Source organism: Cupriavidus sp. HE11 (assembly GCF_056097175.1).
The window spans coordinates 2,726,824-3,638,003 of record NZ_CP184464.1 but is presented as its reverse complement, the minus strand read 5'-3'; the positions used below and the strand labels follow the sequence as shown (position 1 = coordinate 3,638,003).

Below are 911,180 nucleotides of genomic sequence, written 5' to 3'. Positions count from 1 at the left end.
CACGGACTGCGCCGGGGCTGCCAACAGGCGGCCACCGGTTGGCCGGCCGATCTGCAGGACATAGACGGCCTGCCCCTCATAGCGAAACGGCGCCAGCCAGGCGCGTATCCAGTTCGGTGACACCACGCCGGCTTGCCCCTGCTTGCGCAGGACGGCATCGGGCACGCGCCCGAAAACGTACTGCGCATCGTCGAACGGCTCCTGGTTGCGCCGGTAGTTCCGGCGCACCATGGCCGCCCCGAAGTCTTCCAGCCCGCCGATGGCCACGCCATTGAGCGGATCGCCACTGCGTTGGCCGCTGGCGTCGGTGGCGCAGCATGGCAGGCGCTCCAGCGCGGCGCGCAGCGACGCCAGATCCTGGTAATCCACCGCCACCGGTTCGGGGTACGTAAACAACGAGCGCGAGAAATTCGGATCGCCGTCATCATCGGGCACCCTCAGGAACAGCGTAAAGACCACCAGGTGCTGGTTGCCAAGCAGATCCACATTCAGCAGCTTGGTACCGCGCGCGGGGTTGGTGAACACGATGCCCGAGCGCGATTCGCCGGGCGGGATGGGGTTCCTGAATCCCACATGGTTGAACCAGTCGTCGATCTCGGCATTCGTTCCGCCGGTGAACCATCCGTGCAGCGACCAGGCAACTTCGAGTGGCGAGAAGTAGTCGGGATCGGTGCCCGTACGCAGCAGTGCCAGCGACTGGGCCGTGCCGTTGTGGACCTCGATCCAGACCGGCTGCACGCCGGTGGCAGCGACATTGGCGCCCAGCAGGCGGTGGCTTTCCAGCTTGCTCGGTACGGCTGCGCTCAACGTGACGCCGTCCTTTGTCATGCTGACGGCCCGGGCGCGCAGCGGCTCGTCGCCGCCTTCGGCAGGCCGTTGCCAGGTCGAGCACCCCGCCAGCGACAGTAACAGCAACAGGCAGGCGGCCATTGCCAGCCCCTGTGCAGCCGGCCAGCGCCGGACACGCGGGACGGCGATCATCGCCCTACCCCGACACCGCTTCCGCGACGCCCGTCCAGCCCATGCTGCTCGTGCTCCTCATGCCAGCCGAACCGCCGGATCGCCGACAGCGATGCGGGGCGCTGGTAGAACAGCATCACCAGGCGGTCGCCATCCGTGTAATAGGGATCGGTAGTCAGGTTCTGGCGTGGGGCCTGCGGCGGGGCCTGGCCAACGCCGCCCACGTACCCGACCACGGCCAGGCTCTGGGAGTACGCCATGTCTTCGGCCAGCGCCGTGCGCGCCTCGTCGACATCGGGATCGATCTTGTGGGTGGTCAGCGTCGGCGAATGAATCGTCATGCGGCTGCCGATGTCGCGGCTGATCTGCCCCACCCATACCGGCTTGCCCTGATAACGCAAGGGGCTCAGCCAGAGCCTCAGGTGGTTGCGCTGGTGAACCGAATCGCGCGCCTTCTGCAGCGCCAGGTCCTGCGGGCGGCCGAACAGGTAGAGATCGCTGACGGGTGCATTCAGGTAGCGCTCGCCGGACAGCGCCGACGTCACCACGCGCATGATGGCGCCCGACCATTTCGTCTCGGTCGGACGCCAGCCGCGCCGTACCAGGGCCGGGAAGGCATCGTCCAGGCCACCAACGATGATCAGGTTCAGTGGATCGCCATTACGCGAGCCGTCGCCGTTGGTGGCGCAGCATGGCAGTGCCTCCAGGGCAGCCCGGAATGCCTCGTCGTCGTCAAAATGACGGATCGCCTCGGCAGGATAGATCTCGCGCTTGAATACCTCGCTGGTCTGGTAGTCGCCCCGGAACCCTGGCACGACCGTGAACACCGAGAACGTGCGCGTGCGGCCGTCGGCTGCCAGGTCGATCTGCACCAGCTTGACGCCTTCCTCGAGGCTGATCAGCACCATGCCCGACACGGTCTGGCCGGGTGGCACCGGATTGCGGAAGGCCAGTTCCGCAAAGCGCTCGCGAAGCTGGCGTTGTGCATTGGCGGGCGCGTCCGCGGCGAATGCCTCGGCAGCCTCGGAGCTTGGGACGAAATTCGGATCGAGCCCGGGAAACAGCAGGTAGTACGGCCTGTCGTCGTCGTTGTGGACCTGTACCCAGACCGGCTGCGTGGCCTTTTCGGCCAATGGCACGCCATAGAGTTCGGCACTCTCGCGCGCCGACAAGACCGAGACGGCCACGCTCACACCGCCATCGGCACGCGTGACGGCCCTTGACCGGAAGTCACCCACCGCGTCCTGGCGCTCGGGGGCTGCGCAGGCCACCAGCGCCATCAGCATGCAAACGGTAGCGGCAGATTTCATGGCTGACGCGGCGAACGCGAAACCGGCTGTCACGGGATCGAAGCAGCCCGGAAGCTGGCCGCTTCAGGGCCAGATTGCCGCACGGCTTTCCATCGTCTAGTCTGGGATACGTTCCCGCGTTTCACAAGAAAGAGGTGCCCGCCGGGCGCACGACAGTACGGTGAATCATGGGACCGAACGCGAACAACCAATGCGTTGCACACTGGCCGGCGCTGCAAAAAGCAAGGGGCCTGGCGCCCCGATACGAAGAAAGGGGGCAGCAATGAATCGAAGAATCGCCATCCTGACAATTCCCGCCCTGGTCGCGGTACCCGCGATTGCACTGTGCGCAAGCAAATCCGAAAAGCAGGCCGAGGTGCGCAAGGCCGCCCAAAAGGCGCTGGATGCGCTCTACAAGGCGCAGCCATCGGCACGCAGCGCCGTGTCATCGGCGGCCGGCTACGCGGCTTTCAGCAATTTCGGCATGAAGATCCTGCTGGCCGGCAGCGGCACCGGCGAAGGCATCGCCGTGAATAACAAGACCAAGGCCTCGACCTACATGAAGATGGTCGAACTCCAGGCGGGCCTGGGCATTGGCGTCAAGAAATTCCAGCTGGTCTGGGTGTTCGAGAAGGAAGCCGCGCTGAACGAGTTCATCCAGTCAGGCTGGACGTTTGGCGGCCAGTCGACGGCTGCGGCCAAGGCCGGCGACAGCGGCACCGCGTACCAGGGCGCACTGGCCGTGGGGCCCGGAATCTGGCTCTACCAAATCACGGACAAGGGCCTGGCGCTGGAACTGACCGCCAAGGGCACCAAGTACTACAAGGATGACGATCTGAACTAAGCCGCTACAGAAAAGCGGCTGGCTTCGGGCTGCCAGATCGGGCCGAGGGTGCGGCCCGGGGAACACGCTTGTCTTTTGATCGGCACCCGCAGCGCCAGGCTATTCACAACGGGCCCGACATCGCTGCGGGAAACAGCCAATACAGCAACCCAATGAAGGCCGCCGCCCCGACAACGGCGAGGATGCTCCACTTCCATTCCTTCCGGTTGCGCGGCAAGTCGCCGTTCGTCCCGTCCGATAGCCACGCCAGCCAGAAGAACAGCGCCCAGCCGACGCATCTGGCAACCAGCCACAGCACCGACACGGCCCGCCGGCGCCAGATCACGATACGACGTTCGCGGAAGAGATATCGGTCGGAAGAGCCCATCGGCTTGTCTGCGTGGCGTGGTGGTTGGTCCAGGCGATCAGCTGTGCGTGATGCGCCTGTGCGGGTTGCAGCGCGCACGATACCCATGAATCGCCAGAAATGACAGCCTGACGGGACGATTTCGACCGCCCCGATCGCCTGAGCAAGCCACGCCCATCCACGAGCCGCATCGGTGCATGCCTCTCGCCTGCGGTGCATGCCGGAGCCAACCGTGCCCCGTCGTGCCCCCTTCCGGCCCGCCCGGGCACGCGCCCCACCCGGCGCGCCCTGCCCCCAATCCACCGTCTGACGCCGTTTTCCGGCACGCCGCCTATCCGGGTTTCCACTGGCATGCTTCGTGCTGGATTATTTTCCAAAGATATCGCTAATATATTTACAAGATATTTTCGTACCGCGTCCCAAGGCGTTCGAAGGATCGCCGGGTGCACAGCCTCACCTTTCCAACCGAGGAGTTCTTCATGAGCAATCCGCGCTGGACCGGCATCTTCCCGGCCGTCACGACCAAGTTCCACGCCGACGAGCGCATCGACGCAGAAGGCACCATCCGCCATATCGATTTCCAGATCCGCAACGGCATCCATGGTCTGGTCACCTGCGGATCGCTGGGCGAGGCCAGCACGCTGTCGCTGGAAGAAAAGCTCGACGTGGCGCGCATTGCGCTGGAGGCCGCCGATGGCCGCATTCCGGTGCTGGCCAATGTGTCCGAGACCAGCACGCGCGACGCACTGCGCTATATCGACGGCGCCAACAAGCTTGGCGTGGCCGGCTTCATGGTCATGCCGTCGGTCATCTACGTGGCCGACGCCCGCGAGGCCATGCAGAACGTGCGCGCCATGGCCGAGGCGGCCCAGAAACCGGTGATGGTCTACAACAACCCGGTTGCCTATCGCGTGGACCTCAAGCCCGAGCACATGGCCGAACTGGCCGACTGCAAATGGATTGCCGCGGTCAAGGAAAGCACCGGCGACATCCGCCGCGTGACTGACCTGCGCAACACCGTGGGCGACCGCTACCAGATCTTCATGGGCGTGGACGACCTGGCCTACGAAGGGCTGGCGCTTGGCTGCGACGGCCTGCTGGCCGGCGTGGGCTGCGCGTTCCCGCGCGAGACCGTGGCGCTGTTCGACCTCATGCGCGCGGGCAATTTCGCCGAGGCGCTGAAGCTCTACCGCTGGATGACGCCGATGCTCCATCTCGATGTATCGAACAAGCTGGTGCAGAACCTGAAGCTGATCGACGCCATCGTGGGCGTGGGCACCGAGCACATGCGCCGCCCGCGCCTGCCGCTGATCGGCGAGGAACGTGCCTTCGTCGAACGCGTCGTGCGCCAGGCACTGGCGACGCGGCCCGCGCAATACCAGTCGGTGGCCTGACCCAATCGGTGAACTGACGCCTGCGATGCCAGCCCGGCGCCATGCGCGCCGACTGGCATCCAACTTGCTCGATCCGGCCCGGCCAATTCCCACGCACAGGAGCTTTACAGCAATGCCAGACCTCTCCTCGATCACGGCGGACGCAGCCTCCGCCAGCCCGCCCGTGGCGCGCCCCGTGCGCTGGGTGCTGCGCGCCTCGGACGCCGTGCTTGCCGTGGAGCGCCTGGCGCTTGGCGGGCTGATGACCCTGCTGGTGCTGCTGATCCTGCTGAACGTGGTGACTCGCTATGCCGGCCTGCCGCTCTACTGGGTGGACGAGGCCTCGGTCTACTCGGTGGTGTGGCTGACCTTCGTCGGCGCGTCGATCATGACGCGCCTGCGCCTCGATTTCGCGGTGGGGCTGCTGACCGAACAGTTGCCGGCAAAGCTGGCAAAGGCCGCCAAGGTCATCGCCACGGGCGGCGTGCTGGTGTTCGGCCTTGCCATGATCGCCATGTGCTGGCTGTGGATGGACCCGGTCGGCATCGCCAACTTCAAGTTCGACGCAAAGGAATACGCGGCCCAGTCGTTCAACTTCCTCTACACCGAGCGCACACAGACGCTGGAATGGCCGGTGTGGGTACTGCAGCTGATCATGCCGCTGTTCGCCTGCACCCTGAGCCTGCATGCGCTGGCGAACCTGCTCGAAGACCTGGACCTGGCGCCGCGCCGGGCGTATCCCGAGTTCCATGTCGGCAATGCCGAATCGGTGAACTGAGCCATGACGACCACTTTCTTCTTCTGCGCCGTGATGCTGGCCGGCGTGCCGATCGGCATCTGCCTGTGCCTGTCGGGCCTGGCCTTTATCTTCAGCACCGGCGATACCGTGCTGCTGCAGTCGTTTCCCACGCAGATGTTCGCCGGCGTGGACAGCTACGGCCTGATCGCCATCCCGCTGTTCATCCTGATCGGCGAGATCATGAACAGCGGCGGCATCACGCGCCGGCTGGTGGACCTGTCGATGGCCTTTGTCGGCTCGGTCAAGGGCGGGCTGGCCTACGTCAACATCCTGGCCAACATGCTGGTGTCGTCGATCATTGGCTCGGCCACCGCACAGGTAGCCATCATGGCGCAGGTCATGGTGCCCGAGATGGAAAAACAGGGCTATGACAAGACCTTCGCGGCGGGCCTTACCGTCTACGGCGGCATGCTCGGCCCCATCATCCCGCCCTCGGTGATGTTCGTGGTCTACAGCGTGCTGGCCCAGGTGGCCGTGGGCGACATGCTGATCGCCGGCATCGTGCCCGGCGTGCTGCTGACGGTGCTGTTCTTCGTGATCATCGCCATCATGGGGATGTTCTACAACTACCCGCGCAGCGCCCGCCAGACGCTGCGCGAGCGCGCGACAACCGTGCTGCAGGCCAGTCCGACGCTGCTGATCCCGATCGTGATCGTGGGCTCGATCCTGGCCGGCCTGGCAAATCCGACCGAGGCGGCCGCCGTGGGCGCGCTGGCCGCGGCGCTGGTGGGGCGCTACGTGACGAAGGAATTCGACATGCGCACGATGCCGGCCATCCTGCTGCGCTCGGCCATCTACTCGGCCATCGTGCTGTTCCTGGTGGCGGCGGCGGCCGTATTCTCGTGGCTGCTGATCTACGGGAAGATCCCGCAGATGGTGGCTACCTGGATCCAGACCGTGGCACACAGCCCGGTGGCATTCCTGCTGCTCGCCAACGTAATCCTGCTGATCATCGGCACCGTGATCGACGGCATTCCCGGCCTGATCATGACCGTACCGATCCTGCTGCCCGTAGCCACCGAGGTCTATCACATCGATCCGCGCCACTTTGGCGTGGTCATCGTGATCAACCTGGTGCTGGGGCTGATGTCGCCGCCGGTGGGGCTGAGCTTCTTCGTGGCGTCGGCCGTCACCGGGGCCAAGCCCGGCAAGATGTTCATCATCACCCTGCCCTTCTTCCTGATCAGTTGCGTAGGGCTGGTGCTGCTGTCGCTGTTCCCCAGCCTGTCCATCGGGCTGCTGAAGTAACCGAGTTCCCTCCCCCTCGACATCCCCTCGACATCACCGAACGTACAGGAGCCTGCCATGTCCCACTTCACCCGCCGCCGCTTTCTGAAGACCACCGCGCTTGCCACGGCCGCCGCGCCGCTGGTGATCACGTCCACCACGCGTGCCGCCACCACCAAGGAATTCCGCCTGGGGCTGATTACCCCGGCCGGCCACTCGTGGAACCGCGCGGCCGTGGCATTCGGCGAATCGTTGAAGAAGGAGACGAACGGCAGGCTCAGCGTCACGGTGTTCCACTCGGGCCAGCTTGGCAACGAGTCGGCGATGATGCAGCAGCTGCAGTCGGGCGCGCTCGACATGGGCTGGATCCAGGCCGCCGAACTGGGGTCGCGCGTGTCCAGCGTGGCCGCCATCAACGCCCCCTACCTGGTACGCTCCACGGCAAGCGTGGCAAAGCTCGTGCGCACGCCCGCCGCGCTGAAGCTGCTCGATGCCCTGCCGCGCGAAACCGGCACCATCGGCCTGGGCTGGGGCATCACGGGCATGCGCGTGGTGTTTGCCACCAGGGACATCGGCTCGCCCGACGACCTCAAGGGCATGAAGCTGCGGATCAACCCCACGCCGGTCTACCGCGATTTCTATTCGATGCTGGGCGCCGCACCCACGCCCATCCCCACCCCGGCCGTGTTCGATGCCATGACCAACGGGCAGGTGGACGGGCTGGAAGCCGATATCGAACTGTCCTGGAACCAGCGCTACGACAAGATCTCGAAGGCGCTGCTGCCGATGAACGCGCTGTTCATGCCGTTCGCGCCGCTGGTGTCGGGCCGGATCTGGGCCGGGCTCGACCCCAAGGACCGCGACCTGGTGCGGCAACTGGTCAGCCAGGCGCTGACGGCGCAGATCAACGATATCGTGACCACCGAAGCCGGCCTGGTCGACAAGCTCAAGCAGTCGTCGGTGGCATTCAAGAGCGCGTCCAGCTACGACCCGCAGCCGGTTATCAGGAAGTTCGACGAACTCTGGGTGGCCAAGGCCCCGGCCATCCCGGAACTGCGCAAGATCGGCGCCACGCTCTGAAGCCCTGCCCGCCTGCGGCATAATGTCGGCCACCGCCAGCCCTGCCGGCTGGCGGGCCCCGCTTACTTCTACGAGATGCCTAACGCTTCCAGTTCCCAGGGTACTGCCGCGCACGCGCCGGAAACCGGCAAGCGGCGCGCCGCCGATATCGCCTATGACCGGATCGAGACCATGATCTCGAAGCTGGAGATCGCGCCCGGCAGCCCCGTGGTGGAGGCCGAGCTGGCCGAAATGACCGGGCTGGGCCGCACGCCGGTGCGCGAGGCGCTGATGCGCATGGTGTCGATGGGCCTGATCGTGCAGCAGCCACGGCGCGGGCTGATGGTGTCGACCATCGACGTGATGGACCACCTGGACGTGATTGCCACCCGGCGCGTACTGGAACGGCTGATTTCCGCCAGCGCCGCGCGGCGCGCCACCGATGCCCAGCGCAAGGCGCTGCTGGCGAGCGCACAGAAAATGGTCAAGGCCGCCCAGCGCGGCAACCTGGACGAATACATGGCCGCCGACCAGGCACTGGACCACGTCAACCACGCCGCCTGCCGCAACCGGTCGGCCGTGAAGGCCGTGATCCCGCTGATCGTGCAGTGCCGCCGTTTCTGGTACGCCTACCAGCACGAAGGCGAGATTGCCGAGGGCGCGCAAGCGCACCACGCGATGGCCAGCGCCATCGCCAGCGGCAACGAGGCCGACGCCGCGCGCGGCGCCGACCTGCTGATGGACTACCTGGAACGGTTCGCACGGCGGGTCATCGACGCCTGATCGTCGGCCGGCCAGCAACCAGGGTCTTCCTTGCCGGAAGGAATGCGTTTTCGTCAGTCCAGCGTGGTGCCGGTGGATTTCACCAGCGCCGCCCACCAGGCGGTATCGGACTTGATCTGCTGCGCGAACTGCTCAGGTGAATTGCCCACCGGCTCGGCGCCCTGCTCCATCAATCGCTTGCGGATCTCGGGCCGCGCCAGCACCTTGACCATGGCCTGGTTCAGGCGGTCGACGATCGGGCGCGGCGTATGGGCCGGCGCCATCAGCCCCTTCCATGCGGGCACCACATAGCCCTTGAGCCCGGCTTCCTCGGCGGTGGGCACGTCAGGCGCACCCGATGCGCGCTTCTCGCTGGTTACCGCCAGCGCCCGCAGCTTGCCCGACTGCACGTGAGGCCAGATCGCCGGCATGTTGTCGATCATCAGCGTGATATGGCCGGCGATCAGGTCGGCCACGGCCGGGCCGCTGCCCTTGTAGGGCACGTGCTGCATCTTCAGGCCGGCGGTCTGGTTCAGCAGTTCGCCGGCCAGCTGCGCCGGGCTGCCGTTGCCGGGCGAGCCGAATGTGATCTGGTTCGGATGTGCGCGGGCGTAGGCCACGAACTCCTTGACGTTCCTGACCGGCAGCGACGCATTCACGGCCATCATGTTGTGGTCCCGGGCGATCATCGTCACGGCCGCCAGGTCGCGCGCAGGCTCGTAGCTCATCTTCGCGTACAGGCTCGGGTTGATGGCGATCTGCCCGGCGGCGGCCATCAGCAGCGTGTAGCCGTCCGGCGCGGCCTTGGCAACGATATCGCCGCCGATATTGCCGCCCGCGCCGGGCCGGTTATCGACGATCACGGTCTGGCCCAGTTCCTCGCGCAGCGGCTCGGAAATCAGCCGCGCCACGATATCGGTAGACCCGCCCGGCGCAAACGGCACCACCAGTCGAATCACCTTGCCGGGATACCTGGCGTCGGCGTCGGCCGCGTGGGCTGGCATCATCGGCGTCAGGGCCATGCCGCAGGCCAGGCCGGCGGCAATCAGGATGGGCTTGAACATGTTGTCTCCGTCGATATCTTGGTGGCCACTCTGTGGTGGCCGTCCCGTGGTGCGCCGCTCAGCGGCCGCCGGCCTGCGCGAAGGTGCGCCTGGCAATATTGAGCTGGTGAATCTGGCTTGTGCCTTCGTACAGCCGGAACAGGCGCACGTCGCGGTAGAAGCGTTCGATGCCGTAGTCGGCGATATAACCGTAGCCGCCGAACAGCTGCACGCAGCGGTCGGCCACGCGGCCGCACATCTCGGACGCGAAGAACTTGCAGATCGACGCCTCCATCGTCACGTCCTGCCCGTCGTCGCGCTTGCGCGCGGTTTCCAGGATCAGCGCGCGGGCTGCGTGGATCTCGGTCTGGCAGTCGGCAATCATGGCCTGCACCAGCTGGAAGTCGGCCAGCAACTGCCCGAACTGCTTGCGCTCGGTGACAAACCGCACCGCGTCGTCGAGCATGCGGATGGCCGGCCCGGTACACAGCGCCGCCAGATGGATGCGCTGCTTGTTCAGCACCTTCATCGCGGTCTTGAAGCCCTGGCCTTCCTCGCCGCCGATCAGGTTGGCGGCCGGCACGCGGCAATCGTTGAAATAGACTTCGGATACGGGCGAGCCGGCCTGGCCCATCTTCTGGTACGGCTGCCCCGTGCCCAGCCCCGGCGTGCCGCGCGGCACGATAAACGCCGAGATGCCGCCCGCGCCGGACTTCTCCGGGTCGGTGCGCGCCATGACCGTGAACACGCCGGCAATGGGCGCATTGGTGATGAAGCACTTGGTGCCGTTCAGGACGTAGTGATCGCCGTCGCGTACGGCCGTGGTCTTCAGTGCCGTGGCGTCCGAGCCCGCGTCGGGCTCTGTCAGCGCGAACGAGCCGGTCAGCTCGCCGCTGGCAAGCAGGGGCAGGTAGCGGGCCTTCTGCTCGGGCGTGCCATCGGCCACCAGGGCCTCGGAGCCGATGCCGGTGTTGGTGCCCACGCGGGCACGGAACGCCACCGAGCACTGCGACAGCTCCATCGCGGCCAGCACCAGTTCCTCGGTGGTCATGCCGGCGCCGCCGTATTCCTCGGGAATCGAATAGCCGAACATGCCCTGCGTGGCCATGGCGTCGACCAGATCCTCGGGAACGTGGTCCTGCGCGGCCACCTCGGCTTCGCGCGGCACCAGCCGCTCGCGCACAAAGCGGCGCAGCGAATGCAGGAACGGCTGGAATACGTCGGGGTCACGAATCATCGTCTCGCTCCATCGGTCTTGTGTTTTGTGATGAAGGCAAGCGTACGCGCGGCTTCGATATGCCGGCACAGTTGTTTCGCTATCTTGAACACCGGCCCGCCCGGCGCCATACTGGCTTCGGTAGGATGACAACCGATGACCGCGCCCAAATCTCCCCATCACCACCCCGACCCGGCCTTCGCCACCACGCTTGCGCATGGCCTGGCGCTGCTGCAGTGTTTCCGGGTGGGCGAAACGGTACTCAGCAACAAGGAACTGGCCGAGCGCACGGGGCTGTCCAAGGCCACCATCAGCCGGCTGACCTACACGCTGGCCGTGCGCGGGCTGCTGCTCTACGACGCGCGGCTGCGCCGCTACCGGCTGGGGTCGACGGCGCTGTCGCTCGGCTATCCGCTGCTGGCGAGCCTGCGCGTGCGCCAGGTGGCACGGCCGCTGATGAAGGCGCTGGCCGACCGCATGGGCGGTTCCGTGTCGCTGGGCCTGCGCGACCGCCTGCGCATGGTCTACGTGGAAACCAGCCGGGGACACGACGCCATTGCCTTCCGGCCCGATATCGGCGCGTCGCTGCCAATGCTGGCGTCGGCCATCGGCCGTGCCTGGCTGGCCCAGGCGCCCGCCGACCTGCGCGCCGCCGTGCTGGCCGGCCTGCGCGAAACGGAGCCCGACGAATGGCAGCGCCATGCCGATGCCATCCCGGCCGCCATCGAAGACCTGGCCACGCTCGGTTTTGCGCGTTCGGCCGGCGACTGGCTGCCCGACGTCCACGCAGTGGCCGTGCCGATGCAACGGCCCATCGATGGCGAAACGCTGGTGTTCAACTGCGGCGTGCCGGCGGCGCGCATGAAGGCGGGCAAGCTCGAACGCGAGATGGGGCCGCGCCTGCTGGAACTGGTGGCCGAAGTGGAGGCGCTGCTGGCATGACCCACGATATCCACGGCGACACCGGGACCCCGCCGCTGCCGGCCCCTGACGACGATCCGGCCGACCGCCAGTTCGCCCGGACGCTGGCAAACGGCATCGACATCCTGCTGGCCTACCGCCCCGGCGAGGCGTTGCTGGGCAATCGCGATTTCGTGCAGCGCACCGGGCTGTCGAAATCCACGGTGGCGCGGCTCACGCATACGCTGGCCGCGCTGGGCTATCTGCGGCATGAAACTGCACTGGGCAAGTACCGCCTGGGCGCACCGGTGCTGGCGCCGGGTTATCCGCTGCTCGCCAGCATGCAGATTCGCCAGGTGGCGCGGCCGCTGATGAAGGCGCTGGCCGACGAGATAGGCGGCGCCGTGTCGCTGGGCATCCGCGACCGCACCCAGATGATCTACGTGGAAACCGCGCGCTCGACCGACAACCTGGTGGTGCCGCCCGATATCGGCGCGGCGCTGCCGATGCTGACCACCGCCATCGGCAAGGCATGGCTGTGGCGCGTGCCAGCCGAATTGCGCGATCCGGTGCTGAACCGCCTGCGGCTGGCGTCGCCCGACGCCTGGCGCCGCGCCGAAGCGGCCCTGTCCCAGGCGCGGCATGACCTGGAAACGGTCGGCTACTGCTCGAACCGGGCCGAATGGCGGCATGACGTGTTCGGCTTCGCCGTTCCGCTATGCAGACCGGTGGACTCCCAATGGTTCATCGTCAACTGCGGCGTGCCGGCGCGCCCGGGCACGTTCGACACCGTGCAGAAGCGCGTGGGGCCGCGCGTGGTGGCGCTGGCCCGCACGCTGGAAGACCTGCTCGGACTGCGCTGAGCATCGGGTGGTCAGCGCCAGAGCGCGCCAGCGCGCCCCCGGCATCGGGACGGACGCCGTGTCTTGTCCGGATTGCATCCAATCTGCCACCTGTTGGAAATATGGCAAAGGCCGTGCCTGGTCCACGGCTTTTTCTTGACGGCTCAAGTGCTCACTGGGCATTATTCGCCCTTTGACACCGTAATGCGAGTTGTTCGCATTACGGTTTACGTTTTCATTTACGAGCCAAACCGCACCATGACGTCCTGCCCGTCGCCGGCATCCCGCCGGCAGCACGCCCCCTCGCGCATCCGCCCTCTCGCCGCCTTCGCCCGTGTGGCCGTCCTGGCCGGCTTTCCGCTATGCGGAACCGCCTTCGCCCAGACCGCGCCGGCCGACCAGGCCCTGCCGACGGTGACCGTGAGCGCCGCGCAGGACATCGAAGTAGGCCCGCAGCTCAAGAAAAAGGCCTCCGGCGGCGCACTGGGCAGCCGTTCGCAGCTCGACACGCCGTTTTCCACCACGGTGGTCAGCGGTGAAGACCTGGCCGACCGCCAGGTAACCAAGGTTGGCGACGTGTTCTTCAACGATGCCTCGGTCTCGGACAACAGCAACGGCAACAACGCGTGGGCGTCGTACACCACCGTGCGCGGGCTGCAGCTCGACTGGCGCAATGCGTACAAGATCAACGGCATGCCGTTCATCGCCTACGGCATCACGCTGCCGTACGAGCAACTGGACCAGGTCGAACTGCTCAAGGGCGCGTCCGGCTTCATGTACGGCTTCGGCAACCCGGGCGGCACCGTCAACTACGTGACGAAGAAACCGACCGACCAGTTCACGGCCAGCGTGGAACTGGGCTACCGGTCGTCGCACGTATGGACCGAGCACGTCGACGTGGGCGGCCGTGCAGGCCCCGACAACATGTTCGGCTACCGCCTGAACGTGACGCACGAGGAAGGCAAGCCGGCCAATGCCGTGGGTATCAACCGCAATTCGGTGTCGCTGGGCCTGGACGCCCGCATCACGCGCGACCTGACCTGGACGTTCGACAGCATCTATCAGGACCGCAATACCTGGGGCGCCACGCCGTCGTTCTACCTGGGCAGCCTGAGCGGCAACCAGTTGCCGGGCGTGATCAGCGGCCGTGGCGGTCTCTACGGCGGCCCGGACACGCACTTCTACTCGAATCTGCAGGTCTACCAGACCGGCCTGCGCTACAACCTGAACCAGGACTGGACGGTCAGCACGACCTACAGCTTCAGCAAGCAGGCCCGCAGCCGTAACGAAAGCACGTTCTTCCTGTCGGATGCCGCCGGCAACTACACCAGCTCGCGCTACGACGGCGCCGAGAACCAGCAATTCAGCAACTGGACGACGATGGTCGAGGGCAAGTTCCGCACCGGCCAGTTCCGCCACGAACTGGTGGCCGGCCTGAGCTGGCAGAAGCAGATCGACCGCTATTCCAGCAACTATTTCAACGACTCCTCGTTCGCGTCCGGCAACCTCTACGCTCCGTACACGGGCGTGCACTACAGCGACACGGCATTCCAGAAATACCGCGCCGGCGATACGGCCCAGAAGGCCGCGTTCGTCAGCGACACGATGCACCTGACCGACAAATGGTCGGTACTGGCCGGCCTGCGCGTGACCAACTACGAGCAGAACAGCTATACCGGCACGGGATCGGGTAACACCAGCTTCACCAAGAACGGCCTGCTGACGCCCACGGCGGCGATCATGTTCAAGCCGATGCCGAGCACGACGCTGTACGCCAGCTACGTGGAATCGTTCGACGGTGGCGGCGTGGTGGCAACCAACTACTCGAACGCCGGCCAGGGCCTGACACCGGCCAAGAGCCGCCAGTACGAAGTGGGTGCCAAGACCGACCAGGGCATCTGGACCGGTACCGCCGCGCTGTTCCGCATCGAGCGCCGCAGCGAATTCGCGCGCGACAACGGCCCGGGCACGCTGCCTACCTTCGTCCAGGACGGCCAGTCGGTCTACCAGGGCCTGGAACTGGCCGGCTCGTCGCGGATCGGCTCGCAGTGGGAAGTGGGCGGCAGCGCGATGTTCCTGCACACCGAATACACCGAGGGCAATGCCAACATCGGCAACCGCGTGGCGGGCGCCCCGAACTTCATGCTGACCGGCCGCGTGGCCTACCGCATCCCGTTCGTGCCGGGCCTGAAGGTTGGTGTGGACGGCAAGTACACCGGCCCGATGAAGGCCGACGCCGCCAACAACCTGAACCTGGGCGGCTACACGGTGTTCAATCTCGGTGCCACGTACAACACGCGTGTGGCGGGCAAGGAACTGACGCTGCGTGCGGCGCTGTCCAACCTGACCAACAAGCGCTACTGGGCCTTCCAGTACGAGAACTACGCCCAGCCGGCCGACCCGCGTGCCATCAGCCTGAGCGCGAAGATCGCGTACTGATCTGGCGCCATAGCCATGCCCCGGGGGATGCCCCGGATGGCCGCAAAGGCCCCGCCCCGGCGGGGCCTTCCTGTTTTTGGCGCGCCGCTGGCCCGTGAGCCTGCTGCCCGTATACAATCGCGGTTTTTCCTTCCCGCCGAGCCCCCGCCATGAGCACCCTTGGAACGCCCCTCTCCCCGTCCGCCACCAAAGTCATGCTGCTGGGCTCCGGCGAACTAGGCAAGGAAGTGCTGATCGCGCTGCAGCGCCTGGGCGTTGAGACCATCGCCGTGGACCGCTACGAGAACGCGCCGGGCCAGCAGGTGGCCCACCACGCGCGCACGATCACGATGAGCGACGGCGAGCAGCTCAAGGCACTGATCGAGGCCGAGCGTCCCGATCTGGTGGTGCCGGAAATCGAAGCCATTGCCACGCCGATGCTCGAAGCCCTGGAAGCCGCCGGCGTGGTCCGCGTGATCCCCACCGCCCGTGCCGCGCGCCTGACGATGGACCGCGAAGGCATCCGCCGCCTGGCAGCCGAAACGCTCGGCCTGCCCACCAGCCCGTACAAGTTCTGCGATTCGCTCGAAGAGCTGCAGGCCGCCATCGATGGCGGCATCGGCTATCCGTGCGTGGTCAAGCCGGTCATGAGCAGCTCGGGCAAGGGCCAGAGCAAGATCGACGGCCCCGAAGGCGTCAAGGCGGCGTGGGACTACGCCATGGCCGGCGGCCGTGTCAGCCACGGCCGCGTGATCGTGGAAGGCTTTATCGATTTCGACTACGAAATCACGCTGCTGACGGTGCGCGCAGTGGGCGTCAATGGTCAGGTGGAAACGCAATTCTGCGAGCCGATCGGCCACGTGCAGGTGGCGGGCGACTACGTGGAAAGCTGGCAGCCGCACCCCATGCATCCGAAGGCGCTGGAAACGGCCCAGCACATCGCGCGCGCCGTGACGGCCGACCTGGGCGGCCAGGGCCTGTTCGGCGTGGAACTGTTCGTCAAGGGCGAGCAGGTCTGGTTCAGCGAAGTCAGCCCGCGTCCGCACGACACCGGCATGGTGACGATGATCTCGCAGTGGCAGAACGAATTCGAACTGCACGCCCGCGCCATCCTGGGCCTGCCGGTCGACACCAGCCTGCGCGCCCCGGGCGCCAGCGCCGTGATCTACGGTGGCGTCGACGCCGAAGGCATCGTATTCGATGGCGTGGACGAAGCGCTGCGCGTCCCGCAGACCGAACTGCGCCTGTTCGGCAAGCCCGAGTCGTTCTCCAAGCGCCGCATGGGCGTGGCGCTGGCCTATGCCGCCGACGTCGATACCGCCCGCAATCGCGCCAAGGAATCCGCCAGCAAGGTCAAGCCGCGCAAGGCCTGATGTATTTCCCCCCTCTCCCGCACGGGACAGGGGAGACAACCATCGGCAAAACAGCCCCCCACGGTTTGCTCCCCTCTCCCGCCTGCGGGAGAGGGGCTGGGGGAGAGGGCATGGCGCTTCAAATCGAGGCCATCGCGTCTTGAGACGCTCGCCCTCTCCCCCGCCCCTCTCCCATAAATGGGAGAGGGGAGACAACCACAGGCAAAACAGCCTCTATCGGTTTGCCCCCCTCTCCCGCACGGGACAAGGGAGACAACCACAGGCAAAACAGCGCCCCACGGTTTGCTCTGTAGTGGTCCAATTTCCTCAGACAGGTCGATAGGTGGAAAATCACGATCGACGAGGAAAGACGACATGACAAAGCAACGCCGCAAGTTTGACGCTGCCTTCAAGCTGGAGGTAGTCCGGATGATCCGGGATCAGGGCCTATCGGTCGCCGAGGTTTGCCACACGATGGCGATTGGCGAGACCGCCTTACGGCGCTGGCTGGTCCAGTACGACCTTGAAGTGGCTGGCGGCAAGGGAGTGGGCAAGCCGCTGACGCCTGAGCAGCAGCGCATTCGCCAGCTCGAAGAGGAAAACCGCCGCCTGAAGGAGGACAACCTGATCCTAAAAAAGGCATCGGCCTTCTTCGCCCGCGAACTCAAGTGATCTATCGAGTGGTTAGCGGATTGCAGAAGGAGGCGATCGCCATCAGTCGGGCATGCCGGGTGCTGGGCGTGAGCCGGGCGGGGTATTACGCGGCCGGGCGAGAGCCTGCCACCAAGGAGAAGGCCTTGCGGCAGGCGGTGTATGTGCGGGCGGCGTTCGAGGCCAGCGGACGTACCTACGGCAGCCGGCGCGTGGCGCAGGATTTGGACAGGCAGGGGGTGAAGATCGGGCGCTATCGGGCCCGCACGCTGATGCGCCAGGAGAATCTGCACCCGGTGTGGAAGCGCAAGTTCGTGGCGACGACTGACAGCCGGCATGGCAGGCCGGTGGCGCCGAACGTGCTGAGCAGGCAGTTCAGGCCCGCACAGCCCAACCGGGCCTGGGTGTCGGACATCACGTATGTGCGCACGGGGGAAGGCTGGTTGTATCTGGCGGTGGTGTTGGACCTGTATTCGCGCAAGGTAGTGGGCTGGGCCAGCGCAGCGGCCATGCCCGCCGCGCTGGTGGCGTCGGCCTTGAAGATGGCCATCCTGCAGCGCAATCCGGCGCCCGGACTGATAGTGCATTCGGACCGGGGCAGCCAGTATGCAAGCGAGGAGTACCAGGGATTGCTGGCGCGCCACGGCCTGGTTTGCAGCATGAGCCGGGCCGGCGATTGCTGGGATAACGCTGTAGCAGAACGCTTCTTCCTGAACCTGAAGATGGAGCGCGTCTGGCAGAGGCGGTACGTCGACCGGGCCGAAGCCCGGCGCGACATCACGCAGTACATCGTGGGTTTCTACAACCCGGTGCGCTTGCATTCGACACTGGGCTACACGTCGCCAACAGACTACGAGGACAAGTTCCAACAGACCACCCTAATACCTGTCTGAAAAAACTTGACCACTACACTCCCCTCTCCCGCCTGCGGGAGAGGGGCTGGGGGAGAGGGCATGGCGCTTCAAATCGAGGCCATCGCGTCTTGAGACGCTCGCCCTCTCCCCCGCCCCTCTCCCATAAATGGGAGAGGGGAGACAACCACAGGCAAAACAGCCCCCCACGGTTTGCTCCCCTCTCCCGCCTGCGGGAGAGGGGCTGGGGGAGAGGGCATGGCGATTCAAATCGAGGCCATCGCGTCTTGAGAGGCCCTCTCCCCCGCCTCACACAACCCGATCCGCCCGATCGGTCTGCGCCGCCATCGGCTCGCGCGCGCCCGGGTCGGACGCCGCCACGGCCAGTGCGGCATGCGCGCCGCGCGGCGAATCGCGCAGCCCGCTCAAATCCGCCCCCGAAGGTGCCTGGTACAGGCGCAGACCCAGTTCCGGCAGGATCGCAAACAGGTGGTCGAAGATGTCGCCCTGAATGCGCTCGTAGTCCATCCAGCCCGTACGCGTGCTGAAGCAGTAGACCTCGATCGGAATGCCCTGCGAATCTGGCTCCATCATGCGCAGGTTCAGCAGCAGGTCGTGGTGGATATCGGGGTGCGCGCGCAGAAACGCGATGCCATAGGCGCGGAACGTGCCCAGGTTGGTCAGCCGGCGGCGGTTCACGGGATCGGTGTCCTGCCCCTGCAGCGCGCGATTGGTCTGTTCCACCTCCTGCTGCTTGACCTCCAGGTAGTCGTGCAGCAGCCGGAAGCGCATCAGCGCCTTCACTTCGGCATCGTCCAGGAACCGTACCGACGTGGCGTCGATGCGCAGCGTGCGCTTGATGCGACGCGCGCCGGACTCGAACATGTGCCGGTAGTTGCGGTAGCTCTCGGAGAACAGCTTGTAGGTCGGCACCGTGGTCACGGTGTTGTCCCAGTTCTTGACCTTGACCGTGTGCAGCGCGATATCCATCACGAAACCGTCGGCGTTGGACTGCGGCATCTCGATCCAGTCGCCGATGCGCAGCATGTCGTTCGACGTAAGCTGCGTGCTGGCCACCAGCGACAGCAGCGTGTCCTTGAACACCAGCAGCAGCACCGCCGACAGCGCACCGATACCGGACAGCATCCACAGCGGCGAGCGGTCGATCAGGATCGACAGCACCAGCACGCCGCACACCAGCCACAGCGCCAGCTGGGCAATCTGCACGTAGCCCTTGATCGACCGCGTCTGCGCGCGCCGGCTGTTGGCAAAGACGGTCTGCCAGGCACCGAGCACGCCTGACAGCATCAGGAACACGCTGACCCATGTGCCGGCATGCGCCAGCCGCTCGATCAGGATCGAGAACTTGCCCAGGTCCGGCACCTGGCTGATGCCGACCGTGATCACGGCCAGGAACACCGCGTAGCCAAGCCGCCGGTAAGTGCGATGGCGCATCAGCGCGGCTGCCCATTCGCGGTTGCCCGACAGGCTCAGCACACGATAGACCACACGGCCCGTCACGCGGGCCACCAGCCATTGCGCGACGGCGGCAATCAGCGCCAGCGCCAGCACATAAAGCGAGATCTGCGCCCACGGATGGGCGGGAATGCGTTGCTGGAACAGATCCAGCAGGGCGTCAAATGTCATCAAGGCAATGCAAGGAGATTCGGTTCGGAACAGCCGACAAGTCTACTAGCCATGCGCCCCGGCGCCACACTTTGTATGCCTGACCTTGCAAATTCGGATTTGTCTTACGCCGGCAGCAGCTTCAGCCCGCCAATGCCGACGAAGATCAGCGCGATCAGCAACAGCCGCGCCGGCGACGCACTTTCGCCCAGGAACACGATGCCCGCCAGCGTCACGCCAATGGCCCCGATGCCGGTCCAGACGGCATAGGCGGTGCCCACGGGCAGATGCCGCAGCGCCGCGCTGAGCAGGAAGATGCTGGCCAGCGCCGCGCCAATGCCCAGCAGCGTCGGCCCCGGACGCGTCCAGCCGTCGGTGTGCTTCAGCGCCAGCGCCATCACGATCTCGATCAGTCCCGCCACGACCAGCAGCGTCCACGCCATGTTGCTCTCCCCGCATCGGGCAACCCCGGTTGCCGTTCCTGGAGCCACACTGTAGGCTCTGCAGATTGGCATAACCATTCGCATAAATCGCGGAAAGGCAATGCAAAAATGCAGGATGCAGATTGGGACGACCTGCGCGTTTTCCTGGCCGTGAGCCGACGCGGGTCGCTGGCGGCGGCGGCGCGGGCGCTGCGGGTCAATCATTCCACCGTGTTGCGGCGGCTGAACAAGCTTGAGGAAGACCTTGGCACGCGGCTGTTTTCGCGCGATCTGGGCGGCTATGCGATGACGCCGGCCGGTGAAACGCTGGCCGGGCAACTCGATGGCGTGGGCGAGCAGATCGATGCCGCGCAACGCGTGCTGGCCGGGCGCGACACCGAACTGAGCGGGCCGCTGCGCGTGACCACCACCGATACCCTGGCCTATGGCCTGCTGATGCCGGTTCTGGCCGATTTCCGGGTCCGGCATCCCGGCATCGAATTACAGGTGGTGATCCACAACACCTTCCTGAACCTGACCCGCCGCGAGGCCGACGTGGCCGTGCGCCCGGCTGCGGCGCCGCCCGAGCACCTGCTGGGCCGGCACGTAGGCCGGCTGCAGACCGCGCCCTATGCGTCGCGCGATTATCTGGAGCGGATGGAAGCGCCTGCCCAGGCGCACTGGACCGGCCATTGGTGGGTGTTGCCGGACGACAGCCTCGCGCACCTGGCGCAGGCGCGCTGGGCGCTTGCCAACGTGGCCGCCGACCGCTGCGCGGTGCGCGCTGACAGCCTGGTCGCCATGGCGCAGGCCGTGCGGCTCGGCATGGGCGCGGGCATGCTGCTATGCATGCTGGGCGACGCCGATGCATCGCTGGTGCGCCTGGCCGAACCAGAGCCCGGGCTCGATACCCCGCTCTGGCTGCTGACCCATCCGGATCTGCGCCATAGCGCCCGCGTGCGCGCCTTCAACGACTTCTTGACCGACGCGCTGCGGCAGTCGCAGTGGGTGCTGCAGGACTGAAGCCCCCACCGTGCGTTGCCGCGCCTTACCTTGCGCGCCTTACCTTGCGTGCGGCGCGTACATCGCCATCAGTTGGTCGTCGCTGAAGCCCCATTGGCGGGCGTCCTCGAACGCGATCACGGTGTCGTCGGCCTGGGTCAGGTCCAGCACCTCGGGCGGCAACGGCTTGGCATCGGTCACCGAGTAGAACACCATCACGCGCGGCCGCAGCGGCTCGCCTTCGTTCTGGCCGCAGACCACGGCCAGCCGGCCCGAGCGCAGCCGCAGCACGGTGCCCAGCGGGTAGATGCCGATGGTGCGCGTAAACGCCTTGAACACGCGACGGTCGAACAGCGTATCGACGCGTACCGCGATGTATTCCATGGCGCGCGCCGGCGACCACGCCAGGTGGTTCGGGCGCGGCGAGGTCAGCGAATCGTAGGTATCGCAGATGGCCGCGATCTTGGCGTGAACGCTGATCTCGTGCTCCAGCAGCCCGAACGGATAGCCGCGCCCGTCCACCCGTTCATGGTGATGGACGCAGACATCGAGCGGAATGTTGGTATAGAGCCGCGCCTCGTTCAGGATCCGGTAGCCGGCCGACGGATGGCGGCGCATCTGCTCCGCTTCCGACGGCGACAGGTCGCCGCCCTTCATCAGCAGCGATTCTGGCAGCGTCAGCTTGCCGATATCGTGCACCAGCCCCGCCAGCCCGAGTTCGCGCAACTCACCGTCGGGCAGCTTGAGGTTGCGGCCCACGGCGATCATCAGCGCGCAGACCGAGAACGAATGCAGGTACGTGTAATCGTCCTTGACCTTGAGCCGGGCCATCGCCAGCAGCGCCTGGGAATGGCGCGACAGCGATGTCGACGCCGAATCCACCAGCAGCAGCGCGCCGTTGGTTTCCAGCGCCCGGCCCATGCGGATGTCGTTGAACAGGTTGCCGATCAGCGCACGGCCGGTCTTGATCAGCTCGCGCGCGCGTTCCAGCTCGTCCTCGAAGCTCGCCTCGGGATCGTCGGTGGCGTCGTCGGCCTCCATCATGTCGGGCGCCGCCGGTGTCGGCAGGTTCCGGCCCTTGAGGATGTCGATCCAGACGTCCTGCACGTTGGCGGACTGGATCTGCTCCACCTGCTCGTCGCTGGTGACCAGAAAACGCGATCGCCAGAACGGATGGTTGATCCACGGCCCGCCCAGCCTTGCCACGAACATGCCAATCTGCAGCTGTTCCGCCTTGATTCTTCTCAGCATGCACTCGCCCCTATCAAATGGCGCACGAAGCCCGTGCCTCGCGTACCCGTTCAAGCGGGGCTCTGGTCGGGCCGGCCCCTTGCTCTGATTCTTATCGTTGGCCGCCATTATCGGCAGGCTGCCGTATTTCTTTAGCGTTTTCCGTTCGGACGCCGATCCCGCGGCTTCTGCCCGGTCCACCGCCCCGCTGATCGCCCGGCAGGCAGATGACGCAAGGCCACATTTGCGCGCCGACGGACAGCATGCCAAAAGTCAGACCCATCCAGACCATGTTGCCCCAAAAAACAACACCAGCCACCAACGCGCGACGCGCACGACCATCGCGCCGTCGGGCCGGCGGCCTGGCTGCTTTGTTCGGCACCCCGCAGACCCCATCCCCCGGTTGCATGAAACTTGTCGGCGCCAGGCTTGGCCTGCGCGTTCAGGCTTGATATTCGCGGCGAATTGCCGTTATCTGTTGTCGACCACCGCCATTGCGTCTTTCTGCTTGATGCACACCCACTACGACAACCTCAAGGTTTCACGCGACGCCCCGACCGAAGTGATCCGGGCCGCCTACAAATCCTTGAGCCAGAAATATCATCCCGACCGGCACGCGGACAGCGAGGAAGCCAATCGCATCATGCGGCTGCTGAACGCGGCCTACGAGGTGCTGCGCGACCCGGAACGCCGGGCCGAGCACGACCAGTGGATCATTGCCGAAGAAAAGCGCGAGGCCGAGCGGACGCTGCGGCAGGCGCAGGCCCAGCGGGCGGCGGCAGCCCAGGCCCAACGCCAGGCCGCGCAACGCCAGCAGGCCGCGCGCCAGTCGGCCAGCCGCCCGGCGCAACAGGCCCGCCCCGCCGAGCCGGAGCCCACCGACGCGCCGCCGTTCCGTTCACGCAAGGCGCGTCCCGAACGGCAGGAGCGCCAGGAACGCACCCGCCGCGCCGCCCGCCAGCGTGCCGCCGACGGCCCCGCCGTGCCGCTGCCGAAATACGGTTCGATCGCGCTCTATGCCGCCATCGGCGCGATCATCGTCATCATGCTTGGAGACTGGTCGGGCCCCGGCGAAGCGACGGCCAGCAGTACCGACGCCCGCCCGGTGCCCGCCAGCGCAGCGCAGGCGTCGGCGCCCGCATTGGTCAGGACAGTATCACCGGGCGTACAGCTCGCCAGCCGCGAGCGCGGCTACACCCGGCCGTCGATGACGCCGCGCGGCATGCCATGGCCCGATCATTCGGGCTATCTGCCGGGGTATCCGGTACTGAACGGGAATGGGTTGTCGACGCTGACGGTGGACAATTCGGGAAGCGCGTCCGACGTGCTGCTGAAACTGGTAGCCGTCGACGGCAATGCGCCGCTGCCGGTGCGCACCAGCTTCGTGCGCGGCGGATCATCGTTCACGATGGAGAATATTTCGCCCGGCGCCTACGACCTGCGCTACCAGAGCCTCGATTCCGGCGAGATCTTCCGCTCGGAGCGCTTCGACCTCTCGGAAGTCCGCGAGGCCGCCGGCACCAGCGCCAATCGCAATGTCTTCAAGCTGTACGCGGTGCCAGGTGGCACGTCGCGCTCGGTGACGATTTCCGAGCGCGAATTTCCCTGAGGCGGAGCCGGGGCTGGACACCGGCTCGGGCGGCCCTGGCCGCGATGGCGGCAGGGCTCAACGGGCTCCAACAGGTCTTGGTGGGCCTTGACAGGCCTCAGTAGGCCTTGGGCTGCGGCTGGCCGTTCGGCGCCACATAAGGCTTCGGCTTTGGTGCCGGCGCAGGCACATTGCCGTAAAGCTTCTGCCAGCGCGACTTCAGGCCGTCCGCGATTTCCTTCTGGTTGTACTGCTCGGCAAAGTCGATCACCGTCATGCCCTGCTGGTTCTTCAGGCGCATGTCCGCGCCTTCGTCCAGCAGCAGCTTCACCGTCTCGATATGACCGCCGCGCGCCGCCATCATCAGCGGCGTGGTGCCATTGGGGCTCTCGGCGTCCAGATACGCGGCATGGTCGACCAGGTACTTGACCACGTCGTTGTGCCCGTTCGTCGCCGCGTAGTGCAGCGGCGCCCAGCCCTTCTTGTTGACCTCGGCCTCCTCGCCATCGACCATCAGCTTGATCATGTCGAGATCGCCATTGAGCGCCGCCATCATCAGCGCGTTCTCGCCGGCCGGGTTGGTCTTGTCGAAGTCGATGTTCTTGGCCTTGATCAGCGCCGTGGCCGCCTTCTTCGACTTTTCGCGCAGCGCCACCACCAGCATCGGGTTGCCGCGGTTATCCACCAGGTTGGGGTCCACGCCCTTGGCCAGCAGTTTCTGCACGGTATTGCCGTCGTCGAATTCGACGGCCTTGCGCATGTCGTCGGCCGGTGCGGCCTGCACCAGCGCGCAGCCGGACATCGCCGTCAGGCCTACCAGGGCCACTGCGGATGCCAGGCGTCGAATCTTGATATCAAGCATGAGAATTCCTGTCTATGTGCTTGAAAAGACGGAAGAAATTATCCGTGGTCTGCTCCGCTACCGCCTCCACGGGCACGTCGCGCAGCCTGGCGATGAACTCGCCCACATGGCGCACCCAGGCCGGCTCGTTGGTCTTGCCACGATACGGCACCGGCGCCAGGTACGGCGAATCGGTCTCGATCAGCATGCGGTCCAGCGGCACCTTCTTCGCGGTTTCCTGCAGGTCTGCCGCACTCTTGAACGTGACGATGCCCGAGAACGAGATGTAGAAGCCTTCGTCAAGCGCCTGCTTCGCAATGTCCCAGGTCTCGGTAAAGCAGTGCATGACACCGCCGGCCTCGCGCGCATTTTCCTCGCGCATCAGGCGGATCGTGTCGTCGGCCGACGATCGGGTATGGATGATCAGCGGCTTGCCGGTCTGGCGCGCGGCGCGGATATGGGTGCGGAAACGTTCCCGCTGCCATTCCATGTCATCGACACTGCGGCCATTGAGCCGGTAGTAGTCCAGGCCGGTCTCGCCGGTGCCCACCACACGCGGATGGGCGGACAGCGTCACCAGGCGCTCCAGCGTCGGCTCTTCGGCATCTTCCTCGTAGTCGGGATGCACACCCACCGACGCGTAGAGGTTGGGATGCTGCTCGGCCAGCGCCAGCACGCGCGGAAAATCCTCCAGCGTCACGGAAATGCACAGCGCATGCGTGACCTGGTTGGCCTTCATGTTTTCCAGCAGCTGGGGCAGACGCTGCGCCAGCTCCGGAAAATCGATATGGCAGTGGGAATCGACAAACATGGTGCGTACTCCGCGCTCAGCCCAGGCGGCGGCCCAGGATGACGAGGTCGCGCTCGACCCCATCCAGTACGGCCACGCGCGGCAGGTCGCCCCAGCGCGAGAAACCGTGGCGCTCGAACAGGGCCAGGCTCGGTGCGTTGTGGCCGAAGATAAAGCCCAGCAGCGTGTTGACGCCTACCCGGGGCGCATGCTCAATGGCCCGTTCCAGCAGGAACCGGCCCAGGCCCTGGCCACGAAACGCTTCGTGCAGGTAGATCGAGACTTCGGCGGTGGCGCCATACGCCGGGCGGCCGTAGAAATCCGAGAAACTGACCCAGCCGGCCATGCGGCCATCGGCGGCTTCGCACACCCAGAGCGGGCGGCGCTCGGGCAGGTGCTCCGCAAACCACGCCTCGCGCGAGGCCACGGACACCGGTTCCGTATCGGCCGTCACCATGCGCGACGGCACGGTGCTGTTGTAGATCTCGACGATGCCAGCCAGGTCGTCACGCGTCGCCAGACGCACCGAAAAACCGCTATTGCTCATAAAAACAGATACTTGCGAAGCAAGCTTCGCATCTCACATGAGGTTACAAGGTCTGCGTGGGCCGCCCCGATTCGATGGTCTTGCCCAGCAGTTCTTCCACCGCGCGCTTGAGCGCACGGCCATTGTCGTCGTCCGGCAGATGCACGCCCACACCAGGGGTCTTCATCGGCGTGCCAGCCGGCGTGATCCAGGCAACAGTGCCCTGGACCTGGTATTTCTGCGGCCGGTCCAGCAACGAAAGCACCAGGAAGACCTGCTCGCCCAGCCGGAACGGGCGGTTCGACGGCACAAAGATGCCGCCGCGCGCCAGGAAAGGCATGTAGGCACCGTAGAGCCCGGCCTGGTCCTTGATCGACAGCGACAGCACATTCGGCCGGTGCGGCGCGCCGCCTGTGGGCGGCCCCGCCGGATTGACGGACGCGGCTGGCGCCGTATGCGCCGGCATCGTGACTGGTGCATTCATGTTTGACCCCTGCTGTGCTTTGCCCGCTTGGGCGGGCTATGGAATATTGGAAACACGTGGCTCGACTTTTACCACGTGTGCCCATCGATGCCTATGTTTTTGGCTTCGCCCAGCCCCTTTTGTCGCTTTCAGCGGAACAATTGCCGGTAATCGAGAAAGACCGATTCCATGACCAGCCGCGCCGCCAATGGGTGGTTCTCGCTGCGCCGGTGGTTGACCAGCCGGGCCGCAAACCCCTGCAGCCGATGGGCGTCGGTGGCACCGGCGCAGCGTCCGAGCGCGGCCTGCTCCTTCGGGAAATAGCGCACGGCCCCCGTGCCCAGGCACAGGGCCAGCATGTCGTAGGTCCAGCGCTGCAGCACGCCCAGCACGGCCGGGACCGGCAACTTCTGTAGTTGCTCGGCCGCCGCCAGCGGATCGAACGCGGCGCCGGCACCCAGCTGGCCAACCAGCAAGCGCTGCAACGGCTGCTCTTCGGCCTCGGCGGCATGCAGCGCGGTCAGCGGCGCACCGCCCGACAGCGCCAGTTGCGCCTCGACATCGGCCACGCCCTGGCTGCGCAGCCATTCCAGCGCGGCGGCCTGGGTCGGGCGCGTGACCGAGAACTGGCGGCAGCGCGACAGGATCGTCGGCAGCACGCGGTCGATCCGGTCGGTGACCAGCAGGAACACGGTTGACGGCGGCGGCTCTTCCAGCGTCTTGAGCAGCGCGTTGGCGCCCTCGGTCTGCAACGCGTCGAGCGGGTAGACCACCACCACGCGCAGGCCCGCGCGATGGGTGCCCACGCCCACCGCCTCGATCAGCCCGCGCACCTGTTCCATGCGGATGATCTTGCTGGGCGCCTTCTTCTTGCTGCTACTGCTGCCGCCACCTTCGCCGTCGCCATCGGCATCGCCCGCGCCGGCTTCCAGCGCTTCGGGCCGCACCACGGTGAAATCGGGGTGATTGCCCTGGCTGAACCAGTGGCAGGCGCCGCAGGTGTTGCACGGCTGGCCATCGGCCACCGGGGATTCGCACAGCAGGCCCTGGGCGAAATGCAGCGCCAGGTCGCGCTTGCCGATGCCTTGCTGCCCATGCAGCAGCAGCGCGTGCGGCAGCCGGTCGCGCAGCGCGGCCAGCCGTTGCCAGTCTTCTCGTTGCCAGGGATAAAGCATGCCGGATCAGTCAGTTAGCGCGATCGTCTCATGTATTGTCCGAGTCTTGCCCGGCGACATCAGCGTGCGCATATATATTCAATAAATCAAAGACTTGAGATGATTTCCTCAAGCGTGACGCGAATTTCCTCGATCGAGCGCGTAGCGTCGATCACGCGGAAACGCCCCGGCGCCTCGGCGGCCCGGCGCAGGTATTCGGCACGTGTCCGTTCGAAGAACGCGCGCGATTCGGCCTCGAACTTGTCCGGCTCGCGGGCGCTGGCCAGGCGCTGTGCCGCCGTCTCCAGGGGCACGTCGAACAGCAGCGTCAGGTCCGGCTGCAGATCGCCCTGCACCCACTGCTCCAGCACTTCCAGCCGCTCGCGCGGCAGGCCGCGCCCGCCACCCTGGTAGGCAAAGGTGGCATCGGTGAAGCGATCGGAAATCACCCAGTCGCCGCGCGCCAGCGCAGGCTCGATAACGTCGGCAATATGTTCGCGGCGTGCCGCGAACATCAGCAGCGCCTCGGTTTCGAGGTCCATCTTCCGGTGCAGCAGCAGGCCGCGCAGGTCTTCGCCCAGCGGCGTGCCGCCCGGCTCGCGGGTCGTGACAACGGTGGCACGTTCGCGCAGGCGGCCGGCTACCCATTCGATATGGGTGCTCTTGCCGGCGCCGTCGATGCCTTCAAAGGTGATGAATCTGCCGCGCATGAATTCAGGGCTTTCCGCGCTGGTACTTGTCGACCGCGCGATTGTGTTCGGGGAGTGAGCTGGAAAAATGGCTGCTGCCGTCGCCACGGGCCACGAAGTACAGCGCATCGGAAGGCGCCGGCGTGGTGGCCGCCGCCAGCGAGGCCAGACCTGGCAGCGCGATCGGGGTCGGCGGCAGGCCGGTCCGGGTGTAGGTATTGTAAGGGGTGTCCGTCAGCAGATCCTTCTTGCGCAGGTTGCCGTCGAAGGTCGGGCCGATGCCATAGATCACGGTCGGATCGGTCTGCAGCATCATGTTCTTGCGCAGCCGGTTGACGAACACGGAGGCAATCAGCGGCCGCTCGGCGGCCTGGCCGGTTTCCTTCTCGACGATCGACGCCATGACCAGCGCCTCGTACGGCGTCTTGTACGGCAGGTCGGGCGAGCGCGCGTTCCAGGCGTCGTTCAGGCGCTTCTGCATGGCCCGGTAGGCATGCTTGTAGAGCTCGACGTCGCTGCTGCCGCGCGCGAACAGGTAGGTATCGGGAAAGAACATACCCTCCGGCGACGCCTCGGCAGCGCCGATGGCCTTCATCAGCTCGGCATCCGACATGTTCTGGGTGTCGTGCTTCAGGGCCGGATTGGCGTCCACCGCCGCCCGCATCTTGCGGAATTCCCAGCCTTCGATCACGGTGACCACATAGTGCGCGACCTCGCCCTTGGCGAGTTTTTCGATCACATCGAGCGGCGTCACGCCGGTTTCGAACTGGTAGCCGCCCGCCTTGAGTTCGGCGGCATGGCCCGTGACGCGCGCCAGCAGCTGGAACAGGCGCGGGTCCATGCCCACGCCGCCGCGCTGGATCTGGCGGCCAACGCTCGCCACGCCGGAATTCGGCTTGATGATGACTTCGACGGGGGATGCGGACAGGCTCAGCGGCTGGCGGGCCCACCAGGCGAAGCCGCCGGCGGCGGCCATGGCAAAGACCAGCAATACCCCGACCAGGCGCAGGAACAGACGTTTCATGGAGTAAGAATAAACACCGGCCGCCATGCCCCCGCCGGCGGGTCGGGATCATTGGAGCGGCCGGTCGGAATGGCGACAGGCCCATATAATACCGGGAGCCTTGTGCCCGATGTGTCACCGAGCGTTACGCAGCGGCCTGCAGTGTCGATTGCGTGCCGCGCCGGTATCGTGATCGCGCCTGCGCCGCCATACGTTGTGTTCTGCACTTGTGCCCCCAATTCATCCATCCATACGATTTCCAGGACCGTCCGCATGTCCGCCACTGAATTCCCGTCCCTCGCCGACAGCTTCGCCGCCCTGCCCGCCGCCGGTATCGTGACCGCGCCCGCCGGCCTGGGCCTGATCCGCGTGGCCGGCGACGATGCCGCCAGTTTCCTGCATACCCAGCTGACCAATGCCGTGGAAGACCTGACCGCCGATGCGGCGCGGCTGGCCGGCTACTGCTCGCCCAAGGGTCGCCTGATGGCCAGCTTCCTGGCGTGGCGCGATGCCGAAGGTATCGTGCTGCAACTGTCGGCCGACATCCAGCCGGCCATCCAGAAGCGCCTGACCATGTTCGTGCTGCGCGCCAAGGCCAGGCTGTCGGACCTGTCCGCCACGCACCGGGTGCTGGGCGTGGCCGGCGCCGGTGCCGAAACCGCGCTGCGCCAGGCTGGCCTGCCCGCGCCCCAGGGCCCGCTGGCCGTGGCCCATGCCGATGGCGTGACCGTGATCCGCCTGGCTGACGCCGAAGGTGAAGCGCGCTGGCAGATCGTGGCCGCCGCCGACCGCGCCGATGCACTGCAACAGGCGCTGGGCGCCACGCTTGCGGCGGCCGCCCCGGCATTCTGGGACTGGCTCGACATCGGCGCGGGCATCCCGCGCATCACGGCCCCCACGCAAGAGCAGTTCGTGCCGCAGATGATCAACTTCGAACTGGTGGGTGGCGTGAACTTCCGCAAGGGCTGCTATCCCGGCCAGGAAGTGGTGGCGCGCAGCCAGTATCGCGGCACGCTCAAGCGCCGCATGTGGCGCGTGCAGGGCGAAGGCCCGGTGCCCGCCGCCGCCGCCGAGATTTTCCGCCCCGAGGACCCGGAACAGCCGTGCGGCATGATCGTCAATGCCGCGGCGTCGCCGCTGGGCGGCTGGGACGGCCTGGCCGAACTGAAGATCGACGCCGCCGCCGGTGCGCTGCACCTGGGCGCCGCCACCGGGCCGACACTGGTCACGCGTACGCTGCCGTACGAAGTACCGCTGCCGAACGAGGCCGAAGCGGCCAGCTGAACGCCACGGGAACTCTGCCATGAGCGATCATCTCTACGTCTACTTCAAGGTACCCGATGCGCACGCGGCCGACGCGCTGCCGCACTGGCACCGCTGGATGGAAACGGTCGCCGAGGCGACCGGGATTGGTGGTACGCTGATGCGCAGGCCCGAGACCCGCGCGGGCCTGCAGACGTGGATGGAGTGTTACGCCGATGTGCCGCCCGCGTTCGACGCCACGCTCGATGGGCTGTGGCGCCAGAGCGGGCTGGCGCAGTGGATCAGCGGCGAGCGGATGGCCGAAAGGTTCATCGACCTGGACGTGCTCTGACCGTGCAGGTCGCATTCACAACGGCATCGCAAGACGGTAGCAAGCAGTAAGAGGAAGCCCCCCATGTGTCTGATACTGGTGGCCTGGCAATCGCACCCGGACTATGCCCTGGTGGTAGCTGGCAACCGCGACGAATTCTATGCCCGCCCGGCGGCGGCCGCGCACTGGTGGCACGATGCCCACGAAGTGCTGGGCGGTCGCGACCTGGCGGAGGTGATTGGCGATGCCGGCACGTGGATGGGCGTCTCCAACGCCGAATCGCCTGAATGGCCCGATGATTCGCGCGCCCGTTTCGCGGCGCTCACCAATTACCGCGCGCCTTCCGAAAAACGTACCGATGCGCGCTCGCGCGGCGAACTGGTGTCGCATTTCCTGCGCGGCAACCAGACGCCCGACGAATACCTGCACGACCTGGCCCGCGCACCCGGCGCGTACAACGGTTTCAACCTGCTCGCCAGCGATCTGCACGATCTCTGGTGGTACAGCAACCGGTCCAAATCGCGCCAGCCGCAGAAGCTCAAGCCGGGCTTGTATGGCCTGTCCAACGCGCTGCTCGATACGCCCTGGCCCAAGGTGCGCAGCCGTGTGGGCGCGCTGTGCGAGGTGCTGGCCGCCGACCGCGGACAGCTAGGATCGGACCCCGAGCCGTACCTGCAGTTGCTGGCCGATGAAAAGCAGGCGCCAGACTGGGAACTGCCGAGTACCGGCGTGGCACCCGAATGGGAAAAGCTGCTGTCGTCGGCGTTTATCCGATCGCCCAACTATGGCACGCGCGCCAGCACCATACTGCGCGTGCGGCACGATGGCCGCTTCGATTTTGTCGAGCGCAGCTTCGACGCCGACGGCCAGACCGGCGAGGTGTCATACCAGGGCCGCCTGAACGTGGCCCGCGATACCGGAACCGTGCCGGCGCCACGCTAATCGCCGCCGGGCCGCCCTGGCCTGGCTGGCGTGATGGTCTCCGGATTCATGCAGACGGCCGGGCCATCCTGCAAACCCCGTTCCGCCACCACCTGCCACGCTTCGGCCGCTATGCCGACGCGTCGGCCAGCAGCACCAGATCGGCCAGCGCCCTGCCCCCCGCAGAGATATGCGTCCGCATGGCCTCGGCCGCGGCGTCGGCCTGCCCGCTCAGAATGGCCTCTACCACGTGTCCGTGCTCGCGATACGAGGTGGCTATGCGGGCCTCGTTGATCAGGTCCTTGCGCTGCCAGTAGATCGCCAGGCGGCGCCGCAACTGCACGATCTGCTCCGACAGGAACGGGTTGGCCGCCGCCTGGTACAACACCTCGTGGAAGGCCCGATTGGCCTCGACGTAGGCCGCCGCATCGCGTGCGCGCGCCGGAATGCCGGCGGCCTCGTGCGAATCTGCCAGTGCCTTGCGCCCTTCAGCCGAAATGCGCCGGGTGGCAAGCCGTGCCACCACCCCCTCCATCTCCGCCAGCGTCTCGAACATGGCCACCAGCTCGGCAGCGCTCGGCTTGTGGACGAACATGCCGGCACGCGGCGCGATCGACACCAGCCCCTGAGCCGCCAGCATCAGCAGCGCCTCGCGCACCGGCGTGCGCGAACTGTCGAACTGTTCGGCCAGCATCTTCTCGTCGATCTGCGCCCCGGGCCGCAGCTCTCCCGCCTGAATGGCGGCGATCACGCTTTCGCGAATCCGATCTTGTAGCGATTGCACGGGTATACCCTCTATTTTCCTTAGAAAAATATCTGTAGCCTTTTTTGATATATCAATTCGGCTTTGAGATATAACGAGATGGATGATACCTCACCCTCCCTGGCCGTCGAAGGCCGCGTTGCCACGATAACGCTGCGCCGGCCCAAAGTGGCCAACCGGCTCAGCCCCGCCGACCTGATCGCGCTGCGCGACCACGTGGCCGCCGTCAATGCCATGTCCGAAGTGCTGGTGCTGTGCTTCATCGCCGAGGGCAAGTACTTCTGCAGCGGCTACGACATTGGCTCGCTAGGTGGCAAGCCCGAGGAAGGCGCTGCCAATTTCGGCGACGTGATCGATGCCATCGAGGCGGCGCGGCCCGTCACGATGGCCGCGATCCAGGGCGGCGTCTATGGCGGCGCCACCGACCTGTGCCTGGCGTGCGATTTCCGGATCGGGGTGCCGGGCTGCGACATGTTCATGCCCGCTGCCCGGCTGGGGCTGCATTTCTATCGCGGCGGCATGGAGCGCTATGTGTCGCGGCTGGGCCTGAACGCGGCCAAGCGGCTGTTCCTGACCGCCGACCGCATCGAGGCCGACGAGATGCTGCGCATCGGCTTCCTGACCGAAATGGTGCCCGCCGATGCGCTGGCCGCGCGCGTGGCGGCACTGAGCACCCAGCTGGCCGGCATGGCGCCGATCGCGCTGATCGGCATGAAACGCCACCTCAACGACATCGCCTGCGGCCGGCTTGATGCCGACGCGCTGCAACACGACATACACCGCTCCGAAACCTCGGAAGACCTGCGCGAGGGTGCGGCGGCATGGAAGGAGAAACGAACCCCTGCGTTCCGCGGCCGATAGCCACGCCAGGCCCAGCCGCGTCCATTCACTCAAGTGGCGAAACAGCTACGGAGGAGACATCATCATGACCATCACCCTGACCCATCGCGCCGCGCTCGCCATCTTCGGCACGCTGTTCGCGGCATTGCCCGTTGCCGCCTCGGCACAGGCGGCCTACCCCAACAAGCCGATCCGGCTCGTGATCGGCTTTCCGGCCGGCGGCGGCGCGGACAACACGGCCCGGCTCTACGGCGACGCGCTGAGCCGCGAGCTTGGACAACCGGTGGTGGTCGACAACCGGCCCGGCGCCGGCACCACGATTGCCGCCGAATACGTCGCCAAGTCGGCGCCCGACGGCTACACGCTCTACATCGCCACGGCCAGCCTGATGGGTGGTGACAAGGTGCTCTACAAGAACATCCGCTACGAGCCGTCCGACTTCGCGCCGATCACGAAGCTGTCGGCCGCGCCGCTGATCCTGGCCGTCAACAAGGACAGCGGCATCAAGAACGTGCAGGACCTGATCGCCCAGGCCAAGGCGCATCCGGGCGCCATCAATTACTCGTCGTCGGGCAATGGCGTGATCACGCACCTGGCAGGCGTCTACTTCACCAAGCTCACCGGCGTGCGCATGACGCACGTGCCATACAAGGGCGGCGCGCCGTCGGCCCAGGCCGTGGCCGCCGGCGACGTGCAGCTGACGTTCGGTACGGCGCCTTCGGTCAAGCCGATGATCGACACCCATAAGGTGGTGCCGATCGCCGTGACTTCGGCCCAGCGCTCCAACGCCAATCCGCAATTGCCGACCATCGCCGAAAGCGGGGTCAAGGGCTACGACCTGTCGGCCTGGTACGGGCTGTTCGCACCCGCGAAAACGCCCCCGGAGATCATCGACAAGCTGTTCGCGGCCACGGCCAAGGTCATGGCCGACCCCGAACTCCGCAAGCGCTTTCTGGCGCAGGGCGACGAGGTGTCGGTGTCGGCTTCGGTCGCCGACTTCCGCGACTTCGCGGCCCGCGAAGGCAAGATCGGCGTCGACCTGGCGCAGTCGAGCGGCGCAAAGATCGATTGATGCCCGCCCGCGCATCGAACCTCAAGGAGTAAAAGCATGACTACGCCTAACGGCCCCCTGCACGGCATCACGGTTGTCGACCTGACGCGCGTGCTGGCCGGCCCGTACTGCACGATGATGCTGGCCGATCTGGGCGCCCGCGTCATCAAGATCGAGAATCCCGACCGGGGCGACGATTCGCGCCAGGTGGGGCCGTTTGTCGATGGGGAGTCGGCCTACTTTGCGTCGGTGAACCGCAACAAGTCGTCCATCGCGCTCGATCTCAAGGACGCGTCGGACCGCGCGGTACTGGAGCGGATGCTGGAAGGCGCCGACGTGCTGGTGGAGAACTTCCGCGCCGGTGTGATGGACAAGCTTGGCTATACATGGGAAATGCTGCGCGCCCGCTATCCGAGGCTGGTGTACGCGTCGATTTCCGGCTTTGGCCAGACCGGCCCCTACCGCAACCGGCCCGCCTACGACATGGTGGTGCAGGCCATGGGCGGCCTGATGAGCGTGACGGGCGAGCCCGGCGGCAATCCGGCGCGTGTCGGGGTGTCGATTGGCGATATCGGCGCCGGACTGTATGCCACCATCGGCATCCAGGCCGCGCTGCTGCGCCGCACCGCCACCGGGCTGGGCGAACGGGTCGATATCTCGATGCTCGATTGCCAGGTGGCGCTACTGGAAAACCCCATCGCCCGCTTCTCGGCCACCGGCAACGTGCCCAGGCCGCTCGGCACCCGGCATCCGTCGATCACGCCGTTCGACATGTTTGCCACGCAGGACGGCTTTGTCGTGATCGCCGTTGGCAACGACGCCCTGTTCGAACGGCTCTGTGGCGCACTCGGGCAGCCGGAATGGGTCGACGATCCACGGTTTGCATCGGTCCCGGCCCGCAACGAGCATCACGCGGAACTGAAGCAATGCCTGGAGGCGCGCCTGTGCGAGGCGCCGACAGCCGAATGGGAAGCTGTGCTGGAGGCCGCCGGGGTGCCGCATGGCCCGCTGAACGGCGTGCCGCAGATCATGGACAACGCCCACGTGGCAGCCCGGCAGATGCTGCTGGACGTTGGCATCGGCGCCGACAAATCGCTGCGCGTGGCCGGCAATCCGATCAAGATCGGCGAGACGTGGCAGTCCGGCGCGGTACGGCCGGCGCCCCGGCTCGATCAGGATCGCGAGGCGCTGCTGGGAGAATTTGGCGCGTAGCCCCGGGGGCCGGCGGACCAGCCCGGCCTTAGCCGATGCGCTTGCGCATCTCGATGTGCGGAATGCCGGCTTCCTCGAATTCGGCCCCCACCTGCTCGAAACCCACGCGCGTGTAGAACGGCGCGGCGTGGGTCTGCGCGTTGAGGATCAGCTCCGGATAGCCCAGCTCGGCGGCCTTGGTCATCAGCGCATCGAGCACCTTCGCACCCATGCCGGTGCCGCGCGCCACCTTCAGCACCGCCATGCGGCCGATATGGCCATCCGGCAGCAGCCGGCCCGTCGCCACCGGCGTGCCGTCCTGGGCAAACGCCAGCGCGTGCCAGCTCGGGGCATCCATGTCATCCCATTCCAGTTCCACCGGCACACCCTGCTCTTCCACAAAGACGCTGTAGCGGATGGCGCGCGCGCGTTCGCGGGCTTCATCCCAGGCGCAGACCAGTACGGAATCGGGGCAGACGGACATGATTTTCTAGGGCGGGAAGTCTTGGAAAGGCGCAATGATACGCCGACGGCCAGGCGATGGCGGTCAAGGCGGCGCTGCAGACCCGTGCGATTATCGGCCATCCTTGCACCAGCCTAGGGATTACCCCCCTGCCATCCTTTGATGAAATTTGTATGATGACCTGACTACCCGATGACGTGATAACGATGTTCCAGAAGATTCCCGCCCGTGCGCTGACCGACAGCGTGGCCGAACAGTTACTCGAGAAGATCGAAGGCGGCGTGTTTCCGCGTGGCGCCAAGCTGCCCACCGAAGCCGTGCTGTCCGAGGAATTCGGCGTCAGCCGCACCGTGATCCGCGAGGCCATTGCGCGGCTCAAGTACGAAGGGCTGGTGGAATCGCGCCAGGGCAGCGGCGTATTCGTGACCGAACAGGCCGGCATCCGTCCGCTGCGCATCGACTACACCGACGTCGACACGCTGGAATCGGTGCTGCAAATCGTTGAACTGCGACGTTCCATTGAGGCCGAGGTGGCCGCGCAGGCCGCCCGCCGCCGTACGGACGCGGCCATGGCCGGCATCGACGCCGCGCTGGCCCGGCTGGATGCCGAGGTGGCCGCCGGCGGTGACGGCGTGGATGCCGACGTGGGCTTCCACCGCGCCATCGCCGAAGCCACCGGCAATCCCTACTTCCTCAAGACGCTGGCGTTCCTGAGCCAGTACCTGGAAACCGCCACGCGCGTCACGCGAACCAACGAGGCGCGCCGCGAGGACTTCTCGCGCCAGGTGCGCGAGGAACACCAGGCCATTGTCGCCGCCATCCGCGCGGGCGACCCCGACGCCGCGCGCAACGCCGCGCAGAACCATATGTACAACGCGGCGCGCCGCCTGTCGCAACTGGGCGACGACGACGCAGCCGCCAGCGACCTGCCGCAAGGCCCGTCGCATTAATCCCGCTTTCAGGAGATTTCCATGTCCAGGAATATTGGTGTCATCGGCTTGGGCGCGATGGGCTATGGCGTGGCGCAGTCGCTGCTGCGCGCCGGCTTCAAGGTCCATGCGTTCGATCTGCGCGATGAGGTGCTGCGCCGCTTTGCCGACGCCGGCGGCGTGCCGTGCGGCAGCCCGGCCGAACTGGGCGAGCGCTGCGACGTGGTGATCACGCTCGTGGTCAACGCCGCGCAGACCGAATCGGTGCTGTTCGGCGAACAGGGTGCGGTACCGGCCATGGCCGCCGGCAAGCTCGTGATTGCCAGCGCCACCGTGCCGCCTGGCTTTGCCGAAGCCCTGGGCAAGCGGCTGGCCGAAAAGGGCCTGCTGCTGCTCGACGCGCCGGTCTCGGGCGGCGCCGCCCGCGCTGCCACTGGCGAAATGACGATGATGACGTCGGGCCCTGCCGAAGCCTACGCGCTGGCCGAGGACGTGCTGGGCGCCATTGCCGGCAAGGTCTACCGCCTGGGCGACGCCCATGGCGCCGGCTCGAAGGTCAAGATCATCAACCAGTTGCTGGCCGGTGTGCATATCGCTGCAGCAGCCGAAGCCATGGCGCTGGGCCTGCGCGAAGGCGTGGACCCCGACGCGCTCTACGACGTCATCACGCACAGCGCCGGCAACTCGTGGATGTTCGAAAACCGCGTGCCGCATATCCTGGCGGGCGACTACACGCCGCTGTCGGCCGTCGACATCTTCGTCAAGGACCTGGGCATGGTGCTGGATACCGCGCGCACCAGCAAATTCCCGCTGCCGCTGTCGGCGGCGGCACACCAGATGTTCATGATGGCGTCCACCGCCGGCCATGGCGGCGAGGACGACTCCGCCGTCATCAAGATTTTCCCGGGTATCGAACTGCCCGCCGGCAAGGCCAAGGAGTAAGGCAATGACGATGGATCGTCCCCTGCTGGGCTGTATCGCCGACGATTTCACCGGCGCCACCGACCTGGCCAACACGCTCGTGCGCAATGGCATGCGCACCGTGCAGACCATTGGCGTGCCCACCTCGGCGGTGCAGGCCGACGCCATCGTCGTCGCGCTGAAGTCGCGCACGATTCCGGTGGCCGACGCGGTGGCCCAGTCGCTGGCCGCACTGGCCTGGTTGCGCGAGCAGGGCTGCCGCCAGTTCGTGTTCAAGTACTGCTCGACGTTCGATTCGACCGACGCCGGCAATATCGGCCCGGTGGCGGAAGCCCTGCTCGACGCCCTGGGCAGCGATTTCACGATCGCCTGCCCGGCCTTCCCCGAGAACGGCCGCACGATCTTCCGTGGGCACCTGTTCGTGGCCGATGCCCTGCTTAACGAATCGGGCATGGAGCACCATCCGCTCACGCCGATGACCGATGCCAGCCTGGTGCGCGTGCTGCAGCGCCAGAGCCAGTCCAAGGTGGGCCTGCTGCGTTATGACACCGTGGCGAAGGGCCCGCAGGCCGTGCGCGCCCGTATCGACGCGCTGCGCGCCGAAGGCGTAAAGCTGACGATTGCCGATGCAATTTCCGACGCCGACCTGTTCGCGCTGGGCGAAGGCTGCGCGGCGCTGCCGCTGATTACGGGCGGCTCGGGCATCGCGCTGGGCCTGCCGGAGAATTTCCGCCGGGCCGGGCTGCTGCCGACACGCACCGACGCGGCCGAAGTGCCGGCCGTCAACGGCCATGGCGTGGTGCTGGCGGGCAGCGCATCGCGCGCCACCAACGGCCAGGTCGCGCACTGGATCGCGCAGAAGCGCCCCGCCCTGCGGATCGATCCGCTGCGCCTGGCGCGCGGCGAGGCCGTGACCGACGAGGCGCTGGCCTTTGCCCGCGATCACGACGAACCGGTGCTGATCTATGCGACGGCGCAACCCGAGCAGGTCAAGGCCGTGCAGGCCGAGCTTGGCGTGGCACGCGCAGGCGAACTCGTGGAACACGCGCTGGCCTGCATTGCCGCCACGCTCAAGGCCCGCGGCACGCGCCGCTTTGTGGTGGCCGGCGGCGAGACGTCGGGCGCCGTGGTGCAGGCGCTGGGCGTGGAGTCGCTGCGCATCGGCCGCCAGATTGCCCCGGGCGTGCCGGCTACCGTCACGCTCGATGCCGAGCCGCTGGCGCTGGCCCTGAAATCGGGCAACTTCGGCGGCGAGAACTTCTTCGACGAAGCGCTGCAGGTGCTGGGAGCCGCGCGATGAGCCAGAACGAAAGCGCACTGCGCGAAGAGATCTGCCGCGTCGGCGCCAGCCTGTTCCAGCGCGGCTACACGGTCGGCACGGCCGGCAACATCAGCGCCCGCCTGGAAGACGGCTGGCTGATCACGCCCACCGACGCGTGCCTGGGCACGCTGGACCCCGCCAGGGTCGCCAAGGTGGCGACCGACGGCACCTGGGTATCGGGCGACAAGCCGTCGAAGACGCTGACGCTGCACCGCTGCGTCTACGACAACAACCCGAACGCCCATGGCGTGGTGCATACCCATTCCACCCACCTGGTGGCGCTGACGCTGGCCGGTGTGTGGCAACCCGACGACGTGCTGCCGCCGATCACGCCGTACTACGTGATGAAGGTGGGCCATATCCCGCTGATTCCGTACCACCGCCCGGGCGACCCGGCCGTGGCTGCCCGCGTGGCGCAGCTTGCAAACGAGGTACGCGGCGTGCTGCTGGCGCGGCTGGGTCCGGTGGTGTGGGAAGACAGCGTGTCGCGGGCAGCCTGGGCGCTGGAGGAGCTGGAAGAAACCGCCAGGCTCTGGATGATGCTCGGGGACAAACCCGCGCCACTCGATGAAACCGCGCTGGCGGAACTGCGCGACACGTTCAAGGCGAGGTGGTAGCGCCGCAGGAATCTACCCCATTGCTTTGCTCCCCTCTCCCGCTACGCGGGAGAGGGGTTGGGGGAGAGGGCAAGCGCCAGGCTCTGGCGACATCTCATAACAACGCCCCGCCCTCTCCCCGGCCCTCCCCCGCAACGCGGGAGAGGGCGACACCCTCAGCCGGTTCAAGACCAAGGAGACCTTCTAAATGACCGCATCCAACCCCGCGGTGGGGACCACTGCCGCCGACGCACGGCTGGACACCGACGCCGCCACCGAAAAGAGCGCCTACAACAAGGTGTTCTGGCGCATCATGCCGTTCCTGATGCTGTGCTACGTGATCGCCTATCTCGATCGCGTCAACGTGGGCTTCGCCAAGCTGCAGATGGCGCAGGACCTGCAATTCTCGGAGACCGTGTTCGGCCTGGGCGCCGGCCTGTTCTTCATCGGCTATTTCCTGTTCGAGGTGCCCAGCAACCTGCTGATGCACCGCATCGGCGCGCGCATCTGGATTGCGCGGATCATGATCACGTGGGGCATCATCTCGGCCGCTTTCGTGTTCGTGCAGACGCCCACGCAGTTCTACGTCATGCGCTTCCTGCTGGGCCTGGCCGAGGCGGGCTTCTATCCGGGCGTGATCCTGTACCTGACGTACTGGTACCCGTCGCACCGCCGCGCCAAGATGATCGCGCTGTTCATGTCGGGCATTCCCGTGGCCGGCATGTTCGGCAACCCGCTGTCGGGCTGGATCATGGACGCCTTCCACGACACCCACGGCTGGGCCGGCTGGCAGTGGATGTTCCTGATCGAGGCGCTGCCCGCGTTTGCCATCGGCATCGTGACGATCTTCGTGCTGCGCGACGGCATCGACAAGGCTCCGTGGCTCGACAACGACGAGAAAGCCCTGCTCAAGCGCAACATCGAGGAAGACGAGCGCGCCGCCTCTGCCGCAGCCGCCGCCAACGGCCAGCGCGACATGCATTCGCTGGGCGCCGTGTTCAGCGACCGCCGCGTCTGGTGGATGTGCCTGATCTATTTCTGCTTCGTGACCGGCCAGTACGCGCTGACGTTCTGGATGCCGACGCTGGTCAAGGCCAGCGGCGTGACCGGCAACCTCAATATCGGCCTGCTCTCCGCCATCCCGTTCATCTGCGCGATTGTCGTCATGAATATCCTGGGCCACAGCGCCGATGCCCGCCGCGAACGCCGCTGGCACCTGATCGTGCCGGCACTGATGGGCGCCACGGGCTTTGCCATTGCCGCGTCGTTCACCCACAATACCCCGGTGGCCATTGCGGCGCTGTCGCTGGCCGCCGCCGGTGTGCTGACCTGCGCGCCGCTGTTCTGGTCGCTGCCGACCGCGTTCCTGAGCGGCGTTGCCGCCGCGTCGGGCATCGCCGTAGTCAACTCGGTGGGCAACCTGGCAGGCTTTGTGTCGCCGTACATGGTCGGCGCGCTCAAGGACCTGACGCAGAGCACGCAATTGCCGATGTATGTGCTGTCGGCCATCCTGATCGTGGGCGCCCTGCTGGTGTGGCTGACCCCGGCCAGGCTGGTCAACCGCTGATCGAACCTGAAGTTCAAGGAGACCTGACATGCCGCGCTTTGCCGCGAACCTCTCGATGATGTACACGGAGCACGACTTCCTGGACCGCTTTGCCGCCGCGGCAAAGGACGGCTTCCAGGCCGTGGAGTACCTGTTCCCGTACGATCATCCGGCCGCCGAGATCCGCCAGCGGCTGGACGCGCACGGCCTGACCCAGGCCCTGTTCAACGCGCCGCCGGGCGACTGGGGCGCCGGCGAGCGCGGCATCGCCGCCCTGCCCGGACGCGAGACCGAGTTCCGCAACGCGTTTGCAAAGGCGCTGGAATATGCGGCCGTGCTCGGCAACGACCGCGTGCACGTGATGGCCGGCATCGTGCCGGCCGACGCCGACCGCGCGCGCTGCCGCGCCGTCTACCTGGAGAACCTGGCCTACGCCGCCGCGTCGGCCGCCGCGCATGGCATCACGGTGCTGATCGAGCCGATCAACACGCGCGACATGCCGGGCTACTTCCTGAACCGCCAGGACGACGGCCAGGCCATCTGCCAGCAGGTGGGCGCCGCCAACCTGAAGGTGCAGTTCGACTGCTACCACTGCCAGATCGTGGAAGGCGATATCGCCAAGAAGCTGGAACGCGATTTTGCCGGTATCGGCCATATCCAGATAGCCGGCGTGCCCGAACGGCACGAGCCGGACATTGGCGAACTGAACTACCCGTACCTGTTCGACGTGATCGACCGGCTTGGCTACACGGGCTGGATCGGCTGCGAGTACCGCCCGCGCGCCGGCACGTCCGAGGGCCTGGGCTGGCTCAAGCCATACCTGAAGCGTTGATCCCCTGCAAACCCACCGGAATGTTGCAACCATGAACGTACTGATTACCGGCGGCGCCGGTTTCCTGGGCCTGCAACTGGCCCGCCTGCTGCTCAGGCGTGGCGCACTGAGCCTGGACGGCAAGGCCGTCACGATCGACAGGCTCACGCTGCTCGACGTGGTGGCGCCGCAGATCGACGATGCGCGTGTCCGCGTGGTGACCGGCGACCTGTCCGATCCGGCCGTGCTCGCGCAGGCCATCGACCGCGACACCGGGGCCATCTTCCACCTGGCCGCCGTGGTCAGCGGCCAGGCCGAGGCTGATTTCGACCTGGGCATGCGCGTGAACCTGGACGCCTCGCGGGCGCTGCTGGAAACGTGCCGCCAGCTTGGCCATGCGCCGCGCGTGGTGTTCACGAGTTCGGTCGCCGTCTACGGCGGCAAGCTGCCGCCCGTGGTGCAGGACGATACCGCGCTGAATCCGCAGTCCTCGTATGGCGCGCAGAAGGCCATCGGCGAATTGCTGCTGTCCGACTACAGCCGCAAGGGCTTTGTCGATGGCCGCGTGCTGCGCCTGCCGACGATCAGCGTGCGGCCGGGCAAGCCCAATGCCGCCGCGTCGTCGTTCGCCAGCGGCATCATCCGCGAACCGTTGTCGGGCGTGGCCGCCAACTGCCCGGTGCACCCGGACACCGCGCTTTGGCTGCTGTCGCCGCGCGGCGCGATCCAGGCACTGGTCAATGGCATCGAACTGGACGGCGCCCGTTTCGGCAACCGCCGTGTGGTGAACCTGCCGGGGCTGTCGGTGACTGCCGCGCAGATGGTGGACGCGCTGCGCCGCGTGGCAGGCGATGCGGTGGCCGACCGCGTGACCTGGGAGCGCGAGGATCGCATCGAGAAGATCGTCGGCACCTGGCCGGCCGCCTGGGACCCGTCCCGCGCGCTGGAACTGGGTTTTGTCAGCGATGCCGACTTCGATTCGGTGATCCAGGCCTATGCGGAGGATGCGGGCCTGTCGCTCTGAGCGGCCAGCCCGTAGTGCCGGACGGCATCGGCGCCTGGCCGACGCCGTCCGGCAGCTACCATGGCGCCAGCCGGCATCTTGCGCGTGACCGGTTCGGGTCGTTGCGGGCCGGTACTTCGGCGCGATAGTTCGCCACCGCCACGGCCGAGCGGGCGGGTACTTCGGCAATCCAGGCCGATGGGATCGCAAAGTTGACGTTCTGCGCCTCGCGCAACGTCATGTACGGCACGCCGATCAGCCGGCCGTCCACCAGCAACACCATCCTTCCAGGTGCCACCGGGGAGTTGCTGCGGCACACCTTACACGGCGGGCTTCGCCACCTCCCAGGCGTCGATGGTCTCGCGTACCTGCGCGGGAATCGGCGCCGACTTCTGCGTCTTCGGGTCGGCGCACACGTACACGATCTCGCCGGTAATCAGGTGCTCGTCACCGCGATACATCTCCACGCGGAACAGCATGCTTGAACGCCCCAGGCGCGCCATGCGGCCGCGGATGTCCAGCAAGTCGTCGAAGCGCGCCGAGGCGTGATATTCGAGCGTGGACTTGACCACGAAAATGTCCACGCCATGCGCGTGCAGCACGTCTTCAGGGTAGCGGATGCCCACCGCGCGCCAGTATTCGGTCACGCAGATATCGCAGTACGTCAGGTAGTGCGCGTTGAAGACGATCGACTGGGGATCGACCTCGGCCCAGCGCACGCGCAGCGGCATGCTGTGGCGGAAATCCTCTTTGGCCATCTGGCACAAGCTCCAAATGAAAAACGGGGCGCTCCGTGGAACGCCCCGTCCGGTGACAGGCTTATTGCGGCTTGTTCAGCCCCAGCTTCTCGATGATGGCGCGCTCGCGCTTGACGGTGTCGGCCGCAAAGGCAGCGTACTGGCTGCTGCTCATGTAGTACGGCTCCATGTCGAACTTCGCCAGCGATTCGCGATAGTTCGGCATCTCCATGGCCTGCTTGAATGCGTCATGCAGCTTCTTGACGATGGCCGGATCGGTGCCCTTGGGCGCCACCAGGCCGAACGGCGAGGTCTGCACGATGCCCATGCCCAGTTCCTTCAGCGTTGGCACGTTCGGGAAGCGCGCCGAGCGCTTGTCGCCCCAGGTGGACAGCAGGCGCAGCTTGCCAGATTCCACGTACTGGGCCCAGGCTGGCGTGTCGGCCACCGACATCACGTGGCCGCCCAGCAGCGCCTGCATCGATTCCGAGTTGCCCTTGTACGGGATATGCGAGAACTGCACGCCCTGGCGCATCGCCAGGTCTTCCATGGTCAGGTGCAGCGTGGTCATCGAGCCCGGCGAACCGTAGGTCAGCTTGCCCGGATTGGCCTTGGCGTAGGCGATGTAGTCCTGCATCGTCTTGATCGGCGAATCGGCGGGCACCACCAGGCCAAACGAATAGCCGGCCAGGTTGATGACGTAGTTCAGGTCCTTGACCGGATCCCAGTTGATCTTGGTGGTATACGGCAGGCGGTACACGGGCATGGCCACCTGGGCCAGCGTGTAGCCGTCCGGCGCGGTCGACTGCATCATCTGGGCGGGCAGCACACCGCCGGCACCGGGCTTGTTCTCGACGATCACGGGCTGCCCCAGGATCTTCGAGGCGTTGTCTGCCAGCACGCGGAACGGAATGTCGGTGGAACCGCCGGCCGTGTAGCCGATGATCAGGCGAATCGGACGGTTCGGGAATTTGTCCGCCTGGGCGTGTGCCGGCATGGCGGCCAGTCCAACTGCGGCCGAAGCGGCGATCAGGCCCACCTGGGCCATAAAGTGGCGGCGTTGCATGAGTGTTGTCTCCTTCTGCTGCAAAAAATGCACTGTTGCGACTTCGATAAACCGTGAAACAGTTGCAGGCCCGCCCCGGTTGTTTTGGGAAGGGGTCAGGCCGAAATCGTTGATGTACTACGTCTGGAACGCCTCCCGCAGCGCGGCGATGGCGTCGGCATGGGCGCCGGCCACCGCATGGATAAAGCGTCCCATCTTGAAGAAATCGTGAATCATCGCCGGGTAGTCGGCCAGCGTGGCTGCCACGCCTGCCGCCTGCAGCTTGGCCGCGTAGGCCACGCCTTCGTCGTGCATCGGATCGTAGCCAGCCACGGCGATCCAGGCCGGGCACACGCCCCGCACGTCGGCCCCCTGCCCGCCGCCATCGAGCGGCGCGAAGCGCCAGTCGTCGCGGCTGGCATCCTGGTCCAGATACTGGCCAAAGAACCACTGGATCATATCGGACGTCAGCAGGTAGCCGTCGGCCAGCGCGCGGTGCGACGGGGTGTCCTGGCGCGCGCTGGTGCCGGGATAGATCAGCATCTGCAGCACCGGTGCCAGGCCGGTATTGCGCGCCTCGACGGCACAGGCCGCCGCCAGCGTGCCGCCCGCGCTGTCGCCGCCCACGGCGATCTTGGCCGGGTCGGCGCCAAGCCGGGCCGCTTCGTCGAACACCCAGTGCAACACGTCGAAGGCGTCGTTGGCTGCAGTCGGGAATTTCCACTCCGGGCCCAGCCGGTAGTCGACCGACAGCACCAGGCAGTCGGCGCCATTGCAGAACACGCGGCACAGCGAATCGTGCGAATTGATACTGCCAACCGTGAAGCCACCGCCGTGGAAGTAGACCAGCAACGGCAGCGGATCGGCCCAGCTGGCCTCGCGCGGCGCATAGAGCCGTACCGGGATGGCGTGACCGTCGCGGGCCTTGACCGCGAAATCCTCGACGCTGTGCACCGCTGCCGGCGACAGGTCCAGGATCGGCGCGCTTTTCTCGTAGCCGATCTTGGCGTCCGCCGGATCCATCGTATGGATCGCCGGCCGCTTGGCCCGCGCAATCAGTTCCAGCAGCTGCGCGACCTGAGGGTCGAGCGGCTGGGCGGGCAAGCCGGGAACGGACGGAGAAAGCTGAGCGGACATAGAGACAGTCAAAATCGGACAATCGGCCATGTTAGACCGTTACCGACCGGGGGCACACCAGGATCACAAGCTCACAAATATTCGAATTGTGAACGGTCGTTCGATTTCCGTATCATGCCAGCCTTTCCGGCATGCAGCATTACGAAATAACCCTCAAGACAACGCTTGAAGCACCTTTTGCGCGATCACCGGCCATGCTTGCGATGCTGCCGGGCGCACGTTCCACGCCTATGCTTGTAGGGCGTGCGACGCCAGCACGGCACCCCTACAAATCAGGAGACACCATGACAGGCGAACACTTGCAGGTTGTGCATGGGGATATCACCCGGATGGAGGTCGATGCCATCGTCAATGCAGCCAATAACGGGCTGCTGGGCGGGGGCGGCGTGGACGGCGCCATTCACGGCGCGGGCGGGCCTGCCATCGGGGCCGCGTGCCGGGCCATTCGCGACGCCCAGGGAGGATGCCCGACTGGCGAGGCGGTCATCACCACCGGCGGGCTGCTGCCGGCGCCCTATGTCATTCATGCCGTGGGCCCGGTCTGGCAAGGCGGCGCGCAAAACGAAGATACGTTGCTGGCCAGCGCCTATCGCAACAGCATCCGGCTGGCGGCGGACCACAACCTGCGCACCGTGGCGTTTCCGAATATCAGCACCGGCATCTATGGCTTCCCGCGCGATCGGGCCGTGGAAATCGCCATCGGGGCGGTACGCGAAGCGTTGGGCCGCGCCCCGTCGATCGAGCAGGTGACCTTTGTCTGCTTCGACGACGAGAACTTCAAGCTGTATCGCGAACGGCTCAAATAGGCGTTGGCGCGCTGGCGCCTGTTGTTCGAGCCGCCAGCGCCGCCCTTCCCCTGCTGGGTGCCATCACGGCAGCATGCTGCGGATCAGCAGGTTGATCCGCTCTGGCTGCTCGTGAATGACCCAGTGCGTGCCTTCGGGTATACGTTCGAGCCGCAGGTCGGGCACGAAATCTTCCAGCCCGTCGACCAGCGACTTGGGCAGGGCGCGGTCGTTTTCGCCCCAGATCACCAGCGTCGGCACCCGGATCACGAACATGGCCGGGTCCAGCCGCGAGATATCGGGCGCGGTCTCGCCCGGTGCTGGCGGGTGCATCGGCGTGGCCCGGTAGTAATTGACGCCACCGGTCAGCGGATGCGACCCGTCGTCGCCAGGCGCCGACCATGCCGCGTGATACTTCGCACGGGTCTCGCCCGTGAACCAGGCCGGCACGGTGCCAGCCTCGCCTGTCAGCATCTTCTCCACCAGGGAAAAGTCGTTGGCCGCCAGCGCCTGCTCCGACCCGGGCTTGCGCAGCCAGTTCATATAGGCCGACGCCTGCTGCTGCGCCGGATCTGCCGACAGCGCCCGGGCAAACAGGTACGGATGGGGCGAGTTGATGATGACAAAGCGCTCGACCAGCTCCGGAAACTGCGCCACCAGGTTCCAGCAGACCGCCCCGCCCCAGTCGTGCGCCACGATCGTGCAGCGCTCGTAGCCCAGCACCCGGATCAGCTGCACCAGGTCTTCGACCAGCAGCTTCGGCTTGTAGGCATCGGGCGACGCCGGCTTGCTCGACAGGTTGAAGCCGCGCAGGTCGGGCGCCACCGCGAAATGGGTCTGGCCGAATTCCGCCAGTTGCCGCTCCCACGCGTACCAGAACTCCGGAAAGCCGTGCACGAACAGGATCAGCGGCTTGCCCGGCTCGCCCGCACTGCCGTAATGCAGCCGCGTGCCGTTGGGCAGGTTGGCGAACTGCAAATGGTGAATCACGGCGGGTGCGGTCATCGTTGTCTCCCTGGCCATTTCTGCCATCACAGGTCTCCCGATCGACGATGCAAGAAAGTGGCCAGGTCAGCCACGCAGCGCGGCCACCAGGCCAGCGCGGACTTCGGGCTTGTCGCCGAACGCATCGCCAGGATTGGTCTGGCCAATGATGTGTTCCATGCGGTGCCGCACCGTATCCAGGGCCTGCGGGTGGGAATAAATATAGAAGCTTTCGTCGCGGACGGCGTCGAACGTCATCTGCGCGACGTCAGCCGCCGTGACCTTGCCCGAACTGACTGCCTTGTCGGACAGCGCCTGCGACACCATCTGCGAGCGCGTGGGCGGCGCGTCGTTGGTCAGGCCGGACGGCCGGTTTCGGTGCGACTGGCTGATGCCGGTCGGCACGAAGTATGGGCACAGTACCGAGCACCGCACCTGATCGGTGACCAGGCCAAGGTCGTGGTAAAGCGTCTCGGTCAGCGACACCACCGCGTGCTTGGACACGTTGTAGACGCCCATTGCCGGCGGGTTCAGCAGCCCGGCCATCGACGCGGTGTTGACGATGTGGCCCTGGAACGTCGGGTCCTTCTTTGCGGCCTCCAGCATCAGCGGCGTGAAGATCCGTACGCCGTGGATCACGCCGTACAGGTTGACGCCCAGCACCCACTCCCAGTCCTTCTCGGTGTTTTCCCAGACGAAGCCGCCCGCACCCACGCCGGCATTGTTGAAGACCAGGTTGACCTCGCCGAAGGCCGTCATGGCCGCATCGGCCAGCGCCTGAACCTGTTCGGCTTTCGATACATCTGTGCGCAACCCGATCACCTGGGCACCCTGCGCCTTGAGCTCCGCCACGGTAGTGTCGAGCGCGTCTTCCTGGACGTCGGCCAGTACAAGCTTCATGCCCAACTGGGCGCCAATCCGCGCGAATTCCTTGCCGAATCCCGATGCGCCACCGGTAATGACGGCGACCTTGCCTTCGAACTGCTTCATGGGTGTCTCCTCCGTTTTCGGATTCTTGTCGGTTTGCTCCCCTCTCCTGCAAGTGGGAGAGGGGAAAAAAACTGCACCACTCGATGCCTCAGCCTGCCGCCTGGACGTGGTAGCCCTGGCGCGGGAAATGCACGTTGACCGCGCCTGCGCGCGGGTCCTGCCGGCGAACCGTGACCACATGCTCGGTCAGCGTCAGCAACACGCCAGCCACCGGATCTTTCGCGTAGTCGGTAGGGGTGACGGTCACCGCATCGCCGGCCGAAAAACCGGCGCCGGGCAGGATGGTCGTGTCATGCGGCTGCGGGTCGTGATCGTAGGCATCGGCAATGGCTGACTCGGAAGGAATCACGCGCAGCTTGCCGTGGCCGTACGCCTGCATGCGCGCAAACCACGTCTTGACCAGCGGATACCCGTCGAGCAGCGCCGCCAGCGCCGGGGCCCGGCGGATAAACCAGATGCAGTGGAACAGCGAGAAATCGGCAATCGACAGTTCCGGCCCGGCCACATGCTGCAGGCCGGTGGACAACTGCTCCTGCAGCCGTGCAAAGGTCTCGTGCAGCATTGCCGCCGCTTCCGGCAACGGCATGCGCAGCGCGTTGGTGTCGCCGCGCATGGCCTTGCGGTCGGCCATGAAGGCCTGGATCTGCCCGGGCGTCAGGTGCGCCAGCATCGCCTGCACCCCGGCCGGCTGCATCGCGTAGGTGACCGTGGCCGTAAACAGCGCGCTGTCGATCCACGCGGCCATGATGCGCGACTGCGCCGCCTGGGCAGCCGGATACAGCGGCGGATTGGGCGTCATCCGGTCCAGTACCGCGCAGATCAGCGCCGTATCGCAATAGATATCGGCGCCAATCTGCATGACCGGCGTGCGGCGGTAGCCACCGGTCAGCGCCGTGACGTCCGGCTTGGGCATGATCGGCGGAATTTCCACCGCGCACCAGGACAAGCCCTTGGCGCCCAGTACCAGCCGAACTTTCTCGGAAAACGGCGATGTTGCGTATTGATGAAGGATGATGTCGGGCATCTTGGCCTTTCAGGAAGAGATCAGAGAGATCGATTCCTTCTTAATCGAGCAGATCCGGCTGTTCTTTAACGATACGTGCGTATAACGGCTGGAACTGGAACCAGCCGGCCTGCGCCGTGCCGACGATCGAATAGGCCTGGCGGGCCGCCGCATCGCCAATCAGCTTCGGTGCCTGGCCCGTCCGGGCGGCCGCCGATTCGGCCAGGATCTGCACCTGGCACGACCGCTCCATGGTGATAAACCACCAGGCGGCCTCGTCCACGGTCTTGCCCACCGTCAGCAGGCCATGGTTCTGCAGGATGGCCGCCTTGTTGGCGCCCAGCGCATTGGCGATGCGCTGGCCTTCGTCCAGCTCGACCACCACGCCGCCAAAATCGTCGTACAGCGCGTGGTCGTTGTAGAACGCGCAGACATCCTGCGTCAGCGGATCGAGCTTGCGGCCCAGCGTGGACCACGCGCGACCGTAGGTGCTGTGCGAATGCGCGGCGGCAACGGCGTCTTCCCGCGTCTGGTGCACGCGCGAGTGGATGGCAAAGGCTGCCGCATTCACCGGGTAGTCGCCCTCCACCACGTTGCCGTGGTGATCGCAGCGGATCAGGTTCGAGACCTTGACGTGGCTGAAATGCACGCCAAACGGGTTGACCCAGAACGTGTCGGTGAACTCGGGGTCGCGCGCCGTGATGTGGCCGGCCACGCCTTCGTCGAAGCCAAATTTGGAGAACAGCCGGAACGCCGCCGCCAGCCGCTGCTTGCGATGCAGCCGTTCCTGTGCCGGCGTGTCGAACTTGGGCGGGCGCGGCAGGTTGCGGTAGCGGGCCTTGACCTCTTCGGACAGGCCAGCGGCCATGTCGTCCTTGTCAGTGGCAGTTTGCGGGGCGTTCATGGCTGTCTCCTGTTCTTTTATGGGGTTGGTGTGCCGGTCAGGCCAGCTTTACCAGTTGCTTGCCGAAGTTCTTGCCCTTGAGCAGGCCAGTAAAGGCTTCCGGCGCGCTGGCGATCCCTTCGGCAATGCTCTCGCGGAACTTGATCTTGCGCTGCGCCACAAAGCCGCCCAGTTCCTTGAGCGCCTGCGGCCAGACGTCCATGTGCTCGGACACGATGAAGCCCTCGATCTTGCAGCGCGATACCAGGATGGCGCGCGGGTTGCGGATCGGCATGTCCTGGCCGTCGTAGCCGGCGATCAGGCCACACACGGCGATCCGCGCGAACGGGTTCAGGCGGGCCAGCACCACGTCGAGGATGTCGCCGCCCACGTTCTCGAAGTAGCCGTCGATACCCTTAGGCGTCACGGCCTTGACCATCGCGTAAAGCTCCTTGGCGTCCTTGGCCGCCTTGTAGTCCACGCAGGCATCGAAGCCCAGTTCATTGGTCACGTAGTCGCACTTGTCCTTGCCGCCGGCCACGCCCACCACGTAGCAGCCTGCCAGCTTGGCAAGCTGGCCAACCACGCTGCCCACCGCGCCAGAGGCCGCGCTGACGACGATGGTCTCGCCCGCTTTCGGGGCGATGATCTTGTTCAGGCCATACCAGGCCGTCACGCCGGGCATGCCCACGGAACCCAGGTAGGCCGACAGCGGAATATGCGTGGTATCCACCTTCTGCATGCCGCCGCCATCGGTCACGCCAATTTCCTGCCAGCCGAACATGCCGACGACCTTGTCGCCAACGTTCCATTTCGGGTTCTTGCTGGCGATAACCTCGCCCACGGTGCCGCCGATCATGACTTCGCCCAGCGGTTGCGGATCGGCATACGACTTGCTGTCGCTCATGCGGCCGCGCATATACGGGTCCAGCGACAGGAAATGGTTGCGCACCATGACCTGGCCGTCGGCCAGTTCCGGCACGGCCACTTCTTCCAGGCGGAAGTTCTCGGGCGTGACGGCTGCGGTGGGACGCGATGCCAGTACGATGCGCTTGTAGGTTTGCTTCGACATGTGGGTTCCTTCGCTCGGTTTGCGCCTGGCTTGTGCCTGGTTTGCGCGGTTTGCGTAATGAAAGGACAACTTCGGGTGCAACGGGATCAGCCGTCGGCGCCCGAATCCGCCGCCCCGGTTTCCCGCTTGGGCGGCATGCGCTTGATGTACTTGAACGTGCCCGAGGCCTTCGACACGATCTTGCCGTCGGCGTCGACGATCTCGCCTTCGCAGAACACCATGGTCGACGTACGATGCACGGTCTGGCCGCGCGCCGTCAGCTTGCCGCGCCCCGGCGACATGAAGCTGGTCTTCATCTCGATGGTGACCACGCCCCGCCCATCGGCGTCCGACGAGCGGCCGGCGATCGCCATCGCCACGTCGAGCAGGGTCATGATCACGCCGCCGTGCGCCATGTCCCAGCTGTTCTGGTGGCGCTTCTGCAGGTCCAGCTCGATCTCGCTGCGGCCGCCTTCCATGTAGTTGCACAGCACGCCGAGATCGGCCAGGAATGGGATGTTCAGTTGACGTTGGGTCATGGTTGGGGGCTAATAAAATACGTGGCGTGATTATGCGCCCGTCGCCGGCATTGCCGGCACCCGGCCGCGCTCACACCGTACTTACACCGCGCTGACCCCGCCATCCACCGCCAGGATCTGCCCCGTGATGTGCTTGCCGGCATCCGACGCAAACAGCAGCGCGGCGCCCTTCAGGTCTTCGTCATCGCCCAGGCGGTGCAGCGGCACGCCCTCGCACATCTTGTCCACGCCCAGGCGGTCCAGCGAGCCCTTGGTCATCTTCGACGGGAAGAAGCCCGGTGCCAGCGCGTTGACCGTAATGTTGTGCTCGCCCCATTCGCCGGCCAGCGTACGCGTGAAGTTGACCACGGCGCCCTTCGACGTGTTGTAGGCAATCGTCTCCATCGAGCCCGGCGGGTTGCCACCCAGGCCTGCAATCGACGCCACATTGATGATGCGGCCGTGGCGGCGCGGGATCATCGACAGCTTGCCGATCTTCTGCGACAGCAGGAACAGACCACGGATATTCAGGTTCATCACCTTGTCCCAGGCCTCGATCGGGTGATCCTCGGCCGGGGCACCCCACGTGGCACCCGCGTTATTGACGAGGATGTCGACGTGGCCGAGCTTTGCCAGGGCCTCGTCCGCCAGGCGCGCGATCTCGTCGTCGCGCGAGCCATCGGCGGCAATCCAGTCGGCCTCGATGCCGCGGGCCTTCAGGTGCGCCTGCGCCGACTGCAGTTCGTCAGCCTTGCGCGCCGACAGCACCACTCGTGCGCCCTGCTCGCCCAGCGCCTCGGCAATCTGCAGGCCAAGCCCGCGCGAGCCGCCGGTAATCAGCGCGGTACGGCCCTTGAGGTCGAACAGTTGCTGGATGGTTCTCATGGTTGTCTCCGTTTCTTTCTTGTGCATTTCCGCAAGGCGCCAGAAACGAAGCCAATCGTCCCTGGCGGCTTGCGATTCAGAACCAGGCGTCCTGCATGTCCAGCGTCGTCCGGTCCAGCGAGGCCAGCAGGTCGAGCTGCGGATACACCTTCGGCAGTTCGAACCGGAAGAAGTAAGCCGCGGCCGCGAGCTTGCCGCGATAGAAGTCGGCATCCTCGCCTGTCGCGCCAGTCAGCGCGGCTTGCGCCACCAGCGCCTGCTCAAGCCAGATCCACGACACCACGACATGGCCGAACGCCTCCAGATAGACCGACGCATTGGCAAGTGTCACGTTCGGATCGCCGGCCGACCACAGCGTACGCGTGACTTCGGCCAGCCGCGCGGCAGCGGCACCCAGCGCACGGGCCTGGTCGCCCAGCACCTTGTCGCCACTGGCTACGGCGCGTTCGCAGGTCGACTGCACGCGCTGGCCCAGCAGCTGGAAGGCCGCCCCGTCCTGCATGACCACCTTGCGGCCCAGCAGATCCAGGCCCTGGATGCCGTGCGTGCCTTCGTGGATCGGATTCAGGCGGTTGTCGCGATAGAACTGCTCGACGTTGTATTCCCGCGTATAGCCGTAGCCGCCATGCACCTGGATAGCCAGGCTGTTGGCTTCCAGGCACCACTGCGACGGCCAGCTCTTGGCAATCGGCGTCAGGATATCGAGCAGCAGCGACAGCTCGCGCTGCCTTGCCGTCTCGCCGGCGGCCCTGGCGGCGTGTTCATCGTCCACCAGCCTCGCGCAGTACAGGTTAAGCGCCAGGCCACCTTCGACATAGCTCTTCTGCGCCAGCAGCATGCGGCGCACATCGGCGTGCTCGACGAGCTTGACCTGCGGGCTGGCCGGGTCCTTGCCCTGCGGCCCGACCGGCCGGCCCTGCGGACGATTGCGCGCGTAGTCCAGCGCATGCAGGTAGCCCGTGTAGCCCAGCGCCACCGCGCCCAGCCCCACGCCGATACGCGCCTCGTTCATCATGTGGAACATGCAGGCCAGGCCCTTGTGCGGCTCGCCCACCAGGTAGCCGATGGCGCCGGCCTTGCCGTCCGGCTTGTACTTCATGCCCTCGCCGAAGTTCAGCAGGCAGTTGGTGGTGCCCCGGTAGCCCATCTTGTGGTTCAGCCCGGCCAGCACCACGTCGTTATGCTCGCCCAGCGAGCCGTCCGGGTTGACCAGGTACTTGGGGACGATAAACAGCGAGATGCCCTTCACGCCCGGGATCAGCTTGCCGTCAGGACCCGGAATCTTTGCCAGCACCAGATGCACGATGTTGTCGGACAGTTCGTGCTCGCCGGCCGAGATCCACATCTTGTTGCCGCGCAGCCGGTATTGCTGGCCCAGCGGCGATTCGCCTTCGTAGTCGGCACGCGTGGTGACATCCGACAGCGACGACCCGGCCTGGGGCTCCGACAGGCACATCGTGCCGAAGAAGCGGCCCTCCAGCTCGGGGCGCACGAAGGTGTCGATCTGCGCCGGCGTGCCGTGGGTAAGCAGCAGGTTGGAATTGCCGATGGTCAGGAACGGATACGAACTCGTCCCGACATTGGCAGCCTTGAAATATGCAAACGCCGCCTTTTCCAGCGTGACCGGCAGTTGCATGCCACCATACTCGTAGTCCTGCCCGGCGGCCATCAGGCCGGCCTCGCAGAACGCCTTCAGCGCTGTCTTGACTTCGGGGATGATCGTGACGGTGTCGCCGTCGAAGTGCGGCTCGTGGGCGTCGCTCTTCTTGTTATGCGGCGCAAACAGGTCCGTGGCGATCTTTTCGCAGGTATCGAGCGCGGCGTCGAAGGTTTCGCGCGAGTGGTCTGCAAAACGGGGAATCTGCGTCAGTGACTCGGCGTTGAGCCATTCGTACAGGACGAAATTGAGGTCACGACGGGAGAGAATCAGCGACATGGGAGGCAACACTCCTGGCTGAAAAAGCGCGGCAGACAGCCGTCGCAAGGGGGTAGGAAGCCACGCCCTCCCTGCGTGGCGGAGAGGGCGCGAAACATCGTCAGTCCGATGAGGCCAGCAGGCTTACAGGACTTCGAACAGGCCGGCGGCACCCTGGCCGCCGCCAATGCACATCGTCACCACGACGTACTTGACACCGCGGCGCTTGCCTTCGATCAGCGCATGGCCGACCAGGCGGGCACCGGACACACCGTACGGGTGACCCACGGCGATGGCGCCGCCGTTGACGTTCAGGCGGTCCATGGGGATGCCGAGCTTGTCGGCGCAGTACAGCACCTGCACCGCAAATGCCTCGTTCAGTTCCCACAGGCCGATATCCTCGACCTTCAGGCCCGTCTTCTTCAGCAGCTTCGGCACCGCGAACACCGGGCCGATACCCATTTCATCGGGCTCGCAGCCGGCCACGGCAAAACCGCGGAACACGCCCAGCGGCTGCAGGCCCTTGGCGGCCGCCACGCGGGCGTTCATCACCACGGCAGCCGAGGCGCCGTCCGAGAACTGCGACGCATTGCCGGCCGTGATAACGCCACCCGGCATGGCCGTGCGGATCTTCGACACGCCTTCCAGGGTAGTGTCGGCGCGGATGCCTTCGTCGGCGTCGATCGTCACTTCCCTGGTCATCAGCTGACCCGTAGCCTTGTCGGCCACGCCGGCGAGTACCGTCATCGGCACGATCTCGTCCTTGAACTTGCCGGCTTCCAGGGCCGCTGCGGCACGCAGCTGGCTCTGCACGCCATACTCGTCCTGGCGTTCCTTCGAGATGTTGTAGCGCTTGGCCACGTTCTCGGCGGTCTGCAGCATGCTCCAGTAGATTTCCGGCTTGTTCTTGTTCAGCCAGCTTTCCTGGATCATGTGGCGGTTCATCTCCTGCTGCACGCACGAGATCGACTCCACGCCGCCAGCCACGAAGATATCGCCTTCGTCGGCAATCACGCGCTGCGCGGCCATGGCGATGGTCTGCAGGCCGGACGAGCAGAAGCGGTTCACGGTGGCGCCGGGCACGGTCACCGGGCAGCCGGCGCGCAGGGCGATCTGGCGGGCGATGTTGGCACCGGTGGCGCCTTCGGGGTTGGCACAGCCCATCAGCACGTCTTCCACTTCACCGGCCTCGATCTTGGCGCGCGCGATGGCGTGCTGGACGGCGTGACCGCCCAGGGTGGCGCCGTGGGTCATGTTGAAAGCGCCCTTCCAGCTCTTGGCCAGCCCGGTACGGGCCGTGGATACGATGACTGCCTCGTTCATGTGTTGCTCCTCGGTATCTTGGTGTCTCTAGCTAACTAGCTAACTTGCGACAAATATTCGGTATGTCGACGTGAATCGTCAGGATTCGGGCAACCAGGGGTTGTGGTTCGGACTGCCGGCCAGCAACGCCGCGGACGTCGTGCGCTGGACGCCGGCCGCAGCCAGCGCCTGCCACGCGCGGGCCAGCGATCCGTCCAGATCGATCGCCCGGCAGGCGTCTTCCACGATCACTGCCTCGAAGCCCGCCGCGCGCGCATCGAGCGCGCTCCAGGCCACACAGTAATCGGTCGCCAGCCCCACGCAGATCACCCGACGGACGCCCTGCTCGCGCAGGTAGCCCCCCAGGCCGGTCTTCGTCGTGCGATCCGCTTCCAGGAACGCGCTGTAGCTGTCCACGCCGGCGTGGAGACCCTTGCGGATCACCAGCCGAGCATGCGGTACACACAGGTCCGCATGCAACGCGGCGCCTGGGGTGTCCTGCACACAGTGGTCGGGCCACAGCACCTGCTCGCCATACGGCAGCGTGGTGGTCTGGAACGGCGCGCGCCCGACATGGCTGGTGGCAAACGAAGCATGCCCGGCCGGATGCCAGTCCTGCGTCAGCACCACGTGGTCGAATACCGGCGCCAGCCGGTTGATCACGGGCACGACTTCGTCGCCCTGCGGCACGGCCAGCGCGCCACCGGGCATGAAGTCGTTCTGCACGTCGATCACCAGCAGGCAGTCCTGCGCGCCGTAGGCCATGATTCCGCGTTCCCCTGTTTTCCTTCGATTCAGGTCGTCGTGACTCAGCCGTTGAAGCCCTTGCCCTCGTCGGCCAGCTTCTGCAGCAGCGGGGCCACCTTCCAGGCTTCGCCGTGGTAACCCTTGGCGTAGCGCTTCATGGACTGGGCCACGTTGAACAGGCCAACCTGGTCTGCGTAGAGCATCGGGCCGCCACGGAACAGCGGGAAGCCGTAGCCGGTCAGGTAGACCATGTCGATGTCCGACGCCTTCGACGCAATGCCTTCTTCCAGGATCTTCGCGCCTTCGTTGACCAGCGCGAACACCAGGCGCTCGACGATTTCCTCATCGGAAATCTTGCGGCGCGTGATGCCGAGTTCCTTCGAGTGCTCGACGATCATCTCGTTGACCTGGGCGTTCGGGTACGGCTTGCGGTCGCCCGCCTTGTAGTCGTACCAGCCGGCACCGGTCTTCTGGCCGAAGCGGCCCAGCTCGCAGAGCTTGTCGGCGGTCTTCGAATACTGGATGTCCGGCTTGTCCACGGCGCGGCGCTTGCGGATGGCCCAGCCGATGTCGTTGCCGGCCAGGTCGCCCATGCGGAACGGGCCCATGGCGAAGCCGAACTTCTCGATGGCGCGGTCCACCTGTTCGGGCAGCGCGCCCTCGTCCAGCAGGTAGCCGGCCTGGCGGCTGTACTGCTCGATCATGCGGTTACCGATGAAGCCGTCGCAGACGCCCGATACCACGGCAGTCTTCTTGATCTTCTTGGCGATCTGCATGACCGTGGCCAGCACGTCCTTGCCGGTCTTCTCGCCGCGCACCACTTCCAGGAGCTTCATGACGTTGGCCGGGCTGAAGAAGTGCATGCCGACCACGTCCTGCGGACGCTTGGTGAACGAGGCAATCTTGTTCACGTCGAGGGTGGACGTGTTGGAGGCCAGGATCGCGCCCGCCTTCATCACTTCGTCCAGCTTCTTGAACACGATTTCCTTGACGCCCATTTCCTCGAACACGGCCTCGATGACCATGTCGGCGTCCTTGATGTCGTCATAGGACAGCGTAGTGGTCAGCAGGCCCATGCGCTGCTCGACCTTTTCCTGCGTGAGCTTGCCCTTCTTGGCGCTGTTTTCGTAGTTCTTGCGGATCGTGCCCACGCCGCGGTCCAGCGCTTCCTGCTTGGTTTCCAGCATCGTCACGGGGATGCCGGCGTTCAGGAAGTTCATCGTGATGCCGCCGCCCATCGTGCCGGCGCCAATCACGGCTACGCGCTCGATCTTGCGGATCGGGGTATCGCCAGGCACATCGGGGATCTTGCTGGCGGCACGCTCGCCGAAGAAGGCATGGCGCAGCGCGCGCGATTCCGGCGTGCCCACCAGGAACATGAAGCCTTCGCGCTCTTCCTTCAGGCCGGCTTCGAACGGCTTGAGCGAGGCGGCCACGGCCTCCACGCATTTCGACGGCGCCGGGAAGTTCTTGGCCACGGCCGCCACGGTGTTCTTGGCGAAGGCCAGGAAGCCCTCTGCGTTTTCGTGGCGTACCTTCAGGTCGCGCACCTTCGGGTACGGGCCGGGGGCCGCTGCCACGTTCTGGGCGAACTTGACGGCAGCAGGCAGCACGTCGCCATCGACCAGCTCGTCGAACAGCTTCGAACCAGCAAACTTTTCCGAGGGGATGGCCGTGCCGGACACGATCATGTTCAGCGCGTGCTCCAGGCCGATCAGGCGCGGCAGGCGCTGCGTACCGCCCGCGCCGGGCAGCAGGCCCAGCTTGACTTCGGGCAGCGCGATCTGCGCACCCTTGGCGGCCACACGGTAGTTACAGCCCAGGGCCAGCTCCAGGCCGCCGCCCATGGCAACGGAGTGGATGGCGGCCACGACCGGCTTGGTCGACGCTTCCAGCGCGCGGATCACCGAATGCAGGGTCGGTTCCTGCGTGGCCTTGGGGGTATTGAATTCACGGATATCGGCGCCGCCCGAGAACGCCTTGCCTGCACCGGTAATGACGACGGCCTTGACGGCGGCATCGTCCAGCGCACGGGTCAAGCCTTCGACGATGCCCAGGCGGGTGCTGTGACCGAGGCCGTTGACCGGGGGATTGTCGAGCGTGATAACGGCTACGCCGTCCTGTACCTGATACTGCGCTGTCATACGCGTTCCTTTGGTATTTGCGAGCCCTTCGTCTTTCTAGGGGCTCATGGGTTGTCTCGGGATTCGAATTCTCGAATGCAGTTCTTGCTCTGGTCGTGCCGGAACTTCGGGCTGCTTGTCCGACGGCCCGCAATCCCTTGTGCCACAAGCCATCCGGCCTGAAAGCGGAACAAGCATACACAAAATAGCACGGTCGTTCAATTTCAATTTTCGACCATGTCAGGGCCGTCATGCGCGGCCTTCATGGCAGCTTTATCCGCCGTTCATGTTGATCCTGCGACGGGGCTGAAACCCTCAGGGGGAACCCGTAGGGATCCGGCATCGAATTCGTAATTTATGCCGCAAACACCACTTTGAATTCGAGCACCCGAAGGCGAGCAAGTTTTTCGAGGCAGGCCTCCAAATCCCGGACCACGGCGTCATTCAGCTGGTGCGATGACGCTCACATCCCGCTGCTTGACGACCGCCAATGGAACACAGGCCGATATTCGATACCGTCCGGCAACCACTTTGACAAATGGAAGGAACGGATGAGCTTCCTGGTGAGTGATGTCGTACGGGACATCGAGAGAAGTCGGCACCTGCGGATGCTGCTAACGGAGGCCCATCGCACAAGGTTCGGCCTCACCGGACGCACCGACGACATCCGGACAATGGTCGCGAAGACTTCGTGGACACCTTCATCAAATATGGCAAGAACATCCAGCTACGCGTCTGCTACCGAGCGTTTTGCGAGAATGGCCGTTGCCGGGCTGGCAATCCTGGTGGCACAGGGAATGGTCCGGCATCTGATTGCGGGCATACACAACGAATACTTCTGGACGATGCTGGCCTACCTGGCCGCTGCACTGCCTGCACTTACGGCCGTGGCGTTGCCCAGGCGTTGCGATACGCGCTGGTGGCCATGGTGCGCCACATTCTTCGCCATCACCGCGATCGGCGTGGCCTACGCGTACTTGCCGTCTCGATGACCGGCGTCTTTACACCTCCAGCCACTCCTTCCGGATCTGCGCGTTTGCCTTGAGTTCGGTCGGCGTGCCTTCGAACACGATATGTCCGTGGCCCATCACGTAGACGCGCTGCGAGATATCCAGTGCGATGGCCAGTTTCTGTTCGATCAGCAGCACGGATACGCCGCGCTCCTTGAGCGTCTTGAGGAAGTCGCCCACCAGCGTGACGATCATCGGCGCCAGGCCCTCGGTGGGCTCGTCGATCAGGATCAGGTCGGGGTCGCCCATCAGCGTCCGACACAGCGTCAGCATCTGCTGCTCGCCGCCGGACAGCACGCCCGCCGACGTGTTCTCGCGTTCCTTGAGCCGGGGGAACATGCGGTACATATCCTCCACGCTCCAGCGTGGCTTCTGCTGGCGCGGATTGCGCTTCTCGCCCAGCAGCAGGTTCTGCCGCACGGTCAGCGTCGGGAAAATGTCGCGGTTCTCGGGCACATAGCCAATCCCGGCATGGGCAATCTCGAACGTGCGGCGCCCCAGGATCTCGTCGCCACGAAAGCGTACCGACCCTTCGGCCTTGACCATGCCGAGGATGGCCTTGGCCATGGTCGACCGGCCCACGCCGTTGCGACCCAGCAGCGCCACGATCTCGCCTTCGTCGACATGGGCATCGACGCCGTGCAGGATATGGCTCTTGCCGTAGTAGGCGTGCAGGCCGGTGACTTCCAGCATGGGCTTGCTCATTCGTGGGCTCCTGCCAGCGCGGGTTCGTCGAGCGTGGTGCCCAGGTAGGCCTCCTTGACGCGGCGGTTGTTGCGGATGGCCTCGGGCGTGTCGGTGGCGATCACCTCGCCATACACCAGCACCGAAATACGGTCGGCCAGGCCGAACACCACGCTCATGTCGTGCTCCACCATGACCAGCGTCTTGCCCACGGTCACCTTGCGGATCAGCTCCACGGCATGGTCCGATTCCGACCGGCTCATGCCGGCCGTGGGCTCGTCCAGCAAGATCACCTCGGCCCCGCCAGCGATGGTGATGCCGATCTCCAGCGCACGCTGCTCGGCATACGTCAGCAGCCCGGCCTGGGTATTGCGGCGGTGCTGCATGCCAATCAGTTCCAGCACCTCGTCGGCCCGCTCCTTTGCGTCGCGCAGCGCCGACAACCGGTGCCAGAACGAATATTTGTAGCCCAGCGACCATAGCACCGCACAGCGCAGGTTCTCGAACACCGACAGCCGGTGGAAGATATTCGTGATCTGGAAGCTGCGCGACAGGCCCATGCGGTTGATCTCGAACGGCCGTAGCCCGGCAATGCTCTGGCCGTTCAGTTTCACCGCCCCCGAGGTGGGCGCGAACCGGCCCGAGATCAGGTTGAACGTGGTCGATTTGCCGGCCCCGTTTGGACCGATCAGCGCATGCCGCTCGCCCTTGCCGATGGTCAGCGTCACGCCCCGGATGATCTCGGTCTGCCCGAACCGCTTGCGGACATCCGAAAGTTCGAGTGCGGCGTTCATGCCAGGCCTCCCGTTTCCGCCTGTATGGCGTCCAGTTCGGCGCGCACCTTTGCCGCCGCCCAGCGCCATGCCGCATAGCCCACCGCCCACAGCGCTGCCGCCACGATCCACGGCAGCAGCGTGCCGGCGTCGAATCCGATGCCGAGCAGCGACATGGCCGTGCCATTGGCACTATCGACCTGCACCTTGTAGACCATCTCCACTGTCAGGATCATGGCCGCCAGCAGCACCAGGCCCGCCACGCCAGCCCGTGCGTACGACGGCAGCATGCGGCCGAACTGCTTTTTGGCCACCAGCGGCAACTGCATCAGCAGCAGGCTGGCAATGCCGCCCGGCACGAACATCACCATGCCCACGAAGAACAGGCCCAGGTACAGCAGCCAGGCCTTGGTCAGGTCCGATAGCGCCACGGCGAACAGCGTGAAGACGATGGCGCCGATGACCGGGCCGAAGAACACGCCCGCGCCACCGATGAACGCGGCCAGCAGCACGCCGCCGGAACGGACGGCGCTGACGTTTTCGGCCGACACGATCTCGAAGTTGATGGCCGACAGCGCGCCGGCGATGCCGGCAAAGAACGCCGACAGGATCAGCACCAGGTAGCGCACGCGCTGGGTGTTGTAGCCGATGAATTCCACGCGCTCGGGATTGTCCCGTACCGCGTTGGCGATACGGCCCAGCGGCGTCTGGGTCCAGGCGTACATGGCCACCATCGACAGGAAGCACCAGATCGCAATCAGGTAGTAGACCTGCCGGCCCGGGCCGTACGTAATGCCCAGGATCGGATCGCCGACCACGCGGTTGGTGGAAATGCCCCCTTCGCCGCCGAAGAAATCAGGGAACATCAGCGAACTGGCAAACACCATCTCGCCGATACCCATCGTGATCATGGCAAAGGTGGTGCCGGATTTCTTCGTGGTTACGTAGCCGAACAGCACGCCGAAGAACGCGCCGGCCAGCCCGCCCACCAGCGGCAGCATCGACACCGGCAGCCAGACCTTGCCCGCGCCGATCATGTTCAGCACATGTACCGCGATAAACGCGCCCAGGCCCGAGTAGACGGCATGCCCGAACGACAGCATGCCGGTCTGCCCCAGCAGCATGTTGTACGACAGCGCGAAGATGATCATGATGCCCATCTGGGACATCAGCGTCACGGCAAACCCGCCACTGAAGCCCAGCGGCATCACCAGCATCAGCAAGGCCGTGGTGGTCCAGATGATCCAGCGCGCCAGGTTCAGCGGGCGGTAGCGCAGGGTGCGGCCGGTCACCACCGGCTGGGAGCTTTGTTGCATCGTCGTCGACTCCATCGCTCAGCTCTCCCGGGTGCCCATCAGCCCGCGTGGGCGGAATATCAGCATCACCACCAGCAGCAGGTACGGCAGCACGGGCGCCACCTGCGCCACGGTGAGCTTCCAGACCGAACTGAATGGCGTGGCATCGGTAACGGCCATGCCGAAGCTGCCGAACAGGCCTGCCAGCGACGCATCGATGGTCACCGCGAAGGTCTGCAGCACCCCGATCAGGATCGATGCGATGAACGCCCCGACCAGCGAGCCCATGCCGCCCACCACCGCCACGACGAAGACGATCGACCCGACGGCCGCCGCCATCGACGGCTCGGTGACAAAGGCGTTGCCGCCAATCACGCCCGCCAGGCCGGCCAGCGCCGCCCCGCCGCCGAACACCATCATGAATACGCGCGGCACGTTGTGGCCCAATGCCTCGACCATCTCGGGGTGGGTCAGCGCCGCCTGGATGACCAGGCCGATACGCGTACGCGTCAGCACCAGGTAGATCGCTACCAGCATGCCCAGCGATACCAGCATCATGAACGCCCGATACTTGGGGAACGACGAGGTAAAGACCGTGAACAGCGGCCCGTCGAGTTCGGCCGGGATGCGATACGGCACCGCAGCCAGGCCCCAGACCAGCTTGACGCCTTCCTCGATCAGGTAGGCCAGTCCGAACGTGAATAGCAGTTCGGCCACGTGGCCGTACTTGTGGACGGTGCGCAGCCCGAAGCGCTCCACCAGCGCCCCGGCTCCGGCCACCAGCAGCGGCGCCAGGATCAGCGCCGGCCAGAAGCCGAGCTTGGTGGCGATGGTGTAGGCAAAATAGGCACCCAGCATGTAGAAGCTGGCATGGGCGAAATTGAGCACGCCCATCATGCTGAAGATCAGCGTCAGCCCCGATGACAGCATGAACAGCAGCAAGCCGTAGCTGACGCCGTTCAGTAGCGAGATGATGAAGAATTCCACGGCAAGTCCTCAGGGCCTGTTCCCGGAGCCGGAGCCTGACCCGACAAAAGCCATATTGTCAGGGGTTCCCGCGTGGCGGGGAACCCCTTTCCACCTGCCGCGGTGTCAGCTTCCGCTGCCTGGCCGCTTCATCTGGCACGACGTGGGCTGCGCGGCCACGAACTGGTCAAGCGTCGCATTGGTCTTCCAGCCAAAGCCGGTGTTTTCCTGGTCGTACTTGATGTCCTTGCCGTTGACCTTGGTCCAGGTAGCCACCACCAGCGGCTGCTGGGCCTGGTGGTCGCTGGCACGCATTTCCACGGTGCCGTTCATGCTTTCCACCTTCAGGCCTTCCATGGCCTTGGCCACCTTGACCGGATCGGTGGAACCGCTGTCCTTGATGGCCTTGGCCAGCATGGCAACGCCCGTGTACGACGCCATCACGTAGAAGTCGTCGTTGTACTTCTTCTTGTACCCCTCGACGATGTCTCCACCGCGGAAGGTGGCGTTGTTCGGGTTGTAATAGCCCACGTACTTGACGTGCTCGGCGCCGGCCGCGCCCATGGCCGTGGGCACGCCGGTCGTGGCGGCGTAGTAGGTGTAGTAGTTGACCGGCAGGCCGGCGTCCTTGCCCGCCTTGATCAGCAGGGCAAGGTCGCTGCCCCAGTTGCCGGTGATTACCGTATCGGCGCCCGACGCCTTGATCTTGGCCGCGTACGGCGCAAAATCCTTGACCTGTGCCAGCGGGTGCAGATCTTCGCCAACGATCTGGATATCAGGCCGCTTGCGCTTCAGGTAGTCCTTGGCCGCCCGCGCCACCTGGTGGCCGAACGAGTAGTTCTGGTTGATCAGGTAGACCTTCTTGACGTTGGGGTCCTTGGCCAGGTACGTGGTCAGGGCCTCCATCTTCATGTCGGAGTTGGCGTCCAGCCGGAAATGCCAGTAGCTGCATTTGCTGTTGGTCATGTCCGGGTCCACCGCGGCATAGTTCAGGTAGACGATTTCCTTGCCCGGGTTGCGCTCGTTGTGCTTGGCGACCGCGTCTTCCAGCGCCAGGCCCACCGACGAGCCGTTGCCCTGCACGATGTAGCGGATATTCTGGTCGACCACCTGCTTGAGGATGGTCAGGCTTTCCTGCGGGCTCAGCTTGTTGTCGAAGCCCACCACCTCGAACTTGTGCGCCCCGCCCCAGCCTTTCTGGTTGGCCACGTCAGCCACGTACTGCCAGCTCTTGAGCTGGTTTTGCCCCACCGGGGCCATCAGCCCAGACAACGGATCGATGAAGGCGATCTTTACCGTATCGGCCGCCGCGGCGCCCGATGCCAGCACGGAACCCAGAGCAACAACTGCAGCCACACCTCGTACCAGCGGACGCAACCTTGTCATACCTGTCTCCTTCACTTGTTGTCATTGGCGATGGGCGGCGGCCCGTGCCCTCCTCGCGCCGGGCCGCCGCGTCTGCGTTGTGACCGCCATCGGACCACCCTGGCGGGACACCGCAAATGCCTGCTGCTGCCTTGTCAGTCCTGAGATTCCGGGGCGCGAACCTCAGGCGGCGCCGGGCAGCTTGTAGTCCTTGAACTGCTCGCGCAGCCTGAGCTTCTGCATCTTGCCGGTGGCCGTCAGCGGAATCTCCGTCACGAACGCCACGTCATCGGGAATCCACCATTTGGCGACCTTCCCCTCGAAGAAGCCCAGCAGTTCCTCGCGCGTAACGTCCATCCCGGGGCGCCTGACCACCACCAGCAGCGGCCGTTCGTCCCACTTGGGGTGGTACGCCGAGATACAGGCGGCCATATGCACGGCCGGGTGGGCCGCGGCCACGTTCTCGACGTCGATCGACGAAATCCACTCGCCGCCCGACTTGATCACGTCCTTGCTGCGGTCCGTGATCTGCATGAAGCCCTCTTCGTCGATCGTGGCCACGTCGCCGGTGGGAAACCAGCCATCCACCAGTGGGTTGTTGTCGTTGCGGTAGTAATGGTCGATGACCCACGGGCCGCGCACCAGCAGGTCGCCGAAAGCCTTGCCGTCCCACGGCAGCTCCTGGCCTTCGCCGTCCACGATCTTCATGTCCACGCCGTAGATCACCCGGCCCTGCTTCTCGAGGATCTTGTGGCGCTCATCCTCGGACAGGCCCTTGTGGCGCGCCAGCAGCTTGCACGATGTGCCCAACGGCGACATCTCGGTCATGCCCCAGGCGTGGATGACCTCCACATCGAACGCCTCCAGCGTGCGGATCATCGCAGGCGGCGCGGCCGAGCCGCCGATCACCGTGCGGCGGAAGGTGGAGAACTTGAGCTTGTTGGCCTGCACGTATTGCAGCAGGCCCAGCCAGACGGTGGGCACGCCGGCCGAGAAGGTCACGCCCTCCTGCTCGAACAGTTCGTAGAGCGACGCGCCGTCGAGCCTGGCGCCCGGAAACACCAGCTTGGCGCCGACCAGCGGCACCGAATACGGCAGGCCCCAGGCGTTGACGTGGAACATCGGCACCACGGGCAGGATCACGTCCTTGGCCGAGCAGCCAAGCGCATCGGGCAGCGCCGAGGCATACGAATGCAGCACGGTCGAGCGGTGCGAGTACAGCGCCCCCTTGGGATTGCCGGTGGTGCCCGACGTGTAGCACAGGCTCGATGCCTGGTTTTCGTCGAATTCCGGCCATTCGTACGCGCCATCGTGGGCGTCGATCAGGTCTTCGTAGCAAAGCAGGTCGATCTTCGATTCCGCCGGCATATGCGCGCGGTCGGTCATCATGACCCAGCCCTTCACGTTCGGACAGTGCGGCGCCACGCCTTCCACCAGCGGCAGGAACGTGGCATCGAAGAAGATGAACTGGTCTTCGGCGTGGTTGACGATATAGGCAATCTGCTCCGGGAACAGGCGCGGATTGATCGTATGGCAGACGGCGCCCATGCCCGACACGCCGTAGTAGATCTCCAGGTGCCGGTAGCCGTTCCAGGCCAGCGTGCCCACGCGGTCGCCCTGCGCCACGCCCAGTGCCTCGAGGGCCTGGGCCACCTTGCGGGCGCGCAGTTCACAGTCGCGATAGGTATATCGGTGCAGGTCGCCTTCGGTTCGCCGCGAGACGATTTCGGTGCTGCCGTAGTAGCGCGCAGCGTGCCTGATGATGGAGGAAATGAGCAGCGGCGCGCTCATCATTTGACCCATCAATGCCATGAAACGGTCTCCTTGGTTCGAGAAAAACGAACAACCGTTCTTATTTTTGGCCGACTATCCCACACCCTGCAAAAGCATCGACAAAAAATGAAGAAACTTGTTGGTGTTGTTGGTGGACTGACGCGTAGTGGGACGCCTTCTTCGAAACCCACTCGCTGACCCTGACATGCACGGGATTGATGTCCAACATTTGCGTCGTTTTTTGACTGGTCTACGAGCAGCGGACAACCCTTGGCCGGCAGGGGAAAACCGGTGCAAGTACAATACTGCGAGCCCTGATGCGTCTCAATATGTCGTTTTCCCCTAGCGTCATGCACGCCGTCTATGTACACGCGAACACCACGCGCCACGGCGCGGCACGCAGACTGGCCCGCATGGCCGACGGACAAGACTGAACCGAGCGCATTCACAGGCCACCCACCCGCCCCTAGCCAGTGCATCTGATGCCAACCGAATCCAACGACGCCCTGCCCCGCATGACATTCCCCGTACCGTTCGCCACGGAGCCGGGCATGGCGGCGCTGGGCGAACGCTTTTTCACGCGGCTGGCGCCGACCGAGCTGCCTTCGCCTTATGTAGTCAGCGTGGCGCCCGCAGCTGCGGCCTTGCTGGGCTGGGATGACGATGGCCTGCACGCCGCCACGCAGGACCCCAAGTTCATCGACACCTTTGCTGGCAATGCCGTGCCGGACTGGGCAGACCCGCTTGCCACGGTCTATTCGGGCCATCAGTTCGGCGTCTGGGCCGGGCAGCTCGGCGATGGCCGCGCCATCCGCCTGGCAGAGGCTGCGATGCCCGACGGCCCGTGGGAGATCCAGCTCAAGGGTGCCGGCCTGACGCCCTACTCGCGCATGGCCGATGGCCGCGCGGTGCTGCGCTCGTCGATCCGCGAATACCTGTGCTCGGAAGCCATGCACGCGCTGGGCGTGCCCACCACGCGGGCGCTGGCGATCATTGGGTCGGATGCCCCCGTGCGGCGCGAAACCATCGAGACATCGGCTGTGGTCACGCGGCTGGCGCCGAGCTTCATCCGCTTTGGCCATTTCGAGCATTTCGCCGCCCGCGAGGACCACACCTCATTGAAGCAGCTGGCCGATTTCGTGATCGACCGCTTTTACCCGGCCTGTCGCGACGCCGCCAGCCCGTACCAGGCACTGCTGCGCGAGGTGTCGCTGCGCACGGCTGACATGGTGGCGCACTGGCAGGCGGTGGGCTTCTGCCATGGCGTGATGAACACCGACAACATGTCGATCCTGGGCCTGACCATCGACTATGGTCCGTTCGGCTTCCTGGACGCGTTCGACGCCAACCATATCTGCAACCATTCCGACCAGCAGGGCCGCTACGCTTACAGCCAGCAACCGCAGATCGCCTTCTGGAACCTGCATTGCCTGGCCCAGGCCCTGCTGCCGCTGTGGCGCGACGCGGACGCCGCCGATGCCGAAGCCGCCAAGGACGCTGCCGTGGAGGCAGCCCGCGAAGCGCTGGACCCGTTCCGCGACCGCTATGCCGAGGCCTTCTTCCGCCACTATCGCGCCAAGCTTGGCCTGCGTACCGCCCACGAGCAGGACGAGACGCTGATGACGAACCTGTTCCGCGTGATGCATGCCAACCGCGTGGACTACACCTTGTTCTGGCGCAACCTGGCCCAGGTGGGCTCGCAGGACGGCTCGCGCGACGCACCGGTGCGCGACCTGTTCCTGGACCGCGCCGCCTGGGATGCCTGGGCAGCCGAATACCGCGCCCGGCTGCAGGCGGAACAGCCCGACCCGTCGCACGATGACGCACGCGGGGTTGCAATGCGCCAAGTCAACCCGAAATACGTGCTCCGGAATCATTTGGCCGAAACCGCGATCCGTGCCGCGCGCGACAAGGATTTCTCGGAAGTGGACCGCCTGCTGGGCGTGCTGTCGAAACCGTTCGACGAACAACCCGAGGCGGAACACTACGCCGCCCTGCCGCCCGACTGGGCGTCGGGACTCGAAGTCAGCTGTTCGTCGTAAGCCAGGCAGCCGGCCTGCCAGCCGGGAATCGCACCAAGGAAACGAGATGACCACCACCAAGACCGACGCCGAATGGCGTGACCAACTGTCCGACATCGAGTACCGCGTGACGCGCGAGGCTGCCACCGAGCGCCCGTTCACGGGTCGCTACTGGGACCACTGGAACCAGGGCATCTACCATTGCGTGGGCTGCGGCACCCCGCTGTTCGAGTCGGCCACCAAGTTCGATGCCGGCTGTGGCTGGCCCAGCTATTTCCGCCCGATCAACGGCGAGGTGATTGCCGAGCATGTGGACCACAGCCACGGCATGACGCGGGTGGAAGTTCGCTGCAAGGAATGCGGCAGCCACCTGGGCCATGTCTTCGAGGATGGCCCCGCCCCGACCGGCCTGCGCTATTGCATCAACTCGGCTGCGCTAAAATTCGACGATCGCGATCCGGCTGATCGCGGGTGACGCCACCCGCACACCGGACGCCACGTCCAATCCGCCCGGCGGATTGCCAGCAAGCCCGGCCACGTGCCGGGTTCGCCAACCTGATTTGGTCCGCATGAAATTCCTGTTCGACCTGTTCCCGGTCATCCTGTTTTTTGTCGCCTTCAAGCTGTTCGGCATCTATCCGGCCACCGCGGTGGCCATCGTGGCCACGGTGCTGCAGATTGCCTGGGTGCGCATCCGCCATGGCAAGGTGGAGCCGATGCAATGGGTCAGCCTGCTGATCATTGGCGTGTTCGGCGGCGCGACGATCGTGCTGCACAACGAAACGTTCATCAAGTGGAAGCCAACGGTGCTCTATTGGCTGTTCGCGGTCACGCTGATCGGCTCGGTCATCGGCTGGCGCAAGAACCTGATCCGCGCCATGATGGAAAAGCAGGTCACGATGCCGGACGCCATGTGGGGCCGCCTGAACGTCGCCTGGGCCGCGTTCTTCGCCGCGATGGGCGTACTGAACCTGTATGTGGCCTACCAGTTTTCCACCGACACCTGGGTCAATTTCAAGCTGTTCGGCAGCATGGGCCTGATGGTCGTCTTCATCGTGGCGCAGAGCATCTGGCTGTCGCGCCATATCGAGGAAACCCCCTCGCAGGAAGGCCGCTCCGAATAGACGGAACCGCCCGCCCCGATCACATTCCCGAAGGACTACCGATGGCAGCCGATCCCGCCACCATCGACGCGCTGCTGCGTGCGGCGCTCGACCCCTCCCATCTGCACGTTCACGATGACAGCGCGGCCCATGCGGGCCACGCCGGCGCGGCGTCGGGTGGGGGCCATTACAACGTTCTGATCGTCAGTGACCGGTTCGCCGGCCATTCGCGCGTGACGCGTCACCGTATGGTGTATGATGCGCTGCGCGAACTATTCCCCTCGCAAATCCATGCGCTGGCCGTCAGCGCGTACACCGACCAAGAATATCAATCCCGCGAAGCATGACGCGACGCGCTCTCGCTACTCTCAGACCTGACTCCATGAAGACCACCGTCCTCTCGTTCAGCCTGGCGGCTGTGCTCGCTGCTGGCAGCCTGCCCGTGTTCGCCCAGAACGCCGCCGTTGTGAATGGCAAGCCCATCCCGTCGGCCAAGGTGGACAAGCTGATCGCCGGCACCGGCCAGCCCGCCTCGCCCGAACTGCGCGACCGTGCCCGCACCATGCTGATCGACCGGGAACTGCTGACACAGGAAGCCTCCAAGCGCGGCATCCTGCAACGTGACGACATTCAGGACCAGCTGGAACAGGCCCGCCTGAACGTGCTGGCTGGCGCCGTATTCGAGGACTACGTCCGCACCCATGGTGCCAGCGACGACGAACTGCGCAAGCAATACGAGAAGATCAAGGGCCAGTTCGGCAACGGCAAGGAATACCACGCCCGCCATATCCTGGTGGAAAAGGAAGCGGACGCCAAGGCACTGATCGCCAAGATCAAGGCCGGCGCCAAGTTCGAGGACGTGGCCAAGGCATCGTCGAAGGACACCGGCTCGGCAGCCAATGGCGGCGACCTGGACTGGGCCAACAGCGGCAGCTACGTACCCGAGTTCTCCGCAGCCATGGCCGGCCTGAAGAAGGGCCAGATGACCGATACGCCGGTCAAGACCCAGTTTGGCTGGCACATCATCGAACTCGTGGACGTGCGCGACCAGAAGATCCCGACGTTCGAGGAAGTGAAGCCCCAGCTCCAGCAAATGCTGATGGGCGACCAGGCATGGCAGCGCGAGCAGTTCCAGGCGATGATGAAGTCGCTCAAGGACAAGGCAAAGATCCAGTAATCGCGTTGCCTTGACATAAAAAACCGGCGCCTGTGCGCCGGTTTTTCTTTTGGACGTGCGCTTTGGCGCGCTCGGTAACACTCTGGTGCAGTTTGTGGGTTCCATCGCCCTTCCGCCCTCAGTAATATCTGAAAGCTCGACGAGGCCGGACACCCGTCCGGGCAAGGTATCGAGCGCGAGGATCGAAGGCATATGGCAATGGGCGTGACGAGCGGCTACTGGTACATGTGGCATCTCTATTCCAGCGGAGTGGTCTACTGCGCTTTGGGAATGCCCCATATCGAATGCACCGGCGGCCGCTGGCGTGAACTGCATCCACACCTTCCCGCTCGTGACAGGTACGCCCAGTCCAAGCTGCTTCAGGCGACCATCGCTTTCATGGAGGTACGTGGCGAGATTCCCGTGCCGCCTGGCGCAGACCGCATGCGCCTGCTCTATTCCCGCTACCTGCCGTGGAGCGACCGGCTGCGCACCCAGGCTCCGCAAACTGGCGAAAATCCCTCTGATCTCCCCACCCCTGTTGCAGTCTGAGACGTTTCTCATGACCTGACACAAGCGCCCGGTTTTTGGACACACAAGTTCACAAAACCCCTCTTGGCGCACCCTGCCTCGAAGCTTAGGATCGCTGCGTTGTGAACGTAAAGGCTGCGTTGCCCTCACGCGCAGCCTTGTCCAATCGCTTCAGGGAGCGGTAAGGCGAGCGCATCCGAACTGCTCGGCTGGATTGTTTTCAACGTGGCGATCCTGACAAGGCTCTCGCTTTACCCTCCAGGGGAAAGACATGAGCAAGGTTCTGGCCCGTTTTTCGAAGATGACGAGTTTCAGATCAAGGTCATGAGGCGCGCCGAGTGGGGCATCATTGCCTACGCGGCATTCACCTTCATCTTCTTTTTCGTATGGCTCTATATGGTCAGACGATGACCCCGCACCATTACGCAAACAAAAACGCCCGCTTGCGCGGGCGTTTCGTTCGAAGCAGCGGGCTCGATCAACCGACCCACTTGCGCGCATTGCGGAACATGCGCATCCACGGGCTGCCGCCGTCGGCGATGTCCTTCCAGGCGTCAGGTGCCCAGCTCATGGTTGCGGCACGGAACACGCGCTCCGGGTGCGGCATCAGCGCGGTAAAGCGGCCATCGACCGTCGTCACCGAGGTGATGCCCTGCGGCGAGCCGTTCGGGTTCAGCGGATAGTTCTGCGTCACGGCACCGCGGTTGTCGACGAAGCGCAGCGCCACGTCCACCTTCGCGATATCACCCTGTTGCGAGAAATCGGCAAAGCCTTCGCCGTGCGCCACGGCGATGGGGATGCGGCTGCCTTCCATGCCGGCAAAGAAGATCGACGGCGACTGCTGAACTTCCACGGTGACGAAGCGTGCCTCGTACTGTTCCGACTGGTTGCGCGTGAACTTCGGCCATGCGCCGGCACCCGGGATGATCGGGGCCAGGTTGCTCAGCATCTGGCAACCGTTACACACGCCGAGCGCGAACGTATCCTGGCGATTGAAAAACGCCGCGAACTGCTCGGCCATCTGACCGTTGAACAGGATCGTCTTTGCCCAGCCCTCGCCAGCGCCGAGCACGTCGCCATAGCTGAAGCCGCCGCAAGCAACGAAACCCTTGAAATCAGCCAGGTTGGCGCGGCCGGCGATCAGGTCGCTCATATGCACGTCGACCGTATCGAACCCGGCCATGTCCATGCTGTAGGCCATTTCGATCTGCGAATTGACGCCCTGCTCGCGCAGGATCGCCACACGCGGACGATTGCCCGTGGCAATGAACGGCGCGGCGATGTCCTGCGCCGGATCGAAGGTCAGCACGGGGCTGATGCCAGGATCGGCGGCGTCCAGCACGCTGTCGTATTCGCTATCGGCGCAGGCCGGGTTGTCGCGCAGGCGCGCGATGCGCCAGCTTACCTCGGTCCAGGTGCGCTGCAGGTCGGCGCGGGCAGCACCGAAGACCTTCTTTGCGTCGCGATAGATTTCGATCTGGTCGTTCGTGTTCGGCTTGCCGATCACGTGGCTGCACGCCGACAGGCCAGCCTCGCGCAGCACCGCGAATACGGCGTCGCGCTCCTCCGCACGCACCTGGATCACGGCGCCCAGCTCTTCCGAGAACAGTGCGCGCAGCGTCTGGTCGTTGCGACGTTCGGCAACCTGCTGCGCCCAGTTCTTGGCGTCGCCGTAATCCTGCTCCTGATTCGGGTCCAGCGTCAGCATGTCGACGTTGAGCGACACGCCGGTATGGCCCGCGAACGCCATTTCCGCCACGGTCGCCATAAAGCCACCGTCGGAACGGTCGTGATAGGCCAGCAGCTTGCCTTCGCGGTTCAGGCGCTGGATCACGTTGAAGAAGTTCTTCAGGTCTTCCGGGCTGTCCACGTCTGGTGCGCAATCGCCCACCTGCTGCGTCACCTGCGCCAGGATGCTGCCGCCCATCCGGTTCTTCGCACGGCCGAGATCGATGGCGATCAGCGTGGAGTCGCCAAGGTCGGTACGCAGTTGCGGGGTCAGCGTCTTGTTGGTGTCATCCACCGCGGCAAACGCCGAGATGATCAGCGAGACCGGGGCGACCACTTCCTTGTCGCCATCGGCATCCGACCACTTTGTGCGCATCGACAGCGAATCCTTGCCCACCGGGATGCTGATGCCCAGTGCCGGGCACAGCTCCATGCCGACGGCATGCACGGTGTCGTACAGCTTGGCATCTTCGCCGGCCACGCCGCAGGCGGCCATCCAGTTGGCCGACAGCTTGACCTTGTTCAGGTCCTTGACCGGGGCGGCCGCCAGGTTGGTCAGCGCCTCGCCAATGGCCATGCGGCCAGAGGCCGGGGCGTCGATCACGGCCAGCGGCGTGCGCTCGCCCATCGTCATTGCCTCGCCCGCACGACCCTTGTAGTCGAGCGTGGTCACGGCAACGTCCGCCACCGGCACCTGCCACGGACCAACCATCTGGTCACGTGCATTCATGCCGCCCACCGTACGGTCACCGATGGTGATCAGGAACGACTTGCTGGCCACGGTCGGGTGACGCAGCACGTCGCCCACGGCCTGCTCCAGCGAGATGCCGGTCACGTCCACCGGCGGCAGCTCGCGCTCCACGCGCTGTACATCGCGGTGCATGCGCGGCGGCTTGCCCAGCAGCACGTCCATCGGCATGTCGACCGTGAAGTGCTCCTTCAGCGCGGCGTCCACATCGGCGTCCACCAGCTGCAGCTGCTTTTCCTCGGTGGCGATACCCACCACGGCAAACGGCGAGCGCTCGCGTTCGCACATGGCCTGGAAGCGCGGCAGGTCGTTCGGGGCGATTGCCAGAACATAGCGTTCCTGCGACTCGTTGCACCAGATTTCCGCGGGCGACAGGCCCGATTCTTCCAGGTGCACCTGGCGCAGTTCGAAGCGCGCACCACGGTCGGCACCGTCAACCAGTTCCGGGAACGCATTCGAGATGCCGCCCGCGCCGACGTCATGGATCGACAGGATCGGGTTGTCCTCGCCCAGCTGCCAGCAGGCATTGATCACTTCCTGGGCACGGCGCTCCATTTCGGGGTTGCCACGCTGCACCGAGTCGAAGTCGAGGTCGGCCGTATTGGTGCCGGTAGCCATCGAGCTGGCGGCACCGCCGCCCATGCCGATGCGCATGCCCGGGCCGCCCAGCTGGATCAGCAGCGTGCCGGCCGGCAGCGGGTTCTTGTGCGTGTGGCCGGCGTCGATATTGCCGATGCCGCCGGCAATCATGATCGGCTTGTGGTAGCCACGCACCGTGCCGCCCACGTTCTGCTCGTAGACGCGGAAGTAACCGCCCAGGTTGGCGCGTCCGAATTCGTTGTTGAACGCGGCGCCACCAAGCGGGCCATCGATCATGATCTGCAGCGGCGACGCGATGCGGTCGGGCTTGCCGGTCACGCCGGGCTTGTCGTCGGGGTTGCGATGCGCCACCGGCTGGGCGGCGTCGCGGGCATTCTCCCAGCCTTCGATGGCATCCGGCAGCATCAGGTTCGACACCGTGAAGCCGGTCAGGCCTGCCTTGGGCTTGGCACCACGGCCCGTAGCGCCTTCGTCGCGGATTTCACCGCCGGCGCCGGTCGAGGCACCCGGGAACGGCGAGATCGCGGTCGGGTGGTTGTGCGTTTCGACCTTCATCAGCGTATGGGTCAGCGCCTCGTGGCGGCCATACTTCTGGTCCGCGCCACGCGGGAACCAGCGCTCGGCCACATCGCCCTCCATCACGGCCGAGTTGTCCGAATAGGCGACGATCGAGCCCTGCGGGTTCAGCTGGTGCGTGTTGCGGATCATCGCGAACAGCGACTTGTCCTGCGCCACGCCATCGATGGTCCAGGTGGCGTTGAAGATCTTGTGACGGCAATGTTCGCTGTTGGCCTGGGCGAACATCATCAGCTCGACATCGGTCGGATTGCGGCCGAGCTTGCCGTAGTTTTCCAGCAGATAGTCGATTTCGTCGTCCGACAGCGCCAGGCCCATGGCCGTGTTGGCATCCACCAGGGCGCTGCGGCCTGCCGAAATGTCGATGAACTGCAGCGGCTTGGCCGGCAGTTCCTGGAACAGGCCGGCCGCTTCCTCGCGCGAGGCGATCACGGTCTCGGTCATGCGGTCGAACAGGTGCGCGGCCACGGCGGCACGAGTGCCGGCGTCCAGCGTCTTGCGGCCGCGCAGCAGCCCCTTCTTGCAGACCACGGTGATCTCGATGCCACGCTCTACGCGATGCACGTGGGTCAGGCCGCAGTTATGGGCGATATCGGTGGCCTTGCTGGCCCATGGCGAAATGGTGCCGAAACGCGGAATCACCACGAAGCGGTCGCCCTCGGGCTGGGCCGTGAACGGTGCGCCATAGGTCAGCATCGCGCCGATGCGCGTCTGGTCCTCGGCGGACAGCGGCGTGTCCGAGTCGACGAAATGCACGAACTGGCCATGCACGGATTCAATATCGGCGTCGACTTGTTGCAGAGCGGCAAGCAGGCGTTGCTGACGGAAAGCGGAAAGCGCCAAAGCGCCGGGGAAGCACGAGAAATGCGCCATGATCGGTACGGTCAGGAGGCGAGGAAGGTGAGGCTAAACGGCGGCTGGCACTGCTGAATGGAATGCCGGCTGGCGGGAAACCGCTATTGTACCTTGTTGGCGGCCGCTTTTTGCATTGCGCAATGCGGCGCCGGCGGACAGCACCCGGAAAATCGGACGCCGGGCGGCGAATCGTCCCGCCTGGTGGCGCATCCGGCGCCTTGATTCCTGCCCGAATCCGCGGTCAACTTGCCCCGATCTCCCCCAACTCGCCCGACCTCCGACCCGCCTGACGGGCCAGACATCGCCCGGCATGCTCCGGATGATGATCCGGAATCCGCCCAAAAGTGGCGTCAGAGCGAGGTTGCCGAGCGTGCAGCCTGCTCGTAGAGGCCCGTCAGCACCCGCAGCAACCGGGCCAGTTCGCCGATCTCCACATTTTCGTCACTGCCTTCCGTGAAATTGCTGGTCAGGCACTGCTCGCGGATTTCGCGATACCTGGCGCAGGCCTCGGTGCCTGCCTGCGTGGTGGCGTAGGTTGCCTCCTTGCCCACCCGCTCGCCGGCCACCAGCCCCAGTCCGACAAGCTTCTTCAGCGCATAGGTGACCAGGTGGGTGTCTTCGACATTGAGCACGAAGCAGATGTCGGCCAGGCGCTTGGCCCGCCCCCGGTGGTTCACATGGTGCAGCACCAGCACATCGAGGAAGGTCAGGTCGCGCACCCCCGCGGCGCCCATGCAGCGCACCACCCACCGGCTATAGGCGTTGTAGGCCGTGTTCAGGCCAAACTCGAACTCGGACAACTCAGGGCTGCGCACCGACACCAGGTGCGCCGACGACACGATATTGACGCCAGCGGCACGGGCCAGCGGCGCGGTCCGCGCGGCTGCGTCCGGGTCAGCGCCCCCGGCGGCATCGGCGTGGCGTTCCGGGGCGGGCTTGCGTGCCATGGATGGGTCTCCCAGTAAGGTCGGCGCGGCGCGGCGGGGTGATGGCCAAGGTGGCCACGGTGGCGATAGGTGAAAGCCCGAAGCGGGTTCGGGCAATTTCGGCTTGACAGTTTATCGGCGAATTCTCAGCATGAATACCTTAATTCACAGAGGCAATGCGTGAATGGGGTCTGGTTCCGCGAAGCCTTTCATCGTCACGTTGCCGCATGCTGCCTCATTCCGACCCGCTCGAATCGCTTGAATCCCTCCACGCCAGCCTGCGTGCCGGCCAGACGTCCCGCGCCGACCTGATCGCCGAAGCGGCCGCCCGCGCGGCCAGCCCCGCTGGCGAGGCCGTCTACCTCCACACCACTTTCGATGCCGCCAGCCAGGTGGCGCGTGCCGCCGACGCCGCGGCGCAGGCCGGCAAGCCGCTGCATCCGCTGGCAGGCCTGCCCGTATCGGTCAAGGACCTGTACGACATGGCCGGCCAGGTCACACGCGCCGCGTCGGCGGCCCGTGAAGATGCGGCGCCAGCCGCTGCCGACGCCGCCGTCGTGGCCAGGCTGCGCGCGGCCGGGGCCGCGGTGGTTGGCCGCACCAACATGACCGAGTTCGCGTTTTCGGGCGTCGGCATCAATCCCCATTTCGGCACGCCGGTCAATCCTTGCGATGGCACCACACCACGTATTCCGGGCGGGTCGTCGTCGGGCGCCGCGGTTTCCGTCGCGCTGGGCACGGCGGTAGCGGCGCTGGGCAGCGACACGGGCGGATCGATCCGGATTCCGGCCGCGCTGTGCGGCATCACTGGCTACAAGCCCACGGCGCGCCGCGTGCCGCTGACCGGCGCCTTTCCCCTTTCCTACACGCTCGACACGGCCTGCGCCATGGCGCGCACGCTGTCCGACTGCATTGCCGTGGACAGTGTCATCGCCGACGCACCGGTCATTCCGGTCATCGCCGCCCCCACGGCGCTTCGGATCGCCATCCCGCGCCAGCTGGTACTCGATGACATGGACGAAGTGGTGGCGCGCGCTTTCGACCGCGCCATTGGCCGGCTCTCGGCGGCCGGGGTGCGCGTGGAACACCTGGATATGCCGGAACTGTCGGAACTCGCCAGCCTGAACGCCGCAGGTGGCTTCTCGGCGCCCGAGGCCTTCTCCCATCATCGCGCCTTGCTGACCACCCATCGCGACCGCTACGACCCGCGCGTGCTGAGCCGCATCGAGCGTGGTGCGGCGATGAGCGCGGCCGACTACATCGCGCTGCACCGTGCCCGGCTGGACTGGATCGCCCGCATGGAAGCGCGCCTGGCGCCGTTCGATGCCGTGGCCTGCCCGACCGTGCCGATGGTGGCCCCGGCAATCGCCCCGCTGGTGGCCGATGACGCCCTGTTCTTCCGCACCAACGCCCTGCTGCTGCGCAATACGTCGGCCTTCAACTTCCTTGACGGCTGCTCGGTGTCGCTGCCGTGCCAGGCGCCGGACGAAATGCCGGTGGGGCTGATGCTGTCGCACGGTCCGATGCGCGACGCGCAGCTGCTGGGCACGGCCCTTGCATTGGAATCGATCGTTCGACCGTCACAGCTCGCAGGCTGAGCCAGGCCCGCGCCGTGACCGCAGTACCGCGCCATGTCTCAGACATTGAGAACGGCGCGGCGGCAGTTCCAGGTAGTTCCAAACCCGCGCAGTCGGGCAGGCCCCCGCGCGCAACACCAGGAGAGATCGAGATGCGAGTCAAGGCAATGGCAGTCGCGGCGGCAGCACTGCTGCTGGCCGCCACGGCGGCACGGGCGGATACCAAGTGGGACCTGCCAACCGGATATCCGGCCACCAACCTGCACACCGAAAACCTGCAGCAGATGGCCAACGATGTGGAAAAAGCCACCGGCGGCAAGCTCAAGATCGTGATCCACCCGAACGGCTCGCTGCTCAAGGCCAACGAGATCAAGCGTGGCGTGCAGACCGGGCAGGTGCAGATGGGCGAAATCCTGATGTCGCTGCTGGCGAACGAAAACCCCGTGTTCGGCGTCGACGCCGTGCCGTTCCTGGCAACCAGCTACGCCGATTCGTACCGGCTCTGGCAGGCTTCGAAGCCGGTCACCGACAAGGTGCTCGACCGCCAGGGCATGAAGCTGCTGTATGCGGTGGCCTGGCCCCCGCAGGGCATCTACGCGAACAAGCCGATCAACAACGCCGCCGACATGAAGGGCCTGAAATGGCGCGCCTACAACCCGGCCACATCGAAGATCGCCGAACTGGTCAGTGCCCAGCCGGTGACGATCCAGGCCGCCGATCTGGCCCAGGCCCTGGCGACGGGCACCGTCAACTCGTTCATGTCGTCAGGCGCCACCGGTGTCGACACCAAGGTCTGGGAATCGGTGAAGTATTTCTACACCGTCGACGCCTGGCTGCCCAAGAACATGCTGGTGGTCAGCAAGAAGGCCTTCAACGCGCTGGACAAGCCCACCCAGGACGCCCTGCTCAAGGCCGTGGCCGATGCCGAGAAGCGCGGTTGGCAGGTATCGGAACAGAAGACCAGGGAATACCTGGGCACGTTGTCGAAGAACGGCATGACCGTGGCCCCGCCGTCGCCCCAGCTCAAGGGTGACATGCAGAAAGTGGGCGAGATCATGGTGGGCGAATGGGCCAGGAGCGCCGGCGACGACGGCAAGGCCATCCTCGACGCCTATCGCAAATAAGGCAAGCAAGGCATCAGAACCGCCTCGCGTTTTGCTCCACCGGCACGGCGTGCATGCCCCAGGGCATGGCGCCGGGCTTGTTCCATGCTGTCTGCAGTACTACCGGTAGCCTGTCATCTCCATGGAAGCCCCCCTCATCAAGAAGCGATGGCTCGACCATCTGCTTGACGCGTTCGCCGCGCTCGGCGCGCTCTGCATCCTGGCGGTCTGCATCGTCATGATCGCGATGTCGATCTCGCGCGAGACCCTGTTCGTGCTCAAGGGCGGCGACGACATCGTCGCCTGGCTGTGCGCGGCGTCTGCCTTTCTGATCCTCGGTCAGACCTTCCAGCACGGCGGCATCGTGCGCGTGGAAATGCTGCTCGATGCAGTCGGCCCCCGGCGCCGCTGGCCGCTGGAAGCGGTGTCGCTAACGATTTGCCTGGTGTTCGCCGGCTATGCCGCATGGGCGCTCGGCACATTTGCCTGGCAAAGCTGGGACATCAACGATGTCTCGCAAGGCCAGATCGTGATTCCGCTCTGGATTCCGCAGAGCTTTGCCGTGCTCGGCGCCATCGGATTCCTGCTGGCCGTGGCCGACGAATGGCTGCGTGTGGTGCGCCGGCAGAAGCCGCGCTACCAGCTGGCGCAGGAGGCCAAGCTGGCCGCCGGCGATTTCGGGGAGACCGTCTGATGAGCACCGTACTCGTTGCACTGGTCCTGCTGCTGGTGATGATCGTCTTCCTGGCGATCGGCGCCTGGATTCCGGTCGCCATCGCCGTCACGTCGTGGGTGGGCCTGGTGATCTTCTCCGACCACGACGCACTGGTAAACCTGGCGAACGCCTGGTGGTCGTCCAGCGCGTCATATACGCTGGCGTCGCTGCCACTGTTCGTGTGGATGGGCGAAATCCTGTTCCGCACCAAGCTTTCCGAGCAGATGTTCAACGGCCTGTCGCCGTGGCTGAACTGGCTGCCGGGACGCCTCATGCACGTCAACATCCTGGGCTGCGGCATCTTCGGATCGGTCTCGGGATCGTCGGCGGCCACCTGCGCCACGATTGCCAAGTCCGCCCTGCCCGAACTGACCCGGCGCGGCTACGACGAGCGCGTCACGCTGGGGTCGCTGTCGTGCGCGGGCACGCTGGGTATCCTGATCCCGCCATCGATCACGATGGTGGTGTACGCGGTGTCGGCCGACGTGTCGATCATCCGCGTGTTCCTGGCCGGGTTCCTGCCGGGGCTGCTGCTGATGCTGCTGTTCTCGGGCTATATCGTGGTCTGGGCGCTGATGAACCCGAGCCGGACCCCGCCGGCCGAAACCTTCGGCTGGGGCGCGCGCCTGGCATCGATCCGGCAGCTGATGCCCTGCATCATCCTGATCGCGTTCATTACCTGGATCATGATGGCCGGCTATTCCACCGCCACCGAGGCGGCCGCCTATGGCGTGGTGGCGTCGCTGGGCCTGGCCTGGGCCGGCGGATCGCTGACGCGCAAGGCGTTCTGGGAAAGCCTGATGTCGGCCACCCGGCTGACCGCGATGATCATGTTCGTGCTGGGCGCCACATCGTTCCTGTCGGTCACCATGAGCTTCACGGGCATTCCGCGCGCGCTGGCCGAGTGGGTGGCCGCGCTGCACCTGTCGCCGTGGGCGCTGATCGCGGTGCTGACCGTGATCTACATCCTGCTGGGCACGGCGCTCGACGGCATTTCGATGATCGCGCTGACCACGGCCACGGTGCTGCCCATGGTGCAGGCGGCCGGGTTCGATCTGGTATGGTTTGGCATCTTCATCGTGCTTCTGGTGGAAATCGCCGAGGTGACCCCGCCGGTGGGCTTCAACCTCTTCGTGCTCCAGAGCATGACAGGCAAGGACAGCAACTATATTGCGCGTGTGTCACTGCCGTTCTTCATGATGATGGTCGTTGCCATCGGCATCATCACGGTCTGGCCGACCGTGGTCACCTGGCTGCCCGACGTGGTGATGGCGAAGGAGCTCAAGTAGGCCCGCAAACCCGCAGTCATCCACAGGAAACCCGCCCGGATGCACGTTATCGTCATCGGCGCCGGCGCCATCGGCGTCTGTTCGGCCTGGTATCTGCGCCAGGCCGGTTTCAACGTTACCGTGCTGGACCGGCGCAGCGCGCCCGCGCAGGAGGCCAGCTTCGGCAACGCCGGCGTGATCGCGCCGGGCTACGTCACCCCGTGGGCAGCGCCCGGCATGCCGGGCAAGGTGCTGCGCGCGCTGTTCCAGCGCGAATCGCCGGTGCTGTTCCGGCCCGGCATCGACCCGGCGATGTGGCGCTGGATTGGCCGATGGCTGCGCGAATGCGATGGCGAGCGCTATCGCATCAACAAGCTGCGCATGCAGCGCGTGGCGTTTTACAGCCGTCAATGCCTGCACCAGCTGCGCGACACGCTTGAGATCGACTACGAGCAGTCGCGCGGGTATCTCCAGCTGTTCCGCACCCAGAAGGACCTTGAGCTGGCCGCGCCGGCCCTGGCGCTGCTGCGCGAGAACAACGTGCCGCACCGGCTCGTGGATGCGGCGGGCTGCCGACAGATCGAACCGGGCCTCACCGACGACACCCCGCTGGCGGGCGGCCTGCACCTGCCCGAGGACGAATCGGGCAACTGCCCCATGTTCGTGCGCCGGTTGCACCAACACGCCGACGCCGCAGGTGTGCAGTTCCGCTTTCAGACGAACGTGGCGCGGCTGCGCGCCGACCCCGCCGGCACGCTGTCCGTTGAACTGGCCCCTGCCCAACGCGGCGCCACGCCCGAGATCCTGCGTGCCGATCGCGTGCTGGTGGCTGCCGGCGTGGGCAGCGTCGGCCTGCTGCGCCCGCTTGGGCTGCGCGTGCCGATCTATCCGGTCAAGGGCTATTCGGCCACCGTCATGGTGCGCGATGAACTGCAGGCGCCGCTCGGTGCGCTGATGGACGAATCGTTCAAGGTTGCCATCACACGCATGGGCAACCGGCTGCGCGTGGCGGGCACCGCCGAACTGGGCTCGCGGCGGCTGGATCTGCGCCCCGCCGCGCTGAACACGCTGATCAAGGTGGCGCGCGACTGGTTTCCCGTAGCCGGCCACTATCAGGAAGCCACGCTATGGGCTGGTGCCCGCCCGATGCTGCCCGATGGACCGCCGCTGATCGGCGCCACGCGTGTGCCGGGGCTGTTCCTGAACCTGGGACACGGCTCCACGGGCTGGGCGATGTGCTGCGGATCGGGCAAAATTGCCGCAGACCAGATTGCCGCCAGCGCCGGCCAGGGCACGGGACCCGCCATCGACATGGAAGGGCTGACCCCGGCGCGCTACCGGCTGGCGCCCGCGTGAGCACGACATGAATACCGACGTCCACTCTTCTACATCGCCTGCCAACCCGCCACCCGGCCCGGCGGAGACCAGCGCCGCAGCCGCCTGGATCACGCTCGATGCCGCTGGCCACGATCCAACCCCGCTCTATGACGTGGCCGCGATCCGCCGCGTGGAACAGGCAGGCCTGGATGCCACGCCGCCCTTCACGCTGATGTCGCGTGCCGGTGCCGCCGCCGCTGACTGGATCCACCAGCATGTACCCAATGGCCGCGTCCTGTTCCTGGCCGGCCGTGGCAACAATGGCGGCGATGCCCTGGTGGCCGCCACGCGCCTGCACCAGGCGGGACGCCTGGTGGAAGCGTGGCTGATCGCCGAAGCAGACCAGTTGCCGGCCGATGCCGCGCGGGCCTGGTTCGAGGCCCGCAGCGCCGGCGTGCCGCTGCTGGCAATGCATCCGGACCCCGATGCAGCCCTGCCGCCCTGGCCCACGGGCTGCGTCGCGGTCGTCGACGGCCTGCTTGGCATCGGCCTGAACCGTGCCGCCGATGGCGACGTGGCGCGCTGGATCGCGCATCTCAACGGATCGCATCTGCCCGTCTACGCGCTCGATATCCCGAGCGGCCTGTTTGCCGATACGGGCGCGGGCCAGCCGGCCGTCCGGGCACGCCGCACGCTGACGTTCCTGGGCGCCAAGCCGGGGCTGCTGACACTGGACGGCCGCGACTGCGCGGGCGCCATCGACATTGCCCCGCTGGGCCTGGACTATCCTCCCGCGGAGCGGCCGGTAGCCGTCGTCAACCAGCCTGGCGCATTCCTGCATGCCCTGCCGCGCCGCGAGCATTCGGCCAACAAGGGCCGCTTCGGCAGCCTGGCCGTGATCGGCGGCAACCATGGCATGACCGGCGCCCCGCTGCTCGGCGCCCGTGCCGCACTGCATCTCGGGGCGGGTCGTGTGCATGTGGGCTTTCTGGCCCAGCCGGCACCGGCCATCGATCCGGTCCACCCGGAACTGATGCTGCATCCGGTGGCGGAACTGTCGCTCGATGCCATGTCGGCATTCGTGGCCGGGCCCGGCATGGGCAGCGGCACGGCGGCACGCAAGCAACTGGCCCAGCTGATCGACTTCTGCGCCAACGCCGAGCCCCCGCTGCCGCTGGTGCTCGATGCCGATGCCCTGAACCTGCTGGCCGCGGACAAAACGCTCAATCAGTTGCTGATCGACAGTGGCCTGGATTACGTGATGACCCCGCATCCGCTGGAAGCCGCGCGCCTGCTTGGCAGCAACGTGGCCGATGTGCAGCGCGACCGCCTGGCCGCAGCCCACGCACTGGCTACGCGCTGGCAGGCCACCGTCGTGCTGAAGGGATCGGGCACGGTGATCGCCTCGGCCGAGAATGCGCCGGCCACCATCAATCCCACCGGCAATGCCGGACTCTCCACGGCCGGCACCGGCGATGTCCTGGCCGGAATGATCGGCGCCCTACTGGCACAAGGCATGCCGATGCTGGCTGCGGCGCGTGCCGGGGTGTGGATTCACGGACGCGCCGCCGATCGGCTGGTGGACGCTGGCACGGGGCCCGCGGGCTTGACCGCGAGCGAACTCTACCTGCCCGCACGGGCTATCTTCAACGCGTTGCTGCAAGGCGGCGCGGCATGACACAGGCGGCAACACTGACTGGCGGCGAAAATGGCGATGGCGCGCGGCGCCGTCTGCTGACCGGCATCGCCCTGCTGGTCATCGGCCAGTGGATCCTGAGCCTGCTCGACGCCACGGGCAAGACACTGACCCAACAGGGCCTGCCCGTGGTGGCCGTGGCCTGGGTCCGGTATCTGGGCCATGTGGTGGCGATCTTCCTGCTGATTGGCCCGACGCGCTGGCAACGCCAGTCGCGCCCGACCGTGCCGCGCCTGCAATGGCTGCGCGGAGCGCTGATGCTGGCCTCGACACTGGTGTTCTTCAGCGTGCTCAAGCTGATGCCACTGGCGACGGCCACCGCGCTGAATTTCTGTGCACCGCTGATCGTCGTGGCGCTGTCGCCCTGGCTGCTGGGCGAGCGCCCCGGCCTGCATGCGCGCTGGACGCGCTGGATCGGGGTCGGCATCGGCTTTGCCGGCATGCTGGTCGTGGTCCGACCCGGCGGCGAACTCGACGCGCTGGGCGTGGGGCTGGGCCTGCTGTCGGCACTGCTGTTTGCGCTGCTGCAGATGCTGACGCGCCGCATTGCCGCACATGACGCGCCCATGACAACGCTGATCCAGAGCGGCGTGACCGGTGCCGCGCTGACCACGCTGCTGGTGCCGTTCTTCTGGTTCGAGTCCGTGCCAACGCTTGCGCAGGCGGCACTGCTGCTGTCGGCCGGGCTGACCGGGTCGGTCGGACACTACTTTGTGATTCGCGCGTTCCAGTACGCCGATGCATCGTTCCTGAGCCCATTCCTGTACCTGCAGATCTTCTCTGCCACCGTAGTCGGGTATTTCGCGTTCGGCCACTTGCCGGACTGGACCACCGCACTGGGCATCGCCGTGATCTGCGCGGGTGGCCTGTGCGTGGCAGGCGGCGAACCCCTGCTGCGCCGGGTGGCCGCACGACTGCGCCGCTAACGCGCGCTGGCGCACAGACCGGCGCATGGCCGGCAGCGCACAACCACAGGGCACCCCCGCGCACAATGCCGGCCCCACGTCGGACAACGCCCGATACGGGGCGGGCGGATCGGCTGTTAAGGTTTTGCCGATGCCGCAAGTGCCGTTACGTTTTGCTGCTACTTTCGGCTTTTGACATCACATCGGAGCGATATACTTGCGCTCAGGCCCGTCACGGCGGGCCATGCCCCGAGAATTTCAGAACACCCCATGCCGACTGAACTCCACGCCTGGACCGCCCTGCGCCACCACTACGATGCCATCCGCCATACGCCGATGCAGCAGTGGTTTGCCGAGGCCGAAGCCGCCCGCCGCGTCGAGGACTTCTCGCTGGAAGCCGCCGGCCTGTACCTCGACTTTTCGAAGAACCGCATCACGTTCGAGACCTTTGCCCTGCTCATGAAGCTGGCCGAGGAAGCTGGCGTGGCCCAGCGCCGCGACGCCATGTTCGCGGGCGAGCATATCAATACGACCGAAGACCGCGCCGCCCTGCACGTGGCGTTGCGCGCCATGCCCGACGCCCCGTTCAAGGTGGATGGGTCATCGGTCATGCCCGGCATCAACGACGTACTGCGCCGCATGCGCGATTTCGCCGCACGCGTGCGCACCGGCAACTGGACCGGCTTCAACGGCCAGACCATCACCGACATTGTCAACATCGGCATCGGCGGATCGGACCTGGGCCCGCGCATGGTGTGCCGGTCCCTGGCTCACCTGGCGGACCCTCAAGGGCCCCGCATGCATTTCGTGTCCAATGTCGACGGCACCGAACTGGCCGAAACGCTAGTGCGGCTGGACCCGGCGCGCACGCTCGTCATCGTGTGCTCGAAGACGTTCACGACGCTGGAAACCATGGCCAACGCGTGCAGCATGCGCGACTGGTTCCTGCGCCACGGCGTGGCCGAGAACCAGTTGGCGCGCCATTTCGTTGCCGTGTCGACCAACCGAGAAGCCGTGGTCAAGTTCGGTATCGACCCGGCCAACATGTTCGAATTCTGGGACTGGATCGGCGGCCGCTTCTCGCTCTGGTCGTCGGTTGGCCTGTCGATTGCATTGGCCGTAGGCTTCGACGCGTTTGAAGACCTGTTGCTGGGCGGCCGGGCCATGGACGATCACTTCCGCACGGCGCCCCTGGCGCGCAACATGCCAGTGGTAATGGGCATGCTCGGTATCTGGTATCGAAATTTCTTTGGCATGCCGACCAGTTGCATGGCGCCCTATTCGACGTCGCTCGAACTGTTTCCGGCCTTCCTGCAGCAACTGGAGATGGAGAGCAACGGCAAGTCGGTGCAACTGAACGGCGACCCGGCGCACGTGGAAACCTCGCCGGTGGTCTGGGGCACGGCGGGCACCAACGGGCAACACGCCTATTTCCAGATGATCCATCAGGGATCGCAGATCGTACCCGTGGATTTCGTGGCACCCCTGGTGCCGCCCCGCGACCTGCCCGGCCATCACGCCAAGTTGCTGGCGAACTGCTTCGCCCAGGCCGAGGCGCTGATGCGGGGCCGTGGCGCCGATGAACTGCGCGCCGCCGGGGTCACCGACGAGGCGCGCATCCCGCATATGGTGTTCGAGGGCAACCGTCCCAGCAATACGCTGCTGATGGAGGATCTGACCCCGCACGTGCTGGGCGCGCTGATCGCGCTCTATGAGCACCGCACCTTCGTGCAGGGCGTGGTGTGGAACATCAATTCGTTCGACCAGTGGGGCGTGGAACTTGGCAAGATCCTGGCGCGACCCATCGAACAGGAACTCACGGGCCAGGGCACGTCCACGCATGATGCGTCGACGGCAGCGCTGATCGCACGTGCTCGCGGTGTGCTGGGGCGCGGCTGAGGCAGGCGGCAGGATTTGCCGCCGTCACAGTCTTTGCGGCCTGTGCAGCCAATTCCGCCGTTGCGGTCTTGATCTGCCGGCCGCCGGCTAGATTTCGGTACCCATCAGCTCGTCGCTCGCCACGCGTCCGGCATCGATGGTCAGAATGCGGCCACAACGCGCAGCGACCGAGCGGTCGTGGGTCACCAGCACCAGCGTGGAGCCGGCGTCGCGATTGAGTTCGAACATCAGCGCGATCACCGCTTCGCCGGTGGCGGTGTCCAGGCTGCCGGTCGGCTCGTCGGCAAACAGGATGTCCGGCCGCGCCACGAATGCGCGGGCCAGTGCCACACGCTGCTGCTCGCCCCCCGACAGGGTGCGCGGATAGTGCGTCAGACGCTTGCCCAGGCCCACACGCTCAAGCATTTCCGTGGCACGCTCGCGTACACGCACGGTTTCGCCACGCAGCTCCAGCGGCAGCATCACGTTCTCCAGCGCGGTCAAGTGCCCCACCAGCTGGAACGACTGGAACACAAAGCCAACATGGCGCCCGCGCAGCGCGGCGCGCTGGTCTTCATCGAGCTGGAAGATATCCTGCCCGTGCAGGCTGACGGCGCCGGTGCTGGGCAAGTCGAGCCCAGCCAGCAGGCCCAGCAGCGTGGATTTGCCCGACCCCGACGCCCCGACGATCGCCAGCGTTTCGCCGGCCGTGACGGAAAACGTGACGTCGTGCAGAATCGTCAGCGAACCCGTCGTGTCGGCTACGGTCTTTCCGAGTGACTCGACAGCAAGAATGGAAGAGGACATGCGCGAGAGGATTGCAAACGTTGGTCGCCGGCGGATGCTGGCAGCTTGTGGTGCGACAGCGGTCGCCCTGTTCGGTTCACTACTGTTGCCGCCCGCCATGGCGCAGAGCGCGGCCACTACGTCGGCCGGACCTGCGCTGCTGGTGCTCGGAGACAGCCTGTCGGCCGAATATGGCATTGCACGCGGGACAGGCTGGGCGAGCCTGCTTCAGGAACGCCTGCGCCACGAGCGGTTCGATTATAGCGTCGTGAATGCCAGCATCAGCGGCGAAACCACCGTCGGCGGCAAGACCCGGCTTCCGGACCTGCTCAAGCGGCACAAGCCAGCCATCGTCATCGTGGAACTGGGCGCCAACGACGCGCTGCGTGGCCTGTCATTACCTTCGACCGAGGCCAACCTGCGCAGCATCATAGGCGACGCGCAGAAGGCCGGCGCACAGGTAGTGCTGGTCGGCATGCGCATCCCCCCGAACTACGGCGCGGACTACACCGAACGGTTCTTCGCGTTGTTCCCGAAACTCGCAGGGGAATACCGCACGCAACTGGTGCCGTTCCTGCTGGACAAGGTCGTGACACGGCCCGAATGGTTCCAGGACGACCGGATCCATCCCACTTCGGCTGCCCAGGCAACGCTGCTCGACACTGTCTGGCCGGCGCTGAAACCGTTGCTCAAGGCCCCCGCCCGACGCCGCTGACCATGACCGCCGCCGCTGCCCCGACTCAGGGACACAAGCGGACAGGACGCGAAGGAAAAGAAAAAGCCCCTGCGGTATGCACCTGCAGGGGCTTCTTGCCGTCTGGCGTTACGACGCAGCGTCAGTGCGCTGCGGCTTCGCTGGCCGGGGCCAGATCCTCCGGCTTCGCCGGGTGCAGGATCTTGACCTTTGCCTGGGCCTTCAGCGTTTCATAATAGGCCGCCAGTTCGGTCTGGCCAGCCAGCTGGCTCAGTTGCTGGGCATCAGCCTGGCGCTGTCCGGCATTCGCTTCGGTCGGCGTGCTGACCTTGCTGATGCGATAGATCGCGTAGCCGTCCGCACCCAGGTCCACACCCACCACCGACGGCAGCTTGGTGGCATCGGCGCGCATGATTGCGTCGACGGCCTTCGGCGACAGGTTGTCGGCCTTGGCGCGCGACACCATCATCGTCGAGCCGAACCCGCTGGCGCTGTCGGCCTTCTTCAGTGCTTCCAGCCTGGCCTCGCCATCCTTGCGGGCCAGCTCGGCAGCCTGCTGCGCGACATATGCCTGGCGCACCTGGGCTTCCACGTCCTCGAACTTGCGCGCGGTCGACGGGCGGTAGTCGACGATACGCGCTGCCACCAGCGTCGTGGGGCCAACCTGGATGGCCTCGGTATTGCGCTTGTTCTTGATCGCGTCGTCGCTGAACAAGGCCTTCAGCACCTTCTCGTTATTCAGCGGATTATCCTTGCCCAGGGACGGGTTCGGCTGGCGCGTGACGTTGTCAGCCGTCTGGATCGTCAGCTTGAACTTGTCGGCAGCCGGCTTCAGGCTGTCGGACTGCTCATAGACCGTATTGCCGAAGGCGTCGGCCTGCTCCGCATACTTCTTGGCAGCCAGTTGCTTCTTCAGTTCGGCTTCCAGTTCCGGACGCACTTCATCCAGCGGCTGAGTCGCAGCGGGCTTGATGCCGGTCAGCTTGATGATGTGGTAGCCATAGTCGGTTTCCACGAGATCGCTGATCTGGCCGTCCTTGAGCGCGTACATGGCGTCTTCGAACGGCTTGACCAGCGCGCCGCGACCCATGAACCCGAGGTCGCCGCCCTTCTCGGCGGAACCCGGATCCTGCGAGTTCTTCTTCGCCACGTCGGCGAAAGTATCCGGATGCTTGCGCACGTCTTCGAGCAGCTTCTCGGCCTTGTCCTTGGCAGCCTTGCGATCGGCGTCCTTGGCGTCCTTCGGGACGGTAATCAGGATATGGCTGGCACGACGCTGCTCTTCCGTGCGGAAGCGCTGGGCGTTGCTGTCGTAGTAGGACTTGAGCTCTTCCGGCGTCACGGCCTGGCTGGCCGCCATGGCATCGCCCGACAGCACCACATACTCCACCTTGGCCTGCTCGGGCGTGGTGTACGCCGACTGGTGGGCCTCGTAGTAGGCCTTCAGCGCCGCCGCATCGGGCGTAACCTTCGCCGTGAAATCGGCCGGCTTGATGACCAGCGCCTGCACATCGCGCTGCTGGTCGCGGATGGCGATCAGGCGATCGAGCAGCGACTTCGGCACGAAGGCGGTGGTGCCCACAGCGCCACCCAGTTGCTGCGTGGCCAGTTCGAAGCGCATACGCGCATCAAGCTGCTCGGGCGTCATGCCCTGCTGGGCCAGCAGCTGGATATAGGCCTTCTCGTCGAACTTACCGTCCGGACCACGCAACTGGGCGATTGCCGGGATGGCTTCGATGGCCTGGCGCAGTTGCTCGTTGGAAACGGTCAGGTTCTTCTTGGCCGTGGCATCGGCCACTACGCGCTGCAGGATCAGCTGGTCCAGCACGGACTGGCGCGCTGCGGCGCTCTCGAACATGCGCGGGTCGTAGTTGCTGCCAAGCATCTGGCGCATGCGCTCGGTCTGGTCACGCACCACGTTGTCGACTTCCTGCACGGTGATGGTACGGCCATCGACCTTGGCGGCGTCGTGCGAGCTGTCCATGAAGCGCGAGTAGCTCTCGACACCGAAGAACACGAACGACGGGAAGACAAGCACCAGCAGCAGCAAAAGCATCAGGCGCCGGTTGTTGCGTACGAAATCAAGCATGCTTTTCGGGTGAAAGGGTTGAGGCCTTGGGCCGACAGTCAAACTTTGCGATTCTATCAGGAGCGGGACGCCAGACCTGCGGAATATGTGGCGTGGCGTGAGTTTGCGTCAGGAATTCGCGCTGTCGAACGGGCACGTCCGCTACGCAGATCATTCGGACGATAGAAATAAAAAAACCCGCTGGCGCGGGCATTTTTATTTGGCGGAGTGGACGGGACTCGAACCCGCGACCCCCGGCGTGACAGGCCGGTATTCTAACCGACTGAACTACCACTCCTTGTGTCGGTGCCCCTGCAATCCTGTGCGTTGCGATCCAGTGTGGTGGGTGCTGAGGGGTTCGAACCCCCGACCTACGCCTTGTAAGGGCGCCGCTCTACCAGCTGAGCTAAGCACCCACATGGACCACGCAAGCCAGTTGCCTGCAAGGTAATTCTCGCTGCGCACGATTCGGCGGTTACTGCTTGCTTGCCGCTGTTTGCGTTGCGAGGCCGCGATTGTAATACGAGACTTTTCGATTTGCCAAGCGTTGATTGCACGATTCTTTTGAATCACGCCGCGCACGCAAACAAAAAGGCCACGGGGGTGAGCCCGCGGCCTTTTGGCGTTTCAGCGATGGCGTCGATCAGTGATGAATGCGCTCGACCTTGGATTCGCCCTTGTCTGCCACTTCGGCAGGCTTGGCCTCTTCGTCAGGCAGAGCCTCGGGCTTGCGCTCGAGTGCCAGCTCCAGCACCTTGTCGATCCAGCGCACCGGCACGATCTCGATGGCGTTCTTGACGTTGTCGGGGATGTCCGCCAGGTCCTTCACGTTTTCCTCGGGGATCAGCGCCAGCTTGATACCGCCACGGTGGGCAGCCAGCAGCTTTTCCTTGAGGCCACCGATCGGCAACACTTCGCCACGCAGCGTGATCTCGCCTGTCATTGCCACATCGGCACGCACGGGGATCCCCGTCAGCACCGACACCAGCACCGTGGTCATCGCGATACCTGCCGACGGGCCATCCTTGGGCGTGGCGCCTTCGGGCACGTGGATGTGAATGTCGCGCTTCTCGAACATCTCATCCGTAATGCCCAGACGACGCGCCCGCGAACGCACCACCGACCGCGCTGCCTCGACCGACTCCTTCATCACGTCGCCCAGCGAACCGGTACGCGAGATGTTGCCCTTGCCCGGCATGATCGCGGCTTCGATGGTCAGCAGATCGCCACCCACTTCCGTCCACGCCAGACCGGTCACCTGGCCCACCTGGTTTTCCTTGTTTGCCAGGCCGAAGTCGTACTTGCGCACGCCGAGGAATTTGTCGAGGTTCTCGGAATCCACCTTCACCGCGTTCGACTCTTTCTTCAGCAGCAGCAGCTTGACCACCTTGCGGGCGATCTTCGACACCTCGCGTTCCAGCGAACGTACGCCCGCTTCACGCGTGTAGTAGCGAATGATGTCGCGGATGGCCGCTTCGGTGACCTCGATCTCGCCCTGCTTCAGACCATTGTTGCGGATCTGTTTCGGCAGCAGGTAGCGCGTGGCGATGTTCACCTTCTCGTCCTCGGTGTAACCCGAGAGGCGGATCACTTCCATCCGGTCCAGCAGCGGCGGCGGAATGTTCAGCGAGTTCGACGTCGCCACGAACATCACATCCGACAGGTCGAAGTCCACTTCGATGTAGTGGTCCTGGAACGTGTGATTCTGCTCCGGGTCCAGCACTTCGAGCAGGGCCGACGACGGGTCGCCACGGAAGTCCATGCCCATCTTGTCGATCTCGTCGAGCAGGAAGAGCGGATTGCGTACGCCAACCTTCGACAGGCTCTGCAGGATCTTGCCCGGCATCGACCCGATGTAGGTACGGCGGTGACCGCGAATCTCGGCCTCGTCACGCACGCCACCCAGTGCCATGCGCACGAACTTGCGATTCGTGGCGCGTGCCACCGACTGGCCCAGCGACGTCTTGCCGACGCCGGGGGGGCCGACCAGGCACAGGATCGGCGCCTTCACCTTGTCCACGCGCTGTTGAACGGCAAGATACTCAAGGATGCGTTCCTTGACCTTCTCCAGACCGTAGTGGTCTTCGTCCAGCACGCGTTCGGCGTTCGCCAGGTCGTTGTTGACCTTGCTCTTCTTGCGCCACGGCAGGTTGACCAGCGTGTCGATGTAGTTACGCACGACAGTCGCCTCTGCCGACATCGGCGACATCAGCTTGAGCTTCTTGAACTCGGCGTCGGCCTTCTTCTTGGCCTCCTTGGGCATGCGCGCGGCCTTGATGCGCTTGTCCAGCTCTTCAAGGTCGGCTCCTTCCTCGCCCTCGCCCAGTTCCTTCTGGATGGCCTTGACCTGCTCGTTCAGGTAGTACTCGCGCTGGGACTTCTCCATCTGGCGCTTGACGCGGCCACGGATGCGCTTTTCCACCTGCAGGATGTCGATCTCGCCCTCGAGCTGCGACAGCAGGCTCTCCAGGCGCTCGGCCACCTTCACCATTTCCAGAATCTTCTGCTTCTGCTCGAGCTTGATCGGCAGATGCGCGGCAATGGTGTCGGCCAGGCGGCCGGCCTCGTCGATACCCGACAACGACGTCAGGATCTCCGGCGGGATCTTCTTGTTGAGCTTTACGTACTGGTCGAACTGCGAAACGATCGCGCGGCGCAGGGCCTCGGTCTCGGCCGACTCAGCGGTTGCCGGGGGCACGGGCACGGCTTCGCACATGAAGTGCGAATCGTCCTCGCTCACCTCGGTAATGTTTGCACGTTGCGTACCCTCCACCAGCACCTTTACGGTGCCGTCGGGCAGCTTCAGCATTTGCAGGATATTGGCGATGCAGCCAACCTCGTAGAGGTCTTCGGCTGTCGGTTCGTCTTTAGCGGCCGTCTTCTGTGCCACGAGCATGATGCTCTTGCCCGACTCCATCGCAGTCTCGAGCGCCTTGATGGACTTCGGGCGTCCCACGAACAGTGGGATCACCATGTGCGGAAACACCACCACGTCGCGCAGAGGCAACAGTGGCAGGCGAATCGGCTCAGCCGGGAGGAGTTGTGTTCCGGACATCATTTTCCCCAGTCAGTCATTTAAGGCGTAAATAGGGTCTCGGGATTCGATTGCAAGATACCCGTCATCAATTCCCGGCACTAAAAAAACGTGCGCCAAACTGCACCCGAGACCCACTCTGAAACAGCATACCCGCGTTTGCTCCCGTTAGTTTGTGGAATTGAAGAAAAAAAGCCGTTCGCTTTCCAGCGAACGGCAGCTTGAAAGTGTCGCCAGTATGGTTGGGACCACGTGGGTCCGGCACGTTCGGCGTCAGTTGGACCTCGCTCAGTTCGATCCTGCCACCTTGGGCTGCTGCTCCTCGTACATCAGCAGCGGCGGCGCATCGCCGGTGATCGTGCTTTCGTCGATCACCACCTTCTGCACGCCCTTGTAGTTGGGCAGGTCGTACATGACGTCCATCAGCGATTGTTCGAGGATCGAACGCAGGCCACGGGCACCCGTCTTGCGGCGGATGGCCTTGCGCGCAATCGCGGTCAGCGCGGCCGGACGAATCTCCAGCTCGACACCTTCCATCGCCAGCAGCTTCTGATACTGCTTGACCAGCGCATTCTTGGGCTCGACCAGGATCTGCATCAGCGCGGCCTCGTCGAGCTTCGCCAGCGTTGCCACCACCGGCAGACGCCCGATGAGTTCCGGAATCAGGCCGAACTTGATCAGATCCTCCGGCTCGGTCTGCGGGAGTACCTCGCTGACCTCACGCTCTTCCTTGCTCTGCACCTGCGCGTCAAAACCGATGCCGGTCTTGTCCGAACGCTGCATGATGACCTTTTCCAGGCCATCGAATGCACCACCGCAAATGAACAGGATGTTGGTCGTGTCCACCTGCAGGAAGTCCTGGTTCGGATGCTTGCGGCCGCCTTGCGGCGGCACCGACGCCATCGTGCCTTCGATCAGCTTCAGCAGTGCCTGCTGGACACCCTCGCCCGACACGTCGCGCGTGATGGAAGGGTTGTCCGACTTGCGCGAGATCTTGTCGATTTCGTCGATATAGACGATGCCGCGCTGGGCCTTCTCGACCTCGTAGTTGCAGTTCTGCAGCAGCTTCTGGATGATGTTCTCGACATCCTCGCCCACGTAGCCGGCTTCCGTCAGCGTAGTGGCGTCGGCGATCACGAACGGCACGTTCAGCAGGCGCGCCAGCGTCTGGGCGAGCAGCGTCTTGCCCGAGCCCGTGGGCCCGATCAGCAGGATGTTGCTCTTCGACAGCTCGACGTCGTCCTTCTTGCCGAGGTGCTTCAGACGCTTGTAGTGGTTGTAGACCGCCACGGCCAGGATCTTCTTGGCCTGCTCCTGACCAATCACATACTGGTCAAGGCTTTCGCGGATTTCGTGGGGCGTGGGCAGATCCGAGCGCGTGACTGCGGCGGCGTCCTTGTCGGTCGCGGCGGCCTCGTCACGGATAATCTCGTTGCACAGGTCGATGCATTCGTCGCAAATGAACACCGACGGGCCCGCGATGAGTTTCTTTACCTCGTGCTGGCTCTTGCCGCAGAACGAGCAGTAGAGAAGTTTCTCGCTGGATGAACCTTTTTTGTCCGCCATAGGAATCAGTCACATTAGCAGTGTGGATCCCGCCAGAAACGTCCCGGCGGGAAACGCATTAAACGCATCATACGCCAAAACAATTGGCACAGTCGGCGGCATCCCCTGCGTGTGGGGCAAAACGCAAAAACGAGGCGCACAGCCTCGTTCCGGTGTAGCCTTCGTCATTTGGCACGACGCAGGCCAATGCGGCAGGTGCCCGGCATTGCCGGTCACCGCCCGGACGCTTCCGATGGGATGCCTCCGGACCAATGTGCCGACACACCGGCCAAATTTCAACTGCGGCGGGTGATCACCTTGTCGATCAGACCGTAGTCCACCGCCTGGTCGCCGCTCATGAAGTTGTCGCGATCGGTATCGCGGGCAATCTTCTCGACCGGCTGACCGGTGACTTCCGACAGGATGCTGTTCAGGCGCTCGCGCAGGTACAGGATCTCGCGTGCCTGGATCTCGATATCCGAGGCCTGGCCACGTGCACCACCCAGCGGCTGGTGAATCATGATGCGCGAGTTCGGCAGCGCACTGCGCTTGCCCTTGGCACCCGCAGCCAACAGGAACGCACCCATGCTCGCCGCCATGCCCATGCACAGGGTCTGCACGTCGGGCTTGATGAACTGCATGGTGTCATAGATCGCCAGACCGGCCGAAACCGAACCGCCGGGCGAGTTGATGTACAGCGACACGTCCTTGTCCGGGTTTTCGCTTTCCAGGAACAGCAACTGGGCCACCACCAGGTTGGCGGTCTGGTCGTTGACCTCGCCCACCATGAAGACGACACGTTCCTTGAGCAGGCGCGAGTAGATGTCGTACGCGCGCTCGCCCCGGCCGGACTGCTCGACAACCATCGGCACCAGTCCGAGACCCTGGGTCTCCAGGGCAGAAGCCTGCGTGGTGGCCAGACGATCAAGCAAATCATTGCGGGTCATGCAGGTTCTCCAGATATTCAGGAATGGTGTCAACCGGCCAGCGCGCGAGGCCGATTGACACGGACCGGCGCCACGTCAAAGCGTGGCATCCGGCCTTGCCCGACCTCAGGCTTGTGCGGGCGCGGCGGTGAGTTCCTCGAACGACACCGATTTATCCGCAACCTTGGCCTTGTCGCACACGAAATTTACCACGTTGTTTTCGAGCACGTAGGCTTCCATCTCGGCCAGGCGCTGCTGGTCGCCGTAGTACCAGCGCATGACTTCCTTCGGGTCTTCGTAGCTCTTGGCGAAGTCCTCGATTTCAGCCTTGACCTGGTCCGGCTTGGCTTCCAGGCCGTTGGCCTTGACGATTTCGGCCAGGATCAGGCCCAGCTTCACGCGGCGCTCGGCCTGTTGGGCGAACATCTCGGCCGGGATCGGCATGTCCTTGGCATTCGGCATGCCACGTTGCTCGAGGTCACGGCGAGCCATTTCCACCAGGCGTTCCTGATCCTGTTCGATCAGGGACTTCGGCACGTCCAGCTCGCTCACCTTCAGCAGCGCTTCCATGACTTCGTCCTTCAGCATGGAATGCGTGCGGCGCTTGACTTCGCGCTCCAGGTTTTCGCGGATGTCGGCGCGCATCTTGTCCACGCTGCCGTCGGCGATGCCGAGCGACTTGGCAAATGCATCGTCCACTTCCGGCAGGTGGGCCCACTCGACCTTCTTCAGCGTGATCGTGAACTCGGCAGTCTTGCCGGCCACTTCCTTGCCGTGGTAGTCCTCGGGGAAGGTCAGCGGGAACGTCTTGCTCTCGCCTTCCTTCAGGCCCAGCGTGGCCTGCTCGAACTCGGGCAGCATGCGGCCTTCGCCCAGCACGTACACGAAGTCTTCGGCCTTGCCGCCGGCGAATTCGACGCCGTCGATCTTGCCGACGAAGTCGATCGTCACGCGGTCGCCGTTCTGGGCGGCCACTTCGGCACCGCCGTCGCCATGGGCGCCGGCTTCACCGCGGTGGTGGTAGTGCACGCGCTGCTTGCGCAGGATGTCGACGGTCTTGTCGATCTCGGCGTCGCCGATTTCGGTCTTGGTGCGAGTCACTTCGGCCGAGGCCAGCTCGCCGATCTTGACTTCCGGGTACACCTCGAAGGTGGCTTCGAAAGCCAGTTCGTCGTCGGCAACACCGTCGGTCTTGATATCGAACTTCGGCTGACCGGCCACCTTCACGTCCTGGGCCTGGGTGATGTCGAAGAACTTGCGGGCGGCCTTGTCGAAGCGCACTTCGAATTCCACCTGCTGGCCGTACTGCTTCTCGACCATCTTCATCGGCACCTTGCCCGGGCGGAAGCCGGACATTTTCACGGTCTTCGACAGACGTGCCAGACGCTCCTGCGTTTCCTTCTGCACTTCGGCCTTGGGAATAGCCAGGGTCACCTTGCGGTCCAGCTTGCCGAGGTTTTCAATGACGTTCGACATGGTCGTTAATCCAATCCAGAAATAGTTGTTGTCAGCGCACCCATCTGCGCATCCCCCGCCTGGCCGCGGCCAGTGCTCGCGAGCGGAGGTCTCCGCGCAAACGGAAAACGCGGATTATCGCACGGTTTTCATTCGCTTCCGGCAGTTTTTACCCTAGTCAGTCCCGATCCGGCCCAGGATCCTGCCTTGCCGGGTCTGACACCTGCCCGTGACGCAGTGCGCGCAGCAGCAGACGGGCCGGATCGACGGCGTCAGCAAGATCGGCTTCCAGCGGCAGCGGTTCGCCCTCCAGCTGGCAGGCGATCAGTTCGGCGCCCAGTGCGGCCCATGTGAGGCCGCGCGACCCATATGCAAGGGCCGCGAACAACCCCGGCATGCGTGGCAAATCGCGCAAGTGCGCACCCCGCAGCGGGCCGGCATGGGACACCGCGTGGGGTTCGTCGGCCAGGGGCCCGATCAGCGGCAGGCGGTTGTGCGTGACGGTGCGCACGCCCACGTAGCCGGTCAGCGTCCGGGAATCGATCCGGTCCAGCGCAGCGGACCGGTCGGGCAGCAGCGCTGCCAGGCGACCCAGGTTGGCGGCATGCACCACGGCGCTTTCGGCCAGCGGGCCTTCGTCGGGCTCGTAGCTGGAGCCGATCCGGGCCCCGCCCTGCTCGCCGCGCGGCAGCAGGTAGCCGCCGCCGGTGACCACACAATCGGGCCAGCCACCCAGCGCATCCACCTGGGCCGCATCCAGGTCGGTCAGTTGCCCGCGCACGCGGCGCAGTGCGAGGAAGCGCCCGGACACCAGCCGCCCTGCCTCGTGCGCATTGGCAAGCACCAGCACCGGCGCACTGGCCAGCACCGCGCCGGATGCATCGCGGGCCAGCCACTGCCCATCGACATGCTCGATGCCGGCTACCGTGCACCCGAAACGGGCGTCCAGCCTGTCGCTAGCGGCGGCCAGCTGGGCCTGGCAGATATCGGGTGGCGCCACCCATCCACCCTGCGGGAACCAGAGCCCGCCTCGGCCTACCGTGGCGCCGTGGGACGCCGCAGCTTCCTCGGGCGACATCCAGCGCACGAACGACTCGGGAAAGGCCAGTGCGTCCAGCGCCGCCCGTTGCGCCGCGTTATCGGCCTCATCCTCGCCGGTTTGCAGCACGCCACAGCCATGCCAATCCACCGGGTAACCGGCCTCGGACAGCGCACGCCAGGCCCGCAACGCGTGCAGGTTGCCGGCACGTGACAACCGCGACAGCAGGCTGTCATCGGCCGAAACGTGTGCATGCATGGCCGCCGCGCGATGCCCCGACGTCTGGCGCGCCGGCCCGTCGTGGGCATCGAGCAGCGTGACGCGCCAGCCGCGCGCCGCCAGCCTTTCGGTGACCGCGCAGCCAGCCAGGCCAGCACCGATGACGATGGCATGGCGCTCGGCCCAGCGGGCGGCGTCGGGCGGCGAATGGCGACGATTCTTCCAGACCGGCGCGAAGCGCGCGACCGTCATGTCGCGCTTGCCGCCAAACCCAGGGGCCTTGCTGACCTCGAACCCGGTGGCCTGCAGCCCGCGCCGCACGAATCCGGCCGCCGTATAGGTGGCGAGCGTGGCCCCTGTCCGGGCCAACCGGGCCAGCCCGCGAAACACGGTGTCCGACCACATGTCGGCATTGCGCGACGGCGAGAAACCGTCCAGGTAGAACGCATCGGCGCCGGCCACGATCTTCGGCAGCATCGCTTCCACGTCGCCGAAAGCCAGCGTCAGCGTGACCGCCCCGCCCTCGAACGCCAGGCGATGCAGGCCCGGCAGGGCGTCGGGCCACTGGTGCTGGAGTTGTGCGGCCAGCGGCAACAAATCGCCCAGCCCGGCATGCAACTGCGCCAGCCCCTCCCGTGTGAACGGGTGTTTTTCGATCGAAACGAAGTGCAGGCGGGCGCAGCGCTGCGGGGCATCGCGCCATGCCTGCCAGGTGGCGAGGAAGTTCAGGCCCTGCCCGAAGCCGGTCTCGACGATGACAAACTGATCGCGCCCGGCCCAGGCGCCCGGCAATCCATTGCCACCCAGGAAGACGTGGCGGGCCTGCTCCAGGCCGCCGGCGGTGCTGTGATAGACATCGTCGTAACGCGGCGAATACGGGATGCCGTCGTCGGACAGGATGGGCTCGGCGGACTCAAGGGCACGCGGCATGACAGGCAGGAAAAGGCAGGAAACGGAAGGAAAACAATTGGAAAACGGCCGGAAATGGCGGCGGATGGTAGCATAGCGCCCTTCGCGCAAGCCGCCCGCCGGGCCTTGTCTGATCTAAGTTTGCGCGCCGTCATCCCGCCTTGCCATGCTCAGTTATCGTCACGCCTTTCACGCCGGCAACCATGCCGATGTCCTCAAGCACGCCGTCGTCGTCCAGTTGCTGGACTACCTGACGCAGAAGGACAAGCCGTTCTGGTATGTCGACACGCATGCCGGTGCCGGCCTTTATGCGCTGGACCACGCCTACGCGCAGAAAAAATCCGAATTCGAAACCGGGATCGGGCCGCTCTGGCGCGCCGCCGCGGCGGGCCAGGCCCTGCCCGAACTGCTGGAAGCCTATCTCGACCAGGTGCGGGAACTGAACCAGGACGGCAACCTCAAGCACTATCCTGGGTCGCCCTGGCTGGCCTGGCAGATGCTGCGCGATGCCGACCGTTTGCGCCTGTTCGAACTGCACACCACCGAGATCCAGGTCCTGCGCGACAACTTTCGCGGCGCAGGCCGCAAGGTGATGCTCTACGACGGCGACGGCTTCAACGGCATCAAGGCCATCCTTCCGCCGCCGCCGCGCCGAGCACTGGTGTTGATCGATCCGTCATACGAAGACAAGCAGGATTACGCGCGCACGGTCGACACGCTGAAGGCCGGCCTGGAACGGTTCGCCAATGGCGTTTATGCGATCTGGTATCCCGAAGTCCAGCGCCGCGAGTCTACCCAGTTGCCGGCGCAGCTGAAGCGCTTGCCGCTCAAGAGCTGGCTGCATGTGACGCTGACCGTCAAGCATCCGGTGGAAGGCGGCCTGGGCCTGCATGGCAGCGGCATGTTCGTTGTCAATCCGCCATGGACGCTCAAGGCCGCGCTGCAGGAAGCGATGCCGAAACTCGTGGAATTGCTAGGTCAGGACGGTGGCGCCAGCTTCACCATCGAATCGCTCGACAACTAGAGCCCAGGCGGGGCTGTCCATGCGCTTTTGTGCTGCAGCCCACAGACTGGGGCGATTGAGGACGCGATGGTAACGGGAATTCCGCAGACGCCGAGAACACCGTGATTCGCCTGACATCCCCCCACTACCGCGTTCTTTTCGCCATTTGCGCGGTGGCAGTGCTGGTACTGTCCCTGCTGCCGCCCGATGTTCCCGAACCGACCACCGGCTGGGACAAGACCAATCATCTGCTGGCGTTCGGCACGCTGTCCGTACTGGGCGTCCGCGCCTGGCCGGCGCGCGTCTGGCATGTGGCCCTGGCGTTGACGGCTTACGGCGCGGCAATCGAGGCACTTCAGTCGCTGACGTCGTATCGCACTGCGTCCTGGGTCGACTTGCTGGCCGATATCCTCGGCATTGCCATCGGGCTGGCCCTCAGCTTTCGCACGATCCGCGCCTGACGGCCCGACATCACGCTACGCCGCCCGATGCACGGCCGGCGCCATGGCAACCTGCCAGTACGGCGGCGAACCGATGCTGTGCGCAAGATGGGCGCTGAAGGCCTTGAGCTTGGCGCTGGCGCGGGGAGCGGCCCGTAGCAGATAGATGCCGCTCTGCGGCTGCGGCAGCGTGCCTTCGAGCAGCACTTCCACCAGCCGGCCAGCGCCGATATCTTCACCGACGGACCAGTCCGGCATCAGCGCGATACCCAACCCCTGCAGCACCGACAGCCGCCGCGCATCGCAGTCGTCGCACTCCACGGCAAACGTGGCGCTGGCCGCGTGGGCGGGCGAAAGCAGTTCTCGCCAGCCGCGCATGCTGGTGCTGTGCGCGCGGTCGATCAGCCGATGGCGCGCCAGTTCGTCGGCGTGGGCGGGGTGACCGTTGGCCTTGAGATAGGCCGGCGTGGCGCAGGGAATGTAGCGCTGGCTGGCGATGCTGCGTGCGATCAGGTTGCTGTCGGCCTGCTGCCCGACGCGTATGACCAGGTCAAAGCGCTCCAGCACCGGATCGACGATCCGGTCGGTCAGCTCCAGCTCCACCGTCAGCCCCGGATATTGCGCATAGAGACTGCCCAGGTGTGGCACCACATGGCGGCGCGCAAAGGCAGGAAGGCACGCCACCCGCAGCCGCCCGCTCACGCCGTTTTCCACGGCCGCCACGGCGTCGCGTGTCTCGCTCAGGTCTTGCAGGATGCGTGCCGCGCGCTCGAAGAGCAGGTCGCCGGCATCGGTGCGCACCAGCGCGCGGGTCGAACGGGTGAACAGGGCCACCCCCATTTCCCGCTCCAGCGCGTCAATCTGACGCGCCACGGACGATGCCACCTGCCCTCGCCGGCGGGCCACAGCCGAGAAGCTTCCGGTACGCGCCACATCCACGAACGTGGCCAGGTTTTCGGCAAAGCGGACGAATTCCATTTGTGCATCCTCTGCAAAGGCGTTGCGCGATCGTGGCGACTTGCCGCCTGCGCGCCGCTCACATAGTATCGGCGTGACCAAGGCGGGGGCAAGTCTTTGCAGCCGGTGCAAAGAAAGCCGCCCCGCCGGCGGGCCTGCCCCGCCGCCATCCTGCGAGCGCCGCAATGCATCCTTTTGCCTATCAATCGTCTCCCCAGCGCATCGTCTTCGGATCGGGCAGCCTCGCAAGGCTCGCCAGCGAAGTGGACGCCCTGGGTGCCAGCCGCGTGCTCGTGCTTTGTACGCCTGGGCAGCGCAAGCTTGCCGAACAAGTGGCCGAAGCGCTCGGCACGCGCTGCGCCGGCATTTTCGATGGCGCCGTCATGCACGTGCCAACCGAACAGGCACGGCGCGCGCGGGAGATGGCCGCCCAATGTGGTGCCGACTGCTCGCTGGCGATCGGTGGCGGTTCGACCATCGGCCTGGGCAAAGCCATTGCGCTGGAATCGAACCTGCCGGTGATTGCCGTGCCGACCACCTACTCGGGGTCGGAGATGACGCCGATCTACGGGCTGACCGACGCCGGCCTCAAGCGCACCGGGCGCGATCCGCGCGTGCTGCCGCGCACGGTCATCTACGATCCCGATCTCTCGCTTGGCCTGCCTGCCGCGATCAGCGTGACCAGCGGCATCAACGCCATCGCCCATGCCGCCGAGGGCCTCTACGCGTCTGATCGCAACCCGATCAGCCAGTGGATGGCACGCGACGGTATCGCCGCACTGGGCCGGGCGTTGCCCGTGATCGCCGACCCCGCGCCGGGCGCCAGCGCATTGCGCGAAGCGCGCAGCGACGCCCTGTACGGCGCGTGGCTGTGCGGCGCGGTGCTGGGCAGCGTGACCGTAGGGCTGCATCACAAGCTTTGCCACACGCTGGGCGGCACCCTGAACCTGCCCCATGCCGAAGTCCACACCGTGGTGTTGCCCCACGCGCTGGCGTACAACGCCCCGGCCGCACCGGATGCGATGGACGACATCGCCACGGCGCTGGAGGCGGCACACGGCCAGGGACCGCGTGCCGTGTTCGACCTGGCGGCCCGTCTTGGCGCCCCAACCTCGCTGCGCGAACTCGGCATGTCGGCGGCCGATATCGACACCATTACGGCACTGGCCCTGCGCGACCAGTATCCGAACCCGCGCCCCCTTGAACGCGAAGGCATCCGCCAACTGCTGGAGGATGCCTTCGAAGGCAGACCGCCCCGCGCATGATCCGGGCGGGGCGGCAGGCACGGGGCACGAAGCAAGGCGTTGGGCCTTGTCTGGTCTAACGCCCGAAGTGCGGCGGAATCACCGCGTCGACATTGACCCAGACCGACCGCGCCTCGGTGTAGTCGTGCATGGCCTCGAAGCCCATCTCGCGGCCGTAGCCTGACTGGCCGACACCACCGAACGGACTGCCCGGGCTGACACGCTTGTAGCAGTTGATCCAGCACATGCCCGCGCGGATGGCACTGGCAAACCGGTGCGCGCGCGACAGGTCTTTGGTCCACAGCCCGCTGCCCAGCCCATAGTCGGTGGCGTTGGCAATGGCGAGCGCCTCATCGTCCGTCCGGAAGCGCAGTACCGTGACGAACGGCCCGAACACTTCCTCTTGCGCCACGCGGTCGTGCGGCCGTGCTTCCACGATGGTCGGCATCACGTAATAGCCTCGCGCCAGCGCATCGTCCGCCGGCGCCGTGCCGCCGCAGACCAGTCGGGCGCCCTGCTCCTGCGCGATGCCGACATACGACAGCACGCGGTCGCGATGCTGCGCCGACGTCAGCGGGCCCATTTCGGTCTGCGGATCGAGCGGATTGCCGATCCGGATCGATTCGGCCAGCGCACGGAACCGCGTCAGGAATTCGTCGGCAATGCGCTCATGCAGGATCAGCCGCGACCCCGCAATGCACGCCTGGCCCTGGTTGTGGAAGATGGCCCAGGCTGCGCCATTGACCGCGGCATCGATATCGGCATCATCGAACACGATGTTGGCGCCCTTGCCGCCCAGTTCCAGCTGCACACGCTTGAGATTGCCCTGCGAGGCCTCGACGATCCTGCGCCCGGTACCCGTGGAACCCGTGAAGGCGATCTTGCCCACCTGCGGATGCTCGGCCAGGCGCTGGCCGGCGGTATGGCCGTAGCCCGGCACGACATTGACCACGCCATCGGGAAAGCCGACTTCCGCCATCAGTTCTGCAATACGCAGCGACGACAGCGGCGTCAGTTCCGACGGCTTGATGACGACCGTATTGCCCGCCGCCAGCGCGGGGCCCATCTTCCAGCTTGTGAACATCAGCGGGAAGTTCCACGGCACGATCTGGCCGACCACGCCGATCGGCGCGCGCTGCACGTAGTTGAGAAAGCCGGGCTCCACTGGCACCACCGAGCCTTCGAGCTTGTCGGCCATGCCACCGAAATAGCGGAAGCAGGCAGCCGTGCGCGGTACATCAAGTGCGCGCGAATCGCGGATCGGATGGCCCGTATCCAGCGATTCCAGTTGCGCCAGTGCCTCGGCATGGTCCTCGATGGCATCGGCCAGCCGCAGCAGCAACCGGCCGCGTGCGGCCGCGGCCATGCGCGACCACGCCGGGAAGGCACGGCCGGCGGCCGCCACCGCGGCATCGACATCTGCAGCGTCCGCCGCCGCGATGCGGGTGACGACACTGTCGTCGTGCGGGTTGCGTACGTCGATGGTGGCGCCGTCCATGGCATCGACAAAGCGCCCGTTGATAAAGAGTTGGTTCTGCATAGGTGGGGTCGGGTCCGATGTACGCCGCCACGGGTGCGCCCGGGCGGGTGAATGCATTGCGCGCCGGGCTAGTCGGCGACGATATTGCGCGCCTTGATCAACCGCCCCCAGCGCGCCGATTCGTCCTGCACCAGCTTGTTGGCACGCGCGCCGTCGCCAGCCACGATTTCGAAGCCGCTATCGGTCAGTTGTTTCGCCACGGCGGGATCGCGCAGCGTCGCGGTCATCGCGCCATGGAGCCTGGCGACGACATCCGGCGGCGTTTTGGCCGGGGCGATCATCGCCACCCACGAATACGCCTCGAAGCCCTTGTAGGATTCCGCCAGCGTCGGCACGCCCGGCACGTGTTCGTCGCGCCGCGCCGACGTAATCGCCAGCGCCCGCAGCTTGCCCGCCTGGATATAGGGCAGGCACAGCGGCAGGCTTGCCATCATCGAATCGACATGGCCGCCGAGCAGGTCGTTCATGGCCGGGCCGCCACCCTTGTATGGCGTGTGAATGCCGCTGGTACCCGCCGCCTCGTGAAAGGCCTCGGCCACCAGCTGGTTCGAACTGCCGGAGCCCACCGACGCAAACGACACCTTGCCCGGCGTGCGCGCGGCGGCCACGTAGTCCTGGAGCGTCTTGTAGGGCGACGATGCGGGCACCACCAGCACCATCGGCGAGCGCACCATATAGGACACGCCGGTCAGGTCCTTCTGGCCGTCATACGGTAATTTCGGATAGAAATGGCGCTCCGTGGCGTAGCTGTCGAACACCATGCCGATGGTGTAGCCGTCCGGGTGGCTGCGCGCCACCTGCCCCGTGCCGATGGTGCCGCCGGCCCCCGGGCGGTTGTCGACCACCACCGGCTGCTCCAGCCGCTTGCGCAGGCCGTCCTGCGTCTGGCGGGCTACCTTGTCGACCACGCCGCCGGCCGGGAAAGGCACGATCAGCGTCACCGGTTTCGCGGGCCAGGTCTCGGCCCTGGCCCCTGCCACCGGCAACGCCGTCAGCATCGTCACCAGCGCCGTAATGGCCGCGCGGCGCATGGGCCGGCGATGGCCCTGGGCAGGCCGTTCGGCACGCTGGGTGCGTGCGTGTTGGATTTCCATTCTGCTGTCTCCCGGGTCGTGGACGGAATGTGGCGGCTTGCAGCCGGCCTTAATGCGGTCTTCTGGCCGTCTTCTTGCGTTTTCCGCAAAGACCGGATGCCGCCTTGTTGTCCCACCCATCATATGAGGCGGCACGGCCGGTGATAAGCACCAGCCTCTGCCTAACGCCTTTGCGGGAGAAGCAAATATCGGGGAATTGGTACGACGTTGCGCTATCCGCGTGCCAGGGGTGCCGACGTGGACCCGCGCACCACCAGTTCGGGGCGCAGTTCGATGACGACGCTGGCCGTCAGAGGCTTGGCGATCCGGCGCAACAGCAGTTCGGCCGCCTGTTCGCCCATGTCGTGCACCGGAATGCGGATCGTGGTGAGCGGCGGCGTCAGGGCATCGACAAATGGCATGTCGTTGTGGCCGACGATGGACACATCTTCCGGGCAGCGAATGCCATGCTCGCGCAGATAGTCATAGCAGCCCATGGCGACAAGGTCGTTGCCGGCGGCGATGGCGGTCAGGCCGGGCAGCGATTCGAACAGCTGCGCGCAGGCCTTGCGCCCCGCGTCGCGCGCATAGCTGTCGGCCTCGACCACGGCATATTCGCCGCGCCGCAGCCGGTGGCGCTTGACCGCATGCAGAAAACCCTCGCGGCGCGACTCGCCCGTGGAGGTACTGGCCGGGCCCGCAATATGCCCGATGCAGCGATGGCCGAGCGACACCAGATGATCCACCGTCAGTCCCATCGCCAGGGCGCTGTCGCTCACCACGCACGACGCCCGGCCCGTATGCTCGCCACGATTCACCATCACCACGGGGATGCCCACCTTCACGCAGTAATCCAGCAGTGGATCGTCACGCTCGGCAGTCGCCAGGATCAGCCCCTCCACCTGGCGGGCCAGCATCTGGTCGACCACAAAGCGCTGCCGGGTGCGCTCGCCGCCTGCATTCACGACGATCGGCACATAGCCCATCCGGGCCAGCACCGACTCGATGCCCGCCAGGATCGGCGGAAACACCGGATTGGCGATATCGGGCAGGATCACGCCAACCAGCCCCGAGCGCTGCGTACGCAGCCCCGCCGCAATGCGGTTGGGCCGGAAGCCGCGTGCCTCGGCCAGCTTGAGGATACGGGTGGCCACCTCTTCGGCCACAAGGTGGCGAGTCGCCGGGTTCATGACGCGCGACACCGTGGAGTAATGCACGTCGACCTCGGCGGCGAGGTCTTTGATGGTCACGCGTTTGCGCTCGGACATGGGACGGCGGACGCCAGGCTGGATCATTGGGATGCGCCATTCTAGCGTCTGCCGCCTGGCGCCCGTCACTCTCCGCCGCGCACGCCGGATTGCCTGACCACCGGGGCCAGCCTGGTGATCTCGGCCTGGATATAGCTGGCAAATTCCTGTGGCGTGCTGGATCGGGGCTCAGCCCCCTGCGCGGCCAGGCGCTCGCGCACGTCGGGCGCGGCCAGCGCCTTGCCGATCTCGGCGTTCAGCGCGCCGACGATCTCCCTGGGGGTCGACGCCGGCGCCAGCACCCCGAACCAGGAATCGAACGCATAGTCGGGCAGCCCCGATTCCGCCACGGTCGGGATATCGGGCAGCGCCCCAGCCCGCCGGGGCGTGGTCACCGCCAGCGCACGGAGCTTGCCCTGCCTGACAAACGGCATCGCCGACACGCTGGGCGCGAACATCATGTCGCCGCGCCCCGCCATCACATCGGTCAGCGCCTCGCCAGTGCCCTTGTAAGGAATATGCACGATATCGATCCTGGCCTGCATCTTGAACATCTCGCCGCTCAGGTGCGTGGAGCTGCCCGAACCGGCGGAGTCGAAATTCATGGCACCCGGCCTGGCCTTTGCCGCCGCGACGACATCGCGGACCGACTTGTACGGGCTGGCGGCATTGACCACCAGCACGTTCGGGACCGATGCCACCAGCGATACAGGGGCAAAGTCCTTCAGCGTGTCGTAGCCCAGCTTCGGATACAGCGTGGCATTGATGGCAAGCCCCACCGAGACCAGGATCAGTGTGTAGCCATCGGGCGCGGACTTGGCCACCGTGGCAGCGCCCAGCGTGCCGCCGGCGCCGGGCCGGTTGTCGACCACCACCTGCCATTGGCCGGACTCGCCCATCTTGGCACCGATGATGCGCGCCAGGATGTCGGTGGCGCTGCCTGCGGAAAAGGGCACGACCAGCCGGATCGGCCTGGCTGGATACAGGGGCTGCGCGCCCGCCTGCATCGGCACCGCGGCCGCTGCGGCCAGCGCCAGTGCCGCAGCGGAACGGCAAGTCATGGGCCAAAACGCCCCGGGGCGGAAAAACTGTCGAATCATGATGGTCTCCTCGCAACAAATTCCGGTCTGGACGTCAGAAGAAATGCCGCATGCCCAGCGCAAAGGTCTGCGGATCGGCACCGGCACTGACGCCCAGTTCGTTGATGGCAAAGTCGTAGATCGCGTTTTTCTTGTTGTTGATGCGGCTGTAGTACGCAAAGAGCGCCGTGCGCTTTGACAGCGGGTAGTCATAGCCAACGGTGAACTGCGTGGCGCCGGTTTCCGGGCCGCTCCGGAAGAAGCCGATGGTGTCGGTGGACGATCCCGTGCCGTTGGGCGCGAAGGCAAAACCCACGCGCACGCTGCCGGGGCCCAGCTTCTGCACCAGCGACGCGTAGTAGCCGTTGCGCTGCAGGTCGCCCGTGTCGGTGCGGTAGTGCAGGTGCTCGTACAACGCCGCCAGCCGGGTGCCGGGCAGCAACTGGTACGCCAGCGCCACCTTCAGCGCGTTGTCGTTGCGCCCGGCGGCCTGGTAGTGCTGGTGGATTTCGTAGGCGAACGTTGCGCTGAGCGGCCCCCGGTCGTAGACCAGCGCCGCCGAATAAAGCGCGGGATTTCGAGGAACGGCGTTCTTTTCCTCCGGCAGCCCCCAGCCCAGCCACAGGCTGGCACCCCATAGCTGCGGCGACCGGTACTGCACGATGTTCTTCTGGCGGCGGTCGAAGGAACTGGTGTCCTGGACGTTGTCGGAGCTGGACGTCGATCCGTTCCCGATCAGCGCCATGTAGCCCGCCGTGGTCGGGTAGTACGGGTCGTAGCTCGCGGTCGATTCCGTATAGGGCGTCTGCCAGTGCCCCATGAACAGCAGCCCGTAGTCCCCCTGCAGGCCGACGCGCGAATTACGGCCGGCGATCTGCCCCTGGCCGGTATCGAGCGACACATTGCTTTCGATCTGCCAGACGGCCTTGAGCGAGCCGCCGAGCCCCTCTTCCCCCCGGAAACCGAACACCGACCGGTTATTGGTCAGCCGCGCCGTGCCGCCCAGTTTGGTGCCGTCCGTGGCCGTGCTGGCCCGCGAATACTCGATGGCCGTGTTGAGCCGGCCATAAATCGTCACGCCATCTTCCGCCATGGCCTGGCCCGCCACGCCGGCAGACAAGCCAGCCGACGCCAGCGCCAGCGGGACCATGCGGTGCCGCCTGAATGTCTTTCGCATCTTGGGGGTCTCCTCCTCGTTGTTATGGATGCGTTGCAAACGTTTGCAAAACCGGAACAAAAAAATTACGATGCCGCGCGCGGCGGGTACGGCATCGCCAGCAGCAGCATGGCTGGCAGGTTGGATCGATTGGTGACCTGCCGGGCCTCTCCCGGCGCCAGCCTGACGGAGTCGAACCGGCCCAGCGTGACGCTCTCGGTCGGCGTGTGGATGCAGACCTCGCCTTCGAGGACGACGTAGTGCTTTTCAACGGGCGACGCATCCAGCGACGTATGGCCGCCCGGCAGGATCACGGATACGCCCATCCACAGCGCTTCGGATGGGCCGGCCTCGTGTCCCTGCAGGCGCAGGCAATGCATGCCTTCGTGGTTTGCCGGGTAGTAGGCCGGCGCTTCGGCGAATCGGGTCGTGTTCATGGCGTCAGCACCACGCGCTCGGTGGCGCCTTGCAGCACGGCGCGGTAGGCGTCCTTGGCATCGGCCAGTGCATACGTGTAGTCCGGCAGCACCGGAAACGGCTTGAGCTTGCGGGCGGCAAACATTGGCGCCAGCGCGTCGAGGATGGTGGCGCAAGCCTGGCTGTCCATCGCCAGGGTATCGACGCCCACGTAGGTGTGCTGCCCACGGTAGAACGCAAAGATATCGAACGGCACCGGCTTCTCGATGGTCGAGATGAAGATCTGCGTGGCGCCAATGGCCATGGCAAGGTTGGCCTGCTCGAAGTACGGGCTGCCGACCGTGTTGTAGACAATGTCGGCGCCGTGGCCGCCCGTTTCGTTGCGCACCACTTCGGAGATGGTTTCGCGGCTGGCATCGATCATGCGCACCGGGCCGCTGGCGTGGCCGCGATACGGCTCGGCCCCGCGCTCCACGGCAAACACCCGTGCGCCCAGCGCCGTGGCGATCTGGATCGTCGCCTGCCCTACCTTGCCGTTGCCGCCGCCCACCAGCACCACGTCGCCCGCCTTGGGCATGCCGGCACGCCGCAGGCCTTCGTACGCCGTGATAAAGGGCACGCCGACCGCGCCGGCTTCGATCAGCGACACCGCTTCGGGCTTCGCGCGAATGGCCTCCACGCCAATGCGCAGATACCTGGCATGCGTGCCGTCCCGGCGGATGCCGAGTTCGCCGCCGCTGCCCCATACCTGCTGGCCCACCCACTGGCTGGGCCCGTCGATCACCACGCCCGCATAGTCGCGCCCCGGGGTGCGGGGCCAGACCGCATGCGGCATCAGGCCAAGCGTGGCCTTGACATCGCTGGGATTCACTCCCGCACTGGCGACTTCGACGATGCACTGGCCGGTACCCGCCTCCGGGCGTGGCATGCCAACCAGGGACAGTTCGAGCGCGTCGATGGTCGGAGCTTTCTGGTGAACCTGAATCGTGTTCATGATGAATGGATCAAGAAATGGATCAAGAAAAAGTAACCCGGAATGGATCAGGCTTCGCGCAGGCCCAGCTGTGCACGTGCCTCGGAAGCCGATGCGATCTCGCCACCTAAAGATTTGACGATGTCCCGTGCCTTGGCCACCAGCGCGGCGTTGCTGGGCGCCAGCACGCCCTTTTCCAGATAGATGTTGTCTTCGAGACCGACGCGCACGTGCCCCCCCGCCAGCCAGGCCTGCGCGACGATCGGGAACTCGGCCCGGCCAATGCCAAACGCGGACCACTGTGCGCCGGCCGGCAGCATGTTGCGGGCATAGAAGATCGTCTCCGGCGTGGCGGCAAAGCCGTACTTCACGCCCAGCACGAAGGTCCACAGGCCGGTGCCGTTCAGCACGCCGTCGCGCATGAAATCGAGCGCCATGTTCAGGTCGCCGGAATCGAAGATTTCCAGCTCGGGCATGACGCCTGCACTGCGGATGACGTCGGCCATCTTGCGCACGTTCGCGGGCGTGTTGATCACCACATCGGCACCCGAATTCATGGTGTTCAGGTCCAGCGAGCAGACGTCAGGGCGCAAGGCGGCAATATGTGCCACGCGCTTGAGCGGATGCAGCAGCGTGGTGCCCGGCGCGGCCACGCGCGGCTCGTTCTCGTCGGGCACGAAGCGCCCGCCGGGCCCCGTCGTGAGGTTGATGATCAGCCGGCGGTTGCGAGCCCGGATCCGGTCGATCACATCGGCGTAGTAGTCGAGTTCCATCGACGGCCGCCCGGTTTCCGGGTCACGCACGTGGATGTGCGCAGCCGCGGCACCGGCTTCGGCGGCTTCGAGCGCGGCCTCGGCGATCTGCGCCGGGGTCACCGGCAGCCCGGGGTGCTGCGCAGGCGTGACGATATTGCCCGTCACCGCGCAGGTAATGATGGTCTTTCTGGCGTGCATGATGATTCGAAAGGAAAGGCGTGTGAGGAAAGGATCAGCCGAGTTGGCGTCCGCCATCGACCACGATGGTGGTGCCCGTAGCGAACCGCAGCGACGTGGCGCAGGCGACGATGGCGTCGGCCACATCCTCGGCCTGGCCGATACGGCGCAGCGGCGTGGTTTTTGCGGCCCGTTCGTTGAACGTGCTGTCGCGGCCCGGCACGAAGGCCGTGTCGACGACGCCCGGCGATACGTTGAGGACGCGGATTTCAGGCGCCAGCGCCCGGCCCAGCGACATCGCCATCACGTCGAGACCGGCCTTGGCGGCGCAGTAGGCAACGTTGCTGCCCTGCCCCGTGCGCCCGGCGATCGAGCCGACATTGACAACCAGCCCTTGGCCGCCGGCCCGCAACGCCGGCGCGAAGGCCCGGATGGCCGCGAACTGGCCGCGCCAGTTGACGGCGAACAATTCGTCGATCAACGCGTCGTCCAGGGCATCGAGATCGGCGTGCGGAATGGCGCGCGTAAAGCCCGACGTATTGACGAGGATGTCCACGCGGCCGTAGTGGTGCAGTACATCGGCCGCCAGCCCCTGCAGCGATGCGCTATCGGCAACTTCGGCCCGCGCGGCCATATGGTTGCCGGCAGGCAGGTCTTCGACCGTCCTTGCGGTGCGCCCGGCATCGCGTCCGGTCAGCACGACGCTGGCGCCCAGGTTGGCCAGCGCGCGTCCGGCGGCAAAACCGATGCCGCCGGTTCCTCCAATGATGACGGCAACCTTGCCGGAGAGATTCGTAATGGTCATGGTGTGGCGCAGTGAATGCGTAGATGGCCTTGTTGGTCAGAAGATGGGAGTTGTCAGTCGATGGGAGGCGTGGGAAACGTCTGTTCGCCCGGTTCGAGCGTGAAGTCGAACTGCAGCGTGTAGTACGGGGCCGGCAGTTCTCCCCATGGGCTCCGTCCCGTCTCTACAAGCTGGAAGGCGCCAACGAGCTGCCGGTGCACGCCGAACGTGACATCGGTTTCCAGAATGTCGGAGTCGTCGGCAAAGACCTGCGTCACGAGCGTGCGATACCCCGGCGCCGCCACGATGAAATGGATGTGCGCGGGCCGGTACGGGTGCCGCTGCTGGGCAGCCAGCAACGCGCCGACCGGCCCATCGGTCGGCACCGGATAGCCGGCGGGACGCACCGTGCGAAAGTGATAGTGGCCGTCCGCGTCGGTATGGAACATCCCGCGCAGGTTCCGGTCGGGCTGGCGCGGGTCCTGGTTGTCGTACAGGCCCACCGGCGATGCCTGCCAGACCTCCACCATGGCGTTGGACAACACCGAACCGTCCGTAGCCCGCACCGTGCCGCTCACGAACAGCGGCAACCCGGGCGAATCGTCCTGCACTACGCAATCGCCGCACTGGTAGCGTGGTGCGTTGGCACGATAAAACGGCCCCAGCAGCGCTCCGGGCGTGCGGCCGCCTTGCGTGCTGTTGTTCATCGTCGTCACCAGCGTCGACAGCCCGAGCACATCGGCGGCCAGCACCACCTCGTTGTTGGTGGCGTGCGTCGCGTGCCCGAGCGCGGCGACAAATGCCAATGCCCGCTCGAATTCCTCGTCGGTGGGCCTGACCTCGCGCAGGAACGCATGCAGATGCGATACCAGTGCGGCCATCACAGTGCGCAGCCGGGCATCTTCGGTCCTTGCCATGGCTTGCAGGACCACCCCGGTCACCGACGCCTCATCTTCGATCAGGGATAGCGCACTGACCGGCTTTGGCGCCGGCTTGTCGTGTTGCGTCTCCATATCCACTCCTTTCTTTGCAAACGTTTGCATTATGGTCGGTTAGACGCGAATGGCAAGGACGCAAGGCAGGACATAAAGTGGCGAAATACAGACTTCCGCGAAGAAATCGCCGCGAAATCAAGGCGCGAAAGACGGCATCGGGTCAAACCCTAGCGGCGTCCGAAACACGGCAGGCCACACGCTAATCGGCGCTCAAGCCCGCGCTTAATATGTCGTTAATACTCCACATCGCGTAAAGCTTCGTGGATCATATGGTCGCCATCACTTCCGTAGGCACGCAAGGTCTCGTCGGCACGACCGGCGCCAATTCCTCATCGCCAGCTGCCGCCGCGCCGTCGCAAGCGCCGGCAAGCTCCGCGTCGACCGTCACGCTGGGGCGATCCGCGCCCCAGCCGGCCAACTGGCCCACCTATTCGGCAAAGAGCGTGGGCCCGACCCCGGTGTGGGAGCACGCGATTGGTGATCCGATCTCGATGAGGATGGCCGGGAACATGTCCGCCTCCAGGCTCTCCGCGCGATTCGCGGGGCTTGGCGAGGCCCTGCTGAACCAGGTTGCCGGTGGCGGCGCCAGCTTCTCGCAATCCGTTATCCAGATGCCGGCCGACGAACCGATCGACGCCGTGGCGTCGTCGAGCTTCCAGGCGCACTCGACCAGCGAGATCCAGCTGACCATCACCACGCGCAGCGGTGCAACGGTGGGCATCACGCTGGGCAGCGACGGGGACAGGCTGCGCGTGCAGGCTTCGGTCACGGATGGCCAGCTCACCGACAGCGAGCGCGACGCCCTCGGGAAACTCTCGGCATCGTTCCAGAAATCGATCGACGCCCTGAACGAAGTGCCACCGCGGATCGACATTGGCGGCCTGATGCAGTACGACGCCAGCCAGCTTTCGTCCGTGCATCTGCAGGCCAGCCTGTCGCTCGGCAACAATCAGACGCAGACCCTTGATTTCCAGGCCGACGACAAGGTGCGTTCGCTGACGTCGACCGGCCCCACTGGCACGGTAAAGCTGAGCGTCGACACCACCAGCCCGGCAATCTTCGGCTCCCCGGCACAGCAGGCCAAGGCCGTCAGCCAGTACCTGAAGCAGTTCGACGACGCAAAGGCCCGCGGCCAGGGCGACGCAGCGCTGGTCGCCATGTTCAAGGACGCCTTCAGCGCCCTGCACAGTCAGTACCACACCGCCACCACCCAGCAGCCGCGCTTTACCTTCAGCGCCGGTGACCATGGCATGCTGACCGGCCTGGCCGACTTCTCCGCCTCGATCTCGCAGACGCCCGCCGCCATCAATCCCCTGCGCTCTGATGAAGTGGACAGCTTTGACTACCAGGTCTCGCAAACCACGCAATTGCTGGGCCGAGGCCAGGCTGACCGCGGCGCCCGCCAGCAACAGCAGTCGAGCCTGGATGCCAGCTATCACAGTGCGCTGTCCGCAGACACGTCGCTGTCCCTGGACGAGAGCCCGTATTCGCAGAACTACTACTACGAGCAGATCCACGACAAGGCCAGCAGCGAATCAGAATTCGCCTATCGCAAGGGCAACCTGATGAAGGCCTCGATCACGCAATCGGTCGAGCAGTCGCGCCATACGCAGAAGTACGTGATGGGCCATCTCGAGGAAGACACGACGTCGCCGGCATCCAAGTCCCGCACGATCGACGTGCTGGCCCTGGTCAAGGCCGCCGAAAAGCAAAGCAATCTCGGCCTGCGCCGCAACGACGAGGTCCGCGAGAAGGTGCTGTCGGGCATGCAGGAGAAGGTGTTGCTGGTGGCGAATGTGGCGGGGCTGATGGGGTCGATCGGCGTTGGCGCGTAGTGCCTGGTACCGGTTCACCGGTGCAGCGTCCTTATCGGACAGATGCTTTTTCGTCCGCTGCCTGCCGGGAACCGCCACCCCTACGCGTCGATGATGCGGTCGACGGGGGATACCCGATGTGGGTGGCCAATCAGATGGGGCGCCGAGTGGACGATAATCGGCCGCGCGCCATTAGACAGGCAGCAGTTAAACTATTGATTTAAAAGAAAAATTGGTGCGAGGGAGGGGACTCGAACAGCGGCGTAAATATTGCCTGTTACGCACAACAGCGTAATGCGGGCGTAACCGCTCGGAAGAGTTCAGGAATCACGGCAGCGATATACTGTATGTCCATACAGTATTCACTTCGTCATGCCGCGCCTTGCTCCCAAGTCTCGCCCACCCGTTCCGCCGGGCGGCCTGCCGGTCAACCCGATCCGCCCGGACTACGACCGCTACTACACCCTGGACGACGCCGGCCGGCCGGTCCGGTGCTACGACTACACCGAGCATTCCATGTGGCAGTGCTGCGAGGGCAAGGCCTGGCAGATCAAAGACATCCTGCCGGCTTACGCTGTCGACGTCTGGACCTACTTCTCTGGCTGGGCCAGCCTGAAGGATGACAAGCCGCCGATGTTCCGGACGACGATCAGCGGCTGCCTGAGCAAGTCCTTTGAATCGGAGACATGGGAAGAGGCGGAGGACAAGCACCGGCGGGTGCTGGAAAAGGTCCGGGCCACCCTGCCGCGCAAGGATTGACCCGTTCGGGCGATGGCGCCGCCAGCTGCAGCGTGCCATTCTCTGCCCTGCCGGGAAACCGGCACTACTTCTTTCATTCACTTCGCGCCACGACCACCCGGCCGTGGCTTTTTTTTGCGGGCGTGGCAGACGCCTCTGCCTCCCTCCTCGGGGTGACTGTCCGAGCATCGGCGCCGTGGATACAATCCCCCTTGGCCACCTGGCCGACTCCCGGAGGATCACCGTGAAGCTGACCCGCGCCTCTCTGTGCGCCGTTGCATTGATCGCCGCCGCCCTGTCCGGCTGCGCCGCTACCCAGAACATCACCGCAACGGATCTGCGCACGCCGGAGCATGCCTACGGCGCGACGGTGTTGCCGATGACCATCGCCCAGGTCCGTACTGCGCTGTTCGACTATCACCGAAACTGCCGCCCCCATGCCAGCGTGGACTACGATCCAGCCGGATTGGGACGGCTGACAATAATTGGCGCCGGCATGGGCCGGTCGACCACAAGCGTGATGTACGCGATCGACTTCGACGGTCTTCCCGATGGCAAGACCAAAGTGAGCGGATACGCATACTACACGGCCGACCGCGTAATGATCGATAAAAAGCTCGCGACCATCAAAGACCCGAAAAACTGCCTCATATGACCCGGTACTCTCTGTGCGCCGTTGCATTGATCGCCGCCGCCCTGTCCGGCTGCGCCACCCCGGCTGGACAATTGGCAGAATCCGATTTCGCCTGGTCGCAGTTCACCCTCCCGATACCGCCCCACCAAGCGTATCGCCAGGTCATGGAGCGCCAGCGACAATGCGGCGGAGACACCGTGCCGGAAGGGCAGTTTTATTCCGATGTAGCACTCAATCACATCGACTTCTATCTGGTCACTGGCTTTACGCGCACCCGCGGAAACTTCGTGTTTGGCACGATTGAACTTCAATCGGCACCCAATGCCTCCACGCGAGTTCGCATCGGTGTACAGCGCGTTTACGACAACCCCGTGTTTGGCGCGCGCGGCCTAAAGCGGCAAGCCATGGTCGATACGATGCGGAACCCGGGCTTGCCATGCGACTACGAGGCTGAGAAGCTCTCCGATCGACCGGAGGCGTAGCACCGTCACGCTACCGGCGGCGCGAGCGTACTTCCTGCTCGATGTCCGCCAGCCGCTTCCCCTGCTCCGCGGCGCGTTCATCGCGCCAGGCAAAGTCCCTCCTTGCATCCGCTGCCGTGTAACGGTCCGACTCCATCCGCTCGATGGTCTTTTTCATGGCCACCATCTCGGTCTTGATCTCGATCAGCGCCGAGTTCGTGGCCTCCCGTTGGCCGAAGTAGGCGGCCATGGTGGCCACCAGCGCCACCAGCAACCCCCAGAACGGAATCGTCGGTCGCTCCATTCGCACTGGCAGATGCTCATTCCCCTGCATAGCAGCCCTCCCTGGCTGTGATCGCGGAGTCCAGTGCAACCCAGTCGCGACGGAAGTTGTGATAGATCTCGGCCGCCACGACATACGCGCGCACCACCGCCCCCATACTGTCATCGGCGGGCGCCGGGAGCTTTTCCGGCGGCGGCCTCCGCAGGCTGGCCGGAATCGGTTGGCACTCTGCCCTCGGCGGCGGCGACGAGGCTGCGCAGGACGCTAGAACCAACGCGGCAATCACGAAACACGGGCTTTTCAACAATTTGGGGCTCCACTTGTTCCCGGATGGTCCGGTAGATGGTGACGATCTTCTCGCGGTCCTCCTCTTTGGCCGCAATGACGTCCTGGTCTTTGTCCACGAGTTGCTTGTTCAGTCGAGCCACTTCCTTGTTGCGCGCGTCGATGCTGGCCTTCAATTCCGCCTGCCCGGCGGTGAAGCCAGTCTGATAGACATCCTTGCGCCAGGCGACCACTCCGGCCACCAGCAGCGCCACCGCGAGCGCTGCGACCACGGCGCCAATTCCAATCCGCAGGAATGGATTCATGTCACACCCTCCAGCCTGCCCTCGCCAAGGGCACGCCGCTGCCCCTTCACGATCTGACAAACGGTGGAAGCCGCAAGACCGTACTCGGCAGCCAGATCACACTGGCGTGCACCTGCGTCGTACGCTGCTTTCAGGCACTCCACATCAGCGTCGGAAATCTTAGCCATCGGATGCTTCTGACCACGCCGATCGGCACAACGGCCCTTCTTTGCTTTATCAGCCATGTTCTCGGCCTGCGTTCCAAGGAATAGGTGATCGGGGTTCACGCAACAGGGCACGTCGCAGCGGTGCAGAACAAACCGATCACCAATCTCCCCTTTGAACATCTCGTAGGCGACTCGATGTGCCCCTTCGCGCGCCATACTCGGCAGTCCCAGCCAGAATCGCACGTGCCCGTGCTGGTTTGTGTCGGCCGCCGTGGCTATCCAGCAGCCGGAAAATGGAAGTCGTTCGACCTGCTGCATGAACCTGTCGACGACGGTCTGTGGATACCTCATTCCAGTTCCCCCCGACACATTTGCCGCTCAATCTCCCGTCGCTTTACCAGGCCGGGCAACTTCTTTCCGCCTGCATATACCCAGCGCAGCAGCTCGTCGCAAGCTCCTGGGAAGTCCCCGGCATTTGCTCGCTTGGCCAGCGTGCTGGCACAGAAGCGCGCGGTACCAGTGTTGAACGCCATACTGATAAGGGCCGCCTTCTGGTAGTAGGTAAGCGGTGCGTGGACGCAGGACAACACGCCGTCAGCGTGCTCGACCAGGTCGCTATCGAGCAGCGACGAACATTCCCCTGGCGTGTATGGGCGGCCCAGCACGGCGGTCTTAGTGTGGCCGGCGCACGCCGTCACGATGCCAATCGGGTCCTTGTAGCCGCGCAATACCACGCCCTCGAACTTGGGGACGTACGACAGCAAAAGCGCCGCGGCACTGGCGCCAACCGACGCCTGCAGAGTTCGCTTGGCCGCTGGCTTCATTCGTCAGCCTTCCGCGCATCCTGAATCTCCTGCAGGATGGCCTGCAGGTCCGGCTGCGAAACGACGCGCGCGAACGCCGCGCCGAACGACACCAGCGCAGCGGCGAGCGATACCAGGGCAGGCCTCCCGGTGAAGTACAGCTCCAGACCAGCTTCTGCGCTAGACATCACGCCGGCCAGCAGCGAGAGACGCACGCTCCAGAGCTTGGGAAATTGCTTCTTCCAATCTTCGATGAGTTGCATGGGACCTGCTCCAATAAAAAAGCCACCCGAAGGTGGCTGAGGTCAGCGCGTTGCAACGCGCAACTGTGCGGTTCGTCTATCCGTTCGGCCGCTGGATGTGGTGATCTGGCAGGACACGTCATAGAACGTTTCCGCCACGCCACTACCCAGCCAGAAGATGACCTTCCCGTCCTCCACGGAGGTCTGCTTGCCTTCAGGATTGACAATCAGGCCCGCCGCTGCGATCACCACCGGCGTACCGGTGATCGTCTCGCCATCGGCTAGCCAAGCTGACCAGTCAAACCCGTAATCAAGCACGGCAGCCGGGTCTTTTGGCGGGAATGCAGTGGTCATGCTGGGATCTCCAAGACTCGTGTTTCGCGATCGATACGCGTGGCGCGCTGTTCGGCGGATATGGCGATGACGGTCCGTTCGGCCTGCATGGCGCACAACCGCCGCTCCGCTGGCACCTTGACCATCCGTGATTCGGCAGGCACCAAAACCATGGCCGGCTCAGATGGCCCGGCTGGCTCACCTGTGACCAGTCCGGCAGTCTGAATCGAGGCCGGACCCAGCACGCCGGCAAGCGCCCCACTGATGGTCTGCCGACCGACGATATTGGCCACCGTCACGCCCAGCGTTGCCGACATGACACCGGCCACGCCGTTCACGGTCTGCCCGCTGAAGCTGGCGGTTGACGGAGATAGCGTGGCAGCCGCCGCGCCCGAGAATGTCAGGCGCCCAGTGATTCCAGGCGCGACACCACCCAGGATGGGCGCGAGCGTGCCGCCTACCGCCTGCTGGGCGCTGAGCGACGCCGACACCGGTCCTAGCGTCGCCACAATGACACCGCCGGATGCATCGATGACTGTGCCCGCGAGCGCCGCCGATAACGAGGCAAGGCTTGGGGCAATCGAGCCGCTAAACGTCTGCGCCCCCGTCATCGCGGAAGCGGTACCAACCAGCGAGCCCGACACGGTACCCGACAGCGTCTGGCCCCCAAACAACGCCGCGCCAGCGCCGGCCAGCGCCCGCGCTACGCTTCCGCTGAAGGCCTGCACCGCGGCGGCGGATGCCGTAACGCTGCCCACTGTTACCGCAGCAGAACCGGCAAACGACTGCACTGCAGCTGCCGAAACCGTGACAGATCCTAGCGCGCGCGAAACAGAGCCGCTGAACTGCTGGCTTCCGACCAGTGCCGCCGTGACTCCACCGATCGCCGCAGCGACCGTGCCCGTTGTGCCGCTGGACGCCGTATAGGTGATGACGATTTGACCGTCTCCACCCGTTCCGCCCTGATTGTTGCCGGATGCACCGCCTGCGCCACCACCCCCGCCGCCTGGCGCGCCGCCCGCCCCTCCCGCTTCCGGGGTGCCAGCTCCACCTCCAGCGCCCCCGCCGCCGCCGTTGGTATTGGCGGCGCCCGCTGCCCCGGCATTGGCGCTGGCCGCGCCACCAGCGCCGCCACTGCCATTGTTCCCGGCGCCGCCCGTTCCGCCGTTGGTGCTGCTGATTCCACCACCGGCCCCGCCGGCGCCATTCGGACCGCCAGCGCCACCGCCACCTGCGCCAGCCCCTGACGGGCTCGTAACCCCCGAGCCGCCCGCCCCGCCCGCAAACTTGGTCGTTCCGACCCCGGCCGTTGTCCCGCCCGCCCCGGCCGTGCCCGCAGCACCCCCAGCTCCGCCGGATCCGCCCTTCGCGCTACAGGACGCGCCCGCGAGCGTGGTGCCGTTGAACCAGGTATCACCGCCGGCGACGCCATTGCCATCGGCTGCAGCCCCGCCCGCACCGCCAACTCCGATCTGGTAGGTGACGACCTGACCCGGCGTCAGGACCAGGTTAGCGATCTGCGAGAAGGCGCCCCCACCGCCACCGCCTCCGGCATGCCCACTGGCGCTATTCGCCCCACCCCCACCACCGCCCGCCCCGTGCGACCGAACGGTGTTGACGTTGGTCCAATCCGCCGGAACTGTCCAGGATGTGCCCGTTGTGAGGGTAATTGTTGGCACAGCCGCCCTCCGTTATGCGATTACGGGTTGCCCTCGGTCAGAGTCGCCGAGGTGATGCTGACAGCCGCGCCCGCCGAGATTGCAGTGGCGTTCAGGTTCAGGTCCGAGCCACTGGTACCCACGTCCATGTCCATTACGTGCGTGGTGCCGTCCGCCTTCACCAGCCGCGCCCATGTCGCCGTGCCGGTGGCGTCTGCCGAAGAGTCGGCGGTAATCGCGCTCAGTGTCAGCACGCCGCCTGACGCCGCCGGCGCGAGCGTAGCGCCGCACGTCAGTTCCGCGAGCAGCGTGGTCGCCGCCCCACCTGTTGCCGGTCGGCTACCCGAATACAGGCGTAACTTGGCGTTTGCGCCAGCCTGTGCGGTGATTGCGTCGAGGCGCGCATTTCGCAGCGCGGTGGACATGCCGATGGTCATGATCTAGCCCCTGAAAATGAAAAAGCCCGCACTAGGCGGGCAGTGAACATGGTAGAGCGCCGATCAGTCCAGAGCGGTTTTCGTCGGGTCATGCGCATCGACCACAGCGATAACAGCGCTGATCTGTGCCATCGTCATCGCCGGGTAGGTGAAATAGACATTTCCATTGACGTCCCATGAAAACGGCAAGCCCTGCAAGCCTGCAGCCTCGATTTCAGCCGGGAAAGTCGGACCAATTGCTTTTTGTGTCATGGTGGATCTCTCGTTTATTTACGCGAAGGAATGTTGACCGAAACCCCAGTCCCGCTCGAAACGCCGGCGGCGCCGTACCACGTACCGGTAACAGCGCCAGATACGAACCCAAACATATTTACCGTATGCCGGCCCTCTGAAAGACCTGATACCGGCTGCGAGACGGAGGAACTGACGGGCTGCCCAGCGAGGGTTGGTGCGACCGAGGCCAATGGCCCCGTTACTACCGCACCATCCACGGCGATATTGCTTCCAACCGTGTAATTTGCTGTACTTACAGCCGCGAGCGCCGTCAAGGAAAACTGGGGAATTTCCTTTGCCCATAGCAAGAATGGCGTACTCAGGTTCGAATTGACGTTCGTGGGCGTCAAAGAGTTTGATCCTGAGTTCGACTGCAGGTTCGTCACCGCCGAATAGCCTGGGTCGTTGACCCAAGACCGCGCCGTTGGCTCAAACGTCGTCGCAGTCAATGCATAGACCATACCCACCAGCACGAGCGAGTTGTTTCCGCTCTGCACCTCGACACCCGTCGGGTCGGTCACGTGCCCCGTGGTCGAGGCGACCAGCGACGGAACGCCGGAATTCGGGTTCAGGTAGATGTAGTGCAGCGTGCCGGCGGTCAGGCCTGACGCTGCCAAAGTCACTCCGCCGCTCGGCACGGTGACGATGCCATACCCCGGGCTATACACCAGGCCTGCGCGGACGCGCGAAAGCGTGAGCGTACTGGTGTTCGTATAGGAAAGCGCGCATTGCGGGCCCGAACCAGCAATCACTTGCGCAAGTTGCGCAGCATGCTGGGCCTGCGTCGCCAACTGTACCGACAGCGCAGACCACCCCGTGCCGGCCGCGTTGCGCTGTCGAATAACGGGCGGCGTGGCGGAGACGTCCATCCACAGCGAGTATGGAAGCACGCCGCCAGGCAACCCGGCCGGATCGGTTGGCCCCGATGCCAGGCTCGCCAGATTCGCGAGCGCGGCATTGATGTCCAGCACGAGCTGCAGCCCGGACAGGGTGCCGGTAGTCGGGATACTGATACTGTCCTGCGACATGGTTTCCCCAAAAAGAAAAAGGCCACCGAAAGGTGGCCATGAGTGGACGATTGCGTGGGTCAGTAACCCTGCGCGGACCAGTTGATGTTTCGGGCAACTGCTGTCGCGCCGTTCATGACTTGCACGTCGAAGCCGGTCAGCCCGATTCCCGTAATGACGACGCGGTCTCCAGCCTGCGCATTCAACAGCGTCACCTGGACGTGCGGCTGGCTCTCACCGTTCGGCCCAGCATTGAAAGGATCAGCGAAACCAATATGCAGACCGCTCGTGCCGACTGCGATGTTCGTACCCGTGTCGATCCGATCCGGCATGTCCACAGTGAAACTGAACTGATCCACCTCCGGATGAATCTCGGGATCGCTCGACGTGAGCAACACACGCGCCGTGAAGTACTGTCCGCTGTAGACGCCCGGCACGAAGTCGCGCCACGCCCCGAATACCCCATCGGCCTGCGCAATCGCAATCTGGGCTCTTGCTGTGACCGCTGCACCCAGAGCTTCTCCTAGCACGTCGAGGTTGTCGAAGATGTTCGCCAACGTCAGAACGTTGTCGGTCGAGCGCACACCATGGACCGACATCTTGAGGATCAACTGACATGGCGCCACTCGGCCAACGTTCACCTCGTGGCTTGCTGGCAGCGTATAGCTCCCTGACGATGCGATTCCGCCGTACTGGAGGACATTCACCACCGGAAGCACATCGGCGGCTGCCAGGATGTTGCCGGAGCCGGCCAAAACAAGATTGCCCTTGTTGACGGCGGCACCTCCAGTCAATGCCCCAGGCCAAGTCGGCGCCTCGTCCCTCGTCACCAGGACATTGCGCACTAGCGTGGCACCTTCGATGACGATGGATGACGCTGGAGAGTAAAGCGTGGAACCGTTGGGGGTTACATACCTTGACGCAACCCAGTACGTGCCATCGCCAACTGCCACAACATCGGGAACTGGAGTTGTGGTCACCACCGCCGCGCTTTGCCACGATGAACCAATGCGAACTTCGTACCCTGGCGCCCGGATGTCCACGACCGGAGTCCAGGTGATGTGCGTCAGTTGATCCCGAAATACCGTCGTCACATTCTCGGGCTGCGGCAGCGGCGCGATCAGACCCTGCACGACATAGCGATCGCCCTTTCCAACCGGCGGGCTACGCAGCTGCACGAGCGGAGTTGGGTTGACAGTCACCGCCACGATGTCGTTCGTATATGCCTCGATCTCCAGACTGTTGTTCGTCGCACTGTACTTCTGCGGCGAACCCCCATTGATCGTTACTGTCACGTCCGCCGAACTCTGCATTCCAGTGACCCAGGAAGCAGTTACACGAGTCCGCCCGGTGATGCCGTCCAGCAGTTGCTCCCTGAAGCCGATCGACAGAACGTTGCCATCTAGATGGCTGTACACCCTCGGCGGCACATAGTCATACCCGCCAGCTGCCGATGCGTAGTAAAGGGGCTCCTCGTCAGTCGCGATGATCTGGACTTCGTTGCCGCCCGCCTGGGGAATCACAGCGATGATCTTGACGAGTTTCCCGGGCGTCGCCAGCGGATCGAAAAAGAACGCCCAGTCGTATGGGAGCATGTCCGGGTTCTCCGATGGCACCGGGAACCCTGCCGGGATTGGCGAGGCGAGCGTGATCGTGGTCACGTTCCCACTGCCACCCTGCACTCCAAAGACCTGGTACGTCCCATCGGGAAAGCGGATACCGACATAGCCAGGCGACGCGCTGAGTGGAACTGCTCGATCCAACTGAAGCGTAGTGCGATCGCCGCCTGCAAGCCGTCCAGCGTAGCCCCACGCCGTCATGTCGTGCGACAGCACCACCACATCGCCTCGCTGCGCGACAAAGCCCTCAAGGTCGGACACCCAAGTAACCTTGCGGCGCCGGTAGTACTGCGCCGCCGCCATCAAATTGGCCTTCCGGCCGGCCAACGCCGCGCTGGTGCAACCCGTGAAATCCAGCGTCACCGGGTTCGATGGTGCCGTCACGTTCGGCGCCTTCGCCCGCACTTGGTCCGTCGCCCAGTCCTTATCTGGGTTGGTGAAATTGACGACAATCTCGTCGGCGAGCTTCTGAGTGTTGTATTCGACCTGGAAGCTGTCTCGCTTAATATTGAATGGACCGAACTGCATCACCGGCTGCTGGCCCGGTGCGTCCCATACCACCCCCAACTTGCCAGTCATCCACGTGGCTGAGCCATCACCGCAAAGCGCGATCTGGTCGAGCATCGTGGCAATACTGGTGGCGGCACCTTGGACGAAGTTGCACGTCAATCCCTTCGCTTCGCAATAAGCACCAAACTCCTTGATGCCCTCGATGTCGATACGGCTATCGGGCAGCCCAGCGCCATACACGCGCTTGCCGTTGATGAACTTACCGCGTGCCCACCACAAGAACCACCATGCAGGATTGCTCGTCGCCTGAGTGACCCAGCCCACGCCGGTCCACACTGGGCATACGGCCTGCGCCTTCGCCGACAGCGTGTCCACTGTGCCATTCAGCTGCGCCGAAGCGCGGATCTTCAGGCCCACGCGCACCTGTCCGGTGTAGTCAGCGGTATCCGCCTGGAAACTGCGCATTTGCGACCAACTGACGGAGTTTGATTCCCGCGTGCTGGACACATCCGGCGTGAGCTTCCGCACTCGCACGTCGTACTGCCCTTTCGGCACGTCGATCTGGAACGTGAATCGGTCCGGCGTCTGTGACGCGCCAGTGATCGTGTACGACCCATTGGCGAATGGCACCCAAGCGCCCGATCCTGTCGGAGCGTATTGCATCTCGAAAGTCGCGGAGCGCGGATCCATCCCCCCCTTGTCGTTGACGAAATACAGCGTCGTCACAATATCGAGTGCGATCGCCACGGTATCGACCGAGGTCGACCGTTGGGCCCAACTGGCTACGGAACTCAACTCCTGGACTGCCAAACTGTCCACGTTCCCGTGAATCATCGACAGCTTGCCATCCGGCCCACTGGTCTGAATGCTGACGCCCGCATAGCTACTGAGCGGCGTGTCGCCGATCTTGAAGTCGCTCAGCGTCACGTCAGACAAGCCGAAGTTGAATGCCTGATACAGGTACTGGTCGTTGCCTTCGAATACCGCGTAAGGCGTGCTAGCCATATCCGGCACGACCTTGTTGTATCCCACGCATAGGAGCAACGGCTCGTACAAGCGCGAGGAATTTCGGCCGCCGTTTAGCGCATAGGTAGGCGTTTGGCTGTTTGACTGTGCCGCAGACGATGACAGCGAAGCCTTCGGCGGCGGCAGCAGCGCATTGATCAGCAGAGAGCCGCCGATCATGACGCCAGCACTCAGCAGGGCACCGGTCGCACTCACCGTCGTTACGCCGCCGACAGACGTCAGCGTACCCCACGCTTCTGGCGCCAGATATGGCGCGTAAATGGCCGCCGCAACCACAGCGATCATCGCTACGGTACGCAGCACCTTGCCGGCGCCCCCACCGCCCTCGACCGCTGCACGGATGACCAAACGGTCGCCCTGACGCGGCATCAGCAGTTCCCAGTTTTCCGACGGTACCGGGATGTCGTTGCACCACAGAGAAACCGCCCCATGGGGCAACTCAGCGCCTTGTCGCTTCAGATACTCACCAACGGTCTCCCCCTCGAGGAAACCGGCTACGTGGACGCGGCGCCCCTCCGATGTCATCGGGTGCGGAAGGTGCACCAGCGACGGCGCGCGATGTTCGATCACTTCCATTTGTAGAACCCGTCAAGAATAAGGCCGGTGCCGGGTAGTTCCCGGATGCGGTGGCGAACTACCTGCCGAGCCTCGCGCGAGTTATGCAGCACCCACGCCACCCCGTTGATTTCGTAGTAGACGCCGACATGTGCGAGCCGGCCGCGCGCAATCATCACAACTGCGTCACCATCGGCCGGTTTGGCAGTCCGCTCGCCAATCTCGTCGCAGCACTGCGTCACCAGCGCGGAATCGGCAAATGGGCCCGTGCCTCGGGCGGACGGGATGGCGACATGACGTCCGAATACTTCCGCCAGCACTAGGCGAGCCAGATCTCCGCAGTCGAACTTCCCCACCACATAGGGGCGGAACATGTAGGCATCACTCCAATGCATCAGAACAGTCCCGGTGCGGTGTCCGGGCGGTATTGGACCGCCACGGCCTGCTGGTTAAGCATGTCGAGATAGCTCAGCGCGGCCGACACCTTTTGTGGTGTCGCGCTGATGCCCGTCATATCCAACGTCATGCTCCACTCGACCAAGTTTGGATTACTGCGCAGGATCTCCGATAGCGTGGCTGTGGCGCCAAGCCCCCCTTGGCTAACCTCTAGCCACTGGACCAGGTCGCGCCCCACGTTATCCACTTCGAGCCGCCCCTGAGGCAACTGCCCCTGCTGGTCGTCCGGCACAGTGCAAGCGAATGCCAGCGCCTGGTAAAGATTCCCATTGCTTGTGACGTCCTGCGTGTCGTTGACAACCCTGATCGGTGCCCCGAGCGCTGGGTGATCAATCTGCAGCAACAGTAGTGGCGACTCCGGCGCGGACAGGGCATTGATCGTCTCCCTGTATTGCGGTGAGTAGATGCGCGCCATTAGCCGTATGTCTCCAGCGTAAACTTGATGATCCAGCTCTGCCGGGAATCAGCGGTTGCATACTCGACCTTTCCGCCGACGATGCGCGCCAGCTTCGTCGTCGCACTGAGGGGGTCCGGCCAGTTGAACCACAGGGACCCGCCAGACAAGTCGTCCCGAACCCAGCTTTCGAAGCTGTTGCGAAACGATAGGCTTCCCACGATGAACTGCACCGTCCGCTGGATGATCGCTCGGGAGTTTCGAGGGCGCTGCTTGTCCGGACCGGAATCCATTTGCGTCACCAACATGCCGAAGTCCGGGCTCTGCTGGAACCCGGACACCATCGGCGCCGGCATATAGCTTGGGAACGTCGGTGTCGTCATGATCGAGGCAAGTTTTGAATGGCAGAGCGAACCGGCCCGCCCTTCTGCAGGTCGTCCAGCACAATCTTCAGCACCATGCCCTGGGCATCAAACTGCGGCGTGGCGCTCTTCACTTGAGATTGCTGTGAACCCTGATTCACGATCTCAACCCTGACGTTCCCGCCGCCCGCCCCTACCGCGCTCATGGCACTGTTGGAAACGACCGATCCGGACGACGACGGCACGAACAATTCAGGACCCCGCTCGCCAACCAGGTAAGTGCCGCCAGCACCAACGGGACCACCAGCAGCCCGCGCACCATCGATTGAGACACCAACCGGGCTGCTCATGTCGACGGGCGTTCCGGCCATGTCCGTGCTGCCCTGTGCGCCGCCGAACAGCGCGCCGCCGGCAATATTCCCAATCATCCCGGCCAACTGCCCGAAGATCCCGGACAGTGCGGCTCGCGTTTGGATCCTCACCAGATCGGCGATCACAGATTGTGCGAAGTCGCCGAAGTTCAACTTCCCGGTCGTCACGAAGCTGGTGATTCCATCTTCCATGCGCTTGAATGCGTTCGTAGCAGAACTGCTGGCCTGCGCCATCACGTTTCGCGTCGAATCCGCATAGTTGGCCAGTGCCTCGGCTGCGCCGTTCACCCAGTTCGACTGCTTATCCCGGAGCGCCGAGTAATAGTCGCCGTAGGCTTGCAGCGACTGATTCAGACCGTCCCGAATGTCTTCCTGCGCCTTTCGGTAAGCGTCCGACTGCCTGGCCGCCGCGGGGGTGGCCTTCTCCAACTGAAGCTGAAGGTTTTCGTACTCCTTGTAGATCGACTTGACCGCCTCGGCTTGCTTCTGCGCCTCACTGCCGCGCCCCATGGCGTCCAGTTGCCGCTGGTACTGTTCCCCCTGCGACTTCTGGATGCTGCCGATCTGCGCATTGACGGCCGCCGATCGCTCTTCCAGCTTGGAAATGTCCTCCTTCAGCTTCAGTTGGCGCTCGTGCTCCACGTTTTGCGAGAGAAGCGCCTTGATCTGGTCCTCCGCAACCAGATAGCTCTTCTGCTCCGCCGTCAGAACCTTCTTCTCTTTCAGGTCGGCGAATTTCTGTACCCACTCGGCCTGCAGCTTCTCGGCGCCGGTCAGCTTCTCTGTCGACTCCAGCGCTGCGCGCGTCGCCGCGTCCTGGTCGCGGAGTTGCTGGATGAACTTCGTTGCTGCATCGTCCTGGACCGCCTTGGGCTTGGCTGTCTTCGGGTCCTTGTACTTGTCGTTGATCCCGCTCACCAGCTTGGCGTAGTCCTCTTCCGAGAACTTTCCGCCACCAGCCAAGATTGCTTCGCGGTCCTTTTGCAGCTTCTCCAGTTCCTTCTGGCGGCGCTGGGCGTTCGACATGACCGTGTCGGCCATCTTGTCGACACGTTGCTGGGCAGCGATAGCTGCTTCCTGGCGTTTGGCGTTCGCCGCCTGCGTCTCCGCTGCACGCTGTTCGATTCGCTGCTGCTCCTGGAGCAGTGCGACCTGCTGGTCGATTTGCTTTACGCGGCCAGACGCCAAGGGATTGGCCTGGATGCCACTGCGCTCGCCCATCAGTGTGTCGATGCGGTCCTGCAGCGTCGGGCCGGTGGACAACCCCTTCTTGGTCTCTTCCCAGAAACGGGAGACCGCCGCGGTGGCGCTGCGCCACGCCTGCTCTGCCTTGGACAGATTGGCAACGGAAGAGCTTGCAACCTGAGCTGTGGTGGCGTCGATCACCGCCTTCAGCGCCGCGTGCTTATCTCCCGACTCCTGCAGCGCGACGATGTGCTGGTAGGTGGCCACGTCCATGAAATGCATGGACTGGTTGTGCTCAGCCGCCCACTTCGCGGGATCCTCGGCCAGCTTGGCGTAGTCCTTGCTGACGTTCTCCAGTGATTCGCCGGTTGCCCGGGACGTCCGCAGAATCACCGCCGCGAGCGACTCCATCTCGCTGGCCGTGTAGCGACCGCTCTTGGTCAGGTCCAGCAGCACGTCGCGCGCGTCGCCGAACGACGAATTCGCGTCCGATGCCACTTGGCGTGCCAGCCCCTGAAACGACGACGCGGTCTGCGCGGCGTAGTTTCCCGTCAGCGCCAGGGTGTTGTTGAACTCCTTGGCTTCCTTGTTGCCTGCGTAGAACGCGTAGCCCAGCGCGGCGGCAGCTGCAGCGGTGATCGTCAGTGGGTTGATCAGGCTGATAACGTAGGTACCCACAGCGCGCACCGCGGGCCCAATGCCACCGAACATATCCTTCAGCTGTCCGCCCTGCTGCGTCAGGATCAGCAGTGGGCTCTGACCGCCGGCGAGCTGCGTCACGATGTCGGTCATCTGGGCAGGCACCATCCGCATGGCGGCGGCCGTTTGCTTTGCCGATACGCCTACGCCGTCGAGCGCGTCCTGCACCTTCTTGCCGCCGCCGGAGTTGCGCTCTACCTCTTTCAGCTTGTTCAGGTAATCGGCGACGGCCTCGGTCACACCGAGTTGGGCCGCCTTTTGCTCGAGCAGCTGCACCCGCGTCTTTCCTGCCGACTCCGACAGGCGCGCGACCTGCTGCACGTACGCGTTGATCGCGCGGGCGCTGGCGTCCGAGCCGTTCTTGGCCGCCTCGGCCACCGCGTCCTGCGCTGCCTTGGTGCGGCGCGCGGCCTCTTCCTGCTTCGCAATGAAGGCGTCGGCGCTGGCCCGGGCCTTGTCCAGCTCGGCCTTGTATCCGCTGGCGTCTGCTGTGACGCGAACTACGGTTTCATTTGCCACCGGAGAACTCCTTCGCCTTTTCCTGAATAACCTCGTCGACTGCGGCGGCGGCGGCTTTCCGCTTTGCCTCGAAGCCTGGTCGGAGAAATGGCTGCGCCGCCATCTTCGACGTGCCGTACTCCAGGAACCGACCGTAGAACGCTTCCTTGGACCACGTCACGATGTACGACGCGAGCCGGCCAGGGATGGATACCTCGTCGTCGTACGCGATGATGATGTGCTCACGCAGGAACCCAAACGGACGCTTGCTTTGCCTACCCTCATAGATGCCCTTGTCGACCGGCGCGCGCAGCTTCACTTCAGCATGAATCTCACGCGCGCCGGCGACGGCGGCCTGGCGTAGTACCGACTCGCTGGCGATCTCGTCCAGGTCGTTGAGCGCGGCCTTCAGCGCGTCCTCGTTCTCGACCGTGACGGATCTTGGCTTCGCCATTACTGCCTCCTCGGGAACATCATCTGGTCAATCAGGCTCGATTGGGCTTCCGCGTCGTCCAGCAAGATTGGCTCTGCCGCACGCCCGGCGCGCGAATGCTCATTCCACGGAATGAAGTCCAGATCGCCAAACGGCGCGGCTTGCTTCTGCCGGTCCCTATGCACGTTGCCGATCATCGACGCCACCACCCCAGCCCGAAGATCGTCGTAATGGCTGCCCCACGGCTCCAGCCTATAGAACGCCATCCACTCATTGAACTCCGCGCCGGAGACCGTCGCCTGCGCTTCTGCTACTGACTTTCCGAGGGCGATGGCGAGGCGGAACCAGAATCGCCGCTCTGGGCGGCGCCGGAGTTTTTTTCCGCTTCCTCGGTCGCGTTGGCACCGATGCCGTTGAGCTTGAGGGACACTGCCAGGACGCGCTCCATGGCCGCCTGGCTCTTTGCCCGCAGCGCCTCAATGTCGGCCTCCTCGAAGAGCGGCGCGCCGTCCTCGCCAACCACAGTCGCCACCAACACACTGGCGGAAAATTGACTGTATGGCACCTTGCCCTCGCCCTGCCGGGCGAAGAACTCGTCACGGGCCTTTCCTGACATCATGGCAACACGAACGGTACCGCCCCACTCGGGGACCTCGACGTCTTTCGTTTCGAGGTCCGCTGCCGCCAGAATTGCTGCTTTCGTAAGCATGCCCATGTTATGCGTCCACCACGTCGCCAGTAATACGGAGCGTCACGCCCGAGGTCTTCAGCACCTGGTCAACACCGCCTTCCAGCGGGCTGTTCTTGCAGTAGGCGTTGAAGGTCTTGGTCTTGCCGTTCGGCAGCGTGAGCTTGTAGGCCTTCTGCGTGCCCGCGCGCTTCGATGCGTCGACCGCCTGCTGGCCGGGGTCCGTCATGTCGCGGTTTACGTCGAAGCTGAAGGTGCCCCAATCCTGCAGGCCCAGCATGAATTCCTTGGCCGTCGAGTCCAGATCGGTGACGTCCAGTTCGCTGGCCTGGCCGTCGAAGCCCTTGAATGACACCAGGTTCTCGACCTTTGTCCAGCCCAGCGGCGTAATCGTGCCGGCAGCCGTGATGGTCTTGCCCGTCGTGTCGATGTCGACTGCGATCGTATTGGTGGTCTTGTTCTTCACCACCACGGTCTGGCCGTTCAGCAGTGCAGCATCGGCGCCAGTCAGCCCGGCCAGCGTCGTCACGTCGCCGTTGCCCAGGCCGTGGGCTGCCGACGTCAGGATGGTCGGGAAGCCCAGGGCGATGGCCGTGATCGTCTTTGCCGCGCCTGCGGTGCTGGAGATTTCCAGCTTCGATCCCTGCGCGGAGATTGCGGTAGATGGCATTTTGACCTCGTCAAAAGTAAAAAAGCCCGCGCAGAGCGGGCAAGGAAGAAGCCGTTTTCGCTACGGCTTGAACCACAGGCTGAAGTCCAGCCGGGATCCGTATAACTTGGTGTCCGATTCGTATGTGCTTACCGGCGCTCCGATTGGGAGGCCACCGACCGCCACCAGCGCGGTTCGCGCGCTACGCAAGGCGGCTATTGCGCCCGCGCGGGTCACCGCCCACGCGTTGATCTGCATCCGGGCGTTCTCCAGATCAGCAGGGCCCGACATGTCGTTGACGTCCTGACCTCCGACCGCCTGATAGGTGAGATATGGACCCGCCGTGCCTGTCGGTGCGACATCGGGAAAGAACTTGATCCCAGTGCCGCCCAAGGCCGCCGCGACAGTTGATTCTGCGGATTCAGCCATCCGATGCTCCAATCTCGCACGCCAAGTCCAGCCGGTCACGGTCCTCTTCATCCGGAAGGACCGCCTGAATGTCATAGACGGCGGCACCGTACACGACCCGCATCGACGCGTCGATGTCAGCCCGGTATCGAACTCGAATGCTGGCCTTCACCACAGACTTCGGCTGGTCAGCCTTCAGTGTCTCAAGGCCATTCAGGTTCCGAATGTCCGCCCAGACCTCTGCAACAAGCGACCATTCCGGAATCGGCTGACCCAAGGCATCTGGCACAATGCCAGGCCGCTCGATCCTGATGCGCCGATTGAGTTTCCCAGCCTTCATGGTCAGCCCCAGATCTTGTAGGGGTCGAGCAGCCGGTCGTTGAAGTTCTCCGGCAGCTCTTCGCGGTTTTCGTACATCTCGCCGATCGCCAGCAGAATCCACTGTTTGATCGGCCGCGGAATGTCAGCCGCACTCTGGTACCCAGCCGTGTAGACGACGGTCACGGCTGCCATCTTTGTGGCAGTGGAAGGCCAACTCGACGCTGGCCGGATGCGTGCCGGCTCACTGGCAAAATCGACGTCGTACGCCGCCGGGTCCAGCGTCTGCGATGCCGACGCCGAGTCCAGATAGCTGATACTGCCTACGCCGACCACCGGTGGATTCTGGAGGCACTGCAACTCCGCGAAGCTGTCCAGCGTAAGAGTCCAGCCGCTTGTCATTAGCGTGCGGCGCAGACGCTTCTCGCAGGTCTCCCGAGCGGCAGTGATGAGCTCGTCGATCAGCTCATCCTCATCGTCATGGTCGACGCGGAGGTGCAGCTTGGCCTCTGCGAGCAGAACCGGCTCAGCGGTCGGTTGTGTTGTGCGTCGCAGAGCCATGGCTTACTTATTTTCCGGTGCGGCCTTGCGCGCCTTATTGTCGGCAGGCTTGCTGGCCTTTTCTTCGGCGTCCTTGGCGGCGGCTTCCGCCTCGGCCTTGGCTTTCTCAGCGGCCTCGGCCTCTGCTTTGGCCTTTTCCGCGGCTTCAGCTTCTGCCTTCGCCTTTTCGGCAGCTTCCGCCTCTGCTGCTGCCTTGGCCCGTGCCTCCACCTCGGCGGCTTCGCGAGCTGCGGCTTCCGCCTTTGCCTTCGCCTCGGCATCAGCAGCCGCACGAGCGGCGGCGGCAGCCTCATCCCGCAAACGGTCGGCGGCGTCGCCATCCTCAGTCCAACCCTCGCGCCGAGATACATCGATCAGGTCCTGGTCATCCGTATGGATTTCCTGACCCTTCTCGAATTCCTCTACGATGCAGCCTCGATGGGCCCACTTGAAGTCCTGCAATGCAATGAGTTTCATGGAGTTCTCCGTGCGCGACGGCCTACTGCAAGGCCGACGCGCGGTTCAGGTCATTGGATCGGAGGTCGATCAGGAGGCTGCGACCTTCAGCAGCTTGATGGCCTGGGTATTGCGGAGCTTGCCGCCCACGCGCTTGCGCACGTAGAACTTCACGAAGCCGGGCGTGGTGATCTCGTCGCGGGTGATGCGCATGCCCACGCGGTCGACGATCAGGTAGCCCTCCTTGAAGTCGCCGAACGCGACCGGGAACGCGTTGGCCGCCACGGCAGGCATGTCTTCGGCCTCAGTCACGCCGTAGCCCATGAACATCGACGGCTGGCCGGCGGCCACCGACGGCTGCCACAGGTATTGGCCGGTCGAGTCCTTGTACTTGCGCATCGCGGCCAGCACCAGCTTACTGGTCAGCCAGTTTGCGTTGTTGCGGTAGCGAGCGCGCAGCGAGTACACCAGGTCGTAGAACAGATCCGCCGAGGTCGGCATGGCCGCCGCCTGGCCCGACGCCACATACTGCAACGTGCCGAACGCACGTGTGGAGTCAGCCGTTGCAACCGGAGCCGGGCCGGCCAGGATGCCGGTGGGCTTCTTGGTGCCGTTGCCATTCACGAAGGCTGCGCCCTCGCCTTGGCCGATGGCTTCGGATGCCGATTCGATCAGCCAGTTCTCCACGTCGAAGAACAGATCGTCGAGCGACTCTTCGGACGCCTGCGGCTTGGCCGATGCCATACCGAAGGTCGGGGCCACTTCCGCCAGGTCCGGCGTATTCGTCTGGTTGCGGGTGTCTCCCTCACCAAGCCACTCGAAGGCGGCGCCGCCGATGTCGATCAGTTCCTTGTAGTCGGAACTCCCCACCGTGCGGACCGTCGCCAGCTGGCGGATAGGCGAAATATCCACGGTCAGGCGGGAAATCTGACGCTCGATGATCTCGGGCAGCGCGTAGCCACCGGCCGAACCGGTCGATGTGATCACCTGGGCGGCACGCCGCTCCAGTTGGCTGCCGTTGGACTTGGCTGTGATCGCGCCAATCGTCTCCTTCAGCCGCGCCTCACGATCGATGTCGTTCGACTTGCGGATCCAGTTGCCGAGCGCCTCGCGATACTCAGCGACTTCGGGCGTCTCGTCGTCCTGGCGTCCGCCGCTCGGCAGCGCGCCCGGGCGGGCCAGCTTCGCCTCCAGCTTTTCCAGGCGGCCCTTTTGCTCCGACAAACCATTCATGTGCTCGTCCATCTTGGCGAGCTTGGCGTCCAGCGCTTCAGTCGACTGGCCCTTCTTGATGGCCTCGATGCGTTGATCGTTGGTCTTCTTGTACTCGTCGAAGGACTTGCCGATTGCATCGATCGCATCGGCAACCGACTTGATGGTCGGGTCGTCACGCAGTTGTAGCGTGGCCATCATCCCAATGGCAGTCAGAGCCATCATCTTGGCGCGGAACGCGCCGAAATCGCGGTGCATTTGGTTCATGGTGTACCCATTTCAGGAGTTAAGGGAGGACAACAGCCGCTGGGCGGCCTTCATTGCCTGCACGGTCGAATCCGCGGAATCCCTCCGCTCTTCTCCCATCTGCATGACGCGCGACACGAATGCCGTCGCGTCCGCCTTGCTGAATCCGGCATCACGCAGGATTCGCTCAGCATCTTTCGGGGCCGCAAGGTCTTCCGACGCGGCCTTGACGTTGGTGATCCGGGCCTTCTCATTGGCCGGGAAGGTAACCATCGAGACTTCCCACAGGTCAATCTCGGTAAGGGTCCGGACGTCTGTTTCGCGGTCGTACGTCCACTGCTTGGACATAAAGCCAATCGACAGGCCGGAGATGGCACCGAGCTTCAACAGCGCGTAGGCCTCCTTTCCGCGAGTCGTCTCAAGGGCCAGCTTGCCCTTGACGAGTAGGCCGCGATCATCCTCTGACATTTCCGACCACACACCGATCGGCTCGTTCGGATCGTGCTGCCAGAGCATGGCCGGCATCGTGCCTTCCGACTTATGCAGAGTCAGACTGCCAGCGAACGCGCCCTTTGCGATGACATCGTCGTAGTTGTCACGTACGCCGAACACCGACCCGTAGCCCTCGATCGTTCCATCGTCGGAGATCGCTTTGATCTGAAGCGCGACGTTGCGCACTTCGCGACCACTTGGTGCGTTGCGACACTCAAGCATTGCCCGTTTCATCGTTGGTTCCTTGCGGGTTGCCGCGCGTCATGTTTAGCGGCGTCAGGGGCTCATCGAGGCCCGGCAGGGGTTCCTTGCCGTCCTCATCTCGAATCTCGTTCCGGGTGTAGATACCCATCTCGGCCATAGTCCGAGCCCAAACTGCTCGGTCCTTCATGGACCCCGCCATCAGGTACCGGACGTCAAATTCCGCATAGAGCGGGCCGGATCCATCGAGGAGCATTTCGTCCATGCGTTGGCACCAGGTGCGGTGCCACGGCGCCAACGTATGCTTGACGTGCGCAGCGAAGAAGGCTTCGGAGCTGGCAAAGGTCGCCGTCTTGTCCGAATGGCCGACCATGATGGGGAAGACGCCGTAGCTGCGGCAAATCTCCTCTACCTGCAAGCGCCGCGTCTCCACGCTTTGGGCATCGACGCCAGATAGCCCAGTGTTGAACCATTTGGCATCACGATCGAGCACCAACGGCGTCCCTGCGTTCTCCGGCCCCGCCTTGCGCTTGATCCACGCGGTGAGGCGCTCGTGCTGCTCCGGATCCAAGGTGCCGGTTACCGAATAGGTACCACTCGGACGCAACCCATTGGCGTGCATCGAGGCCTGGCTCTTCTCGGTGGCAATTGCCAGCCCGATTGCAGAGCGAGCCAGCATCACCGCGTTCATGCTCTTGAGCCAATCCCATTGGAGCCCGTTGATCACAAAGACATCGTCAGGCTCGAACTCGCCGATCATGCCCCACTGATCCCAGCATCGGTACCGCACCTCGTAGCGCGAGACGCGACGGACATCCCACTGGCCTGGCTCAATCGGGATCAACTCACGCACGCGTCGGTTGTCGCCGCGCACCTTGATGGACAGGCCGGTGCCAGTCAGCGCCGCATGCACTGTCATCTGACGTCGCCACTCGAACGATGTCTGCCACTCGTTCGGGCGCCGCGACAGGAGTCGATACTCAGGAATGTTCGTGGCCTTCTCACGGCCGCCGTCCTTCGTCTCACGGTAGACGTGCAGGTTTGGCGTGGCGCAGCCGTCCGCAATCGCCTTGACGCAGGCCAGGACGGTGGCCACCTGCAGGGCCGTCTTGTCAGTGACGACAACGCCAGCAATCTTGCCGCCTCCAACACCGTCAATCAGGCCTGCGATCTGGTCATAGGTCAGTTCGGTCGCCTTGCGCTCGCTGACCGCCTTAGCAAGGAATCCCATTATTTCGCGCTCCTCGCCAACAACACGCCACCTGTGAGCGCCAGTGCACCGCCAACGATCGAACCCGCCGGCTCGTAGATCTGCCAGGCTCCGTAGGAAATTGCACTGGCGCCAGCCACCATCACCGCATCCGGAACCCAGGAAATGGCCAACGATCCGGCGCGCGTCAGGATCTCTTTCAGTCGCTTCATGCTGTGTCCCAGAAGGACCGACCCTTGGGGCCGGGGTTCAGGCTCATGAGGTGCGCCGCGTTCAGCAGCGCCATCAGTGGGTCGATCTTGGCCGTCCCGCTCGCCTGCTTCGTGATCAGGATGCCGTTGGCACGCTGCTCGACTTTCGCGTTACCTACGCACCAAGCCATCATCGGCCGTCCGGCATGCCAGAACGTACCTTCGGCAAGCTTCCGCTCGACCGTCTTGATCGTTCCGCCGAGCTTCCAGCCCTGCGAAATGCCTATCAGCATCTCTACCGGGATGCCCGCAGTGACCAGCTCGTCGTCGAAATTGACACCACTCGGATCGACGCCTATCTTGTCCAGAAGGCCGCTGGCATAGACTTGGGTCACGATCGAGCACAGGTCGTCGATGTCGTCACCCATCTCCTTGACGATTACCAGGTCACCGTCGCGCTCGAAGTCCAGAAACCGAGAAGCCTCTGCCTTGCGGCGCTCTAGAACTGAGGGATGAGCCCAGGCCTTGCCCCAGTGCAGCCAGTTCCCGGTTCCCCGCTCACGCCCGACGACGCCTGCGCCCAACAAGTCGTCCAAGCCACCGCCGTCTATTCCGATGTCGACTACTTCGGAGCGGGACAGCAGCTCTTCCAGAGTCAGGGTTTTCTCCCGCTGCTCCCAGAAGTCCGCGCCGGCCCAGCGGTCAGAGCGCAGAGAAAGCCCAATCTCGACATTGCCGTGCTTAGCGAGGAAGCCACGAAGGGATGCTTCACCCTCTTCACTGGCCTTGCGGTGCTCCCGCTCTAGAAAGGCCTGATCTACGGAGTGGCCAAGGTTCGGGTTGACCATCCCGAGGTTTTGGACGAGCAGGTGCTCCTTCGATTTGACAAGCTCGGGCGGATGCTCGTAGATGATCGGCAGAAACTGAGGATCGTGGATCTTGCCGTCGCGAACGTCCCGCGCGTACTGCAGCTTCTCCTTGAACACCCCCGCCGGCGGATCGTCGCTCTGCGTCGTGATCCAGATCACGAAACCTTCCGGTCGCGACGCGAGTCCGCCCAATGCCTCGCGCAGCATCTCCTTGGCGTTGGCTTGCTTACCGAAGAGCCACAATTCCTCGATCAGCGTCCCGACGCTCTTCTTGCCGGCCGCTGTGTTCGGGTCGGCGGCGATCACCTTCAGCGTCGCGTTCTTTTCGCGATGCGTCAGCGTCTTGATGTGCGTCTGCACCTGGATGAGGTCAGCCAGTTGGTCGTCCTCACCCGGCTCCTCGAAGGACACCATGTCCTTGGCCGGACCGAAGCTGTTATTCGCAACTTCGAGCGTCGGCGCGAGGATGGTGAACTCAGCCGACTGGCGCCAATTGCGGATCAGGCTCGTGAGCATGATCGACGCTGCCAGACCCGACTTGAAGTTCTTCTTTGGCAGCATCACGAACCATTCCGTGATGAGCCTGCGACCGCTGTCGGCGTCGTAGGCGCCGAACACCGTCGCCGCCAGATCGAAGATCCATTGGCCCGACGCCTCACCGATGGTTGGGCTGCCAGGGGCGTCGACAATGCGCAGCGAGCGCATCACTTCAAGCCCACGCTCAGCCTCCTCCGGAAAAATCGGCGGCGGAATGATCGATTCCCCGCGGCGCAGCCGTTCCGCCCAATCCGGGCATGCGGTTGTCCAAGTTGGCATCAGACACTCTTCCCACCGGATGCGACCAGCTTAGGAGGTGCTGCCGACGAATAGCGACCGCCACCAGCCTTCTTGGCCGCATCCTTCTGCGCGTCCTTCTTGCCACCCTCGCCCAACTTCTGGTGCATGAACGGCATGAGCGTCTTCGCCGCCTCGATGCGCTGGCGAGGCTCTAGCTCGATGTCATTCATCGCTGCCAGGAGAAACGCCTTCGGATCGTTGTGCGACAGAGCGGCAGCCAAGTCGAACTTTGGCTTGGGCGCGTCCGGCTCCGGGGCGGCCCGTGATTTAGCAGGGGCCGCCTCTTTCGCCGGCGGCGCCTTCTTCGCGGCCTTGACCTTTGCCTTGCGCTCCAGGTGCGCAAGCACGTCCGGGTCCTTCGCGAGGCGCGAGCCAGCCGCCGCGGCCGACGCTGCGCTGTAGCCAGCTTGGATCGCGGCATCCTTATTGGACATGCCCCTGCCCTTAGCCTCGGCAAACTTCTGCTTCCTGCCGGTAAGAGCCATGTGAAACCCCGCTCAGTGCGGGCCAAAAGTTAAACATTGCGCGGGACGTTTACTGTTTGCGCTCAATGATTTGCGCTCATTTCTTAACGCCGTCGCAGTGTTAAGCCCATTAACAAATTCCATGGGAGGGGAAATTTTCTGCGCGTGAGAGAACGTGTGGTTTCCGGCCACAAAGCCCGGGAGGATTCGACCGCCCCCTCCCCCATCCAATTTGTGCGCCTTGATGCCCTTTCTAGCTCGGCGCCGTGCCGCTTGAACCACATCTAGCGAGGCTGTCGCCCCTTGTGGCCGAGGTCGCGAGCCGTCTTGCGGGCATGGCAACCATCAGGCCCTGAGCACAGCACCTGGCAGTTCGCTTCGGTGTCAGCACCACCCTGATGTAGCGGCACCTTGTGGTCCAGCTCGAAGCCCGACGGATAGTCAGTCACGCGGCCACACTCAGCACATGCTGGGTCGTTGGTCCATACGCGCTCGCGTCGCGCCTGCAGCCGACGTCCAGTCATGCGCTGCTCGCTCTGGGTCGGAGCAATGGATGTGGTCCTAGGCTGCGCCATGGCCAACCTGGTGCCGAGCATGGCCAGCTTGCCGCGCTTCTTGCCTTCCATGATTGATCAGCCCTTGACGCTCACCTTCACCGCGCGTCGCGCGAGCCAAGGCATTAGCGACATCAACGGTCGCACCCACCAACGCACCTTCACAGCCAGCTTGACGGACAAGGGGCCCGCGCTGGCAACCTCATCAGCAAACGCCTCAGCAGGATCGCCCTGCGTGGTGGCGCTAACCGGCACCAGCCTGTAGTCAGCCAGCAGCGGCCTGGCATTGAAGCCCTCAGCACTATCGGCATGAGGCAGATATGCACAGCGAACCGTCACAGCCTCATCGCGTGCGCAGCGCAACTCGAACCATTGCGTCGCCGGCGGCAGGCCCAGCGCATCCATCAGCGCCAGCACGAAAGGATTGCCGTTGGCCATCATCACTTTCGAGACCATGTGAGCTCCGACGACAGGAAGAAGAAACGGGTACGGCAGCCAGAGGCCGGCATACCCAAACCCGAGGCAACTACCGGGAGGAGACAGACGTTACAGAAATCAGCGGGTGATCGCGAGCCAGCACGCGCGAATGCGGGACCGATAGAGGAAGTGGTAGAAGCCAGCTTCCTTGGAGAGCTGCGCCTGGGTCTTGCCGCTATACGCCATGCAAGCCTTTACGAACCAGCGGATGAACAGCTTCTTCATGGCGATCTCCAAAGCAAAAAGCCCGCTGGCTTTCGCTCGGCGGGCTTTAGAGGCAATTCTGCGGTGTATCAGAATGAGGCCTATTTTCGACACAAAATGTCGAAAGGTCAAGGAGAAGTTGCTTTCACTTCAAAAACGACAACTTCCTCAATAGCGAATTAAACGACTCAAATCGGGGCGCAGCAAACCCAGCGCCTCCTTATCGAACATGAATGCCACTGACTCATACCCGAAAAACTTGGCCATCCAGGCGTTCTGCTCGGCTACCCAATCTGGCGGCATCTGTGCGGCAAACTCCGGACTGAGTTGCATCTTGGGCCGCCGGGTCAACAGGTCGTTGCAAATCACCTCGAAGCCGTACAGGGTCCGCGCGGCGGCAGGGTCAGGCCGCGTGGCAGCGTCCATGCCGACCCACGCATCACGCCCTACAACGACAGCGCCAAATTGCCTCAAGAGGTTTCGGGTGTGGCGGGCAAATGTGTCCTCCATCTCCCGGAGGATCTTGTCTAGCCCGTTCATGTCGACTCCAATACGGATGCTCATGCCTTCTGCTCCCCGCTGCGCTTCATGGCGTCGTCGATAATCTCGTCCAGGCCCTCGCCGTAGGGGCAATGGCCGCCAAGCTTCACCGCCTTCTTCGGGTCGCAGACCACAGCTATGCTGGATTCGTTCCAGTGCTGTCCTCGTAGCCACCGGTACCGGGCAGCATAGGCCGCAACCTGCTGGCCGTTCTGCGCAGCATTGAGCGTGTCGCATACCCATGTCAGCAACTGCTCTTTGAATTCCTGGGCGGGATCGGTATCGAAGTCCTCTCCAAAGACGCGCAACGTGCCACAGACCACAACGCCGTTACCGTGGTGCCAGCGCCCACCCAGCGGCGGCTCAGTCGCCTCGCGGTCATCCTGCTGCGTCGCCAGCCCGAACGGGTCATAGCGCATCATGGCTTCGTCGAACAATTGGCATCCGCGCGTATGGCCGCCAGCCGGCCCGCTGCCGCACGTGCATTGGCGCTCGCCCTGCTCTGCCGATGCTGCTTGAACACCGGCGAGGCGCGTCCTATCGTGAAACTCCGCTCCTTCCGACTGGGGATCGCCATGTGGATCTGCATCCGCTGCCGCGCTGAGATTGCCTTCAGCGCCGTCGAGCCCGGAATTGACGACTTCGGCATCTACTTCATCTGCCCGCACTGCGGCAGGCGCAACAAGCTCATCAACGTCACCCAGCGAGACCGCACCGGAAGACGCCGGGGTAGCCTCATGCTTCAACAGACCGGAGACTGAGGCGCGTCGAGCCGCGAGCCAGCCCTCCCAGCGGCTGCAATGCGTGTGCGCATCCCAGGCGTTGTACCCGGTGGCCGCATACCCGCGACCCGTCCACATGCACTGGGACGGCATCGGATACACGGCCTCGAAGGCCTCCCGCTCCGCTTGCAGGTTGTCTTGGCTCATGCTGCCTCCTCGATCCCCACAAAGCCACGGTCGCGCAGCTGTTCGTCCGCCCGTTGCAGGGCCACCGCCTGGGCGCCCACCGCCCCATTCACGCCCTTCGTGCCCCGGAAGTAGGCCATCAGCTTCTGGTGGTGCGTCGAGACGGTCTGGCGGTGGATGTCGCACTCCTGCGCCAGCCGTTCGATCGTCTTCTTCTTCCCGTGGATGTCCCGGTGGGCACCGAAATGCCGCTCCACCAGCGTCCGTCTCAGTCTGTAGCTGGACAGGTGCCCGGCGAACAGATAGGTGGTGTGTTCCGTCAGGTAGCTCACGGCGTCCGCCCACTCCACGTTTGGTCGGTTGCCCGAGCAGCATGCCCTGGTGCAGGCGCAGGGCAACTCCACCGGCGCGAACTGGGCAATCAGCAGCGACCGGTCCAGCTCGCTGATCGCCTTCAGCTCCGCCCGGATCATCCCCGCCTGGGCCGCCCCGTCCACTCCCACCAGCCCCTTGCCCGTACCAACGTTACCGCCACGCATCGCCCGCGCCATCGGCGTCGGGCTGTACTGCTGCGTCGAGTACGAGAACGCAAAGCGCAAGGCGCTGTCCACGCTGTCGAATAGGATCTCGGTCTCGTTCATCTGTCTGCTCCCCGGGTTATCTGCCGTACTGATTCTGTTGTCTTGCGCCCTGTTGCCACCGCATCCACGGCAGGCGGAATGATGCATGGAACTCCGCCTCTGCCTTGGCCACGTGATCGATGTCCGCCCGGGAGGTAACGCCGCACCGCTCCAGGATGCGCGCCCGGGCGTCCTCTGGCGTCTCGCACGGCCGTCCGGTGCGCACTGCCACCATCCGGCGGAATTCGGGGTTCTCGCAGAGCCTTGCCGCCAGGATGGACAGCGGGCCGCCCTTCCGCTTTTCCGTCATGCCGGCGTCTCCAGTCCGTAAAAGGCGACCATCAGCGGGTGCTGCGTCGCAGCGATGGCGCGCGGAGCCGCCTGCACCTTCACCCGCCGTTTCCACTCGGCCGTGTTGTCTGGATCTTCTGTCTTGCGCATGGCGCGACGCACCTTTTGCTCGACGGCAGCAGCTGACGGAGTTCCCCGCGGCACGTCCACGCCGGGGACCGGCAGCCACAGCGGGCGCGACGTACCGCGCGCTACGGGCTCGTAGCCGACGATGTGCGCCTGGTGCATGTCCCGGCGGACATAGAACAGCCGCTCAATGTTCGCGTGCTTCTCGCCGGTAGCATCCGCCAGTTCATGGACCGTCCGCGCAATGCCATCCGCACAGATCTCCTTGATGGCGATCCAGACGGGGTTCTGGTCGCCGCGCTGCGCCTTCTTCGTCAGCCCCAGCTTCACGGCCCGGCAGTTCACCGACCCGCGCGGCCGCCCAAGCTTGGCGGCGATGTCGGGCGACTTCATACCGTCGCGGTAGCATTGGGCCAGCGCAGCGTCGTCCGCCTCGGTCCACGGTCTCCTGATCATCGCGCCATCCCCCACAGGATCGAAATCGCCACCCCGGCCATGAACAGGCATGCGTACGCCATGCAGATGTCAGCGGTGCTCACGATGGCTCCTTGGGTCTGAATTGGGCGGTGATGGCCATGCTCGTGACGCCCTGCATGAACTCGATTGCCTGAATCGTGTGGTTGCAGCCGTCCTTGAAGACGTCCTTGGCCTCTTCCTCGGCGCGCGCCACCTGGGCCAGCAGCGTGTCGAGGTCCACGGGGCCAGGAAACTCGGGGTTCGGCTCGATCTCAGCCAGGATGGCGCGGGCACGCGTGACGACGGCGATGTCACGGACGCGGCGGCGGTCGTTCTCTGGGTAGCCGCTATATCGCGACGCCAGTTCGTTGGACAGATCCTCCACCGCGTCCCGCAGATCGCTGATCTCTTCGGCGGTCAAGCCACGGCCTCGAATGTGCTGCGCTGTCATTTGGTCTCCTTGATCTGCAAACCCATAGCTGCCATCAGGTGGCGTTTGATCCGGTACCCCTCGGTCACCACCCCTTTCACGTCCTCCACCGTCCGCACCGTGGCGCCCTTCTCCACGTAGGTGAAATCCGCCACGTACTTCAGCGGGGGCCGCTTCCGGCCGCCGATCACCACCGCCGGCGCCAGGATGAATTCGACCTGGCGCTGCAGCTGCTGGATCAAACCCGCCCGCTGCATGATCAGGAGGTGGTGGTACCGCTCCATCTCTCGCTGGCTGTCGAACGTCTCTTCGCCCACCGTCACCCGCTTGTTGCGGTACTTGCTGGGCTTGCGCGCCGACGCGGCGTGACCACCCCACATGCTGGTCATGCCTGCCCCTCGATCGGCGGATGGCCGTAGAAGAACTCGTGCACCGCGGCGTGCGACGTACTTTTCGTGCGCAGCAGGTCGGCAAGTAGTGCATGACGCCACGGCCCCTCCCCTGCGACCTTGAAGACCCCAACCTTGTAGCGCTGGAACTCCTCGCCAGCCTTCCGGGCGCGCCAGCAGTTCGCACCCTTCGCCTCGATGCCGGTCGCGCTCTGCCACCAGTCCGGCGCATCCTCGGCAGCAGGCTCCGTCACGGTCACGCCTTCGTCGAGCCAGCGCTGGCCGTTCAGCCAGGTCGAGCAGTGCGGGACGAACTTGCCGCCGTCCTCCCGCCACTGCGGGCTGGCCTTCTGCCGCTCGATGGCGGCCAGGATGTCGGCGAGCAGCGCAGCGTCCGGGGCCAGCTTGCGGAACGCCTTCTCGGCGTCAGCCTTGCCTTCCTTCCGGGGGTAGATCGCCCAGACGGCGTCAAACCCGGCGACCGGCTTTTCGGTTTTCGCCTTCCGAGCGGGCGCGCCTTGACGGTTCCCTGACGGTTCAGCTGTAGGTTCTTTACGGTTAGGGTGAACGGCGTTCGGGGGTTGGTGAACGCCGTTCGGGGGTGGGGGTGAACCCGCTTCGGGGGTGGGGTGAACGCCGTTCGGGGGTGAGCCGCCTTCGGGGGTGAACGCGCTTCGGGGGTGAACGGCGTTCGGGGGTTGCTTCTTCGGAGCCTTCTCCGGTGCCTGGTAGTTGCCCGGCGTCACGGTGTAGACAGTGCTGCGGCCGGTCTTGCGCTGGCGCGAGATCAGGCCATGCGCCTCCAGCCAGTCCATGGCCTTCTGCACCGCTCTGTCGCTCAGGCAGCAACGCATGGCGATGGTGTCCACCGCGGGCCAGCAAACCCCTTGGTCGTTCGCGTTGTCCGCCAGCGAGATAAGGACGGACTTCTCCGTCCGGCCCATCTGGAGCGGCCAGCATTGGGACATGATGATGGTGCTCATGCAGCCGCCTCCACCTGCGCCGCCGGCACGCCGTACATGCGCAGGCGGTATGCCGCCCACCTGTCGTATGCCTCATCCCACGCCAGGCGCTTCTGTTCCTTGGTGTAGCGCTTCCCCTGGTCGAGTTCAGCGTGGCACCAGAAGCAGCCGGGCACCGACATGCGATCGTCAGCCTTGATGCCCTTCCCCTTGCCGTGCTTCAGCTGGTTGCTGTGCGCGGGCACCACGGTGGAGGGATCGTTCCGGCAGACACCCGGGAATCGGAGATAGCACTGCTGGCCGTGACACAGGAGGTCCGGGTGCAGCAGCGGGTTGACGCGGACGGCCTTGCCGTTCGCAATGATGACGACGACCATCAGAACAGCGCCCCCTGCGGATGCGGGCGGCGGACCGGCTTGATGGTGCGTCCGGTGATGCGGCATTCGCGCGCCGGGCCGTGTTCCAGCTCGCCCAGCTTGGCGCGCAGCTCATTCACGCGGCCGCTGACGGTGTTGATGGGCAGATTGGTCAACTCGCACAGTTCCTGCAGCGAGTAGTCGGCCGGGTATGGCTGGATAACCAGCATGATCTGGCGCTGTCTGGCCGAGACCGTGCCGTCCTTCCCGATCTCCCGGTATGTCTGGATGCTGGTGTGCGCGACTTGTGTGTGCATGCCCTCTCTCCCCTGCTACAGGCGCTTGGCCCGCTTGTGCTTCTCGGCCATGTAGCCAGACGTCCACTCAAGGTGGGCGTCGGTACCCGGGATGTACGGGTTCTGCTCCGCCTTTCGGCCCTGCCGGAACGCCTCCGCGCCCTGGTCGCGCACCGCCTGGCGGCTCATGACTTCGTACATCCCGACTCCCCGTTAGTGCTTCACCGACTGCTCGGACTCCAAGTCCAGATAGCCCGTGGTGGTGAATGCCTCACTCAATTGCGGATCCTTCTTGGCCATCTCCTGCAGCTCTCGGATCGCGCGTTGCTTGTCGTCTCCGTACTTCTTCATTGCTGCCCGGACCGCACCCCTTGCGATCCTCAGCGCCACCCCTTCATCCATGAGTCCTCGCTGCGATCACTTCTTCCATCAGAGTCAGCATCGCTCGACGAGCCAGGTACTGGCTGATTGCCCGGTTGCCAAGGACGCGTTCCACATCCGCGATCTTTTCCGCCGGCAGGTCGCGACGCGGTTTCCCGTTCGCGTTGGTCTTCTCCCGGTGGAAGTAGTCGCTCGAGTGCGATGGGTACAGGTCAGCCATGGCCGCAAGAATCTGCTTCGTCAGCCCCTGGTTCGCCCGGTGTTCCCAGGCGAGCGCGCACGCATCACGGAACGTCTTGCACTCCGCGATCAGATGGGGCGAGAGAAACGGGCCTTGCGCGCCCGATTGCTGCTCGCTGACTGGCTGCAAGCCAGTACTGGGGCCGCATTCAAGCAAATTCGCTGTCCGCATCGTTCTTGTCCTTATAGAAAGATTTCATCGGTTCCACGGTTGAATCCACAGTTGCCCGGGACCGAAAATTTTTTTGCCAGGCGGTCACTGCTTCGCCCGGCCCGGCAAAAGCTTCTGCCGGCAAAACACAGACACATCTGCACAGAGGCAATGACAAACTCGACCGCATGTACACCTACGCCGAACGCCTTCTCTGGGCCATGCAACAGACAGATCCGCCGACCTCTCGGCGCGCTCTGGCTCTGCGTGTGGGCGTCGAGTACCAATCCATCCAGTACCTGGCTGACCCGAACCGCAACGCGACCGGCAGCCGCCACACTGAAGCCATCGCGCGCGCCCTTGGCGTATCTGCCCAATGGCTCGCGACTGGAAAAGGCAAACCCCACAAGGGGCGGCGCCAGCCAGTCGACCAGCGCCCTCAACTACAGGAATGCATTCGCGCGACGCGCGAACTCCTTGCGCGACTGGAACGCATCGCACAAGCACTGGAAGACGGCCAGACCGGGAATTGAGCGCATCACTGCTTCGCAGTTGCGCCTTCCAGCTCCGGCCAGTACTCCTGCCAGTCGTCCGGGCGCTGCTCTTGACGAGTCAGGCCCAGAGACGTTTCAAGAGCACGCCAGTACTTCGTTGGAATCGGGCCGCCCTTTTCGAGGTAGTAGGAGACCGTCTGCTGGGTAACACCCAGGAGCGCACCCAGCTTTTCTTGCGAGTGCGCCATGCGAACGGCCTTTTGCCACGGACTGTCTTGCATTCGATTGCCCTGTCGTGTCTACAAATACATTTGTAGCACGCTACAAGCCGTTTTGCAAGCCGGCATAACAAAATGCTTTGTATGTCTACCTACGCAGAACGCCTCGCGGAGGCAATGTCCAGCCGCGGCATGAATCCCCACACCGACCAGAGCGAGCTGGCGCGGCGCGTGGGCATGGGCTGCAAGCCCCAGAACATTCAGCACCTCCTTGATCCGAACAAAAATGCGAAGTCGAGCAAGTACTCGGCCCGCATAGCTGAGGTGCTTCAGATCGACCCCCAATGGCTGTCGTACGGCGGAGGCTATCGCCCCGACGTCATGCTCTACGATGCCAATGGCGGAACGCTTACGGTGATAGAGACGAAGCACCGTTCGCCCTCTGCGCCAGCGGACGCACTGGAATCCGCCCAGCGCTCGTATGCTGCAGCGATCCTGGCAGGCCTCGATGGCGCCAAGCTGACGAAGGCCCTTGCCTTCCTCCAGGAGCTGGAGGCGGGGCGTCATTCCGAACAGCCGCTCGATACGGACCAAGGCCGTCAGGGCACCACCCGAGTCATCGAGGGTGGTGTACCGGATCCTCAGATCGCACGAACTGCAAATCTGCGGGTCGAAAAATAACCCCCTCCTCACGATGCCATTTGAAGCCCGCCTTGCGCGGGCTTTCGTCTTTTGAGGTTGGCATATCCGTTTGCCGGGTACCCTGCAGACGCGGCTGCATCCCGCTTTTGCGGGGTTAATTCCTCATCCCGTTGCCGCTATCTGTGTGACTCGTAAGACCGCCGGACAATTGCATCCGGTGGCATCGGGGTCACAGCAATGGCAAAAGTAGTGAACTTGGGGGCCTACAGGCAGACTAGGCTCTCGAGTCTGCGTCCGCCCGTCCCTCCGGGGGGTGACGCGGACATGATCGTCATTCGTCGCCGCGCGGACGGTACCTACACTGCGCACATCTCCGGGGCCTACGCCTCATCCCCCCTGCTGGCAATAGAACACGCAAGCGACCTGGCCTCCAGCTTGGCTCGAAAGGAGCGCGTCCCCTAGCACTACAATTTATTTTGTAGCCACTTCTTGCGTTTCTACAAATGTGTTTGTAGACTTCCCTCCATCGACGCGCCACGGCGCTCACTGGGAGATAGAGGGATGGAACTGCTCGTACCTATCGGAATCATGGTCTGGTGGCTGTTTGTGCTGTTCGCCCTCCAGTCCGTTCGCGTTGGCGGCGAGGGCTGAAGCCATGGCCAAGGCTCTCACCCACCAACAGATCCTGGCACTGCCGCTGCATCAGCAGGCACTGGCTTGGGAAGACCAACGTAACCGCGGTCGCCTGGACGAGATCAAGCAGATGTCCGCCGCATTGGCACTGCTTCAGCCCATGCAGGCCGAAATCAAGGCCGCCGGCCACACCCTCTATGCGGGAAATCTGTCGCCCGCATACGGCAAGCGGAACACCATCCGCATCTCCGTCATCACGACGTCGTCGGAAATCTCGCTGATCAAAGCCCTCCTGACCGTCGGCTTCTTGATCATCGACCGCGACGAGAGCGGCAGCATTCTCCGGACGGTCGTGTTCAAGAAGGGCCGCCTGAATCTGCAGGTCTTCACAACGGTGGAGAACCTGGCGCGCGCCGAGCATGATTTCACGGCCTCGCAGCAGCTAAAGGAGGCAGCATGACGCCCGCCCAAGCCGCCCACCACCAGGCAGATCTGGCCAACGCCTACGCCGAGTTGCTGCTCGAGTTGCAGATGGCCCACACGATCATCAGCAACGCAGCCGGACTTATGTCCACGCTGCAGCGCCAGGTCTGGGCCGAGCGCAATGCCCGCTCCGAGATCAAGGGCCAGATCCCCGCCCGCAACGCCGAGCGTGCCGCCGTCATTTCCAAGTGCAAGGGGTGCGCAGCATGAGCGCCATCTGCAAACACGCCTCCGGCGGCTGCGACTACCCGGCCGGCGAGTGCTCGGGCGCCTGCATGGCGCGTCCGACCGCCGTGACTGCCGAGTACCTGATGGGCATTAAGGAGGGTCGCGCGATCCTCAACAGCCACGGTGCCGCCGACATCTCAGTGGCGGATCGACTGGACAACCTGCGCGCCACGATCAAGGGCTTCGCCGCCAACACGCCGGTCGGCCAGATGCTGCGTGGCGAGCGGGACTTCTGGCTGCATCAACAAAAGCTGGCTGGGATGCAGTCGCTTGCAACCGGAACGGCCCGATGAAGCTTCTCCGCGCCATCGCCTTCTGGGTTGGTACCGCCGTCGGCGTGATCGCCCTCTCCGGCCTCTATGCCGCTTTCAATCCTGAAGCGCCCACCGCCACCCCTATCTGGAGGCAGTCATGAACAACGACGTCTTCATGCTCGACCACGTACGCGAGATGCGCGCCAAGGGTTGGAAGCTGAGCGGCCGCCTGCTGCCGAACGGCGACCTCGAATACGTCCGCCTCCACTGACCAACCACCACGGATACACAGATGTTCTCCATTTCTGGAAAAGCACTGGGCGACGCTTTCAAGGCCGCCAACCAGGCGGTGCTGCCGAAGTCGCCGCTGCCCGCCTTCACTCATGTCCGCGTCGCCGGCAGAGCTGACACTGGCGGCATCCGCTTGATCGGCTCTTCGGGCTACCTGACGGTCAGCGCGAGCGCCGAAGCGAGCGTCGACGAGGATGTCGACCTGTGCCTGCCGGCCGACAAGCTGAATGCCATCTGTAGCCTTGGCGCAGCCTCCATCACCTTCACCAGCGACAAGGGCAAGATCGTCGCCCGCGCAGGCCGCACTCGCATGAGCTTGCCCACCCTGCCCGGCGACATTTTCCCGATGCCGAAGCTGGAAGGCGAGCCGGAAGCCGTCTTCGATGCGCCAGACCTTACCGGCAAGATCGGCACCGTGTCGTTTGCCATCGCCGCGCAAGGTCGCATTGATAAGCCGATCCTGCGCAATCTCTGGATCGAGTGCGATGGCGAGTCTGCTCATCTGGTCGGCTGCGATGGCCTCACGATGGCCACCAACGTGGTCCCCGTAACGCCGGCCGCTTTCGGTGCGAGCGTGCCAAAGTTTGGCATCGCCCTGCCAGACACGTCTGCATCGATCCTCGCCAGCATCGGCGCGGACCATTTCGAGGTCTACAAGGGGCACCTACTGGCCAGCAACGCAGACGTCCAGGTGATTTGCACCTTGGCGCCAGGCAAATACATCGACTGGAAGCGTCTCATCCCCAACCCGAACCAGTTCGTCACCTTCAGCCGCGACGACTTGGTAAAGGTGTGCCCGCTGCACCGGACCTTCGATAGCGTCGACGGAATTATCCGGATGGAACAGGACGGGAATTACTGCTCCCTGACGATCTCCAGCGAGGCGCACTCCGTCGAGGCGGATCTGGAGCTCAAGGAAGTGGCGATGGAATCCCACCTCGACGCATCGTTCATCGGGTCCCAATTGATGCGACTCCTTGGGCAAGTGAAGACCGAGGACGTGTCCCTCTCGTGGGTGCAGCCAGAAAACGGCCCGCCGCCCTCCTACCTCCTGCAGGACGGCTCGTGGCGCGGCCTGCTCCAACCGATGCGCATGTAATCGGAGTTCACCATGACTATTGACGAAATCAAGCGCAAGGCCGCCAGAGCGGCACGCAAGGGCGATGTCCAGACGATGGACAACCTCGAACTGGAGTACATCAAGCGCGCCGTGCGGCTGACGGTCGAGAGCCAGGAAGCCCCCGGCGAGCGCGACAGGATCATTGCCAGCCCCACCCACCTGTTCCGCGGCGCCGGCCCGAATGGCGAGACCCGCGTGCGATGGGTTCGCATCGATGGCGTCATTGTCCACTCGGACATCAACGGCCACCAGGTGGATCAGCTCGACGACACACCCACCCTCTTCCCTCTCGAAGAGGCGGCCTGACCAACCGGGGAAAGCGGCACGACCGGTCCCCGGCCTAACGCAGTACCCACGCTACTCACAGGAAACAGCATGCAACAACTGCAAATCCCGCCGCTGTCCGAAGGCGAAACCTACGTCGGCGCCCTCGGTGACAAAAACGGCGACTTCCATCACGTGATCCTTTTGCCGGGTGATAACGGCGACGCCACGTGGCAAGCCCAGATGGAATGGGCGAAGTCGATCGGCGGCGACCTCCCGAGCCGCGTCGAGCAGGCCATGTTGTGGGCCAACTTCCGCGACCAGTTTCAGAAGGATTGGTACTGGAGCAACGAGGTCCACCACAACAATGACGGCTGGGCCTGGTATCAGTACTTCAACGACGGCTACCAGGACCGCAACCACCAGGGCATCGAGCTTCGCGCTCGCGCCGTCCGCAGATTGCCGATTTAACCCTTCATCCATTTCCTCTGGAGCGCACCACATGATCACGCTTGAACAGATCGAGTCCGCACACTCGCGCGTAGCCGCAATGATCGAGGCTTTCCGCAAACAGCCGCTGCCCACGGAATACACCGTCGCCGGCGTGAAGATCCCACTCGCACCAGGTGAACGCTACGCGGGCCTCGTCCTCGGCGATGAAGGACAGCCGGACTACCACCTGATTCTGCTGCCCGGCGAGGTCGAGAGCGTCAACTGGAAAGATGCCTGCATCTGGGCCGGTGACCGCGACGCTTCGCTGCCTACACGCCGCGAGCAGTCCCTCCTGTTTGCCAACCTGAAGGGCGAGTTTGAGTCAGCTTGGTACTGGTCCGGTGAGGAGCACGAGGAAAACGACGGCTGGGCCTGGTTTCAGACCTTCTACAACGGCACCCAGTGCTACTACCGCCAGTACCACGAGCTTCGCGCTCGCGCCGTCCGCAGATTCATTCCTTCAGTAATTTAACCATTTGAACCACCGTGGCTCTGCACACCCAACTTCCGATCTACAAGGCGGCATACGGTCTTCTGGACGTTGTCACCGACTTGGTCAAGAACATGGCCCGCGATTTCAAGCGCAGCATCGGCGAGAAGATCAACGCCGAGTGCATTGAGATCATGGTGCTCGTGTTCCGCGCCAACGTGGCCGCCGACAAGTCGCCGCACCTGGTGGAACTTCTGGAGCGCCTGCAGGTGATCGAGCTGCTCCTGCGCCTCGGCATGGACAAGCGGCTGATCTCCCGGCCCGGATACGCCAAGGCCATCGAGATCACGACCGGGATTGGCAAGCAGGCCAACGGCTGGAAAAAGTTCGCAAATCGCCCGCTTCACGGAGGTCAAGGCCGCCATGACTGAGCGATCTTTCAATCTGGTCATGCCGCTGGCTCACGAGGCCACCGACAGGCGCATCACGGATACCTCCGGTAGCTTCCGGGCAGCGTCCGGCGCAGTTCCCCGGCTGAGCAATCGGCCGGGCGACGTGGATAGCATGATGGATACGGCTGGGCCTGGTATCAGAACTTCAACAACGGCAACCAGAACAACAACCACCAGAACAACGAGCTTCGCGCTCGCGCCGTCCGCAGATTGGAACGAAAGCGCCCCCTTCTCGTTTTACGAACTCCTGGAAGCCTACATCGACTGCCGCCGCACGAAGCGAAACAGCGTGAGCGCGCTGGCGTTCGAGGTCGACCTGGAGCGAAACCTTCGCGGCCTGTACGACGAACTGGTCGAGGGTATCTACACACCTGGACGGTCGAAGTGCTTCGTCATCACGCGACCGAAGCCACGTGAGGTATGGGCTGCAGAGTTCCGAGATCGCATCGTACATCACCTGCTTTACCGGAAGATCGGACCGCGATTCGAGCGGTCGTTCATCGCTGACTCCTGCGCCTGCATCAAGGGGCGTGGAACCCTGTATGCCGCGCGTCGTCTGGAAGCGAAGGTGCGCAGCATCACGCAGAACTGGTCGCGGCCTGTGTTCTACCTGAAGTGTGATCTAGCCAACTTCTTCGTCAGCATCGACAAGAGCATCCTGCTGCAGCTGCTGCGAGTGAAGATCACTGAGCCGTTCTGGCAATGGCTAGCAGAGCTCGTGCTGATGCACGACCCACGGGCTGATTTCGCCTACCTCGGCGATCGCTCGATGATGGGGCTCGTGCCGACGCACAAGCGGCTTATGGAGCAGCCAGCCCACCTAGGGCTACCAATCGGCAACCTCAGCAGCCAGTTCTTCGCGAATGTGTACCTCAACGAGCTGGATCAGTTCGTGAAGCACCAGATCGGCGCGCGGCATTACATCCGCTATGTCGATGATTTTCTGATCCTGCATCAGTCGCCGCAGTGGCTGAATGCCGCGCTATCGCGCATCGAAGCCTTCCTACCGCGCCAGCTGCACGCACGCCTGAATCCAACGAAGACGATCCTGCAAACGGCCGCACGCGGCATCGATTTCGTTGGGCAGGTAATACGTCCATGGGCACGTCATACCCGCGCCCGCTCGGTGAATGTCGCGGTGCAACGCCTTGCGCAGATGCCGGCCGCCGATGTCTTCGATGCGGCCAACAGCTACTTGGGACTCACCCGCCAGGCTACGGCCAGCCACGTAGACCGCGCTCGCCTGGCAAAGGTGATTCGGGGCCGTGGCCACGCCGTGGATTTCGCCCTCACAAAAGCCTATCGCAAGGCTGATCGGGGGCAGGCATGACCCAGCTTGCGTTCGCAATCGCCATGCTCGCTGCGCTCATTGCCGCCATGGCTTGGGGCGCCCACCAAACCCTCCGTTGGATGCAACGGATTGCAGAAGGAGACCGCCAATGAGAATCGTCAGCACGGCGACGATGATCGACCGCCTGGTTGGCTTGGTCGACGAGCGCCGCCTCCGCATGGATGAACTCGGCTTCGTCCGTGGACTAAAGGAGAAGGTGAAGACCTGCCGCATCGTCGATCTGACCGCCGACGAAGTGGACAGGCTCGACGAGATCCACGGGAGGTTGTTCCGATAATGGATACCAAACCCCTGAAGGCCTACGAGGTCTATGACGGCGGCGATAACTGGGCAATCGTGTTCGCCACCAACTCGGCCACCGCGCGCCGGGAGGGCGCTGGCGAGTGCAACTGCGATTGGGAGGATGTTGACCATTGCCGCCGACGCCCCGCGCTCGACAAGTTCGCACCGGGCCCCGTTCCGCCACTCGCACTTATCGAGCAAGGTTGGCACTTCGAGTGCTTCCATTGCGGCTGCCGGGTTGACGAGGACATGTACGACGTCGAGCCCGATCCGCACTTCGACACGTGCTCCGAATCCGCTCCCGTCGAACGCGGACGGTTCGTTTATTGCAGCAGGTCTTGCGCAGCAATCGACGCGGCTCGCCGGCGCGGACGAAAAGCCGCCGAAGTGGCGCTGATAGAACTGGTCGAGACGAAATATCCCGGTTCCGTGGCGACGCATGTCCATGTCTACGGCGATCGCATCGAACAGCACGACGGCCACTGCTCCGCAAGCTTCACCTTTCCAGGCGGGAAGTACGCCGCTACGTGGAGGGTAGGCGACGGCATTTGGGTGTCTCAGTGCGATCAGGACGCGTGGGCCGCGTATCGCGGCGACGCTGCGGATTGACGACCATGAACATTCCTGACGACCTCACCCTCTACTCGACCGCCCACGGCCACGGTGCCCACGGCCTGGCGTTCTACCGCTATGCCGATCAGGATGGCTTTGGCGTCCACATGGTGGCGCGCCGCGAATCGAATGGCAAACCCTTCGTCGAGTCGTATTGGCTCGATGCCCTGCCCGACCAGCACTTCCCCACCCTGCTCGCGCTGCAGCTGGCCGCCGAGGCGCTGACAGACGACCAGGTGGCCGCCGAGCGCGCGAAGTACCCGCAGATCCGTAACTCGCGCCCGGTCGGCGAGCGGCGGTACCAGAACAGGTGCCGCCTCTGCCCACCCGACGATGCCCGCCCCGGCGCCGTGATCGTATATCTGGCGCGCAGTTGGAACCCGGTGACGGACCACCGCGCCGAGCTGTGTGAGGGCCACAGGATCCTAGCCGAGAACCCCGCCGTACTGGATGCGGCACTTGAAGCCGAATTGGCTGAACGGAAGGCTCGCGCTGCAGCGCAGGGCCTGCCGTGGATGATGTAACGCAGGAATGGAGTGAGAAATGAGCGAACAAGAACTACTCGACCGCATCATCGAAGAGCTGGACAAGAGAATCCGCCCGATGGCGAACATCCCGATTGAGGCGCAGCTGTGGTCGACGAAGGAGATCGGCGAATACCTGCAGCGGCCCGCCAAGGTGGTCCGCGAGCGCGTGGTGAACGTGCCCGGCTTCCCGGTACCGATCCGTCTTCCGAATCCGGGCAGCCTCGGCAAGGCTCAGCCGCGCTGGAAGGCGATCGAGGTCATCAAGTGGGTGGAGTCGTATCAGGGCGGCAAGATGGGCCGCCCTCGCAAGCCGGATTAACCCAGCCGCAGCGCCAGCTCGGCCGCCGACTCGTTGTAGTAGGTCCGCAGCTCGCTGAGGTTGGTGTGCCCGGTCATCCGGGCCAGCGCGAGCACGTCGAGTTTCGTCGAAAGCCGGGTGATGGCTTCGTGGCGGGTGTCGTGGAATGTCAGGTCGGCGATGCCGGCCTTTTTCTTTGCCTTCCTGAAGAGAGCATCGCGGCTGGCCGCCGGTAGCGCAAACAGCGGCTCGCCGTCCTTCACCTTCGGCAGCATCTTCAGTAGCTCAATCGCGCGCGTGGACAGCGGCACGTCCCGGGCACCGCCATTTTTGGTCATCGGAAGGTGAGCGACCCGGCGCTCCAGATCGACTGTGTGCGAGGTCAGGCCCAGTAACTCGCCAGAGCGCATAGCCGTTTCGATTGCCAATAGAAACGACACCGCCACACGTTGGGACGACAACGAAACGGGATGACCCTCGTAGTAGCCCAAGGCCAGGGTCATGTCCTCGATTTCCTTGTCGGAGATGCGCCGGTCGCGCGGCGGCGAGTCGGGCGGCCGCCGGACGTTCTTCATGGGGTTGTGCGTCAGCCAGCCCCACTCCTCATGCGCCACCTTGAAGGCGTGAGACATTAGGGACATTTCGCGGGATACCGAAGCGCCAGCGATTCCCGGCTGCTCGTCCGTCCCACGCTGCCTGACGTCGCGCCAGGCGGCAATGTGGGCGGGCTGGAGGTCCACCAGCTTGATGTCTCCGAACTTCCGCCCCAGCACGACAATGTCGCCAATGAGGTCTAGCCGGATCACCTCCCACCGCTCGCCCTTCTTGGCTGGGCTCACCTTCTCGGCGTAGGTTTTCAGCACGTCGCCAACGGTGTGTGTCTTGCTCCCCATTCCGCCGCTGATCGAGCGCAGCTCGGTCTCCCGTTGCGACGCCCATGCTTGGGCCTCGGCCTTGGTGTCCAGGTTCTTGGAGTCGCGCGTGCCCTGCACATAGACCTCGGCGCGCCAGCCGTTCTTGACCTTCCGGAAGGAAGCCATGCGTAACCTCAGCGTAAATTCGGCGTAATGACGCGTAGTTTAGTGAGGTTTCGTGCGGAATTTCAAGAGGGCTGGAGAGCCACACGGCTAGCCGCAAACCCTTGTACTACCGTGGTTTGCGGCGTTTCTCGGCGCCGTGTGGCTTTGGTATTTGGTGCGAGGGAGGGGACTCGAACCCCTACACCATTGCTGGCGTCAGGACCTAAACCTGGTGCGTCTACCAATTTCGCCACCCTCGCAGTCCTGGAACCGGGCATTCACAAAGCAAAAAAGGCGGCTGGACTGCCCGCCTTTTCCTGCTTGTGGCTTGCTGTTGGCGCGTTGCGCGCCGGGATCCGGTTCGTGCCGCCGGCGTAACTTCTGCCTGCGGCGCAATAAGGAAGCGGATTGTATCGCAAGGCGTCGGGGGAATCCAGCCCCCTGCCCGCCCCTCTGACAAAGCCGCTGAAAATTACTGGCGGGCGCGGATGAACGCGATCACCAGTACCGTGGCGCAGGCTTCCAGTGCCGCCACGAAATACAGGCCCGAGGCCAGCTGGCCCGTAGTGGTCTTGAACCAGCCGATCATGTACGGCGCCACAAAGCCGGCCAGGTTGCCGATCGAGTTGATCAGCGCGATGCCGCCGGCTGCGGCCGTGCCGGCCAGGAAGGCCGAGGGCAGCGACCAGAAGACCGGGAATGCGGCCAGGATGCCGACCGACGCGACGGTCAGTGCGATCAGGGCCAGCACGGCGCTATGCAGCCAGAACCCCGTCAGCGTCAGGCCCACGGCGGCCAGCAGCGTGGCCAGCGCGCAGTGCATGCGGCGTTCGCCGGTGCGGTCAGAGTGGATGCCGTTTAGCACCATGGCAATCGTGCCGGCCACGAACGGGATGGCCGAGACCAGGCCGATCTGCAGGTTGCCCTGCACCCCCAGTTCCTTGATGATCGACGGCGACCAGAACGCGATCGTGGCGTTGCCGCTGACCACGCAGAAGTAGATGGCCGCGCAGATCCAGACGCGGGCGTTGGCAAAGGCGCCCTTCAGTGACGAATGCTTGGCCGGGTCGCGTGCCTCCTGTTCGATATCACGCGTGACGATGACCTGTTCCTGCTGCGACAGCCACTTCGCGTTGACAGGCTTTTCCGGCAGGTACAGCAGCACGGCGATACCGGCCAGCACCGACGGAATGCCTTCGATCACGAACAGCCATTGCCAGTTGGCCAGGCCGTCCACGCCGTCCATCGCGCTCATGATGAAGCCCGCCAGCGGGCCGCCGACCACGCCGGCGATGGCGAACGACGTCATGAACAGGCCGTTGATGCGTGCGCGGCGTTCGGCCGGGAACCAGTAGGTCAGGTACAGCACCACGCCCGGAAAGAAGCCGGCCTCGAAGATGCCCAGCATGAAGCGCAGCGTGTAGAACTGCATCGGGGTCTTCACGAAGATCATCGCCATCGAGGCGAAGCCCCACAGGATGGTGATGCGCGCCAGCGTCTTGCGCGCGCCAATCTTTTCCAGAAGCAGGTTGCTCGGCACTTCGAACAGGAAGTAGCCGATGAAGAAAATCCCCGCGCCCAGCCCGTACACGGCTTCGCTGAACTGCAGGTCCTGCAGCATCTGCAGCTTGGCAAAGCCCACGTTGACGCGGTCGATCCACGCCAGGATGAACAGGAATACGAGGAACGGGATCAGGCGTACGGTGATCTTGCGGTACGCCTCGCTGCGTTGCTGCGCCAGCTGTGCGGGCGGCAGGCTCTCCAGGGCGCCGGGGGCGCCGCTCATCACGGAAGACATCGGTGACTACTCCTTGGGTGTGGTTGGCGGGGCGCCGCTACGTTGGCGGCGCCCTCTCGCATTGCGCTGTGCTGGCGCTGGCTGCGGCGGCCGTGGGAATCCGGCCGGTGTTACGGGTGGTGCACGGGTAAGGCGTCAGGCCAGGGCCTGTTCGATGGCGGCAGCCACCTGCAGCACACGGGCATCGCTGCCATGCAGGCCGCAGACGCCCAGACCCATGCCCTCGCCCATCGGCAGCGACGCCGCGCAGCCATCGAGGAAATTGATCACGCTCGCGTTGCGCAGCACCAGGCCATTGATCGCGAAAAAGTCCTCGTCGCGCTCCAGTGCGTCCAGACGCGGCGGGCGCACCGCCACGCTCGGCATCAGCCAGGCATCGGCCTCGCGCAGCAGTTCGGCGGCGCGTTGCTGCATGGCGCGGCGTTCGGCCAGCAGGACGATGTAGTCGGTGGCGGTCAGCTTCTCGCCACGGCGGATGCGCTGGGCCACGCGCTGGTCGTACCGGTCGCCCTTCGTTTGCAGCAGCTCGCGGTGCCAGGTCCACGCCTCGGCCGCGGTCAGGCCGCCGGCGGCGTTGATCTCCGGCAGGCGGCGCAGTTCGGGGAAGCCGAACTCCACGATCTGCGCGCCCTGGGCCGACAGCCTTGCCAACATGGCCTCGAACGCCTGGGCTACCTCGGCATCGAGACCGTCGGCCACGAAGTCGCGCGTCACGTAGAAACGCAGGCCGCGCAGGTCAGCCGCACGCGTGTCCAGCGTTTCGCCGCTCAGCACGGCATCCATCGCCACGCAGCAGGCCACCGAGCGGGCCAGCGGGCCGGCCGAATCAAGCGACGTGGACAATGGCACGGCGCCGTCCAGCGGCACACGGCGCGCGGTGGGCTTGAACCCGGTCAGGCCGCAGAACGCCGACGGAATGCGGATCGAGCCGCCGGTATCGGTGCCCAGCGCGGCCACGGCCATCTGCTCCGCCACGCTCACTGCGCCGCCCGACGTCGAGCCGCCGCTGATGCGATCGGGATCGAACGGCGTGCGCGGCGTGCCATAGTGCGGATTCAGTCCCAGCCCGGAGAACGCGAACTCGCTCATATTGGTGCGGCCGATCAGCACAGCACCAGCGGCGCGCAGCCGCGCCACGGCCGGGGCGTCGGCCTGGGCCGGCGCGCTGCCGTCCAGCGCCTTCGAGCCGGCGCGCGTCACCTGGCCGCGCACATCGAACAGGTCCTTGATCGACACCGGCAGCCCGGCCAGCGGCGATGCCACATAGCCGGCCGCACGCGCCTGGTCGGCGGCATGGGCCTGCGCCAGTGCCCCTTTGGCGTCGACGCTCATGAACGCAGCGCCGCCCGCCTGCATATGGCGGTCGATGCGGGCCAATGCGTCTTCGGTCAGCGCGACGCTGGTGGTGTGTCCGGCCGCCAGCGCGGCGGCCAGTTCGGCAATGGTGGGGGCAGCGATGGTCGGTGCAGTCATGGCAAGGCTCACTCGGCTACGGCCAGCGTTTCCACGCGATAGGCGTGATGCAGGCTGCGGTTGCGCACGGGGTCGTGCAGTTCCACTTCGAACGATTCGCCGTGGCCCATCTCGCCGATCACGGCCTGGGTGCCGCAGAACATCGCGGTGCCCGGCGGCAGTTGCGATTCGCCGGTCAGGCGCTCGATCAGGTCGCGCGGGTCCAGCAGGCGCGTGACCTTGCCTTCCTGATAGAGCGCGCGCTGGCCGTCGCGTACACGCCAGCAACGCATTTCCAGCGAGTCCCAGTGATCGGCCACCTCGTCGAAGCGCCACACGTCGCGGCCCATCGGCTTGGCGCACATCTGCTTGGACACGGTGACGTCATAGGCCTCGACCTTGCGGTCGGTGTGGTCCGAGCCAATGCCGATGTAGAGCGCGTCGGCGCCCTGCAGCAGCACGAACTCGGTCTCGCCCGACGAATCGTCGCGCGGCACTTCCAGCACGTCGTCGGTGGTCAGCAGCTGGGCGGCCAGCGGATAGAACGTGGGCACGGTGGCAGGCGGCTTCACGCCGATGGCCTTCAGTTCGTCGATATGGTGCTGAACGGCTTCCATGTCGCGGCCGGTCCAGCCGGCGATGATCAGTCGTTCGATGTCGAGGGCGAGCGCGCCCCCGCCGGCTACCTGGAGATGCAGTGTCGGCATTGCGTACTACCTTTGTTACGAGGGGAAAGTTCGGGTCAGAGTGTCCGGATGATGTTTTTCCGGAATTCGTCGATGTGTTCGCGGATGGCCTCGCGCACCGCCGGCACGTCGCGCCGCTCCAGGGCATCGACGATTTCCAGGTGCTCCTGGTAGACGTTCTCCAGGTGCTGCGGATCGGACAGCGAGAGGAACCAGAAACGCGCCTGCTTCTCGTGCAGGCCGCGCAGCAGTTCGGCCAGCACGCGGTTGCGCGATGCGGCCGACATGGCGGTATGGAACTTCAGGTCCAGCGATGCCAGCGCCGGGATGTCGCGCCGGGCGATCAACTCTGGCGAGCGGTCGACAATCTCGCGCATTGCCTTGAAATCGCTGTCGTGACCGCGCTCGCAGGCCAGCGTGGCGCACAGCACCTCGTTGGTGGCGCGCACTTCGATCATGTCGAGCACTTCGTTCAGGGACAGCGGCGACACCAGCACGCCCTTGCGCGGCAGGATTGACACCAGCCCTTCCACTTCCAGCCGATGCAGCGCCTGGTGGACCGGAGTGCGACCCAGGCCCAGCAGCGTGGCCACCTGTGCCTCGTTCAGCGGTTCGCCCGGACGGAACTCGCACGCGATGATGCGTCGCTTGATTTCGGTATAGGCCTGCTCGCGCATTGCCGCGCCGCTCTGGGCGGGGGTGGGCGCTGCGGGCGCCGGGTCGGCGGCACCGACCAGTCGAATGGGATTCACCACGGCGGAATCAGAGTCTGTTCGTTTGAAGTTGTTGTGATACTAGTGTGATATTTCACTGCGCACAACCCGGAATTTTATAGGGGTAAACACTACACAGCGCCCGCCAGCTCGCCATGTGACGGCGGTTGCGCCTATCATGAGCCGTCCGTGTGGAATCGATAATCGATACATAAATATCTTGGTGCAATATGCAGCCATCGTGGTGCAGCGGATCACGACGATGGTGCCGAATCCGGATTCACACCTGTTATGGCCATCACTGACGGCGACCGCCCCGACCCACTCTTCAACCAGTCACTGGAAAAAGGGCTCGAAGTCCTGCGCGCATTCAGCGCCGTGCATCGCACTCTGACCCTGGTGGAACTTGCCGGGCTGACCGGCATGACGAAGAGTTCGGCCCAGCGCACCGTTCATACGCTGGAGCGGCTTGGTTACGTCGACAAGCACCCGCAGACGCGCCGTTTCCGGCTGACGCCAAAGGTGATGGAGATCGGCTACAACTACCTGGCGGCCGACGCATTGATCCCGATTGCCAGCCCCTATCTGTCGCAACTGGCCAATGCCAGCGGCGAAACGGCCAATCTCACGGAGCCCGTGGGGCTCGACATGGTCTATGTGGCGCAGCTCATGACCGCCAAGCACATGCCCGTGCTGACGCCGGTTGGCATGCGGATTCCGATGTACTGCACGAGTTCGGGCCGCGCCTACCTGAGCAAGCTGCCCGACGACCAGGTGCGTGCGATGCTCGAAGCCTCCACGCGGCAGGCGCGTACGCCGGCCACGCTGACCGATATCGACGCCATCGTCGAGCAGGTGGCGGCGTGCCGCAGCCTGGGTTATGCGTGCAACGAGGAAGAGCTGTTCCTGGGCGACATGGGCATTGGCGCGCCCATCGTGAACAGCCGTGGCGAGGCCGTGGGCGCGGTGCATGTGTCACCGCCGGCCAGCCGCTGGACCATGGCCGAGGCGCAGAAGAAGCTCGGGCCGCTGGTCATTGAATGCGCGTGGGCGATCTCGCGGTCGATCGCCCACTGATCCCACCGTTGCGCCCGGGGCAGCCCTTAGCGCGCGTGCTCCAGCATCGCCTGCAGAAGCACGTTGGCGCCGGCCTCGATATGTTCGGGCAGTGCGTCTTCCAGTTCGTTATGGCTGATGCCGTCCTTGCAGGGAACGAAGATCATGCCGGTGGGCGCGCGCTGGGCCACGTACACGGCATCGTGCCCCGCCCCGCTCACCACATCCATATGCGGCAGGCCCAGTGACGCCGCCGCGCGCCGCACGCTGTCCACGCACGCGGGCGCAAAGATACAGGGTTCGAACTTGACCACCTGACGCACGTCCACCTTGACGGCGGCGGCGTCGGCAATGCCCGCGAACGCGGCGCGCATCGCCGCATCCATGCGGTCGAGCCCGGCCTGCGACAGGTTGCGGAAGTCCACCGAAAAGTCCACGCGCCCCGGAATCACGTTGCGCGAATTGGGCTTGACCTCGACAAAGCCCACGGTGCCGCGGCCATGCGGCGCCTCGTCGCGCGCAATGCGGTTGACGGCCTCGATCATCCGTGCCGACGCCAGCAACGCGTCGTGGCGTAGCGCCAGCGGCGTGGGGCCGGCATGCGCGTCCTGGCCGGTCACGGTCACGTCGTACCACTGCTGGCCCAGCGCGCCGCTGACTACGCCAATCGGCAGGCCGGCCGCTTCCAGCACCGGCCCCTGCTCGATATGCGCCTCGAAGTATGCCGCATACATGCCGCCGGGCACCTGGCCGGCGGGCTGCGCTCCAAGGTAGCCGATGGCTTCGAGCGCATCGCCCACGCTGACCCCGTCGCGGTCCTGCTGCGCACGGGCGAATGCCCCGTCGAAGACCCCGGCGAATACGCCCGATCCCATCATCACCGGCGTAAAGCGGGTGCCTTCCTCGTTGGTCCAGAACGCCACCTCCAGCGGTGCGCGCGTGGTGACGCCCAGGTCATTGAGCGTGCGCACGACCTCCAGCCCGGCCAGCACGCCGAAGTTGCCGTCAAATTTGCCGCCCGATGGCTGGGTGTCGATATGGCTGCCCGTGGCGACGGCCGGGGCGTCGGGGTCGGTGCCGGCGCGGCGCGCAAAGACGTTGCCGATCTCGTCCACGCGCACGTCGAGCCCGGCCTCGCGGCACCACTGCACCACCAGGTCGCGGCCCTTGCGGTCCTCGTCGGTCAGGGCGATGCGGCACACGCCGCCCAGCGGGGTGGCGCCGATCGCGCCCAGGTCCATCAGCGATTGCCACAGGCGGGCGCCATTGATGCGGGGAGTGAATTGCGAATCCATGTCTGTGTTGTCTGCGGTGAGTGATATCGAAGCAACGATCCAGCAAGAAGCAGACCACCGGCACCGACGATCCATCGATGGTGCATGCGCACTGGCACATCAATTGCTAGTTCGAAACCGAACACAGCGTTCAACCCATCCCCCAAACCAGGAGCCCTGCCTGTGACCCCCTCCACGAATCCCCGCGCGAAAGGTTTCTCCGCTGTCATCCGTTCGGCCTCGGCTGCCGTCGCCCTGTCGCTGCTGGCCCTGCCCGGCGCCGCCATGGCCGACAAGGTGCTGCGCATCGGCATGACCGCCGCCGATATCCCCCGCACGCTGGGCCAGCCCGACCAGGGTTTCGAAGGCAACCGCTTCACCGGCATTCCGATGTATGACGCGCTGACCGCCTGGGATCTGTCAAAGAGCAACGGCCCAAGCCTGCTGGTGCCCGGCCTGGCTACCGAGTGGAAGGTCGACGACAAGGACAAGACCAAATGGACGTTCAAGCTGCGGCCCGGCGTGAAGTTCCACGACGGCTCGCCGTTCAATGCCGATGCCGTGGTCTGGAACGTCAACAAGGTGCTCGACAAGACCGCCAAGCAGTTCGATCCGAGCCAGGTGGGCGTTACCGCATCGCGCATGCCCACGCTGCGCAGTGCGAAGAAGATCGATGACCTGACCGTGGAGCTGGTGACGTCCGAGCCCGATTCGTTCCTGCCCTACAACGTGTCGAACCTGTTCATGGCGTCGCCCACGCAGTGGGACAAGAAGCTGGCCGCCGTGCCGGCGTCGGTGACCGACCCGGCCGAACGCAGCAAGCAGGCATGGGTGGCATTCGCCGCCGACGCGTCGGGCACGGGGCCCTTCAAGATGACGCGTTTCGTGCCGCGCGAGCGCCTGGAACTGGCAAAGAACGCCAGCTACTGGGATCCGAAGCGCACCCCGAAGATCGACAAGGTGGTGATGGTGCCGATGCCCGAGGCCAACGCGCGCACGGCGGCGCTGCTGTCCGGCCAGGTGGACTGGATCGAGGCCCCCGCGCCTGACGCCATCGCGCAGATCAAGAGCCGTGGCTTCGATGTCTACGCCAACGCCCAGCCGCATATGTGGCCGTGGCAGCTGTCGTTCGCGCCGAATTCGCCGTGGCTGGACAAGCGCGTGCGCCAGGCCGCCAACCTCTGCGTGAACCGCGCGGGCCTGAAGACGCTGCTGGGTGGCTACATGGCCGAGGCCAAGGGAATTGTCGAAGCCGGCAACCCGTGGTGGGGCAATCCCAAGTTCGACATCAAGTACGACCCGAACGCCGCACGCAAGCTGATGAGCGAGGCCGGCTACTCTGCCGCCAAGCCGGTCAAGGTCAAGGTGCAGGTGTCGGCGTCCGGATCGGGCCAGATGCAGCCGCTGCCGATGAACGAGTACGTGCAGCAGAACCTCAAGGAGTGCTTCTTCGACGTTGACTTCGACGTGGTGGAGTGGAACACGCTGTTCACCAACTGGCGGATCGGCGCCAAGGACCCGAGCGCCCACGGCACCAACGCCATCAACGTGAGTTTTGCGGCGATGGACCCGTTCTTCGCCATGGTCCGCTTCGTCAGCACGAAGACCCAGCCGCCGGTCTCGAACAACTGGGGCTACTTCGGCAATGCCGAGTTCGACAAGCTGATCGAAAACGCGCGCACGTCGTTTGGCGAGAAGGATCGTGATGCCGCGCTGGCCAAGCTGCACGCGCGCATCGTCGAGGAATCGCCGTTCGTGCTGATCGCCCACGACGTGGGCCCGCGCGCGATCTCGAAGAAGGTCAAGGGCGTGGTGCAACCGCAGAGCTGGTTCATCGACATCGCGACGATGTCGATGGACTGAGGCTCTGTTGGCTCCCCTCTCCCGTGCCACGGGAGAGGGAGCCTGCTTCACAGACGGTTAAGACGATTCAAACGGTTCAGCAATCCCCACAAGCCGGCCACAGACCATGACTTACCTGCTCCGCCGCATCGTGTATGCGCTGCCGATCCTGCTTGGGGTCGCCCTGCTCTGCTTCTCGCTGGTCCATATCGCGCCCGGCGATCCGCTCGTGTCGGTGTTGCCGCCCGACGCCTCGGAAGACCTCCGGCGCCAGCTGACCGCGCTGTACGGCTTCGACAAGCCGTTCCTGGAGCAATTCCTGCATTGGCTCGTGCGCGCGCTGCATGGCGACCTGGGGACGTCCATCGCCACGAACCGGCCCGTGATGGCCGAAGTGTCGAACGCGGTCATCAACTCGATCCGTCTGGCGGCGGTGGCAACGCTGATCGGCTTCACGTTCGGCAGCCTGTTCGGCTTCGTGGCCGGCTACCTGCGCGATTCGGTGCCCGACCGCGTAGCGTCGTTCCTGTCGGTATTGGGCGTCAGCATTCCGCACTACTGGCTGGGCATGGTGCTGGTCATCGCGTTCTCGGTGCTGCTGGGCTGGTTGCCGGCCACCGGCGCCGGCCCCGATGGCTCGGGCTCCTGGCGATGGGACTGGGAACACGTCCAGTACATGCTGCTGCCGGCCGTGACGATGTCGGTGATCCCGATGGGTATCGTCGCGCGCACCATCCGGGCGCTGGTGGCCGAAATCCTGTCCAACGAGTTCATTGTCGGGCTGCGTGCGCGGGGCTTGTCCGAGTTCGCCGTGTTCCGGCACGTGGTCAAGAACGTGGCGCCTACCGCGCTGTCCGTCATGGGCCTGCAGCTCGGCTACCTGCTGGGCGGATCGATCCTGATCGAGACGGTCTTCTCGTGGCCCGGCACGGGCTTCCTGCTGAACTCGGCCATCTTCCAGCGCGACTTTCCGTTGCTGCAAGGCACGATCCTGGTGCTGGCCGTGTTCTTCGTGCTGCTCAACCTGCTGGTCGACGCGCTGCAGACGCTGTTCGACCCGCGCATCCAACGGAACTGAGGAGCCTGCCATGGAAATGACGCTGAACAAGGCCGTGGCGCCGCTACCGGTGGAACGCTCGCCCGGCTACTGGACCACCGTGGGCCGCCGCCTGCTGCGCAACAAGCTGGCAATGCTGGCCGCGCTGATCCTGCTGGCGCTGATCGGGATGGCGATCTTTGCGCCCGCGCTGATGCCGGCCGACCCGTATGCCGCGTCGATCCTCAAGCGCCTGAAGCCGATCGGCTTCGAGGGCTATCCGCTCGGTACCGACGAACTGGGCCGCGACATGCTGTCGCGCCTGATGCTCGGCGCGCGGCTATCGCTGTTCATGGGCATTACCCCCGTGTTGCTGGCGTTCGTGATCGGCAGCGCCATCGGCATCGTGGCCGGCTATGCCGGCGGCTGGACCAACACGGTCATCATGCGCCTGACCGACATCCTGTACGCGTTCCCGTCTGTGCTGCTGGCGATCGCGCTGTCGGGCACGCTGGGCGCCGGCGTGGGCAATGCGCTGCTGTCGCTGACCATCGTCTTCGTGCCGCAGATCGTGCGCGTGGCCGAGAGCGTGACCACCCAGGTGCGCAACCGCGAATTCGTCGATGCGGCGCGGGCATCGGGTGCCTCGTCGCTGACCATCGTGCGGGCGCACGTGCTCAACAACGTGCTGGGGCCGATCTTCGTCTACGCCACCAGCCTGATCTCGGTGTCGATGATCCTGGCATCGGGCCTGTCGTTCCTGGGCCTTGGCGTCAAGCCGCCCGAGCCCGAATGGGGCCTGATGCTCAATACGCTGCGCACGGCCATCTACACGCAGCCGTGGGTGGCCGCGCTGCCCGGCGCGATGATCTTCCTGACCTCGATCTCGTTCAACCTGCTGGCCGACGGCATCCGCTCGGCCATGGAAATCAAGGAGTGAGCATGGCCGAGACGCTGGCAATTCCCAATCCCGCAGCACCCGGCGCTGCCGCCGTGGATGTGGGCGGCCCGGCCCAGCCGCTGGTCATCGCACGCGACCTGGTCAAGCATTTCCCGCTGAAGTCGGCGGTGCCGTTCCGCCCCGGTGGCGTGGTGCGGGCCGTCGACGGCGTCAGTTTCGACGTGCTCAAGGGCGAGACGCTGGGTGTGGTGGGCGAATCGGGCTGCGGCAAGTCCACCACGGCGCGGCTGCTGATGCAGCTGACACCGCACGACAGCGGCGAACTGATCTTCGACGCACAGGGCGTGGGCTCTCCGCAGTTGCCGATGAAGGCCTTCCGCAGCCAAGTGCAGATGGTGTTCCAGGACAGCTATTCGTCGCTGAACCCGCGCCTGACCATCGAGGAATCGGTGGCATTCACGCCGCGCGTGCATGGCGTGCCGGCCCGGGAAGCCACCGAGCGGGCGCGCTACCTGCTGGAGCGCGTGGGCCTGGAACCGAAGCGCTTTGCCGGCCGCTATCCGCACGAACTGTCGGGCGGCCAGCGCCAGCGCGTCAATATCGCCCGCGCCCTGGCCCTGCGGCCGCGCCTGGTGATCCTGGACGAAGCGGTGTCCGCCCTGGACAAGTCCGTGGAAGCCCAGGTGCTGAACCTGCTGCTGGACCTCAAGGCCGAGTTCGACCTGACCTATGTGTTTATCAGCCATGACCTCAACGTGATCCGCTATCTGTGCGACCGCGTGATGGTCATGTACCTGGGCAAGGTGGTGGAGATTGGCGACACTGAATCCGTCTACGCCAATCCCGCGCACCCGTACACGCGCGCGCTGCTGGCGTCGATGCCGTCGATGGACCCCGACCACCGCACGCTGGCCGCGCCGCTGGCCGGCGACCCGCCCAATCCGATCAATCCGCCGCCGGGCTGCAGCTTCCATCCGCGCTGCGCCCGTGCCGAGCCGGTCTGCGAACGCCGCGCGCCGGTGCTGTCCGACGCGCTGGCCGGTCATCCGGTGTCGTGCCTGATGGCAATGCCCGACGGCGGCCACTCGCTGCCGCTGCGCCGCATGACGCCCGGCCTGCACGCCGCCACGCCCTGATTTGCGGGAGATTTCGATGTCCAAAGACTCCACCACCTCCACCGCCCCGACCACGCCGGCCGTCTCGGTTCGCGACCTGCGGGTGACGTTCTCGGGCGGCGGCAAGACCATCCAGGCCGTGAACGGCGTGTCGCTCGACGTCGCACCGGGCGAAGCGGTCGCCCTGATCGGCGAATCGGGCTCTGGCAAGAGCGTGACGCTGCGTGCGCTGATGCGCCTTCATCCGCCACGTCGCACGACGATGCAAGGCGACATCCGCGTTGATGGGCAGGACGTGCTCAAGCTCGACAAGCGCGCGCTGGCCCGCCTGCGCGGCGGCACCGTGGCCATGGTGTTCCAGGAACCGCTGCTGGCGCTCGACCCCGTGTACACGGTGGGCCAGCAGATCGTCGAATGCATCCGCACCCATCGCAAGGTATCGAAGACCGAGGCCCGGGCACTGGCGCTCAAGGCGCTGGAATCTGTGCGGATTCCCAGCCCGGAGCGCCGCCTGGCCGCCTATCCGCACGAGATGTCGGGCGGCATGCGGCAGCGCGCCATGATCGCCCTGGCGCTGTCCGCCCAGCCAAAGATCCTGCTGGCCGATGAGCCGACCACGGCGCTTGACGCCACGGTGCAGATCCAGGTGCTGATCCTGCTGCGCGAACTGCAGCGTGAACTGGGGCTGTCGATCGTTTTCGTCACCCACGACATCGGCGCGGCGGTGGAGATCGCCGACCGCGTGGCGGTGATGTACGGCGGCCGCATCGTCGAGGAAGGTCCGATCCGAACGCTGATGCGTGAGGCGCGCCATCCGTACACCATCGCGTTGCTGCAAAGCCGCCAGCACGGCATGGATCGCGGGCAGCGCCTGCAGACCATTGGCGGCGCGCCGCCCGACCTGGCGAACCTGCCGCCTGGCTGCACGTTCGCGCCGCGCTGTGCGCAGGCCAGGCCCGAGTGCCTGTCCGCGGTGCCGCCGGCGGTATCGCTGGGCGGCGGCCATCGCGTGAGCTGCGTGCTGGTATCCGAACCCGCGCCCAGCGAATGCGCGGCATGACCTCTTACCGTCCCGAACAAGGAAACCCGAACACCATGAGCCTGGCCACCCATCCCGCCCGTGCGTTCCTGCCCTACCCCGATGCTGCCGTGCCAAACGCGGCCAGCGGCCCCCTGCGTGGCCTGACCTTCGCGGTCAAGGACCTGTTCGACGTGGCCGGCTATCCCACCGGCGGCGGCAATCCACATGTGCTGGCGCGTTCGGGCATCAAGACCGCGACGGCGCCCACTGTGCAGAAGCTGCTCGACGCAGGCGCCACGTTCGTGGGCAAGGTACACACCGACGAGCTGGCGTTCTCGATGAACGGGCAGAACTACCACTACGGCGGCCCGTACAACGGTGCGGCACCAGACCGCATCACCGGCGGCTCGTCGTCGGGCTCGGCGTCGGCCGTCTCGCACCAGCTCTGCGATTTTGCGCTGGGCACCGACACGGGTGGATCGGTGCGCGCGCCGGCCAGCCATTGCGGGCTGTTCGGCATCCGGCCGTCGCATGGCCGCATTTCGCTGCAGAACTGCATGCCGCTGTGCGAATCGCTCGATACCTGCGGCTTTTTCGCCCGCGATATCGCCACGTTCGCCCGGGTGGCCGACGTGCTGTTCGGCGCCGACGGCGACCCGCTGCCCAGCCGCCCCCGGCTGCTGCTGGCGTCCGACCTGTTCGAGCTGCCCACCCCGGCCGCCCGTGCGGTCCTGGCGCCAACCGTGGCGCGGATCGAAGCCATCCTGGGCAAGGCCATGCCGGTGGACGTGGCAGACCGGCCGCTGTCCGACCTGTACTGGGCTTTCCGCTACATACAAGGCTGGGAAGCCTGGCAGGCCGACGGCGCGCTGATCGAGAACTACGGGCTGCAGCTCGGGCCCGATGTAGCCGGCCGCTTTGCCTTCAGCAAGGGCGTGACGCAGGCCCAGTTCGAGCAGTCGGACGCCGTGCGCCGCGAGTTCACCGCGCACCTGGAGCGCCTGCTGGGCCATGACGGCATCCTGGTGCTACCGACCATGCCCGACATCGCCCCGCTGCGCGCCACGCCGATGGAAGCGCTGGAGGATTACCGCACGGCGGCGGCACACACGCTGTGCCTGACGCCGCTGTCGGGCTTTCCGCAGCTGAGCCTACCGCTGTCGGGCCGCGACGGTGCGCCGCTGGGCATCTCGCTGCTGGGGCCGAAAGGCAGCGACCGCAGCCTGATCGCCTTGGCCGAGACGCTGATGACGGCACTGGTCTGACCGGCCCGCATAGGCTAGGCTCAACTGGACCCCGCCGCCCCGTGCCGGCGGGGATACACAACAACAGGACAACTCCATGACCCGACTCCGCATCACCGCCGCCGGCCACACGTTTATCGCCGAGACGAACCCCGACGCCCCCGACACCGTGGCCGCCTTCATGAAGCTGCTGCCGTACCGGCAGAAGCTGATCCACGTGCGCTGGAGCGGCGAAGGGTGCTGGATTCCGCTGGGCGAGTTCAAGCTCGGCGTGGGCTTCGAGAACCACACGAGCCACCCTTCGGTGGGCGATATCCTGTTCTATCCGGGCGGCTACAGCGAGACCGAGATCATCCTGGCCTACGGCAGCTGCAGCTTTGCCAGCAAGATGGGCCAGCTGGCCGGCAACCACTTCCTGACCATCGTCGAAGGCAAGGAAAACCTGCGCGCACTGGGCACCAAGGTGCTGTGGGAAGGCGCGCAGGACGTGGTATTCGAACTGGCCGAGTAGCGGCCTGCGGCGCCCGGCCCTTCTGGCCGGCTTCAGCCGCCACGGGCGGTCAGCCCTTCCAGTACCGCCCGCAGTGGCAGGCTGCCCTTGCGCGCCTGCCCTTCGAACCGGATCCAGCCCGCGTTGAAACCGTCCAGCATCTGCGCACGCGGCGCAGGATTGCGCATGCCCTGCGCCCGGAACAGGTCTTCCCAGCTTTGGCGCGGTACCTCGCGCGCCCGCACCGGCTTGCCCAGCAAGGCCGACAGCGTCGCCGCGATATCGAGCGGGCTGACACGCACTGGGCCCTCCAGCTCTACCACCCTCACGCCCTGCCACTCTTCCTGCAGCAGCGCGGCGGCAGTACGCCCGACATCGGCGGTAGCCACCATCGGCACGGGCTTGTCCAGCGGCTGGAGATAGCTGTCGATCACCCCGGTGACCTGCGCCGGTTCGATATCCCAGAGCGTGTTTTCCATGAACCAGCCGGCGCGCAGAAAGGCCACCGGCATCGGCAGCGCGCCCAGTTCGGCCTCCAGCATCGACAGCTGGCGCAGCAGGTTGGGCTGCTCGGCCTGGGCGCCGATGGTCGACAGGCAAACCACCCGGCGCGGTCGGGCGGCCAGCAGCGCCTGGCGGATCGCCGCGATCATGGCGCGCGACTCGGGAAACCCTTCCGACGGATCGAAGTTCGGCGGCAGCAGGATAAAGACGCCTTCCACGCCTGAAAACGCCTGCGTCAATGCCTGAGCGTCATGCATCTCGGCCAACGCCACGTCGCAACCCTCGGCAGACCAGGTCTGTGCCTTCTGTTTGCTACGCACCACGGCGCGCACATCAAGGCCGGCCGCCAGCAAGGCCAACGCCACCACACCACCCACCTGCCCAGTAATTCCGGTTACCGCATACATTGCACTCTCCTGTCTGGCGCGGCACGAGCGGTGCCGCGGTGACCGAATTCTGGTCAATGCATGGCATTTCCGCGATAACATGCCAGTCACTTGATTGATGACTGCGAGGCATCAACGATGCAATTCGATGCACGGCTGCTGGACGGAATCGGGGTGGTGATGGCGATCGTGGACAACGGCAGCTTCGTGCGCGCCGCCGAAACGCTCGACATGACGCAATCGGGCGTCAGCCGCGCCGTGGCCCGGCTGGAGACACGGCTTGGCGTGCGGCTGTTCGACCGCACCACCCGCTCCGTCACGCTGACCGACGAAGGACGCCGCTTCTGCGAGGAAGTGACACCGCTGCTGGCGCAACTGGAGGAAGTCACCAGCGCCGCATCGCGCGGCGTCAGCGCCGTGCGCGGCAGGCTACGCGTCAATATCGACCCGTACTTCTCCCGGCTGGTACTGGGCCCGCGCCTGGGCCAGTTTGTGGAGGATCACCCGAACCTGACGCTCGACCTGGTCACCCGCGACACGCTGGGCGACATGGTGGCCGACGGCTTCGACGTTGCCTTCCGCTTCGGGCATCCGCGCAATTCCACGCTGGTGGCCCGCAAGCTGATGGATGTGCGCGTGGTCACGCTGGCCGCGCCGTCCTACCTGAAGCGCCACGGGCGGCCGCAGGTGCCGGCAGACCTGGAGTCGCCGGACCACACCTGCATCCATTTCCGCGACCCGGAAACCGGACGGCCATTTCCATGGGAATTCTGGCGAAACGACGAGCACCTCATCGTTCAGGCCCATGGCCGGCTGGTGGTCAACGAGGGCGGCACCATGCACAGTGTCTGCATGGCCGGGCACGGGATATGCCAGACGTTCGAATATGGCGCCGAGACGCTGATTGCCGAGGGCCGGCTTGTGAAGATCCTGACGGACTGGGGCGACGAGACATTTCCGCTCTACGCGCTCTACCCATCGCGCCAGCATCTGCCGGCCAAGGTGCGCGCCTTCGTCGATTTCGTGGTCGGCATCTGCGACGCGCGCGCAGCCTGAACGCACCGAACGCACCGAACGCAAGACCGCACTGGAGACGTCATCACATGTACATGATCTATTGGACCGAGGCCACCGCCGACGGCATGGCACCGCACGCTCAATCGTTCCCGGGCGATGCGCTCCGGGATGCGCTGCAGTTCGCCGAAGCGCTGCGCCGCCGGCAGTTTGCCGGCGAGCCGGTCAGCTTTGTGACGCTGTGCTCGGAAAACCCGAACTCTGTGGGCAAGCCCGGCGCGGCAGACCCGCCGCCGGACTACGAATGGAAAAAGCGCCGGCCCTGATGTGGCGGGAGCCTGGACACACGCCGGATCAGCTCGCCCTCACCCCGCCATCACCCCGCGCTCGTCCTCGGGCGGCTTCACGCGGAACCAGGTGGCGTAGAGCGCCGGCAGGAACAGCAGCGTCAGCACGGTAGCCACCACCAGCCCACCCATGATCGCCACGGCCATCGGCCCCCAGAACGTGGAACGGGACAGCGGGATCATGGCCAGCACCGCCGCCGCCGCGGTCAGGATGATGGGCCGGAAACGGCGCACTGCCGATTCCACGATAGCGGTCCACGGCGGCAGCCCGGACCGGATGTCCTGCTCGATCTGGTCCACCAGGATCACCGAATTGCGGATGATCATGCCCAGCAACGCCGTGATGCCAAGCTGCGCGACAAACCCCATCGGCGAGTGCAGCAGCAACAGCGTGGCGGCGGCCCCGATCAGCCCGAGCGGCCCGGTCAGGAACACCATCACCGCGCGCGAGAAGCTGTGCAATTGCAGCATCAGCAGCGTGAAGATCAGGAAGATGCACAGCGGCAGTTGCGCCGCAATCGATGCGCCGGCCTTGCCGCTTTCCTCCTGGGCACCGGCGATCGTGATCCGGTAGCCCGCCGGCAGCGAGGCACGGATCGGGTCCAGCTTCGGGTTGATCTGCGCGGTGACGGTGGGCCCCTGGATGCCATCGACGATATCGGACTGCACGGTAATGCCGAAGTCGCGATTCTCCCGCCAGATCACGCCGGGCTCCGACTTCAGCGTGACGCGGGCGATCTGCGTCAGCGGCACGGCGCGGCCGGTGCTGGTAGGCACCAGCACGTTGTTCAGGTCAGACATCGTGTCGCGCTCGCTGCGCGGCGTGCGCATGATGATGTCGATCAATTTGTCGGCATCGCGATACTGCCCCACCGGCACGCCCGTCAGCACGGCCTGGGTGGCCCGCGCGATAGCGTTGGTCGTCACGCCCAGCGCCCGCGCCTTGTCCTGGTCCAGCTCCAGGCGCAGCATCTTGACGTTCTCGTTCCAGTTGTCGTTGACACCCACCGTATTGGGGTTGGCGGTCATGATTGCGCGCACCTGGTCGGCCACCTTGCGCACGCCGCCGGCATCGGGCCCGATCACGCGGAACTGCACCGGATACTGCACAGGCGGCCCGTTCGGCAGCAGCTTCACGCGGCCTCGCAACTGCGGGAATTCCGTCACCAGCACGCGCTCGATGCGCTTGCGCAGGGCATCGCGCCCTTCCACCGTCACCGGCATCACGATGGCCTGGGCCACGTTCGACTGCGGGAAAATCTGGTCCAGCGGCAGGTAGAAGCGCGGCGCACCGGTGCCGACGAACGAGGTCACGCTTTCCACGCCCGTGTCGCGGCGCATGGCAGCCTCGAAGCGCTTGGTCATGGCCTCGGTCTCGGCGATGGCGGTGCCCTCCGGCATCCAAAGTTCCACCATCAGTTCCGGCCGGCTCGAATCCGGGAAAAACTGCTTTTCGACGTACTTGAACGCCAGCAGGCCCAGCGCGAATGCCACCAGCGTGATGGCGATCACGGTCTTGCGCCACGTGACGCACCAGTTCACCAGTTGCCGGAAGCGGGCGTAGAACGGCGTGTCGAACACCTCGTGGTGACCGCCATCATGCGCGCGGGTCTTGAGGATCAGGTAGCCCAGGTACGGCGTGAAATAGACCGCCGCCAGCCAGGACAGCACCAGCGCCAGCGACGTGACCGCAAAGATCGCGAACGTGTACTCGCCCACGGTGGAGCGCGCCAGTCCCACGGGCAGGAAGCCCGCCGCCGTGATCAGCGTGCCGGTCAGCATCGGCATGGCCGTGGACGTGTAGGCGAAGGTGGCCGCCTCCATCTTCGAGAAGCCTTCCTCCAGCTTGCGGACCATCATCTCCACGGCAATGATGGCGTCGTCCACCAGCAGCCCGAGGGCGATGATCAGCGCCCCCAGCGATATCTTGTGCAGGCCGATGCCGAAGATGTTCATGAACAGGAACGTCACCGCCAGCACCAGCGGAATGGTCAGCGCCACGACCAGGCCGGGACGCACGTCCAGGCGCAGCGGCCGGGTATGCAGGCCCAGCGCCACGAAACTCACGCCCAGCACGATCACCACGGCCTCGATCAGCACATGCACGAATTCGCCCACGCTGCGCTTGACGGCCTGGGGCTGGTCCTGCACCTGGTCCATCTCGATGCCCACCGGCAGTTGGCCGCGCAGGCCATCGGTCACGCGGCGCAGTTCCTTGCCCAGCGCGATGATGTCGCCGCCCTTTTCCATCGAGATGCCCAGCCCGATCACGTCCTTGCCGTTAAAGCGCATCTTGCTGACGGGCGGGTCCACATAGCCGCGGTACACGTGCGCGATGTCGCCCAGGCGGATATTGGCGATGCCGTTGGGCCCGCGCAGCACCAGGTTCTGCAGGTCTTCCACATCGCCCAGCTGGCCGGTGACGCGCACCTGCAGGTTGTCGGTGGGCGTCACCAGCACGCCGCTGCCGGTGGGATTGTTTTGCTCCGAGATCTGGTTGGCGATGGCGTTGATGTCCAGCCCCAGCTGGGCAAAGCGCGCCTGGTTGAACTCGATGAAGATCTTTTCGTCCTGCAGGCCCAGCAGCGTGACCTTGGCCACAGCCGGAATGCGCAGCAGTTCCTGCCGTACCAGGTCGGCGTATTCGCGCAGTTCCTTGTAGTTGAAGCCGTCGGCCGACAGCGCGTAGATGGAGCCGTAGACGTCGCCGAACTCATCGTTGAAGAACGGCCCGCGCACGCCCTGCGGCAACGTCTGCTGGATATCGCCAATCTTCTTGCGCACCGTGTACCAGATCTGCGCGGTGTCCTTGGCCGGCGAGTTGTCGGCCAGCTGGAAGATCACCGTGGTCTCGCCCGGCTTGGAGAAACTACGAATCTTGTCGGCGTACGGCACTTCCTGCAGCTGCCGTTCGATCTTGTCGGTCACCTGCACGGCGATCTGCTCGGCCGTGGCGCCGGGCCAGAACGCCTGCACCACCATCACGCGGAACGTGAACGGCGGATCTTCGTCCTGACCAAGCTGGAAGAACGCCAGCAGGCCGCCCAGCAGCAGCACGACCAGCAGATAACGCGTGAGCGGCTGGTGTTCGAGCGCCCAGCGCGACAGGTTGAAGCGGGAATGTTCCATGCGCCGCCCTCAGCCCAGGCGGCGGTCAAGGGCGCCCAGCTGCGCGCCAGGGTTCGAAGCCGGCTGGGCCGGTGCCACGCTCTGCATCGGCTTGACCTTCTGGCCCGGCTTGAGCAGATGCACGCCGGCCGTGACGATCGTCTGACCCGGCGTCAGACCCTGGCGCACTTCGATCAGATTGCCCTGCGCCTCGCCCAGCGTGACGGGCACCGGCTTGACCGTACCGCTGCCGCCCTGACCAGGCTGGTAGATCCACACCTGGTTGGCGCCCTTGTTCTGCAGCAGCGCGGTCAGCGGCACGCGAATGGCGGCCGCGTCGCCGGTTCGTGTGAACGACACCACGGCCGTCATGCCGATGCGCAGGTCGGCCGGCGGATTGGGAATGCTGACGCGCGTGGGATAGGTACGCGTGACCGGATCGGCCGCTGCCGAAATCTCGCGCACGCGGCCCGGCAAAATCCGGCCGGGGTCCGACCAGGTATGGATCGCCACATCGGTGATGCCACGCAACATGTCGACCTGATCCTCGGGCAGCCCGATGGCAACTTCCTTTTCAGCGGTCTGCGCCACGCGGATCACCGGCTGGCCCGGCGTGACCACCTGGCCCACTTCGGTGTCGATGGCGGTCACCACGCCGTCGGCATCGGCCGTCAGTACGGCATAGCCCGTCTGGTTCGACTGGTTGCGCAGGCTGGCCTGCGCCTGGTCAAGCCGCGATGCCGCCGAATCGAAGGTGGCCTGGCGGCGGTTCAGCTCCGCCGCGCTGATGAAGTTCTTGGCGGCCAGTTCCTTGTAGCGCTTCAGGTCGGCGGCGGCCAGGTCGCGGTCGGTTTTGGCCGCGTCGTACTGGGCCCGCGCGCCCGATTCGGCCAGCGCCAGGTCGGTGGGATCGAGCCGTGCCAGCGGCTGCCCCTTGCGCACACTGGCCCCGACATCGACGAGACGGGCCGCGATCTTGCCGCCGACCCGGAAACCCAGGCGCGATTCGATACGCGGGCGCACCTCGCCCGAAAACTCGTATTCGGTCTTGCCGGCTGCCGGGCTGAGCTGCATCAGGCGCACTGGCCGCACGTCTTCCACGGGCTCGGCCTGCTTGCCACATCCGCCCAGCACCAACAGCCCCGCCACGGCCAGCAGCCCAATGGACACCCGGGCCGTACGGGCCATCGGCACACAGCGGCGCCCTGCGCGCACGGCCTGGCGCAACTTGCGGAGGTCATCAACTTCAGCGGCCGCAACTTCCGGCCTGGCAAAGGGCACTGGCATGGACAAGCGTCTTTGAGTCGGTGGAAAAGAATGAAGCTGGGTAAAGATGAACTGTGGGCGAAGCTGAACCTGGCGGCGGCGTCGGTACTGCGCGGCCAGGTGGCCGGATGGTGTCTCGCTGGCGCCTCGGGTCGGGCGCCTTGCTGCCGTTCCGGTCGATTCCGGACATTTCAGAAATCGACCACAGGAAGTTAATAACTTTGCGGTCAGTAATATAGCGACCGCCCTTGAGTGCGTCAAACGCCGGATGACGAACGGCAGTATTCCGCGACAAAACGTCACGATGCCGGCGCGGCGGGCGATTTAAGCTTCAAACATCACATGATGGTGGCCGCCCCGGCCGGGTGGCCGATGTTACAATTCGCCCCTTTGGCGCCGCCCCCGCCGCCCTACCAGAAAGAGATTGGCGTGACGCCCGATCAGTATTGCCAGGACAAGGCCGCAAAAAGCGGCTCCAGCTTCTATTACAGCAGCCTCCTCCTTTCCCCCGACCGACGCCGCGCGTTGACAGCCCTGCAGGCCTGGCGCCTGGAACTCGATGCCATCGTTCACGAGAACCATGACGCCGGCGTAGCCCTGCAACGGCTTGACTGGTGGCGCGCCGAACTGCGCCGCCTGTACGAAGGCAGCCCGAATCACCCGGCCAGCCTTGCACTGCTGCCGTTTCTGGCGACCCTGCCCCAGGCCGAAATGAGCCAGGTGCTCGATGGCACCGAAATGGACCTCGCCCAGTCGCGCTATTTCGACGAGGGCGCGCTGGGCCGGTACTGCCGGCTGGTAGGCGGCACCCTCGGCAAGCTGACGGCGCGGCTGCTGGGCTTTACCGATGAACGTACGCTGGAATCGGCCGAAAAGCTCGGCCTGTCGCAGATGCGCATCCGCATCGTGCGCGAGGTGGGCCACGACGCCCGCCAGGGCCGCGTCTATATTCCCGTGGATACCTTGCAGCGCTTCGAGGTGCCGGTGGCCGACATCATGCAGTCGCGCCATTCGCCGCAGTTTGTCACCATGATGCGAGACCAGGCCTTGCTGGCCCGCACGCTGTACCAGGAAGCGCTGGCGCTGCTGCCCCGCGCCGACCGCCGGGCCCAGCGCGCGGCGCTGGCGCTGGCGGCCATCCACCACGCCCTGCTCGACGAGATCGAAGCCAGTGACTTCCAGGTGCTGACCCAGCGCATTGCGCTGACGCCGATGCGCAAGCTGTGGCTGGCCTGGAAGACCTGGCTGCGCAATGGCTGAACGCTGGCGCCCCGGCCGGACTGCCCGCCGTTCTGCCACCCCTCTCCACCAGCTGTCAGTCGTTAGTCGTTCGTTGTTCGTTGTTCCCATGTGTTGATGCCATGACTACTGCCACGCCCTCTCTTGGTCAGCTGATCCTCGATCGCGCCGACGCCCTTGCCCGGCACTCCGATATGGAAGGCGGCCTGACCTGTGCCTTCCTGACGCCCGCCCATACCCGGGCGCAGGCGCAGCTGGCGCGCTGGATGGAAGACGCCGGCATGACCGTGCGGGTCGATGCCATCGGTAACGTGATTGGCCGCTATGCCGCCGATCCGGCCGAGCCGAACCCCAAGGTGCTGATGACCGGGTCGCATTTCGACACGGTCCGCAATGGCGGGCGCTACGACGGGCGGCTTGGCATCCTGCTGCCCATCGCCGTGGTGGGGGCGCTACGCGATGCGGGCATCCGCCTGCCCTACCACTTCGATGTCGTGGCCTTTGCCGAAGAAGAAGGGCTGCGCTTCAAGACCAGCTTCCTTGCCAGCAGCGTGCTGGCGGGCCGCTTCGATCCGGCCTTGCTGGACCGCGTGGACACCGAAGGCGTATCGATGCGCGACGCCCTGGCGCAGTCTGGCTTCCCGGGCGCCGGCGCGCTGGATGCGCTGCGCGCCGCCGCAGTCGATCCCGCAACGCTGGCCGGCTTTGTCGAAGTCCATATCGAACAAGGCCCGGTGCTGCTGAACCGCGGCCTGCCGCTGGGCATCGTGACCCAGATCGCCGGCAGCAGCCGCTTCCAGGTGCGCGTGGAGGGTCTGGCGAGCCATGCCGGCACCACGCCGATGGATATGCGCCGCGACGCCGCCACCGGCGCCGCCGAGATGATCCTGCTGGTGGAACAGCGCTGCGCCCAGGTGCCGGCGCTGGTTGGCACCGTGGGCCAGCTGCAGGTGCCCAACGGGTCGAGCAATGTGATTCCTGCTGCATGTTTGTTCTCGATGGACATCCGCGCGGGCGAAGACGGCATCCGCGAAGCGGCCATCGCCGATATCGTGGCGGGCATCGAGGCCATTGCGGCCAGGCGTTCGCTTCAGGTCAGCGTCGAACGGGTGACGCCGGTCAACAACGCGCCGTGCGCGCGCTGGCTGATGGACCAGTTCGCGGCGGTATTGAGAAAGCGTGGGCTGGAGGCGTTCGAACTGCCCTCCGGGGCGGGGCATGACGCGATGATGATGCAGCGGATCACCGATGTGGCAATGCTGTTCGTGCGCTGCGGCAATGGCGGCATCAGCCACAATCCGGCAGAAACCATCACGGTGGACGACGCCCAGCAGGCAGCCGAGGTGTTCGTGGATTTCCTGCGGCACTTCAGGGACGCTGGCTGATCAGCCGCCCTGGTACATTTCCTTGCCGATATCGTAGAGATTCTTGCGCAGCGTCTTGCGCTCGTCGGGCGACAGGCGCTGGCTGCCGCCCCGCTGGCCTTGGCGGGTAGCCCGCTCGGCCATGTCGCGCTCGGTCTCGGCACGATCATTGCGGCGTGGTTGCTGACGGTTGCGTTCGGGCGCCGACGGATTGCTGCCGGGGCCCGGCGGCTGAACCTTGGGGTGAAGCAGATGCGCCATGCCTGCCGATTGGGCGAATGCCGGGGCGGGTGCCGCGGCCATCAGCAGGGTCATGCCGGCCAGCCAGACCACTCGCGCGCAAATTGTGCGACGCAGGGTTTGCCCGTGCCGGTTATGCTTCACTTTCATTGGATAATGGCGGTTTCGACTGTGGCCCCCGGATCGATCTTCAGGATCCCCGGTGGCGGCACCGGCATCGCCCCCGACGACAGCAAGGCGAATGCCAGTGTCGCGGCTGGGAACAGTACGATGCCCGTGGTGACCGTTTGAATTCCGCTGGCCATGATGGCCTTGGGAAACGGTTTGCGGAGTGTAAATGCACAAAAGGTGCATGCCGCCATACCACGGGGTAAAGTATGTAACGTTTTGTTAAGCCATTTTGAGCGAAAGCGATAGTCGCTAAGATACCGCCATGGAAAATACCAGCCACAAGATTCTCGTCGTGGATGACGACCCGCGCTTGCGCGACCTGCTGCGCCGCTACCTGGGCGAGCAGGGCTTCACGGTTCTCGTGGCGGAAAACGCCACGGCCATGAACAAGCTCTGGCTGCGCGAGCGATTCGATCTGCTGGTGCTGGACCTGATGATGCCCGGCGAAGACGGGCTTTCGATCTGCCGCCGCCTGCGCGGTGCCAACGACCAGACCCCGATCATCATGCTCACCGCCAAGGGCGAGGACGTCGATCGTATCGTCGGCCTGGAAATGGGTGCCGACGATTATCTGCCCAAGCCTTTCAATCCGCGCGAGCTGATTGCGCGCATTCACGCCGTGCTGCGCCGCAAGGGTCCCGCCGAAGTGCCGGGCGCCCCGTCCGAAACGCCCGAAACGTTTGCGTTTGGCGATTTCGTGCTGAACCTGGCCACGCGTACGCTGACCAAGAACGACGAGGAAATCACGCTCACCACGGGCGAATTCTCGGTGCTTAAGGTCTTTGCCCGCCATCCGCGCCAGCCGCTGTCGCGCGAAAAGCTGATGGAAATGGCGCGCGGCCGCGAATACGAAGTCTTCGACCGCAGCCTGGACGTGCAGATCTCGCGCCTGCGCAAGCTCATCGAGCCCGACCCGAGCAACCCGCGCTTCATCCAGACGGTCTGGGGCCTGGGTTACGTCTTCATCCCCGATGGCGTGAAGTAAGTCCGGTCGACCGCAGCCTCATCGTGGCGACTGCCCTCGGCCGTACCGCAACGCGGTTCTTCGGTTCGCTTTTCTGGCGAACCTTCATGCTGATCGCCCTTCTGCTGGCGATCTCGCTGGGTATCTGGTTCCAGAGCTACCGGCTCTTCGAACGCGCGCCGCGCGCCCAGCAGATCGCCATGCAGGTGGTCAGCGTGGTCAAGCTCACCCGTGCAGCATTGCTCTATTCGGATCCGGCCCGGCGCCGGTTCCTGCTGCTCGACCTCGTCCAGAACGAGGGCATCAAGGTCTATCCGCGCGAAAAGGACGACGACTTTGCCGCGCCCAAGGCCAATCCATTCCTGACCCAGCTCGTCCAGCAGGAAATCCGCAGCCGCCTGGGCGAAGACACGGTGCTTGCCACCACGGTCAACGACATCCCCGGCGTGTGGGTCAGCTTCGAGATCGAAGGCGACGACTACTGGGTTGCCATCAGCCCCGAACGCTTCGAGCGCGTGCCCGGCATCCAGTGGCTCTGGTGGAGTATTGCGGCGCTGCTGCTGTCGATCATCGGCGCGGCCTTCATCACGGCCCGCGTGAACTACCCGCTCAAGCGCCTTGCCAATGCCGCACGACTGATCGGCACCGGAGGCGAGGCGCCGCCGCTGCGCGAACAGGGTGCCAGCGAGGTGGCCCAGGCCAACCGCAGCTTCAACCAGATGGTGCGCGACCTGCGCCAGCTTGACGACGATCGCGTGGTCATGCTGGCCGGTATCTCGCACGACCTGCGCACCCCGCTCACCCGCCTGCGCCTGGAAACCGAGATGTCGCCCGTGGACACTACCACGCGCGACGCGATGATTGCCGACATCGAGCAGATGGATGCCATCATCGGCCAGTTCCTGAACTACGCCCGGCCTGGCCAGGAGGTAGTGGAGCCGGTGGACCTGTCCACGCTGGTCCAGGAATCGGTCGGCGTCTATGCCGCGCACGACGACGTGCGCGTACACGTGCGGTCGAACGGCCCGGTCATGGCCGTTGCCAACCGCATGGAGATCCAGCGCATTCTCGACAACCTCGTGGAAAACGCGCGCCGCTATGCCAAGGACGAGGAAACCGGCATGGCCGAGGTGGAAATTTCCACGCGCGTGGAAGACAAGGAAGCTGTGCTGATGGTGGCCGACAGCGGGCCCGGCGTGCCCAACGAGCAACTGTCCCTGCTGACGCGGCCGTTCTACCGGCTCGACAGCGCGCGCAGCGAGGCCAAGGGCGCCGGCCTGGGCATGTCGATCGTCAACCGTATCCTGCAGCGCAATGGCGGCCGCCTGATCCTTGCCAATCGCCCCGCCCCCAAGACGGGGCTCGTGGTCAGCGCCCGTTTCCGGCGCGCCTGACCGGGCGCCAATCCCCATCCGGCACCACCGCTGTGCCCGCATGTCCCGCATGCGGCGCATTGACAGGTTTTCTTCAGCATTTGATATGCATTTGAAAGGTCGCTGACAGGCGAATGACAGCGTCATTGCGCACACTTCACGCCATCGACAGGCCGATGCATACAACGGCATCCGCAGTCATGGCGCGCCTGCCGCAGTAGCCCTTTTCCGCCATGGCTGACAACGATAGACAACATGCCGCACGACCCCACTTGCGGCGACCGAGAGACAGCCATGTCAAGCTCCAGCTCCACACCCCAGCACGGTTTTCGTACCGTGTTCCGCGTCGTCAGCGGAAACTTCCTCGAAATGTACGACTTCATGGTGTACGGCTTCTATGCCGCCGCCATCGCGCGTACGTTCTTTCCCGCCGGCGATGAATTCGCGTCGCTGATGCTGTCGCTGGCAACGTTCGGTGCCGGCTTCCTGATGCGGCCGCTTGGCGCGATCGTGCTCGGTGCCTATATCGACCATCACGGCCGCCGCAAGGGCCTGATCGTCACGCTGGTGCTGATGGCGCTGGGCACGCTGCTGATCGCGCTGGTGCCGGGCTATGCATCGATCGGCATGGCCGCTCCGCTGCTGGTGCTGTTCGGGCGCCTGCTGCAGGGCTTCTCGGCCGGCGTGGAACTGGGCGGCGTCTCGGTGTACCTGTCCGAGATCGCCAAGCCGGGCAAGAAAGGCTTCTATGTGGCCTGGCAATCGGCCAGCCAGCAAGTGGCCGTGATCTTCGCCGGCCTGCTCGGCGTGATCCTGCACGCCACGCTGGCGCCCGCGCAGATGGATAGCTGGGGCTGGCGCGTGCCATTCCTGATCGGCTGCCTGATCGTGCCGTTCCTGTTCCTGATCCGCCGCTCGCTGGAGGAAACCGAGGAATTCCTCACGCGCAAGCATCGCCCGTCGATCAACGAGATCTACCGCTCGATGCTCGATAACTGGCGCATCATCATCGCCGGCTGCCTGATGGTGGTGATGACCACGGTGTCGTTCTACATGATCACCGCGTACACGCCGACCTTCGGCAAGACCGTGCTCAAGCTCGACGACGTGGACAACCTGATCGTCACGATGTGCGTGGGCCTGTCGAACTTCATCTGGCTGCCGCTGATGGGCGCCGTGTCCGACCGTATCGGCCGCAAGCCGCTGCTGGTGTTCTTCACGATCGCCACGCTGGTCACCGCCTACCCGGCAGTGTCGTGGCTGGTGGCTGCGCCGTCGTTCGAGCGCCTGCTGATGGTGGAGCTGTGGCTGTCGTTCCTGTACGGCAGCTATAACGGTGCCATGGTCGTCACGCTGACCGAAGTCATGCCGCCCGCCGTGCGTACCGCCGGCTTCTCGCTGGCCTACAGCCTCGCCACGGCCCTGTTTGGCGGCTTCACGCCGGCCATCTCGACGTACCTGATCCACAGCACCGGCAACAAGGCCGCACCTGGCCTCTGGCTGATGTTCGCCGCAGCCTGCGGCCTGGCAGCCACGCTGGTCATCTTCCGCACCCATCGCGATCAGGCGGTACTGCGCCCCGCCTGATCCCGGCCCGCGGGCCTGGACGCCGCATCCGTGCGGCCCCGCGCCGCCTTCATGTGCCTGACACGTTCGCGTGGCATGTATGTGATGGCGGCGCGATTGCTTTTCGGCCATCCGTCCCCATGTAGTACGCATGGCATACTGGCGGCTCGCTTTTGCGCCGACCCAGACGCTACCTATCGGCCCGGTTAAGAAAACCAATTGGCCTTGGTGCGTGCAAATGCGCATACTCAGAGCTTTCGTGCAAATACGATTGACATCCCCGGCTGCCGCGGGAACCGAATCGTAGATTGCAAGCCTCAATCTGTTCAACCGTATCAGGAGAAGTCAATGAAGACCGTTGGTGACAAGCTCGAAGCCTTCAGCATCGTTGGTGTCAAGCCGGGTTTCAACAACCACGAAGAGAATGGCCAGTCGGCTTTCGAAGACATCACCGAAAAGTCGTTCGAAGGCAAGTGGAAGATCATTTACTTCTACCCGAAGGACTTCACGTTCGTGTGCCCGACCGAAATCGTGGCATTCGCCAAGCTGAACAACGACTTCGCCGATCGCGACGCGATCGTGCTGGGCGGCTCGACCGACAACGAATTCGTGAAGCTGGCATGGCGCCGCGAACACAAGGACCTGAACAAGCTGAACCAGTGGCAATTCGCCGATGTGACCGGCTCGCTGGTCGACCAGCTGGGCGTGCGTGACCAGGCCGCTGGCGTGGCCCTGCGCGCGACGTTCATCGTCGATCCGGACAATGTGATCCAGCACGTTTCGGTGAACAACCTGAACGTCGGCCGCAACCCGGAAGAAGTCCTGCGTATTCTGGACGGTCTGCAAACGGACGAACTGTGCCCGTGCAACCGTGCTGTCGGCGGCGCCACGCTGTAATTGGCCCTGCCTGCCAGTCACCTTTGGTGATCCGGCACGTCACATGGAAGGGCCTGGCGCCCTTTCATGTCGAAACCCGCTCCGTGCGGGTTTTTTGAGCCCTCGTCGATAGGAGAAATAAATGGAATTCCTCAGCACGATTAAGAATGCAATCCCCGACTACGCCAAGGACATCCGCCTGAATGTGGATGGCACCATCGCGCGTTCGTCGCTGGAAGGCAACGATGCGGTCGGCGTGGCGCTGGCTGCCGCCTTCGCTGCCAAGAGCAAGCTGATTGTCGACGCGATTCGCAACGCGAACGTGCTGTCGCCCGAGGAAGTCAACGCTGCGCAGACCGCTGCCGCGCTGATGGGCATGAACAACATCTGGTATCCGTATGTCGAGATGGCCGAAGACCCGGACCTGGCCAGCCAGCCGGCGGGGCTGCGCATGAACGCGTACGCTACCCATGGTGGTGTGGACAAGCGCCGCTTCGAGATGTACGCCCTGGCGGCCTCGATTGTCGGCAAGTGCCATTTCTGCGTGAAGTCGCACTACCAGCTGCTGAAAAACGAACAGGGCATGAGCGCCCAGCAGTTGCGTGACGTTGGCCGCATCGCCGCCGTGATTGGCGCCGCCGCCAATGTGATCGTCGCGGAATAAGGTTCGGAACAGCGGCCAAACTGCGCCAGAACGGGCGATATCGCGGGCGAAGCCGTCCGCGCCGCGTCGCCGGGCGCCAAACGCGGGCGGGCACCGAAAGGGGTCCGCCCGCCTGCATTTCTGCTCTTGCGCAATCGGTCAATCGGTATTGTCCGATACCCGTACCGCCAATCGACCCGGTGCATTTGTGCATGGCGCGGCCTACAATCGACGAAAGGTCACGAACTTCGCCGTTGCCATGAGCACCTTGCCCTCACCCAATTCACCGCGCTTCCGGTTCCGGCTTGCCGCGGTACACGACTGGGGCGATATCGCCGCGGTCACACAGCAGGCCTACGGGCAGTATGAGCTGGAGATCATGGAAGACTGCCGCGCATCGTTCCAGCGCGGCATGCAGTCCGTGCTGGCCGCCAAGGACAACCCCGACATGGAATGGTGGGTCGCGGAAACCGACCACGGCATCAGCGGTGCCGTGCTGTTCTGTCACCCGGGCGCCACGCTGCCGGCGCTGGACGATTCCACGATTACGCTGACGCAGCCCGAGGCTCGGCTGCTTTCGGTCAACCCGCAGGCACGCGGGCTGGGGCTGGGCAAACGGCTGATGCAGATCTGCATCCAGCGCGCCCGCGACATTGGCGCCCACGCGCTGATCTGCCGCACCATGCCCGAAATGGACTCCGCCATCAAACTCTGCGAGCAGATGGGATTCCAGAAACGTACCGAAGCCGGATCGCGCCACGGCGCCATGGCGCGCCTGATCGACTACGTCTATCCGATCACGGCCGAGGAGCCGGCGGCACCGTCGCCGCCAACACCCTGACCGGGGCGCGCCGTCAGTCCTGCACGTCGGCGGTGCGGCGGTAGATCAGCACCGCCGCCTGCGCGACGATGCCCTCTTCCTTGCCTTCGAACCCGAGCTTCTCGTTGGTCTTGGCCTTCACGTTGCAGTGCGTGACGGGCAGGCCCAGGTCTTCGGCCAGGTTGGCCACCATGCCGCCAATGTGTGGCGCCAGCTTCGGCTTCTGCGCTATCACCGTCGCGTCGACATTGCCGATCTCGAAGCCGGCGGCGCGGACCCGCCGCGCGGCCTCGCGCAGCAGCACGCGGCTGTCGGCGCCCTTGAAATCGGGGTCGGTATCGGGGAAATGGCGGCCGATGTCGCCCAGTGCGGCGGCGCCGAACAGCGCGTCGGTCACGGCGTGCAGCAGCGCATCGGCATCCGAATGGCCCAGCAGGCCGCGGTCGTGCGGGATATCGACGCCACCGAGAATCAGCTTGCGGCCCGGCACCAGGGCATGCACGTCATAGCCCTGTCCTACGCGAAAATCGAACGGATTCAAAACGACTCCTTGCAAAAATGGTTCACGACGCCGGCTGGCCCGTGCGCAACAGCACGTCGGCCAGCGCGAAATCCTCGGGATAGGTCACCTTGAAATTGCGCAGCGATCCGTTGACCAGCCGCGGATGCAGGCCCAGGCGCTCGATGGCGCTGGCCTCGTCGGTGACCACGGCACCCGCGGCCATGGCATCTTCCAGGGCATGACGCAGTACGCCGATGCGGAACATTTGTGGTGTTTGCGCCTGCCACAGGCCCTCGCGCGGCACGGTGCCGCCAATGCGCGCACCCGCATCGGCACGCTTGAGGGTGTCGGGCACTGGCACGGCCAGGATGCCGCCGATCGGTTCGCTGGCCGAATCGTCGGATTCCACCGCCCGCACCAGCGTGTCGATCATCGCACTGGTCAGACCCGGCCTTGCGGCGTCGTGGACCAGCACCCAGTCGGTATCCGACGCCCCCAGCGTAGCCAGGTGATGCAGGCCCGCCAGCACCGAGGCATGGCGCGAATCACCGCCCACGAACGCCGTATCGAAGCGCAGGCCCGCAAAGGCCGCGGCGCCGAATCGTGACTCCAGCGGCATGTCGTCGGGCGCCAGCACCAGCGCCGTGGCGCTGATGGCGTCGCTGGCGGAAAACGCCGCCAGGGCATACCAGAGCATCGGCCGGCCGGCCACGGTCTGGTACTGCTTCTGCACGGCACCGCCGGCTCGGCTGCCGGTACCGGCACAGGGGATCAGGGCGAATCGACGATCGGACACAGGTTTCTGAGGGCCTTTGAATATTTGGCACGGCCAGCGGGCCGGCCGGAGCGCATTCTATAATACGGCCCTCGCCCGCCGCCATGAATCCTGGCATGGCTGGCATGACAGACCTCCCTGCCCGTGGCATGCCTTTCGCATGTGCCGGCGGGGTGGTGCCGTTTTTGCGCTCACTGCTGCCAATGCCTGACAACGCTACCGCATTTCCTTTCGCCACCCTGCCGCTGGTCAAGCCTGGCATGCGCCATGCCGTGACCGGCCTGACCGGGTCCGCCGACGCCCTCGCCGTTGCCGCCTATGCACGCCAGCATCGCAACAGCGTGCCGATGGTGGCCGTGATCTGCGCCAACGCCATGGACGCGCAGCGGCTGGCCGAGGAGATCCCGTGGTTTGCGCCCGAACTGCGCGTACGCCTGCTGCCCGACTGGGAAACGCTGCCCTACGACAGCTTCTCGCCGCACCAGGACCTGGTATCGGAACGGCTGGCGACGCTGCACGACATCCAGGGCGGCCAGTGCGACGTGATGATCGTGCCGGCGTCGACCGCGCTCTATCGCCTGGCGCCGCCTTCGTTCCTGGCCGCCTACACGTTCTTCTTCAAGCAGGGCGAAAAGCTCGACGAGGCTGCGCTCAAGGCGCAGTTCACGCTGGCCGGCTACGAGCACGTGAGCGCGGTCATGCGGCCGGGCGAATACAGCGTGCGTGGCGGCCTGATCGACCTGTACCCGATGGGCTCGGCGCTGCCGTACCGGATCGACCTGTTCGGCGACGAGATCGAGACCATCCGCGCGTTCGATCCCGATTCGCAGCGCAGCGTGTATCCGGTCAAGGAAGTACGCCTGCTGCCAGGCCGCGAGTTTCCGCTGGACGAGCCCGCCCGCACCGCCTTCCGTGGCCGCTGGCGCGAGATCTTCGAAGGCGATCCGACCAAGTCGCCGATCTACAAGGACATCGGCAATGGGGTGCCCTCGGCCGGCATCGAGTACTACCTGCCGCTGTTCTTCGAGCAAAGCGCCACGCTGTTCGACTACCTGCCCGCCGGCACGCAACTGGCGTTCGCGGGCCAGGTCGACGAGGCCATCCGCCGTTTCTGGGCCGACACCACGCAGCGCTACACGTTCATGCGGCACGACCGGGAACGGCCGCTGCTGCCGCCCGTGGACCTGTTCCTGTCCGAGGAACAGTTCTTCATCGGCGCCAAGCCGCTGGCCCGGCTGGTGCTGCACCGCGAAGCCGTTGCGGCGGAAGTGCCGGCGTTTGCCGCCAGCCTGCCCGATGTCTCGGTCAACCGCCGCGCCGAAGACCCGCTGGTCAACCTGGAATCGCTGCTGCTGAACAAGGCCACGCGCGTGCTCATGTGCGCCGACTCGGCGGGCCGCCGCGAAACGCTGATGCAGCTGTTTGCGGAAAGCGGCCTGCGGCCGATGGTGGTCGAGGACTTCGCCGCGTTCCTGGCCGGCGACTCGCATTTCTCGATCGCCGTGGCGCCGCTGCAGAGCGGCTTTGCCATGCCCGCCGGGCAGTTCGCATTCGTCACCGAGAACGAGCTCTACGCCGGCACCACCCGCCGCACGGGGCGCCGCAAGCAGGAGCAGGCCAGCACCGTCGATTCGATGGTGCGCGACCTGGCCGAACTGAAGATCGGCGACCCCGTGGTGCATAGCGAGCACGGCATCGGCCGTTACCAGGGCCTGGTCACGCTGGACATGGGCCAGGGCGACGAGGAATTCCTGCATCTGGATTACGACAAGGGCAGCAAGCTCTACGTGCCCGTGCATCAGCTGCACGTGATCTCGCGCTACTCGGGCGCCGATCCGGATACCGCGCCGCTGCATTCGCTGGGCACGGGCCAGTGGGACAAGGCCAAGCGCCGCGCCGCGCAGCAGATCCGCGACACGGCTGCCGAGCTGCTGAACCTGTACGCGCGCCGCGCGCTGCGCCAGGGCTTCGCCTTCCCGCTGCAGCCCAAGGACTACGAGACCTTTGCCGAGAGCTTCGGTTTCGAGGAAACGCCGGACCAGGCCGCCGCCATCTCCGCCGTGATCGCCGACATGACGTCGGGCAAGCCGATGGACCGCCTGGTCTGCGGCGACGTGGGCTTTGGCAAGACCGAGGTCGCGCTGCGCGCCGCGTTCGTGGCCGTGCTGGGCGGCAAGCAGGTGGCGATGCTGGCCCCCACCACGCTGCTGGCCGAGCAGCATTTCCAGACCCTGTCCGACCGCTTTGCCGAGTGGCCGGTGCGCATCGTGGAGCTGTCGCGCTTCAAGACGAAAAAAGAAGTGGATGCCGCGATCAAGCAGATCAACGAAGGCACGGTCGATATCGTCATCGGCACCCACAAGCTGCTGTCCGACGAAGTGAAGTTCCAGCGCCTGGGCCTGGTCATCATCGACGAGGAACACCGCTTCGGCGTACGCCAGAAGGAAGCGCTGAAGACGCTGCGCGCCGAGGTGGACGTGCTCACGCTGACCGCCACCCCGATCCCGCGTACCCTGGGCATGGCGCTTGAGGGCCTGCGCGACTTCTCGGTCATCGCCACGGCGCCGCAGAAGCGGCTGGCCATCAAGACCTTCGTGCGGCGCGAGGAAGACGGCGTGATCCGCGAGGCCATCCTGCGCGAGCTGAAGCGCGGCGGCCAGGTCTACTTCCTGCACAACGAAGTGGAGACGATCGAGAACAAGCGCGCCAGGCTGGCCGAACTGGTGCCCGAGGCGCGCATCGCCGTGGCGCACGGACAGATGCACGAGCGCGAGCTGGAGCGCGTGATGCGCGACTTCGTGGCCCGCCGCGACAACATCCTGCTCTGCACGACGATCATCGAGACCGGCATCGACGTGCCCACGGCCAACACGATCCTGATCCATCGCGCCGACCGTTTCGGCCTGGCGCAGCTGCACCAGTTGCGCGGCCGCGTGGGCCGCAGTCACCACCAGGCCTATGCCTATCTGCTGGTGCATGACGTGGACGGCCTGACCAAGCAGGCGCAGCGCAGGCTGGAGGCCATCCAGCAGATGGAGGAACTGGGCGCGGGCTTCTACCTGGCGATGCACGACCTGGAAATCCGCGGCGCCGGCGAGGTGCTGGGCGACAAGCAGTCGGGCGAAATCCACGAGATCGGCTTCCAGCTCTACACGGACATGCTCAACGCGGCCGTGAAATCGCTGAAGGCCGGCAAGGAACCGGACCTGATGGCGCCCCTGGCGGCCACCACCGAAATCAACCTCGGCACGCCGGCCCTGCTGCCGAACGATTATTGCGCCGATGTGCACGAGCGCCTGTCGCTCTACAAGCGCCTGGCAAACTGCGAGACCGGCGAACGCGTGGACGATATCCAGGAAGAATTGATCGACCGTTTCGGCCGGCTGCCCGCGCAGGCCCAGGCGCTGATCGAGACACACCGGCTGCGTATTGCCGCCGCACCGCTGGGCGTGCGCAAGATCGACGCCGGCGAGGCCACCGTGAGCATGCAGTTCGTGCCAAACCCGCCGATCGACGCCATCCGGATCATCGACCTCGTGCAAAAGAACAAGCACATCAAGCTGGCCGGCCAGGACAAGCTGCGCATCGAGGCCAAGATGCCCGATGTGGGCGCGCGTGCGCAGACCATCAAGCACACGCTGCGCCAACTGGCCTGACCGCGCCGACAGGTGTACGATCACATCCTTGACGAATCAACTGTTTCACCATCCCATGCAAGCTGCCGCCGACACCCGAAACGCCAACACCGAAGCCCCGCAACGCGGCAGCGCGCTGGACTGGACCCAGCGCCTGGTGTCGTTCGACACCACGTCGCGTCATTCGAACCTGGGCCTGATCGAATCCGTGCGCGACCACTTCCTGGCCAAGGGCCTGCGTCCGCATCTGAGCTACAACCCGCAGGGCGACAAGGCCAACCTGTTCGTGACGATTCCGGCCGCGAACGGTGCCACCGACGGCGGCATCGTGCTGTCCGGCCACACCGACGTGGTGCCGGTGGACGGCCAGAGCTGGACCACCGACCCGTTCAAGCCGGTGATTCGCGACGGCAAGCTCTATGGCCGCGGCACCTGCGACATGAAGGGCTTCATCGGCACCAGCCTGGCGCTGCTGCCCACCATCCTGGACGCGAAGCTGCGCGAACCGGTGCACTACGCACTGTCTTTCGACGAGGAAATCGGCTGCATGGGCGCGCCGTACCTGCTGGCCGAACTGCGTGACCGCGGCGTGAAGCCGGCGGGCTGCATCGTGGGCGAGCCCACCAGCATGCGCGTGATCGTGGCGCACAAGGGCATCAACGCCTATCGCTGCTGCGTGAAGGGCCAGGCCGCGCACTCGTCGCTGACGCCCAAGGGTGTGAACGCCATCGAATATGCGGCGCGCCTGATCTGCTATATCCGCGACATCGCCGACGAATTCAAGGCCAACGGCCCGTACGACCAGGCGTTCGACGTGCCGTTCACCACGGCGTCCACCGGCACCATCCACGGCGGCATCGCACTGAACACGATCCCGGCCGAGTGCGAGTTCGTGTTCGAGTTCCGCAACCTGCCCGGCGTGGACCCGGAAGCCATCCTGGCCCGCATCCAGCAATACGTGCACGACGTGCTGGTGCCGAAGATGCGCGCAGAACACGTGGATGCCGGCATGGCCATCAGCAAGATTGCAGCAGCACCGTCGCTCGATGCCGCCGAATCCGACGCCATCACCCAGCTGGTGCGCGCGCTGACCGCCGACCGCGAAACGAACAAGGTGGCCTACGGCACCGAGGCCGGCCTGTTCCAGCGCGCCGGCATTCCGGCCGTGGTGTGCGGCCCTGGCGATATCCAGCAGGCCCACAAGCCCGACGAATTCGTGGCGCTGGACCAGTTGGCCGCCTGCGAGGCCTTCCTGCACAAGGTGGTGGACAGCCTGCGCGTGGCCTGACCGCCCGCGGCAAGCCGCTGCCAGGGGGCAAGGGCACAGTACAATACGGCCCTTGCCCTGTCGCGTCTGCAGCGCCCGCGGCGCTGCCGGCGCCCTTCCGCCCTCTTTCGCACCCTTTCGCACCGTTTCCCGCTTCGCCCGGATTCCTGCCGTCATGCCCCTGATTCTCCAAAGCCTGTCCCCGCTGCCTGCCGCCGACCTCGACGCCGTGCGTGCGGTGGCCAATGCCTCCGATTTCGTGCTGCGCGCCGACAACGTGGCGGCCGCCGAACACTGCAATCCGCTGACCCCGGCGCTGCGCGATGCCCTGGACGATGTGTGCGGTGAACGTGGCATCGACTGGGCCGTGGTGCCGGCGGACCGCAAGCTGTCGGACTTCCGCCTGGTGGCGATGGACATGGACTCCACGCTGATCACGATCGAGTGCATCGACGAGATCGCCGACTTCTGCGGACTCAAGGCCGAAGTTTCGGCCATTACCGAAGCCGCCATGCGTGGCGAGATCACGGACTTCAACGAAAGCCTGCGCCGTCGCGTGGCCCTGCTGAAGGGGCTGGACGCCAGCGTGCTCGACCGTGTCTACGCCGAACGGCTAAAGCTGTCGCCGGGGGCGGAACGCATGCTGCTGACGATCCAGGCGCTGGGCATGAAGACGTTGCTGGTATCGGGTGGCTTCGTGCATTTCACCGACCAGCTCAAGCCGCGCCTGAAGCTGGATTTCACGCGCGCCAATACGCTGGAAATCGTCGACGGCAAGCTGACCGGCAATGTGGTGGGCGAAATCGTCAATGCGGACGTCAAGGCCCGCACGGTGCGGGAAGTCTGCGAGCAGATCGGCGCGGATCCGTCGCAGGCCATCGTGATGGGTGACGGGTCCAACGACCTCAAGATGATGGCCGTGGCAGGCCTCTCGGTAGCCTTCCGGGCCAAACCCGTGGTCCGTGCGCAAGCCAGCGTCGCGTTCAACCACGTGGGGCTGGACGGCTTGCTCAACCTGTTCCCGCACTAGGCTTAGTCGCACCAATCGATCGCAGCGCGGCGATCCTTCCCCTGCCAGGCACCCGCTCGCGGTGCCTGCTGCTGCCCTCAGCGCTGCCAAGGTAGCTTTCGCGCACATCTTGCTGCGCCTGTCACATTACATTTGCGTCATTCGCATTTCGGTCACAGCGATACCACATCGCGGTATAACGCTTTGATTTTCTTGTGAAATCAAATGCGAATCATTATTATTATTCCTTTCCCGCAATTCCCTCCCCTGGGTCGCACGACGCATGCAAGCGTTAGCCGTTTTCCTATCCCTGGCCGCCGCCGCGTGCCTTTACCTTTCCGCGCCTAACCAGGTGCTGTGCGTGGACGCCAACAACAACGGCCGCGCACCGCTGCCGCCCCGGCTGCTGTTCTGGCTGGGCATCGTGCTGGCGATCGCCGGCACCTGGGTCATGAGCATCCCCGAAGGCTGGCCTGTGGCGATTGCCGCAACGCTGGTCACGCTGACCTGCTGCCTGTCCGCCTGGCCGTTCATTGGCACCTGGATCCACCACAAGCGCTACGACGACATGCCCGGCGAAGGAAGCACATCATGATCGGAACCAAGTGGCTCGCCGGAGCCTTGCTGGGCCTGCCGCTGGCCATCGCCCTGTGCACCCTGGGCGTCTTGTGGCTGCCTGGCGGCTGGGAAAGCGGCATCGTACTGGCGGTGATGCTGAGCTTCGTGCTGTGGGTCACCATCATCAGCCTGAGCCTGCTTTTCCAGACCAGCCGCGCCGCGTGGCTGTGGCTGATCGGGGGCAACCTGGTCTGCTACGGCATCCTGTGGGCTGTGCGCCTGATGCACGCGATGCCGCCGGCATCGACACTGCCGGCCCTGTCTGGGCACTGATCCGGCCACCGAGGCATACGCATGAAACCCAATACCCTGCGCGTATTCAATACGCTCCATACCTGGGTCGGCCTGATGGCCGGCTGGGCACTGTTCATCGCCTTCTTCGCGGGCGCGATCACTGTCTTCCACCATGAGCTGCACGTCTGGCAGAACCCGGCGCGCCTTGAAGGCCATCATGGCGCCGAAGTCCAGGTGGATGGCCCCGCCATCGACGCCTTCGTGCAAAAGCTGGTCGCAGTGCATCCGGACGCGGCCAACAGCGTCTACGTCGGCCTGCCCAGCAAGGAAGAACCGGACTTCAACGCCTACTGGCAGGACAAGGCCGGTGAATGGCACACGATGAACGGCGAGCGCCTGAACGGCGACAAGGCGGCCCAGAACAACACGTCGCTCGACCACGTGACTGGCGAACTGTCGGCGTTCCTGAACTCTCTGCACTATTCGCTGGGACTGGGCATCAACGGCATGTACTTCATGGGGATCATCTCCGTGCTTTACGGTCTGGCGCTGGTATCGGGCGTGATCCTGCACCTGCCCCGCCTGAAGAAAGATCTGTTCGCGGTGCGGCCCGGACGCAACCTGAAGCGCTTCTGGATGGATACGCACAATGTGCTGGGCCTGTTCAGCCTGCCCTTCCACCTGATCTTCGCCATCACGGGCGCGTTCTTCTGCCTGTCGCTGATCATGGTGATGGTTTTCAACACGCTGACGTTCGACGGCAAGCTGTTCGAAGCGGTCCCGCGCGTCACGGGCGCCGCGCCAGAAGTCACTGCCGCGGGTCGCGCATCGCCGACCATGACGTCAGCCCAGTTGCTCGCCATTGCGCGCGAGCACGGCGGAGAGCGGTTCACACCCAGCGCCATCCGCTTCCAGCGCTATGGTGATGCCAATGCCGTGGCCGAAGTGCGAGGTGACAGCACGCGCGCGCTGGGCAATGGCGGCGCGGTGGGCATCCACGCCGCCGCCAACGAGCCGAATGCCGGCCAGTTGATTGCCAACCAGACGGCTGGCGCACGCGATACGAACCATACGGTCTACAGCGCCATGTTCGCGCTGCACTACGGCACCTATGGCGACCTGGCCGTGCGGTTTGTCTACCTTGTGGCCGGGCTTGCCGGTGCGTTCCTGTTCTATTCCGGCAACCTGCTGTGGATCGAGACGCGCCGGAAGTCGCGCCAGGCCGAACAACCCCGTGTGCACAGGCTGCTGGCCCAGGCCACGGTTGGCGTCTGCATCGGAACCTGCATCGGCGTGGCGCTGTGCTTCCCGGCCGCCTTGCTGTGGCCCGACCGTGCCGTGAGCTATGTGTTCTGGCCGGTGTTCGTACTGGCCGCAGCCTGGGCCCTGGCCCGGCCACCGATTCGCGCCGCCGTGGAACTGCTCTACGTGGCCGCACTGGCGACCTTGGCCGTGCCGTTCTCGAACTGGGTCCTGACGGGTGACCACCTGTTTGCCGCCGCGCTCCACGGCCGCTGGGTCATCGCCGGTTTCGACATCGGCGCCATCTCCATGGCAGTCGGCTACATTGCGCTGGCCCGGGTCACCCAGCGCCGCGCGCAGAATGGTCCCGCCGAATCGGTTTGGGCACCACGTGGTGCCACGGCCCAGGCCGCGCCGCAGGCAACGATGCGCAAGGCAGACGTATCCTGACCCGCATGCAAGGGCCGCATCGGCCCGGCTGCCAACAAAAAGCCCCGCTCATTTCTGGCGGGGCTTTTTGCTGCTGGACGCCGACGGTTAGCGCAGGTGTATCTCCATTGCCTGCTTCAGATCGCCGATCAGGTCCCGCGAATCTTCCAGTCCAATGTACAGGCGCACCAGTTCCCCGGCGTTGGTCCAGCCTTCCGGCGGCCACGTGCCCGCTGGACGCATCGTATCGACGTGATATGGCACGGCCAGGCTATGCGCCCCACCCCAGGACCAGCCGATTGCAAACAGCTTCAGGGCCTCGACAAATGCATCGACCTGTTCGCGCGAAAAGCGACTATGCAGGATGATCGAAAACAGCCCGCTGGCACCGGAAAAATCGCGCGACCATTCCGCGTGCCCGGGGCAGTCGGGCAGTGCCGGATGCAGGGCGCGAGTCACCTCCGGGCGCTGCTTGAGCCATTCGGCAACCTCACGCGCCGCACGGTCGTGCGCGGCCAGGCGCACCGGCATGCTGGCCAGTCCGCGTAGCACCAGGAAGCAATCGTCTGCCGAAACGCCCCATCCCATGATCATGCGGGTACGCTTGAGACGGTCATGCACCTTGTCGTCCTGCGTGATGACTGCGCCCATCAGCACGTCGCTGCCCCCGGACTGGTACTTCGTCAGCGCCTGCACCGAGATATCGATGCCCTTCTCGAAAGGCTTGAAATAGACCCCGGCCGACCAGGTGTTGTCGATGGCTGTCAGCACGCCATGCGCCCGCGCGGCCGAGACGATGGCGTCGCTGTCCGGCACCTCCATTGTCACCGAGCCCGGCGCCTCCATCCAGATCAGTCGCGTATTGGGTTGGATCAGAGATGCGATACCGGCGCCAATCGACGGATGGTAGTACCGAACCGTCACGCCGAATTCGCGCGCCAGCCATTCGCCGTGGTCGCGGTTCGGGCCATAGACATTGTCGGGCACGAGCACATCGTCGCCGGTTCGCAGCAAGGCAAAGTACACCAGCGAGATGGCGCCCATGCCCGAGGGCAGAAGCAATGTGTGCCGGCCACCTTCGATCTGCGCCAGTTGCTGGCACAGCGCCTCGCTGGTGGGCGTGGCGTGCAGGCCGTAGCGCCAGTAAGTCTTGCTGCGATCACCGTAGGCGCGCAGTTCGGCAAGGTTGCGGAAGACGATTGTCGAGCCGCGGTAGGTGGGCGTCGAAAAGGAGTCGAAACCCGGCGCGATATCCAGTTCGGGCTGGACCGCGGTGGTCTTGATATAGCGAGGCGGGTTGCGGGACGAGTCGGAAGCAGACACGGCGGATTCCCTGGAAAATTCGGATCAGGCGTCCGAGCTTACCAGCAAATGCCGCGCTCGCCACGCGAAGTGGCGCCGGCGCGCTAGCGGGACTTGCCCGTCGAGATGGAGGACTTCGGCGCTGGCGGTGCGTAGGTAATGCCGCTGCCGGCGTTCATGTCGAACGGCGGAATCACCAGGTATCCGCCAAACGGTCGAATGAAAAACGGCAGGACGATGGACGGATTGTAGGCATCGGTCCAGGTGCCGCGCACCGCGCCGTCCCGGTCAATCTGGCCTTCCCAGTTACCGGACACACGCGTGCCATCGTCGGACTCTTCCATCAGGAACGCACCGTTTTCCCATTCCCCGGAAAGCAGCCGCACACCCTTGCCATCCCCGATCTGGTATTCGCCTTGCAGGCTGTCCCGCGTATCGGTTTTCGGCGCAATGCGCATGCGCACCTGCTGGTCGCCCACCGTGCCGACATACGTCGGATAGTGCGCGTACTCCTGGCGCGGCGACAGCGTGCGCGCCGGCCCTGTCGATAGCGACGCCCCACGCCTGGCTTCCCCCGCGCGGATGGCGTCGTTGATACCGAAGCTGCCGCCCTGTCCGCTTCCTGTCGACAAATCGTCCCCGGCCGCCATGGCTGGCGCCGGCAATGCCACCGAGGTGGCGACGATCATCGAATACAGAAGACAGGACAGGACAGGACGGGACAAGACAGCTTTCTCGGCAATAGCGCGCAGGTGACGTTAAATCCGCTCGAAGATCGCAGCAATGCCCTGGCCGCCGCCAATGCACATCGTCACCAGCGCATAGCGACCCTGCACGCGCTGCAGCTCATGCACCGCCTTCACGGTGATCAGTGCGCCCGTGGCGCCAATCGGATGGCCCAGCGAGATGCCCGAACCGTTCGGATTCACCTTGGCGGGGTCCAGGCCCAGGGCCTTGGTCACGGCACACGCCTGCGCAGCGAACGCTTCATTGGCTTCGATCACGTCCAGATCCTTGACCGACAGACCGGCACGCTCGAGCGCAATCCTGGTGGCGGGTACGGGACCGATGCCCATCGTCTTCGGGTCCACGCCGGCGTGGCCATAGGACACCAGACGCGCCAGCGGCTTCAACCCGCGACGCTCGGCTTCCGCCCGTTCCATCAGCACCACCGCCGCGGCAGCGTCATTGAGGCCCGATGCGTTGCCAGCCGTGACCGTGCCGTTTTCCTTGACGAAAACAGGCTTCAGCTTGGTCATGTCATCCATGGTCGCTTCATGGCGCACGTGTTCGTCGGTATCGAAGACCACGTCACCCTTGCGCGACTTCAGCGTGACCGGAACGATCTGGTCCTTGAAGTGACCCGCCTTGATCGCGGCCGATGCCCGGCGGTGCGATTCCAGCGCGGCTTCGTCCTGCTGCTGGCGCGAAATATCGTATTCCTTCGCGACATTCTCGGCGGTCACACCCATGTGAATCGTGTGGAACGGGTCGTGCAGCGCGCCCAGCATCATGTCGACCAGCTTGGCATCGCCCATGCGCGCGCCCCAACGGGCCATCGGCGCCAGATACGGCGCGCGGCTCATGCTTTCGGCACCGCCGCCAATGGCGACGTCGGCATCGCCCAGCAGGATCGTCTGCGCAGCGCTGACAATCGCCTGCAGACCCGAGCCGCACAGGCGGTTCACGGTAAGCGCGGGCGCATTGATCGACACACCGCCGTTCACGGCCGCCACGCGGCCCAGGTACATGTCTTTCGGCTCGGTCTGGATGACATTGCCGAACACGACGTGACCGACGTCATCGCCGGATACGTTGGCACGGGCCAGTGCCTCGCGCACCACCAGCGCTCCCAGTTCGGTCGGGGCCAGGTCCTTCAGGCTTCCGCCAAAGGTACCGATTGCGGTGCGCACACCGCTGACAACCACCACTTCACGCGTCATGTTTCGTCTCCATGCGTTATGTTGCGGCGCACAGTATAGTCGTCGCCAAGCAAAAGCGAACGACCGTACTTTTACCTAATTGTCTGGACAGGCACACTTGCAACCCGCCCTTCCGGCCCCCGAAGCCGACACACTGGATCAGGCGATTTCACCCCAGAGGTCGTGGCCGTCGGCGCCCGTAATCTTCACATTGACGAAGTCGCCAGTCTTGAAACGCTGCGACGGCTTGGCGGCCGGATCGATATAAACCAGCCCGTCAATTTCCGGGGCATCGGCGGAAGAGCGACCGATGCCGCCGTCCTGGTTGACCTCGTCGACGAGCACCCGCAGCGTCTGTCCCACCTTGCGCTGGAGCCTGCGTGCCGACACCGCCTCCGCCACTTCCATGAAACGCGCACGGCGCTCCTCACGGACTTCGTCGGGCAGCGCGCCGGGCAGGTCATTGGCCGTTGCACCCTCTACCGGCGAATAGGCGAAGCAGCCCACGCGGTCGAGTTCGGCTTCCGCAATGAAATCCAGCAGCGTCTGGAATTCCGCTTCCGTTTCGCCCGGGAAGCCGGCGATGAACGTGCTGCGGATGGTCAGCTCGGGGCAGATTTCGCGCCAGGCGCGGATGCGGTCGAGGGTCTTTTCGGCGTTGGCCGGACGCTTCATGCGCTTGAGCACATCCGGGTGCGCGTGCTGGAGCGGCACATCCAGATACGGCAACACGTTGCCCTGGTTCATCAGCGGAATGATTTCGTCGACGTGCGGGTACGGATACACATAGTGCAGGCGCACCCAGGCACCGTACTGGCTGGCCAGTTCGCCCAGCGCCGCCACCAGCTCGGTCATGCGGGTCTTGAGCGGCCGGCCAGCCCAGAAGCCGGTGCGGTACTTGACGTCCACCCCGTAGGCGCTGGTGTCCTGCGAGATCACCAGCAATTCCTTCACGCCGGCCTTGAACAGGTTTTCGGCTTCCAGCATCACTTCGGCCACCGGACGGGACACCAGATCGCCGCGCATCGACGGAATGATGCAGAACGAGCAGCGGTGATTGCAGCCTTCCGAGATTTTCAGGTAGGCATAGTGCTTGGGCGTGAGCTTGATGCCGGCGGCCGGCACCAGATCGGTAAACGGATCGTGCGGCTTCGGCAGGTGCGTGTGCACAGCCTGCATGACTTCACCAAGGGCGTGCGGGCCGGTAACGGCCAGCACCTTGGGATGCACCGACGACACGATATCGTGCCCCGCCGCGTCCTTCTTGGCGCCCAGGCAGCCGGTCACGATGACCTTGCCGTTCTCCGTCAATGCCTCGCCGATGGCATCCAGGCTCTCTTGCACGGCCTCGTCGATAAAGCCGCAGGTGTTGACCACCACAAGATCGGCACCGTCGTAGGTGCCGCTGATGGCATAGCCTTCGGCACGCAGCTGCGTGATGATCTGCTCGGAATCGACCAGGGCCTTGGGGCAGCCAAGTGACACAAAGCCGACTTTCGGCGCAGGATTGGACAGATTGGTTTCAGACGACATGGGGCACCGCGAATGTGGGGATCTGGGCGCGCCCTACCGTCCCCGGTGGTGCGCCGCGCTGGTCTAGAGGCAACCGGCGAGCCTGCCGGGCGCCGTCATTTGCCATGAAAGGCGGAGATTTTACCCCGAGCGGCCGTTGTTGGCGCATGGCCCGGCCAAATGGGCCGGAAACCGCACCGTCACAGCCCAGCCAGACCGCCCACCCGCTCGATGATCGGCTTCCAGCCCACGGCCAGACCGAGGACGATGCCCCCGCCCGAGGCCACCCAGAAGACCTTGTTGAGTCGGTCTTTCAAGGCGGAAATCCGTTCGTTACTGGAATGGATGCGGTCTCCAAGGCTCTCTTCCAGCTTGTCCACCCTCGCGTCGGATTTGTCGAACCGGTCGTCCACCTTGTCCATTCTGGCGTCTATCTGCTCGAACCGCGCGTCCATCTGGTCGAATCTGGCGTCGATGGCATCGAACTTCGCGCCCACGACCTCGAATCTTGCGTCGATCGCGTCGAATCGGGCTTCCATCCGGCTAAAGCGCGCCTCGGAACGGGCATCGATCTCTTGCAGCACACGGGTGATGGTCGACTCCCATTTGGTCTCCGACGCCTCCAGCGCCCGGGTCATTCGGGCCTCGGATTCGCGAATGCGGTCGCTCAACCGGGCCTCGGTTTCGACGATCCCCTCACCAAGGCGCCCTTCGGCGGCCCCGATCTGCGCCCGCGTGGCATCGATCCGCTCCTCGATGCCCTGCTGGGCCGCCGACAACGTGCCGACGTCGCGCTGGACCTGCGCGACATGCCCGTACACCCCGAGCGCGAACTCGAAGACATTCGTGAATTTCGGCGATTCGGCATGGTCGGGCGAAAGGCCCCACCTAGCGGCTTGGCTGGACATGGATGTGCCTCCAGTTCGGGCCCGATGGCAGCGCGCATTACCCGCGCTCGCGCTTGCGATGCCATCGTGCAGCGAAAAATAAGGATCAGCGAGTGCCCGGTGCTCAGGGCTTGGCCGATTGGACCACACAAGACGTGCCGTGGTCATCGCCTTACTGGGAGTGCATCACCAATGTGGCAATTCGCCAGACATTCACAACATCTCGTCGCCGCCGCACAACGAAAAAGGCCCTGCAGTCGTGCAGGGCCTTTGGTCGGCGCGCGAGGGGCTGGCCGCTTATTTCTTGTCCGGCTGGTTGAACGGGAACGTGCCGAACATGCTCTTGGCCTGGTTCTGCATCTGTTCCTGCATCTGCACGAACAGGTTCTTGCTCTGCTCGATGTAGTTGCTCATCATCCCTTGCATCATCGGGCCTTGCAGGTTCATGAACTGCGACCACATGTCCGGGCTGAACGCCTCGCCCGAGTACAGACCCTTCGAGTTCTCGGCGAGCTTGTTCTGGATATCGATGAACGCCTGGATGTTCTTTTCCAGGTAGGTACCCATCATGCCCTGCATGGCATGGCCGTAGAAACGGATGATCTGCGACAGCATGGCGCTCGAAAACATCGGCACGCCGCCCGTTTCCTCTTCCAGGATGATCTGCAGGAGGATGCTGCGCGTGAGTTCCTCGCCCGTCTTTGCGTCGACGACCTTGAAGTCCTCGGTATCCATGACCAGCTGCTTGACGTCCGCGAGCGTGATGTAGGTGCTCGTCTGCGTATCGTAGAGCCGGCGATTGGGATATTTCTTGATCAGTCGCTCTGCGCCTTTCTTGGTCGTGGCCATCGGTGCTCTATCCTTTTGTCGTCGCTGATGCCGGCGGTTGGCATCCGCTGCTGCGCCTGGTCGCAACGCTGCTGCACCGCATGCGGTGCAGTGCGCAATGGACGCGTCGTCCCGGGCGGGATCGACGCCGCAGGCGCGCAAGATACAACCGGACCAGACCCGTGAGGAGCGCTCCTCCTTGGTGCCGGTTGCGCCATTGCCCTGATTCTATGCTCAAGAAAGCACTATGGAAAGACGGCAGTGTTTAAGGAAAACCCGCAGCAAACTGTCGCGTATACAAAAGAAAGGCCGCCCGCGTGCCAGATAAACACGCGGGCGGCCCGTTTCCGCGAGCCGATTTCCGGCCCCGGATATCCGCTTGTGCACTGCGCTGGATGCGCCGCATCAATGCGGCACCCCAGCGCGTGCTGCCGGCGTCAGCCCATGTGCAGGCCGCCGTTCAGCGAGAAGTCGGCACCGGTCGAAAAGCCCGACTCTTCCGACGCCAGCCAGGCGCAGATCGAGGCAATTTCATCCGGCTCGCCAAGGCGCTTGACCGGAATCGTGCCGACGATCTTGTCCAGCACGTCCTGGCGGATCGACTTGACCATATCCGTGGCGATATAGCCCGGCGACACGGTGTTCACCGTCACGCCCTTGGTCGCCATTTCCTGCGCCAGCGCCATCGTGAAACCGTGCAGGCCGGCCTTGGCCGTCGAATAGTTGGTCTGGCCGAACTGACCCTTCTGGCCGTTCACCGAGGAAATATTGACGATCCGGCCCCAGCCACGGTCGGCCATGCCGTCGATCACCTGCTTGGTCACGTTGAACAGCGACGTCAGGTTGGTGTCGATCACGGCGTCCCAGTCGGCCCGCGTCATCTTGCGGAACACCACGTCGCGCGTGATGCCGGCGTTGTTGACCAGTACGTCAACCTCGCCCACTTCGGACTTGACCTTGTCGAAAGCCGTCTTGGTCGAGTCCCAGTCGGCCACATTGCCCTCGGACGCCACGAACTCGTAGCCGAGCGCGCGTTGCTGTTCGAGCCATTTCTCGCGACGCGGCGAGTTCGGGCCGCAGCCGGCCACCACCTTGAATCCGTCCTTGGCCAGGCGCTGGCAAATCGCGGTTCCAATGCCACCCATGCCGCCGGTCACATATGCAATGCGCTGAGTCATATCCACTCCTAGTTGGCTCGCTCGATCGTTGTTATCGATGCTCAGGTCTGTACCGATACCGGCGGGCAGGCGTTCCTCGGCACGCGCCGCCGGCATACCCCTCCTGCAATCAGCGCTCGACTGCCAGCGCTACGCCCATGCCGCCGCCGATACACAGCGAGGCCAGGCCCTTCTTCGCGTTACGACGCTTCATTTCGTGCAGCAGGGTCACCAAAATGCGGCAGCCCGACGCACCGATCGGATGGCCGATGGCGATAGCGCCACCATTCACGTTGATCTTCGACTGGTCCCAGCCCATCTGCTGGTGAACGGCCAGCGCCTGCGCGGCGAAGGCTTCGTTAATTTCCATCAGGTCCAGGTCCTTGACTTCCCAGCCGGCGCGCGACAGGCAGCGCTTGCTGGCCGGCACCGGGCCCATGCCCATCACGGCCGGATCCACACCCGCATTGGCGTAGGCCTTGATCGTCGCCAGCGGCGTCAGGCCCAGTTCCTTGGCCTTGGCGGCCGACATCACCACCACGGCAGCAGCGCCGTCGTTCAGGCCCGACGCATTGGCGGCCGTGACCGTGCCGGCCTTGTCGAAGGCGGGCTTCAGGCCGGCCATGCTGTCCAGCGTGGCCCCTTGGCGCACGAACTCGTCGGTCTTGAAGGCCACCGGATCGCCCTTGCGCTGCGGAATCAGCACCGGGACGATTTCCTCGTCGAACTTGCCGGCTTTCTGGGCGGCCTCGGCCTTGTTCTGCGAACCCACCGCGAATTCATCCTGGGCTTCGCGGGTGATGCCGTATTCCTTGGCGACGTTTTCCGCGGTGATGCCCATGTGGTACTGGTTGTAGACGTCCCACAGGCCGTCCACGATCATCGAGTCCACCAGCTTGGTGTCGCCCATGCGGAAGCCGTCGCGCGAACCCGGCAGCACGTGCGGGGCGGCGCTCATGTTTTCCATGCCGCCGGCCACCACGATCTCGGCCTCGCCGGCGATGATGGCGTTGGCTGCCAGCATCACGGCCTTCAGCCCCGAGCCGCACACCTTGTTGATGGTCATGGCGGGCACCATGTCAGGCAGGCCGGCCTTGCGCGATGCCTGGCGTGCCGGGTTCTGGCCCGAGGCAGCCGTCAGCACCTGGCCCATGATCACTTCGCTCACCTGGTCCGGCTTCACGCCGGCGCGCTCGAGCGCGGCCTTGATCACGATGGCGCCCAGCTCTGGCGCCGGGATCTTCGCCAGGGAGCCACCGAACTTGCCAACTGCGGTACGGGCTGCGGAAACAATGACGATATCGGTCATTTGAGGTCCTTTCGAGAAAGCGAATCGCGGATCGGTTCGAAACCGGGCCGGCCGGAACGGCCAGCCCGCATGAAAATCAGGCGCGCTGTCGCACGTAGCGGCCGGGTGCCGGCTCTACCGGCTGGTAATGGGCGTTGCCCAGCGTGTCGGACGCCGCGCGCTTCTGGCCTGCCTGCTTGCCCAGCCAGGCCATCCAGTCGGGCCACCAGCTGCCCTGGTGCTCCTGGGCACCGGCCAGCCATTCGTGGGCCGATCCGGGCAGCGCGTCGTTGGTCCAGTGGCTGCGCTTCTTCTTGGCCGGGGGATTGATGACACCGGCGATATGGCCGGAGGCACCCAGCACGAAGCGAAGCTTGTTGTTCAGCAGCGCGGTCGATGCATAGGCGGCCGTCCACGGCACGATGTGGTCTTCGCGCGACCCATAGATATAGGTCGGCACGTCGATCGCGCCCAGGTCCACCTGGGCGTTGCAGACGGTCAGCTTGCCCGGCACCTTGAGTTCGTCCTGCAGGTAGGTGTGGCGCAGGTACCAGCAGTACCACGGGCCCGGCAGGTTGGTGGCATCGCCGTTCCAGAACAGCAGATCGAACGGCACCGGCGTATTGCCCTTGAGATAGTTGTCGACCACGTAGTTCCAGACCAGGTCGTTCGGTCGCAGGAACGAGAACGTGTTCGCCAGTTCGACGCCGCGCAGCAGTCCGCACGGCGCACCAGCTGCGCCGCCCAGCGTGGCCTCGCGCAGCTGTACGTGCGATTCGTCGACGAATACGTCGAGGATGCCGGTATCGGCGAAGTCAAGCAGCGTGGTCAGCAGCGTCAGGCTGGCCACCGGCCGTTCGCCACGGGCGGCCAGCACCGACAGCGCCGTCGAGACGATGGTGCCGCCCACGCAGAAGCCCAGCACGTTGATCTGGTCCTGCCCGCCGATATCGCGCGCCACCTCGATCGCGCGAATGGCCGCGTGCTCGATGTAGTCGTCCCACGTGCGCTCGGCCATCGAGGCATCGGGATTGCGCCACGACACCAGGAAGACCGTGTGGCCGTTTTCCACGGCGTGTCGCACCAGCGAGCTTTCGGGCTGCAGGTCCAGGATGTAGTACTTGTTGATGCACGGCGGCACCAGCAACAGCGGGCGCGCGTAGACCTTGTCGGTCAGCGGCTTGTACTGCAGCAGCTGGAAGTATTCGTTCTCGTAGACCACGGCGCCTTCGGTCACGGCCACATTGCGGCCCACTTCGAAGGCCTTGTCGTCCGTCTGCGAGATCTTGCCGCGCTGCAGGTCTTCCAGCATGTTGCGCACGCCGTTGCGCAGCGATTCGCCGCCCGACTCGATCAGGCGCTGCTGGGCATCGGGATTGGTAGCCAGGAAGTTGGCCGGCGACATCGCATCGACCCATTGCGACACCGCGAAGCGAATGCGCTGGCGCACCTTCGGATCGGCGTCCACGGCATCGGCCAGTTCGGTCATGGCGCGCGCCGTCAGCAGGTAGAACGCGGCGGTATAGCGGTACGGCGCGTTGTTGCGCCAGGCAGGACTGGCGAAGCGGCGATCGGAAAGCCGTTCGCTGGCGCCACCGTTGCCGTTGGCAGCCGGATTGCCGTTGGCAGTCATGGCGCCCTCGCCCATTTCGCGCCAGAGCTCGGCAAAGTCCTTCAGGTAGCGTTGCTGGATGCCGGCGAGCTGGTCCGGCGCGATCTTCAGGGGCGCGCCGTTCGCACCGCCATTCGGAAACGCCTGCTGGAACGCCTTGGCGAAGGCATCGCCCGAGGGAAAACCGCCAGGAAATGCACCGGCCAGACCTGCCGGGAAACCGGCCGGCATCTCGCCATTGGTTTCAGGTGCCCACTGACGGGACCATTCCAGCCATGCAGCTGGATCGAATGGCCCCGGCGCAAATTGAAACGGTTGGGACTTGTCTTCCTTGCCGGAAGCTGCCGCACCTTTGCCGGTCGCCATGATGTAATCGTCTCTCTGCCTGTCGTAGTGGATGACGGGCTCGGGGTAACTGTCTCCCGACCCGCCCCGTATCCGGGTTGCGTCCGCAAGCTGCCCAGGGCTGCTTGGCTCTTACGCTATGCTTGCCGGCGAAACCCTGGAATCGTTCCTCGGTTCCGATACATTTCGAGGCATTGTTGCCTTGCAATGTAGAGGCTGTCAATGCGGAAATCGGCATTGCCATGCGGGCGCCGAATAAGTGAAGCCCGACCTACCGGACGGTAATCCTGGCGCGGCTTGCCGGCCTGGTCCACCCCATATTCGAGAAAGATGAAAGCCTGATGTATATCGTGGCAATTGGCTGGCTTTACGTCGCCCTGATGATGGCTATTACCGAAACCAGCATCGTCGCGGCCGTTGCCACGTTCCTGCTGTACGGACTGGCCCCGGTGTCGATCGTGATGTACATCATGGGGACGCCGGGACGGCGGCGCCGACGCAAGGCGCAGGAGTCCCGGGAAGCCCGGGAAACGCAGGACGTCAGACAACCCGGAGGATCGTCGGAAGCCGCGACAGCACAGGCGGCGCGGCTTCCTGATGATGGCGGCGCGGGGGCCTAGTCAGCCAGCCAGACCAGCGTGGCCATGCGGCCCGTGGTGCGGTCACGGCGATAGGAGTAGAACCGGTCGGCATCGCTGACCGTGCAGGTATTGCCGCCGAACACCTGCGTGCAGCCGGCGCGCGCCAGACGGATGCGTGCCAGTGCATACAGGTCAGCCAGGTATTTGCCTGGCGCGCCTGCCACGAATGCCGCCGCCACCGACGCGTGCTCATCGGGCAACGCCTGCTGCAGGAACGCTTCGCGTACCTCGGCGCCCACCTCGAAGGCATCGGGCCCGATCGCCGGGCCGAGCCACGCCAGCCACTGCGCCGGCGCACCGGCACGCGTGGCCATACGCCCCAGCGTGGCCTCGATCACGCCATCGCACAGCCCGCGCCAGCCGGCGTGGGCGGCACCCACCACCGTACCGGCCGTATTGCACAGCAGCACAGGCAGGCAGTCGGCCGTCATGATCGCGCACACATGCCCCGGCGTGGAACTGACGCTGGCGTCGGCGCGCGGCACGTGGTCGCCCTCGCCCTCGTCATCGGCCGTGGCAACGCCGCAGCCATGCACCTGCTCCAGCCAATGCGGCATGGCCGGCAGATGGCTGGCCAGCCGGGCGCGATTGGCGGTCACCGCAGCCGGGTCGTCGCCGACATGCGTCCCCAGGTTGAGTCCGCCTGCACTGCCGTCCGCCAGCCCGTACGGGCCCGCGCTGACGCCGCCCATGCGCGTGGTGGACAGCGCGCGCACCCGCGCCGGCGCCGGCCAGTCGGGGACGATCCAGGCCGAAGCATCGGCCACGGGATCAGCGGTCGTCCGGTCAGTCGTCATCGTCGTCGGCCTCCCCTTCGTACCATTCGGGCTCGCCCTCGTCCTCGTCGTCCTCTTCCGCATACCGGTCGAAGTCGAGCGCATCGATCAGCGCCTGCAGGTCTTCGGGCGGCTCGGCCTCCCACGACTTCTTGCGGCCTGTCACCGGATGCATCAGCCCCAGCCGGTACGCGTGCAGCGCCTGGCGCGTGAACGGCGCCGGCAGCGGTACGCGCACGGCCGGCCGCTGGCCGCGTTGCGTGGCCTTGTGGTAGACCGGATCCCCCACCAGCGGGTGGCCGATCGACTCGAAATGCACGCGGATCTGGTGCGTGCGACCGGTTTCGAGCTGGCACATCACCATCGACACCTTCGAGCGGCCAAGCGGCACGGTGCCGAGCGTTTCGAAATGGGTGCGCGACGGCTTGCCGCTGTTGGTATGCACGATCGCCATGCGCGTGCGCTCGCGCGGATCGCGGCCGATCGGCGCATCGATGGTGCCGTCGTCGGGCGTTTCGCCCCAGACCAGCGCGATGTACGAACGCTTGACCGTGCGGGCCTGCAGTTGCCGCACCAGGTCGGTCTGCGCGGTCAGCGTGCGTGCCACCACCATCAGGCCCGACGTTTCCTTGTCGAGCCGATGCACGATGCCGGCGCGCGGCAGGCGCGCAGCGTGGGGGTCGCGATGCAGCAGGCCATTGAGAACCGTGCCGCTCCAGTTGCCCGCCGCCGGATGCACCACCAGGCCGGCCGGCTTGTTGATGACCAGCAGCGCGTCGTCTTCGTACACGACTTCCAGCGGCACGTCCTCTGCCGTAAAGGCCATCGACTCAGGGGCGGCCTGGGGGTGGACCTCGATCTGCTGCCCCATCTGCACCGATGCCTTGGCGCGGCTGGGCTCGCCGTCCACACGCACGGCGCCGTCCTCGATCCACTGCTGGATGCGGCTGCGCGAAAATTCGCTGAAGTGGCGCGCTAGCAATTTGTCGAGCCGCTCGCCATGGGCTGCGCTATTGACTTCAAGGTACAGTGGCACCAGGTCAGGGGCGGCGGGCGCCGCCGCAGGCACCTCGTCATTGAATTCGCCCGCTGACGCACCTTCGTCGCCATCGTCAAAATGGTCGTCGAAGTCTTCGGATTCCTCATCCGTCACGTCGGCTTTTTGGGTGTGGCGTTCCAGACCGGTTTCGGTCTTGGGGCTTCGGCTATAATGCTTGGCGCTATTTTTTTTCATCCGGAACAGGTTGCCCATGCAATTGCAGAGCATCAAACGCGCGAACTGGCGCGCGAAAATTGGAGCGGTTTTGCTCGCAGGCGGATGCGTCATGCTATCGGCATGCGGCCTGCTGGGAGACCAGCCTGACGAAACGGCTGGCTGGTCGGCCAACAAATTATATTCGGAAGCCAAGGATGCCCTGGATGGCGGCGACTATACGCGTGCCGTCAAGCTGTACGAAAAGCTCGAGGGCCGCTATCCGTTTGGCCGCTACGCACAGCAGGCGCAGATCGATACCGCCTACGCCAGCTACAAGGATGGCGAGACCGCTGCCGCGCTGGCTGCCGTGGACCGCTTCATCCAGCTCCACCCGAGCCACCCGAACATCGATTACGCCTACTACCTCAAGGGCCTGATCAACTTCAACGACAACCTCGGCTGGCTGGGCCGCTTCTCGGGGCAGGATCTCAGCGAACGCGACCCCAAGGCTGCCCGTGCGGCCTATGACGCGTTCCAGACACTGATCACGCGCTACCCGGAAAGCAAGTACACCCCGGATGCCACGCTGCGCATGCAGTACATCGTCAATGCACTGGCCCAGCACGAAGTGCATGCCGCGCGCTACTACTACCGCCGTGGTGCCTACCTTGCTGCCGTGAACCGCGCGCAGCAGGCGCTCAAGGACTACGATGGCGCACCAGCCAACGAGGAAGCGCTGTACATCATGGTTCGGTCGTACGATTCACTGGGCATGAAGGACCTGCGCGACGACGCGGCCCGCGTGATGGAACGCAACTACCCGAACAGCGACTTCATCAAATACGGCCAGCGCCGCAAGGACAAGTCCTGGTGGGAAGTGTTCTGAAGACACCCGGTCTTACCGCAACATGAAAAAGCCCGACACAAGGTCGGGCTTTTTTTCGCCTTCTTTTTCGCCTTCAATCCGCGCTGCTCAGGCGCTTCCTGGCACTTTCGGGCGTTTTTCCCGTTTTTCCTATTCGCCGTCGCCCTGTTCCGCGCCCACCGCACCTTCCTCGCCGGCCGGCTTGCGCAGGCTTTCCAGGAACCGCACCACGGTGTCTGCCTCGCGCGTGCGCGTGAACGGCGGCAGGCTCTGCCAGATCTGCCGGCCATAGGGCTTTTCCACGAGCCGCGTATCGCAGATCGCCAGCACGCCGCGGTCCGATTCCGAGCGGATCAGGCGGCCGGCGCCCTGCTTCAGCGTGATGACCGCGTGCGGCAATTGGTGGACGGCAAACGGGCTCAGGCCCTTCTTCTGCAGCACCTCCATGCGGGCGGCCAGCACCGGATCGTCGGGCGGCGCAAACGGCAGCTTGTCGATGATGACCAGAGAAAGTGCCTCTCCACGCACATCCACACCTTCCCAGAAACTCTGGCTGCCGACCAGCACCGCGTTGCCCAGCTGGCGGAAGCGGTCGAGCAATTCGGTACGGCTGGCCTGCCCCTGCACCAGCAGCGGCAGGTTGATGCCCCGTGCGGCAAACAGGTCGTACAGCATGTCCGACGCTTTCTGCACCGCGCGCAGCGTGGTGCAGAGCAGGAACGTGCGGCCGCCAGCCGCTTCGATCAGAGGCAGCGCCTTTTCCACCACGGCTTCGGTGAACTGGGGTGAATTGGGCGGCGGCATATCGCGCGGCACGTACAGCAGGCCCTGCTTCGCGTAGTCGAACGGGCTGGGCAGCGTCAGCGACTGATCCTTGTTCAGCCCGAGCTGGGCCGCGTAGTGGGCGAAATTGCCTTTCACCGACAGCGTGGCCGAAGTAAAGACCCATGCGCGTGGCTGGCCCTCGCGCTGCCGCGTGAAGATCGGTGCAATCGACAACGGCGTGCGATGCAGCTGCACGGTGTGCGAGAACACCTCCACCCAGCGCACGGTGTCCGGGCCCAACTGGGCCGGCGCGGGCGGTGGCGGCGTTTCCGTGCCGCCTTCGGCGGCCAATGCATCGGAAGGGGCCGGGGCCTCGGCCGGCGGCGCTGCGGCGGCGCGGTCGTCGCGCCATACCTCCAGCTTGTTCGCCAGCTCCACGGCCCGGCGGTGGCATTGCTCCAGCGTTTCAGCACGCTCGGCCTGCGATTCCAGCGCCTCGACAAACCCCGACAGCGCTTCTTCCAGCGCATCGAGCGTTTCGTAGAACGGCTCGGCGGTACGCGGATCGGCATCGATCTGCCCCATCGCCATGCGCACGTTGTCGCGGCCGAACGCCAGGCGCAGGTCGCGCGCGGCGCGCTCCAGCGGCGCGCCCAGCGCCACCCAGTCCACGGCATCGCGGGCGTGTGACAGCCCTTCGGCCACGGTATCGCGCGCCAGCTCCAGCAACTGGCTGGTGGACAGCGTATCGCCGAAGAACAGCGTCGCGGTTTCGGGCAGCTGGTGGGCTTCGTCGAAGATCACGGTGTTGGCGGCGGGCAGCAGCTCGGCCATGCCGGTATCGCGCAGCACCACATCGGCAAAGAACAGGTGATGGTTCACCACCACCACGTCGGCCTGCTGCGCCTCCTTGCGGGCGCGCATGACGAAGCATTCCTTGTAGTTCGGGCATTCGCTGCCCAGACAGTTGTCCCGCGTGGACGTCACCAGTTGCCAGACCGGCGCATTCTCGGGCACGGCCGCCAGTTCGGCCTTGTCGCCGGTGGCCGTCGTCTTGGCAAACTTGCCGATATCGCGCAACCACGCCGCATCCTGCTTCGAAGCCAGCCGCCCGTTGGCCTGCGCACGTTCCAGGTGGTAGTGGCACAGGTAGTTGGCGCGGCCCTTGAGCAGCGACACCGATACCGGCACGTTCAGCGCATGGCGCACCGTGGGAATGTCGCGCAGGAACAGCTGGTCCTGCAGGTTCTTGGTGCCGGTGGACAGGATGACCTTGCCACCCCAGAGCATGGCCGGCACCAGGTAGGCAAAGGTCTTGCCGGTACCGGTGCCCGCTTCGACGATGACCGTGTCGTTCTGCGCGATGGCATTCGCCACGGCCTCGGCCATCTTCTGCTGCGACGCACGCGGACGATAGCCGGGAATCGCCGTGGCCAGTGTGCCGGTCTCGGCAAACATCTGCGACAGTTGGGCAGCTTGCGAGGCCGCCTGGCTGGCCGATGCCGCAGCCACGGCGTCGCCCAGCGATTCGGCGGGTTCGTGTGCGTCTGGCGCCGCGGCGGCGTCGGACAGAAGGTCGTCGGTGGGATCTGGCAAGGTGGGGCTTTCTTCGATACCCGCGGCCGGCTGGCCTGCCACGGGCAATGTCTGGTGCTTGGAGCGCGCTTCAGTGGGCCGGGTCGCCAGGCCAGCGCGCCATCGGGGCGACCGTCAGGGCACGACCGGGCAAGGCACGGTCACGCAGGGACATCGGGTTCCAGGTGCAGCTGCAACAAGGTAATCGCATCCTTGAGCTTGAGCCGGCGCTTCTTGAGCCGGCGCAGCTGCAATTCGTCGTGGGCGGGATCGGCGGATAACCTGTCGATCATGAAATCGAGGTCGCGGTGTTCGATCTGCAACTCGATGATCTGCCGCGCCAGCGTGTTGAGATTTTCATCCATGGTGCGCCTTCGTACTCCATGGCGGCAGCCAGCGGCCCCGCCCGACCCTGCCAACGAATCAGAAACCGAACGGGCTCGGCGCAGAATTCTGGCCGCCCTGCTTCTGCTTCTCCTCGGCACGTGCGCGCCGCTCGTCCAGGTCTTTCTGGCGCTGCGCGGCGTCTGCCTGCTTCTGCTCGTAAGTCTTGACGTTTTCCTGTCGCTGACGCGCGTCTTCGGCGCCCTTCTGCTGGGCTTCCTTCATGCGCGCGTTGTAGTCGTCCTGCTTCTTCTGGTACGTCTCGGCGTTGGCCGCGCGCTGGGGCGCCTGCCCCGTGGCCTGCGCATCGCGCAGCGCCTGTTCCTGCTGCTTGCGCTCGAATGCCTCGCGGCTGGCCTGCTCGTTGGCCGCGCGGCCCGGCTGGCCGGCCTCGTATTCGGCGCGGCGCAGCGCCTGGTCGCGATCGCGCGTGGCCGCCTTGTAGGCGCGCTCGGCATCGCCAACTTCCAGGTCCCTGGCGCGCAGCACGTGCAGTTCCTCGCGCTGCACGTCCTGGGCCTTCTCGATGCAGCTGGTGACCAGGAACTTGCTGTAGCACGCCCGCTCGGCCACCGCGAACCGGTAGTTGGTCCAGGCGCGCGAATCGCCGATGGCCTTGCGCTCGGCCTCGAAATCGCGCGGCTTGCCAGGGTCCGGCGGGATGGGTACCGACGCGGACGCCGACTTGGGAGCAGCGGCGGGTGCCGACGCCTGCGCGTGCGCGGCGTCCAGCGGCGCCGCCAGCAGCAGCGCGGCCAGCGCGAGCGTGGCAATCGGGAGAGCGGAAATGGAAACCGGGCGAGCCATGACGGCCGGAAGGGGCTTGACGATCATGCCGCGATTCTAGCATCCGGGGGGCCCTCGGACCGCGGCACGAACCGGCCGCCGGGTGCCGTGCAGGCGCCACCCGCGCAAGCCGTCGAAAAGACGATGTAAAAGGTGTCTTCCCGTCACCGGAAGCGCGCCGCGCTTATGGCACAATGCCCCGCTTTCGACTGACTCGTTTTCTCGATGTCCAATCTGCCTGCTTCCGTCCTGCAAAAGATTGTGTCGCTGATCGCGGCCGAACTGTCCGTGCAACCGCGCCAGGTGGCGGCTGCCGTCGACCTGTTGGATGAAGGTGCCACGGTGCCGTTTATCGCCCGCTACCGCAAGGAAGTGACGGGCAACCTGGACGATACGCAACTGCGTACGCTGGAAGAACGCCTGCTCTACCTGCGCGACATGGAAGACCGCCGCGCCACGATCCTGGCGTCGATCGAGGAACAGGGCAAGCTGACCGACGAGCTGCGCGCCGCCATCGAGGGCGCCGAGACCAAGCAGACGCTGGAAGACCTGTACCTGCCCTACAAGCCGAAGCGTCGCACGCGCGCCCAGATCGCCCGCGAATGCGGCCTGGAGCCGCTGGCCCAGGCACTGCTGGCCGACCCCACGCTTGACCCCCAGGCCGAGGCTGCCAAGTACGTCAACGGCAACCCCACCGCCGACGGCGGCGTGCCCGATGTGAAGGCCGCGCTGGACGGCGCGCGCGACATCCTGTCCGAGCAATTTGGCGAAACGGCCGAACTGCTGGGCAAGCTGCGCGACCACCTGTGGAACAACGGCGTGGTGTCGTCCTCGGTCATGGAAGGCAAGGAAACGGCCGAGGAAGAGAAATTCCGCGACTACTACCAGTACAGCGAGACCATCCGCACCGTGCCGTCGCACCGGGCGCTGGCGCTGTTCCGCGGCCGCAATGCCGGCGTGCTGCTGGTCAAGCTGGGCCTGGGCGAGGAACAGGACGCCATGGTGCCGCACCCGTGCGAAGGCATGATCGCGCGCCATGTCGGCATCGAGAACCGCAACCGTCCGGCCGACAAATGGCTGTCCGACGTGTGCCGCTGGTGCTGGCGCGTCAAGGTGCAGCCGCATCTGGAAACCGAACTGCTGACCCAGTTGCGCGAAACCGCCGAGGGCGAAGCCATCAAGGTATTTGGCCGCAACCTGCACGAACTGCTGCTGGCCGCACCGGCCGGCCCGAAGTCCGTGATGGGTATCGACCCCGGCATCCGCACCGGCTGCAAGATCGCCGTGGTGGACAGCACCGGCAAGCTGCTCGATACGGCCACCATCTATCCGCATGAACCGCGCCGCGACTGGACCGGTTCGCTGGCTACGCTGGCCCGCCTGGCGAAGCAGCACAACGTGGCGCTCTGCTCCATCGGCAACGGCACGGCCAGCCGCGAGACCGACAAGCTCGTGCAGGACCTGATGAAGGGCGCCCCGGAGTTGAAGCTGACCAAGATCGTGGTCAGCGAAGCCGGCGCGTCGGTGTACTCGGCATCGGAACTGGCCGCCAAGGAATTCCCGGAACTGGACGTTTCGCTACGTGGCGCGGTGTCGATTGCCCGCCGTCTGCAGGATCCGCTGGCCGAACTGGTCAAGATCGATCCCAAGTCGATCGGCGTGGGCCAGTACCAGCACGACGTGAACCAGCGCGAGCTGGCCCGCGCGCTGGACGCCGTGGTGGAAGACTGCGTGAACGCCGTGGGCGTGGACGTGAACACGGCGTCCGCCCCGCTGCTGGCACGCGTTTCGGGCCTGAACTCGGTGCTGGCGCGCAATATCGTCGATTTCCGGGATGCCAACGGCGCATTCAACAATCGCGAATCGCTGAAGAAGGTGCCGCGCCTGGGCGACAAGACGTTCGAGCAGGCCGCCGGCTTCCTGCGCATCAACACCGGCGACAACCCGCTGGACCGCTCGTCGGTGCACCCGGAAGCCTACCCGGTAGTGCAGAAGATCCTGGACCACATCAAGAAGGGCCTGCCCGACGTGATGGGCAACCGCGAAAGCCTGCGCGGCCTGTCGCCGCAGCAGTTTGCCGACGACAAGTTCGGCCTGCCCACCGTGCGCGACATCCTGACCGAACTGGAAAAGCCGGGCCGCGACCCGCGTCCCGAGTTCAAGACCGCCACCTTCCAGGAAGGCGTGGAAGACGTGAAGGACCTGCAGCCGGGCATGATCCTGGAAGGCGTGGTCACCAACGTGGCCGCCTTCGGTGCGTTTGTCGACATCGGCGTGCATCAGGACGGCCTGGTCCACATTTCGGCGCTGTCGTCGAAGTTCGTCAAGGACGCGCACGAAGTGGTCAAGGCGGGCCAGATCGTCAAGGTCAAGGTCATGGAAGTGGACGTCAAGCGCAACCGTATCGGCCTGACGATGCGCCTGGACGACGAGCCCGGCCAGCAGGCGGCGCGTACCGGCGGTGGCGACCGTCCTGCCGATCGCGGCCAGCGCAACGGCAGTGGCAATCGTGGCGCGGGCGGCAACAACCGCCGCGAGTCGGAACAGCAAGGCGCCATGGCCGCGGCCTTTGCCAAGCTGAAGCGCTGAGCCAGCGCCCACCTGGTACCGCACGGCAGAATGTGAAACGCCCCGCTTGATGCGGGGCGTTTTTCATGGCGGCTCAGTCAGCGAACCGGGTCAGATTTCCACCTTCGTGCCCAGTTCCACCACGCGGTTGGCCGGGATCGAGAAGAAGTCAGACGGCTTGGCGCCGTTCTGATGCATCCAGGCAAAGAGCCTTTCGCGCCACATCGACATGCCCGGCAGCTTCGACGGGATAACCGTCTCGCGCGCGATGAAGAAGGACGTTTCCATCAGTTCGAAATGCATGTCGAGCTTGCGCTGCGCCAGATCGAGCACGCGCTGTACGTCCGGCGTTTCCTTGAAGCCGTACTCGGACGCCAGGATGAATACACCGCCGCCCAGGTCCTTGCAGGTCAGGCGGTGATCGTCGTCCACGTACGGAATATCGCGCGTCACGAAGCTCAGGAACACCACGCGCTCATGCAGCACCCGGTTGTGCTTGAGATTGTGCAGCAGCGACACCGGCACCGATTCGGTACTGCCGGTCAGGAACACGGCCGTACCTTCCACGCGATGCGGCGGATGGGCCAGCAGGCCGGCGATAAACGGCTCCAGCGGAATGCCGTCTTCGAGGCTGCGCGCCCGCAGGAGCTTGCGGCCGCTGTGCCAGGTCATCAGCAGGAAGAACGCGGTGCTGCCCATCAGCAGCGGGAACCAGCCGCCCTCGGCCACCTTGAGCAGGTTGGCCGCAAAGAACGACAGGTCGACGATCAGGAACGACGCGCCAAGCAGCGTCACCAGCACCCGGTTCCACTTCCAGAACCGGCGCATGACGATGACCGCCAGGAACGTCGTGATCAGCATCGTCGTGGTCACCGCAATGCCGTAGGCGGCAGCCAGGTTCTCGGATTTGCGGAACGACAGCACCACGGCGATCACCAGCACCAGCAGCGCCCAGTTGATCACGGGCAAGTAGATCTGGCCGATTTCCGCCGCCGACGTGTACAGGATGCGCATGCGCGGCAGGAATCCCAGCTGGATCGCCTGGCTGGTCAGCGAGAACGCCCCCGAGATCACGGCCTGTGACGCGATCACCGTGGCGGCGGTGGCCAGCAGCACCATCGGCAGCTGCAGCATGTCCGGCACCATCAGGAAGAACGGGTTTTCGATGGCATGCGGGTTGACCAGCAGCAGCGCGCCCTGGCCGAAGTAGTTCAGCATCAGGCAGGGCATCACCAGCGCGAACCAGCCGTAGCGGATCGGCCTGGCCCCGAAGTGGCCCATGTCGATGTACAGCGCTTCGGCGCCGGTCAGCACCAGGAACACGCTGCCCAGCACGATAAACGCCAGCAGCGAGTGTTCAATCAGGAACGAGATGCCATACCAGGGGTTGATGGCCTTGAGGATGTCCGGCGCCTGCACCAGGTTGAAGATACCCAGCCCGCCCAGCGCCAGGAACCACACCACCATGATCGGCCCGAACAGCTTGCCCACGGCGCTGGTGCCATGACGCTGGATAAAGAACAGCACGCACAGGATCGACAGCGTGATCGGGATCACAAAATGCGACAGCGCCGGCGCGGCAATCTCCAGGCCTTCCACGGCCGACAGCACCGAGATGGCCGGCGTGATCACCGCATCGCCATAGAACATGCAGGCCCCGAAAATGGCCGACATCATGATCAGCCGGGCCATGCGCGATCGCGGCGCGGCCGTACGCAGCGCCAGCGCCATCAGCGCCAGCACCCCGCCTTCGCCGTTGTTGTCGGCGCGCATCACGAAGAGCACATACTTGATGGAAACGACGACGATCATCGCCCAGAACAGCAGCGAAATGATGCCCAGCACCGCTTCGGGGCTGAACGGGATGCCGTGGTCCTTGCTGAAACACTCCTTCAGCGAATACAGGGGGCTGGTACCGATGTCGCCAAAGACGACGCCGATCGCGCCGATCACGAGCGCACGGGTGCTCGGACTTTCGACGAAATAATGGCTGGTGGTTGCGGATTGGGTCATGGAATTGGGTCAGGTGAACCGGCTCGCGCCTCCCGCGCCTGTCTTTGGCTGCCCTGGCGTAGCGCCAAGGGACAGTCCCTCCAAAGTGCTTTATCAGGCACGATTTCTCTCACGCTTGCGGCTCCGGTCCCCGATGGGGCGTGTTGGCCTTCTCAGTTTCTATTGCGTTGCACAAACGCGCGCATTCTAGATGAAGTGTCGTGCGGCGACCACTGTGGAAATGCCGACGTCGTCGGGCATGACGGATCAAGCATGGGAAAGAAGCCGGGCATGGTCAAGCCCCGCCAATGCCGCAACGGTGGGATCACCCACCGTCGGGCCGTTGCGAGGGCACGACATCGAATGTCTGATACGTTACTTTTTCAAACAGGCGTCAGACGCCGAGATAGCGATCCAGCGCCGCCGGCGTGGCCGCCAGCTTGGTGGCTGGCCCGGCCATCACCACCTGGCCTTTTTCGAGCACGACCACGCGGTCTGCATGCGCCAGTACGGCGCGGTAGTTGCGATCGACCACGATCGACGCAATGCCGGTGCCACGCACGGTGGCAATCACGTTCCAGATCTCATGCACGATGCGGGGCGCCAGCCCCTCGGTGGCCTCGTCAAGGATCAGACAGTCCGGGTTGGTCATCAGCGCCCGGCCAATCGACAGCATCTGCTGCTCGCCACCCGACAATTGCTGCCCACCGTGCGACAGGCGTTCCTTGAGCCGCGGAAACAAATCCAGCACGCGGGCCTCGTCCCAGTCCTTGCGGCCATCGCAGCCCGGCCGCGCGGCCATCACCAGGTTTTCGCGCACGCTCAGATTCGGAAAAATGCCACGTCCTTCTGGCACATAGGCGACGCCAAGCCGGGCCACCTCGTGCGGCCGGGCGCGCGACATCTCGCGGCCCGCCACGCGGATCGTGCCGGCGCGTTCCCGGACATGACCCAGCAGCGTCCGCAGCAGCGTGCTCTTGCCCATGCCGTTGCGCCCCAGCAGCCCGACGGTTTCGCCCGCATTGACGTGGAAGTCGATGCCGCGCAGCACATGGCTCGATCCGTACCAGGCGTTGATGCCGTTGGCATCGATGATGGCATTGGTGCTCATGCGCCGGCCTCCTGCCTTTGCCCCGCCGCATCCTCCTCGCCCAGGTAGGCCAGTTGCACCTCGCGGTTCGCGCGGATGCTGGCCGGATCGCCCGAGGCGATGACCGTGCCGTTGACCATTACCGTAATGCGGTCGGCCACGGCGAACACGGCCTCCATATCGTGTTCGACCAGCAGGATCGCATGGCCTTCGCGCAGCCCGCGCAGCAGGTCGAGCATGCGTGCCGATTCCTCGGCGCCCATGCCGGCCAGCGGTTCGTCCAGCAGCAGCGCCACCGGCTCGGTAGCCAGGCACATCGCCACTTCAAGCTGGCGCTTCTGGCCGTGGGCCAGTTCGCTGGCAACGCGGCCCGCATGCTGCTCCAGTCCGGCGCGCTCCAGCGCTTCATCGGCCAGCGCCCGGCTGGTGCGGCAGCCCTGCGCGGGTTCCCACAGCCGCCACGCGCGCTGGGCGCGCGATTGCGCCGCCAGCCGGCAGTTCTCGCGCACGGTCAGCGGCAGGAAGATATTGTTGCGCTGGTAGCTGCGACCCACCCCGTGGCGCGCCAGTTTCGGCTGCGCCCAGCCGGTAACCTCGTGTCCCTGCAGATAAAGCTGACCTTCCGACGGCGGCAGCTCGCCGGACAACAGGTTGATCAGCGTCGACTTGCCGGCGCCGTTGGTGCCGATCACGGCATGGATTTCATTGAGGTGCAGCGACAGGTCTACCTGATTGACCGCGGTCAGGCCGCCAAAGCGGCGCGACAGCATTTCGGCCTGCATCACCGGTGCCGATGTGGGCTGGGTCATACGGCCTCCCGGCTTTGCGCATTCGGGTCCGCGGCCCCGACATGACGGCGTGCCCAGCGCGGCGAACGTTGCCGCAGCACCGCCGGCATGCTCACCAGCCCGCGCGGCAACAGCGCCACCGCGACGATGATGAAGCCGCCCATCAGCAGCTGCCAGTGCCTGGTCAGCGTGCCGAACCACTCGGCCAGCAGCACGAACGAGAACGCACCCAGCACCGCGCCGGCCAGGCTGCCCACGCCGCCCAGGATCACCATCAGCATGGCATTGCCCGACTGGTGCCACGAGGCGATCTCGGGATTCACAAAGCCGAACTGGATCGCATAGAGAAAGCCCGCCAGCCCGGCCAGCATGCCACCGGCCACAAAGGCGCCCAACTGGTAGCGATACGTGCCAAAGCCGGCGGCGCGCATGCGTTGCTCGTTATGACGGATACCGACCAGCGCGTGACCAAAGCGCGAGCGCAGCAGCAGCCCCAGCAGGGCCACCGTCAGCACCAGCGCCGCCAGCACGAGCCAGTAGAACTGCACCGGCTCGTTCACCGTGAGCGGCAGTTCCGAGAACAGGCCGAATTCGGGCCGGAAGTAGATATAGGTGCCATCGCTGCCACCGGCGATCTTTGTATCGTGGAACACGAAATACACCATCTGCGCAAAGGCCAGCGTGACCATGATGAAGTAGATGCCGCGCGTACGCAGCACCATCGCGCCCACCACCAGCGCCAGCAGGCCCGCGGCGCCCACCGCGCCCAGCATCAGCAGCCAGCCGTTGCCCGCGCCGCTCTCGGGCGCCAGCATGGCCGTGGCATACGCCGCCATGGCAAAGTACGCCGCGTGCCCCAGGCTGACCAGCCCCGTGTAGCCAATCAGCAGCTGCAGCGACAGCGCGAAGATCGCCATGATCATCACCTTGCTGAGCAGCTCGATGTAGTACTTGTGGCTGTCGGCGGTCAGCAGCAGCGGCACGGCGCACAGCACGGCCAGCGCGATGATCCAGCCCGTGGCCGCCAGCCACGCGGGGCGCCGCACGTCCTGGGGCCCGGTTGTCGAGATATCGGTTTGCATGTCCCTTTCCTGCTCAACCCGCGCGGAACAGCCCTTGCGGCTTCCACAGCAGGATCACGGCCATCAGCAGGTACACCAGCACGCCGGCTGCATCCTGCCAGAACACCTTGCCGAACGTATCGACGAAACCGATCAGCAGCGACGCCACCAGCGCGCCCTTGACCGACCCGATCCCGCCAATCACGACCACCACGAAGCAGATGATCAGCACCTGGCCGCCCATGCCCGGATAGACCGACGACACCGGCGAGGCAATCATCCCCGCCAGCACCGCCAGCGCCACGCCCAGCGCGAACACGAAGCGGTACAGCACGGTGACGTTGATGCCGAGCGATTGCACCATCTCGCGATTGGTGGCGCCCGCGCGGATCATCATGCCCACCCGCGTACGGCGGATCACGTAGTACATCGCACCGGCCACCAGCAGGCACACCGCCGAGATGAACAGCCGGTAGACCGGATAGGTCATGTCGTTGCCGATCGGCAGCGCACCGTCCAGCAGCGCCGGCACGGGCACGCCGTGGACGTCATCGCCCACCAGGATGCTGCGCAGTTCCTCGAAGACCAGGATCAGCCCGTAGGTCATCAGCACCTGCTGCAGGTGGTCGCGCTGGTACAGGTAGCTGAAGAACGCCCATTCAAGCAGGTAGCCGAACAGCACGGCCAGCACGATGCCCAGCGGCAGCGCGATAAACAGGTTGCCCGTCAGGCTGGCCAGCGTGAACGCCAGGTAGGCCCCCAGCATGTAGAAGCTGCCATGGGCCAGGTTGATCACGCCCATGATGCCGAAGATCAGCGTCAGCCCGCTGGCCACCAGGAACAGCAGCAGGCCGTACTGCACGCTGTTCAGGCACTGGATAAGGAAGGAAACAATGTCCATCGTGAAGCCGGCGCTGCCGTCTGGTGGGTCCTGGGGGCCTCGGAGGTTCCGCGGGTCCTGTGGATGGGCCGGCTCAGAGGCGGCAGCCGCGCGCCGGGTCGGCCAGTGCCTTCACCGCCACGGTGCTGACCTTGTTCTCGCGGCCGTCCACCTTGCGCAGATAGAAGTCCTGCACCGGGTTGTGTGCCTTCGACAACGTGAACGCACCGCGCGGGCTGTCCACCTTGGCCGCCTCCATGGCCTTGATGATGTCCGGCTTGCGGGTCATGTCGCCCTTGACCGCGTTGGCACCGGCAGCCAGCAGCTGCGCGGCGTCGTAGCCCTGCACGGCATAGACGTCCGGCTGCAGCTTGTAGGTCTTGGCGTAGTCCAGGCGGAAGGACTTGTCACGCGCGTTGCTCAGGCCATCGGCATAGTGCAGCGTGGTCTCCAGCCCCTGGGCGGCCGTGCCCTGCGCCTCCAGCGTGCCGTCGGTCAGGAAGCCCGAGCCGTACAGCGGGATCTTGTCCTTCAGGCCGGCGGCCTGCCAGTCCTTCACGAACTTGACCGCGCCGCCGCCGGCAAAGAACACGAACACCGCGTCCGGCTTCAGCGACGCCACCTCGGTAATCAGCGCCTGGAACTCGACGTTCGGGAACGGCAGGCTCAATTCCTTGACCACCTTGCCGCCCTTGGCCTCGAAGGCCTCCTTGAAGCCCTTCACCGACTGCTCGCCGGCCGCGTATTTCCAGGTCAGCGTGACCACCTTCTTCATGCCGCGTTCGGCCAGCACGTGGCCCATGGCATAGCCCGGCTGCCAGTTCGAGAACGACGAACGGAAGATATTCGGGCCGCACAACGGGCCGGTGGCTTCGTCCACGCCCGCATTCGGGATGATCAGCAGCGTGTTGTTTTCCTTCGCCACCTTGACGATGCCCATCTGCACGCCGGAGTGCACGGTGCCGACCACCACGTCCACCTGGTCGCGCCGGATCAGCTTGGTGGCGTTTTCCGGTGCCTTGGCCGGGTCCGATTCATCGTCCACCTTGAAGTACTCCACATCGCGCCCACCCAGCTTGCCACCCTGCTGCTGCACATACATGCGGAAGCCGTTCTCGATGGCCGTGCCCAGCGCCGCATAGGTGCCCGTGTACGGCAGCATGAAGCCGACCTTGACCTTGCCACCGGCCGCCGGGGCGGCCGGCGCGGTCTGGGCCACGGCGGCGCTGCCGGCGGCCAGCAGCGCGCTGGCGGCCAGCGTGACGACAGACAGACGACGAGCGTGCAGCAGCCTGCGCAATGCATTGCGATGCATGGATTCTCCTCCTGGTGGTCTGAAGCCGGTGGCGCCGCGCGCACCGGACCGGTGCCGGCCCGGCTGTCGCCGCCAATTATTTTAGGATTGAAGTATTCGCCGTTATAAACGCCGCGGTCGCAGCCGTCAATGCGCCCGCCTGGTCGCGGTGCGGCGAATGCCCACAGCGCGCGAGTTTAAGCAGTACGGTTTGCGGGGCATATCGCTGGATACCCTCGATCTGGGCCATGGTGCCGTACTCGTCGTCCTCGCCCTGCACGGCCAGCACCGGGCAGTGGATGCCGTCCAGCAGCGCGCGCAGGTCGAAATGGCGAAAGTCCGGGTTGAGCCAGATATCGTTCCAGCCCCAGAACGCTGAATCCACGTCGCCGTGGTGGCGCGCCAGGCGCGCGCGCAGGTCGGTATTCAGGTAGGTCTCGCGCGTGGTGGCAATGCTGCGCACCGACAGGTCTTCGACGAAGATATGCGGCGCCAGCACCGTCAGGCCATCCACGGCATCGGGAACACTTGCCGCGTAGATCAGCGCGATCGATCCGCCATCGCTGTGGCCCAGCAGCCAGGGCTTGCCATGCTGGCGGCCGGGGCCGACGCCAAGCGCCTCGAACAACGCTGGCAGCGCCTCGCGGGCCTGGCGATGCATGAAATCGACACCCCATTTCTCGTCACGCGGCCGCGGCGTGGAGCGCCCGTAGCCGTAGCGCGAGAACACCAGGCCCCGGAAGTCGCTTGCTTCGCAGAACTGGCGCGGAAAATCGCGCCACATGCTGATCGAGCCCAGGCCTTCGTGCAGGAACACCACCAGCGGACGCCGTTCGCGCCCGGGTCTCAGCCATTGATACTCGATGTCGATCTGCCGCCCATCGAACGGAATCCGAACCAGTTCGCTGCCCATGTCGCTACCCCTGTCACCACGCATATCACGGCCCTGCCCTACGGTATGCCGTCACCATACCTCACGACAGCCGCGCCGCCTCCTCGCGCTGGCGCAGCCGGAAACGCTGGATCTTGCCGGTCGCCGTCTTCGGCAGTTCGTCCACGCACTCGATCTGCCGCGGATACTTGTACGGCGCCAGTTTCGACTTGACGAAGGCCTGCAGTTCGGCGGCCATGCCGTCGTGCCATTGCTGGCCCGGGCGCAGCACCACGAAGGCCTTGGGCTTGATCAGGTCGTCGGCATCGGCCACGCCGATCACCGCGGCCTCCAGCACGGCCGGATGCTGGGCCAGCGCGGCCTCCACCTCGAACGGCGACACGTAGATGCCGCCGACCTTGAGCATGTCGTCGCTGCGGCCCGCATAGGTGTAGTAGCCGTCGGTGTCGCAGACGTACTTGTCGCCGCTGCGGGTCCACGCGCCCACGAACGTGTCGCGGCTCTTGTCGCGGTTGCTCCAGTACATCAGCGCGGCCGATGGCCCCTTGATATAGAGATCGCCGATCTCGCCGGCCGCGCACGACTCGCCCTGCTCGTCGAGCAGCTTCAGTTCATAGCCCGGCACCGGGCGGCCGGTGGTGCCGTAGCGCACTTCGCCGGGGCGGTTCGACAGGAAGATATGCAGCATCTCCGTGGAACCGATGCCATCCAGGATGTCGCAGCCGAAATGCGCCAGGAAGCGGTCGCCGATATCGCGCGGCAGCGCTTCGCCGGCCGACGTGCAGACCCGCATCGCCACATTGGCGCGCGGCGGCAGGTCGGCGGCGGCCAGCATGCCGGCGAACAGCGTCGGCACGCCGCAGAAGACGGTCGGGCGATGCGTGACCAGGCGCTGGAATACCGCCTGGGGCGTCGGCCGCTCGGCCATCAGCACGGTGGTGGCGCCCACCGACAGCGGAAACGTCAGCGCATTGCCCAGCCCGTAGGCAAAGAACAGCTTGGCCGCCGAAAACACCACGTCGTCTTCGCGGATGCCCAGCACGCGGCGCGCGTACAGATCGGCCGTATGGAACAGGTTGCCGTGGGTATGGACGGTGCCCTTGGGACGGCCCGTCGAGCCCGACGAATATAGCCAGAACGCCATGTCGTCGGGGCCCGTGGCCGCTGCGTCCGGTGCCGGTTCGGCATCGGCCACCATGCTGGCGACGGTTGGTCCCGGCCAGCCGGCATCTGGCGCCGGCCCGGGCGCGGCCACGATCACGTCTGGCGCAAGCCCGGACTTGTCGATCGCGGCCTGCATGGTGCCCAGCAGCGGCGCCGATACCACCACGGCCCGCGCGCCGCTGTGCGCCAGCATGTATGCGTAGTCTTCAACCGTCAGCAGCGTGTTGACGGCAACCGGCACCACACCAGCCAGCAGGCAACCCAGGAACACCGTGGGGAAATCGATCGTATCGAGCGCGCACAGCAAGACGCGCTCCTCGCGCCGGAACCCGGCCCGGTGCAGCGCGCCGGCAAAGCGGCGGCAGCGGTCATCCAGTTCCGCAAAGGTGAGCGTCGTGGTGTCGTCGATATAGGCAGGCTTGCCACCCCGCCCGGCCTGCAGGTGACGCGCCAGCAGGTCCTCTGCGGCGTTGTAGCGGGCGGGAAGCACGGTCACGCCAGCGGCGGCCGGGGCAATCGCCTGGCCTGGCGCGTCGGCGGCCGGCACGGGAGACGATGCAATGGATACAGCCGGGGACACCGCCTGCCCTGCCGTACCGGCAGCCGCGGTGCTTGTGATCGGGGGCGTCATGTCTCCACTCCTCTGGCCACCCGGATCGTCGCCAGCCGCAATGCGCGATCCAGTATGGCTTCCAGCAGTTTGTCTTCTTGTACCGACAGCCATGACCAGCACTGCCGCGATGTCGATGCATTTTATTTCATATCGACTATTATGCAAGCAAGGGTATGCACTATATAACCGCACACCACATGCACTGCCACGCATGCCGTGTACGTATAATGCGACGCCCACCCGACGGACCCAATTTTTCGATACCCGCATGCGTCGCGACCCCGACCCGCTCCTGACCGCCGACAGCCGCGCCGACCAGCGCGCGGAACCCCGCGCCGCAGGCGAGCGCGACCCCTATCTGACGCAGCTTGGCGAGCGCATTCGTTCGCTGCGCGCGGCACGCGGCATGTCGCGCAAGGACCTGGCACGCGGCGCCGATGTATCGGAGCGCTACCTCGCCAACCTGGAAACCGGCACCGGCAATGCATCGGTCCTGCTGCTGCGCCAGGTGGCTGGCGCACTGGATGTGCCGCTGCCCGTGGTGCTGGCCGAGGTGGACAGCCACGCTGCCGGACACGGCAGTTCCCGGGCCGCCGAATTCTCGCAACTGGTGCAGTGGCTGGCACAACTGCCTGCCAGCGATCTGGCGCGCGTGCGCGAGGCGGCGCAGCACGCGCTGTCACCCGCCGAATCGCGCGACGCGCGGCATCGCCGCATCGCACTGATCGGCCTGCGCGGCGCCGGCAAATCCACGCTGGGCCGGTCACTGGCAGTTGCCGAGGGTATGCCGTTCGTCGAACTGAATGCCGCGATAGAGCAGGAAGCTGGCGCGAGCCTGTCGGAAATCCATTCGCTTTATGGTCAGGCCGCCTATCGGCGCTACGAAATGCGCGCCCTCGAACGCGTACTGCGCGAGCACGAGACGATGGTGCTGGCCACCCCGGGCAGCCTGGTGTCGGAGCCCGCCACCTTCAACCTGCTGCTGTCGCGCTGCCTGACCATCTGGGTCCGGACCTCGCCCGAGGAACACATGGCCCGCGTGGTCGCCCAGGGCGACATGCGACCGATGGAAGGCAACCGCGAGGCCATGACCGACCTGCGCCGCATCCTGCAGGCACGCACCCCGCTCTATTCGCGCGCGGACGTGTCGATCGACACCAGCGGCCAGGACGCCGCATCGTCGCTTCAGGCACTCCAGACGCAACTGCGCCAGATCGCGCACTAGGCGCATAGGGTCACGCAGACCACCCCGCCACACAAGGCCGCCAAGGCCTGCCGCCGACCACTTTCCGCCCCGATTCACCCGCTGCGCACCAAGCCCTCGAGCGGGGGCTTGCATCGCCCGCTTTGATGCACTATATTTCATCGCAAACGATACGGCACTATAGTGCATCAAGGAGACGCCCCCATGTCGACGGATACCGCCACGCCCACCGCTGCCGCCCCGGTGACGTTCGAGCGCCACCCCGACCAGTACCGCCACTGGAAGCTCACATTCGACGGCCCCGTCGCCACGCTGGCGATGGATGTCGACGAGGAAGGCGGCCTGCGTCCCGGTTACACGCTGAAGCTCAATTCCTACGACCTGGGCGTCGACATCGAACTGCACGACGCGCTGCAACGCATCCGCTTCGAGCACCCCGAAGTCCGCACCGTGATCCTTACCAGCGCCAAGGATCGCATCTTCTGCTCCGGCGCCAATATCTTCATGCTGGGCAAGTCCAGCCATGCCTGGAAAGTGAACTTCTGCAAGTTCACCAATGAAACGCGCAATGGCATCGAGGATGCCAGCCGCCACTCCGGCATCAAGTTCATTGCGGCCTGCAACGGCACCACTGCCGGCGGTGGCTACGAACTGGCCCTGGCCTGCGACGAGATCGTGCTGATCGATGACCGCTCGTCGGCGGTAAGCCTGCCCGAGGTGCCGCTGCTGGGCGTGCTGCCAGGCACCGGCGGCCTGACGCGTGTCACTGACAAGCGCCGCGTGCGCCGCGACCACGCCGACATCTTCTGCCTGACCACCGAAGGCGTGCGCGGCCAGCGGGCCAGGGACTGGCGCCTGGTGGACGATGTGGTCAAACCCGCCCGCTTTACCGAACACGTACGCGAACGCGCCCAGGCGCTGGCCGCGCAAAGCGACCGCCCGGCCGGCGAGGCCGGCGTGGTGCTGACGCCGCTGGCACGTCAGGCCAGCGACAGCGGCTATGTCTATGACACGGTACGCGTCGATATCGACCGCGACGCGCGCCACGCCACGATCACCGTTGCCGCCCCCACCGGCGCGCAGCCGAAGGATGTGGCCGGTATCGTTGCCGCCGGCGCGCAGTGGTGGCCCCTGAAAATGGCCCGCGAACTCGACGACGCCATCCTGACCCTGCGTGCCAACCACCTGGACGTCGGCATGTGGGTCCTGAAAACCCGGGGCGACGCCACGCAGGTACTGGCCGCCGACGCGCTGATGGATGCCCACGCCGGCCACTGGTTCGTCCGGGAGACCATCGGCATGTTGCGCCGCACGCTGGCCCGGCTCGATGTGTCGTCGCGCAGCCTGTTCGCACTGGTGGAACCGGGCTCGTGCTTTGCCGGCACGCTGCTGGAGCTGGCGCTGGCCGCCGATCGCACCTACATGCTGCACATGCCCGATGCGCCCGGCGAAGCCCCGCACCTGCATGCCGACGCCGCCAATTTTGGCCGCTATCCGATGCCGAACAGCCTGACCCGCATTGCCGCACGGTTCTACGAAGAAACCGATGCGCTCGCCGCCGTGCGCGAGCAGGCGGGCAAGCCGCTCGATGGTCCGGCCGCCGAGGCACTTGGGCTGGTCACCGCCGCGCTGGACGACATCGACTGGGAAGACGAGATCCGCATTGCCATCGAGGAACGTGCCAGCCTGTCGCCCGACGCGCTGACCGGCCTGGAGGCCAATCTGCGCTTTGGCGGCCACGAGACCATGGAAACGCGCATCTTCGGCCGGCTGACGGCCTGGCAGAACTGGATCTTCAACCGCCCCAACGCCGTGGGCGAGCACGGAGCGCTGAAGGTCTTCGGCACCGGCAACAAGGCACGCTTCGACTGGGACCGGGTCTGACCGCCGCCCGACAGCCCTGACAACGACAAAAGGAGACCCGCGATGAGCATCGACTACAGCCAGAAGATTCCCAACAACGTCAACCTGTCCGAAGACCGCACGCTGCAGCGCGCCCTGGAACACTGGCAACCGGCATTCCTGGACTGGTGGCGCGACATGGGACCGGACGGCTCGCACAATTTCGATGTCTACCTGCGCACGGCGGTGTCGGTGGACCCGTCGGGCTGGGCGCATTTCGAGCACGTGAAGATGCCGGACTACCGCTGGGGCATCTTCCTGCAGCCCGCCGATGCCGAGCGCAAGATCCACTTTGGCGAGCACAAGGGCGAGGCGGCCTGGCAGGAAGTGCCGGGCGAGCATCGCGCCAACCTGCGCCGCATCATCGTCACCCAGGGCGACACCGAACCGGCATCGGTGGAGCAGCAGCGCCACCTGGGCTTGACCGCGCCATCGCTCTACGACCTGCGCAACCTGTTTCAGGTCAATGTGGAGGAAGGCCGGCACCTGTGGGCCATGGTGTACCTGCTGCACCGCCACTTCGGCCGCGATGGCCGCGAGGAAGCCGAGGCGCTGCTGGGCCGCCGGTCCGGGGATGAAGACAACCCCCGCATCCTGGGCGCCTTCAACGAGCGCACGCCCGACTGGCTGTCGTTTTTCATGTTCACGTACTTCACCGACCGCGACGGCAAGTTCCAGCTCTGCGCACTGGCCGAATCGGGCTTCGATCCGCTGGCCCGCACCACGCGCTTCATGCTGACCGAGGAAGCACATCACATGTTCGTGGGCGAATCGGGCGTGTCGCGCGTAATCCAGCGCACCTGCGAGGTCATGCGCGAGCGCGACATCCAGGACCCGGCCGACGTGCGCGCCGCCGGCGTGATCGACCTGGAGACCATCCAGCGCTACCTGAACTTCCACTACAGCGTGACGATCGACCTGTTTGGCGCAGATCAGTCGTCGAATGCGGCCACGTTCTACAGCGCCGGCCTGAAGGGCCGCTTCGAGGAAGGCAAGCGCGCCGACGATCACCTGCTCAAGGGCGATGTGTACCGCATCCTGGAAGTGCGCGACGGCAAGCTGGCCGAGCGCGAGGTGCCGATGCTCAACGCGCTGAACGAGGTACTGCGCGACGACTACATCAAGGATTCCGTGGGTGGGGTGGCACGCTGGAACAAGGTCATCGAGAAGGCCGGCATTCCGTTCCGGCTGACGGTGCCGCACAAGGCCTTCAACCGCAAGATCGGCACGTTCGCCAACCTGCACGTGTCGCCCACCGGCGACGTGATCGGCGAAGCCGAATGGAACGCCAACAAGGACAAATGGCTGGCCACCGACGCGGACCGCAAATATGTGGCGTCGCTGATGGGCCGGGTGGTGGAGCCGGGCAAGTTCGCCAACTGGATCGCGCCGCCCGCCATCGGCATCAACCGCCAGCCGGTGGACTTCGAGTACGTCCGCTTCAACTGAATTTTCGGAGGAACCGACGATCATGGGCGCCGCCGACATCATCAAGCAACACCTGATCGATCCGGAAATCTGCATTCGCTGCAACACCTGCGAAGACACCTGCCCGATCGATGCCATTACCCACGACGACCGCAATTACGTGGTCAAGGCCGACGTCTGCAACGGTTGCGGCGCGTGCCTGTCGCCCTGCCCCACGGGCGCCATCGACAACTGGCGCACGATGTTCAAGGGCCAGGCCTACACCATCGAGGCCCAGCTGGGCTGGGACGAGTTGCCTGCCGAGGTGCCGTTGACCGAAGCAGTCATCGACGCCGCCATCGATGCCGCAGCCGCGGCCGAGCAGGCGATTGGCGACGCGGCGATATCGAGCAAGCCCGTGACGGTGACGGTGCAAGAGGTTGAGACCAGCCGCCATACCTCGCCCAAGGCGCCGTGGTCGGCCGCCCATCCGTACGTGAACCTGCATGGCATCCGCGAACCGCTGACCGCCACGGTGGCCGGCAACTACCGGCTGACCGAGACCGATGCGTCGAGCGATATCCACCATATCGTGCTGGACTTCGGCAATCAGTTTTTTCCGGTGCTGGAAGGCCAGGCCATCGGCATCGTGCCGCCCGGCACCGATGCGTCGGGCAAGCCGCACTACATTCGCATGTATTCGGTAGCCAGCCCGCGCGATGGCGAGCGCCCCGGCTACAACAACCTGGCGTTGACCGTGAAGCGCGTGGATACCGACCACGACGGCAATCCGGTGCGCGGCGTGGCGTCGAACTTCCTGTGCGACCTGAACAAGGGCGACGCCGTGCAGGTGGTGGGCCCGTTCGGCAATACGTTCCTGATGCCGAACCACCGCGAAGCCAGCGTGATGATGATCTGCACCGGCACGGGGTCGGCACCAATGCGCGCCATGACCGAGCGGATGCGTCGCAACATGGCCCACTTCGGCGGCCGCCGCCTGCTGTTCTTCGGCGCCCGCAACCGGCGCGAACTGCCCTACTTCGGCCCGTTGCTCAAGTTGCCCAAGGATTTCCTGGACATCCATTTCGCGTTCTCGCGCGATCCCGAGGTGCCGCGGCGTTATGTGCAGGATGCGATACGCGAGGCCTCCGCCAACGTCGCCGCATTGCTGGGCGACCCACATGGCTACATCTACATCTGCGGGCTCAAGGGCATGGAGGAAGGTGTGCTTGAGGCATTTTCGGAGGTCTGTGCCGCGGTCGGATTGTCGTGGTCCGACATCGAGTCGCGACTACGCGCGGAAGGCCGCCTCCACATCGAAACGTACTAATTGGCGAGTATCCGGAATTGTCTCGATTTGCAACTTCCCAACTGAAACCTGCCGCCTATAATGTTTCTCAAGAAACAGGAGACAACAGGCGATGCAATCGAGGCAGATTCCGGAGACTGCGCCCGCCGGCAGCCCTGATCCCGGTGTGACGCTGACCAAGGCAGTAATGCGCGCGGCCGGCTTCCTGGGTATCAGCCAGGCCATCGTAGCCAGCGTGCTGGGTATCAGCACCGCGTCGGTATCCCGCATGGCATCGGGCGGCTATGTGCTCGACACGCATCGCAAGGAATGGGAATTCGCCGTCCTGTTTGTCCGCCTGTTCCGGTCGCTGGATGCCATCCTTGGCCATGACGAGCAGGCGCGACTCTGGCTGACCCACGACAACATCTCGCTTGGCGGCAAGCCGCTGGAACTGATCCGTACCACCGAGGGCCTCGTTCGTGTCGTTCACTACCTGGACGCCACCCGCGGTCGCATCTGAGCGCAAGCCGTTCGCGCTCACGCTCTGGCGGGCCGTGGAGGCCCAGCACGTTGTCTCGACCATGCCCCTGGTCGACTCCCTCGAAGAGCAGGCTGTCCTGGAAGCCGTGATCGACGCCGGCAAACCCGTCGTGCCCCCCGACGCCCGCCCGCTGCACTACCTGATGTTCACACCATTCCGCTATCCCGCCACAGAATGGGGTTCGCGCTTTCGCGGCGGCCAGGATCCCGGAGTGTTCTATGGCGCGGAATCGATCCGGACCGCCTGCGCCGAACTCGGGTACTGGCGCTGGCGCTTTCTGATGGACTGTCCGTCCCTGCCCCGCATCGACGCTCGCGCCCAGACACTGTTCCAGGTGGGTGTCCGCACCGAGGGCCTGGCACTGGACGCGCCCCCGTTCGTGGAGGACGCCGCGCAGTGGACCACCCCCGACGACTATGGCGCCTGCCAGGCATTCGCACGCATTGCCCGGGAAGCCGGCGTCGGCCTGATCCGCTACCCATCGGTGCGCGACCCCGAGCCGGGCATCTGCGTGGCCGTGCTGACGCCGCGCGCGTTCGAACCGCCCCTGCCGCTGGCAACGACAACCTGGATGCTCACCGTGCGCCATGACCGCGTGATCTGGCAACGCGATGACTTGCGGCAGCGCGACAGCTTCGAGTTCGAAAGTGCCGGGTGGCAGCCGCTGCCGCGCCGCACAAGCGAAATACCGGCGTCGGCCTGAACGACCTGCCACGAAAGCGCTCCAACAGTTCAGGCACGGCCCGCAGGCGCGTTATTGCATGCCATCGCAGAAGTTTTAAGTTTCTGTTGCAATGCGCCAACGGGTCACCTATAATCACAGCTTCGACGGACGCGGGGTGGAGCAGTCTGGCAGCTCGTCGGGCTCATAACCCGAAGGTCGCAGGTTCAAATCCTGCCCCCGCAACCAACCGATCGACATGGATCGGAACCGTCAGGCAGTCACACAGCAAACCCGCCCAATCGGCGGGTTTTTTGTTTTGCGCTGTATTGCGCTTCAGGCCGGCGCTCCGGGCCGCGTGCATGTCGCAAGTCCGGCGCGGCACACCATCACCACGCTTCGCGCGCCACATCACCCAAGCGCCAAATCGAGTCTCCGGCGCGGTGATACACTTGCCCCCATTCTTCCCGGACGCCTCCCATGAAATTCTGCTCGAACTGTGGTCATGCGGTTGTGTTGCGCGTGCCCGAAGGCGACAACCGCCCGCGCAGCATGTGCGATAACTGCGGCACCATCCACTACGTCAATCCGCGCAATGTCGTGGGCACGATTCCTGTCTGGGAAGACAAGATCCTGATCTGCAAGCGCGCTATTGAGCCGCGCTACGGATTCTGGACGCTGCCGGCTGGCTTTATGGAAATTGGCGAAACCACGGCCCAGGCTGCGGCGCGCGAGACCCTCGAAGAAGCCGGCGCACGCGTGGAGGTTGGCGAGCTGTTTTCGATGCTCAACGTACCGCACGTGCATCAGGTGCATCTGTTCTACCTGGCGCAGTTGAACGACCTGGACATCGCACCCGGCGAAGAAAGCCTTGAGGTCAAGCTCGTCGACGAAGCCGACGTCCCCTGGGACGACCTGGCCTTTCCGACCGTGATCCACACGCTGCGCTGCTTCTTTGCCGACCGCGCCGCTGGCCGGATCGCCGCAGGCGATTTCCGCCTGCACACGCTCGACATCGACAAGCCGATGCGGCCGCTCACCAGCCGCGCGACAGTCACACCGTAACCGCGACCCTGGCGGCACCGCCCACCTTCCCGGCATGATCACCTGGCTCGACCCGCAGGATCCGTTTCCGCCGGTCGAGCGCGCGCTCGGCCCTGCCAGCGACGCGCCCGGACTGCTCGCGGCCAGCCGCGACCTGACACCGCAGCGCCTGCTGCTGGCGTATCGCCAGGGCATCTTCCCGTGGTACTCCGAAGGCCAGCCCGTGCTGTGGTGGAGCACAGACCCGCGCATGGTGCTGGTGCCTGCGGCCCTCAAGGTATCGCCCTCCTTCCGCAAGACATTGCGACGCGTGCTGCGCGATCCCGACTGGGAAATCCGCGTCGACGACAATTTCTCGGCGGTCATGCGCGCCTGCGCCATGACACCGCGCGACGGCCAACTCGGCACGTGGATCACCCACGAGATCATTGCCGCGTACGTTGCCCTGCACCGGCTGGACCTGGCGCATTCCGTCGAAGCCTGGTACCAGGGCGAGCGCGTCGGGGGCCTGTACGGGGTGGCGCTGGGACGCATGTTCTACGGGGAATCGATGTTCGCCCATCGGACCGATGCTTCGAAGATTGCGCTGGCGGCCCTCTGCGCGTTCCTGGAACGCCACGGCGTCACCATGATCGACTGCCAGCAGGAGACCGACCACCTGGCATCACTGGGCGCGGCACCGATCGCGCGTACGGACTTCATCGCGCATGTCCGCGCCGCAGCGGCCTCGCCGGCCATCGAGCCATGGCGTTTTGACAAAGGCGAACTGCGCCGCTGGGCCGGCACGAGCAGCGCCGACGGCGCCGCCTGAACCTTCATTTGCCGACCTTTCCTTCGAGCCGGCCCAGGCGGACATTGATGCCGCCGACTTCCTTTTCCAGTCCGGAAAGACGCTGATTGGTTTCGTCGATGCGCCGGTTCGTGTCGTCGATCTTGTCGCCGAGGCGCGCTTCCAGCCCCTTCATTTCGCCGCTGAGCTTCTTGTCCAGCGCCACGATTTCACCACTGAGCCGCTTGTCCATTTCCGACATCGTGGATACCACGGCCCCAATCTCGGTTTTCAACATGTCGCCGTAGACCTTGCGCTGGTAATCGAGGATGCCAAACAGTGCGGCGAGCAGCCCGAGACCGACGCCTGCCACCGCCGCCATATCCGCATAGCGTGTCCACCGCCCCACCGGGTAGCCCGCAACCAGCGTCGCACCAGACTGCGTCTTTCCCAACCCCTCCTCAAACGGCAGTGATGCCATGATGTGCTCCTGAAGTATCAGAAAGCCCATCGTAAAAAGCCTCTGCCCTGAAAACAATGCGAGGAATCTCAAAATGCGAGCCGGCGCGCCAATGCGGCTTGCAGACGTGCCCCAATGGGCTCTGCTAGACTGCCACTCAGACCCGCAATGCCGGCGTCCGACGCGCCGCCCCCTCATTCGACGTCATGAGCAAGCTGAAGGAACTACCGCTCTCCGCGCTGCAGTTTTATGCGACGGCGCCCTACGCTTGCAGCTATCTGGAAGGCCGCATGGCCCGCTCGCAGGTGGCTACGCCTGCCCACCTGATCAACGCCGATGTCTACTCCAGGCTGGTACGGGCGGGGTTTCGCCGCAGCGGCATCTTCACTTACCGGCCCTATTGCGACGAATGCCGCGCCTGCACGCCGTGCCGGGTGCTGGTGGACCAGTTCGAGCCCGACCGCAGCCAGCGTCGCGCGTGGAAGCAGCACCAGGACCTGCAGGCGCTGGTGGCGCCACTGACATACGTGGAAGAGCACTACGCGCTTTACCTGCTCTACCAGTCGATGCGCCACGCGGGTGGTGGCATGGACCAGGACAGCCGCGACCAGTACGAGCAGTTCCTACTGCAAAGCCGCGTGAATTCCCGGCTGGTGGAATTCCGCGAGCCCCCCGGGTCGCCCGAGGCCGGCAAGCTGCGCATGGTCAGCATGATCGATGTGCTCGACGACGGGCTGTCGTCGGTCTATACGTTCTACGACCCGCTGGTGACCGGCACGAGCTACGGCACCTACAACATCCTCTGGCAGATCAATCAGACCCGCGAACTGGGCCTGCCGCACCTGTACCTTGGCTACTGGATTGCCGACAGCCGCAAGATGGCCTACAAGGCGCGCTTCCAGCCGCTGCAGGTGCTGACCGGCAACCAGTGGCACGCGTTCGAGGGCGCACCCGGCACGCCGGACCCGCAGCCCCACGCCACCCCCGGGCCGGCGCAGGAATAGACCCGGACGCAAACGGCCCGGCCAAGGCAATCAAGGCGACCGGGGCGGGGCGAATCCGAACGATACGCGCCAGAACCGCGCGGAATTGGCGGCAAACGTGGCCTGAACGGCTACAATGCCGCCCTGGTTCCGACTTCTCGCCGGCTCCGGCCGCGCCCCACTCCGTGCTCAACGCGCTCTATCCCCTGTTTCGCCCCGCCCTGTTCTCCATGGACGCGGAGGACGCCCACCATTTCACGCTGAACAACCTGATGCGCGCCCAGCGCATGGGCCTGGCCGGCTGCCTCGGCAACAGCATTGCCGACGATCCGCGCACCGTGATGGGCATCCGCTTCCCGAATCCCGTGGGTCTGGCCGCCGGCCTGGACAAGGACGGCGCTTACGTCGACGGACTGGCCGCATTCGGCTTTGGCTTTATCGAAGTGGGCACCGTCACGCCGCGTGCGCAGCCCGGCAACCCGCGTCCGCGCATGTTCCGGCTGCCTCAGGCCGACGCGCTGATCAACCGCATGGGCTTCAACAACGGCGGCGTCGACGCCTTCATCCGCAACGTGCAGGCTTCGCGCTGGAAGGCCGAGGGCGGCGTCCTGGGCCTGAATATCGGCAAGAACGCCGATACGCCGATCGAGCGCGCGGCCGACGACTACCTGTACTGCCTGGAGCGCGTCTATCCGCACGCCAGCTACGTGACGGTGAACATCTCGTCGCCCAACACCAAGAACCTGCGCCAGTTGCAGGGCGCCAGCGAACTGGACAGCCTGCTCTCCACGCTCAAGGCCGCACAGCAGCGGCTGGCCGACCAGCACAAGCGCTACGTGCCGGTGGCGCTGAAGATCGCCCCCGATCTCGACGACGACCAGATCCGTAATATCGGCGATGCGCTGGTGCGTCATGGCATCGACGGCGTGATTGCCACCAACACCACCATCTCGCGCGACGCGGTCAAGGGCCTGCCCCATGCCGACGAAGCCGGCGGCCTGTCCGGCCGCCCCGTCTTCGAGGCCTCTACGCGCGTGGTGCGCGAACTGCGCCGTGTCGTCGGCAATGATCTGCCAATTATTGGCGTGGGCGGCATCTTCGATGGTGCGGGCGCCAAGGCCAAAATCGATGCCGGCGCGCAACTGGTACAGGTCTACAGTGGCTTGATTTACCGCGGCCCGACGCTGGTGCGCGACTGCGCCGCCGCCCTGCGCAAGTAGCCTTCCGGCAGCGTCGCGGGGAGCGCCATCCCGTGTGGGCCATCGGGCGCATTTCCGCGAAAAATGACAATCTTGCGCAATATCTTGCGGTACACCCTCCCTTGGGAGGTGTTTTACAGCAGGATATGGCGCGATGCAGCACCAAAAGCGATCCCAGCAGGGGCCGGAAATGGTATGCTCGCAGGCTTCGCGCCGTCGTATCCGATGTGACCATGCGCGCGCCCGCACCAGCCGCCGGGCGCGCCGCGTCCGCATCCGGACCGCCGGGCCGCCCCGCAGAACGCCAATCGTCCTGCCGGCGCCCGTCAGGACGGCTGACGTACCGTTTGCGGCTGACTGACTGAAAAGCACCGAACCCTCGGGGGAGAACAATTACATGCTGCGTCTCAAGGCATCCACCACCCAGTCCATCCTCGGCAGCGCGGTAGCGCTGGCCCTGCTCTACGGCGGCGCCGTGCAGGCCCAGACGGCAACCGTGAAGGTCCTGTCGATCGTGGACCACCCGGCTCTCGACGCCATCCGCGATGGCGTGCGCGACGAGCTGAAGACCGCCGGCTACGACGCCGACAAGAACCTGAAGTGGGAATACCAGAGCGCCCAGGGCAACCCGGGCACCGCCGCCCAGATCGCCCGCAAGTTCGTGGGTGACCAGCCGAGCGCGATCGTGGCCATCGCCACGCCGTCGGCCCAGGCCGTGGTCGCCGCGACCAAGACCGTGCCCGTGGTGTACTCGGGCGTGACCGATCCGGTGGCCGCGCAGCTGGTGAAGAGCTGGGGCGCAACGGGCACCAACGTGACCGGCGTGTCGGACAAGCTGCCGCTGGACAAGCAGGTGTCGCTGATCAAGCGCGTGGTGCCCAAGGCCAAGACCGTCGGCATGGTCTACAACCCCGGCGAAGCCAACTCGGTGGTGGTGGTCAAGGAACTGAAGGACCTGCTGGCCAAGCAGGGCATGTCGCTGAAGGAAGCCGCCGCACCGCGTACCGTGGACATCGGCCCGGCTGCCAAGAGCCTGATCGGCAAGGTCGACGTGATCTACACGAACACCGACAACAACGTGGTGTCGGCCTATGAATCGCTGGTGAAGGTCGCCAACGAATCGAAGATCCCGCTGGTGGCTGCCGACACCGACAGCGTCAAGCGTGGCGCCATCGCCGCGCTGGGCATCAACTACGGCGACCTCGGCCACCAGACCGGCAAGGTCGTGGTGCGCATCCTGAAGGGCGAGAAGCCGGGCGCGATTGCCTCGCAGACGTCGGACAACCTTGAACTGTTCGTGAACACGGGCGCCGCCGAGAAGCAAGGCGTGACCCTGTCGCCGGACCTGATCAAGGAAGCCAAGACCGTCATCAAGTAATACCGCCGGATGCCGCGCGCCCTACCCTGTGGCGCGCGGCCCGAAGCGCCCCCAATGGCCCTATCCGGGCCGGCCGGACGGCCTGCAAAGGATTTCCCCCATGTCCCTCTTTTCCCTGCTGGGCGCCCTGGAGATCGGCCTGATCTTCAGCCTCGTGGCGCTCGGGGTGCTGATCTCGTTCCGCATCCTCAACTTCCCCGACCTGACCGTCGACGGCAGTTTTCCGCTGGGTGGCGCTGTCGCCGCCACGCTGATCTCCGCCGGACAGGATCCGTTCATCGCCACGGTGGCCGCCATCGTGGCCGGCGCCATGGCCGGATGGATTACCGGCTGGCTCAACGTTCGCCTGAAGATCATGGATCTGCTTGCCAGTATCCTGATGATGATCGCGCTGTACTCGGTCAACCTGCGCATCATGGGTCGCCCCAACGTGCCGCTGATCACCGAGCCGACGATTTTCACGATCCTGCAGCCCGAATGGATGCCCGACTACGTGCTGCGCCCGCTGGTGCTGTTCGTGGTGGTGGTCATCGCCAAGCTCGCGCTGGACTGGTTCTTCTCGTCGCAGCTTGGCCTGGCCATGCGCGCAACCGGCGCAAATCCGCGCATGGCGCGTTCCCAGGGCGTGCCCACCGGGCGCGCCACGCTGGCCGGCATGGCGCTGTCCAACGCGCTGGTGGCCCTGGCGGGTGCCCTGTTCGCCCAGACGCAAGGCGGCTCGGACATCTCGATGGGTATCGGCACGATCGTGATCGGCCTGGCTGCCGTGATCATTGGCGAAACCATCATCCCGGCGCGACGCCTGGTGTATGTGACGCTGGCCGTGGTGATCGGCGCCATCCTCTACCGGTTCTTCATCGCGCTGGCGCTGAATTCCGAGTTCATCGGCCTCAAGGCACAGGATCTGAACCTGGTGACCGCCGCGCTGGTGACGCTGGCGCTGGTGCTGCCGGCCACGCGCAAGAAGCTGTTCGCCCGCAAGAACGGAGGTGCCTGAGATGCTGCGCGCTGAGAACCTGAAGCTCACCTTCAATCCGGGCACGCCGATCGAAAACCGCGCCCTGCGCGGCCTGAGCCTGGAGATCCCGGCCGGCCAGTTCGTGGCCGTGATTGGCTCCAACGGTGCCGGCAAGTCGACCTTCCTGAACGCCGTCAGCGGCGACACGATGGTCGATAGCGGACGCATCATGATCGACGACACCGATGTCACGCGCCAGCCCGCCTGGGATCGCGCGCACCTGGTGGCCCGCGTATTCCAGGACCCGATGGCCGGCACCTGCGAGGCGCTGACGATCGAGGAAAACATGGCGCTGGCCATGGCACGTGGCTCGCGCCGCGGTTTCCGTCCGGCGCTGAACAAGCAGTCGCGCGAGCTGTTCCGCGACAAGCTGCGCCTGCTGAACCTGGGCCTGGAAAACCGCCTGACCGACCGCATCGGCCTGCTCTCGGGTGGCCAGCGCCAGGCGGTAAGCCTGCTGATGGCATCGCTGCAACCGTCGCGCATCCTGCTGCTCGACGAGCACACGGCGGCGCTGGATCCGAAGACGGCCGCGTTCGTGCTGGAACTGACTGCGCGCATCGTCGAGGAAAGCAAGCTGACGACGATGATGGTCACGCACTCGATGCGCCAGGCGCTGGACTACGGCCAGCGCACCGTGATGCTGCACCAGGGTCAGGTGGTGCTCGACGTGTCGGGCGACCAGCGCAAGGGCCTCGACGTACCCGACCTGCTCAAGATGTTCGAGCAGACTCGGCATGAGCAACTTGATGACGATGCACTGTTGCTGAGCTAAGGCGCCCAGCAGCCCATGATGTGCGCTCTCTCCCGCATGGCGGGAGAGAGGAGCACAGTCACTCAGCGGTTCAAGCCGCCCCGGCCTTGTCCAGCCACTTCCCGAGCTGTTCCGTCACCGCCGTGCTCGAAAACGAGCAGCTATCCTGCGCGAACACCGCCGCCATCTCCATCCGACGCAGCAATTCCTCCATTGCCTGACCGAACACGGGCGGCAGCGTCAGCGACGGCGCCGCGGCACGCCACCTGGCGATCAGTTCGCCGGGTGGCAACGTGCCCGCCAGATGGGCATCCAAAGCCTGGCGCATGACGGCCAGCGTTTCCTGATTGGCGCTCATGAACGCGCCCTCCTTTCCTTGTAAAGCTCGCGGAATGTGCGGCCGCTCGGGGCCGGCATGTCGCGTGTTTCGGTCCAGCCCTTGCCCGCCATTGGCAGACTGGCAATCAGCTTGCTGCGGCCGCCCATGCGTGACAGCATACGCGCCCCCATCCGCGTGACAAAGGCATACAGATCCGGGCGCCGGGCCACGTAGCCCCAGACCTGCAGCGCCACGCGCTCCTGCCATGGGCGCAGGTGGCGCTCCATCTGCTTCTCGCGCAACTTGCGCAGCAGGTCGGACAGCGGAATCGACGCCGGACACACCCGGTTGCACTCGCCGCACAGGGTGGCGGCCTGCGGCAGGTCTACCGCATTGGCCAGGCCGACGTAGCTTGGCGTCAGCACGCTGCCCATCGGGCCGGGATAGACCCAGCCGTAGGCGTGGCCGCCGATCTTCTGGTACACGGGACAGTGGTTCATGCACGCGCCACAGCGGATACAGCGCAGCATCTCCTGGAATTCGCCACCGATCAGCCCGCTGCGGCCGCCATCGACCAGCACGAAGTACATGTGCTCCGGGCCGTCGCGTTCGCCTTCGGCACGCGGCCCGGTCAGCAGCGAAAAATAGTTGGAGATGGCCTGGCCGGTGGCCGAGCGCGGCAGCAGCCGCATGACCGTAGCCAGGTCTTCCAGCGTCGGCAGCACTTTCTCGATGCCGGTCACGGCCACATGCACGCGCGGCATGATCGTGCACATGCCCTCGTTGCCTTCGTTCGTGACCACGGCCACGGAGCCGGTCTCGGCAATGATGAAGTTGCCACCCGTCACGCCCATGTCCGCCGACAGGAACTCGGGACGCAGCACTTCGCGCGCCTCGCGCGTCATCTCGGGAATGTCGGTCAGGCGCGGCTTGTTGTGGACCTTGGCAAAGAGGTCGGCAATTTCGTCCTTGTCCTTGTGGATCACCGGCGCAATGATGTGCGACGGCGGCTCGGCATCGTTGATCTGCAGGATGTACTCGCCCAGGTCGGTCTCGATGCTCTGCACGCCCATCTCGCCCAGCACCTGGTTCAGGCGCATTTCCTCGGTCACCATCGACTTGCTCTTGATGACCTTCTTCACGCCGTGCTTCTGGGCGATCTCGGCCACCAGCCGGGCGGCATCGGCCGTGGTCTCGGCGAACAGCACCGTGGCGCCACGCCTGGTCGCGTTTTCTTCAAACGTGGCGAGCCAGACGTCGAGGTTTTCCAGCGCGCGGTTGCGGCGTTCCTTCAGCGCGGCACGGGTGGCATCGAAATCGATGTCGCGGATGGCGTCGGCGCGGGCCGTCACGAACTTCGTCGACAGCTTCTTGAGGTTCTGCTGCAGGCGCTGATCGGCCAGCTTCTGCCCGGCGCGCGCCTTGAATTCCATGCTATGCACTTGCATCGTGGGGGCTCTCTTGTGGTTCGCGCGTCAGGCGTCGCCGGCCAGCACCTGCGCGATATGAAGCACGCGCGTCTGCGAATCGCCGGAGCGACGCAGCCGGCCTTCGATATTGAGCATGCAGCCCAGGTCGCCCAGCACCACGGCGTCGGCGCCGCTGGCCTTGATGTTGGCGCACTTCTCGTCGACGATCGCCGTGGAAATATTGCCGTACTTGACCGAAAACGTGCCGCCAAACCCGCAGCAGGCCTCGCAGTCCTTCATCTCGGTCAGCTGCACATTGGGCAGCTTGCCCAGCAACGCGCGCGGCTGCTGCTTGACGCCCAGTTCGCGCAGGCCCGAGCACGAATCGTGATAGGTGATGTGGCCCGCAAAGCCGGAGTCGAGCTTGTCGAGCTTCGCCACGTTGACCAGGAAATCGGTCAGTTCGAACACGCGTTCGCGCAGCCGCTCGTAGCGGCCATGCAGTTCGGGATCGTCGCGCAGCAGGTCGTGGTAGTGGTGGCGGATCATGCCGCCACAGGAGCCGGACGGCACCACCACGTAGTCGAACATCTCGAATTCACGCAGGAATTTCTCGGCCAGGTCGCGCGACACAGCGCGCTCGCCCGAGTTGTATGCCGGCTGTCCGCAGCACGTCTGCGCCTCGGGCACCATCACCTCGTAACCGGCCGATTCCAGCAGCTTCAGCACCGAAAACCCGATTTCGGGGCGCATGAGGTCCACCAGACAGGTGGCGAACAGTCCGATTCGCATGACTTCCTTTTCCAGACCCTGAAACCCCGCAATTATGCCCCTTTGCCCCGCCGCTGCGGGCATCTGGCGCCGCAATCCTGTTCATCTGGCAATGCAAAGTGGCTCATGGGCAGCTGCCCGCCACCCATCATCTATGGAGGGAAATCTCGAAAATCACGTTTCATCTGTTGAAATTTTCACGATGCGAGATAGAATCAGGCAAACGCTTAATTTGCCGCACGGCAACATTTTTCCACATGGCAGAAGCAGACAAGTCACCCGGCAAGACCTCGATCCAGGTGATCGAGCGCATGATGACGCTGCTGGACGCGCTGGCCCAGCACGCGGATCCCGTCAGCCTGAAAGAGCTGTCGCTGGCCACCGGCCTGCACCCGTCCACCGCGCACCGCATCCTGAACGACATGGTGGCCTGCCGCTTTGTCGATCGCTCCGACCCCGGCAGCTACCGCCTGGGCATGCGCCTGCTGGAACTGGGCAACCTGGTCAAGGCACGCCTTTCGGTCCGGGATGCGGCACTGGCGCCGATGCGCGCCCTGCACCGCGTGACGGGGCAGACCGTGAACCTGTCGGTGCGTCAGGGCGACGAGATCGTCTACATCGAGCGCGCCTACAGCGAACGCTCGGGCATGCAGGTCGTGCGCGCCATTGGCGGCCGCGCCCCGCTGCACCTGACGTCGGTCGGCAAGCTGTTCCTGGCCGCGGACGAAGCCACTCGCGTGCGTACCTACGCCACGCGCACGGGGCTGGCGGGCCATACGCGCACGTCGATTACCGACCTGGCCAAGCTCGAACGCGAACTGAGCTGGGTGCGCTCGAACGGCTATGCGCGCGACAACGAGGAACTGGAACTGGGCGTGCGCTGTATCGCCGCGGGCATCTACGACGATTCCCGCCGGCTCGTGGCTGGCCTGTCGCTGTCGGCCCCGGCCGACCGCCTGCAGGACAGCTGGCTGCAGAACCTCAAGGAAACCGCGCTGCAGATTTCGCGTGGCATGGGCTACGTGCCCGAGCCGACGGCCTGATCCTGGCCGTCGCCGCAGGCCGGCGACATCAGCGGACTGGCAAAAAAGAACGCGCCGGGGGTCTGAAACCCCACGGCGCGTTTTCCATGGCGCAATGGCTACAGCTCAGGTGCCATGCGACTGCTGCGATACCAGGACCGCTGCAGGGGATCTAGGGCCCTGCGTAAGATTTGGCGTCGAAGGAAAAGGGCGCGGTTGGCCCCCTGCCGACGATGGTTGATGCTCAAGCCAGTTGCGCACACGCGTGGCATCGGCAAAGCGCGACAGCTTGCCCACCGAGTCCAGGAACACCATCACCACGTTGCGATCGTTCACGCGGGTCTGCATGACCAGGCACTGGCCGGCCTCCGAGATATAACCGGTCTTCTGCAGGCCGATATCCCAGCTGCCGCCACGCACCAGGCGATTGGTGCTGACGTAGTGCATCGTGCGGCCCGACACGCTGACCTCGTGTTCCGGCTGCGTCGAGAATTCACGGATAGTCGGGTTGCGGTAAGCAGCGTTGACCAGGCGAGCCAGGTCCATGGCGCTTGACACATTGCTGCTCGACAAGCCGCTCGAATCGACGAAGTGGCTGTCGTTCATGCCCAGTTCGCGCGCCTTCTTGTTCATCGCGCCGACAAACGCCGGCAGGCCACCCGGGTAGCTGCGGCCCAGCACCGACGCGGCGCGGTTTTCCGAAGACATCAGCGCCAGCAGCAGCATTTCATGGCGCGTCAGCGTGGTGCCGAAGCGCAGGCGGGAGCTGCTGTGCTTCTCGGTGTCGCGATCGTCCTCGCTCACCGTCAGCATTTCATCCATTGGCAGGTGCGAATCCATCACCACCAGCGCGGTCATCAGCTTGGTGATCGACGCAATCGGCAGCACCGCTGTCGGATTCTTCTGGAACAGCACCTCATTGGTGTTCTGGTCCATGACCAGCGCCACCGACGAACGCAGCGACAACGCGTCTTCGGTATCGCGCAGGCCCATGGCCTCGCCCAGCGACGGCTTGGCCGGCACGAACGCGGCTCGCACCGGCGCGGCGCGGCTGGCCACCACGGTGCGTTTGCCGTTCTTGACGACAATCACCTTGCGCGGAGACGCCTCCGCTTTCGCGGAAGTCACCTTTTTGGTGGATTTAGAGGCTTTTTCGGTCTTTTTGGCCGAAGTTTTCGTCGCAGTCGACTTCGTCGCTGCGTACGCTGCCGGCGGTGCCAGCAGGGCAACGGACACCAGCGCCGAAGTGGCGATGGCGGTCAGTTGGGGAAGGCCAAAGAGTCGGGACATGAAGGAATCGGTCCGGAACATGATCTGTTCAGCGCGGATACGGAATGGCGCTAGTGTAGGAAATTAAGAAATTCTTAGCAAGATTAATGACTTACAGCGGCTCTTTAAAGTTTGATTCGCAAACATTTCCGCATTACGGAAAAAGAGCCATTTAAATCACATTATTGCTAACGCAAATACAACAGTTTTTGCCCTGCAGGCCTCAGGCGTCACGCCAGCATCGTCGTCGGTGACGGATCACGTCAACGCGCTTTGTGTCGTACCGGTCCCTGTCGATAACGGTCTGCATGGCGGAATCCTGATATCGATCGGGCAATCAGGAGAGGAAACGCACGAACCCACTTACCGGTTCACGCTCGGTCGTCAATTGATTGGCTGTGGCGCTCGGGTCTGCATAGCCCAGCGACATGCCGCACACCACCATTTCCTCCTCCGTCAGCAGCAGGTGCTGCTTGATGATCGCGTGGAACTGCGTGAACGCCGCCTGCGGGCAGGTATCCAGCCCGCGTGCCCGCGCCGCCACCATGATGCTTTGCAGGAACATGCCGTAATCGAGCCAGCTACCCTGCTCCATGATCCGGTCGATCGTGAAGATCAGGCCGACCGGCGCATCGAAGAACCGGAAGTTGCGGGCGTGCTGCTCGTGCATGCGCGCCTTGTCCTCGCGCTTGATCTCCAGCAGGCTGTACAGGTCCCAGCCAACCTTGCGGCGGCGGGCCAGGTACGGATCGACCCACTCGCGCGGATAGTACGGATATTCCTCGCGATACTTGGCATCGCGCTCCGGATCGTCGTAGGCGGTGAGCACATCGGCGCAGAAGCGCGCCTTGGCATCGCCTGCCAGCACATAGACCTTCCAGGGCTGCGTGTTCGTGCCCGACGGCGCCCGGCTGGCGACGGCAAGAATTTCCGCGATGGTCTCGCGCGGCACCGGTGTATCCAGGAACGCGCGAACCGAACGGCGTGTCGTGATGGCGCGATCGACAATCGCGGCGTCATCTGCGTGCGACATGCTCAGTGGTCTCCTCAAATCTTGTTCATTCTGGCTGGCCAACGACCAGCGCCTGCAATGCCTGACGCAACGCCGGCGGCAATGCCACAGGCCTGCGCGTTTCGCGATCCACGTACACGTGCACGAAGTGCCCCTGCGCCGCCGCCACATCCTCGTCGTTGCGGAACAGCCCCACTTCGTAACGCACGCTGGAATTCCCCAGCTTCGCCACGCGCAGGCCCGCCACGACCGTGTCGGGAAAGCTCAGCGACGAGAAGTAGTTGCACTGCGTCTCGATGACCAGGCCGATCGTGGCACCGGCCTCGATGTCGAGCACACCCTCCCGTATCAGGTACGCATTCACGACGGTATCAAAGTAACTGTAGTAGACAACGTTGTTCACGTGGCCATACACATCGTTATCCATCCAACGCGTCGTGATAGGTTGAAAGTGCGCGTACGCACTACGGCGATCGGGTTCGGGCTTCATCGGTATCGGTTCAGGACAACTTCGGGTGAAGACGGGATCAGCGCCGCTGCAGCCACACGGGAGGTCCGTATGAGCGCACGGTGTGCCACAAGGTTCCAAGTTTTTTGCGATGCGTCGAAGGCCATCATGCGGCCGCTGCCGGCAGCGGCGACGAAAGCCCCGCATCCAATGCGCCAAAGCGTGCGTGACAGGCCGCTGCAAGCGCAACGGTTTGCGTGTGTACCGCCACGGTGTTCTCGATGTGATTGCCATAGCCGCCAGCCATGGCTACGGCAATGGGCAGCCGTAGCGACAAGGCAAAGTCAAACACCATCGTGTCGCGCCGGGCCAGGCCTGCCATCGTCAGGCGCAGGCGTCCCAGCCGGTCGTCTTCGTGCGGGTCGGCGCCGGCCAGATAGATCAGCAGATCGGGAGCAAAGCGCGCCTTCAGCGATTCCAGCGCGCCAGCCAGCGCGGCGGCATAGCCATCGTCGTCGCAGCCATCGGGGAGTCCGACGTCGAGATCGCTGGCTTCCTTGCGGAACGGATAGTTCTTCTCGCCATGGAGCGACAGCGTGAACACCGTGGGGTCGTCGCGCAGGATCGATGCCGTGCCGTTCCCCTGGTGGACATCGAGATCGATCACGGCCACGCGTCGCACGTGACCATCACGCTGCAACTGACGCGCAGCGATGGCGGCGTCGTTGAACACACAGAAGCCGCCGCCCTTGTCGGCGTAGGCATGGTGGGTACCGCCCGCCAGATTGACCGCAATGCCCTGCGTCAGCGCGGTACGGCAGGCCGCAATCGTGGCGCCGGCCGACCGGCGCGAGCGTTCCACCATCTCATGCGACCACGGAAAGCCGATCTCGCGCTGGCGGGCCGGGTCCAGCCGCCCTGCCGAGACGTTGGCGATATAGTCGGCGGAATGGGCCAGTGCCAGCGCGTCGTCACCGGCACGCGGCGCCTCGTGCAATTCGAGCCCCGGCACCTCGCGCACCACGGCGTCGCGCAGCATGCTGTACTTGCGCATGGGAAAGCGATGTCCAGGCGGCAGTGGCAGGACGAAGTGGTCGGCGTAGAAGGCTAGCATCAGCGGCGCTGGGGGTCGGGGCGCGGGGATCTTGGCCGACAAGTGACGTGTTGATGTCATTTACCGACCGGACAGTCAGCGATGGTAGCACCGAGTTCGACGGCGGGCCCGTGGCGATGCCGCAAAGCGTGTGAAACACCCGTTTTTCTCGCGTCGCACCACCTTTGCGACGACTACCCAGATCGGGACAAACCCTTACCCATGGCGGGATAGTGGCCTGCAATGCCCTTCTGAACGGCATTCCCCCGGTATTTTTGGTGCGCCGCACAAAAACCGCTTGACACCCAATTCGCCTTGCTTAGAATTGGAATTGTTGCGGCGCATCAAAGACCGAGGCGATCTCGGAAAACGCCGATGAACATACGAAGGTACGCTCGGGCTGGCCAGACACTTGAAGTCATGGCGCTGACATCTGGGCGGCTTAATTTTACTTTTGCTTGACCTTGAAGTTCACCACTGGAGACCAGCAATGATCCTGACCCCGGAACAAGTTGCAGCTGCACAAAAAGCCAACCTCGAGACCCTGTTCGGTCTGACCTCGAAGGCCTTCGAAGGCGTCGAGAAGCTCGTTGAGCTGAACCTGCAAGTGGTCAAGGCTACGTTCGCCGAGAACGTCGACAACGCCAAGAAGGCCCTTGGCGCCAAGGATGCCCAGGAACTGCTGGCCATCCAGGCCGCCCTGGTGCAGCCGGTTGCCGAAAAGACCCTGGCCTACACGCGTCACCTGTACGAAATCGCTTCGGAAACCCAAAGCGAGTTCACGAAGGTTGCCGAAGCCCAGCTGGCCGAAGGCACGAAGAACGTGCAAGCCCTGGTCGACAACTTCGCCAAGAACGCCCCAGCCGGTTCGGAATCGACCGTCGCCATCGTGAAGTCGGCCATCTCGGCTGCCAACAACGCCTACGAGTCGGTCCAGAAGGCCACCAAGCAGGCTGTTGAAATGGCCGAAAGCAACTTCCAGGCTGCCGCCACGGCCGCCACGAAGGCTGCCCAGCAAGCCAGCGCCACGGCCCGCACCGCCGCCAAGAAGTCGGCTGCTGCCGCCTAAGGCACCGTAGTTCTCCAGCGTACCGGCTTCGGCCGGTCCGTTGGCAAAGCATCCTCCCCCGCCGTGCGGACATGGGTGTTTTGCCAACGGAAGCGAAGACCGGAGCGACGTTATCGCCCTGTCCACTGCCCTGTACCGATGTCTCCTCGGTACCGATTCCAAAAGGTATCGTTCAGGCCCGGCCCTGCAAGCAGGTTGCCGGGCTTTTTTTCGCCCGTTCGATGTTGCCGGAAATGCTTGGCGGTTAATTGAATAATCGACCTCAAAAAGAAACCCGCCGGATGGCGGGCTTCTTCATTGCGACGGCACCGATCAGCGCTTGCGCGGCGGCGGCACGTCGGTGCAGACGCCTTCGTAGATCTCGGCAGCCATGCCGATCGACTCGCCCAGCGTCGGGTGCGGGTGGATCGTCTTGCCGATATCCACGGCGTCGGCACCCATCTCGATGGCCAGGCAGACTTCGCTGATCAGGTCGCCCGCATGGGTGCCGACGATGCCGCCACCGATGATGCGGTGCGTTTCCTCGTCGAAGATCAGCTTGGTGAAGCCTTCGTCGCGGCCATTGGCGATGGCGCGGCCCGAAGCGGCCCACGGGAACACGCCCTTGCCGTACTTAATGCCCTGCGCCTTGCACTGGTCTTCGGTCAGGCCGGCCCAGGCCACTTCCGGATCGGTGTAGGCCACCGACGGAATCTGCTTGACGTCGAAGTACGCCTTCTCGCCATGGGCGGCCTCGGCGGCCACGTGTGCCTCGTGCACGGCCTTGTGCGCCAGCATCGGCTGACCAACGATGTCGCCGATCGCGAAGATGTGCGGCACGTTGGTACGCAGTTGCTTGTCGACGTCGATGAAACCACGGTCGGTCACGGCCACGCCGGCCTTCTCGGCGCCAATCTTCTTGCCGTTCGGCGTGCGGCCCACCGACACCAGCACGGCGTCGTAGCGAACCGGTTCGGCCGGGGCACCCTCGCCTTCGAACTTGACGTAGATGCCGTCCGGCCTGGCTTCCACGCCAACGGTCTTGGTCTTCAGCATCACGTTGTCGAAGCGATGCTTGTTCATCTTGTCCCACACCTTGACCAGGTCGCGGTCGGCGCCCTGCATCAGGCCGTCGAGCATTTCGACCACGTCGATGCGTGCGCCCAGGGTGCTGTAGACGGTGGCCATTTCCAGGCCGATGATGCCGCCGCCGATCACGAGCATCTTGTTCGGGATGTCGCGCAGTTCCAGCGCGCCGGTCGAATCAAAGATACGCGGGTCTTCGGGGATGAACGGCAGCTTCACGGCCTGGCTACCGGCCGCGATGATCGCCTTTTCGAAGCGGATCACGGTTTTCTTGCCCGTAGTGGCCTTTGCGTCACCTTCGGTTTCCTGCACTTCGAGGTGATTCGGGTCCAGGAACGTGCCGATGCCGCGCACCACCTGCACCTTGCGAGCCTTGGCCATGCCGGCCAGGCCGCCGGTCAGCTTGCTGACGACCGATTCCTTGTAGTGGCGCAGGCCGTCCAGGTCGATCTTGGCTTCGCCGAACAGGATGCCGTGTGCGGCCAGGGCCTTGGCCTCGTCGATGACGGCCGCGTTGTGCAGCAGGGCCTTCGACGGGATGCAGCCCACGTTCAGGCAGACGCCACCCAGCGAGCCGTAGCGTTCCACCAGCACCGTGTTCATGCCCAGGTCCGCCGAACGGAAGGCGGCCGAGTAGCCGCCGGGGCCGGCGCCCAGCACCAGCATGTCGCACTGGATGTCGGCGCTGCCGCTGTGCTTGCCAGCTACAGGGGCCGCGGCCGGCGCGGCGGCCGGAGCCGGAGCTGCCGCCGGCGCGGGGGCCGCAGCAGGTGCCGGCGCCGGGGCAGCGGCCGCGCCGCCTTCCACCGTGCAGATCACCGTGCCCTTGGCTACCTTGTCGCCCACCTTGACCTTGACGTCCACCACCTTGCCGGCGGACGACGACGGCACTTCCATGCTGGCCTTGTCGCTTTCCAGCACGATCAGCGACTGCTCTTCCTCGACCGTGTCGCCGGCCTTGACCAGCACCTCGATCACTTCCACCGCGTCGAAATCGCCGATATCCGGCACCTTGACTTCGATCACACTCATGCTTTTCCTCCTGGGATGCGCGCCCTGCCCGCTCCGGGCTCAGGCCGCGCCGTCTTTGTTGGTTGCCGCGCCGCCGGGCTGCTGGGGCGTCTCATGGGGTGCCGCAAGAATCTTCACCGTATGCACGTCGATCGGGCCCGCCGAGCTCTTGTCAAACTCGATCCCCGCGTCGACCCCGATCCGCGCAATGTCGCCGGCGTCCATTTCGGGCCGGTCGTACACCGCGTGCATGGCCCCGAGCGCATAGTTGCGGCCCGAGCCGATGCCCCAGAAACGGTCGAACGAAAACACCTCGCGGTAGGAGTAGACGCCAAAAATGCCGCCCGGATTGGCGATCAGGCAAACGATCTGCGATGACTCGTAAGGGTCGTCCTCGTCTTCCTTGGTGTTGATGAAATACTCGTTCTTGAGCTTTTCATGCACCTTGAGGAAGGTCCGGAACACGTCGTCGCGGGTCATCAGGCGGCATTCGTCGCCCATGCCCGTCAACAGTGCGCGCATGACCGGGAAATGCGCCGTGGTACCCGCCAGCGCGACAAAGCTCTCGCCTACGGGAATCACTTTCTGGTTGCGCTCGTAGGCACGCGACAGCCGCGTATCGCCGAACGTCACCAGCGCATCGGCCGCGATCGCCACCTCGTCACCCTTGCGTACAACAACGCAGGTAGTCATGGCACGCCCCCTTACTCGGCATTTCGCACGCCGGCACAGCCGGCGTGCGTTGCAGTTGCTTCAAGATGAAGCGAAGCGGTTCTGGCGAGGCGCGCGGCCGCAGACAGTACAAGTGGTACAGCCAGGCCGCGCAACGACGCCAGAATCATCTTCAAGCGACCGCTTACAGCAGGATGCGGCGGAAGTCCGCCAGCAGTGCAGCAAAGTACGTATTGAAGCGTGCGGCCTCGGCGCCGTCGATCACGCGGTGATCCCACGACAGCGACAGCGGCAGCGTCAGGCGCGGCGCAAACTGCTTGCCGTCCCAGACCGGCTTCATGTACGACTTGCAGACGCCCATGATGGCGACTTCCGGCGCGTTGATGATCGGCGTGAAGTATGTGCCGCCAATGCCACCCAGCGACGAGATCGAGAAGCAGCCGCCCTGCATCTGGTCCGGCTTGAGCTTGCCGTCGCGTGCCAGCTTGGCCAGCTCGCCCATTTCCTGGCTGATCTCGATCACGCCCTTCTTGTCGGCGTCCTTGATCACCGGCACGACCAGGCCGTTCGGCGTGTTGGCGGCGAAGCCGATGTTGAAGTACTTCTTCAGCACCAGGTTGTCGCCGTCCAGCGACGCGTTGAAGTTCGGGAACTTCTTCAGCGCCGCCACGGTGGCCTTGATCATGAACGCGAGCATCGTGACCTTGATGCCGGCCTTCTCGTTTTCCTTGTTCAGCTGCACGCGGAACGCTTCCAGGTCCGTGATATCCGCCTCGTCGCAGTTCGTGACGTGCGGGATCATCACCCAGTTGCGGTGCAGGTTGGCGCCCGAGATCTTCTTGATGCGCGACAGCGGCTTCGATTCCACCTCGCCAAAGCGCGTGAAATCGACCTTCGGCCACGGCAGCAGGTCCAGGCCGACGCCCGAGCCACCGCCGGCGGCGGCAGCCGGCGCAGCGGTCTGGCCCGACATCACGCCCTTGACGAAGTTCTGCACGTCCTGCTGGGTGATACGGCCCTTCGGACCGGAGCCCGGCACACGCGTCACGTCCACACCCAGTTCACGCGCGAACTTGCGCACGGACGGGCTGGCGTGGGCGGCCTTGCCGGTAACACCCTGGGCGGGCGCTGCGGCGGGAGCGGGAGCGGGAGCCGGCGCGGCAGCAGCAGCCGGCGCGGGCGCCGGAGCGGCGGCCGGTGCCGGGGCGGCAGCGGGTGCTGCGGCCGGAGCCGTGGCGGCGCCACCGGCAGCCTCCAGGATCAGGATCAGCGTGCCTTCGGCCACGTTGTCCCCGACCTTGACCTTCACTTCCTTGACGATGCCGCCCTGCGGGGCCGGCACGTCCATCGTGGCCTTGTCGGATTCCAGCGTCACCAGCGCGTCTTCGGCGTTGATCTGGTCGCCCGGCTTCACGTGGACTTCGATGACGGGAACGGCGTCGTAGTCGCCGATGTCCGGCACCTTGACTTCCACCGTGCCACCGCCTGCCGGCGCGGCTGCGGGGGCCGGAGCCGGAGCCGGAGCAGCGGGAGCCGGGGCCGGCGCAGCGGCGGCGGGCGCCGGGGCTGCGGCCGGAGCCGGGGCTGCCGCGGCGGCGCCGGCAGGCTCCAGCATGACCAGGACCGTGCCTTCGGCCACGTTGTCGCCCACCTTGATCTTGACTTCCTTGACCGTGCCGGCCTGCGGCGACGGCACGTCCATCGTGGCCTTGTCCGATTCCAGCGTGACCAGCGCGTCTTCCGCGTTGATCTGGTCGCCCGGCTTCACATGCACTTCGATGACGGGAACGGCGTCGTAGTCGCCGATGTCCGGCACCTTGATTTCAATCGCTTGACTCATTCAGTGTCTCTCCTGGGCAGCCGGCACCCTGGTTCGTTACGCTCAACACGACAAACGCAATCGGCGAGGTTACTCTCGCCGCACGCATCTGTCACGCTGCCGCGCATCACCTGCGCCGCGGGGCGCCGCCGGGCCAGCCGGGGGCGCCCGCGGCGCGGCGGGTTGCCGCGCTGCGGTGGTTCAGTCGTGCAAGTCCGGGGAATCAGACCGACATCGGGTTCGGCTTGCTCGGGTCGAGGTTGTACTTCTTGATGGCTTCCGCCACCTTCTCGCGACCGATCGCACCTTCGTCAGCCAGCGCCTTCAGCGCGGCCACCGTCACCCAGTTGCGGTCCACTTCGAAGAAGTGACGCAGCTTCTCGCGGGTATCCGAGCGGCCGAAGCCGTCGGTGCCCAGCACCACGTAGCGACGCGGCACGAACGGACGAATCTGCTCGGCAAACGCGCGGATGTAGTCGGTCGACGCGATGACCGGGCCACGCACGCCCTTGAGCTTCTGGGCCACGAACGACTCGCGCGGCGCTTCCGTCGGGTGCAGCAGGTTGTGGCGTTCCGTGGCCTGGCCTTCGCGGGCCAGTTCGGTGAAGCTCGGGCAGCTCCAGATGTCCGATTCCACGCCCCAGTCCTTCTTGAGCATGTCGGCGGCGGCGATCACCTCGCGGAAGATCGTGCCCGAACCCAGCAGCTGCACGCGCGGCGCATTGCTGTTTTCCACGCCCTTGCGGAACTGGTACATGCCCTTGACGATGTCCTTCTCCACGCCAGCCGGCATTTCCGGATGTTCGTAGTTCTCGTTCATCACCGTCAGGTAGTAGTACACGTCTTCCTGTTCGGCGTACATGCGGCGCAGGCCGTCCTGCATGATCACGGCCAGCTCGTACTGGAACGTCGGGTCGTACGAGATGCAGTTCGGGATCACGGCGTGGAACACGTGCGAGTGGCCGTCCTCGTGCTGCAGGCCTTCGCCGTTCAGCGTGGTGCGGCCCGACGTGCCGCCCAGCAGGAAGCCGCGCGAGCGCATGTCGGCAGCGGCCCAGCACAGGTCGCCGATACGCTGGATACCGAACATCGAGTAGTAGATGTAGAACGGGATCATCTGCACGCCGTGCGTCGAGTACGACGTGGCGGCGGCGATCCAGTCGCACATGGCGCCGGCTTCGTTGATGCCTTCCTGCAGCACCTGACCCGTCTGCGATTCCTTGTAGAACATCAGCTGGTCATGGTCTTCCGGCACGTACTTCTGGCCTTCCTGGTTCCAGATACCTACCTGGCGGAACAGGCCTTCCATGCCGAACGTGCGCGATTCGTCCGGCACGATGGGTACCACGTGCTTGCCGATCTGCTTGTCCTTGAGCAGCGTGTTCAGGATACGCACGAAGGCCATCGTGGTGGACACTTCGCGGCCTTCGCCGGTGGCCTTGAGCAGCGCGTCGAACGCCGACAGCTCGGGCACCTTCAGCGCGTCGGCCTTCTGGCGGCGGGCCGGCAGGTAGCCGCCCAGGTTCATGCGCGCCTGGCGCATGTATTCCAGTTCCTTCGAGCCTTCCTCGAAGGTCAGGTACGGCACTTCTTCCAGCTTGTCGTCCGGCACCGGGATGTTGAACTGGTCGCGGAACGCGCGGATCGCGTCCACCGGCATTTTCTTCTGCTGGTGGGCAACGTTCATGGCCTGGCCGGCATCGCCCATGCCATAGCCCTTGATGGTCTTGGCCAGGATCAGCGTCGGCTGGCCCTTGTGCTCGCTGGCCGCCTTGTAGGCCGCGTAGACCTTGTGCGGGTCATGGCCGCCACGGTTCAGGCGCCAGATGTCGTCGTCGGACCAGTCGGCCACCATGGCCTTCAGTTCCGGCGTGTTGAAGAAGAACTCGCGCACGTAGGCGCCGTCCTTGGCCTTGAAGGTCTGGTATTCGCCGTCCACGCATTCCATCATGCGCTTCATCAGCAGGCCCTTGGTGTCGCGCTGCAGCAGCTGGTCCCAGCGGCTGCCCCACACCACCTTGATCACGTTCCAGCCCGAACCGCGGAATTCCGATTCCAGTTCCTGGATGATCTTGCCGTTGCCGCGCACCGGGCCATCCAGGCGCTGCAGGTTGCAGTTGATCACGAAGACCAGGTTGTCCAGCTTCTCGCGGCCAGCCATGCCGATCGCGCCCAGCGATTCCGGCTCGTCGGTCTCGCCGTCGCCCAGGAAAGCCCAGACCTTGCGGCCTTCGGCGTTCACCAGGCCGCGGCTGCCCAGGTACTTCATGAAGCGGGCCTGGTAGATGGCCATGATCGGGCCCAGGCCCATCGACACGGTCGGGAACTGCCAGAAATCCGGCATCAGCCACGGGTGCGGGTACGACGAAATGCCCTTGCCGTCCACTTCCTGACGGAAGTTGTCGAGCTGCTCGACCGTCAGGCGGCCCAGCAGGAAGGCGCGCGAGTACACGCCCGGGGCCGAGTGGCCCTGCACGAAGACCAGGTCGCCACCGCTCTGTTCCGACGGGGCGCGCCAGAAGTGGTTGTAGCCCACGTCATAGAGCGTGGCTGCCGAGGCGAACGACGAGATATGGCCGCCGACGTTGGTGTTCTTGTTGGCGCGCAGCACCATGGCCATCGCGTTCCAGCGCGTGTACGAGCGGATGCGGTGCTCGATATCCTGGTCGCCCGGAATGCGTGCCTGCTGCTCCACCGGAATGGTGTTGATGTACGGCGTCTCGGCGTGGAACGGCTGCGTCACGCCGTTCACGCGGGCGTACTGGATCTGCTTGTCGATCAGGAAGGCCGCGCGTTCGGCGCCTTCCGCATTCAGGACGCCCTGCAGGGCATCCAGCCATTCGTGCGTTTCCTGGGGATCTGCGTCGTTGGCGCTGCTGGCGCCGAGGATCTGCTCTGGTACAGCGGACATGACTGTCTCCTGGGTAAATTCCTGCCCCGGCGCCCGCCCGGTATGGCGGATCTCGGTTGGCCGGTCTGACGGTTTTGACGTCGCGGCGGAAGCCTTGCCTCTGTACCTCTGGCATCGGTTCAATGGCCAGGGCCGGGATCTTTCGCATCGGGTCGCAGCGCCCGGATCCTCGACGGCAAGCACATGGCTCCGCCCGCATTGTTCGGTCGAAGCGATTCTATGGAAGCACAGCAACGGCTGACAAGCTAAATTTTCAGATTACGAAGTCATTTCTTATAATGTGAAATATTGTCGCAGTGCACCAGAAACGGCGCGGCGGCGCCGGAAACCGGCCCGCCGGATTTGCGGGATTCCCTGTGCCGGATAGGCGCTTTCCCCAAGCGACGCACCGCAATAAAGCCGATACACTGGCCGGTCGACCGTCAATACCCTATGCAGTTCTTCGAACGAATCCTCTCCGGCCTGCGAACGGCCATCCTGCCACCGAATTCCGCCGGTACCGTCAGCGATTCCAGCCAGGGCGTGGCGCCCGGCGCGGCGCGCGCTGGCCATGGCGACCCGCATGGCGGGCACGACGAGCACCCCGAACACGGCGATCACGTCGACGTCATGGAGCCGCTGGCCGCTCCGCCACGCCGCCTGTGGATCATGCGCTGGCGCAACCTGGTTGCAACCAGCTGGTTCATGTTCATTCCGCTGGTGGCCATCGTGCTGTTTACCGTGGCGATGGGCGTCATCCTGTGGTCGCTGCACGAAACCGAACGCCAGCAGCAGCGCGATTCGCTGTACCGCGATGCCGCCTGGGCGCAGCAGCGGGTGCGGCTGTCCCTGCTGAGCAACCAGGACCAGATGGCCTCGCTGGCACGCGACATCGCCGCCGCGCAGCTGGACCAGGGCGCCTACCGCACCGCCGCGCAGGAAATCCTGCGCGAGAACCCCGAGATCGTCTTCATCAACTGGCTCGACGCCACCAAGCGTGGCCGCTGGTCGCTGCCGTCTACCTCCGAATTCGCCAGCCGGCTGCGCGAAACCGTGGACCAGCCGCTGGAACCGGAGGTCCTGGACACCTTCGACGCCGCTCGCGAGACCCAGCGCGTGGTCTATTCCCGACCGCTGACCAACGATCGCGGCGACAGCTTCATGCTGATGGAAGTGCCGATCGTGCGCGACAACGAGTTCCTGGGCACCCTGGGCGCGCTCTATTCGATCAACGGCATCCTGACCCACCTGCTGCCACCCGAGCTGACCGAGCGCTACCGCTTCTCGCTGATCGACAAGAACAACCAGACCCGGGCCAGCACGTCGGTACGGCCGGTGCCGGGCAATGCGCTGTCCTACGAGGTGCTGCTCGACCCGCCGGGCCATTCGCTGTCGCTGCGCGCCGACGCCTATCCGCCGCCATCGAACCTGCCCAACAACATGCTGCTGTGGCTGGTGGTGGGGCTGTCGTGTTTCCTGCTCTGGAGCCTCTGGAGCATGTGGCGGCACACCAGCCGCCGCTCCGAGGCGCAGCGCGCGCTGCTGGCCGAGACATCGTTCCGGCGCGCGATGGAAAACTCGATGCTGATCGGCCTGCGGGCGCTGGACCTGAACGGCCGCATCACCTACGTGAACCCGGCGTTCTGCCGCATGACGGGGTGGTCCGAGCCCGAACTGGTGGGCCGCATCCCGCCCTTCCCCTACTGGCCACCCAACGACCAGCAGGAAATGCAGAAGCAGATCGACCTGACGCTGCAGGGCAAGTCGCCGGCCACCGGCTATGAAATGCGCGTGATGCGCCGCGACGGCAGCAGCTTCTTTGCGCGGATGTACGTGTCGCCGCTGGTGGACAGCCGCGGCCGCCATACGGGTTGGATGAGTTCGATGACGGACATCACCGAGCCCAAGCGCGCCCGCGAGGAACTGGCCGCCGCCCACGACCGCTTCACCACGGTGCTGGAAAGCCTGGACGCCGCGGTGTCGGTGCTGGCCACCGACAAGGCCGAACTGCTGTTCGCCAACCGCTACTACCGCCAGTTGTTCGGCTGGGAGGCCGAGGGGCACCTGAAGCTGGCCGGCGACGACTTCGACAAGGAGCAGATGTCGAGTGACAACACCGACTTTGTGGATGCCTATGCCGGCCTGCCCGCCTCGGAGCTGATGCCGTACGCATCGGACGCCCGCGAGGTGTTCGTGCCGGACATGCAGAAATGGTTCGAAGTGCGCCGCCGCTATATCCAGTGGGTGGACGGCCACCTGGCGCAGATGCAGATCGCCACCGACATCACGGTGCGCAAGGCCGCCGAGGAAATGGCGCGCCAGCACGAGGAACGCCTGCAGTTCACCAGCCGCCTGACCACCATGGGCGAGATGGCGTCGTCGCTGGCGCACGAGCTGAACCAGCCGCTGGCCGCCATCAATAACTACTGCATGGGTGCCGTGGCGCGCCTGCATTCTGGCCGCAGCACGCCGGAAGACCTGATTCCGGTGCTGGAAAAAACGTCGGCGCAAGCCGTGCGGGCCGGCACCATCATCAGCCGCATCCGCGGTTTCGTGAAGCGCAGCCAGCCGCAGCGGCGCGAGGCCGCCCTGCACGACATCGTGGCCGACGCCGTGGGCCTGGCCGACCTGGAAGCCACGCGCCGCCGCGTGACCATCCTGACGCGCCTGCCCGCCCCGCCGCTGATGGTCTATGTCGATCCGGTGCTGATCGAGCAGGTGCTGGTCAACCTGCTCAAGAACGCCGTGGAAGCCATGGCCGGCCTGCCGGCAATGCGCGCGGCCGGCGTGGTCCGGCTTCATGCGCGGGTCGAGAACGTTGAGTTTGGTCAATCGGTGTGCATCGACGTGATCGACCAGGGCCCGGGCGTGGACGAAGCCACCAAGGAACGCCTGTTCGAGCCATTCTTCAGCACCAAATCGGACGGCATGGGCATGGGCCTGAACATCTGCCGGTCGATCATTGAATCCCATCAGGGCCGTCTGTGGGTGGAAAACAATGTGGACGGCATAGGTTGTACGTTTAAAATCACCCTGCCGCTGCAGCCCGCGCTACCCGAGCAATAACCTCGGGAGCGCCCCCGGGCATGCCGGACGACCCTCTGCCGCGGGGCATCGGGAGGCCGTCCGGACGATTTGCCTGGGGGTGTTGCGCGCCGCCGCATGCAGTTACACTTCGTTGCAAACGACTTTGCCCCAGGAGACTTCATGACCGCAACGCCCAGCCCAACGCCGCATCGTGGCGAGACCGTCTTCATCGTCGACGACGATGAAGCGATGCGCGACTCGCTGACCTGGCTGCTAGAGGGCAACGGCTACCAGGTGCGCAGCTTCAACAGCGCCGAGCAGTTCCTGTCCGCCTACGACACCAGTTCGGTGGCCTGCCTGATCCTTGACGTGCGCATGCCGGGCATGAGCGGCCCGGAACTGCAGGAGCGCATGATCGCCGAGAACATCGATATCCCGATCGTGTTCATCACCGGCCATGGCGACGTGCCGATGGCGGTGTCGACGATGAAGCGCGGCGCCATCGATTTCATCGAAAAGCCGTTCGACGAGTCGGAACTGCGCGCGCTGGTGGAACGGATGCTGCAGAAGGCCCGTACCGACCATTCCGCCGCCCGCGAGCAGCGTGCCGCCAAGGACCTGCTGTCCAAGCTGACCACGCGCGAGCAGCAGGTGCTGGAGCGCATCGTGGCCGGCCGCCTGAACAAGCAGATCGCCGACGACCTGGGCATTTCCATCAAGACCGTGGAGGCGCACCGCGCCAACATCATGGAAAAGCTCAACGTCAACACGGTAGCCGACCTGCTGCGCCTGGCGCTGTCGCGCAACAGCTGATCCGCGCAGGACATCGACGCGCCGGCCGCCCGTGCATCGCCATGGGGTAGCCGGCGCGGACCTTGCGGATCGCCCCCCTGCCCCCGCCTCGCCTTGCCGTTCGGCCCAGGCCGGGCCCGGCTCCTACTTTCCCTCCAGATATTCCGCGTCGGCGAACGTCACCACCCATTGCGGGCGGTAGATGACGAAGATGGCCACCAGCATGCCGGTCAGGAATGCCTCGCCAAAGGCGATGATCACCACGCCGGTCAGCCAGTCGCCCACGGTCAGCCCGGCATCGCCCGCGTGTCCCGCCAGCATCAACCAGGCCAGCCGCAGCACCCCCGACACAATGGCCGCCACCAGCGCGGCAAAATAGCCGTGGCCCAGGATAAAGATGAACAGGTGCTTTGGCAGCCAGTGCCGCAGGGTGGCCTGCAGGCCGGCCGTGACCAGCCCTGGCACGGCCGCCATCCAGATAAAGCGCGGCGCCAGCGATACCCAGTGGATGTCCTGCCACGCCTGCCCGGCCAGGTAGGCCAGCCCGACCAGCGAGATCACGTTGGCGATGGCCAGCGTCACCAGCGCCATCGGCAGGCCGAACATCGTCACGGCCAGCGTAGCCCCCATCAGCTGGATGACCACCCCGCCGCCCAGCGTGGCGCGCGCCGTCCAGAGCAGCGCCAGGAAAACCAGCGTCCCTAGCCAGGCATGCTGGATCGGCTCGCGCCGCAGCACCCGCCACGGCCGTTGCGAGAGCGCCCAGGCCAGCACGGCCACCGCCAGTGTCGGCAGCGGCCAGGTCGCCAGCAATTCCGGAATTGAAGAATCGTCGATGTCCATCGGCGGATGCTAGCAGCCGCCGGACGATCTCCGCTTGCATCCGGTCAAGCCGGCTCCGAATCGCGCCAAGCCTTTATAATCCGGGTTTTGCACGCGCCCGCCCCCGCGCGGCGCGCGCCCCCATCCTTCCAGCCTTTCCAGTCACGTACGCCCATGTCCGCCCATCTGATCGACGGTAACGCCCTTGCCAAACAAATCCGTGCCGAAGCTGCCCAGCGCGCCGCCCGCCTGACCGCCGCCGGTCACCAACCGGGGCTCGCCGTGGTGCTGGTGGGCGAGGACCCCGCCAGCCAGGTCTATGTGCGCAACAAGGTCAAGGCCTGCGAGGACAACGGCTTCTACTCGTCGCTGGACCGCTACCCGGCCGACCTGTCCGAAGCCGACCTGCTGGCCCGCATCGACGCCCTGAACAACGATCCGAAGATCCACGGCATCCTGGTGCAGCTGCCGCTGCCCAAGCATATCGACAGCCACAAGGTGCTGGAAGCCATCGCCCCCGAGAAGGACGTCGACGGCTTCCACGTGGCCAATGCCGGCGCGCTGATGACCGGTGCCCCGCTGTTCCGCCCCTGCACCCCGTACGGCTGCATGAAGATGCTGGAATCGATCCAGTACCCGCTGCGCGGCGCCCGCGCCGTGGTGGTGGGCGCCTCGAACATCGTGGGCAAGCCGATGGCGATGCTGCTGCTGCAGGCTGGCGCAACCGTCACCATCTGCAACAGCAAGACGCGCGACCTGACTGCCCATACCCGTGACGCCGACGTCATCGTGGCCGCCGTGGGCCGCCGCAACATCATCACCGCCAACATGGTCAAGCCCGGCGCCGTGGTCATCGACGTGGGCATGAACCGTGACGACGCCGGCAAGCTGTGCGGCGACGTGGACTTTGCCGGCGTGCGCGAGGTAGCCGGCCACATCACGCCGGTTCCGGGCGGCGTGGGCCCGATGACGATCACGATGCTGCTGATCAATACGCTGGAAGCCGCCGAGCGCCGCGCAGGTCTGGCCTGAAACATTGTCTCGATGGGTCTCCATGGCGCGCACGCCGCGCCTCGATCACCCTGATAGCAAAGTCGTACTGGATATTTGGCCGCAAAGGCCTCATCTTGCACAGGTAACCGTGCCGCCCCGCGCGCAGGCGCTTCTTGTCGGCGGCACGCCAACCGGGAATTGTCATGACTGATACCACCGACCGCGCCAACAACCCGCTGCTGGACTTCGCGGACCTGCCGCGTTTTGCCGAGATTCGCCCCGAGCACATCGGACCCGCGCTGGACGTGCTGCTGGCGCAGGCCCAGGCCGCCGTCACGCGCGCCGAAGCCCCGGAAACGCCGGCTTCCTGGAACACCGCTGTCGAAGCACTCGAAACCGCCACCGAGCCGCTGGGCCGCGCCTGGGGCGTGGTGGGCCATCTGAGCGCCGTGGCCGATACGCCCGAGTTGCGCAAGGCTCACTCCGACAACCTGCCGCGCATGACCGAATTCTGGTCGTCGCTGGGCCAGAGCCTGGCGCTGTACGAGAAATACAAGGCCGTGGCCGCCGGCCCCGAGTTTGCCGGACTGTCGCCGGCCCGCAAGCAACTGCTCGAAAACGAGTTGCGCGGCTTCCGCCTGGGCGGCGCCGAACTGCCCGAAGACAGGAAGCCTCGTTTTGCCGAGATCCAGGAGCAGCAGGCCCAGTTGTCGAAGGCCTTCTCCGACCACGTGCTCGATGCGACGAACGCCTACGCGCTCTACATCGACGACGAAAAGCGCCTGACCGGCATTCCGGCCGATGCACTGGAAGCCGCGAAGCTGGGCGCCGAAAAGGATGGCAAGGCCGGCTGGAAGTTCACGCTGCACTTCCCGTCGTACTTCCCGGTACTGCAGTACGCCGATGATCGCGCCCTGCGCCAGACCATGTACGAGGCCAGCGTCACGCGCGCCTCGGAACTGGGCCCGCGCTACAACAACGGCCAGACCGACTGGGACAACACGTCGAACATGCGCGAGCAGCTGACGCTGCGCCGGGAAGAGGCGCAGATGCTCGGCTACAACAACTACGGCGAAGTCTCGCTGGTGCCGAAGATGGCCGAATCGCCGGCCGACGTCCTGAAGTTCCTGGACGAACTGGCCATCCGCGCCCGCCGCTTCGCCGAAGCCGACTGGAAGGAACTGCGCGAATTCGCGGCCGCCGAACTGGGCCTGGACAAGATCGAGCCATGGGACGTGGCCTACGCCTCGGAAAAGCTGCGCCAGAAGCGCTACGCGTTCTCCGACGACGAGGTGAAGCAGTACTTCCAGGAGCCGCAGGTGCTGAAGGGCCTGTTCGGCGTGGTCGAGAAGCTGTTCTCGGTGAAGATCGAGCCGGACAACGCCCAGACCTGGCACAAGGACGTGCGCTTTTTCCGCGTGGTGTCGCCGCAGGGCGCGCTGCTGGCCCAGTTCTACATCGACCTCTACGCACGCGAAGGCAAGCGCGGCGGCGCGTGGATGGACGACGCCCGTGGCCGCAAGGAGCGCGACAACGGCACCGTGCAGACGCCGGTGGCCTATCTGACCTGCAACTTCACCGCGCCCGTGGGCGGCAAGCCGGCGCTGTTCACGCACGATGAAGTGATCACGCTGTTCCACGAGTTCGGCCACGGCCTGCACCACATGCTGACGCAGGTGGGCGACCTGGGCGTCTCGGGTATCAATGGCGTGGAATGGGATGCCGTGGAATTGCCCTCGCAATTCATGGAGAACTTCTGCTGGGAATACGAGGTGCTGTCGACCATGACGGCCCATGTGGAGACTGGCGCCCCGCTGCCGCGCGCGCTGTTCGACCGCATGCTGGCAGCGAAGAACTTCCAGAACGGCATGGTGACGCTGCGCCAGATCGTGTTCTCGTCGTTCGACATGCACCTGCATACCGACTACGACCCGCAAGGCGCAGTGTCGGTACTGGAACTGTCGCGCCAGATCAACGACGCCAAGCACGTGGTGCCGCAGTCGCCGCTGTCGCGCTGGCCGAACACGTTCAGCCATATCTTCGCAGGCGGCTACGCAGCCGGCTACTACAGCTACAAGTGGGCCGAAGTACTGTCGGCCGACGTGTACGCGGCCTTCGAGGAAGCCGCCAAGCTGTCGGGCAGCGTGCTCGACGCGGCAACCGGCGAGCGCTATCGGCAGGAAATCCTGTCGGTGGGCGGCAGCCGGCCGGCCATGGAGTCGTTCGTGGCCTTCCGCGGCCGCACCCCGCAGATCGACGCGCTGCTGCGGCACGGCGGCATGGCCGAAACGGCGGCGGCAGCCTGATCGCATCGCCCCGACCAGGCGCCCCGGCTCATGGACATTCCTGTTCCGATCCGCAAGGAATGTCCGCCGGGCGCCTGCGTCTGCAACCGCGAGGCGCTGCTCGACAATCCGCACGCCGACCGGCGCATCCTGCAACTCACGCAGCAGGAAGAAAAGAAACTCGTAGAACGACTAGAAAACATCGCCACGCTGGCCGAGCTGAACCGCATGCAGGAACGGATGCACGCGCTGCTGGGCATCACGATCACGATCACACCCAGTGACAACGTGGTGCGCACCACGCGCGGCTTCCGCATCGAACTGGCCGACCAGCCCGGCCTGTGCCGCAAGACCCGGCAGGCGATTCCCGCCGCCATTCGGCGCAGCATGGAAACCCATCCCGAAATCGCGTTCGAGATCCTCGACCAGCGCGATCTGCTGGGCGGCAGCCGCAACCTTTTTGGCGAAAGTGCCAACCCCGAAGAATAACGACCCATGAGAATCGCGAGCTGGAACGTCAACTCCCTGAAGGTCCGCCTGCCCCAGGTGCTGCAATGGCTGGCCGCGCAGGACGCCGCGGGCACCCCCATCGACGCGCTGTGCCTGCAGGAACTGAAGCTGCCCGACGACAAATACCCGCTGGCCGAGCTGGAAGCCGCCGGCTTCCACAGCATCTTCACGGGCCAGAAGACCTACAACGGCGTGGCGATCGTGGCGCGCGACGGCGCCATGCCGGCACCGACCGACGTGGTGCGCAACATTCCGGGCTATGAAGACGCGCAGCAGCGCGTAGTGGCCGGCACCTATGGCGATGTGCGCCTGATCAGCGCGTACTTCCCGAACGGCCAGGCGCTTGATTCGGACAAGTTCGTCTACAAGCTCGACTGGCTCCGCGCCATGACCGACTGGCTGCGCGCCGAGATGATCAAGTATCCGAAGCTGGCGCTGCTGGGCGATTTCAATATCGCGCCGGAAGACCGCGACGTGCACGACCCGGCCAAGTGGGAAGGCCAGAACCTGGTGTCGCCGCAGGAGCGCGATGCGTTCAAGGCACTGGTGGCGATGGGCCTGGTCGATTCGTTCCGCATGTTCGAGCAGCCCGAGAAGATGTTCTCGTGGTGGGACTACCGCATGATGGGGTTCCGACGCAACGCGGGCCTGCGCATCGACCACATTCTCCTGTCGCCCGACCTGGCCCAGCGCTGTACTACCTGCGTGATCGACAAGGAACCGCGCCGCTGGGACCAGCCGTCGGACCACACGCCGGTGGTCGCCTCGCTCCAGCTCGACTGAGCCGATGAGCGCCGCCGCCCGCGCCAATCCCCCCGCCCTGCAACGCTGGTTCCCATGGCTGCGTCGCGTCACCCCGCTGACGCTGCGCGCGGACGTGATCGCCGGCCTGCTCGGCGCGGTGCTGGTCTTGCCCCAGGGCGTGGCCTTTGCCACGCTGGCCGGGCTGCCGCCGCAATACGGCATCTACACGGCGGTCATCCCCTGCATCGTGGCGGCGCTGTTCGGGTCGAGCTGGCATGTGATGTCCGGGCCGACCAATGCCAATTCGCTTGCGCTGTTCGCCATGCTGAGCCCCGTGGCCTTCGCGGGCAGTCCGGCCTATATCGCGCTGGCGCTGGCCGTGACGATGCTGGTGGGCCTGCTGCAGCTTGCGGTCGGGGCGCTGCGGCTGGGCTCGCTGGCGAACTTCATCTCGCCATCGGTGTTGCTCGGCTTCACATGTGGCGCGGCCACGCTGATCGGGCTCTACGCGCTCAAGGACCTGTTCGGCCTGGCGGTGCCCACCGGCACCAGCGCGTTCGGCGTGGTGCGTTTCCTGTTCGAGAACCTCGACACCGTCAATGGCAGTGCGCTGATCGTCGGTGCCGTTACGCTGGTGGTCACCATCGCCATCAAGCGTGTATCGCGGCGGCTGCCGTTCATGCTGCTGGGCCTGCTGGCCGGCTACTGCGTGGCGATGCTGCTGAACCATAGCGGTTGGGGCGGCGCCCAGCATGTGAACGTGGTGGGGCCGATCCCGTCGGCCATTCCGCCCTTCCATGTGCCCGACATCAACTGGCGCACGGTGCCCGACCTGCTCGGCATTGCGGCCGCGCTGACCATCGTGGCGCTGGGCCAGTCGATCTCGATCGCCAAGGCCGTGGCGCTGCGATCCGGACACATTGTGAACGCCAACCGCGAGTTCATCGGCCAGGGGCTGTCGAATATCGCGGGCGGGCTGTTTTCGGGCTATATCTCGTGCGGCTCGCTGAACCGCTCGATGCCGAATTTCGAGGCCGGTGCACAGACGCCGCTGGCCAGCGTGTTCTCTGCCCTGCTGCTGGTGGTACTGGTCACGGTCAGCGCCCCGCTGCTGGCCCAGATTCCGCTGGCGGCCATCTCGGCCATGCTGATGCTGGTGGCCTGGGGCCTGTTCGATTTCCAGCGGCTGCGCCGCATTGCGCAGCTGTCGCGCACCGAATTCGCCATCGCGGTGGGCACATTCGCCGCTACATTGGTGATCCGCCTGGAAATGGCCGTATTGCTAGGCACGATCCTGTCGCTGGTGGCCTATCTCTATCGCACGTCACGCCCCGCCGTGCGCAGCCTGGTGCCCGACGCCGACGACCCGGGCCGCCGCTTTACTCCGCTGGACGAACTGCGACGTCCGCAGCCCGAATGCCCGCAGCTGAAGCTGCTGCGCATGGAAGGCGCCATCTACTTCGGCGCGGTGCAGTACGTGACCGATCGCCTGCACTGGCTGCGCACCGTCGATGCCGACCAGAAGCATCTGTTGGCGATGACCAAGAGCATGAACTTCATCGACCTGGCAGGCGCCGAGATGTGGGAATCAGAACTGACCGAGCGGCGCGCCGCGGACGGCGACCTGTACTTCCATCGCCCGCGTACGCAGGTGCTGGAAACATGGGAGCAAACCGGATTTACCGCCAAGCTGGGCAGCGACCATATCTTCCCGACCAAGCGGCAGGCACTTCACACGATCATTGACAGGCTGTCGCCCGAAATCTGCGCGCAGTGCCAGGCGCGCATTTTCGAGGAATGCGCCCAGCGGCCAGGCGGCCCCGCAAGCCAGCAGGAACAGGACAGCACCGTTCAGTCCGCGCCACGGCATGACGCGAGACTGGACACGACGCATCCTGCCTGAATGGCAATGCAGACAACCAGACTTTGAAAAAACTGCTGAGAACTACTCGAAAGGCGCCCTGAACCTTCTGGCGTCTGGCGCGCCGGCCGGCCTGCTGTGAAGCAGGGCCGAAGCCGGCGGGCGGAGGGTTGCTACCGTCGGTCGGCCTTCAGACCGGCGCCACGTGCGCCCGCTTGACCACGACCGGCTGGGGCACGCCCTGCTCGATCAGCACCACGGCCGCGCGTTCGATCGTGTCACGACCGGCGCGGAACGCCTCTTCCAGCGACAGCACCTGATCGGCGCTGAAGCCTTCCCAGAGTGCTTCGCGTGTTACCACGCATGTCACTTGCTCACCATCGACAAGCGCGTGGAACAGCAAACCCTCGTTGTTGATGTCGTAGCGGTCTTGCTCCTGGAATTTGATTTCCATCATCACAGCCCTCCATATGCAAGTGGAAAAGAATCCTAACATGGCTTTGCGGAAATCGTCTTCGATCCCCTGCATGCCATCAGCAGAATAAGATTCGTCCCAATGACCGGTGGCGGGTGCAGCAAGTTCCGTCATTTGTCGTCTGTGCTGCATGGTGACGCCACCGCAACCGCGCAGCATGCCATGCGTGTGTGTCAGCGCGATGTGCCGATTGTTCTGCCGAATTGGCCGATCGATCCGGTCACGCTGCAGCTTGCCGCGCGCATGCGGCCGGCCTTCCGGCCGATTTATTCGCGCTACGCATTTAGCGTTTGACAAAGTCAAAAATGCTGCTAGAATCTCGGTCTTCGTCGGGGCGTTAGCTCAGTTGGTAGAGCAGCGGACTCTTAATCCGTAGGTCGAGTGTTCGAGTCACTCACGCCCCACCAGACACAGAAAGGCCGGAAGCAGCGATGCTTCCGGCCTTTTGCTTTTTTCCGGCCAATTCCTTTCCCGGCCGCTTCCATTTTCTGCCTGCCTGGAGCCGGATCGCTCATGCGATCCGCTCATCAAAGCACCCAGGCCCGGCGTATCAAACCGTGGCGCTGTCGAACAGCACGCGCGCCAGCCGGCGATGATCGGCCAGCACGTTCGGCAGATCGACCGTGCGCAGCTGGCCATCCCGCACCACCACGCGGCCGTTGATGATGCTGGTCGACACATTGGCGGGCGTGCAGAACACCAGTGCCGCCACCGGGTCGTGACCACCGCCGGCAAAGCCCACGGCCGACATGTCGAACGACACGATGTCGGCCGACATGCCCGGCACCAGCGCCCCGATATCGTCGCGGTTCAGCACGCGCGCACCGCCCAGCGTGGCAATCTCCAGCGCCTCGCGCGCACTCATGGCCGCCGGGCCAAATCCCACGCGCTGCAGCAGCATCGCCTGGCGCGCCTCGCCCAGCATGTGCGCACCGTCGTTCGAAGCGCTGCCGTCGACGCCCAGCCCCACCGGCACGCCCGCATCGCGCATGCGGCGAATCGGCGCGATCCCCGATGCCAGCCGCATGTTCGAGCACGGGCAATGCGCCACACCCGTGCCGGTACGCGCGAACAGCGCCACACCCTCGTCGTCGAGCTTCACGCAGTGCGCGTGCCAGACATCGTGCCCGACCCAACCCAGATCCTCGGCATATTGCGCCGGCGTCATGCCGAATTTTTCGCGCGAGTAAGCGATGTCGTTGTCGTTCTCGGCCAGGTGGGTGTGCAGCGACACGCCATAGTGCCGCGCCATCGTTGCCGACTCGCGCATCAGGTCGCGCGACACCGAAAACGGCGAGCACGGTGCCAGCACCACGCGCAGCATCGCGTGGCGCGAGGCATCGTGGTACTGCTCTACCAGCCGCTGGCTGTCGCGCAGGATATCGGCCTCGCGCTCGACCACCACATCGGGCGGCAGACCACCCTGGCTGCGGCCCACGCTCATCGAGCCGCGCGCCGCGTGGAAGCGCATGCCGATCTGCCGTGCCGCATCGATCGAATCGTCGAGCTTCGAGCCATTCGGGTACAGGTAAAGGTGGTCGCTCGTGGTCGTGCAGCCGGACAGCATCAGCTCGGCCATCGCGGTCTGCGTCGAGACGCGGATCATCTCGGGTGTCAGGTGCGACCAGATCATGTACAGGTTGGTCAGCCAGCCGAACAGCTCGGCGTCCTGCGCGGCCGGCACGGCACGCGTCAGGCTCTGGTACATGTGATGGTGCGTGTTGACCAGGCCGGGCATGACCACATGGCCGCGCATGCTCACCACTTCTGCGCTGCCGTCGTCGATCATGCGGCGATAGGTCTCGGGCAGCTCGGCGGTAGCGCCCACCCACTCGATGGCCGGGCCGTTGGCGACCAGGGCGCCGTCGGCGATCTCGCGGCGCTGGGCGTCCATGGTGACGAGTACGTCGGCGTGCTGGAGGATCAGGGTCATGGCAGTCGGGTGTCCGGTTAGTGATGCCCGGAGTCTACGCATCGCCGGCACGTGACCCCAAGCACAGAATTTCGCGCGGGGTGTCCACAATTTGTGGACAGACAGCTATCGGAACAGGCCGGCCAGCGCCTCTGACATGGCATCCGCCATCAACCCGGCGGCCGGCGACAACTGGCTGCGGCCACGTGCCACGAGCCGCAGCGTCTGGCGCTGCAGGCCGGTATCGCGCAGCGGCACGAATACCACCGCCCCGCGCGCCCGCTCTTCCATCACATCGAGCGGGTTCAGCAGCGCCACCCCGGCACCCGTCGCCACCAGGCGCTGGATCAGCACCACCGAGGTGGACTCCACGACTGGCATCAGCTCGATCGACTGGCGGGCGAAGGCGTCGTCGACCAGCGCACGGATCGACAGCGATGGCGCGGGCAGGATCAGCGGATACCCGGCACATTCGGCCAGCGTGGCCGATGTCTGGGCCGCCAGCGGGTGCCCGGGCGCCACCACGGCGCCAATCGACCAGTCGCGGCTGGCTACCACGCGAAAGGCCGCCACTTCCGGCAGGTCGTAGCCTAGCCCCAGGTCGGCGTCGCCCTGCTCCACTGCCGTGACGATGCCACTGACCGGCAGGTCGGCCACGCGCACGACGATGCCCGGCTGATGCTGGCGGAAATCATGCACCAGCGACGGCATCAGCGCGCCTGCCAGCCCCGATGTCGTGGCAACGGTCACCATGCCACGCCGCGCCCCCTTGATCTCGGCCACACGCGCCTGCAGCGCCTCGTGTTCGCGCAGCGTCTGCCGGACATGCGCCAGCACGGCTTCGCCCAGCGGCGTCAGGTGCAGGCGCTTGTGGATCCGGTCGAACAGCGGCGCGCCAAGCTCGGCTTCCAGTTCAAGGATCTGGCGATTGATTGCCGTGGGCGCCACGTGCAGCGACTCCGCCGCGCGCCGGATCGAACCACGGCGGACAACCTCGTCGAGATAGCGCAGAACACGTGCATGCATGGTCGTAGATAGAAAGGAATGGGCAGAAACCGGCGAGTCAGGGGCCGACCCGGGAACCCGCGCATTGTACGGGGCAGCAAAATCCCCAAAAAAATCGGCGAAGGGGCTTGCGCGATACAAATCCCCTTGCTACAATCTTTTTCTTCGTTGGGGCGTTAGCTCAGTTGGTAGAGCAGCGGACTCTTAATCCGTAGGTCGAGTGTTCGAGTCACTCACGCCCCACCAGCGAATTCCAGAAAAGCCCGAAGCGCACCGCTTCGGGCTTTTTGCTTTTCCGCCGGCCATTTCTGCTTTCTCCCCGCCTGCCGCTTTCCCGGCCCTCCCCCGGCCGCATTACGCCCGCGCACCCGCCCTTTCCGCCCGCCAGCCCGGGCCAGTGATCTGATCTCCACGGGTTCCCCCCTATATCCCACCCTTGCCTTTCGCGGTTGAATGCTCTCCGACGCATATCACGGAACGAAGTTCCGTATTGCGGAACCCGGATCTGTAGCCGGGCAATACAAGCAATATGTTGGGAGGCATCTCTTGAAAGCTGTTCTGAAAGTGGGCGCTGCGGGCGCCCTCGCCGCATTGGGTCTGGTCGCAACCGCCGCGCAAGCGCAGTCGTATCCGAACAAGCCGATTCGCCTGATCGTCCCGTTCGCCGCGGGCGGCACCACCGATATCGTTGGCCGTGCCGTATCCGATGCGCTCGGCCGCGAACTGGGTCAGCCGGTGGTGGTGGAGAACCGTGGCGGCGGCGGCGGCGCGATTGGCGCCGACGCGCTGGCAAAGTCCGCGCCGGACGGCTACACGCTGGGTATCGCCACCGTCAGCACGATGGCCACCAACCCGGCCACGAACGCGAAGAACCCGTACGATCCGATCAAGGACTTCGCGCCGATCACCAACCTGGTGAACGTGCCGAACGTGCTGACGGTGAACCCGAAGGTACCGGCGAAGAACCTCAAGGAATTCATCGCGCTGGTCAAATCGAACCCGGGCAAGTACAGCTATGCGTCGGCCGGCAAGGGCAGCATCTCGCATCTGGACGGCGAGCTGTTCAAGTACATCACCAAGACCGACATGGTCCACATCCCCTACCGTGGATCGGGCCCGGCCCTGAACGACACGCTGGCCGGCCAGGTGAACGCGCAGTTCGACAACCTGCCGTCGTCGATGCCGTTCATCCAGACCGACAAGCTGCGTGCGCTGGCCGTGGCAGCGCCCAAGCGCGTGGAAGGCTTGCCCAATGTGCCGACCTTCGCCGAGGAAGGCATGAAGGACATGAACAACATGGCCTGGTACGGCCTGGTGGCACCGGCGGGCACGCCGGCCGCGATCGTCACCAAGGTGCACGATGCCGCGGTCAAGGCACTGCAGGATCCGAACGTGAAGAAGCGCCTGCACGACGCCGGCGCCTACCCGGACGGCAATACGCCGCAGCAATATGCCGCGCAGATCAAGCGCGAACTGGAACTGCGCAAGAAGATTGCGACCGACCAGAACATCACGCTCGAATGACAGCCTGATGATGGCGCAGCAGTAACGTGACGTGCCCGTCGCCCGAGTATTGTTACTACAACTCCTGGCGGCAGGCCGTCACAAATCCCGGTACAGTGTCATTATCGATGCAGGCATTTTCTACAAATTTCTGCTTTTGGCCGGATCCACTGTCCGGCCCTCACTTGAGAGGATGATGATGCTGAAGAAGACCGTACCGACGCTGATCGTTGCTGCCTTGACTGCCCTGGGCGCCGTGCAACTGGCCCACGCGCAGAAGAACTACACGGACGGCGGCGATCTCTACAGCGGCAGCCATACGAAGAACAAGGCGAATCCGAACCAGAACCCGGCCAAGTCGGGCAAGTTCGATCCGTACACTGACGGCGCCAAGAAATCTACGCGCGCCGACCTGGCCCCGAACAAGAAGGCCGACCCGTACACCGACGGCGCCAAATCCGGCAAGCCCGACCCGTACCTGGACGGTGCGAAGAGCGGCAAGCCCGATCCGTACCTGGATGGCGCAAAGTCCGGCAAGGCCGATCCGTACACCGACGGCGCCAAGAAGCAGTAAGTCAGCGCAGCCCGCTGCCAACGACTCCAGGCCCCTGCCATACGGCAGGGGCTTTTTCATTTGCGCACGACACCGCGCACCCCACACACATCGGACATCAGACACCCGGCCCGCCCTGCAGCACCAGGCGACAGCCACGCCGCCTCAGCCGAAAGATTGACTAGGACATACCCGACCTGTCATGCAAATGTCCCAACATTACTGCTAGTGTTCGCCCTACCGATTTTCAATGAAGTGCGACCGGCCCGAAAGAGAGGCAGGCGCCAAAGCCGTCCGGGCCGGCCAAAGCACCGGCCCAAGAAGTGTCCAGGCGGCAAGAAACCCTGTTATGGGAGACCTGAGCAAATGCAGCCCAAAGCACTCGAAATTCACGAGCCTGTCGTGCTCTCGCTTGTCGACGCAGTCACCGCGTGGCAAAGCGCCCTGGAACAGACGTTGAGCGTTTCGGGGCTGTCCTATCCAAAATGGTTGCTGTTGCGCGCCATCCGGTCCGGCCAATTTACGCGCGGCCAGCCATGCCAGGGCGCGATCTTCCTTGACGTGCCCCAGACCGAACGGCTGTTGCGCGAACTCCATGCCGATGGCTGGCTGGAGTTTCCGAGCGACGGCACGCCGCAGATCCCCCTCGAAGCCTGTTCGCGCCTGGAGCGCGCCGCGCTGGCCGTGCGCGCGCTGCATTCGGTCTCGATCTCGCATCTGGCGCCGGCGGAACGCACTGCGCTGACCAGCCTGCTGCACCGCATGACCGTTACGCTGGACGATCACGCCGAACGCCACAGCCGCCAGGCCGCGCGCAACACCGCGGAGCTGTCTCTGGTGGTGGCCGATCACGCCGCCGCCCGCACCGCACAACACGCGCTGGCCGCCTGACCGCTCCCCGGGCTTCGGCCCGTGCGCACCCCCTTGCTGCCCTGACGCCCCGCCCTGCGGGGCGTCGTCGTTTTGTCACCCCGGCCTCGTAAATCTTTCCTACAGTGTGAGCATGCACCGGCACACCACCGAGAACACCGAGGAGAGGCCATGCCCCCCGAGAACGAAGAAAAGGTTGCGCAACTGCTCGAGGACCTGGTTGCATTCGCGCGCGAACGCCTGCCCGCCGCGACGTTTGCCATCGTAGAACCGCTGTTCCGGCATTACTACGACCTGACCGATGCCGAAGACCTGCTGGCGCGCGACGTGGCGGACCTGTACGGCGCCGTGATGGCGCACTGGCAGACGGCACAGAAGTTCGTTTCGGGCGCCGCGCGGCTGCGCGTGTACAACCCGAACCTGGAAGAACATGGCTGGCATTCCGACCACACGATCGTCGAGATCGTGAACGACGACATGCCGTTCCTGGTGGACTCCGTCACGATGGAGATCAACCGTCACGGCCTGACCCTGCATTCGGCCATCCATCCGGTGTTCCGTGTCTGCCGCGACGCGCGCGGCGCGATCGAGAGCATCGGCCTGGGTGGCACCGAGGCCAGCACCGAAAGCTGCCGGCTCGAATCGTTCATCCATTTCGAAGTGGACCGTACCGGCGAGGCCACCCGGCTCGACGCGCTGCGCGTGGGTATTGGCGCCGCGCTCGGGGACGTGCGGGCCGCCGTGGAAGACTGGCCGCGCATGCGCCAGATTGCCCAGGAAACCGTGGCCGGCATGGCCCACGCGGCCGATGCCGCCACGCCGGAGTCTGCCGAGGCGCGTGCATTCCTGGAATGGATGCTCGACGACCATTTCACGTTCCTGGGCCAGCGCGACTACGAACTGGTATCGCGCGACGGCCATTATTTCCTGCGCGGCGTGGCGGGCTCGGGCGCGGGCATCCTGCGCGAGGCCCTGCGCGATCCGGGTACCGACGATGTCACGCCGCTGCCGCCTGCCGCACGCGCCATCATCGAAGGCGCGTCGCCGATCTTCATCACCAAGGCCAACTCGCGATCCACCGTGCATCGGCCCGGCTATCTCGATTACGTTGGAGTGAAGCTGCTGGACGCCAACGGCAAGCTGTTCGGCGAACGCCGCTACGTGGGCCTGTACACGTCCACGGCCTACATGGTGAGCACCAGCGAGATTCCGCTGGTGCGCCGCAAGTGCGCCAATATCCTGCAACGGGCCGGCTTCCTGACCAAGGGCCACCTGTACAAGTCGCTGGTAACCATCCTGGAGCAGTATCCGCGCGACGAGCTGTTCCAGGCCGACGAGGACGAGCTGTTCGACATCACGCTGGGCATCCTGCGCCTGCAGGAACACCAGCGTACGCGGCTGTTCGTGCGGCGTGACCGATTCGACCGCTTTATCTCGTGCCTGGTCTTCGTGCCGCGCGACAAGTACAACACCGACCTGCGCCAGCGCATCCAGAAGCTGCTGGTGCAGTCGTTCAACGGCACCAGTTGCGAATTCACGCCGCAGTTGTCGGAATCGCCGCTCGCACGCATCCAGCTGACGGTGCGCGGCCAGCCCGGCACGATGCCCGAGGTGGACACGCGCGAACTGGAAGAGAAGATCGTGCAGGCCACGCGCCGCTGGCAGGACGATCTGGCACAGGCGCTGCATGACAGCCGGGGCGAGGAACACGGCAACCGCCTGCTGCGCCGCTATGGCGACTCGTTCCCGGCCGGCTATCGCGAGGACTATGCGGCGCGCACCGCCGTGCGCGATATCGAGCTGATGGAACACGCGCGCCAGCATCCGAGCAAGCTGGCGATGAACCTGTACCGGCCCATCGAGGCCGCCTCGGGCGCCTTCCGCTTCAAGGTCTACCGAGCCGGCGAGCCCATTGCGCTGTCGCTGAGTCTGCCGATGCTGGAGCACCTGGGCGTACGCGTGGACGAGGAACGCCCCTACCTGATCGAGCCCGACGGATGCGAGCCCGTGTGGATCCACGACTTCGGCCTGGAGATCGCCGCCGACCCCGATGGCAAGCCGCTGGACATCGACATCGAGAAGATCAAGCCGCTGTTCGAGGATGCCTTCGGCCGTGCCTGGAACGGCGAGATCGAGAACGACGACTTCAACCGGCTGGTGCTGCGCGCGGGCCTGGCGGCGCGCGACGTGACCATCCTTCGTGCCTATGCCAAATACCTGCGGCAGGTGGGATCGACGTTCAGCAACGCGTACATTGAACGGGCGCTGACGGCCAATCCCGGTATCGCGGCAATGCTGGTGTCGCTGTTTCTGGCGCGCTTCGACCCGGCCACGGCCTCCCCGCCCGCTCCGGCCATCGCCCCCGATCGCGCGGAAAAGACCGACGACCCGCACACCCGCAAATGGCTGGCCGATATCGATGCCGCGCTCGACCAGGTGCCCAACCTGGACGAGGACCGCATCCTGCGGCTGTTCCTGAACGTGATCAACGCCACGGTGCGCACCAACTATTTCCATCGCGGCGCGGACGGCCAGTCGCGCCCGTATGTATCGTTCAAGTTCAATCCGGCGCTGGTGCAGGGCCTGCCCGAACCGCGCCCGATGTTCGAAATCTGGGTCTATTCGCCGCGCGTGGAAGGCGTACACCTGCGCGGCGGCCGGGTGGCGCGCGGCGGCCTGCGCTGGTCGGACCGGCGCGAGGACTTCCGTACCGAGGTGCTGGGCCTGATGAAGGCCCAGATGGTCAAGAACACGGTGATCGTGCCAGTGGGTTCCAAGGGCGGCTTCGTGGTCAAGCGCCCGCCACCGGCCACCGATCGCGATGCCTTCCTGGCCGAAGGCGTGGCCTGCTACCAGACCTTCCTGCGCGGCCTGCTGGACCTGACCGACAACCTGGTCTCGGGCCAGCTGGTGCCGCCGCCCGACGTGGTGCGCCACGACGAGAACGACCCCTACCTGGTGGTGGCGGCCGACAAGGGCACGGCCACGTTCTCCGACTACGCCAACGCGATCTCGGCCGAATACGGCTTCTGGCTCGACGATGCCTTCGCATCCGGCGGCTCGGTGGGCTACGACCACAAGAAGATGGGCATCACGGCTCGCGGCGCGTGGGAAAGCGTCAAACGGCACTTCCGCGAGATGGGCGTCGACATCCAGAGCACCCCGTTCACGGTGGTGGGCGTTGGCGACATGTCGGGCGACGTGTTCGGCAACGGCATGCTGCTGTCGCCCCATATCAAGCTGCTGGCGGCGTTCGACCATCGGCATATCTTCCTCGACCCCGATCCCGACTGTGCCAGGACCCTGGCCGAACGCCAGCGCCTGTTCGACCTGCCCCGCTCCAGCTGGGCCGACTATGACACCGCGCTGATCTCGGCCGGCGGCGGCGTGTTCCCGCGCACGGCCAAGACGATCCCGCTGTCGCCACAGGTACAGGCGGCGCTGGGCATCCAGGCCACGGCGCTGTCGCCGAACGAACTGATGCACGCGATCCTGACCGCCCCGGTGGACCTGCTCTACAACGGCGGCATCGGCACCTACGTAAAGGCCAGCACCGAGACGCACCTGCAGGCCGGCGACCGCTCCAACGACGCCATCCGCGTGAACGGCAACGAACTGCGCTGCAAGGTGGTGGGCGAAGGCGGCAACCTGGGCTTCACGCAACTGGGCCGCATCGAATTCGCGCGCAATGGCGGCCGGATCAATACCGATGCCATCGACAACTCGGCCGGCGTCGACTGTTCGGACCACGAGGTCAACATCAAGATCCTGCTTGGCCTGGTGGTGGCCGATGGCGAGATGACCGAGAAGCAGCGCAACAAGCTGCTGGCAGAGATGACCGACGAGGTGGGCCTGCTGGTGCTGGAAGACAACTACTACCAGACCCAGGCCCTGTCGGTGGCCGGGCGCGAGGCGCCGACGCTGGTGGATGCCGAGGGCCGGCTGATCCGCTGGCTGGAACGCGCGGGCCGCCTCAACCGTCCGCTCGAATTCCTGCCGTCGGACACCGACATCGCCGAGCGCAAGTCACTGGGCCAGGGCCTGACATCGCCCGAACGCGCGGTGCTGCTGGCCTATAGCAAGATGTGGCTCTACGACGAACTGCTGGTATCTGACCTGCCCGAAGACGCCCTGGTAGCCGGCCTGCTGGTCGACTATTTCCCCAAGCCGCTGCAACACCAGCATGCCGCGGCCATGCAGCGGCATCCGCTGCGGCGTGAAATTCTGGCGACGCACCTGACCAACATGCTGGTCAATCGCATCGGCGACACGTTCGTCCACCGGCTGATGGAAGAGACCGATGCCCGGCCCGCCGACATTGTGCGCGCGTGCCTGCTGGCGCGCGACGTTTTCGGGCTGACCGCGCTGTGGGAACGCATCGACGCGCTCGACAATCGCGTGGACGATGCCGTCCAGGCGCGCATGTTCGGCGCGCTGGGCCGGCTGCTGGAACGCGCCACGCTCTGGTTCGTGCGCTACCTGCGTGGCGGCGGCACCGTGGAACCGGGTGCAACCCGTTTCATTGAAGCCGCGCAGTGGCTGACACCGCAACTGGCAACGCTGCTGCCGCCCGAGACCTCGCAGACCATGGCCGATACCGCGCTGTCGCTGACCGAGGCCGGTGTCGACGATGATCTGGCGCTGCGCGTGGCGGCCAGCGATACCGCCGCGGCCGCTCTCGACATCGCCGAGGTGGCGGCATCGTGTCATCGCAGCCTGGCCGCGGTGGCAGCGGTCTACTTCGCGCTCGATACCGAGCTGAATTTTGGATGGCTGCGCGAACGCGCGCTGTCGTTGCCGGCCGATACGCACTGGGACCTGCTCGCGCGCACCACCACGCTGGAAGACCTGGGCCGGCTCAAGCGCGCACTGACCACCAGCGTGCTGGCGCAGGCGCAGGACAGCGACGACGCCGCCGCGATGATCAACAGCTGGCGCGGCAGCCGGCAGGTAGCGCTGGACCGCTACGCGCAGATGCTGACCGACCAGCGCGCGTCGGGCGTGTCCGGCGTGGCGGCGCTGTCGATGCTGTCGGTGGCGGTCAGGGAAATCGGCCTGCTCGACCGCGCCTGACACGCTGCGTGCGCATGCCAGCCCGCTGCAAATAGAAACGGCCCGCACTTGGCGGGCCGGAAGGTGGTAGTCAAACAGTCGTATGAAGCCGCGTATTGCGACGGCCTGGGATACGTCGGCTTCAGTCGTCGTCGATGACGTCGTCGTCATCGATATCGCGCAGCGGCGGTGGGTCGTCGCCGTCGTCCGTCAGATCATCGTCGGCCCCGTCGCCACGCGCGCGGAATTCCAGTCCGAGACGCAGGAAGAGGTCAAACGCATCGGCCAGCAGGTGCTTTTGGCGCGGCAGCAGGCTTGCATATGGCATGTCGTAGATCGACTGATGCGTGCCGCGTGCCCCCTTGAGCCCGCGGTCTCGTGCGATGTCAGACAGCAGCGCGGCAAAGCCCGAGAGATCCTGCGCCGCCAGCGCGGTGTTCAGCACCCTGGCAATGACCTGTGGGGATGCACCCGACCATCCAATGACTTCGGCATTGGAGGCGGCATCGTGAGAGATATCGCTAATGTCCATAATTGTCTTAACGGTACAAGAGCGCGCCGTCTTGAGGTGACATCGCTATCGCAATCAACGTCGCCCCTTTTGCTCGGCGAAGTCAGTGCCGTTTTCCACGGTGAGGCGCCGGCCTGGACGGACGCTCCGGCGCCGCAGCGACAGGAGCGTGAGGAACCTGGCGATATTTTGGCGCGCCGTCCGGCCCTTGACGGGCCTCCAGGTGATTGCGCGCGCCACACAGCGGGCAGCGAAACAACGGGCCCTGCCCTTCGTTCCGGATTTCCACCTCGTCGGGCGCCCATTGCGCACCGCAAGGCTGGTTCTGGCAGACAAACATCATGAACTCCAAATGAAGCGAGTCATCGTATCACGCAGGCATCACCGGTCGCACCGCGCGATGTCGTGATTTACGCCCCACGTCGGCGGGATGGCGTGACCGCCCTAGCCATTGTTCTGCACCCAGTGGCGAGCCCATGCACCAGCAGCCAGTCGCGCCTCGGCCGCGCTCAGAAACGTGGCCGGCGGGCCACCCGCTTCCTGCACCACGGCACCGGCTTCCCAGATATCGCACCACGCACGGTAGCGCTCCGGCGCCAGGGCCTGCCAGAACAGATGCACGACAAACCCACGGTACTCGAACATGTCCGACCCGCCGTCGGTCTCGTGCGACGCGGCCACCAGACGCACCGGCCTGGCAGGGGCTTGCCCTGCTTCATCGGCATGTTCGGCATCCGGCGCGGCGGGCGTCCCGGCCGGCACCTTGCCGTATCGCGCCCGTTGGCCGCCCAGCCATGCACATAAGCCAGCCGTGATGGCACCCGTCAGCAATCCCGCAGCAAACCAGCAGGTCCTGCTTTCCCGTTCCAACATGCATAGCCTCCGCTTCGAGACGTCTCTCCGATGTCGAGATGCGCCGGAAGATCGGAGGTTCCTGCACTTCAGGTTATACCAATCTGGGGATGGGTCAGCCTCGGAGTCGGCGATGGAGCGGCGACGGAGCGGCGATGGGTGGGATGGTGGCGCGATGCGATGTCGTCAATGGGAGACTTTTCTGAATCGGCGACCGGCAGGGAAAATTGAGAATCGGGCACGTGCATGGGCACGGCAAGGCCGCTATACTACTGTACGTTTATACAGTATTCGACTGACCGCCGTTTACCCGCACGCATTCGCCACCCGACCATCATGCCCGCCTACCAAGCCGCCTCGATCCTGCTGGAAGCCCATTACTTCGGCGACGATGCCGAGTTGCTGCGCCTGCCCTGTGACAGCGTCACGGTGCAGGGCGGCGCCATCGTAGTCGATGGCCTGGAAACGCGATTCCTGCGCGGCCTGCGATGGACGCCCGACTACCTGTCGTTCGAGGCCGGCGGCGACCATCATCGATATCCGGTCAGCCGCCCGGCAGTGGTGGGGCCGCAGGCCGCGCGCTTCGCGCTGCTCTAGATTCAACGGCCGCAGGGTTTCAGGGGCCTGCGGCGCCCCGCCCGCGCCGCCGCATCATCGCCGCAACGCTGCCCCGCCCGCATAGCGCGCCCGGTTGCCGAGCATGCGCTCGATGCGCAGCAACTGGTTGTACTTGGCCGTGCGATCGGCGCGCGACATCGACCCGGTCTTGATCTGCCCACAGCGTGTAGCCACGGCCAGATCGGCAATCGTGACATCCTCGGTCTCGCCCGAGCGATGCGACATCACTGCGGCATAGCCGTGACCATGGGCCACGCGTACCGTCTCCAGCATTTCGCTGAGCGTGCCAATCTGGTTGGGCTTGACCAGGATGGCGTTGGCGATGTGCCGGTCCACGCCTTCGCGCAGCAGCGTGGGATGGGTGCAGAACACATCGTCACCCACCAGCTGGCAACGCTTGCCCAGCCGCTGCGTCAGCAATTGCCAGCCTTCCGCGTCGTCTTCGGCCATGCCGTCCTCGATCGACACAATCGGGTAGCGCGCCACCAGGCCGGCCAGGTAGTCCACCTGTTCGGCCCGCGAACGCGTGACGCCTTCGCCCGCGTAGCGATACTGCCCATCGGCATACAGCTCGCTCGCGGCGGGGTCCATGGCCAGTGCGATGTCTTCGCCCGGCCGGTATCCGGCCCGGCCAATCGCTTCGACCAGGAAGTCCAATGCCGATTCGGCGGTGCGCAACTCCGGGGCAAAGCCGCCCTCGTCACCCACGTTCGTGTTGTGACCCGCCGACTTGAGCAGGCCACGCAGCGTATGGAATACCTCGGCGCTGGCGCGCACCGCATCGGCAAACGTGGCCGCGCCCACCGGGGCAATCATGAATTCCTGAGAATCGAGCGCGTTGTCGGCGTGGGCGCCGCCATTGATCACGTTGATCAGCGGCAGCGGCAACAGCGTGGCGCGCTCGCCGCCAAGGCTGGCGAACAGCGGCTGGCGCTTCGAGGCTGCCGCGGCCCGTGCCACGGCCAGCGACGCGCCGAGCATGGCGTTGGCGCCCAGCCGGCTTTTGTCCGGCGTGCCATCGACGTCGATCATGATGGTGTCGGCCTGCGCCTGATCGCGCGCATCGAGCCCCAGCAGCGCGTCGCGCAGGGTGGTGTCGACCGCCCGGACAGCCCGCGACACGCCGCGTCCCAGAAAGCGCCGCGGGTCACCGTCGCGTAGCTCCAGCGCTTCGCGCGCCCCGGTCGACGCGCCCGAGGGCACGATGGCGCGGCCGCTCGCGCCATCGGCCAGCACCACTTCCACCTCCACCGTCGGGTTGCCCCGGCTGTCCAGCACCTCCAGTCCCGTCACCGCCACGATCCGCGCCATGCCAACTCCCCGTCAAAGAATTTGAGAACTTCGTGAGAAAAATGTCGATGGGTGGATCGTAAAGAGCTTCCTGGACGGCGAATATCGAGTTATTTTCCTGAATTCGTCAGTTTTTCTCACCAAGTCATCATGCGCACCCTGCCCCCGATGTCCACGCTGCGCGCGTTCGAGGCCACGGCCCGAACCGGCTCCGTCACGCGCGCGGCCGAGGAGCTGTGCCGCACCCACGGCGCGGTCAGCCGGCAGCTGCGCCAATTGCAGGAGCACGCAGGCGTGGAACTGTTCGAGCGCGACGGCACCGGCGTGCGGCTCAACGACCACGGTCATGCGTTCCACGACGTGGTGCGCGCAGTGTTCGACCAGCTTGAACAAGGCTATGGCCGCGTTCTCGATCAGGCGCGAGGACCCACCTTGCATGTGGCCTGCAGCGCCACGTTCGCAATGCGCTGGCTGGTGCCGGAACTGGCGGATTTCTATCGTGTGCGGCCCGATATCCGGATTCGGCTATCGATGACGTCGGCCCGCGAGATGCGCACCGAGGGCGCCGATGTAGTGATTGCGTGGGATCTTTCGTCGTACCCCGCCGCCGACCGGCAGCGCGCGATGCCGCTGGCGCCGGTCCTGTTTGGCCCGGTCTGCACACCGGCTCATGCAAAACGGATCGCCACCGGCCAGCGCATCACGCACGACTTCACATCGAGTGCGTGGGATCAATGGGAAGCAAAGACCGGCAAGCGCATCGCGCCCCATGGCGGGCTGACGTTTCCGCATACCCACTTGTGCATCCAGGCAGCGCTGGCGGGGTTGGGGGTGGCGCTGGTGGAGCAGCGGCTGATACGTGCCGAACTGGATTCGGGCGCGCTGGTGGCGCCCTATGGCTTTACGGCGTTCGACAGCGGCCTGATGGCGGTACCGGCCGAACGTCCGGCCCGCGCCGACGTTCGCGCTGCCGACACTCACACCGATATCGCGGCATTCGTCGGCTGGCTACGCGAGCGTTTGCGCTAGCACGGGCATGCCCCTCGCCCGCGCGCGGCGCGGGCGAGGGGCAGAGCCGGCAATCAGGCGTCGATGCCGACGATGACGCTCGATGCCTTGAACATCGCCGCAGCGGCCTTGCCCACGGCCAGGCCCAGGCGATCGACGCTGTTGTTGGTAATGATGGCGGACACGGCCAGGCCGCTGGCATCGGTGATCGTCAAATCGGCGTTGACGGCACCCTTGGTCAGTTCGGTGACCTTGCCCTGCACCACATTGCGGGCCGACACCTTGCTGGCGTCGGCGTCGACCATCACGATGACCGACGTGGCCTTGACCAGCGCCACGGCCTTCTTGCCCTGCGTCAGGCCCAGACGCGCTGCGCTGTCGTGGGTCACGGTGGCGACGATCTGCTGGCCGCCAGCCAGCTTGATCACGATCTCGTCATTGACGGCGCCGGCCGTGGCTTGCACGACTTCGCCCGAAAACTGGTTACGCGCGCTGGTTTGCATGGTTTTTCTCCGTGTATGGCGTTATTGCGATGTCTCAATGCTGAGAGGCCACAGTCTGCCCCGCTTTCATGATGAAGGAAAGGCCCACCGACGGATGCCGTACATCACACGCGAGCCATGACCATCATGCCGCCTGGCGCCCCGCCGCCCGCAGCGCAAAGGTCAGCGTCGTGCCACCCTGCCGGTCCACCAGCCTGACCTGACTGCCATTCAGCTGCAGCATGCGCTGCACTATCAGCAGGCCCAGACCGCCGCCCCGATGCGCGCCGCCCGACGGAAACGGCCGCTGGAAGATCGACTCGCGCAGCGCCGGCGGAATGCCCGGCCCCGTATCGCTGACCGTAACCGCCACCTTGCCGTCCTGGCTGGCAAGGTCGATCTCGACCGTGCCGCCGGCCGGCGTATGCCGGATCGCGTTGTCCAGCAGATTGGTCAGCACGCGTTCGATCATGCCCAGGTCAGCCGACACGGCCGGCAGCGCTGGGGGTACCCCGGCGCGCAGTTGCAGGTGCTTGGCCTCGGCGGGCAGGGCGAATTTTTCGAGCACGTCCTGCGTCAGGTCAACCATCGAGAAATCCTCGGGCACGGCCTGCACCATGCCGTGTTCCAGACGCGCCAGTTCGAACAGCGCCTGCGCCAGGCCTCCCACCTTGGCGCTTTGCGCCAGCGCAATCGCCAGGTAGCGCTGGCGTTCCTCCGCGCTCAGGCTGTCGGCCTTGACCGACAACGTCTCCAGATAGCCGTGCAGCGATGTCAGCGGCGTACGCAGATCGTGCGAGATATTGGCTACCATCTCGCGCCGTTCCTGGTCCTGCTGCTTGAGCGCGCGCCACTGGCTGTCGATGCGATCCGACATCTGGCGAAACGCCGATTCCAGCGCGGCCATCTCGTCGCGCGGCACAGGCTCGGATGGCATGGCCTGCGGGTCGCCGCCGGTGTACGCATCGCCGGAGTCGAACTGCCGGATCTCGTTGGTCAGCCGCCGCAGCGGCCGTGTGATCAGCGCAAAAGCCACCAGACCGGCGATCAGGCCCAGCGAGGCCACCAGCGCCATCGACCACAGCGTGGTGCGCATGACCGAATCCTGCGACGCCCGTGCGGCCAGCCGGTCGTGCGTCTCGCCCATCAGCACCACGTAGATATAGCCGCCCTGCCGCAATGGCGCGGCGCTGAACACCTTGCGCCCGGACGCACTGCGCGGGTCGTCGCCAAGGATTGGCAGCGGGCCGCCTTCGATCAGCTTCTTCACCGGCGCCAGGTCCACCCGGTCACGGATCAGGTGGCCGCTCGGCGCGTCGTGCCCACGGATGTTGCCCTGGTCGTCCAGCAGGTAGACCTCGACGCTGGGGTTCACCACCATCAACTGGCCGAACAGCTGGCGCAGCGCCTGTGGCGCGATGGCGCTCTGGTCCTCCAGCAAGGCATTGCGCGCGATGTAGGCCGCCAGGCCGCGCGACAGGCTCTGGATCACCTCCTTCTCGTGCATGGCGTTGGCGCGCACCTGCAGCCAGGCCGACGCGCCGCAACAGGCCAGCAGCAGCGCCGCGAACACGGCGGACAGGCGCTGGGTCAGCGACAGCTTCACGATGCCTCCCCCTTGTCGGCCTTGCCCGGCTTGTCGCCCTCGTCGCCCAGCGGCGCCGCAGCCGGGTCGGCCACGAACCGGTAACCCCGGCGCCAGACGGTCAGGATGCGCATCGGCCGCGCCGGATCGGCCTCGATCTTGGTGCGCAGCCGGTTGATATGCGTGTTCACGGTGTGTTCATAGCCTTCGTGCTGATAGCCCCATACCGCGTTGAGCAGGTCCATGCGCGAGAAGACCTTGTCCGGATGGCGGGCAAAGAAGTACAGCAGGTCGAACTCGCGGGGCGTGAGATCGAGCCGCCGGCCATCGACCGAGGCCTGCCGTGCCAGCGGGTCGATGACCAGGCCCGCCAGTTCCAGGCTGCCCGCATCGGCGCGTACATCGCGGGCCATGGCCTCCACGCGCCGCAGCAGCGCCTTGACGCGCGCCACCAGCTCCAGCACCGAGAACGGCTTTGCCAGGTAGTCGTCGGCACCCAGTTCCAGGCCCAGGATGCGGTGGACTTCGCTGGACCGCGCGCTGGTGATGATGATCGGCGTGTAGCGGGTCATGGCGCGCGCGCGCCGGCAGATCTCCAGCCCGTCCACGCCCGGCAGCATCAGGTCCAGCACCAGCGCATCCCAGCCGCCCTGCTCCAGCAGGCGCAGCCCTTCGGCGCCGTCGGCGCTGTGCACGACCTCGTAGCGCTCGTCGCGCAAGTGCATCGCCAGCACATTGGCAATGCCGGCATCGTCTTCAACCAGCAGGATCCTTTTCGGGTGTTCCATGTTGTACCGGGTGGGCAGAAACTGACGGAAAGATTGGGCAATCGGGAAGCGGGAATGTGTCGCTATTGTGCAGAAATCCGCGCCGGCAGTTATCACGAATTGTTTAAGGTTCGGCGAGGACTCCGATACGCCCCGTTGCCTACCATCCGATCACCCCTTCCTGAGCACGGAGTCCACCATGCGCATCACCCGACGCTTTTTGCTGTCCGGCGGCACCCTGACCGCTGCAGTGGCCGCCGTGGGCGGCTGGCGCCTGCTGGCCGGCCCGGCCACCGCCGGTACTGCGCCCCAGGCGCCCGAGAAATTCGAAGTGACCATGAGCGAGACCGAATGGCGCAAGAAGCTGACGGCCGCCCAGTACGACGTGCTGCGCCAGGAGGGTACGGAACGGCCGTTCAGCAGCCCGCTGAACGACGAGCACCGCAAGGGCGTGTTTGCCTGCGCGGGCTGCCAGCTCGACCTGTTCTCGTCGACGACCAAGTTTGACAGCGGCACCGGCTGGCCCAGCTTCTGGGCGCCGCTGACCAATGCGGTGGGCACCACCCAGGACGTGTCGTTCGGGATGATCCGCACGGCCGTCCATTGCCGGCGCTGCGGCGGCCACCTGGGCCATGTATTCGACGATGGTCCCAAGCCCACCGGCCTGCGCTACTGCATGAACGGCGTGGCCATGACCTTCAGGCCGGCTGCGGCCTGACGCACCGCGATCCGTCGACCCATCGACCAATTTGCCTCCCGGCCTCCCGACCACCTGACCACGAGCACCACGCCATGTTGCTGCTGATACTTGCCTACCTGGGCGGGGTCCTGACGATCCTGAGCCCCTGCATCCTGCCCGTCCTGCCGTTCGTCTTCGCGCGGGCCGACCAGCCGTTCGTACGCAGCGGCCTGCCCCTGCTGGCCGGCATGGGCATCACGTTCGCCGGCGTGGCCACGCTGGCCGCGGTAGGCGGCGGCTGGGTGGCGCAGGCCAATGAACTGGGGCGCTGGCTTGCCATCGCGCTGCTGGCCGTGTTCGGCCTGACGCTGCTGCTGCCAGGCCTGGCCGAACGGCTGACCCAGCCGCTGGTACACGCGGGCAGCCGACTGACCAGCTTCGCCCAGGCGGACGGCCGTCCGGCCAGCCCCGCGTCGTCGTTCCTGCTTGGCATCGCCACCGGACTGCTCTGGGCGCCCTGCGCGGGCCCGATCCTGGGCCTGGTGCTGACCGGCGCCGCGCTGCAGGGCGCCAGCATCGGCACCACCCTGCTGCTGGTTGCCTATGCCGCCGGGGCGGCTACCTCGCTGGCCGTGGCGCTACTGGTGGGCGGCCGCGTGTTTGCCGCCATGAAGCGATCGCTGGGCGCGGGCGAATGGATCCGCCGCGGTATCGGCGCCGCCATGCTGCTGGGCGTGGCTGCCATCGCGCTCGGGCTCGATACGGGCATCCTCACACGCATTTCCACGGTAGCCACCGGTGGCCTGGAACAGCGGCTGGTCGACACGTTCGCGGGCCGCAAGGACGGCAGCGACGGTGCCGGCGGCGCGATGATGATGCAGGCGAAGCCACAGGCCATGGCACAGAACACCATGGCGATGTCGGCCACGCCCGAGGCTTCCGGCGGTTCGATGATGATGCGCGCGGCGGCCAGTCATGCGTCGAGCCTGCCAGTCGAGGGCCGGTTCCCCGGTGTCGATGGTGCCGTGGCCTGGCTGAATTCGCCCCCGCTGACGGCCGAAGCACTGCGTGGCAAGGTGGTGCTGGTCGACTTCTGGACATACTCGTGCATCAACTGCCTGCGCTCGCTGCCGTACGTGAAGGCGTGGGCCGAGAAATATCGCGACCAGGGGCTGGTGGTGATCGGCGTGCATGCGCCCGAGTTCGCCTTCGAGCGCAATGTCGACAACGTCCGCAAGGCCACGAAGGACCTGGGCGTGACCTATCCGGTCGCCATCGACAACAACTATGCCATCTGGCGCGCCTTCAATAACAACTACTGGCCGGCGCACTACTTCATCGACGCCCAGGGGCGCGTGCGCTTCCACCATTTTGGCGAAGGCGAGTACGACAAGTCCGAGCAGGTCATTCGCGAACTGCTGGCCGAGGCCGGTCACGGCGACATGGGCAAGCTGGGCAAGATGACCGTTGTCAGCACAGGGGCCCCGCAAGGCATGGCACAGGGTGCGGTACAGGGCAAAGCACAAGGCGTGGAGATGGCAGCCGATGCAAAGGCCGTGCAGTCACCCGAAACCTATGTCGGCTACGCGCGGGCCGAGAACTTCGCCTCGCCCGGCGGCGCCCGGGAGGACGCTACCAAGGACTACGCCGCGCCCAACGGACCCGCGCTGAACCAGTGGGGCCTGGCCGGCCAGTGGAATGTCGGCGAGGAACATGCATCGCTGGTGAAGCCCGATGGCCGCATCGTCTACCGCTTCCACGCCCGCGACCTGCACCTGGTGCTGGGCCCCGGCAGCGACGGCAAGCCGGTGCGATTCCGCGTAACGATCGACGGCCAGTCACCAGGTGCCTCGCACGGTACCGACGTGGCCGCCGACGGCACCGGCACGGTCACGGACCAGCGGCTCTACCAGCTGGTGCGCCAGGACGGCGCTATCCGCGACCGCACATTTGCCATCGAGTTTCTCGACCCCGGCGTGCAGGCCTACGCGTTCACGTTCGGCTGACCGACCCGATCCGCGAGATTCAAGCAACCCAAGCGATCCACACTGATTTCGACAGCGAAAGGAACATCACCATGACTGCCATCGCCAAGCTGCAACGCTGGACCCGCCCTACCACGCTGAAGATGATGGGACTGGCCTTCGTCGCGGCCATTGCCACCACGTATCGCGTGCCCGCCCTGTCGGCCGAGGATGCCGTGAAGATCCCTGCCCCCACCGTCGACGAAAAGCCGGGTGCCAGCCATTCCGCCACCGCTGTCTTTGCAGGCGGCTGCTTCTGGGGGGTGCAGGGAGTGTTCCAGCATGTACGTGGCGTTACTCTGGTCACATCCGGTTACGCGGGAGGCGCGGCCAATACGGCGCAATACGAGAAGGTGGGCACCGGCAATACCGGTCACGCCGAATCCGTGGAAATCCGTTACGACCCCACGCAGATTACCTACGGCAAGCTGCTGCAGGTGTTTTTCTCGGTCGCCCATAATCCGACGCAACTGAACTATCAGGGGCCGGATCACGGCACCCAATATCGCTCCGCCATTTTCCCGCTTACACCCGAGCAGAAATCGATTGCCGAAAGCTATATTGCGCAGCTGGGCAGCACCAGGGCCTGGCCGTCACCCATCGTGACGCGCGTGGAGCCCAACAAGCCGTTCTATGCCGCCGAGAGCTATCACCAGGACTATCTGGCCCGGAATCCGCGAGACATGTACATCGTCTTCAACGACTTGCCGAAAATCGGCAATCTGAAGAAGACGTTCCCGGACCTCTACCGGAACGATCCGGTGCTGGTATCGAAAGCGCAGTGAGGATGGGTGCGTTCAGCCGAGCACCTTGACCGCTGCGGTCACGATCCAGCCCACGGCCACACAGGCACCTACCCATCCACAACCAATCAGTAAGACGTCACGCCAGGTCATCAGTAAAAATGCAGCCGCACGATAAAGCCCATCGGGCGGCTTTTCATGAGATTGATGAATGGGGTTAAGGCTAGACCATCACAGACTCAGAACAATGTCTGAGATGTAAGGAAAAATTGCGGCTTGTTGGTCGCCGTGCCCTGTCGAACTGGCAAATCCGGCAATGCATTCGCCGAGAATCGGAAAAGACAAAGCCCGCGTAACCAATCGATTACGCGGGCTTTTATTTTCTGGTCGGGGCGAGAGGATTTGAACCTCCGACCACCTGCACCCCATGCAGGTACGCTACCAGGCTGCGCTACGCCCCGAAGAAGAACGAGATTATATCAGAGCCAACAGTAATGGCTAGTGGTTTGCAGTTAATTTATTCGTGCTTCGCGATCTGCTGCAGTTGCGCCAGCAGATGCTGGACTTCCACCAGCTCGCCGCGCAGCGTGTTCAGGTCGACCGACAGCACCGGCGGTTGCGCCGCGCCGGCCGGTTGCGATTCGATGGCCTGTGCCGGCATGGTCTCGGCAACGCCGTGATGGCGTCCCTCGTCGAGCCGATTGCGCGCCCCGTTGATCGTGAAGCCCTGCTCGTAGAGCAGTTCGCGAATCCGACGGATCAGCAGCACTTCATGATGCTGATAGTAACGGCGGTTGCCGCGGCGCTTCACGGGCTTAAGCTGGGTGAACTCCTGCTCCCAGTAGCGCAGCACGTGCGGCTTGACGGCGCAAAGCTCGCTGACTTCACCGATCGTGAAATAGCGTTTTGCGGGAATCGGCGGCAGCGCGACGCGCTCGCTGGATTTTTCCGTCATCGATGGGGAAGCTGATGTCAGCCCCGCCAGGGGCGAGACTCGGTTGGCGCGACCTACGCGCGGCATTGCAGGATACAGATAGCCACCGCCTCGGGCAATCCAACCGATGTGGCAATTTGATACAGATGTCTGCGCGCCGCGACGGTCGTCGTTCAACAGGTCACTGACGCGCACGCAATGCGCGCAGCGTCAGATCCTGCCGTGTCGTCAGCCCGGAAGCGCCACGTCGGCGCGTTCCTCGACCAGGCTCTTGAGCTTCTGGCTGGCGTGGAACGTCACCACACGGCGCGCGGTGATCGGAATGATCTCGCCCGTCTTGGGGTTGCGGCCGGGACGTTGCGCCTTGTCGCGCAACTGGAAGTTGCCGAAGCCGGACAGCTTCACGCTATCGCCCTTTTCCAGGGCTTCGCGAATCACGTCGAAGAAAGCTTCGACCATGTCCTTCGATTCGCGTTTGTTCAGGCCAACCTGGTCGAACAGCATTTCTGCGAGTTCGGCCTTGGTCAGGGTAGGCACCTCGGTAGCGCGGGCTTCCGGCGATGCATCGTCGAAGGAGGCAGCGTGCCGGTCGCTCGCCTCGCCCAGGTCTGCAGCATTCATGGAAATCGCGTCTCGATCGTTCATCCTTGATCGCTCTCTTGAATCTGTCTGGCGATCCGCCCGGGAGCTGTGCCCGGGCGCTCCAACTGCGATGGTGGCTTAACCGCGCAGACGGGCTTCGAAGCCCGTGGTCAGCGCGTCGACCATGCAACGCACCGCGCTGTCGACTGTCTCGTCCTGGAGGGTCGCCCCAGTATCTTGCAAGGTTACCCGGAAGGCAAGACTTTTCTCATCGGCGCCAATTGACGCCGATGCCGCCTTCGGACGGAACTCGTCGAACAGCACCAGGCTCTGGACAAAGTGGCCCGAGCCGGCCTTGTCCAGCGCCGCGCGCATGGCATCGATCATGTCCTGCACGCGCACCTGCTGCTTGACCACCACAGCCAGGTCACGCACGGCCGCCGGGAACTTTGAAATCTCCGTGTAGACCGGCAGCCCCACGTCGCGCAGCGCATCAAGTTCCAGCTCGAACACCACGGGCGCGTTGGTCAGTTCGTACTCCTGCAGCCAGCGCGGGTGAATTTCACCCACCACGCCGACGGGCTTGCCGTCGACGATCACGCGGGCGGCGCGGCCCGGGTGCAGCGCGGGATGCGCCACCGGCTCGAAGCGCGGCGTGCGCGGATGGAACAGCGCCTCCACGTCGCCCTTGATGTCGAAGAAGTCCACCGGGCGCGTTGCCACGCCCCACTGCTCTTCGAACGCCGGGCCGTAGGCGATGCCAGCCGCCATCATCGGCTGGCGGTAGCCAGCCACGGTCAGGCCGCCATCGGCCACGCTGGCGTCGCGATGGAACACGCGACCCACCTCGAACAGACGCACGCGCGCAGCCTTGCGGTTGAGGTTGTAGCGAACCTTGTCCACCAGGCCGCCGATCAGCGTGGAACGCATCACGGCCAGCTGGCTCGCGATCGGGTTCAGCAGGCGGATCGGGTTGCCATTGGCGGCAAAGTCGCGCTCCCACTGCTCTTCCACAAAGGCGAAGTTGATCACCTCGTTGAAGTCCCGGGCAGCCAGCGCGTGGCGCACCACGTGCTGCGAGCGGCGACCTTCGTTGGTCGGGCGCATTTCGCTCTCGGCGATCGGCGGACGCGCCACGATGCGCTCGAAACCGTAGATTCGCGCCACTTCCTCGATCAGGTCTTCCTCGATCTCGATGTCGAAGCGGTAGCTCGGCGGCGTCACCTCGAACACCTCGCCGTCAGCGCCCTGCGAACGCGTGAACGGCAGGTTCAGGCGCTGGAACACATCGGCGATTTCCGCCGACGACAGTTCGATACCGAGCACGCGCTCGGCACGTGCCACGCGCAGGGCCACGGGCTTGCGCTGCGGCAGGTTGACGATCTGGTCGTCGACCGGGCCGGCCTGGCCGCCGCAGATTTCAAGAATCAGCGCGCTGATGCGTTCGATATGTTCGACCGTGGTGGCGTAGTCCACGCCACGCTCGAAGCGATGCGCGGCATCGGTCGAGAAGTTGTAGCGGCGCGCACGGCCCTGGATGGCGTTTGGCCACCAGAATGCGGCTTCCAGATAGATATTCGTGGTGTCCAGCGACACGGCGGTGCTGTCGCCGCCCATGATACCGGCCAGGCTTTCGATCTCCTTGTCGTCGGAGATCACGCCAACCTGCTCGTCCACCTCTACGGTGTTGCCGTTCAGCAGCTTGAGCTGTTCGCCCTTGCGGCCCCAACGCACGTCGAGCCCGCCGTGGATCTTGTCCAGGTCGAACACGTGCGACGGACGGCCCAGTTCCAGCATCACGAAGTTCGAGATGTCGACCAGCGCCGAGATGCTGCGCTGCCCCGAGCGCTCCAGGCGCTGGACCATCCAGGCCGGCGTGGCCGCACGGGCGTTCACGCCGCGGATGATACGGCCCGAGAAACGGCCGCACAGGTCGGGCGCCGAGATCTTGACCGGCAGCTTGTCCTGCAGCGTCACGGCCACCGGCGACATGTCCGGCAGCGTCAGCGCGGCACCGGTCAGTGCCGATACTTCACGCGCCACGCCGTGGATCGACAGGCAGTCCGCCTTGTTCGGCGTCAGCTTGATCGTGAATACCTGGTCGTCCAGGTCCAGGTACTGGCGGATGTCCTGGCCTACCGGCGCATCGTCCGGCAGCACCAGCAGGCCGCCATGGTCTTCCGACAGCTTCAGTTCGCGGGCCGAGCAAAGCATGCCGAAGCTGTCCACGCCGCGGAGCTTGCCCACCTTGATTTCGAACGGCTTGCCGCCCTCTTCGGCCGGCGGCAGCACGGCACCCACCAGCGCGCAAGGCACCTTGATGCCCGGCTTCACATTGGGCGCGCCGCACACGATTTGCAGCGTCTCACCGGTGCCGGCGTCGACCTGGCAAACATTCAGGCGGTCGGCGTTGGGATGGCGTTCGGTCGCCAGCACGCTGGCCACCACGATCTTGTTGAACGGCGGCGCAACCGGGCCAACCTCTTCCACTTCCAGACCGGCCATGGTCAGGCTGTGCGACAGCGCGTCGGTCGAGATCTTTTCAGGATTGGCGAATGTGCGAAGCCAGGATTCCGAGAATTGCATGGCGCTTCTGATCCGGTAGGTATTCTGTGATGTCTTTGACGATATGCAGGCAGCGGGCTGCGGCGATCAGGCGAACTGGCGCAGGAAGCGCACGTCGCCCTCGAAGAACAGGCGCAGGTCGTTGATGCCATAGCGCAGCATCGTCAGGCGCTCCAGGCCGGAGCCGAACGCGAAGCCGATGTAGCGCTCGGGGTCCAGGCCCATGTTGCGCAGCACGTTCGGGTGCACCTGGCCCGAGCCGGAAATCTCCAGCCACTTGCCGTTGCCGAACGCCATGTCGATTTCGGCCGACGGTTCGGTGAACGGGAAGTACGACGGACGGAAGCGCACCTGGATATCGTCGCGCTCGAAGAACTTGCGCAGGAAATCGGTGTAGACGCCCTTCAGGTCGGCAAAGCTCACATCTTCGCCAATCCACAGGCCTTCCACCTGGTTGAACATCGGCGAGTGCGTGGCGTCGCTGTCCACGCGATAGGTGCGGCCCGGGCAAATCACCTTGATCGGCGGCATCGCCTTGCCGGCGTACTTCTGCACGTGCATGCGGGCATAGCGCACCTGCATCGGGCTGGTGTGGGTACGCAGCAGCAGGAGCTTGTCGTCGGTGTCGCGGCCGTCCACGTAGAACGTATCCTGCATCGAACGCGCCGGATGGTTGTCCGGGTTGTTCAGCGCGGTGAAGTTCATCCAGTCGGTTTCGATCTCGGGGCCATCGGCCACGTCGAAACCGATCGAGCCGAAGATCTGCTCGACGCGTTCCCACGTCCGCATCACCGGGTGTACGCTGCCGCGCGCCACGGCGCGGCCAGGCAGCGTCACGTCGATGGCCTCGGCGGCCAGGCGCGCGTTCATCAGCGCATCGGCCAGCGCCTGGCGGCGCGCCTGCAGCGCACCCTCCACCTGCTGCTTGACCTGGTTGATGCGGGCGCCCTCGGCCTTGCGGGCCTCCGGGTCCAGCTTGCCGAGACCCTTCAGCAGTTCAGTCAGCGCGCCGGTCTTGCCCAGGAAGCGGGCCTTTTCGTTTTCCAGCGTGGCGTTGTCGTTGGCCGCAGCGAAGGCGGCCTGTGCGTCGGCGACGATTTGATCCAGATCCAGGGACATGACGGCTATACGTGGACGGTACGTGGATGGTGCATAGGGAGGATTGGCACTGCCGCCGGGCGCGATACGCGATATGCAGTAGGTCGCACGCGGCGATGCATTGTCATTTCGGATGCGGTGCCGGCCTCGGGAGGCCCGCGTTCGGCACGGCATTCGAAATGAAAACGGGGCTCGGTGAGGAGCCCCGTTTCAGCAGACCTTGCGGTCGGTGCTTGCCCGGAAGCGCGTTACGCGCTTCCCGAACGGCCATCAGGCAACGGTGGCTTTCACCTGGTTGACGATGGCGGCAAAGGCAGGCTTGTCATGGATGGCCATGTCCGACAGCACCTTGCGGTCCAGTTCAATCGAAGCCTTCTTCAGGCCGTTCATGAACACGCTGTAGGTCATGCCATGCTCACGCGTCGCGGCATTGATACGTGCAATCCACAGAGCGCGGAACACGCGCTTCTTGTTGCGACGATCGCGGTACGCGTACTGGCCAGCACGCATGACCGCCTGCTTGGCGATACGGTAGACATTATTGCGACGGCCGCGGTAACCCTTGGCAGCGTCGATAACCTTCTTGTGACGGGCCCGTGCAGTGACCCCACGCTTGACTCGAGGCATGTAATACTCCTTTCGTTATCGTTTGGGGTTATGCGTAAGGCATCATTGCGCGAACCGACTTCAGGTTCGTCTCATGGACGTCCTGGGTGCCGCGCAGTTGACGCTTGTTCTTGGTGGTCTTCTTCGTCAGGATGTGACGCTTGAAGGCCTGGCCGCGCTTGAACGAACCGTTCGGGCGCGCCGTAAAGCGCTTGGAGGCGCTTTTCTTGGTCTTCATCTTAGGCATGAAAAACTCCAGCTCTATGACATGCATGCAGGTGGATGACTGTCGCCATCGCTTGCAAGACCCGCATTCACTTGTTTTTGTACGTGGCACCGGGGCGCAAACCCCGTACACCTCGCACGATTTCCGCACAGGACAACGCCGGGATACCCCCGGCATCCCGGCCGTCGCCCCGCACAGGAATTACTTCTTCTTCTTGGGAGCCAGCACCATCACCATCTGGCGACCTTCCATCTTCGGCATCTGCTCGACCTGACCCAGTTCTTCCAGATCAGACTTCAGACGCTCGAGCATGCGCGCGCCAATTTCCTGGTGGGCCATCTCACGACCGCGGAAACGCAGCGTGATCTTGGTCTTATCCCCTTCCTCCAGGAAGCGTCGCAGATTGCGCAGCTTGACGTTGTAGTCGCCATCATCCGTGCCAGGACGGAATTTCACTTCCTTGACCTGGATGATCTTCTGCTTGAGCTTGGCCTCATGGGCGCGCTTGGCTTCCTCGTACTTGAACTTGCCGTAGTCCATGATGCGGGCCACGGGAGGAGCCGCGTTAGGCGCGATCTCCACCAGATCCAAGTCCTTCTCCTCGGCCATGCGCAGTGCGTCCATGAACTTGACGATGCCGAGCTGCTCGTTATCAACCCCTACCAGGCGCAGCTCAGGCGCGCTGATTTCCCGGTTGATACGGTGACCTTTGTCTGTAGCGATGTTCCGTTACCTCAAGAAGACAAAAAAACAAGCCGTGCTTCACACCCTCAGGCTTTGCTGGCAACGTCGTTCTGAAGACGTTCCACAAATGCGGAAACGGGCATGACACCCAGATCCACATTGCCTCGGGCACGCACGGCCACTTGATTGGCGTCCCGCTCCTTGTCGCCCACCACTAGCAGGTAGGGAATCTTCTGGAGCGAGTGCTCGCGGATTTTATACGTAATTTTCTCGTTACGCAAATCCGCCTTGGCCCTAAACCCTTGTTTTTGCAAGAGTTGCACGACGCTTTCGGCATATTCCGACTGCGATTCGGCGATATTCATGACCACGACCTGCTCCGGAGCCAGCCAGGCGGGCAGCGCACCTGCGTGATTTTCCAGCAAGATGCCCAGGAAGCGCTCAAACGAACCGAGGATTGCGCGGTGCAGCATGACCGGACGCTTCCGGCCATTGTCGTCCGCAACGTATTCCGCACCCAGGCGCTCCGGCAGCACCAGGTCGAGTTGCAGCGTACCGCACTGCCACGAACGGCCAATCGCATCCTTGATGTGGTACTCGACCTTCGGACCATAGAAGGCGCCCTCGCCCGGCAGTTCTTCCCACTCCACACCACAGGCACGGAGCGCCAGGCGCAGACCGTCTTCGGCGTGATCCCAGACGGCATCCGAGCCGGCGCGCTTTTCCGGGCGCAGCGACAACTTGACCTTGACGTCCTTGAAGCCAAAGTCGTCATACACCGAGAACGCGAGTTCGTTAAACGCCTTCGCTTCCTCGACGATCTGCTCTTCCGTGCAGAAGATATGTGCATCATCCTGCACAAAACCACGCACGCGCATCAGGCCATGCAGCGCGCCCGACGGCTCGTTGCGGTGGCACGACCCGAACTCGGCAAAGCGCAGCGGCAGGTCGCGATACGAACGCAGGCCATGATTGAAGATCTGGACATGTCCCGGGCAGTTCATCGGCTTGATCGCGTAGTCGCGCTTTTCCGATTCCGTGACGAACATGTTTTCCTTGTAGTTCTCCCAATGGCCAGACTTTTCCCAGAGAGAACGATCCATCACCTGCGGCGTACGCACTTCCTGATAACCGGCTTCCGTCAGACGGCCGCGCATATATTGCTCGACGGACTGCCAGACGCTCCAGCCCTTCGGGTGCCAGAACACCATGCCGGGCGCCTCTTCCTGCAGATGGAACAGGTCCAGCGTTTTGCCCAGGCGGCGGTGGTCGCGCTTCTCGGCCTCCTCCAGCATCGTCAGGTACGCTTCCTGGTCTTCCTTTTTAGCCCAGGCCGTGCCGTAGATGCGCTGGAGCATCTCGTTGTTCGAGTCGCCGCGCCAGTAGGCGCCGGCCACCTTCATCAGCTTGAAGACCTTCAGCTTGCCCGTCGACGGCACGTGCGGGCCACGACACAGATCGACAAAGCTGCCTTCGCGATACAGGCCGATTTCCTGGTCGGCCGGAATCGACGCGATGATCTCGGCCTTGTACTTCTCGCCCATCGACTCGAACAGTGCCACCGCCTCGTCGCGGTTCCACACTTCGCGCGTGACCTTCTCGTCCTTGCGGGCCAGTTCCGTCATCTTCTTCTCGATGGCGGCGAGATCCTCGGGCGTGAAAGGACGCTTGTAGGAAAAGTCGTAGTAGAAGCCGTTCTCGATGACCGGGCCGATCGTAACCTGCGCATCCGGGAACAGTTCCTTGACCGCGTAGGCCAGCAAGTGGGCCGTCGAGTGACGGATCACGTCGACGCCATCGGCGTCCTTGTCCGTGACGATAGCCAGCGAAGCATCCTGGTCGATCGTGTAGCTCGTATCGACCATGCGACCGTCGACCTTGCCGGCGAGCGCCGCCTTGGCCAGGCCCGAGCCGATGCTCTGCGCCACTTCGGCCACCGTGACGGGACCGGGGTATTCGCGACGGGAACCGTCCGGCAGCGTGATTGCGATCATCATTGCACCTCTTGTGGATTCCACCGCGCCGGCGTCTCGGTGCCTGGCGGGAGGACAAAGCAACTTTTGTGGCGCCGGGCCACCAGATGCGGCGAACGCGCGCATCGAACAACACCGGCAACGGAAATCTCTCGGGCTGACCCGCACCCGAAACCGGGCGACGCGGCAGCTTAGCAGCACGCTGGCAAACGACAGACGAAAAAAAACGCGGCCAAGGCCGCGTTTTTCTGTGTTTCCCCGCATCCTGCACGGGTCGAAGGCGCACCTCGACTACTGTCGCTAACCAGCGGTAGTAGTTCGAGTTGTCATGTTCATGGTGCGCTTCCGGCGTTGTACTGCATGTTCGTTGGTAGGCTCGATTGGACTCGAACCAACGACCCCCACCATGTCAAGGTGGTGCTCTAACCAGCTGAGCTACGAGCCTAGCGAAGCGCAGAGTATAACCTTATTTCCGCCGGGCGTGCAACACCCCCTGCACTTCCTCGATCAGCGACAGTGCGCGCTGCAGCTGCGTGGCCTCGGAAACCTCCGCCGTAAACTGCATGCGTGCCACGCCCTTGCTCGACAGCGTCTTCACGCCCGTCACGTTGATTTTCTCCCGCGACAGCACTTCGGAGATATCGCGCAACAGGCCCTGGCGATCCACCGCTTCCACCTGGATATCGACCGGATACACCGCGTCGCTGCGCTTGCCCCACTCTGTCTGGATCACGCGCTCGGGCGCCCGTGCCGACAACTGAAGGAACGTGCTGCAGTTACGGCGATGGATCGACACCCCGCGCCCGCGCGTGACAAAACCAACGATCTCGTCGGGCGGGGCCGGCTTGCAGCAACGCGACATCTGCGTCATCAGCGAATCCACACCCACCACCAGCACGCCGCTCTTGGCGCCCCGGGCCACGCTGGTCGCGCGGCTCTTCTTGGTGACGGCCTCTTCCTCGCTGAACTGTGGCTGCGCCTCGCCTTCCGGGTGACGCAACGCATGCTCCACATGGCGCAGGCTGAACTCCTCCTTGGCCACGGCCGCGTAGAGATCGTCGGTCGACTTGAAGTTGAGGCGCGTGGCCAGGTCGTCCAGGTTGACCGCCGTCTTGCCCTCGCGCTGCAGCGTCTTTTCGATCAGCGCGCGGCCCTGCGCCAGCGTTTCCTGGGAATCAAGCGCATTGAACCAGGCCCGCACCTTGGCTCGCGCGCGATTGCTCGCCAGATAGCCAAGCTCGGGATTCAGCCAGTCGCGCGAAGGCCCGCCCTGCTTGACCGCCACGATCTCCACGGTCTGCCCGTTCTTGAGCGGCGTGTTCAGCGGCACCATCGACCCATCCACACGCGCGCCACGGCACCGGTGGCCCAGGTCGCTGTGCAGGTAGTACGCAAAGTCCACCGGGGTGGCGCCGTGCGGCAGCGCCACCACACGCGCCTGCGGCGTCAGCACGTAGATATGGTCGTCGATGGCCGCATGCTTGAGCTGCTCCCACGGCGAATCTTCGTGCGCCACGGTGTGGTCGGCCTCGTCCTTCCAGGCCAGCAGCTGCCGCAGCCAGGCGATCTTCTCGTCGTAGGTATTGTCGGCGGCAAACTGGCCGCTATAGCCCTTGCCGCCCGCCTCCTTGTAGCGCCAGTGCGCGGCCACGCCGTACTCGGCAAAGTGGTGCATCTCCTGCGTGCGGATCTGCACTTCGAAGGCGCGCCCATCGTCGCCGATCACCACGGTATGCAGCGACTTGTAGCCGTTCGCTTTCGGCCGCGAGATATAGTCGTCGAACTCGCGCGGAATCGGCTGCCAGATATGGTGGACGATCCCCAGGACCGTGTAGCAGTCCTTGATGTCGTCGACGATCACGCGGAACGCGCGCACGTCGTACAGGTCGGCAAAGTCGAGTTCCTTGCCGCGCATCTTCTTCCAGATGCTGTAGATGTGCTTGGGCCGGCCCGTTACCTCGGCGCGGATGCCGGCCGAGGCCAGTTCCGACTGCAGGCGACCGATGGCCTGCGCGATATAGCCTTCGCGCTCGATACGTTTTTCGTCCAGCAGCTTGGCGATGCGCTTGTAGGTATCGGGCTGCTCGAAGCGGAACGCCAGGTCTTCCAGCTCCCACTTCACCTGCCAGATTCCCAGCCGGTTGGCCAGCGGCGCATAGATGTCCAGCGTCTCGCGGGCCACGCCGGACAACGGCGGGGTCTTGGTCTGCGCCAGCCAGCGCAGCGTTTGCAGGCGCGACGCCAGCCGCACCAGCACCACGCGGATATCCTGCGCAAACGCCAGCAGCATCTTGCGCAAGGCCTCGACCTGCTCGTGACGCGCGGCCACCTGCGATTTCGACGACTCCGACACATCGGCCTGCGTTACCGCAATGGCGCCGATGCGCAGCAGCTGGCGCACGCCCTTCACCAGGCGCACCACCTCCTCGCCAAACCTGGGTTCGATCTGGGCCTCGGCGTCGGGCACGAAGGCCGCCGCCGCGAACAGGCAGGCCGCGGCCCGCGCGGCATCGTCCACCCGCAGGCCGTCCAGGATGCGCAGCATCCCTTCGGCGTGCGACAGTACGCTTTCCCCGGTAGGCAACAGCACAGGGTTTTCGCCGTCGGCCACGTCGCGCACAAAGGCCAGTGCGCGCTCGACAAGCCCGGCATCCGGAATGCCCGCGGTCTGACCCGTCAGCTCCGTTGACGTCACCATGTCACAACGCCTGCATCAGTTGAGGGCGGCCGTCACCACCACTTCGATCAGGTAGTCGGGATTGGCCAGCTTTGCTTCCACCGTGGCGCGCGGGGGCGTGTTGCCCTGGGGCACCCATTCGTCCCACACCTCGTTCATCTCGCCAATGCGGGTGACGTCGGTCAGGAAAATCTGGCACATCAGGATGCGCGTCTTGTCGCTGCCGGCCTCGGCCAGCAGGCGGTCGATATGACCGAGCACCTCGCGGGTCTGGCCGCGCAGGTCGGCCTTGGGGTCGACCTCGGGCACCTGGCCGGCCAGGTAGACCACGCCGTTGTAGACCGCGTATTCGGACAGACGCTTGCCCACATGGGCGCGCTTGAGGGTGTTGGTGCTCATATCAGATTCTTCTCAGCAAAAATTCGTTACGTACCCAGGAAAAAGGCCCGGGCAATGGCAATCTGCGCCGGCTCGACAAACGTGGGCGCATGCCCCACATCCGGGATTTCCACGGTCGACACTTGCTTGCCCCGCGCCACCATCTCGGCCACCGTCTCGCGCAGCAACAGGTCGGACTGGGCGCCGCGCACGATCAGCGTCGGCCCCGTGGCTGCCTCGAACATGTGCCACAGCGACAGCTCGCCGGCCTGCACCGCCTCGGGCGGCGTTTCCCTGAACGGCACGGCCAGCGCGGGATCATAGTGCAGCCCCCACTCCAGCCCCTCGGTGCCCTGCACCGGCTTGAGGATGGCACCGTTAAGCTCGCGCCATTGCTCGGGCGTATGGCGACCGAACGATGCACTGATCGTCTGCAGGTATGCCAGACCTTCTTCGAAAGTCTTGAACCGGACAGGCAGGCCCAGGTACGCGCCGATGCGCTCCAGCGCCTGCGCCGTGATGCGGGGCCCCACATCGTTGAGCAGCAGCTTGCGCACCGGCGACTTCGGCAGGCCGGCCAGGCCCATGCCGATCAACCCGCCCATCGACGTGCCGAACCAGTCCACCTGCTCCACGTTGAGCCGCGCGATCAGCGTCACCATGTCCGACACATACTGCGGCACGACATAGTGATGCGGATCGGCCAGCCATTCCGAGCGTCCGCGGCCGACCACATCGGGACACACCACGCGATACTCGTCGGACATCGCCTGCGCCAGCGCATCGAAGTCGCGCCCCGTACGCGTCAGGCCATGCACGCACATCAGCACGCGCGGATTCAGGGGATCGCCCCATTCGTGATAGGCCATGCGATGCAGGCCCGACGGGCTGATGCACTGGACGAATCCGAGGCGCGGACTGGAAGACATCTGTTGACTCCCCTGCTGGTGCCACCGCATCCCGTGCGGCGTGCGAGTTTTTCCGGAATTTCTTGCCCGCGATGAAACACCGGGCAGAACGCGCCGAAATACGGCGCCAGGCCAAAGCCGGATTGTACGCCCTGCGAGTACAATGCCACAGCACATCCTGACACTCCCGACGGAGGCTTACATGCTCAAAGGCAAGACGGCACTGGTCACGGGCTCGACCAGCGGTATCGGACTCGGCATCGCGCAGGCTCTGGCTGCGCAGGGCGCGAACATCATTGTCAACGGATTCGGTGATGCCGACGGCGCAAAGGCGGAAATCGCCCGCGCCGGCAGCGGCATCCAGGTGGGCTACCACGGCGCCGACATGAGCAAGGCTGGCGAGATCGAGGACATGATGCGCTATGCCGAGAAGGACTTCGGCGGCGTGGACATCCTGGTCAACAACGCCGGCATCCAGTTCGTGGCAAAGATCGAGGAATTCCCGGTGGACAAGTGGGATGCCATCATCGCCATCAACCTGACCTCCGCCTTTCATACCACCCGCCTTGCCCTGCCGTCGATGAAGACGAAGAACTGGGGCCGCATCATCAACGTGGCCTCCACCCACGGCCTGGTCGCCTCGGCCGAGAAGTCGGCCTACGTGGCGGCCAAGCACGGCATTGTGGGCTTCACCAAGGTCACCGCGCTGGAAACCGCGCAGACCGGCGTCACCGCCAATGCGATCTGTCCGGGGTGGGTGTTGACCCCGCTGGTGCAGAAACAGGTGGAAGCCCGCGCGCAGAAGGAAGGTATTCCCGTCGAACAGGCCAAGCGCGAGCTGGTGCTGGAAAAGCAGCCGTCGGGCCAGTTTGTCACGCCCGAGGAACTGGGCGCGCTGGCCGTGTTCCTGTCGAGCGAAGCGGCCAGGCAGGTGCGCGGCGCGATCTGGAACATGGACGGCGGCTGGGTGGCGCAATAAGGAGGCATCGATGCAGCGTAGTCAATCGGGACGCCAGTCGCGACGCAATGCCCTGCGCACCCTCGGTGCCAGTGCCCTGCTGCTGTCCCCGCTGATGGCTCTGGCCCAATCGCCAAAAGCCCTGAAGATCGACGTCTACAAGAGCCCGACCTGCGGCTGTTGCGAAGACTGGGTCAAGCATCTGCGCGACAACGGCTTTACCGTCGCCACGCACGATGTCGAAGATACCGGGGTGTATCGAAAGAAGTACGGCATTCCCGAGCGCTTCGGCTCCTGCCATACCGGCGTCATCGACGGCTATGGCATCGAGGGCCACGTGCCGGCCAGCGATATCAGGAAACTGGTGGCCGCGAAGCCCAAGGCAGCCGGCCTGGCCGTGCCGGGCATGCCGGTAGGCTCGCCGGGCATGGAGTACGGCCCGCGCAAGGACCCGTTCGACGTGCTGCTGGTGAAGTCCGATGGCGCGGCGTCGGTCTTTTCGAGCTACAACAAGCCCAAGGCCTGAGCCCGGGCGCCCTCGCCGGCCAACCCGGCCAACGCCCTGCTCCCGTCAGAAGATAAAACCCCCGCCGGCGCAAACCGGCGGGGGTTTTATCTTGATGCCGCGAAATTCCGCTCGGAAACCGCTCGGAAACCGCTCGGATCAGCCGCTCAGATCAGTTCGGCTTCCGTCTTCGACTGGACTTCCTCGCGCGACACGCCCGGCGCCGTTTCCACCAGCTTCAGGCCTTGCGGCGTCACGTCGATCACGGCCAGGTCGGTGATGATGCGGTTCACCACGCCCAGGCCTGTCAGCGGCAGGTTGCATTCCTTGAGGATCTTGACGTCCTCGGTGCCGTCCTTCTTCTTGGCCGTGTGTTCCATCAGCACCACCACGCGGCCTACACCGGCCACCAGGTCCATGGCGCCGCCCATACCCTTGACCATCTTGCCCGGGATCATCCAGTTGGCAAGGTCGCCGCGCTGGCTGACCTGCATGGCGCCCAGGATAGCCAGGTTGATCTTGCCGCCGCGAATCATCGCGAACGAATCAGCCGACGAGAAGATCGACGAGCCCGGCAGCGTCGTCACGGTCTGCTTGCCGGCGTTGATCATGTCGGCGTCCACTTCTTCCTCGGTCGGGAACGGGCCGATGCCGAGCAGGCCATTTTCCGACTGGAGCCACACCTCCATGCCTTGCGGCACGTGGTTGGCTACCAGCGTCGGCAGGCCGATACCCAGGTTCACATAGAAGCCGTCCTGCAGCTCCGCGGCCGCGCGTGCGGCCATTTCATCACGTGTCCATGCCATGATCTGTCTCCTTACTTGGCACGCACGGTGCGCTGTTCGATGCGTTTTTCGGGGTTCGTGTTCAGCACGACGCGGTGCACGAAGATGCCGGGCAGGTGAACGTCGTCCGGGTCGATCTCGCCGGTTTCGACGATCTCTTCGACTTCGGCGATCGTGATCTTGCCGGACATGGCGCACACCGGGTTGAAGTTGCGCGCGGTGCGGCGGAACACCAGGTTGCCGGCCTTGTCGGCTTTCTGGGCCTTGACGATGGCTACGTCGGACACCAGCGATTTCTCCATCACGTAGGTCTCGCCGTTGAATTCGCGCGTTTCCTTGCCGTCGGCGACGATCGTGCCCACGCCGGTCTTGGTGAAGAAGGCCGGGATGCCCGAGCCGCCGGCGCGCAGCTTTTCGGCCAGCGTGCCCTGCGGCGTGAATTCGAGCTCGAGTTCGCCGGCCAGGTACTGGCGCTCGAACTCCTTGTTCTCGCCGACATACGACGAGATCATCTTCTTGATCTGGCGGGTGGCCAGCAGTTGGCCCAGACCGAAGCCGTCCACGCCGGCGTTATTGGAGATGCACGTAAGCTGCTTGACGCCGCTGTCGCGCAGTGCAGCGATCAGCGCTTCGGGGATGCCGCACAGACCGAAACCGCCCACGGCGATCGTCTGGCCGTCGCGTACGACGCCCGCGAGCGCCTCGGCGGCGCTGGCGTAGACCTTGTTCATGTTCGCTCCTTCCTCGGTAGTCCCGCTCTTGCGCGGCCGGTTGGCCACACGCGGAAATTGTAACGGTACAATCGGCGGTCAGGCGCCGCCGTTGACGCCCCAAAGGATACGTCAATGGATGCCGCGAACGCCATTACGTAAAAGTACATAAGGGATAATGCCGTCCATCGACTACCAGACCGCATTCCAGCTGGCTCCGGTCGGCCTGGTGCTCTCGCGCGCCCGGAGGATCGAGGATTGCAACGACGAGGTCTGCCGGATCTTCGGCACCACGCGCGATGCCCTGATGGGCCAGTCGTTCCAGGTGCTCTACCCCACTGCCGACGAGTTCGAGCGCACCGGCGCGCGCATCGTGCCGGTCATGAACACCCGGGGGCTGTATTCCGACGAACGGATCATGAAGCGCGCCAGCGGCGAGCTGTTCTGGTGCCATGTCACGGGCCGCGCGCTGGACCGCACCGATCCGCTGGGCGCCGGCATCTGGACGTTCGAGGATCTGTCGCAGAAGCGGCCGGTCACGGCCGAGCTGACCGCCCGGGAACGTGACATCGCGGCGCAGCTGGTGGAAGGCAAGACCAGCAAGCAGATCGGCAAGCTGCTGGCGATCAGCCCGCGCACGGTGGACATCTACCGGGCGCGGCTGATGAAAAAATACGGGGCGCACACGGCCGTGGACCTGGTCCAGCGCCTGGTGAACCACTGAGGGAAACCCTGCCCCCTCTCCCCATGAAGGAAAAGGGAGCCAGAACCCTGCCTTCTGTTTGCACCTGGGCGTGGCGCGCGGCAGCGGCCGTCGAACAGCCGACTGCCGCGCCTGACGCCATCCGCTACCCCTCGATCAGCCGCCGGATCTCGTCCGGCACCGGCACGCTCTTCTCCACCGCGTAGTCGCACCACACTACCTTGGCCCCGCCCTCGGCCCAGACCACATCGGGCAGGTCGGTACGGCGGATCTCGATCTTCGTCTCGAAGCTCGACCTGCCGAGCTGGCCCGCGTACACCCGGCATTCGATATCGCCGGGGTAGCGCAGCTGCTTCAGGAACGTCATGTGGGCGTTGATCAGCACGGGCCCGTGGCCGTTGCCGTCCCGGCCATTGCGGCCGATCGACTCGAACCACTCGATCCGCGCCTGCTCCAGGTAACGGAAGTACACGGTGTTGTTGACATGGCCCATTGCGTCCATGTCACCCCACCGGATCGGCATGACGCAGGTGAAGACGTGCTTCATCAGCGCTTGGCGATCGACGCTTCGGCCTTGGTCACCAGGTCGGCGCCGATCTGCTTCTTCCACTTGTCGTAGACCTTGGCCGTGGCCTTCTTGAACGCGTCGTGCTCGGCCGGCGACAGCGAGACCACCTTCACGCCGTGCTGCTCCATGTCCTTCCAGGCCGGCGCACCCGGCTCCACCAGGCCCTTGCGGGCCAGCCCGATTTCCTGTTTGCCGGCGTCGATGGCGGCCTGCTTGACGATCTCGCGGTCAGCCGGCGTCCAGCTTTCCCAGATCTGCTTGTTCACCACGAAGATCAGCGGATCGGCGACATAGCCCCAGGTCGTCACGTACTTCTGGCCGACCGTGTACAGCTTGGCGGCGGCGAACACGCTCTGGGGATTTTCCTGGCCGTCCACCGCGCCCGACGCCATGGCCGGCTGTGCATCGGCCCAGCTCATCTGGGTCGGGTTGGCACCCAGCGCGTTGAAGGTCTCGATGTACAGCGGCGAGCCCACCACGCGCAGCTTCAGGCCCTTGAGGTCTTCGGGCTTGCGGATCTCACGTTTCGAATTCGACACTTCGCGGAAGCCGTTCTCGCCCCAGGCCAGCGGCACCACGCCCGACTTTTCCAGCGTGGCGAAGATCGACTTGCCGACTTCGCCCTGCGTCAGCGCATCCAGCGCCTTGTAGTCGGGCATCAGGAACGGCAGCGAGAACAGGTTCAGTTCCTTGACCTGCGGCGACCAGTTGATGGTCGAGCCCACGGCCATGTCGATCACGCCCTGGCGGATGGCCGAAAACTCGCGCGTCTGGTCGCCAGCCACCAGCGACGTGCCCGGATACAGCTTGATGTTGATGCGGCCGTTGGTACGCTGGCGCACCAGGTCTGCCCAGATTTCGCCGCCCTTGCCCCACGGGAACGCGGGGCCAAGCACCAGCGACATCTTGTATTCGGACTTGTAGGTCTGGGCCATTGCGGCCGGCGCGGCGAAGGCAGCGGCGGCAATCGAGGCGGCAACGGACAGCATCAGGGCACGGCGTTTCATTCGGGAATCTCCTCGTTTCATTTTCGTCTTGTCGTTCAAATCAGTAGCCCAGGTAATCGGGCAGCCAGGTAGCCAGCGGCGGATAGGCCAGCACCATCAGCATGGCGATGAACATCGCCAGCAGCATCCAGATCACCCAGGGCACGGTTTCTTCCATGCGTACGCGGGCAATTCGGCACGACACCATCAGGTTCACGGCCAGCGGCGGCGTGAACTGGCCCAGCGCCACCTTCAGCGTCAGTACCACGCCAAACCAGACCGGGTTCCAGTGGAATGCGTTGGCAATGGGCAGCAGCAGCGGCACGAAGATCAGGAAGATCGAGATGCCGTCCAGGAACATGCCCACCGTCATCAGCAGCAGCACGATCAGCGCCAGCACGCCGTACTCGCCCAGGCCCGAATGCGCGATGGCATTCGCCAGCGGGTCGATCACGCCAAGCGTGGACAGCGCGTAGGCAAAGATGCCGGCCAGCGCCACCACCAGCAGGATCACCGCCGACGTTTCCGCGGCCTCCTGGAAGATCGTGAACAGATCGCGCATGCCGATGCTGCGATAGATCACCATGCCGACGAAAAGGCCGTAGACCACGGCCACCACGGCAGCCTCGGTCGGCGTGAACCAGCCCGCGCGCATGCCCCCCAGGATCAGGAACGGCGCCACCAGGCCCCACGCAGCCTCGCGCAGGCTCTTCCAGAACGGCGGGCGCGGCAACGCGGCCTCGATATGCCCCATGTTGTGCTTGCGCGCCAGCCACACGGCCGGCACGATCAGCGCCACGCCGGCCAGGATGCCCGGGATCATGCCGGCCGCGAACAGCGCCGGCACCGATGCACCCGGCACCAGCACGCTATAGATGATGAAGGCCACCGACGGCGGGATCAGGATGTCCGTGGCCGCTGCGGCGCCCACTACCGCGGCGCTGTACGACCCCGGGTAGCCGGCACGCGACATCGCCGCGATCATCACGCCGCCCACGGCCGCCGCATTGGCGGGGCCGGAGCCCGAGATGCCGCCCAGGAACATCGCCACCAGGATGGCTACCAGCGGCAGCATGCCCGGGCCGCGACCCACGATGGCAATGGCAAACGTCACCAGCCGCTGCGCCACGCCGGAGCGGTCGAAAATCGACCCGACCAGCACGAACATCGGAATCGCCAGCAGCGGGTATTTGGCAAGCCCGGCATAGAAGTTCTGCGGCACGGCCAGCAGGCCAAACATCTGCGTGTCCAGGTTCGACAGGCCGATAGCCACCAGACCGCCCAGCCCCAGCGACACGCCGATCGGCACGCCCAGCAGCATCAGGCCGATGAACACCACGAAAAGGATAATGGCGACCAGTGTCATTGCGGCTGGCCTCCGTCCCGGTTCGCGGCATGGAGCGCCTTCAGCGCGCGGACATTGCGCAGCGCCAGGGCCAGCGCCCGCAGCGCGATGGCCGCCGACAGCACCGGCAGCCAGATCGAATACCACCAGCTGGGTACGCCGATGCCCGGCGAGGTCTCGCCGAACGCGTACTCATCCCAGGCAACCCGCGCGCCAAGCACCGCCAGCGCCAGGAACATCACCGCCACGGCCACGGCCGACAGGATCGCCAGCCGCTTCTGCCGCGCCGCGCTGCCCCGGTCGAAGAAATACTCGATGCGGATATTGCGGTCGCGCGCCACGGCGGCGCTGCCGGCCACCAGGGCCAGCACGATCATCAGGAAGACCGAGAATTCCTCGGTCCAGGCGAACGATTCGTCGGTGAAATAGCGGACCACCACATTGGCAAACGTGATGGACACCAGCAGCACCATCACAATCACGCCAATCCAGTCCTCGATACGCGGTGAAATGCGGAATTCGCTTTCGCGTGCCTCGTCGGCGGCTTCGGGAACGATCACCGAATCGACGATATGCTGCGGCCCGGCGTCGCGCCGTGCCTGTTCTTCTTGAGCCATCAAAACCCGGCCTCCGGTTCCGGGCCGCCCCTGGCCGTCTGGCCGTCCGGGGCGTTTCTCCTGTTGCTTATTCTTTTATCGGCCCGTCCCCTCCCCGAAGGGTCAGCGGTCAGACCATGCCATCGTCGGCAGTGACCACCGCGCCGTTGATAAAGCGCGATGCATCGGACGCCAGCAGCAGCAAGAGGCCATCGAGGTCTTCGGGTTGGCCCAGGCGCTTGCGCGGCAGCATCTGGATCAGCTTCTGCCCCGCATCGGTATCCCAGTGGTGGTGGTTGATCTCGGTGTCGATATAGCCGGGGCAGATCGCGTTCACGTTGATACCGTGGCGCGCCCACTCCAGGGCCATGGCCTTGGTCATGTGGACCACGGCGGCCTTGCTCATGCAGTAGACACCAATCTGCGACAGTACCTTGAGACCGGCCACCGACGCAATATTGACAATACGCGCCTGGGGCAGCGGATTGCCCAGTTTCTCGGCGCCCTTGGCCCGCGCGATCATGCGCTTTGCCACTTCCTGGGCCACGAAGAACGCGCCGCGGGTATTGGTATCGAAAACGAAATCGAAGTCGTCGGCCGTGACGTCGGTGAGCTTCTGCGTGGTGGACACGCCCGAGTTGTTCACCAGGATATCGATGGAGCCGGCCTCGGTCTCGGCATGCGCAACGGCGGCGCGGATGCTGTCCGGGTCGGTCACGTCCAGCCGCACCACGTGGGCGCTGCCGCCATCGGCCTCGATTGCAGCCCGCAACTCCTTGAGCCGCTCCACGCGGCGCGAGGCCAGGATGACTTTGGCGCCGGCGGCCGCCAGAACGTGGGAAAACCGCGTGCCCAGTCCGCTCGACGCCCCGGTCACCAACGCGACCTTGCCTTCCAGATTGATCGACAAACCCATAGTTACCTCGGTGTGGGAGCAACCGCGCCGGCCGGCATGGCCGGCTGTTCCGCATGGCGGGAGCCTGGGAAGGCACCTGCAGATGCGCGGCCGCAGCTTATCAAAAAAAAGAACGGTCGTTCAAAAAAATGTCTTGCCTGAGGGTGTCGAGTCCCGGACAATGCCGAAGATTCTAAGAACTTGGCCCCCAAAGGGAAAGAGGAAAAACGCCTAGATCCGGCCCGGTAACCCGCCGATAGCCGGTCAGCGCGCATGCCGCGCCGCGCCCGCACCGGGCACGCGCGTGCCGCCACACGTCGAACCCGCCTCGCACCCCGCACGGTCCCCGGTTCCGCAGAGCCACGATTACCGCATCCCACAATCCGCACGCCTGGAGAGGGCTGCAACATGCGGCAGTATTGCCGCCCAGAAGAAACTGAGGGTTAGAGACAATGGATCAGCAACAGCTCGTCGAGCAGTTCGGCCCGCGCGAAGCCATGGAATATGACGTGGTCATCGTCGGCGGCGGTCCCGCCGGCCTGGCCACCGCCATCCGCCTGAAGCAGCTTGCCACGGAAAAAGGCGGCGACGTCAATGTGTGCGTGCTGGAAAAGGGCTCCGAGCCCGGCGCGCATATCCTGTCGGGCGCCATCATGGACCCGATCGCGCTGAACGAGCTGATCCCTAACTGGAAGGAACTGGGCGCCCCGCTGAACCAGCCCGTCACCGAAGACAAGTTCCTGTTCCTCGACGAAGCCGGCTCCAAGGGTGCCCCGCTGCTGCCCGAGTGCTTCCATAACGAAGGCAACTACATCGTCAGCCTGTCGAACTTCGTGCGCTGGCTGGGCCAGCAGGCCGAGGCGCTGGGCGTGGAGATCTTCCCGGGATTCCCGGCCGCCGAGGTGCTTTACAACGACGACGGCTCCGTGAAGGGCGTTGCCACCGGCAACATGGGCATCAACAAGGAAGGCGAGCCCACCGAGAACTTCCAGCTCGGCATGGAACTGCATGCCAAGTACACGATCTTCGCCGAAGGTGCGCGCGGCCATCTGGGCAAGCAGATCATCGCCCAGTACAAGCTCGACGCAGGCAAGGATCCGCAAAGCTACGGCATCGGCCTGAAGGAACTGTGGGAAATCGACCCGGCCAAGCACAAGCCCGGCCTGGTGGTGCACACGGCCGGCTGGCCGCTGGACCCGGCCACCTACGGCGGTTCGTTCCTCTATCACATGGAAGACGGCAAGGTCGCCGTCGGCTTCGTGGTGGGCCTGGACTACACCAACCCGTGGCTGTCGCCGTTCGAGGAATTCCAGCGCTTCAAGACCCACCCGGAAATCCGCCAGTATTTCGAAGGCGGCAAGCGCATTGGCTATGGCGCCCGCGCCATCACGGCTGGCGGCCTGCTGTCGCTGCCGAAGACCGTATTCCCGGGCGGCGCGCTGGTCGGCTGCGATGCCGGTTACCTGAATGCCTCGCGCATCAAGGGCAGCCACGCCGCGATCAAGACCGGCATGATGGCCGCCGAAGCCGCCTATGACGCGCTGCAGGCTGGCCGCCAGCACGACGAACTGACCGCCTACCCGGCCGCGTTCGAACAAAGCTGGCTGCACAAGGAACTGCTGCAGGCCAAGAACTTCAAGCAATGGTTCAAGAAGGGCCGCACCACGGCCACGCTGATGACCGGCATCGAGCAGTGGCTGCTGCCGAAGCTGGGCATCCGCAACCCGCCCTGGACCATCCACCGCACCAAGCCGGACCACGTGTACCTGAAGCCGGCCGCCGAGTGCCAGAAGATCGAGTACCCGAAGCCGGACGGCAAGCTCACCTTCGACCGCCTGTCGTCGGTGTTCATCAGCAACACCAACCACGAAGAGAACCAGCCCGCGCACCTGACGCTCAAGGACGCCAGCGTGCCGGTCAACGTCAACTGGGAAAAGTTCGCCGGCCCCGAGTCGCGCTACTGCCCGGCCGGCGTGTACGAATTCGTGCAGAACGACGATGGCAAGGAGCGCCTGCAGATCAACGCGCAGAACTGCGTGCACTGCAAGACCTGCGACATCAAGGACCCGACGCAGAACATCGTGTGGGTCACGCCGGAAGGCGGCGGCGGCCCGAACTACGTGGGCATGTAAGCCGCGCCTGACGTAGCATCCGGAACGCCGGCCAGTGGCCGGCGTTTTTCTTTGGCGTCTACGCAGACCGCGCAAGATGCGCAATGGCGTCACGCATCCGCGCCGCGCGGTGCGTGGAACACGATGACAACCATGGCACCGGGAATGCCATGGTCTGTACGCGCATCGCCGCGATGAGCCGGCTATCGAGGCAGAAGCAGCAACAGAGACAGAAGCAGATGCCGGCGTCAGACCGGCATGCAGGTGGTCGCCAGCAGTTGCTCGTAGATAAAGCACTGCAGCAGCGTCAGTTCGCGCTCGCCCAGCGCGTCGAACGCCACGCCAAAGGCGGGGAATTCCTCATCGTCCTGCCCCGGCGCGCTGCGCACCGTGGCGTCGATCATGACTTCGGCATCGAGCGCCCCAGTGCGCAACTGGAAACGAAGCCGCACCTTCTGCCCCACCGCGGGCGCGGGCGATGACGTCTGCACCAGCGCGCCGCCAGTACTGAGGTCGGACAGCAGCCCCAGCCGCGCCAGTCCCTCGCCCACGCGCTGGTCGACGGTCAGATCGGTGACGGTCTGGCTGGCGTCGTTGCCGCCGCTGCCGTCGATTCCGCCATTGCTGTCATTGCCGCCCTCGTCGGCCTCGGCGCCCGCATCGAACAGATAGGCTGCCAGTCGCGTCGGCACACGCGCGGCACGGCGCACCGGCATCTGCTCGGTCTGCGCCGGCGCCGACAGCACCAGGTAGCGGAACGGGCTGCGGCACACGGCCGTTACGGTCGACGTGAAGCTGTGGATGGCGTGGCCCGAGAACCCGCGCAGCAGCAGGGTTTCGCCGGCATGCACGGCCAGTTCGCGCCCGCCCAGGGTGGGCCAGGTGACAAACAGCCCCTGTTCGATAAAGCCGATCAGGCGGCTTGCCGCGGCGCGCGACTGCTCGCCCGGGGTCTTCACGTGCAGCAACGTGCCCACCTGCAGGCCCAGCGGCCCGGCGCTGAGGCGCGAGCCGGCCAGGGCATCGGGCTCGTTGCCGGGCTCCGGCATGTCGTCAGGCCGGCAGACGGTGCCGTGCCGGAACATCAGCGCCAGATCGCGCGCATCGGGAATGATGCTGCCACTGCCAAGCATCAGGTTGCCCTGTCCGTCCAGCAAGGACCAGGGAAGCGGCTGCCCGACGGGCAGGTCTTGCGGCGTAAGCGGAATCATGGCGTCGAGGACTCCCCGCGCGCCGACGCATGCCGCGCCAGCGCAAGAAATCGTGATGGATGGCTGCCTGCCATGACCGATGACGGACACACCAACCCTGATGCGTCTGCTATCGACCAATGTGACAGAACCTTGACCCCACCTTGGTAGCGTGCGCATTCGGGACAAACCCTTGTGGCGTCGCCGCCATTCCGCCATCTCGGTATCAATAGATGCTTGACGTCCATCAATCGACCTTGCAGAATCAGCGTTCAACGAAAAGCTGTCAGACAGCCTGACAGCATGCCGGATCACAATGGATCGCCTGTCCCGCCCCGCTTCCCTTGCCAGCCGCATTGCCCAGACCTTGCGCGACGATATCGCCGCCGGACGCTTTGCCGCGGGCGCGCGCCTGCCGGCCGAGGCCGCGCTGGCTGAAACGTTCGACGTCAGCCGCCCCATCGTGCGCGAGGCCATTGCCCTGCTGAAGGCGGACGGCGTGCTGGTTACGCGCAAGGGTTCCGGCGCCTATGTGTCCGAGACGCCGGGCGGCCAGGTCTGGCGCGTAGCCAGCACGCCCGACGGCGGCCCGACCCTGGCCCAGCTTTTCGAACTGCGGCGCGTGGTGGAAACCGCCTGCGCCGAAATGGCGGCGCTGCGTCGCACCGAAGCCGATCTGCAACGGATTCGCGACGCCCTCGCCAGCATGCAGCGCCATGCTGCGGATTTCCCCAGCGCCGCGGCTGCGGACATCGCGTTCCATCACGCCATCGCCCAGGCCGCGCACAACCCGTGTTTCACTGGACTGACCGATTTCGTCAGCCAGCAACTGCTGGTGGCCCGCCAGCATGCGTGGGAAAACAGCGCCCGGCTGCACGCCGCCCAGGGCGTACCGCGCGCCGCCGATACCGAACATGACGCGCTGGTCGACGCCATCGCAGCCGGCAATCCCGAAGCGGCGCGCGCCGCCGCATCGGCCCACCTGAGCGCCGCCGCGCAACGGATGGGGCTCGACTGAACACCCGACAACAGAACAGACCGGAACAAGACAGGAGCAGACAGATGGAAAACGTGGATTGCGTCGTGATCGGCGCTGGCGTGGTGGGCCTGGCCGTGGCACGCGCGCTGGCGCAGCAGGGCCGCGAGGTCATCATCCTGGAAGCCGAAAACGCGTTCGGCACGATCACCAGCGCGCGCAACAGCGAAGTCATCCACGCCGGCATCTACTATCCCGCCGGATCGCTCAAGGCCGACCTGTGCGTGCGCGGCAAGGCCATGCTCTACGACTACTGCGCCAGCCACCACGTGACGCACCAGCGCTGCGGCAAGCTGATCGTGGCCACCAGCGAAGCCCAGGTCGCCACGCTGGCCGGCATTCGCGCCAAGGCCGAGGCCAACGGCGTGCACGACCTGCGTCTGCTGACGCGCGACGAGGCACGCGCCCTGGAGCCCCAGCTCGAATGCCACGCGGCCCTGCTGTCGCCATCGACCGGCATCATCGACAGCCATGGCCTGATGACCGCCCTGCTGGGCGATGCCGAACAGGCCGGCGCGATGCTGGCCGTGCAGTCGCCGGTGGTATCCGGCGCCGTTACGCCCGATGGCATTCGCCTGGAAGTGGCTGGAGAAGATGGCGAAACGACGCTGCTGGCCCGCACGGTGGTCAACTCCGCAGGCCTGACCGCCCCCGAGCTGGCGCGCCGAATCGACGGCATCCCGCCCGAGCACATTCCCGGCCAGTACTACGCCAAGGGCTGCTATTTCACGCTGGCTGGCCGCGCGCCGTTCTCACGGCTGATCTACCCGGTGCCCGAGGCGGCCGGGCTTGGCGTTCACCTGACGCTGGACCTGGGCGGCCAGGCGCGCTTCGGCCCCAATGTGCGCTGGATCGACGAGATCGAATACAGCGTGCCGCCGCACGACGCCGACAGCTTCTATGACGAGGTGCGCCGCTACTGGCCGGGCCTGGCCGATGACGCCCTGCAGCCGGGCTACGCCGGTATCCGCCCGAAGATCAGCGGCCCAGGCGAGACAGCCGCCGACTTCCGCATCGACGGCCCTCAGGTGCACGGCGTACCGGGGCTGGTGAACCTGTTCGGGATCGAATCGCCGGGGCTGACGTCGTCGCTGGCGATTGCGGAGAAGGTGGCGGGGTTGCTGGCAAATTGATGATTTGCTCCCCTCCCCCAATGGTATGGGCGAGGGGGAGCGCATATTGACCTGTGTCGCGCGGACACGGACAACCTCAGGCCCGCTCGGCCTCCCCGCGAAAACTCATCACCGCACAGCCGGCGCCCAGCGCCGCTGCCAGCGCCGCCAGCCCGAACGTGTGCATCGGCGCCAGCGTCTTCCACGTCCATCCCATGACCAGGCCGCCGAGCGTGCCGCCGAGGCCGTAGGAAATGCCCGTATAGAGCGCCTGCCCGCGCCCCTGCAGCGGCCCGGCAAACCAGCGCTGCAGCCGCTTGAGGCTGGCGCTGTGGTGCGCGGCGAACGTGGCCGCATGCAGGACCTGCACGGCTGCCATCAGCCAGGCGTACTGGGCGAAGTACCCGGTCACGCCAAAGCGCAGCGCGGCCAGCACAAAGGTGCCCGCCAGGATCGTGCGCAGCGCCAGCGCGCCGAACAGCCGCCCCTGATAGAAGAAGAACACGATCTCGGCCACCACGCCAATGGTCCACATCACGCCAATGGCGATCTTGCTATAGCCCAGTTGCTCCAGGTACAGCGAATAGAACACGTAGAGCGCCGCGTGGGCGAACATCATCAGGAAGGCCGACGCCAGGAACCATGCCACATCGGGCCGGCGCAGCAGCGGCAGTGCCGGTGGCGGCTTGACGCGCGGCCCCTCGTCTTCGGCATCGCGCAGCCCGAATACCACCACGGCGAACAGCGCCAGCATTGCGCTGGCCAGCCACGGGAAGGCCGGCATGCCGAAGTGCTCGAACAGCGCGCCGCCCAGCAGCACGGCCGCGATAAAGCCGACCGAGCCGAACATGCGCACGCGGCCATAGCGATGGTCGAACGCGCCATGGCGGCGGAGCGTGGAAATCGTCAGCGCATCGCCCAGTGGCGACATCGCGCTGGTAATCAGGTTGAGCCCGATCATCATCGCCATCATGCCGCCATAGCTGTGGACGCCGGGCACGGCCAGGAACGCCAGCAGCGACGCCACGGCCGCCAGCCGCAGCAGTTTCACGCGCGTATGGGTAACGTCCGACAGCCAGCCCCAGAGGTAGGGCCCGACGATGCGGCTTAGCTGGAAACAGGCCATCAGCACGCCGATCTGTACCGGCGAGAAGCCGCGATCGGCGAAGAACAGGCTCACATATGGCGAGATGACGCCAACGTAGCCGTAGTAGCCGAGGTAGAAAAGTCCGAAACGGAAATAGGTGGCCGGGTCGATCGACCCTGGCCGGTATGAGGCGGTACTCAGGATTTGACCTGCGCCGGGATGCGCGGCGTGTCCACGCGCACATCGCCGCACTGGGCGCGGTGGCGCAGCGCATGGTCCATCAGCACCAGCGCCAGCATTGCTTCGGCAATCGGCGTGGCCCGGATGCCCACGCACGGGTCATGGCGGCCGAACGTCTCGACGCTGGCCGACTGGCCCGCCTTGTCGATCGATTCACGCGCGGTGCGGATGCTCGACGTCGGCTTGATCGCCAGCGACACCGTCACGTCCTGCCCGGTGGAGATACCCCCAAGCACGCCGCCGGCGTTGTTGGTGCGGAAGCCTTCCGGCGTCAGTTCGTCGCCATGCACGGTGCCGCGCTGGGCCACGCTGTCGAAGCCGGCGCCAATCTCCACGCCCTTGACCGCGTTGATGCCCATCATCGCGTGCGCGATATCGGCGTCAAGCTTGTCGAACAGCGGCTCGCCCAGGCCCACCGGCACGCCACTGGCCACCACCTCGATGCGCGCGCCGACGGAATCGCCATCGCGGCGCAGTGCATCCATATAGGTTTCCAGCTCGGGCACGATATCGGCGTTCGGCGCGAAGAACGGGTTCTCCGGCACATGCTTCCAGTCCGTGAACGGCACTTCGATCTCGCCGAGTTGCGACATGTAGCCACGGATCTCGGTGCCGTACTGCTCGCGCAGCCACTTCCTGGCGATGGCAGCCGCGGCCACCACCGGCGCAGTCAGGCGCGCCGACGAACGGCCACCGCCGCGATAGTCGCGGATACCGTACTTGTGCCAGTAGGTGTAGTCGGCATGGCCGGGACGGAAGGTCTCGACGATATTGCCGTAGTCCTTGCTGCGCTGGTCGGTGTTGCGGATCAGCAGGCAGATCGGCGTACCCGTGGTCTTGCCTTCGAACACCCCCGACAGGATTTCAACCTGGTCCGGCTCCTGGCGTTGTGTGACATGGCGCGACGTGCCGGGCTTGCGGCGATCCAGGTCGATCTGGATATCGGCTTCGGTCAGCGACATGCCCGGCGGGCAGCCATCCACAACCGCGCCAATGGCGGGGCCGTGCGATTCGCCGAACGTGGTGACTGTGAAAAGCAGGCCGAGGGTATTGCCAGACATGGTTGAAATGCGCAGGAATTGGGGGACGGGCTACATTGTAAGGCCATTAGCGCCCGGACAGACGCGTCGGCGCCGCAAGCTGGCCCCGACGCCAGGTCAGGCGCCAGCCGTCTCGGGTGTACCAATACCGGCCGCCGGCTTGCCGAAATCGGGCGCGAACACGCCGCTGCCCACGAAATCGGGATAAAACTGCGCCCGCATGCGCGCCAGGTAGGCCTGCAGGTTGGCGTGCGATTGCGCCGCCGCCCGGATCGGCGTCTCGAACACGGGCGACTGCAGGCTGGCCGCGAACGCGAACAGGGTGGCGTCGGCGCCGCATGGCCGATCACCCATCAGGTACGGCTTGTTGCCCAGGATGTCGGCCACGGCCTGCACGCCCTGCACCGCGATGGCGGTCATGTCGTCCAGGCTATGGCGCCCCAGGCCTTGCGACCACAGCATCTGGCGCACACGGCGCTTGACCAGCGCCTTGACCATGCCGCGCAGCGGTCCAGGCACCACGTTGAAGAACTGCGCCGGCCCACGCTCGAAATTGTCGCCCTCCAGCCAGCGCACGCGTGCCACGGCCCAGTAGAGATTGTCCTCGAGCAGTTTTTCCACCGCCCAGGCCGCGCCGCGCTCGGCCGGCGTCAGGCCTTCATCGAAATCCACGTGGTAGGTCTTCTCGAGATGCCAGCGGATCAGCGTCGAATCGGCAACCTGCCGGCCCATGTCGTCCAGGTACGGCAGCTTGCCCTTGGGCGCCCGGCGCACGTTGCCGCGCCGGGTCTGGTATGGCAGCCCGGCCAGCTTCAGCAGCATCTCGGCCTTGATGACGAACGGGCTGGCGTCGGGCAGGCCGAACGCGGGACCAAACGTGAACAGCGTGATCATCGTTATTTCCAGTCGCCGCGCAGGGCAAGCACCATCTGTTGCAGACTTTCGGGCGTGGCCGCCTCCGGCGGCACCGGCTCGCCCACCACCAGTTCCAGCTTGCTCAGCAGGCCGCGCCGGAACGGCCGGGTCATGGCCGGCGCGCCCTTGCGCGAGAAGAAGCTGCCCCACAGACCGCGCAGCGCCATCGGCACCACCGGCACCGGCGTGCGCTGGATGATCTGCGAAACACCGGTCTTGAACGAGTTGATCTCGCCGGTGGCGGTGATCTTGCCCTCCGGGAAGATGCAGACCAGTTCGCCGTCTTCCAGCGCGGCCGCCACGGCGTCGTAGGCACGCGACAGCAGTTCGGGATTCTCGCGCGCCGGTGCAATCGGAATGGCCTTGGCCTGGCGGAAGAACCACGACAGCCCCGGCACCTTGAAGATATTGTGATCCATCACAAAGCGCACCGGGCGCGGGCTGGCGGCCATCAGCACCACGGCATCGGCAAAGCTCACGTGGTTGCAGACCAGCACGGCGGCGCCCTCTTCCGGAATCCGCTCGGCATTCACGCGGCGCAGCCGGTAGATGGTATGCACGAGCAGCCAGGCGATAAAGCGCAGCAGGAACTCGGGCACCAGCGTATAGATATAGACGGCCACCACGGCATTGAGCAGCCCGACCACCAGGAACAGCTGCGGGATCGAATAGCCGGCCTGGGTCATGAACACGCCCAGCAGCGACGCGCCGATCATGAAGAAGCTGTTCAGGATGTTGTTGGCGGCGATGATGCGCGCGCGGTGCGTGGGCGCCGAACGGCTCTGGATCAGCGCATAGAGCGGCACACTGTAGAAGCCGCCGAACATCGCCACGCAGAACAGGTCGACCAGCACGCGCCAGTGGCCCGACTGGGCCAGGAAGCCGCCCACGCCGCTGAGCGTGCCGCCCGTAGCTTGACCATGCGTGGCGAAAAAGAGATCCACCGCGAACACCGTCATGCCGATCGACCCGAACGGCACCAGCCCGATTTCCACATGGCGCCCCGACAGCCGCTCGCACAGCAGCGACCCGATGCCGATCCCGACCGAGAACACGGCCAGCAGTAGCGTGACCACGTTCTGGTCGCCGCCCAGCACATCCTTGGCAAAGCTGAAGAACGACGTCAGGAAGGTGGCGCCCAGGAACCACAGCCACGAAATGCCCAGCAGGCTCAGGAACACCACGCGGCTCTGGCGCGCCAGGATCAGGTTGCGCCAGGTCTCGGTAAACGGGTTCCAGTTGATGCGCAGGTCCGGCTGGGGTGCCGGAGACAGCGGAACGCCCTGCGAGACCGTGCGCCCGGCCAGCGCGATGACCACGCAGACGATGCCCACGTAGAGCGGCCCCACCACCTTGCCATCGGCGCCCGTCAGGCCGGCCAGCTCGCCACCCAGCAGCGTGCCCAGCAGGATGGCGACGAAGGTGCCCATTTCCACCAGCCCGTTGCCGCCCACCAGTTCGGTCTGGTCCAGATGCTGGGGCAGATAGGCGAACTTGACCGGCCCGAACAGCGTGGAGTGCAGCCCCATCAGGAATGTGCCCGCGTAGAGCAGCGTGGCGCTGTGCAGGTAGAAACCGGCCAGCCCCAGCACCATGATGCCGATCTCCAGCGACTTCACCAGCCGGATCAGCCGCGACTTCTCGATCTTGTCGGCAATCTGCCCGCTGGTGGCCGAAAACAGCACGAACGGCGCGATGAAGATGGCGGAAATCAGGAAGGCCGCGCTATGCGGATCGACGCCGTCGAACAGCGCAGCGTGATAGGTGACCAGCGAGGTAAACGCTACCTTGAAGACGTTGTCGTTCATGGCCCCCAGGAACTGCGTCCAGAAAAACGGGGCGAAACGGCGCACGCCAAGCAGGCGAAACTGGCTTTGTTGGCTCATCGATGGCAAACAGGATGTGGACCCCGGTGACCCGCCGGGGCATCAGTTCGCCGCCATCATGCCAGCAGCGGGCAGGATCGGCTACAGGGAGCGGCCCAAATCGGAATAGTCTGATAGCGGGAAAGTCCGATGCCGTGGCGGCACCGGACGGCAGCGGGCTAGCGCGCCGGCTGTTCCTTTTCTTCCGGCCAGTCGCGGATGTACGCCTTGAGCATCTTGTTCTCGAAGCTCTGCTCCTCGACAACGGCCTTGGCGACGTCGTAGAACGAGATCACGCCCATCAGCGTGCGTTTTTCGAGTACCGGCAGGTAGCGGGTGTGGCGCTCGAGCATCATGCGGCGCACCTCGTTGACGTCGGTTTCGGGCGTGCAGGTCAGCGGCGCGTCGTCCATGACCTTGCGGATGCTGTGGGTGCCCAGCGTGCCGTTGTTGGCCGCCAGGACCTCGATGATTTCGCGGAAGGTCAGCATGCCGACGAGGTCGCCGTACTCCATGACCACCAGCGAGCCGATATCGTGCTCGGCCATGGTCTGGATGGCCTGCTGCAGCGGCGTATCCGGCTTGACGGTAAAGAGCGTGTTGCCCTTGATCTGCAGGATGTCGCTGACTTTCATGATGGTGTCTCCGGGGCTGCCTTGTATTGCAGGGTCTGTGGCTCAGGTTTGATGGTCGATGCTAGCCCAAACCGCCGCCTCAAGTAAAGCGAGCGCGGCCTCCAGAGGCCTGCCAGGCGGGCCCGGGGGCCCGATCCGGCGGGAAAAACCCGGGCTGTCCCGTGTGGCGCATGATGCTAGGATGCCGGTCGGAGACAACCACACGCGGCCCGGCCGACCGGGCCCTTTCCCGCCATGTCCACATCGTCTGGCAGCCGTTTCGACACGCTGGCCCTGCACGCCGGCGCTGCGCCCGACCCCACCACCGGGGCCCGCGCCACACCGATCCACCTGACCACGTCGTTCGTGTTCCGCGACAGCGAGCATGCGGCGTCGCTGTTCAACATGGAACGCGCCGGTCACGTTTACTCGCGCATCAGCAATCCCACGGTGGCCGTGTTCGAGGAGCGCGTAGCCGCGCTGGAAAACGGCGCCGGCGCCATCGGCACGGCCTCGGGCCAGGCCGCGCTGCATCTGGCCGTGGCAACGCTGATGGGAGCCGGCTCGCATATCGTGGCGTCCACCGCGCTGTACGGCGGCTCGCACAATCTGTTGCATTACACGCTGCGCCGCTTCGGCATCGAGACCACCTTCGTCAATCCGCGCGATATCGACGCCTGGCGCGCCGCCATCCGTCCGGAGACGAAGCTGCTGTTCGGCGAGACGCTGGGCAACCCCGGCCTGGACGTGCTCGATATCGAGACGGTCGCCCAGCTCGGCCAGGAACACCGCATTCCGCTGCTGGTGGACTCCACGTTCACCACGCCCTACCTGCTGCGGCCGTTCGACCATGGCGCCGGCCTGCTCTACCACTCGGCCACCAAGTTCCTGGGCGGCCACGGCACCACCATCGGCGGCGTGCTGGCCGAAGGCGGCACGTTCGACTTCGAGGCCTCGGGCCGTTTCCCGGAACTGTCCGAGCCCTACGAGGGCTTCCACAACATGGTGTTCACCGAGGAAAGCACAGTGGCGCCGTTCCTGCTGCGCGCGCGCCGCGAAGGGCTGCGCGACTTTGGCGCCTGCATGAATCCGATGGCGGCCTGGCAGCTGCTGCAGGGCATCGAGACGCTGCCGCTGCGCATGAGCCGTCACGTCGACAACACGCGCCGCGTGGTGCAGTTCCTGGCCGCCCACCCAATGGTGGAATCGGTGGCCTACCCCGAACTGGAATCGCATCCGGACTACGAACTGGCGAAACGGCTACTGCCGCGCGGCTGCGGCGCCGTGTTCAGCTTCAACCTGAAGGCCGATCGCAAGGCCGGCCAGCGCTTTATCGAGAGCCTGTCGCTGTTCTCGCACCTGGCGAACGTCGGCGATGCCCGCTCGCTGGTGATCCATCCGGCCTCGACCACGCATTTCCGCATGGACGCCGCCGCGCTGAAGGCGGCCGGCATTGGCGAAGGGACGATCCGGCTGTCGATCGGCCTGGAAGACCCGGACGACCTGATCGACGACCTGAAACGCGGTCTCAAGGCCACCGAGAAGGCCATGGGAGGCAAGGCGTGATGAAACTGACCGTTGCCGGCCAACCGGCCTATGCCTATACGGGCGGGAAGCCGTTCGACGCCACCCTGCCCTGCGCGATCTTCGTCCACGGCGCCCAGAACGATCACAGCGTCTGGGGGCTGCAGACGCGCTGGTTCGCCAATCACGGATTTTCGGTGCTGGCCGTGGACCTGCCTGGCCACAACCGCAGCACAGGCGCGCCGCTGACCACCGTCGAGGACATGGCCGACTGGGTCATGGCGCTGGCCCGCGCGGCCGGCGTCACGACCCCGGCGCTGGTGTTCGGCCACAGCATGGGGTCGCTGATCGCGCTCGAATGCGCGGCCCGGCATCCGCAGGCCGTGCGCGGCATCGGGCTGCTGGCTACCGCGTATCCGATGAAGGTGTCCGACGCCCTGCTCGACGCCGCGCTGCACCGCGAAGGCGATGCCATCGCGATGGTCAGCCAGTGGTCCATTTCCAGTCTCGCCAGCAAGCCGTCGTCGCCGGGGCCCGGTGCATGGATGCATGGCGGCAGCCAGCGGCTGATGGAGCGCGTCAGCGCCCGCAACCCTGGCGCCCACGTCTTCCACACCGATTTCTCCGCCTGCAACGCCTACGCCCATGGCGACGAAGCGGCCGCTGCGGTGGCCTGTCCGGCCCTGTTCATCGTGGGCAGCAAGGACATGATGACGTCGCCAAAAGCAGCCCAGGCGCTGGCGGGCAAGATGCCGAAGGCCCAGGTCGTGACCGTGCCGAGCGGCCACGCGATGATGGGCGAAAAGCCCGACGACGTGCTCGACGCGCTGGCCGTATTCGCAAGGTCTACACTTCAGCAATAGGAAGACTTCGAAAACAACAACAAAATCAGGAGACTGCGATGGCCCAGGCCCATGCCAAGGAATTCGCCAGCTTTGCCGATTTCTATCCGTACTACCTGAGCGAACACCGCGACCGCACCTGCCGGCGGCTGCATTTCGCCGGCTCCACGCTGGCGCTGGCCTGCCTGGTGACCCTGGTGGTCACCGGCAACGCGTGGTGGCTGCTGGCGGCGCTGGTATCGGGCTACGCCTTCGCCTGGGTCGGTCACTTCGGCTTCGAGAAAAACCGCCCGGCCACGTTCCGGCATCCGTTCTACAGCCTGATGGGCGACTGGGTGATGTACGCCGACATCCTGCGCGGCAAGATCCCGTTCTGAAGGCGCGCCGCGCAGGCGGCGTGCCCCGGCCGTGCTCAGCCCTGCCCGTGGCGGCCCGGCGGCACCGCCTGGACCACGGCGCTACCCGCTCTATTCGCTTCGTTGGCCGCCGCATCGGCAGTCTGCTGCCGAAACACGGCTTCCAGCGGCTGGTCCAGCTGCGGGTTGTCCAGGATGCCACGCAGCACCTCCACCCCCTGCATCTGCTGCGCCAGCGCCGTGCGCGGCAGGCGCGCCATGTTCAGCACGAGCCGGTCATGCAGCGTGCGCAGCGTGACCTGGGACGGATCGCACAGCAGCGCCCAATGCGCCTGACCATGGTCCTGCTGCAGCTTGCCCACCAGGTGCAGCGCCTTGAGCTTGGCAAGCAGCCCGGCCAGGTAGTCGGCCTCCACCCGCAGCTTGCGCCCCATGTCCAGTTCGCCCACGCTGCGCGGCACCTCCTCGCGCGCGCGGTACAGCACGTAGAGCACGCCCAGCGCGTCGAAGAACTCGCTGCCCGCGAACGTGCGGCGGCGCCAGTGGCCCTCGCGGATCACCGGCAGGTTCGCGGCGATGGTGGCACCCAGCAGCGTCACCAGCCAGCTCACGTACATCCACAGCAGGAACAGCGGCAGCACGGCAAACGCGCCGTAGACGGCCGTGTAGGTCGGAATATGGGTAATGAAGTAGCCGAAGGCGCGCTTGGCAACCTCGAAGGCCACGGCAGCCACGATGCCGGCGAAGATCGCGTCGCGCCAGTCCACGTAGGCGTACGGCACGGCCATGTACAGGAAGGCAAACGCCAGCGCGGTCAGTCCGATGGGAATCAGGCTGACCACCAGGCCCATGCCGAACGGCAGGTTGCCGACATAGCCCATCGAGATCGAGATCAGGTACGAACTGACCGACAGGCTGCCGCCGATCAGCACCGGCCCGAGCGTCAGCACGGCCCAGAACACGAGCACCCGCTGAGCCAGCGGGCGGCGCCGCTTGACGCGCCAGATTGCGTTGAGCGCATCTTCCACGGTCAGCATGGTCAGCACCGACGTCACCATCAGGCCGCCCAGGCCCAGGGCTGTCAGCCCCCGTGCGCTCTTGGAAAACTGCCCAAGGTAGCGCGACACCGAATCGCTGATATTGCCGCCCGGGATCAGGTTCTGGAACAGGAAACCCTCGATTTCGCCGCGAAATTCGCGGAACACCGGAAACGCGGCCAGCAGCGCGAACGCCACGGTCAGCACGGGCACCACGGACAGGAACGTCGTGAACGTCAGGCTGGCGGCCACCTGCGGCAGGCGGTTCTCGCCGGCACGGCGCAGCGCGTAGCGGGCCAGTGCGCGCACCTTCTGCAGGTTCCATTCCCTGCGCAGGCGGGCAATGCGGACGGCGGACATGCGGGGGCTTTCTCCTTCGGATTCGATGAAACCAGCCGCGAGGCCGGCGGCGCGGCACTTCGGGCAGCGCCGCAACTATAATACGCGGATCGTTTTGCGGCGCTTGTCCCGGCACCATCCGCCGCCCGCGCCTGCCCATCCATGACCGACATCCTCGTCCTTTACTACAGCCGCCACGGCGCCACCCGCAGACTCGCCGAACTGATCGCCACCGGCATCGAAAGCGTCCCCGGCGCCCAGGCCCGCCTGCGTACCGTGCCGCCGGTCTCCACGGTCTGCGAGGCCACCGCGCCGGACATCCCGCCCGAGGGCGCGCCCTATGCGGAACTGGGCGACCTGGAGGAATGCGCCGGGCTGGCGCTGGGCAGCCCCACCCGGTTCGGCAACATGGCCGCCCCGATGAAGTATTTCCTCGATGGCACGGTTGCCCAGTGGCTGTCCGGCGCGCTCGCCGGCAAGCCGGGCTGCGTGTTCACGTCGACCGGCAGCCTGCATGGCGGCCAGGAAACCACGCTGCTGTCGATGATGCTGCCGCTGCTGCACCACGGCATGGTGATCGTCGGCCTGCCCTATTCCGAGGCCGGCCTGATGACCACCACGGCCGGCGGCACGCCCTACGGCCCCAGCCACCACGCGCACGTGGACAACCACGGCCCGGTCACCGACCAGGAATCCGCGCTGGCAACGGCCATGGGCCGCCGGCTGGCACAAACGGCCCTGAAGCTCGCCGCACGATGAAGACCCCCGACGATTTTTCGCTGCACAGCCCGGCGCTCTGGCGCCTGAGCCTGACCAGCCTGATCGCGCTGATCGCGCTGTGCATCGCCTGGGAATGGTTCCTGGCGCCGCTGCGCCCAGGCGGCTCGTGGCTGATCCTGAAGTGCGTGCTGCTGCTGCCGGTGCTGCGCGGCATCTGGACGCGCAACCGTTACACCATGCAGTGGTCGTCGATGCTGATCCTGCTGTATTTCACCGAGGGCATCGTGCGCGCCACCAGCGACCGTGCCCCGTCGTCGTGGCTGGCCTGGGCCGAGGTCGCCCTGACGCTGCTGTTCTTCGTCAGCACGATCCTGTACCTGCGCCCTTACAAGCGCCGCGCCAAAACCATCGCCAAGACGTCTCAACCCTCCTGATTGCCATGACCGCCGTGCATTCCGACTCGTTCCTCGATCTCTGCCGGGCCGCCATCGGCCCGCAAAACGTGCTGACCGACGCGGCCGACAAGGCGCCGTACCTGACCGACTGGCGCCGCCGCTATACCGGCGACGCGCTGGCCGTACTGCGCCCCGGCACCACCGAGGAAGTGGCCGCCGTGATGCATGCCTGCCATGCGCACAAGCTGGCCGTGGTGCCGCAGGGCGGCAATACGGGCCTGTGCGGCGGCGCCACGCCCGGGGCCGGCGAGTCCGCCGCGCGGGGCGTGGTGGTGCTGTCGCTGCAACGCATGAACCGCGTGCGCCAGGTGGACCCGCTCAACAATACGATCACGGTGGAAGCCGGCGTGATCCTGCAGCAGCTGCAGGACGTGGCGCGCGAGCACGGGCGCCTGTTTCCGCTGTCGCTGGCGGCCGAAGGCAGTTGCACGATCGGTGGCAACCTGTCCACCAACGCCGGCGGCACGGCCGTGCTGCGCTATGGCAATACGCGCGAGCTGTGCCTGGGGCTGGAGGTGGTCAACGTCCGCGGCGAGGTCTGGGACGGCCTGCGCGGCCTGCGCAAGGACAATACCGGCTACGACCTGCGCGACCTGTTTATCGGCGCGGAAGGCACGCTCGGCGTCATCACCGCCGCCGTGATGAAACTGTTCCCGGCGCCGCGCGCCCGCGTGACGGCACTGGCGGCGGTCAAGAGCCCGCGCGCCGCGCTGGCCCTGCTGGCTATCGCCCAGTCGCACGCCAGCGCCATGCTCACCGGCTTCGAACTGATGTCGGCGATGTGCATCGACCTGGTGACCAGGCACTTTCCGCAGCTGCGCTATCCGTTCAGCGAGCACCATCCGCAACTGGTGCTGCTGGAGCTGTCCGACAGCGAGAGCGAAGACCACGCCCGCGGCATCTTCGAGACCATGATGGAAGCGGCCTTCGACGCCGGCGTGGTGACCGATGCCGTCGTGGCGGAATCGGTGCAGCAGTCGCGCGATTTCTGGAACCTGCGCGAGCATATTCCGCTGGCCCAGGTGGAGGAAGGCAAGAACGTCAAGCACGACATCGCCGTGCCGATCTCGCGCGTGGCCGACTTCATCGAGACCACCGATGCGCTGCTGCAGGACGCCTTCCCCGGATCGCGCATGGTCACGTTTGGCCACCTGGGCGACGGCAACCTGCACTACAACGTGTCGCCGCCGGTCGGTGTCGACAACGACCAGTTCCTGAAGCACCAGGACGCCATCAACCTGATCGTCCACAACAGCGTCCACGCCCACAACGGCTCGATCTCGGCCGAACACGGCCTGGGGCAGCTCAAGCTGGAGGAAAACCGCCGCTACAAGAGCGACGTGGAACTGGCGATGATGCGCGCGATCAAGCAGGCGCTGGATCCGCAGGGGCTGATGAATCCCGGCAAGGTGGTCTGAGCCGTCAAGCCTGCCCCCTCTCCCATTCATGGGAGAGGGGGCAATCACCGTCTTCAATGCAGCACCGGCGTCTCGTCGCCCCCCTCGGGCTCGCCAAACAGCTGCCCGCACACCGCCTGACCCTCTTCGGTCAGCCGGGCCGAGCCGCGCCCGTCCTCTTCCATGACCGTCTCGACCAGGTCGGCGGCGCCCAGCTGGGTCAAAATGCGCCGCAGCACGCTCATCTGCACCGCGGCGCGCTTGCTCAGCCGGGCCAGGGTCAGGTCCTTGTCCGATTCGCCCTGGCCGTGGTCCCACAGCGTCTTCAGGATGGCGCCCACCACGGGGTCCAGGTCCTCGCCCTCGTCCTCGCCCTCGCCTTCCGGCATGTCGTCTGTCGCGTCGTTCGTCATGTCGTCTCCCTTTCTTGTAATGTCGCCACGAGCTTGCCCAGCGTGATCACGGCGGCTTCCATGTCTTCCGACCAGGCGCCGCTGTAGTTCAGGCGGATGCAGTTCGTGTAGGTCGGCACCGGCGAGAAGATATGTCCCGGCGCCACGGTGATGCGCCGCTCCAGCGCGGCGTGGTACAGCGCCATGGCATCCACCTGTTCGGGCAGTTCCACCCACAGCACGTAGCCGCCCGTCGGACGCGAGACGCGCGTGCCGGCCGGGAAGAAGCGCCGCACGGCGGCGGCCATGATATTGGCCTGCTGGGCGTAGGCCTTGCGCACGCGGCGCAGGTGGTAGTCGTAGCCGTCGCGGCGCAGGAACTCGGCAATCGCCAGTTGCGGAATCGTCGAAGTGGTCAGCGTGTTCAGGAACTTGAGCCGCTCCACCTTTTCCTTGTACCGCCCCGGCAGCGCCCAGCCGATGCGGTAGGCATTCGTCAGCGTCTTCGAGAACGACGAGCAGTGCAGCACGATGCCGGCCGTGTCATAGGATTTCAGCGAAGTTGGATGGACATCGCCGTAGTACAGCTCGCCGTAGACATCGTTCTCGATGACGGGGATATCGCGCTCGGTCAGCAACGCCACCAGCGCCTGCTTGCGCGCGTCGGACATCTGGAAACCCAGCGGATTCTGGAAGTTCGGCATGACCATGCAGGCGGCCACGGGCCGCTCGTCGATCAGCCGGGCCAGCGCCTGTACGTCGATGCCTTCGACGGGATCGGTAGCCACCTCCACGGCGCGCATGCCCAGCCGCTCGATGGCGTGCAGCATCGCGTAGTAGGTGGGCGACTCCACGGCAATCGTGTCGCCTGGCTTGGCCACGGCCTGCAGGCACAGGTTGATGGCCTCGGTGGCGCCAATCGTGACGATCACCTCGTTCGGGTCCACCGTATAGCCGTTTTCCAGGTAGCGGCGCGTGATCTGCCGGATCAGCTCGGGCGACCCGGGCGGCAGGTCGTCGAGCACACTCCAGGTGTCATAGCGCTTGCCGATGGTGTTGGCGTACTGGATGATGCGCTGCCACGGATACAGCTTGGGATCGGGGTATGGCGAACCGAGTGGCACGGCGTCGTCGGCGCGGATCGAGCGCAGCGTGGACAGCACCAGCGCGCTGACATCCACCGCCGACGGCCGCGCCGCCGGGCGCGTGGGCTGCAGGTCGATGGCCGGCTCGCCGGGCCGGGCGCGCACGAAATAGCCGGACTGGGGGCGGCTTTCCAGGATGCCGCGCGATTCCAGCAGCAGATAGGCGCGAATCACCGTGGTAATGCTCAACCGGTGGTGCTGGGCCGCCTGCCGCACCGACGGAATCTTTTCGCCGGGCAGCAGCACGCCCTGCTGCACCAGCGCCTCGATATCGGCCGCGAGCTTTTCGTACAGGGTTGCCAACGGGTCTTCGCCTTTTTCTGGATGGTCCGGGGGGCGCCGGACTACCCAGGCGTCAGCCTGCGGCCTCCAGCGAATCGGATGCTAATACGGATACAGGCGAAGTGTATTCGACGAAGCCATCCTGGCGGCAAAAGCTCAGCAGCCGCACGCCTGCCTGTTCCGCGATGCGGATGGCGAGCGAGGTCGGCGCCGAGATCGTCGCCAGCATCGGAATCTGCATGCGGGCGGCCTTGCGCACCAGCTCGTAGCTGGCGCGGCTGGACAGGAACACGAATCCGTCGCCGAAGCTCTCGCGGGCCCGCGCCAGGTGGCCGATCAGCTTGTCCAGCGCATTGTGCCGCCCCACGTCCTCGAACACGGCGCGCAGCTGGCCGTCCGGCCCGCACCATGCGGCGGCATGGACGCCGCCGGTGGCCGCCATCAGGTGCTGGCGGGCGCGCAAGGCGTCGGCCGCCAGCCGGATCATGGCCGCCGAGGGCGCAATGGTGCGCGCCGCCGCCAGCGGCTCGGGCACCAGGTCGAGCAAGGCCAGGCTCTCGATGCCACAGACGCCGCAGCCGGTACGGCCAGCCAGCGTGCGGCGGCGTTCCTTCATGGCCATGAACGCGCGCTGGCTGACGTTCAGGCGCACCTCGATGCCGTCGCAGCCCGGCTCGATCTCGACGTCGTAGATCTCGCGCACGCTGTCGACAATGCCTTCGGTCAGCGAAAAGCCGACCGCGAACGCCTCCAGGTCCAGCGGCGTCGCCATCATCACCGCGTGCGAGATATCGTTGTAGACCAGCGCAACCGGCACTTCCTCGGCCACGTTGTCGATCTCCAGCGCGACGGCGTCGCCCTGGTGGCGGCGAATCTCGCGCGTGATGTAACCGCGTTCGGCCATGTACTACCCCCTGCGGTGGACTTCAGCCTTACCCGGCGCGTTGCAGCAGCACCGGAATCGACTTCGACGTGGGCGTACCCGACCGGTCGCCGATGCTTTCCAGCGGCACCAGCGGGTTGGTCTCCGGATAATAGGCGCCCAGGCAGCCAGCCGGAATATCGTAATCGACGAGCAGGAAGTCTTGCACATGGCGCGTCACGTCGTCTTCCCAGACGCTGGTGATATTTACGCGTTCGCCCTCTGCAAACCCCAGCCGTTCGCGGTCGGCCCGGTTGATGAACACCACGCGGCGCAGGCCGAACACCCCGCGATAGCGGTCGTCCAGGCCATAGATCGTGGTGTTGTACTGGTCGTGCGAGCGCGTGGTCATCATCACCAGCAGGTCGTCGCCGTACTTGTCGCGGGCGCGCTTGATCGGCGTGTCGCGGTCGATCGGATGCACCAGAAATTCGGCCTTGCCCGATGCCGTGCGCCATACGCGGTTGCGCGAGGCCGGCGTCAGGTGGAAGCCGCCCGGTTGCGCCACGCGCTCGTTGTAGCGCTCGAAGCCCGGAATTACCTTCTCGATGGCATCGCGGATGCGCGCGTAGTCCTGCGCGAACCACAGCCAGTCCACCTTGTTCGATCCCAGCGTGGCGTCGGCCATCTTTGCCACGATCATCGTCTCGGACAGCAGGTGCGGCGACGCCGGCTTGTTCATGCCGTACGAGATATGCACCATGCAGACCGAATCTTCCACGGTCACGCCCTGCGCCACGCCGTTCTGCTCGTCCACCTCGGTACGGCCCAGCGTTGGCAGCAGCAGCGAATCCTTGCCAATCACCAGGTGGCTGCGGTTCAGCTTGGTGGCGATATTGACGGTCAGGTCGCACTGGCGCAGCGCTTCCCAGGTGCGCGGCGTGTCGGGCGTGGCGATCGAGAAATTGCCGCCCAGGCCTACGAACACCTTGACCTTGCCTTCCAGCATCGCATTGATGGCGGCCACCACGTCCTGGCCGTGGTGGCGCGGCGGCTCGAAGCCGAAGGTGGCGCCCAGGCGGTCCAGAAAGGCGTCGTCGGGCTGTTCCTCGATGCCCATCGTGCGGTCGCCCTGCACGTTCGAATGGCCGCGCACCGGCATCAGGCCCGCACCGGGCCGGCCGATATTGCCGCGCAGCATCATCACGTTGGACAGCAGCTGGATCGTGCGCACGCTCTGCTTGTGCTGCGTCAGGCCCATGCCCCAGCACATGATGGTGCGCTCGCTGTTGATGTAGACGTCGGCCAGCGCGTCGATATCCTCGCGCGTCACGCCCGATTCGGCCACGATGTCGGGCCAGCTCTCGGCACGCAGGTCGGCCGCGAATTCCTCGTAGCCGGCCGTGTGGTCGCTGACGAAAGCGATATCCACCACGCGCTTGCCGCCGGTGGCCACGGCCTGGTCATCCAGTTCGATGACGCGCTTGCCGATGCCCTTGAGCAGCGCAAAGTCGCCGCCCAGCGTGGGCCGCACGAACATCGACGCAATCTGGGTGCCGCTGCCGCCGAGCATTTCCGTCACGTGCTGCGGGCTGACAAAGCGCTCCAGGCCGCGCTCCTTGAGCGGGTTGATCGAGACGATTCTGGCGCCGCGCTTCGAGGCATCGCGCAGTTCGTTGAGCATGCGCGGATGGTTGGTAGCCGGATTCTGGCCCCAGACCATGATGGTGTCGGCCAGCTGGAAGTCGTCGAGCAGCACCGTGGCCTTGCCCACGCCCACCGTCACCGGCAGGCCGCGGCTGGTGGCCTCGTGGCACATGTTCGAGCAGTCCGGGAAGTTGTTGGTGCCATACATGCGCACGAACAGCTGGAACAGGAACGCCGCCTCGTTGCTGGCCCGGCCCGAGGTATAGAACGTGGCCGCGTCGGGGTTGTCCAGGCGGCGCAGGTGATCGGCGATCAGGCGGCACGCATCGTCCCATTCCACCGGCACGTACTTGTCGGTGGCGGCGTCGTACCGGACCGGATAGGTCAGGCGACCGTGCTGCTCCAGTTCGTAATCCGACTGCTGCATCAGCTCGGTGACCGTGTACTTCGCAAAGAACTCGTTGGTCACGCGCTTGCTGGTGGCTTCGGCCGCCACGGCCTTGACGCCGTTTTCGCAAAACTCGAACGTGGACGCGTGCTGGCGGTCGGGCCAGGCGCAGCCCGGGCAATCGAAACCGTCAGGCTGGTTCTGCCTGAACAGCGTCTTGTACTTGCCGCCGGCAACCCTTTCCTTGACCAGGTTGATGGCGACCTGCTTGAGCGCACCCCAGCCGGCGGCCGGGTGCGTATAGGGGGCGATATGCCCCTTTTCGGGCGTGGGAGTACTCATGGGGGCGACTTCCAGAACAAATGCCCGAGTGCCCGGCCCGGTTTTCCGTGTGATGTCCGGGCGCTCGCTGCGATGGTTGCAGACTAGGCCCGGAATGTGACCCGAGGGACGTACAGAACAGGTACAGCCGAAAGAGTACAGTTTGCACCATCGCAATGCACAAATCCTGAACTGTGCTTATCGGTTTTGCATGACTGCACCAGCTTGAGTCATATTTCTCATGATTTATGTCGCAAATTGCCGATTCCGGAGGTCTCGGGCCACCTGATCGTCGCGCTGGCTGCTGTCTGGGGCCGCTACTCCGGCTGCTGCGGCGTGGCGTCGATGATGTCCTCCAGCTGCGCGCTCATCGGAATGCCGAGCCGCTCGCCGGTGGGAAGCCGGTTCAGGAACCACTGCTTGTAGAGTCGCCCCAGTTCGCCGGACGTGATCAGGTCGCGTACGGCCTTGTCGACCACGGCCGCGAATTGCGGATCGCCCCGGCGCAGCATGATGCCGTACGGGTCGTAGGACAGGAATTCGCTGGTCACGATGAACTGCTTGCCCGCGTTGTAGTGCGCCAGGAAGCCGTACAGCAGCACGTCGTCGCCGGCGTAGGCATCGGCGCCGCCGTGGCGCAGCACCTCGAAGGCATCTGCATGATCGCGGGCGTGGATCAGCTTGATGCCCAGGTTGAACCGCGTGGACAGGTCCTCGATGGCGCTGGCGTTGGTGGTGCCAGCCGTCGCCACCACGGTCTTGCCCTTGAGGTCGCGGAAGGTCTTGACCGGCGAATTGCGCGGTACCATCAGCTTGGTCCCCGCCACGAAGATCACCGGCGAGAACGCCACCGTGCGCATGCGCTCGGCATTGCGCGTGGTCGACCCGCATTCCAGGTCGGCCTTGCCCGACGTAATGGCGTCGAAGCGGTTCTCGGACGTCACCGGCACCCATTGCACGGTCAGGTCGCGGCTGATTTCGGCGGCTGCGGCGTCGACGATGGCCTGGCAGATATCGATCGAATAGCCGATGGGCCGCTTTGCCTGGTTCAGGTACGAAAACGGCAGCGAAGACTCCCGGTAGCCGATGGTCAGCACGCCGGTGTCCTTGGCCTTCTTCAGCGTGCCGGACAGCGCCACGGCGTCCTGCGCATGGGCCAGCATCGGGGCACCGCCCGCCGACATCAGCAGCATCAGCGCGGCCAGGCCCCTTGCGGCCAGTTTCCAGACGGATGCGCGCATGGCATCAGGCCTCCGCGGTGCCGGGCGTGCGGGGCTCCTCGCCCGGTATGTCCTTCTCGGTCTCGGGCACCGGCCCGGAAGCGAGCTGCCCTTCCCACTTGGCTACCACGGCCGCGGCAATCGAATTGCCCACGGCGTTGGTGGCCGAGCGGCCCATGTCCAGGAACTGGTCCACACCCATGATCAGCAGCAGCCCCGCCTCGGGAATGCCGAACTGGTTCAGCGTTGCGGCGATCACCACCAGCGACGCGCGGGGCACGCCCGCCATGCCCTTCGAGGTCAGCATCAGCAACAGCAGCATCGTGATCTGCGTACCCATCGGCAGGTGGATGTCATAGGCCTGGGCGATAAACAGCACCGCGAACGTGCAGTACATCATCGAGCCATCCAGGTTGAACGAGTAACCCAGCGGCAGCACGAAACTGGAGATTTTGCGATTCACGCCGAAGCGGTCGAGCGAGTCGAGCAGCTTCGGATAGGCGGCCTCGGAACTGGCCGTGGAGAACGACAGCAGGAACGGTTCGCGAATCAGCCGGACCAGTTCGAAAACGCGCCGGCCCAGGAACACGAAGCCGGCGAGGGTCAGCAGGCTCCAGAGCACGAACAGCGCCAAGTAGAAACTGCCCATGAACTTGGCAAACGTGATCAGGATGCCCAGCCCCTGCGTGGTCACGGTCGACGCAATGGCCGCGAACACCGCGATCGGCGCCAGCCACATCACCGCGCCGGTGATCTTCAGCATGATCTGCGCCAGATCCTCGATCACCGCGGCCATGCGCGCGCCGCGCTCGCCCAGCGTGGCAATGGCCGTGCCGAAGAAGATCGAGAACACCACGATCTGCAGGATTTCGTTGTTGGCCATGGCCTCGGCCACCGATTTGGGCACCAGGTGCGCCACGAAGTCCTTGAGCGTGAACGCATTGGTTTTCAGGTTGGTGGCCGCGCCCACGTCGGGTAGCGGCAGGCCGATGTTCACGCCCGGATGCAGCAGCGTCGCCATGATCAGCCCCAGCGTCAGCGACACCAGCGACGCCGTGATGAACCAGGCCAGCGCCTTGACCCCGACGCGCCCCACCGTGCTGGCATCGCCCATGTGCGCGATACCGATCACCAGCGTGGAGAACACCAATGGCGCAATGATCATCTTGATCAGCCGCAGGAAGACGTCGGTGATGATCGAGATATACCCGGCGATATCCTTTGCCACCTTCGGATCGGGGAACGCCGTGTTGCACGCATAGCCGACCACGGCACCCAGGATCATCGCGATCAGGATCCAGGTCGTGATATTTGACTTCTTGCTCATGACGTCTCCTTGGGGGGCGGCCGTATGGAAGTCCTGCGCCGAGGTCTGCACCTGTAACGATAGGATGCGGGGGTGCCATGGGCAAACCCGGAAACGCGGATCTGCCCAGTGCCGGCGCATCGCATTTCCTTTGATTGCACCAACAAGGGGCGATGTTTATAATTCGCCACACTCGCCACCGGCCCGATGCGGCCGGAGCGTCATACCCAAAAGCGCGCGCTGCGCCACCCGACCGAGCCATCGGGCCGCGCTGACCGTGCCACCGGGCCTCACCGGCCCACCGACCGCCCGGCATCCCATCCGCCCGGCGGCGGCCGACTTTGCGATACCCACTCAACCCACGCCGGGCTTCGGCGCGCCGCCGCATGGCCGGGCGCGATTCACGGTGCTAGCAGTCGTTCGTCCTCTATGGCGCATTTTTTCCTTCGCCGCCCCGCGTTTGCGTGGGTGCTTGCCATCCTGACCATGGTCGCGGGCCTGGTCGCGCTGAACCGCATCCCGGTGGCGCAATACCCGGCGGTGGCCCCGCCGATGGTGATCCTTTACGCCGACTACCCCGGCGCCACCGCGCGCACCGTGGAAGACCGCGTGACGGCCGTGCTGGAGCAGCAGATGCACGGCATTCCCGGCCTGCTCTATATCGACTCGAACAGCGAGGCCGGCACCGCCACGGTGACCATCGGCTTCAAACAGGGCACCGATCCGCAACTGGCCCAGGTCAACGTGCGCAACCGGGTGGCCCAGGCCGAGCCGCTGCTGCCCGAGGTGGTACGCCGGGGTGGCGTCTACGTCGACCAGGCCAGCGCCAGCCCGTTCATGTACGTGTCGCTGATCTCGAAGACCGGCACGATGTCCGAGACCGCGCTGGCCGACTACGCGGCGGGCACGGTGCTGCCCATGCTGCGGCGCCTGCCCGGCATCGGCAAGGTGGAGCCGTACAGCGCCGAATACGCGCTGCGCGTCTGGTTCAACCCAGACCAGCTGCACGCCTACGGCCTGACCACGGCCGATGTGGAAGCCGCCATCCGCGCGCGCAACGGCAGCGTCACGCCGGGCCAGCTTGGCGGGGCGCCGGCCGCGCCGGGGCAATCGTTCCAGGCCATCGTGCGGCCGCCCGCGCCGCTGTCCAATGCGGAATCGTTCGAGCGCATCGTGCTGCGCCCAGGCAAGGACGGCTCGGCGGTACTGCTGCGTGACGTTGCACGTGTGGAAATGGCCGCCGCCGACTTCCGGTACAGCTCGTCGCTCAATGGCCGCGAAGCCGCATCGATGGGCCTGAAACTGGCCGATGGCGCCAACGTGCTTGCCACCTCCCGCGTCGTGCGCGCGGCGCTGGACGAGGCCGCCCGCGGCTTTCCGGCCGGCGTGACCTACGACATCTCGTACGACACCGCGCACTTCGTGCAGAACTCGATCACGCGCGTGCTCGTGACGCTGGGCGAGGCCACGGTGCTGGTGTTCCTGATCCTGTGGCTGTTCCTGGGCAACCTGCGCGCCACGCTGATCCCGTGCATCGTGGTGCCGGTATCGCTGCTGGGCACGGTGGCCTGCCTGCAGGCGTTCGGGTTGTCGCTGAACGTGATCACGCTGTTTGGCGTGGTGCTGGCGATCGGCATCCTGGTGGACGATGCCATCGTCGTGGTGGAGAACGTCGAGCGCATCATGCGCGAGGACGGCGTCGACGCGTTCACGGCCGCATCGCGGTCGATGCGCGAGGTGTCGGGCGCGCTGCTGGCCGTTACCCTGGTGCTGTGCGCGGTGTTCGTGCCGATGACGTTCATGGACAGCGCGGTGGGCGTGATCTACCGCCACTTCGCCATGACGCTGGCGATCTCGATCGCGTTCTCGCTGTTCTTTGCGCTGACGCTGGCGCCGGCCATGTGCGCCACGCTGCTGCGCCACGGCGCCGCCCCGGCACGTGGCCCGCTGGCGTGGTTCGAAGCCCGCTTTGCCGCCTTCACCGCGCGCTATGCCGGCTGGATCCACCGGCTGCAGCAACGGCGCCTGCGCTGGCTGGCCGTCTACCTGGCAATGACGGCCGCCTGCGCGCTGACGCTCTGGCAACTGCCGGGCGGCTTCCTGCCCGAAGAGGACACCGGCGAACTGGTGATCGACGTGGAACTGCCGCCGGGCAGCACCCAGGCCCAGACGCGCGAGACCATCGCCCGGCTGGAGCAGTGGATGACTGCCGAGAAATTCCCGATCAAGACCACGTTCTCGCTGCTGGGCTGGAACAACGGCGGCTCGGGCGAGCAGCGCGCCAGCGTGTTCCTGTCGCTCGACGACTGGCAGCAGCGTGGCCGCGCCAATGCGGCCGATGCGGTGCTGGCGCGGCTGGGCAAGGGCCTGGAAGCGTGGCCCGGCAAGGGGGAGGCCCAGCTCTACCCGTACAACGGCACCGCCCTGCCCGAACTCGGCAGCACCGGCGGCCTGGACATGCGCCTGGTGACGCGCCGCGAAGGCGGCCGGCAAGACCTGTACGCCGCCCGCGACAAGCTGATCGCGCGCGCCAAGGCCGATCCGCTGTTTGCCGAGGTGCGCGCCACGGCCGGCCAGCCCACGCCGGCACTGGACCTGGCGATCGACTATCGCAAGGCCGAGAGCTTCGGTGTGGACGCCGAGGCCATCCATCATGCGCTGTCGGCCACCATCGGCTCGCGCTATATCGACGAGCTGGCCCGCGAAGGCCGCGTGCGCCGCGTGATCCTGCAGGCCGATGCACCGTTCCGCATGCAGGCCGCCCACCTGGCGCGCGTGCACGTGCGCAACGCCAGCGGCCAGATGGTGTCGCTGGGCGCGTTCGCCTCGCTGGAATGGGGCAACAGCGAATCGACACTGGAGCGCTACAACGGCCTGACCTCGGTGCGCATCAATGCCGATACGGCACCCGGCGTCAGCACTGGCGCGGCGATGGCGAGGCTCGACGCCATGGTCCGGGAACTGGGCCCCGACTACGAGGTGCGCTGGAATGGCCGCGCGTTCGAACAGCAGCAAAGCGGCACGCAGGCCCCGTGGCTGTTTGCGCTGTCGCTGCTGTTCATCTTCCTGTGCCTGGTCGCGCTCTATGAAAGCTGGACGCTGCCGCTGGCCGTGCTCGCCATCGTGCCTGCCGGGCTGATGGGCGCGGCAGCGGCGGTATGGCTGCGCGGGCTGCCCAACGACGTCTACTTCAAGGTGGGCGTGGTCGTCATCATGGGGCTGGCCGCCAAGAACGCGATCCTGGTGGTCGAATACGCCGAGCAACTGCGGCGCGGCGGCATGGAACGCGTGCAGGCCGCCACGCAGGCGGCGCGCCAGCGGCTGCGGCCCGTGGTGATGACGTCGCTGGCGTTCATCCTGGGCGTGGTGCCGCTGGCGATCAGTACCGGGCCCGGCGCCGGCGCGCAGCGCGCGGTGGGCACCGGCGTGCTGGGCGGCATGCTGGGCGCCACGCTGCTGGGTACGCTGGTGATTCCGCTGCTGTATGCGTGGATTGCGCGCTGGTCGGCGGCAAGAAAAGCCTTGCCCGACCCGGCAACCGGCGCCGCCGACGCCTGAGGCCCCTGGCAGCGCCCTGCGGGCTGGCTAGCGCTTCTGCCAGACCCGCAGGCCAAACACCGGCAGCACGCCGTACACGTGATCGAACAGGTCCGACTGGATCTGCTCGTAGGTCTCCCAGCGCGTGTCGCTGAGGTACAGGAAGACTTCCAGCGGCAGGCCCTGGCTTTCCGATTGCACGTGGCGCACCACCAGCGGCAAGTCCTGCCGCACGGCCGGATGCTGGCGGAAATAGCCCAGCATGTAGCGGCGCAGCATGCCCAGGTTGGTCAGCGGCTGACCGTCGGCTTGCGGCGCCACGGGCAGCTTCAGCGCGCGGCAGGCATTCAGCCCGCCCAGCAGCGCGTCGTCGCAGAAACGCACGCTGTCCGCATCCACGGGGATGCTGTGCTTCACGCGCCGGCCGCCAGATTCCACCATGCCGCGCCAGTTCCGGACGCCATTGGTCAGCAGCACGTAGCTGGGCAGCGTCACGATCGTGTTGTCGAAATTGCGCACCTTGATGGTGTTGAGCGCGATATCCGTGACCACGCCGTCCGCCACATAGCCAGGCACCTCGATCCAGTCGCCGATGCGCAGCATGTCGTAGGCCGCCAGCTGGATGCTCGCCACGAAGCCCAGCAGCGAGTCGCGGAACACGATGATCAGCAGCGCCGTCATGGCACTGACGCCGGTCAGGAAGTACGTGGGAGGCCGGCCCAGCAACAGCGAGACGATGGCAATGAACGCCAGCAGGTACAGCACGAGCGTAGCCACCTGGAGAAAGCTCTTGATCGGGCGTTCGCTGGCGTGAGGCAGATGGCTGTAGCGGTCCTCGATGCTGCCCAGGAACGCAAAGCCCGCGCGCAGCCCGGTGTAGACCATGAAGCAGGCGGCGGCCACCCCCAGCGGTGCGCCCAGCATCGCGATCACCGGAAACGTCAGGCTGCTGATCAGCGGCGCGGCCAGGTAGATAATCAGCGCCGGCACGATTGGCGCCAGCCGGTGGAAGACCTTGCGCCGTTCCGCCGCGCGCAGCCATTTGCGGTGCTCGCCGCGCACCAGCCGGCCTACCGCCCACAGCATCAGCGTGCGGGTCAGGTAGTAGCAGGCCACACTCGCCAGCACGATGGCCGCCAGCAGCAGCGCCACCAGGACGATTGCCACGGGCAGGCTGTCGGTATGGACGAAGAACTGGTGTCCGTCTGGTCCCGTCTCGATGCGAATCAGGTTGCCGAACATGCATCCTCCCCGCCGGGCCGCCCCGTGCGCCATCCAGCCAGTGTAGTCGCTGGCCGCGCAGCGGGTGCGGCGAACTACATACGAATACAAAATCCCCCCTGCCCGCACACAAACCGGATACGCGGCCGTCGCAATATCGTCCCGAGATCAAACCAGTCAGGACGAGGAACGACATGGACCTTTCAACGACAAAGGCGGCCAGGGCCGCCCTGGTATTCGGCGGCTCGCGCGGCATTGGCGCGGCCATTGCCACGCGGCTGGCGCAGGACGGCTTTCACGTCGCGCTGACCTACGCCACGCGGCCCGACAAGGCCGCCGACGTGGTAGCGCGGATCGAGGCGGCCGGCGGCCAGGCGCTGGCCATTGCCGCGGACAGTGCCGACCCGGCCGCCATCCGCGCTGCCGTGCGGCAGGCGGTAGCGCGCTTCGGCCCGCTCGATGCCGCGGTGGTCAATGCCGGCGTGCTGCGGCTGGGCACCATCGACACCGTGGCCGATGCCGATCTCGGGCTGATGCTCGATGTCAATATCCGCGGCGTGTTCGTCGCCATCCAGGCTGCCGCGGCGCAGCTGCGCGAGGGCGGGCGGCTGATCACCATCGGCAGCAACACGGCCATCCGTACCGGCGCGCCAGGTGGCGCGGTCTACGCCATGACCAAGGCGGCCGTGGCGGCGCTGGTCAAGAACGTGGCACTGGAGCTGGCGCCGCGCGGCATCACGATCAACAACATCCAGCCTGGCCCGACCGTGACCGACATGACGGCCGACATGGTCGAGCACCTGATCCCGAAGATTCCGCTGGGCCGTGTGGGCCGGCCCGAGGAGATCGCCGGGCTGGCAAGCTGGCTCGCCAGTCCGGCGTCGGCCTACATGACCGGCGCCAGCCTGACCATCGACGGCGGCTACGTGCTCTGAGGCCCCGGTGCGTCTCCCCTCAGCCCCCGTCGGCAAAGATACCCATGCGATGCTGGATAAAGGCCAGCACCTCCAGCGCCGCCGCCGGCAGCGGACGCCCGGCCTTGACCAGCAGCCGCGCCTGCGTGCCCCGGAACAGCGGATGGTCGATCGGTACCGTGGCCAGGCTTCCGGCGGCCACCTCGCGGTAGGCGGCGAACTGGCCGATCAGCGTCACGAAGTCGTCGTAGGCCACGAACTGCTTGAGCGCCGACAGCGAATTGGTGACCAGCGTGGGTCGGATGCGGATGTTCTCGGCGAATTCCAGCATCTTGGCCGCATGCCCGATGCCATAGGACTCTGGCATCAGCGCCAGTGGGTAGGCCATCACGTCATGGATGGTGGCCGCGCCCCCGCGCAGCGCCAGCGGATGATCGTGGCGCGTCAGCAGCACGATGGGCTGCGCCGAACTGGCGCGGTACTCGATGCGCGGGTGCAGCGGCGGGTTGTAGGCCAGGCCGATATGGGCGCGGCTTTCGGCCACCTCGTTGAGCACGTCGTCCACGGGCAGGATCTCCATGCGGATATCGACCATCGGGTACTGCGCGCAGAACGGCGCCACCACCTCGTTGACCAGCGCATCGACATAGCCCTCGCTCAGCACGATCTGCACCAGGCCCTGCTGCAGCCCCATCAGCGCGTGCAACTGGTCTTCGAGCTTTTCCTGGTGCGAACGGTAGCCGCGCCAGAACTCCAGCAGGTGGGCCGCCGCCTCGGTGGGCCGCACGCCGCGCGCCTGCCGCTCGAACAGCGTGGTGCCCAATTCCTCTTCCAGCAGCCGGATCTGGCGCGTGATGACCGACGGCGACGTATTGAGGCTTTCGGCCGCGCCACGGATCGTGCCGTGCGCCAGCACTTCCCGGAAATAACGCAGCCGCTGCTGATTGATTTCGCGCATCGCTTGCCTTTTTGTTATCCAAAAGCCGCTTTTTGTGCGCAAAGCGCCGCTGCGTTGCTTTCAGAAGAACGAAGTGTGAACTTTGTTGCTGTTGGTATCAGTCTACGCGGCTGCCACTATCGAAGGCAATCCCACAACCATCACAACGCTCTGGAGACTGGCAAATGTTAGTGATGTCGAACCCCGCCGCCGTAGACGGCACTGCCGCGCTGTACCAGAAGATCAACCTGCGGCTGCTGCCGTTTCTGCTGGTCTGCTACCTGTTTGCGTACCTGGACCGCGTCAACGTTGGCTTTGCCAAGCTCCAGATGCAGGGCGACCTGGGCTTTTCCGATGCGGCCTACGGCGTGGGCGCCGGCATCTTCTTCATCGGCTACGTGCTGTTCGAAATCCCGAGCAACCTGATGCTGCCGCGTATTGGCGCGCGCAAGACATTCAGCCGCATCCTGGTGCTCTGGGGCATCACGTCGGCCTGCATGCTGTTCGTGCGCGACGTACCCACGTTCTACGCCATGCGCTTCCTGCTGGGCGTTTTCGAGGCCGGCTTTGCGCCGGGCATGATCTATTACCTGTCGTGCTGGTACGGCCCGCAGCGCATGGCGCGGGCCATCGCCATCGTGTTCCTGGCTGGCCCGATCGGCGGCATCGTCGGCGGCCCGCTGTCGGCCTGGCTGATGACCACGCTGGCGGGTCATGCCGGGCTGGCCGGCTGGCAATGGATGTTCCTGATCGAGGGCCTGCCCTGCCTGGTGCTGGGCGTGCTGGCCTGGAAGCTCGTGCCCGACCGTCCCGCCGATGCGAACTGGCTCAGCGCCGACGAAAAGCGCCTGCTCGAACAGGAACTGGCCGTGCCGGCCGCGCACAAGCACTCGTTCGGCGCCGTGGCGCGCGACCCCAAAGTCTACGTGCTGGCGTTCGCCTACTTCTGCGTGATCGCCGCCATCTACGCGCTGAGCTTCTGGCTGCCGACGCTGATCAAGGCCCAGGGTGTCAACGACACCGTGCAGCTGGGCTGGTACACGGCCCTGCCCTACCTGGGCGGCGCCATCGGCATGATCTACATGGGCCGCCGCTCGGACCGCAAGCGCGAACGCCGCTACCACGCCGCGGTGCCGGCACTGGCGGGCGCCGCGCTGCTGGCCGGCTCGACCCTGGCCGACGGCCACCTGGCGGGCACCATCGCGCTGCTGACGCTGGGCACCACCACCCTGTGGATGACCTACACGGTGTTCTGGGCCATGCCGTCCGAATACATCAAGGGGCCGGCGGCCGCCGGCGGCATCGCGCTGATCAACACCATCGGCCTGTCCGGCGGCTTCTGGGGCCCCGCCATCATCGGCTGGGCCAAGGCGGCCAGCGGCAGCCTGCATCCGGGCGTGCTGATCATCGCCGCCATGCCGCTGACGGCGGCGCTGATCATCCTTGCCGTGCGACTGCCGTCGCGGCACTGAACCACTGAACCGCATCCATCCCGTAGCTCTCCCCGCAACACCCCCACGTAAAACAAGGAGTCAATCATGCTGCTGTACCTGTCCACCTGGTCTGAAATCGAGCAGTACCTGAAGCGCAGCCAGACCATCGTCATCCCGATCGGCTCCAACGAGCAGCATGGCCCCACCGGCCTGCTGGGCACCGACTGGATGTGTCCGGAGATCATCTGCCGCGCGGCAGAGCAGCAGGCCGATATCCTGGTGGCGCCCACCTTCAATATCGGCATGGCCCAGCACCACCTGGGCTTTGCCGGCACCATCTCGCTGCGCCCGACCACGTTTATCGCGGCCATCGTGGACTGGACGCGTTCGCTGGCCCGCCACGGTTTCGAGAAAATCCTGTTCCTGAACGGCCACGGCGGCAATATCGCGTCGGTCGAGGCGGCGTTTTCCGAGATCTATGCCGAATCGAGCTTCGCCGGGCGCCGCGCCGGCTTTGCGATGAAGCTCACCAACTGGTGGGACCTGGAAGGCGTGAACGAGCTGGCGAAGGAGATGTTCCCCACTGGCCATGGCGCGCATGCCACGCCGTCGGAGATTGCCGTCACGCAATATGCGTACGAGCATGCGATCAAGCATGCCGACTACGCGCCGCGCATCGCGCCATCGGGCCCCATCCGCGAGGCGCTGGACTTCAGAGCACGCTTCCCCGATGGCCGCATGGGATCGGACCCGAACCAGGCCACGCCGGAAAAGGGCCGCGCGCTGGTCGAGCTGGCGGCCCGCAGCCTGGTCAAGGAACTGGCGGCGTTCGGGGACGAGGCCGTCCCGGGCTGATCGATCCCCGGCGGTTTGCGCCCCTCTCCCGCGTGCGGGAGAAGGCGCGGCGTCTCAAATCGAGACCTGTCGCGGATTGCACCGCTCGCCCTCTCCCCCACCCCTCTCCCACTACATGGGAGAGGGGAGCGCATAGCAAAGCGCACCGGCAAATCCGGCCAACGTTTTGCTCCCCTCGCTCGCGCTGCGGACCGGCAAACCCAGCCAACGTTTTGCTCCCCTCTCCCGCGCAACGGGAGAGGGGCCGGGGGAGAGGGCACGGCGCCTCAAGCCGAGACCTGTCGCGGATTGCACCGCTCGCCCTCTCCCCACCCCTCTCCCACTACATGGGAGAGGGGAGCGCATAGCAAAGCGCACCGGCAAATCCGGCCAACGTTTTGCTCTCCTCTCCCGCGCTGCGGACCGGCAAACCCAGCCAACGTTTTGCTCCCCTCTCCCGCGCAACGGGAGAGGGGCCGGGGGAGAGGGCACGGCGGTTCAAGCCGAGACCTGTCGCGGATCGAACCGCTCGCCCTCTCCCACTACATGGGGAGCGCACAAAGCGCCCGGCCAACGTTTTGCAGCGCTCTCCCACCCGTCGGAGAGGGCACGCATGGCAAGCGGCGCTCTTACTGCCGTGAACGCCCCGGCGCCATTGCCTGGAACACCCCGTCGCGCAGCACCAGCGCATGCAGCAGCGCGGCGGCCAGGTGCAGCAGCACCGCCGCGAACAGCGTCAGCCCCAGCCACGTGTGCAACGTCCGCAGCAACGCGAACAGGCTCACGTTGGCGGGCAGGAGCGGCGGCAGATGTACGCCACCTGCCATCGTCACCGGATAGCCACCGGCCGACAGCATGCCCCAGCCGATCAGCGGCATCGCCAGCATCAGCGCGTACAGCACGTAATGCGAGGCCTTGGCGATGGCGCGCTGCGCGGGCGGCATGCTGTCCGGCAGCGGTGGCGCGCCGCGCCGCAGGCGCACGGCCAGGCGGACGATCACCAGCAGCAGCAAGGCGATGCCCAGCGGCCGGTGCAGCGCCACCAGCGTGTCATGCGCACGCGAAACGGTAAAGACCATCCCGACCCCGACAAACAGCATCGACAGGATCAGCACGGCCATCAGCCAGTGCAGCAGCTTCTGAAAGCCGCTGAATTGTGTATGCGTAGCCTTCATGCCTGGTTCCTTTTATCGGGATGCCTGCTGTCCGTGCGCGTCGAGGGCTTCCTCGCGCGTGCGTCGCTGGTACGACAGCGCATAGGCCGCCGAACGGGCAGCCAGCAGCGGGTCGTTCGACGTGGCGATGCCCGATGGCAGCACGGTCGGATCAAAGTTGACATCGCGGCAGACGCCGCCATCGGCCTGCGAACTCGCGCGCTCGATCACGAGCGTGCCGGCGTCCACCTGCTGGCGGTCAGCGGGCCAGGCCTGCGTGGCATCGTCGGTGGCGTCGCCGGGCGCACCCAGCGTCAGCATCAGGCGCCAGCGCAGCGGGCCGGCGGCCAGCTTCTGCGTCAGGTCGGCGGCCAGGAACGAGGCCTCGCCCTTCTCGGCGTCGGTGACCGGGGCATAGGGCAGTTCGGGCTGCACGGACCAGCGCACGGCCTGCCGCTTGCCGCCCGCGTCGACCAGATAGAACGCGTTGACGCTGTAATAGGCGCTGTTGGCGAAGCTCGACGACGGGGGATGGCTCTTGACCCAGCCCTGGAACGCCCCGAGCGTGGGATTGGCCTCGGCGAACGCCTTGAGCCTGGCGGGATCGGGCTTGTGCGTGGCGGGGTCGGGCTGGCTGGCCTGCAACAGCCCATAGAACTGCTCCGGCGTATGCACCGGGAACAGCGGCACCGAATTCATGCCGGTACGCCACTGCTGGCCGTCCGCCTGCTTGAACATCAGGGCAAAACTGCGAATCGGCACGCTGCCATCCGGCGCCTGCGGATTGCCGCCTGGAATAGCCAGGCGCCCGATCACCGGCGTGCGGCCCGTGGCGAACACGCCGGCCTTCGACAGTTGCGCGGCCCCTCCGGTACTTTCGAAATAGCCTTCGACGCAGACGCCCTTGGCGTGATTGCGCCGGTATCCTTCGTGCAACCCGTCGTTGCGCTGGAACTGGTTGACGATGGTCTGGGTGGACAGCCGGTGCGGCGCGATCCACCCGCCCGTATAGGCAAAGCCGCCGGCCAGCACGAGCACGACGGCGCCGATGGCGCCCAGGCGGCACGGCACGCAGATGCGCGTGCCCGATTGTGATGTGGGGGTGTTGTCGGTCAATGCGTACTCCCGATGAGTGAGGACTCATCCGGTATACGCACAACTCCGGGGGCTATTCCATCCCACCCGAAAAATTCGCCCGGTATCCGCGCGAACACCGCACGAACATCGGGCGAATCCGAAACCGCTTACGGTTTCTCGCGGGTAATCGACAGCGCGCTGAACGACTGTGTCACCGGCATCACTTCCAGGTAGTTGATATTGACGCGCGCGGGCAGCGTGGCGGCCCAGAACACGGTCTCGGCGATATCGTCGGGCGTCAGTGCATCGGCGCCTTCGTAGACCTTGTCCACACGCGACTGGTCGCCGCTGAAGCGGACATTGGAGAATTCCGTGCCGCCCACCAGCCCCGGCGCCACATCGGTCACACGCACGCGGGTGCCGGTCAGGTCGGCACGCAGGTTAAGCGAGAACTGGTGCACGAACGCCTTGGTGGCACCGTAGACGTTGCCACCCGGGTAGGAATAGGCACCGGCCACCGATCCGATATTGACCACGTGGCCGCGATTGCGCGCGACCATGCCCGGCAGCACCGCACGCGTCATCGTCACCAGGCCCGTGACGTTGGTATCGATCATCGTTTCCCACTGGTCCAGGTCGGCGCGGTGCGCCGGCTCCAGGCCCAGTGCCAGGCCAGCGTTGTTCACCAGCAGATCGATCTCGGCATAGTCGGCCGGCAAGTTGGCGACGGCGGCGAACACGGCGTCGCGGTCGCGCACGTCCAGCACCAGCGGCAGCACATTGTCGCTGCCCAGTTCATCGACCAGGGCCTGCAGCCGGTCTTCACGGCGGCCGGCGGCGACGACGCGGTGGCCGGCATTGACGAAGCGACGGGCGATGGCGGCGCCGAATCCGGCAGTGGCACCGGTGACGAAAACGATCATGTTGGCTCTCCAGCTTGAAACAGGTTTGGCCCCGGATACTACACCGTTGCCCGCAAAGCCGTGTGTCACTGGATGCAGATCGATATTACGCGGCGCGCGGCAGGATCACCCGGCAGCGCGGGAAGTTCGTGCAGCCCCAGAATGGGCCCGCCTTGCCCTGGCGCGCCACCAGCTTGACGCCACAGGCCGCGCAGCTGGGCGTGCGGAAATCGCCGGCAAAGGCCGACTGCATCAGCATGGCCTGCGTCTCGGCCGGCAACGCACGGATGCGGGCCACGATGGCCTCGCCATCGAGCAGCTGGATGCCGGCGCGCTCGGCCGATTCCCGTACGGGCTGGCCCACGTAGCCCGACAGCGACCAGAACACGCCGCGCCGCACCTGGCGCTCCAGCATCACGCCGCCCAGCGCCCGCACCTGCTCCACCTTGACGGGCCGGTTCCACGCCTTGCATTGCACGACCGCCAGCGGCGCGCGCTGGCCGCGCTTGTACAGCGTGGCATCTACGCCGCCGTCCGGGCCATTGGGCACGGTCTTCACCTTGAAGCCCATGGCCTCGTAGTAGGTCACGCACAACAGCTCGAAGCGCTTCCATTCCAGTTGCTTGAGCGCGTCGAGCGACCATTCGCGGATCGGTGCCGGTGCCGCCTGGGGCATTGCCGGCGGAAGCGGCGCTGCGGCATCCGCTACGGCAATCCTGGTGCTGGCCTGGGGCACGGTCCTGATCGTGTCGGCATACGGAGGCGGCCCGGGCGGCGACGCCACGGGCCGGCGCCCCGGTGCCAAGCGCTGGCGCTGCTGCGCTTCCTGCTGGCGGCGCTCCCCGGCGTGCCGGTGCGACATCCAGGCCACGATGGCGGCAAGTGCCGCCATCACGGACGCCAACAGGCGGAGAACCCCGGCCAGGCCTGACGCGGCCGGGGGCAGCGCATGCGAATGGACCAGAAAACCGATCACGCCCGGCATGACCACGTGGAGCGTGACATAGCAGGCGATGCCCAGCAGCACCGTCATCCACCATGGCGCCTCGAACAGCGTGCCGATGACCGAATGCCGGTCCCATTGCCGCTGCGGCTGCGTGCGCGGCTGTGCGCCCATCCCTCGAACCATTGACCCACCTCTTTTTTGTTCTTGAAGGTGTCCGAGGCGTCCGACCGGTCCCGTCCAGTCATATGTGTACGCCCGGAAAATGCCAAATGTATCGAAGATGTCTTGCGGCCGGGTTGTATCGTGCCCACACCCGCCTTTCGCGGGGTGCGGCAGCGCACCATCCGGCCGCCACCGCATTCGATGTCACATTCGTTTTGCGACTGTATTTCGTGAATTCAAGTCATTTTGGGAATTGCAAGCGGAGGCGTAGCCTTTCCGTACGGCTCGAACGGAGCCGATCACAACAACACACCATCATGACCTCGAAGACTCTCCTGATCCCTGCCCTGCTTCTCGCCCCCATGCTGGCCTGGAGCGCCCCCGCCCCTACCCCCGTCAGCCACGAAGCCGCCCTGTTCGGCAGCCCGGCGCCCGTGCAGACCGTCGGCCGCACCATCACGATCGAGCCGGACACGCGCTACGTCACCGTGGCATCGGGGGAATCGGTCGCCATCCGTGCCGGTGGCCAGACCGTCAACTGGACGTTCCTTGAAGCGCTGAACGGCGCCACGATGCCGCTGCGCGTGCTGATGCCCGGTACGCAACAGGCCAGCGGCGTCTACATCCACGTGGCCCCGAGCGAGGTGTACAGCGCGGGCTGAGCGGCCCGCGCGGACTGAAGGCTGGTCGATAACCTGGTCGATAACTGGTCGATAACCGGGCCGGACCAGCCCTAGAGCGGCTGCCAGCCGCCGCCGGTGGCCACCATCGCCTGCTTCAGCTCCAGCTTGCCACTGCCCCTGACCACCCGCGCCAGCACCGGAAACGCGCCCTGCACCGACGCATCGCTGGCCCACGCCGCCGGTTCCAGCGTGTAGGTATAGCGGACGGTGGTGGTCAGGCGGACAGGCGTTTCGTCGGTCTTTTGCGGCTTGTCCCAGCCCGTGACCTTCGCCAGCCGCACGCGACCATAGCAAAGGTCCGGCTGGCTGGCGCTGGCGCCATGCGCAGCCGTGTGCGGGCTGTCGTTGACGTACTGGCGCCCCTTGTCGGTCAGGTCATAGCGCAACGCCTTGACCTTCTCGTCCTCCCCGTTCTGATGATGCAGCGTCATCTCGGCGCTGACATGCGAGACCAGCCCCGCATGTTCGAGGGCCGGCATCTGGATGCCATCGCGCATCTGCGCGGCAACAGGCAGGTCGGGTACGTCCACCGGCCACTGGTGGCGGCCAATGCAGAGATCGCCATGCGCGGTCAGGTGCTTGTCCAGCGCGGCGCTGAAGTTGGCTTCGGTGGCGGCGTCTGGCGTGTTGCAGCCCGCCAGCAGCAGGCTCGTGGCCGCTGTCAGCGCGGCGGTCAGCAGAATCGGTTTCATCGTATGACTCGGGGTATCAGTGGGTCGAGGCGGCCTTCTGCGCGTTGGCATCGGCAAAAGCATTCGCCACCGTGTGGCCATGCGCATCGCTGTCGGCAGCATTGATCGGCGCGACGTAGCCGTCGGTGAGCGTGTTCAGGAAGGCGATCAGGTCATGCATCTCCTGATCCGTCATCGGCGGCTGGCTGCCGGCGCGGCGCTGGTCCAGCGGCATCTGGTCGTCCAGGTTGGCGCGATATTTCGCAGGCAGGTCGTTGAATTTGGCAACCTTGCCGCGTGCATCGCGCGGATACCATTTGTCCGGCGACGTATCGCGCGTGTTGTAGAAGCGGACCACCTCTTCCAGCGACCGGAACACGCCGTTGTGCATGAACGCGTGGCGCGTGGCGGCATTGCGCAGCACCGGCGTCTTGAACATGCCGCAGGTGGCTGCCGCTCCGCGGTCCTTGCCGGGGCGATGGTCGGTGCGCAGCGGCCCGCACAAGCCCAGGTCGAAGTACTTCGGATCGGCGTTGGCCGGAATGTCCATATTGCGCGGCACGCCGATGGCGGCGAACGAGTAGTCGCTGGTCATGTCCTGGCTGCCGTCGTTGCCGCCGCCCAGCAGGTGGCAGGCCATGCAGTTGCCCTTGGTGGGGTCCATGAACACGCGCAGGCCGCGGATCTCGGCATCGTTCAGCGCGCCGCCCACCTTGTTGGTGCGGTAGCGGTCGAACTTGCTGCTGTACGGGTGGAAGCTGCGATCTTCGATCTGGAACGCCTGCAGCGCCGCGCCCACCAGCGCAAACGCCTTGTCGGTATCGTCGAACACGTTCTGGCCATAGGCCTGGCGGAACGCATCTGCGTGGGCACCGTTGCGCACGGCACCGACCACGGCCGCCTTGCTGGCTGCCGCCATCTCGTTGGGCGCCAGCAGCGGAATCGCGGCCTGCTCGGCGATGGTGTTGGCGCGGCCGTCCCAGGTCAGGCCGCCGCCGGGTCCGGGCGGGCTGATCATGTCGGGGTTCTCGAACGTGTCGGAATAGGCGTTGGTGTACTCCTTGTACATCAGCGTCGGCACGGCGCGCGTGCCGGGCTGCTTGCCATCGGTGCCGCCCAGCTGCACCGACAGGTCATTGGCCGGCCCATAGGCGTGGTTGGGGTCGTGGCAGGTGGCACAGGACATCTTGCCCGAGCCCGAGAGCGATGGATCGAAGAACAGCCTGGCGCCGGCCTGCGCGGCGGGCGACAGCGGCGATGCCGGCGCGGCGGCCACGGTAGCCGACACGGGCTGCACGGCGCCAGGCTGCGCCGGGGCCTTGTGGCCGGACGCGCCCGTCTGGGCCGTCCGGGCCGGCTTGCCGGAATCGGTGGCAGGCTGGCAGGCAGCCAGCGCCACGGCAAGCAATACCGCGCAGCAGCGCGCGGCAAGTGGAAGAACACGCATGATGAGGGTGGGCGGTGGCAGCCGCCATCCATTGTCGGTTTGAACACGGCAAGCCACCCGGCCGTGGCCGGTGGCTTGCCCAGGGCTCTGACGCTTTACGACTTGATCGCCCAGATATTGGTCTGGGTAGCATCCGGGCCCGTGGCCGTGTTGTTGCCGGAGCCCACCGAACCGCTGCCGCTGCCGCCGGCCACGCTACCGCCCGACTGCAGGTCGCCGGCCTTGACCACATACTTGTGGTTCATCGGGCGAACCGAGTCGAAGTGCGTATTGGCGCTGCCCGAGTACTCTGCCAGGTTCGCCAGGTTGTCGGCGATGTACTGCTCGGTGTACTTCGAGCGGTTCATGTACGACGTCGGCACTGCGGGGTCTGCCAGGCCGAACATGTCCTGCATCGTGCGCACGAACGAGAAGTGGCTGTAGGCGTCGGAATCGACGATCTGCTTCGGCGCGCCGGGCTGGTTGGTCAGCAGCGCGAAGATGGTCGGGCCGTCGCCCTTGTTGCCGCCGTTGTAGCGCGGAACGGCCGTGGTGATTCCCTCGCCCAGTGGCGCACCGCTGGTGGAGGCACCACCCACATTCCAGCCGCAGCACGACGAACTGCCGAAGAAGCTGCTGCCTTCGTCGAACAGCATCACGATGGCCGAACGGCGGCTGGTGTTCTTCCAGACCGGCGATGCCTGGATCTGGTCCACCAGGTACTTGGCGTACGCATCGCCACGCGCGATATTGGTCGACGAGCAGGTGCCCACACCGTGGATGTCGTCGCACTGGTCCGGCACGATGTAGTTCAGCGCGCCGATATCGCCGCTCTTGAGGTCATCCTCGAACTGGTGCGTGTTCCACGTGATGCTGTTGGCCGCCGCGTAGCTGACGATCGACGCATCCCACTGGCCGCCGCTCACCGTGCGGTTCAGGTTCTTGAAAAAGTCCGGGCGGTTGCGCACGTCGTCGAAGTTGACTGCCGGGTGGTGCTTGGTCTTGTACAAGCCGGCAGGCATCGTCTCCGAGGCGCCCGAGGTGGGGTTCGGCCCCGTGATCGATGCATTGGCCACACCGTCCTTGCGCGGATCCTGGCCCGGGTTCATCGACTCGCTGTACACGCGCGCCGCCATGCCGGCCTTGTAGAGCGCCGTGAACATGTTGCGGCGGCCCTTCAGGTTGTGGACCTTGGTATCGGCATTGCTCGCCGTGACCGGCACGTAGACGTCGGTCGGCTGGTTGGCCGTGTCGCCGGCAGGCAGGCAGTTCCATGCGTTGTCGTCGGCCACGCCCCAGTCATCGGCGCTGGCCAGCGAGATGTAGTTCGGCTCGCTGGGATTGCCGGTCGAGAAGTAGTTGGCCGCCTTGTTGCCTTCCGTGTGCAGGTACTTGTAGAAGTTCGGGTAGGCCGCGTTGTCGATGGTCTGGTTGCTGTGGTTCTCGAAGATCACCACGAACAGGTGGTCGTAGCGCGGAATGCCTTCGGGGTTGAACGCGGCGTCCTGTGCAGCCTTCTGCGAGGTCACCGGGTCTGCAGCGCTGTCGCTGGCGTAGCCGCGATCCAGGATCGTGGTGGCCTGCGTGTAGCGGGCGGCCAGCGTGTTGTCCTCGACCAGCAGCGCCTTGGTGGCGGCCGCGCTGGCCAGCGAACCCGGCAACGCCACCACATCGTCGGCGTTGATGGCGACATCGGCCGTGCCGCCGGTGAAGCTCAGGCGCCCGGCGATAGCGGCCTTGGCATCGGCGAACTTCATCGATTCCGATTCCGTCAGGCGCACCGCCTCGGTGGAAAGCGGGCTGATGACCACGTCCGTACCGGCCGCAGCCTGTTCGGCGGCACTGCGCAGGATCATCTTGCTGGCCACCTTGGTATTGCCAGCCACGGGGTCGACAAACGACGCATCGGTGCCCACCACGGCCACCAGGCTTGCGGCCGGCGTGGCCAGTGTGAAGCGGCCGTTGGCGTCGGTACGCGTGGCAGCCTCGCCGGTATCGCACACGCCATTGCTGTTGGTATCGGCGCAGACCGTGGCGTTGGCATAGGTCACGGGCACGAACGTCTGGTCAACGTTGTCGCCGGTGGTGCTCTTGGCGTAGTCGACGCCGGTGGCCGACGAATTGGCCACGCCGGTCGGGTTCTTGACGGCCGCGCCGCCCACGACGCCGCTCACGGTCTGCGTGGTACCGCCGTTGCCGGTGGTGCCCGTCGACGTGGTGGCGGTGTCATCGCCGCCGCAGGCGGTCAGCAGCGCAGCAGCCGCCAGCGCGGTAAGCAAGGGGACGTAGGTAGTTTTGTTTGGGTGCATGGTTCTGGCTCGCCGGTAATCGCGCGATGGTTATAAGTGGGTCTCGAGGAGAGTCTCTTGAGCGCCGCACCAGAGGTTGCCCCGTCGCGATGGTGCTGGCGGGCGCGCCGCCTGCGCAGGAAGGCTCCGGGCCGGCGACAGCGCGAAAGCCGTCCCCAACCATGTGCAGCGGGCCAGATGCTAGAAATTGAATGTGACGATTTCGTGGAATGCTTGATGTATCAAGTTACAGAAGATTTCGACGCGACGAATCCCGATACAAAGCGGACACACGGTTGCCAGGGCAGCTGCCACGGCGCAATACTTGCGGCCGCCCCGTTTTCATCCGTCCTTGCGACTCGTGGAGGAATCCCGCTCATGCACCCCGCCCCGCACTCCGACAACGCACCCCGCCAGATGGCGACGCTCCATTTCTCGCCTGAACTGCGCGACTGGATCGTGGGGGCGCTGAAGCGTGGCGGTAAGGCACCGGAGATCGCCGAAGCGCTGGTGTCACGGCAGTTCGATCCGGCCGTGGCCCGCGCGCTGGTGGATGCCTTTGCGCGCGTGTTGCACGACGGCGGGCCGTTGCCCGAAGGCCAGATCACCGTCGAACGGATGCCGATGGCGCCGGCCGTGCCCAGGCTGCCGTATGCTTCTGTGCTTCGCGGCGGCGATCGTGAAGTGCACGTCCTGTCGCGCACGGAAAAACCTGTGGTGGCCGTGCTCGAAGGCGTGCTCAGTCATGCGGAATGCGATGCGCTAATGGCGGCGGCATGCCCACGCCTGGCGCCATCGACCATCGTCGACCCGCGTACCGGCGCGCATGTGGTCAGCGCCGACCGCAGCAGCCAGGGCATGTTCTTCCAGCTGGCCGAGTCCGCGCTGCTGGCAGCCATCGACACGCGTGTATCGGCGCTGATGCAGTTGCCCATGGAACACGGCGAGGGCCTGCAGGTGCTGCAATACCGGCCCGGTGCCGAGAGCCGGCCCCATTTTGACTTCCTGATGCCAAACAACGCGGCCAACCAGGCATCGATCGCGCGCAGCGGCCAGCGCGTGAGCACCATGGTGATCTACCTGAACGATGTGGAAGAAGGCGGCGAAACGGTGTTTCCGGAAATTGGCCTGATGGTGGTGCCGCGCAAGGGCAATGCGGTGTACTTCGAGTATTGCGACAGCAACGGGCAGCTCGACGGCAAGACGCTTCACGCCGCGGCCCCGGTTGCGCGAGGCGAAAAATGGGTGGCTACCAAGTGGATGCGACAGCGGCGCTTTGTGTCCGCGGCCGAAGAGGCGCAGATCGCATCGATGTAGGACGCGGGCCAGCCAGCCGCCGGCCCTGCGCGCTATGCGCGACGGCGCGGCGCCATCACCGGTTCGGCCAGATGGGCGAACACAATGCCCAGCGCCGCCCACAGCACCGCCTGGATGCCGAACGCCGCCACGCGGTATTGCCACAGCAGCGTGGCCGGAAAATGCTCGGGCACCTCGTTGATCTCGGGCAGCAGCGCATGTGCCAGCGCACCCAGCACCACGAAGATCGCGCCGGCGGCCAGGCCCACGGTCCAGCCGTCCCGGCGCGCGGCCAGCCGGCGAGCCACCACCACCGCCACCACCATGGCCGCCAGCGACACGGCGATCATCGAAAAGAACAGCGCCGTGCGCAGGCCGATGGTCGACGGATCGCCGATGGCCGGCGGATTCGGCGGGTACTTGAAGAACGGCACCAGCACGATCGCGATATAGCCAAGCAGCGCCAGCAGCGCCGAGGTTGCCCGTGGACCCAGCGCCCCCAAGGCGCCCATGCGGCCGTGGACGAACGCGAAGACCAGCGCGAACAATCCGCCCAGCGCGGCGCCGAACACGCCCAGCCCGACAAACAGGCCGACGCCCGACTGCGTGTCGCGGCTGACCAGTTCGGGCATCTCGTGCGCATGGCTGCCGCCCATCGCATGGGTGGCCTGTTCCTCGAAGGCGATGGCCGCCTCCACCTGCGGTTCACCCACCACGCGAGCGAACGCAAAGGCCAGCAGGCTGGCCACAAAGCCCGCGATCATGCCGCGGACCAGCAGACTTCTCACCATGAAGGGGCCTTCTCAGTGGCAGGGAAAGCCAAGCAGATGGCGGCCGTCGTGCACGAACTCGTGCACGTACATGGTATTGAAGATGGCGGCGGCGCCCTCTTCCACACCCACGAAGTAGATCGCCAGAAGCAGCAGCATGCCGCCGAAGATGGCCCAGGGCAGCAGTTCGCGAACGGGAATCGTGACCGGCGCGAGGTTCGGCGCAATGGCCGGCGCAAGGGTGGCGCTTGCAGTAGCGCTTGCGTGCATGAGGATTCTCCTTGAGGATGACGCGTCCCGTGATGGATCGATGTGCCCGAGGAGAAGGTCTGACTTGCCAGCGCTGCCCGCGATATCACGCAGGCAGGCCGGAATACAGTGGCGCGACCGTGCCGGAATCTCACCGGCTTCCTCTCGTCGGAGTGCGTGCATTCTAGTCGAGGGACTGCCGATCCACCTAATCGCCATCATCCAGTTACCACCCAGCCCGCTGCCAGACGTCATGCCCCGCCGCCTCACCCTGCTCTGTGTACCCGCCACGGCCGCCCTGCGTGCCGGGTACTTTCCCGCCGACGACGGGCTCGATGCAGACAATCTCGTCCAGCTGGCCGGGTGGGCCGGCAAACCCGGCCGGCCAGACCGCGTGCTGTGCAGCCCGATGGCGTGCGCGCGCGACACGGCGCGGGCCCTGGGCCTGACTGCCACGGTGGAAGATGCCTTGCGGGAAGTGGACTACGGACGCTGGCGCGGGCGGTCGCTCAAGGAAATCGGCGCCGCCGAACCCGACGCGCTGGCCGCATGGCTGTCCGATCCGGAGATGAATGCGCACGGTGGCGAGTCGCTGGCAGCAGTCATCGACCGTGCCGGCCTGTGGCTGTCGCGCCACGAACCCGGCCATACGCTGGCCGTGACCCATGCCAGCGTGATCCGCGCCGTTGTCGTGCAGGCGATGGGGGCACCGGCGCGAGCCGCCATGCAACTCGATGTCGCTCCGCTGACGCTCACCACGCTGTCAGGCCATGGCGCCGCGTGGCGCGTGATGTCGGTCGCCGTGCCGGTCGTCGCGCAGTCTTCCGCCCCGCCTTACTGAGTGGGACAGTTGGTCGCCCCGCCCTGGTCGGTATTGCGGAAGGTCACCATCAGCCGGCTGTCCTTTGCCATCATCAGCGTGTTGCCGTAGGTCACGGTTGGCATGAACGCGATATCGGGGGCCACGGCCACCGGCGGCTGCCGTTCGGCATCGACGGTCAGCACCAGTTCGACGGTATAGCTGTCGACGGCGGCGCCCTGTGGCGACTGCGCAAACTTCTGGCGGAACGCGCACATGTCGCGCGTAATGGTGTCGAGCGCCGCCTGCACGGATACCGACTTGCCGGGCGGGATGGGCGCGGTATTGCACCCCGCCAGCAGCACGGAAGCCAGACTCGCCAGGACAGTGAAGCGCAAGGGCCGGATCATCGATATCTCCCGCACGGTGGGCGCCGTTGATGCGATGCACTCTACTGCCCACCCGAGCGGCGCTCCATTGGCCCGAAGGCCAACCCTGATTGCCTTTTCATGCGCGGACAGCCGATGCAAGGCGTGGGACGCGCGACATGCTTCCTTCTCGACGGCCCTAATTGAGCCTCTTGAATCACTTTATATCAGGTCGATCAGCGCGTCATGCCGGGTACGCCGCAGACGCGGCTGCGCCTGGTCGTGCGACTGCTGCTGGAAAACATGGCGCGAAACATGGAGGATGCTGAATGTAACAACCAAGGAACGACATGACTGCTGACAAGGCCATTCTCGATGCCTTCGCCCCGACCGGCGTGCTGCGCGCATCGATCAACCTGGGTAACCCGGTGCTGGCGCATCGCAAGGACGGCGGCAGTGCCGGCGGCGTCTCCGTGGAACTGGCGACGGCGCTGGCCGCACGGCTTGGCGTGAAGCTGGAACTGGTGGTGGTGGAGACGGCCGGCAAGTCGGTGGATGTGGTCTCGAACGAGGAGGCCGATATCGGTTTCTTCGCCATCGACCCCAAGCGCGGCGCCACCATTGCGTTCACGGCGCCGTATGTGCTCATCGAGGGCTACTACATGGTGCGCGACGATTCGCCGGTGCGCGCCAATGCCGATGTCGACCGTGCTGGTACGCGGGTGGTGGTTGGCAAGGGTAGCGCCTATGACCTCTACCTGACGCGCGAACTGCAGCACGCCGAGATTGTGCGCGCGCCGTCGTCGCAGACCGTGGTAAAGACCTTTCTGGAAGAACAACTCGACGTGGCCGCCGGCGTGAAGCAGCAATTGGAGGCCGACACTGCCGGCATGAGCGGGCTGCGCCTGCTGGGCGAGCGCTTCATGGTGATCCGCCAGGCGATGGGCGTGCATAAGTCGCGCGGCGAGGCTGCGGCGGCTTATCTGGCGAAATTCGTCGAGGAGATGAAGGCATCGGGCCAGGTGGCCGCTGCCTTGCAGAAGCACAACATCCAGGGCGCCAACGTGGCACCGGCCGAAGGCTGAAACGGCTGCGGGGGGGGCGGGGAGAAACGGAAGGAACGGGATGCCAGGGCCTGGCCCTGGCAGATCCCCCCGCGCTCGGGTCCCCGTGTTGCTGCAAACGGGACCCGGCGCGGGAGATTGTCCGGCAGGATTACGAGCCGACCTTCAGCTGGCCGCCGCGACCCAGACCGCCCTTGACTTCCTGCGCCTTGTAGTTGCGCAGCGACACCACCATGTTGTTGTAGGCGTCCATGAATGCCGCCACGGTGGCCTTGCCTTCAGGCGTACGCGAGAAGCCACCCAGGCCGCCGGCTGCACCACCGCCGAACGCGCCCAGTGCCGCGCCGAAGTTCGTCGCCGTGGCATTGCCTTCCGAGATCGACAGTTGCACGCCCGAGCGGATGTCGAACATGGTCAGCGTCACGACCGAAGCCTTGCTCGCCATGGCACCGCCAACCAGCGCGCCAACGCTGCCGAACAGGCTGCCCACGCCGGCGGCGAGTTGGCCCGTGGGGTCGTTGTCGATGATGATGGCCGGTTCCATGTAGTAGTCGGCGGCCACGCGCTGGCCCTTCTGCTGCTTCGAACCGGCGCGGAATTCGCCCGAGTTGCGCTGCTTGTCGGTGATGTTCGACAGCTTGCTTTCCGTGCGGTTGTTGCCCACGGAGGTGATCACGAAGCAGTTCGACTGCTGCACGGCCAGGCGGATCAGCGGCTCGATGGTCGTGATCTTCGTGGTGGCGCCAAAGCTTGCATACCATTCCTTGCCACGACCATCGTCAACGGCCAGCGTGCCCAGCGGCGTATCGCAACGCTCCAGCGTCGGGTTGGCGTTCACGCTGGTTGCGCCGCCTGCTGCGCCGGTGGCAGCCGTAGGCGCCGTGCCGGTGCTGATCGAGCCACCACCCATGTTGGCACAGCCGGCCAGCACCAGTGACGCGGCGAGTGCAGCCGCGCGCAGAGAGATCTTCTTGGACATGAATTCGCGTTCCTGTTGACGGAAGTGAAAGGAAAAGTCAGGGAGGGAAGAAATGGCGCCCGGCGCTTAGCGCTGGTACCAGCCGGAGGGGCCCCAGACCCAGTAATACGGATAGCCGCTGTACCACGCGTACCACGACGTGCGGTAGGCCTCGCGCACGCGGTACAGGGCCTGCTCATCCTTCTTGGCGGCCTGGGCCTGCGGAATCAGCGCCGCGGCTTCCTTGTTGCCCTTGGAGGCGGCACGGGTCAGCCATGCCTCGGCTTCGGCCGGGTCGGAGCCCATTTCCTCGAAGCCCATCAGATAGAGGCGGCCCAGCGCCAACTGCGCCTGCACATGGCCGTTGTCACCGGCCTTGCGCATCCATTCCAGCGCCTGGTAGGTGTTGCGCTCGACGCCGTCGCCGCGCAGCAGGCGCAGGCCCAGGTCATAGGCCGCATTCGGATTGCCCTCTGCCTTTTCCGCCAGCGCCTGCATGCGGCGATCGGATTCGGTGGGGCCTGCCGGGGTAAAGGTGGCGACGCGCCGGTCCTGCTCCGAGCAGGCATTGCCATTGCACAGGCGCACCGTCGGCGACCGCGACAGCTGCGATTCCGGCGCCTGGGCGCAGGCGGCCAGACCTAGAACTGCCGTAAATACCAAATGAACCAAAACACGCATTAAACAACCACCCCGTAGTTTTGTTTAGTTTTTATTCGATTTGCTACAACAGCACATTGTAAGCAAACGTTTAGATTGTAACCATAGTACATGTAGCGATTGCAATACTTTGTACCAATCGCGACCCTGCCGGCCGCCTGGGCGTTCCCAATACGCAACAGCAATCATTCGCTTTTGTATTGACCCTGACGGCTCTGAAATAGGGAAACTCCCACTTTCAGGCGGCTTTGCGCGACGACTACGATGGCCTTGAACGTCCATATCGTAGTCAAAATGTCCATATAATGGACATCAAACCAATGCCCCCTCGAAACATGGCGCGGCATCGCGGCGCCGGCCAACACCCCGCCCGAAGTCGTCAAGGTGCTGCGCGCGGCGGCGGCAGCCACGGCCAGGGAGCCCGCGCTGCGTGAAACGCTCGACAAGCAGAACCTGGGCTACGCCTATGCCGACCAGGACGAGTTCAAGGCGGCCATCGCCCAAGACGACGCGTATTTCAAATCGCTGATCGCCAAGTTCGGAATGCGCCAATGACTTTTGACTCCCGACTCTTCGAAGGCCGGCGCGCGCTGGTCACGGGCGCGACGCAGGGGATTGGCGCGGGCGTGGCCAACCGGCTGGCCGAACTGGGCGCGCGGGTCACCGCCAGCGGCATCGATCGTGGCGACGGCTCGCTGGCCGCCGGCATCGACGTGAAAATCGCCGACGTCAGCAAGGAAGGCGACGTAGCCGACCTGGTGGGCAGCTTCGATGCGCTCGATATCGTCGTGAACTGCGCCGGCATTATCCGGCGCGGGGCTGAGCACGACCCGGACGTCTTTGCGCAGGTACTGGCCGTGAACCTGACCGGCACCATGCGCATCTGCAGCGCCGCACGGCCGCTGCTGGCGCAACGGCGCGGCACCATCGTCAATACGGCATCGATGCTGAGCTTTTTCGGTGGATCGCTGGTGCCGGGCTACGCGGCCAGCAAGGGTGGCGTGGCACAGCTGACCAAGTCGCTGGCGCTGGCCTACGCGCAGGAGGGTATCCGCGTCAATGCCGTAGCGCCAGGCTGGATTGCCACCCCGCTGACCCAGGCACTGCAGAACGACCCGGCGCGCACCGAACCGATCCTCTCGCGCACGCCGCTGGGCCGCTGGGGCACACCGCGCGATGTCGCCGACGTGGTGGCCTTCCTGTGCTCGCCCGCCGCGGCATTCATGACCGGGGTGATCCTGCCGGTGGATGGAGGATACCTGGTGGCTTGAAGCCGCGATGGGCTTCTTCGTCCTTCCATGCAATGCAACAGGGGCGGGAAGAAGGCAGTGCCTTTGAATTTGCAATCGTCGCGGGTTGAGCCGCCTGCCCTCTCCCCCTGGCCCCTCTCCCGCATGCGTGAGAGGGGAGCCATCCGTCCTCTCACATATTCCGCGCAGCGGCCAGTGCCGGCGCCTCGGCCACGCGGCGCGAGATTTCGCGGCAGGCTTCGATCAGCGGCTTCACATAGGCCGCGTCGGGATCGGGCTTCTGGCGGAAGCGCAGCGTGCTGACACTGACCGCCGCCACCGGCTGCCCCTGCGGATCGACCACGGGCGCGCCGAAGCAATAGATGCCCGCCTCGTTCTCCTCGGCATCGACCGACCATCCCTGCAGCCGGAACTGCTCCACCTGCGCCCTCAGCGCATCGGGCGTCATGATCGTATCGGGCATATAGCGTGTAAAGGTCAGCCGGGCGATCAGCGCATCGCGTGCGGCGGGCTGCAGCGCGCTCAGGTAGGCCTTGCCGACCGCCGTCGAGTGCATCGATACCGACGTGCCGATGCGCGATGCCATGCGTACCGCGCTGGTGCTCTCCAGCTTCTCGATATAGATCATCGTGGTGTCGTTCGGCACGGCCAGATGCACGGTCTCGCCGGTCAGGTCGCGGAGCGCCTTGAGCGCGTCCATCGCGGCCAGGCGCAGGTCCGAGCGCGACCAGCTGCGGCTCGCGAGCTGCATGAGCCGCGTGCCCAACGCCAGCACGCCGGTTGCCGGATGTTCCTGCAGCATCCCCTCCGCCACCAATGCCGCCACGATGCGGTAGACCGTGGGACGCGGATAGCCCGACACGCGCGCCAGCCCGGCCACCGTCATCGGTTCGTCGGCGTCGGCCACGAGCTGCAGGACTTCCATGAACTTCGAGAAGGCGGCGGTGCCGGCCACCTTGGCAGAGGTCGCGGACGGTGTCGATGCAGGCATGTTCGGATCAAAGAGGCACTCTGTCACGCATTATCGCCCACACGTTCCCCGGTTGCGCGAAAAGTGCCAGCGAATCTGCGTTTTGTGTAGAGGCACGCGCGCGCACCTTCCCTACCATGCGATGGCACGCAGGCATCGCGCCGTGTGTGCCGGCCAGTACAAGAGTCGATCACGACCCTGGCCGTCGATACCCATACCAGTCCAACGGACGGAGACATGACACCCAACATCAGAACGGCGCAAAGCGCCGCGCTTGGCCTTGCCCTGGCCTGCTGCCTTGCGACTCCCGGCCATGCCGAGGATATTCCCGCACCCGCCCCGAACGCACCGCCGTCCGGATACGTCCAGCCGGTCAACTGGAACGATACCTACCTTGGCTACCGCTGGGCGCCAAATTCGTACTTTCCGGGCAGCGACCACAAGGTCGTGCAGAACATCGGCTTCCTGAACACCGTGGGTGGCTTCAAGTACGGCAGCTACTTCTTCAACGTCGAATACCTGGTCTCTGACAAGAACAACCCCGAGGCCAACGGCACCGGCGGCGCGCAGGAAATCTACAGCGTCGGCCGTGTCGAGTGGAGCGCCAGCAAGATCCTGGGCCGCCCGCTGGACTACGGCGTGATCCACGATGCCGGCCTGGTCACCGGTTTCGACTTCAGCGCCAAGAACGATGCATTCGGCAACCGGGCGCGGATGTTCATCCTGGGCCCGTCCATCGACTTCGCCGTGCCGCGCGGCTTCTGGAACGTGATGCTGGGCCTGCGCACCGAATCGAACCACAACGGCATCTCGCACACCGACGTCACCTACTCCACGGCCTTCCACGCCGAAAGCACCTGGAACGTGCCATTCCACGTGGCATCGGCGCCGCTGGTCTTCAAGGGCTTCGTCAGCCTGACCGGCCCCAAGGGCAAGGACGGCTTCCATACCGAGACCAAGACCGAACTGCTGATGCGCACATCGCTGCTGCTCGACGTCGGCGCCCTGGCCGGCCATCCGCGCGTGGTCTACATGGGACCCGGCTACGAGTACTGGCACAACATGTTCGGCACGCCGTCGAGCGAGGCGCCGGGCACCATGCGGTCGCAGGTGATGCTGGTGACGGAGGTGCATTTCTGAGGGCCTTCCGTTCCCCTACGGCAGCGCCCGCTTCGGCGGGCGTTTTTTTTGGGCGATGCGCGCCGCAATAAAAAAAAACGCCGTGCAAGCACGGCGCCCAAAGCACTATCGCTACATCGACAGGATTCAATGGCTGGGGACGAACAACGGCATGGCCTCTTCCCAGACCGTATCGGTCAACGGCTTCTTGTCCGATCCGTCGGCGTTCATCAGCCAGTTCTGGCCGTCCGGCTGGAACGTGAAGTCGTAGAGCGCCACTTCGTCGCGGTAGCCGTAGATGCCCGAGTTGTAGAGGATGCGGCCGTCCCACGTCCAGACCGCGTGGCCATCGTTGGCGCCGTGCGTGGTCAGGCGGGTCAGCTGGGTGCCGTCGGGGCGGATCGTGAACACGTCATAGTTGTACCGGTTGGGGTTCGACGGATCCACCAGCTTGCGCGTGAAGACGATCCGGCTGCCGTCCGGCGACCAGCCCGGCGTGTTGTCTGGCTCGGTAGTCAGCGTGGTGATGGCGCGCGTGTTCACGTCGATGATGCGCAAGCCCACTTCGGTCGGGCTCCACACGCGGTAGACCAGCTTCGAGCCGTCCGGCGAATAGCTCGGGAAGCCCGAATTGATGGTGCCGTCGGTCAGGAATTCCGGCACGCCGTTCATGCTGCCGTCGGTCTTGATGCGGGCGATGCGGCCCGGGCCTGCGGCGCGCGTCAGGAACCACTGGCCCACCCCGAACGCCACCCACTTGCGGTCGGGCGACCAGGTGGGCTGGAAGGCCCCCGCCAGCCCCTTGGCGATCAGCGCCGGATCCACACCGCTGGTGACGGGGTCATAGATGCGGGTATAGCCCGTGAAATCGGGGTTGATCGTGGCGATGGAGCCATTGATCGCCTTTTCCGTGTAGACCAGCTTCTGGCGGTCGCGCGACAGTTGAGGGAACACGTCGGTGTACTTGTATTCCCAGTTGCGGTCGAAGCTGTACAGCGTCGTGCCGTTGGTCCGCGCCGGCTGGAATGCCACCTTCTCGTAGACCATGCGCAGGCCATCGGCCGAATAGTGCGGCGAACGCAGGCCACTGCCGGCTGTAGAACGGAATGCCCCCGCCGTGGTGTAGATGCCTTCCGTCGCCCCGCCCTTCACGTGCCAGGCAATCGTGCCGCCGTCCAGGTACTGCGGGAACACCTTGTAACCCGGCCCCGAGGTCAGCGTCGTCTTCTCCAGCGTCAGGACGTTCACCGACACCACCTGCGAACTGACCGCGTTGATCAGCTCCGGACGGTGCGCGCCCCAGGTGGCTTCCTGCGTCGACTCGTAGAACACCAGGCTCGCGCCATCGGGCGACCAGGTGGGGGATCCATCCGCATAGCCAGGGTTGCTGGCAACTTTCCTGAAACCGGAGCCATCGGGCCGAATCACGTAGATCGCGCTTTCCTGCGTACGCTCCCAGCCGTTGGGCAGGTCGTGGCCGCGCCAGTCGGTACCCACGTCGGACGAGAATGCCAGCCATTGCCCGTCCGGGGACCACGACGGCCGGAAGTAACCATGCGGCTTGCTGGGGTCGAACGGCAGCGATCCGGTGACGTTCTTCAACGCGCCGGTGGCGATATTCAGCGTCCAGATATTTGCCGTGGCCCAGCCGTCGGCGCCCTTGCGCGAAGACACGAAGGCAATCACATTCGCGTCGGTGGGCGAGAACACCGCCTGGTCGTCCACGGCGATATGGTCGGTCAGCCGCTGCAGGTGCGTGCCGTCGATCTTGACGCGGAACAGGTTTGACTGGCCCAGGCCGTCACGTTCCGACGTGAAGACCACCCACTGCCCGTCCTTCGAAAACGAGGCGTGATAGTCGAAGCCCGTGGTGCCCAGCAGCTTGTGCTCGCCCGTGCCATCGGCGTTCGATACATAGAGTTCGGAACTGACCGGACCGATGCGGTTCAGCAGCAGCTCGCCCCTGGTTGCGGAGCCGGCCTGCGCCGGCGTGGCCGACAGCGCGGTCATTGCCGCCGCCACCGCGATGGCGGTCAGGATGTTATGTGTTGTTTTCATCGTGTTGTCTCCCGCGTTGCATTAGAACACGTGCCGGATGCCGGCCATGACGGATTGTTCGGAGCCGCCCGGCAGCGGCGGCGTGCCCGGCGGATTCGAGCTGACCGGGGCCGCCAGCGTGCCGCTGTTCTTGATCATCGACGCCGACAGGTACACCAGCGTGCGCTTCGAGAACGTGTAGCTGCCGCGCAGCGTGACAAGCACGGCCTTGTTGGGCGATTCCTCGAACTTGTTCATCGCCACCATGCCGTCGATCGTGAACGCCTTGGCGACCGGCTGCGACGCGACGATCCAGTACAGGTTGCTCCTGGGTGTGGTGCTGCCTTCGTTGATGCGCTTGAGCCAGCCGGCGCCAAGTTGCGTTTCGCCGAGTTGCAGGTAGCCGTTGACGGTCAGGCGGCTGTCGGTCAGGTCCGAGTTGACCAGGCCGCCGTACGTGGCTGCCGTGCCGCCATAGATGCGCTCCCAGGCGCTGACAATGCCCCAGTTGCCACCGTTGTACTTCAGGTAGGCCGAATACTCGCGGCACTGCCTGGCGTCGCCCGGCACTTCGCCCGCGCAGTTGGTGGCGGCCGGGTTGTTGCCCGATGCCGCGTCGCGCCCGAAGCTGTAGTTCAGGCCGCCGCTGATCGGCCCGTAGGCGCCCCGGTACGAGATGGAGTTGTCGGCGCGGGCGTTCGGAATGCCGGCATCGAGCACACCCAGGCCCTGCGACGCCGCCGCAAAGATATCGGCATCGAGCATGCCGTAGTAGCGCATCGTGTACTGGCGGCCGAAACTGATGGTGCCCCAGTCGTTCTGCAGCCCCACCCAGGCCTGGCGGCCAAACATGCGCGACTGGCTCTGCCCGCCCGTATCGACCATGATGCCGCCCTCCAGCGTGAACAGCGCCTTGAGTCCGCCACCCAGGTCCTCCACACCCTTGACGCCCCAGCGCGATGGTGCCCCGCCGTACCCCATGCGCATCTGGCTGCCCGTGGTATTGGGTCCGGTCTGCGCGCCGTGGATGTACTCGACGCCAACGTCCACCAGTCCGTACAGCGTGATGGACGTCGGCTGCGGCACGTTCTGCGGTTGCTGCCCGACCTGCGCCCATGCGGGCGTGGTCACCAGCGCCGCGCCGCATACGCATGCGGCGATCCCTTGCTTCATTCTCTGTCTCCTCTGTTTTTATTTATGGATGGTTGCCGGGCGCGCCGCCATGCCTGCCGGCGCGCCGTCCCTTCTTTTTCTGGTGTGGCTTTCCCCCTCCCCGTGCGCTTGCGGTGCGCTGCCGGCGTCAGCCCAGGCTGCCCGTCACGTCGTCGAACAGCTCATCCACCGACAGGCGGCGCGGAATGATGCGCTGGTCCAGCGCCCAGTCGATGGCAAGCTGGATGCCCTTGCGATTGGCTTCGAGCCCGATGGGCGGAAAGACGGCAGGCACTCCGCCCTCGGCCTGTGCCCGGCTCTCGACGATCATCCGGTACAGCTCGCGCACGATGTCCGGCCGCTGTTTCGAGATGTCCTGATGCACCACGAACATGTGGTTGATCGGCACCACGCCTTCGCGCGCAAACCAGTCGCGGGCGGCATCCTGCGCGTTCGGAACCAGCGTGCGCACACGGGCGTCCCGGGGCATGTCCTCGCCCAGCAGCGCGGCCGCCAGCTCGCCGCCGAGCATCATGTCGGGGATCGACGAACCCTTCGGCAGGCGCTGGCAGTTGGCCGGATCGGTGTACTCGGCCAGGTGGCCATCGTTGAGCGTCATCCAGGTGACCTTGTCCAGGTCCACGCCGTATTCGTGGCGCAGGATGCCGCGAATCCACAGCGCGGTGGTCTGGGTGTAGGTGCGCACCCCTACCCGCTTCCCCTCGATGTCCTTCGGGTCGAGATGGCCGAAATCGATATTGAAGCCGGCGCAGTGATGCTGGAAGCGGCCCGAGATCGGCGTAGGCAGCAGCACGTACGGCTTGCCGTAGGCCTTCGCCTGCAAGAACGTGACGATGGCCAGTTCGCCCGCATCGAACGCGTTCTCGCGCACCATCGCCTTGAAGCCGTTATGCGCGGGCGTGGGGCCGCAGAAGTCCAGCCTGACCCGATCGGACGACACGCGGCCGTCGCGCAGCGCCTGCGTGACCTTGTACTCGGCCAGGTTGGTGCGCAGCGTGGGCACGCCATCGAGCGCGGCAATCACGGCGGAGCTGGAAGCCGAAGTCATGGCGGCCCCCATCAGTAGCCTGCCATCTCGCGCGCCGCACCGGCCACGCCGTAGCTCTTGAGCGGCGCCGACATCAGCATGCGGTAGCCCTCCTCCAGCAGCCGCTTGTGGTTCTTGGCATTGACGTGCGGATTGCCCACCACCACGTTGTGCTTGCGGCAGGTCTCCACGATCTGGCGCATCGCGTCGGCCACCTCGGGGTGGTCATACTGGCGCGGAAAGCCCAGTTGCTGGCTCAGGTCGCCTTCGCCGATCAGGATGAAACCGATGCCGGGCACGTTCGCCAGCATGTCGTCGAGGTTCTCGATGGCCTCGGTGCTCTCGCACATCAGTCCCACCAGGATCTCGCCCTCGGGTGCCAGCGGCCAGACGTCGGCGCGGCGGTAGTACTCGGGCATCGACAGGCCCCAGTAGCGCGCGGCGTTGGCCGGGCCGTCGCCACGAATGCCCTTGGGTTCGTACAGCGGCGCGTGCTTCGGCCGTGCATAGCGGCAGGCGGCCACCGCATTGTAGGCCTGCTCCACCGTCGACACGTGCGGCCAGATCACGCCATAGCAGCCACGGTCCAGCACCTGCTTGGCGAACGACTGGTTCATCTCGGCGCCGTTGGCCGGGATGCGCGCAATCGGGGTCACGCCCGGCGCCATCGAGCCGCGTTCGGCGATGGCCTTGCGGTTCAGCATGTACTGCAGCGCATCGCCCAGCGCCGATACGTCGTACGGGTTGTGTTCCATCTCGAACACGACGCCGTCATAGGGCGCATCGCTCATCTCGATGGCGGTCTGCTTGTCCAGCTTGGAAAATGCCGCGTAGGCGGGCTTGCCCGATTCGAAGGCGCGGATGATGCCGTTCAGGCGGTTGTCGCTCATGGTGTCTGTTCCTTGACGAATGTGTGAACCAGGCCGGTCAGGCCTTCCAGTACATGAAGCCCATGCCCTCGCCGGTGCCGGCCGGCGTGCGCCAGCACGGCACGTAGTCCACCAGCGTCATGGCGGCGCCGGTTTCCTGCAGCGCCTTCATCACGCTGACGTAGAGCTTGATCTCGGAGGTGCCCGACTGGTACGAGCGGTTGTCCACGGCGGCCAGGCCGTCGTAGTCGTAATCGGCCAGCATCTTCATGATGCGGTGGTCGAATTCCTCGTCGTTGACGAAGTGCGACAGCCCGCCCGATGCGAAGATGCCCACCCGCACGTCTTCGGGCCACGCCGCGATGGCGTCGCGCAGCACGCGGCCGAACTCGATGCAACGCGACATCGACGGCTGCGTCGGCGGGTAGAAGCAGTTCATGATCACCGGCACATGCGGCGGCGGGTTGTCGCCCATGATCTGGTGGTAGACAAAGCTGTACGCATGCGGCACCACCGGGTACTCGGGCAGCGGCTTCATCCACACGTTGTCGGGCCAGGCGAACAGATCGGTCAGGTCGAAGTTCTCGCGCTGGAAGTATTCGATCAGGTAGGTCGCCAGCTGCGGATGGCACGGGTGCACCACATGGTGATCGGGCGCGTAGACGGCGCGCTGCGGCGGCCCGTTGTGGACTTCCTTGCCGCTGTAGATCGCAATCGACGGCGAGAAGTCCGTGAAGATCTCCTTCTGGTCCTTGCCCAGGATGATCGCCACGTCGATATCGGCCTCGCGGTACGCGGCAGCCATGGTGTCCAGCGCCACGCGGCAGCGCGCGGCCCGCGCGGTGCGCTCTTCCAGCGTCAGGTATTTCTCGAAGGCAGCCTCGCGATGCGCCTCCAGTTCAGGGTACGTCCAGGTACGGTTGCGGAACCACAGCTCGGGGTTGGCGCGGTCGCGCTCGCCGTTCTTGAGCCAGTCCTCGGGCGCCTGACCGAGCATGCCGCTATGCGGCACGGCCATCCCGAATACGATTTTCGCCATAACGATTCTTCAGAAGTTTGATGGGTTCAGGGGTGTTCAGGCCTCGGCCGCATGCGGGCGCTCCTGCGCCTCGGTCAGCCGTGGCGCCCATTCCGGGCGAAACAGGATGGCGGTAGCCAGTGCGCCGATGACCAGGAAGACGAGGATCACGAGCATCGGCAGGTCGTAGCTGCCGCTCACATGCAGCAGCCAGCCCGACAGGCTCGCCGCCACGCCGCCGGCCAGGCTGGTAGCCACCTGCTGCACGCCGGTCACCAGACCGATGGCGGGTTTCGGGATCAGGGTCAGGCGCGACAGCGCCAGGTTGTTGGCCGTGGTCAGGCCCAGCAGCGACAGCGACAGCACGTTCCAGAACAGCGCCATCTCCAGCGACCTGGCCTGGGCGCCCAGCAGCACCGTGCAGCCGCCGATAAAGCCGCCGATGATGAAGATCTTGCGCACCCGCACCGCGTCGTGGCCCCGGGCGATGATCCGGTCCGCCGCCCAGCCCGCCACGGCGGCCACGATGGCAATGCCCGCGAAGCTGACAAACGTGTAGACGCCCGACTCCTTGAGCGACAAACCGCGTTGCTCCACCAGGTAGGCCGGCATCCAGCTCATGCAGTAGAACGTGAAGTAGCCGTAGCAGAAGTTCGTGATCAGGCCGCCCCACACCACCGGGCTTGCCAGGATGCTGCCCAGCGACACCGCGCTGGCCCTGCGATGCGCCACCGCCAGCTCCGCCTTGGACGGAAAGTCGTTGCGCACCAGCAGCAGCCACGGCGCCAGCCAGATCAGGCCCACCACGCCGGTCGCCACGAACATGAACTGCCACGAGTAGTTGACGATCAGCCAGGCTCCGACCGGTGCGCCAATGGCCGGGCCGAACTTGTTGCCCATGGCAAGGATGCCCACGGCCAGGCCGTTCTGGCTTTCGTCGAAGTTGTTGCGGATCCAGCGGTAGCTGGCCGGAATGACGATGGCTTCGGCCATGCCGATGATCAGCCGCATTGCCACCAGCCCCGCCAACGCGGTGACCGCGCCCATCAGCGCCGTTGCCACGCACCAGGCGGCAAAGCACAGCGCGTACGGCCATTTCACGCCATAGCGGTCGGCCACCCAGCCCATCGGCACCTGGAACAGGCCGTACGACCAGAAGAAGGCCGAGTTGATCCAGCCGCGATCCACGCTGGACAGCCCGAACTCCCTGACGAACGCCGTATCGGCCAGCGCCGACGCGATACTGGTGCGGTCGACAAAGGAAATCAGTACGCCGGTGGCGAGCAGCGCCAGGATCGTCCACCGGCTCAGCGCCTGCTGTGGCGGCTGGATCGATGGCGATGCCGATGGCGACCGCGTTGATTGGGTTGTCTCCATGTCTTCTATTTGGAATGTACTGCGATGCTTCATGCAGGCCGCCATCGGCGGCGGCCTGCCCCCTGCTGCGCTGCCGCCCCGCAAGGGCGGGCAGATCAGGCCAGGCCCGGATAGAGCTTTTGCGCGGTCTTGCCGAAGATCCACGCGCGCTCGGTCTCGTTCAGGCAGGCCAGCCCTTCGCGCGCCGTTGCCAGGATCTCGGCCAGCGTGCCCGGCGAGGTCGGGAAGTTCGACCCCCAGGCAAGACGTCCCGCGCCAAAGGCCTCCACCACGCGCGGGAAGAACGTCCCGGCGCTGGCGCGCTCTTTCTTCACATCGCCGAAGATGCGGGGCGTGAGCTTCAGGTAGATGTTCTCCAGCGCCGCCAGGTCGAACAGGCTTTGCGCGTTCGCATACGGTGGGCCGTCGGCCACTTCGGGGCGGCCCAGGTGATCGAGCAGGATGCGCACCGTGGGAAAGCGCTTCGCCAGCGCCGTCACCTGCGGTAGCCCCACCGGACCGGTCTGGATGCACATCGTCAGCCCCAATTCGCCACACAGCTCCCAGGCCGGAAATGCGCGCGGATCGTCCAGTTCGCTCGGATCGAAGTCTTTTGTGCTGCCGCCCGTGAACAGGCGCAAGCCGGCCAGGCCGCGCTCCACCCACTCGCGGATGCGCTGCGGCGCGTCGGGCTGCAGTACGTCGACCGAGCCCACCGCGACCAGCCGGCCGGCATACTGGTTGCAGCCGTCCACCACGTAGCTGTTGTCGAAACCGTACGTGGTGGACGAATGCACCACCGCGGCCCTGGCAACGCCGGCCGCATCCATTGCAGCGATCAGCGTCTGGACCGTGGTCGGCCGCTCCTTCGACCATTCCGAGCGCTTGCCGAACAGCGGTGCCGGCGGATAGCGTTTCTCGTCGTCGGAAATGATGTGCGGGTGGATATCGATGATCTGTGGCGATGTCATGCCAGGGCTCCCTGCGTGGCGCGTGCCTTCAGGCGGGCATCCAGGCGCGGGTACACGCGGCGCGCATTGCCTTCGAAGATGTTGTGGCGGTCGGCATCGCTGAGCGCCGCGCAGGCGTCCAGGTAGCGCTTGGTGTCGTCGAAGTTGAAGCCGGTGTCGGGATCCTTGCCGCGTACGGCGCCGATCATCTCCGAGCCGAACAGCACGTTGCTGGACGGAATCACCTTGGTCAGCAGTTCCACGCCGGGGTGGTGGTAGACGCACGAATCGAAGAACACGTTGTCGAGCAGCCCCTCCAGCGGACGCTCGCGCATTTCCAGCGACATGCCGCGATATCGGCCCCAGTGGTAAGGCACCGCACCGCCCCCGTGCGGAATCACGAGGCGCAGCGTGGGAAAGTCCTTGAACAGGTCGCCTTGCAGCAGCTGCATGAAGGCCGACGTATCGGCATTCAGGTAGTGCGCGCCCGTGCCATGGGCGCACGGGTTGCACGACGCCGCCACGTGGATCATGGCCGGCACGTCCAGGTCGACCAGCGCCTCGTAGAGCGGATACCACGAGCGGTCGGTCATCGGCTTGCCGGTCCAGTAGCCGCCCGATGGGTCGGGATTCAGGTTGCAGCCGACAAAGCCCAGCTGCTCCACGCAGCGGCGCAGTTCGGGGACGCAGTTGGCCGGATCTGCGCCGGGCGACTGCGGCAACTGGCAGACCGGCGCGAAGTTGTCGGGGTACATCTCGGTGACGCGGTAGACCAGGTCGTTCGAAATCTCGGCCCACTCCAGGCTGGTGCGCTCGTTGCCCAGGTGGTGGCTCATCAGGCCCGCAATCGGCGAGAACAGCGTCAGGTCGCTGCCGCGCTCCTTCTGCAGTCGAAGCTGGCCGTTGCCAACACCTTCGCGGATCTCGTCGTCGGACACATGCGCGCCCGACAGCGGCGGCGCGTTGGCGATGTCGTCGGCGCTATCCACCTGTTTGGCGCGCCAGGCGCGGAACGATGCGGGGACGGTCGTGAAATGACCGTGGCAGTCGATGATCATGATGCGTTTCCGTATGGGTTCAGCGGGCCAGTGGGTCCACGAACAGTTCGTGGACAGCCATGCGGCGCGGGGTCAGGCCCTGCTTGAAAGCCGTGGCTTCGAGCGTTTCGATGGTCTTGATGTTCTCCGCCAGGCCGTACGGCAGCGGGTCGTGGCCGACGATCTTGCGAAGCTCCAAGTACTTCCTGTCGCTGGCGCTGGTGGCCTCGCCGGCATCGAGCCGGGCCAGCCATTCCTGCTTGGCCTGCGCAAAGGCGTCGTAGATCGACCTGGCAATCCACGGGTGCTCGGCCAGCACCGAATCCTTGACCACGATGGTCCCGTGCATCGGATAGACGCCGGTACGCGCGTAGTACTCCGATTCCAGCTCTGCCGCGTTGGGCAGCAGGTCCGGGTAATCGGCCTCGACTTCCTTCCAGCCGCCGGTCGGCGCGCCAATGCGGCCGATACCGGCCGCTGCCGCAAAGCCGGCCACCAGTTCGCCGCTGGCCATCATGTCGGCCAGCGAGGTGCCAGCCGGAGCGTGGATCACGTTCGACGGCAGCTTCAGCTGCGTCACGTGCTCTTCGTCATCGACCACCCAGGTCACCTTCGAGGCATCGAGCCCGAATTCGTCGATCAGCACCTGGCGCGTCCATACGCCGGTGGTCACCGAGTAGGCGCGCACGCCCACCTGCTTGCCTTCGAGGTCTTTCGGATGCCGGATGCCGGCGTCGGGCCGTACGAGCAGCCCGCCGTGGTGGAAACGGCGCACCACGAAGATCGGCAGCGCCACGAACGGCGCGCCGTAGGCCCGGGCGATGATGTAGGTGGTGGGCGCCAGTTCGCAGACATCGAACTCGACATCGCGCACCATGCGGCGGAAGGCGCCGATCTGCGGCTGCACCGTGATGAATTCGGCATCCACGCCTTCGATGGGAATGGTGCCGTTGCGGATGGCCGAGGTATGCGGGTGCTCGGCAATCGCGATCTTGAGCGGGACTTTCTTTGCCAACTGCTTCTCCTTTGGGTATCTCGCGTCCGCCGCGCCAGATCACGGGGCTGGCACCGGACGCGTCGTCTCGATGGAGAGCAAGAATATTGAGCACGCAGCGCCGCGTCCCTACACAAAACAGAGATTCACTGGGACTTTTGTGAACGGGCGCGAAGTCGGGGCACAATGACCGCCACAGACCCGCGCGCGCGGCTAGGGGTCATCCCTGAGCCGGGCGGGAAGTGCCAGCAAAGCTGCGTTTTGTGCAAGGACGCACGGCCAGGCGTGGCCTACGCTTCTCGCGCTGAAATCACCCTGACACCACACGAAAAGAACAATGACGCTGATCTCCCGGAGGCAGACACTGAAGCGGTGCGGCGCGCTGGCGGCGCTGGCCGTATCGGGCATATCCGCGGCACCGCTGCTGGCCGCCTCTCCGGCAGCAGCCCTGCCCGGCGCGGCGCAAGGCGAGCTGGTCTACGTCGGCATGCAGGAGCGCCAGATCCGCGCGCTGCGCTTCGATGCCGCCACCGGCACGCTGGGCCCGCTCGGCACGGTGGCCGAAGGACTGCGCTCCACCTGGACGCTCGCGCATCCGAAGCTGCCGGTGCTCTATGCGGTGGATGACGACAACACGCGCGAAGGCAGCGTCACCGCATTTGCCGTGCACCGGCAAACCGGTGCGCTGACGCGCATCAACGAGATAGCCAGCGGCGGCAGCGGCACCACCTACCTGTCGCTCGATGTGTCGTCGATGACGCTGCTCGCGGCCAATTTCGGGGGCGGATCGTCGTCGAGCATCGCCGTGCAGCCCGATGGCAGCCTGGGCGCGCGTGTCTCGACCATCAAGGAAACGGGCTCGGGGCCGCATCGGCGCCAGACCAGCGCGCACGCGCACGGCATCGTCATCGACCCCTCGGGCCGCTATGCGCTGGTGTCCGACCTGGGCGCCGATCGTGTGTTCGTGTACGGCTTCGATCGGGCCACGCGCGAGCTGTCGCGCGACGACGCGGCCAACCCGGCGCCGTTCATCGCCACGCCCGGCAGCGGCCCGCGACATATGGCGTTCGGGGCCGACGGCCGCATTGTCTACCTGCTCAGCGAACTGACCGCCGAAATCGTCACGCTACGCTGGGACGCCGCACGCGGCACGCTGACGCCGGTGCAGACGCAAGCGGTCAGCAGCACCGCGTTCGAAGGCGTCAGGAGTGGTGCGGAACTGGCGGTCAGCCGCGATGGCCGCCATGTCTACGTGGCGGATCGGGGCGAAAACACAATGGTGGTCTATCGCGTCGCCGCCGGCTCGGGAGAGCTGTCGCTGGTGCAGCGCGTGCCATCGGGCGGCGAACGGCCCTGGCACTTCGCCGTCCATGAATCGGGCAAGTGGATGCTGGTCGCCAACCAGCGCAGCGGCAGGGTCAACGTGTTTGCCATCGACCCCGCATCCGGCAAGCTGACCGATACCGGCCATGCCGCCGAAGTGCCCTCGCCGGTCAGCCTGACTTTTGTGAGGTAGGCTGCTGGCGAGCGGCAATGCGGAACTGGCTCGGCGCCTGGCCCACTTCCTTGCGGAAAAAGCGCGTGAAGTAGGCGGCATCGGCAAAACCGAGCCAGAACGCGATCTGCTCCACGGACATGTCACCGAAGATCAGGCTGCGCTTGGCTTCGGTGACGATGCGCGCATGGATCAGCTTGGTCGGGCTCTGCCCCGTGGCCGACGCGCACGCGGCGCGCAACTGCACCGGCGACACGGCCAGCTTCGACGCATAGTCCTGCAGCGACAGGTTGTCCCGGTAGTGCTGGTCGATCAGTTCGCGGAAGCGCTCGGCCAGACGGATATCGTGCCGCGCCGTGCCGTCGCCCCCCGCCACGTCCAGCGTGGTGCCGCGCAACAGCATCAGCAGCAGCGTGGTCAGCAATGCCTCGGTGCCCACCACATGGCCCACCGACTGCGACTGGATTTCCTGCTCCAGGCTGCGGATCAGCCGGTGGAACTCGATCTCTGCATCGGCAGAATACGCCAGTGAAATCATGCGCGGCGACGACCAGAGCTGCACGAACGCCTGCAGCTTGGCATTGAGCTGGGCCAGATAGGTGACCTCGATGGTCACCACCCAGCGGTCGACGTCGATCTCGTAGTCCAGCCCGTGTACGCACTCGGTAGGTAGCAGCAGCGCGCACGGGCCTTCGAACGGCACGCTGCTGCCTTCCAGGTTCATCACGCCCTTGCCGCTGCGCACGAAAATCACCTGACCATAGGCCGGATGCGCGTGCGGCTCTGTCTTCCAGCGCCCGCGCTCGGTCACGTGGCCGACATTGACGAACCAGTCTTCCTTCTTCTCTTCGGGACGCTCCACATAGAGCCGCACCTTGGGCACCGTGGTCGGTGTCGCATTGGGATTCGCGGTGCGCGATGGCCGGGCGGCCGCAGCGTGTTCCATACACAGTCTCCTGGCTGCGGGATCGTCGTGGTCATGCCGCGCCCGAAGGCTGGCGCGCGTCCCGCTTGTACCTTTGGTGTGCCACCGGGCAGTGGAATGCAACCGCATGTGATGCATCCGCCCGGCAGGCGATCGCGACATTCTAGACCCGCAGCGCAAGCGGCTCAATGCACGGGATCTTACGAATGGTTAGGCAAAAACCCGCATGCGCGTTGCCGCCCGTCAGGCCGGCATGGTCCCGGCCAGCGACAGCAGCCAGTCCCGGAACGACCGGATCGTCGCCGCCCTGCCGTGCTGCCGCGCATGCACGACGTGGAATCCATATCCGGGCAACGCATGAGAATGTGCCTTGCGAAGCGCGCCACGATCCAGCAGGTCGGCCACCACGATGTCACTGCACAACGCGATGCCCTGCCCCGCCACGACCGCATCGATGGCGTGCAGTTCCTCGCGAAACACCAGTTCTCCGGGCACGCCGGATGGCAGCGCGCCGGCAACGGTCACGCCGGCAGCGGCAAACCATCGAGGCCAAGATGGCGCCAGCGGATCGCCGCTGGTCCAGGCGTAATGAATCAACGGAAACCGAAGCAGGTCCCGTGGCGTCAGGCGGTCTGGCGTGGCATCGCCAAGCAAGGCGGCACTGCCCACCGGGTAGAAGGCATCGCGGGCGATCTCCACGGCGGCCAGGCCACGGGGCGCGCCTCGGGCGTAGCGTATGGCGACATCGGCTTCTCCGGCCGCCAGATCGAGCACGCGATCGGTGCCGATGATTTCGAGCGGACACTCAGGGTGCGCTGCCTGCCATTGCGGTAGCCGTGGCACCAGCCAGCGGCTGGCAAACGCGTTCGGACAGGTGATGCGCAACGGCTGGACCGCGACACCTGTTCCGCTGGCACCCAGCGTGCCGGTTCCCGTCGTGCCGATTGCCGCGATGGCGCAGACGAACTGCTCGAATCCGCTATGCAGCGCCGGATACAGTTGCTCGCCGGCCGGCGTCAGCCGCAGCGGACGCGGCCGCCGTTGCAACAACGGGCGGCCGCAGGCGTCTTCCAACGCCCGCACCTGGTGGCTGATGGCCGTGGGCGTCACGTTAAGCTCCGCCGCCGCGGCCTTGAAGCTGCCGTGGCGCGCAACAGCCTCGAATGCCTGCAAGGCGCGGAGGGGCGGCAACTTTCGCATGGGTCCAGTGTAGGTGAGCTTTTCTCATCCACCGGCTGAGTTCTTTGCCTTTGCGCGAAGGGCCATGCCCACCCACTATCCGGTAGTGGCCGGTGCACGTCACGTGGTATCCCCGGGAGCCAGCATGAACAATGAAGCACTTCGCGAACCGCACGGCGCAGGCGCCGTGGGCCACCCTTCGCAGTGGCAGGCAGCGCTGCGCCAGGCCTGTCGCGGCCAGATCGTCGGGCCGGCGGACGCCGACTACGACGCCGCCCGGCGCGTCTGGAATGGCGCCATCGACCGGCACCCGGCCCTGGTTGTCTACTGCGCCGATGCTGCCGACGTGGCCGCCGCCGTGCGTTTTGCACGCGGGACAGCAGTGAGCGTGGCGGTCCGCAGCGGCGGCCACAATGTCGCGGGACTGTCGACATGCGATGGTGGCCTGGTCATCGATCTGTCGCGCATGAAACAGGTCGACGTGGACCCGGCCCGCCGCGAAGTGCGCGCCGAAGCCGGCCTCACCCTCGGTGAATTCGACCGCGCCACGCTTGGCCACGGCCTGGCCACAACCATGGGGGTGAACGGTGACACGGGCATCGCCGGGCTCACGCTGGGCGGTGGCTTCGGCAAGCTCGCGCGCAAGTTCGGCCTGAGTTGCGACAACCTGATCGCCGCCGAAATCGTCACTGCCGATGGCCGCCTCCTGACCGCCAGCGAACATGCCCACCCGGAACTGTTCTGGGGCATTCGAGGCGGCGGCGGCAACTTCGGCATCGTCACCGCCTTCCACTACCGGGTGCATCCGGTGCCGGCCAGCCTGCCGGTGTGTGCGCTGCGCTATCCCCGCGCACAGGCCGCCCAGGCCATGCGCCACTACGACGCGTTCGCGCGCCAGGCGCCCGACGAGGTGTGCGCCGACGCGGCATGGATTACCGATGCGGGCGGGGAACAGTACTTCAGCATCTCGGCCTGCCATGTCGGCGAGCCCGCTGCCGGCCGCGCCGCGCTGCAGCCGCTGCTGGACTTTGGCAATCCTGTCGACGCGAGCATGTCGCTGGTGCCCTACCTGCAGATACAGTCGGCCAGCGACAGCATCTTTCCGCGCCACCGCCGCTATTACTGGAAGGCGCAGTTCCTGGACCGCATTGACGCCCCCGCCATCGAGGCCATTGCGTCGGCTTATGGGCGCGCGCCGTCGCTGTCATCGCTGCTGGTATTCCAGCATGTCGGCGGCGCCATCGCCCGCGTGCCACGAACCGCGACACCATACGTGAATCGCGATGCGAACTTCGATTGCTTCCCGATTGCCATCTGGGACGATCCGGCCCATGACGCCGAACAGATCGCCTGGGTGCGTGCGGCATGGCAGGCGGTGCGCCCGTTCTCGACCGGCGGCGTCTATGCCAACAACCTCGGCGAGGAAGGCACCGACAGAATCCGCGAAGCCTATGGCGAGAACTATCCACGCCTGCTGGCCCTGAAGCGCCAGTACGACCCCGACAACCTGTTTCGGCGGAACCAGAATATCGATCCGGCGGCAGACTAGCGTCGCACCAAAGAAAACGGGCGCTGCTTGCGCAGCGCCCGGCACCGTCTTGAGACCCCTGTCTTCTTATTCGTTCACGGCCAGCCCGGAATCGGGCACCTCGATCGCCGGCTTGTTCTTTCCGCCACGGCCGCGCCATGCCGACCACGTCACCGCCGTCACCAGCAGCGCCGAGATCACCACGAACGTGCAGCTGATCGGACGCTGGATAAAGACCGACATGTCACCACGCGACAGCAGCAGCGCGCGGCGGAAGTTCTCCTCGACCATCGGTCCCAGCACGAAGCCCAGCAGGATCGGGGCCACCGAGAACTCCAGGTACATCAGCAATGCACCGATCAGGCCGAAAGCCAGTACTTCCCAGATCTGGAACAGGCTGCTCTGCGTGCTGAACACGCCCACGGCGATAAAGAACATGGCCGACGGGAACAGGTAGCGATATGGCACCTGCAGCAGCTTGACCCACACGCCGATCATCGGCACGTTCAGGATCATCAGGATCACGTTGCCGATCCAGAAGCTGGCGATCAGGCCCCAGAAAATGTCCGGGTGGTCGCTGATCAGCTGCGGGCCCGGGGCGATGCCCTGGATCATCAGCGCGCCCAGGATCAGCGCCATCACCGCGTCGCCGGGAATGCCCAGGCTCATTGTCGGGATGAAGTCGACCTGCGTCTTCGAGTGCGACGATGCCTCGGGCGCCGCCACGCCGGCGATCATGCCCGTGCCGAACTTCTCGGGCGTCTTCGAGATCTTGCGCTCCAGCGCATAGGCCACGAACGTGGTGATCGTCGGGCCGGTGCCCGGCATGGCGCCGAACAGCGTGCCCACGCCAGTGCCGCGCACCATCGGCCAGAACGCCTGCTTCAGTTCGGCCATGCTCGGACGCATGTCGCGAATGCGCAGCTTGGCATTGCTGGTCACGGCGGTCATGCGGTTGACGTTCAGGATGAAGTCGGCCACGCCGAACAGGCCCATGGCGATCGCCACCAGTTCCAGGCCGTCGCTAAGCTCGGGAATCCCCAGCGCAAAGCGGAACGTACCGGTATTCACGTCGGTACCCACCACGCCGCACAGCAGGCCGAACAGCGTCATCGCCACGCCCTTGAGCGGCGATCCGCGCGACATGGTCGATCCGGCCAGCAGCCCCAGCAGCATGATCGAGAAGATCTCGGCCGGACCGAACTTGAACGCGATGGCGGTCAGCAGCGGCGACGCGAAGATCATCACCAGGATGCCCACCGATGCCGCAAAGAACGAGCAGATCATCGTGATGCCCAGCGCGGTACCGCCCTTGCCTGCGCGCGTCATCGGATAGCCGTCCAGGCAAGTCACCGCGTGCGGCGGGTGCGAAGGCAGGTTGAGCAGGATGGCGCCGATGGCGCCGCCGTACTGCGATCCGTAGAAGATGCCGGCCAGCATCAGGATCGCAGGCACCGGATGCATTACGTACGTCAGCGGCAGCAGGATCGAGATGGCCGACAACGCACCCATGCCGGGCAGCACGCCGATCAGGTTGCCGACCAGCACGCCGAAGAACGACCACATCAGGTTGCTACCCTGGAACGCTACGCCGAAGCCGAACCAGAGATCATGCAAGGCATTGGAAACCATGGCTCAGCCTCCCCAAGTAAACAACGGCAACTGGATCTGCAGCAGCCAGGAAAACACCACGGCCGCAATCACGCACATCGCCACGGCCAGGCCGGCGGCCTGCTTGACGGTGTTGGTGCGATCGCCGAGCGCGGAAATAAAGACGATGGCAAACGTGGCCGGAACCATGCCGCCATACACGCCAAACAGCAGGAACGCCAGCGTGCCCAGCACGATGCAGACCGTGCCGCGCAGGTCGGGCGCCGCGTGGCTGTGGCCGTGCCCCGCGGGCTGTTCCGCCTGCGGTGCCGACTGCCCCCGTGCGGAACTGGCGATCAGCACGCCGACAAACGCCAGCAGCGCGCCCACGGCAACGGGGAAGAATCCGGGGCCCATGCGGCTGAGCGTGCCGGTGTGGTACTGCAGGCCGGCGGCCACGGCGGCCAGACCGACGAGCACCATCAGCGCACCACCGTAGTAGTCCTTCTTGAAGCGATGTGGCTGGCTCATTGGTCGGCCCTCCTGCAGTCATGCTGCGAGGGTTGGGTACGGCGATCGAACATCGTTTGTCTCCTTCATTACCCGCGCATGCGGGTCAAGCGGAAATCTACAAACGATGTCTTCCAAGGGCCTTTCATGAAGCTTCCATCAACCTTACATTTAGTATCACGTTGTGATGTATCTGCCTTCGCACGGCGTTTTCTCGGTGTTATCCCTGCATTGGGATACAGGCGGCTCCAGGGGAAGTTGTATGAGACACGCAGACACAAAGTGACTTGCGCTTGCGGCGCGTCGATTGGTCTCCAATACGACGCGGCGCAACGATTTCGTCACATATTCATCAACGTCATGTCATGTGGATTCCAGACACTTGCGGCTTTTCGAGAACGCAAGACCGAGGAACACCATCATGACCAGCAAGAAGCCGAACACCCCTGCACTGCCGCTCGACATCCGCGCGCTCGAAGGGATTCCAGACCGCCAGCGCCGCCTGCTGCTGCGCGCTGGCCTGGGCATGTCCCTGGGCGGTTCGGCAGCCTTGCTGGCCGCCTGCGGTGGCGGCGACGATGCGCCGGCAGGATCGGCCACGCCCGGCGCCACCACCCCCGGCGGCACAACGCCTGCGGGCAAGGTTTCAAGCTTTGCGCTGGCCGTGCTGCCCGATACGCAGTTCTACTCGCGCTACGCCACCACCGACGAGAACCTGCAGTTCCAGCGCAAGTACGGTTCCACGCCATTCCTGGCGCAGACCAAGTGGATCACGCAGAACGCCGCCAGCTTCCGCATTCCGTTCACGATCCATCTGGGCGACGTGGTGGACCAGCAGGGCAAGCCGCTGCAGTGGCAGATCGCGGACGAGGCCATGAACGTGCTGGAGCGCGCCAACGCGCCCTACTCCATCCTGGCCGGCAACCACGATGTGATCTCTGATGTGGACTACGTGGACGCCAGCAGCCAGGCATCGAACACCGATGCCCAGCGTAACCTTGCCAACGAGCCTTACCTGAAGACGTTCCCCACCACGCGCGCGCAGCGCCAGACCACCTTCGGTGGCCGCGATCCGTCCGGTTTCCATGAGTACCACCTGTTCGATGTCGACGGCAATCAGTTCATGGTGCTGTCGATGTCGTGGCGCGCCTCTGACGCGGCCATCACGTGGGCGCGCCAGGTACTGGCCGATCACCCGAAGGTGCCGGTCATCCTGTCCACGCACCAGCTGCTCAATATTGGCCCGGACGGCGTGACGCCGCTCGAAGTGCCGTACGGCCTGATGCTCTGGGAAAAGCTGATCAAGGACAACGACCAGATCTTCATGACGCTGAACGGCCACTACCACGGCGCCGCACACCTGACCAAGGTGAACAACTTCGGCAATCCGGTCGAGGAAATGGTGGTCGACTACCAGATGGCCTATATGGGCGGCAACGGCCTGATGCGTCTGTACGAGTTCGACCTGACCAACAACAAGATCAAGATCCTGTCGTTCTCGCCGTGGGTGCCGCAGAAGCCCAGCAGCACGCTGAACGAATTCGACGTGGCGGTGCTGACCGAAGGCAACCAGCAGTTCGAGATCGATTTCGATTTCCGCAAGCGCTTTGCCCGCTTCAACCCCGGCTTCGTGATCCCGGCCGCCGGCAACGACCCGATCAACGTCCGCGCCAAGGCGGCCATCCTGGCCAACTACAACGAGCCGACCATCACCGACAAGAAGCCCGCGGCCGATGTGAACGACTATCCGCTGGTGGCATCCACCGTGGCGCACTGGCGCTTCTTCGGCGGCACCGATGGCGCCGCCGTGCCGGTGGGCCAGGTCATCGACGACGTGACGGGTGCCAACCCGGTGGCCCGCGAAGCACTGGCCAATGGCGGCGTCGCCCAGCTCGGCGACATGACGTGGTCGAACGACCACCACTACCTGTCGGCCGCACCGGGCAGCGTCATGTACTCGAACTCGACCAATTCGCCCACGCGCATGAGCTACTTCGCCACGCAGACCACGGCGGCGATCAACGCGCTGACCTTCGACACCGGCTATACGGTCGAGGCGTTCATCAAGCTGCCTGCCACGTGGACGGCCGCGAACAACGCGTGGATGAACATCATGGAGCGCGAAGGCCGGCGCGGTAACGTCACTGGCTTTGGCAGCGGCGACGCCAGCGAAAGCCCGCTGATCTTTGCGATCTCCAGCCTGCGCGAAGTGCAATGGGAAGTTACGCCCAGCACCACCGGCACAAAGAATCCCGCCGCCAACTGGTCGGGCGAGATCATTGCAGGCAAATGGGTGCATGTGGCCGTGGTGAACGATCCCGCGACCAACGAGACGGTGATGTACGTGGAAGGCGCTCCGGTGCTGCGCAACGCGTCGAATACGCGCGGCATCGCCTTCGTCACGGCCGCCAGCCGCATGTTCATCGGTGGCGGCGTCTACAACAACGCGCCGTCCAACGGCTTCCTGGGCCAGATCGGCGAGGTACGCATCTGCACCGAACCGCTGACCACCGACAAGTGGCTGACCGCCCGGCGCGCCTGATCGGCGTCAATAGCGGCGGTTACGAATGATTGAACTGAAGCCGCCGCTTCTCGTTTGCACTACGCTGCTGCGCGGCAACAAGGAAACGGCCGGTCAGAGGACCGGCCGTCGTGGCCGCTGGCCGCGGCAAGGATCAGCAGTTGCCCTCCTGGCCTGGCCCGGCGGGCAGAATCCGTTGCCGGCCACACCAGGCACGATCTCGCAGGCAGCATTCGCGAGCGACCGGGTGTGGCTGGAGTATTGCGACCACGAAGGGCTCGGGGTGTTTTCGCGCTAATGCGAAACACCGCGAGCCATGGATATCACCCCACCAGTTGCCCCGCCCGGGGATCGAAGCGTGCGAGCCGTGCCAGCAGATGGTCGACTTCCGTCCTGGCCTTGGCGCTCATCGGCGCGGACGGCTTGCGCTGCGCCGCGGATGCCAGGATGCCCCGGCGCATCAGCACATACTTGCGGACTGCCAGCCCGGCGCCCGGTTGCTGCTCGTACCGCAGCAGCGGCAGGTGCGCGTCGAAGAGATCATGCGCGGCCTCGCGCTGGCCTTCCTGGCTCAGGCGCACCACGTCGCAGAGCATGTCGGGAAACGCGTAGCCCGTATTGGCGCCATCGGCGCCGCGCTCCATCTCGTAGTCCAGGAACAGCCCGTTATTGCCGCACAGGATCGAGACATGCCGCATGGAGCCGTCGGCCTCGAAGGCGCGCAGCGTGGAGATCTTCTCCAGGCCAGGCCAGTCCTCGTGCTTCAGCATCACGCACGACGGCAGTTCCTGCACGATGCGGCGGATCACGCCGGGCGTCATCTGCACCGAGAAAGTCAGCGGGTAGTCCTGCAGCACAAACGGCACGTCGGCACCAATGGCCTCCACGGCCTGGCGGTAGTAGCCCACGATCTGGTCGTCAGTACGCAGGGTGTTGGGCGGCGCGATCATGACGCCGGCCGCGCCACGGTCCATGACGTCGCGGGTCAGCGCGCGCATGGCGGCAAAGCCCGGGGCCGACACACCCACCACCACGGGCAGCTTGCCGGCGCGGGCGATCACGCGCGACGCCACGTCGAGCGATTCGGCGTGCTCCAGCTTGGACGCTTCGCCAAGCTGACCAAGCACCGTGACGCCAGTCGAGCCACAGCCGGCGTAGAAGTCCATCATGCGGTCGATGGAAGCCGTATCGATGGCGCCATCGTCAAAGAACGGGGTGGGCGCGATCGGAAACACGCCCTTGGCATCGGAGGTCAGCAGCATCAGTCGTTCACCTGTTAGAAGCGGATGGGAAGCCGGCAAGTGCCTGCCGTGGCACATCTGACACCACAAGTGCCGCCGCAGTCAATCGATCGATCCGACAATCAGTCAATCGGTATGCGCGCTGGCGGCGGGCCCGGTCTTGCTGCTGATCCACATCAGCATGGCACTGCCCAGCAGCGCCAGCATGACCAGCGGCAACAACGCCAGGCCATAGCTGCCCGTCGACGCCTTGATCAGCCCGACCAGCGATACCATGCCGCCCCCCACCAGGTTCGACGCGGCATTGATGCCTGCCAGCCCCGCCGCGGCCGACTCCGAATCGAGCCAGCCCGACGACAACGTCCAGAACGGCCCCTTGAACGAGTACGCACCGCACAGCGCCAGGCACAAGCCCAGCAGCGTGGTCGCCAGGGCCGGCGCAACCAGGGTCGCCAGCAGGCCCAGCGAGATGCCGAGCAGCGGGATGGCCGTATGCCAGCGGCGTTCGCCGGTCTTGTCCGAATGGCGGCCCCAGAGCACCATCACCACGCAAGCCAGCCCATAGGGCACGGCGTTCAGCAATCCGGTTTCGAAGGTGGTCAGTCCGAACGACTTCAACAACTGCGGCTGCCACAGCGACAGGGTCGTGCCGGCGGCCGACGCGCCCGAGCACACCAGCGCCATCACCAGGAAATGGCGGTTCGACAGCAGCTGCCAGATCGATGCCTTGCCCACCAGCTTCTTGCCGCTGCGCTCGCTCTCCAGCCGGTTCGAGAGCCATGCCTTCTGGTCGTCGTCGAGCCAGTTGGCTACCTGCGGGCGATCCGTCAGCACGAACAGGCAGGCGATGCCAAGCAGCACCGTGGGCAACGCTTCGAGCAGGAACAGCCATTGCCAGCCATTCATGCCCAGAAAGCCATGCACATGCAGCAGCGCGGCCGACAGCGGCGAGCCCAGGAAGCTGGCCAGCGGAATCGACACCATGAACGTCGCCACGATCCGCGCCCGGTAGGCCGACGGAAACCAGTAGGTCAGGTACAGGATGACGCCCGGAAAGAACCCTGCCTCGGCCGCGCCCAGCAGGAAACGCACCGTATAGAACGACGTCTCGCCCGACACGAACGCCATGGCGCCCGAGACCAGCCCCCACGAGATCATGATCCGCGCGATCCAGCGGCGCGCGCCCACCTTCTGCAGCGCCAGGTTGCTCGGCACCTCGCACAGGAAGTACGAGACGAAGAAGATGCTGCCACCGAGGCCATAGACGGCGGCATTGAATCCCAGGTCCTTGTTCATCTCCAGCGCCGCGAAACCGAGGTTGACCCGGTCCAGCAGGTTGAAGAAGTAGCAGACCATCAGGAACGGAACGATGCGCCAGGCAATCTTCCTGATCGTATCGGCTTCCAGGTTGGGCTCTTGGCGTTCGGCAACTGCGGTGTACAACGTCTTCTCCGGTGATTATGCAAACTGGTACAGGCGGGTCGGGGTGTCGACCAGGATCTGGCGACGCACGCGTTCGTCCGGCGCCCACTGCTTCAGCAGGTCGAAGAGCACGGCGTCATCGGGCTTGTGCTTTTCGGTCAGGTGCGGCCAGTCGCTGCCCCACACCACCTGCGACGGGGCGGCCTCCACGAACGTCATTTACTCCAGCGTGATGTTGGCCGCCTTGCCCACGCGGCTCCACTTGGCGATATCTGCCTTCTGGATCTCGGCCAGCCGCTCGGGTGCCCCGCCCACCACCTTGATGCCCAGCTTCGCCAGTTGCGCCTTGACCTCGGGGTCCTGCAGCGCACGGTTGATTTCGGCGTTGAGCCGCTGGACGATGGCGGGCGGCGTGCCGGCCGGCGCGAATACGCCCTGCCATTGCTCGGCCTCGAAGTTCGCCACGCCGGCTTCGGCCATCGTCGGCACGTTCGGCAGGCTTGGCACCCGCGCTGCGGTCGCCACGGCCAGCGCACGCAGCTTGCCGGCCTGCACATGCGGCAGGATTGGCGCCGTAGGCGCGAACATGAAGTCGACATGGCCAGCCATCACGTCCTGGATTGCCGGGACGTCGCCCTTGTATGGCACGTGGTTCATGCGCACGTTTTCCTGCTGCTGCAGCAACTCTGCCGACATCTGCAGAATGGTGCCGTTGCCGCCCGATGCATAGCTCACGGTGCCCGGCCGGACCTTGGCCGCAGCCACCAGGTCCTTGACGCTCTTGTACGGACTGCTTGGCCCGACGATCAGCACGCTGGGGATGGTGCCCAGCAGCGCCACCGGCGCGAACGACTTCACCGCGTCATACGGCAGCTTCGGATTGAGCGCCGGGTTGATGGCGTGGGACGCAGTCGATGCGCCAAGCAACGTATAGCCGTCGGGCGCGGCGCGGGCCACGAACGCCGACCCGATGGCGCCGGTGGCACCGGGCCGGTTCTCGACCACGATCGTGGTATGCAGCGCCTGGCCCACCTTCTGTGCAATCAGGCGCGCCAGGATATCGGTCGTGCCGCCGGCCGGGTACGGCACGATGTAGTTGATGACCTTGTTGCCGGGCCATTCCGTCTGTGCGTGGGCCGTGCCCATGGCAAACGAAGCGGCGGCCAGACAGGCCGACATGCCCAGCTTGCGCGCGCGGGCCGACAGGTGAAGCGATTCGAACATCATGTCTCCAGTTCTTCTTTGCGGTACGACTCAGGCCTGGACAACGTCCCCAAACCCGTAAAGCGACTGCGGATTGCGGACCAGCACCTGGTGTGCCGTATCGGCCGATCCGCACCAGCCCAGGAATGTGCGCAGCACGGCGGCATCGTCCACCGGCTGTCCTCCCCGGGCCTGCGCCGTGGGGTGCGGCCAGTCCGATCCCCATAGCATGCGCTCCGGCGCCAGATCCAGGTAGCGCGCCGCCAGCGGCTGCACGTCGCCATAGTGCGGCGCCCCTTCGAGCGATTCGATATAGGGCCCCGACAGCTTTACCCACGCCTTGCCGGCGGAGACCAGATCGGCGATCACGCGGAAGGCCGGCTCCGCCTGCGGCTTGCCGAGCGGCAGATGGCCGTAGTGATCGAAGACCATCGGCGCCGGCAGCCGGGCCAGCATGCCGGCCGCATCGGGCAGCCACTCGGTCGGCAGGTTCAGCTGGACATGCCATCCGAATGCGGCAATCCGCGCGGCCAGCGTGGGCAGGTCGTCAAGCAATACCGGCGCAGGCAGCGTCAGGTTCAACCGGATGCCGCGAATGCCCGCCCGGTGCAGCCGCGCCAGTTCGTCGTCAGTGACAGCGGCAGCCACCACGGCCACGCCGCGTGCGCACGCGCCCAGCGCCGCGATGGCGTCGGTGGTGCTGGCATTGTCGGTGCCGTAGGTCGAAGGCGTCACCACGATCGTGCGCTGCGTGCCCAGCGTGGGCTGGACCCGGCGGTAGTCGTCGACCGAGGCATCGGCCGGGCGCAGTTTCGCGCCGGGCGCCACCGGATAGCGGCTGTCGTAGATATGCATATGGCAGTCGCAGGCGCCCGCGAACGCCATGACGGCGGTGGGAGCGGCGTTCATGCGACGCGTCCGCCATGCACCGGCGCGCCGCCTTCCGGCATCTCCGCGCACAGGATGGAGCCGGTCGTGGACTCGGTCATCAGCAGCGTCCTGCCGTCGGCACCGCCGAAGCACAGGTTGGTCAGCGATGCCCCCACGGGGGTGCGAATCACTTCAACCGGCTCGGCACGATGGTTGAGCACCCAGACATGGCCCAGCCCCGGATTGGCCACGAGCAGGAAGCCATCGGCACGCATGGCAAGCCCGTCGGGGCCGCTTGGTCCGTACGATGTGAAAAACTGGCCAACCTTGCTGACCGAGCCATCGGCCTGCAGTGGCACGCGCCACACGCAGTTGCCGCGTGTCATCGCCACGTACAGCACCTTCTCGTCGGGCGACAGCACCAGGCCGTTCGGGCTGGGCGCATTGGCCAGCAGCACATCGAGCTTGCCGTCAGGCGCCAGCCGATACACGCGGCCCGTGGGATCGTGCATGCCGGTCTGGCCCTGGTCCGTGAAATACAGGTTGCCGGCCGAGTCGAAGGTCAGGTCGTTCACGCCACGGAAGCGCTCCGAATTCCGCCGCTCCAGGAACGGCGTCACGGTGCCGGTGCGGGCGTCGAGCCGCATCAGGCCGTTACGGTAGTCGGTAATCAGGAAATCGCCGCCGGCCAGGCGCTTCATGCCGTTGGGCTCGCCATCGTACTCGGCCACCTGCTCCCAGTCGCCGTGCAGCGACACCCGGAAGATCCGGCCGTACGGAATGTCGGTCACCCAGAGATGGCCGTCCGCCCAGACCGGGCCTTCCAGGAACGAATCGGTAACCGCGCCGCCGCGATTTGCCAGCGACCAGGCGTTGTCACGGTCCTGCCGGCGAAACGCTTCCGGCAGGCGGGTAAGCACGGTGGCGTCGCGCACGCCGGGGGGCTGAAACAGCATCATGACGTCTATTGCTTTTCGATATTGGCTTTCTGTGCAACGGTGGCCCATTGCGCAGTTTCCCGCTGGATCAACTGCGCAAACGCGGGGCTGTCCAGGTTGCCCGGCTGCGAACCCATCTGTGCCAGGAATTCCTTCATGTCGGGCGCCTGCAGCGCCCTCTGGATTTCCGCCTGCAGGCGGGCGATGACTTCCCTGGGCGTGCCCTTCGGCGCAGCCAGGCCCGACCAGTTGAACAGGCTGAAGGCCGGCACGCCGGCTTCGGCAAACGTGGGCACGTTCGCGAACACATCGACCCGGCTCTTGCCGCTGATACCGAGCAGGCGCATCTGGTTGCCCTTGACCGGCGCCAGCGCGGTCGGCGTGGACACCACCAGCAAATCGACGCTGCCGCCCAGCAGGCCTACCATCGCCTCGCCAGCCCCCTTGTACGGCACGTGCATCAGCTTGATGCCGGCGGCCTGCTGGAACGCCTCGGCGGCAAAGTGCGGCGAGCTGCCGGGGCCGCCGGTGCCGAACGTGACTTCGCCCGGATGCGCCTTGGCGTAGCTGACCAGCGACTGCAAGTCCTTGAATCGCGAATCGGCCTTCACGCCCACCACCACCGGCGAGAACGCAAACGGTGCGATCGGGACCAGCGCGGTCTGGTGGTCCCAGTTCAGCTTTTTGAATACGTAAGGCAGCGTCGTGTACGAATTGTCGTTCGCCAGCAGCGTGTAGCCATCGGCCGGCGCATTCACGACCTGCGTGGTACCGATCGTGCCCGATGCTCCAGGCTTGTTCTCCACCACAAAGCTCTGGCCCGTCTGCTGGGTCAGTTTCTGCGCCACCTTGCGGGTCACCACATCGACGGCGCCGCCCGGCGGGTTGGGCACGACGATCCGGACGGGCTTGTCGGGATAAGCCGCCTGCGCGGGTGCGCCCAGGCCGGCCAGTACTGCGGCGGCGGCCAGCGGCGCCGCCATGCGGAAAAATGCGCGATGCAACATCGTTGTCTCCTGGCGCCTGCGGCGGGCCTGGCCTGGGGCCAGACCCACCGCGACGCCTGTTTCTGTCCCGGGTTGCCTGAGGCTCCCCTCACACCGCCGTGGCGGCGTCCTGCAGCACGGCCAGCACGTTCTTCGCCGCGCCAACGCCCATGTTCACGTAGGCCGCATCGCTGACACCGCCGATGTGCGGCGACAGGATCAGGTTCGGAATCTGCTGGAACGGGTGCGGCACCGTCATCGGCTCGACCGCGAAGCTGTCCAGGCCAGCCGCATAGAGCTTGCCGCTGGACAGCGCCTCGGCCAGTGCCGGTTCGTCGATCAGGCCGCCGCGCGCCGTGTTGACCAGGATCGCGCCGTCCCTGAACTGGGCCAGCGTCTCGCGGTTCAGCATGCCGCGGTTGTCGTCGGTCAGCGGGCAATGCAGCGACACCACGTCGGCTTCGCGATAGATCTGCGGCAGGTTTTCTACCAGCGTCACGCCCTGGGGCACGGTCTTCGCATAGGGGTCGAACGCGATCACGCGCATGCCCAGTGCCACGCCGGTCACCGCGGCGCGGCGGCCGATCTCGCCCAGACCCACGATGCCCAGCGTGCGGCCATTCAACTCGATGGTCTTGTGGGTCGACTTGTCCCAATGACCGGCGCGCATGCGCTCGTTCAGATGCGGCACGGCCTTGGCGCAGGCCAGGATCAGCGCCCACGCGTGCTCGGCCACGGCTGCGGCATTGGCGCCCACCGCCGCCTTCACCGCGATGCCTCGCTGCGCGGCGGCGGGCTGGTCGATCACGTCGATGCCGCTGCCGTGCTTGGAGATCACCTTCAACGAAGGCGCGGCATCCATGATCGTCGCCCCCACCTTGCCGTAGCGCACGATGATTGCCACCGGGTCCTTTTCCTTCGCCAGCGCCCGCACGGTTTCCTCGCTGCATTGCTTGCCGGCGAAGCACACGTCGAAGTCCTTGAGCAGTTCCAGCGCCTGCGGCGCCAGGTCATTGCCCATGACCAGCAAAACAGGTTTCTGCGTGATGCTCACAGCGATTCACCTTCGGCCAGCACGCCGGCGGCGCGCAGTTCCTTGTCAAGCCAGCCCGGACGCAGGTCGCCGGCCTTGATGGCGGCAATGCGCTTCGCTTCGGCATCCACCTTCTTCTGGGCCAGTTCCAGGATGGCCGGCACGTCTTCACGCGGGATGACCACCACGCCATCGGCATCGCCAACGATCAGGTCGCCCGGATTGACGGCCACGCCGGCCACCGAAGCGGGCCAGTTGACCAGGCCGCCGATGGCCTTGGTGGGGCCGCACGGGTTGGTGCCGGCGGAGAACACCGGGAACGGGCCATGGGCCAGTTCGTGAGAATCGCGCACGGCGGCATCGATCACGAAGCCGGCCAGGCCCGAGGCCTGCGCCTGCGTCGCCATGATTTCGCCGCACAGGGCAGCAGTCTGGTCGCCCTTGCCGTCGACCACGATCACGTCGCCGGGCTTGGCCAGCGCCAGGCCCACGTGGAACATCAGGTTGTCGCCGGGACGCACTTCGACGGTCAGCGCCGGACCGCACACCTTCATGGCGGGCGACAGGCCCTGCACGCGGGCGTTCAGCGTGCCGCGACGGCCCACCACGTCGGCCAGGATGGCGGCCTGGAACTTCGACGCGCGCGCCACCAGTTCGGGCGAAACGCGCTCGAAATCACGACGGATGGCAGGGGATGCTTTGGCTTGGGTGCTCATGTACGACTCCAGATATGACGGAAAAACAAGGGGGTCCAACCAAGGGGCTTACTTCGTGGAAGCGATCTTCCACAGGCTTTCGAACTTGCCGCGCTGCGTGGTCATGTGCTGCGTCCACGCGGTGCCGGACAGATAAGAGATGCCGCGCGCCTCGTTGACGGCGCGGGCCAGGAATTCGGGGTCTTTCGTCGTGGCCTCGATGGCGTCCTGCAGACGCTTCGCGATGTCAATCGGCAGGCCACGCGGTGCCGCGAAGCCTCGCTCGGACGAAATCGTGATGTCGAGCTTCTGCTCGCGGGCGGTCGGCACGTCCGCCACCAGGCCCGGGCGGCGCTCGTCGCCCAGTTGCGCCAGCACCTTCACATCCTTCGAAGCGCGGTCGGCTTCCGTGTACTCGGTGGTGCTCATCGCCATCACGTCGATGTGATGACCCAGCAGGCTGGTCTTGGTCTGGGACGTTCCGGCAAACGGGATATGGTTGACCCTGGCGCCAGCCGCCTGCTGAAGCGCCAGCGCGGCCATGTGGCCATTCGTGCCAATGCCATTGCTGCCCATCGACAGGCCTTCCGGGTTGGCCTTCAGTTGCTTGACCAGATCCGCCATCGACGCCAGCTTGCTATCGCCTGCGACGACGAACATGGTCGGGTCATCAATGACGCGCGCCAGCGGCACGATGCTGCCTGGCTCGTACTTCGGCTTGCGCTGGATCGGAATGGTCAGCAGCGAAGGCGTCGACACGATGCCGATGGTGTAGCCATCGGCCGCCGCCCGCGACAGCGCCGAGTACGCGATCTCGCCCGATGCGCCCGGCTTGTTCACCACCACGATGCGGGCCTTGCCGCCAAGGTGTTTCTGCAGGAACGGCGTCATGGCGCGCGCCAACAGGTCCGTGCCTCCCCCGGCGGCAAAGCCGACGTAGACCTCGATGGGCCTGTCATCGGGCCAGGCCGCGTGCGCGGACATGGCCGCCATCGCAAATGCCGCGACGAGAAGGGATCGGACTTGACGCATTGGTTGTCTCCGTTTCTTGTTGCGTTGTACTCTGTACAACATCGTTTCATAAATTTGAGACAACTATAGTCCGTTAAAGTCGCAGCTCCACTTGGCGTTTACCCTTGTACATTACACAATGGCGTTGTACACAGTACAATGCACGGAATCACGTACCGGAATAAAAGATGAGTAACCACGGGGTAGCCGCCGTCGAAAAGGCGCTTGGCTTGCTGGACTGCTTCCGCCTTGGCGCAGAGATCCAGTCGCTTGCGCAGCTTTCCAGCACCTCCGGCATGCACAAGACGACGGTGTTCCGTCTGCTGAATTCGCTGGAGCGGATGAGCTATGTGGTGCGCACGGCCGATGGGCGCTATGCGCTGGGGCCGCGCGTGCTGTATCTGGGCAAGCTGTACGAGCAGTCGTTCCAGCTGGGCTCGGTCATCGAGCCCGTGCTGCAGGAGCTGGCACTGGCGACCCGGGAAAGCGCGTCGTACTACGTGCTGCACGGCGACGAGCAGCGCATGTGCCTGTATCGCGCCGAGCCCAGCGAAGGCCTGCGCGAGACGCGCCTGCCCGGCACCATCCTGCCGCTCGACGACACCGCAATCGGGTCGGTGCTCAAGTACTGGGGGAAGGAAGATGAATCGGCCCGCCGTGACGAGCCGCTGCCATGGTTCACCGCCGGCGTGCGCGATATCTATACCGCGGCCTTCGCCACGCCGTTGTTCGGGGCTGGCGACAAGTTCATGGCGTCGCTCACGCTCTCCGGCCCGGCCACACGCCTGCAGGCGGCGGATCGCACCGAGATCGCCCGGGTGCAGCTGGTGGCTGCCACCAAGCTGTCAAGGCTGCTCGGCGCAAGTCCGGCCTGGTGCGAAAAGGTCTACGGCACGGGCAACTTCGTTCACGACTGAAACCGCGCCGTCGACCTTCGCCTTCCGGCCGGTTCGGCACCAATCCGGCGATCAGAAGATGTGCTTGATGCCGGCCACCACGCCGGTCTGGTTCACGCCTGGCGCCACCGTGCCTCCATTCACCACACCCAGCGTGGACGCGCCCTTGTTGTCCATGAATGATGCGTTGAGATACAGGTCGGTGCGTTTGGACAGCGTGTAGGCCATCGCCAGCGCGTAGCTCATGGCATCGCTGGAGGAATCGCGCCGGTCGGTACGATAGACGCCGGCGCGCACTACGAAGGCCGGCGTGAAGTTGTACGAGCCGCCGATCCAGTACAAGTGGGCGCGCAGCGACGGCGTGGCAATGGTGCCCTGCAGGAACCGATACCCTGCCGTGGCCGTGAACGGCCCGTCGGTCCACAGCAGGCCGGTGGCGTAGCGTCGTTCGATCGTCCCGGCCGAGGCCGCCGACGTGCCCCGACGCTGGTCGTAGGCCAGCACCATGCCAAGCTTGCCGATCGTGTACGACGTGCCCACGCCAATCTCCTGGCCGATGCGCGGATTGCCAGGCACTTCGCTGCCGTTGGCGATCGTGGCGTCGTAGCCGGCGCTGTACATGCCGGTGAGGGTCAGGTTGCCAAAATTGCCGGTGTACTTGATGGCATTGTCCGCGCGGTTGGCGAACTGCGCGTCCTGCGCCAGCAGGCCGTAGCTGGTGTACCGCACGGGATCAAGCGGCACGAACAGGTCGTAGAGCGTGTTGATCTGGCGCCCCAGCGAAATCAGCCCCCATTCGTTCTGCAGCCCGACATAGGCCTGCCGCCCGAACAGACGGCCGCCCTGCCCCGACGTGCCGGTGTCGCTGTTGAAGCCGCTTTCCAGCACGAACACCGCACCCAGGCCGCCGCCCAGGTCTTCCTTGCCGCGCAGGCCCCAGCGCGACCCGGTCACGTTGCCCGGCGACATCCGATACACGGAGCCGGACCCATTCGTTCCGGCATGGTTCAGGAATTCGATCCCCGTATCGACCAGTCCGTACAGCGTTACCGATGCCGATGACTGGGCGCAGGCATGGCCCGTGCAAATCGCAAAGGCGAGCGCCGCCGCACCGGCTGACGCCAGTTTCTTGTAATGCATGTCTCCTCCGTCTGGATGGGAAATAACCCGCGCCGGTCTGGTTGCCGGCTGCGGGACAACCGGGATCGCCGCTCAGGCGATACGCTTCAACGCCGTCCTGTAGTGCGCCGCGCGCCGGGCATAGTCGTCGGCATTGGCACGCAGGTTGTCCACCTCATCCTGTGTCAGCTGCCGCACGGCCTTGGCCGGAGCACCCAGGATCAGCGAGCGCGGCGGAAAGGCCTTGCCCTCCGTCACCAGTGCGCCTGCGGCAACCAGCGACCCGGCGCCGATGCTCGCGTTGTTCAGCACGATGGCCTGGTGACCGACGCTGACATGCTCGCCAATCCGCAGCGGGCAGCCCGGATCGGTATGCAGCACGGCGCCCTCCTGCACGTTGCTGCCCGCGCCGATCCGGATCGGCTCGTTGTCGGCACGGATGACCGCACCGGGCCACACGCTGACGTCGTCGGCCAGTTCGGCACGGCCGATGAGGGTGGCCTCGGCGGCCACGAAGGCGCTTTCGGCAATGGATGGCTTGAGTTCGCCAAGCTGGTAGACGGGCATGTTCTCGATGGGATCAATCATTCGACTTTGACGTTGGCCTTCTTCACCAGGCCAGCGTAACGATCGGCCTCGGCCCGGAAGTACTGGGCGGCCGCCTCGGGTGAGCCGGGCTTGATGACGGTGGCCTGCTTCTTGAGCGCCTCCACCACCTCGGGGCTGGAAAACGCCGTGGCAAACGCGTCATGTATGCGCTTCACATCGGCAGGCTTCATGTTGGCCGGACCGACGACGGCAAACCAGCCCTCGACGTGGTAGCCGGGCAGGCCCTGCTCGGCGATGGTGGGCACATCGGGCGCCACCGGCGAGCGCGCATCGCCACACAGGCCGATGGCCCGCAGCGTGCCGGCCTTCAGGTAAGGCAGCGCGGCATTGAGCGCGACCACGCCCATGTCCACCTGTCCGCCCAGCAGGTCGGTCACCATCGGGCCGGTGCCCTTGTAGGGGATGTGATTGGCCTTGACGCCGGCTTCGCTCAGGAACATCTCGCCGGCCAGATGGATGATCGTGCCGTTGCCGGACGACGCGTAGTTGTAGACGTCGGGCTTCGCCTTGAGCAGCGCCACCAGTTCCTTGACGTTCTTCGCCGGGATTTTCGGATTGACCACGAGCACAAGCTGCGTGGCGCCAAGCACGCTGATCGGCGTCACGTCCTTGATCGGGTCGAACGGCATGGACTTGAAAACGCTCGGGTTGATCACGTGATTGTTCGAGACCAGCCCCAGCGTCGTGCCGTCGGGCTGCGCCTTGACCACGGCAGCCGCGCCAGTGATCCCGCCCGCTCCGGGCAGGTTCTCGATCACCACGGGCTGGCCCATGGCCTTGCCCAGCGCCGGCCCGGCGGTGCGGGCAATGGCATCGACGCCGGAGCCTGCGCTGATCGGCAGGATCAGCCGTACCGGCTTGCTGCCCTGGGCCAGCGCGGGCAGCGCGGTGCAGAGCAGGAAGGCAGTGGCCGCAGCCACGAACCTCCTGTGGGGGCGTGAAATCATGGTTGTCTCCGTCATGCTTTGTTATAGGAACTACGGTAAAGCGGGCCCGGCCGGATGCAGTCAGTCGGGCCTTGCCATGCGCCCGAACACCTCGTCGTTGTGTTCGCCGGGCTTCGGCAACGGATGCCTGACGCCGGGACGCCTGCCACCCATCAGCAGCGGCAGCAGCACCGTGGGGGCGATGGAACCATCGTCCACCTGCATTGGCACCAGCCCGCCGCTTTGCTTCAGGTGTGGGTCGTCGAGCAACTGATCGGGACGGACAATCGGCGCGTAGGGAATGCCGGCCGCTTCGAACTGCGGCATCAGGGTGCTGGCGCGATGGTGCTGAAGGATGGCGCCCAGTTCTTCCAGCAATTGCGGCCGCACGGCAACGCGCGACGCGTTGTCGCGGTACTCGGGCCGCGCGGTCAGCTGCGGATGGCCCAGCACCTGGCACAGCGTCACGAACTGCTTGTCGCTGACCGCGCCGATAAAGAGTTGCTCGCCGTCGGCGAGCGTGAACACGTCGTACACGCTCCAGGCCGATACGCGCGACGGCATCGGCGGCGGCGCCTCGCCCGTCATTGCGAACTGCTGCATGTGCTGCGACGCCAGGAACACGCAATTTTCGAACAGCGCGCTCTGGATTTCCTGTCCGCGGCCCGTCCGGTCGCGTTCGCGCAGGGCGGCCAGGACGCCGATGGCACCGAACATGCCGCCCATGATGTCGTTGACCGAGGTTCCCGCGCGCAGCGGCCGTCCCTTCGGGCCGGTCATGTACGACAGGCCGCCCATCATCTGCACCACTTCGTCCAGCGCCAGGCGTTTTTCGTAAGGCCCGGGCAGGAAGCCCTTGTGCGAGACATAGATCAGGTGCGGGTATTTCGCCGACAGCGTTGCGTAGTCGAGGCCTAGCTTCTCCATCAGGCCGGGCCGGAAGTTTTCCAGCAGCACATCGCTCTGCCCGGCCAGTTCGGCGGCCGCCGCGCGCCCTTCCCCGGTGGTGATGTCCAGCACCACACTCTTCTTGTTGCGGTTGAACGCGCGGAAGAAACCGATGCCGAGGCCGGGCAGATTGCGTGTCTTGTCGCCGCCCGGCGGCTCCACCTTGATGACTTCGGCGCCCAGGTCGGCCAGGATCATGCCGCAGGTGGGCCCCATCACCATATGGGTAAATTCGACGACGCGGACGCCGGCCAGCGGCAGCGATGTGTTCTCTTGTTGCATGGTATGGCTCATGGTGTCGGTCAGGCGGCTGCGTGGCGGGCGCCGGCAAAGGTTCTGGGCAACCCGGCGCGCCACAGCGTGCCGTGCAGCGTTTCTCCGGCCAGCCAGCCCTGCACCTGCTGGCGCAGCGCCAGCAGTGCGCCGATATCGAGGCCGGTCTCGATACCCATGCTGCCCAGCATGTAGGCAAGATCCTCGGTCGTGACGTTGCCGCTGGCGCCGGGCGCATGCGGGCAGCCGCCGATACCGGCCAGGCAGGCATCGAATCGCGTGACGCCGGCCTGCATGGCTGCCAGTACGTTGGCGAGGCCCAGTCCGCGCGTATCGTGGAAGTGGCCGCACCAGAAACGGTCCCCGGCAAGCGCCTGGGCCCGCTCGAACAGCTGGCGGACCATGCGCGGATCGGCATACCCGACCGTATCGGCCAGGCTTACCCGATCGGCGCCCGCATCGAGCAGCGCCTGCATCAACCGCAGTACTTCATCGGGCGCCACGCGGCCTTGCAGTGTGCAGCCGAAGGCCGTGCCCACCCCGCCTTCGATCAGCGTACTGGCGCCGGCGGCATCGCGCGCCGCACGGATGCGTGCCACCTCGGCCACTACGTCGTCGGGCGTCTTGCGCAGGTTTGCCAGGCTGTGCGCATGGCTGGCGGACAACGGCACGATCATCAGGTCTGCCCCGCTGTCGATGGCGGCCTCCGCACCGCGCAGGTTGGGCACCAGCACCGAGACAAACAGCCCCGGCAGCGTCCGCGCAAACGCCACCAGTTCGGCCGTATCGGCCAGTTGCGGGAGCAGCTTCGCCGGCACGAACGAGCCGACCTCGATCTCGCGCTGGCCGGCGGCATGGGCTGCGCGGATCCACGCCTTCTTCTGTCCGGTCGGGACGATGGTCCGGATACTCTGCAGCCCGTCGCGCAATCCAACTTCGCGGATCACGGACTGGGCGGGCCAGGGAATCGGTTGAAACAGGTGGGGCACGGCGGTCATGGCTTTCGATGCCGGAAAAGGCATCCGTGTTCGAACGATATGGACGACTTTATGCCGTTCCGAAAACACCATGAAGCGATCTTTTGCGATCTTTGTCGTTCCATATCGGAATGTCTGGTTCTACAATCCGGGCATGAGAGACCTCGACCTGACTACCCTGCGGCTCTTCGTCGCCGTGTGCGAGACCCAGAACATCGCCCGGGCCGGCGAGCAGCAGCACATCGTGGCCTCGGCCATCAGCAAGCGGCTGGCGCAACTGGAAGAAACGGTGGGCGCCAGCCTGCTGGACCGCCGCCGGCGTGGCGTCGTGCCCACCCCCGCCGGCGAAATCGTCCTGACGCACGCGCGTGCCATGCTGGCCGCCGCCGATCGCGTGGCGCGCGACATGGCCGACTTTGGCGCCGGCATTCGTGGCCAGGTCCGGCTGCTGGCCACCGTTTCGTCGATGGCCGAATCGTTGCCTGACGATATCGCGGCATTCCTGCAGATTCCGGGTCACCAGGACGTAGGCATCACGATCGAGGAAAGCCTGAGCATCGACGTGGTGCGATCGCTGCGCGAGGGCTCGGCGCCGCTGGCGATCTGCTGGGACGCCGCGGACCTGGAGGGATTTCAGACGCGCCCGTACCGGGCAGACCATCTGGCCGCGATTGTCCACGGCTCGCATGCACTGGCACGCGCCGACGATTGCACGTTCGCCCAGACGCTGGAACACCGGCATATCGGCATGCCCGCGCAAACGGCCGTGCAGACGATGCTGAACCGGCACGCCGCCATCCTTGGCCGCCGCATCGACTATCGCGCCGTCGTATCGACGTTCGACGCGGCGCTGCGCTGCGTGCGTGCCGACCTGGGGCTGGCCATCATCCCGCTGGAGATCGCAGCGCCGGTGGCCCAGGCGCTGGGCATCCGCGCCATCCCGCTTCGGGACGACTGGGCGCGCCGCCGGTTCGCCATCTGCTCGCGCGACTTCGACGCCCTCTCCCCGGTTGGCAAACTGCTGGTCGACTTTCTCCAGGACCGCGCCCGCAGTGGCGAGACCGCCAGATAGCCGGCGATCTTCATCGTCTTCCCTGATTTGACGGCTCTACCCGCCCCGACCGTGTAAACTCCCCGTTTTTTCATCCTGGCGACATGATGCAAGTGCCACAGCGCACGGGTCTCAGCGGCCCGAAACTGCTACGCCTGCTGGCTCGCCTGACGGACGCGAATGCCTCGGGCGCCGCACAGTCGCTGTCTGCCGTGATGAGCCGGTGGCTTGGCTGGACCGACGCCATCGCATTGTCGGCCGCGCTCAACGGCAATCCGCCCGAAGTGGCGTCCGGCGCACCGGCGCGTGCTGGCAACGGCAGGCCAGCGGCCATCGGCGACGCCGCCGGCGCGCATGTGCGCGCGATGCTGACCGCTGCGATCACCGGGCAGGCCGCTTCTTCGGCCGACAACCGGCGCCGCATGCCGGCACGGCCCGCCGCACAGGACCCGGCCGAGGCCGATTTTGCCGTCCATCGCCAGCGCTACGTAGCGCTGCAACAGCAGATGGAGAACGAGATTGCGGGCCTGCGGGCGCGGTTGCGCACGGCCCTGGCGTCACGCACGGCGCCGGCGGGCCGGCTCGCCATGCTGGATACCGTCATGGAGCAGGTGCTCGGCCCGCGCGAACAGGCCGTGCTGGCGGCCGTGCCGGGCATGCTGGAACCGCATTTCACACGGCTGCGCGGCGCTGAGGGCGCGTGGCTCAACGAATTTCGCAGGGACATGCAGAGTGTGCTGCTGGCCGAGCTGGAGATCCGCTTCCAGCCCGTGGATGCGCTGCTCGCAGCCCTGCGCGAAAGCTGAATCGACATGAAGAGACCTCTCACATCCAACGCCGCACCCCTGATCGTCTTCCTCGCGGGCCTGGCCGTTGTCGGCTGGGTTGGCGCCGGCTACGCGGGCACGAATGCGCTGGCGCTGGCCGTCACGCTGATCATCGGCGGCTTCTACGTGGGCGGCGCACTCGAACTGCACCGCTACCGCGAGGCCACGCCCACGCTGACCGCCGCGCTGGCCGACCTTGCCACCCCGCCGGCCAGCCTCGGCGCCTGGCTCGACCGTCTTCACCCAAGCCTGCGCAATGCCGTGCGCCTGCGCGTGGAAGGCGAGCGCGTGGCCCTGCCCGGCCCGGCCATGACACCGTATCTGGTGGGCCTGCTGGTGCTGCTGGGCATGCTCGGCACCTTCCTCGGCATGGTCGGCACGCTGCGCACGACCGGCGTGGCACTGGAAAGCGCCGCCGACCTGCAGGCCATCCGCGCCTCGCTGGCGGCACCGGTCAAGGGCCTGGGCTTCGCGTTCGGCACGTCGGTGGCCGGCGTCGCCACTTCCGCCATGCTCGGGCTGCTCTCGACGCTGGCCCGCCGCGAGCGGGTACAGGCAGCGCAGATGCTCGATGAACGCATCGCCACCACGCTGCGCGTGCATTCGCGCCATCACCAGAATGAGGCCGTCTTCGCATTGCTGCAGCGGCAGGCCGAGCTGATGCCCGCGCTTGTGGATCGCCTGGAAACCATGACCACGGCGATGGCCCGCCAGAACGAAGCGCTCGGCGAGCGCCTGTCGGCCAGCCAGGACGCCTTCCACACCCGCACCGACGCCGCCTATGCGCGATTGGCCGAAACCGTGGGGCAGTCGCTGAAGGACGGGATTGCCGACAGCGCGCGCGCCGCCAGCGCCGCGATCCAGCCCGCCGTGGACACCACGATGGCCGGTCTGGCCCACGAAGCGGCCACCGTGCGCGAGTCGGTCACGCAGACCGTGCAGCAGCATCTGGACGGTCTGTCCGCGCGCTTCGATGCCACCACCACCGCCGTGACCGATACCTGGCGCCAGGCTCTGGCGCAGCACCAGCAGGCAAACACCGCGCTGACGACTGACCTGCGCGCATCGCTCGACGGCTTTGGCGAGACCTTCGCGCAACGCTCGGCCACCCTGGTGAACGATATCGGCACCCGCCTCGATGCGGCAACGGCCGACGCCACCCGCACGTGGGATGCCGCGCTGTCGCGCCTGGCGCAAACGGGCGCAGCGCTCACCGAAGGCAACCGACAGGCCATGGCCGACGCTTCGGCCGCCTTTGCGCAGCACGCCGCCGGTATTGCCGGCACGGTCAGCCAGTCGCACGCCGACCTTCAATCGCAACTGGCCACGCAGGAGACGGCGCGCCAGTCGGCAAGCGCCGACCGCGACGAGGCCCGTCTGACCGCCTGGCGCGACACGCTGGCCGCCATGGCCGCGACCCTGCGCGATGAGTGGCAACAGGTGGGCGCGGCTTCGGCGGCACGCCACCAGGAAGTGCATGACGCCCTGTCGCAGAGCGCCCGCGATATCGCCACGCATGCGCAAACCCACGCCACCGGCACCGTTGCCGAGATCGACCGCCTGCTGCACGCCGCGTCTTCGCTGCAGGCCGAACTGGCCGCGCGCGACGAGCAGCGCCTGACGGCATGGCGCGACACGCTGGCCGCCATGGCCGCCACGATGCGCGACGAGTGGCAGCAGGCGAGCGCAACTTCGGCCGCCCGCCAGCAGGAGGTTCACGACACCCTGTCCCAGAGCGCCCGCGATATCGCCACGCACGCGCAAACCCACGCCACCGGCACCGTTGCCGAGATCGATCGCCTGCTCCACGCCGCGTCTTCGCTGCAGGCCGAACTGGCCGCGCGCGACGAGCAGCGCCTGACGGCATGGCGCGACACGCTGGCCGCCATGGCCGCCACGATGCGCGACGAGTGGCAGCAGGCGAGCGCAACTTCGGCCGCCCGCCAGCAGGAGGTTCACGACACCCTGTCGCAGAGCGCCCGCGATATCGCCACGCACGCGCAAACCCACGCCACCGGCACCGTTGCCGAGATCGATCGCCTGCTCCACGCCGCGTCTTCGCTGCAGGCCGAACTGGCCGCGCGCGACGAGCAGCGCCTGACGGCATGGCGCGACACGCTGGCCGCCATGGCCGCCACGATGCGCGACGAGTGGCAGCAGGCTAGCGCGCAATCCGCCGATCACCAGCAGCAGATCCGCGACGCGCTCTCCCAGACGGCCCGCGACATCGCCACGCACACGCAGCAGCAGGCCAGCGAGACCATCGCCGAGGTGGCCCATCTGGCGCAGGTTGCGACCGAGGCGCCCAAGGCCGCCGCAGACGTCATCGCCGAACTGCGCCAGAAGCTGACTGACGGCATGGCGCGCGACAACGCGATGCTGGAGGAACGTGGCCGCCTGCTGGAAACCCTGGGCACGCTGCTCGACGCCGTGAATCACGCCTCCACCGAGCAGCGCACGGCCGTGGATGGCCTGGTCACGACCACGGCCGACCTGCTGGAGCGCGTTGGCACGCGATTCACCGAGCAGGTGGCGCAGGAGACCGGCAAGCTGGACGGCATTGCCGCGCAAATGACCGGCAGCGCCGTCGAGGTAGCGAGCCTGGGCGAAGCATTCGGTGCGGCGGTACAGCTGTTCGGCGCATCAAACGACAAGCTGGCCGAGCACCTGGCCCGCATCGAAGCCGCGCTCGACAAGTCGATGACGCGCAGCGACGAGCAACTGGCCTACTACGTGGCCCAGGCGCGCGAGGTGGTCGATCTCAGCATGCTGTCCCAGAAGCAGATCCTGGAGAACCTGCTGCAGTTCTCCGCCCAACAGCCTGGCGCCGAGGCGGCATGACGGACGATATCGACGCCGGCGTGGAGCCGACCGTCCCGGCGTGGGCGGTGTTCGGTGACCTGATGTCGGTCATGCTGGGCGCCTTCGTGCTGGTGCTGCTGGGCGTGATCGGGGTGCAGATGGAGTTGTCGGCCCGGCTGGAGAACGAGGTCAAGCAGCGGCAGGAGGAACTGAAGCGGCGCCAGACGCTGGAACAGGCGCTGGCCGGGCCGCTGGCGGCTGGCCGGGTCACGCTCAAGGACGGCCGCATCGGCATCAGCGGCAACGTGCTGTTTGCGCTGAACTCCGACCAATTGCAGCCCGAAGGCCGGGCGCTGCTCAAGAGCCTGGCCGCGCCGCTGTCGGCCTACCTGGGCGCACGCGACGAGATCTTGATGGTGAGCGGCTTTACTGACGACCAGCAGGTCAGGGAAGGCAACCGGCGGTTTGCCGACAACCTGGAACTGTCGGCCCAGCGCGCGCTGACCGTGACGCGTGCCTTGATCGAGGCCGGCGTACCCCCTGCGTCGGTCTTTTCGGCGGCGTTCGGCGCGCAGCAACCCGTTGCGCCGAATGCCACGGAAGAAAGCCGGGCGAAAAACCGGCGTGTGGAAATCGCGCCGGTGCCGCGTATTTCGGCAGGGGCCGGCGCCACGGCAGGCAAGCCCAAACCCGATGCATAGCGACGAGCGCGCCGGATTGCGCAACGATCTGCGCAACGAACTGCGCGACGAACCCCGCCAGGACCCCGCTCGGGAACCCTGCGGCGCTCGCGCCCTGCTCGACGGCTGGCGCGACAGCGGCGCCGACCGCGCGGACCCGGTTCGCTTTCGCTTTATCGAGGCGCTGGCCCGACGCGCGTCCGGCTACGACGGCCAGGCGCGGCGGTTGCTGGAGCAACGGCTGGCGGGCCTCATCGCCGACTATGACGATGGACTGGCACGTGCGCCAGGCGGAACCCCCGCCGACACGCTGCGGCCACAGCCCGGCATCCGCTCCGATCTTGCCGCCCTGACGGAACGCCTTGGCCGAGGCACGCAGCCTGCCGCCGCAACGCCCCAGGCACCTCAAACTCCTCACGCACCTCACACCCCTCACGCAGCGCATGCGCTGGCCGCCAACGAACAGCGTGTCCGCCATGCCGCCGAGCCGGCCCTGGCCGACTACTTCCGCGAGACATGGGCGCGCGTCAGCGTGGACCGCCAGCTTCGCGCATCGCAGGCGGGCGTGCCGGAGAACGCCGGGCCGCTCAACACGAACCACCTGGTGCATCGCTCGCTGTCGCTGATGCGCGAGGTGTCGCCAGGCTACCTGGAGCAGTTCCTGTCGTATGTCGATGCGCTGTCGTGGCTCGAAGGCATGCATGCCATCTCGCTGGTGCCCGACCGCGAGGCGCCGCGTGCGCCAGCGCCGCGCAAGGCGCGGGCGAAGTCAGCCAGGCCGGGTAGCAGCACAACGTAAAACGGGCCGCCAGCCGGCGGCCTTCGGGCGGCCTTCTGGCTGACTTCAGGTGGACATCAGGCAGGCTGATGGCAGACGGCCTCGATATTGTGGCCGTCCGGGTCCAGCACAAAGGCGCCGTAGTAGTCGGGGTGATAATGTGCGCGGATTCCCGGGCCGCCGTTGTCTCGCCCGCCCGCGGCAATGGCCGCCCGGTAGAAGGCATCCACGGCCTCGCGGCTATCGACCCGAAACGCGACGTGGACCGGCGGCCGGTTCGGCGTGCCCCGGCTGATCCAGAACTTCGGCTTGCCCGGCGGCCCGAAGCCTGCCACATCGGTATGTCCGGTGATGCTCGCGGGGATCTCCATCAGCTTGGCCATGCCGATGGCGCCGAGTGCCGCCGCATAGAACGCCAGACTGTTCGAATAATCGCTCACTGTCACACCGGTATGATCAATCATCTGTGTCTCCGCGAATAAGGGGGATCGGCACGGGGCCAACGCCGGCCGATTATAGACGCGGCATCTTTCCGGGCATCTTGCGCGGCATGTTCAGGCGGGCTTGCGGCTGTCCGGCGACGCGGGCGCCGGATCTTCGGCGACGGATTCGCCATCGGTCGTGGCGACCAATGCCTTGGGCGCCAGCGGAATCAGGGTCAGGATCAGCGCGTAAACGGCCGTGGTGGCGATGACGCAGTACACGAATCCGTGCGACGGCGCGCTGTTGTAGATCCACGATCCCAGCAGGTCTCCGGCGCGTCCGGACAGCGCGAGCACGCCATCCACCAGCATCATCAGCGTGCCTTGCAGGCCTGGCGGACAGGACCGCATCGCAAGATCGAGGTACGCAGCCGTGGCAATGCCGCCCATCAGCCCGGTGGGTGCCGCCAGCACCAGGGCAAGGTCGGCGGAGTGGATGAACGCCAGCGGAATCATCTGCGGCACGGCAATGATCGTGCCCCACCACAGCAGCTTGCCGAGCGCGACCCGCTTGCACAGGAAACCGTAGAGCAGGAATGTCGGGACGAACGCGGCCGCAAAGATGCCGTTGTAGTACGAATACACGGAATCCGATGCGTGCAGTTCGTTGGTCAGGTAGAACTGCAACGGCGTGGCCGAACCCGGGGCAAAATTCCAGAGAAAGCAGATCAGCACCGCAGGATAGACGGCCTTGTGCCTGACCAGCCGTCTGATATTCCCGACAAAGTCCGTGGCGCGGGCCTGCTTCCGGTCATAGATCTGCCCGAAGACCGACGGCGGCTTCCAGAGCGCCAGGGCAACGATCAGCAGATTGAAGATGGCGACCAGATAGATGGCCTGCCGGGCCGCCAGATGGTCGGAGACGTAGCCCGAAGCGAAAGCGCCCGCCACCACCGGGACGGAGCTGATCACATTCCACAGCGCGCTCAGCCGGCCTGACATGAGCTTTTCCTGGCCGACCAGGGCGATCAGCCCCTGACAGGCCGCCGCCACGAACCGGAATGCCAGCATGGCCATCAGCGTGCCCACCAGCAGGCCCATATACGTGAAGCCCGCATACGCCATCCAGACGCAAGCCAGCGCCGTTACCGGTGCGAAGACCAGGAAATAGCCGCGATCGCGCATGCCGAACGGGCTCCACTGGTCGCGGGCCAGACCGAACACGAACGCGACATAGACGGGGATGCCCGTGACCAGCCTGAATGTGGAAATCTGCGTGGCCGTCGCATGCAGCTCGTTCTTGAGCATGTACGACGTCTGGATGTCGACCAGCGCGCCGGCGGGCGTCGCCAGATAGACGAACAAGGTCAGCCATCCGAAATACACCAGGGTTCGGTCGCTGCCCTCGCCGTCCTGACGACCAGAATCGGTCCGCATCGCCGTACCCACCTGAGCCTGCCCGGACTAAGTGTAGGCAAAAAATGGGGGCGCGGATCCAGCGCTCCGGGCGACCCGAACGATGCGGACAACAGCGCCTTAGCTCGTGGCGGTGCGCCGGCGGCGGGGTTTTGCTGCCGGCCCTTCCTCGCGCACGCGGCCCAGTACCCACTGCACCCGGTCGGAGCAATCCAGGTCCTGGGGTCGGTTCTCGACGTTCCGGATCACGGCGAGCAGGTGATCCTTGTTCTGCTGCAGGCGCTGCTGCATGTCCTCGATTTCGGCGACCTTGCGCCGCAGGACGTCCAACAACTCGTCATGCTGCCAGTTGCCCGAACCGATCGGCAGCAGGTGGCGGATCTGATCGAGCGAGAATCCTGCCCCCTGCGCGGTGGCGATGATTTCCAGAATCCACACCGCGTCGGGCGAGTAGTCGCGATACCCGTTTGCCGAGCGCTCGACGGCGCTGATCAGCCCGGCCGACTCGTAGAAGCGGATGCGGGAGGCCGTCAGACCGCTGAGCCGTGCCAGTTCCCCAATTCTCATAACCTGAAAAAGATTGACCTTGAAGTGAGCTTCAATCCTACAGTGGTTTCTGGCCCGGAAGCAGTACCCGGAAGAACCGGTACCACGGGCCCAGACCAGCTGCGGCGTGCCCGCGCCGTCCGCCGGATTCGCGAATCGATGGTTCATGGCTGCACCAAACAGGAGAAGCGAGCATGGGATACGTCACAACCAAGGACGGCGTTGATATCTTCTACAAGGACTGGGGGCCGCGCGATGCGCAAGTGATCTTTTTCCATCACGGCTGGCCGCTCAGCGCCGACGACTGGGACGCACAAATGCTGTTCTTCCTGGCGCAGGGCTATCGGGTCGTGGCCCACGACCGGCGCGGCCACGGGCGGTCAAGCCAGGTCTGGGACGGCCACGACATGGATCACTACGCCGACGATGTGGCAGCGGTGGTGAAACACCTCGGCGTGCAAAAGGCCGTCCATGTCGGACACTCCACGGGCGGGGGCGAGGTCATTCACTACGTTGCGCGCCATGGCGAGGATCGCGTCGCCAAAGCCGTGCTTGTCAGTGCCGTGCCGCCGCTAATGGTCAAGACGGAAAGCAATCCGGGCGGCCTTCCCAAGGACGTCTTCGACGGTTTCCAGGCGCAGCTTGCCGCCAATCGCGCGCAGTTCTACCTCGACATTCCCACCGGGCCCTTCTACGGCTACAACCGCCCTTACGCGAAGCCGTCCGAAGGGGTCATCCGGAACTGGTGGCGCCAGGGCATGATGGGCAGCGCCAAGGCGCACTACGACGGCATCGTGGCGTTCTCGCAGACCGATTTCACCGAGGACCTGAAACGCGCCACCATTCCCGTCCTGGTCATGCATGGCGACGACGACCAGATCGTTCCCTATGCAGACTCGGCGCCGTTGTCCGCCAAGCTGCTGAAGAACGGCACGCTGAAGACCTACCCCGGGTTTCCGCACGGCATGCCCACGACCAACGCCGATACGATCAATGCCGATCTGCTGGCCTTTGTGCGCAGCTAGGCGCCTTTGACGGATATCGGTCCTGCAGGCCCGTCCCGCTTCCGGGGCGGGCCTGCCTGCTTCCTGCGCCCGGATCCGGGCGCGCAAGAAAATCCTTGACCTTAAAGTTAGCTTTAAGCTTAAAGTCGGCACACGCTCCCACGAGGTGACCTCATGAACGTGTTCGACAAGCTGGTGCTTGGCAACGGTGCCTGCATCCCCAACCGCATTGCCAAGGCCGCGATGGAAGAAAACATGGCCGACGCCGACCATGCGCCGTCCGATGCGCTGATCCGCCTGTACAAGGCATGGGCAGATGGCGGTGCCGGCCTGCTGCTGACCGGCAATGTGATGGTGGACGGGCGCGCCATGACGGGGCCCGGCGGCGTCGTGCTCGAAGACGCCACGCATCTGGACCGGTTCAGCCGCTGGGCCAGCGCCGGCCGCGCCAACGGGGCGCAGTTCTGGCTCCAGATCAATCATCCGGGACGTCAGATGCCCGCCAGCCTGAAGCAGCCCACCTGGGCTCCGTCCGCCGTGCCGATGGACCTGGGCAATATGTCGAAGCACTTCGGCACGCCCAGGGCCATGACGCAGGACGTGATCGAAGACGTCATCCGGCGCTTTGCCCGCACCGCGCAACTGGGCCAGCAGGCCGGCTTCACGGGTGTCCAGATTCACGCGGCGCACGGCTACCTGCTGAGCCAGTTCCTGTCGCCGCTGACCAATCGCCGAAGCGATGCATGGGGCGGCCGGCTGGAGAACCGTGCCCGGCTGCTGATCGAGATCGTCAAGGCGGTACGGGCCGCGGTATCGCCGGGCTTCGCGGTCGCGGTGAAGCTCAACTCAGCCGACTTCCAGCGCGGCGGCTTCAGCGTCGAGGACGCTCGCGAAGTCGTGAAAATGCTCAACGATCTGGGCGTCGACCTGGTCGAACTGTCGGGCGGCAGCTACGAGGCGCCCGCCATGCAGGGCCAGGCGCGCGACGGCCGGACGCTGGCCCGGGAGGCCTACTTCGTCGAGTTCGCGCGCGACATCCGCACCGTGGCGCAGATGCCGGTGATGGTCACCGGCGGCATCCGCCGCCAGCCCGTGGCCGAGCAGGTGGTGCGCAGCGGCGTGGACATGGTTGGCATCGGCACCGCCCTGGCCATCAACCCCAACCTGCCGCGCGACTGGCTCGCCGGCAAGGACAGTGAACCGGCGTTGCTGCCCGTCACCTGGAAAAACAAGGTGCTGGCTCGCTGGCCAATATGGCTGCGGTCAAGTTCCAGTTGCGCAACCTGAGCCGCGGCAAGGCCACCAATCCCGAGGTGTCGCCGCTGCGCGCGCTGATCCTGCAACAGGTGTCCGATGCCTGCCGCGTGCGCCGGTATCGGCGATGGGCAGCGCAGCGCGTCCGGGCCTGAAGGGTGCGGACCCGGCCAACCGCTGCCCCGCAGACTGCATTGCCGGGGCGCGACTGCAGCTGCGTACGTGTTACCCCAAAGTGCCATTGCGCCCCGTCCGCCCACCCATAAAATGAAGTAGCGGGCGGTCCGGAGGGTCCGCCGGGATTGCCACCGCCCGTTCCAGCCGATGCCCCGGCACCCTGTGCCGGGTAGACCTCATGCGAGATCGGATCGGCGACGCGCGCAGCGGCAACCGCCCCGCGCCAACCGGATCGCGCAGACCAAGGCCGTCATGGAAACGCTCGGACGATCATGGCAGTGCCGGCCCCTTGTCGGGCTTTCGCTCCTGGCACTGATGCTGGGCGGCGGCGAGGCGCTCGCGGCCACCGCCAATATCGTTCCGGTAACGTTCGCCAGCGCACCCCTTACCACGTTTGACCGGTCGTTCAGTGCCGCCGTGCGTGCATTTCGCGATGAAGGCCTGGCCGACATCAGCGCAGACCGGCGCGCCGGTTCCATCACCGGCCGCGCGGGGGCGACGATCATCAGTGCCGCGTTCCGCACGCAGGCCGACGGCACGCTCAACGTCCAGTTCGCCTCGCCGGACCCGAGAGCCAGGGATCTGGTGCAGCGCATCTACAACGCCTACAACCGGCGCATGGGACGATGATGTCCGCGCGCCCAGGGAACCCTGTCATGACGATACGGCCAGGTCCGTTCCGATTGCGCCTTGCCTCGCTGCGATCATGGGGCCTGGCGATCGTCTTCGCCCTGCTCGCGCAGGCCGCGCTTGCACAGCAGCATTTCGACACGGCCCAGGACGGCATGCGCGCGTTTGGCGAGGCGGTACTGGCCGACGATCAGCCCGCGCTCACCCAGATGCTTGGCGACGACTTCCGGGCGATTGTCCCGCCCCCCGGCGACGCGGCCCGCGAGACTTTCATTCGCGCGTGGAATGTGTCCCACTCCGTTCGAACGGCCAATGGACACGCGTTCATCGTGGTGGGCGACAGCGGATGGACCCTGCCCGTCCCGCTGGTGAAGCGCTCCGCCGGCTGGCAGTTCGACACCCGGACCGGCCTGCAGGAAATGCGCGTACGCCGGATCGGGCGCAACGAGCTGGCTGCGATACAAACCCTGCTTGCCATACGCGACGCCCAGGACGACTACGCCGAGACCGCGCATGACGGCGAAAAGCTTCTGGTCTATGCCAGCAAGCTCGCCAGCAGCCCCGGCAAGCACGACGGCCTGTACTGGCCCACCGCGCCAAACGAACCGCCGAGCCCCCTTGGCGAGGCCTTCAGCGATGCCAGCCGGCCTAACCAGAGCGCGGACGGCTACAACGGCTACCGCTTCAAGCTGCTCACCGCCCAGGGCAAGCACGCGCAGTCCGGCGCAATGAACTACGTGGTGGACGGCAAGCTCTTCGGCGGATTCGCCGTGATCGCGTGGCCGGTGCGCTACGGCGACACAGGGGTGATGACCTTCATGGTGAACCACCTGGGGATCGTCTATGAACGCAACCTCGGCCCGCAGACCGAGATGAAGGCGTCCGGCACCCAGACATTCGATCCAGCCCCGGGCTGGAGGCGGGTAGCACCATGAACCGCCGGGCAATCGTGACGGGATGCATCGCGCTGATGCTGGCCGGGTGCCAGACCAATCCGCCATCGACCGGCGCGGCCGACGCCACGGCGCAGGCGCCGGGCGCCGCACCGGCGCAATCGCTGGACCAGGCCCACCTGGCCGCCGTGCAGAAGCCGGCCGGCGCCGCGTACAAGCCCGAGGAAATCGAGGCGCTGGTGGCCCCGATCGCCTTGTACCCGGACGGCCTGCTTTCCCAGGTGCTGATGGCTTCCACCTATCCGATGGAAATCGTCCTGGCCGCCCGCTGGCTGAAGGCGCATCCCGACCTGAAGGGCGATGCCGCCATCCAGGCCGCGCAGAAAGAGACGTGGGACGCCAGCGTGAAGTCGCTACTCGCCTTTCCGCAGGTGCTTGAGCCGATGAACGACAAGATCGACTGGACGCAGAATCTCGGCGACGCCTTCCTGGCACAGCAAAAGGATGTCTTCGATGCCATCCAGCGGCTGCGCGCGAAAGCGCAGCAGACCGGCAACCTGAAGTCCAATGCCCAGCAGACGGTCACCACGCAGACGACGGCCGCCGGCCAGAGCGTTGTGATCATCGAGCCGGCCAATCCGCAGACGATCTACGTGCCGGCGTACGACCCGGGCGTGGTCTATGGTGCCTGGGCCTACCCCGCCTACCCGTACTACTACTGGCCGCCCTATCCCGCCTACTATCCCGGCTACGGTTCGGGGATCGCCTTTGGCGTGGGGCTGATCACGGCGGCGGCAATCTTCGGCAATTGCGACTGGAACAACAACAACGTCCATATCGAGCATCACAAGGCACGCAATATCGACCGCAACTTCGATTCGAGCAAACTGTCTGGAGACCGCTGGCAGCATGACGCCCGCCATCGCCAGGGGGTGGCCTACCGCGACAACGCGTCGCGCGAGAAATTTGGCCGTAGTTCGCCCGGCGCGGAGACACGCAACGGATTCCGTGGCCGCGACGGTGCGTCGGGCCGTGACAGCGGATTCAACGGTGTCGGCAACGGCCGCGGCGAGATGCAACGCGACCTGAACCGCGGCAACTCGAGCCTTGGTTCAGGCTCGCGCGGCAACGCCGCCGGTAGCGGAGGCGGCTTCCGCGGCAGTGGCGGCGGTGGCGGACGCGGGTTCGGTGGCGGCGGCCGGGGTGGCCGGCGCTAGGCAGGCGCCTGGAACGAACAACGCGCGGCCTGCGCCACGCCCGGCATCAATCGTCGCCGGCTCGCGGCGGCGAACCATCTGGCGAACGGGCACGCCCCTTCGGTAATTTCGCCCGGGCCGGCCCTTCGCATTCGTGCGCCAGCATCGCAAGCGTGACCTTCCCGAACTTTGCCAGCATGACGGCTTCCGCTTCCAGCACGGTTGCCGACAGGTGCGCGTTCACGGCCTGCTCCACCATGCATTCGGGATGGTCCCGGGACACCAGGTCCGAAAACAGCGGTGGCTCGCCAACCGCGCGATAGACATCCAGCAGCGTGATGTCCTCCAGCGGCCTGGCCAGCACCCAGCCACCGCCGTGCCCCTTTTCCGACACCACGTACCCCATGTCGCGCAGCCCGCCGAACAGGCGCCTGACAACGACCGCGTTCGTGCAAAGCATCTCGCCAAGCGCTTCGGAAGTCAGCGGGCCATCCGCGTGCTTCATGTGAATCAACGCGTGCAAGACGCGAGATATACGGCTATCGGTTCTCATCGTGGACGGCCATCTCAAGAAACTTTTCAGGTTGCATGAAAGTTTAACATGACGCTATCATGCAACTTCTTATGTTGCGTGAAGCGCGCGGGGGAAAATCATGGATACGCACTACGACGTCATCGTGGTCGGCGGCAGCTTCGCCGGCCTTTCAGCCGCCATGCAGCTGGCGCGAGCCCGGCGCCGCGTACTCGTGCTGGATGGCGCGAAGCCTCGCAACCGGTTTGCACCGCATTCGCACGGATTCCTGGGGCAGGATGGCAAGGCACCGGCAGCCATCGTCGGCGAAGCCCGGACCCAGCTTGCGGCTTACCCGACGGCACGCATCGTGGCGGGCGAGGCAAGCGCGGCACGGCGCGTCGATGATCGGTTCGTCGTCACGCATGGCGACGGACAGGCGGCCAGCGCCGATCGACTGATCCTGGCGACGGGCGTTCGCGACGAACTCCCGCCGTTGCCCGGCCTGGCGGAATGCTGGGGCGTATCGGTGCTGCATTGTCCGTATTGCCACGGCTACGAGGTTGCCGACAAGCGGCTCGGCGTCCTGGCGACGCACGCGCTGTCGATCCATCAGGCCATGCTCGTTCCTGACTGGGGACCGACGACATGGTTCACGCAGGGCATCGTGGTGCCGACCTCCGACGAAGCCGCGCTGCTGGCCCGCCGCAATGTGCGGGTCGAGCCGGCGCCCGTCGTCGAAGTCCTGGGCAATGCACCCAACCTGACCGGATTGCGCCTCGCCGATGACCGCGTGATCCGCATCGATGCGCTCTTCGTGGGGCCGCGCACGCACATGGCAAGCCCCCTGGCGGAACAGCTCGGATGCACGTTCGACGAAGGTCCGATGGGCCCCGTCATTCGCGTCGACGACTTGAAGCAGACCAGCGTGCCGGGCGTGTTCGCCGCCGGCGATGCATCGACCATGTGGAGCAATGCGACGTTCGCGTCCGCTGCCGGCGTGGCGGCGGGCGTCGCGGCCCATCGCTCGCTGATCTTCGGCCTGTAGGCGGCAACCGCACACCGCTGCTGCCCGGCAACCACAGCGTCACTTCAGGTTCCCGTGCCCGAGACCGGGCGTTCGATTGTTGTCGCCGGGACAACATACTGGGCGCTTCCGCGACGCTACTGGCGTTCGACCATCCTGCCTACAATCCGCTCCAACGATGGTTGCACAAGCCGTGCGACGGTCGAGGAAAAGGTCCGCGTCACGAAGCGGACTCGCACGCCGCCGCCCCGGTGCGGCTTACCCACCAAATTGACAGGATTACTGAAATGAGCGAAACAGCCCGCAATGTGCAGCCGGTTACCGCCAGCCTTGGCAGGCAAGGGTCCGGCGAGCTCGTGCCTTCCCGCTACGCCGTGCGCGTGGGTGACGTCGATGTCGTGCTGATCAGCGATGGCATTCTGCCGCTGCCAACGTCGACGATGTCTACCAACGTGAGCCCGTCGGACCGCAACGAATGGTTCGACGGCCGCTTCCTGCAACGCGACATGTTCGACTGGGCGCTGAATGTCGCGCTCGTGCGCAGCGGCGACCGCCTGATCCTCGTCGACTCTGGCGTGGGCGACGGCTTCGAATATTTCACGCGGGCGGGCCGTTCGGTGATGCGCCTGGAATCGGCCGGCATCGACCTGGCCGCGATCACGGATATCGTCATCACGCATATGCACATGGACCATGTGGGCGGGCTCAACGTGGACGGCGTCAAGGCAAAACTGAACCCGAACGTGCGCATTCACGTGGCCGCTGCCGAAGTGGAGTTCTGGAAGAACCCGGACTTCAGCAAGACGGTGATGCCCGAGACCGTGCCTCCGGCGCTGCGCAAGGCCGCTGCGAAGTTCGTGGAGCTCTACAGCGAGAACATCGTGCAGTTCGACCGGACCGTGGAAGTCGCGGCCGGGGTGTCGGCACGCGTGACGGGTGGACACACGCCAGGACATTGCGTTGTGGACGTGGCGTCCAAGGGCGAAAAGCTGACCTTCGTCGGCGATGCGATCTTCGAAGTTGGCTTCGACAACCCCGAATGGCAAAACGGCTTTGAACACGAGCCGGAAGTGGCTGTAGACGTGCGTATCGCACTGCTCAATGAAGCCGCCGAGACCGGCTCCCTGCTGGCGGCGGCGCACATCGCATTCCCGTCCATCGGCCATATCGCAAAGAACGGGGCGGGCTTCCGCTTCGTGCCGGTACAGTGGGATTACTGATTCCGCTATCCGGCCGCGCATGAGCTGCGCACCGTCATGCCGCCGACACCTTGCTGTCGGCGGCTTGCGCGTCCCATGACGCGGCGACCGGACATCGCGTGGCCCATCTGGAAATCGAAGCGGCTTCCGGCGGTGCTAGCGGCTTGCGCCACCCGCCTGCCAGCCGCCCCGGAGATTGAATCGGTCGACCACGGCATTGAGGCGCACAGCCTGACTCTTGAGGCTCTCGGCCGCCGCCGCGCTCTCTTCCACCAGCGCGGCGTTCTGCCGGGTCGTATTGTCGATCTGGGCCACCGCCTCGCCCACGTGCCCCACGCCCTGCGCCTGTTGATCGGTGGAACTCGATATCCGGCGGATCAGTTCGCTGACGCGCCGCGCTTTGGTCACGATATGCGTCATCCCGCCATGCGCGGCGGCAACCTGCTGCCTGCCTTGCTCCACGCGGGCGCTGCTTTCGCCAATCAGTTCGCGAATCTGGCGCGCCGCCGTCGAGGTGCGATGGGCCAACTGCTGGACTTCGGTCGCCACCACCGAGAAGCCCCGACCGGCCTCGCCAGACCTGGCCGCCTCCACCGCCGCATTCAGCGACAGGATATGGGTCTGCAGCGCGATGCTGTCGATCAGGCTCGTGATCTCCGTGATACGGTCGGCCGACGCCGAAATGCCGTCCATCGTCTGCACGACGCGCCCGACCGCGTCGCCACCTTCGGTGACTGCATCCGAAGTCTCGCCAGCCAGCGCGTTCGCCTCGCCAGCCGTTTGCGCAGCATTCTGCACGGCAGCATGGATCTGCTGCATCGATGTAGCGGTCTGTTGCACGTCCCAGGCCTGGCGCTCGGTTCGCTCGCTGAGATCGATGCTGCCGCTGGCGATCTCCGACGCCGCATCTTCAACCGCCATGGCCGCCGTGCGCACCTCGGACATCGCTCCAGCCATACGCGTGATGGCCGCCTGCAATGCCACGGCAGTGGGCACACTGACGGCGACGTGCGTGACATCCAGGCAGATCCGGTCGCCACTATCCACTTGCGCGACCAGCGCCGACAGTTCGGCGCCTTCCACGGCGGCACGCCTCAACTGCAGCGCCAGCACGATCTCGATGCCGGTCTGCACGACAACGTACACGGCATGCAGCAGCACGCGTGCAAAATCGGCCGACGACGTGCAGTAGAACGGAAAATTCAGCGCCTGCAAGCGATCGAACAGGATGTGGTGGACCGCGAACAGGGTCGCGGCGAGGACCAGCGGACGCCAGTCGCGATACACGAGCAAGAGCCCCAGCAGCACGAACACGCCAAAGTGGAATTCGGTTGTGCCGTGCGACAACTGGATATGCAACACGACCATGCCCACGTTTGCCGTGGTCAGTACCACGCCACTTGCCCGTGTGCCGCGTGCCACCGCGAATACCCCGGCACCCGTTGCCACCAGCACCGCAGCTGCCGTCAGCGCCAGCGTCAGCGCGTAATAGTGCAGGCCAATGGCGACGGCCGCCGCCGCCGAGCACAGCAGGGTCAGTAACATCACCCAGTCGGCCCAGCGGGCAATACCGCTCAATGCGGCCTGTCTGGATGTCAGCGGTTCGCCCTTGACTCCGGCTTCAGCGGGCTGTGCACGATTCAGCAACATGTTTCATTCCTCAACGTTCAGGCTCGCGCACGGCACGCAGGGCGCCGGTACGCACTGAACACTTAACGGGAACGAAACTGCAATGCTTGAGGGGTCAACTGGAAAATACAGGCAGCTGACCAGGAAGTTTGACACGCGGTCGCAAGCGATCGCCCCCCCCCCGAGCCCGCCAGCCGCCTAGTCGAAAATCGCCGGCTTCCCCGGGGTCCGGTGAAACGCGAATGCCCTCGCCATGTCTTCGGGCACGACGCGATCGGTACAGAGTGTGGGGAGTTCATCAAGACCAAAGAACGCCACGTCTGTCACTTCCGGGCCGGCCTTGGGAAGGGCCTCGCTGACGCGCTCGCAAAGGAAGTAGAACTTGTAGAAATCCCGCGCGTCCGGGTTGAACGGGCCCTTGGCCTTGTGGCGGATGCTGAAGAGCTGCCTCACCTCCACGTCAATGCAAGCCTCTTCCTTGATTTCCTTGACGACATTCTCGGCCGCGGAAAATCCGACTTCCGCGAACCCGCCCGGCAGGGTCCATCGGCCAGTGAGCCCCTCGCGCACGAGCATGATGCGATCATCCTCGATAACCGCACCGCGAACGTCGACCAGCGGCGTCACGTGAGCCCTGGCGCTGGGCGCCAGTTCCCCGATACGCTCCAGCGGAACGGAAAACAGCTTCGCCAGCATGTCCTGGGCAATGCCGGCAATCTCCTGATAGCGCTCGATGTCGTACGGGTCCTTGCAGTAGACCAGGCCAGTCGACGCCAGTGCCTGCAACCGCTTGGCATAGGTGAGCCAGTCATTCTCCACGCTGCTCACCCTTTCTCAGATCGAAAACCCGGCCAATCGCAGATCGGCGCGCAGCTTGTCAGGTCCCTGGAAATGGAGGCCGATCAGACCCAGACGGGTGGCGGCTTCGATATTGCCAATGCTGTCATCGATAAACAGCGTCGAACCGGCCGTGAGCTTGTAGCGTTCGATCAGCAGGTTGAAGATGGCGGGCTCGGGCTTCATCATGCGCTCGCGGCCCGAAACGAGAATGCCTTCAAAGTCGCTGAGGAATGGAAACCGCTCTATCGCAACGGGAAACGTCTCGCTCGACCAGTTTGTCAGCGCAAGCAGGCGTACACCGCTGGCTTTCAGGTCTTTCAGGATGTCGACCGTTCCCTGGATCGAACCGGCGAGCATTTCAGGCCAGCGCTCATGGTAGGCCCGGATGTTCGACTCCTGCGACGGATGCCGGGCAACGGCTTCGGCGATGGCATCCGCCCAGCTGCGCCCCCTGTCCTGCTGCTCGTTCCAGGCGGTATTGCAGACATCCTTCAGAAAGGCTTCCATTGCCCTTTCGTCTGCGCCAAAGATCTTCCTGTACAGGTGCCGCGGATTCCAGTCGACCAGGACGTTGCCCAAATCGAAAACAACTGCGTCGATGGATTTTGCCGGGGGGGTGATGCGGTCCATTTCCTTGTAGCCTTTGCAACAAAGGGCTAACCATATCATGACGTCGCGACGTGACCGTCACGCCCGCGACCTTGCGCGAGCGCGGGCTCTTCCTTGTGCCGCCGGCCACGAGCCCCGGTGCATGTGCTCCTAGAAGAAGTGCCGCAGCCCCAGCCTGAACACCACCTGGTTCTGGCCAGACGCCACCCCCGCGGCGCTGACCACGTAGGCAGCATCCAGCACGCTACCGGTCTTGTCGCCGCCCACGTGCTGGTACACCGTCTGCACATAGACGTCCGTGCGCTTCGAGAACAGGTAGTCCGCCATCAGGCCGACCGAGTGATAGACCGGGTGCTTCTTGCCCGATGTCGCATCGAAGGTGGCGCGGGTGTAGGCATACATCGCGCCAAACCAGTACTGCGGGGCAGGCTGGTATTTGATATTCGCCTCGATGTTGTCGAACCGCAGCGCGCCAAGCGCTCCCGACGGGGGCGTGATATCCCCGACATAGGCCGAGCTGCGCGGGTCCGCCACATCGGTTCTGGCATAGGACAGGCCGAACTGGAACTTGCCAGCTTCGTAGGTGCCGCCCGCGCCCCAGATCCTCAGTTTGCTGCCCGGCAGGTTCTGGTCTCCGCCATTGTTGATCGCGCCAAAGGATGTCGCCGACGGGTTGTCCGCCTGCAGGTATGCCGCCGCCAGTGTCAGCCCGCCGTGCGCGTACTGCGCGCCGCCGCTGAACACGCGGTTGTTCGAGAACTTCGCGTCGTTGCTGAAGCCATACATGCCGCCGAACTTCACGCCGCCCAGCACAGGGCTGGTGTACTTGACCGTATTGTTGACCCGGAACGTGTTGATCAGGTTGTCGTTGTCGTAGGGATGGGCAAACATGTAGCCGCCCCATGTGCCACCTGCCGAAGTCTGCGCCAGGTAGTCCACGACGGAATCGTACTGACGGCCAAGCGTAATGGCTCCCCAGCGCTGGTCAGTCAATCCCATGTACGCCTGCCGGCCGAACAACGCACCGCCCTGGAAGGCACGGCCGTTGTCCACGTCGAAGCCGTTCTCCAACTGGAAAATCGCCTTGGTCCCGCCGCCCAGGTCCTCGTTGCCCTTGAGACCCCAGCGGCTACCATGCGGAAATCCGCTGGCCATGGCCACCTGACTATGGCCGCCGACGTTGCTGGTGTAGTTGATGCCTTCGTCGAGCACGCCGTACAACGTCACCGAACCCTGCGCCGAGGCCGACGCGGAACCCGCGCACAGGGCTGCCATGCAAAGCCACTGGGCACGCTTGTCTCTCTCCGATTTCATTTGATATGTCCTTGGGGTACTTTGCCCCGGGGGTGGATCTGCTAGGTCGTCTGACCTGAGCCTGTTGACGGTGCGGCCCGCTCGCCCTTGCCACGCGTCGCCAGCCAGCAAAGGATCGAGCCCGCGACAACCATCGCCGCGCCCTTCCAGAATGCAAGGGACAACGGTGCATGCAACAGCGCTGCGGCCAGGGCGGCCGAGAGCACGGGAATGAAGTACGACGCACCGGCCAGCACCGTGACGTTGCCATGCAGGATGCCGACGTTCCACGCGGCATAACCGAAGCCCATCGCGCAGGCCGCCAGCGCCAGGTAGACCATGCCGCCGACGCTGAAGCCCGTCATCTCGCCACCTGTGAAGATGAACTTCGCCCATAACGTCAGCGCCGTCAGGATGAAGAACAGCGTGACACCGTTCTTGCCCTGCGCAATGCGCGCCGTCACCGTGCAGTAGCCCGCCCAGATCACGGCACCGGCAAACGCCAGGCCATAGCTCAGCGGGTTGTCGCGCACGTTGGCCGCCATGCTGGCAAGATCCAGCCCCTGGTCGCCCCCGAGCACCGACGTGATGCCCAGAATCGCCACCAGAAAGCCGGGCACGATCAGCCAGTTTGCCCGCTGCCGGTTGAACAGGATCGCAGCCAGCATCGTGAAGGTGGGCCACAGGTAATTGACCATGCCCACCTCGATGGCCTGCCGGCCGGTGTTGGCGTAGCCAATCGACAACGACAGGCACAGCTCGTACGACACGAACAGCAGGCTGCCCCAGATGCGGTAGGACCGGGGCAGCGCCTTGAGCCGCACCGGCCCGACCGATACCCAGAGCAGCACCGAGGCGACCGAGTACATCAGCGCCGCCCCGCCGGTGGCGCCAAAACTCTCGCTGACGCCCCGGATCAGGCCGACAATCGAACTCCAGAGAAGCACCGCGACGAGTCCGATCAGGGTTGCCTGTTTGCTTTGCATGACTGCCATGTGGATAAGACCATCGATAGGAACAGGAGGAACTACTGGCTATCGGGCCGCGACGGGTACATCGATCCAGATCGTCTTGATCTCGGTGTACTGGTCATGCGCCCAGATCGACTTGTCGCGGCCGCCAAACCCGGATTCCTTGTAGCCGCCGAACGGCGTGGTGATATCCCCCTCGCCAAAGCAGTTCACGGTCACCACGCCCGCGCGTATTTCGCGCGACAGCCGGATCGCGTGGTTCAGGTTGCTGGTGTAGACGGAAGCGGCCAGTCCATAGACGGAGTCGTTGGCGAGTGCAATGGCTTCGTCGGTATCGGTGAACGTCGTCACAGACAGGATCGGGCCAAAGATTTCCTCGCGGAACAAACGGCTTTCGGCGGGTACGCCATCGACCACGGTGGGCTCGACAAACGATTCACCTTTCGTACCGCCGCCAAATGCCACGCGCAGGTTCTCGGCATCGGCCTGCTCGATGTACGAACGCACCTTCTTGAAATGCGCCTCGCTGACCAGCGAACCGATGCGGTACTCCGGGTCCAGCGGGTCGCCCATCTTCCAGTCGCGCATATGCACGCCAATGCGTGCCAGCAGCGCGTCCTTGATATCGGCATGTACGATCAGCCGCGACGATGCGGAGCAGTTCTCGCCCATGTTCCAGAACGCGCCATTCACCACATGCTGGGCTACGGCATCGATGTCGTCGACGTCCTTCATGACGACGGCTGGATTCTTGCCGCCGCATTCGAGCACGATCCGCTTCAGGTTCGATTCCGCCGCGTACTTCAGGAACAACCTGCCGGTGGCGGTGGAACCCGTGAAACTGACCATCGACACATCCATGTGCATCCCCAGCGGCTCCCCCACCTCCTTGCCGCCACCGGGCAGTACATTGAACACGCCAGCCGGCACGCCTGCCTGATGGGCCAGCTCCGCCACGCGCAGCGCGGTCAGCGTGGTTTCCTCGGCAGGCTTGACGACGATCGAGCACCCCGCCGCCAGCGACGGGCCGATCTTCCAGGCCAGCATCAGCAGCGGGAAATTCCACGGCAGCACCAGTCCGACCACACCAATCGGCTCGCGCACCACCAGCGACAATGCCGCAGAACCCACCGGTGCCGTGCTGTCGTAGACCTTGTCGGTCAGTTCGGCGTGCCAGCGGATCGTATGGATGGTCTCGGGCACGTCGGTGTTCTGGCATTCACGAACCGGCTTGCCGCTGTCCAGGCTTTCCATCACGGCCAGTTCGTGCGCATGCTCTTCCAGCAGATCGGCAAACTTCAGCAGCACAGCCTTGCGCTGGCCCGGCGACTGGCGATGCCAGCGGCCATCCTCGAAGGCGGTCTTCGCCCTGGCGACAGCGATGTCCACGTCACGCACATCGCAGGCGGCAATCTCGGTCAGCACCTGGCCCGTTGCCGGATTGGTGGTCTGGAACGTCTTGCCTGACACCGCGCGGACAAAGCCGCCGTCGATGAAAGCCTGCGTCGGCAGCGTGATCCTGTCCGCGATGGCGGCGTATTCGGCGGCGGTCAGAAGCTGGGCCATTACGCCTTCTCCCCGACGATGGTTGCCACCACGCGCTTGAGTTCGGCGATGATCGCCTGCAGGCGGCGCTTGTCGGCATCTTCAAGGTCCTGCAGCGGAGCGCGCACGCCCCCGGCCTTGAGGCCGGCAACCGTGCAGCCATGCTTGATCGACTGCACGAACTTTCCGCCTTCGAGGAAATCCATCAGCGGCATCATGGCCGACATGATCCGGCGGCCCTTGTCGAAGTTCTTCTCGATCACGCAGGCTTCGTACAGCGCAATGTGCTCGCGCGGGATGAAGTTCGAGCCAGCGCACACCCAGCTACGGGCGCCCCAGGCAAAGAACTCCAGCGCCTGGTCGTCCCAGCCGCACGAGATGTCGATGTCGTGGAATTCGGTTGCCAGCATATGCAGTTGCGACGTCTGGCCCGAGCTTTCCTTGATGGCGACGAAGTTCTTCGAGGCCGACGTGACCGTGCGGAAGAACTCGCGGCCCATCGACACGCTCATCCGGCCCGGGTAGTTGTAGAGCATGATCGGCAGGCCGGCGGCCTTGTCCACGGTCAGGGCGTGGATGGCGTTCTCGGCCTCGGTCGGCAGCGCATAGGGCGGCGAGCCAACCAGGATGGCGTCTGCCTTGATCGCCCTGGCACCCTTGGCATACTCCACCGAATCCTCGGTGCGCACGGCGCCGGTGCCGACAATCAGCGGCACGCGGGTGCCGATCACTTCCTTGGCAAACGCGGCCAGCGCCAGGCGCTCTTCCGTGGTGTGCGCATAGTATTCGCCGGTGGACCCGCCGATGATGATGCCGTGCACGCCCGCTTCGATTAGCGACTCAAGTACGTCGCCGAACGCAGCGTTGTCGATCTTGCCTTCGGGGGTCAACGGCGTGATGGCCGGCGTATAGATGCCTTGGAACTTCATGATGCTCTCCGTTACTTCAGGAATTCGGAAATGGGGAATGAGGGGCGGTTAGCGGCTTAGCGATGCCGCTTCCTGCAGGCTGAGCGAACGCGTCTCCGGCGCCAGCAGCAGCGAAACGAGCAGGCCCACCAGCGTGACGCCGGCCGCGGCGTACATCGTGTGGCCGATGCCGATGGTTTGCAGCGAGATGGGGACAAGCCAGGTACCGATTGCGGCGCCCACTCGCGACAGCGACGCACCAAGGCCCACCGCCGCCGAACGGATCTCCGTCGGGAACAGCTCGTTGGGGTACACAAGCTGGAGTACCTGCGCGCCTCCAATGAACAGCGCATAGGCACCGAACAGCATCAGCACCAGCATCTGGTTGCCGTCCGAGCAGGCGCCCAGACCCAGCAGGGCCAGGCCCGACCACAGGAAGCTGTGGATCAGCATGCTGCGGCGGCCGATGATATTGATCAGTCGCGTGGCGATGACGCAGCCGACCACGAACAGCATGGTGATGGCCACGGACCCGAGCGACGCCCATTCGCCCTTCAGGTTCAGCGCCTGCAACACTGTCGGAGCGAAGGCGTAGACCGCGAACACCGGGATGACCGAGCAACTCCAGAACACAGAGACGAACAACATGCGCTTGCCATAGCCGGAGTGCAGCAGCGACAGCAGCGACACCTTTTTCTCGGTCGCCTGCTCGGGCAGGTTGCGCAGCGAGAACATCGGACCATAGACCTTGCGGATGATGCGCTCGGCCTCCGACGCCCGGCCCTTGCTGAGCAGCCAGCGCGGCGACTCCGGCGTTCCCATGCGGATCACCAGCAGCACCATGCCGATGATTGCCGGGCTGGCCAGCACCAGGCGCCAGGCATCGGCGCGGCCGGAACCCAGCAGTGCGTTGCCTACGATATAGGCCAGTGCGGCACCGGCGAACCACAGGATGGTCAGCATCGCCAGCCGGGGGCCGCGGTACTTCTTCGGCAGGAACTCGACCAGCAATGCGCCTGCCACCGGGTACTCGAACCCGACGCCGATGCCGATCAGGAAGCGCATGAAGAACAGTTCCGCACCCGACGTCGCCCAGTACTGCAGCACCGAGCACAGCACGAAGATCGTCGGCCCTACGAAATAGAGCTTCTTGCGCCCGAGCCGGCAGGTCAGCAAGCCGCCGAGAAAGCCGCCGCAGAAAATGCCGATCAGCGCCGACGCCGCCACCATGCCCTGCCAGAAGCTGCTCAGGCCCAGCGCCGCAGCCAGCGGCACCATGGCCACGCCGATAATACTCAGCACGTAGCCATCCAGCAGCCAGCCGCCACCCGAGCGGATGCATAGCAGTTGATGAAAGTTGTTCAGAGGAACGTCCTCGATTGACACATTGTTTGCCACCGTTTGTCTCCTGGTTGACCGTGTATCGCCCGGGCCTGCGTTGGGCCCGGCTTTCATAAGATTCGATGCGGCGTTGCCGCCCCGCTGCCGGGTCAGACCTCCCTGCCCGCCCGGCGCTGGCCAAGCCACAGGTTGGCGTTGACACCCATCGACAGGATCGGCTCGGGCAGATTGCGGTTCGGGCCCGGCGACGACAGCAGGAAATCGATCAGTTCGTTGCGTTCGCCGGCCAGGTGTTCGGCCAGCAGATGGCCCGTGACCGTGCCGCGCGTGATGCCCAGCCCGTTGCAGCACAAGGCGCCGTAGACGTTCGGGGCCAACTTGCCGAAGTGGCCCATGTGGTTGCGCGATAGCGCCAGTGATCCGCCCCAGGTGTATTCGAATTCCACACCGGGCAGCATCGGGAAGCGCCGTTCGAACGACTCGCGGTGGGTGTGAACAAATCGCTCCAGATACCTGGGATTGCTGCGGCCGTCCGGGTTGTAGCTGAAGCTGTTACGCACCAGGATGCGGTTATCGTGCGTGCGGCGCAGCGTGGTGCCGTAGGGGTCCGCCGGGATCAGGCCCCAGAATTCCTTGCCGCCCAGTTGCCCCTGCTCGGCCAGCGTCAGCGGACGGGACAGGCTGGCATAGGTAAAGACCGGCAGCATCGTGCCGCGCAGGAATCCGAAGCGCTGGCCGAAGGCATTGTTGGTCAGGATCAGCGTATCGGCCGAGATGCTGCCGTCACCATGTGTCAGCACGATCTTGTCGCCGTATTCCACATCGGTGATCGCCGTGTGCTCGTACAACTCCACATTCGGCGGCAAGCTGTCAGCCAGCCCCTTCACCAGCGCCGCCGGCTGGATCAATGCGGTGCCCGGCGTGAACAGTGCGCGCCGGTAGAACGACGTGCCGATGTGATCCGGCAGGTCTGCCCCTTCGATCATGTCGTACGGCTGGCCCAGCTTGTCCAGACCGCGGCGGTAGGCGTCGAGTACGGCAATACCCCGATCCTCGATGGCCGCCTGGTACTTGCCAGACGCCCGGAACTGGCAATCGATCCGGTACTGGTCGACCAGCGCCTTCAATATCCGCTGGCCGGTCAGGTTCAGGTTCATGCAGTGCCGCGCCGTGGTGATGTCGCCGATGTAGTCGTCGGCGCCAATGTCGTGCGGCAGGTCGATCGCAAAGCCAGCATTCCGGCCGGACGAGCCAAAGCCGACTTCCTGGGCTTCCACCAGCACCACGGTGTCATCCGGAAAGCGGTAAGCCAGTTGGCGGGCCGCCGCCAGGCCGGTGAAGCCCGCGCCGATGATTACCCAGCGCGCCGTTGTCTTGCCGGAATGAGCAGGCATCGGCTTGCGCGCCCTGCTCAGGTGGAACCAGCCACAGGTGGAATCGTCAGCCGGTGTCGAAGTTACTTTGGTCATGTCGCCCTCACTACCGCGGCAGCCTTGCCATCGTTTCCGGCTGCCCCGTTTTTGTGTCTATCATTTGTAGACAAAGAATATTTCGACGATAGACAAACGGCTATGAGGGTTTACGCGCGCCCCGCGGGTTTTTACAAGAAGAGGCTTTCAGGCACTTGAAGGGGCGAACGGGCGACCAATCGGCTGCGATGCCATAGAATGTCTACGATTGATAGACAGGGGTCTCAAATGGCAAGAACCAAGGCTGGCGCGGACGACGCGCCGACGTCTGACGCTTCGGTGGATCGCAAGGCGCTGCTGACTGAGGCATTGCGACGCCGGATCGTCAGCATGGAAATGGCGCCAGGTGCCGTCGTGGACGAATTGGCGTTGAGCGAGGAATTTGGCCTGTCACGCCCACCTGTGCGCGAGCTGATGCGGCAGATGGCAGCCGAGGGCTATATCGAGCTGGAAGCGAACCGGGCGGCCCGCGTGTCGTCGATGAATCACCAGTCGCTGCGCAACTTCTTCCTGGCGGCGCCGATGATCTACATTGCGACCACGCAGTTGGCCGCCACGAATGCGACGGCGCGGGAAATCGAGGAACTGAAGGAGATCCAGAGGCGGTTCCGCGAGGCCATCGAAAGCAACGACGTGGAAAACCGCGTGCTCAACAACGACCAGTTTCATCTGCAGATCGGCAAGATGGCGCACAACCCGTACCTGATGCCGAGCCTGCGCCGCATCCTGATCGACCATGCGCGGCTGGGGAAGATCTTCTACAGGCACCCCGCCCCGGTCGACATGGAGTTGGATCTGGGCAAGGCTGCCGACCAGCACGACGAGATCATCGATGCCATCGCGCGGCACGATGCGGAAGCCGCCGGCGATATCGTGCGCGCCCACATGGATCTGTCGCGCCGGCGCATGACGGAGTACGTCGCGCCCGTGGGCGTGGATGTCCCGCTCGTCCTCTAGCCGTCTGGTGGCGGCGCCCTGAAATCAGGGGTGAAGGGTTTCACCCCGGCTCAGCATATCGATGAACTCGTCGATCTTGCGCGCCCTTGTTGCCGCCTTCCTCGCAGTCTGTATCCGGAACAGGATGGCGTAGCGGTTACGGCCGTTCAGCGTGGCAAAGAACGCACTGGCTTTGGGATTGGCATCCAGTGCGGCCTGGAGGTCGTCCGGCACAACCGAGTTGCTGGCGGACGTATAGGCAGCCTGCCAGCGGCCGTCTTTCCGGGCTTTCTCGATTTCCCGCATGCCGGCTGGATGCATCTTGCCGGCGGCGACAAGCGCTTCGGCCCTTTCCCTGTTCAGCCTGGACCAGATGCTTTTTGCGGTGCGCCGAGTGAAGCGTTGCAGCCAGTACTCTTCACTTTCGGCCTGCTTCTGACCATCAATCCAGCCGTGGCACAGGGCACTGGCCAGCGCCTGTTGGTAAGTCAGGGTCGACTGCCTGGCGCCTTTCCTTGCAAGACGCAGCCACACTCCGGCCGAGGTGCCGCCGTTTTTGGCCAACCAGTCTTCCCACTCGTCCTGGTTCAGAAATGTCAGATGAAGACATTCGGCGCTAACCATTCGGGCCCTCGCGGTCGACACGGCATGCACGGCTCAGCGATATGCATTCCGCCTCCTTGTGGATCTCGGGCCCGATCACGGCGCCTGCCAGGGATGCTCAAAAATTCCCGAAGAATGCGCGCGCTGCCGCCATGCAGAACGGTGCCACCAGTTCGCCATGGTAAGCCTCGATAACCGCTGAGACACCGCCATCCGTGGCGCCTTCGGCAACCGCCTGCGCGGCCAGCGCGGCCTTTGCGCTGGCAAAGCCTTGCTTGATCGCGGCATAAGGATCATTGGCCCCGCTGATGGAGGCATCGACATCCAGCACCGAAATCAGCTTTGCCGGCACTTTGGCGTTTTTCCAGTACGCCTGCTGAATGGTGGCGTTGAAGAAGAAGACAGTCGGATCCGCATAGCCGCCGCAGAGCTGCACCGGGGAACTGGGCGTCCAGTTGCGCAAGTCGTTTCGCTTGAATGCCTGACGCAGCGGAGTGCCGGGATTGCTCGCCGGCGCCATTGCAGCCGTGGTATGCGGGAATGCACCGTCTGGATTCACGAGTTCGTCTTGCAGCAGGCCCAGACGATACTCGTTGCGCACCAGGTTCGCATCGCCGAACCCAAGCGCAAAGACGGGCGTCAGCACCGCCGGCACAAGCGGCGGAGAGGTCGGCGGCGTCAGCGACGCAAACTGCAGGGCGGGAGGGGTAAGGCTGAACAGCGCGGTAGCGGGGAGTCTTCCCTTGCCGATCAATACATCGATCGGTGTCGTACTCGGCAACAGCTGTTCGATGCCAGGCGCGTACGCCGGCTCATAGAAATCGCCTGGACGCCTGTAGAGATTTCCGTATGCCTGCTGGTAGCTCGTCGCCACCAGCGTCGTGAACACGGTCGAGCCGATATTTACTTCGCCCGCAACCAGTGCATCGCCCATGGCACCCAGGGCATAGGGGCCAGATCCCATCGAACCAGCTGTCACCTTGACGCCCGCCGCTTGCAGCGCGCGTTGCGTGGCCATGGCAACGTAGCCTCCCTGCGAATAACCCGTCACAAAAAGCTTGCCATTCTCCCAGGTGCGCCTTTGTGAATCGGCTCTCCCCAGGGCAGCCCGCCCTGCCGCAAGCGAGTCGATCATGTCGGCCGACTGCTGCGCGGCATTCAGGTACGGGTGATATGTCAGACCGGAGCCGGAATACCCCGCGTAGTTGCTCGCCACCACGATATAGCCTTGCGCTGCGTAGATGGCGGCAACGGCCAGGCCCTCCGTGGCGCCGTCGCCGTTATGCCTGTCGCGTTGCGTCAGATCGGCGATATTGAAGTTGCGATACGTGGTTGTCCCGTGCGCGTACAGCATGGTCGGACGTGGCCCGCTACAGGCCGGCCCGCCAGCAGGAATCATCAAGGCCCCGCTGGCGTTGGTGCGCTCGTTGGCGCCGCCGATCGTGCCATAGCGGAAATACACGACTTCCAGGTCACAAGCCGGCGTGCCGGCCACCTGCATGAGTTGCCGGCCGGCATCGGTCGAAGCCAGCAGTTTCGCCAGCGCGCTGGCGCTGACGCGTAGCGTGGTCGTCTGATCCAGTAAGCGGCCCCGAGCGACTGATGCGGATTGGGCGAAGGCGCCAGTCGTCAGCGCGAAAAATGCCAAAACCGCCACTAACCTTTTTTGCCTGTTCAAATGCATCGTGCCTCTCCCTTTTCTTTTTCGATCAAATCGGCTTGCACTCGGCGACATGCCCAAAAATCGTCAGGAACGCTACAAAGGCGCACAGTACCCGGGTTTTCCTGTTCCAGCTAGTCGACAACGCTGTCCACACGCCCGCCTCGGGCCTTGCTTTTGTTTGATTCGCCACACAGGAAAAGGCCGGGCGCCCTGGAGAGCAATGCTGCCCGCCAGCGCGACCATGACTTCGAGCGTTGATTGAATGCCCAGCTACGCCCTCCGTTGGCGCAAACCTCTTAATGCGCTTCAGGGCGAACCGGTGGCGTGGAACGATGCAACAGGCTCAGAAGATCGGACTGCCTGGTCGTCCCGGTCTTCGAGAAGATGCGCTGAAGATGGGTGCGAACCGTTGGCTCGCTGATGCCGAGCATCTCTGCCGACTCCAATCCTCCGAGCCCTTGCGAGAGCGCCAGCAGCACCCGAAGTTCGCCGCCGGTCAACCCGTGCAGCCGGGCAAAGGCTTCGCCAGGCATGAGCGGCACCTGGATGGGGTCTTGCATGAACACGGCGACCGATGCGGCGAAGGGCGCAAGAATTCCGCTGCGCTCCCCACTCTCGATCGGCAACAGGGTAGCGACATAACCGCTACCGGCGCCGGTGCCATCTGGAATCGCTACGGAATACTCTCGCCAGGATGAGACGGCGTCCGCGCGCGTCGCGGCATCGATACTCTTCTCGAGTGCCGCACGGGCCGCGAGATGGACGGCAGACAGCCGGTTGCGGGCCAGGCAGATCGTATGACCAGCCTTCACCTGCCGCTCGGCCGCGGCATTCATATGGACGACGTGACCATCGCGCGCCGTAAGGAAGACCCCGGCCGAAAGCCCGTCGAGCGTCTTTTCGAGCATCTCCGATCGAAGCGCCCGGATGTCGAGTGCATCCGAAATCGCGAGCGCCCTGCAGACATGTGGAGACAGCAGCTTGAACAGTTGCACATCGGGCCGCTGGTAGTAGGGCCTGTTGTCGCTTCGGGACGCATGCAGCGACGCCATTCGACCGCCAGTGCGCAGCGCCGGAAACCAGATGATGTCCCGTAGCCCGTAGGGCTCCAGGACTTCGCGATAGAAGCGGCTTTCCAGTAGTTGCCCCGGTTCCCTGGCCAGCGAATTGACATCGCCGACATTCGAGACGATGTCCGTAGCGGCCATCGGGCTTTCGGCGAACTGGCTGCCCAGTTTCTCCAGGAATTCGGGTTGGTAGCCGAACACGAACAACTGATCGTTGCGCACCTGCTTCAGGTCGTGCACGCAGATACCACCGCCCGTGCTTGCGCACAGGTCCGCAACGGTCCGGCAGGTGGATGGCCACCGCTCGGGTTCGAGGGCGCAGTCGTAGATGGCGCCGATTACATCCGAGAGTTGCTGCGCGGATACCCCATCAAGTCCATTCATGCCGAACTCCCTTCTTGTTATTCGTCGTGTCCGTCATTGCTTCCGATGATGCGGCGCTGCGATCGAGTTTATACGCTTACGAGCGATACGACGGCATGGATGAAAGAAAGGAGGGGTCATGATGAACACGACCGAACGGGCATGTTATCCAGGGCAGGTTCTTGCCGTGACGCTGAAGCGCGGCAACGCACTCGTAGCGAAGGACGGGGCGCTACGCCTGGAATATCGAGACCAGTCGCTGGACTGGTTGCTGGACGTCACGCCTGACTGTCAGGTCACGCTTGAGGACGGCGCCCAATATGTCCTGCCCTGTCACGCCTTTGTCAGGATTCAGACCGAAGGGGATCAGGCAGTGACTTGCATGATCATGCGCCCCTGGTCGCTGGCGTCGCGCGTTCGGGCATGGCTGAGCGCTACCAGGTCTCCGGCCCGCCGGATGGTCTCGAAGGCCGAGTGGTAAAGCCTGCGCACACGAGTCGACCTTGAGCTTCCATTATTGGCTGCTGTTCGCCATGACGTGGCTTACCACGACGCTGTCGCCGGGTCCAAGCGTGGTGCTGGTCGTGCGCAATGCGCTGCGGCATGGTCGCTACGCCATTGCAATCACGGTCGCAGGTAACCTCTGCGCACAATTCATCACAACGGAAATTGTTGCGCTGGGCATCGGGAAGCTGATGGCCGCGCAATCGGCGCTCTTCCCTGTCATCAGAATTGCCGGTGCAGCCTGCCTGATCCTGGTCGGCATGCGGCAGGCATTCAGCCGCGCCAACCGCAGCTTTGCGCCCGATGCCGAACGCGTGCCCTCCAACGCCGCTGCACAGATCTTCAGAGAAGCGTTCGTTGTCTCCGGCACGAATCCAAACGCGTTGATCTTCCTGACCGCCGTGATGCCGCAGTTCATCCAGCACGACGAACCCATCGTTCGTCAGGTTGCAGTGATGTACCTGACCGTCGCGGTAACCACCTCGGTGGTCCATACCGTATACGCCCTCGCGGCCTGCGGCGTGCGAAAGTACGTCGTCGCACACGGGAACGTCGCCTGGATCAAGCGCGGATCTGGTGCACTGCTGATCGGGTTCGGCATCCGGATGCTCGTTAGCCGGTGAGTAGCGGAACCGCCCCGACGATCCAGCGCGGATAGTGGCGCCTCTATTACCGCCCTTCCTCCACCACTCTTCCGTTCAGCAACTGCGTGGGGCGAGCATTCATCGGGTACACCTTTTGAAATGCCTTCAGTTGCTGATTCGATATCGTCATGGGCGTTTTCATCACGAACCAGCGAACGTCTTCGCTGCATGGCGGAGTCGTCAGGGATCCCACAAAGCGGAAGTTGGCATGGTCTGCTGGCAGCAGTTCCATCACGTCGATCGCGCCAGCCAATGGATGCTTTTCACCTGGCGCCCCAGGCAGATTCGCAAAGATTGGCTGCAGCGTCTGGTTCTCTTTCCCCAATTTGAAAAGTACAGCGATGACCGCGAGCTTTCCCTCTGCATTCTTGTGTACGAGATGCGCCACCATGTCATAGTGCTTGCCATTGATTTTCTCTTCGCTGGGTGTGTGGAAATGAAACTGCACGAGTTTGTAGTCCACACCATCAATAGTGATGGATCCCGCGTTTTCGGGCGCTACCTCGATGGTATGCCCATTGTTCTCGACCTCCGCATTGGTGCTGGCATATGAGAGCTTGATGGGCTCGGCCTTTGCCGTCTTCACCTTGCGCGTCTCGATATCGATGGGTGACTGGCGATGCCCAGTCCCGCACATGGCGTAGTCTTCTTCCAGGCTACCCCAATGCTGCGCGCCGGTCTTCCCCTGATAGGTCCAGTGTTGCGCTTCCGACGCCGGGGAGGCAGAAGCCAGGAAGAGCAATCCGATACCGGCGACCAACAGGCTATTTTTCACGATTCCCCTCCTTTGGCATCTCTCTTCCGAGAAAACAGCCGCACCTACAGCTTCCACAAGATTAGCCACTGTCGACATCGGCTCCATGGGACTTTGGACCTAGACGCGTGCCGCCCGAAACCGAATATTTCAGAGCACGATGATCGCCATCCACCTGGTCCCGGGGTCCACGGCATCAGACCGGGATGTTCGCCCCGTACCAACAGGCATGGCTGCAGGTGAATGCGCCGAACCATCAGAATGCTTCGCATCAGCCTCGAATGTGCTGCCTGCGGTATTGGCATGTTTGCTGCTCAGACATATCGCGCCCCAATCAAGGAAGCCGCACCACTCAACCAGGAGACAGCCATGTCCGCCATTCGCATCCATGATCTTTCCAAGCTCGACATCCTCGGATCCGCCGACCTGAGCGCCATCTACGGCGGCATCTTCAGAAAGGGCCTGATGGTGCCCGACTACAAGGAGCCGACTGTCATCTACGACGACGGCATCAACATCCAGACCACCGATCCGTCCAAGAGCAACGTTGGCTACGATTCGCCTTTCACCCCGATCCCGGCCTGATCTGCCAGCTCTTTCGCCAGGCGAGATCCAGCGCTCGTGGACCATGACCACGGGCGCAACATCGCTGCCGCGGCTTCGCACCGGGAAACTGTGGCAGTAGCGGCCCTATCGAAAAAAGTTATCGACACTGGCAAAAACTTTCAATGACGTGATACCCCGCGTGGCTGAATCTGATGGATTGGCCTTGCTATATTCGCGTGAGACTTGAAGTCCTCACGTAATACAGCCCTTGGGGAAAATCTTGAAAGCAGAAATCCTGGCATTGACACTGGCTGTAGCGGCCATTGCATCAGCCCAGGCGCAAACCGCGCCCAAGTATGCAGCAAGCGTGCCGGCATCGATCACGACGCCAGACAAGGTGGAAACACGAATCGGAACGCTCAGGTTCATCGACGGCCTGCCTGACGCCGACACTGTCCGCAAAGCTTACGATCAGGTTGATTTCGCGCGCGGTATCGAGGCCTTTCTTTCAGGAATTCCCGCTGCCTCCGTGCATGCGCTCTGCACCGGACTCGATCAGGCCGGTGTCAAGAAAAACCGGAGCATTGGCATTACCGAGGACCTGATGGATGCGCGCTCGCTGTTCCTCACCGCCAACTCCACCACGGTCTACAACCTCTCGTGCGTGGATGTGAAAGACGGCCCCATCGTCGTCGAGATTCCTTCAGGTGTGCTGGGGCCGGTCGATGATGCCTACTTCCGGTTTGTGACAGACGTCGGCCTGACCGGCCCGGACAAGGGAAAAGGGGGAAAGTATCTTTTCGTGCCGCCAGGCTACAAGGGCAAGCTGCCCGAGAGCGGATACTTCGTCATCCCGACACCCACTTACACCAACCTGCTGATCTTCCGCGCGTTTGTTCAGAACAATGACATTCCAGCGACGGTACGACACGTCAAGCAGTCCGCCCGCATCTACCCGCTTTCCGCCGCCACGAATCCGCCAGCCACGGCGTTCGTGAACATCTCGGGCAAGCAATTCAATACCATCCACTCCAACGACTTCAGGTTCTATCAGGAGATGAACGAGGTCATCCAGTACGAGCCCGGGGATGCGTTCGACCCGGAGATCGTGGGCCTGTTCAGCGCGATCGGCATCAAGAAGGGCAGACCCTTTGCGCCGGATGCGCGAATGAAGGCGATCCTGACCGATGCGGTCGCGGTCGGCAATGCCACCGCACGCGCCATCCAGTTCGGATCGCGTGACCCACGCGTCAAGTTCTATCCCGACCGGCAATGGGACAACGGCTTCATCGGAAACAGCTATCAGTTCCTGGACAATGGCGAACGGATGCTGGACGCCCGTACCCTGTTCCACTTTGGGGCAACTGGCATCACCCCGGCAATGGCCGCGGCAAAGCCCGGCTCCGGCTCGGCCTATGCGCTGGCCGCCCGCGATGCAAAGGGCGAGTTTCTGGACGGCACCAGGACCTACAAGGTGACGCTGCCGGGTCCGGTTCCAGCCGGCCAGTTCTGGTCGTTCACCGTGTACGACACCCAGACGCGCTCGATGCTGGAAACAGATCAGAAGCTCGCGGGCATAGACAGCAACCAGAAACGCATGACGGCCAATGCTGACGGGTCATACACGGTCTGGTTCGGGCCCAAAGCGCCTGCCGGTCAGGAAGGCAACTGGGTACAGACCATCCCAGGCAAGCACTGGATGGTGATTCTGCGTCTCTACGCGCCACTGCAAGCCTGGTTCGATCAAAGCTGGAAGCCTGGCGACTTCGAGGAAGTGAGGTAGGAACGGCAACACCCTGTCGGCCTTCGATGGAAGCCACAGACACACTGCCGTTCATCTGGCTCGTCATGCGCCGTGCGGCCTTGATGTTCGATCATGGCCGCACGGCATATGCATGAACACTGGCAGGCGGATGACGTGGCCAGCGGAAAACTCCAGCGCATCATGCCGGCATGGCGCGGCGCCCCGATGCCCGTATATGCCATTACCGGGACGCGGTTGCTGCCAGCGAAGACGCAACGCTTTATTGAATTCCTGCGGGACAGATTGGGACGATAGCCGCGTTGCCCGGCCTGAGCGCCCCATCAAGCTGGTGATCGCCGCGGCCAGCGGCAGTTTCTACCATCCGGCCGCGCCGTGGCGAGGAATCACTGCCTAAGGCCCGGCAACTCCCCTCGAATCCACACTGCCACCCTGCCCCCATCACCTTGCAATCATGGCGATGCCCGAAAGCGCGAGCAAGGCAGCAACAAGTGGCCGCATCACGGTCGGGCGCACTGGCGGGGGCATCTTCATTGTCAGCCGCGTGGTGATGTGCACGATGGGGAACGACAGTACGCAGAGCAGCAGCGCGTGGGAAGACAGCCCCATGGAGAAGGCCACCAGCACCAGGCGCACGCTGGCGTTGCTGGCAAACATCACCAGCAGCGCGCGGCGGACGACGTCGGTGGTGAGCGGCTGCCGGTACAGATAGAAGACGATGGGTGGCCCGGAGGTACCAAACAAGCCCCCCATCAATCCGGACAGTGCGCCTGCCAGGGCAAAGCCGCCTGGCGGCCCCACGGAAGTCGCTTGCTGCCGGCGAATTACGAGGCTGGCGGCACACAGGACAATGACCACGCCGAGCGCGGTTTCCAGCCACGAGGCCGCATTGTTGTTCATCCACCCCAGCACCAGCACCCCGAGCAGCACCGTCACCAGGCTCGTGAGCAGTGCAGGACGCATCAACGCCCAGGGTGGCGCCTGCCGATCAGCACGGAAGAACACGATCGCGTTGATCAATGTCAGCACGCTGGCCGTATTGGCCGCATCGGCCACCGAAGCCAGCTTGAACGTGGCCACCAGGCTCAGCAGTACCAGGCCGAAGGCGAAGCCGGTCAGCGTCTGCACATAGGTCGCCACCGCGACACAGAGAAGGAAGCAGACCGTGGTCGCGGGGTCCCGGAGGACCTCCGCGAATGGTCCGGTTGCCAGAAGATCCACGGATAGGCGCCCGGTCTATTTGTCCGCCAGTTCCAGGTCGGCGATCAGCTTGCTGTAGATCTCCGACTGGCGCTGCGCAAAAGCGGCAAAGGCCTTGGCATCCTTGTACTCGGGCGGCGTGTCCAGCCGTTCCGCATCGGCGCGGTATGCCTTGCTCGCAAGCACTTGCTGGCAGGCGCTCTCCAGCTTGCTCAACACCGGCGCAGCCAGCCCCTTGGGCGCAATCAGGCCACCCCAGATCGTGGCTTGCACGGGCCAGCCCGATTCTGCTGCGGTGGGCACGTCGGGGTAATTTGGCAGGCGGCGCTCGGCGAAGACGGCCAGCGGGCGCAGGCCATATTGCTTCGAGACGGTCGGGGTCTCGTTGAAGACCATGATCTGCTTGCCAAGCAAGCCGGTCACCATTTCCCCCGAACTCTTGTACGGCACGTGCAGCCCCTTTGCACCGGCCTTGCCGAGCAGCATCTCCATCGACAGGTGCAGCAGCGTACCGGGCCCCGAAGACCCATAGGTAAGTTTCTCCGGGTGACGTCGAGCGTATTCCACCACGTCCGACACGCTCTTGAACGGCGAGTCCTTGGGCACCATCATCATGAGCGGTACGGCGTAGGTGCCGCAGATGTGATCGAAGTCCTTGTAGCTATAGCCCGTCTTGCGGATGGCCGGCTGCAGGACTTCGGGTCCGATGACAGACAGGCCGATCGTGTAGCCATCGGGGCGGGCCCGCATAAGCTGCGACATGCCGATTGCCCCGCCCGCACCCGCCTTGTTGTCGACGACGATGGCGCCCCCCATGCTCTCCGTCATCCGGCGCTCCAGGATGCGCGCCATGATGTCGGATGTGCCGCCAGGTCCGAATGGCACCACCAGCGTTATCGGCTTCGCCGGATAGCCGTCCTGCGCGGCGGCCGGGTGGGAAGTCAGGGTTGCCGCCGCTGCCATGCAGCCGAGAACGGCCCAGGGCAGCCAGCGCAGCGGGCGTGACGCATTACGTTGCATCGAGAGTCTCCTTCCAGTTTGTCGTTGACGGGGCTCTGCCGGCCCCATCCGGGTCGGCGCCGCGTCAGTAGACGCCGCCGTCGTAGCCCTTGGCGATGGCGGGCCGGATCGCCTGGATGAATGCGTTCGCCTGCCGCATCATCATGCCCATGTCCGAAGCCACTGCAACGAAGGCATAGCCCTGCGCCACGAATTGCGACACCATCTCCGGCGTCGGCCCGACAATGCCGCACGGCTTGCCGATGGCCTTGCAGCGGCGCGCCACGTCGGCGATGACAGCCTGCACTTCCGGATGCGCGATATTGCCGATATAGCCCAGGTTGGCCGCAAGATCGCCCGGCCCCAGGAACAGCGCGTCGACGCCCGGCACGGCGGCAATCTCTTCGAGCGCGGCCACGGCCTGCGGCGTTTCGAGCTGGATGATCGTGTAGACCGAATCGTTGGCACGCTTGCCATAGTCGGGCGCGGTACCGTAGCCGCTGGCGCGATGCACGGCCGCGAAGCCGCGGATGCCTTCAGGCGGGTACTTGGCATAGGAAACCGCACGGCGCGCAGCGTCCGCACTGTCGACGAACGGCACCATCACCGTCTGTGCGCCCAGATCCAGCGCACGCTTGAACAGCACGGGATCATTGGCGGCCAGGCGCGTGATCGGCGTGGCGTCCGTGCCGGCGATGGCCTGCAGCACGTTCAGGATTTCGCGCTCGTCCAGGGGCACGTGTTCCAGGTCGACGACCAGCCATTCGAAGCCGGCACGGCCCATCGCTTCGGCCGTGCTGGACGTGCCGGACATCAGCCACGTTCCAAGGGGTACGCCGGTTTGGGCCAGGCGGTCACGGAAGGCGTTGGCAAGCAGATCTTTGGGTGCGGGCATGTTGGTTCTCGTGAGAAAGGTTGCGGATCAGTAGATGGCGGGTTCAGGTGTCGGCGCATTGCCGGCCAGCACGGCGAAGTCGCAGCCCAGGTGCGCCTGCGTGACTTCGCTTTGGTAGATGCGGGTGTAGCCGCGCTCGTAGACCTTTGGCGGCGGGGTCCACTGCGCGCGCCGGGCATCGATTTCTTCCTGGGATACCAGCAGGTCGAGGCGTCGCTCGACAATATCGAGACGAATTTCGTCGCCGGTGCGCACCAGCGCCAGCGGGCCGCCGACGGCCGATTCGGGCGAGATATGCAGCACGCAGGTGCCATAGTGGGTGCCGCTCATCCGCGAGTCTGACAAGCGGACCAGATCACGCACTCCCCGCTGCAGCAGCTTTTTCGGAATCGGCAGGTTGCCCCACTCCGGCATGCCAGGGCCGCCGACCGGGCCGCCATTGCGCAGCACCAGCACGGTGTTCTCATCGACATCGAGATCTGGATCGTTGATGGCGGCGAGCATCTCTGCGTTGGAATCGAACACCAGCGCGCGGCCCGTGTGGCACAGCAGCGCGGGCGTGGCGGCCGACGGCTTGATGACCGCGCCGTCCGGACACAGGTTGCCGCGCAGCACGGCCAGCGCGCACCCGGCATCCGGGTTTCCGTCGGGCGCTTGCACCACCGGCCGGTCGAGCGGCCGGATCACCTCGTCGTCCTGGCAGGTGTGCCCTTCGATGTTCTGCCCCAGCGTGGCGCCAGTGCAGGTCATCGCGCCCAGATCGAGGTGCGCTGCGATGCGGTTGAGCAGCGCCGGCAGGCCGCCTGCGAAATAGAAGTCCTCCATCAGCCGGTTGCCGGCCGGAAACAGGTTTGCCAGCACAGGCACGCGCCGCGCCATGGCGTCGAAGTCGTCCAGGCCCAGTTCGATGCCGGCCCGGCCTGCCATGGCCGGCAGATGCACCGCCGCGTTGGTGGAGCCACCCAGCGCCATCCACGCCGCCACGCCATTGAGGAACGATTGGCGCGTCAGGATGCGCGATGGCCGCAGGTCTTCCCAGACCATGTCGACAATCCGCTGGCCGCAGGCCCATGCCATGCGCGAATGGCCGGCGTCCATCGCCGGGATGCTCGTCGAGCCAGGCAGCGCCAGCCCCATCGCCTCGACAATCGCGGTCATGGTGCTGGCCGTGCCCATCGTGTTGCAGGTACCGGGCGCGCGCGTCATGCGCGCTTCCAGCGACACCCATTCGGCATCGCCGATGGCACCTACCGTGTACTGCTCCCAGTATTTCTTGGTATGGGTGCCCGCCCCCACGCTCTGGCCCTTGTAGCGGTCATTGAGCATCGGGCCGGCGGCGCAGAAGATCGCGGGCACGTCCATCGACATCGCGCCCATCACCAGGCCCGGCGTGGTCTTGTCGCAGCCGCCGAGCAGCACCACGCCGTCGAGCGGGAGGCTCCGTATCAGTTCTTCCGCTTCCATGGCCAGGAAGTTGCGATAGAGCATGGTGGTCGGCTTGACCATGACCTCGCCCAGGCTCATGGCGGGCAGTTCCAGCGGATAGCCCCCTGCCTGCAGCACACCGCGCTTGATCGACTCGGCCCGGTCGCGCAGATGTGCGTGGCAAGGCGACAGGTCGCTCCACGTATTGAGGATGCCGATGATCGGCCGCCCCATGAACGCTTCACGTGCCAGCCCCTGCTGCTGCATGCGCTGCCGATGCGCGAAGCCCCGGATATCGTTGCTGGCAAACCAGCGCTGGCTGCGTAGTTGATCGATTGTTTTCTTCACACCGCTATCTCCGTCCATCCCGCTCAGTCCAGCTTGACGCCGGCTTCCTTGACCAGCTTTCCCATCGCCGCGGAATCCTTGGTGAGCAGCGCTTCGAACTGCGCCGGCGTCGACGAAAGCACTTCGTAGCCCTGCTGCTCCAGCGGCTCGCGGAACTTGGGCGACTGCAGGATGCCGACCATTTCCTTGTTGAGCCGTTCGACGATGGCGGGCGGCGTGCCGCGCCGTACCAGGATGCCGTTCCAGACGACGGAGATCACATCGGGCACGCCGGCCTCGGCAAACGTCGGCACATCGGGCAGCACCGGCGACCGCTTGGTATCGGCCACGGCCAGCACACGAAGCTTGTTGGCCTTCTTGTACGTGACCACGGCGGGCAGGTTGTTGAACATCATCGGGATCTGGCCGGACAGCACGTCCATCAACGCGGGCGGCCCGCCCTTGTAGGGCACATGCACAAGGTGGGTGCCGCTGCGTTTTTCGAACAGCACGCCAGCCAGATGCATGGTGTTGCCGTTGCCAGCAGAGCCGTAGTCGATGCGCCCTGGCTGCGCCTTGGCCGCGCTGATGACATCGGCTACGGTCTTGTACGGTGTCTGCGCCCCCACAACCAGCACGTTCGGCATCTGGTGCGTCAGCGTGACAGGCTGCAGGTCCTTGACCGGGTCATAGCCCATGCTGGCGTAGAGATGCGGATTGATGGCCAGCGTGCTCGTGGAGCCGAGCAGCAGCGTGTAGCCATCGGCAGGCTGCTGGCGCGCGACAAAAGCCGAGCCGATATTGCCATTGGCGCCAGCGCGGTTGTCGATCACCACCGGCTGGCCCAGCCGTTCGCCGAGTGCATTGGCAAACGCCCGGGCAAACTGGTCGGCCACGCCGCCGGCCGGGTATGGCACCACGAACGTCACGGGCCGGTTCGGATAGGCGCCATCGGCGGCCAGTCCGGTCGATGGCAATACCGCCATGGCACATGCGGCCGCGCCTGCCAGGGTGCCTGCCATCGTGCGGCCGAGCCATTTCCTGCGATTCATAGCAATGTCTCCTCTCGTTATTCCGGGATGTGCCGCCAGGCGTGGCGACGATCAACACATCGGCCTGGTCGTGCTCCCGCAGGAATGCACTGGCATCGTCCAGGCACGCCAATCCACCACCTCGAAATGTTCGTGCAGCGTCCCAGGCGGTTCGGGTGCAAACGGCGTCACAACAAGCAGAATCGGTCGGGTCATGCCTGAAACATCCTAGGTGAAATCACTGATGTTACCGGTGACTGTTACCGGTAGCATTGGCGAATGATAGAGTTCGGCACCGTGCTCTAGCCATCCGTAAAAACCATGAACGACGCTCCACCGCCGCGCGCATCGCGCCGCAAGGCCGCCACCCATACGATCCACGACGTCGCCGCATTGGCCGGCGTGTCGGCCATCACCGTATCGCGCTACTTCAACAACCCGGAGAAGGTGTCGGTCGCGGTACGCGAACGGCTGCGGGAGATCGTCGAGCGGATCGGCTACGTTCCCAGTCAGGTGGCCGGCGGACTGGCCTCGGGCCGGGGGCGCGTGGTCTGCGCCGTCATGCAGAACATTGCCAGCGCCACCTTTGCCGACCTTGTCAAAGGCATGACCGACGAGCTGCAGGCGTCGGGCCTGCAATTGCTGCTGGCAAACGCGCAGTATTCGCAAACCCTCGAGGAAAACGCCATCCGCACCTTCGTGGGCTGGCACCCGCGTGCACTGATCCTGACGCGCGACGATCACACGCCAGCGGCAGAGGCCATGCTGTCAGCACTCGATATTCCGGTCGTCGAGGCCTGGGGCTTCGTGGATGACCGCCCCTTCCACCAGGTTGGCTTTCCCCACGCGGAAACCGGCGCCCAATTGGCCCACCACTTCCTGGAGCAAGGTGCCACGCGGGTGCGCTTTGTGCTGCCGCATGTCGGGGAGGACTTCCGGGCCGCCCAGCGCGCCCAGGGCTATGCCGGGGCGATGACTGCCGCCGGACTGGCCGCGGACGTGCAGATCGCGGATGTCGAAGACGACTTCGAGGCCGGTGCGCACGCCATGACAGCCCTGGCCGCCACCGCGCGCACGGACCGGCCAGAGGCCATCATCTTTGCCAACGACAACATGGCAGCCGGCGCGATCCTGCATGCCGCCGATTGCGGCCTGACGTTGCCGAAAGACTGCGCACTGGCCGGATTCGGCGATGCCCCCATCTCGGTGCGCCTGAAGCCGGCGCTGACCACGCTGCGCCCGGCGCGCTACCAGATCGGCCAGATGGCGGCCCGCACGGTGCTGCGCATGCTCAATGCCCCGCAAGACCCCGAACCGGCGCTGGGCCGCACCCTGCTTCCCTGTGAACTGATCGTGCGGGAAAGCAGCCGCCTGGTGCGCGCCTGAGGCGCGGCGGCATTGCGCCGCCGATTTCACGCACCGCCCCGCATCGGCATGTCACGTTCTGCTCAGACCCAACAGCCTATCCAATGGAGACAACCATGCAGTTGAACGATACGTCCTTGCTACGCACGCAATGCCTGATTGGCGGGGAATGGACCGCCGCCCGCGACGGCCGCACCATCGACGTGCAGGACCCCGCCGATGGCCGCCACCTTGCGACGGTACCGCGGCTGGGCATGGACGAAGTCAGGCAGGCCATCGACGCCGCGCATCGTGCCCTGCCCGCATGGCGGGCCCGCACTGCAAAGGATCGCGCGGCCATCCTGCGTCGCTGGTACGAACTGGTGATCGAGCATGCGGACGACCTGGCGCAGATCCTGACCGCCGAACAGGGCAAGCCGCTTGCCGAGGCAAAGGGCGAGATCCTGGCTAACGCCGCCTACCTCGAATGGTTCGCCGAAGAAGCGAAGCGCGTCTATGGCGACCTGATGCCGCCGGCCAACGCCGGCAGCCGTGTGATCGTGATGAAGCAGCCGGTGGGCGTTTGCGCGGCGATCACGCCGTGGAACTTTCCCAACGGCATGATCACCCGCAAGGCAGGCCCGGCCCTGGCCGCAGGCTGCACGATGGTGCTCAAGCCGGCGTCGAAGACCCCGCTGTCGGCGCTCGCGCTCGCCGAACTGGCACTACGCGCGGGCGTGCCTGCCGGCGTGTTCTCGGTGGTCACCGGTGACGCCCGGGGCATCGGAGAAGAATTCAGCCGCAATCCGCTGATTGCCAAGATCACATTCACCGGCTCGACCGAAGTGGGCCGCTGGCTGCTGCGCGAGGCCGCCGATGGCGTCAAGAAGACGTCGATGGAACTGGGCGGCAATGCACCGTTTATCGTTTTCGACGACGCCGACATCGATGCCGCCGTCGAAGGCGCGATGATCTCGAAGTTTCGCAACGCAGGCCAGACCTGCGTCTGCGCCAATCGCATCTACGTGCAGGCGGGCGTCTACGACGCCTTTGCGCGCAAGCTGACCGAGCGGGTCAACGCCCTGCGCGTGGGCCGCGGCACCGAACCCGGCATTACCCAGGGCCCGCTGATCGACATGGCAGCGGTGGAAAAGGTCGAGGAACATATCCGCGATGCGCTGGACCAGGGCGCGCAGGTCCTGACCGGCGGCCGCCGCCATGCGCTGGGCGGCCAGTATTTCGAACCGACGGTGGTGACCAACGCCACCCAGTCGATGAAAGTGGCGACCGAGGAAACGTTCGGACCGCTGGCTCCGCTGTTCCGTTTCGAGACGGAAGAAGAAGTAATCGCCATGGCAAACGACAGCGAATTTGGCCTGGCCGCCTACTTCTATGCGCGCGACATGGGGCGCGTCTGGCGCGTATCGGAGGCCATTGAAGCCGGCATCGTAGGGGTCAACAGCGGCCTGATCGCCAACGAAATGGCGCCGTTCGGCGGCGTCAAGCAATCGGGCATGGGCCGCGAAGGCTCGAAGTACGGCATCGAGGACTATCTCGAAATCAAGTACGTCTGCATGGCGGGCATTGCATGACGGCGCTTTCCTCCAATTCCTCCGACACCCCCGGGATCCCCGACACCATGACGCTCGCCCAGAAGCCGCTGCAGATCGAAAGCCTCGAGGCATTCGTGTTCCGCGCGCCGGCGCATCCGCCGGTGCAGACCTCGTTCGGCATCATGCATGACCGCCCCGCTGTGCTGCTGCGCGTGCGGGACAAGGACGGCGCCGAGGGATGGGGCGAGGTCTGGTGCAATTTCCCGACCGTGGGTGCCGAGCACCGCGCCCGTCTGGCGCTGGCCTATGGCCGCCCTGTCATCACAAGCCAGGCCTGGGCCAATCCGCGCCAGGCATGGCAGGCCATGCTCGACCGCTTTGCCGTGCTGATGCTGCAGACCGGCGAGCCTGGCCCCCTGCACCAGATCGCGGCCGGCATCGACATGGCCATGTGGGACCTGTATTCGCGTCGCGCCGGCGTGCCGGCATGGCGCGCGCTCGGGGGCGAGTCGGCCTGGGACGTGCCGGTCTACGCATCGGGCATCAATCCGACCGAGCCGGAAAAGCTGGCGCTTGCCAAGCGCGATGAAGGCTATCGCGCGTTCAAGCTCAAGGTGGGCTTTGGCGCCGAACGCGATGTCACGAACCTGCGCAACATGCGCGACGCGCTGGGCAGCGACGCCGTGATGATGGTCGACGCCAACCAGGCGTGGGATGCCACCGAGGCCGTTGCGGCGGGCCATCGCATGGAGCCGTTCAACCTGCTCTGGCTGGAAGAACCGATCCGCGCCGACGCGCCGCCGCAAACCTGGGCGGCCCTGGCGAAAGACCAGCCGCTGCGGCTGGCCGGCGGCGAGAACCTGAGCAGCCTGGCGCAATACGATGACTTTATCGCCCAGCACGGCATGTCGGTCATCCAGCCCGACGCCGGCAAATGGGGCGGACTGAGCGGCTGTATCGATGTCGCCCGTCGTGCCAATGCCGCCGGCAAATGGTATTGCCCCCATTGGCTTGGGGCGGGTCTCGGCCTGGTGGCGTCGGTGCACCTGAAGACCGCCGCCGGCGGCCAAGGCTTCGTGGAAGTCGACGCGAACCCCAACCCGTTGCGCGACATGATGGCAGCACCGGTCATGCGCCTCGACAACGGCTGCGTACGACTGGACGACGCCCCAGGGCTTGGCGTGGTGCCTGACCTTGTGGCGCTGAAGCCGTACGCCGTGACGCTCGACCAGAGCGGGCTCTGACACCGCCGCCGGTTGCCCGCAGGCGCCGCCGGCGGCACCGTCACCCTGCCGCATCGGGCGCGCCAGGCGGCCGCCCGATCGTTTTGCGATAGCATGGCGCTGGTCACCAGGACCTGAACCGCAAGGAACCCGCGCTTGCCCGAAGCCCTCTCCTCCAGCCCCGCCGGCCAGTTTCCCACCTTCGAGACTTCGGATTTCGCGAGCGAGGGGTCGTTCTACTTCGACCTCGTACGCCTGCAGGACCGCGACGACATTCCGCGCGGCTTCCTGCACCGGCACAACTACTACCACCTGCTGTGGATGACCCGGGCGCACGGCACGCACATGCTCGACTTCGCGCATTTCGATGTGCGCGACCACTCGGTGTTCTTCCTCTCGCCTGGCCAGGTGCATGCCTGGACGTCATCGATCAAGCCGCATGGCTACGTGCTGAACTTCAGCACCGACTTCTTCGCCCGGATGTTTCCGCGCGCCGAGGATGTCGCCAGGCTGCCGTTCTTCCACCCCTCGCGCGGCAACAGCGCGCTCTATCTGACGCAGGCCCAGCATGACGACATGCTGCCGCTGCTGCGCGAGATGGAGCACGAGGCGCGCGACCGGCAGCCGGGCTACCCCGACGTGGTGCAGGCCTGCCTGCTGATCCTGCTTACCCGCCTGCGGCGCCTGTGCCCCGACAACGAGCCGGCCAGCGGCGTGGGTCCGCAGCAGGCCCTGATGCGGCGCTTCACGATGCTGGTGGAAACGCACTACCTGCGCTTCGAGACGATCGGGCAGTACGCCGAAGCGCTCTGCGTCAGCGAACGTCAGCTCAACGACGCGGTCAAGCGCACCGTGGCACGTACGGCCAGCCAGGTGGTACAGGAGCGCGTGATCCTGGAAGCCAAGCGCTGGCTCAGCAATACCGGGACCGGCATCGCCGAGATCGCGTTCCGTCTCAATATCGAGGACCCGGCGTACTTTGCGCGCTTCTTCAAGAAGCAGACCGGGCTGACGCCGGGCGACTTCCGCCGCAAGCACTGCCGTCCGCTGGAATAACGCGCGAAAAAGTCCAATACAACGTCTGATCCGTCCTAACGCCACGCCCCGGCGGTTGCGTAGAGTGCTCCTGATGGTGTTGCCTGGCCCGGCCCAGCCGGAATGCCGCTGCACACCCATAAATCAGAAAAAAGTACAGGAGACAGACATGCACAAAGCAATCGCCCGGTTGCGGGGCCTTGCCGTGGCCACCGCCCTGGCCGTCACAACCTTCCATGCCATGGCCGACTACCCGGATCGACCCTTGCGGGTCATCGTCCCGTTTGCCGCCGGCGGCGCCACCGACGTGATCGCGCGCACCGTGGCACAGACCATGTCGGCCCGGCTTGGCCAGTCGGTCGTGGTGGAGAACAAGGCCGGTGCCAACGGCAACATCGGTGCCGTCACGGCCGCACGCTCGGACCCTGACGGCTACACGCTGCTGATGGCCACCTCCAGCCACGCAATCAATGCGTCGCTCTACCAGAAGCTCAACTACAGCCTTACGCGCGACTTCGTCGGGCTGTCGAACCTGGCGTCGGTGCCGTTGCTGCTGGTGGTGAATCCGTCGGTACCGGTCAATTCGGCCAGCGAACTCGCGGCCTACGCCAAGGCCCATGCCGGGCGCGTCAACTATGCGTCGGGCGGCACCGGCACCGCATCCCACCTGGCTGGCGAGCAGTTCAGCACGCTGGCCGGCACGAAAATGACGCACGTGGCCTACAAGGGTGGGTCGCAGGCGCTCAACGATGTGATGGGCGGCCAGGTGCAGGTCATGTTCGCCAACCTGCCCGAAGTCCTCTCGCAGGTTCAGGCCGGCAAGCTCAAGGCGCTGGCGGTAACCGGCAACAAGCGCCATGCCGCCCTGCCGGACGTGCCCGCCTTCTCGGAAACGCCGTTTCCGGGCATGACCGCGCGCTCGTGGTTCGGCTTGTTCGTGCCGGCCGGCACGCCGCCGGCTGTGGTCCAGAAGCTCTCGCAGGCGATCGTCGAGAGCGTGGCCGACCCCGCCGTCAAGGAACGGCTGAAGGGGCTTGGCGCCGATCCCGTGGGCGACGACCAGGCCGCCTTCCAGAAATACGTCAATCAGGAAGTGGCGCGCTGGGCCGTGCTGGTCAGGCAGTCCGGCGCCACCGTCGATTGATTCCCCTTTGCTTCGTACAAGGAAACTCCATGCTGTATGACGTCCGCACCTACACCTGCCGTCCCGGCACGATCAAGAAACACCTGGCGCTGTATGCCGAGCACGGCTTTGCGATCCAGAGCCGGCATCTGGGCAAGCCGCTGGCCTACATGCAAACCGAGACTGGCAATGTGAACAGCTACATGCACATCTGGGTCTACGACAGTGCGGCCGATCGCGAAGCCCGGCGCCAGGCGCTGCAGAAAGACCCTGCCTGGGCAGACTATCTCAGGATGAGCGCCGAGGCCGGCTACCTCGTCAGCCAGGAGAACCGGCTGATGTCGCCGGTGTCGTTCTTCCAGCCGTAACGCTGCGGCTGGGCGTGGCCCCGGCGGGCATTCGCCGGCACGGGGCCATGCTTCGCGCGATCAGTAGATCGGCGGCTCGGGCAGCGGCGCGCAGCCTTCGAGGCTGGCAAAGTCACACCCGCGGTTGGCCTGCGTGACCTCGTGCTGGAAGATGCGACCGTAACCGCGCGCATAGGGCGCGGGCGGCGGCTGCCAGGCGGCGCGGCGCGCGGCGAGTTCCTCGTCGGATACCAGCATATCCAGCCGGCGCGTGCCAATATCGAGCCGCACCGTATCGCCGGTGCGCAGCAACGCCAGCGGACCACCCACCGCCGATTCCGGCGCCACGTGCAGCACGCAGGTTCCGTAGTGCGTACCGCTCATGCGTCCGTCCGAGATGCGCAGCATGTCGCGCACACCTTCGCGCAGCAGCTTCTTGGGGATCGGCAGGTTGCCCCACTCCGGCATGCCGGGCCCGCCGATCGGGCCGGCGTTGCGCAGGACCAGCACGGTCGACGAATCGACATCGAGATCGGGGTCGTCCATCGCGGCGAACATCTCGGCATTCGAATCGAACACCAGCGCCCGCCCTTCGTGCCGCAACAACTGCGGGCTGGACGCCGACGGCTTGATCACCGCACCGTCCGGGCACAGGTTGCCGCGCAGCACCGCCAGCGCCAGGCCCGCTTCGGGGCAGTCCTGCGTGCCGGCCTTGAGGGGCTGGTCCAGGTCCAGCACCGTGCCATCGTCCTCGCAATCCCAGGCTGCAATGTTCTGCCCCAGCGTCTGGCCGGTGACCGTCAGCGCATCGAGGTCCAGGTGGCTGGCAATCTTCTTCAGCACCGCCGGCAGCCCGCCCGCATAGTGGAAGTCTTCCATCAGGCGTTCGCCAGACGGATACAGGTTGGCAATCACGGGGACCTTGCGCGCCACGGCATCGATTTCGTCGAGGTCGAGTTGCACGCCTGCCCGACCGGCCATGGCGGGCAGGTGCACGGCGGCATTCGTCGAGCCGCCCAGCGCCGCATAGACGGCCACCGCGTTGAGAAAGGCCGCCTTGGTGGCGATGCGCGACGGACGCAGGTCTTCCCAGACCATGTCGACAATGCGCATGCCGCATTGCCACGCCATGCGGCTGTGCCCGGCGTCCACGGCCGGAATGCTCATCGCGCCCGGCAGAGAGAAGCCCAGCGCCTCGACGATGGCCGTCATCGTGCTGGCCGTGCCCATGGTGTTGCAGGTGCCCACCGAGCGCGTCATGCGCGCTTCCATGCCCACCCACTCCTGCTGCGTCAGGTTGCCGATCGAGTATTCGGCGAAGTACTTCTTGGTATGCGTGCCGGCGCCGACGGCGGCCCCCTTGTAGCGGTCGTTGAGCATGGGGCCCGCCGGCATGAAGATCACGGGGATGTCCATCGAGAACGCCCCCATCATCAGCCCCGGCGGCGTCTTGTCGCAGCCGCCCATCAGCACGGCGCCGTCCAGCGGCAGGCTGCGCAGCAGCTCCTCGGCCTCCATCGACAACAGGTTGCGATAGAGCATGGTGGTCGGCTTGACCATCACTTCGCCCAGGCTCAGCGCGGGCAGTTCCAGCGGATATCCGCCGGCCTGCAGCACGCCGCGCTTGACCGATTCGGCACGCTCGCGCAGATGCGCGTGGCACGGCGACAGCTCGCTCCAGGTGTTGATGATGCCAATCACGGGGCGGCCCATGAAGGCCTCGCGCGCCAGGCCCTGCTGCTGCATGCGTTGCCGATGGGCAAACCCGCGGATATCGTCGCTGGCAAACCAGCGCTGGCTGCGCAGGTCTTCGACGCCGAGACGCGCGTCGTTGCGCTTGGGATTCTCTTGCTGGGACATACGTTGTGTCTTCCGATGATTCAGTTTGCCGAGCTCGGTTTGCGGCTCGATCTGCGGCTCGGTTTGCGGCTCAATTGGCAGCTCAGTAAGCGGCCCGCGCCACGCCGGGGCCGCGCTGGAAGCGTTCGGCCAGCGCGTCGGCATGCTTGCGCAGGATCACCTGATCGGTACCCACGGCCACAAACAGCGCGCCAAGATCCAGGCATTCCTGCGCGCGCTTTTCGTCGAGCATCAGCAGGCCCGGCGCCTTGCCGCACGCCAGGATGCGCCGGATGGCGGCGTCGATGGCCGCGCGCACACGCGGATGATTGACTTCGCCCGGCACGCCCATGCTGGCCGACAGGTCCGCCGGGCCGATGAAGATGCCGTCGATGCCGTCGATCGCGGCGATGTCTTCGAGGCGGTCGAGCGCCTCTTCCGTTTCAAGCTGCACCAGCACGCACAGTTCGCGCTCGGCTTCGGCCACATAGCGCACATCGCGGCCAAAGCGCGACGCGCGCATCGTGCCGCCCATGCCGCGCACCCCGTGCGGCGGATAGCGCGTGGCCGCCACTGCGGCAGCCGCTTCCTCGGGCGTCTGTACAAACGGGAACAGGAGCGACTGGGCGCCGATGTCCAGATAGCGCTTGGTCAGCACCGTGTCGTTCCACGCCGGCCGTACCACTGCCGACGTCACGCCCATGCAGCCGGCATCCACGGCCTGCAACTGCTGCTGCATGATGACCGGATCGCTGGCCGTGTGCTCGGTATCGAGCAGCAGCCAGTCAAAGCCCGAACCCGCGATGAGTTCGGACACAAACGGAAATGGCAGCGTGGACCACAGGCCGACCTGTGCGCGCTTTTCCTTGAGCGCCTGCTTGAATTGATTGCGTGCGGGCATGTCTTTCCCTTTATCGTTGCGGAGAATCGGCAGCGGTGCTCAGTCGAGCGACACGTTGCCTGCCTTGATCAGCGCGCCCATGGCGTTGTAGTCGGATTTCAGGCGCGTTTCGAATTCCGCTGGCGTGGACGACAGCACCTCGGTGCCCTGCTCTTCCTGCTTCACCCGGAAATCCGGGCTCTTGAGGATGGCCGCCATTTCCCGCGCGAGCCGGTCCACCACCGGTTGCGGCGTGCCGGCGCGCACCAGCATGCCGCTCCAGGGCACCTGCACCACACCCGGCGCGCCCGCTTCCTTCATCGTGGGCACGTTGGGCAGCAAGGCGGCGCGCTTGTCGTCGGCCACTGCCAGGATGCGCACCTTGTGCGCACGCTCGTAGGCCAGCACCGCGTTCAGGTTGTGGAACATCATCGGGATCTGGCCGGCGAGCACGTCGTTCAGGGCCGCCGGGCCGCCCTTGTACGGCACGTGGGTCAGCGACGTTCCGGTCCTGGCCTGGAACAGTACGCCGGTCAGGTGCATGGTGTTGCCATTGCCCGCCGAGCCGAAATTGATGGTGCCCGGCTTCGCCTTGGCTGCGACCACCACGTCGGCCACGGTCTTGTACGGCGCGGCGGCATTGACCACCAGCACGTTGGGGGTCTGGTTGGTCAGCGTCAGCGGCTGGAAATCCTTGAACGGGTCAAAGCCCGGGCTCTTGTAGAGGTGCGGATTGACCGCCAGTGTGCTGACCGAGCCGAAGAAGATCGTGTAGCCATCCGCGGGTTGCTGCCGCGCCACGTAGGCCGCGGCGATATTGCCATTGGCGCCGGCACGGTTCTCCACCACGACCGGCTGGCCCAGGCGCTGCCCCAGCATCTGCGCGAACGGCCGCGCAAAGGCGTCGGCGGCGCCACCCGGTGGCTGCGGCACGACCATGACAATCGGATGATCCGGCCATGCGGCAAAAGCGGAAGCCGTGGCAAGAGTCGCGGCAACAGCGGCCACCGCTCGACGGAAAGCGAACATGAAATGTCTCCAGGCACAGCGATTCGATCGATCGCGTTTTGAATCGTCGGAATGTTAGCGCTAGCATTTTCAGGTGCAGCTTTGCAATGAAAGCGGTAACATAGCGGGCAGTGTACGGGCGCCGCAATGACGTCGTCAACCCGCAAGCGCAGTGCCAAACGAACAGAGCCAGATGCCCGCCGCCCAGGAAAAGCCCTTGCCGGAATCCACCAAACTGTCCGAATCCCCGAAGCGTCGGGCACCGCGCCCACGCTCGGGCACCTGCACCGTGCACGATGTGGCGGCCCTGGCAGGCGTCTCGCCGGTAACGGTCTCGCGGTACTTCAACGAGCCCCAGAAGGTGTCGGAGGCATTGCGCACCAGACTCGCGGAAGTCATCGCGGCCACCGGCTACGTGCCGAACCAGGTTGCGCGAATGCTGGCTACCAATCAAGGCGGCGTGGTCGGCGCGGTCATGCAGAACGTGACCAGCCCGACCTTCGCCGACATGGTGCGCGGCATGATGGATGTCGCCGAGCGCCACGCGCTGCAACTGCTGCTGGCGAACAGCCATTTTTCGCTGGAGTCGGAGACGCGCGCCCTTCGCACATTTGCAGGATGGCACCCACGCGCGATGATCCTTACCCGTAACGATCACGCTCCGGAAACCGAAATGCTGCTGGCCAAGCTACGCATCCCGGTGGTGGAAGCGTGGGAGATCATGACGCCGCGCCCATTTCACCAAGTGGGCTTCTCGCAGATGTCAGTCGGTGTCACGCTGGCCCGGCACTTCCTTGAGCAAGGCGCCCGGCGTATCCGCTTCGCACTCGGCGGCGCAGTGGAAGATGGACGCGCCGCGCGCCGCGCCGAGGGCTACGCGAGCGCGATGCGCGACGCCGGCTTCAAGCCCGACATCTGGCGCGCCCAGGCAAAGGACGACGTCGGCGCGGCGCGCGAAGCAATGGCGAACCTGGCGGCGCTGCCCCCGGCAAAACGACCCCAAGCGGTAATTTTCGGCAATGACACGATGGCAATGACCGCCATCCTGAGCGCGCACGCGTATGGCCTGTCTGTACCCGATACGCTGGCGGTGGCCGGATTTGGCGATGCGCCCCTGGGACAGGTGGTCTGCCCCGCGCTCACGACCGTACGCCCGGACCCCTACGCCATCGGCAGCCAAACCATGGAGATCGTCGTGGCCGCCCTCCTGGCGTCGGCGCCCGCAACGGGCGCGCCCCAATGGCGAGAGATACCCTGCGAACTGGTTGTGCGAGACAGCAGCCGACGCGCGTGGTAAAGCGGGAAGGTTGTGACGGAAATAGCAGCAGGTGCTTTCGCGTCAGATGAGGTGACGGGATTCGCCGTGATCGGGCGTCGCCCGGGAGGATCGGTGTAGCCACCCCCGGAAGCCGCCAACAGCGCGCACCTCCGAAATCCGCCCCAGAAAAAACAAAACCCCGGAAGACCGCGATCTTCCGGGGTTCGCCGCCATTACTGGCGGAGACGGAGGGATTCTGCGCAGATTGTGCGATTCTCCCTCGATTCTCCAAACGTCCACAAAATCAAGCCCTTAGCCCTACCCCGCACCGCGCACTGGTACGGTCAACGGCGCACGCGTGGTACGGTCGGCCGAGCCCTCGGCCGACCCCCTAAGCATAGCGCGGCGTGCGCCGCCACGCTCGCCCACCGGTGCGCCGGCTGCCTGCGCCCCGCAAGTCCGCCCGTGTTCTATGATTCAGACGCTAGCCAGGCGGCCGCCCCCCCCCGGAGGCCACCATGCCCCCTCGCGCGCCACCTCCTGCCAGCCCCTGCGAGGCCATCCGCGCGCCCCTGCAAGAGCTCTGGGCCCGTTACCGCGACCCGCCCACGCCGCCCCGTGCCCCACGCGCCTTGCCCGCCGCCCCGCGCCCGCTTGCGGGCCCACCCGCGCCGCTGCCCACTGTGGCCCCCCCGCTGCGGCCGGCCATTGTCGCCGCCCTGCACGCGGGCCTGGACGCCTTGCTGAGCGAGTCCCGCGACCCGACCATCCCGGACGCGCGCCTGGCGCTGCTGCGCACGCTGCTGGGGCCCGACGTCGATCGCCTGACCACGCGCGCCGACGGTGTCAATGGAGGGGGTGACCCCCCGGCCGCTAGCGGCGACACCTGACGCGCAGCGACCACGTCGGCCGCAGGCTGCCCATGCCGTGTGCCTGACGACGCCCGACGCCATGCCCGCCCGCCGGCCGGCCTGCACGGCCCACGCCTCCTGCTGGCGGCCACCGACCGGACCCGCGCCAGGGGCGCCATGCCACTTACTTGTCGGATTCGGCCGCCCTCCCGGGCTAGCGTGCGGCGTGCGCACCGGCGGCGCGCTGACGCGGCGTGACGATCCGCGGGGTGCCGACCGCCAGCCCCGCAGGCAACGCCACGCCGGCCAGTGCCAGCCAGTCGTCGCGCTGCAGGGCCCCGAGGACCAGCACCAGGGTGCGCAGGGTGGCAACCCCGCGCTCCAGGTTCTTCAAGCTGTGCACTGAGACGCCCGCATGGGCCGCCAGCGCGGCCTGCGTGACGTTGCGGGCCAACCGCAGGGCGCGCAGGTCATGGCCCAGGCGCCTGGCGCAGGCGGGAATCGGGTCTGAGCGTCCCATGCGGGTCTCCTGACAAACGAACGGGGACGACGCACCGAATGATTGGCGCGCCGGCACTCCTTAAAATATACGAAAACATATAATTTTTTGAGGAGCCAGACGCGCGGCAAACCACGCACTTTCTTTGTTCAAGTTTGTTCAAGTGACGTAGCGTATTTCGATTGTCCTGCGCGCGTGCCGACCCATACTGCCCTTGCTGCCGCGCCGGCGCGTCCCGCGGGGGATCGGACGATCTCCCCGGCTGCCCTGGCTAGCCCCCGCGCACGCCGCGCGGTCAGCACCACGCCACCGTCCATGGATGGCGGGGCCATGCTCGCCGCGCGGGTCGGACACCGCCGACGCGGTCGGGGGAGACGCGATGCGCAAGATAACCTGGATCCTGTTGCATTACCTGTCGGCCGAGCCGACGCTGGAGACCAGCCTGCCACAGCGTGACACGCTGCATCGCTGGTTGGCCGCGCAGCCGTGGACGCAGGTGAGGAGTCCGTTGGCCATCCGTCAGATGCTGGAGTGGACCCGGCTGCTGATGCGCCGTGGCGTGCGCCTCGACGGGGAATTGCTGGCCGCGTGGCGCCAGCGGCTGCGCGTCGTGCTGGACGGGCAGGCGTGGGAAACCGCCTTCCCCCTGCCCTGGACGTATCCGGTGCGTTCGCGTCGCCTGATGCCAGTCTCCGCCGCCATCGTGGGGGATCCGGACGCCGAGTGTCAGGCACGGTTCCAATATCCCGATTGGGTGATCTTCCCGTCGGGACTGGTGCTCGCGCCGCCCGCCGACTGTGTCGCGCAGGCGCTCATGTACTTCTGCGCCTTGCCCGGCGAGGCGCCGGCGTTGCCCGCGTGGCTGTATGGCGGGCTGCTGGCGCGCCTGGAATGCGTCCTCGCCGGCCGCGACTGGGAAGCCGCCTTTCCGCTGCCCGGCCGCGCCGCCGCGCCACGCGGCGGACTGCGGGCCATGGTGCCTACCCTCCTGCTCGGCCTCGAACGCGAGGCGCTCCAGCAGGGGACCCGGCATTCGCCCGCACTGCCGCCTGCCGAGGCGCTCGCGCGGCTGGCGACCTATCGCTCGATCTCTCGCCACACCGTAGCCGCCGCCACCACGTGCGTGCAGCACTTGGCGACCGGGCAGGACCTGGCGGGGCCGCCAGACCCGAGCGCCGGGTGGCCGCTCCTGCACGCCACCCTGTATCCGATTGCCCGCGTGACCGCCGTCGCGATTGCGCGGGGCGCCACGCAGGGCCTGTCCCATCCTCGGCGGCGCCAACGCATGCTGGCCGGCCAGCCACGGCGCGCATGGCGCGATCCCGGCGCGGCACCGGCTGGCCCCCGGCAACTTTCCGGAGACCCCTCATGACACAGTCCTCCCTCAGCCTGACCGACCTCGCCGCGCGCTGGGCGGCGACATACCACCCCGACGCCATGACGGCGCGACAAATGCGTCATGTCACGCAGGACCTGAGCGCGCTCAGTGACGTCAGCGATCCGCGCGAGCTGACCCCTGTCCACCTGGGCGCCTTTCAGGCCGATCTGCTGCGCCACTATCCGCGGCCCACCGCGCGCAGGATGCTCGGCCTCGCCCATGCCCTCCTGCAATGCGGTGTCAGCGAAGCCCTGCTAGCCACCAATCCCGCCCGGGGCCTGACGCTCTGCCCGTCCCCCGCCCCGGCGCAAGCGCGCCCCTTCTTCACGCCGGACGACCTGACCCGCATCTTCAGTCATCGGCGCTTCACGGCGCACGGCCTCCCGTCGGCACGCGACGCGCGCGGGATCGCCGCCTACTGGCTGCCGCTGATCTTGTTGTGTACGGGTGCGCGAATCGAGGAGGCCGCGGCCCTGCGCACCGACGACCTCTGCTACCGCGCCGACACGCCGCCCATTCCCTATTGGCGCTTCGCCGATCGGGGCGCCAAGACTGCCGCCGCCCAATCCCCCCGACCGGTCCATCCGATCCTGTGTCGGCTGGGCCTGCTCGACTATGTCGCAAGCCTTCCCCCCGGCAGCGACCTGTTTCCGTTGCTGATTCCAGGCCATACAGGGGGCCGGGCGGAGCGCTTCTGCCGCGACTTCCACCGCTTCCTGCGCCAGGAGGTGGGCCTCGTCGAGCCGAACAAGACGGCGCACAGCTTTCGCCATACCTTTGCCCACGCCTGCCGCCAGGCGGCGCTTCCGACGAACGTCATAGGTGCGCTGATGGGCCGCATCTTTGTGTACGAGAGCCCCGAGCACGGGGACAGGGAGATCCCGCTGGCCGCGCTGCAGCAGGCGATGGCGCGAGTCACCTTTCCGGGGTTCCCGCTATGACCACGGCCTATTTCGCGCGGCCCGACCGCGGCACTCCGATTGCCACAAATGATGCAGCCATGTCGCAGCACTGCCTCACCCTGACCGACCTCGCCGCCTCGTGGGAGACGCACCGCCAGCCGGCCGCCGAGACGGCGCGACAGATGCGCGTGATCGCGCATGACCTTGGTGCGCTCAGTCACGTTGGCGATCCGAGCGCGCTGACGCGCGGTCACTTGCGCGCCTTTCATGACGACCTGCTCGCCCATCACTCGCGGCCCACCGCGCGCAAGATGTTCGGCCTGGCCCATGCCCTGCTGCAGTTCGGGTTCTGCGTAGGGCTGCTCGACAGCAATCCCGCGCAGGGCATGACGGTCAGCGCGTCCACCGCCGCCGCGCAGCCGCATGTGCCGTTCACGCCGAGTGACTTGACCCGCATCTTCAGTCATCCTGTGTTCACGACGCAGCGGCCCCCGTCGCAACGCAATGGCGCGGGAAGTGCCGCCTACTGGTTGCCGCTGATCCTGCTATGCTCCGGGGCCCGATTGCGCACGGCGGCATCGTTGCGCACTGACCACCTGCTGGTCAGTGCCGACGCGTCCGCCATTCCCTATTGGCAATTTGCGCCCCCTCCCGGCAGCGTCAAAAAGTCCGAAGGTTATCGGCAACCGGTCCATCCGATCCTGTGCCGGCTGGGCCTGCTCGACTACGCCGCGACCCTCCCCTCTGGCAGCGACCTGTTTCCGCTACTGCTACCCGACCGTGTCGGGCGCCGGACCGCAGGCTTCTCCACCTACTTCAGCCGCTTCCTGCGCCGGGAGGTGAGTATTGTGGAGCCGGGCAAGGGGACGGACAGCTTCCGCTATACGTTTGCGTTGGCCTGCCGCCGTGCAGAGGTTCCCTTTGCCCACGAATGCGCGCTACGTGGATCCGCCCTCCCGGACCGCTGGAATGGGGACTTGGAGTGGGAAATACCGCTGGCGGTGCTGCGGAAGCAAATGGCGCGCCTCACCTTCCCGGGCTTCCCGTTGTGAAGTCTACCGCCAAGGCGCGACCGACCGCTCCGGTCGCCCGCTATGGGCCACCCAGCCGCAACTAGGGCTTACCCCGTCGTGAACCATGCGGGATCTGGCATGGTTTGCGGTGCGGCAAACGTGTCAGGATTTTTCGCCCCAAGATATGACCCATTATTTTGTGGTTCCGGCCCGCAAAAATGCCGACGCCTTTCGCTGGCCCTGAACTTCGGCGGTCGTCCAGCAGGGCTCGTGGTAAGCCAGAAGGGCATCAAATTTCACTCGCTGCGACGCAAGATAAGGGCACTTATCTAACCCCTCCCCCCACCAAAAGTTCTGACGCGTCATCCGCCTTTGGGCGCCGACGGCGGTCGGCCCGGTCAGACCGCTACCCTGCAAGGGAGGGCCGTGACGGGACGGCACGCCGGAGGGAGGGTGGGCAAGTAAACGGCAACCACCGGCAGCGACGGCCATGTTGTGTTTCCAAGTAAACTTGGCAAATGCCTGATTTACTTGGAAACGCCTACAAAAGGCACGCGTCAAAGCGTCTGAAGTCCAGCGCGGGATGGTGTGCAAATCGTCCAAGACAAGGAACACTTGGTCCGGACGGGGCGCTGACACGTCGCCCGAAATTCTCTGCAATCGCAGCTATCTGCCCCACCAACCATGACTCATTTCAGTAGGATGGTCTCTGCCATAACAGACGGGATGAAAAATGCATGCGCAGACATGCACAGCTTTTGCAACAGCCCTTCCCAACAATTCAACGCAGAATATCTCTTCACGGTCGCAACCGCCCGTGCCATCGATCGCTTCAATGGACCGCCGGCCGATCCCTATGAGATTCGGATCGAGCACAGCACAAGAGAATTTGCGAGAGACTGCCTTCCGGTCTGGAAGCGCGTAGGTAGCCCGCTGCGGCCAAACTCGACGATTCTTCGCGCGAAGCAGCCGCGGCCGAACATCAAACGCTCCGGCAGAATCGACATCGCTATTTATCACGATTCAAATTCATCGACGCATCTCTTCGGATCGCAGCCCCTTTGTGCCATCGAGCTCAAGGGCTTCAATCCGCCACGGCACCTGGTGCTGGAAGACCTCCGCCGAAACCTGGATTTTCATCGACTGGACGGCGCCACCGGACCTAGCGTTCTGGATCTCTCTTTCTTCGGTGCGCTGCATTCACGCAGCGCGAAGCGCGCGACCAATAACGAGCAGTCCGTCAAGGAACGCTATAGAAAATGGATCACCGAATTAGGCCCCATTCGCGATCTCGTGACGCATATTCTTACCTTCACCGTCAGTATCGACGCGACAGGCGAGGTTGTGGAAGAGGTGAATGAATGGGTCCTGGACACAACAACGATCCATCACTTCATCGGCGCCATCGTCGTTTTCGAACGACCGAAGAGCGTAGGCGGCGTCGGCACCGCGTCCCAACGGACGCGATGCGCCCTTGAATGACAACGTGATCGCTGCAAGCCACGGATGAACGACGCGCGCGTGGGAGTCTTACGCGACCGACGGCCGCCGCCATAAGAGCCTTCGACGGGCACCCGAAAAGGCTCACATCTTCTGACTACGCGCGTAGAGCTCCGCCACCCAGGCAGAGTGATGTCCGTCCCGATAGACCAGACACAACTCTTTGCGAGGCCGCGTCACACCCACATAGAAGAGCCGTCTGGCTTCGCGAAGCGCCCTGGGATTTTCCATGTCCCGCCGACCCGGAAGATCACCGTCATTGACGCCGAACATGACGACCGCGTCGAATTCCCGCCCCTTGGCACTATGAAACGTGCTTAGTGTGGCGCGGCCCGTCCCCTCGATACGTCCGGCAAAGATGGATAGCGGCATATCGCTTCCCGTTGCCGGATTCGTCCGCTGCACCATGTCAGCACAGACTTCCCATTCCTGGTAGGGATTGCGCGCAACAGCGCGCCACGGAACGACAAGTTCTTGCGTAAAGCGCATGAGCCACGCGTGGGTGGATTCCCCCGCCTCGATCCCCTTACGCAAGTACGCCATGAGTTGTGCAGACAGCCCCAACGCCTCAGCTTCTGTCGCGCGCGGCCCGAACACCAGGCTCAGCGCCTCGTCAAACAACCGTTCATAGGGCGGCGTCGCATCCCGCCACCCACCGCTGACCCAGCCCGCGCAAGCTTCGATAAAGCGTGCAAGGCGGGAGTTTCGTTTCACCAGCGCATTCGCGTCCGTGCGCACATAGGGAATATCACGCTCGTCAAGCGCCTGCGCGATCTTGTCACCCAGCCAGGCCGCGCGATAAAGGATCGCGATCTTGTCTGGCGTGAAGCCGCGCTCCCTTAGTTGTGACAACACCGTCGTTGCAATATATCTGGCCTGCGTGTCATGGCCGCCATTCACCGGATAGAACGTCAGCGTCCCTTCCGGCGCACCGTCCGCCCCGCGATAGTCCCGGTCCTCGCCGAGCGCGCCGAGCGACGCGCGAATGATCTTCGCCCCCGACCGATAGTTGAATCGCAGACGGATGGTACGGACGTGGTCGCGTGCCGTAAGCTGTTGCAGGAGCTCAGGATTCGCGCCGGTAAAGCTATAAATGGATTGATCCACATCCCCGACCGCGAACAGCCGGATGCCGCCATCGAAGCAGAGCATCAGCACCAACTCGTGCAGTGCGTGACCGAGATCCTGATACTCGTCGACAAACAGTACCGGAAAGCGCGCCCGCAAGGCATCCCGAATCCACGCATGCGCCTTAATCATACGAAAGGCGATCAGCGGCATATCGTCGAAGTCGATCAACCCTTGCAGGCGGAGTTCGGCTTCGTAGGCCTCGATGAACCGGGCAAGCTCAGGATTTACCGCGTCCCAGACCGGCGCATTGCGATCGACATCGCGGCGACGCTTCGCTTCCGCAAAGCGCCAACGGTTATGCGGATCGCCCGCGTCAGCGAAGACGGCTGCGTACGCTCGCTCGATGGCCGCACGCACCTCTGCCCGGTTCGCCACCCGAAATCCCACCGGTAGCAACCCTGGCATGCACCGGGCGTAGGGCGCAATCACCTGCGTGAGCGCAAAGCTGTGAACGGTACCGATAAAGCACCGGTCGCTTCCGGCGATGCCCAGCCCGGCCAGCCGGCTTTCCAGTTCGAGCGCGCACTCATTATTGTAGGTGATGCAGGCCACGCCGCGCGGCTCGGTCACGTCCTCCAGCAACGCACGTGCCATGGCGGCTGTGAGCGTCTTGGTTTTCCCACTGCCGGGGCCGGCCAGCACGACACAGTTGCCACGTTCGTGCGCCGCTGCATACTGTTCGGGATTGCGCCGCAGATCCGCCAGCGCGCGCGCAAGCAAGGTGTGGCTAGACACGGGACGCCACAAACTCAATCGCCGAGGCAATGTAGGGGGGCGGCTTCAGCCCTGGCGCACGCTTGGCCAGCTTCGCCGCCATCCGTCCCTTCCCGATGTCGGCGACCATGCTCAGCAACTGGGTTGAATCAATCGGCCCACCTGCACGCCAGGCCGCCAGCCGTGCCTTGCGCCGCGGACCGAAGCCCTGTGCATCGAGAATGTCGAGCATCGCCGGGAGGAGGCCCGGGGTGCTGCTGAGCGACACTTCGAAGGTCTCATCATTGAGGAAGATGCCTCCCTCCGCCGCGCCGGCAGCAAAGGGCGCAAAGTCTTTCGCTTCCCAATCGGCCCGCTGAACCGGAGAAAAACCAGCCATGCCTCGCACCTCGCAGTAAGCATCTTGAATACCAAGCGCGCGTGCCTTGCCAAGCGGCGGCTTCGTGCCGTCGAGCGGATCCCAGTCCGTCACGACTGCATAGGGCAGACCAAGACTGGCAGCCAGCTTCACATACGGGACGAAATTGACGCCCGCCACGTTGCAGACCGTCACGCCGAGCTGGTCCAGGTCCCGCCCGAGCGCCTCAGCGAAGCCAGGCAGCAGCGCCTCCTCCGCATCGCCTTCCACGAAAATGACGCCGCGCGCGAAGAGCATCTCCGATCGTGTCGCGATCAGGTAGCGCTCGATATCCTCGAGTTCCTCCGGCGATACCGGCAACTTGGCAAGCGAGTACGCCTGCGATGCACCGTTAGTCGACCTGACAACGACGATCGAGTGTAACGGCGCGACGGCCGCCAGCGTCGGTGAATGACTAGTCACCAGAAGGGCCTGAGCCGGCTCCCCATTGTGAAACAGCTTGTCAAAGACAGCCCGTTGCAATTGCGGATGAAGGTGCGCCTCGGGTTCCTCGATGCACAGCAACGAAAAATTGCGCTCGTTCTTCTGGCGCCGCCAGGCGAACTCAGCGAGCTTAAGCGTGATCAGCGCGATGTTGGCCGATCCCAGGCTGGCCTCGCCAATGCCCCGCTTGCCGTTGTCGATAAACATCGCGATCGATCGAAATAGCCGCAAGGGATCCGCCGCGGCAAACCGCAGACGCGCGTCGATATCCTGCGAGCTACCGGCCAGGTCGAGGAGCCCGCTCCGCAGCATCTCCTCCAGAGCCTTGACGGGCGGCAGTGCTTCCAGCTTCGTTGTCGCCGCCTCGAGATCTGCCGCAACGTTCTGAAGCTCGACGCGGGGCACCGACGCAATCGCGTCCTCCAGCAATGGCCTCAGTGGCGAGCTGCGCCATGAGGCAAGCTGCCCTTCGGCATCGCGCAGTGCGTCGAGCATGTCGAGCGCGATGCGACGTCGCACGCGACTTGGTATGGAACGCGTTTCATCACCGCCGCCGTAGACAATGAATTCAAAATCCTCGCCAGATTGGGGCGCCCCCGCAACATCTGCGCGCTTGCGAAAGACGAAGCTCAGCCGCGCCACAGAGGGGTCGCTGGCAGTACGGAAGTCGGTAAGCAGTGCCACCAATGCGACGTCGCTCTCAAAGTCCGCAAAGTCGACATGGACTTCAATTTGCGGACTTTCTGCCCAATCACAGCCGTCCCAAAAGTCCGAGAGTTTCAACTGCCGCGCGGCGTCCGGCAATGTGGGATCGAGTACAAGACGTATGGCAAACAGCAAGTTACTCTTGCCAACCCGGTTCTCACCTAACAGCACGATGTTCCCGGCAAGCGGGATATCGATCGCTGAGAAGTTACGGAAATTGCGAATGCTCAGATTAGCCAGGTACACGCCACCGCTCTCTATGTCGAAGTTCCTCGCGCGAGATGGCCAGAATTCCCGGAAACGCGCGACCTCGTGCAGTGTAGCGGCAGGCCACTCGACGATGAATACCCCGAGTGGGGGAATCGACCATCCTGAGATAGGCCGATCCCCACGCAGGATGCCGCTGGATTTGCCCGCCCGAGGACGACCTCATGATGCTCCGTCACGCACCGGTGCACCCAAATACATGGCCTGCTCGGGACCAACATAGGTCGGACGCCACTCCTTGTCGGGACTACCGAGAGTATGACGGTACTCTGTGGACGAGATGACGATTTGTCCCTGATGCTCGTCACAGATCGACTGCAGTTCCCCCAAATATCGCGCCAGATCAGCACTAGCGAGTTCGTGCTGCTTAGGCGTGTCGAGGATAAGGAAGCGGAATGGCCGGTCCGGGACCTGAAGATAGTGCTCAAACAGCGCGGCATGTATGGCGAGAATGAGCCGGCTACGCGTACTGCCGCTGAAAACGTCAACGGACTGCCCGCCAAATCGAAACTTGAAGTCCAGATCAATCTCCACCGGGCCCGAAACATTGGGCGTGCCAATCGCCTTCATCCACTTCACGGTGAGGTCCTGGATGGTGCGACGAAGCTGATTGAACTCCATATCCGAACGACCGCGACTCGATAGCGTGGCAATGCGATCCTGGACTCGGAAGCGTTCTTCGTCGAGACGAATATAGACCCCCTTCGCCTCATCCAGCTTCTCCAAGGCAGCGCGCCGCTGCTCGGTCTCGAGAAGCTCCCGAGTCAGCGACTGCACGGCAGCCACGAGGTCCGCAGTGGGCCCTTGGTCCTCACGTCGCTGAATCTTGCCAGCAAGGATATCCCGCTCTTGCCCTTCGTCGATCAGGCGCGCCTGCAGTAGCTCCAACTGCATTCCTGCCCGACCAGCGTTTGCTTCCAGATCCTTGATCTGATCCTTAAGGTACATCAGGTTCTTGGCATACGATACCGCACTGGATTCGAACAACCCACAGTCCTTGCGACCGCAGATATCAAAGAACGATTCGAACAGCCGCTGGGATTCCGCATTCAGCGACAGCGTTCGGATCTCCCCTTCGATCTCCGCCCGTATCGAGTCGATCCCATACATCCGTGCCTGCAGGCTCGCTTGTTCGCGGCGCAGACCACGGATACGTTCCTCCTTCGCATGTAGCAACTCCTGCAACGCATCGTTGGCAGCGCCGGCAACATCGACGGATTCGCGCATGGAGTCAAGTTGCTCGCTGAGCGTTGCGGCACGCTGCGCCAACTGCTTGCGCATCAGCGGCGTGTCATCTCCGCTGGCGGACAGATCCGCCACAACTTTCTGCTGGAACACGATCTTGCGTTGCATCGCCTCCAGCTCATCGCGCGCTGCAAGCAAATCGCGTTGCGCAGTGTACGAGCGCTTCGGACCGAGTCCAAAGACGAATCGCACCATTTCGACGAACTGATCGGAAATGAAGCTTGCAGGCGGCTTGTATGGATCGTCATAGCCGCCCACTTGTCGTACATAGAAAATGGGCAGCACCGTCGACACATAGGGACGTGTCGCTTGACGATTCGTTCCAACCAACACCGGACTCGAAAGGCGGAATTCCTGGAAAAGCGCGACAGAAAGATCCCCTTCATTGAAGAACTCGCGCTCTTTCACGCCGCTGCGCACTTTCACGTAAAAGTCACCGAACTCCCGCTGCAGCTCATAGGTCTGGTCGCCATGCTCGATCGTCAGCACCGCAGCCTTGCACATCTCGCGGATGTCGTGCTGAAACCTGACATCGAAGCCAAGGCAAAAGGCGATGGCCTGGACGACCGGTGTCTTGCCGCTGCCGTTTGGCGCATACAAGGACGTCGTGCGGTGACCAAACGTCAGCGTCGGGCTTTCCCATCCGTTCGCGCTGCGGGCCACAAGCTTCAAAGCGACGAGTTTCATTACACCTCCGCGCGGACGAGACGCTCTGCTCGAATATTGTTGTAGCTGCGCTCCACAATCAGCAAGGCATCGGCAAGCATGGTGTCCTGCTCTAGCACCTTGACGATGAATGGCCGTCCCTTGGGCGTGATCGCGACCTGCTGCGCATCCACTATCACCAGGTTCGCGCGCTCGAGAAACGTGAGTGCTTTGACTGTCCGAATTCGCAGGTTTGCTGACCAGCCAATGTCTTGCGAAGAACCCTTGAAACCGGACACGGTGCGTTCGAGACATTCGCCCACAAGTTGCCCCAACTCTGACAGCGCTGGTTTGCTGCTACCTTTGGACAGGGTCAGGATCACCATGGCCAGAAGGGGCAGTTGAAACAGTGCCTCGTTATCGAGCGACGATCGATAGTCTGCAGTGCGAGACAGCCCCAAGGCAGACGGGCTGAGTTGTGCCGCCTCTCGGAAAAAATCATCGTAGTTCATCTGGAAGCCTTCCTCACGACAACCGCGCTTACCGCTCCAAATAGCAACTCTCGGTCCAATCCATGGAAAGACTGCACCGATTCTTCCTTCGCAAGCGATTCAAGCAGCGTATTGAGGTACGAGAAGCCCTCCCCGCTCTGCGCCCATCGCGCATGGACCTTATCGATCAGATCGAGCAGCACCGCAAGGTCCATTGGGGAGTACGTGTGACGTGCGCTGCGTAGCCAAATGTCCCAGTCTACCTTCTGCTGGGAAGCGAACTCGATCATGTCATCGCGTGCGCCAGCTTGCTTAAGCCACCGCTGAATGACTGATGCGTGCTTGAGCGCCTTGTCTTCACCCCCCGTGCGCAGCGTTTCATAGGCGCCTCTGGATATGCTGAGAATTTCCAGCAAATCGTCGAGTGTCACGCCTACGCGACTGGCGATGGTCTCTGGCGCAACGTCATGCAATGGCGTGCGTGATCTTCGGAACACGAGATCCACCAGGCCATCTGCAATTCTGTTGGTCTCGTAATAATCGAGGTCGATTTCGCTGTACTTGTGGATCGCCGCACGCGCTGCGCCGGCGAACGCCTCTCGCTCGTCCCCGATGTAGCTCACCGCCGGCCGCAACGAAAGTTTGCGCATGAAAGTAGCCACCTTCTCGCTCTCGTCAACAGCGAGTGTGAAGATCATCGAGAAATGTTCAGACAGAAATTTCGATGCCGTGCAAGCGGGAAGCCCGCAGCGCATTTCATCGACGGCCGTGATCACATCGTCATCGAAATGCACGTTGGAAAGCAGGGTGGCCTCGCTGCAAGCCTCGTCAAACACGATCGCATGCCACAAAAGCTTGCCCGCGAAGCTGCCTCGGATGCGCTTAAGACTGTCTGGGTCGTTCTTTTGACCCCGTTTCTTGACCGAGAAGATCTCGTTGAGACCCCATTGATGGTTCAATTTCTTCTTGGTCTTGACCTGAAAGAAATGATAGGTCGCGATTCCATCGATGGTTCTACGCACCACGAAGTCGTCGTGGTAGTCGCAATACACGCAATCTACGCCGTTACCTTCCAGGATCTGCAGCGCGGCATAGGCAGCCGCTTGGAATTGCATATCGAATCGGGCAACAGTATCTCTTCCGACATCCTCCGCGGGCACCTCGATTTCGATGCTTTTCACAGTACGCAACACTTACGTGCCGTTTTTTTGATTTGCAGCTTATAGCATGTTTTGCCACGCCAAGGCATCACCCATCAGAGGTACAAAGGGCGCATGGAGAACGCGTGCGGTTTGCCAGTCGCGAGCGTCGCTCACGCGCTCATCGACGACAGATGGGTCCGCTGACTGGCGATGCCTGCAGATTCATCCGTTCGCCGTGAAATCAAATCATCTAGCGACGGAGGCCTTGCCGCAACATCGGTCGATATTTTAAGAAAGATGAGTTGCATATGGACCAAAGGCTCACCAGATCAAGACAGCCCATCAAGCGCCTCCTAGTGTTTCTGCCGCCTATTCACACGCAGCGCTATCGAGATAAGGCCGGGAATATCACAACGGCCAACAGACCGGGCGCCATGCCCTGCCGGGCGACGAAGCGTTTGCCATCGCCGGGGTATGGCACGTGGCCAGATGGCGCGGTTTCCTTCACGATGCCGACGCTCAACGCCGAGCAACACCCCCTTGATGCAGCGGTTCCATAAGCCCGGGACGAGAAACGTGGCGTGGTGCTGCTGCCCCAGTCCCACGGGGACGACTGGCTGGGCTGCAAAGATCCAGAGAGCGCCCGCACCTGTCTGCGTCTCTACCCGGCGGAATCGCTGGTGGCCGAACCTGCGCCGATGCCTCCGCGTACCCGCCAGCCGGCATCGAGCATCACGCAGATGTAGCGGGCGCGGGACGGAGCCAGCCTAACGGGCGCGTCCGGCCAGGCACGGACATTCGCCGAGGATCGGTTTCGGGTAGTCTTCAGGGTGTGCCTGACCCATATCGCACATTGTCTGCCTATGCAATCCGCGTATCTTGCCCGCCTCAGTCAGCCCGTCCAGCAACTCGTCCTTGACGTGGAGGCAGGCGCGGGGGTGGCCATCCACGTCGTGCTCGACCCGAAACAGAATGCCGGCGGCACGACGGGTCAGGGCAAGCTTGCGGTCGACATCCAGGCCCACCGCATTCAACTCTTTGCCCCGACCAATGGCTACTTTCCCGATGGAGCGGTTCGGCATGAAGTGCTGCATGCGCGCCGGTTTCATGTTGACGGCGTGCCGAAGCTGGCGTTAGCCGAGAGCGTACCCTGGGACCCAGGTTTTGCGGAGGCGCTGGCCGCGCTGGATAATGCCGTCGAACACGTCCTGATCGTGCCTGAGGAACTGCGCTGTCATCCCGATCGCCGCCAACATTGGGAGGCGGTGATGCAGGAGGTCTGTCTGGGCCTACCCGGTGTGCCGGCAGGCGAGCGGCGCCTCGCGCTCTGTCTGCACTGGACCTTCCTGTGTCATGTCCTGCCTGACGCGCCGGCCGTGGCGATCGCCAAACGCTTTGCGGAACAGCATGCGTTGGTAGAACTGGCCGACCACTTTGCCGACCGGTTCCAGGCGGTAGCGGCCAGCAAGGAGGCGCTGGTGCGCCTCCTTTTCGACACCTTCCCCGAAATCCCGAAGCACCGTGCGGCGTTGGAATACATCAGCAGCAGGACTGGTACTTGCCAGAAACCAATTCCATAGATCGACGCCGGCAAGAAAACTCGCTCCCCTGGGAATCAACGGGTCCAGCAATTGCTTTTGGGACTCGTAAGGGCCGGCTTGCGTAGACTTGGGGCAGACCGCTCACCGAATCCTGATCGATGCCGGCGTCTGGGGGCCACGCAATCAGCGGCTGCCGAAGATCCATCAGCCGCTCAACTGCAGGGCCTGTCTCCTATCGATCTCGCCGCGGCACTTCCACTTGTGGCGCCTGCACGTACACCACTTGCTTGTCTCGGCCTACTAGGAGTCCGATTATCAGGAACACTATTCCCAGGAAAAACCCTGCGAAGCCGAGCATGCCGCTGATGAATGTTCCGCCGATTACCGCTCCAGCCGTCGCTGCGCCCGATTGGTCCCCCATGGCGGCGACGTGCGATCCCGTAAAGACAAGACCTGCAAGCGGCAAACAAAAGGCGGCGATGGCCGATGAAAGCAGGAGCCGGCGCCAGGCTTTAGGTGCGGACGGTGCCTTGATCGCAATGACCAAGCCGATCAACCAGGGCACAAAAAACGAAAGAAGATGGGCCGTCGGCGCCGTATTGGGCGAGATCGACGCGATTCCGACGACGAAATACACCAATAGCGCCAAGATCAGACCACCAAAAATACCCGCGACGATTTTCATCTTCAGTCTCCCCCCTCGGACTTGCCCTACCACGCGTGCTTGACGCCCACCCGCACCGCATACTGATAAGACCTTTGTGCGCCTCAGGCCCCTGTCACGTTGGCCCAGCCCATCCAACGCTTGCCCAGGTCAGCATTGAGGCTGAACTTGACCGCGTAGCGGATGCATGCTGCCCAATGGCAGATTGTTAAACGATATGCTGCTGGTCACACTGGTATGCCACCAGTTCAGCGTGAGATATGACTGCCGCTTGCGGGACTCTGAGCGCAGGAAGGTGCAATGTAGGCGGACGTCGAATCGTGTGATTCAGCCATGCGAGTCGCCGCCGGTCACGCGTGTGCGGCTAGGCTCGGTGATGTTCGATTCGCTGTAGCCGACGTAGACCACTTACCCCTGCGACTCACCGCGAATGTATGCGGCCTAGTCGAGAATATAAACGTTGATTATTTAAGTGAAGTAAATAATTTTTACAGGGCAGATAAGAAAAAATTCCTGCACTCTTGACGCCTGTGACATCACCATGACAACAGCCCGCTAACGGGCTGCAGGTTTGCACCTACGAGCGCGCTGGCCAGGGCGGGCCAAGGGCAGACATCGGCCAGCCGCAGTCATTGCCCTTCGATCGGTGAGCGGCTGCTATGCAGTCATGAACTGACGTTGATTCGATCTGCGGTCTTCATCTCGCGCGCCGTTCGCGAAAGTGACACTCAACGCCAGCGCCGGCGGCTGATCAATACACTGGACCTGGTGCGCGCCATTGCGGGCGATTCGTTTCACGACGAAACGCCCAAGGATAGGATCGGCGGAAAGGCGGTGCGGATTCAGCCTAAGCCTTTGCAGGACGATGCTTGCCTCGCCCGGCTGTACTAGCCGGACGGTCCCGCGGCCTCAAATGCCTTATGTGCGATGGGCAACGTTCAAGCTGCAGCCGCCGACGCAGGCCGGCTTGTCGGCTACGAGCGATATTGATAGGCTGCCGTAGTCCCACCTGCCCGATAGCATGCAGCGATCCAGAAGTCCGGCATGCGGCGGGCGCCAAGGATGAGGAGGCGGAGATGGCAAATGACAAGGAATCGGGGTCCACGCTGACTCGCCGGGGGTTCCTGCGTACTGCAGGACTTGGCGTCGTGGCGTTGAGCGCGGGTGCAGGCGAAAGCACGCAAGCCGCAGCGCCCGATACCGGCAAGCCAGCACCCGCAAGGGGTAACGGCCCGGCAGGCCTGTTTAACATTCTCCTCATCCTGGTCGATCAAGAGCGACATTTTCGACCTGGAGAGCTTCCAGCGGACTATCGTTTGCCTGCACACGAGCGACTGGTGAAGAGCGGTACAACGTTCGCCAACCATCAGATCAACTCGTGCGTGTGTACGCCATCACGTTCCGTGATTTACACGGGGCAACACATTCAGCAGACGCGGATGTTCGATAACACGAACTTCCCATGGATCAGCAGCATGTCGACCGAGACTCGTACGCTCGGTGACATGCTTCGCGAGGCAGGCTACTACACCGCATACAAGGGCAAGTGGCATCTCACCAAGGAATTCGAGACGATCAACAAACTGGGCACGCCGACCAAGATTTTTACCGCCGAAATGGAAGCCTACGGCTTTTCCGATTACATCGGCATTGGCGACATCATTGCCCACACGAGAGGCGGTTACCTGCACGACGGGGTGATCACCGCAATGGGCGTGAGCTGGCTGCGTGGAAAAGGCCGCGAGCTTGCGGCACAGGGGAAGCCATGGTTCCTCGCGGTCAACCTGGTCAACCCGCATGACGTGATGTTCTACGACACCGACGCTCCCGGAACGGAGGTCCAGGAGCGGCGCGGACTCGCGCATGTCGCCCGTGACCCGGTTGATCCGCTGTATGCCAGGCAGTGGGACTTCACGCTTCCAGCAAGCAGGAAGCAAGCGCTCGATGCGCCGGGGCGCCCGCCAGCGCATCGCGATTTCCTTCGCTCGCATGATGCTCTGGTCGGAACGATTGCAAACGAGGACGCCCGTTGGCGTCGGCGGCACAACTACTACCTGAACTGCATGCGCGATGTCGATCGCAATATTGCAGCCATTCTGGCCGAACTCGATGCTGGAGGCCTCACCGACAAGACTATCGTGATTCTGACGTCCGATCATGGTGACATGGATGGTGCCCACCAACTCCACGCCAAGGGTGCCGTCTCGTATCGGGAGCAGAACAACGTCCCGCTGATCATCGCGCACCCCGCCTTTCAAGGTGGCAAGCAATGCCGCGCAGTAACGTCGCACCTGGACATCGCGCCGACGCTGGTGGCGATGACCGGCATTGGCGCCGACAAGCGCAATGCGATAGTCAAAGGGCTTGCAGGGAAGGATTTCTCGGGGCTACTCGACGCACCCGACAAGGCAGGTTCTGAAGCCATCCGCAATGGCGCGCTATTCTGCTACAACATGCTCGCCTATATCGATGGCGACTTTCTTTTCAAGGCGGTTGACTATCTGCAGAAAGGCGGTAAGCCAGACCAGCTCAAGAACGCCGGCATCCGGCCCGACCTGATGAAGCGAGGTGCGGTACGTTCGATCTACGACGGACGCTACACTTTCGCACGGTACTTCTCGCCCAAGCAGCACAACCGGCCGACGACACTCGAAGAACTCTACCGGTTCAATGATGTAGAGCTTTACGATCTCCAGACCGACCCGTTTGAGATGCACAATCTGGCGGCAGACAGCAGCCACCGCGACCTTCTTCTCGCTATGAACGAAAAATTGAATCGGTTGATAGATGCTGAAGTCGGTGAAGACCGTGGGCAGATGCTCCCCGGTGGCATCGATGCAGGGTGGGATGTAACGGCGGAAACCATGGCCGGCGCATGATACCTCCGAGGTGACTCGTGGGGAGCAAATCCGCGGTGCCTGGTCTCCAACTCAACCGCGACCGATTGAATCCGCAGTCGCGAACCGCCGTCTGGTGTGCGATTAACGGGGATCCACGCCAGCCAGGAATCGCCGGTAGCCGTTGCATCTCCCTTGAGCGAGGTCAGGCGTAGACTAAATGGTCACAAGACAGGCCGATGGCAAAGATCGGCCCACTAGCAGTCTCTCAGAATAACGAGTCGAACGGCAGTTACACGTTTCATTGCCGCCGCTCCACGGCGTCTTGAGCGGCGGCTCACCTGAGGAGCAGGGTCCCTCCAGCCTTCAAAAAACTTAGCATTTCGCCTTCTTGGCCTGCCCCGGTGGGCAACCGCCATTCCCCTTGCCGCGACCGGTGTAGTACTTCTCGCCTTTGGGCCCATTGTGCTTGCGCCAGTAATCCGGATCGCGATACTCCCCGCCATCCCAGTAGTAGCCCCTGTTATCTCGGCTGCCAAAGGTGATGCTGACACCAGGCGCTTGGATGCCCGTATTTCCAACGACGACATTGACATCAGCCGCGCTCGCGGCCCAACCGCTGCATGCGAGTATGATCGCAACGACAGATTTCTTCACAGAAGCTCCTTGTTGTGTAGTGTCTAGGGGCCGGTCTCCGGGTACCCGCATCCTCCGACGACCATCGGCGGACTTCAAGATCGTTACCACTAATGGCAATACCAAACCGGAAGTCGCCATTGTGGGCGTGGGCGACTCCATGTCCGCGAGAATGCCTCGCAATCGCGAGAGCGTCAAAGATTAGCAATTCTCTCTGCCCCGGCAGGGCACAACTTGCCAAAAGGGCAGCATTCCGGACAGTCCATTTATCTCAGTTCTCGCCGCGATATGCCGTTACAAGAGTTTCGCTGCGAACCCGCTCCAGCGTCTTTTTATGGGTGAGCGGAGCGTCCCTGCGCCGCTCACTCCTTTTCCGGCCGTACACACACCCATTCTTGAGTGGGGCGGACACGCCAGCCACAACGCACGAAAATGTGACAGTCGTGATTGACCCCATGACACCGTCCCAGCCCGCGAGCAATCTGCCGCGGGCTTTTTTTTTTGGGATGGTCACCCCCACTCTACGCACGAGTTACGCTGTAGCGGTGTTTTTCTCTCTGGAGAGGCCATCATGCAAGACGCGACGCTGGTTGGGATCGATCTGGGCAAGCATTCATTCCACCTTCACGGCCAAGACCGACACGGCAAAGCCGTGTTTCGCAAGAAGATGGGGCGCACACAGTTGATCGAGTTCTTCGCTACGTTCCACGCTTGCACGGTGGTCATGGAAGCTTGCGCCGGGGCGCACCACATGGCCCGCAAGCTCGCCAGCTTTGGCCACCAGGTCAAGTTAATCTCGCCGCGGTTCGTACGGCCCTTCGTCAAGGGCAACAAGAACGACTTCGTGGACGCCGAGGCGATCTGCGAGGCGGCATCGCGCCCTGCCATGCGGTTCGTGACGCCAAAGACTGAATCGCAGCAAACGATGTCGGCCCTGCACAGGGTACGCGATTCGCTAGTGCGTGATCGGGTGAAAGCCGTCAACCAGATGCATGGCTTTCTGCTCGAATTCGGCATCAGTCTCCCGATCGGCAAGGCCGTTATCGCACGCCTACCGGTCGTTCTCGCCGAGCATCCACTGCCACCGCCTCTAGTCGCCATCCTCGAACGCCTTCATGCTCACTTCAAGTACCTGAGCGAACAGATTGGCGAGATCGACAAAGAGATTAGCCGGCAACTGGCCGACGACGCGCTAGGCCAGCGTCTGCTGACGATTCCCGGCGTCGGCCCGATAACTGCAAGTGTGCTGGCCGCCGAGATGGGCGACGGCAAGCAGTACGGATGCAGCCGAGACTTTGCAGCATCCGTCGGCCTTGTGCCACGTCAGTACAGCACAGGCGGCAAGGCCAAATTACTGGGAATCAGTAAGAGGGGCGACAAAAACATCCGACGCCTGCTGGTTCAGTGTGCTCGGGCGTACATGCAGCGGATTGAGCGGCAGAGCGGCCCACTCGCCGATTGGGTCCGTGCAATGCTGGCGCGACGGCACTCAAACGTCGTGGCCTGTGCCCTCGCGAACAAACTGGCTCGCACGGCTTGGGCGTTGGCAACCCGCAATACTCTCTTCGATGCGGGAGCGGCTGTTATGCCGGTCTGATCAGCCTGATCCCGCTTACTGCTTTACCGAAGTCAACCCATCTAGTTTTGCAACCGCTGAAATTTGATGACGTGAACGGCACACCGGCCTGACGGAGAACCTCGCAAAAAAATCGGCTTTCGAAGCCGAGAACCTTTTCAGGACCGTCAGGCGCGACTCTCATCGTGGCGCGGGGAGCGATCCCCACAAACGACGCCGGATAGATTTAGGCAAGCCAACCACTTCGTCAGAGCTCAAGGTTGCCAAAACGGGGGTGACCATAGATTTTTTTGCCGGGTAGGACATGCTCCGAACAAATGTTTGACAGCTTTGTACTTCCAAGCCGCCACCCTCATTAGGCTGGCTATGCGTTGACCACAAATAGAAAAGCCCGCCGGCGAGCGGCGGGCAATATGGAGGAAGACGGGTCTTAGAAGGCCTACAGCAACTCCTCCGGGGAGTCGGATATATCCCTAGTCGATCTCGCTCGCGCTTTCAGCATGCGTCCGAAAGCGTAAATAGTTACGAACTGTTGCACTGCCGCCTGCAATTCGCATTTGCATTACGGCCGGAAGTCTCTTGCGATACATCGCCGGCCTTCCTCACCCGGCTCAGCAGTTGCCTTTCTTTGCCTGTCCTGGCGGACAATAGTTGTTGCCTGGCCCTCCCTGTGGTTTGCCGGAGGGGCCGTAGTCTGGCACGTAGTAGGCGCAGCCGCCAAGCAGCATGGCGCCAAAGGTGAGCATGACGACAATGGTTTTCATAGTTGAGAGGGGCTGACGCCCCTTTTCCTCGCTGGGTTAGAAGTTGAAGTTCACGCCGCTCTGGCTGGCGCCCGATACGTTCGCAGCACTGGTCTGCGTCGCGCCGGCTGCGCTGGTGGCCTGAACCGAATACTGCCCGGCAACCGGTGCGGCGGACAGGGCAATCGGCAGCGTCGGGCTGTATGTACCGATCAGCGGCGCCGCGGCGGGTAACGCCAGGGAATACGCGCCAGTATCGAGATTGGCGTTCGTCGAGGCAATCTCGTACGACACCGAGCTGATGGTCTGCAGCGCGCGTACCGACGCCTGCGCCGATGCAGTGGCGGCGCCGGAAACGGTGTTGGTCGCCGAAGTGGGCAGCGTGATGGGCGCGGCCGCGGTCGAGAGCGCGGTCGTGGCACTGGCCGTCACCGGCACAGTGCGGATAATGCCAGTGGCATGGCCCGATGGCAGTTTGTTGTCGACCACCACCACGTCATAAGTGCCGTTGGTGCTGCTCTGGATGAGCGGTGTCAGGACGAACTGGCCATTGGCATCCGCCACCGTTCCGCGAATGATCTGCCCGTTCTGTTCCGCGTAGACCGTAGCACCGGCCTGTGCGGCAGGCACATAGCCGGCAATGGTCCCACTCACCGTCAGCGGCGTAGCGGTGATCACCGGCTTGAGGCTGTACGAGCCGTTGCCCTGCTGGACAATCGACTTACAGGCATTGAAGTCCAGAATCAGGTCGACCAACGTGTTGGCTGGCACCGTAAAGGGCCGGATGATCTTGTAGCCGCTCTGCGTAGCGCTCGGCGTGGCGAGCGGCACCTCGTTCGTCGTGCCAGACACCACCACGGAGTTCGCCAACGAACCACCCTGGTTCGCGTTCAGCACCAGACGTACCTGCTGGTACTGCCCGGCGGGCAGAGGCGCGCGACCAATATCGAACAACACGCCGTTCGTAAGCGACAGCAGGTCGACCTTTTGCGGGGTGGGCAGCGAGATGTCCGTCCAGCCGCCGTCGTTGTCCCCGGCATTGCTGCTGCTGTTCACCCGCACCTTGTTGACCGTGACGTAGACATGATCAAAGCCGCAGGACGGGGCGTCAGTCATCGCCACATGCAACGTGCCATTGGTCGGCGTGTTGTCGCTGCTGCCTCCGTCCCCGCCACCGCAGGCAACGACGATGAATGGAACCGGCAACATCGCAAAGATTTTCTTTAAATTAAGTCCGCTTCTTGTTTTCATAATCGCGTCTCCTCGGCGCTGAATCGGAGCGCCAGCATAAGCGTTGTCCACGCGACCCCGCGCAGCGCCATTGCAACGATTCGTAACAAGAATGAAACAGATGAAGAGCTGGTTGCAACCGTGTAACAGCGGCCGTCGGAACCACGTGAGCGCGTTGCCACGGCGATTTGCCGCCCAAACATTCCGACCCCCGGATGCCCGTCGCTCGCGCCACCTGGTGGCGGTGGAGGCCGGGTGCGTGACGTGCACCCGGCAATACCTAGTTCACGGTATTTGAAAACCGGCGAGTAATCTGCAATATTGATGGCGCAGCGCGCCAAGTTGCCTTGCCCCCGAGGCTGGCCGGCTGCCAACACCGCATAGACAGGTGACATGAGGCATGACTTTGTCCGTGGATCAACGACGCATCCTTGCCGCACTGGCGCAGGGTCACAAACTGCTCACGCTGCGCTCTCCCCTGCATGGCCGCATTGTCGGCGCGAATTTATGGGATCCGATCGCCAACACGGTGGTCAGCCTGGGCCAGTTGCAGGTCAACCCAGCGACGGCCGAAGCCCCCGCCGAATGGATCGCGCCGATCGGCAAACCACACAAGCCCAATGGCCGGCCCGTTACGTTGCGCTCCTCACTTGACTGCGTAGCGTAGTGACCCGTCTGCCCGTCAAAGATTGCCCTTGATCCGCACCAGATCCGAAAAGCTTCGGCGCAGATCTTCGGCTACGTGCCGAAGCGCGCCGGGAAGACTGCCCTCGCATGGGCTGCGAACTTTTTACTGCAATGGGGCTATTACTTCACCGGCCCCACTACCTCTGAATCATGGACATTCTTTTGTTGCGCTGCGGGAACCGCGCGTTGATCCTGCCCCACAACCAAGATCCGGCTGACTGCCCCCTCCTGGTACGACTGTGGCTCGGCACGCCCTACACGGCAGACCGCACCGAAATCACGGCCAACATGCCACTGCCGGGGATCAAACCGCGGGCCGTCGTGACGGAACTGCTGGAGACAGGTTACTGCGCGCTGGACGTCAAGACGGGCGTTCTGACGTTCGCAGGGCTCGCGGCAGAGACAGGCGATACCGCGGAAGACGAGGCCGGCAGTGCTAGGGACTTGCTGCGAGATGAAGGGAGACTGCCTGGGAACCCGCATGATTAAGCCAGTGTGAGGCCTACTTCGAACCAGTCTGGGCGGGAGCCTTCCCGTACAACAGGGGACCGATTCCCGCCAGGCGCCGGCCGGACACTGCGACTAGCGATCGCTGACCAAAAAGACGTCGCTCACAATCCGGTGCGTGGTTGAACTCACGCCGCGCTGCCCGAGAGCATGCCGTGACACCCAATCACAGTACGCGATCTCGTTAAGGGGGCGCGGGGCGGCAGCCTTGGCGAGGCTGGCCACAAACACATGGTGGACCGTGGTGGCGCCCACCACCCCTGGAACACGAAGGACAGACTGCGCGCTCGCAGGTCGGTCTCTTCCCGGAGCTCACGCAGCGCCGCCTCGTACAATGTCTCGCCCTTGCCCGGCCTGCCACCCGGAAGCGCCCATCGCTAGCCATCCTTCGAAACCAGCAAGACCCGTTCGCCCCGGATGCAGACGACGGAAGCTCGGATCTTTGCTTTCATGGCTCTCTCGATAGGTGAGGGCTGAAACGCCATCGTCAACCCTATGGTCATCCGGCTAGATCAGATCCTTCCTGCCTGGATGGCCGCATTGGAATGCACTCCTTTCATCCTCCGTCCGACCAACGTGCCACTTGCTCGGGGGCCGCCGTGGAACGACGGGATATCCCAAACGAATTCTGCGCCGCGGGCCAATGTTTGCCAGCGGCGGTCCATACCTCCGTCGCAAATCCAACGCTTATGCCGTGGCACTCGGACGGGCGGTAACGACCTCATGCCACTGCTTCACCCGCACATGTGTCTCGGGTATCGCCATCGCAAGCGCCTTCGTCGCGAAGTCAACGGTAGCGAGCGCGGTGATATCCGCTGCAGAGAATTGATTCCCTGCGACGTACGTCGCGCGCCCCAACTGCGCTTCCAGGTCGTCATAGAAATTCGCAACCCGTTGCTTGCTGCGCTCGACCAGAGCCGGAACCTGTTCGTACCCGTGCGGGCCCGAAATGGCTCGTCCCTTGAGTCCGGCAGCCGCGTTTCGAACGCCCTCCATGACGGCAGCGAATCCCTCAATCTCCATGCGGCGCTCCCACATCGCGACGACGGCCTTCTCGGCGGGCGTCGTGCCATACAGCGATGACGGCGCGAAGGCATCGTCGAGATAGCGCATGATGGTTGACGCTTCGCCGATGACAGTACCGTCGTCGAGCACAAGGGTTGGAACGACGCCGCGTGGATTGATTGCGCGATACGCGTCCGAGAGCTGTTCCCGCGCACCGAGATCGACCGGTACGAGCTCGACGTCAAGCCCCTTTTCCGCAATCAGCATCCTGACGCGACGCGAGTTTGGCGAGCCATTGGAGTGATGGAGTTTCATGGTTTCTTCCAGTTAGAGTTTCGAGCCGCCGTCGACGCGCAGCGTCTCGCCGGTGATCCATCGAGCCCGGTCTGATGCCAGGAACTCGACAGCCGCACCGATATCCTCGGGATCGGCGATGCGCTTGAGTGCCTGCATGCCCAGCGTGAACGCCTTGCCCTCTTCGCTTCTGGCGAAGCTGGACATCTCGGTCGGTACTACGCCTGGCGCCACCGCATTGACGCGGATGCCGCGCTCGCCGAGGGCCGAGGCGAAGTGTTTGACAAGCGTGTCGATGGCACCCTTGGTCGCCGAGTACGCAGGCAGCGTCCCGACGACGGAATGTGCCGCGAGCGACGACAGCAAAAGGACGCTGCTGCCCTTGCACATCACCGGCAGCAATTGCTGGACGAGGAAGAACGGCGCCCGCACGTTCACCGCGAACAGGTCGTCGAAGTCTTCCACCGTGGTCTCCTCGATGGTCGCCGCACGCGAGATTCCGGCATTGGCGACGAGAACGTCGAGCCGGCCGCCGATGATGGCGCGCGTCCTCTCGGCGAGCGCATGGGGGCCATCGTGGGCACGCAGGTCGGCGGCGATCTTCTCCGCCTTTCCGCCGAATGCCCGGATCTCGGCAACCACTGCGTCCGCATCGCGAGCGCCATTGCCGTAGTGAACCAGCACCTGAGCGCCGGCCCTGGCCAGTGCCAGCGCACTCGCCCGGCCAATGCCCCGCGACGCGCCCGTCACGAGCGCGGTCTTACCCGTCAGCGTGTTCATGGTCGATAGCTCCTTTGTTCAGGCGGCTTGCCAGACGGGGTAATCAGTGTAGCCCCGGGCATCGCCGCCGTAGAACGTGGCGCGGTCGTAGGGATTCAGCGGCAGTCCAGCGCGCAGGCGCGAAGGCAGATCCGGGTTGGCAATGAAGTGGCGTCCAAAGGCCACCCCATCGACATGGCCACGTGCGATCTCGGCCTGTGCCTCGGTGCCGTCGAACCCGCCCGCGGCAATGACCGGCCCACCGAAATGCTCACGCAGATCACGCGCCGCCACGGCATGCAGGTCCTCCGCAACCTCTTCCGAACCCACGACGCGAGGCTCCACGACGTGCAGATAGGCGAGCTGTCGCCTGGACAGTGCCTGCGCCACGTAGCGGGAATCCGAATCGGAATCGCGATTGGACATGCCATTGAACTGGCTGCTCGGCGACAGACGCACACCCACTCGCCCGGGGCCCCAGACATTCCGGACGGCGTCCACAACGTCGAGCAGCAGGCGCGCGCGGTTCTCGATCGGACCGCCGTAGCGATCCGTCCGAACGTTACTGCCATCCTGCAGGAACTGGTCGATGAGATAGCCGTTGGCGGCATGGATCTCCACGCCATCGAACCCAGCCTGAAGGGCACGTTTGGCGGCGCTGACGTAGTCCTCGATGAGCGCGGGAATCTCGGTGCTTTCAAGTGCCCGAGCCGGCGAGGCCGGGGTCCACCCATCCGCCGTGAAGGCGACGCCTTCATACGGGACGACCGACGCCGTGACAGGTGCGGCCCCGCCGGTCAGGCTTGCATGCGAGGTGCGTCCCACGTGCCAGAGCTGCGCGGCGATACGGGCGCCGCGCGCATGCACGGCGGCCACGACCGACTTCCAGGCTTCCATCTGGGCATCGGTGTATAGCCCCGGCGCCCCCAGGTACCCACGTCCCGTCGCGGAAACCGTGGTCGCTTCGCCAATGATCAGGCCGCCTGCCGACGCGCGCTGCGCGTAGTAGTCGCGCATCAATGCATTGGGCACGTCACCATCGGTGTCCGCACGCAGACGGGTCAGCGGAGCCATGATGACGCGGTGTCCGAGCTGGATCTGGCCGAGAGCCAGCGGGCTAAACAATGTATTGGACATGACAGTTTTTCCGAGATACGTGGTCGAGGGGATCAGCCGGCGGTCTTGCCGCCATCGACGGTGAGGATCTGCCCCGTCACAAACGACGCGCCGCCGGATGCCAGATAGACCACGGCAGCGGCAATGTCCTCCGGCTTGCCGAGGCGGGCCAGCGGCACGCCGCTCGCCAACGCCGCCTTGTTCTCCGGTGTTCCTGTGAAGCGATCAAGCATGCCTGTCTGGGTGGGACCAGGCGCTACGGCATTGACGCGCACCCCGGTACTGGCAACTTCGAGTGCAGCCGACTTCGTGATGCCTTCCACGGCATGCTTGCTGCCGGCATAGACAGCGGCGTACGCCGCGCCTTCATGGCCATAGGTCGACGAGATATTGATCACCACGCCCGAACGCTGCGCCGTCATGACGCGGAGCTCGTGCTTCAGGCTCAGCAGCGTGCCCAGTACATTCGTGTCGAACCCGGCCGCGTAGGTCTCGGGGGTCTGCTCGGTCACCGGGCCGGGCTGGCCTTCCGTGCCGGCGTTGTTGACGGCGACATCCAGCCGGCCGAAGTGCGATACGGCCTGGTCGACGAGTTGGCGGACATCCTCGTCATGACGTACATCGGCCTGCACAAACAGGGCTTCGGCGCCGAGTTCGCGCAATTCGGCTTCGAGTGCGGCACCCTCCACAGGGCGACGACCGGAGACGACAAGCTTCGCGCCGGTACGGGCGAAAGCGACTGCGGTGGCGCGACCGATGCCGGTCAGTGCGCCAGTGATGAGAACTACTATGCTGCTCATGGAAAACTCCTGTAGGGTATCGCTGTCACGTATGGGTAGCACTGCGTGTACAGCGGAACATGGTTGCTACAGGACCCAATCTAGGGGCTCCGAGCGCCCGGAAAAAAGACTTTGTAGGCTGGTGGGCATGCCTGCCAGGCATGGCTAACATGGAACTCAGACATCTTCGGTACTTCATCGCCGTCGCGGAAGCGGGCAGCCTGACGGAAGCTGCGGCCAATCGGCTGCATACGTCGCAACCCTCGCTCAGTCGGCAGATCCGCGACCTCGAGGACCAAGTTGGCGTGGAACTGCTGCGTCGTAGCGCGCAAGGCGTGGTCCTCACGGAAGCCGGACAGGCGTTTCTTGATCACGCGCGGCTGGCCATGGCACAGGTCGATGCCGCCGTCGAAGCGGCCCGCCGTGCGGCGCAGCCGGCCAAGCCGCGCTTTGCACTCGGGTTCCTGACGGGCCAGGAGATGACATGGCTCACGGACGCCATGCATTTGCTGCGTGCGGAGCTACCGAATATTGAGGTGAGCGTGTCGAGCGACTACTCGACGGAACTGGCCGCCGCCGTGGCACATGGCAAGCTGGACGTCGCCTTCATGCGCGCCGAGCCTGGATATGGGCTCGAATACCAAGTGGTTGCCCAGGAGCCGCTGGTCGTGCTGATGCCTAGCGACCACGCACTGACCGCGCGCGATGCACTGCGTGTCGAGGATCTTCGGAACGAGCCGTTTATCGCCATGGGAGACAAGGCGAAGGTGCTCCGGCAGGTGGTGGACGCCTACCTGGCCAGTTCGGGGGTCGAGGTGGAGATCGCGCAAAGCGTCGACAACCCGGCGATGGTGATGTCGTTGATCGCATCGACCCGAGGCATGACGCTGATTCCCGCCTATGTGGAGAACCTGATGCCGTGGTCCGTGGTCAGCCGGCCGCTGAGCGGCCGAATCCCGACCATCGATCTCGTGATCGGGTATAGCCCCAGCAATGCCACACCGACGCTTCAGCTATTTCTGTCAAGGCTCGATAAACTGAGATCGAGGATCGCTGGCCGCCCAACGTCGTGAGCGTCGCCGATTCGGTAATTGTGGCAGTGACAATTGAATCCCTGCTGGGTTAGCGCTCGCGGAACGGCTGAATGGAGTTCGCCTTCCCCAAAGAGAGTTGTCCTCTCTACTCATATAGCCGTTCTTGCGCTGAGCGTCCCGGAGCGGCAACGTTCAGAGTCAGTTGCAGTCCCGCGGTAGACAGTTGGCCGAGTCCGGCCACAAGCGGTCGCTCAACCTCGCTGTCCAATTCGAATAGCGGAGATCTCTTCCGCCGTCGCTCAACGACCGTTTTCAGGCGGGCGAATTGTCGGTGGCGCCGCCTCAACCCGGCCAGCCGCAGTCATTGCCCCTTCGGTCGGTGAGCGGCTGCTATGCAGTCATGAACTCACGTTGATTCGATCTGCGGTCTTCATCTCGCGTGCCGTTCGCGAAAGTGACACTCGACGCCAGCGCTGGCGGCTGATCGCTGCACTGGACCTCGTGACCAGATCAAATCCATCAACGGTTTGTTTCAGGCTGCCAAGCGCAAGGCTCGCGGCGATACGCGCTTCGAAGCCATGCGAACCGTGCTGTTTCTTGTCGCTGGCAAACTCGACTGTTCGGCCTTGAACGCGCACGCCCGCTGAAGGCCATTACTCACTCCATGCTCAAAAGAGCCTCAAAATCTCAAAAGCCGGACAGCACGATCTTGCCTCGCGCCTTGCCGCTCTCGAGCAAGGCATGGGCGCGGCGCAGATTGGCCGCGTTGATGGTGCCGAAATGGTCCGCCAGCGTCGTGCGCAGCACGCCGGCGTCGACCAACTTGGCGACCTGGACCAAAATATTGTGCTGCTCGATCATGTCCGGGGTCTGGTACATCGAGCGGGTGTACATCAATTCCCAGTGCAGCGAGATGCTTTTGGGCTTGAGGATCGGCACGTCGAGCGACTCTGGGTCGTCGATGAGCCCCAGCTTGCCCTGCGGCGCCAGCATCTCGGCGATTTCGACCAGGTGCTTGTCAGTGTGGGTCAGGCTCGCCACGTAATCGACCTCGTCCATGCCAAGGCCGCGCAACTGCTCCGGCATCGGCTTCGTGTGGTCGATCACATGGTGCGCACCAAGCTCGCGCACCCACTCCTGTGTTTCCGGCCGCGATGCGGTGGCGATCACGGTCAGGCCGGTCAGTTGGCGCGCCAGCTGGACCAGTATCGAGCCGACGCCGCCAGCGCCGCCAATGACTAGCAGCATCCCGATCGGGTTCTTGCCTTCGCGCACTTGCAAACGGTCGAACAACAACTCCCACGCCGTCATCGACGTCAGCGGCAGCGCGGCCGCTTCCTCGAAGCTGAGGCTCTTCGGCATCGGACCGACGATGCGCTCGTCGACCAGGTGCCGCTCGCTGTTGGTGCCCGCCCGTAATAGCGAACCGGCGTACATGATGCGATCGCCGGGCTTGAACAGGGTTGCTTTGTCGCCCACGGCGCGCACCACGCCAGACGCATCCCAGCCCAGCACCTTAGGTACCACTGGTGGCGGCAGCACGCCGCCACGGATCTTGGTATCGACCGGGTTCACCGAGACCGAATGCACTTCCACCAACAGGTCGTACCCGGTTGGCTCAGTCTCGGGCAACGTGGTGTCGGTCAGGGCATCGGGCGAACCGTGCGGAACCGACTCGTTATAGACAACTGCTTTCATAGCCACTCCCAGAATTAGAGAAACGGCCGCGTGAGACATGCACGCGAAAGCCGCAGCGAGTCATTCGCGGCTGCGAGCCGGCTGATGGAGCAGGAAGTTGTCAAGGTCTGTTAGACCCCGTGATCGAGCTTGCGCCCGAGCGGGGTCCCGAAGGGTCTCGACAGCGACTTTCTCAGAACATCGATAGACTACGCCGAGATTGCTTGCCACGACTTCCCGCTCCATGTTCCAGCGTGATGTTACGGATCTATCTCGGGCGCCCTCGCGAGTCGATGACCCGTCCGGCTATCTCACCCCCCCATGCGACGGATCGGGGCGCCGGAAGGTGAGGAGCAGTCGAGCGCCCCGTATCACCTGCCGGCTCTATGCGGCTTTCTTCACGCTGCCGTGCGGATCGATGACGAATTTCTTCGGCGAGCCTTCGCCAAACGTTTTGTACGCCTCAGGCGCCTGTTCCAGCGTGATGATCTCAGTGTTCAGCATGGCCTGCCGATCATCGCGATCCCGGCCACGTATGCAGGCTAAGAGATGACGCTGATCTCGTCGACGTGACCAATGACCCGATAGCGATGACATCGAGACTAGGCTCTTGCCGCTCGCACTTCTTCCTCATTCCTGCAAGAACGTGTCGGATCTCTGCGCTCCTGCTGCGCGGCCTTCAGATGCGGACGTACGGCAGCATTCCGCAAAAATCTGCGCATGTCATGACACCAACGGATATCCAGCTGCAAGCCTGTCCCTGCACCGATTACTCGTGAACGCTGCTGGCGATATGACGGAGGGGTTGAATTTGACATCAAGGCAGCCTTTGATTAGATCGATCACGGACTGCTGATGAAAGCGGTGCGCATCCACATCAGGGAAGACTGGATACTGCTATATATCGAACCGTGGCTGGTTGCGCCGTTTGAGACAGCGGACGGGGTACGTGTGCCCCGCACGCTCGGGACACCCCCGGGGCGGTGTCGTCAGTCCGATCCTGATGAACCTGTTCATGCATGACACATTCGGTCGATGGATGCACCGTACCAGCCCCAACTGGCCGTTCGCCCGCTACGCGGACGATGCGGTGGTCTACTGCCATCGCCCCAGGCAGGCGGAATACGTGATGCGACGCCGGCCGTGCTCCATGCAACTTCACTAGCGTTCGCCCGCAGGGCCATGCTGATTCGCCACTCATCGATATGGACGCCATCCGCAAGAAAGCTCGCTCGACGCCGCCGCAGTCCGAGGAACCCGCCTTCACCGGCTTCGTGCGGGTGCGCGGCGCTCGCGAACACAATCTGAAAAACATCGATGTGCAGATTCCACGCGATGCGCTGGTCGTCTTCACCGGCGTGTCGGGATCGGGGAAATCGTCGCTGGCATTCGGCACGTTGTACGCCGAAGCGCAGCGGCGCTATTTCGAATCGGTCGCGCCGTATGCCCGGCGCTTGATCGAGCAGGTCGGCGTGCCCGAAGTGGACGCCATCGAAGGCCTGCCTCCCGCGGTCGCGTTGCAGCAGCAGCGCGGCACGCCGAGCGCGCGTTCGTCGGTTGGCAGCGTGACCACACTGTCGAGCCTCGTGCGCATGCTCTATTCTCGTACCGGCGACTATCCTCCAAAGCAACCCATGCTGTTCGCCGAGGACTTCTCGCCGAACACGGTGCAAGGCGCCTGCCCGACTTGCCATGGAATCGGCCGCGTGTACGAGGTCACGGAAAAATCCATGGTGCCGGACGACTCGCTGACCATTCGCCAACGCGCGATTGCCGCATGGCCCCCCGCGTGGCACGGACAGAATCTGCGCGACATTCTGGTGACGCTCGGCTACGACGTCGATAAACCGTGGCGCGACTTGCCGAAGAAAGACCGCGACTGGATTCTCTTCACAGACGAACAGCCGACCGCGCCCGTTTACGCCGGCTTCACGCCGAAAGAAACCCGCGCCGCGCTCAAGCGCAAGGACGAACCGAGCTATCAAGGGACATTCACCGGTGCCCGCCGCTATGTGCTGCACACGTTCGCGAACACGCAAAGCGCGCTGATGAAAAAACGCGTGTCGCAATTCATGATTGGCAGCGTCTGTCCGACCTGTCACGGCAAGCGGCTCAAAAAGGAAGCGCTGTCGGTGAAGTTCGCCGGGCTCGATATCGGCGAGTTTTCCCAGTTGCCGCTAGCCAGACTTGCCGAGATGCTCGAACCGATCGCACGTGGCGAGTGGCCCGAGTCGGATGTCGCACACCCGGGAAAAGACGCCAGCAAAGCCAGCGTCCTCAGCAAGAACGCCATGCGCGATGCCGTCGATAAGCGGGTCGCCGCAGGCGGTTCCGCGCACAAATCCTCGCCGGATGTTCGGCGCACACCCAACCTGTCTGAAGAAAAACGGGTCGCCGCGCAACGCATTGCGGCCGAGTTGCTCGAACGCCTGACGACTGTGGTCGATCTGGGTCTCGGTTATCTCGCACTGGAGCGCGGCACGCCCACGCTGTCGTCCGGCGAACTGCAGCGCTTGCGACTCGCCACGCAGCTGTCGTCGCAGTTGTTCGGCGTTGTGTATGTGCTCGACGAGCCATCGGCCGGCCTGCATCCCGCGGATGGCGAAGCGCTGTTCGGCGCGTTGCAGAGCCTGAAGGCCGCGGGCAATTCGCTGTTCGTCGTCGAGCACGATTTGCAGATGATGCGGCGCGCCGATTGGCTCGTCGATGTCGGTCCCGCGGCCGGCGAAGCAGGCGGCCATGTGGTTTTTAGCGGGCCGCCCGCAGGACTCGCGAAGGTGGACGCGTCGCAAACGCGCCGGCATCTGTTCGCGCCGCCAGCGCCGCTCGAACGTATGCCGCGCAAACCTGCCGACTGGCTGCGGCTCGCCGGCATCACGCGCAACAATCTGCACGGGCTCGATGCCGCGTTTCCGCTCGGCTGTCTGACTGCCGTCACAGGCGTGTCGGGCTCGGGCAAATCGAGCCTCGTGAGCCAAGCACTGCCCGAGCTGGTCGCAAGCCACCTTGGTCGCGCCTTCGAAAACCCGGACAACGAAGAGCAGGACCCGTTGCTCGCCGCCACCGCCGTGCCGACCGGCGGCCGCATCACCGAAGGGATGGACGCCGTGCGGCGACTCGTGCGCGTCGACCAGAAACCAATCGGCCGCACGCCGCGCTCCAACCTTGCCACTTACACGGGCCTGTTCGACCACGTGCGCAAGCTGTTCGCCGACACGGCGCTCGCCCGCAAGCGCCGCTACAGCGCGGGCCGCTTTTCGTTCAATGTGGCGCAAGGCCGTTGCCCGACATGTGAAGGCGAAGGCTTTGTCAGCGTCGAACTGCTGTTTCTGCCGAGCGTCTACGCGCCCTGCTCGACATGTCACGGCACGCGCTACAACACGCAGACGCTGGAAGTCACGTGGCGCGATAAAAACGTCGCCGAGGTGCTCGGCCTGACCGTCGACGCCGCCTGCGACTTCTTCGCCGACGAAGCCAGCGTGATGCGCGCGTTGAAAGTGCTTCGCGACATCGGCCTCGGCTATCTGCGGCTCGGCCAGCCGGCCACCGAACTGTCCGGCGGCGAAGCCCAGCGCATCAAACTCGCCACCGAACTGCAACGCGCGCAGCGCGGGGACACGCTGTATATCCTCGACGAGCCGACCACCGGCCTGCATCCCGCCGACGTGGACCGTCTCATGGTGCAACTCCAGGGACTCGCGGATGCCGGCAATACCGTCGTGGTAGTCGAACATGACATGCGGGTGGCCGCGCAAAGCGACTGGGTCATCGACGTCGGCCCGGGCGCCGGCGACGCCGGCGGCAAGATCGTGGCGAGCGGCACACCAGTGGAGATCGTGCGCGCGAAGGAAAGCCGCACCGCCGAGTATCTGCGGCAGTACCTCGCAGCATGACAGAAGGAAGCGTGTACGCTAGAGAGCGGTGCTCCCAGACTGACACGGTCCGCGCGAAGCGGCCCATGAAGGTCCACAAGCCAAATGCTTTCTCACGACGCAACAACCACTGACGATTGGTGCGTCAGCATTACTTGTTAGGCCCGAAATGCACAACACGAAATATTTCGAACTCAATCGCCGTGCCACCTGGCTCGAGTTGTTCTTCGACCTGATTCTTGTGGTAGCGATCGGTGACCTAACGCATATCCTGAACCACACGGGCGAGGGTCATCTTGACCCACTCCAGTTCTGGCAATACGTCCTCGCTTTCATACCCTTGTGGTGGATTTGGGTCAGCCACACGATATATGCCAACCGGTTCGACGCGGACGACCGGAAGCATCGGCTGGCAACCCTGTTCATCATGTTCCTGCTGATTATCATCTCAGGCCTGATCGACCAACGATTCCTGGCTAGCTTTGAGGCCATCATCATCTGCTACGCCGGTTCGAAATACATCATCGCCATGATGTATTTCGTGTCGAAACACCGGCACAAGGAAAGCGTGTATCTCACAACGGCAGTTGGGTGGGTGACCCTCGCTGGTGCCACCATCAGCCTCGCTTCGATCCTGTTCCCGGCGCCACAGCGATATGTCGTGTTTTACCTTGGAATACTGTTCGATCTGGTTGCGTTCCTCATTTTTTTACCGCGTCATCTCCGGGGCATCCCAGTGCATACCGAACACCTGATCGAGCGTGTGGGCCTGCTCACGCTCATCTTACTGGGAGAGTCCGTGATTAGCCTGTCGGCGGGACTGGCCAATATCAACTGGACTGTGGAGAGGCTGGTGACCACCGCCACCGGCTTCGTGACGATATCCAGCATCTGGTGGGTCTACTTCGACAGTTTTCACCTGCTGTCCAAACAGAAGCTCACGACCGGTCATTCGATCGCGTACTCGCATTTCTTCGTTTTCATCGGCCTGTCGATCCTGGCCAGCCTGATCCGGCACGCGATCCTGGACGACATGCGGGTATCTGATTTCCGGGTACTGTTGGTCATCGGCACCGTCTGCTTTTTCATTGGTAAGCAGTACGCCTATTTCATGGAGCGTCCCGAGCTGCGGCGCCAGTTGGTCATCAACACCCTGGTCGTGTTCGTGTTGACCGGGCTTGCCCTGCTATTGCCCAGAACCAACTACATCCTGCTTGGTCTGACCGCCACGGTGATTTGTTATGCTTTCCTCAGTCTCAAATACCTGACCGTCCCCCGTGGGCGTCAACACCATCCACGCAACAGCGCTATCACGGGAGACCAGCCATGAGCGACACCGCAAGTTCTACAGGCGCGATGCCGCTGGCGTCCCAGGTTGTTCTGCGCCGAAGGAAAAGGAGTCGAAACGGCGGCCTTCGGGCGATTGTCGACGGCGAATATATCGGGACGCGAGTAATGTCCCGCCGCGTCGAAATCGAACTTTCCGCGCGCCGCTGGCACTTCGCCTTCAATGCCTTGCCAGGTGCGCCTGAATTTCGCGCGCATCGAGGGCCGAGAGATCTTCGTTGATGTCTTCGAAAATCATCTGCCGCGTCTCCTCGCTGAGACGCTTGCGAAGCATGCCGAGAAATTTCGGCTCCGCGGCAAATCGCAATCGTTGATACCGGTGATGAAGCCGTCCCTGTTCGACACGGTCGGCGACGATCTTCGCGAATTTTTCGCGTTCCTTCTCGCTCAGCGCCGGCCCACTAGGGGCGACATTGACGAGGTCTTCGATTTCCCGCAGGTCTAGTTTAAGTCCCGGGGTCTCGAAGATTCGAGCACGGCTGCCGTCGGCGACGACAACCCAGGTAGTGTCAGCCATGGTGCACCTCTCAACGCGATCGGTCGCCGGCTCGGCGGCCATCGCAAATCGTCGCGTGACGCCAGCGAACTTGCCGTCAGCGACCGTCTATCTCCAGCGCCCATCGGGGACGGACCGTGGGGCTTCCCCGCGCTCCTGCGCGAGCGACGGATAGTCGGTATATCCACGCTCGCCGCCCCCGTAGAACGTGGATGGATCCGGCGAATTGAGCGGGGCATGCAACCGGAAGCGTTCCGGCAGGTCGGGATTGGCGATGAACAAACGTCCGAACGCGATCAGGTCCGCGTTGCCGTCCTCGAGCCATCTTTCCGCACTGCCGCCGTCGAACCCGCCGGCGACCATTAGCACACCTTGATAAGTGCGACGTATCATCTGGCTCATGCGTTTCGCGCGCTCGATGAAGGCCACATCCTCACCGGCCGCCGCCAACGCAGGATTGACGATGTGCAAATAAGCCAGCCCGTATCGATTGAGCTTTTCGATGACGTAAGAAAAGGTGGCCTCGGGATCGTCGTCGTACATGTCGTTGAAGGTGCCAAGAGGAGAAAGCCTTACGCCGACCCTCTCTGGCCCCCACACTTCGCAAACCGTCTCGATCACCTCGAATAGCAGCTTGGCCCGACGCTCGCTTGATCCGCCGTATTCGTCCGTGCGGCAGTTCGTTCCGGACAACAGGAACTGGTCGAGCAGATATCCGTTCGCGCCATGTACTTCGATGCCGTCCATACCAGCAGCCTTTGCGTTGCGCGCACCCCTGGAGTATTGGCGCACGAGATATGGCATCTCTTCGACCTGCAGCGCGCGAGGCTTGACGCAGGGCGCGACGACACCTTCGCCCCGCTCGTTCTCAATGAACGCCTCTGCTTTCGGCTGGACCGCAGAAGGTGCAACTGGCGGCATTTCATCGGGCTGCAATGAGGGGTGTGATATGCGTCCTACGTGCCACAGCTGCATAAACATCAACCCTCCCGCCTCGTGCACAGCGTCCGCCACGAGCCGCCAGCCTTCGACCTGCGCCGGGGTATGTATCCCAGGCGTCCATGCGTAGCCCTGTCCTTGCATCGACACCTGGCTTGCCTCGCTGATGATGAGCGCGGCCGCTGCTCGCTGCGCGTAATAGCAGGCGTTGAGCTGCGACGGAATGTTGCCTGGTTGGTTCGCGCGCGAACGCGTCAGCGGCGCCATTACGACACGATGACGAAGGTTGTACGGACCCACCTTTACGGGTTCGAACAGCTTGTGTAGGGAAGCTTGCTCGTCGTGCTGCCGGGCTTCTCCGGGGGCGATTTTCTTATCAGGCATATTCGCTCCTAGTATTTTTGAGTCGGCCCGAAAAGCGTTGCTATAGACGCATTTAAGCGTCGGCGTCAAAGCACATCGGCAAGATCCCGCTCTACGCGCAGTCTAGCCATGAGGCCGCGCGCGCTTCTTTTCGGTTTCTGCTCAGATATTTCACGATCCTGCAGTCGTCCTGTCCATCGCACCATTGGGGGCGATGCGGCCCTGCCGTGCCTCAGCGACTCTGCCGTTCTCGAAGAATTCACGCCACAGAGCGTTGGCCTCGAGCCTCGGCACGGGATTGGAACATCCGGCCCGCAAAGGGGAGCGCCCTAGTGGATGCAGCGAGGGCGTCGTCGGGCGGGAGCAGGGCTTTGCGTCTGCCGGCCGCAAGCCGGAAGAGTCGCACGACCGATGTTATGGAAGCGTCGGCAGAACGCCAACAAAATCCGGCAGAATCGCGAAAGACACTCCCCTGCGATGCGTCTACCGTGTGGGGACAGGTGAACCGCTGTTATCGAGCGCGGGCTGCTGGCAAGTGAAAGGAAAGGCGCGAAACGAAAGAAACTCCTGGACGTCCTCAAACTCGCGCGCGTGCAGCGTCTTTCCGACTCCGTGGCTAATGTTGACGATACGCGCGTCACCCATAGCTTTGGCACAACGAGTTGCCTTGAACCGGGGTATGTAGATGTACCAACCTAGTACTGTTCCTTACCAGCGGCATAGGGGATTTGGACATACCTTCTCGCCTGGTTCTCTTAGCTTGGGATTGTTCTTTCCCATTGAGGCTTTCGAGGGAGACCGGCCGACGATGCACAACCAGGTTGCACTTGCAAAGCGCGCCGAGGAGTTAGGTTTTTCAGCGTTATGGTTCCGTGATGTTCCGCTGAGAGACCCAAGCTTTGGCGATGTGGGCCAGGTTTTCGATCCGTGGGTCTACATGGGGTTTATGGCCGCCCACACATCAAACATCGCCCTCGGCACGGCTTCGATCGTACTACCGTTGCGCAACCCCTTGCATACTGCCAAAGCGGCGGCGAGCGTCGATCAACTGAGTAATGGCCGCCTACTATTGGGAGTCGCTTCCGGTGACCGTCCGGTTGAGTTTCCAGCGTTCAACATCGACCCGGAAAAGCGAGGCGAGATTTTCCGCGAAAGGTTGGAAGTGATCCGACGGGTTCAGCACACGAGCTTTGAGCGCGTCAGTTGGAGTGACGGAGAGCTAATCGGTGCCGACCTGATTCCAAAGCCCACTACAAACGAGATTCCGCTCTTCGTGACTGGACACAGTCGCCAATCGCTGGATTGGATTGCCAAACATGCCTGCGGGTGGATCACCTACCCCCGTCCTCCTCACCTCCAACGATTGATCGTAGATAAATGGCGGCAGGAAGTTATCGGGCAATCCGGGAGCGTGTACAAGCCGTTCATGCAGTCGCTCTACATTGACCTCGATGCATCGCCGTCGACAGCACCCTCGCCGATTCACTTGGGGTTCAAGCTTGGCAGGCGCCATCTGATTGACTTGCTCGATGTCCTGCAGGAGATTGGAGTTGACCACGTCATTTTGAATCTGAAGTACGGCCACCGAAGCGCTGCCGAAGTCGTCGAAGAGCTTGGCACTCATGTGGTCCCTCGCTTCGGCGCGGGGGACTCCAGCGCCAAGCTTGCGGGAACGGATTACAGGCTCGATACGCAAGCCGTTAGTGTCTGGTAAGAATCATTCGTGCCGGAGAGACCGGCTGAAGCTCGCAGCCGAGGTCGGCAAGGCGCTTGAGCAGGCGGTGGATGGTTTTGCTGGCATGGATGTCCCTACGCCGGAGATGTGCTAACGACGATGCCCTGACTAACTCTACGAGGCAACTATGGACGCGATCACAGATCCTGTGCACCTAAGCGACCCCCGACTACTTGACTGGGTCTGCCAACCGCGCAGGAACGGCGACACCTTTAACTTGGCACCGGATCCATCACGGCTGTCAGCGCGTGGATTCACTACAAGCTCACGGCATCCTCTGCCGGGATCACTCGGCGAGGTCCAAATTGTCTCGGCGATTCGCCGGCACTACCGTATTGACCGCTTCAAGCAGCCTCTCGCTGATTGCTTCATCCTGATTCCAATGCGGACCACCTTGGGTGCCCACGCAAACGCGATCCTCGGACTGCAGGGCTCGCTTGATGCCGGCGTGCGCCAGACTATTGTTGACACCTTTCAAGCCTACTCTCCTACTCATCACGGCGCGGCGCTGCCTTATATGGCGGCACGGCTTAGCGAATTCAACCATGATCATCCGCCGGGACTGAACGGCGAGGAATTCGGTCTCTTTCTGGATACCACTTTCACTTGGCGCGGAGTACAGAAAAAGTTCGACGAGGTTGAATGGCTTCATGCCGTCTATGAAGGCAATGGCCACTCAATGATCCCTGAGTTGTGTCCGGAACGTGATCGAAATCTTGGCCATGATGGCTACCGGCTCGTTTATATCGGGGAGGAGTACTTACAATCTATTCCCCCATTACGAGAGTCGAAAAATGTCGTGAAGGTTCAGCAAGACGAGCCCGAGGATCGGGCCGTGATTAAACTAGCGAATGAGCTAGCTTGCGCGAAAAATAGAGATTGTCAATTCATGGAGCCACACAAAATCCGTATAACATCAATTAATCTTATCGATGAAATAAAATTGACACTTGAATTGGCGTATTTAAGAGATAAAAGCTGTGGCTTCCATATGTTAATGCCGGCGCTACACACGCGGTCGACTCACAACGCTCTCTATGCGACTGTCACGTGGTCGCACCCGCATGATGTCATGAAGAGAATCTTTACGGAGAACGCCCAAGAAGCGGCCATCCTAGCTGCGCCCGTTGCGTTGATTAATTTTGAGGAGGGGCTTGCAATCTTCAAAGCCGAGTTTTGGAGACTCATCAAGGAACGGGCTCTCCATAGTTTCGAATGCTTGATTCCAGAACTAATCATAGTCAAGGAAGTAGGTGGATGGTGGCCTGCGAGTTGGCCCGAACCCATAGAGTCCGAAGAGGAGGTTGAAATCCACTGAGAGTCATCTGGACCGCCGTCACTGGATGCGCGAGCTTTTCCGCAAGTCCGCCCATCAATATGCAAATGAGGCATTCCCTTGAACCTTGACAAGCTTCGGCTGCAATGGCGCGTGCTGACCATCTATGAGTGCTTCGAGCAGATCATCGCGCATATCCTGAGCATCGTGATCTCGGCGGTCGTCCTCGTATCGCTGTGGCAGTTGATTCGGGCGGTCATCGCGCTGTTGCTGTCAGGGGCATTCGATCCTCTGGATCATGCGGTGTTCCAGGCGATCTTTGGGATGGTGATGACGCTCTTGATCGCGATGGAGTTCAAGCATTCGATCATTCGCGTCATGTTAAGGAGAGATCATATCGTGCAAGTCAAAACCGTGATCCTCGTGGCGTTGCTCGCGATAGCGCGCAAGTTCATCATCCTCGATCCAGCCACGGACCCGGCTCACATCGCCGCACTCGCGGCCGGACTGGTTGCGCTTGGCAGCGTCTACTGGCTGATGCGGCAGCGCGACGATCCCGTTGATGCCGCAACCGCCGAGCGCATCGCGCAAGATCGCAAGGAACGCATCTGACAATGCGGCGCGTCCCTATGGATGCAAAAAAACACCCAACGTAGACGGACATGGAATACTAGACTTGAATGCACCACGATCGATCCGCCGTCTTGGAGAACGCGCACCATGGAGCAAATGTGTCGTTCTTCAGAATTGCGTTGTCTTTACTACCACTCGATCGGCGTCTCCTGCACGGAGAGCTCCGTAAAGTCTGTGCAATGGATCTCGTGTGTCATCCCGGCGGACCGGACCACGGCGCATGCTAGTGCCGTCGGAAGCAGCGCGCGCTCCTCTCACCGTATTAGCGTGAGTGCGCCGTTCATCGCTATCGTGCCGGCGGAGGCTAGCATCGAAGTCGACAATGAAGACGATCCGCGCGGCATTGTCCTCGCACTCAATTCGGCCAGGCTGAGCGAAACCGCTCGAAATGGACTCGGTACCGGGGCCGCCTGCGATATCCCGTGCTGGTTCACGGCGTGGGACCCTTTCCTGCGCGAAGCGGCCGACATGCTTACCGCGTTGCATTCCGGCATAAGCCCGGACCCCGTGTGCCTCGCTGCGTTCGCCGACGTAATCTCACTTCATCTCGCGGGCCGGTACGGCCGCCACGCCGATGCGCTCGAGGTAGGTACGAGTCTCTCTCAGCTAAAACTGAGCGTCGTGGATCACTTCATACACGAACACATCGCGGAGAACATCCCGATCGAGCGCCTTGCCGCGCTCGTGCACATGAGCGCGTCGCATTTTGCGCATGCTTTCAAGAGCGCGACAGGGCTTACGCCCCACTTCTACCTGACTATCAAGCGGTTGAAATTCGCGGAGTTGATGCTTTTCGAAGGAAGTCTCCCGCTGATCGATGTCGCGGCACGCGCAGGCTTCCAGACGCAGCAGCACTTCACCGCGGTGTTTCATCAATACGCAGGCTGCACGCCCCGGGCTTTCCGCCTCGCTCATATCCGCCCGACGATCCGGTGAAGCGCTCGCGACGCGATCCATGAGTGACCGACGCGTGCAGGAATCCGACACCTCTGGGCAGGAACTCGAAAGAACCGCGCGCCTCCCGGACGTATACTTGTGGACAGTCGCGGCATAACAATTGCGCACGCCGTGTTAGCCGCATACTGTCGACTCGACCGAGGTACCCACAATGGAAGAACTGCTCGGACGCGCATGGTGGATGCTCGCGCTGCGCGGCGCCGCAGGGATACTTTTCGGCCTCCTCGCGCTCTTCTGGCCTGGTCTCACGCTGCTGCTTCTGGTCGCGATGTTCGCGGCGTATGCACTCATCGGAGGCGTCGCGGCGGTCAGCGGGGCGATACGACATCGTGCGATCCGCTCGGATTGGTGGATCCCGTTGCTGCTAGGCCTGTGCAGCATCGCGGCGGGGCTGATCGCCGTCGCAGCGCCAGATGTGACGGCGCTCGTGCTGATCGCCGTAATGGGCGGGAACGCCATCGTCACCGGAGTACTTGATCTTATCGCCGGGGTGCGGCTGAAGAGACGTGGTCGCAACGACTGGCTGCTGTTTTTCATCGGGATCCTGTCGGTGCTGTTCGGCGTCTTCGTGTTGCTCGTTCCCAGTGCCGGCGCACTGGCTCTCGTCTGGATGATCAGTACCTACGCGATTGTCTCAGGCGTGATGCTGCTCGTCCTCGGCCTTGGCGCACGGAACTGGCGGCCCGTCCTTCGCGACAGGCAGAACGTACCGCTGCACTCGTGAGCGCATCCTGCGCCTGGCGTCCATCTATCCCGCTGCGCATTCCGGAGAACATCATGAAGACTCACCTCATCTCGGCCGCAAGATTGTCGACGCTCGTGCTTGCGCTATCCGCTGGTGGCCTGGTGGCAAGCGCCGCGACAGCGCAGGATGTGCCTATCGCGGGCAAGGCGACACTGGGCGTAACCGTCACCGAAGCGCAAATGGTTGCAACGGGCTGGCGCGCATCGAAGATGATCCACACCGACGTCTACAACGATAAGAACGAAAAGATCGGCCGGGTCGACGACCTGATTGTGGCACCCGATGGCTCACTCTCGGCCGCAATTATCGATGTGGGTGGCTTTCTCGGGATGGCGACGCATCGTGTCGCTGTCCCCGTTCAGCATTTCAAGCAGATGGCACCGAAGGCAATCCTCCCCGGCGCAAGCAAGGAGGCGCTGAAAAAGCTGCCGGAGTTCGAATATGCGAAGGGCTGACATCGGGCGGCGACACCGCAGCACGAGTTACTGACGATGCGGGCCGCTCTGGCGGCTCGCTGGAACAAAGGAGCACAGCGATGTCATTGGATCTCGATAGGTGGAACCCTTTCCGTTTCCTGCGTAAGAGCCCCGAGGAAAAAAGCGCAGACGCGAAGATGAACGCCGCGCCTGCTACCTCGCAGCAGGCACCCGCGCCGTCGACTCCGAATGTGGCTGCGTCCGCATGGCCGGCATCATTCGATACGGCGCGCTCGCCGCTACCCGATCCTCTGCATCTTTTCACGGACCTGATACGCGATCCGTTCGGGGCGATGGGCCCGCTCGGAAACTGGTTCGGCGACTTCAGTCCTAGCGGCTTTCAGCCGCGCCTCGACGTGATCGACGATGGCGACGCGCTGCGCATCGTGGCCGAGTTGCCAGGACTGTCGCGCGAGGACGTGGAGCTCGAAATCGTTGAGGACATGTTGGTGCTGACCGGCGAGAAGCGCATCGAATCGAAGAGCGACGAAAAAGGCTGTTACCGGGTGGAGCGGGCGTTCGGACAGTTCCAGCGCGCGATTCCGCTTCCTTCCGGCGTCGATCTTGAACGCGCCAAGGCGAATTTCGAGAACGGCGTTCTCACCGTGCGGGTGCCCAAAGCGGCCAAAGAAACCGCGGCAACGCGGCGCATCGAGATCAAGTAAGGCGATTCGGAGGGCGACAAGGCTCCATGCTGCGCGCTCGCGTCGATGATCAGCCGATGCGCTCCTGCGCGCGCGGGGCATCTTCTCACCCATTGCGCTCGGCGCCTCGCCCCCAATCCTCCACTGCCCATCCAACGGAGATCATCATGGCTACTTGCAGCGTCTGCGGAAAACCGGCGACCTCGCAGATCACGATCACCGAGAACGGCCAGCGTCGTCAGTTGACGCTGTGCGACCAGCACTACATGCAGTTCATGGCACGCAACCAGCGCAGCCTCTCGCCGCTTGAGTCGCTCTTTCACGGCGGCCTCTTTGAAAGTCTCTTCGAAGATATGTGGTCACCGCTTGAAGGTAGGCGGGGTGGCTTGCATTCCCTCGGCCAAGCGGACGAGTCGCGCGCGAGCGCCGGAGACGGCGGCAACGGCGGCGCCGGCGCGGGTACTCGTGCCGGCTTGCCCGGCGGCCGGCCGCGTCGGCATCGCCGTGCGCGCGAAGCAGTTGACCTGCAGACGTTCCTGAGCGAGAGCGGCCTGGACCGCTTGCAGGCGGCCGCGCAAAAGGCGGTCGAGTTCGGCAAGTCCGAAGTCGATACAGAACACCTGCTGCTCGCTCTTGCCGACAATAACGTGGTGCAGGAGATCCTGCGCGAATTCAAGCTGGATCCCGAAGAGATCAAGAAGGACGTCGATCAGAATGCCCCGCGTGGCACTCGCGCGGAGAGGACGGACGAGGAACGCATCGGCGTATCGCCGCGCGCAAAGAGCGCACTGGAGAACGCGCTCACCGCGTCGCGGGAACTCGGTCACAGCTATGTTGGGCCGGAGCATATCCTGGTCGGGCTCGTCGAAGAGGAAGATGGCTTCGCGGGCGAGTTGCTGCGGAAGTACGGGCTATCGTCGCATGCGCTCCGGCAGAAGACCGTCAAGGTGGTCGGCAAGGGCGCCGAGGAAGGCACCGTCGAGGGGCGCTCCACCACGCCAACGCTCGACAAGTACGCGCGCGATCTCAGCGATCTCGCGCGGCGCGGCAAGCTCGATCCGGTGATCGGCCGCGACAAGGAAATCGAAACGACTATCGAGGTTCTTGCCCGACGGCGCAAGAACAACCCGGTGCTGATCGGCGAACCGGGTGTCGGCAAGACGGCGATCGTGGAAGGACTCGCGCAGCGTATCGCGCAGGACCAGGTCCCGGAAGTGCTGCGCGGCAAGCGCGTCGTCGAGTTGAACATTAACAGCGTGGTGGCGGGGGCAAAATACCGTGGCGAGTTCGAAGAGCGTGTGAAGCAAGTGCTCGATGAGATCGTCGAGAACCAGGACCGGCTGATCGTCTTCATCGATGAACTGCATACGATCGTGGGTGCCGGCCAGGGCGGCGGTGAAGGTGGGCTGGACATCGGCAACGTGTTCAAGCCGGCGCTCGCGCGCGGCGAACTGCATCTGGTGGGCGCCACGACGCTCAACGAGTACCAAAAGTACATCGAGAAGGACTCGGCCCTCGAGCGCCGCTTCCAGCCGGTGAACGTACCCGAGCCGAGCGTCGCAGAAACCATTGAAATCCTGCGCGGGCTACGCGACCGCCTTGAAGCACATCATAAAGTAAAGATCACCGAGGAAGCCATCGCGGCTGCGGCGAAGCTGTCGGACCGCTATATCGCCGCGCGATTCCTGCCTGACAAGGCCATCGACCTGCTCGACCAGGCAGCCGCTCGCGTGCGCATCGCATCGAATTCCAGGCCGACGCAACTGCACGACATCGAGGCAAGCATCCGCCGCACACGCCAGGAGCAAGATGCGGCAAGCGCCGCCAAGCAGTTTGACAAGGCGAAGGAACTGGAAGGGAAGCTCATCTCAGAGCAGGAGCGCCTCAACGATGCGACAGAAGCGTGGAAGAAGGAACGCGGCACCAGTTCGCAAAAGGTGACGGCGGAGGACATCGCTCAGGTCGTGGCATCGCTCACCGGCGTACCAGTGTCCGAACTCACCGCTGAGGATCGAGAGAAGCTGCTTCGCCTCGAAGAACGCCTGAGGGAGCGTGTGGTCGGCCAGGACGAGGCGGTCAGCGCCGTCGCGAAGGCCGTCCGCCTCTCACGTGCCGGTCTCTCCGAAGGCGGCAAGCCGACTGCGAGCTTCCTGTTTCTCGGACCGACTGGCGTGGGCAAGACCGAACTCGCCAAAGCCCTCGCTGCCTCCGTGTTCGGCGACGAGAACGAGTTGGTGCGTATCGACATGAGCGAGTACTCCGAGCGGCATACCGTGGCGCGGTTGGTCGGCTCGCCTCCGGGCTATGTCGGTTATGAGGAAGGCGGTCAGTTGACTGAGCGAGTGCGGCGCCGCCCATATAGCGTGGTGCTGCTCGACGAGATCGAGAAGGCGCATTCGGAAGTCCACAACATCCTGCTGCAGCTCTTCGACGAGGGCCGTCTCACAGACGGAAAAGGACGTCTCGTGGATTTCACGAACACGATCATCATCGCGACAAGCAATATTGGATCGCAGATGATCCAGGACAACATGCGTGCCGACAAGAAGCAGCTCGACTACCCCGAGCTGCGCGACCGTCTGATGGAGGTGCTGCGACATCATTTCAGGCCCGAGTTCCTGAACCGCGTCGATGAAGTAGTGGTGTTCCATGCACTCGGCAAGGCGCAGATCCGCAGCATCGTTGATCTGCAACTCGCGCGCGTGCAGCGCACAGCGGCCGGACAAAATATCGAGTTGTCGTTCGACGATTCGCTGCGCAATCATCTCGCGGATATCGGCTATGACCCCGAGTTCGGCGCACGGATGCTCAAGCGCAAGATTCGGGCGGAGGTGGAATCGCAACTCGCCGATGCGCTGCTGCGGGGCGACGTGCGCGACGGCGACAAGGTGACGATCACCTACGACTCGGGCGCGAATGCGGTGCGCGTGCAGAAACGATCCGTCGAAGCGGAGCCGGCGCGCCAGGTGGAGGAGCAGAAACCGGCGCACGTGTGATAGAAGGCCCGTGGGCGATGCCGCTTGTGCGGCGTCGCCTTGCGACGCCTTGCGAGCCTCACGCATGCTTGGCAACAACCGTACGCGGCCGTTCAGCCGCCGTTCAGATAGCGATGCACCAGCGCCACGCACATCGCGCCTTCACCTACCGCCGATGCCACGCGCTTGATCGACGCATGGCGCACGTCTCCCGCGGCGAACACGCCCGGCATGCTGGTCTCCAGGTACAGCGGTGCGCGCTCGAGTGGCCATCGCTGGTCGTGCTCGAACTCGCGCAGGTCTGGACCGGTGACGAGATAGCCGGCCTCGTCCCGCACGATGCCCACCTGCGCTGCCCATTCGGTTTGCGGCACGCCACCAATGCAGACGAAGAGCCAGTGCGTCTTCACGCTGCGGTGCTGGCCGGTGCGCACATCGGTCAGCGTGACTTCACGCAGCGTCTCGTCCCCGCCAAGCGCCATGACTTGGGTGCACGTCTTAACTTCGATATTCGGTGCCGAGTTCACGCGGTCCACCAGATACTGCGAGAGCGTGTGCTTCAGCGACGTGTCGCGCACTACCATGCAGACGCGATTGGCCGACTGCGCGAAGTACATGGCCGCCTGCCCGGCCGAGTTTCCCCCGCCGACGATATAGACGTCCTCGCCATGCATCAGTGCTGCTTCACTTGCACCCGCGCCATAATAAAGGCCGGAGCCGAAGAAGCGATCCTCGTCGGCCAGGCCGAGCTTGCGATACGCCACGCCCGTCGCGCAGATCGACGTTCGTGCTGTAATGCGGGTGCCGTCTTCCAGATAGACGACGCCCTTGCCTGGCGGAAATTCCGCGCGCATGCCGGCGCGCGCAAGAAGTATCTCGGAACCGAACTTCATTGCCTGGGCGCGAGCCCGCTCGGCGAGTTCCCAGCCGCCGATGCCATCCGGAAAGCCGAGGTAGTTCTCGATCTTCGAGCTGCTGCCGGCCTGACCCCCGATGGCCCACCGCTCCACCAGCACCGTGCGCAGCCCTTCCGATGCACCGTACACCGCGGCGCTCAGTCCCGCGGGACCGGCGCCGTAAATGGCGAGGTCGTACTCCGAGCGTGAAGGGTTGGCGAACCAGCCGAGCTTTTCGGTGATCTGCCGGATGGTCGGGCATTCGAGCCGTGTGCCGTCATGGAAGACGCACACGGGCAAGCGAGAATCGGACAGATGCTGCACGCCTGCAAGCGCCGCGGCGTCCTCATCGCGTGTGAGCTCGATCCATTCGAAAGGGATGTCGCTGCGATGAAGGAAGTCGCGAATCGCATAGCCGTTGGCCGTGCGCTTTCTTCCATAGATCTTGACCATGAAGGTGGCTCCCGGTGCGTCGTCCGTGCCCGTCTGGCAGCGCGACAGGAACTACCTTAGGCGCGCGGTCGATCGCGCGTCTTTTTTGATTCTGTCTCCCTTTGTCTGATTCCTGCGGCCCCGAACAGCGCGACGCCTTGGCGTATTACGCTAGTGAGCGAAGGGGAGTCGCGCATTACACAGACTGCCTCTCTCGCGCGGATTCCACAGTCACCCGGCTATCGTTCACAAATCTGCCTGAACGACATCTCGCACGAGCCTTGCGAGATCCACTCGATGAAACGTCATCTCGGATGCTGCGGCGTGAGAAACGGGGATGGCGAAACATCGGTCTTGGCAAGGATGCTAAGGCGTACCGTAGCTGGCGGGTTCCGAGGCCTTGGGGCACGGCTGTTACAGGCACTGCGCAACGGTTCTGCGCCGGATGTGCGCCGGAGCCCGCGAAATGGCGAGTTCATTCCGTACTGTCAGCCGGTGATCGACCTTGAATCGGGGGCGTGCCTCGGCGTCGAAGTACGGGCCCGCCGGCAGCATCCGCGTCGCGGTCTGCTAGAGCCGGGCGCCCCGATTAGTCGCGCGCCGCGCCAAAGCGGCGCCGGTACGGCCCCTGGTCGCTGTCCATACGCTGACGAAGCCGCTGGCCCACTCATTTTGTTTATTCTCATCGCACAGGCAACGTGCGAGCGTTCATTTCCGTTTGGCGCCTTCACAAACCTTGCATAAATTCAACAAAGGCTTCTGGGTTAAGCGGGCGGCTGATTAGATAACCCTGGACAGCGTCGCATCCGGCGTCCTTCAACTCTTCGAGCTGACTCCGGTACTCGACGCCTTCTGCGATAGTTTTCATGCCCAGCGAACGAGCAAGACCGACGATGCCTCGAATGATCGCCGATGCCTTCTCTGAATCCACCAACGCGCGAACAAACGATTTGTCGATCTTGAGCGTGTCGATAGGCAGTCGGACCAGATAGCTGAGGCTGGAGTATCCAGCGCCGAAGTCGTCCAGCGATGTGGATATTCCCGCTTGCTTCAGCGCGGCAAGAACCGACGATGCCTTCTTGATATCGCTCACTAAAGAGTCTTCCGTGACTTCAATATCGAGCATGGTGGGGGAGATGTCGTTCGCCCTCGCGATCTGGAGAATCCTATCTGCGAGCCCTACACCGAGCAGTTGCCGAGCCGACAGATTGAGGCTGATCCGCGGCACGATTACGCCCATCCGCCGCCATGTGCCAATTTGCTGGCAAACTTCATTGAGCAGCCATTCGACGAGAGCGCCTTCATATGGGGAGTCAAGCAACAGATCCAGGAATGCGTAAGGCGTGAGCAAGCCTCGTTCAGGATGACGCCAGCGAAGGAGCGCCTCGGCACCGATCAGGGAGGTGTCGGAGAGTGCCATTTGAGGCTGGAAGTGGAGCTCGAACTGGTTTCCCGCAAATGCCCTGCGGAGATCGATACGCAAGGCAGCGCGGTCGCGCACGCCCCGGTCGAGTGCCGCGTCGTACGTGCGCACTTGAAACCCGCCAGATGACTTCGCTGCGTACATGGCTGTATCGGCATGACTCAGCAACACTGCGGCTGATTCCCGTTCATCTCTCAGTAGCGCGATACCAACGCTGGCCGACAGGGAGATGGATCTGCCGCATGTATCGAATGGCACTGCGAGCACATTGAGCACCGAGTGCGCAAGCGCTTCTGCTGCACTTTCAGTGGTATTGCGTAACAACAGAACAAACTCGTCGCCCCCTACGCGCGCGGCGAAGACAGCAGGTTCGAGAATTGCGAGTAGCCTTTTGGCAAAGCCGCGCAGCAACTCATCGCCGACAGCATGACTGAACGCGTCGTTGACTTCCTTGAGATGGTCCAAGTCAATAAACAGCAGTGCCAGGGAAGCGCTGTCCGTAAGGCCCAATGAAGCAGCCTCGGCGACCGCGTGTGACATCACTTCCATGCACTTGCGGCGGTTCGCCAAGCCAGTCAGGTAGTCGTGACTAGCTTCGAATTCCAACTGTGCCGCGTCCTCGTGTTCTCGTGTGACGTCGCGGAAGAGTACCGTGATGCCATCGTCGTGCTGAAATGAGCGAGCCTCAAACCAGGTGCCGAGCGGTGCGTAATAGTCAGTGTGACAGCCGGGAATTCCCGTTGCCGCCGTCTGCTGATAGATGCGAAAGTAGCCGGAGTCCACCAAGTCCGGGTAACACTGCCATATGTCGCGTCCGAGCAGGTTCTTCCGCTCCTGCCGCAAGTATCGTTCAGCCGTATTATTGAGATAGGTGAAGCGCCACGACTTGTCTATCGACATGAATCCGTCGCTCAGACTATCAAGCATGTCACTAAGGTGAGCCGGTGCAGGCTGTCGGGAGCCGACATCTGTCGGGGGGGGACGAGAGTCAGTCTGTCGTTCCATGTCTTGGCCTTCTGTTCGAGTCTGCCCCAAAAACATCGCTCGTGCGCAAACCGTGGGCCATCGGATTTTACCGCCTTTACTTGGGCGTCGAACATTGGAACCCGATGCCTCTGACGGGGAGGATGATGCTGCCCTGATTCGGGTCGGTCATCCATTGTGCGCGGGGGGCCACTAATCAATTGGATGAACAAAGCGCCAGCGCCTTCCCGCCTTCGGGTGAGTCCGTGAACTTCCGCGGTTTGCGGCTCATGACGACCCGGTTCAGGCCACGAGTGACCGTTCGACCGTCTCAGAACTTAACGCGTGGTCGCGATTGACGGCAGCCGGTGTTGCACAGGCGGCTCAGTCGACGAGTTGCAGTTACACCTATCATCAAAAGGCGGGTCCCCTCGTGAGCGGACATTCGCGAACGGATCGCAAGGGACCGCACATGGCAGCTTTCTGCCTTTGGTCGGGCCTGGCCCGCCGGCTCGAGCTTCCTGGTGGCAGATTCAGTTCACAACCCGCAAACGCTTATCCAGCAAGGGATGGCGCAAAACGGACGGTGATCGCCGGGTGAGTTGACACATTTACTGTCGCAACGTTTCCGAAAAAAGGCCGGCGGGAGCCGGCCGTTTGATCCGCCTAAGTGCTTCGCTCTTGCGCGTCGAGGAATGGCCGCGCATCTTTTAAGATCTCCTCGGCGAAGCTTCTAGTCTCATCGGTTAGGCCGGACGCCAAAACCGTGCTCAATGCCGCATACAGCGCGTGGATTTGATCGATTGCTTGATCAAGTTGCGATTTTTCGAGCATGTCTTCCTTCTCTAAAAATTGCCTCGGACGCCTTAAATCGGAAAGAATTTTAGTAAATCGGCTCCCAACGCCGATTCACTTGCTTTCGGCCCGGGACATGGCCCCCTGACGAAGCACCAATTCCCGGGTCGAAAGAATTAGATTTTCCGCCTTCAATCATCACACCCGATTGGATCAGCGGCGTCGTGGCGCACCGTAACACATGGCAAATCAATGTATCGGCGCGATGATGCCCAGCTTCTCCGCCAACATCCGCTCGTAGACGCCGAAATGCAAGTCCACGTCAGCCTGACTGACCACCGTGATTTCCATGCTGATCCGATCAGGCTTCAAGCCAAATACCGTGGCCAGTGCCACCTCAAGAGGCAGGGCAGCGTCTTTGTCCTTCGGGAAGGTCGTGCCAATACTGATCGTATAGGCACTTTCCCCGACCGCCGCGACCTGCAGCAGGCGTGCCGCGGCGCTCAGGTTGTGCTCAATTGCAAGACGCGACACCTCCGCCACGTAGCGCGTCTTTTCAGTTGGGAAACCGCGTGCGCACAAAAGGCGCACGCGATGCTTGCCCAATGTCATCCAGTCGGTATCGAATTCCATGAGAGGCCTCCGCTATGTAATAGGTCTCGGTGGTTCATTGGATGTTGATCTTGCGCGCGGAGGACGATGACGTGTCGCTCTTAGGCAAGCGCAGCGTCAGAACCCCTTGGTTAAATCGGGCTTCGACGTTGTCCAGGTCAAGCCCGTCCGGCAAGGGGATGCTACGCATGAACGCGCCGTACGCGCGCTCAAGGCGATAGCATCCGCTTTCCTCGGTCCGGACATCCTGCTTCTTCTCGCCCCTCAGCACTAGCGCACCATCCTCAATGCTGATCTGCACCTCCTCGCGTTCCATGCCGGGCAATTCGGCAGTGATCCGAAGTGCCGCGCCGTCGTCGACGACGTCGATCCGAGGCTGGAAACGCGACGAACTGAAGTCGCCAAACCAGCGGTCCAGGCCACTGAAGTTGGCGAGAGGTTCATGCAGGAAGTCGCTCATGGCACGCCAGGGATCGCCAGAGAAAAGTCGCGATACGTCCGTCCATTCCGGAACTCGGTGCCGTGGTGGGGCGGTGCCCGACGCTTCATTGGCGGTCGTTTTGTCGACAGTCTTCCGCAGGAATTTGAAAGGGTTCCACTTGTGTTCCGTTTTCATGTCGCGGCTCCCGATTGAGTATCATCGATTGTCGAAAGGCGTCATGCGCCCTGCGTTGGCATCGCAATAGCGCATGACGCGTTCGCATCCTTGTGGACGCGTTCGCATCCTTGTGGACGCGTCATGAAGGCGCTACGTGACGTTGACGGTTATGCGTCGTGGACGCGCTTCATCGCGGCGGGGAATAGTCAACTTCAGCACGCCATCCTGCAACTGAGCGCCGATCTGGGTTGAATCCAAGTCCGGACTCAGCGCGAAGGCCCGAGCAAAGTGGGGCTGACGCATTTCCGCATGCTGCACCCGTAACCCGGCCGGTGTCGGCACGACAGCTTCGGCCTCGATGTGGAGGCTGCCGTCGTGGACGCTGACTTGCAGCTTGTCGCGGGTCACGCCCGGCAGGTCTGCCCAAAGCGTAACGCCGCTGCTGTCCTCGACGATGTCCACCGCCGGCAGTAGCGTGACGGGCCGCGTGGCCTGCGTAGCCTTGTCGTCCCGAGGTTGCGCCACAGCGCTCGGTTCGTGTTCGACGACTTGCGAAGAATCGTTCATGGCAGTCTCCTTCCGGCTATTGGACGGTGATCGCTCGCGGCTTCGATGCCTCGCGCTTGCCCACCCTGACCGACAGACAGCCGTTGGCATAGTGTGCTTGCACCTTGTCGGGATCTACGTCGGTAGGGAGCTCGATTACCCGGCGGAAGCTGCCGACAAAACGCTCCTGAGCGTAGCGTCGGGCCTCCGACGTGTCGTCGGGACAGACGGATTGGCGTTCGCCGCTGATTGTCAGCAAGCCTCTGTCGATCGAGACTTCGAGATCTGCTTGCTTCACTCCGGGCGCAAATGCAACGATCTCGATGGAGTCGTCCGTCGCGCCGATGTTGATTGCAGGAAATGCGCCGAAGCGTCCAGCGCGGATGCTGGAAGGAAAGCCGCCGAACAGCGACGTCATTTGCCTTTGCAGGCGATCGAGTTCACTGAAGAGGTCGGTTTCGAAGAATGCTTCACTCATGGTCGTAGCCTCCTTTAATGCAGCAAGGAGGGATGGGCATCACGCGCTCCCATTCACCTGCCTGGCTGCCGGCAAACAAACAGAAACACGCAGCGCGACTTCGCGACTGCCTGAGCAGAAAATAAAATAGTAAAAGCCAGCGCAATTTCAAGTGTCGCAAGAAGCACCCGAATGCGCTGACCCCGCCGGACAAGACTAGGCATGACGAGGCGGATTCTGTGCGGCGCGAGAGCCGCGCCGGCCGCAAGTGGGCCGGCTTCTATCCACCAGCACGAGCGAAATCCGTTCTCGGAGACCGGAGTGGCCGAACTTTGCTTCACCCAGGTCAATGACCGCTTTCAGCCTGCGATTGGTCGTCCGATATTGCGTTTATGCCCGTCTATTTTTGGTCGGTCAGAGAACGTCACCCACAGACCGTTGGCACCGAAAGAAAGCCCATCGGACATCCATCGGGCCCCGGATCAAGGAGCTATTGATTTCCGGGTGAAATAGTCATACCAACTGGACAATCAAATACCCGTCACTTCCAATGTGATTGTTTCATATAACGCCTCCGCGGCAGGCCGCAATGGCCTGTCTCGGCGGCGTATCAGCGCCAGGACGCGGTCCACGTTAGGTTCGATCAAAGGGATTGCGCAAAGCCGAGAATGATCGCGCGGCACCGCCATGCCTGGGAGCACGGCCATGCCAAGACCAGCGTCAACCAGTGCTAACACCCCAACGACGTGGTTGGCTTCGTAATGAATGGTAGGTCGTCGCTCGAGGTGGGCGATGGCAGATTCGATCAAGGCGCGATTACCGCTTTGCTTCGACACGCTGACCGTCCGTTCCGGCGTCTTCGCCCCGCGCGGTACCCCTGACGCGATCCTAGAGAAGATGAACAAGGCCATCGACACCGCTATCAAGTCACCGGAACTGCGCGCCAGATTGATCCCGCAAGGCTCTGATGAGGTAGTTAGAGCAGTGGCTCAAAATCGCGTCTCGAAAAATCAGGGATGCCATGTCGTAGGGCGGACACTCTGATCCCGGGAGCCGGAAATTGCATAGGACACTTCCTTTCCCGCTGCCAGCATCAGATCCACATACTCCGCCAACTTATCTCGCGTCAGCCGACTAATGGGCCCTGAGATGCAAAGAGCCCCAGCCAAAGTCCAATTGATTCCGAACACCGGGACAGCCAGGCTCGAAACTTCAGGCTCCCGTTCGCCCATTGAAATGAAATAACCATCTTTGCGAATGGCCTCGTAAGGCTCGCCGCTTTCGCCTGCGAATGCCCGCAACACTCTGCCCGGCGCTCCGGTGAGAGAAAGCCTCTCTCCGACGCGCACGTGGTGCCGCACCGCGCCCGGCCCTTCCACTCGCACCAGGCAGGCCCGAGTGTCTCCCTCCCGGACATAAAAGGCCGCGCTTTCGCGTGTTTCGTAGCTAATTCGCCTGAGCACGGGCTCTACCGTTTCATTCACGCGAAATGCAGCCTGATAACGCGCGCCCAGCCATCCTGCGGCCGCGCCGAGGCGCCATTGGCCATCTTCGCGTTGGACCAGGTACTCGCTTTGCGCCAGTGTCCTCGCTGTACGCAGCACGGTCGATTTGCCCATCCCGACCCGTCGGCTCAACTCCGACAAGCTTAACGAAGCGTCATCGGCAGAGAAGGCTTCGAGAATTTGCAGAGCACGGGTGACCGCAATGATTGTGTCTTTATCCGCACCTTCGGGCGCATTTTCAGGCTGAGCATTCCGTTTCATGGTACATGTTCCGCTATGGACAACGCGATTGTATAGCACGGAACAACTATCTATAGTCAAGGCACAAATACAAGGTTCAATTGGAGACACCCTTGAAGATCATCCTTCGCGTTCTGGCCGCCTGCACCATTGCTGCAGTGCCTGGCCTTCCTGCATATGCCACAGACGCCTATCCGTCCAAGCCCATTCGCCTGATCGTTCCCTTCCCCCCGGGCGGCGCGCCGGATACCTTCTCGCGCGAAATTGGCCAACAACTGAGCCGGGATCTGAAGTGGACCATCATCGTCGACAACAAGCCAGGTGCTGGCGGCAACCTCGGCGTCGAGGCTGCGGCAAAAGCATCGCCTGACGGCTACACGCTGGTATTCGGCCAGACCAGCAATCTTGCCATCAACCCGTCGTTGTACAAGAAGCTGCCGTATGAACCAGCGAAAGATCTCACGCCCATCGGCTTGATTGCCTCCGCACCTCTCGCGATAGTTGCCAACAACAGTTCACCATACAAGAACCTGGCGGACGTGCTTGCCGCCGCGAAGGCCAAGCCAGGCACGGTAACGTTCGGCACGCCAGGCAATGGTACGGTCGCACACCTCGCCATGGAACTCCTGCAGAAGCAGGCTGGCGTGAAGATGCAGCACATTCCATACAAGGGTGCATCGCAGGCTCTCACCGACGTTTTGAGTGGTCAGGTAGAAATCTATATTGGCTCCGTCCCTACGGTGATGGGCCAAATCAAGACCGGCAAGTTGCGCGGAATCGCTGTGACCTCTGCGAAGCGTTCGCCGCAATTGCCTAACACGCCCACAGTGGCGGAAGCCGGCGTGAAGCAATTTGACGCGGACACATGGTTCGGCCTGCTTGCACCCGCCGGCACCCCGGCACCCGTCGTCGCAAGACTCAATGCCGAATTGAATCGAGTACTCCAGGTCCCCGCCGTTCGTTCCAAGATCGAGGCCGAAGGAGGACAGGTCTTGGGCGGTAGTACCGCAGCATTTGCAGACCTATTGCAAAAGGATCTTGCTCGCTGGCGAGTCGTGGTCAGAGACTCGGGCGCGACCATCGATTAATGCCTCGGCGCGCGACCGCGCGCCGGAATTCCACTTTCGCAGTTTCACAATCCGTCAGTTGGCTTGCCAACTGCGCGGCTGAATTCATTCGCAGATTTTAGGAGCGACCATGTCGGCAACCCAACAACTCCCTGATGTCATCCGTGATTTCGAACGCGTTTCATCCGACATCGTCAAGCAGGCGTCCGAGTACGCGTCTTCGATCTTCGCCGATGTAGCGGGTCGCCGCGGCGGACTGCACGGGCGGATCGCACCTCTCAGTCAGAAGAGCAAGTTCTGTGGTCCGGCTGTCACCGTGGAAGTTCGCCCCGGCGATAACCTGATGATTCACGCCGCGATGGCACTGGCTCAACCTGGCGACGTCATTATCGTTGACGGCAAAGGCGACCAAAACAGCGCGCTGATGGGCGCAATCATGGTCAATCAGTGCATTGCTCTCGGTGTGGCTGCCGTCGTCCTGGACGCCGCTGCGCGTGATGCCGAAGAGATCATCGAGACTGGCTTCCCGATGTACTCTGTAGGACTGAATCCCAACGGCCCTACCAAGTTCGTACCCGGCCGCGTGAATCATCCGATTCAATGTGGCGGCGTTACAGTGCGCCCGGGCGATCTGGTCATCGGCGATGCAGACGGCGTGGTCGTCATCGAACGCGAAAAAGCGCCGACTCTGATCGAGGAGGCTGCAAGGAAGGTAGCGGCGGAGCGTAAACGCATCGAAGGCATCAAATCCGGCGAAGCACTGCGACCATCCTGGCTGAATGATGCCTTGCGTGCCGCCGGTGTCCTGAAGGCAGGGGAAACGCTGTGAGTACGCCAGACAAGCCCGCAATCGTTGTGACCGCGGCGAGCATTGCGCCACAGGCGGTCGCGCTGCTGTCCGACTTCGAACTGGTCTATGCAGGTAAAGCGGCAACCGAAGAAGAGACCGCAGAACTTTGCCGGCGTTACGCGCCTGTGGCGATCATCGTCCGCACAAGCAAGGTCGGCGCCATGGCGCTCGACGCGGCGCCGTCGATTCGCGTCCTGTCAAAGCACGGAAGTGGCATCGACAACATCGACCAGGAAGCTGCGAAGGCTCGTGGCGTCAAAGTCGTGGCCGCAGCAGGCGCAAATGCGGCAGCAGTGGCCGAACAAGCGCTGGCGCTAATGCTGGCCTGCGCAAAATCGGTGGTAAGCCTAGACCAACGCACACGCAACGGCCATTGGGACAAATCAACGCATCAAAGCCTCGAGCTGAGGGGGCGCACGCTCGGTCTTGTCGGCCTGGGGGCGATCGGCCGACGTTTCGCGCGGATGGCGAATGCCATGGACATGAAGGTCATTGGATTTGACCCTTATGCCACCGATCTGCCGGCGAACATCGAGAACGTCAGCCTCGACACGATCTGGCGAAATTCGGACGTCATATCGTTCCATTGCCCACTGACCACCGAGAATCGCGGACTGCTCAACGCGGAGAACCTGGCTAAATGTAAGGATGGCGTTATCGTCGTCAACACCGCGCGCGGTGGGCTCGTTGAAGAAAGCGCGCTTCTGGCAGCAGTTGAGCGCGGCAAAGTGGCCGCAGCAGGCCTGGATTCGTTGCAGGAAGAGCCGCCACCCGCCGATCATCCCTTCTTCAGAAACAGCAAGTTCATCATCAGTCCGCACATCGGAGGCGTAACGAGCGATGCCTTCGTCAACATGGGTGTTGCCGCCGCGACGAACGTGCTGGCCGAACTTGCGAAGCTGCGGTAAGGAGCCGACATGAGTGAAGCACCAAGGCGGTGGCAGCGTAAGCCGGACGGCAGCAATTGGGGCGAATTTGGACCGAACGATCAGCGTGGGCGCATGAACCTGGTGGATCGCGCCAAGGTACTTCAAGGCGTCGCAGAGGTACGCGAAGGCATTACGTTCTGCCTTTCGCTTCCCCTCGATTACCCCGGCGGCCAAACCATGAACGTGCGTCGGCAGCCACCGCGGCGCTTCGCCGTCCTTCGGGATGGAAAGAGCGCCGGGCAGCAGGGTTTCTGCTGGTCGTACCGTTCGGAGGATCCCGATCTGACGGACGTGGTCAATGACGATGTCGTGCTCATGAGCCTGCAGTATTCAACGCAGTGGGACAGCCTTGCACACGTAGGCAGTCATTTCGATGCCGACGGTGACGGCAGCGACGAAGCCGTCTTCTACAACGGCTTTCGGGCCGGCGAGGACATCAGAGCCGGTGTCGAGACTCAAGCGCCCGAGGCGTGGGCAAGATACGAGAACCCGGAAGCTGGCGCGTTGAGTATCGCCGTCCTTGCTGAGCACGGTGCTCAAGGCCGCGGCGTCATGATCGACATCGAGCGCCACATTGGGCGTAAACGACAGGCTGTCGGCTACGACCAGCTCATGCGCATTCTGGAAGCAGATAACGTAACCGTCGAGTCGGGTGATATGGTCTGCCTCCATACCGGGTTCGCCGACACATTGTTATCGATGAACAAGTCGCCCGATCTCAAGGTACTCCACGAATCCGGCACCGGACTGGATGGCTACGACGCGAAGCTGCTCAATTGGATCACCGACTCGCGCCTGGCATGCCTGCTGGCAGACAACCCCGCCGTGGAGCTGGTTGTGCCGAAACCGCTGACGCCTTCCCCCATACGCGGGCCACGACTGCCGCTGCATGAACATTGCCTGTTCAAGAATGGCATTCACCTCGGCGAGCTGTGGCAATTGACACCATTGGCATGCTGGCTGCGCGAGCACAATCGTAGCCGCTTCCTGCTGACCGCCCCACCCCTGCGCCTTCCCGGCGCAGTAGGTTCGCCAGCGACTCCGATCGCGACGGTCTAATACACAACTATAACTTTCTGGAGACGAAACAATGTTCAAGTCCGTTACGGGCGCCATTGCCGGCCTCATACTGCTGTGCGTCACCACGTTTGCCAGCGCCGCTTATCCGGATCATCCAATCCGTCTCGTCGTTCCATATCCCGCAGGCGGCGCGGCCGACACGGTCGCCCGCATCGTAGCTGCCCCTCTGGGTACTAAGCTGGGTCAGACCATTGTCGTAGACAACCGCCCCGGTGCGAGCGGCGTGATCGGTGCCGGCGCGGTCGCCAAGGCTGCGCCGGACGGCTACACCCTGCTACTGGATGCTACGGCTCACTCGGTCAATCCTAGTCTGCAACCGAAGCTTCCTTACGACACCGCGAAGGACTTTGCCCCTATCTCCCTGGTGGTGCTAGTGCCAAACCTTCTAGTGGTTCCTCCAAACTCTCCGTTCAACTCGCCCAAGGACATCGTGGCGCGCGCCAAGGCTACGCCTGGAAAGCTGACCTATGCGTCCGCGGGCTCCGGCACCGCACAGCATCTGGCAGCAGAGCTGTTCCGCCAACAGTCCGGACTGAATATGCTTCACGTACCCTATAAGGGGGGCGCACCAGCCTTGAGTGACTTGATGGGTGGCCAGGTGGACATGATGTTCAGCAACATGGCAGCGTCTTACCCACTGGTCTCTGGCAAAAAGTTGAAGGTGCTGGCGACAACTGGCGCGAAGCGGTCTGCCGCGCTGCCAGATGTCCCCACCATCGCCGAATCCGGGCTGCCGGGCTACCAGGTGTATGAGTGGAACGGCTTGTTCGCGCCTGCTGGCACCTCTGCGGAAATCATAGACAAGATCAACAAGGCAACAATCGAGGTCTTGGCACAACCCGCCATCAAGGAACGTCTCGCCGCAATCGGCGCAGAGGCTTCTGGTGATAAGCCCCAAGAATTTCGAAAGTTTATTGATGCGGAGCGCGCAAAATGGGCGACAGTCATTAAACAGGGCAACATTCGCCCGGAATGATGTTGGGTCTGGAGAACGTACTGCGCGGACAGTCGATGGCCGCTACGTCCGTCGCTATGGCCATTCGCATCCCCCTGATGACGACTCGTCGGGGCGAAAAGCAGCTGAATTAAGTGCCCGGTCGAGACCTACGTAGCCCAGCTGCCTGCGTGTGGCCTCCGAATCATGCATGATCGCGGCAGTCGGTCTGGGCGAAATTCGTCCCCGCCTTGAATTGTCGGCACGGGCGTGCGATTTGTGCGGACTTGTTGGTCTAGCAAGGGACTCTGCAATGGGGTGGTGAGGCTCGCCACACTGGTTGTCAACAGGTGACAATTGGAAGTAGCGAGCGCCGTGGGTCCGCCACGACAACTGAAGCCCATGGCGAAGGCCGCTATCCGACCCATCTGAGCCGTTCAAAGCGGCAATACGAGCGACCGTTCATGACCGATGGGGTGAAGTCGCCAACGGCCGCTTATTGGCGCTCCAGTTCGCAGAACCCGAATTTGGCTGACTGACCGGTTTGGAGAGCGTTATCTGACCGGAGTGGGTCGGTAGCCGCCTTCTGCGCCAGGAAGCCATTGCCAGGATAAGCGGAGGTCCGAGACCGACCAATCTCTGCCATTGCTAGTTGGTCGGCAAGCGTCCGTTGTCCAGCCGAAGACAGCCTTTGGCTTGGAAACGGTGCGCCGGGCAACCTTGCAGCGGGCTCGCTTGCCCGCCGCATTATACGCATCGCCTTACGCTGCTCATTTTGACCTGTCGATTATGCTGGTCTTAGGGTCCACAGCGGTCCTCGGGCATAAGATCCATTCTGTCAAATCGGTGGCGAGGAACTAACCGGTGCCCCTGCGAAACGCGCAGTGCCACAGGATAGGGATATCTGTGGACGATTTTTGAGCTAGAAGCAGTAAGCGTATGCATTGGCTCGCGCATCGTGCAGCGCATGGTGCTCGCCGCCATACCTAACGAAATATGCCGCCCGGAGTGTCGCGTCGATTCGGCCGCTGATATTCTCGAACTGCCAATCGATTGGCAACTGACCGTTCAGCAGAGACCGCAGCATGCCCATGTCCAGGACGTGGTCGTAGCAGAGGACAGGCTTGGATGTCGCAGGAACGTCGGCGATCCAGCCACGCAGCTCCTCGCTCAGTTGCTCCAGAATCATCGCCCTCCCCTCGAGTCGACCAAACTGCGGTATCACCACCGCTCTGACGAAATCGCTACACCGCGTTTCGCTATAGTCTGTACGTTCGCCGTAGAACTCGAGACCATTCTCTCCAACGATTGCGACGCTCAGAACCTCAGGGGCCTGGAAGTTGCTGAACTCCGTGTCAATGAAGTAGCGGTTGCCCCAACCGCTGGAGCGATTCGGCGAACACGACCAATTCATCGCGTCATGAAAGCGCGTATCTGTCATCGCGTACCCGTTTCTTCGGGAGCGTGCCAGACGCGCCGCCCGCGCTGATAGCGTGTTGCGAAACCATGGGGCACTGAGAACTTACGACCTGCGGTGGTGGTGAACTGCGTCACGGTGAGCAGGCGCTGGTGGCTCTCGCTATATTCGCTCGCGCCAATTCGGATCTCGCTCAACGGATCCAGATGCCAGTCGTCAACGCGTTGCATGCCACCCGTGCTCACCACTGCCGCGCCGCGCAGCACGCTCGGCCCACCAAGAAACTGATCAAGGGAAGCAGCACCACGGGTGAGACCCATCCAGACGACGCGTGGTACCGCACGTGATCGCTTCTGCCCTACGCGAAGTACCAGCAAGTCGCCGGGCATCCACTGCTCCATCACCGCCCACACACCCGCGCCGCCGCCAACAATCGCCGACTGAAGCGGCAATCGATTTTCGTCCTGAATCAGAAACATATGCCTTAAAGCGAAAAGGCCACCCCGTTCAAAAATGGGTCGTAAATGCCGTGGCCAAATAACCATCATACCGTTGACCATCACGGGATGCAAAGAGTCTCGGGCAAACAGGACGATGTAGGACATCTGGCCGCCATTGGCGCAGTGGTCCGCGCTCGCCGGTTAGCGCTTGGCGTGTCCCAGGAGGCGCTTGCCCATGCGACCGGCATCGATCGCAGCCACATGGGCCGGATCGAACGGGGCGAACGCAATCTGTCCGTGCTCAATCTCATCAGAATTGCCACCGCGCTGGAGGTCGCCCCCTCCTCCCTTCTCATGGCATCCGGTCTATAGGCGCCGATCCGCCATGGCGAGCCAGATCATGACGATCGAGCAGGCTTTCGGGCGAGCTGTGCGGATCCGGCGCAAGGCAATCGGATGGAATCAAAGCGATCTGGCCAATCACGCAGGCCTGCAAACGGCCGCCGTCAGTCGCGTCGAACGCGGCGATGGCGCGCCCACCCTGCGGACCATGGAACGCATCGCCGCGGCACTGAACGTGCGGCTCTCCCTGCTGCTGCGGCTGGCAGAAAGACTTCGGGTGACGAAAGACACGCCCGCCTCCCCCGCGTCGAAATGAACCCGCCAGCTCAGGTGGGGTGCGCAGGCATCGCCGTCGCAGTGCGAAACTGATCGCTGGGCGATGCCATCGCGTGCGTGTCCCCACGAGAATGCGCCTTCTATCGCAGCCCCCAGCTCCGCTACAGAGGGAAGCCCTCAATCACCAGCTTGTTCATGCAACTTGACATCAACGACAAGGGCGTCTCGCCATATGTCGCACCGACTGATCCCATTGCATGTCCATCGATCACAAAGCGAATGTGCTCAGGCAATTCACACGCCCTCCAGTTGGTCGCAAAACCGTGACGAAACGAATGGAAGGTTTTGCGCTTGTCTGTAATGCCCACATCTTTACGCAAAAACTCACCAAACCACTTAGAAAAATTTGCGGTCAAGCTTCCATACTTGTTCCGCATCAGATCGGGAAACAGTGGGGCATCAGGACCGGGCAGCGATGCCACATAGTCAAGCAGACCTAAGCGGATCAGCACGGGATGCAGGGGCACATCGCGGTTCGAGGTGACCGTCTTGGTAGCATTTCCATCCGCGTTGTCGATCACGAAATAGTCGAGGTGTCGAAGGCCCAGGCCTTTCTTGAAATCGCGTTGCTTGAGTTGACCGATTTCCTCCAATCGCGCCCCAGAAAAACAAGCGATCAACGGCAGCCAGAAGGCGGCGACGCCTCCCGCGCTGCCGCAGTACACGGCAGCGCGGGAGGCAAAGATCGGATGACTGAAAATACGCTGAACATCGTCGGCATCGAAGGAGACGCGCGGCTTGGGTTGATTCCTTGGCAGCGATACCGAAACCCCATCGAAGGGTGAATGCTCGATCCGGCCATTGGCCACTGCAAGCTTGAAGATGGCGGCAAGCAAACCAAATTTTTTCTGCGCCGTTTGGGCCGAGCCATGCTCCAGCAGGTAAATCTTGAACGCGACCGCCTTGGCCTTGGCTAGTTCGCTGGCATGCGTAATCTGGGCAAAGGTCGCGAACTCCGCTATCGCGGCACGCATGGCCAGCACTGTGCGCGGATTGCGCCCGCGCTCGCGTACCCAATCATTCGTGAGGTCGTCAACGGTCAGCCCGGTCTTTTCCGTCGTAAGCCGGGCATTCGCGACGGGCTCGACGTTGAACGATGGCGGCTGTACGGTCATTGGCAACGGCAGCGACGCCATGACCGGCGCAACGCTGGCGCCCGACATCAACCTTTCGGTATTGCGGAGCTGGATCTTGCGGTGCGCCTGCAGCAAGGCCTGCATGGCGCTCAGACGAAGGCTCTGATACTCGATCTGCTCGCGATCGACTTTGATATGCAAGTGCGGCAGCAAGGCGTCGAGAAACGGATCTGCCGGACTATAGTCATGTTGCGCGGCCTGGCGCCCCAGATCGGCCACCACGCGATCCATGCAGAGCTGGTGCGCGCTCAGCGCATCCGGCGGCAGCAGCCCTTCGGGCTGCGCGTTGCGCGCCAACAATGGCCCCTCTAGGGCACCCTGCGCGGATCCCTGCCGCCGCGCATGGGCTTCGCAGTCCAACAACGCCTGCTCGAGTGTGCCACTCACCTCAGCGCTAAACTTGCCCGCATTGCCGGCATCCAGCCGCCGCCAGGGACGCAGGTGCACCGCGCGCAGCTGCTGGAAATACGCGTCGTAATGGCTGACGTAGTCGGCCACCAACTGCCGATAGCGTGCCGGATCTGCCGAGCGCAAGCTTCTGCAAATGATCTTGGGGCCAGTCCAGAACGGCCGTATGTCCTGCGGGACCGTGTAACGGAACGCCGGAAATTGACTATCGGGGCGCCAATGAAGATATTTAGGAAAACGATGGGATTTCATGAGATCCACCTCTCCATGCATGGTACGCCGTCTGGTACGTTGCGTGGTACGGTGGTGAGAGCGTAAGAGCCCTTTGTGAAACCAGAACCCGGCCCCCGCGGGGGCCGGGTAGTCTTCTGGCGGAGACGGAGGGATTCGAACCCTCGATCCAGGTTTTGGCCCGGATGCTCCCTTAGCAGGGGAGTGCCTTCGACCTCTCGGCCACGTCTCCCAAACTTTTGTTGTGCAAGGGAGGCTGCACAACAGAGCGCGTATTCTAGCGAGGCAGTTTCGACTGGTCAATGAATTTCTCGTGACCCGTGACAAAAATCACGCCAATCCTGCCCGCCGGAATTTTCAGCAGCGGATCACGCCTGATCCAGCTCGAACACCTTGTGCAGCGCGCGCACGGCGAGCTCCATGTACTTCTCGTCGATCAGCACCGAGATCTTGATTTCCGAGGTGGAGATCATCTGGATGTTGATACCCTCTTCCGACAGCGTGCGGAACATCTTGCTGGCGATGCCCACGTGCGAACGCATGCCCACGCCCACCACCGACACCTTCGACACCTTCGGGTCGCCCGACACGCTGGCGGCACCGATATGGGCCTTCACGCTGTCGTTCAGGATGGTCAGCGCGCGCTGGTAGTCTCCGCGCGGCACGGTGAACGTGAAGTCGGTCTTGCCGTCCACCGACTGGTTCTGGATGATCATGTCGACGTCGATGTTGGCGTCGGCGATCGGGCCCAGGATCTGGTAGGCGATGCCCGGCTTGTCCGGCACGCCCAGCACGGTGATCTTGGCCTCGTCACGGGCAAAGGCAATGCCGGAGATGACGGCTGCTTCCATTTCAGACTCTTCCTCAAAAGTAATCAGCGTGCCCGAATGCATTTCCTGTTCGAGCGGCATCAGGGGGTCGGTCAGCGACGACAGCACGCGGGTCTTCACGCGGTACTTGCCGGCGAATTCCACCGAGCGGATCTGCAGCACCTTCGAACCCAGGCTGGCCATTTCCAGCATTTCCTCGAAGGTGATCTGGTCCAGCCGGCGGGCGTCCTCGACCACGCGCGGATCGGTCGTGTACACGCCGTCCACGTCGGTATAGATCAGGCACTCGTCGGCCTCGATGGCGGCGGCGATAGCCACGGCCGAGGTATCCGAACCACCGCGACCCAGCGTGGTGATGTTGCCTTCGTCGTCGATGCCCTGGAAGCCGGTGACCACGACCACCTTGCCGGAATCGAGGTCGCCCAGGATGCGCTCGTCATCGATCGACTCGATACGGGCCTTGGTGAAAGCCGAATCGGTCTTCACCGGCACTTGCCAGCCGGTATAGCTGACCGCGTCGATGCCTTCGCCGTGCAGCGCGATTGCCAGCAGCGCCACGCTGGCCTGCTCGCCAGTAGAGGCCAGCATGTCCAGTTCACGCGGGTCCGGCTGTGCGGAGATTTCCTTGGCAAGGCCCAGCAGGCGATTGGTCTCGCCCGACATGGCCGAAGGCACCACGACAACGCGGTGACCTGCGCGGTGCCACTTGGCCACGCGCTTGGCGACATTCTTGATGCGTTCCGTGGAACCCATCGAAGTGCCGCCGTATTTGTGAACGATGAGAGCCATCTTCTTGTCGACGCCAGCGGTTGTGCAAAGCCGATGAAATTACACCAAGAGTGGCTACCCGTAAAGGCCAAAGGGCGAAAAACCCGCAAAAACGCCACACATTCGGCGTCATTTTTATGTGAATAATATTCACATAAAGGATTATATCTGTCCCCATTTATCCGTCAGCGACACGTCTAATCGCCCCGTTCCAGCCCTGACAACCACGCCACGCGCCAGCGCGGCGCATGTGGCGCATCGGCCGGCCAGCGGCGGTGCATGCCCAGTCCGGCGGCCAGCACGAGCGTGTCGCCGCTCCACAGCAGCGGCAGATGGGCGCGCCGCCAGGCCGGGATATCCGCCTCCTGGTACGCCTGCTTCAACGCCCTTGCCGGCCCGCCAGGGCGCAGCACGATGCGTTCGCCCCCTGCCCTGGCCGCCAGGCGCAGCGGCGCCCGCAGGATGGCCTCAGGCACGCCAAACGTGTCATCCCGGTCGAAGCGCAATTCCCCCCGCCAGGCCGGCACCACGATGCGCGCCTCGCCGCGCCATTCGAACGCGAACGGCGCCGGCACCCCGGCCGGCACGGCACGGCAAGCCAGCACGCGATCGCGAAAACGCCGCAGCATCAGGCCGTCATGCGCCACGGCGGGCTCGCCGCCGTCATGCTCGATCAGTTGGGTACGCATTGCGGCCAGGCGGGCCGTGGATGGCGGCAACGCGCCGAGATCGCGCAGCCAGTGCCGCAGCACCGCATCGGCATGCTCCGCGGACAAGGCACGTAGACCCGCGAGGTTCAGCTCGGAAAGGGTATCGGCGTCGCGCCCGCTGCAGACCAGCCTGGCAAGAGACTGGGCGGCAAGCGCGTCGAGCATGCCGGCCGCCTGCGCAAAATGCGCGGCGGCCTGGGTAACGTTGTCGTATAGCGCGGGAAAGGCCTGCAGCAGCACAGGCAACTGGGCGCGCAGGGCGTTGCGCGCAAAGCGCGTGTCAGTATTCGAGGGATCGTCGATCCAGCGCAGGCCATGCGCTGCGCAGTAGGCATCGATGTCGGCGCGCGGCACGTCCAGCCAGGGGCGCAGCAGCCGGACCTCGCCATGGGCATCGCCCAGGGCATCGAGTGGGCGGCTGGTGGGCATGCCAGCCATGCCGGCGACGCCGGTGCCGCGAAATAGCCGCAGCAGCACGGTTTCCACCTGGTCGTCGCGATGATGGGCAAACAGCAGCAGCCGGGCACCCTGCTCGCGGCACATCCGTCCCAGCGCCGCATGCCGGGCACGCCGCGCCGCGGCTTCGACGCCCTCGCCGGCCGTGAGCTGCACGGTCACGCGCGTGCTAGCCAGCGGCACCCGCAGGTCCGTACACAGTGCCGCACAGAAGCGGTCCCAGTCATCGGCCTGGGCCTGCAGCCCGTGATGCACGTGCAACGCCACCACGCGCGCCAGCGGGCACGCCGCGGCAAGTGCATCGCGTGTCGCATGCAGCAGCGCTACCGAATCGCGGCCACCGGACAGCGCCACCGCGACGGTCACGGGCCGGCCGCCCTCAGAAACAACAAAGGCCGCACTGGCCTGGACAGCCTGTGCGACCTTGTCGGTCAGACGCGCGGTAAGGTGCGTCGAGTCTTCAGCGCTCACATCACTCCTGGGCGCCGGTTTCCTTGAATTTGCCATAGGCCATCAGGCGCTCGTGGCGGCGGGCCTGCAGTTCCTTGACGCTCATGCCCTGGAACTGGCGCAGCGATTCGGCCAGCGTGCGCTTTAGCATCGTTGCCATGCCCTTCGGATCGCGATGCGCGCCGCCCAGCGGCTCGTTCACGATCTTGTCGATCAGGCCCAGCGCCTTCAGGCGGTGCGCGGTCAGGCCAAGGGCCTCGGCCGCCTCGGGTGCCTTCTCTGCGGTCTTCCACAGGATCGACGCGCAGCCTTCCGGCGAGATCACGGCGTACGTGGCGAACTGCAGCATCTGCACGACGTCGCCCACGGCAATCGCCAGCGCGCCGCCCGAACCGCCTTCGCCAATGATCGTGGCGATCAGGGGCACCTTCAGGCCAGCCATCACATAGAGGTTATGGCCGATGGCTTCCGACTGGCCGCGCTCCTCGGCATCGATGCCCGGGAATGCGCCCGGGGTGTCGACGAACGTGAAGATCGGCACGCCGAACTTGTCGGCCAGTTCCATCAGGCGCTTGGCCTTGCGATAGCCCTCGGGCTTGGACATACCGAAGTTGCGCAGCGCGCGTTCCTTCGTGTCGCGGCCCTTCTGGTGGCCGATGACCATGCAGGCCTGGCCGTTGAAACGCGCCAGGCCACCAACGATCGACAGATCGTCGGCAAAGGCACGGTCACCATGCAGTTCATGGAAGTCGGTGAAGATCTCGCGCACGTAATCCAGCGTGTACGGACGCTGGGGGTGACGCGCGATCTGCGCAACCTGCCATGGGGTCAGGTTGGCATAGATATCCTTGGTCAGCTGCTGGCTCTTGCCGGCCAGCCGCGAAATCTCTTCGGAAATATCGACAGCCGAATCGTCCTGCACAAAACGCAGTTCTTCGATCTTTGCCTCGAGCTCGGCAATCGGCTGCTCGAAATCCAGGAAGGTGGTTTTCATAAAAACGCGGACCTGTCTGTGAAGGGGCGCATTCTACCGGAAAAAATCCAGAAAACCGCCGCACAATATGTTGATTCTTATGCATATTTGGCAAGAATCAACGCCATCATCACTGCAATCCATCCGATCCAGTTACTAATACGTCACTGGCAGCGGGTCCAGACTGCGCCACATATACCAGGTAGCCACCGTGCGCCACGGCTCCCAGTTGGCCGCCACCTCGCGCGCCTCGCTGCGAGTGACGGGTTCGCCACTGAAATAATTGGCCGAGATGGCGTTGATCAGCCCTACGTCATCGAGCGGCAACACGTTGGGACGCATCAGATTGAACATCAGGAACATCTCCGCCGTCCAGCGGCCGATGCCGCGGATCTGGGTCAGTTCGGCGATCACGGCCTCGTCATCCATGCCGGCCCACTCCTTGACATGGACAGTACCGGCCTTGAAATGCTCTGCCAGATCGGTGATGTATTCCGCCTTGCGCTTCGACAGGCCACATCCGGCCAGCTGTTCCGTACCGGCCTTCAGGAACTGGGCCGGCGTAACGCGCGGGCACAGCGTCACCAGGCGCTCCCACACGGACTGCGCGGCCTTGACCGAGATCTGCTGGCCGACGATCGAGCGGGCCAGCGTAATGAACGGATCGCCGCGCGACACCAGGTGCGCGGGCCCGTACGTAGGAATCATCTTGCGCAGGATGCGGTCGCGCTTCATCAGGTCCGCGCAGGCCTCGTCCCAGTAGGCCGGACGCACGGCGTCGACCACCGTCTCCACCGGCAGCGGAACGGCCTGCGCCTCCGGCAGGTCAGGCTTGCGCGCCTTGCCGGATGCCCTGGCCGTGGCGGGTGCCTTGGCGACGTCCCGCGCCGGCGCCTTGGCCGTTACCTTGGGCGCCTGCCTGGCCGCAGTCCTGCCGGCAGGCTTCGGCGCCACGGCAACGGACTTCGGCTTGCGCACGGCAGCGTTCAAGCACGCCTCCACTCGGTGGCGCCACCCGGCTTGTCTTCCAGCACCACGCCCGCCGCCAGCAGATCTGCGCGGATGCGGTCCGCCTCGGCGAAATTGCGCTCGGCCTTGGCCGTACGGCGCGCGGCGATCTGGGCTTCGATCTGGTCGGCACTCAGGCCATCGGCCGCCGTGCCACCCTGCAGGAAGGTATGCGGGTCGCGCTCCAGCAGACCCAGCGTGCCGGCCAGCGCCTTGAGCTGGTGGGCGGCCTGGACCGATCCGGTGCGATTGACCTCGCTTGCCAGGTCGAACAGCACCGACATGGCGATCGGCGTGTTGAAGTCGTCATTCATTGCGTCGGCAAAGCGCTGCGCGTGCGGCTCGGCCCAGTCCACCGCGCAACCGCCGGGCTGCGTTTCCTTGAGCGCCGTGTACAGGCGCGTCAGCGCATGGCGGGCATCGTCCAGGTGGGCATCGCTGTAGTTCAGCGGGCTGCGGTAGTGCGCGCGCAGGATGAAGAAGCGAACGACTTCGGGGTCGTACTGCTTCAGGACTTCGCGGATCGTGAAGAAATTGCCAAGCGATTTCGACATCTTCTCGTCATTGATACGCACGAAGCCGTTGTGCATCCACATATTGACGAACGGCTTGCCGCTGGCACCTTCCGACTGGGCAATCTCGTTCTCGTGGTGCGGGAACTGCAGATCGGCGCCACCACCGTGGATGTCGAAATGCTCGCCCAGCAGCGTGCAGCTCATGGCAGAGCATTCAATATGCCAGCCCGGGCGACCGCTGCCCCACTTCGAATCCCACTTGCTCTCGGGCGGCTCGCTTTCCTTGGCCGACTTCCACAGCACGAAGTCCAGCGGGTCCTGCTTGGCGTCGTTGGCGCTGACGCGTTCGCCGGCGCGCAGGTCTTCCAGCGACTTGCCGGACAGCTTGCCGTAGCCCGGGAACTTGCGCACCGAATAGTTCACGTCGCCGTCGGCGGCGTGGTAGGCCAGACCCCTGGCCTCGAGCTTCTCGATGATGTTGAGCATCTGCGGCACGAACTCCGTGGCGCGCGGCTCGTAGTCCGGCCGGATCACGCCCAGCGCGGCAGCGTCCTCATGCATGTACTGGATGAAGCGCGTGGTCAGCTGGCCGATGGTCTCGCCGTTCTCGGCGGCGCGACGGATGATCTTGTCGTCGATATCGGTGATGTTCTGCACGTACGTCACGTCGTAGCCCGCGGCACGCAGCCAGCGGTGCACCATATCGAACACCACCATCACGCGCGCGTGGCCCACGTGGCAGTAGTCGTACACGGTCATGCCGCACACGTACATGCGGACCTTGCCGGGTTCGATAGGCACGAAAGGCTGCTTTTCACGCGCAAGCGTGTTGTAGATGTTCAGTTGCTGCATGGAGCGATGTGATTGGGTGACGATGCGGCGCGCGCGATGGCGCACGGGCCCCATATCTTACCGGAAGCTTGTCGGGCCGGCCCGAGGCGGGTCTCGGCATTGCGCCCTGTCCTGCACGCCCTGCCGCTTTGCTAGAATGCCGCGGAGTATAACGGACCGCCCTTACATGAGCCTGCTTCTGCCCACCACCATCCTTGCAACGGCCCGCCGCAGCGCCAGCCTGTCCGCCCTCACCGCCCAGGCCGCCCTTCGCGCCGCCGGCGGCGTGCTGGCGATGACGGCGGCCCTGGCAGCCGCGCCGGCCCTGGCGCAGAACGGGCCCGTATCCATGCCAGCCCCGCCGGCACCGACCAGCGGCGTGGTGTCCACCGACCCCGGCATGGTGCCGGCGCAGAAGGCCGTCAACGACAAGCGTTACGAGGACGCCATCAAGGGCTTCGACAAGGTGCTGGCAACCAACCCGCGCAACGCCCAGGCCCGCTTCCAGCGCGCATGGGCCATGGCGCAGGCCGGCCACGAAGACGACGCCATCCAGGCCTTCGCCGAAATGGCGCAGGACTTCCCCGAGCTGCCCGAACCGCACAACAACCTGGCCCTGCTCTACGCCAAGCGCGGCGACCTGAAGCGCGCCGAGGCCGAACTGCTGCTCGCCATCGACGCCAAGCCCGACTACGCCATCGCCTACAGCAACCTGGGCGATGTCTATCGCCGGCTGGCCGAAAAGGCATATGGCGACGCGGTACGCCGCAACCCGGGCGACACGCGCGCCGCCGCAGGCCTGCGCCAGTTGGGCGTGGCACCGGTGGCAGCCCCGGCTCCGGCTTCGGCCCCGGCTGCCGTCCCCAAATCGCGCAAGGCGCCGGCCAGCGCGCCGGCAGCCCGCTAGACACCCAGGCAATGCCGGCGTCATCGGCGCCGGCCGCCTGCCCGACCTGCTCACCTGCATTGCAAGACGGAGTCCCAGAGATGACCCTTTCCCGCCGCATCGTCCTGGCTGGCCTGGTGGCCGCCACCACTGCACTGTCCCCGCTGGCAGCCCTGGCCCAAGGCGCCAGCCCGGCCGCCGCCGCACCGAAGACCGAGCGTGTGCAGTTCGTCACCAGCGCCGGCAAGTTCACGGTCGAGGTGTATCCCGACGCCGCCCCCAAGACCGTCGCCAACTTCATGGAATATGTGAAGAGCGGGTTCTACGGCGGCACGATCTTCCACCGCGTAATCAACGGCTTCATGGTGCAGGGCGGCGGCTTCGACCGCGACATGAAGGAAAAGCCCACGCGCGCGCCGATTCCGCTGGAAGCGCAGAATGGCCTGAAAAACAAGGCCGGCACGGTAGCCATGGCGCGCACGTCGAATCCGAATTCCGCCACTGCGCAGTTCTTCGTCAATGTGGTGGATAATCCGAACCTCGACTACCCGCAGCCGGATGGCAACGGATATGCCGTATTCGGCAAGGTGGTGGAAGGCATGGACACGATCGACAAGATCAAGACCACCCCGACCACGGCTTACGGCGCCATGCGCAACGTGCCGGCCGCGCCGATCGTGATCGAGTCCGCCACCGTCGTCACCAAGTAAGGCCGCGCGCACCGCGCGTGGTCATAACCGTCACCGAACAGAGGTAACCCATGAGCAAGGTACAACTCCAAACGACGCAAGGCGTCATCACGATCGAACTGGACGCCGAGAAGGCCCCGAAATCGGTCGAGAACTTCCTGTCGTACGTGCGCAAGGGCCACTATGACAACACGGTCTTTCATCGCGTGATCAAGAACTTCATGATCCAGGGCGGCGGTTTCGAGCCGGGCATGAAGCAGAAGGACACCGATGCCCCGATCGAGAACGAGGCCGGCAACGGCCTGAAGAACGACCGCTACACGGTTGCCATGGCCCGCACCAACGCGCCGCACTCGGCCACGGCCCAGTTCTTCATCAACGTGGTGGACAACGACTTCCTGAACTTCAGCTCGCCCACGCCGCAAGGCTTCGGCTATGCCGTGTTCGGCAAGGTCGTGGAAGGCACCGACGTCGTGGACGCCATCAAGGGCGTGCGCACGGGCAGCTCGGGCTTCCACCAGGACGTGCCGATGGACGACGTGGTGATCCAGAAGGCCACCATCGTCGAGTAATCCGGCGACAACGTTCCTTTCGATGGCGGCATGCCGCTCGTGGTGAACACACCTCTCCGACACGCATGACCGCATCCGACCGCACGCCGGCGGCCGCACCGATCGAGGTGCAGGCGCCGGCGTGGTTCATTTCCGACCTGCACCTGACACCCGGCATGCCGCGCACGCTGGCCGCCTTCCAGCGCGTGCTGGACCAGGCCGCACGGCACGCACGCACGCTGTTCATCCTGGGTGACTTCTTCGAATTCTGGGTGGGCGACGAGGAAACCGAAACGCCGTTCGCGGCAGAGGTGGCCGCCGCCTTGCGCCGGCTGGCCAATGCCGGGACACCGGTCTACCTGATGCACGGCAATCGCGACTTCCTGATTGGCCGGCGTTTTGCCGATGCGGCCGGTGCCACGTTGCTGCCGGACCCTTCGATCATCCATTGCGCCGGGCAGCGTGTGGTACTGAGCCACGGCGACATGCTCTGCACCGACGATCCACGCTACAACCGTTTCCGCCACTGGACCCGCAAGGGCTGGGTGCAGCGGCTGTTCCTGGCGCTGCCGCTTGCCACGCGGCTGAAGATCGCGCGCCGCCTGAGGTCCGACAGCGAGGCCGGACGGGCGCGCCAGGCAGAAGGCGCAGCGCCGCCAGACTATGGCGATGCGGCACCGGCTGCCGTCGATGCCCTGCTGGCATCGAGCGGCGCCCCTACCCTGATACACGGTCACACGCACCGCCCGGCCCGCCATGCGCATGCGCGCGGCGACCGCTGGGTGCTGACCGACTGGGACCTCGATGGCCGCCATCCTCGCGCGGCCGTGCTGCAACTGGACACCGGCGGCTTCACGCTGCTGTCGCAGGTGGATTGACGATGCCGTCCGCCCCGCGAACCACGCCGCGCCGCTCGGCCTGCCAGTCAGTCGCCCGTACCCCTATTTCATCAGCTTGCGCAATTCGCTCGCGTCAAAGCGGTCGTTCGGGGTGTTCTCGAGATGCTCGCCGAGCCGGTCGAGCGCGGCCAGTACGGCCTCGATGCGGTCATGTTGCTTGGCCGCGTTGTCGATCAGGCTCTTGAGCGCCAGCGATACCGGATCGTCGGCGTTCGGCGTGATACCGTAGGCCGAGAATTCCTGTTTCGCGCCCTGCTGCTGCGGCGGCGCGTCGGGCATGATGATGCGGGCCGGAATGCCCACTGCGGTAGCGCCCGGCGGCACCGGCTTGAGCACCACGGCATTGGAACCCACGCGGGCGCCATCGCCCACCTCGAATCCGCCCAGCACCTTGGCGCCGGCACTGACCACCACGCCGACACCCAGTGTGGGATGGCGCTTCTGGCCCTTGTAGAGCGACGTACCGCCCAGCGTCACGCCCTGGTAGATCGTGCAGTCGTCGCCAATTTCGGCTGTTTCCCCAATCACCACACCCATGCCGTGATCGATGAATACGCGGCGGCCAAGCCTGACCGCCGGATGGATCTCGATCCCGGTCAGCCAGCGCGACCAGTGCGAGATCCAGCGTCCGAGCCAGTGGAATCCACCGCCCCAGCACGCGTGGGCCACGCGATGGAAAATCACGGCGTGCAGCCCCGGATAGCAGGTCAGCACCTCCAGGCGGCTGCGTGCGGCGGGGTCGCGCCGCATGATGGCATCGATATCTTCCTTCAGGCGAGTGAACATCTTCGTCGTGTCGTGTTGCCGCGCCGATACGCCGTTCGCCCAACGTGCGAACGGTCGCCGGCGCGGTCAGGAGCCGGTCTTGTGCTTCTGGATTGCGTTGGGGGACGGCCTTGGCGCGTGCGAGCAGGGAGTGTAAGAGATTTGTGCGCCTGCCGCCGGGCCCTGAGGCCATCAGGGCTTTTCGGGTCGCGACGGCTTCAACATCGCGGCGGCTGACCAACGCACGCGCGAACACCGGTCTGCCCGGGGGTCGGGCCAGTGGAATCGTTGCGCATGTCGTATGCCGGGATGGAAATCACGGTTCAGCTTTCCTTGTTGCCGTCTGTCTGCCTGCCCTGCCTGCCGGCCCTGTCGTCGCCGTCGCTCGCCAGCAGCATGCGCTTGGCGATGCCACGCAGGATGTTGACCTCTTCGCGTTCGAGTCCGGCCCGGGCGAACATTCGCCGCAGACGCGGCATCAGCTTGCGCGGGTTGTCCGGATCGAGAAATCCGATGGCCACCAGCCCGGCCTGGAGATGGCCGAACATCGATTCGACCTGTTCCGCCGTGGCAGGCTCACCAGCATAGCCGATATTCGGCGCCCCGTCCGATGCCTCACCCGCCACCTGCTGCCCTTCCAGCAATGCCAGTCGCATCTCGTAGGCGATCAGCTGCACCGCCTGCGCCAGGTTCAGCGACGCGTAGGCAGGGTTGGCCGGAATATGGGTCACCGCCGAACAGCGCAGCACGGCGTCGTTGGGCAATCCGTAGCGCTCGTTACCGAACAGGAAGGCAATGACGCCCCCGCCATCGGCTGCCAGCACGGCCTGGCCCCGTGCGGCAGCGGCGCGTGGCAGCAGGCGCGGCGGACCGAACTCGCGCTGGCGCGCGGTCATCGCCACGGTGAACGCCGTGCCAGCCAGCGCGCTTTCCACATCGTCGACGATGCGGGCGCCGGCCAGCACGTCATCGGCGCCGCTGGCCATCGCCACGGCATCCGGGTGCGTCAGCACGCCGGGCTCGCGTGGCGACACCAGCACCAGGCTGCCGGGCTGACCGCCGAAGCCCATGGTCTTCATTGCCCGCGCCACCGAACCGACGTTGCCCGGGTGGCTGGTTTCCACCAGCACCACACGCACGCGCGAAAAAATGTCTGTTGCGCCACTTTCTGTGGCCGCTACGGGAATGGGTTCAGCCTGCGAATTCAATGCTTCAGTCATGTGGGATGCCCCTGCCGCGGGGTTTGCCGCCATCGGCTCGTACAGCGGGCCGGGTTCCTATACAATGGCGCCTTCAAATTGCGGTGCGGCGCCCAACAGGGCGATGCCCCTCGTTCTTCTACAATCTGTTGTGCTGTTCGGCCAATGCCGGGCGGTTCGCGCGCCTTTCACCCGTTGCCGGTGGATGCCGCCGTCGCGAATCATGTCCCGCGCGGCCCCTGGAGAGATTCATGCATCCGATGCTTAATATCGCCGTCAAGGCGGCCCGCAAGGCGGGATCCATCATCAACCGCGCGTCGATCGACGTCGACCTGGTCCGCGTTTCGCGCAAACAGCACAACGATTTTGTGACCGAGGTCGATCGCGCAGCCGAAGCCGCCATCATCGAGATCATCCGCACCGCCTACCCCGAGCACGCCATTCTAGCGGAAGAGTCCGGCCAGTCCTGGGCCGAGGGCGACGACCAGCACGAATTCACCTGGGTGATCGATCCGCTGGACGGCACCACCAACTTCATTCATGGCTTTCCGCAATACGCAGTGTCGATTGGCCTGCTGCACAAGGGCGTGCCCTCGCAGGCCGTGGTCTACGATCCCACGCGCGACGAACTGTTCACGGCCAGCAAGGGTGCCGGCGCGTTCCTGAACAACCGCCGCATCCGCGTGACCCGCCGCGACAAGCTCGCCGACTGCCTGATCGGCACGGGCTTCCCGTTCCGCGACCTGGAAGGGATGGACGAATACCTGGAAATCTTTGCGCTGATGACGCGCAGCTGCGCCGGCCTGCGTCGCCCGGGCGCCGCCGCGCTGGACCTGGCCTACGTGGCATGCGGCCGCCTGGACGGCTTCTTCGAGCGCGGCCTGAAGCCATGGGACATGGCCGCCGGCATGCTGCTGATTACCGAGGCCGGTGGCCTGGTGGGCAACTACAACGGCGAATCGCGCCAGATGGAACAGGGCGAAGTGATGGCCGGCAACCCGAAGGCGTTCGCGCAGATGGTACGTCTGCTGTCGCCGTTTTCGCTGGACAACGTCAAGCCGTCGCTGAAGCCGATCGGCGAGTAAGCGACACGGCCACTAGCCGGCCGAATCGATGAGGCACGCGGTGGGCAGTTGCTGCGACGTCACGGCGTCGCTGCCAACCCGCACCGCGCAGTTCCACGTGCCGTCGGCCATGCGGCCCACGGTCAGGCGCGTACCCCGGACCGCCGGATGCACGTCACCATCGAGCGTGACGACAATACTGCCCGAGCCGTCCGCATTGAATTCGAACCGGTTTGGCGTGGCGGTCAGCTGTGACCGGATATAGCCGAGCGACACGACCGGATCCGGAAACAAGTTCTGGCCGTTCTGCAGCCGCTCTTCCACCGGAATCTTGTACGCCGATGCCTCCCAGTAGGCGCGGCCGATCTCCGCCTTCACCACAAAGCCCTGGTACGTGGGAATGGCGATCGCGGCAAGAATGCCCACGATCGCCACCACGATCATCAGCTCGATCAGCGTGAATCCGCGTTGAGGCGATGGCGGCCAGGCCGTCCACCCCACCCGGATCCCTGCCACGAGCCTCCCCGGCCATCTTCCCGTCCGTGCTTTTTTCATTTTTGCGACCCGTCATGTTGCCGGCCTCTGCGTGCCGGTACGTCCTGACTTATCCAAGGACCGTGCCAGGCCGATATGGCGTCGCGAGTGACAGTTTTTGTCGGAAACATCTGGTTACATATGGCAATGACTGACAGGTTTGCAGCGCGCCGTGCCGTCGGGTGACAAATCTCGTCGCCCGCACCTCATTTTGAGAATCCGGCCCGAGACTTCTTGATCCACGCCACATAGAGTCTCCCGTGATCCACAAACGACTTGCGCCCCCTCTACTATCGTGTGTATTTTTACACACAGACCGCCAGAAGGAGGCGCTTTTGCACTCAACGGCATTGATCCGACTGCTGGAACGCGAGGGATGGCACCTGGTGCGCTGCAAGGGCAGTCATCTCACCTACAAGCATCCGTCGCGCGCACAGATCGTCACCGCGCCGCATCCGAACAAGGACCTGCCGACCGGCACGGTGCGCGGCATCATGCTGACGGCAAGGTTGGTATGACGGGCGCGCAACGCATGGAGAGCAACAACATGGAATTTCCGATTGCCATTCACAAGGATCCCGAGAGCATCTACGGCGTGACGGTGCCCGACGTGCCGGGCTGCTACTCATCGGGCGACACCATCGAGGACGCCATCCGCAATGCGCGCGAGGCAATCACCAGCCACTTCGAGGTGCTGTTGTCACTGGGCGAGGACATCACGCCGGCGGCCACGCCGATCGCCGAACTGGCGGAGCGGCCCGAATTTGCGGAAGCGGTCTGGGCACTGGCAGACGTCGACATGACCAGGCTCGACAACCGGCCCGAGCGCATCAACATCAGCCTGCCCCGCTTTGTGCTGCACAGGATCGACACTTACGTCGGCGCCCGCCACGAGACGCGCAGCGGCTTTCTGGCCCGCGCGGCTCTGGAAGCCATGGCCAGTGACGCATGAGCCGGCGCAAAAGCGCCCGAACTTCCGAGCAAAAATGAGAATCCGGGACGAAGTTCCGGGTTGGGCTGGCAGTAAAATGCCGCTTTGCGCCGCGGTCCGGAACAGGCCGGTGACGCCGGGACAACTCCCGGGCGTCTGACCGAAGAACTGCCTGCCGCGCGGCAACCGATATACCGGCGGCCCCGATGTGGTGCCGCCCGAGAGGAATGCATGTCCGCTGAAGCCGTTTCCAACCCGTCCACGACCTCGCCCGACGACTCGCCGCGCGAGGATGACATCCGCGAAGCCGGCAACGGTGCCCTGTCTGCCGATGCCCTGGCTGCCGCCGAAGGCACTGCCCCGCGCAGCGGAAAGTCGGGCAGGTCGGACAAGGCCGATAAAGCCGACAAGGCTGACAAGGCCGAAAAACACACGCCCATGATGCTGCAGTATCTGCGGATCAAGGCAGATCATCCGGACACGCTGCTCTTCTACCGGATGGGCGATTTCTATGAGCTGTTCCATGACGATGCCGAAAAGGCCGCCCGCCTGCTCGACATCACCCTGACGTCGCGCGGCCAGTCTGGCGGCGTGCCGATCCGCATGGCCGGCATTCCGTTCCACTCGGTCGACCAGTACCTGGCACGCCTGGTCAAACTTGGCGAATCGGTGGCGATCTGCGAGCAGATTGGCGATCCGGCCACCAGCAAGGGCCCGGTAGAGCGCAAGGTGGTACGCATCGTCACGCCGGGCACGCTGACCGACGCGGCGCTGCTGCCCGAGAAGACCGACAGCTATCTGATGGCCGTGCACCAGCAAACCACGCGCCGCGGCATCAGCAAGACGGGCCTGGCGTGGCTGAACCTGGCAAGCGGCGAACTGCGCCTGATGGAATGCGATGCAGCCCAGCTCTCGCGCGAACTGGAACGCATCCGTCCGGCGGAACTGCTTTACGCGGACGGGATCGACCTGCCCGTACTGCCGTGCGCCCGCACCCGCCTGCCCGAATGGCACTTCGACCAGGACGCGGGCACCCGCCGGCTGCGCGAGCAGATTGGCGTGGCCAGCCTGGAACCGTTCGGTTGCGCCGGACTGGGTGCCGCCCTGGGCGCGGCGGGCGCACTGCTTAACTATGCCGCCACCACGCAGGGTCAATCGCTGCGCCACGTGCAGGGCGTGACCGTCGAGCGGGAGTCCGAGTTCGTCGGGCTGGACACGGCCACCCGGCGCAATCTCGAATTGACCGAAACGCTGCGCGGCGGCGAGTCGCCGACGCTGTTCTCGCTGCTTGACACCTGTTCGACGACAATGGGCAGCCGCGCGCTGCGCCACTGGCTGCATCACCCGCTGCGCGACCCGGCGCTGCCACGCGCGCGGCAGCAGGCCATCGGCGTACTGATCGCCCAGGATCCGGAAAGCGTGCGCACCACCCTGCGCCGGCTGTGCGATGTCGAACGCGTCACGGCGCGCCTGGCGCTGCTGTCCGCACGCCCCCGCGACCTGTCGTCGCTGCGCGACACGCTGAAGGCACTGCCCGCCGTGCAGGCCAGTGTTGTCGCCGCGCACGAATCGCCGTTGCTCGCGCAGACGATCGACGAACTCGAAATCCCGGCTGACTGCCTGACGCTGTTGACACGTGCAGTGGCCGAGGAGCCGTCGACGGTGATCCGCGATGGTGGCGTGATCGCACGCGGCTACGATGCCGAGCTTGATGAACTGCGCGACATTTCGGAAAACTGCGGCCAGTTCCTGATCGAACTGGAGACGCGGGAACGCCAACGCACCGGCATCTCGAACCTGCGCGTCGAGTACAACCGCGTGCATGGCTTCTATATCGAGGTGACGAACGGCCAGGCCGACAAGGTTCCCGACGACTATCGCCGCCGCCAGACGCTGAAGAACGCCGAGCGCTACATCACGCCGGAACTCAAGGCCTTCGAGGACAAGGCATTGTCCGCGCAGGACCGGGCGCTGGCACGCGAGAAGCAGCTCTACGAAGCATTGCTGCAGGCGCTGCTGCCTCATATCGGCGGCCTGCAACGCGTGGCGGGCGCCCTGGCCCGGCTCGACGTGCTGACCACGCTGGCCGAGCGCGCCCGCACGCTCGACTGGACCCAGCCCGAGCGGGTCAGCGAAAACGTGGTCGACATCGCACAGGGCCGGCACCCGGTGGTGGAAGGCCAGCTGGCGGCGGAATCAGTGGCCTTCATCGCCAACGACTGCCAGCTCAACGAGGCGCGCAAGCTGCTGCTGATTACCGGCCCGAACATGGGCGGTAAGTCGACCTTCATGCGTCAGACTGCACTGATCGTACTGCTGGCCTGCGTAGGCGCCTGGGTGCCGGCGCGGCAAGCCAGAATCGGGCCGATCGATCGCATCTTCACGCGGATCGGCGCCGCTGACGACCTGGCCGGTGGGAGGTCGACCTTCATGGTGGAAATGACCGAGGCGGCCGGCATCCTCCATAACGCCACGCCATCGAGCCTGGTGCTGATGGACGAAATCGGCCGAGGCACGTCGACATTTGACGGCCTGGCGCTGGCGTGGGCGATTGCCCGCCACCTGCTGTCGCACAACCGCAGCCACACGCTGTTCGCCACGCACTACTTCGAGCTCACGCAACTGCCACAGGAATTTTCCCAGGCGGCAAACGTCCATCTTTCCGCCGTGGAGCACGGCGACGGCATCGTCTTCCTGCATGCCGTGCAGGATGGCCCGGCCAGCCAGAGCTACGGCCTGCAGGTGGCGCAACTGGCGGGCGTGCCGCAACCGGTGATTCGCGCCGCGCGCAAGCACCTGGCCTGGCTGGAACAGCAGTCGGCCGATGCCACGCCCACGCCGCAGATGGACCTGTTCGCGGCACCGGCCACGCCGCTGGACGACGACGATGCGGCACCAGCCATGGCAACCGCGTCGGCCGAGCAGGCAGCCGCGCTTGATGCGCTGGCCGATATCGATCCGGACAGCCTTTCGCCGCGCGACGCGCTGGAGGCACTGTATCGGCTAAAGGCCATTGCGGAATCCGCCGGCAAAGCATGAGTGCCACGCACGGCTCCGGACGCATGACCCTGGCAGTGGCCGTCATGGCGGGCTTTGTCTGCCTGATGTCGCCAGTCGCTGCCGAGGCTGCACGTACCAGCAAGGTGACGCCGCCACCGGCGCCGGCCGTACAGCTCACGCGCATGGCACTGATTGCCGACGTGCCGCAATGGCCGGCGGCGGAAGCCGATATGGCTGCCCTGTTCGACCAGATGAACGCGCGGCAGGTGGCGCTGATCATTCATGCCGGCGGCATCAAGGGCGACACGGAGTCCTGCGGCGATGCCGTGCTGGGCGCGCGACTGCGGGCCCTCGACGATTCTCCCGCACCCGTGCTTTACGTCCCGGGAGAAACGGACTGGGCGGAATGCCAGAAACCGGTCAATGGCAGATTCGATGCGGTCGAGCGGCTTAACCGATTGCGCGAACTGTTCTTCCCGGTCGATGCCACGCTCGGCCGGCGCACGATTCCGGTGGTGCGCCAGTCGGATCAGGCCATGTTCCGCAGCTTTCGCGAGAACGTGCGACTGGTGGAAGGCAACGTGATGGTGGTCGGGCTGAACCTGCCCGGCGACAACAATCACTATCGCAGCGAAGGTGGCCGCAATGGCGAGTTCGAGGACCGCCGCGAAGCCAACCGGCAATGGCTGGGCCGGGCATTCTCGGTGGCTACCCAGCGCGACCTGCCAGGCATCCTCGTGGTGGTCCATGCCGACCCGATGTTCGGCAACGGGTGGGAAAAACGCGGCAAGCCGTCGCTGCTCGACGGATTCCTGCGCCGCGGCACACGCGACGGCTATCTGGAATTCAAGCGGCAACTGCGCGACCTGACGGCCAAGTTTCCTGGCCAGGTGTTGCTCGTGCATGCCAGCGACAGTGGCTTCAGTGTCGACAAGCCGTTGCGAGACGCTGCCGGCAAGGTGATTGGCAACTTTACGCGTGTGGCATTGCCCATCGGCAATCCGTCACGCTGGGTCGAATTGACCGTTACCCCCGGCACGCGGTCGGTGTTCCAGGTGGAAGTCCAGGACGGACCCAAACCGAACTAGAACGGCTGGAACGGTTCGGTTGGTGGCCGGTTCGGTTGATGACCGGGATTGACGCGCGTCACGCATCCGGCTCACGCCTCCCCCGGCGCCCAGGCCAATCCAAATAGAAAAAGCCGGCAGATGCCGGCTTTTTTTCATGTTCGCGATGACCTGTCGCGTATCGCTCGACTGGCGGAAATCCAGTATCGGATCAGTGCAGCGTGCGCGGGCTGTCGCCTTCGCCGCCTTCATCCTCGTCTTCGTCGACGACTTCGATGCCCGAAGCGCCGTGCGCGTGACCGTGTTCCACTTCCTCGGCGGTGGCTTCACGCACCTCGGACACCTTCAGCCAGAAACGCAGTGCCATGCCGGCCAGCGGGTGGTTGCCGTCCAGCACGACCTTGTCTTCGGCAACGTCGGTCACCGTGTAGATGATCGAATCTTCGTCGTCGCCGTCCTCGGGCACGCCTTCGAACTGCATGCCAACTTCCAGCGGCTCAGGGAAGCGATCGCGCGGCTCGACCTTCACCAGTTCGGCATCGTAGTCGCCGAATGCGTCTTCGGGTTCCAACTGCAATTCGGTCTCGAAGCCGGCATCGTGGCCGTCCAGCGCTTCCTCGATCTTGGGGAACGTGCCATCATACCCGCCGTGCAAATAGACCATGGGCTCATCGGATTCCTCGATGAGATTGCCCTGCGCGTCCGACAGCTTGTACACAACGGACACCACCGTGTTCTTAGCGATTTTCAATTCTTGACTCCATGAGCGATTCCGCATTATACGCGCAGGCCCTGCCTGCGGGCCCGATTGATCCCGACGCACCGCTCACGCTGCTCGGGGGCATGACGCCCGCGGCATTCATGCGTGACGTCTGGCACCGCAAACCGCTGCTGATTCGACAGGCCGTGCCCGGAATCGTGCCTCCTGTGTCGCGCGAAGCGCTTTTTGAACTGGCCGATCGGGACGATGTGGAGTCGCGCCTGGTGTCGTACTTTCGCAACCGCTGGAAGCTCGAACACGGTCCTTTCGCCGAGGACAACCTGCCGTCACGCAAGTCTGGCAAGTGGACGCTGCTGGTGCAGGGTGTGAACCTGCACAACCGGGCTGCCGCCGATCTGATGAGCCAGTTCCGCTTCGTGCCCGACGCGCGGCTCGACGACGTCATGATCAGCTACGCCACCGACGGCGGCGGCGTCGGCCCCCACTTCGATTCGTACGACGTTTTCCTGCTGCAAGTATCGGGCCGACGTCGCTGGCGCATTTCGTCACAGACCAAGCTCGATCTGATTCCCGACGTGCCGCTCAAGATCCTGTCGGACTTCAGTACCGAACAGGAATGGGTACTCGAGCCCGGCGACATGCTGTACCTGCCGCCACAGTACGCCCACGATGGCATCGCCGAGGGCGAGTGCATGACCGCGTCGATCGGCTTCCGCGCGCCGGCCTACCGCGAACTGGCGGGCCACTTCCTGGCCTGGCTGTCTGAAACGGTCGAGGGCAACGAAGACCTGGACGGCCGCTACGCCGATGCCGGCGAGGCTGCTACGGCCACCCCGGCCCAGCTTCCCGCCAGCCTGTCCCGCGCCGTTGCCGACCGCCTGCAGGCACTGAAATGGGACAAGGGCATGGTGTCCGAATTCCTGGGCTCGTACCTGTCGGAGCCCAAGCAATCGGTCCAGTTCGAAGAGGTTGCGGAAATCAGCCTGAAGCAGTACACGAAGCTTGCCAAGGCTCATGGCGTGGTCCTTGCTCCAGCCTCCGTTGCGCTCTACGACCGCACGCACTTCTTCCTGAACGGCGAGGCGTACGAACCGCCGCCCGCACTGGCGAAATGGCTGCGACGCCTGGCAGACCTGCGCCAGCTCACCGCAGAGGAAGTCTCCGCGTGCGCGGCACTTCCGGATCTCATGGACACGTTTCACGACTGGGCCATGGAGGGCTGGCTGCAGATCGCGCCGGCAGGTGTGTAATTTTACGTAACAGAATGAACCGGCATATTTCGCCTATACACAAGGCGGGAAAACGCGGATATAATCGCCCGCTGGCTAGTACTGTGGACCACTGCACTGTCGGCACCCGGGAGAGCCTCATATTTGCAGTACAAGAGCGATAATTACCGGTAATTATTCATCGCCTGTTTTCGTTTTATTAAAAGTTAAAGGACGAACAATGAAGAAGTCTCTCCTGATCGCATCCCTGCTGGCTGCTGTTGCTCTGGCCGCTTGCGGCAAGAAGGAAGAAGCCGCTGCCCCCGCTGCTGATACCGCTGCTTCGGCTCCGGCCGCTGCTGACGCTTCGGCTCCCGCAGCTGCTGCTCCGGCTGCTGACGCTTCGGCTCCGGCTGCCGACGCTTCGGCTCCGGCTGCTGACGCTTCGGCTCCGGCTGCCAAGCAGTAATCGGATCTTTCCGAAAACAAAAAGCCGACCTTCGGGTCGGCTTTTTGTTTTGGCGATTATCTGACGCCCCTCCATTAGCGGCACCGGCGCTCGCCGATTATGCCCGCACAGGCTGCCAGTCCAGCCCTTCTTCCTGGTCAGCGATCAGAATTTCATCAGGCAGTACACCCAGCACCGTAGCCAGCGCGCCGGCCGCCAGTTCGCGGGTATTGTTCTGCTTGCTCAAGTGCGCCGCCACCACGCGCGACAGACCCGGATGGGTCACCTGCGACAGGATACTGGCCGCAATATCGTTTGCCAGATGGCCAAAATCACCACCTATCCGCCGCTTCAGCGACCACGGATAGACCGAGTTGGCCAGCATGTCACGATCATGGTTGCATTCGAGGACCAGCGCATCTACGCCAGCCAGACGCGCCGTGACGTAGGGCGTTTCCATGCCCGCATCGGTCAGCACGCCAAGCCGTGCATCGCCATCGGTCAGCACGAACTGCAACGGCTCACGCGCATCGTGCGGCACGGTATAGGGATGGATCTGCAGACCGCCCACCGCGAATACGTGATCGGCGCAACATACCCGCACATCGGCCTGGTCGGCGCCACGCATGTGCGAAGTGGCCAGCCAGGTGCCGTGGCTAGTGTGAACCGGAAGCTTGTGCCGCGCGGCAAACGCATAGGCAGAGCCGACGTGATCGCCGTGCTCATGGGTGACCAGCACGGCGTCGAGTTGTCCGGGCAAGACGCCCAGCCGCTCCAGGCGACGCGCCGTTTCCTTGATACCGAAGCCGCAGTCGAGCAGCACACGCGTCACGGACGTGCCCTCGCCGGCCTCGATCAGCAGCGAGTTGCCTTCGCTGCCACTTCCCAAAAAAGCAAAGCGCATCATCGATGCGCTCGCTTGGGAAGATGCCCGACGGCGGGCGCCGTCGGCATCGATGGACTACAGACGAACATCAGTGCAGCTGTTCGTCCAGCAGCGACAGGATACGCTTGCTGATCTCGGTGTTTTCCGGCTGGCCGGCATCGTTCTGCACGGTGACCGTGGTGCCGGTGCCATTGCCCTTCAGCGACACGCGATACTTCTTCGCGGTCTTGCCGTCGTTGGCCTTCGTGAAGATCTTGGAGAAGAAGCCGCGATCATCCACAGCCTGCTTCGGATCCACGTAGCGCACGTAGTACAGGCCTTGCGCGCGGTCGCGGTCTTCCACCGTGAAGTTCACGCGATCCAGCGACAGGCCGACCGAACGCCATGCGCGGTCGAACGGCTCCGGCAACTGCAGCGCCGGCGCGCCATTGACCTGCGCCAGGAACGACTTGCTGTCGACGGCGCTGGCCGAGGCTGCACCGGTTGCCGCGGCGGCACCGATACCGGTGGCGTCGCCCGAAGTCGCCGGGGCTACGGCGGCCGCAGCATTGCCCACCGGAGTCGGGTTCTTGGCCATCTGGTTGGCCTGCTCCTTCTGCACGCCCAGGCGCTGGGCCAGGCGCGACAGGAATTCGGCTTCCAGTTCCGGATCAGCCGGACGCGGCGTCCAGACCGTGGTCGACTTGTCCACGCCGGTCAGTTGCTCCTGCGCGCCACGGTGGCTGATGAACACTTCGAGCTGACCGTTCTGGGCGCGCTCCACACGCGTACGGAACTTGTCGCGCTCGGAGGTCGAGTACAGGCCGTCGAACACCTTGCCGATCGTGTTGCGGATGATGTCCTGCGGAATCTTGGCGCGGTTTTCGGCCCAGTCCGTTTCCATGATCCCGGTCTGCGGCGAGTCCTGGGTCAGCAGGAAGCCATTTTCCTGCCAGAAGCCGCGCAGCGACTCCCACAGCTGGTCGGCGCGCATGCCGTTGCTGATCACCAGCCAGCGCTGGTTGCCATCGCGCTCCATGCGGATGCCCTGCGAGGAGGGCAGCACGTTGGTGGCGGGCTCGGCCTCGCGCGTCTTGGTAGCCTGCTGGTAGTTCGACAGCGTCGACGTGCCTGCCGCATCGGGCACGGTATAACGGCGATCGCCTTCGAGCTTGGTCAGGTCCGGCGGAATGTCCAGCGACGCGGTCTTCTTGCCCTGGGACTTGTAGTCGATCTTGTCGGGCTGCATGGCTTCGTTGATGCTGCTGCAGCCGGCAATCAGCGTCAGCGCCAGCACGGGCGCAACCACGGCGACACGGCGGATCTGCGTCGCGCCGCGACGGTTAAGCTTCTGTTTCATTGACACGTAATCCTGGTTTCAAGAATCGGCGAATAGCCGAACGTTCAGCCGGCGAATCTCAGCCCAGCAGGCCGGCCGCTGCCAGCGCGCGGCGCACGGTTTCGTGCTGGCCTTCCGCCAGCGGGGTCAACGGCAGACGGATACCGCCTGCCATCTTGCCCATCTGCTGGAGCGCCCACTTGACCGGAATCGGATTGGCCTCGACGAACATCGCGCGGTTGAGGTCGATCAGTTCCATGTGCAGGCGGCGGGCCGTCACCACATCGCCCTTCAGAGCCGCGACACACATTTCGTGCATCTTGCGCGGCGCCACGTTGGCGGTGACCGAGATATTGCCCTTGCCACCCAGCAGGATCAGCGCCACCGCGGTGGGATCGTCGCCACTGTAGATGGCAAACGTATCGGGTGCGTCCTTGATCAGTTGCGCGGCACGGTCGATATTGCCGGTAGCTTCCTTCACGCCCACGATGCCCGGCACCTGCGCCAGGCGCAGGATCGTCTCGTTGTTCATGTCCGCCACGGTCCGGCCGGGGACATTGTAGAGCAGCACCGGCAGGTCAACGGCTTCCGCGATCGTGCGGAAATGGCGATACATGCCTTCCTGCGTCGGCTTGTTGTAGTACGGCACGACCTGCAGCGACGCATCGGCGCCCACCTTCTTCGCGAAGGCGGTCAACTCGATGGCCTCGTTCGTGGAATTGCCGCCGGTCCCGGCGATGATGGGCACGCGGCCAGCCGACTGCTCGACAGCCACGCGGATCAGTTCGCAATGCTCCTCGACGTTGACCGTCGGCGACTCGCCCGTGGTGCCCACGATCACGATGCCATCGGTGCCTTCCGCCGCATGCCAGTCGATGAGGGCGCGCAGGGCCGGGTAATCCAGGCTGCCATCCTCATGCATCGGGGTGACGATGGCCACGATGCTGCCGGTAATCTGTGTCATATCTCAGGGAATTCGGGAAATTCGAACAAACGGGATTGTACCGGAACCGTCAGGGGCTCCGCCCCCCCTATCAATGAGGGAAAACGTTAGCGGGCGTAACGTGTGGCGCGCCGGTCTCGCTGACGGCCGCCGCTGCGCCCCCGGCGCCTCACGGCCGGGGCCATCCGGGCAGCGGATATCGCGGCGGCGGGGCCTCAGGCGCGCTCCCATGCACCTCGCGCACGGCACAAATCCGCTGCACGAAGGCCTCGCGCGGCGCCGCCAGCGTGCCGTCCTCGTAACCTGCCACCCGCAACTTGCCGCGCGTCACGTCGAGCAATTCACCAGGTTGCAGCAGGAAATCGGGGCGCGACGGCTTGCCGACGGTTTCATTGCCGGCCGCGAAGGTCTCGTAGACCAGCACCCCACCCGGCGCCAGCGCGTCCAGCAGATGCGGCCACAGCGGCCGGTGCAGGTAGTTGGTGACCACCACCGCGTCAAACCGGCCGGCATCCGCCAGGGGCCAGGCGCCCTGCTCCAGATCGGCCACGCGGCCCTCGATGCCTGCCGGCAACCCGGCAACCGCCTCGGCATCGCGGTCCACGGCCAGCACCGCAAACCCCTGCCCCGCCAGCCAGGCGGCGTGGCGCCCGCTGCCACAGGCCAGGTCGAGCACCCGGCCACCGGGCCGGATCAGGTGGGCCCATCGGGTCAGCCAGGTGGAAGGCGCGGCAAGCTGGGAATGCATCGGCAGGAACAGGGAAAAGGAAGGAAACCGGGAAGCCGGAACAGGGGAGACAGGCCGGGCCGGTGCTACTGCAGCACCATCAGCACCGGGCGCAGCATGAGTTCGACGATCGACAGCAGCACCGTCATCACCGGCTGCATCCAGATCCGCGTGATGACACCAGCAGCCACCAGCGCCAGCACGATGAAGATGCCGTACGGCTCGACCCGGCCCACCGCCTCGGCCATGCGACGCGGCAGGAAGGCCGTCAGCACGCGGCCGCCATCGAGCGGCGGGATCGGGAACAGGTTGAACGCGGCCACCACCGTATTGACCAGCACACCGGCGCGGGCCATCTGGCTCCAGAACGGCTCCTGGATCTGCGCCAGGGCCAGGCCGACGGCGATCAGCGCCCACAGGAACGCCTGCACGACGTTGCTGGCGGGACCGGCCAGCGCCACCCACATGCCATGCCAGCGCGGGTTGCGCAGGTGGTCGAACACCACTGGCACCGGCTTGGCAAACCCGAACACGAATTGGCCAGCCGTCAGGAAATACAGCAGCAGCGGCACGGCCACGGTGCCGATCGGATCGATATGGCGAATCGGGTTCAGGCTGACCCGCCCGAGCAGCCAGGCGGTGTTGTCGCCAAAATACTTGGCCACAAAACCGTGCGCGGCCTCGTGCAGCGTGATGGCAAACAGCACGGGCAGTGCATATACGGCGAAGGTCTGGACGATCGAGGAATCCATGCGAACTATTCTATCGGGCCGCCGGCGCCCAAGGCTGTCCGGCATGTCCGTGGATGTGCGGTATGTATCAGAAACGACAGGTCAAATGAAACAAGGCTGGCCTGATCAGGCGGCGGCGACCAGCCCGAAGCGTTCGACATCGCCACGCCCGGCACGCACCAGTTCCGGCTCGCCGCTGGTCAGGTCGATCACAGTCGTCGGCTGGGCCGGCGCGGGGCCGCCGCAGATCACAAGGTCGAGTTGCTTCTCCAGCCGCGTACGGATCTCGGCCGGCTCGTTCATCGGCGCCTCGTCGTCCGGCATTTGCAGCGTGGCCGAAATCAGCGGCTGCCCCAGTTCGGCCAGCAGCGCCAGCGGAATCGCATGATCCGGTACGCGCACACCGATGGTCTTGCGCGCCGGGTGCGACAGCCGCCTGGGCACTTCCTTGGTCGCTTCCAGGATAAACACGTACGGGCCCGGCGTGGCGCCCTTGATCCAGCGGTACTGGCGGTTATCGACCCGGGCGAAGTTGCCGAGTTCCGACAGGTCGCTGCACATCAGCGTCAGATGGTGTTTTTCGTCGATGTCGCGCAGCCGGCGCAGGCGTTCCACGGCAGACTTGTCGTCAAGCCGGCAGGCCAGGGCGTAGCTGGAATCGGTGGGCAGCGCGATCAGGCCGCCCTTCTGCACGATCTGCGCGGCCTGCTTGACCAGCCGCGCCTGCGGGTTTTCGGGATGAATCTCGAAGTACTGGGACATGAGGGGCGCGGGTTTCCGGGGCGGGCAGGTTACCAGTCGTACCAGACCGGCGTGACGTCCGACGGCAGCGGCGGCAGCGTGCCGATTTCCACACGGCCCTCGCCGGGACCGTGAAAATCCGATCCGCGCGATGCCAGCAGGCCATAGTGGCGCGCCACGTCGGCGTAGCGGCGGAACTGGTCGGGCGTATGGCTGCCGGTCACGACCTCGACCGCACGGCCGCCCAGTTGCGTGAATTCGTCGAACAGCGCGTCGTGTTGCAAATCGGTGTAGTTGTATCGGCCCGGATGTGCCATCACCGCAATGCCGCCGGCGCCGCGAATCCAGCCCACCGCTTCCTTCAATGCGGACCAACGGTGCGGCACGAAGCCCGGACGGCCTTCCGACAGGTATTCGCTGAACACGTCGCCAATGGTCTTGCAACGGCCCTCGTCCACCAGCCAGCGCGCAAAGTGCGTGCGAGAGATCAGGTCGGGGTTGCCGACGTAGCGCAGCGCGCCCTCGTAGGCGCCGGTAATGCCGATTTTCGCCAGCGCCTCGCCAATATCCTGCGCGCGGCGCGCACGGCCGTCGCGGGTCCGGGCCAGTCCATCGATCAGGTCCGCGTTGAACGGATCGATCTGCAGACCGACGATATGCACGGTCTGCCCGGCCCAGGTCACCGAAATCTCCACGCCCGGCACATAGCGCATGCCCAGCGCTTCGGCAGCGGTGCGGGCTTCGGTCTGGCCTCCCACCTCATCGTGGTCGGTCAGGGCCCAGAACGCCACGCCGCCGGCGTGCGCACGTGCGGCCACCTCGGACGGCGACAACATCCCGTCGGACACGGTGGAATGGCAGTGCAGGTCGGCGTTGATGGCATTGGCGTTTTGCATTGTCATATTCTACTCCCGGCAGGGTTTTTTAGCCCTGCCGCCAAAGGTGGCGTGCCCGGATTGCCGCGGCACGCAAGGTATGATGGGGCCTGTCCAGACCGCTTTTTTCCGCTTCCAGCCATGTCCACCAAGCCCGCCTCCCCGACCCCGGAAACCATCCAGACCGACGTGCTGATCGTCGGCGCCGGCCCGGTGGGCCTGTTCGCCGCGTTCCAGGCAGGCGTGCTGGGCCTCAAATGCGAACTGATCGACGTGCTGGACCGCGCCGGCGGCCAATGCACCGAGCTTTATCCCGAAAAGCCGATCTACGACATTCCGGCCGTGCCAGGCTGCCTGGCGCAGGAACTGGTGGATCGACTGCTCGAACAGTGCGCACCGTTCGCGTTTCCGATGCACTTCAGCCAGCGCGCGCAGTCGGTCAGCGACACCGACGGCGCCGACGGCCACCCGCGTCTGCTGATCACCACGGATGGCGGCAAGCGTTTCGATGTGGCGGCCGTGCTGATCTGCGCCGGTGCCGGGGCCTTCGCCCCGCAGCGCGTGTCGCTGCCCGAGGCTGCGCCGCTGGAAGACCGGCACGTCCACTATGCCGTACGCGACGTGTCGCGCTTTGCCGGCAAGCGCGTGATCGTCGCTGGCGGCGGCGATTCGGCGCTGGACTGGGCGCTGGCCCTGCGCAAGGTGGCGGCACGCGTGACGCTGCTGCACCGGCGCGAAGGCTTTCGCGCCGCCGATCACTCGGTGGCCGCCATGCGCGCGGCCGTCGAGGCAGGCGAGATGGATTTCGTGGTCGGCATGCTCGGCAGCCTACAAACCGATGACACCGGCGCCCTCACCCACGCCGGCATCAAGACGCGCGACGGCGACCGCACCGTGGAAGCCGACGAACTTGTCGCGCTGTACGGCCTGGTGTCCGAACCGGGGCCGATCGCCCAGTGGGACCTCGACATGCACGCGGGCCGCATCCATATCGAGAACACCACCACCTACGAAACGTCGCGCCGCGGCATCTTTGCGGCTGGCGACATCGCCGTTTATCCAAACAAGCAGAAGCTGATCCTGTCGGGCTTCCACGAGGCCGCACTGGCCCTGCGCAAGGCATATCACTATGCCTTCCCCGACAAGGCGCTGGTGCATATGCACACCAGCAACAACCCCGCGCTGAAGGAAAAGCTCACGCACGCGTAGCCGGTATACGCTTCGCTCAGACCAGGAAATCCTCGATCAGCCTGGCCACCACCTGCGGCTGGTCGTGGTGGAGCATGTGCCCGGCGTCGTCGACGAATACCTCGCGGAAATCGGGAAACGCACGGAAGCGCTCCTTGAATTCCTCGACGGTCTGCTTGTGCGCGAGGTGCTTCAGCGTGGCCGAATCGCGCGCTTCCACGTGCAGCACCGGCGCCGCCACCTTTTCCCAGATCGCCATGATCTCGTCGATGCGGTACAGCGTCGGGTTGGTCATCTTGTGCGCGGCATCCCCAAGGATTTCCCAACGACCGGCCTCGTTGCGGCGCGACCAGTGCGCGGCCAGGAACGCGGCGCGATCGTCGGGCAGGCGCGGATTGGTCTTCTGCAGCCGCGCGGCCACGGCGGCCTCGCTGTCGTAGGTCTTCAGCTCGGGCGGCGTGCGCAGTTCGTCAAGCCAGCGCGCCAGCCGGGATGGCGCCTGGTCCGGCCGCGTGCGCGTCAGGCCGAATCCCTCCAGGTCCACCACGCGCCGTACGCGCTCCGGCCGCACACCCGCGTAGATGCACACCGCGTTGGCGCCCATGCTGTGGCCCACCAGGTCCACCTGCCCGTCGGGCTGGTAGTGGTCGAGCAGCGCTTCCAGGTCGGCCACATAGTCGGGAAACCAGTACGAGCGCGTGCCCGGGTATTGCGTCGGGTAATCGGTCTCGCCAAAGCCGCGCCAGTCCATGGCGATCACATGCCAGTCGCGCTGAAACGCATCGACCAGGAACTGGAACGACGCCGCCACATCCATCCAGCCATGCAGCATGAACAGCTTGGGCGCGCCGGGTTGTCCCCAGTGGCGTACGTGCGTGCGCAGGCCACGCAGCGTGATAAATTCGGAACGCGAAGTTTCCGTGATGGTCATGGTGTCACCCTCTGTGCCCGGGTCTTCTGATGCGCGCGCAGCCCATGGCCGCGCGGCAGCCCGGATAAAAATAGAACGATCGTTCGCTTGTCGGATTATAGCCAAACGGCTAGTCGAAGCGAGCAAGAACATTGGAGACATTGGCATGACCGCCTTGCCGGCCACGCGCCGTGACGACTATCACGCGCTACATGAATCGTTCCACTGGAACGTCCCGGAGTTCTTCAACCTGGCCGAGGTCTGCTGCGGCCGCTGGGCCCGCGACCCGGCCACGGCAAGCCGCATCGCCGTGCACACCGAGCATGAGGATGGCCGGCGCGCGTCGTACACCTATGCGCATATCCAGGCCGAAGCCAACCGGCTGTCGCGTGCGCTGCGCGAGCTGGGCGTACAGCGCGGCGACCGCGTAGCCATCGTGATGCCCCAGCGTATCGAGACGGTGATCGCCGGCATGGCCGTCTACCAGCTTGGCGCGATTGCCATGCCGCTGTCGATGTTGTTCGGCCCCGAGGCGCTTTCCTACCGGATCGACCACAGCGAAACCCACGTGGCGATTGCCGACGAAACCTCGATCGACAACCTGCTGGCCGCCCGCCCGGAATGCCCGACGCTGAAGACCATCATCGGCGCCGGTCAGGCCACTGGCCGCGGCGACCTGGACTGGGACGCCCTGCTGGCCGCGCAACTGCCCGATTTCACCGCAGAACAGACCAAGGCCGACGAGGCCGCGGTGCTGATCTACACCAGCGGCACCACCGGGCCGCCCAAGGGCGCGCTGATTCCGCACCGTGCGCTGATCGGCAACCTGACCGGCTTTGTCTGCTCGCAGAACTGGTATCCGCAGGACGACGACGTGTTCTGGAGCCCCGCCGACTGGGCCTGGACCGGCGGCCTGTGGGACGCGCTGATGCCGGCGCTGTATTTCGGCCGTCCGATCGTCGGCTACCAGGGCCGCTTTTCGGCCGAACGCGCCTTCGAACTGCTGGAACGCTACGGCGTGACCAATACGTTCCTGTTCCCGACCGCGCTCAAGCAGATGATGAAGGCCTGCCCGGAGCCATCGGAAAAGTACGATCTGAAACTGCGCGCCATCATGAGCGCGGGCGAGGCCGTGGGCGAGACGGTGTTCACGTGGTGTCGCGACGCACTGGGCGTGATCGTCAACGAGATGTTCGGCCAGACCGAGATCAACTACATCGTCGGCAACTGCACGGCGCAGTACGACGACGATCACCTGGGCTGGCCGGCGCGTCCGGGATCGATGGGCCGCCCCTACCCCGGCCACCGCGTGGCCGTGATCGACGATGACGGCCGCCCGTGCGCGCCCGGGGAGGATGGCGAGGTCGCCGTCTGCGCCACCGATATCCACGGCCACCCCGATCCGGTGTTCTTCCTGGGCTACTGGAAGAACGAGGCCGCCACGGCTGGCAAGTATTCGGAATCCGACGGCCTGCGCTGGTGCCGCACCGGCGACCTGGCCCGCGTCGATGCCGATGGCTATCTCTGGTATCAGGGCCGGGCCGACGACGTGTTCAAGTCGTCGGGCTATCGCATCGGGCCGAGCGAGATCGAGAACTGCCTGCTCAAGCATCCGGCGGTGTCCAACTGCGCCGTCGTGCCATCGCCGGACCCCGAGCGCGGGGCCATCGTCAAGGCGTTTATCGTGCTGACGCCTGCCGTGGCGCGTTCGTTCGACAACGATGCGGCGCTGGTGGCCGAGCTGCAGCAGCATGTGCGCGGCCAGCTGGCGCCGTACGAATACCCGAAGGCCATCGAGTTCATCGACCAGTTGCCGATGACGACCACGGGCAAGATCCAGCGCCGGGTGCTGCGGCTGATGGAGCAGGAACGGGCGCAGCCACAGCAGCAGGCCGGAAATCCGACCAACTAGCCCGCCGAGGCCTCCAGCCAGGCCAGTTCATCCTCGTCGAATCCGGCCGCGCGCCGGGCGTCGAGGTTGAACGGGCCGCGCAGCTTCGGCGCCTTGTACTGCTCGGCCAGTTGCGCATAGGTGGCCACGGGTTCCAGTCCGCGCTGCGTGCAGAGCCAGCGGTACCAGTGGTTGCCGATGGCGACATGGCCCACTTCGTCACGCAGGATGATGTCGATAATCGCGGCGGCCGCTTCGTCGCCGGCATCGGCCAGCTTGGCGCGCACCGGCGGCGAGGCATCCAGCCCGCGCGCTTCCAGCGTGCGCGGCACCAGCGCCATGCGCGCCAGCACGTCGACCGCCGTCTTGTCGGTCATCTCCCACAGGCTGTTGTGCGCCGGAAAATCGCCATAGGCGGCGCCCAGCGTCTGCAGGTGATCGGCCAGCAACGTGAAGTGATAGGCCTCTTCGTCGGCCACGCGCAGCCAGTCGCGGTAATAGTCGGCGGGCATGCCGGAAAAGCGCCAGACGGCGTCGAGCGCGAGGTTGATCGCGTTGAATTCGATATGGCACAGCGCGTGGATCATGTTGGCGCGGCCGGCCGTGGTGTGAATCGACCGGCGCCGCTCCACGCGCATCGGCGGCACCAGTTCGGGGCGCGCAGGCCGGCCCGGCACCGCGTCGGGCGCCGCCACAAGGCTTTCATCGGGATCGACTACGGTATCGACACCTGCCAGCAGCGCGGCATACAGGGCCCGGGCTGCCGCAGCCTTGGCCCGGGCATCGGTCATGCATAGCACGTCCAGCGCACGCCGGCGGGCGGAGGCGGAGCCGGCAGTTGCCCCGGGCGTGGGCGCGACAAGTGGCGTGGGCGCGATGTCGGCGGGTGCGATCACTGGCATAGGCGTAAAATTCGGGAAGCCGCTATTGTAGAGCCCCCGCCCGCCCGAGGCTTGTCCTGGGCGGCCGCGTTCAGCGGGCCCTTTTAATCCGCGCGGCCATCCCCAATTACGCACATTCAGCAGGAGACCCCATGGCGCTTTACCAGCTCGGCGATACCGCCCCGAAAATTCACGAAGATGCCTACGTGGCGGCGGAAGCCACCATTATTGGCAACGTGACGCTCAAGGCGCGTGCCAGTGCCTGGCCGGGGGTGGTGATTCGCGGCGACAACGAGCCGATCGTGGTAGGCGAAGACACCAACATCCAGGAGGGCTCGGTGCTGCACACCGATCCGGGCCGTCCGCTGACACTGGGCGACAAGGTGTCCGTGGGCCACCAGGCCATGCTGCATGGCTGCACCGTCGGCGAAGGCTCGCTGATCGGCATCCAGGCCGTGGTGCTCAATGGTGCCGTGATCGGCAAGGAATGCCTGGTCGGCGCCGGCGCCGTGATCACCGAGAACAAGGTGTTCCCGGACCGGTCGCTGATCCTGGGTGCGCCCGCCAAGGTGGTGCGCGAGCTGACCGACGCCGACGTGGCCAACCTCTATCGCAACGCCGAGACGTATGCGAAGCGGCAGGCCGTATACAAGACCGAACTCAAGCGCATCGGCTGACAGCGTCCTGACGCCGCCGATTCGCCGACTTAACCGCCAGACAGAACCGTGACCGCTTCCTCGAATCCCGATACGCTTCAGAAATTCCTGTTCGATGCTGCCCCCGTGCGTGGCGAACTGGTCCGCATCGAATCCACCTGGCAAGAGGTGCTGAACCGCCATGCCTACCCGGAGCCTGTGCGGCGCGTGCTGGGCGAGATGGTCGCGGCCGCGGCGCTGCTGTCGGCCAACCTCAAGTTCAACGGCGCGCTGGTCATGCAGGTACACGGCGACGGGCCCGTGCGCATGCTGGTGGTGGAATGCCTGTCCGACCTGTCGATGCGCGCCACGGCCAAGATCGCCGAAGGCGCCGAGATTGCCGACGACGCCACGCTGAAGCAGCTCGTGAACGTGCATGGCAAGGGCCGCTTCGCCATCACGCTCGACCCGCAGGACAAGCTGCCGGGCCAGCAGGCCTACCAGGGCATCGTGCCGCTGGCCGACGAACACGGCCCGCTGGCTACCATGACCGAGGTCCTCGAACACTACATGCAGGCTTCCGAGCAGCTCGACACCCGCCTGTGGCTGGCGTCGAACGACCAGGTAGCAGCCGGCATGCTGCTGCAGAAGCTGCCGTCGTACGGCGGCACGGCCGGCGCGCAGGTTGGCGAAACCGGCGCCGCGCTGACCGAGGAAGGCCAGGGCCAGGACCTGGACACCTGGGATCGCGCCTGCCAGCTTGGCGCCACGCTGAAGGAAGACGAACTGCTGGCCGAATCGCCGGAAACGCTGCTGCGCCGACTGTTCTGGGAAGAACTGGAGAATGCCGGCCTGCGCGTGTTCGAGCCGATGACGCCGCACTTCCAGTGCTCGTGCTCGCGCGAAAAAGTGGCGAATATGTTGCATACGCTAGGCCGGGACGAAATCGAAGGCATCATCGCCGAGCGTGGCGAGGTGGAAATCCACTGCGATTTCTGCGGCCAGCGCTATGCATTCGACCCTGTGGATGCGGCCCAGCTATTCACCGCACCGGTCGCCACCGGTGCCGGCGAGGGCGCAAATCAGCAGCATTGAGGTACCGCCTGCCCCTTTTTGGAAGATCAGGGGCAGGAACGATGCCAGTCCGCCAACCGTGCGGAACCACACACACGGGTGGTCGGGTCCAATGGCATGCTTGTTTTTCAGCCGTCCGAACGGAGTCCGATATGACAGCGACCATTCGTTCCAGATCGACCCCTGCCCTGGCTTGCACACTGGCCAGCGTTCTGGCAATCGGCGGCCTGATCGCCGGCTGCGCAGCGCCGGTGCCGCGCAGCCCCGAGGGTGTACCGGCCACGGCACGGCTGCCGGACAACGCCATTCCTCCCGCCCCGCTTAGCGACGCCGAACGCCAGAAGCTGGGCGCACTGAACCAGCAGATCCTCCACGAACAGGCCACGGTGATGGCCAACCAGCAGTCGGCGGCGGCATGGAGCCGCGCGTCGTACTACCCGAACACGAGCGTCAACATGTTCTACAACGGCTGGGGTGGCGGTGGTGGCGGCTGGGGAGCCGGCGTAGGCTTCGGGTTCCCGGGCTACGGCTACGGTGGCTATCCTTACGGCGGCTGGTGGTAACGGACCGCCCGGAAACGATACCGGCCGCGTTGCGCGGCCGGACCTGATACCTCTTGATGACGCCTGCTGGACGACGGCTAGTGACCGCCTCGTCCGGCAACGGAATTGGCTGGCGGCGGCAGTGGCGGCGTGGCGCTGACCTTCGGGGCCGGGGCCACGAACTGGACGAACACCTCGTCGTCCTTGACCATGCCCAGCTCGTAGCGGGCGCGTTCCTCGATGGCACCGGTGCCATCCTGCAGATCCTTCACTTCGCCTTCCAGCTTGGCGTTGCGCAGCTTCAGCGCCTGGTTGTGCGTCACCTGCTCTCCCACCTGGCGGTTCAGATCCCAGACACGCAGCCAGCCGCCCTTGCCCAGCCAAAGCGGGTACTGAACGGCCAGCAACAGCACGAACAACAGCAGGGAAATCAGGCGCATCGGGGCAAAAGGCGCAATGGAATAAAGACAGGGTCGGAGGTTTCCGATGGGCACCAATGATCCATCATGCGGCCGCAGATTGCAAAACAAAAGACGCTACAAAGCGCAACAACGGTGCGTCTGGCACCAGGTATCGGCACAATCGCCACACCAGACAGCAAAAAACGCCGCCCCGGCGAGCCGGACGCGGCGTTTTTTTCGGCTTGCCGGCGGCACGGGCCGCCCGCAGGCTCAGGGCATCAGCGCAGGTTGTAGAACGCGCTCTTGCCCGGGTACGTGGCGATATCGCCCAGATCTTCCTCGATGCGGATCAGCTGGTTGTACTTGGCGATACGATCCGAACGCGACAGCGAGCCGGTCTTGATCTGACCAGCGTTGGTGCCCACGGCGATGTCGGCGATCGTGCTGTCCTCGGTCTCACCCGAACGGTGCGAGATCACGGCGGTGTAGCCGGCGCGCTTGGCCATCTCGATGGCGGCGAACGTCTCGGTCAGCGTACCAATCTGGTTGATCTTGATCAGGATCGAGTTGCCGATGCCGCGCTCGATGCCTTCCTTCAGGATCTTGGTGTTGGTCACGAACAGGTCGTCACCCACCAGCTGCACGCGCTTGCCGAGCTTCTCGGTCAGCGTCTTCCAGCCTTCCCAGTCGCCTTCGGCCATGCCGTCCTCGATCGACACGATCGGGAACTTGTCGCACAGGTTGGCCAGGTAGTCGGCGAATTGCGTCGACGTCAGCTTCAGGCCTTCGCCTTCGAGCGCGTAGACGTCCTCTGCCTCGTGGTAGAACTCGCTGGCGGCGCAGTCCAGCGCCAGCAGCACGTCCTCGCCCATCTTGTAGCCGGCCTTCTCGACCGCCTGCACGATGGTGTTCAGGCATTCCTCGTTCGACGAGAAGTTCGGGGCGAAACCGCCCTCGTCGCCCACGGCCGTCGACATGCCCTTGTCGGCCAGGATCTTCTTCAGTGCGTGGAACACTTCGGCGCCGCAACGCAGGGCTTCACGGAAGCTGGTCTGCGACACGGGCATGATCATGAATTCCTGGATGTCCAGGCTGTTGTTGGCGTGCGCGCCACCGTTGACGATGTTCATCATCGGCACCGGCATCTGCATCGCACCCGAACCGCCGAAATAGCGGTACAGCGGCAGGCCAGCCTCTTCGGCAGCGGCCTTGGCCACGGCCATCGACACGGCCAGCATGGCGTTGGCGCCCAGGCGGCCCTTGTTCTCGGTGCCGTCCAGTTCGATCAGCGTGCGGTCCAGGAACGCCTGCTCGGAAGCGTCCAGGCCCATGATGGCTTCGGAGATTTCGGTGTTGATGTGCTCGACGGCCTTCAGCACGCCCTTGCCCAGGTAGCGCGACTTGTCGCCGTCACGCAGTTCGATGGCTTCGCGCGAGCCGGTCGATGCACCCGACGGCACGGCGGCACGGCCCATCACGCCGGATTCCAGCAGCACGTCGCACTCGACCGTGGGATTGCCGCGCGAGTCCAGCACCTCGCGACCGATGATATCTACGATTGCACTCATATTTCCTCTCAGGACTGTTGAATCTTCGTGAATCTTCTACGTGCCAGATGACGGGTGGAAGTCTCAGACACCTTCCACGACGATCATGTTCATCTTTGCGGCATGCTCGCGGGATTGGCGGGCCGCCAGGTATTCCTCGCTGGCGTAAAAGGCCTTCGCGGCCTCGTAGCTCGGGAATTTAAGCACCACCACGCGCGTCGGCGCCCATTGCCCCTCGAGCGGCTCGGTCTTGCCGCCCCGCACCAGCACTTCCGCGCCGTGGGCCTGCATGGCCCGCGAGGAAAGCACCTTGTACTGCTCGTACTGCTGGGGATCCGTCACGTCGACGTACGCGATGATAAGGCCGGCGGCCATACGCTATCTCCGAATCTTTTGTATTGTCTTTCGATACCAGTGCGTCAAGGTTGATTTAGCCTCACCGGAATTGACACAGCTGGAAGCGACACCGCCCGCGACAGGCGCGGGCGGCGGGTACTGCGGGCTGGATCAGGCGCAGGCCGGCCAGCCGAAGTTGTCTTCGAGGAAGCCGGCGCGCTTGACCAGGGTATCCAGGTCTTTCAGCACGGCCAGCAGTTCCTTCATTCGCGACAGCGGCACCGCGTTCGGGCCGTCGGACATGGCCTTGCTCGGGTCTGGATGGGTTTCCATGAACAGGCCCGCCACGCCGGTCGCCACCGCGGCACGCGACAGCACCGGCACGAACTCGCGCTGGCCGCCCGAGCTGGTGCCCTGGCCGCCCGGCAACTGCACCGAGTGGGTGGCATCGAACACCACCGGGGCACCGGTCTCGCGCATGATCGCCAGCGAGCGCATGTCCGACACCAGGTTGTTGTAGCCGAAGGAGACGCCACGTTCGCAGGCCATGAACACGTCATCGGGCAGACCGGCCTCGCGGGCCGCATCACGCGCCTTGTCGATCACGTTTTTCATGTCGTGCGGCGCCAGGAACTGGCCCTTCTTGATGTTCACCGGGCGTCCGCTCTGGGCGCACGCACGGATGAAATCGGTCTGGCGGCACAGGAAAGCCGGCGTCTGCAGCACGTCCACCACGGCGGCGACGGGCTTGATCTCGTCGATTTCGTGGATGTCCGTCAGCACGGGCACGCCGATTTCGCGCTTCACGGTGGCCAGGATCTCCAGACCCTTTTCCATGCCGAGACCACGGAACGACTTGCCCGACGACCGGTTGGCCTTGTCGAACGACGACTTGTAGATGAACGGAATGCCCAGTTCGCCGGTGATCTGCTTGAGCTCGCCGGCGGTGTCCAGCGCCATCTGTTCGGACTCGATGACACATGGGCCGGCGATCAGGAAGAACGGCTTGTCGAGGCCGACGTCGAATCCACACAGTTTCATGGCTTGTCTCCTTCGTCGCGGCGCGTCAGGCGCCCTTGCGCTGCTGCGAAGCCAGCGCGGCTTCCACGTAGGCCTTGAACAGCGGGTGGCCGTCACGCGGGGTCGACGTGAATTCCGGGTGGAACTGCACGCCCACGAACCACGGGTGCATCGACTCGGGCAGCTCCATCATTTCCGGCAGGTTTTCGGTCGGCGTACGGGCCGAGATCACCATGCCGGCCTTTTCGAGCTGGGGCACGTAGTGATTGTTGACCTCGTAGCGATGGCGGTGACGCTCGTTGACTTCGGCGCCATAGATCTGCGCAGCCTTGGTGCCAGCCTGGATGGGCACGCGTTGCGCGCCCAGGCGCATCGTGCCGCCCAGGTCGGATTCGGCCGAACGCTGTTCCACCTTGCCCTCGCGATCGAGCCATTCGGTGATCAGTGCCACCACCGGGTGCTCGGTCTCGAGGTTGAATTCGGTCGAGTTGGCGTCTTTCATGCCTGCCACGTCGCGGGCGAACTCGATCACGGCCAGCTGCATGCCCAGGCAGATGCCCAGGTACGGCACCTTGTTCTCGCGGGCGTACTGGATCGCGCGGATCTTGCCTTCCGTACCGCGCTTGCCGAAACCGCCCGGCACCAGGATGGCGTCCAGCGGCTGCAGCACTTCGAGGTGACCCGATTCCAGTTCCTCGGAATCGATGTACTCGATATTGACGCGCGTGGCGGTGTGCATGCCGGCGTGGCGCAGTGCCTCGATCAGCGACTTGTACGACTCGGTCAGGTCGACATACTTGCCGACCATGCCGATCGTGATCTCGTGCTGCGGGTTTTCCTGCGCGTTGACCAGCTTCTGCCACATCGACAGGTCGGCCGGCTTCGGATCCAGGCGCAGTTCCTCGCAGATCAGGCGGTCCAGGCCCTGCTCGTTGAGCATCTGCGGGATCTTGTAGATGCTGTCGGCATCCCACACCGAAATCACGGCGTCCTGCGGAATATTGGCGAACAGCGAAATCTTGGCGCGCTCGTCGTCCGGGATCGGACGGTCGGCGCGGCACAGCAGCGCGGTCGGCGAAATACCGATCTCACGCAGCTTCTGCACCGAGTGCTGGGTCGGCTTGGTCTTCAGCTCGCCGGCGCTGGCGATGAACGGCACCAGCGTGAGGTGAACGAATGCACAGTGGTTGCGGCCCATGCGCAGGCTCATCTGGCGGGCGGCTTCCAGGAACGGCAGCGATTCGATATCGCCCACCGTACCGCCGATTTCCACCAGTGCCACGTCGGCCTTGCCGTCGTGCGAGGCGGCCGCGCCACGTTCCACGAATGCCTGGATCTCGTTGGTGATATGCGGAATCACCTGCACGGTCTTGCCGAGGTACTCGCCGCGGCGCTCCTTGCGGATCACCGACTCATAGATCTGGCCAGTCGTGAAGTTGTTCGACTTGCGCATCTTGGCCGACACGAAGCGCTCGTAGTGACCCAGATCAAGGTCAGTTTCGGCGCCATCCTCGGTCACGAACACCTCGCCATGCTGGAAAGGGCTCATCGTGCCGGGGTCGACATTGATGTAGGGATCGAGCTTGAGGAGGGTGACTTTGAGGCCGCGCGACTCGAGAATAGCCGCGAGCGAAGCAGCAGCGATGCCCTTGCCGAGAGAAGAGACGACGCCACCGGTGACGAAGACGAATTTGGTCATAAACCGAGCTTGCCGGGGAAATCGGGATTATACATGAGAGCCCGTCCGCCGCCGACCCGGATTTTGTGACATCACTGTGTTCGCGCGCCCTGCCCCGCCCCTGCGGCGCATGCGCCGCTCCACGGCGAACCAGTTGTCAGTGACCGCTCTCGCGCATCTGGCCGATCAGCTCGCGCACGGTGCCGGCGGTCTCCAGCGGGCGCTCCATCGGATAAAGGTGCCCGCCTTCCATGAAGCGCAGGCGGTCGCCCACGAGCTTGCGCGTGGCGCCCAGCCCCACCTGCCTGACCTCGCGCGACTTCGTGCCGGCGATAAACCCCACCGGCACCGGCGCGCCATGCGCCACGCGCCGGCCCAGGCTGGTGGGCAGCGTGCGATAGATGCGGTATTCCACGTCGCGATCGAAACGCAGGCGCCGCTCGGCGGCGCGACCGGTCGGCTCGGTGCCGTGCTCGGCGTAGTCGCGCAGCACATCGGGGTCCCACACCTGGAAATTGCGCTTGGCCTGGAAATGGGTCCAGACCGATTCGGTGTCGGGCCAGTGCGTGCGGCGGTTCTTGGTCACGGCGGCCGGGCTGGGTTTCTCGTCCAGGCCCAGCACCTGCGAGGCGCGCAGCAGCGACGCCCGCCACCCGGCGATGATCGGCGAATCGAGCATCACCACGCCGCGCACGCGCTGCGGCTCGCGCAGCGCGGCCATCAGCGACAGGAAGCCCCCCAGCGAGTGGCCGACCAGCCAGACCTTGCGGTCATCCGCACCCTCGCGGCGGGCCCGTTCAATTTCGCGTAGTAGTTCGTCCACCAGATTGGGCCATTCGCGCGTGACCGGATACCTGGGATCGTGGCCGTAGCGTTCGACGGCGCGGATCTCGAACGCATCGTCCAGCGCACCGAACAGCTTGCGGTACGTGGAGACGGGAAATCCGTTGGCGTGGGAGAACAGCAGGATGTCGCGCATGAGACAAATGCAATGGGAATGTGGCAGTCGCCGCAAAGTGTACTGCGGCACCCCGCCGTTCGACGCCCACCCCGGCGCGAATGGGGTAGACGTTTCCCTCTACCGCTCGCGGCGTGCCCGCACGGGCTGGCCCCAGCGGTCTGCCTCGTCGCGTGCCAGCGGAAACTCCGCCGGCTGGCCAGCATCCCATTCGGGATTGCATATCTCGCCGAACACCTGGCGCAGACGCTGGCCCCAGGTGTCCCGGATCATGCGGAAGTAGGCGTTCTTCTCGTCGATGTTGACGAAGCGCGTCACGCGCAGCGAATCGGCTTCGTACACCAGCAGGTCCAGCGGCAGGCCTACCGAGATATTCGACTTGAGCGTCGAATCCATCGAGATCAGTGCGCACTTGGCAGCCTCGCCCAGCGGCAGCGACGGCGACACCACGCGGTCGACGATCGGCTTGCCGTACTTGGCCTCGCCAATCTGGAAGTAGCAGTTCTCGGGCGACGCCTCGACGAAATTGCCAGCCGCATAGATATTGAACAGCCGCGTGCGCTCGCCGCGGATCTGGCCGCCGAAGATCATGCTGACATTGAAGTCGATGCCGGCCTCGCGCAGCGCGTGGGCATCGCGCTTGTGCACGGCGCGCACGGCGTCGCCGACGATCGTGGCGGCTTCGAACATGTCGCGGGCCGTCCACAGCGACCGCTTCTCGTCGCGCGCCTCGGCCAGCAGTTGCCGCACCGACTGGCTGATCGCCAGGTTGCCGGCCGTCATCAGCACCAGCACGCGATCGCCCGGCTCTTCGAAGACCGTCATCTTGCGCGCGGTGGAAATCGCATCCACCCCGGCATTGGTTCGGGAATCGGACAGGAATACCAGACCGGCATCCAGTCGCATCGCTACGCAGTACGTCATGAACAGGTGTCTTTTTTGGGGGGCGCCGCTGGAGAGGCGGCAAATTTGCATTCTAGCCGCTCGGCAAAACGCTACGCCGTTTGAATGGCCGGACCGGCCGCTCAGGCAGCGGCCGTAATCGCAATATCGACGTCGAGCGTTTCGCCGGCACCGCCCTCCAGGATGCCCCGGATTGGTGCGGCGGAGGCGTAGTCACGCCCCACGGCGAGCCGCACATGGCGTGCGTCTGTCACACAGCGGTGCGTCACGTCGATACTGCACCAGAGGCCTCGGCCGGCGTCCAGGCAGACATCGGCCCAGGCATGGCTGGCGAGCGCCGTGGCGGCCGGATCATAGAAGTAGCCACTGACATAGCGAGCCGGGATGCCCAGCGCGCGGCAGGCGGCCACCATCACCTGCGCCTGGTCCTGGCATACGCCGCTGCCCAGCTGGAAAGCCTGCGCGGCCGACGTGCCGACATTGGTCGTATTGGCCTTGTAGCGCACACGGTCGGCAATGCCACCCGCCAGGGCCAGCAATGCCGACAGGTCGTGGCCGGCCGCCACATAGGGCGCCGCAAACGCCTGCATGCCGTGCGGGGCCTGCGTAAGCGGCGTAGTCGACACAAAATACAGCGGCGACACGCGTGACTCGCCCGAATCTGGCTGATCGACGAAAGCGTGGTGGCCGCCATGTTGGCCCGCACCGCCCTGCACTTCCACCTCGCCGGTAGCGGTAATGGCGATGGTGCGGGCCGGGCCGGCCATGGTGAAGTTGTGGACGATATTGCCGAAGCCGTCGCGCGCCTCGGTCAGGTTGCCCGGCGCCGAAAGTTGCCAGTCCTGCACCGACTGCAGCGGCCCCGAGCGCGGGGCCAGCCGCAGTTCATGCACGCTGCGGCGCACCGGTTCGGTGTATTGGTAGACGGTCTTGTGGTGGATCCTGTATTTCACGATGCGTATCGCGCGCCCGGCACGGCACCTGCCGGTGCTTCACTGGCCCGATGCATGACGCATCGGGCACATGCAAGACGATTCAGGCGGCCTGCAACGGCACGAGGAAATCCCGGCTGATGCCATTGCCGAGATCGCCGATGCGCTCCAGGAAGCTGGTCAGGTACGCGTGCAGCCCGACGGCAAAGATATCGTCGATGCGCGCGTATTTGAGGTCGGCGTGGAGTTTACCAGCCTGGCGCTCGGTCTCCGACGATTGCTGGTTGGAAACCAGCGCCAGGATCGCCACCACTTCGTCCATGCTCGACACCAGCGAGCGCGGCATGTCCGGCCGCAGGACCAACAGCTCGGCCACGCGCTGCGGCGTGATCACGGCGCGGTAGATCTTGCGGTAAACCTCGAAGCCCGACACCGACCGCAGCACGGCTGCCCAGTGGTAGAAGTCGTTCTGCTCGCGGTTCGGATCGCTGTCGTCGCGGCCCGACGCCTGGAACTTGACGTCCAGGATCCGCGCCGTGTTGTCGGCGCGCTCCAGGAACGTGCCCAGGCGCATGAAGTGGAACGCGTCGTCCTTGAGCATCGTGCCGAACTGCACGCCGCGCGCCAGGTGCGAACGGAACTTGACCCATTCGAAGAAGCGCGACGGGTCATCGCGCAGTTCGCCATCGGCGATCATGCGCTGCACGTCCAGCCACGTGGTGTTGATTGTCTCCCAGACCTCGGTCGTCAGCGACCCCCGCACCGCCCTCGCATTCTCGCGCGCCGCACGCAGGCAGCTCATGATCGACGACGGGTTGGTCATGTCGCGCACCATGAAATCGATCACGTCGTCACGGTGCAGCAGGCCGTACTTGTGGTCGTAGGCCTGAGTCAGTTCGGAGATATCGAGCATCGCCCACCAGCCCTGCTCGGCCACTTCGGCCGACTGCGGCAGCAGCGAGGTCTGGTAGTTGACGTCGAGCATGCGCGCGGTGTTTTCCGCACGCTCGGTGTAGCGGGCCATCCAGAACAGGTGGTCGGCGGTACGGCTCAGCATGATGGGGTCTCCCGGCGATCAGTGTGTTCGGCTTCAGCGTTCCAGCACCCAGGTGTCCTTGGTGCCGCCGCCCTGCGAGGAATTCACCACCAGCGACCCCTCGCGCAGCGCCACGCGGGTCAGGCCGCCCGGCACCATGCGCACTTCCTTGCCCGACAGCACGAACGGCCGCAGGTCGATATGGCGCGGCGCGATGCCCGATTCCACATAGGTCGGGCACGTGGACAGCGCCAGCGTAGGCTGGGCGATGTACTGCTCGGGCCGGGCCTTGACCACCTCGCGGAACTGGTCGATTTCGGCCTTCGTCGCCGCCGGGCCCACCAGCATGCCGTAGCCGCCGGCGCCGTGGGTTTCCTTGACCACCAGGTCGGCCATATGGTCGAGCACGTATTGCAGGTCGTCCGGCCGCCGGCACATGTAGGTGGGCACGTTCGACAGGATGGCCTCTTCGCCCAGGTAGAAGCGGATCATGTCCGGCACATACGGATAGATCGACTTGTCGTCGGCCACGCCGGTGCCGATGGCATTGGAGATCGTCACGTTGCCGGCGCGATAGACCGACAGCAGCCCGGCCGCGCCCAGCGTCGAATCTGGCCGGAACACAAGCGGATCGAGAAAGTCGTCGTCCACGCGGCGGTAGATCACGTCGATGCGCTGCGGCCCCTGCGTGGTACGCATGTAGAGGTGGTCGTCTTCCACGAACAGGTCGCTGCCTTCCACCAGTTCCACGCCCATCTGCTGGGCCAGGAACGCATGCTCGAAGTAGGCCGAGTTGTACATGCCCGGCGTGAGCACCACCACGGTGGGATCGGCAATGTTCTGCGGCGACACGCTGCGCAGCATGTCGAGCAGCAGGTCGGGATAGTGCGCCACCGGCGCCACGCGGTTGCGCGCGAACAGGTCGGGGAACAACCGCATCATCATCTTGCGGTTTTCCAGCATGTACGACACGCCCGACGGCACACGCAGATTGTCTTCCAGCACGTAGAACTCGCCCTGGCCGGCGCGCACCACATCGATGCCGGCCACATGCGCGTAGATGTCGCGCGGCACGTCGATGCCGAGCATCTCGGGCCGGTACTGGGCGTTGTTGTAGATCTGGTCAGGCGGGATCACACCGGCGCGGATAATGTCCTGCCCGTGATAGATGTCGTGGATGAAGCGGTTCAGCGCCGCCACCCGCTGCCGCAGGCCGCGCTCCAGCGTGGCCCATTCACTGGCCGGGAACACGCGCGGGATCACGTCGAACGGGATGGTCCGCTCGGTGCCGCTGTTGGACTCGTCCTTGTCGCCGTAGACGGCGAAGGTGATGCCCACGCGCCGGAAGATCAGGTCCGCCTCCGCGCGCTTGTTGTCCATCGTCGCCGCGGACTGCCGCCCCAGCCAGTCCGCAAAACTCCGGTAGTGGGACCGGACCGCCCCTGGCGGCAACACCTGTCCGGCCTCGACGGCCGTTACCGTGCCGTCCTCTCGCCCTTCCAGCATCTCGTCGAAAAACCGCGCCGCCATGATGGCCGCTCCTTCGTGGAAATGGGCGCCTGCCGCGGTCCGTGCCGCGTGACTGCTCTTCGGCCTTGCTGCACGGCACTTCCGCCGGCCGCCCGTTTATCGATGCCTCGTCGAGTCGACTCTTCCAGCATATCCGCACCGGCAAATCCCGCAAGGGGTTGCATGTACAAGACATGCGCCGGTACGCAACACGGTTTAGCAAGATGCTTGCCAGCCACGCCAGGCCGGCCATGGTGCAAGGTCAGTGCGCGGTCTTTGCCTGGCCCGCGCAGGAGGCGGATTCCGGCGGACACTTGGCCAGGATGTCCTGGACCAGGACTTCGGGCGCGCGGCGGATATCCAGCACCAGCGCGTCCTGCGGCTCTTCCAGCGTCTCGAACTGGCTCTGCAGCAGCGCCGGATTGAAGAAGTGGTCCGAACGGGCCGACAGCCGGCCGCCGATCGTGGCGGCGTCGCCCTTCATGAACACGAACGTCACGCCGCCATCGGGCGGGGTCAGGCGGTCGCGATAGGTCTGGCGCAGCGCCGAACAGGTGAATACGTGGGTGCGACCCTCGGCGCGGGCGGCATCGATCGCCGCGCGCATGGCCGCCAGCCAGGGCCAGCGGTCTTCGTCGGTCAGCGGCACGCCGGCGTGCATCTTGGCCTTGTTGGCCTCGCTGTGAAAGGTGTCGGCATCATGAAAGCCGCAGTGCAGTTGCTGTGCCAGCAACTGACCCACGGTGGTCTTGCCGCTGCCGGAAACGCCCATCAGGATATAGATCATGTCTGCTCCATCGAACATGGTGTCGGGTGGTATTGCCACCCTTGTCGGTAGCCGCCGACCACGCACTGGCGTGGCCCGGCGGTGCCCCGGCGCGCCAGCGCCACGGGGAATACGGAATGTCTGAAAGATTGGCCGGAGCGGGTCGGTGCCTGCCCGGACGTCCGGCTATTGTGCGACGGCGGACGCGGTTTTGACAGCCGCGCCAGGCGTGCCCGACGGCGCGGCATCGGCCTCGGACAGGTCGAGCGCGCTGCCGCCCTCCTCGGCAATGCGGGCATGGCGCCGGAACAGCCCGAACAGGCCACGGCCCATGCTGAAGTTCGCGAAATCGTCTGCCGGTGCCGGTGCCGGCGTGCGCGCGGCGAAATCGGCCTGCACGCCAGCGTCGCCGACCAGCTCGAGCCAACCGGCCAGTGCATCGACGCGAATGACGTCGCCGTCCCGCACACGGGCCAGCGCGCCGCCCACAAGTGCCTCGGGACCCACATGGATTACGGCCGGCACCTTGCCCGACGCGCCCGACATGCGGCCATCGGTAACCAGCGCCACCTTGTGGCCGGCGTCTTGCAGCGCGCCCAGCGCCGGGGTCAGCCGATGCAGTTCGGGCATGCCGTTGGCATTCGGGCCCTGGAAGCGCACCACTGCCACCACGTCGCGATTGAGTTCGTCGGCCTCGAATGCGGCCTGCAGCGCCTCCTGCGAATCGAACACGCGCGCCGGGGCTTCCACGACGCGGTGCTCGCCGGCCACGGCGGACACCTTGATCACGCCACGCCCCAGGTTGCCCGCCATCAGCCGCAAGCCGCCCTCTGCCGAGAAAGGTGCCGATGCTGGCGCCAGCACGGCCGTATCGCCGCTGGCGGTCGGGCCATCGCGCCAGCGCAGCGCGCCATCGGTCATCACCGGCTCTTCGGTATAGCGCGCCAGCCCACGGCCCACCACGGTATTCACATCCTCATGCAGCAGGCCGGCTTCCAGCAGCTGGCCGATCACATAGGCCACCCCGCCCGCCGCGTGAAAATGGTTCACGTCGGCCGAGCCGTTCGGATAGACACGCGCCAGCAGCGGCGTCACGGCCGACAGGCGGTCGAAGTCGTTCCAGTCGATCAGGATGCCGGCGGCACGCGCCATCGCCACCAGGTGGATCGTGTGATTGGTCGAACCGCCCGTAGCCAGCAGGCCAACCATGGCATTGACGACGGCCCGCTCGTCGACGATCTGCGCCAGCGGCGTGTATTCGCGGCCGCGCGCGATCAGCGCCAGCGCGCGCTGCGCCGCCGCCGTGGTCAGCGCATCGCGCAGGCCGCTGTCCGGATGCACGAACGCCGCGCCCGGCATGTGCAGGCCCATGATTTCCATCAGGAACTGGTTGCTGTTGGCCGTGCCGTAGAACGTGCAGGTGCCGGCGCCATGGTAGGCCGCGCATTCGGCTTCGAGCAGTGCGTCGCGCCCGACCTGCCCCGTGGCGTAAAGCTGGCGCACGCGCGCCTTTTCCTTGTTCGACAGCCCCGTGGCCATCGGGCCGGCCGGCACGAACACTACCGGCAGGTGGCCGAACTGCAGCGCGCCCATCAGCAGGCCCGGCACGATCTTGTCGCAGACGCCCAGCATCAGCGCGGCGTCGAACGTGTTGTGCGACAGCGCCACGGCGGTGCTCATGGCGATGGCATCGCGCGAGAACAGCGACAGTTCCATGCCCGCATTGCCCTGCGTGATGCCATCACACATCGCCGGCACGCCGCCCGCCACTTGCGCCACGGCCCCGACGGCACGCGCGGCTTCGCGGATCACGGCCGGATAACGCTCGTACGGCTGGTGCGCCGACAGCATGTCGTTGTACGCGGTGACAATGCCCAGGTTCGGCGCATGTTCCACGCGCAGCTTGAGCTTGTCGTCGGCGGGCAGCGCCGCGTAGCCGTGGGCCAGGTTGGCGCACGACATGCCGCGCAGCGGGCCCAGGTCCTGCTGGGCACGCTCGCAGCGCGCCAGGTAGGCGGCGCGGCTGGCGCGGCTGCGTTCGACGATGCGGTCAGTGACGGCCGATACTTCGGCACGGACGTGGCCCTTGGCGGCTTGGGTCATGGCGGAATGGATCCTCGTGGGGCGATCCGGACAACCGCGCGACAGGTCAGAACACGTCGCAATAGGCCACCGAATCTGTAGATTTTCTACATTATAGCCACGGCGAATGCACCGTCGGAAGCCTTGCCATTGCACGGAAATGGCGTTATGCGCGCAAATCCGGGTAAATCCCGAGATGAAAACCGGGTTTCAGGGGCTGCGAATCCGCCCACCGAGTGTGTAGAATCTCTACAAATTCCAAGGCGATGCCAGTAGCGCTACGCCCTCACGACTCCCACGCACCGTTTCCCGCACGACCTTCACCATGCGCGACAGAATCCTTGCCGTCTATGACACGCTACGCCCGTCCGAGCGCCGGCTGGCCGACTATGTGGCCCGCCACGGCGCCAGCGTCATCCGGCTGACCATGCCGGAACTGGCCGAACGCGCCGGGGTCTCGCAGCCGACGATCGCGCGCTTCTGTGCCGCGCTTGGCTACGACGGCTTCAAGGAATTCAAGCTCCAGTTCGCCCAGAACGTGGGCGGCGGCACGCCGTTCGTGCACCAGGACGTGGAGGTCAACGACCGCCCCGCCGACATCGCCGGCAAGGTCTTCGACCGCACCATCGCCACGCTGATGTCCGTGCGCAACGCGCTGTCAGCCGACCAGATCGAGCACGCCATCCGCCTGCTCGCCAGTGCGCGGCGCATCGAGTTCTACGGCTGCGGCAACTCGGGCATCGTCGCGCTTGATATCCAGCACAAGTTCTTCCGCCTGGGCATTCCCACCACGGCATATTCCGACTCGCACGTCTTCAGTATGTCGGCCGCTCTGCTGCGCCCTGGCGACGTGGCCGTACTGGTCTCGAACAGTGGCCGCACCTGGGACATGCTGGCCGCCGCCACGCTGGCCCGCGGCAGCGGCGCGGGTGTCCTGGCGCTGACTCACAGCGGATCGCCACTGGCCAGGCTGGCCGACGTCTGCGTGTTCTCCGACGTCGAGGAGGACAGCGAGGTCTATACGCCGATGACGTCGCGCATCTGCCATCTGGTGCTGGGCGACGTGCTGGCAGCCGGCGTGGCACTGGAGCGCGCCGAGTCGGTGGCGGGCGGACTGCAGCGCGCCAAGGCCCATCTGCGCGAGCGCCGCATTGCCGGTGCGGAACCGGCCGCTCTGGCCGATCAAATCGATGCGGGGGTCGACGATCAGGCGGGCAACCTCGACGAAGCAGCAAGGGACGACGCCATCCGGCCAGCGGCCAAAAAACCGGCCAGGGCCCGGAAGGCCGCCGCAAAAGCCGCCGCCCCAGCCAAACCAGCCGCCCCAGTCAAACCAGCCAAACCAGCCAAGGCCCCTGCGCGCGCCAGTTGACGTGCATCACCGCGGCGCCGGCGGCCCATCGCGCCAGTAGCGGCGATATCGCTGCCGGTACGGCACCACCTCAAGCACTTCGTCCGACGTCATGATCGATACGGCGCCGGTTTCGTCCGTCCGATATCGCGCGATCCCCGCTCGCTCGTAGCGTCGCCAGACGTCTTCGCGCGGGTGGCGGTAGCGGTTGGCAAACCCGAGCTGGAAGATCGCCACCTCTGGCCGCACCGCCCGCAGGAACGCCACATGCGATGACGTGCCACTGCCGTGATGCGGCACCAGCAGGACATCGGCACGCAGCAGTTCCGGCGGCTGGCGCCCGATCAGCGCCAGTTCCTCGCGCACGCCGATATCGCCGGTCAGCAACAGGCTGCGGTGCGCGGTTGCCACCCGCAATACGCAACTCCGTGCATTGCTCTGGAGCCTGCCGGCGACCAACTCCTCCGCCTGGGGATGCAGGACGTCGAACCGCACCCCATCCCACTGCCAGTTCGCGCCGCTCACACAGGGGTCCCAGCCTGGGCCGCCCGGCTCCGACATCAGCCGGTGCGCAGACGGCCCGGCGGTCAGTCGCGAGTCAACCGGCACCCCGTGCATGACATCACGCACGCCGCCGGCATGATCGGCATCTTCGTGGCTGACCATCAGCATATCGAGCCTCCGAATGCCCGAGGCGCGCAGGAACGGCACGACAACCTGCCCTCCGGCGCTGGTCCCGGACACGTACGCCGGCCCCGCATCGTAGAGCAGCGCATGGCGCCGCGTTTCCACCAGCACCGCCGTACCCTGCCCGACATCGAGCGCCGTGACGCGCATCTCGCCTTCGTCCACGGCAGCGCGCCCCGCCACCAGCATCGGCACCATCAGGCCTGCGCCCGCCCAGCGCGGCATCGGCCGCCCCGTTCGCGGCCACATCGGCCGCTGCGGCACAAGCAGCAGCCAGACCCCGCCGATGGCAAGCGCCGTGCGCCACCAGCCCGGATACGCGGCTTCCCACACGGCCCAGGCCGGGGCGGCCAGCCACGCCAGACCGCCCACCAGCCAGCCCAGCACGACGTGCGCCACGGCCAGCAATGGCGCGGCCAGTTGCACCGGCAGCGCGGCGCCGGCCAGCGCGAGCGGCGTCACGAGCAGGCTTACGACCGGAATCGCCACCGCATTCGCCACGCAGGACACCAGCGATACCTGACCAAACAGCAGCAGCGTCAGCGGCACAAGCCCGATGGTCACGGCCCACTGCGTACGCGCGGCACCGGCAATACTGGCGCAGAGCCGCGCCATGCGTCCACGCGCCCCATGCGCGCCCGCCTCCGGCTGCCTGTCCTCCGTACGGTCACGCGCATGAAGAAAGATCACCGCTACAGCGCCGAAAGACAGCCAGAAGCCCGGCGACATGACCGCCCAGGGATCGATTGCCACCGCAATGCCGGCGGCCCACGCCAGCACCACCGACACGGGTGTCGCCCGCCCGCTCCACAGCGCCAGCGCAGCCACGACCAGCATCGCGACGGTGCGCAACGCGGGTATCTGCATGCCGGCGATCCAGCCATAACCGAGGGCGGCCAGCACGGTCACCACCAGCGCTGCCTTCTGGGCCGGCCACAGCAGCGGGAGCGGCCGGCGCAGCCGCCGCCCAAGCCCGAACGAGCGCCGCCACAGCGTGCGCGCAAGCGCCCCCGCCGCGCCCGCGATCATCGTGATATGCAGGCCCGAGATACTGACCAGATGCGAGATGCCAGTGCGCCGGAAGATGTCCCAGTCCGCCTGCGCGATACCCCGCTGATCGCCAATCACCAGCGCGATCAGTACGGGCCCGTAGCGCGCGTCGGCAGGCAATGCGGCACGCAGGTGATCACGAAGGCCGGCACGCCACATCGCGATACGCACCGGCCACGGCACCGGGCCGCCAGCGGCCAGCGCGGTACCGTGGCGCACATGGCCCGTGGCATGCACGCCGTCGGCCAGCAGCCAGTACGCGTAGTCGAAGCCGTGTGGGTTGGCCAACCCGCGCGGACGACGCAGGCGCACGGTCAGGCGGTAGCGCTGCCCCGGCCGCAGCGCCCCGGCGGTGTCGGGCCCGCCTTGCTCGCCGGGCACGGCGGCGTCACCGGGCGGCACGTCGCGCCATGTCAGCAGCAGCCGTTCCGGCAGTGGTTGCCACGCCGCGTCGTCGTCCGGCCATTGTTCGACACGGAACAGGAAACGGCTGCCGTGCGGTGCGGCGTCGGGCAAGCCCGCCACGATGCCCTCCACCACCAGATAGCGCCCCGCCATTTCCGGCGCCAGCCAGCGATCGATGCGGCCGTCCGCACGCCACGCCGCCCAGCCCAGGCCGACCAGCAGCACCAACGCGCCGCCAACGGCCAGGCGCATGTGCCGAGTCCATCGACCACCCAGGCGTGCCGATGCCGATGCCAATGTCGTGCCAGCCAACCCGGCAAACGCGATCCCGGCAAGAGCGATCCCGGCGAGCCATTCAGCCCGGCCCGGCAGCGCGCCCTGCTGCTGCAGCAGCCAGCACCCCGCCACGAACGCCAGCAACAGCAAGCGCATGAAACCCCCGGATCGATATCACGAAAGGGGCTTTGTACCGTGCAAAAGAGGGGGAAAACGTGTCCGGGTGATACGCCGGTGTGTCAATACGTTAAATCTGCATTGACCCGGTATATCAGGCGCAGAAACGGCGCCTGATCGGCGCCAGAAATGGCAAGGAAACGATGGCTATCGTGGCGCCATGATGTCCGCGAACGTGCCCAGGCGTGGCAGTGCCGCCACCGAATTGCGCCACATGGTCTCTGCCAGTTCGCGCTCCGGCACGCCTCGTAGTTCGGCCATCACGCGCGCCACGCCGGCCACCTCGGCGGGCGTGTTGCGCGCCTTGTGCTGTTCGCCGAACTGATCGTCGGACAGCCATGCCGGGGCGATATCGGGGGCATCGGTCTCCAGCACGATGGCCTCGATGGGCAATTCCGCCGCCAGGCGCCGGATCTGCTTCGCGCGCGAGAACGTCACGTTGCCGCCGAAGCCAAGCTTCATGCCGTGCTCCACATAGCGGCGTGCCTGTTCGTGACTGCCATTGAAGGCATGCGCAATGCCCTGCCGCACGCCCACGCGCCGCAGGCCGGCATACACCTGATCCTGCGACTTGCGTACATGCAGCAGCACCGGCAGATCGAATTCGCGGGCAATCTTGAGCTGCTCGGTGTAGAGCCAGGTCTGGTGCTGGGCGTCCAGGCCAGGGACAAAGAAATCGAGGCCGATCTCGCCGATGGCTACCAGGCGCGGGTCATCGATCGACGCCGCCACCTGTTGCCGCAAGGCGTCAAGGTCGGCCTGCCCGGCGCCCGGCGTGCACAGCGGATGGATGCCCAGCGCGTAGACGCAGCGTGATCCCTCGCCGGCCAGCGCGCGCACGGCGTCGAAGTTCGATACCGCCACGGCCGGCAGCACGATGCCCGAGATGCCGGCCGACACGGCGGCATCGATCACGCCCTGGCGGTCGGCATCGAACTCGCGGGCGTCCAGATGACAATGGGTATCGATCCACATTGGCGGCGTCGCTGGTCAGCGTTCCTGGTGCAGATGCCCGTCGCGCAGCCGGAAAACGTGGTCGCAACGGCCAGCCAGTTCCATGTCGTGCGTCACGATCACGAAGCTCGTGCCCAGCGTGCGCGACAGGTCGAGCATCAGGTCGTAGACGCCGCCGGCGGTGTGGTCGTCCAGGTTGCCGGTCGGCTCGTCGGCCAGCACGCAGGCCGGCTGCCCCACCAGCGCCCGCGCAATGGCTACGCGCTGGCGCTCGCCGCCCGACAGCTCGCCCGGGCGGTGCTTCGAACGTCCACCCAGGCCCACGCGCTCCAGCACCACCTGGGCCGCGTCGCGCGCCTGGCGCTCGTTCTGGCCGCGAATGCGCATCGGCATCGCCACGTTGTCGAGCGCCGTGAACTCGGGCAACAGATGGTGGAACTGATAGACAAAGCCCAGCGAGCGGTTGCGCACGATGTTGCGCTCCTTTTCGCGCAGCGCCGTGAACGGCTTGCCCAGCAGCGCCACGCGGCCGGCGTCGGGATTGTCCAGGCCGCCCAGCACATGCAGCAGCGTCGACTTGCCTGAGCCCGACGCACCCACGATCGCCACCTTCTCGCCCGCATTGACGCGCACGTCCACGCCGCGCAGCACCTCCACATCGAGCCCGCCCTGTTTGAAGCGCTTGGTCAGGCCTTCTGCCACCAGCACCGGCGAGCCGCCGGTCTGGATCGATGCGGCGGGCACGGCCGCTGCATCCGGAATCAGCGTCGTGTCACTCATAGCGCAGGGCCTCCGCCGGATTCACGCGGGCGGCACGCCAGCTGGGGTAGAGCGTAGCCAGCGTGGCCAGCACGAAGGAGATGATGCCGATGGTGGCGATGTCGTTCACGCGGGGATCCGAAGGCAATTCGCTGATGAAATAGATGTCCTTGGGCAGGAACTGCACGTGCAGCACGCGCTCGATGAACGGCACGATCACGTCGATATTGGTGGCGATCAGCGTGCCGCCCAGCACGCCCAGCAACGTGCCGATGAAGCCGATGGCCACGCCCTGCACGATGAAGATCTTCATGATCGAGCGCGGCTGGGCACCCATCGTGCGCAGGATGGCGATATCGGCCTGCTTGTCGGTCACGGTCATGACCAGCGTCGACACCAGGTTGAACGCCGCCACGGCGATGATCAGCGTCAGGATGATGAACATCATGCGCTTTTCGGTCTGCACGGCGGCAAACCAGTTACGGTTCTGGCGTGACCAGTCGCGCAGGTACAGGTCGCCGGACATCGTGGTGGACAGCGCCTGCGCCACCTGCGGGGCCCGCTGCATGTCCTGCAGCTTGAGCCGCACGCCGGTCGGGCCGTTCTGGCGGAACAGCAGTTCCGCGTCTTCCATGTTGATTAGCGCCAGCGCGCTGTCGAACTCGTAGTGCCCCGACGAAAAGACGCCCACCACGGTGAACTGCTTCAGGCGCGGCAGGATGCCGGCCGGCGTGATGGTGCCCTGCGGCGCCACCAGCGTGACCTTGTCGCCCACGCGCACACCCAGGGCGTTGGCCAGTTCGCTGCCCAGCGCGATATCGAAGCCGCCCGGGACCAGCGCGTTCATGCTGCCGGCGCGGAACTGGCTGCCGATGTCGGACACCTTGGGCTCCTGGCTCGGGTCCACGCCACGCAGCAGCACGCCGCGCACGGCGTCGTCGCGCGTGAGCATGGCCTGCGCCGCCACATAGGGCGCGGCGCCGATCACTTCCTTGTTGCGCTCGGCCTCGGCGGCGGTCTTCTGCCAGTCCTGCAGCGGCCCTGCCCCGATCACTTCGATGTGCGACAGCACCGACAGCATGCGGTCGCGCACCTCCTTCTGGAAACCGTTCATGACCGACAGCACGACGATCAGCGCGGCCACGCCCAGCGCGATGCCAAGCATCGAGATCATCGAAATGAACGAAATGAACGTGTTGCGGCTGGCGCGCTTGCTTGCGCGGGTATATCGCCAGCCGATCTGCCACTCGTAAGGAAAGTTCAAGAGGAGTCCTGTTGTTCTGGAAACGCGTCGGCGCCAATTTTGCCACCCGGGGGTGACGGAAAACTGGCGCCGGCCAGCCGGAAGTTTACAATCTCGGCAACCATGATGACGCACCTGACCCTGATTGTGCCTTTTTCCGTCCCGCCTGGCGCCGGCGACGACGCCACGGACGATGTCGTCCCTGGCGCGCTGCTGCGCCAGTTGGAGTTGCCCGCGCTCGGAAAGTTGCTGACGCGCGCCACGCCGGGACCCCGCGAAACGCACGACGACCCCTACCTGCGCACGCTGCCGCAGGAACGCTGGCTGGCCGGCCGCGCCGGCCTGGATACCGTCCAGGTGCCGACTGCGCCCTTTATGCGACTGGCCGACCGTGCCGCCGCGGGGCTGCCCGCCGGATTGGGAGAATCTGCCGAAGCGCCAGGCCCGGGCACCGGCTGGGCCTGCCTGCAGCCGGTGCATATCCACGCCGCACGCGACCATCTGGTGCTGATGCACCCCGATCAGCTCGACATCCGCGCCGACGAGGCCGACACGCTGCGTGCGGCCATCGCCGAACTGCTTGCTGAATCCGGCATCCCGCTTGAAGCGCCCCACCCGGCGCGCTGGTATGTGCCCGAAGGCACCTTCGGCGAGCTGACGGCCACCACGCCGGTTCGTGCCACCGGCCGCAATATCGATATCTGGATGCAGGCCGGGGCGCGCGCCCGCGACTGGCGCCGGCTGCAGAACGAGATCCAGATGACCTGGCACGGCCACCCGGTCAACGACGCCCGCGAAGCCGAAGGCCGCCTGCCGGTCAATTCGGTCTGGCTGCATGGCGGCGGCAAGGCCGCCACCACACGCAAGCTGGCCGACACGGTACTGACCGGCGACCCGTTCATGGCCGGCCTGGCCCTGGCCGCAGGCAGCCGCATCGGCCCGCAGCCAGCCCGCTTTGCCGACGTGGCGAACACGGACGGCAGCGTCATGTGCATGCTGGACAGCGCCACCGAAGCCCATATCGCGTCCGACTGGGGCCTGTGGCTCGAACGCATGCATGCGCTGGACGCCGAATGGTTCCAGCCCGTGCTCGACGCGCTGACCGCCGGCCAGATCCAGGCCGTCACGCTGGTACTTGGCGGCGAGAACCACTTTGCCGAATTCACGGTCACCCGGGCCGACCTGCGCAAGTTCTGGCGCGGCCTGGGTGCACGCGGCGACTGGCGCGCACTGCTGTCGAACCTGGCCATGGCCGCCTAGCCGTCACCGGAACGAAGATCATGACCCGGATTGCCATCCGCTCCTATTCCGACGACCACGCCAGCGTGCTGGCCGCCGCCGGCCTGCACCCCACGCTGGCCCGTATCCTGTCCGCGCGCGGCGTGCTCGATCCGGCCGAACTGGCTACCGAACTGCCCGGACTGGTGCCCCCTTCCGCCATGAAGGGCATCGACCAGGCTGCCACATATCTGGCCGACGCCATCGCCGCCCAGCGCAAGCTGCTGATCGTGGCCGACTACGACTGCGACGGCGCCACCGCCTGTGCCGTGGGCGTGCGGGGGCTGCGCATGCTGGGCGCCCGGGTGGACTACATCGTGCCGAACCGTTTCGAGTACGGCTATGGCCTGACGCCCGAGATCGTCGAACTGGCCGCGCAGCAGCGGCCCGACGTGATCGTGACCGTGGACAACGGCATTGCCAGCGTCGACGGCGTGGCAGCTGCCAATGCACGGGGTATCGACGTGGTGGTGACCGATCACCACCTGCCGGGCGCCGTGCTGCCCGACGCCGCCGTCATCGTGAATCCGAACCAGCCCGGGTGCGAATTCCCGAGCAAGAACCTGGCTGGCGTGGGCGTGATGTTCTACGTGCTGCTGGCGCTGCGTGCCGAACTGCGCCTGCGCGGGGTCTATACCAAGGAAACCCAGCCGCCGCTGCAGACGCTGCTGGACCTGGTAGCGCTTGGCACCGTGGCAGACGTGGTCAAGCTGGACGCCAACAACCGCATTCTGGTGGCGCAAGGCCTGAAGCGCATGCGCATGGGCCGCATGCACGCCGGCGTGGCCGCGTTGTTCCGGGCCGCCGGCCGCGAAGCGCCGCGCGCCAATACGTTCGACCTGGGCTTCGGGCTGGGGCCGCGCCTCAATGCGGCGGGCCGCCTGGCCGACATGTCGCTGGGCATCGAGTGCCTGCTGACCGACGACGCCAACCGCGCCTGGGAAATCGCCCAGGAACTGGACGGCATGAACCGGGAGCGCCGCGATATCGAGGCCGGGATGCAGCAGGAAGCGCTGCAGATCCTGGAGCAGCCGCTGGCCGGGCTCGACCCGGCGTCGCGCTACACGCTGAGCGTGTTCCACGAAACCTGGCACCAGGGCGTGATCGGCATCGTAGCCTCGCGGCTCAAGGAGAAATTCCACCGTCCGACGATCACCTTCGCGCCGGGAGACGACGAGCACATCAAGGGGTCCGGCCGGTCGATCCCGGGCTTTCACCTGCGCGATGCGCTGGATCTGGTGTCCAAGCGCCATCCGGGCCTGCTGGTGAAATTTGGCGGACACGCCATGGCGGCCGGCCTGACCGTGCGCGCGAAGGATTTCGACACCTTCGTGGCGGCCTTCGAGGCCGTGGGCCACGAGTGGCTCAACGAAGAGCAGCTGGCCCGGGTGATCGAAACCGACGGCGATATCGACGATGGCTGCTTCAGCCCCGAATTCGTGACCCTGCTGGAAGGCCAGGTCTGGGGCCAGGGCTTTCCGCCGCCCACTTTCTCGGGCGAATTCGAGGTGCTGCGCCAGACCGTGCTGAAGGGCAAGCACCTGAAACTGCAGCTGGGGCGCGGCAGCCAGCGTTTCGACGCGATCTGGTTCAACCACGCCGACGCGCTCGACGGCGCCAGCGCGCTGGTGGCCTACCGGCTCGACAACAACACGTTCAACGGCGTGACGCGCGTGCAGCTGGTGGTGGAGCACGCACAGTAATCCGGCCTCCCGGGCTGGTGCCCGGGCCCTTCCTCGTGATCCCGTTACGATCCCGTTATCCGCGCGGCGGCAGGTAGCTGGCCGGATTCACCGGCTTGCCGTTGCCGCGCACTTCAAAGTGCAGCTCGTTGGTGCGGGTCATGCTGCCGATGTCCTGCCCGGCCGAGATCCGGTCGTTTTCCTTGACCAGCGGGCGGTCCAGGTTGCCGTACACGGTCAGCCAGTCGTCGTTGTGCTTGATGATGACCAACTGGCCATAGCCGCGCAACGTGCCCACGTGGATCGCCCAGCCGGGCGCCGCGGCGCGCACCTTTCCGCCAGCCGGCACCTCGATCCGCAACCCTTTTTCCGAAGGCGGCGCAAAGCTGCCGGTGACGCGTCCGTCGGCCGGCCATTGCAGGCGGATGGCACTGGCGGGCGGCTTCGACGGCGTGGTGTCGGGGGCGGCGGCGCGCGGGGTGGAGGTTGCGGCAGGCTTTTCGGTAGCCTTGGCGGCCGAGATTCCGGCGCCAGCGGGCGGCTTGACGCGAATCAGCTGGCCAACCTCGATCTGGCTCGAATCGGAAATATTGCTCCAGCGCGCCAGATCGGCCACCGAGCGGTTGTGGCGCCGGGCGATCGAATACAGCGTGTCGCCGCGCTCGACGCGGTAATAGCCCTCGGGCGCGGGCTCGCTGGGCGTGGTGCCGCAGGCGGCCAGCATGGCGGCCAGCGAGATCGCGGCCAGGCGCCCCAGCGTGCGCCGGCGCGCACCCTGCGGGCGCGTCACGTCGTGATGGACTGCGTGGATTCCTGTCATGCGTACGGGGAAACTCCTGATCGTGGCCGCTATTGTCGCCGAAGTTGGAACGAAACCTTGCAGCGAAAAGAGGGGAAAGTCACGCAATAGACCGTTCGACATGCGAACAGTTCAGCCAATCCCTCGGCCAGCGCCATATCCCGACTGCAATCCGGGTGGCACGGAGGCCGGATTCGCGGCGCCAATCCGCTATAATTCCACGTTTTGCAAGCGCAGGATTTCTAGGAATATCAATGGAAGCAGAACGCCTCAACGCCATCTCCGGTGCCATCTCCGATCTCCGTTCGCGAACGGAAGATCTACGGGGGTATCTTTGACTACGATGTCAAAGAAAACCGCCTAGACGAAGTCAACGGACTCCTGGAAGACCCGGACGTCTGGAACAACCCCAAGCGTGCCCAGGACTTGGGCAAGGAAAAGAAGGCGCTCGAAGCCGTCGTGCAGACGCTGGGCAAGCTCACCGAAGACCTGGCTGGCGCGGACGAGCTGTTCGAACTCGCACGCGAGGAAGGTGACGACGAGACGCTGGAATCGATCAATGCCGACGTGCAGGGTTTCGAGGCGATCGTCGCCGACATGGAATTCCGCCGCATGTTCTCGGGCGAGATGGACCAGGCCAACGCGTTCATCGATATCCAGGCCGGCGCCGGCGGTACCGAGGCGTGCGACTGGGCATCGATGCTGCTGCGCCAGTACCTGAAGTACTGCGAGCGCAAGGGCTTCAAGGCCGAGGTGCTCGAAGAGTCCGAGGGCGACGTGGCCGGCATCAAGAGCGCCACGATCAAGATCGAAGGTGAATACGCATTCGGCTACCTGCGCACCGAAACCGGCGTGCACCGCCTGGTGCGCAAGTCGCCGTTCGATTCGTCGGGCGGTCGCCATACGTCGTTCTCGTCGGTGTTCGTCTACCCCGAGGTGGATGATTCGTTCGAAGTTGAAGTCAACCCGGCCGACCTGCGCGTGGATACCTACCGCGCATCGGGCGCCGGCGGCCAGCACATCAACAAGACCGATTCGGCCGTGCGGATCACGCACATCCCGACCGGCATCGTCGTGCAGTGCCAGAACGACCGTTCGCAGCACCGCAACCGCGCCGAAGCCATGTCGATGCTGAAGTCGCGCCTGTACGAGCACGAGATGCGCAAGCGTCAGGCCGAGGCCGACAAGCTCGAAGCCGGCAAGACCGATGTGGGCTGGGGCCACCAGATCCGCTCGTACGTGCTGGACCAGAGCCGCATCAAGGACCTGCGCACCAACGTGGAAATGTCCAACACGCAGAAGGTGCTCGACGGCGACCTCGACCCGTTCATCGAGGCCAGCCTGAAACAGGGCCTGTAACACCGGCACGGCCTGCAGCCGCAGCCGCGCCGCCATGCCTGCCCCGTGCCGGCATGGCGGCGCGACAAGAACCCAGAGTCTCCATCCCGAAGTCGCCGTTTCATCGAACAAGGTCCACGTCATGACCACCGGAACGCCCCGCTCCACTCATCTCTACATCGTCACCGGCGCCTCGCGCGGCCTGGGTGCGTCGCTCGTGCGTGCGCTGCTCAAGCCGGGCAATCGCATCATCGGCGTGGCGCGCAGCCGCAATACCGACCTCGAACGCGAGGCTTCGGCCAGCGGCGTGCCCGTGGCCTGGCACCTGCAGGACCTGTCGCAGCCCGGCCCGTCGGCCGGCTGGCTGTCCAGCGTGCTGGAAGCCGTGGACAATGCCCCGGCCAGCGTGACGCTGATCCTGAACGCGGGTGTGGTGGAGCCCATCGGCCCGATCACCGAGCTGCACGAAAACACGCTGGTGCCGCATCTGCAGACCAACCTGGTCACGCCGATGACGATGACCGGCGCATTCATCGACGCCACCGCTCGCTTCGACTGCCCGCGCAAGGTGCTGGCCATCTCGTCGGGCGCGGCGCGCAACCCGGTGCCGGGCTGGAGCGCCTACTGCGCCGGCAAGGCGGGCCTGGACATGTTCATCCGCTCGGTCAACGCCGAGTACGCCAGCCTGGCCGACGAGCGCGCGGTGCGCGCCGTGGCGCTGGCGCCAGGCGTGGTGGACACGGGCATGCAGGAGACCATCCGCGGCGCCGATTTTGCCCAGGTGCAGCGCTTCCGCGACCTGAAGGCGAACGACCAGCTGGCGTCGCCGGACGACGTCGCGCAACGCATCGCCACCTATCTGGAGCGCGCCGACTTCGGCAAGACCGAACTCGACGACATCCGCAACTATTGAACTGAACCATCGCGCAGGCCCCGCGCCTTGTGCGACCGAAGCTGACACCATGACCGAACCGACCCGCACGCCTGCCGCCGCACCCGCCGACGCGCCTGCCGTAGACGAGAACAAGATCATTGCCGAACGGCGCGAGAAGCTGCAGGCCCTGCGCGAGCAAGGCGTGGCCTTCCCGAACGATTTCCGCCCGACGCACCAGGCCGGCGCGCTGCATGCGCAGTATGGCGAGACCGACCAGGCCGCGCTCGAAGCCGGCCCGGTGGAAGTGTCGACCGCCGGCCGCATGATGCTCAAGCGCGTGATGGGCAAGGCCAGCTTTGCCACCGTGCAGGACGGCAGCGGCCAGATCCAGTTCTACATCACGCGCGACAAGGTGGGCGAGGACGTCTACGCCGCCTTCAAGCACTGGGACCTGGGCGACATCATCAGCGCGCGCGGCGAGCTGTTCCGCACCAACAAGGGCGAGCTGTCGGTGCAGGTGCGCGAACTGCGCCTGCTGTCGAAGAGCCTGCGCCCGCTGCCGGACAAGTTCCACGGCCTGGCCGACCAGGAAATGAAGTACCGCCAGCGCTATGTGGACCTGATCGTCTCGCCCGAAACGCGCGACACGTTCCGTGCCCGTACCAAGGCGATGTCGTCGCTGCGCCGCCATATGTCCGACGCCGGCTTCATGGAAGTGGAAACGCCGATGCTGCACCCGATTCCGGGCGGCGCGGCGGCCAAGCCGTTCATCACGCACCACAATGCGCTGGACATGCAGATGTTCATGCGTATCGCTCCCGAGCTGTACCTGAAGCGCCTGATCGTCGGCGGCTTCGAGCGCGTGTTCGAGATCAACCGCAACTTCCGTAACGAAGGGGTGAGCCCGCGCCACAACCCCGAGTTCACGATGATGGAGTTCTACGCGGCCTACACGGACTACCGCTGGCTGATGGACTTCACCGAGAACCTGATCCGCCAGGCGGCCATCGACGCCAGCGGCAGCGCCGTGCTGACCTACCAGGGCCGCGAGCTGGACCTGTCCAAGCCCTTCCATCGCCTGACGATCTGCCAGGCCATCCAGAAGTACGCGCCGGAATATACCGATGCGCAGCTGGCCGACGCAGATTTCCTGCGTGCCGAGCTGAAGGGCAAGTTCAAGATCAACACCAGCGCGCCGCAGTTCCTGAACGCCGGCGTGGGCACGCTGCAACTGGTGCTGTTCGAGGAAACAGCAGAGTCGCAGCTGTGGGAGCCGACCTATATCGTCGACTACCCGGTGGAAGTGTCGCCGCTGGCGCGCGCCTCGGACACGCAGGCAGGCATCACCGAGCGTTTCGAACTGTTCATCACGGGCCGCGAGATCGCCAACGGCTTCTCGGAGCTGAACGATCCGGAAGACCAGGCCGACCGCTTCCGCAAACAGGTAGAGCAGAAGGACGCCGGCGACGAGGAAGCCATGTACTTCGACGCCGACTACATCCGCGCGCTCGAATACGGCATGCCCCCGACCGGCGGCTGCGGCATCGGCATCGACCGCCTGGTCATGCTGCTGACCGACAGCCCGAACATCCGTGACGTGATCCTGTTCCCGCACCTGCGCCGCGAAGACTGATCGGCTGATCGAAGTTCTTGTAGTTTCCCCTCTCCCCAGCGCCCCCGAGCGCAGGAGAGGGGCGCTTCCGCCCCTTCCGGTGTTACAGACGCCGCGCCACATCGCTCCAGATCCCACCGTAACCCTTTGATTTTCCGGCCGATTCCTGGCTACAGATCCTTACAAAATCAAACGGAAACCGGATCGTAATTCGGCCAGACTCTAGGTATCCACCGCTTGCCGGTGACTTGGAGAACAAGAAATGTCTGGTCCGGAAACCCTCCCCGCCCTGCCGTCGCAACGCCGCCTGAATCCGCTGGTGGGCGCAGCCGCCATTGCACTCGTGGTGGCGAGCCTGACGGTGGTCGCAGCCGTGACGGGCGTGTTGCCGATTACCAAGGCCACCCAGGGGCCGACGACCGAGGCTTCGTACAGCAACAGCAATGCATACGGCAATGCTGGCAGCAACACCGGCGCGCAGCCGGTAGCGCCCGAGCCGCCAGCGCTGAGGAGCCAGGCGGCACCGGGTTCGACCACCCGCCCGCCCGCCTATGACGCCCGCCAGGCCCAGAACACCATGGCCCCGCCGCCGGCCCAGCCGATGCAGCAGGCCCAGGCCGAAGAAAAGCCTGCGGCCCGCCCGAGCCATACGGCCGGCCATGTGACCGGCGTGCAGGTGGTGGAAGCTGAAAAGCCGACCAGCGGCCTGGGCGCCGTGGGCGGTGCCGTCGTGGGCGGCCTGCTGGGCAACCAGATCGGCTCCGGCAACGGCCGGATCCTGGGCACCGTGGCCGGTGCCGCTGCGGGCGGTTTCGGAGGCAACTACGCCGAAAAGAAACTCAATACGAACAAGTCGTACCGCGTCAGCGTGAAGATGGATGACGGCTCGCGCCGCACGTTCACGTACCAGAACCCGCCGGGGGTCGAAGTCGGCCAGCGCGTCCATCTGGAGCGCGGTGTGCTGGTGACCGGCTGACGCCGTTCGGATGCCAGCCCGGTCGCGCGAGTCTGGTCCGACCGTCCAATAAAAAAGCACGGCTGCTACGCCGTGCTTTTTTGCTTTGTTCGCCTGGGATCAGCTGGGCTTACTCCGCTTCCTCGATCCACGCCTGCTGGATCGCTTCCAGGATCTTCTCGCCCGAGCGCTCCGGCAGGTCGCTGAAACCGTCCAGTTCCAGCACCCATTGACGCAGTTGCGTAAACCGCACCGTCACCGGGTCGACGTCAGGAAACTTGTCGTACAGCGCGGCGGCGATGTCGTAGGTATCTGTCCATTTCATTGGAAAACTCCTCGCGCGGGCCTTAGTGGCCTTCCTTGGCGTGGTTGATCGTGTACTTCGGGATTTCGACGGTCAGGTCCGTGTCCGCGACGAGTGCCTGGCACGACAGGCGCGAATTGGGCTCCAGGCCCCACGCCTTGTCCAGCAGGTCTTCCTCTTTTTCCTCGGCATCTTCCAGCGACTTGAAGCCCTCCCGCACCACCACGTGGCACGTGGTGCAGGCGCACGACTTCTCGCAGGCGTGCTCGATGTTGATACCGTTGTTCAGCAGCGCGTCGCAGATGCTGGTACCGGTGCCGGCCTCGAAGACAGCGCCCTCCGGACACAACTCGACGTGGGGCAAAACGATGATCTGTGGCATGTGATTCCTGTTTTCTCTTTCCTGGCAGGCAGCTGCTGCGACTCAGCCCAGCTCCTGCACCTTCTTTCCGGCCAGCGCGCTCTTGATCGAGCGATCCATGCGGCGTGCGGCAAATTCGTCAGTGCCATGCGACAGCTGCTCGACGGCCGTCTTGATCGCGTGGTGGTCGTCGCCGCGAGCGATCTCGGTCACCCGGGCCATCAGCGCATCCACGGCCGCGCGTTCGTCGGCCGACAGCAAATCGCCGTCAACTTCCAGCGCCCGTCCCGTGGCCTCCACCAGACGCGCCGCCTCGACGCGTTCCTCGGCCAGCGCGCGGCTCTTCATGTCGTGCTCGGCCTCACGGAAGCTTTCCTGAAGCATGCGCGCGATATCGTCGTCGGCCAGCCCGTACGACGGCTTGACCGACACCGACGCTTCCACGCCGGAGTTGGTCTCGCGCGCCGACACCGACAGCAGCCCGTCCGCGTCCACCTGGTAGGTCACGCGAATGCGCGCCGCCCCCGCCACCATCGGCGGGATGCCGCGCAGCTCGAAGCGCGCCAGCGACCGGCAGTCGCTGGCAAGCTCGCGCTCGCCTTGCAGCACGTGAATGGCCATGGCGGTCTGACCATCCTTGAAGGTGGTGAATTCCTGCGCACGCGCGACCGGAATCGTGCTGTTGCGCGGGATGATCTTCTCGACCAGGCCGCCCATCGTTTCCACGCCCAGCGACAGCGGGATCACGTCGAGCAGCAGCCAGTCTTCGCCCGGCGCATGGTTGCCGGCCAGCAGGTTGGCCTGCATGGCGGCACCCAGCGCCACTACCTTGTCCGGGTCCAGGTTGGTCAGCGGCTGCTGGCCGAAATACTCGCCCACCGCCTTGCGGATGGCCGGCATGCGCGTGGCGCCGCCCACCAGCACTACGCCCTTGACTTCATCAGGCGCGACGCCTGCATCGCGCAGCGCCTTGCGCACCGGCGTCAAGGTCTTCTGCACCAGATTGGCGGTGATGGTGATGAACGTCTGCGCGTCCAGCGGCAGATGCACGATCTCGCCGGTGGTCAGCACCGCGTCGATCACGGTGCTGTCGCTGGCGGACAGCGCTTCCTTGGCGGCACGGGCACGCATCATCAGCAGGCGCGTATCCTCGGCCGACAGCGGCTGCAGGCTGGCCTGCTCCACCACCCAGCACAGCAGGCGCTGGTCGAAGTCGTCGCCGCCCAGCGCCGAATCGCCGCCGGTGGACATCACCTCGAACACGCCCTTGGTCAGCTTGAGCACCGAGATATCGAACGTGCCGCCGCCCAGGTCGTACACGGCGTAGATGCCTTCGGCCGCATTGTCGAGGCCGTAGGCAATGGCCGCGGCGGTCGGCTCGTTGAGCAGACGCATCACGTCCAGGCCCGCCAGTTGCGCGGCGTCCTTGGTGGCCTGGCGCTGCGCGTCGTCGAAGTACGCGGGCACCGTGATCACGGCCCCCACCAGTTCGTCGCCCAGCGAATCCTCGGCACGCTGGCGCAGCGTGGCGAGGATCTCGGCCGACACCTCCACCGGGCTCTTGATGCCGGCGGCGGTCTTCAGCTGCACCATGCCCGGCGCATCGACAAAGTCGTACGGGCTGTGCTCGATGTTTGCCACGTCGCGCAGTCCGCGGCCCATGAACCGCTTGACGGAAACGATCGTGTTCTTGGGGTCGCGCACCGCCTCGTCCTGGGCCTTGTAGCCGATATGCGCGTTGCCGTTGGGCAGGTAGCGCACCACCGACGGCAGCAGCGAGCGGCCATTGTCGTCGGGCAGGACTTCGGGAATGCTGTTGCGCACGGCCGCCACCAGCGAGTTGGTGGTGCCAAGGTCGATGCCAACGGCAAGCCGGCGCTGATGAGGCGCGGGCGACATGCCGGGTTCGGAAATCTGGAGCAGTGCCATGAGAATCTTCTAATCTTCGAGCCGATCGATCGCCTCGCTGGCGTCGTGTTCGATCTTCTCGATAAACATCAGCTGGCGCGCGGCGGCGCCGGCGGCTTCGTTGTCACCGGCATCGAGCAATGCGCCCAGCGCCGCGTGGCGCTCGCGCTTTTCCTGGCGCAGGTCGCGCAGCAGGCTGTCGAGCTGGCCGACGTCGCGCGCCTGCGTCGCGTCCTGCAGCGCCTCGCGCCATTCCATTTGCTGCATCAGGAACGCCGGTGCCATCGCCGTATTGCTTTCGGCCTGGATGTCCACGCCCCGCAGGTGCAGCAGGTAGATCGCCCGCTTCAGTGGCTGGCGCAGCGTGCGGTACCCCTCGTTGGCGTGCGCGGCCCACTGCATGGCTACGCGGCGCTCGGCATCGCCGGCATTGGCGAAGCGGTCAGGGTGCGCCTGCGACTGGACGGTGCGATAGGCCGCGTCCAGCGCGGCTTCGTCCACTTCGTATTGGGCAGGTAGTCCGAACAGCGAGAAAAAATCGTCTTTCAAAGCGCGTCTTTCCAAAACATCACAACAAAAAGGAGCGGTCATGCCGCCCCTTGTCGTGTCGCCGCCCTCGCATCGGTTGCCGATCCGGGCGCGGCACAGGCCATCAGACCCGGAACGACTCGCCGCAGCCGCACTCGTCCTTGACGTTCGGGTTGTTGAACTTGAAGCCTTCGTTCAACCCCTCGCGCGCGAAGTCCAGTTCGGTACCGTCGATATACGGCAGGCTCTTCGGATCCACGATCACCTTGATGCCGCGCGTCTCGAATACCTGATCTTCCGGCTGCAACTCGTCTACGTACTCAAGCTTGTACGCCAGGCCCGAGCAGCCGGTGGTCTTCACGCCCACGCGCAGGCCCAGGCCCTTGCCGCGGCGTTCCAGGTAGCGGGAAACGTGTTTCGCCGCCTTTTCGGTCATCGTGATCATCTTTGCCTTGCTGTCGAACGCCGCGCGCGATATCGCACCGCGCGCGGCCATACCAAACCGTCTGAAGCGGACCAGCCCGCTCAGGCAGCCTTCTGCTCGGCGCCGCCGTGCTTCTTCTTGTAATCCTCGACGGCCGCCTTGATGGCGTCTTCCGCAAGGATCGAGCAGTGGATCTTCACCGGCGGCAGCGCCAGTTCTTCGGCGATCTGGGTGTTCTTGATCTCCAGCGCCTGATCCACGGTCTTGCCCTTGACCCATTCGGTCACCAGCGACGACGAGGCGATAGCCGAGCCGCAGCCGTAGGTCTTGAACTTGGCGTCTTCGATCACGCCCGCCTCGTTCACCTTGATCTGCAGCTTCATCACGTCGCCGCAGGCCGGGGCGCCGACCATGCCGGTACCCACCGCGTCGTCGTTCTTGTCGAACGAACCGACATTGCGCGGATTTTCATAGTGGTCGAGAACCTGGTTGCTGTAAGACATTTTGGTTACCTCTGACGAATCTTTATGGGGTTCTTGTTTTTGCCGTGGGTCGCAATCAGTGCGCGGCCCACTGGATCGAATTCAGATCGACGCCGTCCTTGAACATCTCCCACAGCGGCGACAGGTCGCGCAGCTTGCCGATCTTGTTCTTGAGCAGCTCGATGGTGTAGTCGATCTCGGCTTCCGTCGTAAAACGGCCAACAGTGAAGCGGATCGAGCTATGTGCCAGCTCGTCGTTGCGGCCCAGGGCGCGCAGTACATACGACGGCTCCAGCGACGCCGACGTGCAGGCCGAGCCCGACGACACGGCCACGTCCTTGATGGCCATGATCAGCGACTCGCCTTCGACGAAGTTGAAGCTGATGTTCAGGTTGTGCGGCACGCGGTGTTCCATCGAGCCGTTCAGGTACACCTCTTCCATCGACGACAGGCCGTTCCACAGGCGGTCACGCAGCATGCGGATACGCTCGTTCTCGGTCGCCATTTCCTCGCGGGCCAGGCGGAATGCCTCGCCCATGCCGACGATCTGGTGCGTCGCCAGCGTGCCCGAACGCATGCCGCGCTCATGACCGCCGCCGTGCATCTGGGCCTCGATACGCACGCGCGGCTTGCGGCGCACGTACAACGCGCCGATGCCCTTCGGGCCGTACGTCTTGTGGGCCGAGAACGACATCAGGTCGCACTTCAGCGTGGCCAGGTCGATGGCAACCTTGCCGGTGGCCTGCGCGGCATCGCAGTGGAAAATGATGCCCTTCTCGCGGCAGATCTCGCCGATCTGCTCGACGTCCTGGATCACGCCGATCTCGTTGTTCACGAGCATCACCGACACCAGGATCGTGTCCGGGCGGATCGCCTGCTTGAACACGTCCATGTCGATCAGGCCGTCGTCCTTGACGTCGAGGTACGTCACCTCGAAGCCCTGGCGCTCCAGTTCACGCGTGGTATCCAGCACGGCCTTGTGCTCGGTCTTCACGGTGATGATGTGCTTGCCCTTGCCCGAGTAGAAATTGGCCGCGCCCTTGATGGCGAGGTTGTCCGACTCGGTCGCACCCGACGTCCACACGATCTCGCGCGGATCGGCACCCACCAGCGCCGCCACCTGCTCGCGCGCCTCTTCCACGGCGCGCTCGGCATCCCAGCCGTACGCGTGGCTGCGCGACGCCGGATTGCCAAACTGCTCGCGCAGGTACGGAATCATCTTGTCCGCCACGCGCGGGTCCACCGGCGTGGTGGCCGAGTAATCCATGTAGATCGGGAAATGTGGGGTGGTGCTCATCTTATGACTGCCTTATAGGGATCGCTAATCGCGTACTGCCTACCGATAGTTTAATGCAGGTGCTGCAACCTTGCTTACGACTGCGCGAGGCTGAACACCGAGTTGACCACGCGGGCGCGCGCCGGCTTCTCCTGCTTCTCGGCCTTGCCGCGCGAAACAGTCACCGGCTGCTGCGCGGCGTCTTCGCGCATGTCGTGCAGAACGGCTGGCTGGCGGGCGCGTTGCTGGTCAACGAGATTCTTCAGCGACACGGAGTCCAGGTATTCGACCATCTTCTGGTTCAGCGTGGCCCACAGCTCGTGGGTCATGCAGCGCCCGGATCCGTCATCTCCGTTACAATTGCCCTTTCCACCGCACTGGGTGGCATCGAGCGGCTCGTCCACGGCAATGATGATGTCTGCCACCGTGACGTCCTCGGCCTTGCGCGCGAGGCTGTAGCCACCGCCCGGACCGCGAACGCTCTCGACGATCTCGTGCCGGCGCAGCTTGCCAAACAGCTGCTCCAGGTACGACAGCGAGATCTTCTGACGCTGACTGATGCCTGCCAGTGTGACAGGCCCCTGATCCTGGCGCATGGCCAGGTCAATCATGGCGGTTACCGCAAAGCGGCCTTTGGTGGTCAGTCTCATGATGCTCGGGGAGAGGGAATACTTGAGAATTTCGCTCGAGTTTAAGATATCCCGACTAAATCAGTCAAGTACCCCATCCCGCAACGCACTATTCCACGGCCCATAACGATCGCGCCGACGCTGCTTCGGAAAACGGCTATGCAAAGCACGCCGGTTTGATTTCCGGCATGGCATATCGGGCGATCTTCAATCTTGATAGTCCCGGTCAGGCGAGATCAGGCAAGTTCGCGCCGCAGCATCTCGATCACGCCGTCGCAGGCATCCTCGATATAGTCCAGCACACGCTCGAAGCCATCGCCCTCGCCGTAGTACGGATCCGGCACTTCCTCGACCCGATGGCGGGCGGCAAAGCTCATCAGCAGGCGCAGCTTGTCGGGGCTGACCCGTGGATGCAACCGGCGCAGCGCGGCCATATTGGCGAGATCCATCGCCAGCACGAGATCGAAGCGATCGAAGTCCGCCACGCCAACCTGCCGGGCCCGCAGCGCGGAGAGGTCGTAGCCGCGCTGCAGCGCGTGGCGCTGGCTGCGGGCATCGGGGGCGCGGCCGACGTGATAGTCGTGGGTGCCGGCGGAGTCGAGTTCGACCCGATCGGCCAGGCCGGCGGCCTGAAGCTTGGCGCGCAGCACCCCCTCCGCCGTCGGGGAACGGCAGATGTTGCCCATGCAGCACATCAGAATGGCGTATTTTTTCATCGGCGCGATTTTACCGCCCTGCACACCGTCGAAGACCCACGCCAGGCGATAGCGGCGCTAGAGCCGCTCGGCCAGCTGTTTGCCGCGCGCAAATCCGGCGGCTTCAGCGTCGGCGGGCGACTTGTAGTGCTCTGACGGGGGCGAGGTTTCGACCAGTGTGTCGGCCGCGCGGATGTTCGTGCCCTTGCGGCACACGCGAACCGTGTAGTCCCATTCGATGGGCGACCGGGGTTTCACCAGCACCTGGATCTCGTGCGTTTCGAAAACCCTCTTTTTCCATTCACTGCTATAGGACATCAGTGTCTCCTGGCGTGCCGGACTTCTTCGGGCGCAACTTGGGGTGGCTGATTCGGGTTTCAGCTCACCTCGCCGGCATCTATTGTCCGCATGGCTTCGGCTTCCGCCAGCGCAAGCGCTGCCTCTGGTGTATCGGCCGAGCCGGTTTCCGTTTCAAATGTCGGTCCGCCGGGCTCGCCAAACGCATCGGAAATGGTCAGCACCCCGGCGAAACCGCCGCCCGCGTGCGCAATGGCACGGGCAACCACCGTATAACCACCATATTCGAACTGTGTCACCATGGCACACTCCCTGGTTCGTGATCCGGCGTCCCGCGCTGGGCGGATTGCCTAATCACTATAGGATGCCGTGGCGCACCATGCCCATAGGGCACCGATCAGGTCTTCCCTCAGCTTGACGGCGGCAGCAGATGGTCGCCTTCGGCGCCAGCCCCGAAAACCTGGGCGCGCAGCTTGGCCAGCTGGTCGCGCACCTGGGCCGCCTTTTCGAACTCCAGGTTCTTGGCGTGATCGAGCATCTGCTTTTCCAGGCGCTTGATTTCCTTGGCCACCTGCTTCTCGCTCATGTCCTCGTACCTGGCGCGCTCCGCGGCGGCGGTCAGCTCGGCCTTGACCTCGTCGGCATCGTAGACGCCATCGATAATGTCCTTGATCCGCTTGACCACGCCGCGCGGCGTGATGCCGTGGGCCTCGTTGTGCGCCATCTGCTTGGCGCGGCGGCGCTCGGTTTCCTGGATCGCCACCTTCATCGAATCGGTCATGCGGTCGCCGTAGAGAATCGCCGTGCCGTTGACGTTCCGCGCGGCCCGCCCGATGGTCTGGATCAGCGACCGCTCCGCGCGCAGGAAACCTTCCTTGTCGGCATCGAGGATGGCCACCAGCGACACCTCGGGAATATCCAGACCCTCGCGCAGCAGGTTGATGCCAACCAGCACGTCGAACGTGCCCAGGCGCAGGTCGCGGATGATTTCCACGCGCTCGACCGTGTCGATGTCCGAATGCAGGTAGCGCACCTTGATGCCGTTTTCGGACAGGAATTCGGTCAGCTGCTCGGCCATGCGCTTGGTCAGCGTGGTCACCAGCACGCGCTCGCCGGCCTGCACTCGCAAGTGGATCTCGCTGAGCAGGTCGTCCACCTGCGTGGTGGCGGGCCGCACATGGATGATCGGGTCGACCAGACCGGTCGGCCGTACCACCTGCTCCACCACCTGCCCCGCGTGCTCCTTCTCGTAGTTCGCCGGCGTGGCGGTCACGAACACGGCCTGACGCATCTTGCGTTCGTATTCCTCGAATTTCAGCGGACGGTTGTCCAGTGCCGACGGCAGCCGGAAGCCGTACTCCACCAGCGTGGTCTTGCGTGCCCGGTCGCCGTTGTACATGCCGTTCAGCTGGCCGATCAGCACGTGCGACTCATCCAGGAACATCAGCGCATCGGGCGGCAGGTAGTCGACCAGCGTAGGTGGCGGCTCGCCGGGTTTCGCGCCCGACAAATGCCGCGAGTAATTTTCGATGCCCTTGCAGAAGCCCAGCTCGGAGAGCATTTCCAGGTCGAAACGCGTACGCTGCTCCAGCCGCTGCGCCTCGACCAGCCGGTTTTCCTTGTAGAAGAAGTCGAGCCGTTCGCGCAGCTCCACCTTGATGTCCTCGATCGCACGCAGCACGGTTTCGCGCGGCGTCACATAGTGGCTCGACGGGTAGACCGTGAAGCGCGGAATCTTCTGCCGCACGCGGCCGGTCAGCGGATCGAAGAACTGCAGCGAATCCACCTCGTCGTCGAACAGCTCCACGCGCACCGCCATCTCGGCATGCTCGGCCGGGAAGATATCGAGCGTGTCGCCCCGTACGCGGAACGTGCCGCGCTGGAAATCGGTCTCGTTGCGCGTGTACTGCATGGCGATCAGCCGCGCGATCACGTCGCGCTGGCTCAGCTTGTCGCCGGTGCGCAACGTCAGGATCATCTGGTGGTATTCGCTCGGATTGCCGATACCGTAGATCGCCGACACCGTCGCCACGATGATCGTGTCGCGCCGCTCCAGCAGGCTCTTGGTGGCCGACAGCCGCATCTGCTCGATATGCTCGTTGATCGACGAGTCCTTCTCGATAAACAGGTCGCGCTGCGGCACGTACGCCTCAGGCTGGTAGTAGTCGTAGTAGCTGACGAAGTATTCCACCGCATTGCGCGGGAAAAATTCGCGGAATTCCGAGTACAACTGCGCCGCCAGCGTCTTGTTTGGCGCAAATACGATGGCCGGCCGCCCCATCCGGGCGATCACATTCGCCATCGTGAAGGTCTTGCCCGAGCCGGTCACGCCCAGCAGCGTCTGGAACGACAGGCCGTCATCCACACCCTCCACCAGTTGCCGGATGGCCTCGGGCTGGTCGCCTGCGGGCGGATACGGCTGGTACAACTGGAACGGGGACCCCGGGAACGCGACGAATTTGTCTTCGTCCAGGGGCGGGGCGACTTCGGCGAGATTCGTCATAAACGTAGGGAAAAACCTGAGGAATACTGGCGGGATACGCTAGAATCTGGGGGTTGCGCGGATCGGTTCAAGCCCGGTTTGCCTGTAGTTTGCCGAAGGGATACTGTCAGGTTCTGTCAGTAGTGACAGGAAGTCCGTCAGGAATCCGGTGCCGCCGCAGCCACAGCGCAGTTCGAAGCATTCTACGCCCTCCGTTTTGTTCCACAGCTGACCACGAGATTCCAAATGAGTTTGTTTTCTGCCGTCGAGATGGCCCCGCGCGACCCGATCCTGGGCCTGAATGAAGCATTCAATGCCGATACCCGCGCCACCAAGGTGAATCTGGGCGTTGGCGTGTACTTCACCGACGAAGGGAAAATTCCGCTGCTGCGCGCGGTCCAGGAAGCCGAAAAGGCCCGCCTGACCACGGCCACGCCGCGCGGCTACCTGCCTATCGAAGGCATCGCCGCCTATGACCAGGCCGTGCAGACCCTGCTGTTCGGCAAGGATTCGGCCCTGATCACCGAAGGCCGCGTCGTGACGGCTCAGGCACTTGGCGGCACTGGCGCCCTGAAGATCGGCGCCGACTTCCTGAAGCGCCTGTACCCGAACGCATCGGTCGCCATCAGCGACCCGAGCTGGGAAAACCACCGCGCGCTGTTCGAAGCCGCCGGTTTCCCGGTGGTCAACTACGCCTACTACGATGCCCCGTCGCACGGCCTGAACTTCGCCGGCATGGTGGAATCGCTGAAGTCGTACCCGGCCAACACGATCGTCGTGCTGCACGCGTGCTGCCACAACCCGACCGGCGTGGACCTGAACGACGCCCAGTGGAAGCAGGTGGTGGAACTGGTCAAGGAACGCAACCTGATCCCGTTCCTGGACATGGCCTACCAGGGCTTTGCCGAAGGCATCGAGCCGGACGGCGCCGCCGTGCGCCTGTTCGCCGAATCGGGCCTGCCCTTCTTCGTGTCGAGCTCGTTCTCGAAGAGCTTCTCGCTGTACGGCGAGCGCGTGGGCGCGCTGTCGATCGTCACCACGGGCAAGGACGAAGCCCAGCGCGTGATGTCGCAGATCAAGCGTGTGATCCGCACGAACTATTCGAACCCGCCGACCCATGGCGGCACCGTGGTGGCAACCGTGCTGAACAGCCCGGAACTGCGCGCCATGTGGGAGCAGGAACTGGCCGAAATGCGCGACCGCATCAAGCTGATGCGCAACGCACTGGTCGACAAGCTGGCCGCCAAGGGCGTGCCGGGCGACTTCTCGTTCGTGAAGGCCCAGCGCGGCATGTTCTCGTACTCGGGCCTGACGTCGGCCCAGGTGGATCGCCTGCGCACCGAGCATGGCATCTACGCCGTGGGCACCGGCCGCATCTGCGTGGCAGCATTGAACAGCCGCAACATCGACGCCGTGGTCAACGCCATCGCCGCCGTGTACTAAAAAGCAACACCTGACCCTGTGTCAGCAACAAAAGGCGACCTGGAGGCCACTCCGGTCGCCTTTTTTGTCATTGTCGGCCGGTGTCATCCGGATTTAGCGCCAATGTCCTATTGTCTTCCCCGCTTGCCGACGTAATTTGAAAGCGTATGCTGCAAAGCACGATCGTTCGATTGCGGGCATAATCAGTTGCGCGACAAAGCACTCGCGACAAGAAAGGCTAGACAGGTACCGGCATGCTTTACCAACTGCATGAATTCCAGCGCTCGATGCTGAACCCGCTGACCGCGTGGGCCCAGGCGACCGCCAAGACATTTACGAATCCCCTCAGCCCGCTCTCGCTGATTCCGGGCGCGCCCCGCATGGCAGCCGGTTACGAGCTGCTATACCGGCTCGGCAAGGAATACGAGAAGCCGGAGTTCGGCATCAAGAGCGTGCGCTCGAACGGCCGCGAGATCCCGATCGTCGAGCAGACCGTGCTGGAAAAGCCGTTCTGCAAGCTGGTGCGCTTCAAGCGCTACGCCGACGATCCCGAGACCATCAAGCTGCTCAAGGACGAGCCCGTGGTGCTGGTCTGCGCGCCGTTGTCGGGCCACCATGCCACGCTGCTGCGCGACACCGTGCGCACGCTGCTGCAGGACCACAAGGTCTATGTGACCGACTGGGTCGATGCCCGCATGGTGCCGGCCGAGGATGGCGCCTTCCATCTGGCCGACTACATCTACTACATCCAGGAATTCATCCGCCATATCGGCGCCGACAAGCTGCACGTGATTTCGGTCTGCCAGCCCACCGTCCCGGTGCTGGCCGCGATCTCGCTGATGGCGTCGGCCGGCGAAAAGACGCCGCGCACGATGACGATGATGGGTGGCCCGATCGATGCCCGCAAGAGCCCGACGTCGGTCAACTCGCTGGCGACGAACAAGTCGTTCGAATGGTTCGAGAACAACGTCATCTACACGGTGCCGGCGAACTATCCCGGCCACGGCCGCAAGGTGTATCCGGGCTTCCTGCAGCACGCCGGCTTCGTGGCGATGAATCCGGATCGCCATCTGTCGTCGCACTATGACTATTACCTGAGCCTGATCGAGGGCGACGCGGACGACGCCGAAGCCCACGTGCGCTTCTACGACGAATACAACGCGGTGCTCGACATGGCCGCCGAGTATTACCTCGACACGATCCGCGAAGTGTTCCAGGAATTCCGCCTGGCCAACGGCACGTGGGAAATCGATGGCGACCCGGTACGTCCGCAGGACATCAAGGGCACGGCGCTGCTGACGATCGAAGGCGAACTCGACGACATCTCGGGCGCGGGCCAGACCGCCGCCGCGCACGACCTGTGCGCCGGCATTCCGAAAACGCGCAAGCAACACATCACCGCGCCGAAGTGCGGCCACTACGGGATCTTCTCGGGCCGCCGCTGGCGCGAGAACATCTACCCGGAACTGCGCGACTTCATTCGCAAGTACTGAGCCTGACCTGGCTCCGCCAGGCACCGGCATGGCAAAACGCCCGCGAGGATATCGCGGGCGTTTTTATTTGTGCCGGAGCATTCTGGACGAACGGCCATGCCGCTCGGCGACGGCTCACCGATTGGTCAGGTACGACAGCAGCATGTCGGTATGCAGGTCGGCAAAGCGCGCGTGCTCTTCCTCGGTTGCCACGTCGCGGCCGATGACGGCGCTGATCGTGTACCGGTTCGACAGCACGTAATAGCCCAGCGCCGAGATCGTCAGGTAGAACTGCGGCACGTCGATGGCGTCGCGGAACACGCCCTGCTGCTGGCCGCGCCGGATGATGTCGGCCAGCACGTCCACCACCGGATTGATCAGCTGATGAAGCTGGGCCGACTTCTTCAGATGGCGCGCCTCGTGCAGGTTCTCGCTGTTCACCAGCCGGATGAATTCGGGGTGCGCGTAGTACCAGTCCCAGACGAAGCGGGCCAGCGTGCGTACCGCCGCCTCGGGGTCCTCGTCGGTAATATGCAGCTGCTCCTCGGCCGCGCGAAACTCGGCGTACTGTTTTTCGAGCACGGCCAGGAACAGGCCTTCCTTGCTGCCGTAGTAGTAATAGAGCATGCGCTCGTTGGTCTCGGCACGGCGTGCGATCTGATCGACGCGCGCGCCCGCCAGGCCGCCCTTGGCAAACTCCTCGGTGGCGGCGGCCATGATGCGGCGGCGCGTGCCCTCGGGGTCCCGCTTGGTTTTTGGCTCGTTCGACATGAATATCTGATCTGTCAGTTGCGCGGATTATGGCACAGCCCGTCACCTCGTCAGGGCTCCTCTCCCTGATCGGGTGATGGCAGATCATCGCCTTTTCTGCACTGCGGCGAAATCGGGGATAATCCTTGCCGCACACACGCTCACAGAGGCGTGCAAGATTCCAGCCGTCCCCCAGATTCCGTACCCCAGTCGTGATCCGTTCTCCCTCGTCCGTTGCCGGCACTGCCAGCCTGGCAGACCGCCTAGAAGCCCTGCTGCCGCAAACCCAGTGCACCAAGTGCGGGTTCGACGGCTGCCGCCCCTACGCCGAAGCCATGGCGGCGGGCGAGGCGGCCAGCAACCGCTGCCCGCCCGGCGGCGCCGAGGGCATCGTGCGGCTGTCGGCCATGCTGGGCGTCGCGCCCCAGCCGCTGGACCCCGAGCGCGGCGTCGAGCAGGCGCGTGCCGTGGCCCGTATCGACGAATCGCTCTGTATCGGCTGCACGCTCTGCATCCAGGCCTGCCCGGTCGATGCCATCGTGGGCGCCGCCAAGCAGATGCATACCGTGCTGCCCGACTGGTGTACCGGCTGCGATCTCTGCGTGGCCCCCTGCCCGGTCGACTGCATCGCGATGATTCCGGTCACCGGCGCCAATACGGGCTGGGCTGCGTGGTCGCAGGAACAGGCCGATGCCGCGCACGCGCGCTACCAGTCGCGCAAGATCCGCCTGGTGCGCGAGCGCGAGGAAAACGACGCCCGCCTGGCCGCCAAGGCCGCTGCCAAGCTCGAGGCGCTGCAGGCAGAAGCCGCCGCCAGCGAAGCCGAGCAGGCCGCGCAGGCGCGCAAGAAGGCGATCATCCAGGCTGCCATCGAACGCGCGCGCCAGAAAGCGGCCGCCGTACAGCCGCGCAACACCGACAATGTCTCGCCCGGCGTGCAGGCGCAGATCGATGCCGCCGAAGCGCGCCGCGCAAAACTGGGCCTGACGGATCAACCCGATCAGCAAAGCCAGAACAGCCAGAACAACCCGGACGGCAGCACCGGCCCCGGCGAAAACAGCAAAAACGACGATTCCCGCTCATGAATCCCGCCAAGCGCCTTGCCATTTTCGAGACCCTGCGTGAGGTCAATCCGAATCCGGAAACGGAGCTCGAATACAGCTCGCCGTTCGAACTGCTGATCGCGGTGCTGCTGTCCGCCCAGGCTACCGACGTGGGCGTGAACAAGGCTACCCGCAAGCTGTTCCCGGTGGCCCACACCCCGCAGCAGATCCTGGATCTGGGCGAGGCCGGACTGATCGAATACATCAAGACGATTGGCCTCTACAAGACCAAGGCCAAGCACGTGATGGAGACCTGCCGCATCCTGGTGGAGCAGCATGGCGGCAAGGTGCCGCCCGTGCGCGAAGCGCTGGAGGCGCTGCCGGGGGTGGGTCGTAAAACCGCCAATGTGGTGCTGAATGTGGCGTTCGGCCAGCCGACGATTGCCGTCGACACACATATCTTCCGCGTCGCCAATCGCACTGGCCTGGCCCAGGGCAAGAACCCCGATGCCGTGGAACAGAAGCTGTTGAAGGTGACGCCCACCGAGTTCCTGCACGATGCGCATCACTGGCTGATCCTGCACGGCCGCTACGTCTGCAAGGCGCGCAAGCCCGAATGCTGGCATTGCGCCATCGAGCCGCTCTGCGAGTTCAAGCCCAAGACGCCGGCGCCGAACGTCTAGGCGCCGTCCGGACCTCGCAGGACCAGCGCCAGCTGCAGGGCCGTGCGCGCCACGGTATCCACGTCTGGCGTGTAACCGTTGCGGATCCAGTACAGCGCCACATGCACGATGCCGCCTGCCACGCCGGCGGCCAGCATCGGATCCACCGCCGTCCCGGGCGGCATCAGCGTACGGGCCATCAGCGCGCCGAAGTCGCATAGCGATACCGCCAGCGCCTCGTCCACGAGCTTGCTGACCCCGCGAATTTCCACCAGGAACACCCGCGCCGAACGCGGCTCGCATTGCAGCGCCCCGAAATAGGCCCGCAGCATCGCCAGTACGCGATGTTGGCCACTGCCGCCGGCCTCGTCCCCTGCCCGCTCCAGCGTTTGAAGCAGCCGATGGGTGACCGTTTCATACGACGCCAGCAGCAATGCCTCGCTATTGGCAAACGACTCGTAGAAGTACCGTTCCGTCAGGCCGGCCGCCTCGCAGACTGCCTTGACGGTGGCGTTCTGGTAGCCGCGCTCGCCGTAGACCTGCACGGCGGCGGCAATCAGCTGCTCGCGCCGCTGGGCGCGGCGCTCTTCGGCTTCGGCGCCGCGGTAGCGGCGGGCGGGAGATAGCTCGGTGGTCATGGCGGCCATTATGACATTCCCTATTGTCAGATGGCTTCTGACAACCTATGTTGTCAGAATACCCACTCGCCCCGGTAGCCGTCATGCGCCCTCAAAGTAACGGTGACGATGTTCTGGATGTCCTGATCGTTGGCGCCGGCCTGTCCGGCATCGGCGCCGCCCGGCAATTGCAGCAGCGGTGCCCGGACAAGCGTTTTGCCATCCTGGAAGCCCGCGACGCCATTGGCGGCACCTGGGACCTGTTCCGCTACCCCGGCATCCGCTCTGATTCGGACATGTACACGTTGGGCTACCGCTTCAAGCCCTGGCGCGGGGCCAAGGCCATTGCGGACGGCCCGTCGATCCTGGCGTATATCCGCGAGACAGCCGATGAAGCGGGCATCAACCGTCATATCCGGTTCGGCCACAAGGTCGTGGGCGCCGCCTGGCGCAGCGACGAAGCCTGCTGGACCATCGAGGCCGAACGCAGCGCGGACGGCAGCCGCCAGCGCCTGCGTGCCCGCCTGCTCTATGTCTGCGCCGGCTACTACAGCTATGCCGAAGGGCATCGGCCCGAGTTTCCGGGCGAGCAGGAATTCCGCGGCCAGATGGTCCATCCCCAGTTCTGGGACCCTTCCATCGACTACGCCGGCAAGCGCGTGGTGGTGATCGGCAGCGGCGCCACGGCCGTCACGCTGGTGCCGGCCATGGCCGAGACCGCTGCGCATGTGACGATGCTGCAACGTTCGCCCACGTACATCGTGACCCGTCCGGGTGAGGACCCCATCGCGCACAAGCTGCGGCGCATGCTGCCCGAACGCCTGGCCTATCGCGCCACGCGCTGGAAAAACGTGCTGCTGGGCATGTTCTTCTTCCAGCTGGCGCGTCGGCGTCCGGCAAAGGTCAAGGAGCGCATCGTCGGCATGGCGGCGGCCCAGCTGGCGCCGGGCTTCGACGTCGGCACCCATTTCACGCCGCGCTACAACCCGTGGGACCAGCGCGTCTGCCTGGTGCCCGACGGCGACCTGTTCCGCGAAATCCGCAACGGCCGCGCCTCGGTGGTCACCGACCAGATCGAACGCTTTACCGCCGACGGCATCGTGCTGAAGTCCGGACACACATTGCCGGCAGATGTGGTGGTCGTGGCTACCGGCCTGAAGCTGAACATGCTTGGCGATATCGCACTGACCGTCGACGGCCAGCCGCGCCGCCCGTCTGAATCGCTGGCCTACAAGGGCATGATGCTCGGCAACGTGCCGAACCTGGCGCTGGCGTTCGGCTACACCAATGCGTCGTGGACGCTCAAGGCCGATCTCACCGCCGAGTACGTCTGTCGCCTGCTGCAGTTCATGGACCGGCGCGGCTACCGGATCGCGATGCCCGAGGTCGATCCCACGGTGCAGACCGTCCCGTTCCTGGACTTTTCGTCGGGCTACGTACAGCGCGCCGCGTCCGTGCTGCCGCGCCAGGGGCACCGCAAACCGTGGCGCGTGTATCAGAATTACCTGATGGACATGCTGACGATCCGGCATGGCCGCATCGACGATGGCGTGCTGCGCTTTGACCGCGTGGCCGCCACGCTGCCGAACAACGATCCGATTGCCGAGGCCCAATCTTGAACGTCTTTCTTGCGCTGATTGCCGTGGTGGTGGCCCTGGCGGCCGCCCTGCTCGTCCTGCTGTTCCTGTTCACCCGGCACACGGTGCGCAAGATCGAGGCCGGGCTGCCGCCCACCGGACGCTTTGTCGACGTACCCGGCGCCCGCCTGCACGTGATCGAACAGGGCCAGGGCCAGCCGGTGCTGCTGGTTCACGGGCTGTCCGGGCAGCTTGCCAACTTCGCATACGGGATGGTCGAACCGCTGGCGCGAGACTTCCACGTGGTGGCCGTCGATCGCCCCGCGGCCGGCTGGTCCACGCGCGAGCCGGGTGCGCCGGCCGACCTGCGCGCGCAGGCCGATACGCTGGCCGCACTGATCGACCGGCTGGGGCTGGAAAAACCGCTGGTGGTAGGCCATTCGCTTGGCGGCGCGATTGCACTGGCGCTGGCTACCTACCACCCCGAGCGCGTGGGCGGCCTGGCACTGATCGCCCCGCTGACCCATCCGCCCGAGGAAATCTCGCCGGTGTTCAAGGCCATGACGATCCCGAGCGCGGCCATGCGCAAGCTGATCGCCTGGACGCTGCTGATCCCGATGTCGATCCGCAATCGCGAGCAGGTCATGGATATCGTGTTCGGCCCCGATGCCGTGCCGGCTGACTTCCCCGTGCGCGGCGGCGGGCTGCTGGCGCTGCGGCCCGGACATTTCCTGGGCGCGTCCGAAGACCTGATCGGTGCCGCACACAGCCTGCCGCCGCTGGTGGCGCATTATGGCGATCTGCGCGTGCCGGTGAACATCCTCTACGGGCGCGAGGACCGCATCCTCGATTACCGCAAGAACGGCGAAGCGTTTGTCGCCAGGGTGCCCGCCGCCCGGCTGACCCTGGTGACCGGCGGGCACATGCTGCCGGTGACCGCCATCGATGCCAGCGTCGATTTCGTGCGTACCGCGGCCGCCCGCCTGCGCGAGCCGGCAACCGTCTGACCCGCAGCCATCAAAGAAAGGACCGACCATGGCTTCTTCCACCGGCTACAACCCCTACAGGCGCGACCTCGGCACCGCGTTCCAGGCCATCCGCAAGCTGCTGGCCGACGGCAACGACACGGAACAGGTGTTCAAGATCATGCGCGCGCTGAATGGCCCATCGATGCCGCACAACTACGGCCGCCTGCTTTCCACCGCCGATGGCCGGCGCATGGCCTATCAGCGCGTCGAACTGGCGGAAAAACTATCCGATCCGGACTATGTGGCGCGCTTCGCGCCGGGCACGGTGGGCGCCGCGTATCGCGCTTTCCTGGAAAAGACCGGCTACAGCGCCGATGGCCTCGCAAAGGTATCGAACCTGAACCAGGAGCCCATCGTCGAGGACGCCTATATGTGGTTTGGCCGCCGGACCCGCGACGTCCACGACATCTGGCACGTGCTGACCGGCTATCGCGCCGACGAGAGTCTGGGCGAAGCGGCGCTGGTGGCGTTCAGCTATGCGCAGACCGGCGGCAAGGGCTGGGCCTTTATCGCCATCGCCGCATCGCTGAAAAGCTGGCGCGTGACGCGCAGCCTGGCCTTTGCCCGGGCCGTGCTCGAAGGCTACCGGCTGGGCCGCCGCGCCAGCTGGCTGCTGGGCGAGGACTACGAAAAGCTGCTGGCCGAGCCATTTGACGCCGCGCGCACGCGGTTGGGCATTGCCGAGGCGGTGCGTTACCAGGCCTGCAATCCGATGCAGGAGTGGTCGGCCTGAGCCGGGTCATCGACGCGGACCCAAACCCGCAACAAAAAAGGCGACCCCCGAGGGTCGCCTTTTTCATTTGCAGGCAGTTTGCCGAAGCCGGAATCAGACGATGCGGCAGGCTTCGTCGAACGACAGGCGCGGCAGGCGCGGATGGACCTTGTCGGCCTCGCCGTAGCCCAGGTTGATCAGGAAGTTGACCGACCACTTGCCGTCGGGGAAGAACGCGGCGTTGACCTTGCCGGCATCGAAACCGCCCATCGGGCCGCAGTCGAGGCCCAGCGCACGTGCGGCCAGGATGAAGTAGCCACCCTGCAGCGAACTGTTCATCAGGGCGTCGCGGGCAATCTTTTCGTCGTTGCCGGCGTACCAGGAACGCGCATCGGCGTGCGGGAACAGCTTCGGCAGCTGGTCGTGGAACGCGTTGTCGAAGGCGATGATCGCGGTGACCGGCGCCGAACGGGTCTTCTCCACGTTGCCGGCGGACACGCACTCCACCAGGCGGGCTTTCTGCTCGGCCGACTTCACGAAAACGATGCGGGCCGGCGAGCTGTTGGCAGCCGTGGGACCGAACTTCATCGCTTCGTAAACCTGCTTCAGCAGCGCATCGTCCACGTGCTTGTCTTGCCACACGTTATGGGTGCGGGCTTCGGTGAACAGTTGTGCGATGGCAGCCTGATCGACGGATTTCATTGCGCGTTTTCCGGGTTTTGTGAAGGAAGAAGGCGCGATTGTACCCAAGCAACCGCCACCAACCCACAAGCGGTTTGATGAAACCGTTCAATTCCGTTCGTCGGCGATATCCAGCGGCGGCGTGCCGCTGGCGCGGCGGGTGAGCCAGAGGACACCCAGCAGGATCAGCCCGCCGCCAACGGCCTGCGTGGCGCCGATATGTTCGCCCAGCAGTGCGGCCGCCAGCACCACGGTTACCACCGGCTCCAGCGTCGACAGCATCGACGCCTTCGAGGCCCCCAGCCGCTGCAGGCCGGCAAAGAACGTCAGGATGGCCAATACCGTCGACACCAGCGCAATGGCCACCAGCGCCAGCCAGCCGCCGGCCGTGGACGGAAACTGGGGCGGCACGCCCGCGCTGGTGCGCAGGATGCCGACCGTCACATAGACCAGTGCGGCGGCCGAACAGATCACCGTGGTGGTGGCAATGGCATTGACGCCCGCCGTCACCCTGGCCCCCACCACGATATAGACCGAATAGATCACGGCGGCCGCCACGCCCAGCGCGATGCCCAGTGGCTCGCCCTCGCCGCCGCCGACGGTCAGGCCCGCACCGACCGAACAGAGCACCAGCGCGATCACGGCCGGCGTGGTCAGCCGTTCCTTGAGGAAGACGGCGGCCAGGATCGTCACGAACAGCGGATACAGATAGAGCAGCAACGCCACGAGGCTGGCCTGCGCGTGGTTCAGCGCAGTGAAGAAGCAGTACGACTGGCCGACATAGCCGATGCCGCCCATCGCCGCCAGCGCCAGCACGCGCCGCAGCGGCGGCAGTGCGATGCCGCGCGTACGCATGACGAACGCCATGGCGATGGCCGCCACCACGAAGCGCACGGCCAGCAGGCCATAGACATCGGCCCCCGCCGCATAGGCAAACCGCGCAAAGATTGCCATGGCGCCAAAGGCACTGGCCGACAGCGCGATCAGCAGCACGCCTGCGAGCTTGTCGCGGGCGTGGCCCAGGGTGCCGGTGGCAGAGGCGGTCATGGGGGACGAAAGGGATCCGAAAGCTCGCATTCTACTCACGCGGGCGGCCGCCCCGGCAGCATTCGGACCGCTGCACTACAATAGCGGCCATCATGTTCAATCCCTCAAGAGAAGAAGTCCGCCGTTTCTTCTGCGAAGCCTGGCAGAAGCGCGTCGCGGGCAATGTCCTCACGCCGCTCGAGGCGATCGCGGTCGACTGGATCGACCAGCATCCCGAATATCACGACCAGCTGGACGATACCGAAGGTGCCGTCGCACGCGACTACACGCCCGAAGGCGGCCAGACCAATCCGTTCCTGCACCTGGCCATGCACCTGTCGATTTCCGAACAGGTGTCGATCGACCAGCCGCCCGGCATCCGTGCCGCATACGAGGCACTGAGCCGCCGGCTCGACTCGCCGCACGCCGCCCAGCACGAGATCATGGAAGCACTTGGCCAGATGCTCTGGAATGCCCAGCGCAACGGCATGCCGCCTGACGGACAGGCCTACGTGGACGACATCAAGCGCCGCGCGGCGGGCTGAGCGCGTCCGACAGACACCGACAAGAGCATCGCGCGCCGCATGCTAATCTCATGCGGTCGCAACTCTTGTCATGCCCGCACCACCTGACCCTTGTCGGTTGCGCCTTCCGGTGCGGCGTGCCGTTGTCCCATGCCTTTCAACCTCCCCGTGCGGGCCGCTCGACGGCCCGCCGTTGCCTGGCCTGTGTCTGCGCGCGTGTCGACGCTGGTTTGCGCGCTCACCATGGCGGGCGCCGTGCTGATGCCGATGGCGGCGCACGGCGCCGTGGCGCTGCTGCAGCCGCCGCGCCAGGTCGATGGCACCCGGCCGCTCACGCTGACGTTGCTGGTCAGTGCCGATGCGGCGACACGCCGCTACGCCGTGCCCGAATCGCTGCAGGTGACCGCGTCGGGCGACCTGGCCGCACCGATCCGCATCGACCTGAAGCGCGTGGGCAGCGGGCCGGCCGTGCTGAACCTGCATCCCGGCGAAAACCGCACCATCACCTATAGCGCCGAATGGCCGGCCGACCTGCGCGGCCAGGTGCGCCTGGACGTCACCGGCATCGACGCCGCGCCGGTGCTGGTCACGCTCAATCGTGCGCCTGTGCCGGGCGAAATCGCACCGGCATCGCCCACATCGCCCGCAGTGGCCGCCACGCCTGCCGCTTCGCCCCCCGAGGCAAAACCGCCGGTCACGCCCATCGTCACGGCAGACAACAACGCTCCGGCGCCCGCCCCGGCGGACCTTCGCGACGCCCAGCGCCTGTCGTTCAACGAGCCGATGTACATCATGTTCGGTGCGCACGATGGCGCCAACGCCAAGTTCCAGATCAGCTTCAAGTACCGGATCTTCGAAGGCAAGGATCCGAATTCGAAGTCGGTGCTGGACAACCTCTACTTCGCCTACACACAGTTCTCGCTGTGGGACCTGGCCGGCGACTCGCGCCCATTCAAGGACACCAACTACCGGCCCAGCCTGTACTACTACCTGTCGGACACGGGCGTGAAGAACAGCGTGCTCAGCCGCCTGTCGGTAGCCACCGGTTTCGAACACGAATCGAACGGCAAGTCCGGCGACGAATCGCGCGGGGTCAACACGCTGTTCGTGAAACCGACGATGTACTTTGGCGACCAGACCGATTGGCACTGGCGCGTGGCGCCCAAGCTCTACGCCTACCTGGGCAAGAGCGACAACGAGGACATCGCGCACTATCGCGGCTACATGGACCTGAACATCGCCTACGGCAAGGCCGATTCCTGGGAACTGGCCGCCACCCTGCGCAAGGGCACGCGCAAGGGCTATGGCAGCGTCGACACGCAACTGACCTACCCGCTGGCGCGGTTGCTGCCCGGCACGGCCGGCTTCCTGATGGCAGGCTTCTTCTACGGCTACGGCGAGAGCCTGCTCTACTACAACCAGAAGACGCCGTGGCAGTTCCGCATCGGCTACGCGCTGTCCCGCTGATGGCGCGGGCCCCGGGCCAGCCCATCGGCCGCCCCATCGGCCAGCCAGTCAGGCAGCCCATCAGCCAATCAGCCGGCCCAATCAGCCAGCCAGCGGCTTGCCTTCGGCCTTGAGCCGCGCATTGCCGACCGCCGCCGCGAACTGGCCGTAGCCATGCCAGCCGGTGGCGCGCCCGAGCTTCTTGCCCTTGTGGAAGAACATGAACACGGGAATGCCGTGCAGGCCGAAGCGGCGGCCCAGTTCCGGATGCGCGTAGACGTTGGTGTGCAACCAGCGCAGGTTCAGCACACGCAGCTTGTCGGGATCGGCCAGGATGGCCTTCTTCGCCATCTCGCAATTGAAGCAGTCCACGCCCCAGAAGAAGACGCAGACCAGGTCGTCGCCAGCGGCCGCGATGGCGGCATCGATGGTGTCGGGGCCCACCGGCTGCATGGCGAGCGCCTCGAAGGCGCGGTGATCGAGGTGGGGTTCTTGCGCGTCGGACATCGACGGAGCCTCCGGAAACAGCAACGCCCGGAGACCTTGCGGCCACCGGGCGTCTTTCAATCCGTTACATCGAAACGGGTCAGCGCGGCGCCGAGACGGTCACCAGCGCCGGACGCAGCACGCGGTCGGCAATCGTGTAGCCACGTTGCAGTACCGAAACCACCGTGTTCGGTTCCTGCTCGGACGGCACCATCGAGATAGCCTGGTGGCGATGCGGATCGAACTTCTCGCCGACCGGGTTGACCTCGACGATCTTGCCGCGCTCGAAGGCAGCACCCAGCTGACGTGCCGTAAGCTCCACACCTTCGCGCAGCTTGGCCAGGTCGCCGGTGTTGTCGGCCAATGCAGCCTGCAGGCTGTCCATCACCGGCACGAGGTTGTCGGCAAAGTTTTCAATGGCGAACTTGTGGGCCTTGGCGACTTCGTCCTGCGAGCGGCGGCGGATGTTCTCGCCTTCGGCCGTGGCGCGCATGAACAGGTCATAGGTTTCCTTGACCTTGGCTTCCAGCTCGGCCACCTGCTGGGTCAGGCGAGCAACATCGTCGGCACCGGCGGCGGCAGCCTCGGGCGCCGGCGCTGCGGCGGCGTTGGCCACCTGCTGCGTGTTCGTATCTGGCGTCTGATTCTGTTCTTCCATGTCGATTCGTATCAAAAATGCAAAACCGCAGCCCGCGCTGACTGCGGACCGAGGGGTGGATCGGATGCCAATCGGCAAGTCTAGCCGCACATGGCGCCGCGCTTCCAGTTTTTCAAGTGTGCGGGTTCAGAGACCCCGAAATACGCCGTTACAAAGGCCTGTTTCATGCAATCTGGTGTTCATTGATTTGCTGCAACGCAAACACTAAGATTCAATACAGGAAAAAATGACAAAAATAACGGGAGCAAAAAGGTGGATCAATTTGGTGCATCTTTAGGACGCTTCACCATGCACAAGCTACCAGTCGTGACGTTCTGCCTGGTCGCCGTCCTGTCGGCGATGACGGCCTTTATCTGTCTGTCCGAAGCGGTGGCGCCGCGCGACACCGAGTATGGCAGCGGCAAGGCCGTGTTCAAGCATTACCTCGTGCAGTACGTCCGCTGACTTCCCCTTCCGCGCGATCCGGCTGCGGCAGCCATGCCGTGGCGGGATTCCTGCCATTTCCGATTCCCTATCCTCTGAAATTGTCGATCCGGCGCCGGTCGCGCTTGGTCGGACGCCCCTGCAGTTCGGCGGTCGGCTCGGGCTGCATGCGCCGCCGGTCTGACTCCGCCTGGCGCCGGGACTGGCTTTCCGGCGTTTCCTCGTAGGTACTCTGGGCAATGGGGGCCGCGCCGCGCGACGCCGGCACGCCCTTGACCATCACTTCCCAGCGCTGCTGGTGGGCTTCCAGCACCACCGTATCGCCAGGCTTCACTTCCCGCGAATTCTTGACCGGCTGGCCATTCACCGTCACCCGGCCGCGCTCCACCGCATCGGCCGCCAGCGAGCGCGTCTTGAAGAACCGCGCGCACCACAGCCACTTGTCGATGCGCATCCGCGCACCTGCCTCAAAATCCACTTGCATCGTCAAATCCTTCCCGACTCCCTTGCTGCCCGCCCTGCCATCGCTCAGGCCGCCGCGCCGCGCGTCTGGGCACGGCTGCGGCGCGCCTCCAGTTCGTGCGGATGTGGCACGCCCAGCGGCCAGCCTTGCAGATGTTGCAGGGCAATGTCGGCCAAACCGGCGATCCAGGGCTCGGAATCATTCATGCATGGAATGAAATGGAAATCCTGGCCGCCCGCCACCCGGAACTCGCTTTGCCCTTCCATCGCAATTTCCTCAAGCGTTTCGATGCAATCGGCCGGAAAGCCAGGACAGAACACATCCACGCGCTGCGTCCCGACCTTGCCGAGTTCCGTCAGCGTCGGCGCCGTATAGGGCTGCAGCCATTCGGCCTTGCCAAAGCGCGACTGGAACGTCACCTGATATTGGCCCGGTTGCAGGCCCAGCGCCTCGCCGAGCAGCCGGCCCGTCTTCAGGCATTCGCAATGATAGGGATCGCCCAGGTCCAGCAACCGGCGCGGCAGGCCGTGGAACGACAGGATCAGCTTGTCGCCACGCGCGAAGTCCGGCACCCCGTGGTGCGTCCAGTACGCCCGAACTTGGGCGTCCAGTGCCGCGATATAGGCCGGATGATCATGAAAGTGCTTGATCAACCGCAATTCCGGCTGGTTGCGCCAGCCGCCCAGTACCCGGAACAGCTCGTCGAAGGCGGTGGCCGTGGTGGTGCCCGAGAACTGCGGATAGAGCGGCAGCACCAGGATCTGCTCGGTGCCCTGCCGGCGCAGCGCTTCCATGACCGAGCCGATCGACGGATTGCCGTAGCGCATGGCGCAGGCCACGGTCACGTCATGCCCCAGCTTCTGCATCAGCAGTTGCAGCGCATGCGCCTGGCGCTCGGTGTGGACCAGTAGCGGCGATCCGGTCATATGCGCCTCGCGCAGCCAGATCGACTCGTATTTCATGGCCGACGCCCGCGAACGGAACGGCAGGATTAGCCCATGCAGGATAGGCAGCCAGGCCAGGCGCGGGATTTCCACCACGCGCGGATCGGACAGGAACGCCTTCAGGTAGCGGCCCACCGCCTTGGGCGTGGGGGCATCGGGGGTGCCGAGGTTGATCAGCAGGATCGCGGTGCGCGGCGGCTGGCCGTGCTGGTATGCCGGTTCAGGCGAAAACGTCATGGGGTTTCGGTTTCTGATGCCGGGGCGCTGGCAATCGGGAATTCGGTCTGGAAAGTGGAATGGTAGCCGGCCGGCGGTGTCCGGCCCGTAGAGGACAGACACCGGCACCGCATCAGGAGTTCTGGCTCAGCGCGCTGGACAGCAGCCTGGCCGTGATGTCGACGATCGGGATCACCCGCTCGTAGGCCATGCGGGTCGGGCCGATCACGCCCAGCGTGCCAACGATCTGGCCATCCACCTCGTAGGGCGCCGTGATGACGGCCATGTCTTCCAGCGGCACGAGCTGGCTCTCGCCGCCAATGAAGATCTGCACGCCCTGGGCGTGGCTGGACACGTCCAGCAGCTGCAGCAGACTGGTCTTGTGCTCGAACACGTCGAAGAGCCGGCGCAGCTTGTCCATGCTCGACGACAGGTCTTCCACTTCCAGCAGGCGGCGTTCGCCCGAGATGAACACCTGCTCGACGTTGTCCTCGGCCATGGCGTTGCTGCCGGCCTCCACCGCCGCCTGCATCAGCGACGACATGTCGCGCCGAAGCGCCTGCAGTTCACCACGCAGGTGGTCGCGCACGGCGTTGAAGCTCATGCCTGCATAGTGGGTGTTGAAGAAGTTGGCGGCCTCGATCAGCTGGGCCGGCGTATAGGACAGCTCGGTCTGGATGATGCGGTTCTGCACGTCGCCTTCGGGGCTGACGATGATCAGCAGGATGCGCTTGTCCGACAGCCGCATGAATTCCACCTGCCGGAACGCCTGGGCGCGCCGTGGCGTCATCACCACGCCGGCAAAGCGCGACAGGTTCGACAGCGTATGGGCGGCCGCCGTGATCATGCGCTGCGGGCCCAGCTGCTGGCTTGCCATCTGGCCCTGGATCTGGTCCTTCAGGTCGGCCAGCTCGGCGCTCAGGCCCGGCGGGCCTTCCAGCGGGCGCGCGGTCAGCATGGTGTCGACGAACAGCCGGTAGCCACGGGGCGTGGGAATGCGGCCTGCCGACGTATGCGGGCTGGCAATGAATCCCATTTCCTCGAGGTCCGACATCACATTGCGGATGGTGGCCGGCGACAGGTCCAGACCCGAGTACTTCGACAGGGTCCGCGAGCCCACGGGCTGCCCTTCGGCGATGTAGCGCTCGATCAGGGTCTTGAGCAGCGTTTTAGAACGTTCGTCCATGATGCTGGGGATTTTAATCAAAACTGGCCCGTTCGGGCGCCGCCGCACGTGTTTGACCCGACGATTGGTGCGGGCGACGGGTGCGCCGGGCGCCTTTCCGGCGGCGCCGGGCCGAAGCTGGCAATGGTCATGCCGGTATGTTCTAATCCCGCCATGTCTGCCCCCTCAAAGCCCAGCGCCGCGCGCGCTCCGTTCAAGACTGTCGCCCTGGTGGGCAGGCACTCGACCGCCGGTATCGAAGGCCCGCTGGAGGAACTTGCGTCCTGCATATCCCGCAACGGCCAGGATGTGGTGTTCGAGCGCGAGACGGCCATGGCGACGGGGCTGACCGGCTACCCGGTGCTGAGCCCCGAGGAAATCGGCCGCGAGGCCGACGTGGCCGTGGTGCTGGGGGGCGATGGCACGCTGCTGGGCCTGGCCCGCCAGCTGGCCGGCCACAACGTGCCGGTGATCGGCGTCAATCACGGCCGGCTGGGCTTCATGACCGACATCCCGCTCGAGGACGTCACCCGGACACTGCCCGAAATGCTGGCCGGCCGCTACGAGGCCGAATCGCGCATGCTGCTGGAATCGCGCGTGATCCGCGACGATGCCGTCATTTTCTCGGCGCTGGCGTTCAATGACGTGGTGGTGAACCGGTCGGGCATCTCGGGCATGGTCGAACTGGCCGTCTCGGTCGACGGCTATTTCATGTACAACCAGCGTTCGGACGGCCTGATCGTGTCCACGCCCACCGGCTCCACCGCCTATGCGCTGGCCGCGGGCGGCCCGATCCTGCATCCCACGCTGTCGGGGCTGGTGCTGGTGCCGATTGCCCCGCATGCGCTGTCGAACCGGCCGATCGTGCTGCCGCACGATGCCGAGGTCACGATCGAGGTGGCCAGTGCGCGCGATGTCAGCGTCAACTTCGACATGCAGTCGCTGGCGTCGCTGCTGCCGGGCGACCGGATCGTCGTGCGGCGCTCGGCCAAGACCGTCAACCTGCTGCACCCGCTGGGCTACAACTACTACGCCACGCTGCGCAAGAAGCTGCACTGGCACGAGTACCCGACCGAAGACAACCGGCTCTGAGCCTGCCCTTCCCCGTTTCCGCCTGACGCCACCTACCGCTCAAGATGCTGCGCAGCCTGTCCATCCGCGATTTCGTCATCGTCGATACGCTCGACCTCGACTTCTCGGCCGGCTTCACCGTGTTCACCGGCGAAACCGGCGCCGGCAAGTCGATCCTGATCGATGCGCTGGCGCTGGTGCTGGGCGAGCGCGCCGATGCCGGCGTGGTCCGTGAAGGCGCGGCCCGCGCCAGCATCAGCGCCACTTTCCTGACGCATCCCGCGCTGGACGCCTGGCTGGCGGAGCGCGAACTCGCCGGCGACGACGATACCGTGCTGCTGCGCCGCACCGTCGACGCTTCGGGCCGCGGCAAGGCATTCATCAATGGCGCCGCCGCCACGCTGGCCCAGCTGCGCGAAGTGGGCGACCAGCTTGTCGACATCCATGGCCAGCACGCACACCAGCAACTGCTGCGCCCGGACGCCCAGCGCCACCTGTTCGACGCCCATGCCGGGCTGACCGAGCAGGCCGGCGCCGTGGCGGAGTCCTGGCGCGCCTGGCGTGCCGCACGCACGCAGCGCGAGGCGGTGGAACACCAGTCGCGCGAAATGCAGCTCGAACGCGAACGGCTCGAATGGCAGGTAGGCGAGCTTGAAAAGCTGGCGCCGCAGGCCGGCGAGTGGGACGAAATCCAGTCCGAATACAACCGCCTGTCGCATGCGGCCAGCCTGATCGACGGCAGCCGCGCGGCGCTGGACGCGCTGTCCGAATCCGATGGCGCCGTGGCATCGGTGCTCAACGGCGTGGTTCATCGCCTGCAGCAACTGGCCGACGTCGACCCGGGCCTGCGCGACGTGCTGGCCGCGCTGGAACCGGCGCTGGTGCAGGTTGACGAGGCCGCCCATTCGCTGACCCGTTACGTCGACCGGCTCGAACTGGACCCCGAGCGGCTACAGGCCGTGGAAGAACGGATGCAGGCGCTGCACACCACGGCACGCAAATACCGGCTGCCGCCGGAGCAATTGCCCGATGAACTGCTGGCCCGCAGGCAGCAGCTCGACGACCTGCAGGCCGCCCAGGACATCAACAAGGTGCTGGCCCGTGAAGCCGCGGCGCGTGCCGCCTACCTGACGCTGGCCCAGCATCTGTCGGCTGCCCGCAAGGTGGCCGCCACCGCACTGTCAGCCGCCGTCACCGATGCCATGCAGGGGTTGTCGATGGCCGGCGGCACATTTGCGGTGGCCCTGAATCCGCTGGACGAAGGTCAGAGCCATGGGCTGGAACAGGTGGAATTCCTGGTCGCCGGCCATGCGGGCGTCAGTGCACGGCCGCTGGCGCGCGTGGCATCGGGCGGCGAACTGGCCCGTATCAGCCTGGCGATCTCGGTGATCACCAGCGAGGCCGCGCCCACCCCGACACTGATCTTCGACGAAGTCGATACCGGCATCGGCGGCGCGGTGGCCGAGGTGGTAGGCCGCCGTCTGCAGGAACTGGGCCGTTCGCGCCAGGTGCTGTGCGTCACGCATTTGCCGCAGGTGGCCGCGCAGGCTGGCGCCCATCTGCTGGTCAGCAAGGAAAGCAAGACCGACAAGGCCGGCGCGGTCACGCGTTCGCGCATCCGCCTGCTGGATACCGAGGGCCGCGTCAACGAGACCGCGCGCATGCTTGGCGGTGCCACGGTGACTGCCACGACGGTGCAACACGCCGAAGAGATGCTGGCCCAGGGTGCCCGCGCCACCGCGCAGGCGGCCAATGCGCCGCGCGAAGGCGGGGGCAGGAAGCCTCGCCGCGCTGCGGGCTGAGCCCTGCGCTCCCGGCCGGCACCCATGCAAACAAGGACAGGAGTTTCAAACCGATGACCCATGGCAAGCTGCCATCGACCCGCCGCACGATTGCCGGACCGGTTGCCGATCCGATCGCCCGACCGCCTGTCGGCCGATTCACCCGCCACCTGGCCGCCTCCGCGCTGGTGGCGCTGGGCCTGACCGCGCTGACCGCCTTGTCGGGCTGCGCTTCGGAATCGAAATCGTTCGCCCCGCCGCGCGGCAGCATTACCGACGACCGGGCCATCGGCGACATCCTGGTGAAATTCACGCCACCGGAGGTGACCATGTCCGAGGATGCCGGCAAGCTGCTGGCCGAGGTGCAGGGTCCGGTGCGCTATATCGTCAAGCGGCCGATGTCGGGCGGTGCCTGGCTCGTGACGGCGATCACGGCGTCGGCCGACGTCACGCTGGCGCAGGCCGTGGCTACGTTGCAGGCGGCACCGCGCGTGGAATCCGCCACGGCCGACCGCATGCTGCGGCCGCATCGCACCAAGCCGGTCGGCCGCGACATGCCGAACCCGTAAGCCCAAAGCCCAAGGCATCCGGCGCGAAAAGCAACCCATACTGATCTATCAGCAGTTCGCATCAAACGTTCTCCACAGGAGTCCAGATGTCGCACGCAACGCTGAAGTCCCGCAAAGGCTCAATCGCGCCGGTATTGCTGGCGATGGCGGCCAGCGCCCTGCTTGGCCTGCCCGGCATCTCCCACGCCGATGCCGCCATGTCGCAGGCATCGTCGCCGGTGTCTTCGTCGGCGTCTTCGTCGACTTCGGCGCCCGCCTCGGCCATCTCCTCCACGGTACGGCCGGCACCACGCTACACCGGCAACTACATCGTGCGGTGGCGCGACGGCAGCCAGAGCACCGACACCAGCGCCGACACCGCGCGCATGCGCCGCGTGGAATCCACGACCGGGCTGGCGCTGTCGGTCAGGCGCCCGATGGCCAACGCCATGCAGTTGCTGACGGTCAAGGACAGGCGTGGCGACGATCCGGAAACCGTCGCCAGGCGGCTGCGGCAGGACCCGCGCGTGGCTGACGCCGTACCCGACCGCTGGCTGCAACTGCACGATACCGTGCCGAACGACACCGATTTCGTGAACCAGGTGGCCTACATGGGTTCGCCGACGACCACGACCGGCGCGGCCAACCTGTCGCGCGCCTGGGACCGTTCGCGCGGCAGCGCCAATGTGGTGATTGCCGTGGTGGACACCGGCTATCTCGATCACCCCGACCTGGTGGGCCGGCTGGTGGCCGGCTACGACTTCATCAGTACCACGTCGGTATCGGTCGATGGCGACGGACGCGACAGCGACGCGCACGACCCGGGCGACTACGTCCCGTCCGGCACCACCTGCCCCGACGGCTCCGGCGCCAGCGACAGCAGCTGGCACGGCACGCGCGTCGCCAGCGTGCTGGGTGCGGTCACCAACAATGCAAGCGGTATTGCCGGGGTGGACTGGAATGCGCGCATCCAGCCCGTGCGCGTATCGGGCCGCTGCGGCGCGCTGCTGTCCGATACGGTCGATGGCATGCGCTGGGCCGGTGGCCTGTCGGTGCCCGGCGTGCCGAACAACCCGACGCCGGCCAAGGTGGTCAACGTCAGCCTGGGCGGCGGCAGCTGCTCCAGCATCGAGCAGCAGGCCGTGAACGACCTCAATGCCGCGGGCGTGGTCGTGGTGGCTGCCGCCGGCAACTCGGCCGGCGCGGTCGAGGCTCCGGCCGACTGCTCGGGTGTGATCGCCGTGACGGCCAACGCCAACGATGGCGAGAACGCCAGCTTTGCCAACGTGGGGCCGGAGGTGACGCTCAGTGCGCCCGGCGGCGGCTGCGGCAACTCGAAGGTCATCGTTACCAACGGTACGGTGACGGGCTGCACCACCGCCCAGTCGTTTATCCGCACGTTGTCGAACGCCGGTACGGCCGGGCCCACCACCTACAACATCGTCAGTTCGCAGGGCACCAGTTTCTCGGCGCCGATGGTGTCGGGCGTGGTGGGCCTGATGTTTGCGGTCAACCCGGCGCTGACGCCTGCACAGGTCACCGCGGTACTGAAGAACACGGCACGTGCCCATCCGGCCAACACGTTCTGCACAAGCAGCGCCAATGTCGGCAAATGTGGCGCAGGCCTGCTCGACGCCGACGCCGCGCTGGCGGCGGCGCCGAATCCGCCATCAAGCGGCTCCACATCGACCAGCACGACGGCGGATAGTGGCGGTGGCGGAGGCGGTGGCGGCGGCGCGTTCTCGCCGTGGAGCGCGGCGGTATTGCTCGTCATCGGCCTGATCGGCTTCGGCACACGGCGCCGGGCACAGCGATAGGCGGTTTTAGGCGGTAGGCGCCAGCGGCAAGTCACGCGCCTGCCCTCCCCCAGCTTCTCTCCCGCAGGCGGGAGAGGGCAGCGAATCTTCGGCACTCGCCAATCGTTGGGGGTTCTCCCTCTCCCGCGTGCGGGAGAGGATTGGGGAGAGGAGAGCAAGCCTGTCAGTCAGCGCCGCCGCTGGCCCCACCACTCCTGCAACAGCCAGCAGGCCAGGCCGGCCACCGCGCCGGCCGCATGGGCGCCGCGCACCACGCCAAAGCCCCACGACGGGTCGAACACGATGGCGGCCAGCCAGGACTGCTCGATCCAGACCTTGCCCAGCACGATCACGCACGTCACCACGCCGATCACGCGCGACCACCCCGGCGCCTGCAGCAGCCGCAGCGCCGTCCATAGCGCCAGGCCATGAGCGGCGCCGGACAATCCGCCGTACCAGCCAACGGCGGGCATGCGCAGCAGCGCAACCTGCACGGCCAGGCCGCAGATCAACAGCACCGGCAGCATCTCGCGGATACGGGCCACGCGGCCGGCCAGCAACAGCAGGCCGGCCGTGGCCGCCACATCGGACAGGTAGTGACGCCAGTCCAGGTGCACCCACATCGCCGTCAGCACGCGCCACCACTGCCCGTCCAGCCGCACGGCGTCACGCACATAGAGCCCGTGCGCGTGCCACCACGGCACAAAGGTGAACAGCGCGGACAGGGCCGCCACGCCAGCCACCGTCACCAGCATGGCCAGCCATCCAGGCTGCCCCGATGGCGGGGGCGCGGCCGTCAACGGCTGATCGACGCTCACCCGCCGCTCAGCGTTCGCCGAACACCGACTGCCAGAGCGCGCGCACCGGCGCGGTCTGCTCGGCCACGCTGTCGGGTGCCACACGTGCCTGGTCCTGGCCATCGAGCCGCAGCTTGTGCTGGCGCGCGCGGAACAGCCGGTAGGCATCGCCCACAGCCAGCGCCAGCCCGGCGTCGATCAGGTTCAGCACGCCGGCCATGCGCAGCAGCGCGATATTGCCCGCATTGCGCGTCAGTTCCGGATGCGCGCCGCTGTGCAGCAGCACCAGGTACTGCACCGTGAACTCGATATCGACCATGCCGCCGCGATCGTGCTTGAGATCGAACAACGCGGTCGGGTTCGGATGGCCCTCGGCCACCTTCGCGCGCATCTGCACGATTTCCTCGCGCAGCGCCACGGCATCGCGCGGCTGGCGCAAGATCTCGTCGCGCAGATCCTCGAACCGGTTGCCGATCTCGCGGTCGCCGGCACCAAAGCGCGCGCGCGTCAGCGCCTGGTGCTCCCACACCCACGCGGTGTTGTCGCCCTCGCGCAGCTGGTAGCGCCGGAAAGCGTCGAAGCTCGTCACCAGCAGCCCCGCTGCCCCGTTCGGCCGCAGCCGCGTATCCACGTCGAACAGCATTCCCGCCGCCGTATGGCTGGTCAGCCAGGTAATCAGCCGGCGCGCGTATGCGGCGTAGACATCGGGCGCGCGTTCATGGTCGTCGTCGTACAGGAAGATCAGGTCCAGGTCGGACGCGTAGCCCAGTTCCTTGCCGCCCAGCCGGCCGTAGGCGATCACCGCGAAGCGCGGCGTCTCGCAATGGCGCGTAGCCAGCTGGCGCCACACGGCCTGCATCGTGACCTCCAGCATGGCATCGGCCAGGTCCGACAGGCGGTCGGCCACCTGCTCCACGGTCAGCAGCCCCTGCAGGTCCTGCAGCAGGATGCGGAATGTCTCGGCATGGTGCTCGCGGCGCAGGATGTCCATCTGCGTTTCGACCTGGCCGTCGGACGCATGCAGCCGCTCCGACAGGCGCTGCCGGAAACCGGCCCAGTCCGGCGCGCTCGCCAGCGCATCGCTGTCCAGCAGTTCGTCCAGCAGCTGCGGATGCCGGGTCAGGTAGGTAGCCGCCCAGCGCGAGGCGTGCAGGGTCTGCGCCACGCGATCCATTGCCTGCGGATACTCGGACAGCAGCGACAGGTACGACGCCCGGCGGCTGATCGCATCCAGGAAGTCCAGGAAACGCGCGATCGTGGCATCGGCATCGTCCTGCTTGACCGCCAGGTCCAGCGCGCGGTTCACCAGCAGGTCGAAGCGCCCCCGGCTGGTTTCCGACAGCGCACGATAGCGCATCGACGTGCCGATGGCCCGCAGGCGGTCGTAGAGGCCCGTGCAGTCGCTGAAACCCGCCGCCTGCAGCGCCTGGCACGGCGAAGACTGCGGATCGGTCTCGTCGTCCTCGTCGCCGGGGTTCGACTGCGTGGCGCGCGAGGCCATTTCCTCGCGCACCAGCGCCGGCCAGAGCGGTTCGCTCTGCGCCGTCTCGCCGTCGGCGAACGGATCGGCGAAGGTGGCCTCGAACTGCTGCGCCACCGGGTCCATCAACGTGTTCATCTGCGCGACCAGCGTTTCCCAGTCGGGGCAGCCCATCATCAGCGCCACGGCCTGCCGTTCATCGTCCGAAGTGGGCAGGTGATGCGTCTGGGCGTCGTCGCGATACTGGAGCCGGTGCTCCAGCTGGCGCAGGAAACGGTAGGCGTCGGCCAGCTGCTCGGCCTGGCCGGCCGGCAGCAGGTTGCGCGCCACGGCCACGTCCAGCACCTCCAGCGTGGGCCGCACGCGCAGCGCCGGGTCCTGTCCGCCGCGAATCAGCTGGAAGACCTGGGCCATGAACTCGATCTCCCGGATGCCGCCCCGGCCCAGCTTGATATTGAACGAGCGCTGGTTCACGCCATGGCCTGCCAGGCCGCCGCTGCGCTTGGCCGCTTCCGAGCGGATCTGGGCGTGCAGCGAGCGGATGGCAGCGATCACGCCGTAGTCCAGGTAGCGGCGGAACACGAACGGCGTGGTCATGCGGCCCAGCAGCGCGGCGGCCCGCCCCGCGTGCGGGGTATCGACAGCCGACACCACGCGGCCCTTGATCCAGGCGTAGCGTTCCCACTCGCGGCCCTGCACCACCAGGTATTCCTCGAGCATGCCGAAGCTGCAGACCAGCGGCCCGGCGTCGCCGTTCGGACGCAGGCGCATGTCCACGCGGAACACGTAGCCGTCGCCGGTGACTTCGGACAGCAGCGTGATCAGCCGCCGCCCCAGCCGGATGAAATACTCGTGGTTCGACAGGCTGCGCGACCCACCGCGCGTGTCGCCGTCCTCGTCGTAGAGAAAGATCAGGTCGATGTCGGACGACACGTTCAGCTCGCGCCCGCCCAGCTTGCCCATGCCGACCACCACCAGTTCCTGCACCTCGCCGCTCTGCTCGCCGGTGGGCTGGCCGAAGGTGGCCGCCAGGTCGTCGCCCAGCACGCGCAGGCCATGCTGGATCGACAGTTCGGCCAGGTCGGTCATGGCACCGGTGATCTCGGCCAGCGTGGCCAGCCCGCGCAGGTCGCGCTCGATCACCACGCACATGACTTCGGCACGCAAGCGCCGCAGCGCCTGGCCCGCGGCGGCCTCGGCATCGGCCGATGGCGCGTGCAGGGCCTGCAGGCGCGCTTCCATCCAGTTGCGCGTGATGGGCCCGACCGCCGCATCCGCCACCACGGCTGGCAGCCCGGCGCGAGCGGCCAGCACGCGGCGCGCGTAATGGGAGTACGCCGCCGAGTACAATACGTGGCCCTCGCAATCGGCGGGGGTCAGTCCCTGCGCCGTCATCGTGGCAAAGGCCCCCTGGGCCATGTTGCCGATCGGTCCGGCGGCGCCCGGCGACGCCAGAATCGAAGTGGTTCCGGCGCCATCCAGCGGGTGCTGCGGGCCGGTCGATGCCGGGGCGGTGCCCGCGGCGGAACTCGTCGGATCAGGGACAGTCATTCCAGTTACTTTGCTTTATCGGGCAGGCGCCGTAAGACCGCGGTGGCGCTTGTGCGCACCACTTTGGAGAGCGGCTAGTATTGTCGGATAATCTGCGCATGTCCAGCCGCCCTACCGCCTCTGACGACGGCGCCGCATCCCCACACGCGGGCGGTGACGGCACCACTGCGGTCGCCGCCTCCCCTGTTTCGCATGGTTCCGTGCCCGGCCGTGGCCGGCGCGTGCTGGCGCTCGTCCGGCAAGGGCTGGGCATGACCTGGCGCGGGCTGCGCGCGCTGGTGCGCCACCCGGCCTGGGGCCGGCTCTGGCGCATGCTGGTGCGCATCGTGGCCGTGCTGGCCGCGCTGGCAGTGGTTGCCGTCCTGCTGATCCGCTTCGTGCTCTGGCCCCAGGCCCATGCCGCGCGCCAGTGGCTGGAGCAGCAGGGCTCGGCCGCGCTTACCGCCAATCTCACCATCGGCCAGCTCGATACCTACTGGGACGGCTGGCACCCGGCGTTCCGCGCCAACAACGTGCAGGCGGTGGATCGCGATCACCGCATGCTGCTGTCGGCGGCCACGCTCGAAGGCAAGCTGTCCTGGCAATCGGTGCCGGCACTGACCCTGCAGTTCGCCAGCCTGACGGCCGACCGTACCGACGTGCTGATCCGCCGTACGGAAAAGGGCGCGCTGCTGGTGGCCGGGGTGCCGATCGAGGCCACCAAGTCGTCCAGCGAGGACGACCCGTTCCTGAACTGGCTGCTGTCGCAGGGCCATATCGAGCTGAAGAGCGGCAACCTGCGCTGGCTCGACGAAAAGGCGAAGCTGCCGCAACTGGATGTCGCGGACATCCACTTCACGGCCGAGCGCCACGGCGTGCAGCACACTGTGCGGCTGGAGGCACGCAGCGCATCGCTGGCGCCCCAGCCGCTGGTGTTGCAGGCCAACCTGCGGCACGACTACCTGTACGGCGCCGGCAACTGGCGCCACTGGGCCGGCCAGGCCAGCTGGGCCTTCAACCAGCTGCAGCTGCCGGTGGTACAGCGCTACCTGGCGATCTTCGACAACGTCAACAGCGGCGTCTTCAGCACCGACGGCACCATCGATATCCGGGGCGGCCATGTGCTGCGCAGCCAGCTCCGGCTGCGCGCGACCCAGGTGGACCTGCTGCTGACGGGCGCAACGGAGCCGCTCAAGCTGGCAAACGCGCAGGCGCTGCTGCTGCACAAGGGCGACCGCAACGGCAACAACTCGCTGACCGTCGACACGCTGCTCTGGCAGGGCGAACCGCAGGCCGGGCCGCCTTCCGCCGCTGATGCAGCGTGGCGCGACGGCATGCGCAAGGTCACCATCGACTGGGCGCGCGACAACGCCGGCCAGTTGCGCAAGTTCGCGCTGCGGGCGCCGACGTTCGACCTGAACACGGTGCGCGCCCTCGCCACGTCGATGCCGATCGATACCGCCGTGCTGCGCCAGTTGCGCGCGCTGCAGCCGGCCGGTCATATCGACAACCTCGACGTTTCCTGGTCGCGCGAGCGGGCCGGGCTGCTGTCGCGCAGCCCCGGCGCCCCGCACTACACGGTGCAGGGCACGCTGCGCAGCGTATCGGTCAATAGCCAGCCCGCGGTGCCGGCTGTGGGCGCCGACGGCAAGCCCCACACCGGCACGCCCGGCTTCAGCCGCCTGTCCGGCAACTTCAGCTTCGACGACCGCCAGGGCACCGCACGCGTGGACAGCACCGGCGCCACGCTGAGCTTCCCCGGCGTCTTTGACGATCCGCTCGTGCCGTTCGACGAACTGCGCGGCGAAGTGCGCTGGCGCCACGACACCGACAACAAGCTCGTGGTGAGCACCGAGGGCATCCGCTTTGCCAACACCGACACGGCAGGCACCGTGCGCGGCAGCTGGCGCGCGGGCGGCGACGGCCCTGCCGGCATCGCCGACCTGTCCGGCGAACTGGAGCGCGCACTGGCAAACCGTGTGCCGCGCTACCTGCCGTCGACCATGCCGGCCACGCGACACTACCTGGAAGGCGCGCTGGTCGGCGGCGAAGCCCATGACGTGAAGTTCCTGGTCAAGGGCGACCTGTACCACTTCCCGTTCCACCCGCCGTTTGCCAAGGCCGGCGACTTCCGCGTGGAGGTGCCGGTACGCAACGTGAGCTACCAGATCGCCCCGCACGAAACGGGCCCGAACACCGGCGGGGCCGCCAGCAGCAATGGTGGCACGCCGGCCAATGGCAACAGCGCCAGCGCCGGCATGGCCTGGCCCGATTTCACGGACATCTCCGGCGACCTGCTGTTCGACCGCAGCACGATGTCGTTCCAGGTCAAACAGGCCCGTGTGCGCGGCATTCCGGGCATCGTGCTGCGCGATGTCAGCGGCAGGATCGACGACCTGAGCGACCACGGCCACCTGGCGATCGACGGCGGCGCCACCGGCCCGGTGCAGGGTTTCCTGCGCTACGTAGCCACCACGCCGGTCAAGGGCTGGACCGCCAGCGTCACCGAGAACGCGCGTGCGCCGGGCCATGGCGAACTGAAGCTGAAGCTCGACCTGCCGCTGAGCCACGCGGCCGGATCGAAGGTCAACGGCGAATTCCGCTTCCCCGGCAACGACGTGACGCTGTTCCCGGAGCTACCCACGCTGTACGGCGCCACCGGGGCAGTCGCCTTCGACGAGCACGGCTTCCAGCTGAACAACGTGCGCGCCCGCTTCCTGGGCGGCGAAACCCGCATTACCGGCGGTACCCAGCCGGACGGCACCACCCATGTCGCCATCGGCGGCACCGCCACGGCCCAGGGGCTGCGCGATGTGCTGGGGCCCGGTGCCGCCGCGCTGGGCAAGCGCATCGAGGGCAGCACGCCGTACAGCGCCGTGGTTGGCGTGCGCGAGAAGCGCCTGCAGGTGCAGGTGGCATCCGATCTCAACGGGCTGGCACTCGACCTGCCGCCGCCGCTGGCGAAGCTGGCCGGCCAGGATCTGCCGCTGCGCTTCGACCTGCGCCCGTCGGCCACCCGTGCCGGGCTGGACGACATGACGATCCAGCTGGGCAACAACAATGCCGCCGCGCGCTATGTGCTGCGCCGGGGCGACACGACCGAAGTGATTGCCGGCGGCGTCGGTGTGGGCCAGCCCGCCCCGCAGCCGGCCAGCGGCGTGACCGTGGCGATAACCGCAGACCGGCTCGATGTGGACGCCTGGCGCTCCGTGCTCGATCCAGCGTCGAACGACCGCCAGCCCGCCGGCGACGTCGACCGTTCGTCACCGTTCCTGCCCGAGCGCGTCAATGTGCGGACCAAATCGCTCGACGCCTTCGGCCGCGTGCTGAACGACGTGACGATCGACGCCAATCGCGAAAGCGGCGGCTGGAACCTGCAGATGGCATCGCGCCAGATCACGGGCAATGGTCAGTGGCGGCGTGACAGCGCCACGCCGGCCGGCGCGCTGACGGTGCGGCTGTCGCACCTGGACATTCCCGACGCCACCGACGACGGCCACATGACCGAGGCCATCACGCGCAGCGTCGAGGAAATGCCGGCACTGGACCTGTCCGTCGAGAAGTTCGTCCTGCACGGCCGCGATTTCGGCAAGCTCGAGGTCAAGGCCCATACCAGCCACACCGACAACCAGCCTGTCTGGACGCTGGACAGCCTCAGCATCGAGCAGCCGGGCGCCACGCTGACCGGCAACGGCAGCTGGCGCCTGCCGCGCCGTCTGCGCGAGGCAGCGGCGCAGGGCAACGTCTCGCCTGCAGAAAGCCGCCGCACGCTGCTCAACTTCAAGCTCGACATCCGCAATGCCGGTGACGTGCTGGACCGCTTTGGCCTGGCGCACACGGTGCGCGACGGCAAGGGATCGCTCGAAGGCCGCATCGCATGGCGCGGATCGCCAATGTCGATCGACTACCCCAGTCTCTCGGGCCGGCTGAACCTGAGCCTGGAAAACGGCCAGATCCTCAGCGTGGAACCGGGCGCGGCGCGCCTGCTGGGCGTGCTGAGCCTGCAGAGCCTGCTGCGCTTTGCCACGCTCGACTTCCGCTCGCTGGCCAGCAAGGGGCTGGTGTTCGACGACATCACCGGTTCGGGCACCATCGAGAATGGTGTGGGCAAGATCGACGAATTCCGCTTCAAGGGCAGCCAGGTGATGGCCTCGATGACCGGCACGGCCGACCTGCTGCATGAAACGCAGGACCTGCAGGTGGCCGTGGTGCCGCGCATCAATGCCACCACGACCTCGGTGGCTGCCGCGTTCATCAACCCGGTGCTCGGCATCGGCACGCTGGCCGCCCAGTTGCTGTTCGCGGACGAATTCTCGAAGGTGTTCACCCAGCACTACCACGTGAGCGGATCGTGGGCCGACCCCAAGGTCACCAAAGTGGAGGACAATAAGTCGCACCAGGCGCCCGTACAGGACCGCTCGGGCGTCTTTACCCGCTGAAGCCGGACAGTCCCCGCACCTGCACCCGCACCGATTCGATTGAGGAAGCCACGATGACCGCTGCCACTCCGTTCCGCGTCGCCGCCATCCAGACCGTGACGGGCACGTCGCTCGACGACAACCTTGCCCGTGCCGACGCGCTGATCGCGGAAGCCGCCCACGGCGGCGCAGGCCTGGTGTTGCTGCCCGAGTACTTCTGCATGATGGGCCGGCACGAGTCGGACAAGGTAGCCATCCGCGAGCGCGAAGGCGAAGGCCCGGTGCAGCGCTTCCTGTCCGAAGCCGCGCGCCGGCACCGGATCTGGCTGGTGGGTGGCACGCTGCCGATGTGGTGCGGAGACGACAATCGCGTCTACAACGCATCGCTGGCCTTCGACCCGCACGGCGCGCGCGTGGCCCGCTACGACAAGATCCACCTGTTCGGATTTACCAAGGGCGACGAGAATTTCGACGAATCTCGCACCATCCTGGCCGGCAAGACGCCCGTGGCGTTCGACGCCCCGTGCGGCCGCGTGGCGATGTCGATCTGCTACGACCTGCGCTTTCCGGAGCTGTATCGCGGCCTGGCCCGGGACGGCGATGGCATCAGCCTGATCCTGATGCCGGCCGCCTTCACGTACACCACCGGGCAGGCCCACTGGGAAATCCTGCTGCGGGCCCGTGCCATCGAAAACCAGTGTTATGTGCTGGCGGCGGCACAGGGCGGCAAGCACGAGAATGGCCGGCGCACCTGGGGCCACTCGATGCTGGTGGACCCCTGGGGCGAGCTGATGGGCGTGCTGCCGGAAGGCGAAGGCGTGGTGTCGGGCGCAGTGGATCCGGCCAGGCTGGCCGAAGTGCGTCAGAACCTGCCGGCACTGCGCCATCGCGTACTGTAGGATTCAGGGCATTACCGTTTGCATTTCCCCGTGGCCCGGGTCGCCATGGGGTTCAAGACAAGGACAATCATGAACGCCGGAGATCTCGGAATTCGCAACCTGGCCACTGCACAACAGCTGCTGCTGGCACCGTACGGCCTTGACGAGGCCACGCTCCAGCGCGTGCTGGCCGACATCTTCACGCACAAGGTGGACTACGCCGACCTGTACTTCCAGCACACGCGCAACGAGGCGTGGAGCCTGGAGGAAGGCATCGTCAAGTCGGGCAGCTTCAGCATCGACCAGGGCGTGGGCGTGCGCGCCGTATCGGGCGACAAGACCGCCTTTGCCTATTCGGACGACATCAGCCTGGCAGCACTGTCGCAGGCCGCCGCGGCCACGCGCACGATCGGCCGCGCCGGCAGCGGCCGCGTCAAGGTGGCCGGCGCCATGGCATCGCATACGGGCCGCAACCTCTACGCGCCCAACGACCCGCTGGATTCAATGACGGCCACCGAGAAGGTGGCGCTGCTGGAAAAGATCGAGAAGCTGGCCCGTGCCAAGGACCCGCGTGTGGTGCAGGTCATGGCCGGCCTGGCGGGTGAGTACGACGTGGTGCTGGTAGCGCGCAGCGACGGCGTGATCGCCGCCGACGTGCGCCCGCTGGTGCGGGTGTCGGTCACGGTCATCGCCGAACAGAACGGCCGCCGCGAGATTGGTTCGTCCGGTGGCGGCGGCCGCTATTCGTACGGCTATTTCACCGACGACCTGCTGCGCAAGTACGTGGACGAAGCCGTGGCATCGGCACTGGTCAACCTGGAGGCGCGCCCCGCCCCCGCCGGCGCGATGACCGTGGTCCTGGGCCCGGGCTGGCCCGGCGTGCTGCTGCACGAGGCAGTGGGCCACGGCCTGGAAGGCGACTTCAACCGCAAGGGTTCGTCGGCCTTCGCCGGCCGCATGGGCGAACGCGTGGCCGCCAAGGGCGTGACCGTGGTGGATGACGGCACGATCGAGAACCGCCGCGGATCGCTGAACCTCGACGACGAGGGCAACCCGACCCAATGCACGACGCTGATCGAGGACGGCATCCTGACCGGCTTTATCCAGGACACGCTCAACGCGCGCCTGATGAAGATGCCGGTCACTGGCAACGCCCGTCGCGAAAGCTACGCCGCGCTGCCGATGCCGCGCATGACCAACACCTACATGCTGAACGGTGACCGCGACCCGCAGGAGATCATCGCCAGCGTGAAGCGTGGCCTGTATGCCGTGAACTTCGGCGGCGGCCAGGTGGACATCACCAACGGCAAGTTCGTGTTCTCGGCCAGCGAGGCCTACATGATCGAGGACGGCAAGATCACGTACCCGGTCAAGGGCGCGACACTGGTTGGCAATGGTCCCGAGTCGCTGAAGGACGTGACGATGATCGGCAACGACATGCGCCTGGATTCGGGCGTGGGCGTCTGCGGCAAGGAAGGCCAGAGCGTGCCGGTGGGCGTGGGCCAGCCGACGCTGCGCATCGAGAACATGACGGTGGGCGGCACGGCCTGACTCTGTCTTGTCTTCCTCCCCTCTCCGCGCAAGCGGAAGAGGGGAGAATCCCTCTTCCCCTTATCCCGCTTCCCCTTTTCCCCACTTTCGCTCTCTACGGCCTGACCTCGTACACCAGGTTGAAAGGCGTCTGCGCCGCGCGCCGGAAGCTGTGGAAGCCGCCCTGCTCCGCCACGCCGCGCATGCGCGCCTCGCCCGCCTGGGCTCCCAGGCACATCGCCCCTTCCTGCGAACGCGACCCCGGCGTGCAGATGAACGTCGACGCCGAATAGAACACGCGCCCAACGGGGTTCAGATTGTCCTGCAGGTTGTCGTTGGCAAACGGCTCCACGATCATCCAGCAGCCATCGGGCTTCAGCGCTTCGCGGATATGGCGCGCGGCGCCAACCGGATCGCCCATGTCGTGCAGGCAATCGAACACCGTCACCAGATCGTAATCCGTGCCCGGAAAGTCCTTGGCCGATGCCACCTCAAAAGTCACGCGGTCGCTCACGCCGGCGCGGCGCGCGGCTTCCGTGGCATGGCGGATCGACGGCTCGTGATAGTCGAAACCGCGAAATCTGGTCAGCGGGAAGGCCTGCGCCATGATGATCGTCGAAGCGCCATGGCCGCAGCCGACATCGGCCACGCTGGCCCCGGCCTTGAGCCTGGCATCCATGTCTTCCAGCGCCGGAATCCACTCGCTGACCAGATGCGCGGCATAGCCGGGCCGGAAGAAACGCTCCGTGCCGTGGAACAGCGCGGGATCATGCTCGTGCCAGCCCAGCCCACGCCCGTTGCGGAAGATATCGATCATCTTCGGGATGGCGCGAAACTGCGCCACGGCAATCTGGAACGCCCCCGGAATGAAGGCAGGGCTGCCCTCCTGCGCCAGCGCGAAGGCCTGCTCCTCGGTCAGCGAGAACATGTCGGTAGCCGGATCGTATTCGACATAGCCGCTGGCGGCCTGCGCCGACAGCCATTCCCGCAGGTAGCGCGGGTCGGTGCGCGTCTTCTCCGCCAGCGTGGCGGCCGTCATTGGTTTTTCGGCCATCGCCTTGTACAGGCCCAGTTCGTCGCCCACTACCACGGTCGCCGCGTGCATCACGGCGCCCAGGTCATGGACGAACCGCTCCATGAAGGCCTGTAGCCTTTCCTCATCGACAGACATGATCGGCACCTCCCCTGCTTCGCTTTTCTTGTTCGGCACGCGTGGCAGCACGCAATACCAATATAGGCAGCAGGGACACTCTGCATATGCTTAAATCTGTTGCACCTGCCGCTTGCCAGCGTCGTCGAAAAGCGCTATAAAGATGCTTCGTTGTCGCGCGAGCGGCGACCGCACCCGGCACTTTTCGGGATTGCGGCGCAATAAAATGCCTCGTCATCTCGCGCCGCAGCATAAATTTCACGCATCAGCGTAAAACCGACACAAGCTCGCTACAGCCGATCCGATTTCCGCCATGTCCGCCAAGTTTTACTTTTACTTCTTTTGGCATCTCACACCGCTGGCGGATAGAGAGGGACAGCTGTAAGCAACCCTGAATACAAAAAAACCGCCAGCGAACCTGGCGGTTTTTTTATGCCCGCCGGTCGCCGCGCAGAACCCAACCAGACCAACGACCTCACAAGACCCGGAGCCATCATGCTGAAGAACACCGACGACCTGCGTATTCGAGAACTCAAGGAACTGCTGCCGCCTGCGCACCTGATCCGCGAGTTCGCCTGCTCCGAGGCGGCGTCCGACGTGATCTACGGCGCCCGCCAGGCCATGCACCGCATCCTGCATGGCATGGATGACCGCCTGATCGTCATCGTCGGGCCGTGCTCGATCCATGACACGCGCGCGGCCCTGGAATACGCCAAGCTGCTCAAGGTGCAGCGCGACCGCTTCGCGGGCGAGCTCGAGGTCGTCATGCGCGTCTATTTCGAGAAGCCGCGCACCACGGTGGGCTGGAAGGGGCTGATCAACGATCCGCACATGGATGGCAGCTTCAAGATCAACGACGGCCTGCGCACCGCACGCGAACTGCTGCTGAACATCAGCGAATTGGGCGTGCCGACGGGCACCGAGTACCTGGACATGATCAGCCCGCAATACATCGCCGACCTGGTCAGTTGGGGCGCCATCGGTGCCCGCACCACGGAATCGCAGGTGCACCGCGAGCTGGCGTCGGGACTGTCGTGCCCGGTCGGCTTCAAGAACGGCACCGATGGCAACGTGAAGATTGCCGTCGACGCGATCAAGGCCGCCTCGCAGCCCCACCATTTCCTGTCGGTGACCAAGGGTGGCCATTCGGCCATCGTGTCGACCTCCGGCAACGAGGACTGCCACATCATCCTGCGCGGCGGCAAGGCACCGAACTACGACGCCGCCAGCGTGGGTGAGGCCTGCGACGCGATTTCCAAGGCTGGCCTGGCCGCGCGCCTGATGATCGATGCCTCGCACGCCAACAGCAGCAAGAAGCATGAGAACCAGCTGCCGGTCTGCGAGGACATCGGCCGCCAGGTGGCCGGTGGCGACCAGCGCATCATCGGCGTCATGGTGGAATCGCACCTGGTGGCCGGCCGCCAGGACCACGTCCAGGGCACGCCGGTGGAAAACCTGACCTACGGCCAGTCGGTGACCGATGCCTGCATCGGCTGGGACGATTCGCTGTCGATCCTGGAAACGCTGTCCAACGCGGTGAAGCAGCGCCGCCTGGCCACGGGCAGCGGCAACTGACGGGCTGCCGCGCGACAAGGAACAACGCCGACCCTGTGGTCGGCGTTGTTTTTTGGACGTCCCAACGAAAAAACCGCCCCGGAGGGCGGCTTTCGATGCGCGACGGCACCCGGCCTGCGCTTACTTCTTCAGCACCAGGTCGCCCTTCAGCGAACCGATATACGCGGCGATGTCCTTCAGCTCGGCGCGCGTGAACGGACGCGGCTTGCCTTGCTTGTCGGTGACGGCCGGGTTGCTGTTGACCTGCCCAGCCATGATCGCATTGGTGCGACCCACCAGCGGGTTGCCGCTGACCTGGTACGACGCCAGTGCGTGATAGAGGTAGTCCGGATGCTGGCCAGCCAGCTTCGGATAGTCGGGAGAGATCGGCGCGTTCAGGTCCTTGCCATGGCAGGCCACGCAGCCGCCCTTTTCCACCAGCGCCTTGCCGGCCGCGATATCCGCCGCCGAGGCGGACATGGCAGCGGCGCCAAGCGCGACAGCACCCAGCACGAACGAAACAGCTTTCAGCATCTTCATGATCAGGGGCCTCTTACTTGAGCGGATTGTTCTGCGTGTCGCCCTTCTGCTGCGAGTAGTACGCAGCGACGGCGGCGATGTCCTGGTCGGACAGGCTGTCGGCAATCCCCCGCATGGTCGGATGCTTGCGATCACCCTTCTTGTAGCCGTGGAGCGCGTTCTCGATGTACTTGGCGCTCTGGCCGCCAAGCATTGGCACCTGATAGACCTCGGGGAACGAAGCACGGTAACCCGGAATGCCATGGCAGCCGATGCACATGGCCACTTTGTCGCGGGCGGTGTCGACATTGCCCTTGTCCTGGGCATGCGCTGCCGTTGCGGCCGCGCCCAACACTACCATCGTGAGGAGCTTTTTCATTTTCGTAGCTGATTGGGAAGTGTTAAACCGCGTGTGACCTGCCCCTGCTGGGGCGCCAGACGGCTTGCTACGAATGGGGATGGGGAGCGGATTGCCGGAGATCTGCCACGGGCGAAGCCGGTCAGACAAAGGCGCAGCCGGGGCGAATGCTGATGTGCCGCGGTGCTCTAACACCATTCTGCAACCATCTCGCGCTGTTGCCGCCTCCCGATGATCTGCCATGTCTCTGGTGACAGAACTGCCGGGCGTGAGGAGGAAATTGACTGGGGGGCGCGTCAAACCGGCGCATTGTACCGCAGCGTGCACGCGCCAGTCCACGGCGTGCGCCTTGGGGTGAGCCCCACTGAACGCGAATGTCAATCTGCTCTTATACTGGCCCATTCCGGCCGAATTTCGGGTTGTTGCCGCCCGTTGTTGCAGGATTTCGGCCCAGCCGGTTGTTGTTTCCCATTGTCATTCGACCGGCCTGCCTGGCAGGCCGGCAGCGATACACCCAGGTTGCCTCATGTCCACCTCCGCCAACGCCAATCCGTCCCAGCAGGTCAAGTTCGAAGGTAGCGCCCAGTATGTGGCCACCGACGACCTGAAGCTGGCCGTCAACGCCGCGCGCACGCTGCAGCGCCCGCTGCTGATCAAGGGCGAGCCCGGCACCGGCAAGACCATGCTGGCCGAGGAAGTGGCCGCCGCGCTGGGCATGCCGCTGTTGCAGTGGCACATCAAGTCGACCACCAAGGCCCAGCAGGGCCTGTACGAATACGACGCGGTGTCGCGTCTGCGCGACTCCCAGCTTGGCGACGACCGTGTGCACGACATCAAGAACTACATCGTCAAGGGCGTGCTGTGGCAGGCATTCGAGGCCGAGCAGCCCGTGGTGCTGCTGATCGACGAGATCGACAAGGCCGACATCGAATTCCCGAACGACCTGCTGCGCGAACTGGACCGCATGGAGTTCTACGTCTACGAGACGCGCGAACTGATCAAGGCCCGGCATCGCCCGCTGGTCATCATCACGTCGAACAACGAGAAGGAGCTGCCCGACGCCTTCCTGCGCCGCTGCTTCTTCCACTACATCAAGTTCCCCGACGCCGAGACGATGCAGCAGATCGTTGACGTCCACTACCCCGGCATCAAGCGCGAGCTGGTGGCCGCGGCGCTGGAGGCGTTCTACGAAATGCGCAACCTGCCGGGCCTGAAGAAAAAGCCGAGCACGTCGGAACTGATCGACTGGCTCAAGCTGCTGATGGCCGAGGACATCCCCGCCGAGGCGCTGCGCAGCCCCGACCGCAAGGCCGCCATTCCGCCGCTGCATGGCGCGTTGCTTAAAAACGAGCAGGACGTGCACCTGTTCGAGCGCCTGGTGTTCATGAACCGCGCCAACCGCTGACCAGGATAGGCAAACGACGATGACGAAGTTCGTCCAGCCCGTTACGCTGACCGGGCAACACGCCACGCTGGCGCCCTTGTCGGCCGATCACCTGCCCGGCCTGCGCGAAGCCGCCGGCGACGGCGAACTGTTCCGCCTGTGGTACACGAGCGTGCCCTCGCCCGACGGCATGGCGGCCGAGATCGAGCGCCGCCTGGGCCTGCAGGCGCAGGATTCGATGCAGCCGTTCACCGTGCTCGATGCCGATGGCCGTGTGGCCGGCATGACCACGTACATGAATATCGACGGCAAGAACCGGCGCGTCGAAATTGGCTCGACGTGGTACGCCCAGCGTGTGCAGCGTACCGGGCTCAACACCGAGTGCAAGCTGATGCTGCTGCGCCATGCGTTCGAAACGCTCGACTGCATCGCCGTGGAATTCCGCACGCACTGGATGAATCACCAGAGCCGCGCGGCCATCGCGCGCCTGGGCGCCAAGCAGGACGGCGTGCTGCGCAACCATCTGCGCATGCCCGATGGATCGTTCCGCGACACGGTGGTCTTCTCGATCATCGCGAGCGAATGGCCGATGGTGCGCGCGCATCTGCAATACCAGCTCGAACGCCCGCGTTGATCGGAGTCAAGCCATGCTGATCGACTTTTTCTTCTCGCTGCGCCACGCCAAGCTGCCGGTATCGGTCAAGGAATACCTGACCATGCTCGAAGCGCTGCGCGCGCAGGTCATTTCGCCGTCGATCGACGAGTTCTACTACTTGTCCCGCATGACGCTGGTCAAGGACGAGAAGCACTTCGACAAGTTCGACCAGACCTTTGCCGCCTACTTCAAGGGTGTGGAAAGCCTGGTGGACTGGAAGAGCGACATCCCGCTGGACTGGCTGCAGAAGACGCTGGAGCGCGAGCTTTCGGCCGAGGAAAAGGCCAGGATCGAGGCGATGGGCGGGCTCGACAAGCTCATGGAACGCCTGAAGCAACTGCTGGAAGAGCAGAAGGAAAAGCACGAAGGCGGCAACAAGTGGATTGGCACGGGCGGCACATCACCGTTCGGCCATGGCGGATACAACCCCGAGGGCATCCGCATCGGCGGGCCGTCCAAGGGCAACCGCACCGCCATCAAGGTCTGGGAGTCGCGCGCGTACAAGGACTACGACGACCAGGTGGAACTGGGCACGCGCAACATCAAGGTGGCGCTGCGCCGCCTGCGCCGGTTTGCGCGCGAGGGCGCCGATACGGAACTGGACCTGGACGACACGATCCATTCCACGGCAGCCAATGCCGGCATGCTCGACATCAAGCTGCGGCCCGAGCGCCACAACAAGGTGAAGGTGCTGATGCTGATGGATGTGGGCGGCTCGATGGACGACCACATCAAGCGCGTGGAAGAGCTGTTCTCGGCCACCAAGACCGAGTTCAAGCACCTGGAGTACTACTACTTCCACAACTGCCTGTATGACTACGTGTGGAAGAACAACCGGCGCCGCCACGCGGAGAAGATCGCCACGTGGGACCTGATGCACAAGTACACGCCGGACTACAAGGTGATCTTCGTCGGCGACGCGACGATGAGCCCTTACGAAATCCTGCAGCCCGGCGGCTCGGTCGAGTACAACAACCCCGAAGCCGGCGCCGTCTGGCTCAACCGCATGATCGAGCAGTTTCCGCGCTTCGTCTGGCTCAACCCCGAGCCGGAGGGCCTGTGGCAGTACCGCCAGTCGATCACGGTCATCAACCAGATCATGAAGAACCGCATGTATCCGGTAACGCTGGCCGGGCTGGAAGAGGCGATGAAGGTGCTGTCGAAGTAGTTGCGAGCGGTGGCGGGACTGCCGGTCACGCCACCACGTCGACGCCTTCCATCAGCCATTGCCGGAACGTCAGCAGCGCCGGCAGATGGGCCTTCTGCTCGGGATAGCACAGGTAGTACCCCTTCCGGGCCAGCACGCGCGCCGGGTGCGCCACGATCAGCGTGCCCGTGGCCAGTTCCGCTTCGATCAGGCAGCGCGGGATCAGCGCAATGCCCAGCCCCGACATGGCCGCCTGCGTCAGCAGCGTGAACTGGTCGAAGCGCGCCCCGCTCCACGCCTTGCGCGTCGACACCCCAAGCTCCGACAGCCAGTCGGGCCATGCCTCGGGCACAGTCGTATGGTGCAGCAGCGGATATTTCAGCAGCGCCGCCGGCGTCTTCGCCACGCCATCGGGCTCGTGCACGAGCAGACCGGGCCGGCAAACCGGCAGCACCTCGCGGCCGGTCATGTAGTCGGCCAGGCTGCCCGGCCAGACACCGTCGCCAAAACGGATGGCCGCATCGAGATCGGGCTGGGAAAAATCGTAGCCCTGCGCATGGGGAACGAATTCGAGCGTGACCTCCGGATGCCTGGCAAAGAACTGCGGCAATCGCGGAATCAGCCATTTCGCACCGAGCGTGGGCATGCTGGCGATATGCAGGATGCCGCCGCGTCCCTGTCGTGCGATCAGCTCGACGCTGGCCGCCTCGATCTCGCCAAGACTGGGCCCGATGCGCTCCAGGTAGCGCGCGCCGGCCTCGGTCAGCAACAGCCGCTGGCGCACGCGCTCGAACAGTTCCACGCCCAGGAATGCCTCCAGGCTTCGTACCTGCTTGCTGACCGCGCCCTGCGTCACATGCAGTTCGCGCGCCGCCACCGTGAAACTGCTATGCCGCGCTGCCGCCTCGAAGGCCATCAATTCGGTCATCGACGGACACAAGCGCCGCATACCGCACCCCCTACTTCACGACCAAATGGAATGAGCTAGGGATTTTAAATCGTTTGCTACGAACTTGCATTGGCGCGCAGAATCAGGACGCACAATTTTTGCATTACCCCTTGCAGGCTACCCATCAGGTCCGCAGAGACCGGCCTCCATCTCTCCTTTCAATTACCTTTCGACTGGAATCCTTTCGATGCAACGCCGTCCCCTGCTCAAGATCCTGGCCGCCGCCACTGCCTTTGCTGCTGCCGGCCTGACCCTGCCCGCCTTTGCCCAGGGCACCTACCCGACCAAGCCGATCACGCTCGTCGTGCCGTTCCCGGCCGGCGGCACTACCGATATCGTGGCGCGCATCGTCGCCGACAAGCTGGGCCAGCAACTGGGCCAGGCCGTGGTGGTGGATAACCGCGGCGGTGCCGGCGGCAGCATCGGCACCGGCTACCTGGCCAAGGCCACGCCGGACGGCTACACGCTGGGCATTGCCACGGCCTCCACGCACGGCATCAACCCGGCCGTGTACCCGCGCCTGTCGTACGACGCCACCAAGGACTTCACCCCCATCACGAACCTGGCTTCGGTGCCGAACGTGATGAGCATCCACCCGGGCGTGAAGGCCACCGACATGAAGTCGTTCATCGCGCTGGCCAAGTCCGAGCCGAACAAGCTGGCCTATGGCTCGGCCGGCAACGGCAGCGTGTCGCACATGATGGGTGAACTGTTCAAGATGAGCAGCAAGACCGAACTGCTGCACGTGCCTTACAAGGGCGTGGGCCCGGCGCTGAACGACGCGCTGGCCGGCCAGGTGCAGATCCTGTTCGACAACCTGCCGTCGTCGCTGCCGTTCATCGAGGGCGGCAAGCTGCGCGCACTGGCCGTGGCTGCGCCCAAGCGCGTGGCCGCCCTGCCGAACGTGCCGACCTTCGCCGAACTCGGCCTGCCCGAAGTGAACGACGCCGCCTGGTTCGGCCTGATCGCCCCGGCCAAGCTGCCGGCCGACATCCAGGCCAAGCTGAACGCCGCCGCCATCAAGGTGCTGGCCATGCCCGAGGTGAAGGCCAAGCTCGAGAAGCTGGGCGCGACCCCGGTGGGCGACACGCCGCAGCATTTCGCGCAGCAGATCGCCACCGAAGTGGCAAAGAACAAGAAGGTGGCAGCCGCCGCCAAGATCTCCCTGGACTAATCCTCACCGGCAGTTCGTATGACCGACGCTGAACGAAAGACCGCGGAAAGCCCGTACTTCCTGCAGATGCCGGAAGGCGAGAGCGGCCCGCTCTTTCTCGACTCACCGCATAGCTGCACCACCTACCCGGCGGACTTCCGCTACGCCGGCAACCTGCCCCTGCCGCTGCTGCGGCAGGCGGAAGACACGTTCGTGGAGCAGCTTTACGCCGATGCCCCGGCACGGGGCATCCCGCTGCTGGCCGCCGGCTGCCCGCGCAGCTACCTCGACGCCAACCGCGGCCTGGAGGAAATCGACGAGGCGCTGCTCGACGCGCCGTGGCCGGGCCTGAAGAAGGAAACGTCCAAGACGCGCCTGGGCAAGGGCCTGGTCTGGCGCGTGCTGGACACCGGCGAGCCGATCTACGATCGCAAGCTGAGCGTGGCAGAGCTGCAGGCACGGATCGACAACTACTACCTGCCGTACTACGCGCAGCTGCAGAAGTTGTCGGACGCAGCCGTGGCGCGCCATGGCCGCGTGTTCCACATCAACTGCCACTCGATGCCCAGCGAGGCCGCAAAGTTCGCCACCGAGCATCCGGGCCTGCAGCATCCGGATTTCGTGGTGGGCGACCGCGACGGCACCACGTGCGACACGCGCTTCACCGATCGCGTGGAAGCTGTCCTCAAGGAAATGGGCTACGACGTGTGGCGCAACCACCCTTACAAGGGCGTGGAGATCGTGCGCGTGGTGGGCCAGCCGCAAGCCAACCGCCACAGCCTGCAGCTCGAAGTCAACCGCAAGCTCTACATGGACGAAGTGGGCCTGACCCACTCGGCCGGCTTCGACAAGCTCAAGCGCGATCTCAACGCGCTGATGGACGACCTGCTGCGCTTCGCCAGCACGTTCTGAAGTCGTCTGGAACGGGCGCTGCAATGGCGCCCGGCACCTCGGGACACGCTACTTGCGTGTCTCGGGGTTCGCCTGAGTTGCATGGGTCCTGTGACATCTGCTATCGCGCGCAGGTAATAGCGCCTGATGCACGCAAGTTGTAAGCAGTTAGAACGAAGGGTAACAAGATTTAGGAACTCCGCCGGCAGGCTTTCCTCTATCATGGCAATCCTTCACCAACCCTCCTTGCTGACTCAAGCAAAGACGATCCCGTGATCAAACGAATTTCCAGACTGTTTGGCAGCCAGCTGCGCATGCTGACTGCCGCAGTGGCAGGCGCGATTGCGCTGGCCGGCTGCGCCACCGCGCCGACCGACGACACCGCCCAGGCCGCCGCCACACCGGCCAGCCCGGCCGGCATGCCCGCCACCGCACCGACCGCATCGACCAACACCCCCGGCGTCAAGCCGCCTCCCGTCGTCAACAAGAATCCGCCAACCACCACGGTCACGCTGCCCGACAAGGGCCGCGTGAGCCTGGCCGAGTATCGTGCGCAGATGCGCGAGCAGTTGATGAAATCGGAGAATGCCGCGGCCGATGTGGCCGACTGCGCGGCACATGCCAGCTGGGTGGTGCCGCGTTCGGCGTCCTATGACGCACTGAAGATCCCCACCGGCGCGCTGTCGTCCAGCCAGGCTACCGAGGAACGCTGGGAAGGCCGCTTCTCGCCCGGCAAGCAGGCCGTGCCCGTGAGCTCTGTGGTGACGTTCAATGCCACGGCCCACAAGCGCAAGGGCGAGGCCCAGTGGCAACCGGTCAAGGTACGCTGCGGCTACAACGACGGCATGATGCTGGCCTACGAACTGCTCGACAGCAACGGCGACACGATCACCGAGCCGGCAGCGGCACCGGCCGTGTCCACGGCGTCGCACAGCAAGAAGAAGGGCAAGAGCAGCGCCAAGTCTTCGTCGAAGTCGACGTCCTCGTCAAAATCGACGTCGAGCACGAAGAGCACGTCTTCTTCCTCCTCCAAGACGAAAAAGAAGAACTGAACCCAAGCTGTTGCTCCTGCTCTTGCCCTGCTGATATCCGCGCCCCCTCCCGCATGCGGGAGGGGGCGAAAACCACGGGCGTCGTTTGCCTCGGACCGTTCTCAGCCCAGATACTCCAGAATCGCTTGGAGCATCGCCGTGCCCAGCAGCGCGCTCTTCGCACCGTTCCAGCCCACGGCCGGGTCGGGCAGGTCGGCGTTGTCCTTGAACGGCATTTCCAGCGTCAGCGCCAGGCAGCCGAAGGTGTGGCCGATGTACTTCGAGGCCAGCTTCAGCGCGTCGGCGTTGTACTTGCTGGCGGCGTAGCCGTGCACGTCCTGGAAATCGGGCGTGGCACGCTTGAAGGCCTCGATAAAGCGTGACTGCTGCTCGCGCTGGGCTTCGGTAAAGCCGGGCAGCATCTCGCTGCCGGCCACGAAGTTGTACGGCAGCGCCTCGTCGCCATGGATATCGAAGAACAGGTCCACGCCGGTGCGCTCGATGGCGCGGCGCACGTGGTAGACCTCGGGGCTCGTTTCCTCGCTCGGCTGCATCCACTCGCGGTTCAGGTTCGCACCCGCCGCGTTGGTGCGCAGGTTGCCGCGCGAGGAGCCGTCGGGGTTCATGTTCGGCACGATATGGAACACGGCGCGATCCAGCAGCCTGCGCGCGACCGGGTCGCCATTCCACGCGCCAGTGCCGGTCAGGCGCTGCAGCACGCCCTCGCAGAACCATTCGGCCATGCTTTCGCCCGGATGCTGGCGCGCGATCATCCAGATTGTCTTCTTGCCCGGGCCGGGCTGGCCCAGCGTCACGCAGGTCAGGTCGCGTCCATCGACGGTACTGCCCAGGTGCGACAGTTTCGCCAGCGGCGAGCGCTGGCACGTAGCCAGCAGCGACAGATGCCGCTCGTCGGAATACGGCTCGAAATACGCCAGCCACACGCTGTCGTGTTCGGGCGTGAAGTCGACGGTCATCGTGGTGCCGTCGTACTGCGTCGGCACGCGGAACCAGTGCGCGCGGTCGTACGACGCCACCGCGTGGTAGTCGCGCCAGCCATCGGGATAAGTACACTCGCCGGCGTTCAGGAACTTCAGCCGGCACGCCTGTCCGGCCGCACCCTGCAGGCGGAAGTGGAACCACTGGCGGAAATCGGCGTGGGAATCGGCGCGGATGCGCAGGCGGATATCGTCGGCGCGGTCGAGCGCTTCGACTTCGATCGCGCCCGAATCGAACAGCGAGGAAATATGGAGTGCCGAGGTCATCGAATCTGTCCTTGTTCTCAGTCTTCCAGGCGGCGGCGGAAAACCCAGCGCGCATCGTCGGAGGCGGCCTTGTCGAACGCGTAGCCGTCTTCCTTGAAGCGCTTGAGCTGCGCCGGGTCTGTCACCCGGTGCGTGACCGCAAAGCGGGCCATCGTACCGCGCGCACGCTTGGCATGGAACGAAATAATCTTGTAGCGGCCGCCCTTCCAGTCCTCGAACACGGGCGTGATCACGCGGGCGTCGAGCACCTTGGGGCGCACCACCTTGAAATACTCCTCTGACGCCAGGTTCACCAGCGTGGGGGCGCCCTCGTGCTTGAGGTCGGCCATGTCCTTGTTGATCAGCGTCGTGACGTCGTCGCCCCAGAACGCATAGAGGTCGCGGCCGGCGGCGTTGTCCAGACGGGTGCCCATTTCCAGGCGGTACGGCTGCATCCAGTCCATCGGGCGCAGCACGCCATAGAGACCGGACAGGATGCGAATGTGCTTCTGGGCGAACGCCAGGTCATCGGTGGACAGCGTCCTGGCGTCCAGTCCGTCGTAGACATCGCCATTGAAGGCCAGCACGGCCTGCTTGCTGTTGGCGGCCGTGAACTCGGGCGTCCAGTCCGCGTAGCGGGTCACGTTCAGCACGGCCAGCTTGTCGGAGATGTCCATGAGCGACGCCACGTCCTGCGGCGCCAGCTTGCGCAGGCGCTCGATCAGCGCGGCGGAACGGTCGATAAAACGCGGCATCGTATGGGTCTTGACGCGCGGCGGTGTCTCGTAGTCCAGGGACTTGGCGGGAGACAGGACGATGAGCATGGCAAAATCGCGGGCAGAAACAAAGCTGAGATTGTAGCGAATGCCCACCGAAGTCACCGCCGGCGCCCTGCCCGGCCCCTCCGCCCCCCGTGTCGTGCTCGATTCCAACGTCTGGGTCGACCTGCTCGTGTTCCGCGACCCACATGTCGAGCCGATCCGCGCCGCGCTGGCGTCTGGCGCCATCGCCCCGGTGATCCGGGCCGATTGCCGCGAGGAACTGCGCCGGGTGCTGGCCTATCCGCAATTTGCCCGGTTTGCAGTCGATATCGACGCCGCGCTGGCCGAGGTGGACCGCCTGACCACGCTGGCCCCGGCCCCCGAACCGGCCGACGCGGGCGCCATCCGCCTGCCGAAGTGCCGCGACACCGACGACCAGAAGTTCATCGAACTGGCCCACTTCGCACAAGCCGAACTGCTGGTGTCGAAGGACAAGGCCGTGCTCAAGCTCAGGAGCCGCCTGCGCCGCACCAGCGGGGTGGACGTGCTGACGCCGCTGGCCTTCCCGGGCTGGCTGGCCGCTCGCGTGGCTGCCGATGCCGCCGTGGCCGCCGATACCGCTGGCGCCACTGAAGCCCCCGATACGGCCCCGGCCGGCGATCCCCGCTAGAATGTCGCTCTGGTTTCCTGCCCGGTTATTTCCCGTTTCCGCCCAGTCATGTCCGAATCGACCCCTGCCCCGCTGAATCCGCTGAATCCGCCGCTGTCGCGCCTGCCCAACGTGGGCACAACGATCTTCACCGTCATGTCGGCGCTGGCCGCCGAAAAGAACGCCGTGAACCTGGGCCAGGGTTTTCCGGACTTCGACTGCGACCCGAGCATCGTCGATGCCGTGACCGGCGCCATGCGCGCGGGCCACAACCAGTACCCCCCGATGGCCGGCGTGCCCAAGCTGCGCCAGGCCATCGCCGGCAAGATCGCCACGCTGTACGGCCACCAGTACGACTGGAACACCGAGATCACGATCACCGCAGGCGCCACGCAGGGCCTGCTGACGTCGATCCTGTGCGCGGTACACCCGGGCGACGAAGTCATCGTGCTGGAGCCCTGCTACGACAGCTATCTGCCCTCGATCGAACTGGCCGGCGCCAAGGCCGTGCCGGTGCGGCTGGAAGCCCCGCTGTTCCGCATCCCGTTCGACAAGCTGGCCGCCGCGATCACGCCCAAGACGCGCATGATCATGATCAACACGCCGCACAACCCCACCGGCACGATCTGGCGCGCGGAAGACATGCAGCAACTGGCCGACCTGCTGGCCGGCACCGACATCCTGGTGCTGTCCGACGAAGTCTACGAACACATGGTCTATGACGGCCAGCAGCACGCATCGGTGTCGCGCCACCCGGAACTGGCGCGCCGCAGCTTCGTGGTGTCGAGCTTCGGCAAGACCTATCACGTCACGGGCTGGAAGGTGGGCTATGTGGCCGCGCCGGCCGCGCTGATGAACGAATTCCGCAAGGTCCATCAGTTCAACGTGTTCACCGTGAACACGCCGGTGCAGCATGGCCTGGCCGACTACATGGCCGATCCCGCCCCGTACCTGGACCTGGCCGCCTTCTACCAGGCCAAGCGCGACTACTTCCGCGCCGGGCTGGCCAATTCGCGCTTCAAGCTGCTGCCATCGGACGGCACGTATTTCCAGTGCGTCGACTATTCGGCAATTTCCGATATGAGCGAGGCCGATTTCTCGATGTGGCTGACGCGCGAAATTGGCGTGGCGGCGATTCCCGTCTCGGCGTTCTATTCGGAACCGCGAGAGTCGGGTGTCGTGCGCTTCTGCTTCGCCAAGAAGGAAGAGACGCTGAAGCTGGCGCTGGAGCGCCTGGCCCGGCTATAAGCGCCGCGCATTCCCGCAATGAAGAAAAGCCCCGCTGGCTTCCCGCCGCGGGGCTTTTTGCTTAATTTGGCGCGCTGATGCTGGCGTGCCATTGTCGGCCCGCTGCAATCGGCACGATACCTCCGGCGCCCCTGCCCGGCTTACTTGTTCCGGCCAAGCATCAACTCGGTGTTGGCCTTGCGTTCGGCATTGACCTTCTGCACGGTCGGCCGCTCGGCCATCGCCTTCAGGTAATCCTTGACCGGCAAACCCGCGAGCAGGTCTTCGCCGTAGATGATCTTCGTGCAGGACGAAATCAGCGGCAGATGGCACACGGCGGCGCAGTCGGCCAGCGTGAAGGTGTCGCCGGCGATAAATGGCGAGAACTTGGCCAGGCGGCCGAAGGCGGGGATGTACTTGTCCAGCAGGTTGCGCTGGCGCTCCTTGACGCGGTCGCTGACCGTGCCGCCGAAGAACGCTTCGGCGTACAGTTCGCGGGCGGTGAGTTCCAGGTAAAGCTCCAGGAACGTGATGATTTCGCGCACCTTGCCGGCCTGGAAGGGGTCTTGCGGCAGCAGCGGCGCCTGGATATAGGTGGCCTCCAGGTATTCGACGATGGTTTCGGACTCGCACAGCGGGCCGGCATCGGTGATGATGTAGGGAACCTTGCCCAGCGGCGATGCAGCCAGGTCGGTCTGGCCGATCCAGGCCAGCACTTCCTCGAACGGCAGGTTCTTTTCCAGCAGCGCCAGCTTGACCTTGTTGTAGTAGTTGCTGGCGGCAAAACCGCAAAGCTTCAGCATGTCGTCTCTCTCCGTATTGGGATGGAATCGCTGGTGTCGACCCGGGGCCGCACCGTCGCCGTCTGCCCTGCCAGACATGGCCGATCAGCGCACGCCGCATGCGCGGCGCCTCTGTCGCGAAGGGTGCAGAAAACGTACGATCGTGCTAATTTAGCCACAACTTTTTTGGACCAACAATGAGCAATTCCACTATCCAGACGCTCGGCATCGTTGGCACTGGCGCCATGGGCCGCGGCATCGCCCAGATCGCCGCGCAGGCCGGCCTGACCGTACACCTGTTCGACACCAACGCCCAGGCCGTGGCGGCCGCACGCCAGTACCTGCAGGATACCTTTGCCAAGCTGGCCGACAAGGGCAAGATCAGCGCCGCCGACAGCGACGCCGCACTGGCCCGCGTGAAGGCCGCCAGCGCGCTGGAAGACCTGGCCGGATGCGACATGGTGGTGGAAGCCATCGTCGAACGCCTGGACGTCAAGCGCGACCTGGTCGCCAAGCTCGAAGCCATCCTGCCTGAAGACGCGGTGATCGCATCGAACACCTCGTCGCTGTCGATCACGGCTATCGCCGTGGGTGCGAAGAAGCCGGGCCGCGTGGTCGGCTACCACTTCTTCAACCCGGTGCCGCTGATGAAGGTCGTGGAAGTGATCGACGGCCTGTCCGGCGACCCGGCCGTGGGCGACCGCCTGATGGAACTGTCGCGCCGCATGGGCCATACGCCGGTGCGCTGCAAGGACATGCCGGGCTTCATCGTGAACCATGCCGGCCGCGGCATGAACATCGAGGGCCTGAAGGCCGCCCAGGAAGGCGTGGCCGAGTTCGTCGACATCGACAACATCATGCGCGAGCAGGCCGGCTTCCGCATGGGCCCGTTCGAGCTGATGGACCTGACCGGGCTCGACGTGTCGCACCCGGTGATGGAATCGATCTACAACCAGTTCTACCAGGAGCCCCGCTATCGTCCGTCGCCGATCACGGCGCTGCGTTCGGTAGGCGGCCTGCTGGGCCGCAAGACCGGCGCCGGCTTCTATGCGTATCCGGAAGGCCAGAAGCAGGTGCCCGCCGCGCAGCCGGTACCCGATGCGCGCCCGGCAAGCGTCTGGGTGAGCCGCGCCAACGCGCGTGGCAACGCCATGACCGTCAAGCTGCTGACCGCGCTGGGCGTGATCGTTGAAGCGGGCAACCAGCCGTCGGCCGAAGCGCTGATCGTCGTCACGCCGCTGGGCCTGGACGCCACCACTGCCGCACTGGAAGAAGGCCTGGACGCCACGCGCGTGGTTGCCATCGACACGCTGCTGCCATTCGAAGCCACCAAGCGCCGCACGCTGATGACCACGCCGGCCACCAGCGCCGCCGCCCGCGATGCCGCGCACGGGCTGTTCGCCAGCGATGGCGTGCCGGTGACCGTGATCCGCGATTCGGCCGGTTTCATTGCCCAGCGCATCATCGGCTGCATCGTGAACATCGCCAGCGACATCGCCCAGCAACGCATCGCCACGCCGACCGATATCGACCTGGCCGTGAACCTGGGCCTGGGCTATCCGAAGGGCCCGCTGGCGCTGGGCGACACCATCGGCGCCGGCGTGATCCTGGAAGTGCTGCGCAACATGAACCGCCTGACCGGCGACATGCGCTACCGTCCGAGCCCGTGGCTCTGGCGCCGCGCCGGCCTGGGCCTGTCGCTGCTGACCGAAGAAGCCTGATCGAGTGGGCGCCCCGCCGAGACACGGGGCGCCTTTTTTGTATTTGCCGCAAGAACTTGCCCCAAGATAACGAGGCTGCCATGACTGCCCAGCTGCTGTCCGAACGCGTCGACGCGACGCTCGTGCTGACCATCTCCAACCCGGAGGCGCGTAACGCGCTGCATCCGGATATCTACGCCGCCTCGCAGGAAGCCCTCGAAGTGGCCGCCCGCGACGACTCGATCCGGGCCGTGGTGCTGACCGGCGCCAATGGCGTGTTCTGCGCCGGCGGCAACCTGAACCGTTTGCTTGGCAATCGCGCGCAACCGCCGTCGGTGCAGGCCGAGAGCATCGAGACGCTGCATCACTGGATCGAATCGTTCCACGCATTTCCCAAGCCGATCATCGCTGCGGTGGAAGGCCCCGCCGCCGGCGCCGGCTTCTCGCTGGTACTGGCCTGCGACTACGTGGTGGCCGCCAGCGACGCCAAGTTCGTCATGGCCTACGTCAAGGTCGGGCTGACCCCCGATGGCGGCGGCTCGTATGAGATTGCACGCATGCTGCCGCGCCAGCTTGCCAGCGAAATCCTGATGGAAGGCAAGCCGGTGGACCCTGCCCGTCTTGCACACTTCGGCATCGTCAACCGCGTGGTGCAACCGGGTCACGCACTGACCGAAGCGCTGCGCATCGCCGAAAACCTGGCCAAGGAGTCGCCCAACGCCGTGCGCGGCATGAAGTCGCTGATCAACCACGCGGGCACCGCCACGCTGACCGAGCACCTTGCTGCCGAGCGCGACAGCTTCGTAGCCGCGCTCCATCACAAGGATGGGGGCGAAGGCATCACGGCGTTCCTTGAGAAGCGCAAGCCGAATTACAGGTAATCCAAACACCTGTAACACGCCTTCGACAATGATCACAAAATAAAGACACTGCGGAGAGAGACAGACATGAGCAGCAACGTATCGCACTTTGAAGGTACGCGCCCCGTGGCAGACCAGCAGCGCTTCGACATGGGCGCGCTGGAGGCCTGGATGCGCGAGCATGTCGAGGGCTTTGGCGGCCCGCTGACCATCGAGCAGTTCAAGGGCGGCCAGTCCAACCCCACGTTCAAGCTGATCACGCCGGGCCAGACCTACGTGATGCGCGCCAAGCCGGGGCCGAAGTCGAAGCTGCTGCCGTCCGCCCACGCCATCGAGCGCGAATACCGCGTGATGAAGGCGCTGGCCGGCACGGATGTGCCCGTGGCCCATATGTACGCGCTGTGCGAGGACGAAGACGTGATCGGCCGCGCGTTCTACATCATGGAGTTCGTCAGCGGCCGCGTGCTGTGGGACCAGTCGCTGCCCGACATGAGCACGGCCGGACGCGGCGCGATCTACGACGAGATGAACCGCGTCATCGCCGCGCTGCATACGGTGGACTACAAGGCCATCGGCCTGGCCGACTATGGCAAGCCCGGCAACTACTTCCAGCGCCAGATCGAGCGCTGGAGCAAGCAGTACAAGCTGTCCGAGACGGAATCGATCCCGGCCATGGACCAGCTGATGGCCTGGCTGCCCGATCATATTCCGCAGGAAGACGTGGACCTGACCTGCATCGTCCACGGCGACTACCGGCTCGACAACCTGATGTTCCACCCCACCGAGCCACGCGTGCTGGCCGTGCTGGACTGGGAGCTGTCCACGCTGGGCCACCCGATGGCCGACTTCGGCTACCACTGCATGAGCTGGCACATCGCGCCGGGCCAGTTCCGTGGCATCGCCGGCCTGGACCACAAGGGCCTGGGCATTCCCGACGAGGCAACCTATCGCCGCCTGTACGAGCAGCGCACCGGCCGCCAGATCACCGGCGACTGGAATTTCTACCTTGCCTTCAGCATGTTCCGGATCGCCGGCATCCTGCAGGGCATCATGAAGCGCGTGGTGGACGGCACGGCATCGTCGGCGCAAGCGCTCGACGCCGGCAAGCGCGCCCGCCCGATGGCGGAAATGGGCTGGGAATACGCGAAGAAGTCGGGGGCCTGAGCGGGCTTCGTCCCTCACCATTTGGTTTTTCTCCGCTCTCCCGCACTTGCGGGAGAGCGGGATCCGGGAAAGAGGGCATGGCGGTTAAATCTCCGGCGATCGCATCTTGAGACGCTTGCCCTCTCCCGCCCCTCTGCCATGTGTTCAGACCATTACATGGGAGACGGGAGAGAAGATCACGTGCGCCCATGTCATCAGACAACTGAGCACAAACCCGCCCCGCATCCGGCGTTTTCGCCACCTGCGCTTGCATGCGCCGCATCCCTCCCGGCCGCATTGTTGCTACATTTGACGGCGCCTGACTACGTGTTTTCCCGATAGACCCAATCGAAAAGCGGGCCTACACTCCCATCCAAATCGTTGTACGACGACTGACGATAAGTGTTGACTGGAGACACAGCATGACTTCTTCTCGCCGCCAATTCCTTGGCCAGCTTCCGGGCCTTGCGGCCCTTGGTGCCGTGGGCACGTCCGGCATCCTGGCGCCGGCCTCGGCCTGGGCTCAGGACAAGTGGCCGACCCGCCCGATCCGCCTGGTGGTGCCCTATCCCGCCGGTGGCTCGTCGGACATCATCGCGCGCCTGATCAGCAAGCAACTTGGCGAAGCGCTGGGTCAGCCGATCGTGGTGGACAACCGTCCGGGTGCCAATGGCAACATCGGCGCCGCCATGGTGGCGCAGGCCGGCACGGAAAACCACACGCTGCTGCTGTGCGACGTGGGCGCGCTGGCGATCACCCCGTCGGTCTACACCAAGCTCACGTTCAACCCCGAGAAGGATCTCAAGGGCGTGGCGATGCTGGCGTATTCGCCGCACCTGCTGGTCGTGCATCCGTCGGTGCCGGCCAACAACCTCAAGGAACTGGTCGACCTGTCGCACAAGCAGTCGCTGAACTTTGCCGTGACCGCCATCGGCAGCGCGCCGCACCTGGCGGGCGTGGCCGTGCAGCAGGCCACCAAGGCCGGCTGGCAGTACGTGCCCTACAAGGGTGGTGCACAGGCGATTGCCGACACCGTTGGCGGTACCGCCCAGGTGCTGATGAACGGCATGCTGGCTACGTACCCCCACGTGCAATCGGGCAAGCTCAAGCTGCTGGCCGTCTCCAAGCGCACCCGCATGGCGCTGGTTGGCCAGACGCCGACCATCGCCGAAAGCGGCGTGCCGAACTTCGAATCGGGTACCTGGCAAGGCGTGATGGCACCGGCCGGCATGCCCGATGCACTGGTCCAGCGCATCAACACCGAGCTGGTCAAGATCATTCGCACGCCGGAGATCCGCGCCAATCTGGCGGGCCAGGGTGCCGAGGTCGTGACGATGTCCCCGGCCGAAACCACCAAGTGGTTCCAGGCCGAGGAAAAGCGCTGGGCACAAGTCGTGAAGGCGGCAGGGGTCAAGCTGGACGCATAAATCCGGCAATCACAACAGGCAAAACTGAAACGGGCGCGAATTTCGCGCCCGTTTCAGTTTTGCCAGCCGCCTCGGGCTGCAAGCGCAGCCCGGCGGCCTGTCGCGCGACTCAGTCGCCCAGTGCCACGCCTTCGCGACGCGGGTCCGCGCCACCGGCCCAGACGGCCTTGCCGTTGACCGTCTTGCGCATGATGGCCTGCGTGCCGCTGGTCATCTCGATCTCGGCCACCTGGTGACCCTGCTGCTTCAGCGCCTGCACCAGCTGCGGCGTCACCAGGCCCTTCTCCACCTCGGTCGGACCATTGCGGCTGCCGAAATTCGCCATGCCCACGGCCTGCTGCACGTCCATGTCCCAATCGAGCAGGCCCACCAGCGTCTTCGACACATACTCGATGATCTGCGAGCCGCCCGGCGAACCCAGCGCCGCCACCAGCTTGCCGCTCTGGCGATCGAACACCAGCGTCGGCGCCATCGACGAGCGCGGACGCTTGCCAGCCTGCACGCGGTTGGCCACCGGCTTGCCGTTCTCGGTCGGCGTGAACGAGAAGTCGGTCAGCTGGTTGTTGAGCATGAAGCCGCGCACCATGATGTGCGAGCCGAAGTACGATTCGATGGTGGTCGTCATCGACAGCGCGCCGCCCCGATTGTCCACGGCCACGATCTGCGACGTGGAAATGCGCGGCGGCGAGCGATCCGGCGCAAACGAAACCTTCACGCCGGGCGGCGTGCCAGGCTGCGCCTTGCCCATGCTCCTGTCACCGATCAGCGCCGCCCGCTCGGCCAGGTAGTTCGGATTGACCATCGCGGCCACGTCCACCGGCACGAAATCGGCATCGGCGACATACAGGCCGCGATCCGCGTAGGCCAACCGGTCGGCTTCGGCAATCGCATGGACGGCCAGCGGATTCGGCTCCATCAGCGACGGCAGGTCAACCTTCGTCGGCTTCAGGCTCGCCAGCGCGTAGCGCGGATCACGCTTTTCCAGCGCCTCCAGCGTGCCAAGGATCTGCGCAATGGCAATGCCACCCGACGACGGCGGCGGCATGCCGCAGATCTTCCACTGGCGGTAGTCCGTGCACACCGGCACGCGCACCTTGGCCTTGTAGCCCTTCAGATCCGCCTCCGAAAGGCTGCCCGCGTTCTGGTGGGCGTTGACCCTGGCGGCGATGTCTCGCGCGATCGGCCCGTTGTAGAACACGTTCGGGCCGCTCCTGGCAATCTCGCGCAGCGTCTGCGCCAGCTGCGGGTTCTTGATGATCGTGCCGACCGGTTTCGCCTTGCCCTGCTCGTCCAGGAAATAGGAGGTCATCTCGGGCGAGCCACCCATGAACTTGTCAGCCGCCACCTGCGTATAGAGCCGCTGCGACATTGGGAAACCCTTGTCCGCCAGGCGGATGGCCGGCTGGAACAGCCGCGCCCAGGGCAGGCGTCCGTGCTCGCGATGGGCCATCTCCAGCGCGCGCAGCACGCCTGGCACGCCCACCGACCGACCACCAATCTGCCCCTCGGAGAACTCCATCGGCTTGCCGTCGGCACGCATGAACAGGTTTTCCGTGGCGCCTGCCGGCGCGGTCTCGCGGCCATCGTAGGCCTGCACGCGCTTGCCGTCCCAGTACATGATGAAGGCCCCGCCGCCGATGCCGGTAGCCTGCGGCTCCACCAGCGTCAGCACGGCCTGCATGGCAACGGCGGCATCGATGGCCGAACCACCAGCCCGCAGGATCTCGCGGCCAGCCTCGGTAGCCAGCGGATTGGCTGCGGCCGCCATGTGTTTCTGCGCGTAGGTGGTGGTCATGTCCGGGCGATAGCCCGACGACACTTCAGGGGCTGGCGGCATCGCCGCCTGCGCGGGGGGCGCAGAGGCCGGCGTGGCCGATGCGGCGGGTGTACCCGCGCCCTTGTCCGGCGTTCCGCAGGCCGCCAGCAGCGCGGTCAGCGCCACGGCCAGCGCGCCACGCCAGCGCAGTGAATCGGATGGATGCGAGGTCAGGTCCGTGGAACGGGGTGCCGCTGCTTCAGTCATGCCGTGTCTCCTGGAGGAAATCTTCGGCGATTGTAGCGGCGAAAGATGCTGGCGGATGTGCGAATCGTCTGAAAGCCGGCCTTGCGTTTCGCGGCTTTTTTTCCTATGCGCCACCGCCCTTCTGCGGCAGGGCAGCATGGCCGGCGCGAATAAATTCGTGATTGGCGTCAACCCCGTGCGCACGCCTGCTCCGTTTCATGCCCAGGGCGCGCTTCGCGCCGGCTGCATGCCACAAGGAGAACAACATGCGCACAGGGCTTTCTGCATCGAACATCACCCCATGGACGGTAGCGCTGGGCGCCGTCATGGCGCTGGGGCTGGCCGCATGCAGCGGATCGCCACCGGTCAGCCCGGCAGCACATCCGGCAGAGCCGGCGCCGCCACCGGTGCCCGCGCCCACGCCGCCATATATCCTCCAGCCCCCGGCGGAGAAGGCCGGCCAGCCCGGTGCATCCCGGGACAGCCCCCGAAATCGCGAGCCGGCCGTGGAATCCCCTGCGCAGGCCCGCGCGGATACCCGCCCGGAAGCCCACAAGGCCGTGCGCGTGCCCGCTCCGCAGTCGCCTGCGCTGTCTGCGCTGATGGTGACGCCCGCGCCCGCGCCCGCGTTCGCCCCGCCACCGCAGGACCGCGAACGCTATGGCCCAATCGACGAAAACGGCGTCCGGCAGGTGGCGCAGGCGCCAGTCTCCACGTTCAGCATCGACGTCGACACCGGCAGCTACAGCAACGTGCGCCGCATGCTCAACGCGGGGCGCCTGCCGCCGTCCGATGCCGTGCGCGTCGAGGAACTGGTCAACTACTTCCCCTACGACTACGCCGGGCCGGCCGACGGCAAGCCCTTCGCCGTGCATGCCGCGCTGGCGCCGGCGCCCTGGCAGCCGCGCAACGTGCTGCTGCGGATCGGTATCAAGGGCCAGGACATGGCGCGGGCCAGCCTGCCTGCCGCCAATCTCGTTTTCCTGGTCGATGTGTCCGGCTCGATGAACGCGTCCGACAAGCTGCCGCTGCTCAAGGCGTCGCTGAAGCTGCTGGTCAATGCGCTGCGGCCGCAGGATCGCATCACGCTGGTCACCTACGCCGGCAGCACGCGCGTGGCGCTGCCGCCCACGCCCGGCAGCGAGAAGACCGCGATTGCCAGCGCCATCGACCAGCTCGTGGCCGGTGGCAGCACGGCCGGCGCCAGCGGCATCGCACTGGCCTACCAGGCGGCGCAGCAGAGCTATATCGCCGGCGGCATCAACCGTGTACTGCTTGCCACCGACGGCGACTTCAACGTCGGCATCACCGACTTCCGCCAGTTGAAGAGCCTGGTCGAGGAGAAGCGCAAGTCGGGCGTATCGCTGTCCACGCTTGGCTTCGGCACCGGCAACTACAACGACCAGCTCATGGAGCAACTGGCCGATGCCGGCGACGGCGCGTACTCGTACATCGACAATCTCATGGAAGGCAACAAGGTGCTGGTCAGCGAAATGAGTTCGACGCTGGCAACCATTGCCCGCGACGTGAAGATCCAGGTGGAATTCAATCCGGCCACCGTGCGCGAGTACCGGCTGATCGGCTACGAGAACCGACTGCTGGCGCGCGAGGACTTCAACAACGACAAGGTGGACGCAGGCGATATCGGTGCCGGCCATACCGTGACGGCGTTGTACGAACTGACGCTGGCCGACGGGCCGGGGCTGATCGATGACCTGCGTTACCAGCCGGCTGCCACGGCCACCCGCCATGGCAATGAACTCGCGCATGTGAAGCTGCGCTACAAGCGCCCCGGTGCCAGCGCCAGCGAGCTGACCGACATCACCATCGCGCGCGACACCATCCGCCCGCTGGCCCAGGGCGATGCCGACTTTCGCTTCGCGGCCGCCGTCAGCGGCTTTGGTCAGGTGCTGCGCGGCGGCAAGTTCACCGGCGGGTGGACGCTCGACGATGCACGTGCCCTGGCGCAGGATGCGCGCGGCGCGGATCGCTTTGGCTACCGGGGCGAGTTCCTGAAACTCGTGGCGCTGGCGCAGTCGCTGCAGACGGCGCCGATGCCGGCCGGTGCCGACGCCCGCTGAGCGGCGATCTATACTCGATGCCATGACGCCTGCCAGCCCCGCCCCCAATATCGCTGCGCTGCCCGACGCCGACCTGATGCTGCTGGTAGCGGGCGGCGTCATCGAGGCCCCGATCGGCGAACTGTTCCGCCGCCACAACAGCGGCCTGTTCAACTATGTTGCCTGGCTCTGCCGTGGCGACACGGGCGAAGCCGAGGACATCGCGCAGAAGACGTGGATCCAGCTGATGACGCGCTGTGGCGACTACACGCCCACCGCCGCGTTCCGCACCTTCCTGTTCCAGATTGCGCGCAACGCCTGGCTGGACCAGGTGCGCAGCGCGCACGCACGGCTGAGTGAATCGATCGACGAGCACGAGCCGGAGATGCCGGTCGACGACCTGACGCCCGAGACCGAGGCGCAATTGCGCGAGCATCTGACCAGCGTGCACCAGGCACTGATGCAGCTACCCGTGACACAGCGCGAAGTGGTGGTGCTGCGCTTCTTCAGCGAGATGAGCGTCGAGGAAATCGCCGTGATGCTGGGCGAGAAGTTCGAAACGGTGAAAAGCCGGCTACGCTACGCGTTTGCACGGCTGCGCACGGTGCTGGCCGATGGCGGCATGGTGGCCGGGGAGCCCCGGCCATGACGACACTGCGCCCCGACGACTCGCGCCACGACGCCGCCGAACGCTTTATCGCCGGCGAAGACCGGTTGTCCGCGCTGTTGCGCGACGTGCCGCGCTTCGAGGCGCCAGCCAGCCTGAGCAGTGCCGTGGTCTCCGCCGCGCGCGCGGTGCAGGCACGCATGGCCGCCGAAGCGGAGCGCGATGCGGTGCGGGCATCGGCGCCCCCACCCACCTTCGCCGCCCCGCCCACGCTATCCGACAGCGTGTTGCGCGAGGCCGCGCGACTGCAGGCCGCGCAGGCCACGCGCCGCGATGTGGTGTTCGACCAGGTGCTGCAAGGCAAGCCGGCCGACGACGTGCTCGGTGCACTAGTCAGCGCGCCCACCGCGGCATGGTTGCGCGCGCAGGCCACGCAGCAGCGCGACGCAGCGGCGGCTGCCGCATCCGTGGCGCCGGCTGCGCAACCGCCCACCCGGCGCGCGTCTGCCGTGTCGCGCTGGTGGAAGTCGCTTGGCGTCGCGGCCACCGCGTTCGCCGTGGCGGGCCTGGCCACGAAGATCGTGCTGAGCCAGCTCGATGACGGCACGCCGATGACGGCCGCGCTATTGTCGAACGTCATCATCGCCGACAACGCAGGACCGGCAACGCGGGGCGAACCGGCGCTGGCATCCACGCCGACTCCGGACATCGCGCCAGCCACGCAGGAATCGCCGAAAACGCCGGAAACGCAGACCGCGGACACCCCGTCGGCCACCGCACCGGCGCTCACGGCTCCGCCGGCAGCGCCCGTAAGTCGACCGGCGCCGCCATCGCAGGCCGCCCGCAAGGAACGCGCACCGGCACTGTCGCATGCACCGCTGCCGGCTCCGTCGCCTGCCTTTGCAGCGCCGCCCGTGCCTCCACCGGCGCCTTTGCCCGAGCCTTCATCCGGACCCGCCACCGCCGCGCTGGAACCCTCGCCCCCTGCGCCCGCTGCCCCTGCCGCACCGGCTGTCCTGGCTGCGCCGCCGCCCATGGCATCGCGGCAGGCACAAGCCGACGCAGCGCCGGCACCGGCACCCGCAGCCACAGCGACACCGGGCGCCGGTGCCGAAGCGCGCGCACGGCGCATGCCACAGTCGGCGTATATGGCGGCGCCCGCCCCGGTGCCAGCGCCGGCTGAATCGCTGGCCGCTTCAAAGGCCACGGCAAAGGCGGCCGCGCCCGTGGCGGAGAAATCGGCCACCGTCACGCTGGAAGACGATCCTGCATCGGTTGCCATGCAATGGCGCCCCGGCAAGGGGCTGCGCGTATGGAGTGCGGAGCCGGACAATGCGGCCGTGCGCGACTGGGTGGCTCGCCTGTGGGCGGCCATGCCCGCCGATGCGCGACCCGTGGCACCCTACGGCATCCAGCGCGACGACGCGCTCGCACGCGGCCAGCTACGCATCGAACAGGGTGCCGAGCATCCCGGCGTCAAATAGCAGGCCGCCAGACAAGGGCGCGCAACGAAAAACGGGAGGCAGATGCCTCCCGTTTCTTTCCCCGCATGGCGCCAGGCGCTATCGCTCACGGCATTACAGCGTGGTGAACGACCAGTTCAGATTCACGCCCTGCCCGTTCAGCGTTCCGCTGACCGTCACGTTGTAGCGCGTCTTGCTGGCCAGGGGCGCGGTCGGCGTGCAGATCGCCAGCCCGCTCGCGGCGCCGGACATGCCCGACGTGCGGGCATCCACCTTCTCGCACGGCACGGCGTTGCCCGACGCATCGGTGATCGAAAACGTGTCGGCATTGAACGCCAGCGACGTGTTCACCGCCTGCACCGTTACCGGGTAGCCCATGGTCTTGCCCGCGTAGGCCGGTGCCGGGTTCGGGCTCTCGTTGTTGACCCAGCTGACCGGCACATCGGCCTGGCCGTTGTACGGATACGCCACCATCTGGTTGTCGGCGCCGCCCTGGCTGCGGTCGGCCAGGTCGATGGTCTGGAAGTAGTACGCCTGCGTGCCGCCGCTGCTACCCGCGCCCACGCTTTCGGCAAACCCGCTGCCGGCCGAGCCGTAGCTGCCCAGCAGTGCCGCGCGGTGGAACGGGGCATCGACCAGGTCGATCACGAGCTGATCCTTGGGCGTCATCGACAGGTCTGCGCCCGCCTGCGACGTCCAGCGATTGGCGCCGGCCACCACTTCGGCCGTGGCATTGCTGGCGTACGCGGCCTGGATGCGGTCGTTCGGGGCCGCGCCGGTGTAGCCGGGCTTGCCCGATTGCTCGTTGTGCGTCAGCGTGTTGTTGGCCAGCATGTAGGCCGTGTGGTTCTGGGCCACGGTGTTGAGCGCGTCGCGGGCGGTCAGCGGGGCCAGGCCCGCCTGCTCGCGGCGATAGTTGGCGTAGCACAGGCCCGCGCTGCGCGCATCGGCCAGTACGTGATAGCCGGACACGCCCGTGCCACGCGCGGGCAGCAGGGCGACCGAACCGGTCACCGGTGCCGGCGCCGTGCCCGATACCGTATAGCAGGCGCGGTCGGTCCCGCCGGAGGTCGGGGCGGCAGCGGCCTGGCCACTGGTGGCCGACTGGGCAGCCGTGCCCGATTGCGCCGCGCTGCCGCTACCGCCGCTGCTGGCCGAGGTTGCGGAACCGCCACCATCACCGCCGCCGCATGCGGCCAGCGTCAGGGCCGCACAGGCGGCAATGGCGCCGAGTGCAATCGGTCGTCCGTTGATGAAAGCAGTGCGCAAGAGTTTCCCTGGCATGTGAGCGTGCCTCGATGTCATAGGTCTGGATTGGGGAAACTGCCCGCATCCCGGTGTGTGGACCGGGACGACGCCTGGGCGCTGCTGCGCCGCCATTTGAGGCGTCGGGGACAGATGGAACGCAGTGATGGTAGGGACGCCTGCCAACACCGTCCATCTTTAGAACACTTTCTTACGCTGTGATCCGAGCGCGCTGCACGCGCCTGCCCGGCCCTTCAGCCGTGGCTCAGGCGCCCGGCCCGGCCGAGACATCGCCCATGCCGTTGCCCAGCGACGACATGACCGCCATCAGCTGCTCGCGCAGCCACCGGTTGGCGCCGTCGTTCTCGCCGCCCGCGTGCCAGTACAGATGCAGTTCCAGCGATGGCACCTTGAACGGCAGCGACAGCAGCCGGTTGGCATAGGGCTCGTTGGCGATGCGCGCGTAGCGCAGCGGCAGCGTGGCCAGCAGGTCGGTGCAACTGACTACGCGGCAGGCCGCCGCGTAGTGCTGGCAGCGCAGCCGCACACGGCGCGTCAGGCCCATGCGGTGCAGCGCCTGGTCCTCCAGCCCTGCCCCGCGCCGGCGCGACGACACATGCACGTGCTCGGCCGACAGGTAGCGTTCCAGCGTCAGTTCCTTCTTCACCAGCGGATGGTCGCGCCGGGCCAGCACCACCATCGGGTCCGACATGAAGGCACTGTGGTGAATGGCGGGCGACACCGGCAGCAGGATGTCGATGGCGGTGTCCAGCGTGCCGGCCAGCAGTTCGGACTCCATCTCGCGGCGGTCGAAGCGGATGGCCGCGATTTCCACGTGCGGCGCCATGGCGGTCACGCGCGCCATCAGCGGCGGCAGCAGCGTGCTTTCCAGCGCGTCACGCATGCCGATGGTGAAGCGCCGCGTGGTGTTGGCGGGATCGAAGTGCGGGGTGTCCTGCAGCGTGCGGGCGAACGATTGCAGCGCGCCGCGCACCTCGCCCGCCAGCGACCGCGCCAGCGGCGTGGGCGCCATGCCCTGCCCGCGCCGCTCGAACAGCGGATCGTCGAACAGCGTGCGCAGGCGCCCCAGCGCGTGGCTCACGGCCGGCTGCGTCAGGTTCAGCTGGCGCGCCGCGGCCGTGATGCTGCCTTCGCTGTAGATGGCGTCGAACACGACGAAGAGATTGAGGTCGATCCGGCTGAGTTGCATGGCACCTTCCTGCACGCGTGCTTTACTGAGGCATCAATGTCGCGCATTCTGGCATGGAATGCAGCATATTGATACTGACCAATCCAGAAAATTCATTTTTCTAATTAGCCTCGTTCCGCTAGAGTAGCCACAGTCGGCACGGCGTGCCCATCAAAAACCCCGAGGAGACCCCATGCAATTCGAATACTCGCCCAAGGTCAAGGAGATGCAGGCCAGGCTGCTGGCCTTCTTCGACAAGCACATCTACCCGAACGAAAAGCGCTTCTACGCCGAGGTGCAGGCCAACCGCGAAGCCGGCAATGCATGGGTACCGACCAAGGTCGTGGAAGAACTGAAGCCGCTGGCCCGCGAAGCCGGCCTGTGGAACCTGTTCCTGCCGCGCTCGAAGCGGGCCCCGGAAGGCCTGTCGAACCTGGAATATGCGCCGATGTGCGAGATCATGGGCCGGGTGCCCTGGTCGGCCGAAGTGTTCAACTGCGCCGCGCCGGACACCGGCAACATGGAGACGCTGGAGCGTTACGCGTCTGAAGAACTGAAGGACCAGTGGCTGGAGCCACTGCTGCGCGGCGAGATCCGCTCGGCATTCCTGATGACCGAGCCGGCCGTGGCCTCGTCCGACGCCACCAATATCGAATGCCGCATCGAGCGCGATGGCGACCATTACGTCATCAACGGCACCAAGTGGTGGTCGTCGGGTGCCGGCGATCCGCGCTGCAAGGTCTACATCGTGATGGGCAAGACCGACCCCGAGGCGGGCCGCCACGAGCAGCAGTCGATGATCGTGGTGCCGGCCGACACGCCGGGCATCACCATCAAGCGCTTCCTGCCCGTGTTCGGCTACGACGACGCGCCGCACGGCCACATGGAAATCGAACTGAAGAACGTGCGCGTGCCGGCCAGCAATATCCTGCTGGGCGAAGGCCGCGGCTTCGAGATCGCGCAAGGCCGCCTGGGCCCGGGCCGTATCCACCACTGCATGCGCAGCGTTGGCGTGGCAGAGCGCGCGCTGGAACTGATGTGCAAGCGCAGCCTGCAACGCGTGGCGTTCGGCAAGGAAGTGGCCCGTCAGGGCGTGACGCAGGAGCGCATCGCCGAAGCCCGTTGCGATATCGAGATGGCCCGCCTGCTGACGCTGAAGGCTGCCTACATGATGGACACCGTGGGCAACAAGGTGGCAAAGGCCGAAATCGCGATGATCAAGGTGGTGGCGCCGAACGTGGCGCTGCGCGTGATCGACTGGGCGATCCAGGTGCACGGCGCCGCGGGCGTGTCCGGCGACTTCCCGCTGGCCAACTGGTGGGCGCACCAGCGCACGCTGCGCCTGGCCGACGGCCCGGACGAGGTACACCGCAACGCCATCGCCAAGCTGGAACTGGCCAAGCACATGAACGTCAGCGCCGACAGCATCCAGATGCCCGTGACGCGCGGTTCTTGACAGGCCCGATAGCCTGCCACGCGAGAAGCCCGGCCCCGTGCCGGGCTTTTTCATGCACGGCCAGCAGGGTTATTCACTCTGTGCTTAAATGCCCCGGCCTATCTTCCACGGAGAACGTTGCACATGATCGACGTCTACACCTGGGCCACCCCGAACGGCCACAAGGTCCACATCATGCTTGAGGAATGCGGCCTGGAGTACAAGGTCCATCCGGTCAATATCGGTGCCGGCGACCAGTTCGGCGCCGACTTCCTGAAGATCAGCCCCAACAACAAGATTCCGGCGATCGTCGACAGCGACGGCCCCGACGGCGAGCCGATCTCGCTGTTCGAATCGGGCGCGATCCTGCTGTACCTGGCCAGCAAGACCGGCAAGTTCCTGCCCGACGACGTGCGCGGCAAGTACGACGCGCTGCAATGGCTGATGTTCCAGATGGGTGGCGTTGGCCCGATGCTGGGCCAGGCGCACCACTTCCGGATCTATGCGCCCGAAAAGATCGAATACGCGGTGAATCGCTATACCAACGAGGCCAGGCGCCTGTATGGCGTGATCGACAAGCAGTTGTCGCAACACGCCTGGCTGGCTGGCGACAGCTATTCGATCGCGGACATCGCCACGTTCCCGTGGCTGCGCAGCTGGCAGAACCAGGGCGTGGAACTGGACGACTATCCGCACCTGAAGCGCTGGTTCAACGAGATTGCCGAGCGCCCGGCCGTGAAGCGCGGCGTGGAGGTGCTGGCCAAGGAACGCAAGCCGCTGCAATCGGACAAGGAGCGCGAGATCCTGTTCGGCGCCACGCAATACCAACGGCGCTAAGCCCTGGCATCACCCGGACGGGTGCCGTAATCCGCACGGCCTGCGGCAGGCGTCAGGAGCTGGCCGTTGCCGGAATGACACAGAAATGAGAATCGATGCCGAAGCCGGCATCGATTGTTCATGTCAAATGACACACGCCGGCGCGGCAGCGGAGGCCAGGAAATTCGGATGGCATTTCGATGAAACCGGGCCTTGCGGGCGGCGGGTCCCGGATGCCCAATGGTCCGCGTGGCGCGGATTTGCGCCTCATCGACGCAGCCCGATCATCAGGTTCCGGGGTGGGCTGTGATGACCGCCCGCCACGGCAACTGTGCCGCATTGGCGACAGGTGTATCGCTTACGATGAGGATCTGGCACCGATAGAACGACAAACTATAAGTTGTCGTTCCGCATAGGTCGAGCCCTTAGTCTCGATCGACTTAGCGACTTAATATCCACACAGCAGCATATGACAGCAGACCCACTCAAGCTGTTCGGGCGACATTTGACCTGGTTGCGCAAGCAGCGTGGCTGGTCTCAGGAAGCGCTGTCGCTGGAAAGCGGCCTGGCCCGATCCTACCTCAGCGGCATCGAGCGCGGCACGCGCAATGTTGCGCTTTATAACATCTGTACCCTCGCTGACACGCTTGGTGTTTCGCCTACCGAGATGCTTGACTTTTCCAAGCATCGACCGGAAGAGGCGCAGGAAGCCGCCCGCTCGCCGTTCGACGCCGAGCAGTCTCCCTCTGTACAGGCAACGTTGCGCTATATGGCCGATCTCAACGACGTCGATCGCGATGTCGTGGCTGGCGTGGCACGGGCACTGGCGCGCCGGCACACTCGCTGAAACGCCCCGCCCGAGGCAGGGCGCATGCAGGCTCAGACGTTCAGCATGCCCTGCTGCTCGATGAAGGCAATTACCTGGTCCAGGCCCTGCCCTGACTTGACACTGCCCATCACGAACGGACGATCGCCGCGCATCTTGCGCGTATCGCTCTCCATGATTTCGAGCGACGCCCCCACGTAGGGCGCCAGGTCGGTCTTGTTGACCACCAGCAGGTCGGACTTCGTAATCCCTGGTCCGCCCTTGCGAGGAATCTTCTCACCCCCCGCCACATCGATCACATAGATCGTCAGATCGGACAATTCCGGGCTGAAGGTCGCGGCCAGGTTGTCGCCGCCCGATTCGATGAACACCACGTCGGCATCCGGAAACCGGGCCAGCATGCGGTCTACCGCTTCCAGGTTGATGGATGCGTCCTCGCGGATCGCCGTGTGCGGGCAGCCCCCCGTTTCCACGCCCATGATGCGCTCGGCCGGCAGCGCGCCCGAGATCGTCAGCAGGCGCTGGTCTTCCTTGGTGTAGATATCGTTGGTGATGGCGACCAGGTCATAGCGGTCGCGCATGGCCTTGCAGAGCATCTCCAGCAGGGTGGTCTTGCCGGAGCCCACGGGGCCGCCCACGCCAACGCGCAGCGGAGGATTCTTCTTGGTACGGGTCATGATCGGATTCAGGTGCGCTAGGAGCGGAAAAGCCGGGAATACTGGGTCTCGTGCCGTGCCGACAGCAGGCCCAGCATCGGGGAAAACGTGGAAAGCTGCGGCGGGTCGGCATCGGCACGGCGGGCCGCCTCGTCCACGGCGTCAAGCACATGACGATGCAGGCCGCGCAGGATCTGCTGGCCGGCCACCTGGCCCAGCGGCACCGCCTTGAGCGCGGCAGCCACCTGGTTCTCGGCCCAGTTGAAGGCATAGGCGGCCAGCCCCTCGCGGGCATCGATATCGAGCGCCACGCAAGCAGCCGTAAAAGCCGTGGGCAGGCACAGCGGCGACAGGCCGCGCAGGGTATCGCGCAGCGCCGCATCGCCCCACTCCATCTGGGCAATCAGCTTTGCCAGCGACCAGCCCATCTGCTCGGTTTCGAGCCGCAACTCGGACGTTTCGCGCGTGACGTGAAACCAGTCGTTCCAGCGGGCGACCGATGCCGCGTCCCGCTGCCGCCACGCACGATGCAGCAGCAGCCAGACCGGCGCCTCGCACTGGGCCTGCACGTGCACCAGATTGTCGCGAATCCAGTGCTCGGCCGTCGCGGCATCGCCAACCATCCCGCAGTCGATGGCCGCCTCAAGCCCCTGCGAATAGCTGAACCCGCCAATCGGCAATGCCGGCGAGGCAAGATGCAGCAGCGAGATCAGTTGAAGGAGCGCGGTCATGGCGTCTGGCTCCGTTTGCGGATTGCCGGCAACCTGGCGGGCTCGCCCTCTCTTCCGCACGCGGGAGAGGGGTTGGTGTAGAGGGCGCGCGGCTCAACGAATCCATTGGCCAATGCAGCCTGACGAATGGTTTCCAGCACGCCCTCGATCTGATCGTGGATCTCGTTGTTCCAGAAGTGCAGCACCGTAAAGCCCTGGCCTCGCAACCACACATCGCGATCGACGTCGTAAAGCGAGCCATGCTGACTACCATCGGCCTCGACGATCAGTTTGTGCTCCATGCAGATGAAGTCGGCAATATACGGGCCGACTGGCTTCTGACGTCTGAATTTCAGGCCAAAGAAGCGATGGGCACGCAGGAAGTACCACAGGCGCTCTTCGGCTGCAGTTTGATGCGAGCGTAGCTCTTTCGCGAATTCGTGGTTGGTCAGCCGCCTGCCCTCTCCCCCAGCCCCTCTCCCGCTGGCGGGAGAGGGGAGAAAACCCGCGGCGTTGGAAACGCGGTCGGCGGTCTCCCCATTCTCGCAAGCGCAAGAGGGGAGAAAACCAGCGGCGTTGGAAACGCGGTCGGTGGTCTCCCCTTTCTCGCACGCGCAAGTGGGGAGAAAACCAGCGGCGTTGGAAACGCGGTCGGTGGTCTCCCCTTTTTCACACGCGCAAGAGGGGAGAAAACCAGCGGCGTTGGAAACGCGGTCGGTGGTCTCCCCTTTCTCGCACGCGCAAGAGGGGAGAAAACCCGCGGCATTCGACACCTCGGTGGTGGTCTCCCCTCTCCCGTGCACGGGAGAGGGGTTGGGGGAGAGGGCAAGCGTCTGATTCGCAATCACATTCGGTTAGTGCTTGTGCCCACAGTGCTCGTCGTGCACGTGATCGTGATCATGGCCGTGGCCGTGCGAATGACCGTGGTCGTGACCATGACCATGGCCGTGGTCGTGCCCGTGGCCGTGCCCGTGATGCTCGTGGAACACTGCCTGGGCCGCCGCGTAGTCTTCGGCGAAGGTCGCATCGTGGCCGTGCTTGTGGCCGCCGCCATAGGCGCCGGCCTCGGGCTCGAACGGTTGCTCGGCGCGCACGATCTGCACGCCCAGGCGCGTCAGCATGTCGGCCAGTACCGGGTCGTATTCCAGGCGCAGGTAGTCGCGCCCCACTTCCACCGGCGTATGCCGGTTGCCAAGGTGGTACGCCGCGCGCATCAGGGCCAGCGGATCGGTGGACGTCACCTGCAGCACCGATTCCGGCGCGGCCTGGACCTCGACGAAGGTGCCGTCCTCGGCCACCAGCAGGTCACCGCCGCGCAGCACGGTGCCGCGTGGCAGGAACAGCGCCGCCTCGGTGCCATTGTCGAGCGCCGCGCGCAGGCGGCTCTTGCTGCGGTCGCCGAACGGCAGGACCAGCTTGGGGGCGCGTCGCACCAGCACGGGGGCGATACCATGCGGCGCAGGCAGGACTTTGTCGATCTTGATCACGGCTTCAGCTTCAGAACAGGAAGTAGCGTTGCGCCATCGGCAGCACCGTGGCGGGCTCGCACATCAGCAACTGGCCGTCGGCCACCACCTGGTAGGTCTCGGGGTCCACGGTGACGTGCGGCTGCCAGTCATTGTGCACCATGTCGCGCTTGCTGACGGTGCGGCATCCGCGTACGGCGGCCAGCGTCTTGGCAAGCCCGTAGCGTCCGCCAACATCGGCCGCCAGTGCCGCCTGCGAGACAAACGTCAGCGACGATTTCGGCAGCGCTCCGCCGGCCGACGCGAACATGGGCCGGTAGTGCACGGGCTGCGGCGTCGGGATCGATGCATTGGGGTCACCCATGGCCGCCGCCGCGATCATGCCGCCCTTCAGGATCAGGCTCGGCTTCACGCCGAAGAACGCCGGCTTCCACAGCACCAGGTCGGCCCACTTGCCCACCTCGATCGACCCCACCTCGTGCGCGATGCCGTGCGTCAGCGCCGGATTGATCGTGTACTTGGCGATATAGCGCCGCACGCGGAAATTGTCGTGGCCGCCGCGCGCATCGTGCGGATCGCCGGGCAGCTTGCCGCGCTGCGCCGCCATCTTGTGCGCGGTCTGCCAGGTCCGGATGATGACCTCGCCCACGCGGCCCATGGCCTGCGAATCGCTGGAGATCATCGAGAACGCGCCCAGGTCGTGCAGGATGTCCTCGGCCGCGATGGTCTCGCGCCGGATGCGCGACTCGGCAAAGGCGATGTCCTCGGCGATGGCCGGGTCCAGGTGATGGCAGACCATCAGCATGTCCAGGTGCTCGTCGAGCGTGTTCACCGTGTACGGCCGCGTCGGGTTGGTCGACGACGGCAGCACGTTCGATTCGCCGCACACCTTGATGATGTCCGGCGCATGGCCACCGCCCGCGCCTTCGGTGTGGTACGTGTGGATCGTACGGCCCTTGAACGCTGCAATCGTCGCCTCGACAAAGCCGCCTTCGTTGAGCGTATCGGTGTGGATGGCCACCTGCGTATCGGTGTCGTCCGCCACGGACAGGCACGTGTCGATGGCCTGCGGCGTGGTGCCCCAGTCCTCGTGCAGCTTCAGGCCGATGGCCCCTGCCTCCACCTGCTCGGTCAGCGGCGCCGGCTGGCTGGCGTTGCCCTTGCCCAGGAAGCCGATGTTCATCGGGTAGGCATCGGCGGCCTGCAGCATGCGCTCCATGTACCACGGCCCGGGTGTGACCGTGGTGGCGAAGGTGCCCGTGGCCGGGCCGGTGCCGCCGCCAATCATCGTCGTCACGCCGCTCATCAGCGCCTCGTCGATCTGCTGCGGGCAGATGAAGTGGATGTGCGTGTCGATGCCGCCCGCCGTGACGATCATGCCCTCGCCGGCGATCACCTCGGTGCCGGGGCCCACGACGATGGTCACGCCCGGCTGGATGTCGGGGTTGCCGGCCTTGCCGATACCGGCGATGCGGCCGTGCTTGAGGCCGATGTCGGCCTTGACGATGCCCCAGTGGTCAATGATCAGCGCATTGGTGATGACCGTGTCGACGCAGTCCTTCGACATGCGCTGGCTCTGGCCCATGCCATCGCGAATCACCTTGCCGCCGCCGAACTTGACCTCTTCGCCGTAGATCGTGAAATCCTTTTCCACTTCGATGACCAGGCCGGTGTCGGCCAGCCGCAGGCGGTCACCGGTGGTCGGGCCAAACATCTCGGCATAGGCCTGCCGCGAAATCTTCACGCTCATCACAGCGCTCCCATGATCTTGCCGTTGAACCCATAGACGATGCGGTCGCCGTCCAGCGCCACAAGCTGCACCGTGCGCGACTGGCCCGGCTCGAAGCGCACCGCCGTACCGGCCGCGATATCCAGCCGGAAGCCGCGCGTGGCTTCGCGGTCGAACGACAGTGCCGCGTTGGTTTCATAGAAGTGAAAGTGCGACCCGACCTGCACCGGACGGTCGCCCGTATTTGCCACCGTCACGCTGACCGTGGCACGGCCCGCGTTCAGTTCGATCTCGCCGTCAAGCGGCATCAGTTCACCGGGAATCATCGCCAGGCTCCTTTACGGACTTCAGGCCACCAGCAGGCCGACGCCATACAGCGCCACGCCAGCCCCGGCCACGCGCGCCATCCAGCCCGCATGGCGACGCAGGAACGCGCCCGCGCCGATACCCATCACGTGCAGCGTCATCGTGCTGACAGCAAAGCCGCCGACATAGGCCAGCACGCCAGGCAGCGCCGCGGCGGTGGCCGGCAGCTCTGCCCCGTGCGCATAGCCGTGGAACAGCGCGAAGCCACCGACGATTGCCATGCCGGACAGCGCCGACAGCCGGGCGCGCGCAGCCACCAGCAGACCGATCACCAGCAGCGAGACGGCGATCATCGGCTCCACGGCCGGCAGCGTCACGCCGGTCAGTCCCAGCGCCGCGCCAACCAGCATCATGACGACGAAGGCCAGCGGCAGGCGCAGCATGTCCAGCTTCGATGTGCCCTGGGCGAAGGCGCTCTTCGGCGCGGCGATCAGCGCGCTCCAGACGCCCACGGCAGCCATCGCCAGCAGGTGATCGGCGCCCGTGAACGGGTGCGCCAGGCCAGCGAACAGGCTGGCGCCGACCGTGGCGGCATCGTGGCCGGGGTGGGCAAAGGCCGAAGCGGCTGCCAGCGAGAGCGTGGCGCCAGTCATGACGCGGGCGAGAGTCGGGCGTGCAAAGGTCGGGCGGTGCATAGGGTTGGTCCTCTTCTTGTTGAGCGTTCGGTTCGGTGATCGGATTCAGACGATCGGATGGTGCACGGTGACCAGCTTGGTGCCGTCCGGAAACGTAGCCTCCACCTGGATTTCCGGAATCATCTCGGCCACGCCGTCCATGACGTCCTCGCGCCGCAGCACCGTGGTGCCTTCGTGCATCAGTTCGGCCACGGTGCGGCCATCGCGCGCGCCTTCCATGATGGCGGCCGTGATCAGCGCCACCGCCTCGGGGTAGTTGAGCTTGAGCCCGCGCGCCCGGCGGCGCTCGGCCAGCAGTGCGGCGGTGAAGATCAGCAGCTTGTCTTTCTCGCGCGGAGTCAGTTCCATGTTGGCTTTCCGTTCTGGTGTTCTTGTTGGCGTTGTGCGTCGGCGTAAGCGTCGTTCAGGTGGCCCAGAGCCGCAGCGGCCGGGCCGGCACGCCATGTATCGGCATGCGCAGGGCGTTCCAGCAATCGATCATCAGGTGGCGCACCACTTCCATGTCGCGGCCCAGCACGCGCAGCAGCAGCATCGACTGGCTTGCCGGCTGCCCGCGTCCCGCCAGGCAGGTCACGCCGGCACGCAGGTCCGGGCGGTACGGCAACCGCTCGGCCAGCGACTCGGCCAGTTCCTGCGTGGCGCCCTGCCCCACGGCCCACAGCGTGCCGAGGATGGGCAGGCCGTCCATGCCGGCCAGCGCGCCGCGCAACGGCGACGCGGCGTCGAAATGCGACTGCTCGATCCACAATGCGCGATCCGGGCTGGCAATGCGCGTATCCAGCCACAGCGAGCCCCGGGACCAATGCTCGCCCGATGCCAGCCGGCCCAGCACCACGGCGTCCCAGCCGATGGCGCTGCCGCCGGGCGCCACCACCACGTCGGTGGCAATGCGCGCGCGGGCATCGTCGAACACGATGTTTTCCTGCGGCAGCCAGTCCAGCCTGGCGCCTTCGGCCACGTCGATACGCACCTGCTGCGCGGCGTCGCGGCCCTGCGACTTGTACCACTTGGTGGCGCCGGGCGTTGCCAGCACGGCATGCGCGCCAGCCTCGACGGCAATGTCGATATCGAGCAGGTCGCCGCCGGCCACGCCGGCCGGCGGGTGCAGCACCACGCCATGGCAGATCGCACCTTCCGGGTAGAGCGGCTTCTGCACCCGCAGCGGCCCCTCGTGCCGGCGCTCGACCATGGCGGTACGGCCCGCGCGCTCGGCAAAGCGCAGGCGCAGGCGGGCATGCCATGCAACGGGCATGGCGAGCGACGAAGGAAAATCTGGATGACGCATGATGAAAAAGGCAGGCGCGGGGGCGCGCGGAGGTATGCCGCAGATCATAGCGCGCGGCTGTCGTCACCGGAAGGTGACGCAGCACGCACGCCACAGTGGGACATCACACCGCGATCAGTTCCCGCACGCCGTCCTGCTCCATCGTCGCGCCCGCGCCCTTCGCCACCACTTCACCGCGGCTCATCACCACGTAGTGATCGGCCAGATGACGCGCGAATTCGTAGTACTGCTCCACCAGCAGCACGGTCATGCCGAACTCGTCCACCAGCAGGCGCAGCGCGCGGCCGATGTCCTGGATGATCGACGGCTGGATGCCTTCGGTTGGTTCGTCCAGGATCAGCAGCTGGGGCTCGCTCATCAGCGCGCGGCCAATCGCCAGCTGTTGCTGCTGACCGCCCGACAGGTCGCCGCCCCGGCGCTGGCGCATGGTGCGCAGCACCGGGAACAGCTCGTAGATGCGGTCGGGCACGCCGGCGGGCTTGCCGCGGCTGGCGGCACCGATCAGCAGGTTTTCCTCGACAGTCAGGCGCGGGAAGATCTCGCGGCCCTGCGGCACGTAGGCCAGACCGGCCGACACGCGCTCGTATGGCGCCTTTTTCTCCAGCGCCTTGCCGTCCCAGCTAACGCTGCCGCTGCGCGTGGGCACCACGCCCATCAGGCATTTGAGCAGCGTGCTCTTGCCCACGCCGTTGCGGCCCAGCAGCGTGGTCAGCTTGCCGTGCGGCACTTCGAACGACACGTTGCGCAGGATATGGCTGCCGCCGTAGTACTGGTTCAGTGCATTGACCTGCAGCATGGTTATCTTCCCAGGTAGGATTCGATCACGCGCTCGTCGCGCTTGACGGCATCGAGCGTGCCCTCGGCCAGCAGGCTGCCTTCGGCCAGCACGGTCACGCGGCCGGCATCGCCAGCCAGTGCGGCCACGAACTCCATGTCGTGCTCCACCACCATCATCGAGCAGCTGCCGCGCAGGCTGTTGAGCAGCGCCGCAAGCTGCATGGTTTCCTCGTCGGTCATGCCGGCCACCGGCTCGTCGAGCAGCAGCAGTTGCGGCTGCTGCATCAGCAGCATGCCGATCTCCAGCCGCTGCTTCTGGCCGTGCGACAGCAGTCCGGCGGGCCGGTAGGCCTCGTCTTCCAGGCCGGTCAGCGCCAGCGTTTCCTCGATACGGCGATGGCCCTCGCCGGTCAGCCGCGCACGCAGCGACGACCACCAGCGCTTGTCGGCCTTCATCGCCAGTTCCAGGTTTTCCCACACCGCGTGCTGTTCGAACACGGTGGGCTTCTGGAACTTGCGGCCGATGCCGGTCTGGGCGATCTTCGGCTCGGTCATGCGCATCAGGTCGATGGTCTGGCCCAGGAACACCCGTCCCGTCACGTTGGCGTTGCGCGGACCGGTCTTGCCGGTGATGACGTCCATCATCGTCGTCTTGCCGGCGCCGTTCGGGCCGATCACGCAGCGCAGCTCGCCGTGGTCGATCGACAGCGACAGCTTGTTCAGCGCGCGGAAACCGTCGAACTGCACGGTCAGGTCTTCGACATAGAGGATGGGGCCGTGCGTGGTGTCGATAACCCCGGGTTCGACGATGCGGCCCAGGCCGGTGGCGTCTCCGTTCTCGGCCTGTTGCAGTCCCAGCGCGGCGTTCATGCGTTGCTCCCTTGTTGCGGCGCCACCACCGGCTCATCGGTGGCCGCCTCGATATTTTCCGCGGCGGTTCGCTGGCCGCGCAGGCGGCGCACCAGGCCAACCACGCCGTCGGGCAGGTACAGCGTCACGAGTACGAACATCGCGCCCAGCAGGAACAGCCAGTACTCGGCAAAGTACGCCGTGAACATGGTCTTGGCACCGTTCACCAGGAACGCGCCGACGATGGGCCCGATCAGCGTGCCGCGGCCACCCACGGCCACCCACACGGCCATTTCGATCGAGTTCGCCGGCGACATCTCGCCCGGGTTGATGATGCCCACCTGCGGCACGTACAACGCGCCGGCAATGCCGCACAGCACGGCCGAGAACGTCCACACGAACAGCTTGTAGCCCAGCGGGTTGTAGCCCGAGAACATCACGCGCGTTTCGGCATCGCGCACGGCGGTCACCACGCGGCCCAGCTTCGACGTGACGATGTAGCGGCAGGCAATGAACCCGGCCACCAGCGCCAGGAACGTCAGCACGAACAGGGCCGTGCGGGTCTGCGGCGCGGCCACGGCAAAGCCGGCGATGCGCTTGAAGTCGGTAAAACCGTTGTTGCCGCCGAAGCCCGTCTCGTTGCGGAAGAACAGCAGCATCGCGGCATAGGTCATGGCCTGCGTGATGATCGACAGGTACACACCCTTGATGCGCGAGCGGAACGCGAAGAAACCGAACAGCCACGCCAGCACACCGGGCAGCAGCACCACCAGCAGCAGCGCATACGGCAGGTGTTCGGTGCCGTGCCAGAACCACGGCAGTTCCTTCCAGTCCAGGAACACCATGAAGTCGGGCAGGTCGCTCTTGTAGACGCCCTCGCGGCCGATCGAGCGCATCAGGTACATGCCCATCGCATAGCCCCCCAGCGCGAAGAACAGACCGTGGCCCAGGCTCAGGATGCCGCAGTAGCCCCACACCAGGTCCAGCGCGATGGCGGCCAGCGCAAAGCACATGATCTTGCCGAACAGCGTCAGCGCGTAGGCCGACAGGTGCATCGGATGGGTCTCCGGCAACACCAGCGCGCAGACTGGCACGCCAATGGCGACAACCACGGTCAGCAGCACCAGCAGCGTCCATACGCGACCCGAGAACAGCGGCTGGCGCTCCGGCACCGACAGCTTGAACGCCTTGCGGGATGAAGAAGAAAAGCTGCTCATGTCAGGCCTCCGCGCTGCGCCCCTTGAGCGCGAAAAGTCCCTGCGGCCGTTTCTGGATAAACAGCACGATCAGCACGAGGACGAAGATCTTGGCCAGCACCGCGCCGTAGAACGGCTCGATGAACTTGTTGATGATGCCGAGGCCGAACGCCCCGACGATGGTGCCGGCCAGTTGCCCCACCCCGCCGAGCACCACGACCATGAACGAATCGATGATGTACGCCTGCCCCAGGTCGGGGCCCACATTGCCGATCTGCGACAGCGCGCAGCCGCCCAGCCCGGCGATGCCGGCACCGAAGGCAAACGCGTAGCTGTCCACCTTCCACGTGCGCACGCCCACGCAGGCCGCCATGGTGCGGTTCTGCGTCGTGGCGCGCACGAACAGGCCCAGCCGCGTGCGGTTCAGCACGGCCCACGCCACGGCCACCACTGCCAGCGCGAACAGGATGATGACCACGCGGTTGTACGGGATCACCAGCCCTGCCATGGCATCGAAGCCGCCGCTCATCCACACGGGATTGGCCACTTCCACGTTCTGGGCACCGAAGATCGTACGCACGGCCTGCATCAGCAGCAGGCTGATACCGAACGTGGCCAGCAGCGTTTCCAGCGGACGGCCGTACAGGTGTCGCAGCACGATCCGCTCCAGCGCAAAGCCGACCACGCCGGCCGCCAGGAACGACGCCGGCAGGGCCGCCACCAGGTACCAGTCGAACGCATTCGGGGCATAGGCACGGAACAGCGTCTGCACCACGTACGTGGCATAGGCGCCGATCATCAGGAATTCACCGTGCGCCATGTTGATGACGCCGATCAGCCCGTATGTGATCGCCAGGCCCAGAGCAGCCAGCAGCAGCACGCTGCCCAGGCTCAGGCCCGCGAACAGGTTGCCCAGCAGTTCGGCGCGGCGCTGTTCGCTGCGCAGCTGGTCGATGGCCTTCTGGGCGGCCACGCGCACGTCTTCGTCGGCTTCCTTGTACTTGCCGGCATCGTCCTTTTCCAGCAGCGGTATCAGCTTCTGGCGCGATTGCGGATTGCTGTCGGCGCCCAGGATGCGGATGGCATCGAGCCGGGCGTCACGCGTGGCCTCGGTGCCCTGCGCCAGCACGGTATTCGCCCAGATCACATCCAGGCGCCCCCTCAGCCCGGCATCGGCCTCGGCCTTGCGGGCAGCTTCCACGGCGTCGCGCGACGCGTTCCCGGGCTGGTCGAACAGCGTGTTGATGGCCTGCGTGCGCACCGCGATGTCCGGCGACTGCAGCAGCAGGCTGCTGGCGGCGCTATCCACGATGGTGCGCAGGCTGTTGTTCAGCGTCAGCGATTCCAGCGCGTCGCTTTTCACGGCGACGGCCTTGCCGCTGATTGCATCGAGATACTTGTCACCGTCCTGGCGCACCATGCCGACCGACGGCTCGTACTGCAGCGCATCGTCCTGCAGCGCCTTCAGGATCGGGCCGGCCTGCTCTGCCGGTGCCTGCGTCAGTTTGGTGAGCGCGGCGGTCTTGGCGTCGAAGTCGTCTTCGGCCAGCGGCTTCAGGTCGGCCTGCGTCAGCGGCGTGGCCGCCCAGAGCGGGGCAGCGGCCAGCAGCAACGCGGCAAACGTGGCGCGTAACCATGATCGGATGGGTCGGTGCATTCAGGAGTCTTGTTTTGGCGCGATGGTTTCGCGTCTTTGGATTGTTCGAAGTCACCCATTGTTTGCTCCCTTCGCCCGTGCAACGGGAGAGGGGTTGGGGGAGAGGGCCCGGCAGGCCAAACGCCGGCGTCGCATCAGCCGACGCCTGCCCTCTCCCCCGCCCTCTTCCCGCCGGCGGGAGAGGGCCTCAAACGGCTTAGTTGCCGCCGACCTTGTCGGCCTTGCCTTCGTTACCCGCGATGAACGGGCTCCACGGTTGTGCGCGGATCGGCTTCGGCGTCTTCCAGACCACGTTGAACTGACCGTCGCCCTTGACTTCGCCGATCATCACCGGCTTGTACAGGTGATGGTTGTCGCCCATGGTCAGCGTGAAGCCGTCCGGTGCCTTGAAGGTCTGGCCATACATGGCGGCGCGCACCTTGTCCACGTCGGTGGTGCCGGCCTTCTTCACGGCCTGGGCCCACATGTGGATACCCACGTAGGTGGCTTCCATCGGGTCGTTGGTCACGCGCTTGTCGCCGCCGGGCAGGTTGTTGGCCTTGACCCACGCCGCCCACTGCTTCTTGAACGCGTCGTTCTCGCCGTTCTTGACCGACATGAAGTAGTTCCAGGCGGCCAGGTGGCCCACCAGCGGCTTGGTGTCGATGCCGCGCAGTTCTTCCTCACCCACCGAGAAAGCCACCACGGGCACGTCCTTGGCCTTCAGGCCGGCGTTGCCCAGTTCCTTGTAGAACGGCACGTTGGAATCGCCGTTGATCGTCGAGATCACTGCGGTCTTGCCGCCCTGCGAGAACTTCTTGATGTTGGCGACGATGGTCTGGTAGTCGGCATGACCAAACGGGGTGTAGACCTCTTCGATGTCCTTGTCGGCGACGCCCTTGCTCTTCAGGAACGCGCGCAGGATCTTGTTGGTGGTGCGCGGGTACACGTAATCGGTGCCCAGCAGGAAGAAGCGCTTTGCACCGCCGCCTTCCTTGCTCATCAGGTATTCCACGGCCGGGATGGCCTGCTGGTTCGGCGCGGCGCCCGTGTAGAACACGTTCTTGGACATTTCCTCGCCTTCGTACTGCACCGGGTAGAACAGCAGCGCGTTGGTCTCTTCATAGACCGGCAGCACCGACTTGCGCGACACCGACGTCCAGCAGCCGAACGTGACGGCAACCTTGTCCTTGGTGATCAGCTGGCGGGCCTTCTCGGCGAACAGCGGCCAGTTGGAAGCGGGGTCCACCACCACCGGCTCAAGCTTGCGGCCCAGCACGCCGCCGCTCTTGTTGATCTCGTCGATCGTCATCAGCGCCACGTCCTTGAGCGAAGTCTCGGAGATGGCCATGGTGCCCGACAGCGAATGCAGGATCCCGACCTTGATCGGTTCCTTCGTCTGCGCCATCAGCGGGCTGGTACCGATCATCGCTGCGGCGGCTACCGCCGACAGCTTCAGCATGTCACGTCGTTTCATTGCAGCTCCCATTTTGTCCAATTTGTCGTATGTGGTCAGGGACTACGCACCCCGGGTAACGCTTCTGCAACTAGCGTGCCAAGAATGGCGATACCCGCAAACCGTTGCCAGGCAACGGCTGCGAGACAAATCGGATGGGACGGATCGGGGGCGCACCAGTAAGGTGCCAAGCTTGCGGAGTGCCCGGAACGGACGCATGCACCGGCGTCGTGCATCGGCCCGATGCGGTGCATGGCAGGAAGGGATCGGTGCGCGGCGCACCAGAGGCAAGATTCCGGACGGGGACGCAGGTTCCCGCCCTCCCCGCCGCCATCGGGGGGCTGCGGGGGAAAAACGCAATAAAAAACGGGGCCGCTGGGGCCCCGTTTCTTTCAGATACCGGTGACGACGGTCACTTGCTCATCCACGGCATCATGTTGGCGTTCATGTTGTGCATGATCCAGAGCGAACCGGCCAGCACGATGAACAGGATCAGGCCCGTGAACAGCAGAGCCATCACGTTCCACTTCTGGCCTTCCGAGCCGTCCAGGTGCAGGAAGTACTTCAGGTGCACGACGATCTGTACCACGGCCATGCCCAGGATGATCCAGAGCGTGGTGGCGCGGTCCATCGAGCCGTCCATCACGATCTTGAACGGGATCACGGTCAGGATCACCGCCAGCACGAAGCCGATCACATACGACTTGACGCTGCTGTGGCCGTGCGACGCGCCATGGGCGGCGCTTGCGTGTTGCTGTGCCATTTACATTGCTCCCATCAGGTAGACCACGGTGAACACACCGATCCAGACCACGTCCAGGAAGTGCCAGAACAGGCTGAGGCAGTTCAGGCGCTTGGCCACCACCGGGGTCAGGCCCTTCTTCGACAGCTGGTACATCAGCACGAGCATCCAGACCATGCCGCTTGCCACGTGCAGGCCGTGGGTGCCCACGAGCGTGAAGAACGACGACAGGAAGGCGCTGCGGCTCGGGCCGGCACCTTCATGGATCAGGTGCGCGAACTCGTTGATTTCCATCGCCATGAAGCCTGCACCCAGCAGGAACGTCACGGCCAGCCAGAACATCACGCGGCCACGCTGCTGGTTCTGCATCGACACCATGGCAAAGCCGTAGGTGATCGACGAGAACAGCAGGATTGCCGTTTCCACGAGCACGTAGTTGAGCTCGAACAGCTCCTTGCCCGTCGGGCCACCCGCCACTTCGCCGCGCAGGACGGCGAACGCGGCGAACAGGCACGCGAACAAGATGCAGTCGCTCATCAGGTACAGCCAGAAACCGAAGATGGTGTTCTCGCTGGTGTCGTGATGGGCGTGGTCATGCGCCTCGTCGTGCGAGTGCGCATGCGCGGGGGCTTGCGCCCCAAAGCGGTCAAGAACTTCTGTCGACATCGTTATCAGCCCTGTGCAGCCACACGCTGCTGGTAGCGGGTTTCGATCTGCTCGACCTCGGCGGCCGGCACGTAGTAGTCGATGTGGTCATCGTTGGCGCGACGGATGAACGCCACCACCATGCCCACCAGGCCAACGGCGGCCAGCCACCAGATATGCCAGGTCAGCGCGAAGCCCAGCGCCAGGCTCCAGGCACCCATGTAGAAGCCGGCAGCCGTGTTCTTCGGCATGTGGATCTGCGCGAAACCGCTGGTCGGCAGCTTCTCGCCACGAGCCTTCATGTCGGCAAACGCGTCCAGGTCACGCACCACCGGGGTGTGCGCGAAGTTGTAGAACGGCGGCGGCGACGACACGGCCCATTCCAGCGTACGGCCACCCCAAGGGTCGCCCGTCACGTCGGCCAGCTTCTTGCGGTCACGGATCGACACGACGATCTGCAGCACCTGGAAGAAGATGCCCAGCGCCACGAACACCACGCCCACCACGGCCAGATGCAGCCAGGGCGTCCATTCCGGGTTGTTCGTGTGGTTCAGACGACGGGTCATGCCCATCAGGCCCAGCACGTACAGCGGCATGAAGGCGAAGTAGAAGCCAACGATCCAGCACCAGAAGGCGCACTTGCCCAGACGCTCGTTCAGCTTGAAGCCGAACGCCTTCGGCCACCAGTAGGTGATGCCGGCCAGGTAGCCAAACAGCACGCCGCCGATGATCACGTTGTGGAAGTGGGCGATCAGGAACAGGCTGTTATGCAGCACGAAGTCGGCTGCCGGCACGGCCATCAGCACGCCGGTCATGCCGCCGATCACGAACGTGATCATGAAGCCCAGCGTCCACAGCACCGGCGACGTGAACTGCACGCGGCCACGGTACATCGTGAACAGCCAGTTGAAGATCTTCACGCCCGTCGGGATCGAGATGATCATCGTCGTGATGCCGAAGAACGCGTTCACGTTGGCGCCGGAGCCCATCGTGAAGAAGTGGTGCAGCCACACGATGAACGACAGCACCATGATCGCGCTCGTTGCGTACACCATCGACTTGTAGCCGAACAGCTTCTTGCCCGAGAACGTGGCGATGATTTCCGAGAAGATACCGAATGCCGGCAGCACCAGGATGTAGACCTCGGGGTGGCCCCAGATCCAGATCAGGTTCACGTACATCATGGCGTTGCCGCCACCGTCGTTCGTGAAGAAGTGCATGTCGAAGTAACGGTCCAGACCCAGCAGGGCCAGCGACACCGTCAGCACCGGGAAGGCGGCCACGATCAGCACGTTCGTGCAGAAGATGGTCCACGTGAACACCGGCATGCGCATCAGGGTCATGCCCGGGGCGCGCATCTTCAGGATCGTCACCAGGAAGTTCACGCCGGTCAGCAACGTGCCCAACCCTGATATCTGCAAGGACCAGAGGTAGTAGTCCACCCCCACGCCCGGGCTGTAGTCCAGGCCCGACAGCGGCGGATAGGCCAGCCAGCCGGTACGGGCGAATTCACCAACCCCCAGCGAAACGTTGACCAGCAGTGCGCCGGCCACGAACAGCCAGAAGCTCAGCGTGTTCAGGAACGGGAATGCCACGTCGCGCGCGCCGATCTGCAGCGGCACCACGAGGTTCATCAGGCCCGTCATCAGCGGCATGGCCACGAAGAAGATCATGATCACGCCGTGGGCCGTGAACACCTGGTCATAGTGCTCGGGCGGCAGGAAGCCGGTGGCGCCATTGGTGGCAACCGCCAGCTGGGTACGCATCATGATGGCGTCGGCAAAGCCGCGCAGCAGCATGATCAGCGCCACCAGCGAGTACATCACGCCGATGCGCTTGTGGTCGACCGAGGTAATCCACTCGGACCACAGGTAGTTCCACTTCTTGAAATACGTGATCGCACCAAGCAGCGCCAGCCCGCCAAGGGCCACGCAGCTCAGCGTGATCATGATGATCGGCTCATGAAACGGAATCGCCGACAAACTCAATTTGCCAAACATCATTGCTCCTAGATTTGCGCGCCCACGGCCGGCTTGGCCGGCGTGGTCATGGATACACGCTCTTCGCCAAGCGTGTTACGCGACGTGCAGACCGGACCGCCATCGAAACCTTCGCGGGCCATGGCACGGCCGTCGTGCCCCATGTATTGATGCAGGACGCCGGTGAACAGGCCGTCTTCGACCTTGCCGAAGTAGGTCACCGGTTCTGCTTCGCTCGGCTTGGCCAGGACCTTGTAGTCCTCGGCGGCGAGCTGCTTGCTGGACGCGCGCACCTGCTCCACCCACTTGTCGAACTCGAAGTTCGACATGGCGATGGTCTTGAATTTCATGCCCGAGAAGCCGCCGCCGCTGTAGTTGGCGGACATGCCGTCGTACGTGCCGGCTTCATTGGCGATGAGGTGCAGCTTGGTCTCCATCCCGGCCATGGCGTACACCTGACTGCCCAGTTGGGGGATGAAGAACGAATTCATGATCGAATCCGACGTGATCTTGAAGTTCACCGGCGTGTTCACCGGCAGTGCCAGCTGGTTGACCGTCGCGATCTTCAGTTCCGGATAGATGAACAGCCATTTCCAGTTCATTGCCACGGCCTCGACCTGGACCGGCTTGACGTTGGACTCAAGCGGCTTGTAGGGGTCGAGATCGTGCGACGACTTCCAGGTGATGATGCCCAGCGCGATGATGATCAGGCAGGGGATCAGCCAGACCACGACTTCGATCTTGGTCGAGTGCGACCAGTCGGGATCGTAGGTGGCCGACGTGTTGCTGGCGCGATACTTCCACGCAAACACGATCGTCAGGATGATCACGGGCACCACGACCAGCAGCATCAGCCAGGTGGCGATCAGGATGATGCCCTTGATGTCGACGCCGACTTGCCCTTTCGGGTTCATCAGCGCGAAGTCGCAGCCGGCCAGCAGGAGCAGGCCAAGGCAAGGCAGGTACCGCATCAGGCGCGGCATTGTTGATGTGTTCATGTCACGACGGTCTGGTTGCGCCACGCCTGTGCACAAGCGAGGCACTGCCGCCTGCTGCACGAGGCAACGGGCTGGCTGGGCTGGGAAAAACCGGGGACGTGTCCAAAGCTGGCGCAAGCGTTGATGGGGCGAGCAAGCGCCGGCGGACCATGCGGCCGGGCAACGCCATGAGCGCGGCTGGACAGCAACTGACGACTGCGTGCGCGAAACGCCGGGGGCGGAAGCGTGCGCTGAGGTAACCGACTGCCTGAACTGCGATCGTTCCCGGTTCGGAGCAGCCACCGGGACAAGCGTTGTGTCACGATGCTCACGCGATTTCCGCCTGCTTTTGACCAACCCACCAGCGCAGCGAGCACGGTCTCCGAGCGGATATCGCATTACTTAAAACATCGTTGGCCGCGAATGTACCGCAACGCAACATTGCGGGTAAACCCAAACACAACGGAAACACTGTTCTTTTAACCGGACAATGTTTTTGATGTCGCACAAAGGAAACAGATCACGCCGTGAACGTATTTGTCATGCGAATCTTCTGGACAAAAGAAAGGGGCCGCGTTCTAGCGGCCCCTCCGTCCTGCCTCACTGCCACGCGCTACGAGTAGCGCCGGCTGATCGATTCCGCCACGCAGACCGGGCGGTCGCTGCCCTCGCGCTCGATCGTGACTTCCCACGTCGATTGCGCACCGACCAGGCCGTTCGGCATCGGGTCCAGGCGCTCGACCTTGAGCAGCTTCACGCGCGCACGCAGCTTGCTGCCGACCGGCACCGGCGAGGTGAACCGTACCCGGTTCAGCCCGTAGTTGACGCCCATCTTCACGCCTTCCATATGGATCGCGTTCTGCATGAACTGCGGCAGCAGCGACAGCGTCAGAAAACCATGCGCCACCGGCGCGCCGAACGGCGATTCCCGCCTGGCACGCTCGACGTCGACGTGGATCCACTGGTGATCGCCGGTCGCCTCGGCAAACAGGTTCACCTGCTGCTGCGTGATCTCGGACCAGTCGCTGACGGCCACTTCCTGGCCCTGGAGGGATTCCAGTTCTTCCAGCGATGCAATGGTGCGCATATGACTTGTCTCCTATTGTCTTGTCGTCTTGCTTCGTTCCGTGTTGATCAGGCCGGACGGCGCTTGTACATGCCCATTCCCTTGACCGTGCACACCACCTCGCCCTTCTGGTTCGTGCCGACCCACTGCGTCAGCACCACGCCGCGGTCGGGCTTCGAGCCCGACGGACGCTTCTCCAGGATCTTCAGCACCGCGGTCAGCGTGTCGCCGGCATAGACCGGCTTGATCCAGCGGACTTCGTCCACGCCCGGCGATCCCATGCTGGTCGAGCGGTCGCCCATCGACTGTACCAGCAGCCGCATGATGATGCTGCAGGTCATCCAGCCGCTTGAAATCAGCCCGCCGTAGATGCTGCTTTCCGCTGCGGCCTTGTCGACATGGAACGGCTGCGGGTCGTACTGGCGTGCAAACGTGAGGATCTCCTCCTCGGTGACGTGGTAGCTGCCGAGCGGGATCTCGCTGCCGACGACATAGTCTTCGAAGTACATCTTGCTGGACATCGTGAGCTCCAAAGCAAAAAACCGCGCTCGGGGTCTCCGGCGCGGTTCAGGTCAAACGCTACGATCAGGCGGCTTCCTGGAAGCCCGGCTGGTTCGCGAAGCGGCCCAGGTGATGGTCCACGTCGCCAAACGTCGTGTTGATCAGCGTCAGCCGCTTGAACATGTGCGCGGCCGGCAGTTCGTCGGTCACACCCATGCCGCCGTGGATCTGCACGGCCTCCTGGCCAACCGAGCGAGCCGCCTGGCCCACACGCGCCTTGGCGGCCGACACGTAGCGACGGCGTTCTTCCGGCGTGGATTCCTCGAAGCGGGCAGCAGCCAGCAGCGTAATCGAGCGCGACTGCTCGGCATGGATGAACATTTCCACCATGCGGTGCTGCAGCGCCTGGAAGCGCGCGATGGGCACGCCGAACTGCTGGCGCGTCTTGGCGTATTCGAGCGTGGCGGCGTTCAGCATGTCCATCACGCCCACGGCCTCGGCGCACAGCAGCACAGCGGCGTAGTCGGCCGTGGCTTCGAGCACGTCAAAGCCCTTGCCTTCGGCGCCCAGCAGCGTGGCCGGTGCGTCGGCAAACGTCACGTCGGCGGCGCGCAGGTTGTCGATCGTGCGGTAGTCCTTGACGCTGACGCCGGCACCGTTGGTATCGACCAGGAACAGCGAGATGCCGTCGCGATCGGACTGGGCGCCGCTGGTGCGGGCCGACACCACCAGCTTGTCAGCCTGGGCGCCATGGATCGCCACCACCTTGCGGCCGTTGAGCTTGCCGCCCTTGGCCGTCACCGTGACGTTGTTCAGCTCGTAGCGCGCCTGCGGTTCGTTGAACGCCGTGGCCAGCTTGACCTCGCCGCCCGCCACCTGTTCCAGCAGCGCCTCCTGGCCACCGGCCAGCTTCAGCGCATGCGCGGTTACCACGGTGGCGAAGTACGGCTCCACAACCAGGCCGCGGCCCAGTTCCTGCTGCACCACCATCATGTCGACGGCCGTGCCCGAGAAGCCGCCCTGCGCTTCCGGCACCGGCAGCGCGGTCAGGCCCAGTTCCACCAGGGCACCCCAGGCCTGCTCGCCATAGCCGGCGTCGGTCTTGATGTTCTTCTTGCGCGATTCGAAGTCGTAGCTCTTCTCGACAAAACGGCGAATCGCGTCGGCCAGCTGCTTCTGTTCGTCGCTGAGATTGAAGTTCATGTTGCGTGTCTCCTCACAGCCCCAGAATCATCTGGCTGATGATGTTCTTTTGAATTTCGTTGGAACCACCGTAGATCGACGTCTTGCGGTAGTTGAAGTAGTACGCGGCCAGCGGCGCGGCATCGTCGTAGCCGGTCACGGCATGTTCGTGCTCGCACTCGAGGTAGGCGGTGTCGAACGGCTGGGCGTACGGGCCCACGGCCTCCACCATCAGCTCGGTCAGCATCTGCTGGATCTCGGTGCCCTTGATCTTGAGCATCGACGCTTCGGGGCCAGGGCCCTTGCCGGCGGCTTCGCTCGACACCACGCGCAGCACCGTGATTTCCAGCGCCATCAGCTCGATTTCCAGCGCGGCTACCTTGGCACCGAACACCGGATCGGCCAGCAGCGGCTTGCCGTTCTTCTGCTGCTGACGCGCCACGCGCTTCAGGAAGCCCAGTTCGCGCTTGGAATTGCCCACGCGGGCAATGCCGGTACGCTCGTGGCCCAACAGGTACTTGGCATAGGTCCAGCCGCGGTTCTCTTCGCCCACGCGGTTCTCGACCGGCACCTGCACGTTGTCGAAGAAGACTTCGTTCACCTCGTGCTCTTCGTCGAGCATGATGATCGGGCGCACGGTGATGCCCGGCGTCTTCATGTCGATCAGCAGGAACGAGATGCCTTCCTGCTTCTTGGCTTCGGGGTCGGTGCGCACCAGGCAGAAGATCATGTCGGCGTGCTGGCCCAGCGTGGTCCAGGTCTTCTGGCCGTTCACGATGTAGTGCTTGCCGTCCGACGTCAGTTCGGCGCGCGTCTTCAGCGACGCCAGGTCGGAACCCGAGCCGGGCTCGGAATAGCCCTGGCACCACCAGTCGGTGCAATCGAGGATACGCGGCAGGTAGTACGACTTCTGCTCGGCGTTGCCGTACTTCATGATCACGGGTGCGACCATCGCCACGCCGAACGGCAGCACGCCAGGCGCGCCGACGCGGGCATTTTCCTCGTCCCAGATATGGCGTTGCGTGGCGTTCCAGCCCGTACCGCCGAACTCCACCGGCCAGTGCGGCACCGACCAGCCCTTGCCGGCCAGGATCTTGTGCCAGCGCACCAGATCGTCGCGGTTGGGGCGGCGGTGATTGAGCACCTTTTCGCTGATTTCCGCCGGCAGGTTGGCTTCGAGCCAGCTGCGCACTTCCTGACGGAAGGCGTTGTCCGCCGCCGAGTAGTTGAGATCCATGCCCGTCTCCATAGGTGGTGCCGGCGGGCGCCGGCCGATTGTTTTACCTGCGCATCGCTGCGCTGGTAAAACCGGGCACAGGATGCTTGTTCAGTGGGCCGTCTGCTTCAATGCATCCGGCACGATGAGCGGAAAGGTGTCGATGCCCTCTTCAGCCAGTGCCTGCACATCCTCGGCGGTGGCCGAACCGCGAATCCCGCGTTCGGGCGCCTCCTCGTAATGCATGCGCCGCGCTTCCTCCACGAAGCGGTCTCCCACGTCCTCGGTCTGTGCCAGCACCTGCCGCACGGCCTTCAGGTAGTGCGCCTGCAGCGCCTGCATCATCTGCTGGGCTTCGGCCTTGCCTGGTTCGCCATCGCGGCCCTGCGTCGGCGCCGGCTTCGCGGTGGCACCCGAGAGATTCAGGCGCGGCGCGCTGGGCAGGCGGCTGACCGCATGGTCGCCACAGACCGGGCATTGGACGAGGTCGCGTGAAATCTGCGATTGCGCATCTTCCTCCGAGGCAAACCAGCCCTCGAAACGATGGTCTTGCGCACAGCGCAGGTCGAGCACCTTCATGATCTTTCCAGCCCGTCGGGGCAATGTTAGCCGTGAATCGAAATTTTGTGAACGGTCGTGCTAATTTTTTTGCAGCCGTTTTTGCCTGGCAGGATGCGTCGGAAACACAATCCGGCCGATGGCAGCCCATTTGGGCGCAGAGCCTTGAAAAATCAAGGGAAAACCCGTGGTCCGCGCCTCGCCAAGCTTAGCAGCAAAGCGGCGTTCTAGCCGGCCGCCCGCGCTCTCGGGAACGGCGGCTCGGCCTGTTCGCCGGGTTGCCAGGCACCGGAGGCAATCTTCTCAAGCCAGAACGCGCCGATGATCGTCTTCACGTCGGTAATGCGGCCCTGCCGCACCCAGTCGATCACCTGCCCGACGGGCGTGACGAACGTTTCCAGGAATTCGCCGTCGTCGAGCTTCGACTCCCCTGCCGTCAGGTCGCGCGCCAGGAACAGGTCGATGAACTCGGTCGAGTAGGAAATCACCGGATGGATGCGCGTCAGGTAGTCCCAGCGCGTGGCGGTATAGCCAGTTTCCTCCAGCAGTTCCCGCTTGCCGCATACCAGCGCGCCCTCTTCCGGATCGAGCTTGCCGGCTGGAAATTCGAGCATGACTTCGCCCACCGGATAGCGGAACTGGCGCTCCATCAGCACGGTGCCATCGTCGAACAACGGAATCATCATGACCGCGCCGGGATGCAGCACGTACTCGCGCCCGGTCTGCTTGCCGTCGGGCAGGCGCACGATGTCTTGCTTGAGGGTCAGGAATTTGCCGCGATGAATGGTGGCCGAAGCAACCGGCGTTTCGCGGAGATGGTCGTCCGAGACTTCGGATGACTGGAGGGAAGCGGGAGAAGTCTTGTCGGTCATGCGCGCTCCGGGGATAACACGGGCCGGAGCAGGCAAGCCCTCAGGCCGTGCGATGTTTGACCAGGTATTGCCAGGTAAAGCCCGGGAAGGCAAATACCAGCATCATGCAGGCAGTGATGGCGTAGAACTGCCAGCCCTGCGGGAATGCGTTGCCGAGCCCCGCTTCCACCGCAAAGCCGGCGATACCGGCCACCACATACCAGACGAACAGTTCCACAACCCGCAGCCACAGCGGCTTGCGGGCCCACTTCAGGCCCACCGCCGCGAACAGGCGCTGGTTGACGAACGGCAGGTTGGCACAAACCAGTGCCAGCAGAATGACAAACCAACCGCCCGCCGAGGAACTCATTTCGTCACCTTGTCACGTTACGAAGCCAGCGTGGCGCGGATGGCCTCGTAGCACAGGTTCATCAGCGCTGCCGGGAACAGGCCCAGCAGGATCACGGCCAGGCCGTTCAGGCTCAGAATCGAACGCACGCCAACCGACGCTTCCAGCGGCTCTTCGCCAGCCGGGGCATCGAAGTACATCAGCTTCACGATGCGCAGGTAGTAGAACGCGCCGATCAGCGAGAACACCACCGCCACCACGGCCAGCCAGCTCATGCCGGCCTTGACCACAGCCGACAGCACGGCCAGCTTGGCGTAGAAACCGACGGTCGGCGGAATACCGGCCATCGAGAACATCATCACCAGCATCAGCAGTGCAAACCACGGATGGCGGCGCGACATGCCCTTCAGGTCGTCCAGCGTCTCGGCCTCGAAGCCCTTGCGCGTACGGATCAGGATCAGGCCGAACGTGCCGAGCGTGGTCAGCATGTAGGTGATCGAGTAGAACATCGACGCGCTGTAAGCGTTGGCCGCGCCATCCGCCTTGTTTGCCACCACGCCGGACAGCATGCCCAGCAGGATGAAGCCCATGTGCGAGATGGTCGAGTACGCCAGCATCCGCTTCAGGTTCGTCTGCACGATGGCGGTCAGGTTCCCGATCGCCAGCGATACGATCGACAGCACCACCAGCATCATCTGCCAGTCGCCGGCCAGCGGCAGCAGGCCTTCCACCAGCAGGCGCATGATCAGCGCGAACGCGGCAACCTTCGGGCCGGCGGCGATCAGCAGCGTCACCGCGGTCGGCGAACCCTGGTAGATGTCCGGAATCCACATGTGGAACGGTGCGGCACCAAGCTTGAACGACACGCCGGCAACGATGAACACCACGCCGAAGGCCAGCATCGTCGTGTTGACGCGGCCCGACTCCACCACGCGGAAGACTTCGCCCAGGTTCAGCGAACCGGTGGCGCCGTACATCATCGACATGCCGTAGAGCAGGAAGCCCGAGGCCAGCGCACCCAGCACAAAGTACTTGATGGCCGATTCCGACGTCACGCGCGAATCGCGGCGCAGCGCCACCAGTGCATACGACGACAGCGACAGCAGTTCCAGGCCCAGGTACAGGGTCAGGAAGTTGTTGCCGGTGATCATCACGAGCTGACCGCCGAGCGTGAACAGCGCGAGCATGTAGAACTCGCCCGCGAACATGTCGCGGTTGCTCAGGTAGGTACGCGTGTAGATCAGCGTCAGGAACATGCCCAGCGAGCAGAACGCCGACAGCACGTTGGCCATCGGATCCACGACCACCAGGTTGGCGAACACGTAGTGCGTTTCGCCGTTGGCGGCGTCCAGCGCAAACCAGAAGGTCAGCACCAGCGTCGTCAGCAGCGCCAGCGGGTATGCCACGCTGGTGCGGCCCTTGCCGCGCGCTAGGTCGATCCAGTTGATCGCCGCGATGGCGATCGCCAGGAAAATGATTGGCGCCACCGGGGCCAGGCTAGAGGACGATTGCATGTTGATTTCTCTCCCCCGCTTACAGCTTGGACTGTGCCACGTGGGACAGCAGGTTCACCACCGAGGCGTGCATCACATCGGTGAAGGGTTTCGGGTACAGGCCCATGTACAGCGTCAGGATGGTCAGCAGGCCGAACATCAGGAATTCGCGCTTGTTCAGGTCCACCAGTTCACGCACATGCTGGTGCACGATGTCACCAAAGATCACGCGCTTGACCATCCACAGCGAGTAGGCCGCACCCAGGATCAGGGCCGTTGCAGCCAGCAGGCCGATCCAGAAGTTGAACTTGACCGAAGCCAGGATGACCATGAACTCGCCGACGAAACCCGAGGTTGCCGGCAGGCCGCAGTTGGCCATGGCGAAGAACACCGAGAACGCGGCGAACTTCGGCATCACGTTCACCACACCGCCGTAATCGGCGATCTGGCGCGAGTGCACGCGGTCGTACAGCACGCCGATGCCAAGGAACATGGCGCCCGACACGAAGCCGTGCGAGATCATCTGGATGATGCCGCCTTCAACGCCCATGTCGTTGAAGATGAAGAAGCCCAGCGTCACGAAACCCATGTGGGCGATCGACGAGTACGCCACCAGCTTCTTCATGTCCGACTGGACCAGCGCCACGAGGCCGATGTAGATCACCGCGACCAGCGAGATCGTGATGATGAACGGTGCCATGTAATGGCTGGCGTCCGGGGCGATCGGCAGCGAGAACCGCAGGAAACCGTAGGCACCCAGCTTCAGCATGATCGCGGCCAGCACGACGGAACCGCCGGTCGGTGCTTCCACGTGGGCGTCCGGCAGCCAGGTGTGCACCGGCCACATCGGCACCTTCACGGCGAAGGCCATGAAGAAGGCCACGAAGATCGCGATCTGCTCTTCGAACGACAGCTTGGCCTGGTGCCAGCTCAGGATGTCGAAGGTACCGGTCTTGTTGTACAGGTACAGCAGCGCAACCAGTGTCAGCAGCGAGCCCAGCAGCGTGTAGAGGAAGAACTTGAACGCAGCGTACACGCGGTTCGGGCCGCCCCAGACACCGATGATGATGTACATCGGGATCAGCGTGGCTTCGAAGAACACGTAGAACAGCATGCCGTCCAGCGCGCAGAACACGCCGACCATCAGGCCCGACAGGATCAGGAACGCGGCCATGTATTCGGCCACGCGCTCGGTGATCACTTCCCAGGCCGAGATCACGACGATCACGGTGATGAACGACGTCAGCACGACGAACCACATCGAGATGCCGTCAACGCCCAGGTGATAGGCAATGTTGAAGCGCTCGATCCAGTTCGCCTGCTCGACGAACTGCATTGCAGCCGTCGAGGTGTCGAAGTGGAAGACCAGCGGCAGCGTCACGACGAAGCTGGCGATGGCACCGAACAGCGACATCCAGCGCACGAAGCACTTGCTGTTGTCGGAGCCGAACATCAATACCAGCAGGCCGAAGAAGATAGGCAGCCAGATTGCGAGAGACAGAACCATTTCTTTGTTTTCCTTACTCGGTGCCTATCACTTGGTGCCTATCACGCCAGTGATCGTCAGCGTCAAAAGCACCAGCATGCCGATGATCATCGCGAAAGCGTAATGGTAGATGTAACCGGACTGCAGGTAACGGCTGGCCGCGGCGAACGATGCCACCACACGGGCCGAACCATTGACGAACAGGCCGTCGATGAAGCTCTGGTCACCGCCCTTCCACAGGCCGGTACCCAGCAGACGCGCGCCACGGGCAAACACCGCCTCGTTGATCGCATCCATGTAGTACTTGTTCTCGAGCAGGTTGTAGAGACCCGAGCAGCGTTGCTTGATCGCGGCAGGGATGTCCGGGCGCTTCATGTAGAAGAACCACGACAGCACCACACCGGCGATTGCCAGCCACAGTACCGGGGTCGTCAGCGAGTGAATCGCCATCGGCACCCAGCCGTGGAACGCTTCCTTCAGTTCTTCCATGGCGTGGTGGTTCTCGCCGACGAAGATCACGTCCTTGAATGCCAGGCCATGCTTGAAGAAGTCACCGAACAGCATCGGTTCGATGGCGATGGCGCCAACGATCACCGACGGGATGGCCAGCAGCACCAGCGGCAGCGTCACCACCCACGGCGACTCGTGCGGCTTCTGGCCCGGGGCCAGACCGTGATGATGATCGTCGCCGTGCGATTCCTCTTCTTCCTCGTGGTGGTCGTGATGCGCGTGCGGCTTGCCGAAGCGCTCTTCACCGTGGAACACCAGGAAGTACATGCGGAACGAGTAGAAGGCGGTCACGAACACGCCGGCCAGCACCGCGAAGTACGCGAAGCCCGAACCCGCCAGGTGCGACTCGGCCACGGCCTCGATGATCGAGTCCTTCGAATAGAAGCCCGAGAAGAACGGCGTGCCGATCAGCGCCAGCGAACCCACCAGCGACGTGATCCACGTGATCGGCATGTACTTGCGCAGGCCGCCCATGTTGCGGATGTCCTGGTCGTGGTGCATGCCGATGATGACCGAACCGGCGGCCAGGAACAGCAGCGCCTTGAAGAATGCGTGGGTCATCAGGTGGAACACGGCCACCGAGTAGGCCGAGGCACCGAGCGCCACGGTCATGTAGCCCAGCTGCGACAGCGTGGAGTACGCCACCACACGCTTGATGTCGTTCTGGATGATGCCCAGGAAACCCATGAACAGTGCCGTGATTGCGCCGATGACCATCACGAACGACAGCGCCGTATCCGACAGCTCGAACAGCGGCGACATGCGCGACACCATGAAGATACCGGCGGTCACCATGGTTGCCGCGTGGATCAGTGCCGAGATCGGGGTCGGGCCTTCCATCGAGTCGGGCAGCCACACGTGCAGCGGGAACTGTGCCGACTTGCCCATCGCGCCGATGAACAGGCAGATGCACGCCACGGTGATCATCAGCCAGTCGGTGCCCGGGAAGATCACGGCTGCCAGCTGCTCACGCTGCGAGAACACGTCCGTGTAGTTCATGCTGCCGCTGTATGCCAGCAGCAGGCCGATACCGAGGATGAAGCCGAAGTCGCCCACGCGGTTGACCAGGAACGCCTTCAGGTTGGCGAAGATCGCGGTCGGACGCGTGTACCAGAAGCCGATCAGCAGGTACGACACCAGGCCCACGGCTTCCCAGCCGAAGAACAGCTGCAGGAAATTGTTGCTCATCACCAGCATCAGCATCGAGAAGGTGAAAAGCGAGATGTAGGCGAAGAACCGGTTGTAGCCAGGGTCCCCTTCCATGTAGCCGACGGTGTAGATGTGCACCATCAGCGAGACGAAGGTCACCACGACCATCATCATCGCGGTCAGGGAATCGACCAGGAAGCCGACTTCCATCTTCAGCGAGCCGATGGTCATCCACTCGTACACGGTGGCGTTGTAGCCGGCGCCGTTCATGACGTCGAGCAGCACCATCACCGACAGGACGAACGAGACAGCGACACCGAGGATCGTTGCCGAGTGGGCCATGATCCGGCCGCCGCGCGTCTCGGAGGAGAACGTGCCGAAGAACTTGGTACCGAACAGACCAGCTATCGCGGCACCGGCGAGCGGTGCCAGCGCGATCGCCAGCAGCAGGTTGGGGTTGAGCGTGGTTGCCATAGGACGCTTATTGGTGTGCGGTCGGGATGCAGTCTTGGTTCATGTCGTGAGCGTTCATGTCAGCCCTTGAGGGTATCCATGTCGTCCACATTGATCGTGTCCAGGTTACGGAACAGCACGACCAGGATTGCCAGACCGATTGCCGACTCGGCGGCGGCCACCGTAAGGATGAAGAAAACGAAAACCTGTCCGGCCAGGTCGCCCATGTAGTGCGAGAAGGCGACGAAATTCATGTTCACCGCAAGCAGCATCAGTTCGAGCGCCATCAGCAGCACAATGACGTTCTTGCGGTTCAGGAAGATGCCAACGATGCTGATCGCGAACAGGATGGCACCGAGGACGAGAAAGTGAGCGAGAGACAGCACAGCGGGTTCTCCGGGCTTAGTTCTTGTTGGCGGACGCAGCAGCATCCGCTTCGGCCCGGCCCTCGGCCGGCATCTTCACCATGCGCACGCGCTCGTCGCGGCGTACACGCAGCTGGGCACCAACGTCCTGCGCCTTGACGTCCTTGCGGCGGCGCAGCGTCAGGGCCACGGCGGCCACGATCGCCACCAGCAGGATGATGCCGGCCACTTCGAAGGCGTACACGTAGTCGGTGTAGATCAGCTTGCCCAGTGCGGCGGTGTTCGAATAGTTCGGGTCCTGCGCGCCCGGCGGCAGCACGGCGTTGGTGGTGCCGATGAAGTTGCGCACCAGCACGATGGCCATTTCGGCGATGATCAGCGCGCCAACGATCGATGCCATCGGCACGTATGTCCAGAAGTCGCGGCGCAGGTGCTCGATATCGATATCGATCATCATCACCACGAACAGGAACAGCACCATCACGGCGCCTACGTAGACCAGCACGAGCAGGATGGCGAGGAACTCGGCCTTCAGGATCATCCAGATCGCCGCGGCGGTGAAGAACGCCAGGACGAGGAACAGTGCGGAGTGCACCGGGTTCTTTGCCGTGATGACTTTCAGTGCGGAAAGCACCAGCACCAGGGCAAAGGCATAGAAGATGGCTGTCGTGAGTTCCATGGTCCCTATCGGATCCTCTTTGGGCCGCGCCGGTCCGGACTGCCCTTCGGGGCGTCCGCGCCTTGCGCGACTTGCTTCTCTTGGTTGTGCCCCTTGCGGGGCCACTTCAAATTCGTTGCCGGGAGCAGCACACCGCGTGCCCTGCTCCCGTCCCGCCGTGACGCTTAGCGGTACTTCGCGTCCGCGGCCTTGGCTGCGGCGATCTGCGGCTCGTAGCGGTCACCCACTGCCAGCAGCATGTCCTTGGTGAAGTACAGGTCACCGCGCTTTTCGCCGTGGTACTCGAAAATATGCGTTTCGACGACCGCGTCGACCGGGCAGGCTTCTTCGCAGAAGCCGCAGAAAATGCACTTGGTCAGATCGATGTCGTAGCGCGTGGTGCGGCGGGTGCCGTCGTTACGCACATCCGATTCGATCGTGATGGCCAGGGCCGGGCACACCGCTTCGCACAGCTTGCACGCGATGCAGCGCTCTTCCCCGTTCGGGTAGCGGCGCAGTGCGTGCAGGCCGCGGAAACGCGGCGACATCGGCGTCTTCTCTTCCGGGAACTGGACAGTCACCTTCCGGGCGAAGAGATAGCGGCCGGTAAGTGCCATGCCCTTGAAGAGTTCCTTCAGGAGCAGGCTGTTGAAGAAGTCCTTGATGGCGAGCAGCATGACGATTGCTTCCTAAGTATTTCCGCGCGGTGCGCCCTGCCCGTTCGGGCGGCGCACCATCGCCTGGCCTCTTAGTGCCAGATGTTCCACGGCGACTTGATCCAGATCGCCACAATGATCAGCCACGCCACGGTCAGCGGAATGAAGATCTTCCAGCCCAGACGCATGATCTGGTCATAGCGGTAACGCGGGAACGACGCACGGATCCAGATAAACACCGACAGCAGCAGGAAAACCTTGATCACCAGCCAGAAGAAGCCCGGGATCGCATTCGTGATCGCGCTCGAGAACGGCGGCGCCCAGCCACCGAGGAACATCAGCGAGGTCATCGTCGAGATGATGATCATGTTGATGTACTCGGCCAGGAAGAACAGCGCGAACGTCATGCCCGAATATTCGATCATGTGACCGGCCACGATTTCCGACTCGCCTTCCACCACGTCGAACGGATGGCGGTTGGTTTCCGCCACGCCCGAGATGAAGTACACGGCGAACATCGGCAGCAGCGGCAGCCAGTTCCACGACAGGATGTTGATGCCCATGTTCGCGAAATAGCCAACGTTCTGGCTGTTCACGATCGTCGACAGGTTCAGGCTGCCGGCCACCATCAGCACGGTCACCAGCGCGAAGCCCATCGCGATTTCATACGACACCATCTGCGCAGCGGCACGCATCGCGCCGATGAACGCATACTTCGAGTTCGATGCCCAGCCTGCCAGGATCACGCCGTACACGCCCACCGAGCTGATGGCCATCACGTACAGCAGACCGGCGTTGACGTCCGCCATCACCACTTCGGGCTGGAACGGGATCACGGCCCAGACGGCCACTGCCGGTACCAGCACCATCAGCGGCGCAACCAGATACATCATCCGGTTGATCTGCGACGGGAACATCACTTCCTTGAGCAGCAGCTTCAGCACGTCGGCAATCGGCTGCAGCAAGCCCAGCGGACCCACACGGTTCGGGCCGATACGGACGTGCATCCAGCCGATCAGCTTGCGCTCCCACAGAATCAGGTAGGCCACGCACAGGAGCACCGGCACCACAATGACCACGGCACGGATCAGGATCCAGATCAGCGTCCAAGCGCTGCCGAAGATGGCCTGGCCCTGCGAGGTAATGAGATCGATCATGTTGCTATCTCGCTCTTCTTATACGGTGGCCGTCGCGGCGGCACCCTGGCCGGCCGACAGGTCGATGGCTTTCTCAACGGTGACGGTGCCGAACAGCGCGCCCAGCGTTGCAGCGGCCACGGTGGCGGCCGGCACGCGCACGGCGTTGGCCGGCAGCGTCTTTTCCAGCGCCGCGGGCAGCACCACGCTGGCACCGTCCTGCGTCACGCGCACCGGGTCGCCCGCCTGCACGCCCAGCTTGGCGAACAGTTCCGACGACAGGCCCACCGTCATCGCGCGGCGCGCGGCAGCGGTCAGCTGCAGCGAGTCGGCTCGACGCACGATCGGGTCAGCGTGGTAGATCGGCACATCGGCGATACGCTCGATACCGTTGGCGGCGGCGGCCGTCACGCGGATCGCGGCGTCGGTGGCGTTGTTCAGCTGATCCGGGGCCAGCTTGACCAGCGCGGCGTCGCGCACGGCTTCAGCGGTCTCGAAGTCGAAGCCCGCCACGTCGAGCAGATTGCCCAGCACGCGCAGCACCTTCCAGCCCGGACGCGACTCACCCAGCGCGCGCACCACGCCGTTGAAGCTCTGGGCACGGCCCTCGGCGTTCACGAACGTACCGGCAGTCTCGGTGAACGGCGTGATCGGCAGGATCACGTCGGCGTATTGCATGGCGGCTTCCGAGCGGAACGGCGACAGCACCACGACGGTACCAGCCTGCTGCAGTGCGGCCACGGCCTTGCGCGCATCGGCGGTATCGAACTCGACTTCGGCGTTCAGCACGACATAGGCCTTGCGCGGCGCTTCGAACATCGCCTGGGCATTGGCACCGCCCTGCTGCGGCAGCGCGCCGGCGATATAGCCACCGACGGTATTGGCCGCTTCGGTCAGGAAGCCCAGCGTGGCGCCCGTTTCCGTGGCGATCCACTGAGCCAGCGCATGCAGCGCCGAGAATTGCGGGTGACGCACGGCTTCGTTACCGAGGAACACGGCACGGCGCTCGCCCGACAGCAGCGCATCGGCCACCGTCCTGGCGGCATCGCCACCGTCGAAGCCATCGGTACCGGCCGGAGCGGCCACGCCCTTGGCGGCGGCCACGGCACGGGCCACGCCAGCCAGTGCGGCGGTCCAGCCCGAAGGCGCCACGTCGATACGTGCGGCCAGCGGCATCAGCAGGTCTTCACCGCCGGTGCCGATCACGGCCACGCGGGCGCCCTTCTTGACAGCCTGACGCAGGCGCGAAGCCAGCAGCGGCTGGTCCTTGCGCAGCGAGGCGCCGATCACCAGTGCGCGTTGCAGCGTGGTGACGTCGGCAACCGGCATGCCCAGCCACGGCGCGCCCTTCAGCGCGGCCGAAAAATCAGTCTGACGCAGGCGGAAGTCGATGTTGTCGCTACCCAGGCCGCGTACCAGCTTGCCCAGCAGGAACAGTTCTTCCAGCGTGCTGTGCGGGCTGGCGATAGCAGCGATCTGGTCGGCGCCGTGATCACGCTTGATGCTCGCCAGGCCATTGGCCACGTACTCGAGCGCGGTCTGCCAGTCCGTTTCCATCCACTGGCCACCCTGCTTGAGCATCGGGCGGGTCAGACGGTCGGCGCTGTTCACACCTTCGTACGAGAAGCGGTCCTTGTCGGAGATCCAGCACTCGTTGACGTCTTCGTTTTCCAGCGGCACCACGCGCATCACGCGCTGGTTCTTGGTCTGGACCACGAGGTTGGCGCCTACGCCGTCGTGCGGCGACACCGACTTGCGACGGCCCAGTTCCCACGTACGGGCCGAATAGCGGAACGGCTTGCTGGTCAGCGCACCAACCGGGCACAGGTCGATCATGTTGCCGGACAGTTCCGAATCCACGGTCTGGCCGACGAACGTCGTGATTTCCGAGTGCTCGCCGCGGTTCAGCATGCCCAGCTCCATCACGCCGGCCACTTCCTGGCCAAAGCGCACGCAGCGGGTGCAGTGAATGCAGCGGGTCATCTCCTCCATGGAGATCAGCGGGCCCACGTTCTTGTGGAACACCACGCGCTTTTCTTCCTTGTAGCGCGACTCCGATGCACCGTAGCCCACGGCCAGATCCTGCAGCTGGCATTCGCCGCCCTGATCGCAGATCGGGCAGTCGAGCGGGTGATTGATCAGCAGGAATTCCATCACGGACTTCTGGGCCTTGACGGCCTTTTCGGAGTTCGTGAAGACCTTCATGCCGGGCGTCACCGGGGTGGCGCAGGCGGGCAGCGCCTTGGGCGCCTTTTCCACTTCGACCAGGCACATGCGGCAGTTCGCCGCGATGGACAGTTTGCGGTGGTAGCAGAAGTGCGGGATGTAGGTGCCCAGCTTGCGGGCTGCTTCCATCACGAGGCTGCCTTCCGCAACCTCAACCTTCTTGCCGTCGATCTCGAGTTCAACCATGTTCTGCCACGCTTCAGGAATGGGCCGGGACCATGCACTGCTTGTGTTCGACGTGATATTCGAACTCTTTCCAGTAGTGCTTGAGCATGCCGCGTACCGGCATCGCCGCGGCATCGCCGAGCGCGCAAATCGTGCGACCCATGATGTTTTCCGCGACGTTATTGAGCAGGTCCAGATCTTCCTGGCGGCCTTCTCCGTGTTCAATACGATTCACCATGCGATAGAGCCAGCCGGTGCCTTCACGGCACGGCGTGCACTGGCCGCACGATTCTTCAAAGTAGAAATACGACAGGCGCAGCAGCGACCGCACCATGCAGCGCGTCTCGTCCATCACGATCACGGCGCCCGAGCCCAGCATCGAACCGGCCTTGGCGATCGAGTCGTAGTCCATGGTCGACGCCATCATCAGGTCGGCCGGCACTACCGGTGCCGACGAACCGCCAGGGATGACCGCCTTGAGCGCCTTGCCACCGCGCATGCCGCCCGCCAGCTCCAGCAGTTCGGAGAACGGCGTGCCCAGCGGGATTTCGTAGTTGCCCGGACGCTCGACGTCGCCAGAGATCGAGAAGATCTTGGTGCCGCCGTTGTTCGGCTTGCCCATCTTCAGGTATTCCTCGGGGCCCACGGCCAGGAGGAACGGCACCGCGGCGAACGTCTCGGTGTTGTTGATCGTGGTCGGCTTGCCGTACAGGCCGAAGCTGGCCGGGAAAGGCGGCTTGAAACGTGGCTGGCCCTTCTTGCCTTCCAGCGATTCCAGCAGCGCGGTTTCCTCGCCGCAGATGTACGCGCCGTAGCCGTGGTGGGCATGCAACTGGAAGTTGAAGCCCGAACCCAGGATGTTGTCGCCCAGGAAACCGGCGCGGCGCGCTTCTTCGAGGGCTTCCTCGAAGATCTTGTATTCGTTCCAGATTTCGCCGTGGATGTAGTTGTAGCCCACGGTGATACCCATCGCGTACGCCCCGATAGCCATGCCTTCGATCAGCGCATGCGGGTTGTAGCGGATGATGTCACGGTCCTTGAACGTGCCCGGCTCGCCTTCGTCGGTATTGCAGACAAGGTACTTCTGGCCCGGGAACGAACGCGGCATGAAGCTCCACTTCAGGCCGGTCGGGAAACCCGCGCCGCCCCGGCCACGCAGGCCCGAGGCCTTGACGTCGGCAATCACCTGCTCGGGCGTTACCTTCTGTTCGAGGATACGGCGCAGCTGGGCGTAGCCGCCGCGCTTGACGTAGTCCTCGAGGTGCCAGTTCTTGCCGTCCAGGCCGGCCAGGATCAGCGGCTTGATGTGACGGTCGTGCAGAGAGGTCATGTTACTTGTCCCCCTTGGCGGCGGCTTCGGCCTTGAGCTCGTCGACCAGGGCGTCGAGCTTCTGGTCGCTCATGAAGCTGCACATGCGGGTGTTGTTGACGATCATCACCGGTGCGTCGCCGCAAGCGCCCATGCACTCGCCTTCCTTCAGCGTGAAGCAGCCATCAGCGGTGGTTTCGTTGTAGTCGATCCCGAGCTTGCGCTTCAGGTATTCGCCAGCCCGGTCGCCGCCCGACAGCGCGCACGGCAGGTTGGTGCAGACGGTGAGCTTGTACTTGCCCACCGGCTTGGTGTCATACATGTTGTAGAACGTGGCCACCTCTTCCACCCACACGGGCGGCATTTCCAGGTAGCTGGCGACGAACTGCATGACTTCGGGGGAAACCCAGCCCACCTCGCCCTGTGCCACGGCGAGTGCCGCCATCACGGCCGACTGCTTCTGGTCGGTCGGATACTTCGCGATCGCGCGATCGATTTCCTTGAGAGCTTCTGCTGATAGCATGGTCATTGCAGTAATACGGCGAAGCCCAGCCCTTTACGCCAGGCTTCGCTGGTTTGCAGCCGTCGCTGCCATGTTCTGCCGGCCCGGAACGCTCCAGCGCATTCCCTGCCGGTCCGTCGCAGGCCTGAGCCTGCCGCCACCATTACCGCCGGGGCCGGCCGAACACGCCCGGATCGTCGTCCGGGCAACGGCCTGTGACGGGATACCTTTCTGCCGGTATCCCTTAGCGGTCGATCTCGCCGAACACGATGTCCTGTGTACCGATGATCGTGACCGCATCCGCAATCATGTGTCCCTTGGCCATCTCGTCGAGCGCGGCCAGGTGGGCAAAGCCCGGGGCACGGATCTTCAGGCGATACGGCTTGTTCGCACCGTCCGAGATCGCGTAGATACCAAACTCGCCCTTCGGGTGTTCCACGGCCGCGTAAGCCTCGCCCGGCGGTACGTGGATGCCTTCCGTGAAGAGCTTGAAATGGTGAATCAGCTCTTCCATGTTCGACTTCATGTCCACGCGCGACGGCGGCGCGACCTTGTGGTTCTCGGAAATCACCGGACCCGGGTTGCGACGCAGCCAGTCGATGCACTGCTTGATGATGCGGTTCGACTGGCGCATTTCTTCCACGCGCACCAGGTAGCGCGAGTAGCAGTCGCCCGCCGTGCCCACCGGGATGTCGAAGTCCATCTTGTCGTACACCTCGTACGGCTGCTTCTTGCGCAGGTCCCACTCGATGCCCGAGCCACGCAGCATCGGACCAGTGAAACCCATCTGCAGCGCGCGCTCGGGGGTGACCACGCCGATATCCACCAGACGTTGCTTCCAGATACGGTTATCGGTCAGCAGCGTCTCATATTCATCCACGTACGTCGGAAAACGGTTCGTGAAGTCCTCGATGAAGTCCAGCAGCGAGCCCGAACGGTTTTCGTTCATGACCTTGATGGCCTTCTCGTTGTGGATCTTCGACGCACGGTACTGCGGCATCGTGTCCGGCAGATCGCGGTAGACGCCGCCCGGACGGTAGTAGGCCGCGTGCATGCGCGCACCCGACACAGCCTCGTACATGTCGAACATGTCCTCGCGCTCGCGGAACGCGTACAGGAACACCGCCATCGCGCCAACGTCCAGCGCGTGGGCGCCGATCCACATCAGGTGGTTCAGCAGACGGGTGATCTCGTCGAACATCACACGGATGTACTGCGCGCGGATCGGCACCTCGATGCCAAGCATCCGCTCGATCGCCATCACGTAGGCATGTTCGTTGACCATCATCGACACGTAGTCGAGACGGTCCATGTAGGGAACGCTCTGGATCCAGCTCTTCTGCTCGGCCAGCTTTTCCGTGGCGCGGTGCAGCAGGCCGATGTGGGGATCGGCACGCTGGATGACTTCGCCGTCCAGCTCGAGCACCAGGCGCAGCACGCCGTGTGCCGCAGGGTGCTGGGGACCGAAGTTGAGGGTGTAGTTCTTGATATCTGCCATGACGCCGTTCTCAGTGCTTCGTGCCGCCGTAGTTTTCCTCGCGAATCACGCGCGGCGTGATTTCGCGCGGCTCGATCGTCACCGGCTGGTAGATGACCCGCTTCTGCTCGGGGTCGTAACGCATTTCCACGTAGCCCGAGACCGGGAAGTCCTTGCGGAACGGGTGGCCGACGAAGCCATAGTCCGTCAGCAGACGGCGCAGGTCGGGGTGGCCTTCGAACACGATGCCGTAGAAGTCGAACGCTTCGCGCTCGAACCAGTTCAGCGAGTTCCACACGTCGATCAGCGACGGCACCACGGGCATGTCGTCGTCCGGCGCGAACACGCGCAGGCGCAGGCGCCAGTTGTGCTTGACCGACAGCAGGTGCGTGACAGCCGCGAAGCGCGGGCCGTCCCAGGTGCCTTCGGCATAGTCGGAATAATCGACGCCACAGAGGTCGACCGCCTGCTCGAAATGCAGCGACGGATCGTCGCGCAGCAGGCGTGCAACGTCGAGGGAGTCGGCGGCCTTGACGATCAGCGTCAGCTCGCCAAAAGCCTCGGTCAGGTTCTGTACGCGCTTGCCCAGAACTTTCTCGAGGGCGGCCTTGAGGGTATCGAGGTTCGCCATGTCAGCCCTTGCGCGCGATGGTGTTGGTACGCTTGATCTTGTTCTGGAGCTGGATCACGCCGTAGATCAGCGCTTCCGCCGTCGGCGGGCAGCCCGGAACATAGATGTCGACCGGCACGATCCGGTCGCAGCCACGCACCACCGAATACGAGTAGTGGTAGTAGCCGCCGCCATTGGCGCACGAGCCCATCGAGATCACCCAGCGCGGTTCCGCCATCTGGTCGTAGACCTTGCGCAGCGCGGGGGCCATCTTGTTGCACAGCGTGCCGGCCACGATCATCACGTCGGACTGACGCGGCGACGGGCGGAAGATCACGCCGAAACGGTCCATGTCGTAGCGTGCGGCGCCGGCGTGCATCATTTCCACTGCACAGCAGGCCAGACCGAACGTCATGGGCCACAGGGAACCCGTACGGGTCCAGTTGATCAGCTTGTCAGCGGTCGTCGTGACAAAGCCTTCGTTGAGAACGCCTTCGATTGCCATTTCACATCACTCCCAATCGAGCGCGCCCTTTTTCCAGATGTAGACGAAGCCCACGATGAATTCCAGCAGAAACACGCCCATGGCGATGAATCCCGGCCAACCGATGTCCTTGAGGGCAACGCCCCAGGGAAACAGGAAGGCAGTTTCGAGATCGAACAGGATAAAGAGGATGGCGATGAGGTAGTAGCGCACGTCGAACTTCATGCGCGCATCCTCAAATGCTTCGAAGCCGCACTCGTACGGCGACAGCTTCGCTGCGTCAGGATTGTTGGGACCGAGAATCCGACCAATGGACATCAGCGCTACACCGAGCACGATGCCAAAGAGGATGAAGACGAGGACGGGGAAGTAGGCTTCGAGTGTCAAGGTACGGCCAGCCTTATCTGGAATGTTGTCAACAGCACCAGCTAGCGGCGACCTGTTGCCCACCCCAGGCGCCATCCCGTCTTAGCACGGCGCCGCCTTGCGGACTGCCGGAGAGTCATGTTGCGATCCATGCATGACACGGATGCGACAATGACTTCCGATCAATTGTTTGGTGCCGACGGCGAGACTCGAACTCGCACAGCTTTCGCCACTACCCCCTCAAGATAGCGTGTCTACCAATTTCACCACGTCGGCTGGGGGAGAAACAATATTGCCTTGCGCCGGGTTTTTACACCCTACGAAGCGTTGTCAAAGGAGTTTGTCCTTTGGTTTTCGCCCCGCGCTGGGGAATCGTTTCAAGCCTTGCATTCTAACTCATGATTCCTGATTTGTTCAATGCACAACTACAAATTAAATCAGGAATCCGTGAACACACTGTTCGATTATTGCGTCGATGCCGAGCTTACTTCGGCACTGCGGGCGCGGCAGGCGTGGATGCTGCAGCTGCAGCCGCTGCCGGAGTCGATGCGGACGGCGCCGAAGCCTGCGTGGCCTGCGGTTGCTGGCCGGCACCCATCACGCCCAGCGAAGCCTGCGGCTTGTAGTTGCCAAGCAACGTCAGGCCCAGCGTGCACGCGAAGAACAGCGCAGCCAGGACGGCTGTGGTACGCGACAGGAAGTTTGCCGAGCCCGATGCACCGAACAGGCTGCCCGATGCGCCGGAACCGAACGCCGCGCCAACATCGGCGCCCTTGCCGTGCTGCAGCAGGACCAGGCCGATCACGCCCAGCGCGGACAGAACCTGCACGACGACCAACAGAGTCTTGAAAATTGCCATTTGGTTAAATTCGTTTCGTACTTGCCTGATCAGACAGTCGCATCCGGCATTCAGGCGTTGCCGATCGCGAGGAAATCATCCGCCTTCAGCGAGGCGCCGCCAATCAGCCCCCCGTCGATATCGGACATGGAAAACAGTTCCGCCGCATTGTCCGGCTTCACGCTACCGCCGTACAGGATGGCGATGTTCTGGGCTACGCCCGCATCCTTGCCGGTCACCTGCGCGCGCAGCGCGGCGTGCACAGCCTGGGCCTGCTCGCTGGTGGCCGTCTTGCCGGTGCCGATGGCCCAGACAGGCTCATAGGCCAGGACAATGTGATTCAGTTGCTCGATAGACAGGGCGTCGAGCACAGCCTGCAGCTGGCGGCCCACCACTGCCTCGGTCTGCCCTGCCTCACGCTCGGCCAGCGTCTCGCCGACGCAAACCACGGGGACCAGACCGGATTCCAGTGCGCGCAGCGCCTTGGCAGCCACCGTCGCATCGGTCTCACCGTGATAGGTGCGGCGCTCGGAGTGACCCACCAGCACGTAGGCGCAGCCAAACTCGGCCAGCATCGGGGCGGCAACTTCGCCCGTGAAGGCCCCGCGCGTCTCGGCGGACGTGTCCTGGGCACCCCACGACACCTGGGTACCGGTGAGCAGCGACTGGCACTGGGCAAGATAGGGGAACGGTGCGCAGACGGCCAGTTTCGCCTTGGCCGGCGCTGCCTTGATGCCTTCAAGCAGGGCCGCGTTGGCGGCAAGGCTGCCGTGCATCTTCCAGTTGCCGATGACCAGCTTTTGTCTCACAAGGGTCCCCTCTCAAATCAAACCGGCTATTGTAGCGTGGTCAAGGGGGTGCCGCCAGCGCACGGCGGACAATTGCGGACACCCAGTGGTCATCGGCCCACAATTGCGCCGGCCATGGCGCAATTGTGGGCCCAAGGCCCCGGATTACCAGGTCAGCACGATCTTGCCGGTGTGCTCGCTCGATTCCATCAAGCGATGGGCATCGGCAGCCTGCACGGCCGGGAACACCTTGTAGATCACCGGCTTGATCTTGCCCGATGCCAGCAGCGGCCAGACGTTCTGATGCAGCGCCTGCGCGATGGCGCCCTTGAACGACGCCGGGCGCGGACGCAGCGTCGAACCGGTAACGGTGATGCGTCGGCGCAGGATGTCGCCCAGCGGGATCTCGGCCTTGCCGCCGCCCAGCAGTGCGATGATGACGATGCGGCCATCGTCGGCGATGCAAGACAGTTCGCGTGCCAGGTACGAACCGGCCACCATGTCGAGGATCACGTCGACGCCCTTGCCTTCGGTCAACGCCTTGACCTCGGCCGCGAAGTCCTGCGTCTTGTAGTTGATCGCGCGGTCAGCACCCAGGTCTTCGCAAGCCTTGCACTTGTCGTCGCTACCGGCTGTGACGAACACCTTGAAACCCATCGCCTTCGCGATCTGGATCGCCGTGGTGCCGATGCCGCTCGACCCACCCTGGATCAGCAGCGCTTCGGCCGCGCCACGCGGGCCCTTGCCCAGCTGACCGCGGTCGAACACGTTGCTCCACACCGTGAAGAACGTCTCCGGCAGTGCGGCAGCTTCGATATCGCTGAGACCTTCCGGCACCGGCAGGCATTGTTCGATCGGCGCCGTGCACAGCTCGGCGTATCCGCCGCCCTGCACCAGCGCGCACACCCGGTCGCCCACCTTCAGGCCGAAGCGGTTTGCCGGATTCGACAGGTCGCCACCCACCACCACGCCCGCCACCTCAAGGCCGGGCAGGTCCGAGGCACCAGGAGGCACCGGATAGTTGCCCGTGCGCTGGAACACATCGGGACGATTGATGCCCGCAGCCGCCACGCGGATCAGGATTTCTCCGGCCTTCGGCTCCGGGTCGGGACGCTGCGTTTCCTGCAGGACTTCAGGGCCGCCGTATTCACGGATTTCGATGGCTTTCATGATCGCTCCTCATCAATGTCGTATATCGCATCGCGCGCGGCAAAAATGCGCGCGCCGAACGCGGGAAAAAGACTGACCGGCAGTGTAAACAAAAAAGCGGCTGGACATTGCCAGCCGCTTTTACGGGTACTGCTACAGGTACTGCCTGACGCTCAGCTTACTGCTGCTGTTCCGGCGAGGTCGGTGCAGCCGGCGCGTCGCCTTGCTGGGCGATCGGGCTGATGCTGCCACCCTCTTCGGCCAGCGCTGCCTTCAGCGACAGACGCAGGCGACCCTTCTCGTCGGCCTGGATCAGCTTCACGCGAACCTGCTGGCCTTCCTTCAGCCAGTCCTTGATGTCCTTGACGCGCTCGTTGACGATCTCGGAGATATGCAGCAGGCCGTCCTTGCCCGGCAGGATGTTCACGATGGCACCGAAGTCCAGCAGCTTCAGCACGGTACCGGCGTAGATCTTGCCCACTTCGGCTTCGGCGGTGATGCCTTCGATGCGGCGCTTGGCTTCGGCCATGCCATCGGTCGACGTCGACGCGATCGTGATCGTGCCGTCTTCCTGGATGTCGATGGTCGTGCCGGTTTCCTTGGTCAGCGCCTGGATGGTCGAACCACCCTTGCCGATCACTTCACGAATCTTGTCCGGATGGATCTTCATCGTGATCATGCGCGGTGCGTGCTCCGACAGCTCGGTACGGGCGTGGCCCATCGCTTCCTGCATCTTGCCCAGGATGTGCATGCGGCCTTCACGGGCTTGCGCCAGTGCCACCTGCATGATTTCCTTGGTGATGCCCTGCACCTTGATGTCCATCTGCAGTGCCGTGATACCCGAATCGGTACCAGCCACCTTGAAGTCCATGTCGCCCAGGTGATCTTCGTCGCCCAGAATGTCGGTCAGCACGGCAAACTTGTTGCCTTCCAGGATCAGGCCCATGGCCACGCCGGCCACGTGCGCCTTCACCGGAACGCCGGCGTCCATCAGTGCCAGGCAGCCGCCGCACACCGAGGCCATCGACGACGAGCCGTTGGATTCGGTAATTTCCGAAACCAGGCGGATCGTGTAGGCGAATTCGTCTTCCTTCGGCAGCACCGGGATCAGTGCACGCTTGGCCAGACGGCCGTGACCGATTTCACGACGCTTCGGGCTGCCCACGCGACCCGTCTCGCCAGTGGCGAACGGAGGCATGTTGTAGTGGAGCATGAAGCGGTCGCGGTATTCGCCAGCCAGCGCGTCGATGATCTGCTCGTCGCTCTTGGTGCCCAGCGTAGCCACTGCAAGTGCCTGCGTTTCGCCACGCGTGAACAGCGACGAACCGTGCGCGCGCGGCAGCACAGACGAACGGATCTCGATCGGGCGCACGGTGCGCGTGTCGCGGCCGTCGATACGCGGCTCGCCGGCCAGGATCTGACCACGCACGATCTTGGCTTCCAGGTCGAACAGGACGTTGCCGACTTCCACCTTGTCGGCTTCCACGCCAGCTTCGGCCAGCTTTGCCTGCACGGTTGCGTAGACTTCCTTGAGCTTGGCGCTACGGGCCGACTTCTGGCGCAGCTGATACGTTTCCTGCAGCAGCGGCAGGCCGACCTCGCTGACCTTGGCGATCAGTGCCTCGTTCTTGGCGGCAGGCGCCCAGTCCCATTCCGGCTTGCCGCCTTCACGGACCAGTTCGTGGATGGCGTTGATGGCGGTCTGCATCTGCTCATGGCCGTACACCACGGCGCCCAGCATCACGTCTTCCGACAGCTGGTTGGCTTCCGATTCCACCATCAGCACGGCACGCTCGGTACCGGCGACGACGAGATCCAGTTCCGAAGCGGCGATCTGCGAACGGGTCGGGTTCAGCAGGTACTGGCCGTCCTTGTAGCCAACGCGGGCGGCGCCCACCGGGCCGCTGAACGGGATGCCCGACACGGCCAGCGCGGCCGACGAGGCGATCAGGGCCGGGACGTCGGCCGGCACTTCCGGGTTGATCGACAGCACGTGGATAACCACCTGCACGTCGTTGTAGAAGCCTTCCGGAAACAGCGGACGCAGCGGACGGTCGATCAGGCGCGAGGTCAGCGTCTCGTTTTCCGACGGACGGCCTTCACGCTTGAAGAAGCCACCCGGGATCTTGCCGGCGGCATAGGTCTTTTCGATGTAGTCGACGGTCAGCGGGAAGAAGTCCTGGCCCGCCTTCGGGCTCTTGGCTGCCACCACGGTGGCCAGCACCACGGTGTCTTCCACGTCGACGATCACGGCACCCGATGCCTGACGGGCGATTTCGCCGGTTTCCATGCGGACCGTGTGCTGGCCCCACTGGAATTCCTTGACGATCTTGTTGAACATGGTCATGAGCGTTCCTTGAATCATGCTTGCCTGCCGTAAACAGATACGGCGGGCCGACGCCTGCGCTCGCAGCGGCAGGCGGACTGCCGGAATTTGCCCCGGTCCGCAGTCTCAGGGAAGTGCTATGCCATTCCATCGCGCCACCGTCCGGCCCTGCATGAGGACGATGCGATACGCGATGGAATGACACAAAACCCCGTTTCCTTGGCCGGTTCCGGTGTCAGAAAGAGCGAGGTAACTTACTCCGTCGCACGGCATGGCGCAACGGCGTACGGACAAATTCGCCCGAATTTAATGTGAAATAAACATCACATAAAGCGCAGCCCGGCTGAAAATCACCAGTGCAGAAAAGCAAAATGCCTGCCCCAGCAGTGCTGGCGCAGGCATCGTGGCCTCACGCGAAATCGTGCTTGAACAACGCTTGCAGGATCCGTGCTGCCATCCGCAGACCTTACTTGCGCAGGCCCAGGGCTTCGATCAGGGCGCGGTAACGGTCAGCGTCGCGGGCCTTGAGGTAGTCCAGCAGGCGGCGACGACGGCTCACCATGCGCAGCAGACCGCGGCGGCTGTGGTGATCCTTCATGTTGGCCTTGAAGTGCGGGGTCAGTTCGTTGATGCGGGTGGTCAGCAGAGCGACCTGAACTTCGGGGCTACCCGTGTCGTTGGCGCCGCGGGCGAACTTCTGGATGACTTCGGACTTGTTGGCAATTGCCATGATGTTTTCCTTTCACTTGCGAACGCTGCAGCGCGGAATGCGCCACTTGCGTCGTGCCTTGCTTTGACTCGGCATCTGCCTCCCACAGCCAGGTGGCTTGTGGACGACAGCCGCGCATTATAGCCGAATTCCGCCCGACGGCGAAGCCCGCCACCGTGCATCCGTTCAATTCCGGGCCGGGCGCTCCATCCGGCACGTGGTGGGCAGCGTCGTCTGGGCGGCCTTGAGCTTCTTCACGGTGCGGAATCCATAACCCGAGCCCTCGTTGTCGAATCGCACCTCGCCACCCTGTTTCGCCATCATCGAGACGTAAAGCGGCTGCAGCACCTGATGGTCGTCGGCCCGCACCGTGGCATCGTGGAATCCGTTCGTGAAACGCATGTTCTCCAGCGCGTAGGCCACGGCCACGGCGTCGGTGCCGCCAGCCTGCTCGATTGCGCGGGCCAGCATTTCCACCATCATCTGCATGCGCAGATGCACGTAGTCGTCGCGCGGATCGGGATAGCGGGCGCGAAATGCCTCGTAGAACGCGTCGGACGCCGCGCCACCCACGTTCGGATGCCATTCCGCCACGGCCAGCACCCGGCCCACGCCGGCATCGCCCATCGCGGCAGGCGCACCTAGCCCGTTGCCGTAGAACGTGTAGAAGCGCGCCTTGAGCCCACCTTCGCGCGCAGCCTTGACCATCAGCGTCAGGTCGTTGCCCCAGTTGCCGGTGATCACCGCATCGGCACCGCTGGCCTTGATCTTGGCGATATACGGCGCGAAGTCCTTGATCTTGCCGATGGGATGGAATTCGTCGCCCACGATCTGGATATCGGGCCGCTTGGTCGCCAGCATTTCGCGCGCGGAACGGGCGACCTGGTGGCCGAAACTGTAGTCCTGGTCGATCAGGTAGACCTTGCGCACCGCGCGCTCGCTGCGGATGGCCTCGGTCAGTGCCTGCATGCGCATGTCGGCACTGGCATCAAAGCGGAAATGCCAGAAACTGCAATTCTCGTTGGTCAGCGTGGGATCGACAGCCGAATAGTTCAGGAACAGCACGCGCGTGTCGGGCTGACGCTGGTTCTGGCGATTGATGGCCGCCACCAGCGCACTGGCCACCGCGGAACTGTTGCCCTGCAGGACAAACGGGATGCGCTTGTCGACCAGGCTGCGGAACTGGATCAGGCTTTCATCGACGTTACCCTTGCTGTCGAACGTCACCAGCTCCAGCGGATGGGCGCCATCGGGCAGCTTCACGCCGCCCCGCGCATTGATGCGCTCGATCGCAATCCGGAGGTTGCGCACCACGGCTTCGCCAGCGTTGGCGAAGGGCCCGGACAGCCCGTCGATCATGCCAAGCCGGATCGGCGCGCCCGCCGGCTGCTGAGCCCCCGCGACCGCTGCCACGCAGCACAGCGTTGCCGCCAGCCAGGCCCGCAGCCGGGTCATGCGCCCGCTTGTTCGGATTCCGCCCATTCGAGACTTTCCTTCTTCTGCGCAAAAGCCCGGATGGTACACACATTGCGCCCGCGCCCGCTACACTACGTCTAATGCACTTTTTTGCAGCAAATCAACGCACATGACGAAATTTCCGCAAGTCGCCCGGCACTGGATCGCCGCCCTGACACTGGCCACCGGCGCCCTGGCCGGCTGCAGCGGCCTCGGGCCCGCACTGGCCCCTGTCAACACCGGCCTCAAGCTCGTGGGCCAGCCGCAGGGCGCCGTGGAAGCGACGTTCGGCAAGCCTACGGACGTGTACCGGCTCGACGACGGCACCACGCGCTGGTTCTACTCGAAGCAGCCGCTTGGCGAATATTCCTATGCGGCTGATTTCGACCGGGACGGCAAGCTGACCAATTTCCGGCAGATGCTGACCACGACCGAACTGTACAAGGCCAAGGTCAACGAGTGGACCAAGAAAGACGTGCTGGAGCACTTCGGTGCGCCGCGCGAGCCCATCGAGTACTACCCGCGCCTGAAGCAGGAAGCCTGGAGCTATCGCTTCCTGCACGAAGACCAGTGGTACTCGATGTTCAACTTCATGTTCGACGATGCCGGCGTGCTGCGCCGGACGCTGGTCACGCCCGATCCGCTGCGCGACCGCCCGGATCCGCGCTGATCCGCACCAGGCGCGCAAACGACAAACCGCCCGGCCCCGCGGGATACGCAGCGGGCCGGGCGGTTCATGACAGTCGGGGCCTTGTGAGCCCCGCCGTCGCATCGCAGGAATCAGGTCAGATAAAGGTCAGATCTGCGGATTGATCTTCTGCACGGCCTTGTCGTGCAGCTTGTTCAGTGCGGCCAGGTAGGCCTTGGCCGATGCGGCGACGATGTCCGGATCGGTCCCCACGCCATTGACGATGCGGCCGGCCTTGGACAGGCGCACGGTCACCTCGCCCTGGGCCTGCGTACCGGCCGTGATCGCGTTCACCGAATACAGCACCAGTTCGGCACCGCTGTTCACGCGGCCCTCGATGGCGTGCAGGGTGGCATCCACCGGGCCATTGCCTTCGGCTTCGCCAGTCTGCTCGGCGCCGTCGATATTGAACACCACGCGGGCGTGCGGACGCTCGCCGGTTTCCGAGCGCTGCGACAGCGACACGAAGCGATAGTGCTCATTGGCGTTTTCCTGCTCTTCGTCGGAAACGATGGCCAGGATGTCCTCGTCGAAGATCTCGGCCTTCTGGTCGGCCAGCTCCTTGAAGCGGGTAAACGCGGCGTTGATTTCGGCTTCGCTTTCGAGCGCGATGCCCAGTTCCTGCAGGCGCTGCTTGAAGGCGTTGCGGCCCGAGAGCTTGCCCAGCACGATCTTGTTGGCGGTCCAGCCCACATCCTCCGCGCGCATGATCTCGTAGGTATCGCGCGCCTTGAGCACGCCGTCCTGGTGGATGCCCGAGGCGTGGGCAAATGCGTTGGCGCCCACCACGGCCTTGTTCGGCTGCACCACGAAACCGGTGACCTGCGACACGAGCTTCGATGCCGGCACGATTTGCGTGGTATCGATGCCGACGTCCATGTTGAAGTAGTCGCGGCGCGTCTTCACGGCCATCACCACTTCTTCCAGGCTCGTGTTGCCTGCGCGCTCGCCAAGGCCGTTGATCGTGCATTCGATCTGGCGCGCGCCGCCCAGCTTTACCGCGGCAAGCGAGTTCGCCACGGCCATGCCCAGGTCGTTATGGCAATGCACCGACCAGACTGCCTTGTCCGAATTCGGAATGCGCTCGCGCACCGAACGGATCAGCTCGGCATAGCCTTCCGGCACGGCATAGCCGACGGTGTCCGGCAGGTTGATCGTGGTCGCGCCTTCGGCAATCACGCCTTCGAGCACGCGGCACAGGAAATCCATGTCCGAGCGGCTGCCGTCTTCGGGCGAGAACTCGATGTCGTCGGTGAACTGGCGCGCAAAGCGCACGGCCAGGCGAGCCTGTTCGTAGACCTGGTCCGGCGTCATGCGGAGCTTCTTCTCCATATGCAGCGCGGACGTGGCGATGAACGTGTGGATACGGAACGAGTTGGCCGGTTTCAGCGCCTCGGCAGCACGTGCGATGTCCTTGTCGTTGGCGCGGGCCAGCGAGCAGATCGTCGAATCCTTAACAACCTGGGCAATCGAGCGAATCGCTTCGAAATCGCCGTTGGAGCTGGCCGCAAAACCGGCCTCGATCACATCGACCTTCAGGCGTTCCAGCTGACGCGCGATGCGGATCTTCTCTTCGCGGGTCATGGACGCACCGGGCGACTGCTCGCCATCGCGCAAGGTGGTGTCGAAAATGATGAGTTTGTCAGACATTTTGTGGAGCTCCTGGGCTGTGCCTTATGTACTGGTCCGCTGGTCCGCCGTCCCGCTATCACGCCACCGGGCATTCGGATCGGAATGCAAAACGCCCCGGCGTGCATGAATGCAGGCCGGGGCGTTTTCAAAAATCCTGGTGATTTCCGCGCCAGGGCGGTAACCGAGTCCCTTAGCGCGCGCGCGTCCCGACCTGATGGCCTAGTAGGCCACCTAGGGTGGTGCGGGCGATTAGGGTCTGGTGCGAAATCATGTCGGCGACTATAGCTGGTTTGCTGCGGCTGCGCAACCGGGTTATTTCGGAGGAATGCGCAGTTTTTGGCCCGGGTAGATCTTGTCCGGGTGCGTCAGCATTGGCTCGTTGGCCTCGAAGATCTTGTTGTACTCGGCCCCGTTGCCGTAAGCCGCCTGGGAAATCGCCCACAGCGTGTCGCCCTTCACCACCGTATGCCACTGCGACTCGGCGGTCTCCACGTTGACCGACATCTTGTCCTCCACCGAATCCACCCCCTCCACGTTGCCGCAGCACAGGATGATCTTCTCGCGTGTGGCCTGGTCGGGCGCAACGCCGAACACGGTGACCTTGCCCTGCGAGCCGTCCACGGTCACGGTCAGGCCCGTGGCGGACAGCCCCATCTGGGCGATATAGGCCTCGATGGCGTCGCCAGCCGCGCGGTTGGCCGCATCGGCCTTGTCGCTCGCGGACGGATCGGCCGCGGCGGCTTCCTGTGCCGCTTTCGCCTCACCCTTCCCGAACAGTTTCTCTCCCGCTTCCTTGATGAAGTCGAACATGCCCATGACATTCTCCTGAGGTTGTGGAACGGAAATAACAAAGGGCGCCCGATGAGCGCCCTTTCTTCAAAAACCGGTCAGTTGCCGCTGTCCGTGCCGTTGCCGTTACCGCCGGCACGCGCCTTGGCCACCCCGCCCGACTGGCCGTGCATCGCACGCCAGGCCCATAGCAGGTAGCCCGAGATCGCGTAGGCGACGAACAGGCCGAACAGCGCCACCGGCGGATCGGACGATACGATCACGAACAGCACCAGGACCAGCACCATCATGCCGAACGGCACGCGATAGCGCACGTCGAGCGCCTTGCCGCTGTAGAACGGCGCATTCGACACCATCGACAGGCCCGCATAGAGCGTGATCGCAAAGGCGACCCACGGCATCCACAGTTCCTTCACGGGCAGCTTGTTGTCGATGGCAAGCCAGACGAAGCCGGCCACCAGTGCGGCCGCTGCCGGGCTTGGCAACCCCTGGAAGAAGCGCTTGTCGACCACGCCAATATTGGCGTTGAAGCGAGCCAGGCGCAGCGCGGCGCAGGTGCAATAGACAAAGGCCGCGATCCAGCCCCACTTGCCCAGGTCGTGCAGGATCCACTCGTACATCACCAGCGCCGGCGCCACGCCGAACGACGTCATGTCCGACAGCGAATCGTATTGCTCGCCAAACGCGCTCTGCGTATTGGTGATACGCGCCACGCGGCCGTCCATGCCATCGAGCACCATGGCCGCGAAGATGGCAATGGCCGCCACGTCGAAGCGCATGTTCATGGCCTGCACAATCGCGAAGAAGCCCGCGAACAGCGCCGCCGTGGTGAACGCATTGGGCAGCAGGTAGATGCCGCGCCGGCGTGGACGCACGTATTCGATGTCGTGCTCGTCGGCCTCGTAGGCGGCTTCGTTGCGCAGCTGGTTATGGCGGAACGGACGCAGGTGCGTCACGTTGCCATTGCTTACGCGCTTGTTGCGTCGGTTGAAGGCACCCATGCCTGGTCTCCTGTTGCTGACCGGTCCGGCCTCAGGCCTGGACGTCCAGCTCGGCGAGCACGGTCGACGAAGCCGACACCTTTTCGCCGATCGTCACACGCGGGCGGGCATCCACGGGCAGATACACGTCGACGCGCGAACCGAAGCGGATGAAGCCATAGCGCTGGCCGCGCGACAGCGTGTCGCCAACACGGGTGTAGCAGAGGATCCGGCGCGCCACCAGGCCGGCCACCTGCACCAGCGTGACCAGCTGGCCATCGGCCGCGCGGCGGATCACCACCGCGTTGCGCTCGTTTTCCAGCGATGCCTTGTCCAGGTCCGCGTTGACGAACTTGCCCGGGAAATATTCAAGCTTCTCGACCTTGCCGTCCAGCGATGCGCGGTTCGAATGCACGTTGAACACGTTCATGAACACGCTGATCTTCAGCGCCTCGCGGCCGGCATACGGGTCCTGCGTCTTTTCGACCACCACGATACGGCCGTCGGCCGGGGCCAGGATGGCGTTCGGTGCCGACGGAATGGGCCGCGGCGGGTCGCGGAAGAACTGCAGCACGAAAATCGTGATGATCCACAACGGCAACGCCCACCAGAAACCCGCGCTGACATGCACCAGCAGCGAGATGATGAAAGCGCCGGCCAGGAACGGCCAGCCTTCACGGGCGATAAGCGGATGAGGATAGTTCATGCAAGCATTGTTCTGTTGTTCGCACAGGTTCTGCACATCCTGTCGACAGGCCAGCCCGCAGCGTACCGCGTGCCATGCTTTCAGGATATGTCGGCGCGAGAGATAAGAAAAAATTCAGGCCTGTGCCTGAAAAAGTCCGACAAGGATAACAAAAAGCCGCCCAGTCACCGCCGAAATGTCTTGTGCAATCACAAAAGACCGGCGGCCGACTGGGCGGCTGCGGCGCTGGCGGGTCACCTGGCCGCATCGGCCGGGAGACCCGCTTCTGCCCGTACTGCTTAGTTCTTCGACTGGTCGACCAGCTTGTTCTTGGCGATCCACGGCATCATCGCGCGCAGCTTCGCACCCACTTCCTCGATCTGGTGCTCGGCCGTCAGGCGGCGGCGCGAGATCAGCGTCGGAGCGCCGGCCTTGTTTTCCAGCAGGAAGCTCTTGGCGTATTCACCGGTCTGGATGTCGGTCAGGCACTGCTTCATGGCCTTCTTCGTCTCTTCCGTCACGACGCGCGGGCCAGTGACGTACTCGCCATATTCGGCGTTGTTCGAGATCGAGTAGTTCATGTTGGCGATGCCGCCTTCATAGATCAGGTCGACGATCAGCTTCAGCTCGTGCAGGCACTCGAAGTAGGCCATTTCCGGAGCGTAGCCGGCTTCGACCAGCGTCTCGAAACCAGCCTTGATCAGCTCGACGGTACCGCCGCACAGCACGGCCTGTTCGCCGAACAGGTCGGTTTCGGTTTCTTCGCGGAAGTTCGTCTCGATGATGCCGGCACGGCCGCCGCCGTTGGCGGTGGCGTACGACAGGGCGATGTCACGGGCAGCGCCGGACTTGTTCTGGTGCACGGCGATCAGGTGCGGCACGCCGCCACCTTGCGAGTACGTCGAACGCACCGTGTGGCCCGGGGCCTTCGGGGCGATCATGATCACGTCCAGGTCGGCACGCGGGATCACGGCACCGTAGTGCACGTTGAAACCGTGGGCGAAGGCCAGCGCAGCGCCTTCCTTGATGTTGGCGTGCACTTCGTTCTTGTACACGTCGGCGATCTGCTCGTCCGGCAGCAGGATCATGACCACGTCGGCGCCCTTCACGGCTTCGGCCACTTCCTTGACCTGCAGGCCGGCGTTGGCGGCCTTGTTCCACGACGCGCCGCTCTTGCGCAGACCGACCGTCACGTTCACGCCCGAATCCTTCAGGTTCAGCGCGTGGGCGTGGCCTTGCGAGCCGTAGCCGATGATGGTGACATTCTTGCCCTTGATGAGGGAGAGGTCGGCGTCCTTGTCGTAAAACACTTTCATGATAGTTCCTTCAATTTCTCAAATCTTCGTATTGGGGTGGCGGCGCAACGCCTGATGTTGGGTCGTCGCGCCGCTTCGGGATACTGCGTGTCGGCTTGTGGCCGTGCTCTGTTGCCGGGGGCGCCGGTCAGACCTTCAGGATGCGCTCGCCACGGCCGATGCCGGAGCCGCCCGTACGGACGGTTTCCAGGATCGCGGTGCGGTCGATGGCATCGAGGAACGCATCCAGCTTGCCGCCGTTGCCGGTCAGCTCGATGGTGTACGTCTTTTCGGTCACATCGATAATGCGGCCACGGAAGATGTCGGCGGTGCGCTTCATTTCCTCGCGCTCCTTGCCCACGGCACGGACCTTGACCAGCATCAGCTCGCGCTCGATATGCGCGCCTTCGGTCAGGTCCACCACCTTGACCACCTCCACCAGGCGATTCAGGTGCTTCGTGATCTGTTCGATCACGTCGTCCGAACCGGTGGTGACGATGGTCATCCGCGACAGCGACGCATCTTCGGTGGGAGCCACCGTCAGCGTCTCGATGTTGTATCCACGGGCCGAGAACAGGCCCACCACGCGCGACAGCGCGCCGGGTTCGTTTTCCAGCAGGACCGAGATGATGTGTCGCATTACAGGTCCTCCGCGCCGAGCAGCATTTCGGAGATTCCCTTGCCGGCCTGGACCATCGGCCACACGTTTTCGGTGGGGTCGGTCTGGAAATCCAGGAACACGGTGCGGTCCTTCAGACGGAATGCCTCGCGCAGGGCCGGTTCCACATCGGACGACTTCTCGATGCGCATGCCCACGTGGCCATACGATTCAGCCAGCTTCACGAAGTCTGGCAGCGCCTGCATGTAGGAATGCGAGTAGCGGTTGTCGTACTCGATTTCCTGCCACTGGCGCACCATGCCCAGATAGCCGTTGTTCAGCGAGCAGATCTTGACCGGGGTGTCGTACTGCAGGCAGGTCGACAGTTCCTGGATGCACATCTGGATCGAGCCTTCACCGGTGATGGTGACGACTTCCTTGTCCGGGAACGCCTTCTTGATGCCCATTGCGTACGGCAGGCCCACGCCCATCGTGCCCAGGCCACCCGAGTTGATCCAGCGGCGCGGTTCGTTGAACTTGTAGAACTGCGCAGCCCACATCTGGTGCTGGCCGACGTCGGAGCAGATGAACGCATCGCCCTTGGTCAGTTCCCAGATCTTCTCCACCACGTACTGCGGCTTGATGATCTCGGAATTGCGGTCGTACTTGAGGCAGTCCACCGAACGCCATTGCTCGATCTGGTCCCACCACTTCGCCAGCGCCTCGCGCTTGGGCTTGACGTCGCTGGCCTTGATCTGGGCGATCAGTTCCTGCAGCACGTCCTTGACGTTGCCGACGATGGGGATGTCCACCTTGACGCGCTTCGAGATCGACGACGGGTCGATGTCGATGTGGATGATCTTGCGGGCCTGCGCGGTGAAATGCGAAGGATTGCCGATCACGCGGTCGTCAAAGCGGGCGCCGATGGCGATGAGCACGTCGCAGTTCTGCATGGCCATGTTGGCTTCATACGTGCCGTGCATGCCAAGCATGCCGACGAACTGCTTGTGCGTGCCCGGGAACGCGCCCAGGCCCATCAGCGTATTGGTCACCGGGTGCCCGGTCAGTGCGGCCAGCTCGCGCAGTTCGTCGCTGGCGTTTGCCAGCACCACGCCGCCGCCCGAATAGATATACGGACGCTCGGCGCCCTGCAGCAGCGCCACGGCCTTGCGGATCTGGCCCGAGTGACCCTTGTTCACCGGGTTGTACGACCGCATGTCGACGGCCTTCGGGTACTCGAACTTGCAGGCGTTGCGCGACACGTCCTTCGGGATGTCGACCACCACGGGGCCCGGTCGGCCGGTGGCGGCAATGAAGAACGCCTTCTTGATCGTCGCGGCCAGGTCGCGCACATCCTTCACAAGGAAGTTGTGCTTGACGATCGGGCGCGTGATGCCGACGGTGTCGCATTCCTGGAACGCATCCTGACCAATGGCGTGGGTCGGCACGTTGCCGGTAATCACCACCATCGGGATCGAATCCAGGTAGGCGGTGGCGATGCCGGTCACGGCGTTGGTCACGCCGGGGCCCGAAGTCACCAGTGCCACGCCCACCTTGCCGGTCGCGCGGGCATAGCCGTCAGCGGCATGCACGGCGGCCTGCTCGTGGCGGACCAGGATGTGTTCGAATTTCTTTTGCTTGTGGAGCTCGTCGTAGATATAGAGCACTGCGCCGCCGGGGTAGCCCCAGACGTATTCGACGCCTTCTTCGGCAAGTGCGTTGACGAGGATTTCCGCTCCGATCATTTCCCGACCGGAGGATGAATTGCTGTCTGCGTGGGAGAATTCCGCGCTGGGCATGTTCATTTCTGTCCTTTGCAATTTTCGGCAAAAAATTGTTTGGATGCTCTCTGCCGGGCTTGTGGCTCGGGTTCAAGCGGTGCGCGTCTGCATGAAGAGACCGCCTTATAAGCGGTCTGATGAGACAACCACTGATGTCGTGAACCGTCGATGATACTGCAATGCACCAGCGCGGTAAATGAATCGACGGAACTTTTTGCACGACCGCACCGGCGCAGGGCAAACGCGCGACAATCGCACGTTGCGCTGCCAAGCCAGCATGTCTGCACTTGAATACAGGAGTGGCAGAAGGCAGCTGTTTTTTGCTAGCATCGCAGACATTTCCGGGGTGCCACAGGACGAGTCCAGCACATTCGGCCTGGCCTGACCGCCCAACTGCTGTTTTCGCCTGCATGGCCACCGACAAGGAACTCTCAGACTTTCTCGCCAGCGTCGAACGTCGCGCCTTCAAACAGGCCGTGTTCGCCGTGCGTGACGATGAAGCTGCGCTGGACATCGTGCAGGACGCCATGATCAAGCTGGCGGAAAAGTACGGCGACAAGGGCGCCAACGAACTGCCGCCCCTGTTCCAGCGCATCTTGCAGAACACCATCCACGACTGGTTCCGCCGCCAGAAGGTGCGGAATACGTGGGTGACCCTGTTCTCGAACCTGCGCGACGACCGCGAAGGCGACGACAGCGACCTGCTGGACACGCTGGAAGCCGAAAGCGGCACAGAAATGGCCGAAAGCAGCGCCGACAAGGTCGAGCGGGCCCAGGTCATGCATATCATCGAGCAGGAAATTCAACGATTGCCCACGCGTCAACGCGAGGCTTTCCTGATGCGTTACTGGGAGGATATGGACGTAGCCGAAACCGCAGCCGTGATGGGCTGTTCGGAAGGCAGCGTCAAGACGCACTGTTCCCGCGCCACGCATACGCTGGCGCAAGCGTTGCGTGCGCGGGGAGTCCGACTATGAGCAGAAACGAACGAGATATCCAGGAACGGCGCTTCGCCCATGAGATCCGCGTGGCACTCGATGCCTCCGCGGAGGCGCTGCCGCGGGACATTTCCGAACGGCTGGCTGCCGCGCGGCGCATGGCGCTGGCCGCCAAGAAGGCGGAAGTGCGCGCTCACGTGCCGCAGCTCGTGCTGCCCGGCGCACCACACGGCTACGCCTTCGACGACGAGGACGACACCCCGCTGCACCGCGCCGGTGCATGGCTGCGCAAGCTGGCGCTGGTGTGGACGCTGGTCGCACTGGGTGCCGGCCTGATGGGCATCTACCACTGGCAACAGCAGAAGCGCGTCGAGGAGCTTGCCGACGTCGATGCCGCAATGCTGCTCGACGACCTGCCCCCGACGGCCTACGCCGACCAGGGCTTCCACGTGTTCCTGAAGCGGGACCGCGACCAATAAGATGGCCCGCGCAATTTCCCGTACCGACGCATTCCGTCGCCGGCTCGCCGCTCTTTGCGCTGCCGGCGCCACCCTGGCTGCACTTTCCATCGATTTCGTGATGGATGAAGCCCACGCGCAGGGGCCGCAAGCCCAGCCGGCCAGTCAGCCGGCCGCGCGGCCGGTGATCAACGCCCACCCTACCTGGCAGGAACTGTCCGCATCGCATCGTCAGATTCTGGCGCCACTGCAGCCGCTCTGGGACACGATTCCGGAACTGAACCGCCGCAAGTGGCAGCGCATTGCCGACCTGTACCCCACGCTCAAGCCCGAGGAGCAGCAGCGCCTGCAGGAGCGCATGACCGAGTGGGTCAGGATGACGCCGCAGCAGCGCCGCCTGGCACGCGAGAACTATCAGATCACGCGCCAGTTGCCGCCGGAGAAGAAGGCGGAAGCGTGGGATCGCTATCAGCAGCTGCCTGAGGAACAGAAGAAAAAGCTGGCTGCCGCCGAAAAAGTGCCGCGCCGTCCGGGCGCCGTCAGCGCATTGCCGTCGGGCAAGCGCCCGCCAGCCGATACGAGCCGGCAACTCCATCATCAGGGCCGGCCAGCCAGTGCCCCGGAAGCCACGCCGGCTTCGTCGCCTGCGGCGCCAGCCCTGGCGGGTGCTTCGGCGGCTACCGCGCCGGTGGCTACCGCACCGGCGTCTGCGCCGCCGGTTGCCGCGATGCCGGCCTCGCCTACCCAGGCGCCGACGCTGTCGCCCCCGGTAACGGGCGAAGCGGCCACTGACTTCAACCAGACCGAAACGCGTCCGTAGTAGCTCCCGCGGGCAACCCTGCCCACGGCAGCACCGCCAGATTGTCCGCCCGGCGCTGCCAGCAATCCCCTCTGCGCTACCAGCCCCCCGTTACGCGGCACCTCCGGTATTTCGGCAATGGCCACCAGCGTGCCGTTTGGCATAATGGCCGCTTCCCCGATCTGCCACGCGCCATGCCTGCCGCCACGCCAGCCGCCTCTACCCAGACTCCACTCACGCCGCCACGCACGCCCACGCTGCGCCGTCGCCTACTTTGCATGCTCTACGAAGGCGTATTGCTATTCGGCGTGCTGATGCTTGCCAGCGCCGTCTCGGTGCTGGCCCGCCCGGCGCTGCAGCAGCTTGGCCTGAACCACATGTACGTCGACCAGGCATGGATGTTCATCGTGCTCGGCGTCTATTTCTCGTGGTTCTGGCAGCGCAACGGCCAGACGCTGGCGATGCAGACCTGGCGCATCCGCCTGGAAACGGCCGCCGGCCAGCCGCCGGGCTGGCCCAAGGCACTGCTGCGCTATGTGCTGGCCTGGCTGTGGCTGCCGCCCGCGGCAGCCGTGGGCCACGCGATGGGCCTCACGCTGTGGCCGTTCATCGGCGTGCTGACCGCCGGGCTGGTGATCTGGATGTCGCTGGCCTGGCTCGATCCGCGCCGGCAGTTCCTGCATGACCGCCTGGCCGGCACCCGCCTGACCGACCTGCGCCCGCCGCAGTCATGAGCCTGACGGCCGCCGCCCTGCGTCGCGTCGCCGTGCTGGTACAGGCGACGGCGGCGTGCGGATTGGCGGCCTGGCTGGCGCTGGAGCACGGTTGGACATGGGCGCCGGCGCTGGCCGCAGGCCTGGCCGCCGTACTGCTGGCCTTTGGCGCCAGCGTCGCCATGGCATTCGGCGCCACGCTCGGCGGCCTCGGCATCCCTCGCAGGAGCCGGCCACCATTACCGGACCAGGCGCCGGCACGCCACCGCCTCGGCACCAGCGCAGCATTGCGCTGCTTCCTGGCCGAATGCCGTGCAGTGTTCCGCATGTTCAACTGGCTTCAGCCGTTCCGCTCGCGACTGGCCCTGGCCCAGCCGCCACGCCCCCTGCCCGACACCCCTCCCGTACTGCTGGTACACGGTTACGGCTGCAACCACGCGGTCTGGCTCGATATGGCGCCCGCGCTGACCGCCGCCGGCTATCGCAGCGAGGCCATCGACCTGACGCCGGTCCTTGGCGACATCGACGACTACGCCCCGCAACTGCTGGCGCGCATGCGCGAGATCCAGGCACGCACGGATCAGGCCCCGCTGGTGGTGTGTCACAGCATGGGTGGGCTGGCCGCTCGCGCCGCACAGGTGCTGGCGGAGCAGTCAGGTGGCGGCCCCGCCTGCGCGGGCATCGTTACGCTGGGCAGCCCGCATCAAGGCTGCGCACTTGCGCGTTTCGGCAGCGGACGCAACGCCCGGCAGATGCGATGGCAAAGCGCATGGCTGACGGCACTGGCCGCCGCCGAAACGCCGACGATGCGCGCGCGTATCGTTTCGGTCTTCAGCTGGCACGACTCGATCGCCGGCCCGCCAGGCACGTCGTGGCTCGACGGTGCGCAGCACATCGCGCTCGACGGCATCGGCCATGTGTCGCTGCTGCGCGACCCGCGCGCGGTGCAAGCCACGCTCGCCGCACTGGCCATGCTCCAGCGGCAGCCATCCGCCACGGCCATCGGGGCCCCGCACTAGCCATCCGGCGCGCACTCGCCAACAACCTTCATGTGACATTCATGTTTCCGTCACGGCTTCGTCATGCGGCGCTGGCTCAATGCAGCCATCGCCGATACCGGGGCCACCATGGTTCAAGCCATCCGATCTGCACGCGTGAGTTTGTCGAGGGTTGCGCAGCGCCTGCGCGGCAAGCCTGACACGGCGCTCTCGATGCCTGCCGCCTTCGCGGCGTTCATGCCGCCGCAAGCCGATCTGTCCCCTGCCCGCGCCACACCCCTGCACGACCCCACCGATTCCGGCACCCGCCCCGTAGCCGCCGCGGAGCCTTCCGCGCACCGCTACCGCGCCATCTGGCTGTCCGACATCCACCTGGGCACGCCGGGCTGCCAGGCCACCTACCTGCTCGACTTCCTCAAGCACAACGATTCGGACGTGCTCTACCTGGTTGGCGACATCATCGACGGCTGGCAACTGCGTCGTGGCTGGTACTGGCCGCAGAGCCACAACGACGTGGTGCAGAAGCTGCTGCGCAAGGCGCGCAAGGGCACCGAGGTGATCTACATCCCCGGCAATCATGACGAAGGCGCGCGCCAGTTCGACGGCCTGGCCTTCGGCGACGTCAGCGTGCGCGAGGACGCCGTGCACGTGACGGCCACCGGCAAGCGGCTGTGGGTCGTACATGGCGACCTGTTCGACGGTGTCGTCCAGCATGCCAAATGGCTGGCCTACCTGGGCGATTCGCTATACACGATGATCCTGGCGCTGAACCGCCACTTCAACCGCGTGCGTGCCCGGCTGGGATTCGACTACTGGTCGCTGTCGCAATACCTGAAGCACCAGGTCAAGAACGCGGTGAGCTACATCAACTCGTTCGAACACGCGATGGTGGACGAGGCGCGCCGCCGCGGCTGCGATGGCGTGGTCTGCGGCCACATCCACAAGGCCGAGATCCGCGAGGTGGACGGCCAGCTCTACTGCAACGACGGCGACTGGGTTGAGAGTCTTTCGGCGCTGGTGGAAACCATGGAAGGCGAGTTGAAGATCGTCTACTGGACCACGCTGATCGATCCGCCGGTGCCGGCCACCCGCCGGCGCCGCCGCACTGACGAAATCGCGGCCTGACAAGGGTCCGGTCACGGCCCGGCCGCGCACGCAAGCCACCGCCAATCTGCTGCGCCCCGCGCCGGCCTGCCCGGCGCGGACCCGCCACCCAACAACACCACGGCGCTGCCGCCCCAAGGAGCCTCAATGAGAGTCATGATTGTCACCGACGCATGGGAACCGCAGGTCAACGGCGTGGTTCGCACGCTGAAGTCGACCCGCCGCGAACTCGAAGCCATGGGTCACACGGTGGATCTGCTCACCCCGCTGGAATTCCGCACGGTGCCGTGTCCGACCTACCCCGAGATCCGCCTGTCGATCCTGCCGTCCACCAAGGTCCGCCGCCGTATCGACACGTTTCGCCCGGACGCCCTGCATATCGCCACCGAAGGCCCGCTGGGCCTGGCTGCCCGCGCCTATGCGATCAAGTACAAGCTGCCGTTCACCACGGCCTATCACACGCGGTTTCCGGAGTATGTGCAGGCGCGCTTCGGCATGCCGCTGGCATGGACCTATCGCTTCCTGCGCTGGTTCCACGGCCCCGCACGTGCCGTCATGGCGCCCACCCCGGTGGTGCTGAAGGATCTGCACGACTATGGCATCACGCACGGCGTGCTCTGGACGCGCGGCGTGGACCTGGACGTCTTCACCGCCCAGCGAGCAAACGTTTTAAACACCGCCCATCCGATCTTCCTCTACGTGGGCCGCGTGGCTGTGGAAAAGAACGTCGAAGCCTTCCTGCAGCTCGACCTGCCGGGCTCGAAGTGGGTGGTGGGCGATGGCCCGGCGCTGGCGGCCCTGAAGGCGCGCTACCCCACGGCCAATTACCTCGGGGTGCTCAAGCAGCCCGAACTCGCGAAGGTGTATGCTTCGGCAGACGTCTTCGTGTTTCCCAGCAAGACCGATACCTTCGGGCTGGTCCTGCTGGAAGCACTGGCCAGTGGGCTGCCCGTGGCGGCGTACCCGGTGACGGGTCCGATCGATGTGCTCGGGGACAGCCCGGCCGGCGTGATGCACGAAGACTTGCGGGAGGCCTGCCTGGAGGCGTTGCGCATCGACCGCGCAACCGCACGCGCCCATGCCGAGAAATTCTCGTGGCGCGCGGCATCCGAGCAGTTCCTTGCGCATCTGCGTCCGCTGCCTAGCACGGCGGGCGGATCCGACCATCCGGAATCTTCCGTCGCACCCGATCATGGCCAAGCCCCAACCCACGCTACCGCCCGATCCGTCGCTGCACCGGCCGACCGCCACCCGGGTGGCGGCTGAAGTGGAGACCGAATACTCGATCGCCAACAATCCGCACAAGGGCAACCGCGGCCTGACGCGCGCCTGGCACGCGGCAATCAATTCGCTGTCGGGGCTGCGCTACGCGGTGCTGGAGGAAAGCGCGTTTCGCCAGGAACTGACGCTGGTGGTCATCCTGACGCCCTGCGCGTTCATCCTGCCGGTGTCCGTGGTCGAACGCGTGATGCTGCTGGGCACGCTGTTGCTGGTGCTGATCGTGGAACTGCTCAATTCGAGCGTGGAAGCGGCCATCGACCGGATCTCGCTGGAGCGCCACAGCCTGTCCAAGCGCGCCAAGGATTTCGGCAGCGCGGCGGTGATGCTGGCGCTGATCCTGTGCGGCGGAACATGGATCGCGATTGGCGGCCCGCACGTGGTGCGCTGGATCGGGATGCTGTTGAGCTAGGCGCCGGCCCGTGAACTAGCTGTTTCGCCAGAAAGCAGAACGCCGCCATCGCTGGCGGCGTTTTCTCTTTGCGGCGGGCACTCCCTTGCACGCTTACGTCTTCTCGCGCCCTTCCTGCCACTTGTCCACGCGCACGCGCGGTGCGGCGGCCAGCTGGCCCAGCAGATCCTGCGGCGATGCCGATACGTGCAGCATGTCGGCGTGTACCTGTTTCAGGAACCCTTCGCCCACGGCGTGCTTCAGGAACGCCAGCATGCCGTCGTAGAAACCGGCCACGTTGAGCAGGCCCACCGGTTTGTCATGGTAGCCAAGCTGCGCCCACGTGAACGTCTCGAACAGTTCCTCGAACGTGCCCACGCCGCCGGGCATGGCGATGAACGCGTCCGACCGGTCGGCCATCATCTGCTTGCGCTCGTGCATGTTGCGCACCACGTGCAGTTCGGTCAGGCCGCGATGACCCACTTCCTTCTGCATCAGCGCGTCGGGGATCACGCCGATGGCCGTGCCGCCGTGCGACAGCACGCTATCTGCCACGATGCCCATCAGCCCGACCTTGCCGCCGCCGTAGACCAGCGCCAGGCCCTGTTCGGCCATGGTCTGGCCCAGTGCCTTCGCCGCTTCGGCATATTCCGGCCGGAAGCCGGGACTGGAACCGCAATACACGCAAACCGATTTCACTTTTTGTCCTTTTCGGCCTTGGCCGCCTCGGCAGCCGCCTTTTCAGCGGCGTATTCGCGCGCCAGCTGGTCGAATGCCTCGCGCGCCTTGCCGCGCAGGTACGGCGCCAGGATCGAGAAGATGTGATAGCTCGACCCATGCAGGTAACCGCGGATCTGCTCGGGATCGTTGTACTGGCGCGGATGCTGCACGAACTGGAACGACAGCCAGTACGTGGCAATTACAACAATATTGGTGCACACCGCATCGACCTGCTCGGGCGTGGCCTCCATGTCGCCGTCCTCCTGGAACTGGCGGCAGATTTCCAGCGCAAAGCGCTTCTTCTGGTCGACGATGCGCTTGAAGTTGGTCTCCAGCATCCGGTTGCGCGCCAGCAGGTCGTTGATGTCGCGATACAGGAAGCGGTAGTTCCACAGGAACTCGGACATGTACTGCAGGTAGCCCCAGCTCTCGCCCAGCGTGGCCTTGTGGTCTTCCGGCATCTTCAGGCGGCGCTCCATCTCCTGCTCGAAGCGCACGAAGATCGAGTTGATGATGTCGTCCTTGTTGCGGAAGTGGTAGTACAGGTTGCCAGGGCTGATTTCCATGGCTTCCGCAATCGTCGTGGTGGTGACGTTGGGCTCGCCGAGTTCATTGAACAGGCGCAGCGACACATCGAGGATGCGGTCTCGGGTACGGCGCGGACCGGCTTGCGGTTTGGCTTCCATGGGTATCGGAAAGACTGTGAATCGGCAGGATTGGGATTATAAGCACACCGGACGCCGCACCCCGCCACGCGACGTTCAAGGCACAGGCTGGCGGGCGGACGACCGGATGGCAAACCCCACGGAGTGCCCCCTGGAGGCCAGCCAATCGTCCGGCCTGCCCGCCTTGCGCGACGGCGCGCCTAGAAGCGCGATCCGGGCTGCTTCAGGAAGGCCAGTTCTTCCGCGCTGCTCTCGCGGCCCAGCACCGCGTTGCGGTGCGGGAACCGGCCGAAACGCGCGATGATCTCCTGGTGCTTGATGGCCCACTCCAGCACATCGACCCGGCCCGCCGTGTCCTGGCGCAGCGCGGCGGTTTCGCGCACGGAGATATCCTGGTCGGCCATCGACTCGGCATGCTCGAACGGCAGATAGCAGAACACACGATGCCAGGGCGTCGGCAACTGCCTGTCCCAGCCTTCGGCCAGCATGCGCCGCGCCACGGCCAGCGCCCGCGCATCGGTGGCAAAGCTGCGCGCCTCGCCACGGAACATGTTGCGGGGGAACTGGTCCAGCAGCACGATGCGCGCGCAGGCGCCCTCGGGCGTCACGGACCAGTCGTCGTTGGTGCCGTCATGCGCAGCCTGCCAGACCGGCAGGAATTGCTCGCGGATCCTGGCATCGAAATCGTCCGCCTTGGCAAACCATTCGCGCCGCGACACATCCCACTCGGACGATCCGGGCAGGCCGAACCAGAACGCCAGCACAGCCTGCGCGTCGGCGGGCAGCGGCCTAGCGCTGGACATTGCGCATCCAGTCCGCGGTCTGGAACAGCGCCTGCATCAGACGCATCTGCAGAGACTCCGGCAGCCCCACATCCTGCATCGCCAGCGCCATGCAGCGCATCCACTGGTCACGCTCGCTGGTGCCGATTTCGAACGGCAGGTGGCGCGCCCGCAGGCGCGGGTGACCAAAGCGCTCGATAAAGTAGTTCGGGCCACCCAGCCAGCCGCACAGGAACCAGAACAGCTTGTCGCGCGAGCCGTCCAGCGACGGCGGATGCAGCGCGCGCAGCCCGGCAAACTCTGTTTCCAGGTCCATCAGGTCATAGAAGCGGTCGACCAGTTCGCGTACGCGTCCTTCGCCGCCAATCAGTTCATAGGCGGTGATTTCTTCGCGATTGTCTTCGGGTTCTGCAGGTTCGGTAATCATGGCCAATCAATTCACATCGCGCAGCGTGGCAAGCGCCGGCTGCCGCAGCACCTCGCGCAAGCCGAGCCAGCCGCCGGCAAAAGCGCACAGCATGCCAGAAACCACGCCGACCGGCACAATCCATGCATTGAAGCGATACGGGAAGTCGAACACGAACTGCGACAGTCCCCAGCCTACGGCAATCGCGCCCAGGCTTGCCAGAAAGCCCGCCAGACCACCCACCACAAGGAATTCAGCGTACTGGGTCTGCCGCACCAGCGACGCCGGCGCGCCAAGCGCCTTGAGCAGGCCGGCATCGCGCTTGCGCTCGTCGCGCGCCCCGGACAGTGCGGCATAGAGCACTGTCACACCGGCCAGCAACGTGAAGACGAACAGGAATTCCACAGCTGCGATCACCTGGTCCAGCACGTTCTGGATCTGGCGCAGGATCAGGTCGGTGTTGACCACCGTGATGTTCGGGAATGCGGCGGTCAGCCGGTTGCCCAGCGCCGCCTTGGCCGGTGGCAGGTAGAACGACGTGATAAACGTCTCGGGCAGGCCCTGCATCTTGGCAACCGGCAGGATCACGAAGAAGTTGACGCGCATCGAGCCCCATTCGAGCTTGCGCAGCGACGTCACCGGCGCCTCGACGATCTGGCCCGCCACATCGAAACGCAGCGTATCGCCCAGCCGGATATGCAGCGTCCTGGCGATGCCCTCCTCCACCGATGCCCCGCCTTCCCAACGGCCAGCCACCACTTCGTTGCCGTCGGGCATCTTGTCCATGTACGACAGGTTGAACTCGCGCTCCACCAGATTGCGCGCACGGCCGTCCGGGAAGCTGCTGGCCTGCACCGGCCGGTCGCCGATCTGGATCAGGCGCCCGCGCACCATCGGAAACAGCAGGTCGTCGACCCCGCTCTTCGCCAGCATGGCGCGCAGCGGCTCGCGCTGATCGGGCTGGATATTGATGATGAAGCGGTTCGGCGCGTCGGCCGGCGTGGCATTGCGCCAGGAATCGATCAGGTCATTCCGCGTCATGCCCAGCAGCAGCAACGCCATCAGTCCCACCGCCAGCGCCACGGTCTGCAGCACGGTCACGCCGCGGCGCCGCTCCAGCACCGCCAGCGCAAAGCGCCAGCCCACGCTGCCGCGGGCACGGCCGCGCATGGTGCGCGACAGCGCCATCAGCAGGCCCAGCGCCAGCAGCGCGAACACCACCCCGGCACCGGCGAAGCCGCCTGCCGTGGTCAGGCCCAGCTTGAGGTCTCGCGCTGCCACCATCAGCAACGCCACGAACGCGCCCAGGCCCAGCGCATAGGCCACCCAGGCGGAAATCGGCGGCACACCCACGTCGCGCCGCAACACGCGCAGCGGCGCGATGCGTGTCAGCGCCAGCAGTGGCGGCAGCGCAAACCCGGTCAGCAGCACCAGCCCGGCTGCCACGCCAACCAGGGCCGGCACCCACGAAGGATGCGGCAGGGAGACCTGCAGCAGGCCACCCAGCGACATCAGCAGGCCGTAGTGCGCCGCGTAGCCCAGCGCCACGCCCACGATGGCGCCGCCCAGGCCCAGCAACAGGAACTCGATGCCGAACGCCGCCAGGATCTGGCCGCGCGACAGGCCCATGCACTTGTACACGGCGCAGGCATCGGTATGGCGCTGCATGTAGCGGCGCGCGGACATCGCAATGGCAACCGCCGCGATCATCGACGACAGCACCGCCACCAGCGACAGGAACCGCTCGGCGCGATCCAGCGTCGCGCGCATCTGGGGCTGCCCCGACTCCAGCGATTCCACGCGCGTATTGCGCAGATGACGCTGCTCGATCTCGGCAATGGCCCATTTGCGATAGGCCTCGCCGGCAGCATCGGGGCCCGCCACCAGCAGGCGATAGGTCACGCGGCTACCCCATCCGATCAGCTTCGTGGCTTCGAGGTCCGACATCGGCAGCAGCACGCGCGGCGCGAAGTTCATGAAGCCGGCGCCACGGTCCAGTTCCTGCGTGATGATGCGGTCGATGCGGAACGTCTTGCTGCCAAGCTGCAGCCCGTCACCGACCCGCAGGTTCAGGGCGATCAGCAGTGCCTCGTCCACCCACACGGTACCGGGCGCCGGAATGCCTTCGGCGTTCGATTCCGGCCCGCCGGGTGTCTGCGTGACCTTGAGCCGGCCGCGCAGCGGATAGCCATCGGTCACGGCCTTCAGCGCGCCAAGCTGGCTGGGTGCCTCGCCCTGCGCCGGCGCGCCGTTGGCACGTGCCGTCGCCATGCTCGGAAAGGTAACGGTCTGGGCCACCTGCAGGCCGTCGCGCCTGGCACGGTCACTGAACGCGGTGTCGAACGGCTGGTCGGAGATCAGCAGCACGTCGGCGGCAATCATCTGCCGCGCGTCGCGCTCCAGCCCCAGGCGCATGCGGTCTGCCAGGAAGCCCACGCTGGTCAGCGCGGCCACGGCCAGCACCAGGGCGAACAGCAGCAGCGTCAACTCGCCGGCCAGCCAGTCGCGGCGCGCCATGCGCAGGGCCTGGCGCCAGGCGGAAAACCTTGCTTGGGGAACAACGGAATCTGAGGCAGTCGACATGTTCGGCTGACAGTTGGAAAGAAGGACTCAGGGACGATGCGGCGGCTGCTTTGCCGGCGGCGTGGATGCTTGCGCCTTGTCGCGCAGGCTGGCATGCAGGCGCCGCGCGCCGCGCCACAGCTTGGGCACCAGCCACGCGGCCAGCACCAGGAACAGCACCAGCAGGATCAGGAATACGACCGGCAGGAAGAACGCCAGCAGCAGCCCGCCGACCGTGCCGATATCCTCGGTGAATGAGGCCACCCAGTTCGAAAAAGGTTCGGGCGACACATTGATCAGCGCCCGCGTGCTGGCCTTGGCGGCATGGGCGGTGCCGGCCAGCGTCCCGCCAATCAGGCCGGCCGCCACGGTCCACTGCGGGTCCATGTGGCCGAACGCGGCAGCCGCCAGGATCGCCCCGGCCGGAATGCGGATAAAGGTCTGGATGCCGTCCCAGACGGTATCGAAGCCGGGCACCTTGTCGGCCACGAACTCCGCCACGGTCATGGCCGCGGCCACCCCGATCACCCACCAGGACGACAGCACCTGCAGGCCCGACGGCAGGTCGAGCCAGCCCAGCCGGGCCAGCACGCCCGCCGTCAGCACGGCCAGGTACAGGCGCAGGCCACTGGCCCAGGACATGCCCGCAGCCAGCGCAGCGGTTTCCAGCATGGAAGCTCCTCGCGACCGAGCGCGCGTTCAACTTCCGGTGAGTGTAACGCCAGTGGCGGTCAGGGGCCTTCCTTGCCGTCCGGGCCGTACCAGGGCAGCGCCTCCTGGGGTGTCAGGATGCCCGTGGGCTCGGCCGCCCGGTAGCCGGGCAGCTGCTCCAGCCGTCGCGCAAATCCGGGGTCGGACAGCAGCGACAGCAGCCCCTGCATCCACGGCGCGGTCTGGTCGTTCTTGCGGATCGCCAGGTAGTAGGCCTCGTGCGTGAGCGGCACGAACGTCAGCCCGCGTGCCTCGGCGTTCATGCGCAGACCAAAGCCCACCTGGGCGCGCCCGGCGTGTACGGCTTCGGCCACCTTTTCGTTGCTGAACTCGGTTTCCTCGTAGCCGTTGATCTGGTCGGGATACAGGCCATGCGTGGCAAGCAACTGGTCGAACAGCATGCGCGTGCCCGAACTGCGCTGGCGGTTCACGAAGCGCGCGCCGGTGCGCGGCAGGTCGCGCAAGTCGCGGAGTTCGCGGGCCAGGTCGGGCGCCATGATCAGCCCCTGCTCGCGCCAGGCCAGGCGCACCAGCCGCACGGTGGCCGGACGCAGCCACTTGCGCAGTGTCACATGCGCCACCGAGCCGGCGGTCTGGATCGGCGACACATAGAAGCCGGCCAGTTCGGACTGCCGCTCCTGCAGGCAGACCAGCGCCTCGACGCTGCCACAGAACACGGTATCCAGCTGCAGCGGCATGGGCTTTTCGCGCAGCGCCGCCGACAGGGTTTCAACGGCGGGATCGTGGCTGCCGGAAAAATGCAGCACCGTTTGCGGCGCCGCCGCATCGTCGAGTTCGCTCAGGAATTCCGCCATGGCCCGCTGCATGGCCGGATCGATGGTTTCGCGCAGGCGCAGTTCGGCCCGCAGCAGGCGTTCGCCAAAGCGCGTCAGCGATGCCCCCCGGCCGCGCTCCATGTCGAGCATGGGCCGGCCCAGCATGTCTTCCCAGGTGCGCATCACGCCCCAGGCATGGCGATAGGACAACCCGATTTCCTGGGCCGCGCGGTGCAGCGACCCCGTTTCTCGCACTGCCTTGAGCAGTTGGAACACCTTGCCGTTGGCGCGCGGATTGTCGTCAGCGGCGATCACCGGAAACAGGTCGAAACGAAATGTCATATGTTCTGCCTTGCATAACTACGCGACTATGTGGCTCGATGACAAGCGTTTGCCCCGGTTTCCACGACGATTCCGGCCATTCTCCACGGCAATCGTCGCGATGGCAATTATGATACTTTCAGCATAAGTACAGACGCACCTCCCCTATGCAAGTACAGCACAAGGCACATCGGCCGGGCTTAGCTGGCGGGTGCGGATTCCAGGCGGGGAAGCTGGGGCAGGTCGGAGGCCACCTCGGCAATCATGCGGCGCAGCCACATCACGTCCGGGGCTGCGTGGCAGCGCTCGTGCCAGAGCTGGTAGAAGCGCATGCGCGGGAACTGCACCGGCGAGGGCACCATGCGGATCGGCAGGTACTGCGCGTAGTGGGCGGCAAACTGGCGACCGGTGGTGAACACCATGTCGGTCTTCATCAGCACATAGGGCACCAGGCCAAAATACGGCAGCGTGACCTGGATATTGCGCTTGTAGCCCTGCTCTGCCAGCGCCTGGTCGATCATGCTGCGCTGCATCGAAGCATACGGCGCGGGCGCCAGGTGCGGCATTTCCAGGTAGTGGCGCAGCGTCAGCCCGTGGCGGGCCAGCGGGTGCTGGGCGCCCAGCATGCAGACCACCTCGTCGTCGAACAGCGGCGAGATGTGCAGGTGCTCGGGCGGCGACAGCCAGTTGCCCACCACGATGTCCAGATGGCCCTGCTCCAGCGCATCGAGGAAATCCGTCGACTGCGTCATCGGATGCACGAACAGCTTGGCGCCGGGCGCCAGCCGGCGCACGCGCTCGACGATATTGGGCAGGAAGAACGCGTCCAGGTAATCGGGCGCGCCCAGATGGAACGTACGCGTCGTGGTGGCGGGATCGAACTGCTGCGGCGGACGGGCAATGCGATCCATCGCCGCCAGGCTCTGTTCGGCCAGCAGCAGCAGCTCGCGGCCGCGCTCGGTTGGCACCATGCCGCTCTTGCCGCGCACCAGGATGGCGTCACCGGTGATTTCGCGCAGCCGTTTGAGCGTGTTGCTGATGGCCGGCTGCGACTGGCCCAGGCGGACGGCGGTGCGGGTCACGCTCTGCTCGGTGAGCAGGGTGTGCAGTACCCGCAGCAAATAAGTATCGAGATGGTCGCGTCCGTGCATGGCAGATGCCACCGTGCTCTTTTGGCAGGCGCGGGTGGCGTGGGGGAAGGGAACGGCGCATAGTGTAAGACAGCCACCCCGGATGCGGTCAAATCCGGCCCCTCGTCCGGATGCACTACGGGTAGACCCGTAGATCGGCGCCAGGCCGCCCCGGGGCAGCGATTGCGGGGATGCGGCGCCCGCCGGCACGCGCCTTGATGGGGCATATCACATGGGCCAAATATTGCAGGAAAAGACCCGGTGCTATGTTTCCGCCATCCCCGAAAGAGAGAAGACCATGGAGACGCAAACCATCCGCTTTTTCCACCGCGGCCAGGTCCAGGAAGTATCCGACGCCCCCGTAACCCGTACCGTGCTGCAGTACCTGCGTGAAGACGTGCGCTGCACCGGCACCAAGGAAGGCTGCGCCGAAGGCGACTGCGGTGCCTGCACCGTCGTGATCGGCGACCTGAAGGCCGACGGCAACGTCGAATTCAAGGCCGTCAACGCCTGCATCCAGTTCCTGCCCACCCTGGACGGCAAGGCCCTGATCACCGTCGAGGACCTGCGCCAGGCCGACGGCGCCCTGCACCCGGTGCAGGAGGCGATGGTCGAGTGCCACGGCTCGCAGTGCGGCTTCTGCACGCCCGGCTTCGTGATGTCGCTGTGGGCGCTGTACCAGCAGCACACGCCCGGCGGCGAACCGCCGGCGCGCCAGGAAATCTGCGACGCGCTGACCGGCAACCTGTGCCGCTGCACCGGCTACCGCCCGATCGTCGACGCCGGCCAGCGCATGATGGCCCTGCCCGCCCCGACGGCCAGCCGCCTGAACCCGAAGCAGATCGCCGACACCCTGCGCAACCTGAAGCGTGGCGAGACGTTCCACTACAACGTGAAGGGCCAGCACTTCTACGCCCCCCGCACCGCTGCCGAATTCGGCGCGATCAAGGCCGCCGAGCCCAATATCCGCATCCTGGCCGGCAGCACCGACGTGGGCCTGTGGGTCACGAAGCAGTTCCGCGAGCTGGGCAACCTGCTCTACGTGGGCCAGGTGGAAGACCTGAACACGATTGCCGAGCGCGATGGCTTTGTCGAGATCGGCGCCGCCGTGACGCTGGAGAAGGCCTACGCCGCGCTGAACGTTGCCCATCCGGAGCTTGAGGAACTGTGGAAGCGCTTCGCGTCGCTGCCGATCCGCAATGCCGGCACGCTGGGCGGCAACGTCGCCAACGGCTCGCCGATCGGTGATTCGATGCCCGCCCTGATTGCGCTGGGCACCGAGGTGGTGCTGCAGCATGGCAGCGTGCGCCGCACGATGCCGCTGGAAGACCTGTACCTGGCCTACCAGAAGACGGCCATGGTCGAGGGCGAATTCGTGGCCGGGCTGCTCGTGCCGGTCAAGGGTCCGCAGCATTTCCGCACCTACAAGCTGTCCAAGCGCTTTGACGAGGACATCTCCGCCGTGTGCGCCGCGTTCGGCATCACTGTGGAGAACGGCATCGTCACCGCCGCGCGCATCGCGTTCGGTGGCATGGCGGCCACGCCGAAGCGCGCCGCGCTGGCCGAGGCTGCGCTGGCCGGACAGCCCTGGAACGAAACCACCGCCCGCGCCGGCATGGCCGCGCTGGGCCAGGACTACACGCCGCTGAGCGATATGCGTGCCACCGCCGACTATCGCAGCCGTGGCGCCGCCAACCTGCTCTATCGCTTCTGGCTGGAAACGCGCGATGGCGCGCTGCCCGCCGCCATGGTCAATGTCCGCGCAATCGGGGCCGGAAACCCCATGGGCGCCGCTGAAACCGCGAGCGCCTGAGGAGAGCCCGCATGAACAAGCAAACCGAACCCTTCCTGCTCGACGCCAGCGTGGCCGCCGAATCCACCCCGGTGGTCGGCATCTCGCGCCCGCACGAATCGGCCCATCTGCATGTGGCCGGCACCGCCACCTATACCGACGACATTCCCGAGCTTGCCGGCACGCTGCATGCCGCGCTGGGCATGAGCACCAAGGCCCACGCACGGCTGAAGACGGTCAACCTGGACCGCGTGCGCAAGGCGCCCGGCGTGGTGGCCGTGCTGACCGTGGACGACATTCCCGGCGTCAACGACTGCGGCCCGATCATCCATGACGACCCGATCCTGGCAAAGGACGTGGTGCAGTTCATCGGCCAGCCGATCTTTGTCGTGGTGGCGTCGTCGCATGACGCCGCGCGCCGCGCCGCCCGCCTGGCCGACATCGACTACGAGGATCTGCCCCCGGTGCTGACACCGGAGGCCGCGCACGCGGCCGGCAGCTACGTGCTGCCGCCGATGCACCTGACGCGCGGCGAACCGGTCAGGCACCTGGATAGCGCCAGGCATCGCGACAGCGCGAAGATCCATCTCGGCGGCCAGGAACAGTTCTACCTGGAAGGCCAGATCGCCTACGCCGCGCCGCGCGAGAACGACGGCATGCACGTCTGGTGCTCGACGCAGCACCCGACCGAGATGCAGCACGCCGTGGCCCACATGCTGGGCTGGCACGCGCACCAGGTGCTGGTGGAATGCCGGCGCATGGGCGGCGGCTTCGGCGGCAAGGAATCGCAATCGGCCATGTTCGCGTGCTGCGCATCGCTGGCGGCCTGGAAGCTGCTGTGCCCGGTCAAGCTGCGTCCGGATCGCGACGACGACATGATGATCACCGGCAAGCGCCACGACTTCACGTTCGACTTCGACGTGGGCCACGACGACGCCGGCCGCATCGAGGGCGTGCGCGTGGAGATGGTGTCGCGCGCCGGCTTCTCGGCCGACCTGTCGGGCCCGGTGATGACCCGTGCCATCTGCCACTTCGACAACGCCTACTGGCTGCCGAACGTGCAGATCGACGGCTACTGCGGCAAGACCAACACGCAGAGCAATACCGCCTTCCGCGGCTTCGGCGGCCCGCAGGGCGCGTTTGCCATCGAGTACATCCTCGACAACGTGGCGCGCAACGTGGGCAAGGACTCGCTGGAAGTGCGCCGTGCCAACTTCTACGGCAAGGGCGAGCGCAACGTCACGCCGTACGGCCAGACCGTGGAAGACAACGTCATCCACGAGCTGATCGACGAACTGGTGGCGACGTCCGAATACCGGGCCCGCCGCGCCGCCACGCGCGAATTCAACGCGAAGAGCCCGGTCCTGAAGAAGGGCATCGCCATTACGCCGGTCAAGTTCGGCATCTCGTTCAACGTGGCGCACTACAACCAGGCCGGCGCGCTGGTGCACGTCTACAACGACGGCTCGGTGCTGGTGAACCACGGCGGCACAGAAATGGGCCAGGGCCTGAACACCAAGGTGGCCATGGTGGTGGCGCACGAGCTTGGCATCCGCATGGAGCGCGTGCGCGTGACCGCCACCGATACCAGCAAGGTTGCCAACACGTCGGCCACGGCGGCATCGACCGGCGCCGACCTGAACGGCAAGGCCGCGCAGGACGCCGCGCGCCAGATCCGCGAACGCCTGGCAGTCTTTGCCGCCCGCAAGGCCGGCGTGGAGCCCGATGCCGTGCGCTTCAACGACGACCTGGTGATCGCCGGCGAACTGCGCCTGTCGTTTGGCGACCTGGCCCGCGAAGCCTACGTGGCGCGCGTGCAGCTCTGGTCGGACGGCTTCTACACCACGCCCAAGCTGTACTGGGACCAGAAGGCGCTGCATGGCCGCCCGTTCTACTACTACGCCTACGGGGCCGCGTGCTCCGAGGTGATCGTCGATACGCTGACCGGCGAATGGAAGCTGCTGCGCGCCGATGCGCTGCACGATGCCGGCAAGTCGCTGAACCCGGCCATCGACATCGGCCAGGTGGAAGGCGCGTTCATCCAGGGCATGGGCTGGCTGACCACCGAGGAACTGTGGTGGAACCAGAACGGCAAGCTGATGACGCACGCCCCGTCGACGTACAAGATCCCGACGATCAACGACTGCCCGGAAGACTTCCACGTGCGGCTGTTCCAGAACAGCAACGTCGAGGACAGCATCCACCGGTCGAAGGCCGTGGGCGAGCCGCCGCTGCTGCTGCCGTTCTCGGTGTTCTTCGCCATCCGCGATGCCATCGCGGCCGTGGGTGACTACCAGGTCAACCCGCCGCTGCGCGCGCCCGCCACCAGCGAAGCGATCCTCGATGCCGTGGAAGCCGTGCAGGCCGTGATGGCTACGCAGGCCGCCGGGACCGAAGCCGTACCCGCCTGACGCCAGCCAGGCCAGACAGTCAGCCAGAGAGACACCATGCAGGACGCCCCGCTCAAACCGTTCCGCTTCGCCGATGCCACCCGCTGGGTGCGTGCCGGCGTGCCCGTGGCGATGGTCACCATCGTCGACGTCAAGGGTTCCGCGCCGCGCGAGCCCGGCATCCGCATGCTGGTCACGGCCAGCGACCTGGTCGGCACCATCGGCGGCGGTCACCTGGAATGGCGCGGCATGGATATCGCGCGTGCGATGCTGGCCAACCGCCATGTGCGCGGCAATCCCCATCGCCGCATCGAGCGCATTCCGCTGGGCCCGGCGCTGGGCCAGTGCTGCGGTGGCGTGGTGAAGCTCGCATTCGAGGTGCTGGGCGAAGCCGACCTGGCCTGGCTCGATGCCGTCGAAGCGGCTTTCCGGGCCGGCCGCGCGCTGCAACGCACGGTGCCGCTGGCTGGCACGATCACGGTGGACGCCAGTCGCGCGCTGCTGCCCACGGCAGTGCTGCAGGCCGACGACTGCTGGACGGACACGCTGGTGCCCGACGAAATGCACGTGGTGCTGTTCGGCGCCGGGCATGTGGGGCACGCGCTGGTCAAGGTGCTGTCGACGCTGCCTTGCCGCGTGCATTGGGTAGACGAACGCGACACGCTGTTCCCGGGCGGCCTGCCCGACAACGTGGAGGCCGAAGCCACCGACACGCCCGAAGCGGTGGTCGACCAGGCGCCGCCCGGTTCGTACTTCATCGTCATGACGCACAGCCACGCGCTGGACCAGCAGCTCTGCGAGCGGATCTTCCGGCGCACCGATTTTGCGTACTTCGGGCTGATTGGCTCGAAGACCAAGCGGGCTAAGTTCGAGCACCGCATGGTGGAGCATGGCGTGGACCCGGCGCGCCTGGCGGAAATGACTTGTCCGATGGGTGTCGCGGGCATCACCGACAAGGCACCGGCTATGATTGCGGTTGCCATCGTCGCCCAGCTGTTGCAGGTTCGCGAGCAGCGCATCGCCGCGCTGCGTGCCAACCGGCTGGAGGCGGTGCTTCCGTAACAGCACAGCCGTGATCCGGCTGTCAGTCATAGAAAAGAGGCCCCATGACCATCGATGCCGCGCTGGCGGACAAGATCCGCCGTACCCCCAAGGCCGAACTGCACGTGCATATCGAAGGCACGCTCGAACCCGAGCTGATCTTCCGGCTGGCCCAGCGCAACAGCGTCAAGCTGGCCTACCCCGACGTGGAGGCGCTGCGTGCGGCCTACGCGTTCACCGACCTGCAATCGTTCCTGGACATCTACTACGCCGGCGCCAGCGTGCTGCTGACCGAGGAAGATTTCTTCGACATGACGATGGACTACGTCAAGCGCGCCGTTGCCGACAACGTGCGCCATGCCGAGATCTTCTTCGATCCGCAGACCCATACCGAGCGCGGCGTGCCGATCGGCACCGTGATCGACGGCATTTCGGACGCGCTGGCGCAAGCCCGCACCGAATACGATTTTTCCAGCAGCCTGATCCTGTGCTTCCTGCGGCACCTGCCCGAAGAAGACGCGTTCGCAACGCTGGAGGCCGCGCTGCCCTACCGCGACCGCTTTGTCGGCGTGGGCCTGGATTCGTCCGAACGCGGCAACCCGCCGGAGAAGTTTGCGCGCGTGTTCGCCAGGGCGAAGGAACTGGGTCTGCATCTGGTGGCGCATGCCGGAGAGGAAGGCCCGGCCCAGTACGTGACCGACGCACTGGACATCCTCAAGGTCGAGCGCATCGATCACGGCGTGCGTGCGATCGATGACGCGGCGCTCGTGCAGCGCCTGGCGCGCGAACGCATCGCCCTGACCGTGTGCCCGCTGTCGAACCAGAAGCTGAAGGTCTACCCCGACCTGCGCGACCATTCGCTGAAGCAGCTGCTCGATGCCGGCGTGGCCGTGACGCTGCACTCGGACGACCCGGCTTACTTTGGCGGCTACATGAACGCCAACTGGGAAGCCACGTTCGACGCGCTGCCGCTGGACGCGACCGATGCCCACAAGCTGGCCCGCAACAGTTTTGAAGCGGCCTTCCTGCCCGACACGCAGAAGGCCGAATTCCTGGCGGAGGTCGACCACTTCTGGTCGGCCACGCCCATGTCCCCGCCCGCAGCGGCTCACGTGAGTACCACGAGCTAAGCGGGCGCATACCCAGAACGCCGGATGCCGCGCCCGCTGCCTGAATGGCACGGGCGGGTGCCGGCCGCCCCGAGACAAGACGATGACGACGACTTCCCCTGATTCCCGCACCAATGGTGCCGTCACCCGCGCCATCCGCGGCCGCATCCTTCATTTCCTGCGCGACCCGCAGTTCCATGACGATGCCTATCAGTATTGGGAAGACGGCCTGCTGATCGTGACGGCCGGCCGTGTTGCCGCCGTCGGTTCGTACGACAGCCTGGCGGGCGAGATTCCCGCCGACGCCGAGGTGATCGACCATCGCGGCAAGCTGATCGTGCCGGGCTTCATCGACACGCACATCCACTATCCGCAGACCGATATCATCGCGTCGCCGTCGCCGGGCCTGCTGCACTGGCTCGATACCTACACGTTCCCCGAGGAACGCCGCTTCAGCGACGCCGCCTATGCGCGCGGCGTGGCCGACTTTTTCACCGACGAACTGCTGCGCAACGGCACCACCACGGCCATGGTCTGGAGCACCGTGCATGCCGCCTCGGCCGACGGCCTGTTCGCGGCCAGCCAGGCGCGCAACATGCGCATGATCACCGGCAAGGTGATGATGGATCGCAACTGCCCCGAATTCCTGCGCGACACGGCCGAGTCCGGCGCGCGCGAGTCGGCCGACCTGATTTCGAAATGGCACGGCAAGGATCGCCTGGCCTACGCGATCACGCCGCGCTTTGCGCCGACGTCCACGGAAGCGCAGCTGGCCGCCTGCGGCGAACTGGCCCGCGCCCACGACGATGTCTTTATCCAGACGCACGTGGCCGAGAACCGCGACGAGGTGAAATGGGTGGCCGAGCTGTTCCCCGACGCCCGCAGCTACCTGGACGTCTACGACCGCTACAACCTGCTGCGTCCGGGCGCGTTCTATGGGCACGCGATCTACCTCGACCCCGAGGATCGCCGCCGGCTGGCCGACAGCGGCGCGGCCGTGGCGCACTGCCCCACGTCGAACCTGTTCTTGGGCAGCGGCTTCTATGACTTCCACCAGTCCGACGCCAACCGCCTGAACGTGACACTGGCCACCGACGTGGGCGGCGGCACGTCGTTCTCGATGTTCCGCACGATGAACGCGGCCCACAAGGTGGCGCGCATGGGCGGCTATCACCTGACCGCGCTGCGCATGTTCTACCTGGCCACGCGTGCGGCGGCCGAGGCACTGGGCTGGCAGGACCGCATCGGCAGCTTCGAGCCGGGCTGCGAGGCCGATTTCCTGGTGCTGGACCCCGAGGCCACGCCGCTGATCGCGCGCCGCAGCCACCGCTCGGAAACGCTGGAGGAGCAATTGTTCGCGTTTGCGATGCTGGGCGACGACCGCGTGATCGACAGCGTCTACATCATGGGCGAGGAGACGGCCGACGTGCCGGTGGCAGCCTGACCACACGGCCTTGCCGGCAAGGGGCTTTCCGGGCGCATGCGAACGGAAAGCCCCTTTTAGAGGCCATGTATTGACCGGAATCAACACAATCGTCATCAAACCCTTCTAGCCTGTCGCATCCGTGCGCCCTCGAAGACTGGGCGCCACCGCATTCCGACTCGCTGGACCATCGATGACTGCCCGATCCGACACCCTTTCCGCTGCCGATGCTCAAGACATCGGCGCGGCGGCCGCCCCCGGCCAAGCCCGCCAGACTCACCAGACCCGCCCTGCCGGCAACGCTCCGCTGCCGGAACCCATCGCCTTCGAGGCGCCGTTCCCCAATCGCAAGACCATCCGCAGCTGGCTGATCCCGCTGGGCCGCCGCAGCACGCCACGCGCGCTGATGCTGTTCGCGTTCGACTACGCGCTGTTCGCGGCCGTGCTGGCCGGCGTGGTGCTGCTGTCGGCGTGGTGGGCCAAGGTGGGCCTGGGCGTGCTGGCCGGCCTGATCATCGCGCGGCTGTTCATCATCGGCCACGACGCCTGCCACCAGAGCCTGACCGACAACCGCAGCCTGAACAAATGGCTGGGCCGGCTGACCTTCCTGCCCTCGCTGACGCCTTACAGCCTGTGGGAAGTGGGCCATAACGTCGTGCATCACGGCTACACCAACCTGAAAGGCTTCGACTTCGTCTGGGCGCCCTACTCGCTCGAGGAATTCCGCGCGCTGCCGCGCCGCCGCCGTGTGATGGAGCGCATCTACCGCAACGGCGTTGGCGCCGGGCTGTACTACCTGATCGAGATCTGGTGGTTCAAGCTGTTCTTCCCGAGCAAGCGCCAGATGGCCACGCGCCGCCCGATCTTCATGTGGGACTGCACGCTGGTGGCCGCGTTCGGCGCGCTGTGGATTGGCGCGCTGGCCTGGCTGGCCATCGCCACGGACCAGTCCGTGCTGCTGATGATCGGCACCGGTTTCGTGCTGCCATTCCTGGTCTGGAATACCACGGTCGGCTTTGTACTCTACGTCCATCACACGCATACGAGCGTGGCCTGGTACGACACCAAGCCGATGTGGGCCAAGGCCCAGCCGTTCGTGTCGACGACCGTGCACCTGCGCTTCGGCATGGGCATTGGCGCGGCACTACATCACATCATGGAACACACGGCTCACCACGTGGACATGAGCGTGCCGCTGTACCAGCTCAAGCGCGCGCAGGCGCTGCTCGAACACGCGCTGCCGGGCCGCATCATCATCGAGAACTTCTCGTGGCGCTGGTACTTCCAGACCGCGCGCCACTGCAAGCTCTACGACTTCAAGGCCCTGTGCTGGACCGATTTCCGCGGTCGCCAGACCAGCGAGAACAGCCCGGTCCCGGCCTGAGAATCATTTGCAAAGACATCGCAAAAAAGCCAGATTGATGGACATTACCCATCGGTCTGGCTAAAATGCGAACTTCCATTGGGGAGTAGCCGCCCTGATCTCACCGCGCCGCGCAATGCGGCACCCGGAAGACAGGGGCGTACGTCAACAGACTTGACCAAATGCCGGTTCGGCAGGCGGTTATGGCGTGCGCAGCCCAGGACCTTGTGTCCGGCGCCTGGCGAGACCGATGACCATACCTTTCTGGCCGGGCCGGGAAAGGTGTGTGTCATTGGCATCTCGCGAGATGCGTTTGCGGCCCGGTTATTGCACCTATAAAAATGGAATCGTTCCTCGTCTCCACAGGTATCGTCGCGCTCGCCGAAATGGGCGACAAGACGCAGCTGCTGTCGCTCGTGCTGGCCGCGCGGTATCGCAAGCCCCTCCCCATCATCGTTGGCATCCTGATCGCCACCCTGGTCAACCACGGCTTTGCCGGCGCGCTGGGCGGCTGGATTACCGGCGTGCTGGGCGCCAACCTGCTGCGCTGGATTCTTGGCCTTGGCTTTATCGCGATGGCAGGCTGGATGCTGATTCCCGACAAGCTCGACGACGCGGAGGAAGCCAAGCCGGTCAAGGGCGCGCTGGGCATCCTGGGCACCACGATCGTCGCGTTCTTCTTTGCCGAGATGGGCGACAAGACGCAGATCGCCACCGTAGCCCTGGCAGCCCGCTTCCATGGCGAAGTGCTGGCCGTGGTTGCCGGCACCACGTTCGGCATGATGCTGGCCAATGCACCGGCCGTGCTGCTGGGCGACCGCTTCGCCAACAAGATGCCGATCGCGCTGGTCCACAAGATTGCCGCGGCCATCTTCCTGGTGCTGGGCCTGTTGGCACTGTTCAACGTGGGCGGCTGATGCCGCATCGGCAGCACAAATAAAAAAACGGGGCCGAAGCCCCGCTCAAACCCTCGCCGGTCCGGTACAGCCGGCTGCTGACTGCGCAGCCTCCGGACCGTCGATCACCGATGCCCGGTCAAATTAGTTGGTCGTCTTTGCGCCGCCCTCGAACCACTGGCCCAGCAGGGCACGTTCGTCGTCCGTGATCTGGGTGACGTTACCCAGCGGCATGGCCTTCTGCTGCACGGCCTGCTGGTAGATCAGCTGGGCGTGCGACTTGATACCGTCGGCGCTGTCGAGCTTGATGCCCTTGGCGGCCGTCGGCATCATCTTCGGCTGCTCGGCATGGCACTGCACGCAGCGCGTGTTCATGATTTCCTGCACCTTCACGAAGCTCACGGCCGTCGCGGCGGCGTCGCCGTCGGCGCTCTTGGCGACTTGCGGACGCGGCTGCGGGGCGATCAGGAATGCCACCAGGCCCAGGCATGCCACACCGGCGGCCGGCCACGCGATGTTGATCTTGCCCTTGTGCTTCAGGATGAAGAACTGACGGATCATCACGCCAGCCAGCATCACCATGATCAGCACCAGCCAGTTGTTCTTGGCCGCGTACGTCATGCTGTAGTGGTTGGACAGCATCGCGAACAGCACCGGCAGCGTGAAGTACGTGTTGTGCACGCTGCGCTGCTTGCCGCGCTTGCCGTGGATCGGGTCCACCGGCTGGCCGGCCTTCAGTGCCGCCACCACCTTGCGCTGACCCGGGATGATCCAGAACAGCACGTTCGCGCTCATGATCGTGGCGATCATCGCGCCGGTCAGCAGGAATGCCGCACGGCCCGCAAAAATATGGCAGGCCACGAAGGCTGCCACGGCCACATACACGGCCACCAGGATGCCCACGGTCCGGTCGCTCTTGCCGAAGATGCGGCAGATCGCGTCATAGACCACCCAGCCGACGATCAGGTACGTCACGGCAAAGCCCACGGCAGCGCCGGGGGACATGTCGTAGACGTTCTTGTCGATCAGGAACGTGCTGGCGTTGAACAGGTACAGCACCACCAGCAGCGCAAAGCCGCTCATCCACGTGGAGTACGACTCCCAGTAGAACCAGTGCAGGTTCTCGGGCAGCGACTTCGGCGCGGTCAGGTACTTCTGCGGGTTGTAGAAGCCGCCACCGTGCACGGCCCACAGTTCGCCGTCGACGCCCTTGTCCTTCAGCCCGGTATCGATGGGACGCGTCAGGCTGTTGTCCAGCCAGACGAAATAGAACGACGAACCGATCCAGGCGATCGCCGTGATGACGTGCAGCCAACGCAACAGCAGATTGGCCCAGTCGAGAATGTAGCCTTCCATGACTTGTCTCCTTGTTCCCGTCCGCCTTGACTCAGCTGCCGCGGTAGGTCGAGTACGACCACGGCGACACCAGCAGGGGCACGTGGTAGTGCGCGTTCGTGTCGGCAATGCCGAAACGCAGCGTCACCACATCAAGGAATGCCGGCTCGGGCAGTTTCACGCCCTGGGCACGGAAGTAGGCGCCAGCGCCGAAATCGAGTTCGTAGACGCCAGGCTGCAGGTCGGCGCCTTCCAGCAGGGGCTGGTCGGCACGGCCGTCGTGGTTGGTCTGGATCGACTTCAGGGTCTCGCGACGATTGTCGACAATTTTATGCAGGGTAACCGACATGCCGGCACCGGGCGTACCGGCGGCAGTGTCGAGAACGTGAGTGGTCAAGCGTCCCATCCTGTTCTTCCTTTGGAGTGTGGGTTGTGAGGGGCGCCGCTGCCTTCACTAGCACCATTTGTGGGAAATGGTGCCCGCTCGGTACGTGTTTCAACGCATCCCGGCGCTGGATTGGTGCGAGGCGACAATGCGCCTGCCCTATCCTGATGACAACTCGGTAAATACCCGTAGTTGTCGAAAACCTGGGTCGGTTTTGTTGACAATGGTGCTTGCATATCCAAATAATTGTCAACAATTTTTAGATCGGCGAAGCCAAATGATCGATATCAAGACCCTTGATGTTGATGTGTGAACGGCTCGCTACGATCGCTGACCATCGCCTCCCCTGCTTTTACGAGTGCCCAGCATGTCCAAGAATCTCAAGCTGATTGCCGCCGCCGACGCCCTGCCCGCGCCCACCGATAACAAGCCCGCCCGCAAGGGGTCGGTGGAAGAGCGCATGTATCACGAGATCTACGACGCGATCATGGAGCACCGGCTGCCGCCGCGCACGAAGCTGACCGAGCACTCGCTTTGCGAAATCTATGCCACCGCACGTCACACGGTGCGCAAGGTGCTGTCGCGCCTGGCCGCCGACGGCATGGTCGACCTGGAGCCGAACCGCGGCGCGTTCATTGCCAGCCCGTCCACCGACGAGGCCCATGACATGTTCGAACTGCGCCAGATGCTGGAACGCGCGGTACTGGAAAAGCTGGCCGCCATGCCCAACGTGCGCAGCGTGATCGCCCCGTTGCGCAAGATGGTGAACGACGAGCGCCAGGCCTTCCTGACCCACGAACGCCCGACCTGGATCCGCCTGTCGGCCGAATTCCACACCGCGCTGGCCGAGCTTTCCGGCAACGAACTGCTGGTGACGATGATGCGCCGGCTGGTGTCGCGCACCACGCTGATGATTGCCAGCGTGGAAGCCCCTGGTCACAACGCCTGCTCGTTCGACGAGCACGACGACATTCTCGACGCACTGGAACAGGGCGATGCCGCACTGGCCCAGTCGCGCATGGCGCACCACCTTGGCGCCTGCGCGGACCGCGTGCAGCCGGATGAGCCCGGCAACTTCGATCTTCGCACCGTGCTGGGCCGCTCCACCTAGCACGATGTTCCCGCCGCCGGGCAACAGAGGTCCCCTGTTGCCGATGCAGGCCCACCGGTTTTCCGTCGCTGATCAAGCCCGCCAGAGGCGCGACTGAAAACCGGACAAGAACCGCCAACAATCGCCCACAACAAGAGGCAACGACAGAGCGGTCAAGGGTGGAACCCGGCGCGCGTTCCCATCGAAACCAAAGGAGAGGAGACACACCCATGAATTCCGCAAGCACCACGGTCCCCACGGATCTGACAAACGAGCGGCTGCCCTCCGGGCGGTTGCTGGCGCTGGGCCTGCAGCACGTGCTGGTGATGTATGCCGGCACCGTTGCCGTCCCGCTCATCGTCGGCGGCGCGCTCAAGCTCCCGAAGGACCAGCTGGCCTTCCTGATCAATGCCGACCTCTTCGCGGCGGGCCTGGCAACGCTGATCCAGGCCTTCGGTTTCTGGAAGTTCGGCATCCGCATGCCCGTGATGATGGGCGTCACGTTCGCATCGGTGGCGCCGATGATCGCCATCGGCAACGATCCCAACGTGGGCCTGCTCGGCATCTATGGCGCGGTAATCGCGTCAGGGGTGTTCGGGATACTGATTGCGCCGATGATGGGGCGCATGCTCGGGCTGTTTCCTCCCGTTGTCACGGGCACGGTGATCACGCTGATCGGCGTGTCGCTGATGCGCGTGGGCATCAACTGGGCCGGCGGCGGCCAGCCCACCACGCGCGCCGTGATCGACGGCGTGGTCAAGGAGGTACCGAACCTGGCCTATGGCGATCTTGGCAACCTTGCCATCGCTGGCCTGGTGCTGGTGGTGGTGCTGCTGCTCACGCGCTTCGGCCGTGGCCTGGTAGCCAACTGCGCGGTGCTGCTGGGGATCATCATCGGCACGCTGGTGGCCATGGCCATGGGCAAGGTGTCGTTCGAAGGCCTGCATGAAGCCAGCTACGTGGCCGTCATCACGCCGCTGCACTTCGGCATGCCGACGTTCGAGCTGACCGCCGTGCTGTCGATGTGCATCGTCATGCTGATCACGCTGGTGGAATCCACCGGCATGTTCCTGGCCCTGTCGGACATCACCGGCCGCAAGCTGAGCACCAGGGACCTGACCGCCGGCCTGCGCGCCGACGGCCTGGGCACCGTGATCGGCGGCGTGTTCAACACGTTCCCGTACACGTCGTTCTCGCAGAACGTGGGCCTGGTCACGGTGACCGGCGTGCGCTCGCGCTACGTGGCGGCGGCCGGCGGCCTGATCCTGATCGCCTTCGGCCTGTTCCCGAAGATGGCGCACGTGGTGGCATCGGTGCCGCAGTTCGTGCTGGGCGGCGCCGGCATCGTGATGTTCGGCATGGTGGCAGCCACGGGTATCCGCATCCTGGGTGCCTGCGACTTCAACCGCAACCGCCACAACCTGTTCATCGTGGCGATTTCGATCGGCTTCGGCATGATCCCGACCCTGTCGCCGACGCTGTTCCAGTACCTGCCCAAGTGGACCGACCCGTTCACGCACAGCGGCATCGTGCTGGGCACGATCGTGGCCGTGGCGCTGAACCTGTTCTTCAACGGTATCCAGTCGGCCGAGGAAGCCATGCGCAGCGCCGCCGCGAACACCCACGGCACGGAGTAACGTCAGGCACGAACCACGAACAATTGACGCTCGACAATCGGACTCGACAATTTCGCGCAGACAATCCGCAACGCTTTGCGCGCCGTTTGTCAAGTCCTCCGGCGGAACTCTGGCACGCGCTTTGCGTAAGCCAGTGCGCTCCAGGTTCCGGCCAGGCCCTCGCCCGAACAAGCGGGTCGGGGGCAGCAGTTTGGATTTCTCTCCTGAAGCAGACACAACGAGATGACACACGATAACTATCCACGCGATCTCATTGGCTATGGCGCACAGCCACCGCACGCCCGCTGGCCGGGCGGTGCGCGTATCGCGCTGCAGTTCGTGCTCAATTACGAAGAAGGCGGCGAGAACTGCGTGCTGCACGGCGACGCCGCGTCCGAGCAGTTCCTGTCCGAGATCGTCGGCGCCGCGGCCTATCCGGCCCGGCACATGAGCATGGAGGGCATTTATGAATACGGCTCGCGTGCGGGCGTCTGGCGCATCCTGCGCGAGTTCGAACGCCGCAAGCTGCCGCTGACGATCTTCGGCGTGTCGATGGCCCTGCAGCGCCATCCCGAGCTGACGCGCGCGTTCGTCGACCTGGGCCACGAGATCGCCTGCCACGGCTGGCGCTGGATCCATTACCAGAACCTGGACGAAGCCACCGAGCGCGAGCACATGCGCATCGGCATGGAAATCATCAAGGAACTGACCGGCGACATGCCGCTGGGCTGGTACACCGGCCGCGACAGCCCCAACACGCGCAAGCTGGTGGTGGAGCACGGCGGGCTGCTGTACGACGCCGACTACTACGGCGACGACCTGCCCTTCTGGACCGAAGTGGAGGTGACCGGCGGCGAGAAGAAGCCGCACCTGGTGGTGCCGTACACGCTCGACTCCAACGACATGCGCTTTGCCACGCCGCAGGGTTTCAACACGGGCGAGCAGTTCTTCCAGTACCTGAAGGACGCCTTCGACGTGCTGTACGCCGAAGGCGACCCCAGCGGCCAGGACCAGCCGAAGATGCTGTCGGTGGGCATGCACTGCCGCCTGCTGGGCCGCCCGGGACGTTTCCGCGCGCTGCAGCGGTTCCTGGACTACGTGCAATCGCACGACAAGGTATGGATCTGCCGGCGCGTCGACATCGCGCGCCACTGGATCGACACCCACCCGTACCGGAGCCAGGCATGAGCCAGAACACCTACACCATCACCCAGCTGAATGCGATGCCCGAAGCCGAGTTCATCAAGGTACTCGGCGGCATCTACGAACACTCGCCGTGGTTTGCCGAAGCGGCCGCGAAGCAACGCCCGTTTGCCAACACCGCCGAACTGGCCGCCGCGCTGCGCGGCGCGGTCGACGCGGCCGGCCAGGACGCCCAGGTCAAGCTGGTGCGCGCCCACCCGGAACTGGCCGGCAAGGCCGCGGTACGCGGCGAACTGACCGCCGAATCCACGCGCGAGCAGGCCGGAGCCGGCCTGGACCAGTGCACGGCCGAGGAATTCCAGCGCCTGCAGGACCTGAACACGGCCTACAACCGCAAGTTCGGCTTCCCGTTCATCCTGGCCGTGCGCGGCTACGACCGGCACGGGATCATCGACGCTTTTGCAAGGCGTATCGAGAACGAGCCGGCGGTGGAGTTGCAAACATGCATCAACCAGATTCACCGCATTGCGCAGTTCCGCCTGAACGACTTAGTATCCGCCTGAAAAAAAATCCACGGCAGTAAAGAGAGAGAAATTCAGGAACGTTCAGCGACGCAGCATCGCTGTAAAACAGGTACCTCGGCCGCGCCGGTCCCCACTGCACCGGCAGACTTCCGTGCACGGCCGAGGTACCACGCAGAAGAAGACCCCGTCAGGGTCCCGGCACACAAGAAAACGTTCTGAGCAGCATCACAACCACGGAGGTCTTACATGACGAAGCAGTACAAGCCGGCTCTCAAGCTGGCGGCAATCGCGGCTACCCTTTTTTCCGGCGCAGCCATGGCCCAGTCCAGCGTCACGCTGTACGGCCAGGCTGATATGTTCGTCGGCGGCATCAAGAACCCGGGCAGCAATGACCGTGCGTTCGTGGCCAACTCCGGGGGCATGCAAACCTCGTACTGGGGCATCAAGGGTACCGAGGATCTGGGTCTGGGCACGAAGGCCATCTTCGACCTGAACGGCTTCTTCCGCACCGACAGCGGCAGCGGCGGCCGTTTCAACGGCGACTCGATGTTCAGCCGTAACGCCTACGTCGGCCTGCAGAACGACCGCTACGGCGCCGTCAAGCTGGGCCGCAACACCACGCCGTACTTCGTGTCGACGATCCTGTTCAACCCGCTGGTTGACTCGTACGTCTTCAGTCCGATGATCTTCCACACGTACTTCGGCGCCAACAACGGCACCGTGTACGACCCGGGCATCATCGGCGATTCGGGCTGGAACAACTCGATCGTCTACTCGACGCCGAACTTCGGCGGCCTGACCGCCAACTTCATCTACAGCTTCGGCGAATCGGCCGGCAACTCGAGCAAGAACAAGTGGGGCGGCAACGTGACCTACTTCTCGGGCCCGTTTGCGGCAACGCTGGCCTTCCAGCAGGTCAAGTTCGACAACACCCCGTTCGACCTGACCAACCCGCCGACCACGCCGAACGCCAACACGCCGTACATCGTTGGCTTCGACAAGCAATCGGCCGTACAGGCTGGCGCGTCGTATGACTTCAAGATGCTCAAGGTCTTCCTGCAAGGCCAGTACATCAAGACCAACGTGAACGCCAACGCCAACGGCGACATCAAGCACATCGACGGCCAGGGCGGCGTTTCGGTGCCGGTGGGCGCAGGCAACGTGCTCGCGTCGTACTCGTACGGCCGCGTGCTGAACGAACTGTCGAGCTTCAAGCGCAACACGTTCGCGCTGGCGTACGACTACAACCTGTCCAAGCGCACCGACGTCTACGCGGCGTACTACTACGACAAGATCACGGGCCTCGAGCACGGCGACAGCTTCGGCGTGGGCGTCCGCCACAAGTTCTGATCCTGCATTCGGTATTACCGCGGAACTGAAGCCTGCCCTCGCGGCAGGCTTTTTTCTTGCGCGTGACAGTCTCTCTTGCGCCACAATGCTGCGCCGCAGCGCAATCTTGCGCAGATGCAGCAGGATCGGAAGCCATTGCTTCATAGGCCGATTCAATTGGCGCCTCCCCCCCGTTCTACCTAGATTGGTCTTCCGGACTGTGTGCCGGACCACGTAAACCAGGACGAGTGAGGTGACGCATGCGGCGCTATGTGAAATCCCGATCGGAACTGATGGCCATCCTGAGCCAGTGCCTGGATAACAACCCGGAATGCGGTGAGGTGGAATTGCATGCGATGCGCGTGCATTCGCCGGACCACACCGGTTGCAACTGGAGCGCTGAGGTCGATTTTCGCCAGGACACCTTCGACGATCTGGCACAGCAGATGGCCGCGGCCCGTTCGATCATCGTGGTGATGCGGGAGCAGTACAACGTGTTGCAATAGCCAGGAGTATTGGCTGGCGCGCACGCCAATCGTGCGTACTGACCCGCCGACGCGCTGACACCCCGGCAGACGTGCCAGCGCACCGACAAAAAAACCGGGCCGCGAGAGTCTCTCGCGGCCCGGTTTCCTTTTTCGACCATCAGATCTGCAAAACTCGCAGATCGGGACGCAGTGCTTAGCGGATCGCGCCAGCCTCCGCCACGGCCACGGCCGTCATGTTGACGATGCGGCGGGTGGTGGCCTGCGGGTTCAGGATGTGTACCGGCTTGGCGGCGCCCAGCAGGATCGGGCCCACCGTCACGCCCTGACCGCCCGTCATCTTGAGCAGGTTGAACGCGATGTTGGCGGCATCCAGCGTCGGCATGACCAGCAGGTTGGCGCTGCCGGCCAGCTTGGTGGTGGGCAGGAAGTGGCGGCGCACGTCCTCGTCCAGCGCGGCATCGCCCTGCATTTCGCCTTCCACTTCCAGTTCCGGCGCCACGCGGGCCAGGATCGCGGCAGCGTCGCGCATCTTGCGTGCCGACGGACGCGTGGACGAACCGAACATCGAGTGCGACATCATGGCCACCTTCGGATGCAGGCCGAAGCGTGCGATTTCCTTGGCGGCCAGTTGCGTGATCGCGGCCAGTTCCTCGGCGCTCGGGTCATCGTTCACGAACGTGTCGGTGATGAACAGCGTGTGCTTTTCCAGCATCAGCGCATTCATGGCGGCGAACACCTTGGCGTCCGGCGCCAGGCCGATCACGTCGCGCACGTGTTCGAGATGAGCCTCGAAGCGGCCGACGGTGCCGCACAGCAGCGCATCGGCGTCGCCCATGTGCATCAGCATCGTGCCGATGAGCGTGTTCGAACGGCGCAGCGCCACCTTGGCCATGTCCGGCGTCACGCCATCGCGGCCACGCAGTGCGTGGTATTCCTCGTGATAGGCGCGGTAGCGCGGATCGTCTTCCGGATTGATCAGTTCGAAGTCGACACCGGGGCGCAGGCGCAGGCCGGCCTTCTCGATGCGCATCTGGATCACGTGCGGACGGCCGATCAGGATCGGACGGGCCAGGCCTTCGTCCACCACGCCCTGCACGGCGCGCAGCACGCGCTCTTCCTCACCCTCGGCGTAAGCCACGCGCTTGGGCGCGGCCTTGGCGGCAGAGAACACCGGCTTCATGATCAGGCCGGTGTGGTAGACGTAGCTCGTCAGTTGCTGGCGGTAGGCTTCCAGGTCCTTGATCGGACGCGTGGCCACACCCGACTCTTCCGCAGCCTTGGCCACGGCCGGCGCGATCTTCTCGATCAGGCGCTGGTCGAACGGCGTGGGGATGATGTAGTCAGGGCCGAACTTCAGCTCGCGGCCGCCGTAGGCAGCGGCAACGGCATCGTTCAGTTCGGCTTCGGCCAGCTCGGCGATGGCCTTCACGCAGGCCAGCTTCATTTCTTCCGTGATCTTCGTGGCGCCGCAATCGAGCGCGCCGCGGAAGATGTACGGGAAGCACAGCACGTTGTTCACCTGGTTCGGATAGTCCGAACGGCCGGTGGCGATGATGCAGTCCGGACGCGCGGCCTTGGCCACTTCCGGGCGGATTTCCGGCTCCGGGTTCGCCAGCGCCAGGATGATGGGCTTGTCGGCCATGGTCTTGACCATGTCGCCGCTCAGCACGCCCGCGGTGGAGCAGCCCAGGAAGACGTCGGCGTTCTTGACGATGTCGGCCAGCGTGCGGTCGGCCGTATCTTGCGCGTAACGGGCCTTGTTGGCTTCCATGTTCGCGTCGCGGCCCTGGAAGATCACGCCCTTCGAGTCGACCACGAAGACGTTCTCGCGCTTCACGCCCAGGCTCACCATGGTGTCCAGGCAAGCGATGGCGGCAGCGCCGGCGCCCGACACGGCCAGCTTGACCTTGGCGATGTCCTTGCCCACTACCTTCAGGCCGTTCAGCAGTGCCGCGGCCGAGATGATGGCCGTGCCGTGCTGGTCGTCGTGGAAGACGGGGATGTTCATGCGCTCGCGCAGCTTCTTCTCGATGTAGAAGCACTCGGGCGCCTTGATGTCTTCCAGGTTCACGCCGCCCAGCGTGGGTTCCAGCGCGGCGACGATTTCCACGATCTTGTCCGGATCGCGCGCATCGAGTTCGATGTCGAACACGTCGATGCCTGCGAACTTCTTGAACAGGCAGCCCTTGCCTTCCATCACCGGCTTGCCGGCCAGCGGACCGATGTCGCCCAGGCCCAGCACGGCAGTGCCGTTGGTGATCACGGCCACCAGGTTGGCGCGCGAGGTGTACTCGGCGGCCATCGCGGGATCCTTGTGGATCTCCTCGCAGGCGTAGGCCACGCCCGGCGAGTAGGCCAGCGACAGGTCGCGCTGGTTGGACAGCGCCTTTGTGGCCGTTACCTGGATCTTGCCCTTGGTCGGGCTGCGGTGGTATTCCAGCGCGGCCAGACGCAGTTGTGCTTCGGGGCTGTTCGGGGCGTGTTGCGGTGCATCACCGCTGGTCTTGCTGCTCATTCTGCTTGTCCGGAAAGAGAAGGCGAAAAAAATCGAGCAGTCATTCTAGCCCAGCCATACCGTGCCGGCAGGCCTTTGCAATGGTCCGGACAGTGTTTTTACGGCGCGGAGGCGAAAAACGGCTTTTACCTCACGGTAGCGAATACGATTCGCCCCTCGGCGCGACCTGCCGGTAGACGAATGTCGACGAATGCATGCCGGTTTTTCATTACTTCTGGTCCTTCTGGACTTCCAGCGTGATGCGCTGCGGTCGCCCGCTTTCGCCCGGGAAATTGGCGAACGCGCTACGGATCATGTAGGGCATCACGGCCGTCAGGTCGCCGCCCTCGGTGGTGTTGCGCGCCGTCACCTGGTAGACCCGCTTGCCGCTGGCAGCATCCTTGAAGAACACCCGCAGGTTGGAGAACGTCACCGGCACATCGCGCACCACGGTCTGCGGCGGCCAGTAGCCCGGCCCCCAGCCATACGGCCCCCACGGGCGATACCAGCCGTACGGCCCCCAGTACGGGCCATACGGGCCATACCAGGGATCGGGGTAGACGGTTTCCGCCACGCGCACGAAGCCGGGGGCGGCGTCATATTCCATCGTCACCAGGTAACGTGCCTGCCTGGGCGGCGCCTGTTCGAAGCCGATGCCGGACAGGACCTGGGACAGCCACAGCTCGTAGGTCTGGCGATCAAGCTGTGCGTCCTGCTGCGGCGCGTGGTCGAATGCGTAGGTACGCGGCGCGTCATTGCTCCATCCCGCGTCGCGGAACGCGGTCACCTCGGTGGTGACGGTGCTGGCGCAGCCCGACAACCAAAGCGCGCCCAGCGCCAGCCATACCCCCAGGCCACCCCGGCCACGCTGCACTCCCCAGGAAACCGCTGCTTGCCACATCGCCATACCTCGTTATTTTTGGTTCGGTCACGTTTCCTCAGACACGATCGGGGCGGCCGAATTCCCACGCCGGCCCCGGTGCAACGCAGGCCTGAAACTGCTTGGCTACAATGGGGGCTTCAGGGCCGGTTCTTACCGTTCAAGGCCCGCCGCCCCCGGTCACCCGAAGACAGGATCTCCCCATGCTGCGTACCGACACGCCCGTTACCGTCTATCGCAAGGACTATACCCCGCCCGCGTTTGCCATCGATCATGTCGACCTCGTGCTCGACCTCGACCCGCAGCGCACCATCGTCACCAGCACGCTGAAGCTGCAGCGCACCGGCGCCGCCGATGCCCCGCTGGTACTAAGCGGCGAAGCGCTGGAACTGATCGGCATCAAGCTCGACGGCCAGCCGTTCACCACCTGCCGCGCCGAAGACGACACGCTCACGCTGACCGGCCTGCCCGCGCAGGGCACGCTGGAAATCACGGCGGCCTGCAACCCGGCAGCCAACACCACGCTGTCGGGCCTGTATGTCTCGAATGGCAACTTCTTTACTCAGTGCGAGGCCGAAGGCTTCCGCCGCATCACGTATTTCCTGGATCGTCCGGACGTGATGACCACCTACCGCGTGACGCTGCGCGCCGACCGCGCCGCCTGCCCGGTGCTGCTGTCCAACGGCAACCTGCTGTCGCAGGGCGATCTGCCCGATGGCCGCCACGAGGCCGTCTGGGAAGACCCGTTCCGCAAGCCGTCCTATCTGTTCGCGCTGGTGGCCGGCAAGCTGGAACGCATCGAAGAGAAGATCGTGTCGGCGTCGGGCAAGGAAAAGCTGCTGCAGGTCTGGGTAGAGCCCCAGGACCTGGACAAGACGCGCCATGCCATGGATTCGCTGATCCACTCGATCCGCTGGGACGAGCGACGCTTCGGCCTTGAGCTTGATCTGGACCGCTTCATGATCGTCGCCGTCAGCGACTTCAACATGGGCGCGATGGAAAACAAGGGCCTGAACATCTTCAACACGAAGTACGTGCTGGCCAATGCGCAGACCGCCACCGACGTGGACTTCGCCAATATCGAATCGGTGGTGGCGCACGAGTACTTCCACAACTGGACCGGCAACCGCGTGACCTGCCGCGACTGGTTCCAGCTGTCGCTCAAGGAAGGCCTGACCGTGTTCCGCGACCAGGAATTCTCGGCCGACATGATGGGCTCGGAGTCGGGCCGTGCGGTCAAGCGCATCGAGGATGTACGCGTGTTGCGCCAGGTGCAGTTTCCCGAGGATGCCGGCCCGATGGCCCACCCGGTGCGCCCCGACAGCTACGAGGAAATCAACAACTTCTACACGGTCACGGTCTACGAGAAAGGCGCCGAGGTCGTGCGCATGTACCAGACCCTGCTGGGCCGCGACGGCTTCCGCCGTGGCATGGACCTGTACTTCAAGCGCCATGACGGCCAGGCCGTGACCTGCGACGACTTCCGCGCCGCCATGGCCGACGCCAACGGCCGCGACCTCAAGCAGTTCGGTCTCTGGTACGGCCAGGCCGGCACCCCGGTGGTGACGGCCCGCACGCAATGGGATGGCGCTGCCGGCGCCCTCTCGCTGACGCTGACGCAGCGCTGCCCCAAGGTCGGCATCGAGACCAAGGCCGGCTCGCCGGACAAGCAGCCGTTCCATATCCCGTTCGCGCTGGGCCTGATCGACGCCGCCGGCAATGACCTGCCGCTGCAACTCGACGGCGAAGCGCAGGCGGCCGGCACCACGCGCGTGCTCGATTTCACGCACGCCGAACAGACCTTCCGGTTTGTGGGCCTGCCCACGGGCGCCAAGGCCCCGCTGCCTTCGCTGCTGCGCAATTTCTCGGCGCCAGTGATCGTCGACTACGAATACACCGATGCCGAGCTGACCTTCCTGCTGGCGCACGACAGCGATGCATTCAACCGCTGGGAAGCCGGCCAGCGCCTGGCAACGCGTGCGCTGCTGCAACTTGTGGCCGATGTGCAGGCCCAGCGCGAACTGAAGCTCGACCCGGCGCTGGTGGCGGCCTTCCGCACCGTGCTGACCGATGGATCGCTGAACCCCGCGTTCCGCGAGCAGGCCCTGATGCTGCCGGCCGAGGCCTATCTGGCCGAGCGCATGGGCGTGGCCGATCCGGCCGCCATCCATCGTGCCCGCCTGTTCATGCGCGAAGGGCTGGCCCGCACGCTCAAGGCCGAATGGCTGGCCGCCTACCAGGCCAATGCCACGCCGGGCGACTACAGCCCCGATGCCGACTCGATGGCAAAGCGGGCGCTGCGCAACCTGGCGCTGGGCTACCTGGCCGACAGCGGCGACGCCGACTTGCAGGCGCTGGCCGACCAGCACTACCAGCAGAGCGGCAACATGACCGACCGCTTTGCCGCGCTGTCGGCACTGGTCAACAGCTTCGCGCCGGGCCGCGAGCATGCGCTGGCCGATTTCTACGAGCGCTTCGAGGACGACGCGCTGGTCATCGACAAGTGGTTCTCGCTGCAGGGCATGCAGCGCGGCGAGGTGGGCCCGCACGCCGGCAAGCGCACGATCGACACGGTGCGCGCGCTGATGGAGCACCCCGCCTTCAACCTGCGCAACCCGAACCGGGCGCGGTCGCTGATCTTCAGCTTCTGCTCGGGCAATCCGGCCCAGTTCCACGCCGCCGACGGCTCGGGCTATGCATTCTGGGCCGATCAGGTGCTGGCGCTCGACGCCATCAACCCCCAGGTGGCCGCACGGCTGGCGCGGGTCATGGATCGCTGGCAAAAGTACGAGATCCCGCTGCGCGACCGCATGCGCGCGGCGCTGGAGCGTGTGGCGGCGGCGCCCACGCTGTCGCGCGATGTGCGCGAAATCGTCAGCAAGGCGCTGGCAAGCTGATGTGTCCTCCAAGGCGCACGGCGGGCTGAAAACGGCCTGTCCGTTGCGCCGGCCCTGTAGAATGGCGGCCATCCAAGGAGAACCCACCATGACACGCATCAGCCTCACCCGCTATCTGGTCGAGGAGCAGCGCAAGCACAATACGATCCAGCCGGAACTCCGGCTGCTGATCGAGGTGGTTGCGCGCGCCTGCAAGGCCATTTCCAACGCCGTCAGCAAGGGCGCCCTCGCGGGCGTGCTGGGCTCGGCCGGCACTGGCAACGTCCAGGGCGAAACGCAGCAGAAGCTCGACGTGATCGCCAACGAAGTGCTGCTGGACGCCAACGAATGGGGCGGCCACCTGGCGGCCATGGCGTCCGAGGAAATGGACTCGTTCTACGAGATCCCGAACCGCTACCCGAAGGGCGAATACCTGCTGCTGTTCGATCCGCTCGATGGCTCGTCGAACATCGACGTGAACGTGTCGATCGGCACGATCTTCTCGGTGCTGCACATGCACAAGCCGGGCGAGACCGTGACCGAGAGCGATTTCATGCAGCCGGGCACGCACCAGGTGGCGGCCGGCTACGCCGTGTACGGCCCGCAGACCACGCTGGTGCTGACCGTCGGCAATGGCGTGCACATGTTCACGCTGGACCGCGAGGCCGGCAGCTTCGTGCTGACCCAGTCGGACGTGAAGATCCCGGAAGACACCAAGGAATTCGCGATCAACATGTCCAACATGCGTCACTGGGCACCCCCGGTGCGCCAGTACATCGACGAATGCCTGGCCGGCGACGAAGGTCCGCGCGGCAAGAACTTCAACATGCGCTGGATTGCGTCGATGGTGGCCGATGTGCACCGTATCCTGACGCGCGGCGGCATCTTCATGTATCCGTGGGACAAGCGCGAACCCGAGAAGCCGGGCAAGCTGCGCCTGATGTATGAAGCCAACCCGATGGCGTTCCTGGTCGAGCAGGCCGGCGGCGCGGCCACCAACGGCCACGAGCGCATCCTGGACGTCCAGCCCACCAAGCTGCACCAGCGCGTGTCGGTGGTCCTGGGTTCGAAGAACGAGGTGGACCGCGTCACGCGCTACCACCAGGAAGCGGCCAGCAAGGCCTGATCCGCCGGCACCACTGCGGAACTTCCATGCAAACAGGGCGCCTCGGCGCCCTGTTTTCTTTGGTTCTTCGGAGAATTCCGGCTTCGGCCTTCTCCTTTCCCTCCGCCTTCCCTTCCGTCTTCCCTTCCGTCTTCCCTTCCGCTTCCGGCAGCCGTCAGAGGGCGATCTGCCACTGCATGCGCCACGTGACCGAATCGCCGGCGGCCAGACTGCGCAGCCCCGTGCCCTCCCAGCCGCGCACCGACAGGTTGACCGCATCGGCCACATGCGACACGGGCTCCAGGCACACGAAATCGCAGCCGCCCGGCGCATGCAGCACCAAGTGATCCAGTTCCTCGCCGGCCCGTAGCGTCAGCATGGCGCCGTCGGGCCGCTTCAGCGTCGCCATGCGTTTCCAGCCGCTGTAATAGACGCTCAGGTCGGTCTCCGGCAGATGGCGCTCGCGCAGGAAGCGCTCGCGATCCCCCACCACCGTACGGCCCGTAGCGACGCCGCCAGCGTCGGCCGGCCACATATGCAACGCGTCGAACTGCAACCGCATGCCCGGCACACGGGCAAGGAAGGGATGAAAGCCGCCACCAACCGGCATGGCCGTTTCGCCATCATTACGGATCATCAGTTCGGCATCGAGGCCGTCTTCGGTCAGCCGCAGCGTCTGCCGGGCATGGATCGGCCAGGGCCAGTCGCCGCCTGCCGGTACATGGGCCAGCGCCATGACGATACGGTCGCTGGCCTGCTCGATGACCGCCCAGGCGCGCGCATGCCCGAAGCCGTGCATCGCATGGGCCTGCCCCGGATGGGCGGGCAGATCGATATCGCGCCCGTCCCAGTGGAACCGGCCCTCGCGGATGCGGTTGGAGAACGGCAGCAAGGGATAGCTGCCGGCCTTGGGCCACTGGAACGCGTCGAAGCCTTGTTCCAGCGCCTGCCGCGGCATGGGCGCCAGCCAGTCGATGACACGACCATCGTCACGCTTGGTTCCGAACGACGCCATGCGGCCGCCGGCGGCCGGGGCTACCGTCAGCGTATGCGCGCCCGCTTGCAACGTATGAAGGGGGCCGGGTGGAAGCCAGGGCATGTCAATCCTCGACAAGTCGACTCCCCTCTCCCGCGCGGGAGAAGGGAAAAACCGCCTACTTTAGCAACACCTCGGGCAGCCACAGCGAGAACGCCGGCACATAGGTCACCAGCAGCAGCGCGGCCACCAGCGCACCGTAAAACGGCCAGATCGTGCGCATGACCTGCCCCACCGACACGCCGCCAATCGCGCAACCCACGAACTGCGTGGTACCCACGGGCGGCGTATTGAGCCCCAGCGCGCAGTTGATCAGCATCAGCATGCCGAATTGCACCGGGCTCATGCCGTAGTGCATGCAGATCGGCAGGAAGATCGGTGTGCAGATCAGGATGGTGGCCGCCATGTCCAGGAACGTGCCCAGGATGAACAGCATCACGTTCACCATCAGGAAAATCACCCACGGGCTGGTGGACACCGAACTCAGGAACTGGCCCGTCAGCTCGGCCACGCCGTAAAGGCTGATCATGTAGCCGAACGTGGCTGAAATGCCAATCAGCAGCAGCACCACGCCGGTGGTCTTCACCGCCTTGGCCGCCGCCTTGATGAACTGTTCCTTCGTCAGCGAGCGGTACAGGAACACGGTCAGCGTCAGCGCATACAGCACGGCGACGGCGGCCGATTCGGTGGCGGTGAACACGCCCGACAGGATGCCCGCCAGGATCAGCACCACCACGAACAGCCCCGGCAGCGCGGCGGCCAGCGAATGGCCCACGATCTGCCAGCCGGGGAACGTGCCGGACGGATAGCCGCGGCTGCGCGCCACAAAGTAGGCGGCCGCCAGGTTGCAGATCGTCAGGATCAGCGCCGGCAGCACGCCAGCCAGGATCAGCGCGGCAATCGACACCTTGCCGCCCGCGGCCAGCGTGTAGATGATCATGTTGTGGCTGGTCGGCATCAGCGCACCCACCAGTGCCGCGTGGGTGGTCACGTTGACCGCGTAGTCGGCGTGATAGCCCTCGCGCTTCATCATCGGGATCATCACCGCGCCCATGGCGGACACGTCGGCCACCGGCGAGCCCGAGACCCCGCCAAACAGCGTGCAGGCCACCACGTTGGACATGCCCAGGCCGCCGCGCACATGACCGGCCATCGACTTGGCGAAGTTGACGATGCGGTCGGCAATGCCTCCATACAGCATCAGCTCGCCCGCGAAGATGAAGAACGGGATCGCCAGGAACGAGAACGCGTTCATGCCCGACGTCATCTGCTGGAACACCACGGCCAGCGGCAGGCCTTCGTACAGGATGGTCGCCACGGCCGACAGGCCGATGGCGAATGCCACCGGCACCCCGAGGATCAGGAAGCCGAAGAAGCAGACGGTAAGAATGATCAGTGCCATGCCGGCTCCACTTCCGTGCCTTTCAGCACCGCAATGATGTGTTCGATCGAAAACAGCACGATCAGTGCGCCCGCGATGACGGGCGGCACGTAGCGCCAGCCCTCGGAAATGCCCAGCGTCGGCAGCTTGTAGTCGGCCACCGAGTGCGCCAGGAACGCGCAGTTGTATGCCATGACGGCGCCGAACACGCCCACCAGCACGTGGATCAGGATTTCCAGCTTGGTGCGCAGGTGATCGGGCAGCATGATGAGCAGCGATTCCAGGCCAATATGGCCGGCGTCGCGCACGCCCACGGCGGTACCGAGCATCGTCACGTACAGCACCAGCAGCATCGCGATGGATTCGGCCCAGGTGGGCGTGTCGTTCAGCACGTAGCGGCCGAAGACCTGGTACAGCACCGCAATCACGAGCAGCAGCAGGCCGAAGACGCCCAGGCCCAGACAGGCGCGGGCCAGCGTGGCGCAAAAACGGGTGTAGGCATTGGCGCGCACGGCGCCCGCATCAGCGGCGGGCCCGTGAGCGCCATCTGCCGGCGTGGCCGGCGTGGGGGATGGCGAAAGCATGATGGATTCCCTGCAACCTGACGTCGGCGGATTACTTCGTTTCCTGCGTGCGGCGCACCAGGTCCTTCATCTGCGCGCTGGTGATGAAGCGGTCGTACACGGGCTTCATCGCGGCCTGGAACGATGTCTTGTCCACCTGGATGATCTGCACGCCGGCGGCCTCCACCAGCTTGCGCGACTTCAGCTCGCGCTCGTCCCACAGCTTGCGCATGTAGGGCACCGAGTCCCTGGCTGCCTGGCGCACCATGGCCTGGTCTTCCTTCGACAGGCGATCCCATGCCACCTTCGAGAACATCAGCATTTCAGGTGCCATCGAATGCTCGGTCAGCGAGTAGTACTTGGCGACCTCGAACTGGCGCGAGCTTTCGTAGCTGGGCCAGTTGTTCTCGGCGCCGTCGACCAGGCCGGTCTTCAGCGCGGTGTAGACCTCGCCCCACGGCATCGGCGTGGCATTGGCATGCATGGCTTCGAGCAGCGACACCCAGAGGTCTGACTGCTGCACGCGGATCTTCATGCCCTTGGCGTCGGCCAGGGTCTTGATCGGGCGCTTGGTCGTGTACATCGAGCGCGACCCGCTGTCGTACCACGCCAGGCCGATAAAGCCGTTCTTCTCGCACGACTTCAGGATGTCTTCGCCGATCGGGCCGTCCAGCACGTGGCGCATGTGCTCGGTGGAACGGAACAGGAACGGCATCGTCGGCACGATGGTGGCCTCGCAGATGTTGTTCATCGCGGCCGAGTTCACACGCACCATCGACAGCGCGCCAATCTTGGTCTGTTCGATGGCGTCCTTCTCGCTGCCCAGCGCGCCTTGCGCGAAGACCTTGATCGACATCTTGCCGTTCGAGCGCTGCTTGAGCAGATCGCCCATGTAGCGCACGGCCTGCACGGTCGGGTAGTCGTCGGGATGGATGTCGGCGGAACGGAAATCCGCGGCGTGCGCGCCGACCGGCATCGCCACGGCTGTTGCAAGTGCGGCCATCAGGGTACCCAGGCGGGTACGCGCGAAGTGTTTTTGAAACATGTGTCTTGCCTCCAGTGTTATCAGAGTTATTTGTCGTTCAAGTCAACACATTGCCCGGCCCGCCTGGCTCGGCGGGCCGTCTTCGGAACCTGATCAGTCGCGCAGCACGGGCTCGGGCGTGCCGCGCACGCCGGGACGCAGTGCCACCACGGCACCGGACAGCGGATCGGTGTCGTCGGTACGGATCGACGTCACATAGAGCGTGTCGAGGCCGCTGCCGCCGAACGCGCACATGGCGGGCTTGGCAAAGGGCACCGCCAGGCTGCGGTCCAGCCGGCCATCGGGCGTGAAGCGATGCACCTGGCCGGCATCGTTGCCGCAGATCCAGTAGCAGCCATCGGCATCGACCGCCGCGCCATCGGGCCGGCCCGGGTAGCGGTTCATGTCGATGAAGACGCGGCCATTGGCCGGCGTGCCCGTATCGATGTCGTAGTCGTAGGCCCACACCGCCCGCCGGGCCGGATGCGAATCCGACACGTACATCGTGCGGCCATCGGGGCTGAAGGCCAGCCCGTTCGGCGTGATCATTTCGTCGCGGATCATGTCCAGCGCACCCGTGCGGGCATCGAGGCGATACAGCTTGCCGTCGGTGGCGGCCAGCGACATGTCCATCACCATCGTGCCGGCCCAGAAGCGGCCCTGCCGGTCACAGCGACCATCGTTGAAACGCATGCCGTCGCGCGCGTGCGCCACCGTGGCCATCCGCTGCAGCGCAGGGGCTGGCTGCCCCGTCACCAGTTTTCCGATTCGGAAAATTCCGGTCTCCATTGCAAGCAGCCAGCCGCCGTCGGCCGTCATGGCCATGCAGCCGGCCATCTCGGGTACGGCCCAGTGGTTGGTGCGGCCGCTGGCCGGATCGAAGCGCCACAGCGTGCGATTCGGGATATCGGTCCAGTACAGCGCGGCCTCAGCGGCGTGCCAGACGGGGCTCTCGCCCACGCCGCAGCGCATGTTGCCGATGCGTTCGAAAATATCGGACATGACCTGTTGCCCCCTTAATCGCCGAACGGGCCGGCCTTGACGAAGGCCCCACCCTGGTACCAGCCGGCCGGATCGTCCGCGGGCAGCGGCGGCACCGATTCCACCTTGGCGCGGAACTGCTCGGAAGACTCCACGGGCCTGAAGCCCAGGCGCGCGGCCTTGCTGTTGTCCCACCAGCTGTCGCGATTGGCCGAAGCGCCATAGACAATCAGAAAACCAACATTCGGCACGAAGATGGCGCGCTTGATCAGTTGCTCCAGGTCGTCATAGCCGAGCCAGGTGACCATCATGCGGCGATCCCTGGGCTCGGGGAACGACGAGCCGATACGCAGCGCCACGGTATCGATGCCGTAGCGGTCGCTGTAGAAACTGCCCATCTGCTCGCCGAACGCCTTGCTGACGCCGTAGTACCCATCGGGCCTGGCCGGCGTATCGGCATCGAGCACTTCACCCTGCCTGTAGTAACCGATGACGTGATTCGAGCTGGCAAAAACGACGCGACGCACGCCGTGGCGGCGCGCAGCTTCGTAAATGTTGTACGTGCCCTGGATGTTGGCGGGCAGGATTTCCTCGAACGGCCGCTCTACCGACACGCCGCCAAGATGGACGATCGCGTCGACGCCCTCCACCAGCGCATGTACGGCCCTGGCGTCGGAGAGGTCGCACGTGACCACCTCTTCCTGCTCGCGGGCTTCGCCCAGGCTGGCGATATCGGAAACGCGCACCACATCGGCATGGCGCTTCAGTCGGTCACGTAGGACTTTTCCGAGATTGCCGGCGGCGCCGGTCAGGAGAATGCGATGGCAACGGGTAGGGACGCCGTCGAGCGGGTCTTGGGAGGTCTGAGACATGGTGTCGGGCTGCACAGGTGCGCGGTACCAGCTCATCGCGCACAAATGGCTGAATTGGGTGTTATTGATCTGTCGTCATACAACGCAACTGGAATCTAATCGCCCGCTCCATTCCGGTCAAGGTGAGATCACCTCAGTAAATTCCCTAGAAGTTTTAAGATACAGACATGCAGACGTTAATTGCTGCCATGCGGATTTCTCTCACGCATTCGAGTGAGATTTTCCATTTCGACGCCCTCGAAAACGCTTGCCAAAATCCCCATGAATCGGCCATAGAAAACGGTTTCTCGTTGAATTTAAATAACTTACGTGAAACTGACAGCAGTTTGCTGCAATGCAAATTAAGCAAATACCGAATTCGGAAAAGCACCAGACTGGAGCGTAATTGGATGGTATTTGATACTGGACGCCAGTGTTGCTGATCCACCCAATGTCTCGTCGTATGTCTTGCTCTGTTATTTTTCTGTAAGGTACGATGTCATAGGACATCAGATCACATCGATTGCCTTTCCCAATCGATTTGGACTGCGTGTCCCGGCGCCTGGGAATCACTTCCCTGCGCGCCTCCCATGCTCGCCGGTGAAGGGAATGCACAAGCCGATTCACTTCGGCAACAGAAGTCGAACAAGCATTTGGCACCGGCTCTTCCGCAGCAAAAACGAAATAACAAGCCAGGATGGAGACCAACATCATGAAGCGAGCCCTTGCGCCCTTCGTCACGACAGCAGCGCTAGCAGCCATCGGTGCCGCGGCACCGGCCCAGGCCCAGTCGAATGTCACGCTCTACGGCATCGTCGACACCACGATCCGCTACACCACGAACGAGAGCGCCGCCGGCAACGGCAAGCTGCAGATGACGGACGGCGTGCTGACCGGCAGCCGCTGGGGCCTCTATGGCGTGGAAGACCTGGGACGCGGCTACCAGGCGCTGTTCGTGCTCGAATCGGGCTTCTCGCCCGATGCAGGCCAGAGCCTGCAAGGCAACCGCCTGTTCGGCCGCAAGGCCTATGTCGGCATGCAGGGCGACTTCGGCACGATCACGCTGGGCCGCCAATTCACGGTGATCCACGAGGTCATCGCCAGCTATGACGCCATGGCGCTTGCCAACCTTGCCATCGTCGGCTTCCAGGGCGGCAACTACACCGGCGGCGTACGCCAGGACAACATGGTCAAGTACGCCGGTAAATTTGGCGGCTTTACGATTGCAGCCCAGCATGCATTCGGCGAGCAACCGGGCAGCGTGGCGCGATCGTCGTCGACGGGCGGCAGCCTGACCTACGCGGCGGGTCCGTTCATGGTGGCCGGTGGCTACCAGATCATGAAGGACACCACGAGCTACTACGGCGTGACCGTGCCGAACAGCGACCAGAAGGTCTGGACGCTCGGCGGCACGTACACCGCCGGCCCGGCCACGATCTACCTGGGCTACACGAACAGCAACGTCGACAACGCCGGCTACAAGAACCAGGCCGGCTACCTTGGCGCCAAGTATCAGTTCGATCCGGCATGGTCCCTGATCGCGATCGGTACGTACGACCACCTCAAGCATGCCAGCGATTCGGGCAACCGCTTCACTGGCGCGCTGATGCTCGACTACGCTTTCAGCAAGCGTACCGACGTCTACCTGGAAGCCGACTACACGACGCTGACCGATGCCTGGCGCACGCTCGGCGCGCAGTCGACGTTCCAGACGCCGTTCTACGGTCACGGCAGCCGCGTGGGCGTGATGGCCGGCCTGCGTCACAAGTTCTGACGCCCTGATCCGCAAGCCGCCCACACGGCTTGCGGTCAATCCGGAAAAGGGGGCGGCTTCGCCCCCTTTTTGCCTCAAGCGATCCACCGCGCCTGTGCGATCCTTACGCCTGTTGTTGCAGCACCGCCCAGTCAGCGGCGGCAAGATTCCGGGCGGGCCGCCCTGCAGGATTCCCAAAAAATCTGCACGAAGGGCTTCACAAACCCGGAAGTCACTGATATGATCGCTGGCTCTATCCGATTCGACGCAAACGCAGCAACGGCGCGGATCGCAGCGATAGAACAGGTTTTGCAAGTCAGGTTTCGCCGGTGTAGCTCAGTTGGTAGAGCAGCGCATTCGTAATGCGAAGGTCGTAGGTTCGACTCCTATCTCCGGCACCATCACTTGAAGTAGGAAGGGCAACCCATTCGGGTTGCCCTTTTTGCTTTGGTGCCTGCTTTTCGGTGCTATCCCCTTCGAAGTGCAGCCCCTTCGGTGCCAGCCACAACACCGGCCACATCCACCCCACCCACGGGGCCGACAGCTTCCTTCACCACTCCCATCATCAAGTCCTCCACGTCGCTGGACATCCGGATTGGATGACGGAAATTCCAGGCACGAAACGCCGCGCAAAACCGTGGCGTCAGCTAAATCGGATTTGTCTCAATAACATTTCAAGGGACGATGCAGGCCGGTCACGACACCACGCGCGGATGGTAGACCGGCTGCCATGCCTCGCCAATGCTGGCGCGCATCGGCACGAATCCATCGCACCCCAGAATCTGCAGCACCACCGCCTCCATGCGTTCGACCGACGCCGACTTGGGCAGATGCTCGACGACGCCGTACGTCTCCAGCGACACCGGCACGTGCAGCCACATGTTGTCGGACAGCAGCAGGATGCGTGCATGGGGCAGCGTCTGATGCAGCCGGCGCAGCAGGTACCAGTTGTCGCTGGTGTCGCCGGACATGCCGTAGACCACGATGGACGTTTCCAGGCCGGGCTCAAGCGCCACGACGCCGCCCGGATCCACGGCACGCACGGCGCCGATGCCCGGCATCCGCTCCAGCAGCCGTTGCATGCCCAGGCGCACCAGCGGTTGGTCTTCGATTACGAGTGCGGTCATGTTGCGTCTCCCCTGGCGTCTGGTTTTGATTCGGGAGACTCAGCAAACGGCGTGCCAGACAATTCCTGACCCGTCACGCAGATCGCGTGCAACCACCGATTGGCCGAAATGCCATGCGTACAGCGGCTTTGTCGGTTTCGCGCACCCGCGCATGAAAGACAAGGCGCCAAGCATGCGGGCGCCAGGATGTTACGGGCGACGTAACGTGTCACCCCGGGGCCGTAACGTGCAGCCCCCCCCCCAACCCGAACTTCCAGACGGAACGGCGAACCGGCCGCCAGCCCCGCGGCAACCGGCCGGTGCCGGTGTCGGCGCCTGCCCGGCCCGGCCTCGCCCGAATCAGGTCACCGTGATGCGGTCTTCGATCACCCGCACCTGGCCGCCCGTCTTGTCTTCCATGACCTTCAGCACCTTGTGCCCCACCTGCAGGGTCACGCCGCCATGAATGCGGCGGCCCACCGCGATCACCGCGTCGCCCGACGGCTTGATCTGTTCGTTCAGCTTCGCGATTTCGGCATCGAGTTCGAACAGGTCGCGATTGATCTTGTACATCGTGGCGCGCGCCTTCTCGCGAACGTCGCCCTGCGCGCGCTCCGGATTCTTGGCGAAGAAGGCAACCAGCTGCTGCAGCTTGGCCTGGTCGTCCAGCACCTTGCGGCGGCGCGCTTCCAGCTCGTCCTTCTGCTGGTCAGCGAACGGGTTCAGGCCAACCTGCACGGCCGTGGCCGATCCGGCGGGTGCGCCCAGGGTTGCCACGCTGACCGACTGCAGTGCGCGCGTACGACCGCCGCTGATGCTGCCCTGGGACGTGGGCGTGCCAACCACCACGCGTTCGCCCGCCGACACATCGCTCTGGCGGATGCCGCTTTCGACCACCACCTCGGTCTCCGCCTCGACGATCGCGTTCTGGATATAGCGCGCATGCACCGCGCCCTTGGTGCGCACGCTGGCTACGTCGTTGGGGTCGCCACCGTGGGCGGAGTCCGCCTTGCCGATGATGCCACCCTTGACGATCACGTCGCCGCCCGCCTCCACATGGGCCGCCTCGATGGTGCCCTGCACAACCACGTCGCCGGTGACGCGCACCGACATGCCCGTACGGATATCGCCCGACACACGCAGCGACCCATCGAAATTGACGTTTCCCGAATGCAGGTCCACGGCATCCACGTCCACCACGGGGCTGACGATCACGCCGTTCGGCAGCACGCGCGGCGATCCGGCGATCACCGCGAGCAGCAGGTTCGGGTCGTTGGGGTCGGCGGCCACACCGGTCAGGTCTGCCGCATAGGGGGTATCCACCACGGGTTCGGCGGCAATCGGCTTGCCCAGCACGTCCATGCCGTCCTTGCCGGATCTGGCCGGAGTGCGGCGCATCAGCGCCGTACCGGGATTCACCAGCAGCAGGCTGCCAAGGTCGCGCAGGTCGACGCGTTCGTCCTCGTTGTCGGCCTGTTCCGGCCGCTTCTGCTGCACCAGGCTGTCGAAGCGGGCCGTCTCGCCCTGCACGGGCGCCACGCCGCGCGCGATCTCGCGGCCTTCGCAACTGCCCGCCTCCAGCGCCACGCCAATGGCCGCCGAGTCGAGCAGCGCCACCACACCCATCGACGCCGCAGCGGCGGCAATATCGCTTTCCTCGATGATGCGGCCGCCTTCGGGCGGCATCAGCGTCAGCTGCAGCTGCAGCTTGTCGGCGGTGATCTCCAGTTCGAAGGCGCCGTCCAGCACCGTGCCGATCACCGCGTCGATTTCACGGTCGGTCAGCTGGCACTGGGTCAGGAATCCGGTCACGGCGGCCTGGTCCAGGCGCGCCCCCTGCCAGCCGTGCTCGGCCAGCGATGCTTCCAGCGCCGCCCGGTCCGGCGGCAGCCGGCCGGTTTCCGGTGTAAAACACGCCCTTACCTGATCGCCCGGCTGGTTGAGTTCCAGGCGTAATCCCACGTCCGCGTTCATGGCTCCCCGCTTTCTCGTTCTGCATGGCGCCATGCCGGCTGGGGTTCGTGCCCCGGGGTCCTTCCGCTTGGACGGCCGTACCTGCGCCAACTCTGCTTGTCGTGATCGAAGGTTTAACGGCAGGCGCACGAGTGAGCTTTAGCCCACAAAAGTAGGGGGCCGGTGTTTTGACGGGGTTTTCGGTAAACTGTCGGCCTTTCCGAAGCATCCACAGCCCCATCCGCCGATGTCCAGCACCCACGAAGTCCGTCCCGGCCAGTCAGTCGAACTGCTCAAGGAACTCCACATCCTGACGCGCGACGGCAAGATGAACCAGGACAGCCGCCGCAAGCTCAAGCAGGTCTACCACCTGTTCCAGTTCATCGAGCCCCTGCTGAGCGAGGTAAAGGACGCCAAAGGCGCCGTGTCGCTGGTGGATCACGGCGCGGGCAAGTCGTACCTGGGTTTCATCCTTTACGACCTGTTCTTCAAGGACCTGAAGGACAGCTCGCATATCTTCGGCATCGAGACGCGCGAGGAACTGGTCACCAGTTCGACCGCACTGGCGGAGCGCCTGGGTTTCCCGGGGATGTCGTTCCTGAACCTGTCCGTGGCCGATTCGATCACTTCGCCGGCACTGCCCGAAACCGTCGATGTCGTCACGGCACTGCACGCGTGCAACACCGCCACCGACGATGCCATCCGCTTCGCGCTGGCAAAACGCGCGCAGCATATCGTGCTGGTGCCCTGCTGCCAGGCCGAAGTGGCTTCGGTGCTGCGCAAGCACAAGGGCCGCCTGCTGGCCGGCAATCCGATGACCGAAATCTGGCGCCACCCGCTGCACACGCGCGAATTCGGCAGCCAGCTGACCAATGTGCTGCGCTGCCTGCAGCTTGAGGCGCATGGCTACCAGGTCAGCGTGACGGAACTGGTCGGCTGGGAACATTCGATGAAGAATGAACTGATCATCGCCCAGTACAAGGACTTGCCGCGCCGGCGTCCGGCCGAGCGGCTGCAGCAGGTGCTGGAATCCGTGGGACTGGAGGAACTGGGCGAACGCTTCTTCACGTCCGCCACGCCCGCCTAAGCGGAGGCGCGGCGTCGCGCCGCGTCCGTCAGCACGCCAGGGTCACCGCCTCAGAGGTCGCTCTTGCCGGCCATCCACTTGAGCCAGCCCGCGTGGCCCAGCTCGCGCAGGGTTTCCATGTTGCGCTCGTAGATGTCTTCGGCCTCGGGAAAGGCCTCCGCCGCGCGGGCGATGCTGTCCTCGCGCAGCAGATGCAGGATCGGATACGGCGCGCGGTTCGTGTAGTTCTCGATATCGTCCGGCGCCGTGCCTTCGAACTGGTATTGCGGATGGAAGCTCGCGATCTGCAGCGTGCCTTCCAGCCGCAGGCTGCCAAGCAGCCGGTCGGCAAAATACAGGAAGTCGTTGTACGCCAGGAAGTCGGCCAGCGCGTGCGGCACGATCAGCAACGTAGTATCCACCTGCTCCGGATCGGCTTCCGCCAGGCCTTTCAGCTCGCGCTCCAGGTCGTCCAGCACGTCCTCGTCGCGCGTGGCCTGACTGACCACGTACCGCACCTGCCCCTTCACGTGCACGCTCTTGGCGAACGGGCACAGGTTCAGGCCAATCACGGCACGCGTGAGCCAATGGCGCACATCGGCGACGATGCGCTCATCTTCCGGTCGGACGGCCTGGTCGCTCATCGTCACTGCCCTTTCTCGATGTGCAGCGCCACGGCTTCGGCCACTTCGATGCCATCGATGGCCGCCGAGTAGATCCCGCCCGCATAGCCGGCGCCCTCGCCGGCTGGATACAGCCCGCGCACGTTGATGCTCTGGTAGTCGTCGCGATTGCGGCGAATGCGCAGCGGCGACGACGTACGTGTCTCCACGCCCGTCAGCACGGCATCGTGCATCGCAAACCCGGCAATCTTCTTGTCGATCTCGGGCAGCGCCTCGCGGATGGCGTTGATGATGTAGTCCGGCAGCGACGTGCTCAGGTCGGTGGGCGTCACACCCGGCTTGTACGACGGCTCGACCGAACCCAGCGACGTGGACGCACGCCCGGCAATGAAATCGCCCACCAGCTGGCCCGGCGCACGATAGTCGCTACCGCCCAGTTCGAATGCGCGCTCTTCCCACTTTCGCTGAAATGCGATGCCTGCCAGCGGGCCGCCCGGGAAATCCTCCTCGGGCGTGATCCCCACCACGATGCCGGCGTTGGCGTTGCGCTCGGCACGGTAATACTGGCTCATGCCGTTCGTCACCAGCCGCCCCGGCTCGGACGCCGCTGCCACCACCGTGCCGCCCGGGCACATGCAGAAGCTGTACACGGCACGGCCGTTGCTGGCGTGGTGCACCACCTTGTAGTCGGCAGCGCCCAGCAGCTTGTTGCCCGCGAACTTGCCAAAGCGGCTGCGGTTGATCAGGCCCTGCGGGTGTTCGATGCGGAATCCCAGCGAGAACGGCTTGGCTTCCATGAACACGCCCCGGTCATGCAGCATGTGGAACGTGTCGCGCGCGCTGTGTCCCACGGCCAGGACCACGTGGTCGCACGGCAGGTAGTCGCCGTTGGAGAGCTTCAGCCCGCGCACCTGGCCGTTGTCGATATCGATATCGTCGACCCGCGTCTCGAAGCGGATTTCGGCGCCCAGTTCCAGCATTTCGGCGCGCATCTTCTCGACCATGCTCACCAGCCGGAACGTGCCGATGTGGGGCCGCGCCTTGTACAGGATGTCTTCAGGCGCACCGGCGCGCACGAATTCTTCCAGCACCTTGCGGCCGTAGTGCTTGGGGTCCTTGATCTGGCTGTAAAGCTTGCCGTCCGAGAACGTGCCCGCGCCGCCCTCGCCGAACTGCACGTTCGACTCCGGGTTCAGCACGCTCTTGCGCCACAGGCCAAAAGTGTCCTTGGTACGCTCGCGCACTTCTTTGCCACGTTCCAGGATGATCGGACGATAGCCCATCTGCGCCAGCAGCAGGCCGGCCAGCAGGCCGCACGGGCCCAGGCCGATCACCACCGGACGCGACTTCGGGCCGCCCTCCGGCGCCCTGGCCACGAAGTGGTACGTCATGTCCGGCGTGACGCTCCAGTTCGGTTTGCGCTGCATGCGCTTGACTGCCGCGGCCTCGTCCTTGACCTCGATGTCGATGATGTAGGTCAGCTTGATATCGTCGCGCTTGCGGGCATCGTGCGCGCGGCGGAACACCGTAAATCCGACAAGGCCGTCGCCCTTGACACCGATCTGGGCCAGATGGCTGCGCACGGCAGCTTCGAGGTCGCTCTCGACGTGATCGAGCGGCAGTTTGACTTCACTGAGACGTAGCATGGGGTACCGATTCTTCTGCGGCCTGGATGTCTGGTGGCCGGGCGTTACCCAGCAGGAGGCCAGAACGGCCGAGCCGCGATTTTAGCAGCGACCACAGCCCCGGGCGCGCCGCCGGCGTGACGATCCGCAACTGCACCGGCCCCTGCGCCACCAGCTGGTGCCAACCTGCCGTATCCATCACCCCTACGGCGCCCGCGCGCAGGTCCTGCGGCACCTGGCACACCTGCCCGGCCAGCCAGCGCGGCGCGCCCGCGACTGCCACCCGGCCTTGCTGGACATGCACCACGGCCCCGGCCTTCAGGTGCAGGCTCAGGCACTGGCCGGCGGCCAGGACAATCGTCTGGATATCTCCGGAAAGGGTCTCTGGGGATGTCATGGCGGCACTCCTTCGCAAATGAAAATCGTGCCACCAGCGTATCGGCGCCTCCGCCAGGCCAACAGGCACAAGCCTTTGCAGGCCCGACCAGAACAGATGCAAAACTTTGGCGCTGTTACGATACAGAGACACACCATCTGTATCTGTTCCAATGATCGCGCCCGCGCGATGATGCCGCCATGTCCGCCATTGCCCCAGCAGCCTCCGCCGCCCTCCCCGCTCCGCCAGCCTCGTCCGGCCCGCTCTACCAGCAGCTGGCGGGGCACTATCGCCAGGCGATTACGGCCGGCACGCTGGTGCCCGGCGATCGCATGCCGTCGGTGCGGGCGTTGATGGGGCTGCATGCGGTCAGCCTGTCCACCGCGCTGCAGGCATGCCGCGAACTGGAAGCCGCCGGCATGCTCGAAGCGCGGCCTCGTTCGGGCTACTTTGTCTGCGCACCGGCGCAGCCGGCGCTGGCGCCCATCGAGGAGCCTGTTCCCGGCCTGCCGGACCCGGCGCAATACGTCGGCATCCACCAGCGGATTTCGGCCATCCTGGCCCGCAGCAAGCAGCATCGGATCAACCTTGGCGGCGCCTGCGGAGCGCCCGAGCTGTACCCGACCGATGCCCTGCGCAATGCGGCCGTGCGCGCCCTGCGCCGTTACCCGGAGCTGTTCGGCACCTCGGTCGATTCCGATGGGCACCCGGCCTTCCGGGCGGCACTGGCGCGGCAGGCGCTGCGGTCGCGCATCAATGTCTCGCCAGAGGAAATCGTGGTCACGCACGGCGCCACCGAGGCGCTGACGCTGGCCCTGCGCGCGGTGGCCGGCCCCGGCGACGTGATTGCCGTGGAATCGCCCACCTACTACGGCCTGCTGCAGATCCTGGAAAGCCTGGGCATGCGCGCACTGGAGATCCCGTGCAGCCCGCAGACCGGCATCTCGCTCGAAGCGCTTGAGCTGGCCGCCCAGACCTACGCCAATATCAAGGCCGTGTGCGTGGTGCCGAACCTGCAGAATCCACTTGGCTGCGTCATGCCCGATGCGCACAAGCAGCGGCTCGTGGCGTGGTGCGCCGCGCGCGGCATCGCCATGATCGAGGACGACTGCTGTTCGGCCACGTTCGACGACGACGCCCCGCTGCCGGCCGCCAAGGCCTGGGACACCACGGGCACGGTGATCCATTGCGCGTCGCTGCACAAGGTGCTGGCGCCGGGCATGCGGCTGGGCTGGATCACGGCCGGCAAGTGGCAGGCCCGCGTGGAGATGCTGAAGTTCGGCCTGTCGCGCCCCAACGAGATGCTGACGCAGATCGCGGTGGCCGAGTACATGGGCACCGGCGCCTTCGACCGCCACCTGCGGCGTCTGCGCACGCAACTGCGCGTGCAGCGCGAATGGGTGGCGCAGAAGGTGGCGACGACCTTCCCGGCCGGCACGCGGCTCACGCTGCCGCGCGGCGGCCTGCACCTGTGGGTGGAAATGCCCGGCGGCGTATCGTCCGAAGCCGTGTTCGAGCAAGTGCTGGGCGACGGTATCCGCGTGATGCCCGGCGCCATGTTCTCGAACTCGAACCGCTTCAACCATTTCCTGCGACTGAACTGCGGCAACCTGCGTACCCCGGAGCTGGAGCGCGCGCTCGACACCGTGGCCGCGGCGGCACGCAGGCTGGCGGGCTGACACTGCCCGGATGGCACGACCCGCTGGCCGCTGACACTGGCTGTGGCTGGCGCTGACTGGCGGTGGCTGGCGCGCGCCAGCCACATCAGCACCGTCCCCACCGCCGTTTCTTTAGAAATCTCCCCACAAGCGACGCCCGCTCGCCTATGCTAGTGCGCGGTACGCCATCCATCACAAAAAGGGAGAACAACTTGGGGCACGCAACCGCCGCCTCGCGGCTCGACAACGACTATCAGACCCTGTTCCAGCTGGCCCCCGTGTCGCTCTGGCTGGAAGACTTCAGCGCGGTGCGCCAGGCGTTTGAACAACTGCGAGCCGATGGCGTCACCGACCTGCGCCGCCACCTGCGCGACAACCCCGACGAAGTGGCGCGCTGCTCGGCCCTGATCCGCGTGCTCGATGTGAACCAGCGCACGCTGGACCTGTTCCGCGCCAGCGATCTGGCCGACCTGGTGGCCAACCTCGACAGCGTGTTCCGCGACGACATGTTCGACCAGCATGTGGAGGAACTGGGCCAGCTCTGGGACGGCGGGCGGCATTTTTCCAGCCAGACCGTCAACTACACGCTTGACGGCGAGCGTCTCGACATCCGCCTGGAAGCCACGGTGATGCCCGGCCACGAGGCCGACTGGTCGCGCGTGCTGCTGTCGATCGAGGACATCACGGCGCGCGTGCGCACCGAGCGCGACCTGCGCCGCGCCCAGCAATACGCGGTGGGCCTGTTCGAGCATTCGCCAGTGTCGCTGTGGGTGGAAGACTTCAGCGCCGTGAAGATGCTGCTGGACGAAGTGCGCGCGGCGGGTATCACGGATTTCCGCACCTTCCTGAACGTGCATCCCGATTTCGTCTCGCGCTGCATGCAGGAAATCCGCGTGCTCGACGTGAACCAGCAGACGCTGACGATGTTCGGCGCGCCAAGCAAGGAAATCCTGCTGTCCCGCCTGGGCGACGTATTCCGCGACGACATGCGCATCCATTTTGCCGAGCAGCTGATCGACCTGTGGCACGAAAAGCTCTGGCAGCAGCGCGAGGTCATCAACTACGCGCTGGACGGCCGCTCGGTGGACGTCTTCATGCAGTGGTCGGTATTCCCGGGCCGCGAGGCCGACTGGGACCAGGTGCTGGTGTCGCTGACCGACATCACCGCACGCAAGAAGGCCGAGGCCTATGTGGAATTCCTGGGCAAGCACGACGTGCTGACCAAACTCTACAACCGCGCCTATTACGAGGACGAACTGGCCCGGCTGGGCCGCAAGGGCCCGTGGCCGGTCAGCGTGGTCGCGGTGGACCTGAACGGCCTGAAGGCCATCAACGACCAGTTTGGCCACGGCGACGGCGATGCGCTGCTGCGCCGTACTGGCGAGGTGCTGAAGAAGGCCGTGGGCGAACAGGCGTGCGTGGCGCGCATCGGCGGCGACGAGTTCATGGTGCTGCTGCCGGGTCGCGACGAACGCGGCGCGGCCACCGTGGTCGAGCAGATCCAGGAAGTGGTAGGCCTGAACAACCAGTTCTACCCGGGCGCGCGGCTGTCGTTCTCGATTGGCGCGGCCACCTGCACCCAGGGCGACCGGCTGACCGACACGGTCAAGCTGGCCGACCACCGCATGTACGAAGCCAAGCGGGCCCACTACGAGGAACTGGGCAATGAGCGGCGCCAGCGTGAATCCGATCCACGCTGACGGCCGAAGCCGGAGGATGAAAACCCGAGGACGAAAAAAAACCGGCAGTCACCTGCCGGTTTTTTTGTTTGCAGCCCTGCCGCCGGATCAGCGATCCAGCCGGGCCCAGCAGATCAGAGGAACACGATCAGTGCCACGCCGCCGATGATCAGGCCGAACTTGGTCACGTAATACAGGTTCTTGTTCCAGGACTTGAAACGGCGGCGGTACTGGCCGCCCAGCCACACGAAGCGGAACAGCTTGTTGATCGCGCCGGTCTGGTCGTTCTCGTCGTTCGGCGAGCTCGCGGCTGTCATCACCTTGCGGCCCAGCCAGTGGTTGACCGTGGCCGCCCAGCGATAGCGCATCGGGCGCTCGATGTCGCAGAACAGGATCAGGCGATCCGTGTCGCTCTTGTTCTCGGCCCAGTGCAGGTAGGTCTCGTCGAACACCACGCCCTGGCCATCGCGCCAGCTGTGGCGTTCGCCATCCACCTCGATGAAGCAGCGGTCGTCGTTCGGCGTGGACAGGCCCAGGTGGTAGCGCAGCGAACCGGCAAACGGGTCGCGGTGCGGGTTGAGCTTGCCGCCCGGCGGCAGTTCGGCAAACATCGCCGCCTTGACCGAAGGCATCTCGCGCAGCAGCGCCACGGTGTTCGGGCACAGCGTTTCGGCCGACGGGTGCTGGGCTTCGTACCACTTGAGGTAGAAGCGCTTCCAGCCGTACTTGAAGAACGAGTTGAAGCCGGCGTCGTCGTTCTTTTCGGCCGCCTTGATCTTGCGCATCGCGATCAGGGCCAAGCCCTCGTCCCGGATCTGCGGCCAGGCGGCTCGCAGTTTCTCCAGTTCAGGAAAGCGGTCGACACCGATGTACGGCGTGCGCGGCACGCCCGAGAACATGTACATGAAGCAGTTGACCGGTGCCACCAGTGCCGAATGGTCGAGCACCTGGCGCATGAACGGCAGCCGTACCTTGCCGCGGAAATGCACATACAGGATGGCACCCACGTAGGCGGCGACGATTATCCATTTGATCACCCGAAATCCCTCCAGGACAAACCCCGCCCCCGGGAGTGACCGGCTGGCCGTCAGGGACGGCCTGGGAGCGGAAAACGCGCTATTTTAGCCAAACGGCGAGCCCCACGCACCATGTGATGCATGAGACTCCCCGCAGGCCAGCGCGTTCAGGGCTTGCCGCGCGATTGCCGGGCGATTCGGTCGATCAGCACGCGCGCATCCTCGGCCTTGCCCTGCAGGGTCAGCAAGCGGGCATTGAGCACAATGTTTTCCAGCACCAGCTTGGCCGTGGACGCCCAAAGTGTGGCCAGCAGCGCCTCCTGCGACAGGCCCGAGGTTTCCAGTTCGGTGGAACGTTCGGCAATGATCTTGCACGCCAGTGCGCGCAGCTTCTCGTCATCGAACGGCAGGTTCGCGTAGTCGATGGGATCGGCCTTTTCCACCTCCACCATCAGTTGCAGCAGCATATCTTCGGTCATCGGCACACTCCTGGGGGCTAGCGGGTCATACGCGGAAATCGGCGGCCATGTCGGCGTCGGTACGCGCCTCGAGCCGGCCCGAGCGGCACGCCTTGACGAAGACGTCGTAGTCGCGCTCCACCTGGTCGGCATAGGCACTCGAATAGGCAATCATCGATTCGGCCATGCGGTCGTTGCTGCCCAGGTAACCGCTGATCTCGGCCGCCAGTCCGCCGGCCTTGGCATGGGCACGCGCCAGCACCCAGCCGCACACGCGGGCATAGGCGGACAGCACGTTGACGTCCATCAGTTCGATGTCGGCCGAGAACTTCATGTCGCGCAACTGCCGGATATAGAAATGGCGGCCGAACGGCCCCTTCGACCAGCCCAGGAAAAGGTCGCTGGCGGCCTGCATCAGACGCTGCCCCTCCACCACACGGCGCCCCTCGTGCGAGACCGCCGCCGACTTGAAGTAGCGTGCCACCACCGACCGGGTAGCCTCCTTGACCTGCAGGAACAGCGGCTTGCCATGGCTGTCGATCATCAGCTGGATCAGGCAGCGCGTGCCGACGCTGCCCACGCCCACCACCTTGAAGGCCATGTCGTGCAGCTTGAAGTGCGACAGCAGTTCGCGCCGGTCGCGTGCGAGCGTGGAGACATAGTCGCCAAAGCACTTCTCAACGATTTCGCGCGGATTGTCGACGGCCAGCCAATCGTCCGTGGCATTGAACAGCGTCTGTGCGCCGCGCACATGGAACACCGCGGGCGGCGCGTCGAGAATGCGCCATCGGTCGCCATCATGCTCGGACAGCTTGGGCAGCAGCGTTTCGTGCGTGCGCTCGGAGGCGCGCTCCATGGCGCGCCGGACTCGCTTCTGGATGTCGGGATCGTCCGTGACTTCCAGCAGCCGCTCAAACGTGATGCGGTCGTACCAGGTCTCCAGAATGCCCATCTCCGCGTACTCGGCCATGCGCTCGCGGTAGCTGGTCACCACTTCGTAGACCAGCTTGTCGGCGGCCTCTGTGCCGTGGCGCAGATGGCGTGCCGCCACCACGAAGCTCGCGGTCAGGCGCTTCAGGTCCCATTCCCAAGGGCCCGGGCTGGTTTCATCGAAATCGTTGACGTCGAACAGCAGCGCGCGCTCGGGCGTAGCAAATCCGCCAAAGTTCGACAGATGGCAATCACCGCAGATCTGGTGGATCAATCCTGTATTCGACGTGCCGGCGAGGTCGTGCGCCTGGATGATGGCGCTACCTCGATAGAACGTGAATGGCGACGCGATCATGCGCCCATAGCGCAAGGGGATCAGACGCTCCACCCGCCCGGCGCTGCTTTCCTCCAGCAGGCGAACCGGATCGCGATCGACGTTGCCGATCGATTCATGCGTGCGTCGCGGCACCTTCCGACGAAGGGCCTTGCCACGCTCAAGCCGTTCTCCAAGCTCTGCGACGTTTTCCACACTTGCCTCCACGCCCAGCGGGCCCAGGACAACGTTAGATTTTGTGCAGCATATGCAACCACGCTAAGACAAGTGCAAGGGCTTGTCAATTTGACACCGTACATTGAAAAAATGGTGATTGCGCCACTATGAAGCGCCTTCATCACATGCGACCGTGCTCTCAAAGAAAATCAGACGCCGGCCTACAAAATCGTCACAACTATCCGTGTAAGCTGTGGTCTCAATTTCGCATCGCCAACGAGAAGAGCAGCATTCATGACCAAGCGATTTCTTGCTGCCATGCGTCAATACGTATGGTTCAAGGGGGTAAAGCACCATGTGGTCCAGGGCGTCGAAGCGCTGGCCGACCTGCTGAAGTCCCCGTCTGTCGCGGCCCGTGCAGTGGCCGCCATCGTGTCCGAAACCGAACACGGCGTTCAGGTATGGGTATCCTATTTCGGCAAGCCGATGGATCCGCATACCAACTATGTGCTGTGGCCGACACGCGCATTGAAGCCCGCCCGACGACGTATCGTGGCGACGCCCCAGTTGCCGCCACGAGGCTAGCCTCGCGCGGCTGCGCCGAACCGTTCGCCCCGGTATCCCGGCAGTATCCCCACCTCAGTGTTTTCGTTGTTCGTCAAGGAGCCACCATGCCCGAACCGCAACATGATGAAGCACTGGTCAACAGCTTTCTGGAGCGCGTGTCGGCCCTGTCCGTCAGCGCTTTCGACGGCGCCGACGTGAACCAGGAACTGACGCAGGTAATGAATGAAGCCGCGCGCGCCTGCGGCGCCGGCGGCAACCTTGCCGTGCTGACATCCCGGCTCAAGGCCCGCGCCGAAGCTGCGGAACGCGAAGACCAGCCACAGGTACGCGACACGTTCAATCGCGCCGCGTCGCTGATCAAGGCCTGATCCCCTCCCCCTGACTACGTGCTCCCCGCCGGCCGAATGGCCTGCGGGGACGCTGCTCGTCCGCAGACGTTTCCTCATGCGATACGCAAAAGACGAGCGCATCCCGAGCCGCGCCAAATGCGGGGCGAGAAAGAAAAAAAGGAAACGGGAAGAGAAAGCAGGAGGGGAAAAGTAAAAGGGCTACACATGATGTGTAGCCCTTTCGAGTATCTGGTTGCGGGGGCAGGATTTGAACCTGCGACCTTCGGGTTATGAGCCCGACGAGCTGCCAGACTGCTCCACCCCGCGTCTGAAGAAAAAGATTATGCAACAATCCGGAGCACGTGGCAAGCGTTTTATGCACCATCAATAAGAAAAGGCCTCTGCGGGTGCGTCGAGGCCTTTGTGCATGATGGGATGGGCCGCGCATTATTGCCGCGCGAGCCCGCCAGTGAACGCTACGCGATACGTCTCAACGGCTTCACCGTGACACCTTCCAGGCCTTTCACGGCTTGCGACACATAGCGGTTCACGTGATCGAGCGCCTCGAGCTTGGTATCGAACGGTTGGCGCGGAAACGGATTGTGCCGCGCAATCAGAACTTCACCATCCTCGCGACGAATCACCTCGATCATGATGGCCCACTTGTCCTTGGGCAAGACGATCACTTCGTAGACGATCTTTAATCCTTCGTATTCGGGCATGGCGCGCTCCTTGTTTTCTACTGCTGGCGCGCACGGCGGCGCGCCTCAGTTCCAGACTAGGAGCCATCCCTCGATCCACGAATGATCTGGATCAAGTCAAAACCATTGAGGCCGGAATCGGCCTGTGATGCGCCATTGCACGCATTGCAATGAACTTTGCAGCGACGCCGCCGCGCCTATCGCGCCGGGCCAATCAGCTTGTCGATCAGCGCGTAGGCTGCGGAGAACGCCGCCACTTCGGCGGCATGGCGCGTGGCGAAGACGTGTGCACCACTGGCAAGCCGCTCGGTGTCGCCTGCGTCGGCGGGGTCCATGCCCTCCTGGGAGATGCGCACCTCGTAACTCCAGGTCTGCGTATCACCCACGCTGCCGGCCACGGCATCGTGATGCGAGGTCACCAGTACGTATGCGTCCATGCCGCGATAGCCTTCCACGCGCCAGTCGTCCTGTTGCATGTGTTGCCTCCGTGAGTGGCGATCAAAATTGAATTTGGAGGCAGCCAGCGCGCAGGTGTTCCGACCGCCCGTGCATACAGCATAGACAGCGAACGAAGCAGCAAGGAAAAGAAGGGAAAAACGAAGGGATGGGAGGGGGGGAATGAAAAAAGGGCTTCCGTTTCCGGAAGCCCTTTTCTCGTATAGGTTGGCGCGGCTGGCAGGATTCGAACCCACGACCCCTTGGTTCGTAGCCAAGTACTCTATCCAACTGAGCTACAGCCGCAACCGAGAAATGAGATTATATAGAAGTTTTCAGTTTTGTGAACCCCCTTCGCGCATTTTTTTCATCGACGAGGGTCGAGGGGCGCAACTTCCTATAATTGAAGCCTCATGAAGTGATCCGGAACATGAACAAGGCTTTTGTCAAAGAGTCGTCCAACGATGACGACGACGATCTTCCCGAAGGCGCGACGCCGCTGCCTGCCGGCACCAAGAACTACATCACCGCCGGAGGCTACACGCGGCTGCGCGACGAACTGATGCATCTGATCGATGTGGCCCGTCCGGACATCGTGCAGATCGTGTCGTGGGCGGCGTCCAATGGCGACCGCTCGGAAAACGGCGACTACCTCTATGGCAAGAAGCGCTTGCGCGAGATCGACCGGCGCATTCGCTTCCTGACACGCCGGCTCGACAAGGCCGAGGTGGTGGACCCATCGCTGCAGGGCGACAACGACCAGATTTTTTTCGGCGCCACGGTCACGTATGCCAACCAGTCAGGCGAAGAGACCACGATCACGATCGTCGGCATGGACGAAGTGGACCTGGACAGCAACCACGTAAGCTGGATTTCACCGATTGCCAAGGCGCTGATCAAGGCGCGCGAAGGCGACACCGTGCCGTTGCGTACGCCGGCAGGCATCGAGCAGATCGACATTCTGGAAGTGAAATACCCGGCGAAGGCCCCGCTGTAACAACGGGACGCCAGAGTCGTTTTCCTGGCGTCTCTTAACCGTCGTTGCGGTCGCGGAAGATCCGGATCACATCCGGATTGCGACGCAGCGCGCGCATGACATTGGCCAGGTGCAGACGGTTTTGCACCTGGATTACGAACTGCATGTACGTGGCTTCCTGGTGACCGGCCACCTGCTGCTGTTCCATCGCCACGTGGGCCACGTTGGCGTCGGCTGCGGTCAGGTCGGCGGCCACGCGGGCGACAATGCCCTTCACGTTGCGCACCATGACCTTGATCGACACATCGAAGGCGCGCGTCGTCTTCTTGGCCCACATGACCTCGATCCAGTGCTCGGGGTCCTTGCTGTGCAGGCGCTTGGCCACCTTGCAGTCCTGTACGTGGATCTGCAGGCCTTCACCCTTGCCCAGATACCCGACGATCGAGTCGCCCGGGATCGGACGGCAGCATGCCGAGAAGATCATCGACATGCCTTCGTCGCCGGTGATCGGCACGGCCGGGGCTTCCTCGCCCGCGAACGTCTGCACCGCGGCCAGAAGCGCGCTGTCCACATCGCCGGACAGTTCCTGCAGCAGGATCTCCATGCGCCGCGCCACCACGGCCGGCACGCGCCGGCCCAGCGCCAGGTCGGCGAAGATGTCCTCGCGCACCTTGTTGCCAGTCCACTGGATCATGCGCTCCCACACCGACTGCGGCACCGCCTTCAGTTCGATGCCAAGCTGGCGCGCTGACTGGTCCAGCAGGCGCTCGCCCAGCTGGATGGCCTCGTCGAGCTTGGTGGTCTTCAGGTAGTGGCGGATCGCCGCGCGCGCCTTGCCGGTACGCACGAACGCCAGCCAGGCCGGATTCGGCTTCGAGTACGGCGCCGTCACCACCTCGACGATATCGCCGCTCTTGAGCTCCGTGCGCAGGGGCAGCAGCTCGTTGTTGATCTTGACGGCCACGCACTGGTTGCCCAGGTCGCTATGCACCGCGTACGCGAAGTCCAGCGCCGTGGCGCCACGCGGCAGCGCACGGATATGGCCCTTGGGCGTGAACACGTACACGGCATCGGGGAACAGGTCGATCTTGACATGTTCGAGGAATTCCTGCGAATCGCCAGTCTGGCTCTGGATATCGAGCAGCGACTGCAGCCACTGGTGGGCCTGCTGCTGGATATCGTTGGCATGGTCGGCCTGATGCTTGTACATCCAGTGCGCAGCCACGCCGGCCTCGGCAATCTGGTGCATGCCGCGCGTGCGGATCTGGAACTCCACCGGCGTGCCGAACGGGCCCACCAGCGTCGTGTGCAGCGACTGGTAGCCGTTGATCTTCGGAATCGCGATGTAGTCCTTGAACTTGCCCGGCATCGGCTTGTACAGGCCGTGCAGCGCGCCCATCGCCATGTAGCAGTGCATCTGCGTTTCCACGACCACGCGGAAGCCGTAGACATCCAGCACCTGCGAGAACGACAGCTGCTTGTCGTGCATCTTGCGATAGATGCTGTACAACGTCTTCTCGCGGCCCGACAGTTCAGCCACGATGCCCGCGTCGCCCAGGGCGGCCTGCGCCGCCTCCAGGATGCGCCGGACCACCTCGCGGCGGTTGCCGCGCGCGGCCTTCACGGCCTTTTCCAGCGTGGCGTAGCGGAACGGCGAGCCAACCTTGAACGACAGCTCCTGCAGCTCGCGGTAAATCGTATTGAGACCCAGCCGGTGTGCAATCGGCGCGTAGATCTCCATCGTTTCCAGCGCGATCCGGCGCCGCTTCTCGGGCGGCACGAAATCGAGCGTGCGCATGTTGTGCGTGCGATCGGCCAGCTTGACCAGGATCACCCGCACATCGCGCGCCATCGCCAGCAGCATCTTGCGGAAGCTTTCCGCCTGCGCCTGCTCGCGGCTCTGGAATTCGAGCTTGTCCAGCTTGGTCAGGCCATCGACCAGTTCCGCCACCTTCGGGCCGAACTTCTCGGCCAGCTCGCTCTTGGTAATGCCCTGGTCTTCCATCACGTCGTGCAGCAACGCCGCCATGATGGACTGCACATCGAGCTTCCAGTCGGCGCACAGCTCGGCCACGGCCACGGGGTGCGTGATGTAAGGCTCGCCGCTCTGGCGGTACTGCCCCAGGTGCGCCTCGTCCGAGAACTGGAAGGCTTCCCGCACCACCGCCTGGTCCGCCGGCTTCAGGTAGGCCAGCTTCTCCATCAGCCGCGCGATCGAGATGACCTGCTGCCTTGGCGGTACCGCCGGCTGCGACGTCGGGCCAAAGAAATGCCGGTATGACTGCGCCAGCACGGCGTCGATGAACAGGTCGCCGCCAGGCGTGGCGGGCACGGTGCCAGCCACCGGTTCGGCTACCAGTTCATTGGCCAGCGCCGCACGCGCCTTGCCCTGCTGGATCGGGGGCACGACGGCGCGCTCGCCGACGACGTTGTCACCGAGCGGATCGGGCAGATTGGGAGCACCGGTACGGGCTGTCACGGGAGGAGGTCCGGGACGCTTACGGCCGGCAGGCGCGGAAGGCGCCGGAGGCAGGGATGTGGAGACCGGCACTGCACCGGGCAGCGGTGCACCGGGCGCCACAGGCGTGGCGACCGTACCGGCCGGTGCCGGCACGGCGCCAGGACGCCTCGTCGCCGGCAATGCACGCGAAAGCCCAACCCCGGCGTTGGCCGGGGGAGCAATGGCGGGATCGGTCGGCGACGAAGGCATGGCAGCCCCTGGAATTCAACCGGATGCGCGGCTGGATGCGTACGCACGCGAAGCATGAATGAACCACGGGCCGCCCTGGCAATCAGGTCGGTACCTTCTTCAGCATCTCGATACCCACCTGCCCGGACGCGATTTCACGCAGCGCCACCACGGTGGGCTTGTCCTTGGCCTCGACCTTGGGCGTGTGGCCTTGCACGAGCTGACGTGCACGGTAAGTCGCGGCGAGCGCGAGCTCGAAGCGATTCGGGATGTGTTTCAGACAATCTTCGACGGTAATACGCGCCATATCAAATCCACCTTGGGATAGAACCTGTTCGACAGGCCAGCATTTTACAGCACGCCGCCGGAATCTTCCGGCAACGGGCCTGCCTTCAATGAATGCCGAGCTCGATAAACAGCTCGGCGTGACGGGCCTTCTGCGACGAAAAGCGCAAACGGGTCGCGTGAACGACGTTTTGCAGCTGCTTCAGCGCGTCCTCGAAGACCTCGTTGATGATCACGTAATCGGACTCCGAAGCATGGGCCATTTCGCTACCGGCGGCGAGCAGGCGGCGCACGATCACGTTCGGCTCGTCCTGGCCGCGCTTCTTGAGCCGGTCTTCCAGCGCCGTCAGCGACGGCGGCAGAATAAAGATCTCCATGGCGTTCGAAAAGCGCTGGTGCACCTGCTGGGCGCCCTGCCAGTCGATTTCCAGCAGCACGTCGTTGCCCTGGGCCATCTGCTGCTCGATCCAGACGCGCGAGGTGGCGTAGTAGTTGCCATGCACTTCGGCCCATTCCAGGAATTCGCCGCGGTCGCGCGCGGCACGAAATTCCTCGACCGTGGTGAAGTGGTACTCGCGGCCGTTCTGCTCGCCCGGACGCGGCTTGCGCGTGGTGTGCGAGATCGACAGGCGGATGGACTTGTCCTGCGCCAGCAGCGCATTCACCAGCGTGGATTTGCCGGCCCCGGACGGGGCCACCACCATGAACAGGTTGCCCGGATAGGCGGTATCGATGGCGGTGTGGGTGGTGTCGCTCATGATCTTATTCGAGGTTTTGAATCTGTTCGCGCATCTGCTCGATCAGGAGCTTGAGCTCCATCGACGCATCGGCGAGTTCCTTGGCAGCGGCCTTCGAGCCCAGCGTGTTGGCCTCGCGGTTCAGCTCCTGCATCATGAAATCCAGGCGCTTGCCGACCTGGCCGCCCTTCTTCAGGATATGCCGGGTTTCGTTGAGGTGGGCCTGCAGGCGCGACAGTTCTTCGGCGATATCGATGCGGATGCCGTAGACCGTGGCTTCCTGGCGGATGCGCTCGGCCACTTCTTCGCGGCTCATCGACGGCATGCCGTTCGGCGCGGCCAGGTTGAAGGCTTCCCGCAGGCGCTCGGTCAGCTTTTCCTGATGGTGGGCGATCAGTTGGGGGATCATCGGCGTCAGGCGCTCGACGATGGCCAGCATGGCGTCGATACGCTCTTCAAGCGTGGCCTTGAGCGCCGCGCCCTCGCGGCTGCGCGCCTCCAGCAGTTGCTTCAGCGCCTTGCGTGCGGCGCCCGTCACCGCTTCGCGCAGGGCTTCCTGCGACAGTTCGGGCTCCACCAGCACGCCGGGCCAGCGCAGGATCTCGCCCATGCGCATGGTGCCGGCGCCGGCGAACGTGGCTGCCACGGTGGATTCCAGTGCGCGGATCTGGTCCAGCAGCCCCTGGTTCAGCGCCAGTGTGGCGCCGCCCGTGTCGGTGCGCTGCAGGTTGATGCGGCATTCGAGCTTGCCGCGCGACAGCTCGCCCATCAGCATTTCACGCAGTGCCGGCTCGAAGGCGCGGCACTCTTCCGGCGCGCGGAACAACAGGTCGAGAAAACGCGAATTGACAGTGCGGAATTCCACGGAAACCGAAGCCGTGCGGCCGCTGGGTTCGCCCTGGGCGTTGGTCAGCGGTGCCTGGCGGGTAGCCAGGCCATAGCCTGTCATGCTGTGGATCATCGTCGTTAATCTCGCGAAAGAGTCGAAAAATCAGGATTCGGTGCGAAAGCCGGGGCCGGCGGCCCGGCCAGCGCGGCCGTACAGGCGGTAAATCGCCCGAAAAATCAATGGGAAAGCGGCGGTCGGAAAGCGCGGAGTTTTGGCAACAGTCCCCGCTAATGATTTCTTTACAAGTGACCGATTAGCCCGGAGAATCCGGGAGCAAATGAGGTCCCGAATCCTATGACAGAGTCCAAGGGCGCCAACCAACCCAAGAGCGCGCCGCTCCCTATCGGCACGCTGCTTGCCAACTACCGTATTGTAAAGAAGTTGGCCAGCGGGGGGTTCAGTTTCGTCTACCTTGCCACCGACGAGACCGGCGCACCGGTTGCCATCAAGGAATACCTGCCGTCCTCGCTGGCCCGCCGCAGCCCCGGCGAGCTGATTCCTGTCGTCCCTGACGAAAACGCCGCCTCCTTCCGCCTGGGCCTCAAGTATTTCTTCGAGGAAGGCCGTTCGCTGGCCCGTATTTCGCACCCGAGCGTGGTTCGCGTGGTGAACTTTTTCCGCGAGAACTCCACGGTCTACATGGTGATGAACTACGAGCTGGGCAAGACACTGCAGGAGCATATCCTGCAGGCCCGCCAGCAAGGCAAGCCGAAGGTGCTGCGCGAGCGCTTCATCCGCAAGGTCTTCCACGACCTGATGAGCGGCCTGCGCGAAGTGCATATTCACAAACTGCTGCACCTGGACATCAAGCCCGGCAATATCTACCTGCGCGAGGACGAATCGCCGATCCTGCTCGATTTCGGTGCCGCCAGGCAGATCCTGACCATGGAAAACGCGCGCTTCCAGCCGATGTACACCCCCGGCTTCGCGGCGCCCGAACTCTATGGCAAGCATTCCGAACTGGGCCCGTGGACCGACATCTACAGCCTGGGGGCCACGCTGTACGCGTGCATGGCCGGCATGCCGCCACAGGAGGCCAACCAGCGCGAAAAGGAAGACCGCATGGCCGAATCCTTCTCGCGGCTACGCGCCACCTACACCAACGGCCTGGTGGACCTGGTCGAGTGGTGCCTGCGCCTGACACCGTCCGAACGGCCGCAGAGCGTGTTCCGGCTCCAGAAGGAACTGCGCGACCAGAGCAATGCGCTGGGCGAGCAATCGGCCGCCGCGGCCGCCAGCGCACCGGTTGCGCCGACTACCGAGCGCGTCAATGCCACCAGCCGCTTCATGACGCTGCTGCGCCGCCGCGAAGACAGGAACATCGACAAGCCGACCGCCGCAAAGCCCGTACACGCCGAGGAAACCGGCCGAAGCGGCGACTAACGCACGAACCGACACGAATTACCGCAATGCGATTCTCCGTCTACCAGGAAAGCCGGAAAGGCGGCCGCCGGATCAACCAGGACCGCATGGGCTACTGCTTCACGCGCGATGCCCTGCTCATGGTGCTGGCCGATGGCCTCGGTGGCCACGCCTTTGGCGAAGTCGCCGCGCAACAGGCGCTGCAGACGCTGGCCCGCCAGTTCCAGTCGCAGGCCCGCCCGTCAATCCGCAACCCTGCCGATTTCCTGCAGGACACGGTCATGCTGGCGCATCGCGAGATCCACCGTTACGCCGAAGCCAACAAGCTGGCCGACGTGCCCCGCACCACGGTGGTCTGCTGCCTGATCCAGAACGGCCAGATCCACTGGGCCCACGCTGGCGACTCGCGCTTCTACCTGATGCGCAAGGCCGCGCTGCTGACGCGCACACGCGATCACTCGAAGATCGAGAACCTGCTCCAGCAGGAACGCGTGCTGCCCTTCGAGGTAGCCAACCATCCGGAGCGCAACAAGCTCTACAACTGCCTGGGTTCGCCCAACCTGCCGCTGATCGATATCGGCGGCCCGGTGCGGCTGGAGCCGGGCGATGTGGCGCTGCTGTGCTCGGACGGCCTGTGGGGCGTGCTGGACGAAAAGGTCATTGTCGACAAGGTGACCCACCTGTCGGTGGTGCATGCCATTCCCGACCTGATCGAGCAGGCGCTGGCAAATGCCGGCGAAGGTGCCGACAACACCACAGCCATCGCCATGATGTGGGAAGCCGACGGCACCGTGCCCAACGAGGAAGCGGTTCTGACCGACACGCTGCCGCTGAACGCCTTCACGACGTCGATCCTGGAGCGCACCGGCACCGAGACCGACCTGCTGTCCGAGGAAGAAATCGAACGCTCGATCGCCGAGATCCGGGCGGCTATCGACAAGACCTCGAATCTGATGCGCTGAAGGCATCCGGGGGGACACCGCCGGGCGCACGATGCGCCCGACGGCGTTAGAATCGCGGTCTTACTCGATTCCAACGAAAGATTCCCCATGCGACCCAGCGGACGCGCGGCCGACGCGCTGCGACCCATCAGCCTGACCCGTCACTACACCCGCCATGCCGAAGGCTCGGTACTGAGTGCCTTTGGCGATACCAAGGTGCTGTGCACGGCCAGCGTGCTGCCCAAGGTGCCGCCGCACAAGAAGGGCAGCGGCGAAGGCTGGGTCACCGCCGAATACGGCATGCTGCCCCGCGCCACGCACACGCGTTCGGATCGCGAGGCCGCACGCGGCAAGCAGACCGGCCGCACCCAGGAAATCCAGCGCCTGATCGGCCGCGCCATGCGCTCGGTGTTCGATCTGGCCGCCCTTGGCGAATATACGATCCATCTCGATTGCGATGTGCTGCAGGCCGACGGCGGCACGCGCACCGCCGCCATCACGGGCGCCTTTGTGGCTGCCCACGACGCCATCGGCACCATGCTGCGCGACGGCCTGATCCAGGCCAGCCCGATCCGCGACTTCGTGGCAGCGGTATCGGTCGGCATGGTCGATGGCGTGCCGGTGCTCGACCTCGACTATGCCGAGGACAGCACGTGCGACACCGACATGAACGTGGTGATGACCGGCAGCGGTGGCTTCGTCGAAGTCCAGGGCACGGCCGAGGGCGCGCCCTTCAGCCGGGCCGACCTCGACGCCATGACGCGCCTGGCCGAAGCCGGCATCGCCGAACTGGTGCGCCACCAGAAGCAGGCGCTTGGCCTCTGATTGCGGGAGGGATTTGACGATGCAACGCCTGGTCCTGGCCTCCAACAATGCCGGCAAGGTGCGCGAATTCAGCGCGCTGCTGTCGCCACTCGGGTTCAATGTCGTGCCGCAGGGCGAACTTGGTATTCCGGAAGCCGAGGAGCCGTTCGTCACGTTCGTCGAGAACGCGCTGGCCAAGGCCCGCCATGCCAGCCGCCTGGCGGGCATGCCGGCGCTGGCCGATGACTCGGGCATCTGCGTCGACGCCCTCGATGGCGCACCGGGGGTCTATTCGGCGCGCTACGCACAGATGGTGGGCAAGCCGAAATCCGATGCCGCCAACAACGCGCACCTGATCTCGCAACTGGCCGGCAAGCTGAACCGCCACGCCCACTATTACTGCGTGCTGGTGCTGGTGCGCCATGCCGACGATCCGCGCCCGATCATCGCCGAAGGCACCTGGGCGGGCGAAGTCGTCGACGCGCCACGCGGCGCGGGCGGCTTTGGCTACGACCCGCACTTCCTGCTGCCCCGGATCGGCAAGACCGCCGCCGAACTGACGGCGGACGAGAAGAACAACATCAGCCATCGCGCGCTGGCCCTGCAAGGGCTGGTGGCAAGGCTGCAGGCGGCGAGTCTCAAGGTAGGCGCATGATCCCGATCATCCCCGCCGGCAGCAGCAAGCCGGCCGAAGTGTCGCCGGCCGGCAACCAGCAACTCTGGCTCAAGCCGGGCCAGATCGCCCTGCCCGGCTCGCCGCCGCTGTCGCTGTATGTCCATATCCCCTGGTGCGTGCGCAAATGCCCGTACTGCGATTTCAATTCGCATGCGGCGCCGGGCAAGAACGACAGCCACGACATCCCCGAAGACATCTACCTCGATGCGCTGCGCGCCGACCTGGAACAGTCGCTGCCGCTGGTATGGGGCCGTCCCGTGCATACGGTATTCATCGGCGGCGGCACGCCGAGCCTGCTGTCGGCGGCCGGCATGGACCGCCTGCTGTCCGACATCCGCGCCCTGCTGCCGCTGGACGCCGATGCCGAGATCACGATGGAGGCCAATCCCGGTACGTTCGAGGCCGAGCGCTTCGCAAGCTATCGCGCCAGCGGCATCAACCGGCTGTCGATCGGCATCCAGAGCTTCGATGACCGGCACCTGCAGGCGCTGGGCCGTATCCACGGCGAACGCGAAGCACGGGCGGCGATCGACATCGCGCTGAAGCACTTCGACAACGTCAACCTGGACCTGATGTACGCGCTGCCGGGCCAGACCATCGACGAATGCGTGCGCGACCTGGAGGCCGCGCTGTCCTATGGCACCACGCACCTGTCGCTCTATCACCTGACGCTGGAACCGAACACGCTGTTCGCGAAGTACCCGCCGGCCCTGCCGGACGAGGACATCGCCTACGAGATGCAGGACATCATCGAAGCCCGCACGGCGCAGGCCGGCTTCCGCCACTACGAAACGTCGGCCTATGCCAGGCCCCATCGCGAGGCGAAGCACAATCTCAATTACTGGCGTTTCGGCGATTACTTGGGTATCGGTGCAGGCGCGCACGGCAAGCTGTCGTTCCCGAACCGGATCCTGCGCCAGATGCGCCACAAGCATCCGGCCACGTATATGGAACAGGCCATGGCCGGCAATGCCGTGCAGGAAGCGCGCGAAGTGGGTGCCGATGAACTGCCGTTCGAGTTCATGCTCAACGCGCTGCGGCTGACCGATGGCGTGCCGGCGTCAAGCTTCCACGACTACACCGGCCTTCCCTTGCACACCATCAGCAAGCAATTGGCAGCGGCGGAAAAGAAGGGCCTGCTCGAAGCAGACCCCACGACGATCAAGCCCACTGAACTGGGTCGCCGATTCCTCAATGACCTGCAGGAGATGTTCCTGAAGGACTGAGTGCGAGATAGTATTTCGACGAGGTTTCGACAGTGCCAGCAAAAAAGCGCCACACCCATAACAGGCGTGGCGCTTTTACTATGTGCTGCGAAGACTGGCCAACGCTCAGTACGCGGTCGCCATGTCGTTGGCAACGCGGGCGCGGTCACCCACGCGCAGGTTGCCAAGATTGCTCTGCGTGACCGTGGCCACTCGGCCGTCGTCGAGGCGCACGTTCACGCGATACGCGGTCGAGGTATTGCTGCCGGCGCGCTTCTCGATCTGGTTGCCCGCCACGGCGCCGCCCACGGCACCGACGATCGTGGCGGCGGTCTGTCCGCGCCCGCCGCCGATCTGGTGGCCGAGCAGGCCGCCAGCCGCACCGCCGATCACGGTGCCCAGCAGCCCCGAGCTACCCTGCGTCGACTGGATCGGCTCGATCGATTCCACGCGCCCGGTAAATACCGAACCGGCCGGCGCCTGGTAGCTGTTGGTGCCCGGCTGCTGATAAGCCTGCGGCGGCGGCGCCGTGTTGTAGTTGCCATAGCCGCCGTAGCCGGGCTGCGCGCAACCGGCCAGGCCCGCGGCCAGCGCCAGTGCGCCCAGGCTGCCAAGCGCCAGCCACGACCTGGATGTGTCCTTGTTGTCCTTGTGTAGTTCCATAAGCAATTCTCCTCTGATGGCTGTTTGAGGCTGTTTGAAAAGGTGAAGCTGCGGGGCGGATGCGTCAGGCATATGCCCGCAAATCGACCTTTCTAGGAACCTTACAGCCCCAACATGGTTCCGCGCTGTCCGACAAACACCGACAATTTCGCCAGTCCATGGCGCATTCCGGCCAACGCAACAACGGACGGCTCAACCATGCCATCCGGCATGCGCAGGATGCGCGGCACACTGTCAGCACACTGTCCGGCGCCGCGACCTTGTATAATGCGCGGCCGGGCATGGCGGATGACACGCCGCAGCGCCCGGCATCCAATCCGAAAGGAAGCGTGGCCGAGTGGTTTAAGGCAGCAGTCTTGAAAACTGCCGATGGGGTGACCCATCCGTGAGTTCGAATCTCACCGCTTCCGCCAAGACAAATGAAAAATGCCGCAGCACCGCTCCGAACTGGAGCCAGTGCTGCGGCATTTTTTGTTGGGCGGCCGCCCAGGGGCGGCCAGGCCAGCGATCAGTCCGACTGGTACTTCGGCGAGCGCGGGCCGTACAGGATGCCGTTGGGCGTGCCCGCCGACAGCAGGCGCGCGCTGGTGGCGCCGGCTACGGGATAGCTGGCGTCGGTCAGGTGGTTCACTGCCTGGTTGATGGCTGCCGTGACCAGCATGCCGATCAGGCCACCGCCACTGTTGCCGCTGTCCTTGGCCGCCACGGCGGTGCCGCTCCACAGCTCGTCGCCAGTCTTCAGGTCCACCAGCTTTGCATTCGCGGCCACGCGGGTCACGCTGCTCAGCACCTGGTAGCGTGACCCGTAGTCGGTCACGGTCACATACAGCGCCGCGTCGGCACCGAAGATCTCGCGAAGCTTGGTCACCGGCACGGTGTGGATATCACCAGGCACGGTCAGGCCATTCTGGCGGAACGTTTCGTCGACCAGCGCCACCGGCAGCACGTAATAACCCGATTCGGCCAGCGGATACGTCGCCTGCGACAGCATTGCGTACGTGGCCTTGATGTCAGGCGACTCGTTCAGCGGCGGCAGCACCACGATCGACCGCGGGCGGGCTGCCTTGAACGCCGCATAATCCACCTGCTTGGCCGGCACGGCGCAACCGGCGAACAGCATGACGGTGCCCAGGGTAGCGATATATGTCAAAAGGCGACGCATCATTTGGTGCTCCCGGCAGTGACGTCAGACTTGGCCGCAGCCGTGGTTTCCAGCCTGGCTTGCGGTGCGGCGGCGCCAACTTCCTTGCGCTCGTCGGTCTTCATGTTGCGCATCAGGAAGTCCATGTACGGCGTGGACTCCGGGAACAGCGTCTTTTCGGTCTGGAATTCATTGACCATCTGGTCGCCCTTGCCCACGTTCAGGTAGAGCATGCCAAGCTGGGCGTGATAGCCGGGCGGCACCGTGCCCCCCTTGGCCTTGATCTTTTCCAGGCCGCTTTCCAGCTCGGTGATCTGCGCTTCCTTCGACTCGCCCTTGAAGTATTCGTAGACCTGCGACTGATAACCTTCCCACTGGTACATCGACTGCGGACCGGCGCAGCCGGCCAGCAGCCCTGCCGCCGACAAAAACGCCGCATTGCGCAGCGTGACCCATTGCTTCATTTTTTTCTCGCTTGTTGATGAAGATTTACTGCTGACCCGGCTTCCAGGCGCCGCTCTCGATCGCGTTGACCATATTGTTCACGGCCTCGCGCATGGCCAGGTCCATTACCTTGCCGTTGAGCGTGGAGTCGTAGCTAGCCGTTCCGCCAAAACCGATCACTTCACGGTTCGACAGCTTGTATTCACCAGCACCCTGCGTGGAGTACACGACTTCCGAGGTGGTGATATTGACGATGTTCAGGTTCACCTTGGCGTAGGCCACCTGCTCGCGGCCACGGCCCAGAATGCCGAACAGCTGCACGTCGCCCACTTCCTTGCGGCCAAACTCGGTGATATCGCCGGTCACCACGAAATCGGCACCCTTGAGCTTCTGGGCCTGATTCTTGATGGTGGCCTCGCGCTTGATCTCGTCGAGGTTTTCACGCTCCAGCACGTTGAAGCGGTTGGTCTGCTGCAGGTGGGTCACCAGGCTGGTCTTGGCCTGGCCGCTCAGACGGTCGATGCCATCCGAGAACACGCCGCGCATGTAATTGGAGCGGTTGTCGAACTTGCCCACCGCGATGGGCGTGCGCACGCCGTTGAACGGGCGGCTCGCGCTTTCCACCTTCTGCACCGGCAGTGCGGTCGACGTTTCGGTTGCGCAACCGGCCAGGCCCATGGCGGCCACGATACCGGCCAGGCAGCAGCTCTTCAGATTCCTCACTTCTATTTCTCCAGGTAGCGTCACAAGTCGGCGAACTTGCCGACTCGGCAAAATGGACCAGCGGCCCAAGTACATCAATAGCAAAGGGACGAAATCTTACTGACTCAGATCAAATTTGTCAGATTTTCGCCTGCAGCCATTGACGTGTTGCTGCCCAGATCGTTATCGGGAATGTTCTGCGATTGTTTAGGCCGCAGGCGCCACTCCCCCACTTCAGTCGGGAGTCGGGCACCCATCGGCCAGCCATCCCGCGCCCAAAGAAAAACCCCGCCATCAGGCGGGGCCAATTTCCAACGACTTCCTTGGAGGGATTCTGTATGGCAAAGCCGCCCACAGGCGGCCGACGCCGTTATTCGGCAGTGATCTTGCCCTGCTCGATCACGGTCTTCCAGCGCTTGAGTTCCTGGTTCTCGAACTCCGCAAACTGGTCCGGCGTATTCGCGACCACCTCGAAGCCCTGCTCGCTGAGCTTCTTCTGCATGCCCGGGTCCTTGAGCGCGCCGACGATGGCGCCGTGCAGGCGGGTCTTCACGTCAGCCGGCAGCCCCTTGGGCGCGGCCACGCCCTGCCAGGAATACACGTCCACGCCCTTGACGCCGCCCTCAGCCATGGTCGGCACGTTCGGCAGTACCGACGACCGATTGTCGGAGGTCACGGCCAGCGCCTTGAGCTTGCCCGTGCGGATATGCTGCAGCACTGCATTGATGTTCTGGAACGACACATCCACCTGGCCGGCCAGCAGGTCGGAGATGGCAGGCGCACCACCCTTGTAAGGCACGTGCAGGCCCTCGGTACCGCTCTTCTGCCAGAACAGCGCGGCCGTCAGATGGTCGGACGAACCGGCACCCGAACTGGCAAACGACACCTTGCCCGGGTTCTTCTTCATGTAGGCCACCAGATCCTGCAGCGACTTGGCCGGAAAATTCGGATTCGCCACCAGCACGTTCGGCGCGCGCACGGCCACCGTCAGCAGGTCGAAATCCTTGGCCGGGTCGTACTGGAGGTTCTTCTGCAGGAACGGATTCACCGCAAAAACGCCAATCGAGGCCACCAGCATCGTGTAGCCGTCGGCCGGGGCACGCTTGACGAACGTGGCACCGATGGCGCCGGTGGCGCCCGGACGGTTGTCCACCACGAACGGCTGGCCGAGCTTTTCATTGAGCGGCTGAGCCAGCAGGCGTGCGATGGTATCGGTGGACCCACCGGCCGGGAAAGGCACCACGACCGAGACCGCGCGTTGCGGCCAGGCCGTGCCCGAGGCCACTGCGGCGCCGCTGACCGTGATGCCGGCTGCCAGGGCAACGGCCACGCCGGCCAGGCGGCGCAGCCATGTGGAAGCGAAAGCCGCGCGCGGGGCGGCCGTGAAGGTGTTGACCATGTTGTTGTCTCCTGCTTTGAACGAAAGCTGTGCTGCTTTTCTGAATGTGCGGCAGCCCTGTGCGGTGCCGCCGCGTGCAAGCGGCCGATACGCCGATCAGCGCACCATGCAAGGCATCTTGTTGTTGAACTTCCAGTTGGGAATCAGGAACTGCATGGCGATGGCGTCGTCGCGCGCGCCCAGGCCCTTTTCCTGATAGAGGCGGTTGGCACGCGCCAGCGCGTCCATGTCCAGTTCCACGCCCAGGCCCGGCGTCTTCGGCACCTGCACCAGGCCGCCTTCGATCTTCAGCGGATTGCGGGTCAGGTGTTCGCCGTCCTGCCAGATCCAATGGGTATCGATGGCGGTGACGCGGCCCGGCGCGGCGGCGGCCACGTGCGTGAACATCGCCAACGAGATATCGAAGTGGTTGTTCGAATGCGAGCCCCACGTCAGGCCCCATTCCGAACACATCTGCGCCACGCGCACCGACCCCTGCATGGTCCAGAAGTGCGGGTCGGCCAGCGGAATGTCCACCGACTGCAGGCGCACCGCGTGGCCCATCTGGCGCCAGTCGGTGGCGACCATGTTGGTAGCGGTCGGCAGACCGGTGGCGGCGCGGAATTCGGCCATGATCTCGCGGCCCGAATAACCGTCCTCGGCGCCGCACGGATCTTCGGCGTAGGCCAGGATGCCGTGCTTGTCGCGGCACAGGCGGATGGCGTCCTTCAGCAGCCAGCCGCCGTTCGGGTCCAGCGTGACGCGCGCCTTGGGAAAGCGCTCGTGCAGCGCGATGATCGCTTCCATTTCCTCGTCACCGCTCAGCACGCCGCCCTTGAGCTTGAAGTCGTTGAAGCCATAGCGCTCGTAGGCGGCCTCGGCCAGGCGCACCACGCCCTGGGCATCCATCGCCACTTCATTGCGGACGCGGAACCATTCGTTGTCGCCGTTGGGCTCGGTACGGTAGTCGAGCGTGGTCTTCTTGCGGTCACCCACGTAGAACAGGTAGCCCAGCATTTCCACGGCTTCGCGTTGCTGGCCTTCGCCCAACAGCGCGGCCACGGGCACCTGCAGGTGCTTGCCCAGCAGGTCCAGCAGCGCAGCTTCGAGCGCGGTGACCGCGTGGATGGTGATCCGCAGGTCGAACGTCTGCAGGCCACGACCGCCGGCATCGCGGCTGGCAAACTGTTCGCGCACCTTGTTCAGGATGGCCAGGTGCTGGCCGATGCCCTGCCCCACCACCAGCGGGCGGGCGTCCTCCAGCGTCTTGCGGATGCTCTCGCCGCCCGGCACCTCGCCCACGCCGGTGTTGCCCGCGCTGTCCTTCAGGATGACGATGTTGCGGGTGAAGTAAGGGCCATGTGCACCCGACAGGTTCATCAGCATGCTGTCGTGGCCCGCCACGGGCACCACGGTCAGCTCGGTCACGACGGGCGCGACATGCGATTGGCCCACGGCTTGGGAAGTTGCGTTCATGTGGATGGTCTCCGAGTCCTGGTATCTAGGCCGCCGGGATCGCGCTCCCCCTCATGTGTGTGGAAATGCGCCCTGCTGTCTTCTGCTCATACGCTAATATATTAGCTGACCGATGCGATGGCGCTGTCGTGCTGCCACAACGGTTGCACGCCTGCAAGTTGCTGTGCGTTATCGGTCGTCGTATGACTTATGACGCAGTATAATAAGCGCGTACCTGCGCGGTCAACATTGCCGCCGTCAGGGTCATCCCCACAATGGTTCCAACACCTGCCCGCCCATGTCCAACGCTTCGATGACTTCGCCCGCTCCCCTGCGCCGCCGTGGCCGCACGCTTGCTGAAGAAGTGGTCGGCAATCTGACCGAGAGCATCCAGCAAGGCCAGCTCAAGCCGGGCGACAAGCTGCCGACCGAATCCGAGATCATGGCCACGCTCGGCGTGAGCCGCACCGTGGTGCGCGAAGCGCTATCGCGCCTGCAGGCCAGCGGCCTGGTGGAAACGCGCCACGGCATCGGTACCTTCGTGCTGAATCGCCCTATCGAGACCCATTCGCCGTTCCGCATCGATCCGTCGGCGATGGTCACGGCCATGGATGTGCTGGCGATGCTCGAATTCCGCGTGAGCCTGGAAGCCGAGGCCGCCAGCCTGGCCGCCACGCGCCGCAGCGACGAACAGCTGCGCGCCATCCGCCGCGCGCTCGACGACATGAAGCGCAACGCCTCCGAAGGCAGCGACGCGGTGGGCTCGGATTTCGAATTCCACCTGTCGATCGCCCGCGCCACCGGCAACCGCTACTTCACCGACATCATGGGCCACCTGGGCACCATGGTGATCCCGCGCAGCCGGCTGCAGGTGAGCCAGCCCGAGCGCGAGCAGTACCTGGAGCGCGTGAACTTCGAGCACGAAAGCATCTTCGATGCGATCGAACGGCGTGATCCCGAAGCCGCCAAGGCGGCCATGCGCATGCACCTGACCAACAGCCGCGAACGCCTGCGCAAGGCGTCGGCGGCGGCCGGATCGCCGGCCTGAGACCGATGCATCGCCTGACCATTTCCGGGGTGGGCGATGCGGTTGCGAGCCGCCCCGCGATGTCATATGATGTCTTACGACGAGTTGCTTGACGACAATTCCGGGGCGAGACGCACTGCTGCTGCAATTTCATGACAGCCACCCTTGGCTGCCTTTGCCTTGCGTGACGGTGTTCTGGCCGTCCTTTCCAAATTTCCCGCAGGACCCAAGATCATGACGATGACTGGCGAAATGCTGATCGGCGCCACCGCCGTTCGCGGCACCGAAACCACCTTTTACGGCATCAATCCGGCCACGGGCGAAAGCCTGGAGCCCGCATACCAGGGCAGCACCGCAGCCGATGTGGATCGTGCCTGCGCACTGGCCGAAGCCGCGTTCGACACCTATCGCGCCACCTCCCCCGAGCAACGCGCCGCATTCCTGGAATCGATCGCCGCCGGCCTGGAGGCCCTGGGTGACGAACTGATCCAGCGCGCCCATCTGGAAACCGCCCTGCCGATCGCCCGCCTGCAAGGCGAACGCGGCCGCACCGCTGGTCAGCTGCGCCTGTTCGCACGCGTGCTGCGTGACGGCCGCTGGCAAGACGCCACGCTCGACAGCGCCCTGCCCGAGCGCACCCCGCCGCGCCCCGACCTGCGCATGCAGCGTATCGCCGTAGGTCCGGTGGCCGTGTTCGGCGCCAGCAACTTCCCGCTGGCCTTCTCGGTGGCCGGTGGCGATACCGCCTCGGCACTGGCCGCTGGCTGCCCGGTCGTTGCCAAGGCACATCCGGCGCATCCGGGTACATCGGAACTGGTGGGTCGTGTGATCCAGAAGGCCGTGGCCGATGCCGGCCTGCCCGAAGGTGTGTTTTCGCTGGTGCAAGGTGTGGGCAACGCCATCGGCACGTCGCTGGTGGCGCATCCGGCAATCCAGGCCGTGGGCTTCACGGGCTCGCGTGCCGGTGGCCTGGCGCTGATGAACGTGGCCAACAGCCGCCCGGTGCCGATCCCCGTCTATGCGGAAATGAGCAGCATCAACCCGGTGTACCTGCTGCCGGAGGCACTGGCCGCACGCGGCGAGCAGATCGCCCGTGACCTGATCGATTCGCTGGTGATGGGCGTTGGCCAGTTCTGCACGAACCCCGGCCTGCTGCTGGCCATCGAAGGCCCGGCCCTGGAAAAATTCCGCGCCACCGCGCATGCCGCCCTGACCGGCAAGCCGGCCGCCACCATGCTCACGCCGGGCATCCACACCGCCTTCGAGCGCGGCGTGGCGCAACTGTCGGAAATCTCGGGACTGAGCCGTGCGGCCTGCGGCATCGACGCCACGGGCCCGAACCAGGCCCGCCCGGTATTCTTCGAAACGTCGGCCGACAAGTTCGTGGCCGACCACCGGATGCATGCCGAAGTGTTCGGCCCGTCCACCGTGCTGGTGGTCTGCAAGGACGCCGACGCCCTGGTGGCCGTCACTCGCGTCCTCGAAGGCCAGCTGACCGCCACGGTGCAGGCCGATGCCGGCGACCAGGCCGTGGCCGCGAAGCTGCTGCCCGCACTGGAACGCAAGGTAGGCCGCATCCTGTTCAACGGCTTCCCGACCGGCGTGGAAGTCTGCTTCGCGATGGTTCACGGCGGCCCGTTCCCGGCCACCTCGGACACGCGCACGACGTCGGTGGGCACCACGGCACTGGATCGCTTCCTGCGCCCGGTCTGCTATCAGAACTTCCCGGCCGCATTGCTGCCGGAAGCGCTGAAGGACGGCAACCCGCTGAAGCTGTGGCGCCTGAAGGACGGCGAACTCGGCCACGCCTGATCCGCGGCTGCCGCCCCAATGAGAAACGGCCACTACGTGGCCGTTTTTTTTATGCTTGCGCGGATCAGGTGCTGGCCGCTCAGGCCGCCACGCGATCCTTCCGCGGTGCCGCCACGGGCGCCGGCCCGATGGTTGCCACCGGAGAGCTGGCCGGCGGCTGGATCACCGGCGCCGTGCCCCGCGAGCGGCCCGAGCTCAGGTAGTCGGCAATCGATTCCTGCGTGACTTCGCCCAGGTAGACGCCTTCTGCGTCGATCACCGGCAGCCAGCTCGTGTTGTGCTGGTACATGCGCGACAGCACGATACGCAGGTGCTCGTCGAACGCGGCCGTGGTCGTGAACTGGCGCATCACGTCGGCGCAGTTGCCGCCCCTGGACAGCGCATTGCGCACGTCGCGGCGCGTCACGTAGCCCAGCGCGCGCTGCGCGTCATCCACCACGGGCAGGTGGCTCACGTCGGCATCGTCCATCACGCCGAAGGCTTCGGCCAGCGTCATGTCGGGGCGGCTGCTCGGCGGCATCGTGGCCGCGTCGCCGGCGCGCACCAGCAGCAGGCGCTTGAGCGTGTTGTCGTGCCCCACGAAGGCCTGCACGAAGTCATCGGCCGGATGGGCCAGCAGCGCATCGGGATGATCGAACTGCACCAGCCGGCCGGCACGGAACACGGCCACCTTGTCGCCCAGCTTGATGGCCTCGTCGATATCGTGCGACACCATGATCACGGTCTTGCCCAGCTGGCGCTGCATCTGGAAGAACTCGTTCTGGATGCTTTCGCGGTTGATCGGGTCCACCGCGCCGAACGGCTCGTCCATCAGCAGCACTGGCGCGTCTGCGGCCAGGGCACGGATCACGCCGATACGCTGCTGCTGGCCGCCCGACAGCTCGCGCGGATAGCGCTTGAGCATCTTGTCCGGGTCCAGCTGCACCATGCGGATCAGTTCCCGCGCACGCTCGCGGCACTGCTTCTTGTTCCAGCCCAGCAGGCGCGGCACGACCATGATGTTCTCTTCGATGGTCATGTTCGGGAACAGGCCGATCTGCTGGATCACGTAGCCGATCTTGCGGCGCAGCGTCACGCCGTCAATGCCGGTGGTGTCCTCGCCGTCGATGCGCACGGTGCCCGACGTCGGCTGGATCAGCCGGTTGATCATCTTGAGCGTGGTGGTCTTGCCGCACCCGGACGGCCCCAGGAACACGCAGATCTCGCCGCGCGGCACGGTCATGCTGACCTCGTTCACGGCACGCACTTCGGTGCCGTCTTTCTGCGGGAAGGCCTTGGTGAGTTTGTCGAGTTCAATCATTGTCGGATTCCTTTCGGTGTCAGGGCACGCTGCAGGGCCTGCAGCGCAACGTCGGCCACGATGGCGAGCAGGCTCACGAGAACGGCACCCACGGCAAGCTTGCTCATGTTGCTCTGGCTGATCGCCTGCAGGATCAGCACGCCCAGGCCACCGGCGCCGATGATGGCCGCAATGGTGGCCACGCCGATGTTCATGACCACTGCCGTGCGCACGCCACCCAGGATCACGGGCACGGCCAGCGGCAGGTCCACCAGGCGCATGCGCTGCCAGGTGGTCATGCCAATGCCTCGGCCCGCTTCCTGGATGCCGTCATCGACATTGGTCAGCGCGGTGTACGTGTTGCGCATGATCGGCAGCAGCGAGTACAGGAACACGGCCGTCACGGCCGGCACGTAGCCCAGCGCGTGGCCGAAGCGCGCGAAGATCGGGATCATCAGCCCGAACAGCGCGATCGATGGCAGGGTCAGCACCACCGTGGCCAGCGCCAGCAACGGCGTAGCCAGGAAACGGTGGCGCGTGATCAGGATGCCCATCGGCACCCCGATGACGATAGCCATGCCCACCGCGGAGCCCACCAGCGCAAGATGCTCGGCGGTCAGGCGCAGCAGCGTCGGCCAGCTATGGTGAAGGTAAGTCAGCAGATCCATGCGGCGCTCCTCAGATCAGGCCGTGGCTGCGCAGGAAGTCGCCTGCCACCTTGTCCACGGGCTGCTGGTCGATGTCGACCTTGTAGTTCATGTCGGTCATCGCCGCGTTGTCGAGCTTGCCCGCCAGCGCGTTGAGCAGGTCGGCCAGTTCGGGGTGCGCGTCGAGCACCGCCTTGCGGACCACGGGCACCGCGTTGTACGGCGGGAAGTAGTGCAGGTCGTCCTCCAACAGCACGAGGTCGAAGCCCTTCACGCGGCCATCGGTCGTGTAGACCAGGCCCAGGTCCACCTGGTTGTTCCTGAGCGCGGTGTAGACCAGGCCCGGATCGAGCTGGATCACGTCCTTGCGCGTGAACGGCAGCTTGTACACGCCCTTGAGCGGCTCCAGGCCGTCGGGGCGCGCGGCGAATTCCATGTCCACGGCCAGCGGATGCTTCTTGTCCTCGCCCTCGGCGCGCATCTTCTCGGCATAGGCCGACAGCGTGCGGATATTGCCGGCGCGTTCCTTCGGCATGGCGAACGCGTAGGTGTTGTTGACCTGCGAGGCATCGAGCCAGACCAGCCCCTTGGCCGCGTCCAGTTCCTTCACGCGCTTGTAGCTCTCGGGGCCGTCGAGCTTTTCCTCGACCTTGTTGAACACGATCAGCGCGGTGCCGGTGTAGTCCCACACCACGTCGAGCTGGCCCGATTCCATCGCCTGGCGCATCAGCGTGCTGCCCAGGCCCGATGTCAGCGTCGTGTCGATGCCCTTGGCCTTCAGGTACTGCGTCGTCATCGACGACAGGATCAGCTGTTCGGTGAAGTTCTTGCCGCCCACCCGCACCGGGCCCGCGCCTTCCTGCGCGCGCGCCGGTGCCGTGCACAACAGCAGCGCAGCCAGCCCGATGCCGATGACGGTGGCCAGCCAGAACACGCGGCCTTCCGCCAGGCGATTCACGGATTTGAATTTCATACGACTCCTCACTGCGCCAGTCCGCGACGACGCAGGTAGACGTGGCCGGCGGCGGCGAACAGCGCGTCCAGCGCCAGGGCCAGCAGCGCGGTAGCGGCGGCACCCAGCAACAGCAACGGCTGGTTGTTCAGGTAGATGCCCGGGAAGATCAGTTCGCCCAGGCTGTTCGCGCCAATCAGGAACGACAGCGGCACCGTGCCCACGTTGATCACCAGGCTGATGCGCACGCCGGCCAGGATCACGGGCAGCGCGTTGGGCAGTTCCACGCGCACCAGGCGCTGGCACGGCGTCATGCCGATGCCGCGCGCGGCTTCCTTGAGCGCCGGCGATACGGTGCGCAGCCCTTCGTAGGTGTTGCGCACGATCGGCAGCAGCGAGGCCAGCCACAGCGCCAGGATCGCCGGACGCTCGCCGATGCCCAGCACCGCCAGCGCCAGCGCCAGCACGGCCAGCGACGGCACGGTATTGCCGATGTTGAACACCTGCATGAGGCGGTCGGCCCAGCGGCGCATGCACGGCCGGCTCAGCGCGATGCCGGCCGGCACGCCGGTCAGCAGGGCCAGCGCCATCGAGATCGCCACCAGGCGCAGATGGTCGGCCACGTCGTAGAACAGGCGGTCCTGGTACTGGCGGATGACGTCAATGCCGATCCACGCGACCAGTCCGGCCAGCGCAACGGCAACGACGCCCCCCCAGGCCAACGCCCGGATGGTTCGTTTTGACATATTTCCCCTCTCCAACCCCGACGCGGCAAACCATGCGAAATGCATGAATCACCACATCCCGGATGCGGAAAACAAAAGGGCCGGCGGAAATGTCGATGGGGGTGCCCGCCGGGGCCCTGGTTCAGATTGCCTTGCCGCCATGACCGGCACGATTGCCAGCGGACGGACTTTTGGGTGTGGCACCGGCCTGGAGGCCAGCGAAACACCCGATTGATGGGGTCCAGGCATGAAGCCCAAACCCGCAGGAGCGGCGCAACCCTGAGGGGTTGGCCAGTGGCGGCGACTGATGTCGTGTCAAAACGCGCTTTCGGTATGGCGCCGCCGGTCAATCGGCCGTTGCCAGACAACGGATCGCGGGGGTTCGGCGTACTGGCCGGCCCATCGCAATTATTGGCAACGGATGACAAAGAGACCGCTATTCTACACAACTTCTGCGATCCTGTCATCTTCACCGTTTCCATCTCCGAAATAACGGGATTTCGCGGGAAAATTCCGAGCCAGGATTCGTTGCACCCATGACGCCGATTCTGGCTGTCTCGTTCTATCCACGAAACAATCTGTTGCCCGCCAGCCCTCTACCGCTTTATCGCCAAACCCTTAAATTGAGGGGGTAGACACGACGGCCCGACGACATCGATCCAGGCCGTCCCAACAGGAGATTCGACATGACCGCCCGTATCGCCACCGTTCCGACCACCGCCACGGAAACCGTGCAGCGCTCGCGCACCGTGGATCGCGTGGTTCGCGGCATCGCCACGTCCGACGGGGCCGGCGTCAAGCTGACCCGCGTGCTGACGCAGAACCTGCAACGCCGGCTGGACCCGTTCCTGATGCTCGACGCCTTTGGCACCGACAACAAGGACGACTACATCGGCGGCTTCCCCGATCATCCGCACCGCGGCTTCGAGACCATCACCTACATGCTGGCCGGCCGTATGCGCCACCGCGACAGCGCCGGCCATGAAGGCCTGCTGGAAAACGGCGGCGCGCAGTGGATGGTGGCGGGCTCCGGCGTGGTGCATTCGGAATTGCCCGAGCAGGAAGACGGCCGCATGGAAGGCTTCCAGCTCTGGCTGAACCTGCCGGCGGCGGACAAGATGACCACGCCCTGGTATCGCGACATGCCGGCAGCGGCGATTCCCACCGTGGAACTGCCGTCGGGCGGCACCGTGCGCGTGCTGGCCGGCGCCTCGCATGGCGTGGCCGGCGCCGTGACGCGCCCGGTCACCCAACCGCTGTACCTGGACGTGCATCTGCCGGCCGGCCAGTCGTTCGCGCAGGCCCTGCCGGCCGGGCATAACGCCTTTGTCTATGTGTATCGTGGCGCCGTGACGATTGGCGACGCCGTGGTGGAAGCCCAGCGCATGGGCGTGCTGGACAATGCCGGCGGGTCCGACGGGGTGGTTGTCACCGCCGACGAGGACACCCGCTTCCTGCTGATCGCGGGCCAGCCGCTGAACGAGCCCATCGCGCAGTACGGGCCGTTCGTGATGAACACGCAGGACCAGATCTACCAGACCCTGGCCGATTTCCGCGACGGCCGGTTTGCGACGATCCCTGCCAGCGCCGCCTGACACACGCACTGATCCGGGTCAACCCTGACCGCCGCCCTGCCCTGACCGGCAGCGCGGCGGTTTTTCTTTGCGGGTGTGGCCGGCACGCGACTTGCAACCTCCCGGTATCCGTTGTGGGGCACGGCTGGAGGCCCAAAGTGGTCCGCCCGACCCCCACGCACTTATATAATCCACTCAAAATTCCGGGCATCACGCATTCATGATGATGACGACCTGGCGCGCGGCGATGCTGCGCCACGCACAGCCGTTGTCACGTGCCTGAACAGAACGTTGCTGCCACAACAATTCGAGCCGCCTCAGTGACATCACAACTACCCCCCAGGCTGGCGCTTGCGCATATCACCAAGCGCTATCCCGGCGTGACCGCCAACGATGACGTCAGCCTGACCGTCGCCCCGGGTGAGATCCACGCCGTCCTTGGCGAAAACGGCGCCGGCAAGTCCACCCTGATGAAGATCATCTTCGGCGCGGTACGTCCCGACGCAGGCGAGATGCACTTCAACGGGGCACCGGTTTCCATCGCCAGCCCGCACGATGCCCGCAACCTGGGCATTGCCATGGTCTTCCAGCATTTCTCGCTGTTCGACACCCTGACCGTGGCCGAGAACATCGCGCTGGGCCTGTCGCCCGCCGATGCCGGCAACATGAAGCAGCTGTCCGAACGCATCCGCGCCACGGCCGAGCGCTACGGCCTGCCGCTTGAGCCGCAGCGCCACGTGCACACGCTGTCCGTGGGCGAGCGCCAGCGCGTGGAGATCGTGCGTGCGCTGCTTGCCAATCCCCAGTTGCTGATCCTGGACGAGCCTACGTCGGTGCTGACGCCGCAGGCCGTGGAAACGCTGTTCGTCACGCTGCGCCAGCTGGCCGCCGAGGGCACCAGCATCCTCTATATCAGCCACAAGCTCGATGAAATCCGCGCGCTGTGCCACCACGCCACCGTGATGCGCATGGGCCGGGTGACCGGCAACTGCGACCCGCGCCAGCAAAGCGCGGCCGAGCTGTCGCGGCTGATGATCGGCGGCGAACCGCCGCGCGAGGCCCGCGTGGCCACCGAACGCGGCGCGGTAAAGCTGTCGGTGCGCAACCTGTCGATGCCGCGCGCGCATCAGTTTGCGACGGAACTGCAACAGATTGCGCTGGACGTGCATGCCGGCGAGATCGTCGGCATCGCCGGCGTGTCGGGCAACGGCCAGCAGGAACTGCTGGCGGCGCTGTCTGGCGAAGATGCACGCACGGCCGGTGCCGCCATCGACCTGGACGGCAAGCCCGTGGGCCGGCTCGATGCACGCGGCCGCCGCCGCGCGGGCCTGGCCTTCGTGCCCGAGGAACGGCTCGGCCGTGGCGCGGTGCCGGGCATGAGCCTGGCGTCGAACATCTGGCTGTCGCACCAGATGCCCCCCTATGTGCAGGGAGGCATGGTGTCGCCCAAGGCGGCCGAAGGCCTGGCGGCCGGCATCATCAACCGCTTCCGCGTCAAGGCGAGCGGTCCCGCCGCGCTGGCGCGCAGCCTGTCCGGCGGCAATCTGCAGAAATTCATCGTCGGCCGCGAGATCGAGGCCAGCCCGAAGGTGCTGATCGTGGCGCAACCCACCTGGGGCGTCGATGTCGGCGCGGCCGCGCAGATCCACAACGAGATCCTGTCTCTCAAGGCCGCCGGCTGCGCGGTGCTGGTGGTATCCGAAGAACTCGACGAACTGTTCGCGATCTGCGACCGCTTGCACGTGATCGCCAAGGGTCATCTGTCGCCGTCGATTCCCGTGGAAACCGCCACGCGCGAGCAGGTGGGCCTGTGGATGAGCGGCCTCTGGGAAGGCGGGCCGGCCAGCCGGCAAGGCAACGCCGCCGAGGAGGTGCCGAGCCATGGCTAAAGTGCTATCTCCCATTGTGCTGGCCCCGCGCGGCGTGCCGTCGCGCCCGATGGCCTATGCCTCGCCCGTATTCGCCCTGGTGCTGACGCTGCTGTTCGGCGCGCTGCTGTTCCTGGCGCTGGGCAAGGACCCCGTGGCGGGTCTCAAGGTGTTTCTGGTCGATCCGCTCAAGGACAAGCGCGCGATTGGCGAGGTGCTGCTAAAGACCGTGCCGCTGGTGCTGTGCGCGCTTGGGCTGTCGGTCTGCTACCGCGCCAACGTCTGGAATATCGGCGCCGATGGGCAGCTGATTGCCGGCGGCATCCTGGCCGGTGCCACGGTACTGTGGTTCGACACCCCTGGGTCCACCTGGAGCGGCCCGGCGGTGCTGGTGCTGGCCTCGCTGGCCGGCTGCGTCGGCGGCATGCTCTGGGCATCGCTCACGGCGCTGCTCAAGGATCGTTTCAACGCCAACGAGATCCTGGTGTCGCTGATGCTGACCTACGTCGCCCAGCAGTTGCTGCTATGGGTGGTCAACGGCCCGCTGAAGGACCCCAACGGCATGAACTTCCCGCAGTCGAAGGTGTTCTCGTCGATGTTCCTGCTGCCCAACCTGCTGCCAGGGTCGCGCCTGCACATGGGCTTTGCCGTGATGCTGGTGCTGGTGGTCATCATGACCGTGTTCGTGTTCCGCAGCTTTGCCGGCTACCGCCTGCAGGTGGGTGGCACCGCGCCGCTGGCCGCGCGCTATGCCGGCTTCTCGTCGCGCAGCGCGCTCTGGACGGCGCTGATGATCTCGGGCGCCTTTGCCGGCCTGGCCGGCGCATTCGAGGTGACCGGCCCGATCGGCCAGCTGCTGCCGTCGATCTCGCCCGGCTATGGCTTTACCGCGATCATCGTGGCCTTTGTGGGCCGGCTGCATCCGGTGGGTGCCGTGTTCGGCGGCATCGTGATGTCGCTGTTCTATATCGGCGGCGAAATGGCGCAATCGCGCCTGGGCCTGCCGTCGGCACTGGGCTGGGTGTTCCAGGGCATGCTGCTGTTCTTCCTGCTGGCCTGCGACACACTGATCGACAACCACCTGCGCTGGCGCGCACGTGCCGCCTGATCCGGAGCCGACAACAATATGGAACAACTTGCTCCCCTGATCGCCACCGCGATCAACGCCGGCACCCCGCTGCTGCTGGCTGCGCTGGGCCTGCTCGTCAACGAGCGCGCCGGCGTGCTGAACCTTGGCGCCGAAGGCATGATGCTGGTGGCCGCCGCGTTCGGCTTCATGGTCGGTTACCAGACGCAATCGCCGCTGCTCGGCTTTGTCGCCGGGGCCGGTGCCGGCATGCTGATGGCGACGCTGTTCTCGTGGCTGGCGCTGGTACTGGCCACCAACCAGGTAGCCACGGGACTGGCGCTGTCGATCTTCGGCACGGGCCTGTCCGCATTCATGGCGCAGCGCTTTGTCGGCTATGCGATGCCGGCCAGGGCCAGCGCCATTCCGGGGCTGGCCGATATCCCGTTTATCGGCCCGGCGTTCTTCCAGCATCACTGGATGGTCTATTTCAGCCTGCTGCTGTGCTTTGCCATCATGTGGTTCCTGTTCCGCACGCGCGCCGGCCTGACGCTGCGCGCCATCGGAGAGTCGCCAGAATCGGCGCATGCACTGGGCTATCCGGTGCGCTGGATCCGCTTTGGCGCGCTGCTGTTCGGCGGCGCCTGCTGCGGGCTGGCCGGGGCCTATCTGTCGCTGGTGTACACGCCGATGTGGGTGGAAAACCTCGTGGCCGGCCGCGGCTGGATCGCGCTGGCGCTGACCACCTTCGCCACCTGGCGGCCGGGACGCGTGCTGGTGGGCGCGTGGCTGTTCGGCGGCGTGACGATCCTGCAGTTCTACCTGCAGGGCATTGGCGTGTCGGTGCCGTCGCAGTTCCTGTCGATGCTCCCGTACATCGCGACAATCGTGGTGCTGGCCCTGATTTCGCGCAACCCGGCCTGGATCCGCCTGAACATGCCCGCGTCGCTGGGCAAGCCGTTCCGTCCCGGCAGCGCCTGAACACCGCTGAACACCCCTGTACCGCATCACCGAAGTCTTAAAAAAACAGCAGTATCCGAAGTACAACCACATCACAGAAGACGTCTTACTAGGAGAGATCGAATGATCGTGACACGCAGGACCACGCTGGCGGCCTTGGCCGCCACCGCCGTGCTGGCCCTGGCCGGCTGCGGCAAGAAGGAAGCCGAGAAGCCGGCCGAGACCGCCGCGCCGGCATCCGCCCCCGCCGCTGCCACCAGCGAACCGCTGAAGGTGGCCTTCGTCTACATCGGGCCGGTGGGCGACGCTGGCTGGACGTACGCGCACGACGCGGGCCGCAAGGCCGTGGAAGCCAAGTTCGGCGACAAGGTCAAGACCACGTACGTGGAGAACGTGCCCGAGTCCGCTGCCGACGCCGAGCGCGTGTTCCGCGACCTCGCAAGCCAGGGCAACAAGCTGATCTTCGGCACCACCTTCGGCTACATGGAATCGATGCTGAAGGTCGCCAAGGAATTCCCGGACGTGAAGTTCGAGCACGCCACGGGCTTCAAGACCGCCGACAACCTGGCCCAGTACGACGTGCGCACCTATGAAGGCGCGTACCTGGCGGGCGTGGTGGCCGGCAAGATGAGCAAGACCGGCAAGATGGGCGTGGTGGCATCGGTACCGATTCCCGAAGTGATCCGCAACATCGACTCGTTCACGCTGGGCGCCCGCTCGGTGAACCCGAAGGCCACGGTCAAGGTGGTGTGGGTCAACAAGTGGTTCGATCCGGGCAAGGAACGCGAGGCCGCCACGACGCTGATCGGCCAGGGCGTTGACATGCTGATGCAGAACACCGACTCCGCCGCAGTGGTGCAGACCGCGCAGGAGAAAGGCGTGTACGCATTCGGCTGGGACAGCGACATGAGCAAGTTCGGCGAGAAGGCCCACCTGGCGGCATCGGTGATCTCGTGGGGCGTCTACTACAACAAGGTGGTGGAAGACGTGCTCAACAACCAGTGGAAGAACAGCACCATCTGGTGGGGCCTGAAGGAAGGCATGATCGACCTGAAGGGCTTCAACGCCGTGGTGCCGGAAGACGTCAAGGCGCTGGTGGAAGAGCGCAAGAAGGGCATCGTCGACGGCAGCGCGCCGATCTGGAAGGGTCCGATCAAGGACAACGCCGGCAAGGAACAGGTGGCCGGCGGCGCCGTGGCCGACGACGCCTTCCTGCACAACGTCAAGTTCTACGTCGATGGCGTGGAAGGCAACGTGCCGGGCTGATTGACGCCTGCCGGGCTGTAGCCCGCTCTCCCCTCCTGCCGGTACATCGCCCGGCGGGAGGGGAGAGAAAACAACAGGAACTTGAATCCGCTTTCATCGGCCCAAGCTACTCGTTCATGCCCCGCTGAACGTGTGACCAAGGAGGCCCATCATGTGGAAGCGACTGTCAGCCCTGTGGACGCTGGTGCGGCGCGACGGCCGGCTGTTCTGGTTTGCCCTGCGCCACCCCGACGCACCGCCCTGGCTCAAGCCGGCCGCGTTCGGCCTGCTGTGCTACGCGATCTCGCCGATCGACCTGATCCCCGATTTCATCGCCGGACTCGGCATCGTGGACGACATGGTGATCATTCCGCTGGCCGTTCACCTGATCCTGAAGCGCCTGCCGCCGCACATCCTGCGCCAGGCGGAAATGCGCGCCACCGCCACCACGGTCAGGCCGCGCTGACGCAGGTTCCTCCAGGGATCGCCCAAAGAAAAACCGCTGCCGAAGCAGCGGTTTTTTCATTTGCGCGTGACTGAGGCTCAGGCCTTCGGCACGAAGCAGTGCCGCGCCAGTTCCACCACCATCAGCTCGGCCGTCGCCAGGTTGGTGGCGCACGGCACGTTGTGGACGTCGCACGCGCGTACCAGCGCGTTGATGTCCGGTTCGTGCGGCTGCGGGGTCATCGGATCACGCAGGAAGATCACCGCCGTCACCCTGCCCTCGGCCAGTTGCGCGCCGATCTGCAGGTCGCCGCCCCACGGGCCGGACAGCATGCGGGTCACCTCCAGTCCGGTCTCGGCCGCGATGCGGCCGCCCGTGGTGCCCGTGGCCAGCAGATCGCACCGGGCCAGGAAGTCGCGATGGCGGCCGGCAAAGGCCACGATGTCGTCCTTCTTGTGATCGTGTGCAATCAGCGCGATGCGCGGCCGGGGCTCCTGCACGGTTTCCGACGTGCCCATCAGAACGTCCCCGGGTAGGCGCCGCCGTCCAGCAGCACGTTCTGGCCCGTCATGAAGGCCGCCTGCTTGCTGCACAGGAACGCGCAGGTGGCGCCAAACTCGGCAGGTTCGCCAAAGCGGCGGCTCGGGTTGGCGGCCGCGCGGCGCTTCGCCATTTCCTCGATGCTGATACCGGCCTTCTGGGCGCCGCCTTCCATCGTCTTCTTGAGACGGTCGGTGTCGAACGGTCCCGGCAGCAGGTTGTTCACGGTCACGCCGTGCTGCGCCACTTCACGCGCCAGGCCGGCCACGAAACCGGTCAGGCCCGAGCGGGCGCCGTTCGACAGGCCCAGCACGTCGATCGGCGCCTTCACCGCGCCGCTGGTGATGTTGACGATGCGGCCCCAGCGGCGCGCGATCATGCCATCGATGGTCGACTTGATCAGTTCGATCGGCGTCAGCATGTTGGCGTCCAGCGCGGCGATCCACTCGTCGCGGCCCCAGTCGCGGAAGTTGCCCGGCGGCGGGCCACCGGCGTTGTTCACCAGGATGTCCAGGTCGCCCAGCTTTGCCACGGCGTCCAGGGCCTGCTTTCGGCCTTCAGGCGTGGTGATGTCGGTGGCCACCGCGATCACGCGACGGCCATAGCGGGCGCGCAGGTCGGCGGCGGCCTTTTCCAGCGCCTCGGCGCCACGCGCCACGATCACTACGTCGACGCCTTCCGCCGCGAGCGCATCGGCACACGCCAGCCCAAGCCCCTTGCTGGCGCCGCACACCAGCGCATGCTTACCGCGCAGTCCAAAATCCATGGCTTCTCTCTCCTTCCTTGGTTGGTTCTCTTCGAATCAGGTGTTTCAGGCCTTCCGGCTCGACAGCAGATACATGCCACCCAGCACCAGGCCGCTGCCCGCCAGCTGCACGCCCGTGACCGGCTCGCCCAGCAGCCAGAACGCCAGCGCCAGCGTCGAGACCGGGCCGACCATGCCGGCCTGCGACGCCATCGGCGCACCGATGCGCGCCACGGCGATCATCGTCAGCGACACCGGCAGCACGGTACAAAATACCGCGTTGATGACCGACAGCCACAGCACCGGCGCCGGCTGCGCCAGTTCGGCCAGTGGCCGGCCCAGCACAATGTACTGGATCACGCAGCACAGCGTGGAGACGCACATCGCATAGGCCACCAGCCGCAGCGACCCCACCCGCTTGACCAGCTCGCCGCTCAGAATCAGATAAACACCATACGACATCGCGCTTGCCAGTACCAGCGCGCCGCCCAGCCATACCTGGTCGCCACTGACGTCGAGATCGTGCGCGAACACCAGCACGATGCCGGCATAGGCCAGCAGCAGCGACATCCACTGGCGCGCATGAATGTGCCGGCGGAACACCAGCGCCGTGACCAGCAGGACGAACGAGGGTGTCAGGAACAGGATCAGCCGCTCCAGCCCGGCCGTGATGTACTGCAGGCCCAGGAAATCGAGGAAGCTCGACAGGTAGTAACCGATGAAACCGAGGAACACCACCCGGGCGCGATCGGCCCAGGACAGCGACGGCAGCTTGCGCGCCTGCCACCAGCCGATTGCCATGAACAGCGGCACCGCAAACAGCATGCGCAGCGTGATGACCATCACGGCATCCACGCTGTAGCGGTACATCAGCTTGGCAACGATGGCCTTGGCGGAAAACAGCACGGCGCCGACGGCCGCGGTGGCAAGTCCGACGCGCTGTGCCACAGGCACTTCGGCGGACGGGGAGAGAGACTTCTGGGAAGCAGGCACGGGGACGCGGGAATCTGGACGCCGGGCCGCACGCGCGACAACGCAGACGGCACGGCGGAACCCGCCGATTGTATGTCAAAAGGCGCCAGCGCTCAGGACGCCGCCCCGGCGCGCCAGGACATCCGGCGACAATGCCTGCTTTCCCATACAATGGCTCGCGCCTGACTACGCACCGCCATGGTGCGCAGCCGGCCTTATAACAACATTCCGGAGACTCCCGAGCCATGTCGTTCCAACGCATTGCCCGCCATCGCACGACCCGCCGTAGCACTACCACCCCGCGCCGCGCCTTCCTGTCCGCCACCGCCCGTACCGCGCTGGCGGCTTCCGCCCTGTCGCTGCTGGCCGGCGCCGGCGGCGCCCTGGCAGCCGACGCGTTCCCGAGCAAACCCATCCGCTTCGTCGTGCCCTACGCGGCCGGCGGCACCACCGACCTGGTGGCGCGCACCGTCGGCCAGCGCGTGGCCGAGAAGCTGGGCCAGCCCGTGGTGATCGAAAACCGGCCCGGCGCCGGGGGCAATATCGGCATGGAGGCAGTCGCCAAGGCACCCGCCGATGGCTACACGATCGGCTTTGGCGCCATTTCGACCAACGCGCTGAACCCGCACATCTACAAGCACGTGCCGTTCGATCCGCGCCGCGACTTCACGGCCATCAGCCTGCTGGGCACCTCGACCATCGTGCTGGAAGTGGGCAACGACCTGCCCGTGAAGACCGTGCCGGAACTGGTCGCCTATGCCAAGGCACATCCGGGGCTGACCTATGCCACGGCCGGCACCGGCACGTCGATGCACCTGGCCGGCGCGATGTTCTCGCAGATGACGCAGACCGGCCTGGTCCATGTGCCTTACAAGGGCAGCAGCCCGGCCATCAACGACATGCTGGGCGGCCATATCCAGGTGATGTTCGACAACCTGCCCGCGTCGCTGCCGCACATCCAGGCCGGCAAGCTGCGCGCGCTGGCCGTGGCGGGCAAGACGCGCTCGCCGTCGCTGCCCAATGTGCCCACGCTGGCCGAGGCCGGCCTGCCCGGCTACGCCGTGGAGCCGTGGTTCGGCGTGTACGGCCCGGCCAACCTGCCCGCACCGGTGACCCAGGCACTCAACGCGGCCTTCGTCGAAGCCCTGGCCCGCCCCGACGTACGCGACAAGCTGGCCCAGGCCGGCTTCAACCCGAAGGGATCGAGCGCCGCCGAACTGCAGACGCTGACGCAAAGCGAGTACGACCGGTTCGGAAAGGTCGCAAAATCGGCGGCGATCACGGTGGACTGACCGGCCGCCCGGCTCGCTCGGCCCGGCGCGCATCCATTACAATCGCGCTGCATCGGGCCCTCTCGCCTCGGAGAGGGCCCCTACCGTATTCGCCGAGCCCGCCATGAAACAGGATCCCCGCTTTCCCAATCTCTTCATCCTCGATCACCCACTGATCCAGCACAAGCTGTCGCACATGCGCGACAAGGAAACGTCGACACGCACGTTCCGCGAACTGCTGCGCGAGATCACGCTGCTGATGGGCTACGAGATCACGCGCAACCTGCCGCTGACCACGCGCCGCATCGACACCCCGCTGGTGGAACTGGACGCTCCCGTCATCGCCGGCAAGAAGCTGACGATCGTGCCCGTGCTGCGTGCCGGCGTGGGCATGAGCGACGGCCTGGTGGAGCTGATTCCGTCGGCCCGTATCGGCCACATTGGCGTGTATCGCGACGAGCAGCACCGCCCGGTGGAATACCTGGTGCGCCTGCCGGACCTGGAAGACCGCTCGTTCATCCTGTGCGATCCGATGGTTGCCACCGGCTACTCGGCCGCGCATGCGGTGGACGTGCTCAGGCGCCGTGGCGTGCCGGAGGATGCCATCACGTTCGTGGCGCTGGTGGCCGCGCCGGAAGGCGTCGAAGTGTTCCAGCAGGCGCATCCGGGCGTGAAGCTGTTCGTGGCGTCGCTGGACAGCCACCTGGACGAGCATGCCTACATCGTGCCGGGCCTGGGCGACGCGGGCGACCGCCTGTTCGGCACCAAGAACTGATGTCGATCCGGCGTCGATCCGACGTCGGCTGACGGAGGTTGACCCCGGGGCGCTTGATGCGCCTCAATATTCATGGGGGCGGGCTGATCCAGACTGGTATGCCGTCTACGGCATATTCCAAGCAAGGAGCCACCCCATGGAAGCACTGAAGATCCTGACATCCACGGCAACCGGCCTGGCGAGCCTGGCCGTCATCGCATTCATCATCGGCATGGCGGCGTTCTACGCCTGCCTGTTCGCCCGCAAGGCGCGCGAGGATGCGGAAGCCGCACGACGCGGCGCCGACTGAGCCGACCGCAGCATCAAGCAAAACGCCCGGGTACTTGCCCGGGCGTTTTGCTTTTGCTTCCGGCCTGCCGGCTACTTTTTCTTGCCGCCGCCCAGCAGGCTGCCCAGCACGCCGCGAATCAGTTCTCGCCCGACCTGCGACCCTACCGTACGCGCCGCCGACTTCGCCACCGATTCCAGGATCGAGTCGCCGCGCCCCGTCTTGCCCGTGCCGCGCGTCAGCGAGCCCCAGACTTCGCCGACCCAGCCGCCCTCTTCCTGCGCCGGGGCGCCGGGCTGCGCGCCAGGCTTGGGCGGAACCCTGGCATCGGCCGGCGTGCCGTTGGTGGCCTGCGCCACCCCGCCACGCAGCTTTTCGTAGGCCGACTCGCGGTCGATGGTCTGCTCGTAGGTGCCGGCCACCAGCGAACTGGCGATCAGCGCGCGCCGTTCGTCATCGGTGATCGGGCCGATCCGGCTGCCTGGCGCCAGCACCCAGGCGCGTTCGGTCACGCCCGGCGTGCCCTTGGCATCCAGGCACGACACCAGCGCCTCGCCCACACCCAGTTCGCCGATCACCTGCTCCAGGTCCAGCTTCGGATTGGCCCGCATGGTCGTGGCCGCCACCTTGACGGCCTTCTGGTCGCGCGGCGTGAAGGCGCGCAACGCGTGCTGCACGCGGTTGCCAAGCTGGCCCAGCACGGTGTCGGGGATATCCACGGGGTTCTGCGTCACGAAGTACACGCCCACGCCCTTGGAACGCACCAGCCGCACCACCTGCTCGATCTTGTCCAGCAGTGCCTTGGGGGCGTCGTTGAACAGCAGGTGCGCCTCGTCGAAGAAGAACACGAGCTTGGGCTTGTCGAGATCGCCGGCTTCGGGCAGCTTTTCGAACAATTCCGATAGCATCCAGAGCAGGAAGGTGGCATAGAGGCGCGGCGCATTCATCAGCTTGTCGGCCGCCAGGATATTGACCACTCCCTGGCCCTTCTCGGTCTGGATGAAGTCGTCCAGGTTCAGCATCGGCTCGCCGAAGAACTTGTCGGCGCCCTGCGATTCCAGCGCCACCAGGCCGCGCTGGATGGCGCCGATCGACGCCGACGAGATATTGCCGTACTCGGTGGTGAACTGGCTCGCGTTGTCCCCCACGTACTGCAGCATCGCGCGCAGGTCCTTGGCATCGAGCAGCAGCAGGCCGCCGGCATCGGCAATGCGGAACACCAGGTTCAGCACGCCCTGCTGGGTATCGTTCAGCTCCAGCATGCGCGACAGCAGCAGCGGGCCCATGTGCGACACCGTGGCGCGCACCGGGTGGCCCTTTTCGCCGAAGACGTCCCAGAGCGTGGTCGGGCAGCCACCCCAGGCCGGCTCGGGCAGGCCGTGTTCCGCCAGGCGGGCCTTGAGCTTGTCCGACGGCTGGCCCGGCTGGGAAATGCCGGTCAAGTCACCTTTGACATCGGCCATGAACACCGGCACGCCCAGCCGCGAGAAGCCCTGGGCCAGCGTCTGCAGCGTGACGGTCTTGCCGGTGCCGGTGGCGCCCGTGATCAGGCCGTGCCGGTTGCCCATCTCGGGCAGCAGCACCAGTTCGTGGTCAGGGTTCTTGGCGATGAGGATGGGATCGGCCATGGCGGAGTCTCGTCAGTCGGCGGTCAGGGCAGGAAAACAGGTGCGGATCGGGTGCGGGCGGGGCAAACAACCCATACATGGCACTGCGGGGCGGCAGGGGCGCGTGATAAAATCCTGCGCTGATTATAGCCAGCAGATTGGCACATCAATCACATGGCGTGGCCGCCGGATCGGCAGGATTCGTCCCAGAGACCCATCCGGAACCGGCCCCGCCGGCGCAATGCCGCCGGGTTCCAACACCACACGACACGTTTTCCGCTTCGGAGAGAAACATGGCCGGTCATTCCAAATGGGCCAACATCAAACACAAGAAAGCTGCCGCTGACGCCAAGCGCGGCAAGATCTGGACACGCCTGATCAAGGAAATCACCGTGGCCGCCAAGCTCGGCGGCGGTGACATCGATTCGAACCCGCGCCTGCGCCTGGCCATGGAAAAAGCCATGGACGCCAACATGCCCAAGGACAACATCCAGCGCGCGATCCAGCGTGGCGTGGGTGGCCTGGAAGGCGCCAACTACGAAGAAATCCGCTACGAGGGCTACGGCCTGGCCGGCGCCGCGATCATCGTCGACTGCCTGACCGACAACCGTACCCGTACCGTGGCCGAAGTGCGCCACGCGTTCTCGAAGCACGGCGGCAACATGGGCACCGAAGGCTCGGTGGCGTTCATGTTCACGCACTGCGGCCAGTTCCTGTTCTCGCCGGAGACGCCCGAGGACAAGCTGATGGATGCCGCGCTCGAAGCCGGCGCCGACGACGTGGTGACCAACGACGACGGTTCGATCGAAGTCACCAGCCCGCCCAACGATTTCGGGGCGGTCAAGGCTGCGCTGGAAGCGGCCGGCTTCAAGGCCGAACTGGCCGACGTGGTGATGAAGCCGCAGAACGAGATCAGCTTTACCGGCGACGACGCCGTCAAGATGCAGAAGCTGCTGGACGCGCTGGAAAACCTGGACGACGTACAGGAAGTCTTCACCAACGCGGTGATCGAGGAATAAGTCCTCGCGCCGCGCCCCACGGCGGCAGCCCGGATCACGATCCAGCTGCCGCTTTTCGCATGCGTTTCTTTTCTGGCAGTGGATCATGAAAGTTTTGGTTGTCGGTTCCGGTGGGCGTGAGCACGCACTGGCCTGGAAATTGGCCCAGTCGCCCAAGGTGCAGGTCGTCTACGTGGCGCCGGGCAACGGTGGCACGGCGCTCGACAAGCGCCTGCAGAACGTGCCGCTGACCGATCCCGAAGTGCTGGCCGCCTTTGTGGAACGTGAAGGCGTGGCCTTCACCGTGGTGGGTCCCGAGGCGCCGCTGGCCGCCGGTATCGTCGACGTGTTCCGCGCCCGTGGCCTGCGCATCTTCGGCCCGACCAGGGCTGCCGCGCAGCTCGAGTCGTCGAAGGACTTCGCCAAGGCGTTCATGCATCGCCACGGCATCCCGACCGCCTTCTACAAGACGTTCTCGGACGCCGCCGGCGCCCACGCCTATATCGACGCGCAGGGCGCGCCGATCGTGATCAAGGCCGACGGCCTGGCCGCGGGCAAGGGCGTGGTGGTGGCGATGACGCTGGAAGAAGCACACGGCGCCGTGGACATGATGCTGGCCGACAACAAGCTTGGCGACGCCGGCGCCCGCGTGGTGATCGAGGAATTCCTGGAAGGCGAGGAAGCCAGCTTCATCGTCATGGTGGACGGCAAGAACGTGCTGGCCCTGGCAACCAGCCAGGACCACAAGCGCCTGCTGGACGCCGACGCCGGCCCCAACACGGGTGGCATGGGTGCCTATTCGCCGGCCCCGGTGGTGACGCCGGCCCTGCACGCGCGCGCGCTGCGCGAGATCATCCTGCCGACCGTGCGTGGCATGGAAAAGGACGGTATCCCGTTCACGGGCTTCCTGTACGCGGGCCTGATGATCGACAAGGACGGCAACCCGAAGACGCTGGAATTCAACTGCCGCATGGGCGATCCGGAAACGCAGCCGATCATGGCGCGCCTGAAGACCGACCTGGTCGACGTGATGGAAGCCGCCGTCGACGGCAAGCTGGACCAGATCGAGCTGGACTGGGACCGCCGCACCGCGCTGGGCGTGGTCATGGCTGCCTACGACTACCCGGAAAACCCGCGAAAGGGCGATGCCATCACCGGCATCCCCGCCGAGACCGACGAAGCCGTGACGTTCCACGCGGGCACCACGCTGCAGGACGGCACGCTGCGCACGTCCGGCGGCCGCGTGCTGTGCGTGGTCGGCCTGGCGGACACGGTCAAGGCCGCGCAGAAGAACGCCTACGCGGCCGTGGAGCAGATCCGTTTCGACGGCATGCAGTTCCGCACCGACATCGGCTACCGCGCCATCAAGCGCTGAACCGGCCCAATATGGCCTGACACAGCCGGCACCGCACCGATTCGCCCCGCACCCCGTGGGGCGAATCCAGCCGGTACAATCGTGACACCGCGATGACGGCCGGCACCGCCCGGCCGTCTTTGCACCGGCCACCCTCACCCGCCCATCATGATCGATTCCCAGGCAGTCCGTGACTATCTGCTCGGCCTGCAAGACCGCATCACCGACGCCGTTGCCGCCATCGACGGCCAGGCGTTCCTGACTGACAGCTGGGAGAAACCGCCCACCGAACGCCTGCGCGGCAGCGGCCGCACACGCATCCTGGAGGGCGGCGCGGTGATGGAACGGGCTGGCGTGGGCTTTTCGCACGTGCGCGGCGACACGCTGCCGCCGTCGGCCAGCGCCAACCGGCCCGAACTGGCCGGACGCAGCTTCGAGGCCATGGGGGTGTCGCTGGTGTTCCATCCGCGCAACCCGCATGTGCCCACCGTGCATATGAACGTGCGCTGCTTTATCGCCATGAAGCCCGATGCCGAGCCGGTCTGGTGGTTTGGCGGCGGCATGGACCTGACACCCTACTACGGCAACGCCGACGACTGCGCGCACTTCCACCGCAGCTGCAAGGCATCGCTGGCACCGTTCGGCGACGACCTGTACCCGCGCTTCAAGCAGTGGTGCGACGAGTATTTCTTCCTGAAGCACCGCGGCGAGGCGCGCGGCATTGGCGGCATCTTCTTCGACGATTTCGCCGCGCCGGGCTTCGACCAGAGCTTTGCGATGATGCGCTCGGTGGGCGATGCCTTCCTGGACGCCTACCTGCCGATCCTGAACGCGCGCAAGGACACGCCCTATGGCGAACGCGAGCGCGACTTCCAGGCGTATCGCCGCGGCCGCTACGTCGAATTCAACCTGGTGTTCGATCGCGGCACGCTGTTCGGCCTGCAGTCGGGTGGCCGCGCGGAGTCGATCCTGATGTCGATGCCGCCACAGGTGACCTGGCGCTACGACTGGCAGCCAGAACCGGGCACCCCGGAAGCGGCGCTCTATACCGATTTCCTGCCGGCGCGCGCGTGGGCCTGAACCGATGACCGAAGCCCCGCAAGCCTCCGTCCGCATTGACGACCCGCAGCGCCCGTACCGCCTGGGTATCCTGGGCGGCACTTTCGATCCGCCGCATCGCGGCCACGTCGCACTGGCCCAGCTCTGCATCGACCACCTGGACCTGGACGAACTGGTCTGGATCCCGACCGGCCATTCGTGGCAGAAAGGCGACCACGTGACCCCGGCCGCCGACCGCTTCGCGATGACCGAACTGGCCGCCGCGTCGCTGGTGCCGGGCCGCGCCAAGGTACGCGTAAGTCGCATGGAAGTGGACCGCGACGGCCCGAGCTATACCATCGACACCGTGCGCCACCTGCGCGACACATACGGCCCGCATACGTCGATGGCGTGGCTCATGGGCGCCGACCAGTTGCTGCGGCTGCACACATGGCACGGCTGGGAAGCGCTGTTCGAACAGGTGCACCTGTGCATCGCCACGCGGCCGGGCTTTCACCTGGACGAACTCGGCGGGCCGGTGCTTGCCGCGCTGCAGGAACGCCTGGCGGACACGCACCTGATACAATGCTCGCCCTCCGGACATATGTGGATCGACCAGACGCTGGCCGTCGACCTGTCGTCCACCGGCCTGCGCGAGCACCTGGCCGAAGGCCTGTTGCCGGACCAGACGGATGACCGACTGCCGGCCGGCGTGGCACACTACATCGCGCGTCACGGGTTGTACCGACACCCCTCGCCCGACGCGCCCCTACCCGAATGAAGCTGAACAAGAAAGACACCATGGATATTCGTAAACTGCAGCGCGCGATCGTCGACGGGCTCGAGGATGTGAAGGCGCAGGACATCAAGGTGTTCGACACCACGCACCTGACCGAACTGTTCGACCGGGTGGTGATCGCCAGCGGCAATTCGAACCGCCAGACCAAGGCGCTGGCGGCGTCGGTACGGGAAACGGTCAAGGACGCCGGCGGCCATATCGTGGCCGTGGAAGGCCTGGAGACCGGCGAATGGGTGCTGGTGGACTGCGGCGACGCCGTGGTTCACATCCTGCAGCCCCAGTTGCGCCAGTACTACAACCTCGAAGAAATCTGGGGCGACAAGCCGGTCCGCGTGAAGCTGACCGCCGCCAAGGGCCTGGCCAAGGCCAGCGAGCCGATGGACGACGACGAGGACGCCGAGCCGGCACCGCGCGTGCGCCGTGCGTCGAACCTGCGCCCGGCACTGGCCCGCCTGCCCGAAGGCATGAAGGAGCCGTCGCCGCCGATGGGCCACGAGGACACCGATCCGGACGCCATCGCCACGATCCGCAAGCCGGTCCGCAAGACCAGCAGCACCGGCACGGCCGCCAAGGCTCCGGCACGCAAGACCACCACCGCGCGCAAGACGTCGACCGGCACCGCCGCGAAGACCCCGGCACGCAAGACGGCTGCCGGCACCGCCACGAAGGCTCCGGCACGCAAGACCGCGACCGGCACGGCCACGAAGGCCCCGGCACGCAAGACGGCCGCCACCAAGACCGCGGCTGCCAAGACCGCCGCGCCGCGCAAGCGCGCCACGCGCTCGGCCTGAGCGAAGAGCGGTTGATCGGTCCTGAAGGGTTCACCACCGGGCATCGCACATGCAACTCGTGATCGTGGCCGTCGGCCACAAGATGCCCGCGTGGATCGAATCCGGCTTTGCCGAGTACACCAAGCGGATGCCGCCCGAACTGCGCATCGAGCTTCGCGAAGTCAAGCCGGAAGCGCGTTCGTCCAGCAACAATGCCGCCACGGTGATGCAGCGCGAAGCGGCGCGCATCGAGGCCGTGCTGGGTTCGCTGTCGAAGCAGTTGCGCATCGTCGCGCTCGATGAGCGCGGCAAGGACTGGACCACCGTGCAGCTGGCCGACCAGCTGACCGGCTGGCAGCGCGAGGGCGGCGACGTCGCCTTCCTGATCGGCGGCGCCGACGGACTCGATCCCGCACTCAAGGCGCGCGCCCAGACACTGGTACGCCTGTCCAGCCTGACCCTTCCGCACGGCATGGTGCGTGTGCTGCTGGCCGAACAGCTCTACCGGGCCTGGTCGGTCACGCAGAACCATCCGTACCATCGCGCCTGAATATCGGCGCCTGAATACCGGCGACGGTGTTCTCCTGTCTCCCGTGCGCGGTAGAGGGGCGCAACAATTCCTCCGTCTCGGCCCACGAGTACAATCGCCGCAATCCTGTTTTACGCGTCGAATCTCGTGAACTCCATCCTCTACCTTGCCTCCCAAAGCCCGCGCCGCCGCGAGCTGCTGACCCAGCTTGGCGTGCAGTACGAACTGCTGCTGGCCGATGCCGGCGAAGACGCCGAGGCGCTCGAAGCCGTACAGGCCGGTGAGTCGCCCGATGCCTATGTGCAGCGCGTCTGCGCGCTCAAGGCCGATGCCGCACTGCAGCGCCGCGTGCGGCGCGGCCTGCCCGACGCGCCGGTCCTGACCTCCGACACCACCGTTTGCCGCGGCGGCGACATCCTCGGCAAGCCGGCCGACGCCGCCGATGCAGCGCGCATGCTGGCCACGCTATCTGGCACCACGCACCGCGTGCTGACGGCGGTGACCGTGGTGTCGGCGCTGGGCCAGCGCCATGCGCTGTCGATCTCCCACGTCACATTCCGCGCCATGAGCGCGGCCGAAATCGACGGCTACGTAGCGAGCGGCGAACCGCTCGGCAAGGCCGGCGCCTATGGTATCCAGGGGCGCGCGGCGGAGTTCGTGGAACGGATCGACGGTAGCTATTCGGGTATCATGGGCCTGCCCTTGTTCGAGACGGCGGCGCTGCTGCGCGAGGCGGGTCTGCGCTTCTGACCCCGCCCGCTCCACCGCAACCGACCAGGGCATGAAGGGGTCAGATGCCCGGTCTCCCCGGGCGACAACAACAAGCGCCGGCAGACCGGCGACGGCATCCATGGCTATGACCGAAGACATCCTCGTCAATATCACGCCGCAAGAAACCCGCGTGGCCATCGTGCAGCAGGCGGCCGTGCAGGAACTGCACGTCGAACGCACGCTCACGCGCGGTCTGGTCGGCAACATCTACCTGGGCAAGGTCGTACGCGTGCTGCCTGGCATGCAGTCGGCATTTATCGATGTGGGCCTGGAGCGCGCGGCGTTCCTGCACGTGGCCGACATCTGGCATCCGCGCGACAACGACAAGAATGGCCACCTGGCTATCGAGAAGACCCTGTTCGAGGGCCAGGCCCTGATGGTGCAGGTCATCAAGGACCCGATCGGCACCAAGGGCGCGCGGCTGTCCACGCAGGTCAGCATCGCGGGCCGCACGCTGGTGTACCTGCCGCAGGATCCGCATATCGGCATCTCGCAGCGCATCGAAGGCGAAGTCGACCGCGAAGCGCTGCGTTCGCGCGTGCAGGGCCTGGTGCCGGCCGACGAGCGCGGCGGGTTCATCGTGCGGACCATCGCCGAGGAAGCCAGCAACGAAGAGCTGAGCAACGACATCGCCTACCTGCGCAAGATCTGGGCGTCGATCCGGCTGAACGCCACCACGCTCCCGGCGCCGAGCCTGCTGTACCAGGACCTAAACCTGGCCCAGCGCGTGCTGCGCGACTTCATCAACGACGCCACGGGCGTGATCCAGGTGGACTCGCGCGAGAACTTCGTGAAGCTCGTGGAATTCGCGCAGGAATACACGCCGGCGGTGCTGTCGCGCCTGTCGCACTACACCGGCGAGCGCCCGATCTTCGACCTGTTCAATATCGACGCCGAGATCGAGAAGGCCCTGTCGCGCCGCGTGGACCTGAAGTCCGGCGGCTACCTGATGATCGACCAGACCGAGGCGATGACGACAATCGACGTCAACACCGGCGGCTATGTCGGGGCGCGCAACTTCGACGACACGATCTTCAAGACCAATCTCGAAGCCGCGCACACCATCGCGCGCCAGCTGCGCCTGCGCAACCTGGGCGGCATCATCATCATCGACTTCATCGACATGGAGAACCTGGAGCACCGCGATGCGGTGCTCTCGGAGCTGAAGCGCGCGCTGTCGCGCGACCGCACGCGCATCACCGTGAACGGGTTCTCGCAGTTGGGCCTGGTGGAGATGACGCGCAAACGCACGCGCGAATCACTGGCGCATGTGCTGTGCGAGCAATGCCCGGTCTGCACCGGCAAGGGCCAGGTCAAGACCGCGCGCACGGTCTGCTACGACGTGCTGCGCGAGATCATGCGCGAATCGCGCCAGTTCAATCCCCGCGAATTCCGCATCCTGGCTTCGCAGGAAGTGATCGATCTTTTCCTCGAAGAGGAAAGCCAGCACATGGCCATGCTGGGCGACTTCATCGGCAAGCCGATTTCGCTGCAGGTGGAATCGACGTTCCACCAGGAACAATACGACATCATCCTGATGTAAGGCTGTCCCGACAGCTGTCCGCCCAGGGCCGCCGCGGGCCATGAAATCGATTTCAGGGCCCGCCTCCGCAGTCTTCCTGCCTCCTGCGCCTGCCCGGCGCCCCATCGCGCACCCGCCCTCGCGCATCGAAAAACCTCTGCCTAAAGTCATCGTTCTGTCATCCGCCCTCGCCAGAATGCGCAAGTCATTCAAGCAAGGGAGTCGACATGACGCATGCAATTGAAGTCCGCGGCCTGAGCAAGTCGTTCCGCGCGGATCGCAAGGCGCTTGACGACGTCACGCTGCACATCGCCCCCGGCGAGATGGTTGCCCTGCTGGGCGCCTCGGGTTCGGGCAAGTCGACGCTGCTGCGCCACGTGGCCGGCTTTGTCGCTGGCGACACCGGTTCGGGCGAGATTCTCGTCAATGGCCGCACGGTGCAGCGTAACGGTCGTCTGGCGCGCGATGTCCGCAAGGTGCGCGCAGAGATTGGTTTCGTGTTTCAGCAGTTCAACCTGGTGGGCCGCCTGCCGGTGATCACCAACGTGCTGGTCGGCATGCTGACCCGCGTGCCCAAGTAGCGCAGCCTGATCCGCTATTTCAAGGCGGAAGAAGTCCAGACCGGCCTTGATGCCTTGGCCCAGGTTGGTATAGACGACTATGCGTTTCAGCGCGCTTCGACACTGTCGGGCGGGCAGCAGCAGCGTGCCGCCATTGCCCGCACGCTGGTGCAGAACGCACGCGTGATCCTGGCCGACGAGCCGATCGCGTCGCTCGATCCGGAGTCGTCGCGCCGCGTGATGTCGCTGCTGGCCCAGATCAACCGGACCCGCAAGGTGGCCGTGGTGGTGTCGTTGCATCAGGTGGACGTAGCCATGCGCTACTGCCCGCGCGTGGTGGCGCTGCGCAACGGCAAGGTGGTCTACGACGGCCCGTCCGCTGCGCTGACGCCGAAGATGCTGCGCGACCTGTACGGCACCGAGGCCGACGAGTTGCTGCACGACAGCGTCCCCGACGAGCCGGCGCCAGCCGAAGGCGTGCCTGTCCCGGCCATGGTCAGGATGGACCTCGCCACCGCCTGATCGCATTTTTTCGAATTACCCAGACCGCGTTTCCCATCTGTCTTTCCAAACGGAGTTTTCGATGCTTCGCAGAACTTTCCTCGCCGTGGTGGCCTCGGGTGTCGTGGCGCTGCCCGCCTTCGCCCAGGACGCCAAGACCCTGAACATCGGCTTTATCTCGACGGAATCGTCGTCGAACCTGAAGAACGCCTGGCAACCGGTGATCGACGACCTGAGCAAGGCCCTGGGCGTGCAGGTCAAGCCGTTCTTCGCCTCCGACTACGCCGGCATCATCGAAGGCATGCGCTTCAACAAGGTGCAGATCGCCTGGTTCGGCAACAAGTCGGCCATGGAAGCCGTGGACCGCGCCAGTGGCGAAGTCTTCGCATCGGTGATCGACAAGGACGGCAACCCCGGCTACTGGTCGCTGCTGATCGTGCGCAAGGACAGCGACCTGAAGTCGGTCGAGGACGTGATCAAGCGAGGCCGCGACCTGTCGTACGGCGCTGGCGATCCGAACTCGACGTCGGGCACGGCCGTTCCGGGCTACTACCTGTGGGCCGCCAACAAGGTGGAACCGAAGACGCTGTTCAAGGCAGTGCGCATCAGCAACCACGAAACCAACCTGCTGTCGGTGCTGAACAAGCAGGTGGACGTGGCCGTGAACAACACCGAGAACTTCGAGCGCTATCGCATCAACACGGGCAAGAACGCCTATGACGAAGTGCGCGTGCTGTGGAAGTCGCCGCTGATCCCGGCAGATCCGCTCGTGTACCGCAAGGACCTGTCGCCCGAGATGAAGAAGAAGATCCAGACCTTCTTCGTCAACTACGGCAAGGGCGCCAACGCTGCACGCGAGAAGGAAACGCTGGCCGCGCTGACGTACCAGGGCTTCCGCCCGTCGAGCGATGCCCAGCTGGTGCCGATCCGCCAGATCGAGCTGGCCAAGGAAAAGGCCAAGATCGAGACCGACACCACGCTGGCCGCCGCCGACAAGGAGAAGAAGCTGGCCGACGTGACGCGCCGCCTGGCCGACCTCGACAAGGCTGCCGCCACCACGCAGCAGTAAGCCGTACCGGAGACCGGCGATGCCCGCCTGGGCGTTGCCGGTCTTCACCGTTTCAAAGCCTTCAATTCCGGATTGCCCCATGACCGCCACCGCCAAGCCTGGCCTGCCCCCTTCGCCCCAGAGTACCGTTCGGCCGCCACGCACATCCCTGTCCGTGATGCTGGTCTGGGCCGTGCTGCTGGCCATGCTCGCCATGTCGTGGCAAGGCGCCGACATGCGCCCGATGGACCTGCTGCGCGATTCCGGCAACATGGCAAAGTTTGCCGCCGATTTCTTTCCGCCCAACTTCCGCGACTGGCAGACCTACCTTGAAGAGATGCTGGTGACTGTGCAGATCGCGCTGTGGGGCACCGCACTGGCCGTACTGATGGCCGTGCCGCTGGGCCTGCTGTGCTCGGCCAACATCGTGCCCATGTGGGTGTACCAGCCCGCTCGCCGTGTGATGGACTCCTGCCGCGCCATCAATGAAATGGTGTTCGCGATGCTGTTCATCGTGGCCGTGGGCCTGGGCCCGTTCGCCGGCGTGCTTGCCATCTGGATCCACACCATGGGTGTGCTGGCCAAGCTGTTCGCCGAAGCCGTCGAGGCCATCGACCCGCGTCCCGTGGAAGGCGTGCGTGCGACCGGCGCCGGCCCGATCGAGGAAATCGTCTACGGCGTGATCCCGCAGGTGCTGCCGCTGTGGCTATCGTTCGCGCTCTATCGTTTCGAATCGAATGTGCGCTCGGCTTCGGTGGTGGGCATTGTCGGCGCCGGCGGCATCGGCACCGTGCTGTGGGAGATCATCCGCAGCTTCCAGTACGCGCAGACCTGCGCCGTGATGATCATCATCATCCTGTTCGTGGTCGCCATCGACATGATGTCGGCCCAAATCCGCAAGGTGCTGGTATGACTTTCCCGGCCACCCTGACCCTGCCGCGTATCGCCACGCTGTTCGAGAACCATGGCACGGCCTACTACGGCGGCGAGGCCATCAGCCAGACCGCCCACGCGCTGCAGTGCGCGCAACTGGCCGAGCAGGCCGGCGAGGACAAGGCACTGATCGTCGCCGCCCTGCTGCACGACGTGGGCCATCTGATGCTGGCGGAAAGCAGCACCACCGACATGCGTCACCAGGAGGCCGCCGCCGATGCGCTGGCGAGCCTGTTCGACACCGCCGTGACCGAGCCGATCCGCCTGCACGTGGCCGCCAAGCGCTACCTGTGCGCCATCGACCCGGCCTATTTCGACACGCTGTCGCCGACCTCGGTCCACAGCCTGCAGCTGCAGGGCGGCGTCTACGACGACGGCCAGGCCGAAGCCTTTGCGGCGAAGCCCCACGCGCTGGAAGCGGTGCGCCTGCGCCGCTACGACGACCTGGCGAAGGTGGTCGACCTGCCCACGCCGCCGCTGGCGCACTACCTGGACATGGCGGCGCGTTTTGTGCGCCACGCCTGATGCGCGCGATGCCTGACGCCGGGCGCGTCAGGGATTGAAACGCTTGCCCTCTCCCCCGCCCCTCTCCCGCCATGCGGGAGAGGGGAGAAAACCTTGGGGAATATCAGAGACTCCCTGGTTCAGACACGCGGGAGAGCGGAGAAAACCTTGGGAATATCAGAGACTCCCTGGTTCAGACACGCGGGAGAGCGGAGAAAACCTTGGGGAATATCCGAGGCTCCCTGGTTCAGACACGCGGGAGGCGAGATAACCTTGGGGGAATATCCGAGGCTCCCTGGTTCAGACACGCGGGAGGCGAGAAAACCTTGGGGAATATCCGAGGCTCCCTGGTTCAGACACGCGGGAGAGCGGAGAAAACCCTGGGAATATCAAACGCTATCTGGTTGCTCCCCTCTCCCGCCACGCGGGAGAGGGGCTGGGGGAGAGGGCAAGCCGGTCAACCAGTGACCAGGCTCGCAAAGGCGTCAGCCGAATCCTTCAGTTCGCCGCTATTGTCGATCTCGACTAACCGGCAGCCGGCCGGCACATCGAAGGGCTGCGTCGCCCGTTCCAGCCGCTTTGCAATCGCCGCTTCGGTTTCGCGGCCGCGATTGCGCAGGCGCACGGCCAGCACATCGGGTTTCACGCGCACATGCACGGCGCAGAGCTTCGGATAACGCGCTGCCGCATCGGGCAGGTATTCGCGCGATCCATTGACGATCACCTTCAGGCCCTGCGCCAGCCACTGCTCGATCTCCACGCCAATACCGTAGTGCAGGCCGTGGCTCTGCCAATGCATGGCGAGGCAGCCCAGGTCCACACGGCGCGTGAATTCATCGGCGGTCAGGGCCACCGAGGCCTCGTTGGCGTCGGCGGCGCGCGTGATATAGCGATGCGCGATAACCACGGGGTCGGCTGGCTTCAGCCGTTCACGCAGGGCGCGCAGCAGCGAATCCTTGCCGCTGCCGGATGGGCCCATCACATAGAACAGGCCGCTGCCGTCGGTTTCAGTTCGGATATTCATGCTAGCCAAGCCAGGCTGCGCCGACACCGTCCACGGTGGTGCCGTCGAAGCAATAGTGACGCGCGGCGACAAAATCGGCGCCGGCTTCCGGTTGCACGTACACGCTCACGCCATCCACGTGCAGCGGCTGCTCCAGCAGCCGGCCGCCAGCAACCGAGAGCATGTCGAAGGCCGCCGCTTCGTCGGCCGCATCGAGCATGCCGGTCAGCGTGATATGAAAGGTGAACGTGCCGAACACATAGGGGTAGCCCCAGGCGTCGAGATGCTGCCGTTGCGCCGGACTCAGGCGGGCGGGATCGCGGCGGGCGATCTCGGCCTCGGTCGGTGGCGCCCGGAAACGATCGAAATCGGTGACGCAGGCGTCGGCCAGCGCGTGCATGCAGCGGCCGCCCGCGCCTTCGGCATCGTCAAGGCACCAGGCCAGGAAGCCACGCAGCGCACGCAGCGTCAGCGGCGTGTCGAACGGCTCGCGCGCAGCCGCGAATGCGCGCATGGCGCCATCGAGCATGGCCGCATCCGTGCCATCGGCCAGCCGGAACGGCGGCTTCAGAGTGGCATGCAGCGCATAGTGCGCGGGCGCCTTGACCCATGCGTCGGGCCGCTGCGCGATGCCTTGCGGCAGCGGCAGGGCAACGCCTGTATCGGCGTCGCGGCCCAGCCACTGGCCGCCGAAGCTGCGAAACGGCTCGGCCGGCGCCAGGTAGATCGCGTAGCGATGAGCGGATCGGGTTGGTCGGATCGCCTGGCTCATGCGGCCAGGCTGCCTTCGTCAGCCAGGTCGATCAGCGGCAGCGCCACGGCGGCGTGACGCAGTTCGCCATTGACGATCGTGCCGCACACGCGCGGCAGGCCCGGCAGGCTGTCGTCGATCAGCACCGCATCGGCACGCATGCCCGGCACCAGCGCGCCGCGGTCGCGCAGGCCAGCGGCGCGCGCCGGATTGCGCGACACCAGGTGCCAGGCCTCGGGCAGGCTGCAGACGCCCAGCTGCACGAGCTTGAACGCGGCCTGCAGCGGTGCGGGATAGTAATAATCCGATGCCAGCACGGTGCACAGGCCGGCGGCAATCATCTCGGTCGCATTGGGTGCGCCGGTGTGGCTCTGGCCGCGCAGCACGTTGGGGGCGCCGAACACGGTTTCGTCGCCAATCTGGCGCGCATGCTTCGCCACTTCCACCGTCAGCGGGAATTCGGCGATGGCGCAGCCCTGGCGGTGGTAGTGCTGGCGCGTCGCCAGATCGGGATCGTCATGCGACGCCACCGGAAGGCCAGCCTCGCGTGCGGCGGCAATCAGGCGCGATACGGCGGCCGGCACGTCCTGCGCGTGGCGGCTGGCAGTGCGCAGGCGGTTGCGGAATGTCTCCATATCGCATTCGGCGCGCTCGGCGTACTGCGCCAGCTTGCGCTCGTCGTTCATGCGGCGCGCCATGGTCGGCAGGTGGTCGTTGATGGCCAGCAGGCTCACGCGGCCATCGGCCATCCATTGCAATGCCGTCTCCACGCCGGCCAGGTGGTAGGCCTCGAAGCGCAGATGCACCTTGTGCGAGGCGCCCAGCACCGGCGCCAGTTGCGACAGCGCCTCGAACATGCGCACCGCGTAGGCTTCGCCGCGCAGGCCACCTTCCCAGGACAGCGTGACGCCGTGGAATTCGGTAGTGATGCCGTGCGCCAGCAGCTGGCGGTCCACATCGAGCAGCGCCGGGCCATAAGGAAAGCTGACACCGGGACGCGGCATCACCGAGCGCTCGAACGCATCGCCATGGATATCGACGATGCCGGGCAGCACCAGCAGGTCTCCGGCGTCGATGCAGGGGCCGCTGCCGCCTGCCTGTTGTGCGATGTTGCCTTGCTCGAAGCCCAGCGTGGCGGGGGCGATGGTGCCGGCACCCAGCACGCGGCGGCCGGTGATACCGCGCAGCGGGAGCGAATAGGTTTGGGTTGTCGTTTGCATGATGGGCATTACAGGTTCACCAGCAAGTTAGCGCCGGCACATGACATACATATGTCTAGACCAATGCGATTGAATCACCAGATTGCACCATGAGGCTGACTGTGCCGCCGGGGCACGCAGCCCGTCTGTCAGTCGTTGTCGGACACCGTAAGCTGCACCCAGTCGCCAGCAAACCGCGTCATGCTGTACTGCACGGGCACGCCGTCGATATCGACGTTGAGCGCCTCCACCTGCAGCACGGGGCGCGTCTTGGGCTGGTTCAGCAGCCGCGCCACCGGGGCACTGGGCATGGCCGCCGTGATGCGCGACCACTTGCGCGTGTAGTCGGCAATGCCGAACTTCACCAGCGCACGCGAAATGGATTGCGTGTCACGCACGGCATCCTCCAGCCCCGGAAAGCGCTTCGGATCGAAATAATGCTCGGCCACATCGATGGTGCGGGCTTCCGCCTTGCCCACCATCTGGATATGAAGGATGTCGGCCGTGCGGGCCAGGCCCAGGTGCTTGGCAATCTCGGGCGCGCGCAGCGTCTGGCTGTCCACGATCTCCAGATGCCCGCGCATGCCCTGCGCGGCCAGGTTCTGCGAAAAACGCGTACGGCGGCCGATCGCGTAATCGATCGCATGCTCCTGAACGAAGGTGCCCCGGCCCTGCTCGATGCGCACCAGGCCGCTCAGTTCCAGTTCGCCCATAGCACGGCGGATGGTGTGCCGGTTCACTGCAAAGCGCGTTGCCAGTTCCGGCTCCGGCGGCAATTGCTCGCCGGGGCCATAGAGTTTGTTGCGGATATCCTCCGCCAGCGCCTCGCCAATCTGGCGCCACACCGCCACGCCGGAACCCCGTTCCACTTCCCGATCAGACATCTTTCGCTCTGCCCTGTGTCATCAAGCCTTAATGGTTGCCGTGCGATTGTGCCCTAGTCCCGGCGCGCCGGTGGCGTGTCCGAGCAAGTCCCCGACCCGTCATGAAACGTTCATGTGGCTGTGGTCTAGTATCGCCGTGTTGTGTTAGTTTACATCTAAACGTATAGACGTATAGGGGTGATCATGCAAAGTGAAACCGCCAACCCGGCCAATGCGGCACGTGCCGCGTGGCTGAGAGTGCTGGCGCTGGCCCAGTCGGATGCGCTCGATGCGGCCTACACGCGGCTGCAGGAAGTGGCCGCCCTGCCCGGCTACCGCCTGCTGCGCAAGCCGGAATCGGGCATGGCCATGGTGCGTGCCCGTGCGGGCGGCACCGGTGCCCAGTTCAACCTGGGTGAAATGTCGGTCACACGCTGCGCCGTGGTGCTCGACGAAGCGCAAGGCGAAGCGGCAACGGCCGGTGTGTCGTATGTGCAGGGCCGCGGCCAGCGCCACGCCGAACAGGCCGCCGTGCTCGACGCGCTGCTGCAACGTCCGGCCTGGCACCAGCGCGTACAGGACGTGGTCGTCGCCCCGCTGGCGCAGGCGCTGACCGAGCGCGCAGCCCGTCAGGCCGCCACCGCCGCGCAGACCCGCGTGGAGTTCTTCACGATGGCACGCGGAGAAGATTGAGATGTCGTCCCCACAGAATTCAATGCAGGCCTCCGCTCCCGGCTCTACCTCGGCCACCTCGCTGCTGCCCGGCTTCGACAATCCGGTCGATGACGCACAGGCCGTGTTCCGCGCCACGCTCGAAGCGTTCGCGCATCCGGGCCGAATGGAATCGCTGCCAGTCACCAGCGGCCAGCCCGAAGGCCTGTCCCCGGCGCTGACCGCGCTGCTGCTGACGCTGGCCGATCCCGATACGGCCGTGTGGCTGCCCGCCGATGTGCCGGCCGCCGCGCGCGCCTTCCTGCGCTTTCACTGCGGCTGCCCGCTGGTGGATGCCCCCGGCGACGCCACGTTCGTGTGCGTACCGGCCGGTCATGCCATGCCGGCACTGGCCGACTGCGCGCAGGGCCTGCCCGCCTATCCGGATCGCTCGGCCACGCTGATCGTCGAAGTCGACTCGCTGCAAGACGGTGACGCACTGACGCTGAGCGGCCCCGGCATCGAGACCACGCAGGCGCTGCAAGTGCGCGGCCTGCCCGCCGGCTTCCGCCAGGCCTGGCACGCCAACAACGTCCGATTCCCACTGGGCGTGGACCTGCTGCTGGCCAGCGGCCAACAATTCTGCGCCATGACGCGCACCACGCGCGTGGAGGACTGACATGTACGTAGCCGTCAAGGGTGGCGAGCGCGCCATCCTCAATTCGTACCAGATGCTGGATACCTACCGCCGTGGCGACACGTCGGTGCCCGAACTCACACTGGCGCAGATCCGCGAGCAGATGCCGCTGGCCGTGGCCCGCGTGATGGCCGAGGGCTCGCTGTACGACCCGCACCTGGCCGCGCTGGCGCTCAAGCAGGCCGCTGGCGACCAGATCGAGGCCATCTTCCTGCTGCGCGCCTACCGAACCACGCTCGCGCGCTTCGGTTATACGCAGGCGCTGGATACCGGCAGGATGAAGCTGCAGCGCCGCATCTCGTCCACGTTCAAGGACGTGCCGGGCGGCCAGGTTCTGGGCCCGACGTACGACTACACGCAGCGCCTGCTCGACTTCACGCTCGAAGCGGGCCGCGACCCGGCCCCGCTGACGCCGTCGCCCGAGCCTCTGGCCCCGAACATGCCGCGTGTGACCGGCCTGCTCGAAGCCGAATCGCTGGTCGAAGCCGACGCGATCCCCGCCGGCGACCCCGTGCCGCCCGACCTTACGCGCGAGCCGCTGACCTTCCCGGCCGAGCGTCCCGCGCGCCTGCAGAACCTGGCCCGCGCCGACGAGGGCTTCCTGCTGGCCATGGGTTACTCGACGCAGCGCGGTTACGGCAACTCGCACCCATTTGCCGCCGAGATCCGCTACGGCAGCACCGAGGTGGAGATGTTCATCGAGGAACTGGGATTCGCCGTGACGATTGGCGAGGTCGAGCTGACCGAATGCCAGATGGTGAGCCAGTTCGCCGGCAATGCCGACGAGGCGCCGCGCCTGACGCGCGGCTACGGCCTCACGTTCGGCTACAACGAGCGCAAGGCGATGTCGATGGCGCTGGTGGATCGTGCCATGCGCGCCGAAGAACTGGGCGAGGCCGCCGACAACCCGGCCAACGACATCGAATTCATGCTGTACCACAGCGACAACGTGGAAGCATCGGGCTTCGTGCAGCATCTGAAGCTGCCGCACTACGTGGACTTCCAGGCCAATCTGGAACTGCTGCGCAGGCTGCGCGCCGAGCAGGACGCCCAGGCCGCACCGGCCACCGCAAACACCAGCGCGCCGCAACCGTCGCCATCGCAAGAGGAGTCGCTGGCATGACCACCGCCAACGCCAACACCGCCACCGTCACGCGCGACGACCACTACAACTTCGGCTATCTGGACGAGTCCACCAAGCGCATGCTGCGCCGCGCGCTGCTGAAGGCCGTTGCGATTCCCGGCTACCAGGTGCCGTTCGGCAGCCGCGAAATGCCGCTGCCGTATGGCTGGGGCACCGGCGGCATCCAGGTGACCGCCGCCATCATCGGCCGCCAGGACGTGCTCAAGGTGATCGACCAGGGTTCCGACGACACCACGAACGCCATCAACATCCGCCGCTTCTTCGGCCGCGTGACCGGCGTGCAGACCACCGAGCGCACCGCCGAGGCGACGATCATCCAGACGCGCCACCGCATTCCGGAGACGAAGCTGCGCGCGGGCCAGACCATGGTGTACCAGGTACCCATTCCCGAGCCGCTGCGCTGGCTGGAGCCTAGCGAGACCGAGACACGCACGATGCACGCGCTGGCCGAATACGGATCGATGCACGTGAAGCTCTACGAGGACATCGCGCACCACGGCCATATCGCCACCACGTACGACTACCCGGTCATCGTCAACCAGCGCTACATGATGCGCCCGTCGCCGATCCCGAAGTTCGACAACCCCAAGCTCGACCGCAGCCCCGCGCTGATGCTGTTTGGCGCCGGCCGCGAAAAGCGTGTCTACGCCGTGCCGCCGTACACGTCGGTCAAGAGCCTGGACTTTGTCGATCACCCTTTCACCGTCGAGAAGTGGTCGAGCTGCTGCGCGCAGTGCGGCGCCACCGACAGCTACCTGGACGAAATCATTACCGACGACGCCGGCACGCGCATGTTCGTGTGCTCGGACACCGAGTACTGCGCCGATCGCCAGGCCGCGCAAGCCGTCAAGACCGCCGCCGGAGGCCAACCATGAACGCCACGCCACTGCTTTCCGTCCGCCAGCTCACGCACACGTGGGACGGCGTGCACGGCTGCCATGACGTCAACTTCGACCTGTATCCCGGCGAAGTGCTGTGCGTGGTCGGCGAATCGGGCTCGGGCAAGAGCACGCTGCTGCAGGCGCTGTCGATGCAGGTCAAGGCCCAGCGCGGCAGCGTCAGCTACGACATGCGCGAAACGGGCCTGACCGACCTGGCCTCGCTGTCCAGCGCGCGCATGCGCCTGCTGGCCCGCACCGACTGGGGCTTCGTGCGGCAGCACGCCCGCGACGGCCTGCGCATGCAGGTCAGCGCCGGCGCCAATATCGCCGAACGCCTGATGGCCGTGGGCAATCGCCACTACGGCGATCTGCGCGAGATCGCCGGCGCGTGGCTGGAAAAGATGGAAATCGACCTGGGCCGCCTGGACGACGTGCCCAGTACGTTCTCGGGCGGCATGCAGCAGCGCCTGCAGATCGCGCGCAACCTGGTCACGCATCCGCGCCTGGTGTTCATGGACGAGCCCACCGCATCGCTGGACGTATCGGTGCAGGCCCGTCTGCTGGACCTGATGCGCCGGCTGGTCACGGACCTGGGCCTGGCCGCCATTCTCGTCACGCACGACCTGGCCGTGGCACGCCTGCTGGCGCACCGCACGCTGGTCATGCAGGGCGGCCGCGTGGTCGAACAAGGCCTGACCGACCAGATCCTCGACGACCCGCAGCACCCGTACACGCAGCTGCTGGTTTCCTCCATCCTGCAGGGATGACCATGATGCAAGCAGATACCCAGAAGCTGATCGAGGTTCGCGGCCTCGGCAAGATGTTCACGTTGCACAACCAGGGCGGCATCCGCCTGCCCGTGCTGCAGGCGATCGACTTCGACGCGTCGCGCGGCGAATGCCTGGTGCTGTCGGGCCGCTCGGGCACCGGCAAGAGCACGCTACTGCGCTGCCTGTACGGCAACTACCTGGCCACCGAAGGCACGATCCGCCTGCGCGATACCAGCGAAGCCGGCGAGCCGTGGGTGGAACTGACCAATGCCCCCGAGCAGCGTGTGCTGAAGCTGCGCCGCGACGTGATCGGCTATGTGTCGCAGTTCCTGCGCGCCATCCCGCGCGTCTCGGCGCTCGACGTGGTGGCCGATCCGATGCAGCAGCGCGGCGCCAGCCACGAGGAAGCCCGCGCCCGGGCCGCCGTGCTGCTCGAACGCCTGAACCTGCCGCGCCGCCTGTGGGACCTGCCGCCGGCCACGTTCTCGGGCGGCGAACAGCAGCGCGTGAACATCGCGCGCGGCCTGATCGGCGGTCATCCGATCCTGCTGCTCGACGAGCCGACCGCATCGCTGGATGCCGACAACCGTGCCGTGGTGATCGAGCTGATCCGCGAAGCACTGGCCGAAGGCCGCGCACTGATCGGCATCTTCCACGACGAAGCCGTACGCGATGCCGTGGCCACGCGCGCCCTGCCGCTGCAGCCGGCCGTGGCGGCCAACGCCTGACGCCCGCGGCTCCGAAACCGCCCCCGACAAACCTGCCCTGAACCTGACACGGAACCGGACATGTCCACCACCTACCTGACGCACGCCACGCTGGTCCTGCCCGACCGCGTGCTGCACGACAGCGCCCTGCTGATTGCCGACGGCCAGATCGCCGCCATCGAACCCGCATCGGCCCCGGCCGACGCCAACGTGATCGACCTGCGCGGCCATACCGTGATGCCTGGCCTGATCGACGTGCATTGCGACGCCATCGAGAAGGAAGCCGAACCACGCGCCAACGTGCTGTTCCCGCTCGACTTTGCCGTGGCACAAGTCGACCGCCGCAATGCCGCCGCCGGCATCACCACCCCGTACCACGCGCTGTCGTTCGCCAGCAACCAGTTTGGCGTGCGCAACAACGACACCGCCGCCACGCTGGTGCGCGCCGTGGCCGAGTATCGCAAGCACAGCCTGGTCGACAACCGCATCCACTGCCGCTATGAAGTCACCGACGCGGCCGCCGTGCCGGTGCTGGAAATGCTGATGGCCGAGGGCGTGGTCGACCTGCTGTCGGTCATGGACCACTCGCCCGGCCAGGGCCAGTTCAAGACGCTCGATGCGTACCTGTCGTACATGATGGGCAACCACGGCATGAGCCGCGACGAAGCTGCCGACGCCGCCGCCAAAAAGACGGCCGAACTGGACGGCGCCACCGAGCGCGTCAACCGCCTGGTCTCGAAGGCGCACGCGCTGGGCGTGCCCACTGCCAGCCATGACGACGATTCTCCGCAGCGCATCGCCGCCATGCGCGCCCTGGGGGTACGCATGAGCGAGTTTCCGATCAACCTGGAGACGGCGCGGGCGGCCGCCACGCACGCGCTGCCGACCATCCTGGGCGCGCCGAACGTGCTGCGTGGCAAGAGCCAGAGCGGCTCGATGCGTGCCATCGATGCGATCCACGCTGGCGTCGGCAACATCCTCTGCTCGGACTACCAGCCGTCCACACTGATCGCGGCAGCGTTCGCCGCCGCGCGGCTGGCCGAGCTGCCCCTCAACGAGGCCCTGGCACTGGTCAGTGCCAATCCGGCCGACGCCTGCCTGCTCGACGATCGTGGCCGCCTGATGCCCGGCAAGCGTGCCGACGTGATCGCCGTAGCCAGCGTGGCGGGCCAGCCGCTGGTCACGCATACGTGGTCGGCCGGCCGCCTGGTGTTTGCCGCCGGCTATCCGGCCGTCCAGCATGCGGGGCATCACGTCGAACCACGTGCCACGCTGCAGGCCGTGGCGTAACCACGATGTCCGCGCCGTCAAACGCACGTTCGGTAAGCTGAGCAAAAGAAATGGCCGCGCATCGGCTCCGGTGCGCGGCCACATCTCTTCAGCATAGACGCTATTGCGGCCGCTCGCACGCTAGGGCTAGTCCCCATCACTGGCGGCTGGCCTTTGCACCGCTATCCCCTACATTGAAGGTGAAGGTGGCGGGAAGGGGTCGACATGACATCAATGCGAATCACTATGCCAGCGGTGCTGGCTGTTTTTTTATGCGCGGGATGCGCGGACCTGTTGCCGCAGAAGACCGATCGATCGCCGCCCCTGGCGGGCCCGCAGGTCAACGCCGACACGACCTACCCGCCCGCTCCGCTGGCGCGCCCCACGCCGATACCCCCGCACGAGATCAACATGGCGGGCGCCTGCAGGCGCACCGAGGAAGACGGCTTCCGCGAAGATGCCGTGGTTCGCGTGTCGCACAATGCCGTGCAGACGCTGACCTGGAAACTGTGGGTGTCGCGCAAGGGCTCGTGCCACTTCGACCTGGAAGAATTCAAACAGGTACAGCAGACGCCCCACATCGAACTGCATGCCATCGATGGCAGCGGCTGCACGCTTATGGTGTGGCAGGATCCGCGCCGCATCACGCTGGCCCACGCCCGCTGCGAGAAGCACTGCACGCCGGGGATCTACGAGCAGGCCTGGCCGGTGCTGTTCGATCCACGCAACGGCGACTGCGCGCAGATCCGCTGAACGCCCCGTCCCGGCCCTGCCCGCCCGGTCGGCCTACTTCGCCTTCGGCACGCGTCCCATCAGGAAAAACTCGTCGTTCGGGCGCATGCCGATGGTGTTTGCCATGCGATTGGACAAGCCGAAGAACGCCGTGATGGCGGCGATGTCCCACGCGTCCTCGTCGTCGAAACCGTGACCGCGCAGTGCATCGAAATCGGCCTCGCCGATCGTATGCGACGCCTCGCAGACCTTCATCGCGAAATCGAGCATGGCGCGCTGGCGCGGGGCGATATCGGCCTTGCGGTAGTTGATCGCCACCTGGTCGGCCACCAGCGGCTTCTTTTCGTAGATGCGCAGGATGGCGCCGTGGGCCACCACGCAGTACAGGCACTGGTTGGCGCCCGACGTCGCCACGACGATCATCTCGCGGTCGCCCTTGGTCAGGTTGCCGGTCTCCTTGAGCATCAGTGCGTCGTGGTACGCAAAGAAGGCCCGGCATTCGTCAGGCCGGTGCGCCAGTGCCAGAAAGACATTGGGTACGAAACCTGCCTTTTCCTGCACCTCAAGTACACGCTGGCGAAGATCGTCAGGCAGGCCGGCAATCTCCGGAACGGGATAGCGGCTGACAGGTGGACGGGTGGATGGTGATGCCTGGGTCATGTCTGTCTCCTCCGGGTATATGTCCCGTGTGTGTACATGCCCGGCCATGGCGGTGCGCCATGGCCGTCAAAGCCATCGCAATTGACTCGGCAGCTTATTCCGCCGCCGTGGCGAACTGGATCCGGTGCAGGCCGGCGTACAGCCCGTTGGCCGCCAGCAGCGCGCCGTGGCTGCCCGATTCCGCCACGCGACCGTGCTCCAGCACCACGATGCGGTCGGCGTTTTCGATCGTGGACAGGCGGTGCGCAATGACCAGCGTGGTACGGCCCACCATCAGTGACTCCAGCGCCGCCTGCACCTGGCGTTCCGACTCGGAGTCGAGCGCCGACGTGGCTTCGTCCAGGATCAGGATCGGGGCGTCCTTGTAGATCGCCCGCGCAATCGCCAGACGCTGGCGCTGGCCGCCCGACAGCTTCATGCCGTTGTCGCCGATGTTGGTCTCCAGCCCTTCGGGCAGGCCCTTGACCACATCGGTCAGGTAGGCGGCCGCCAGCGCGCGCTCGACACGCGCCATGTCGATCTTCTCGCGCGGATGTACGCCATAGGCCACGTTGGCGGCCACCGTATCGTTGAACAACACCACATCCTGGCTCACGAACGCGATCTGGCGGCGCAGGTCGTTCAGGCCGAACTCGCCAATTGGCTTGCCATCGAGCATGATGCGGCCTTCGGTCGGGTCGAAGAAGCGCGGCAGCAGGTTCACCAGCGTGGTCTTGCCACTGCCCGACGGGCCCACCAGCGCCACCACCTCGCCCGGTGCGGCATGGAAGCTCACGCGGTTCAGCGCCGGCCGTGCGGCATCGCCATAGCGGAAGCCGACGTTCTCGAACGCCAGCTCGCCCCGGGCGCGATCCAGCGGCAGACCGCCGGTCTGCGGTTCGATCGGCTCGTCGATCAGCCCGAAGATCATTTCGGCGGCGGTCAGGCCACGTTGCAGCGGCTGGTTCAGGTCGGTCAGATGCTTGAGCGGCGAAATCAGCAGCAGCATCGCCATCACGAAGCCGGTAAATCCGCCGATGGTGGTCTGGTTGCCCTGCGCCTGGATCATCGCGATGGTCAGGATCACCGACAGCGCCAGCGACGCCAGGAACGCCGTCACCGGCTGGTTCAGCCCACCGGCCACGGCCATGCGCATCGAATAGCCGCGCAGGCGCTCGGCCATCGTGGCAAACCGCGCGGTCTCGTATTCCTCGCCACCGTGCAGCTTGACGACCTTGTAGCCACCGGCCGCCTCTTCCACCACGTAGGCCGCCGTGTTGGTCAGCGCCTGGTGCTCGCGGTTCAGGCGGCGCAGGCGGCGGTTCACCTTCGACATCACGAAACCGATGGTCGGCAGCAGCACCGCCACCACCAGCGTCAGGCGCCAGTTCGTGTAGAACAGGTACACCAGCAGCGCCAGCACGGTCAGCGAATCGCGCACCAGCGTGATCAGCACGCCGGTCAGGATCTGCATGACCTGGTTGACCTCGAAGATCACGGCGTTGATCAGCGATGCGGCGGTATTGCGGTGATAGAACAGCGCCGGGGCATGCAGCATGCGTTCGAACATCTGCATCCGCATCTTCAGCAGCACTTTGTTCGAGATCATCGACAGCAGGTATCCCGACGCGAACTGGGCCACGCCACGCACCAGCGCCACGCCCACCAGCAGCGCCGGCACATGCCAGAGCTTGCCGGCGTAGCTGCCGCCGAAGCCCTTGTCGAGCAGGTCATTGACGACCTTCGGGATAATCCCCTCGCTGGCCGCCACGAGTGCCATGGCAAGAATCGCCAGCACGAAATTGCGCATCTCGGGCTTCAGGTACCCCCAGACGCGCTTGAGGGTGTCGGATTCCTGGGGCGTTTGCTTTTTGCTGTCTTTCACGTTGGCTCCACTTGCCGATCGGGGCCCGCGCCGACTGCCGCTAGAATGGCGGGCAAATCCGGTCTGCGGGATCCATCGCAAGCATGTCTATGAAAATCTCTGCCGTACTGATTACAAAGAACGAGGCACACAATATCCGGGACTGCCTCGAAAGCGTCTCCTGGTGCGACCGCGCGATTATAGTGGACTCCGGCAGCACGGACGGCACGCTGGAGATTGCCCGCGCCATGGGTGCCGAAGTCCATGAAACGGCAACCTGGCCCGGCTTCGGCCCCCAGAAAAACCTCGCCCTGTCCAAGGTCCAGAGCGAATGGGTGCTGTCGATCGACGCCGACGAGCGCGTCACGCCCGCGTTGCGCGACGAAATCCTGGCTGCCATCGACTCCGGCCGCGCCGACGCCTACGACATGCCGCGACTGTCGCGCTTCTGCGGCCGCTTCATGCGCCACAGCGGCTGGTACCCCGACCGCCTGACCCGCGTGTTCCGCACCGGCCGCGCCCGCTTCACCGACGATATCGTTCACGAGAACGTGGTCACCGACGGGCCGATCGGCCATCTGCAAACCCCGCTGCTGCACTACACCTACGACGATTTCTCGCAGGTGCTGCGCAAGATCGACCAGTACTCCACCCTGGGCGCCCGGCAGGCATTCCAGCGCGGCAAGCGCGCCACGGTGTTCAGCGCCTGGACGCACGGCAGTTGGGCGTTCCTGCGCACCTGGCTGCTGCGCCGCGGCTTTCTCGACGGCCCGCAAGGTCTGGCCGTCGCGCTGATGAACGGCCAGGCCAGCTATTACAAGTACATCAAGCTCTGGCTGCTGCAGCAGCAGGCGAAACATCCGCCTGCGTCAGCCGACTGACCAGCGCGCCGAACGCCTGACCCGTGGGGCCGAACCCCATCTGTTCGATGTGGCGGGCGGCGTGGGTCAGCAGCGTCTGCCGCAATGCGGCATCCTGCAGGCCACTGCGGATCGCCCCGGCAAGCCCTTCGACATCACCCACCGGCACCAGCAGCCCCGCGCGGCCATCGTCAAGAATCTCGCGAGGGCCGGTCGGGCAGTCCGTGCTCACCACCACCTGCCCCACGGCAAGCCCTTCCAGCAGCACGTTAGGCAAGCCTTCCATCTTCGAACTGAACGCCATCAGACGGGCCTGGCGAATCCACGCATAGGGATTCGACTGGAAACCCGCGAACGTCACGCGATCGGCCAGTCCCAGCGATTTCGCCAGCGCTTCGAGTTTGGGCCTGGACGCGCCATCGCCCACCAGCACCAGCCGCTCGCCAATGCCCTGCTCGACCAGCCGCGCATAGGCATGCAGCAGCGACGTAAAGTCCTTCTGGCTTTCCTCCAGCCGCCCCACCGAGACGATGAACGGCTCGGCCGGCACCTGCCCAGTCTCCAGCGGCTGTGCGGCCCGGGCGCGAATACTGTCGAGGTCGATGGCGTTGTACAGCCGCACCAGCCGGGACGCAGCGTCAGGCATCAGCTCGCGGGCGTCGGCCAGCATGCTGTCCGTGAGCATGACCACCGCGTCATAATCCACCTTGCACTGGTGCCGCAGCTTGCGCAGCTTGCGCAGCTTGCGCCCATGCCCGCGCGCCAGGTGCGCCACGCTGAAATGCTGGTAGCCGATCATCGGCACGGGCAGCGGCCCGGTAATGCGCGATAGCGACATGTCGTAGTCCACGACCATGTCGAACCCGCCTTGCTCCAGGAGCTTCATGAAGCGGCGTCTGACCACCGGCTTGCGCACCGGTGGCAGCAGCACTTCCTCGTAGATCTTGCCCAGCACGCCCAGCTTGCGCTGTTTCTTGAGCTGACGGCAATGCGACAGCCAGCGCTCGGGGGCCAGCACATGGACTTCCACGCTGGCCGGCAGCCGGGCACGGAAATGCGACGCCAGTTCCGGCGAGGGGTAGGTGACCGTCAGCGCCAGGTCGAACCGGTCCTGCAGCGACGTCAGCAGCGAGACCAGCGAAGTCTCGATGCCACCGTGCAGGAAATGCGTGACGTGAAACAGGATCCGTTGCCTGCGCATGCCCGCCGCCACTCGTTCAGGCATAAAGCACGCGCACGCTGTCGCCCAGCGCATCGCGCAGGGTCGTCAGTGCTTCCTCGGAAGGCGTGATCTGCCACTGGTCGCCCAACGTCGCCTCGCACTGGGCCGACTTGTTGACGTAGCGGATACGCACCGGCACGCCCGGCACCTGTGCCACATTGGCCAGGAACGGCGTCAGCAGTTCACGCAGGCGTTCGGTGGACGCATTGCCGTTGAAGCCCAGGCACACTGCGTCGGCGTAGCGGGCGCGGGCGGTCACCAGATCCATCACCGACTCGGCCGTGAAGCGCACGCCGCCCGTGAACGTGTCGTGCCGCGCGTTGCCCTGGGCAATGATCAGTTCGTCCTCGCGGAACATATGACGATTGGCATCGTACAGTTCGTTGAACACCGTCATTTCGATCTGCGCCGTGCCATCGTCGATCATGACGATGATCAGCTTGCCGCGCTGGGTCATCTGCGTGCGAACACCCATGATGACACCGGCAACCACCTTGCCGCGCACGTCGCGGCCGTAGCCGCCGCCGTTGCCCTGCACTTCCTTTTCCAGCGCGCCCAGCGTGCCCTTCACGAACTTGCGTACCTCGTCGCGCGAGGCATCGAACAGGTGGCCCGAGAAGTAGTAGCCCAGCGCCTGCTTTTCTTCCTGCAGCGTGCGCTTGGCCGTCCAGCGCGGCTCGTCGATCAGCGCCGGACGATGGGCGTCGCCCGCATCGTCCATGAGATCGAACAGCGACACCTGGTTGGCCGACTCGGCCTTCTGTTCGGCCGCTTCCATCGCGATCGACACAGAAGCCAGCAGCTGTGCGCGGTTGTCGTTAAGGCTGTCGAACGCGCCGGCGCGGATCAGCGCCTCGATCGTGCGCCGGTTGACCTGGCGACGATCCACCCGTTCGCAGAAATCGAACAGGTCCGCAAACGGCTTTTCCTCGCGGGCACGCAGGATGTCCTCGATGGCGCCCTGGCCCGACCCCTTGATGCCACCCAGGCCATAGCGAATGGTCTTGGCATTGGTCGGCGCAAAGCGGTATTCGCTGGCATTGACGTCCGGCGGCAGGACCTCGATCTTGTTCAGGCGGCAATCCTCGTAGAGGATCTTCACCTTGTCCGTGTCATCCATGGCGAGCGACATGTTGGCTGCCATGAATTCGGCCGGATGGTGTGCCTTGAGCCACGCCGTGTAGTACGCCAGCAGCGCATAGGCGGCCGCGTGCGACTTGTTGAAGCCGTAGCCCGCGAACTTCTCCATCAGGTCGAAGATATCATCGGCCTGCTGCGAACTCAGCCCGTTCTTGTCGGCACCCTCGCGGAACAGCTCGCGGTGCTTGGCCATTTCCTCGGCCTTCTTCTTGCCCATGGCCCGGCGCAGCAAGTCGGCGCCACCCAGCGAGTAGCCGCCGATGATCTGCGCCATCTGCATCACCTGCTCCTGGTAGACCATGATGCCGTAGGTCTCCTTGAGCACCGGCTCGACGCGCGGATCCGGATATTCCACCTTCTCGCGGCCGTGCTTGCGGGCGCAGAAGCTTGGAATCAGGTCCATCGGGCCCGGACGGTAGAGCGCCACCAGCGCGATGATGTCCTCGAAGCGGTCGGGCTTGGCGTCCTTGAGCATGCCCTGCATGCCGCGGCTTTCCAGCTGGAACACCGCCACCGTGTTGGCGCTCTTGAGGATTTCGAACGCGGGGCCGTCGTCGAGCGGAATCTGGCTGCAGTTCCAGTCGGCCTTGCTCGGATCCAGCCGGCGGATATAGCGCTCGGCCCAGTCCAGGATCGTCAGCGTGGTCAGGCCCAGAAAGTCGAACTTGACCAGGCCGGCCGCTTCCACGTCGTCCTTGTCGTACTGGCTCACCACACCGCTCATGCCGTCGGTGCCCTGGGTGTAGAGCGGGCAGAAATCGGTCAGGCGGCCCGGCGCGATCAGCACGCCACCGGCGTGCATGCCGACGTTACGCGTCATGCCTTCCACGCGCTGGGCAAGCTCCAGCAGCTGGCGCACTTCCTCTTCGTTGCGTTCGCGCTCGGCCAGCGCCGGCTCTTCCTTCTTGGCTTCCTCCAGCGTGACCAGCTTGCCCGGCTTGAACGGAATCAGCTTGGCTACGCTGTCGACAAAGCCATAGCCCAGGTCCAGCACACGACCCACGTCGCGCACCGCCGCCTTGGCGGCCATCGTGCCGAACGTGGCGATCTGCGAGACAGCCTCCTTGCCGTACTTTTCCTTCACGTACGTGATCACGCGATCGCGTCCGTGCTGGCAGAAGTCGATATCGAAGTCGGGCATCGAGACCCGCTCCGGATTCAGGAAACGTTCGAACAGCAGCGCGTACTTGAGCGGATCGAGGTCGGTAATGCCCAGCGCGTAGGCCACCAGCGAACCGGCACCCGAACCCCGGCCCGGACCCACCGGCACGCCGTTGTTCTTGGCCCAGTTGATAAAGTCCGCCACGATCAGGAAGTAGCCCGGGAAGCCCATCTTGATGATGGTGCCCGTCTCGAATTCGAGTCGCGCGTAGTACTCGGTGCGCTTGCTCTCGCGCTCGACCTCGTCGGGGAACAGCACGACAAGGCGCTTTTCCAGGCCGTCCTTCGCCATGAACACGAGGTAGTCGTCCAGCGACATGCCATCGGGTGTCGGGAACAGCGGCAGGCGCGGCTTGCCCAGTTCCAGCGTCAGGTTGCAGCGCTTGGCGATCTCCACCGAATTCTGCAGCGCCGACGGGATGTCGGCGAACAGCGCGCACATCTCGTCCTGCGTCTTGAAGTACTGGTCGGTCGTGAACTTGCGCGTGCGGCGCGGGTTCGCCAGCAGTTCGCCCTCGGCGATACAGACGCGCGCCTCGTGCGCGGTGAAGTCGTCCGGCGTCATGAACTGCACCGGATGCGTCGCCACCACCGGCAGTTGCATCGCGGCAGCCAGCTGCACGGCCTGCTGCACATAGGCGTCGGTGCCCGGATGGCCCGCGCGCTGCAACTCGATGTAGAACCGCTGCGGGAATACCTTGGCCCAATGGCTCGCGGCGCGGCGCGCCCCGTCGGGATTGCCGTTCGCCAGCGCCTGGCCCACGTCGCCGCCCATCGCGCCGGACAGCGCGATCAGGCCCGTCGCCAGCGGCAAACCTTCCTCGCCCGGTTCATCGAACCAGCCAGGCTCCAGCTCGGCGCGGCCCCGGTACTGGTTGCCCAGCCAGGCACGCGACAGCAGCGTGCAGAGATTCAGGTAGCCGATACGGTCCTGCACCAGCAACTGCATGCGAGCCGGCTTGTCGCGGTCATCGGCGTTGGTCAGCCAGACATCGGCGCCGACCACGGGCTTGACGCCGCCACCACGGGCTTCCTTGTAGAAGCGGATCAGGCCGAAGGCATTGGCGAGGTCGGTCAGCGCGAGCGCGCCCATGCCATCCTTGGCGGCGGCCTTGACGGCGTCATCGAGACGGACGATGCCGTCCACCACCGAGTATTCGGAGTGGAGGCGCAGGTGTACGAAGCGGGGTGCAGACATAGGGCGCCATTGTACCGGCTCCCCCCGCCGCTCACTCTGAGAGTTTTCGCAAAGTAACACCTCGGCATGCACAGGGCGGCACTCGCCCGGGCCTGTGCGCGGCGGGTATCGGCGGAGGCGCCAAGCGGCTATAATTTCGCCTTTCCAATCAGGCAGTTACCGAGCGCCCTGGCGCGACCTGCAGCAACCCTGCGGCGCCCGGCCCGGCGGCATCATTCCATGCAGATCGTCAACATTTCGGCTTACAAGTTCGTCACGATCGACGATATCGAGACCCTGCGCCCCGCCATGCGCGAGCGCTGCGAGGCGGCTGACCTGAAGGGCACGATCCTGCTGGCGCCGGAAGGCATCAACATGTTCCTGGCCGGCACGCGCGAACAGATCGACAGCTTCATGACCTGGCTGCACGCCGATGCCCGGTTTGCCGATATCGCCCCCAAGGAAAGCCAGTCGGACAATCAGCCCTTCAAGCGCATGCTGGTGCGCGCCAAGAAGGAAATCATCACCATGAAGATGCCGCTGATCCGCCCGGAATCGGGCCGCGCGCCGTCGGTGCGCCCGGTGGATCTCAAGCGCTGGCTTGACCAGGGCCATGACGACGAAGGCCGTCCGGTGGTGATGCTCGACACCCGCAACGATTTCGAAGTGGCGGTTGGCACCTTCGACGATGCGGTCGAGTACAACATCACGAAATTCAGCGAATTTCCGCCGGCCGTGGCCGAAAACAAGGCGGCGCTCGAAGGCAAGACCGTGGTGTCGTTCTGCACCGGCGGCATCCGCTGCGAAAAGGCGGCAATTCACATGCAGGAAGTGGGCATCGAGCGCGTGTACCAGCTCGAAGGCGGCATCCTCAAGTACTTCGAGGAAGTCGGCGGCAGCCACTACCACGGCGACTGCTTCGTGTTCGACTACCGGACCGCGCTGAACCCGAACCTGGAGCCCGCGGGCCCGGTGCAGTGCTTTGCCTGCCGCGCGGTGGTGACGCCCGAGGAACAGCAGCACCCGAAATACGTGGTGGGCCAGAGCTGCCCGCATTGCGCGGACACGGCCACGGCCGCTGCCTGAGCGTCAGGCCGATCAGGCCGCCAGCAGATGGTAGAGGTTACGTAGCATCCCTGCCGTCGCGCCCCAGATGAAACGATGGCCACCGCCTTCGCGCGGATACGGCATCGAATAGAACTGCCGCTCGCCGCCTTCCCAGCGCAGCACGCGGCGCTCGTGCCGCGAGGGGTCCATCAGGAACGCCAGCGGCACCTCGAAGATTTCGGCCACCTCGCCTGCATCGGGCTGCAGCGTAAAGCCGGAATGGACCAGGCCCACCACCGGGCTCACATGGAACCCGGTGCCGGTGATGTAGTCCGGCAACGATCCCAATACCTCGATGAAGTCACGCTTGAGGCCGATTTCCTCCTCGGTCTCGCGCAGCGCCGTGGCAATCCGGTCGGCATCAAAGGTTTCCTGGCTGCCGCCCGGAAAGCTGATCTGGCCGGCGTGAGCGGTCAGGTTTGCGTTCCGCTGGGTCAACAGCACGGTCAGGCCGTCGGTGTGCTCGACCAGCGGCACCAGTACCGACGCCTGCCGCAGCCCGCGTGTGCGGTCGTAGACGCGCGACTCGTCAGTCAGCTCGGGTTCCCATGCCGGGGGCGAGAGCAGTCGGTGCCGGATGAAATCGGGTTGCATGCGCGGCGCACTGAGCGGCGCGCGGCGGCTGTCGGTCTCCACGACCGGCAGCGCCTCGGGATCGAATTTGGGGCGCATAACGCCGTCAAGTATGACAGAACGTCAGAATGTTGCATTGCAACATAAATGGACAACCACGGCGCCAGAAATGCAAAAAGGACACCCGAGGGTGTCCTTCGCAATGCCGGCTTGGCACCGGTTGCCCGGTGCCTGGCGCAGAAAAGCTTATTCTGCTGCAGCGACGGCGGCAACCTTGGCCTTCGTCACCAGCTTTTCCTTGATACGTGCCGACTTGCCCGAACGCTCGCGCAGGTAGTACAGCTTCGCGCGACGGACGTCACCGCGACGCTTCACTTCGATGCCGGCGATCAGCGGCGAGTACAGCTGGAACGTACGTTCCACGCCTTCACCCGACGAGATCTTGCGCACGATGAAGGAGCTGTTCAGACCACGGTTACGCTTGGCGATCACCACGCCTTCGTAAGCCTGCACGCGCTTGCGGTTACCTTCCACCACGTTCACGTTGACGATCACGGTGTCGCCAGGTGCGAATGCGGGGATGGTCTTGTTCGCGGTCAGACGCGCGATCTCTTCCTTCTCGATTTGCTCGATGAGGTTCATCGTTTTCTCCTTAACCATCTTACCGGCGTTATTTACCCACGTTCGGGGCCCCGGCAGAGGATGGGGTTTCACTTGGCGGGAGCGAACTCCTGCCCTGCTTTCGCTGCCAGGGTCGACAGGTACTTCTCGTCGGCCTTGGACAACAACCCTTGCTCGCGCGCCGCCACGATCAGATCGGGGCGCTTGCGCGCGGTATTGGCAAGCGCCTGCTGGCGCCGCCATTTTTCAATCTCGGCGTGATGGCCCCCGAGCAACACATCGGGCACCCGCACGCCTTCATATTCTTCCGGCCGCGTGTAATGCGGACAGTCGAGCAGGCCGTTGACGAAGCTGTCCTGCACCGCCGACTGCGCATCGCCCAGCACGCCGGGCAGATGCCGCACCACGGCGTCGATCAGCGCCATCGCGGGCAGTTCACCACCCGACAGCACAAAATCACCGAGGCTGATTTCCTCGTCCACGCGACGGTCGATCAAACGCTGATCGATCGCCTCGTACCGCCCGCACAGCAGCACCAGCCCCGGGCGCTGCGCCAGTTCCATGACCTTGGCATGGCTCAGCGTTGCGCCTTGCGGCGACATCAGCACCACGTGCGGCCGTTCGACACCGGCGTCCGACTGCGCCGCGCTGGCGGCATCGATCGCATCTTCCAGCGGCTTGCCCAGCATCACCATGCCAGGTCCGCCGCCGTAAGGGCGATCGTCGATCGTCCGGTAATTGTCGACCGTAAAGTCGCGGGGATTCCAGGTGCGCAGCGCATAACGCTGCTGCTTGGCCGCCCGGCTGGTAATGCCCCAGTCGGTCAGCGCGCGAAACATCTCGGGAAACAGCGAGATTACATCGAACTGCATCCGCGTCTCCCTTGACGGCAATTCAGGAACTTCAGTAGTCCAGCCCCCAGTCGACCACGATGCGCCGGGCCGAGGTATCGACCGTACGCAGGAATGCGTCGACAAACGGGATCAGCCGCTCAGCGGCCTTGCCGTCCGGCAGCTGGTATGCCACCTGAAGGATCTGGTGGGCGCCATTGTCGATCAGGCCGGTCACCTCGCCGAGCGTGTCGCCCTGCTCGTTGACCACGGCACAACCAATCAGGTCCACCCAGTAGAACTCACCTTCTTCCGGCGCGGGAAAATCCGCACGCCGGATCCAGACGCGGCGGCCCTTGAGCATTTCCGCCACATTGCGATCCGAAACGCCGGCAGCTTGCGCCACCACGGTACCGCTATGTTCCCGCGACTGGGAAATCTTGATGCTGACAGCTTCCGTCGCCTGTGCCGGCGCCGCTACCACGCCGGCAGCCGGCGCACGCAGCAGCCACCAACGGCGGGCATGAAGCAATGCGGAGGCGTCGTCCGCATGCGGCTCGACCTTGATCCAGCCGCGGATGCCGTATGCGGCGCCCACATAGCCAACCTCGACGAGATCGTCGGGCAGGCTGTCCGTGAACAGCAGCGAGGCGGGCAGCTTTGCCTCCCGGCCAGCGGCACCACCCTGGGTGGCGGCAGTCGACAGATTCAGCGGCTTGCGGCCGGTGGTGTTGCCAGTCACGTTGACGGAGCGTCCTTGCGCATCAGTGCGCACCGGTGAAGGCGCGCCTGCATGACTATCAGGCAGCAGCAACCTTGGCGGCGGCTTCCTTGACCAGACGGGCAACGGTCGGCGACAGTTGGGCGCCAACGCCTTGCCAGTAGGCCAGACGGTCTTGCGCAACGCGCAGGCCTTCTTCCTTGTCGGAAGCCAGCGGGTTGTAGAAACCAACGCGCTCGATGAAACGGCCATCGCGACGGTTGCGCGAATCGGTAGCAACGATATTGAAGAACGGGCGCTTCTTGCTGCCGCCGCGAGCCAGACGGATTACGACCATGTTAAGTCCTCGAAAAAACGGGGTGTGCGAACACGAAACGCAAGAGTATAGCCCACTTCCCGAGTCCAAACAAACACTTAGGGCTTTCCAGCACGATGCGGCCCGCATGAAGCGCTGTTGACGCAACACTAGCGGCATAGCATCGTGGCGAAAACCGCGAACCGGAGGGATGCCATGCGACCGAATCGACACTTCTTCGATCTGATGGCGACAGCCCGCGCTGTTGCCACAATTGCCCTCGGCATCATGGCCTGGAGTCAGCACGCCGTGGCCGCACCGCCGGTCGATCGCATCAAGCTGCCGCCGGGCTTCCGTATCGAAGTGCTGACCGACAACGTGCCTGGCGCACGCGGCATGACATTATCGCCGCAGGGCACGCTCTACGTGGGATCCCGAGGCGAGGGCAAAGTCTACGCGCTGACGTCGCCGCTGGGGCCCAACCCCAAACCCCGGGTAGTGGCTACGGGGCTGACCATGCCGGTCGGCGTGGCATTTCGCGACGGCTCGCTTTTTGTGTCGTCGACATCACGTATTGTCAGGCTGGACGATATCGAGGCCCACGTGCAGTCGTCGACCGACGACCTGCCCAGGCCAGTGACCGTGAACGACACCTTACCCACCGAGACGCATCACGGCTGGAAGTTCATTGCCTTCGGCCCTGATGGCTATCTCTATGTACCCGTCGGCGCGCCCTGCAACGTCTGCGCACGCGACGAGAACCGCTACGCCAACATCATGAAGATGAAGCCCGACGGCTCGGACCTGCAGGTGGTGGCAAAGGGCGTGCGCAATACGGTGGGATTCGCGTGGCATCCGGCCACGCATGAACTCTGGTTCACGGACAACGGCCGCGACTGGCTCGGCGACGACCAACCCGATGACGAACTGAACCGCCTCACGCAGCCCGGCCAGCATTTTGGATTCCCGTTTTGCCACGCCGGGGACATTGCCGACCCCGAGTTCGGCAAGCAGCGCCCCTGTTCGGCATTCGTACCGCCAGTGGCGAAGCTGGGTGCGCACGTGGCTGCGCTGGGCATGCAGTTTTACACGGGCAACCAGTTTCCGGCCGAGTACCGCCAGAACAACATCTTCATTGCCGAACACGGCAGCTGGAACCGGTCGGAACGCAGCGGCTATCGCATCGTGCGGGTGGTGGTAGACGAGAATGGCCGCGCCGTGCGCCAGGAGGTATTCGCCGAAGGCTGGCTGCGCAACGGCAGCCCCTGGGGGCGACCGGTGGACGTCCAGGTCGCACCCGACGGCTCATTGTTGGTCAGCGACGACATGGCCGACGCCATCTATCGCATCCGTTACGCGCCGTGAAAAAAGGCCTCCAATCGCCGCCAGGCCCGGTGCCAGGCGGCATTCCGGCGGACGCGCCAAAGGTGGCAAAAATGACGAAACAATCCGTTACACCGGTAACGGGTTTCGCATAGGCCATCACAGCCTCCCTAAGTACCATGAACCCAACGCCTGACTCATCACCTGCTACAGGACTTTGGGATTGCACATGCTTACCCGCCCCCACCTGCGCCATCTGGTGGCTGGTACCGTGGCCGTCATCGGCCTGGTTGGCTCAATTGCCACCAGCCACGCACAAGTTGCCTTCTGGCAGCGCGCCTTCGCCGAGCACCCCGTACGCATGGGCCGCGTAGGCCCCGGCTGGGACATGGCTGCCGTACGCTCGGAGAACCGCGATCACGTACAGGCACAGATCGATCGCATGGAACAGCGCGCCCGTAACGACGACCGGCTGAGCGGCCGGCCACCCGGCCCTGGCGGCCAGAACGAAGAGCGCGGAGCGCGCCAGCCCGGCGGCGCCGACCGCAACAATGGCGGCGACGGATCGATGCGCAGCTCCGAGATGCGCCCCGCCAATGTCGGCCCCGGCTGGCAAGCGCGCGGCCGCGACGGCGGACGCTGACGCACTTGTCTCGCAAGCCCGCCCAAAGGCCGGAACTTCCGGCCTTTTTCCATGGTCAGTCTTGAGTGCGCGCCAGAAAACGCCGCACAGGCTGCCGCCCGGCGCTGTCCGGGGCCGTCCAGCGTGCCGTTGTTGCGCAGACGGCAATCAAACTGACCTGCCTCTGCCCGGCACCCACTGTCCGGGTCCCCGGGGCTGGGCGCGGCCTCCACAAGAACGATCCGTCGAGGTTCATCTTGTCTCCCCTTCTTCACGACCTGGCCCGACACGCGGGCCAGTTGTCGTTGTCGCTGCTGTTCATGCTGATGCTGACGCTGGTGCTGTACAGCGAAACGCATATCTCCGAGATGGTCGCCGGTGCGCTGGCGTCGATCTGGCCATCCTGACGCTATACAATGGGCGCCGATGCCGCCGGCATCGAAGGGATTTTCCGTTCGCCTAGCCTCGCCTACGATGCCTGCCGCCAGCCAAGCCCCCGCCATTGCCCGTGACCCCGCCAGCCCGCTCAAGATGCGTGGCGGCAAATCCAAACTGATCACCGTCGCGCTGGCCTTCCTGCTTGGCAGCCTCGGTGCACATCGCTTTTACCTGAAGAGCCTGCGTGACGTGTTCGGCTGGGCCCATCTGCTTGCCACGGTGGCCGGCGCGATCGGCGTGACATCGCTGATCGTGGGTGCGGGCAGTCCCGCCCTGAACTGGGTCTTCGCAGTCGCGGGTGGCGTATCGGTCATCAGCGCGTTCCTGACCGCCATCGTGTTCGGCCTGCGGCCCGACGACAAATGGGATGCCCGCTACAACGCCCACGGCACGCCCACGCGCTCGGGCTGGCCCGTGGTCATTCTCGTCATCCTCTCCCTGATGATCGGTACGGGCCTGCTGATGGCCGGACTGGCGATCAGCTTCCAGACCTTCTTCGAATCGCAGGTGGAAGCCGCCAAGGCGCTGTCGCAGGAATAACGCCTGTCCGGTAGTCCTCCGGCAATGCGCAACCGCGCGCAGCAGGTACCGCAGCGCGCACGGCATTGACCGATCGCAAGTCCAGCCGCATTAAGCCTTCCTCCAACTCGTAAAACGACCATACTGCTTAGGTCCGGATCACAGGCAGCGCTGCATCACACGCAGGGCTGCGAAGGAGACGCAGATGGAACATCCCAGCTATGAGGAAGGACGCCTGGCAGCGATTGCCGTGCGGCTGGCCATGTCGTCAGGCCTGCCGCCAACCAGTGCCAGGGCGGCACTGGAACTTGCCTGCCGCATGATCGACGATAGTCTCGATTCACCTGCCACGGCCCGCAAAGAGACTCAGAAGAGCGAGCCCTGCTTGTCCTCGCCGCCGCGTGGCCGCATCGATCGTGTCGGCCTGGGTGGTGGACGGAACCGCGACGTATCGAGCTCGAAGCGGTTATAGCGAAACCCGAGACGATCCGCGGCCTTGTAGAACCGCTGCCGGATCAGATCGGCCCAGATTCCCGTGCCGCGCATGCGCGAGGCGAAATCGGCGTCGTAGTCCTTGCCGCCACGCATTTCGCGCACGCGGTTCATGACCCGCTCGGCACGGTCGGGAAAATGCGCCTGCAGCCATTCCTGGAACAGCGGGCGCACTTCCCACGGCAGACGCAACACGATGTAGTTCGCGTAGACCGCACCCGCCTCATGTGCGGCTTCCAGAATTCTCTCCAGATCGGGCTCGGTGATGAACGGAATCACCGGCGCCACACTCACGCCCACAGGAATTCCGGCATCGGTCAGTTCCCGTATCGTGCGCAGCCGGCGCGTTGGCGTGGCTGCTCGGGGCTCCAGCGTGCGCGCCAGGTCGGCATCGAGCGTGGTGATGGTCACGGCCGCCACCGCCAGCCGCTGCGCCGCCATCGGCGCCAGCAGGTCGATGTCGCGCTCGATCAGCGATGACTTGGTAATCAGCGCCACCGGATGATCGGTGTCGCGCAGCACTTCCAGGACGCCGCGCGTGATGCGCTGTTCGCGCTCGATGGGCTGGTAGGCATCGGTATTCACGCCCAGCGCAATCGTCTCGCAGCGATACGAGGGCCGGGACAACTCATCGCGCAGACGCTCCGCGGCATTGGCCTTGGCGTACAGCTTTGTCTCGAAATCGAGCCCCGGCGACAGATCCAGATACGCGTGCGTGGGACGGGCGAAGCAATAGATACAGCCGTGTTCACAGCCGCGATACGGATTCAGTGACGTATCGAACGGGATATCGGGCGAAGCATTGCGGGACAGAATCGACCTGGCCTGCTCGCGCGTGACCTGCGTCACAAGCCTCGGCGGCAATGCCGAATCGGCGCCAGTTCCATCGCCGTCCGGCGACGCATCGGGCTCCATCCAGCCGTCGTCAAATGCCTCGCGCTGGTCGCGTTCGAAGCGTCCCTGCAGGTTGCTGACAGCACCGCGGCCCTTGCGGGGCGGCATCGGAATCGGGGGCATGGATGAGTCCGGGGGCGATCGAATACTGTACAAATATACAGTATCAGCAGCCCGACCCCAAGCCGGATCTCAGGCCGTGCCGGACACGCCGCTTTCCTTGGCATCCACCGCAATCGCCAGCGTCTCCTTGATCTCTTCCATCACGACGTAGCTCTTCGACTGCGCGGCCCCCGGCAGTTGCAGCAGGATGTCGCCCAGCAGCCGGCGGTACTCGCCAATCTCGCGGATGCGTGCCTTGATCAGGTAATCGAAATCGCCCGAGACCAGATGGCATTCGAGCACCTCGGGGATGCGCAGCACCTCGCGCCGGAACTGCTCGAACATGTTGCCCGACTTGTTGTTCAGGGAAATCTCGACAAACACCAGCAGCGCGCTGCCCAGCAGGGTCGGATTCAGCCGTGCGTAGTACCCCATGATGACCCCATCGCGCTCCAGCCGTTTTACGCGCTCGATGCAGGGCGTGATCGTCAGTCCCACCGCCTCCGCCAGGTCTTTCATCGATATCCGGCCATCGGCCTGCAGCACCCCCAGGATCTTCCGATCCAGGCGATCCAGCGAACGAATCGGCTGACGGCTTGTTCTCATGAATGTTTCCTGTTTTTGTAAGAAATTCGCGAACTAACACTGCTTCGAAGTCAATAGTATAGAAGCGAATTCTTCCATAGCCCTATTTGGCAGTACGGAGCCCCCGAAAATGCGCGTTCTTGTTCTTGGCAGTGGCGTAATTGGCGTCACCAGTGCGTGGTACCTGGCCCGGGCCGGTCACGAAGTGACCGTGGTGGACCGCGAAGGCGGCCCCGCGCTTGGCACCAGCTTTGCCAATGCCGGCCAGATCTCGCCGGGCTATGCGTCGCCGTGGGCCGCACCGGGTGTGCCGCTGAAGGCAATCAAGTGGATGTTCCAGGAACATGCGCCGCTGACCATCAAACCCGATGGCTCGCTGTTCCAGTTGCAGTGGATGTGGCAGATGCTGCAGAACTGCACGGCCGACCGCTATGCCGTGAACAAGGAACGCATGGTGCGTCTGGCCGAATACAGCCGCGACTGCATCCGCACGCTGCGCGCCGAGACCGGCATCGCCTACGAGGGCCGCCAGCAGGGCACGCTGCAGGTGTTCCGTACTGATGCACAGCTGGAAGCCGCCGCACGCGACATCGCCGTGCTGGAGGAAGCCGGCGTGCCCTACGAATTGCTCTCGCGCGACGAACTCGGCGCGAGCGAACCGGCGCTGGCCGCCGCTGGCCAAAAGCTGGCCGGTGGCTTGCGCCTGCCGAACGATGAAACCGGGGACTGCCAGCTGTTTACCGAACGGCTGGCAGCCATGGCTGCATCGATCGGCGTGCAGTTCCAGTACAACCGGTCGATCGATGGCCTGCTGACCCAGGGCGACGCCGTGACCGGCGCCATCGTCGGCGGCGAACCGATGCTGGCCGATGCCGTGGTGGTGGCGCTGGGCAGCTGGTCCACGCCGTTTGTGAAGCCGGTGCTGCCGGGGCTGTCGAACCTGCCGGTCTACCCGCTCAAGGGCTTCTCGATCACGGTGCCGCTGCTCGACGCCGAGAAGAGCCCGGTATCGACCGTGCTGGACGAAACCTACAAGGTGGCGATCACGCGCTTTGACGACCGCATCCGCGTGGGCGGCATGGCGCAGATCGTCGGCTACGACCGTTCGCTCGATCCGAACAAGCGCCGCACGCTCGAACACGTGGTCAACGACCTGTTCCCGGGCGCTGGCGATGTCAGCCGCGCCACGTTCTGGACTGGCCTGCGTCCGATGACGCCGGACGGCACGCCCGTGGTAGGCCCTGCCGGCATTCGCGGCCTGTGGCTCAACACCGGCCACGGCACGCTGGGCTGGACGATGGCCTGCGGCTCGGGCCAGTTGCTGTCCGACCTGGTATCGGGCACGCGTCCGGCAATCCGCGCCGACGACCTGTCGGTGGACCGCTATCGCAAGCAGCCCCGCGCGCACCACGTGCCGCGCCCGGTGCCGGCCTGATTCACTTCCCGCAGATACAGGAAGGGCGACCCTTGGGTCGCCCTTTCGCTTTTCTACGATGCGTCGAGAGGATCAGAACTGATCGGCCGTCATGGCGTTGATCGGCTCCGCTCCTTCCACGATAGCCGCGCGCAGCGACGATGCCTGCGACAGGATGTGCTGGCCGAAGAAATACGCAGTGGCGATCTTGGCGTCGTAGAACGCCGGATCTTCCGCGCGCCTGACATCGGCCGCCAGCATGGCGCGGCCCAGTTGCCAGCCCGACAGCACGATGCCGCAGAGCTTCAGGTAAGGCACGCTGCCAGCGAACACCGCATTCGGATCGCCCTTGGTGTTCTCGACGACGAACTGCACCACGGCTTCCAGCGACTCGCGTCCCTGCTTCAGCTGCGCCTGCACGGCCTTGAACGACGCGCCGCCGTGCTTGCCCAGTTCCGCTTCGGTTTCGGCGATCTTTGCGCAGATGGCGCGCGCCACGGCGCCACCGTCGCGCACGGTCTTGCGGCCGACCAGGTCGTTGGCCTGGATGGCCGTCGTGCCTTCGTAGATCGGCAGGATGCGGGCATCGCGATAGTGCTGCGCCGCGCCCGTTTCCTCGATAAAGCCCATGCCGCCGTGAACTTGCACGCCCAGGCTCGTCACGTCGATCGACAGCTCGGTGCTCCAGCCCTTCACCACCGGCACCAGGAACTCGTAGAGCGCCATGTTCTGGCTGCGCACGGCTTCATCGGGATGCTGGTGCGCGATGTCGCTGGCAGAGGCGGCCACGTAGGCCACGGCGCGGGCGCCTTCGATCAGCGCGCGCATCGTCATCAGCATGCGCTTGACGTCCGGATGGTGGATGATCGTCACGGCCTCGCGCGCCGATCCATCCACGGGGCGGCTCTGCACGCGGTCCTTCGCGTAGGCCACAGCCTGCTGGTAGGCGCGCTCGGAGATCGCAATCCCCTGCATGCCCACCGCAAAGCGTGCCGAGTTCATCATGATGAACATGTACTCGAGCCCGCGGTTCTCTTCGCCCACCAGCGTGCCGATGGCACCGCCATGGTCGCCAAACTGCAGCACCGCCGTGGGGCTGGCCTTGATGCCGAGCTTGTGTTCGATCGACACGCATTGCACGTCGTTGCGCTCGCCCAGCGACCCATCGTCGTTCACCTTGAACTTCGGCACGATGAACAGCGAGATGCCCTTCACGCCCTCGGGCGCGGTCGGCGTGCGTGCCAGCACCAGGTGGACGATGTTGTCCGCCATGTCGTGCTCGCCGTACGTGATGAAGATCTTGGTGCCGAAAATCCTGAACGTGCCGTCGCCCTGCGGCTCGGCGCGCGTGCGCACCGCGGCCAGGTCCGAACCGGCCTGCGGCTCGGTCAGGTTCATCGTGCCCGTCCATTCACCCGAGATCAGCTTCGGCAGGAAAGTGGCCTTCTGGCTATCGCTGCCAGCCGTCAGCAGCGCCTCAATGGCGCCGTCGGTCAGCAGCGGGCACAGCGCGAACGACAGGTTCGCACTGTTCAGCATCTCGATGCACGGCGTGGCGATCAGCTTGGGCAGGCCCTGGCCTTCGAACTCCGCCGGATGCAGCACGCCCTGCCAGCCGCCCTCGCCAAACTGGCGGAAAGCGTCCTTGAAGCCCGCCGTGGTGGTAACCACGCCATCCTTCCAGCTGCTGGGGTTGAGATCACCCGCACGGTTCAGCGGCGCCACCACCTGTTCGTTGAACTTGGCGGCCTCTTCGAGCACTGCCTGTGCTGTATCGGGGGTTGCCTCTTCATAGCCGGGCAACTGGCTGATCTGTTCAAGCCCTGCCAGTTCGTTCATGACGAACTGCATGTCCTTGAGTGGTGCGCGATAGGTCATCGTATGTCTCCACGATCCTGCAAAAAAGCCGCTCGCGGGAAGCTACCCGGAACGGCTTTATAGTAGTTCTGCTTGCGGCCGGTTCAATGCGATGTTGAACCGGCCGTTGGGGCCGTATCAGCCCAGTGCTGCCACCAGTTCGGGCACCACGGTGTTCAGGTCGCCCACCAGGCCGTAGTCCGCCACCGAGAAGATCGGGGCTTCAGCGTCCTTGTTGATCGCCACGATCACCTTGGAGTCCTTCATGCCGGCCAGATGCTGGATCGCGCCCGAGATACCGACGGCGATGTACAGCTGCGGGGCCACGATCTTGCCGGTCTGGCCCACCTGGTAGTCGTTCGGCACGAAGCCGGCGTCGACTGCGGCACGCGATGCGCCCAGCGCGGCGCCGAGCTTGTCGGCCAGCGGGGTCAGCACCTTGGTGTAGTTCTCGCCCGAACCCACGCCACGGCCACCCGAGACGATGATCTTGGCGGCGGTCAGTTCCGGACGGTCGCTCTTGGTCACTTCACGCGACACGAATTGCGAGATGCCCGCATCGGCCACGGCCGGCAGCGTTTCCACTGCAGCCGAGCCACCTTCGGCTGCGGCCGGGTCGAACGCCGTGCCACGCACCGTGATCACCTTGATCTTGTCTTCCGACTTGACCGTGGCGATGGCGTTGCCGGCGTAGATCGGACGCTCGAACGTATCGGGCGAATCGACCTTGGTGATGTCCGACAGTTGCGCCACGTCCAGCTTGGCGGCCACGCGCGGCAGGATGTTCTTGCCCGAGGCGGTCGCCGGGGCAACGATGTGCGAGTAGTCGCTGGCGATGGCCAGGATCTGTTCGCCCACGTTTTCGGCCAGGCCGTCACCGAAGTACGGTGCGTCGGCCAGCAGAACCTTCGCCACGCCGGCGATCTTCGCGGCTGCGTCGGCCGCAGCGCGGGCGTTGAAACCGGCCACCAGCACGTGGACGTCGCCGCCGCACTGGGCGGCAGCCGTCACGGCGTTCAGCGTGGCGGCCTTGATCGATTGATTGTCGTGTTCAGCAATGACAAGTGCAGTCATGTTCTATCTCCCCCGCGCTCAGATAACCTTGGCTTCCGACTTCAGCTTTTGCACCAGCGTGGCAACGTCCGGCACCATCACGCCAGCGCTGCGCTTGGCCGGCTCGACCACCTTGACGGTCTGCAGGCGCGGCTTCACGTCGACGCCGAGGTCTTCCGGCTTCACGGTATCCAGCGGCTTCTTCTTCGCCTTCATGATGTTCGGCAGCGTCACGTAGCGCGGCTCGTTCAGGCGCAGGTCGGTGGTCACCACGGCCGGCAGTTTCACCGACAGGGTTTCCAGACCGCCATCCACTTCACGCGTTACCGATGCCTTGCCGTCGGCAACGACCACCTTCGAGGCGAACGTGGCTTGCGGCAGGCCGGCCAGCGCGGCCACCATCTGGCCGGTCTGGTTCGAATCGTCGTCGATGGCCTGCTTGCCCAGGATCACCAGGCTCGGCTGTTCCTTGTCGATCAGCGCCTTGAGCAGCTTGGCCACGGCCAGCGGCTGCAGGTCTTCGTTCGACTCCACCAGGATGCCGCGGTCGGCGCCGATGGCCATCGCGGTGCGCAGGGTTTCCTGGCACTGGGCCACGCCGCACGACACGGCGATCACCTCGGTGACGACGCCGGCTTCCTTCAGGCGCACGGCCTCTTCGACGGCGATTTCGTCGAACGGGTTCATGCTCATCTTGACGTTGGCCAGGTCGACGCCCGTGCCATCCGACTTCACGCGGACCTTGACGTTGTAGTCCACCACCCGCTTGACTGCGACGAGTACTTTCATGCGCTCACTCCACTGATAGCTGATAGTTCCAAAGTTTTTGAATCGCTCGCCATTATAACCACCGGGGTGGCGACTCTCTTGTTTTTCGAACGATCGTACTATTTTATAGACAAAGAATTGCCGGGCATAGCCGGCAATCCAAAAAATTCATCCCGATTGTGCCGCAGGATGCCCTGCAGGCACAGAGTTTGGATGAAAAACTCCAGAAATTACCAGGCGGTAATCACGGAATCCTTAAAAGTGCGCTGTACGTAGTCCTTGATCTCGGGCGAGTGGTACGCCTTCACGAGCTTGGCTACCCAGGGCTTGTCCTTGTCGGCGGCGCGGATCGCGATCAGGTTGGCATACGGACCCTTCGGGCCTTCCGTGGCGATGGCATCGCGCGTCGGCGACAGGCCGGCAGATTCGGCGTAATTGCCGTTGATCGCGGCAGCATCGAGGTCATCGAGCGAACGCGGCAGCTGGGCAGCATCCAGTTCCACGATCTTGATCTTCTTCGGGTTCTCGACGATGTCCAGCGGCGTGGCCTTCAGGCCGGCTTCCGGGCGCAGCTTGATCAGGCCCTTGGACTGCAGCAGCAACAGGCCGCGACCGCCGTTGGTGGGATCGTTCGGCACGCCCACGCGGGCACCCTGCTTGATCTGGTCCAGCGACTTGATCTTCTTCGAGTAGACGCCCATCGGGAACGTCACCGTAAAGGCGATATGCGTGAACTTGTAGCCGCGGTCCTTGATCTGGGCTTCCAGGTACGGCAGGTGCTGGTAGCTGTTGGCATCGAGGTCGCCGGCAGCCAGGGCCGCGTTGGGCTGGATGTAGTCGCTGAATTCCACCACCTGGATGTTCAGGCCGTCCTTGGCCGCCACCTTCTTGACCTGCTCCATGATCTGGGCGTGCGGGCCACCCGTGACGCCGACCTTGATCGGCTTGTCCTGCGCGAACGCGCCAGCCGACACCACGACACCCAGCGCGACGATGGCGCTCTTGATCACACTACGACGTTGCATTGCGTTTTACCCCTGAGTTTCCCTGCGAAGAATTATTCTGGATCAACGATGGCTGATACGGCGGACCAGCCAGTCGCCAAAGCTCTGCACGGCCTGCACGAACACGATCAGGATCAGCACCACGGCCACCATGATCTCGGTGATGTAGCGCTGGTAGCCATAGCGGATGCCCAGATCGCCGAGCCCGCCGCCGCCGATGGCGCCGGCCATGGCCGAATAGCCAACCAGGCTGACGAACGTGATCGTCAAACCCGCCACGATACCGGGCATGGCCTCGGGCAGCAGCACCTTCCAGACGATCTGGCCCGTGGTGGCGCCCATCGCTTGCGCGGCTTCCACCAGGCCCTTGTCCACTTCGCGCAACGCGGATTCCACCAGCCGCGCGATAAACGGCACGGCGGCAATCGTCAGCGGCACGATGGCCGCCGTGGTGCCAATTGACGATCCGACGATAAAGCGCGTGAACGGGATCACCACCACCAGCAGGATGATGAACGGAATCGAACGCACCGCGTTCACCACCACGCCGATCGTGCGGTTGAACAGCGGATGCGACAGCACGCCGCCGCGGTTGGTCAGGTGCAGCAGCACGCCCAGCGGCACGCCCAGCAGCGACCCGACCACGCCCGAGATCGCCACCATCAGCAGCGTCTCGCCGAACGACGACAGGAACAGGTCAAACATTTCAGACCACATGTTCGATCTCCTCCACCACTACGCCCTGCGTCTGCAGGTAGTCCATTGCCGCGCGCACGTCTGCGGGTTCGCCGGTCGCCATGATCGCCAGCGAGCCGAAGGCCTGGCCCTGGATCTCGTCGATATGGCCATGCAGGATATTGAAGTCCAGGCCGTGCTGGCGAATGGCCTGCGCCAGCACCGGCTGGTCGACGTTTTCGCCCGTGAAAGCCAGGCGATAGACGTGGTCGCGGCCGTTGCCAAGACGGCTTTCCACGCGCTTTAGCACGCTGGCAGGCAACTCCTGCGCGATCACGTCGCCGATCATCGCGCGGGTGACTTCGTGCTGCGGACGCAGGAACACGTCGATCACGCGGCCCGTTTCCACGACCTGGCCGGCTTCGAGCACGGCCACGCGGTCGCAGACCTGCTTGATGACCTCCATCTGGTGCGTGATCATCACGATGGTCAGGCCCAGTTCCTTGTTGATCTGCTTGAGCAGTTCCAGGATCGAGCGCGTGGTTTCGGGATCCAGCGCGGAAGTGGCTTCGTCGGACAGCAGCACCTTGGGCTTGCTGGCCAGCGCACGCGCAATGCCCACGCGCTGCTTTTGCCCGCCGCTGATCTGGGCGGGATAGCGGTCGCGCAGCTTCGACAGGCCCACCAATTCGAGCAACGGCTCGACGGTTGCCGCAATCTCCTGCTTCGACTTGCCCGCCAGTTCCAGCGGCAGCGCCACGTTGTCGTACACGGTGCGCGACGACAGCAGGTTGAAGTGCTGGAAGATCATGCCGATCTCGCGACGCGCCTCGCGCAGCGCGCCGTTGGACAGCGCGGTCAGATCCTGTCCGTCGACGATCACGCGGCCGCCGCTGGGCCGGTTCAGCAGGTTGATGGCACGCACCAGCGTGCTCTTGCCGGCGCCGCTTCGGCCGATGATGCCGAAGATCTCGCCGGCGGCGATGGAGAGGCTGACATCGCGCAGGGCATGCACTTCCCCCGACCCGCCGGGGAACCGCTGCGAGAGTCCTTGCAGTTCGATCATGAAGAGAAAAGAAAACGGCAACAGCGCGGGGTCTCCTGCGGTGTTGCCGGTCTTATTTTTGTGAAGCCCGCATTTTATGCGATCCGCTTCATACCTCAAACGAGATTTTTTCGATGGCTTTATGCGCTCACGTCATATAGAACGCGATTTTGCGCCCCATACGTCATATTCAAGCTTCCATCAGTACTTTCAGATGGGCGAATACGCTACGCGCCAGCGCGCTGAGGTTATAGCCGCCCTCCAGGCAACTCACGATGCGCCCCTGGGCGTGGGTTTTCGCCACCTGCACCAGCTGCTCGGTGATCCAGCTGTAGTCCTGCTCGACCAGGCCCATCTGGCCCAGGTCGTCCTCGCGGTGCGCGTCAAAGCCCGCCGAGATGAAGATCATCTCCGGCTTGAACTCGTTCAGGCGCGGCAGCCAGATGGTTTCCACCACTTCGCGCACGGCCATGCCGTTCGTGTAGGCCGGCAACGGGATGTTCGACATGTTCGTCGCCACGTGTTCGGTCCCGCTGTACGGATAGAACGGGTGCTGGAAGAAGCTGCACATCATGACTTGCGGGTCGTCGCGGAAAGCGGCTTCGGTGCCGTTGCCGTGATGCACGTCAAAGTCGACCACTGCCACGCGCTGCAGGCCGTGGGCCGCGATGGCGTGTCGGGCCGCAATCGCCACGTTGTTGAAGAAACAGAAGCCCATGGCGTGATCGGGCTCGGCGTGGTGGCCGGGCGGGCGCACGCAGCAGAAGGCGTTCTCGATCTGGCCCGCGATCACCGCGTCGGTGGCAGCCACGGCCGCACCGGCCGCATGGGTGGCGGCAGTCAGCGTGTGGCGGTTCATGGACGTGTCGGGGTCGATCGGGTAATAGCCGGTCGACGGACTGTTGGCGCTGAGGCTGGCAACGTAGTCGGGCCGATGCACGCGTTCGATCTGTTCTTCGGTGGCGGCCGGGGCATCGCGCCGGTCGAGCAGGCCATCCATCCCATGCGAAATCAGATGGTCTTCGATGGCCTGCAGACGTTCCGGGCATTCGGGATGGAAAAATCCCATCTCGTGCAGCAGGAACGACGGATGCGTGTAATAACCCGTTGGCATTTTGGATTGTGGGTCAAGTTTGTCTCCAACCGTTACGTTAGCACATGACGTGCCCGGGTTTCAGACGCCGGAACTTCGTAACCAAATGCCCCCGAACGGGGCGGCGCATGTATCGCATCCGCTATACTCGGTGCGACTTGCAAAGGACAACATGACCGACCAACAGCGCTCCCTGCGCCGCCCGCTGCTGGGCGCCGCACTTACCGCTGCCGCATTGGGCCTGTGCGGCGTTTCCCCAGGGCTTCTGGCCGCCGGCAAACGCCGAGTGAGTGTCCGGGAAGAGGAAATCGAACCGGGCCGCTACCGGAATCATCCGAAAACGCAGGCGTTCATCGACGAGATGGTGGCGCGCAGCGGCTTCCAGCGGGCCGAACTGGAATCGTATTTCAGCCAGGCCGTGTATTCGGCCACGGTCTCGCGGCTGATCATGCCGCCGACCACGCCGGGCAAGAAGAGCTGGCGCGCGTACAGGTCGCGCTTTATCGAACCGATCCGCATCAACGCCGGCATTCGTTTCTGGCAACAGAACCGCGAGACGCTGCGCCGCGCCGAGGCCGAATTCGGTGTGCCGGCATCGGTCATCGTGGGCATCATCGGCGTGGAGACGATCTACGGCCGCGACATGGGCACGTTCCGCGTTCTCGACTCGCTGTCCACGCTGGCCTTCGACTACCCCGACACGCCGAATCGCGACGCCCGCACGACGCTGTTCCGCAACCAGCTGGCCGATTACCTGATCTGGTGCCGCGACACCAAAACCGACGTGTTCTCGGTATTGGGCTCGTACGCCGGCGCGGTGGGCATTCCGCAATTCATGCCAACCAGCCTGCGCGAGTACGCCGTCGACTATGACGGCGATGGTCATGTCGATCTGCGCAATAGCCCGACCGATGCAATTGGCAGTGTTGGCCGTTTCCTGCAACTGCATGGCTGGGAACAGGGCCGGCCCGTGGTCTGGCGTATTGCCGGCGACGCCGGGAGCCTGGGCGTGGCTACCGCCGCGGCCGACGGCGAACCGTGGCCGACGCGCACCCTGAACCAACTGACCAAGGCCGGGCTGCGCGTGGACGAGCCCATCGACGTGCAGCGCGAAGGCGAAACCGGCGTGTTGATCGTCGATCTGCCAACGCCGGACCAGCCGACCGAATACATGATCGGCCTGCGCAACTTTTACGTCCTCACGCGCTACAACCGCAGCTTCTTCTATGCACTGGCGGTGTATCAGCTGGGCGAGGCGGTCAAGGCTGCGATGGGCTGACCTGGCACGACCGCCATGAAAAAGCCCCGCGGCGATGCCGGCGGGGCTTTTTCATGGGCGGAGAGTGCGTGCGTCAGGCCACTCAGGCGCGCAGTCAGGTCAGGACTCAGGCGGGGAACACACCCGTGGACAGGTAGCGGTCGCCGCGATCGCAGACGACAAAGACGATCGTCGCGTTTTCCACTTCCTCGGCAATTCGCAGCGCGACGCACAGCGCGCCAGCGGCCGAGATACCGCAGAAGATCCCTTCCTCGCGCGCCATGCGGCGTGCCATATGCTCGGCATCGGCCTGCGTGACAGGCTCCTGGCGGTCAATGAACTTCGGATCGTAGATCTTCGGCAGGTACGCTTCGGGCCACTTGCGGATGCCCGGAATGCGCGAGCCTTCGGCCGGCTGGGCACCAATAATCTGGATCGCTGGGTTCTTTTCCTTCAGGAAGCGCGACACCCCCGTGATAGTGCCGGTGGTACCCATCGCCGACACAAAGTGGGTGATGCGGCCCTCGGTATCCTGCCAGAGTTCCGGCCCCGTGGTTTCGTAGTGCGCCAGCGGATTGTCCGGGTTGGCGAACTGGTCCAGGATCACGCCCTTGCCTTCGCGCTCCATGGCATCGGCCAGGTCGCGCGCGTATTCCATGCCGCCCTTGACCGGCGTCAGGATGATTTCCGCACCATAGGCGGCCATGCTCTGACGGCGCTCCAGACTCAGGTCCTCGGGCATGATCAGCACCATGCGGTAGCCGCGAATGGCGGCCGCCATGGCCAGGGCGATACCGGTATTGCCCGACGTGGCCTCGATCAGCGTGTCGCCGGGCTTGATGCGGCCGCGCTCTTCTGCACGGCGGATCATCGACAGCGCGGGGCGGTCCTTGACCGAGCCGGCCGGGTTGTTACCCTCGAGCTTGCCAAGGATCACGTTGCCGCGCGCTTCGATGGCAGCGCCGGGAATGCGCTGCAGTCGTACCAGCGGCGTGTTGCCGATGGTGTCTTCAATCGTTTTGTAGGCCATGGTGCGGGGTGGGTCGGTTTTCGTTGGCCATTGTAATGCACCAACCTTACCCGCACCGGCGGCCGGGCCATTCCGCCCGCCGCCGGCACGTGCCGGATCAGTGCGTCAGGCCCTGTTCTTCCGGATGACGGCTGCCAAGCAGGTGGTACAGCAGGATGGCGCCGAATGTGGCGGTGCCGATGCCACCCAGGGTCATGCCGCCGAACTTCAGCGTCAGATCGCCCGCCGCCACGGTCAGCGTGGCGCCCACCGTGATCAGGTTGCGCGAGCTGGAAAAATCGACATGGTTCTGCACCCAGATACGGCCAGCCGTGGCCGAGATCAGGCCGAACACGACGATGGTCAGCCCGCCAATGACCGGCCCGGGAATCGTCAGGATCAGCGCCCCGAACTTGGGCGAGAAGCCAAGCAGGATCGCCACCGCTGCCGCCACCACGAAGATCAGTGTCGAATAGATTCGGGTGACCGCCATCACGCCCATGTTCTCGGCGTACGTGGTCACTCCCGTGCCGCCGCCAGATGCCGACAGCATCGTGGCCACGCCATCGCCGATAAATGCCCGGCCGATGTACGGGTCGAGATTGCGCCCGGTCATCACGCCGATGGCCTTGATATGGCCCAGGTTCTCGGCCACCAGCACGATTGCCACCGGGGCGATCAGCAGCATGGCGTTGGCGTCGAAGACCGGCGTGGTGAACGCCGGCATGCCGAACCAGCTGGCTGCCACCACGCCGGAGAAGTCGATGGCCTTGCCCATACCCATCAGGTTGGTTGCCACGAAATACGCCAGGTAGCCGGTCAGGCCGCCCAGCAGCACCGGCAGGCGCCCGAGCATGCCCGGCGCGCGCACCGCGATCAGGCCCACGGCCAGCACCGTCAGCAGGCCTACCCACGTATCGAGCGCCGCCCCGCTGACCGCCTTGACGGCCACCGGCGCCAGGTTCAGGCCAATGGCCGCGACGATGGCACCGGTCACCACCGGCGGCATCAGCTTTTCCACCCAGGCGTAGCCAACAGCCTGCACGACCAGGCCGATGATCGTGTACAGGGCGCCGGCAGCAATGATGCCGCCCAGCGCCAGCGGGATATTCGTGTTCGGGCCGCTACCGCTGTAGCCCGTGGCCGCGATCACCACGGCGATAAAGGCGAAGCTCGATCCCAGATAGCTGGGCACCCGGCCACGCACGCACAGGAAGAACAGCAAGGTGCCAATGCCCGAGAACAGGATGGCGATATTGGGAGGAAAGCCCATCAGGATCGGGGCAATGGCCGTCGATCCGAACATCGCCACCACGTGCTGGATGCCCGCAAGCAAGGTCTGGCCCGCCGGCAACCGTTCGTCGGGGGCGATCACGCCCTCGGTCTTCAGTCGCCACTTGGGCAGGAAACTCCCGTCGTCAATGCTGTCCTGGCCATTCGCCATGTTCTTCTCTCCCTGTCAGCGGTACGGCTGCGTTGCCGGTTCAATTATTGGTGTGGAAATCCGGGGTGCACGCCGGCGCCAGGCGCCGGCCGCAACGGCGATGCGCATGATACCCCGCACCCCGGGTGGTGCAAATCGGGACTGCCGCGTGCGTGCCACGCCAGCGAAGCACAACGCATACCAGCCCCGGCCTGTTGACCCGCCGTGCCGCTGCCGCCGTCAGCGCGCCGTGGCAGCCTTCGGCGCAGGTTTTGGCGCGGGCTTGCCGTCCTTGCGGGCGGCCGGCGCCGTGCCGGACGTCTTGCCGAACGTCAGGCCCGCCTCCTGGAGATTGGCCGCCGATTTCGGCCCTACCCCGGGCACACGGTCCGCGAGGTCCACCGCGTCCTTGAAGGCCCCGTTCTTGTCACGTTCCGTCAGGATCCGCTTGGCCGTGGCCGGGCCGATACCCTTGATCGTGCCCAGCGCCGCTTCGTCAGCACTGTTCACGTCGACCGCGGCATGGGCCGGACCCGCGCCCGCCAGGGCAAGCATGAACGCCAGGGCCAGGCTGCTCCGCCGGCACGCGCGCAAGGCGCCCCGGGACATGCTGGACAGGGAACCGGGAAACAGAGGCGCCGGCGCGCTTGCCGGGCCAGCGTTGTACATCTTGTGCATCGATAAGACTCCTTTCCTTTTCAGTTGCAAGTCCGCCACCGGATGGCAGCGGAAGCGGTCAGGATAGGAGTCCGATCGGACATCAGAAACGGCTGGACACACATGTTCACAACACCCGCGCGTTTGTGTGTCCAACCGGAATATTGATGATGCACTGCCGGACATTTACGAGTCCGGCCAGCGCAAACCGTGGCGCAGGCGCGACACGGCCTTTGACGGCAGCGCGCTCAGCTACGGTCGAGCAGCCAGTTGCAGTAGCGGCTCACGCCTTCCTGCACCGTCAGGAACGGTGCCTCGTAGCCCGCCGAGCGCAGGCGCGACACGTCTGACTGCGTGAAGCACTGGTACTTGCCGCGCAGCGCATCGGGAAACTTCACGTATTCGACCAGACCTTCCTGCACCATTTCTTCCAGCGACAGGGGCGGCTTGTCCTCGGATTCGCGCAGGGCATTGACCACCGACACCGCAATATCGTTGAACGGCTGCGAACGGCCCGTGCCGAGGTTGAAGATGCCGGACTTTTCCGGATGGTCCAGGAAATACAGGTTGACCTTGACCACGTCTTCCACCGACACGAAGTCGCGGCTCTGCGTGCCCGGCGCGTAGCCGTTGTACTCGCCAAACAGCTTGACGGTACCTTCCGCGCGGAACTGGTTGAAGTGGTGGAACGCCACCGATGCCATGCGGCCTTTGTGGAATTCGCGCGGGCCGTAGACGTTGAAGTAGCGGAAGCCGACGATCTGCGAGTGCGCGGACGGCAGCCTGCGGCGCACCACCTGGTCGAACAGGAACTTCGAATAGCCGTAGACGTTCAGCGGCTTTTCGTACTCGCGGTCCTCGCGGAACATCGTAGAAGCGCCATAAGTGGCGGCCGACGACGCATAGAGGAACTGGGTGCCCTGCTCCAGGCAGGCTTCCATCAGCGCCAGCGTATAGCGGTAGTTGTTCTCCATCATGTAGCGGCCGTCCGTCTCCATGGTGTCGGAACAGGCGCCTTCATGGAACACCGCACGCACATTGCCGAAATCGCCGCGCTTGAAGCGCTCGACGAATTCGGCCTTGTCCAGGTAGTCGGCAATCTCGCAGTCCACGAGATTGTTGAATTTCTCGGCGCGCGTCAGGTTGTCGACCGCGACGATATGGGTCTCGCCGCGTTCGTTCAGGCCCTTGACGATATTGCTGCCGATAAAGCCGGCAGCGCCGGTCACGATGATGGTCATGGCGGATTCAGGCTAGCAGGCGCGCCTCAGGCGGCGCCAAACAATTCGGGATAAGTGACAACAGCGGTACCCAGCTTGCCGACGACGATGCTGCCGGCGCGATTGGCATGCTGCACGGCTTCCTTGAGCGGCACCCCCGCGCCCAGCATGGTTGCCAGCGTGGCGATCACCGTGTCGCCGGCCCCCGATACATCATAGACTTCGCGCGCCTGGGCCGAGACATGCAGCACTTCGGCTTCGGTATAGAGCGTCATGCCCTCTTCCGAACGCGTCAGCAGCAGCGCTTCGAGCTGCAGCTCGCGACGCAGGTTCTGGGCACGGATGGTCAGGTCGGCCTCGGTCTTCCAGGCCCCCACCACAGCGCGCATCTCGGCGCGGTTCGGCGTGATCAGCGTAGCGCCGCGATAGCGCGAGTAATCGTCGCCCTTGGGGTCGATCAGCACGGTGCGGCCTGCCGCACGGCCTGCGTCGACCATCCGGCCGACATGGGTCAGGCCGCCCTTGCCGTAGTCCGACAGCACCAGCACCTGGTAGTCGTTGACCAGCGTCTGGTAGCGGTCCTGTACCGACGCCAGCACTTCGTTGGCCGGCGCGTTCTCGAAATCCACGCGCAGCAGCTGCTGCTGGTGTGCCACCACGCGCAACTTGATCGTGGTGTTCAGGCTGGGATCGCGATGCAGATACGGCTGGACCTGGCTTGCGTGGAGCAATGCCTCCAGCGTGCGGCCGGGCTCGTCGTCGCCCACCACGCCGAGCATGCCAACCCTGGCCCCCAGCGCGGCCGCGTTGCGGGCCACGTTGGCGGCACCGCCCAGGCGCTCGTCGCTGCGCTTGATCTGCACCACAGGCACGGGCGCTTCCGGCGAGATGCGCTCCACATCGCCGAACCAGTAGCGGTCCAGCATCATGTCGCCCACCACCAGTACCTGCGACTGGCGGATCTGGTCCTGCGGAATCGTGTTCTTGCTCATGAACTTCCCTTTGCGACAATGCCGCGCCATGATGGCGCGGCCGGTCGGTCTGGCTACGCGGGTTGAAACGGATCAGTGCGCCGCGGTGGAGCGCCCGATCGCGTGATATTCGATGCCGGCCTGGGCCATGGCATCCGGTTCATAGAGGTTGCGGCCGTCGATGATGACCGGCGTCTTGAGCAACGCACGGATCTGCGAGAAATCGGGGCTGCGGAACACCTTCCATTCCGTCACGATCACCAGCGCATCGGCGTCCTTCAGCACGTCCATCTGGGCGTCGCAGAACAGCACGCGGTCGATGCCGCCGGGGATATCGGCCAGGTCGGTCTCCAGCACGCGGCGGGCCTCGTGCATCGCCACGGGATCGTGTACGCGCAGCGATGCGCCGCGCGACACCAGTTCGCGGGCCAGAACGCGGGCCGGGGCTTCGCGCATGTCGTCGGTATTGGGCTTGAACGCCAGGCCCCAGACGCCGAAGGTCTTGCCGGTCAGGTCGTCACCGAAACGCTTGACCACCTTGCGGCCCAGCACCTGCTTCTGGGCGTCGTTGACGGACTCCACGGCTTCCAGCACCCGCATCGGCTTGCCATAGGCGCTGGCCGTGCGCATCAGCGCCTGCACGTCCTTGGGAAAGCAGGAGCCGCCGTAGCCCGCACCTGCATACAGGAAGCTGTAGCCGATGCGGGGATCGGAGCCGATGCCCATCCGCACCAGTTCGATGTCGGCGCCCACTTCGTCGGCCAGGTTGGCCAACTCGTTCATGAACGAAATACGCGTGGCCAGCATCGAGTTGGCCGCGTACTTGGTGAACTCGGCCGACCGTACGTCCATATAGAACGTGCGTTCGTGGTTGCGGTTGAACGGCGAATACAGCTGGCGCATGATGGCCTGCGCGTGGCGACCGGCGGCATCGGGCGCACAGCCCAGCACAATGCGGTCCGGACGCATGAAATCTTCCACGGCGGCGCCTTCCTTCAGGAACTCGGGATTGGACACCACCGAGTACTGCAGGTCTTCCAGCCCACGCGACGCCAGTTCCTCGCGGATCACGGCAGCCACGCGGTCGCCGGTGCCAACCGGCACGGTCGACTTGTCCACCACCACCTTGAAGCCGGTCATGTGGCGGCCGATATTGCGCGCGGCGGCCAGCACGTACTGCAGGTCGGCCGATCCGTCCTCGTCAGGCGGCGTACCGACGGCGATGAACTGCACGTCGGCATGCTCGACGCTGGCGGCCACATCGGTGGAAAACGTCAGCCGGCCCGCCGCACGGTTGCGGTCGATCAGTTCCTTCAGGCCCGGTTCGTAGATGGGCACGCCACCGGCGTTCAGCAGCGCGATCTTCTTTTCGTCGACATCGAGACAGAACACGGAGTTGCCGAGTTCGGCCAGGCAGGCACCGGTCACGAGGCCAACATAGCCACTGCCGATAATCGTAACTTTCATTGCGGAAGCTCCAGGGAATTCAGGTTCGCTTGAGATGTATTAGCCAAGCGCTTCGGAGCGGCGCGGCGCATAGGTCTCCCAGCGGTTGCAGCCGGGGCACTGCCAATAAAACAGCCGGGCGCGGAAGCCGCATTCGCGGCAGGTGTAGCGCGCCAGATTACGGGTGCGAAGCTGCAGCAGATCGCGGATCGCCGCCGTTTCCTGCGACTGGTCGTCCGGTTCGGCGTCTGCGGCCGCGCCATCGGCCGTGGCCTCACCATCGGCGCCGGCAGGCTGCAGCGCCTTGTTCTCGGCCGCCTGCGCCTCGAAGTAGCGGGTCAGCGCCAGCAGCGTCGGCTGACGGCGCAACTGTTCGCGCATCAGCGCGGTCGCGGCCACGGGGCCGTTGGCTTCGAGTTCGGTGCGATAGGCGGTATCGAGCAGTTCCGGCGCCAGCTTGGTCTTGAGGAGTTCGCGCAGCCACTGCAGGGCCTTGCCCTGTTCGCCCAGCGTCGCGTAGGCCTTGACCACGCGGTCGGCCACCAGCGGCAGATAGGCAGCATCCTGGTTTTCGATGCCCAGCCAGTGCTGCAGCGCCCCGGCCTGGTCGCCGGCCGCCGCAGCCACGTCGCCCAGCAGGATCGGCGCACGCACGTTGTCCGGGTTTTCCTCACGGGCGCGGCGCAGCCATTCGACGGCCTCGTCCGGCTTTTTCTTTTGCAGCGCGTCTTGTGCCAGTTCACAGCAGAACTGGGCGATCTGCACGCGATAGTCCTTCTGGTCCAGCGTCTGCAGTTCGCGCGCAGCGTCGATGGCCTTCGACCATTCCTTTTCGACTTCGTAGAGTTCCAGCAGCACGCGCTTGGCGGACGCCGCATACGGGCCGGACATCAGCCGGCGCAGCGACTCCTCGGCGCGGTCCAGCAGGCCCGCGCGCAGGAAATCCTGTCCCAGTTCATAGAGTGCGTGCTCACGTTCCGGCTCGGGAAGGTCTGGCCGGGTCGCCAGGTTCTGGTGCACGCGGATCGCGCGTTCGGTTTCGCCACGGCGGCGGAACAGCGCACCCAGCGCAAAGTGCAGCTCGGTGGTCTCGGGGTCCAGCCGAGCCACTTCGACAAAGGCGTCGATCGCCTGGTCGGGTTGCTCGTTGAGCAGGAAGTTGAGGCCTTTGAAATACGAACGCGGCAATGCGCCCTGCTCGCTCATCAGCTGGCGCAGGTCGAAGCGCGCAGCCATCCAGCCAAGGCCAAATACAAGCGGCAGCGCCAGCAGCCACCAGGTTTCAAACATCATGGGTCAAACTTTCGGACCGACTACGTTATAGGGGACGCCCGGCTTGGCCTCGGGCGGCACGGCATCCACTGCCGGAGCAGTCCGGGCCGCGCCCAGGGCACGGCGCAGGCGCGCGGCCTCCATGCGCTGGCGCATCAGCCCCGGCGCCACGGCCGCCAATGCAGCCACGATGCCCAGCCCGAACGCCGCCAGCAGGATCAGGATCAGCGGCGCATGCCAGACCGCGCCGAAGAAGAGCTGCAGGTCGGCATCGGCGGTATTGCGCAGTGCCAGCACGAACAGCAGCACGAACAGGACGATACGGAAGATCCAGGCGATGAGTTTCATGCGGTGAATGCCTTCGGAACTTGAGTGCACAACCGGTCACGCGACAGCGTTCGGGCGCACCCGGCCAAGGATTCCCGGCATTGTAGCGGAATCACTTCTCGCAAACGGTAACGATTGGTCGCCTGACGCCCCGGCCACCGCAGCCGGCGGCCATTATCGGTGCACAAACAAAAAGCGCTCCCGGAGGAGCGCTTTTCTACAGACTTGCCAGTATGGCGAGCGTGCATCAGGAACGGACCAGATTGAGCTGATTGTCCTCGTGCAGACCGGCCGAAGCCGATTGCGACGGGGCCAGGGACTGCCCTGCCTTGCCGTGCGACGCCTGACCATTGACGGTCGCGACGCCACCCTGTGGCGTGACAGGACGATCCACCCGCTCCCGCAACTCCTTGCCCGCCTTGAAGTGCGGCACCCGTTTTTCGGGCACCAGCACGCGTTCGCCGGACTTGGGGTTGCGGCCCACGCGAGGCGGCCGCCGGTTCAGACCAAAGCTGCCGAAGCCGCGGATCTCGATGCGATGGCCATCGGCCAGGGCTTCGGACATCGCGTCGAGAATCGTTTTCACCGAGATGTCCGCATCCCGCAGCAGCAACTGCGGAAAACGGGCAGCCAGTTTTTCGACGAGCTCGGACTTGGTCATGGGCGGTCTCGCTTCGCGCGGCGCTCTAAATTACTGGTTGTCCTGGCCCAGCTTGGCCTTCAGCAGCGCGCCCAGGTTGGTCGTGCCAGCCGTGCCGGTGTCAGCCTGGAACTTCTGCATCGCTTCTTGCTGCTCTGCGCTGTCCTTGGCCTTGATCGACAGGTTGATGTTGCGCGACTTGCGGTCGACGTTCACCACCAGGGCGGTGATCTGCTCGCCTTCCTTCAGCACGTTGCGGGCGTCTTCCACGCGGTCAGCGGAGATTTCCGATGCACGCAGGTAGCCTTCCACGTCGTCGGCCAGTTGCACCACGGCGCCCTTGGCATCAACAGCCTTGATCGTGCCGTTGACGAGCGAACCCTTGTCGTTGGCCGAGATGAAGTTGTTGAACGGATCGCCCGACAGCTGCTTGATACCCAGCGAGATGCGTTCCTTGTCGACGTCGATGCCCAGGACGACAGCTTCCACTTCGTCGCCCTTCTTGTACTTGCGCACGGCTTCTTCGCCCGACTCTTGCCACGACAGGTCCGACAGGTGAACCAGGCCGTCGATGCCGCCCGGCAGACCGATGAACACGCCGAAGTCGGTGATCGACTTGATCTGGCCCGTCAGCTTGTCGCCCTTCTTGTGGTTGCGGCTGAAATCGTCCCACGGATTGGCCTTGCACTGCTTCATGCCCAGGCTGATACGACGCTTGTCTTCGTCGATATCCAGAACCATGACTTCCACTTCGTCGCCCAGCTGGACAACCTTCGAAGGAGCCACGTTCTTGTTGGTCCAGTCCATTTCCGACACGTGGACCAGGCCTTCGATACCGGCTTCGATTTCCACGAATGCGCCGTAGTCGGTCAGGTTGGTCACCTTGCCGAACAGACGGGTGCCTTGCGGGTAGCGGCGCGAGATGCCCACCCACGGATCTTCGCCCAGTTGCTTCACGCCCAGCGAGACGCGGTTCTTTTCCTGGTCGAACTTGAGGATCTTGGCGGTGATTTCCTGGCCAACCGACAGCACTTCGCTCGGGTGACGCACACGACGCCATGCCAGGTCGGTGATGTGCAGCAGGCCGTCGATACCACCCAGGTCCACGAACGCGCCGTAGTCGGTGATGTTCTTGACGATACCGTTGACGATCGCGCCTTCCTTCAGCGTTTCCATCAGCTTCTGACGCTCTTCGCCCAGCGTGGCTTCCACCACGGCGCGACGCGACAGCACGACGTTGTTACGCTTGCGGTCGAGCTTGATGACCTTGAATTCCAGGGTCTTGCCTTCGTACGGCGTGGTGTCCTTGATCGGACGCACGTCGACGAGCGAACCGGGCAGGAAGGCGCGGATGCCGTTGACCATGACGGTCAGGCCGCCCTTGACCTTGCCGGTCACGGTACCCGAGATGATCTCGCCGTCTTCCAGCGCCTTCTCGAGGTTCAGCCACGATGCCAGGCGCTTGGCCTTGTCGCGGGAGAGGATGGTATCGCCATAGCCGTTCTCGAGCGCGTCGATGGCCACGGACACGTAGTCGCCGGCCTGCACTTCGAGTTCGCCCTGGTCGTTCAGGAACTCCTCCACCGGCACAAACGCCTCGGACTTGAGGCCGGCGTTGACGACCACGAAGTTGTGGTCGATGCGCACGACTTCAGCGGAAATCACTTCGCCAGCCTTCATATTGGAGCGGGCGATCGATTCCTCGAACAGTGCGGCAAAGGATTCGTTGGTTTGCAGGTCGGACATAAACGTAAAGTAGCAATCCGCAGTACGTTGGCCGGCGCGACTATCGCGCACAGTCTGCCTCACGCAGCGGGGTCAGGTTGATCACCTGTGCTGGACGGGTTGGGTTCCGGCACAGGCCCAGGTCGGCGCCTCGTGGTTTTACTCACCGCACCGCGGCGAACCACTCCAGCACCTGCGCCACCGCCTCGTCCACCGTCATTTCGGAGGTGTCCAGGCGTTGCGCGTCTTCTGCAGGACGCAACGGTGCGGCGGCACGGGAACGGTCCCGCGCGTCGCGCGCCTCGAGGTCACGCAAAAGGTCTTCGATATTAGCAGAAATTCCCTTATCAATCAATTGTTTATAGCGTCTGCGGGCGCGCGCCTCGACACTCGCGGTCAGGAACACCTTGAGGCGGGCCTCCGGGAAGATCACCGTGCCCATGTCGCGGCCGTCCGCCACCAGCCCCGGCAGCTTGCGAAAGCCCCGTTGAAGTGCCGTCAGCGCATCACGAACGGGCTGATGGACGGCCAGCGCCGATGCCCGGTTGCCGATTGCCTCCTGGCGGATCAGCTGGCTGACCTCTTCACCTTCGAGCCAGACCCGGTCCGGGCCGAACTTCACATCGAGGCGAAGGGCGATCTTTGCAAGGGTATCGACGTCGCCAATATCCACATCGACACGGTCGCTCGCCAGCGCCACCAGCCGGTACAGCGCGCCGCTGTCCAGCAGATGAAAGCCCAGGGCATCTGCCACCTTGTGAGCCACCGTACCCTTGCCGGATGCGGTTGGCCCATCTATGGTGATGACGTCAATGATAGTCATTCTTAATTGATTAGCTTGAAACTATTGATTTTCGACTTTAATTGAGAGTCGTTATCATTCGATCCATGGTTGCGCGGCTGCAGCGTTCGCGCTCCCCACAAAAGGCGCTGCGCGACCATCCCGACATTTTCGACACGAGGCAATTCACCATGGCCAAAACCCTGACCTTCGGCATCATGCACCTGGGCATCGCATTCAGCGTGACCTACGCACTGACCGGCAGCCTGGCCATCAGCGGTGCCATCACATTCATCGAACCGGCCGTCAACACGGTGGCCCACTATTTCTTCGACAAGTACTGGGAGCGCCGTGAACGTCGTGGAAATCTCGCAGGGGCCGAAGCCAGCCCCGAAGCACCGGCGGCGCCCCGCCTGGCCGCCGCCTGAAAACTGCTATTGAACCGGAGTGACCGCTTACCGCGCCACCCCGGCAAACACCGAGAAATACTCTGGGAATGTCTTTGCCACGCAGCCCGGCTCGTTGATCCGCACCGGCAGCGGCCCGAAAGCGGCGAGCGAGAAACACATGGCCATCCGGTGATCATCATAGGTGCCAATGCCATCTGCCGGGGTCTGCCAGGCACCAGATGAAGGCGGCGTCACTTTCAGATAGTCCGCGCCCTCTTCCACTTCGGCGCCGAGTTTGCGCAGCTCGGTAGCCATGGCGGCAATTCGGTCCGTTTCCTTGACGCGCCAGCTGGCAATATTGGTCAGCGTGGTCGTGCCTTCCGCAAACAGCGCCGCCACGGCCAGAGTCATCGCGGCGTCGGGAATGTGGTTGCAGTCGAGCTCGATACCATTGAGCCGGCCATCGTCGCGCTCGGTGCCGCGCACCTCGATCCAGTTGTCGCCGGCCATCACGTTGGCGCCCATGCGGTTCAGCGCATCGGCAAACCGCACATCGCCCTGGATACTCGACAGGCCCACGCCTTCTACCCGCACCGGCCCGCCGCCGATTGCGCCGGCAGCCAGGAAATACGACGCGGTCGAGGCATCGCCTTCGACATAGATCTCGCCCGGCGAGCGGTACTGTGCGCCGGCCGGCAGGATAAAGCGCTCCCAGCCCTGGCGCTCGACCACGATGCCGAAGCGGGCCAGCAGGTTCAGCGTGATCTCGACGTAAGGCTTCGAGATTAGCTCGCCCACCACTTCGATCTCGATCCGACCCGAAGGCGCCGACGCCATCGGCAGCGTCATCAGCAGCGCCGTGAGGAACTGGCTCGACACATCGCCACGCACACGGATCGGCGTGTCGATACGGATCTGCGCCGGATTGATCTGCAAGGGCGGATAGCCAGGCGTGCCCAGGTATTCGATGGCGGCGCCCACCTGCAGCAGGCCGTCCACCAGATCGCCAATCGGCCGCTCATGCATGCGCGGCACGCCGCTGAGCTTGTAGGTGCCGCCCTGCAGCGCCAGCGCCGCCGTCAGCGGGCGAATCGCCGTGCCGGCATTGCCCATGAACAGGTCGGCGGCCTTGTTCGGAAAATTGCCACCCACGCCGGTCACGATGCAATCACCGCCGTCGCGGCGCCAGGACACGCCCAGCACCTTCAGCGCTTCAAGCATGACTTGGGTATCGTCGGAATCGAGCAGGTCGCGTACGCGGGTCTCGCCGGTTGCCAGTGCGGACAGCAGCAGCACGCGGTTGGAGATACTCTTCGAGCCGGGCAGGCGTACCGTGCCCGATGCGCGGGTCAGGGGGCCGAGGGTCAGATGTTCCATGGTCTTGGCAGCGTCGGTGCGGCGCCCGGGGAAGGCGCCACGACTTCAGGGTTCTACGTTATGGGTGGCGGCACGTGCCGCACCCCACTTCAGGCGCGTGTCGCTGGCGCGAGCGAAGATCCGCTCCAGCGCAGCACCGTCTCCGGCCTTGATCTGCGCCTTCAGGTGACCAAGCACGGCTTCATACGTATTGATCTCGCGCAGCAGCGCCTCCTTGTTGGCGATGCAGATGTCACGCCACATCTCGGGCGACGACGCGGCAATGCGCGTGAAATCGCGAAAGCCCCCCCCCGCGAAGTCGAGCTTCAGCGCCGCATCCTCGGCATTGGCCACCTGCGCCACCAGCGCATACGACAGCACGTGCGGCAGGTGGCTGACCGAGGCAAACACGGCATCATGCTGCACGGCCGACATCACGTGGACATCCGCGCCGGCCGATTCCCACATGGCCCGCACCGCCGCCACGTCCGCGCGGCTGTTTTCCTGCAGCGGGCACATCACCACCTTCTTGTCCAGATAGAGGTCGTTCAGCGCGGCTTCCACGCCGTGGAGTTCACGGCCGGCAATCGGGTGCGCGGGCACGAACTGCGCCACCTTGTCGCCAAGCGCCGTCTTGGCCGCCATGATCACGTCGGACTTGGTACTGCCGGCGTCCGTCACGATGGTGCCGGGCTGCAGGTGTGGCTCCAGCGCATGCAGCAGCGCAAAGTTCTGCGCCACGGGCGCGCACAGCACGATCAGGCTCGCGCCACGGGCAGCTTCGGCCAGCGATTCGGCAGCCTCGTCGATGACGCCCAGCGTCTTCGCTTTTTCCAGCGACGCCGCTGAACGGCCAACCCCTACCACGGTGCCGACCACGCCGGCACGCTTGAGCGACAACGCCAGCGATCCGCCAATCAGGCCGACGCCGACAATCACAACACGGGAAAAATGCAGAGCGCTCACGGCTTCAGATCGGTTCGGATTCACTTCAATGCCTGTTCGAGCGCCGCGATGCACGCGGCATTCTCGTCAGGCAGGCCAATCGTGATACGCAGCCACTGCGGCAGACCGTAGTTCGCCACCGGACGCACGATCACGCCCTGCTTCAGCATCGCCAGGTTCACGCGTGCGCCGGCACCGTCGTCAGTGCCTACGCGGACCATGACGAAGTTGCCCGACGACTTCACGTACTCCAGACCCATGCGCTCGAAGGCCGCCACCAGCTGAGCCTTGCCGGCGCGATTGAGCTCGGCGCTGCGCTGCAGGAAATCGCCATCGCCCAGCGCTGCCACGGCTGCGGCCTGGGCCAGGCTGTTGACGTTGAATGGCTGGCGCACGCGATTCAGCAGGTCGGTCAGCGGCGGCTGCGCCACGCCATAGCCCACTCGCAATCCCGCCAGGCCGTAGGCCTTCGAGAACGTACGCGACACCATCAGGTTCGGATACTTGCGCACCCACGCGATGGACTCGTACTGCTGGTCAGCGTCGAGGTATTCGTTGTACGCCTCGTCCAGCACCACCACCACGTGCGGGGGCACCTTCGCCAGGAACGCCTCGATCTCGGCGGCGGACACGAAGGTACCGGTCGGGTTGTTCGGATTGGCGATGAACACAAGCTTCGTGTCCGGCGCAATCGCGGCGGACATGGCGTCGAGATCGTGACCGTACTGGCGCGACTTCACCTCGATGGCGCGCGCGCCCACTTCCTGGGTAGCCAGCGCGTAGACCGCGAACGAGTATTCGGCGTAGACAATCGACTCGCCGGCGCGCACCAGTGCGTGCGCGGCCAGTTCCAGGATGTCGTTGCTGCCGTTGCCGAGGGTCAGCCACTCTGCCGGGACATCGAATTTTTCCGAAAGCCTGGCCTTCAGCTCGAAGCCGTTGCTGTCCGGGTAGCGGCCCAGATCCTCGGTGGCCGCTGCAATGGCGGCCTTGGCCGAGGCCGGCATGCCAAGCGGATTCTCGTTCGACGCCAGCTTGACGATACGCGCCTCATCAAGCCCGAACTCGCGTGCCACTTCCGAAATTGGCTTTCCTGCGATGTACGGCGAGATCTTGCGGACGTAGGTCGGGCCAAAGTAGTCGGCTACATTCGCAGCCACATTCGCCGTTGCGCTCGCTGCCCCGCTTTCCTGCTGTGCCATGCGTGTCTCCTGCCTGCGTTATTTGCTCGACGGGTAGGACCCGAGCACCTTCAGGTACGCGGCGTTGGCGCGCAGCGACTGGATCGCGCGTGCCACGGCCGGATCGTGCTGATGGCCTTCCACATCGACATAGAAGTAGTACTCCCACGCGCCGCTGCGGGCGGGCCGCGATTCGAAGCGGCACATCGACACACCGTTGTCGGCCAGCGGCGCCAGCAGCTGGTACACGGCGCCGGCCTTGTTCGGCACCGACAGGATCATCGACGTCTGGTCGCTGCCCGACGGCTCGGTTTCGTAGCGGCCGATCACCGCAAAGCGCGTGCGGTTGTGCGGATCGTCCTGGATGTTGGCCCGCACGATATGCAGGTGATAGCGGTTGGCGGCGGTCTCGCCGGCAATCGCCGCCACCGTGGGATCTTCGCTGGCCATGCGCGCCGCCTCGGCGTTGCTCGACACGGCCTGGCGCTCCAGATGCGGATAGTTGGCGGCGAGCCAGTGCTGGCACTGTGCCAGCGCCTGCGCGTGCGCGCGCACCACGGTCACGCCCTTCATGTCGGGCGACGACGCCATCAGGTTGTGATGCACCTTCAGCGCGATCTCGCCGCTGATCTTCAGCGACGTCTGCAGGAACAGGTCCAGCGTGCGCGACACCGCGCCTTCGGTCGAATTCTCGACCGGCACCACGCCGTACTCCACCGTGCCCGACTCCACCGACCGGAACACCTCGTCGATGCTCGGACAGGGCACCCCGCTGACCTCGTGGCCGAAGTGCGCGTACAGCGCCTGCTCGGAGAACGTGCCGGCCGGGCCCAGGAAGGCGATTTCGAGCGGCTTTTCCAGGCCGCGGCAGGCCGACATCACCTCGCGCCAGATCGACGCCACGCTTTCGCCAAGCAGCGGGCCCGGATTGGCGCCCTGCACCTTGCGGATCACCTGCAGCTCGCGTTCGGGGCGAAACACCGGCGCACCGTACTTCTTCTTGACCTCGCCCACGTCGAGCGCCAGTTGCGCACGGCGATTCAGCAGGGCCAGCAGCTCGCGGTCGACGGCGTCGATCTGGTCGCGCAGCGGCGCCAGGTCCGCGGACAGCGCCTGCTCCTGGGGGCTGGGTGCGGCATTGTCATTGCCGGAGGCTGCCACCGCCGGCTTGTCTTGCTGTGTCATAGGCCTGTGGGCCGCGCATCGCGCAGCCGCGGAAAGTCTGGGCTGATGCCGGGCCCCCGCGCTGCAAGGGCCGCGACAGAAAGCACCACCGTCAGGCGGCGGTGCGCTCGAACTCGCGCATGAATTCCACCAGCGCGGTCACACCTTCGAGTGGCATCGCGTTATAGATGCTGGCGCGCATGCCGCCCACGGACTTGTGGCCCTTGAGCTGTACCAGGCCATTCGCGCGCGCCTGGGTCAGGAACGCTTCGTTGCGCGATTCGTCGCGCAGGAAGAACGGTACGTTCATGCGCGAGCGGCTGCCGGGATCGATTTCGTTACGGTAGTAGTCGCTCTGGTCCAGGAAGTCGTACAGCGCGCGCGCCTTGGCGATATTGCGCTGTTCGATCGCGGGCACGCCGCCCTGGGCCTTGAGCCACTTGAACACGAGCCCGGCGATATAGATCGCATAGGTGGGCGGCGTGTTGTACATCGAGTCATGCTCGGCCACCAGGCGCCAGTTGAACGCCGAGGGGCACAGCGGGTGCGCGAAACCGATCAGGTCTTCGCGCACGATGACGATCGTCACACCGGCCGGGCCGATGTTCTTCTGCGCGCCACCATACACCACCTGCACGCGCGACCAGTCGATCGGGCGCGACAGGATATGGCTCGACGCGTCGGCCACGACGATGCGGCCCTTGTCATGCGTACCGGTCTGGCCAATGTCCGGGATGTCCTGGAACTCCACGCCGACGATGGTCTCGTTCGTGCACAGATGCACATAGGCCGCGTCGTCGGACAGTTTCCACGTGTTCACATCGGGAATCTTGTGCCACTTCTGGTCCTTGCTGGACGCGGCGATATTCACCTCGCCATAGCGGCGCGCTTCCTGCTCGGTCTTGACCGACCACGTGCCGGTCACCACGAAATCGGTCTTCGGCTTCGCGGCATTGACACGGTTGGCCAGGTTCAGCGGCACGATGCCGTTTTCGCCGATGGCACCACCCTGCAGGAACAGAATCTTGAAGTTCTTGGGCACATGCAGCAGTTCGCGCAGATCGGCCAGCGCCTGCTGGTGGATGCTCTCGAAGTCCTTGCTGCGGTGGCTCATCTCCATCACCGATACGCCAGTACCACGCCATGACAGCATTTCCTCGGCGGCCTGCTGCAGGACTTCGGTCGGCAACGCGGCCGGGCCAGGCGAGAAATTGAAGACGCGCTCGGCCAGGGAACGTTGCAGGCCGGCGAGGGCGGGATTCTGGGGATCGTTCATGGAGGGAGAAAAAGAAAAATGGCTGCCGGATGGAACCAGGCAGCCATTATCGCCCAAAACCCGCGCCCCTTGGACACCAAGGGCATCCGGACCAGGCCTGGACAGGCGACCTCTCCGGCCCGAGGGCCCGGAGAGGTCAGCCGTCGATCACTTCGAAGCGGCGGCGATTTCCTTCTCGGCGGCGTCACGCATCGACTTGCCAACCTGGGGACCGTACTTCTGCATCATCGAACCCCAGATTTCCTGGGTGGCCTTGCCCTGGTTGGCCATGAACTTCTGGCCCGTCGGCGACTTCAGGAACGTGGTCAGATCCTTGATTTCCTGGGTCGAGTAGTACTTGCCGAAGGCATCGTAGTGCGCCTTGATGGCGTCCTGGCGGAAGCCATCGGTGTTGAACGCCGTACCGGCGCCATCGACCATGCGCTGCACGGCGCCGTTCTTCTTGAGCTTGTCGACAGCGGCCTGCTTCTGCTTGTCGTTCAGCGTCTTGTTCTCGACGAGAACCTGCTCCAGCACCAGCGGCGCTTCCTGCTTGGCGCCTTGTTGCCAGTTATCGGCCTGACCCTTCACAGCCTGGTCAGCCTGCATGACGGTCAGCAGTTCCTTGATGGCCGCGGTCTTGTCCTTGTCTTCCTGAGCGTGCGCGCCTTGCGCCAGCATCATCATCGGAGCGAAAGCAGCCAGAACAGCGATACGTCGATAGGTTTTGAGCATTATGACTCCCTGGTAAATACGTCCGGATTAGTCCGAACGGCCGTCTGGCGAGTTCCGGCCGTCGTCCCGTTGTTGCAACAAATTACGAATTCGCGTCCGCGTCGGAGGCACCCGCTCCGGTATCGCCATCGGCGCCGGTCGCACCCGTAGCATCTTCCGCCACGTCCTCGTCTTCGCCGTTGCCGCTGCTATCGGCATCCGACTCGACAATGCGCTGCAGGCCCGACAGCTTGGTGCCCTCGTCGACGTTGATCAGCGTCACACCTTGTGTGGCACGACCCATCTCGCGGATCTCCGCCACGCGGGTGCGGATCAGCACGCCGCCCGTGGTAATCAGCATGATCTCGTCCTCGGGCGACACCAGCGCTGCGGCCACCACGCGACCATTGCGCTCGCTCGTCTGGATCGCAATCATGCCCTTGGTGCCACGGCCGTGTCGAGTGTACTCGGAGATCGGCGTACGTTTGCCGTAGCCGTTCTCGGTAGCGGTCAGCACGCTGCCCACCGTCGTCGACGCGCCCTCGGCTACCTCGCCCTCGGGCGTTTCCGCCGGGGCCACCAGCATGGCGATCACTGCCTGGCCTTCGTCAAGGTTCATGCCACGCACGCCGCGCGCCTGACGGCCCATCGGACGCACGTCGTTCTCGTCGAAGCGCACGGCCTTGCCGGCATCGGAGAACAGCATCACGTCGTGCTGGCCGTCGGTAATGGCGGCGCCGATCAGGAAGTCGCCCTCGTCGAGGTCGACGGCAATGATGCCGGCCTTGCGCGGGTTCGAGAAATCGGTCAGCACCGTCTTCTTGACCGTGCCGCGCGCCGTCGCCATGAAGATGAAGTGCTCGGCGTCAAACTGGCGCACCGGCAGGATCACGTTGATCTTCTCGCCGTCGGCCAGCGGGAACATGTTCACGATCGGACGGCCACGCGAGTTACGCGATCCTTGCGGCACCTCGTAGACCTTGAGCCAGTACAGACGGCCGCGGTTCGAGAAGCACAGGATGTAGTCGTGCGTGTTGGCGACGAACAGCGTATCGATCCAGTCGTCTTCCTTGGTCGCCGTAGCCAGCTTGCCGCGGCCACCACGCTTCTGCGCGCGATACTCGGAGATCGGCTGGCTCTTCATGTAGCCGGAGTGCGACAGCGTGACCACCATGTCCTGCGGGGTGATCAGGTCCTCGGTGTCAAGTTCGGTCGCGTTGTGCTCGATCTGCGAGCGGCGCTCGTCGCCAAACTCGGCGCGGATGGCACCCAGCTCTTCGGTGATGATGGTGGTGATGCGCTCCGGGCGAGCCAGGATGTCGAGCAGATCGGCGATCAGGCCCATCACTTCGCGGTATTCCTGGACGATCTTGTCCTGCTCCAGGCCCGTGAGGCGTTGCAGGCGCATCTGCAGGATTTCCTGCGCCTGGCCATCGGACAGGCGATACAGGCCATCGGGCTGCATGCCGAACACGGCCGGCAGGCCATCCGGACGATACGAGGCACGGCCACCTGCAGTGTCGCTTTCGGCACGCGACAGCATGTCGCGGACAAGCCCGGAATCCCAGGCCTTAGCCATCAGTTCCTGCTTCGCCAGCGGCGGGGTCGGGGCGGCCTTGATGATCGCGATGAACTCGTCGATGTTCGCCAGCGCCACGGCCAGGCCTTCCAGCACGTGCCCACGTTCGCGCGCCTTGCGCAGTTCGAACACGGTACGGCGCGTCACCACTTCGCGGCGATGCGACAGGAAGGCATCCAGCATCTGCTTAAGGTTCAGCAGGCGCGGCTGGCCATCCACCAGCGCCACCATGTTCATGCCGAACGTGTCCTGCAGCTGGGTGTTCTTATATAGGTTGTTCAGCACAACCTCGGGCACTTCGTTGCGCTTGAGCTCGATCACCACGCGCATGCCTGACTTGTCAGACTCATCGCGGATGTCGGAAATGCCCTCGATCTTCTTCTCGGTCACCAGCTCGGCAATGCGCTCGAGAAGTGTCCGCTTGTTTACTTGATACGGCAGCTCGTCGACGATGATCGCCTGGCGCGCGCCACGGTCGATATCCTCAAAGTGCGTGCGCGCGCGCATGACCACGCGGCCGCGCCCGGTGCGGTAACCCTCCCGCACGCCCTGGATGCCATAAATAATGCCGGCCGTCGGAAAATCAGGCGCAGGTACCAGTTCGATCAGTTCATCGATCGTGGTATCGGGATTACGCAGCAGATGCAGGCAGGCATCGACAACCTCATTGAGGTTATGCGGCGGGATATTGGTTGCCATACCCACGGCAATACCCGACGAACCATTGATAAGCAAATTCGGGATTCGCGCTGGCAAAATACCGGGCTCTTTCTCCGAACCGTCATAGTTCGGTTCGAAATCGACAGTTTCCTTGTCGATATCGTGAAGCATTTCATGGGCAATCTTCGCCAGGCGGATTTCGGTATAACGCATCGCCGCTGCGTTATCTCCGTCCACTGAACCGAAGTTACCCTGGCCGTCGACCAGCATATAGCGCAGCGAGAAATTCTGCGCCATGCGGACGATCGTGTCATAGACGGCAGTATCGCCGTGCGGGTGATACTTACCAATCACATCACCGACGATACGTGCCGACTTCTTGTAGGCCCGGTTCCAGTCGTTGTTCAGCTCATGCATCGCAAAGAGCACGCGCCGGTGTACCGGCTTCAGGCCGTCCCGGACGTCGGGAAGCGCGCGCCCCACGATAACGCTCATCGCGTAATCGAGGTAAGAGCGGCGCATTTCCTCTTCCAGCGAGACCGGGAGGGTTTCTTTGGCGAATTGATCCATTGCGGCGTGGTTTATGCGGCGGGTTTAAGCAAATGAAGCCCGTGAATCTGACGGCATGAAGACTCCATGCCGGCGACGGGCCAACATGGCATTCTATCACGCGCGGAACCCCTTCCCGCCCCCGCCGGAACCACCCCCGCGCGGCCGTCGCCGGCGCTCTCCGCGCCCACCCCCGGCACCCTGCAACCCAGACGGGACAAGGGTTTGCAGGCGCCGCAAGACGGATGTTGCACAAACACCACAGGCCTAAAACCACGTGGTTGAATCGAATATATTTACTTCTTAGGAAACGAGCCTTGTGGCACAATTCCCCAGCGAAGAGCCAGACATTGTTCGAAGTGGAGCATCCACCACATCGAGAATGTTATACTCCGAAGAATGTATGACTTGTTTTCGTCCATTTGCTCGCAGTAACCCTGCGGTGATCTCATCCTGAGAGGAGAAATATGAAAAAATTTGCCAAGCTCGCGCTCGTTGCAGCTACCGCAGTAATGGCTGCATCCGCTCAAGCCCAGTCCGTCCCCTACGAAAAGAAGGCAGTGAACGATAACTGGGGCAACGGTACGAGCGAGTACGTGTGGAAGAATGGCACGAACGAGCTCTGCTGGCGCGACAGCTCCTGGACCCCGGCAACGGCTAATGCCCTGTGCGATGGCGCACTGGCTCCGGCTGCTGCTCCGGCTCCGGCACCGACCCCGGTCGCTCCGCCGGTTGTGTCCAGCGAGAAGGTCACTTTCGCTGCTGATACGCTGTTCGACTTCGACAAGGCTGTTCTGAAGCCCGAAGGCAAGGCCAAGCTGGACGACCTGGTCTCGAAGCTGCAAGGCATCACGCTGGAAGTCATCATCGCCGTTGGCCACACCGACTCGTTCGGTTCGGACAAGTACAACGATCGCCTGTCGATCCGTCGTGCTGAATCGGTCAAGGCTTACCTGGTGAGCAAGGGCGTTGAAGCCAACCGCGTCTACACCGAAGGCAAGGGCAAGCGTCAGCTGAAGGTTGATCCGAAGTCGTGCAAGGGCAACCGCACCGCTCAGATCGCCTGCCAGCAGCCGAACCGTCGCGTGGAAGTCGAAGTGGTCGGCACCCGCAGCGCACGTTAATCGGATCCTCTCCGATGACGAAAAGCCCAGCATATGCTGGGCTTTTTTTTCGCCCATATTTTCGGCTTTTCCTGCGCCCTGCCCCCGGCGGTTTTCACCGGCAGCGAGTCTGGCCCGCCATATTCGGCGTGGCACTGTTTTTTTGGTAAAGTTGCCGCAGCCTTTTCATCAGACTGCCGCCCGCGCGGCGCCAACGATGTCGCATTCGACCACCCTCAACGCCTCGACCCCAACCGGCCGCAACGCCGATCCGAAAGAGATCGACAAGTTCAGCGAGCTGGCCCACCGCTGGTGGGACCCCAACAGTGAATTCAAACCGCTGCACGATCTGAACCCGCTCCGCCTGGGCTGGATCGACGGCATCGCGCATCTGTCGGGCAAGCAGGTCATCGATGTGGGTTGCGGTGGTGGCATCCTGTCGGAAAGCATGGCGCGCATTGGCGCGACGGTCAGGGGAATCGACCTGTCCGCCAAGGCGCTGAAGGTTGCCGACCTGCACAGCCTGGAATCTGGCGTGGCCGTCACGTACGAGGAAATCGCCGTGGAAGACCTGGCCGCCCGCGCGCCTGCCAGCGTCGATGTGGTGACCTGCATGGAAATGCTCGAGCATGTGCCCGATCCGCAATCGATCGTGCGGGCCTGCACGACGCTGGTCAAACCTGGTGGCCACGTGTTCTTCTCGACAATCAACCGCAACCTGAAGGCCTACCTGCTGGCCATCGTCGGCGCCGAATACGTGCTGAACATGCTGCCGCGCGGCACGCACGACTTTCAAAAATTCATCACGCCGTCCGAGATGGCCCGCTTTGCGCGCAATGTCGGACTGGAGATGATTGAGATGCGCGGCATGACCTTCAATCCATTGACGCAGATCTATTCGCTCGGTCGCGATACCGACGTGAACTACATGATGGCGTTTCGGAAGGTGGCATGACGATGGCTAAGTTCGACGCGGTTTTCTTTGATCTCGACGGTACTCTGGCCGATACGGCCCCCGACCTCGCTGCCGCAGCCAACCGGCTTGTGGTGGAACACGGCATGGCGCCCGTCGCCTACGAGAAGCTTCGTCCGGTGGCCTCGCACGGCGCGCGCGGGCTGATTGGCGCGGCCTTCGGCAAGCGTCCTGAAGACCCCGAGTTTCCTGCCCTGCGCGATACCTTCCTCGACTACTACGAGGCCGATATCGCCGTGCATACGCGCCTGTTCGAGGGCATGGATGCGGTGCTGGCAAAGCTTGAGGCCGACGGCGTGCCCTGGGGCATTGTCACGAACAAGATTGCGCGCTTCACGGTGCCGCTGGTGCGCGCCATCGGCCTTGCTCCGCGCGCATCGGCAGTGGTGAGCGGCGACACCACGCCGCACGCCAAACCGCACCCTGCCCCGCTGCTGCATGCCGCCGAACTGAGCGGCGTGGCAGCGGCACGCTGCCTCTATGTCGGTGACGACCTGCGCGACATCCAGGCCGGCAAGGCCGCAGGCATGGCCACGGTTTCAGCGGCCTACGGATATTGCGGCGAGGGCGAGCCGCCGGACACCTGGGGCGCGGACTACCTGATCCATCACCCGGCCGAACTGCTTGAATTGCTGGGCTGAGCCCCCAGCTGTCAGGTACGGAACCGGAGGCACGCCACAGGCGTCGAAACCGGGTACAATCCGCTTTCTTTCGCGTTTCACAGCGCACATTGGGGCCGACCTGGTTTCGACGTGGGTTACGAAGCAGTGAGGGCATACCGAGGACCCGTCACCTCGTTAATCAATGGGAATGCAATAACTGCTAACGACGAACGTTACGCACTGGCAGCCTAAGGGCCGCCGTCCTCGCACTGGCTCGCTGACGGGCTAGGGTTCGCAAGAACCAGCGAGGTCATTTACGTCAGATAAGCTTCGGGAGTGTCACGGGCCCGAGGACGAAAACCTAGTGACTCGCCGTCGTAGAGCGTGTTCGTCCGCGATGCGCCGGTTAAATCAAATGACAGAACTAAGTATGTAGAACTCTCTGTGGAGGGCTTGCGGACGCGGGTTCGATTCCCGCCGGCTCCACCAGTACACTGCACCGCCCCGGACACGCATCACCGTCCAGGGCAATGAAAAACGGGCCTCGCGGCCCGTTTTTTTTGCTTCGTACTTCCCGTCAATGCACCACAACTCCATCGACCGGCATGCTTTCGAGCCGGGCGGCGTAGTAGCGGTCCACGGGCAGGCTGACGCCCAGGTGTACGTAGAGACGCTTCGCATGATCCACCGAGCCGACCATGCCTGGCATCCATAGTCGTTGCAGCAACGCGTGCGACTCGCCTGAATGTGTCGCGAACGCGTCTACCCCGAATTCCTGGATGGCCTTGAACAGCACCAGCCCAACCAGGTACATGTCGCCCGTATCCAGCGCGATCCCTGCCTGGGCAGTCCAGCGCTCGGCGCGATCTTCGATTTTTTCCGCTTCGGCAAAACGCTCCGTCATGGTCGGCATGAAGGCGTCGCCAGGCGGTAGAAAGGTAAAGCTCATCAGACGGCTCCTAACCCCGTATGCCAACAATGACGGCCAATTTCGCCGAAAACTGAAGCGATCGGAACAGATTCGAACAGCTTCCGGCGAAAATACAACACTTAGCGAATCAAACGCCACAAGGCCGGCCTCACCGCAGGGGTCCATCCTGCACCGCGCCAGGCGGTATGACGTTGCAGGCAGACGTAGCGTCTGCCCTGGTACGTGACCGCCTGACCCGTTTCATACGCAGGGCCCTCGCGCCACGTATCGAGCGTGCTCCCGTCGGGCAATCCCGTCGACATGCCGCCGGAGCCACGGCCGGATCGGCCACTTGCGCTCGGGGCCTCCTTGTCGATTTCATAGCGATATCCCGCGTACGACTTGCTCAGATACACACGGTTGGCGGTGGCCGAGCTCAGCGGCACGATGCTCGACGCGCCATTGCGCGCCTGCAACTCGCCGATGCGGAAAATCCGCGACTCGAAATTGACCTTCTGGGCAAGCTGATAGGCCCACGTGCGGGTCTTGGCGTTGGCTGCGGTGATCGTCAGCACATGCTTGCCCGCATCGCGTCCCATGGCATCCAGGGCACGGAATGTCAGCTTCGTGCCCACCACCAGATCGCCCTTGGCCGCCAGCACCCCTTGATCCTCCCAGCCGATCTCGCGAACCGCCAGGCCGTCGCCGGGGAACTTGACGTCGGCGCACGCGTAGAACGCCTCCGGGCTGTCACTGCGCTGCCAGATGCTGTAGATGATGTGACTGCCCTTCTTGCCCGGCGGCAGCTGCACCTTCATGTGGTATCTGCCGCCTTCCTTCGTGGCCTGCGCGCCCGACACCGTCGCAAATTCTTCAACATCGCTCCAGCGCAGCGGGATGCCCGGATCCCAGTCATCGCGCGTGATGTAGTACTTGAAATACTGCGTGGCATGCGACGCGGAGGCGCGCCAGACAAAGGTGTGGTCGCCGGCGGCCGTGGGCACGATCGATGTCTGCGTCCAGTCGAGCCGCGCAAGGTCCAGCCCGCGGAAGCTTGCCGAACCGCCCGAGCAAAGCTCGCCATCCGCGATGAATGCGCGATGATTCCCTGCGGCATTGCCCTGGCGAACGCCGTTCCAGTCGTAGAACTGCTGCGCGCCGCCAACTGCCCGGGCCGCCTTGCACGCGCCCGATCGTGGCTGTTCGGCGCCTTCGTTGTAGCAGGTCAGCACCCGGCTGGCGGGTAGCTCCATGGTGCCGTGCGCCTGCGCGGAAAGCGGGGCGATCGTTGCGGCAAGCACGAGGCATGTGATGCCGATTGCCTTGTGGGACATTGCGAAATTCCTTGAGACGTTGATGGGATCCTCGCCATTCGTTGAGAATGGCTGCGCGATTTGACGCGCCCCAGAACGCTGAAGAAATCGGAATCGTCCTAAACTGGCTCCTGCCATGCCGACGGTCAAACGGATGGCGAATACGAATCCATACGCGAATCCATGCGGTTGCCGCGCGCATGGCAGCTACAATAGGCCGTCGCTGTTTTACGCCCTGCCCTCATGTCCGATCACCCCCGCTTCACTGTCAGCCGATCCATGGTCATGCTGCTGCCCGAGCAGCCGTTTCTCGACTGGATTCAGGCGGTGGACCCCGATCCCGTGCCCACGCTGACGCTCAGCGAGGTGCGTGACGACGCCAGTGTCTTCCTGCTGCCCGCGGAAGTCGCCGACACGCCCGAGAACGCCTTGCGCTGGGTGGAAAAGCGCTGGCGCTCGTTTTTCGAATTCATGCTGGGCGAGTGGTTCGACGATTCGGTCTGGCCCGAAACCCTGTCGCTGGCCATGTTCCGGGAATGGTTCAGCGTCCGGTTCCATTCGATGGTCTGGGACATGGCCCCCGACGCCCCGCTTGAATACGAGGACTGGGACGACGAGGAAGACGACGACTCGCCCACCGTCCTGCACTGACCGCCAGGCCCCGGCCGGGCGCATCGGCCGCACAAATGCAAAACGGCACGCCCAGGCGTGCCGTTTTCGTATCAGCCAGCGATCGGATCAGAGGAAACGATCCAGAATCTTCCGACTGGGCTTGTCCAGTGCGAGCTGGTCGCGGATCAGGTAATGGATGCCGTGGCTGTCCGAAATCAGCAGCGTGGTGCCCGTCAACCGCCGAATGTCCTCTTCGCCGCGCAGCACCAGGTCTGTCTGGCCCCGATCGGTCTGCACGGTCCAGACGCTGGGCGTGGCATAGGTCGACACGCCAAGAATCTTGCGGATCTCGGGCATGAACTCGCGCGAGGCCAGTTCGGCCTCGATCAGTTCGCGGGTCGGCGCCGGCAGCGTGTCCAGACGCGGAATCCACGCCAGCTCCTTGCCATCGGCGCTCATCATCCCCACGCCATCGTCGGCGGCGGAGATCGGAAACGCGCGCACGGGCACCACGCCCTCGTGCTGCGTACCGTCAGTGGTCGTCAGCACGAGCTTGCCGAGGCTGTTACGCGACAGGGTGAATTCGGGCGTTTGCATAGCCGTTTCTTGAACTGATGAATTACTGGGCACTGACGGCCTCCCCGGCTTCGGCTTGATTGCCGGTGCTGGTGTCATCCACATCGGTGTCGACATTGCGCGCCTGCGCCTGATACAGCTTGTAGTACGCGCCTTCGCGGGCCAGCAGTTCGTCGTGGCTGCCCACTTCGACAATCTGGCCACGGTCCATCACCACCAGGCGGTCCGCCTTGCGCAGTGTCGACAGGCGGTGCGCGATGGCAATCGTGGTGCGGCCCTGCACGAGGTTGTCCAGTGCCTTCTGGATTTCCTTCTCGGTCGAGGTGTCCACCGACGACGTGGCCTCGTCCATGATGAGGATGCGCGGATCGATCAGCAGCGCGCGGGCAATCGAGATCCGCTGGCGCTCGCCGCCGGACAGCGCCTGGCCGCGTTCGCCGACCAGCGAGTCATAGCCGTGCGGCAGCCGCAGGATGAACTCGTGCGCGTGCGCGGCGCGGGCCGCGGCGATGATCTCCTCGCGCGTGGCATCGGGCTTGCCGTAGGCGATATTGTCGGCAATCGTGCCGAAGAACAGGAACGGCTCCTGCAGCACCAGGCCAATGTTCTGGCGGAAATCCGATACCGGCAGCGAGCGGATATCGACCCCATCCACGCGGATGGCGCCTTCGGAGACATCGTAGAAACGGCAAATCAGGTTCACCAGCGTGCTCTTGCCCGACCCGCTATGACCCACCAGGCCGATCATCTCGCCCGGCTCGATCGTCAGGTTCAGGCCCCGGATCACGGCGCGGTTGCCATAGCGGAAGCCGAGGTCGCGCATCTCGATGGCGCCGCGCACGTTTTCCAGGCGCACGGGCTTCTGCGGCTCGGGCACGCTCGACACGTGATCGAGGATGTCGAAGATCCGCTTGGCGCCAGCGGCCGCCTTCTGGGTCACCGACACGATCCGGCTCATCGAATCCAGACGCGTATAGAAGCGGCTGATGTAGGTCAGGAACGCCACCAGCACGCCGACGGTAATCGCGTTATGGCTGACCTGCCAGATGCCGAAGATCCAGACCACCAGCAGGCCTACTTCGGTCAGCAGCGTCACGGTCGGCGTGAACAGCGACCACACGGCGTTCACGCGGTCATTGATCGCCAGATTGTGACGATTGGCTTCGCGGAAGCGCGCCACCTCGCGCTTTTCCTGGGCAAACGCCTTGACCACGCGGATGCCCGGAATCGTATCGGCCAGCACGTTGGTGATCTCGGACCAGATCCGGTCGATCTTCTCGAAGCCGTGCCGCAGGCGGTCGCGCACCAGGTGGATCATCCACGCGATGAACGGCAGCGGCACCAGCGTGACCAGGGCCAGCCAAGGATTGATGGAAATCAGGATGATCGACGTCATCGCGATCATCAGCACATCGGTGGCGAAATCGAGCAGGTGCAGCGACAGGAACACGCTGATACGGTCGCTCTCGGAGCCGATGCGCGCCATCAGGTCGCCGGTACGCTTGCCGCCGAAATACTCGAGCGACAGCTTGAGCAGGTGTTCGTAGGTGGTGGTGCGCAGATCCGCGCTGATGCGCTCCGACACGCGCGCCAGCAGGTAGGTGCGGGCCCAGCCCAGTGCCCAGGCCACCAGCGCGGCGCCCAGCAGGCCGGCCAGGTACAGCTTGACCAGGCCATAGTCGATCGGCAGGCCGTTCTGATACGGGATCAGCACCTTGTCCATCAGCGGCATGGTCAGGTAAGGCGGCACCAGCGTGGCGGCCGTGCCCAGCAGAAGCAGCACGAAGCCGGCCAGCAGTTCCCAGCGATAGGGCCGCGCAAAGCGCCACAGGCGCAGCAGAGCCCAGGTGGACGGCGGGGTTTCCAGTTCGCGGCTGCATTGCGGGCACTGCTCTTCGCCCGGCGGAATGGGCGCCTTGCAGGTCGGGCAGATGTCGGCATCCGGCTCGGCGGAATGGCCGGTTGCCAACAGGTCGCGGCGCGCTTCGAACTGGTCGGCCAGCCGCAATGCGTCAGGATTGTAACCAAGCGTGTAGCGCCAGCTGGCCAGGCGCTGACGGCCATCACCCAGTTCGAGCGTGCCGACGCCGGCGTGGTCGCCGTGGGCAAGGGTCAGGCCGGGGGCGATATCCCAGCTTTGCAGCGCGGTTTCCCCTGGGGCGCGAGAGATCAGACGACGATCCGTCACAACCAGCCACCCTTGGGTAAAATGCAGCCTTGCGTCCAGGTCCAGCGTCAGCCCGGCCAGGACGGTTTCCCCGGGCGGCAAGCCGGTGCCAAGTTCGGCAGCCCAGGGACCTTGCGGGCCGGGGTGGTTGGAAGCAGACGGGGAGGACTGGGTCATTGTTGGCGCAAAAAGCGATAAAAGCGCGTCCGCAGACCCAAAAACGGATCAAATACGGACATAACTTGAAACAATTTAAGCGGTTCGCCAGGCTGGCGGCCCGCAATTTTGCCCGCAAGTATACATAACGCAAACAAGCGGGCGCCTTGGTGCGCTGCACAATGCGTTGCCGGTCTCAAAGGGTAACGAAGGGTCAACCCTGAGGCTACAGTAACGTTAATGAAAGATTAGCTTTCCATTTCCCGGGCACTCGCCCACTGCCTCAAGCAAATTCAATGAAAAAGAAGGACATTGAGATTTTCGATGTCATGTCGCTGCGCGGCCCGAATATGTGGACATATCGGCCGGTGCTGGAGGCATGGGTCGATATCGGCGAACTGGAGGATTTCCCCTCCAACAAGATTCCGGGGTTCTACGAGCGCCTCTCGGCGTGGCTACCCACGCTGATCGAGCACCGTTGCAGCCCGGGCGTGCGCGGTGGCTTCCTGATGCGGTTGAAGGAAGGCACCTGGCCCGGGCACATCCTGGAACACGTCACGCTTGAGCTGCAGAACCTGGCCGGCATGCCGGGCGGCTTCGGCAAGGCACGCGAGACCCCGGTACGTGGCGTCTACAAGGTCATCGTCCGTGCCTGGCACGAGCAGGTGACGCGCGCCGCGCTGTTCGCCGCGCGGGACCTGGTCATGGCCGCCATCGAGGACCGCCCGTTCGACGTGGCCGCCGCCGTGGAAACGCTGCGCGACCTCGTCGACGAACACTGCCTGGGACCGAGCACCGCCTGCATCGTCGATGCCGCGGACGACCGCGACATCCCGTCGATCCGCCTGTCGGACGGCAACCTGGTACAGCTCGGCTACGGTGCGCGCCAACGCCGCATCTGGACGGCCGAGACCGACCGCACCAGCGCCATCGCCGAATCGATCTCGCGCGACAAGGACCTGACCAAGACGCTGCTGGAATCGTGCGGCGTGCCGGTGCCCGAAGGCCGCATGGTCGACAGCGCCGAAGACGCCTGGGATGCCGCCGAAAGCATCGGCCTGCCCGTGGTGGTCAAGCCCTACGACGGCAACCATGGCCGCGGCGTGTTCACCAACCTGATGACGCGCGACGAGGTGCAGACCGCCTATGCCGTGGCCATCGAGGAAGGCAACGGCGTGATCGTTGAACGCTTCGTGCCCGGCAACGAGCACCGCCTGCTGATCGTGGGCGGCCGCATGGTGGCCTGCGCGATGGGCGAGACCGCGTCGGTCGTGGGCGACGGCAAGCAGACCATCGACGAGCTGATCGAATCGCAGATCAATTCGGACCCGCGCCGTGGCAGCACCGAGGATCACCCGCTGAACCGGGTGCGCCTGGATTCGGCCGCGCGCCTGGAACTGAAGCGCCAGGGCTATGCCGATGGCGGCGCCGTGCCGCCCGAGGGCCGCACCGTACTGATCCAGCGCAACGGCAACGTGGCCTTCGACGTCACCGACCGCGTGCACCCGAGCGTGGCCGCCAATGCCGCGCTGGCCGCGCGCATCGTCGGCCTGGATATCGCCGGCGTGGACCTGGTGGCCGAGGACATCTCGCGCCCGCTGGCCGACCAGCGCGGCGCCATCGTCGAGGTCAATGCCGGCCCCGGCCTGCTGATGCACATCAAGCCCGCCGACGGCGAGCCGCGCCCCGTGGGCCGCGCCATCGTCGACCACCTGTTCCCGACCCGCAACGGCGTGGACGACGACGGCCGCATTCCGGTGGTGGGCATTACCGGCACCAACGGCAAGACCGTGGTAGCCAAGCTCGTGGCGCGCCTGCTGCAGTTGTCGGGCAAGCATACGGGCCTGTCCTGCAGCGATGGCCTGTTCCTGGACCGCCGCCAGGTGGAAAAGGGCGACCGTGGCGAGAAAGCCAGCTGGGACGCCGGCCACCGCATCCTGATGAACCGCGCGGTGGAAGCGGCCGTGTTCGAGAACGACAGCGGCATGATTCTTTCGCAAGGCCTGCCGTACGACCGCTGCCAGGTGGGCGTGGTCACGAACTTCGGCCAGCCCGATCACCTTGGCGACTACTACGTCGAGGATGAAGACCGCATGTACAACGTGCTGCGCACGCAGATCGACGTGGTGCTCAAGACCGGCGCGGCGGTGCTGAACGCCGCCGATCCGCGCCTGGTCGAGATGGCCGGGCTGTGCGATGGCGACGTGATCTTCTTCGGACTGTCGGCCGACCTGCCCGCGATCGTCGAACACCGCGCCGCCGGCCGCCGCGCCGTGTTCGTGCGCGAGGGCAAGGTGGTCATGGCTACCGGCGCCAGCGAAAGCGCACTGACCGACGTGTCGGCGATTCCGCTGACCTACGCCGGCCGCGTGGCGTTCCAGATCGAGAACGTGCTGGCCGCCGTTGCCACGGGCTGGGCGCTGGGCATCTCCAACGACCTGATCCGCGCCGGCATCGTTACCTTCGATGTGGGCCAGGTGGATGTGCCGGGCCGCTTCACGTTGTTCGAGCGCCAGGGCGCCACGGTGATCGTCGACGACGCGCACAACGCGCCGGCGCTGGAAGCGCTGGCCGCCGCGCTGGACCGCTTCCCGGCCGAGCGTCGCATGCTGGTGTTCGGTGCCGGCGTGCAGCGCCGCGACGAAGACCTGGTGCAGCAGGGCAAGGTGATCGGCAAGTCGTTCGACCGCGTATTCCTGTGCGAAGACCACAGCGTGCGCCGCGACCTGCCCGATGCCGAAGCCCGCGCGCTGCTCAAGAAGGGCCTGTACGAAGGCCGTCGTGTGACGAAGATCATCGACGAAGCCGGTCGGCGCGAGGCGGTGGAAGCCGCGTTGTCGCAACTGGTGGCCGGTGACCTGCTGGTCCTGCAGTGCGACGAGACCTCGACCGAGAGCACCGTCGAGCAGGTACACCAGTGGATGGGCCGCAGCGGACGCCGCGCGTAATCCCGCCCGGAAGAACAACGGACAAACGATTCTATGGAAGTCTCTCGTATCCGGGCTCTGCGTGGCCCGAATCTCTGGTGCCGGCATACCGCCATCGAAGCCATCGTGGCGTGCTCGGACCAATCGCATCTGCTGGCCGAACTGCCGGGCTTCGAAGACCGGCTGCGCGCCCGCTTTCCGGGCATCGGCCCGATGCGCCCTGACGACGAGGCCGGCTCGCCGTCCATGGCGCACGCGCTGGAAGCCGCCGCACTGGGCCTGCAGGCCGCGGCCGGCTGCCCGGTGACGTTCAGCCATGCCGCGCCGACGCTGGAACCGGGCACCTACCAGGTGGTGGTGCAGTACAGCGAGGAAGAAGTTGGCCGCCTGGCCTTCGAGCTGGCCGAGCAGCTGTGCCTGGCCGCGCGCGACGACAAGCCGTTCGACCTGGAAGACGCGCTGCATCGCCTGCGCGAACTCGACGAGGACGTACGCCTGGGGCCGAGCACCGGTTCGATCGTCTACGCGGCCGTGGCTCGCGGCATCCCGTATCGCCGCCTGACGCAGGGCTCGATGGTGCAGTTCGGCTGGGGCAGCAAGCAACGCCGCATCCAGGCCGCCGAGACCGACATGACGAGCGCGGTGTCCGAATCGATCGCCCAGGACAAGGAACTGACCAAGGCCCTGCTGCATGCGGCCGGCGTGCCGGTGCCGCTGGGCCGTTCGGTGACCAGTGCGGAGGAAGCCTGGGCCGCCGCGCAGGAGATCAACGGCCCGGTGGTGGTGAAGCCGCGCGACGGCAACCAGGGCAAGGGCGTGGCCGTGCGCATCCGCACGCGCGAGGAAGTGATGACGGCCTATGAAGTGGCCGCCGACATTTCGACGGACGTGCTGGTCGAACGCTATATCCCGGGCCACGACTTCCGTCTGCTGGTCGTCGGCAAGCATCTGGTGGCTGCGGCGCGCCGCGATCCGCCGCAGGTGATTGGCGATGGCACCCACACGGTGCGCCAGCTCGTGGATGAAGTGAACCGCGATCCGCGCCGTGGCGAAGGCCATGCCACGTCGCTGACCAAGATCCGCTTCGACGACATCGCGCTGGCTACGCTGGCCAAGCAGGGCCTGAGCGCCGACGCCGTGCCGGCCAAGGGCGCGCGCGTGGTACTGCGCAACAACGCCAACCTGTCCACCGGCGGCAGCGCCACCGATGTCACCGACGACGTCCACCCGGACATCGCCGCACGCGCGGTAGCCGCTGCGCAGATGGTGGGCCTGGATATCTGCGGCGTCGACGCCGTGTGCGAGACCATGCTCAAGCCGTTCGAGGAACAGGCCGGCGGCATCGTCGAAGTCAACGCCGCACCGGGCCTGCGCATGCACCTGCAGCCGTCGTACGGCAAGGGCCGGGCCGTGGGCGAAGCCATCATCTCGACCATGTTCACCGATGGCGACGATGGCCGCATTCCCGTGGTGGCCGTATCGGGCACCAACGGCAAGACCACCACCGTCCGCCTGATCACCCATATCCTGGCCTCGAACGGCCTGCGCATGGGCATGACCGGTACCGATGGCGTGTACATCCAGGGCCAGCGCATCGACACTGGCGACTGCAGCGGCCCGCGCAGCGCACGCAACGTGCTGCTGCACCCCGACGTGGACGCCGCGGTGTTCGAGACCGCGCGCGGCGGCCTGCTGCGCGAAGGCCTGGCCTTCGACCGCTGCGACGTGGCCGTGGTGACCAACGTGGGCGAAGGCGACCACCTTGGGCTGTCGTACATCAGCACCGTGGAAGACCTTGCCGTTCTCAAGAGCGTGATCGTGCAGAACGTGGCGCCGCACGGCATGGCCGTGCTGAACGCGGCCGATCCGATGGTGGCGCGCATGGCCGATGCCTGCCCGGGTTCGATCACGTTCTTCGCGCACGATGCCGGCCTGCCGACCATGGCGCTGCACCGCGCCCAGGGCAAGCGCGTGGTGTTCGTGGAAGGCGCCGAGATCGTGGCGACCGAGGGCGACACCAGCATGCGCTTTGCGCTGGCGGATATCCCGCTCACGCGCAACGGCTCGATCGGCTTCCAGGTGGAAAACGCGATGTCGTCGATCGCGGCCGCATGGGCGCTGGGCATCGACTGGAACGTGATCCGCCGCGCGCTGGCGACGTTCGTCAACGACGCCGCCACCGCGCCGGGCCGCTTCAACGTGTTCGACTACAAGGGCGCCACCCTGATCGCCGACTACGGCCACAATCCCGACGCTATCCAGGCGCTGTGCAACGCCGTGCAGACCATGCCTTCGAACAAGCGCGTGGTGGTCATCAGCGGGGCGGGCGACCGTCGCGACGAGGACATCCGCAAGCAGACCCAGATCCTGGGTGGCGTGTTCGACGACGTGCTGCTGTACCAGGACCAGTGCCAGCGCGGCCGTGAAGACGGCGAAGTACTGGCGCTGCTGCGCGAAGGCCTGGTCGGTGCGCAACGCACCAGCCATACCGAGGAAATCCGCGGCGAATTCCTGGCCATCGACACGGGCCTGGCGCGCCTGCAGCCGGGCGACCTGTGCCTGATCCTGATCGACCAGGTGGAAGAGGCGCTGGACCACATCGCCAAGCGCGTCGCCCAGCAGTAATCCGGCAACTTGCCGCCACCCTCTCCCGCCCGCCGGGAGAGGGTTCCCCCTCCCCTCTCCCCTCTCTCTGCCCCGCCACTTGCCGTCCACCGCCATTCGGTGCGACAGTATCCCGTACCGACTCCCATCGCCACGCCAACGGCCGCCGCCCCGCCCGTCGACGAGGAGACCGCATATGACTACGCCGCAAACCGTTGTCGTCACCTATATCGCCGCGACGGCGGAACAGGTGTGGCAGGCCCTGACCGACCCCGTGCTAAGTGTGAAGTACTTCTTCGGGCGCCGCGTCGAATCCGACTGGCAGGTAGGCAGCCCCTTCGTGCTGCGCATGGATGACGGCAAGGTGGACTCGCAGGGCGTGGTACTGGCCGCCGAGCCGCCCTACCGGCTGTCGGTCACCTGGCGCGTGGAGTGGCTGGAGGCATTCCGCCAGTTGCCCGAGGTGGTCGTCACATGGCAGATCGACGCGCTGGGCGACGAAGCCGTAAGGCTGACCGTGAGCGAACTTCACCAGGAACCGCTGGACGAGCAGATCCTGCAAGGTGGGCGCAGCGGCTGGCCGCTGATCCTGGCCGGTCTGAAGACGCTGCTGGAAACGGGGCGCCAACTCAACGTCGAGGCGCCCAAGCCACCGCCCGCGCCTGCCTCGTCTTCGGCAACCTCACCGGCAACCCAGGGTCAGTGACGCGTCGGCAGTGACAGGCGCCGTTCCAGCACGTGCTGGAACGCCGACAGGGCCGTGCTGAGAATCCAGTAGATCGCGGCTGCGGCCAGGTACATCGGCAGCGGCTGGTAGGTGGCCGCGATGATCTCCTGCGACGTGCGCAGCAGTTCGGTCACGGTAATCACCGACACGAGGGAGGTGTCCTTGATCAGGCTGATCAGGCTGTTGGACAGGCTTGGCACCGCCAGCCGCAACGCCTGCGGCCCCACCACGTGGCGCAGCGTCTGCACCGGGGTCATGCCCAGGCTGTAGGCCGCCAGCCACTGTCCGCGCGGCACACCCAGGATGGCCCCCCGCATGCTTTCCGACAGATAGGCGCCGACGTTGAGGCTCAGCGTCAGCACGCCGGCCGGGGTGGGCTCCAGCGCGATGCCGATGCCCGGCAATCCGTAGTAGACGACGAAGATCTGCACCAGCAGCGGCGTGCCACGCATGATGCTGACGTACACGCGCGCCATCACTTTGAGAATCCGCTGATTTCCAATCCCCATCAGCGCCACCACAATCCCAATCATCAGGCCGAAAGCCATCGACAACACGGCGAACTTCAGCGTGAGCAGCGTGCCCTGCAGCAACACGGGAAGCGAATCGATAACGAGCTGGAGCGCGGACATGGCTGGGGTGGGATTCAGTCAATCTGGAGCCGGAATGCCGCGATCATACGTGATCGGGGCCAGGCGCGAGTGGGGCGAGTAGCTTGACTGGGAGCCGTTCTCGCTGGGCTATCGCCCGGCGTCCGAATCTCTGCGGACCATCGGAGGACAGGATCTGGTGGCGGGCCAAATCCACGCAGGCTTTCATGGGATGTGCCTATGCTGGCGAACAATGGATTGCCGAGGGTCGCCCGGCAATCCTGGTCGTGCCGTCCGTGATCGCGCCGGAGGAGTGCAACATCCTCATCAACCCGTATCACGTCGACTGGAGGCGCATCCGGAGCCGGAAACTGCGCAAGTGGGTCTGCGGCTTCCGGCTGCTGCGGCTGCCTTTTTACTTGAGCGGCTTCGTCACGTCCGAGCCGAACCACTTGTTCGACAGCTTGGCCAGCGTGCCATCCTTGCGAAGATCGTCCAGCGCCTTGTCGATGGCTGCGGCGAACTTCGGGTTGTCCTTGCGGAACGGGATGGCGACTTCGCTGTTGGCGCCCGGCAGCACGGCGCCCGGGCGCAGCGGCAGGTTGGCCTGCTTGATCAGGTAGTTGACCATCAGGCGGTCATTGAGCGCGGCGTCCACGCGCTGCGCGGCCAGATCGCGCAGGTATTCGGGGGCGCCCGGATAGGTCTTCACGTCGATGCCCGGCACCGACTTGGCCAGGTCGTTGTAATTGCTGCCCAGGCTCACGCCAAGCTTGTGGCCCTTCAGCGCATCGAGCGAGGCGAATTCGCGCTTGTCGTCCTTGCGCTGGATCAGCTGGGCAGCCGAATAGACGTATGGCGTGGAGAAATCCAGCACCTGCTTGCGCTGCGGCGTGACCGAAACCTGGTTGACGATGATGTCGAACTTGCCGGCCTGCAGACCCGCGATGATCGCGCTCCATTCGGTTGTCACGAATTCGGCCTTGACGCCAAGCTTGCCAGCCACGGCGCGCGCCACTTCGACATCGAAGCCGTCCAGTTCGTTATTTGCGCCACGATATCCGAACGGCGGGTAGGTCCCTTCCAGGCCGACCTTGAGCACGCCAGCCTGTTTGACCGTATCCAGCAGGTCGGCGGCATGGGCGGCCGTTGCGGCAAGGCCAGTGGCGCCAGCTACCAGGGCGGTGGCAAGCAGGGATTTGAACCAACCCGATCGAATCGTTCGCATATCTTCTCCAGTGGGATGCGGTTTGCGTGCCGGCGCCCCTTTTGAGGGAAAGCCGACGGCTCTATGAGCCTATAACGGGCTCCAAGGTACCGCAAATACTATCGACGGCGAAATAACGATTCGAAATGGCTATATAACGAGTTCTGCACAGCGGGCGACCCCGGCGCCAAGGCCGGTGGTCGCCCGCCAGCAAGGCGTTACTGGAACGCCTTGTCGTTCGGCTCGGCGAACAACTGCTTCATCTCCGGCGACAGCGCGTAATTCATATTGATGTTGCGCGGCGGAATCGGTTGCAGGAACCACTTGGTGTAGAGCTTCTCGGCACGGCCGCTCTTCTGGATATCGGACACCACGCCGTCCACCAGCTTCTTGAACGACGGATCGTCCTTGCGGAACATGCAGGCGTAGTTCTCGGTCTGCAGCGGCGTACCGGCCACCACCCAGTCGGCGGCGTTCTTGGCCTTGGTGCGCTCGCCGTAGAGCAGCGGTTCATCCATCACGAATGCCGCCGCGCGGCCCGACTCCAGGATCAGGAAGGCCTGGCCGTGGTCCTTGGCGCTGGTCAGGTTCATGTTCATGCCTTCGCCATTCATCTTCACGAGCAGGCGCTCGCCGGTGGTGCCGGCCGTGGTCACCACGTTCTTGCCCTTGAGCTGCGGGAAGTCGGTCACGCCCGAGTCCTTCTTGGTCAGCATGCGGATGCCGTAGATGAACAGGCTGTTCGAGAAGGCCACCTGCTTCTGGCGCTCGGTGTTGTTGGTGGTGCTGCCGCATTCGATGTCGATCGTGCCGTTCTGCACCAGCGGAATGCGGTTCTGCGACGTGATCGGCGTCATCTTGACCTGCAGGTTCGGCATGTTCAGCGTCGACTTCACCTTGTCGACGATCGCCAGCAGGTAATCGTGCGAGTAGCCCATCACCTGGCTGCCATCCGAATACGAGAACGGAATGGACGATTCACGATATCCCAGCGAAATCACACCGCTGTCCTTGATCTTCTTGAGCGTGTCGCCATCGGCGGCGTGGGCGCCGGCGGCGGCACCGGCCAGCACGGCGGCAGCCAGCAGGCGGTGGATGGGGGTCGAACGGACAGACAGTGACTTCATGGTTCGCTCCTTCAAGGGGCTTGGTTTAATAGACTTCAGACTTGAGGCAATCTCACTACCCAACGTACTACTCAACTTCCAGCACAACCCGTGTTGCGTCAGACTGGCCCGAAGGCGTCAGGCCGACGCTGCACTGAAATCTTCGGCGTCGATGGCCGGCGTGCGGCCCGCCAGGCGATCGGCCAGCAGGCCAGCGCTGCCCATCGCGAGCGTGAACCCGAGCGCGCCGTGTCCAAGGTTCAGCCACAGCCCGCGCAGGCGCGATTCGCCGATCATCGGCAGTCCCGTCGGCGTGGCCGGGCGCAAGCCCGCCCAGGGCTGCAGCGCATCGAGATCGGCGCCGTTCATCACGCTGCCAAACACCGATCGCGTCTGCGTCACCAGCGTCTGCGCACGCTCGCGGTCGATGATCGCCCCGCCGCGCACGATATCGGCCATGCCCGCCACGCGCAGCGTATTACCGATGCGCGCATAGACGATCTTGTTGGCGAAGTCCGTCACGCTGATATGCGGCGCCCGCGCGCCATCGGCAATGGGCACTGTGATGCTGTACCCCTTGAGCGGCCACAGCATCGGCCGGATTCCCGTCGGCCTCAGCAACGGCACGCTGCCGATACCGCCGGACACGATCACCACATCGGCGGCGATATCGCCCTGATCGGTGCGCAGACCTGTCACACGATCGCCGCTGCGCACCAGTTCGGTCACCCGCGTGCCGAACTTCAGCGTCACGGCCGGGTTGCCTTGCAACAGATGGGCCAGCGACACGCAGAACAGGTGGCAATCGCCCACTTCCTCACTCGGCGTGTAGATGGCGCCCGCAATCTCCTGACGGATGCCCGCCAGTGCCGGCTCCAGCGCCACGGTTGCGTCGCGGTCCAGCGCCTGCTGCTCGCAACCCAGGCTGGCCTGGTAGTCCAGCAAGCGGCATGCCGAGTCATAGGCGGCCGCGTCACGATGCACCACCAGCTTGCCGCGCCGCGCAAAATCGAATCCGCCCCCCTCCTCGCGCGCCTCGGGCCGGTTCACAAAGGCCTGCATCAGGTCGCGCGAATAAAACGCCAGCCGCAGCAGCTTGCGCGTGGTGGCCTCGCTGGTCGAGGCATTGCACGCCTGCACGAAGGCCATCAGCCAGCGCCACTGGTCCGGGTCCATCGACGGCCGGAAGCGCATCGGCGAATCGCGATCCAGCAGCCAGCCCGGCACCTTCGACAGCACGCCAGGCCCTGCCAGCGGTGCCACATAGCTGTAGCTGAGCTGGCCGCCATTGGCGAAGCTGGTTTCCTCGCCGGGACCATCGTGGCGCTCGACCACCGTTACCTCGTGACCATCATTGGCCAACCGCCACGCGGTAGTCATGCCGACCACCCCGGCACCCACAATCGCTACGCGCATCTGACTTCGCCCTTGCCTTCCCATTTCAAACGATGGGGCAGAGCGTAGAGCACTGCGCATGGCTTGCCCAATGCCAATACGTGCCAGAATATGTCCTGAGGCTATGGGTCCCGCCACCCGGGTCTACCCGTAGTGCAAAGCACCATTTTTCGCACCAAACCGGCTTTTTTCGGGCACCACAACGATGCGCCTGCGTCAGATCGAGGTTTTTCGCGCCGTCATGCTGACCGGCACCGTCAGCGAGGCCGCGCGCCTGCTCCATGTCTCGCAACCCGTGGTCACACGAGTCCTGCAGCATGCCGAGGCGTCGCTGGGCTTCCGGCTGTTCGATCGCCAGCGGGGCCGGCTGCAGCCCACCCCGGAAGCCCAGGCACTGTATGGCGATGTCGAAAGGCTATATGGCGAGATCGAGCGGGTGCGCCGCGTATCCGAGAGCCTGCGCCACAAGGGCGCGGGGCGCCTGCGCGTGGCCGCCACGCCAAGCCTGGCAAACCCGCTGCTGGTGCCCGCCGTGCGCCGCTTCTGCGCGCGGCATCCTGAAACGCAAGTCCAGGTACTGACCCACCACACCAATGAAATCGTGGCGGCATTGCTGGCGAACCAGATCGATGTGGGTTTCGCCTTCTCGCCACCCCGCCACGAGGCGATCTCCAGCGTGCCCGTAGCCACGGGCCGCATGCTGCTGGCAGTCCCGCGTGCGCTGCCGCTGCCTGCCGGTGGCAAACGTGGCGTGGTGCCGATCCGCAAGGTGCTGGAGCGGCCGTTCATTGGCTATGACGACGACAGCTCGCTGGGCCTGCTGGTCCGGCAGACCCTGGCGCGCCATGCGCTGGAGCCGCATTCGACGCTGGAAGTGCAGACATATTCGCTGGCGCTGGCCCTGGTCGATGCCGGGCTTGGGCTGACGCTGCTGGACCAGTACACGGCGCTGAGCGCCAATCCGGCCAATGTGGCGTTGCACGATGTCCAGCCCGAACTGGGCTTCGAGATCCAGATGCTGCGCGCCAGCCATCGCGGCGCGTCGAGCCTGGTCGACGACATGCACGCGCAGTTCGCCGCCGCGGCCGAAGCCCTGGACGCCACGCTCGACCACCGGCTGGAGGCGCCTGCCGCACAGTTCGACGCGACGGTCCGCCAGGCCCCCTGACATTGCACGGACATTGAGCAGACAATTGACAGTTCGCCACGCCGTACACCATCATCAATCCGCCCCGACGGGCGCGTGACCTTCCTATGTTCGTCCTGACCCTTGTCCTTCTGGTGCTGGTGAGCGCGTTCTTCTCGATCTCCGAGATCGCCCTGACCGCGGCCCGGCGCACCAAGCTCCAAGTCCTCTCCGATCGCGGCGACCGCCGCGCCACCAAGGTATTGCTGCTCAAGGAAGAGCCCGGCAATTTCTTCACGGTCGTGCAGATCGGCGTGAACAGCGTGGCGATCCTGGCCGGTATCCTGGGCGAGAAGCACGTTTCCGACCTGCTGTTCGACGCCCTGCTGCCCTGGCTCAGTCCCGACATCGCCCAGCGCGTGGCCAATATCGGATCGTTCCTGGTCGTGACGCTGCTGTTCATCCAGTTTGCCGACCTGATCCCCAAGCGCGTGGCCATGACCTTTCCCGAGACCTGCGCGGTCAACGTGATTGGTCCGATGCTGACGATGCTGCGGCTGTTCAAGCCCGTGGTATGGATCTTCAACGCGGCCGCAGACGCGATGCTGAAGCTGCTGGGCATCCCGACCAAGCCGGTGGACCAGATCACGACCGAGGACATCGCGGCCATGGTCGATGCCGGCGCCGAAGCCGGTGTGCTGCACAAGCACGAGCTGCACCTGATCGAGAACGTGTTCGAACTGGACTCGAAGCCCATCACCGCGATCATGACACCGCGCGACGACGTGGTGTTCCTGACGCTAGACGAGTCGGCCGACAGCGTGCGCCGCAAGCTGGTCAAGCAGCCGCACGCGCAGTACCCGGTCTGCGGCAAGACCATCGACGACGTGCTTGGCTGCATGGATTCCAAGGCGATCCTGCAACTGTTGCTTGCCAACGAGAACGCGTCGGTGCTGGACGATATCGGCAAGCACTACGACAAGAACGTGCTGGTGATCCCGGACACGCTGACGCTGTCCGAGTCGCTGACGCGCTTTCGCGAGATGCACGAGAGCTTTGCCGTGGTGATGAACGAATACGGGCTGGTGGTCGGCATTGTCACGCTGGACGACATCGTCGGCGCGCTGATGGGCGACATCCTCTATTCTGCCGAAGACGAACAGATCGTTCGGCGCGATCCCACGTCATGGCTGGTCGATGGCCTGACGCCGCTGGTGGACCTGAAGAAGGCGCTGGAACTCGATACGCTGCCCGGTGAAGACTACGTCGATACGGCCGCAGGGCTGGTCATCTATTCGCTGAAACGCATCCCGAAGAAGTCGGAATCGATTACCGTGGCGGGCTTCCGCTTCGAAGTGCTGGACATCGACCATCACAAGATCGACCAGTTGCTGGTGTCGCGGCTGGGTGCGCAGCAGGGTCAGGCCAGCGACACCCCCGGCGGCATCTCCTGACCGGCAAGCGTCTCGCGCACGATGCCAAGCAGCCGCTGCGCGCTGGCTGACTGCGCGCGCAGCGGTCGCGTCATCACGCACAGCTCGCGCAGCAGTTCCGGCCCCTGCAGCGGACGGAACAACAGCTCGGGGTATGTATTGCGCTGGTATGCCAGCGCCGGCAGCACCGAGTAATAACCGCCACGCGCGAGCATCGCGAACAGGTAGGCGGTGCTCTCCACTTCATCGTGCTCGCGCGCCAGCTCGGGCCAGTGCATGGCATGACCGCGCAGAAAGCGGCCGATGCCCGTATCGGCACTGAAGCCGACGTACTTGCCGTGCTGCAACGCATCCCAGGTGACGGGCCCCGCCGCCTGCGCCAGCGGCGAATCGCGGTGAAAGACCACGCCGTAGCAATCCTTCACCAGCGGCGTGTAGTCGAGCTCGTCATGCCCGTGGAATCTGCTGTCGATGGCAAAGTCGACCTCGCCTTCCAGCACCAGTTGCTCGGTCTGCTGCGCGGCGGGATTGCGTAGCGAGATCGTGATGCCGGGATACGCGTCCCGAAAGCGCGGCAGGGCGGGCACCAGAAACTGGCCGATCACCGACGATGCCGCGCAGATGCGGATATGCCCGCGTTCGCCCTGTACCACGGCCTGCAGGTCCGATATCGCGCTGTCGACGCCATTCACAGCGCGCTGTGCCCCTGGCAGGAACTGTTCGGCGTGGCTGGTCAGGTGCACGCGCCGTGTGGTGCGGTCGAACATCCGCAAGCCCACGGCTTCCTCGAATTGCTGGATGGTGGCCGTAAGCGCCGATTGCGTCATACAGAGCCGCAACGCCGCCGCCGTGAACGAGCCGGTCTCGGCAACGGCGAGGAAGCTGCGCAGGTGCTTGAGTGTGACGTTGTGGCGCATGGCAGGCGTCTCTGTATTTTTCAGATTTTGCGAATAATGTGGGGAAGAAATTCGTTTGTCCAGGGAAATCCGTGTCCGTAGACTTTCCCTGAGCCGCGAGACTGCAAGCGTGGCCGAACCCACAACAAGCATCATCCTTTTCAGGGAAATCCCCCATGAAGACGCTGACCGGTCTTGCTGCTGCATGTCTCGCCTGCCTTCCCCTGTCTGCGGTTGCCGCACCCGAGGACACCTATCCGGACAAGGCCGTACGCATCGTCGTGCCGTTCGCTGCCGGGGGCTCCACCGACGTCGTTGCGCGCATCCTGGCGGAGAAACTCCAGGAGAAATTCAAGCAGCCTTTCGTGGTGGACAACCGCGCCGGCGCCAGCGGCAATATCGGTGCCGAGCTCGTGGCCAAATCGCCAGCCGACGGCTACACGCTGCTGATGGGCGCCACCGGTGTCCTGTCGATCAACGACCATCTGTACGCCAGGCTCAACTACAACGCGGCCCGCGATTTCGTGCCGGTCAGCTACACCACCGAGAACGCGAATATCCTGGTAGTGGCGCCAGGCCTGCCGGCCACCGATGTTCCCGCGCTGATCCAGATGGCCAGGACCAAGCCGGGCGAACTGAGCTTTGCCTCGTCGGGCCCCGGCAGCTCCACCCATCTCTCGGGCGAGCTGTTCTCGTCGTTGACGGGCGTGAAGCTGATGCATGTGCCGTACAAGGGCAGCTCCGCCGCGCTGACCGATCTGCTGGGCGGCAACGTGACCATGCTGTTCGACAACGCGCCGTCGTCGATCGGCTTCGTACAGCAGGGCAAGCTGCGCGCGCTGGCCGTGACCAGCCGCCAGCGGCTGCCTGGCCTGCCCAATGTGCCGACGCTTGATGAAGCGGGTGTCAAGGGCTACGAATCGCTGTCCTGGAGCGGCGTGGTGGCCCCGGCGGCCACGCCGAAGGGCATCGTGCTCAAGCTCAATCGCGCGATCGACCAGATCCTGAAATCCGACGATGTGAAGGCGCGGCTGGTGCAGCTTGGCGTGGAGCCGGTGGGCGGCACGCCCGAGGACTTCGCGCGCCAGATCAAGACCGAGCACGACAAGTGGGGCAAGGTCATCCAGACCGCCGGCATCAAGCTGAACTGATCGCTCCCATCCCGCCACGCCACGACAACGTTCGCAATGTCCGCCACCATCATGACACCCACCCGCGGCCAGACCATGGCCGAGAAGCTGCTGTCGCGCGCCGCCGGGCATGCCGTCTATGCCGGCGACCTGGCCATCTGCGAGCCCGACATGGCAATGGGTACCGATGGGTCCGTGCCGATGGCGCTTGAGTACTTCCGCGACATGCAGGAAGACAGCGCGTTGTCCGCGCCAGCACGGCCCGACCGCCTGGCCTTCGCACTCGATCACTACGGCGTGGCGTCGGGCGAGCGCGCGATGGCGCTGCAGGCCAAGGCACGTGGTTTCGCACGGCTGTTCGGCATTCATGTATTCGATGTGGCGGAGGGCATCGGCCACCAGTTGCTGCTGGAATCCGGCCGCGTGCTCCCTGGCCAGCTGGCCGTCGGGGCTGATTCGCACGCGGTGTCGTATGGCGCGCTCAACGCCTTCGGCTCGGGCATCGGCTCATCGGACCTGGCCGGCATTTTCCAGTGCGGCCAACTATGGCTGAAGGTGCCAGGATCGATACGAATCCACCTGACCGGCAAGCTGCCGCCTCATGCTTCGGCCAAGGATCTGGCTCTGACCATGGCACGCGCGCTCGGTGCCGGCGGCGCAAACTATATGGCGCTTGAGTTCGATGGGCCCGGCGTGGCATCGCTCGATGTGGACGACCGCATCGTGCTGGCCAACATGTCGGTGGAAATGGGCGCCAAGGCGGGCATCTTCCCGTGCGACATTTACACCCGGGCCTGGCTCTCGGGCCGCACCACCGCGGCCCTGGACCCGGTATCCGCCGATGCCGATGCCGGCTATGCGCAAACGCTGCACTACCACCTCGACGATGTCGTGCCGATGGTGGCCCTGCCCCATCGCGTCGACAACGTCGTGGGCTTCGAAGCGGCACCGGGCACGCGCGTCGACATGGTCTACCTGGGCACCTGCACCGGTGGCCGTACCAAGGACTACCGCGAGGCGCTCGAAGTCCTGCGTGCCAACGGCGGCGTGGCACCGGGCGTGCGGCTGATCGTCACGCCCGCTTCGGCATCGGTGCTTGCCGAACTGGAAGCCACCGGCATGCTTGCCGAGTTCACTGCGATGGGTGCCGAGTTCCAGCCGCCTGGCTGCGGATCGTGCTGCGGAACCTGCGGAACGATACCCGCCGACGGCATGCACGTGGTCTCCACGGCCAATCGCAACTTCAAGGGGCGCATGGGCAATCGACAGGCGCAGATATTTCTCGCGTCGCCACGGGCATGCGCCGCGGCGGCCGCCACCGGCCACCTGACCGATCCTCGCGACGCGGGCCGCTGATCCTGCCGCTGCCCGAGTCGTTCCTCCAGCCTGAAAGCCAGCCGTTCATCATGACCTTGCCTTCCACCGTCATTCCGGGCCGTGCACGCCGCCTGGGGGACGACATCAACACCGACTACATCATCTCGTCGCGCCGCAAGAAAGATACGCTCGACGGCGACGTGCTACGGCACTACCTGCTCGAAGACTACGACCCGGCGTTCGCGGCCACGGTGCGCGATGACGACATCCTGATCGCCGGACACAATTTCGGCTGCGGTTCGGCGATGGAGGTGGCCGTCACCGTGGTGCTGGCCGCCGGCATTCGCGTGGTGGTCGCACGCAGCTTTGCGCGCACCTACTGGCGCAACGCGGTCAACAACGGCCTGCTGCCCGTTACGGCCGACACCGACCTGCTCCACGAAGCCATCCGCGAAGGCGATGCGGTATCCCTGCACCTGTCGGGCGCACGGGCCGAACTGCGCGTCGGCACCCCGCACGAGACGCCGTTGCATGTGATTCCCTGCGAGCCGGTGCCCGACATCGTGCTGACCATCCGCGACATGGGTGGCCTCGTGCCCTACCTGCGCCGTCATCGCCGCCTTGCGCACGCCCACGCGCCGCACTCAGGCGCCGGAACACCAAACTTCTCCTGACCCGGACCGTTCATCATGACCCTGATTGCCGCACGACTGAACCGCATCCAACCTTCGCCCAGCTCGATGGCCGGCCAGCGCGCACGCGAACTGCGCGCGGCGGGCCGCGACATCATCGGATTGACCTCGGGAGAGCCCGATTTCGATACGCCCGCCAACGTCTGCGAAGCCGCCACGCGCGCCATGGCCCGGTCCCAGACCAAGTACACCGATGTGGGTGGCACGCCCGAACTGCGCGCGGCCATCGCCGACAAGTTCCGGCGCGACAACCAGCTGGACTACGCGCCAAACGAACTGATCGTGGGCACCGGCGGCAAGCAGATCATCTTCAACGCCTTTCTCTGCACGATCGAGGCGGGTGACGAGGTCATCGTGCCCGCGCCATACTGGGTGTCGTATCCCGACATCGTGCTGCTGGCCGAGGGCACGCCCGTGATCGTGCCGTGCCAGCCCGGCAACGGCTTCAAGCTTGCACCGGAAGACCTGGAGCGCGCGATTACGCCGCGCACACGCTGGCTGGTGCTCAATGCGCCGAACAACCCCAGCGGCGCCACGTATTCGCGCGCGGAACTGCAGGCGCTGGCCGATGTGCTGCTGCGCCATCCCCACGTCTGGGTGATGACGGACGACATCTACGAACACATCCTCTACGACGGCCGCGAATTCGCCACCATCGCGCAGGTGGAACCGGCGCTGAAGGACCGCACGCTGACCATCAACGGCGTCTCGAAAGCCTATGCGATGACCGGCTGGCGAATCGGCTATGGCGGTGCGCCGGCCGCGCTGGTCAAGGCGATGGTCAAGCTGCAGTCGCAGTGCACGTCCAACCCGTCGTCGATCAGCCAGGCAGCAGCGCTGGAGGCGCTGACCGGCCCGCAGGACTTCATTGCCGAACGCACACGCGTGTTCCAGTCGCGCCGCGATGCCGTCGTGGCCGCGCTGAATCGCATCGAAGGCGTGACCTGCCACCTGCCCGAAGGCGCGTTCTATGCCTACCCGTCGTGCGCCAGCCTGATCGGCAGCAAGACGCCCGACGGCAAGGTGATCGAAACCGACGAGGACTTCGTGCTCTACCTGCTGGACGCCCAGAATCTGGCCGTTCTCCAGGGCGGCGCCTATGGCACGTCGCCGTTCTTCCGCATCTCGTTCGCGACGTCAATGGACAGGCTCGAGGCCGGCCTGGCGCGTCTACGCGCCGCGTGCGAGGCGCTGCGCTGAGCCGATCCGGAAACCAAACAGACAAGGATTCACAGATGACTGCTACCCCCTCCGAACGCCAGGCTGTGCAGTGGCCGGCCGGCTATCGCATCGAACCCCGCGCGGCGGGCCCTTCGGCCGCACTGGTTGCCGCCTTCCGCGAAATCCCGGTGGCCGCGATCAGCGACGCCATCGGCCGCAGTATCGGCACGATGGGCCTGCACCGCTACCATGGCCGCCTCACCGAAGTACTGTGCGGTCCGGCCGTGACGGTACGCGTCCGGCCCGGCGACAACCTGATGATCCACAAGGCGCTGATGATGGTCGAGCCCGGTGACGTGCTCGTCATCGACGGCAGTGCCGATGTCACGCAAGCACTGATCGGCGGCCTGATGCGCACTACCTGCGTGGCCAAACGGCTAGGCGGACTGGTGATTGACGGCGCGATCCGCGATCTCGTCGAATGGGCGGAAGACGGCATGCCGGTCTTTGCGCGTGGCCACACGCATCGCGGCCCCAGCAAGGAAGGTCCGGGAGAGATCAATGTGCCGATTGCCTGTGCAGGCATGGCCGTGCTGCCCGGCGACCTGATTGTCGGCGACGCCGATGGCGTGGTGGCGATCCCGGCAGCCGAAGCCGAAACCGTACTGGCACGCGCCCGCGCCGGCCTGGAACGTGAAGCGCGTGTACGGGAGACCAACCGGCTGGGCACGGCGGATCCCGAACGGTTCGACGCGGTGCTGCGCGCAAAGGGACTGCCGGTCTGACGATCGCCGATCGCCGATCGGCATTCAGGTTGTGTGAAGGCATACGTTCCCCGGCTCCAGCATCGGGGGCCGTCGCTCAGGCGCTCAGCACTGGCCTTGCAGTTGCTGCTCGCGCAGTCTTTGGTACTGGTCGCTGGCCTGCTCGATCGATTGACGCGTGTGGCGCTGCTGCATGTCGGTTTCCAGCGCGCGCATCTGGTCGGCAATTGCGCCGCACATCAACGCCTGCGAGGCGGGCTGCCGTTGCGCAGCCGCCTGGTCGGCCTGGGCGGTCCTGGCCTGGTCCGCAGCCCGGGTCTCCGCGCCACTGTCGAAGATCGACTGCTCCTGCTGGCGCACCGAGTCATCCTTGCCGATCGTGGAGAAATTGCCACCCATCGTACTGGTGACGTTGGCAAAACCGGCCGGGCAGGTCGCCGACTCGGTATAGAGCGTGCTGGTGCCCTTCTGGCATTTGGTCGTGGCAAGCGCCTCGCCGCCGGCAAGGGCGGCCAGCGTGGCGATGACCATCACGGAAAGTCCCCGGACTGCGCGCATGTCGTTACCCCTCCTTGTTGTTTGCACGCAAGGTAACACGGCAGATTCGAACGCACAAAAACAAAACCGACGCCTGTTTTCACAGTACGTCGGCTTGAGTTTTACTACGCTATTTTTGTCTGCCGGTGGTCGAATCAATCGGCAGCTTCTTGTTTTGGCGGAGAGGGTCCATTTCGAACCTCTCACAGAGACTGCTTAACGCAGCATCAGCGAGCCATGCCGACGCTTCCGTTCATGGCGTTAAGCGGCCAACGAAAACCCGCGCGTACTCGTGCGATCGCTTCGACCAGTCGCGTGCGCTGCGAATCGTCTTTGATCTGTTCGAGCGTTGCGACAGTCGATGCGACGAATGGGTCATCACCAGTCATCGTGGCTAGTTGAATCGCATGCTCTGGGCTTACGTGGTTGCGCTTCTTCCATGCGCTGATTGCCGCTTCGGTGACGCCGAGTCGTGCGGCAACTTCCTTTTGCTTATTGCCTTGTAGCGCTCGATAGAGAAAATCAATAGAGCGTAGCATTCGTTGCTCCTTTACACCGTGTTGAGTTGCGATTATCTTTACACCGTGTTGAGTTGACACGCCGTTAAGTCAACACCAAGTGTAGGGCGTAAACAACGGCGGGTAAACCGCTTGGGCTGGTGCGCTGGCCTCTCTTTCATCTCAAAAGGTAACAGACCATGAATTTCAAGCTGACGATCCTCGCTGTGAATACCCGTTCGGGTGTGGCCCAAAAGACTGGCCGTCCTTACACGATGCACGAAGCGCAATGCGTGATCACGGCGCAACGAGAAGGCCAGGAGCCTGTTGTGAGCGTGGGAACGGTCATGCTGGCGGACTCGCTCAAGGACACTCCGCAAGGTGACTACCTGCCCGATTTCATGCCGCGTGTTCGTGATGGCCGCATCGACTTTGAGGTGTCGGGCCTGAAGTCGCTGTCTGGTCGTCCGGCTGCGCAAGCCAATAAGCAACCGGCAGCGGTCTAACGCTGCCCTACTCCTGAGCCCGGTACGCCGGGCTCTGTTTCGTTTACGGGAGGTGCTGTGATGAATGTTTCGCCATTGGCATGGGATCAGGTCGCAACGCTGGTTTCGTTGTCCGTGATGTCGGTGGTGCTCGGCGCCATGTTGGGCGGGTTCGTGTACGGCCTCACTCGTAGCGTTTGGGAATGCGTCGGTGAAGTACTGGCGGAAAAGATCAACGTGCGCAACGCGGACAAGGTTCGTGAGCTGCAAGCGCGCGTGTGGCGGGAAAAGAGGGGTCAATAGTGGCTCAGTGCGTCGTGTGGCAAGGGGCGTCGCTGGTAGCGACTACCGATGCGCCTGAGGTGTGTCAGGGCTTCGTGCTGCTGCAGTCGACCGAGTACACGAATGCGATGAGCCTCGCACAAGGTTTGCAAATCCCAACGCAGGATCAAATGAGTGCGGCGTTTGCGTTGGGATTCATTCTGCCGGCGACGTGTTTCGTCGTTGCGCGTGTCTGCCGTGCTCTCTTTGTCTGGGAAAAATGACCATGAAAAACCTCTATCGTCGTATCGCTGTTGCTTCGGGTTCGGTTGCCGCCATGGCTGCTGCTGGTGCTGCCAATGCTGCTGGTGGTATCGATTTTTCGACCATCACGTCGGGCGTGGATTCGTCCACTGTCGTGACGGCCATTGTTGCCATGGGTGTCGTGCTGGCTCTGCCGGGCTTCGCGAAGTGGGCAACGAAGAAGGTGGCGGGGTTCTTCGGTTAATCCGTCGCTGTGCTGTGCAGGCCCGTACGCGTCCGCTACGGGCCTTTTTCGTTTCTAGGGGGTGATGATGCTATGGCTACTGTTCTATGCGCTTCTCGGGGTCGTGTGCGCCTTCAGCGTGGCGATTGGATTCGGCAGCTAGTTTCCGTTCTGTTGGCGCTTGTGCTGGCTGTGGTTTTGGTGGCCAAGGATGCTGAGGCTCAATCGTTGGCGGGTGGCGCGCCGACAAGTGGAGTTGCCTGGAGTCTTGGTCCGGGGTCTACGCCGGGCACTGCGTCTGTGAGCGGTAGCACCATGACGGCGGTTGCGGCCTTTGCGGTGACTGCAACGCTGTTCGGTGTCACTCAGGTGTGGCCGGTTGGTCGTGCTGTGTCCGTTGGGGCCAGCGTCATGGGTGCGGCGGGTCGTGCGGCGATGCAGGCTGCAATGTCGCGTGGCGCGTTGACTGGTGCTGCGCTTGCCGCTGCAATGGCGCTTGCAGGGGATACGACCTATGACCCTGCGTCGAATTCGTTTCGCACAAAGAATCCGTACACCGGCAGCCAGCCTTATTCCTCTGCGGGCGGATACTGGGTTTCCGGATTTGTTTCGACTGTTGCTGCTGATCCGCAACCTGTTTGTGATGCGTTGATGTCTTGGGCGATATCGACGCAGACTGCGTACAACTTTTCGATGGGGACATTCGTTCTCACTAACTCGACGGCGGGTTCGTGTCACTTGAATCGCACGCCTAAGGCTGGCGGAACGGTTGTTGATGTTACGTACAGCCTGACGCATAAGACTGGTTGCAATACGGGCGATACGTTGCGTGCGGACGGGATGTGCATTCCTCCTGGTTGGACTGATCCGGGCACGTCGGCGTCGACGAATGCGCAGATCGAAGCTGCGATTGCTGCCACGCCTGCGAGCTGGCCGAATATCTTCAGTGCTGCCGGTTGCCCGGAGAAAATCAATAGCTATATCGATCTTGCTGCGCTGTCGGGCAACACTGATCCTTGCGCCATGATCGTCGTAGGTGGGTCGCCCTCGCCTGCTACGGTGCCGACTACAAACAATCCGTACGGTTGGCCGTCGAAGACGTGGACGGAAGCATCAAACGGGGTCACGCATACCAAGACGTTGCAGATGTCGACTGCTGTGGCCGCGAACACGGGGGCGGATGCCCGAAGCAACCCTGTTTCCGTTCAAACGACTGCGACGCAAACGGATTCAGCGAAGGATGCGGCGGGCAATACGACGACTACGACGACGACTAGCACGGCGCCTGCTGAGACCAAACCGGGCGATACCACGCAGGATGGTTCGGCGACGTTTGGCGCGGGTGATGCAACGCTCTACACGAAGAAAACGCGGACGTGGAATGACGTTCTCGTTTCGTTTCAGAACACGTTGCGCGGTGCGCCTTGGTACGCGGCTGCTACAGGGTTCTTCAACGTGTCGATTTCGTCCGGTGGGTGTCCGCACTGGACTGTTGCTGCAACGAAGTGGACGCCTTCGCTTGATGCTGGCCAGTACGTGTGTAGCTCGAACATGCAAACGCTGTATGCCATCGGTGGCACGGTGATGTTGATCGTGGCCGCGTGGGCGGCGTTTCGGATCGCATTCCTATGAACGGCATCATTAACGCTATCAGCGCCTTCGCGGCGTGGCTGTTGAGCCTGTTCGTCAAGGTTTTCTTGGCTATCTGGGACCTGTTCAATGACCTGTTGATTTTCGCGGTCGATGGCGTGCTGACGGCGCTTGGCGCTTTGATCTCGGCGATACCTGCGCCTGCATTTCTGCAGGGGCTCAGCCTTCAAACGTTGTTCAACGGCATGGGTGCGGACGTGCTGTATTTCGTGGCCGTGTTCAACATCGGACCCGGGATTGTGTTGCTCGGTTCTGCGTTTGCATTCCGTATGGCGCGCAAGGTTGTGACGCTGTTCCAGTGGTAACGAATAACCGTCACGCGTGACGATAAAACGAGGGGTCAACGATGTTCATTTTTCACGAAGGGTTGCCGCGTTCGGGCAAGTCGTATGAGGCGATGGTCAAGCGGATCATCGTTGCGTTGAAAAAGGGTCGCAAAGTGTGGGCGCGGCTTAACGGTATGGACTTTGACAAGATTGCTGAGGTGTCGGGTCTGCCTGTTGAGCGTGTGCGTGAGTTGTTGCACGAGATTCCGGAAGACAAGGTTTTAGAGTGGGCGAAGCTGGTCGAAAACGATGCCTTGGTTA

At 65.0% G+C, this 911,180-nt stretch carries 866 protein-coding genes, 14 tRNA genes, 1 other RNA gene, 5 pseudogenes and 1 riboswitch (2 of these 887 only partly in view); of the genes and pseudogenes, 371 read left to right on the top strand and 515 right to left on the bottom strand.

What is annotated here, in order from left to right; translation table 11 throughout:
• On the bottom strand, positions 1-981 hold the 5' portion of the coding sequence (locus ACOABP_RS17025) for an LssY C-terminal domain-containing protein (protein WP_474226331.1). Its footprint begins 303 nt before the window's first position; only the first 981 of its 1,284 coding nucleotides appear in the window; its start codon is at positions 979-981; the stop codon falls past the left edge of the window.
• Positions 978-2,270, bottom strand: a complete 1,293-nt coding sequence (locus ACOABP_RS17020; RefSeq protein ID WP_474226330.1) for an LssY C-terminal domain-containing protein — start codon at positions 2,268-2,270, stop codon at positions 978-980. The genes ACOABP_RS17025 and ACOABP_RS17020 overlap by 4 nt, the downstream gene beginning before the upstream one ends.
• A 262-nt stretch (positions 2,271-2,532) precedes the next feature.
• Between ACOABP_RS17020 and ACOABP_RS17015 the strand changes: the two genes are divergently transcribed.
• Entirely contained in the window at positions 2,533-3,093 is a 561-nt protein-coding gene (locus ACOABP_RS17015) for a lipid-binding SYLF domain-containing protein (protein WP_474226329.1), read from the top strand.
• Between the two features lie 103 nt (positions 3,094-3,196).
• On the opposite strand, the gene ACOABP_RS17010 is transcribed toward ACOABP_RS17015, so the two are convergent.
• The gene (locus ACOABP_RS17010) at positions 3,197-3,460 is read right to left on the bottom strand and encodes a hypothetical protein (protein WP_474226328.1); all 264 of its coding nucleotides are present in this window, start codon (positions 3,458-3,460) and stop codon (positions 3,197-3,199) included.
• A 458-nt stretch (positions 3,461-3,918) separates the two neighbouring features.
• Here ACOABP_RS17010 and ACOABP_RS17005 point away from each other — a divergent pair, with 458 nt between their 5' ends.
• The 5 genes from ACOABP_RS17005 (at position 3,919) to ACOABP_RS16985 (ending at position 8,680) form a co-directional block, all read left to right on the top strand.
• Positions 3,919-4,833, top strand: coding sequence for a dihydrodipicolinate synthase family protein (locus ACOABP_RS17005; RefSeq protein WP_400395630.1), 915 nt, complete (start codon positions 3,919-3,921; stop codon positions 4,831-4,833).
• 112 nt (positions 4,834-4,945) lie between these two features.
• Complete coding sequence (locus ACOABP_RS17000; RefSeq protein ID WP_474226326.1) at positions 4,946-5,590, top strand: TRAP transporter small permease; 645 nt, start codon at positions 4,946-4,948, stop codon at positions 5,588-5,590.
• A 3-nt stretch (positions 5,591-5,593) separates the two neighbouring features.
• The gene (locus ACOABP_RS16995; protein WP_474226324.1) at positions 5,594-6,859 is read left to right on the top strand and encodes a TRAP transporter large permease; all 1,266 of its coding nucleotides are present in this window, start codon (positions 5,594-5,596) and stop codon (positions 6,857-6,859) included.
• 57 nt (positions 6,860-6,916) lie between these two features.
• Positions 6,917-7,918 carry a TRAP transporter substrate-binding protein gene (locus ACOABP_RS16990; protein WP_474226323.1) on the top strand — a complete coding sequence of 334 codons (1,002 nt, stop codon included), beginning with the start codon at positions 6,917-6,919 and terminating at the stop codon, positions 7,916-7,918.
• Between the two features lie 75 nt (positions 7,919-7,993).
• Positions 7,994-8,680: a GntR family transcriptional regulator gene (locus ACOABP_RS16985; protein ID WP_474226322.1), complete on the top strand. Its 687-nt coding sequence runs from the start codon at positions 7,994-7,996 to the stop codon at positions 8,678-8,680.
• Between the two features lie 53 nt (positions 8,681-8,733).
• Here the strand turns inward: ACOABP_RS16985 and ACOABP_RS16980 are convergent, their stop codons facing one another.
• A complete protein-coding gene (locus ACOABP_RS16980) occupies positions 8,734-9,723 on the bottom strand; it encodes a Bug family tripartite tricarboxylate transporter substrate binding protein (RefSeq protein ID WP_474226321.1) in 990 nt (329 codons plus the stop codon).
• Positions 9,724-9,781: 58 nt separating this feature from the next.
• Positions 9,782-10,939: an acyl-CoA dehydrogenase family protein gene (locus ACOABP_RS16975; RefSeq protein ID WP_474226320.1), complete on the bottom strand. Its 1,158-nt coding sequence runs from the start codon at positions 10,937-10,939 to the stop codon at positions 9,782-9,784.
• A gap of 135 nt (positions 10,940-11,074) precedes the next feature.
• Here ACOABP_RS16975 and ACOABP_RS16970 point away from each other — a divergent pair, with 135 nt between their 5' ends.
• The 5 genes from ACOABP_RS16970 to ACOABP_RS16950 all read left to right on the top strand — a co-directional run bounded on the left by ACOABP_RS16970 (position 11,075) and on the right by ACOABP_RS16950 (position 17,974).
• Positions 11,075-11,860 (top strand): IclR family transcriptional regulator, encoded by a 786-nt coding sequence (locus ACOABP_RS16970; protein WP_474226319.1) that lies wholly within the window; start codon positions 11,075-11,077, stop codon positions 11,858-11,860.
• The gene (locus ACOABP_RS16965; RefSeq protein ID WP_474226318.1) at positions 11,857-12,681 is read left to right on the top strand and encodes an IclR family transcriptional regulator; all 825 of its coding nucleotides are present in this window, start codon (positions 11,857-11,859) and stop codon (positions 12,679-12,681) included. The genes ACOABP_RS16970 and ACOABP_RS16965 overlap by 4 nt, the downstream gene beginning before the upstream one ends.
• Positions 12,682-12,918: 237 nt before the next feature.
• Positions 12,919-15,099: a TonB-dependent siderophore receptor gene (locus ACOABP_RS16960; protein ID WP_474226317.1), complete on the top strand. Its 2,181-nt coding sequence runs from the start codon at positions 12,919-12,921 to the stop codon at positions 15,097-15,099.
• Positions 15,100-15,248: 149 nt separating this feature from the next.
• On the top strand, positions 15,249-16,451 hold the full coding sequence (gene purT, locus ACOABP_RS16955; protein ID WP_474226316.1) for a formate-dependent phosphoribosylglycinamide formyltransferase: 1,203 nt from the start codon (positions 15,249-15,251) through the stop codon (positions 16,449-16,451).
• 354 nt (positions 16,452-16,805) lie between these two features.
• Positions 16,806-17,974, top strand: a protein-coding gene (locus ACOABP_RS16950; RefSeq protein WP_474224667.1) for an IS3 family transposase whose coding sequence is annotated in 2 segments (ribosomal slippage) — positions 16,806-17,073 and positions 17,073-17,974 — 1,170 coding nt in all. Because the reading frame shifts where the segments join, the coding sequence is not laid out codon by codon here.
• 267 nt (positions 17,975-18,241) lie between these two features.
• Here the strand turns inward: ACOABP_RS16950 and ACOABP_RS16945 are convergent.
• Together ACOABP_RS16945 and ACOABP_RS16940 are read right to left on the bottom strand one after the other, a co-directional pair.
• Positions 18,242-19,579 carry a mechanosensitive ion channel family protein gene (locus ACOABP_RS16945; RefSeq protein WP_474226315.1) on the bottom strand — a complete coding sequence of 446 codons (1,338 nt, stop codon included), beginning with the start codon at positions 19,577-19,579 and terminating at the stop codon, positions 18,242-18,244.
• Between the two features lie 104 nt (positions 19,580-19,683).
• Entirely contained in the window at positions 19,684-20,001 is a 318-nt protein-coding gene (locus tag ACOABP_RS16940; protein WP_474226314.1) for a DMT family transporter, read from the bottom strand.
• A 108-nt stretch (positions 20,002-20,109) separates the two neighbouring features.
• Here ACOABP_RS16940 and ACOABP_RS16935 point away from each other — a divergent pair, with 108 nt between their 5' ends.
• Entirely contained in the window at positions 20,110-21,003 is an 894-nt protein-coding gene (locus ACOABP_RS16935) for a LysR family transcriptional regulator (protein WP_474226313.1), read from the top strand.
• Positions 21,004-21,042: 39 nt separating this feature from the next.
• Here ACOABP_RS16935 and ACOABP_RS16930 read toward each other — a convergent pair whose 3' ends face one another.
• Positions 21,043-22,233 carry an HD-GYP domain-containing protein gene (locus ACOABP_RS16930; protein WP_474226312.1) on the bottom strand — a complete coding sequence of 397 codons (1,191 nt, stop codon included), beginning with the start codon at positions 22,231-22,233 and terminating at the stop codon, positions 21,043-21,045.
• A 490-nt stretch (positions 22,234-22,723) separates the two neighbouring features.
• Here ACOABP_RS16930 and ACOABP_RS16925 point away from each other — a divergent pair, with 490 nt between their 5' ends.
• Positions 22,724-23,821, top strand: coding sequence for a J domain-containing protein (locus ACOABP_RS16925; RefSeq protein ID WP_474227866.1), 1,098 nt, complete (start codon positions 22,724-22,726; stop codon positions 23,819-23,821).
• 97 nt (positions 23,822-23,918) lie between these two features.
• Here the strand turns inward: ACOABP_RS16925 and ACOABP_RS16920 are convergent, their stop codons facing one another.
• The 7 genes from ACOABP_RS16920 to mltG form a co-directional block, all read right to left on the bottom strand.
• Complete coding sequence (locus ACOABP_RS16920; RefSeq protein ID WP_474226311.1) at positions 23,919-24,662, bottom strand: ankyrin repeat domain-containing protein; 744 nt, start codon at positions 24,660-24,662, stop codon at positions 23,919-23,921.
• Positions 24,655-25,452, bottom strand: coding sequence for a TatD family hydrolase (locus tag ACOABP_RS16915; RefSeq protein ID WP_474226310.1), 798 nt, complete (start codon positions 25,450-25,452; stop codon positions 24,655-24,657). Before ACOABP_RS16915 ends, ACOABP_RS16920 begins: the two co-directional genes overlap by 8 nt.
• Before the next feature lie 16 nt (positions 25,453-25,468).
• Positions 25,469-25,978 (bottom strand): N-acetyltransferase family protein, encoded by a 510-nt coding sequence (locus ACOABP_RS16910; RefSeq protein WP_474226309.1) that lies wholly within the window; start codon positions 25,976-25,978, stop codon positions 25,469-25,471.
• A 43-nt stretch (positions 25,979-26,021) separates the two neighbouring features.
• Positions 26,022-26,441 (bottom strand): PilZ domain-containing protein, encoded by a 420-nt coding sequence (locus tag ACOABP_RS16905; RefSeq protein ID WP_474226308.1) that lies wholly within the window; start codon positions 26,439-26,441, stop codon positions 26,022-26,024.
• Positions 26,442-26,569: 128 nt separating this feature from the next.
• Complete coding sequence (locus tag ACOABP_RS16900) at positions 26,570-27,595, bottom strand: DNA polymerase III subunit delta' (protein WP_474226307.1); 1,026 nt, start codon at positions 27,593-27,595, stop codon at positions 26,570-26,572.
• An 86-nt stretch (positions 27,596-27,681) separates the two neighbouring features.
• Positions 27,682-28,284 carry a dTMP kinase gene (tmk, locus tag ACOABP_RS16895; protein ID WP_474226306.1) on the bottom strand — a complete coding sequence of 201 codons (603 nt, stop codon included), beginning with the start codon at positions 28,282-28,284 and terminating at the stop codon, positions 27,682-27,684.
• 4 nt (positions 28,285-28,288) lie between these two features.
• Positions 28,289-29,287 (bottom strand): endolytic transglycosylase MltG, encoded by a 999-nt coding sequence (gene mltG, locus ACOABP_RS16890; RefSeq protein ID WP_474226305.1) that lies wholly within the window; start codon positions 29,285-29,287, stop codon positions 28,289-28,291.
• Between the two features lie 252 nt (positions 29,288-29,539).
• On the opposite strand from mltG, the gene ygfZ reads away from it, so the two are divergent.
• The 3 genes from ygfZ (at position 29,540) to ACOABP_RS16875 (ending at position 31,781) form a co-directional block, all read left to right on the top strand.
• Positions 29,540-30,550, top strand: coding sequence for a CAF17-like 4Fe-4S cluster assembly/insertion protein YgfZ (ygfZ, locus tag ACOABP_RS16885; RefSeq protein ID WP_474226304.1), 1,011 nt, complete (start codon positions 29,540-29,542; stop codon positions 30,548-30,550).
• A gap of 19 nt (positions 30,551-30,569) precedes the next feature.
• On the top strand, positions 30,570-30,860 hold the full coding sequence (locus tag ACOABP_RS16880) for a DUF4936 family protein (protein ID WP_066738011.1): 291 nt from the start codon (positions 30,570-30,572) through the stop codon (positions 30,858-30,860).
• Between the two features lie 63 nt (positions 30,861-30,923).
• On the top strand, positions 30,924-31,781 hold the full coding sequence (locus ACOABP_RS16875; RefSeq protein WP_066738013.1) for an NRDE family protein: 858 nt from the start codon (positions 30,924-30,926) through the stop codon (positions 31,779-31,781).
• Between the two features lie 109 nt (positions 31,782-31,890).
• Here ACOABP_RS16875 and ACOABP_RS16870 read toward each other — a convergent pair whose 3' ends face one another.
• Complete coding sequence (locus ACOABP_RS16870) at positions 31,891-32,544, bottom strand: GntR family transcriptional regulator (RefSeq protein ID WP_082926495.1); 654 nt, start codon at positions 32,542-32,544, stop codon at positions 31,891-31,893.
• 78 nt (positions 32,545-32,622) lie between these two features.
• Here ACOABP_RS16870 and ACOABP_RS16865 point away from each other — a divergent pair, with 78 nt between their 5' ends.
• The 3 genes from ACOABP_RS16865 (at position 32,623) to ACOABP_RS16855 (ending at position 35,626) form a co-directional block, all read left to right on the top strand.
• Positions 32,623-33,384 carry an enoyl-CoA hydratase/isomerase family protein gene (locus tag ACOABP_RS16865; RefSeq protein ID WP_474226303.1) on the top strand — a complete coding sequence of 254 codons (762 nt, stop codon included), beginning with the start codon at positions 32,623-32,625 and terminating at the stop codon, positions 33,382-33,384.
• A 64-nt stretch (positions 33,385-33,448) separates the two neighbouring features.
• A complete protein-coding gene (locus tag ACOABP_RS16860) occupies positions 33,449-34,435 on the top strand; it encodes a Bug family tripartite tricarboxylate transporter substrate binding protein (protein ID WP_474226302.1) in 987 nt (328 codons plus the stop codon).
• A 36-nt stretch (positions 34,436-34,471) separates the two neighbouring features.
• Complete coding sequence (locus ACOABP_RS16855; protein ID WP_474226301.1) at positions 34,472-35,626, top strand: CaiB/BaiF CoA transferase family protein; 1,155 nt, start codon at positions 34,472-34,474, stop codon at positions 35,624-35,626.
• A gap of 28 nt (positions 35,627-35,654) precedes the next feature.
• On the opposite strand, the gene ACOABP_RS16850 is transcribed toward ACOABP_RS16855, so the two are convergent.
• Positions 35,655-36,089, bottom strand: coding sequence for a GNAT family N-acetyltransferase (locus ACOABP_RS16850; RefSeq protein ID WP_474226300.1), 435 nt, complete (start codon positions 36,087-36,089; stop codon positions 35,655-35,657).
• A 185-nt stretch (positions 36,090-36,274) separates the two neighbouring features.
• On the opposite strand from ACOABP_RS16850, the gene ACOABP_RS16845 reads away from it, so the two are divergent.
• The 7 genes from ACOABP_RS16845 to denD all read left to right on the top strand — a co-directional run bounded on the left by ACOABP_RS16845 (position 36,275) and on the right by denD (position 43,216).
• Positions 36,275-37,018 (top strand): FadR/GntR family transcriptional regulator, encoded by a 744-nt coding sequence (locus ACOABP_RS16845; protein WP_474226299.1) that lies wholly within the window; start codon positions 36,275-36,277, stop codon positions 37,016-37,018.
• A 21-nt stretch (positions 37,019-37,039) separates the two neighbouring features.
• The gene (ltnD, locus tag ACOABP_RS16840; RefSeq protein WP_474226298.1) at positions 37,040-37,939 is read left to right on the top strand and encodes an L-threonate dehydrogenase; all 900 of its coding nucleotides are present in this window, start codon (positions 37,040-37,042) and stop codon (positions 37,937-37,939) included.
• A gap of 10 nt (positions 37,940-37,949) precedes the next feature.
• Entirely contained in the window at positions 37,950-39,218 is a 1,269-nt protein-coding gene (gene otnK, locus ACOABP_RS16835; protein ID WP_474227865.1) for a 3-oxo-tetronate kinase, read from the top strand.
• The gene (gene otnC / locus ACOABP_RS16830; protein WP_474226297.1) at positions 39,215-39,856 is read left to right on the top strand and encodes a 3-oxo-tetronate 4-phosphate decarboxylase; all 642 of its coding nucleotides are present in this window, start codon (positions 39,215-39,217) and stop codon (positions 39,854-39,856) included. The genes otnK and otnC overlap by 4 nt, the downstream gene beginning before the upstream one ends.
• 187 nt (positions 39,857-40,043) lie before the next feature.
• The gene (locus tag ACOABP_RS16825; RefSeq protein ID WP_474226296.1) at positions 40,044-41,402 is read left to right on the top strand and encodes an MFS transporter; all 1,359 of its coding nucleotides are present in this window, start codon (positions 40,044-40,046) and stop codon (positions 41,400-41,402) included.
• Between the two features lie 28 nt (positions 41,403-41,430).
• Positions 41,431-42,213, top strand: a complete 783-nt coding sequence (gene otnI, locus ACOABP_RS16820) for a 2-oxo-tetronate isomerase (protein WP_066738034.1) — start codon at positions 41,431-41,433, stop codon at positions 42,211-42,213.
• 31 nt (positions 42,214-42,244) lie between these two features.
• Positions 42,245-43,216, top strand: a complete 972-nt coding sequence (gene denD / locus ACOABP_RS16815) for a D-erythronate dehydrogenase (protein WP_474226286.1) — start codon at positions 42,245-42,247, stop codon at positions 43,214-43,216.
• Between the two features lie 55 nt (positions 43,217-43,271).
• Here the strand turns inward: denD and ACOABP_RS16810 are convergent, their stop codons facing one another.
• From ACOABP_RS16810 to ACOABP_RS16795, 4 genes are all read right to left on the bottom strand, one after another.
• Entirely contained in the window at positions 43,272-43,493 is a 222-nt protein-coding gene (locus ACOABP_RS16810; protein ID WP_474226285.1) for a hypothetical protein, read from the bottom strand.
• 22 nt (positions 43,494-43,515) lie between these two features.
• Complete coding sequence (locus tag ACOABP_RS16805; protein WP_474226283.1) at positions 43,516-43,953, bottom strand: YbgC/FadM family acyl-CoA thioesterase; 438 nt, start codon at positions 43,951-43,953, stop codon at positions 43,516-43,518.
• 61 nt (positions 43,954-44,014) lie between these two features.
• A complete protein-coding gene (locus ACOABP_RS16800; RefSeq protein WP_066738040.1) occupies positions 44,015-44,998 on the bottom strand; it encodes a tripartite tricarboxylate transporter substrate binding protein in 984 nt (327 codons plus the stop codon).
• Between the two features lie 117 nt (positions 44,999-45,115).
• Positions 45,116-46,114: an alpha/beta hydrolase gene (locus ACOABP_RS16795; RefSeq protein WP_474226282.1), complete on the bottom strand. Its 999-nt coding sequence runs from the start codon at positions 46,112-46,114 to the stop codon at positions 45,116-45,118.
• Positions 46,115-46,398: 284 nt separating this feature from the next.
• Between ACOABP_RS16795 and ACOABP_RS16790 the strand changes: the two genes are divergently transcribed.
• Entirely contained in the window at positions 46,399-46,920 is a 522-nt protein-coding gene (locus tag ACOABP_RS16790) for an O-acetyl-ADP-ribose deacetylase (RefSeq protein WP_474226280.1), read from the top strand.
• Positions 46,921-46,983: 63 nt separating this feature from the next.
• Here ACOABP_RS16790 and ACOABP_RS16785 read toward each other — a convergent pair whose 3' ends face one another.
• The 11 genes from ACOABP_RS16785 to ACOABP_RS16735 form a co-directional block, all read right to left on the bottom strand.
• Positions 46,984-47,904: an alpha/beta fold hydrolase gene (locus tag ACOABP_RS16785; RefSeq protein WP_474226279.1), complete on the bottom strand. Its 921-nt coding sequence runs from the start codon at positions 47,902-47,904 to the stop codon at positions 46,984-46,986.
• A gap of 66 nt (positions 47,905-47,970) precedes the next feature.
• Entirely contained in the window at positions 47,971-48,873 is a 903-nt protein-coding gene (locus tag ACOABP_RS16780; protein ID WP_474226277.1) for an SDR family oxidoreductase, read from the bottom strand.
• An 88-nt stretch (positions 48,874-48,961) separates the two neighbouring features.
• A complete protein-coding gene (locus tag ACOABP_RS16775) occupies positions 48,962-49,897 on the bottom strand; it encodes a glutathione S-transferase family protein (RefSeq protein WP_474226275.1) in 936 nt (311 codons plus the stop codon).
• 40 nt (positions 49,898-49,937) lie between these two features.
• Positions 49,938-50,780, bottom strand: a complete 843-nt coding sequence (locus tag ACOABP_RS16770; protein WP_066738048.1) for a class II aldolase/adducin family protein — start codon at positions 50,778-50,780, stop codon at positions 49,938-49,940.
• 37 nt (positions 50,781-50,817) lie between these two features.
• Complete coding sequence (locus ACOABP_RS16765; protein WP_474226273.1) at positions 50,818-51,831, bottom strand: NADP-dependent oxidoreductase; 1,014 nt, start codon at positions 51,829-51,831, stop codon at positions 50,818-50,820.
• Between the two features lie 86 nt (positions 51,832-51,917).
• Entirely contained in the window at positions 51,918-52,349 is a 432-nt protein-coding gene (locus tag ACOABP_RS16760) for a PaaI family thioesterase (protein WP_474226272.1), read from the bottom strand.
• Between the two features lie 81 nt (positions 52,350-52,430).
• Positions 52,431-53,213 carry an SDR family oxidoreductase gene (locus ACOABP_RS16755; RefSeq protein WP_066738898.1) on the bottom strand — a complete coding sequence of 261 codons (783 nt, stop codon included), beginning with the start codon at positions 53,211-53,213 and terminating at the stop codon, positions 52,431-52,433.
• A gap of 76 nt (positions 53,214-53,289) precedes the next feature.
• A complete protein-coding gene (locus ACOABP_RS16750) occupies positions 53,290-55,149 on the bottom strand; it encodes an acyl-CoA dehydrogenase (RefSeq protein ID WP_474226270.1) in 1,860 nt (619 codons plus the stop codon).
• A gap of 123 nt (positions 55,150-55,272) precedes the next feature.
• Complete coding sequence (locus tag ACOABP_RS16745; RefSeq protein ID WP_313837770.1) at positions 55,273-56,451, bottom strand: acetyl-CoA C-acyltransferase; 1,179 nt, start codon at positions 56,449-56,451, stop codon at positions 55,273-55,275.
• Positions 56,452-56,529: 78 nt separating this feature from the next.
• Positions 56,530-57,195 (bottom strand): bifunctional nicotinamidase/pyrazinamidase, encoded by a 666-nt coding sequence (pncA, locus tag ACOABP_RS16740; protein WP_474226268.1) that lies wholly within the window; start codon positions 57,193-57,195, stop codon positions 56,530-56,532.
• A 44-nt stretch (positions 57,196-57,239) separates the two neighbouring features.
• Positions 57,240-59,321 (bottom strand): 3-hydroxyacyl-CoA dehydrogenase NAD-binding domain-containing protein, encoded by a 2,082-nt coding sequence (locus ACOABP_RS16735; RefSeq protein WP_474226266.1) that lies wholly within the window; start codon positions 59,319-59,321, stop codon positions 57,240-57,242.
• Between the two features lie 530 nt (positions 59,322-59,851).
• Here ACOABP_RS16735 and ACOABP_RS16730 point away from each other — a divergent pair.
• Positions 59,852-60,292 carry a hypothetical protein gene (locus ACOABP_RS16730; RefSeq protein ID WP_474226265.1) on the top strand — a complete coding sequence of 147 codons (441 nt, stop codon included), beginning with the start codon at positions 59,852-59,854 and terminating at the stop codon, positions 60,290-60,292.
• A 9-nt stretch (positions 60,293-60,301) separates the two neighbouring features.
• On the opposite strand, the gene ACOABP_RS16725 is transcribed toward ACOABP_RS16730, so the two are convergent.
• From ACOABP_RS16725 to ACOABP_RS16700, 6 genes are all read right to left on the bottom strand, one after another.
• Positions 60,302-61,015 (bottom strand): ABC transporter ATP-binding protein, encoded by a 714-nt coding sequence (locus ACOABP_RS16725; RefSeq protein ID WP_474226264.1) that lies wholly within the window; start codon positions 61,013-61,015, stop codon positions 60,302-60,304.
• The gene (locus ACOABP_RS16720) at positions 61,012-61,788 is read right to left on the bottom strand and encodes an ABC transporter ATP-binding protein (RefSeq protein ID WP_474226262.1); all 777 of its coding nucleotides are present in this window, start codon (positions 61,786-61,788) and stop codon (positions 61,012-61,014) included. Before ACOABP_RS16720 ends, ACOABP_RS16725 begins: the two co-directional genes overlap by 4 nt.
• Positions 61,785-63,098, bottom strand: a complete 1,314-nt coding sequence (locus tag ACOABP_RS16715; protein WP_474226260.1) for a branched-chain amino acid ABC transporter permease — start codon at positions 63,096-63,098, stop codon at positions 61,785-61,787. Before ACOABP_RS16715 ends, ACOABP_RS16720 begins: the two co-directional genes overlap by 4 nt.
• Before the next feature lie 3 nt (positions 63,099-63,101).
• A complete protein-coding gene (locus tag ACOABP_RS16710; RefSeq protein ID WP_066738071.1) occupies positions 63,102-64,049 on the bottom strand; it encodes a branched-chain amino acid ABC transporter permease in 948 nt (315 codons plus the stop codon).
• A 105-nt stretch (positions 64,050-64,154) separates the two neighbouring features.
• Positions 64,155-65,414, bottom strand: a complete 1,260-nt coding sequence (locus ACOABP_RS16705) for a branched-chain amino acid ABC transporter substrate-binding protein (protein WP_474226258.1) — start codon at positions 65,412-65,414, stop codon at positions 64,155-64,157.
• Between the two features lie 162 nt (positions 65,415-65,576).
• A complete protein-coding gene (locus tag ACOABP_RS16700; RefSeq protein WP_474226256.1) occupies positions 65,577-67,205 on the bottom strand; it encodes a 3-(methylthio)propionyl-CoA ligase in 1,629 nt (542 codons plus the stop codon).
• Between the two features lie 443 nt (positions 67,206-67,648).
• Here ACOABP_RS16700 and ACOABP_RS16695 point away from each other — a divergent pair, with 443 nt between their 5' ends.
• From ACOABP_RS16695 to ACOABP_RS16665, 7 genes are all read left to right on the top strand, one after another.
• Positions 67,649-69,208 (top strand): protein adenylyltransferase SelO, encoded by a 1,560-nt coding sequence (locus ACOABP_RS16695; RefSeq protein ID WP_474226254.1) that lies wholly within the window; start codon positions 67,649-67,651, stop codon positions 69,206-69,208.
• Positions 69,209-69,254: 46 nt separating this feature from the next.
• Positions 69,255-69,662: a peptide-methionine (R)-S-oxide reductase MsrB gene (gene msrB, locus ACOABP_RS16690; RefSeq protein ID WP_066738078.1), complete on the top strand. Its 408-nt coding sequence runs from the start codon at positions 69,255-69,257 to the stop codon at positions 69,660-69,662.
• Positions 69,663-69,756: 94 nt separating this feature from the next.
• A complete protein-coding gene (locus ACOABP_RS16685; protein WP_474226253.1) occupies positions 69,757-70,311 on the top strand; it encodes a septation protein A in 555 nt (184 codons plus the stop codon).
• 41 nt (positions 70,312-70,352) lie between these two features.
• Complete coding sequence (locus ACOABP_RS16680) at positions 70,353-70,637, top strand: BolA family protein (RefSeq protein ID WP_474226251.1); 285 nt, start codon at positions 70,353-70,355, stop codon at positions 70,635-70,637.
• 35 nt (positions 70,638-70,672) lie between these two features.
• Positions 70,673-71,467 carry a peptidylprolyl isomerase gene (locus ACOABP_RS16675; RefSeq protein ID WP_474226249.1) on the top strand — a complete coding sequence of 265 codons (795 nt, stop codon included), beginning with the start codon at positions 70,673-70,675 and terminating at the stop codon, positions 71,465-71,467.
• A 192-nt stretch (positions 71,468-71,659) separates the two neighbouring features.
• A complete protein-coding gene (locus ACOABP_RS16670) occupies positions 71,660-71,998 on the top strand; it encodes a hypothetical protein (protein ID WP_474226248.1) in 339 nt (112 codons plus the stop codon).
• Positions 71,999-72,202: 204 nt separating this feature from the next.
• Positions 72,203-72,388 carry a hypothetical protein gene (locus ACOABP_RS16665; protein WP_474226247.1) on the top strand — a complete coding sequence of 62 codons (186 nt, stop codon included), beginning with the start codon at positions 72,203-72,205 and terminating at the stop codon, positions 72,386-72,388.
• Between the two features lie 67 nt (positions 72,389-72,455).
• On the opposite strand, the gene purL is transcribed toward ACOABP_RS16665, so the two are convergent.
• The gene (gene purL, locus ACOABP_RS16660; RefSeq protein WP_474227864.1) at positions 72,456-76,430 is read right to left on the bottom strand and encodes a phosphoribosylformylglycinamidine synthase; all 3,975 of its coding nucleotides are present in this window, start codon (positions 76,428-76,430) and stop codon (positions 72,456-72,458) included.
• Between purL and ACOABP_RS16655 the strand changes: the two genes are divergently transcribed.
• The gene (locus ACOABP_RS16655; protein ID WP_474227893.1) at positions 76,380-76,559 is read left to right on the top strand and encodes a hypothetical protein; all 180 of its coding nucleotides are present in this window, start codon (positions 76,380-76,382) and stop codon (positions 76,557-76,559) included. The two genes, purL and ACOABP_RS16655, sit on opposite strands and share 51 nt — an antisense overlap.
• 275 nt (positions 76,560-76,834) lie before the next feature.
• Here the strand turns inward: ACOABP_RS16655 and ACOABP_RS16650 are convergent, their stop codons facing one another.
• Positions 76,835-77,431, bottom strand: coding sequence for a winged helix DNA-binding protein (locus ACOABP_RS16650; RefSeq protein WP_474226246.1), 597 nt, complete (start codon positions 77,429-77,431; stop codon positions 76,835-76,837).
• A 206-nt stretch (positions 77,432-77,637) separates the two neighbouring features.
• On the opposite strand from ACOABP_RS16650, the gene ACOABP_RS16645 reads away from it, so the two are divergent.
• The 8 genes from ACOABP_RS16645 to pgi all read left to right on the top strand — a co-directional run bounded on the left by ACOABP_RS16645 (position 77,638) and on the right by pgi (position 87,890).
• A complete protein-coding gene (locus ACOABP_RS16645; RefSeq protein WP_474226244.1) occupies positions 77,638-79,008 on the top strand; it encodes an amidase in 1,371 nt (456 codons plus the stop codon).
• A gap of 131 nt (positions 79,009-79,139) precedes the next feature.
• Positions 79,140-80,111, top strand: a complete 972-nt coding sequence (locus ACOABP_RS16640; RefSeq protein WP_474226243.1) for a TRAP transporter substrate-binding protein — start codon at positions 79,140-79,142, stop codon at positions 80,109-80,111.
• 121 nt (positions 80,112-80,232) lie between these two features.
• Positions 80,233-80,784, top strand: coding sequence for a TRAP transporter small permease subunit (locus ACOABP_RS16635; RefSeq protein WP_474226241.1), 552 nt, complete (start codon positions 80,233-80,235; stop codon positions 80,782-80,784).
• Positions 80,784-82,094 carry a TRAP transporter large permease gene (locus ACOABP_RS16630; protein WP_474226240.1) on the top strand — a complete coding sequence of 437 codons (1,311 nt, stop codon included), beginning with the start codon at positions 80,784-80,786 and terminating at the stop codon, positions 82,092-82,094. The genes ACOABP_RS16635 and ACOABP_RS16630 overlap by 1 nt, the downstream gene beginning before the upstream one ends.
• Before the next feature lie 39 nt (positions 82,095-82,133).
• Positions 82,134-83,429, top strand: coding sequence for a D-amino acid dehydrogenase (locus ACOABP_RS16625; RefSeq protein ID WP_474226239.1), 1,296 nt, complete (start codon positions 82,134-82,136; stop codon positions 83,427-83,429).
• A 7-nt stretch (positions 83,430-83,436) separates the two neighbouring features.
• The gene (locus tag ACOABP_RS16620; protein ID WP_474226237.1) at positions 83,437-85,068 is read left to right on the top strand and encodes an NAD(P)H-hydrate dehydratase; all 1,632 of its coding nucleotides are present in this window, start codon (positions 83,437-83,439) and stop codon (positions 85,066-85,068) included.
• Entirely contained in the window at positions 85,065-86,012 is a 948-nt protein-coding gene (locus ACOABP_RS16615) for a DMT family transporter (RefSeq protein WP_474226235.1), read from the top strand. Before ACOABP_RS16620 ends, ACOABP_RS16615 begins: the two co-directional genes overlap by 4 nt.
• A 249-nt stretch (positions 86,013-86,261) precedes the next feature.
• Entirely contained in the window at positions 86,262-87,890 is a 1,629-nt protein-coding gene (pgi, locus tag ACOABP_RS16610) for a glucose-6-phosphate isomerase (RefSeq protein WP_474226233.1), read from the top strand.
• Between the two features lie 87 nt (positions 87,891-87,977).
• On the opposite strand, the gene ACOABP_RS16605 is transcribed toward pgi, so the two are convergent.
• Positions 87,978-88,676, bottom strand: coding sequence for an ABC transporter ATP-binding protein (locus tag ACOABP_RS16605; RefSeq protein ID WP_474226232.1), 699 nt, complete (start codon positions 88,674-88,676; stop codon positions 87,978-87,980).
• Between the two features lie 34 nt (positions 88,677-88,710).
• On the opposite strand from ACOABP_RS16605, the gene ACOABP_RS16600 reads away from it, so the two are divergent.
• Positions 88,711-89,370, top strand: a complete 660-nt coding sequence (locus ACOABP_RS16600; RefSeq protein ID WP_474227863.1) for an arylesterase — start codon at positions 88,711-88,713, stop codon at positions 89,368-89,370.
• A gap of 121 nt (positions 89,371-89,491) precedes the next feature.
• On the opposite strand, the gene ACOABP_RS16595 is transcribed toward ACOABP_RS16600, so the two are convergent.
• From ACOABP_RS16595 to mnmC, 8 genes are all read right to left on the bottom strand, one after another.
• Positions 89,492-91,438, bottom strand: a complete 1,947-nt coding sequence (locus ACOABP_RS16595) for a SurA N-terminal domain-containing protein (RefSeq protein WP_474226230.1) — start codon at positions 91,436-91,438, stop codon at positions 89,492-89,494.
• Positions 91,439-91,638: 200 nt separating this feature from the next.
• A tRNA-Asp gene (locus ACOABP_RS16590) sits at positions 91,639-91,715 on the bottom strand.
• Between the two features lie 42 nt (positions 91,716-91,757).
• Positions 91,758-91,833: transfer RNA gene (locus ACOABP_RS16585), tRNA-Val, on the bottom strand.
• Positions 91,834-92,060: 227 nt separating this feature from the next.
• Positions 92,061-94,472 carry an endopeptidase La gene (lon, locus tag ACOABP_RS16580; protein WP_474226229.1) on the bottom strand — a complete coding sequence of 804 codons (2,412 nt, stop codon included), beginning with the start codon at positions 94,470-94,472 and terminating at the stop codon, positions 92,061-92,063.
• 267 nt (positions 94,473-94,739) lie between these two features.
• Positions 94,740-96,017: an ATP-dependent Clp protease ATP-binding subunit ClpX gene (gene clpX / locus ACOABP_RS16575; RefSeq protein WP_066738113.1), complete on the bottom strand. Its 1,278-nt coding sequence runs from the start codon at positions 96,015-96,017 to the stop codon at positions 94,740-94,742.
• A 275-nt stretch (positions 96,018-96,292) separates the two neighbouring features.
• Entirely contained in the window at positions 96,293-96,943 is a 651-nt protein-coding gene (clpP, locus tag ACOABP_RS16570) for an ATP-dependent Clp endopeptidase proteolytic subunit ClpP (RefSeq protein ID WP_008651661.1), read from the bottom strand.
• 105 nt (positions 96,944-97,048) lie between these two features.
• Entirely contained in the window at positions 97,049-98,398 is a 1,350-nt protein-coding gene (tig, locus tag ACOABP_RS16565; RefSeq protein WP_066738114.1) for a trigger factor, read from the bottom strand.
• 157 nt (positions 98,399-98,555) lie between these two features.
• Positions 98,556-100,565: a bifunctional tRNA (5-methylaminomethyl-2-thiouridine)(34)-methyltransferase MnmC2/FAD-dependent 5-carboxymethylaminomethyl-2-thiouridine(34) oxidoreductase MnmC1 gene (gene mnmC, locus ACOABP_RS16560; protein ID WP_474226227.1), complete on the bottom strand. Its 2,010-nt coding sequence runs from the start codon at positions 100,563-100,565 to the stop codon at positions 98,556-98,558.
• A 145-nt stretch (positions 100,566-100,710) separates the two neighbouring features.
• Between mnmC and ACOABP_RS16555 the strand changes: the two genes are divergently transcribed.
• Together ACOABP_RS16555 and ACOABP_RS16550 are read left to right on the top strand one after the other, a co-directional pair.
• A complete protein-coding gene (locus ACOABP_RS16555; protein WP_474226225.1) occupies positions 100,711-101,568 on the top strand; it encodes a 23S rRNA (adenine(2030)-N(6))-methyltransferase RlmJ in 858 nt (285 codons plus the stop codon).
• Between the two features lie 101 nt (positions 101,569-101,669).
• Positions 101,670-102,008 (top strand): VanZ family protein, encoded by a 339-nt coding sequence (locus ACOABP_RS16550; RefSeq protein ID WP_474226224.1) that lies wholly within the window; start codon positions 101,670-101,672, stop codon positions 102,006-102,008.
• Between the two features lie 15 nt (positions 102,009-102,023).
• Here the strand turns inward: ACOABP_RS16550 and ACOABP_RS16545 are convergent, their stop codons facing one another.
• Positions 102,024-102,965 (bottom strand): LysR substrate-binding domain-containing protein, encoded by a 942-nt coding sequence (locus tag ACOABP_RS16545; RefSeq protein ID WP_474226222.1) that lies wholly within the window; start codon positions 102,963-102,965, stop codon positions 102,024-102,026.
• A gap of 164 nt (positions 102,966-103,129) precedes the next feature.
• On the opposite strand from ACOABP_RS16545, the gene ACOABP_RS16540 reads away from it, so the two are divergent.
• Positions 103,130-104,209 carry a maleylacetate reductase gene (locus ACOABP_RS16540; protein ID WP_474226221.1) on the top strand — a complete coding sequence of 360 codons (1,080 nt, stop codon included), beginning with the start codon at positions 103,130-103,132 and terminating at the stop codon, positions 104,207-104,209.
• Between the two features lie 55 nt (positions 104,210-104,264).
• Here ACOABP_RS16540 and ACOABP_RS16535 read toward each other — a convergent pair whose 3' ends face one another.
• The 10 genes from ACOABP_RS16535 to ACOABP_RS16490 all read right to left on the bottom strand — a co-directional run bounded on the left by ACOABP_RS16535 (position 104,265) and on the right by ACOABP_RS16490 (position 114,402).
• Positions 104,265-105,728: an aldehyde dehydrogenase family protein gene (locus ACOABP_RS16535; RefSeq protein WP_474226220.1), complete on the bottom strand. Its 1,464-nt coding sequence runs from the start codon at positions 105,726-105,728 to the stop codon at positions 104,265-104,267.
• A gap of 68 nt (positions 105,729-105,796) precedes the next feature.
• Entirely contained in the window at positions 105,797-106,822 is a 1,026-nt protein-coding gene (locus tag ACOABP_RS16530; protein WP_474226218.1) for a Bug family tripartite tricarboxylate transporter substrate binding protein, read from the bottom strand.
• Positions 106,823-107,034: 212 nt separating this feature from the next.
• Entirely contained in the window at positions 107,035-108,069 is a 1,035-nt protein-coding gene (locus ACOABP_RS16525; protein WP_474226216.1) for a LacI family DNA-binding transcriptional regulator, read from the bottom strand.
• 65 nt (positions 108,070-108,134) lie between these two features.
• Positions 108,135-109,109, bottom strand: coding sequence for a tripartite tricarboxylate transporter substrate binding protein (locus ACOABP_RS16520; protein ID WP_474226214.1), 975 nt, complete (start codon positions 109,107-109,109; stop codon positions 108,135-108,137).
• Between the two features lie 73 nt (positions 109,110-109,182).
• Positions 109,183-110,277, bottom strand: a complete 1,095-nt coding sequence (locus tag ACOABP_RS16515; RefSeq protein WP_474227862.1) for a porin — start codon at positions 110,275-110,277, stop codon at positions 109,183-109,185.
• 92 nt (positions 110,278-110,369) lie between these two features.
• A complete protein-coding gene (locus ACOABP_RS16510) occupies positions 110,370-110,720 on the bottom strand; it encodes a cupin domain-containing protein (RefSeq protein ID WP_474226212.1) in 351 nt (116 codons plus the stop codon).
• Positions 110,717-111,694, bottom strand: a complete 978-nt coding sequence (locus ACOABP_RS16505) for a quinone oxidoreductase family protein (protein WP_474226211.1) — start codon at positions 111,692-111,694, stop codon at positions 110,717-110,719. Before ACOABP_RS16505 ends, ACOABP_RS16510 begins: the two co-directional genes overlap by 4 nt.
• 47 nt (positions 111,695-111,741) lie before the next feature.
• The gene (locus tag ACOABP_RS16500; protein WP_474226209.1) at positions 111,742-112,626 is read right to left on the bottom strand and encodes a beta-keto acid cleavage family enzyme; all 885 of its coding nucleotides are present in this window, start codon (positions 112,624-112,626) and stop codon (positions 111,742-111,744) included.
• 34 nt (positions 112,627-112,660) lie between these two features.
• Positions 112,661-113,410 carry an SDR family NAD(P)-dependent oxidoreductase gene (locus ACOABP_RS16495; protein ID WP_474226207.1) on the bottom strand — a complete coding sequence of 250 codons (750 nt, stop codon included), beginning with the start codon at positions 113,408-113,410 and terminating at the stop codon, positions 112,661-112,663.
• A 53-nt stretch (positions 113,411-113,463) separates the two neighbouring features.
• A complete protein-coding gene (locus ACOABP_RS16490) occupies positions 113,464-114,402 on the bottom strand; it encodes a dioxygenase family protein (protein ID WP_474226205.1) in 939 nt (312 codons plus the stop codon).
• Between the two features lie 251 nt (positions 114,403-114,653).
• Here ACOABP_RS16490 and ACOABP_RS16485 point away from each other — a divergent pair, with 251 nt between their 5' ends.
• The 4 genes from ACOABP_RS16485 (at position 114,654) to ACOABP_RS16470 (ending at position 118,052) form a co-directional block, all read left to right on the top strand.
• A complete protein-coding gene (locus tag ACOABP_RS16485) occupies positions 114,654-116,219 on the top strand; it encodes a hypothetical protein (protein ID WP_474226203.1) in 1,566 nt (521 codons plus the stop codon).
• A gap of 351 nt (positions 116,220-116,570) precedes the next feature.
• On the top strand, positions 116,571-116,957 hold the full coding sequence (locus ACOABP_RS16480; RefSeq protein ID WP_474226202.1) for a hypothetical protein: 387 nt from the start codon (positions 116,571-116,573) through the stop codon (positions 116,955-116,957).
• Between the two features lie 223 nt (positions 116,958-117,180).
• Positions 117,181-117,591 (top strand): hypothetical protein, encoded by a 411-nt coding sequence (locus ACOABP_RS16475; RefSeq protein ID WP_474226201.1) that lies wholly within the window; start codon positions 117,181-117,183, stop codon positions 117,589-117,591.
• Positions 117,588-118,052 carry a hypothetical protein gene (locus ACOABP_RS16470; protein WP_474226199.1) on the top strand — a complete coding sequence of 155 codons (465 nt, stop codon included), beginning with the start codon at positions 117,588-117,590 and terminating at the stop codon, positions 118,050-118,052. Before ACOABP_RS16475 ends, ACOABP_RS16470 begins: the two co-directional genes overlap by 4 nt.
• Positions 118,053-118,062: 10 nt before the next feature.
• On the opposite strand, the gene ACOABP_RS16465 is transcribed toward ACOABP_RS16470, so the two are convergent.
• From ACOABP_RS16465 to ACOABP_RS16245, 45 genes are all read right to left on the bottom strand, one after another.
• A complete protein-coding gene (locus ACOABP_RS16465; RefSeq protein WP_474226198.1) occupies positions 118,063-118,335 on the bottom strand; it encodes a hypothetical protein in 273 nt (90 codons plus the stop codon).
• A gap of 140 nt (positions 118,336-118,475) precedes the next feature.
• Positions 118,476-118,904 carry a hypothetical protein gene (locus ACOABP_RS16460; RefSeq protein ID WP_474226196.1) on the bottom strand — a complete coding sequence of 143 codons (429 nt, stop codon included), beginning with the start codon at positions 118,902-118,904 and terminating at the stop codon, positions 118,476-118,478.
• Positions 118,901-119,368 (bottom strand): HNH endonuclease signature motif containing protein, encoded by a 468-nt coding sequence (locus ACOABP_RS16455; RefSeq protein WP_474226195.1) that lies wholly within the window; start codon positions 119,366-119,368, stop codon positions 118,901-118,903. The genes ACOABP_RS16460 and ACOABP_RS16455 overlap by 4 nt, the downstream gene beginning before the upstream one ends.
• Positions 119,369-119,397: 29 nt before the next feature.
• On the bottom strand, positions 119,398-119,874 hold the full coding sequence (locus ACOABP_RS16450) for a lysozyme (RefSeq protein ID WP_474226194.1): 477 nt from the start codon (positions 119,872-119,874) through the stop codon (positions 119,398-119,400).
• Positions 119,871-120,116 (bottom strand): DUF7940 domain-containing protein, encoded by a 246-nt coding sequence (locus tag ACOABP_RS16445; protein ID WP_474226193.1) that lies wholly within the window; start codon positions 120,114-120,116, stop codon positions 119,871-119,873. Before ACOABP_RS16445 ends, ACOABP_RS16450 begins: the two co-directional genes overlap by 4 nt.
• Positions 120,117-120,158: 42 nt before the next feature.
• Positions 120,159-120,449: a phage fiber-tail adaptor protein gene (locus ACOABP_RS16440; RefSeq protein ID WP_474226192.1), complete on the bottom strand. Its 291-nt coding sequence runs from the start codon at positions 120,447-120,449 to the stop codon at positions 120,159-120,161.
• Positions 120,446-121,219: a hypothetical protein gene (locus tag ACOABP_RS16435; RefSeq protein WP_474226191.1), complete on the bottom strand. Its 774-nt coding sequence runs from the start codon at positions 121,217-121,219 to the stop codon at positions 120,446-120,448. Before ACOABP_RS16435 ends, ACOABP_RS16440 begins: the two co-directional genes overlap by 4 nt.
• A 908-nt stretch (positions 121,220-122,127) precedes the next feature.
• Positions 122,128-122,523 (bottom strand): hypothetical protein, encoded by a 396-nt coding sequence (locus tag ACOABP_RS16430; protein ID WP_474226190.1) that lies wholly within the window; start codon positions 122,521-122,523, stop codon positions 122,128-122,130.
• Positions 122,524-122,586: 63 nt separating this feature from the next.
• Complete coding sequence (locus tag ACOABP_RS16425) at positions 122,587-122,775, bottom strand: hypothetical protein (RefSeq protein WP_474226189.1); 189 nt, start codon at positions 122,773-122,775, stop codon at positions 122,587-122,589.
• Positions 122,776-122,789: 14 nt separating this feature from the next.
• Entirely contained in the window at positions 122,790-123,824 is a 1,035-nt protein-coding gene (locus tag ACOABP_RS16420; protein WP_474226188.1) for a hypothetical protein, read from the bottom strand.
• A 59-nt stretch (positions 123,825-123,883) separates the two neighbouring features.
• Positions 123,884-127,534: a TipJ family phage tail tip protein gene (locus ACOABP_RS16415; RefSeq protein ID WP_474226186.1), complete on the bottom strand. Its 3,651-nt coding sequence runs from the start codon at positions 127,532-127,534 to the stop codon at positions 123,884-123,886.
• Entirely contained in the window at positions 127,525-127,887 is a 363-nt protein-coding gene (locus ACOABP_RS16410) for a hypothetical protein (RefSeq protein ID WP_474226185.1), read from the bottom strand. Before ACOABP_RS16410 ends, ACOABP_RS16415 begins: the two co-directional genes overlap by 10 nt.
• Before the next feature lie 20 nt (positions 127,888-127,907).
• The gene (locus ACOABP_RS16405) at positions 127,908-128,384 is read right to left on the bottom strand and encodes a DUF1833 family protein (RefSeq protein ID WP_474226183.1); all 477 of its coding nucleotides are present in this window, start codon (positions 128,382-128,384) and stop codon (positions 127,908-127,910) included.
• On the bottom strand, positions 128,384-128,746 hold the full coding sequence (locus ACOABP_RS16400; RefSeq protein WP_474226182.1) for a hypothetical protein: 363 nt from the start codon (positions 128,744-128,746) through the stop codon (positions 128,384-128,386). The genes ACOABP_RS16405 and ACOABP_RS16400 overlap by 1 nt, the downstream gene beginning before the upstream one ends.
• Positions 128,743-131,499, bottom strand: coding sequence for a phage tail tape measure protein (locus tag ACOABP_RS16395; RefSeq protein ID WP_474226180.1), 2,757 nt, complete (start codon positions 131,497-131,499; stop codon positions 128,743-128,745). The genes ACOABP_RS16400 and ACOABP_RS16395 overlap by 4 nt, the downstream gene beginning before the upstream one ends.
• Complete coding sequence (locus ACOABP_RS16390) at positions 131,489-131,932, bottom strand: HK97-gp10 family putative phage morphogenesis protein (RefSeq protein WP_474226179.1); 444 nt, start codon at positions 131,930-131,932, stop codon at positions 131,489-131,491. The genes ACOABP_RS16395 and ACOABP_RS16390 overlap by 11 nt, the downstream gene beginning before the upstream one ends.
• The gene (locus ACOABP_RS16385) at positions 131,932-132,177 is read right to left on the bottom strand and encodes a phage tail assembly protein T (protein ID WP_474226178.1); all 246 of its coding nucleotides are present in this window, start codon (positions 132,175-132,177) and stop codon (positions 131,932-131,934) included. The genes ACOABP_RS16390 and ACOABP_RS16385 overlap by 1 nt, the downstream gene beginning before the upstream one ends.
• Positions 132,178-132,221: 44 nt before the next feature.
• Complete coding sequence (locus ACOABP_RS16380; protein WP_474226177.1) at positions 132,222-132,626, bottom strand: hypothetical protein; 405 nt, start codon at positions 132,624-132,626, stop codon at positions 132,222-132,224.
• A gap of 1 nt (position 132,627) precedes the next feature.
• Complete coding sequence (locus tag ACOABP_RS16375; protein WP_474226175.1) at positions 132,628-133,269, bottom strand: phage tail tube protein; 642 nt, start codon at positions 133,267-133,269, stop codon at positions 132,628-132,630.
• A 60-nt stretch (positions 133,270-133,329) separates the two neighbouring features.
• Positions 133,330-133,677, bottom strand: a complete 348-nt coding sequence (locus tag ACOABP_RS16370; protein WP_474226174.1) for a DUF3168 domain-containing protein — start codon at positions 133,675-133,677, stop codon at positions 133,330-133,332.
• Positions 133,670-133,996 carry a phage head closure protein gene (locus tag ACOABP_RS16365; protein WP_474226173.1) on the bottom strand — a complete coding sequence of 109 codons (327 nt, stop codon included), beginning with the start codon at positions 133,994-133,996 and terminating at the stop codon, positions 133,670-133,672. The genes ACOABP_RS16370 and ACOABP_RS16365 overlap by 8 nt, the downstream gene beginning before the upstream one ends.
• Before the next feature lie 2 nt (positions 133,997-133,998).
• Positions 133,999-134,535, bottom strand: coding sequence for a head-tail connector protein (locus tag ACOABP_RS16360; protein ID WP_474226172.1), 537 nt, complete (start codon positions 134,533-134,535; stop codon positions 133,999-134,001).
• A 3-nt stretch (positions 134,536-134,538) separates the two neighbouring features.
• Positions 134,539-134,991: a hypothetical protein gene (locus ACOABP_RS16355; protein ID WP_474226170.1), complete on the bottom strand. Its 453-nt coding sequence runs from the start codon at positions 134,989-134,991 to the stop codon at positions 134,539-134,541.
• Positions 134,992-135,060: 69 nt separating this feature from the next.
• Positions 135,061-136,449 carry a phage major capsid protein gene (locus ACOABP_RS16350; RefSeq protein WP_474226168.1) on the bottom strand — a complete coding sequence of 463 codons (1,389 nt, stop codon included), beginning with the start codon at positions 136,447-136,449 and terminating at the stop codon, positions 135,061-135,063.
• A 12-nt stretch (positions 136,450-136,461) separates the two neighbouring features.
• Positions 136,462-137,154 (bottom strand): HK97 family phage prohead protease, encoded by a 693-nt coding sequence (locus ACOABP_RS16345; protein WP_474226167.1) that lies wholly within the window; start codon positions 137,152-137,154, stop codon positions 136,462-136,464.
• Entirely contained in the window at positions 137,135-138,352 is a 1,218-nt protein-coding gene (locus ACOABP_RS16340) for a phage portal protein (RefSeq protein ID WP_474226165.1), read from the bottom strand. The genes ACOABP_RS16345 and ACOABP_RS16340 overlap by 20 nt, the downstream gene beginning before the upstream one ends.
• On the bottom strand, positions 138,352-138,543 hold the full coding sequence (locus ACOABP_RS16335; RefSeq protein ID WP_474226164.1) for a hypothetical protein: 192 nt from the start codon (positions 138,541-138,543) through the stop codon (positions 138,352-138,354). The genes ACOABP_RS16340 and ACOABP_RS16335 overlap by 1 nt, the downstream gene beginning before the upstream one ends.
• On the bottom strand, positions 138,540-140,207 hold the full coding sequence (locus tag ACOABP_RS16330; RefSeq protein ID WP_474226163.1) for a terminase large subunit: 1,668 nt from the start codon (positions 140,205-140,207) through the stop codon (positions 138,540-138,542). The genes ACOABP_RS16335 and ACOABP_RS16330 overlap by 4 nt, the downstream gene beginning before the upstream one ends.
• Complete coding sequence (locus tag ACOABP_RS16325) at positions 140,207-140,713, bottom strand: terminase small subunit (protein ID WP_474226162.1); 507 nt, start codon at positions 140,711-140,713, stop codon at positions 140,207-140,209. Before ACOABP_RS16325 ends, ACOABP_RS16330 begins: the two co-directional genes overlap by 1 nt.
• 263 nt (positions 140,714-140,976) lie before the next feature.
• Complete coding sequence (locus ACOABP_RS16320) at positions 140,977-141,318, bottom strand: HNH endonuclease (RefSeq protein ID WP_474226161.1); 342 nt, start codon at positions 141,316-141,318, stop codon at positions 140,977-140,979.
• A 6-nt stretch (positions 141,319-141,324) separates the two neighbouring features.
• Positions 141,325-141,702 carry a hypothetical protein gene (locus ACOABP_RS16315; protein WP_474226160.1) on the bottom strand — a complete coding sequence of 126 codons (378 nt, stop codon included), beginning with the start codon at positions 141,700-141,702 and terminating at the stop codon, positions 141,325-141,327.
• Positions 141,703-141,801: 99 nt separating this feature from the next.
• Complete coding sequence (locus tag ACOABP_RS16310) at positions 141,802-141,948, bottom strand: hypothetical protein (RefSeq protein WP_474226159.1); 147 nt, start codon at positions 141,946-141,948, stop codon at positions 141,802-141,804.
• A gap of 147 nt (positions 141,949-142,095) precedes the next feature.
• The gene (locus ACOABP_RS16305) at positions 142,096-142,491 is read right to left on the bottom strand and encodes a hypothetical protein (RefSeq protein WP_474226157.1); all 396 of its coding nucleotides are present in this window, start codon (positions 142,489-142,491) and stop codon (positions 142,096-142,098) included.
• Positions 142,488-143,396: a hypothetical protein gene (locus ACOABP_RS16300; RefSeq protein ID WP_474226155.1), complete on the bottom strand. Its 909-nt coding sequence runs from the start codon at positions 143,394-143,396 to the stop codon at positions 142,488-142,490. The genes ACOABP_RS16305 and ACOABP_RS16300 overlap by 4 nt, the downstream gene beginning before the upstream one ends.
• Positions 143,393-144,016 carry a DNA-binding protein gene (locus tag ACOABP_RS16295; RefSeq protein ID WP_474226154.1) on the bottom strand — a complete coding sequence of 208 codons (624 nt, stop codon included), beginning with the start codon at positions 144,014-144,016 and terminating at the stop codon, positions 143,393-143,395. Before ACOABP_RS16295 ends, ACOABP_RS16300 begins: the two co-directional genes overlap by 4 nt.
• A 16-nt stretch (positions 144,017-144,032) precedes the next feature.
• A complete protein-coding gene (locus ACOABP_RS16290) occupies positions 144,033-144,305 on the bottom strand; it encodes a hypothetical protein (protein WP_474226153.1) in 273 nt (90 codons plus the stop codon).
• The gene (locus tag ACOABP_RS16285; protein ID WP_474226152.1) at positions 144,302-144,919 is read right to left on the bottom strand and encodes a hypothetical protein; all 618 of its coding nucleotides are present in this window, start codon (positions 144,917-144,919) and stop codon (positions 144,302-144,304) included. The genes ACOABP_RS16290 and ACOABP_RS16285 overlap by 4 nt, the downstream gene beginning before the upstream one ends.
• A 28-nt stretch (positions 144,920-144,947) precedes the next feature.
• Positions 144,948-145,319: a hypothetical protein gene (locus ACOABP_RS16280; protein ID WP_474226151.1), complete on the bottom strand. Its 372-nt coding sequence runs from the start codon at positions 145,317-145,319 to the stop codon at positions 144,948-144,950.
• Complete coding sequence (locus ACOABP_RS16275) at positions 145,316-145,687, bottom strand: DUF1064 domain-containing protein (protein WP_474226150.1); 372 nt, start codon at positions 145,685-145,687, stop codon at positions 145,316-145,318. Before ACOABP_RS16275 ends, ACOABP_RS16280 begins: the two co-directional genes overlap by 4 nt.
• Positions 145,684-146,670: a helix-turn-helix domain-containing protein gene (locus tag ACOABP_RS16270; RefSeq protein ID WP_474226148.1), complete on the bottom strand. Its 987-nt coding sequence runs from the start codon at positions 146,668-146,670 to the stop codon at positions 145,684-145,686. Before ACOABP_RS16270 ends, ACOABP_RS16275 begins: the two co-directional genes overlap by 4 nt.
• A complete protein-coding gene (locus ACOABP_RS16265) occupies positions 146,667-147,026 on the bottom strand; it encodes a nuclease domain-containing protein (protein WP_474226147.1) in 360 nt (119 codons plus the stop codon). Before ACOABP_RS16265 ends, ACOABP_RS16270 begins: the two co-directional genes overlap by 4 nt.
• Positions 147,026-147,322: a LexA family transcriptional regulator gene (locus ACOABP_RS16260; protein ID WP_474226145.1), complete on the bottom strand. Its 297-nt coding sequence runs from the start codon at positions 147,320-147,322 to the stop codon at positions 147,026-147,028. The genes ACOABP_RS16265 and ACOABP_RS16260 overlap by 1 nt, the downstream gene beginning before the upstream one ends.
• A 15-nt stretch (positions 147,323-147,337) precedes the next feature.
• Entirely contained in the window at positions 147,338-147,502 is a 165-nt protein-coding gene (locus tag ACOABP_RS16255) for a ribosome modulation factor (RefSeq protein ID WP_474226144.1), read from the bottom strand.
• Between the two features lie 12 nt (positions 147,503-147,514).
• Positions 147,515-147,703 carry a hypothetical protein gene (locus ACOABP_RS16250; protein WP_474226143.1) on the bottom strand — a complete coding sequence of 63 codons (189 nt, stop codon included), beginning with the start codon at positions 147,701-147,703 and terminating at the stop codon, positions 147,515-147,517.
• The gene (locus ACOABP_RS16245) at positions 147,696-148,094 is read right to left on the bottom strand and encodes an XRE family transcriptional regulator (protein WP_474226142.1); all 399 of its coding nucleotides are present in this window, start codon (positions 148,092-148,094) and stop codon (positions 147,696-147,698) included. Before ACOABP_RS16245 ends, ACOABP_RS16250 begins: the two co-directional genes overlap by 8 nt.
• 167 nt (positions 148,095-148,261) lie before the next feature.
• Here ACOABP_RS16245 and ACOABP_RS16240 point away from each other — a divergent pair, with 167 nt between their 5' ends.
• On the top strand, positions 148,262-148,606 hold the full coding sequence (locus tag ACOABP_RS16240; protein WP_474226140.1) for a hypothetical protein: 345 nt from the start codon (positions 148,262-148,264) through the stop codon (positions 148,604-148,606).
• 5 nt (positions 148,607-148,611) lie between these two features.
• Here the strand turns inward: ACOABP_RS16240 and ACOABP_RS16235 are convergent, their stop codons facing one another.
• On the bottom strand, positions 148,612-148,848 hold the full coding sequence (locus tag ACOABP_RS16235) for a YdaS family helix-turn-helix protein (protein WP_474226138.1): 237 nt from the start codon (positions 148,846-148,848) through the stop codon (positions 148,612-148,614).
• 81 nt (positions 148,849-148,929) lie between these two features.
• Here ACOABP_RS16235 and ACOABP_RS16230 point away from each other — a divergent pair, with 81 nt between their 5' ends.
• From ACOABP_RS16230 to ACOABP_RS16160, 15 genes are all read left to right on the top strand, one after another.
• A complete protein-coding gene (locus ACOABP_RS16230) occupies positions 148,930-149,466 on the top strand; it encodes a helix-turn-helix domain-containing protein (RefSeq protein ID WP_474226137.1) in 537 nt (178 codons plus the stop codon).
• Positions 149,467-150,082: 616 nt separating this feature from the next.
• Complete coding sequence (locus ACOABP_RS16225; protein ID WP_474226136.1) at positions 150,083-150,520, top strand: hypothetical protein; 438 nt, start codon at positions 150,083-150,085, stop codon at positions 150,518-150,520.
• Entirely contained in the window at positions 150,517-150,753 is a 237-nt protein-coding gene (locus ACOABP_RS16220) for a hypothetical protein (protein ID WP_474226134.1), read from the top strand. Before ACOABP_RS16225 ends, ACOABP_RS16220 begins: the two co-directional genes overlap by 4 nt.
• Positions 150,750-151,064, top strand: coding sequence for a hypothetical protein (locus tag ACOABP_RS16215; RefSeq protein WP_474226133.1), 315 nt, complete (start codon positions 150,750-150,752; stop codon positions 151,062-151,064). The genes ACOABP_RS16220 and ACOABP_RS16215 overlap by 4 nt, the downstream gene beginning before the upstream one ends.
• On the top strand, positions 151,061-151,186 hold the full coding sequence (locus tag ACOABP_RS16210; protein ID WP_474226132.1) for a hypothetical protein: 126 nt from the start codon (positions 151,061-151,063) through the stop codon (positions 151,184-151,186). Before ACOABP_RS16215 ends, ACOABP_RS16210 begins: the two co-directional genes overlap by 4 nt.
• Positions 151,187-151,317: 131 nt before the next feature.
• Positions 151,318-152,415, top strand: coding sequence for a hypothetical protein (locus ACOABP_RS16205; protein ID WP_474226130.1), 1,098 nt, complete (start codon positions 151,318-151,320; stop codon positions 152,413-152,415).
• Between the two features lie 12 nt (positions 152,416-152,427).
• On the top strand, positions 152,428-152,742 hold the full coding sequence (locus ACOABP_RS16200; RefSeq protein ID WP_474226129.1) for a hypothetical protein: 315 nt from the start codon (positions 152,428-152,430) through the stop codon (positions 152,740-152,742).
• Between the two features lie 69 nt (positions 152,743-152,811).
• Complete coding sequence (locus ACOABP_RS16195) at positions 152,812-153,171, top strand: Lcl C-terminal domain-containing protein (protein WP_474226128.1); 360 nt, start codon at positions 152,812-152,814, stop codon at positions 153,169-153,171.
• A gap of 31 nt (positions 153,172-153,202) precedes the next feature.
• Entirely contained in the window at positions 153,203-153,664 is a 462-nt protein-coding gene (locus tag ACOABP_RS16190) for an Lcl C-terminal domain-containing protein (RefSeq protein ID WP_474226127.1), read from the top strand.
• A gap of 14 nt (positions 153,665-153,678) precedes the next feature.
• Positions 153,679-154,053 (top strand): four helix bundle protein, encoded by a 375-nt coding sequence (locus ACOABP_RS16185; RefSeq protein ID WP_474226125.1) that lies wholly within the window; start codon positions 153,679-153,681, stop codon positions 154,051-154,053.
• Positions 154,046-155,404 (top strand): RNA-directed DNA polymerase, encoded by a 1,359-nt coding sequence (locus ACOABP_RS16180; protein ID WP_474226124.1) that lies wholly within the window; start codon positions 154,046-154,048, stop codon positions 155,402-155,404. The genes ACOABP_RS16185 and ACOABP_RS16180 overlap by 8 nt, the downstream gene beginning before the upstream one ends.
• Before the next feature lie 109 nt (positions 155,405-155,513).
• Complete coding sequence (locus ACOABP_RS16175; RefSeq protein ID WP_474226123.1) at positions 155,514-155,702, top strand: hypothetical protein; 189 nt, start codon at positions 155,514-155,516, stop codon at positions 155,700-155,702.
• Entirely contained in the window at positions 155,702-156,316 is a 615-nt protein-coding gene (locus tag ACOABP_RS16170; protein WP_474226122.1) for a hypothetical protein, read from the top strand. The genes ACOABP_RS16175 and ACOABP_RS16170 overlap by 1 nt, the downstream gene beginning before the upstream one ends.
• A gap of 5 nt (positions 156,317-156,321) precedes the next feature.
• Positions 156,322-156,843 carry a hypothetical protein gene (locus ACOABP_RS16165; RefSeq protein WP_474226121.1) on the top strand — a complete coding sequence of 174 codons (522 nt, stop codon included), beginning with the start codon at positions 156,322-156,324 and terminating at the stop codon, positions 156,841-156,843.
• 19 nt (positions 156,844-156,862) lie between these two features.
• The gene (locus ACOABP_RS16160; protein WP_474226119.1) at positions 156,863-157,165 is read left to right on the top strand and encodes a hypothetical protein; all 303 of its coding nucleotides are present in this window, start codon (positions 156,863-156,865) and stop codon (positions 157,163-157,165) included.
• Here the strand turns inward: ACOABP_RS16160 and ACOABP_RS16155 are convergent.
• The 6 genes from ACOABP_RS16155 to ACOABP_RS16130 form a co-directional block, all read right to left on the bottom strand.
• Positions 157,162-158,184 carry a tyrosine-type recombinase/integrase gene (locus ACOABP_RS16155; RefSeq protein WP_474226117.1) on the bottom strand — a complete coding sequence of 341 codons (1,023 nt, stop codon included), beginning with the start codon at positions 158,182-158,184 and terminating at the stop codon, positions 157,162-157,164. The two genes, ACOABP_RS16160 and ACOABP_RS16155, sit on opposite strands and share 4 nt — an antisense overlap.
• A gap of 152 nt (positions 158,185-158,336) precedes the next feature.
• A tRNA-Leu gene (locus tag ACOABP_RS16150) sits at positions 158,337-158,423 on the bottom strand.
• A gap of 212 nt (positions 158,424-158,635) precedes the next feature.
• On the bottom strand, positions 158,636-159,961 hold the full coding sequence (locus tag ACOABP_RS16145; RefSeq protein WP_474226116.1) for an MFS transporter: 1,326 nt from the start codon (positions 159,959-159,961) through the stop codon (positions 158,636-158,638).
• A gap of 135 nt (positions 159,962-160,096) precedes the next feature.
• The gene (locus tag ACOABP_RS16140) at positions 160,097-161,434 is read right to left on the bottom strand and encodes an amidase (RefSeq protein WP_474226115.1); all 1,338 of its coding nucleotides are present in this window, start codon (positions 161,432-161,434) and stop codon (positions 160,097-160,099) included.
• A gap of 8 nt (positions 161,435-161,442) precedes the next feature.
• Positions 161,443-162,120, bottom strand: a complete 678-nt coding sequence (locus ACOABP_RS16135) for a DUF2848 domain-containing protein (protein ID WP_474226114.1) — start codon at positions 162,118-162,120, stop codon at positions 161,443-161,445.
• 35 nt (positions 162,121-162,155) lie between these two features.
• Positions 162,156-162,854, bottom strand: a complete 699-nt coding sequence (locus ACOABP_RS16130; protein ID WP_474226113.1) for a GntR family transcriptional regulator — start codon at positions 162,852-162,854, stop codon at positions 162,156-162,158.
• A gap of 249 nt (positions 162,855-163,103) precedes the next feature.
• On the opposite strand from ACOABP_RS16130, the gene ACOABP_RS16125 reads away from it, so the two are divergent.
• Positions 163,104-163,889, top strand: coding sequence for an IclR family transcriptional regulator (locus tag ACOABP_RS16125; protein WP_474226111.1), 786 nt, complete (start codon positions 163,104-163,106; stop codon positions 163,887-163,889).
• A 26-nt stretch (positions 163,890-163,915) separates the two neighbouring features.
• Here the strand turns inward: ACOABP_RS16125 and ACOABP_RS16120 are convergent, their stop codons facing one another.
• Positions 163,916-165,163, bottom strand: coding sequence for a Zn-dependent hydrolase (locus ACOABP_RS16120; RefSeq protein WP_474226110.1), 1,248 nt, complete (start codon positions 165,161-165,163; stop codon positions 163,916-163,918).
• Between the two features lie 264 nt (positions 165,164-165,427).
• On the opposite strand from ACOABP_RS16120, the gene ACOABP_RS16115 reads away from it, so the two are divergent.
• The 7 genes from ACOABP_RS16115 to ACOABP_RS16085 all read left to right on the top strand — a co-directional run bounded on the left by ACOABP_RS16115 (position 165,428) and on the right by ACOABP_RS16085 (position 172,812).
• Complete coding sequence (locus ACOABP_RS16115; protein WP_474227861.1) at positions 165,428-167,005, top strand: ABC transporter substrate-binding protein; 1,578 nt, start codon at positions 165,428-165,430, stop codon at positions 167,003-167,005.
• Between the two features lie 106 nt (positions 167,006-167,111).
• Positions 167,112-168,062 (top strand): ABC transporter permease, encoded by a 951-nt coding sequence (locus ACOABP_RS16110; protein ID WP_474226109.1) that lies wholly within the window; start codon positions 167,112-167,114, stop codon positions 168,060-168,062.
• 10 nt (positions 168,063-168,072) lie between these two features.
• Positions 168,073-168,960 (top strand): ABC transporter permease, encoded by an 888-nt coding sequence (locus tag ACOABP_RS16105; RefSeq protein ID WP_474226108.1) that lies wholly within the window; start codon positions 168,073-168,075, stop codon positions 168,958-168,960.
• Between the two features lie 2 nt (positions 168,961-168,962).
• Positions 168,963-170,057, top strand: coding sequence for an ABC transporter ATP-binding protein (locus ACOABP_RS16100; protein ID WP_066738272.1), 1,095 nt, complete (start codon positions 168,963-168,965; stop codon positions 170,055-170,057).
• A 16-nt stretch (positions 170,058-170,073) separates the two neighbouring features.
• A complete protein-coding gene (locus tag ACOABP_RS16095; RefSeq protein ID WP_474226106.1) occupies positions 170,074-171,096 on the top strand; it encodes an ABC transporter ATP-binding protein in 1,023 nt (340 codons plus the stop codon).
• Between the two features lie 35 nt (positions 171,097-171,131).
• The gene (locus tag ACOABP_RS16090) at positions 171,132-172,322 is read left to right on the top strand and encodes an amidase (protein ID WP_474226105.1); all 1,191 of its coding nucleotides are present in this window, start codon (positions 171,132-171,134) and stop codon (positions 172,320-172,322) included.
• A gap of 76 nt (positions 172,323-172,398) precedes the next feature.
• Complete coding sequence (locus ACOABP_RS16085) at positions 172,399-172,812, top strand: DUF3830 family protein (protein ID WP_474226104.1); 414 nt, start codon at positions 172,399-172,401, stop codon at positions 172,810-172,812.
• 32 nt (positions 172,813-172,844) lie between these two features.
• Here ACOABP_RS16085 and ACOABP_RS16080 read toward each other — a convergent pair whose 3' ends face one another.
• Positions 172,845-173,702: an NmrA family NAD(P)-binding protein gene (locus tag ACOABP_RS16080; protein WP_474226103.1), complete on the bottom strand. Its 858-nt coding sequence runs from the start codon at positions 173,700-173,702 to the stop codon at positions 172,845-172,847.
• Between the two features lie 117 nt (positions 173,703-173,819).
• Here ACOABP_RS16080 and ACOABP_RS16075 point away from each other — a divergent pair, with 117 nt between their 5' ends.
• Both ACOABP_RS16075 and ACOABP_RS16070 read left to right on the top strand, forming a co-directional pair.
• Positions 173,820-174,737, top strand: coding sequence for a LysR family transcriptional regulator (locus ACOABP_RS16075; protein ID WP_474226101.1), 918 nt, complete (start codon positions 173,820-173,822; stop codon positions 174,735-174,737).
• Between the two features lie 47 nt (positions 174,738-174,784).
• Entirely contained in the window at positions 174,785-175,021 is a 237-nt protein-coding gene (locus tag ACOABP_RS16070) for a hypothetical protein (protein ID WP_474226100.1), read from the top strand.
• Between the two features lie 39 nt (positions 175,022-175,060).
• Here ACOABP_RS16070 and ACOABP_RS16065 read toward each other — a convergent pair whose 3' ends face one another.
• Positions 175,061-178,171 (bottom strand): efflux RND transporter permease subunit, encoded by a 3,111-nt coding sequence (locus ACOABP_RS16065; protein ID WP_474226099.1) that lies wholly within the window; start codon positions 178,169-178,171, stop codon positions 175,061-175,063.
• Between the two features lie 9 nt (positions 178,172-178,180).
• A complete protein-coding gene (locus ACOABP_RS16060; protein WP_474226097.1) occupies positions 178,181-179,338 on the bottom strand; it encodes an efflux RND transporter periplasmic adaptor subunit in 1,158 nt (385 codons plus the stop codon).
• Positions 179,339-179,845: 507 nt separating this feature from the next.
• On the opposite strand from ACOABP_RS16060, the gene hpnD reads away from it, so the two are divergent.
• Together hpnD and ACOABP_RS16050 are read left to right on the top strand one after the other, a co-directional pair.
• Positions 179,846-180,676, top strand: coding sequence for a presqualene diphosphate synthase HpnD (hpnD, locus tag ACOABP_RS16055; protein WP_474226095.1), 831 nt, complete (start codon positions 179,846-179,848; stop codon positions 180,674-180,676).
• Positions 180,677-180,777: 101 nt separating this feature from the next.
• Complete coding sequence (locus ACOABP_RS16050) at positions 180,778-182,040, top strand: Zn-dependent hydrolase (RefSeq protein ID WP_474226093.1); 1,263 nt, start codon at positions 180,778-180,780, stop codon at positions 182,038-182,040.
• On the opposite strand, the gene ACOABP_RS16045 is transcribed toward ACOABP_RS16050, so the two are convergent.
• Both ACOABP_RS16045 and ACOABP_RS16040 read right to left on the bottom strand, forming a co-directional pair.
• Positions 182,041-182,334: a hypothetical protein gene (locus tag ACOABP_RS16045; RefSeq protein WP_231906972.1), complete on the bottom strand. Its 294-nt coding sequence runs from the start codon at positions 182,332-182,334 to the stop codon at positions 182,041-182,043.
• Positions 182,335-182,405: 71 nt separating this feature from the next.
• Entirely contained in the window at positions 182,406-182,564 is a 159-nt protein-coding gene (locus ACOABP_RS16040) for a hypothetical protein (protein ID WP_474226092.1), read from the bottom strand.
• A 128-nt stretch (positions 182,565-182,692) separates the two neighbouring features.
• On the opposite strand from ACOABP_RS16040, the gene ompR reads away from it, so the two are divergent.
• From ompR to ACOABP_RS16010, 6 genes are all read left to right on the top strand, one after another.
• Positions 182,693-183,415 carry an osmolarity response regulator transcription factor OmpR gene (gene ompR, locus ACOABP_RS16035; RefSeq protein ID WP_010810107.1) on the top strand — a complete coding sequence of 241 codons (723 nt, stop codon included), beginning with the start codon at positions 182,693-182,695 and terminating at the stop codon, positions 183,413-183,415.
• 23 nt (positions 183,416-183,438) lie between these two features.
• Entirely contained in the window at positions 183,439-184,788 is a 1,350-nt protein-coding gene (locus ACOABP_RS16030) for an ATP-binding protein (protein WP_066738299.1), read from the top strand.
• Between the two features lie 273 nt (positions 184,789-185,061).
• The gene (tcuC, locus tag ACOABP_RS16025; protein WP_474226091.1) at positions 185,062-186,354 is read left to right on the top strand and encodes a tricarballylate/proton symporter TcuC; all 1,293 of its coding nucleotides are present in this window, start codon (positions 185,062-185,064) and stop codon (positions 186,352-186,354) included.
• Between the two features lie 327 nt (positions 186,355-186,681).
• Positions 186,682-187,230, top strand: coding sequence for a peroxiredoxin (locus tag ACOABP_RS16020; RefSeq protein WP_029050616.1), 549 nt, complete (start codon positions 186,682-186,684; stop codon positions 187,228-187,230).
• Between the two features lie 121 nt (positions 187,231-187,351).
• Complete coding sequence (locus tag ACOABP_RS16015) at positions 187,352-187,873, top strand: carboxymuconolactone decarboxylase family protein (RefSeq protein ID WP_474226090.1); 522 nt, start codon at positions 187,352-187,354, stop codon at positions 187,871-187,873.
• A gap of 238 nt (positions 187,874-188,111) precedes the next feature.
• The gene (locus ACOABP_RS16010; RefSeq protein ID WP_474226088.1) at positions 188,112-188,693 is read left to right on the top strand and encodes an N-acetyltransferase family protein; all 582 of its coding nucleotides are present in this window, start codon (positions 188,112-188,114) and stop codon (positions 188,691-188,693) included.
• A gap of 13 nt (positions 188,694-188,706) precedes the next feature.
• On the opposite strand, the gene ispF is transcribed toward ACOABP_RS16010, so the two are convergent.
• Both ispF and ispD read right to left on the bottom strand, forming a co-directional pair.
• A complete protein-coding gene (ispF, locus tag ACOABP_RS16005) occupies positions 188,707-189,213 on the bottom strand; it encodes a 2-C-methyl-D-erythritol 2,4-cyclodiphosphate synthase (RefSeq protein ID WP_066738306.1) in 507 nt (168 codons plus the stop codon).
• A gap of 22 nt (positions 189,214-189,235) precedes the next feature.
• Entirely contained in the window at positions 189,236-189,970 is a 735-nt protein-coding gene (ispD, locus tag ACOABP_RS16000; protein ID WP_474226086.1) for a 2-C-methyl-D-erythritol 4-phosphate cytidylyltransferase, read from the bottom strand.
• A 182-nt stretch (positions 189,971-190,152) separates the two neighbouring features.
• Between ispD and mfd the strand changes: the two genes are divergently transcribed.
• From mfd to ACOABP_RS15970, 6 genes are all read left to right on the top strand, one after another.
• Positions 190,153-193,605, top strand: a complete 3,453-nt coding sequence (mfd, locus tag ACOABP_RS15995) for a transcription-repair coupling factor (RefSeq protein WP_474226084.1) — start codon at positions 190,153-190,155, stop codon at positions 193,603-193,605.
• Between the two features lie 55 nt (positions 193,606-193,660).
• The gene (gene argE, locus ACOABP_RS15990) at positions 193,661-194,872 is read left to right on the top strand and encodes an acetylornithine deacetylase (protein ID WP_474227860.1); all 1,212 of its coding nucleotides are present in this window, start codon (positions 193,661-193,663) and stop codon (positions 194,870-194,872) included.
• A 154-nt stretch (positions 194,873-195,026) separates the two neighbouring features.
• On the top strand, positions 195,027-195,881 hold the full coding sequence (gene serB / locus ACOABP_RS15985) for a phosphoserine phosphatase SerB (protein ID WP_474226082.1): 855 nt from the start codon (positions 195,027-195,029) through the stop codon (positions 195,879-195,881).
• A gap of 340 nt (positions 195,882-196,221) precedes the next feature.
• On the top strand, positions 196,222-196,455 hold the full coding sequence (locus tag ACOABP_RS15980; protein ID WP_474226081.1) for a hypothetical protein: 234 nt from the start codon (positions 196,222-196,224) through the stop codon (positions 196,453-196,455).
• Positions 196,452-196,751, top strand: coding sequence for a hypothetical protein (locus ACOABP_RS15975; RefSeq protein WP_474226080.1), 300 nt, complete (start codon positions 196,452-196,454; stop codon positions 196,749-196,751). Before ACOABP_RS15980 ends, ACOABP_RS15975 begins: the two co-directional genes overlap by 4 nt.
• 21 nt (positions 196,752-196,772) lie before the next feature.
• Positions 196,773-198,404 (top strand): PepSY-associated TM helix domain-containing protein, encoded by a 1,632-nt coding sequence (locus ACOABP_RS15970; RefSeq protein WP_474226078.1) that lies wholly within the window; start codon positions 196,773-196,775, stop codon positions 198,402-198,404.
• A gap of 87 nt (positions 198,405-198,491) precedes the next feature.
• Here the strand turns inward: ACOABP_RS15970 and ACOABP_RS15965 are convergent, their stop codons facing one another.
• From ACOABP_RS15965 to phaC, 9 genes are all read right to left on the bottom strand, one after another.
• Positions 198,492-199,706: a cystathionine beta-lyase gene (locus ACOABP_RS15965; RefSeq protein WP_474226077.1), complete on the bottom strand. Its 1,215-nt coding sequence runs from the start codon at positions 199,704-199,706 to the stop codon at positions 198,492-198,494.
• Positions 199,707-199,789: 83 nt separating this feature from the next.
• Positions 199,790-200,374 carry a hypothetical protein gene (locus ACOABP_RS15960; protein ID WP_474227859.1) on the bottom strand — a complete coding sequence of 195 codons (585 nt, stop codon included), beginning with the start codon at positions 200,372-200,374 and terminating at the stop codon, positions 199,790-199,792.
• 69 nt (positions 200,375-200,443) lie between these two features.
• Positions 200,444-201,628 (bottom strand): beta-ketothiolase BktB, encoded by a 1,185-nt coding sequence (gene bktB / locus ACOABP_RS15955; protein WP_474226076.1) that lies wholly within the window; start codon positions 201,626-201,628, stop codon positions 200,444-200,446.
• Positions 201,629-201,766: 138 nt separating this feature from the next.
• Positions 201,767-203,140 carry a 30S ribosomal protein S12 methylthiotransferase RimO gene (gene rimO / locus ACOABP_RS15950; RefSeq protein ID WP_474226074.1) on the bottom strand — a complete coding sequence of 458 codons (1,374 nt, stop codon included), beginning with the start codon at positions 203,138-203,140 and terminating at the stop codon, positions 201,767-201,769.
• Between the two features lie 179 nt (positions 203,141-203,319).
• Entirely contained in the window at positions 203,320-204,027 is a 708-nt protein-coding gene (locus ACOABP_RS15945; protein ID WP_474226072.1) for a hypothetical protein, read from the bottom strand.
• 276 nt (positions 204,028-204,303) lie between these two features.
• The gene (gene phaR / locus ACOABP_RS15940; RefSeq protein WP_474226070.1) at positions 204,304-204,855 is read right to left on the bottom strand and encodes a polyhydroxyalkanoate synthesis repressor PhaR; all 552 of its coding nucleotides are present in this window, start codon (positions 204,853-204,855) and stop codon (positions 204,304-204,306) included.
• A gap of 416 nt (positions 204,856-205,271) precedes the next feature.
• Positions 205,272-206,012 carry a 3-ketoacyl-ACP reductase gene (locus ACOABP_RS15935; RefSeq protein WP_066738916.1) on the bottom strand — a complete coding sequence of 247 codons (741 nt, stop codon included), beginning with the start codon at positions 206,010-206,012 and terminating at the stop codon, positions 205,272-205,274.
• 109 nt (positions 206,013-206,121) lie between these two features.
• Positions 206,122-207,300, bottom strand: a complete 1,179-nt coding sequence (locus tag ACOABP_RS15930; protein WP_474226069.1) for an acetyl-CoA C-acetyltransferase — start codon at positions 207,298-207,300, stop codon at positions 206,122-206,124.
• Between the two features lie 76 nt (positions 207,301-207,376).
• On the bottom strand, positions 207,377-209,257 hold the full coding sequence (gene phaC / locus ACOABP_RS15925) for a class I poly(R)-hydroxyalkanoic acid synthase (RefSeq protein ID WP_474226068.1): 1,881 nt from the start codon (positions 209,255-209,257) through the stop codon (positions 207,377-207,379).
• 320 nt (positions 209,258-209,577) lie between these two features.
• Between phaC and ACOABP_RS15920 the strand changes: the two genes are divergently transcribed.
• A complete protein-coding gene (locus ACOABP_RS15920; RefSeq protein WP_474226066.1) occupies positions 209,578-209,856 on the top strand; it encodes a hypothetical protein in 279 nt (92 codons plus the stop codon).
• On the opposite strand, the gene pgeF is transcribed toward ACOABP_RS15920, so the two are convergent.
• On the bottom strand, positions 209,853-210,674 hold the full coding sequence (gene pgeF / locus ACOABP_RS15915; protein ID WP_474226065.1) for a peptidoglycan editing factor PgeF: 822 nt from the start codon (positions 210,672-210,674) through the stop codon (positions 209,853-209,855). The genes ACOABP_RS15920 and pgeF overlap by 4 nt on opposite strands.
• On the bottom strand, positions 210,664-211,887 hold the full coding sequence (locus tag ACOABP_RS15910; protein ID WP_474226064.1) for an RluA family pseudouridine synthase: 1,224 nt from the start codon (positions 211,885-211,887) through the stop codon (positions 210,664-210,666). The genes pgeF and ACOABP_RS15910 overlap by 11 nt, the downstream gene beginning before the upstream one ends.
• A gap of 16 nt (positions 211,888-211,903) precedes the next feature.
• Here ACOABP_RS15910 and ACOABP_RS15905 point away from each other — a divergent pair, with 16 nt between their 5' ends.
• Entirely contained in the window at positions 211,904-212,734 is an 831-nt protein-coding gene (locus tag ACOABP_RS15905; RefSeq protein ID WP_474226063.1) for an outer membrane protein assembly factor BamD, read from the top strand.
• A gap of 129 nt (positions 212,735-212,863) precedes the next feature.
• Here ACOABP_RS15905 and ACOABP_RS15900 read toward each other — a convergent pair whose 3' ends face one another.
• From ACOABP_RS15900 to ACOABP_RS15890, 3 genes are all read right to left on the bottom strand, one after another.
• Positions 212,864-214,936 carry an ATP-dependent DNA helicase gene (locus ACOABP_RS15900; RefSeq protein WP_474227858.1) on the bottom strand — a complete coding sequence of 691 codons (2,073 nt, stop codon included), beginning with the start codon at positions 214,934-214,936 and terminating at the stop codon, positions 212,864-212,866.
• Between the two features lie 278 nt (positions 214,937-215,214).
• Positions 215,215-215,418: a DUF465 domain-containing protein gene (locus ACOABP_RS15895; protein WP_474226062.1), complete on the bottom strand. Its 204-nt coding sequence runs from the start codon at positions 215,416-215,418 to the stop codon at positions 215,215-215,217.
• Positions 215,419-215,476: 58 nt separating this feature from the next.
• The gene (locus ACOABP_RS15890; RefSeq protein WP_474226061.1) at positions 215,477-216,271 is read right to left on the bottom strand and encodes a hypothetical protein; all 795 of its coding nucleotides are present in this window, start codon (positions 216,269-216,271) and stop codon (positions 215,477-215,479) included.
• A 177-nt stretch (positions 216,272-216,448) separates the two neighbouring features.
• Here ACOABP_RS15890 and ACOABP_RS15885 point away from each other — a divergent pair, with 177 nt between their 5' ends.
• A complete protein-coding gene (locus ACOABP_RS15885; RefSeq protein ID WP_474226059.1) occupies positions 216,449-218,812 on the top strand; it encodes a Tex family protein in 2,364 nt (787 codons plus the stop codon).
• Positions 218,813-218,902: 90 nt separating this feature from the next.
• Here ACOABP_RS15885 and ACOABP_RS15880 read toward each other — a convergent pair whose 3' ends face one another.
• The 8 genes from ACOABP_RS15880 to ACOABP_RS15845 form a co-directional block, all read right to left on the bottom strand.
• On the bottom strand, positions 218,903-220,804 hold the full coding sequence (locus ACOABP_RS15880) for a potassium transporter Kup (RefSeq protein ID WP_474226057.1): 1,902 nt from the start codon (positions 220,802-220,804) through the stop codon (positions 218,903-218,905).
• Positions 220,805-221,177: 373 nt separating this feature from the next.
• Positions 221,178-221,894, bottom strand: a complete 717-nt coding sequence (locus ACOABP_RS15875) for an ABC transporter ATP-binding protein (RefSeq protein ID WP_474226055.1) — start codon at positions 221,892-221,894, stop codon at positions 221,178-221,180.
• Positions 221,891-222,682, bottom strand: coding sequence for an ABC transporter ATP-binding protein (locus ACOABP_RS15870; protein WP_474226053.1), 792 nt, complete (start codon positions 222,680-222,682; stop codon positions 221,891-221,893). The genes ACOABP_RS15875 and ACOABP_RS15870 overlap by 4 nt, the downstream gene beginning before the upstream one ends.
• On the bottom strand, positions 222,679-223,743 hold the full coding sequence (locus tag ACOABP_RS15865) for a branched-chain amino acid ABC transporter permease (protein ID WP_474226052.1): 1,065 nt from the start codon (positions 223,741-223,743) through the stop codon (positions 222,679-222,681). Before ACOABP_RS15865 ends, ACOABP_RS15870 begins: the two co-directional genes overlap by 4 nt.
• 13 nt (positions 223,744-223,756) lie before the next feature.
• Entirely contained in the window at positions 223,757-224,623 is an 867-nt protein-coding gene (locus tag ACOABP_RS15860; protein ID WP_066738371.1) for a branched-chain amino acid ABC transporter permease, read from the bottom strand.
• Between the two features lie 73 nt (positions 224,624-224,696).
• Positions 224,697-225,917, bottom strand: a complete 1,221-nt coding sequence (locus ACOABP_RS15855; protein WP_474226051.1) for an ABC transporter substrate-binding protein — start codon at positions 225,915-225,917, stop codon at positions 224,697-224,699.
• Positions 225,918-225,993: 76 nt separating this feature from the next.
• On the bottom strand, positions 225,994-226,809 hold the full coding sequence (locus ACOABP_RS15850) for an alpha/beta fold hydrolase (protein WP_474226050.1): 816 nt from the start codon (positions 226,807-226,809) through the stop codon (positions 225,994-225,996).
• 61 nt (positions 226,810-226,870) lie between these two features.
• Positions 226,871-228,583 carry a benzoate-CoA ligase family protein gene (locus ACOABP_RS15845; RefSeq protein ID WP_474226049.1) on the bottom strand — a complete coding sequence of 571 codons (1,713 nt, stop codon included), beginning with the start codon at positions 228,581-228,583 and terminating at the stop codon, positions 226,871-226,873.
• 250 nt (positions 228,584-228,833) lie between these two features.
• Here ACOABP_RS15845 and ACOABP_RS15840 point away from each other — a divergent pair, with 250 nt between their 5' ends.
• The 9 genes from ACOABP_RS15840 to aat all read left to right on the top strand — a co-directional run bounded on the left by ACOABP_RS15840 (position 228,834) and on the right by aat (position 237,426).
• Positions 228,834-229,790 (top strand): helix-turn-helix transcriptional regulator, encoded by a 957-nt coding sequence (locus ACOABP_RS15840; RefSeq protein ID WP_474226048.1) that lies wholly within the window; start codon positions 228,834-228,836, stop codon positions 229,788-229,790.
• 183 nt (positions 229,791-229,973) lie between these two features.
• Positions 229,974-231,653, top strand: a complete 1,680-nt coding sequence (gene boxC / locus ACOABP_RS15835; protein WP_474226047.1) for a 2,3-epoxybenzoyl-CoA dihydrolase — start codon at positions 229,974-229,976, stop codon at positions 231,651-231,653.
• 42 nt (positions 231,654-231,695) lie between these two features.
• Entirely contained in the window at positions 231,696-233,120 is a 1,425-nt protein-coding gene (gene boxB, locus ACOABP_RS15830) for a benzoyl-CoA 2,3-epoxidase subunit BoxB (RefSeq protein WP_474226046.1), read from the top strand.
• A 22-nt stretch (positions 233,121-233,142) separates the two neighbouring features.
• The gene (boxA, locus tag ACOABP_RS15825; protein ID WP_474226045.1) at positions 233,143-234,408 is read left to right on the top strand and encodes a benzoyl-CoA 2,3-epoxidase subunit BoxA; all 1,266 of its coding nucleotides are present in this window, start codon (positions 233,143-233,145) and stop codon (positions 234,406-234,408) included.
• 91 nt (positions 234,409-234,499) lie between these two features.
• Positions 234,500-234,889: an antitoxin Xre/MbcA/ParS toxin-binding domain-containing protein gene (locus ACOABP_RS15820; protein ID WP_474226044.1), complete on the top strand. Its 390-nt coding sequence runs from the start codon at positions 234,500-234,502 to the stop codon at positions 234,887-234,889.
• A complete protein-coding gene (locus ACOABP_RS15815) occupies positions 234,849-235,613 on the top strand; it encodes an RES family NAD+ phosphorylase (protein WP_474226043.1) in 765 nt (254 codons plus the stop codon). The genes ACOABP_RS15820 and ACOABP_RS15815 overlap by 41 nt, the downstream gene beginning before the upstream one ends.
• A 130-nt stretch (positions 235,614-235,743) precedes the next feature.
• A tRNA-Met gene (locus ACOABP_RS15810) sits at positions 235,744-235,820 on the top strand.
• Between the two features lie 231 nt (positions 235,821-236,051).
• Positions 236,052-236,636 (top strand): NUDIX hydrolase, encoded by a 585-nt coding sequence (locus ACOABP_RS15805; RefSeq protein WP_066738405.1) that lies wholly within the window; start codon positions 236,052-236,054, stop codon positions 236,634-236,636.
• A 34-nt stretch (positions 236,637-236,670) separates the two neighbouring features.
• The gene (aat, locus tag ACOABP_RS15800) at positions 236,671-237,426 is read left to right on the top strand and encodes a leucyl/phenylalanyl-tRNA--protein transferase (RefSeq protein ID WP_474226041.1); all 756 of its coding nucleotides are present in this window, start codon (positions 236,671-236,673) and stop codon (positions 237,424-237,426) included.
• Positions 237,427-237,430: 4 nt separating this feature from the next.
• Here aat and ACOABP_RS15795 read toward each other — a convergent pair whose 3' ends face one another.
• Entirely contained in the window at positions 237,431-237,865 is a 435-nt protein-coding gene (locus tag ACOABP_RS15795; protein ID WP_474226039.1) for a hypothetical protein, read from the bottom strand.
• A 185-nt stretch (positions 237,866-238,050) separates the two neighbouring features.
• Here ACOABP_RS15795 and ACOABP_RS15790 point away from each other — a divergent pair, with 185 nt between their 5' ends.
• The 5 genes from ACOABP_RS15790 to ACOABP_RS15770 all read left to right on the top strand — a co-directional run bounded on the left by ACOABP_RS15790 (position 238,051) and on the right by ACOABP_RS15770 (position 243,197).
• Entirely contained in the window at positions 238,051-238,848 is a 798-nt protein-coding gene (locus ACOABP_RS15790) for an arginyltransferase (protein WP_474226038.1), read from the top strand.
• Between the two features lie 164 nt (positions 238,849-239,012).
• On the top strand, positions 239,013-240,047 hold the full coding sequence (locus tag ACOABP_RS15785) for a quinone-dependent dihydroorotate dehydrogenase (protein ID WP_474226036.1): 1,035 nt from the start codon (positions 239,013-239,015) through the stop codon (positions 240,045-240,047).
• Positions 240,048-240,423: 376 nt separating this feature from the next.
• Positions 240,424-241,404 (top strand): ABC transporter substrate-binding protein, encoded by a 981-nt coding sequence (locus ACOABP_RS15780; protein ID WP_474226035.1) that lies wholly within the window; start codon positions 240,424-240,426, stop codon positions 241,402-241,404.
• A 100-nt stretch (positions 241,405-241,504) separates the two neighbouring features.
• On the top strand, positions 241,505-242,401 hold the full coding sequence (locus tag ACOABP_RS15775; RefSeq protein ID WP_066738421.1) for an ABC transporter permease: 897 nt from the start codon (positions 241,505-241,507) through the stop codon (positions 242,399-242,401).
• A 1-nt stretch (position 242,402) separates the two neighbouring features.
• Positions 242,403-243,197 carry an ABC transporter ATP-binding protein gene (locus ACOABP_RS15770; protein ID WP_066738424.1) on the top strand — a complete coding sequence of 265 codons (795 nt, stop codon included), beginning with the start codon at positions 242,403-242,405 and terminating at the stop codon, positions 243,195-243,197.
• A 70-nt stretch (positions 243,198-243,267) separates the two neighbouring features.
• On the opposite strand, the gene ACOABP_RS15765 is transcribed toward ACOABP_RS15770, so the two are convergent.
• From ACOABP_RS15765 to ACOABP_RS15755, 3 genes are read right to left on the bottom strand one after another with little or no spacing between them, the layout of a single operon-like run.
• Complete coding sequence (locus ACOABP_RS15765) at positions 243,268-243,534, bottom strand: hypothetical protein (RefSeq protein WP_066738427.1); 267 nt, start codon at positions 243,532-243,534, stop codon at positions 243,268-243,270.
• Entirely contained in the window at positions 243,531-244,943 is a 1,413-nt protein-coding gene (locus tag ACOABP_RS15760) for a LutB/LldF family L-lactate oxidation iron-sulfur protein (protein WP_066738430.1), read from the bottom strand. Before ACOABP_RS15760 ends, ACOABP_RS15765 begins: the two co-directional genes overlap by 4 nt.
• A 27-nt stretch (positions 244,944-244,970) precedes the next feature.
• A complete protein-coding gene (locus ACOABP_RS15755) occupies positions 244,971-245,696 on the bottom strand; it encodes a (Fe-S)-binding protein (protein WP_474226034.1) in 726 nt (241 codons plus the stop codon).
• A 236-nt stretch (positions 245,697-245,932) separates the two neighbouring features.
• Here ACOABP_RS15755 and ACOABP_RS15750 point away from each other — a divergent pair, with 236 nt between their 5' ends.
• Complete coding sequence (locus ACOABP_RS15750; protein ID WP_474226033.1) at positions 245,933-246,718, top strand: IclR family transcriptional regulator; 786 nt, start codon at positions 245,933-245,935, stop codon at positions 246,716-246,718.
• Positions 246,719-246,823: 105 nt separating this feature from the next.
• Here the strand turns inward: ACOABP_RS15750 and pbpG are convergent, their stop codons facing one another.
• From pbpG to ACOABP_RS15730, 4 genes are all read right to left on the bottom strand, one after another.
• Entirely contained in the window at positions 246,824-248,008 is a 1,185-nt protein-coding gene (pbpG, locus tag ACOABP_RS15745; RefSeq protein ID WP_474226031.1) for a D-alanyl-D-alanine endopeptidase, read from the bottom strand.
• A gap of 295 nt (positions 248,009-248,303) precedes the next feature.
• A complete protein-coding gene (locus ACOABP_RS15740) occupies positions 248,304-248,999 on the bottom strand; it encodes a nitroreductase (protein WP_474226029.1) in 696 nt (231 codons plus the stop codon).
• Between the two features lie 25 nt (positions 249,000-249,024).
• Positions 249,025-249,468: an acyl-CoA thioesterase gene (locus ACOABP_RS15735; RefSeq protein ID WP_066738451.1), complete on the bottom strand. Its 444-nt coding sequence runs from the start codon at positions 249,466-249,468 to the stop codon at positions 249,025-249,027.
• A 124-nt stretch (positions 249,469-249,592) separates the two neighbouring features.
• The gene (locus tag ACOABP_RS15730; RefSeq protein WP_474226027.1) at positions 249,593-250,540 is read right to left on the bottom strand and encodes a histone deacetylase family protein; all 948 of its coding nucleotides are present in this window, start codon (positions 250,538-250,540) and stop codon (positions 249,593-249,595) included.
• A gap of 469 nt (positions 250,541-251,009) precedes the next feature.
• Here ACOABP_RS15730 and phaP1 point away from each other — a divergent pair, with 469 nt between their 5' ends.
• Positions 251,010-251,588, top strand: a complete 579-nt coding sequence (gene phaP1 / locus ACOABP_RS15725) for a TIGR01841 family phasin PhaP1 (protein ID WP_066738456.1) — start codon at positions 251,010-251,012, stop codon at positions 251,586-251,588.
• Between the two features lie 312 nt (positions 251,589-251,900).
• On the opposite strand, the gene lpdA is transcribed toward phaP1, so the two are convergent.
• The 4 genes from lpdA to aceE form a co-directional block, all read right to left on the bottom strand.
• Positions 251,901-253,685 carry a dihydrolipoyl dehydrogenase gene (lpdA, locus tag ACOABP_RS15720; protein WP_474226025.1) on the bottom strand — a complete coding sequence of 595 codons (1,785 nt, stop codon included), beginning with the start codon at positions 253,683-253,685 and terminating at the stop codon, positions 251,901-251,903.
• Positions 253,686-253,724: 39 nt separating this feature from the next.
• Positions 253,725-254,357, bottom strand: a complete 633-nt coding sequence (locus ACOABP_RS15715; protein WP_474226023.1) for an MFS transporter — start codon at positions 254,355-254,357, stop codon at positions 253,725-253,727.
• A gap of 163 nt (positions 254,358-254,520) precedes the next feature.
• A complete protein-coding gene (aceF, locus tag ACOABP_RS15710) occupies positions 254,521-256,176 on the bottom strand; it encodes a dihydrolipoyllysine-residue acetyltransferase (RefSeq protein WP_474226022.1) in 1,656 nt (551 codons plus the stop codon).
• A gap of 202 nt (positions 256,177-256,378) precedes the next feature.
• Entirely contained in the window at positions 256,379-259,066 is a 2,688-nt protein-coding gene (gene aceE, locus ACOABP_RS15705) for a pyruvate dehydrogenase (acetyl-transferring), homodimeric type (RefSeq protein ID WP_474226021.1), read from the bottom strand.
• 432 nt (positions 259,067-259,498) lie between these two features.
• Here aceE and ACOABP_RS15700 point away from each other — a divergent pair, with 432 nt between their 5' ends.
• Together ACOABP_RS15700 and ACOABP_RS15695 are read left to right on the top strand one after the other, a co-directional pair.
• On the top strand, positions 259,499-262,111 hold the full coding sequence (locus ACOABP_RS15700; RefSeq protein ID WP_474226020.1) for a PAS domain S-box protein: 2,613 nt from the start codon (positions 259,499-259,501) through the stop codon (positions 262,109-262,111).
• A 141-nt stretch (positions 262,112-262,252) separates the two neighbouring features.
• Entirely contained in the window at positions 262,253-262,885 is a 633-nt protein-coding gene (locus ACOABP_RS15695) for a response regulator transcription factor (protein WP_101682117.1), read from the top strand.
• A gap of 123 nt (positions 262,886-263,008) precedes the next feature.
• On the opposite strand, the gene ACOABP_RS15690 is transcribed toward ACOABP_RS15695, so the two are convergent.
• Complete coding sequence (locus ACOABP_RS15690; protein WP_474226019.1) at positions 263,009-263,707, bottom strand: hypothetical protein; 699 nt, start codon at positions 263,705-263,707, stop codon at positions 263,009-263,011.
• A gap of 153 nt (positions 263,708-263,860) precedes the next feature.
• On the opposite strand from ACOABP_RS15690, the gene folD reads away from it, so the two are divergent.
• The 5 genes from folD to ACOABP_RS15665 all read left to right on the top strand — a co-directional run bounded on the left by folD (position 263,861) and on the right by ACOABP_RS15665 (position 270,121).
• Positions 263,861-264,718 carry a bifunctional methylenetetrahydrofolate dehydrogenase/methenyltetrahydrofolate cyclohydrolase FolD gene (gene folD, locus ACOABP_RS15685; protein WP_474226017.1) on the top strand — a complete coding sequence of 286 codons (858 nt, stop codon included), beginning with the start codon at positions 263,861-263,863 and terminating at the stop codon, positions 264,716-264,718.
• Between the two features lie 164 nt (positions 264,719-264,882).
• Positions 264,883-266,985 (top strand): M3 family metallopeptidase, encoded by a 2,103-nt coding sequence (locus tag ACOABP_RS15680; protein ID WP_474226016.1) that lies wholly within the window; start codon positions 264,883-264,885, stop codon positions 266,983-266,985.
• Positions 266,986-267,015: 30 nt separating this feature from the next.
• Positions 267,016-267,453 carry a hypothetical protein gene (locus tag ACOABP_RS15675; RefSeq protein WP_474226015.1) on the top strand — a complete coding sequence of 146 codons (438 nt, stop codon included), beginning with the start codon at positions 267,016-267,018 and terminating at the stop codon, positions 267,451-267,453.
• Between the two features lie 6 nt (positions 267,454-267,459).
• Entirely contained in the window at positions 267,460-268,257 is a 798-nt protein-coding gene (gene xth / locus ACOABP_RS15670; protein ID WP_474226013.1) for an exodeoxyribonuclease III, read from the top strand.
• 4 nt (positions 268,258-268,261) lie between these two features.
• The gene (locus tag ACOABP_RS15665) at positions 268,262-270,121 is read left to right on the top strand and encodes a SulP family inorganic anion transporter (RefSeq protein WP_474226011.1); all 1,860 of its coding nucleotides are present in this window, start codon (positions 268,262-268,264) and stop codon (positions 270,119-270,121) included.
• A 148-nt stretch (positions 270,122-270,269) separates the two neighbouring features.
• Here the strand turns inward: ACOABP_RS15665 and ACOABP_RS15660 are convergent, their stop codons facing one another.
• On the bottom strand, positions 270,270-270,533 hold the full coding sequence (locus tag ACOABP_RS15660; protein ID WP_066738920.1) for a DUF1488 family protein: 264 nt from the start codon (positions 270,531-270,533) through the stop codon (positions 270,270-270,272).
• 352 nt (positions 270,534-270,885) lie between these two features.
• On the opposite strand from ACOABP_RS15660, the gene ACOABP_RS15655 reads away from it, so the two are divergent.
• Positions 270,886-270,961: transfer RNA gene (locus tag ACOABP_RS15655), tRNA-Lys, on the top strand.
• A 143-nt stretch (positions 270,962-271,104) separates the two neighbouring features.
• Here ACOABP_RS15655 and ACOABP_RS15650 read toward each other — a convergent pair.
• Both ACOABP_RS15650 and ACOABP_RS15645 read right to left on the bottom strand, forming a co-directional pair.
• Positions 271,105-272,487, bottom strand: a complete 1,383-nt coding sequence (locus tag ACOABP_RS15650; protein ID WP_474226009.1) for an 8-oxoguanine deaminase — start codon at positions 272,485-272,487, stop codon at positions 271,105-271,107.
• A 105-nt stretch (positions 272,488-272,592) separates the two neighbouring features.
• Positions 272,593-273,492 carry a LysR family transcriptional regulator gene (locus tag ACOABP_RS15645; RefSeq protein ID WP_474226007.1) on the bottom strand — a complete coding sequence of 300 codons (900 nt, stop codon included), beginning with the start codon at positions 273,490-273,492 and terminating at the stop codon, positions 272,593-272,595.
• A gap of 149 nt (positions 273,493-273,641) precedes the next feature.
• Between ACOABP_RS15645 and ACOABP_RS15640 the strand changes: the two genes are divergently transcribed.
• From ACOABP_RS15640 to ACOABP_RS15620, 5 genes are all read left to right on the top strand, one after another.
• Positions 273,642-273,717 (top strand) — tRNA-Lys (locus ACOABP_RS15640).
• A 300-nt stretch (positions 273,718-274,017) separates the two neighbouring features.
• Entirely contained in the window at positions 274,018-274,995 is a 978-nt protein-coding gene (locus ACOABP_RS15635; protein WP_474226005.1) for a tripartite tricarboxylate transporter substrate binding protein BugE, read from the top strand.
• 178 nt (positions 274,996-275,173) lie between these two features.
• On the top strand, positions 275,174-275,548 hold the full coding sequence (locus tag ACOABP_RS15630) for a hypothetical protein (RefSeq protein WP_066738921.1): 375 nt from the start codon (positions 275,174-275,176) through the stop codon (positions 275,546-275,548).
• Between the two features lie 345 nt (positions 275,549-275,893).
• Positions 275,894-276,418 carry a MarR family transcriptional regulator gene (locus tag ACOABP_RS15625; RefSeq protein WP_474226003.1) on the top strand — a complete coding sequence of 175 codons (525 nt, stop codon included), beginning with the start codon at positions 275,894-275,896 and terminating at the stop codon, positions 276,416-276,418.
• Between the two features lie 150 nt (positions 276,419-276,568).
• Positions 276,569-281,470: an NAD-glutamate dehydrogenase gene (locus ACOABP_RS15620; RefSeq protein WP_474226001.1), complete on the top strand. Its 4,902-nt coding sequence runs from the start codon at positions 276,569-276,571 to the stop codon at positions 281,468-281,470.
• Between the two features lie 121 nt (positions 281,471-281,591).
• Here ACOABP_RS15620 and ACOABP_RS15615 read toward each other — a convergent pair whose 3' ends face one another.
• Both ACOABP_RS15615 and ACOABP_RS15610 read right to left on the bottom strand, forming a co-directional pair.
• The gene (locus ACOABP_RS15615) at positions 281,592-281,981 is read right to left on the bottom strand and encodes a hypothetical protein (RefSeq protein WP_066738513.1); all 390 of its coding nucleotides are present in this window, start codon (positions 281,979-281,981) and stop codon (positions 281,592-281,594) included.
• A gap of 423 nt (positions 281,982-282,404) precedes the next feature.
• Entirely contained in the window at positions 282,405-282,833 is a 429-nt protein-coding gene (locus ACOABP_RS15610) for a hypothetical protein (protein WP_474226000.1), read from the bottom strand.
• A 315-nt stretch (positions 282,834-283,148) separates the two neighbouring features.
• Here ACOABP_RS15610 and ACOABP_RS15605 point away from each other — a divergent pair, with 315 nt between their 5' ends.
• Positions 283,149-283,409: a hypothetical protein gene (locus ACOABP_RS15605; protein ID WP_101682162.1), complete on the top strand. Its 261-nt coding sequence runs from the start codon at positions 283,149-283,151 to the stop codon at positions 283,407-283,409.
• Between the two features lie 54 nt (positions 283,410-283,463).
• Here the strand turns inward: ACOABP_RS15605 and eno (ACOABP_RS15600) are convergent, their stop codons facing one another.
• Positions 283,464-284,741 (bottom strand): phosphopyruvate hydratase, encoded by a 1,278-nt coding sequence (gene eno, locus ACOABP_RS15600; RefSeq protein ID WP_474225999.1) that lies wholly within the window; start codon positions 284,739-284,741, stop codon positions 283,464-283,466.
• A 129-nt stretch (positions 284,742-284,870) separates the two neighbouring features.
• Here eno (ACOABP_RS15600) and ACOABP_RS15595 point away from each other — a divergent pair, with 129 nt between their 5' ends.
• Positions 284,871-285,749, top strand: coding sequence for a LysR substrate-binding domain-containing protein (locus ACOABP_RS15595; protein WP_474225997.1), 879 nt, complete (start codon positions 284,871-284,873; stop codon positions 285,747-285,749).
• Between the two features lie 53 nt (positions 285,750-285,802).
• On the opposite strand, the gene ACOABP_RS15590 is transcribed toward ACOABP_RS15595, so the two are convergent.
• From ACOABP_RS15590 to ACOABP_RS15580, 3 genes are all read right to left on the bottom strand, one after another.
• Positions 285,803-286,231: a TOBE domain-containing protein gene (locus tag ACOABP_RS15590; RefSeq protein ID WP_474225996.1), complete on the bottom strand. Its 429-nt coding sequence runs from the start codon at positions 286,229-286,231 to the stop codon at positions 285,803-285,805.
• 124 nt (positions 286,232-286,355) lie between these two features.
• Positions 286,356-287,816 carry a sensor histidine kinase gene (locus ACOABP_RS15585; RefSeq protein ID WP_474225995.1) on the bottom strand — a complete coding sequence of 487 codons (1,461 nt, stop codon included), beginning with the start codon at positions 287,814-287,816 and terminating at the stop codon, positions 286,356-286,358.
• Entirely contained in the window at positions 287,813-288,583 is a 771-nt protein-coding gene (locus tag ACOABP_RS15580; protein WP_474225993.1) for a response regulator transcription factor, read from the bottom strand. The genes ACOABP_RS15585 and ACOABP_RS15580 overlap by 4 nt, the downstream gene beginning before the upstream one ends.
• Before the next feature lie 178 nt (positions 288,584-288,761).
• On the opposite strand from ACOABP_RS15580, the gene msrB (ACOABP_RS15575) reads away from it, so the two are divergent.
• The 3 genes from msrB (ACOABP_RS15575) (at position 288,762) to msrA (ending at position 292,050) form a co-directional block, all read left to right on the top strand.
• Positions 288,762-289,280 carry a peptide-methionine (R)-S-oxide reductase MsrB gene (gene msrB / locus ACOABP_RS15575; RefSeq protein ID WP_474225991.1) on the top strand — a complete coding sequence of 173 codons (519 nt, stop codon included), beginning with the start codon at positions 288,762-288,764 and terminating at the stop codon, positions 289,278-289,280.
• A 74-nt stretch (positions 289,281-289,354) separates the two neighbouring features.
• Positions 289,355-291,247: a cytochrome c biogenesis protein DipZ gene (locus tag ACOABP_RS15570; protein WP_474225990.1), complete on the top strand. Its 1,893-nt coding sequence runs from the start codon at positions 289,355-289,357 to the stop codon at positions 291,245-291,247.
• A 71-nt stretch (positions 291,248-291,318) separates the two neighbouring features.
• On the top strand, positions 291,319-292,050 hold the full coding sequence (gene msrA / locus ACOABP_RS15565; protein WP_474225988.1) for a peptide-methionine (S)-S-oxide reductase MsrA: 732 nt from the start codon (positions 291,319-291,321) through the stop codon (positions 292,048-292,050).
• A 342-nt stretch (positions 292,051-292,392) separates the two neighbouring features.
• Here the strand turns inward: msrA and ACOABP_RS15560 are convergent.
• The 13 genes from ACOABP_RS15560 to ACOABP_RS15500 form a co-directional block, all read right to left on the bottom strand.
• Positions 292,393-292,469: transfer RNA gene (locus ACOABP_RS15560), tRNA-Pro, on the bottom strand.
• Positions 292,470-292,525: 56 nt separating this feature from the next.
• Positions 292,526-292,963, bottom strand: coding sequence for a MerR family transcriptional regulator (locus ACOABP_RS15555; RefSeq protein WP_474225987.1), 438 nt, complete (start codon positions 292,961-292,963; stop codon positions 292,526-292,528).
• A gap of 207 nt (positions 292,964-293,170) precedes the next feature.
• Positions 293,171-293,587, bottom strand: coding sequence for an integration host factor subunit alpha (locus ACOABP_RS15550; protein ID WP_066738541.1), 417 nt, complete (start codon positions 293,585-293,587; stop codon positions 293,171-293,173).
• Between the two features lie 75 nt (positions 293,588-293,662).
• Positions 293,663-296,110, bottom strand: a complete 2,448-nt coding sequence (pheT, locus tag ACOABP_RS15545; protein WP_474225986.1) for a phenylalanine--tRNA ligase subunit beta — start codon at positions 296,108-296,110, stop codon at positions 293,663-293,665.
• Positions 296,111-296,176: 66 nt separating this feature from the next.
• Entirely contained in the window at positions 296,177-297,202 is a 1,026-nt protein-coding gene (gene pheS, locus ACOABP_RS15540; RefSeq protein ID WP_474227857.1) for a phenylalanine--tRNA ligase subunit alpha, read from the bottom strand.
• Between the two features lie 255 nt (positions 297,203-297,457).
• Entirely contained in the window at positions 297,458-297,814 is a 357-nt protein-coding gene (rplT, locus tag ACOABP_RS15535; RefSeq protein WP_008650487.1) for a 50S ribosomal protein L20, read from the bottom strand.
• Positions 297,815-297,842: 28 nt separating this feature from the next.
• Positions 297,843-298,040, bottom strand: coding sequence for a 50S ribosomal protein L35 (rpmI, locus tag ACOABP_RS15530; protein WP_006575466.1), 198 nt, complete (start codon positions 298,038-298,040; stop codon positions 297,843-297,845).
• A 180-nt stretch (positions 298,041-298,220) separates the two neighbouring features.
• Positions 298,221-298,742: a translation initiation factor IF-3 gene (gene infC / locus ACOABP_RS15525; protein ID WP_474227856.1), complete on the bottom strand. Its 522-nt coding sequence runs from the start codon at positions 298,740-298,742 to the stop codon at positions 298,221-298,223.
• Positions 298,743-298,789: 47 nt separating this feature from the next.
• A complete protein-coding gene (gene thrS, locus ACOABP_RS15520) occupies positions 298,790-300,697 on the bottom strand; it encodes a threonine--tRNA ligase (protein WP_474227855.1) in 1,908 nt (635 codons plus the stop codon).
• 347 nt (positions 300,698-301,044) lie between these two features.
• Positions 301,045-301,121, bottom strand: a tRNA-Val gene (locus tag ACOABP_RS15515).
• 21 nt (positions 301,122-301,142) lie between these two features.
• Positions 301,143-303,374, bottom strand: a complete 2,232-nt coding sequence (locus tag ACOABP_RS15510; protein ID WP_474225984.1) for a RelA/SpoT family protein — start codon at positions 303,372-303,374, stop codon at positions 301,143-301,145.
• Positions 303,375-303,389: 15 nt separating this feature from the next.
• On the bottom strand, positions 303,390-303,752 hold the full coding sequence (locus tag ACOABP_RS15505; RefSeq protein ID WP_066738555.1) for a RidA family protein: 363 nt from the start codon (positions 303,750-303,752) through the stop codon (positions 303,390-303,392).
• A 26-nt stretch (positions 303,753-303,778) separates the two neighbouring features.
• Positions 303,779-304,660 (bottom strand): alpha/beta fold hydrolase, encoded by an 882-nt coding sequence (locus ACOABP_RS15500; RefSeq protein ID WP_474225982.1) that lies wholly within the window; start codon positions 304,658-304,660, stop codon positions 303,779-303,781.
• Positions 304,661-304,841: 181 nt separating this feature from the next.
• Here ACOABP_RS15500 and ACOABP_RS15495 point away from each other — a divergent pair, with 181 nt between their 5' ends.
• Together ACOABP_RS15495 and ACOABP_RS15490 are read left to right on the top strand one after the other, a co-directional pair.
• A complete protein-coding gene (locus ACOABP_RS15495; protein ID WP_066738562.1) occupies positions 304,842-305,618 on the top strand; it encodes a 3-hydroxybutyrate dehydrogenase in 777 nt (258 codons plus the stop codon).
• A gap of 10 nt (positions 305,619-305,628) precedes the next feature.
• On the top strand, positions 305,629-306,123 hold the full coding sequence (locus ACOABP_RS15490) for a DUF411 domain-containing protein (protein ID WP_474225981.1): 495 nt from the start codon (positions 305,629-305,631) through the stop codon (positions 306,121-306,123).
• 146 nt (positions 306,124-306,269) lie between these two features.
• Here the strand turns inward: ACOABP_RS15490 and ACOABP_RS15485 are convergent, their stop codons facing one another.
• On the bottom strand, positions 306,270-306,908 hold the full coding sequence (locus tag ACOABP_RS15485; RefSeq protein ID WP_474225979.1) for a CoA transferase subunit B: 639 nt from the start codon (positions 306,906-306,908) through the stop codon (positions 306,270-306,272).
• A gap of 11 nt (positions 306,909-306,919) precedes the next feature.
• The gene (locus tag ACOABP_RS15480) at positions 306,920-307,618 is read right to left on the bottom strand and encodes a CoA transferase subunit A (RefSeq protein ID WP_066738568.1); all 699 of its coding nucleotides are present in this window, start codon (positions 307,616-307,618) and stop codon (positions 306,920-306,922) included.
• Positions 307,619-307,775: 157 nt separating this feature from the next.
• Here ACOABP_RS15480 and ACOABP_RS15475 point away from each other — a divergent pair, with 157 nt between their 5' ends.
• Complete coding sequence (locus ACOABP_RS15475; protein WP_474225978.1) at positions 307,776-308,321, top strand: helix-turn-helix transcriptional regulator; 546 nt, start codon at positions 307,776-307,778, stop codon at positions 308,319-308,321.
• Positions 308,322-308,445: 124 nt separating this feature from the next.
• On the opposite strand, the gene ACOABP_RS15470 is transcribed toward ACOABP_RS15475, so the two are convergent.
• From ACOABP_RS15470 to ACOABP_RS15450, 5 genes are all read right to left on the bottom strand, one after another.
• Positions 308,446-308,847: an acyl-CoA thioesterase gene (locus tag ACOABP_RS15470; protein WP_474225977.1), complete on the bottom strand. Its 402-nt coding sequence runs from the start codon at positions 308,845-308,847 to the stop codon at positions 308,446-308,448.
• On the bottom strand, positions 308,847-309,875 hold the full coding sequence (locus ACOABP_RS15465; protein WP_474225975.1) for a DctP family TRAP transporter solute-binding subunit: 1,029 nt from the start codon (positions 309,873-309,875) through the stop codon (positions 308,847-308,849). Before ACOABP_RS15465 ends, ACOABP_RS15470 begins: the two co-directional genes overlap by 1 nt.
• Before the next feature lie 40 nt (positions 309,876-309,915).
• Positions 309,916-311,220, bottom strand: a complete 1,305-nt coding sequence (locus ACOABP_RS15460; RefSeq protein ID WP_474225973.1) for a TRAP transporter large permease — start codon at positions 311,218-311,220, stop codon at positions 309,916-309,918.
• Positions 311,217-311,816 carry a TRAP transporter small permease gene (locus ACOABP_RS15455; RefSeq protein WP_474225972.1) on the bottom strand — a complete coding sequence of 200 codons (600 nt, stop codon included), beginning with the start codon at positions 311,814-311,816 and terminating at the stop codon, positions 311,217-311,219. Before ACOABP_RS15455 ends, ACOABP_RS15460 begins: the two co-directional genes overlap by 4 nt.
• Positions 311,817-311,925: 109 nt before the next feature.
• Positions 311,926-312,711: an SDR family oxidoreductase gene (locus ACOABP_RS15450; protein ID WP_474225970.1), complete on the bottom strand. Its 786-nt coding sequence runs from the start codon at positions 312,709-312,711 to the stop codon at positions 311,926-311,928.
• Between the two features lie 431 nt (positions 312,712-313,142).
• Between ACOABP_RS15450 and ACOABP_RS15445 the strand changes: the two genes are divergently transcribed.
• Positions 313,143-314,822 carry an electron transfer flavoprotein-ubiquinone oxidoreductase gene (locus ACOABP_RS15445; RefSeq protein ID WP_474225968.1) on the top strand — a complete coding sequence of 560 codons (1,680 nt, stop codon included), beginning with the start codon at positions 313,143-313,145 and terminating at the stop codon, positions 314,820-314,822.
• A gap of 227 nt (positions 314,823-315,049) precedes the next feature.
• Here the strand turns inward: ACOABP_RS15445 and ACOABP_RS15440 are convergent, their stop codons facing one another.
• Entirely contained in the window at positions 315,050-316,012 is a 963-nt protein-coding gene (locus tag ACOABP_RS15440; RefSeq protein WP_474225967.1) for a flagellar brake protein, read from the bottom strand.
• Between the two features lie 295 nt (positions 316,013-316,307).
• On the opposite strand from ACOABP_RS15440, the gene ACOABP_RS15435 reads away from it, so the two are divergent.
• Both ACOABP_RS15435 and ACOABP_RS15430 read left to right on the top strand, forming a co-directional pair.
• Positions 316,308-317,009, top strand: a complete 702-nt coding sequence (locus ACOABP_RS15435; RefSeq protein ID WP_474225965.1) for a FadR/GntR family transcriptional regulator — start codon at positions 316,308-316,310, stop codon at positions 317,007-317,009.
• Positions 317,010-317,053: 44 nt separating this feature from the next.
• On the top strand, positions 317,054-318,160 hold the full coding sequence (locus ACOABP_RS15430) for an NAD(P)/FAD-dependent oxidoreductase (protein WP_474225964.1): 1,107 nt from the start codon (positions 317,054-317,056) through the stop codon (positions 318,158-318,160).
• Between the two features lie 76 nt (positions 318,161-318,236).
• On the opposite strand, the gene ACOABP_RS15425 is transcribed toward ACOABP_RS15430, so the two are convergent.
• From ACOABP_RS15425 to ACOABP_RS15405, 5 genes are all read right to left on the bottom strand, one after another.
• The gene (locus ACOABP_RS15425) at positions 318,237-319,430 is read right to left on the bottom strand and encodes an MFS transporter (protein WP_474227854.1); all 1,194 of its coding nucleotides are present in this window, start codon (positions 319,428-319,430) and stop codon (positions 318,237-318,239) included.
• Positions 319,424-320,527: a chorismate synthase gene (aroC, locus tag ACOABP_RS15420; RefSeq protein ID WP_474225962.1), complete on the bottom strand. Its 1,104-nt coding sequence runs from the start codon at positions 320,525-320,527 to the stop codon at positions 319,424-319,426. The genes ACOABP_RS15425 and aroC overlap by 7 nt, the downstream gene beginning before the upstream one ends.
• A gap of 96 nt (positions 320,528-320,623) precedes the next feature.
• Positions 320,624-321,400 carry a glutathione S-transferase family protein gene (locus tag ACOABP_RS15415; protein ID WP_474225960.1) on the bottom strand — a complete coding sequence of 259 codons (777 nt, stop codon included), beginning with the start codon at positions 321,398-321,400 and terminating at the stop codon, positions 320,624-320,626.
• Between the two features lie 2 nt (positions 321,401-321,402).
• Positions 321,403-323,307, bottom strand: a complete 1,905-nt coding sequence (locus tag ACOABP_RS15410) for an MFS transporter (protein ID WP_474225959.1) — start codon at positions 323,305-323,307, stop codon at positions 321,403-321,405.
• Between the two features lie 158 nt (positions 323,308-323,465).
• Positions 323,466-323,921, bottom strand: a complete 456-nt coding sequence (locus ACOABP_RS15405; protein WP_066738597.1) for a CBS domain-containing protein — start codon at positions 323,919-323,921, stop codon at positions 323,466-323,468.
• Positions 323,922-324,155: 234 nt separating this feature from the next.
• Between ACOABP_RS15405 and ACOABP_RS15400 the strand changes: the two genes are divergently transcribed.
• The 3 genes from ACOABP_RS15400 to ACOABP_RS15390 are packed head-to-tail and all read left to right on the top strand — an operon-like array spanning position 324,156 to position 326,643.
• Entirely contained in the window at positions 324,156-325,466 is a 1,311-nt protein-coding gene (locus ACOABP_RS15400) for an O-acetylhomoserine aminocarboxypropyltransferase (RefSeq protein WP_474225957.1), read from the top strand.
• Positions 325,466-326,287, top strand: a complete 822-nt coding sequence (locus ACOABP_RS15395; protein ID WP_474225956.1) for an alpha/beta fold hydrolase — start codon at positions 325,466-325,468, stop codon at positions 326,285-326,287. The genes ACOABP_RS15400 and ACOABP_RS15395 overlap by 1 nt, the downstream gene beginning before the upstream one ends.
• Positions 326,288-326,325: 38 nt before the next feature.
• Positions 326,326-326,643, top strand: coding sequence for an Mpo1-like protein (locus tag ACOABP_RS15390; protein ID WP_092595921.1), 318 nt, complete (start codon positions 326,326-326,328; stop codon positions 326,641-326,643).
• A 35-nt stretch (positions 326,644-326,678) separates the two neighbouring features.
• Here ACOABP_RS15390 and ACOABP_RS15385 read toward each other — a convergent pair whose 3' ends face one another.
• A complete protein-coding gene (locus ACOABP_RS15385; protein WP_474225954.1) occupies positions 326,679-328,019 on the bottom strand; it encodes a YihY family inner membrane protein in 1,341 nt (446 codons plus the stop codon).
• Positions 328,020-328,160: 141 nt separating this feature from the next.
• Between ACOABP_RS15385 and wrbA the strand changes: the two genes are divergently transcribed.
• The 3 genes from wrbA to ACOABP_RS15370 are packed head-to-tail and all read left to right on the top strand — an operon-like array spanning position 328,161 to position 330,591.
• The gene (wrbA, locus tag ACOABP_RS15380; protein ID WP_474225953.1) at positions 328,161-328,757 is read left to right on the top strand and encodes an NAD(P)H:quinone oxidoreductase; all 597 of its coding nucleotides are present in this window, start codon (positions 328,161-328,163) and stop codon (positions 328,755-328,757) included.
• Positions 328,754-329,152, top strand: a complete 399-nt coding sequence (locus tag ACOABP_RS15375) for a DUF2069 domain-containing protein (RefSeq protein WP_474225951.1) — start codon at positions 328,754-328,756, stop codon at positions 329,150-329,152. The genes wrbA and ACOABP_RS15375 overlap by 4 nt, the downstream gene beginning before the upstream one ends.
• Before the next feature lie 14 nt (positions 329,153-329,166).
• Positions 329,167-330,591, top strand: a complete 1,425-nt coding sequence (locus ACOABP_RS15370) for an FAD-binding oxidoreductase (protein WP_474227853.1) — start codon at positions 329,167-329,169, stop codon at positions 330,589-330,591.
• A 53-nt stretch (positions 330,592-330,644) separates the two neighbouring features.
• On the opposite strand, the gene ACOABP_RS15365 is transcribed toward ACOABP_RS15370, so the two are convergent.
• The 6 genes from ACOABP_RS15365 to ACOABP_RS15340 all read right to left on the bottom strand — a co-directional run bounded on the left by ACOABP_RS15365 (position 330,645) and on the right by ACOABP_RS15340 (position 338,154).
• Positions 330,645-330,983, bottom strand: coding sequence for an ArsR family transcriptional regulator (locus tag ACOABP_RS15365; protein WP_474225950.1), 339 nt, complete (start codon positions 330,981-330,983; stop codon positions 330,645-330,647).
• On the bottom strand, positions 330,980-332,410 hold the full coding sequence (locus ACOABP_RS15360; protein WP_474225949.1) for an aminotransferase-like domain-containing protein: 1,431 nt from the start codon (positions 332,408-332,410) through the stop codon (positions 330,980-330,982). Before ACOABP_RS15360 ends, ACOABP_RS15365 begins: the two co-directional genes overlap by 4 nt.
• Positions 332,411-332,462: 52 nt before the next feature.
• Entirely contained in the window at positions 332,463-333,293 is an 831-nt protein-coding gene (gene fdhD / locus ACOABP_RS15355; RefSeq protein ID WP_474225948.1) for a formate dehydrogenase accessory sulfurtransferase FdhD, read from the bottom strand.
• A 28-nt stretch (positions 333,294-333,321) separates the two neighbouring features.
• Positions 333,322-335,628 (bottom strand): FdhF/YdeP family oxidoreductase, encoded by a 2,307-nt coding sequence (locus ACOABP_RS15350; protein ID WP_474225947.1) that lies wholly within the window; start codon positions 335,626-335,628, stop codon positions 333,322-333,324.
• 296 nt (positions 335,629-335,924) lie between these two features.
• Positions 335,925-336,848, bottom strand: a complete 924-nt coding sequence (locus tag ACOABP_RS15345; protein WP_474225945.1) for an amino acid ABC transporter substrate-binding protein — start codon at positions 336,846-336,848, stop codon at positions 335,925-335,927.
• A 4-nt stretch (positions 336,849-336,852) separates the two neighbouring features.
• Positions 336,853-338,154 (bottom strand): dicarboxylate/amino acid:cation symporter, encoded by a 1,302-nt coding sequence (locus ACOABP_RS15340; RefSeq protein WP_474225944.1) that lies wholly within the window; start codon positions 338,152-338,154, stop codon positions 336,853-336,855.
• A 408-nt stretch (positions 338,155-338,562) separates the two neighbouring features.
• Between ACOABP_RS15340 and ACOABP_RS15335 the strand changes: the two genes are divergently transcribed.
• Positions 338,563-341,691 carry an efflux RND transporter permease subunit gene (locus ACOABP_RS15335; RefSeq protein ID WP_474225943.1) on the top strand — a complete coding sequence of 1,043 codons (3,129 nt, stop codon included), beginning with the start codon at positions 338,563-338,565 and terminating at the stop codon, positions 341,689-341,691.
• 27 nt (positions 341,692-341,718) lie between these two features.
• Here the strand turns inward: ACOABP_RS15335 and ACOABP_RS15330 are convergent, their stop codons facing one another.
• Entirely contained in the window at positions 341,719-342,912 is a 1,194-nt protein-coding gene (locus ACOABP_RS15330; RefSeq protein ID WP_474225942.1) for a mechanosensitive ion channel family protein, read from the bottom strand.
• Positions 342,913-343,085: 173 nt separating this feature from the next.
• Between ACOABP_RS15330 and ACOABP_RS15325 the strand changes: the two genes are divergently transcribed.
• Positions 343,086-343,826, top strand: coding sequence for an SDR family oxidoreductase (locus ACOABP_RS15325; RefSeq protein ID WP_474225941.1), 741 nt, complete (start codon positions 343,086-343,088; stop codon positions 343,824-343,826).
• 19 nt (positions 343,827-343,845) lie between these two features.
• On the opposite strand, the gene ACOABP_RS15320 is transcribed toward ACOABP_RS15325, so the two are convergent.
• Positions 343,846-344,763: a LysR family transcriptional regulator gene (locus ACOABP_RS15320; protein ID WP_474225940.1), complete on the bottom strand. Its 918-nt coding sequence runs from the start codon at positions 344,761-344,763 to the stop codon at positions 343,846-343,848.
• Between the two features lie 164 nt (positions 344,764-344,927).
• Here ACOABP_RS15320 and ACOABP_RS15315 point away from each other — a divergent pair, with 164 nt between their 5' ends.
• Positions 344,928-346,214 (top strand): MFS transporter, encoded by a 1,287-nt coding sequence (locus ACOABP_RS15315; protein WP_474225939.1) that lies wholly within the window; start codon positions 344,928-344,930, stop codon positions 346,212-346,214.
• Between the two features lie 66 nt (positions 346,215-346,280).
• Entirely contained in the window at positions 346,281-347,030 is a 750-nt protein-coding gene (locus ACOABP_RS15310; RefSeq protein WP_474225938.1) for a creatininase family protein, read from the top strand.
• Positions 347,031-347,638: 608 nt separating this feature from the next.
• Here the strand turns inward: ACOABP_RS15310 and ACOABP_RS15305 are convergent.
• The 4 genes from ACOABP_RS15305 to ACOABP_RS15290 all read right to left on the bottom strand — a co-directional run bounded on the left by ACOABP_RS15305 (position 347,639) and on the right by ACOABP_RS15290 (position 351,259).
• Positions 347,639-348,184 carry a cytochrome b gene (locus ACOABP_RS15305; protein WP_474225937.1) on the bottom strand — a complete coding sequence of 182 codons (546 nt, stop codon included), beginning with the start codon at positions 348,182-348,184 and terminating at the stop codon, positions 347,639-347,641.
• Between the two features lie 12 nt (positions 348,185-348,196).
• Positions 348,197-349,279, bottom strand: coding sequence for a catalase family peroxidase (locus ACOABP_RS15300; RefSeq protein ID WP_474225936.1), 1,083 nt, complete (start codon positions 349,277-349,279; stop codon positions 348,197-348,199).
• A 128-nt stretch (positions 349,280-349,407) separates the two neighbouring features.
• Positions 349,408-350,163: a bifunctional NADP-dependent 3-hydroxy acid dehydrogenase/3-hydroxypropionate dehydrogenase YdfG gene (gene ydfG, locus ACOABP_RS15295; protein ID WP_066738636.1), complete on the bottom strand. Its 756-nt coding sequence runs from the start codon at positions 350,161-350,163 to the stop codon at positions 349,408-349,410.
• A gap of 85 nt (positions 350,164-350,248) precedes the next feature.
• On the bottom strand, positions 350,249-351,259 hold the full coding sequence (locus ACOABP_RS15290; protein ID WP_474225935.1) for a restriction endonuclease: 1,011 nt from the start codon (positions 351,257-351,259) through the stop codon (positions 350,249-350,251).
• A gap of 308 nt (positions 351,260-351,567) precedes the next feature.
• Here ACOABP_RS15290 and ACOABP_RS15285 point away from each other — a divergent pair, with 308 nt between their 5' ends.
• Positions 351,568-351,912 (top strand): CzcE family metal-binding protein, encoded by a 345-nt coding sequence (locus ACOABP_RS15285; protein ID WP_474225934.1) that lies wholly within the window; start codon positions 351,568-351,570, stop codon positions 351,910-351,912.
• A gap of 71 nt (positions 351,913-351,983) precedes the next feature.
• Here ACOABP_RS15285 and ACOABP_RS15280 read toward each other — a convergent pair whose 3' ends face one another.
• From ACOABP_RS15280 to ACOABP_RS15270, 3 genes are all read right to left on the bottom strand, one after another.
• A complete protein-coding gene (locus ACOABP_RS15280) occupies positions 351,984-352,625 on the bottom strand; it encodes a hypothetical protein (protein WP_474225932.1) in 642 nt (213 codons plus the stop codon).
• 16 nt (positions 352,626-352,641) lie between these two features.
• Entirely contained in the window at positions 352,642-354,051 is a 1,410-nt protein-coding gene (locus tag ACOABP_RS15275; protein WP_474225931.1) for a cytochrome-c peroxidase, read from the bottom strand.
• Positions 354,052-354,146: 95 nt separating this feature from the next.
• A complete protein-coding gene (locus ACOABP_RS15270; protein WP_474225929.1) occupies positions 354,147-356,339 on the bottom strand; it encodes an alkaline phosphatase family protein in 2,193 nt (730 codons plus the stop codon).
• A gap of 357 nt (positions 356,340-356,696) precedes the next feature.
• Between ACOABP_RS15270 and ACOABP_RS15265 the strand changes: the two genes are divergently transcribed.
• The gene (locus tag ACOABP_RS15265; protein ID WP_474225927.1) at positions 356,697-357,635 is read left to right on the top strand and encodes a 2OG-Fe(II) oxygenase; all 939 of its coding nucleotides are present in this window, start codon (positions 356,697-356,699) and stop codon (positions 357,633-357,635) included.
• A gap of 32 nt (positions 357,636-357,667) precedes the next feature.
• On the opposite strand, the gene ACOABP_RS15260 is transcribed toward ACOABP_RS15265, so the two are convergent.
• The gene (locus ACOABP_RS15260; protein ID WP_474225926.1) at positions 357,668-358,405 is read right to left on the bottom strand and encodes a CbtA family protein; all 738 of its coding nucleotides are present in this window, start codon (positions 358,403-358,405) and stop codon (positions 357,668-357,670) included.
• A 12-nt stretch (positions 358,406-358,417) separates the two neighbouring features.
• A complete protein-coding gene (locus ACOABP_RS15255) occupies positions 358,418-358,654 on the bottom strand; it encodes a CbtB domain-containing protein (protein WP_474225925.1) in 237 nt (78 codons plus the stop codon).
• A 232-nt stretch (positions 358,655-358,886) separates the two neighbouring features.
• On the opposite strand from ACOABP_RS15255, the gene ACOABP_RS15250 reads away from it, so the two are divergent.
• A complete protein-coding gene (locus tag ACOABP_RS15250; RefSeq protein ID WP_474225923.1) occupies positions 358,887-359,474 on the top strand; it encodes a histidine phosphatase family protein in 588 nt (195 codons plus the stop codon).
• Here the strand turns inward: ACOABP_RS15250 and ACOABP_RS15245 are convergent.
• Positions 359,468-359,842 (bottom strand): hypothetical protein, encoded by a 375-nt coding sequence (locus ACOABP_RS15245; protein ID WP_474225921.1) that lies wholly within the window; start codon positions 359,840-359,842, stop codon positions 359,468-359,470. The two genes, ACOABP_RS15250 and ACOABP_RS15245, sit on opposite strands and share 7 nt — an antisense overlap.
• A gap of 308 nt (positions 359,843-360,150) precedes the next feature.
• Between ACOABP_RS15245 and ACOABP_RS15240 the strand changes: the two genes are divergently transcribed.
• Complete coding sequence (locus tag ACOABP_RS15240; protein WP_474225919.1) at positions 360,151-360,885, top strand: ABC transporter substrate-binding protein; 735 nt, start codon at positions 360,151-360,153, stop codon at positions 360,883-360,885.
• A 130-nt stretch (positions 360,886-361,015) separates the two neighbouring features.
• On the opposite strand, the gene ACOABP_RS15235 is transcribed toward ACOABP_RS15240, so the two are convergent.
• Both ACOABP_RS15235 and ACOABP_RS15230 read right to left on the bottom strand, forming a co-directional pair.
• Positions 361,016-361,843, bottom strand: coding sequence for a hypothetical protein (locus ACOABP_RS15235; protein ID WP_474225918.1), 828 nt, complete (start codon positions 361,841-361,843; stop codon positions 361,016-361,018).
• 66 nt (positions 361,844-361,909) lie between these two features.
• Positions 361,910-362,503, bottom strand: coding sequence for a tetratricopeptide repeat protein (locus tag ACOABP_RS15230; RefSeq protein WP_474225917.1), 594 nt, complete (start codon positions 362,501-362,503; stop codon positions 361,910-361,912).
• Positions 362,504-362,866: 363 nt separating this feature from the next.
• Here ACOABP_RS15230 and ACOABP_RS15225 point away from each other — a divergent pair, with 363 nt between their 5' ends.
• Positions 362,867-363,037 (top strand): hypothetical protein, encoded by a 171-nt coding sequence (locus ACOABP_RS15225; protein ID WP_474225916.1) that lies wholly within the window; start codon positions 362,867-362,869, stop codon positions 363,035-363,037.
• Complete coding sequence (locus tag ACOABP_RS15220; RefSeq protein ID WP_474225914.1) at positions 363,034-363,753, top strand: SDR family NAD(P)-dependent oxidoreductase; 720 nt, start codon at positions 363,034-363,036, stop codon at positions 363,751-363,753. Before ACOABP_RS15225 ends, ACOABP_RS15220 begins: the two co-directional genes overlap by 4 nt.
• A 151-nt stretch (positions 363,754-363,904) precedes the next feature.
• Here ACOABP_RS15220 and ACOABP_RS15215 read toward each other — a convergent pair whose 3' ends face one another.
• A complete protein-coding gene (locus ACOABP_RS15215) occupies positions 363,905-364,723 on the bottom strand; it encodes an IclR family transcriptional regulator (RefSeq protein WP_474225912.1) in 819 nt (272 codons plus the stop codon).
• 216 nt (positions 364,724-364,939) lie between these two features.
• On the opposite strand from ACOABP_RS15215, the gene ACOABP_RS15210 reads away from it, so the two are divergent.
• Positions 364,940-365,842 carry a hypothetical protein gene (locus tag ACOABP_RS15210; RefSeq protein ID WP_474225910.1) on the top strand — a complete coding sequence of 301 codons (903 nt, stop codon included), beginning with the start codon at positions 364,940-364,942 and terminating at the stop codon, positions 365,840-365,842.
• 126 nt (positions 365,843-365,968) lie between these two features.
• Here the strand turns inward: ACOABP_RS15210 and ACOABP_RS15205 are convergent, their stop codons facing one another.
• From ACOABP_RS15205 to ACOABP_RS15165, 9 genes are all read right to left on the bottom strand, one after another.
• Entirely contained in the window at positions 365,969-367,879 is a 1,911-nt protein-coding gene (locus ACOABP_RS15205; RefSeq protein ID WP_474225909.1) for a hypothetical protein, read from the bottom strand.
• Between the two features lie 21 nt (positions 367,880-367,900).
• Positions 367,901-369,031, bottom strand: coding sequence for a porin (locus tag ACOABP_RS15200; RefSeq protein ID WP_474225907.1), 1,131 nt, complete (start codon positions 369,029-369,031; stop codon positions 367,901-367,903).
• Positions 369,032-369,158: 127 nt separating this feature from the next.
• Entirely contained in the window at positions 369,159-370,079 is a 921-nt protein-coding gene (locus tag ACOABP_RS15195) for a substrate-binding domain-containing protein (RefSeq protein WP_474225906.1), read from the bottom strand.
• Positions 370,080-370,090: 11 nt separating this feature from the next.
• Positions 370,091-370,948 carry an HpcH/HpaI aldolase family protein gene (locus ACOABP_RS15190; protein WP_474225905.1) on the bottom strand — a complete coding sequence of 286 codons (858 nt, stop codon included), beginning with the start codon at positions 370,946-370,948 and terminating at the stop codon, positions 370,091-370,093.
• A gap of 37 nt (positions 370,949-370,985) precedes the next feature.
• Positions 370,986-371,966 (bottom strand): DODA-type extradiol aromatic ring-opening family dioxygenase, encoded by a 981-nt coding sequence (locus ACOABP_RS15185; protein WP_066738674.1) that lies wholly within the window; start codon positions 371,964-371,966, stop codon positions 370,986-370,988.
• Positions 371,967-372,002: 36 nt separating this feature from the next.
• Complete coding sequence (locus tag ACOABP_RS15180) at positions 372,003-373,322, bottom strand: MFS transporter (RefSeq protein WP_474225904.1); 1,320 nt, start codon at positions 373,320-373,322, stop codon at positions 372,003-372,005.
• A gap of 95 nt (positions 373,323-373,417) precedes the next feature.
• The gene (locus ACOABP_RS15175) at positions 373,418-374,272 is read right to left on the bottom strand and encodes an amidohydrolase family protein (protein ID WP_474225903.1); all 855 of its coding nucleotides are present in this window, start codon (positions 374,270-374,272) and stop codon (positions 373,418-373,420) included.
• On the bottom strand, positions 374,269-375,309 hold the full coding sequence (locus ACOABP_RS15170) for an amidohydrolase family protein (RefSeq protein WP_474225902.1): 1,041 nt from the start codon (positions 375,307-375,309) through the stop codon (positions 374,269-374,271). Before ACOABP_RS15170 ends, ACOABP_RS15175 begins: the two co-directional genes overlap by 4 nt.
• A gap of 19 nt (positions 375,310-375,328) precedes the next feature.
• Positions 375,329-376,303: a PhnD/SsuA/transferrin family substrate-binding protein gene (locus ACOABP_RS15165; RefSeq protein ID WP_474225900.1), complete on the bottom strand. Its 975-nt coding sequence runs from the start codon at positions 376,301-376,303 to the stop codon at positions 375,329-375,331.
• A 316-nt stretch (positions 376,304-376,619) separates the two neighbouring features.
• Between ACOABP_RS15165 and ACOABP_RS15160 the strand changes: the two genes are divergently transcribed.
• Positions 376,620-377,798, top strand: coding sequence for a lactonase family protein (locus tag ACOABP_RS15160; RefSeq protein ID WP_474225899.1), 1,179 nt, complete (start codon positions 376,620-376,622; stop codon positions 377,796-377,798).
• Here ACOABP_RS15160 and ACOABP_RS15155 read toward each other — a convergent pair.
• Together ACOABP_RS15155 and ACOABP_RS15150 are read right to left on the bottom strand one after the other, a co-directional pair.
• Entirely contained in the window at positions 377,776-378,723 is a 948-nt protein-coding gene (locus ACOABP_RS15155) for a helix-turn-helix domain-containing protein (protein WP_474225898.1), read from the bottom strand. The two genes, ACOABP_RS15160 and ACOABP_RS15155, sit on opposite strands and share 23 nt — an antisense overlap.
• A gap of 222 nt (positions 378,724-378,945) precedes the next feature.
• Positions 378,946-379,902 (bottom strand): LysR substrate-binding domain-containing protein, encoded by a 957-nt coding sequence (locus tag ACOABP_RS15150; protein ID WP_474225897.1) that lies wholly within the window; start codon positions 379,900-379,902, stop codon positions 378,946-378,948.
• A 124-nt stretch (positions 379,903-380,026) separates the two neighbouring features.
• Here ACOABP_RS15150 and ACOABP_RS15145 point away from each other — a divergent pair, with 124 nt between their 5' ends.
• A complete protein-coding gene (locus ACOABP_RS15145) occupies positions 380,027-381,430 on the top strand; it encodes an FAD-binding oxidoreductase (RefSeq protein WP_474225895.1) in 1,404 nt (467 codons plus the stop codon).
• Positions 381,431-381,496: 66 nt separating this feature from the next.
• Here ACOABP_RS15145 and ACOABP_RS15140 read toward each other — a convergent pair whose 3' ends face one another.
• Positions 381,497-383,041, bottom strand: coding sequence for a tripartite tricarboxylate transporter permease (locus ACOABP_RS15140; protein ID WP_474225894.1), 1,545 nt, complete (start codon positions 383,039-383,041; stop codon positions 381,497-381,499).
• 3 nt (positions 383,042-383,044) lie between these two features.
• The gene (locus tag ACOABP_RS15135) at positions 383,045-383,530 is read right to left on the bottom strand and encodes a tripartite tricarboxylate transporter TctB family protein (RefSeq protein WP_474225893.1); all 486 of its coding nucleotides are present in this window, start codon (positions 383,528-383,530) and stop codon (positions 383,045-383,047) included.
• Positions 383,531-383,930: 400 nt separating this feature from the next.
• On the opposite strand from ACOABP_RS15135, the gene ACOABP_RS15130 reads away from it, so the two are divergent.
• Both ACOABP_RS15130 and ACOABP_RS15125 read left to right on the top strand, forming a co-directional pair.
• Positions 383,931-386,051: a LamG-like jellyroll fold domain-containing protein gene (locus ACOABP_RS15130; protein ID WP_474225891.1), complete on the top strand. Its 2,121-nt coding sequence runs from the start codon at positions 383,931-383,933 to the stop codon at positions 386,049-386,051.
• Positions 386,052-386,076: 25 nt separating this feature from the next.
• Complete coding sequence (locus tag ACOABP_RS15125; protein ID WP_474225889.1) at positions 386,077-386,328, top strand: hypothetical protein; 252 nt, start codon at positions 386,077-386,079, stop codon at positions 386,326-386,328.
• A 25-nt stretch (positions 386,329-386,353) separates the two neighbouring features.
• On the opposite strand, the gene ACOABP_RS15120 is transcribed toward ACOABP_RS15125, so the two are convergent.
• From ACOABP_RS15120 to ACOABP_RS15075, 10 genes and pseudogenes are all read right to left on the bottom strand, one after another.
• Positions 386,354-387,292, bottom strand: coding sequence for a dihydrodipicolinate synthase family protein (locus tag ACOABP_RS15120; RefSeq protein ID WP_474225888.1), 939 nt, complete (start codon positions 387,290-387,292; stop codon positions 386,354-386,356).
• A 105-nt stretch (positions 387,293-387,397) separates the two neighbouring features.
• Positions 387,398-388,714: an MFS transporter gene (locus tag ACOABP_RS15115; protein ID WP_474225886.1), complete on the bottom strand. Its 1,317-nt coding sequence runs from the start codon at positions 388,712-388,714 to the stop codon at positions 387,398-387,400.
• Between the two features lie 15 nt (positions 388,715-388,729).
• Positions 388,730-388,906 (bottom strand): annotated as a pseudogene (locus tag ACOABP_RS15110) (amidohydrolase family protein); the annotation flags it as partial.
• A 6-nt stretch (positions 388,907-388,912) separates the two neighbouring features.
• Positions 388,913-389,872 (bottom strand): Bug family tripartite tricarboxylate transporter substrate binding protein, encoded by a 960-nt coding sequence (locus ACOABP_RS15105; RefSeq protein ID WP_474227852.1) that lies wholly within the window; start codon positions 389,870-389,872, stop codon positions 388,913-388,915.
• A gap of 75 nt (positions 389,873-389,947) precedes the next feature.
• Positions 389,948-390,805 carry an amidohydrolase family protein gene (locus ACOABP_RS15100; RefSeq protein WP_474225885.1) on the bottom strand — a complete coding sequence of 286 codons (858 nt, stop codon included), beginning with the start codon at positions 390,803-390,805 and terminating at the stop codon, positions 389,948-389,950.
• Positions 390,802-391,725, bottom strand: a complete 924-nt coding sequence (locus ACOABP_RS15095) for an SMP-30/gluconolactonase/LRE family protein (protein ID WP_474225884.1) — start codon at positions 391,723-391,725, stop codon at positions 390,802-390,804. The genes ACOABP_RS15100 and ACOABP_RS15095 overlap by 4 nt, the downstream gene beginning before the upstream one ends.
• Before the next feature lie 5 nt (positions 391,726-391,730).
• On the bottom strand, positions 391,731-392,687 hold the full coding sequence (locus ACOABP_RS15090; protein ID WP_474227851.1) for a Bug family tripartite tricarboxylate transporter substrate binding protein: 957 nt from the start codon (positions 392,685-392,687) through the stop codon (positions 391,731-391,733).
• A gap of 112 nt (positions 392,688-392,799) precedes the next feature.
• Complete coding sequence (locus ACOABP_RS15085; RefSeq protein ID WP_474227850.1) at positions 392,800-393,711, bottom strand: hydroxyacid dehydrogenase; 912 nt, start codon at positions 393,709-393,711, stop codon at positions 392,800-392,802.
• A 29-nt stretch (positions 393,712-393,740) separates the two neighbouring features.
• Positions 393,741-394,439 carry an RraA family protein gene (locus tag ACOABP_RS15080; protein WP_474225883.1) on the bottom strand — a complete coding sequence of 233 codons (699 nt, stop codon included), beginning with the start codon at positions 394,437-394,439 and terminating at the stop codon, positions 393,741-393,743.
• A gap of 48 nt (positions 394,440-394,487) precedes the next feature.
• Positions 394,488-395,450, bottom strand: coding sequence for a tripartite tricarboxylate transporter substrate binding protein (locus ACOABP_RS15075; RefSeq protein ID WP_474225881.1), 963 nt, complete (start codon positions 395,448-395,450; stop codon positions 394,488-394,490).
• 167 nt (positions 395,451-395,617) lie between these two features.
• On the opposite strand from ACOABP_RS15075, the gene ACOABP_RS15070 reads away from it, so the two are divergent.
• Complete coding sequence (locus ACOABP_RS15070) at positions 395,618-396,346, top strand: IclR family transcriptional regulator (RefSeq protein WP_474225880.1); 729 nt, start codon at positions 395,618-395,620, stop codon at positions 396,344-396,346.
• Positions 396,347-396,397: 51 nt separating this feature from the next.
• On the opposite strand, the gene ACOABP_RS15065 is transcribed toward ACOABP_RS15070, so the two are convergent.
• The 5 genes from ACOABP_RS15065 to ACOABP_RS15045 form a co-directional block, all read right to left on the bottom strand.
• Positions 396,398-397,465 carry a porin gene (locus tag ACOABP_RS15065; RefSeq protein WP_474225878.1) on the bottom strand — a complete coding sequence of 356 codons (1,068 nt, stop codon included), beginning with the start codon at positions 397,463-397,465 and terminating at the stop codon, positions 396,398-396,400.
• Positions 397,466-397,537: 72 nt separating this feature from the next.
• On the bottom strand, positions 397,538-398,011 hold the full coding sequence (locus ACOABP_RS15060) for a gamma carbonic anhydrase family protein (protein ID WP_474227849.1): 474 nt from the start codon (positions 398,009-398,011) through the stop codon (positions 397,538-397,540).
• A gap of 17 nt (positions 398,012-398,028) precedes the next feature.
• Positions 398,029-399,000: a Bug family tripartite tricarboxylate transporter substrate binding protein gene (locus ACOABP_RS15055; RefSeq protein ID WP_474225877.1), complete on the bottom strand. Its 972-nt coding sequence runs from the start codon at positions 398,998-399,000 to the stop codon at positions 398,029-398,031.
• 60 nt (positions 399,001-399,060) lie between these two features.
• Positions 399,061-400,209, bottom strand: coding sequence for a CaiB/BaiF CoA transferase family protein (locus ACOABP_RS15050; RefSeq protein ID WP_474225876.1), 1,149 nt, complete (start codon positions 400,207-400,209; stop codon positions 399,061-399,063).
• Between the two features lie 20 nt (positions 400,210-400,229).
• Entirely contained in the window at positions 400,230-401,198 is a 969-nt protein-coding gene (locus ACOABP_RS15045) for a hydroxymethylglutaryl-CoA lyase (RefSeq protein ID WP_474225875.1), read from the bottom strand.
• A gap of 133 nt (positions 401,199-401,331) precedes the next feature.
• Between ACOABP_RS15045 and ACOABP_RS15040 the strand changes: the two genes are divergently transcribed.
• From ACOABP_RS15040 to ACOABP_RS15020, 5 genes are all read left to right on the top strand, one after another.
• On the top strand, positions 401,332-402,249 hold the full coding sequence (locus tag ACOABP_RS15040; protein ID WP_474227848.1) for a LysR family transcriptional regulator: 918 nt from the start codon (positions 401,332-401,334) through the stop codon (positions 402,247-402,249).
• 83 nt (positions 402,250-402,332) lie between these two features.
• Positions 402,333-403,034 carry a DUF3348 domain-containing protein gene (locus ACOABP_RS15035; protein ID WP_474225874.1) on the top strand — a complete coding sequence of 234 codons (702 nt, stop codon included), beginning with the start codon at positions 402,333-402,335 and terminating at the stop codon, positions 403,032-403,034.
• Between the two features lie 6 nt (positions 403,035-403,040).
• A complete protein-coding gene (locus ACOABP_RS15030; RefSeq protein ID WP_474225873.1) occupies positions 403,041-405,896 on the top strand; it encodes a DUF802 domain-containing protein in 2,856 nt (951 codons plus the stop codon).
• A complete protein-coding gene (locus tag ACOABP_RS15025; protein WP_474225872.1) occupies positions 405,893-406,558 on the top strand; it encodes an OmpA family protein in 666 nt (221 codons plus the stop codon). Before ACOABP_RS15030 ends, ACOABP_RS15025 begins: the two co-directional genes overlap by 4 nt.
• Positions 406,551-407,336 carry a DUF2894 domain-containing protein gene (locus ACOABP_RS15020; protein ID WP_474225871.1) on the top strand — a complete coding sequence of 262 codons (786 nt, stop codon included), beginning with the start codon at positions 406,551-406,553 and terminating at the stop codon, positions 407,334-407,336. Before ACOABP_RS15025 ends, ACOABP_RS15020 begins: the two co-directional genes overlap by 8 nt.
• A gap of 56 nt (positions 407,337-407,392) precedes the next feature.
• Here the strand turns inward: ACOABP_RS15020 and ACOABP_RS15015 are convergent, their stop codons facing one another.
• From ACOABP_RS15015 to ACOABP_RS15005, 3 genes are all read right to left on the bottom strand, one after another.
• The gene (locus ACOABP_RS15015; RefSeq protein ID WP_474225869.1) at positions 407,393-407,779 is read right to left on the bottom strand and encodes a VOC family protein; all 387 of its coding nucleotides are present in this window, start codon (positions 407,777-407,779) and stop codon (positions 407,393-407,395) included.
• 90 nt (positions 407,780-407,869) lie between these two features.
• Positions 407,870-409,174: an MFS transporter gene (locus ACOABP_RS15010; RefSeq protein WP_474225867.1), complete on the bottom strand. Its 1,305-nt coding sequence runs from the start codon at positions 409,172-409,174 to the stop codon at positions 407,870-407,872.
• 99 nt (positions 409,175-409,273) lie between these two features.
• The gene (locus ACOABP_RS15005; RefSeq protein WP_474227847.1) at positions 409,274-409,720 is read right to left on the bottom strand and encodes a MerR family transcriptional regulator; all 447 of its coding nucleotides are present in this window, start codon (positions 409,718-409,720) and stop codon (positions 409,274-409,276) included.
• A 173-nt stretch (positions 409,721-409,893) separates the two neighbouring features.
• Here ACOABP_RS15005 and ACOABP_RS15000 point away from each other — a divergent pair, with 173 nt between their 5' ends.
• The 5 genes and pseudogenes from ACOABP_RS15000 (at position 409,894) to ACOABP_RS14980 (ending at position 414,874) form a co-directional block, all read left to right on the top strand.
• Entirely contained in the window at positions 409,894-410,724 is an 831-nt protein-coding gene (locus ACOABP_RS15000) for an alpha/beta fold hydrolase (RefSeq protein ID WP_474225866.1), read from the top strand.
• A 153-nt stretch (positions 410,725-410,877) separates the two neighbouring features.
• A pseudogene (locus ACOABP_RS14995) lies at positions 410,878-412,112 on the top strand (NADH:flavin oxidoreductase/NADH oxidase family protein).
• A 274-nt stretch (positions 412,113-412,386) separates the two neighbouring features.
• Positions 412,387-412,764: a hypothetical protein gene (locus ACOABP_RS14990; RefSeq protein ID WP_474225865.1), complete on the top strand. Its 378-nt coding sequence runs from the start codon at positions 412,387-412,389 to the stop codon at positions 412,762-412,764.
• Between the two features lie 26 nt (positions 412,765-412,790).
• Entirely contained in the window at positions 412,791-413,699 is a 909-nt protein-coding gene (locus tag ACOABP_RS14985; RefSeq protein ID WP_474225864.1) for a DUF2950 domain-containing protein, read from the top strand.
• Positions 413,696-414,874 carry a DUF3300 domain-containing protein gene (locus ACOABP_RS14980; protein WP_474225863.1) on the top strand — a complete coding sequence of 393 codons (1,179 nt, stop codon included), beginning with the start codon at positions 413,696-413,698 and terminating at the stop codon, positions 414,872-414,874. Before ACOABP_RS14985 ends, ACOABP_RS14980 begins: the two co-directional genes overlap by 4 nt.
• Positions 414,875-414,920: 46 nt before the next feature.
• Here the strand turns inward: ACOABP_RS14980 and ACOABP_RS14975 are convergent, their stop codons facing one another.
• The gene (locus ACOABP_RS14975; protein ID WP_474225862.1) at positions 414,921-415,406 is read right to left on the bottom strand and encodes an Rrf2 family transcriptional regulator; all 486 of its coding nucleotides are present in this window, start codon (positions 415,404-415,406) and stop codon (positions 414,921-414,923) included.
• A 100-nt stretch (positions 415,407-415,506) separates the two neighbouring features.
• On the opposite strand from ACOABP_RS14975, the gene ACOABP_RS14970 reads away from it, so the two are divergent.
• Together ACOABP_RS14970 and ACOABP_RS14965 are read left to right on the top strand one after the other, a co-directional pair.
• Positions 415,507-416,412 carry an NAD(P)/FAD-dependent oxidoreductase gene (locus ACOABP_RS14970; RefSeq protein WP_474225861.1) on the top strand — a complete coding sequence of 302 codons (906 nt, stop codon included), beginning with the start codon at positions 415,507-415,509 and terminating at the stop codon, positions 416,410-416,412.
• 266 nt (positions 416,413-416,678) lie between these two features.
• Positions 416,679-417,611: an MBL fold metallo-hydrolase gene (locus ACOABP_RS14965; RefSeq protein WP_474225860.1), complete on the top strand. Its 933-nt coding sequence runs from the start codon at positions 416,679-416,681 to the stop codon at positions 417,609-417,611.
• Positions 417,612-417,746: 135 nt separating this feature from the next.
• Here ACOABP_RS14965 and ACOABP_RS14960 read toward each other — a convergent pair whose 3' ends face one another.
• The 9 genes from ACOABP_RS14960 to ACOABP_RS14920 all read right to left on the bottom strand — a co-directional run bounded on the left by ACOABP_RS14960 (position 417,747) and on the right by ACOABP_RS14920 (position 428,195).
• Complete coding sequence (locus ACOABP_RS14960; protein ID WP_474225858.1) at positions 417,747-419,240, bottom strand: methyl-accepting chemotaxis protein; 1,494 nt, start codon at positions 419,238-419,240, stop codon at positions 417,747-417,749.
• Between the two features lie 177 nt (positions 419,241-419,417).
• Positions 419,418-420,047: an NUDIX hydrolase gene (locus ACOABP_RS14955; protein WP_474225856.1), complete on the bottom strand. Its 630-nt coding sequence runs from the start codon at positions 420,045-420,047 to the stop codon at positions 419,418-419,420.
• A gap of 6 nt (positions 420,048-420,053) precedes the next feature.
• On the bottom strand, positions 420,054-420,689 hold the full coding sequence (locus ACOABP_RS14950) for an HAD family hydrolase (protein WP_474225855.1): 636 nt from the start codon (positions 420,687-420,689) through the stop codon (positions 420,054-420,056).
• A gap of 129 nt (positions 420,690-420,818) precedes the next feature.
• Positions 420,819-421,982: a porin gene (locus ACOABP_RS14945; RefSeq protein ID WP_474225853.1), complete on the bottom strand. Its 1,164-nt coding sequence runs from the start codon at positions 421,980-421,982 to the stop codon at positions 420,819-420,821.
• Between the two features lie 41 nt (positions 421,983-422,023).
• Positions 422,024-422,947, bottom strand: coding sequence for an aromatic amino acid DMT transporter YddG (yddG, locus tag ACOABP_RS14940; protein ID WP_474225852.1), 924 nt, complete (start codon positions 422,945-422,947; stop codon positions 422,024-422,026).
• A 48-nt stretch (positions 422,948-422,995) separates the two neighbouring features.
• Entirely contained in the window at positions 422,996-424,498 is a 1,503-nt protein-coding gene (locus ACOABP_RS14935; protein ID WP_474225851.1) for an aldehyde dehydrogenase, read from the bottom strand.
• Complete coding sequence (locus ACOABP_RS14930) at positions 424,498-425,406, bottom strand: dihydrodipicolinate synthase family protein (RefSeq protein WP_474225850.1); 909 nt, start codon at positions 425,404-425,406, stop codon at positions 424,498-424,500. Before ACOABP_RS14930 ends, ACOABP_RS14935 begins: the two co-directional genes overlap by 1 nt.
• A 48-nt stretch (positions 425,407-425,454) precedes the next feature.
• Positions 425,455-426,783: an MFS transporter gene (locus ACOABP_RS14925; RefSeq protein ID WP_474225849.1), complete on the bottom strand. Its 1,329-nt coding sequence runs from the start codon at positions 426,781-426,783 to the stop codon at positions 425,455-425,457.
• A 92-nt stretch (positions 426,784-426,875) separates the two neighbouring features.
• The gene (locus ACOABP_RS14920; RefSeq protein WP_474225847.1) at positions 426,876-428,195 is read right to left on the bottom strand and encodes an NAD(P)/FAD-dependent oxidoreductase; all 1,320 of its coding nucleotides are present in this window, start codon (positions 428,193-428,195) and stop codon (positions 426,876-426,878) included.
• Positions 428,196-428,423: 228 nt separating this feature from the next.
• Here ACOABP_RS14920 and ACOABP_RS14915 point away from each other — a divergent pair, with 228 nt between their 5' ends.
• The gene (locus ACOABP_RS14915) at positions 428,424-429,152 is read left to right on the top strand and encodes a GntR family transcriptional regulator (RefSeq protein WP_474225846.1); all 729 of its coding nucleotides are present in this window, start codon (positions 428,424-428,426) and stop codon (positions 429,150-429,152) included.
• A 24-nt stretch (positions 429,153-429,176) separates the two neighbouring features.
• Here the strand turns inward: ACOABP_RS14915 and ACOABP_RS14910 are convergent, their stop codons facing one another.
• The 3 genes from ACOABP_RS14910 to ACOABP_RS14900 form a co-directional block, all read right to left on the bottom strand.
• Positions 429,177-429,755 (bottom strand): YdeI/OmpD-associated family protein, encoded by a 579-nt coding sequence (locus ACOABP_RS14910; RefSeq protein ID WP_474225845.1) that lies wholly within the window; start codon positions 429,753-429,755, stop codon positions 429,177-429,179.
• A gap of 97 nt (positions 429,756-429,852) precedes the next feature.
• Positions 429,853-431,418, bottom strand: coding sequence for an alpha/beta hydrolase family protein (locus tag ACOABP_RS14905; RefSeq protein ID WP_474225844.1), 1,566 nt, complete (start codon positions 431,416-431,418; stop codon positions 429,853-429,855).
• Positions 431,419-431,693: 275 nt separating this feature from the next.
• The gene (locus ACOABP_RS14900; RefSeq protein ID WP_474225842.1) at positions 431,694-432,848 is read right to left on the bottom strand and encodes a helix-turn-helix transcriptional regulator; all 1,155 of its coding nucleotides are present in this window, start codon (positions 432,846-432,848) and stop codon (positions 431,694-431,696) included.
• Between the two features lie 118 nt (positions 432,849-432,966).
• Between ACOABP_RS14900 and ACOABP_RS14895 the strand changes: the two genes are divergently transcribed.
• Both ACOABP_RS14895 and ACOABP_RS14890 read left to right on the top strand, forming a co-directional pair.
• Positions 432,967-433,308 carry a hypothetical protein gene (locus ACOABP_RS14895; RefSeq protein ID WP_474225841.1) on the top strand — a complete coding sequence of 114 codons (342 nt, stop codon included), beginning with the start codon at positions 432,967-432,969 and terminating at the stop codon, positions 433,306-433,308.
• Between the two features lie 22 nt (positions 433,309-433,330).
• Entirely contained in the window at positions 433,331-433,954 is a 624-nt protein-coding gene (locus ACOABP_RS14890; RefSeq protein ID WP_474225840.1) for a LysE family translocator, read from the top strand.
• Between the two features lie 46 nt (positions 433,955-434,000).
• Here ACOABP_RS14890 and ACOABP_RS14885 read toward each other — a convergent pair whose 3' ends face one another.
• The gene (locus ACOABP_RS14885) at positions 434,001-434,750 is read right to left on the bottom strand and encodes a carbonic anhydrase (protein WP_474225839.1); all 750 of its coding nucleotides are present in this window, start codon (positions 434,748-434,750) and stop codon (positions 434,001-434,003) included.
• A 348-nt stretch (positions 434,751-435,098) separates the two neighbouring features.
• On the opposite strand from ACOABP_RS14885, the gene ACOABP_RS14880 reads away from it, so the two are divergent.
• From ACOABP_RS14880 to ACOABP_RS14870, 3 genes and pseudogenes are all read left to right on the top strand, one after another.
• Entirely contained in the window at positions 435,099-435,314 is a 216-nt protein-coding gene (locus ACOABP_RS14880; RefSeq protein ID WP_474225838.1) for a hypothetical protein, read from the top strand.
• Between the two features lie 241 nt (positions 435,315-435,555).
• Positions 435,556-437,058, top strand: coding sequence for a DUF1254 domain-containing protein (locus ACOABP_RS14875; RefSeq protein WP_474225837.1), 1,503 nt, complete (start codon positions 435,556-435,558; stop codon positions 437,056-437,058).
• A gap of 126 nt (positions 437,059-437,184) precedes the next feature.
• Positions 437,185-437,334 (top strand): annotated as a pseudogene (locus tag ACOABP_RS14870) (LysR family transcriptional regulator); the annotation flags it as partial.
• Positions 437,335-437,478: 144 nt separating this feature from the next.
• Here ACOABP_RS14870 and ACOABP_RS14865 read toward each other — a convergent pair.
• The 5 genes from ACOABP_RS14865 to ACOABP_RS14845 all read right to left on the bottom strand — a co-directional run bounded on the left by ACOABP_RS14865 (position 437,479) and on the right by ACOABP_RS14845 (position 442,935).
• On the bottom strand, positions 437,479-438,165 hold the full coding sequence (locus tag ACOABP_RS14865; protein ID WP_474225836.1) for a TSUP family transporter: 687 nt from the start codon (positions 438,163-438,165) through the stop codon (positions 437,479-437,481).
• Between the two features lie 108 nt (positions 438,166-438,273).
• Positions 438,274-439,257 (bottom strand): Bug family tripartite tricarboxylate transporter substrate binding protein, encoded by a 984-nt coding sequence (locus ACOABP_RS14860; RefSeq protein ID WP_474225835.1) that lies wholly within the window; start codon positions 439,255-439,257, stop codon positions 438,274-438,276.
• 64 nt (positions 439,258-439,321) lie between these two features.
• Entirely contained in the window at positions 439,322-440,131 is an 810-nt protein-coding gene (locus tag ACOABP_RS14855) for an HpcH/HpaI aldolase family protein (protein WP_474225834.1), read from the bottom strand.
• Between the two features lie 27 nt (positions 440,132-440,158).
• Positions 440,159-441,904: an L-arabinonate dehydratase gene (gene araD, locus ACOABP_RS14850; protein ID WP_474225832.1), complete on the bottom strand. Its 1,746-nt coding sequence runs from the start codon at positions 441,902-441,904 to the stop codon at positions 440,159-440,161.
• A 23-nt stretch (positions 441,905-441,927) separates the two neighbouring features.
• Positions 441,928-442,935 carry a Bug family tripartite tricarboxylate transporter substrate binding protein gene (locus tag ACOABP_RS14845; protein ID WP_474225831.1) on the bottom strand — a complete coding sequence of 336 codons (1,008 nt, stop codon included), beginning with the start codon at positions 442,933-442,935 and terminating at the stop codon, positions 441,928-441,930.
• A 300-nt stretch (positions 442,936-443,235) separates the two neighbouring features.
• On the opposite strand from ACOABP_RS14845, the gene ACOABP_RS14840 reads away from it, so the two are divergent.
• The 6 genes from ACOABP_RS14840 to ACOABP_RS14815 all read left to right on the top strand — a co-directional run bounded on the left by ACOABP_RS14840 (position 443,236) and on the right by ACOABP_RS14815 (position 449,560).
• A complete protein-coding gene (locus ACOABP_RS14840; protein WP_474225830.1) occupies positions 443,236-444,300 on the top strand; it encodes a LacI family DNA-binding transcriptional regulator in 1,065 nt (354 codons plus the stop codon).
• A gap of 95 nt (positions 444,301-444,395) precedes the next feature.
• A complete protein-coding gene (locus ACOABP_RS14835) occupies positions 444,396-445,850 on the top strand; it encodes an NAD-dependent succinate-semialdehyde dehydrogenase (RefSeq protein WP_474225829.1) in 1,455 nt (484 codons plus the stop codon).
• Positions 445,851-445,897: 47 nt separating this feature from the next.
• Positions 445,898-447,055: a mandelate racemase/muconate lactonizing enzyme family protein gene (locus tag ACOABP_RS14830; protein WP_474225828.1), complete on the top strand. Its 1,158-nt coding sequence runs from the start codon at positions 445,898-445,900 to the stop codon at positions 447,053-447,055.
• Positions 447,056-447,190: 135 nt separating this feature from the next.
• The gene (locus ACOABP_RS14825) at positions 447,191-448,090 is read left to right on the top strand and encodes a helix-turn-helix domain-containing protein (protein WP_474225827.1); all 900 of its coding nucleotides are present in this window, start codon (positions 447,191-447,193) and stop codon (positions 448,088-448,090) included.
• Between the two features lie 148 nt (positions 448,091-448,238).
• Positions 448,239-449,213, top strand: coding sequence for a Bug family tripartite tricarboxylate transporter substrate binding protein (locus ACOABP_RS14820; protein ID WP_474225826.1), 975 nt, complete (start codon positions 448,239-448,241; stop codon positions 449,211-449,213).
• Between the two features lie 29 nt (positions 449,214-449,242).
• Positions 449,243-449,560 (top strand): NIPSNAP family protein, encoded by a 318-nt coding sequence (locus ACOABP_RS14815; protein WP_474225824.1) that lies wholly within the window; start codon positions 449,243-449,245, stop codon positions 449,558-449,560.
• Positions 449,561-449,620: 60 nt separating this feature from the next.
• Here the strand turns inward: ACOABP_RS14815 and araD (ACOABP_RS14810) are convergent, their stop codons facing one another.
• The 3 genes from araD (ACOABP_RS14810) to ACOABP_RS14800 form a co-directional block, all read right to left on the bottom strand.
• Positions 449,621-451,399: an L-arabinonate dehydratase gene (gene araD / locus ACOABP_RS14810; protein ID WP_474225823.1), complete on the bottom strand. Its 1,779-nt coding sequence runs from the start codon at positions 451,397-451,399 to the stop codon at positions 449,621-449,623.
• A gap of 82 nt (positions 451,400-451,481) precedes the next feature.
• Positions 451,482-452,279 (bottom strand): aldolase/citrate lyase family protein, encoded by a 798-nt coding sequence (locus tag ACOABP_RS14805; protein ID WP_474225822.1) that lies wholly within the window; start codon positions 452,277-452,279, stop codon positions 451,482-451,484.
• Positions 452,280-452,318: 39 nt separating this feature from the next.
• Positions 452,319-453,287: a Bug family tripartite tricarboxylate transporter substrate binding protein gene (locus ACOABP_RS14800; RefSeq protein WP_474225821.1), complete on the bottom strand. Its 969-nt coding sequence runs from the start codon at positions 453,285-453,287 to the stop codon at positions 452,319-452,321.
• A 172-nt stretch (positions 453,288-453,459) separates the two neighbouring features.
• On the opposite strand from ACOABP_RS14800, the gene ACOABP_RS14795 reads away from it, so the two are divergent.
• Together ACOABP_RS14795 and ACOABP_RS14790 are read left to right on the top strand one after the other, a co-directional pair.
• A complete protein-coding gene (locus ACOABP_RS14795) occupies positions 453,460-454,563 on the top strand; it encodes a LacI family DNA-binding transcriptional regulator (RefSeq protein ID WP_474225820.1) in 1,104 nt (367 codons plus the stop codon).
• A 701-nt stretch (positions 454,564-455,264) separates the two neighbouring features.
• Positions 455,265-455,414, top strand: a complete 150-nt coding sequence (locus ACOABP_RS14790; protein WP_474225819.1) for a hypothetical protein — start codon at positions 455,265-455,267, stop codon at positions 455,412-455,414.
• Between the two features lie 175 nt (positions 455,415-455,589).
• Here the strand turns inward: ACOABP_RS14790 and ACOABP_RS14785 are convergent, their stop codons facing one another.
• Positions 455,590-455,895 (bottom strand): helix-turn-helix domain-containing protein, encoded by a 306-nt coding sequence (locus ACOABP_RS14785; RefSeq protein ID WP_029308177.1) that lies wholly within the window; start codon positions 455,893-455,895, stop codon positions 455,590-455,592.
• Positions 455,896-456,253: 358 nt separating this feature from the next.
• Here ACOABP_RS14785 and ACOABP_RS14780 point away from each other — a divergent pair, with 358 nt between their 5' ends.
• The 4 genes from ACOABP_RS14780 to ACOABP_RS14765 all read left to right on the top strand — a co-directional run bounded on the left by ACOABP_RS14780 (position 456,254) and on the right by ACOABP_RS14765 (position 460,649).
• Positions 456,254-457,246 (top strand): hypothetical protein, encoded by a 993-nt coding sequence (locus tag ACOABP_RS14780; protein ID WP_474225817.1) that lies wholly within the window; start codon positions 456,254-456,256, stop codon positions 457,244-457,246.
• The gene (locus ACOABP_RS14775; RefSeq protein ID WP_474225815.1) at positions 457,243-458,193 is read left to right on the top strand and encodes a site-specific integrase; all 951 of its coding nucleotides are present in this window, start codon (positions 457,243-457,245) and stop codon (positions 458,191-458,193) included. The genes ACOABP_RS14780 and ACOABP_RS14775 overlap by 4 nt, the downstream gene beginning before the upstream one ends.
• Positions 458,190-459,206 carry a site-specific integrase gene (locus ACOABP_RS14770; protein ID WP_474225813.1) on the top strand — a complete coding sequence of 339 codons (1,017 nt, stop codon included), beginning with the start codon at positions 458,190-458,192 and terminating at the stop codon, positions 459,204-459,206. Before ACOABP_RS14775 ends, ACOABP_RS14770 begins: the two co-directional genes overlap by 4 nt.
• Positions 459,207-459,893: 687 nt before the next feature.
• The gene (locus tag ACOABP_RS14765; protein WP_474225812.1) at positions 459,894-460,649 is read left to right on the top strand and encodes a hypothetical protein; all 756 of its coding nucleotides are present in this window, start codon (positions 459,894-459,896) and stop codon (positions 460,647-460,649) included.
• 102 nt (positions 460,650-460,751) lie between these two features.
• Here the strand turns inward: ACOABP_RS14765 and ACOABP_RS14760 are convergent, their stop codons facing one another.
• The 5 genes from ACOABP_RS14760 to ACOABP_RS14740 form a co-directional block, all read right to left on the bottom strand.
• Positions 460,752-462,533 carry an ATP-dependent helicase gene (locus ACOABP_RS14760; RefSeq protein ID WP_474225810.1) on the bottom strand — a complete coding sequence of 594 codons (1,782 nt, stop codon included), beginning with the start codon at positions 462,531-462,533 and terminating at the stop codon, positions 460,752-460,754.
• Entirely contained in the window at positions 462,526-464,304 is a 1,779-nt protein-coding gene (locus ACOABP_RS14755; RefSeq protein WP_474225808.1) for an ATP-dependent nuclease, read from the bottom strand. Before ACOABP_RS14755 ends, ACOABP_RS14760 begins: the two co-directional genes overlap by 8 nt.
• A 183-nt stretch (positions 464,305-464,487) precedes the next feature.
• Entirely contained in the window at positions 464,488-466,257 is a 1,770-nt protein-coding gene (locus ACOABP_RS14750) for a hypothetical protein (protein ID WP_474225806.1), read from the bottom strand.
• Positions 466,257-466,727 (bottom strand): hypothetical protein, encoded by a 471-nt coding sequence (locus tag ACOABP_RS14745; RefSeq protein WP_474225804.1) that lies wholly within the window; start codon positions 466,725-466,727, stop codon positions 466,257-466,259. The genes ACOABP_RS14750 and ACOABP_RS14745 overlap by 1 nt, the downstream gene beginning before the upstream one ends.
• Complete coding sequence (locus tag ACOABP_RS14740; RefSeq protein WP_474225802.1) at positions 466,724-467,887, bottom strand: dsDNA nuclease domain-containing protein; 1,164 nt, start codon at positions 467,885-467,887, stop codon at positions 466,724-466,726. Before ACOABP_RS14740 ends, ACOABP_RS14745 begins: the two co-directional genes overlap by 4 nt.
• Before the next feature lie 824 nt (positions 467,888-468,711).
• Here ACOABP_RS14740 and ACOABP_RS14735 point away from each other — a divergent pair.
• On the top strand, positions 468,712-469,428 hold the full coding sequence (locus tag ACOABP_RS14735; protein ID WP_474225800.1) for a hypothetical protein: 717 nt from the start codon (positions 468,712-468,714) through the stop codon (positions 469,426-469,428).
• Positions 469,429-469,621: 193 nt separating this feature from the next.
• Here the strand turns inward: ACOABP_RS14735 and ACOABP_RS14730 are convergent, their stop codons facing one another.
• Positions 469,622-470,074, bottom strand: coding sequence for a hypothetical protein (locus ACOABP_RS14730; protein WP_474225798.1), 453 nt, complete (start codon positions 470,072-470,074; stop codon positions 469,622-469,624).
• A 1,055-nt stretch (positions 470,075-471,129) separates the two neighbouring features.
• Between ACOABP_RS14730 and ACOABP_RS14725 the strand changes: the two genes are divergently transcribed.
• Positions 471,130-472,932 (top strand): sulfatase family protein, encoded by a 1,803-nt coding sequence (locus ACOABP_RS14725; protein ID WP_474225796.1) that lies wholly within the window; start codon positions 471,130-471,132, stop codon positions 472,930-472,932.
• Positions 472,933-473,265: 333 nt separating this feature from the next.
• Here the strand turns inward: ACOABP_RS14725 and ACOABP_RS14720 are convergent, their stop codons facing one another.
• Positions 473,266-473,547, bottom strand: a complete 282-nt coding sequence (locus ACOABP_RS14720) for a DUF2502 domain-containing protein (protein ID WP_474225794.1) — start codon at positions 473,545-473,547, stop codon at positions 473,266-473,268.
• A 550-nt stretch (positions 473,548-474,097) separates the two neighbouring features.
• Between ACOABP_RS14720 and ACOABP_RS14715 the strand changes: the two genes are divergently transcribed.
• Positions 474,098-475,123, top strand: a complete 1,026-nt coding sequence (locus ACOABP_RS14715) for an IS110 family RNA-guided transposase (protein ID WP_474225792.1) — start codon at positions 474,098-474,100, stop codon at positions 475,121-475,123.
• Between the two features lie 779 nt (positions 475,124-475,902).
• Here the strand turns inward: ACOABP_RS14715 and ACOABP_RS14710 are convergent.
• Positions 475,903-477,096, bottom strand: coding sequence for a DUF4382 domain-containing protein (locus tag ACOABP_RS14710; protein WP_474227846.1), 1,194 nt, complete (start codon positions 477,094-477,096; stop codon positions 475,903-475,905).
• A 379-nt stretch (positions 477,097-477,475) separates the two neighbouring features.
• Here ACOABP_RS14710 and ACOABP_RS14705 point away from each other — a divergent pair, with 379 nt between their 5' ends.
• Both ACOABP_RS14705 and ACOABP_RS14700 read left to right on the top strand, forming a co-directional pair.
• Positions 477,476-477,742 (top strand): hypothetical protein, encoded by a 267-nt coding sequence (locus ACOABP_RS14705; RefSeq protein ID WP_474225790.1) that lies wholly within the window; start codon positions 477,476-477,478, stop codon positions 477,740-477,742.
• Positions 477,743-477,912: 170 nt separating this feature from the next.
• Positions 477,913-478,251: a hypothetical protein gene (locus ACOABP_RS14700; protein WP_474225788.1), complete on the top strand. Its 339-nt coding sequence runs from the start codon at positions 477,913-477,915 to the stop codon at positions 478,249-478,251.
• Between the two features lie 146 nt (positions 478,252-478,397).
• Here the strand turns inward: ACOABP_RS14700 and ACOABP_RS14695 are convergent, their stop codons facing one another.
• From ACOABP_RS14695 to ACOABP_RS14675, 5 genes are all read right to left on the bottom strand, one after another.
• Positions 478,398-478,604 (bottom strand): hypothetical protein, encoded by a 207-nt coding sequence (locus ACOABP_RS14695; protein ID WP_474225786.1) that lies wholly within the window; start codon positions 478,602-478,604, stop codon positions 478,398-478,400.
• 352 nt (positions 478,605-478,956) lie between these two features.
• The gene (locus ACOABP_RS14690; protein WP_474225784.1) at positions 478,957-479,589 is read right to left on the bottom strand and encodes a glutathione S-transferase family protein; all 633 of its coding nucleotides are present in this window, start codon (positions 479,587-479,589) and stop codon (positions 478,957-478,959) included.
• A gap of 12 nt (positions 479,590-479,601) precedes the next feature.
• Positions 479,602-480,348, bottom strand: coding sequence for an SDR family NAD(P)-dependent oxidoreductase (locus tag ACOABP_RS14685; RefSeq protein ID WP_474225783.1), 747 nt, complete (start codon positions 480,346-480,348; stop codon positions 479,602-479,604).
• A gap of 18 nt (positions 480,349-480,366) precedes the next feature.
• The gene (locus ACOABP_RS14680; protein WP_474225781.1) at positions 480,367-481,464 is read right to left on the bottom strand and encodes an alkene reductase; all 1,098 of its coding nucleotides are present in this window, start codon (positions 481,462-481,464) and stop codon (positions 480,367-480,369) included.
• A 32-nt stretch (positions 481,465-481,496) separates the two neighbouring features.
• Complete coding sequence (locus ACOABP_RS14675; protein WP_474225779.1) at positions 481,497-482,243, bottom strand: SDR family NAD(P)-dependent oxidoreductase; 747 nt, start codon at positions 482,241-482,243, stop codon at positions 481,497-481,499.
• 149 nt (positions 482,244-482,392) lie between these two features.
• On the opposite strand from ACOABP_RS14675, the gene ACOABP_RS14670 reads away from it, so the two are divergent.
• Both ACOABP_RS14670 and ACOABP_RS14665 read left to right on the top strand, forming a co-directional pair.
• The gene (locus ACOABP_RS14670) at positions 482,393-483,295 is read left to right on the top strand and encodes a LysR family transcriptional regulator (protein WP_474227845.1); all 903 of its coding nucleotides are present in this window, start codon (positions 482,393-482,395) and stop codon (positions 483,293-483,295) included.
• Between the two features lie 470 nt (positions 483,296-483,765).
• Positions 483,766-483,903, top strand: a pseudogene (locus ACOABP_RS14665) (ISL3 family transposase); the annotation flags it as partial.
• Between the two features lie 40 nt (positions 483,904-483,943).
• On the opposite strand, the gene ACOABP_RS14660 reads toward ACOABP_RS14665, so the two are convergent.
• A complete protein-coding gene (locus ACOABP_RS14660; protein ID WP_474225778.1) occupies positions 483,944-484,954 on the bottom strand; it encodes a zinc-binding alcohol dehydrogenase family protein in 1,011 nt (336 codons plus the stop codon).
• A 928-nt stretch (positions 484,955-485,882) separates the two neighbouring features.
• On the opposite strand from ACOABP_RS14660, the gene ACOABP_RS14655 reads away from it, so the two are divergent.
• The 3 genes from ACOABP_RS14655 (at position 485,883) to ACOABP_RS14645 (ending at position 490,135) form a co-directional block, all read left to right on the top strand.
• On the top strand, positions 485,883-486,098 hold the full coding sequence (locus ACOABP_RS14655) for a reverse transcriptase domain-containing protein (RefSeq protein ID WP_474225777.1): 216 nt from the start codon (positions 485,883-485,885) through the stop codon (positions 486,096-486,098).
• Positions 486,099-486,138: 40 nt separating this feature from the next.
• Complete coding sequence (locus ACOABP_RS14650; protein WP_474225776.1) at positions 486,139-488,826, top strand: excinuclease ABC subunit UvrA; 2,688 nt, start codon at positions 486,139-486,141, stop codon at positions 488,824-488,826.
• A 148-nt stretch (positions 488,827-488,974) separates the two neighbouring features.
• Positions 488,975-490,135 (top strand): low temperature requirement protein A, encoded by a 1,161-nt coding sequence (locus tag ACOABP_RS14645; protein ID WP_474225774.1) that lies wholly within the window; start codon positions 488,975-488,977, stop codon positions 490,133-490,135.
• Between the two features lie 177 nt (positions 490,136-490,312).
• Here the strand turns inward: ACOABP_RS14645 and ACOABP_RS14640 are convergent, their stop codons facing one another.
• Both ACOABP_RS14640 and ACOABP_RS14635 read right to left on the bottom strand, forming a co-directional pair.
• Complete coding sequence (locus tag ACOABP_RS14640; RefSeq protein WP_474225773.1) at positions 490,313-490,669, bottom strand: host attachment protein; 357 nt, start codon at positions 490,667-490,669, stop codon at positions 490,313-490,315.
• Positions 490,670-490,756: 87 nt separating this feature from the next.
• The gene (locus ACOABP_RS14635) at positions 490,757-491,971 is read right to left on the bottom strand and encodes an alkene reductase (protein ID WP_474225772.1); all 1,215 of its coding nucleotides are present in this window, start codon (positions 491,969-491,971) and stop codon (positions 490,757-490,759) included.
• A gap of 664 nt (positions 491,972-492,635) precedes the next feature.
• Here ACOABP_RS14635 and ACOABP_RS14630 point away from each other — a divergent pair.
• The 8 genes from ACOABP_RS14630 (at position 492,636) to ACOABP_RS14595 (ending at position 501,412) form a co-directional block, all read left to right on the top strand.
• Positions 492,636-493,664 carry an LLM class oxidoreductase gene (locus ACOABP_RS14630; protein WP_474225771.1) on the top strand — a complete coding sequence of 343 codons (1,029 nt, stop codon included), beginning with the start codon at positions 492,636-492,638 and terminating at the stop codon, positions 493,662-493,664.
• Positions 493,665-493,812: 148 nt separating this feature from the next.
• Positions 493,813-495,003, top strand: a complete 1,191-nt coding sequence (locus ACOABP_RS14625; RefSeq protein ID WP_474225770.1) for a hypothetical protein — start codon at positions 493,813-493,815, stop codon at positions 495,001-495,003.
• A gap of 78 nt (positions 495,004-495,081) precedes the next feature.
• Positions 495,082-495,573: a phosphate-starvation-inducible PsiE family protein gene (locus tag ACOABP_RS14620; RefSeq protein ID WP_474225769.1), complete on the top strand. Its 492-nt coding sequence runs from the start codon at positions 495,082-495,084 to the stop codon at positions 495,571-495,573.
• Positions 495,574-495,861: 288 nt separating this feature from the next.
• Positions 495,862-496,530, top strand: a complete 669-nt coding sequence (locus ACOABP_RS14615) for a helix-turn-helix transcriptional regulator (protein ID WP_474225768.1) — start codon at positions 495,862-495,864, stop codon at positions 496,528-496,530.
• 172 nt (positions 496,531-496,702) lie between these two features.
• Positions 496,703-497,275 carry an HdeD family acid-resistance protein gene (locus ACOABP_RS14610; protein ID WP_474225767.1) on the top strand — a complete coding sequence of 191 codons (573 nt, stop codon included), beginning with the start codon at positions 496,703-496,705 and terminating at the stop codon, positions 497,273-497,275.
• Positions 497,276-497,328: 53 nt separating this feature from the next.
• On the top strand, positions 497,329-497,751 hold the full coding sequence (locus ACOABP_RS14605) for a PRC-barrel domain-containing protein (protein WP_474225766.1): 423 nt from the start codon (positions 497,329-497,331) through the stop codon (positions 497,749-497,751).
• Positions 497,752-497,831: 80 nt separating this feature from the next.
• Entirely contained in the window at positions 497,832-498,437 is a 606-nt protein-coding gene (locus tag ACOABP_RS14600; protein WP_474225765.1) for an Hsp20/alpha crystallin family protein, read from the top strand.
• 146 nt (positions 498,438-498,583) lie between these two features.
• On the top strand, positions 498,584-501,412 hold the full coding sequence (locus tag ACOABP_RS14595) for an ATP-dependent Clp protease ATP-binding subunit (RefSeq protein WP_474225764.1): 2,829 nt from the start codon (positions 498,584-498,586) through the stop codon (positions 501,410-501,412).
• Between the two features lie 92 nt (positions 501,413-501,504).
• Here ACOABP_RS14595 and ACOABP_RS14590 read toward each other — a convergent pair whose 3' ends face one another.
• Positions 501,505-502,740 carry an NAD(P)/FAD-dependent oxidoreductase gene (locus ACOABP_RS14590; RefSeq protein WP_474225762.1) on the bottom strand — a complete coding sequence of 412 codons (1,236 nt, stop codon included), beginning with the start codon at positions 502,738-502,740 and terminating at the stop codon, positions 501,505-501,507.
• A 276-nt stretch (positions 502,741-503,016) separates the two neighbouring features.
• Here ACOABP_RS14590 and ACOABP_RS14585 point away from each other — a divergent pair, with 276 nt between their 5' ends.
• Entirely contained in the window at positions 503,017-503,463 is a 447-nt protein-coding gene (locus ACOABP_RS14585) for an EAL domain-containing protein (RefSeq protein ID WP_474225761.1), read from the top strand.
• Here ACOABP_RS14585 and ACOABP_RS14580 read toward each other — a convergent pair.
• The 8 genes from ACOABP_RS14580 to ACOABP_RS14545 all read right to left on the bottom strand — a co-directional run bounded on the left by ACOABP_RS14580 (position 503,447) and on the right by ACOABP_RS14545 (position 509,879).
• Positions 503,447-505,069, bottom strand: coding sequence for a putative bifunctional diguanylate cyclase/phosphodiesterase (locus tag ACOABP_RS14580; RefSeq protein WP_474225760.1), 1,623 nt, complete (start codon positions 505,067-505,069; stop codon positions 503,447-503,449). The genes ACOABP_RS14585 and ACOABP_RS14580 overlap by 17 nt on opposite strands.
• A gap of 702 nt (positions 505,070-505,771) precedes the next feature.
• The gene (locus ACOABP_RS14575) at positions 505,772-505,939 is read right to left on the bottom strand and encodes a hypothetical protein (RefSeq protein ID WP_474225759.1); all 168 of its coding nucleotides are present in this window, start codon (positions 505,937-505,939) and stop codon (positions 505,772-505,774) included.
• A gap of 210 nt (positions 505,940-506,149) precedes the next feature.
• Positions 506,150-506,533 carry a hypothetical protein gene (locus tag ACOABP_RS14570; RefSeq protein ID WP_474225758.1) on the bottom strand — a complete coding sequence of 128 codons (384 nt, stop codon included), beginning with the start codon at positions 506,531-506,533 and terminating at the stop codon, positions 506,150-506,152.
• A 34-nt stretch (positions 506,534-506,567) separates the two neighbouring features.
• Positions 506,568-507,128, bottom strand: a complete 561-nt coding sequence (locus tag ACOABP_RS14565; protein ID WP_474225757.1) for an Hsp20/alpha crystallin family protein — start codon at positions 507,126-507,128, stop codon at positions 506,568-506,570.
• Between the two features lie 132 nt (positions 507,129-507,260).
• Positions 507,261-507,677 carry an Hsp20/alpha crystallin family protein gene (locus ACOABP_RS14560; protein WP_474225756.1) on the bottom strand — a complete coding sequence of 139 codons (417 nt, stop codon included), beginning with the start codon at positions 507,675-507,677 and terminating at the stop codon, positions 507,261-507,263.
• A 16-nt stretch (positions 507,678-507,693) separates the two neighbouring features.
• Positions 507,694-508,134 carry an Hsp20/alpha crystallin family protein gene (locus ACOABP_RS14555; protein WP_474225755.1) on the bottom strand — a complete coding sequence of 147 codons (441 nt, stop codon included), beginning with the start codon at positions 508,132-508,134 and terminating at the stop codon, positions 507,694-507,696.
• A gap of 509 nt (positions 508,135-508,643) precedes the next feature.
• On the bottom strand, positions 508,644-509,024 hold the full coding sequence (locus ACOABP_RS14550; protein WP_474225754.1) for a LysR substrate-binding domain-containing protein: 381 nt from the start codon (positions 509,022-509,024) through the stop codon (positions 508,644-508,646).
• 99 nt (positions 509,025-509,123) lie between these two features.
• A complete protein-coding gene (locus ACOABP_RS14545; RefSeq protein WP_474225753.1) occupies positions 509,124-509,879 on the bottom strand; it encodes an IclR family transcriptional regulator in 756 nt (251 codons plus the stop codon).
• Positions 509,880-509,971: 92 nt separating this feature from the next.
• Between ACOABP_RS14545 and ACOABP_RS14540 the strand changes: the two genes are divergently transcribed.
• The 5 genes from ACOABP_RS14540 to ACOABP_RS14520 all read left to right on the top strand — a co-directional run bounded on the left by ACOABP_RS14540 (position 509,972) and on the right by ACOABP_RS14520 (position 514,760).
• The gene (locus ACOABP_RS14540) at positions 509,972-510,946 is read left to right on the top strand and encodes a Bug family tripartite tricarboxylate transporter substrate binding protein (protein WP_474225752.1); all 975 of its coding nucleotides are present in this window, start codon (positions 509,972-509,974) and stop codon (positions 510,944-510,946) included.
• Positions 510,947-511,055: 109 nt separating this feature from the next.
• Positions 511,056-511,754, top strand: a complete 699-nt coding sequence (locus tag ACOABP_RS14535) for an RraA family protein (RefSeq protein ID WP_474225751.1) — start codon at positions 511,056-511,058, stop codon at positions 511,752-511,754.
• The gene (locus tag ACOABP_RS14530) at positions 511,751-512,683 is read left to right on the top strand and encodes an NAD(P)-dependent oxidoreductase (protein ID WP_474225750.1); all 933 of its coding nucleotides are present in this window, start codon (positions 511,751-511,753) and stop codon (positions 512,681-512,683) included. The genes ACOABP_RS14535 and ACOABP_RS14530 overlap by 4 nt, the downstream gene beginning before the upstream one ends.
• A gap of 9 nt (positions 512,684-512,692) precedes the next feature.
• A complete protein-coding gene (locus ACOABP_RS14525; protein ID WP_474225749.1) occupies positions 512,693-513,763 on the top strand; it encodes a cyclase family protein in 1,071 nt (356 codons plus the stop codon).
• Positions 513,764-513,794: 31 nt separating this feature from the next.
• Positions 513,795-514,760 (top strand): tripartite tricarboxylate transporter substrate binding protein, encoded by a 966-nt coding sequence (locus tag ACOABP_RS14520; protein WP_474225748.1) that lies wholly within the window; start codon positions 513,795-513,797, stop codon positions 514,758-514,760.
• Between the two features lie 880 nt (positions 514,761-515,640).
• Here ACOABP_RS14520 and ACOABP_RS14515 read toward each other — a convergent pair.
• Both ACOABP_RS14515 and ACOABP_RS14510 read right to left on the bottom strand, forming a co-directional pair.
• Entirely contained in the window at positions 515,641-516,159 is a 519-nt protein-coding gene (locus ACOABP_RS14515; protein ID WP_474225747.1) for a 3'-5' exonuclease family protein, read from the bottom strand.
• The gene (locus ACOABP_RS14510; protein WP_474227892.1) at positions 516,156-516,740 is read right to left on the bottom strand and encodes a hypothetical protein; all 585 of its coding nucleotides are present in this window, start codon (positions 516,738-516,740) and stop codon (positions 516,156-516,158) included. The genes ACOABP_RS14515 and ACOABP_RS14510 overlap by 4 nt, the downstream gene beginning before the upstream one ends.
• On the opposite strand from ACOABP_RS14510, the gene ACOABP_RS14505 reads away from it, so the two are divergent.
• Together ACOABP_RS14505 and ACOABP_RS14500 are read left to right on the top strand one after the other, a co-directional pair.
• Complete coding sequence (locus ACOABP_RS14505; protein ID WP_474225745.1) at positions 516,702-516,947, top strand: helix-turn-helix domain-containing protein; 246 nt, start codon at positions 516,702-516,704, stop codon at positions 516,945-516,947. The two genes, ACOABP_RS14510 and ACOABP_RS14505, sit on opposite strands and share 39 nt — an antisense overlap.
• A gap of 13 nt (positions 516,948-516,960) precedes the next feature.
• Positions 516,961-517,233 carry a helix-turn-helix domain-containing protein gene (locus tag ACOABP_RS14500; RefSeq protein WP_474225743.1) on the top strand — a complete coding sequence of 91 codons (273 nt, stop codon included), beginning with the start codon at positions 516,961-516,963 and terminating at the stop codon, positions 517,231-517,233.
• Between the two features lie 121 nt (positions 517,234-517,354).
• On the opposite strand, the gene ACOABP_RS14495 is transcribed toward ACOABP_RS14500, so the two are convergent.
• The 7 genes from ACOABP_RS14495 to cysS all read right to left on the bottom strand — a co-directional run bounded on the left by ACOABP_RS14495 (position 517,355) and on the right by cysS (position 525,590).
• Positions 517,355-519,049: a hypothetical protein gene (locus tag ACOABP_RS14495; protein ID WP_474225742.1), complete on the bottom strand. Its 1,695-nt coding sequence runs from the start codon at positions 519,047-519,049 to the stop codon at positions 517,355-517,357.
• 117 nt (positions 519,050-519,166) lie between these two features.
• A tRNA-Ser gene (locus tag ACOABP_RS14490) sits at positions 519,167-519,260 on the bottom strand.
• A gap of 136 nt (positions 519,261-519,396) precedes the next feature.
• The gene (locus ACOABP_RS14485) at positions 519,397-520,647 is read right to left on the bottom strand and encodes an aspartate kinase (protein ID WP_474225740.1); all 1,251 of its coding nucleotides are present in this window, start codon (positions 520,645-520,647) and stop codon (positions 519,397-519,399) included.
• Positions 520,648-520,823: 176 nt separating this feature from the next.
• Positions 520,824-522,299, bottom strand: coding sequence for a tRNA lysidine(34) synthetase TilS (tilS, locus tag ACOABP_RS14480; protein ID WP_474225738.1), 1,476 nt, complete (start codon positions 522,297-522,299; stop codon positions 520,824-520,826).
• On the bottom strand, positions 522,265-523,236 hold the full coding sequence (locus ACOABP_RS14475) for an acetyl-CoA carboxylase carboxyltransferase subunit alpha (protein WP_066738727.1): 972 nt from the start codon (positions 523,234-523,236) through the stop codon (positions 522,265-522,267). The genes tilS and ACOABP_RS14475 overlap by 35 nt, the downstream gene beginning before the upstream one ends.
• A 135-nt stretch (positions 523,237-523,371) precedes the next feature.
• Entirely contained in the window at positions 523,372-524,205 is an 834-nt protein-coding gene (locus ACOABP_RS14470) for a DNA-3-methyladenine glycosylase family protein (protein ID WP_474225737.1), read from the bottom strand.
• Entirely contained in the window at positions 524,202-525,590 is a 1,389-nt protein-coding gene (gene cysS, locus ACOABP_RS14465; protein WP_474225735.1) for a cysteine--tRNA ligase, read from the bottom strand. The genes ACOABP_RS14470 and cysS overlap by 4 nt, the downstream gene beginning before the upstream one ends.
• 166 nt (positions 525,591-525,756) lie before the next feature.
• On the opposite strand from cysS, the gene ACOABP_RS14460 reads away from it, so the two are divergent.
• The 4 genes from ACOABP_RS14460 to ACOABP_RS14445 all read left to right on the top strand — a co-directional run bounded on the left by ACOABP_RS14460 (position 525,757) and on the right by ACOABP_RS14445 (position 528,573).
• Positions 525,757-526,476 (top strand): tetratricopeptide repeat protein, encoded by a 720-nt coding sequence (locus ACOABP_RS14460; RefSeq protein WP_474225733.1) that lies wholly within the window; start codon positions 525,757-525,759, stop codon positions 526,474-526,476.
• Positions 526,477-526,556: 80 nt separating this feature from the next.
• Entirely contained in the window at positions 526,557-527,165 is a 609-nt protein-coding gene (locus ACOABP_RS14455; protein ID WP_474225732.1) for a peptidylprolyl isomerase, read from the top strand.
• 50 nt (positions 527,166-527,215) lie between these two features.
• Positions 527,216-527,716, top strand: coding sequence for a peptidylprolyl isomerase (locus ACOABP_RS14450; RefSeq protein WP_474225731.1), 501 nt, complete (start codon positions 527,216-527,218; stop codon positions 527,714-527,716).
• Positions 527,717-527,781: 65 nt separating this feature from the next.
• Positions 527,782-528,573, top strand: coding sequence for a UDP-2,3-diacylglucosamine diphosphatase (locus tag ACOABP_RS14445; RefSeq protein WP_474225729.1), 792 nt, complete (start codon positions 527,782-527,784; stop codon positions 528,571-528,573).
• Positions 528,574-528,636: 63 nt separating this feature from the next.
• Here ACOABP_RS14445 and cysE read toward each other — a convergent pair whose 3' ends face one another.
• A complete protein-coding gene (gene cysE, locus ACOABP_RS14440; RefSeq protein WP_474225728.1) occupies positions 528,637-529,380 on the bottom strand; it encodes a serine O-acetyltransferase in 744 nt (247 codons plus the stop codon).
• Between the two features lie 302 nt (positions 529,381-529,682).
• The gene (locus tag ACOABP_RS14435; protein WP_474225727.1) at positions 529,683-530,579 is read right to left on the bottom strand and encodes an RNA methyltransferase; all 897 of its coding nucleotides are present in this window, start codon (positions 530,577-530,579) and stop codon (positions 529,683-529,685) included.
• Between the two features lie 230 nt (positions 530,580-530,809).
• Here ACOABP_RS14435 and ACOABP_RS14430 point away from each other — a divergent pair, with 230 nt between their 5' ends.
• Positions 530,810-531,643 carry an inositol monophosphatase family protein gene (locus ACOABP_RS14430; RefSeq protein WP_474225726.1) on the top strand — a complete coding sequence of 278 codons (834 nt, stop codon included), beginning with the start codon at positions 530,810-530,812 and terminating at the stop codon, positions 531,641-531,643.
• Positions 531,644-531,655: 12 nt separating this feature from the next.
• On the opposite strand, the gene ACOABP_RS14425 is transcribed toward ACOABP_RS14430, so the two are convergent.
• The gene (locus ACOABP_RS14425; protein WP_474227844.1) at positions 531,656-532,066 is read right to left on the bottom strand and encodes a pilin; all 411 of its coding nucleotides are present in this window, start codon (positions 532,064-532,066) and stop codon (positions 531,656-531,658) included.
• Between the two features lie 440 nt (positions 532,067-532,506).
• Here ACOABP_RS14425 and ACOABP_RS14420 point away from each other — a divergent pair, with 440 nt between their 5' ends.
• From ACOABP_RS14420 to ACOABP_RS14405, 4 genes are all read left to right on the top strand, one after another.
• Positions 532,507-532,674: a type II toxin-antitoxin system HicA family toxin gene (locus ACOABP_RS14420; RefSeq protein ID WP_474225725.1), complete on the top strand. Its 168-nt coding sequence runs from the start codon at positions 532,507-532,509 to the stop codon at positions 532,672-532,674.
• A gap of 29 nt (positions 532,675-532,703) precedes the next feature.
• Positions 532,704-533,108, top strand: coding sequence for a type II toxin-antitoxin system HicB family antitoxin (locus tag ACOABP_RS14415; RefSeq protein WP_474225724.1), 405 nt, complete (start codon positions 532,704-532,706; stop codon positions 533,106-533,108).
• A gap of 417 nt (positions 533,109-533,525) precedes the next feature.
• Complete coding sequence (mutS, locus tag ACOABP_RS14410; protein ID WP_474227843.1) at positions 533,526-536,126, top strand: DNA mismatch repair protein MutS; 2,601 nt, start codon at positions 533,526-533,528, stop codon at positions 536,124-536,126.
• Between the two features lie 23 nt (positions 536,127-536,149).
• Positions 536,150-537,175 carry a hypothetical protein gene (locus ACOABP_RS14405; RefSeq protein ID WP_474227842.1) on the top strand — a complete coding sequence of 342 codons (1,026 nt, stop codon included), beginning with the start codon at positions 536,150-536,152 and terminating at the stop codon, positions 537,173-537,175.
• 190 nt (positions 537,176-537,365) lie between these two features.
• Here the strand turns inward: ACOABP_RS14405 and ACOABP_RS14400 are convergent, their stop codons facing one another.
• A complete protein-coding gene (locus ACOABP_RS14400; RefSeq protein ID WP_474225722.1) occupies positions 537,366-537,905 on the bottom strand; it encodes an FKBP-type peptidyl-prolyl cis-trans isomerase in 540 nt (179 codons plus the stop codon).
• An 11-nt stretch (positions 537,906-537,916) separates the two neighbouring features.
• On the opposite strand from ACOABP_RS14400, the gene ACOABP_RS14395 reads away from it, so the two are divergent.
• Both ACOABP_RS14395 and ACOABP_RS14390 read left to right on the top strand, forming a co-directional pair.
• Positions 537,917-539,125 carry a ribosomal protein uL16 3-hydroxylase gene (locus ACOABP_RS14395; protein WP_474225721.1) on the top strand — a complete coding sequence of 403 codons (1,209 nt, stop codon included), beginning with the start codon at positions 537,917-537,919 and terminating at the stop codon, positions 539,123-539,125.
• A 199-nt stretch (positions 539,126-539,324) separates the two neighbouring features.
• On the top strand, positions 539,325-539,552 hold the full coding sequence (locus tag ACOABP_RS14390; RefSeq protein WP_474225720.1) for a hypothetical protein: 228 nt from the start codon (positions 539,325-539,327) through the stop codon (positions 539,550-539,552).
• A gap of 97 nt (positions 539,553-539,649) precedes the next feature.
• Here ACOABP_RS14390 and ACOABP_RS14385 read toward each other — a convergent pair whose 3' ends face one another.
• From ACOABP_RS14385 to ACOABP_RS14355, 7 genes are all read right to left on the bottom strand, one after another.
• Complete coding sequence (locus tag ACOABP_RS14385; RefSeq protein WP_474225718.1) at positions 539,650-540,438, bottom strand: MBL fold metallo-hydrolase; 789 nt, start codon at positions 540,436-540,438, stop codon at positions 539,650-539,652.
• A 67-nt stretch (positions 540,439-540,505) separates the two neighbouring features.
• Positions 540,506-541,756, bottom strand: a complete 1,251-nt coding sequence (gene bamC / locus ACOABP_RS14380) for an outer membrane protein assembly factor BamC (RefSeq protein WP_474225717.1) — start codon at positions 541,754-541,756, stop codon at positions 540,506-540,508.
• A 58-nt stretch (positions 541,757-541,814) separates the two neighbouring features.
• On the bottom strand, positions 541,815-542,699 hold the full coding sequence (dapA, locus tag ACOABP_RS14375) for a 4-hydroxy-tetrahydrodipicolinate synthase (RefSeq protein ID WP_474225716.1): 885 nt from the start codon (positions 542,697-542,699) through the stop codon (positions 541,815-541,817).
• A gap of 148 nt (positions 542,700-542,847) precedes the next feature.
• Entirely contained in the window at positions 542,848-543,426 is a 579-nt protein-coding gene (locus ACOABP_RS14370; RefSeq protein WP_474225715.1) for a class I SAM-dependent methyltransferase, read from the bottom strand.
• A 65-nt stretch (positions 543,427-543,491) separates the two neighbouring features.
• On the bottom strand, positions 543,492-544,157 hold the full coding sequence (locus ACOABP_RS14365; RefSeq protein WP_066738762.1) for a site-2 protease family protein: 666 nt from the start codon (positions 544,155-544,157) through the stop codon (positions 543,492-543,494).
• Between the two features lie 105 nt (positions 544,158-544,262).
• Entirely contained in the window at positions 544,263-544,898 is a 636-nt protein-coding gene (locus tag ACOABP_RS14360) for an L-threonylcarbamoyladenylate synthase (protein ID WP_066738763.1), read from the bottom strand.
• A 29-nt stretch (positions 544,899-544,927) separates the two neighbouring features.
• A complete protein-coding gene (locus tag ACOABP_RS14355) occupies positions 544,928-545,773 on the bottom strand; it encodes a 3',5'-nucleoside bisphosphate phosphatase (protein WP_474227841.1) in 846 nt (281 codons plus the stop codon).
• A gap of 120 nt (positions 545,774-545,893) precedes the next feature.
• Here ACOABP_RS14355 and ACOABP_RS14350 point away from each other — a divergent pair, with 120 nt between their 5' ends.
• Positions 545,894-546,961 carry an NAD(P)/FAD-dependent oxidoreductase gene (locus tag ACOABP_RS14350; protein ID WP_474225714.1) on the top strand — a complete coding sequence of 356 codons (1,068 nt, stop codon included), beginning with the start codon at positions 545,894-545,896 and terminating at the stop codon, positions 546,959-546,961.
• 16 nt (positions 546,962-546,977) lie between these two features.
• Here ACOABP_RS14350 and ACOABP_RS14345 read toward each other — a convergent pair whose 3' ends face one another.
• Positions 546,978-547,871: an alpha/beta fold hydrolase gene (locus tag ACOABP_RS14345; protein WP_474225713.1), complete on the bottom strand. Its 894-nt coding sequence runs from the start codon at positions 547,869-547,871 to the stop codon at positions 546,978-546,980.
• Positions 547,872-548,016: 145 nt separating this feature from the next.
• Between ACOABP_RS14345 and ACOABP_RS14340 the strand changes: the two genes are divergently transcribed.
• Positions 548,017-549,762, top strand: a complete 1,746-nt coding sequence (locus ACOABP_RS14340) for an acetate--CoA ligase (RefSeq protein WP_474225712.1) — start codon at positions 548,017-548,019, stop codon at positions 549,760-549,762.
• On the opposite strand, the gene ACOABP_RS14335 is transcribed toward ACOABP_RS14340, so the two are convergent.
• Positions 549,759-550,643: a ferritin-like domain-containing protein gene (locus tag ACOABP_RS14335; RefSeq protein ID WP_474225711.1), complete on the bottom strand. Its 885-nt coding sequence runs from the start codon at positions 550,641-550,643 to the stop codon at positions 549,759-549,761. The two genes, ACOABP_RS14340 and ACOABP_RS14335, sit on opposite strands and share 4 nt — an antisense overlap.
• A 131-nt stretch (positions 550,644-550,774) precedes the next feature.
• On the opposite strand from ACOABP_RS14335, the gene ACOABP_RS14330 reads away from it, so the two are divergent.
• The 3 genes from ACOABP_RS14330 to ACOABP_RS14320 all read left to right on the top strand — a co-directional run bounded on the left by ACOABP_RS14330 (position 550,775) and on the right by ACOABP_RS14320 (position 552,894).
• Positions 550,775-551,299 carry a gamma carbonic anhydrase family protein gene (locus ACOABP_RS14330; protein WP_066738778.1) on the top strand — a complete coding sequence of 175 codons (525 nt, stop codon included), beginning with the start codon at positions 550,775-550,777 and terminating at the stop codon, positions 551,297-551,299.
• A 48-nt stretch (positions 551,300-551,347) separates the two neighbouring features.
• On the top strand, positions 551,348-552,352 hold the full coding sequence (gene hslO / locus ACOABP_RS14325; protein WP_474225709.1) for an Hsp33 family molecular chaperone HslO: 1,005 nt from the start codon (positions 551,348-551,350) through the stop codon (positions 552,350-552,352).
• A 131-nt stretch (positions 552,353-552,483) separates the two neighbouring features.
• Positions 552,484-552,894 (top strand): hypothetical protein, encoded by a 411-nt coding sequence (locus ACOABP_RS14320; protein ID WP_474225707.1) that lies wholly within the window; start codon positions 552,484-552,486, stop codon positions 552,892-552,894.
• Positions 552,895-552,971: 77 nt separating this feature from the next.
• Here ACOABP_RS14320 and ftsB read toward each other — a convergent pair whose 3' ends face one another.
• From ftsB to edd, 12 genes are all read right to left on the bottom strand, one after another.
• Entirely contained in the window at positions 552,972-553,313 is a 342-nt protein-coding gene (gene ftsB / locus ACOABP_RS14315; RefSeq protein ID WP_066738781.1) for a cell division protein FtsB, read from the bottom strand.
• A 239-nt stretch (positions 553,314-553,552) separates the two neighbouring features.
• Positions 553,553-554,842, bottom strand: coding sequence for a phosphopyruvate hydratase (eno, locus tag ACOABP_RS14310; protein ID WP_066738783.1), 1,290 nt, complete (start codon positions 554,840-554,842; stop codon positions 553,553-553,555).
• 63 nt (positions 554,843-554,905) lie between these two features.
• Positions 554,906-555,196, bottom strand: a complete 291-nt coding sequence (locus ACOABP_RS14305) for a DUF1330 domain-containing protein (RefSeq protein ID WP_066738785.1) — start codon at positions 555,194-555,196, stop codon at positions 554,906-554,908.
• A 132-nt stretch (positions 555,197-555,328) separates the two neighbouring features.
• Positions 555,329-556,198 carry a 3-deoxy-8-phosphooctulonate synthase gene (gene kdsA, locus ACOABP_RS14300; protein WP_066738786.1) on the bottom strand — a complete coding sequence of 290 codons (870 nt, stop codon included), beginning with the start codon at positions 556,196-556,198 and terminating at the stop codon, positions 555,329-555,331.
• Between the two features lie 25 nt (positions 556,199-556,223).
• Positions 556,224-557,876, bottom strand: coding sequence for a CTP synthase (locus tag ACOABP_RS14295; protein ID WP_066738788.1), 1,653 nt, complete (start codon positions 557,874-557,876; stop codon positions 556,224-556,226).
• 136 nt (positions 557,877-558,012) lie between these two features.
• On the bottom strand, positions 558,013-558,834 hold the full coding sequence (locus ACOABP_RS14290) for an alpha/beta fold hydrolase (RefSeq protein ID WP_474225705.1): 822 nt from the start codon (positions 558,832-558,834) through the stop codon (positions 558,013-558,015).
• 99 nt (positions 558,835-558,933) lie between these two features.
• Positions 558,934-559,737: a proteasome-type protease gene (locus tag ACOABP_RS14285; RefSeq protein WP_066738792.1), complete on the bottom strand. Its 804-nt coding sequence runs from the start codon at positions 559,735-559,737 to the stop codon at positions 558,934-558,936.
• A gap of 101 nt (positions 559,738-559,838) precedes the next feature.
• On the bottom strand, positions 559,839-560,669 hold the full coding sequence (locus ACOABP_RS14280) for a transglutaminase family protein (protein ID WP_474225704.1): 831 nt from the start codon (positions 560,667-560,669) through the stop codon (positions 559,839-559,841).
• A gap of 82 nt (positions 560,670-560,751) precedes the next feature.
• The gene (locus ACOABP_RS14275) at positions 560,752-561,705 is read right to left on the bottom strand and encodes an alpha-E domain-containing protein (RefSeq protein WP_066738794.1); all 954 of its coding nucleotides are present in this window, start codon (positions 561,703-561,705) and stop codon (positions 560,752-560,754) included.
• A gap of 33 nt (positions 561,706-561,738) precedes the next feature.
• On the bottom strand, positions 561,739-563,214 hold the full coding sequence (locus ACOABP_RS14270; RefSeq protein ID WP_066738796.1) for a circularly permuted type 2 ATP-grasp protein: 1,476 nt from the start codon (positions 563,212-563,214) through the stop codon (positions 561,739-561,741).
• Positions 563,215-563,455: 241 nt separating this feature from the next.
• A complete protein-coding gene (locus ACOABP_RS14265; protein ID WP_474225703.1) occupies positions 563,456-563,980 on the bottom strand; it encodes a gluconokinase in 525 nt (174 codons plus the stop codon).
• 165 nt (positions 563,981-564,145) lie between these two features.
• Positions 564,146-566,062 (bottom strand): phosphogluconate dehydratase, encoded by a 1,917-nt coding sequence (gene edd / locus ACOABP_RS14260; protein ID WP_474225702.1) that lies wholly within the window; start codon positions 566,060-566,062, stop codon positions 564,146-564,148.
• Between the two features lie 304 nt (positions 566,063-566,366).
• Here edd and ACOABP_RS14255 point away from each other — a divergent pair, with 304 nt between their 5' ends.
• Positions 566,367-567,413 carry a MurR/RpiR family transcriptional regulator gene (locus ACOABP_RS14255; protein WP_474225701.1) on the top strand — a complete coding sequence of 349 codons (1,047 nt, stop codon included), beginning with the start codon at positions 566,367-566,369 and terminating at the stop codon, positions 567,411-567,413.
• A gap of 6 nt (positions 567,414-567,419) precedes the next feature.
• Here the strand turns inward: ACOABP_RS14255 and ACOABP_RS14250 are convergent, their stop codons facing one another.
• From ACOABP_RS14250 to ACOABP_RS14235, 4 genes are all read right to left on the bottom strand, one after another.
• Positions 567,420-569,966, bottom strand: a complete 2,547-nt coding sequence (locus ACOABP_RS14250) for a DNA internalization-related competence protein ComEC/Rec2 (RefSeq protein WP_474225700.1) — start codon at positions 569,964-569,966, stop codon at positions 567,420-567,422.
• 168 nt (positions 569,967-570,134) lie between these two features.
• Positions 570,135-570,962, bottom strand: coding sequence for a TatD family hydrolase (locus tag ACOABP_RS14245; protein WP_474225698.1), 828 nt, complete (start codon positions 570,960-570,962; stop codon positions 570,135-570,137).
• Positions 570,963-570,977: 15 nt separating this feature from the next.
• Complete coding sequence (gene lolD / locus ACOABP_RS14240; RefSeq protein ID WP_474225697.1) at positions 570,978-571,721, bottom strand: lipoprotein-releasing ABC transporter ATP-binding protein LolD; 744 nt, start codon at positions 571,719-571,721, stop codon at positions 570,978-570,980.
• Positions 571,714-572,964 (bottom strand): lipoprotein-releasing ABC transporter permease subunit, encoded by a 1,251-nt coding sequence (locus ACOABP_RS14235; protein WP_474225695.1) that lies wholly within the window; start codon positions 572,962-572,964, stop codon positions 571,714-571,716. Before ACOABP_RS14235 ends, lolD begins: the two co-directional genes overlap by 8 nt.
• Before the next feature lie 102 nt (positions 572,965-573,066).
• Between ACOABP_RS14235 and ACOABP_RS14230 the strand changes: the two genes are divergently transcribed.
• Together ACOABP_RS14230 and recJ are read left to right on the top strand one after the other, a co-directional pair.
• Positions 573,067-574,203 carry a hypothetical protein gene (locus tag ACOABP_RS14230; protein WP_474225694.1) on the top strand — a complete coding sequence of 379 codons (1,137 nt, stop codon included), beginning with the start codon at positions 573,067-573,069 and terminating at the stop codon, positions 574,201-574,203.
• Between the two features lie 20 nt (positions 574,204-574,223).
• Positions 574,224-575,924 carry a single-stranded-DNA-specific exonuclease RecJ gene (gene recJ, locus ACOABP_RS14225; RefSeq protein WP_474225693.1) on the top strand — a complete coding sequence of 567 codons (1,701 nt, stop codon included), beginning with the start codon at positions 574,224-574,226 and terminating at the stop codon, positions 575,922-575,924.
• 55 nt (positions 575,925-575,979) lie between these two features.
• Here the strand turns inward: recJ and ACOABP_RS14220 are convergent, their stop codons facing one another.
• Complete coding sequence (locus ACOABP_RS14220) at positions 575,980-576,714, bottom strand: peptidoglycan DD-metalloendopeptidase family protein (RefSeq protein ID WP_474227840.1); 735 nt, start codon at positions 576,712-576,714, stop codon at positions 575,980-575,982.
• Positions 576,715-576,956: 242 nt separating this feature from the next.
• Between ACOABP_RS14220 and prfB the strand changes: the two genes are divergently transcribed.
• From prfB to ACOABP_RS14200, 4 genes are all read left to right on the top strand, one after another.
• A protein-coding gene (gene prfB, locus ACOABP_RS14215) for a peptide chain release factor 2 (protein WP_156546019.1) occupies positions 576,957-578,061 on the top strand; the annotation gives its coding sequence in 2 pieces (ribosomal slippage) (positions 576,957-577,037 and positions 577,039-578,061; 1,104 coding nt in all).
• Between the two features lie 121 nt (positions 578,062-578,182).
• Positions 578,183-578,953, top strand: coding sequence for an SDR family oxidoreductase (locus ACOABP_RS14210; protein ID WP_474225692.1), 771 nt, complete (start codon positions 578,183-578,185; stop codon positions 578,951-578,953).
• A 49-nt stretch (positions 578,954-579,002) separates the two neighbouring features.
• Positions 579,003-580,547 (top strand): lysine--tRNA ligase, encoded by a 1,545-nt coding sequence (gene lysS / locus ACOABP_RS14205; protein ID WP_474225691.1) that lies wholly within the window; start codon positions 579,003-579,005, stop codon positions 580,545-580,547.
• Between the two features lie 241 nt (positions 580,548-580,788).
• Positions 580,789-581,502 (top strand): glycine zipper 2TM domain-containing protein, encoded by a 714-nt coding sequence (locus ACOABP_RS14200; RefSeq protein WP_474225689.1) that lies wholly within the window; start codon positions 580,789-580,791, stop codon positions 581,500-581,502.
• A 109-nt stretch (positions 581,503-581,611) separates the two neighbouring features.
• Here the strand turns inward: ACOABP_RS14200 and iscX are convergent, their stop codons facing one another.
• The 12 genes from iscX to uvrB form a co-directional block, all read right to left on the bottom strand.
• On the bottom strand, positions 581,612-581,806 hold the full coding sequence (iscX, locus tag ACOABP_RS14195) for a Fe-S cluster assembly protein IscX (RefSeq protein WP_066738820.1): 195 nt from the start codon (positions 581,804-581,806) through the stop codon (positions 581,612-581,614).
• A 22-nt stretch (positions 581,807-581,828) separates the two neighbouring features.
• Entirely contained in the window at positions 581,829-582,167 is a 339-nt protein-coding gene (gene fdx, locus ACOABP_RS14190) for an ISC system 2Fe-2S type ferredoxin (protein ID WP_474225687.1), read from the bottom strand.
• A 42-nt stretch (positions 582,168-582,209) separates the two neighbouring features.
• Positions 582,210-584,075, bottom strand: coding sequence for a Fe-S protein assembly chaperone HscA (gene hscA / locus ACOABP_RS14185; RefSeq protein ID WP_474225685.1), 1,866 nt, complete (start codon positions 584,073-584,075; stop codon positions 582,210-582,212).
• 9 nt (positions 584,076-584,084) lie between these two features.
• On the bottom strand, positions 584,085-584,603 hold the full coding sequence (hscB, locus tag ACOABP_RS14180) for a Fe-S protein assembly co-chaperone HscB (RefSeq protein WP_474225684.1): 519 nt from the start codon (positions 584,601-584,603) through the stop codon (positions 584,085-584,087).
• A gap of 103 nt (positions 584,604-584,706) precedes the next feature.
• The gene (gene iscA, locus ACOABP_RS14175) at positions 584,707-585,027 is read right to left on the bottom strand and encodes an iron-sulfur cluster assembly protein IscA (protein WP_066738950.1); all 321 of its coding nucleotides are present in this window, start codon (positions 585,025-585,027) and stop codon (positions 584,707-584,709) included.
• Between the two features lie 80 nt (positions 585,028-585,107).
• Positions 585,108-585,509, bottom strand: a complete 402-nt coding sequence (gene iscU / locus ACOABP_RS14170) for a Fe-S cluster assembly scaffold IscU (RefSeq protein ID WP_066738828.1) — start codon at positions 585,507-585,509, stop codon at positions 585,108-585,110.
• A gap of 55 nt (positions 585,510-585,564) precedes the next feature.
• Complete coding sequence (locus ACOABP_RS14165; RefSeq protein WP_474225683.1) at positions 585,565-586,785, bottom strand: IscS subfamily cysteine desulfurase; 1,221 nt, start codon at positions 586,783-586,785, stop codon at positions 585,565-585,567.
• A gap of 74 nt (positions 586,786-586,859) precedes the next feature.
• Complete coding sequence (gene iscR / locus ACOABP_RS14160) at positions 586,860-587,414, bottom strand: Fe-S cluster assembly transcriptional regulator IscR (RefSeq protein ID WP_066738832.1); 555 nt, start codon at positions 587,412-587,414, stop codon at positions 586,860-586,862.
• A 215-nt stretch (positions 587,415-587,629) separates the two neighbouring features.
• The gene (locus ACOABP_RS14155) at positions 587,630-588,109 is read right to left on the bottom strand and encodes a low molecular weight protein-tyrosine-phosphatase (protein ID WP_474225682.1); all 480 of its coding nucleotides are present in this window, start codon (positions 588,107-588,109) and stop codon (positions 587,630-587,632) included.
• Positions 588,110-588,166: 57 nt separating this feature from the next.
• On the bottom strand, positions 588,167-588,406 hold the full coding sequence (locus ACOABP_RS14150) for a hypothetical protein (RefSeq protein ID WP_474225681.1): 240 nt from the start codon (positions 588,404-588,406) through the stop codon (positions 588,167-588,169).
• Positions 588,407-588,465: 59 nt separating this feature from the next.
• Complete coding sequence (locus tag ACOABP_RS14145; protein WP_066738836.1) at positions 588,466-588,687, bottom strand: hypothetical protein; 222 nt, start codon at positions 588,685-588,687, stop codon at positions 588,466-588,468.
• A gap of 107 nt (positions 588,688-588,794) precedes the next feature.
• A complete protein-coding gene (uvrB, locus tag ACOABP_RS14140; protein ID WP_474225680.1) occupies positions 588,795-590,888 on the bottom strand; it encodes an excinuclease ABC subunit UvrB in 2,094 nt (697 codons plus the stop codon).
• Positions 590,889-591,113: 225 nt separating this feature from the next.
• Here uvrB and ACOABP_RS14135 point away from each other — a divergent pair, with 225 nt between their 5' ends.
• Positions 591,114-592,310: an amino acid aminotransferase gene (locus tag ACOABP_RS14135; protein ID WP_474225679.1), complete on the top strand. Its 1,197-nt coding sequence runs from the start codon at positions 591,114-591,116 to the stop codon at positions 592,308-592,310.
• A gap of 233 nt (positions 592,311-592,543) precedes the next feature.
• Entirely contained in the window at positions 592,544-593,782 is a 1,239-nt protein-coding gene (locus tag ACOABP_RS14130) for a polyhydroxyalkanoate depolymerase (RefSeq protein WP_474225678.1), read from the top strand.
• Between the two features lie 114 nt (positions 593,783-593,896).
• Here the strand turns inward: ACOABP_RS14130 and ACOABP_RS14125 are convergent, their stop codons facing one another.
• Positions 593,897-594,532, bottom strand: a complete 636-nt coding sequence (locus ACOABP_RS14125) for a TetR/AcrR family transcriptional regulator (RefSeq protein ID WP_066738841.1) — start codon at positions 594,530-594,532, stop codon at positions 593,897-593,899.
• Positions 594,533-594,723: 191 nt separating this feature from the next.
• Here ACOABP_RS14125 and rsxB point away from each other — a divergent pair, with 191 nt between their 5' ends.
• Together rsxB and nth are read left to right on the top strand one after the other, a co-directional pair.
• Complete coding sequence (rsxB, locus tag ACOABP_RS14120) at positions 594,724-595,596, top strand: electron transport complex subunit RsxB (protein WP_474225676.1); 873 nt, start codon at positions 594,724-594,726, stop codon at positions 595,594-595,596.
• Complete coding sequence (gene nth / locus ACOABP_RS14115; protein ID WP_474225675.1) at positions 595,593-596,237, top strand: endonuclease III; 645 nt, start codon at positions 595,593-595,595, stop codon at positions 596,235-596,237. The genes rsxB and nth overlap by 4 nt, the downstream gene beginning before the upstream one ends.
• Here nth and ACOABP_RS14110 read toward each other — a convergent pair.
• The gene (locus ACOABP_RS14110; RefSeq protein ID WP_474225673.1) at positions 596,234-596,863 is read right to left on the bottom strand and encodes a TetR/AcrR family transcriptional regulator; all 630 of its coding nucleotides are present in this window, start codon (positions 596,861-596,863) and stop codon (positions 596,234-596,236) included. The genes nth and ACOABP_RS14110 overlap by 4 nt on opposite strands.
• A gap of 74 nt (positions 596,864-596,937) precedes the next feature.
• Between ACOABP_RS14110 and ACOABP_RS14105 the strand changes: the two genes are divergently transcribed.
• From ACOABP_RS14105 to ACOABP_RS14095, 3 genes are read left to right on the top strand one after another with little or no spacing between them, the layout of a single operon-like run.
• Positions 596,938-598,452: a flavin-containing monooxygenase gene (locus tag ACOABP_RS14105; RefSeq protein ID WP_474225672.1), complete on the top strand. Its 1,515-nt coding sequence runs from the start codon at positions 596,938-596,940 to the stop codon at positions 598,450-598,452.
• On the top strand, positions 598,449-599,417 hold the full coding sequence (locus ACOABP_RS14100) for an alpha/beta fold hydrolase (RefSeq protein WP_474225671.1): 969 nt from the start codon (positions 598,449-598,451) through the stop codon (positions 599,415-599,417). Before ACOABP_RS14105 ends, ACOABP_RS14100 begins: the two co-directional genes overlap by 4 nt.
• A gap of 28 nt (positions 599,418-599,445) precedes the next feature.
• Entirely contained in the window at positions 599,446-600,171 is a 726-nt protein-coding gene (locus tag ACOABP_RS14095) for a Coq4 family protein (RefSeq protein ID WP_474225670.1), read from the top strand.
• Positions 600,172-600,264: 93 nt separating this feature from the next.
• On the opposite strand, the gene ACOABP_RS14090 is transcribed toward ACOABP_RS14095, so the two are convergent.
• Both ACOABP_RS14090 and ACOABP_RS14085 read right to left on the bottom strand, forming a co-directional pair.
• Positions 600,265-600,852 carry a malonic semialdehyde reductase gene (locus tag ACOABP_RS14090; RefSeq protein WP_066738846.1) on the bottom strand — a complete coding sequence of 196 codons (588 nt, stop codon included), beginning with the start codon at positions 600,850-600,852 and terminating at the stop codon, positions 600,265-600,267.
• 87 nt (positions 600,853-600,939) lie between these two features.
• On the bottom strand, positions 600,940-601,878 hold the full coding sequence (locus tag ACOABP_RS14085) for a DMT family transporter (RefSeq protein WP_474225669.1): 939 nt from the start codon (positions 601,876-601,878) through the stop codon (positions 600,940-600,942).
• 92 nt (positions 601,879-601,970) lie between these two features.
• Here ACOABP_RS14085 and ACOABP_RS14080 point away from each other — a divergent pair, with 92 nt between their 5' ends.
• Together ACOABP_RS14080 and ACOABP_RS14075 are read left to right on the top strand one after the other, a co-directional pair.
• The gene (locus ACOABP_RS14080) at positions 601,971-602,402 is read left to right on the top strand and encodes a DUF1841 family protein (RefSeq protein WP_474225667.1); all 432 of its coding nucleotides are present in this window, start codon (positions 601,971-601,973) and stop codon (positions 602,400-602,402) included.
• Between the two features lie 129 nt (positions 602,403-602,531).
• Complete coding sequence (locus ACOABP_RS14075) at positions 602,532-603,848, top strand: phospholipase A (protein WP_474225665.1); 1,317 nt, start codon at positions 602,532-602,534, stop codon at positions 603,846-603,848.
• A gap of 81 nt (positions 603,849-603,929) precedes the next feature.
• On the opposite strand, the gene ACOABP_RS14070 is transcribed toward ACOABP_RS14075, so the two are convergent.
• On the bottom strand, positions 603,930-604,334 hold the full coding sequence (locus ACOABP_RS14070) for a thioredoxin family protein (protein WP_474225664.1): 405 nt from the start codon (positions 604,332-604,334) through the stop codon (positions 603,930-603,932).
• Positions 604,335-604,413: 79 nt separating this feature from the next.
• Positions 604,414-604,971: a nucleotide exchange factor GrpE gene (gene grpE, locus ACOABP_RS14065; protein ID WP_474225662.1), complete on the bottom strand. Its 558-nt coding sequence runs from the start codon at positions 604,969-604,971 to the stop codon at positions 604,414-604,416.
• A gap of 288 nt (positions 604,972-605,259) precedes the next feature.
• Between grpE and ACOABP_RS14060 the strand changes: the two genes are divergently transcribed.
• The gene (locus ACOABP_RS14060) at positions 605,260-605,415 is read left to right on the top strand and encodes a hypothetical protein (RefSeq protein ID WP_029051749.1); all 156 of its coding nucleotides are present in this window, start codon (positions 605,260-605,262) and stop codon (positions 605,413-605,415) included.
• Positions 605,416-605,482: 67 nt separating this feature from the next.
• On the opposite strand, the gene ACOABP_RS14055 is transcribed toward ACOABP_RS14060, so the two are convergent.
• The 3 genes from ACOABP_RS14055 to hrcA all read right to left on the bottom strand — a co-directional run bounded on the left by ACOABP_RS14055 (position 605,483) and on the right by hrcA (position 608,203).
• Positions 605,483-605,878, bottom strand: coding sequence for an RNA-binding S4 domain-containing protein (locus tag ACOABP_RS14055; protein ID WP_474225660.1), 396 nt, complete (start codon positions 605,876-605,878; stop codon positions 605,483-605,485).
• Between the two features lie 44 nt (positions 605,879-605,922).
• Positions 605,923-607,038, bottom strand: a complete 1,116-nt coding sequence (hemH, locus tag ACOABP_RS14050) for a ferrochelatase (protein WP_474225659.1) — start codon at positions 607,036-607,038, stop codon at positions 605,923-605,925.
• A 112-nt stretch (positions 607,039-607,150) separates the two neighbouring features.
• On the bottom strand, positions 607,151-608,203 hold the full coding sequence (gene hrcA, locus ACOABP_RS14045; RefSeq protein ID WP_066738854.1) for a heat-inducible transcriptional repressor HrcA: 1,053 nt from the start codon (positions 608,201-608,203) through the stop codon (positions 607,151-607,153).
• A gap of 153 nt (positions 608,204-608,356) precedes the next feature.
• Between hrcA and ACOABP_RS14040 the strand changes: the two genes are divergently transcribed.
• The 4 genes from ACOABP_RS14040 (at position 608,357) to mprA (ending at position 613,399) form a co-directional block, all read left to right on the top strand.
• A complete protein-coding gene (locus tag ACOABP_RS14040) occupies positions 608,357-609,274 on the top strand; it encodes an NAD kinase (protein WP_066738855.1) in 918 nt (305 codons plus the stop codon).
• A 44-nt stretch (positions 609,275-609,318) separates the two neighbouring features.
• Positions 609,319-611,055: a DNA repair protein RecN gene (recN, locus tag ACOABP_RS14035; protein ID WP_474225658.1), complete on the top strand. Its 1,737-nt coding sequence runs from the start codon at positions 609,319-609,321 to the stop codon at positions 611,053-611,055.
• Between the two features lie 53 nt (positions 611,056-611,108).
• Complete coding sequence (locus ACOABP_RS14030; RefSeq protein ID WP_474225657.1) at positions 611,109-611,603, top strand: hypothetical protein; 495 nt, start codon at positions 611,109-611,111, stop codon at positions 611,601-611,603.
• An 86-nt stretch (positions 611,604-611,689) separates the two neighbouring features.
• A complete protein-coding gene (mprA, locus tag ACOABP_RS14025; RefSeq protein WP_474225656.1) occupies positions 611,690-613,399 on the top strand; it encodes an MprA protease, GlyGly-CTERM protein-sorting domain-containing form in 1,710 nt (569 codons plus the stop codon).
• A gap of 167 nt (positions 613,400-613,566) precedes the next feature.
• On the opposite strand, the gene rrtA is transcribed toward mprA, so the two are convergent.
• Positions 613,567-614,133: a rhombosortase gene (rrtA, locus tag ACOABP_RS14020; protein WP_474227839.1), complete on the bottom strand. Its 567-nt coding sequence runs from the start codon at positions 614,131-614,133 to the stop codon at positions 613,567-613,569.
• A 70-nt stretch (positions 614,134-614,203) separates the two neighbouring features.
• Entirely contained in the window at positions 614,204-617,074 is a 2,871-nt protein-coding gene (gene glnE, locus ACOABP_RS14015; RefSeq protein WP_474227838.1) for a bifunctional [glutamate--ammonia ligase]-adenylyl-L-tyrosine phosphorylase/[glutamate--ammonia-ligase] adenylyltransferase, read from the bottom strand.
• Between the two features lie 230 nt (positions 617,075-617,304).
• Between glnE and ACOABP_RS14010 the strand changes: the two genes are divergently transcribed.
• The 3 genes from ACOABP_RS14010 to tldD all read left to right on the top strand — a co-directional run bounded on the left by ACOABP_RS14010 (position 617,305) and on the right by tldD (position 624,032).
• Positions 617,305-621,624 (top strand): YhdP family protein, encoded by a 4,320-nt coding sequence (locus ACOABP_RS14010; protein ID WP_474225654.1) that lies wholly within the window; start codon positions 617,305-617,307, stop codon positions 621,622-621,624.
• A 53-nt stretch (positions 621,625-621,677) separates the two neighbouring features.
• Entirely contained in the window at positions 621,678-622,502 is an 825-nt protein-coding gene (locus ACOABP_RS14005; protein WP_474225653.1) for a carbon-nitrogen hydrolase family protein, read from the top strand.
• A gap of 69 nt (positions 622,503-622,571) precedes the next feature.
• Entirely contained in the window at positions 622,572-624,032 is a 1,461-nt protein-coding gene (gene tldD / locus ACOABP_RS14000) for a metalloprotease TldD (RefSeq protein ID WP_474225651.1), read from the top strand.
• 94 nt (positions 624,033-624,126) lie between these two features.
• Here the strand turns inward: tldD and ACOABP_RS13995 are convergent, their stop codons facing one another.
• Positions 624,127-625,182 (bottom strand): class I SAM-dependent methyltransferase, encoded by a 1,056-nt coding sequence (locus ACOABP_RS13995; protein ID WP_474225650.1) that lies wholly within the window; start codon positions 625,180-625,182, stop codon positions 624,127-624,129.
• Positions 625,183-625,656: 474 nt separating this feature from the next.
• Here ACOABP_RS13995 and aroG point away from each other — a divergent pair, with 474 nt between their 5' ends.
• Positions 625,657-626,736, top strand: a complete 1,080-nt coding sequence (aroG, locus tag ACOABP_RS13990) for a 3-deoxy-7-phosphoheptulonate synthase AroG (protein WP_474225648.1) — start codon at positions 625,657-625,659, stop codon at positions 626,734-626,736.
• 120 nt (positions 626,737-626,856) lie between these two features.
• Here the strand turns inward: aroG and ACOABP_RS13985 are convergent, their stop codons facing one another.
• Positions 626,857-627,255, bottom strand: a complete 399-nt coding sequence (locus ACOABP_RS13985) for a c-type cytochrome (protein WP_474225646.1) — start codon at positions 627,253-627,255, stop codon at positions 626,857-626,859.
• A 13-nt stretch (positions 627,256-627,268) separates the two neighbouring features.
• On the bottom strand, positions 627,269-627,613 hold the full coding sequence (locus ACOABP_RS13980; RefSeq protein ID WP_066738862.1) for a c-type cytochrome: 345 nt from the start codon (positions 627,611-627,613) through the stop codon (positions 627,269-627,271).
• 505 nt (positions 627,614-628,118) lie between these two features.
• On the opposite strand from ACOABP_RS13980, the gene ACOABP_RS13975 reads away from it, so the two are divergent.
• The 3 genes from ACOABP_RS13975 to ACOABP_RS13965 are packed head-to-tail and all read left to right on the top strand — an operon-like array spanning position 628,119 to position 630,799.
• Positions 628,119-628,997, top strand: coding sequence for an AAA family ATPase (locus tag ACOABP_RS13975; protein ID WP_066738863.1), 879 nt, complete (start codon positions 628,119-628,121; stop codon positions 628,995-628,997).
• A gap of 19 nt (positions 628,998-629,016) precedes the next feature.
• Complete coding sequence (locus tag ACOABP_RS13970; protein WP_474225643.1) at positions 629,017-629,610, top strand: GNAT family N-acetyltransferase; 594 nt, start codon at positions 629,017-629,019, stop codon at positions 629,608-629,610.
• Positions 629,611-629,623: 13 nt separating this feature from the next.
• A complete protein-coding gene (locus ACOABP_RS13965; RefSeq protein ID WP_474225641.1) occupies positions 629,624-630,799 on the top strand; it encodes a vWA domain-containing protein in 1,176 nt (391 codons plus the stop codon).
• A gap of 25 nt (positions 630,800-630,824) precedes the next feature.
• Here ACOABP_RS13965 and ACOABP_RS13960 read toward each other — a convergent pair whose 3' ends face one another.
• The gene (locus ACOABP_RS13960; protein ID WP_066738866.1) at positions 630,825-631,727 is read right to left on the bottom strand and encodes a LysR family transcriptional regulator; all 903 of its coding nucleotides are present in this window, start codon (positions 631,725-631,727) and stop codon (positions 630,825-630,827) included.
• A gap of 187 nt (positions 631,728-631,914) precedes the next feature.
• Between ACOABP_RS13960 and ACOABP_RS13955 the strand changes: the two genes are divergently transcribed.
• From ACOABP_RS13955 to ACOABP_RS13945, 3 genes are all read left to right on the top strand, one after another.
• Positions 631,915-632,901, top strand: coding sequence for a Bug family tripartite tricarboxylate transporter substrate binding protein (locus ACOABP_RS13955; protein ID WP_066738867.1), 987 nt, complete (start codon positions 631,915-631,917; stop codon positions 632,899-632,901).
• Between the two features lie 18 nt (positions 632,902-632,919).
• Positions 632,920-633,792, top strand: coding sequence for an N-formylglutamate amidohydrolase (locus ACOABP_RS13950; protein WP_066738868.1), 873 nt, complete (start codon positions 632,920-632,922; stop codon positions 633,790-633,792).
• A 251-nt stretch (positions 633,793-634,043) separates the two neighbouring features.
• Positions 634,044-634,823 carry a BspC domain-containing protein gene (locus tag ACOABP_RS13945; RefSeq protein WP_474225640.1) on the top strand — a complete coding sequence of 260 codons (780 nt, stop codon included), beginning with the start codon at positions 634,044-634,046 and terminating at the stop codon, positions 634,821-634,823.
• 101 nt (positions 634,824-634,924) lie between these two features.
• Here the strand turns inward: ACOABP_RS13945 and ACOABP_RS13940 are convergent, their stop codons facing one another.
• Complete coding sequence (locus tag ACOABP_RS13940) at positions 634,925-636,067, bottom strand: M14 family metallopeptidase (RefSeq protein ID WP_066738870.1); 1,143 nt, start codon at positions 636,065-636,067, stop codon at positions 634,925-634,927.
• A gap of 17 nt (positions 636,068-636,084) precedes the next feature.
• Positions 636,085-636,870, bottom strand: a complete 786-nt coding sequence (yaaA, locus tag ACOABP_RS13935; RefSeq protein ID WP_474225639.1) for a peroxide stress protein YaaA — start codon at positions 636,868-636,870, stop codon at positions 636,085-636,087.
• Between the two features lie 40 nt (positions 636,871-636,910).
• Here yaaA and ACOABP_RS13930 point away from each other — a divergent pair, with 40 nt between their 5' ends.
• Both ACOABP_RS13930 and ACOABP_RS13925 read left to right on the top strand, forming a co-directional pair.
• Complete coding sequence (locus tag ACOABP_RS13930) at positions 636,911-637,477, top strand: putative toxin-antitoxin system toxin component, PIN family (RefSeq protein ID WP_474225638.1); 567 nt, start codon at positions 636,911-636,913, stop codon at positions 637,475-637,477.
• 48 nt (positions 637,478-637,525) lie between these two features.
• Entirely contained in the window at positions 637,526-638,704 is a 1,179-nt protein-coding gene (locus ACOABP_RS13925) for a pyridoxal phosphate-dependent aminotransferase (protein WP_474225637.1), read from the top strand.
• A 140-nt stretch (positions 638,705-638,844) separates the two neighbouring features.
• Here the strand turns inward: ACOABP_RS13925 and ACOABP_RS13920 are convergent, their stop codons facing one another.
• On the bottom strand, positions 638,845-639,486 hold the full coding sequence (locus ACOABP_RS13920; RefSeq protein ID WP_474225636.1) for a glutathione S-transferase: 642 nt from the start codon (positions 639,484-639,486) through the stop codon (positions 638,845-638,847).
• Positions 639,487-639,662: 176 nt separating this feature from the next.
• Between ACOABP_RS13920 and ACOABP_RS13915 the strand changes: the two genes are divergently transcribed.
• The 4 genes from ACOABP_RS13915 to ACOABP_RS13900 all read left to right on the top strand — a co-directional run bounded on the left by ACOABP_RS13915 (position 639,663) and on the right by ACOABP_RS13900 (position 644,595).
• Positions 639,663-641,186: a 3-hydroxyacyl-CoA dehydrogenase gene (locus ACOABP_RS13915; RefSeq protein ID WP_474225635.1), complete on the top strand. Its 1,524-nt coding sequence runs from the start codon at positions 639,663-639,665 to the stop codon at positions 641,184-641,186.
• Between the two features lie 80 nt (positions 641,187-641,266).
• Positions 641,267-642,046 (top strand): oxepin-CoA hydrolase, alternative type, encoded by a 780-nt coding sequence (locus ACOABP_RS13910; RefSeq protein ID WP_066738875.1) that lies wholly within the window; start codon positions 641,267-641,269, stop codon positions 642,044-642,046.
• A 66-nt stretch (positions 642,047-642,112) separates the two neighbouring features.
• A complete protein-coding gene (locus ACOABP_RS13905) occupies positions 642,113-643,189 on the top strand; it encodes a phosphotransferase (protein WP_474225633.1) in 1,077 nt (358 codons plus the stop codon).
• Positions 643,190-643,590: 401 nt separating this feature from the next.
• Complete coding sequence (locus tag ACOABP_RS13900; RefSeq protein ID WP_101683225.1) at positions 643,591-644,595, top strand: Bug family tripartite tricarboxylate transporter substrate binding protein; 1,005 nt, start codon at positions 643,591-643,593, stop codon at positions 644,593-644,595.
• Positions 644,596-644,704: 109 nt separating this feature from the next.
• Here ACOABP_RS13900 and ggt read toward each other — a convergent pair whose 3' ends face one another.
• Positions 644,705-646,618 (bottom strand): gamma-glutamyltransferase, encoded by a 1,914-nt coding sequence (gene ggt, locus ACOABP_RS13895; protein WP_474225631.1) that lies wholly within the window; start codon positions 646,616-646,618, stop codon positions 644,705-644,707.
• Positions 646,619-646,923: 305 nt separating this feature from the next.
• Here ggt and ACOABP_RS13890 point away from each other — a divergent pair, with 305 nt between their 5' ends.
• Genes ACOABP_RS13890 through ACOABP_RS13880 form a run of 3 tightly spaced genes read left to right on the top strand, consistent with a single transcriptional unit; the run spans position 646,924 to position 650,748 of the window.
• A complete protein-coding gene (locus ACOABP_RS13890) occupies positions 646,924-648,678 on the top strand; it encodes a vWA domain-containing protein (protein ID WP_474227837.1) in 1,755 nt (584 codons plus the stop codon).
• Positions 648,679-648,700: 22 nt separating this feature from the next.
• Positions 648,701-649,306, top strand: coding sequence for an RNA polymerase sigma factor (locus tag ACOABP_RS13885; RefSeq protein WP_474225630.1), 606 nt, complete (start codon positions 648,701-648,703; stop codon positions 649,304-649,306).
• Entirely contained in the window at positions 649,303-650,748 is a 1,446-nt protein-coding gene (locus tag ACOABP_RS13880; RefSeq protein ID WP_474225629.1) for a hypothetical protein, read from the top strand. Before ACOABP_RS13885 ends, ACOABP_RS13880 begins: the two co-directional genes overlap by 4 nt.
• A gap of 93 nt (positions 650,749-650,841) precedes the next feature.
• On the opposite strand, the gene ACOABP_RS13875 is transcribed toward ACOABP_RS13880, so the two are convergent.
• Both ACOABP_RS13875 and ACOABP_RS13870 read right to left on the bottom strand, forming a co-directional pair.
• Positions 650,842-651,996: a CAP domain-containing protein gene (locus ACOABP_RS13875; protein WP_474225628.1), complete on the bottom strand. Its 1,155-nt coding sequence runs from the start codon at positions 651,994-651,996 to the stop codon at positions 650,842-650,844.
• A gap of 241 nt (positions 651,997-652,237) precedes the next feature.
• Positions 652,238-653,182, bottom strand: coding sequence for a LysR family transcriptional regulator (locus ACOABP_RS13870; RefSeq protein WP_474225627.1), 945 nt, complete (start codon positions 653,180-653,182; stop codon positions 652,238-652,240).
• Between the two features lie 172 nt (positions 653,183-653,354).
• On the opposite strand from ACOABP_RS13870, the gene ACOABP_RS13865 reads away from it, so the two are divergent.
• From ACOABP_RS13865 to ACOABP_RS13855, 3 genes are all read left to right on the top strand, one after another.
• Positions 653,355-654,617 (top strand): acyl-CoA dehydrogenase family protein, encoded by a 1,263-nt coding sequence (locus tag ACOABP_RS13865; protein ID WP_474225626.1) that lies wholly within the window; start codon positions 653,355-653,357, stop codon positions 654,615-654,617.
• Positions 654,618-654,740: 123 nt separating this feature from the next.
• Positions 654,741-655,433 carry a glutathione binding-like protein gene (locus tag ACOABP_RS13860; protein WP_474225625.1) on the top strand — a complete coding sequence of 231 codons (693 nt, stop codon included), beginning with the start codon at positions 654,741-654,743 and terminating at the stop codon, positions 655,431-655,433.
• Between the two features lie 448 nt (positions 655,434-655,881).
• Entirely contained in the window at positions 655,882-656,259 is a 378-nt protein-coding gene (locus ACOABP_RS13855; RefSeq protein ID WP_474225624.1) for a helix-turn-helix domain-containing protein, read from the top strand.
• A 32-nt stretch (positions 656,260-656,291) separates the two neighbouring features.
• Here the strand turns inward: ACOABP_RS13855 and ureG are convergent, their stop codons facing one another.
• From ureG to ACOABP_RS13625, 46 genes are all read right to left on the bottom strand, one after another.
• Positions 656,292-656,915 carry an urease accessory protein UreG gene (gene ureG / locus ACOABP_RS13850; RefSeq protein ID WP_066738886.1) on the bottom strand — a complete coding sequence of 208 codons (624 nt, stop codon included), beginning with the start codon at positions 656,913-656,915 and terminating at the stop codon, positions 656,292-656,294.
• Positions 656,916-656,932: 17 nt separating this feature from the next.
• Positions 656,933-657,625 carry an urease accessory protein UreF gene (locus tag ACOABP_RS13845; RefSeq protein ID WP_474225623.1) on the bottom strand — a complete coding sequence of 231 codons (693 nt, stop codon included), beginning with the start codon at positions 657,623-657,625 and terminating at the stop codon, positions 656,933-656,935.
• The gene (locus ACOABP_RS13840) at positions 657,622-658,377 is read right to left on the bottom strand and encodes an endonuclease domain-containing protein (RefSeq protein WP_474225622.1); all 756 of its coding nucleotides are present in this window, start codon (positions 658,375-658,377) and stop codon (positions 657,622-657,624) included. Before ACOABP_RS13840 ends, ACOABP_RS13845 begins: the two co-directional genes overlap by 4 nt.
• An 81-nt stretch (positions 658,378-658,458) precedes the next feature.
• On the bottom strand, positions 658,459-659,091 hold the full coding sequence (ureE, locus tag ACOABP_RS13835; RefSeq protein ID WP_474225621.1) for an urease accessory protein UreE: 633 nt from the start codon (positions 659,089-659,091) through the stop codon (positions 658,459-658,461).
• A gap of 10 nt (positions 659,092-659,101) precedes the next feature.
• On the bottom strand, positions 659,102-660,820 hold the full coding sequence (gene ureC, locus ACOABP_RS13830) for an urease subunit alpha (protein WP_474225620.1): 1,719 nt from the start codon (positions 660,818-660,820) through the stop codon (positions 659,102-659,104).
• Positions 660,820-661,125: an urease subunit beta gene (locus ACOABP_RS13825; protein ID WP_474225619.1), complete on the bottom strand. Its 306-nt coding sequence runs from the start codon at positions 661,123-661,125 to the stop codon at positions 660,820-660,822. Before ACOABP_RS13825 ends, ureC begins: the two co-directional genes overlap by 1 nt.
• Before the next feature lie 21 nt (positions 661,126-661,146).
• Complete coding sequence (locus ACOABP_RS13820) at positions 661,147-661,800, bottom strand: HupE/UreJ family protein (RefSeq protein WP_474225618.1); 654 nt, start codon at positions 661,798-661,800, stop codon at positions 661,147-661,149.
• Positions 661,801-661,845: 45 nt separating this feature from the next.
• Positions 661,846-662,148, bottom strand: a complete 303-nt coding sequence (locus tag ACOABP_RS13815) for an urease subunit gamma (protein WP_066738892.1) — start codon at positions 662,146-662,148, stop codon at positions 661,846-661,848.
• A 55-nt stretch (positions 662,149-662,203) separates the two neighbouring features.
• Positions 662,204-663,085 carry an urease accessory protein UreD gene (locus ACOABP_RS13810; protein ID WP_474225617.1) on the bottom strand — a complete coding sequence of 294 codons (882 nt, stop codon included), beginning with the start codon at positions 663,083-663,085 and terminating at the stop codon, positions 662,204-662,206.
• Between the two features lie 103 nt (positions 663,086-663,188).
• Positions 663,189-663,881 (bottom strand): urea ABC transporter ATP-binding subunit UrtE, encoded by a 693-nt coding sequence (gene urtE / locus ACOABP_RS13805; RefSeq protein WP_066738893.1) that lies wholly within the window; start codon positions 663,879-663,881, stop codon positions 663,189-663,191.
• A 2-nt stretch (positions 663,882-663,883) separates the two neighbouring features.
• On the bottom strand, positions 663,884-664,732 hold the full coding sequence (gene urtD / locus ACOABP_RS13800; RefSeq protein ID WP_066738894.1) for an urea ABC transporter ATP-binding protein UrtD: 849 nt from the start codon (positions 664,730-664,732) through the stop codon (positions 663,884-663,886).
• The gene (gene urtC, locus ACOABP_RS13795) at positions 664,729-665,928 is read right to left on the bottom strand and encodes an urea ABC transporter permease subunit UrtC (protein WP_474225615.1); all 1,200 of its coding nucleotides are present in this window, start codon (positions 665,926-665,928) and stop codon (positions 664,729-664,731) included. The genes urtD and urtC overlap by 4 nt, the downstream gene beginning before the upstream one ends.
• A gap of 1 nt (position 665,929) precedes the next feature.
• A complete protein-coding gene (gene urtB / locus ACOABP_RS13790) occupies positions 665,930-667,564 on the bottom strand; it encodes an urea ABC transporter permease subunit UrtB (protein WP_474225614.1) in 1,635 nt (544 codons plus the stop codon).
• Positions 667,565-667,760: 196 nt separating this feature from the next.
• Positions 667,761-669,020, bottom strand: a complete 1,260-nt coding sequence (gene urtA, locus ACOABP_RS13785) for an urea ABC transporter substrate-binding protein (RefSeq protein WP_066738962.1) — start codon at positions 669,018-669,020, stop codon at positions 667,761-667,763.
• Between the two features lie 391 nt (positions 669,021-669,411).
• Complete coding sequence (gene cyoD, locus ACOABP_RS13780; protein WP_474225613.1) at positions 669,412-669,762, bottom strand: cytochrome o ubiquinol oxidase subunit IV; 351 nt, start codon at positions 669,760-669,762, stop codon at positions 669,412-669,414.
• On the bottom strand, positions 669,763-670,407 hold the full coding sequence (cyoC, locus tag ACOABP_RS13775) for a cytochrome o ubiquinol oxidase subunit III (protein WP_066738964.1): 645 nt from the start codon (positions 670,405-670,407) through the stop codon (positions 669,763-669,765).
• Between the two features lie 5 nt (positions 670,408-670,412).
• On the bottom strand, positions 670,413-672,386 hold the full coding sequence (gene cyoB, locus ACOABP_RS13770; protein ID WP_474227836.1) for a cytochrome o ubiquinol oxidase subunit I: 1,974 nt from the start codon (positions 672,384-672,386) through the stop codon (positions 670,413-670,415).
• An 8-nt stretch (positions 672,387-672,394) separates the two neighbouring features.
• A complete protein-coding gene (gene cyoA / locus ACOABP_RS13765; protein WP_082926532.1) occupies positions 672,395-673,363 on the bottom strand; it encodes a ubiquinol oxidase subunit II in 969 nt (322 codons plus the stop codon).
• Between the two features lie 592 nt (positions 673,364-673,955).
• Positions 673,956-674,429 (bottom strand): MaoC family dehydratase, encoded by a 474-nt coding sequence (locus ACOABP_RS13760; protein ID WP_474225611.1) that lies wholly within the window; start codon positions 674,427-674,429, stop codon positions 673,956-673,958.
• A gap of 47 nt (positions 674,430-674,476) precedes the next feature.
• Complete coding sequence (locus ACOABP_RS13755; RefSeq protein ID WP_474225609.1) at positions 674,477-674,929, bottom strand: MaoC family dehydratase; 453 nt, start codon at positions 674,927-674,929, stop codon at positions 674,477-674,479.
• Between the two features lie 64 nt (positions 674,930-674,993).
• Positions 674,994-676,112, bottom strand: a complete 1,119-nt coding sequence (locus tag ACOABP_RS13750) for an acyl-CoA dehydrogenase family protein (RefSeq protein ID WP_474225608.1) — start codon at positions 676,110-676,112, stop codon at positions 674,994-674,996.
• Between the two features lie 13 nt (positions 676,113-676,125).
• Positions 676,126-677,328 carry an acyl-CoA dehydrogenase family protein gene (locus ACOABP_RS13745; RefSeq protein ID WP_474225607.1) on the bottom strand — a complete coding sequence of 401 codons (1,203 nt, stop codon included), beginning with the start codon at positions 677,326-677,328 and terminating at the stop codon, positions 676,126-676,128.
• 90 nt (positions 677,329-677,418) lie between these two features.
• Positions 677,419-677,886 (bottom strand): DUF1178 family protein, encoded by a 468-nt coding sequence (locus ACOABP_RS13740; RefSeq protein ID WP_474225606.1) that lies wholly within the window; start codon positions 677,884-677,886, stop codon positions 677,419-677,421.
• Positions 677,887-678,092: 206 nt separating this feature from the next.
• Positions 678,093-678,737 carry an NUDIX domain-containing protein gene (locus tag ACOABP_RS13735; protein WP_474225605.1) on the bottom strand — a complete coding sequence of 215 codons (645 nt, stop codon included), beginning with the start codon at positions 678,735-678,737 and terminating at the stop codon, positions 678,093-678,095.
• A gap of 40 nt (positions 678,738-678,777) precedes the next feature.
• The gene (locus ACOABP_RS13730; RefSeq protein WP_066738971.1) at positions 678,778-679,086 is read right to left on the bottom strand and encodes a DUF2818 family protein; all 309 of its coding nucleotides are present in this window, start codon (positions 679,084-679,086) and stop codon (positions 678,778-678,780) included.
• A 17-nt stretch (positions 679,087-679,103) separates the two neighbouring features.
• A complete protein-coding gene (gene nuoN / locus ACOABP_RS13725; RefSeq protein WP_474225603.1) occupies positions 679,104-680,579 on the bottom strand; it encodes an NADH-quinone oxidoreductase subunit NuoN in 1,476 nt (491 codons plus the stop codon).
• A 19-nt stretch (positions 680,580-680,598) separates the two neighbouring features.
• Positions 680,599-682,065 carry an NADH-quinone oxidoreductase subunit M gene (locus ACOABP_RS13720; protein ID WP_474225601.1) on the bottom strand — a complete coding sequence of 489 codons (1,467 nt, stop codon included), beginning with the start codon at positions 682,063-682,065 and terminating at the stop codon, positions 680,599-680,601.
• 27 nt (positions 682,066-682,092) lie between these two features.
• Complete coding sequence (gene nuoL / locus ACOABP_RS13715; protein ID WP_474225600.1) at positions 682,093-684,177, bottom strand: NADH-quinone oxidoreductase subunit L; 2,085 nt, start codon at positions 684,175-684,177, stop codon at positions 682,093-682,095.
• A gap of 59 nt (positions 684,178-684,236) precedes the next feature.
• Positions 684,237-684,542 (bottom strand): NADH-quinone oxidoreductase subunit NuoK, encoded by a 306-nt coding sequence (gene nuoK, locus ACOABP_RS13710; protein WP_029050842.1) that lies wholly within the window; start codon positions 684,540-684,542, stop codon positions 684,237-684,239.
• Positions 684,543-684,558: 16 nt separating this feature from the next.
• Entirely contained in the window at positions 684,559-685,200 is a 642-nt protein-coding gene (locus ACOABP_RS13705; RefSeq protein ID WP_066738975.1) for an NADH-quinone oxidoreductase subunit J, read from the bottom strand.
• Between the two features lie 164 nt (positions 685,201-685,364).
• Entirely contained in the window at positions 685,365-685,856 is a 492-nt protein-coding gene (gene nuoI, locus ACOABP_RS13700) for an NADH-quinone oxidoreductase subunit NuoI (RefSeq protein WP_066738976.1), read from the bottom strand.
• A 71-nt stretch (positions 685,857-685,927) separates the two neighbouring features.
• Entirely contained in the window at positions 685,928-686,992 is a 1,065-nt protein-coding gene (gene nuoH, locus ACOABP_RS13695) for an NADH-quinone oxidoreductase subunit NuoH (protein WP_066738977.1), read from the bottom strand.
• 18 nt (positions 686,993-687,010) lie between these two features.
• Positions 687,011-689,383: an NADH-quinone oxidoreductase subunit NuoG gene (gene nuoG / locus ACOABP_RS13690; RefSeq protein ID WP_474225598.1), complete on the bottom strand. Its 2,373-nt coding sequence runs from the start codon at positions 689,381-689,383 to the stop codon at positions 687,011-687,013.
• A 13-nt stretch (positions 689,384-689,396) separates the two neighbouring features.
• Entirely contained in the window at positions 689,397-690,692 is a 1,296-nt protein-coding gene (gene nuoF, locus ACOABP_RS13685) for an NADH-quinone oxidoreductase subunit NuoF (protein ID WP_474225597.1), read from the bottom strand.
• A 1-nt stretch (position 690,693) separates the two neighbouring features.
• The gene (gene nuoE, locus ACOABP_RS13680; RefSeq protein WP_066739034.1) at positions 690,694-691,194 is read right to left on the bottom strand and encodes an NADH-quinone oxidoreductase subunit NuoE; all 501 of its coding nucleotides are present in this window, start codon (positions 691,192-691,194) and stop codon (positions 690,694-690,696) included.
• 223 nt (positions 691,195-691,417) lie between these two features.
• Positions 691,418-692,671: an NADH-quinone oxidoreductase subunit D gene (locus tag ACOABP_RS13675; protein WP_066738980.1), complete on the bottom strand. Its 1,254-nt coding sequence runs from the start codon at positions 692,669-692,671 to the stop codon at positions 691,418-691,420.
• 10 nt (positions 692,672-692,681) lie between these two features.
• Positions 692,682-693,281 carry an NADH-quinone oxidoreductase subunit C gene (locus ACOABP_RS13670; protein ID WP_474225596.1) on the bottom strand — a complete coding sequence of 200 codons (600 nt, stop codon included), beginning with the start codon at positions 693,279-693,281 and terminating at the stop codon, positions 692,682-692,684.
• Between the two features lies 1 nt (position 693,282).
• Positions 693,283-693,765, bottom strand: a complete 483-nt coding sequence (locus ACOABP_RS13665; RefSeq protein ID WP_008643342.1) for a NuoB/complex I 20 kDa subunit family protein — start codon at positions 693,763-693,765, stop codon at positions 693,283-693,285.
• Positions 693,766-693,771: 6 nt separating this feature from the next.
• Positions 693,772-694,131, bottom strand: coding sequence for an NADH-quinone oxidoreductase subunit A (locus tag ACOABP_RS13660; protein WP_029050851.1), 360 nt, complete (start codon positions 694,129-694,131; stop codon positions 693,772-693,774).
• A gap of 170 nt (positions 694,132-694,301) precedes the next feature.
• Positions 694,302-694,386, bottom strand: a tRNA-Leu gene (locus tag ACOABP_RS13655).
• Between the two features lie 208 nt (positions 694,387-694,594).
• Positions 694,595-694,969, bottom strand: a complete 375-nt coding sequence (gene secG / locus ACOABP_RS13650) for a preprotein translocase subunit SecG (protein ID WP_474225594.1) — start codon at positions 694,967-694,969, stop codon at positions 694,595-694,597.
• A gap of 50 nt (positions 694,970-695,019) precedes the next feature.
• Positions 695,020-695,724, bottom strand: coding sequence for a triose-phosphate isomerase (gene tpiA, locus ACOABP_RS13645; protein ID WP_474227835.1), 705 nt, complete (start codon positions 695,722-695,724; stop codon positions 695,020-695,022).
• Between the two features lie 177 nt (positions 695,725-695,901).
• Positions 695,902-696,906 (bottom strand): NAD(P)H-quinone oxidoreductase, encoded by a 1,005-nt coding sequence (locus ACOABP_RS13640; RefSeq protein WP_474225592.1) that lies wholly within the window; start codon positions 696,904-696,906, stop codon positions 695,902-695,904.
• Between the two features lie 157 nt (positions 696,907-697,063).
• A complete protein-coding gene (pnp, locus tag ACOABP_RS13635) occupies positions 697,064-699,232 on the bottom strand; it encodes a polyribonucleotide nucleotidyltransferase (protein ID WP_066738985.1) in 2,169 nt (722 codons plus the stop codon).
• A gap of 445 nt (positions 699,233-699,677) precedes the next feature.
• Positions 699,678-699,941, bottom strand: a complete 264-nt coding sequence (gene rpsO / locus ACOABP_RS13630) for a 30S ribosomal protein S15 (protein ID WP_066738986.1) — start codon at positions 699,939-699,941, stop codon at positions 699,678-699,680.
• A 165-nt stretch (positions 699,942-700,106) separates the two neighbouring features.
• Positions 700,107-701,375: a branched-chain amino acid ABC transporter substrate-binding protein gene (locus tag ACOABP_RS13625; RefSeq protein WP_474225590.1), complete on the bottom strand. Its 1,269-nt coding sequence runs from the start codon at positions 701,373-701,375 to the stop codon at positions 700,107-700,109.
• Positions 701,376-701,505: 130 nt separating this feature from the next.
• On the opposite strand from ACOABP_RS13625, the gene ACOABP_RS13620 reads away from it, so the two are divergent.
• The gene (locus tag ACOABP_RS13620) at positions 701,506-702,045 is read left to right on the top strand and encodes a hypothetical protein (protein ID WP_474225588.1); all 540 of its coding nucleotides are present in this window, start codon (positions 701,506-701,508) and stop codon (positions 702,043-702,045) included.
• 126 nt (positions 702,046-702,171) lie between these two features.
• Here the strand turns inward: ACOABP_RS13620 and ACOABP_RS13615 are convergent, their stop codons facing one another.
• From ACOABP_RS13615 to ACOABP_RS13585, 7 genes are all read right to left on the bottom strand, one after another.
• The gene (locus ACOABP_RS13615; RefSeq protein ID WP_474225587.1) at positions 702,172-703,713 is read right to left on the bottom strand and encodes a 2-isopropylmalate synthase; all 1,542 of its coding nucleotides are present in this window, start codon (positions 703,711-703,713) and stop codon (positions 702,172-702,174) included.
• Positions 703,714-704,007: 294 nt separating this feature from the next.
• Positions 704,008-704,511, bottom strand: a complete 504-nt coding sequence (gene lysM, locus ACOABP_RS13610; protein ID WP_474225585.1) for a peptidoglycan-binding protein LysM — start codon at positions 704,509-704,511, stop codon at positions 704,008-704,010.
• Between the two features lie 71 nt (positions 704,512-704,582).
• The gene (pssA, locus tag ACOABP_RS13605) at positions 704,583-705,485 is read right to left on the bottom strand and encodes a CDP-diacylglycerol--serine O-phosphatidyltransferase (protein WP_474225584.1); all 903 of its coding nucleotides are present in this window, start codon (positions 705,483-705,485) and stop codon (positions 704,583-704,585) included.
• Between the two features lie 31 nt (positions 705,486-705,516).
• Positions 705,517-706,170: a phosphatidylserine decarboxylase gene (locus ACOABP_RS13600; RefSeq protein ID WP_066738990.1), complete on the bottom strand. Its 654-nt coding sequence runs from the start codon at positions 706,168-706,170 to the stop codon at positions 705,517-705,519.
• A 278-nt stretch (positions 706,171-706,448) separates the two neighbouring features.
• A complete protein-coding gene (gene ilvC / locus ACOABP_RS13595) occupies positions 706,449-707,465 on the bottom strand; it encodes a ketol-acid reductoisomerase (protein WP_066738991.1) in 1,017 nt (338 codons plus the stop codon).
• Positions 707,466-707,592: 127 nt separating this feature from the next.
• Positions 707,593-708,084: an acetolactate synthase small subunit gene (ilvN, locus tag ACOABP_RS13590; protein ID WP_008643328.1), complete on the bottom strand. Its 492-nt coding sequence runs from the start codon at positions 708,082-708,084 to the stop codon at positions 707,593-707,595.
• Positions 708,084-709,847 carry an acetolactate synthase 3 catalytic subunit gene (locus tag ACOABP_RS13585; RefSeq protein ID WP_474225582.1) on the bottom strand — a complete coding sequence of 588 codons (1,764 nt, stop codon included), beginning with the start codon at positions 709,845-709,847 and terminating at the stop codon, positions 708,084-708,086. The genes ilvN and ACOABP_RS13585 overlap by 1 nt, the downstream gene beginning before the upstream one ends.
• A gap of 386 nt (positions 709,848-710,233) precedes the next feature.
• On the opposite strand from ACOABP_RS13585, the gene ACOABP_RS13580 reads away from it, so the two are divergent.
• The 8 genes from ACOABP_RS13580 to ACOABP_RS13545 all read left to right on the top strand — a co-directional run bounded on the left by ACOABP_RS13580 (position 710,234) and on the right by ACOABP_RS13545 (position 716,523).
• Complete coding sequence (locus tag ACOABP_RS13580) at positions 710,234-710,800, top strand: RNA polymerase sigma factor (protein ID WP_029050865.1); 567 nt, start codon at positions 710,234-710,236, stop codon at positions 710,798-710,800.
• Complete coding sequence (locus ACOABP_RS13575; protein ID WP_474225580.1) at positions 710,797-711,240, top strand: DUF3619 family protein; 444 nt, start codon at positions 710,797-710,799, stop codon at positions 711,238-711,240. Before ACOABP_RS13580 ends, ACOABP_RS13575 begins: the two co-directional genes overlap by 4 nt.
• A gap of 1 nt (position 711,241) precedes the next feature.
• Complete coding sequence (locus ACOABP_RS13570; protein ID WP_474225579.1) at positions 711,242-712,039, top strand: DUF3106 domain-containing protein; 798 nt, start codon at positions 711,242-711,244, stop codon at positions 712,037-712,039.
• A 173-nt stretch (positions 712,040-712,212) separates the two neighbouring features.
• Positions 712,213-712,752 (top strand): RDD family protein, encoded by a 540-nt coding sequence (locus tag ACOABP_RS13565; protein WP_474225578.1) that lies wholly within the window; start codon positions 712,213-712,215, stop codon positions 712,750-712,752.
• Positions 712,749-713,750: an alpha/beta fold hydrolase gene (locus ACOABP_RS13560; protein ID WP_474225577.1), complete on the top strand. Its 1,002-nt coding sequence runs from the start codon at positions 712,749-712,751 to the stop codon at positions 713,748-713,750. Before ACOABP_RS13565 ends, ACOABP_RS13560 begins: the two co-directional genes overlap by 4 nt.
• Positions 713,751-713,858: 108 nt before the next feature.
• On the top strand, positions 713,859-714,854 hold the full coding sequence (locus ACOABP_RS13555) for a UDP-2,3-diacylglucosamine diphosphatase (protein ID WP_474225575.1): 996 nt from the start codon (positions 713,859-713,861) through the stop codon (positions 714,852-714,854).
• Positions 714,855-714,980: 126 nt separating this feature from the next.
• On the top strand, positions 714,981-716,099 hold the full coding sequence (locus tag ACOABP_RS13550; protein ID WP_474225574.1) for a glycosyltransferase family 4 protein: 1,119 nt from the start codon (positions 714,981-714,983) through the stop codon (positions 716,097-716,099).
• On the top strand, positions 716,026-716,523 hold the full coding sequence (locus tag ACOABP_RS13545) for a diacylglycerol kinase (RefSeq protein ID WP_474225573.1): 498 nt from the start codon (positions 716,026-716,028) through the stop codon (positions 716,521-716,523). Before ACOABP_RS13550 ends, ACOABP_RS13545 begins: the two co-directional genes overlap by 74 nt.
• Positions 716,524-716,616: 93 nt before the next feature.
• Here ACOABP_RS13545 and ACOABP_RS13540 read toward each other — a convergent pair whose 3' ends face one another.
• From ACOABP_RS13540 to ACOABP_RS13505, 8 genes are all read right to left on the bottom strand, one after another.
• Positions 716,617-717,201, bottom strand: coding sequence for an LOG family protein (locus tag ACOABP_RS13540; RefSeq protein WP_474225571.1), 585 nt, complete (start codon positions 717,199-717,201; stop codon positions 716,617-716,619).
• Positions 717,198-717,908 (bottom strand): TetR/AcrR family transcriptional regulator, encoded by a 711-nt coding sequence (locus ACOABP_RS13535; protein WP_029050993.1) that lies wholly within the window; start codon positions 717,906-717,908, stop codon positions 717,198-717,200. Before ACOABP_RS13535 ends, ACOABP_RS13540 begins: the two co-directional genes overlap by 4 nt.
• 179 nt (positions 717,909-718,087) lie before the next feature.
• Positions 718,088-718,690 carry a DUF924 family protein gene (locus ACOABP_RS13530; RefSeq protein ID WP_474225570.1) on the bottom strand — a complete coding sequence of 201 codons (603 nt, stop codon included), beginning with the start codon at positions 718,688-718,690 and terminating at the stop codon, positions 718,088-718,090.
• Positions 718,677-719,096, bottom strand: coding sequence for a group II truncated hemoglobin (locus ACOABP_RS13525; protein WP_066739038.1), 420 nt, complete (start codon positions 719,094-719,096; stop codon positions 718,677-718,679). Before ACOABP_RS13525 ends, ACOABP_RS13530 begins: the two co-directional genes overlap by 14 nt.
• Before the next feature lie 6 nt (positions 719,097-719,102).
• Positions 719,103-721,658: an ABC transporter permease gene (locus ACOABP_RS13520; protein ID WP_474225569.1), complete on the bottom strand. Its 2,556-nt coding sequence runs from the start codon at positions 721,656-721,658 to the stop codon at positions 719,103-719,105.
• 27 nt (positions 721,659-721,685) lie between these two features.
• Positions 721,686-722,309 (bottom strand): DUF4126 domain-containing protein, encoded by a 624-nt coding sequence (locus ACOABP_RS13515; RefSeq protein WP_474225568.1) that lies wholly within the window; start codon positions 722,307-722,309, stop codon positions 721,686-721,688.
• Positions 722,310-722,368: 59 nt separating this feature from the next.
• Positions 722,369-723,466: a substrate-binding domain-containing protein gene (locus ACOABP_RS13510; protein ID WP_474225566.1), complete on the bottom strand. Its 1,098-nt coding sequence runs from the start codon at positions 723,464-723,466 to the stop codon at positions 722,369-722,371.
• A 179-nt stretch (positions 723,467-723,645) separates the two neighbouring features.
• Entirely contained in the window at positions 723,646-724,596 is a 951-nt protein-coding gene (locus ACOABP_RS13505) for a LysR substrate-binding domain-containing protein (protein WP_066739004.1), read from the bottom strand.
• A gap of 277 nt (positions 724,597-724,873) precedes the next feature.
• Between ACOABP_RS13505 and xdhA the strand changes: the two genes are divergently transcribed.
• The 7 genes from xdhA (at position 724,874) to ACOABP_RS13470 (ending at position 734,610) form a co-directional block, all read left to right on the top strand.
• Positions 724,874-726,388, top strand: a complete 1,515-nt coding sequence (xdhA, locus tag ACOABP_RS13500) for a xanthine dehydrogenase small subunit (RefSeq protein ID WP_474225565.1) — start codon at positions 724,874-724,876, stop codon at positions 726,386-726,388.
• A gap of 11 nt (positions 726,389-726,399) precedes the next feature.
• Positions 726,400-728,778 (top strand): xanthine dehydrogenase molybdopterin binding subunit, encoded by a 2,379-nt coding sequence (gene xdhB, locus ACOABP_RS13495; protein ID WP_474225564.1) that lies wholly within the window; start codon positions 726,400-726,402, stop codon positions 728,776-728,778.
• Between the two features lie 36 nt (positions 728,779-728,814).
• Entirely contained in the window at positions 728,815-729,819 is a 1,005-nt protein-coding gene (gene xdhC / locus ACOABP_RS13490; protein WP_474225562.1) for a xanthine dehydrogenase accessory protein XdhC, read from the top strand.
• Between the two features lie 44 nt (positions 729,820-729,863).
• Positions 729,864-730,928 carry an adenosine deaminase gene (locus ACOABP_RS13485; protein WP_474225561.1) on the top strand — a complete coding sequence of 355 codons (1,065 nt, stop codon included), beginning with the start codon at positions 729,864-729,866 and terminating at the stop codon, positions 730,926-730,928.
• Positions 730,929-731,010: 82 nt separating this feature from the next.
• Entirely contained in the window at positions 731,011-732,351 is a 1,341-nt protein-coding gene (gene guaD, locus ACOABP_RS13480; RefSeq protein ID WP_474225560.1) for a guanine deaminase, read from the top strand.
• A gap of 172 nt (positions 732,352-732,523) precedes the next feature.
• Complete coding sequence (locus ACOABP_RS13475; protein WP_474225558.1) at positions 732,524-733,714, top strand: fatty acid desaturase; 1,191 nt, start codon at positions 732,524-732,526, stop codon at positions 733,712-733,714.
• Positions 733,715-733,782: 68 nt separating this feature from the next.
• Positions 733,783-734,004: riboswitch (yybP-ykoY riboswitch) on the top strand.
• 30 nt (positions 734,005-734,034) lie between these two features.
• Positions 734,035-734,610, top strand: coding sequence for a TMEM165/GDT1 family protein (locus ACOABP_RS13470; protein ID WP_474225557.1), 576 nt, complete (start codon positions 734,035-734,037; stop codon positions 734,608-734,610).
• A gap of 123 nt (positions 734,611-734,733) precedes the next feature.
• Here ACOABP_RS13470 and ACOABP_RS13465 read toward each other — a convergent pair whose 3' ends face one another.
• Both ACOABP_RS13465 and uraH read right to left on the bottom strand, forming a co-directional pair.
• Positions 734,734-735,945 (bottom strand): urate hydroxylase PuuD, encoded by a 1,212-nt coding sequence (locus ACOABP_RS13465; protein ID WP_066739012.1) that lies wholly within the window; start codon positions 735,943-735,945, stop codon positions 734,734-734,736.
• 31 nt (positions 735,946-735,976) lie between these two features.
• The gene (uraH, locus tag ACOABP_RS13460; protein WP_153947558.1) at positions 735,977-736,330 is read right to left on the bottom strand and encodes a hydroxyisourate hydrolase; all 354 of its coding nucleotides are present in this window, start codon (positions 736,328-736,330) and stop codon (positions 735,977-735,979) included.
• 346 nt (positions 736,331-736,676) lie between these two features.
• On the opposite strand from uraH, the gene ACOABP_RS13455 reads away from it, so the two are divergent.
• From ACOABP_RS13455 to ACOABP_RS13430, 6 genes are all read left to right on the top strand, one after another.
• On the top strand, positions 736,677-737,420 hold the full coding sequence (locus ACOABP_RS13455; RefSeq protein WP_474225556.1) for a GntR family transcriptional regulator: 744 nt from the start codon (positions 736,677-736,679) through the stop codon (positions 737,418-737,420).
• 209 nt (positions 737,421-737,629) lie between these two features.
• Positions 737,630-739,036: a nucleobase:cation symporter-2 family protein gene (locus ACOABP_RS13450; RefSeq protein WP_474225555.1), complete on the top strand. Its 1,407-nt coding sequence runs from the start codon at positions 737,630-737,632 to the stop codon at positions 739,034-739,036.
• A gap of 222 nt (positions 739,037-739,258) precedes the next feature.
• Positions 739,259-740,203: an allantoinase PuuE gene (gene puuE / locus ACOABP_RS13445; protein ID WP_474225553.1), complete on the top strand. Its 945-nt coding sequence runs from the start codon at positions 739,259-739,261 to the stop codon at positions 740,201-740,203.
• Entirely contained in the window at positions 740,200-740,721 is a 522-nt protein-coding gene (uraD, locus tag ACOABP_RS13440; protein ID WP_474225551.1) for a 2-oxo-4-hydroxy-4-carboxy-5-ureidoimidazoline decarboxylase, read from the top strand. Before puuE ends, uraD begins: the two co-directional genes overlap by 4 nt.
• A gap of 207 nt (positions 740,722-740,928) precedes the next feature.
• The gene (locus tag ACOABP_RS13435; RefSeq protein WP_066739018.1) at positions 740,929-742,032 is read left to right on the top strand and encodes a porin; all 1,104 of its coding nucleotides are present in this window, start codon (positions 740,929-740,931) and stop codon (positions 742,030-742,032) included.
• A 239-nt stretch (positions 742,033-742,271) separates the two neighbouring features.
• Positions 742,272-742,517: a hypothetical protein gene (locus ACOABP_RS13430; RefSeq protein ID WP_029051014.1), complete on the top strand. Its 246-nt coding sequence runs from the start codon at positions 742,272-742,274 to the stop codon at positions 742,515-742,517.
• Positions 742,518-742,692: 175 nt separating this feature from the next.
• Here ACOABP_RS13430 and ACOABP_RS13425 read toward each other — a convergent pair whose 3' ends face one another.
• Together ACOABP_RS13425 and ACOABP_RS13420 are read right to left on the bottom strand one after the other, a co-directional pair.
• Entirely contained in the window at positions 742,693-745,014 is a 2,322-nt protein-coding gene (locus tag ACOABP_RS13425; RefSeq protein ID WP_066739019.1) for an NADP-dependent malic enzyme, read from the bottom strand.
• Between the two features lie 208 nt (positions 745,015-745,222).
• Entirely contained in the window at positions 745,223-745,894 is a 672-nt protein-coding gene (locus tag ACOABP_RS13420; RefSeq protein WP_474225549.1) for a DUF4136 domain-containing protein, read from the bottom strand.
• A gap of 182 nt (positions 745,895-746,076) precedes the next feature.
• On the opposite strand from ACOABP_RS13420, the gene pepN reads away from it, so the two are divergent.
• Positions 746,077-748,770: an aminopeptidase N gene (gene pepN, locus ACOABP_RS13415; RefSeq protein WP_474225548.1), complete on the top strand. Its 2,694-nt coding sequence runs from the start codon at positions 746,077-746,079 to the stop codon at positions 748,768-748,770.
• A gap of 88 nt (positions 748,771-748,858) precedes the next feature.
• The gene (locus tag ACOABP_RS13410) at positions 748,859-749,875 is read left to right on the top strand and encodes a class 1 fructose-bisphosphatase (RefSeq protein WP_066739021.1); all 1,017 of its coding nucleotides are present in this window, start codon (positions 748,859-748,861) and stop codon (positions 749,873-749,875) included.
• Positions 749,876-750,029: 154 nt separating this feature from the next.
• Here ACOABP_RS13410 and ACOABP_RS13405 read toward each other — a convergent pair whose 3' ends face one another.
• The 6 genes from ACOABP_RS13405 to ACOABP_RS13380 all read right to left on the bottom strand — a co-directional run bounded on the left by ACOABP_RS13405 (position 750,030) and on the right by ACOABP_RS13380 (position 755,711).
• On the bottom strand, positions 750,030-750,953 hold the full coding sequence (locus ACOABP_RS13405; RefSeq protein WP_474225547.1) for an aldose 1-epimerase: 924 nt from the start codon (positions 750,951-750,953) through the stop codon (positions 750,030-750,032).
• A gap of 55 nt (positions 750,954-751,008) precedes the next feature.
• On the bottom strand, positions 751,009-752,292 hold the full coding sequence (locus ACOABP_RS13400) for a TRAP transporter large permease (protein ID WP_066739023.1): 1,284 nt from the start codon (positions 752,290-752,292) through the stop codon (positions 751,009-751,011).
• Positions 752,283-752,855, bottom strand: a complete 573-nt coding sequence (locus ACOABP_RS13395) for a TRAP transporter small permease (protein ID WP_474225546.1) — start codon at positions 752,853-752,855, stop codon at positions 752,283-752,285. The genes ACOABP_RS13400 and ACOABP_RS13395 overlap by 10 nt, the downstream gene beginning before the upstream one ends.
• A gap of 31 nt (positions 752,856-752,886) precedes the next feature.
• Positions 752,887-753,879: a TRAP transporter substrate-binding protein gene (locus ACOABP_RS13390; protein WP_474225545.1), complete on the bottom strand. Its 993-nt coding sequence runs from the start codon at positions 753,877-753,879 to the stop codon at positions 752,887-752,889.
• A gap of 93 nt (positions 753,880-753,972) precedes the next feature.
• Positions 753,973-754,860 (bottom strand): SMP-30/gluconolactonase/LRE family protein, encoded by an 888-nt coding sequence (locus ACOABP_RS13385; protein WP_474225544.1) that lies wholly within the window; start codon positions 754,858-754,860, stop codon positions 753,973-753,975.
• A gap of 14 nt (positions 754,861-754,874) precedes the next feature.
• A complete protein-coding gene (locus tag ACOABP_RS13380) occupies positions 754,875-755,711 on the bottom strand; it encodes an NAD-dependent epimerase/dehydratase family protein (RefSeq protein ID WP_474225543.1) in 837 nt (278 codons plus the stop codon).
• Between the two features lie 691 nt (positions 755,712-756,402).
• On the opposite strand from ACOABP_RS13380, the gene ACOABP_RS13375 reads away from it, so the two are divergent.
• Together ACOABP_RS13375 and ACOABP_RS13370 are read left to right on the top strand one after the other, a co-directional pair.
• A complete protein-coding gene (locus ACOABP_RS13375; protein WP_474225542.1) occupies positions 756,403-757,464 on the top strand; it encodes a porin in 1,062 nt (353 codons plus the stop codon).
• Between the two features lie 304 nt (positions 757,465-757,768).
• Positions 757,769-757,844 (top strand) — tRNA-Thr (locus tag ACOABP_RS13370).
• 294 nt (positions 757,845-758,138) lie between these two features.
• Here ACOABP_RS13370 and ACOABP_RS13365 read toward each other — a convergent pair.
• Positions 758,139-758,570 (bottom strand): response regulator, encoded by a 432-nt coding sequence (locus ACOABP_RS13365; RefSeq protein ID WP_474225541.1) that lies wholly within the window; start codon positions 758,568-758,570, stop codon positions 758,139-758,141.
• A gap of 339 nt (positions 758,571-758,909) precedes the next feature.
• Positions 758,910-760,523: a DUF342 domain-containing protein gene (locus tag ACOABP_RS13360; RefSeq protein WP_474225540.1), complete on the bottom strand. Its 1,614-nt coding sequence runs from the start codon at positions 760,521-760,523 to the stop codon at positions 758,910-758,912.
• 226 nt (positions 760,524-760,749) lie between these two features.
• Between ACOABP_RS13360 and ACOABP_RS13355 the strand changes: the two genes are divergently transcribed.
• Positions 760,750-761,589, top strand: a complete 840-nt coding sequence (locus tag ACOABP_RS13355; RefSeq protein ID WP_474225538.1) for a class I SAM-dependent methyltransferase — start codon at positions 760,750-760,752, stop codon at positions 761,587-761,589.
• A 50-nt stretch (positions 761,590-761,639) separates the two neighbouring features.
• On the opposite strand, the gene ACOABP_RS13350 is transcribed toward ACOABP_RS13355, so the two are convergent.
• Genes ACOABP_RS13350 through ACOABP_RS13340 form a run of 3 tightly spaced genes read right to left on the bottom strand, consistent with a single transcriptional unit; the run spans position 761,640 to position 764,213 of the window.
• Positions 761,640-762,212 (bottom strand): DUF1415 domain-containing protein, encoded by a 573-nt coding sequence (locus tag ACOABP_RS13350; RefSeq protein ID WP_474225537.1) that lies wholly within the window; start codon positions 762,210-762,212, stop codon positions 761,640-761,642.
• A 2-nt stretch (positions 762,213-762,214) separates the two neighbouring features.
• Positions 762,215-763,837 carry an NAD(P)/FAD-dependent oxidoreductase gene (locus tag ACOABP_RS13345; protein ID WP_474225536.1) on the bottom strand — a complete coding sequence of 541 codons (1,623 nt, stop codon included), beginning with the start codon at positions 763,835-763,837 and terminating at the stop codon, positions 762,215-762,217.
• Complete coding sequence (locus ACOABP_RS13340) at positions 763,821-764,213, bottom strand: hypothetical protein (RefSeq protein WP_474225535.1); 393 nt, start codon at positions 764,211-764,213, stop codon at positions 763,821-763,823. The genes ACOABP_RS13345 and ACOABP_RS13340 overlap by 17 nt, the downstream gene beginning before the upstream one ends.
• Positions 764,214-764,392: 179 nt before the next feature.
• Here ACOABP_RS13340 and ACOABP_RS13335 point away from each other — a divergent pair, with 179 nt between their 5' ends.
• Both ACOABP_RS13335 and ACOABP_RS13330 read left to right on the top strand, forming a co-directional pair.
• Positions 764,393-765,871: an aminotransferase-like domain-containing protein gene (locus tag ACOABP_RS13335; RefSeq protein WP_474225534.1), complete on the top strand. Its 1,479-nt coding sequence runs from the start codon at positions 764,393-764,395 to the stop codon at positions 765,869-765,871.
• A 146-nt stretch (positions 765,872-766,017) separates the two neighbouring features.
• Complete coding sequence (locus ACOABP_RS13330) at positions 766,018-767,550, top strand: sensor domain-containing diguanylate cyclase (protein WP_474225532.1); 1,533 nt, start codon at positions 766,018-766,020, stop codon at positions 767,548-767,550.
• A 113-nt stretch (positions 767,551-767,663) separates the two neighbouring features.
• On the opposite strand, the gene lpxO is transcribed toward ACOABP_RS13330, so the two are convergent.
• From lpxO to ACOABP_RS13315, 3 genes are all read right to left on the bottom strand, one after another.
• On the bottom strand, positions 767,664-768,566 hold the full coding sequence (gene lpxO, locus ACOABP_RS13325) for a lipid A hydroxylase LpxO (RefSeq protein WP_474225531.1): 903 nt from the start codon (positions 768,564-768,566) through the stop codon (positions 767,664-767,666).
• Positions 768,567-768,712: 146 nt separating this feature from the next.
• A complete protein-coding gene (locus tag ACOABP_RS13320) occupies positions 768,713-769,024 on the bottom strand; it encodes a hypothetical protein (protein WP_101683333.1) in 312 nt (103 codons plus the stop codon).
• Between the two features lie 25 nt (positions 769,025-769,049).
• On the bottom strand, positions 769,050-770,462 hold the full coding sequence (locus ACOABP_RS13315; protein ID WP_474225530.1) for a DUF2252 domain-containing protein: 1,413 nt from the start codon (positions 770,460-770,462) through the stop codon (positions 769,050-769,052).
• 255 nt (positions 770,463-770,717) lie between these two features.
• Here ACOABP_RS13315 and ACOABP_RS13310 point away from each other — a divergent pair, with 255 nt between their 5' ends.
• Entirely contained in the window at positions 770,718-771,008 is a 291-nt protein-coding gene (locus ACOABP_RS13310) for a hypothetical protein (protein WP_474225529.1), read from the top strand.
• A gap of 86 nt (positions 771,009-771,094) precedes the next feature.
• Positions 771,095-771,358 carry a hypothetical protein gene (locus ACOABP_RS13305; RefSeq protein WP_474225528.1) on the top strand — a complete coding sequence of 88 codons (264 nt, stop codon included), beginning with the start codon at positions 771,095-771,097 and terminating at the stop codon, positions 771,356-771,358.
• A gap of 211 nt (positions 771,359-771,569) precedes the next feature.
• On the opposite strand, the gene ACOABP_RS13300 is transcribed toward ACOABP_RS13305, so the two are convergent.
• From ACOABP_RS13300 to ACOABP_RS13285, 4 genes are all read right to left on the bottom strand, one after another.
• Positions 771,570-771,646: transfer RNA gene (locus ACOABP_RS13300), tRNA-Met, on the bottom strand.
• A gap of 149 nt (positions 771,647-771,795) precedes the next feature.
• A complete protein-coding gene (locus ACOABP_RS13295; RefSeq protein ID WP_066739050.1) occupies positions 771,796-772,041 on the bottom strand; it encodes a hypothetical protein in 246 nt (81 codons plus the stop codon).
• Positions 772,042-772,217: 176 nt separating this feature from the next.
• Positions 772,218-772,496, bottom strand: coding sequence for a hypothetical protein (locus tag ACOABP_RS13290; protein ID WP_474225527.1), 279 nt, complete (start codon positions 772,494-772,496; stop codon positions 772,218-772,220).
• A 188-nt stretch (positions 772,497-772,684) separates the two neighbouring features.
• A tRNA-Arg gene (locus ACOABP_RS13285) sits at positions 772,685-772,761 on the bottom strand.
• Positions 772,762-772,885: 124 nt separating this feature from the next.
• Between ACOABP_RS13285 and greB the strand changes: the two genes are divergently transcribed.
• Positions 772,886-773,452 carry a transcription elongation factor GreB gene (gene greB / locus ACOABP_RS13280; protein WP_474225525.1) on the top strand — a complete coding sequence of 189 codons (567 nt, stop codon included), beginning with the start codon at positions 772,886-772,888 and terminating at the stop codon, positions 773,450-773,452.
• A gap of 34 nt (positions 773,453-773,486) precedes the next feature.
• Here the strand turns inward: greB and ACOABP_RS13275 are convergent, their stop codons facing one another.
• From ACOABP_RS13275 to ACOABP_RS13260, 4 genes are all read right to left on the bottom strand, one after another.
• A complete protein-coding gene (locus tag ACOABP_RS13275; RefSeq protein ID WP_474225524.1) occupies positions 773,487-775,910 on the bottom strand; it encodes a RelA/SpoT family protein in 2,424 nt (807 codons plus the stop codon).
• Between the two features lie 313 nt (positions 775,911-776,223).
• Positions 776,224-776,427 carry a DNA-directed RNA polymerase subunit omega gene (rpoZ, locus tag ACOABP_RS13270; RefSeq protein ID WP_006578656.1) on the bottom strand — a complete coding sequence of 68 codons (204 nt, stop codon included), beginning with the start codon at positions 776,425-776,427 and terminating at the stop codon, positions 776,224-776,226.
• A gap of 85 nt (positions 776,428-776,512) precedes the next feature.
• Positions 776,513-777,163, bottom strand: coding sequence for a guanylate kinase (gmk, locus tag ACOABP_RS13265; protein ID WP_474225523.1), 651 nt, complete (start codon positions 777,161-777,163; stop codon positions 776,513-776,515).
• Positions 777,164-777,167: 4 nt separating this feature from the next.
• A complete protein-coding gene (locus ACOABP_RS13260; protein ID WP_474225521.1) occupies positions 777,168-778,103 on the bottom strand; it encodes a YicC/YloC family endoribonuclease in 936 nt (311 codons plus the stop codon).
• A 222-nt stretch (positions 778,104-778,325) separates the two neighbouring features.
• Between ACOABP_RS13260 and ACOABP_RS13255 the strand changes: the two genes are divergently transcribed.
• From ACOABP_RS13255 to hemW, 5 genes are all read left to right on the top strand, one after another.
• Positions 778,326-779,414 (top strand): serine/threonine protein kinase, encoded by a 1,089-nt coding sequence (locus ACOABP_RS13255; RefSeq protein WP_474225519.1) that lies wholly within the window; start codon positions 778,326-778,328, stop codon positions 779,412-779,414.
• A 26-nt stretch (positions 779,415-779,440) separates the two neighbouring features.
• A complete protein-coding gene (locus ACOABP_RS13250; RefSeq protein WP_474225518.1) occupies positions 779,441-780,355 on the top strand; it encodes a PP2C family protein-serine/threonine phosphatase in 915 nt (304 codons plus the stop codon).
• A gap of 87 nt (positions 780,356-780,442) precedes the next feature.
• Complete coding sequence (rph, locus tag ACOABP_RS13245; protein WP_474225516.1) at positions 780,443-781,159, top strand: ribonuclease PH; 717 nt, start codon at positions 780,443-780,445, stop codon at positions 781,157-781,159.
• Positions 781,160-781,178: 19 nt separating this feature from the next.
• The gene (gene rdgB / locus ACOABP_RS13240; RefSeq protein WP_066739059.1) at positions 781,179-781,793 is read left to right on the top strand and encodes an RdgB/HAM1 family non-canonical purine NTP pyrophosphatase; all 615 of its coding nucleotides are present in this window, start codon (positions 781,179-781,181) and stop codon (positions 781,791-781,793) included.
• Entirely contained in the window at positions 781,790-783,040 is a 1,251-nt protein-coding gene (gene hemW, locus ACOABP_RS13235; protein WP_474225514.1) for a radical SAM family heme chaperone HemW, read from the top strand. The genes rdgB and hemW overlap by 4 nt, the downstream gene beginning before the upstream one ends.
• Positions 783,041-783,145: 105 nt before the next feature.
• Here hemW and ACOABP_RS13230 read toward each other — a convergent pair whose 3' ends face one another.
• On the bottom strand, positions 783,146-783,682 hold the full coding sequence (locus ACOABP_RS13230) for an outer membrane lipoprotein (protein WP_474225512.1): 537 nt from the start codon (positions 783,680-783,682) through the stop codon (positions 783,146-783,148).
• A gap of 323 nt (positions 783,683-784,005) precedes the next feature.
• Between ACOABP_RS13230 and ACOABP_RS13225 the strand changes: the two genes are divergently transcribed.
• Positions 784,006-784,095: transfer RNA gene (locus tag ACOABP_RS13225), tRNA-Ser, on the top strand.
• A 95-nt stretch (positions 784,096-784,190) separates the two neighbouring features.
• Here ACOABP_RS13225 and ACOABP_RS13220 read toward each other — a convergent pair.
• The 5 genes from ACOABP_RS13220 to gudD all read right to left on the bottom strand — a co-directional run bounded on the left by ACOABP_RS13220 (position 784,191) and on the right by gudD (position 788,823).
• Entirely contained in the window at positions 784,191-784,847 is a 657-nt protein-coding gene (locus ACOABP_RS13220; protein WP_474225510.1) for a DUF799 domain-containing protein, read from the bottom strand.
• Positions 784,844-785,287: a DUF4810 domain-containing protein gene (locus ACOABP_RS13215; RefSeq protein ID WP_474225508.1), complete on the bottom strand. Its 444-nt coding sequence runs from the start codon at positions 785,285-785,287 to the stop codon at positions 784,844-784,846. Before ACOABP_RS13215 ends, ACOABP_RS13220 begins: the two co-directional genes overlap by 4 nt.
• A 25-nt stretch (positions 785,288-785,312) precedes the next feature.
• On the bottom strand, positions 785,313-785,945 hold the full coding sequence (locus tag ACOABP_RS13210) for a CsgG/HfaB family protein (RefSeq protein WP_066739064.1): 633 nt from the start codon (positions 785,943-785,945) through the stop codon (positions 785,313-785,315).
• A gap of 394 nt (positions 785,946-786,339) precedes the next feature.
• On the bottom strand, positions 786,340-787,368 hold the full coding sequence (locus ACOABP_RS13205; protein ID WP_474225507.1) for a Bug family tripartite tricarboxylate transporter substrate binding protein: 1,029 nt from the start codon (positions 787,366-787,368) through the stop codon (positions 786,340-786,342).
• Between the two features lie 96 nt (positions 787,369-787,464).
• On the bottom strand, positions 787,465-788,823 hold the full coding sequence (gene gudD / locus ACOABP_RS13200) for a glucarate dehydratase (protein WP_474225505.1): 1,359 nt from the start codon (positions 788,821-788,823) through the stop codon (positions 787,465-787,467).
• Between the two features lie 277 nt (positions 788,824-789,100).
• On the opposite strand from gudD, the gene ACOABP_RS13195 reads away from it, so the two are divergent.
• On the top strand, positions 789,101-789,850 hold the full coding sequence (locus ACOABP_RS13195) for a FadR/GntR family transcriptional regulator (protein WP_474225504.1): 750 nt from the start codon (positions 789,101-789,103) through the stop codon (positions 789,848-789,850).
• A 213-nt stretch (positions 789,851-790,063) separates the two neighbouring features.
• A complete protein-coding gene (locus tag ACOABP_RS13190) occupies positions 790,064-791,641 on the top strand; it encodes an aldehyde dehydrogenase (NADP(+)) (protein WP_474225502.1) in 1,578 nt (525 codons plus the stop codon).
• A gap of 79 nt (positions 791,642-791,720) precedes the next feature.
• On the opposite strand, the gene ACOABP_RS13185 is transcribed toward ACOABP_RS13190, so the two are convergent.
• The 4 genes from ACOABP_RS13185 to ACOABP_RS13170 are packed head-to-tail and all read right to left on the bottom strand — an operon-like array spanning position 791,721 to position 795,265.
• A complete protein-coding gene (locus ACOABP_RS13185; RefSeq protein ID WP_474225500.1) occupies positions 791,721-792,941 on the bottom strand; it encodes an osmoprotectant ABC transporter ATP-binding protein OsmV in 1,221 nt (406 codons plus the stop codon).
• Positions 792,938-793,588 carry an ABC transporter permease gene (locus tag ACOABP_RS13180; RefSeq protein ID WP_474225498.1) on the bottom strand — a complete coding sequence of 217 codons (651 nt, stop codon included), beginning with the start codon at positions 793,586-793,588 and terminating at the stop codon, positions 792,938-792,940. The genes ACOABP_RS13185 and ACOABP_RS13180 overlap by 4 nt, the downstream gene beginning before the upstream one ends.
• A 10-nt stretch (positions 793,589-793,598) precedes the next feature.
• Positions 793,599-794,540, bottom strand: a complete 942-nt coding sequence (locus ACOABP_RS13175; RefSeq protein ID WP_474225496.1) for a glycine betaine ABC transporter substrate-binding protein — start codon at positions 794,538-794,540, stop codon at positions 793,599-793,601.
• Between the two features lie 8 nt (positions 794,541-794,548).
• On the bottom strand, positions 794,549-795,265 hold the full coding sequence (locus ACOABP_RS13170; protein WP_474225494.1) for an ABC transporter permease: 717 nt from the start codon (positions 795,263-795,265) through the stop codon (positions 794,549-794,551).
• Positions 795,266-795,930: 665 nt separating this feature from the next.
• Between ACOABP_RS13170 and ACOABP_RS13165 the strand changes: the two genes are divergently transcribed.
• The 6 genes from ACOABP_RS13165 to ACOABP_RS13140 all read left to right on the top strand — a co-directional run bounded on the left by ACOABP_RS13165 (position 795,931) and on the right by ACOABP_RS13140 (position 802,423).
• Complete coding sequence (locus ACOABP_RS13165; protein ID WP_474225493.1) at positions 795,931-796,839, top strand: pirin family protein; 909 nt, start codon at positions 795,931-795,933, stop codon at positions 796,837-796,839.
• A gap of 299 nt (positions 796,840-797,138) precedes the next feature.
• The gene (locus tag ACOABP_RS13160; protein WP_474225492.1) at positions 797,139-798,707 is read left to right on the top strand and encodes an ABC transporter ATP-binding protein; all 1,569 of its coding nucleotides are present in this window, start codon (positions 797,139-797,141) and stop codon (positions 798,705-798,707) included.
• Entirely contained in the window at positions 798,700-799,794 is a 1,095-nt protein-coding gene (locus ACOABP_RS13155) for an ABC transporter permease (protein WP_474225491.1), read from the top strand. The genes ACOABP_RS13160 and ACOABP_RS13155 overlap by 8 nt, the downstream gene beginning before the upstream one ends.
• 18 nt (positions 799,795-799,812) lie before the next feature.
• Positions 799,813-800,733 (top strand): ABC transporter permease, encoded by a 921-nt coding sequence (locus ACOABP_RS13150; RefSeq protein WP_474225489.1) that lies wholly within the window; start codon positions 799,813-799,815, stop codon positions 800,731-800,733.
• Positions 800,734-800,835: 102 nt separating this feature from the next.
• Positions 800,836-801,978 (top strand): BMP family ABC transporter substrate-binding protein, encoded by a 1,143-nt coding sequence (locus ACOABP_RS13145; protein ID WP_474225488.1) that lies wholly within the window; start codon positions 800,836-800,838, stop codon positions 801,976-801,978.
• Between the two features lie 151 nt (positions 801,979-802,129).
• On the top strand, positions 802,130-802,423 hold the full coding sequence (locus ACOABP_RS13140; protein WP_474225487.1) for a YkvA family protein: 294 nt from the start codon (positions 802,130-802,132) through the stop codon (positions 802,421-802,423).
• A 77-nt stretch (positions 802,424-802,500) separates the two neighbouring features.
• On the opposite strand, the gene ACOABP_RS13135 is transcribed toward ACOABP_RS13140, so the two are convergent.
• Genes ACOABP_RS13135 through ACOABP_RS13125 form a run of 3 tightly spaced genes read right to left on the bottom strand, consistent with a single transcriptional unit; the run spans position 802,501 to position 804,641 of the window.
• The gene (locus ACOABP_RS13135; RefSeq protein WP_474225486.1) at positions 802,501-802,920 is read right to left on the bottom strand and encodes a methylglyoxal synthase; all 420 of its coding nucleotides are present in this window, start codon (positions 802,918-802,920) and stop codon (positions 802,501-802,503) included.
• On the bottom strand, positions 802,920-803,708 hold the full coding sequence (locus ACOABP_RS13130; RefSeq protein WP_474225485.1) for an SDR family oxidoreductase: 789 nt from the start codon (positions 803,706-803,708) through the stop codon (positions 802,920-802,922). The genes ACOABP_RS13135 and ACOABP_RS13130 overlap by 1 nt, the downstream gene beginning before the upstream one ends.
• 45 nt (positions 803,709-803,753) lie before the next feature.
• On the bottom strand, positions 803,754-804,641 hold the full coding sequence (locus ACOABP_RS13125; RefSeq protein WP_474227834.1) for a DMT family transporter: 888 nt from the start codon (positions 804,639-804,641) through the stop codon (positions 803,754-803,756).
• 263 nt (positions 804,642-804,904) lie between these two features.
• On the opposite strand from ACOABP_RS13125, the gene ACOABP_RS13120 reads away from it, so the two are divergent.
• The 3 genes from ACOABP_RS13120 to ACOABP_RS13110 all read left to right on the top strand — a co-directional run bounded on the left by ACOABP_RS13120 (position 804,905) and on the right by ACOABP_RS13110 (position 806,994).
• Positions 804,905-805,951 carry a Bug family tripartite tricarboxylate transporter substrate binding protein gene (locus ACOABP_RS13120; protein WP_474225483.1) on the top strand — a complete coding sequence of 349 codons (1,047 nt, stop codon included), beginning with the start codon at positions 804,905-804,907 and terminating at the stop codon, positions 805,949-805,951.
• Between the two features lie 103 nt (positions 805,952-806,054).
• Positions 806,055-806,705, top strand: a complete 651-nt coding sequence (gene upp, locus ACOABP_RS13115; protein ID WP_066739081.1) for a uracil phosphoribosyltransferase — start codon at positions 806,055-806,057, stop codon at positions 806,703-806,705.
• A gap of 136 nt (positions 806,706-806,841) precedes the next feature.
• The gene (locus tag ACOABP_RS13110; RefSeq protein WP_066739082.1) at positions 806,842-806,994 is read left to right on the top strand and encodes a DUF3149 domain-containing protein; all 153 of its coding nucleotides are present in this window, start codon (positions 806,842-806,844) and stop codon (positions 806,992-806,994) included.
• Positions 806,995-807,065: 71 nt separating this feature from the next.
• Here the strand turns inward: ACOABP_RS13110 and ACOABP_RS13105 are convergent, their stop codons facing one another.
• Complete coding sequence (locus tag ACOABP_RS13105; RefSeq protein WP_474225482.1) at positions 807,066-808,601, bottom strand: helicase HerA-like C-terminal domain-containing protein; 1,536 nt, start codon at positions 808,599-808,601, stop codon at positions 807,066-807,068.
• A 272-nt stretch (positions 808,602-808,873) separates the two neighbouring features.
• Between ACOABP_RS13105 and ACOABP_RS13100 the strand changes: the two genes are divergently transcribed.
• The 12 genes and pseudogenes from ACOABP_RS13100 to ACOABP_RS13045 all read left to right on the top strand — a co-directional run bounded on the left by ACOABP_RS13100 (position 808,874) and on the right by ACOABP_RS13045 (position 819,928).
• Complete coding sequence (locus ACOABP_RS13100; RefSeq protein WP_474225481.1) at positions 808,874-809,599, top strand: YebC/PmpR family DNA-binding transcriptional regulator; 726 nt, start codon at positions 808,874-808,876, stop codon at positions 809,597-809,599.
• An 85-nt stretch (positions 809,600-809,684) separates the two neighbouring features.
• A complete protein-coding gene (purD, locus tag ACOABP_RS13095) occupies positions 809,685-810,953 on the top strand; it encodes a phosphoribosylamine--glycine ligase (protein WP_474225479.1) in 1,269 nt (422 codons plus the stop codon).
• Positions 810,954-811,100: 147 nt separating this feature from the next.
• Entirely contained in the window at positions 811,101-812,012 is a 912-nt protein-coding gene (gene hemF / locus ACOABP_RS13090) for an oxygen-dependent coproporphyrinogen oxidase (protein WP_474225478.1), read from the top strand.
• Between the two features lie 4 nt (positions 812,013-812,016).
• Entirely contained in the window at positions 812,017-812,751 is a 735-nt protein-coding gene (locus tag ACOABP_RS13085; RefSeq protein ID WP_474225476.1) for a nicotinate-nucleotide adenylyltransferase, read from the top strand.
• Between the two features lie 20 nt (positions 812,752-812,771).
• On the top strand, positions 812,772-813,560 hold the full coding sequence (rsfS, locus tag ACOABP_RS13080) for a ribosome silencing factor (protein ID WP_474225475.1): 789 nt from the start codon (positions 812,772-812,774) through the stop codon (positions 813,558-813,560).
• A gap of 49 nt (positions 813,561-813,609) precedes the next feature.
• Positions 813,610-814,089, top strand: a complete 480-nt coding sequence (rlmH, locus tag ACOABP_RS13075; protein WP_066739089.1) for a 23S rRNA (pseudouridine(1915)-N(3))-methyltransferase RlmH — start codon at positions 813,610-813,612, stop codon at positions 814,087-814,089.
• Positions 814,090-814,215: 126 nt separating this feature from the next.
• Positions 814,216-814,818 (top strand): Maf family protein, encoded by a 603-nt coding sequence (locus tag ACOABP_RS13070; protein WP_474225474.1) that lies wholly within the window; start codon positions 814,216-814,218, stop codon positions 814,816-814,818.
• Positions 814,819-814,924: 106 nt separating this feature from the next.
• Entirely contained in the window at positions 814,925-816,382 is a 1,458-nt protein-coding gene (rng, locus tag ACOABP_RS13065; RefSeq protein WP_474227833.1) for a ribonuclease G, read from the top strand.
• A 206-nt stretch (positions 816,383-816,588) separates the two neighbouring features.
• Positions 816,589-817,443 (top strand): annotated as a pseudogene (phnC, locus tag ACOABP_RS13060) (phosphonate ABC transporter ATP-binding protein).
• Positions 817,444-817,504: 61 nt separating this feature from the next.
• Positions 817,505-818,491: a phosphonate ABC transporter substrate-binding protein gene (phnD, locus tag ACOABP_RS13055; protein ID WP_066739093.1), complete on the top strand. Its 987-nt coding sequence runs from the start codon at positions 817,505-817,507 to the stop codon at positions 818,489-818,491.
• A 79-nt stretch (positions 818,492-818,570) separates the two neighbouring features.
• Positions 818,571-819,383, top strand: coding sequence for a phosphonate ABC transporter, permease protein PhnE (gene phnE / locus ACOABP_RS13050; RefSeq protein ID WP_474225473.1), 813 nt, complete (start codon positions 818,571-818,573; stop codon positions 819,381-819,383).
• Positions 819,380-819,928, top strand: a complete 549-nt coding sequence (locus ACOABP_RS13045) for a phosphonate degradation HD-domain oxygenase (protein WP_474225472.1) — start codon at positions 819,380-819,382, stop codon at positions 819,926-819,928. Before phnE ends, ACOABP_RS13045 begins: the two co-directional genes overlap by 4 nt.
• Positions 819,929-820,364: 436 nt before the next feature.
• On the opposite strand, the gene phnN is transcribed toward ACOABP_RS13045, so the two are convergent.
• From phnN to phnF, 4 genes are all read right to left on the bottom strand, one after another.
• Complete coding sequence (gene phnN / locus ACOABP_RS13040) at positions 820,365-820,931, bottom strand: phosphonate metabolism protein/1,5-bisphosphokinase (PRPP-forming) PhnN (RefSeq protein ID WP_474225470.1); 567 nt, start codon at positions 820,929-820,931, stop codon at positions 820,365-820,367.
• Position 820,932: 1 nt separating this feature from the next.
• Complete coding sequence (locus tag ACOABP_RS13035) at positions 820,933-821,682, bottom strand: DUF1045 domain-containing protein (protein ID WP_474225468.1); 750 nt, start codon at positions 821,680-821,682, stop codon at positions 820,933-820,935.
• Positions 821,679-822,881, bottom strand: coding sequence for an alpha-D-ribose 1-methylphosphonate 5-triphosphate diphosphatase (locus ACOABP_RS13030; RefSeq protein ID WP_474225466.1), 1,203 nt, complete (start codon positions 822,879-822,881; stop codon positions 821,679-821,681). The genes ACOABP_RS13035 and ACOABP_RS13030 overlap by 4 nt, the downstream gene beginning before the upstream one ends.
• Before the next feature lie 128 nt (positions 822,882-823,009).
• Positions 823,010-823,744 (bottom strand): phosphonate metabolism transcriptional regulator PhnF, encoded by a 735-nt coding sequence (gene phnF, locus ACOABP_RS13025; protein ID WP_066739098.1) that lies wholly within the window; start codon positions 823,742-823,744, stop codon positions 823,010-823,012.
• A gap of 183 nt (positions 823,745-823,927) precedes the next feature.
• On the opposite strand from phnF, the gene phnG reads away from it, so the two are divergent.
• From phnG to ACOABP_RS12985, 8 genes are all read left to right on the top strand, one after another.
• Positions 823,928-824,416, top strand: a complete 489-nt coding sequence (phnG, locus tag ACOABP_RS13020; RefSeq protein ID WP_474225464.1) for a phosphonate C-P lyase system protein PhnG — start codon at positions 823,928-823,930, stop codon at positions 824,414-824,416.
• Between the two features lie 22 nt (positions 824,417-824,438).
• Positions 824,439-825,053 carry a phosphonate C-P lyase system protein PhnH gene (gene phnH, locus ACOABP_RS13015; RefSeq protein WP_474225462.1) on the top strand — a complete coding sequence of 205 codons (615 nt, stop codon included), beginning with the start codon at positions 824,439-824,441 and terminating at the stop codon, positions 825,051-825,053.
• Between the two features lies 1 nt (position 825,054).
• Positions 825,055-826,194, top strand: coding sequence for a carbon-phosphorus lyase complex subunit (locus tag ACOABP_RS13010; protein ID WP_474225460.1), 1,140 nt, complete (start codon positions 825,055-825,057; stop codon positions 826,192-826,194).
• The gene (locus tag ACOABP_RS13005; RefSeq protein ID WP_474225459.1) at positions 826,191-827,090 is read left to right on the top strand and encodes an alpha-D-ribose 1-methylphosphonate 5-phosphate C-P-lyase PhnJ; all 900 of its coding nucleotides are present in this window, start codon (positions 826,191-826,193) and stop codon (positions 827,088-827,090) included. The genes ACOABP_RS13010 and ACOABP_RS13005 overlap by 4 nt, the downstream gene beginning before the upstream one ends.
• On the top strand, positions 827,087-827,863 hold the full coding sequence (phnK, locus tag ACOABP_RS13000; RefSeq protein ID WP_066739102.1) for a phosphonate C-P lyase system protein PhnK: 777 nt from the start codon (positions 827,087-827,089) through the stop codon (positions 827,861-827,863). The genes ACOABP_RS13005 and phnK overlap by 4 nt, the downstream gene beginning before the upstream one ends.
• A gap of 2 nt (positions 827,864-827,865) precedes the next feature.
• Positions 827,866-828,594, top strand: coding sequence for a phosphonate C-P lyase system protein PhnL (gene phnL, locus ACOABP_RS12995; protein ID WP_066739103.1), 729 nt, complete (start codon positions 827,866-827,868; stop codon positions 828,592-828,594).
• 60 nt (positions 828,595-828,654) lie between these two features.
• The gene (locus tag ACOABP_RS12990; RefSeq protein WP_474225458.1) at positions 828,655-829,863 is read left to right on the top strand and encodes an alpha-D-ribose 1-methylphosphonate 5-triphosphate diphosphatase; all 1,209 of its coding nucleotides are present in this window, start codon (positions 828,655-828,657) and stop codon (positions 829,861-829,863) included.
• Positions 829,864-830,076: 213 nt separating this feature from the next.
• The gene (locus ACOABP_RS12985; RefSeq protein WP_474225456.1) at positions 830,077-830,595 is read left to right on the top strand and encodes a hypothetical protein; all 519 of its coding nucleotides are present in this window, start codon (positions 830,077-830,079) and stop codon (positions 830,593-830,595) included.
• Positions 830,596-830,628: 33 nt separating this feature from the next.
• On the opposite strand, the gene ACOABP_RS12980 is transcribed toward ACOABP_RS12985, so the two are convergent.
• Both ACOABP_RS12980 and msbA read right to left on the bottom strand, forming a co-directional pair.
• Positions 830,629-831,234 carry a peroxidase-related enzyme gene (locus ACOABP_RS12980; protein ID WP_474225454.1) on the bottom strand — a complete coding sequence of 202 codons (606 nt, stop codon included), beginning with the start codon at positions 831,232-831,234 and terminating at the stop codon, positions 830,629-830,631.
• Positions 831,235-831,328: 94 nt separating this feature from the next.
• Positions 831,329-833,023 (bottom strand): lipid A export permease/ATP-binding protein MsbA, encoded by a 1,695-nt coding sequence (gene msbA / locus ACOABP_RS12975; protein WP_474227832.1) that lies wholly within the window; start codon positions 833,021-833,023, stop codon positions 831,329-831,331.
• Positions 833,024-833,187: 164 nt separating this feature from the next.
• On the opposite strand from msbA, the gene ACOABP_RS12970 reads away from it, so the two are divergent.
• The gene (locus ACOABP_RS12970) at positions 833,188-833,958 is read left to right on the top strand and encodes a glycosyltransferase family 2 protein (RefSeq protein WP_474227831.1); all 771 of its coding nucleotides are present in this window, start codon (positions 833,188-833,190) and stop codon (positions 833,956-833,958) included.
• Here ACOABP_RS12970 and ACOABP_RS12965 read toward each other — a convergent pair.
• Positions 833,903-835,138, bottom strand: a complete 1,236-nt coding sequence (locus ACOABP_RS12965) for a glycosyltransferase (RefSeq protein ID WP_474225452.1) — start codon at positions 835,136-835,138, stop codon at positions 833,903-833,905. The genes ACOABP_RS12970 and ACOABP_RS12965 overlap by 56 nt on opposite strands.
• Before the next feature lie 16 nt (positions 835,139-835,154).
• Complete coding sequence (gene dnaE / locus ACOABP_RS12960) at positions 835,155-838,658, bottom strand: DNA polymerase III subunit alpha (protein ID WP_474225450.1); 3,504 nt, start codon at positions 838,656-838,658, stop codon at positions 835,155-835,157.
• 219 nt (positions 838,659-838,877) lie between these two features.
• On the opposite strand from dnaE, the gene ACOABP_RS12955 reads away from it, so the two are divergent.
• Positions 838,878-839,723 (top strand): sulfurtransferase, encoded by an 846-nt coding sequence (locus ACOABP_RS12955; protein WP_474225449.1) that lies wholly within the window; start codon positions 838,878-838,880, stop codon positions 839,721-839,723.
• Positions 839,724-839,735: 12 nt separating this feature from the next.
• On the opposite strand, the gene ACOABP_RS12950 is transcribed toward ACOABP_RS12955, so the two are convergent.
• From ACOABP_RS12950 to rpsP, 5 genes are all read right to left on the bottom strand, one after another.
• Entirely contained in the window at positions 839,736-840,416 is a 681-nt protein-coding gene (locus ACOABP_RS12950) for a CoA pyrophosphatase (protein WP_474225447.1), read from the bottom strand.
• Between the two features lie 147 nt (positions 840,417-840,563).
• On the bottom strand, positions 840,564-840,959 hold the full coding sequence (rplS, locus tag ACOABP_RS12945; protein WP_066739159.1) for a 50S ribosomal protein L19: 396 nt from the start codon (positions 840,957-840,959) through the stop codon (positions 840,564-840,566).
• 68 nt (positions 840,960-841,027) lie between these two features.
• Positions 841,028-841,810 carry a tRNA (guanosine(37)-N1)-methyltransferase TrmD gene (trmD, locus tag ACOABP_RS12940; RefSeq protein ID WP_474225446.1) on the bottom strand — a complete coding sequence of 261 codons (783 nt, stop codon included), beginning with the start codon at positions 841,808-841,810 and terminating at the stop codon, positions 841,028-841,030.
• Positions 841,811-841,841: 31 nt separating this feature from the next.
• A complete protein-coding gene (rimM, locus tag ACOABP_RS12935) occupies positions 841,842-842,510 on the bottom strand; it encodes a ribosome maturation factor RimM (RefSeq protein WP_474225444.1) in 669 nt (222 codons plus the stop codon).
• A 58-nt stretch (positions 842,511-842,568) separates the two neighbouring features.
• Complete coding sequence (gene rpsP / locus ACOABP_RS12930; protein WP_066739114.1) at positions 842,569-842,826, bottom strand: 30S ribosomal protein S16; 258 nt, start codon at positions 842,824-842,826, stop codon at positions 842,569-842,571.
• Between the two features lie 174 nt (positions 842,827-843,000).
• On the opposite strand from rpsP, the gene ACOABP_RS12925 reads away from it, so the two are divergent.
• The 4 genes from ACOABP_RS12925 to ACOABP_RS12910 all read left to right on the top strand — a co-directional run bounded on the left by ACOABP_RS12925 (position 843,001) and on the right by ACOABP_RS12910 (position 845,707).
• Positions 843,001-844,149, top strand: coding sequence for a PQQ-dependent sugar dehydrogenase (locus ACOABP_RS12925; RefSeq protein WP_474225443.1), 1,149 nt, complete (start codon positions 843,001-843,003; stop codon positions 844,147-844,149).
• Positions 844,150-844,336: 187 nt separating this feature from the next.
• Positions 844,337-844,750, top strand: a complete 414-nt coding sequence (locus tag ACOABP_RS12920) for a hypothetical protein (protein ID WP_474225442.1) — start codon at positions 844,337-844,339, stop codon at positions 844,748-844,750.
• Between the two features lie 236 nt (positions 844,751-844,986).
• Entirely contained in the window at positions 844,987-845,136 is a 150-nt protein-coding gene (locus ACOABP_RS12915) for a hypothetical protein (RefSeq protein ID WP_474225441.1), read from the top strand.
• Between the two features lie 67 nt (positions 845,137-845,203).
• Positions 845,204-845,707, top strand: a complete 504-nt coding sequence (locus ACOABP_RS12910) for an NINE protein (RefSeq protein WP_474225439.1) — start codon at positions 845,204-845,206, stop codon at positions 845,705-845,707.
• A gap of 345 nt (positions 845,708-846,052) precedes the next feature.
• Here the strand turns inward: ACOABP_RS12910 and ACOABP_RS12905 are convergent, their stop codons facing one another.
• Positions 846,053-847,195 carry a PA0069 family radical SAM protein gene (locus tag ACOABP_RS12905; RefSeq protein WP_474225438.1) on the bottom strand — a complete coding sequence of 381 codons (1,143 nt, stop codon included), beginning with the start codon at positions 847,193-847,195 and terminating at the stop codon, positions 846,053-846,055.
• A 69-nt stretch (positions 847,196-847,264) separates the two neighbouring features.
• Positions 847,265-847,780, bottom strand: a complete 516-nt coding sequence (locus ACOABP_RS12900) for an Lrp/AsnC ligand binding domain-containing protein (RefSeq protein WP_474225437.1) — start codon at positions 847,778-847,780, stop codon at positions 847,265-847,267.
• A 109-nt stretch (positions 847,781-847,889) separates the two neighbouring features.
• Between ACOABP_RS12900 and ACOABP_RS12895 the strand changes: the two genes are divergently transcribed.
• Entirely contained in the window at positions 847,890-849,194 is a 1,305-nt protein-coding gene (locus ACOABP_RS12895; RefSeq protein WP_474225436.1) for a D-amino acid dehydrogenase, read from the top strand.
• 72 nt (positions 849,195-849,266) lie between these two features.
• On the opposite strand, the gene ACOABP_RS12890 is transcribed toward ACOABP_RS12895, so the two are convergent.
• From ACOABP_RS12890 to ACOABP_RS12860, 7 genes are all read right to left on the bottom strand, one after another.
• Positions 849,267-851,051: an acyl-CoA dehydrogenase gene (locus ACOABP_RS12890; RefSeq protein ID WP_474225435.1), complete on the bottom strand. Its 1,785-nt coding sequence runs from the start codon at positions 851,049-851,051 to the stop codon at positions 849,267-849,269.
• 117 nt (positions 851,052-851,168) lie between these two features.
• Positions 851,169-852,104: an electron transfer flavoprotein subunit alpha/FixB family protein gene (locus ACOABP_RS12885; RefSeq protein ID WP_474225434.1), complete on the bottom strand. Its 936-nt coding sequence runs from the start codon at positions 852,102-852,104 to the stop codon at positions 851,169-851,171.
• Positions 852,105-852,122: 18 nt separating this feature from the next.
• Complete coding sequence (locus tag ACOABP_RS12880; RefSeq protein WP_066739205.1) at positions 852,123-852,872, bottom strand: electron transfer flavoprotein subunit beta/FixA family protein; 750 nt, start codon at positions 852,870-852,872, stop codon at positions 852,123-852,125.
• 209 nt (positions 852,873-853,081) lie between these two features.
• Positions 853,082-853,876 (bottom strand): MetQ/NlpA family ABC transporter substrate-binding protein, encoded by a 795-nt coding sequence (locus ACOABP_RS12875; protein WP_474225432.1) that lies wholly within the window; start codon positions 853,874-853,876, stop codon positions 853,082-853,084.
• Positions 853,877-853,918: 42 nt separating this feature from the next.
• Positions 853,919-854,572 carry a methionine ABC transporter permease gene (locus ACOABP_RS12870; protein ID WP_474225431.1) on the bottom strand — a complete coding sequence of 218 codons (654 nt, stop codon included), beginning with the start codon at positions 854,570-854,572 and terminating at the stop codon, positions 853,919-853,921.
• Positions 854,562-855,596 (bottom strand): methionine ABC transporter ATP-binding protein, encoded by a 1,035-nt coding sequence (locus tag ACOABP_RS12865; protein WP_474227830.1) that lies wholly within the window; start codon positions 855,594-855,596, stop codon positions 854,562-854,564. Before ACOABP_RS12865 ends, ACOABP_RS12870 begins: the two co-directional genes overlap by 11 nt.
• A gap of 169 nt (positions 855,597-855,765) precedes the next feature.
• On the bottom strand, positions 855,766-856,689 hold the full coding sequence (locus tag ACOABP_RS12860) for a histone deacetylase family protein (protein ID WP_474225430.1): 924 nt from the start codon (positions 856,687-856,689) through the stop codon (positions 855,766-855,768).
• Between the two features lie 151 nt (positions 856,690-856,840).
• Between ACOABP_RS12860 and mltB the strand changes: the two genes are divergently transcribed.
• Positions 856,841-857,947, top strand: coding sequence for a lytic murein transglycosylase B (gene mltB, locus ACOABP_RS12855; protein WP_474225429.1), 1,107 nt, complete (start codon positions 856,841-856,843; stop codon positions 857,945-857,947).
• A gap of 106 nt (positions 857,948-858,053) precedes the next feature.
• Here the strand turns inward: mltB and cysM are convergent, their stop codons facing one another.
• From cysM to cmk, 11 genes are all read right to left on the bottom strand, one after another.
• Complete coding sequence (cysM, locus tag ACOABP_RS12850; protein WP_474225427.1) at positions 858,054-858,956, bottom strand: cysteine synthase CysM; 903 nt, start codon at positions 858,954-858,956, stop codon at positions 858,054-858,056.
• A gap of 97 nt (positions 858,957-859,053) precedes the next feature.
• A complete protein-coding gene (locus ACOABP_RS12845; protein ID WP_474225425.1) occupies positions 859,054-860,379 on the bottom strand; it encodes a solute carrier family 23 protein in 1,326 nt (441 codons plus the stop codon).
• A gap of 219 nt (positions 860,380-860,598) precedes the next feature.
• A complete protein-coding gene (locus ACOABP_RS12840) occupies positions 860,599-860,913 on the bottom strand; it encodes a ComEA family DNA-binding protein (protein WP_474227829.1) in 315 nt (104 codons plus the stop codon).
• A 350-nt stretch (positions 860,914-861,263) separates the two neighbouring features.
• Positions 861,264-862,256: an ADP-glyceromanno-heptose 6-epimerase gene (rfaD, locus tag ACOABP_RS12835; RefSeq protein WP_474225424.1), complete on the bottom strand. Its 993-nt coding sequence runs from the start codon at positions 862,254-862,256 to the stop codon at positions 861,264-861,266.
• A 26-nt stretch (positions 862,257-862,282) separates the two neighbouring features.
• Entirely contained in the window at positions 862,283-863,227 is a 945-nt protein-coding gene (gene rfaE1, locus ACOABP_RS12830; RefSeq protein ID WP_474225423.1) for a D-glycero-beta-D-manno-heptose-7-phosphate kinase, read from the bottom strand.
• A gap of 72 nt (positions 863,228-863,299) precedes the next feature.
• A complete protein-coding gene (locus tag ACOABP_RS12825; protein WP_474225422.1) occupies positions 863,300-864,673 on the bottom strand; it encodes a UDP-glucose dehydrogenase family protein in 1,374 nt (457 codons plus the stop codon).
• A 39-nt stretch (positions 864,674-864,712) separates the two neighbouring features.
• A complete protein-coding gene (lapB, locus tag ACOABP_RS12820) occupies positions 864,713-865,945 on the bottom strand; it encodes a lipopolysaccharide assembly protein LapB (RefSeq protein WP_474225421.1) in 1,233 nt (410 codons plus the stop codon).
• Positions 865,946-865,948: 3 nt separating this feature from the next.
• The gene (locus tag ACOABP_RS12815; RefSeq protein WP_474225420.1) at positions 865,949-866,272 is read right to left on the bottom strand and encodes a LapA family protein; all 324 of its coding nucleotides are present in this window, start codon (positions 866,270-866,272) and stop codon (positions 865,949-865,951) included.
• Between the two features lie 226 nt (positions 866,273-866,498).
• Entirely contained in the window at positions 866,499-866,912 is a 414-nt protein-coding gene (locus ACOABP_RS12810; RefSeq protein ID WP_474225419.1) for an integration host factor subunit beta, read from the bottom strand.
• A gap of 30 nt (positions 866,913-866,942) precedes the next feature.
• Entirely contained in the window at positions 866,943-868,688 is a 1,746-nt protein-coding gene (gene rpsA / locus ACOABP_RS12805) for a 30S ribosomal protein S1 (protein ID WP_255366043.1), read from the bottom strand.
• Positions 868,689-868,779: 91 nt separating this feature from the next.
• Entirely contained in the window at positions 868,780-869,439 is a 660-nt protein-coding gene (gene cmk / locus ACOABP_RS12800) for a (d)CMP kinase (RefSeq protein WP_474225418.1), read from the bottom strand.
• Positions 869,440-869,588: 149 nt separating this feature from the next.
• On the opposite strand from cmk, the gene ACOABP_RS12795 reads away from it, so the two are divergent.
• The gene (locus tag ACOABP_RS12795) at positions 869,589-869,825 is read left to right on the top strand and encodes a DUF2061 domain-containing protein (protein WP_474225416.1); all 237 of its coding nucleotides are present in this window, start codon (positions 869,589-869,591) and stop codon (positions 869,823-869,825) included.
• A 27-nt stretch (positions 869,826-869,852) separates the two neighbouring features.
• Here ACOABP_RS12795 and aroA read toward each other — a convergent pair whose 3' ends face one another.
• The 7 genes from aroA to gyrA form a co-directional block, all read right to left on the bottom strand.
• Positions 869,853-871,163: a 3-phosphoshikimate 1-carboxyvinyltransferase gene (gene aroA / locus ACOABP_RS12790; protein ID WP_474225414.1), complete on the bottom strand. Its 1,311-nt coding sequence runs from the start codon at positions 871,161-871,163 to the stop codon at positions 869,853-869,855.
• Positions 871,164-871,208: 45 nt separating this feature from the next.
• Complete coding sequence (locus ACOABP_RS12785) at positions 871,209-872,108, bottom strand: prephenate dehydrogenase (RefSeq protein ID WP_474225412.1); 900 nt, start codon at positions 872,106-872,108, stop codon at positions 871,209-871,211.
• A gap of 20 nt (positions 872,109-872,128) precedes the next feature.
• On the bottom strand, positions 872,129-873,289 hold the full coding sequence (gene hisC / locus ACOABP_RS12780; protein ID WP_474225411.1) for a histidinol-phosphate transaminase: 1,161 nt from the start codon (positions 873,287-873,289) through the stop codon (positions 872,129-872,131).
• A gap of 18 nt (positions 873,290-873,307) precedes the next feature.
• Positions 873,308-874,453 (bottom strand): prephenate dehydratase, encoded by a 1,146-nt coding sequence (pheA, locus tag ACOABP_RS12775; RefSeq protein ID WP_474225410.1) that lies wholly within the window; start codon positions 874,451-874,453, stop codon positions 873,308-873,310.
• A 91-nt stretch (positions 874,454-874,544) separates the two neighbouring features.
• A complete protein-coding gene (serC, locus tag ACOABP_RS12770) occupies positions 874,545-875,708 on the bottom strand; it encodes a 3-phosphoserine/phosphohydroxythreonine transaminase (protein WP_474225409.1) in 1,164 nt (387 codons plus the stop codon).
• A gap of 147 nt (positions 875,709-875,855) precedes the next feature.
• Positions 875,856-876,422, bottom strand: coding sequence for a DUF2059 domain-containing protein (locus ACOABP_RS12765; RefSeq protein WP_092594880.1), 567 nt, complete (start codon positions 876,420-876,422; stop codon positions 875,856-875,858).
• A gap of 82 nt (positions 876,423-876,504) precedes the next feature.
• Entirely contained in the window at positions 876,505-879,210 is a 2,706-nt protein-coding gene (gyrA, locus tag ACOABP_RS12760) for a DNA gyrase subunit A (RefSeq protein ID WP_474225408.1), read from the bottom strand.
• 446 nt (positions 879,211-879,656) lie between these two features.
• Here gyrA and ompA point away from each other — a divergent pair, with 446 nt between their 5' ends.
• The 4 genes from ompA to ssrA all read left to right on the top strand — a co-directional run bounded on the left by ompA (position 879,657) and on the right by ssrA (position 882,356).
• A complete protein-coding gene (ompA, locus tag ACOABP_RS12755) occupies positions 879,657-880,313 on the top strand; it encodes an outer membrane protein OmpA (protein ID WP_066739225.1) in 657 nt (218 codons plus the stop codon).
• A 196-nt stretch (positions 880,314-880,509) separates the two neighbouring features.
• Positions 880,510-881,247 carry a bifunctional 2-polyprenyl-6-hydroxyphenol methylase/3-demethylubiquinol 3-O-methyltransferase UbiG gene (gene ubiG / locus ACOABP_RS12750; RefSeq protein WP_474225407.1) on the top strand — a complete coding sequence of 246 codons (738 nt, stop codon included), beginning with the start codon at positions 880,510-880,512 and terminating at the stop codon, positions 881,245-881,247.
• A 2-nt stretch (positions 881,248-881,249) separates the two neighbouring features.
• Positions 881,250-881,906, top strand: a complete 657-nt coding sequence (gph, locus tag ACOABP_RS12745) for a phosphoglycolate phosphatase (protein ID WP_474227828.1) — start codon at positions 881,250-881,252, stop codon at positions 881,904-881,906.
• Positions 881,907-881,997: 91 nt separating this feature from the next.
• Positions 881,998-882,356: a transfer-messenger RNA gene (gene ssrA, locus ACOABP_RS12740) on the top strand.
• Positions 882,357-882,444: 88 nt separating this feature from the next.
• Here ssrA and ACOABP_RS12735 read toward each other — a convergent pair.
• Together ACOABP_RS12735 and ACOABP_RS12730 are read right to left on the bottom strand one after the other, a co-directional pair.
• The gene (locus tag ACOABP_RS12735; protein WP_474225406.1) at positions 882,445-882,816 is read right to left on the bottom strand and encodes a hypothetical protein; all 372 of its coding nucleotides are present in this window, start codon (positions 882,814-882,816) and stop codon (positions 882,445-882,447) included.
• Between the two features lie 101 nt (positions 882,817-882,917).
• Complete coding sequence (locus ACOABP_RS12730) at positions 882,918-884,111, bottom strand: lytic polysaccharide monooxygenase (RefSeq protein WP_474225404.1); 1,194 nt, start codon at positions 884,109-884,111, stop codon at positions 882,918-882,920.
• 222 nt (positions 884,112-884,333) lie between these two features.
• On the opposite strand from ACOABP_RS12730, the gene ACOABP_RS12725 reads away from it, so the two are divergent.
• Complete coding sequence (locus ACOABP_RS12725) at positions 884,334-884,741, top strand: hypothetical protein (protein ID WP_474225403.1); 408 nt, start codon at positions 884,334-884,336, stop codon at positions 884,739-884,741.
• Between the two features lie 87 nt (positions 884,742-884,828).
• Here the strand turns inward: ACOABP_RS12725 and ACOABP_RS12720 are convergent, their stop codons facing one another.
• Together ACOABP_RS12720 and ACOABP_RS12715 are read right to left on the bottom strand one after the other, a co-directional pair.
• Positions 884,829-885,299 carry a cyanophycin metabolism-associated DUF1854 family protein gene (locus ACOABP_RS12720; RefSeq protein WP_474225401.1) on the bottom strand — a complete coding sequence of 157 codons (471 nt, stop codon included), beginning with the start codon at positions 885,297-885,299 and terminating at the stop codon, positions 884,829-884,831.
• A gap of 22 nt (positions 885,300-885,321) precedes the next feature.
• Positions 885,322-887,622, bottom strand: coding sequence for a cyanophycin metabolism-associated ABC transporter (locus tag ACOABP_RS12715; RefSeq protein WP_474225399.1), 2,301 nt, complete (start codon positions 887,620-887,622; stop codon positions 885,322-885,324).
• 275 nt (positions 887,623-887,897) lie between these two features.
• On the opposite strand from ACOABP_RS12715, the gene cphA (ACOABP_RS12710) reads away from it, so the two are divergent.
• From cphA (ACOABP_RS12710) to ACOABP_RS12700, 3 genes are all read left to right on the top strand, one after another.
• On the top strand, positions 887,898-890,549 hold the full coding sequence (cphA, locus tag ACOABP_RS12710) for a cyanophycin synthetase (protein ID WP_474225398.1): 2,652 nt from the start codon (positions 887,898-887,900) through the stop codon (positions 890,547-890,549).
• 33 nt (positions 890,550-890,582) lie between these two features.
• Positions 890,583-893,153 carry a cyanophycin synthetase gene (cphA, locus tag ACOABP_RS12705; RefSeq protein ID WP_474225396.1) on the top strand — a complete coding sequence of 857 codons (2,571 nt, stop codon included), beginning with the start codon at positions 890,583-890,585 and terminating at the stop codon, positions 893,151-893,153.
• Positions 893,154-893,328: 175 nt separating this feature from the next.
• Positions 893,329-893,838, top strand: coding sequence for an SRPBCC family protein (locus tag ACOABP_RS12700; protein ID WP_474225395.1), 510 nt, complete (start codon positions 893,329-893,331; stop codon positions 893,836-893,838).
• Here ACOABP_RS12700 and ACOABP_RS12695 read toward each other — a convergent pair.
• The 4 genes from ACOABP_RS12695 to ACOABP_RS12680 form a co-directional block, all read right to left on the bottom strand.
• Entirely contained in the window at positions 893,832-894,491 is a 660-nt protein-coding gene (locus tag ACOABP_RS12695; RefSeq protein ID WP_474225394.1) for an amino acid ABC transporter permease, read from the bottom strand. The genes ACOABP_RS12700 and ACOABP_RS12695 overlap by 7 nt on opposite strands.
• Positions 894,492-894,864: 373 nt before the next feature.
• Positions 894,865-895,677 (bottom strand): transporter substrate-binding domain-containing protein, encoded by an 813-nt coding sequence (locus ACOABP_RS12690; RefSeq protein ID WP_474225392.1) that lies wholly within the window; start codon positions 895,675-895,677, stop codon positions 894,865-894,867.
• Positions 895,678-895,874: 197 nt separating this feature from the next.
• Positions 895,875-896,783, bottom strand: a complete 909-nt coding sequence (locus tag ACOABP_RS12685; RefSeq protein ID WP_066739239.1) for a glutamate/aspartate ABC transporter substrate-binding protein — start codon at positions 896,781-896,783, stop codon at positions 895,875-895,877.
• Positions 896,784-896,900: 117 nt separating this feature from the next.
• A complete protein-coding gene (locus ACOABP_RS12680; RefSeq protein ID WP_474225390.1) occupies positions 896,901-898,178 on the bottom strand; it encodes a D-amino acid dehydrogenase in 1,278 nt (425 codons plus the stop codon).
• Positions 898,179-898,362: 184 nt separating this feature from the next.
• On the opposite strand from ACOABP_RS12680, the gene ACOABP_RS12675 reads away from it, so the two are divergent.
• Positions 898,363-899,325 (top strand): LysR substrate-binding domain-containing protein, encoded by a 963-nt coding sequence (locus tag ACOABP_RS12675; RefSeq protein ID WP_474225388.1) that lies wholly within the window; start codon positions 898,363-898,365, stop codon positions 899,323-899,325.
• Between the two features lie 86 nt (positions 899,326-899,411).
• Complete coding sequence (paeA, locus tag ACOABP_RS12670) at positions 899,412-900,737, top strand: polyamine export protein PaeA (RefSeq protein ID WP_474225387.1); 1,326 nt, start codon at positions 899,412-899,414, stop codon at positions 900,735-900,737.
• Here paeA and ACOABP_RS12665 read toward each other — a convergent pair.
• On the bottom strand, positions 900,704-901,633 hold the full coding sequence (locus tag ACOABP_RS12665) for a LysR family transcriptional regulator (protein ID WP_474225386.1): 930 nt from the start codon (positions 901,631-901,633) through the stop codon (positions 900,704-900,706). The two genes, paeA and ACOABP_RS12665, sit on opposite strands and share 34 nt — an antisense overlap.
• 155 nt (positions 901,634-901,788) lie before the next feature.
• Between ACOABP_RS12665 and ACOABP_RS12660 the strand changes: the two genes are divergently transcribed.
• The 5 genes from ACOABP_RS12660 to ACOABP_RS12640 are packed head-to-tail and all read left to right on the top strand — an operon-like array spanning position 901,789 to position 906,697.
• The gene (locus tag ACOABP_RS12660) at positions 901,789-902,763 is read left to right on the top strand and encodes a Bug family tripartite tricarboxylate transporter substrate binding protein (RefSeq protein WP_474225385.1); all 975 of its coding nucleotides are present in this window, start codon (positions 901,789-901,791) and stop codon (positions 902,761-902,763) included.
• Between the two features lie 36 nt (positions 902,764-902,799).
• Entirely contained in the window at positions 902,800-904,098 is a 1,299-nt protein-coding gene (locus ACOABP_RS12655; RefSeq protein ID WP_474225384.1) for a 3-isopropylmalate dehydratase large subunit, read from the top strand.
• Positions 904,099-904,148: 50 nt separating this feature from the next.
• Positions 904,149-904,733 (top strand): LeuD/DmdB family oxidoreductase small subunit, encoded by a 585-nt coding sequence (locus tag ACOABP_RS12650; protein WP_474225382.1) that lies wholly within the window; start codon positions 904,149-904,151, stop codon positions 904,731-904,733.
• Positions 904,734-904,748: 15 nt separating this feature from the next.
• Positions 904,749-905,951: an aspartate transaminase gene (locus ACOABP_RS12645; protein WP_474225381.1), complete on the top strand. Its 1,203-nt coding sequence runs from the start codon at positions 904,749-904,751 to the stop codon at positions 905,949-905,951.
• 35 nt (positions 905,952-905,986) lie between these two features.
• On the top strand, positions 905,987-906,697 hold the full coding sequence (locus ACOABP_RS12640; RefSeq protein ID WP_474225380.1) for an RraA family protein: 711 nt from the start codon (positions 905,987-905,989) through the stop codon (positions 906,695-906,697).
• Positions 906,698-906,781: 84 nt separating this feature from the next.
• Here ACOABP_RS12640 and ACOABP_RS12635 read toward each other — a convergent pair whose 3' ends face one another.
• Together ACOABP_RS12635 and ACOABP_RS12630 are read right to left on the bottom strand one after the other, a co-directional pair.
• Positions 906,782-907,234, bottom strand: coding sequence for a hypothetical protein (locus ACOABP_RS12635; RefSeq protein ID WP_474225378.1), 453 nt, complete (start codon positions 907,232-907,234; stop codon positions 906,782-906,784).
• A 206-nt stretch (positions 907,235-907,440) separates the two neighbouring features.
• Positions 907,441-907,752 carry a helix-turn-helix domain-containing protein gene (locus tag ACOABP_RS12630; protein WP_474225377.1) on the bottom strand — a complete coding sequence of 104 codons (312 nt, stop codon included), beginning with the start codon at positions 907,750-907,752 and terminating at the stop codon, positions 907,441-907,443.
• 158 nt (positions 907,753-907,910) lie between these two features.
• Between ACOABP_RS12630 and ACOABP_RS12625 the strand changes: the two genes are divergently transcribed.
• The 6 genes from ACOABP_RS12625 to ACOABP_RS12600 form a co-directional block, all read left to right on the top strand.
• Entirely contained in the window at positions 907,911-908,216 is a 306-nt protein-coding gene (locus ACOABP_RS12625) for a hypothetical protein (protein WP_474225376.1), read from the top strand.
• A 60-nt stretch (positions 908,217-908,276) separates the two neighbouring features.
• Positions 908,277-908,498: a hypothetical protein gene (locus tag ACOABP_RS12620; RefSeq protein WP_474225375.1), complete on the top strand. Its 222-nt coding sequence runs from the start codon at positions 908,277-908,279 to the stop codon at positions 908,496-908,498.
• A 244-nt stretch (positions 908,499-908,742) separates the two neighbouring features.
• Positions 908,743-908,964, top strand: coding sequence for a hypothetical protein (locus ACOABP_RS12615; RefSeq protein WP_474225374.1), 222 nt, complete (start codon positions 908,743-908,745; stop codon positions 908,962-908,964).
• Between the two features lie 294 nt (positions 908,965-909,258).
• Positions 909,259-910,575 (top strand): hypothetical protein, encoded by a 1,317-nt coding sequence (locus ACOABP_RS12610; RefSeq protein ID WP_474225373.1) that lies wholly within the window; start codon positions 909,259-909,261, stop codon positions 910,573-910,575.
• Entirely contained in the window at positions 910,572-910,898 is a 327-nt protein-coding gene (locus tag ACOABP_RS12605; protein WP_474225372.1) for a DUF2523 domain-containing protein, read from the top strand. Before ACOABP_RS12610 ends, ACOABP_RS12605 begins: the two co-directional genes overlap by 4 nt.
• Before the next feature lie 41 nt (positions 910,899-910,939).
• Positions 910,940-911,180 carry the beginning of a zonular occludens toxin domain-containing protein gene (locus ACOABP_RS12600; RefSeq protein WP_474225370.1) on the top strand. It continues 956 nt past the right edge of the window, so the window shows 241 of its 1,197 coding nt (coding positions 1-241); its start codon is at positions 910,940-910,942; the stop codon falls past the right edge of the window.

Coding starts and splice junctions, on each gene's coding strand:
- ACOABP_RS13865 (WP_474225626.1), top strand. CDS start 653,355: ATGCAATTCGAATACTCGCCCAAGGTCAAGGAGATGCAGGCCAGGCTG.
- ACOABP_RS15195 (WP_474225906.1), bottom strand. CDS start 370,079: ATGACTTCGGCTTCCAGCTCCGCCGTGATTGCCGCGCTCGATGGCGTG.
- ydfG (WP_066738636.1), bottom strand. CDS start 350,163: ATGATCGTTTTCGTCACCGGTGCCACTGCCGGATTCGGCGCCGCCATC.
- fdhD (WP_474225948.1), bottom strand. CDS start 333,293: ATGGCCGAACGCGGTTACATCACGCGCGAGATTCGCCGCCACCAGGGC.
- ACOABP_RS16925 (WP_474227866.1), top strand. CDS start 22,724: ATGCACACCCACTACGACAACCTCAAGGTTTCACGCGACGCCCCGACC.
- cysM (WP_474225427.1), bottom strand. CDS start 858,956: ATGGCCTACAAAACGATTGAAGACACCATCGGCAACACGCCGCTGGTA.
- pheT (WP_474225986.1), bottom strand. CDS start 296,110: ATGCAATTCTCGGAATCCTGGCTTCGCACATTCGCCAATCCTGAAAAG.
- ACOABP_RS14575 (WP_474225759.1), bottom strand. CDS start 505,939: ATGCTCGAAAAATCGCAACTTGATCAAGCAATCGATCAAATCCACGCG.
- ACOABP_RS16430 (WP_474226190.1), bottom strand. CDS start 122,523: ATGACCATCGGCATGTCCACCGCGCTGCGAAATGCGCGCCTCGACGCA.
- ACOABP_RS16540 (WP_474226221.1), top strand. CDS start 103,130: ATGCATCCTTTTGCCTATCAATCGTCTCCCCAGCGCATCGTCTTCGGA.
- yddG (WP_474225852.1), bottom strand. CDS start 422,947: ATGCAAAGCAAACAGGCAACCCTGATCGGACTCGTCGCGGTGCTTCTC.
- ACOABP_RS16630 (WP_474226240.1), top strand. CDS start 80,784: ATGAGCACCGTACTCGTTGCACTGGTCCTGCTGCTGGTGATGATCGTC.
- ACOABP_RS14355 (WP_474227841.1), bottom strand. CDS start 545,773: ATGCAAAACGCCAATGCCATCAACGCCGACCTGCACTGCCATTCCACC.
- ACOABP_RS13485 (WP_474225561.1), top strand. CDS start 729,864: ATGACCATCGATGCCGCGCTGGCGGACAAGATCCGCCGTACCCCCAAG.
- ACOABP_RS16525 (WP_474226216.1), bottom strand. CDS start 108,069: ATGTCCGAGCGCAAACGCGTGACCATCAAAGACCTCGCCGCCGAGGTC.
- ACOABP_RS16040 (WP_474226092.1), bottom strand. CDS start 182,564: ATGGCCAGCGGAATTCAAACGGTCACCACGGGCATCGTACTGTTCCCA.
- ACOABP_RS15335 (WP_474225943.1), top strand. CDS start 338,563: ATGGCGCATTTTTTCCTTCGCCGCCCCGCGTTTGCGTGGGTGCTTGCC.
- ACOABP_RS15605 (WP_101682162.1), top strand. CDS start 283,149: ATGCCCGCCTACCAAGCCGCCTCGATCCTGCTGGAAGCCCATTACTTC.
- guaD (WP_474225560.1), top strand. CDS start 731,011: ATGACGACGACTTCCCCTGATTCCCGCACCAATGGTGCCGTCACCCGC.
- ACOABP_RS14125 (WP_066738841.1), bottom strand. CDS start 594,532: ATGTCGAACGAGCCAAAAACCAAGCGGGACCCCGAGGGCACGCGCCGC.
- ACOABP_RS14430 (WP_474225726.1), top strand. CDS start 530,810: ATGCATCCGATGCTTAATATCGCCGTCAAGGCGGCCCGCAAGGCGGGA.
- upp (WP_066739081.1), top strand. CDS start 806,055: ATGAAACAGGATCCCCGCTTTCCCAATCTCTTCATCCTCGATCACCCA.
- ACOABP_RS14525 (WP_474225749.1), top strand. CDS start 512,693: ATGAGTGAAGCACCAAGGCGGTGGCAGCGTAAGCCGGACGGCAGCAAT.
- ompR (WP_010810107.1), top strand. CDS start 182,693: ATGGAAAATACCAGCCACAAGATTCTCGTCGTGGATGACGACCCGCGC.
- ACOABP_RS14690 (WP_474225784.1), bottom strand. CDS start 479,589: ATGAAACTCCATCACTCCAATGGCTCGCCAAACTCGCGTCGCGTCAGG.
- ACOABP_RS14250 (WP_474225700.1), bottom strand. CDS start 569,966: ATGCGCTTGCTGTTGCTGGCGTTCGTGGCGGGGTGCTGGCTGCTGCAG.
- ilvN (WP_008643328.1), bottom strand. CDS start 708,084: ATGCGACACATCATCTCGGTCCTGCTGGAAAACGAACCCGGCGCGCTG.
- ACOABP_RS15460 (WP_474225973.1), bottom strand. CDS start 311,220: ATGACACTGGTCGCCATTATCCTTTTCGTGGTGTTCATCGGCCTGATG.
- dnaE (WP_474225450.1), bottom strand. CDS start 838,658: ATGTCTGCACCCCGCTTCGTACACCTGCGCCTCCACTCCGAATACTCG.
- ACOABP_RS14460 (WP_474225733.1), top strand. CDS start 525,757: ATGAGCCTGCTTCTGCCCACCACCATCCTTGCAACGGCCCGCCGCAGC.
- ACOABP_RS16860 (WP_474226302.1), top strand. CDS start 33,449: ATGACCATCACCCTGACCCATCGCGCCGCGCTCGCCATCTTCGGCACG.
- ACOABP_RS14090 (WP_066738846.1), bottom strand. CDS start 600,852: ATGAAATCCGTCGATCAGGCTGCCATCGCACAACTGTTCACCGAAGCC.
- ACOABP_RS16670 (WP_474226248.1), top strand. CDS start 71,660: ATGGCAATGGGCGTGACGAGCGGCTACTGGTACATGTGGCATCTCTAT.
- ACOABP_RS13560 (WP_474225577.1), top strand. CDS start 712,749: ATGAGCCTGACGGCCGCCGCCCTGCGTCGCGTCGCCGTGCTGGTACAG.
- ACOABP_RS15870 (WP_474226053.1), bottom strand. CDS start 222,682: ATGACCCAGCCCACATCGGCACCGGTGATGCAGGCCGAAATGCTGTCG.
- ACOABP_RS13335 (WP_474225534.1), top strand. CDS start 764,393: ATGTCCGCCATTGCCCCAGCAGCCTCCGCCGCCCTCCCCGCTCCGCCA.
- eno (WP_474225999.1), bottom strand. CDS start 284,741: ATGGCGCGGATCGTGGCGGTGACGGGACTGGAGGTGCTGGACAGCCGG.
- ACOABP_RS16750 (WP_474226270.1), bottom strand. CDS start 55,149: ATGTCGCTGATTCTCTCCCGTCGTGACCTCAATTTCGTCCTGTACGAA.
- ACOABP_RS16980 (WP_474226321.1), bottom strand. CDS start 9,723: ATGTTCAAGCCCATCCTGATTGCCGCCGGCCTGGCCTGCGGCATGGCC.
- ACOABP_RS16140 (WP_474226115.1), bottom strand. CDS start 161,434: ATGACTGCACCGACCATCGCTGCCCCCACCATTGCCGAACTGGCCGCC.
- ACOABP_RS16880 (WP_066738011.1), top strand. CDS start 30,570: ATGAGCGATCATCTCTACGTCTACTTCAAGGTACCCGATGCGCACGCG.
- ACOABP_RS13910 (WP_066738875.1), top strand. CDS start 641,267: ATGACTGCCCAGCTGCTGTCCGAACGCGTCGACGCGACGCTCGTGCTG.
- ACOABP_RS14625 (WP_474225770.1), top strand. CDS start 493,813: ATGGACGCGATCACAGATCCTGTGCACCTAAGCGACCCCCGACTACTT.
- rng (WP_474227833.1), top strand. CDS start 814,925: ATGACCGAAGACATCCTCGTCAATATCACGCCGCAAGAAACCCGCGTG.
- ACOABP_RS14735 (WP_474225800.1), top strand. CDS start 468,712: ATGCAATCCGCGTATCTTGCCCGCCTCAGTCAGCCCGTCCAGCAACTC.
- ACOABP_RS12730 (WP_474225404.1), bottom strand. CDS start 884,111: ATGTCCCACAAGGCAATCGGCATCACATGCCTCGTGCTTGCCGCAACG.
- ACOABP_RS16415 (WP_474226186.1), bottom strand. CDS start 127,534: ATGGAAGTGATCGAACATCGCGCGCCGTCGCTGGTGCACCTTCCGCAC.
- ACOABP_RS14415 (WP_474225724.1), top strand. CDS start 532,704: ATGGAATTTCCGATTGCCATTCACAAGGATCCCGAGAGCATCTACGGC.
- ACOABP_RS14670 (WP_474227845.1), top strand. CDS start 482,393: ATGGAACTCAGACATCTTCGGTACTTCATCGCCGTCGCGGAAGCGGGC.
- ACOABP_RS13470 (WP_474225557.1), top strand. CDS start 734,035: ATGGAATCGTTCCTCGTCTCCACAGGTATCGTCGCGCTCGCCGAAATG.
- ACOABP_RS13905 (WP_474225633.1), top strand. CDS start 642,113: ATGAGCAGCAACGTATCGCACTTTGAAGGTACGCGCCCCGTGGCAGAC.
- ACOABP_RS15680 (WP_474226016.1), top strand. CDS start 264,883: ATGACTGATACCACCGACCGCGCCAACAACCCGCTGCTGGACTTCGCG.
- ACOABP_RS12885 (WP_474225434.1), bottom strand. CDS start 852,104: ATGACTGCACTTGTCATTGCTGAACACGACAATCAATCGATCAAGGCC.
- ACOABP_RS13855 (WP_474225624.1), top strand. CDS start 655,882: ATGACAGCAGACCCACTCAAGCTGTTCGGGCGACATTTGACCTGGTTG.
- rpoZ (WP_006578656.1), bottom strand. CDS start 776,427: ATGGCGCGTATTACCGTCGAAGATTGTCTGAAACACATCCCGAATCGC.
- ACOABP_RS16725 (WP_474226264.1), bottom strand. CDS start 61,015: ATGAGCAAGCCCATGCTGGAAGTCACCGGCCTGCACGCCTACTACGGC.
- ACOABP_RS15450 (WP_474225970.1), bottom strand. CDS start 312,711: ATGGGTTTGTCGATCAATCTGGAAGGCAAGGTCGCGTTGGTGACCGGG.
- ACOABP_RS12615 (WP_474225374.1), top strand. CDS start 908,743: ATGAAAAACCTCTATCGTCGTATCGCTGTTGCTTCGGGTTCGGTTGCC.
- ACOABP_RS13345 (WP_474225536.1), bottom strand. CDS start 763,837: ATGCTACGTCTCAGTGAAGTCAAACTGCCGCTCGATCACGTCGAGAGC.
- mltG (WP_474226305.1), bottom strand. CDS start 29,287: ATGAAACGTCTGTTCCTGCGCCTGGTCGGGGTATTGCTGGTCTTTGCC.
- ACOABP_RS16650 (WP_474226246.1), bottom strand. CDS start 77,431: ATGGCACGCAAGCCCGCCCCGGAACGCCACGCCGATGCCGCCGGGGGC.
- ACOABP_RS16915 (WP_474226310.1), bottom strand. CDS start 25,452: ATGTTTGTCGATTCCCACTGCCATATCGATTTTCCGGAGCTGGCGCAG.
- ACOABP_RS13130 (WP_474225485.1), bottom strand. CDS start 803,708: ATGGATTTTGGACTGCGCGGTAAGCATGCGCTGGTGTGCGGCGCCAGC.
- ACOABP_RS14270 (WP_066738796.1), bottom strand. CDS start 563,214: ATGGCGGCGCGGTTTTTCGACGAGATGCTGGAAGGGCGAGAGGACGGC.
- ACOABP_RS16705 (WP_474226258.1), bottom strand. CDS start 65,414: ATGACAAGGTTGCGTCCGCTGGTACGAGGTGTGGCTGCAGTTGTTGCT.
- ACOABP_RS14815 (WP_474225824.1), top strand. CDS start 449,243: ATGCTGTATGACGTCCGCACCTACACCTGCCGTCCCGGCACGATCAAG.
- ACOABP_RS16075 (WP_474226101.1), top strand. CDS start 173,820: ATGCAATTCGATGCACGGCTGCTGGACGGAATCGGGGTGGTGATGGCG.
- ACOABP_RS14800 (WP_474225821.1), bottom strand. CDS start 453,287: ATGTTCGCTTTCCGTCGAGCGGTGGCCGCTGTTGCCGCGACTCTTGCC.
- ACOABP_RS13180 (WP_474225498.1), bottom strand. CDS start 793,588: ATGGATCTGCTGACTTACCTTCACCATAGCTGGCCGACGCTGCTGCGC.
- ACOABP_RS13105 (WP_474225482.1), bottom strand. CDS start 808,601: ATGGCCGATCCCATCCTCATCGCCAAGAACCCTGACCACGAACTGGTG.
- ACOABP_RS15780 (WP_474226035.1), top strand. CDS start 240,424: ATGCTGCGTCTCAAGGCATCCACCACCCAGTCCATCCTCGGCAGCGCG.
- ACOABP_RS15975 (WP_474226080.1), top strand. CDS start 196,452: ATGATCGGAACCAAGTGGCTCGCCGGAGCCTTGCTGGGCCTGCCGCTG.
- ACOABP_RS15765 (WP_066738427.1), bottom strand. CDS start 243,534: ATGAGCGCCAATCAGGAAACGCTGGCCGTCATGCGCCAGGCTTTGGAT.
- ilvC (WP_066738991.1), bottom strand. CDS start 707,465: ATGAAAGTGTTTTACGACAAGGACGCCGACCTCTCCCTCATCAAGGGC.
- ACOABP_RS13210 (WP_066739064.1), bottom strand. CDS start 785,945: ATGGGCCTGGCCGGTTGCGCAACCGAAACGTCGACCGCACTGCCGGTG.
- ACOABP_RS13350 (WP_474225537.1), bottom strand. CDS start 762,212: ATGAGCGACCAGGCCGTCCGACCGGAAGATGAGCGCATCGTCGCCGAT.
- ACOABP_RS15190 (WP_474225905.1), bottom strand. CDS start 370,948: ATGAGCGACAACCGCCTGAACGGCATCATCCGCGCCTTCGAATCGGGC.
- rimO (WP_474226074.1), bottom strand. CDS start 203,140: ATGTCGTCTGAAACCAATCTGTCCAATCCTGCGCCGAAAGTCGGCTTT.
- ureC (WP_474225620.1), bottom strand. CDS start 660,820: ATGAGCGTGAAGATTTCGCGGCAGGCCTATGCCGAGATGTTTGGCCCG.
- ACOABP_RS13135 (WP_474225486.1), bottom strand. CDS start 802,920: ATGGGCACGTCGGAAACCGTGCAGGAGCCCCGGCCGCGCATCGCGCTG.
- ACOABP_RS16190 (WP_474226127.1), top strand. CDS start 153,203: ATGATCACGCTTGAACAGATCGAGTCCGCACACTCGCGCGTAGCCGCA.
- ACOABP_RS15320 (WP_474225940.1), bottom strand. CDS start 344,763: ATGCGCGAAATCAATCAGCAGCGGCTGCGTTATTTCCGGGAAGTGCTG.
- ACOABP_RS15130 (WP_474225891.1), top strand. CDS start 383,931: ATGACCAGCAAGAAGCCGAACACCCCTGCACTGCCGCTCGACATCCGC.
- ACOABP_RS16795 (WP_474226282.1), bottom strand. CDS start 46,114: ATGTCCGCTCAGCTTTCTCCGTCCGTTCCCGGCTTGCCCGCCCAGCCG.
- ACOABP_RS12635 (WP_474225378.1), bottom strand. CDS start 907,234: ATGCGCGCAGTCCGGGGACTTTCCGTGATGGTCATCGCCACGCTGGCC.
- rplT (WP_008650487.1), bottom strand. CDS start 297,814: ATGCCTCGAGTCAAGCGTGGGGTCACTGCACGGGCCCGTCACAAGAAG.
- tmk (WP_474226306.1), bottom strand. CDS start 28,284: ATGCGCGGCAGATTCATCACCTTTGAAGGCATCGACGGCGCCGGCAAG.
- rplS (WP_066739159.1), bottom strand. CDS start 840,959: ATGAACCTCATCGAGCAAATCGAGAAGGAAGAGATCGCGCGTCTGACC.
- ACOABP_RS14805 (WP_474225822.1), bottom strand. CDS start 452,279: ATGCCCGCACGCAATCAATTCAAGCAGGCGCTCAAGGAAAAGCGCGCA.
- ACOABP_RS14975 (WP_474225862.1), bottom strand. CDS start 415,406: ATGAGAACCGATAGCCGTATATCTCGCGTCTTGCACGCGTTGATTCAC.
- ACOABP_RS14395 (WP_474225721.1), top strand. CDS start 537,917: ATGAGCGATTCCGCATTATACGCGCAGGCCCTGCCTGCGGGCCCGATT.
- ACOABP_RS16875 (WP_066738013.1), top strand. CDS start 30,924: ATGTGTCTGATACTGGTGGCCTGGCAATCGCACCCGGACTATGCCCTG.
- ACOABP_RS14390 (WP_474225720.1), top strand. CDS start 539,325: ATGAAGAAGTCTCTCCTGATCGCATCCCTGCTGGCTGCTGTTGCTCTG.
- glnE (WP_474227838.1), bottom strand. CDS start 617,074: ATGGCCCAGGGGGCCTTTGCCACGATGACGGCGCAGGGACTGACCCCC.
- ACOABP_RS16355 (WP_474226170.1), bottom strand. CDS start 134,991: ATGAAACTCATTGCATTGCAGGACTTCAAGTGGGCCCATCGAGGCTGC.
- ACOABP_RS14725 (WP_474225796.1), top strand. CDS start 471,130: ATGGCAAATGACAAGGAATCGGGGTCCACGCTGACTCGCCGGGGGTTC.
- ACOABP_RS16845 (WP_474226299.1), top strand. CDS start 36,275: ATGTTCCAGAAGATTCCCGCCCGTGCGCTGACCGACAGCGTGGCCGAA.
- clpP (WP_008651661.1), bottom strand. CDS start 96,943: ATGACCCGCAATGATTTGCTTGATCGTCTGGCCACCACGCAGGCTTCT.
- ACOABP_RS12695 (WP_474225394.1), bottom strand. CDS start 894,491: ATGTCCGCGCTCCAGCTCGTTATCGATTCGCTTCCCGTGTTGCTGCAG.
- ACOABP_RS14550 (WP_474225754.1), bottom strand. CDS start 509,024: ATGGCCTTGTTCATCTTCTCTAGGATCGCGTCAGGGGTACCGCGCGGG.
- ACOABP_RS15390 (WP_092595921.1), top strand. CDS start 326,326: ATGGCCCAGGCCCATGCCAAGGAATTCGCCAGCTTTGCCGATTTCTAT.
- lolD (WP_474225697.1), bottom strand. CDS start 571,721: ATGAGTGACACGACGCTGATTCCGGATGCAGCGGCCGTGCCCGCCGCA.
- ACOABP_RS16500 (WP_474226209.1), bottom strand. CDS start 112,626: ATGCACGCCAGAAAGACCATCATTACCTGCGCGGTGACGGGCAATATC.
- ACOABP_RS16145 (WP_474226116.1), bottom strand. CDS start 159,961: ATGTCTTCCGTGATGAGCGGCGCCCCCGGCGCCCTGGAGAGCCTGCCG.
- ACOABP_RS13600 (WP_066738990.1), bottom strand. CDS start 706,170: ATGAACTATCCTCATCCGCTTATCGCCCGTGAAGGCTGGCCGTTCCTG.
- tcuC (WP_474226091.1), top strand. CDS start 185,062: ATGTCAAGCTCCAGCTCCACACCCCAGCACGGTTTTCGTACCGTGTTC.
- ACOABP_RS15550 (WP_066738541.1), bottom strand. CDS start 293,587: ATGAACGATCGAGACGCGATTTCCATGAATGCTGCAGACCTGGGCGAG.
- ACOABP_RS13860 (WP_474225625.1), top strand. CDS start 654,741: ATGATCGACGTCTACACCTGGGCCACCCCGAACGGCCACAAGGTCCAC.
- tpiA (WP_474227835.1), bottom strand. CDS start 695,724: ATGCACGGCAGCCTTGCCGCCAACGCGGCCCTGCTTGAAGGCATCAAG.
- ACOABP_RS13885 (WP_474225630.1), top strand. CDS start 648,701: ATGACGCCTGCCAGCCCCGCCCCCAATATCGCTGCGCTGCCCGACGCC.
- msbA (WP_474227832.1), bottom strand. CDS start 833,023: ATGCGCAATTTCGTGCTGGCGATTCTTGCCATGGCACTCGTGGCGGCC.
- ACOABP_RS16350 (WP_474226168.1), bottom strand. CDS start 136,449: ATGAACCAAATGCACCGCGATTTCGGCGCGTTCCGCGCCAAGATGATG.
- ACOABP_RS15035 (WP_474225874.1), top strand. CDS start 402,333: ATGATGCAAGTGCCACAGCGCACGGGTCTCAGCGGCCCGAAACTGCTA.
- ACOABP_RS13425 (WP_066739019.1), bottom strand. CDS start 745,014: ATGAGCAGCAAGACCAGCGGTGATGCACCGCAACACGCCCCGAACAGC.
- ACOABP_RS14345 (WP_474225713.1), bottom strand. CDS start 547,871: ATGACCATCACGGAAACTTCGCGTTCCGAATTTATCACGCTGCGTGGC.
- urtC (WP_474225615.1), bottom strand. CDS start 665,928: ATGAGCAGCTTTTCTTCTTCATCCCGCAAGGCGTTCAAGCTGTCGGTG.
- ltnD (WP_474226298.1), top strand. CDS start 37,040: ATGTCCAGGAATATTGGTGTCATCGGCTTGGGCGCGATGGGCTATGGC.
- ACOABP_RS13185 (WP_474225500.1), bottom strand. CDS start 792,941: ATGATTGAACTCGACAAACTCACCAAGGCCTTCCCGCAGAAAGACGGC.
- ACOABP_RS16050 (WP_474226093.1), top strand. CDS start 180,778: ATGACTACTGCCACGCCCTCTCTTGGTCAGCTGATCCTCGATCGCGCC.
- ACOABP_RS16235 (WP_474226138.1), bottom strand. CDS start 148,848: ATGCAAGACAGTCCGTGGCAAAAGGCCGTTCGCATGGCGCACTCGCAA.
- ACOABP_RS16655 (WP_474227893.1), top strand. CDS start 76,380: ATGCACGAACTGGCCATGCACGGATTCAATATCGGCGTCGACTTGTTG.
- ACOABP_RS15305 (WP_474225937.1), bottom strand. CDS start 348,184: ATGAAGGCTACGCATACACAATTCAGCGGCTTTCAGAAGCTGCTGCAC.
- aat (WP_474226041.1), top strand. CDS start 236,671: ATGATCACCTGGCTCGACCCGCAGGATCCGTTTCCGCCGGTCGAGCGC.
- puuE (WP_474225553.1), top strand. CDS start 739,259: ATGACACACGATAACTATCCACGCGATCTCATTGGCTATGGCGCACAG.
- ACOABP_RS12630 (WP_474225377.1), bottom strand. CDS start 907,752: ATGCTACGCTCTATTGATTTTCTCTATCGAGCGCTACAAGGCAATAAG.
- ACOABP_RS15405 (WP_066738597.1), bottom strand. CDS start 323,921: ATGAAAGTCAGCGACATCCTGCAGATCAAGGGCAACACGCTCTTTACC.
- ACOABP_RS13515 (WP_474225568.1), bottom strand. CDS start 722,309: ATGCTGGAAACCGCTGCGCTGGCTGCGGGCATGTCCTGGGCCAGTGGC.
- ACOABP_RS13190 (WP_474225502.1), top strand. CDS start 790,064: ATGACGATGACTGGCGAAATGCTGATCGGCGCCACCGCCGTTCGCGGC.
- ACOABP_RS13665 (WP_008643342.1), bottom strand. CDS start 693,765: ATGGCAATCGAAGGCGTTCTCAACGAAGGCTTTGTCACGACGACCGCT.
- ACOABP_RS16685 (WP_474226253.1), top strand. CDS start 69,757: ATGAAATTCCTGTTCGACCTGTTCCCGGTCATCCTGTTTTTTGTCGCC.
- ACOABP_RS12840 (WP_474227829.1), bottom strand. CDS start 860,913: ATGCTTGCCCTGGCGGGCGCGGGTCCGGCCCATGCCGCGGTCGACGTG.
- ACOABP_RS14560 (WP_474225756.1), bottom strand. CDS start 507,677: ATGAACGATTCTTCGCAAGTCGTCGAACACGAACCGAGCGCTGTGGCG.
- ACOABP_RS13970 (WP_474225643.1), top strand. CDS start 629,017: ATGACGAAGTTCGTCCAGCCCGTTACGCTGACCGGGCAACACGCCACG.
- ACOABP_RS15775 (WP_066738421.1), top strand. CDS start 241,505: ATGTCCCTCTTTTCCCTGCTGGGCGCCCTGGAGATCGGCCTGATCTTC.
- ACOABP_RS13030 (WP_474225466.1), bottom strand. CDS start 822,881: ATGCAAACGACAACCCAAACCTATTCGCTCCCGCTGCGCGGTATCACC.
- dapA (WP_474225716.1), bottom strand. CDS start 542,699: ATGACACAGATTACCGGCAGCATCGTGGCCATCGTCACCCCGATGCAT.
- ACOABP_RS15020 (WP_474225871.1), top strand. CDS start 406,551: ATGCATAGCGACGAGCGCGCCGGATTGCGCAACGATCTGCGCAACGAA.
- tilS (WP_474225738.1), bottom strand. CDS start 522,299: ATGGCAAATTCAAGGAAACCGGCGCCCAGGAGTGATGTGAGCGCTGAA.
- ACOABP_RS15620 (WP_474226001.1), top strand. CDS start 276,569: ATGCCCCCCGAGAACGAAGAAAAGGTTGCGCAACTGCTCGAGGACCTG.
- ACOABP_RS12845 (WP_474225425.1), bottom strand. CDS start 860,379: ATGGCGAATGGCCAGGACAGCATTGACGACGGGAGTTTCCTGCCCAAG.
- ACOABP_RS16155 (WP_474226117.1), bottom strand. CDS start 158,184: ATGGCTTCCTTCCGGAAGGTCAAGAACGGCTGGCGCGCCGAGGTCTAT.
- ACOABP_RS16775 (WP_474226275.1), bottom strand. CDS start 49,897: ATGCCCGACATCATCCTTCATCAATACGCAACATCGCCGTTTTCCGAG.
- ACOABP_RS13380 (WP_474225543.1), bottom strand. CDS start 755,711: ATGTCTCAGACCTCCCAAGACCCGCTCGACGGCGTCCCTACCCGTTGC.
- ACOABP_RS15935 (WP_066738916.1), bottom strand. CDS start 206,012: ATGACTCAGCGCATTGCATATGTGACCGGCGGCATGGGTGGCATTGGA.
- pgi (WP_474226233.1), top strand. CDS start 86,262: ATGCCGACTGAACTCCACGCCTGGACCGCCCTGCGCCACCACTACGAT.
- ACOABP_RS15175 (WP_474225903.1), bottom strand. CDS start 374,272: ATGACATCGCCACAGATCATCGATATCCACCCGCACATCATTTCCGAC.
- rsfS (WP_474225475.1), top strand. CDS start 812,772: ATGGATATTCGTAAACTGCAGCGCGCGATCGTCGACGGGCTCGAGGAT.
- rpsO (WP_066738986.1), bottom strand. CDS start 699,941: ATGGCAATTGCCAACAAGTCCGAAGTCATCCAGAAGTTCGCCCGCGGC.
- ACOABP_RS14365 (WP_066738762.1), bottom strand. CDS start 544,157: ATGGATTCCTCGATCGTCCAGACCTTCGCCGTATATGCACTGCCCGTG.
- ACOABP_RS13385 (WP_474225544.1), bottom strand. CDS start 754,860: ATGTCCGATATTTTCGAACGCATCGGCAACATGCGCTGCGGCGTGGGC.
- ACOABP_RS14820 (WP_474225826.1), top strand. CDS start 448,239: ATGCACAAAGCAATCGCCCGGTTGCGGGGCCTTGCCGTGGCCACCGCC.
- purD (WP_474225479.1), top strand. CDS start 809,685: ATGAAAGTTTTGGTTGTCGGTTCCGGTGGGCGTGAGCACGCACTGGCC.
- boxC (WP_474226047.1), top strand. CDS start 229,974: ATGTCGACGGATACCGCCACGCCCACCGCTGCCGCCCCGGTGACGTTC.
- msrB (WP_066738078.1), top strand. CDS start 69,255: ATGACCACCACCAAGACCGACGCCGAATGGCGTGACCAACTGTCCGAC.
- ACOABP_RS14900 (WP_474225842.1), bottom strand. CDS start 432,848: ATGAATGGACTTGATGGGGTATCCGCGCAGCAACTCTCGGATGTAATC.
- msrA (WP_474225988.1), top strand. CDS start 291,319: ATGACTGCCATCGCCAAGCTGCAACGCTGGACCCGCCCTACCACGCTG.
- ACOABP_RS14680 (WP_474225781.1), bottom strand. CDS start 481,464: ATGTCCAATACATTGTTTAGCCCGCTGGCTCTCGGCCAGATCCAGCTC.
- ACOABP_RS16125 (WP_474226111.1), top strand. CDS start 163,104: ATGGCCATCACTGACGGCGACCGCCCCGACCCACTCTTCAACCAGTCA.
- cyoD (WP_474225613.1), bottom strand. CDS start 669,762: ATGGCACAGCAACACGCAAGCGCCGCCCATGGCGCGTCGCACGGCCAC.
- ACOABP_RS16640 (WP_474226243.1), top strand. CDS start 79,140: ATGCGAGTCAAGGCAATGGCAGTCGCGGCGGCAGCACTGCTGCTGGCC.
- wrbA (WP_474225953.1), top strand. CDS start 328,161: ATGACCGACATCCTCGTCCTTTACTACAGCCGCCACGGCGCCACCCGC.
- ACOABP_RS16490 (WP_474226205.1), bottom strand. CDS start 114,402: ATGGAGACGCAACACGACAAGCCGGCGCCAAAGCCGGTCAGTGCGCTA.
- ACOABP_RS15795 (WP_474226039.1), bottom strand. CDS start 237,865: ATGGCATCACTGCCGTTTGAGGAGGGGTTGGGAAAGACGCAGTCTGGT.
- ACOABP_RS13450 (WP_474225555.1), top strand. CDS start 737,630: ATGAATTCCGCAAGCACCACGGTCCCCACGGATCTGACAAACGAGCGG.
- ACOABP_RS13625 (WP_474225590.1), bottom strand. CDS start 701,375: ATGACCCGGCTGCGGGCCTGGCTGGCGGCAACGCTGTGCTGCGTGGCA.
- pgeF (WP_474226065.1), bottom strand. CDS start 210,674: ATGACGACTGACCGGACGACCGCTGATCCCGTGGCCGATGCTTCGGCC.
- ACOABP_RS12980 (WP_474225454.1), bottom strand. CDS start 831,234: ATGACCCAGGCATCACCATCCACCCGTCCACCTGTCAGCCGCTATCCC.
- ACOABP_RS16240 (WP_474226140.1), top strand. CDS start 148,262: ATGTACACCTACGCCGAACGCCTTCTCTGGGCCATGCAACAGACAGAT.
- lapB (WP_474225421.1), bottom strand. CDS start 865,945: ATGATGTTTGAAACCTGGTGGCTGCTGGCGCTGCCGCTTGTATTTGGC.
- ACOABP_RS15875 (WP_474226055.1), bottom strand. CDS start 221,894: ATGAGCACCAATGCCATCATCGATGCCAACGGCATCAACGCCTGGTAC.
- ACOABP_RS16060 (WP_474226097.1), bottom strand. CDS start 179,338: ATGGCCCGTACGGCCCGGGTGTCCATTGGGCTGCTGGCCGTGGCGGGG.
- ACOABP_RS15610 (WP_474226000.1), bottom strand. CDS start 282,833: ATGTTGGAACGGGAAAGCAGGACCTGCTGGTTTGCTGCGGGATTGCTG.
- ACOABP_RS16985 (WP_474226322.1), top strand. CDS start 7,994: ATGCCTAACGCTTCCAGTTCCCAGGGTACTGCCGCGCACGCGCCGGAA.
- ACOABP_RS16720 (WP_474226262.1), bottom strand. CDS start 61,788: ATGAACGCCGCACTCGAACTTTCGGATGTCCGCAAGCGGTTCGGGCAG.
- nuoL (WP_474225600.1), bottom strand. CDS start 684,177: ATGGCAACCACGCTCAACCCCAACCTGCTGCTGGCGATCGCGCTGGCA.
- ACOABP_RS16085 (WP_474226104.1), top strand. CDS start 172,399: ATGACCCGACTCCGCATCACCGCCGCCGGCCACACGTTTATCGCCGAG.
- ACOABP_RS16770 (WP_066738048.1), bottom strand. CDS start 50,780: ATGAACGCCCCGCAAACTGCCACTGACAAGGACGACATGGCCGCTGGC.
- ACOABP_RS13390 (WP_474225545.1), bottom strand. CDS start 753,879: ATGTTTCAAAAACACTTCGCGCGTACCCGCCTGGGTACCCTGATGGCC.
- hscA (WP_474225685.1), bottom strand. CDS start 584,075: ATGGCACTGCTCCAGATTTCCGAACCCGGCATGTCGCCCGCGCCTCAT.
- ACOABP_RS16825 (WP_474226296.1), top strand. CDS start 40,044: ATGACCGCATCCAACCCCGCGGTGGGGACCACTGCCGCCGACGCACGG.
- ACOABP_RS15840 (WP_474226048.1), top strand. CDS start 228,834: ATGCGTCGCGACCCCGACCCGCTCCTGACCGCCGACAGCCGCGCCGAC.
- ACOABP_RS16515 (WP_474227862.1), bottom strand. CDS start 110,277: ATGGTCCCGCTGGCGCTGGCGTCGGCTGGCTTGTCTGCCGGCGTGGCG.
- ACOABP_RS15050 (WP_474225876.1), bottom strand. CDS start 400,209: ATGCAACAAGAGAACACATCGCTGCCGCTGGCCGGCGTCCGCGTCGTC.
- ACOABP_RS17020 (WP_474226330.1), bottom strand. CDS start 2,270: ATGAAATCTGCCGCTACCGTTTGCATGCTGATGGCGCTGGTGGCCTGC.
- ACOABP_RS13455 (WP_474225556.1), top strand. CDS start 736,677: ATGTCCAAGAATCTCAAGCTGATTGCCGCCGCCGACGCCCTGCCCGCG.
- ACOABP_RS16680 (WP_474226251.1), top strand. CDS start 70,353: ATGGCAGCCGATCCCGCCACCATCGACGCGCTGCTGCGTGCGGCGCTC.
- ACOABP_RS16555 (WP_474226225.1), top strand. CDS start 100,711: ATGCTCAGTTATCGTCACGCCTTTCACGCCGGCAACCATGCCGATGTC.
- aceF (WP_474226022.1), bottom strand. CDS start 256,176: ATGAGTCAAGCGATTGAAATCAAGGTGCCGGACATCGGCGACTACGAC.
- cphA (WP_474225398.1), top strand. CDS start 887,898: ATGAAAAAGAAGGACATTGAGATTTTCGATGTCATGTCGCTGCGCGGC.
- eno (WP_066738783.1), bottom strand. CDS start 554,842: ATGAGTGCAATCGTAGATATCATCGGTCGCGAGGTGCTGGACTCGCGC.
- ACOABP_RS13845 (WP_474225623.1), bottom strand. CDS start 657,625: ATGACCGCGCTCCTTCAACTGATCTCGCTGCTGCATCTTGCCTCGCCG.
- araD (WP_474225823.1), bottom strand. CDS start 451,399: ATGTCCCAGCAAGAGAATCCCAAGCGCAACGACGCGCGTCTCGGCGTC.
- ACOABP_RS12650 (WP_474225382.1), top strand. CDS start 904,149: ATGACCTTGCCTTCCACCGTCATTCCGGGCCGTGCACGCCGCCTGGGG.
- ACOABP_RS14285 (WP_066738792.1), bottom strand. CDS start 559,737: ATGACGTACTGCGTAGCGATGCGACTGGATGCCGGTCTGGTATTCCTG.
- ACOABP_RS13705 (WP_066738975.1), bottom strand. CDS start 685,200: ATGGAACTCACGACAGCCATCTTCTATGCCTTTGCCCTGGTGCTGGTG.
- ACOABP_RS15145 (WP_474225895.1), top strand. CDS start 380,027: ATGAACAATGAAGCACTTCGCGAACCGCACGGCGCAGGCGCCGTGGGC.
- ACOABP_RS16625 (WP_474226239.1), top strand. CDS start 82,134: ATGCACGTTATCGTCATCGGCGCCGGCGCCATCGGCGTCTGTTCGGCC.
- ACOABP_RS14070 (WP_474225664.1), bottom strand. CDS start 604,334: ATGTCCGACGCGCAAGAACCCCACCTCGATCACCGCGCCTTCGAGGCG.
- gudD (WP_474225505.1), bottom strand. CDS start 788,823: ATGAACGCAACTTCCCAAGCCGTGGGCCAATCGCATGTCGCGCCCGTC.
- ACOABP_RS15695 (WP_101682117.1), top strand. CDS start 262,253: ATGACCGCAACGCCCAGCCCAACGCCGCATCGTGGCGAGACCGTCTTC.
- cysE (WP_474225728.1), bottom strand. CDS start 529,380: ATGTTCACTCGCCTGAAGGAAGATATCGATGCCATCATGCGGCGCGAC.
- purT (WP_474226316.1), top strand. CDS start 15,249: ATGAGCACCCTTGGAACGCCCCTCTCCCCGTCCGCCACCAAAGTCATG.
- ACOABP_RS15070 (WP_474225880.1), top strand. CDS start 395,618: ATGAGTAACCACGGGGTAGCCGCCGTCGAAAAGGCGCTTGGCTTGCTG.
- ACOABP_RS15860 (WP_066738371.1), bottom strand. CDS start 224,623: ATGGACATTGTTTCCTTCCTTATCCAGTGCCTGAACAGCGTGCAGTAC.
- ACOABP_RS12795 (WP_474225416.1), top strand. CDS start 869,589: ATGGCCAAAACCCTGACCTTCGGCATCATGCACCTGGGCATCGCATTC.
- ACOABP_RS12605 (WP_474225372.1), top strand. CDS start 910,572: ATGAACGGCATCATTAACGCTATCAGCGCCTTCGCGGCGTGGCTGTTG.
- ompA (WP_066739225.1), top strand. CDS start 879,657: ATGAAAAAATTTGCCAAGCTCGCGCTCGTTGCAGCTACCGCAGTAATG.
- ACOABP_RS16215 (WP_474226133.1), top strand. CDS start 150,750: ATGAGCGCCATCTGCAAACACGCCTCCGGCGGCTGCGACTACCCGGCC.
- paeA (WP_474225387.1), top strand. CDS start 899,412: ATGTTCGTCCTGACCCTTGTCCTTCTGGTGCTGGTGAGCGCGTTCTTC.
- ACOABP_RS13465 (WP_066739012.1), bottom strand. CDS start 735,945: ATGGAAGGCTACATTCTCGACTGGGCCAATCTGCTGTTGCGTTGGCTG.
- cyoC (WP_066738964.1), bottom strand. CDS start 670,407: ATGTCGACAGAAGTTCTTGACCGCTTTGGGGCGCAAGCCCCCGCGCAT.
- cysS (WP_474225735.1), bottom strand. CDS start 525,590: ATGCAGCAACTGAACATCTACAACACGCTTGCGCGTGAAAAGCAGCCT.
- ACOABP_RS13890 (WP_474227837.1), top strand. CDS start 646,924: ATGGCGCTGGGGCTGGCCGCATGCAGCGGATCGCCACCGGTCAGCCCG.
- ACOABP_RS15675 (WP_474226015.1), top strand. CDS start 267,016: ATGGACATTCCTGTTCCGATCCGCAAGGAATGTCCGCCGGGCGCCTGC.
- ACOABP_RS17010 (WP_474226328.1), bottom strand. CDS start 3,460: ATGGGCTCTTCCGACCGATATCTCTTCCGCGAACGTCGTATCGTGATC.
- ACOABP_RS13720 (WP_474225601.1), bottom strand. CDS start 682,065: ATGGTTCTGTCTCTCGCAATCTGGCTGCCTATCTTCTTCGGCCTGCTG.
- ACOABP_RS13310 (WP_474225529.1), top strand. CDS start 770,718: ATGACCAAGCGATTTCTTGCTGCCATGCGTCAATACGTATGGTTCAAG.
- ACOABP_RS14580 (WP_474225760.1), bottom strand. CDS start 505,069: ATGCTTGATAGTCTGAGCGACGGATTCATGTCGATAGACAAGTCGTGG.
- ACOABP_RS16015 (WP_474226090.1), top strand. CDS start 187,352: ATGGAATTCCTCAGCACGATTAAGAATGCAATCCCCGACTACGCCAAG.
- ACOABP_RS16330 (WP_474226163.1), bottom strand. CDS start 140,207: ATGCCAACTTGGACAACCGCATGCCCGGATTGGGCGGAACGGCTGCGC.
- ACOABP_RS14635 (WP_474225772.1), bottom strand. CDS start 491,971: ATGCCTGATAAGAAAATCGCCCCCGGAGAAGCCCGGCAGCACGACGAG.
- ACOABP_RS14275 (WP_066738794.1), bottom strand. CDS start 561,705: ATGCTGAGCCGTACCGCCGACCACCTGTTCTGGATGGCCCGCTACACC.
- ACOABP_RS13580 (WP_029050865.1), top strand. CDS start 710,234: ATGGCCACCGACAAGGAACTCTCAGACTTTCTCGCCAGCGTCGAACGT.
- ACOABP_RS16990 (WP_474226323.1), top strand. CDS start 6,917: ATGTCCCACTTCACCCGCCGCCGCTTTCTGAAGACCACCGCGCTTGCC.
- boxB (WP_474226046.1), top strand. CDS start 231,696: ATGAGCATCGACTACAGCCAGAAGATTCCCAACAACGTCAACCTGTCC.
- ACOABP_RS13995 (WP_474225650.1), bottom strand. CDS start 625,182: ATGTCTGTCGATGAGGAAAGGCTACAGGCCTTCATGGAGCGGTTCGTC.
- ACOABP_RS13670 (WP_474225596.1), bottom strand. CDS start 693,281: ATGGCGAACCTCGATACCCTCAAGGCCGCCCTCGAGAAAGTTCTGGGC.
- ACOABP_RS15590 (WP_474225996.1), bottom strand. CDS start 286,231: ATGCAAACCAGCGCGCGTAACCAGTTTTCGGGCGAAGTCGTGCAAGCC.
- xth (WP_474226013.1), top strand. CDS start 267,460: ATGAGAATCGCGAGCTGGAACGTCAACTCCCTGAAGGTCCGCCTGCCC.
- lpdA (WP_474226025.1), bottom strand. CDS start 253,685: ATGAGTGTGATCGAAGTCAAGGTGCCGGATATCGGCGATTTCGACGCG.
- ACOABP_RS15790 (WP_474226038.1), top strand. CDS start 238,051: ATGAGCAAGCTGAAGGAACTACCGCTCTCCGCGCTGCAGTTTTATGCG.
- pnp (WP_066738985.1), bottom strand. CDS start 699,232: ATGACCATGTTCAACAAGATCGTCAAGGAATTCCAGTGGGGCCAGCAC.
- ACOABP_RS16785 (WP_474226279.1), bottom strand. CDS start 47,904: ATGACCGCACCCGCCGTGATTCACCATTTGCAGTTCGCCAACCTGCCC.
- ACOABP_RS15010 (WP_474225867.1), bottom strand. CDS start 409,174: ATGCGGACCGATTCTGGTCGTCAGGACGGCGAGGGCAGCGACCGAACC.
- ACOABP_RS16480 (WP_474226202.1), top strand. CDS start 116,571: ATGCCGCGCCTTGCTCCCAAGTCTCGCCCACCCGTTCCGCCGGGCGGC.
- ACOABP_RS17015 (WP_474226329.1), top strand. CDS start 2,533: ATGAATCGAAGAATCGCCATCCTGACAATTCCCGCCCTGGTCGCGGTA.
- ACOABP_RS12660 (WP_474225385.1), top strand. CDS start 901,789: ATGAAGACGCTGACCGGTCTTGCTGCTGCATGTCTCGCCTGCCTTCCC.
- ACOABP_RS13550 (WP_474225574.1), top strand. CDS start 714,981: ATGAGAGTCATGATTGTCACCGACGCATGGGAACCGCAGGTCAACGGC.
- ACOABP_RS14785 (WP_029308177.1), bottom strand. CDS start 455,895: ATGGGACGCTCAGACCCGATTCCCGCCTGCGCCAGGCGCCTGGGCCAT.
- ACOABP_RS15325 (WP_474225941.1), top strand. CDS start 343,086: ATGGACCTTTCAACGACAAAGGCGGCCAGGGCCGCCCTGGTATTCGGC.
- ACOABP_RS12645 (WP_474225381.1), top strand. CDS start 904,749: ATGACCCTGATTGCCGCACGACTGAACCGCATCCAACCTTCGCCCAGC.
- ACOABP_RS13545 (WP_474225573.1), top strand. CDS start 716,026: ATGGCCAAGCCCCAACCCACGCTACCGCCCGATCCGTCGCTGCACCGG.
- phaC (WP_474226068.1), bottom strand. CDS start 209,257: ATGGCGACCGGCAAAGGTGCGGCAGCTTCCGGCAAGGAAGACAAGTCC.
- ACOABP_RS12640 (WP_474225380.1), top strand. CDS start 905,987: ATGACTGCTACCCCCTCCGAACGCCAGGCTGTGCAGTGGCCGGCCGGC.
- ACOABP_RS14330 (WP_066738778.1), top strand. CDS start 550,775: ATGGCGCTTTACCAGCTCGGCGATACCGCCCCGAAAATTCACGAAGAT.
- ACOABP_RS14010 (WP_474225654.1), top strand. CDS start 617,305: ATGTCCAGCCGCCCTACCGCCTCTGACGACGGCGCCGCATCCCCACAC.
- lon (WP_474226229.1), bottom strand. CDS start 94,472: ATGTCCGGAACACAACTCCTCCCGGCTGAGCCGATTCGCCTGCCACTG.
- ACOABP_RS15065 (WP_474225878.1), bottom strand. CDS start 397,465: ATGCATTACAAGAAACTGGCGTCAGCCGGTGCGGCGGCGCTCGCCTTT.
- phaP1 (WP_066738456.1), top strand. CDS start 251,010: ATGATCCTGACCCCGGAACAAGTTGCAGCTGCACAAAAAGCCAACCTC.
- ACOABP_RS15000 (WP_474225866.1), top strand. CDS start 409,894: ATGGGATACGTCACAACCAAGGACGGCGTTGATATCTTCTACAAGGAC.
- ACOABP_RS16225 (WP_474226136.1), top strand. CDS start 150,083: ATGGCCAAGGCTCTCACCCACCAACAGATCCTGGCACTGCCGCTGCAT.
- ACOABP_RS13730 (WP_066738971.1), bottom strand. CDS start 679,086: ATGAGTTCCTCGGCGGGCGGTTGGTTTGTCATTCTGCTGGCACTGGTT.
- ACOABP_RS16340 (WP_474226165.1), bottom strand. CDS start 138,352: ATGGGATTCCTTGCTAAGGCGGTCAGCGAGCGCAAGGCGACCGAACTG.
- ACOABP_RS13340 (WP_474225535.1), bottom strand. CDS start 764,213: ATGACATCCCCAGAGACCCTTTCCGGAGATATCCAGACGATTGTCCTG.
- ACOABP_RS14445 (WP_474225729.1), top strand. CDS start 527,782: ATGACCGCATCCGACCGCACGCCGGCGGCCGCACCGATCGAGGTGCAG.
- ACOABP_RS15330 (WP_474225942.1), bottom strand. CDS start 342,912: ATGTTCGGCAACCTGATTCGCATCGAGACGGGACCAGACGGACACCAG.
- xdhA (WP_474225565.1), top strand. CDS start 724,874: ATGGAGACGCAAACCATCCGCTTTTTCCACCGCGGCCAGGTCCAGGAA.
- ACOABP_RS14660 (WP_474225778.1), bottom strand. CDS start 484,954: ATGAAAGCAGTTGTCTATAACGAGTCGGTTCCGCACGGTTCGCCCGAT.
- ACOABP_RS12810 (WP_474225419.1), bottom strand. CDS start 866,912: ATGACCAAGTCCGAGCTCGTCGAAAAACTGGCTGCCCGTTTTCCGCAG.
- ACOABP_RS14650 (WP_474225776.1), top strand. CDS start 486,139: ATGGACGCCATCCGCAAGAAAGCTCGCTCGACGCCGCCGCAGTCCGAG.
- ACOABP_RS16700 (WP_474226256.1), bottom strand. CDS start 67,205: ATGGCATTGATGGGTCAAATGATGAGCGCGCCGCTGCTCATTTCCTCC.
- rdgB (WP_066739059.1), top strand. CDS start 781,179: ATGCAACGCCTGGTCCTGGCCTCCAACAATGCCGGCAAGGTGCGCGAA.
- ACOABP_RS15205 (WP_474225909.1), bottom strand. CDS start 367,879: ATGAAAACAACACATAACATCCTGACCGCCATCGCGGTGGCGGCGGCA.
- ACOABP_RS14860 (WP_474225835.1), bottom strand. CDS start 439,257: ATGCAACGTAATGCGTCACGCCCGCTGCGCTGGCTGCCCTGGGCCGTT.
- ACOABP_RS15265 (WP_474225927.1), top strand. CDS start 356,697: ATGCACCCCGCCCCGCACTCCGACAACGCACCCCGCCAGATGGCGACG.
- ACOABP_RS16440 (WP_474226192.1), bottom strand. CDS start 120,449: ATGACCACTGCATTCCCGCCAAAAGACCCGGCTGCCGTGCTTGATTAC.
- ACOABP_RS16120 (WP_474226110.1), bottom strand. CDS start 165,163: ATGGATTCGCAATTCACTCCCCGCATCAATGGCGCCCGCCTGTGGCAA.
- ACOABP_RS13615 (WP_474225587.1), bottom strand. CDS start 703,713: ATGTCTGACAAACTCATCATTTTCGACACCACCTTGCGCGATGGCGAG.
- phaR (WP_474226070.1), bottom strand. CDS start 204,855: ATGGCCACGACCAAGAAAGGCGCAGAGCGACTGATCAAGAAATATCCC.
- ACOABP_RS14700 (WP_474225788.1), top strand. CDS start 477,913: ATGGACATTCTTTTGTTGCGCTGCGGGAACCGCGCGTTGATCCTGCCC.
- ACOABP_RS15805 (WP_066738405.1), top strand. CDS start 236,052: ATGAAATTCTGCTCGAACTGTGGTCATGCGGTTGTGTTGCGCGTGCCC.
- ACOABP_RS13530 (WP_474225570.1), bottom strand. CDS start 718,690: ATGTCCAGCGCTAGGCCGCTGCCCGCCGACGCGCAGGCTGTGCTGGCG.
- aceE (WP_474226021.1), bottom strand. CDS start 259,066: ATGTCCGCTGTACCAGAGCAGATCCTCGGCGCCAGCAGCGCCAACGAC.
- ACOABP_RS16920 (WP_474226311.1), bottom strand. CDS start 24,662: ATGCTTGATATCAAGATTCGACGCCTGGCATCCGCAGTGGCCCTGGTA.
- ACOABP_RS14080 (WP_474225667.1), top strand. CDS start 601,971: ATGTTCAATCCCTCAAGAGAAGAAGTCCGCCGTTTCTTCTGCGAAGCC.
- tldD (WP_474225651.1), top strand. CDS start 622,572: ATGAACGCCGGAGATCTCGGAATTCGCAACCTGGCCACTGCACAACAG.
- ACOABP_RS14750 (WP_474225806.1), bottom strand. CDS start 466,257: ATGAAACTCGTCGCTTTGAAGCTTGTGGCCCGCAGCGCGAACGGATGG.
- cyoA (WP_082926532.1), bottom strand. CDS start 673,363: ATGAACACATCAACAATGCCGCGCCTGATGCGGTACCTGCCTTGCCTT.
- kdsA (WP_066738786.1), bottom strand. CDS start 556,198: ATGAAACTGTGTGGATTCGACGTCGGCCTCGACAAGCCGTTCTTCCTG.
- ACOABP_RS15760 (WP_066738430.1), bottom strand. CDS start 244,943: ATGCAAGTGCATAGCATGGAATTCAAGGCGCGCGCCGGGCAGAAGCTG.
- ACOABP_RS15630 (WP_066738921.1), top strand. CDS start 275,174: ATGCTGAAGAAGACCGTACCGACGCTGATCGTTGCTGCCTTGACTGCC.
- ACOABP_RS13810 (WP_474225617.1), bottom strand. CDS start 663,085: ATGCGTCATCCAGATTTTCCTTCGTCGCTCGCCATGCCCGTTGCATGG.
- ACOABP_RS16425 (WP_474226189.1), bottom strand. CDS start 122,775: ATGACACAAAAAGCAATTGGTCCGACTTTCCCGGCTGAAATCGAGGCT.
- ACOABP_RS15185 (WP_066738674.1), bottom strand. CDS start 371,966: ATGGCGAAAATCGTATTCGGGATGGCCGTGCCGCATAGCGGCATGCTC.
- ggt (WP_474225631.1), bottom strand. CDS start 646,618: ATGACTGAAGCAGCGGCACCCCGTTCCACGGACCTGACCTCGCATCCA.
- ACOABP_RS13395 (WP_474225546.1), bottom strand. CDS start 752,855: ATGCTTTCGCCATCCCCCACGCCGGCCACGCCGGCAGATGGCGCTCAC.
- ACOABP_RS16730 (WP_474226265.1), top strand. CDS start 59,852: ATGAGCTTCCTGGTGAGTGATGTCGTACGGGACATCGAGAGAAGTCGG.
- ACOABP_RS13505 (WP_066739004.1), bottom strand. CDS start 724,596: ATGCACGGACGCGACCATCTCGATACTTATTTGCTGCGGGTACTGCAC.
- ACOABP_RS15880 (WP_474226057.1), bottom strand. CDS start 220,804: ATGACCCAATCCGCAACCACCAGCCATTATTTCGTCGAAAGTCCGAGC.
- ACOABP_RS16200 (WP_474226129.1), top strand. CDS start 152,428: ATGACTATTGACGAAATCAAGCGCAAGGCCGCCAGAGCGGCACGCAAG.
- ACOABP_RS16305 (WP_474226157.1), bottom strand. CDS start 142,491: ATGAGCATCCGTATTGGAGTCGACATGAACGGGCTAGACAAGATCCTC.
- ACOABP_RS16910 (WP_474226309.1), bottom strand. CDS start 25,978: ATGAGCAATAGCGGTTTTTCGGTGCGTCTGGCGACGCGTGACGACCTG.
- ureG (WP_066738886.1), bottom strand. CDS start 656,915: ATGACCCGTACCAAGAAGAATCCTCCGCTGCGCGTTGGCGTGGGCGGC.
- ACOABP_RS15595 (WP_474225997.1), top strand. CDS start 284,871: ATGCGCACCCTGCCCCCGATGTCCACGCTGCGCGCGTTCGAGGCCACG.
- ACOABP_RS16335 (WP_474226164.1), bottom strand. CDS start 138,543: ATGAAGCGACTGAAAGAGATCCTGACGCGCGCCGGATCGTTGGCCATT.
- ACOABP_RS16455 (WP_474226195.1), bottom strand. CDS start 119,368: ATGCAGCAGGTCGAACGACTTCCATTTTCCGGCTGCTGGATAGCCACG.
- ACOABP_RS15060 (WP_474227849.1), bottom strand. CDS start 398,011: ATGCCCGTCTACCAGCTTGGCGAACTCAAGCCATCCATTGCCGAAAGC.
- cyoB (WP_474227836.1), bottom strand. CDS start 672,386: ATGTTTGGCAAATTGAGTTTGTCGGCGATTCCGTTTCATGAGCCGATC.
- ACOABP_RS15495 (WP_066738562.1), top strand. CDS start 304,842: ATGCTCAAAGGCAAGACGGCACTGGTCACGGGCTCGACCAGCGGTATC.
- nuoN (WP_474225603.1), bottom strand. CDS start 680,579: ATGCAATCGTCCTCTAGCCTGGCCCCGGTGGCGCCAATCATTTTCCTG.
- ACOABP_RS14715 (WP_474225792.1), top strand. CDS start 474,098: ATGCAAGACGCGACGCTGGTTGGGATCGATCTGGGCAAGCATTCATTC.
- ACOABP_RS15455 (WP_474225972.1), bottom strand. CDS start 311,816: ATGGCTCAAGAAGAACAGGCACGGCGCGACGCCGGGCCGCAGCATATC.
- ACOABP_RS14495 (WP_474225742.1), bottom strand. CDS start 519,049: ATGAAATCCCATCGTTTTCCTAAATATCTTCATTGGCGCCCCGATAGT.
- ACOABP_RS13735 (WP_474225605.1), bottom strand. CDS start 678,737: ATGACCGACAAGACTTCTCCCGCTTCCCTCCAGTCATCCGAAGTCTCG.
- ACOABP_RS14095 (WP_474225670.1), top strand. CDS start 599,446: ATGGCTTCTTCCACCGGCTACAACCCCTACAGGCGCGACCTCGGCACC.
- ACOABP_RS12955 (WP_474225449.1), top strand. CDS start 838,878: ATGCAGATCGTCAACATTTCGGCTTACAAGTTCGTCACGATCGACGAT.
- nuoF (WP_474225597.1), bottom strand. CDS start 690,692: ATGACCTCTCTGCACGACCGTCACATCAAGCCGCTGATCCTGGCCGGC.
- ACOABP_RS13585 (WP_474225582.1), bottom strand. CDS start 709,847: ATGAACATGCCCAGCGCGGAATTCTCCCACGCAGACAGCAATTCATCC.
- ACOABP_RS16230 (WP_474226137.1), top strand. CDS start 148,930: ATGTCTACCTACGCAGAACGCCTCGCGGAGGCAATGTCCAGCCGCGGC.
- ACOABP_RS15270 (WP_474225929.1), bottom strand. CDS start 356,339: ATGCACCCAAACAAAACTACCTACGTCCCCTTGCTTACCGCGCTGGCG.
- ACOABP_RS16400 (WP_474226182.1), bottom strand. CDS start 128,746: ATGACGACACCGACGTTCCCAAGCTATATGCCGGCGCCGATGGTGTCC.
- ACOABP_RS14950 (WP_474225855.1), bottom strand. CDS start 420,689: ATGGACCGCATCACCCCCCCGGCAAAATCCATCGACGCAGTTGTTTTC.
- ACOABP_RS15970 (WP_474226078.1), top strand. CDS start 196,773: ATGAAACCCAATACCCTGCGCGTATTCAATACGCTCCATACCTGGGTC.
- ACOABP_RS13405 (WP_474225547.1), bottom strand. CDS start 750,953: ATGCCCTGGCTTCCACCCGGCCCCCTTCATACGTTGCAAGCGGGCGCG.
- ACOABP_RS16615 (WP_474226235.1), top strand. CDS start 85,065: ATGACACAGGCGGCAACACTGACTGGCGGCGAAAATGGCGATGGCGCG.
- ACOABP_RS16790 (WP_474226280.1), top strand. CDS start 46,399: ATGACAGGCGAACACTTGCAGGTTGTGCATGGGGATATCACCCGGATG.
- ACOABP_RS12715 (WP_474225399.1), bottom strand. CDS start 887,622: ATGACCCAGTCCTCCCCGTCTGCTTCCAACCACCCCGGCCCGCAAGGT.
- ACOABP_RS16280 (WP_474226151.1), bottom strand. CDS start 145,319: ATGACAGCGCAGCACATTCGAGGCCGTGGCTTGACCGCCGAAGAGATC.
- ACOABP_RS16900 (WP_474226307.1), bottom strand. CDS start 27,595: ATGCTTTATCCCTGGCAACGAGAAGACTGGCAACGGCTGGCCGCGCTG.
- iscR (WP_066738832.1), bottom strand. CDS start 587,414: ATGAGACTGACCACCAAAGGCCGCTTTGCGGTAACCGCCATGATTGAC.
- ACOABP_RS15280 (WP_474225932.1), bottom strand. CDS start 352,625: ATGAAACCGATTCTGCTGACCGCCGCGCTGACAGCGGCCACGAGCCTG.
- phnF (WP_066739098.1), bottom strand. CDS start 823,744: ATGTCTGATCGGGAAGTGGAACGGGGTTCCGGCGTGGCGGTGTGGCGC.
- aroA (WP_474225414.1), bottom strand. CDS start 871,163: ATGGAACATCTGACCCTCGGCCCCCTGACCCGCGCATCGGGCACGGTA.
- ACOABP_RS17000 (WP_474226326.1), top strand. CDS start 4,946: ATGCCAGACCTCTCCTCGATCACGGCGGACGCAGCCTCCGCCAGCCCG.
- ACOABP_RS13915 (WP_474225635.1), top strand. CDS start 639,663: ATGAGCAATTCCACTATCCAGACGCTCGGCATCGTTGGCACTGGCGCC.
- ACOABP_RS13320 (WP_101683333.1), bottom strand. CDS start 769,024: ATGACCGAAGATATGCTGCTGCAACTGATGGTGGAGGTGGAAAAGGCC.
- ACOABP_RS14775 (WP_474225815.1), top strand. CDS start 457,243: ATGACACAGTCCTCCCTCAGCCTGACCGACCTCGCCGCGCGCTGGGCG.
- ACOABP_RS15920 (WP_474226066.1), top strand. CDS start 209,578: ATGTATATCGTGGCAATTGGCTGGCTTTACGTCGCCCTGATGATGGCT.
- ACOABP_RS15740 (WP_474226029.1), bottom strand. CDS start 248,999: ATGTCGCACGCAGATGACGCCGCGATTGTCGATCGCGCCATCACGACA.
- ACOABP_RS13155 (WP_474225491.1), top strand. CDS start 798,700: ATGGCTAAAGTGCTATCTCCCATTGTGCTGGCCCCGCGCGGCGTGCCG.
- ACOABP_RS15080 (WP_474225883.1), bottom strand. CDS start 394,439: ATGAGCACCCAAGCCAAAGCATCCCCTGCCATCCGTCGTGATTTCGAG.
- ACOABP_RS16445 (WP_474226193.1), bottom strand. CDS start 120,116: ATGCAACTCATCGAAGATTGGAAGAAGCAATTTCCCAAGCTCTGGAGC.
- ACOABP_RS14290 (WP_474225705.1), bottom strand. CDS start 558,834: ATGCGCGACATCCTGCTGTTCTCCCACGCCAACGGATTTCCCGTCTCC.
- rrtA (WP_474227839.1), bottom strand. CDS start 614,133: ATGCTGGTGACGGTGGCTGGCGTGGCGGCCCTGTCCGCGCTGTTCACC.
- ACOABP_RS13085 (WP_474225476.1), top strand. CDS start 812,017: ATGACCGAAGCCCCGCAAGCCTCCGTCCGCATTGACGACCCGCAGCGC.
- ACOABP_RS14545 (WP_474225753.1), bottom strand. CDS start 509,879: ATGAAACGGAATGCTCAGCCTGAAAATGCGCCCGAAGGTGCGGATAAA.
- ACOABP_RS14200 (WP_474225689.1), top strand. CDS start 580,789: ATGTCTGGTCCGGAAACCCTCCCCGCCCTGCCGTCGCAACGCCGCCTG.
- ACOABP_RS14485 (WP_474225740.1), bottom strand. CDS start 520,647: ATGGCTCTCATCGTTCACAAATACGGCGGCACTTCGATGGGTTCCACG.
- ACOABP_RS12815 (WP_474225420.1), bottom strand. CDS start 866,272: ATGAAACTCATCGCCTGGATCTTCCGTATCGTCCTGTTCGTGCTGCTG.
- ACOABP_RS14910 (WP_474225845.1), bottom strand. CDS start 429,755: ATGGTTAGCGCCGAATGTCTTCATCTGACATTTCTGAACCAGGACGAG.
- ACOABP_RS13760 (WP_474225611.1), bottom strand. CDS start 674,429: ATGCGCACCATTGCATCGCTGGAAGAACTGGAATCCCTCCAGGGCCAG.
- ACOABP_RS15660 (WP_066738920.1), bottom strand. CDS start 270,533: ATGGAAATCAAATTCCAGGAGCAAGACCGCTACGACATCAACAACGAG.
- ACOABP_RS15340 (WP_474225944.1), bottom strand. CDS start 338,154: ATGAGCAAGAAGTCAAATATCACGACCTGGATCCTGATCGCGATGATC.
- iscU (WP_066738828.1), bottom strand. CDS start 585,509: ATGTCTTACAGCAACCAGGTTCTCGACCACTATGAAAATCCGCGCAAT.
- ACOABP_RS15930 (WP_474226069.1), bottom strand. CDS start 207,300: ATGACCGATATCGTCATTGTTTCCGCAGCCCGTACCGCAGTTGGCAAG.
- ACOABP_RS16175 (WP_474226123.1), top strand. CDS start 155,514: ATGAGAATCGTCAGCACGGCGACGATGATCGACCGCCTGGTTGGCTTG.
- cmk (WP_474225418.1), bottom strand. CDS start 869,439: ATGACTATCATTGACGTCATCACCATAGATGGGCCAACCGCATCCGGC.
- ACOABP_RS14640 (WP_474225773.1), bottom strand. CDS start 490,669: ATGGCTGACACTACCTGGGTTGTCGTCGCCGACGGCAGCCGTGCTCGA.
- ACOABP_RS15480 (WP_066738568.1), bottom strand. CDS start 307,618: ATGAACAAGGTCTACGCCAGCGCCGCCGAGGCGCTCGCGGGCGTCGTA.
- ACOABP_RS16505 (WP_474226211.1), bottom strand. CDS start 111,694: ATGAACACGATTCAGGTTCACCAGAAAGCTCCGACCATCGACGCGCTC.
- pbpG (WP_474226031.1), bottom strand. CDS start 248,008: ATGTTCCGGACCGATTCCTTCATGTCCCGACTCTTTGGCCTTCCCCAA.
- otnC (WP_474226297.1), top strand. CDS start 39,215: ATGAGCCAGAACGAAAGCGCACTGCGCGAAGAGATCTGCCGCGTCGGC.
- ACOABP_RS15490 (WP_474225981.1), top strand. CDS start 305,629: ATGCAGCGTAGTCAATCGGGACGCCAGTCGCGACGCAATGCCCTGCGC.
- argE (WP_474227860.1), top strand. CDS start 193,661: ATGCAAGCTGCCGCCGACACCCGAAACGCCAACACCGAAGCCCCGCAA.
- ACOABP_RS14155 (WP_474225682.1), bottom strand. CDS start 588,109: ATGAAAAAATACGCCATTCTGATGTGCTGCATGGGCAACATCTGCCGT.
- denD (WP_474226286.1), top strand. CDS start 42,245: ATGAACGTACTGATTACCGGCGGCGCCGGTTTCCTGGGCCTGCAACTG.
- urtD (WP_066738894.1), bottom strand. CDS start 664,732: ATGAACGCCGCGCTGGGACTGCAACAGGCCGAGAACGGAGACGCCACC.
- ACOABP_RS14515 (WP_474225747.1), bottom strand. CDS start 516,159: ATGACAGATACGCGCTTTCATGACGCGATGAATTGGTCGTGTTCGCCG.
- ACOABP_RS13740 (WP_474225606.1), bottom strand. CDS start 677,886: ATGAAGGTGCTCGACCTGCGCTGTGCGCAAGACCATCGTTTCGAGGGC.
- ACOABP_RS14710 (WP_474227846.1), bottom strand. CDS start 477,096: ATGAAAACAAGAAGCGGACTTAATTTAAAGAAAATCTTTGCGATGTTG.
- xdhC (WP_474225562.1), top strand. CDS start 728,815: ATGCAGGACGCCCCGCTCAAACCGTTCCGCTTCGCCGATGCCACCCGC.
- ACOABP_RS14110 (WP_474225673.1), bottom strand. CDS start 596,863: ATGGCCGCCATGACCACCGAGCTATCTCCCGCCCGCCGCTACCGCGGC.
- ACOABP_RS14295 (WP_066738788.1), bottom strand. CDS start 557,876: ATGACCAAATTCGTCTTCGTCACCGGTGGCGTCGTCTCTTCTCTCGGC.
- ACOABP_RS12900 (WP_474225437.1), bottom strand. CDS start 847,780: ATGAGAACAAGCCGTCAGCCGATTCGTTCGCTGGATCGCCTGGATCGG.
- ACOABP_RS15315 (WP_474225939.1), top strand. CDS start 344,928: ATGTTAGTGATGTCGAACCCCGCCGCCGTAGACGGCACTGCCGCGCTG.
- ACOABP_RS12690 (WP_474225392.1), bottom strand. CDS start 895,677: ATGCGAACGATTCGATCGGGTTGGTTCAAATCCCTGCTTGCCACCGCC.
- ACOABP_RS15085 (WP_474227850.1), bottom strand. CDS start 393,711: ATGGGCAATGACCTGGCGCCGCAGGCGCTGGAACTGCTCAAGGACTTC.
- ACOABP_RS15820 (WP_474226044.1), top strand. CDS start 234,500: ATGCAATCGAGGCAGATTCCGGAGACTGCGCCCGCCGGCAGCCCTGAT.
- ACOABP_RS13140 (WP_474225487.1), top strand. CDS start 802,130: ATGTGGAAGCGACTGTCAGCCCTGTGGACGCTGGTGCGGCGCGACGGC.
- ACOABP_RS13955 (WP_066738867.1), top strand. CDS start 631,915: ATGCAACGCCGTCCCCTGCTCAAGATCCTGGCCGCCGCCACTGCCTTT.
- ACOABP_RS15160 (WP_474225899.1), top strand. CDS start 376,620: ATGACGCTGATCTCCCGGAGGCAGACACTGAAGCGGTGCGGCGCGCTG.
- ACOABP_RS16930 (WP_474226312.1), bottom strand. CDS start 22,233: ATGCTGAGAAGAATCAAGGCGGAACAGCTGCAGATTGGCATGTTCGTG.
- ACOABP_RS16755 (WP_066738898.1), bottom strand. CDS start 53,213: ATGAGAACCATCCAGCAACTGTTCGACCTCAAGGGCCGTACCGCGCTG.
- ACOABP_RS15150 (WP_474225897.1), bottom strand. CDS start 379,902: ATGCGAAAGTTGCCGCCCCTCCGCGCCTTGCAGGCATTCGAGGCTGTT.
- ACOABP_RS14855 (WP_474225834.1), bottom strand. CDS start 440,131: ATGCCCGCACCCAAAGATCTGCTTGCCAACGCCTTCCGTGACCGCCTG.
- ACOABP_RS16995 (WP_474226324.1), top strand. CDS start 5,594: ATGACGACCACTTTCTTCTTCTGCGCCGTGATGCTGGCCGGCGTGCCG.
- ACOABP_RS14675 (WP_474225779.1), bottom strand. CDS start 482,243: ATGAGCAGCATAGTAGTTCTCATCACTGGCGCACTGACCGGCATCGGT.
- ACOABP_RS12870 (WP_474225431.1), bottom strand. CDS start 854,572: ATGTGGTCTGAAATGTTTGACCTGTTCCTGTCGTCGTTCGGCGAGACG.
- ACOABP_RS14795 (WP_474225820.1), top strand. CDS start 453,460: ATGCCCGCCGCCCAGGAAAAGCCCTTGCCGGAATCCACCAAACTGTCC.
- ACOABP_RS13410 (WP_066739021.1), top strand. CDS start 748,859: ATGACACGCATCAGCCTCACCCGCTATCTGGTCGAGGAGCAGCGCAAG.
- ACOABP_RS12665 (WP_474225386.1), bottom strand. CDS start 901,633: ATGCGCCACAACGTCACACTCAAGCACCTGCGCAGCTTCCTCGCCGTT.
- ACOABP_RS15945 (WP_474226072.1), bottom strand. CDS start 204,027: ATGTCCAGCCAAGCCGCTAGGTGGGGCCTTTCGCCCGACCATGCCGAA.
- phnH (WP_474225462.1), top strand. CDS start 824,439: ATGCAGGCCTCCGCTCCCGGCTCTACCTCGGCCACCTCGCTGCTGCCC.
- ACOABP_RS13430 (WP_029051014.1), top strand. CDS start 742,272: ATGCGGCGCTATGTGAAATCCCGATCGGAACTGATGGCCATCCTGAGC.
- ACOABP_RS15170 (WP_474225902.1), bottom strand. CDS start 375,309: ATGATCATCGACTGCCACGGTCATTTCACGACCGTCCCCGCATCGTTC.
- ACOABP_RS13985 (WP_474225646.1), bottom strand. CDS start 627,255: ATGAAGATGCTGAAAGCTGTTTCGTTCGTGCTGGGTGCTGTCGCGCTT.
- ACOABP_RS15275 (WP_474225931.1), bottom strand. CDS start 354,051: ATGCGTGTTCTTCCACTTGCCGCGCGCTGCTGCGCGGTATTGCTTGCC.
- ACOABP_RS12720 (WP_474225401.1), bottom strand. CDS start 885,299: ATGCAAACGCCCGAATTCACCCTGTCGCGTAACAGCCTCGGCAAGCTC.
- ACOABP_RS16250 (WP_474226143.1), bottom strand. CDS start 147,703: ATGGATGAAGGGGTGGCGCTGAGGATCGCAAGGGGTGCGGTCCGGGCA.
- ACOABP_RS16745 (WP_313837770.1), bottom strand. CDS start 56,451: ATGAACGAGGCAGTCATCGTATCCACGGCCCGTACCGGGCTGGCCAAG.
- ACOABP_RS13120 (WP_474225483.1), top strand. CDS start 804,905: ATGTCGTTCCAACGCATTGCCCGCCATCGCACGACCCGCCGTAGCACT.
- ACOABP_RS16160 (WP_474226119.1), top strand. CDS start 156,863: ATGAGCGAACAAGAACTACTCGACCGCATCATCGAAGAGCTGGACAAG.
- ACOABP_RS15570 (WP_474225990.1), top strand. CDS start 289,355: ATGTTGCTGCTGATACTTGCCTACCTGGGCGGGGTCCTGACGATCCTG.
- ACOABP_RS15690 (WP_474226019.1), bottom strand. CDS start 263,707: ATGGACATCGACGATTCTTCAATTCCGGAATTGCTGGCGACCTGGCCG.
- ygfZ (WP_474226304.1), top strand. CDS start 29,540: ATGTCCGCCACTGAATTCCCGTCCCTCGCCGACAGCTTCGCCGCCCTG.
- ACOABP_RS15850 (WP_474226050.1), bottom strand. CDS start 226,809: ATGGGCAGCGAACTGGTTCGGATTCCGTTCGATGGGCGGCAGATCGAC.
- ACOABP_RS12735 (WP_474225406.1), bottom strand. CDS start 882,816: ATGAGCTTTACCTTTCTACCGCCTGGCGACGCCTTCATGCCGACCATG.
- ACOABP_RS12625 (WP_474225376.1), top strand. CDS start 907,911: ATGAATTTCAAGCTGACGATCCTCGCTGTGAATACCCGTTCGGGTGTG.
- ACOABP_RS15285 (WP_474225934.1), top strand. CDS start 351,568: ATGACCTCGAAGACTCTCCTGATCCCTGCCCTGCTTCTCGCCCCCATG.
- serB (WP_474226082.1), top strand. CDS start 195,027: ATGCCCCTGATTCTCCAAAGCCTGTCCCCGCTGCCTGCCGCCGACCTC.
- ACOABP_RS15385 (WP_474225954.1), bottom strand. CDS start 328,019: ATGTCCGCCGTCCGCATTGCCCGCCTGCGCAGGGAATGGAACCTGCAG.
- ACOABP_RS13675 (WP_066738980.1), bottom strand. CDS start 692,671: ATGGCAGATATCAAGAACTACACCCTCAACTTCGGTCCCCAGCACCCT.
- ACOABP_RS15475 (WP_474225978.1), top strand. CDS start 307,776: ATGCCGTCCATCGACTACCAGACCGCATTCCAGCTGGCTCCGGTCGGC.
- ACOABP_RS13035 (WP_474225468.1), bottom strand. CDS start 821,682: ATGAGCCAGGCGATCCGACCAACCCGATCCGCTCATCGCTACGCGATC.
- ACOABP_RS14075 (WP_474225665.1), top strand. CDS start 602,532: ATGCCTTTCAACCTCCCCGTGCGGGCCGCTCGACGGCCCGCCGTTGCC.
- uraD (WP_474225551.1), top strand. CDS start 740,200: ATGAGCCAGAACACCTACACCATCACCCAGCTGAATGCGATGCCCGAA.
- ACOABP_RS14150 (WP_474225681.1), bottom strand. CDS start 588,406: ATGTCCTATAGCAGTGAATGGAAAAAGAGGGTTTTCGAAACGCACGAG.
- ACOABP_RS13745 (WP_474225607.1), bottom strand. CDS start 677,328: ATGGATCTCAACTACTCGGCGGCGGACAACGCCTTCCGTCAGGAAGTG.
- ACOABP_RS14360 (WP_066738763.1), bottom strand. CDS start 544,898: ATGTCCCAGTACTTCGAGATTCATCCCGAAAACCCGCAGGCGCGGCTG.
- hemH (WP_474225659.1), bottom strand. CDS start 607,038: ATGACGTTTTCGCCTGAACCGGCATACCAGCACGGCCAGCCGCCGCGC.
- edd (WP_474225702.1), bottom strand. CDS start 566,062: ATGACCCAAGCCGCCAAGGGCCACGTCCGTGCCGAAGTATCGGCCGTC.
- ACOABP_RS15510 (WP_474225984.1), bottom strand. CDS start 303,374: ATGGTGACGTCAACGGAGCTGACGGGTCAGACCGCGGGCATTCCGGAT.
- ACOABP_RS14565 (WP_474225757.1), bottom strand. CDS start 507,128: ATGAAAACGGAACACAAGTGGAACCCTTTCAAATTCCTGCGGAAGACT.
- ACOABP_RS13355 (WP_474225538.1), top strand. CDS start 760,750: ATGTCCAGCACCCACGAAGTCCGTCCCGGCCAGTCAGTCGAACTGCTC.
- ACOABP_RS15015 (WP_474225869.1), bottom strand. CDS start 407,779: ATGATTGATCATACCGGTGTGACAGTGAGCGATTATTCGAACAGTCTG.
- clpX (WP_066738113.1), bottom strand. CDS start 96,017: ATGGCGGACAAAAAAGGTTCATCCAGCGAGAAACTTCTCTACTGCTCG.
- ACOABP_RS16535 (WP_474226220.1), bottom strand. CDS start 105,728: ATGCAGAACCAACTCTTTATCAACGGGCGCTTTGTCGATGCCATGGAC.
- ACOABP_RS14570 (WP_474225758.1), bottom strand. CDS start 506,533: ATGGAATTCGATACCGACTGGATGACATTGGGCAAGCATCGCGTGCGC.
- phnE (WP_474225473.1), top strand. CDS start 818,571: ATGACCGCCACCGCCAAGCCTGGCCTGCCCCCTTCGCCCCAGAGTACC.
- ACOABP_RS13175 (WP_474225496.1), bottom strand. CDS start 794,540: ATGAAATTCAAATCCGTGAATCGCCTGGCGGAAGGCCGCGTGTTCTGG.
- ACOABP_RS14915 (WP_474225846.1), top strand. CDS start 428,424: ATGGCAAGAACCAAGGCTGGCGCGGACGACGCGCCGACGTCTGACGCT.
- xdhB (WP_474225564.1), top strand. CDS start 726,400: ATGAACAAGCAAACCGAACCCTTCCTGCTCGACGCCAGCGTGGCCGCC.
- ACOABP_RS12925 (WP_474225443.1), top strand. CDS start 843,001: ATGCGACCGAATCGACACTTCTTCGATCTGATGGCGACAGCCCGCGCT.
- ACOABP_RS15250 (WP_474225923.1), top strand. CDS start 358,887: ATGCCCCGCCGCCTCACCCTGCTCTGTGTACCCGCCACGGCCGCCCTG.
- ACOABP_RS14165 (WP_474225683.1), bottom strand. CDS start 586,785: ATGAGCACCACCCCACATTTCCCGATCTACATGGATTACTCGGCCACC.
- ACOABP_RS12985 (WP_474225456.1), top strand. CDS start 830,077: ATGCGAATCACTATGCCAGCGGTGCTGGCTGTTTTTTTATGCGCGGGA.
- ACOABP_RS15400 (WP_474225957.1), top strand. CDS start 324,156: ATGTCCACATCGTCTGGCAGCCGTTTCGACACGCTGGCCCTGCACGCC.
- ACOABP_RS13950 (WP_066738868.1), top strand. CDS start 632,920: ATGACCGACGCTGAACGAAAGACCGCGGAAAGCCCGTACTTCCTGCAG.
- ACOABP_RS16545 (WP_474226222.1), bottom strand. CDS start 102,965: ATGGAATTCGTCCGCTTTGCCGAAAACCTGGCCACGTTCGTGGATGTG.
- ACOABP_RS15730 (WP_474226027.1), bottom strand. CDS start 250,540: ATGCTAGCCTTCTACGCCGACCACTTCGTCCTGCCACTGCCGCCTGGA.
- ACOABP_RS13475 (WP_474225558.1), top strand. CDS start 732,524: ATGACTGCCCGATCCGACACCCTTTCCGCTGCCGATGCTCAAGACATC.
- ACOABP_RS16940 (WP_474226314.1), bottom strand. CDS start 20,001: ATGGCGTGGACGCTGCTGGTCGTGGCGGGACTGATCGAGATCGTGATG.
- ACOABP_RS12920 (WP_474225442.1), top strand. CDS start 844,337: ATGCTTACCCGCCCCCACCTGCGCCATCTGGTGGCTGGTACCGTGGCC.
- ACOABP_RS16420 (WP_474226188.1), bottom strand. CDS start 123,824: ATGTCGCAGGACAGTATCAGTATCCCGACTACCGGCACCCTGTCCGGG.
- ACOABP_RS16970 (WP_474226319.1), top strand. CDS start 11,075: ATGACCGCGCCCAAATCTCCCCATCACCACCCCGACCCGGCCTTCGCC.
- ACOABP_RS16530 (WP_474226218.1), bottom strand. CDS start 106,822: ATGGAAATCCAACACGCACGCACCCAGCGTGCCGAACGGCCTGCCCAG.
- ACOABP_RS14145 (WP_066738836.1), bottom strand. CDS start 588,687: ATGGTGACACAGTTCGAATATGGTGGTTATACGGTGGTTGCCCGTGCC.
- thrS (WP_474227855.1), bottom strand. CDS start 300,697: ATGATCGCAATCACGCTGCCGGACGGTTCCCGTCGCGAATACCCCGGT.
- ACOABP_RS13570 (WP_474225579.1), top strand. CDS start 711,242: ATGGCCCGCGCAATTTCCCGTACCGACGCATTCCGTCGCCGGCTCGCC.
- phnD (WP_066739093.1), top strand. CDS start 817,505: ATGCTTCGCAGAACTTTCCTCGCCGTGGTGGCCTCGGGTGTCGTGGCG.
- ACOABP_RS13435 (WP_066739018.1), top strand. CDS start 740,929: ATGACGAAGCAGTACAAGCCGGCTCTCAAGCTGGCGGCAATCGCGGCT.
- ACOABP_RS14590 (WP_474225762.1), bottom strand. CDS start 502,740: ATGGTCAAGATCTATGGAAGAAAGCGCACGGCCAACGGCTATGCGATT.
- rfaD (WP_474225424.1), bottom strand. CDS start 862,256: ATGACCATCATCGTGACCGGCGCTGCCGGCTTTATCGGCAGCAATATC.
- ACOABP_RS14555 (WP_474225755.1), bottom strand. CDS start 508,134: ATGAGTGAAGCATTCTTCGAAACCGACCTCTTCAGTGAACTCGATCGC.
- ACOABP_RS13815 (WP_066738892.1), bottom strand. CDS start 662,148: ATGGAACTGACTCCGCGCGAGAAAGACAAGCTGCTGATCTTCACCGCC.
- ACOABP_RS14030 (WP_474225657.1), top strand. CDS start 611,109: ATGACCCATGGCAAGCTGCCATCGACCCGCCGCACGATTGCCGGACCG.
- ACOABP_RS15625 (WP_474226003.1), top strand. CDS start 275,894: ATGCAGCCCAAAGCACTCGAAATTCACGAGCCTGTCGTGCTCTCGCTT.
- ACOABP_RS16760 (WP_474226272.1), bottom strand. CDS start 52,349: ATGACCCAACGTCAACTGAACATCCCATTCCTGGCCGATCTCGGCGTG.
- urtE (WP_066738893.1), bottom strand. CDS start 663,881: ATGCTGCAGGTCAATGCACTGAACCAGTACTACGGCGGCAGCCATATC.
- ACOABP_RS15200 (WP_474225907.1), bottom strand. CDS start 369,031: ATGAAGCAAGGGATCGCCGCATGCGTATGCGGCGCGGCGCTGGTGACC.
- ACOABP_RS14135 (WP_474225679.1), top strand. CDS start 591,114: ATGAGTTTGTTTTCTGCCGTCGAGATGGCCCCGCGCGACCCGATCCTG.
- ACOABP_RS14835 (WP_474225829.1), top strand. CDS start 444,396: ATGCAGTTGAACGATACGTCCTTGCTACGCACGCAATGCCTGATTGGC.
- ACOABP_RS15435 (WP_474225965.1), top strand. CDS start 316,308: ATGGATCGCCTGTCCCGCCCCGCTTCCCTTGCCAGCCGCATTGCCCAG.
- ACOABP_RS13555 (WP_474225575.1), top strand. CDS start 713,859: ATGGTTCAAGCCATCCGATCTGCACGCGTGAGTTTGTCGAGGGTTGCG.
- ACOABP_RS14435 (WP_474225727.1), bottom strand. CDS start 530,579: ATGACTGAAGCATTGAATTCGCAGGCTGAACCCATTCCCGTAGCGGCC.
- ACOABP_RS14945 (WP_474225853.1), bottom strand. CDS start 421,982: ATGAAATCGGAGAGAGACAAGCGTGCCCAGTGGCTTTGCATGGCAGCC.
- ACOABP_RS16620 (WP_474226237.1), top strand. CDS start 83,437: ATGAATACCGACGTCCACTCTTCTACATCGCCTGCCAACCCGCCACCC.
- ACOABP_RS17005 (WP_400395630.1), top strand. CDS start 3,919: ATGAGCAATCCGCGCTGGACCGGCATCTTCCCGGCCGTCACGACCAAG.
- ACOABP_RS14255 (WP_474225701.1), top strand. CDS start 566,367: ATGCGCGACAGAATCCTTGCCGTCTATGACACGCTACGCCCGTCCGAG.
- ACOABP_RS16850 (WP_474226300.1), bottom strand. CDS start 36,089: ATGTCCGTCTGCCCCGATTCCGTACTGGTCTGCGCCTGGGATGAAGCC.
- ACOABP_RS13930 (WP_474225638.1), top strand. CDS start 636,911: ATGCCCACCGAAGTCACCGCCGGCGCCCTGCCCGGCCCCTCCGCCCCC.
- ACOABP_RS16595 (WP_474226230.1), bottom strand. CDS start 91,438: ATGCTTGATTTCGTACGCAACAACCGGCGCCTGATGCTTTTGCTGCTG.
- pssA (WP_474225584.1), bottom strand. CDS start 705,485: ATGGGTGCCTTCAACCGACGCAACAAGCGCGTAAGCAATGGCAACGTG.
- ACOABP_RS13375 (WP_474225542.1), top strand. CDS start 756,403: ATGAAGCGAGCCCTTGCGCCCTTCGTCACGACAGCAGCGCTAGCAGCC.
- ACOABP_RS15645 (WP_474226007.1), bottom strand. CDS start 273,492: ATGCATGCACGTGTTCTGCGCTATCTCGACGAGGTTGTCCGCCGTGGT.
- ACOABP_RS15465 (WP_474225975.1), bottom strand. CDS start 309,875: ATGAAACGCCGTGCCCTGATGCTGTCCGTTGCCGCCTCGATTGCCGCC.
- ACOABP_RS14770 (WP_474225813.1), top strand. CDS start 458,190: ATGACCACGGCCTATTTCGCGCGGCCCGACCGCGGCACTCCGATTGCC.
- mnmC (WP_474226227.1), bottom strand. CDS start 100,565: ATGCCGCGTGCCCTTGAGTCCGCCGAGCCCATCCTGTCCGACGACGGC.
- ACOABP_RS16095 (WP_474226106.1), top strand. CDS start 170,074: ATGTCCAAAGACTCCACCACCTCCACCGCCCCGACCACGCCGGCCGTC.
- ACOABP_RS14610 (WP_474225767.1), top strand. CDS start 496,703: ATGGAAGAACTGCTCGGACGCGCATGGTGGATGCTCGCGCTGCGCGGC.
- ubiG (WP_474225407.1), top strand. CDS start 880,510: ATGTCGCATTCGACCACCCTCAACGCCTCGACCCCAACCGGCCGCAAC.
- ACOABP_RS16960 (WP_474226317.1), top strand. CDS start 12,919: ATGACGTCCTGCCCGTCGCCGGCATCCCGCCGGCAGCACGCCCCCTCG.
- ACOABP_RS14840 (WP_474225830.1), top strand. CDS start 443,236: ATGAACGACGCTCCACCGCCGCGCGCATCGCGCCGCAAGGCCGCCACC.
- ACOABP_RS14085 (WP_474225669.1), bottom strand. CDS start 601,878: ATGACCGCCTCTGCCACCGGCACCCTGGGCCACGCCCGCGACAAGCTC.
- ACOABP_RS15770 (WP_066738424.1), top strand. CDS start 242,403: ATGCTGCGCGCTGAGAACCTGAAGCTCACCTTCAATCCGGGCACGCCG.
- ACOABP_RS16345 (WP_474226167.1), bottom strand. CDS start 137,154: ATGAAACGGGCAATGCTTGAGTGTCGCAACGCACCAAGTGGTCGCGAA.
- ACOABP_RS13195 (WP_474225504.1), top strand. CDS start 789,101: ATGTCCAACGCTTCGATGACTTCGCCCGCTCCCCTGCGCCGCCGTGGC.
- ACOABP_RS15865 (WP_474226052.1), bottom strand. CDS start 223,743: ATGCAAACCGATATCTCGACAACCGGGCCCCAGGACGTGCGGCGCCCC.
- ACOABP_RS15095 (WP_474225884.1), bottom strand. CDS start 391,725: ATGATGCTGTTTCAGCCCCCCGGCGTGCGCGACGCCACCGTGCTTACC.
- ACOABP_RS16285 (WP_474226152.1), bottom strand. CDS start 144,919: ATGCCTGTTCATGGCCGGGGTGGCGATTTCGATCCTGTGGGGGATGGC.
- ACOABP_RS15220 (WP_474225914.1), top strand. CDS start 363,034: ATGACTTTTGACTCCCGACTCTTCGAAGGCCGGCGCGCGCTGGTCACG.
- ACOABP_RS13980 (WP_066738862.1), bottom strand. CDS start 627,613: ATGAAAAAGCTCCTCACGATGGTAGTGTTGGGCGCGGCCGCAACGGCA.
- ACOABP_RS14960 (WP_474225858.1), bottom strand. CDS start 419,240: ATGTTGCTGAATCGTGCACAGCCCGCTGAAGCCGGAGTCAAGGGCGAA.
- ACOABP_RS13145 (WP_474225488.1), top strand. CDS start 800,836: ATGATCGTGACACGCAGGACCACGCTGGCGGCCTTGGCCGCCACCGCC.
- mutS (WP_474227843.1), top strand. CDS start 533,526: ATGATGCTGCAGTATCTGCGGATCAAGGCAGATCATCCGGACACGCTG.
- ACOABP_RS16975 (WP_474226320.1), bottom strand. CDS start 10,939: ATGATTCGTGACCCCGACGTATTCCAGCCGTTCCTGCATTCGCTGCGC.
- ACOABP_RS12825 (WP_474225422.1), bottom strand. CDS start 864,673: ATGAAAGTTACGATTATCGGCAGTGGCTATGTTGGCCTCGTGACCGGT.
- recJ (WP_474225693.1), top strand. CDS start 574,224: ATGACCCGGATTGCCATCCGCTCCTATTCCGACGACCACGCCAGCGTG.
- ACOABP_RS16205 (WP_474226130.1), top strand. CDS start 151,318: ATGTTCTCCATTTCTGGAAAAGCACTGGGCGACGCTTTCAAGGCCGCC.
- ACOABP_RS13520 (WP_474225569.1), bottom strand. CDS start 721,658: ATGTCGACTGCCTCAGATTCCGTTGTTCCCCAAGCAAGGTTTTCCGCC.
- ACOABP_RS12910 (WP_474225439.1), top strand. CDS start 845,204: ATGCCTGCCGCCAGCCAAGCCCCCGCCATTGCCCGTGACCCCGCCAGC.
- ACOABP_RS15135 (WP_474225893.1), bottom strand. CDS start 383,530: ATGAGCCAGCCACATCGCTTCAAGAAGGACTACTACGGTGGTGCGCTG.
- ACOABP_RS12950 (WP_474225447.1), bottom strand. CDS start 840,416: ATGCGCCCCAAATTCGATCCCGAGGCGCTGCCGGTCGTGGAGACCGAC.
- ACOABP_RS16460 (WP_474226196.1), bottom strand. CDS start 118,904: ATGAATCCATTCCTGCGGATTGGAATTGGCGCCGTGGTCGCAGCGCTC.
- ACOABP_RS16410 (WP_474226185.1), bottom strand. CDS start 127,887: ATGTTCCGCCCCTATGTGGTGGGGAAGTTCGACTGCGGAGATCTGGCT.
- ACOABP_RS13170 (WP_474225494.1), bottom strand. CDS start 795,265: ATGTCAAAACGAACCATCCGGGCGTTGGCCTGGGGGGGCGTCGTTGCC.
- aroG (WP_474225648.1), top strand. CDS start 625,657: ATGCTGAAGAACACCGACGACCTGCGTATTCGAGAACTCAAGGAACTG.
- greB (WP_474225525.1), top strand. CDS start 772,886: ATGAACAAGGCTTTTGTCAAAGAGTCGTCCAACGATGACGACGACGAT.
- ACOABP_RS13975 (WP_066738863.1), top strand. CDS start 628,119: ATGTCCACCTCCGCCAACGCCAATCCGTCCCAGCAGGTCAAGTTCGAA.
- ACOABP_RS14265 (WP_474225703.1), bottom strand. CDS start 563,980: ATGATCTATATCCTGATGGGCGTTTCCGGCAGCGGCAAGACCACCGTG.
- ACOABP_RS14055 (WP_474225660.1), bottom strand. CDS start 605,878: ATGCAAGTGGATTTTGAGGCAGGTGCGCGGATGCGCATCGACAAGTGG.
- ACOABP_RS16635 (WP_474226241.1), top strand. CDS start 80,233: ATGGAAGCCCCCCTCATCAAGAAGCGATGGCTCGACCATCTGCTTGAC.
- ACOABP_RS15395 (WP_474225956.1), top strand. CDS start 325,466: ATGAAACTGACCGTTGCCGGCCAACCGGCCTATGCCTATACGGGCGGG.
- ACOABP_RS15755 (WP_474226034.1), bottom strand. CDS start 245,696: ATGCGAATCGGACTGTTCGCCACCTGTCTGGTGGACCTCATGCGCCCC.
- ACOABP_RS13880 (WP_474225629.1), top strand. CDS start 649,303: ATGACGACACTGCGCCCCGACGACTCGCGCCACGACGCCGCCGAACGC.
- ACOABP_RS15075 (WP_474225881.1), bottom strand. CDS start 395,450: ATGCGTCAAGTCCGATCCCTTCTCGTCGCGGCATTTGCGATGGCGGCC.
- ACOABP_RS16165 (WP_474226121.1), top strand. CDS start 156,322: ATGAACATTCCTGACGACCTCACCCTCTACTCGACCGCCCACGGCCAC.
- ACOABP_RS14340 (WP_474225712.1), top strand. CDS start 548,017: ATGACCGCCTTGCCGGCCACGCGCCGTGACGACTATCACGCGCTACAT.
- ACOABP_RS15905 (WP_474226063.1), top strand. CDS start 211,904: ATGCAATTGCAGAGCATCAAACGCGCGAACTGGCGCGCGAAAATTGGA.
- ACOABP_RS12875 (WP_474225432.1), bottom strand. CDS start 853,876: ATGCAACGTCGTAGTGTGATCAAGAGCGCCATCGTCGCGCTGGGTGTC.
- ACOABP_RS14405 (WP_474227842.1), top strand. CDS start 536,150: ATGACCCTGGCAGTGGCCGTCATGGCGGGCTTTGTCTGCCTGATGTCG.
- ACOABP_RS13940 (WP_066738870.1), bottom strand. CDS start 636,067: ATGACCTCGGCACTCCATATTTCCTCGCTGTTCGATTCGGGCGCGATC.
- ACOABP_RS16010 (WP_474226088.1), top strand. CDS start 188,112: ATGAGCACCTTGCCCTCACCCAATTCACCGCGCTTCCGGTTCCGGCTT.
- trmD (WP_474225446.1), bottom strand. CDS start 841,810: ATGCAGTTCGATGTAATCTCGCTGTTTCCCGAGATGTTTCGCGCGCTG.
- ACOABP_RS16290 (WP_474226153.1), bottom strand. CDS start 144,305: ATGACGGAAAAGCGGAAGGGCGGCCCGCTGTCCATCCTGGCGGCAAGG.
- ACOABP_RS16260 (WP_474226145.1), bottom strand. CDS start 147,322: ATGCACACACAAGTCGCGCACACCAGCATCCAGACATACCGGGAGATC.
- ACOABP_RS16110 (WP_474226109.1), top strand. CDS start 167,112: ATGACTTACCTGCTCCGCCGCATCGTGTATGCGCTGCCGATCCTGCTT.
- ACOABP_RS16210 (WP_474226132.1), top strand. CDS start 151,061: ATGAAGCTTCTCCGCGCCATCGCCTTCTGGGTTGGTACCGCCGTCGGC.
- ACOABP_RS15615 (WP_066738513.1), bottom strand. CDS start 281,981: ATGGACATTAGCGATATCTCTCACGATGCCGCCTCCAATGCCGAAGTC.
- ACOABP_RS16485 (WP_474226203.1), top strand. CDS start 114,654: ATGGTCGCCATCACTTCCGTAGGCACGCAAGGTCTCGTCGGCACGACC.
- ACOABP_RS14765 (WP_474225812.1), top strand. CDS start 459,894: ATGAAAAATGCATGCGCAGACATGCACAGCTTTTGCAACAGCCCTTCC.
- ACOABP_RS15090 (WP_474227851.1), bottom strand. CDS start 392,687: ATGGCGGCGCCGCTGGCCGCCGCCGCAGTACTGGCCGGCCTGGGCGCA.
- rpmI (WP_006575466.1), bottom strand. CDS start 298,040: ATGCCTAAGATGAAGACCAAGAAAAGCGCCTCCAAGCGCTTTACGGCG.
- ACOABP_RS14895 (WP_474225841.1), top strand. CDS start 432,967: ATGATGAACACGACCGAACGGGCATGTTATCCAGGGCAGGTTCTTGCC.
- ACOABP_RS16605 (WP_474226232.1), bottom strand. CDS start 88,676: ATGTCCTCTTCCATTCTTGCTGTCGAGTCACTCGGAAAGACCGTAGCC.
- ACOABP_RS14595 (WP_474225764.1), top strand. CDS start 498,584: ATGGCTACTTGCAGCGTCTGCGGAAAACCGGCGACCTCGCAGATCACG.
- ACOABP_RS15885 (WP_474226059.1), top strand. CDS start 216,449: ATGTCCAATCTGCCTGCTTCCGTCCTGCAAAAGATTGTGTCGCTGATC.
- ACOABP_RS16390 (WP_474226179.1), bottom strand. CDS start 131,932: ATGGCGAAGCCAAGATCCGTCACGGTCGAGAACGAGGACGCGCTGAAG.
- ACOABP_RS15715 (WP_474226023.1), bottom strand. CDS start 254,357: ATGACTACCTGCGTTGTTGTACGCAAGGGTGACGAGGTGGCGATCGCG.
- ACOABP_RS13290 (WP_474225527.1), bottom strand. CDS start 772,496: ATGCAACAGGACGACTGGCGCGTGGAAGGCTATCGCGGCATGGACGCA.
- hemW (WP_474225514.1), top strand. CDS start 781,790: ATGATCCCGATCATCCCCGCCGGCAGCAGCAAGCCGGCCGAAGTGTCG.
- ACOABP_RS14780 (WP_474225817.1), top strand. CDS start 456,254: ATGCGCAAGATAACCTGGATCCTGTTGCATTACCTGTCGGCCGAGCCG.
- ACOABP_RS13400 (WP_066739023.1), bottom strand. CDS start 752,292: ATGGCACTGATCATTCTTACCGTCTGCTTCTTCGGCTTCCTGATCCTC.
- ACOABP_RS15120 (WP_474225888.1), bottom strand. CDS start 387,292: ATGCTGCTGACCTCCGATGCCAAGGGCGTGTTTCCGATCGCGCCCACC.
- ACOABP_RS16275 (WP_474226150.1), bottom strand. CDS start 145,687: ATGACCAGCATGTGGGGTGGTCACGCCGCGTCGGCGCGCAAGCCCAGC.
- ACOABP_RS13100 (WP_474225481.1), top strand. CDS start 808,874: ATGGCCGGTCATTCCAAATGGGCCAACATCAAACACAAGAAAGCTGCC.
- ACOABP_RS14245 (WP_474225698.1), bottom strand. CDS start 570,962: ATGTGGATCGATACCCATTGTCATCTGGACGCCCGCGAGTTCGATGCC.
- ACOABP_RS16965 (WP_474226318.1), top strand. CDS start 11,857: ATGACCCACGATATCCACGGCGACACCGGGACCCCGCCGCTGCCGGCC.
- lysM (WP_474225585.1), bottom strand. CDS start 704,511: ATGGGCATGTTCGACTTCATCAAGGAAGCGGGAGAGAAACTGTTCGGG.
- ACOABP_RS13010 (WP_474225460.1), top strand. CDS start 825,055: ATGTACGTAGCCGTCAAGGGTGGCGAGCGCGCCATCCTCAATTCGTAC.
- ACOABP_RS15735 (WP_066738451.1), bottom strand. CDS start 249,468: ATGAAGCCCGAACCCGATCGCCGTAGTGCGTACGCGCACTTTCAACCT.
- ACOABP_RS15900 (WP_474227858.1), bottom strand. CDS start 214,936: ATGTTTGCCGAGACCGGCACACTGGCCACGGCGATTCCCGGCTATCGT.
- ACOABP_RS15485 (WP_474225979.1), bottom strand. CDS start 306,908: ATGGCATGGACACGTGATGAAATGGCCGCACGCGCGGCCGCGGAGCTG.
- ACOABP_RS14505 (WP_474225745.1), top strand. CDS start 516,702: ATGCAAAGAGTCTCGGGCAAACAGGACGATGTAGGACATCTGGCCGCC.
- ACOABP_RS14210 (WP_474225692.1), top strand. CDS start 578,183: ATGACCACCGGAACGCCCCGCTCCACTCATCTCTACATCGTCACCGGC.
- rlmH (WP_066739089.1), top strand. CDS start 813,610: ATGCAACTCGTGATCGTGGCCGTCGGCCACAAGATGCCCGCGTGGATC.
- ACOABP_RS16045 (WP_231906972.1), bottom strand. CDS start 182,334: ATGACCCTGCTGATGGCCGCGGCACCCGCCCCGGCATTCGCCCAATCG.
- ACOABP_RS15470 (WP_474225977.1), bottom strand. CDS start 308,847: ATGAAGCACGTCTTCACCTGCGTCATGCCGATCCGGTGGGGTGACATG.
- ACOABP_RS13005 (WP_474225459.1), top strand. CDS start 826,191: ATGACCACCGCCAACGCCAACACCGCCACCGTCACGCGCGACGACCAC.
- ACOABP_RS13870 (WP_474225627.1), bottom strand. CDS start 653,182: ATGCAACTCAGCCGGATCGACCTCAATCTCTTCGTCGTGTTCGACGCC.
- ACOABP_RS15440 (WP_474225967.1), bottom strand. CDS start 316,012: ATGATTCCGCTTACGCCGCAAGACCTGCCCGTCGGGCAGCCGCTTCCC.
- ACOABP_RS13750 (WP_474225608.1), bottom strand. CDS start 676,112: ATGAACTTCAATCTCAGCGACGAACAGAAGCAGCTGGCCGACGCGATT.
- ACOABP_RS16695 (WP_474226254.1), top strand. CDS start 67,649: ATGCCAACCGAATCCAACGACGCCCTGCCCCGCATGACATTCCCCGTA.
- ACOABP_RS16510 (WP_474226212.1), bottom strand. CDS start 110,720: ATGAACACGACCCGATTCGCCGAAGCGCCGGCCTACTACCCGGCAAAC.
- ACOABP_RS16370 (WP_474226174.1), bottom strand. CDS start 133,677: ATGGCTGAATCCGCAGAATCAACTGTCGCGGCGGCCTTGGGCGGCACT.
- phnL (WP_066739103.1), top strand. CDS start 827,866: ATGATGCAAGCAGATACCCAGAAGCTGATCGAGGTTCGCGGCCTCGGC.
- ACOABP_RS15245 (WP_474225921.1), bottom strand. CDS start 359,842: ATGATCCGGCCCTTGCGCTTCACTGTCCTGGCGAGTCTGGCTTCCGTG.
- ACOABP_RS16935 (WP_474226313.1), top strand. CDS start 20,110: ATGCAGGATGCAGATTGGGACGACCTGCGCGTTTTCCTGGCCGTGAGC.
- ACOABP_RS16360 (WP_474226172.1), bottom strand. CDS start 134,535: ATGGCTCTGCGACGCACAACACAACCGACCGCTGAGCCGGTTCTGCTC.
- ACOABP_RS16715 (WP_474226260.1), bottom strand. CDS start 63,098: ATGGAGTCGACGACGATGCAACAAAGCTCCCAGCCGGTGGTGACCGGC.
- ACOABP_RS15105 (WP_474227852.1), bottom strand. CDS start 389,872: ATGTCGGCCTGTCTGGCCGCCGCTTCGTTTGCCATGGGCACGGCCCAC.
- ACOABP_RS16090 (WP_474226105.1), top strand. CDS start 171,132: ATGAGCCTGGCCACCCATCCCGCCCGTGCGTTCCTGCCCTACCCCGAT.
- ACOABP_RS16385 (WP_474226178.1), bottom strand. CDS start 132,177: ATGGCGTTCTATAGGCTGGAGCCGTGGGGCAGCCATTACGACGATCTT.
- ACOABP_RS15845 (WP_474226049.1), bottom strand. CDS start 228,583: ATGACGCCCCCGATCACAAGCACCGCGGCTGCCGGTACGGCAGGGCAG.
- ACOABP_RS15910 (WP_474226064.1), bottom strand. CDS start 211,887: ATGAAAAAAAATAGCGCCAAGCATTATAGCCGAAGCCCCAAGACCGAA.
- ACOABP_RS14005 (WP_474225653.1), top strand. CDS start 621,678: ATGACCGCTGCCACTCCGTTCCGCGTCGCCGCCATCCAGACCGTGACG.
- ACOABP_RS16865 (WP_474226303.1), top strand. CDS start 32,623: ATGGATGATACCTCACCCTCCCTGGCCGTCGAAGGCCGCGTTGCCACG.
- ACOABP_RS14880 (WP_474225838.1), top strand. CDS start 435,099: ATGTCCGCCATTCGCATCCATGATCTTTCCAAGCTCGACATCCTCGGA.
- gph (WP_474227828.1), top strand. CDS start 881,250: ATGGCTAAGTTCGACGCGGTTTTCTTTGATCTCGACGGTACTCTGGCC.
- ACOABP_RS13920 (WP_474225636.1), bottom strand. CDS start 639,486: ATGCTGAAGCTTTGCGGTTTTGCCGCCAGCAACTACTACAACAAGGTC.
- ACOABP_RS14605 (WP_474225766.1), top strand. CDS start 497,329: ATGAAGACTCACCTCATCTCGGCCGCAAGATTGTCGACGCTCGTGCTT.
- ACOABP_RS15375 (WP_474225951.1), top strand. CDS start 328,754: ATGAAGACCCCCGACGATTTTTCGCTGCACAGCCCGGCGCTCTGGCGC.
- ACOABP_RS16295 (WP_474226154.1), bottom strand. CDS start 144,016: ATGAACGAGACCGAGATCCTATTCGACAGCGTGGACAGCGCCTTGCGC.
- ACOABP_RS16495 (WP_474226207.1), bottom strand. CDS start 113,410: ATGACCATTACGAATCTCTCCGGCAAGGTTGCCGTCATCATTGGAGGA.
- gmk (WP_474225523.1), bottom strand. CDS start 777,163: ATGAGCGACACCACCCACACCGCCATCGATACCGCCTATCCGGGCAAC.
- ACOABP_RS14305 (WP_066738785.1), bottom strand. CDS start 555,196: ATGGCCGCCGGCCTTATCATCGCGTACGTCGACGTGACGGATCCCCAG.
- ACOABP_RS14130 (WP_474225678.1), top strand. CDS start 592,544: ATGCTTTACCAACTGCATGAATTCCAGCGCTCGATGCTGAACCCGCTG.
- ACOABP_RS14705 (WP_474225790.1), top strand. CDS start 477,476: ATGACTTTGTCCGTGGATCAACGACGCATCCTTGCCGCACTGGCGCAG.
- ACOABP_RS16780 (WP_474226277.1), bottom strand. CDS start 48,873: ATGAAGCAGTTCGAAGGCAAGGTCGCCGTCATTACCGGTGGCGCATCG.
- ACOABP_RS13965 (WP_474225641.1), top strand. CDS start 629,624: ATGCTGATCGACTTTTTCTTCTCGCTGCGCCACGCCAAGCTGCCGGTA.
- ACOABP_RS15255 (WP_474225925.1), bottom strand. CDS start 358,654: ATGCACGCAAGCGCTACTGCAAGCGCCACCCTTGCGCCGGCCATTGCG.
- ACOABP_RS16375 (WP_474226175.1), bottom strand. CDS start 133,269: ATGCCATCTACCGCAATCTCCGCGCAGGGATCGAAGCTGGAAATCTCC.
- ACOABP_RS15055 (WP_474225877.1), bottom strand. CDS start 399,000: ATGATTTCACGCCCCCACAGGAGGTTCGTGGCTGCGGCCACTGCCTTC.
- ACOABP_RS16675 (WP_474226249.1), top strand. CDS start 70,673: ATGAAGACCACCGTCCTCTCGTTCAGCCTGGCGGCTGTGCTCGCTGCT.
- ACOABP_RS13165 (WP_474225493.1), top strand. CDS start 795,931: ATGACCGCCCGTATCGCCACCGTTCCGACCACCGCCACGGAAACCGTG.
- ACOABP_RS13360 (WP_474225540.1), bottom strand. CDS start 760,523: ATGAACGCGGACGTGGGATTACGCCTGGAACTCAACCAGCCGGGCGAT.
- ACOABP_RS15430 (WP_474225964.1), top strand. CDS start 317,054: ATGGAAAACGTGGATTGCGTCGTGATCGGCGCTGGCGTGGTGGGCCTG.
- msrB (WP_474225991.1), top strand. CDS start 288,762: ATGCGCATCACCCGACGCTTTTTGCTGTCCGGCGGCACCCTGACCGCT.
- secG (WP_474225594.1), bottom strand. CDS start 694,969: ATGGCAATTTTCAAGACTCTGTTGGTCGTCGTGCAGGTTCTGTCCGCG.
- ACOABP_RS15215 (WP_474225912.1), bottom strand. CDS start 364,723: ATGCCTGCATCGACACCGTCCGCGACCTCTGCCAAGGTGGCCGGCACC.
- ACOABP_RS13220 (WP_474225510.1), bottom strand. CDS start 784,847: ATGATGCGTCGCCTTTTGACATATATCGCTACCCTGGGCACCGTCATG.
- boxA (WP_474226045.1), top strand. CDS start 233,143: ATGGGCGCCGCCGACATCATCAAGCAACACCTGATCGATCCGGAAATC.
- nuoE (WP_066739034.1), bottom strand. CDS start 691,194: ATGCTATCAGCAGAAGCTCTCAAGGAAATCGATCGCGCGATCGCGAAG.
- nuoI (WP_066738976.1), bottom strand. CDS start 685,856: ATGCTGCTCGCCATCAAGGACTTCTTCAACAGCCTGCTCCTGAAGGAA.
- ACOABP_RS13525 (WP_066739038.1), bottom strand. CDS start 719,096: ATGATTACCGAACCTGCAGAACCCGAAGACAATCGCGAAGAAATCACC.
- ACOABP_RS15505 (WP_066738555.1), bottom strand. CDS start 303,752: ATGAGCACCAACACCCTCAAGCGCGCCCATGTGGGCAAGCGTCTGTCC.
- ACOABP_RS14980 (WP_474225863.1), top strand. CDS start 413,696: ATGAACCGCCGGGCAATCGTGACGGGATGCATCGCGCTGATGCTGGCC.
- ACOABP_RS16855 (WP_474226301.1), top strand. CDS start 34,472: ATGACTACGCCTAACGGCCCCCTGCACGGCATCACGGTTGTCGACCTG.
- ACOABP_RS13620 (WP_474225588.1), top strand. CDS start 701,506: ATGACGAAATTTCCGCAAGTCGCCCGGCACTGGATCGCCGCCCTGACA.
- ACOABP_RS13510 (WP_474225566.1), bottom strand. CDS start 723,466: ATGACATTTCGTTTCGACCTGTTTCCGGTGATCGCCGCTGACGACAAT.
- ACOABP_RS16365 (WP_474226173.1), bottom strand. CDS start 133,996: ATGAAGGCTGGGAAACTCAATCGGCGCATCAGGATCGAGCGGCCTGGC.
- ACOABP_RS13820 (WP_474225618.1), bottom strand. CDS start 661,800: ATGCACCGCCCGACCTTTGCACGCCCGACTCTCGCCCGCGTCATGACT.
- ACOABP_RS14920 (WP_474225847.1), bottom strand. CDS start 428,195: ATGACCAAAGTAACTTCGACACCGGCTGACGATTCCACCTGTGGCTGG.
- ACOABP_RS12765 (WP_092594880.1), bottom strand. CDS start 876,422: ATGCTCAAAACCTATCGACGTATCGCTGTTCTGGCTGCTTTCGCTCCG.
- ACOABP_RS12680 (WP_474225390.1), bottom strand. CDS start 898,178: ATGCGCGTAGCGATTGTGGGTGCCGGGGTGGTCGGCATGACTACCGCG.
- ACOABP_RS14985 (WP_474225864.1), top strand. CDS start 412,791: ATGACGATACGGCCAGGTCCGTTCCGATTGCGCCTTGCCTCGCTGCGA.
- ACOABP_RS16805 (WP_474226283.1), bottom strand. CDS start 43,953: ATGGCCAAAGAGGATTTCCGCCACAGCATGCCGCTGCGCGTGCGCTGG.
- ACOABP_RS16170 (WP_474226122.1), top strand. CDS start 155,702: ATGGATACCAAACCCCTGAAGGCCTACGAGGTCTATGACGGCGGCGAT.
- recN (WP_474225658.1), top strand. CDS start 609,319: ATGCTGCGCAGCCTGTCCATCCGCGATTTCGTCATCGTCGATACGCTC.
- ACOABP_RS16405 (WP_474226183.1), bottom strand. CDS start 128,384: ATGGCGCGCATCTACTCACCGCAATACAGGGAGACGATCAATGCCCTG.
- ACOABP_RS14685 (WP_474225783.1), bottom strand. CDS start 480,348: ATGAACACGCTGACGGGTAAGACCGCGCTCGTGACGGGCGCGTCGCGG.
- ACOABP_RS15210 (WP_474225910.1), top strand. CDS start 364,940: ATGACACCCAACATCAGAACGGCGCAAAGCGCCGCGCTTGGCCTTGCC.
- phnN (WP_474225470.1), bottom strand. CDS start 820,931: ATGAATATCCGAACTGAAACCGACGGCAGCGGCCTGTTCTATGTGATG.
- cphA (WP_474225396.1), top strand. CDS start 890,583: ATGGAAGTCTCTCGTATCCGGGCTCTGCGTGGCCCGAATCTCTGGTGC.
- ACOABP_RS14450 (WP_474225731.1), top strand. CDS start 527,216: ATGAGCAAGGTACAACTCCAAACGACGCAAGGCGTCATCACGATCGAA.
- ACOABP_RS14455 (WP_474225732.1), top strand. CDS start 526,557: ATGACCCTTTCCCGCCGCATCGTCCTGGCTGGCCTGGTGGCCGCCACC.
- ACOABP_RS15235 (WP_474225918.1), bottom strand. CDS start 361,843: ATGTCCAAGAAGATCTCTCTGCGCGCGGCTGCACTCGCCGCGTCACTG.
- ACOABP_RS12860 (WP_474225430.1), bottom strand. CDS start 856,689: ATGCCAACGGGTTATTACACGCATCCGTCGTTCCTGCTGCACGAGATG.
- ACOABP_RS13565 (WP_474225578.1), top strand. CDS start 712,213: ATGCCTGCCGCCACGCCAGCCGCCTCTACCCAGACTCCACTCACGCCG.
- ACOABP_RS13205 (WP_474225507.1), bottom strand. CDS start 787,368: ATGGTCAACACCTTCACGGCCGCCCCGCGCGCGGCTTTCGCTTCCACA.
- uvrB (WP_474225680.1), bottom strand. CDS start 590,888: ATGACGAATCTCGCCGAAGTCGCCCCGCCCCTGGACGAAGACAAATTC.
- ACOABP_RS12890 (WP_474225435.1), bottom strand. CDS start 851,051: ATGACCTATCGCGCACCACTCAAGGACATGCAGTTCGTCATGAACGAA.
- ACOABP_RS14510 (WP_474227892.1), bottom strand. CDS start 516,740: ATGTCCTACATCGTCCTGTTTGCCCGAGACTCTTTGCATCCCGTGATG.
- ACOABP_RS13535 (WP_029050993.1), bottom strand. CDS start 717,908: ATGGAAGCCAAACCGCAAGCCGGTCCGCGCCGTACCCGAGACCGCATC.
- ACOABP_RS13305 (WP_474225528.1), top strand. CDS start 771,095: ATGCCCGAACCGCAACATGATGAAGCACTGGTCAACAGCTTTCTGGAG.
- ACOABP_RS14990 (WP_474225865.1), top strand. CDS start 412,387: ATGGAAACGCTCGGACGATCATGGCAGTGCCGGCCCCTTGTCGGGCTT.
- ACOABP_RS14905 (WP_474225844.1), bottom strand. CDS start 431,418: ATGCATTTGAACAGGCAAAAAAGGTTAGTGGCGGTTTTGGCATTTTTC.
- ACOABP_RS16800 (WP_066738040.1), bottom strand. CDS start 44,998: ATGCAACGCCGCCACTTTATGGCCCAGGTGGGCCTGATCGCCGCTTCG.
- ACOABP_RS13330 (WP_474225532.1), top strand. CDS start 766,018: ATGCTAGTGCGCGGTACGCCATCCATCACAAAAAGGGAGAACAACTTG.
- ACOABP_RS15855 (WP_474226051.1), bottom strand. CDS start 225,917: ATGCATCGCAATGCATTGCGCAGGCTGCTGCACGCTCGTCGTCTGTCT.
- ACOABP_RS15030 (WP_474225873.1), top strand. CDS start 403,041: ATGAAGAGACCTCTCACATCCAACGCCGCACCCCTGATCGTCTTCCTC.
- ACOABP_RS15260 (WP_474225926.1), bottom strand. CDS start 358,405: ATGGTGAGAAGTCTGCTGGTCCGCGGCATGATCGCGGGCTTTGTGGCC.
- ACOABP_RS12965 (WP_474225452.1), bottom strand. CDS start 835,138: ATGCGCAGGCAACGGATCCTGTTTCACGTCACGCATTTCCTGCACGGT.
- ACOABP_RS13110 (WP_066739082.1), top strand. CDS start 806,842: ATGGAAGCACTGAAGATCCTGACATCCACGGCAACCGGCCTGGCGAGC.
- gyrA (WP_474225408.1), bottom strand. CDS start 879,210: ATGGATCAATTCGCCAAAGAAACCCTCCCGGTCTCGCTGGAAGAGGAA.
- ACOABP_RS16320 (WP_474226161.1), bottom strand. CDS start 141,318: ATGGAAGGCAAGAAGCGCGGCAAGCTGGCCATGCTCGGCACCAGGTTG.
- ACOABP_RS14970 (WP_474225861.1), top strand. CDS start 415,507: ATGGATACGCACTACGACGTCATCGTGGTCGGCGGCAGCTTCGCCGGC.
- hrcA (WP_066738854.1), bottom strand. CDS start 608,203: ATGGACGAACGTTCTAAAACGCTGCTCAAGACCCTGATCGAGCGCTAC.
- ACOABP_RS14935 (WP_474225851.1), bottom strand. CDS start 424,498: ATGGCCCAGCTTCTGACCGCCGCCGAATACGCCGCCATCGCGGACAGG.
- hisC (WP_474225411.1), bottom strand. CDS start 873,289: ATGGCACAGCAGGAAAGCGGGGCAGCGAGCGCAACGGCGAATGTGGCT.
- pncA (WP_474226268.1), bottom strand. CDS start 57,195: ATGGCCTACGGCGCGCAGGACTGCCTGCTGGTGATCGACGTGCAGAAC.
- ACOABP_RS15700 (WP_474226020.1), top strand. CDS start 259,499: ATGCAGTTCTTCGAACGAATCCTCTCCGGCCTGCGAACGGCCATCCTG.
- mfd (WP_474226084.1), top strand. CDS start 190,153: ATGCCTGACAACGCTACCGCATTTCCTTTCGCCACCCTGCCGCTGGTC.
- ACOABP_RS16180 (WP_474226124.1), top strand. CDS start 154,046: ATGACTGAGCGATCTTTCAATCTGGTCATGCCGCTGGCTCACGAGGCC.
- ACOABP_RS13260 (WP_474225521.1), bottom strand. CDS start 778,103: ATGATCCACAGCATGACAGGCTATGGCCTGGCTACCCGCCAGGCACCG.
- ACOABP_RS14930 (WP_474225850.1), bottom strand. CDS start 425,406: ATGAAGTTCCAAGGCATCTATACGCCGGCCATCACGCCGTTGACCCCC.
- ACOABP_RS15365 (WP_474225950.1), bottom strand. CDS start 330,983: ATGACGAACGACGCGACAGACGACATGCCGGAAGGCGAGGGCGAGGAC.
- ACOABP_RS15895 (WP_474226062.1), bottom strand. CDS start 215,418: ATGGATGAAAATCTCAACACGCTGGCGCGGCAGATCATCGAGTTGCAG.
- ACOABP_RS14520 (WP_474225748.1), top strand. CDS start 513,795: ATGTTCAAGTCCGTTACGGGCGCCATTGCCGGCCTCATACTGCTGTGC.
- ACOABP_RS14535 (WP_474225751.1), top strand. CDS start 511,056: ATGTCGGCAACCCAACAACTCCCTGATGTCATCCGTGATTTCGAACGC.
- ACOABP_RS16765 (WP_474226273.1), bottom strand. CDS start 51,831: ATGTCGAAGCAAACCTACAAGCGCATCGTACTGGCATCGCGTCCCACC.
- iscA (WP_066738950.1), bottom strand. CDS start 585,027: ATGATCACGATGACCGAAAAGGCGGCGAAACACGTTTCCCGCTACCTG.
- ACOABP_RS16115 (WP_474227861.1), top strand. CDS start 165,428: ATGGCCGACAAGGTGCTGCGCATCGGCATGACCGCCGCCGATATCCCC.
- ACOABP_RS16020 (WP_029050616.1), top strand. CDS start 186,682: ATGAAGACCGTTGGTGACAAGCTCGAAGCCTTCAGCATCGTTGGTGTC.
- ACOABP_RS12725 (WP_474225403.1), top strand. CDS start 884,334: ATGTCCGATCACCCCCGCTTCACTGTCAGCCGATCCATGGTCATGCTG.
- ACOABP_RS13640 (WP_474225592.1), bottom strand. CDS start 696,906: ATGAAAGCCATCGAAATCCGTGAATACGGCGGCCCTGAAGTCCTGCAG.
- ACOABP_RS15410 (WP_474225959.1), bottom strand. CDS start 323,307: ATGAGCCAACAAAGCCAGTTTCGCCTGCTTGGCGTGCGCCGTTTCGCC.
- rph (WP_474225516.1), top strand. CDS start 780,443: ATGCGACCCAGCGGACGCGCGGCCGACGCGCTGCGACCCATCAGCCTG.
- ACOABP_RS16255 (WP_474226144.1), bottom strand. CDS start 147,502: ATGTACGAAGTCATGAGCCGCCAGGCGGTGCGCGACCAGGGCGCGGAG.
- ACOABP_RS14630 (WP_474225771.1), top strand. CDS start 492,636: ATGTACCAACCTAGTACTGTTCCTTACCAGCGGCATAGGGGATTTGGA.
- ACOABP_RS13575 (WP_474225580.1), top strand. CDS start 710,797: ATGAGCAGAAACGAACGAGATATCCAGGAACGGCGCTTCGCCCATGAG.
- ACOABP_RS12970 (WP_474227831.1), top strand. CDS start 833,188: ATGAAAATCTCTGCCGTACTGATTACAAAGAACGAGGCACACAATATC.
- ACOABP_RS15100 (WP_474225885.1), bottom strand. CDS start 390,805: ATGAACGCCGCTCCCACCGCCGTCATGGCGTTCGCGGGCGCCTGCGAC.
- ACOABP_RS15040 (WP_474227848.1), top strand. CDS start 401,332: ATGAGAGACCTCGACCTGACTACCCTGCGGCTCTTCGTCGCCGTGTGC.
- ACOABP_RS15310 (WP_474225938.1), top strand. CDS start 346,281: ATGCTGCTGTACCTGTCCACCTGGTCTGAAATCGAGCAGTACCTGAAG.
- ACOABP_RS15665 (WP_474226011.1), top strand. CDS start 268,262: ATGAGCGCCGCCGCCCGCGCCAATCCCCCCGCCCTGCAACGCTGGTTC.
- mprA (WP_474225656.1), top strand. CDS start 611,690: ATGTCGCACGCAACGCTGAAGTCCCGCAAAGGCTCAATCGCGCCGGTA.
- lysS (WP_474225691.1), top strand. CDS start 579,003: ATGACCGAACCGACCCGCACGCCTGCCGCCGCACCCGCCGACGCGCCT.
- pheA (WP_474225410.1), bottom strand. CDS start 874,453: ATGACACAGCAAGACAAGCCGGCGGTGGCAGCCTCCGGCAATGACAAT.
- ACOABP_RS15290 (WP_474225935.1), bottom strand. CDS start 351,259: ATGGGCGCACAGCCGCGCACGCAGCCGCAGCGGCAATGGGACCGGCAT.
- iscX (WP_066738820.1), bottom strand. CDS start 581,806: ATGAAATGGACAGATACCTACGACATCGCCGCCGCGCTGTACGACAAG.
- ACOABP_RS15125 (WP_474225889.1), top strand. CDS start 386,077: ATGATTGAACTGAAGCCGCCGCTTCTCGTTTGCACTACGCTGCTGCGC.
- ACOABP_RS16100 (WP_066738272.1), top strand. CDS start 168,963: ATGGCCGAGACGCTGGCAATTCCCAATCCCGCAGCACCCGGCGCTGCC.
- ACOABP_RS12865 (WP_474227830.1), bottom strand. CDS start 855,596: ATGATCGAACTGCAAGGACTCTCGCAGCGGTTCCCCGGCGGGTCGGGG.
- ACOABP_RS13150 (WP_474225489.1), top strand. CDS start 799,813: ATGGAACAACTTGCTCCCCTGATCGCCACCGCGATCAACGCCGGCACC.
- ACOABP_RS16645 (WP_474226244.1), top strand. CDS start 77,638: ATGCTGCCTCATTCCGACCCGCTCGAATCGCTTGAATCCCTCCACGCC.
- ACOABP_RS13045 (WP_474225472.1), top strand. CDS start 819,380: ATGACTTTCCCGGCCACCCTGACCCTGCCGCGTATCGCCACGCTGTTC.
- ACOABP_RS15445 (WP_474225968.1), top strand. CDS start 313,143: ATGGATCAGCAACAGCTCGTCGAGCAGTTCGGCCCGCGCGAAGCCATG.
- ACOABP_RS14600 (WP_474225765.1), top strand. CDS start 497,832: ATGTCATTGGATCTCGATAGGTGGAACCCTTTCCGTTTCCTGCGTAAG.
- ACOABP_RS15345 (WP_474225945.1), bottom strand. CDS start 336,848: ATGCGCGCATCCGTCTGGAAACTGGCCGCAAGGGGCCTGGCCGCGCTG.
- ACOABP_RS16105 (WP_474226108.1), top strand. CDS start 168,073: ATGGAAATGACGCTGAACAAGGCCGTGGCGCCGCTACCGGTGGAACGC.
- ACOABP_RS14730 (WP_474225798.1), bottom strand. CDS start 470,074: ATGAAAATCGTCGCGGGTATTTTTGGTGGTCTGATCTTGGCGCTATTG.
- ACOABP_RS16465 (WP_474226198.1), bottom strand. CDS start 118,335: ATGGAGCGACCGACGATTCCGTTCTGGGGGTTGCTGGTGGCGCTGGTG.
- ACOABP_RS15580 (WP_474225993.1), bottom strand. CDS start 288,583: ATGGAACACCCGAAAAGGATCCTGCTGGTTGAAGACGATGCCGGCATT.
- ACOABP_RS12655 (WP_474225384.1), top strand. CDS start 902,800: ATGTCCGCCACCATCATGACACCCACCCGCGGCCAGACCATGGCCGAG.
- nuoG (WP_474225598.1), bottom strand. CDS start 689,383: ATGGTTGAACTCGAGATCGACGGCAAGAAGGTTGAGGTTGCGGAAGGC.
- ACOABP_RS16450 (WP_474226194.1), bottom strand. CDS start 119,874: ATGAAGCCAGCGGCCAAGCGAACTCTGCAGGCGTCGGTTGGCGCCAGT.
- ACOABP_RS14040 (WP_066738855.1), top strand. CDS start 608,357: ATGTCTGCCCCCTCAAAGCCCAGCGCCGCGCGCGCTCCGTTCAAGACT.
- ACOABP_RS16070 (WP_474226100.1), top strand. CDS start 174,785: ATGTACATGATCTATTGGACCGAGGCCACCGCCGACGGCATGGCACCG.
- ACOABP_RS14965 (WP_474225860.1), top strand. CDS start 416,679: ATGAGCGAAACAGCCCGCAATGTGCAGCCGGTTACCGCCAGCCTTGGC.
- ACOABP_RS12880 (WP_066739205.1), bottom strand. CDS start 852,872: ATGAAAGTACTCGTCGCAGTCAAGCGGGTGGTGGACTACAACGTCAAG.
- phnG (WP_474225464.1), top strand. CDS start 823,928: ATGCAAAGTGAAACCGCCAACCCGGCCAATGCGGCACGTGCCGCGTGG.
- ACOABP_RS14320 (WP_474225707.1), top strand. CDS start 552,484: ATGACAGCGACCATTCGTTCCAGATCGACCCCTGCCCTGGCTTGCACA.
- nuoH (WP_066738977.1), bottom strand. CDS start 686,992: ATGATCGATCTCATTACCTCGCAGGGCCAGGCCATCTTCGGCAGCGCT.
- ACOABP_RS16325 (WP_474226162.1), bottom strand. CDS start 140,713: ATGGCTCTTACCGGCAGGAAGCAGAAGTTTGCCGAGGCTAAGGGCAGG.
- ACOABP_RS14500 (WP_474225743.1), top strand. CDS start 516,961: ATGGCGAGCCAGATCATGACGATCGAGCAGGCTTTCGGGCGAGCTGTG.
- ACOABP_RS16265 (WP_474226147.1), bottom strand. CDS start 147,026: ATGGTCGTCGTCATCATTGCGAACGGCAAGGCCGTCCGCGTCAACCCG.
- urtB (WP_474225614.1), bottom strand. CDS start 667,564: ATGCACCGACCCATCCGATCATGGTTACGCGCCACGTTTGCCGCGTTG.
- ACOABP_RS15555 (WP_474225987.1), bottom strand. CDS start 292,963: ATGACGGAAAAATCCAGCGAGCGCGTCGCGCTGCCGCCGATTCCCGCA.
- fdx (WP_474225687.1), bottom strand. CDS start 582,167: ATGCCACAGATCATCGTTTTGCCCCACGTCGAGTTGTGTCCGGAGGGC.
- ACOABP_RS14830 (WP_474225828.1), top strand. CDS start 445,898: ATGACGCTCGCCCAGAAGCCGCTGCAGATCGAAAGCCTCGAGGCATTC.
- ACOABP_RS15650 (WP_474226009.1), bottom strand. CDS start 272,487: ATGACCCTGATCCTCCAGCACGCCGACGTACTCGTCACCATGGACGCC.
- phnK (WP_066739102.1), top strand. CDS start 827,087: ATGAACGCCACGCCACTGCTTTCCGTCCGCCAGCTCACGCACACGTGG.
- ACOABP_RS15005 (WP_474227847.1), bottom strand. CDS start 409,720: ATGAGAATTGGGGAACTGGCACGGCTCAGCGGTCTGACGGCCTCCCGC.
- tig (WP_066738114.1), bottom strand. CDS start 98,398: ATGTCGAACGTCATTGAAAACCTCGGCAAGCTGGACCGCAAGGTGACC.
- ACOABP_RS12990 (WP_474225458.1), top strand. CDS start 828,655: ATGTCCACCACCTACCTGACGCACGCCACGCTGGTCCTGCCCGACCGC.
- ACOABP_RS13825 (WP_474225619.1), bottom strand. CDS start 661,125: ATGATTCCCGGTGAACTGATGCCGCTTGACGGCGAGATCGAACTGAAC.
- ACOABP_RS13215 (WP_474225508.1), bottom strand. CDS start 785,287: ATGAAGCAATGGGTCACGCTGCGCAATGCGGCGTTTTTGTCGGCGGCA.
- ACOABP_RS13295 (WP_066739050.1), bottom strand. CDS start 772,041: ATGCCCGAATACGAAGGATTAAAGATCGTCTACGAAGTGATCGTCTTG.
- ACOABP_RS12685 (WP_066739239.1), bottom strand. CDS start 896,783: ATGAAGTCACTGTCTGTCCGTTCGACCCCCATCCACCGCCTGCTGGCT.
- bktB (WP_474226076.1), bottom strand. CDS start 201,628: ATGACGCGTGAAGTGGTGGTTGTCAGCGGTGTGCGCACCGCAATCGGT.
- ACOABP_RS12700 (WP_474225395.1), top strand. CDS start 893,329: ATGACTACGCCGCAAACCGTTGTCGTCACCTATATCGCCGCGACGGCG.
- rpsP (WP_066739114.1), bottom strand. CDS start 842,826: ATGGTCGTAATCCGTCTGGCTCGCGGCGGCAGCAAGAAGCGCCCGTTC.
- ACOABP_RS15500 (WP_474225982.1), bottom strand. CDS start 304,660: ATGTCTTCCAGTCCGCGCCTCGGATTCGTCCAGTGCATCAGCCCGTCG.
- ACOABP_RS14105 (WP_474225672.1), top strand. CDS start 596,938: ATGCGCCCTCAAAGTAACGGTGACGATGTTCTGGATGTCCTGATCGTT.
- bamC (WP_474225717.1), bottom strand. CDS start 541,756: ATGAAACAGAAGCTTAACCGTCGCGGCGCGACGCAGATCCGCCGTGTC.
- ACOABP_RS13420 (WP_474225549.1), bottom strand. CDS start 745,894: ATGTGGCAAGCAGCGGTTTCCTGGGGAGTGCAGCGTGGCCGGGGTGGC.
- ACOABP_RS16065 (WP_474226099.1), bottom strand. CDS start 178,171: ATGGAACATTCCCGCTTCAACCTGTCGCGCTGGGCGCTCGAACACCAG.
- ACOABP_RS13250 (WP_474225518.1), top strand. CDS start 779,441: ATGCGATTCTCCGTCTACCAGGAAAGCCGGAAAGGCGGCCGCCGGATC.
- ACOABP_RS14645 (WP_474225774.1), top strand. CDS start 488,975: ATGCACAACACGAAATATTTCGAACTCAATCGCCGTGCCACCTGGCTC.
- ACOABP_RS13925 (WP_474225637.1), top strand. CDS start 637,526: ATGTCCGAATCGACCCCTGCCCCGCTGAATCCGCTGAATCCGCCGCTG.
- ftsB (WP_066738781.1), bottom strand. CDS start 553,313: ATGCGCCTGATTTCCCTGCTGTTGTTCGTGCTGTTGCTGGCCGTTCAG.
- ACOABP_RS14385 (WP_474225718.1), bottom strand. CDS start 540,438: ATGATGCGCTTTGCTTTTTTGGGAAGTGGCAGCGAAGGCAACTCGCTG.
- urtA (WP_066738962.1), bottom strand. CDS start 669,020: ATGAAACGACGTGACATGCTGAAGCTGTCGGCGGTAGCCGCCGCAGCG.
- ACOABP_RS15140 (WP_474225894.1), bottom strand. CDS start 383,041: ATGGTTTCCAATGCCTTGCATGATCTCTGGTTCGGCTTCGGCGTAGCG.
- ACOABP_RS14350 (WP_474225714.1), top strand. CDS start 545,894: ATGTCCACCAAGCCCGCCTCCCCGACCCCGGAAACCATCCAGACCGAC.
- ACOABP_RS16380 (WP_474226177.1), bottom strand. CDS start 132,626: ATGGGCATGCTTACGAAAGCAGCAATTCTGGCGGCAGCGGACCTCGAA.
- ACOABP_RS16080 (WP_474226103.1), bottom strand. CDS start 173,702: ATGTATGCGGTAACCGGAATTACTGGGCAGGTGGGTGGTGTGGTGGCG.
- ACOABP_RS15155 (WP_474225898.1), bottom strand. CDS start 378,723: ATGGAACACGCTGCGGCCGCCCGGCCATCGCGCACCGCGAATCCCAAT.
- ACOABP_RS15890 (WP_474226061.1), bottom strand. CDS start 216,271: ATGATCGTCAAGCCCCTTCCGGCCGTCATGGCTCGCCCGGTTTCCATT.
- ACOABP_RS16195 (WP_474226128.1), top strand. CDS start 152,812: ATGCAACAACTGCAAATCCCGCCGCTGTCCGAAGGCGAAACCTACGTC.
- ACOABP_RS16310 (WP_474226159.1), bottom strand. CDS start 141,948: ATGAAGAAGCTGTTCATCCGCTGGTTCGTAAAGGCTTGCATGGCGTAT.
- pepN (WP_474225548.1), top strand. CDS start 746,077: ATGCTGCGTACCGACACGCCCGTTACCGTCTATCGCAAGGACTATACC.
- ACOABP_RS14060 (WP_029051749.1), top strand. CDS start 605,260: ATGCACAAGCTACCAGTCGTGACGTTCTGCCTGGTCGCCGTCCTGTCG.
- ACOABP_RS12675 (WP_474225388.1), top strand. CDS start 898,363: ATGCGCCTGCGTCAGATCGAGGTTTTTCGCGCCGTCATGCTGACCGGC.
- ACOABP_RS16135 (WP_474226114.1), bottom strand. CDS start 162,120: ATGCCGACACTGCATCTCCAGGTAGCCGGCGGGGGCGCGCTCGCCCTC.
- ACOABP_RS16470 (WP_474226199.1), top strand. CDS start 117,588: ATGACCCGGTACTCTCTGTGCGCCGTTGCATTGATCGCCGCCGCCCTG.
- ACOABP_RS12620 (WP_474225375.1), top strand. CDS start 908,277: ATGAATGTTTCGCCATTGGCATGGGATCAGGTCGCAACGCTGGTTTCG.
- ACOABP_RS13960 (WP_066738866.1), bottom strand. CDS start 631,727: ATGCGGCGCTTGTGTCCGTCGATGACCGAATTGATGGCCTTCGAGGCG.
- mltB (WP_474225429.1), top strand. CDS start 856,841: ATGACCGACCAACAGCGCTCCCTGCGCCGCCCGCTGCTGGGCGCCGCA.
- otnI (WP_066738034.1), top strand. CDS start 41,431: ATGCCGCGCTTTGCCGCGAACCTCTCGATGATGTACACGGAGCACGAC.
- ACOABP_RS14585 (WP_474225761.1), top strand. CDS start 503,017: ATGAAACGTCATCTCGGATGCTGCGGCGTGAGAAACGGGGATGGCGAA.
- ACOABP_RS15750 (WP_474226033.1), top strand. CDS start 245,933: ATGGCAGAAGCAGACAAGTCACCCGGCAAGACCTCGATCCAGGTGATC.
- nth (WP_474225675.1), top strand. CDS start 595,593: ATGAATCCCGCCAAGCGCCTTGCCATTTTCGAGACCCTGCGTGAGGTC.
- ACOABP_RS13230 (WP_474225512.1), bottom strand. CDS start 783,682: ATGGAACTACACAAGGACAACAAGGACACATCCAGGTCGTGGCTGGCG.
- ACOABP_RS16945 (WP_474226315.1), bottom strand. CDS start 19,579: ATGACATTTGACGCCCTGCTGGATCTGTTCCAGCAACGCATTCCCGCC.
- grpE (WP_474225662.1), bottom strand. CDS start 604,971: ATGGAAGAACAGAATCAGACGCCAGATACGAACACGCAGCAGGTGGCC.
- otnK (WP_474227865.1), top strand. CDS start 37,950: ATGGATCGTCCCCTGCTGGGCTGTATCGCCGACGATTTCACCGGCGCC.
- ACOABP_RS16300 (WP_474226155.1), bottom strand. CDS start 143,396: ATGAGCCAAGACAACCTGCAAGCGGAGCGGGAGGCCTTCGAGGCCGTG.
- folD (WP_474226017.1), top strand. CDS start 263,861: ATGTCCGCCCATCTGATCGACGGTAACGCCCTTGCCAAACAAATCCGT.
- ACOABP_RS12905 (WP_474225438.1), bottom strand. CDS start 847,195: ATGCCCCCGATTCCGATGCCGCCCCGCAAGGGCCGCGGTGCTGTCAGC.
- ACOABP_RS15230 (WP_474225917.1), bottom strand. CDS start 362,503: ATGCGTGTTTTGGTTCATTTGGTATTTACGGCAGTTCTAGGTCTGGCC.
- ACOABP_RS14335 (WP_474225711.1), bottom strand. CDS start 550,643: ATGCCAGTGATCGCACCCGCCGACATCGCGCCCACGCCACTTGTCGCG.
- ACOABP_RS12895 (WP_474225436.1), top strand. CDS start 847,890: ATGCGCGTTCTTGTTCTTGGCAGTGGCGTAATTGGCGTCACCAGTGCG.
- ACOABP_RS16315 (WP_474226160.1), bottom strand. CDS start 141,702: ATGGTCTCGAAAGTGATGATGGCCAACGGCAATCCTTTCGTGCTGGCG.
- ACOABP_RS13900 (WP_101683225.1), top strand. CDS start 643,591: ATGACTTCTTCTCGCCGCCAATTCCTTGGCCAGCTTCCGGGCCTTGCG.
- ACOABP_RS13365 (WP_474225541.1), bottom strand. CDS start 758,570: ATGACCGCACTCGTAATCGAAGACCAACCGCTGGTGCGCCTGGGCATG.
- ACOABP_RS15415 (WP_474225960.1), bottom strand. CDS start 321,400: ATGATCACGCTGTTCACGTTTGGTCCCGCGTTCGGCCTGCCCGACGCC.
- ACOABP_RS14230 (WP_474225694.1), top strand. CDS start 573,067: ATGATGACGCACCTGACCCTGATTGTGCCTTTTTCCGTCCCGCCTGGC.
- ACOABP_RS14745 (WP_474225804.1), bottom strand. CDS start 466,727: ATGAACTACGATGATTTTTTCCGAGAGGCGGCACAACTCAGCCCGTCT.
- ACOABP_RS15350 (WP_474225947.1), bottom strand. CDS start 335,628: ATGAGTACTCCCACGCCCGAAAAGGGGCATATCGCCCCCTATACGCAC.
- rfaE1 (WP_474225423.1), bottom strand. CDS start 863,227: ATGAGCAAGAACACGATTCCGCAGGACCAGATCCGCCAGTCGCAGGTA.
- ACOABP_RS14475 (WP_066738727.1), bottom strand. CDS start 523,236: ATGAAAACCACCTTCCTGGATTTCGAGCAGCCGATTGCCGAGCTCGAG.
- ACOABP_RS14425 (WP_474227844.1), bottom strand. CDS start 532,066: ATGATCGTGGTGGCGATCGTGGGCATTCTTGCCGCGATCGCCATTCCC.
- ACOABP_RS15960 (WP_474227859.1), bottom strand. CDS start 200,374: ATGATCGTCGCCACCTCGGTGGCATTGCCGGCGCCAGCCATGGCGGCC.
- ACOABP_RS12610 (WP_474225373.1), top strand. CDS start 909,259: ATGACGGCGGTTGCGGCCTTTGCGGTGACTGCAACGCTGTTCGGTGTC.
- ACOABP_RS16520 (WP_474226214.1), bottom strand. CDS start 109,109: ATGACTTGCCGTTCCGCTGCGGCACTGGCGCTGGCCGCAGCGGCCGCG.
- ACOABP_RS15045 (WP_474225875.1), bottom strand. CDS start 401,198: ATGACCGCCGTGCCCCACCTGTTTCAACCGATTCCCTGGCCCGCCCAG.
- ACOABP_RS13255 (WP_474225519.1), top strand. CDS start 778,326: ATGACAGAGTCCAAGGGCGCCAACCAACCCAAGAGCGCGCCGCTCCCT.
- ACOABP_RS16905 (WP_474226308.1), bottom strand. CDS start 26,441: ATGAATGCACCAGTCACGATGCCGGCGCATACGGCGCCAGCCGCGTCC.
- ACOABP_RS16245 (WP_474226142.1), bottom strand. CDS start 148,094: ATGCGGACAGCGAATTTGCTTGAATGCGGCCCCAGTACTGGCTTGCAG.
- hemF (WP_474225478.1), top strand. CDS start 811,101: ATGATCGATTCCCAGGCAGTCCGTGACTATCTGCTCGGCCTGCAAGAC.
- ACOABP_RS14845 (WP_474225831.1), bottom strand. CDS start 442,935: ATGAATCGCAGGAAATGGCTCGGCCGCACGATGGCAGGCACCCTGGCA.
- ACOABP_RS15240 (WP_474225919.1), top strand. CDS start 360,151: ATGACTGCTGACAAGGCCATTCTCGATGCCTTCGCCCCGACCGGCGTG.
- ACOABP_RS15025 (WP_474225872.1), top strand. CDS start 405,893: ATGACGGACGATATCGACGCCGGCGTGGAGCCGACCGTCCCGGCGTGG.
- ACOABP_RS16270 (WP_474226148.1), bottom strand. CDS start 146,670: ATGAGCACCATCATCATGTCCCAATGCTGGCCGCTCCAGATGGGCCGG.
- ACOABP_RS16735 (WP_474226266.1), bottom strand. CDS start 59,321: ATGACAGCGCAGTATCAGGTACAGGACGGCGTAGCCGTTATCACGCTC.
- ACOABP_RS14370 (WP_474225715.1), bottom strand. CDS start 543,426: ATGCATTCCCAGCTTGCCGCGCCTTCCACCTGGCTGACCCGATGGGCC.
- serC (WP_474225409.1), bottom strand. CDS start 875,708: ATGAACGATCCCCAGAATCCCGCCCTCGCCGGCCTGCAACGTTCCCTG.
- uraH (WP_153947558.1), bottom strand. CDS start 736,330: ATGGGACGCTTGACCACTCACGTTCTCGACACTGCCGCCGGTACGCCC.
- ACOABP_RS15180 (WP_474225904.1), bottom strand. CDS start 373,322: ATGGAGACAACCCAATCAACGCGGTCGCCATCGGCATCGCCATCGATC.
- ACOABP_RS16600 (WP_474227863.1), top strand. CDS start 88,711: ATGCTGGCAGCTTGTGGTGCGACAGCGGTCGCCCTGTTCGGTTCACTA.
- ACOABP_RS16220 (WP_474226134.1), top strand. CDS start 150,517: ATGACGCCCGCCCAAGCCGCCCACCACCAGGCAGATCTGGCCAACGCC.
- ACOABP_RS13755 (WP_474225609.1), bottom strand. CDS start 674,929: ATGTCCAGCAAGATGTACTTCGAAGACTATGTCGTCGGCAGCGAGATC.
- aroC (WP_474225962.1), bottom strand. CDS start 320,527: ATGTCTGGCAATACCCTCGGCCTGCTTTTCACAGTCACCACGTTCGGC.
- yaaA (WP_474225639.1), bottom strand. CDS start 636,870: ATGCTCATCGTCCTGTCTCCCGCCAAGTCCCTGGACTACGAGACACCG.